This is a genomic window from Streptococcus suis (genome assembly GCA_002831545.1).
Classification (GTDB): Bacteria; Bacillota; Bacilli; order Lactobacillales; family Streptococcaceae; genus Streptococcus; species Streptococcus suis_P.
The window spans coordinates 1,787,813-2,710,558 of the sequence record CP025095.1 but is presented as its reverse complement, the minus strand read 5'-3'; the positions used below and the strand labels follow the sequence as shown (position 1 = coordinate 2,710,558).

Here is a 922,746-nt window from a genome sequence, read left to right as displayed (position 1 = left end):
GAATTTCCAAGGAAGACAAGCCCAAGTCCAAAACCTAGGATAATTCCACCGAAAATAGCAGCTAGGAGAGGATTTTCTGTCAAGTTGGGTAAACCTGCTGTCAACTTGATGCAAAGAGGATAGATGATAGCTCCATAGACAGTTTTGATAAATACAGATTTTCCTAAGAAAAACCAACAGATGATTAATAAAGGGATGTTACAGTAGAGGACAAAGTCAGATGGACTCCACCCCAGAAGAGCATTGAGTGCGATTGCTAAACCTCCGACACCACCAGATACGATATTATTCTCTAGAAAAAAACTGTTAAATCCAATGGCCATGACAACTGATCCGAGTGTGACAGAGATAAAGTCCTTTATACGTTCTTTCATATATTCTCCTTGGTTAGTGTTATAAAAGCAATTTCTATTATCCCTAATTTAGACAGTATCGTCAAGGATTTGTCAGCTTGACTTTCTAATTTTTTGCGGTTATAATAGGAATCAATCAGAAGAGTAGTAAGTGGATAATTTTTAGAGAGTTTGTGGTTGGTGTAAACAAACAAGAGTCGCTTATGAATGGACTGAGTGAATAGAATCTGAATAAATAAGGATTCGGCTAGCAGGCCTTATGTGCAAAAAGATGTAAGCTTATTTAAAATGCTTATAAGTGAGGTGGCACCGTGTCCTTGACGCCCTCGCACAGTTTTCTGTGCGTGGGCTTTTATTATGTAAAAGGAGAACATTTTATGAGTAAACCGATTATCCTAACAGGAGACCGTCCAACAGGCAAATTACATATTGGACATTATGTTGGTTCGTTGAAAAATCGTGTTTTATTACAGGATGCAGGTCAACATGAACTTTTTGTCTTTTTAGCAGACCAACAAGCGTTGACAGATCATGCAAAGGAACCGCAAAAGATTGTTGAATCCGTTGGAAACGTAGCACTAGATTATCTAGCGGCAGGACTTGATCCAGCTAAGACAACGATTTTCATCCAAAGTCAAATTCCTGAATTGGCAGAGCTGACCATGTACTACATGAACTTGGTATCTGTTGCACGTCTAGAACGCAATCCGACTGTAAAAACCGAGATTGCTCAGAAGGGATTTGGCGAAGGAATTCCAGCTGGTTTCTTGGTTTATCCTGTGTCACAAGCGGCGGATATTACAGCCTTCAAGGCAAACTTTGTTCCAGTAGGAAATGACCAGAAACCTATGATTGAGCAGACTCGTGAAATTGTTCGGAGTTTCAACTATGCTTACCAAACCGATATTTTGGTAGAACCGGAAGGGATTTATCCTGAAAATGAAGCAGCTGGTCGCCTACCAGGTCTAGACGGCAACGCTAAAATGTCCAAGTCCCTTGGAAATGGTATTTATCTGGCAGATGACATGGATACGCTCAAGAAAAAAGTCATGTCCATGTACACTGATCCCAACCACATCCGTGTTGAAGACCCAGGTAAGATTGAAGGAAACATGGTTTTCCACTATCTTGACGTTTTTGGTCGCGAAGAAGATAAGGCTGAGATTGAGGCTATGAAGGAGCACTATCAACGTGGTGGTTTGGGTGATGTGAAGACCAAACGTTATTTGCTGGACATTTTAGAGAGAGAATTAGGCCCAATCCGTGAACGCCGTCTGGAGTTTGCACAGGATATGGGACAGGTCTATGCAATGTTGGAAGCAGGTAGCCAAAAAGCTCGCCAAGTTGCTGCGACAACTCTTGACCAAGTAAAGGATGCCATGGGAATCAACTACTTTAAATAAGGTTAACAATAAAAGAGCAATGTTGAGAAAATGTTGCTTTTTTCATTTGTTTTATAATAAAGCAAAAAACAAACGTTCGACTTTCTAAAAGAAAGTGGTAAAGAATTTTCTGAATTTTTATCGATGAGGAGATTAAGGCGAATAATGATTGACAAATGATTTCAAAATGTTATCATAAATAAAATAAAAACCAAACATTAATTAAAGAAAAGAGGAAGAAAATGTCAAACTGGGACACTAAATTTTTGAAAAAAGGTTTCACCTTTGATGATGTATTACTTATTCCGGCTGAAAGTCATGTATTGCCACATGATATTGATTTAAAAACACAATTAGCACCTAACTTGACTTTAAACCTTCCGATTATTTCTGCGGCTATGGATACAGTAACGGATAGCAAAATGGCCATTGCTATGGCGCGTGCAGGTGGTTTGGGCGTCATCCATAAGAACATGTCTATTACAGAGCAGGCTGATGAGGTGCGTAAGGTAAAACGTTCTGAAAATGGTGTCATTATCGATCCATTCTTCTTAACACCAGAACACACCATTGCTGAAGCTGAGAAATTGATGGCTACTTATCGTATTTCCGGTGTGCCAATCGTTGAAACATTGGAAAATCGTAAATTGGTTGGTATCATCACCAACCGTGATATGCGTTTCATTTCTGACTATTCGCAGCCAATTTCGACCAACATGACAAGCGATGAATTGGTGACAGCGCCAGTTGGAACAGATCTTGCGACTGCGGAGGCTATTCTTCACAAGCATCGTATTGAAAAATTGCCATTGGTTGATGAAAATGGTCGTTTGTCAGGCTTGATTACCATCAAAGATATTGAGAAAGTGATTGAGTTCCCAAATGCTGCGAAGGATGAATTTGGTCGTCTCTTGGTTGCGGGTGCTGTTGGTGTTACATCTGATACTTTTGAACGTGCAGAAGCCCTTTTTGAAGCGGGTGCAGACGCGATTGTCATCGATACAGCTCACGGTCACTCAGCAGGCGTTCTTCGCAAGATTAAAGAAATTCGTGAACACTTCCCAACTCGTACCTTGATTGCAGGTAATATTGCCACAGCTGAAGGAGCTCGTGCTCTTTATGAAGCTGGTGTTGATGTTGTGAAGGTCGGTATTGGACCAGGTTCAATCTGTACAACACGTGTCATCGCAGGTGTCGGTGTACCACAAGTGACAGCTATCTATGATGCCGCTGGTGTTGCGCGTGAATATGGTAAAACGATTATCGCTGATGGTGGTATCAAATATTCTGGAGATATTGTCAAGGCACTTGCCGCTGGTGGTCATGCCGTTATGCTTGGTTCTATGTTTGCAGGAACTGATGAAGCACCAGGTGAGACAGAAATCTTCCAAGGTCGTAAGTTCAAGACCTATCGCGGTATGGGCTCTATTGCTGCCATGAAACAAGGTTCAAAAGACCGTTACTTCCAAGCATCTGTCAATGAAGCTAACAAGTTGGTTCCAGAAGGAATTGAAGGTCGCGTAGCCTATAAAGGTTCTGTTGCAGATATGATTTTCCAAATGGTTGGTGGACTTCGCTCAGGTATGGGCTATGTAGGTGCTGGTAACTTGACTGAATTGCATGAAAATGCTCAATTCATCGAAATGTCAGGTGCTGGTTTGAAAGAAAGCCATCCACACGATGTTCAAATCACAAACGAAGCTCCAAACTATTCAGTTCAGTAAAACAAAAACAAGACCCTCTTGACAGGGTCTTTACTTTTTTGTAAACTTTATCGACAACAGTGTAAACAATCTTATTCTGACTCAGTAACCTTACCAGACTCAATATGGAAGATTTTTAAATTATCAGGTAGCTTATGTAAATGGTCTAAAGATGTCGTTGTAATAAATGTTTGAATCGTATCTGTAATAGTTTCTAGTAGTTTGATTTGACGATTATTATCCAGCTCACTCATAACATCATCTAAGAGTAGAATTGGGTATTCTCGTGTGACCTCCTTCATCAGCTCAATTTCAGCCAGTTTGAGTGACAGAACGAGACTGCGGTGCTGACCTTGGCTACCATAATGGGCATTCATTCCATTTATAAAGAAAGCTACATCATCTCGATGTGGTCCAACTCCTGTATTTTTCTTAAATAAATCACGTTTGCGATACCTTTCCAATTCCGTCAAGAATTTGTCAATTAAATTGACATCATCTGTCAATTCGATTGAGGTTTTGTATTCGATTGTCAACTCTTCCCGATTGCCAGATATTTCTTGAACTTTTCTATTTCCGAATTCCTCTAATTTCTTTAGAAAGTCAATACGATGTTGGATAACACGACTACCATATTCAGCAAGTTGCTGATCTAACACGGATAGGAAGTTCTCATCAATCTTATCTGTAGATTTGAGGTAAGTATTTCTTTGTTTTAAAACGTGATTATAATTCGATAGGTCAGAGAGATAGAGTGGCTTGATTTGCCCGAGCTCGACATCGATGAACTTTCTTCTCAAAGCAGGCGCACCTTTTATCAGCTGTAAATCTTCAGGGGCGAAGAGAACAACATTCATGTGGCCGATATAGTTGGAAAGCTTGGCTTGTTTGAGATGGTTGACCTTGGTCACTCGCCCCTTATCTGTCAAGTGAATGTCAAGGGGAACTTTACCGCTTGTGCGATGGAGTAAACCAGAAATAGATAATTCCTTTTCTTGAAACTGTAGTAGGTCCTTATCTGTCCGTGTTCGATGACTTCGTGTTAAGGCTAAAACATAGATAGATTCTAGAATATTGGTTTTTCCTTGGGCGTTTTCGCCTAAAAAGACATTGAGCCCTTTGTGGAACTCAATATCTAATTGGTTGTAATTGCGAAAATGTTGTAACTCTAATCGTTCTAGCCACATGTCTACATACCAGGGAAACGAACAGGTTTTCTTTCAGTATTTTTAGTTGCTTTTTTAGGAGTTTTTACCTGTTTCTTATTCTTTTTATTTTCTTGATTTAACTTTTTAACGATTGCAGCCACACGTTCTTTTTCAGCTTGATCCTCTTGGTGCTGTTTGATTTCCTCTGCACTAGGAGCGACGATTGTGATGCTGGTGTTGTGGTCTGGGAGTGTGATAACATCTCCGACACGGATTTTTTTACCGCGTCTTTTTTCATCCTCTCCATTGAAAAGAATGGTATTTTCTTCTAAGAAACCTTTAATGGCACCTCCTGAATGGAGAATACCAGTCGTTTTTAACAATGCTTGTAATGTGATGTAGTCATCAAATAATTTAAATTCCATAAGTCACCTCGTTACAGAATATTATATCACAAAATGGTATAATGGAAGGTACAATGTTTGAAAGAGGAAGACGATGAAATTACAAGAGGGAGTAGATCTTCATTTTATTGATACAGATCAGTTTACGACAAATCGTATACGTATTCGCTTTGCAGCTGAAATGAGTGAGGCTACAGTTGCTGGTCGTGTGTTAGTTGCAAATATTTTTGAAATGGGTAACCAAGAATTTCAGACTGCTCAGGCTGTTCGGAGAAGATTGGCAGAATTGTATGGTGCTCAGTTCTCGACCTCAGTTTCGAAACGTGGTAGGGTGCACTGTATAGATGTGACAATTTCATATGTCAGTCCTCGTCACTTGCCAGAAAATGAGGATATTACAGTAGAGATTCTTGATTTTTTATACACATGTATATTTAGACCACTGAAAAAGGGACGAGGATTTGATAGCCAGATTTTCGAGGTGGAAAAAACGAATTTAATCAATTTTCTTCAGTCAGAGATAGAAGATAATTTTTATCATGCAGATGTTGAAATGAGTAAGCTTTTTTATAAAGATCCCTCTCTTCAAATTCCACGCGTCGGTAGGCTTGATTTGGTTGAAAAAGAAACAGCAGAATCAACCTTTCAGATTTATCGGAATATGTTGCGTATGGATAAAATTGATATATTTGTCTTAGGGAAGGTTGACAGAGAACAAGTCAAAAGAAAACTTGAAGATTTTGGTTTTACTTATAGAAAACCAAAATTAGAGTTAGAATATCATCAGGAATACTCAAACATCACGCAAGAAAAAATCGAGCGTAAACAGGCAAGGCAGTCCATTTTAGAATTGGCATATCATTTACAAGTGGTTTACAACGATGTAAACTATCCAGCTTTGATGGTATTTAATGGTCTACTAGGTGCTTTCTCCCATTCGAAATTATTTATGAATGTTCGTGAGAAAGAAAGTTTGGCCTATACAATTGGAAGTCAGGTCTCTATTTTTTCAGGAATGCTGAAGGTCTATGCTGGAATTAGCCGTGAAAATAGACTCAGGGTAATGAAGTTAATTAGTAAACAACTACTTGATTTAAAATGTGGTAAGTTTACAGAAGAAGAATTAGAGTTGACAAAAAACATGTTGATTCATTCAGCAACCTTGGCTCAAGATAGGCAGAATAATTTGATAGAACAAGTATATAATCAAGTTACCTTAGGAAATAGAAATTTAAGTTGGTTAGATTGGATTGAGGCTATCAAATCGGTATCAATAGACGATGTCATTCGAGTAGGACAGATGATTAATTTACAGGCTGTTTACTTTATGGAGGGGACAGAAGAATGAAGTTAGTTGAGAAGAAGTATCCTTACATGAAAGAATCTGTCTTTTATGGGAAAGTTGACAATGGGTTGACAGTTATTTTACTTCCTAAAGTCGATTTCCATGAGACATATGGAATTCTAACGACAAATTTTGGGGGTATTCATACTCGATTTACATTGGCTAATGGTAATAGTGTTGTTTATCCTGCAGGGATTGCACATTTTTTAGAACATAAGCTGTTTGAAACTGAGAATGAAGAGGATATTATGAATGAGTTTGCTAAATTGGGAGCAAGCGCAAATGCTTATACCAGTTTTAGACAGACTAGTTACTTATTTTCAACGACTCAGAAAGTGTTGGAGTCTCTATCACTTTTACAATCTTTTGTTCGAGAACCGTATTTTACAGAAGACAATGTAAAAAGAGAACAGGGGATTATTGAACAAGAAATCGAGATGTATCAAGATGATGCAGATTATCGCTTGTTTACGGGAATTCTATCATCACTTTATCCAGAAAGTCCTTTGGCCTATGATATAGCAGGGACAGTTGAATCAATTGCTGCAATTACTGCGGATGATTTACATGAGAATTTTGATGTGTTTTATCATCCAAGTAACATGAATTTATTCGTTATTGGTAATTTTGATTTAGAGGCAGTTTGGAAACAAATTTCAAGTTATCAAGTAGCTCAGATGGATAATCCAGCTCAGTCGTTTGAATTGGCAGGTGTCCAAAAGTTGCCGATACAGGAACATCTCTCAGAGCAATTTGAAGTATCTACCCCAAAATTGGCTGTTGGTTTACGGGGAAATGACGAGGTTGATAAGGAGACTATTCAGAAATATCGGCTTAGTTTACAATTTTTATTTGCCATGTTGTTTGGTTGGACTTCAAAACGCTATCAACAGTTATACGAGCAGGGAAAAATTGATTCTTCTTTCCAGTTCCAATTAGAGGTTACACCTGAATACCACTATTTGATTATCTCGGGAGATACTCAAGAACCTATTACGCTTTCTAGTATCCTGATGAAAGCACTTAGGAAATTTGAGGATGATGCAGATGTGACAGAGGATCATTTACAATTGTTGAAAAACGAGATGTATGGAGATTTTATTCGTAGCTTAAATTCTCTTGAGTTTACAGCTAGCCACTTTGTTTCTCAGTATTCAGAATATGAAAATGTTTTTGATATACCTCAAATGATACAAAGTCTTCAGTTAGATGACATCAGAGAGGCAGGTCGTCGCTTTATTGATCACTGTGATATGACAGATTTCACGATTTTTCCAAAATAAGTGGGCGCAACCCGTCGAAATTTCCTTGGAATTTTGTTAGAATAGTATACTGTACATGATGAGCGATAGAGAGAGAGTATTATGAGACAAAAGAGTATAGGGGAAGTACTTAGAACAGCCAGAGAAGGACGGGGTTGGACATTTGTTGACTTGCAACGGATAACAAAAATCCAAGCTAAATATTTGCAGGCACTTGAGTACAATGATTTTGATTTTATTGCAAACTCAGATGATGTTCATTCTATTTTAAAAGCATATGCTGAGGCTTTGGAATTAGATGCAGATGTTCTACTGGATGCTTACGAGACCAATAGTTTAGTGAAATATTATGAAGATGGAGAAGAAGAACTACGATCTTCAGAATTGAAAAGAAGCTATAAGGTTCGTAAACGTAAAAAGAACTCATATCTTCCGTTGATTTACTTATTACTCGCGACGGGTTTGATTATTATTTTTGTGACTTATATTGTTCATAGCAGGCTTCAAAATAGAGCATCTATTACGCCTACTACAACATCATATAGTATAGTTGAGCAATCTGTATCTGAAGCAAGTAGTGGTACAGAGACGAGTTCTACTGAGCAGGCGCAGTCAAATTCAACGAGTTCAAGTAGTTCCGCTACAGAAAATGTGACTATTTCAGGATCAGGTTCTAACATTGTTGCGACCCTTAAAACAGTGAATTATCCAGTAGAAGTAACTGTAACAGCAAAAAATACAACGAGTTGGATCAGCCTTTCTGACACCTTGTTAGAGGGGGGTGTTACACTAACACCTGATAATCCGACAGTAACTACTACTATTGAAGAAGGAGTGACTTCTACTACACTTGTTCTTGGTGTTGTCAAAGGAGTAGAGGTAACTGTAGGTGGTAAAAAGCTAGATCTATCAGCCTTGACAGCAGATACAGGCTCAATTACAATAAATTTTGGACAATAAAGGTTTTATATGAAAAAAGAAAATATTCCCAATGCATTGACGATAGGTAGGATCTTGGTAATTCCAATTTTTATCTTGTTACTGACCGTTTGGGATTCAACAATTAGTCATGTCTTAGCAGCACTTATTTTTGCATTAGCTAGTATTACGGATTATCTAGACGGCTACTTGGCTCGTAAATGGCAGGTTGTAACAAACTTTGGAAAATTTGCGGATCCGATGGCAGATAAGATTTTGGTGATGACAGCATTTATCATGCTTGTAGAGCTTGGCTTTGCTCCAGCTTGGGTAGTTGCAATTATTATTTGTCGTGAATTGGCAGTGACAGGTCTTCGTCTACTCTTGGTGGAAAATGGAGGAACAGTTCTAGCTGCGGCTATGCCGGGAAAAATTAAAACATTTTCACAGATGTTTTCAGTGATTTTCCTGCTCTTACACTGGAACGTCGTGGGGCAAATAACACTCTATATTGCACTTTTCTTCACCCTATATTCAGGTTATGATTATTTCAAGGGTGCGTCCTTCTTGTTTAAAGATACATTTAAATGATGAATATTATTGAAGTAAAAAATTTAAAATATAAATACAACCAAGAGGATGAGCAATATACTCTAAATGATGTCTCGTTTCACGTGAAACAGGGAGAATGGTTGTCTATTATTGGACATAATGGTTCGGGTAAATCAACAACAGTTCGTTTGATTGATGGTTTGTTGGAAGCTGAATCCGGTGATATTTATATTGACGGTGATGCCTTAACCATTGATAATGTATGGGATAAGCGACGCTTGATTGGTATGGTTTTTCAAAATCCAGATAACCAATTTGTAGGCGCTACAGTTGAAGATGATGTTGCATTTGGTTTAGAGAATCAGGGAATCCCTTTGGAGGAGATGCGTAGTCGAGTTGACGAAGCTTTGGAATTGGTTGGAATGACTGATTTCAAAACACGTGAGCCTGCTCGTTTATCTGGTGGTCAGAAGCAGAGGGTGGCGATTGCTGGAGTGGTTGCCTTACGTCCAAAAATTATTATTTTGGATGAGGCTACGTCTATGTTGGATCCAGAAGGTCGTCTCGACTTGATTAAGATTGTCCGTGAAATTAAGGAGCGTCATGGTATGACGGTTATCTCTATAACACATGATTTGGATGAGGTTGCATTGAGTGATCGAGTTATCGTGATGAAAAATGGACAGGTTGAATCAATTAGCACTCCAAATGAATTATTTATGCGAGAAGATTTGGTAGATTTAGACTTGGATAGACCGTTTACGACAGAACTGGCTTCATCTTTGCGCCAAACTGGACTCGATTTACCGCTCCGCTATTTTACAGAGGAAGAATTAGAGGAAACTTTATGGGAATTGATCTCCAAGAAGTAAGCTATACCTATCAAGCTGGCACTCCTTTTGAGGGGCGTGCGCTTTTTGGTGTGGATTTGGAGATTGTTGATGGCTCTTACACGGCCCTTATTGGGCATACGGGTTCGGGCAAATCAACGATTTTACAACTTTTGAATGGATTAAATGTACCAACAGAAGGAAGAGTAGTCATTGATGATGTTGTGATTACAGCGACGTCTGAAAATAAGGATATTAAGCAAGTCAGGAAGAAAGTTGGGCTGGTGTTCCAATTTCCTGAAAGTCAAGTGTTTGATGAGACAGTTTTGAAAGATGTTGCTTTTGGTCCACAAAATTTCGGAGTTTCTCAGGAAGAGGCTGAAACGATTGCGCGTGAAAAGTTGGCCTTGGTTGGAATTGATGAAAGCTTGTTTGAGCGTAGTCCTTTTGAACTATCTGGTGGTCAAATGCGTCGGGTAGCTATTGCTGGGATTCTGGCAATGGAACCAAGTATCTTAGTTTTGGATGAACCAACGGCTGGATTGGATCCTGCGGGTCGTCAGGAATTGATGGATATTTTCAAAAAGCTTCATGAATCAGGCATGACAATCGTTTTGGTAACTCATTTGATGGATGATGTCGCTAACTATGCTGATTTTGTTTACATTATGGAAAAGGGAAAGCTGGTCCGTTCTGGTAAACCAGTCGATATTTTTCAAGAGGTAGATTTTTTAGAGAGTATTCAGTTGGGAGTGCCTAAGATTACTAAGTTTGCAGCTAATTTGGAGAGAAGAGGCTTTGTATTTGAACGTCTTCCTATTACAATTGAAGAATTTACGGGGATGGTGACACATGGATAAATTAATTTTAGGTCGCTATATTCCGGGAAATTCTATACTACATCGCTTGGATCCGAGAAGTAAGCTCTTAGCTATGTTTGGATTTCTCTTAATGATTTTTTGGGCTAATAACCTGGTAACCAATGCCTTGTTGATAGCATTTGTTTTAGGAATGGTTGTTTTATCTCGTATTCGCTTATCATTTTTTATTAATGGTTTGAAACCGATGATAGGAATTATTCTATTTACAACTTTCTTCCAGGTTTTCTTTACACCTGGAGCGACCATTCTATGGGAATTTTGGATTTTTAAATTATCTGTAGAAGGGTTGCAACAGGCGGCGATTATTTTTGTTCGCTTTGTTTTGATTATTTTCTTCTCAACCCTATTGACATTGACGACGACACCCCTTAGCTTGGCTGATGGTATTGAGTCGGGGCTTGCACCTTTGAAAAAATTTAAAGTTCCTGTGCATGAAATTGGTTTGATGTTGTCCATGAGCTTGCGTTTTGTACCGACCTTGATGGATGATACCACTCGGATTATGAATGCTCAGAGAGCTCGTGGAGTGGACTTTAATGAGGGAAATCTTATTCAGAAGGTAAAATCAGTTATTCCTATTTTGATTCCGTTATTCGCATCAAGTTTTAAGAGGGCAGACGCTCTTGCAACGGCGATGGAGGCGCGTGGGTATCAGGGCGGCGATGGGAGAACCAAGTATCGGATTTTGGAATGGAAGTTAGCAGATACGTTAGCAATTTTAGTTATGTTAGCTTTAGCTGGACTCTTATTTATATTGAAAAAATGAGTAAAAAACGCTAGAAATAGCGTTTTTATCGTCTAATCTCAATTTGTCTGTAATATTTGTAACAATTTCACAAAGTCTAAGTAATAGTTAGAGGGTATGATAGACACATGACAGAAAGGAATGTGACTATTATGAACATTACATTAAAGAAAAACTTAAAAACAACTATTGCTGGTTTGGTAGCGGGAATCTCCCTTTTGACTGCGGGTGTAGTCAGTGCAGAAACCTATACTGTAAAGTCTGGTGATACCCTGTCTGAAATTGCTGAAACATACAATACTACTGTTGAAAAATTAGCAGAGCAGAATAAGATTACCAACTTAGATTTTATCCATGTCGGTCAAGTTATCGAATTGGGTGATGTGACAGTGAAGGCAGTAGAGAGTTCAGTTGAACAAACTCAATCAACAACAACATCATCAACTTCTACTGCAACAGCAACAACTAGCACCTATTCTTCAAACTTGAGTGCTGAAGATGCAGCAGCAAAAGAATGGATTGCAATGAAGGAATCAAGCGGTAGCTATGATGCCCGTAACGGTATCTACATTGGTCGTTACCAGTTGACAAATACTTACTTGAATGGTGATTACTCACCAGAAAACCAAGAGCGTGTAGCAGATGCTTATGTTGCTAGTCGCTATGGTTCATGGTCTGCAGCCAAGGCTTTCTGGTTGGCAAATGGTTGGTACTAAGATAAATTAGAAGAGGTCTAGCACGATGCTCAATGTCATTAAGTTAAGCATTTAAACAATTAAAGGAACTATTCCCGTCCGAGCAATTGATGACCAAACGGGAATAGTTTTTGTATTTAGGGCGCACAAAAAGGATGTTTTTTAACCCAATTTTTCAACTATTATGTTACTCTATAAGTGAAGCTTACAGGTGCCTTGCTTTTTATCTTTCTTTGGAACGTTCGATTGGGTCGGATGATGGATAAATGTTTGGCAATGTAGGTTTCTAATTGGAAGGAAGTGAGTTTGTTTCTAAGAAATTTTCGACAGGCATAAACAGCGTCTGAAAAACAAATTTTATAAGCCTGTTTTAACTTTGATGTTTTAATAGCAACGTGTGAGGTTAGCCATTTACAAACATTAAAATTGATAAAGCGAGCGTAGATTTCTTGGAGAATCCCTTCCTTCTTTTTTGCATGAAAATGAGTCAGACCGATACTGTATTTTAGGTCACGAAAACTGGTCTCTATGCCCCATCTGTAGGCATAGAGATCTTTTAATTTTTCTGGAGAATAATCGGTGTTTGTCACCAAAGTTTCAAAGAAACCTGGCTTGATTTCGAGACGCACCATTCGAAAATGAAGTTCGTAAAACTGAACTGGGTCGCTTTTTCGGCTAGAGCTTGGTAGAAAGTCAAAGGATGTGTGATTAGGTAAACAGCGATAGTGATTAGGAAAATTTTGATACTGTTGCTTCATCTCATTGGTCTGTTTCCGACAGATGTTTAGGTCAAATTTTTCATCAAAACAAGGGGTGTCAGGGAGGTTAAATCCTGATTTCATAGAATGATTCCCGTCACGAATACGAATAATATAGGACCAATTTCTTTCTTGGCAGTGAGCCATGACATTGTAGGATTCATACCCCCTATCCATTATTACCAGAGCTTGTTTGAAAGAAGAGTTCTTCATCATGTCAATAAAAGCCGCACGTTCATCAACCTCTCGATTATCTTGGATCCGTAAATCATGATATATCTCTTGTTCAAGATTGTAAAGAGCATTGATATGAATAAGATTGTAAGGAGTGTGGTGTGGTCCAGTTTGAAAAGAGGTCGTTTTATCAAAACGATTTCTTGGTAGAATCACATCACTGCCATCAACAGCCAGGATAGGGAGATTATCAGAGATTGGAATTTTAGAAGTAATATCCCTAAAAAGTGTTTTAAAAGCTTGGTGTTTAATCTGATACCGTCGTTGAACAAAGGCAGATTGAGAGACAGGCAAATCTAAATCAAGTAGCTCTTTGGCTAAGGTATTACCACCCATGGTCAGTATGGCTTGAATCATGGTTTTCATAGTTAGCTGACTTTGCCGACTAAAATCTTTTTCAGGATGAAGCACAAACTGATTGGCACTAGAAACGATGTCGTTAATACTATCAAGTAAATGAGCTTTAATCTGATCTAGCATGACTTTTCCCTTTTTATTTTTAGTGTAACATAAAAACTAACCCACCACAAAACGTGATAGGTTAGTTAACTTAATGACATTGAGCACGATGCTAGACTTTTTTCTATTGTTGAAAGTTGTCTAGCTTTACAGATAGGGTTGTTTTGTTTATAATTGTGAAAAAATTGACTAGAAAAGAAGAACTATGAAATTACAAAAACGAATTTTTCGATTAAATATGATTATGCTTATTTTTTCCTTGGTTGCTATGCTGGGGGTAAGTGTTTATGTGGTTAATAGCATTTATCGTAACCAAGAAACATGGCAGTCCACTAGCCAGAAGACAGCAAGTAGTCAACAGAGTTTGGAAAAGTTTTCGGGATCAGATTTTGCAGTATTGGCAGATGAGTTAGCATCGAATGATGCACGACTCTATGTAGAAAGTAATGGTGAGGCTGTCTTTTCAAATCTGAAAGATGATGCGGATGAGATATTGGGAGTGACAGTATCATCAACTACTCACACCTCCTATGTAGATGGAGAAATTGTGATTAGCCGTAAACTCGCCACGGATGGGCAAGTTTATTATTTATATGCCTTGTTAGAAGATTTGGAAGACCAGCAAGAAAGCCAAGAATTTCAAGCCTTCCTGATACAGCTTTTGTTAGTTGGTGGAATAGGTATCGTGGTCGTAGTGGTGCTTAACTTCTTCTTTACTCGCCGTCTCCTAGGGGTTATCATGCGTCCTCTGGAGGAATTGCACAGCGGTGTAGAACGTATCCAGCAGGGAGATTATACAGTACCTCTGACCTATCAAGGTGATAAGGAATTTGAAGAATTGACCCAAGGGTTCAATCAAATGCAGACTTCTTTGTTAGATGCCCGTGAGAAAAATCGACTGTATGAACAAAATCGAACCCAGATGGTCGCAGATATTTCGCATGATTTGCGGACTCCCTTGACTTCTATCAAAGGTTATGCCAAGGGAATTTTGGATGGTATTGCCAATACGGATGAAAAACGTAATCAGTATTTGACTGTTATCTATCAAAAATCTCAGGTGATGGAGAAATTACTGGAAAAATTATTTGCCTTTTCACAATTACAAACAGATAAAATGCCGTTTGATAAAGTCAAGCTTGATTTGGCTATCTTTTTACAGTCCTATGTAAGCGAGAAAACTGAGGAATTAGTAGATGAGGACATTCGGTTTAGTTTGGAAGTATCGGATGGATTACCAGTTGAGATTGACCCAATTCAATTTCGTAGAATTCTAGATAATCTGGTGGACAATGCACGAAAATATGCCGCTGTAAAGCCCTTGATAATCAGTATTACTGGACAAATGCAGGAGCAAGAAGTTGTTTGGACTTTTACAGATAACGGAAATGGTGTAGAAAAGAATAGATTTGACTTGATTTTTGAAGAATTTTACAGGGCAGACGATACCAGACAGCAAGTAGAAGGCCATGGTCTAGGTCTAGCCATTGTAAAAAATATTATCGAACGCTTAGGAGGTCGAGTGTCTGTTGAGGCAACTCCAGGACTTCGATTTATCTTCAGATTACCTAGAAAGGATATGAAATGACACGGATTTTAATCGCAGAAGACGATGTAGAGATTGCTTATTTGGAGCGAGATTATCTGGAAATGCAGGGCTACCAAGTAGATTTGGTACATGACGGTGGTCTTGTAGAGGACCAACTCAAAAAAGAGGATTATGCTCTTTTAATGCTGGATGTCATGCTCCCAAATAAAACTGGCTACGATCTTTGTCGTGATTTACGGGATAAGGTGGACTTTCCTATTTTGATGGTTACATCCAAGCAAGAAACCATGGACGTGGTGAGAGGACTAGGCTTGGGAGCGGATGATTACATCAGCAAACCTTTTGATCCTATGGAGTTGGTGGCGCGTGTAAAGGCTCATTTGGCTCGCTACCAGCGTTTTCAAAAGGATAATGATCAGAATGAATTAACAGTTGGGAATATGACTATTTTCTTGGATAATTGGAAGGTGACTTTGGATGGTCAGGAAATCAAATTGCCCAATCGTGAATTTGAATTGCTGGTTTATTTAGCAAAACACCCTAACCGAGTATTCTCTAAAGATCACTTGTTTGAAACCATTTGGGGATATGACTATGTTGGAGATAGTGCGACAGTTGCTGTTCATGTCAATCGGCTCCGAGATAAATTGGGAGCCGATTTGATTGAGACTGTCTGGGGAGCAGGCTATCGTCTTAATGATTAATTTATAAGTGTTTAGAATTTGTTTAGAAAGTTTATCTAAAGTGTTAAAAACTATCCTCTATAATAGACTTATCAGCAAGAGCTGAAGAAAACAAGTTAAAAAGAGGACAAAATGGAAAATAACAATCAACAACAAGAAATTATTGAAGTGGCAGAAAATAAGAAAACAGGTGTCTGGGAATCAGTCAAACAGAAGGTTACAGGCATGAGTAAGAAATCGATTATCTTATTGTCAGTTGGTGCCTTGGCACTTACTACGATTGGCTTTGTCGCTGCAGAGGTGTATGAAAATAAACTAGAGGCATTAGGAGATCAAATTGAGCGACAAGTTGGAATTGCAGATGATGATGACAATCAACAGGAAATAGCACAAGCTAATGCATCATCAGCCTCATCAGTAAATACAACTTCTGCTAGTCAACTAGCAACAAGTTACGGTGTAAAGTTAGTTGACACTTCTGAATTAGATGGCACTTATACAGCTACATCTGGCAATGATGCCTACACATTGACTGTAAAAGGAAATCAAGCTACATTGACAGAAGTTGACAATGATGGGGACCAGGATATAGAACAAGTGATTTTTGACTTAGATAAAAAACTTGCCTATATTGACGGTGAAGCAGATACATATTCCCTGAATGGTCCAACTCTTACTTTGACAGAAATTGATGCCAATGATACAACTCTAGATAAACTCACTTTCACCAAACAATAAGAAAAGGGACCGTTAGGGTCCTTTTTGGTTTACATTATTGTCAATCCTCCCCAAAAATTTCTTGAGCCAGGCGACGACCCGTCGGTGTAGCTGCAAGGCCACCTTCGGCAGTTTCACGGAAGGCAGTTGGTAGGGTAGAGCCAACTTGGTACATGGCATTGATAACCTCATCTACAGGAATTTTTGATTCAATTCCTGCCAGTGCCATATCAGCAGCTACCATGGCATAGCTTGCTCCCATTGCATTACGTTTGACACAAGGGACTTCTACCAGACCAGCGACGGGATCGCAAATCAGACCCAGCATATTTTTTATGACAAAGCAGATGGCTTGGCTGGCTTGGTAGGGAGTTCCACCTGCTGCCAGTGTCAGGGCTGCGGCAGACATAGCAGAGGCAGATCCGACTTCTGCCTGACAGCCTCCTTCTGCACCTGAGATGGAGGCGTTGTTGGCAATGACCAGACCAAAGGCCCCAGCTGTAAATAGGAAGTCAAGTTGCTGTTCTTCTGTCAAATTGAGCTTTTCAATAGCAACTCCTAGCACAGCTGGTAGACAGCCAGCAGATCCAGCAGTGGGAGTGGCACAGACTAAGCCCATTTTGGCATTCAATTCGTTGACAGCCATTGCATTTCTTGCGGCGGATAGGACAGCGGAATCTGACAGGGTTTTACCAGATTTCATATAGGCATCTAACTTGGCAGCATCGCCTCCTGTTAAACCAGATACGGATTTGCTTTCAGTTAGTCCATCCACGATGGAGGCTTTCATAACTGTCAAGTTTCTTGACATAATTGTCAATATTTCTTCGCGACTACGACCGGTCAATTCAATTTCAGTAGCGATCATGAGTTCAGCTACATTACCAGAAAAGTTGTCTGCTTGCTGAACTAATTCTTCGATAGTATAAAACATGTCTTTCTCTTTCTAGTTGAAGAAGGTAACATTGTGCAAGTGGGGAATTTTTTCAATTTCTGCAATAGAATTTTCACACTGGCGAGCATCCACTTCGATAATCATAATGGCTTTTTCGCCAGCTTGTTCACGTGTCACGTTCATTTGGGCGATATTGATGTCATACTTAGAAAGAACATCGGTCACCTTGGCAATCATACCTGGAACATCCTGATGAACGATGATAATAGTCGGCGTATTCATATTGAGATTGACAGAGAAGCCGTTGAGCTCTGTTACTTGAATGTTTCCCCCGCCGATGGAAACGCCTGTGGCTGAGATGGATTTTTTATCGTTTTTTATGATGATTCTGGTGGTATTGGGATGTGGGGTATTGCTGTCCTTGTTGACACGCCAGTAAACCTTAATGCCTCGTTCTCTTGCAATATCAAGAGAGTTAGGAATGCGGGGGTCATCCGTATCCATGCCCAGAATACCTGCAACTAAGGCTACATCCGTACCGTGACCACGATAGGTCTTGGCAAAGGAGTTGTAAAGTTGAAATTCGACCTCGGTTGGTTCATCACCAAAGATGGAAGACACAATTTTCCCAATGCGGACCGCCCCAGCTGTGTGACTAGAAGATGGACCAATCATAACAGGCCCGATAATATCAAAGACAGACTGAAATTTTAAGTTGCTCATAATTTGCCTCGTATTTTTTTCTTATCCTTATTATACCAAATTTTCTAGTTAGGGAATATGCCTAGATGAATGGGTTTTCAATACCAAATTCCTGTTTCTTCTCCCTTATGTGTGGTATAATACAAGTTGTTCAAAATCGACCTTCAAATCGTTTTTTGAAAAAATTTTGGAATACGACCTTCAAATCGTTATTTCTACGAAAAGATGGGAGAAGATTATGTCAATCGACAATTCGAAAACCCGTGTTGTTGTCGGTATGAGTGGCGGTGTAGATTCATCGGTTACGGCTCTCTTGCTCAAGGAGCAGGGCTACGATGTGATCGGCATCTTCATGAAAAACTGGGACGACACGGATGAAAATGGCTTCTGTACAGCAACAGAAGATTACAAGGATGTGGCTGCAGTGGCAGACCAAATCGGCATTCCTTACTACTCTGTCAACTTTGAAAAAGAGTACTGGGACCGCGTATTTGAGTACTTCCTAGCAGAGTATCGGGCAGGACGCACACCCAATCCAGATGTCATGTGTAATAAGGAAATCAAGTTCAAGGCTTTCTTGGATTACGCTATGAACTTGGGTGCGGACTATGTGGCGACAGGTCACTACGCTCAGGTATCACGCGACGAGGACGGCACTGTCCATATGCTACGTGGGGCAGACAATGGCAAGGACCAGACCTATTTCCTCAGCCAGCTATCACAGGAACAGTTGCAGAAAACCATGTTTCCGCTCGGCCATTTACAAAAGCCACAGGTTAGGGAAATAGCAGAGCGAGCAGGCTTGGCGACCGCTAAAAAGAAGGACTCGACAGGAATTTGCTTTATTGGTGAGAAGAATTTCAAAGAATTTCTAGGGCAGTATTTGCCAGCCCAGCCCGGTCGGATGATGACCGTTGACGGTCGTGACATGGGAGAGCATACTGGTCTTATGTACTATACGATTGGTCAGCGGGGCGGGCTTGGTATCGGAGGACAAATCGGTGGGGATAATGAGCCTTGGTTTGTTGTCGGAAAAAACCTGTCTCAAAATATCCTCTATGTCGGACAAGGATTCTACCATGAGTCCTTGATGTCAACTTCTTTACAGGCTAGTCAAGTACACTTTACACGTGATATGCCTGAAGAATTCACGCTAGAATGCACAGCTAAGTTCCGCTACCGTCAACCAGACAGTCAAGTGACTGTCAAGGTGAAAGGTGATAAGGCAGAAGTTATCTTTGCAGAGCCACAGCGAGCCATCACGCCAGGACAAGCCGTTGTTTTCTACGATGGACAAGAATGTCTGGGTGGTGGCATGATCGACATGGCCTATAAAGATGGAGAGGCTTGTCAGTATATTTAATCAAAAATAAAAGCTTAGCACTCTCGTGCTGAGCTTTTTATCTTATCCCCAGAAAGTATCTTCGGCTTTTTGGTCGGCTGAGAAGAGCCAAACTTCCTTGATTTTGCCATCTTCCATACGGAAAAGATCGATGCCATTCATGTTTAGTTCTTCACCATCTGTTCGAGTACCGAGGAATGTTACGTTAGCGGCAACAAGAGTATCATTATCGGATACCCAGTTTGTCACTACTTTGAAAGTTCCATTTGTTTTTTCGGCGAAAGTTGCTAGATGTGCTCCGAGTACTTCCTTACCAATTTTAGCACCAGATGTTGAATGATTTCCGGGTTGATGCCAGATAATGTCATTAGCCATTGTTTCAAAAAGAGCTGCAAAATCACCAGCGATGAGAGCATTGTTATAGGCATTAAAAATTTCCAAGTTTGTTGACATTTGATGTCCTCCAATTTTTTTGATATAGTACAATTATAGCTGAAGCATTCCATTATGCAAGTAGGTACTTTTGCATTCGTTAGTATCAAAAGTGATACTATTGTGATAAATAAAGGAGAATTTTTTTGAAAAAAGTTAGTGAATATGGTATTTGCCCTTTTGCAACAACACAAAAAGTCTTGACTGGTAAGTGGGGATTGGTGATTATCTACCAACTCAGTACAGGAACGAAACGCTTCAATGAATTACAGCGACTGATTCCAGGTATTACTCAAACCATGTTAACAAGGCACCTTAGACAATTGGAGGAGGATCGCATTATTAGTCGCACGGTCTATGCAGAAGTCCCCCCTCGTGTAGAGTATAGCTTGACTGAAATGGGCGAAAAATTTCGTTCGGTGCTGGATGCTGTTGAGGCTTGGGGCTTAGAATACATTGAAACGTTAACGTAACACCAGATTTGAAATTCTACAAATCTTTTGATAGAATAAGAGTAACAATTATCATGATGGTCAAAGCTCATGGGAATTGTAGGCTTTTTTGTCCTGCAGTTTTCGAGAGTTTTGGCTGTTTTTTGCTATAGGGGAGAGAAGATGGATTTCAGAACGAGACACGACAATCAAATCTTCGGTGTTCGTGCAACGGGCTTGGTGGTACAAGATGAGAAGTTATATCTTGTTAAGTCGCCTGAAGGGCTATACTACACTTTGGGTGGAGCTATTCAGCTTGGCGAAACAACCGAAGAGGCTGTGCAACGAGAAATGAAAGAAGAAATCGGAATTGATGTGGAGGTTGGACCACTGGCTTTTATCGTCGAAAATCAGTTCACCTTACAGGAGAAATCCTATCATCAGATTGAATTTCTCTATATAGTTACCCCACTGTCTAATCCAGCTACCAATCTGGAAGAAGGGAATTCTGTTCGCCAGTGTGAATGGGTTACTTTTGCGAACTTAGAGAAACTGGATCTCAATCCAGCCTTTCTTAAGACCGAGCTAGCCAAATGGGACGGACAACTAAAGCATTTTATGAACAAAGACAACTAAAGTAGCGGAGGAAACCATGCCTGTTAAATTGATTGCCCATGTCTTGCTCACTGTTGCAGACAGCCACTTGATTATTCAACGTTCGCAGATTAAGCGTGGCAAACCCAATGTTTTTCCTCGATATTGGGACATTCCAGGCGGTCGTGTCGAGGAGAATGAGTTACCCCGTGATGCTGCAGTGAGAGAGTGTTTTGAAGAAACAGGTATTTCGATAGAAAAGGAAAATCTGATCATTATCCATGAAGATAGTCAGTTTGATGAAGAAAAACAGACGGTGTTTACAAGGCTGGTCTATGAAGGAACACTTACAGAACAGATAAAAACCATTCTTCTTGACCCAGAAGAACATACAGATTTTCTATGGTTAGCCCCTAGCGATAAAAATAAGAAAAACTTAGTTCCATATCTGGACGAAATTTTAGAAAAGAGAAGGATAAATGGATTTTAGAACCAAAGTTGACAACCAGATTTTCGGTGTCCGTGCCACTGCATTGATTATAAAGGATGGGAAAATTTTCCTGACCAAAGATTATAAGGACCGTTATTATACCATTGGCGGTGCGATTGCAGTCAAGGAAACGGCACAAGATGCGGTTGTTCGAGAAGTCAAAGAAGAATTAGGGATTGACAGTCGTGTCAACCAACTAGCTTTTGTCGTTGAAAATCAGTTTACACAGGAAGGTATGGATTTTCACAATATCGAGTTTCATTTTATCGTCGAACCTACTGGAGAAATGCCTAAGGAGATGATTGAAGGTAAGTTGAAACAAGCTTGTGAATGGATTGAACTTGACAAGCTTGTAAACCTTGATGTCGTGCCTGCTTTTCTGACACAGGAATTACCAATTTGGAATGGACAAGTTAAACACATTATGAACATGAAGGAGAAAACAACATGACACACACATTTGCAGAAAACTATGATGTCATCGTGATTGGTGCGGGACATGCGGGTGTAGAAGCGGGCTTGGCAGCCAGTCGGATGGGTTGTAAGACCCTGCTTGCAACTATTAACTTGGATATGGTGGCCTTTATGCCTTGTAATCCCTCCATTGGTGGCTCTGCCAAGGGGATTGTGGTAAGGGAAATCGATGCCCTGGGTGGCGAAATGGGTCGCAACATTGACAAGACCTATATCCAAATGAAGATGCTCAATATGGGCAAGGGTCCAGCTGTTCGTGCCTTGCGGGCTCAGGCAGATAAGGCAGAGTATGCAGCAGAGATGAAGCGGACGGTGGAGCGTCAGGAAAATCTGACCCTGCGTCAAACCATGATTGATGAGATTTTGGTGGAAGAGGGCAAGGTGATCGGTATCCGTACGGCTACCAACCAGAAATTCTCAGCCAAGGCAGTTGTGGTGACGACGGGTACAGCTCTGCGTGGTGAGATTATCATCGGTGATCTCAAGTATTCGTCAGGTCCTAACAATAGCCTAGCTTCTATCACGCTGGCGGATAATCTGAAAGAATTGGGACTTGAAATTGGTCGTTTCAAGACAGGGACACCACCGCGTGTCAATGCTCGTACCATTAACTACGAAGAAACCGAGATTCAACCAGGCGATGAAAAGCCAAACCATTTTTCATTCTTGTCCAAGGACGAGGACTATTTGCAGGACCAGATTCCTTGCTGGTTGACCTATACCAACGCGACCAGCCATGAGATTATCAACAGCAATCTTCATCGAGCACCTATGTTTTCAGGAATTGTCAAGGGGATTGGGCCCCGTTATTGTCCGTCAATCGAGGACAAGATTGTTCGTTTTGCGGATAAGGAACGCCACCAGCTTTTCCTAGAGCCAGAAGGTCGCAATACAGACGAAATCTATGTCCAAGGGCTGTCAACCAGTCTGCCAGAAGATGTGCAGCAGGACTTGATCCACTCCATTAAAGGTTTGGAAAATGCCCAAATGATGCGGACAGGTTACGCCATTGAGTACGATATGGTTATGCCTCATCAGTTGCGGGCGACGCTTGAAACCAAGAAGATTTCAGGGCTCTTTACAGCAGGTCAGACCAACGGAACATCAGGCTATGAAGAAGCAGCTGGTCAGGGAATCGTTGCTGGTATCAATGCAGCCCTCAAGGTGCAGGGCAAGCCTGAGCTGATTTTGAAACGAAGCGACGGCTACATTGGTGTTATGATTGATGACTTGGTAACCAAGGGAACGGTGGAACCTTATCGTCTCTTGACCAGTCGGGCAGAGTACCGCTTGATTTTGCGTCATGATAATGCCGATATGCGACTGACGGAGATTGGTCGTCAGGTTGGCTTGGTAGATGATGAACGCTGGCAGGTCTTCCAAATCCATAAAAATCAATTTGACAATGAAATGAAGCGTTTGGAGTCTATCAAACTCAAGCCAATCAAGGAAACCAACGAAAAAGTCGTAGCCATGGGCTTCAAGCCCTTGACAGACGCTCTGACTGCCAAGGAATTTATGCGTCGTCCAGATGTGACTTACGCAGATGCGGTAGCCTTTATCGGTCCTGCGGCAGAGGATTTGGACGCCAAGACCATTGAATTGATTGAAACAGAAGTCAAGTACGAGGGCTACATTGCCAAGGCCTTGGATCAGGTGGAGAAGATGAAACGTATGGAAGAAAAACGCATTCCAGCAGGCATTGACTGGGATGATATTGACTCCATTGCGACCGAGGCTCGTCAGAAATTCAAGCTAATTTCACCAGAAACCATTGGCCAGGCTAGTCGGATTTCCGGTGTCAATCCAGCGGATATATCCATTCTCATGGTTTATCTGGAAGGACGTAGTCGTTCCATTTCTAAAAACAAATCAAAGGACAGTCACTAAGGCTGTTCTTTTCTTATGCGTGCTAGCGAAAACTAGCAATTTCTTGTGATTTGTGGTAGAATGGCAGGCAGAGGTTAGTGATGAAAAGATTTCGATTTTCGACAATTCACTTTGTCATGATAGGTGTCATTTTATTTGGGTTGGTGGCTCTTGTCCACCGATTTTTTCCAATTGGTGCCAGTACAGTTTTTGCGCTACTCATCAGCCTATTGGTGTTGATTGCGCTGTTTATTTATCAAAAACATTCTTATGAATTTAGTGAGATAGAACAGATTGAATATCTCAATAATCAGGCCAATTCTGGTTTGATGATGCTCTTGGATAAAATGCCAGTGGGAGTTATCAAAGTTCGACCAGATAGTAATCAGGTAGAATGGTTTAATCCCTTTGCTGAGCTGATTTTTGCTCAAGAAAATGGTGAGTTTGATCAAAAAAAACTACGTGAAATTATTGACGTTGGTCTGGATGAGGAGCGAATTTATGCAAACTTTTCAGGCAAGAGATACGCTGTTAACGTTGATTTTGATCAAGGGTTATTTTACTTTTTTGATGCTTCATCAGAGTACTCAGCGACAAATAGTTTGATCGGAAGCCGTCCTGTTATAGGGATTATTTCAGTTGATAATTATGATGAACTCGAGGACACGGTATCTGATTCACAGATTAGCCAAGTCAATTCCTTCTTGGCTCAATTTGTTTCGGAATTTTGCCATGATTACGGAATCTACTATCGACGCGGCACAATGGATCGATTCTATTTCTTTACAGATTATGCTGTGTTGGAAAAATTGATAGAGAATAAGTTTTCAGTTATTGATAAGTTCCGCGAGGAGGCTAAAAAGTTAGATTTAGGTTTGACTTTGAGTATGGGATTGGCGTATGGTAATGAAAATCATCACCAAATCGGACAGGTTGCGCTCCAAAATCTCAATATGGCTGAGGTTCGTGGTGGAGACCAGGTTGTGGTCAAGGAAAATGATGAGAGTAAACAGCCACTTTTCTTTGGCGGTGGCTCGGCTTCTTCCGTTAAACGAACACGTACGCGGACTCGTGCTATGATGTCTGCTGTATCAGATAAGCTCAAATCGGTTGATGCTGTTTTTGTGGTGGGACATCGTAATTTAGATATGGACGCGCTTGGATCCGCGGTCGGTATGCAGTACTTTGCTCAAAATATTATGAACAATGCCTATACGGTGTATAATCCAGATGAAATGGCACCAGATATTGCACGTGCTATCAAGAAGTTGAGTGATGAAAATTGTTCTAATTTGCTAACGGTTGAGGAAGCCATGAAGATGGTCACTTTCCAGTCGTTGTTAATCATGGTAGATCATTCAAAGATTGGCTTGACTTTGGATAAGGATTTCTATGAACAATTTACCCAGGTTGTGGTGGTTGATCATCATCGTCGCGATACAGATTTTCCAAATAATGCAGTTTTGACTTATATAGAGAGTGGTGCTAGTTCTGCGAGTGAGTTAGTAACGGAATTAATTCAGTTCCAGAATGACAAACACCATAAACTTAATCGCATTCAATCTAGTTTATTGATGGCTGGGGTTATGCTTGATACAAAAAATTTCACCTCTCGTGTGACTAGTCGTACTTTTGATGTGGCTAGTTACTTGCGGACTCGTGGTAGCGATAGCTTGGAAATCCAGCAGATTGCTGCGACAGATTTTGAGGAATATCGTCAAATCAATGAACTGATTTTAAGTGGGCAGAGAATTGAGTCCAATGTTGTTATTGCGTGTGCAGATGATACTAAAGAATACGATAATATTATTCCGAGCAAGGCTGCAAATACAATATTGGACATGGCAGGAATTGAGGCGGTATTCGTTGTAACAAGAAATACCAAAGGGTATGTATCTATTTCTGCAAGGAGTCATAGTAAAATCAATGTTCAACGCATTATGGAAGAAATGGGTGGAGGTGGCCACTTTAACCTAGCTGCCGCTCAGGTATATGACCAGACAATCGCAGAAGTATGTGAAAAGTTGACGGATAAAATCCGCGAAGAAATAAATGGAAATTAGGAGAACAGATATGAAAGTAATCTTTTTAGCAGATGTTAAAGGTCAAGGTAAAAAGGGTGAGATTAAGGAAGTTCCAACAGGTTATGCCCAAAACTTCTTGATCAAGAAAAATTTGGCTAAGGAAGCAACAAACCAAGCGATTAGCGCCCTTCGTGGTCAGGAAAAATCTAAGGAAAAGGCTCATGCAGAGATGATTGCAGAAGCAGAGGCTATCAAGGCTAAGTTGGCTGAGGAAGCTACTTTAGTGAAATTTGTCGAAAAAGTTGGTCCAGATGGTCGTACCTTTGGTTCTATTACCAGCAAGAAAATTGCTGAAGAATTGGAAAAACAATTTGGTATTAAGATTGACAAACGTCATATCCAATTAGACCACCCAATTCGCGCCCTTGGTTTGATTGATGTTCCTGTCAAAATCTATCAAGATGTGACAGGTGTTATCAATTTGAGCATTAAAGAAGCTTAGAAGAGTTATCATTATCAGTGAGGAGGTGAAATCTTGGCAGACTTAGATGAATTGCGGGTGCAACCGCAGGATATTCTGGCTGAACAGTCGGTCTTGGGAGCTATTTTCCTTGATGAAGGCAAGTTGGTCTTTGTTCGTGAATATATCGAGGCAGAGGATTTTTTCAAACATGCTCATAAGCTAATTTTTAATGCTATGATTGCTCTTTCTGATAGAAATGAGGCAATTGATGCGACTACCATGCGCAACTATTTAGTGAACCATGGTGATTTGGAAAATATCGGTGGTTTGGCCTATTTGGCTGAAATCATTAGTTCCGTGCCGACGGCAGCCAATGCGGAATTCTATGCCAAGATTGTTGCTGAAAAGTCTAATCTCCGTAAACTGATTGCCCGTTTGACGGATGCAGTTAATCAGGCTTATGAGGGTGCGGATGGTTCAGATGACATTATTGCCAATGCTGAAAAAGCTTTGATTGATGTCAGTGAGGGAGCCAGTCGAAGTGGTTTCAAGCGGATTGATGATGTCTTGAATATCAACTTTGACAACCTTGAAACTCGTGCTAAGCAGACGTCGGATATTACAGGGATTGCAACTGGTTATCCTGCTCTTGATGCTATGACAACGGGTCTGCATGAGGAAGAGTTGATTATTCTTGCGGCTCGTCCTGCGGTTGGTAAGACGGCCTTCGCTCTCAATATTGCTCAGAATATTGGTACAAAATTAGGTTTGACCGTTGCCATCTTTTCTTTGGAGATGGGTGCGGAGAGCTTGGTGGACCGTATGCTCGCTTCTGAGGGGGTTATCAATTCGCGTTCCATTCGTACGGGTCATTTGACGCAGGAAGAGTGGAATAAGTATATGGTGGCTCAGGCTAATTTGGCACGGGCTAGCATTTACATTGATGATACACCAGGTATCAAGATTACGGAGATTCGTTCGCGGTCACGCAAGTTGGCTCAGGAAACGGGCAATCTGGGCTTGATCTTGATTGACTATCTTCAATTGATTACGGGAACAGGTCGGGAAAACCGACAACAAGAGGTTTCTGAGATTTCCCGTCAGTTGAAGATTTTGGCCAAGGAATTGAAAGTTCCTGTTATCGCCCTCAGTCAGTTGTCGCGTGGTGTGGAGCAACGTCAGGATAAGCGACCTGTTCTGTCTGATATTCGTGAATCGGGATCTATCGAGCAGGATGCGGATATCGTTGCCTTCTTGTATCGTGATGATTATTATGAGCGCGGTGAGCAAGAGGATGGTGGCATTCCAAACAATACGGTTGAAGTCATCATCGAGAAAAACCGTTCCGGTGCGCGTGGTACCGTGGAGCTTATGTTCCAAAAAGAATACAATAAATTTGCAAGTATTTCCAAGAGAGAGGATGGATAAAGAATGAGTGATGCATTTACAGATGTTGCTAAAATGAAGCAGATCAAGCAGGATATTAAAGAGCATGAGGGGCAGATTGTGGAATTGACCCTTGAAAATGGTCGTAAGCGTGAGAAGAATAAGCAGGGGCGTATTGTGGAAGTTTATCAGTCTTTGTTTATTGTTGAATTTGAAGATCCAAACAATACCTTTGTGGAATCTTATACTTACTCAGACATTTTGACAGAAAAGATTTTGATTCATTATTTGGATTAGGAATGGAAGCCTGTGATTGCAGGCTTTTTTGTATGATTTATAGTCATTTGAATTAACTTTGATACATCGTCACTTTCGGCTTGCCGTACTCAACGAAAGTGACTTACATCGCAAGTCTTATTTCCAACCTAGAACAGCCTCTAGGCTGTTCTAGCAACCTGCACCTCAGTTCCTTGTCTGAAAGCTAATTCATTCGACTATAACAAAACGATATATTGACTAAGGTAAAGCGGTGTGTTACAATATTAGTACATAAAAACGTTTTCAATGCTGTCTTTTGAGCTAGATAGAAAGGAGTTTATATGGAATTTCAATGGTTTACAGTTCTGGCTCTGTTTGCAGAAGGGCTCTTGTCTTTCTTATCACCCTGTGTTCTGCCAATTCTCCCTATCTACATTGGTTTGTTGGCAGGTGGAGCTGAAGGGAAAGAGGGAGAGAAGAAGGTCCTTGTCAATACGCTGAGCTTTGTAGTTGGGATTGCTCTGACCTTCTTCTTATTGGGATTTGCCTCTAGTTTGCTGAGCAGGGTCTTACAAGCAAATGCTCAAGTCTTGCAGATTATCAGTGGTCTATTGATTGTTCTGATGGGAATTTTGCAGTTGGGTTGGTTCAATATTCCCATGTTAGAGCGTGAATTTTCTGCTAAAAATAAGGTGTACCAAGCAGGAAAACAGGTCACTCCATTTCTAGCTTTCCTGATGGGTTTTACCTTTAGTTTTTCTTGGACTCCATGTATAGGACCTATTCTGGCATCTGTTTTTATTTATGCTAGCAGTCAGCAGGGTTGGTTGAGCGGTATCTTGCTGTTGGTCTATTGTCTTGGCTTTATTCTTCCCTTTATTTTGGTTGCCTTCTTTTCTCAGAAAATGTTGGCTTTCTTCAAGAACAATCGGCACTATTTGGCTTGGACCAAGCGTATTTCAGGCTATTTATTGCTCTTGATAGGCTTGAGTATTTTAACAGGTTTCTTCCAACATCTTGTGCGTTTTTTCCAGTAGGATAGAAAGGATTTATTTATGAAAAAGTTGGTATCAATTGCTGTTTGCTTACTTGCTTCTTGTTTTATTTTGACTGCTTGCTCTCTTTTACCATTGGTCGGTCCATCTTCTACTGAGTCGACTTTACAGGCAAATCAACCAGTCACGCTAGATTTTTCCCTAAAGGATAAGGATGGAAATGATGTCAATCTGGCGGATTACAAGGGGAAAAAGATTTATATCAATGTTTGGGCGACCTGGTGTGGTCCTTGTCAGAGAGAAATCCCAGAATTGGAGGAGGTCTATCAAGAGTATAAGGATAAGGAAGATTATGTTTTCTTGTCTATCACGTCACCTAAGGATGCTGAGTTTGCGAATACCAATCCTGCGGATGTGAGCAAGGATGAGATCTTGGAGAAGGCTAGTGAGCTAGGAGCGACCTATCCAGTCTTATTTGATACCAAAGTTCAGGCGATGACACATTTTGGTATTGCTGCTTTTCCGACACATATCCTTATCAATAGTGATGGAACCCTCAAGGTTTCTTTTGCAGGACAGGTTCAAAAGGATAAGCTGGTTGAATTATTGGAAGAAATGCAATAAGAACGATGAAAAAGGCTTTACAGAGCCTTTTTTTTGTGCTATACTAACATTTGTGTGAAATAACAGCAGGGCAAAATGAAGCTCGTCAACAGAAGGTCAGCAAGAAGAGTAATCGTTGCTGTTTCGATGAAGGCCTCCTGCACGAATCAGGTTTGCTTAAAACGTTATTTCCTACAAATAAGTCTTTTTTGTTTCCTTTTAGTACTAGGCAAGGAGGTGCAGGCTATACTGAGGTATGCCAAACCGACTTAACGACGTAATAAAAGAGAAACGAAATGACGGAAATTTTTATTTTAGGAGGACATAACTATGTCACGTTATACAGGACCATCTTGGAAACAAGCTCGTCGTCTTGGCTTGTCATTGACAGGTACAGGTAAAGAATTGGCACGTCGTAACTACGTACCAGGTCAACACGGACCAAACAACCGTTCTAAATTGTCAGAATACGGTTTGCAATTGGCTGAGAAACAAAAATTGCGTTTCTCTTACGGTTTGGGTGAAAAACAATTCCGTAACTTGTTCGTACAAGCTACTAAAATCAAACAAGGTACTCTTGGTTTCAACTTCATGCTTCTTTTGGAGCGTCGTTTGGACAACGTCGTTTACCGTCTTGGTTTGGCAACTACTCGTCGTCAAGCACGTCAATTCGTAAACCACGGTCATATCCTTGTTGACGGCAAACGCGTTGATATTCCTTCATACCGCGTTGAAGTTGGTCAAGTTATCTCAGTTCGTGAGAAGTCAATCAAAGTTCCAGCTATCCTTGAAGCTGTTGAAGCAACTCTTGGCCGTCCAGCTTTCGTATCATTCGATGCTGAAAAGCTTGAAGGTTCATTGACTCGCTTGCCAGAACGCGACGAAATTAACCCAGAAATCAACGAAGCTCTTGTCGTAGAATTCTACAACAAAATGCTCTAAGATTTGTATTGATATTTTAAAAGCCCTATTTACAAGGGCTTTTTGTCTGTATTTTAGGAGGGATTATGTGGCGTAAGTATTTTTTGCTAGTGCTAATAGCTATTTTGGTCGTAGGTGGGGCCTTCTTTCTATCTCAATCAGCGGCTACGCCAAATGAATCAGACTATGTGAAGGCTGTAAAGAGTTACCAGGCTATTTCGATAGACGAAGTGGAGCAAAAGGTCCAAGATGAGGAAGAATTTATATTATACATAGGTCGTGAGACATGCCCTTATTGTCGTGATTTTGCTCCGAAATTAACAGAGGCAGTAGAGCGATCACGTGCGACTATCTACTATTTGGATAGCGAGTCGGATCCGAATGGAAAAATACAATAATTTCGACAGAGTCAAGGTCTTGCTACGGTTCCTAGCTTAACCTATTATAAATCGGGTAAATTATCTGGAATACTTCGTAAAGGGAGTCAGGCAACAATTTCCGAAATAGCAAGCTTTTTAGCTCTTCAAGGGTGGTAAATAATTTTTATTAATGTATGATTTGAATTCTATGCATTTATATTATTGTGAAAAATGTTTCAAAACAGATTGAAAAACATTTCACAATCTTGTATAATACTAATATCAGATAAAAATTGGAGGTTTATCATGAAAAAGAAAGCTTGGTTAGGCTTATTATTGAGTCTACTTGCTGTTGTGTTTTTAGTGGCATGTGGAGGCAAGTCTGAAAAGACAGCTACATCTTCATCATCTACGACCTCTTCTTCATCAGAAGAAGCTGTTTCAGGTGCATCTGAGAAAGTTTATACAGATCCATCTGAGTTGAAAGATAGCTACGATGTTATCGTTGTTGGTTCAGGTGGTGCAGGTATGTCGGCAGCTATCTCAGCTAAAGATGCTGGTGCTAGTGTTGTTTTGTTAGAGAAAATGCCTGTTATCGGTGGTAATACGGCTAAATCATCAGCTGGTATGAATGCTTCACAAACCAAATTCCAAGAAGCGGAAGGTATTGCTGATTCAAACGATAAATTCTATGAAGAAACACTTAAAGGTGGTAAAGGAACAAATGATCCGGAATTACTTCGTTACCTTGTAGATAACTCAGCTGGTGCAATTGACTGGTTGGATGGAATGGGGATTACTCTTAGCAACCTAACTACAACTGGTGGTATGAGCGAGAAACGTACCCACCGTCCTGCAGATGGTTCAGCTGTCGGTGGCTACTTGGTAAATGGTCTTTACCACAATCTTGTTGAACGTGAAGTACCAATTTTTGTCAATGCAGATGTTACAAAACTCCAAGACAAGGATGGGGCTGTGACAGGTGTTGAAGTGAAGATTGCTGGTGAAACTAAGAAAATCTCAGCTAAAGCAGTTGTATTGGCGACTGGTGGTTTCGGTGCAGATTTGGAAATGGTTGCTAAATTAAACCCAGCATTGAAAGGTTATGTTACAACCAACCAAGAAGGTTCAACAGGTGACGGTATTGCACTTGCTGAATCAGAAGGTGCAGCAACTGTTGATATGGAACAAATCCAAATTCACCCAAGTGTTGAGCAAGAAACTTCTTACTTGATTACAGAAGCAGTTCGTGGCGAAGGTGCTATCCTTGTCAACTCAAAAGGTGAGCGTTTTGTTAACGAATTGGAAACTCGTGATAAAGTTTCTGCGGCTATCAATAGTTTGGATCCAAACTACGCTTATGTTATCTTTGATGATGCCTTGAAAGATCGTGTGAAGGCTATTGCTCAGTATGAAGAAAAAGGTCTTGTAAAAACGGGTGCTACTCTTGCGGATTTGGCTAAAGAAATTGGTGTACCTGCGGATGCTCTTCAAACAACACTTGATACTTGGAACAAGGCTGTGGCAGATAAGAATGATGCGGCATTTGGTCGTACATCAGGTATGGACCATGCTTTGAACACTGGTTCTTACCATGCCATTAAAGTTGCACCTGGTGTCCACCATACAATGGGTGGTGTGAAAATCAATACCAATACTGAAGTATTGAAAACAGACGGTTCAGCAATTTCTGGTCTTTATGCTGCTGGTGAAGTAACTGGTGGTGTTCATGGTCAAAACCGTATTGGTGGTAATGCTGTAGCAGATATCATCGTATTTGGTCGTCAGGCTGGTGAACAAGCAGCAGGATTTGCTAAGAAATAAATTGTAGACATAAGAGGCTCGGCAGAAAGAAGGTCGAGCTTCTTTTTCTTGTCCCTCTATCTCTAAGATGATATACTTTTAAGGTATGAAGAAGAAAATAGTATTATTGTTAGGAGCTATTGCAGTCATTGTTTTGATTTGGTCTGCTATTACTGGCCAGCGTCAGCAATCCTATGCCGAGGCTGAGTTAAGAGACCAGGATAAAATCTGGATTATCACTGATTTGCATTATTTGTCACAGGATTTATTTGATGATGGAGAGGCATTTTCTTATATCGAAAAGACAGCTGCTGGTAAGGATTTACGTTATGGAAAAGAGCGAATGGAGGCTCTGGTTGAGCAGGTTGGGCGTGAACATCCTTCCTTGTTACTAGTCAGTGGAGATTTGACTCTTAATGGAGAAAAGCAGAGCATGGTTGAGTTGGCGCAATATTTTACCCGGATTGAAGAAAAAGGAACGGAGGTTTTGGTGATTCCTGGCAACCATGATATTGCCAGTGGGTGGGCTAGGGCTTTTAAGGGAGACCAGCAGATAGTGACGGATCAGGTCACCGCTCAGCAATTTGCAGAGCTATTTGCCAATCACGGTTATCAACAAGCCAGCAGTCGTGACAAAGCCTCATTGAGCTATCTAGCCAAGCCATTTTCCAATGCTTGGTTTCTGATGATAGACAGCAACATCTACTCTGACGGCTACGGAAAAGGAGCTCCTCCAACCAATGGACGTATCAAAAAAGAGACCCTAGAATGGATAGAAGTTCAGCTTAGGTCAGCTAAGGAAGCTGGAGTGAGCCTGATACCTGTTGTCCATCACAATGTCTTGCAACAGCATGCCATGCTCTCAAAAGGCTATACTTTGGATAATGCTGCCGATTTGAAGACTTTGTTTGATCAGTATGGGATTCATTTTGGTTTTTCAGGGCACACTCATTCTCAGAATATTGTTAAGGAAGACTTGGGACAAGTTAACTATACTGAAGTGGTCAATGGAGCATTTTCTATTTATCCAGCTATTATCGGTCAATTGAGCCTTGATGATACAAGCATTCACTATCAAAAAACTCAACTTGATATGGCTTCGTGGACAGAAAAGCACCAACCTAGTGATCCAAATTTGCAGGATCACGTTACCTACTTACAAATTGTCTTTGACAATACCAGTGACATCATGGTCCACAATGTGTTAAACGATGAGCGTTGGTATGATGGGGAGACGGCAGATGCTATTTCACAATTTATCATGCCGGCCAACCGTGCTTATTTTTCAGGAGAAAAACTAGATCAGACTTGGCTAGATGAGAAGGTATTTCCAAGCCAGACTTATCAGACCTTGCAAGCAGCATCACCGAGAAGTTTCTTGGCTGATTATCTTGATGTGATTATAAAACGGAGCCAAAGTCGAGATGTGGAAAAACTAGAAATTACCACCAAAAACTGATAATAGTTATCCACAGAAACACAAAGAAATCCACAACTTATCCACAGCTTGTGAATAAGTTTGTTTTTGAAAATAATTGTGCTCTGCAACTTTCCTGAAAATATGATAAAATAGTAACAAATTGTGTCAAATGGAGAGAAAGATGACCTTACTAAGCATTGCTATTCCGAGTTATAATTCGGAGGCCTACCTTCATTACTGTGTTCATTCCCTTGTAATGGGCGGTGACAAGGTTGAAATTCTGATTATTAACGACGGGTCGACCGATCGGACTCAGGAAATCGCAGAGGGGCTAGAGAATCAATTTTCAAACGTACGTGCCATTTATCAGGACAATAAGGGCCATGGCGGAGCTGTTAATACAGGGATACGTGAGGCCAAGGGGAAGTACTTTAAAGTTGTAGATTCAGATGATTGGGTCGATACCAGGGCCTATTTGAAGATCCTAGAGAGTTTGCAGGCTTTGGAAGATGAAAATACTCCAGTTGATGCCTTTATCTCCAACTTTGTTTATGAAAAAGAGGGACAATCTCGCAAAAAATCCATGTCTTATCAATCCACTCTACCTGAGAACCGTATTTTCGGTTGGGAGGATGTAGGTGCCTTTTCCAAGGGGCAATACATGATGATGCATTCCTTGATTTACAGGACAGATTTATTGCGTGAGGTTGGTCTCGTTCTGCCAGAGCATACTTTTTATGTGGATAATATTTTCGTATTTACCCCCTTACAAGCAGTGAAAACGATGTACTATCTTCCAGTTGATTTTTATCGATACTTTATTGGGCGAAATGACCAGTCTGTCAATGAATCCGTCATGATTAAGCGCATTGACCAGCAGTTAAAAGTCAATCGAATCTTGGTAGATAATTTAGACTTGGAGGCGATTGACAATCCTGATTTGCGAAGTTACCTGCTCAATCATGTGGAGATTACGACCATTATCTCCTGTGCCCTTCTCAATCGTGCTGGAACAGCTGAACACATGTTGAAAAAGCAGGAACTCTGGCACTATATTCGGGATAATAATCCAGCTCTATTTAAAATCGTTCGAAAAGGGTTACTTGGGCAATTAACCAACCTTTACGGTTATCCAGGTCGAAAAATTTCCAATGCCGTCTATAAAATCGCGAAAAGAATTTATGGTTTTAACTAAAACTCAGTTTCGGCTGGGTTTTTCTGTTATAATAAGGAATATGAAAAGCGTTTACAAAGGAGAAGATAAATGCAAAGATTAGGACAAACAGGATTAGAAGTTTCACGAATTGGTCTAGGTTGTATGCGAATGGCTAGTCTGACAGAGCAGGAAACTGCTAAAGTGTTAGATACAGTGGTTGGACAGGGAATTAACTTTTTTGATCATGCGGATATTTATGGCGGTGGTCAGTCAGAAATCCGTTTTGCTCAGGGGGCAAAATTGGCAGGAATCAAACGAGAGGAAATCGTTCTTCAATCAAAATGCGGTATTCGTAAGGGCTATTTTGATTTTTCAAAAGAGTATATTTTGGAATCTGTGGATGGTATTCTCAAGCGCTTGGATACAGAATATCTAGATGTTCTCGCCTTACACCGTCCGGATGCTCTAATGGAGGCAGAGGAAGTGGCAGAAGCCTTTTATCTTTTGAAAAAAGCAGGGAAAGTTCATCATTTTGGCGTCAGCAACCAAAACATTTACCAAATGGAGTTATTACAATCCTATCTCGATCAACCGCTTGCAGTTAATCAATTGCAGCTATCTCCTGCTCACACGCCTTTGATTGATGCTGGATTACATGTCAATATGAAAGATGATCCTGCGACTATGCGTGATGGTGGACTGATTGATTATTGCCAGCTAAAAAAAATCACTATCCAAGCCTGGTCTCCTTTCTTGATTGATTTGCAACGAGGTATTTTTGCCAACCATCCTGACTATGCTCTTTTAAATCAAACTATTGGGGAAATAGCAGAGCGATACCATGTTTCACATGAAACCATTGTCGTAGCTTGGATATTACGTCATCCAGCAAAGATTCAAACGATTGTAGGTTCTATGAATCCAGATCGCCTGACAAAGATTGCCCAGGCTAGCCAGATTACCTTGACTCGACCAGAATGGTATGAGATTTACAGAAGTGCAGGGAACATTCTGCCCTAGGAGGAATGTATGAAGTGGGAAATAAAAACATTTGAACAACTTAGTTTACAGGAACTTTACAACATCTTGACACTTCGGCCCGATGTATCAGTCATTTAGTTTTTCTTTTATTACTTCGACGGACGAGGAAACTCCGTTTCCTTATTTCCAACTTCAAACACTCCACTGGAGTGTTTGAACTTACTTTACCGTACTTTGTAGAAGTAACTTGCTTCGCAAGTGCTATATCCAACCTTGTACAGTCACTCGACTGTACAAGCAGCTTGCAGCTCGTTGCCTCGTACTAAAAGTAAACTAAAAGACTTAATTTTTGCTTGAACAAGCCTGTCCCTATCCAGAAATAGATGGAAAAGATCCAAGTTGTCTTCATCTTTTAGGAACAGACAATGGGGAGTTAGTGGCTTATTTGAGAATACTGCCGGCTGGTATAAGTTATGATGAAGTTTCCATCGGTCGTGTGGTCATCAAGCCAAGCCATCGTGGTAAAGGATTGGGTCGGCCAATGATGGAGCAAGCTATCCATTACATTACAAATGAATGGAAAGAAAGTCAGATTAAGATCGGTGCCCAAGCCCATTTAGCAAAGTTCTATGGCTCGCTAGGTTTTGAGGCAGTTTCAGAAGTCTATCTAGAGGATGATATTCCGCATTTAGATATGTTATATAGTAAACCAGTCCTTTAAGGCTGGTTTTTCGATTTTTCTCGGCAATTTCCCCCAAAAATCAGCCATTTTATGGTAGAATGAATAAGTATAAAATCAGTAAAAGAGGAAGAATATGAAACGTTCTATGTATGCTGGACGTGTTCGTAAGGAACATGTCGGTCAGGAAATTACTTTGAAAGGTTGGGTTGGCCGCCGTCGTGACTTAGGTGGCCTGATTTTCATTGACTTGCGTGACCGTGAAGGCATTATGCAATTGGTGATTAACCCTGAGTCAGTTGAAGCTGAAGTGATGGCAAAAGCGGAGAGTCTTCGTTCCGAGTTTGTTATCGAGGTAACAGGAACGGTTGTGGAGCGTGAGCAAGCTAACGACAATATCCCGACAGGAGCTGTTGAACTGCAAGTAACCAGCTTGACAGTGTTGAACACGGCTAAGACAACTCCGTTTGAAATCAAGGATGGCATTGAAGCCAGCGATGACACTCGTCTTCGTTACCGTTATTTGGATCTTCGCCGTCCAGAAATGCTCAACAACTTCAAATTACGTGCGGCTGTAACCCACAGCATTCGCAATTATCTGGATGACTTGGAATTTATCGATGTGGAAACACCAATGTTGACCAAGTCAACACCAGAAGGTGCGCGCGACTACTTGGTACCATCTCGTGTGTCCAAAGGTCATTTCTATGCTTTGCCACAAAGTCCACAGATTACTAAGCAGCTTTTAATGAATGCTGGTTTCGACCGTTATTACCAAATCGTTAAGTGTTTCCGTGATGAAGATTTGCGTGGGGATCGTCAACCTGAGTTTACACAGGTGGACTTGGAAACCTCATTCTTGAATGAAGTTGAAATCCAAGACATCGTAGAAGGCTTGATTGCTAAGGTCTTGAAAGATACCAAAGGAATCGATGTAACCTTGCCATTCCCTCGTATGTCCTATGACAATGCGATGAATTTCTATGGTTCAGACAAGCCAGATACTCGTTTTGACATGCTCTTGCAAGACTTGACAGATACTGTCAAGGAAGTTGACTTCAAAGTCTTCTCAGAAGCACCTGTTGTAAAGGCTATTGTGGTCAAGGGTGCGGCGGATAGCTACTCACGTAAAGATATTGATAAATTAACAGAATACGCTAAACAATTTGGTGCCAAGGGCCTTGCCTGGGTTAAAGTTGATAAGGGAGAATTAGCGGGCCCAGTTGCTAAGTTCTTGACGGGTATTACAGAAAACTTGACAGCAAGTTTACAACTTGAAGACAAGGACCTGGTCCTCTTTGTAGCAGATGAATTGGAAGTTGCCAATAATACCCTGGGAGCTTTACGGAACCGCTTGGCAAAAGAGCAAGGCTTGATTGACGAAAGCAAGTTCAACTTCCTCTGGATTGTAGACTGGCCAATGTTTGAGTGGTCTGAAGAGGAAGGTCGCTACATGAGTGCCCACCACCCATTCACCTTGCCGACGGAAGAAACAGCTCATCATTTGGATGGTGATTTGGCGCAGGTGCGTGCAGTTGCCTACGATATTGTTTTGAATGGTTATGAATTGGGTGGCGGTAGTCTTCGTATCAACCAAAAAGACATGCAAGAACGGATGTTCAAGGCGCTTGGCTTCTCTGCTGAAGATGCGCATGAGCAGTTTGGTTTCTTGCTAGAAGCTATGGACTACGGCTTCCCACCACACGGTGGATTGGCTATCGGTTTGGACCGCTTTGTCATGTTATTGGCTGGTGAGGATAACATTCGTGAAGTTATCGCCTTTCCGAAGAATAACAAGGCATCTGATCCAATGACCCAGGCGCCAAGTACAGTTGCATCAGCTCAATTAGAGGAATTGGCTCTAGACATTACACTTGAAAATGAATAAATTTTTCAGAAAACAGCGTGTACGCTTCTTAAGAAAGGCCAGAAAGAATAAGTTTTGGTCGGTCATTTTGGGAATTTCTCAGGAAAAATATGCTGAACGGATATCGGGGTCCATTATTTATGGACTCCTATCTAGTATTGCGGTGAATTTTTTCTTTAGACCAGGGAATGTTTATTCGTCTGGAGTTACTGGTCTTGCCCAGATTGTCTCTGCTCTGGCAGCTTCTTACGCTGGTTGGAATGTACCGATTGCGGTGGTCTATTACGGTCTGAACATCCCCTTGCTTATCTTAGCTTGGTATAAAATTGGTTATAAATTTACTATCTTTACCTTTATTACGGTATCCTTCAGTTCTTTCTTTATCCAATTTATGCCGCCAGTTACCCTGACGACAGACCCTTTAGTCAATGCTATTTTTGGCGGTCTCATGCTGGGAACTGGGATTGGATTTGCGCTTAGGAACAATGTATCTAGTGGTGGTACTGATATTGTCTCTATTATTATTCGCAAGAAGACGGGACGTCAAGTTGGCTCCATTTCCTTAATTGTCAACATTATGATTATGTTGATTGCAGGGATGACCTTTGGCTGGCAATATGCCCTGTATTCAATGGTTGCGCTGTTTATCTCCAGCCGCATGACGGATGCAATCTATGTCAAGCAAAAGCGGATGCAGGCTATGATTATTACCAATCAACCAGAACGAGTTATCAAAAAAATCCATAAAAAGCTAAATCGCGGTGTAACCATTATCAATGGTGCCGAAGGGGCGTATAATCATGAGCAAAAAACGGTTCTGATTACCATTATCACACGTGCGGAGTTTAGTGAATTTAAGCAAATTATGAAAAAAGCAGATCCTCAAGCCTTTGTATCTGTAGCTGACAACGTCAATATTATTGGTCGGTTTGTGGAAAGTGACTGATTGACAAACACTACATGTAGGAGTAAAATAGTATTTACAGTCTACATGTAGTGTTTTTATTATAAAGAGGAAATGTATGAAGAAGAAAATATATTTGGTTTACATCAGTTTGAGTGGCAATACAGAGAGTTTTGTGAAACGTCTAAAGTCTTTTTTCCAATTTCAAACTGACTGGGAGATTGAACTGGTCCATGTTAAAGATTTGGTCAAGCAGGATATTCCTTTCTATCAGCTAGATGCTCCCTTTGTCGCCTTTCTTCCTACCTATCTGGAGGGCGGAAATGGTGTCGATAACGGAGATGTGGAGATTTTGACCAATCCTCTCGGAGATTTTATCGCTTTGGGGACCAATGCAGAGCTCTGTCTGGGTGTCGTTGGCTCTGGCAACCGCAATTTTAACAACCAATATTGTCTGACTGCCAAGCAATATGCTGAGCGATTTAATTTTCCTGTTATAGACACCTTTGAACTCAGAGGGATGCAGAATGACATTGAACGCATTGGTCGGAAGATAATGGAATTGATGTAAAGAGCCTCAACTCAGCTTTATGCTGGGTTGTTTTTTGGTCACACAAAAAAACTCACCAGAGTGACCAGTGAGTTTTAAGGAGATTATGAAAAATATTTAGGATTGACTATAGTATACCTCAGACTATATCGTGTTTCATCGGTCTAAAGTCCTATTTGTCTTCTAAAATGCAAATACTCTGTCCTGCAATCGTGATTTCTTGCTGATCACGCTCTTCGACTGGAGGATAGTTGTAGAGAACTGCCTTATCTTTTTCACGTTCATAGGTAAAGTCGCTATCCGCAAAGTTGATGATAAATTGAATGGTCTTTTCTTCACTTGTTACTTGATAGCGAAGAACATATTCAGTTAACCAGTAGAAATCACAAGTTTCTTGGATACTTTCGTAGTTATCCTGGCTGAGTATTGGATTATTTTTGCGGAAGGTAATTAATTCCTGAATGAACTCGATATGTTCCTTATAACGAATAGCTCGTGTCCAGTCCAGACGGTTGATAAGGTCAGGGACATTGTAAGTATTATCTAATTCATCTTTTGTACGGAAAAATTCCTGCCCGCTGTGAATGAAGGCCATACCCTGAGAAATCAAAATCAGTTGAAGTCCAAAGCTAGCAGCACGTTTCTGCTGTTGAGGTGTCCAGTTTGGATTCTCAATATGGAAATAGTCAAATGCTGTAGCATTATCATGGCATTCGATGTAGTTGAGGGACTGTTGAGGCGTTAAGAAATGGCTTAATCGGCTACCAGTTAGGAGATGTTGTACCTTTTCGTGCAATTGCTTATCTACTAGACGGCTTGGATTGAGCAAGAGTTTCTTAAAGGTATCACGGTAATCGTCATTGAAGAAGCTGATTTCAGGTAACTGCTCTGCATTGTACTGGTGAGCCAGCTTTTCAAATTCGAGGCCTGTTGCCATTTTCCATCCTTCACCATAGAGGTAGACATTTGGGTGAATGGCAGATAATTCAGTTTGAATCTGGTTGATTGTTTCGCTATCTAAAATACCCATAAGGTCGAAACGAAAGCCATCAAAACCATAGAGTTCTAGCCATTGGCGAAGGGATTGTTTGATGTAGTTGCGGACCATACTGCGCTCGCTGGCAACGTCGTTACCGCAGAATGTCCCGTCTGTTCGCATGCCGTGGTCATCATAGCGATAGAAGTAGCCTGGAACGATGAGCTCAAATGCGTACTTTTCAGCATGATAGACGTGGTTGTAAACAACGTCCATAATAACTGAAATATCTGCATCATGGTAGGCCTGGATAGCTTCTTGTAGCTCTAGAATACGTGCGTAAGGATCGTTTGGTTGGCTAGAATAGGAACCTTCTGGCAGATTGTATTGCATAGGATCGTAGCCCCAGTTGTAAACAGCTTGGGGTTTATTTTCATCCACACTGCCAAAATCATAAACAGGCAATAATTGAATATGGGTAACGCCTAGTTCTCTGATGTAATCCATTCCTAGCTTCATTCCATCCATGGTAGGAGACTCTGTCAATCCGAGAAATTGACTGCGATGCTTGAAACCAGCTTCTTTTTGCCATGAGAAATCACGGACGCTCATTTCATAGATAATGGCCTGAGAAATAGGTCGTTGGGTCTTAGCACGACGAATTTTATGAAGTTTATCTGGATTGATAACGTAGCTGTCACCTGAGTTGGCTGTGGAAGACAGGGCGTAGGGATCGTGAACGGAAATCCATTCACCGTTTACTTTGTGGAGATAGTGATAGCTGTGCGCTTCTAGGTCTCCTTCAACAGTAATTTCCCAAACTCCTTTTGCTCCCTTAGTCATTGCATGTGGGTTTCCTTCTAGAACAAGAAAAACTTGCTTAGAAATAGGTGCCCATAACTTAAAGGTTGTTGCCTCTGGTCGATAGGTTGCTCCCAAGTCTTGCCCATTGTATGTATAACTTTGTTCAAAAAGTGTAGAGCGAACGATATGACCATAGCCGAGTTCAGCTTTATTACGATCCTGGTCGTAGATGGTATAGTCCTTGTCCAATGTCAATGCATGGAGGCTGGTTAGATAATAGATAACGAGATTGTCTACTTCTAGACAGGAATGGATAAAAAGTTGAGACGTAGCATCATTTGATTCGAGTGAGAAGCTCATATGTTCGGAGTCGAATCGTTTTTCCATGACCAAGCGAATAGTTGCTACATCATCAAGGAATGCTTGGAATTGTCGTAATGCCATGAGCCAAAAGGCTCCTTTCTAAGTTAGAGTTCGGTGATGGTATGTGGAATGACACGTCGGTAGCAGACTTGCTTGTCTTCCTTGTTGTCATTGATGATTTGGTGCAGAGTATTGAATGCGACGCGTCCTAGCTTAATAGCGTGGACGTCAACGTAGGCTTCAATATCTAGTTTTGGCTTGACGGAGTCAAAAGAAATGATAGGAAGTTTTACTCCGACTTCGTTGAGATATTTGACAACACCTTCGGCAACGGAAGTGTCGGTTGTGACGATTGCATCCAGGTCTTGTTTGAGTAATTTCTTAGAAATTTTGTAGGCACTGTCTTCGAGAAGGAAGCCAGACACAAACTTGACCTTGTTTTCATCCAGGGGAATATTGTGCGATTTAAGGGCGTTCTTGTAACCAGTATAACGGTCTTGAGATACGACCAACTCTTTGTTACCAGCGACGAAGGCAATGTTTTTGTAACCTTTATTGATGAAGTAGTTGGTAGCTTCAAAGCCGGCCTGGATATTATCATTATCAACTAGTGATATGAATGGAGAATCCGCCTTACCAAGAATGAGGAAGGGGAATTTGTGTTGGATAGCCAATTGTACCAATGGATCGTCGGGCTTGGAATAGAGGAAGATAAGGCCGTCCACTCGTTTGCCGTAGACCATCTGAGAAATTGCTTCTAGACGTTGTTCTTCATTCTTTCCTGTGGAGATTTGGATGGCATAATTATGATCTGCCGCAACTTGAGAAATTCCTCGTAAGGCAGTAGGGAAGAAGGGGTTTTGATAGAAAACATCCGAGTCATCTGGCAAAACCAGTCCGATAACCTGTGTATAGCTAGAAACCAGGCTTCGAGCGTTGAGGTTTGGATGGTAGTTGAGATCCGCCATGGCTTTCCTAACCAAGTCTTTCGTTTTTTGGCTAATGGCAGAGCTATTTTGGATGACACGAGTAACTGTAGATGGCGAGACACCAGCTAATTTAGCCACATCTTTGATGGTTGCACGCATATAGACCTCCTAGATTTCATCTCTGAATTTTGTTTTGAAAAATACCCATAACAAGCATAGCACAAATAGGATGTTTTGTATGGTCAGAAGGGTAGTCACAGGTTGACCAAATAGTCCAATTAGACAGGCTATAAGAGTAGGCAGGCCCAGACAGTTGAGAGCAAAATTATAGCACTCTGCAAACGTTTCAAAATGGAAGAAACGAGACTTTTTAGTCAAAAAGAGGAAGAAGCTGGCTCCTAGTAGGATGAAGAGTAGGTTTGTTGTTAAAATAAAGGTCGAAATAAGAGTGATGGACAGTCCGACAGCTGCTCGGTTGGCTTGATACCATTTTTTAGAGATGGTTGCAGTCAAGGTCTCCTTACTAGCAAAATCGTCAGTATTCAAACCTTCATAAGTCAATTCGCTTAGAATATCACTTCCTTTACGAATAGTCAGAGACTGATTGGCGAATTGATAAGTAAAGTCAGAACTAGAGCTAACGGTATCACCAAATGTCACTTGCTCCCAGTTAGTATTTCCAGTATAGGTTAGGTGGTTGTTTTCAATGACTGCATGTTGACGGAGGTCATCTACGACCTGATCTGTCAGAGGTGCATAGATACCTTCTACGAAATTTTCTAAAGGATAAGTTTCGAGATTGACAGTCTGTAGGGAGCTCGGAATGAGCAAGAGCGCCACTAAAAAAAGCGTTGTAAACAACCGTTGCCAAAGGTTCATTAGTCTACGATTGGCAAACATATTTCTTGGAGAGAAGATACTAGAAAAATAGGAAAAAGGATATGGGAGCATTCGTTGGACCTTTCATAAATATCAATGTTTCCCCTGAAAAGGGAAAAGGTGGGACAGGGTTATCCCTTGTCGCCACCGCTTGTTAAACCAGATACAAAGTTCTTTTGTAGGAAGAAGAATAGGATACTGATAGGGAGGGCAATAAGAATGGCACCTGCCGCAAAGTAGGCAATCTTCATATTCTTCACATCACTGATGAAGGTTTGAAGGCCGACAGCTACAGTATAGAATTCTTTTTCACGAAGCAAGAATTTGGATAGGATGTAATCTCCAAAAGGTCCCATGAAGGCCCAGAGCGCTTGTACAGCAATCATTGGACGAACGAGTGGGAGGACGATTTGCCAGAAACGTCTGAAGTGACCGGCACCGTCTAGTTTTGCAGATTCATCAAGTGAGATTGGCACCGTATCGAAGTAGCCTTTCATGAGCCAAGCGTTCATTGGGATACCACCACCGACATAAAGGAAGATGAGGAACCAGCTTTGGTTGAGCGCATTGAGCATGAGGGCCATGACGAAGAAGGCGGTAAGAGCAGCCATTGTTGGTACCATTTGGATAATCAAGAAGAAGACCAAACTCTGCTTACGAGCGATGAAGTTATAGCGACTATAAGCGTAACCCGCTAGTACCACTATACTTGTTTGAATAACCATTGTCAAGAGAGCAATGATAAGCGTATTGAGGTACCAGGTTCCGTATAGAGTCTCGCTAAAGAGCTTGCTGAAATTGTCTAGTGTAAAGTTGATATTGCTATCCAATTTGAAGGCAACCACGTTACCAGACTTGAAGGCGGACATGATTGTAATCAAGAGAGGATAGATGATGATAACAGACAGAACAATCAGATAGAGATAGGTTAAGGTCTGATTGAGTATGCGTCTAGTTTTTACAGATACTTTCATCTTATACATCCTCCATTTCAAAAGCATTTAGTTTTTTGAAGGCAATCATGGAAATACTGATGACAATCATTGAGATAATCAATGTAACTGCTGCCGCCATTGAGTATTGAGGTGATGTACCTGTGGTTAATTTATAAATCCATGAAATCAAGATGTCAGTTGAACCTGCTCCACCACCGACGCTACCAGGACCACCATTGTTGAAGAGGTAGATGATAGAGAAGTTGTTGAAGTTAAAGGTGTATTGACTGATTAGTGTTGGAGCTGCTACTGCTAAAATCATCGGAAGGGTGATGTTACGGAATTTTTGAATGGCACTTGCACCATCAATGTAAGCAGCTTCATACAAGTCGTTTGGAATGGATTGCAAAATACCCAAGGTCAAAACATAGATATAAGGGAAACCAAGCCAAGCCTGCATCATAATGAGGGCAACTTTAGTCCAGAATGGGTCGGTCTTCCAAGGGATAAGGAAATTATCGATGAATGGTAGGAATTTGCTCAGGAATGGCAATACCTGTGTGTTAATAGCGCCGACACTATCGTTGAACATGTTACTAAAAGTCAAGATAGTTACGAAGGCAGGAACAGCCCATGGGAGCAAGAAGATAACACCGAAGATGCGTTTTCCTTTGATGAATGGCTGATTTGCGATGATGGCTGTCAAGATACCGATAACAATTTGAGCTGTTGAAGCGCAGAGTGCCCAGATAATTGTCCAGCCAAGTACAGAGCCAAATGCTGTACGGAATGTGCTTAGTTTCCAGATGTTTGTAAAGTTGGTAATACCAATCCAATCCAACAAGGCACCTGGTGGCAGGTGTTTGAAGTCGTAGTTTGTAAAGGCGATAAACAATGTAACGACAACTGGGAAGATGATAGCAAAGGTCATCGCAATATATGATGGGATAATCAAGAGATATGGGAAACCATTCTCATAGATACCTTTTACCATTTCTTTTAATGTGGTAGCTACTGGCATCCCTGAATTCCATCGTTTCGCAGTATCACGTGCATCTTTTAGGTTGAGTGCATAGAAAGCGAGATAGACAACCGTGATAATCAAATGGAAAGAACCGCGAATCAGCATGAATAGTGAATTATCTTGTCCACGAACACTACCGAGGGTAATCAAGTTGCCTAATTCACCAGCTGCAATTGTAATAAAATAAACAAGGAAGGCAAGGGTAACACCCAAAAAGATGTATCCTTTTGCTTTTTGTTTATTGTAGATTTGTCCGAGACCAGGGATCAGGGACAAAAGGAGTGCCTTACCTGGATTTTGTTTCATAGTCATAGTCTCCTTATATAGTTTCTGAATAGATGGTCGATTTTATCTATTCAGTTTATCGTTAAGTAATAAAGTAGACTGGGAGGAACTCCCAGTCCAACTTTAAACTTGACTAGTTGCTGTGTTTTTGAGCAATTTCGTCTGCAATAGCTTTCACAGCGTCTGTTGCAGCAGTTTTAGCGTCTTTTGCCCCACTTGCAGCTTCGAAGAGCATGTTACCAGCTGGTGTCCAAACTGAACCCATTTCTGAGATGTTTGGCATTGGTTGAGCTGAAGCGAACTGGTTGATAACTGCAGTTGTCAATTCGTCGTTTTTGCTTACAGCATATTCACGAGCGTCAGTGTTAGCTGGAACTTCGTTTGTAGCGTCGTAAAGTGCTTTTTGTTGGTCTGTAGCAGTCAAGAAGTCAACAAATTTTTGAGCCATTTCTTGGTTTTTAGCGCCTGTAGGAACAACCCACGCTTTACCACCACCGAATGCTGAGTAGTTTTTACCGTTTACAAGAGTTGGGATTGTTGCTACACCGTAGTTTACGCCAGCTTCCTTATATGAAGCTGCTTTCCAAGGTCCTTCGATAATAGCAGCTGCTTTACCATCTGTAAATTGAGTGTTAATCAAGTTGTTTGCAGCAGTACCGTCTTGAAGACCTTGAGGCCATTTTTCATACCAAGTTTTAGCGTATTCAATCGCTTTGATGGCACCTTCATTAGCAAGACCGATGTCTTTTGGATCAGTACCGTTTTCGCCAAATACGTAGCCACCGTAACCAGCTAGAAGTCCGTAAGTGTAGTAGAAGTTTGTCCAGTCAGCAAGGAAGGCAGTTGTTTTACCAGCTTCTCCTTCGAAGGCGTATTTGCTATCTTTAGCAAGTGTTTCAAGTTCTGCAAATGTCTTAGGAGCTTCAGTCAACAAGTCTTTGTTGTAGTAAAGAACAAGTGTTTCGATAACTGCTGGTGAACCGTAAACTTTACCACCGTTTGTTACAAGAGCAGTTGTTGTGTCATCTGCTTTGCTATCATCTGCAAGTGTCAATTCAGATAATTGACCTTCAGAACCAAGGCTACCTACACGGTCGTATGGTGCCATCATAACGTCTGGAGCTGAACCAGATTGGTTGTCCAATGACAAGTTATCCAAACCAGTCAAAGCATCACCAGTTTTAACTGTAACAGTCACACCATTTTCTTTTTCGAAGTCAGCTTTGACGTCGTTGATATAAGATTCATAACCTTGGTCAACGTAGACAGTCAATTCTTTACCACCTTCAGCAGACTTAGATGCCTCTGTTGATGAACCTGAGTTTGAGCAAGCAGCTAAAACAGCAGTTGATGCAGCAAGAAGAGCAACGCTCTTAAGGAGATTGTGTTTCATTTTCTTCCCTCCGAAGATAAATAGTTTTGTGTGACGTCTGCTTTGCGCAAACGTTTTCCTAAGTTGACTTTATTATACACCAGATTGAATCCGTTTGCAAGCGTTTTTATAAAAAAATTTAAAAATTTTTTTGAGTTTAAAAAACATAAGAATTTTTTTGTATATATAATGAAGAGAAATATGAAATGGTATAGGAACGAACAGAATTAAAGGAAAATCCCTTGATTTGTTACCGTTTTCAGTATATAATGAAAAGAGAAAACGTTTGCGTCGTGTAAGCGGATTAGATAGGAGAGCTTATGAAAGTAAGACAGAGTGGTGTGCTGATGCACATTTCATCATTACCAGGAAAATATGGAATTGGTTCCATGGGACAATCGGCCTATGAATTTGTTGATTTTTTGGTAAGAACTAAGCAGCGCTACTGGCAGATTTTGCCTTTGGGAACGACCAGTTATGGTGACTCGCCTTACCAGTCATTTTCAGCTTTTGCAGGGAATACTCATTTTATTGATTTCGATATATTGATTGATAAAGGCTGGCTAGCAGCAGAGGATTTACACGGTGTTGACTTTGGGCAGAATCCTACAGAGGTAGATTACGCAGCCATTTTTTATGCTCGCCGTCCATTACTGGAGAAGGTAGTTGCCAACATGAAGGCACAAGGCTTGCCAGAAGATTACTGGATGTTCTTAGGGGAGAATGACTTTTGGATTCATACCTTTGCGGAGTACATGGCTATCAAAGAGCATTTTGACAATAAGCCCTGGATTGATTGGGAGGATCAAGGAGCTCGCCTGCGCTATCATGATACATTAGAGTATTACCGTCAGCTCTTGGCAGATCGAATTGATTATCACCGCATTACACAATATTTATTCTTTTCACAATGGAAGGCTTTAAAGGCTTATGCCAATGCCAAAGGTGTTGAGTTTGTTGGGGATATGCCGATTTATATCGCGGCTGATTCTGCTGATATGTGGGCCAACCCTCATTTCTTTAAAACGGATGAAGAAGGCAAACCGAGTGTGGTTGCAGGATGCCCACCAGATGCCTTTTCGGAAATTGGTCAGCTTTGGGGCAATCCGATTTATGATTGGGAAGCGATGAAGCATGACGGATTTACTTGGTGGGTTGCTCGTTTACGTGAATCCTTTAAGATATACGATATGGTACGTATCGACCACTTTATCGGCTTTGCCTCCTTCTGGGAAATTCCAGCGGGTGAAGAAACAGCTGTAAATGGCTATCGTGTCGAAGCACCAGGTTTCGAACTCTTTGAAACCATCAAGTACCACTTGGGCGATTTGAATATTATCGCGGAAGATTTGGGAACAGTGACAGATAAGGTCATTCAATTGCGTGAAAGGACTGGTTTCCCAGGCATGAAAGTCTTGCAGTTTGCTTTTGATCCAGAAGGAGACAGCATTGAAATGCCGCATAACCATCCTAATAATGTGGTGGCATATACGGGAACCCATGACAATGATACGATTCTTGGCTGGTACGAAAATGAAACAACGAAAGAATCGCGTGCATTCTTAGATAAGTACAGCAATCGTCGTGAGGGCGAAACGGTCAGTCATGCCATGTTCCGTTTGCTTTTCGGCTCACCTGCCTTTATGGCGGTGGCTACCATGCAAGACTTGCTCGGCTTGGATGGGTCAGCTCGTATGAACTTGCCAAACACCCTTGGTGGCAACTGGACTTGGAGAATGACGGCAGATCAATTGACACCAGAGATTGAAGCGGAATTGCTTGATTTGACAGTGACCTACCGCCGTGAGAATGTTCTTGTAAAAGCTAGTGAATAAGAAACCACAGAAACATCAGCTTAGGCTGGTGTTTTTTGTAAAGGTTTGCAAGATGTGGTATACTGTTTAGGTAAGGATAAATAGGTGCAGTGGGGGACTGGTATGGATTTAGGACAAAAAATCGAGCAACTGAGGCTAGAAAAGGGACTGAGTCGCCCAGATTTTTGCAGAGATGAATCCGAGTTGACGGTACGCCAATTAGCTAGGATAGAAAGTGGACAATCGCAGCCCTCTATTCCAAAGCTAGAGTACATTGCCCAGCGTTTAGGCATTCCAGCCTATAGCCTGATGCCAGACTATAAGGAATTGCCACAAGGTTATTTGGAACTCAAGTACAAGTTGCTGCGGGAGCCGATATATAATAAGGTGGAGGTGTTGGATAAAAAGGAGCTACAGTTAGAAGACCTTTATAATCGTTATTACGAAGAGCTACCTTTAGATGAACAGCGAGTGTATAGCATTCTGCAAGCAACGATAGATACGACAAGTAGTAGAAATCCAGAATTTGCTAGTGCTATACTAGATGAGTATCTACCGAGCTTGGAAACTAAAACAGTCTATACTATTAATGAAATCTTGTTAATTCGTCTCTTTTTCTTTCAGTTGCTAGAAAGAAAGGACATCTATCAGTACGGACAAAAGATAGATTTATTTATGTTACGGCTTGTTGAGCAGTTTAAAATTACTCGTCAAGAAGATTATTTTATTGTGCGTGATGTACTCTTTTCAGGTCTATGCTGCCTTGAAATGATTGAGCACTATGATTATTTTGATACCTATCTGGAGTGTTTGCAGGATGTTATGGAAGCGACGGAGGATTATCAGAAAAAACCACTTGTATTGATGCTCATTTGGAAGCAACTATTGAGAAAGACACAAGATTTTTCAGCTGCTGAGCCGATGTTTCAATCAGCTAAAACTTTTGCCAAAATCATCGGAAACGACCATTTGGCACATAAATTGACAGAAGAGTGGCAAGAAGATTTGAAAAAATATTTGTAACTATAATTTATCGGTGACATGAATGTCATCGCTGAAAGACCTAAGAGATATGATTGTTCGTCTTTTAGGTCTTTTTCTATCTCTTGAATGCCTTTTTACGATTTATAGACTATTTTCGATGACATTGTTGTCATTGGTGATTGTAAGAATATGGTTTATAATCTGTGATGTAAACAAGTATACTGGTGGTGGAAGTAATTACCATGGTTATCAATATGTAAACATTCCAAACTGGTCACGTTACGCTGGTTCTAGCCGTATCTTTGTCAGTCAAGGTTGGAACTATACAAGGTATCAACACATTAACTACTATTCAGGTGGTTACTAAGATTTTCAGCAGGGGAGAAAATCTCTCCTGCACTTTTTATGAGAGGTGAGGATAATGACTTTAGAGATTAAAAACATGACCATTGCGACACGGCATCCTGTTTTGACGAATTTTTCCTATCAATTCCACAAGGGGAACTTGTACGGCATTGTAGCTACCAATGGTTCTGGAAAGACAACATTTTTCAGAACGGTGGCAGGCTTGCTGGCTCCACTTGCTGGTCGGTCGAATTGGTCTAGCACTGCTGGTCATCCAAATCGGGACTTGTTTTACTATGAAACGAGCGAATGGTTTGAGGGAAATCTTTCTGGTCTGGACTATTTACGATTTGTCAAACAAACTTGGCAGTCTTCGGTGGATATTGACCAAGTGATTGCCTACTGGGAAATGGAGGACTACATCCACCTACCTATTCGCCAGTATTCACTGGGGATGAAACAACGGGTCTTGATTGCCATGTATATGGTCAGCGACGCGACCTATCTCTTGATGGACGAGATTACCAACGGTTTGGATGAAACAAGTCGGAAGCTTTTCTTTAAAGCCTTGCACCAACTTTGCCAAGAAGACAAAATGATTATTTTGACCTCTCATTATAAAGAGGATATTGAAGAATATTGCAATGTGACCTTGAAACTGGTCAATGAAACCATGCAGGAGGTAGACTGATGACTTACAAGAAATTTCTGTTTGCTCAATTAGTAAAAAATAAGTTGACCTATGTCCCTCTAGTATTATTGTTACTTGCTTGTTTGGGAACCCTGTTCCTCAATCATCAGGCTTCACAAGCCAATAACCTTGGGGCACAAATTCGGCAGAATCAACTGACCAATGCCCAAGCTATCGAGGAAAATAAGGCTCGTTTGGAGAGTCTGGATCCAGAATCTGAGGAATATGTTTATATTTCAAAAAGTATAGAAGATGGGCAAGCAATTATTGCCTCGGATGAAGAGTTTCTAAAGGCTTTTACAGCTGGTCAATGGGACCAAGTCTATGACCGTCAGCTAGATTATCTGTCGTCTGCCAAGGCTTCCTTGGAAGCTCATAGTCCTGAAAAGGATGTTTTGGATGCCTTGGATAGGGAGATTGCTTATTATACGGCTCTTTCTAAGATTGATTTACCGTTTGAGGATACCCATTTCCCACATACAGCCTTTCAATTTCTTCCGTCCTTGTTTACCTACATCTTCCCTGCCCTTCTTCCTGTCGGAATTGCTTTTGTATTGACCAATGTTTATGGAGGTGCCTATGCTGGAAAATTGGACAAGTATCGGATGTTGCCCCTGTTTAGGGGACAACGTATGGTGCAGGAATTAGCAGTTGGATTTGTTTTTTCTCTTTTGCTATTTGGTTTGGTTTCTCTAGTCTCCTTTCTAGCCGCAGGTTTGGTATTTGGTTTTGGAAGTCTTCACTATCCGACACTTTCTTATAGTTTGAATAGTTTCCAGCTTTCCTTTGTTAGTATTGGCTCTGTCCTCCTGCCGACCTTGCTTCTCCAAGTCCTCTCCCTTGTCTTCATTAGTAGTCTTGTCTATCTGATTAGCTTGGTGACTAAGAATCGTATGACAGCCCTCTTTTTGTCCACAGTTAGCCTGTTTTCGATGGTCTGGCTACCAAGTCTGCTCAATCCCCTCTTCAAAATTGCTCATCTGCTCCCGACGACCTATATGAGAAGTTTTGAAATTGCAACAGGTGTCTTCCAAAAAAGCATTGAAAACCATACATTGAGCTGGGGCATGGGAATTCCTGTTATTCTGGTCTGGGCTGGACTTATTATTGGTCTATCCTATGTGTTTTTGGGAAGAACAGATAAGACATAGAAGGAGATTAGACGTATGGAGCAGCAAATGGTGGTGCCTATTCAAACTATTATCACAGCAGTCGCTACCATAGTTCAACAGTGGTAAGTCGATGGACTGGAGCCTCAAGTAAAGGGTCTGCACAGGCAGGACAGACCTCTCGTGCATGGATTAGTACAAAACGGGGAGAGAAAGCAGCTTTCTATTACAACTATTAACACAGTACATTTTGCTGGAATCTTACAAGATTGTCATTTCTTTGTAAGGTAGAGCGATGGCTGGCTTTGTCATTATTGGATACAATGGTTGTTATAGGAATGTTATCAATCTATTCTTGGATTGGAGGAGACGATGAAACGTTTATTTATTCTAGTGTCGACCGTATTGGTAGCGATTTACCTGGGTATTTCTTTGGCTGGTCAGGTTAGTCTTGTAGAGTTTGGTTCTTATCAGGCAGTGGATATCGTCGGGAAAGATACCAATAGACAGACAGCCAATCGTGACCAGGTGACAGAGGTATTGACCGACTTGGCAGATGAACATAAGAGTGTGATTGCTAGACGGATTGTCGAGCCTAATGCTTCTGGGGAAACCAATTTTACCTACGCCATCTATGGTAGCGGACAGGTTCCAGAAGGTTTGACCGTTTCCTCCAAGGAAAGTGCTGAAACCAGCGACTTGGTTAGTTCTTATCTGATTGTTTCAGGAGATTTGGACAACCAAGTCTTGAAAGAAAGTTTGGAATCACTGGGTTACAGTGGCATGGTCCATCATGGCTATTCTCTTTTTAGCATCTTCCTATCCACAGTCGTTTCAGAAGTAGCCATGCTGAGTTTCTTTGTCTTTCTCTTGACCTTCATGGCACTCACCTTAATCTATCGGATTAAGACCTTACGATTTGCAGGAATTCGTCTGATTTCAGGTGAAAGTTTCTTACAGGTGGTGGCTCGTCCTTTATGGGAGGATATTCGTCAGATTGCGATGGCTACATCGGTGGGGGCTATAATCGGACTTCTTATTCTCTATCTTCAAGCTGGATTTTTACTATCCATCTTGCAGGTCTTTTTCCTGGGGCTTTTCCTCTATGCACTGGCTCTTACTAGCATTTCTGTCCTACTTAGCCTAGTGTATTTCCTAGGGTTGAGGCAAAATAGCTTGGTTGATTTGCTCAAGGGAAAACTTCCTCTCAAACGGATGTTGGCTATGATGATGGTTGGGCAACTTCTAGCTATTTTGGTAGTCGGTTTTAGCTCTAGTCGTCTATTGCAGGGCTATCAGGAAATTCGCTTGCTTGAACAGGCACAGGAAGAATGGGCATTGAGAGATAACTATTACAAATCTGTTTTTAGTTACAGCTCTGCTATGATGTCTGAAGAGGAAGTCGCCCAGCAGAATAAAAAGTGGCGGGAGTTTGCCAAGGGACAGCTAGAATCTGGGTCGGCTCTATTTGTCAAAAGCAATGTAGACCAGTATCTCTTTGGTAGCGAGGTGGACCCAGAGGGCAATCGCCTGACGGATTATAGTCCTCGTGGCAATGTCCTATATGTAACGCCAGCATATCTGACCGAGCAGAAGGTGGCAGTGGATACCGCATTCTTGGAGAAGATGAATCACTTGACTTTAGGGGAATATGGCTTGATTTTGCCAGAGCGCTTGCGACATCAAGCGAAGCAAGTAGAGGAGATGTTTCAGGCAGAATTAGAAGGATTTTCTCGTGAAAGCTTGGAAATAAGTAGCCAGCAGTTATTTGAAACCAAGGTCAGTCTGACTTATACAGATAGCGGTCACCAGCGCTTCCTCTATAATGATGGTGAGCGTAGCCAGCTTCAGTATCTGACAGATCCGATTATAGTTGTCTTGACTCCCGAGTCCACAGGTGCAACACCGATTTCAGATATGTTCTGGGGAACCAGTGTTGATATGGGGATGAAGTTTAAGGATTATCAGGCTACGATTGAAGCCATGAAGGAACAAGGTGTGTATAACTGGGTGTCATATCTGGTCAATCATCGCTTGACTTTTGTCGGTGTCTTGAACACCAAGCGGACAGAGTTTTATTCGTTACTCATTGGCACTGTCTTGACTTTAGCAACGGCTATTTTGCTCTTTGATGCCATGAACTTACTCTATTTTGAGCAATTCAGACGGGAAATCTTTATCAAGCGCTTGGCAGGAATGACCTTCCGTGAGCTTCATGGACAGTATCTCTTGGGACAACTAGGGGTATTCCTAGTAGGCTTGCTTGCATCAGTTTGGTTGACAAGCGATCTTGTTATGAGCAGTTTGGCAGTGGGCTTGCTTGCTATCAATGCCATGGTGATATTGAAACTGCAAGATAAAAAGGAACAAACTGCCAATGTCGCAGTATTGAAAGGACAATAAGATGATTGAGATTCAGGGATTGAAAAAGAGTTTTGAACAACGGGTGATTTTTTCAGATTTGAATATGAAACTTGAAAAAGGGAAAATATATGCCTTGATTGGTAAAAGTGGTAGTGGCAAGACGACCTTGTTGAATATGCTGGCCAAGCTGGAAGCTACTGATGGTGGGCGGATTATGTATCAGGGACAGGATTTGTCCACCTTATCTTCGCAGGTTTTCTTTCGGCAGGAGATGGGCTATCTGTTTCAACATTTTGGCTTGTTGGAAAATCAGTCCATCAGAGAGAATTTGGACTTGGGATTTGTTGGGCAGAAGCTATCAAAAGCTGAGCGCCTGCAAAGGCAGTTGGTGGCTATGGAACAGGTCAATCTGGGCTATTTAGATATGAATAAACCTGTCTATACTCTATCAGGTGGAGAGGCGCAAAGGGTTGCCCTAGCCAAATTGATTTTAAAAAATCCTCCCTTGATTTTAGCGGATGAACCAACCGCTGCACTTGACCCCAAAAATTCTGAAGAGGTCATGCAGCTCTTGACAGAACTAAAAAATGACAAGCGTGTGATTGTCATTGCGACCCACAATCCTGCTATTTGGGAAAAAGCAGATGTGGTAATTGATATGAAGGAGATTGGACATGGATAATAAATTTAGGTATTATCGCAATCCAGACTATACGATCGGACGTAGAAAGATGGATATGCTGGTCATTGAAAATTTAACGGATAAGTTGATGTTGTATCAAGTTCGGGTAAATGGGTATTTGCTGGACTTTGTCAGTGCGGAGGGCCGAGTAATCAGACGTTATAGACTGAAGGATTTGCCCTTGGATGTCGAATTAACCGTGGCAGATGTAGAAGACGATGTGGATTTGACCTTACCGGAAAATCAAACCTACCGCCAATTTGACTTTTTCCAAAATCTTACCTCTAAATAAAAATCATCTCCTCTAAGTATAACTTAGAGGAGCCTTTGTTATCTCTGTTTACGGACATAGAGCCAGTAGGAAATCCAGTAGTAGATTGTGTAGGCTAGCATGGCGACTAAAGACCAGGAGCCGATAGTAATTATGATAGCCGCTAAACTAGGAAATAAGAGCTTTGCTAGTAAATAGAAGAGGAGATACAGGAAACAGTATTGCCAGTAGTATTTTTTGAAATGTTTCATCACTTTTCCTCCTTGCTACTTTTCTTTATTATAGCATTTTAATATACATTTATCAACTTGTTCACAAAATCACATTGACAAAGCATGGTTTTTGGAGTAGAATAAGACTAAAATTAGGAGGTGCTTATATGAAAAGACCGATTCATTTGTATATTTTTGTTGTACTGTCATCTATTGCGAGCGTATTGCGTGGCTTTAATATATTTTTTGCGAAGTACGATGAGGCTGTTGTGCGTCAATTGTTGCAGAATTTTAATGTTGAGGGGATTGATGAGGCATATTTTACCTACATGAGAGAATCTATCAATTTCCAGACGAATCTTGTCAATAAGGCATTTGCAGTTGTGTTATTACTTGCTGTGATTGCGACGATTGTGTTGCTTTTCCTCAAGAAAAATGAGCAGGCTTCTTATACCTACCTGGGTTATCTTTTTGTAACTCTCCTATTTTCGACCTACGCTTTTATTGGTGAGAAAGGGTTGAGTCAAATTTATACTGATTCAGTTATGCGTCAGTCAGTAGAGGCGCAGGCAATGATGAATTATATTATTCGAGTTGTCCTATTTGCCATCTATTTTGGGGTAACTATTTTCTTCCATCTGCGTAAGCCAAAAGAGAAACCAAGTACAGCTATCAATTCTACTGATATTTAATCATCTAAAAAACTGCATGGTGCATAGTGAACCTGCAGTTTCTTTTGTTTTATGGGATGGCGATGTAGCGACGGGCTCCTGAATAGCTGATATAGCTGATCCACTGGCGTCCTTCGGATGTGACAACTCGATCATAGCGGACAGAAGAACCAGCACCGTAGTAGGTGATTTCACTTGCGGACTGGCTAGGGCGATTGCGGACAATGGCTTTGCTCTTGAAATAATAGGTACCCGATGCTGGTAAATTACTGTTTGTTTGATTGGTTTGTTGAGATATTGCTGTTAGTTGAGTTGTAGTTCCAGTAATGAATTCGAGTTTGTTTGAGGAATCTGTGTAATAGACATGGATGTGGTAGAGTCCTCGGTCATTTTTATGTTTACTTGCTTGAACGTTTACCTTGTAGCTGCCATCGCTTTGTCGCTGAGCAGGATACCAGATGATATCATCTTGCCCATTATTATCTGACCAAATTGGAATAGATACTGATTTGATAGTCTTGGGAGATTTTACATTGGTGACGATAACTTCAAAACTACCCTCTGCTTGATTGATATTTGTAATGTGGATTGTTCCTTGAGGTTTTGTAGGAGTTGATACAATTGGCTGCTGTGGTGCAGGGGAGGACTGTACCTGTTTGATAGGAATGTAGCGTCTTTGACCACTATAGCTGACATAGCTAATCCACTGGTAGCCGTCAGCTGTTAGAACCCGATCGTAGCGTACGCTCTCACCAGCATAATAGTAATCCAAGGTTGTGCTAGATTGTTTGGCTTCATTTTTAATTGGTGCTTGCTGGGTAAAGGTATAGGTACCACTGTTTGCTAAGCCAGATGTGTGCGTCTGAGTAGGTGTAGGACTGGTCTGACTGACAGGAGAGCCAGCTAGGTCCTTGAAGTGAATATAGCCACTGACAGAGTTCTTATGGATCAGACGGCGATTGTAGGTGTATCGAGTACCGTAGTTGTATTCTTCGATTTCGACCATGTCTCCTTGGATGCTAGATACCCAGGCAACGTGCATAGGGGAGGTCCACCAAGCTACTGATCCCACGGCAGGGCTCATATCCACGCGATACCCTTCACGCTGCGCTCGGTATCCCCAGACATCCGCATTACCGTAAGCTGGTGGGATTTCAAAACCGTTGACTTTACTGAGTCGAAAGGCTACAAAGGAGGTGCACTGGCGTGTGTAGAGTCTCCAAGGGTCAATAGCGTCAACCGCTGTATAAGGATAATCATCCCCCAAGGCACTGGTGGAGCTAGAGCGCGTGCTAGTGGTGCGAGCCTGGGTGGTCAGTCGATTTCTGTTGGTGTTGGTTTGTGTTTGGGTGTTTGTTTTTTGGGAAATAGCAGAGCTACTTGTTGATGAAGTATTAGTTTGAATTTGGTTGGTACTTGTTTGTCTAGTCTGGTTTTGACTTTGCTGTGAGGAAGGTGTTGTTTGTTGAGAACGTGTTTGACTAGCTGGACTAGTTGATGGTGTAGTGGTTTGGATTGGTTGAATTGCTGACGTTGTTGTACCCGTAACGTTTTTTTCTTGCGATATTTGTTCTGTATTGGACTTAGTGGATGGTGTAGTGTTTGTTTGGTTTGTACTAGATTGACTAACTTGATTGTTTTTTTGTTCAGTAGTGCTATTTGTTGTTTGGGCTATAGTTGGGCTTGTAGATGGATTAGTTGTCGTATTGGCACTAGCTACTGGAGCAGCTGCCAGACAGGCATAGGCTAGTAGGACAGAAGCGGCACCGAGAGAATAGGTGCGGATAGAAAAACGAGGTTGGTTTGCTGTAAGTGATGTTTTTGTCATTCAGACTCCTTTGATGATTTTTTGTAGGGGTCTTAGAACCTGTATTCACAAGTAAAGTGCTTTTAGATAAGAGATAGTTTTTCGCTAATCAAGGCAGTTTTTTGAGGGAATACTGACTGTATTTTGAAAAAAACGAACGATGAGTAACTGGAAAACTAGCCTTAGGTGAACGTGCTGAACTGTGAATACAGGTTCTTACTCCCCCTCGCTAAATCTATTCGCAAGAAGTTGGATAATTTTTTGGCATTTTATATTTGTTTTCTGAAATTGATAAATTATCGCAAACGAAAAATCCTCAACCAGTAGGATTGAGGATAGTTTAGTATTACATTTTTTCTGGTGCTTTTACGCCGAGAAGACGTAGAGCTTCTTTGAGGACAAGTCCTGTTGCGTAGGCAAGTGCTAGACGGCTGTCACGCTCTGGGCTTTCATCCAAGATACGAGTGTGTGCGTAGTACTTGTTGAAGGCTTGCGCCAGGTTGATAGCATATTTAGCAATGAGGGATGGGTCAAATTTATCACCAGCACGTTCTACAACGTTTGAGAAGTTTTGGATGTGCTTGATGATGTCCCAGCTTTCTGCATCAGCCAGTTTGTAGTCATTTTCTGCGCTTGGTACAAAGTTGGCTTTGCGCAGGATAGACTGGATGCGGGCGTATGCGTATTGTACATAAGGACCTGTTTCGCCTTCGAAGGAAACCATAGCTTCTAGGTCGAAGTCGTAGCCGTTGTCACGGTCGGTTTTGAGGTCGTAGAACTTAACAGCGCCGACACCAACTGCGTGTGCCACTTCTTCCTTGTTTTCAAGGTCAGGGTTTTTAGCTTCGATTTGAGTAAGGGCACGTGAAATAGCTTCATCTAGAGTTGGCTCGAGCAGGATGATATTTCCTTTACGAGTGGATAGCTTTTTCTTGTCCTTGGTAACCAGACCGAAGGTGATATGGGTCATATCGTCGCTCCAGTCGAAATCCATTTCTTTCAAGACAGCCTTGAGCTGTTTGAAGTGGTTGATTTGCTCCTGGCCAACGACATAGATGCTTTTCACAAAGTCGTAAGTGCGTTTGCGGTACATAGCTGTTGCCATATCACGTGTGATGTAAAGTGTTGCACCGTCTGTTTTCATGATGAGGGCTGGTGGCAGATTGTAGCTTTCAAGGTCAACGATTTTGGCACCTTTAGACTCTTGAAGAAGTCCTTTTTCTTCTAAGATTTGGATACCTTCGTCCATCTTATCGTTGTAGAAGGCTTCGCCATTATAGCTGTCGAATGTTACGCCGAGTTTGTCGTAGATGCGGTTGAATTCGACCAAGCTTTCATCACGGAACCATTGCCACAATTCATGCGCTTCTGGGTCGCCGTCTTCCAATTTTTTGAACCATTGGCGTGCTTCTTCGTCCAACTCAGGTTTTTCTTCTGCCTCAGCATTGATACGGACATAGAGTTTAAGGAGTTCTGAAATTGGGTCTGCTTCGACCGCAGCCTTGTCACCCCAAAGTTTGTAGGCAACAATCAACATACCAAATTGTTTGCCCCAGTCACCCAAGTGGTTGATACGGATTGGCTTGTAGCCTAGTTTTTCGTGGATGTTAGCAAGGGCATCGCCGATAACGGTTGAGCGCAAATGTCCAACTGAGAATGGTTTAGCAATGTTTGGGCTAGACATGTCGATGGTTACGTTGCGTCCTTGACCAATGTTGAGTTTACCGTATTGGTCTTTTTCAGTAATAACATCTGTCAAGACTTGGTGGGAAATCGCAGCCTTGTCCAAGAAGAAGTTGACGTAAGGACCGGTAGCTACAACCTTCTCAAAGCCAGTTGTATCGAGTTTTTCAACGATGTCCGCTGCGATAGCCTGTGGAGCCTTGCGTTCCACTTTAGCAAGTGAGAAGGCAGGGAAGGCAATATCGCCCATTTCTGATGATTTTGGTTTTTCTAGCAGATTGTAGATAGCTTCCACTTCCAAACTCGGAAGGATGGCAGCCAATCTTTCTGCAATCACTTGTTTTTGATTCATATAGGATTTCCTCCAAAGTTATTGATTCTATTTTAACACATTTCTAGGCTAATAGCGGGGAAAAGTGTTATAATATTTCTATAAATATACATTTTGAGGTAAAATGATGAATAAAGCAGGGCGACATGATTTAATAAAGGCCATGATTCGTCAAGAAAAAATAGGGCGACAAACGGATATTCAGCAAGGTTTAGAGGCTCGAGGGGTAGTGGTAACCCAGACAACCTTGTCCCGTGATTTGCGTGAATTGGGTGTCATCAAAATTCATGAGAATGGTCGTTCCTTCTATTCTTTAGTGATTGAAGAAGAGGGAGTGAATTTCGTTGAATTATTGGCCCAATATGCTTATAAGGTTGAGCGGGCGAGTTTTATTTTGGTTCTTCATTCTGACTTGGGTGAAGCGGCCTTGATGGCTAATATTATTGACGCAGAGAAGCCGTCGTCTATTTTGGGAACCTTGGCTGGTGCAGATACGCTGTTGGTTATCTGTCGTGATGAAGAGGCAGCCCAGCAGGTCGAAGCTGAGATCAATCATTATTTGGAGTAGAATTGAGAGGAAGAATGGCAGTAGAGAAAATTTCTCCAGGCATGCAGCAGTATCTGGATATCAAAGCAAACTATCCAGATGCTTTTTTGCTCTTTCGCATGGGTGACTTTTATGAATTGTTTTACGAGGATGCAGTAGAGGCTGCACAGATTTTAGAACTATCCTTGACCAGTCGGAATAAAAATGCGGAAAATCCCATTCCTATGGCAGGTGTTCCCTATCATGCAGCCCAGCAGTATATTGATACCCTTGTTGAGTTGGGGCACAAGGTAGCCATTGCCGAGCAGATGGAAGATCCTAAGCAGGCAGTTGGTGTGGTCAAACGGGAAGTAGTACAGGTCATCACACCTGGTACGGTTACGGATTCCTCAAAAATGGGAGCCGACAGCAACTACCTGGTCACCATTGACCGTCATGGCGTGCAATTTGCTCTTTCTTACATGGACGTGTCAACCGGTCAGTTTTTCGTGACTAGCCTAGATGATTTTACCAGTCTTTGCGGTGAAATCCGTAACTTGCGGGCGCGTGAATTGGTTATCGGCTATGCTCTGTCGGAGGAAGAAGAGCAGGTCTTTTCGAACCAGATGAACCTCCTGCTCTCTTTTGAGGATGAGGTGACGGCAGATGTCCAGCTGATTGACAACTCCCTGACAGACTTGGAAAAGGCTGCGGCAGGTAAACTCCTCAGCTACCTACATCGAACTCAAATGCGAGATCTGAGCCACTTGCAGAAGGTGATCCACTATGAAATCAAGGACTATCTGCAAATGGACTACGCTACCAAGTCTAGTCTGGACTTGCTTGAAAATGGACGGACAGGCAAGAAGCATGGTAGCTTGTACTGGTTGTTAGACGAAACTAAGACAGCCATGGGTATGCGGCTTTTGCGGGCTTGGATTGACAGACCGCTGATTGACCTCAAGAGGATTGAAAGCAGGCAGGCTGTGGTGCAGGTTTTTCTGGATTACTTCTTTGAGCGGAGCGATTTGGTGGAGGCTCTAAAAGGTGTCTATGATATCGAACGCTTGGCCAGCCGAGTGTCTTTTGGAAAAACCATGCCCAAGGATCTCTTGCAGCTCTCCCAGACTTTGGGAAATATTCCAGCAATCAAGAATATCTTGCAACAAATCAATGAGCCTGCTCTAGGCAATCTGGTAGCTGGATTGGACCCAATCCCAGAACTGCATGCTCTGATCAGCTCTGCTATTGACCCAGAAGCCCAAGGGACTATCACAGATGGAAATATCATCCGTACGGGCTTTGATGAAACGCTGGATCAGTACCGTCTGGTCATGCGTGAGGGTGCGGGCTGGATTGCGGAGATTGAGGCCAAGGAGCGTGAAGCGTCTGGTATCAACAATCTCAAGATTGATTACAATAAAAAAGATGGTTACTATTTCCATGTGACCAATTCCAATCTGGGCAATGTGCCGGACCATTTTTTCCGTAAGGCGACCTTGAAAAACTCGGAGCGCTATGGAACGGAAGAATTGGCTAAGATCGAAGGGCAGATGTTGGAGGCGCGTGATAAGTCTGCTAATTTGGAGTACGAGATTTTCATGCGGATTCGCCAAGAGGTTGAGAAGTATATCGGTCGCTTGCAGAAGTTGGCTCGGACCATTGCAACCATCGATGTTTTGCAGGCCTTTGCAGTTGTGGCGGAGCAGCAACATTTGGTTTGTCCACGCTTTACAGATCAAAGAGAACTGACCATTGATCGTGGTCGTCATGCGGTGGTGGAGAAGGTCATGGGCAAGCAGACCTACATTCCCAACTCTATTCACTTGAATACCGATACGCATATGCAACTAATTACAGGTCCAAACATGAGCGGTAAGTCTACCTATATGCGGCAGTTGGCGGTTATTGTCATCATGGCACAGATGGGTTCCTATGTGCCTGCGGATCAGGCTGAATTGCCGATTTTTGATGCTATTTTCACCCGAATTGGGGCGGCAGACGACTTGGTCAGCGGTCAATCGACCTTCATGGTCGAAATGATGGAGGCCAATAAGGCGGTCCGTCTGGCGACAGATCGTTCGCTCATCCTCTTTGACGAACTTGGACGGGGAACGGCCACCTATGACGGTATGGCTCTGGCCCAGTCTATCATCGAGTACATCCACGACAAGATTGGTGCCAAGACTCTCTTTGCTACCCACTACCATGAGTTGACAGACCTTAGCCAGACCTTGGAACACTTGGAGAATGTCCATGTATCGACCTTGGAGAAGGACGGCCAAGTTACCTTCCTCCACAAGATTGCACAAGGCCCAGCTGACAAGTCCTACGGGATTCATGTGGCTAAGATTGCGGGAATGCCAGAGGAACTATTGCAGCGGGCGGATAGGATTTTGCAGACGCTTGAAAACCAAGCCCCTACTGCACCAACTCACCCAGTTCCGACAGTTGTGGAAGAGCCGTCTGGTCAAATCGACCTCTTCGCAGACACGCCTTCTCACCCAGTCCTCGATGAACTGGAAAAACTAGACATCTACAATATGACCCCAATGGAAGTCATGATGGCTGTGGCGGAGTTGAAGAAAAAAATATAAGACAATGAAAGTCAGGACAGTTGTTCTGGCTTTTTGGTCAAAAAACGAACGATTGGAAGGTGATTAAATAAAAAAATTGTCTTTTATGAATAAGTGATATAGAATATGTTTGTATCGATACATTTGTGATTAAGATAATGTTTTTATAAAAATTGAAATTTTAATTGTTTTTTGCAAAGTGATAAATCAACAGAATTCTAAAATATTAAAACGCTATAATTTTTAGGGTGATTCTATAATTCTATTCTGATTAGGAGATAAAACATATGAAAAAAAAGCTCGGTATTTTTAATTTATTTACAGTAATTATCATGCTATTTAACATATTGAGTGCTACGATTGTGAATGTAGATAGTGTTAAAGCAGCTGAAGTTGCGGTGGCTGATGAGAAACCTATAATTGATTTATATAATGACTATGTAAGCAAAACAGGAAGTCTTTATATTAGTAATTCACAGTATAAGCAAATACGAGATTTAGCTAGAAAAGAAGGATATAGTGTAAATGCATACAGTGATAATTCTAGGGTTGGTGCAGGAAAAAGTGCACGAGTTATCGCTAAATGGATACTCAGAAACAGACAGTTTCTTACGAATATGGTAGGAAAAGTACTTGGACGAAAAGCCGCAGTAAGATTTGGGCATGCGTTACAGTATATCACAGGTCCTTTAAGAGTAATTGATCAAACAATTGATGGTGGTTTATATCAAATTGAGCAGATAATCATAAACGGATTAGTAGCGTCAGGATTAGATAATTGGTCTGCTCGAACATTGGCTGCAGGAGTTCGTGGGATATTAAGTGTATTAGTTTAGGAAGAATAGCTACAATGGATTCAAAAGATACAAAATATATTACAGATAAACTGTTTCAATTGGAACAATTGGTTTTGGATATATATGCTGAACTAGAAAGGCAAAATCCGCAATTTGCTCCGATTAGCTGGTATGTGTATCATCTGGGTTTGGATGATGAGCAGGCCAGTGACATCATGCAGTATTTTCTCTTCCAACAGGATAAACCTCTTGAGGAATTAACGGTTTGGTTGGAAGAGTGGGTTGCGACTAATCGTTACCCTTATCCTCGTGATTTTATTGAGAAGATGGCTCGTCGCTACTATGAAGAAGTCACACGGGCAGTGGATAGGTCGGATGCCAGTCTGTCCTTAGAAGATTTGGAGCAGTTGAAGGCAAGCGGAGCCTTCGATGGGCTAGATGAGTTTGAAGAGTAAAGCTCCAGAGGTTTTTAGTTCCTCGCATAAAAAATGTTGATATAACAGACTAAGTCAGGACAGCTGTTCTGGCTTTTTTGCCGTTTAGCTTAGGAATATGACCACATAGTCAAAAGCCCTTGAAACCAGTTAAGAAATGGTGTTTAATAGGGACAGAAGGGAGAGAATATGAAAGTAAAACGTAACCGCCCAATAACAAAGTATCTATCTAATCACTCCCTCCTCCAGTATACTGTTATAAAAAACAAAACTGGAGGATTTATTATGTCACACCCCATCGTCCCATTGACTATTCCCCTATCTCGCCGCTTTGAGAAGAAAGGCAGAAACGATATTCTGATGAAAATTCGTCTCGGAAAAGTGGAAGTCACATTCTTTCACTCTATCAACCAAAAAATATTAGAAACAATCTTGGATAAGGTACTGCACTATGACCATCCGACTCAGTGATTTAGGTCAAGTCTACTTGGTTTGCGGTAAAACGGACATGCGTCAAGGGATTGATTCTCTCGCCTACCTTGTCAAAAGTCAATTCAATCTGGATCCCTTTTCAGGTCAGGTCTATCTCTTCTGCGGAGGTCGAAAAGACCGATTCAAAGCTCTTTACTGGGACGGACAAGGATTTTGGTTATTGTATAAACGTTTTGAGAATGGAAAATTGACCTGGCCAAACAATGAAGAAGAGGTCAAGGCTCTAACTTCCGAGCAGGTGGACTGGCTCATGAAAGGATTTTCTATCAATCCAAAAATAAATCTTTCAAAAAGTCGTGATTTCTATTGAAATCATGGCTTTTCTTTGTGTATAATGAGATAAAAAGAAGGAGGTAAGTCCATGGAGTCACAAGATAAAGTGATTGAAAGTCTAACAAAAACCATTGAAATCATGACCAACGAGTTGAGCCTCCTTCGTGAACAGATTGAGTATCTGAGACAGAAACTCTACGGAAAATCATCAGAGAAGGTTGTGTATCAACCCGGTCAGCTGAGCTTGTTTGGGGAGGAAATTCTCCCTGAAGAAGAAGCTGACTTACCCAGTTGAAACAGAAACGATTACCTATAAACGCAAGAAAGCTAAGGGAGTTCGTCAGGCTATTTTCAGCCAATTCACTCCAGAGATAGTGCATCACGAATTGCAAGGCGAAGATTGTACCTGTCCAGACTGTCATGGTCAATTAAAGGAGATTGGTTCAACTGTTCAACGACAAGAGTTGGTCTTCATTCCTGCACAATTAAAGCGGATTGACCATGTTCAACACGCATACAAGTGTCAGGCATGTAGTCAGAAGAATCTGAGCGATAAGATTATCAAGGCTCCCATTCCTAAGGCACCTTTGGCACACAGCTTGGGTTCAGCCTCTATCATTGCCCACACCATTCACCAGAAGTTCAATCTGAAGGTGCCCAATTACCGTCAGGAAGAGGATTGGAACAAGCTCGGTCTGCCCATCAGTCGCAAGGAAATAGCCAATTGGCACATCAAGTCTAGTCAGTATTATTTCGAACCGATTTATAACCTGTTGCACGAGAAATTGTTGGAGCAGCCTATTCTCCATGCGGATGAAACCTCCTACAAGGTCTTAGAAAATGATAGCCAGTTGACCTTCTACTGGACTTTCTTGTCTGGGAAGCATGAGAAAAAGGGCATCACCCTCTATCATCATGACAAACGACGGAGTGGCTTGGTTGTGGAGGAAGTTCTTGGGGACTATGCGGGCTATGTACATTGTGACATGTGGTCAGCCTATCGGCAGTTAGACAAGGCTCAGCTGGTTGGCTGTTGGGCTCATGTCAGAAGAAAATTCTTTGAGGCGACTCCTAAGAAGACAGACAAGACTTCTTTAGGAGCCAAGGGCTTAGCCTATTGCGACCGCCTGTTTGCCTTGGAGAATGACTGGACTGACTTGTCTACTGAGGAGCGGCTGCATAAACGGCAGACAGAGTTAACTCCCTTGATGGACGAGTTCTTTGATTGGTGTCGCAATCAGGCCGTTTTGCCAGGCTCCAAATTGGGCACTGCAATGGAGTATAGCCTCAAATACGAAACCACCTTCCGAAACGTTCTCTTGGACGGCGACCTAGTCCTATCCAACAATATGGCTGAGAGGGCTATGAAGACCTTGGTGATGGGCAGAAAAAATTGGCTGTTCTCTCAGAGCTTTGAGGGAGCCAAGTCGACAGCTGTCATTTTGAGTCTTTTGGAAACAGCTAAGCGACACGGACTTGATGCAGAGAAATATATGACCTATCTTCTAGAACACTTACCCAACGAAGAGACGCTCGCAAAAAAAGAGGTGCTAGAGGCTTATTTGCCATGGAAGGAAACAATTAAGAGAGCGTGTAAATAGAAAAAGGTTCCAGAGTCGACAGGACTTTGGAACCTTTTCAATATACCTTGTTATTGGGCGGTTACAGTAAAACTAGCTATATCACCAGAAATTTTGGAAGACTTAGTGACTATTGAAGCACAGGCTATGTCTGAGCAGATTACACAGTTGGTGGCCTATGTTCAAAACCTAGACAAGCAGACATCTAGGCTGACAGTCAAAAAAGGGGAGCAGGTCTATCTTTTGGAGCATGAAGAGATTGTCAGGCTATATCTAGAAGATAGGCTCTTGCAAGTGGAAACAGTAGAAAATGTCTATACTTCCAACCTACGCTTGTATCAGGTCAAGGAAGATTTACCAGCAAACTTCTTACAAATCTCCCAGTCGGAAATCATTCACATCAAGCAACTGGACCACCTCAAGCTGACCTCCAACGGTCTGGTCAAACTGGTCATGAAAAACGGATCAGTTACCTACTCATCCCGTCGCTATCTAAAAGTTATCAAAGAAAGGTTAGGACTATGAAAAAATACATTTTATCAGCCAGTTTAGGCATCGCTATCGGAACCATTATCTCCATTATCACATCAGCCGTCTTCGGACAGGGAACCTATTTTCCTCTAAATCCCTTTTCAACCATGGGGGCTTACTACCTGAGCAACTTTAGTCAAGTAACCGTCATGTTGATTTGTGTAGTTATTTGGGCGGCAATCGGTCTCTTGTTCCAGCTGGCAGACACGATTTTTGAACAGGATTGGAGCCTTCTACGAATGATAGCAACGCATTTTTGCATCACAGCTTTAGGCTTCACACCGCTGGGCATTTTGGCTGGTTGGTTTCCCGTGAAACTTGGGGCTCTTCTCTTTTTCTGGTTTATCTTTGTCTTGATTTACGCTTCTCTCTTTTTCCTAAATTATCGGAAAATGGAGCGGCAGATAAAGGACATCAATGGTCGTTTGTAGTATAATAGCACTATCATTTTGTTGGAGTGTTTTATGAAAATTATTTTGACGATTGTTTATAGCTTGGGAGTGGTGTGGAATACTCTCTATATTGCCTACAATGTCGGTAAACTTCCTTTGTTAAATTTGCTTTGGCCTGCTGTGATTTTAGTGGCCTGTGCTATTAACCTGTACTTTTTATGGACTAGAAAACAAGAGTCAGAATAGGCTCTTGTTTTCATTTGTTTTTCAGAAACGAAGGCTATATTTAGTGTAATTTTTCTATTTTTATATTTTTTTACACAAGATATTGATTTTTATTTTGTGAAGTGCTACACTAATAGAAGTGAAGAATTTTGGAGGTTTGTCAGATGAATGTGCAAGAAAATGTCTTACCGAGTATAGAATTATTGGTTTTGAAACGTGATGGACGGACAGTATCCTTTGACCAGGATAAGATTTTTTCTGCTCTTCGGCGGGCAAACCAAGAATTAGAACATCCTGTTTCAGAGGCAGATTTAAAAATTGTATTAGAAGCTGTTTTGGCTGAAATTGGTCGCCGATTTGAGAAAGATGTTCAAATTTACGAAATTCAAACGGTCGTTGAACAGGAATTGTTAAAGGCTCATTTATATGACTTGGCGGAGCTTTATATTCAATACCGAACACGCCGTGATTTTCGCCGTCATCAGGCTACCGATATTAATTTTGAAATTCATAAGCTGTTGAGCAAGGACCAGTCTGTGGTCAATGAAAATGCCAATAAGGACGCGGATGTGTTCAATACTCAACGGGACCTGACAGCGGGGATTGTTGGCAAGTCAATCGGTCTCAAATTATTGCCAGCTCATGTGGCCAATGCCCATCAAAAAGGGGATATCCATTATCATGATTTGGATTACAGCCCTTATACACCAATGACCAACTGTTGTTTGATTGATTTCAAAGGTATGTTGGCACAGGGCTTCAAGATAGGAAATGCCGATGTAGAAAGTCCAAAATCAATTCAAACTGCTACAGCTCAGATTTCACAAATCATTGCCAATGTGGCCTCTAGTCAATATGGTGGTTGCTCAGCTGACCGTATCGATGAAGTTTTGGCGCCCTATGCGGAACTTAACTACCAAAAGCATTTGAAAGACGCCAAGGATTGGGTGTTAGCAGACAAGCAAGAAGAATATGCGCGTGCTAAAACGCAAAAAGACATCTATGACGCTATGCAGTCTTTGGAGTATGAAATCAACACCCTTTTTACTTCCAATGGACAAACACCCTTCACCTCACTCGGTTTTGGCCTAGGGATATCATGGTTTGAGCGAGAAATTCAAAAAGCGATTTTGAACATTCGTATCAAGGGTCTAGGGCGCGAAGGGCGGACAGCTATCTTTCCTAAGTTGATTTTCACAGTTAAGCGTGGCTTGAACTTGGAGCCAGATTCTCCAAACTATGACATCAAGCAATTGGCGATTGAATGTGCAACCAAGCGTATGTATCCAGATATGCTTTCTTATGACAAGATTGTTGAGTTGACAGGTTCCTTCAAGGTGCCAATGGGTTGCCGTTCTTTCCTTCAAGGTTGGAAGGATGAAAATGGGCAGGATGTGACATCCGGTCGGATGAACTTGGGTGTCGTAACCGTCAATTTGCCACGGATTGCCATGGAGTCTGCTGGAGATAAGGATAAGTTCTGGGAAATCTTTGCAGAACGTATGGCCATTGCCAAGGATGCCCTGATCTATCGTGTGGAACGAGTGAAAGAGGCAACCCCGGCCAATGCTCCAATTCTCTATCAATATGGGGCATTCGGAAAACGCTTGGCTAAGACAGACGCAGTAGATGAAGTCTTTAAAAATCGTCGAGCAACCGTATCTTTGGGGTACATTGGTTTGTATGAAGTCGCAACAGTATTTTACGGTGGCGAATGGGAGACCAACCCAGAGGCAAAAGATTTCACGGTGGATATTATCAAGAAAATGAAAGCCTTGGTTGAAGATTGGTCGGATGAATATGGTTATCATTTCTCAGTTTATTCGACACCATCTGAAAGCCTGACAGACCGCTTCTGCCGTATGGATACAGAGAAATTTGGCATCGTTAAGGACATTACGGATAAAGAATATTACACTAACAGTTTCCACTATGATGTCCGAAAAAATCCAACACCGTTTGAAAAACTGGACTTTGAGAAAATTTATCCTGCTGTAGGTGCCAGTGGTGGATTTATCCATTACTGTGAATACCCTGTGCTGCAACAAAATCCAAAGGCCTTGGAAGCTGTTTGGGACTATGCTTATGACCGTGTTGGCTACTTGGGGACCAATACCCCGATTGACCATTGCTACGCTTGCGATTTTGAAGGTGATTTTGAGCCGACGGAGCGTGGCTTCAAGTGTCCAAATTGCGGGAATAGCGATCCTAAGTCGGTGGATGTTGTTAAACGAACTTGTGGTTATCTAGGCAATCCACAGGCCCGTCCGATGGTAAAAGGCCGTCACAAGGAAATTTCGGCGCGTGTGAAACACATGAATGGGTCGAGCTTATAAGTAATAAACAGACTATGTAGAGCTTCCACAGTTCCAGTTAGCTGTGGAAGTTTGTTATAAACAAATAAGAGATAAAAAAAGAGGAGAAAACAATGGGAAAATATCAATTAGACGATAAGGGGAAGGCCCTGGTGACACGCTATCATGAGAAGAATTCTAATGTGAAGCAGGATAAAAAAGCGCGTGTGCAGGAATTGCTCAAACAAGCAAAAAACAAGAAAAAATAGTATGGACTATACAGATATTAGTATTCTCCATACCAATGATATGCATTCCTACATGGAGAATTTTCCAAAGAAGGCGCAACTGATTGCGAACATTCGGGATGGTAATGAGAAAAAGGGGGTTCCGACCTACAGACAGGTCTCCACCCTCAGATGTGGGGCATTGTTCCAAAGCGGTGAGGGTTTTGTGGTCAATGGCAGAGCAGTCGAGTCAGATAAGGACTATCAGATTGTGACCAATTCTTTTGTTTGGAGCGGTAAGGACAACTATGATGATTTCCACAAGGCAGAAATTGTGCAGGACTTGGGACTGGATATAGACATCATCAGTGAATTTTTCAAGAGACAATATGGAGACTAAAATGGAATTAAGAAGACCGACTATAGCGGATAAGGAAACGATTTTGGAGATGCTGGCAGAATTTGAAAAAGCAGGCTCAGCTATGGATGGGGGCCATTATCCGAAGGATTTGGTCTATGAAGAATGGTTAGAACAGAATCTCTCAAATGAGATGGGTCTAGATTTACCTAACGGTTATGTCCCTGCAATTCAGTATGTTTCTTTTGATCAGACTGGTAAAGCACTTGGCTTTTTACATTTACGTTTACGGTTAAATGATTTTTTATTGCAAAAAGGCGGTCACATCGGATATTCCATTCGCCCGACGGAGCGAGGAAAGGGCTATGCCAAGGAACAACTTCGACTTGGTTTGCAGGAGGCGGCTAGTAAAAATATCACCAAGGTTCTCGTGACCTGCTCGACAGACAATCAAGCCAGCCGTCGCACGATTGTGGCTTGTGGTGGCGTTTTGGAAGATATTCGAGATGGAATAGAAAGATACTGGATTGAATAAGAGAGGAGGTAGCTATGCGAGAGCAGACTTGGAACAATCCCAAGCCAGGTGAGTGGAAGAGTGAAGAACTCAGTCAGGGACGGATTATGGACTACAAGGCCTTTAACTTTGTGGACGGCGAAGGCGTGCGTTGTTCCCTCTATGTCAGCGGCTGCCTCTTTCACTGTCCAGGCTGCTACAATGTCGCCACCTGGTCCTTCAAGGCCGGCATTCCCTACACCAAGGAGCTAGAAGACCGCATTTTAGCAGACCTGGCCCAGCCCTATGTGCAGGGTCTGACCCTCTTGGGTGGTGAGCCCTTTCTTAATACAGGAACGGTCCTCCCACTCGTCAAGCGGGTTCGGAAGGAATTGCCAGACAAGGACATTTGGTCTTGGACAGGCTATACATGGGAAGAATTGATGTTGGAAACGCCAGACAAACTGGAGTTGCTCAGCCAGTTGGACATTCTCGTAGATGGTCGCTATGACAAAAACAAACGCAACCTCATGTTGCAATTTAGAGGATCGACCAACCAACGCATCATTGATGTGCAGAAATCATTGCAGGAAAAACGAGTTGTCCTGTGGGATAAGTTAAAAAAATAGCCCTTCACAATGTGAAAGGGTTCTTTTTGACCAATTCACTCAAAAAACGAGAAAAAGCCTTGATAAATCAAGACTTTCCTCATATCAACCAATATCCTCCCTGTAGTCTTTAGGGGTTAATTGGATTAGATTATTAAATGTTAAAAAACTAATGAAATCAAGGGTTTATCAATTTATTTTTTTATTAGTTTTTTATTGAAAAAATATTTTTTTTGACCAAATTTTGACCAAATTTAGAATATACCAAAGGGAATTAGTTTGACTAGTTCTTTTTGTTATGTTTTAAAAAGAGCAGATATTGAAAAAACAATAAAAATAGTCATCTTTATTGAAATATAACTCAAAATATGATACAATATATATACAATATATAACAAAGAGGTATATGTTATGTCAACTGTTGTAGTAAGAGTAGATGATAAACTAAAAGAGGATGCTGTGGACTTGTTTCAATCTTTAGGGCTGGATATGAGTACTGCTGTCAAGATGTTCCTTATCCAATCTGTTAAGACACAAAGTATTCCTTTCGAAATTAAGAGTAATACAGTTGTATCTGATGAAGAGTTTCAAAAATTGGTAGAATTAAAATCAAAGGGTATCTTAGTTAGTGCAGATAATCCTAGAAGTATTGAAAAATTCTTTGGAAATGAAGATTTTTCTGAGTATGAGGAATATTTTAAATGAGTCAGATGGAAGTTTACTCTGTACTGGTTTCACGATATAATTATGCAGATGGTACAGGTTCAAAAATTCGTCCAGGGGTTGTTATCAAGTTTAATAATGAAATAATTCGAACTTATAGACTGACTAGTCAATACGAAAATAAGTCAGAATATATTAAGAGTCGGTATTTAGAAATCATAGATTGGGCTAAAGCAAAATTGAAAAAACCATCTTGGATAGATACAATACAGTATTATGATATTGAAAATAAAGGATTCAATATCAAAATTATTGGCAAGTTGAGTGATAGGGATGTTGCTCGATTGAAAGAGTTTATTAGGGATAGGGAGTTGTAAAATGAAAAAAATTTTAGGTTTAATTGCATTAGTGTTTTCTATACTCGTACTAACCGCTTGTAGTACGTCAACCGTTGATTCATTGGAGGGAGAATATGCAAGGTTAGTGACTGCTTCTAATACAAGGGAAACGGAGTTATATAGGTCAGAAGATAATCCTATGGTGATAAAAGGAGCAACAGCATCAATACCAGGTATTGATGATAATTTAGCAGTTGATACTGAAAGGAAAATTTTTATCGGTAGCAGTTATAAATATCCCTATGTATATGAAGATGGTATTTTACAGGTTAATGGTGACACTTATTATAAAATAGGTTCTAAAGCTTATGAAGAAAAAGCTAAGGAATTAGGACAAGAATAAAAGACTAGGCTATCTAGTCTTTATTTTTGGTTCGGATTAGAGTTAAAAAGACATCTTAATGATTTTATATAAAAATATCCAAATAGATTCATACAGCAGATATAGAAAATTGTTAACACGGTTTTTTGATTAAAAATATTTTTCGAGGTAAATTCTGAGATTGTTTTAGCAGATTGTATGCTTAAGTAAAAAACATTGATATTTTGATGGAAAGGTAAAGTTCCTATGTAAAAGGTAAATATGAATGGTAGAGTCATTGTTAAGATCCAATGGGTTAGAAGAATTAGAAGTATGCTTAGAGTGTTAGAAATTAGATTTTCATTATTGAAAAAACTTTCAAAAAAATGAATTGATAAGTTGGACGAAATCATGCTAATATACAATATGTTGAATTGAACGATGATAATGTTTTTGTATTTTAAAAAATTGATATTATTTTTTATTGAGTTGATTCTATAACTATCGAATACTTGATGTAGTAGTGTATTAACTCCAATAAGGATAGCTATATCTAAAATGTTTGAGATAATACTATCTGTCTTATCTTGTAATAATGAATATATGGTTAAAATGGCAAAATAAATAAAGACGGGAATAATGTAGATAATACAAAAACTCAGTGTTGTATATATAATTTTTTTATAATTATAGTATTTTAATTTCTCAAAAAATTAATCAATGTTTCTTTCATAACTTATCCTAATATGCTAGTCTAAACCAGGTATCGTTGCCTAGTTTTTGTGCTTGTTCTTGTGATAGATTCTTATTGTTCCAGGCGTAGTAAAATTCTATATTTCTACCAAATTGCCAACCAACTGAGTATTGGGCTGGAAGTTGATTTCTAAAATCATTGTTTTCTAGTGCAGGGACTTGTAGACTAGTAACAATGTCATTATGCTCTAATAGGTATTCTATGTGCTCAATAGGGTCAATTTCAACCATTTTAAAGTCCTGTATAAAACGGTTTGATAATTGCTCTAAACAGTCTTTAAGGTCGTTATTTTTACGTGTGAGGTAGTCTAGGATGATCGATTCTATTTCATTGATAGAAAGGTTGCTTTTGTCAGCTAGTATTTGTTTTAGTCTGATTTTTAAGGCTTCGGATGAAATTCCGAGGTCTTTTATGATATCTTGAAAAGTTCTTTTTTCAATGACAATCTTACCGTATAGGACAATGTCAGGTGCTAGTATTTGTCCTGCAAAGATGTTGGCTTCAATTTCCTGTGGGATATTTTCCTCTGAATAGGTAAAAATACTTCCCTGGTGCTCTAATAAGAAATGCCCAAGTTCATGACACTTGGTAAAGTTTTGACGATATGTGTGATGATCACTTTGATAGGAAATAGAAGAATGGCCATTCTTATCAATAATAGAAAGTCCTGCAATATCGTTGTGTAGATTGTGCTCCATAACAAGAATATTGAGTTTGGTTGTTATATAATGAAAAAATGAATGATAGGAATACTGATGTGTCTTTATATCATTCATCTTCATATACTTATAAATAAAGTTCTGGGCAATTGATGTGATGTGCTTAGTCACGCTTTGCTAGTTCTCTTTCATTGATTAGTCGTTGTCTTTCCAAAAGGAATTTTTTTAGGTCAGATGCCAACTGATTTTTTTCTTCGGTAGAAAGTCCTTTGGAAGTATTTCGGTAAAGTAACTCAAAATCATCCAGATTAATTTCTTCTTCTGGATTACGAATATCAGAGTTTCCTAAAAGATAGTCAATTGAAACGTTAAAAAGAGAAGCAATTGGTTCTAGTTTATCTGGAGTTGGTTTTTTTATGCCTTTTTCCCAATTTGCATAGGCAGGTTGAGAAATATTTAAATGTTCAGCAACTTGTTTTTGTGTTAATCCAGCCTCTTTGCGTAGTTGCTTTAGGCGTTCTGAGATCATAAACTAGCCTTTCAAAATATTTTTTAAATTTTTAAAATAAAAGTATTGACAATTATAACTAATAGTTATATACTAGATACATAACCAATGGTTATAAAACAAAAACAATTATAACATATATGAAATATGTAATGAATGTTGAAAAAAGAGGAATGAGAATGGATAATAAAGCAGATATTTCAAGTCATGTACGATTGACTGAGTTTGAAAAAGGAAAGATATATTTGGCAATACAATTTCTGCATTCGACAAACTTTGTTTCTTTAAAACAAGGAGAACTTGACCTCCCGAACAGTATTAGGGAGACAGTTAGGAATAACGCAGATAGCTATAGCGAGTATATTGAAAAAGGTCAAAAAATCATTGATGACTTTAAACAAGCAATGAAAGAACTATCTGATGAGATGATTGAGTCAGTAGTTAGTCCTGAGTAAGTGCATTAGCAAATTCAGTACAGAATCCTTCATAATAACGGTTAAATTGATGTTCGTCACTATTTTCAGTATAAGCTCGCAACTTGGAACTAAAGTAGCTAACCAGTTCATGTAGGTTTTCTTCATCTGGATTGATAGTAGAATCAGAATGGATATATTCTTTTAAATCGCTTTTAAGGGAATTCAAGGGTTCGTCAAGTGCATCTGGATTCCCTGCTTTAAAAGCGTTAATAAAATCACCTTTATGATTTTTAAAGGTAGTATTGATATTTTCTACTATAGCCATACTTCTAATCTCCTTTAATAGTTACAATCATACAATCAACACCATTCTCTTGGTTGTATGATTCTAGCTATTAAGCTAGAAGGATTTAATTTTTGTTTATCTTGTTCAAAAAGTAATCAAAACAATATCTGACAATATTAGAAATGATTGCAGAAATGAACATATGAAAAATATTCATTATTATCTCCTTACAATTTTGAATTGTACATTGAAAATAATAAATAAAAAGTGCGTCAGACAACCTGTACTAGACTGGCTGATCCAACACACGTATAAAAAATGTGGTAATTTAATTATACGAGTTTTGAATTAATAAGTCAATAATAAGTTAATTATAAATAACTTTATTAATTTATTAATTATTAGGTTCAAGTTTGAATGATTAGCGCTAAGGTTTATGCTTCTTTACCTGTGTAGAGCGAAAAAGAAGAACTGCTGGCTACCAAAAGGGGTCGGAGACAAAGCCTGTGTGACATAGTGAGATGGTGAAGCAGGAACTGTGGGCGGTGTGTGAGTCATGTTGTGACTTGCTAAAGGACTAGGTGAGAAAGACTGAGCGTTGAACTGTTTGGAAATTCGTGACTAGTCCGAAGTAGTAACTCTTTTTTTGTCATGCAGAAGAAAGAGTGAAACTATGCGAAGATACGAGCATATTCCATGTATGGTTGACGATTTGTAAAAACAAGTCGTCTTTTTATATTTAAACAACAGGAAAAGTCATTGCTTGCTGATATAGGTTTCGTCCTTGCAGGTGATGGCTTTTATTTGTTTAAATAGGGTAGCAATTCATTTTTCCAGTTTGAGACACAAATCTCCTCCCCTTTAACACCAGATCATTGCTACCCTATTTAAATAAATAAACGATTGAGATTATTTATTAAAATTAAAAATGAAAGGAACATTATGCTTGGACGAATTTTAACTAGAAAAGACAATATACCTGGCTATTATTTAGGCAAGGCAGAACATACGGTTACAGGCGAAGTATTCGGTATAGCACAGAATTCAAATGGAAGTCCAATTATTATCTATAAGAATAAACGTGTCATCTTTGAAATGTGTGATCTAATCGAACGAGCAAAAGAAATCATAGAAAATGAGGTAGTTAATGAGAACAATGCAGAAGTTTTAGAGCAGGAAGTTAGAAAGAAGGGATTATCATTTGTGAGTTGAGAGTAGTAAGAAAGGGAGTATTAGATACACGTGGCTATGTAAATTCGTATATTTATGGACTTGAAGTGATTAGGAGTGAAGGAATTTCACACCCTGTTTATCCTTATGCAAGCAATAGAGAAGTATTAGAAGAGTTTGTTAACTTGTATTATGAAGAGTTAGCAAGCTTTTTTGATTTACATCAGACGTGGTTTACCAATTACCTATTAGGTTTTGATACCAGTAAGAAAGAAGAGTTTAAAGATAGATGGTTTGATAGAGGGTTGCTGATAATGTAGTTGCCAAAATAATGGAAATAATTAAAAATGCTTAAATAGAAAGGAATTAAAATATGTTAGGGGAAAGATTAAGATCCTTACGTGTTGATAATGGAAAAACCAAGGAGGAATTATCCATTTATTTAAACATGACAGTCGATGCATACAGTAGATATGAAACAGGTAAACGTCAACCAGGTATAGATGGTTTAATTAAATTATCCATATTCTATAGAGTTAGCTTAGATTATCTCTTAGGTCGTGATGATATTAAAATGCCTGTTTTTGACCGTGAAAATGTTGTATCTTATAGAGATTTGGTTGAATTAGGAGTAAATTCTAAGTTAGCTCATGGGCTCGTATCGCAGATTGATAGTTTAAAACCATTTGAAGAACGTATTCGTCGTTCTGTAGATGATAAGACAAAGTTTGTCACCAAGGGAGAGGTAAAGACTTTATTAAAAACTTTGATTAATTTAATGTAATTATAAATAAAGACATATCTCTAACAAACACTTGACAAATATAATAAAAACAATCATAATTTATATGTAAAAAAATAAAAGGAGTTAGGTTGTGAAAAAGAAAATTCAAAGGTTAAGTAGTATTGCTACAGTTTTTGTTAGTGCAGGGATGATAACCAATGTCCATGCAGAAGAAGTACCACAAGCAACTGAACCAAAACCAATTGCGGAAACAAGCGCAAGCCAACAAGCTACAGTCACAGAAACCGACGTGGCAACCACTAAAGCTGAACTTGATAAAGCTAATCAAACTGTAACAGCACAAGAAGAAGTTGTGAACCAATCTCAAAAAGACGTTGATACAGCTAAAGAAACAGTCAATCAAGCTCAAACCGAGCTAGTAGAGAGTGCCGAGTTGGCAGAACAAGCTACACCAGAAAATATCTCTAAGGCAAAAGCATCGATTAAAAATGCAGAAGCTACCGTTACGGAAACTAGTCAAAACCTAGAAGACAAAAACCAAGCAGAAGCGGATAGCCAACAAGCTGTCAAAGACCAGAAGACTGTTGTATCAACTGCTCAGGCAGATGTCAACGAGAAGACACAAGCTGTCACAGAAGCACAAACAGATGTCGATACTGCCCAAGCTATCCTAGATGGTACAGGTCAGGCAGAAATTGTCGCTAAAGCTGAACAAGCTGAAAAACAACTAACAGAAGCCAAACAAGCTCTAACTACAGCTCAAACAGAATTGACTACTGCTAAACTGGCAGATGAAAACCGTCAAACAGCTATCGAAGAAGCTAACCAAGCTCTTACTCAGGCAAATCAAACACTTGATGTCAAAACACAGCTAGCCAACGTGGCTATAGCACAGGCTGAGGAAACAGCTAAGCAACTTGTCACAGCTCAAACTGCCTTTCAAGAAGCAGAAAACGAGAAAAATGGTATCAATACCATCACACTCAGTCCTGAATACATCGCTGCTCTGAAAGAGTACGGAAAGACCTACAGTAAATCTGCGAAAGAAAAACTCGAGAACCTTATCGCTGATTTGCGCAATCAAAATACCTTTAAGACAAACCCAAATGATAGTCAGGAGCTACTTGATACCAACAACCTTTCAGAAGCAGTGCGCACAGAATTGTCTCTCTTCGCCTCTGACTTAATCAACCAGATTCGTCAATTAGTTGGCACAAAGCAGACAGTCGTTACTCCGGGAGCGCTACAATTGGCGGATGCAACAACAGACGGTTATGTGGCAGATAACTGGTCTTGGAAGGATGCAGGTCATGATAAACAAGCTATCCATCAAGCTGCGGAAACACTAGGTTTGAAAACAGGTGGTCAGTATTACGAAAATCTGTTCACGGTCAGTCAACCAAATCCCACAATGACCCTCTCTCAAGCAAAAGCTATGATCCATAGAGGTCTACTTGATTTTATGATTGGTGGTGTTGAATACCTACACGCATTATCTATCTCTGGATTGTCAAATGACATAATCTATTTTGGAGTAGATATTTCCTCTCGACAAGATGCCTCCTCTGTCCATTTCTTAACAGTTGCGGATGCACATATCCAAGCAGACTCCACGTTTGACAAAACAGTTATTGAAAATCTTCATACAAGTGACCAAATCTTGGCCAATTATCGTCAAGCTCAAGGAAGTCTTACCCAAGCGACTACCGCAAATAATCAAGCTCAGGAAGCTAAAACAAAGGCTCTTAACGAACAGACAGCTGTACAAGCACAAGTAGCTACTGCTCAATCAAGACTGGCAACTGCCAATACAGTGCCAATCTTGACACCAAAAGCTGAAACTAACCTTGTATTGGCCCAAGAAGCCGTTCAAAAGGCTGAAGCAGAACACAAAGAAGCACAGACAAACCTAGCTAACCTCCAAGCAGACGTCAAGGTGAAACAAGCGAATCTAGCGAAAGCCAAACAAACCTTAGCTCAAAAGCAAGCTATCTTAGACAAATTCAAAGAACAATTGTCTATTGAACGAGAAAAGCTGGCACGATTACAATCGGACTTAGAAACAGCTCACACAAATGTAGTGGCTGCTCAAACCCAACTCTCTACAGCTCAATCGAAACTGAAGGAAGCGCAAGCCTATCTCGTCAAGCTAGAAGAAGCTCCTGCTCGACTAGAAAACGCTAAAGCTCGTCTCTTACAGGCTACGAATAGCCTACAGGCCAAAGAGGTTATCTTGACAGAAGCGCTTGAAACCCTAGCTGGATTGAAACAGGAAGAAGCGAAAGCATTGAATCACTACCAAACTGTCTTATCCGCTTATCAAGCCGTCCTAGAAGCCCAGCGTCAAGTAGAGTTAGCTAAACAGTATGAGACTATTATCCGTGAAGGTGGTCAACCAGTTCCAGTTGTGGATGAAACAGGTCGTATTACAGGCTATGTGTCAGAAGTTCCTGAAGTACAAGCCTTGGTAGTTAAAACAACACAAAAAATTATATCGCCTAAGCTGACAAATTCAAGTTTACCAAGTACAGGTGAGCAATCAACTGTTTTACTACGAATGTTAGGCTTGGTTGGTCTATTAGGTTTAGCGACAGCACATCGTAAGAAAAAATATTAATATCGTTTATTCAAGTCATGATTCGTCATGACTTTTTTATTTGACCGGAATGTCATTAAACTAAGAAAAAAAGAAAGCAAAGGAGATATAAAATGTATCAAAAAATAACAACAGTTAATGGGCACGGATTCTTCCGCAAGTCGAAAGCCTACGGACTTGTATGTGGGATTGCCCTCTTTGGCGCAATGGTTACTACATCTGTTAGTGCAGAAGAAATCGTAACCGAAACAACTCCAGCAGTTGAGGTGGTTAATCCCAATCCTGCCACCAACCTTGAAACGGTCCAAGAAACTCCATCGGCTGAGAGTCTAGCGACGCAAGCAGAAGCCGGTCAGAAGACAGGTGAGCTGACAAGTCCTGTAATGTCTACTGAGTTAGACCAGATTGTGACAGATGCTAAAGAAGCAGGTGTTACAGTCACAGAAGAAAGTAAACCTGCAGTCTACGATAACCTAGACCAAGCTCAGGCAGATCTAGCTAAACAAGCTGAAGCTGTGAAAGAAGCTACTGTCAAACAAGAAGACAATACAGAAGCTATCAAGAAAGCAGAAGACCACAATGCGGAAATCGACCGCAAAAACAAGGAAGAAGCAGAGCGTATCGCTCGTGAAAATGCGGAAATCGATGCCCGAAACAAGGCAGCTCAAGAAAAGGCAGATAAAATCAATAGCGAACGCAAGACTCAGGTCATTGAAAATGAAAAAGCTCGTCAAGAAGCCATCGCTTATAACAAGGCAGAAGTAGAGCGAGTAGAGCGGGAATACAAAGAAGCTCTTGCGGAGTGGGAAAAGACTAAAGCAACCACAGGTGTCAATGACCCAGAATATATCAAGGCCAAAGCAGAATACGATAAAGCAAAAGCATTGTACGATATTCAACTAGCTAACTATATCAAAGAGAAAGCTAAATATGAAGCTGAATTAGCTGAGATGCAAGCTAAAACAAAAGAAGAAGGTCATCTTAGTGAAGCGGTGGGTCAGAGTCTTATTTATCGTTCTGAGCCAAATGTAACAATCGGAAGTATCGATGGTGTTACAAAGTATGTAAACTCTGAAAAACGTAAAGAAGTTAGTAATGCAAATCGTAATCTTGTTCACACGGTATCTAGTTACTCGGAAGGAGATTATGTAGGCACTGTAGATTATTCAAATGGAACAACATTTCTTCTTGCAGTTGGGCAGACCGCAACGGTAACGTATGTAGGGGATTTTTCTGGAACAGCTAACGGAGAAAAGATTACAAAGGTTGTTGCACGTTATACAGTTGTTTCATCAGAACAAGGAGCATCTATTGTGACTGTCTCCAAAGATCCGACTGAAACAGTCATCTTTGGTTCAGATGCAACACAAGGATTTGTAGGTTTTGGCGATGAACTACGTATAGAAAAAACTTTTTATACTGCTTCTGGTAAGGTAGTCGCAACAAAAGAAAATCCGATTATCTTTTCTATTTCATCAATGAACTCACTAGGAGAGGACGGCTACTTTGAGTATGTCAAGGACTTAAGTGCAAATATGCGTTTTGTTCCGATTACTGGCAGTCAAGTCCAAAACCATAATGGTTATATTTATGCTAGTACATCTATTGATACGATTGCTCCATATAGTGGTCACGATAGTATTGATTCACCTGTACGCTACTATGGTTCAGGTGCTATTGTTTCGGAAAGTGGAGATACATTTGGTTTGACAGTTGGAGCATCTAAGCATCAAACAGGTCATTGGTTCGCAATGAATACAAATGTTGCTGCTTCAATTTTGGAGAAAAAAGATATTCCAGAACCTGAAAAGCCAACTCCACCAGAACCAAAACCGGATGATACTCCAAAACCAGAGCCAGGTACACCAAACACCAAAGAAGTACCACCGCTTGAAAAGTTTATCCCAGTGACGGTGACGCTTGAGCCACCTAAGAAACCAAACTTCTTGCCTCATATTCCTGTACCTGAGAAAGAAACCTATGAAGCAACAGTCCATCCAGTTATTGTGAAACAAACTCCAGCTAATATCAAAGCTGTAGTGAATGAAGATGGTGTCGATGTCAATGGTAAACTTGTTCCAAAAGGCTCGACTCAAACATGGGTGCTGACAAACAGTCCACTAGTCGCAGGTCGTGAAGTGGTCATTAGTTATACCATGCTTGATCCACTCCCAGCAAGCTTTGAGATTGACCGTGAAGCGACAGAAGCGAAAAACACAGCTTGGACTATCAGCTATGATGAAAACGGTAAGGCAACTGTACTAGCTACACAAGCAACGCTTGACTACCTTAATGCTAAACGTGACCAAGATGTGACGATTCCACTAGCCTATTTCGTTGGTCGTCCAGTTAATGATGGCGGTACATACAAGAATACCTTTACAACCTTAATTGCCACACCTAAAGGCGAATACAAGGTTGTTTCAAATATTCCTGTTATCTATACGCCAGGAAATGACCCAGAAACACCACGTCCACCACACACACCTGGAGGAGAAAATCCAACTCCAGACGACAACTTGATTCAACCGAAGAAAGATGTAGTTGATGAGAAAGGAAACTCTATCAACGGTCAATCTGTCCTACCAAATACTGTCCTAAACTATGTGGCAGAACAAGACTTTGACCAGTATAAGGGGATTGTGGCTTCTAAACATGCGATTGGAAAAGGTTTCCTGTACGTAGATGACTACCTAGATGAAGCGATTGACGGAACTTCCTTAGTGGTCAACTCTATCACAGCCGCTAACGGAGATGATGTCCGTGAACTGTTTGATATGATTCACGTTCTTTCGAAAGACAGCCTAGATGAAAAACTCCAAGCTCTTATCCAAGACTCCGGTATTAGCCCGGTAGGTGAGTTCTATCTCTGGGTGGCTAAAGACCCAGAAGCCTTTTACAAGGCCTATGTCCAACAAGGCTTGGATATTACCCGCAACTTGTCATTCAAGATTAAACAAGACTTTGTAGGTACAATTACCAACCAAACACACCAGGTAGATTTTGGCAATGGCTACTACGGTAACATCGTCACAAACGAAGTACCACAACTCGTCGTCCATAAGGATGTGCTGGATAAGGACGGTAAGTCTGTTAATAATGGTACTGTCCAAATTGGCGACTTGGTGACTTACAAGCTAGAAGGTTGGGTGATTCCAGCTGGACGTGGCTACGATATTAAAGAGTATCGCTTTGTGGACCTTCTCCAACACAGCCACGATGGTTACCAATCATTTGTGATTGAAGCTAAGGTAGACTTTACGCTACCAGATGGAACAATTATCAAGAAAGGTGATGACTTATCATCATATACAGAAACAGTCTACAATGCCCAAACAGGCAAATTTGAGACTCGTTTCAAGGAAGCGTTCTTGGCGCAAATTACACGTGATCAGGCATTTGGTGCGGATGGCTATATCACAGTGAAACGGATTGCCTCAGGCGAGGTTGTCAATGAGTATACGCTCTATGTCAACGGGAACCCTGTTATCTCAAACAAGGTTGTGACGAACACACCTGAGCCACCAAAACCAGAAACTCCAAAACCACAAGCACCGGCAAAAGTAGAGAAAGCTCAATTGCCTAACACAGGTGATGCGGCATCTTACAGCTTGTCACTTGCAGGTGTAGTAACCTTGTTTGCGAGCCTGGTTGGATTCCGTAAGAAAAAAGAAATTGATTAAAACATTAGAACGCTGCTAAACCTGGTCATGTTTTCAAACTGACCAATTTTTATAAAAGAGGTAAAATGAATATGAAATTTGAACAATTAGTGTTGAAGAAGGGTGCTATTAAGAATTTACTGTATGTAGGAATTAAAGAACAAATGGATCATTTTGATGGTGAAAAAGGTACTTTTACACGTCATGAGTTGATTGCAGATGGACAACCGTTCTTTCATGTTATTACAAAGGGTTCTGCGGATAAAATTTCACCATTTACTAAAGTTGAAATTATTGGTGGAAAGCTAGTTATTGATGCAGTACACGCTCAAAATATGACTCCAGCTTTGAATATTAAAGCTGAAAGCATTGTAGTTGTTAAGTAGTATAGAGAAAAAGTGAGGTAATTTTAAATGGCAGTTAAAGGTATTGGATTGAATTTAGGAGAACGTCTTACACTTGCAGGTAAAAAGTATGAAATTTTGAATGATATTGTTGATGTTCAGGCATCTATCGGAAAAGTACGTTTTTTGAGTATCGGTGATCCTGTAATTGGTACTGAGCAAGTGGAAGAAAACGGTCGTATTATTGAACATACAACAGGAGAAATTGTTGGTCATTCTGTTAACTTTATGTTTGAATCAGATGATTCGGAAGCAGATTCTGTGACGATTCTTGAAATGTCACGTGTTGATATTGAGGAATTAGGTTTGAAGCCAGGTGATTATTTTGAATTGGTTGATCCAGTTATCACAATTTCACGTATGCCACGTGGCAATTCTAATATGAAGTTGTTTGCAGGTTCTTTGAAAAAGGCAGGGCAACCACAACCAGATCAACCTAAAAAGCAAGAACAACATAACGAACAAAAATAGTAGCAGGGGGTAGTCAATAGTGGGTATATTTACATATCGAGGTTGGCGTGTTCGCCCCTTTCATCAACATATTAAGGCGATAACATTTTCTATGATGTTATTGCCTTTTTTAATTTGTTTGGGAGTATATGGCTATTTTGAGTATCAAGACATAATGCTAGAGCCAGTTTTATATGGATCTGTTATTAGTATTGTCTTACTTGTACTTTTATTAGTGATTTTTATTATAAATCGGTATTTATATGAACACACCGTATTTTTTGGTCGTCTGGATAATTTGAGAGTATTATCAAATTTTTTGGTACAGAATGGATATAGTTACGTTAAGAAAAGTGGAGATACTCAAAAAATAAGATTGCCAAAAGTTTACATAATGAGAGATAAACATGGTTTATCAGCGACTTTTATTTTACAAGGTAATAAGTTCCAAGACAAATTTTTAAATGTTAGCAAAGACCTGGAAACAATGTTTGATGGCGATTTTATAGATAAGACCTTTACAAAAGGTTTTGTGACTTTTACAGTTGCTTTTGGACGGATTGAGGGTCGTATTCATGTAAATGATGTAAAAGTTACTGATAAGGGTATTCGTCTGATGGATAATATTTATTGGAACTTTGACGAACATCCGCATTTGTTGCTATCTGGTGGTACTGGAGGTGGTAAAACAGTATTTTTGATGTCATTAATTAAAGCGTTGGCAGAGTATGGTTACGTTGATATTTGTGATCCAAAAAAGTCAGATTTTACAGGGTTGAAAGATATTCCTGTTTTTCATAAGCGAGTATTCTTTGAAAAAAAAGATATGATAGCTTGTTTGAAAGAGAATGTAGATTTTATGGATAAACGTTATCAAGCCATGACGAATCATCCTGATTTTAGTCCTGGGAAACGATATAGTGCCTATGGCTTTAAACCTAAGTTTATAGTATTCGACGAATGGGCTGCATTTATGGCTAGTTTAGATAATGATTATAAGTCTTTGAGTTTAGTTCAGGAATATTTAACACAGATTATATTAAAAGGTCGTCAAGCAGGTGTATTTTTTATTTTGGGTCTACAAAGACCAGATGGAGAATATATCAAAACATCCTTACGTGATAACTTTATGAAACGAGTTTCAGTAGGTCATTTAGAAGATACTGGTTACACGATGATGTACGGTGATGCCAATAGAAATAAAGAGTTCAAGAAGATTGATAAAATCAATGGGAAAAAAGTCCATGGTCGAGGATATATTGCAAATGGTGGTGAAATTGCCAGGGAGTTCTTTAGTCCTTTTGTGCCATTTGACGAAGGTTTTTCTTTTATTGAACTGTTTCAATCAATGCCAGTTATTCCATTTGAAGGTAAGGAGTTTGAAGTTTTTAAAGGAACAATTGTAGATCCTGAGCAAGCAGATCATAATGATAGTGTTTTAGATGAATTGTTAGATGAGGTTGATGTTGAAAGTGAGGAAAAAGAAATGCGTAGTCTAAAAGAATTTTCAGATGAAAAGGGTTATGATATCAAGGCTTTGAGAAAAATTATTGATATTTTACGATCGGAAAGAGGATTTGAATTTGAAAAGAATGAAAATGGCTTAGTTCTAACTGATTTTCATGAAGTAGTGTTAGAAGGTGTCATTGGGAAGTTTAATGAAGGCCAGGCAAGCTATAAGAAGGCTGTTGAGGTATATTTTGAAGGAGAAAATCAGTAGGTCTCACGAGGGCAAGAGCGAGGGCAAGGACTGCGGAGCAGTCCGAAGCCCGAAGCTTGAAGCCTGAGTTGAAGACTTGCTGATTTTCGATATCAACCCCCTAATTCTAATAGGGGGGTAAAGAAAGACGAAAACCGTCAGAAAAACCTCCGAAATGCCAGGCAGGTAGCGGAGTTAGAAGATTTTGAAAGTGTACACTTTTTGCCAAAAAAACGTACACCTAAAATAATAAGGCAGATACATGGTAAAGGATAGAGTAGTAAATGGTCGATACTTGAAAAAATTTAGAAAAGAGCGTATTGGTGTCAGTCAAAATGACTTTGCGTCAATGGTGGGCTTATCAGTCAACACCATAAAATCATACGAATCGAATAGAAGGATGTTAACGACTGAGAAATTCTTAGAGATGAAAGAGCAATTGGGTTATTTGAATAATGAGTCGAATCGCTTAGAAGTCCTAATTGATTATGTGAGAATTACGTTTATGGATGTGAGGGATTTAGAGTACTTTGTTGAACGTTATTTGTATTGTCCTTTGTCAGAATTTGAGTCGAACGAAACAAGGTTGATGATGTACACTTATCTTTGGAAGCGAGGAGATATTTGGATATTTGATTATGCAGATAAGTCCAGGACGGATAATTACCAGATGACTTTGCAACTATCAGGAAAAGGTTGTAGGCAGATGGAATTGATTATGGAACGTGAGGGGATAACCTGGTGTGAGTTTTTTCAAAAAATGCTGTTTGAACGTAAGGATATGCGAGTGCGACGGTTAGATATTGCGATGGACGAACTTTATCAGGGCATTGATAAAGAACATGAACAAGTCAAACTGTCAGATTTAATTCGTAAGTTGTATAGTAAGGAACTTTATTATGAAAAAATGAAAACCTGGAATGCAGTTGACGGTGGCAAGTTAGATGGTAGTGCTAATCAAGGGCTTTCGCTATATTTCGGTAGCAGGCAATCCAACATGTATTTTAACTTTTACGAAAAACGGTATGAGCTAGCAAGAAGAGAAGGTATGACTGTTTCTGAGTCCTTGGGAGTGTTTGGTGTATGGAACCGTTATGAAATACGTCTAGCACGTGAGAAAGCTGAAGCTGTTGTAGAAGAATTTACAGGAGGAGTTGATTTGGCAGAGATTGCACGTGGTTTAATAAACAGTCGCTTAGAAGTGTTTGATGGGACTAACGAATACGGTGGTTATGTGCCAGATGAAAAATGGCAGAAGTTGTTTGGTGGTGTTGAGCCTTTAACTTTATCGGTCAGACCAGAACCATACGATATTGAATCTACGGTCAAGTGGTTGATTTACCAGGTATCGAATAGCTTATTGTTGGTTGATGAAGCGGATAAGATTTTGAATACTCAATATTTGCAGATGATATTAAGTGCAGGAGAATTGACAGACAAGGCTAAGGCAACTTTGGAAGCACTAGCGTATTCCAATAGAGATTATCAGCAGGTCAATTTTTAGGAGGAGATGGAGGAAACGTATTGAAATTTCTTGACCTATTTGCTGGCATTGGTGGTTTCCGTCTTGGTATGGAACGTGCCGGTCACGAATGTGTCGGTTTTTGCGAGATAGACCAATTCGCCAGAAAGAGCTACAAAGCAATTCACAACACAGAAGGAGAACTTGAATTTCATGACATTACAAGAGTCACAGATGAGTCTGTTCGAGGAATCGGACGTGTGGACGTTGTCTGTGGAGGATTTCCGTGCCAGGCTTTCAGCATTGCTGGAAAGCGAGCAGGATTTGAGGATACTAGAGGGACTTTATTCTTTGAGATTGCTAGGTTCGCATCTATTCTCAGACCTAAATATCTATTCCTTGAAAACGTCACAGGATTGCTCAATCACGACAACGGAAATACATTCGAGACCATCCTCGGAGCATTGGATGAATTGGGGTATGATGCGGAATGGCAAGTGTTCAACAGCAAGAATTTTGGAGTCCCCCAAAACAGAGAGCGGGTGTTTATTATCGGACATCTTAGAGGAGCAGGTGGACGAGAGGTTTTTCCTTTCGGAAGAGGCGACAAGGAAATTGGTAGCCTACAAGGACAATCAACAAATACCATTACCGCTAGGTACGGAGAAGCACAAGGGAGTGGGTCGTACATTATTGAGGGTCAACAGCCGAAAATTATCCAACGAGGCCACGGCTACAATCAAGGTGGAGAACACGATACAGCACCTACATTAACTAGCAATAGCTGGCAGGAAAATAACTTGTTAGCCATCAAAGAGGCAACTACCAAAGGTTATTCTGAGGCAACGGTTGGTGATTCTATCAATCTGTCACATCCCAATTCTGCCACACGACGGGGACGTGTTGGGAAGCAGATGGCGAATACTCTCTTGACAGGCGAGGAGCAGGGTGTTGTTGTGTATGATTTTTACAACCGAAAAACCAAAGACGAGGTTGGCACACTCACTGCCAGTGGCCATCAGGGGAATACCAAAGCAGGGACATTCGGCATATTAGATGGTATCCGCATCCGCAAACTGACACCTCGCGAGTGTTGGAGGTTGCAAGGTTTTCCAGATTGGGCGTTTGATAGAGCCCAGGCAGTAAACAGTAATAGTCAACTATACAAGCAAGCTGGCAACTCGGTCACGGTTAATGTGATTGAGGAGATAGCAAAGAGATTGGAGGAAACAGATGAATAAAATGGAGGAATAGTATGAAAGAGACATTTGATAGAATGATAGATTTGGAAATATTGGAAAATCGTCAGCGTTCTATACGGTTCAGTGAAAGTCAAGTAAAAGTTTTAGAGTCTTTGTCTAGAAAGTCAAAAATGAGCTTTTCTGCTGTTGTAAGGGTCGTTTTAAGAGTGTTTTTGGATAACGAGGAAGAAATACAAAAGACTCATATACAAAAGAAAATGAGCGAGAGGGAATCTACTATATTACATCCTATACGGATTTATGCTTATCAAGGGAAGAGGTTAACAGAATTGTCTAAACAGACTGGTTTGTCAGTAAGTTATATCATTCGATACATGATTGATGAAATACTACAGTGAATTGAAATATGAATACTATTGAACAATATCTTGTGAGGAATTTAGATAACATTGACTTGATTGTTGAGCAAGTCATTTTTTTATTGCCGGATTCCTACTTTTACAAGCCAGAAATTAATCAAGGCGAGCTAATGGAGTTGAGATATGATCTTGATTCGTATAGAGCGAAGTTGAATTTTTGGGCTTTTAAGAATGATAGGGGTATCCAACATAGATATGCTGAAGCTTTGGCAAAATATAATGAGCAATTATCGATTCTAGCAAGTGAAAAACGTAAAGCGTTGAATGATGAGTTGTTGCAGGAAACATTGGAAGTTAAATGTGCTTGTATGATGAATTTGATTCGGCAGTATCGTTTATTAAAAAGATTAAGAACTTATTATTGAAAGGAGAACTAACTTGTTTATTACCTATGAGCAATTTCAGAAAATGTTAGTTGATGCAGTTTATTTAGTTTTTTTAGACTGTTTTAATCCGATGCTTGTTAAGCGATGGAAATGTTTTGTGCTAATATTCTCTGAAGTACATATTAGAAGCCCAACTATATTAAAGATGATAGAAGCAAAAATAACAAATAACAAGAAAGAAAAAAGGTAAAGAATAATGGCAAATAATCGTACAGACGCAGATAAGAAGTTGTTGGCAGTATCTCAGGAATTGTCCCAGGCATTGACTAGTCATAAATATGATGATGCGTGGACAAAGGCTGGTGAATTGAATGGTTTGCTTAAAAATCGTGATGAGTATACATTGCCAGGTTACATGCTAGATATGATTGCTAAGCATCTGAAAGATTTCTATTGGCAAAATAATCAAGTCAACAAAGCTCATAAGGCTATGTCGACAATCGGTCATAAATTAGAAGAATTTAAGTAAGAATGATTGAGAGGTAGGATTAAACCTACCTTTTTTGCTTTTGATAAGGAGAAATTGATATGGAATTGATTTGTACGTTTCGTGATGTGAAACGTTGGGCGACTGTGACAGTTGATTGTCCGATTAGCTATGAGGAACTAAAATCTCGTATGGGCTTAAATGACAGTCAAGAGCTGGAATATATTGTTATTGATTCTACTAATGACTTGGTGGGAGAAAATGACTCTCTTGATCTGATCAACAAATTTGCAGAAATGGTCGAAGATGTAGATGATGATTTGGTACTTGCAGTCAATGAGATGTTAGGATATCATGCAAAAGAATTTGTTCGTGAAGGTGAAGATTTCTTTGATAAATGCATTCTTTTGCCGGAAGTGAACTCTCAACGTGATTTAGGTCATCATTATGTTGATGATATTGGTATATCTAATCTATCTAAAGATACTTTGGAGTCGTATTTTGATTATGAAGCATACGGACGAGACCTTGATATTAATAATCAAGGTGGATTTAGTTCGTATGGATATTTAGAAGTTCAATAGAGAGGTGTAGTTAAATGGCTGTGAAATTATATCAAAGAGACTATGCTCGTTCAGATGAGAAATGCTTCTATTCAATGGATAGGAACCATGAAACGTTGCGTGAGTTAACCTATGCTGAAATGTGTTCTGAAATGCAAAAGGATTTGGAAGAAATGGTTGATGCAGAATTTCTGGAAAAAGGGACTGCATTTGACCTGGTAGGGGATATTCCTGCTTACAATGAAGTTGCAGAAGAATACATTCGTTCATTTTAGATGGGTAATGAAATATGGCAGATATTTTGATTAAAAATCCTTCTAATGGTCAGAGAGCTTGGTTTAAGTTGCCATTATACTTCGGTCAATTGAGTAGGATTGGTCATTCTTGTTCTTATGATGATGAGGTCGAGATTTTGAAAATAAACGGAAATGTTTTATTATCTGAAGGAAGAGCAACTTTATATGATTTAGATGAAGCGAATCGACTTTTAGAGAGGATTGATTAAATAATGTTGGTAAAAGTTCGTTTCCATGACAAAGGCATTGGGCATACTTTACCAAAATTGATTGATTTAGCACGATTCAGTGAAGAAGATATTCGCCAACGTATGGTCGAGTACGGACATGATTATCATTCTACATTGATAATTGTTCGTATAGATGATTGGGCTGTTGATTGCAACATATCCTTGCCAGAAGCATATCGTTTATTGAAATTGGTAAATGATGTTTATGAAGGAGATGCATATTTGGTAAGCTACTTGTTAAAAAAACGAGTAGCTTTTTCTGAAATATTGTCTAATCGGTATACATTTCTATCAAAGGATGAAGTAGAGACCATGTCAAAGGTTGCTGATTATTATGATAGTGATGTATTGGTAAAAATCTTCTTTCAGACAAAATCTTGGGTTAATTTTATGTATGCCTTTATTGATCGTGGAGATTTATTAAATACAAGTAGAGGTTTTTATTGGAGAGTAGATAAAGATGCAAGTTGAAATGTTAGTTCCAGATACGGGTTTACTATCGGCTAAGGTATGCAAATTTGTTTCAATATATTTGGAAGAGAATAAGCAAATGTTAGAAAAACTTTCTGTTGGCAGTATGATGCGAACTCATAGAGTTTTTGAAAATGAGAATGAACGATTTGAGTGCCTATTCTGTTATTTCAAAAAAGGAACCTTTAGTCTTTCACGAATAGAGGTCTTTATTAATGGTAATTATGTTGCAAATGTTTTTAAGTAGTAAGGAGAGAAATGGAGACAAAAAAGAAAAAAATCTCTTTTAATTTTTTGCCTGTGCGAAAGAAAAAAGAGAAGTTGGAAGTGAAAATGATAAGTCAGAAACGAATGGATAGTTATTTTCTATTTGGACTGATGGCTATTTTAGTGATTGTTCCGCTGGTGCTATATTTGGGTATTAGTAATTCTATAAGGAAAGATGAAATTGTTACTCCTATTGCAGTTGAACAAGTAAAAACGGATGATGTAGATTATCGTTTACATGCTTTTTTAGAAAGTTATATCTTAGCATATTTTTCAGTTAGCGAGGATACCACCAAACAATTGGAACAGGCAGAAGAATTAGCAAAGTTCTATAATTCAGAGCCAGAAGTACGAACACAGGGTCAGTCAAAACTTCCGACAACATTGGTGCAGTCAAAATTAATGGAAATAAAAGATAATATTGCAGTTTACCGTGTTACTTATGAAACAGGTTCGGATAATAAACAACGTGTGACAGTTTTGTTCGGTGTTCCTTACGGTGGTAAGGATGGTCAATATTATGTTTCAGGTTTACCGTTTTTTCAAGCTGTTAATGATTTGAAAGCCCGTGAAGTAAGTAAGGAAGCGGTATTAGTTTTAGCAGATGCCGATGATGTGACTGATGAAGATAGAGAAACACTTACGTCATTCATTAATCTATTCTTTAATAACTATACTACCAGTCAGGAGAACTTAGATGTTATTTCCAAAGGAGTCAAATCCGTTAATGGGGAAATTTTTAAGTCACTTGATTATACATATTTTAAAATTGGTACTGATGGAAATATTATGGCTTATGTTCAAGCAACGTTTGAGATTGCAGGAACAACTCATAGTGAGAATTTTACATTTTATATTAAAGAAAAAGATGATGGAAGCTTTTTTGTAGAAAAGTTGGAACATGTGATTCCAGTGAACTATAGTAAATAGGAGAAGATAAATGAAGGCATTGTTTGATTGGTTTGTGACGGATGTTGCTGTATGGATTATTGCAGGTTTTGCATCATGGAAAGCTATTAATGCAGTTAAAGAACAAAAAATTGGGAATGCAGTGATGGCAATCTTGTTAGGTGGAGCTGCTTATTATTTTGTGAAGAACCCAACAACAGTATTCGATTGGGTTGCTAATATTTTTGGCCGTGCTTTTTAAGAAAGGATAGGATATGAAAGAAACAGAAAAGCGTGAAGATAAGAAACTGTATTCTTATAAACAAGCTTTGAGTCAGCCATATTGGATTCAGAAATTTAATGATGACTTTTCATTGAAACAACCAATCAAATTTTCAAGAGTTGTATATTTCATTCTGATTTTTGGGTTATTGTGGATATTGCTTGATAAACTGTTTTCATCATTTCCTATAGGTTTGAGAGGGATAGGCATTACAATGTTATCATTAAATGCCTCTGCCTTTCTATCTGAGATGGTATTAGATGGGAAAAGTGTAGTTATCTATATAAAAGATTATCTATTGTTCTATTTTAATCACGGTCAAAAATCGAAAAGTCAGTATATAAATAAGGGACAGGTTTACACTAAACCTATTCCAAGAAAGATGGGTGAGAAATGAGTCTATTAACAACAATTGGTGTTGATGATCAAGTTAGACAGTCAGCAATTTGGGATATTCATGATAACCTTATTTTAAAAAAGGATGGTAGTGTTTCAGCAATTTATCGTATACCATCTAAAGTTATTAATTCGGTTGATGATGAAGCAAAAGAAGATTTTAAACAATTGGTATTTTCAGCTTTGTCAAATTTACGTACTTATAATGATTTCAATATACGTATGATACCAGTTAATCAGGAATTGTTGAGTAAGTTTTATAAATTATCATTGGATATTGATTGGGAAAGTCCAATAAATGAATTAGCTGATGAAGTTTTAAATAGCATGGTGTATAACTTAAAATCATCACTTAGAGAGGTGTTTGAATATAAGTATTATTTAGTAGTACCATTGAAGTCAATACATGTATCGGTGGATTTAAAATCAGTACTGAATCAATCTTATCAAACGGTTAGAAATAAAGCTTTGTCATATTTTGGATTTGGAGAAGCTTTGCCTGTTAATTGGTATGATAAGTATAAAAATCAAAAAGAAGTGCTGGATAATGCAGTAAGCTTGCTAGAAGCACGACCTCTTGATACTGAAGAGAATATCTTTATCAATCGACTTCAATATTTGCGTGGAATGGAATATGAGAAGGATTTTGAAATAGAAATGGTAGAATCATCCATTGAAAATCTTGATGACGTAAATGTTGAGTTTGAGCATGTGAATGTGATGAAATTGAGTAACTTTGATAAGGCATCTTATATAGCTATGTTGCCATTGGATAAATTGCCAGAAAACGTGTCTTATATCCATTTACAAGAAGAAATTCAAACCTTGCCATTTCCAGTAGAGGTAAGTTATTTGACTCAGTTCAGTTTACCTAAAGGAGTTTTCAGTTTACTTGGTAAGGCTACCAGGGCTCGTCAACGATTGAAAAATACAATGGAAGAAGCCGACGAAACTGACACCGTTCAAAAGACTTCTGTTATCCGTAGTCGCTTCCTTTTAGAAGATATTCAGGAACGATTTGATGAAGACGAGCCTATGGTTTCGTATCTCAATACTTTGATTATTACAGGGGAATCTATTGAGGATATAAAGTCGCGATTTGAAATTTTATCAAGTCATTTGAATCAGATGGGAATAGGTGTTGTTCGTGCGAATGCAGATCAATTATATTTGTTTTATAAGAATATGATTGGAAATGTACTAGATACTGCAGATAAAAACTTTATACAGTCAATGACATTGGAGGCATTTTGTGAGAACCTCTTTTTTATTACTCGAAAAGTAGGGACTGATGTAGGTTTTTATATTGGACGTGTAGATAATCAAATTGCATCGTGGCAGGGAGATTATCAAACAGCTATTCAATCTAGCAACAATCCTGTTTATACAAACTTATTACAAGCAAATAAGTTAAAGGTAGATGGTAAAGTTACTAATAATCCTCATGTTGCAATTATTGGGGAGACAGGAACTGGGAAATCGTTTCTGACAAAGTTATTATTTACGTATCATTCTATGTTAAAATCAAAGATTTTATATATAGACCCAAAAGCTGAAATGCGAAAACAATACCAGAAAGTACTTGAAAAACATAGGGACAATAAAACGAATGAAAGTTTGCAACGCTATATTGAGTCAATTGATTTTGTGACTTTGGATGCTAAAAATCCGGAAAATTATGGTGTATTAGATCCTATTGTATTTTTGACAGGAGCGGAAGCCGTTGACTTGGCTGATTCAATGATTGATAGCTTACTTGGAAAAGATAACAATCCAATCGTTCAAGCTGGATATTTAGAGTCTATTGATAAAATCATGAAGAAACGTGCAGAAGGTCAAAAGGTCGGAATGCAACATGTTTTTGAAGATATGCAGTCTGAAAGTCAAGAACAAGAAACACGTAACGCAGGAAAGTTGCTAGAGCGTATTGTAAAGAACTCGATTCTTTCATTATGCTTTTCTGATGGTCAAAATGATTCTATTAGTCTAGATAATAAGGTCACTATCTTAGAAATTACTGGATTGGACTTACCTAAAGCAGGCACCAATCATGAATTGACTAAGACTCAACAAAAATCATTGACGGTCATGTATGCACTTGGTTATTTCTGCAAACGATTTGGCGAAAGGGATAAGTCAGAAGAGACTATCTTATTTTTTGATGAAGCCTGGTTTTTCAATTCTACTTCAGTGGGTCGTTCTATTCTGATGGAATTGAAACGTATTGGACGCTCATTCAATAACTTCATGGTTTATATCACTCAATCTGTGCATGATTTAGCGACGACGGATGATTCAACAGGATTCGGTACAGTTTTTGCATTTTTGGAAAAAACAGAAATTGATGCTGTTTTGGATTACTTAAAGATTGTAAAAACGAAAGAGACACGTTCTTGGATAGGGAACATGACGACAGGTCAATGTATCTATTTCGATACCTTTGGACGGAAAGAACGTATCACGGTTGATGGTATGTTTCCTGAGATTGCAGAACTCTTTGATACTGTTGAAACTAAACTTCAGTCAGTTGCATAGAGTCTAGTGGTAAAAAGTCAATAGAAAGTTGATTAATTTTTAGATGATTTTCTAGACAAAAGGGTGCACTAAAAACACCTAGCGAAAAACGCTTTTTTCGCCAGCTTATCCAAGGACATGTGCCGATAATCACTTATCTTCCATAAGCCTCCTTGGTGGCGTATAGAGTTGGCGGTTGCGTAGTAGCGCATCCACCAGACGCACAAATTTTCTAGCGGTTAAGACGATGGCTCGTTTGTGTTGATGTTTAGGAACTTCTTGATACTTCTTCATGTAAAAGGTTTGATACTCACTGTCATGTCGCCTCACCGAGTTGGCGGCTTCAACCAAGTAATAGCGAAGATAGCGATTGCCTCGTTTTACAAGTTCCGTATTTTGAGAGTTAGTGTTCCCAGATTGATACTGTTTCCAATTCAATCCTGCATATTTAGCGACTTGAGGATGATCTTTAAATCGCTCAATCTGTCCAATTTCAGCGATAATTCCTGCAGCGTAAACTTTACCAACACCAGGCACAGAAGTTAAACACTGGTATTCGGGAATGACTTCTACCATGTCTTCAATAGCTTTATCAATATCCTTAATCATTTGTTCCAGATTTCTGATTTCTCGAGCTAATAGCCCAAGAATGACATTGACAGAATCCTGTTGGAGTTTAGAGAGACGATAAGAACCACGAATGGCCGCTTGAATAGCTTTCGCTAGCTTTTCAGGAGCTTTGAATCGTCCTCTTCCTAGTTTCTGGAGAAATTCTGCCAGATCTTCGAGAGCAATAGTGGCTAATTCGTCTAGGGAGTAGTCTTCTGTCATAAGAGAGATGATTGTGCTAGACCAGAGATTGGTTGAGAGGTTCTCATTCTTGATTTCAGTTGATAAGGTATTGCACTTGTAGTAGATATTCTCAATAAAGTGCTGCTTGGTCTTGGTCAACTGCTCAATGAGTTGAAGCCTGGTTCTGGTCAAGTGCTGGAGCGCCATGTATTTCTCTTCCTTGAGAAAAGCAGGTGAGAATCGCTCGATACGGAAATAATCGGCAATATAGAAGGCATCAAGGGTATCATTCTTGTTTTCTTCAAAGGCTTCCCGGTATTTCTTAATCTTATTGGGCTGTTCGACCATGACCTCAACCTTTAGAGCTTTCAAGTCGCTGTCTTCATGAAAGAACATGGCAGGGTGAAAGCTGTAGAGACTGGTGGCTTCCATACCAATGACGATGCGTTCAAATGAATAGGAGTCATTGAGTTCAAGAATTTGTTTCTTGATTTCAGAAGCACCTACTAGGTCATTGGTAAGAGAAGCTGTAAAGGGAGTTGTTGTATCACTAAGCATGATACAGACATCTAATTTGGTAGAGCTAACGTCTAAACCGACAAAACATTTCATTTGGAAGTTCTCCTTTCATTTGTATTTGGAAAGTTTCTTGACTACTGTAAGGTTCCCCAGAAACACGTTGGACCAACAGCCTCGCATAAGAGAATTCTAATCACAAGCTCACCTGCCGCCTGTACGCTACTACGTACAGAAGTGAGCGTAATGGAAACAGTTAGTGTGTTGGAAGTAGGAACAACGCTTGGGTAACAGACTTTAAAATGAAGTCTAAGCAACAAGGAGGAAAAGAAACAACCGTGAGTCCATTCCATGACTCTATTGTTCTGGAAAACCTTGCAATAGTCAAGTTAATGTTATTACAATTGTTAAAAATTTGGGGTTGAAAAATCCCCATAAACTTATTTTACGAGGAGGAATAATGAGAGAAAAGTGGAAGAAAAAATGTATAGCTTTTCAACTATTTATTTCAACCTTGTTTCTATTTGGGAATAAAATTGTTTATGCAGACGATACTTCTTATAAGACAGGTATAGAACAGCTAGATAGATACACGAGTAAATTGTGGGTTCCATCAGAATTTATTGGTTTTGGAGATAAGACAGCTTATCTGATTAACAGCCTGGTACAAGCCATTTTTTGGCTTACTAAAATAATATTCTTTGTATGTGCCAAAATTTATGAACAGTTGTCTACGACAGATGGATTTGATAAATATATCACTATTGCACTAGACATTGGAGCACAGATTTATTCTGCTCTTGCCCCTAGGGGGCAGTTTGGCTTATTAAGTTTTATTGGCGTTTTTATAGCTCTTTATGTTGCATATATCTTTTTTGTGAAAAATGGTAGTTTTGTAAAAACATTGTTGAAATTATTACTTGTATTTGGTTTGAGTAGCTCGATTTTCATGAAGGCAGATAATGGTCAATATGTGTTGAAGAATATCTATATAGGTATAAATACAATAACTACAGAAATTGCAGGACTTTCTGAAACAAAAGTTGCTAGTTTAAAGCAGGGAGATACAAGTGTAGTTCTGAATCAGTACTTTAAGATGGCTGTATGGGAATCATACAAGTATCTAAATGCAGAAGCGACAGAGGTTGATGGAAAGGTCACGTTTTCTCCAAATGAGGAAGATTTAAAAATACTCCTTAAATACGATTCTGGGGATAAAGAATTTAAAGTTGGTGAAAAATATATTTATGATTATGTTGGAGAGAAAGATAAGGTAAACTATCCTATGCTTGCAGGTCAATGGGGGAAGAAATTTACATATGCATTTGTAAGTGTGATTGATAGTTTGATTATGGGTATTATTTTAGATGTATTTGCAGTGGCATCCTTCTCTACTCGACTTATGATTATATTGATGTTAGGTTTATCTGGATTTATTGCGATTCTATCTATGATACCAACTCTAGAAAATATTTTATTTAATTTCTTTAAAAAACTATTTGGCTTTATTATGGCATCTGGGCTCTTTACGTTGGGTTCTATTATGTTTTTATGGCTATATAGTCTTTTGAATGAAATTATTACAACAATTTTTCCAGGCAATCCATTACTCATAGCTTTTTCAAAAGTTCTTGTTCTTTATTTTCTTTGGAAACAACGTGATTTCATTTTGTCAATCTTAACTGCTAATCGTGTATCTCAGTTGTCAAATAATGTGACAAGACGAATTTCAGGTGCAGGAAATTACTTAAAAGATAAGGCTTCTAATAATGCGATGAAGCGTCTAAAAACAGTTCAAGGAGTTACTAGACGAATGGGGCGGAACGGAGTGACTACTGCAGGTGTAGGACTCACTATGACGGCAGGTGCTATGAAATTAGGAGGACGTAAGTTATTAAACAAAGGCGTATCTAAGATAAAAGAAAGTCAACCAGGACTATCAAATACTGTAGGGTTATACAAGTCTACGTTGGGAGATGTTGGTTCTAGATTGTCTAGTGTAAAACATAGATTAGTAGGCAAAGCACAACATTTACAAGCAGAAGGTTTAAAAGGTAGTTATAAGCATCCAGATCATAAAGAATTGCGTGAATCCAGTGAAAGGAATTTACAAATTGCTCAGGATAAGAAAAATCAATCTTTGGGCTATAAGGTTCGCAAGCATAATCAAGAGACCAAAGAACGTTTGCTTGGGCATCGTCAAATGAGGGATGGAGTTAATAGTGGATTTAGGGAATATGCCATGCGAGAGCGTGCTTATCAGACTGAATTATCTAAGAATGAATCAGATAGGTTAGCGTCACAAAAGGCATATAATCAATCAACTAAAAAGCGGTTGCAACAAAGCAGGCAAATAAAATCAAGTAGAAGTTTAAAACCTACAGGGTTTAAGGAATATAGAATAAAAGAAAATCAAACATTATCAAAACTGCGAAAATCAGAAAGGAAACGTAAATGAATAAACGAAAAATTATTAACGTATTAATGATGTCTAGTATGTTGTTACCGACTACAACAGTTCTAGCAGAGGAATCAAGTGTTATTGTTGGACCCGCAGAAACAGTTGTTGAGTCGTCTGTAGATGACTCAGGTACAGTTGTAGGTGATACTGATGCAACTGTTCCTACTCAGCCATCTGATAGTGGTTCAGGTATTATCACAGAGCCTAGTCAACCAAGTGAACCAAGTTCAGAAACGCCAATAGATGATTCAGGAACAATTGTAGGTGACGGTGATGCAACTGTTCCTACTCAGCCATCTGATAGCGGTTCTGGCATTATCACAGATCCTAGTCAACCTAGTGTCCCAACAGAGCCAATTACTGAAACTCCTGGTGATAAAGAAGAACCAGTTGTAGAAGAAATCAAGAAAGCAGAAGAGAATACAGGAGTATCCTCAACTGGACAAGCTAAACCTATTACTGATCCGGTTATTGAAGTACCAATTGTTACCAATACTGGTCATGTAGTAGTGAGTACACAAGATGGAAATGTAGTAGTTCAAACAGAAGCAGGGATGGTGGTAAAAAGAGCAGAAGAAATTGGTGCTGTTAAACAGTCTGATGGCACAGTAGCATTAAAAACGAATGATGGTCAACTGAAAGTTTTGCCGAATACTGGCGAAGAAATGTCAGTTATCCTTATCGTTTTAGGAGTGATTATTTTGCTAATGACTTTATTAGCTCATAAGAAAAAAGTGATTTTGCAGTGGTTCAAGAATAAGTTCAAAAAATGATGAAAAAGAATAGAAAAAGAATAGCGGTATTCTTAATAACCGTAGCAGGATTCCCTATTCTCTTTTCTTTGTTTTTACTACTAACGTTAACGAGTACGATTTTATCAAATGGTAGTGCTTCGAGTGGGGAGTATGCAGCTCATTGGTCTACAGGTGATCCTTATACTCACAATTTATTCGTTAAACGATATGGGATAAAAGCAGAGCAACTAGATGGATTTTTAGAATCTACTGGGATAAATTATGATAGAAGCCGAATCAATGGACGCTTGTTACTACAATGGGAAAGGTCGTCTGATGTCGATGTGAGGGCTATTGTAGCAATTGCGATGATGGAATCATCGTTTGGTACTGCTGGAGTGGCTACATTACCAGGTGCAAATATGTTTGGTTTTGGAGCATTTGATAGTAACCCTGAAAATGCAATTCAGTTTAACGATGAAACAGCAGTTGTCAGTCTTGCGAATCAAAATTTAAAGGCTAATAAAAATGAGACCTTTAAGATACAAGATGATAAAGCAATCAAGTACTCTAATGGTACATTGAATGTCGCTGTTGATGGTGGTGTATACTTTACTGATACTTCAGGTTCTGGAAAAAAGCGTGCCCAAGTTATGGCGGACTTGGACAAGTGGATTGATGAACATGGAGGAACGCCATCTGCACCTGCAAGTGTAAATCGGATTATAGGTACAGCAAATGTTAATCCTGGAACAATTACGTTAGAGTTGCCATCAGGATATTCTTTGGATAAACCAATTAATACAACAGGATATATAGCTCAATCATACCCTTATGGGCAGTGCACGTGGTTTGTATTTAACAGGGCGAGAGAATTTGGTATAACATTTGATCCGTATATGGGGAATGGTGCTGATTGGAAACATAAGGCAGGTTATGTGGTGACAAATGTTCCTACTAAACATTCTGCAATATCTTTTGGACCAGGGGAATTGATTTCTGATCCAAAGTACGGACATGTTGTGTTTGTGGAAGATGTAAAAACAGACGGCTCAATCTTGATTTCTGAAAGTAATATACAGGGATTAGGAGTCATTAACTATCGCGTGATTGACGGAAATACAGCAAAAACATTAAGTTATGTTATTGGAAAATAAGAAAGGAAAATGAAAAATAATAAGCAGGTCACGTGGCCTGCTATTTTTTATTAAAGCTAAAAGTTCGGATAAACAACATGTTCCCTGGGACTGCAGAAGAAAAATAGTTCGGAGTTGTTTGCGAATTCGGGCGTTCCAGGAAAGGATTTTGTTCGGAAATTGAAAGGAGTAATAAATGGTAGCGTTATTAGAGAGAAGAGATGTAAAACAGAGTCAAGTTTTTAATGTTTCAATTCCTATTCCAGAAAATTTGGTAGTAGTTGATAAAGATGAGTATTTACAGTTACTTTCAAAAACTGAAGAGGGAAAATGGTGGGTTGTTGATGATGTGTTAGAACTATTATCGGTTAGTCGGAGTACATTGATTAACGATATTCTGTTAAATCCAAGGTTTAAAAGTGAGATAGATATTGAACAAAATAAAGATGGATTCGTCTTATATCCATCAGGTAAAGGCAGTCCATATAGATTTTTGGCAAGTAAAACTCGGAAATATTTTGAAGAAAATTTTGCGTCAATATTATTGTTTAAGTAAATATGATATACTATCAGGGATAAACTCCTTGATTAAGAAAGGAGAAAAATGTCAATATCGTATAGAAAAAGAGGAAAAAATAAGACGTGGGATTATAGGGTATTTGATAAAAATGGAATAGTCATTGCTAGTAATTCAGGTTTTAAAACAAAAAAAGAAGCCAGCTATGAGGCTACTGATGTTGAACGCAAGCTACTTTTAAGTAATGTATTTACTCCAAAAGCAACTCTGTACGAATTATGGGAAAAATGGTATGAGTTAATAATTGTTCCGAGCAAGTTATCACAATCTTCTAAAGATAAGCACGTTCAAAGAGGTAAGGTGATAAAAGAATATTTTGATGATGTAGTAGTAACAAAAATATCACATAGTAAATATCAACAATTTATCAATGATTATTGTAGTAGAGTTTTAGTAGACCAAGTAAGACGATTTAATAAAGTGGTCAAAGAAGTAATTTTAATGGCTCAACGTGATGGGGCTCTAATTACTGATTTTACAGAAGGTATTAAATTTGAAGGCGAAACGAGTAGAAAAAAGCCAGAAGATAAGCATATTGGGAGCATAGTTGCTTATGAGAATTTATTGATTGCTTTGAAGAAACGAATTTTTGAATCTAATTCTGTAACACCTTGTTTATTGTATTTATATTTTACAACGGGATTTCGCCCTGGTGAAGGAGCAGCAGTTTGTTGGCCAGATATTGATTTTGAAAATATGGAAATAAAAACCTATCGAAGATATTCTGGTGATAAAAATAAATTTTATCCTCCGAAAAATAAATGGGCGGTTAGATCTGTTCCAATGAGTAATGATTTGGCAACAATTTTAAAGCATCTCCAAAATAATCAGGAAAGAATGCTCGCTGAAAAAGGTGTTATTAATTCTGAGAATTTAGTCTTTTTTGACTGGCTACATGGAGTTCCTACAAGTACTGCAATAAGTAAATACTTAAAAAGACTATTAAAAGATATTGGTTATGACTATAAATTGACAGCTTATAGTGGAAGGCATAGTTATGGAAGTTACTTGTTGGCTGAAAAAATTGATATTTGGGTGGTATCAAAAATACTTGGTCATAAAGATATTTCACAACTGATTGAAACTTACGGTCATTTATTACAAGAGATTGAAAAAGAAGGACATAAAGAAATTAGAGAACTGTTGAATACTGGAGAAAGATATAAGAAAATCAGTCTTTGACCAAATTTTGACCAATTCTCTCAAAAAACGAGAAAAAGCCTTGATAAATCAAGACTTTCCTCATATCAACCAATATCCTCCCTGTAGGGATCGAACCTACGACCCACGGATTAAGAGTCCGCTGCTCTGCCAGCTGAGCTAAGGAAGGTAAAAAATAAAAATGCTGTATTGGTACCGGTTATTCAAAGATTGTATTGATCCCGCACGCTAGAAGCAGGTGGGTGACGTGTTTCTGACTTAGTTGCTTCTGGGTGTGCCAGCCTGCATACTGCCAAAAGATCTTTGTCTCCCTAGTAATACAAAAATAGTCGGTCAACACATAGGTATGAATTCGTATACCACAGCAGTTCTTATTTATGATTTAATATTACCACATTTTAAAAAAAAATCAAGAGAAAATTGGCAAAAAATGAAAACGGTATCAACTTTTTTTCTTGTTTTGTTTTAGCTGCTTAATTTTTTCTTGGGTCATGCCCAAGGCACGCTCGTATTTTCCGGTGTTGTTGGCGGTGAAGTAGTCCGCAGCTAGTAACTTATCAGGCAGGTATTGTTGGTCCACCCATTTCTCAGGATAGGCATGCGGATACTGGTAGCCAATAGCATTTCCCAGCTCCTTACTTCCAGCATAGTGACCGTCCCGCAGATGATTTGGGATGGGCAGGTGACCGTTTTTCCGCAAATCAGCCAGAGCTGCATCCATAGCCAGATAGGCAGAATTGGACTTGGGAGAAAGAGCCAAATCAACGACCACGTTGGCAATCAAAATCCGTGCCTCTGGAAATCCGATTTTCTGGGCCGCTTCAAGTGCAGTCACCGTATGAATCTGAGCCTCTGGATTGGCCAAGCCGATGTCTTCGTAGGCAATGACCGTCAAGCGACGGGCCAGGCTAGGTAGGTCTTCGGCCTCAATCAAACGAGCTGCGTAGTGGAGGCTGGCATTGACATCGCTACCTCGAATGGATTTTTGCAGGGCGGAGAGGATGTCGTAGTGGGCATCGCCGTTCTTGTCCATGCTGATGTAGGACTTTTGCAGGCTATTTTCCACAGCGTCCAAGTCGATATGGCGTCCGCCCTCGCTTTCCTTGGTAGAAAGTACAGCCAGTTCCAGCGAATTGTAGGCAGCACGGAGGTCACCATTGGTCGCATTTGCTAGAAAGTCCAGAGCCTCAGGCTCAATGGTGATAGGGAAGTCAAAACCACGTTCGCTGTCTGTCAGAGCCAGTTCTAAAGCCTGTCGGATGTGGCTGGTTTGCAAAGGTTGCAATTCAAAAATCTGCACCCGACTGCGAATGGCAGGCAAAATAGAGAAAAATGGATTTTCTGTCGTCGCTCCAATCATGATGATATTGCCATTTTCCAAAAGAGGAAGTAGGAAGTCCTGCTTGGTTTTGTTGAGGCGGTGGATTTCATCGAGCAGGAGAACCAGACCGCCAGAAAACTTAGCCTCTTCAGCGATTTCCTGCAGGCGTTTTTGGTTGTCGGTCGTAGCATTAAAGGTCCGAAAGGCATACTTGGTCGTACCAGCAATTGCGGACGCAATTGAGGTCTTGCCAATCCCTGGCGGACCGTAGAGAATCATGGACGACAGCATATTGGCATCGATCATGCGGCGGATAATCTTTCCAGGACCGACTAGGTGCTCCTGACCGATGACTTCATCAATGGATTTGGGCCGCATACGAAGAGCGAGATTGGCTGGCATAGACTTCCTTTCAGTACATTTATGGTATAATCATTATACTACAATTTTAGGATTTGGAGAGAAACGAAGATGGCGGAGTTGACGGTGAGTGTTTTGGAAGAATACTTGCGTGACCACTATGGGACGACAGTTCCCGAGCAAAGTCTCTTTATGAAATTAGTGGAAGAAATTGGTGAAGTGGCAGAGCTGCTGAACAAGCGTGCAGGCCGCAAGATGATGGACGGCGAAGAAGACAGCTCTGCTCGTTTGGCAGAAGAATTAGCTGACGTTATTCACTATGCTGTAGCCTTAGCAGCGGTAAATCAACTAGATTTAACCAAGTCCATTTTGGAGAAAGACAAACGGGCTTCCGTCAAATACGGTCGAGAAATAAATTTATTGGAATTTATCGTCATTTAGTTTTTCTTTTATTACGTCGTTAACTCGCTTTGCCGTACTTCAGTACAGCCTACAGCTCGTTGCCTAGTACTAAAAGTAAACTAAAAGACTATATAGAAAAGAGGAAATAGAATGGCAAAACATGGCTTTTTAGATGTGCTGGAGGCGGCACTGAACAAACATTTTACTTATGATTATGAGCTCAACTGGGACAAGAAAAATCATGCTGTTGAGTTGGCGTTTATCTTGGAAGCGCAAAATGTGGCTGGGATCGAAACGGTGGACGACGAAGGCAATGCGTCTTCTGAGGATATTTTCCTGGAGGAGTATGTCCTTTTCTACAACCAGGACAAGTCTCGCTTTGACGAGGAAGACTATCTGGTCGCTCTGCCATTTGACGCCAAGAAGGGCTTTTCAGCAGAGTTTCTGACCTATTTTGCAAGCTTTCTCAAGGACACCGCAGACCAAGGCCTAGATGACCTCATGGACTTTTTGGCGGACCCAGAAGCCCAAGAATTTGCGATTGCTTGGGATAGCGAGGCCTTTGAAAAAGGCAGAGCAGACTTGGCGGAAGGGGAATTTTACCCATATCCGAGGTATTAGGAGGTTGGAGCAATGGTTAACCGTAGCAAAAATATCAATATGTTCTTGATGGATGGTGAAGTAACCGGGAAAATCAAATGTACCTTATCCAATTGGACGGGAGTTATTTTCAAAATACCACGCATTCACTTAGGGGATTTGAAAGAACGTTCGGAGATGAAGCAAAGTGGTATCTACTTTCTTTTGGGGTATGATGATGAAAAGAGAAAAGATATTACTTACATAGGGCAGGCTACGACTCGTAAAAATGGAGAAGGAGTGCTGCTCCGTATTCAAGAGCATACACGTGATAACCATGCGGATTATTTTAATGATGTGATTGTACTAACAACTCAGAACAATTCCTTTGGTCCAACAGAAATCAGCTACCTAGAAAATAAATTTACTCAGCTTGCCAAGGAGGCGGGGCGTTTTATAGTGAAAAATGGTAACGAACCCAATCCAGGAAATGTAACGGAAGAAAAGCAGTCAGAATTGGATGAAGTCGTTGATAATACCATTACGATTATTGGAACTTTGGGGTATCGTTTATTTGTTCCAATGGTGCAAAATGTGCCTAGTGACAGGGAGACGACAGATGCATCGAGTCAGTTGCTTTATTTGAAACGAAAAAGTAAAAAATCAAACACAGAAATTCAGGCGACTTGTAAGCAAACTACAGAAGGATTTGTTGTGTTGAAAGGGAGTATGATAGAAACTATTGATTCTCAAAAGATACCATCTGTTTTAAAGGAACGACGAGCAGAGTTACAGAATAGCGGGGTGATAGTTGATGGTCTTCTACAAGAAAATCAACTTTTTAATAGCCCTTCTTATGCAGCTGGATTTGTGCTTGGAATGCATACAAATGGTCGAACTGACTGGAAAGATAGAGATGGTCGAACCTTGAAAGAATTAGAAGAGACAATATAGGTTTGGTCTGAGAGAATGAAAGGAAACAAACATGAACTCATGGCAAGAATTAACGATTCACGTGCATCGTGATGCAGAAGAGGCAGTTTCAAATCTGATGATTGAAACGGGCAGTCAGGGGGTGGCCATTAGCGACTCAGCTGACTATGTGGGGCAGGAGGACCGTTTTGGTGAACTCTATCCCGAGGTGGAGCAGTCGGATATGATTGCGATTACGGCTTACTATCCTGATACTGTAGATATTGAGGAAGTTAAGGCAGACTTGGCGACTCGCTTGGCGGATTTGCCAGGATTTGGCTTGGAAACGGGTCAGGTCAGCTTAGAAAGTCAGGAATTGGCAGAGGCAGACTGGGCGGACAACTGGAAGAAATACTATGAGCCAGCCCGCATTACCCACGATTTGACCATTGTACCGTCTTGGACCGACTATGAGGCGACTGCTGGTGAGAAAATCATCCGCCTGGATCCAGGTATGGCTTTCGGTACGGGAACCCACCCGACCACTAAGATGAGCCTTTTTGCTCTTTCTCAGGTCCTGCGTGGTGGTGAAACGGTCATCGATGTCGGTACAGGCTCAGGCGTTCTCTCAATCGCTAGCTCTCTTCTTGGGGCTAAGGAAATCTTTGCTTACGATTTAGATGAAGTGGCGGTGCGTGTAGCTCAGGAAAACATTGATCTCAATGCCAATACTAGCAATATTCATGTCGCGGCAGGTGACTTGCTTCGTGGCATTGACATTGAGGCAGAAGTCATCGTTGCCAACATCTTGGCGGATATTCTCATCCATCTGACCGAGGATGCCTACCGTCTGGTCAAGGACGAGGGCTACCTAATTATGAGCGGCATCATCGCGGACAAGTGGGACATGGTGCGAGCATCTGCGGAGGCGGCTGGCTTCTTCCTTGAGACTCACATGATTCAGGGCGAGTGGAATTGCTGCGTCTTTAAGAAGACGGCTGACCGCTCAGGTGTGATTGGAGGCTAAGATGCAGCAGTATTTTGTCAATGGCAGAGCGCCGCAGGGCGTGTTCCAGATTAGCGATAAGGACACAGCCAAGCATATGTTTTCTGTTATGCGATTGCAGGCAGATGACCAGATTGTCCTAGTCTTTGACGACGGGATTAAACGCTTGGCACGGGTAGTAGACAGCCAGAGCCAATCTGTTGAAATCATCGAAGAATTGGCAGACAATGTTGAATTACCTGTCTCCGTTACCATTGCTATGGGCTTTCCCAAGGGAGATAAGCTCGAATTTGTTGCCCAAAAGGCAACGGAATTAGGCATGACAGCCCTCTGGGCCTTTCCAGCGGCCTGGTCAGTGGTCAAATGGGACGGTAAAAAATTAGGCAAAAAAGCAGAGAAGCTAGAAAAAATCGCCCAAGGAGCAGCCGAGCAAAGTAAACGCAATCGGATCCCTGCAGTTCGCTTGTTTGAGAAAAAAGCGGATTTCCTAGCTCAGTTGGCAGGCTTTGATCAGATTATTTTAGCCTACGAAGAAGCTGCAAAAGAAGGCGAACAAGCAAACCTGGTGAAAATCTTGTCTGGCTTAGAAGCTGGACAATCAGTCCTGGTTATCGTCGGTCCAGAAGGCGGCGTGTCGCCTGAGGAAGTAGCCGCATTTGAAGGAGCAGGAGCGGTCAAGACAGGTTTTGGTCCTCGTATCCTCCGAGCAGAAACGGCTCCACTCTATGCTCTTTCTGCTATTAGCTACGCGGCGGAATTGTTGAGGTAGATTCATGTTTGCTTTAGGAACAATTATCAATACCATCGCCATCGCCCTAGCAGGTGTGCTAGGATCTTGGTTTGGACATTTGCTGAAAGAACGCCATCAATCAGGTTTAACGGTGGCGAGCGGGCTAGCTGTTTTATTTTTAGGAATTTCAGGTAGTTTAGAAGGACTGTTGACAGTCGTTGACGGTCAACTCAAAAGTCAGAACACCATGCTCTTTGTGCTGAGTCTAGCCTTTGGGACCTTTCTGGGCGAAGTCCTGCATATTGAAGGCTGGTTTGAACGACTGGGGATTTGGCTCCGAGAAAAGTCGGGCAATGGTCAAGACTCTCAGTTTTTGGATGCTTTTCTAACTGCCTCCCTGACCGTCTGTATCGGTGCCATGGCCATACTAGGAGCCATCCAAGATGGATTGACGGGTGATTATCGCTTGTTGGCCGTTAAGAGTATTTTGGATTTTATTATCATTTTGATTATGACCTCGAGTTTGGGCAAGGGAGCAGGCTTTTCAGCAGTACCGGTCTTTCTCTTTCAAGGAACAATTACGCTCTTGGCTCATTTGATAGAGCCTCTGATGACGGATCAGGCTCTTGCAAATCTTTCCTTTATCGGCTCCGCCCTCATCTTCTGTGTCGGTGTCAATATCATCTGGGACAAAAAGATTCGCGTGGCCAATATGTTGCCGGCCATCGTGATTGCAGTTATTTGGTCATTTTTTTAATAGACTAAAAGAGCTCGGTTGCTTATCCGAGCTCTTTACTATTTTACATTAGTTTTCATTTTTCTTGCGGAAAGCACCGACAAGGCCCATCAAACTGATGCCAATCAGGCTAAGCATAGAATTTATCTCACCTGTTGCAGGGAGTGTTTTTTGTCCTGCTTGAGTTGTTGAGGAGGAAGTGCTTGTCTTAGCTGTAGTAGCAAGTTGGTGTTTTGGTGCAGGTGCTGTTGTTTTTTCGGCTGGAAGGGTAATGACCTGACCAGACGGAAGTGTAATTTGAACACCAGATTGACCAGATGAAGTTTGATTATCAGTAGCTGTTTGTCCAGTTGGAGGTGTTACGACTTTTGGCTCAGTGTAGACAAACTTGAACTCACCAAATCCTTCGTTTTCAGCTGAGGCTTGGAGGTAAACCAGACCTTCTTGGTCAGCAACTAGAGATTTCGCACGATCTGCTGTCAAGAAGCGGAGGTCGAGTCCCTTGATGCTATCTGTAAAGGTCCAGTTATTGTCTGCTGTAGGGTTGATAACTTTCTCAGCGATAATATAATTGATGATGGCTTGGCGGTTTTCCAGGTTGAGCAAGTAATTGACAGAAGCTTCGCGGACCCCAGGGAAAGTACCGTTTGCACGGTAGTTGTTGGTAACCACGATGAATTCTTGATCAGCTGTCACATCTTGCCCATTGTATTGCAGATTCCGAACTCTGCTGGCAGTTTCGTTGATTACCTTACCGTTACGATCGTATTTATTTGGTTGCGTAATATCGTACTGATAAGTTACTCCGTCAATAACGTCAAAATTGTAAGTGCGGAAATCTGTGTTGACTAGGTTTTGTGGCTCTGTTGAGCTTGGGTCAACTTGGTTGAATTGCCCTGCGGACATTTCCAACCATTCTTTGAGTTGGGCACCGTTGACTTTCAAGATAGCTACCACATTGTCATAGAGGTAAAGGTCTGCTACGTTCTTGATAGCGATTGGACCAGCAGGGATATCTGTATAGGCAGTTGCATCGCCTCGAGTACCAGCCTTAAATGGTGCAGCCGCAGATAGGATTGGCAGATTAGCTTCTGAAGTACCCGCCAACTGTTGTTTTGCATACCAGATTTGGGCATTGTTGACGATTTGAACAGATGGGTCGTCTTGCACCAAGGAGAAGAAGCTGTTGATTGGTGCAGTTGTTTCACCGACTTGCTGGCGAACATAGTTGATAGTTTCAGTGTGAGCTTCTTTAGCGAGGTCAATGATACGACTGTCCGCCACAGATGACTTGGTGTCAATCTTGCGGATAGCTGCCTTACTAGAAGTTGTGGTCCATTTACCGTCGGTGTAGGTCAGGTTGAGGTCGATGACGCCGAGGTGATCACCGTATTTACCCGCCATGGTGACAGGAGTGCCGTTGATTTTACCATTTGTATCATCCACGCCAGAGTATTTAGCATAGAAGCTTGGTTTTTCGGCTGTTCCTGGGAATTCTGCGTGGGAGTGACCTGTGATAACCGCATCAACTCCTGACAGGCTGGCGATTTGGTAACCGACATTTTCCTCACCGACTTCATATTGGTCATCGCCGATACCTGAGTGGGAAAGGACCAGAACGATGTCTGCGCCATTTTCTCGCATGGTTGGGATAATATCGCGAACGGCTTCAACTGCATCACGAACAATCACTTTTCCTTCTAGATAAGCTTTGTCCCAGTTGAGAATTTGAGGGGGAACAATCCCTGTAACACCGACATTTAGTGTAACCTTTTTACCCTCGGTGTCTGTGAATGTCTTTTTCACAATGGTATAAGGGGTGTAGAGAAAGTCTTTCGTAGTCGGATCGAGGACATTGGCATTGACTAGAGGCATGTTGGCTGTACGAATTACTTTTTCGAGGTAGGCAAGGCCGTAGTTAAATTCATGGTTTCCAAGTGTGCCTGCGTCAAAGCCCAGCGTATCCAAGGCAGCGTACATCGGATGCTGTTCGCCTTCTTCAATTGGATCGATGATGGATTTGTAATTTCCAAGTGGTGTTCCTTGGATGGTATCGCCATTATCTACAAGAACGACGTTTGAGTTTTCAGCCTTTGCTTCTTCAATTAGGACAGCCGTTTTAGCCAGACCGAGTGTTTCCACAGGCTTGTCTTGGTAATAGTCATAGTTGACCAAGTTCGTATGGAGGTCAGTTGTTGCGAGAATGCGAACATCAATAGTTTGTCCTTCAACAGGCTGACTAGTTTCAGTTGCAGCAGGAGTGACCGTACGTGCTTCTGAAGCAGTTGTGTCAGTTGTCTCGCTTGTAGGATCACTAGTTTCAGCTGTCTCGGAAGAGCTTGGATTTTCAGCTTCGGTAGTGGCTGGAACAGGAGATTCTGTATTATCAGCTTCCTCTGTGGTGTCAGATTCAACTGGTACAGCCTGACTTGCTTCTGTTGAAGAAGCTGGAGTTGTGTTGAGAATCTCTTCGGCTTGAGCTAATTTTGGATTGCTTGCAGCTAAGAGAGCTAGTGTGAGCGCTACGGCACACTTACTGAAACGAAAATTCATAAGAATCCTCCATTTTCTTTTTGTAATAATCTTCTACAATCATTATACAGCTAATAAATGCAAAATTCAAGACAAATTCTGAACGTTTTGTTGAAAAACAAGTGAAAATAGTAAGAAAAATAACAAAAAAAGGAACGTTCGCCGAATCTGAACTTGGTTTGGATTGTTTGTAATTAGTAGTCTTATGTTAGATTCCTTTTTCTTTTTTCGTGAAAATGGTAGAATAGTAGGAAATATAAGAGGAAGAGTAGAGATATGAAAGAAATTAACTACACTGGGGAGGAAGTGGTTGCTTTGACAGCCACCTATTTACCGGAAGAAGATGTTATATTTGTCAAGAAAGCTTTGGATTTTGCGACAGAGGCACACAAGTCTCAATTTCGTAAATCGGGCGAGCCCTATATTGTACACCCGATCCAGGTAGCAGGTATTTTAGCAGGACTCAAGCTGGATGCTGTGACGGTTGCCTGTGGTTTCTTACATGATGTGGTTGAAGATACGGATGTAACCTTGGATGATATGGAGGCTGAATTTGGACCAGAGGTTCGCCATATTGTCGGCGGTGTGACCAAACTGGGTAAGGTTGAGTATAAGTCACATGAGGAGCAGTTGGCTGAAAACCACCGCAACATGCTGATTGCCATGTCCCAAGATATGCGGGTCATTCTGGTTAAACTGGCAGACCGTCTTCACAACATGCGGACCCTTAAGCACTTGCGCAAGGACAAGCAGGAACGTATTTCACGTGAAACAATGGAAATCTATGCACCGCTTGCCCACCGCCTGGGTATTTCTTCGATCAAGTGGGAATTGGAAGACATGTCTTTCCGTTACCTCAATGAAGTTGAGTTCTACAAGATTACCCACATGATGAGGGAGAAACGACGCGAACGGGAAGAGTTGGTCAATGAAGTCGTCGACAAGTTGAGAGAATATACAGAGGAACGTCATCTGACTGGTCAAATCTACGGTCGTCCCAAGCATATCTACTCCATCTATCGAAAGATGCATGACAAGAAAAAGCGTTTTGACGAACTATATGATCTGACAGCTATTCGCTGCTTGATGGATACACCAAGTGATGTCTATGCCATGCTTGGCTACATCCATGAATTATGGAAGCCGATGCCGGGTCGTTTCAAGGACTACATTGCCAGTCCCAAAGCCAATGGCTACCAGTCCATCCATACGACAGTCTATGGACCAAAAGGTCCAATCGAGTTCCAAATTCGGACGGTGGAAATGCATCAGGTAGCAGAGTACGGGGTGGCGGCTCACTGGGCCTACAAGCGTGGTGGCAAGGCAACTGCTTCTGAAAAAGAGCTGCGTTGGATCAACAACCTGATTGAACTCCAAGAAGGGGCTGGGGATGCGCAAACCTTTGTAAATTCTGTCAAGGACGATATTTTTACAGAACGTATTTACGTTTTCACGCCAGATGGTGCGGTGCGTGAGTTGCCTAAGGACTCCGTGCCCATTGACTTCGCCTATGAGATTCATACCAAGGTCGGTGAGCGAGCAACAGGTGCCAAGGTAAACGGCCGTATGGTGCCTCTGACGACCAAGCTCAAGACGGGCGACCAGGTGGAAATCATCACTTCTGCCAACTCATTCGGTCCAAGTCGTGACTGGGTCAATCTTGTAAAGACTCACAAGGCCCGCAATAAAATCAAGCAGTTCTTCAAGAATCAGGACAAGGAATTGTCTGTTTCAAAAGGGCGTGAGATGCTTCAGAATCTGCTCCAAGAAAACGGCTACGTTCCCAACCAATACCTGGACCGCCGCCACATGGACGAAGTCCTGCAAAAGACCAGCTATAAAACCGATGAGGCTCTCTATGCAGCGGTTGGTTTTGGGGAAATCTCTGCCGTGTCCGTCTTTAATCGCCTGACAGAGAAAGAACGCCGTGAGGCAGAGCGGGCTAAGGCCAAAGCTGTCGCGGATGAATTGGTCAACGGTGGCGAAGTCAAACACGACAACAAAGATAGTTTGAAAATCCGTCATGAAGGTGGCGTGGTCATTGAAGGGGCGTCAGGCTTGCTGATACGGATTGCCAAATGTTGTAATCCAGTACCTGGCGATGAGATTGTCGGCTACATTACCAAGGGTCGTGGGGTTGCGGTTCACCGTGTGGACTGTATGAACCTCAAGAGCCAGGAAAACTATGATGTCCGCCTGATTGATGTCGGTTGGGAGGATGAAAATTCGACCAAGGAATACATGGCAAACATTGACATCTACGGGCTCAACCGCTCAGGACTGCTCAACGATGTCCTTAAGGTCTTGACCAATGCCAGCAAGAACATTTCCTCGGTCAATGCCCAGCCAACCAAGGATATGAAGTTTGCGACTATCCATGTTTCCTTTGGCATTTCCAACCTGGCAACCTTGACCAGTCTGGTGGACAAGATTAAGTCGGTGCCAGAAGTTTACTCAGTGAAAAGGACCAACGGATAAGATGAAAATTGTATTACAACGTGTATCACAGGCCAGTGTGACCATCGAAGGAAGTATCCATGGGCAAATTGATCAGGGACTTTTGCTCCTAGTCGGTGTGGGGCCAGATGACAGCCAGGAAGACCTGGACTATGCTGTTCGGAAAATTGTCAATATGCGGATTTTTTCAGATGAGGCAGGCAAGATGAACAAATCTGTTCAAGATGTGGCGGGCAAGATTTTATCCATTTCCCAATTTACCCTTTTTGCGGACACCAAAAAAGGTAATCGCCCTGCTTTTACAGGAGCGGCAGCTCCTGCCCTAGCCAGCCAACTCTATGATGCTTTTAACCAGGCCTTGTCAGCCTTTGTGCCGGTTGAAGTGGGCGTTTTTGGTGCGGATATGGCGGTTAGCCTGGTCAATGATGGTCCGGTAACCATTGTGTTAGATACCAAAAATCGCTAGACTACTATACATTTTTAAGGAAATTTGATATACTAACATCAAGAAAATGTGGAGGTGCCGAATGAAAAAGTTATTGACCAATCATTTTTTCTACCTAGTGGTAGCATTTACCTTGATTTTGGTGATTTACTTTAGTGGAATTGACAAACGCTGGATTATTCTGGCAAGTTTTCTCTATTTCATCCCTTCGCAGATTTTATACCGTCGCCGCCTTAAAGAGCGACTACAAGAAGACCAGCCCAAGTAGGCTGGTTTTTTGATGTGTAAATTGGACTACAATTCTTTATTAAATATGCTATAATAGTTTTTGCAGAAAAGTAAAGACGGTGGCTCTAATTTCTGAAAGGTAGGTGGGAGCGGTACAGAACTCAACTTGTAGAAATTGAGTTCCCTTTGCCTCCATATTTGTAGCTTCAGGCTAAAATAGTCCACTGGACTATTTTACTACCGCCCCCGCACAGCTCAAAAGGTTCAGTGAACATTTTGAGGTTGGAAATGGAGCGAACTTGTTCGCAACAGTCGTATAGGTCAGATTTGGAGTGCGAAGCACGAACAAATCTGCCAATCAACCACTGCGCTGAGATGTTGACGCGAATTAAGAGAAGTGGAATGGAACTTTTTGTTCTACTATGCAAATCATCAAAATCTAACAGAAGGGCTAGCCCAAGCCAGCTGGTAAGTGAACTTACTCATCTGGCAACGACAAATCCTATAAGATTTGTCTAGGGCTCGCACTAGCTCGAGTTTTGAAAATTATCGTTTCAAAACTCTCACGTCGAAAGTCTTTAGCTTGTCAACCTTTGAGTGGCTAACACTCATGTTTGTAGCTGGTACAGTCATCCAGTTTTTCTTTTATTACTTCGACGAGCGAGGAAACGTCGTTTCCTTATTTCCAACTTCAAAGACACCACTGGAGTCTTTGAACTCGCTTTGCCGTACTCTGCAGGGGTAACTTGCTTTCGCAAGTGCTATCTACAACCTTGTACAGTCACTCGACTGTACAAGCTGTCTGCAGCTCGTTGCCTAGTACTAAAAGTAAACTGGGTGACTATTATCTTTTATCGCTCTCGTGATGTTAGTGCTTGAATTGGTAAAATCGACAAAAAAATAACCGTCTATAACTTTGGCGAGTTAACGGTTATTTTTTAAATAATTTGTAAACAGCCACCGTCTTAAACGGTTCTGCAAGGGGTAGTTGTTTCCAGCAACTACCTTTTTCTATGTTTATTATACATCGGTGGGTCTATCAAGTCAAGTTGGACATTTATCTTTTACCTAAATATGCTATAATAATGATTATAACTTACAAAAAGTTTAGGAGATAATCTATGCTTAATATTTTTGTATTAGAAGATGATTTTTTTCAGCAGAGTAGGCTAGAAAATGCTATTAGGCAGTGTGTTGAAGAAACGTCAGTAAGATATAAATTCCTAGAAGTTTTTGGTAAACCAAATCAATTATTGGAATCAATTGAGGAAGCAGGCAATCACCAATTTTTCTTTTTAGATATTGAAATTAAAGGCGAAGAAAAGAAAGGAATGGAAATCGCTAAAGAAATCCGTGCTCGAGATCCTTATGCTGTTATTGTCTTTGTAACAACTCACTCAGAATTTATGCCGGTAACGTATCGTTATCGGGTTTCTGCTTTAGATTTTATAGATAAAGGCCTGGAGGATAGTGACTTTCAAAAGGCAGTATCAGATGTGTTAGTGCATGCTTTTGAAAATATTGATCATACTATAGCTGAAAATTCTTTTGTATATAAAACTGAAACTGCTCATATTCAAGTTCCTTTTAGTGACATCCTTTATTTTGAAACATCATCAACAATACATAAAGTCATTTTAAAAACGAAAACAGGTCAGACTGAATTTTACGGGAAAGTATCGGATTTAGCGAAAGCTGACGAACGACTTTACCAAGCACATCGTTCTTGTGTAGTGAATCCTTTAAATATAACGAAGTTGGACAGAGCAAACCATATTGCCTATTTTGAGAACGGAGATTCTTGTTTTGTTTCTCGTTTGAAGCAGAAGAAACTTGCAGATTTGTTGGAGATTGATTGATGAATATTTTTATATCTCCATTTTATGACACTGTATTCTTTATTGACATGCTGATTCGTTTGATGATTCTTCAACAAATTAGCGGTTTATTTTTAAGTAAGAAGAAAAAATGTTTTATAGCTTCTTGCTTAACAGTCTGTCAAATAATTCTTTATGATATTTACTTATTATTAGAACCATTTTCTTTTCTGATTGTTATACCATTTTTTAAAACAAATTGGAATAGAACTCAAAAAATATTTTATGGATTATTACCATTTGTGATAGGGGATATGTTTCAACGTATCATCAGCCTTTATTTACGTTTTATTTTTGATGTAGATATTGTATATGCAAATGCTAGTGCTATGTTCGAAATCTTATTGCCTATTTTATTAATTCCTTTTTATTATGGATTTTTCAAGGGATTACGAATAGAATCAAAATATCTTCAAGTTGATACTTTGGACAAAAAATTTAGAGGTATATTTTTTGGATTAAATATTCTATTTATTACTTATTTTCTTTTAATAAGAGGTAATTTATTTTTGGAAGTATTGATGGATAAAGGAATAGTGGATATTAAGATAGATACATATTTTATTAGAACTAATATACTACTATTATACTTTATTCTATTTACAGTTAGTATGTTGTATTTAAACTATCAGAAGAAAGAAAAGCAAGAAAAAGAAATCCAGGAGTTGAAGGACAAACAATTAACTGACTTAGATCGTTATAGCCGTCATGTTGAATCACTTTATAAAGAAATTCGAAGTTTCCGACATGACTACACTAATATTCTTATTAGTCTGAATGAAGCAATTAAGGAAGAGGATATTGTTGCGATTCGAACGATTTATAGTGAGGTTATTGCAGATTCTGATAGAAAATTCTATGATGGAAAGTATGATATAGCTAGATTGTCCAATATACAAAATCCTGCAGTGAAGAGTTTACTATCATCTAAGATGTTGGAGGCACAAAAAAAAGGTATTGCAATTTCTGTGGAAGTAGATGCTGAAATTGAACCACCTGATTTAGAGTTGATAGAATTCATAACGATTCTATCTATCTTATTAGATAATGCGATTGATGCTGCAGAGCAGTGTGCAAATGGAAATATTGTATTTGCCTACTTCCAGGAAGATGACCGAAAAATTGTGGTTGTAGAAAATACTACGGTTGAAGATAAAGTATCTACAAGTCATATTTTTGAATATGGTCATTCTACAAAAGGAGATAATCGAGGAATTGGCTTGGCCAATGTAAAAACTATCTTAGATAACTATCCTAAATTTTCTATATCAACGAACAGTAGCAATCATCGATTTGTTCAGGAGTTGGTGTTTTTGGAATAAGATTTATAGATGTAAGTCCAGTCGAAAGGCTAGATTTTTTTGCATTTGCTCGAAAAAATGGTCATTCATTACAAAATATCGACAGTTCATGACATGGATGAAAAAATGGTGGTGTGTTGGTCTATACTAAGAGTGTAAAGAAAACAAAAGGAGATACGAACATGAATACTTTAAAAACATACTTCAAAGGAAATAAAAAAACAATCTACATGGTGTTGATTATTGTTGGCTTATTGACCATTTATCCGCCTATTTTTCAAACCATTTACCAAGCAGGTAGAGATTTTGGGCGTAGTTTTGTGAATGCAGTTTTACCGTAAAGATGTTGATAGGATAGGAAATTTTAAAGGAGAGAAAGCGATGAAAAAAATGAAAACTGTTAAGGATAGTCAACCGTGGTCAGAGCGTGAAAAAGTTTTGCTCTTGTTACTTTTGGTTAGTGTGATTGATATTCCGTCTCTCATTGATACCCTATATCAAATTGGTTATGAATTTGGTCAGGCTCTTGCACTTTGGTTTTAGTAAATGATGAGATGATTTTACGGAATGTGTTTGTTGGTGCATTTTATACGCGTATCGTAAGAGGAATAATTTTATGATTTGGCTTATTAAACTTCTATTGGTTGTTGTAATTTCCATTCCTGTAACAAGTATTTTACAGCCTTTTCAAAATCATTACTTAAATGGGTTCACGGTTGCGGTCATTTCCGTCATTGTGTCCCATTTAGTGGATAAATATGGGAAAGGTGGGGATGAAGTATGAGTAAAGAGCTGAAAAGGATGTTGAAACTCGGGACACTTTTCCTTGCCTTATTTATCTTTAATATGTTTTTTCTTAAATGGTTGTCTGTTATAGGATTTGTTATTCATTTTAGCGAAATTAGTTATTTGGTTCCACCGCTGTTTTCAGTCATCGTTCTATCAATGATTGAAAAAAAGAGAAGTATGAAAACGACTTAATAAAAAAATGGTCATTCATTACAAAATATCGACATTTCATGACATGGATGAAAAAATCGGGCTGATTTGGCTTATACTAAAGGTGTAAAAAACAAAAAGGAGACACGAGCATGAATATTTTAAAAACAATTGTTAAACACCGTCATTTCCGCTCCCTACTTGTAGGACTCGGAGCAGGAGCTATCATTTGTCTATGGGGAGTGTATTATGGAATGATTTACCTATTCAGTTACCTTGTCATTAGAGGGGTGATTTATATGTTTAAAAAATAAGAATAAGGAGAAACGAGATGACAGTAAAAAAGAAAATTGCTATGACAGAAGAACAATTGCTACATGTCGCGATGATTGTCTATACCTTGTATGTGCTGTACTTACTCGTCACTAAGAATTTTACATCTCGCTTCATAACTCCCTATGGACTGTATCTATTTATTCTCGTCGAAGAAAAATTAGAGAAATTTGTCAAAAAACTATATCACAACTTGATGAATCAATAAAAAATGGTCATTCATTACAAAATAACGACCGTTCATGACATGGATGAAAAAATCGGGCTGAGTTGGCTTATACTAAATGTGTAAAGAAACAAAAGGAGACACGAACATGAATACTTTAAAAACATACTTCAAAGGAAATAAAAAAACAATCTACATGGTGTTGATTATTGTTGGCTTATTGACCATTTATCCGCCTATTTTTCAAACCATTTACCAAGCAGGTAGAGATTTTGGGCGTAGTTTTGTGAATGCAGTTTTACCGTAAATATGTAGATAGGATAGGAAATTTTAAAGGAGAGAAAGCGATGAAAAAAATGAAAACTATTAAGGACAGTCAACCGTGGTCAGAGCGTGAAAAAGTTTTGCTCTTGTTACTTTTGGTTAGTGTGATTGATATTCCATCTCTCATTGACACCCTATATCAAATTGGTTATGAATTTGGTCAAGCTCTTGCACTTTGGTTTTAGGAGAATTTGAGGTGTATTTATGGAATGATTTACCTACTCAGTTACCTTGTCATTAGAGGGGTGATTTATATGTTTAAAAAATAAAAACAAGGAGAAACGAGATGACAGTAAAAAAGAAAATTGCTATGACAGAAGAACAATTGCTACATGTCGCGATGTTTGTCTATACCTTGTATGTGCTATACTTACTCGTCACTAAGAATTTTACATCTCGCTTCATAACTCCCTATGGACTGTATCTATTTATTCTCGTTGAAGAAAAATTAGAGAAATTTGTCAAAAAACTATATCACAACTTGATGAATCAATAAAAAATGGTCATTCATTACAAAATAACGACCGTTCATGACATGGCTGAAAAAATGGAGCTGATTTGGCTTATACTAAGAGTGTAAAGAAAACAAGAACAGGAGAAACAAAGATGAAAGAAAAAAAGGAACTTGTTATTACAGGGAAACATGTATTACACACAACAATGATTGTCTATACATTCTTTATTGGATTTGCATTCATGAGTCAGAATTTTGAGTTGTCGCTGTTGATACCATACGGATTTTATCTACTTACCCTTATTCTTGAGAAAATGGAAAAAAGTGGCAAAACGTTATTTGAAATCAGAATTGAGCGATAAGTAAAATGATAGTGAGGAGAACTGAAGATGAAGAATAAAAAATTCTATGCAGTTTTGATTCCCGTTGTGCTTTGGATAGTTTTTAAAATCTGTGCGAATTTGTCAGATGAAAACATTAAAGACTATTTCAATATTTTAGCAGTCAGTAATCCAGGTCTAATCATCGCTTTTGCCATTTTTACAAATAAGGAACAAAACAAGGAAAAGTAAGTTTGTAAAGAAAACAAGAACAAGGAGAAATGAAAATGGAAAACAAACTTCAAATGATGACTATCAAAGAAAGAATAAAATTATGCAGTTCTTGCAAGGGCTTGTTGAAGGAATTTTGGTCACTGCCGTTCTTATTCACCTAGTGGTTTGGCTTGTTCTTGGAAAAACAGTAGATGTTTTCTCATCTAATTTCTATCCAATGCTCTTTATTACATTGTATTTTCTAATGAAAGTGAATAAGACTAAAAAGGAGGACTAGCTTATGAAATGTGTTAAAAATATTTTAAAATTTATTGGTTTGATTCTTGTCATCGTTGCGATTAACATAACTCCGATGCGATTGATTGCCATACAGGATTCGATGTCAGGTGCCATGCAGTGGGTTTCTGGCATTGGCTATCTAGTCATTGCGACAGCTATTGTGGTGTGGACTTGGAAACGGTATAAGAAAGGTCTACCTGACCAGCAAAAACGGTTCACATTTACTTGGAAAGATTTTGGGTTTGCTCTGCTATTTTTCTTAGCCGGACGAGTTGTCGGTATTGGCGGAACGTTATTGACCCAGTTGGTAACTGGCAATGCCACCACAGCCAACGATGCAGCACTTTTGGCTACAAATGAGCAATTGGCGAAGATGTTTCCGCTATACTTTGTTGCCTTTCATATTGCAATAGGTGTCTTTGCTCCTTTTATGGAAGAGCTTGTTTTCAGAGGTTTGTTTAGCAGATATTTCTTCAAAGAACATCAAAAATGGCTAAAATTGATAATCAGTTCAGCTGTCTTTGCTCTTCTTCATGCGATTCATCCAGTTGAGTTGCCACTTTATTTCTTGCTTGGGGCAGTCTTCTATTTGGCTTATGCTCGCCGTGGCAATATTGTGGATGCGATTCTTGTTCATATCTTGAACAATAGCTTGATGGTTATCTTCTCAATTATTGGTTACTTATTGGTACTGTTTGGTTAGTGATGTTAAAGGAGTTCAGTTATGACAATGATGGAAAAATTAGATAAAAAATACCAAGAATTTGAAACAGCTTATGAGTCTTCCCCGTTTGCAATGAAATTCTTGGTCTGGGTAGGAGTAGCACTGACCTTGATGACACTTGGATCAGTTCTTGTACCAGCGATTTATTCAGCAGGGCAAGAATTCGGGGAATTTCTATATTCTGTTTTTGGATGAGGGAGTGGCAGAAAATAAAATGAAAAAGCTGAGCAATCAGCTTTATGTTTACGCTTGTTTCGTTAGACTTGTTGAAGGTGGGGGAGTTGCTCGTTATTTGAGGGTTTGCTTGAATAGATTGTCTAGGTTGTTTAGGTAGTCTGTCCTTGCTCCTCTAATGCGAAGGATATCTACACGAGAGCCACGAATCAAATAGAAGATGAGGTGCTGTTTTCCAGGAATCATCCTTGTTTTTCCTTCCGGGAATAATGCTTGTCCCAGACGAGCGTCAAGGTCAATATATCCCTCTGGAAATATTTCTAAGGTCAAGATAGCTGTGCTCAGAGATGCAAGCACCTTTCGAGCACTTGATTCTGAAAATTCACGGACATAATACTGGTAGATTTCCTCTAAATCTTGTTCGGCTTTAGCAGATAAATGTACTTCATAGACCATATTTGGCGAATACCTCACGAGCAGGTGTCGTGTCTCCTGATAAAACTTCTTGGTAGCCTTCATCAAGCTCTGCAATCAATTCATCTAGAAAAGCCTCTGCACGTGCCTCTTCTACCGTTTTTATTGGCAAATCTTGCTCTTCAACCACTCTTTCTACAAATAAATTAAGAGCATCAGAAAGGGTCATATCTTTTTCTGATAAGATTATTTTTGCTTGTTCCAGTATTTGTGCATTTACTCTAAAATTATATTGTCTATCCCTAACCAATCCTGTCATTGTCTTCAACTCCAAATTCTAATATGTATAACAATAGTGTAGCTATTTGTTTTACATCTGTCAAGCGATAATCTGGCACTGAATATCTTGGATAAGATTCGGTGACTTTGAAAAAATGGTCATTCATTACAAAATAACGACCGTTCGTGACAGGAATGAGAATAGTGTGTTGATTTGCTATATACTAAGTTTATAAAAAGATTGGATTAGAAAGGGAGAGTAGCAATGGTTCATTGGATAAAAAGCATCGTACAGGTTTTATTGTTAACCTTAGTCATACAAGTCCCCTTCATTGCTGAGATGAGTTGGGGGAATATAGATGAACACCTACTTGGTTATATCCTACATGTGTTTTGTTGGATTCTTCTCACTCTTTTCGTTTTTGGGTTATTGGAAACTCTTCGGAAAAACTGTCGTGACAATAGTTTAGAGGCAAAAGGCTATAGCTATGGTAAATTGTTTGGATTGGTTATTTTGGTAATCATTATTAAAATTGTACTATTAAATGTTTCCTTGCGATTATCTGGATCGACGGTTGATAATAGTAGTATGCTTGAGCTATTTCAGTCCAAATATGGCTGGATGGTCTTGCTTAGTACAAATATTCTCTCTCCTATCCGAGAAGAGTATCTCTATAGGGGAATCTTTCAGGAGAGAATAAGGAGTAAGCACTATCCAATCATTAGCGTGTTAATTACAGCCATTTTATTTGCTTTTGTACATAGTTATGAAATTTCTTTTAGTTTCTGGTCGGCACTTTTTCCAGGATTTTTGTTTTCTTGGATTTACTATAAAACGAACCATCTCAAATATCCGATAGTGGCACATATCTTGTTGAACAGCATTGTGACCATTTTAAACGTTATAAGTGTATAAATGTGTGAACAGTGTGAAAAACAATTGAATAGGTTATAATTGACAATGGAAAGGAGAGAGAATATGAAAATAATAAAATCAATCGGTTTAGCTGTGGGTACCTTGCTACTCACTTTGCTCATTCAATTTCCAGTTTATGTGGGGATAACAGCCTTTCAAGAGAATGTGCTACTAAAACTTGCAGTCATGATAGGGCTTGGTCTTGCAATATTGGCACTACTTTCTGTCATCAGACGAGGAATGATGAAGCATCAAGTCTTTTCAAGAGAGAAGCTGAATGTTTTAAAAATAGTCGGAATGACAGCACTGGTATTTACTGGAGAAACTGGCCTGAACCTCCTTTGGCAGTATTTGGGTCTTAGCCCTAGTGATTCTAACGCCTTGGATATAGTCAATCAGTTAAATTCGGACAATTTTTGGGTGATGGCTCTCTCAGTTGTCTTGTTTGCTCCAGTTTTAGAAGAATTTCTTTACAGAGGAATTTTGTTAGAAAAGACAGCCCAGTATTTTCCTAAGCATCCTCAAATAGTCATCGTATTTTCTGCCCTTCTATTTGCCTATTGTCATACTTGGAGCTTTTCAGTGGCATTTTTAGGTCACTTTATCACAGGGGCTTATCTGGGCTGTCTGTATATGTGCAATAGACGAATGACGGATACTATCCTTGCACATAGCTTCTATAATGCCTCCATTTTATTCCTCCAAATTTTATTTGGTTTGGTGCAGGTTGGTGGATAAAAATTGACAGTAGACATTTTTGGGAAATGCCTGTATACTAAGAGGAAACCAGCAATTTTATAATTGCTAACTATCAAGTGCAGAGGTGGGCAGAAATATGAGAAAATTTTTTCAAGACCTTAATCAAGAGTATCTGGAAACCAGGAGTTCAGTTGGAGAAGATAGACTGGAATGGTTGATTCAGAGAAAGATGACCTGGGGCATGCGGTGGGGCTTGGTAGGGATTCTCATGTTTGTCCTGCAACCTCTAACCTTTCATCCACACTTTCTCTTGGGCTGTTTTTATCTAGGTTCTTTTTTGGGTTTGGTATATATCCTAGGGCAAGTGTTTTTTGCAACCAGATCTATTATCCGTAATTGGAAGAAAAAATAATCGCTCAGCTTATTAGGCTGGGCGATTGCTTTTTTCGATGAATAATTGTTGAGCGATGGCTGTTGGGATGGCGAGCTCTTTGTCCTTGTACTGGATGGTGATGGTCTGGGCAAACTGGTCGAAGGCTGTGACGGTTAGTAAGTCGCCGACAGCTAATTCATGTTGTTCCAAGTACTGAAGGAGTTGATAGAAGTCATGGATACGGACAAGCTGGTAGTTCCCTGTCTCAGTTAGCTGTGACAGCCGTGTCTGGTAGCGTTCGATGAGCGGTTGTCCTGCTTGAGGAATGCTTCCCCCGTGAGGACAAGTTTGAGGCTGTTCCAGTAGCAGGTCTAGGCGGTTGATAAAGTGATCTGAAACGGTGTGTTCTAAAATCTCAGCCTCTTCATGTACTTCTTCTGGAGAGTAGCCAAGTTGCTCAACTAAGAATACCTCAATCAAGCGGTGTTTGCGATAGAGGCTGGCTACCATTTCAAGGGCAGTTTGGCTGAGGAGATAACCTGCCTTGGTATCCTTAGAAATGAGCTCTTCGGCTACCATTTTTTTGAGCATTTCGGAAACGGCTGGTGCGGAGAAGGCCATCTTCTCTGCGATGAGTTTATTGGTAATTTTTTGGTCTAATTGACCCAGTTCATAAATACATTTTAGGTAATCTTCTTTGTTTGGTGTCATGAGAACTCGCTTTCTACTGAAACTATTATATCAAAAAATTTAAAAATCAGTTGACAAAATGAATTTTTTAGCTTAATCTAATTATATAGTTAGGTATGCTTAATAAAAATAAAAGGAGAACCTATATGAAGAAAATATTGTTCAGTTTTGCTCTGCTATTGTCCCTAATAGGGCTAGGAGCTTGTCGTCCATCGCAAACCACAGAAGGCTCTAGTAAGCCAAGAGTGGCTGTGACTACTTCCTTCCTCGATGACATGGTCTATCAGTTGGCGGGTGATGAGGTGGAACGTGATTTGCTGATTCCAGCAGGAGAAGACCCTCATTTGTACGTAGCCAAATCTAGTGATTTATCAAAATTACAAAAGGCTGACCTTGTTCTCTACCACGGTTTGCACTTTGAAGGTAAAATGGTTGAAGCTTTGGAGAAGACCGGAGTAGCTGTTTCTAAAAACTTTAATGCAAAAGACTTGAATACGATGGATGAGGATGGAGAAGAGATTGTCGATCCGCACTTCTGGTTTTCAATTCCCTTGTACAAGTCAGCTGTAGCTGTAGCTTCAGAGGAACTACAAAAACTCTTACCTGCTAAAGCTGAGATGATTCAGAAAAATGCAGAAAAATACCAAGCGCAGCTAGATGATTTGCATGCCTGGGTAGAAAAAGAATTAAGTGTGATTCCAAAAGAAAGTCGCTATTTGGTAACACCACATGATGCCTTTAATTACTTTGCTGCTAGTTATGACTTCACTCTCTATGCTCCTCAAGGCGTGAGCACCGACTCAGAAGTGGCTAACAGTGACATGATTGAGACAGTTAACCTAATCATTGACCATAATATCAAGGCTATCTTTACAGAGTCTACAACTAATCCAGAACGCATGGAGAAATTGCAAGAGGCAGTAAAAGCCAAAGGCGGTCAGGTTGAAGTTGTTACTGGCGAAGGTAAGGAGTTGTTCTCAGATTCCTTGGCACCAGAAGGCGAGGAAGGGGATACCTTTATCGACATGTACAAACATAATGTTAAACTGATGGTTAAATATCTGAAATAGTACAAATCCAACGGACTTACTATTCAATGAAGACTAGAGATATTACCAAAGATAGAGTTGATAGGTACCGATATGAGGGACAATCAATTGTTTCGAGCACAAGCGGTATAGGACTCTTTCTATTGGAGGTGGCAACGCTTGGGGGAGGATAGGCGTTAGTAGCAAATCACACCAGTTATTGAGGTCCTTGACTAGAAATACTGTTTGTAGACCTCGATGATCTTGGTTCACAGCATCAGTAGTCTGTGCGTGAATAGGGATTTCAAATGAGTAGTAAAAAGGACTCGGTCTAGGTCGAGTTCTTTCCGTTTTTGGACCGTTTTTAACAGATTTATAAACATACGATTGAAGGAAGCATTGGTGCTCTACGAAAATCAAATTCATGTACTGATGTGTTGAAATAAGCGATGTATAGGGTTTGCCAGCAATTTGTTGGTACGGTATCTTAATCTTATCGACTTTCTCAACTTGGTAGGTTGGTCCGATTTTGATTTTCATTGAGTATGAATGAGGTATATCATTTTAAAAAATAGGAGGAAATATGTCAGCAATCATTGAATTAAAAGATGTCAATTTAGCATATTCAGCCAGCCAGACCATGGCTTTAGAAAATGTCAATTTGGTGATTCCCAGAGGGAGTCGGACGGCTATTGTTGGGCCGAATGGTGCTGGGAAGTCTAGTCTATTCAAGGTCATTTTGGGGTTGGAAAAACCTGACACAGGGCAGGTTCGCTTGCTTGGTCAGGAGGCAGGTCTAGAGAGGTTGATTGCTCAAAAAGTAGCCTATATTCCCCAATCCAGTCAAGTAAACTGGCAATTTCCTGCAACAGTTTTTGAAATTGTTCTGATGGGACGCTTCGCTCATAGTAAGGGAATGTTTAGAAGATCGACTAAGGCTGATAGACAGATTGTTGAGCAGGCTCTAGAACGGTTAAAAATTGCGGATTTACGCCATCGTCAGATTGATCAGCTTTCAGGCGGGCAGCGTCAGCGGGTCTTTCTAGCCAGAGCCCTGGCACAAGAAGCAGAATTGTATCTTATGGATGAGCCTCTGGCAGGGATTGATCAGGCAACAGAAATCATGATCATGGATATGCTCAAGGAGTTCCAATGTGAAGGGAAAACTTCCATTGTCATTCATCATGACTTAACGACGCTGGATGCCTACTTTGATCACCTTGTCTGGCTTCATAAGCATGTGATTGACTCTGGTCCGATGGATGAGACTTTGACAAGTGAGAATTATCAGGCGACCTACGGCATAGGAAATGGGCTGTTTTTAGGAAATGCCAAAGGAGGCAGTCATGTTTGAGGTTTTCAAAGAGTATTCTTTCTGGACAGTTGCTTTAGGGACCGTCAGCCTAGCTGTAGCAGCCAGCACTATCGGAAGTATATCTGTTCTTACTAAACAGAGTTTGCTTGGGGATGCTCTGGGGCATGCTTCTTATCCTGGAGTGATTGTCTCTTTCATGATTTTTCAGTCGCGACATCCTCTCTACTTGCTGTTAGGAGCAGTGTTGTCAGGCTACCTTTCTTATGCACTTGTCCATTGGCTGCGTCGAAAAGGTGGTCACAGTCTAGTCAATGCCCTTTCATTGGTGTCTGCTTCTTTCTTTGGTTTGGGAATGGTCTTGAAAAATGCTATTCAGGGAAATGAAGCCTTTGCAGGGGCTTCCCAAGCTGGATTGCAAACCTATCTATTTGGACAGGCAGCCTTTATTCAGCTGGATGATGTGATACTCATCGGAATTATTTCACTATTGGCTTTGGCATTGTTTGCTTTCTTTTATCAAGACTATAAGCTATATCTGTTTGATCAAACTTTTGCAAGGGTTATTGGTGTTCGTGTAAGGTACTTGCAGCAGTTGACGATGTTTTTGATGATTTGCCTAATTGCAGTAGGATTAAAGCTAGTCGGAGCTATTTTGATGAGTAGTTTTTTGATTGCACCAGCTGTCTTTGGCTTGATGCTGGGAAAATCGTATCATAAGAGTCTGTTACTGGCAGGAATCGTTGCAATTGGGTCGGCTTTCGTAGGGACCTGGATTAGCTCCAGTGTATCTGGTTTGTCGACCGGACCGACTATTATCGTCTGTCTGACAGGTCTGACCCTGTCTGCATTTGTGTATGTTACCTATGTCAGAAAGGAGAATGGTCGTGTTTGAAGTATTACTCATTTTGATGGTTATTGCTAGTTCTTGTGGCTTGCTCGGCTCGATACTGGTTGTAAAAAATCAATCAATGTTGGCAGATGCGCTATCGCATTCTGTCTTGCTTGGGATTGTTCTGGGATTTTTTATTAGTCATAGTTTGGATTCGCCATTGCTAATAGTTGGTGCCAGTCTGTTTGGGTTATTATCGGTTCTTGCCATTGACCGTCTGCATAGTCGAAAGATAGCGCATGATGCCGCAACAGGTCTAGTTTTTTCTTTCTTTTTTGCGGTGGCGGTTTTGCTTATTTCTCTTTTTGCTCGCAATGTTCACTTGGATGTGGATCTGGTTTTGCAGGGGGAAGTACTTTTTGCTCCGCTCCATCGTATGGATGTTCTAGCCTGGTCACTCCCTGTTAGTCTGGTCAAGTCGAGTTTGGTTTGGTTGGTTATTGTTCTATTTTTTGTTTGGGCTTACCATCGTTTACAAGTGCACCTATTTGACAGCAACCATGCTCGTTTGTCTGGCTTACGAACAAGGATTTTAGAAATGGTTATTTTGATTCTAGTTTCCTTAACCACTGTTCTGGCCTTTGAAGCGATTGGCTCGATGACTGTTATTGTTTTCTTGGTGGCACCAAGTATGGCTGCCCTACGTTGGGTCAAATCCTTCTGGCAATTGCTTCTTTTAGGGCAAGGTATCGCTATTTTAACGGTTGTGCTAGGTTTTTTAGTGGCCAATCAACTGGATTTAACCATGTCAGGGACCTGTGCCGTTGTCAGCCTTCTTGTGGTTTGTTCGAGTATTATTCTAAAAAATACTTGGTCATGGTCACCTGATAAGTGAAATTGTCAGAATTTTTTGTTATTATAGTCATTAAGAAAGACAAAGGAGAAAAATCAATGACACGTTTACAAGATGATTTTTACGAATACGTCAATGGTGAATGGGCAAAAACAGCCGTGATTCCAGACGATAAGCCAAGAACAGGTGGTTTCTCAGACCTGGCGGACGAGATTGAAAAGCTCATGATTGACACGACAAACGCTTGGTTGGCGGGAGAAGATGTCCCAGAAGATAGCGTTTTGCAAAACTTTGTGGCTTTTCACAAACAAGTAGCTGACTATGAAACCCGTGACCGTTTGGGGGCAAAACCAGCACAAGCCTTGATTGCAGAGTACAAGGCACTCAACTCTTTCGAAGAATTCACCAGCAAGTTGGCAGAATATGAGTTGGCAGGTAAGCCAAACTTCATGCCTTTTGGGGTGTCGCCTGACTTTATGGATGCCCAGACCAATGTGCTTTGGGCCTATGGCATAGCGACCATTTTGCCGGATACGACCTACTATGCTGACGGGCATGAGAAGGGAGCTGCACTGCTCAAGACTTGGCGAGAGTGTCAGGAAGCTCTCTTGCCTAAGTTTGGTTTCAGCGATGAAGAAATTGCAGAGCTCTTGGATAAGGTCTTGGCCTTGGATGCAATTGTAGCTAAATATGTTCTGTCAAACGAAGAGGGGTCAGAGTATGCCAAGCTCTATCATCCATACAAATGGGAAGAATTTGCGGCCTTGGTACCAAACCTGCCTTTGACAGCTTTCTTTGAGGAACTTTTAGGACAGGTGCCTGATAAGATTATCGTTCCAGAGGAGCGTTTCTGGCAGGCGGCTAATGAGATTTACAGTCCTGAAAACTGGGACTTGCTCAAGGCTGGTTTGGTATTTGCGGCGACTCGTTCCTATACCTCTTTCCTATCAGACGAGATTCGGATTTTGGACGGAGCTTATTCTCGTGCCCTTTCTGGTACGCCGCAGGCTCAGAATAGGGAAAAGGCAGCCTACAACCTTGCTCAAGGTTTCTTTAGTCAGGCCTTGGGGCTCTGGTATGCAGGGGAAAAATTCTCACCAGAGGCTAAGGCGGATGTGGAAGCCAAGGTTGCCAAGATGATTGAGGTGTATAAATCTCGCTTGGAAACGGCAGATTGGTTGGCTCAAGAGACGCGTGACAAAGCCATTGTCAAACTTAATGTCATCAAGCCTTACATCGGCTACCCAGAAGCCTTGCCAGAGCGTTATTATAAGAAGATTATTGACCCAAGCAAGTCCTTGGTGGAAAATGCCATTGAGCTAAACAAGATTGACATCGCTCATGGTTGGAGCAAGTGGAACAAGCCTGTGGACATTAAGGAATGGGGCATGCCAGCTCACATGGTCAACGCCTACTACAATCCACAGAAGAACTTGATTGTCTTTCCAGCAGCCATTTTGCAGGCGCCATTCTACTCTCTGGAGCAGTCTTCATCAGCTAACTACGGCGGTATCGGTGCGGTTATTGCCCACGAGATTTCCCATGCCTTTGACTCAAACGGTGCCTCCTTTGATGAGAATGGTAGTCTCAATAACTGGTGGACAGAGGAAGATTATGCAGCCTTTGAGGCCCGTACCCAGCAGGTCATCGACCAGTTTGAGGGTCAGGATTCTTACGGTGCCAAAATCAATGGTAAATTGACCGTGTCAGAAAATATTGCCGACCTTGGTGGGATTGCAGCAGCCTTAGAAGCAGCGAAGTCGGAGGACGACTTCTCCGCAGAAGAGTTTTTCACCAACTTTGCTCGCATCTGGCGGATGAAGGCCCGTCCTGAGTTCATGCAGATGTTGGCTAGTGTGGATGTCCACGCACCAGGTCACCTACGCACCAACATCCAGTTGCCAAACTTCGATGAATTCCATGAAACGTTTGGCGTTCAAGAAGGCGACGGCATGTGGCGTGCAAAAGAAGACCGCGTGATTATTTGGTAAAACAGACAAAGAAGCTGGGCATAAAGTCCAGCCTCGCTTCTTAGAGTTCGTGTCAACATCTCAGCGCAGTGGTTGATTGGCAGATTTGTTCGTATTTCACACTCCAAATCTGACCTAATCAACTGTGCGGGGGTGGGAAGACGAACTCTTTTTTTGACTAGTCGAGTTCTTTCCCACTCCCTTTTTCTTGTGGGGAATAGCCCTCTCTAGTCGACATTGTTCCAGAATATTAATTATGGTACAATAACAAAAAATGTTTTTCGGAGGAGATATGAAAACAGGAAAGAAGGTTTCAACCAGTTGGGCTTTTCGTGGTCGGATCGTCTGGCTCTTTACCAAATACCAATTGCTTAGTAAGGGGCTGTTGGCTCTGGTTATTTATCCCTTGTATTCCTTTGCCATTGATACTTTTTTAGCCTTATCTGGGCGGACAGGGATTTCCAGTGGTGACTATATATCCTTTCTCTTGAGCTTCCAAGGAGTTGGTTTCCTTTTGGCAACCCTAGTCATGATGGTGATTTTGATTGGCTTAGATATCAACACCTTTATCTTGACCAGTGCTCTTGTAAAGGAAGAAAAGATTGAAATGACTGCTCGGCACATGCTCTGGCTGGGCTTGACCTCCCTCAAGTCCCTCTTTAGTCCAGCTGGTCTATTGCTCATGGTCTATGTGTCCTTGATTTTCCCGCTCTTGGGCTTGGGTGTCACCATTGGCCCCATGAAGCAGTTCCAGATTCCCAACTTTATCACTTCGGTGATTTATGCCAATCCTCTTTACCTGTCACTTTATGCAGGGGTACTCTTGGTTTTGACCTATCTGAGCTATCGACTGATATTCACCTTCCACTATGTCCTCATTGGTGGGAAAACGATTGGTTCAGCTATTCGCTCCTCTCTTGATTTGACAAAGAAATACGGTCGAGCGCTCATCAAGCGACTTGTCGGGATTTTTGTGAAAAATGGCCTTGTCTACTTTGTCCCTCTCCTTGTTGCCTTGGTAGCCCTACTTGCCTATGTTTTGGTCAGTCAGGCAGAGCAGACCAATCAAAGTCGTTTGTATCTCTTGTTTATCCTCCTTGTAGTCGTGGATATTGTCAGCTTTCTGACCTTCCTCTTTCCGCCGATGATGATTTATCGAGTGACGGATGCCTTTTATGATTACGAAGAGGCTGAGGGACGTACTGTAGCGGTTCCTCTTTCGACCAAGGCCAGTAAGTGGCGGGAGGATATTCTACCGACCATTCGCCTGCGTACCAAGTTTTGGGTGACCGGTTTGATTCTCTTTATCTTGGCAGGAAATTTTTGCTTTGCTTACTTGTTGGTGCAGCATTTTGACACGATTTTCCGTGTGAATCGTGAGATTGCCTTAGTCGCCCACCGTGGTGGAGGTGACCTGGGTGCTGAAAATACGATTGCAGGTATTTTAGCGGCTGCGGAGGAAGGGGTGGCTTGGTCTGAGATTGATATTCAACGGACCAAAGACGGTCACTATGTCCTCAATCATGACGGTGATTTCAAGCGTGTTGCTGGCGACAGCCGTAGCTCTAGCCAGATGACTCTGGCTGAAATCCAGAGCTTGCAGGTTGCGGATGCTTTTGACAGTAGCCGTCCAGCTCAGCCTGTTCCCACGATTGAGGAGGTTATCGAAGCAAGTAAAGGCAAGATCGGCCTCTTTATCGAACTGAAGGGGAAAACAGCAGATAAGCAAATGGTGGATGACATTGTTGCCATGGTCAAGGCCTATGGTGTTGAAGAGGAAGTGGCTCTGCTGTCCTTGGACTACAAGCTGATTACCTACATCGAAGAAACCTATCCTGAGATGGTGTCTGGTTATCTCTATTACTTCTCCATCGGTCAGACAGAAGATTTGCAGGGCGATTATCTGATTATGGAAGAGGCAGAAGCTAGTCCAGAAAAGGTTGCCGACCTAAAAGCCCAAGGCAAGAAAGTTATCGTCTGGACAGTCAATACGGAAGAATCCATCCAACGCTTTGTCAATTCGGAAGTTGACGGTATTATCACGGACTATGTTCTTGATGTCAAGGCTGGCATCAAGGCGCGTGATGAACGGACGGATTTTGAAGTCATTGTGGATTCGGTTCTGGGTGAATAATATGAAAAAGGATAAGTTGCAACCTACTCGGTAGAATGCAATTATCCTTTTTTGTGTTGGTTCTTACGTAACTTTAGGAAGGTTTATCGTTTAGAGAGAAGAATTTGCCTTGATATACTACGTATACCAAGTATTGACTTACCAGTCAATACTTAACCCATAGGTAAAGGAGAAACTGATGAACACTTTGACCTTAAAAGATTTATTTCATTTTTCTGATGAAGCCTTACCCAAAGTAAAGCTACGTTTCCATGTCTGGGAAGGTAGTGTGGATTATACTAAGTCCTACTATCTAGCGGACAAGGAACAAGTAAATAATTGGAATATTTTTTACAATCCAGAAGGAAAAAACTATTTTCGTGTTGGAGAGATTGTGATCAACTTTATTAAAGTCGGTCACAATAAATGGTTATTAACAACGGTGAAGGAAATAACAGAACAGCTACCTGTCATCTCTGGGAAGTCTTATGAAGGAAAGGTGCAGGAGGAGTTTGCTGCTTATTTCGATCGCCTGATTATTGATTTTAAAGTTGGAATTTCAACGGTGCGTTATTTTGAACGTTCTGCAAAGGACATCGTTATTCGAGAACTGCTTCCTACACCTTGGACGGGGGATGACTTTCCTGGTTATGATAATATCCGTCTATCTTATTACCAACTGGATAGTATCTTCCGACTGCAAAAGCAGGATTGGTTAACAGCCCTTGGCAATCAAAAGGCTGTCTATTTATTGACAGATAGACAAACGGGCAAGCATTATGTTGGTTCTGCGACCGGTGATAGCGGCATGCTTTTGTCGCGTTGGCAATCCTATGTCAATAATGGTCACGGAGGTAATAAAGAATTACGTCAACTAATTAAGGATGAAGGTTTTGACTATATCAAGACCAATTTTCAATATAGCCTTTTAGAAAATTATAATGGAAAAGTAGATGATCATCTCATCTTAGCTCGTGAAGCTTGGTGGAAGGAAACCTTGCGGACGAGAGTTTTTGGTTACAATGCTAACTAGGGAGAAGCCATGAAGGTAACGAAAGTTGTTTTTACACCGCGTGTATCATTCGCGGATCAGGGGACGCTGAAATTTGTACTAAATAAATGGCGGCCAGAAGGATTTTTTGTCAGAGAGTTGGGAAAAGGAAATGGTAACTGGACGATTTATCGCCCAGGAAAAATAGAAGTAGAAATAGATGATGGTGGTGAAATCATCTGTTTAGATGTCACACGGCGGGTAAAAGAATTGTACAATCGTCAGCGTCTAACAGAGAAATTTGCTAAGGATATTGAATGTGATTTGCGAACAGGTAAACTATCTCTAGACGATTTATAAATGATGCGAAGGGAGGTGAGCATTATGCAAGAATGGATTGTGGTGGACCAATTTGGAAACCAGATTGCAGGACCATTTTTTGATAAACAGTCAGCAGAATTTTTTGCGAAAAACATTCCAAATGCAAGTGTGGAACGCAAGAAGTAATCTTTCTCTGTTAGCAGGTTTTTATTATCCTGCTTTTTTCTTTCCTAATTTCATGATATAATAGTAAAGATAATTTATTGACATGGAGAAATGACATGAGATTCTACAATCACAAGGAAATCGAGCCCAAATGGCAGGAATTTTGGGCGAAAAATCACACTTTTAAGACGGGAACAGATGCGGACAAGCCAAACTTTTACGCCCTAGATATGTTCCCTTATCCGTCTGGTGCGGGCTTGCACGTTGGTCACCCTGAGGGCTATACTGCGACGGACATTCTCAGTCGTTACAAGCGTGCCCAGGGCTACAACGTTCTTCACCCAATGGGTTGGGATGCCTTTGGTTTGCCAGCAGAGCAATACGCTATGGACACAGGTAATGACCCAGCTGACTTTACGGCGGAAAATATTGCCAACTTCAAACGTCAGATTAACGCCCTTGGCTTTTCTTACGACTGGGACCGCGAGGTCAATACGACAGACCCTAACTACTACAAGTGGACTCAGTGGATTTTCACCAAGTTATATGAAAAAGGCCTCGCCTACGAGGCAGAAGTGCCTGTCAACTGGGTAGAAGAATTGGGAACAGCTATCGCCAACGAAGAGGTCCTTCCTGACGGAACGTCTGAACGTGGTGGCTACCCCGTTGTCCGCAAGCCAATGCGTCAATGGATGTTGAAAATCACTGCCTACGCAGAACGCTTGCTCAACGACCTAGATGATGTTGATTGGCCAGAGTCTATTAAGGATATGCAACGCAACTGGATTGGTAAGTCAACTGGTGCCAATGTGACCTTCAAGATCAAGGACACAGACAAGGACTTCACAGTCTTTACAACTCGTCCTGACACCCTTTTCGGTGCCACCTATGCAGTTCTTGCTCCTGAGCATGACTTGGTAGATAGTATCACATCAGCTGAACAAGCAGAAGCTGTGGCAGAATACAAACGCCAAGCCTCTCTCAAATCAGACCTGGCTCGTACTGACTTGGCTAAAGACAAGACAGGTGTTTGGACTGGTGCCTACGCCATCAACCCTGTTAATAACAAAGAAATTCCAATCTGGATTGCGGACTATGTGCTGGCAAGTTACGGAACAGGTGCTATCATGGCCGTTCCCGCTCATGATGAGCGTGACTGGGAATTTGCCAAGCAGTTTGGCTTGGACATCATTCCAGTTCTGGAAGGTGGCAATGTAGAAGAAGCTCCTTACACAGAGGATGGTGCCCATATCAATTCTGATTTCCTAGATGGTCTTAACAAGGAAGAAGCTATTGCCCAAATGGTAGCTTGGCTGGAAGAAAATGGTGTCGGTCAGGAGAAAATTTCTTACCGCCTCCGTGACTGGCTCTTCAGCCGTCAGCGTTATTGGGGTGAGCCAATTCCAATCATCCACTGGGAAGATGGCACTTCCACAGCAGTACCAGAAAATGAGTTACCTCTGGTATTGCCAAAAACCTCAGACATCAAGCCTTCAGGTACAGGCGAATCACCGCTTGCTAACCTGACAGACTGGTTGGAAGTGGTGCGTGAAGACGGTGTTAAAGGTCGCCGTGAGACCAACACCATGCCACAATGGGCGGGCTCTAGCTGGTACTACCTCCGCTACATCGACCCGCACAACGATGAGAAATTGGCAGACGAGGAGCTTCTCAAAGCTTGGTTGCCAGTGGACATCTACATCGGTGGTGCTGAGCACGCAGTCCTTCACCTGCTCTACGCTCGCTTCTGGCACAAGTTCCTCTATGATATCGGCGTTGTGCCGACCAAAGAGCCCTTCCAAAAACTCTTTAACCAGGGCATGATTTTGGGGACCAGCTACCGTGACAGCCGTGGTGCCCTTGTAGCGACAGATAAAGTTGAAAAACGTGACGGTTCCTTCTTCCACATCGAGACTGGTGAGGAGTTGGAGCAGGCACCTGCCAAGATGTCTAAGTCTCTTAAAAACGTGGTTAACCCAGATGATGTGGTCGAGCAATTCGGTGCGGACACCCTCCGTGTCTACGAGATGTTCATGGGCCCACTTGATGCGTCAATCGCCTGGTCAGAAGAAGGACTCGAGGGCAGCCGTAAGTTCCTTGACCGTGTTTATCGCCTCTTGACTACCAAGGAGCTTGTGGCGGAAAATAGCGGAGCGCTTGATAAAGTTTACAATGAAACTGTGAAGACAGTGACTGAGCATATTGAAGACTTGAAATTCAACACGGCTATCGCCCAGCTCATGATTTTTGTCAACGCAGCCAACAAAGAAGACAAGCTTTACGTCGAATACGCCAAAGGCTTTGTTCAATTGATTGCCCCATTTGCGCCACACTTGGCAGAAGAACTCTGGCAGGGTCTGGCAAATACTGGCCAGTCAATCAGCTATGTCGCATGGCCAACATATGACGAAAGCAAGCTGGTAGAAAGCGAAGTGGAAATCGTTGTCCAAATCAAGGGTAAAGTAAAAGCTCGCTTGACTGTAGCCAAAGACCTAGCACCAGCTGAACTTGAAAAAGTTGCCCTTGCGGACGAAAAAGTCCAGGCTGAAATCGCTGGTCAAACAGTGGTGAAGGTGATTAGTGTACCAAATAAGTTGGTTAATATTGTTGTGAAGTAACCAATTTATTTGCTCATTTCCTACCTCCAACAGTCTATCCGCAGACTGTTGGAGCCAAACAAACTTGTCAATATCGTTACCAAATAACGCTTGCCTCGTTTGTTTGTCTATTTCCAACCTCCAACAGTTCACTGGACTGTTGGAGCCAACTAAATTGGTTAATATTGTTGTGAAATAAATGTAAATAATAAGAAAACGACTTCCGTATTGGAGGTCGTTTTTGGCTGTCTTGAGGGGAGTTTCCTTTATATTACGGAAAAAGACAGGAAGTGTACGCGTTTACAAAAGGTAGAAACAGGAATATAATAAGAATATATGAATAAAAAAGGAGAACAGGTCGTGAAATCAATCAAATTAGTCACGCTCGGTGGCGGATCGAGCTATACTCCTGAGCTAGTTGAAGGGATGATTTTGCGGCATCAGCAACTACCCATTCGAGAATGGTGGTTTGTAGATGTTGAAGCTGGGGTGGAAAAGCAGAAGATAGTTGTTGATTTGGCACGTCGAATGGTCAGAATGGCTGGATTAGACTGGAAAATAGAGGAGACACTGGATCGAAGGGCTGCTTTGAAGGGAGCAGACTTTGTGACATCTCAGTTCCGAGTTGGTCAGTTACAGGCACGCTATATCGATGAGACAATTCCTCTAAGTCATGGTCTACTTGGACAGGAAACCAATGGGGCAGGTGGCATCTTTAAGGCATTTCGGACCATAGAGGCTTACAAGGGTATCATTGCAGATATGAAAGATCTATGTCCAGATGCTTGGTTGATTAATTTTACCAATCCTGCAGGCATAGTAACGGAAGCGATTGTTAATGAACTGCAGTGGAACAGGGTAATTGGCTTATGCAATATTCCGATTGGTCAGAAAAAGACGGCAGCTCAGCTTTTGAATCTGCCTGAGGAATCGATTCAAACCAATCATGTTGGATTAAACCATTTCCATTTTCATGAAGTTTGGGATCAGACTGGCCAGAATCGTACTGGTGAAGTCATGGAAGCTTTATACGGTGACTCAAGAGGGAATCAGGAGGTTGTTAAAAATATTACCAATTTAGATTTTTCATTCCCCTTCTTGCAGTCGATTGGTCTGTTGCCCTGTGATTACCACCGTTACTACTTTTTAGAAAAGGAGATGTTGGCAGATACCTTAGACCAGTATCGTCAAGGGAAGGTGCGGGCTCAGGTTGTTCAAGAGGTCGAAGAAGAGTTGTTTGAGCTCTACAGGGATTCAAATTTGGACTATAAGCCTAAGCAACTGGAGCAACGTGGTGGTGCTTATTACAGCGATGTTGCCTGTCAACTCATTTGTGCTATATACAACGACAGCAAGGAAATTATGACGGTTTCGACGGTTAATAGGGGAGTGATTTCTTATCTGCCAGAGGATTGCGTAGTTGAAGTCTCATCTGTCATTACTGCCCAGGGTGCGCTTCCTTTGGTATGTCCCAAAACACCGATGGTGGTCAGGGGTTACTTGCAGCAAATGAAGCAAATGGAGTTGGCAACTGTTGGGGCTGCAATGACAGGAGACTACGCTTTGGCTTTACAGGCTTTTGCTCTCAATCCTCTGATTCCGAATGGAGAATTGGCAGAGCGTGTCTTACAAGAATTACTAGTGGCACATGAGGCGTACTTGCCACAATTTAGGAGTGTCATCGATCAGATAAAGAAGAAAGGAATTGGTTATGACAGAGGATAAGGTAGTTTATCAGTTTCCAGAAGGTTTTTTGTGGGGGACTTCTACATCGGGTCCGCAGAGTGAGGGGACTGAGCTGGGCGATGGAAAAGGACAGAATAATTGGGACTACTGGTACAGCATTGAGCCAGAACGTTTCCATGGGAAAGTAGGTCCAGAGAGGACTTCCACTTTCTATAAGAATTTCAAAAAGGATATCGAGTTATTGGTTGAAACTGGACACACAGTATTTAGGACATCGATTCAGTGGTCACGGTTATTTCCCAAAGGCGTTGGTGAGGTCAATCAGGAGGCTGTGACTTTTTATCGTTCTGTATTTTCTTTGATAAAAGAAAAAGGGATTCAGTTGTTTGTTAATCTCTATCATTTTGATCTTCCCTATGCTTTGCAGGAGCAAGGAGGCTGGGAGAACAAGGACATTGTTTGGGCATATGAAGCCTATGCTCGTACTTGTTTTGAATTGTTTGACGACCTAGTAGATCGTTGGATTACCTTTAATGAGCCGATTGTTCCAGTTGAGTGCGGCTATCTAGGGGATTATCATTATCCTTGTAAGGTAGATGCCAAGGCGGCGGTTGCTGTTGCCTACCATACTCAGTTGGCTAGTTCCTTGGCAGTAAAAGCCTGTCATGAAGTGAATCCGGAGAAGAAAATTGCAATTGTCCTGAATCTGACACCGGCCTATCCTCGAAGTGAGCATCCTGATGATGTCAAGGCAGCTAAAATAGCTGAGCTCTTCCAAACCAAGAGCTTCTTAGATCCTTCTGTATTGGGAGAATACCCGAGGGACTTGGTTGACTTGATTGAGGAATACGGATTGAGTCCTGAAACCAGCGAGGAAGAGCTGACGATTATTAGGGAAAATCGGGTAGATTTTTTAGGTGTCAACTATTACCAACCCCTTCGTGTACAGGCGCCGACAAAGGTCTGGAAAGAGGGAGAGGTTTTGACTCCAGAGCACTTCTTCGCACCTTACGATATGCCAGGGAAAAAAATCAATCCGCATCGAGGCTGGGAAATCTATGAAAAAGGAATCTACGATATCGCAATCAATATTCGGGACCAATACAACAATATTGAGTGGTTAGTCACTGAAAATGGTATGGGAGTAGAGGGTGAAGTGGCTTTCCGGCAAGATGAGGTCATTCAGGATGATTATCGGATTGAATTTATCGAAGATCACTTGATAGAATTACATCGGGCTATTGAGGAAGGGGTTAACTGTAAAGGTTATATGTTGTGGACCTTTATTGATTGTTGGTCGTGGCTCAATGCCTACAAAAATCGTTATGGGCTGGTCGAGTTGGATTTGGAGACTCAGGAGCGTAGGATTAAAAAATCAGGTCGTTGGTTTAAGGCACTGAGTGATGCCAATGGATTTAGTCGTTAGGAGGAGTAATGGTTCAATTTGGTTTTTCAATCTATCCAGAAAACTATTCATTGGAAGAGTCTAAGGCTTATATAGACTTGCTGGGGCGTTATGGAGCACGGCGAATGTTTATGAGCCTCTTGCAGCTTGGGGGGAATGCCCAAGAAGCCTTGCAACTCTATCGGGACTTGATTGCCTATGCTCATCAGTTGGGGATAGTCGTGATTGCGGATCTTAGTCCGAGTTTTATAGAGGCACAGGGCTGGCAAAAATCACTCATTGAAGAAGCCCATGGTTTAGGGCTGACAGGGATTCGTCTGGATGAGGCCTTGCCTTTGGAGGAGATTGTCAGCTTGACACAGAATCCTTACGGGCTCAAGATTGAACTAAATCTGAGTACCGATAAGGTCTTACTGACGCAACTGCTAGCTAGTGACGCAAATAGGGATAACATTGTTGCCTGTCATAATTTCTATCCACACGCCTATACAGGACTAGCAGAAGAGCATTTTTTAGAAATGTCTTCTTTCTATCACCAAGAAGGCATACAGACGGCAGCTTTTGTGACTGCCCAGTCTGCAACGGAAGGACCGTGGCCTTTATCTGAAGGTCTACCAACTTTAGAAGACCATCGGTTCCTGCCTCTTCCTTTGCAAATTGCTTGGATGAAGGCGACAGGTTTAATTGATTCAATTTTGATTTCCAATCAGTTCATCTCGGAGGAGGAGCTACAGTCTATTCAATCTATCTTGGAAGAAGAGGACATTTGTTTACCTGTAGAACTTACTGGGCAAGTGACAGCTGTGGAGCGGGAAATCATTGAGTTTGATCATGTTTATCGTGGGGACATTTCAGCTTACCTACTTCGGTCGACCATGCCCCGTATTGTCTACAAGAATGCTGCTATTCCTGCACATACAGACAGGGAAATACTTGTGCAGCGAGGGGATGTCTTGATTGACAATGACCTATATGGTCGTTACAAGGGAGAGTTACAAATAGCTTTGAGGGAGTTCACCGTTAGTTCAAAAGTGAATCGGGTTGGACGAATTTGCCCTGACTATCTGCCCTTGCTCACTTTTATCAAGCCTTGGCAATCCTTTCGATTGCGAATCGTTGCGTCCGATTCCTTTCATTAACAATACGGAAAAAAAGAGAACCCTTGTAGCCTGAGGATATGCTACAATAGAAATATAAAAATATGTTTTTATCAACAGGCTCTAGCTTACTAGTCTTGTTATATTTCGTATAAATCTTGCGGAGAGGAGGGAGTATGCTATCTAAAAAAGAAGTTCGTCTGGCAGATTATTTACTGACAAAACAAGGGGACTTTGTATCTAGTATAGAACTGGCAAAGGCTTTGGGTGTCAGTGATCGAACAGCAAGAAAGTATGTCCAACAACTCTCTCTTTCGCTAGAGGCTAGCGGTGCTTCTATTTTGTCCAAACAAAGTAAGGGCTACTGTTTGCTGGTAGAGAGACCGGTTGAGTTTGAAATGTTTTGGCAAGAACAGCTACGGTTGAAAAAGCAGGTGACGGACTTACGGCAACTGGAGGAAGCGACGGACCGACAACGGTATGTTTTAAGTAAGTTATTATTTGAAAATCCAATTCAGTCCATGGATCGTTTGCAACGAGAGCTGTTTATCGGAAAAACAACCCTGCATTCTATCATCGCGGATATTCGCAATTTATTTGCTCCTTACCAACTGGAACTGTTGTTCACACGGAGAGGTGTAGAATTAAGCGGGGAGGAGCCTGCTATTCGGCACTTCATCATGGATTACTTTTTTGGACAAGGGAATGGTCAGTCTCTTTATGGTTTGGTGGAAAGTCAGCTCCTACCAGACATTCGGTTTACAGACCTGATGTTGATTGTCTTGGATGAGTGTCGTGATGCCAAACTTCGCCTGTCTGATTTTGTGATGCAAAACCTGGTTCTTCATATCGCTCTGCTCTTACAACGAATGAAGGGGGGAGCTAGTTTAGAGCGATTTCCAATATCTGATCAGATTCAATCTTCCAAGGAATATCAGGTTGCTGGACGAATTATCGAACGAATTGAAACAGAATTTCAAGTGGCGATTCCTGTAGAAGAAGCTAACTATATTGCTCTACACCTGAAGGTCAAGTTGACGGGGAACCCTAGTCAGCTTTCAGACTTGGAGGACGGTTTGGAGGAAGAAGTTGAAACTTGTTTACAGACTCTCTCTCAGTTGACTGGTCTGGATTTGGTAAAAGATCGACAGCTTTTCAAGGGGATTGTCGCTCATTTGCTTCCCTTACGGACGCGGTTGGAGCACCAGATTCAGTTGGCTAATCCCTTGGTGGCTGATATCCATAGGGATTATATAGAAGTATTTGAGCTGACCAAGCAAGCTTTTGCTTCTATGCCCACCTTGTTGGCCTATAGCATTTCGGATGACGAATGGGCCTACCTGACCCTGCATGTATTGGCTGCAATTGAGCGATACGAGGGGCGGAAAAAGTTGCGGGTATTGGTCGTCTGTGCGACCGGAATTGGAAGCGCTTTAATGTTGCGAAATCGTTTGGAAAAGGAATTTGCAACAAGCTTGGAAATTGCAGATGTTGTGAGTTACTACGAGGTAACAGAGGAACGTTTAAGAGATGTAGACCTGATTATTTCTTCGATTAGCTTGTCCAATTTAATTTTCCTGACACCTGTTATCACCGTCAGTGTTTTCCTATCGGAGCAGGATATCGAGGCAATTCGCTCCTATCTTCAACAAGTGACACCTGTCCGAGTTGAGCAGAACGAGGCTTTGCCTATGGAGGAAGAGCAGGCGAGACAGATTGCAGAGGCTGTATTTTCACCCTTGCGAATAGTCTCTTTGGACAAAAAGATGAGTCGAGATAGGACCTTGTTGCAACTAATAGCGTGTTTGGATGAAGCCAAGGAATCAGGCTTTGTGGAACAATTTAGGGAGCAGGTAAATGTGAGAGAGTCCTATAGCTCGGTCGTTTTTGGAGAACTGTTGGCCTTTCCGCATCCAGCTATTCCCCTGACTTTCTCTGAGCAGATTGTGGTTGGAGTTTGTAAGGAAGCGGTTGAATGGGAAGAGGGGAAGAAGGTGCAGTTTGTCTTTCTTCTATCTCCGTCTAAAGGTCGGAATCCGCATCTGAAGTATATTTCACCTTGTCTGGTTGAATTTGTCCAAGACAGGTCCTTGCAAGAAAGGCTAGTGCAAAATCCTAGCTATCAGGAATTAGTCGATATATTTATTCCCTTGATTCAGAAACAGGGGTAGGAGGAGTTTTTTATGAAACAAATTATGTTAGTGTGCAATGCTGGTATGTCTACTAGTATGTTGGTGACCAAGATGCAGAAAGCGGCAGAAGAAAAGGGGATAGAGGCAACGATTTGGGCAGTCCCTGTATCAGAAGCTGATAGTGAAGTTAGTCAAAAGGAGATTGATGTCCTTTTGCTAGGTCCACAGGTTAAATTTTTGCTAAATGACTACAAGGCTAAGTTCGAGCCTGCAATCAAGGTTGATGCAATCAATATGATGGATTATGGAGTGATGAATGGTGCTAAGGTGCTCGATGCTGCTTTGGCACTAATGGAGGACTAGTATGAACTCTCCGGAATACTTAGAAGCGATTATGGGGCTTATTATGTATGGGGGAGAGGCAAAAGGCTATGCTGTTCAGGCGATTCAAGCGGCCAAGCAGGAGGATTTCCAGACGGCAGAGCACTTGCTTCAAGAAGCAAACACCTCCCTAAATATTGCCCATAAGTCACAAACAGGTCTACTAGCCAAAGAGGCTGGTGGGCAAACGGTGGAAGTGACCTTGCTAATGGTGCATGGACAAGACCACTTGATGAATGCCCTGACTTTTATTGATATGGCCAAGGAAGTAGTGGAGCTCTATAAGCGTTTAGCTGAACAGAAGAATTGTGGCTAGGCCACCTTGTTGGATAACGGAGATAGGAGGACAGGTATGAAAATCAAAAAAATAGGACAGGTTCCAATTGAACAATTGTTTGCTACGATTGGTCGGTCCTTGAAAGAGGATTATCAGCAAAATACTGGACGTCCTCTTCTTGATCAAGATATCCAGAAGGGGTTGACCTATGTAAAAACATTTGGAAACAAAGGAGAGCATAGTGTCAAGGTGCATGTAGAGGAATTTCTTGCTCCCTATCGTTATGCTGTTTGTTTTCATTCCAATCGAGGAAAAGAGTATATCCGCTATGATTTGCACGCTTTGGGGGACAATCAAACAGAGATTGAATACTCTTATGAAATGGAAGCGGCAGACTTATTTATGAGAGGGAACTACTTTTTAATGGAGAAAGTCTTCTCTAAGAGTTTGAAACGGCAGACAGATGCTCAATTAGAAGCACTGATTCGGTATTCTAAAGAAGGTGCTTCGACATCGTGATTTTGTTTATACAACAATAAAAAAATAGAAAAGGAGACAGATTATGTCAAATATTTCTGAAAAGTTCATGGAAATATCAGGAAAAATCGGCTCGCAACGTCATTTGATTGCCATTCGTGATTCCTTTATCTCCATGATGCCGATTACAATGGCTGGTACGGTGGCCGTCCTGCTCAATGTCTTTTTGAGGGATATTCCAAACAATATGGGTTGGACAGGCTTTGCAGAAGCTATGCAGCCTATCATTAACATCAATGGCTATGTTTATTTTGGAACCATTGGGATTATGGCGCTTGTCTTTGCCTTTGCCTTTGGTTACAACTTGTCTCTGATGTACAAGGTCAATCCTTTAGCGGGCGGTTTGATTTCCTTCGCATCCTTCATTTCAACCATTCCTCAAAGCCTTACCATTTCAACTGCTTTGGAAGGGGTGGATAAATCGGTTATTACTGCTCTGGAAGGGCTTGGTTTGACCATTGTCACTACTGATGGTGTTTCTATATTGGAAACCAGTGAATGGGGAGCGATTGCGCTGAAATATGGTGGAGCAACAGGTCTCTTCACAGCCATGTTTATTGGCTTCCTGGCGACTTTTGTCTATGCAAGCCTAGTGAAACGCAATATCATCATCAAGCTACCAGACACTGTTCCACCAGCAGTCAACAAGGCTTTTGCGGCTATTATTCCTGGTACAGCAGCTATCTACGCATCTTCAATTGTGGCTTATCTCGTATTTTCTGTATCTGGTCAGTCCTTGAGTGATGTGGTGTCAACCTATATTCAGATGCCTTTACTTGGTTTATCGCAAGGACTTGGCTCAGTCGTACTCCTAACCTTCCTCGTTCAACTTTTCTGGTTCTTTGGTTTGCATGGACACAATGTCTTGGCACCGGTCATGGATGGAATTTACCTCATCGCCCTGAATGAGAATACTGCTGCCTATGAAGCAACAAGAAGTGTTGCAGATTTGCCTTGGCTTTGGACACGTGGATCCTTTGACGCCTATGCTCAAATGGGGGGATCAGGCGTGACCCTGGCTCTGATTATTGCAATTTTCATCTTCTCTAAACGGGAAGAATACAAGATGGTTGCCAAGCTATCAGCTCCGATGGGAGTCTTTAACATCAACGAGCCGATTACCTTTGGTATTCCGATGGTCTTAAATCCGCTCTTTGTTATTCCATGGCTTATTGTACCACCGATTTGTGCAGCGATTGCTTATTTAGCGACTGCTGCTGGACTCATTCCTCCTGTCTTTCTAGCTGTACCTTGGATTACCCCGCCAGGTCTATACGCTTATTTGGCAACAGGTGGTAACATTATGGCGGCCCTGGTTTCGCTCTTCAACCTCTTTGTTGCCTTCTTGATTTGGACACCATTTGTCATTGCGGCCAACAAGGTTAAGGCTGGTGAGGACTAATGTTTTCCAAGAACAAATCTCCTTTCTTATTGGCGCTAGGATTTTTCCTTATCGCGACTAGTCCGCTTTATGGGAATAAATATCTAAACATTATATCTGGTTTGGTGTTCATTTTACTCAGTGTACTTAGAAGTAGGAGAAAATAATTACGCTAAATAGAAAACGACTTCCGTATTGGAGGTCGTTTTTTGACAAAAAGTTCGGACACTGTGATTGTTAAGAGATTGCAAGTTGTCTGTAATATTTGTTACATTTCTTTAAGCTCTCTGCAAGGATTATCCCTTAGGATAGATAGGGCATAAAAAACACGAAGGAATTAAATATTATGAGTTATCAAATGATAAAAAAACAATTCAAATTGGGACTGTTTACAGCCCTCATAGGAAATCTTTTATGGTCGGGAATGGTGAATGTCAGTGCAGATGACACAGTTATAAGCGATAGTCCGACAGTATCAGCGTTAACAAAAAAGGTTGAAGCTGCAAAAAAAGCAGCCAAAGCTGCTGCCGCTGCAAAGGCTGCTTTGGCTACCAATATGGTGTCAGAGGTTGCTGTGGAATATACGGCTAATACCTATCCAGCGGGTCAGTGTACTTGGGGTGCCAAAGAAATGGCTCCTTGGGTTGGAAACTATTGGGGTAATGGTGGAGATTGGGCAGCTAGTGCGGCAGCGCTTGGATATGAAGTGGGAACGACTCCAAAAGTTGGCGCTATTGCTGTATGGACAGATGGAGGCTACGGTCATGTTGCCTATGTAACAGATGTGGCAGCTAACGGTCACATTCAAGTTAAGGAATCAAACTATGGTGGAGTATACTACCCAAGTAATGTCCGAGGTTTCTTTGATCCAACAACAACTAGCGAAGGAACAGTCAGCTATATTTACTCACCAGCTGGAGTATAATTAATATGAGATATAAAGACCGAGATTATCTATTTTGATGAACCAACCTCGGCCTTGGATCCTGAGTTAATCGGTGAGGTCTTGGCTGTCATGATGCAGTTGGCAAAAGAAGGTATGACCATGGTGGTTGTGACGCACGAGATGGGTTTCGCGCGTGCAGTGGCAGACCGAGTGATTTTTATGGGTGGCGGCCAGATTATTGAAGAAGGCCGACCAGAAGACATTTTTGACCGTCCACAAGAAGAACGTACTAAGCAATTCTTAGCTCGCATTCAAAAGGTAGATGTTGAGTAAGCTAAGCAAGTAATTTATCTTATTCATTTCCATAATCGTACAGAAAATGGACAGAATTTAACAATGATACTTCAATTGTTAGACATTGATTGGTCTAGCGGTTGGAGTATTTTTTGTTTAGAGGGAATGGATATTCTTAGATAGTACTTTTAGCACGAGGCGATGAGCTGCAGGCATAGATGAAGTTAGGCAAGGAGTAATAGAAGGAAAACTAAATGACGATAAATGTATTCGAAAGGTCTTTACTTTTTAGTAATAAATAGTATATAATAACCTAAAGAAAACGTTTGCACAATTTTGATTGTTTGCTTGCTAAAAGATAAGCAACAGAAATAGAATTAGGGAGGAGTTCTATGACGACATTAACTGATGTGGCTAGGTTAGCCAATGTATCAAAGATGACTGTTTCGCGTGTCATCAACCATCCAGAACAAGTTACAAAAGAGTTGCGGACGCTCGTAACAGCTGCGATGGAAGAATTAAACTATAAGCCAAATGTGGCGGCCAAGGCCTTGGCCCAGCAACGGACGCTGATTGTTCAGGCTGTCATTCTCGAAAAGATGGATGTGGTAGAGCCGTACTATATCGACCTTCTTGCAGGAATCGCTGATGAGCTCAATCATCGAAATTATACTTTGCAGTTGGTGACCAATCCAAGTCAGATTACTGATCAATGTGATGGTTACATCGTGACTGGCGCTCGCAAGGATGACTACCCTTGGTTGAAAGGGCTGCGGAAGCCATTGATTTTATTTGGGGAGAATCAAGAAGGCCTTCCTTTTGTAGATTCAGACAATCGTTTGGCGACTAGGTCCGCAACCCAGTTTGCTTTATCAAAAGGTTATGAGAGGATTGTTTTTGTAGGGATTGACTTGCCAGAAGCCTTTGAAAAAGGGAGAGAAGAAGGCTACAAAGATGCGATGCAGGGCCGAGAAACTCATCTCTATCGATTGGAAAATCGTTCTCGTGTTGCGGAAGAATTTGTGAAAAATCTTGATTATTTACCAGAAAACACCTGTTTTATCTGCGCATCGGATCGTCTCGCTCTTGGGGTTACAAGAGGTTTACAAGCTCTAGGAAAGTCTATTCCGAATGACGTTGGGGTGATTGGTTTTGACGGCTTCTTTTTAGATCGGATGTCCAGACCAGCCTTGACGACGATGAAGCAGCCGATTCGTCAAATGGGGGCTCTTAGCGTCAAACATTTAATGACGATATTGGATGGCAAGCCTCTGGCTAGACAGGGGCATTACTGCCAGGCAACCTTAATTGAAAGGGAGACTACACCTCAGTAGTCTCTTTTTTAATCGGCAGACCGTGTAGGAGCAAAAGAGGAGGGGGCTGTTTATTCTATTTTTGTTAGATAGTAGCTTAAAAACTTGTTACCGCTAACATTTAAGAAAACGTTTGCAAAAACTCCTTGGAATTGTATATACTGGTAGTGTACAATTCAAACTTATTTATACTCTTCGAAAATCAAAATCAGACGTTGTTGACTTGATTTGATGAACTTCAGTTCTATCTGCATCTGCGTCGCCTAGTCTGTTTTTGATTTTCATTGAGTATTATATGGAGGAGTCTATGAAAAAGAAATCCGTTCAGAATATGAAACGAACAGGGATGCTAGAGAAGAAACAGATTTTTGGCATTCGTAAACTAAATGTAGGTGTAGCCTCTGTTGGGATTGCGGCTGCTCTGTTTTTAAGTGGAGCAGGTCAACTAGTGCAGGCAGAGGAAGTTGTCCTCCCTGCGTCAACTAGTTCAACGATTCTTTCGGAACAGGATGGCGGCGCGGTAGAAGCGACCACAACTGCGATAGAAGCTACAGATTCTATGGTAGCTGAAGCGACAGCGGTAACAGAAACAGCCGATGCAGTTGCTCCAGAGGAAGTTCCTATTGAAGAAGGCAACATTCGTCTGCACTTTGAAAATGTAGATGAAACAGCACCAGAAAGTCAAGGACTTTGGACTTGGGGAGGAGTGGCAGAGCCGTCCGATGGGAATCAATGGCCAACGGATACAGCGAACTTTTCAAGCAGTCAGGTAGATGACTACGGCCATTACGTTGATATTAAAAAATCTGAGACACCAGGCACAATCGGTTATTTGGTCCTTAAAGATGGGGAAAAAATAACAGAATCGGACCAGAAAGTGGAGCTTCTTGTTCCGGAACAAAATGAGGCTTGGATTGCTAGTGATTATACTGTTTCTAGCTATGAGCCGCTCAAAGATGAAAACGTCCTCCGTATCAACTACACACGTGAAGACAACAATTATGAAGGTTGGGGCGTTTGGACTTGGGGCGATACGACTGAAGCGAGTGATGGCTGGCCAACAGGTGCCGTTGATTTTAAACTTGGGAAATACGGCGCTTATGTTGACATTCCTCTATCAAACGGTTTAGATTCCAAGCTTGGATTTCTGCTAATCAATCAGAATAATCCAGATTTGGCAGGCAATAAAACCATTGATTTAGCCTTTGCAGATCGTAAACGGCATAGCCAAATTTTCCTTCGCAATGACGACGACAAAGTCTATACCAATCCATATTTTATTGAAGAAAAAGTAGAACTTGATACAAGTAAAGCTACTCCGGGTACAAAAAATGTGACTGTTGGGGCAAGTGTGAAAGCACCATTCAACTACAATGAAAGCGGCTTGGTATCTGTAACTGTCACCAACCCTGAAAATGCTGAGATTGTCAAAATGGAAGTCGATACAAGTGCCATCGGTGGAGGCCTTGTGCCAATCTCTACTGAGCTCAATCGTGTGACCATTAAAGCGACGTCTAGCACAGCGCCAGGTACATATAGTCTTCCTGTAAAGGTCTATGACAAGGACAACGGCTACTATGAAACTAGCCTAGATGTAACCATTACAGAGCGTATCAAGGCAGAAGGTGAAAAAGACTGGGACGAGCAAGTCATCTACTTCATGATGACAGACCGTTTCTATAATGGAGACACCAGCAATGATAAGCTGGTGGAAGGAACGGTCACCAACCCACGCGGTCTTTACCAGGGCGGTGACTTCAAAGGAGTGACAGCCAAGCTGGACTACTTGAAAGAACTGGGTGTGGACTCTATCTGGTTGACTCCGATTGTGGAAAATATTCCACAGAATGTTGGTAGCGTAAAAGATGGAGAATACTATGCTTATCATGGTTATTGGGCATCCAATTTTGAGAAACTAAATCCGCATTTGGGAAGTTTAGCTGATTTCCACGAATTGATTGATGCCGCAGCCGAAAAAGGTATAAACATTGTTGTTGACGTGGTGCTGAACCATGCTGGCTATGGTACAGAAGAAACCTTTGCAGGTATGGTACGGACTAAGGAAGAAGACAAGCAGGGAGATGACCAATTAGGCTCATTATCTGGATTACCAGACTTCAAGACAGAAGAAGCAGCTGTTCGCAATCAGTTGGTTGCTTGGCAAGCATCTTGGTTGGAACGCTCAACAACTGCCAAGGGCAATTCTATCTATGCTTTCCGTGTCGATACAGTCAAACACGTTGATGATACCACATGGCAACATTTCAAAAATGAATTGGTGGATAGAGATCCTGACTTCCACTTGATTGGGGAAACTTGGGGAGCGAATTATAAGGATACCAAGGGTGACTTGGGAATCGGTACGATGGATAGCTTGTTGGACTTTGGCTTCAAGGATATTGCCAAATATCTAGTCAATGGTCAACTAAAAGCAGCTGGAAAAGAGCTGGAAGAACGTAGCAAGGTTCTGACTAGTGCAGCTTCTCTGGGTCAATTCTTGGGTAGTCACGACGAAGATGGTTTCCTCTACAGTCTCGGTGGGGCAGAAAAAGAAGGAAATCTGGATAAACTGAAATTGGCTGCTAGTCTCTTGATTACTGCTAAAGGTCAGCCAGTCATCTACTACGGTGAAGAATTAGGTCAATCTGGACAAAACAACTGGCCAGTTTATGACAACCGGTACGATTTCGATTGGAGCAAGGTAGAGACGAGCGACATCACAGACCACTATCAGAAATTATTGGCTTTCCGCAATGCCAATTCAACATTGCTCTCACGTGGTGATACAAGCACCCTTGCTGGAAATGATAGCCAAGGTTGGCTTATTAGCAAACGCAGTTACCAAGATCAAGCTGCCTATCTTGTCTTCTCAACCAATACCGAGAACAAGGAAATGGCGCTTGAAGTATCTGGTCAGGAGGTAGTTGTCACAGATGCCTACACAGGAAAATCTTATCAAGCTATCGAGAAAGATGGTAAATGGGTTGTTCAAGTCGAACTGCCAACAATCGGTCAAGGTGGCACCATGCTCCTTCAAACTCAAGCAGGCGACATCGTCAATGCAAGTGTGCAAGGAGCGACTGAAGAACCAATTGAAGCAGGCTACTTCCGTGTTCACTTTAAAACTCTACCATCTGATAATTTATCTAGCCTAGGTTTATGGACATGGGATGATGTCGAAAAACCATCGTCAGATCTTGGTGCTTGGCCAACAGGTGCAACCAATTTCAGCACGGCTAAACAGGATGACTATGGCTATTATCTGGACATCAAGATGAAAGATGAAACAGCTAGCAAGATTAGTCTGTTGATTAATAACACTTCTGGTGATAACATCACAGGTGACAAGACCATTGAGCGAATTAGCACCAAGATGAATGAAGCTTGGTTTGATGAAAACTATCAACTCAGCCTCTATCAACCGCTCAAAGAAGGCTACATCCGTATCAATTACTTCCGTACCGATGGCAATTATGACCAAAAAGGTCTCTGGATCTGGGGAGATGTGACTGATGTTGCCTTGGGTGACTGGCCAAATGGTATTGATTTTGAAAACCAAGGCAAGTATGGTGCCTATATCGATGTTAAATTGACAGATTTACCAAGTTCCATTGGCTTCTTGCTATTGGATGAAAGCAAGTCAGGAGATGATGTGAAGATTCAACAGAAAGATTATAGCTTTACAGATTTGAAAAATCAGACACAAATATTCCTCAAGGATGATGATGCGACTATTTACACCAACCCTTATTTTGTCAATAATGTCCGTGTGACAGGTGTTTCTCACGTTAGTTTAACAGCTTTAGAAGCAGCCTTTACAACGCTGGAAGGTGCGGATAAGGATAGCATCTTAGAGAAATTGTCTGTAACAGATAAAAATGGTCAGACAGTTGCTGTGACGGACCTTGTCTTGGACCTTACTAGCAACAAGGTGCGAGTCCTCGGGGATTTCAACAAAGAAAATGCGGGCTATACCCTCAAATATGGCAATGATAGCTTCACAACAACTATGAGCTGGCAATTGAAGGATGAGCTCTATGCTTACGATGGAGAGCTTGGTGCGCGTGTGCATCAGGCTGGTAGTGTCGTTGATATGACTCTCTGGTCTCCAAGCGCAGACAGTGTAGCAGTTGTTCTTTATGATAAGGATGACCAGTCTAAGGTGGTCGGTAAATTGGCCATGACCAAGGGCGATAAGGGACAATGGGACCTCGAATTGAACAGTCAATCAGATCTTGGTATCGCGGACTATCGTGGTTACTACTACCATTATGAAATCACTCGTGGGGATCAATCTGTTCTTGTTTTAGACCCATATGCTAAATCTTTAGCGGAGTGGAATAGTGATTTGGCTGATACAGATCCATCTTATCGGATTGCAAAAGCTGCGATTGTGGACCCAGCAGAAGTTGGTCCAAGTGATTTGAACTATGCCACAATTCCTAACTTCAACCAGCGTGAGGATGCCATTATCTATGAAGCACATGTCCGTGACTTCACATCCGATCCTGCTATTTCTGATGAATTGACAGCTCAGTTTGGTACTTTTGCGGCCTTTGCAGAACGTCTCAGCTACCTCAAAGACCTAGGTGTGACCCATATTCAGCTGCTCCCAGTTATGAGCTACTATTTTGTCAATGAATTGAAAAATGCAGAGCGGATGAGTGAGTACGCGTCAAGCAACAGTAACTACAACTGGGGTTATGATCCACAGAGCTACTTTGCCTTTACAGGTATGTATTCTACAGATCCGACAGATCCAATGAAACGCATCGAGGAATTCAAAAACCTAGTCAATGAAATCCACAAACAAGGCATGGGTGTGATTTTGGATGTGGTCTATAACCACACTTCTAAGACCTTCTTATTTGAAGATTTAGAGCCAAACTATTATCACTTCATGGAGGCAGATGGTACAGCTAAATCAAGCTTTGGTGGTGGTCGTCTGGGAACCACTCACTACATGAGCCGTCGTGTCTTAGTTGATTCCATCAAGTATCTTGTGGATGAGTTTAAGGTAGATGGTTTCCGCTTCGATATGATGGGGGACCATGATGCCGAAGCGATTGAGCTGGCCTTTACCGAGGCTCAAAAACTCAATCCAAACATCATTATGCTTGGTGAAGGTTGGAGAACCTTTACAGGCGACGCCAATCAGCCTGTTCAGCCAGCGGACCAAGACTGGATGAGTTCAACAGATACTGTTGCGGTATTCTCAGATGAGATTCGCAATACACTTAAATCTGGTTATCCAAACGAAGGTCAGCCAGCCTTTATCACAGGCGGTGCTAAGAGTGTTGAGTCTGTCTTCAATAACATCAAGGCACAGCCAGGCAATTTCTTGGCAGATGATCCAGGTGATGTGATCCAGTATATTGCTGCGCATGATAACTTGACCCTCTTTGATATTATCGCTCAGTCCATCAAGAAGGATCCGTCAGTTACTGAAAACTATACTGAAATTCACCAACGTCAACGCTTGGGTAACTTGCTAGTTTTGACTGCTCAAGGGACACCGTTTATCCATTCTGGTCAGGAGTATGGACGGACCAAACAGTTCCGCCATCCTGATTACAAGGAGCCAGTTACAGAGGACAAGGTGCCAAACAAGGCGCATTTGTTGACCAATGCAGATGGAACGCCATTTGACTATCCATACTATATTCATGATTCTTACGATTCATCGGATGCGGTCAACAAGTTTGACTGGACCAAAGCGACAGATGAGGTGCTCTATCCAGAGAATACCCGTACTCAGGCCTTTACAAAAGGATTGATTGCCTTGCGCAAATCTACAGATGCCTTCCGTTTGGGAACAAAAGAAGAAGTTGAACAGAAGGTTAGCTTGATTTCAATTCCAGGTCAAAATGGCATTGCCAAAAATGATGTGGTCATTGCCTATCAAACCATTGCAAGCAATGGGGACCGCTATGCTGTCTTTGTCAATGCCGACAGTAAGGAGCGCAGCTTTGTTCTTTCTGATATTTACAAAGAATTGCTTAAGGGTCAAGTGCTGGTCGATGGTAAGCGGGCTGGAATAGCAGCGCTGACTGATTTGGTAGGTGTGACATTGACAGATGATGCAGTTGTGCTTGCACCGTTGACTGCAACGGTGATTCGCTTGCCTTACATCACTACGGCAGTTCCAGATATAGCGCCTACTGCTGAAGAAAAACCAAGTCTAGACTTTACTACCAAGGAACGTACAGAGGAAAAAATTCTTCCTATCGTAGAGGAAATTCGCTATGATGAAACTCTTGCAAAGGGGCAATCTTATGTGCTTCAAGAAGGTAAGGCAGGTAAGCGAGTCTTGGTTTATCAAGATGTTTTGGTTGATGGTAAGGTAGCAGCAACAAATCTGTTATCAGAAACAGTTGTTGATAGCGAAACACGTATTGTTGTGAAAGGCAGTATGGAGGCTAAGAAAGAGGCTGAAAAACCAAGTCTCTCTACTCCACCAGCTCAAGTGTCTGGACAAACTACAAGTATATCAACCAAAGAAAGCCTACCAGCTACAGGTGACCATCAAAGTGATTTGGCACTTCTAAGTCTCGGACTTGCTGGACTTGGTTTGACAGTTGCTGCGCAAGGAAGAACTAAAAAATCAGAAGAATAGTATGCTTTCCTCCCAAGAGGTTAGGGACCCTATGGTTCTTGACCTCTTTTTTATTTTGTGGGCAGAAACCAAATCGTCTTTTAAATTTTACGATTTAGAAGTAGTCAATAAAAACTTTGGTAAATAGTCCAAGAGTGAACACAAGCCTGTGCTTTATTTGGTCTTTTTGTTTCCGCTTACATAACTTATAATAAAACCATAAAAATCATTTCAAAAAAGGAGAATGAAAAATGGATTTCCTTCAAACCCCATTAAACTGGTTCTCACAGAATATCCTGCAGAATCCAGCCTTCTTCGTAGGTCTTTTGGTATTGGTGGGCTATGCCCTCTTAAAGAAAAAGCCTCATGATGTTTTTGCAGGGTTTATCAAAGCGACGGTTGGCTACATGATTTTGAACGTAGCTGCTGGTGGTTTGGTAACAACCTTCCGTCCAATCTTGGCAGCCTTGAACCACAAGTTCCAAATCGATGCGGCAGTTATTGACCCTTACTTCGGTCTTGCAGCAGCAAACGGAAAAATTGCTGAAGAGTTTCCTGATTTCGTATCGGCAGCTACAACAGCTCTCTTGATTGGTTTCGGTGTCAACATCCTCTTGGTGGCACTACGTAAGGTTACCAAAGTACGTACTCTGTTCATCACTGGACACATCATGGTACAACAAGCGGCAACAGTCTCATTGATGGTGCTCTTCCTTATCCCGGCTCTTCGCAATCAATTTGGTACAGCAGCGATTGGTATCATCTGTGGTATTTACTGGGCAGTCAGCTCAAACATGACAGTTGAGCCAACCCAACGATTAACAGGTGGCGGTGGATTTGCCATCGGTCACCAACAACAATTCGCTATCTGGTTTGTCGATAAGATTGCACCAAAACTTGGTAAAAAAGAAGAAAACTTGGACAACTTGAAGTTGCCTAGCTTCCTCAACATCTTCCATGATACAGTTGTTGCTTCAGCGACATTGATGCTTGTGTTCTTCGGTGTGATTTTGTTCATCTTGGGGCCAGAAATCATGGCAAATCCAGAAGTTATCACTTCAGGTGCTCCATACAACCCAGCCAAACAAGCCTTCTTTATGTATGTTATTCAAACAGCCTTCACTTTCTCAGTATATCTCTTCATCTTGATGCAGGGTGTACGTATGTTCGTAGCAGAATTGACAAATGCCTTCCAAGGTATCTCAAGCAAATTGCTTCCTGGTTCATTCCCAGCAGTGGACGTTGCAGCTTCTTACGGCTTTGGTTCATCTAACGCAGTTCTTTCAGGTTTTGCTTTCGGTTTAATCGGTCAGTTGATTACAATCGTTCTCTTGATTGTTTTCAAGAGTCCAATCCTCATCATCACTGGTTTCGTACCTGTATTCTTCGATAACGCAGCTATCGCAGTGTACGCTGACAAACGTGGTGGTTGGAAAGCAGCAGCCATCCTTTCCTTCCTCTCAGGTGTCCTTCAAGTAGCCCTTGGTGCAGTCTGCGTCGGCTTGCTTGAATTGAGCGGTGGTTACCACGGAAACATCGACTTCGAAATCCCATGGTTGCCATTTGGATTTGCATTTAAGTACCTCGGTATTGCTGGTTATGTTCTTGTTTGCTTATTCTTATTGGCTATTCCGCAACTTCAATTTGCGAAAGCAAAAGATAAGGAAGCTTATTATCGCGGTGAGGCGCAAGCTGACTAACACTCTTCGAAAATCAAAAGGATACGTCGTCAACTTGCCTTGGTGAACTCTACGAAAGACACTTACTATTGTAAGTAGGATTTCCAACCTTCAACAGTCTACTAGACTGTTGAAGCTACCTCGACTGCGTTTCCTAGTCTGCTTCTGATTTTCATTGAGTGCCTGTTCTTCAGTAAGACGAGAGATATTCGAAAATCAACAGAACAAAACTTCGTTTATTACTTGGTTCATTAAGAAAAACAACAAAATATATTTTATAAAAAACAAGGAGAAAATAAGATGGTTAAAGTATTAACTGCTTGTGGTAACGGCATGGGTTCATCTATGGTCATCAAGATGAAGGTAGAAAACGCCCTTCGTCAACTCGGCGTAACAGATTTTCAATCAGCTTCTTGCTCAGTCGGTGAAGCAAAAGGTTTAGCGGCGGGATATGATATCGTAGTTGCTTCAAATCACTTGATTTCTGAGTTGGAAGGTCGCACGAAAGGTCATTTGGTTGGTCTTGACAACCTGATGGACGACAACGAAATCAAAACAAAATTACAAGCAGTGCTATAAATAGCCGTTAGGGGTAGGGAGTCTCCCTCCCCCTTTCATATAGCGTGTAGAAGGGAAAAACTATGAATTTACAAAAATCATTTACGGAAAATAATTCCATTCGCTTGGGATTGACAGCGGAAACCTGGCAGGAAGCTGTTCACAAGGCTGTTGAGCCCTTGATTGAAAGTGGCGCTGCGACAGAAGAATACTATGATGCCATCATTGCATCGACAGAAGAATATGGTCCCTATTATGTGCTCATGCCAGGTATGGCTATGCCACATGCCCAGGCTGGTGTCGGTGTTTTGAAAGATTCCTTTGCCTTGATTACCTTGACAAAACCAGTAGCCTTTTCAGATGGTAAAGAGGTTTCTGTCCTATTGACCTTGGCTGCGACAGATCCAAAAATCCATACTTCAGTAGCTATTCCGCAGATTATCGCCCTCTTCGAATTGGAAAATTCAATCGAGCGTTTGATTGCCTGCAAAACTCCAGAAGAAGTATTGGCAATGGTGGAAGAATCAAAAAATAGCCCATATTTAGAAGGTTTAGACTTGGATAGCTAGGAGGAAGAAAAGATGACAAAACATATCCCAAATTTACAGGTTGCATTGGATCACTCAGATTTGCAGGGAGCGATTAAGGCAGCTGTGTCTGTTGGTCATGAAGTTGACGTGATTGAAGCAGGTACGGTTTGCTTGCTCCAAGTTGGTAGCGAATTGGTGGAAGTTCTTCGCAGCCTTTTCCCAGACAAGATTATCGTTGCAGATACCAAGTGTGCGGATGCTGGTGGTACGGTGGCTAAAAATAATGCCGTTCGTGGTGCGGACTGGATGACTTGTATTTGTTCTGCGACCATTCCAACCATGGAAGCTGCTTTGAAGGCTATCAAGGAAGTGCGTGGTGACAAGGGTGAAATCCAAATCGAGCTCTACGGTGATTGGACGTTTGAACAGGCTCAACTCTGGTTGGACGCAGGTATTTCCCAAGCGATTTACCACCAATCTCGTGACGCCCTTCTTGCTGGCGAAACGTGGGGCGAAAAAGACCTCAATAAAGTGAAAAAATTGGTTGACATGGGCTTCCGTGTTTCTGTAACAGGTGGTCTTGATGTGGATACACTCAAACTCTTTGAGGGTGTAGAAGTCTTCACCTTTATCGCAGGTCGCGGTATTACAGAAGCAGCAGATCCAGCAGCAGCGGCACGTGAATTTAAAGACGAAATCCGTCGTATCTGGGGGTAAGGCCTATGGCACGACCAATCGGAATATATGAAAAGGCAACGCCCAAGCATTTTACATGGAAGGAACGCTTGGAGTTTGCCAAAGAATTAGGTTTCGACTTTGTGGAGATGTCGGTGGATGAGAGCGATGCTCGTTTGGCTCGTTTGGAATGGACCAAGGAAGAGCGTTTAGACTTGGTCAAGGCTATCTATGAAACAGGTGTCCGCATTCCGACCATTTGTTTCTCAGGTCACCGTCGTTATCCACTTGGATCCAATGACCCTGCTCTTGAAGCTAAGTCTTTAGAAACCATGAAACAGTGTATCGAACTGGCTCAGGACTTGGGTGTCCGTGTCATCCAGTTGGCTGGTTACGATGTTTACTATGAGGAAAAATCACCTGAAACTAGAGAACGTTTCATCAAGAATCTCCGCAAGGCTTGCGACTGGGCAGAACAGGCTCAGGTCATGTTGGCTATCGAGATTATGGATGATCCATTTATCAACTCTATTGAAAAATACCTAGCCGTTGAAAAAGAAATCGACTCGCCTTATCTCTTTGTCTACCCAGATACGGGAAACGTGTCTGCTTGGCACAATGACATTTACAGCGAATTTTATCTGGGACACCGTTCTATCGCAGCCCTTCACCTCAAGGATACCTATGCGGTAACTGAAAATTCCAAAGGTCAATTCCGTGATGTCCCATTCGGTCAGGGCTGTGTGGACTGGGACAATATGTTTGCAGTCTTGAAAAAGACCAACTACCAAGGTCCATTCTTGATTGAAATGTGGTCAGAAAATTGCGAAACGGTTGAGGAAACACGAGCAGCGATTAAAGAGGCACAGGATTTCCTCTATCCATTGATTGAGAAAGCGGGGTTGAACTAATGCCAAAAGATTTACAGGAAATGCGCCAACGGGTCTATGAAGCCAATATCGCTCTACCTGCCCACGGTCTTGTCAAATTCACCTGGGGTAACGTATCAGAAGTCTGCCGTGAACTTGGTCGCATCGTTATCAAGCCTTCTGGTGTGGATTATGAAAAATTGTCACCAGAAAACATGGTGGTGACGGACTTGGATGGAAATGTGGTAGAAGGTGACCTCAATCCTTCTTCTGACTTGGCGACTCACGTTGCCCTCTACAAGGCTTGGCCAAACGTACATGCTGTCGTGCATACCCATTCGACAGAAGCAGTGGGTTGGGCTCAGGCTGGTCGTGACATTCCATTTTATGGTACGACCCATGCGGACTATTTCTACGGTCCAGTACCATGTGCCCGTTCTTTGACGGCCGAAGAAGTGAATTCTGCCTATGAAAAAGAAACAGGCTCAGTCATCATTGAGGAATTTGAGCGCCGTGGCATTGACCCAGTTGCTGTTCCGGGTATTGTTGTCCGAAACCATGGGCCATTCACCTGGGGCAAGGATCCTGCTCAGGCAGTTTACCACAGTGTTGTCCTAGAAGAAGTGGCTCGGATGAACCGCTACACAGAGCAAATCAATCCACGGGTGGAACCAGCACCAAGCTACATCATGGACAAGCACTATCTCCGTAAGCACGGTCCAAATGCCTATTACGGACAAAAAGGTGATGAACATTAAGTTCTTGTGTGAAAAAAAAGTAGGGAAAAGTAGCAGACTCCCCAAAAAGGAGAACTGCTTTTTCTCTTTTGATGAGGAGAAAGATGAGAAAATTTTTACAAGATAGTCTGACAGAGGTTGCCTACTATCTGGAGTTGATTTTATCAGCCATTTTAGGATTAGCCCTCCTAGCACTGTCAGGATTGTTGTTGGCGGATTTAGTTGGTTCACTGACGGGTGGTATTCAAGCGGATACGTTTATTCAAAATTTTCTGAGTCGTGCAATGACCTTGGCAGTCGGGGTCGAATTCATCAAAATGCTTTGCAAACAATCGCCTAGTACTGTCATCGAGGTGCTCTTGGTTGCCATTGCCCGTCAACTGATTGTGGAACATGGGTCTAGTATGGATTACCTGATTGGTATTGCGTCGGTTGCCATCTTATTTGCAGTGCGAAAATATCTCTTTACCCAGTTTGATGATTCCAACAACATCATCATGCGGGCTAGCCAGAAGGTTAAGGTTGCCAACATCATTGCACGGGTAAAAATTCCAAGTGAAGGTAGCGAGACTTTGAGAGATTTTGTGACCCGCAAACTCAATGAAGAAGAAAAAACCATTGCCATCGGTGCCTGTATTTATCTGAAAAATGTGGCTATACGGATTGATAATATGCATGGAGATTTGATTACACGGGTGGAGATTATCAAGAGTATCTATTGACTGGAAAAATAATACCTATTTATATTGTTGTTGGAATTTGTGTTATAAATATGTTAAAATAGTAAGAGAGGAGGGAGAAACGGTGTTACTAGATAAAAGTAGTTGTGCCTTATTGCGGCATTTGATTGGTATCCAAGAGCCAGAAACCATTATGGCTATTTCCAAGGAATTGCAACAATCGCGTAGAAAAATCTACTACCACTTGGAAAAAATCAATGCTGCTTTTCCAGACAATGTTGAGCCAATCGAAAGTCTGCCTCGGATCGGAATCCGTTTGTCCGAAGAGCAAAAGCAAGCCTGTCGTCAACTCTTAGATTCCATTGATTCCTATAGCTATATTATGAATATGGATGAGCGGATGCAGTTGATGCTCCTTTATATCTGCATTGCACACGAACGAATTACCTTGGAAAAAATGATGGATTTGACAGAAGTCTCACGGAATACCGTTCTCAACGATCTAAATGAAATCCGTAGTCGATTGAGCAAGGAACAGTATCAGATGACCCTCTATGTTTCTAAGTCACAAGGTTACGATCTGGCCTGTCATCCCTTGACAAAAATCCAGTATATCCACTCTCTACTCTATAGTTTGTTCACAGAAGCGAGCAAGAGTTTTGTCAGCATTTTGGAAGACAAGGTTAGTCTTTTCAGTGGTTGCCAGTCCCTTTTTTCAAAAGATTTGGCCCAATTTTTGTCCCACCAGGTATATGGTATTGAAAAAGACCTTGGTAAGAAAATCAATCGATCTGAAATTGAACTGATGCTCAAGATTCTACCCTATATGTTGCTAACTTATCGCAATATGAGTTTGGAGCAAGAGGAGAAGGATGCGATTGTCCGTGAATTCGCCTTGGTCTATGAACGGATTGAGTACGGTGTTGCTCAAAAAATTAGCCAGTCCCTAGAAGAGCAGTTTGGTCTTGATTTAGACGAGATAGAGGTGTCGCTAATCGCCGTCTTGCTCTTATCTTATCGAAAGGATCGGGATGCCCATGTTACTAGCCAGGATTTTGCGGATTTGAAGAAGGTGGTCGATGCCTTTATCCGTCATTTTGAGTTGCATTCAGATTTTGAATTGGAGAAAAAAGAGGAGCTAGCCCATGATTTGCTGGCTCACTGCAAGGCCATGCTATTTCGAAAAACCTATGGGATCTTATCGCGCAATCCCTTGGTTGACCAGATTCGCTACAAGTATGATACCCTCTTTCGATTGACAAAATCTTCTAGCCATATCTTGGAAGAGGCCTGGCAAATCCAGTTGACAGATGAGGACATTGCCTATCTGACGGTGCATTTGGGTGGAGCCCTTCGTCGAAGCAGTAGTCGAAAGCTGACCAGTTCGACTGTCTTTCTTATCTGTGATGAGGGAGTTTCTGTGCAGAAATTGTTGATGAAACAATGCCAGCACCACCTACCTGAAAAAACCATCTCTGCCGTCTTTACAACAGAGCAATTTAAGAGTGTGGAAGACCTGTTGGAGGTGGACTTCTTGATTTCGACCAATGAAGTGACGGATACGGATTTACCTGTGATTCAGGTCCATCCGATTCTGGATTTTGATGATGTCTTGCGTTTGATTCATTTTGCCAAATACCGCAATCTGACAGACAGTCAAAAAGGTTTTGCCATAGAATTGGACAAACTCCTAGCGTCATATGTTGAAAATGGCCAGGAAGCCCTGGAATTGAAACAGCGTTTGCAAAATCTGATTGCCAATGAATTATTGGCAAGCTTAGCTAGTTCCGATCTGGAAACAGATTTGTATTAGCCATCTACGTGCAAAAGTCCAAATGTGAACACAAGCCTGTGTTTTATTTGGTCTTTTTTTTGTGACCTTTTGCGCATATACTAGAAGCATAGAAACACAATCAGCCTTATAGGAGGAATGAAAAATGGCTAAAGTTCAAGATATTACAAGAGAATCCTGGATTCTTTCAACCTTCCCAGAATGGGGAACTTGGCTCAATGAAGAAATTGAAGAAGAAGTAGTGCCAGAAGGCAACTTTGCTATGTGGTGGTTAGGCAACTGTGGTGTCTGGATTAAGACGCCTGGCGGAGCTAACGTGGTTATGGACCTGTGGTCATCTCGTGGTAAGTCTACTAAAAAAGTGAAAGACATGGTTTGGGGACACCAAATGGCTAACATGGCCGGCGTCCGTAAATTGCAACCAAACTTGCGTGTGCAGCCAATGGTTATCGATCCATTTGCCATCAATGAATTGGACTACTACCTAGTATCGCACGTCCACAGTGACCACATGGACATCAGCACAGCCGCTGCCATCATCAACAATCCAAAGTTGGACCACGTCAAATTTGTCGGTCCAGTTGAAAGTGGCGATATCTGGGAAAAATGGGGTGTACCCGCTGACCGTATTATCCGTATCGCACCAGGCGATAGTTTTGAATTCAAAGACATCAAGGTCCACGCAGTAGAGTCCTTCGACCGTACTTGCTTGGTGACCTTGCCAATCGAAGGCTACGAAGAAAACGGTGGCAAACTAGCAGGACTTCCTGTGACAGATGAACTCATGGCTCGCAAGGCAGTCAACTATGTCTTTGAAACACCTGGCGGAACCATCTACCACGGTGCAGACTCCCACTTCTCAAACTACTTTGCAAAACACGGTCGTGACTTCAACATCGACGTTGCTATCAACAATTACGGTGACAACCCAATCGGTATCCAAGACAAGATGACATCAATCGACCTTCTTCGTATGGCAGAAAACTTGCGTGCTAAGGTAATCATCCCTGTTCACTACGACATCTGGTCTAACTTTATGGCCTCAACAGATGAAATCTTGCAGCTCTGGAAAATGCGTAAAGAACGCTTGCAATATGACTTCCATCCATTCATCTGGGAAGTTGGTGGCAAGTACACCTATCCACTTGACAAAGACCGCATTGAATACCATCACCCACGTGGCTTTGACGACTGTTTCTTGGAAGATTCGAACATTCAATTCAAGGCCTTGCTATAAGAAGATAAGAGGGGCGGGACGAAAGTCCTGCCTTTTGAAACAGACATAGAAAACGCTTTATGGTATAATGAAACCATGACTTTTTAAAAGGAGAAAAACATGTCACAACTTTCAGTAAACGCAATTCGTTTCCTTGGTATTGACGCCATTGAAAAATCAAAATCTGGCCACCCAGGTGTTGTCATGGGTGCGGCACCAATGGCCTATAGCTTGTTCACTAAAGAGCTCCGTATCAACCCAGCTCAACCAAACTGGATCAACCGCGACCGCTTTATCTTGTCAGCAGGACACGGCTCAATGTTGCTTTACGGACTTCTTCACCTTTCAGGTTTTGAAGAAGTAAGCATGGACGAAATCAAAAACTTCCGTCAGTGGGGTTCAAAAACACCAGGTCACCCAGAATTTGGTCACACAGCTGGTGTTGATGCGACAACAGGTCCTCTTGGTCAAGGTATCTCAACTGCGACAGGTTTTGCTCAAGCTGAGCGTTTCCTTGCGGCTAAGTACAACCGTGATGGTTTCCCGATCTTCGACCACTATACATATGTAATCTGTGGCGATGGCGACTTGATGGAGGGTGTTTCTGCAGAAGCGGCTTCTTATGCAGGTCTTCAAAAATTAGAAAAACTCATCGTTCTTTACGATTCAAATGACATCAACTTGGATGGGGAAACAAAAGACTCCTTCACAGAAGATGTGCGCGCACGCTACAATGCTTATGGCTGGCATACAGACCTCGTAACAGACGGTACAGATGTAGATGCCATCTTTGCTGCTATTGAAAAAGCTAAGGCAGCAGGTAAGCCATCTCTTATCGAAATCAAGACTGTTATCGGTCATGGTTCGCCAAACAAACAAGGTACAAATGCCGTTCACGGTGCGCCGCTTGGACCAGAGGAAGCAGAAGCAACTCGTAAGGCGCTTGATTGGAACTATGGTCCATTTGAAATTCCAGCTGAAGTCTATGCGGACTTCAAAGCTAATGTAGCTGATCGCGGTGCAGCAGCCTACGATGCTTGGGTGAAATTAGTTGAAGACTACAAAGTAGCACATCCAGAATTAGCAGCTGAAGTAACAGCTATCTTGGAAGGTCGTGACGTAGTTGAAATCAAGCCAGAAGACTTCCCGGTTTACGAAAATGGCTTCTCACAAGCAACTCGTAACTCATCACAAGATGCCCTCAACGCAGCGGCTAAGGTCTTGCCAACTTTCTTAGGTGGTTCAGCTGACTTGGCTCACTCAAACATGACCTATATCAAGGAAGATGGTTTGCAAGATTCAGCAAACCCACTCAACCGCAACATCCAATTTGGTGTGCGTGAATTTGCTATGGGTACTATCTTGAACGGTATGGCAGCCCACGGAGGACTTCGTGTCTATGGTGGTACCTTCTTCGTCTTCTCAGACTATGTGAAGGCAGCAGTTCGTTTGTCAGCCCTTCAGGGTCTTCCTGTGACTTATGTCTTCACGCATGACTCAATTGCAGTTGGTGAAGATGGCCCAACTCACGAGCCGATTGAGCACTTGGCAGGACTTCGTGCTATGCCAAACCTCAATGTCTTCCGTCCAGCAGATGCGCGTGAAACGCAGGCAGCTTGGTACTTGTCATTGACTAGCAAGTCTACACCATCAGCCCTTGTTCTCACTCGTCAAAACTTGACAGTTGAAGAAGGAACAGACTTTGACAAGGTTGCTAAAGGTGCTTATGTAGTTTATGAAGTAGCAGGTTTTGACACAATCCTTCTTGCATCAGGTTCAGAAGTGAACTTGGCTGTTAAAGCTGCCAAAGAACTAGAAGCAGCTGGTACAAAAGTTCGTGTGGTTTCTGTACCATCAACTGAGCTCTTCGATGCTCAAGACGCAGCTTACAAGGAAGAGATTCTTCCAAATGCTATCCGTCGTCGCTTGGCCATTGAAATGGGTGCAACTCAAAGTTGGTACAAGTATGTCGGTCTTGATGGTAAAGTCCTTGGTATCGACACATTCGGTGCCTCAGCTCCAGCCCAAACAGTTATTGACAACTACGGCTTCACAGTAGAAAATGTTGTGAAATTAGTTGGCGAATTGTAATAGAAAATGTCAGAGACAGCCTTTCGAGGCTGTTTTTGACATTTTTTAAAAAAATTTCTTGACAATATCGACAATAGATGATATATTAATATCTGCAAATATCAATATTGCTCCCCCTACCTTCTCGACTGAGGAGGTATTTTTATATTTTTAAGTTAATAGAAGGGCAGAATTTTGAAAGAAATGTGTGGTAAGGAAGAAGCAGTGTTAGATTGATTTTGATAGCAGCGAATAAAGAAGTGATTTTGAACTGTTATCAGGGCTGTGCTATAATAGATTTATGAACTATACACATGAAGAAAAAGAGTATTTTATGACTCAAGCATTGCAGGAAGCTAGAAAGTCGCTAGAAAAGGATGAAATTCCAATTGGTTGTGTGATTGTCAAGGATGGCCAGATTATTGGCAGAGGTCATAATGCCCGCGAAGAGCTCAATCAGGCTATCATGCATGCCGAAGTCATGGCCATCCAAGAGGCTAACAATGTTGAGGGGAATTGGCGCTTGCTTGATTCGACCCTCTTTGTGACGATTGAGCCCTGTGTTATGTGTAGCGGAGCAATCGGTCTTGCCCGCATTCCTCAGGTAGTGTACGGTGCTACCAACCAAAAGTTTGGTGCGGCAGGCAGTCTCTATGATATTTTGACAGATGAGCGACTCAATCACCGTGTGGAAGTTGAGACGGGCATTCTGGAAGAGGCTTGTGCTAAGATTATGCAAGATTTTTTCAGACAGAGGCGAGAAAAGCAAAAGGCTGAGAAAGAGGCCTTGAAGGCGCAAGAGGAAGTCGCTACGGATAGCTAGTTTGTAGTCCAAACTTGCACTTTAGTCAATTTGTGTTATAATAATAAACGGAGCAACATTCGTGCGTGAAGCGGGTCAGGGGAGGAATCCAGCAGCCCTAAGCGAGGTCGAGTGTGTGCTCTTTTTGCGTACAGTCTAAAAACCCTTTGAAATCAGGCTTTCAGAGGGTTTTCTTTGGCTTGTTTTTAGAAATAGGGGTAAAATAGGGGCAACTACTTTAGCAAGTACATTTCTCTCCGTCTGGGGACTGATTTTGTTGATTTTCTATTGATTTATAGGGAAAAAGGAGTAAAATAGATTTCCTCTTAAGAAAACTTTTTGTTAGCTCTGCTATTCTACAGAGGAAAAGGAGGAAAGCCTATGTTTATATTTGCTTTTCCAGGTATGGGGAAAACGACATTTGCCCAGCAATCTTCACAAATTGTAGATTTAGAAATGTCGGACATCAAATATGATAATTCTAGTGTTCGTCATTTGAATAAAGAAGAAAGAAAATCAACTCCACGCCCGATTAAAGATAAGAATTATAAAAACATCTACGTGGACAAAGCCTATGCCTTGCACGAGGAGGGGAAGACGGTCCTTGTCGCCATGAATTTTCTAGTAAGGATGTTGTTGGTTATGCTTGTACGTGGCGCTGTCCCGTTTCACATTTACATTCCCCACCCATCATTAAAAGAAGAACACCGACAACGCTATATTCAGAGAGGGAATAATAGCAAATTTATTTTTGAAGTGATGACAATCTGGTATGTGAGCCTGGTCCCACTATATTTATTGTCAAAAATATTACCAAATATGATAACAGTGACACAGTCGGGTCAGGTCTTAGCAGACTATAAAACTCCTCATTACGACACTATGTTTGTGAAAAATAAACAAGTTACGCAAACCATTTCATGAAAATAAATGAAAATTCATAAATCCCTTGAAAAAAAACTGATAAAGCGTTATCATATTATGGTACATAAATGGAGGAATGACATGACACATATTACATTTGATTATTCAAAAGTTTTGGGCCAATTCGTTGGAGCTCAAGAAGTTGACTACATGCAACCACAAGTGACGCTGGCTGACCAAATGCTCCGTCAAGGAACAGGTCCTGGTAGCGACTTTATCGGCTGGTTGGATTTGCCAGAAAACTATGACAAAGAAGAATTTGCTCGCATCAAGGAAGCGGCGGCTAAGATCCAAAATGAAAGTGAAGTTTTGGTGGTTATCGGTATCGGTGGTTCTTACCTTGGTGCCAAAGCAGCCATTGATTTCTTGAGCAATGCCTTTGTAAACTTGCAAACTCGTGAAGAGCGTAAAGCTCCACAAATCCTTTACGCTGGAAACTCAATCTCATCAAGCTACCTTGCTGACTTGGTGGACTACGTGGCAGATAAGGACTTCTCAGTAAACGTGATTTCAAAATCAGGTACAACAACTGAGCCTGCTATTGCTTTCCGTGTCTTCAAAGAATTGCTTGTCAAGAAATACGGTCAAGAAGAAGCCAACAAGCGTATTTATGCGACAACTGACAAGGCAAAAGGTGCTGTTAAGGTTGAAGCGGACGCAAATGGTTGGGAAACCTTTGTAGTTCCAGATGATGTTGGCGGTCGTTTCTCAGTCTTGACTGCAGTTGGTCTTTTGCCAATCGCGGCAGCTGGTGCAGACATTGATGCCCTTATGGAAGGTGCAAACGCAGCTCGTACGACTTACACATCAGATAAAATTGCCGAAAATGAGGCTTACCAATATGCTGCAGTGCGTAACATCCTTTACAGAAAAGGCTATGTAACAGAAATCTTGGCTAACTACGAGCCATCACTTCAATACTTCAGCGAATGGTGGAAACAATTGGCTGGTGAGTCAGAAGGTAAGGACCAAAAAGGTATCAACCCAACATCTGCTAACTTCTCAACAGACTTGCACTCACTTGGACAATTTATCCAAGAAGGAAACCGCAATATCTTTGAAACAGTAGTTCGTGTTGACAAACCAAGAAAAAATATCTTGATTCCTGAAATGACAGAAGACCTTGACGGTCTTGGCTACTTGCAAGGAAAAGATGTTGACTTTGTAAACAAAAAAGCAACGGATGGCGTATTGCTTGCCCACACAGATGGTGGCGTACCAAACATGTTTGTCACTCTTCCACAACAAGATGAGTTCACACTTGGTTACACCTTCTACTTCTTCGAGTTGGCAATTGCAATCTCTGGTTACCTCAATGCGATTAACCCATTTGACCAACCAGGTGTAGAAGCCTACAAGAAAAATATGTTCGCTCTTCTTGGCAAACCAGGATTTGAAGAACTCGGTGCAGAATTGAACGCACGTTTGTAATAGAATGAAATTTTAAGCCCGCCTATCAGAGTTCGTGTCAACATCTCAGCGCAGTGGTTGATTGGCTTAAACAGTCCGGGGGACTGTTTAAGGTTGGAGATAGGATTTGCAAAGCAAATCTCAGCAGTTCGTGTTTCACACTCCAAATCTGACCTAATCAACTGTGCGGGGGTGTGAGGACGAACTCTTTTCTATGTCTTGAGTTCTATCACACTCCCAGTTTTTCTTTCCTTTAGAAATATGGTAGAATATTCTCTATGAAAAAAGAATTTTTTGTAGTAGGAGATGTCCATGGTAAGTTTGAACTCCTGCTTGATATTTTAAAGAAATGGAACGAGAATCGACAACAGCTTATTTTTCTGGGTGATTTGATTGACCGCGGAGAAAATTCCAAAGCTTGTTTGGAGTTGGTTTGGCAATTGGTGCGGGAAAAGGGGGCAATTTGTTTAACGGGTAACCATGAACGGATGTTTCTGGCCTGGTTACGTGATCCGGTTGACCGCTATGACCACTATCGGAGAAATGGTGGCGATACGACCATTAACTCCCTTCTGGGGCGACCCTTGGATGCGCCCGTTGATGGTCTAGTAGATGCCAATGCAGTGATGGAACAGTACGAGGATCTGATTGATTTTGTCAAATCTTGTCCTTATCATATAGAGACTGAACGCTATATCTTTGTCCATGCTGGTGTGGACTTGACCTTACCAGACTGGCGCGAAACCAGCAATCATGATAAAGTCTGGCTTAGAACTCCTTTCCATGAGGCCGAAAATACCACAGGGAAAATGATTGTCTTTGGGCATACTCCTGTTTATAACCTTTATCAAACAAAACTCCGCATTAGCCAAATCTGGACCAGTTCAGATGGGAAAATGGGGATTGATGGTGGAGCTGTTTACGGCGGAGTTTTACATGGGATTGTACTGGATGCCACAGGTTTAGTTCAAGATTATATCGTTGGAGCTGTTAATCCCAGAAAAGAAATTGAAGATTAGATAATGATTGAAAATTAGGAGGTAAAACTTCTAATTTTTTTGTTTTTCATCATCAAATTTTCAGAAAATTTTGATATAATAGTAAAAATATTATTTTTAGATTGGAAACATTATGACTGCACAAAAAATGACTGCACAAGAAATCATTGCTTTTATCGGCAATGCTGTGAAAAAGACGACTGTTAAAGTGACCTTTAAAGGAGAACTGGCAGGTCCAGTTCCTGCTGAGGTGACAAAACTAGGCAATGTCCTCTTCGGTGACTGGAAGGACGTTGAGCCACTCTTGGCAAATTTGACTGAGAATGTGGATTATGTGGTGGAGCAAGACGGCCGCAATTCAGCTGTGCCTTTGCTTGACAAACGCAACATTAACGCCCGTATCGAGCCAGGTGCCATTATCCGTGACCAAGTGACCATTGGTGATAATGCCGTTATCATGATGGGGGCGGTGATTAACATCGGTGCGGAAATCGGTCCAGGTACCATGATTGACATGGGTGCTATTCTCGGTGGTCGTGCGACGGTTGGTAAAAACAGCCACATCGGAGCAGGAGCGGTCCTTGCGGGTGTCATCGAGCCAGCTTCTGCCGAGCCAGTTCGTGTCGGCGACAACGTTTTGGTCGGTGCCAATGCCGTTGTCATCGAGGGTGTGCAAATCGGTAGCGGATCTGTTGTGGCAGCTGGTGCCATTGTGACTCAAGATGTTCCTGAAAACGTAGTGGTAGCAGGTGTGCCAGCCCGTATCATCAAGGAAATCGACGCTCAAACCCAACAAAAAACAGCCTTGGAAGAGGCTTTGCGGACACTCTAAGAGGTAGCTATGCTAGATTTAATTGCGACACGCCGGACCCTCCACCAGATTCCAGAGCTGGGGATGGAGGAGTTCAAGACACACGCCTTTCTCATAGAAACCATTGAGGACTTGCTGCAAGACTGTTCTTTTGCCCAAGTCCGCACTTGGAAGACAGGAATCTTGGTTTATCTGACAGGCTCTGCTCCAGATAAAACGATTGGCTGGCGGGCGGATATTGACGGCCTGCCGATCGTGGAGGAGACGGGCCTAGACTTCAAGTCCCTCCACCCAGATCGTATGCACGCCTGTGGACATGATTTTCACATGACCATTGCCTTGGGGCTTTTGGAGAAAATGGCAGAGCAGCAACCGAAAAATAATCTTCTCTTCTTGTTTCAGCCTGCGGAGGAAAATCTAGCAGGTGGCATGCTCATGTATAAAGCGGGAGCTTTCGGGGATTGGTTGCCAGATGAATTTTATGGGCTCCATGTCCGACCAGACCTCAAAGTCGGTCAAATGGCCACCAACCGTGCGACCCTCTTTGCCGGGACCTGTGAAGTTAAGATACGGTTTACAGGAAAAGGTGGCCACGCAGCATTTCCCCATACTGCCAATGACGCCTTGGTGGCAGCAAGCTACTTTGTGACTCAGGTGCAGTCGGTGGTCAGTCGTAACGTTGATCCGATTGAGGGAGCTGTGGTCACCTTCGGCTCCCTGCACGCGGGTACGACCAATAATGTCATTGCGGAAACGGCTTTCTTGCATGGCACCATTCGGGCTTTGACCCAGAGCATGAGCCTTCTTGTGCAAAAACGGGTGCGGGAAGTGGCAGAGGGAATCGCCCTGTCCTTTGGAGTGGACTTGGAGATTGAGCTTAATCCTAGCGGTTATCTGCCTGTGGAAAATAATCCCCAGCTGGCGGATGAACTGATAATTTATTTTGAACAAGTCGACGGCGTGGAGATGATTGACTGCCCACCAGCTATGACGGGTGAGGACTTCGGCTACCTGCTCAATAAGGTGCCGGGTGTTATGTTCTGGTTGGGTGTGGATACGCCTTATCCCCTTCACAATCCTCGTCTCAGTCCCAAAGAGGAAGTGCTTCCCTTTGCTGTGGATAAGTTGAGCGATTTTTTGAAAATGAAAGCAAACTAGACTGGTTTTCCAGTCTTTTTCTGAAAAGAAAGGAGTTTCTGTGGATAAAAAGAGCATTCGGCAAGAGGTCCTGCAGAGCTTGAAAGACCTGACTAGTAGTCAGCGAGCAAGATGGAGCCAGCAGCTAACGGAACGCCTCCTTGCTTCTGAGGCCTATCAAGGCACAAAGTCGCTTGGGACCTACCTTTCCATGCCTCATGAGTTTGATACTTCTTACCTGATTGAACAGGCTCAAAAGGATGGAAAATGCATTTTCATTCCTAAGACCTATTCACAAGGCCGCATGGATTTTGTAGAATATAATCCTGATGATTTGGTGAAATCTAGGTTTGGAGTTTGGGAACCTGGGACTTATTCACAACCTGTGGATAAGTCTGTGGTTAAGTTGATTCATGTCCCTGGTTTGGCTTGGAATCAAGCGGGTTTTCGAGTGGGCTATGGAGGTGGTTTTTATGATCGCTACCTAGTAGATTATCAGGGGGAGACGGTATCGACCGTGGCAGAATTTCAAGTCTATGATTTCGAACCAGATGTATTTGATATTCCAGTGAAGGAGTTGTTGATTTTTGAAGAACTTTTTTGATAAGCGCTACCCTGTAACCAATGGCCTGTTGGCGGTTACGGCTCTTGTTTTCCTATTGATACAAGTATTTCGCTTCGGACAGACGACGGCTGCCTATACGATTTATGAATTCGGTGGTATGTTTGGTGAGGTAGTGCGGTATGATCCGACTCAGTTGTGGCGGTTGATTTCCCCCATCTTTGTCCACATTGGTTGGGAACATTTTATCTTTAACAGCATTACCTTGCTTGGTTTGGGTTATCAATTAGAAGGGCTGTTTGGGTCAAGGCGTTTCTTCCTGCTGTATATCTTGTCTGGGATAATGGGCAATCTTTTTGTTCTCTTTTTTACACCAGATGTGGTTGGTGCAGGTGCATCGACCTCGCTCTTTGGTCTTTTTGCAGCTATGGCACTTTTGAGAAAATTTAGTCGCAGCCCTTATCTGCAGGTTCTTGGTCAACGCTACATGGTCCTTTTGGGATTGAACTTGGTTTTGGGACTTTTTAATCCAACCATTAGTATGGCAGGACATATTGGAGGAGCTGTTGGAGGTTGCTTGGTCGTGATGTTCCTTCCACCTCTTGTGGAAAAAGATCTCTTTACAGGAAAACAGATTTTTTACAGTTTCATTGGTTATTTGGGTTTGATCGCCTTGCTACTAGGGATATTCTATGTGATATAAGAAAAAAACTAGCACTTGCTAGTTTTTCTTTGTATCTAATTTTTTACCAAGATCGATCAAGTATTGTTTCAAATCATCTTTTACTTGAGGGTGTTGGAGAGCGTAGTCGATAGAAGTTTTCATGAAACCGAACTTATCCCCAACATCGTAACGGTTGCCTTTGAATTCACGAGCAAACACGCGTTGCGTTTTGTTCAGAGTATCAATGGCATCTGTCAATTGAATCTCGTTCCCGGCACCTGGTTTTTGGTTTTCTAAAATCTCAAAGATTTCAGGAGTGAGTAAGTAGCGTCCGATAATAGCCAGGTCAGAAGGAGCATCTTCTGGTTTTGGTTTTTCCACAAAGGTTTCCACACTATAGAGACCGTTGACACCTTCACCTTGTGGAGCGATAACACCGTATGCAGAAACTTCTTCATGAGGAACAGGCATAACTGCAATGGTAGAAGCGTGTGTTTTTTCATAGTCGTTCATGAGTTGCTTGGTCAATGGGACAGCTTTTGTATCTGTGATGTCCATGAGGTCATCGCCGAGCATGACAACAAATGGCTCGTTCCCGACAAATGCTTTAGCTTGAAGAACGGCATCACCAAGTCCACGTGGGTGGCTTTGACGGATGAAGTGGAGGCGAATACCTGTAGTCTCATCAACCAGTTTCAACAAATCATTTTTGCCTTTTTCTTTGAGGTTGTACTCCAACTCAAAGTTTGAGTCAAAATGGTCTTCGATAGAACGTTTTGATTTACCAGTGACCACCAAAATATCTTCGATACCAGAACGGAGGGCTTCTTCAACAATAAATTGGATGGTTGGTTTGTCAACGATTGGCAACATTTCTTTGGCAAGAGCCTTAGTAGCAGGTAGGAAACGAGTTCCTAATCCAGCAGCTGGGATAACGGCTTTTCTAACTTTTTTTGTCATGGTACAATCTCCTTGTTATTTTGTTAATGACTATTTTTTAAACCCACTCGTTTTCATGACGGAATTCACCAGACATGATTTCCTTAATCGCGTCTTGGATGCTTGCGCCTTGATAAATCACGCTATAGATGGCTTGAGTGATTGGCATATAGACATTCAATTCTTGTGCCAACTCGTAAGCTGCCTTAGTAGTAGAAATTCCCTCAATAACCATTCCCATGTTGGCTTCGATGTCTTCAAGTTTCTCACCTTTACCGAGTAGGTCACCAGCCCGCCAGTTGCGAGAGTGGACGGAAGTACCAGTTACAATCAGGTCACCGACACCAGAAAGTCCGCTATAGGTCAGTGGGTTGGCTCCCATTTCTACACCGAGGCGGGTGATTTCAGTCAAACCGCGAGCGATAATAGCTGCCTTGGCATTGTCACCATATCCCAGACCGTGAAGGGCGCCAGCACCTACAGCGATGATGTTTTTCAAAGCTCCTGCTGTTTCCACGCCGATCACATCGTTATTAGTGTAGAGGCGGAAGTAGTTGTTGCTGAAGAGGTTCTGTACATAGCTGGCTGTTGTCAAATCCTTAGAAGCTGCAGAAATCAAGGTCAAGTCACGGACGATGGTTTCTTCTGCATGGCTTGGTCCAGAAACCACAACGATTTCTGAACGGAGATCTGCAGGAATTTCTTCTTCTAAGACCTCTGACAAGCGTTTGTGGCTATCAGGTTCCAAACCTTTTGAGGCATGCATGACAATCACCTTGTGCTTGAGAGCTTGGGCCACTTGCTTGGCAACCAGACGGGTTACCTTGGTCGGCACAACGAATAGAACTGCATCCACACCGTTTAAGGTTTCTGCTAAATCCTTGTAGCCTGTGATTTTATCATCTAGGACAATATCCTTGAAGTAGCGAGTATTGGTATGGTGTTCATTGATTTCGTCAATTTGTTCAGGGATATTTCCCCAAATACGGACAGTATGACCGTTATCGTTGAGAACTTGGGCAAGGGCAGTTCCCCATGAGCCTGGTCCCAAGACAGCAATGGTTTGTTTGGTCATAGAAAATCCTTTCTAGGTTGAGTTGATTTGTCTATATTATATCATAATCCATAGATAAAATCTTGCAAGTCATGTCAAATATTGCTGTTAGGAAGAAAAATGTTAGCAGGGTGAGCTTTGAAAATAGAAGTTAAAATGATTGACAATAGTTCCCAAGAGAACTATAATAGTTCTCATGCTAATTAATTGATTGGAAAGGAGTTATCGTGGGACATACCATTGCAGATTTTCGGAACCTGCTCAATCAGATTGAACAAATCAGTGAAACTATTGCTAAAGAATACGATGTGGAGCACTTAGCTGGTCCACAGGGATGGGCCTTGCGTTTCATTGCGGAACGGTCGGAAGCCGAAACCTTTGTAAAAGATATAGAAGCGGAATTAAAGATTTCCAAATCCGTTGCCAGCAATCTGGTCAAGCGAATGGAGAAAAATGGCTTTATCCAAGTCCTGCCTTCTCAGGTTGACAAACGCTACAAGCAGTTGGTTTTGACAGAGAAAGGGCAAGGGAAAATCTGTCACCTGAAAGCCTTCCATGAAGAAATGCACCATTCACTTTTTTGGGGCATTCAAAAAGAGAACTTTGATTTGGTCAAACAGGTAGCTAATCAATTAAAAGAAAATATTCAACACTATAAGGAGAAGAATCATGTTTAAAGAAGCCATTTTACGTTATAAATGGTACGCCTTAGCATCGGTCTTGCTGACGTCAATTGTCGTAGCAACGACCTTGATGCAACCTAGTTATTTGCAGGATGTCTTGACGGCAGTCTTGGTCAATGACAAGGATGAAATTGTTCGTGTAGGCAAATTACTGCTGATTATTGCTGGAATTGGTCTTTTGGCAGGGCTTGTCAATACCATTTCAGCAGCTAAGATTTCTCAGGGAGTATCTGCGGATATTCGTGAGAAGACCTTTCGGAAAATCCAAAGCTTCTCTTATGCTAATATCGAAGAGTTTAACGCAGGGAACTTGGTTGTTCGGATGACTAACGATGTCAATCAGATCCAGAACCTTGTCATGATGCTCTTCACAGTGTTGATGCGGGTTCCATTGCTGTTTGTCGGGGCCTTCATCATGGCGGTGCGGACCATGCCAGAACTCTGGTGGATGATTATTGTCATGGTGGTCTTGATTATGGTCATTATGGCAGTTGTCATGGGGCAAATGGGACCACGTTTTGGGAAATTCCAGTCCCTCATGGACAAGATGAACAGTATTGCCAAGGAAAACCTACGAGGAATCCGTGTGGTCAAATCCTTTGTTCAAGAGAAAAACCAGTACAAGAAATTCAAGGATGTATCCAATGAACTCTTGGACCTCAACCTCTTTATCGGCTATGGTTTTGCTATCTTGCAACCCTTGATGATGTTTATCTCTTACATGGCGATTTTTGCATCGCTCTACTTGGTGTCCGGGATGTTGGAAACCAACATGGAAGCAGTTGGTGGCTTTACTTCCTTTATGAGCTACCTCATGCAAATCATGTTTGCCATTATCATGACTAGTTTCATGGGGATGCAGGCTTCTCGTGCGGCTATTTCAATTAAGCGGATCAGCGAGGTGTTGGATACGGAGCCTGCTATGACCTTCAAGGATGTGGCGGATGAAGAATTGACTGGTAAGATTGTCTTTGACAATGTTAGCTTTACCTACCCACATGATACGGAGCCGACTTTGAAAAATATCTCATTTGAGATTGAGCCAGGGCAAATGGTCGGTGTGGTTGGTGCAACAGGTGCGGGTAAATCCACTCTTGCTCAACTGATTCCGCGTTTGTTTGACCCGCAAGAAGGAACAGTATCCATCGGTGGTCGGGACTTGAAAGAAGTCAGCCAGAACACCCTGCGTGATACGGTATCGATTGTCTTGCAAAAGGCTATTCTCTTCTCGGGAACCATTGCAGACAACCTGCGTCAAGGGGCACCTGGTGCTGATTTGCAACGCTTGGAGCGGGCCGCAGGTATTGCCCAAGCCAAAGAATTTATCGACCGCTTGGATGATACCTACGAGAGCCAAGTAGAAGAACGTGGAAATAACTTCTCTGGTGGTCAGAAGCAGCGGATGTCTATTGCTCGTGGGGTGATTGGCGAGCCTAAGGTTTTGGTCTTGGATGACTCGACTTCTGCCCTGGATGCCAAGTCTGAGAAACTGGTCCAAGAGGCTCTCAACCATGATTTGAAGGGGACAACCACTGTCATCGTTGCCCAGAAGATTTCTTCTGTTGTCAAAGCTGATAAGATTTTGGTTCTTGATGAAGGTCGCTTGATTGGTCAGGGAACACACGCAGAATTGGTAGCGACAAATGACGTCTACCGCGAAATCTACGAAACACAGAAAGGGAGGGAGGAATAGATGAAAACACTTAGATTTTTCTGGTTTTATTTTAAACGCTATAAACTGTCCTTTGCTGTGATTTTTCTAGCCATTGTGACAGCGACCTACTTGCAGGTTAAGACACCTGTTTTCCTTGGAAATGCCATTGCGGAGATGGGGAAAATTGGGCAAGCTTATTTTGCTTCGGTGCAAATGGGTCAGTCAGATTTCAAACCTGACCTGTCTGATTTTAATGGGGTTATGCTCAACCTTTTCTTCGCTTATGCGGCGACGGTCGTGGCAACCTTGATTTACACCCTCCTCTTCACGCGTATCGTGGCTCATTCGACCAACCGTATGCGTAAGGGCTTGTTTGGCAAGCTGGAACGTTTGACAGTTGCCTTCTTTGATAGCCACAAGGACGGGGATATTCTTTCTCGTTTTACCAGTGACTTGGATAATATTCAGAATGCTTTTAACCAGTCCTTGACCCAAGTGGTGACCAACATCGCTCTTTATGTCGGTATGGTCATCATGATGTTCCGTCAGGATACTCGCTTGGCCTTGGTGACCATTGCTTCTACGCCAGTTGCCTTGATTGCCTTGGTCGTTATCATCCGCCTATCACGGAAATATACAGACAAGCAACAGGCTGCGGTATCTAAGCTCAATGCCTACATGGACGAGAAAATTTCTGGACAAAAAGCGATTATTGTACAAGGTGTGCAGGAAGAGACAATTGATGGTTTCTTGGAACTCAATGAAGAAGTTCGCCGTACGACCTTCAAAGGTCGCTTGTTTGGTGGGATTCTCTTCCCATTTATGAATGGGATGAGCTTGGTTAATACGGCTATTGTTATCTTTGCAGGTTCTAGCATTGTTCTCAATGATAGTTCGCTGGAAACAGCTGCCGCACTTGGTCTGGTAGTGACTTTTGTTCAGTATTCGCAACAGTATTACCAGCCTATCATGCAGATTGCCTCTAGCTGGGCAGAATTGCAGCTGGCTTTCACAGGTGCTCACCGTATTCAGGAAATGTTTGATGAGCCTGAGGAAGTTCGCCCTCAAAACGCTCCGCTATTTACCGAATTAAAAGAAGGTGTTGAAATCAAGGACATTGACTTTGGCTACCTGCCAGGTCAGAAGGTCTTGGACAAGGTATCTATCTCTGCTCCTAAGGGCAAAATGGTGGCAGTCGTTGGTCCGACGGGGTCTGGTAAGACTACCATTATGAACTTGATCAACCGTTTCTACGATGTCAATGGTGGTAGTGTGGCCTTTGATGGTCGCGATATTCGGGAATATGACTTGGACAGCTTGCGGGATAAGGTCGGCATTGTCTTGCAGGAGTCGGTGCTATTCTCGGGTACTATTGCGGACAATATCCGCTTTGGTGATGAGAGCATTTCGCAGGAAATGGTGGAAACCGCAGCTCGTGCCACCCATATCCACGACTTCATCATGAGCTTGCCAGAGGGCTATGAAACCTTTGTGACCGATGATGAGAATGTCTTCTCGACAGGTCAGAAACAGCTGATTTCCATTGCCCGTACGCTCTTGACAGATCCTCAAGTCTTGATTTTGGACGAAGCAACCTCAAACGTTGATACCGTAACGGAAGCTAAAATCCAAAAGGCCATGGAGGCTATTATCGCAGGACGGACCAGCTTCGTCATTGCCCACCGCCTCAAAACCATCCTCAATGCGGACGAAATCATCGTCCTCAAAGACGGAAAAGTGATTGAGCAAGGCAACCACAGCCAGCTCCTCAAACAGGGCGGCTTCTACGCCGAACTCTACCACAACCAGTTTGTGTTTGAATAATATATAGAAAAATAAACAGCCAAGATAAGCAGACCACAATCCTTAAATGTTTAGGACGTGGTTTATCTTGGCTGTTTTTGTGGTAGGCTTACTGCTCAATATGGTTGGTTTTGGTTTGATTGAGCCAAGCGTAGGCGATACCGATAAAGAGACCGGCTCCGAGCCAATTTCCAAAAAAGACCACAATCCATTGACGAAGGATATTGATCATATTGAAGGCTTCGACATTGCTTCGAGTAGCGTTAAAAGCTAGGAGCATGAAAGATGCGAAATTGGCGACCAGATGCTCATTGATGAGGAAAACGAACATAAAAATGGAGGAAATGATGACAAAGAACTTAGCAGACTGTTCTTTGATGAGCATGAAGCCAAGTATTGCCATATTTACAAACATATTAGCCGTGATCCCTTCAATAAAATTACTCCAGTCAGATTTTCCAAGTTTGATGGTAACGGCATTGACGACAAAGCTCTTATCAGAGAGATTGAGGTAGGAGAAGGACTGATTGAAGAGCCAGGCTAGAATAGTAGCGCCTACAAAGTTAAAGAAAGTACAGTATAGCAGCATCAGTGTCACTTTTTTCCAGCTAATTTGCTTATAGTAGGCACCAGTTGTGAGATACATCATGTTAGATGTGGCTAATTCACCACCAAAAATAAGAACAAAAACCAGCCCAATAGCAAAGATGAAGGTAAAGACAAAGCGCGACAAACTTGGAAATTGACTGGCAATAACGTCTGCTCCGATAATACCGACAGCTGTTGACATAGTCAGGTAGGCTCCTGCATACATAGAACGCAAGGCATAGCGGCCTAGACTTTCGTCAAAAAGGGCTTCTTTTTTTGAAACTGCAGCTGAAATTTTTTCTTGAAATGGTGACATAGGAACTCCTTGTGAAATCAATATCAATGTTTTGTTTGAAAAATATGGGAGTGGGAAAGAACTCGACCAGTCTAAAAAGAGTTCCCCTCGCTTCCAAACAGTAGGTTCGGGCTAAAATAGTCCACTGGACTATTTTACTCCCACCCCCGTACAGCTCCAACTGTCTGGGAGACAGTTGGAGGTTGGAAATGAAGCGAACTCTGTTCGCATCAGTCGTAGAGGCCAGATTTGGAGTGTAAAAAACGAACAAATCTGCCAATCAACCACTGCGCTGAGATGTTGACACGAACTCTGAGAAGAGGTGCTGGGCTTTCTGCCCAGCCTCTATATGTGAACGATTAGTGAGCGGATGCACCAGAATCTGCATCTGTCGGTGTGGAAGTAGCAGGGGCACTACCAGCATCTGATGCACCAGAGGTTGCGTCAACATGTGCAGGAGCTGCGGCAGTTCCCGAACCACCAACCAAGCGTTGACCAGTAGCTTCAAGATACCAATCTAGCCATGGTTTGAAATTAAAGATAATTTCATTGATACCAGCGTAGGATCCGTCAGGATAGTACATAGCTTGGTAGTTGTGGGTGTTGATAATTTCAGCAGGGGTACCGGGTACAATGGTACGAACATATTCCTGGTTACCATTACGCAAGGTACCGACAACCCATTCAACATTCTTCATGCGGGCAGGAGGTAGCGTACCGTGGACAGTTGACAGGCGATTTCCTACTTGAGCAAGTACCCGTTTACCCAACATGGTATCAGGTTCTTGGTGACTATTGTTGTAGTAGAGGAACTGGTTATTATCATCTGCATAGGTCAATTCAAATGGCATCGCATTGAGGAACATATTGAGTTGGTTAACGGTCAACAGACCATTGTCCAGTTTAACATAGGTGTCTCCCTCAACTGCGTTAACCAATTTAGAAGCCTTTTCTAGCCAATCTGGATCATCGGGATCCACACCAGTGATGGTCGTCGCAATCGGCTTTCCACAGTCCAAATCTTCTGGTGCGATTGGTTTTGGTTTTTTCAATTTGGATACAACACCGACATACTTGATAAAGTTGTCTAGACAGCTTTCTAAGAATTTCACGGTGCCTTCATTGATGATATTGCCCTTATCGTCAAAAGCTTCTTTGGCCTTACCAAGGAGGAATTCATTACCTGGTAGTGTGTAAGCATTGACACCTGGTGCATCTAAAATTTTCCGTAGGTGAACTTGGGCACGAGAAGTTCCTTGATCGTAGTAAGATGCCCCGATAATCATAACTGGTTTATTTTCGAATGGGTGCAAATTAAAGCTGAGCCATTCCAGAGTACTCTTAAGGGCAGGGGTAATAGTATGATTGTGCTCAGGGGTAGCAATAATGACCCCGTCAGCACGGGTGATTTTGTTGTAAAGGTATTGAATTGCAAAACAATCAGACTGGTCTTCGTCCTGATTGAACATTGGAACATCTTTGATTTCCAAAAGTTCTAGTTCAAACTTCACTTTAAAGTGGCGTTGAATGAATTGCAATAGCATGCGGTTATAAGATTGATCTGCATTTGATCCAACAATTCCGACAAATTTCATAGTATATTCCTCTCTTACAGGTTTTCCCAATCGAAGTTTTCAGCTTCTTTTTGGAGTAATTTTTTTGCGTTAGACAGCTTGCCAGTCATGGTGACAAAGAGGCGGAAGTCATCAAAGATGGCATCCAGTTTTTGACTAGTTTCTAAATCAATGAGCTCCCCATTGGTATCAAAGGCTTGCAAGGAATGTGACAATAAAAATTCATCTGGCAAGACAGTGGCCTTGAGTTCAGGAGCGTTGAGAATTTGACGTAGCTGTAGTTGGGCACGAGAGGAACCAAGTGTTCCATAAGAAGCACCAGTAATCATAACTGGTTTGTTTAATAGTGGATAGACACCGTATGATACCCAAGCAAGGGCATTCATAAGGACAGCTGGAATAGAGTGGTTATATTCGGGAGTTCCGATGATGACTCCGTCAGCAGCCTCAATTTTTGCGACCAATTCTTTGACAATTTCTGGTAATTCTCGATTGGCTGGTTTATTGAAGATTGGGAGTTCCTTGATTTCAACCAGTTCGATATCTGCCTTATCAGCGAAGTGCTGTTCAATGTACTGCAAGAGTTTGCGGTTGGTTGAGCGAGCGGAGTTTGTTCCGACCAGTCCTAGAAGTTTCATAGCGTCTTCTCTCTTTCCTAAATTTGGTACTTTTATCATACCCGTTTATTCAATAAAATGCAAGCGTTTTCTGAAAATGTGATAAAATTGTTCAAAAATTCACGAGTTCTTTTGGTATAATATTAGTATGCAGAGAATATTCTATCTAGTATTTGGTTTTGTTAGTTTGATGCTTGGTGTCATTGGGATTGTTTTGCCGATAGTTCCGACAACTCCTTTTTTACTTTTAGCTGGTTTTTGCTTTGCGAGAAGTTCAAAAAGGTTTGAAAAATGGCTACGCAATACAAAAATTTATCAATTTTACGTAGCTGATTACGTTGAGACCAAATCCATTTCCCGCAAACGAAAAAAGCAAATCATCTGGCAAATTTACTTACTCATGGCAATTTCTATCTGGCTGGCTCCTATTTTATTGGTCAAAATAGGACTGGGACTATTAACAATCTTCATCACTTACTATTTGTTTTGGGTCATACCGGAGAAATAAAGTCAGATTTGAGGGGTGATCATCGTCCTCAAGGATGGAAAAGTAATCGAGCAAGGCAACCATAGCCAACTCCTCAAGCTCAACGGCTACTACGCCGAACTCTACCACAACCAGTTTGTGTTTGAATAGCACACCTCAAAAATCATAGCCAATTTCATTGAATAAATAGGAGGGCCAGAGTTCCATCTGTATCGTTTAGTCTGATTTTGAATGTTATTTGGTATAAGAATGTGAACAGCAAAAACCAGTCAATCTCTATTTCTGTGATTGACTGGTTTTTAATACTCTTCGAAAATCAAAATCAGACGTTGTTGGCTTGATTTGATGAACTTCAGTTCTATCTGCATCTGCGTCGCCTAGTCTGTTTTTGATTTTCATTGAGTATAAGTATTTGTTCTATACGACTTCAAGATTAAGCTAGATAACTTGATGCATTCAGTCTTGTATAGATTTTCTCGGAATGTTTTCATATTCATCTGATGTAGTTTATTAGCAATTTTCTAGTTAGTGAGTCGTTGATGGCTAGGGGTCATTTTTTGTTACTAAGAGATAAGCAACTGAAAAACCGACACTAATCCCTAGGGTAATCCACCATTTGAAGGGTTGGTGCAATATCCAAGAGCGAAGTCCACTAAGTAGGAAGACAACTAAGTGGAGGCCAATCAGAGTGAAAACTGTCGATTTTTTATGAAAGAGTTTGATTGGTTTCATAACTGTTTTCCTTTCCAAAATACTCTATGTGGGATTAAAATAGAAAAGAAAGTGAACTTGCCAGAGCAATAAGTAGGAAAATCCCTTTCCAAATTGGGAAATCTTTCTGAATGAACTTGTCCCCGTACAATGCAAGGGCTAGAGAAATCCAGAGAATGATTATTTTCAAGTAAACTATGTCGAGCACCTCCTAAGAAAATGGTTGGATTTATCCCTGAGATTAGTAGATAATCAAGATGTTTATGTTGGTTATGTCCATTCCTAATTATTTAGTTTTTGGAACAAGAAAATTCCAAATCGCGGCAGCTCGTGTTGCTGGGTGCTGTCTGTTTATTTCAAGAAATAACTCTGAAACTTCTGGAGTCAATGAGTTGCTTATTGCAAGAGGCGAAAGTTCTTGTTTTAAGTAAGCGATGACCTTTAAAAGGTATTCGTTGTGTTGAAGGGCAGTTTGTGTATGTTTCAATATCGCAAGTTCTTTGACCGATAAGAGCTGTGTGTCAAGGATAGTCTCAATTTGCCTTAATAAGGTTTTGTTCGTTTTGATATCTATTATTGTCTCTCCTTACATATATATCACAAAATTCGAAGCCTAAGTATTGATTCCCAGTACGACAACAAATGTTGCAAGATAGGCTACGATAAGCAAAAATAGGCTATAGAGACCAATGATTCCCCATTTTTTTGCAGGAGATACTTGCTTTTTATTTAATGTTTTAACTAGTTTATAACCTAGAAATAAACAAGCAAGGAATAGAATGAGAGCTAATACTTTTATGATTAAAAAAATGATGAATGCAGCAGTCATGGTTGTACCTCCTGGCTGTATTTTATGAAAGAACTAGATAAGTGTTGTGTTTATTTATCGTAAACTTGGGTCAAGTGATGCATGGCATACGTTCTAGAGCATTGATTTTTGCAGTTGTAGTGGAATGCCTGATTCGCCAAGGGTGTAGAAACTATCTAAATCATAAACGAACAATCCGCTGACACTTATCGGCAATATATGGATCGTGTGTGACGATAATCACTGTCTTACCACGATTATTCATTTCTATGAGAAATTGTAGGATTAAGTCCCTATTTTCTTGATCTAATGATCCCGTTGGCTCATCTGCCAAGATAAGATTGCTTGGTTTGAGTAGAGCCCGAGCGATAGCAATTCGTTGCTGTTCTCCTCCAGATAGCTCGGAAATTTTTTGTTTTAGCGTGTTTGCTAGTCCGATTTTTTCTAGTATATTTTTTATAGACTCTTCCTTTTCCCTTTTTGATAATCTGGTATATTTCAATGCCATCAGGAGATTATACTCGACGCTTTCGTTCTCAATTAGTGCAAAATTTTGGAATAGATAGGAAATTTGTTCCCGAATTATTTTTTGAGATGTCCTAGTGTTTACAGGTACGTTTGAATGACCAAATAGGAGGTAATTTCCTTCGTATTCACCGTCAAGCAAGCCAATGATGTTTAGTAATGTTGTTTTTCCGCTGCCACTTTTTCCAACAATTGCGACTAATTCACCTTGTTCAATGTGGAGGGAAAAATCATGTAGGATATGTTTTTGACCAATCTTTTTAAAGATATGTTCTAAATGAATCATAAGTTCTCTCCTTTCAAGTATTGTACAAGATTTTTTTGCTCCATGCTCAGCGATGTAAATAGGAAGATACCTCCATCAGCAATGGCAAATAGTAAAAAAAGTACAAGAGGAAATAGTGACTTACCAGCTATTAAAATAACTGGAAGAGGTAGCAAATAAAGTAATGCTAGTCCAATTAGAATTGGTTTATAGCGGTCAAGGAGTGACCATCCTAAAAATTTCATTGTGAAGATATGAGATTTTCTCCATAGGAACATACTCCTCACGATAAAATAGGAAACAACAATGCTCAGTAAGCAGATAATCGCAAACAAGGTGATGAAGTTACGACTAGCATCGCGGAAACTATCTACACATCCTTGTTGAATAGATTTTATTGATGAGAACTTGAAATAGCTATCATCAGGCAATTTCTGAAGAATTTGTTCGATTTTTTGTTGATTTTGAGGGGTATTTGCAATTTTAATTGGGCTACTTAATCCAGTATTTGACAGGTGTGCTTTATCTTCCCACGACATGTCGTTGTCATTGACCAGACTAATGATTGGATTAGTGAAATTGTTGGATAAGGTTTCATTGTAAGGGAAGAATGTCCAATCACTTTCATAATAAATGCATTCAACATCTACTTCGCTGATTGTTTTTATCACTTGTTCTTCATATTTCAGTGACAGCAAACCAATCAATTTTGCTAGATTTTCGTCAGACTCTTCATTTTCTTTCATTGATGCTGGAAAGAGTACGGTCAATTGTTTACTTGTATGTGGGATAGGAAATCCTATACTCTCGAGATAGGATTTGTTGGCATATAGAACAGGGATGTCATTAGCCAATGTTGAATGTTCAAATTCTTTGAGATGTGAGAAATTGCTAGGGTTTATGATACTAGAACGAATATAATAAGTTGGAAGATTTTCTGTCAAATTCTTATATAAGGAGTAATAATATTGATGAGCTTTGTCGGAACCAGACAGGCTATCTTGCCAGAGTTGATTTCCTGATTTTACGGTTTCGAGTGTTAGGAAATCTCCTTGTTTTTCCCACTGTTCTTGATAGTTCAACTCTTGATGTTCCTCATACATGCTATTTCCGACACCAATCATCAAAATAGTGATAAGAAGTGTGAGACAGCATTTGAAGAAATTATTGATATAGAACCCTGTTTTGAAGGAAACAAATCCTTTTATGATGGATGCTGCATTAATGCGTTGGATAATTGTGATGACTAAAATGTTGATGAGTAGATAGACTTGAAGGAGGATAAAATGTGCTAGCAGCATCATAGCTGAAAAACCTTGAGGAATGTAGTCAAAAAACAGAAATGGTAAACTATTTAGAATGATACTACCGATCCCTATGATTAGTATGTTTTGTTTTACATAGCGATAGAAAATCTCTAAGTTACTGTATCCAAGTATTTTTTCAACGCCGATATGTTTGATATCTAAAATTGGTTGATAGACAGAAGTTAATGAAAGGAGTAAAAATGCGATACAGCAGATGAGTGCTACTAGTAGCAAGTCTCTATTTATCAACTCTACTGCTGTTTCAAAGGTTGGTGTCAATAGTGTGGAAGAATCAATATTGAAAAAATGACTCAATTCCTGTACTATTTCAGTATCGTTTATTGATTTTGTTGATGTGACGGTATACTGACCATTTAGTGTATGGGATGTATCTTGAAAATAGTTTTTTAAAGTGATGAGCCGTATCGTCTTAGCCTGCAAAAATGTTGGGATATGCCCTAGTTTGTCGGAGGATTGTATATTTGTATAAGATCCACTTCCGTCTTCGTTAAAAGTAAGTTGCTGGATTCCAAAATCTTTATAAGGAAAGGTCTCATGAGAAAAAACACCTGCTTTTATTACCTCGGTGTTGCTATCTGTTTTGACAATTGAAACGTCGTATTTATCAGCAATTTTTTCAAAAAAATGCAGTAAATCCTGTGAAGGAACGGCACTATCGCGTAAATAAAATTGAAATGAATAGTCAGTCGTTCCTAATTCGCGTATGCGATTGATTTCCTTAGTATAGTGTAGATTTACAACGATAAAACTGACACAACACAGAAGTAGAATCATACAGAAATGGTTTAGCCTTTTCATCTGAACACCTCCTTATATACGTTTTCCGACCAGCACACCAATAGAGCTGGTCGGAAACTAACTATCTTTTTGAATTTGACTATCAGTCATTTAGCAATTGATGAGTAACAGTTGTTCCCGATTACCCTACTATCAAACATTTCTGAGCATGGTAATCGTTTGTTTCACAATTCCATCATTTGTGGATTCCTGATTTATTTTTAGTGTACACCTAGTGTTTATCAAAAACCATAGAAATATTCCATACCAGTTGGAGGGATTTTGGTAATTGATGCTTTAGCCCATATACCCGCACCTTGGCGTTGACGGTTTTCATGTTGCCCATTTCTTACAGTAGCAGTATGAGAACGTGTTGGATGATGGTAGTTGGAATATCCGTAGGTTCCTGTCCATCCGACTCCATAATGCCATTCACCACCTTCGACAAAGTCTGCAAAGGCGACTGTGGATGCCATTAAACTACAAGCGATTCCCACCGCAAAAACTAATTTAGCAAACTTTTTCATGATAATTTTCCTTTCTAAGTGTATTTTTATTTTTAAGATTAGCTTTCCCATCCCCTCCACCCAACATATAGTTTTCAGTCATTTTCCTCCTTTCCAGAGTGGTGAGATAGTGGTAGCTTATTTATTGATAACTGGCCAAATGATAACCCATCCACCCCCTAAAAGTTGAGGGGCTAGTAGGATGGCTGAGTAAGTTAAAAGCAAGAGATAGTTTTTCCAATTTTTCATAAAAGTGCCTCCTATTATTTTGTTTGTTTTTCTTTACTATTATGGTATCATAGAATAAATGCAAAAGATGAAAACGTAAACATTTCTCACATTTTTTGGAGGTCTTGCATGAAATGGGATTTTGGAACAGTCTTAAAAGAAATTCGTAAGTCCAAAGGGCTTAGCCAGCAGGATGTTTGTGGAGATGCCTTGTCACGGACGACCCTATCAAAAATTGAAAACAACAAGGAGTACCCTACCATTGCCCACTTTTCCCATATCCTCCGTCAGTTGGATATGACCTTTGCGGAGTTTGACTATATCTGCCATGCCTATCAGCCTTCGGAGCGTTCGTCTATCATCCATCGCTTTGAAAATCTGAGAGGACAATTTTTTTCTGAATCAAACTGTCAAGATTTTTTGTACCAAGTAGAGCAGTATTTGAAGAGGCAGGAAGATATACGGGTTCAGCGGATAGAACAACAGATACGGTTAGCACTCTCTATTTGTCAGACAGGAGATGGGGAGCGGACCAGACAGTTGGGGCAAGCACTCTGGAAAGAATTGGAGAAGTCAGACACTTGGTATTTAGCTGATTTTCGTAAGTTGGGTCTGGTACTTCCAATCATTCCTATATCCCAATTGAAAGGCTTTGTAGATAAAATCTTGCTTTCCTTGGACAAGTATAAGGACTTCAGAGATGTACAGGTTAGTCAGTTTGCTTTTCTTTACAATCTATCGACTGTTTTGTTGAAAAATGAAGAGTACCAACTTTGTGTTTCAGTAATGGAAAGAGTTTACACTATGGCTCAGGAAAGTATGCGGATTGATTATGTAGGCATGGCCAATGTTCGCATGGGTATCTTTCGGCAGGATAGAGGGATGGTGGACAAGGGACTTGCCATTCTCCGAGCTGCAGACTTGCTAGAGTTGGTTGAACAGTTGGAGAAAGAAGTCGAGGAGTGTTGGGAGATTTTTGGCTCGGAAGTGGTTTGAACTGCTTGAGCTAGTTTATAGTAGTAGCACCTGTTTATCAGGTGTTTTTTGTTGAAAATCGCAGGCTTTTACGAATTAGTGTATAATAGAGCTAGTAGCTGACAATCGTGCTATTAAATCAAGTCCTCAATACTGTATCATTTGACAATCGAATAAAGGGGTGCTATACTGATGTTGTTAACAAACGCGGTAAGAATGTTAGCACGGTATCAAAAAAGCCCCCAACGCTGCAACGTTGAGGGTTTTTCTTTTGCCCCTGGGGCTACTTTCTGCGATTGTTTAGCCAATATTCAAACAACGATGTCAGAATACTAACCAACAACGGCAGAAAAAACACGGTAAGAATGATTTCCGCCACGGTATCACCTCCCTTCAAAAAAGTCCGGGGGCTTGTCTATCATATCAGATAGCATGATGCATTGTCAAAGGGATTGTGCATATAAACCTAAGTACGATAAAAACCAATCTAAGAAACCTTATTAAATTACCATTCGAAAGGATAAAAGAAAAAATATTATGAAAATCCGTGGATTCGAACTGGTCAGCCAGTTTACAGATGAAAACTTATTGCCAAGACGTGAGACAGCCCACGCAGCAGGTTACGACCTAAAGGCTGCGGAGACGGTCAGCTTGGAGCCAGGCGAAATTAAGCTAGTGCCGACAGGTGTTAAGGCCTATATGCAGGCAAACGAAGTCCTCTATCTCTACGACCGCTCGTCCAACCCTCGCAAGAAAGGCCTGGTCCTGATTAACTCTGTTGGGGTTATTGACGGCGACTACTATGGCAATCCAGCCAATGAAGGTCATATCTTTGCCCAGATGCGAAATATCACCGAGGAAACCGTCGTGGTGGAAGCTGGCGAGCGAATTGTGCAGGCTGTTTTTGCCCCCTTCCTTTTGGCTGACGGCGATCAGGCCGACGGCGTTCGGACAGGTGGATTTGGCTCGACAGGGAAATAGACTACTATGCAGATTCTTTTTGTGCGACATTCCGAGCCCGACTACAGCATGTTTGACCAGCATGATAATCCTCGGCTGTATGCAGGTTTTGGGCGGGATTTGGCTCCTTTAACTGAAAAGGGGCGAACTTTAGCTCAGGAAATTGCTAGTAATCCTATCTTTTCCCAAGCTCAAGTAGTCATCGCTTCAAGCGTCACGCGGGCCTTGGAGACTGCAACTTATATTGCTCATGCCAACCAACTGCCTCTTCTGGTCGAGCCCTTTTTTCATGAGTGGCGACCAGATATGACGGGGCAAAATGCCAGTCAAGATGAGGCTGTCTTAGCTCATCGATTATTTTTGGAAAATGGCGGAGCAGTGCCTGAGTCTTCACCTGTTCGCTACGAGACTGCTGCGGAGATGAGAGAGCGATTTTTACAGGCCCTTGAAAAATACAAAGCCTATGACCGAATCGTTATCGTCTGTCATGGTATGCTGATACGCCAGTTTGTTCCCAAAGAAATTATAGCCTACTGCGAAATCCTAGAATACACTCTATAGGAGGAAATGACCATCGCTAAGAAAAAAACAACCTTTGTCTGTCAATCCTGCGAGTACCACTCGCCTAAGTATCTGGGCCGTTGCCCCAACTGTGGCTCCTGGTCTAGCTTTGTCGAGGAAGTGGAAGTCGCTGAAGTTAAGAACGAGCGGGTCAGCCTGACAGGTGAGAAGACCCGTCCGATGAAGCTCAATGAAGTTTCCTCCATTCAAGTGGCCCGTACCAAGACCAATATGGAGGAGTTTAACCGCGTCCTCGGTGGTGGCGTGGTGCCGGGAAGTCTAGTTCTCATTGGAGGCGATCCAGGGATTGGCAAGTCCACCCTGCTCTTGCAAGTATCCACCCAGCTGTCCACCATCGGTACCGTCCTCTACGTGTCGGGGGAGGAGTCTGCCCAGCAGATTAAGCTCCGTGCCGAGCGTTTGGGCGACATTGACAGCGAGTTCTATCTCTATGCGGAGACCAATATGCAGAGCATTCGGACCGAGATTGAGAAAATCAAGCCAGATTTCCTGATTATCGACTCTATCCAGACCATTATGAGTCCGGACATCTCCAGCGTGCAAGGTTCTGTCAGTCAGGTCCGTGAAGTGACCAATGAACTCATGCAGATTGCCAAGACCAACAATATCGCAACCTTTATCGTCGGCCACATGACTAAGGAAGGCACCCTGGCTGGACCGCGGACCTTGGAGCACATGGTAGACACCGTTCTCTATTTTGAGGGCGAGCGGCAGCACACCTTCCGTATCTTGCGGGCGGTCAAAAACCGCTTTGGCTCCACCAACGAAATCGGCATTTTTGAAATGCAGTCACAGGGTTTGGTCGAAGTTCTCAATCCAAGTGAGGTCTTTCTGGAAGAGCGTCTGGACGGGGCGACAGGCTCTGCGATTGTCGTGACCATGGAGGGTACCCGCCCAATCCTTGCGGAAGTGCAGGCTCTGGTGACGCCGACCATGTTTGGCAATGCCAAGCGGACCACGACAGGCTTGGATTTCAACCGTGCCAGCTTGATTATGGCGGTTTTGGAAAAACGGGCAGGCCTGCTCCTCCAAAACCAAGATGCCTACCTCAAGTCAGCAGGCGGTGTCAAATTGGATGAACCAGCTATTGACCTGGCGGTCGCAGTTGCCCTTGCCTCCAGTTACAAGGATAAGCCGACTAACCCACAAGAGTGCTTTATAGGCGAAATCGGTCTGACAGGTGAAATCCGCCGCGTCAATCGGATTGAACAACGGATTAACGAAGCCGCCAAACTAGGCTTTACCAAGGTCTATGCCCCTAAAAATTCCCTGACAGGAATCAAGGTACCAAAGGAAATCACTGTTATCGGCGTGACCACCATTGGCGAAGTCTTGCAGAAAGTGTTTAAGTGACGAAAATATTCGGGGGAGTGGGAAAGAACTTGACAGGTAAAAAGAGTTCGTCAACAAGTCCTTTTTTCCAGTTGTTGAGCTGAAACAGTCTATCCCCAGACTGTTTCACTCCCACCCCCCGCACAGCTCAAACTGTCTGGGAGACAGTTTGAGGTTGGAGATAAAGCGAACTTTGTTCGCAACAATCGTAATGGTCAGATTTGGAGTGTTGAGCACGAACAAATCTGCCAATCAACCACTGCGCTGAGATGTTGACACGAACTCTGAGAAGTGATGCTAAGCTTTTTATTACTCCTCTTTTTGCGACAAATAGTCGGGAATATGATAAGCTAGAACCAACTTATTTTCTGAAAAATTCAGAAATTCTTATCAGACAAGGAGGTCCTATGTCTTATTTTCAAAACTTTATGAAGGCCAACAAGGCCTATGTTGACCTACATGGTGATTACCATTTGCCTCTTCGTCCAAAGACCAAGGTGGCTATCGTGACCTGTATGGACTCACGGCTTCACGTGGCGCAGGCTTTGGGCTTGGCTCTGGGTGATGCCCACATTTTGCGGAACGCAGGTGGGCGTGTGACGGAGGACATGATTCGTTCGCTTGTCATTTCCCAGCAGCAACTCGGTACACGGGAAATCGTGGTGCTCCACCATACAGACTGCGGTGCCCAGACCTTTACCAATGAAGACTTTACGGTCCAACTCAAGCGGGATTTGGGGGTGGATGTGGCTGGTCAGGACTTTCTTCCTTTTACAGACATTGAAGAAAGCGTGCGGGCAGATATTGCCCTTTTGAAACAATCTCCGCTCATACCTGACGACGTTGAAATTTCAGGGGCTATTTATGATGTGGATACGGGTCGTATGACGGAAGTTATCTAGTCATTCAGTTTATCTTTTATTACGTCGTTAACTTGCTTTGCTGTACTCTACGAACGTTACTTACTGTCGTAAGTATGATTTCCAACCTTCAACAGTCCGCTGGACTATTGAAGCAACCTGCAGCTCACTTCCTAGTGCTGAAAGACTATGTAATAAAAATGGGGGAACAGATGGTGCGGTTTCCCGTATTTTTTATAAAAATACTTGACAGGGTTTGGTTTTAGTTGTAGAATTGTGTTATATAAATAACACAAAAAGGAGACCTTCTCATGTCAGATAACCGTATGAAATACACAATCGATAGCAATATGCAATTTCCTTTAGTGGAAATTGCCTTAGAGGCTGGTGAATCAGCTTATATTCAACAGGGGAGTATGGTTTACCATACGCCGAGTGTGACTTTGAATACCAAACTCAATGCGCGTGGTGGTTCAGGTTTTGGTAAATTGATGGGGGCCATCGGTCGGTCAATGGTATCAGGCGAATCTATGTTTATCACGCAAGCCATTTCCAATAGTGACGATGGAAAAATTGCACTTGCGCCTTCAACGCCAGGTCAGGTTATTGCCTTGGAACTTGGTGCAGAGCAATATCGACTAAATGATGGTGCCTTCCTTGCCCTTGATGGTTCTGCTCAATATAAAATGGAACGCCAGAGTGTTGGGAAAGCTTTCTTTGGCGGTCAGGGTGGACTCTTTGTGATGACGACAGAGGGGCGCGGAACACTTTTGGCGAATGCATTTGGTTCTATTAAGAAGCTAACTTTGGATGGTGGAAGTATCACCATTGACAATGCTCATGTGGTTGCTTGGAGTCGTGATTTGGACTACAATATCCATATGGAAAATGGTTTTCTCCAATCTATCGGTACAGGTGAAGGAATCGTTAATACCTTTACTGGTTATGGAGAAATCTATGTACAGAGTTTGAACATTGAGACTTTTGCTCAGGTCATTGGTAATCATATTGTCGGTGCAGGTGGTGACGGTGGTGGTGGAAGCACATCATTGCTGGATGCAATTTTTTAATAGTGGAGAAATAGAAGCTGAGGGCTACAACCTTAGCTTCTTTTTAGTTATATTTTAAATCGTACAAATAGAATCTTTAAAAATTCTCTAATATTTTTGGGGACCTCCAAAAACTAATTTTCTAAAATTTAAAATGTTGATTTAACAAGGCTTTCGTAACTCCAAATTTGCAATTTTGGGAGTTTATAGAGGTGCCCTTATTTAGTTACCAACTTGTCCCATAGTAAGTTCTACCTTATTTCTTTGTCTCAGTCTAATTTCCAGTTTTTAAGACACACTAGAACTTACTTTGGGAATTTAGCACTGAAATTTTTCATGCGTATGACGTGTACTTCCAGAAATTTTGCTTGAACTTTCTAAATAGGTATGTTATACTTGTAAACTGGATAAGGAAATTACCTCTCCTTAAATATTTAAGGGGGGGTAATTTTTTTTCTATTTTTACGAGGAGAGAGAAAAAAGTTGAAATCGTGGGTAAAAGTAGTAAGCAAGTTTCTATTTGCTTTGTTAGTCATAGACTCTATAACGACAACAGCTATCGCCTTATCAGAAACGACTTCGGAAGAAGCAATGATACGCGATACATACTTAAAATCCTATCAAGAGGATACCACTAAGTTATCGCTCACCATTGATAAGGAACAAACGAATTCCGAACAATTAGCTGTTAAACTTAAAGTTGCGGAAGGAGTAATAGATGAGCAAGGATTAACCTTGATTCTGCAAAGCGGTCTGGCTTTGGGTCAAAATGACCAAGGGCAGGACATACTTCCTGAAGGTTTCTACCGAGATGAGACTTATAATGAAGATGACAGAAAAGCTACTACAGAAACTGAAGAAACGGACGATTCCCTTGCGAAAGGATTAGAACAGTTGCCTGTTTATGGTGAAGGGTACTATTCTTTAAGAATCAAACCGAATGCCAATCGCTCTGTTGCTTTAATTACTGACACAAGTGACAGTAGTAAGCGATTTGAGGAGCATGTCTTTGTTTTCAAAAAGGTTTCCGAGGTTCAGACTGGGGAAATGGTCGCAGTGACCAATGAGCACTATCTGACAATCCTTAAAGAAAATCAATCTGTATTTACCAACCAAGAGACAACGGAAATTAATGCATCAACTGAGATTCCTAGAGGTCCCGGTAGTATTACCATTCAACTGAGAGCATACGAAGAGAATAATCCAGACCCTCAGGTGCCCTTGACCGAAAGTGAGTTTGAGATCTCATTGGTAGACCATCCAGAGCAAACGATGAAAGGGACGACGGACTTAAACGGAAATGTGACCTTTGAAAATATCGCACTGGGGTCTTACACGATAAAGCAACTCACTTCCAATTCAGATTATACAATCGCTGAACAGATTGAAACGGTGGAACTGACAGAGGCAGAAACAACCAAGACAGTTGGTGTTACCAATACTGAAAAGAATGCATCGGAACGACAGAATGTTGGTATTAGCCGTTCTTCTCGGAGCAGGAGAGCTGTCACAGAAGCAACTTCTAATTCGACCACAACAACTGTTACAAACCCAGATGGAACAACAACTACTTATACACGTGAAGAGTCTATCTTCAAGTACATCTTCAAGCCAATCACAATTTCAACCCCAGGTTTCTATCAGAGTTATGCACAAGATGGTGTCTTGAAGAAAAAGGAAGTAGTGGTTGACTCAGCTACTAATACCACAAAAATCATCTGGGAGTATACGACTACGGTAGGGGGCGCTAATAGCAATATCACCTCTATTAGAAATGCCTTCTCCACCACAATGGACTCAGGTCTAGGAGAACCACGAATTACCTCAGTCAAAAAAAATGGCACTCCGATAACAACCAATACGACCTACTATGGTAGCTCAGATAACTTCAAGTCTGCAACAGATAACTTACCAGTTGAAAATGGAACATACGTCTATACGATTGAAACTCCTGTAGTGATTCCAAGTGATAACTATAGTTTGGATTATCGCTCAGAAGTAACGGTTGACGCACCAAAGGGAAGTAAACTGACCTATAATGATACCTCTGTTACCTTAAGTCAAGCTGAAACGCGTACCTTATCAACAGCAGATACCATCACACTTCCAGCTGGAAATGACGGAGGTCCTTTAGGAGACTTAAAAGTTGATACGGTCAATACTTCAAATGTCAATCGTACGATTGGGAAGTATCGTGATGGCGATGACAAGGTCATCGAATGGACAAGCTCACGGTTGAATGATACGTCAGAAGCTCAAACCTTCACATTTGATGTCGCTTTAGACAATTCACAGGCGGTTCATGAGAACAAGGTTTATATCTATACACCGACTGCTACAGGTAGCTACATAGAAAGTTCTGCAACTGTTGTAACACCGACAAATAATCAAATTACAGTTACGGATGTTCCGCCAGGTGCTATTGCTCTAGTCAAGACGATAACGAATGTCACAAACGAGAAAGCTAACCATACTATTTCAGGAGCACAACTAGAAGCCCTGAAAGGTGATATTACCATACAGAAAAACTGGGAGACTGGTAGTGATAAGGTCGATGTGACCTTTACGGCAAATGGTGGAAGTTTAACCAATCGCACGGCAACAATTAGCGCAAATACGAAACAAGTTACGATTGCTAATGTTGACAAGTTTTCTGGTACAGGAAGCACAGCGACTAAAAAGAGGATATACTATGAAATAACCGAAGCTGTCCCATCAGGCTACATTCTTTCTAGCAGACAGACAGACTGGAACACTCTTACCTATCTCTTTACAAATAAAAAAGACAATACAACGACACCGATATTTCCAACGGGTACTTGTGGGAACTATGGCGTAACCAGTATAGACCCTGTCAGTATCAATTACGTTATGTATCAGTCAGGTTCTACTATTTGGGGCGGTTTTGATGGTTCGATGAGAGTGAACTTGAAAATACCTGCTTTTGCGCGTGCAGGGGACTCATTTACGTTAGAACTGCCACCAGAGTTAAAGTTGAGTCATGTTGCCAGTCCTAATTATGTATGGTCCACTGTATCTGCAAATGGTAAGACGATAGCTAATGTATATCATGAAAAAGATAACTTACTTCGTTTTGTATTGACAGCAGATGCTTATTCTGTACAGGAATATTATGGTTGGTTTGAGATTGGTACACCAACCAGTAAGGTGATAAAAATTAACAACAGAGCAACGAACGAACTCTATAAAACAGGGGTCATCCCAAATCTTCCAGATTGGTACACTACGGCTACTCGTAATCAGACATATGTTAGCAAGAAGCTGAATTTCAAATCCACTTACAATGGAAGTGGGATGAATTGCGAAAAAACGGTACAGACAAATGGGACTTTAGATGCTACAAACACTGATGGTAGTGAAGGAGGACTGTCTAGGTTTGGAGGAATGAATAAATACCAATATAGTCAGACTGCCGATACGTTTACTTGGGAACTGGTCTATAATGCAGTTGGCGCAAATATAGGTAGTGCTAGTGGGGATCAGCGAAAATTTTGGGATTTTTTACATCCAGGTTTAGAATTATATCCTAATGGAAACGTAGCAAGTAGTATTCCTCAATCTATCGAAATCTATGTAGCAGATGGTACCAAGGCTATGTCCTATTCCAAGGATAGTTTGGTGAAGTTAGGTTATAAAGGGACTTCACAAAATGGAGATGTCCATCATTATGGTTTACCAGACAATAGTATAGGTGTATCGGTAAAGGTTTATAGCGAAAGAAATTCCGATGCTGCATTTGATAATTTTACTAGTACTCACACAATTGAATTTTACCATGATGGAAATACGGCCAATAAGGCAATTGTAGTTCGATTGACGGAGAGGAAAAAGTACCAAACGAACGGACTGTACTATAATGGTATGAGTGTTAAGTATGGAAATCCAGTTCTGGGCAACGGAAGAACAAGAAGGATTTATCGTCGTGAAGGAGATACAGTCTCACAAGGTGGTGCTTATCCTGTAGATTGGTATAGCCTGAAATTGAAAAAAGTTACGAATGAAAATGGTCAAAAACGTCCACTAGCAGGTGCAGTTTTAACACTGTATAGAGGGACTGCGCCGTATCGAACTGCAGTTTCTGATGATGATGGGAATATTCAGTTTTCAGAGATAACTGCCGGTACTTATACCTTTAGAGAAACGCAAGCTCCACCTGGCTATATCTTAGACCCGACAGAGCACAAGATTGTTATCACTAATAGTCAAAACATTACCATTGATGGCAAACAATACGATGCCAATAGTCCAACAGAAGTTGTCAATACCAAGCCAGCTACACTCCAAATCAATAAGTTTGAGCTTGGTGAAATTCAGCCACTAAAAGGTGCGGTCTTCAGACTTAAGAGCAAAAATGGTGGAAACTATGACATCACCATCGGAAATACCCTTCCAGCGAGTCAGTTTATATTTGCCAACCTCACAAAAGGGACTTATACCTTGACGGAAACAAAAGCTCCAGCAGGTTATAAAGCTATTTCTCCGATTGACATTGAAGTCTATGAAGAGAATGGAGAGCTGAAAATACGTAAGTTAACAGATACTGGCAATACTCAGACAGGAGCCATTGAAGCTATCAACGGTAACTTTAGCATCAATGTTGTGGATGAGGACTTCAGTACCGAGTTTACCAAGGTAAACGAGCAAGGTCAGCCACTCGCTGATGCAGTGTTTGAACTTCGTCAGATGACCCAAACAGGCTACAAACGAGTGTTGACAGGGTTGACCTCAAATGCACAAGGGAAACTTCGAGTAGATCACCTGCAAGGTGGGACAACCTATGAACTCTGGGAAACCAGTGCACCATCAGGTTATAGCAAGCTAACCACAGCTGCCGCTCGATTCACCGTTTCTGACACAGGTACGATTACCTTTGCATCAGGAGGCAGTCAAATCACTAACCGCCCTCCAACTTATAAGGTGAAAGTGCAGAAAGTAGATGCACTGACTGGACAAAAAGTAACTGTGCAGACCCGCATCGGTATCACTGATAGCCAAGGGCATGTCATTGAGGGACAAATTTCAAACTTTACCAATGGAGAAGTAAGTTTCCCTAAAAACTTTGCCCCAGGAACATACTACATCAAAGAAGAAACAACTCCGTCTGGTTATATCGGCTTATCAGGTTTGGTACCATTTACCATTCGGGCAGATGGTGTAGTGGAAGTATCTAGTGATTATCTTGAAGGTATTGACGTGACGACGAGCTCACCAGATACGATTACGATAAAAGTAAAGAACTATCCACTCGGAAAATTCAAAGTTAGCAAGCGTGTCAAAGGGATTAGTGATATGACCAATCTTATCACTGGGCAAATGACCTTTACGTTGACCAAGAATGATGATCCAAACGTCACCATCGTCAAACAGCAAGCTGCTAACCAAGACTTTGTCTTTGAAAACCTCCAGCCTGGGGTCTATACTCTGACAGAAACCCAAGCCCCATCTGGCTACATCAAATCGACAGAAACGTACACGATTCATGTTGATAGAGATGGCAGTGTGCGCTTCTATCCTAATTCAGACACTAGTAGTCACCTTGCGACTGGTTTACGTGTCATCAAGTCAGCTGAAATTGCAGCAGCCGCAACCCATGGTTCTAGCACAGAAGATAAGGCGCTAGACGGTACTTTGACAACTGGAGCCTTGTACCGATTGCCGAACTCGACATTGAATGAAGGTCAATGGTGGGGAGTGGATTTAGGTTCGGTTCAACGCGTGACGCAAATCCTCTTTGCGCAAGGTAAAAATGCTACAGATGGTAGTGACCGTGACAAGATGGATAGCTATACCCTTGAGTATTCATCAGATGGCATCACCTACCAATCACTTGGTGATTTCACAACGCTTGACCTTACTCAATCGGTAGATATCTATGCACGATACATTCGTGTACGAAATCTACAGACAGGAACAGGGAGATGGTTGGGAATCAGAGACCTGCAGGTAAGTGTTCGAGATGCTACCCAAACGATTGACGCAGGTGGAAGTAATGATACAGCCAATATTATTAAAATCGGTAACATCGAAAACCCAGAGTTCAAAATTGAGAAGGTTGATAGCAATAACACCCAAATCTCAAAACCTGTCATCTTTAAGCTCTACAAAGTTGACGATAGTACAACAGCAGATACTGTATCAAGTGTTACTCTTAATGACAGCAATCTTGTGCAAACCTTGACCTTTACAGGTCAAAGTAGCATGACTAGGTTAACTGCGACAGCTCTGGGCAAATATGTTCTTGTGGAAGCGCAGGCACCAGAAGGCTATGATGGCTTGACTGCCCCAGTCTTGCTGGAATTGGAGGAAACCACACGAGCCTATGACGTGACCCAACAAAAAGCTGTGACACGTTTTAGAGTTTTAAGTCAAACGAATTCGGTCAGCGTAACAGATTTACCAGCTGTTAGCGGAGTTCTTGCGAATGCTATTAGCATTAAAGTAAAAAATACGCAAAAAAGCTATAACTTTAAAGTCATCAAGAAAGACTTGACGACAAATGCTGGACTGGATGCCCGTTTTGAACTTTATCGTGAAAATGGTAGTCGTGTCGATGCCGGAAATACGACGTCGTCTGGTGAGAACCTTGTCTTCCGTAATCTCAATCCTGGTGTTTATGTCCTCAAAGAGGTACGGACACCAAGCAATTACAATGGAATTACGGATATTAAGGTACAGATTGCTGCCAATGGAACTCTAACCGTTCTTGAAGGACCAGCAGAACTCTTGACGACCAGCAATGCAGATGAAAATCGAGAAATCCGCCTGACTGTAAAAAACGTTCCATTCCTTGAGATGAGCGTTCAAAAACTGAAAAAGGCGACAGGTATCAGTCTGGCAGGCGTTCGATTGAAAATAACTGCACTGGATCAAACACCTGCTCCAAACTTTAAAGATGTGACATGGCATCAAAATCATTATAGTGGTGTTGCTAACTCGACTGCTAAGACAGTAGAATGGACGACACGAGCTGATGTAGATGCAGTCTTCTTGCTTCCACAGGGGCGCTATAGATTGGAAGAAATGAGTGCTCCAGGTGGTTACAAACAGTTAGAAGCATTTACATTTACTGTTAATGCTTCCAATCAGATTGTACTTGGGGTGGATGCCCCTGCAAACCTAGTGGGGACTACAACCAAGGATAACCGTTTGTCTATCGTCCTTAAAAATGAGTTTGAGAAGAAAATCAAGGTTAAGAAAATAGACAAGACCAAACAAACGCTTCTCGCAGGAGCCAAGTTCAAGCTCTTTGCTTCTGACCAAACAACCCAGATAGGGGATGAAAAGACAACAAATAGCCAAGGTATTCTTGAATTTACTGTTACAGATGCAGGAACCTACTATCTCCAAGAAAGCCAATCACCAACAGGTTATGTTACCAACGGTAAAAAGTACAAGCTGGTGGTTGCAGAAGATGGTAGCGTAACGACAGATAATGGAGATGACAACTTTGCTATCGGTGACATTGATGCGACGGATCGCTCAACAACGATTACCGTTAAAAATGAACGTCGTAGCATCAAAGTGAAGAAACGGGACTACCATAATCCAGCGACTGGATTGAACGCTCGATTTGAACTCTTTACAGAGGATAATCGACCTGTAGTCATTGATGGTGTCGGTATGAAAGGCACTACCAGCAATGCTGATAACAGTATTACCTTCTCAAACTTGCCAGTCGGCATCTATATCTTGAAAGAGACAGTCGTTCCGACCGGTGGTTATAGACCAGTCTCAGAATTACAAGATATTAAGTTTGAAATTCAAGCAAATGGTACCTTGAGACTGATTACCGCAGATACCAATATGGTCAGCGTTGACGCTTCTCAAGGCAATACCATCGAACTCACCATAAAAAACTTTAAACAATTTACCTTTAAACTCCAAAAAACCGACAGCGGTGATGAAAATCATCTACTGGATGGCGCACGGTTTACCATCTATCGAGATGCAGATAATAATGGTGTGGAGGAAGAAGTGGTAGCGAGTGGTGTCACCACAAACGGTGTCTTTGAAACCCCGCTCAGCTTTGGTTACTACATTTTACAAGAGACCACTGCTCCGACAGGTTATCAAGTAAACACCAAAAAATATCGCTTCCAGATAAACCATGATGGCACGACCTTCCTGCATAATGGAGACGACACGGTGACGCTAGCGGAAAGAGCAGATGGGAACAATATTGTACTCTTCACCATGAAGAATACCAAACAAACCAGCTATTTCAAACTCGCTAAACGTGATTACAGAGATAGCACTCAACGCTTGGAAGCCACCTTCGAGTTGAAGGAAGCAAACAAGGCAGACGCTATCCCGATTGTCAAGCAAACGGCGACGACAGGAGATGACGTCAGCTTTGAGAATTTGGATTTAGGAAAAACCTATATCCTCAAAGAAACCATAGCCCCAGACGGCTATCAACTCATTCAAAAAGAATACCGTATCGATGTCGGAACAGACGGAGCCATCACCATCCACGATGGAGGCGACCTTGTCAGTCTGGACGGTACGGATACACACCTGATTATCGTGAAAAACCTCCGCAAAGGAGAATATCCGCAAGCAGGTGGAATGGGTGCAATCCCATATATTGCATTAGGGGGGGTGATGATGTTAGTAGCTTTAGCCGTTGAGCGACGTCGCAAAAACAGTCTATAACCCCTAATGGAAACACAACTAAAAAAATAGGAGAATGTTCATGAAAAAACTAACGAAATTATTTTCCCTCTTGACCGTCTTAGTGACAATCCTAGGTCCATTGGGAAATATTCGCCATCTGGTACATGCTGATGATGCACAACCGCAGCAAACGAAAGTTTTTGTTCATAAAATTTTATTGAATAAGGAACAGTTCGCTGATTTTGATCACGAAGCCAAAAAAGATGGCTACAATGGTAATCGGATTGGCACAATTACTGATTATTTTGGTAGTAGTGCTAAAGATATAGGCGGAGTAACCTTTAAAGTCTATAAACAAGTTGCAGATACTGAAAATGGAGAAGGTGTAGTAACTGGTAATAGCTTACTTGGCTTGGAGGATTCTGCACCAAATTCAGATACAAAAAAATATAAGTTACATACAGACTCAAATAAAGCTAGTATTACTACCGTAGAAAACACAGGTGCAGAAGTTGTCCTTGAAAACGGCATCTACATCTTTGTAGAAGACAAAGAACACTCACCATATTATAATAAACAAGAAGGTGATACCAAGGGTAGTGAATTGACCGAAGCAAAAGCTGTTCCGTTTAAATTAGAGTTACCAGTAACGAAACCAGATGGAACAGGCTATTTTGATAATGACCGCAACCCCCTCCATGTCTATCCAAAAAATACAGAAGATAAACCGACAGTGACGAAAGAGTTTGCTGAAGGTGGCACTCAAACTAAAAATGTCGCAATTGGTGAAGAAGTAACCTACAAGATCACTACAAAAATTCCAAAAGGCTCTTCTTACAAGACGATTGTCTGGGAAGACTTGATGGTTGAAGGTTTGGACTTTGTAGAAAATTCATTAAACGTGGCTTCTAAAGAAGTTCCAAATCTTAATGGAAATGATCACTACACTATCACTCAAGACAAACGTGGATTTATGGTGAAAGTAAATGAAACAGGTCTGAGGGCTATAGAAGAGGCTGCTAAGACTCAGGATGTTAACATCACTTTGACCTATAAGGGTGTCCTCAACGACTCAGCTAAAGTGGATACTGAAATCCCTAACAAAGTGAAATTCCACTATGGTAACCGCCCACGTGAAGATAAAAATGATGAGCCAGATCCGGTTACACCAAAAGAAGATGGTGGTCAGCTGAAAATTAAAATCAATAAAACTTGGAAAGATGGCAGTCGAGATAAATCAGCGACTTTTGTTGTTTACGAAAAAGAAACTGGTAAAAAGATTGGTGAAGAAATTACAATTCAACCAGGTCAAACAGAAATTGAGTTTACTCATGCTGATTTAAAATCAACAAAAGAATACATAGTTGTCGAAAAGGATATTAACGGTTACATTCCAACTTATACTGTTGAAACTGGAGCTGATAAAGGTCATATCCTCACTGTAACCAACAACCCATCAGACAACCCACCACCAATCGTACCAGACCAACCAAAAGTCATCACTCACGGAAAACGTTTCATCAAGACAGATGATAAAGAAGCAGATGAACAGGGAATTGAGAAACTCCTTGGTGCAGAGTTTGTAGTGAAGAATCAAGAAAACAAATATCTTGCATTGAAGAATGCTCAAACCCAACAAGAACAATTGAACAAATATAAGCAAGCAGAGGAAGCGTATCGAGCAGCTGTAAAAGCTAAAAATGAAGTTGACACCAAAAAAGCAGAACGTGATGCAGCTTATGAAGCCTTGAATATGCAGTGGGAATGGGTGGCTAAGGATCAGGCATTCACTTTTGTATCGTCTGCAGATGGTAAATTTGAAGTTAAAGGTTTAAAAGCAGGTCAATATGAACTTGTTGAAACCAAGGCTCCAGAAGGCTACGCATTGCCAAGTAGTACTATACCGTTTGAAGTTCGCGAAGGTACTTGGAAAGACACTTCAGCGACTGCAATTGATGAACATCAACGCGTTGTCAACAAGAAAGTAACCATTCCACAAACTGGTGGTATCGGTACACTTATCTTTACAGTTGTCGGTTTGAGTGCGATGGTATTCGCCTTCATCGCGATGAAAAAACGCCAATCTGAAGAAGAAGCATAATTTATACTAGAAAAGGAGGGACAGATGAGACGACTAATACAGCTGATAAGTTGTTTTATAGCAGTTATGTGTGTAGTATCACTGCCCTCTCTTTCCCTTCAAGCCCAAGATTCCTTTGATGTTCAGGTTCATATTCCTCTTCCAGACGGAATAGATGCCAGTCAAGTGTCAACCGGCTTGGAGGCTTGGTATATTGCTGCAGAAGAGCCAGCCTCTTCTGGACAGTTGGCAGATACTTTATATGAAAAAAGTCGGTCAGAATTAACACAGCACTATGGTGAGCCAATTTCCTCACAGGCTCTCACTTCAGATGGTCAAGCCAGCTTTCAGGGCTTGGCTAAGGGATGGTATTACGTTCGACAAGTAGGGACTCCTACAAAACTCGAAGTCATTCCATTCGTCATGAAGGTAGATGGAAGTGTGTTGAAGATTGAGGCAAAAGTCAGAAGACCAAGCAAGGAAACCGGCAGTAAAACCTTTCTGAAGGTCTCAACAAGCACCGCTCCCTTATCAGGGGCAGAGTTTGTAGTCCTTGAGGAAGTGAATGGAGAACTGAAGGAAGTGAATATCGACGGCAATTCTTATCATGTCACTTCAGGCTCAGATGGTCGTTTTCAAGTAGGTCCTCTTCCTTATGGTCGTTATTACCTAAAGGAGGTGCAGGCGCCTACAGGGTATCTTCTGTCTCACGATACGATACCGTTTGAGATTAGCTCGGATTCCCATGTTTCTGAGATTGTAAAAATCAAGAACAAGCCCATCACACCGCCCGGTATTGAGATTCCATATACGGGGAATGCGGTGGTCATAGCGGTTTTATCGCTAGGCATTATCCTCTTCTTGCTGGGCTATCGTTTGGTTACTTATACGAAACGATAGTGCCTGACAGACTAAGAATAAAGAAAAAATCTCATTGTCAGGTTGAATCTGTGGCAATGGGATTTTTTCGGTTTAAAGGAGAGGCCTTGCCCATACTATGGGAGGGGGTTTGTGGTATAATATAGGGTGAGAAACAGTCTTATATCGTCATTTAGTTTTTCTTTTATTACTTCGTTAACTCGCCTTGCCTAACTCCAGTTATGCCAGCGGCTCGTTGCCTAGTACTAAAAGTAAACTAAAAGACTATATATCGTCATTTAGTTTTTCTTTTATTACTTCGTTGACTCGCTTTGTCTAACTCCAGTTATGCCAGCGGCTCGCTATCTAGTACTAAAAGTGAACTAAAGGACTATACTCCTCGAAAATCAACAGTATCCGTTGTCAAGAACTTATCAACAAGTCTTTGTCTTCGGTTTGGGTTTTCGTTGAGTTTAGACTGAAAAAACTCTAGAAGATTCAACGTGTGTTCACAAAGTTGAAGGAAAGACGATGCAAGATGCTTGCAGTGGCATCATAACAAAAATGTAGAAAAGTCATGAAAAAAAATAAGAATCAAATACAAAAAAAGTCAGATAAAGTGACAAAGAAAAAAAAGAAGAGTAACCTCCCATTTTATCTAGTATTTTTAATCGGACTGGGGATTTTACTCTATCCACATATTTCCAATTTTTATTATCGGTACGAGGCTGATCAACTAACGACTTCTTTCGACCAAGAAAAACAAAACTTAACGACCAAAGAGGTTCAAGAACGGATGGATTTGGCTCGAGCTTTTAATGAAAGCTTGAATAATGTGGTCTCTGAAGACCCCTATACCAAATCACGTCATGAAGCTGGACGGGCGGAGTATGCACGGATGTTGGAATTGCATGAGAAAATGGGATATGTTGAAATTCCAAAAATTGATGTAAAAATACCTATTTATGCAGGAACCTCTGAAACCGTGTTACAAAAAGGTGTTGGTCACTTAGAAGGAACTTCTTTACCAGTTGGGGGAAGTGATACGCATACAGTCTTAACTGCTCATACAGGTTTGCCGAAAGCTCGCCTATTTACGGACTTAACCAAGGTAAAAATCGGCGATACTTTCTATATTCACAATATTGCAGAAACGTTAGCTTATAAAGTAGACCAAATATTGGTTGTTGAGCCAACTCAGTTTGACGAACTTTTGATAAAACCTGGGCAGGATTATGCGACGTTATTAACTTGTACACCTTATATGGTGAATACACACCGTTTATTGGTTCGTGGTCATCGTATTCCTTACGTTGCGGAAGACCATCTTAAAGCAGCTGAAAATGCAGAGAAGCGTATTCTTATCCGTTATCTTCTGTATGCTTTGGGAATGTTGGTGATTATTTTGTTGATTATCTTATTTACAAGAAGACGGAAAAAGAAAAAGCAGGTAGAGAAGTTTGAGAATGATAAAACGCTCACAACATAAAACGAAAAAGGGGAAATCCAAACAATCCATACTCCTGAAACTCCTATTTCTCTTTGGTTTAATAGTGACACTGTATCCTTGGATTTCACAGTTTTACTATCGCTATGATTCTGATCGTGAAATTCAGTCGTTTTATGAACAAGCCCAACAGTTACCGAGTGAGGAAGTTTTAAAAAGATTGGAACATGCTAGGGCCTATAACCAGACATTGGACCCTCGCAAGCTGCAAGATCCCTACACAGAGGAAGAAAAGGCTGGAGTTGCAGAATATGCACGCATGCTTGAGGTTAAGGAAAAAATTGGTTTTGTGGAAATTCCAAAAATCAATGAGCGGATTCCCATTTATGCTGGGACAACTGAATATGTATTACAAAAAGGGGCCGGACACTTAGAGGGGTCGTCATTGCCGGTTGGTGGTGAAAGTACTCACACTGTCATAACAGCCCATCGTGGTTTGCCCAATGCTTCCCTGTTTACCAATCTCGATCGTCTCAAAGTCGGGGAACAGTTTTACATTCATAACATCGCAGAAACACTAGCTTATGAGGTGGATCAAATCTTAGTTGTTGAGCCGAGTGACTTCGATCCTGTCTTGGTACAGGCTGGAAAAGACTATGCTACTTTATTGACCTGTACACCGTATATGATCAACAGTCATCGTTTGTTGGTACGTGGCCACCGTGTTCCTTACGAGCCTGAAGTTGCCAAAAAGGAAAAACCAGTATTCTTTTTGGACATGCTAACGCTATCCTACTTAATAGCTTTACTGATTATACTAGTGATTGTTGCTATCCTCTATCTTCGCAGTAGGAAGAAGAATCGGAAGGTAAAAGTGAAATGATGAAAAAAATTGGCTACATTCTCATGCTGATTGGCTTATTACTGCCGTTAGTCTTACTGACGAATATGTCCTTGCATGAGTTTCAGACCTATCGACACTATCAGTCTTACCAAAGCCGTTCGACATCATTTTCGTCAGAGCAAAAAGCGGCAATTGATACTTATGAAGAACAAATCAGTAGCGGAGATATCCCAACAATTGACCCTTTTGCAGAAAAGAATAGTTCGGATAGTAATTCTGTTGTTGTTCCTAATTTGGAAGGCGGTGTGATTGGTTATCTAAGCATTCCAAGTATTGAAATTCGCCAGCCAATATATATCGGAGCGACTAGCCAGCATTTAAATGATGGGGTGGCTTCTATTATTGGAACAGATTTACCTGTTGGTGGTATGGGGCACCGAAGTGTCATTGCAGGTCATCGTAGTTGGTATACAGATCTTCGTTTTTTCCGTTTAACGGAGCTAAAAGAAGGAGATAAGATTTTTATTGAAATCGGTGGGACAACACTGACATATTTGGTCAAAAATACAGAAGTGATAAAGGCGACCGATTGGCAAAAATTATTGCCTGTTGAAAATCAAGATATGTTAACGCTGTTGACGTGTGATCCGCTAGTTCCTCCTTTTGACTATCGCTTATTGGTTAACGCCTATCGTCAGCCGGATGTAGCTGAGGAAGATGCTCAATCAAAACAGACAAGTCAAGAAGAAATGAAGCAGTACCAACAACACTCATTCAGCTTCGTCTTTTATATAACGATATTTGGCTGGCTCTTATTATGCTATATTCTTTATCGTTTTGTCACCTTATTGACTAATACTCTTCGAAAATCAAAATCAGACGTTGTTGACTTGATTTGATGAGTGAGGCTGGGCAAAAAGCCCAGGACCACTACTCAGAGTTCGTGGTAACATCTCAGCGCAGTGGTTGATTGGGTTTAACAGTCCAGTGGACTGTTAAAGGTTGGAGATAGGATTTGCGAAGCAAATCTCAGCAATTCGTGTTTTGCACTTCAAATCTGGCCATTACGACTGATGCGAACAGAGTTCGCTTCATCTCCAACCTCAAACTGTCTCCCAGACAGTTTGAGCTGTGCGGGGGTGGGAAGACGAACTCTTTTTATCTTGGTCGAGTTCTTTCCCACTCCCAGCCTGTTACCTTGAAACAAAATAGTAACAGGGTTCTATCTGCTGAGTAGAAACGAACTACGTTCGCTCTATCTCCAAGCTCCAAAGGTTCCCCAAACCTTTGGAGCTAGTCTGTTTTTGATTTTCATTGAGTATAAAAAGTAATCTGTTAGAGGTGAACTGTCTCTGAAAAGATGGAGAAATAGATACTTGAATTCTAGCGACTTTTAATGATGAATGTTTACCACTTACCTGTCTAATTTTACCACTTACTGAAATGCCCTTGTAATTGTGGTTGGAATTGGTATAATAGAGCTATCAAAAAGGAGGGAGCTATGAAAGTTAGGATTGAATTTGATGACAGCTTAGATCAGGTTGAAGTTGTTATCCGAACCAGTCAGCTGGGACCAGAGATTGAACAGATTCAGCGGGCTCTGCAACAAGTTAGCCGTCCCTCGCTTGTCTTTTACAAGGGGAGTAGTGAGTATTTTCTTTCATTGGGTGACATACTTTTCTTTGAAACGGATGGGACCAAAATTTATGCCCATACAGCCGACGATGCCTATGAGGTCAAGATGAAGCTCTATGAGCTGGAAGAATACTTGCCAATCTACTTTTGTCGGGTTTCCAAGTCAACCATTGCAAATAGCAAGGCCGTTTATTCGCTGGACAAATCCTTTTCAGGAACTAGTCGGATTTCCTTCTATCAGACCCACAAGGAAGTCCACGTGTCGCGGCATTATTATCATTTATTAAAAGAAAAGTTACGAGAAGTGAGGTAGAAAGATGAAAAAATATGGTTTAGGGATTGCCCTGCTGGTCTTGGCAGGATTGGTCTTGTTTCAAGACTACTTGCCGGCTATTGAGCTCCCTCTTTGGAAATTGGCACTGGTAGTCGGTTGGAGTTATCTTCTCCTAAAAGCAATAATTAGAAGACAGTTAGTTACAAGCTTTGTGTGGGGAACTTTGGTCTTTATTATTTTGAACAACCACTTTGACTGGGTGGACATTGATACCTGGACAGTAATTCTAGGATCGATACTAGCTTGTGCAGGGTTGAAGTTATTGATAAAACCTAGGCGGAGCAAGAATATGGTCGATACAAAAAGTTTTGTCACAGGGGTGATTGGCGACAAGGGACGGGAAACGGCTTTTGGCTCTTCAACTCGCTATATTCATGACGATAATTTTCTCCATGATAGTGTGGAAGTAGCCTTCGGCTCTAGTACAGTTTACTTTGATCAGGCGATTATTCTGGGAGATAAGGCTGAATTTCATATCGATGCGGCCTTCTCATCGGTTGATCTTTATCTGCCGGCAAATTGGCAGGCGGTCGTGGAGCTAGATAGTTCCATGTCTGCTGTCAATAACTATGCAACTGGTATGGGAGAAAAGATGCTACATATCACAGGAGATATGGCCTTCTCCACTTTGAATATCTATTACACCTAGAGTGAACAGAGAGCAGTCTATTCAGGCTCCTCTGTAGAATAAAAAGTCGGAATATTCTGGAAATTGGTCAAAAGAAAGGGATTATCATGAGAAAGATTTTGAAAAATGCTACTTACCTATGGGTACTGACTGCGGATATGTTGTCCAATTTTGGCGATGTGGTCTATTATCTGGCCTTGATGAACTATGTTTTGCTGGTGCCCAACAGCCGTCTGGCTCTGGCGATTGTGACCTTCTCGGAAATCTTCCCTAGCTTTATGGGACTCTTTACAGGCTATCTGGCAGACAAGACGGTCAACAAAATCAGCACTATCAAGCTGACCCTCCTCTTTCGTGTGGTCCTCTACGTCATCCTCGGATTCTGCATGGGCTTTGAGCCAGCCCTCTGGATTGTCGTAGTGGCTGCAACTTTCAATGTCTTTGCAGACTTCGCTGGCTTCTATGAAAATGGCCTCTATACACCTCTGGGATTACGCGTAGCGCCCAAGGAAGAGCGGGAGCAGTACTCGGCCTTTCGCCAGACCGTGACCAGCCTCCTCAACATCGCCTTTCAGGCCCTCTCTGCCCTCTTGGTCGGCCTCCTCTCCTACCAAAACCTGGCCTTTCTCAACGCCGGAACCTTTTTAGCCGCCCTTCTTATCATGCAGCTGCTGACACCAGTCTTTCGCAAACTCCTGACGGAGCAGCCTTTGAAAATAGCAGAGCAGCCGAGCCATACTGAGCAAAAAACCAAGGGACCAGGCATTCTAGCTTCCTTCAAGCAAGCCATCGTGGAGCTGCGCAAGATACCCGAGTTCCGCCTGGTCTTGATTACCAACCCTCTTATCAACGCCTGTGGAGCTATTCTCTATCCTATTCTGGTCTTGCTGATTAGCGAAGACCCAGGCCTTGTCTTCCTTAATGTTGAAACAACCCTTGCCCTGACCATTCTAATCTTCTTTGTTGGCAATATCTTGGGATCGACCTTGGTCTTTAGCCTCTTCAAAAAGACCAGCATGGTGACGCTGGAAGTGGCAGCCACTTTCTCTCTTCTTGGCGTTTTTGTCGGAATGTTGCTACATCAACTGCCAATTATTTTCTTCTTCCTTACTACAATGGGAATTAGTTCTGGAGCTAGTGGACCTAAATTTAACGCTAAGTTTGTTAACTCCATGCCAGAGGAGCAGTTGGCGACCATCGGCGGAGCGGTATCGACCTATTTTATGCTAGGTCAAGCCTTTACTCGACTACTGGTTTCGGGTTTGGTCTTAATCTTGACTGTCAATCAGATTAGCGGATTTTTCCTAACGGCAACTGGCATCTTGGTCCTATACGTCCTCTACTGGCTGGCACGCAACCAAAAAACACCTCAAAATCAGTCTGCTTAGGCTGATTTTTCTGTTTTCTTATGCATATCTATGCTATAATGTTCTTGATTGCTACTCTTCGAAAATCAAATTCAGACGTCGTTGACTTGACTTGATGAACTTCAGTTCTATCTTCGTCTGCATCGCCTAGTCTGATTTCGATTTTCATTGAGTATGAAAATTTTACAGGAGAGAAACATGACTAAACCAATTCGTGTGCGTTACGCACCAAGTCCAACAGGACTTTTACATATCGGAAATGCCCGTACAGCATTGTTTAACTATCTTTTTGCTCGTCATCATGGCGGTACTTTCCTCATTCGTATCGAGGACACAGACCGCAAACGCCACGTAGAAGACGGTGAGCGTTCTCAGCTGGAAAACCTGCGTTGGTTGGGCATTGATTGGGATGAGAGTCCAGAAACCCATGAGAACTACCGTCAGTCTGAGCGTTTGGATATTTACCAAAAGTATGTTGATCAGCTCTTGGCAGAAGGCAAGGCCTACAAGTCTTATGTGACAGAAGAAGAGTTGGCGGCGGAGCGTGAGCGTCAGGAAGCGGCTGGTGAAACACCTCGCTATATCAATGAATACCTGGGCATGTCTGAGAATGAAAAAACTGCCTATATCGCAGAGCGTGAGGCGGCTGGCATTGTCCCAACTGTCCGCTTGGCTGTCAACGAAGCTGGTATCTACAAGTGGAATGACATGGTTAAGGGTGAGATCGAGTTTGAAGGTGGCAACATAGGTGGTGACTGGGTTATCCAAAAACGTGACGGCTATCCAACCTACAACTTTGCCGTGGTTATTGATGATCATTTGATGAAAATCTCGCACGTTATCCGTGGGGACGACCACATTGCCAATACACCCAAGCAGCTCATGGTCTATGAAGCACTTGGTTGGGAAGCGCCAGAATTTGGTCACATGACCTTGATTATCAACTCTGCAACGGGTAAAAAGTTGTCTAAACGTGACACCAATACCCTTGCCTTTATCGAAGATTACCGCAAAAAAGGCTACCTGCCAGAAGCTGTTTTCAACTTTATCACGCTTTTGGGCTGGACTCCTGGTGGTGAGGAAGAAATCTTCTCCAAAGATGAGATTATCCAACTCTTTGATGAAAAACGCCTCAGCAAGTCACCAGCTTCCTTCGATCCGAAAAAGTTGGCTTGGATGGGCAATGAGTACATCAAAAATGCTGATTTAGAAACTATTTTCAACCTTGCTAAACCATTCTTGGAAGAAGCGGGGCGCTTGACAGACAAGGCAGAAAAATTGGTGGAACTTTACAAGCCACAGATGTCATCTGCGGATGAAATCGTTGGTTTGACAGACCTCTTCTTCTCAGATTTCCCAGAATTGACTGCGGAAGAAAAAGAAGTGATGGCAGGTGAGACTGTTCCGACTGTCCTCAATGCTCTTAAGGAAAAATTGGAAGCTATGACGGACGAAGATTTCCAACCAGATAATATCTTCCCGCAAATCAAGGCTGTTCAAAAAGAAACAGGCATCAAGGGCAAAAACCTCTTCATGCCAATTCGTATCGCCGTTTCGGGCGAAATGCATGGACCTGAGTTGCCAAATACCATTTACCTGCTCGGCCGTGAAAAATCTATCCAGCATATTGATAATATGTTGAAGAGTTTGTAATGAAAAAATCCCCGCTGTCCTGTGATAGTGGGGATTTGTTATAACTTAAAACTATATAAACAAACTTGAAAACGATATAACCAGTTTCTGAAAATCCATGATATGATAGAATAATCACAAGAATTTAGGAGAGTATATGGAAAATCATAATTTTGAAAATCAAGGGACCTTTAACCGCGAGATGAACAGTCGTCATTTGCAGATGTTATCTATCGGTGGGGTTATCGGGACAGGTTTGTTCTTGAGTTCAGGCTATACCATTGCACAGGCTGGGCCTTTTGGAGCTGTTGCGGCTTATCTTTTCGGAGCTGTCATGGTCTATCTGGTCATGTTCTCACTTGGTGAGCTTTCGGTAGCCATGCCGGTGACAGGTTCTTTTCACACTTATGCCACCAAGTTCATCAGTCCTGGAACAGGCTTTATGGTGGCCTGGATGTATTGGCTTTGCTGGGTCGTTGCGCTAGCTTCACAGTTTGTTGGGGCAGCCCAGCTCATGCAACGCTGGTTTCCTAGTGTACCGATTTGGATTTTTGCGACGATTTTTGCAGTTATTGTCTTTGGGCTAAATACCCTTTCTGTTGGTTGGTTTGCCAAGGCGGAGGATGCGTTGTCGTCAATCAAGGTTTATGCTATTGCAGCTTTTATTGTGCTTGGGACTTTGGCTATTTTTGGTATTTTGCCATTTGAGGGAACCAATGCTGCGCCGCTCTTTACTAATATTACAGCACAAGGCTTACTTCCTAACGGCCTAGTTGGGTTGATTTCAGTTATGCTGTCGGTTAACTATGCCTTTTCAGGTGTGGAAATGATCGGAATTGCGGCAGGGGAGACAGATAATCCCCAAAAAGCTGTACCGCAAGCTATTAAATCAACAATTGGTCTTTTAGTTATCTTCTTTGTCTTGACAATTGTTGTTTTGGCATCTCTACTTCCTATGTCAGAAGCAGGTGTGACAGAAGCGCCATTCGTACTTGTATTGGATAAAATCGGTTTTCCTTACGCTGCAGATATTATGAACTTCATTATCTTGACGGCTATTTTATCGGCCTCTACATCAGGGCTATACGCTTCAAGCCGTATGCTTTGGTCTTTGGCTAATGAAGGCATGATCAGCAAGGAATTAGTCAAGATTAACAAGCACGGTGTTCCAATGCGGGGCATGATTCTGTCCATGATTGGTGTTGTTATCGCTTTGATTGCATCAATTTATGCAGAAGATACCATCTTCCTTGCTCTGGTTTCCATTGCTAGTTTTGCAGTTGTGATTGCTTGGTTGGCCATTCCATTGGCACAAATCGGTTTCCGTCGTGAATTTTTGAAAACTCATAGTGTAGATGAATTGGAATATAAGACACCATTTTCACCGACCTTGCCATGGATTACCGTCATTTTGCTGGTTATTTCCATCATCGGAATCGGTTGGGATCCTTCACAGCGTGCCGGTCTTTACTTTGGTGTGCCATTCATGATTGGCTGCTATATTTATCACTACATTCGCTTTAAAAAGTGGTAGGAGGTTCTATAATGGGTCGTTTTAAGGAATTATTAGAAAATCAAGAGTTTGTCATCTTGCATGGTGCTCTGGGAACAGAATTAGAGTTTCGAGGTCATGATGTATCGGGCAAGCTCTGGTCTGCCAAGTATCTATTGGAAAATCCCCAGTACATCAAGGATATTCATAAGGACTATATTCTAGCTGGAGCAGATTTGGTGACGACTTCAACCTATCAGGCGACCTTTGAAGGATTAGCAGAAGTTGGTTTGTCACAAGCAGAGGCAGAGAACCTCATTCGCTTGACCGTTGATTTGGCGAAGGAAGCGCGGGATGAGGTTTGGGCAGAATTGTCTGAAACAGAGAAAGCACAACGAACCTATCCTCTCATTTCAGGTGACGTGGGTCCCTACGCGGCTTATTTGGCCAACGGTGCTGAATATACGGGTGAATATGGCAACATTAGTCTGTCAGAGTTAAAAGATTTCCACCGTCGCAGAATCGAACTCCTCTTAGAACAGGGAGCGGAACTCTTAGCTTTGGAAACCATTCCCAATGTTCTTGAAGCACAGGCTTTGGTAGAGTTGCTGGCAGAGGATTTTCCAGAGGCTGAAGCCTATATCAGTTTCACCTCACAAGACGGTCAGTCGATTTCTGACGGAACGTCTATTGAAAAAATAGCAGAGCTGGTCAACAGCAATGAGCAGATTTTGGCGGTTGGTCTTAACTGTACGGCTCCCTCGCTGTACTCAGCTTTCCTTAGCAAGTTGAGAGAAAAAATGGATAAACCATTTGTGACCTATCCAAATTCTGGAGAAGTCTATGATGGAGCCACTCAAACTTGGAAGGAAAAAGCAGACGACAGCCATTCTCTTCTGGACAACACACTTGAATGGCACAAACTGGGTGCCAAGGTAGTTGGAGGCTGCTGCCGCACCCGACCAGCCGATATTGCTGACCTAGTTGCAGGTTTGAAATAAAAGTATCCCCACTGTCCTATTCAGTGACGACGGGGATTTTGTTATAGATTCTGTAATTTTTCCTCAATCTGCTGGAGTAGATTTTCTAGATTTTCCTTCTGTTCTTGGAGCAGGAGGATTTGTTTTTCACGGTCGGCAATTTCATCCAGTATGACCTGTTTGTTTTCTTTTAGCTGTTCGAGACTGCCGCATTTGGTGTCATGTAGTTCCTTGATGCGGATAATGGCTTTGACGGACAAACCTAATTGGCGAAGTCCTAGGATATTTTCTAGGTTGTTGATTTCTTCTTCGTTCCAGTAGTAATTGCCGTCAATCAGTTGCGGTTGTAAGAGTCCTTGTTCTGTGTAGAAACGAAGCGTATCACGTTTGATACCAAATTGTTGCATAACTTGTCCTGTTTTCATAATGTCCTCTTGACAGGGGCTTAGCCCCTCATGATAAATTGGTGGGGAAAGGAGTTCTATATGATTATTGTTGTTAAATGCTTGATTGTGCTCTACTTGGGGCTACTGCCTGTATCTGCTTGGGTTTATCGCAAGCAACTTCCTAGCTGGTTACTGGTTTTATATGCTTGCCCAGTATTGCTCAGTTTGTTGGACTGGCAGACAGTTTGGGGATTTATTTTCAGTTTAATCTTGGCTTGCGGTGTGCGTGTCTTAGGTGGTCGCATTCTTTTTGGGAGAAATCGTCTCAGTCACTTTTTATCTCATGTTTTACTGAGTAGCATTCTCGCTCTTGCCCTGTTCTTGTTCTAAAAACAGCCTCTCCACATAGTCTTTCTGCCTAGGAATAACCAACTCATTCTCAAGAAACTCTTTTAGTTTTTCTTGTGGGACCCAGATATAGTTGCTGGTTTCTTCGGCTTGGAGTTGGATAGCAGCTTTGTCCCAATTGGCTTCGGCCCAGTAGCAGCGGAAGATACACTGGTCATCATGGGCGACAAAATGTGTATGGTGGCGGAGTTGGTCAGCTGTTAGTTCAATTCCTGTCTCTTCGCGGACTTCGCGTAAAATAGCCTGCTCTGCTATTTCCCCAAACAAAGCTGAACCTCCTGCTGTCGCTTCATAATAGTCAGGGTAGGAGGGCTTGGTGCTGTCGCGTTTCATGAAGAGGGTGCTGCCATCGCGGTGGCGGATGATGCACTCGACGACCAGGTGGTAGAGGCCATTGGGAATGGCTTCTCCGCGTGTGAGAGTGTGGTCGGTCAGCTGACCGTCGGCTGTGTAGGCGTTCCAGATTTCCATTTCATTCTCCTGTCAATTTTGTAGTTATTCAGTATAGCACACATGGAAGTGTTAGACAAGTATCTTGCGGGTATTTGCGTATTGGAATGATTGGAGGATTGATTGGAGGATTACTGAGCTAGAAAGCTGACGTCAGTCGCCTCTTTCATTTGCTTATTTTCAAATCAATATTGAAAATATACAAAAAAAATTCAATTTTTTGTATATTTATGTTGCAAAAAGTATAAATATACACTATAATAGTCACTAAGTTTTATAAAAATAAAAAGAAATGAGATTGCTTATGACAAAAGAAAAATTGATTTTAGCCTATTCTGGTGGACTTGATACTTCAGTTGCGATTGCTTGGTTGAAAAAAGACTATGATGTGATTGCGGTTTGTATGGATGTAGGTGAGGGGAAAGATCTTGACTTCATTCATGATAAAGCACTGTCCATTGGTGCCATTGAGTCCCATGTATTGGATGTAAAAGAAGAATTCGCCCAAGAATATGTCCTACCAGCCCTGCAAGCTCATGCCTATTATGAGCAAAAATATCCGCTGGTATCAGCTCTCAGTCGGCCCTTGATTTCCAAAAAGTTGGTGGAAATGGCTCATAAGACAGGAGCAACCACTATCGCCCACGGCTGTACTGGTAAGGGAAATGACCAGGTGCGGTTTGAGGTAGCCATTGCAGCCCTGGACCCAACTTTGAAAGTTGTAGCCCCTGTTCGGGAATGGAAATGGGCGCGTGAAGAAGAAATCATCTTCGCCAAGGAAAATGGTGTACCAGTCCCAGCAGATTTGGATAGCCCTTATTCCGTTGACCAAAATCTTTGGGGCCGTGCCAATGAGTGCGGAGTTTTAGAAAATCCATGGAATGAAGCGCCAGAAGATGCTTTTGGTATTACAACTGCACCAGAAAATGCACCAGATACTCCTGAGTATGTCGATATTGAGTTTCAGGCGGGCGTACCCGTTGCTGTAAATGGTGAAGAGTTAAGTCTTGCTAATCTCATCCAAAAACTCAATGTCATTGCTGGTAAGCATGGTGTAGGCCGGATTGACCATGTGGAAAATCGTTTGGTCGGAATCAAATCGCGTGAAATTTATGAGTGTCCAGGAGCCATTACCCTTTTGACTGCTCATAAGGAAATTGAAGATTTGACCTTGGTGCGCGAAGTATCGCATTTCAAACCGATTGTTTCAAATGAACTCTCTAACTTGATTTACAATGGTTTGTGGTTCAATCCAGCTACTCAGGCATTAAAAGCATATTTACAAGCAACTCAATCAGTCGTGAATGGTACAGCAAAAGTGAAATTGTATAAGGGAACAGCTAAAGTTGTCGCTCGGAAATCTCCAAATTCACTTTATGACGAAGATTTGGCAACCTATACCAGTGCAGATACCTTTGACCAAGATGCAGCAGTTGGTTTCATCAAGCTTTGGGGCTTGCCAACCAAGGTCAATGCAGAAATTCATAAGAAAGACTAGAAAGTAGGAGTGTATGGAAGCAAAGAAATTATGGGGCGGTCGCTTTGAAGCCAGTCTTGAGGAATGGGTAGAAGAATTCGGAGCTTCCATCCGATTTGATCAAAAACTGGCCAAGTATGATATTCAGGGTTCTTTAGCCCATGTCAAGATGCTCGGAGCCACAGGGATTATCAATCAAGAAGAAGCTCAGGCTATTCAAACTGGTCTGGAAGAATTGTTAGCAGGCTATGAGGCTGGCAAGTTAGTGTTTGATGTTCGTAACGAAGACATTCACATGAATATCGAAAGTCTATTGACGGATAAAATAGGCTCAGTTGCAGGTAAACTCCACACAGCTCGTTCTCGTAACGATCAAGTAGCAACGGATATGCACCTTTATCTGAAGGATACACTCTTTCAAGTTGTAGACAAATTAGCCAACCTACGTCAGATTTTAGTAGACCTTGCACAGGAGCATGTGGAAACCATCATGCCCGGCTATACCCACTTGCAACATGCCCAGCCTATTAGTTTTGCTCAGCACTTGTTAGCCTATTACAACATGTTCAGCCGAGACAGTGAGCGCTTTGCATTCAACATGCAGCATACAGATGTATCCCCACTTGGTGCGGCGGCCTTGGCAGGGACAACCTTTCCGATTGACCGTCAGATGACGTCTGATTTGATGGGATTTGCTAAGCCCTATAGTAATTCTCTTGATGCCGTTTCTGACCGTGATTTTATACTGGAATTCCTCTCCAATGCCAGCATTCTCATGATGCACATGTCGCGTTTGTGTGAAGAAATCATTAACTGGTGTTCACATGAATACCAATTTGTCACCCTATCCGATACCTTTTCAACAGGTTCTTCCATCATGCCTCAGAAGAAAAATCCAGATATGGCTGAGCTGATTCGGGGGAAAACTGGTAGAGTTTATGGGAACTTAGTTGGCCTACTGACAGTCATGAAATCCCTGCCTTTAACCTATAACAAGGACTTGCAAGAGGACAAGGAAGGCATGTTTGATAGTGCGGAAACGATTTTAGTATCTATCGATATTTTGGCAGGGATGTTGCAATCTATGACAGTCCATAAGGAAAGGATGGCTCAATCGACAGAGAAGGACTTTTCAAATGCGACAGAGTTGGCAGATTATCTGGCCAGCAAGGGCTTACCCTTCCGCCAGGCGCATGAGATTGTAGGTAAATTGGTATTAGAATGCAGCAAGGCAGGCTATTATTTACAAGATGTTCCTTTGGAACGTTATCAAGAGTTGTCGCCTGTCATTGGACCGGATATTTATACAGCTCTAGAATCGGAAACAGCCGTTTCACGCAGAAATTCGCTAGGTGGAACTGGATTTGAATCCATTCGTCAGCAAATTCAGCAAGCAAAAGCACAAATAATCGCTTCGAAAGGCCTCTAAACGGTATGTTTATTGGTTTTTTTGAATTTTATGGTATAATAGAAGTAATTTTGAAAGATGGAGTGGCAGTTTGAAAAAAAGCTATCGTGTCAAGCGTGAACGAGATTTTAATGACATTTTTACAAAAGGAAACAATGTAGCTAACCGAAAGTTTGTTGTCTATCATTTAGCTGGGGAACAGAAGCATTTTCGAGTAGGGCTATCTGTCAGCAAAAAATTGGGAAACGCTGTCATGCGAAATAGGATTAAGCGCAGGATTCGTCACATCTTAATTGAATGCCAACATCAACTGGTAGCAGATGACTTTGTTATCATTGCTCGAAAAGGTGTAGAGGAATTGTCCTATCAAGAAATGAAGCAAAACCTCATCCATGTTTTGAAACTAGCTAAACTATACCAGGAAGGTGTTGTGATTGAAAAAGAAAGTTAAATGGGCAGGTCTACTGGTAGCATCTCTAATTGTTTTAACAGCCTGCGGAACAGGGCCAGTGACCAGTCAATCTACAGATGCGTGGGATAGATTAATTTACTGGTTTGCCAGCATTATTCAGTTCCTATCTATCAACGGTCAAATTGGAATCGGTATTATACTTTTTACCATTTTAATTCGAACCCTTCTGTTGCCGTTGTTCCAAATACAGATGAATTCCTCACGGAAGATGCAGGAGCTTCAACCTAAGCTGAAAAAGTTGCAAGCGGAGTATCCAGGAACGGATATGGAAAGTCGCCAGCAGCTCTATGAAGCAACGCAAGCTCTCTATAAAGAGAATGGCGTCAGCATGAGAGCGTCCATGATTCCGCTCTTTATTCAAATGCCAATCCTTTTGGCCCTCTTTCAAGCTCTGACGCGTGTTGAAGCCTTGAAAGTAGGTCACTTCCTTTGGTTAAATCTTGGGGAGCCGGATCCGCTCTTTATTTTGCCGATTATGGCTGCAGTGTTTACATTCCTCAGCTCATGGTTGACCAATAAATCAGCAATTGAGAAGAATATGGCTATGACAATTATGACCTATGCCATGCCCGTGGTGATTTTTTTCTTTGCTGTGGCAGCTGCTAGTGGGGTGGCTTTGTATTGGACAGTGTCAAATGCCTATCAGGTTGCTCAAACCTTGGTGTTCAATAATCCTTTTAAAATAATAGCAGAGCGTCAAGCGAAAATTGATGCGGAAAAAGAGCGTCAGGCAAAAATCCGACGGGCACAGAAAAAAGCACAGAAAAAGAAATAGGAAAACTAGGAGAGAGAAGATGAAATTTACAGGAGCAAGTGTTGAAGAGGCCATCCAGAATGGCTTGGTAGAGCTAAATATTCCTCGAAAAAAAGCACATATTACTGTGGTTGCGCGTGAGAAAAAAGGTTTCCTTGGTTTCGGTAGAAAGCCAGCGATTGTGGATATTGATGTCATCAATGAAACAACGGTTGTTAAGGCTAATCAGAAAGCAGTTCGTGGCGTTCCAGATGAAATCAATGACCTCAATGAACCAGTGAAGAGTGTGTCAGAAGCTACAATTGACCTTGGGAAAGTTGTTGCAGCGGTGAAAGAATTTGAAAAGTCTGGTCAAACGCTTGATGATGATATTAAAGCGCAGATCTTGAAAAATGAAAAAGAAGCGACAACGATTTTGGAAGAAACAGGTCGGATTGAAATTCTTTCAGAGGATTTACTAACTACTACAGAGGCAACAACATCTGCTAAGGAAGACGTAAATCAAGAAGTCGTCTCAGAAAATCAAGCAGATAATTTTGCTGATTTAGATATTAAGATTGAGCCCCAGTATGATATTGAACAAGTTGTTTCGGAAGTGACAGCTTATGTACAAGAAATTCTGGATGATATGGATGTTGAGGCGCGTATTGATACAAGTCATAATCGCCGTACAATCAATATTCAAGTGGATACCAATGAACCAGGTCGTGTTATCGGTTATCACGGAAAAGTCTTAAAGGCCTTGCAACTTTTGGCTCAGAACTTCTTATACAACCGTTATGAGCGTAATTTCTATATCACAATCAATGTGAATGATTATGTAGAACACCGCGCAGAGGTTCTTCAAGGCTACGCACAAAAATTGGCAGAACGTGTTTTGGCAGAGCAGGAAGCCTACCATACAGATCCGATGTCAAGTAGTGAGCGTAAAATTATCCACCGCATTATCTCTAAAATGGATGGTTTGACAAGCTATTCAGAAGGCAGCGAGCCGAACCGATATGTCGTCGTAGATATTGAAGGGAATCATGATTAAAAAGAGGCTAGTCCTCTTTTTTCAATGATTTTCTGATTCTTTCCTAAAAGTATGGCAGAATAGCTTGACAAACGAACAGAATTTATATAAAATAGTTTGGTATGTTTAGTAACTGATCAAAACTAGCCGGCTAAACGAATACAAGAATCTAAGAGGAGGTATTCATCGTGAAACGTACTTTTCAACCAAGTAAAATCCGTCGCGCGCGTAAACACGGTTTCCGTAGCCGTATGGCAACTAAAAACGGCCGTCGCGTGTTAGCTGCTCGTCGCCGTAAGGGACGTAAAGTTCTTACAGTAGCATAAGAAGATGAAAAGAGAAGCCAGCAGAAACTCGAGTCTGCTGGTTTTTTTCTTCTCATAAGAATCTTCTGAAATATGTTACAATAGTAGGAAAGAAAGTGATGGAACGATGATACAAATTTTTGATACACATACCCACCTCAACGTAGAGCAGTTTGACGGTCGGGTCCAAGAAGAATTAGACTTTGCCAAGGAAATGGGGGTCACTCTCCACAACGTTGTCGGTTTTGACCGAGCAACCATTGACAAGGCTATGGAGCTTGCTGATCAGCATCCTGAAATCTATCTGACATTGGGTTGGCATCCGACAGAGGCTGGCACTTATGACGAGGAAGTTGAATGTTATCTACTCAAGGCTCTCCAGCATCCCAAGGTCATTGCCCTGGGAGAGATTGGACTGGATTACTACTGGATGACGGCAGATAAGGAAACCCAGGCCCGTGTCTTCAAGCGGCAGATGGAGCTGGCCAAGCAGTTGGATTTACCCTTTGTGGTTCATACGCGTGATGCTTTGGAAGATACTTACCAGCTCATCAAGGAAGTCGGCGTCGGTCTACGCGGAGGCATCATGCATTCCTTCTCTGGCACTCTGGAGGAGGCTCAGGCCTTCATGGACCTGGGCATGCACATCTCCTTCTCGGGAGTGGTGACCTTCAAAAAAGCTGTCGAACTTCAGGAAGCGGCGCAAGCATTGCCCCTAGAAAAAATCCTGGTCGAGACGGACGCACCCTACTTAGCGCCTGTTCCCAAGCGGGGTCGGGAAAATCGCACCGGCTACACCAGATATGTGGTGGAAATGCTGGCCCAGCTTCGCAACCAGTCGGTCGAAGAAGTGGCGAAAGCGACCTACGAGAATGCAAGGAGCTTGTTCAGAATTGACTCAGAAAATTAAGATACAAGAAGTCCTCGTTGTCGAGGGCAAGGATGATACGGCAAACTTGAAGCGGTTTTACGAGGTGGATACCTACGAAACCAGAGGCTCTGCCATATCAGACGATGACTTGGAACGCATCGAGAAACTCCATGACCTGCGAGGCGTCATTGTCTTTACTGACCCAGACTACAATGGCGAGCGGATTCGAAAGATCATTATGCAGGCCATTCCCACGGTCAAACACGCTTTCTTACAGCGGGACGAGGCTACACCTAAGTCCAAGACAAAAGGGCGGTCCTTGGGCATTGAGCACGCCAGCTTTGAAGACTTGGAAAAGGCCCTTGCAGGCCTGCGTGGCTATTATGATGATGAAAATAACTTTGATATCAGCAAGTCAGACCTGATGCGTCTAGGCCTTCTTATGGGCGGTGACAGTCGCAAGAGGAGAGAGTATCTGGGAGAAAAGCTCCGTATCGGCTACTGCAACGGCAAGCAACTGCTCAGACGCTTGGAGCTGTTTGGGATTGGTCTGGCGGAAGTGGAAGAGGCTATGGAGAGCTATCATGGATAGGGTCTACGCTGTTAAGTGCTTGGTTAAAAACGAGTTTGAACCTTCTTATGAAAATTATTCATCTTATGAAGAAGTGACCTACTTGCTGCCGGCTGATGTCCTTGTTTGGGAGGATGAGCAGGTTGATAAGAACAAACTAGCAGACTATTTGCGTGGTTTAGTTGAAGATGGCTATGTCAATGCGGATGGTATTTGGAAGCAGAGCCGTTTGTTTCATATTGCCGGTGTGCAAGAAATGGACGACAGGGTAGAGTTTGATGGCCCAGCCGTGGAAGTCTATCGCTGGTTTTACAATTTTGAACGTCCTGTTACTGAGGAAGAATTTTTGAATCTCTATTATTTTGATGATTTGGGGAGATAGGGAATCTAGAGCGGAAATATTACTATTTCTGCTTTTTTGAAGATTGCTACTGAGATATATTCATGTTACAATATAGAAAACTAGGAGGCGGACTAGATTGATAACTATAAAAAAAGATGCCCAAGTAAATTTTAAAACTGACTCCAGACTTTTGGAAAAAGCCAAGGAAATATTTGCTATGAACCAGTTGGATTTGACGGCTGGTTTCAATCTCTTTTTGCAAAACATTGCTGTAAAAAATGAGTTGCCAATTCTGACTGAAGAGGAATTGGAAAGAGAAGAGTTATTTTTACAGCTTCAGAAGGAAATACAGGAAAACCAACAGGCGATTGAGGCAGGTCAAGGGATCAGCCTAGAAAGTGTCAAAGAGAAGTATGGAATTTGAGTCATATTCAGTGATGCTTGCTCCAGCAGTGGAGAAGGAATTGGCAGTTATTTACGCCTATTTCTCGGAACAGTTCTCAGAAGAAATTGCCAAAAGACGAATCGGGATGATTGTCGAAGCATTGGAGAGTTTGCAAATTTTTCCTGAACGTGGCTTTAACGCCGATAACCGTTTTGGTAAACAGATAGACCCGCCTCATCTGACCCGAGGCTATGTCATTGGAAAAGACTACATTGCCCTCTATCGCGTGGTAGAAAATGAAGTGCGAGTTGGTCACCTTTTTGCGACCAAGAGTGATTATGTCAAGTTGTTGAAGTGAGAGAGTATGAGTAGGACAGAACAAGTCATCCTAACCAATATGTGTATGATTACAGATGGTCAGCAGGTATTGGTCCAGGATAGGAAATCTGAAAAGTGGCCTGGAGTCACGTTTCCTGGTGGTAATGTTGAACGTGGCGAGAGTATCATTTCCTCCGTCATCCGTGAGGTCAAAGAAGAAACAGGCTTGACGGTATCCAATCTTGAACTCTGCGGCATTCAAAACTGGACGGATCCTACTGACCATTATCGCTATCTGGTATTTTGCTACAAAACCAGCCATTTTTCAGGAGTTCTCCAATCTTCTGATGAGGGAGAAGTCTTTTGGATTGATCGTGCGACCTGAAGAATGTTCAGCTGGCAGACGGTTTTGAAGCTATGTTGGAAATCTTTGAACAGCCACAGCTGACGGAGAATTTTTTCTGGTTTGAAGACGGTGAGTGGAAGGTGGAGAATCGATAAAGAGTTGTACAATAAGTTTGACAACTCTTTTTTTCTATGCTATAGTAAGCCTAGAAATGATAAGAGGTATTGCTTATGGAAGCTATTGTATATTCCCATTTTCGAAATCACTTAAAGGACTACATGAAAAAGGTCAATGACGAGTTTGAGCCTTTGGTCGTGGTTAATAAAAATCCTGAGGAAGATATTGTTGTACTCTCAAAGAGCGAGTGGGATAGTTTACAAGAAACCCTCGCTGTTGCTCGGAACGCCTACCTATCTCAGAAAGTCTTGCGTGGTATGGCTCAAGTCAAAGCGGGACAAACCCAAGAACGCAATCTGATAGAGGCAGACTAACATGGGAATTCATTTTACAGAGGATGCTTGGGAAGACTATCTTAATTGGCAGGGTCAGGATAAGAAAACACTGAAGCGAATCAATAAGATTATCAAGGATATGCAACGACATCCTTTTGAAGGAATTGCCAAGCCAGAACCTTTGAAGTATGATTATCAGGGTGCCTGGTCGAGACGGATTGATGCGGAGAATCGGTTGATTTATATGGTAGAAGCAGACCAGTTGTATATCTTGTCGTTAAAGGACCATTATGGGTGAGAGTAAAGAAACAAAGATAAAAGATGTAGAAGATAAAATTCGCTGTGTAGGGAAAGCTATAAATTAGTTGCACAAGTAGTTGGAGTGGTTTGGAGCAAACATAACTATTATTGTATTATGTAATTATTGAAGGAGCTATGATGGAATACAGATCAAAAAAAGACTTAGGGATTGTTGATAACAGTGATGTTAAAATCAGTAAAGTTAAGGGAATATTGATTCGTAAGTTTAGGAATATAGAAAATAAAGAGTTTATTCTATCCGATAATATAACAATTGTTTCTGGTCGTAATGGAACTATGAAATCAACTATCATGGGATTGATTGCACATCCGTATAATACGGATTTTACAGATATATTTAATAATAGTTTGAAGACGCAACTAAGTCAGGTATTTAAATTATCTGGGAAAACAGACACTGAAAAATATGAATATGATCTTAATTTGGAAATTATCCAAGATGGTAGTAAAGAACTATTGAGGGAACCTGTTCGAGTGTATCCAAGTAATAATTCAACAACAGGAAATTATGAAAGACATCGCGTGGTTGTAAGTGGTAGTCAGAAAGGTGATGGGAATTTCACGTTACCTTCAACCTACATAAATTTGAAACGATTATTCCCACTAGTGGAGACAAATATTTCAAATAATAATGTGGCTAATTATACTGAGAGTGAAAAGACGTTTATTGCTGATTTTTTTGGTAAAGTTTTGTTAAAGGAAGAATTTTCTGATTTTGAGACATTTGATGCTAGTGCTACAGGAGCGGTTTTAAAACAACCTATAGGTCCTAAAAATTCTCATTATGACATTGATTCTATCTCGTCTGGAGAGGATAATTTAGGTACTATAGTTAATATTTTAGTTTCTTATATGCGATTATATGATGAAAATATTAATCGAGGACACAATAAAATCTTAACAGGACTGATATCGATTGATGAATTTGAAGCCAGTTTACATCCGATTTCTCAGTTGAATCTGTTTAATTTTTTACATAAATGGTCTAAAGATTACAATGTACAGATAATTATCAATACCCATTCATTATTCCTGATTGATGAAGTCATGAAAAAGACTCATGAAATTGAAAGAAATGAGATAGCGGTTAATTTTATTACATTAGCATATGAAAAAGGATTAGAGATTTGGCATAACCCTTCGTATAAAAATGCTAAAAGAGAGCTAACTTTGACAGAAAATGAAGAAAAGGGTAATCTAACAAAAATAAAAGTATTATGTGAAGATGATGTAGCAGTAGGTTTAATTAAAGCAATTATAGGAACCGAATTAGCTAGGAAATGTGAGTTTCAAGCTAATTTATCACCTTCAAAAGATGGGAACAGTTGGCCTTTTTTAGAGAAATTAGCGACAGAAGCAACGGCATTATTAAAAGATTCGATGTCAATGATTGTATTTGATGGTGATGTAGATAACAAAAAATTGAACAATAGGAATTTTGATAAAATACTAAAAATACCTACGATTAGAGAATCTAATTTTGCTTTTGAGAAAGAAATTGTCAATTATATCCTAGAGAAAGAATCTGATGATAGCTTTTTTAAAGAAGTATCCAAGACAAAGGAGCAATTTAAACAATCGATGATTGATTGTGGGATTAATATTAGAAATTATAGAGATAATAAGTCTGACGTGTGTAAAAAATGGTACAATTCAGTAGATGGTCGGACGATTAACAAATATAGACGATTATTAATAAAAGAAAATAAAGAAATATTTGATAATTTCAAGTTGGAGTTTTTGAAAAAAATGAATCAAATATTGAAAGAAAATGGATTTCCAACGATTGAATAAAATGGAGGTAAATAATGATAACCTACACTCCGTTGAGGTATCCTGGAGGGAAAACTCAAGTTTACGAATATATTAAAGAGCTAGTGGCGGTAAATCAATGTAGAACATATATAGAACCTTATATGGGGGGAGCCGGTGTAGCATTAAAATTACTTATAAATGGTGATGTAAGGAAAATAATGGTTAATGATTATGACAAGGCTATTTATGCATTTTGGTATTCTGTATTAAATTATACGGATGAATTAATTGACATGATTGAGAAAACAAGTGTCACTATAAGTGAATGGGAAAAGCAACGCGAAGTCCAAAAAAAAGAGATTGATGATTTGTTAAAGTTAGGTTTTTCCACCTTATTTTTAAATAGAACGAATCGCTCAGGAATTTTAAAAGCAGGTGTTATTGGTGGAAAAGAGCAATCTGGAGTATATAAATTGGATTGTAGGTTTAATAAGGAGTCGTTGATTAAAAAAATAAGGTTAATTGCTAGTCATAGATCTCAAATTAGATTATATAATATGGATGCAGAGAAATTTATTAAGTTGTCAATTTCTAAAACAAAAGATTCTCTAACATTTTTTGACCCACCATATTATGTCAAAGGTTCGGCACTATATACTAATTTTTATTCTCATCAAAATCATGTAGATTTAAAAGAAGTTATAACATCACATATGAGAGAAAAAAAATGGATTCTCACATATGATTTATGTCCAGAGATAAAAGAATTATACTCAGATTTTGATAATATAGAATATTCTCTTAATTATTCAGTTGCCAATAAATCTAAGGGGACGGAATTTATGTTTTTCTCAAAAAATATTGACAAAGGTAGATTAGGAGAGTTGTTGAATTTACAAAATTCATAGAAAGAACACACATGAGAATCGCAGACAAAAACGTTACTCGGGCCGTCCTTGAACGCCACGGGTTTACCTTTAAGAAATCCTTCGGTCAGAACTTTTTGACCGATACCAATATTTTACAGAAGATTGTGGACACGGCAGAGATTGACCAGAATGTCAATGTCATCGAAATCGGGCCTGGAATCGGGGCCTTGACCGAGTTTTTGGCGGAAAATGCCGCCGAAGTCATGGCCTTTGAGATTGATGATCGCTTGATTCCGATTTTGGCGGATACCTTGGGTCGCTTTGACAATGTGACCGTGGTCAACCAAGATATCTTGAAGACCGACCTGCAGACCCAGATTCAGAATTTCAAAAATCCTGACCTGCCTATCAAGGTCGTGGCCAACCTGCCCTACTACATCACCACCCCTATCCTCATGCACCTGATTGAGAGCAAGATTCCTTTCAGCGAGTTCGTGGTCATGATGCAGCGAGAGGTGGCCGACCGTATTTCTGCCGAGCCAAACACCAAGGCTTACGGTAGCCTGTCCATTGCGGTCCAGTACTACATGACTGCCAAGGTGGCCTTCATCGTTCCTCGCACCGTATTTGTTCCCGCACCAAACGTGGATTCCGCCATTCTTAAAATGGTCCGCCGCGAGCAACCCCTGGTGAGTGTCAAGGACGAAGATTTCTTCTTCCGAGTGTCCAAGGCCAGCTTTGTGCACCGCCGCAAGACCCTGTGGAATAACCTGACCAACCATTTTGGCAAGTCCGACGAGGTCAAGGACAAGCTGACGCAGGCACTTGGCATGGCAGAGCTGGAAGCCAGTGTCCGTGGAGAAGCACTTTCTATGGCTGACTTCGCACGTTTGTCTGATAGCCTCCAAGAAGTTGGTTTATAAGTAGGTATTGATTGTGGAGGAATCCGCAATCAATATTTATTTTAATGGAAAATTTTTTTCTGTTTGCCTTGTTCGTTGACAGTGGGTGGAAAGCTTGCTATACTGAAATGTGACTAACTTTTGAAAAATATTGTCTGCAAATTGGCAGAATATTTACAAAAACAAGAGAGGGTTTCCCTCTTTTTTTATGAAGGTATCTATATGTTAAAAACTATGCTGAAAAAGCATCCCCATTTAGTAGCCCTGGGCCTATTTGTGGGCTTTTCTTTATTATTATTGGTTCCCCACTTGCTAACCAAGGGAATGGTGACAGGTGCGGACTTGATTTTCCACTACAATCGTTTCTATGATGCGGCTATGCAGATGAAGGAGGGCAATTTCTCCTATATTATCAGTTTGTATGGTTACCAGCAGTCAGGACGGATTGTTAATGCTCTCTATGGGCCTTATTTTGCCTATCTACAGGGCGCCTTGGTACTCTTGAGTGGGACCTGGTTCCGCTATCAGATTTTATCCAATCTTCTCTTGGGAACTCTGAGTGCCACCTCTCTCTATCTCCTCATGCGTGAGGTCAAGGTCAAATATACTCATTCTATTCTCTTGTCTCTCTTCTTTGTGACGACCTACTCCATTCAGTATTGGTGGGCGACCCAAGGATTTACCAGCTGGGGAGTGGCTCTCTTTCCGCTTTGTTTAATCCCTGCAGTCCGTTTCCTACAGACTAAAAAAGTACCGATATTCCTCATGGCAGGAGCGGTAGGGCTCATGTTGCAGGTTCACATGCTATCGACCTTGTTCTTGGTCATTGCCTATGGTGTACTCTTCCTTATTGGTTGGTGGAAATCAGACCAAAAAATGAAGATTATTGGGCAAGTAGCTCTATCGGTAGGAATTTTTTTACTTCTGACCATTAACATCTGGTTGCCGCTTATTTATATCAACGCGACCAACACTTTGGTACCACCATTTGTTAACAAGAAATTTGTCCTCAATACCGTAACATGGCTCAAAACGGCCTTTCTCTACTATCCATATCCATTGCCAATTTTCTTTGGAATCTATCTCTATTTCTTGGTGAAAAATTGGAAGAAACAATCGCTGGTTCTGGGTGGTCTTGCTTTGACCTACGCAGTATTTTTAATCTTGTCAACCAACCTCTTCCCTTGGCAGTTGTTTGCAGGAAAAGGAATTACACTTGTCGAATTGATTCAATTTCCTTTCCGCTTCTTCCTATATGCCAATGCCTTGTTGTTGGCAGTTGTGGGGGTACAGGTTTCAGGCTTGTCAGAAAAAATGCAGAAAATCTTTTCTGGTTTGACTGTTATTTCTTTGCTTGTTTCGGTTGGTTTCCTCTGGAATCAGAGTTATAAGGAAATCAATGGGCATTACTATAGCGATACCTTCCTGCAAAAACGAATTCATACGACCTTGTACGGGACGACGGAAGAGTTACGGGCTTCTTTCCATTCCAAAGACTTGGGTGAATTTATCCACATTGCTCAGAAATCCACGCCTGACTATGTGCCAGATTTATCAGAAAAGACTGGACATCTGACCAATGAGGAGTCGGATAATACTTACTACACTTACCGTGACCAAGTGATTTTACCAAATCAAGAATTTACCAAAGAAGTTGATGGTAATCAGCTGGTGGTGACTTGGACGGCGTCAGAAGCAGAAGAAACTGCGGTACCAGTTATTGTTTACCAAGATAGTCAGCTTATTTTGAATGACACCGTTTTAGATAGAGAGGATGTGGAACTTTCCGAAATCGGTGTGCCAACGGTTACCAGCAAAAAAGGGCAGAATACCCTTGTCCTATCCTACAAGCAACAGTGGTGGTTACTGCCTGTTATCGTGATTAGCTTGACTGGATGGCTAGTCTGGTCGATGTACTACGGCTTTATTTACCGAAAATCAACCCTTTCCTAAGAGAGAAATGTTATGAAACAAATCAATCCCAAGGCAAGCAAGCAATTTATTCTAGTTATGATTATGACCGTTTTGCTGGCGATGGGGCGGGCCCTTTTGTTAAGCGGTGTATCTTTTCCGCTCTGGTTTATTCCTCTGCCCTTGCTTGCCTATCTTATTTTTACTTTTTATATCTTGGTCCTGCTGAATAAGTACGAACAGTTTATCAAGACCAAAACCTTTGCCAAGTATGTCGGCTATTTTCTAGGTTTTCTATATCTTGTCAACCTGGTCTATCGGCTCAATGCCAAGAAGTATCAACCCTGGAATATTTTCCGTAATAATCTCTTTCAATTTGAACTTCTATTGATGTTGGCTCTTCCTGTATTATTGGCATTTTTGTGGCGGAAGAAGACGAGAATTCGAGAAAAATTAAGCCAGTGGTCAGCCAATCACTTGGTACCAGATGGCTATTTGCTCTTGACCAGCTTACTCTCGCTCAGTCCTCTCGCCATATCTTACTGGAAAGATAGCCATTATGAGAGTTTGGTTGAGAAAGGCTCTTATGTAGAGTTCTTTAGTCAGACACCCTTGTTTGCACCTATTCATTTTATAGGAACTTACATTTTTCTTCGCTATCTTCATAAGGCATTTGTAGAGTTTAAGGCCAATCGGACCAACGTTCACAGTATGCTCTTTATCAGTCTGGCTCTGGCTATGTTGTCGCATATCGGTTATCAGGCTTCTATGGCTGGCGGAACGGGTTCTTATTTCACACGCCACCTCTTTCCAGGGGCTATTGTCTTCCAAATTGCCTGCCTCTTTTTCCTCAATGTCATCATTAGCCTAGTTATCAATCGCCAAATCTTATCTGTTGCCGTGATTGCTAGTCTAAACGTCATTTTGGTTACGGCCAATTTTCTCAAATTCCGCTACCGTTCGGAGCCATTGACCCCCAATGATTTCAAATGGGTCGGGAACTTGGGGATGATTCTCAGCTTTATCAGTCTACGTGTTGTCTTGGTATCGCTCGTCTTTATAGTCCTCCTTGTGTTTATCTACCGACGTATTCACAAGAAGTACTTCCAAGGAAGGATTGTCGCTTCTATCTGGAAAAGGCTGGCAGGAGTTTCAGTCATCGTATCCCTAATTTTAGGGATGGGTTGGGCTATTCGCAATGAAAAAGACCATAAGATTGCTGGCTGGATTCCTATTCTTTCTCAGGTTAATAACTGGCGGAACGTAGACTGGAAGGGCTACGCCTTTGTGGCTCGTTATCGCACTCTTTCATTCCTCTGGTTGCAGCAACTCAGCAAGACCAGTATGGAAATGCCTGAGAATTACTCTGAGAAGACCATGAAGGCTATTGTGAAGAAGTATACCGCCTTGGCTGAGGAAATCAATGCAGAACGGACAGGTCAATTGACTGACCAGACGGTTATCTACATTCTTAGTGAGAGTTTGGCTGACCCGCGTCGGATTCCCGGTGTGACCCTAAGTCAAAATGTCCTTCCAAATATTGAGTACATCATGAGTCAGACTACCAGTGGTTTGATGAAGAGCGACCACTATGGTGGTGGGACTGCCAATATCGAGTTTCAGGTTTATAGTGGTTTGCCATTTTACAATTATAATTCTTCTATTTCGTCAGTCTATCTGGATGTGGCGCCAAATATGAAGAAGTTGCCAAGTATCAGCGACCTCTACCCTGCAGATAGCCGTGTGGCTATTCACCCCTACTTCGATACTAGTTACAATCGTAATTCTATCTATAAGCAGCTGGGGATTGAGCAATTCTACACTCTCAATAGTGCCAAGTATCCTCTTACTGTGACGGCTGAGGATTATCAGGGGAATTTTGTCAGTGACAAGAAGACCTATGACTTGATTTTGGAGCAGGTACGTTCAGGAACGAATACATTCGTTTCTGCCATTACCATGCAAAACCATGTGCAGTGGAACTCTGCTGAGCCTGCAAGTATTACAGCTTCGGGTGAAGGCTTCACGGCTGAGGAAAATGAAAACCTCAATAGCTATGTTCGTTTGCTGTCCTTTACGGATCAGGCAACCAGAGATTTTCTAGACCAGCTTAAGACCTTGGATAAGAAAGTGACAGTTGTTTTTTACGGTGACCACCTACCAGGTTTGTATCCAGAGTCTGCCTTCGTGACGGACCCAAGCGCGCAGTACAAGACAGATTATTTCGTGTGGAGTAATTTTGAAACGGAAGACTACCATTATGATTTGGTCAATTCTAGCGACATGAATGCACTGATGCTGGAGACGACCAATAACAAGGTCAGTCCTTACTATGCCCTCTTGACAGAAGTACTTCATAAGGACCGAGTAGGACAGGCTGAGCGGGATGCGAAAGTTGCAGAAGAACTCAAACTGGTCCAATATGACCTATCCACAGGAAAAGGCTACCTTTTGAAATACAAAGATTTTTTCAAAGTAGCGACTGAAACGACAGAATAAAAATAGGGAGTGGGAAAGAACTCGACTGGTCAATAAAGAGTTCGTCAACAAGTCCTTATTTCCAGTTGTTGAGCTGAAACAGTCTATTCCCAGACTGTTTCACTCCCACCCCTGCACAGCTCAAACTGTCTGGGAGACAGTTTGAGGTTGGAGATGAATCGAACTCTATTCGCATCAGTCGTATAGGCCAGATTTGGAGTGTAAAATGCGAATTGCTGAGATTTGCTTCGCAAATACTATCTCCAACCTTTAACAGTCCACTGGACTGTTAAACCCAATCAACCACTGCGCTGAGATGTTGACACGAACCCTGGGAAGCGAGGTGGGGCTTTTTGCCCAATGTCATTAAGTTAACTAACCTATCACGTTTTGTGGTAGGTTAGTTTTTTCTATGGTACACTAAAAATAAAAGGGGAAAAGTCATGCTAGATCAGATTAAAGCTCATTTACTTGATAGTATTAACGACATCGTTTCTAGTGCCAATCAGTTTGTGCTTCATCCTGAAAAAGATTTTAGTCGGCAAAGTCAGCTAACGATGAAAACCATGATTCAAGCCATACTGACCATGGGTGGTAATACCTTAGCCAAAGAGCTACTTGATTTAGATTTGCCTGTCTCTCAATCTGCCTTTGTTCAACGACGGTATCAGATTAAACACCAAGCTTTTAAAACACTTTTTAGGGATATTACTTCTAAAATTCCAATCTCTGATAATCTCCCTATCCTGGCTGTTGATGGCAGTGATGTGATTCTACCAAGAAATCGTTTTGATAAAACGACCTCTTTTCAAACTGGACCACACCACACTCCTTACAATCTCATTCATATTAATGCTCTCTACAATCTCGAACAAGAGATGTATCATGATTTACGGATCCAAGATAATCGAGAGGTTGATGAACGTGCGGCTTTTATTGATATGATGAAGAACTCTTCTTTCAAACAAGCTCTGGTAATAATGGATAGGGGGTATGAATCCTACAATGTCATGGCTCACTGCCAAGAAAGAAATTGGTCCTATATTATTCGTATTCGTGACGGGAATCATTCTATGAAATCAGGATTTAACCTCCCTGACACCCCTTGTTTTGATGAAAAATTTGACCTAAACATCTGTCGGAAACAGACCAATGAGATGAAGCAACAGTATCAAAATTTTCCTAATCACTATCGCTGTTTACCTAATCACACATCCTTTGACTTTCTACCAAGCTCTAGCCGAAAAAGCGACCCAGTTCAGTTTTACGAACTTCATTTTCGAATGGTGCGTCTCGAAATCAAGCCAGGTTTCTTTGAAACTTTGGTGACAAACACCGATTATTCTCCAGAAAAATTAAAAGAGCTCTATGCCTACAGATGGGGCATAGAGACCAGTTTTCGTGACCTAAAATACAGTATCGGTCTGACTCATTTTCATGCAAAAAAGAAGGAAGGGATTCTCCAAGAAATCTACGCTCGCTTTATCAATTTTAATGTTTGTAAATGGCTAACCTCACACGTTGCTATTAAAACATCAAAGTTAAAACAGGCTTATAAAATTTGTTTTTCAGACGCTGTTTATGCCTGTCGAAAATTTCTTAGAAACAAACTCACTTCCTTCCAATTAGAAACCTACATTGCCAAACATTTATCCATCATCCGACCCAATCGAACGTTCCAAAGAAAGATAAAAAGCAAGGCACCTGTAAGCTTCACTTATAGAGTAACATAATAGTTGAAAAATTGGGTTAAAAAACATCCTTTTTGTGCGCCCTAAATACAAAAACTATTCCCGTTTGGTCATCAATTGCTCGGACGGGAATAGTTCCTTTAATTGTTTAAATGCTTAACTTAATGACATTGGACTTTATGCCTAGCTTCTTTTTCTTTATGTGAAAACACACACAAACATGGGAAGTTGTGGTATAATAATTATGTTTACAAATGATTTTTTAATCGTGAGTGTAGAGGTGAAGCATGAATCGTTTTGGTAGGACATTAAAATTGATAAGAGAGGGAAAGGGGAAGAGTTTGGCGGAGGTCGCCAAGGGACATATTTCTACTTCTCAACTTTCTCGGTTTGAAAATGGGGAATCCGACATTACTGTTAGTAAATTATTTGGTGTGCTGGCAGAAATGAATGTGGATGTGGACGAGTTCGTGTATGCCAGTCAGGATTTCAAAAAAGATGAGCTGACTAGAATTTTGGAACAACTAAAACAATCCATCTATATCAGAGATGTTGTAACCATAAAGAAAATCTTGTCTGAACAATTAGCAAAAGCAGAAAGAGATTCTCGTAGGGAGTTTCATCGGTTGAATGCTATTTTAATCGCGTATAAACTGAGCGACTTAGATAAGACAGTAGTTGTTTCGAAAGAAGATACAGCCTTTTTAACGGATTACTTATTTCAAGTGGACAACTGGAGTTATTACGAGCTCTTGCTATTTGCCAATACCATGGATGAATTAGAACACCAGACTATGATGCTTTTTTGCAGGGAACTAGTTGGTCGTACACAGTTTTATCGTGAAATGAAACTACATCGATTGGCAGTTTCTCAAATTTTACTTAGTGCCTATCTCGTCAGCGTTCAACATAAGGAACTTGCCGACGCAATCTTTCTTGAAAAGACCATCAAAGGTCTGTTTTTCGATGAAACGGAAATTTTTGAACGGATTTTATTTAAATTTGGTAAGGCTTTTTATGATTATCGAAAAACAGGAAGTGCCAATGCTATTTTGGAGATGAGAAAGTGTATCGGACTTTTACGAGCGGTCGATAGCCAGAATATAGCAGATTGGTATGAAACGATACTTGAAAAAATAGCGAACGAGAAATAGTTGCATATAGGGGACGAATAAAATCGTCTCCAATTCCTATTCTATAATATAGATGAAAGCGACCAAATGTTTGCTTAGAAATCTATCAAACGATGGAGGGGAAATGAAAAAGAGGAATTTTTGGCTAACCTTAACTTGTATTTTTGCAGTAGCCCTGCTCAATGTTGGCTTTCTGTACCAATATCGCTACATTATTGATGCTATTGCGGCTGGAGATAGACAAGCCTTTGTGTCTTATTTTGTGCTGATGGGGCTAACTGTCCTTGTCATGCTGATCTTTGAATACATTCGTCAGATTGCCAATGTCAGCTATCTCAATCAAGTAGGTTTCCAATTGCAGGCGACCTTTATTGGGAAAATGTTTGATTTACCTTTTAGGCAGTTTGTTGAGCAGGGGGCAGGAGCCTATATTTCTCAGCTCAATAATGATTTGGAGACGGTGAAAGAAGATTATTACGACGCTTTCTTTACGATTTTTCAAGGTGCTTGTACCTTTGGCATTGCCAGTTTGGCCCTTCTTAGCTTGGATGGTCTGACAGCTATTTTCTTGATTCTGATCTCATTCTTGCCAGTTGTGATTCCCTATTTGTTTAAAAAACGGAGAAGGCTCAATCAGGAGGCGATTTCGGACAGTCAGCAGGTCTATAATACAAGGGTTTCAGATGTCTTTCTGGGTTATTTGCAAGTGAAAAATAGCCGCCAAAGACAGCAAGTTTTAGCTGGACTGAATGATCGCTATCAAGCAGTCAATGACAAGGTCAATCAGGCCAATCGAACGACAGTAACCATGCGGCTCTTAGTCGGTTTGGTCTTTTATCTGACCACGCTTTCGATTATCTTTATCGGTGGTTTTCAAGTCTTTTCTGGTGCCTTGACCATCGGTGGCTTGACAGCTATTCTGACCATTTCAGAGCAGTTGGTGGATCCCATAAATAGCATTGCGGCAGCCTTTTTGGATAGGCATGCCGTTAAGAAATTGAAGCAAGAGTTTGAGCTATCTACTTGGGGTCAAGAAACGAAGGGGCAGGAACTAGCTTCAGCTTTCCAGAGTATTCAACTGGTCAAGGCTAGTTATGCCATCGGTGAGAAGCAGGTCTTTGAAGACCTGACCGTAAGGTTTGAGCGTGGCAAGAAGTATTTAATTCTTGGGGAAAGTGGTTCTGGCAAATCTTCCTTGGCTCTTATTTTGACCAAGAATAGCCAACTGCAAGCAGGGGATATTTACTTTGATAAAACCTCTCTATCAGACTTGTCCTACCAAGCCATTCAAGACAAGATTGCCTATCTGCCACAAGAGGGAACCCTTTTCCATGATACGGTTCTTTACAACTTGACCATGGGACGGGAGGTTTCAGAAGATAGGCTGATGTTTCTCATTAAGACCATGAACCTTGATAGTCGTTTCCCAAGTTATGCTTCTTTGAGCGAGGAAATTAGTGATGATAGCGGACTGTCTGGCGGACAAAAGCAGCGCCTACTCTTGATTCGTGCCTTGCTGCAAGATAAGGATGTCTTGTTGCTGGATGAAAGTCTGTCTGCCTTGGATCAGGAAACCTATGCAGTGATTGAAGCCTACCTTACCTCTCTAGCTGATAAGACGCTCATTCATATTTCCCACCGTGTATCTGATGAGGTTCTTAGCCGTTATGATGGGGTGGTACGGATTGGGGAGAGCAATTAATTTTTGTCAGATTGTTCCTATCTAGGAGGAGTTATGAAAAAAATCATCTATCAATTGAGGTCTGTTATTGCCATTCAGTTGATTTTCCATATCTTATATAGTTTGGCCAATGTCGCTTTGCCTGAGTTAAATAAGTATCTTTTTGACCATATTTTTCAGATGGGCTGGACAGGACTTGTCTGGCTCTTGTTGGCCTACGCTTTGACCATCATTGCCAATTCAGTCTTTCAGTACATTTCCCAGGTTTATGAGTGGAAGGTGTCTCAGGGGTTCTATGTCACGGCTAAAAAAGGTCTGGCAAACAGCTTGTTATCACAGCCTTTAGCCAAATTTTCAGAGAAGAATGTCTCTGCCTATCTGTCCATTTTTGACAACGATTTGGAAACCATTGAGGAGAGTTACCTGAGTCCCCTCATGGACATTATCCGCTCTAGTTTGAGCATGTTCATCTATGCGGTTTCCCTCTTTCTTTTTGTTCATCCGCTGGTTGCGGTAGGCATTATTTTGTCATCTGCCTTGGCGGTTTTCATTCCCAAGTGGATTTCGGGTCCTCTTTCTCAGCGTCAGCGGGCATTTTTACAGAGTTTGGAAGGCTATTTTCAGGTGGTGACTGACCTCTTTTCTGCTAAGAACCGCGTTAATAGTGAAACCTTCGGTTCCATCAGCCGTGTCCACCATCGGTCAGTAGAAGAAAGCGAACAGGCCCGTTTTCGCTTTGGGCAATTCAAGACCCTGGCGAATGTCGTCAATGGCTTCTCCATGTTTTTGGTGCAATTAACGGCTTTTGGCTTGGTCGGCTATCTCTTGCTGCAAAAAGAGTTGACCATCGGTGCTGCCATTGCAACCTTTAGCTATGTTGAAAATTTCATCTATCCTATGAAATATATCCTCTTGGATGTCAATTATATCCATTCGACCAAGGAAACGGTCGCCAATTTAGAAGGTTATCTTGCTGGTCAGGTCTTGTCTGAGCAAGTGCCAAGCTATCCCAATGTGACAGCTTTAGAAGTCAGGGACGTGGCCTATCATGTGGGAGAATTAGCGGTAGCAGATTTTTCCTATCGGTTTGATAAGGAGAAAAAGTATGCCATCATTGGTCCGTCAGCCAGCGGAAAATCCACTTTTTTACGAGTGTTGGCAGGAGAACTGGCTCTGGACAAAGGAAGTGTTTCCTATCTGGAAAACGATGTTTTGCATGAAATGGAAGCAGCTACCGCCTTCTATCTCAGCCAGTTTGAGAATCTTTACCATACTGATTTTGAAAGCAATGTGTCTGTTTTTGGAACCTATGAGAAGGGAAGAGATGTCATGCTTGGCTTGTTAAGGAGCTTGCCAGCGAGTTTACAGGACACATTGATGACCGCAAGTAATCCTAGTCTCTTGAGTGGAGGCGAGAAAAATGTCCTGTGCCTGCTCCGTGCCTTGATGAGTGGTAAGGAGATCTTGCTCTTGGATGAACCGACCGCTCATTTAGACCCTGCCCTGACTAAGCAGGTTTTGACCAAGCTCTTGCAGCTGGAGGACAAACTTATCATTACTATCTTGCATGAATCAGACTCTGCCATCCTTGACATGTTTGATGTGATTTTGGAAATGCGTGATGGGAAATTGCGTGAGAAGATATAAAAATGACCCCAAGTCATCAACTTTGACTTGGGGTTATTTAGCGAATATCTTGACCAACTTCTGAAAAAGGGGTAAACTGTATGTACAAAACGTCTATACAAAGGAGTTGGGAATAATGGGAGCAACACAACAGGTAAACTTTAGGGCAGATTCATTTTATTATCAGCAAACAAAGGAGCTATTAGCAGGAGAAAGCATGACAGTTTCAGATGTGCTGAATGCGACCTTGAGAAAAATTGCGACAGGTACTATTGATGCCCAAGAATTTGTCACAAAAGACAGTAGGGAGGATAGCAACAAGATTGCTTTTGAAGAGTTAAAGAAAGAAATCTTGTTAGGGCATCAGGATATTCTAGCAGGTAAGACAAGTTCTCTCGTGGCTGTCAGAAAGGAATTTGGTCTTGACTGATAAGAAAAAATATGAGCTTGTTATTTCTGATAGAGCCAAACAGGATTTGCAGGCTATATATGATTACATTCTGATCAATTTTTACAGCCAACAAGCAGCGGCTAGCAAAATTGATTTGATATTGAAGGCTTTGGAAATATTAGAGCTATTCCCTGAAGTCTGTCCCTTGGTATCTAGCAGAGGATTTGGCAACCTAACTGCCGATGGAAAGCCCTACCGTTATATGCCGATAGAACATTATCTCGTTTTTTATTTCATAGAGGGCTATCAGGTTTTTGTAGCCCGTATCTTGCATTCAAAGCAAAACTGGATAACATTACTTAAATGATTTGAAGCCAAATAATTAGCATAAAGTATCACCCCAAGTCATCAACTCTGACTTGGGGTTTTTCGTTTATCATGCGGAGGAAGGGATTTGAACCCTCACACCCGATGGGCACATGCGCCTGAAGCATGCGTGTCTGCCGTTCCACCACCTCCGCTTGTTTTTTATTATACTATTTTTTTCTTGACTTGGCTAGGGGAAAATGGAATGATTATCAAACCATGATCACATGTTCATCAGACCTTTTATACCAACCCCCGCTACAATAGTAGAACAAGGAGGAAAATATGAAGAGAATCATCAAGCAATACCAAGAAAAAGGCTCTGTTGTCATTGGCTACGCTCGTGTGAGCTCGAGGGATAATCGGCAAGAACTGGGGCTAGAAGTGCAAAAAGAAGCCCTACACTTCTGTGACAGACTCTACATGGAAAAGGAATCGGGAGGTCATCAAGACCGCCCACAACTTCAAAAAGCTATCAGGCTAGCCAAAGCCTGTGCTGAAAGCGGTATAGAGACCACTTTTGTAGTCTATAAGCTAGACCGCCTAACCAGAAAGATGCTCCATCTGTCTGCTATCATCTCAGACTTGACCAGCCACCATATCCGCCTGCAATCCATCCACGAACAAATCGAAACAGACTCGCTAACAGGTCGATTCTTCTGCCTCATGTTAGGCTATGTGGCAGAATGGGAACTACAAGCCATTTCTGACCGCACCAAAGATGGTCTACGTAAAGCCAGAGAACGTGGTGTAAAATTGGGCAATAAGGGTATATCAAAATCAAAAGAAAAACAAGTGATTCAGAGCTATGTGGCAGAAGAAACAACTATCCGAGACATGGTCAACCAGTTGAATATTTCAACAGCGACCATCTATCAGGTCTTAAAACGAAATAATATCCCATTTCGTCGTCAAAAAGCACATAATTCTTTGACAGAAACAGGAGAAGATGATAGACTGTAGGCGAATACATTTGTTTTAGCAGACGGTCGTTTGCTAAAACAATCAAAGTTATCAATAGAAAATATTCAAAATGCTGATTTGACGGGCTTTTCAAGCCTTATCAAGTTGGCATTTTTTTGATTTTTCTATGTTTTAGTTAACGACCCTTAACTAAAACAGGTACAAACCCTATTGTAGCAGGGGATTATAAGGTGAAAAAGAAAGGAAAGGTCGATAAGACCTTGGGAAAATAGAATGCAGGTAAAAAAATTTGCTAAATGGGGCCTTGCTCTTACTTCAACCCTTGTTTTGAGTGGTGTGGTTGCTCAGGTGGGTGGCAATTTGGTGAACAACTCCACAGTTGTTCATGCGGAGGAGATACAGTCAAGAGTTGCCGTTCATGCGGGATATTACTTTAATGGCGAATTGGTGTTTGCTGCATTTGACCTGGAGGAGTTTTGGGTTAGTCCTGGAGAGAGTAGATCCATAGTAGTTCCGGCGGTTGATGGGTATGTTTATGAAGGTAAATACCTCCTTTCCAATAGAAATGGAGAGAGATTACTTCAGGGTAGCCCAAGCGCTCGATATGAAGATACTGTTGGCAGTAGGTTTGTGGACGTCATCTTGATCTATGCTCCAGTCGACAAACCAGTTGACACTCCAACTGAACAACCAACTGAACAACCAGTTGCAACCCCAGCTGACCAGCCAGTTGAAAAACCAATTTCGGTACTAATAGGTGCAATTTCAGAAGTTGATGGTCCATTATCTCATTACTATGTTACCATCAACCCGGGAGAAACAAAGACGGTAGAAACACCCAAAGTTGATGGATACAAGTTGGACCAATACACTAGTCCAACCTATGAACTTACCTATGATAATGCCTTAAAGCAACTAAACTCTGCTGGTTTTGCATGGGTTCAATTCTGGATGATTAAGGACGCCGCTCCAGAAACCCCAGTCGAACAACCAACTGAACAACCAACTGAACAACCAGTTGAACAACCAGCCGAACAGCCAGTTGAACAACCAACTGAAAAACCTGCGGAAACTCCAACAGACAAACCAGCTGACCAGCCAGCTGAACAACCAACTGAACAACCAGCCGACCAGCCAGCTGAACAACCAACCGAACAACCAGCTGACCAGCCAGTTGAACAACCCGTTGAAAAACCTGCTGAAGTTCCAGTTGAGCAACCAGTTGAAACTCCAGCTGAAGTTCCAGTTGACACTCCGACAGACAAACCAGTTGAACAGCTAACAGATGCCTCGTCCTTAACTGACCAGACAGCTGACAAGGTTCAAGCAGTGACACCAACAGATAAGAAAACGGTAGACAAGTCCGCTCTAAGCACTCCTGCTGTTAAACCAGAGGAAGTATCACAACCTGTTGCCAAAACCTTGCCAAAAACAGGTGATAGCAGCTCTATGCTCCTAGTCTTAGGGGGCGTCTTGTCCGGTCTTTCAGGTCTAGGATTAGCTGCCACATCACGCAAAAGAGACTAGTCCATCTATGTATCCCAAGAAAGCTCTCGTTTGAGGGCTTTTCTAGTGCACATATTTCCATTGGCAAGAAAATACTAGCTGTGCAGGACTTGGCTTTACTCCCTTTTTCCTAGGAAATTTGGTATAATAGGAACAAGTACACACAAAGGAGTCTTCATTGCAAGGAAGAATTATCAAGGCCTTGGCAGGTTTTTACTATGTCGAGGCGGATGGACAGATTTATCAAACCAGAGCCAGAGGAAATTTTCGTAAGAAAGGTCAAACGCCCTACGTGGGTGATTTTGTGGACTTTTCTGCGGAGGAAAACTCAGAAGGCTATATTTTAAAAATCCACGAGAGAAAGAATAGTTTGGTTCGACCTCCAATTGTCAATATCGATCAGGCGGTGGTTATCATGTCGGCCAAGGAACCTGATTTTAATGCCAATCTACTGGATCGTTTCCTAGTGCTTTTGGAACAAAAGGACATGGACCCGGTTATTTACATCTCTAAGATGGATTTGGTAGAAGACAGGACAGAAATGGATGACTTTAAGGCTATCTATGAGAAAATTGGCTATCCATTTGTCTATCATTTGGAGGAATTGACTCCATTATTGCAGGATAAGGTGACGGTCTTTATGGGGCAGACAGGGGTTGGCAAGTCGACTCTCCTCAATCGCATTGCACCAGAATTAGCCTTGGAAACAGGGGCGATCTCAGATAGTCTGGGGCGTGGGCGCCATACCACTCGTGCGGTCAGCTTCTACAATGTCTTCGGTGGGAAAATTGCGGATACGCCCGGTTTTTCATCCCTAGACTATGAAGTCAAGGAGGCTGAGGCTCTGACAGATTGTTTCCCAGAGATTGCGGAAAGCAGCCGGGGGTGCAAGTTTCGGACCTGTACCCATACCCATGAGCCGGATTGTGCGGTCAAGGAAGCTGTTGCCAGCTCTGCCATTTCCCAAAGCCGCTTTGATAATTACCTCCAATTCCTCAGCGAAATCCAAAATCAGCGTGAAACCTATACAAAGGTTAGTAAGAAATTCAAATAGAAAGTTGGTACTCTATGTCACATTATAAGATTGCGCCGTCTATTTTGGCGGCAGATTATGCAAATTTTGAAAAAGAGCTCAAGCGTCTAGAAAAGACAGGTGTGGAGTATGTGCACATTGATGTCATGGATGGTCACTTTGTGCCAAATATCAGCTTTGGGGCGGATGTGGTTGCGGCCATGCGTCCTCATAGCAAGCTGGTTTTTGATTGCCATCTTATGGTGTCCAATCCTGAAAATCATATCGAAGGCTTCGCCCGTGCGGGTGCAGATATTTTAACCATTCATGCAGAAGCAACGGTTCACCTGCATGGAACACTGCAAAAAATTCGTGCAGCTGGTATGAAGGTGGGTGTTGTCATCAATCCAGGCACGCCGCTTGTAACCATTGAGCCTGTGCTCAACTTGGTGGATCAGGTTCTGCTCATGACGGTCAACCCAGGTTTTGGTGGACAAGCCTACATTCCAGAAGTGGCTGAGAAGATTGCGGATTTGGTTAAAATGCGTGAAGCCAAGAGCTTGAACTTTGACATCGAAGTAGACGGCGGGATTGACGACAAGACCATTCATTCAGCCAAAAATGCGGGTGCCAATGTCTTTGTGGCTGGTTCCTATCTCTTCAAAGGAGACTTGGATGCCAACGTTGCCAAATTGAGAACTGCCCTACATGTTTAAGATTGCTGTTATTGCAGGCGGTTCCTTTGACCGCCTTCCTGAGCCTGCCGACCTCTATGTGGGGGTAGATGCAGGCTCTCTTCGTCTTCTGGACCATTCCCTGCCTCTTGACTGGGCTATCGGTGATTTTGACTCGGTGACACCTGAAGAATTAGGGCGGATAAAGGATCTAGCAGAGCGTTTTTTGCAAGCTCCTGCCGAAAAAGACGATACCGACTTGGAGCTGGCTTTAAAGGAAATCTTCAAGGCCTATCCGCAGGCCCAGGTTCGCATATACGGAGCCTTGGGTGGTCGCATGGACCACATGATGAGCAATCTCTTTCTGGCTGCTGAGCCGGACTTGGCTGCCTATATGGAGCAGATTGAATTGGTGGACAGTCAGAACATCGTCCGATTTCGACCTGCAGGTCAGCACCGTTTGTCACCGATTGCTGGTATGAAGTACATTTCCTTTATGCCGTCGGACCAGAGTCGCCTGACCATTCGTCATGCCAAGTACCCGTTGGATGCCAGCAATTATTTTTTCAAAAAATGCTATGCTTCTAACGAATTTATAGATAGAGACATAGACATTCAACTGGATCAGGGTTACGTGGTCCTGATCTACAGTAAGGACAAGGATTAGATGGATATTGTATTACTTATTTTGCTGATACTGGTCTTGGTGGCCTTGGTTTTTCTTTATGGAAAATGGCAGAGCTTGGCCCTGCTTTTGCAAGATCAAGCCGAAGATACAGCAGACAACTTGTCTGATCAGCTCAGCTATCAACTAGAAAATGCTACCCTCAAACAGCAGCAAGCCATTCATCAGGAGGTGGAAAGACTCCGCACGGAGCTTTACCAACAGCTAACCGACATTCGCCAAGAGCTGAATAAGAGCCACTTGGAAACGCGAGATGCCACTGACCGTCGCTTGCAGGCCATTCAGGAGTCTAATGAAAAACGCCTAGAAGAAATGCGGCAGACGGTTGAGGAAAAGCTGGAGAAAACCCTGCAAACCCGCCTACAAGCCTCCTTTGAAACGGTGTCCAAGCAATTGGAATCGGTCAATCGTGGTCTGGGCGAAATGCAGACGGTAGCGCGTGATGTGGGCAGTCTGAACAAGGTTCTGTCTGGTACTAAAACCCGTGGCATCATGGGTGAATTGCAGCTGGGACAGATTATCGAGGATATTTTGACACCTAGCCAATATGAGCGAGAGTTTGCCACAGTTTCAGGCTCTAGTGAGCGTGTGGAGTATGCGGTCAAGCTACCAGGACGGACCGAGGGAGACTATATCTACTTGCCAATCGATTCCAAGTTTCCGCTGGCGGATTACTACCGCTTGGAAGATGCCTACGAAAGTGGGGACAAGGACCAGATTGACCTCCATCGCAAAAATCTCCTAGCAGCTATCAAACGTTTTGCCAAGGACATTCAGAGCAAGTACCTCAATCCGCCTGAAACCACCAACTTTGGCGTCTTGTTCTTGCCAACCGAAGGGCTGTATTCGGAAGTGGTCCGCAATCCCATTTTCTTTGATGAGCTTCGCCGTCAGGAAAATATCGTGGTAGCAGGACCGACCACCCTGTCTGCCTTGCTCAATTCCCTATCCGTCGGTTTTAAGACCCTTAACATTCAACGGTCGGCCGATGATATTTCCAAGGTCTTGGGCAATGTCAAGCTGGAATTTGGCAAGTTTTCTGACCTCTTGCTTAAGGCTCAGAAACAACTCAATCAAGCCAGCAGCAATATTGACAAACTCCTAACCACTCGCACCAACGCTATCGAGCGTAGTCTTCGTACCATTGACCTGTACGAAGATGACCAAACCAAGGGGCTGCTTAGCCTGTCCCCATTAGATGAGGAAGATAATGAAAATTAACCAAATGAAAAAAGATGAATTCTTCGAAGGGTTCTATCTGATTAAGACCGCTGAAGTCCGTCAAACACGAGCTGGCAAAGACTACCTAGCTCTGACCTTCCAAGATGATACGGGCGAGATTGAAGGCAAGGTCTGGGATGCCCAACCAGGGAAAATCAAGGATTTTACTGCTGGGACAGTTGTTCACATGCAGGGTCGCCGTGAAGTTTACAATAATACCCCCCAAGTCAATCAATTGGTTCTGCGTTTGCCAAAAGCTGGCGAGCCGAATGATCCTGCAGATTTTAAGGAAAAACCTCCTGTTGATGTCAAGGACACCAAGGAATATCTGAGCCAGATGATTTTCCGCATTGAAAATGCCACTTGGCAGCGGATTGTCCGTGCTCTCTACAGCAAGTACGACAAGGAATTCTATTCCTATCCAGCAGCCAAGACCAATCACCATGCCTTCTACTCAGGATTGTCCTTCCACACGGCGACCATGGTACGTTTGGCGGATGCTATCGGTGATATTTATCCTCAGCTCAACAAGAGCCTGCTCTTTGCAGGGATTATGCTGCATGACCTAGCCAAGGTTATCGAACTGACAGGACCTGATAACACAGGCTACACTGTACGTGGCAATCTGATTGGGCACATTTCCTTGATTGATGAAGAGATTACCAAGGTCTTGGTGGAATTGGGCATTGACGATAGCAAGGAAGAAGTGACTGTTCTGCGCCACGTTATCCTCAGCCACCACGGCCTCTTGGAGTATGGTAGCCCTGTCCGTCCACAGATTATGGAGGCAGAAATCCTCCACATGATTGACAACATCGATGCCGAAATGATGATGTTGTTGACGGCCTTGGACAAGGTCGGACCAGGCGAGATGACTAGTCGCATCTTTGCTATGGACAACCGTGCCTTTTATAAGCCCAATATCGACTGATGGCAGTTAAGGTTTTATCACGTGAGCCTCTCACAAAAGGCTGGTCCACGGACCAAAAGTTCAAGGTCCGGCTCGATGACGGTCGCTTTTGTCTTATGAGAATAGTAGAGCAGACATCCTATGAGGCTAAGCAAGCAGAATTTCGATTGGTTCAAAGCTTGTTTGGACAAGACTTGCCTGTGGCAGAGCCACTAAGTTTTTGGGCGGATGAGGAGTCAGTCTACACCCTTTATGAATGGATGGAAGGTCAGGATATGAATGAAGTGGCTTCTAGCCTATCTGATTCTGTCTTATATGATTTGGGCTGTCAGTCAGGGCAGTTTTTGCGAACCTTGCATGCCCTACCGATTGACCAAAGTCAACGGGACTGGAACAGTTTTTATCAGGCTAAGATTGATAATAAATTAGCTGCCTACCAAGCAGCTAGTCATTCCTACCCAAATGGTTCTGCTATGATAGACTTTGTTCAAGCCAACCGTCACTTGCTGGCAGGAAGACCAATTGCCTACCATCATGGAGATTTTCACACAGGTAACTTCCTACTGGGTGCGGATGGGAAACTGAAAATATTAGACTTTGATCGCTACGACATAGGAGACCCCTGGGAAGAATTCAACCGTTTGATTTTCACGGCAGATTTGTCTCCAGCCTTTGCGCGTGGTCAGGTAGATGCCTATTTTGAAGGCGCTATTCCAGAGGAATTTTGGAGACTCATGGCTCTTTATGTAACAGTAAATAGTCTAGGCGCTCTTTCTTGGGCAGAGCGCGTAGATCCCCTCCAAATCCCCTTGATGCAGGAACAGGCGGCCACCATCTCAGAATGGTATGCGGACTTTACTCGCTGGATTCCAACGTGGTATCTACAAGTTTATAGCTAAATACGAAAAAGCGAACTTTTTCAAGAAAAAAGGTTCGCTTTTTGTGTTTTTATGTGCTATAATAGGAAAAAGCCAAAAAGGAGAACAATATGAAATTAAGAAGAAGTGAGCGTATGGTTGTCATTTCCAATTACCTCATCAACCACCCTTATGAATTAACTAGTTTGAATACCTTTGCGGAAAAGTATGAATCTGCCAAGTCATCTATCTCAGAGGATATTGCCATCATTAAAAAGGCTTTTGAGGAAAGCTCTATCGGGCATATTGAAACCATTACTGGTGCCAGTGGAGGAGTTGTTTTTACTCCATCAATCTCTAAGGCAGAGTCTGTCGAAATTGCACAGGCCCTTCGTGATCAGATGGCCGAAAGTAATCGTATCTTGCCAGGCGGTTATATCTATTCATCTGACTTGCTGTCTACACCGCATATTTTGAAAAATGTTGGCCGTATTATTGCTAATGCTTTTAAGGAAGAAAAGATTGATGCGGTCATGACAGTTGCGACTAAGGGGGTCCCTTTGGCCAATGCTGTTGCCAATGTCCTTAATGTACCGTTTGTTATTGTGCGTCGTGATTTGAAAATCACAGAAGGTTCAACCGTTTCTGTCAACTATGTGTCAGGATCTAGCGACCGTATCGAAAAGATGTTCCTGTCTAAGCGTAGTTTGAAGGCAGGAAGCCGTGTCTTAATCGTCGATGACTTCTTGAAAAATGGTGGCACCATCAATGGTATGATTAGCCTCTTGTCTGAGTTTGACTCAACCTTGGTAGGCGTGGCTGTCTTTGCAGAAAACCAAAAAGGGGACCGTAGCGTAGCTAACTACAAGTCTCTACTCGCTGTGACCGACATCAATGTCAAGGAAAACCGAGTCGATGTAGAGTTGGGAAATATTTTTGATTAATCGTTAAGCCTCTCTTGATGAGAGGTTTTTTGTTGTTTGTCTGCTAGGGCTTAACCTGTTATAATAAATATAGATTGGATTCTGAGAGGTTGATATGAAAGTTCTACTAGCAACAAGGTTAAAAAATAGAAGAAAAGAATTGGGTTGGTCGCAGAAGGAGTTGGCAGAAGGGGTCTGTGATCAGGGGCAGATTAGCCGGATTGAGAAGGGAACCTACATGCCTGGTGCAGACTTGCTTCATGCCCTTGCTAAAAAACTCCAAGTCAGAATGGACTATTTTTTTGATGAAGAGGAAAGCGAAATTGTCTCTGACCTGAAACACTTTAGAAAACTTGCCAAAAACTGTCTTATGCAAAGAGATTATGAGGCTTTGGGCTTTCTATATGAAAGGGAAAAGGGCACCCTATCTCATCTGACCTTTCCAGACCAAGTTTATTTGGAATGGGTGGAGGCTGTTTTAGCAGAGAATTTGGAAGCAAGGCGAGAAGATGCTATTCAGAAATTGAGGGAGTTGCTGGAACGAGTTGGGGAGAATAGGAGAGGCTACCTCTATCTGTACAATAGTTTATTGATTCTATTGATTCGAGATGAGAAGAATGCTGAGGCAGAGCAATTCTATAGTGAGGTAATCGAAAAGATTGATAAAAATAAGTTGGATTTATTGGTGGATATAGATGCTTACTTCAGTATTCAGTCCAACTACATCCGCTACCTATGGTTGACAAATCAGTTGGAAAAGGGAATTGAGCTGGTTACAGCCTGCATTGAGGAATTCAAGTCAATCTATCCTATCCATTTCTTGGCAGATTTTTATTGTGACTTAGGAAATGTGACAGAAGACTTTGCGGATAAGCAACTGGTCAAAAAACGCTATGAACTATCACGACTTCTTTACGAGTTAGCAGGCATTGATGCTATTGCTTTGAAAATAGAAAAATACCTCAAAGAAACCTATACAGATTGAGCTTGCTCCAGAGGGGCAGGCTTCTTTTTATATCAAAAATATAACAATAATAAATTTTGTTAGAAAAATATCAAAAAACATTGACAATAGGTAACGAAACGGTTATACTATAGAAAAGAAAGGGGTTACAAAATGAAAAGAATAGTTAAGAGTGTTTTGGTGGTGGGATTACTAGCGGTTATTTTAATTAGAGTTCCACAATTGCCGAGAGTTTTTGGTGTAGATAGAGAAGAAATATTTATCTATGCAAAATAGTTAGGGCGGAGTATATATGTTTAAAAAATATGCTTGCACTTTGCAACATGACCAGTCAGATTGTGCAGCAGCTGTTGTCTCCACTGTATTATTGACCTATAAAAAAGAACTTTCAATAATGAAAATTCGGGAAATTATTGGAACAGATATGTATGGAACGACCGTTCACGGAATTGTTTCTGGTCTTGAAAAGTTAAATTTTACCGTAAAGGCAGTTCGAGTATCCTTGGATGACTTAACTGGAGATATTAGCTTTCCAGCTATACTACAAATACGGAATAGTCTGGGGCAGAATCATTTTATAGTGATTCATAAGATAAAGAAAGATGGTAATTATTTGGTAGCTGATCCAGCAAAAGGACTGGATATGCTTTCAATTACAGAACTTGAGGAAGTTTATCAAGGAATAGCCATTTTCATGGTTCCAAATAGCGAGTTTGAAAAAGGAAACATGAAAGGCAAAGGACTATTTGACTTATTTTCAGCTCTGATATTAACACAGAAAGGACTTGTGGGGACAATCATCTTAGCATCATTCTTGCTAAGTATCGTTGGTATTTTGTCTAGTCTTTTTTCCAAAGTTATTATGGATGAGATTATTCCCTTTGGATTAAAGAACAGCTTATACTTATTCTTGATTGTTTTTGGCATCGTTTCTTTAGTGCAGAGTCTCTTATCTGCTTTTAGGCAACATATTTTGCTCTTCCTATCAAGAAAAATTGATATTCCTGTGCTCCTGGGCTATTATGACCATATTATTCACCTACCTTATAGTTTTTTCGGTAGCAGAAGGGTGGGTGATGTCTTGACACGGTTTCAAGATGCCATGACGATAAAGAATGTTTTTACCTCGGTTTCTATTTCGTTAGTTATGGATATTAGCCTATCACTGATAAGTGCCTTTGTTTTATGGCACCTCAACCCCACTTTATTTCTAATATTGGTTATGATGGTGATTGTGAATATCGTGTTAATTTATTGCTTCAAGAAACCTTATAAGAAGATTAATAATGAGCAGATGGAAGCAAACTCTATGCTTAATTCGCAATTGATAGAATCTATTCGTAACATAGATACCATAAAATCACAGCATGATGAACGACAACGTTTGGATAAATTGGAAGAGAATTTTGTTCACACCTTAGAAATTGGCTATAAAGAAGGTGTTTTACAAAATATTCAATCTACAATTTCTTCTATAGCTGGAACTCTAGGGAATTTGATTTTTATGGGAGTAGGTGCCTTATTTATTATTGATAACAAGATGACAATTGGTGATCTTCTTGTTTTTCAGACCTTGAGTCAGTATTTTACTGAGCCTGTTCAGAATTTGGTTGGTCTCCAACTTACTTTTCAGGAAGTTCAGGTTGCTGTTAGCCGACTTCAAGAATTGATGGATGTTGAGCGCGAAGATAGTCAAGTAGGGAATAGTATCTATAATTTTTCGCTATTGGAAGATATTGCTTTCAAAAATGTTACCTTTGCATATGGGTCTAGACCCCCTATTATTCGCGATTTTAGTTTGACTATCAACCAAGGTGAAAAAATCGCTTTTGTAGGTGAAAGCGGAGCAGGAAAGAGTACTCTTGTACGACTTCTTCTTCATTTCATTCAGCCTATTGAAGGTCAAATAAAGTTTGGTGAGTATGACTTAGGGGATTTGGATTATGGAGAATTACGGAAAAAAATAGCTTATATCCCTCAAACAGTCGAGCTCTTTTCAGGGACTATAATTGATAATTTAAAGATAGGAAATCCAGAAGCTAGCTATGAGGATATGATACGTGTATGCCGAATAGTAGGGATTCATGATACAATTCAAAAATTACAAAACCGATATGGTTCTTTTGTTGAAGAAGGTGGCCAGAATTTCTCAGGAGGAGAAAAACAACGTCTTGCTATTGCCCGAGCTCTTCTTAGTAAAGCAGATCTTTATATTTTTGATGAAGCAACTTCCAATCTAGATTCCTTTAGTGAACAGATTATCCAAAATTTAATATTTGAAAAAATTATTGGCAAGACGACAGTTGTAGTGGCCCACAGATTATCAACGATTCTACGTTGTGATAAAATCTGTTTTTTGGAAGACGGGAAAATTGCAGAATATGGGACGCATGATGAGTTGATGAAGTTGGGTGGCCGCTATGCAACAATGGTTGGTTTACAAAGCATTCAACTAGATAAGCAAGAAAAAACAGTTGCTACTAGCTGGTCAGAAGAGGTGGTATATGAGTAAGTTAGAAGTATTAGAAAACAAGAAATTAGTTTTGAAAAAAGTGATTTGTAAGAAGCTAAGTAGCCTTCAGTTTGAAGACTTGGAACAAGAAATAGATAAGTTTTATCAGCACTTACAATTACTGAAAGTGCAAATGTTTGGCCCTTTGATTGTAAAAAATAGTGGAACTATTCTTCATGAAGATGGGACTATTACTGTAGACTATGATTTGTATGTCCAAGCTCATGATTTTCGCCAGTATGATAAGTTTTATACTGTTTATGAAGAAATTGTTTGTCCACATTGTGTCTATGTACGATTTGAAGATAGTCCAGAGTATTTGCAATATGCATATTCTAAACTAGATTTACATTTCTATGAAAATGATTTGGAAACAAATGGCATTATTTACACCGTCTATGTCAATACAAATAATGAAACCATGACGGTGGATATTTTTAGACCGATTATTAGCTTATGAAACTATATAACAAATCTGAACTTCGTTATTCTAGAATCTTCTTCGATAAGCGTCCTCCAGCCTACGCGTTTATCCTAATCTTTAGTACACTAGCTACTTTGATTATAGCTTTTGCAGTATCTGCCTATTTGCCTAAAAATTACATAGTCAAAGCTAGGGGGACTTCCGTGATAACAGGAACAGAGTATGTATCTGCTCTGAGCAATGGGAAGATTGTGACACTTCATAAAAAGGAAGGGGATAGTGTAAAAGCTGGTGAGGTTATTCTTTCTCTATCTAGTGGACAAGAAGGACTTCAGACTGAATCTTTAACTAAACAATTGGACAAGCTCAAAGCTAAAGAGAGTCTCTTTCAAAAGTATGAACAGTCTCTGAATGAAAAAGTTAATTATATGGCAAATTCAGGTGAAGAGCAGGAGTATTACGGGAAGGTAGAATATTATCTATCTCAACTTAGCTCAGAAAACTATAATGATGGTAGTCAATATGCTAAGTTGCAGGAAGAGTACACTAAGTTGAATAAATTAGTGGCGGAGAAAAGTCAATTAGAAACGGACTTGTCTAGTTACCAATCGCAACTTGCTAATCTAGAGGCAGAATTAGCAACTCTCTCTGTTCAAGAGACAGCAGAAACGAATTCCGATAGTGAGACCAGTTCATCATCCGCTGACACTTCTTCTAATAGCATTCAGCTGGAGCAACTAAATACAAAAATATCAGAAGTCAAAACAAAAATTGAAACGACCACTTCTTCTATACAAGGAAAGGGGACGGAAATAGAGTCCTTACAGTCTAGTATTAGGGAGATGGAGCGTTCTTACAACGACCCTACTTCTCAAGCTTACAACACCTATGCTCAGTTAATCAGTGAGTTAGGTACAGCAAGGGCGGCCAATAATAAAAGCATAACAGAGTTAGAAGCCAATTTAGGGATTTCCATAGGTCAGGATAGAGGGCTAACTGTTTCTGCCTCTAGTGATGGAACCCTACATTATGTTACTCCGCTCAAGCAAGGTATGTCTGTCCAACAAAACCAGACTATTGCTGAAATTGCTGGTAGTGATAGAGAAGCCTATATAGAAGCTTTTGTTCTTGCGACAGATATTTCCCGTGTTGCTGTTGGTGCAGAGGTAGACATAGCTATTACGGGTGTAAACAGTCAGAAATTTGGTACCTTAAAGGGTGCTGTAACTCAGATTGACTCTGGAACGATTACTCAGGAAACTCAGAATGGTAATGTTAGTCTTTACAAGGTGGTTGTTGCTCTTGAAGAATTGACTCTAAAAAAAGATGAAGAAATTGTAGTTTTACAAAAAGATATGCCAGTGGAGGCTCGTATCGTTTATGATAATGAAACCTATTTGGATTGGATTCTAGAATTGTTGAGTTTTAAACAATAGTGGTTTTACATCTTTACAGTAGATAAATTCCAACAGTATGGATGAAAGGTCCTTCTGCTATCTAGGTAAAGAATGAGAAACGTTGATTATATCCAGTTAGAGGATTGTGTCTAACTATGATTTTTTAAAGGAGAATTTTTATGGAATTAGTAATGCCGAATAATTATGTAGTTCTTGAAGAAGAAGAAATGATGTACCTTGATGGGGGTGAAATAGCCACAGCTACTGTATTAGGGATAATATCAGCTGCCGTAGCTGCGGGTGGAGCAGCTTATGGAGCTGGCTTAGCTGCAGGTACTAGAGTATACTATGCAGGGTTAAGAAATTCGCAATATCAAAAAATCAAATGGCAAGTTCGGGCGGTGGCACTAGTTGTTGGAAATGTTTGGGGAGGTATTTTTATGACCGGATTTGAAAACGCTTTCTATGCAAAAGTAACTGGGAAGTAATCATTTATGAAATATTTACCTTTGTTCTTATTCATAGAAGGCAGTATTGTTCTTTTGTTATGCGGTACAATATATTTTTCGCAAAATGAGTTTAATCAGTTATCGGGGGTTGCACTTATTGTTACATTAGCACAAATTTGTATGCTAATTTCTTATTACTTATTGATAAAAGTAAAATAGCTTTGTATTAAAAGGTTGTAACATTATTTGTCAATAATTTATTTATGAAGATAAATCTAATGGTACTATCTTTATAAAAAATATTAAAGAAACCTATTTGGATTGGATTCTAGACTTGTTGAGTTTTAAACAATAATGGTTTTACATCTTTACAGTAGATAAATCCCAACAGTGTAGATGAAAGGTCCTTCTGCTATCTAGGTAAAGAATGAGAAACGTTGATTATATCCAGTTAGAGGATTGCGTCTAACCATGATTTTTAAAGGAGAATTTTTATGGAATTAGTACTACCAAATAATTATGTGGCTCTTGAACAAGAAGAAATGATGTATCTTGACGGGGGTGATTGGAATAATTTCAGAAAAAATATTCAGGGTCTGTGGGCAAGAACTGCTGCCTTGAGATTTGCGTTAAGAGAGTCGGGATTGACCAATTATGCTGGTCAAGTAATTGTAGCAAGCTACCCTGTTTTAATGGCTAAAGTTGCCTCGATTTCTACTACAGTTCTTGCGATAACTGGAATAGCTGGGTTGGTAGCAGCTGTTGGATTGGGGGCTGCACTTTACGGCTGGCGTCTGTTTTATTGATGATTGTAAATTAGACAGTTTAGCGAGGTGAGACAAATGTTTAGCCTCGTTATTGCCCATAATGATATCAAACATTTAGAATGGAATTAAGAAGATGAAACTGCGGCATTATTTCGTGCTATTAGTAGGAGTACTGATATTCTCTCTTGTTTGTATTCCGCCGATTTTTATCGGCAGATATGGGGATGGTTTGTTATTATTTACTCTGGTGTTTTTTCTAGTTGGTACGCCAATCTTTTTATTTATCAACCAACTCATTTCTACCTTATCTTTTATGCTGGCTTCATTTTTGACAAACCAGAAGATTATTTATAGCTATTTCTGCACCTATTTATCTTTTGATAATGTACATATACCCTGTTTCTTGTTCTTACAATTTTTCGGTCTTTCTCCTGCCATTTATTTAGAAGACAGAGGTTCTACGAAATATAGGGGATATTTTCAAGTTTATACAACCATATTTTTTACTTTTCAGTCCCTCCTATTTATTTTAGGTGTCCATCTTCTAGATTTTAGGGGAAGTTTACTCCCGTTACTTCCATTTTCCCTCCTAACTTTCTTTCACACTGGATTTTTTTTGAAGGAGTATCGAAATTTTTATCGGTACAAATCAAGAATTCTGACAGCTTTAGTCAGAAAAGAAGATCAAATTCATCTGAAAGAATTTTGGGATGAGAGCGTTCTTGGTAACAAGGACTTGGTTTATCAGTTGCTTTGTTACCTGATTTTGATAAAAAGTAGGTTGAACCGGGAAGAAGTTGAAGCGATAGAAAGTTTGGAAAAGTCTTATTTTGAAAACATAGAAAATAGTAGGGAACACTATAGTTTCTTAGATACCATCAAGATAAATCTATACATGCAGAGGGAAAATAAGGAAGAATATAGGATTTATAAAAAGATACTGGATTCGTGGACTGGGGAGCGTCCGTATTATTATTTGCTGGTAGATGAAATATATAGGAACATCGAACTTGAGAATAAGTTGGATCTATCCTTGGCTGTTTCGGAGATTCCAATTATTTTGGATGTATTGAAATGAGAATTGCTTTTCTATCCAGGCTCTTCCACGTTGTGAGGTAATGAAACGATGAAAATTGAAAAAATCTTTGTACTTGTCTTTTTTGGCTGTCTGCTTCTCTCATCATTTACATTTTTAGCTTATGATCATGTGAGCGAAGAGGTAAAACAATGGATTATAGGGATAAATATTCTCTTCTTTCTTTTGATTCTAGCCACGATGTTCTATGCGAAATTGATGTGGAAAAAATGATATACACTTGTAGAAAGGACGCTTGCTGTAATTGCTAGTGCAGTAGCTGTTGATGCAGTTGTGTATTTAACAGAGAGATAAGCTATTCGTTTATTGTAACGTCATAGAGAAAAGGAGAGCCTATGGAAATGGGATTGCTAGATCATTTTATTGAAAGAGTAGTTGAAAAAAATCGGTGTCTTCAAGAGATTATAGGGATAGGGCAGTAAGATGATTCAAAAAATAACTATTCTACAAATTCTGTTGATCGTTCTGATACTTATTTTAGGAGCCTTTTCTACTCTGCTGTTAGAAATATCAGGCTTAGTCTTAGCTGGTCTGACTTTTGTATATATCCTGTCAACAGTACCGATTTATTACACAAAATCGAAACAGCTTCGCCTGTTGTTAACGGTCAATTCCTTCCTCCTTTTGAGCTTGTGCCTCAGTTTTGGGGAATTGGCTTTCTATCTAAGATTAGGAATCGTGTTTTCTGTAGCTGTATTGCAGTGCTTGATTTGTTTCTTCTTAGCTAAGGAATCGCCTAGCGATTTACAAGAAGAATTGAGACATGTTCAGGCTTTCGAATCAAAAATTGACAAAAATGGTCAGTTATCAAGCCTGACAAAAATCAGTTATGGCCTTATGCTAGTCAGTCTATTGGTCCAGAGTTTTGTCCCAACTTTGTTTCTGATTTTTCTATTGGTTGTGAAATATCTAGTTGACTGCTACGCAAGGGTTAAACTGGTTGAGCTGGTTAGAGGGAGTCTGCTACTCAACTACTTGGTTGGCTTGATTCTTCTGGAACAGTTGGTATATATAGGCTTATTTTGTCTACTATGGACGGGTTCTCATTTGACTCTGTATGTAGGGGTTCTAGCTTTTTCCAATTTCCTGATTCCCTTATTAAAACAGAGGGAATACAGGCTAAGTAGGCAACTCATTGCTGGTAAAGGACAAGATTTTCCAGATTCGTAATGCGACAGTTTAGACTCTTGTTCTTGGAGGTGCTATGGCAAAAATAAAATTTTGGAGAAAGATAAGCTACGTGATTCTGGTAGTGATACTGATGGCAGTCTTTCTCTACCGATTGGGCTTGTCCGATATCGGAAGGCTTGAATTGGTGATTTACGTCGTATTTTTCAACCTTGCCCTTATGCAACTGTTGAAACGAAAGAAGAAAAATAGCTTTATATGAGGAGAAAACGAATGCCAATCTATCTATTATTTGTTATCCTATCGCTAAATGTGCTTGTGCTACACCAACTCTATCTCTATTCCAAGAAACAGGAAGAGTTGAATGCCACAGTTGCTTTTCTGGTTTGCTTACTTGTGACGGTTCTGCCTAATGCAGAAGATTTCAATGCGATTCTTGGCTTGATTACAGGCTCTATTGTGATTATCTATTTGGGAAGTTTCGTCTATTCCAGACTGGCTTCTCGGAGAAAACATACAAACGAACCGTAGTTGCGAATATTTTATGGAGATCGACCTGTGATGAAAGGATAACGGATATGACGCCTAGAATTAGTAGAGGTTTACTCTTTCTTTCTATGTATGGACTGTGGTTGGAGCTATATTTGCTGATGAATAAGCTGTCATTCAGTCTAGCGGCACCCTTTGATTTTATAGCAGTTATGGCTCTGACGTTTTTAGTCTTGCTGCTGGTAAAAATCCTTCTAGACCTGCTATTCGCATGTAGAGATGTGTACAAGAGAGAGCGGATTATTACGATCTTCCCTTTTATTTTTATCAGAGGAGAAACAATAAACGTGAGATTCTCGCCTTATTTTTCCTTCCATCGTAAAACGTTGTCAACAGATAGTTTAAAATATGGATCGAAAATCAGTTTTCTTCTCTTACTGTTGATTTTCCTAACACTTATTTTGAATAAGCCTGTTCTATCTATATTGTTTACAAGCCTGTTTTTGTGGAATATAGTGGACATCACTCATTTGACTTTTAATGCCATAGAACCAGTATTCAACCAGTATAGGTGGAAAAGAGAAACTTCAGTTGAACCTTATTTGCATCAAAGTATGACGAAACGACTACAACAATCAGGGCTGGATTACTCTGATTTGATGTGCCTTCTTCTTTACGATGCGATTCACCAATGCTGCTGTTTAATTGACAGTGATTTAGTTGAACCGATTCTGGAAAGAGTTGTAGATACCAAGAATGTTATTTTGTGTACAGGCTTGGTAGAGCTACTTCTGTATGAACTATCTATTAGCAATCATCAAGGTAGTTTAGAAAAGGTCGAACAGATTAGAAAGCAACTGATCGTCATCAATCAACTAGATTTTTTCTGTTATACAAGTTGGTTACGCTACAATTTTGAATGCTGTTTGAATCGGGAGTATGATGAGATTAAGTCACGCAAGTTATTGATAAGCAACCGTCAAATCCTTTAAGGTTGAGATAATTGTTTTGCTTAAAATGCTTCATCCGATAAAAAAGGAACAATAAAACCTCCAAAGTTTTGTCTAACTCTTGGAGGTTTTTTGGTTTCCTTAATTGCTTTTTTGTAACCGCCCAATAACAAGGTATCTATCTAATCACTCCCTCCTCCTGTATACTGTTATAAAAAACAAAACTGGAGGATTTATTATGTCACACCCCATCGTCCCATTGACTATTCCCCTATCTCGCCGCTTTGAGAAGAAAGGCAGAAATGATATTCTGATGAAAATTCGTCTCGGAAAAGTGGAAGTCACATTCTTTCACTCTATCAACCAAAAAATATTAGAAACAATCTTGGATAAGGTACTGCACTATGACCATCCGACTCAGTGATTTAGGTCAAGTCTACTTGGTTTGCGGTAAAACGGACATGCGTCAAGGGATTGATTCTCTCGCCTACCTTGTCAAAAGTCAATTCAATCTGGATCCCTTTTCAGGTCAGGTCTATCTCTTCTGCGGAGGTCGAAAAGACCGATTCAAAGCTCTTTACTGGGACGGACAAGGATTTTGGTTATTGTATAAACGTTTTGAGAATGGAAAATTGACCTGGCCAAACAATGAAGAAGAGGTCAAGGCTCTAACTTCCGAGCAGGTGGACTGGCTCATGAAAGGATTTTCTATCAATCCAAAAATAAATCTTTCAAAAAGTCGTGATTTCTATTGAAATCATGGCTTTTCTTTGTGTATAATGAGATAAAAAGAAGGAGGTAAGTCCATGGAGTCACAAGATAAAGTGATTGAAAGTCTAACAAAAACCATTGAAATCATGACCAACGAGTTGAGCCTCCTTCGTGAACAGATTGAGTATCTGAGACAGAAACTCTACGGAAAATCATCAGAGAAGGTTGTGTATCAACCCGGTCAGCTGAGCTTGTTTGGGGAGGAAATTCTCCCTGAAGAAGAAGCTGACTTACCCAGTTGAAACAGAAACGATTACCTATAAACGCAAGAAAGCTAAGGGAGTTCGTCAGGCTATTTTCAGCCAATTCACTCCAGAGATAGTGCATCACGAATTGCAAGGCGAAGATTGTACCTGTCCAGACTGTCATGGTCAATTAAAGGAGATTGGTTCAACTGTTCAACGACAAGAGTTGGTCTTCATTCCTGCACAATTAAAGCGGATTGACCATGTTCAACACGCATACAAGTGTCAGGCATGTAGTCAGAAGAATCTGAGCGATAAGATTATCAAGGCTCCCATTCCTAAGGCACCTTTGGCACACAGCTTGGGTTCAGCCTCTATCATTGCCCACACCATTCACCAGAAGTTCAATCTGAAGGTGCCCAATTACCGTCAGGAAGAGGATTGGAACAAGCTCGGTCTGCCCATCAGTCGCAAGGAAATAGCCAATTGGCACATCAAGTCTAGTCAGTATTATTTCGAACCGATTTATAACCTGTTGCACGAGAAATTGTTGGAGCAGCCTATTCTCCATGCGGATGAAACCTCCTACAAGGTCTTAGAAAATGATAGCCAGTTGACCTTCTACTGGACTTTCTTGTCTGGGAAGCATGAGAAAAAGGGCATCACCCTCTATCATCATGACAAACGACGGAGTGGCTTGGTTGTGGAGGAAGTTCTTGGGGACTATGCGGGCTATGTACATTGTGACATGTGGTCAGCCTATCGGCAGTTAGACAAGGCTCAGCTGGTTGGCTGTTGGGCTCATGTCAGAAGAAAATTCTTTGAGGCGACTCCTAAGAAGACAGACAAGACTTCTTTAGGAGCCAAGGGCTTAGCCTATTGCGACCGCCTGTTTGCCTTGGAGAATGACTGGACTGACTTGTCTACTGAGGAGCGGCTGCATAAACGGCAGACAGAGTTGGCTCCCTTGATGGACGAGTTCTTTGATTGGTGTCGCAATCAGGCTGTCTTGCCAGGTTCCAAATTGGGCACTGCAATAGAGTATAGCCTCAAATACGAAACCACCTTCCGAACCGTTCTCTCGGATGGCGATTTAGTCCTGTCCAACAATATGGCTGAGAGGGCTATGAAGACCTTGGTGATGGGACGTAAAAATTGGCTGTTCTCTCAAAGCTTTGAGGGGGCCAAGTCGACAGCTATCATTTTGAGTCTTTTAGAAACTGCTAAACGACACGGTCTTGATGCAGAGAAATATATGACCTATCTTCTAGAACACTTACCTAACGAAGAGACGCTCGCAAAAAAAGAAGTTCTGGAGGCTTATTTACCATGGGCTGAAAATATTCAAGAAAAGTGCAAATAGAAAAAGGTTCCAGAGTCGACAGGACTTTGGAACCTTTTCAATATACCTTGTTATTGGGCGGTTACGCTTTTTTTCAAGACCTTTTCAAAACTCTCCGACCGTGCTTCCACGCTGATTTTTTCGAGTGTCAGCGGGTGGGTCAGGCTGAGTTTTTGGGCGTGGAGCATGAGGCGGGGGGCAGCGACTCGACTGTAAAGCGGGTCACCAATTAGGGCATGACCATGGTGGGCTAGGTGGACCCGAATCTGATGTGTCCGCCCTGTCTGAAGGCGACAGGAAACGAGACTATTTTTGCCAAGGGGCTTCAAGAGGCGGACCTGGGTCAAAGCTCCCTGTCCCTTGCGGTTGTCGACCACCCGCTTTCTGCGGTCGTGTCGGTCCCGTCCGATTTTATCAGTGATAGTCCAGTCTGTCTTTCTTAGCTGCCCTTGGCAGAGGGCCAGGTAGTCACGGTAGATGACCTTGTCCTCCAAAAGCCGATTGAGAATGGGCAGGATAAAGGGATTTTTGGCAAAGAGAATGGCTCCGCTGGTTTCCATATCCAGCCTGTGGACCACATAGCAGATCTGACCGACATAGGCGGATACATGGTTGAGCAGGGCGATTTCCGTCGGCTCATTGCCGTGGGTTTTCATGCCTTCGGGCTTGTTGACGATAATCAAATGCTCATCTTGATAGAGTTCCTCCACCAAGTCCGCTTGTCCCAGAGGAATGCTTTTTTCAGGATAATCTTCCTGGTCAAAGGTCAATTCTAACAAGTCGCCTGCTGTAATCGGGCTCTGCCAGTTAATCAGCTCGCCGTTGACACGGACATGCTTCTTGGTACGGAGGAAGTGGCGGATTTTTCTGGGAATGAGAAAATAATCTTCCAAGACTTTCTTGACAGTCAGCTGCGGAAAGGCTTGGGGAATGCGAATATCAATTTTCATCTTATAGGCTGGTCGAGTGCTTGGGTTGCACTTTTTCATTTGGATTGAGGTAGTTCATGGCATTGTTGACTGCGGTTGGGGCTTCGCCTAGTCCAGTCGCAATCAGGTCAACCTTGCCTTCATAGAAGCAACAGTCACCGATAGCATAGATACCAGTGACAGAGGTTTCTTGCTTGCTGTTGACGACGATGCGGTGGCGATTGAGTTCCAATCCCCATTCTTTCAGCGTACCGACAGATGATTTGAAACCGTAGTTGACAAAGAGGTGGTCGAAAGACAGGCTGAGCTTGTCCCCGCTCTTAACCTTGTCAAAATGAATGCTAGAAGCTCTGCCATTTTCCCCAGAGAGCCCTTTAGGAACAAAAGGTGTGTGGATGCTGACGCTGGACTGCTTGAGCTCTTCCACGCTGTGCTCGAGGGCTCGGAAGTTGTCACGACGGTGGACGATCTGGGTGGTTTTGGCGATTTTTTCAAAGGCCAGGGACCAATCGACCGCAGAGTCACCGCCACCCAAGACGACGATGTCCTGGTCGGCATACTGCTGGATATTAGACACGTGGTAGTGGACGTTGTCAAAGCTGTCGGCACCGTCAATCTCCAACGGACGAGGCTTGAAGGCCCCGCCACCCATAGCGATAATCAGGGTCTTGGTTTGGTGGTTTCCCTTGTTGGTTGTTAGGGTAATGGTTTCTCCAGGCTCGATAGCAGTCAGGGTTTCATTGAGGCAGATTGTGGTGTCAAATGGAGCCAGTTGGGCAAGGAGGTTGTCGGTCAATTCCTGTCCGGTCAGACTTGGAAAGGCTGGGATGTCTAAAATAGCTTTTTCAGGATAGAGAATGGCGGGCTGGCCACCCAGTTGGGGCAGGGAGTCAATGATTTTGACCTTGGCTTGACGGAGATGAGCGTAGAAGGCGGCGAAGAGACCGACTGGTCCGCCACCGATGATAGTAATGTCATATACTTGTGTCATGGGAATCCTCTTTTTTGTTCAGAATGACCCTATTTTATCATATTTTTGAGAAAATTTCTCTCCTCTCTCAGCTGTCACAAGTGTCAAGAGGGGCTTTTTCTTAAGGAAATGTGCAAAATGTAGTATAATGGAAAAAATTCAAACAGAAAGGAAGAGATGATGGACCAAGATTTACAAGAAACCATCCAGATAAAGGGATTAGATGAAAAAGAAACAATGGATAGACCAGTTCAGTCTGGACAAGAGGGACCTTCCCGTCGCAGTCGACGAGGGAGTGGTAAGTCGTTAGATAAGCCGAAGAAAAAATCTCGCATACCGGAACCCGTCCGCAAATTTTGGCGTCGTTACCAGTTGACTAAGATTTTGATGATTTTGGTCGGGCTTATGGTGTTGACAGTTGGTGGCTACCTCTTCTTCCTAGCAAAAACAGCTAATGTTGGTGATTTACAGGAGGCCTTGAAGGCTACAACCATTATCTATGATAAGGACGGGGCGGAAGCCGGAACCTTGTCGGGACAAAAAGGGACCTATGTCGAATTGGACGCTATTTCGGACAATTTGGAAAATGCCGTTATCGCGACAGAAGATAGGAGTTTTTATAAAAATTCAGGGATCAACTACCAACGGACGATCTTGGCTGTTTTGACTTTGGGGCGTTCAGGCGGGGGATCCACCATTACTCAGCAGTTGGCAAAAAATGCCTTCTTGACCCAGGAACAAACCATTAGTCGTAAGGCTAGAGAATATTTCCTTGCCCTTGAAATCAATAAAAAATACAGCAAGCAAGAAATATTGACCATGTACCTCAACAATGCCTATTTTGGTAATGGGGTATGGGGAGTAGAAGATGCCAGTCAAAAATATTTCGGTATTCCAGCCAGCGATTTATCGATTGAGCAATCAGCCGTATTGGCAGGGATGTTGAAGGGGCCGGAAATTTACAACCCTTATTATTCACTTGAAAATGCGACCAATCGTCGCAATACGGTCTTGCAGGCCATGGTGGATGCTGGAGTTATTGATCAGGCGACAGCAGATGCAGGTTTTCAGGTGGATTTGGCCAGTCAATTGGCAGATACCTATTCTGGGAAACAGAGTAACTATTCTTATCCGTCCTATTTTGACGCTGTGATTGCAGAGGCTATTGATCGGTATGGTTTGAAGGAATCAGATATCATCAATAACGGCTATCGAATATATACCGAAATGGACCAAAATTCTCAAGCGAGTATGCAGGTTATCTTCAATGATGAAACTATGTTCCCGACTTCAAGTTATGATGGAACCTCGGCTCAAGCTGCAAGTGTAGCTTTGGATCCTGCAACTGGCGGGGTTCGAGCCTTGGTTGGGCGCGTGAATAGTTCGGAAGATGCTGTGTTTCGAACATTCAACTTTGCGACCCAAGCTAAGCGTAGTCCCGGTTCAACTATTAAGCCCCTTGTTGCCTATGCGCCAGCGGTAGCAGCGGGTTGGGCAATTGATACACCATTGGATAACCATACAGAAACCTATGGGGATTATACCTTACACAACTATGACTATTCAACTTCGGATACCATTCCAATGTACCAAGCTTTAGCTTTATCTTACAATCTGCCAGTTGCATATATTGTAAATACCTTTGGGATTGACAAAGCTTTTGAATTTGGTCAAAAGTTTGGTCTTGATATGGAAAATGTTGAAAAGGTACTTGGTGCGTCAATCGGATCAGGTGTGGAAACGAACCCCTTGCAAATGGCTCAGGCCTATAGTGCTTTTGCGAATGATGGTGTAATGAAGGATGCTCATCTAATTACACGTATTGAAACAGCGAGTGGAAAGGTATTGGCTCAGCATCGCGAGACAAGTACAAAAGTAATTGACCGCTCGGTTGCAGATAAAATGACCTCTATGATGCTTGGGACCTATACGAATGGTTTAGGTGTATCTGCAGATGCGACGAATTACTATCTTGCAGGAAAAACGGGAACAACCGAAACAAGTTTTGATGTAAATCTTGTTAATGACCAGTGGTATATTGCTTATACACCTGATTTGGTTATCAGTCAATGGGTTGGTTTTGAACAGACGGATGAGAATCATTACATTGATAGCAGTGGCTACTGGATGGCACCGGCCGTCTTTCAAACGGTTGCTAATTCGATCTTGCCTTACACAGCTGGGACACAGTTTGATGTAGAGAATGCCTATGTTCAAAATGGAATTGTAGAGGTTGCTGAAGAGTCCGTAACACAGTCTGAATTTGGAATCAATCAAAAGCAGGTGCAGGAGATTTCTGACCAGGCGCGAAACTTGATTGAGCAGACTAAGCAAAACTTGATTGATGCACAGTTGCCAGAGCGAGCAAAGACCTTGTGGGATAACATTACGTCTTGGTTTGGAGAGTTGTCAAATCCATAAAAACATGGTAGAATGAAAAGGATGGAGGGCTTTATGGCACTAAAAAAAGCAAGCCTAGCCTGTACTGTTTGTGGTTCTCGAAACTATTCAATCAGCCTTTCGAGCAATCCCAAGCCAACACGGTTAGAAGTAAATAAATTTTGTAAACACTGTGGACAATACACTGTTCACAAGGAAACCAGATAGGAGTCGCGCATGAAATTTATCAAAGACATTATCCGCATTTTAAAAGATACGTCTTGGCCAACTCGTAAGCAGAGCTGGACGGATTTCGTGTCTGTAGTGGAATATACTGCCTTTTTCGTAGCAGTGGTTTACCTCTTTGACTTGATTTTGTCACGAGGAATCATGAGCTTGATCAATCTTTTCTAGAAAATACTTGCCATTTGTAAAATGGAAGTGATATAATAAAGAAAAGCGAAAGCCTTCGGGCTTTTTTTAGCGTCTAAAAAATGCAGTGTTTCCAAAGAAAGGAAGTTAAAATGTACGATAGTTTTGATAAAGGCTGGTTTGTTTTACAAACCTATTCAGGATATGAGAACAAGGTCAAGGAAAACTTGCTCCAACGTGCCCACACCTATAACATGTTAGAAAACATTCTTCGTGTAGAAATCCCAACACAGACTGTTCAAGTTGAGAAAAACGGTGAAGTCAAGGAAGTAGAAGAAAACCGTTTCCCAGGTTATGTATTGGTAGAGATGGTTATGACAGATGAGGCTTGGTTTGTCGTTCGTAACACACCAAACGTTACAGGTTTCGTAGGTTCACACGGTAACCGTTCAAAACCAACGCCACTTTTGGAAGAAGAAATCCGTCAAATCTTGGTGTCTATGGGACAAACCGTTCAAGAATTTGATATTGATGTCAAAGTTGGCGATACAGTTCGTATCATTGACGGTGCCTTCACAGACTACACAGGTAAAATTACAGAAATCGACAACAACAAGGTTAAGATGGTTATCTCTATGTTTGGTAATGATACCATTGCTGAAGTTAATTTGAGCCAGATTGCTGAGTTGTAATAAGTTGTTAAAGCGCAGGGAGACCTGTGCTTTTTCTTGTTTTTGAGGGCGCAAATTCAAAAAAAACTTGCCAAAGATTTAAAAATTTTATAGAATTAGGTATACCTAACTTATAAATTAATTAATCTTAAAAACGGAGGTTTTATGAAACAGAAGTGGTCTCAGATTGAGAATAAACAACGCTTTAGTATCAAGAAGTTAAGTGTCGGTGTGGCATCGGTATCAATAGGATTTTTTATCACAGGTATTCCGATGGTTCAAGCAGATACTAGTGGAGAAGGATTGGAGTCTACGGTTGCGGTCGCAACGGATATGGATAGTAGGCCAGATTCTGTGGCAGAGAAAAAAGAAGATGGACCATTATCAGATGAGCCAGTTAACATGGATCAGGTGGATGAACCAGTTGCTGAAGAGGGAGGGGTCGAAGAAGTTGTAGATACAGAGGCGGGTGAAGAATCAGGTCTTCTCACAGATCGAGCTGCGACCGAGATAAAAACTACAGCTGGTAAGACAACAGATGAGTCAAGGGAAAAAGAAGACTTTAACGTAAAAGAAACCAGTGCTCCTCAAACAAGCCCGCAGGAATCACAGCTTGAGCCAGAAGAGGTGACAAGAGGGCGCTATATTTTACAATTTTCCGACGAGAACCGAAATCTTGTATTGGATAAATTAAAGAAAATTGATGGTGTTAAAATTGTTCATGAATATAAGGAGGTTTTAACGGGAGCATCTGTAGAGGTGGGGAAAGAAAGTTTGTCTGATGTGAAGGCAATTACCGAATTAACCTCTTTAGAAGAGAGTCGCCGTATCCGACCGACTCTTCATACTGCTAAACAGCTGGTTGGTGCCTTAAAAGCAAGTTCTAAATACCAGACAGATGGTCGCGGAATGGTGATTGCTGTCATTGACTCTGGTTTGGATATTAAGCACAAAGACATGAGGTTGGATGAAGGTGTCGTCCCTAAAATCAAGGAAATTACTCCATCTACGACGGGAACATACACACTGAAAGTTCCCCATGGCTATAATTATGTATCTGGTAACGATAATCTCTACGATGATACCCACGAACCACATGGTATGCATATTGCAGGAACCCTGGCTGGAAATGCAACAGATGAAGAAGTTGCGTCTAAACAGGGAATTGACGGGATTGCCCCCAATGCACAACTACTAGTCTACAAGATTTTTTCAAATGACCCTAAAAATTATAAGGCTGAGACGGAGGATGCGGCCTATGCTGCTATTGAAGATGCTATCAAACACGGGGCAGATGTCATTAGTTTGAGCGTTGGTTATTATGATAGCGGGCTGCCAGGGAATGCTTACTACACGATTGCTAAGAGGGCAGCAGAAAAGGGGATTATCATTACAGCAGCTATTGGTAATGCTGGTGCCTCCTCCTCAGACACCTCCTTTGACTTGCATACAAATAATGCCTTAGGAGCTGTGGATACGGCAACAACAGTTGGTGTGGCAGCGACTCCCGCAGTTATCGCGGTTGGTTCGGCGAGAAATACCCATCTTGTTCAACGAGAATTTATGCTGAATGGACAGTCTTTTGGTTACTATCCTATTGGCTATACAACGCTTCCAGAGGGAAAATATGAATTTGTAGATGCTGGAAATGGTCGCTGGGAAGAAGTGCAGGGACTTGATTTGGCTGGTAAAGTAGCGATTATCAAAAAAGATAAGTTTGACTTGAAAGATGCCGTTCGTAATTTGAAATTCAAGGATGTTGTTGGACTTGTTGTGGTAAACACTGATCAGGGATGGAACAAGGATTATTATAAGACCCATCAGTTATTGGTAGATGATAAGACTTTGCTTTCCTATTCCTCTATCTGGGGAATCAGTCTTAGTGGGGAAGATGGAAGGCGATTATTGGAAGTGGCCAACCAATCGCAAGACAAGGTAGGTTTGGTTCTTAAACCTACAATTGGAATGAAGAAATTGATTGAAGTGCCGACTGTATCAGGATTTTCTAGCTGGGGACCGACGGTCAACTTAGAATTGAAACCAGAGATTGTGGCGCCGGGAGAGGATGTTTATGCAACCTTGAATGACAATCGTTATGGCTCCATGTCAGGGACTTCGATGGCTTCGCCAATTGTGGCGGGTGCCAGTGCACTTTTATTGCCACGGATTCGCCAAATGACACCACCAGAAGGCATGACTAGGATGGATTTGCTGAGAATCATTTTGATGAATACTGCTACCCCTTTGGTTGATGTTCTAGATTCATCTGGGAATGCTTTGGAAAATTCTCCGAGACAACAAGGTGCTGGTCTGTTGCAGATCGATAGAGCCTTTGAAACAGACGTGATTCTTCACCACCGTCTAAAAGGAGGGGTGGAATTAAAAGAAATCGGGCGTGAGACAGAATTTGAGGTGACCTTGGAAAATCTGGGAAACCAACAAAGAAGCTTTGCTATTTCAGCAGGGAAAGTATTGACTAGTCAAGATGTTCCTGTTGATAGAATAGGACGTTCTGGAAAAGTAGTTAAAGAGATTCATGCGACAGAAATCAAGGGATCGAGTCTTCATCTTTCTGAGCAATCCATTCAACTAGGTCCGAAAGAGAAGAAAACCATTCGCCTGAGACTGGATGCAGGAGAAGCGAAGGACCAGTTTGCAGAAGGGTACATTTACTTCAAATCATTGACGGAGGGGCAGTCTGACATCAGCATTCCTTATTTTGGCTTTGTTGGTGATTGGTCAAAAGAAAGGATTGTTGATGCACCGGCTTGGGAAAACAGTTCTAAATTGAAACTGACCTCAGTTTTATCTAGCTATAAATACAACAAGTCTGGGCGCTATATTGAACTTGGGCGTGAAAAGATTCAAGATAATCAATCGCCTCTCAATCCAGAAAATATCGCAATTCAAAACCAGCATTCGGACAGTCAGATTGGAAATGCCTTTGTTCGATTTGCGCTACTGAGGGATATTACCAACTATGACTTGGATATTGTAAAAGAGGCTACAGAAGATGCTCCTGTTCTAAGGCGGATTGACACAGGAACCATGCTATCTCGCATTCGCTATGTAGATTATTTTGAAAGTCTTTCGGAGTATTCCAAGTTTCGTACCCCGATAGAATTGCACCGCTGGGATGGAAAACTGTACGATGCAAGTCAGGATGAAAACATACCAGCACCAGAAGGACAATATTTCTTCAGATTGCGGGTAAAAAATAAAGAAAATGGGGCCTATCAGTATACCTATCTGCCAGTCAAAATTGATAATCAAAAGCCAGAAATTGTCGCGATTGATACCAATCGTCTAACCAGCCATAGAGAACTAGTCGTTACAGCCAAGGATAATAATAAAGTTTGGGAGGTTCGAGCTAATCTAAATGGAGAAAATCTTCTTGTTGAAAAGGTTGTAGATGATTCAGGTCAACTACATTACCATCTCAAAGAAGTGGAATTGCCACTCGATGCTAAAAATCATCTCCGTGTTGAGGTGATGGATATAGCGGGTAATGTGGTTGCTGTTGAAAAAGACTTGGTGGCGCCTGTAATCCAGTTTAAAAATTTGGAAGATTTGATGGCAACTCGCAGTAAGAAAACTGTAGAAATTAAAGCGAACGTCTCAGCGCAAGTTTCCGATGTGCAGGCTAACTTGGATGCTCAGGCTGTGAATTACTCTCTTGAGAATGGTCAACTATCTCTCCAGATTCCAGAGCAATCAGATGGACGTCATAGTTTTGAATTAATCTTGAAAGATAAAGACGGCAAGCTTATTTACACTAAAACCTTGAATTATTTGGTGGATAATGAAAAGCCGACGATTGATCTTGATATTGATATTGAAAAAGATGAAGAGGATGAAGAGGTTATCCAGATTGGTAAAAACGGGCGTTTTACATTGAAGGGGAAAGTGAGTGATAATGTTAGTCTTCCTAAGAACATCAAACTTTACTATTCCAATCTAGACATTGGTAAGGGAGAGCTGAAATTCATAGATGTAAAAGAAGACGGCAGTTTTGAGCAAGACTTCTTTAAATCTGATTTTCCTAGAGCCATCATGTTAACTGCGGTAGATGAGAAGGGCGATAAATTAAAGGACCTTCGTATCAATACAAGTCCAGAGAGTCTGGATGAGGAGGAGGAAACAGAAGTTCCGATTACTGTTAATAACTGGTTGATTGACCCGATTCGTTTCAATAAAGAAAGTCTTGGTCGTGAGCTAGATAGCGAGTTGGTCGACTTCAAAAAGCAAGAAGATGGGACTTATCTATTTACATTTGAAATAGAAGCAGAAACGGATCAAGCTCATTCTGTGCGCATCAATGGTGGTGAAAAACGCTATTTTGAGGATGGCAAGTTGACCTATCCAGTTACTCTGATTGAAGAGGGAAATGTTGTGGATATAAGTGTGTACAATGAGGCGGATGAGTTGACTTACACGAAGAAATATCAGATGTTGGTTGATACAGAAAATCCTGTTTTACAGCTGGAAAATGAGGTGCTACCATTGGAAAGACAGGTAGTGGATAGTGAAGAAGATGAAGACGAGGAAAATCAGTATGCAGGAGTTCTCCTGGCAGATGCTGATGGGCACTTGACACTTACCGGAAGCGCCAAGGATAATGGAATTTATTGGTCCTTGAAGATCAACGAAGATTTTGTAGCTCGAGGAGGCTTCTGGAGGCAGTATGGAAATAATGAAAAATCCTTTCGCTATGAGCTACATAGTCTGAAAGACGGGGATACAGTCAAACTTGATTTGAGTGACAGTTTTGGAAATGCTGTTGTGAAGAAATATAAGGTACGGTTAAATGACAAGGAAGTATCTGAGCAGGTTCCTGAAAAAGACCTTCATGTGGAGCAATCAGATAAGGATCAAGCCCCAAGCATTCCTGTTCCGAAATCGGAAGCGCATGTACCAATGCCAAAAGAAGAGAATTCACTTGCTCCGCAAACAGGATCCACTGAAATCGCGCTGTTAACTGGCGATACAAGAGAAGATGGTGTGGAGCATTTGGGGAGACTTACAAAACATGAGGAGGCACTAGGAATTTCTGACGAGAGAATAGAAGTGTCCGTACCTCACAGAGAATTCTTTGAAAGAAGCGGAAGAGGAGAGACAGGTGCACTAGCGGCGGATACTAGTGGGAAACTGCCTCAAACTGGGGATAGCCTTGGAAGTGTCTTTATAAGTGCTTTGTTAGGTCTATTTGGTGGAGCTATGGCCCTCGGAAATCTGAAGCGAAAAGAATAGTAAAAAACCTAGGAAGATTCCTAGGTTTTTTAGAATATTAAAAGGCGGTAGACGGATTTGAACCGACGATCAAGCTTTTGCAGAGCCGTGCCTTACCACTTGGCTATACCGCCATAACAAAGAATATTGTACCTTAAATAGTGAAATTGGTCAAGTGGAAATTTTCGTATCAGCCCCATTTCTAATTTTGGGGTTAGACTGGAACTTACTTTGGGAATTTAGCCAAGGCAATTTTCATGAATTTCTCTGCTATCTTACTTGAAAATATACAGGTATTCTGATATACTAATAGAGTTGCTGTGCAACAAATACTCATCTCGGACCAATTGTGGTCTTGTTGCCGAAAGGTTGGGCTGCAAGTCGAAGTCTGAGAGAGGAGAAAAAACAAAAAGGAGAAATACTCATGGCAGTAATTTCAATGAAACAACTTCTTGAGGCTGGTGTACACTTCGGTCACCAAACTCGTCGCTGGAATCCTAAGATGGCTAAGTACATCTTCACAGAGCGTAACGGTATCCACGTTATCGACTTGCAACAAACTGTAAAATTGGCTGACCAAGCTTACGAATTCATCCGTGACGCTGCAGCAAACGACGCAGTTATCTTGTTCGTAGGTACTAAAAAACAAGCTGCTGAAGCTGTTAAAGACGAAGCTATCCGTGCTGGTCAATACTTCATCAACCACCGTTGGTTGGGTGGAACTCTTACAAACTGGGGTACAATCCAAAAACGTATCGCTCGTTTGAAAGAAATCAACCGTATGGAAGAAGATGGAACTTTCGACGTGCTTCCTAAGAAAGAAGTAGCATTGTTGAACAAACAACGTGCTCGTCTTGAAAAATTCTTGGGCGGTATCGCTGACATGCCACGCATTCCAGATGTAATGTTCGTTGTTGACCCACACAAAGAGCAAATCGCTGTTAAAGAAGCTAAAAAATTGGGTATCCCAGTTGTAGCGATGGTTGACACAAACACAGATCCAGATGATATTGATGTTATCATCCCAGCTAATGACGACGCTATCCGCGCTGTTAAATTGATCACAGCTAAAATGGCTGACGCTATCATCGAAGGCAACCAAGGTGAAGACAGCGTAGCAGCAGTTGAAGCTGAATTGGCAGCTGAGCCAGCATCTACAGAATCAATCGAAGAATTGGTTGAAGTTGTAGAAGGAAAATAAGTAACGAAGGCGTTTAGAAATCTGTATGAGTTTTACAGTCCAGTGGACTGTAAAAGTTTGAGCCTAAAAACTCAAAAGCGAAAATAGGAAACTGACGCAGTATGCTTGCATACAAGGAAGTTTATCTTTTTCACTAAGATTTTAGCCTGAGTACAATAAAATAAGTAACGAGGACGTTAAAAAAAGCGTTAGATTTTAGAAAATGGACGTAGCAGTCTGGGGACTGCAAGGAGATTTGTCTAAATCCTAGCTTTTTAGTCCGAGTACATTCTACATCATTTATCAGACACAAAAACAATCCTAGAGGGGCAGGGCTGAGCCCGCTCCTCTATTTTATAAATACAAACAAGGAGAATAGACATGGCAGAAATTACAGCAGCTCTCGTTAAAGAATTGCGTGAAAAATCAGGTGCTGGCGTTATGGACGCTAAAAAAGCATTGGTTGAAACTGAAGGTGATATCGAAAAAGCGATCGAATTGCTTCGCGAAAAAGGTATGGCTAAGGCAGCTAAGAAAGCTGACCGTGTAGCAGCTGAAGGTTTGACAGGTGTTTACGTTGATGGTAACGTAGCAGCAGTTGTTGAAGTTAACGCTGAAACAGACTTCGTTGCGAAAAACGCTCAATTCGTTGAATTGGTAAACACTACTGCTAAAGTAATTGCAGAAGGTAAACCAGCTGACAACGAAGCAGCTCTTAAATTGGTTATGCCTTCAGGTGAAACTCTTGAAGAAGCATACGTAAACGCAACTGCAACAATCGGTGAGAAAATCTCATTCCGTCGCTTTGCTTTGGTTGAAAAAACAGATGCTCAAGCATTTGGTGCATACCAACATAACGGCGGCCGTATCGGTGTTATCTCAGTTGTTGAAGGTGGCGACGAAACTCTTGCTAAACAAATCTCAATGCACATCGCTGCGATGAAACCAACTGTTCTTTCTTACACTGAATTGGATGAACAATTCGTTAAAGATGAGTTGGCACAAATCAATCACAAGATCGAACAAGACAACGAAAGCCGTGCAATGGTTGACAAACCAGCATTGCCTTTGTTGAAATACGGTTCAAAAGCTCAATTGACTGACGAAGTGATTGCAGCAGCTGAAGAAGCTATCAAAGCAGAATTGGCAGCAGAAGGCAAACCAGAAAAAATCTGGGATAAAATCATCCCAGGTAAAATGGATCGTTTCTTGCTCGACAACACTCAAGTTGACCAAGCTTACACACTTCTTGCACAAGTGTACATCATGGACGACAGCAAAACAGTTGAAGCTTACTTGAACTCAGTGAACGCTTCAGTTATAGAATTTGCTCGTTTCGAAGTGGGTGAAGGTATCGAGAAAGCTTCAAACGACTTTGAAGCAGAAGTTGCAGCGACGATGGCAGCAGCTCTCGGTAAATAATTGCTAGTCTTCATTTTATCTTTTATTACTTCGACGTATGAGGAAACGCCGTTTCCATATTTCCAACTTCAAATACTCCACTGGAGTATTTGAACTCGCCGTGCTGTACTTCAGTACAGCCTACGGCTCGTTTCCTAGTACTAAAAGCAAACTGATAGACTATCCAAAATCACAAGAACTTCCGAAAGGGAGTTCTTTTTTGGAAAAATCGGTCTTAAGGCTGATGCCTGAACAGGTTGAGTGAGTTATACTAGTATCAATCCTAAATATTTTTCATAATCTCCTTAAAAAGCACCGGCCTTGTGGTCGGTGCTTTTTGCTAGCTTTCTAAGATATAAGTATCCCAACTAGGCTTGTTTGGTTGTTGGAATTGGTCAGCCAAACACATGGCGATAGGATCGCAATCATCGGCCTCAAAGCTAATTTGCTCATACTGTTCAAATAGTTGGCAAATAACTGCTTGGATGAAGGAATCAAAGCTTTGTTCATCTTTTCCGCATACGTAGGCAACTTCATTGTTTTCTACGAAGGCACAATTTTCTGAGTCTGTATAAACTAGGTCAGGTAAGTCCTTCTCGAATTCTTCTTGACTAGCAGTCCAAGGATTGATGTCTTGGTGGACTGTTTGATAGTGGTCAAAAATTTGCTGACAGGCTATTTGATAAGGTGCGGTGCCTTTGCGGACTATGCTTAAGTTGGAAGTGCCTGTTTGACTGAGATAATCTTGTTTGGTCACTTCAAATTCGTAACATTTTCGTTTGCAGACAAAGCCAGCTGCGGTAAGGAAATGAATTTTTTCCTGCTCTGCAGAGGAGAGCATAACTTGAAGAGGTTTTCCACCCAAGGAAGTCTGTAGGGACTGGAAGAGTTGCTTTGCTATGGTGCAATCGTAATTGAGCAAATCTAGTCGCAAATAGATATTGGTCTGGTGGTAGGGGTTGCTGTAGGTATGGATGCTGCCGACTGGTCTTCCGTGATGAGATATGTGGAAGGTGTTGGCTTGGTAGGAAATGTCTAGCATTAGTTCTCAATAAAAGCCGCAATCTCATCTTCCGTCATGCTGGAATCGCAGCGGACTTGGACGCCGTTTGCTTTTGCGACGAGAAGGCCTGGGACGGTAGGAACTTGGTAGTGGTCGCGAAGGGTCTGGAGTTCTGGACTGATTTGGCTGGAGTCGAGGAAGTGGACGGTCACTTGCTTGTCTTGCGCGACCTTGTGGAGTTTTGGTGCAAAGCGGTTGCAGTAAGGGCAGGTGCTACGTCCGATGAAAAGGACGTCTCCGTCTTTGGCGGTCAGAATGCTTTGTGCTTGCTCCACGTTTATGCTGGTAAACTCTTGAATGTAATCTTGAAAGTTCATGGTATAAGATCTAAAGGGCCTTAAGCGGACACGGAAAAAATAGGAAACAGAACGACGACTAGTTCTCGTTTATCTTTTTGGCCTAGTCCGTAGTCCGTATTCAGTTCAACTAAATACGGAAGCCCTAGTCCTTTCTGTTTTTTTCTTTTATTATAGGATAAAGCAGAGCAGATTTCAAAATTCTGCTACGCTAGTTGCTAGGCTTTTGCTTTCAAAATTCGTCATTTTAAGGTATAATGGTCAAAGATAGTCAAAGAAAGAGGCGATACTATGGCGATGAAGAATACATCGGATTATATAGAAGAGCATATTAAAGCCATCTTGGACCAAGTCAGTGTAGCTGAGTTGCGTCGAAGTGAGTTGGCCAGTCGGTTTGAAGTGGTGCCAAGTCAGATTAACTACGTCATTAAAACCCGTTTTACAGCTAGCCGTGGCTATATTGTTGAGAGTAAGCGTGGTGGTGGTGGTTATATCCGAATTGGGCGGATTACCTTTTCGGATAAGCACGAACTGGTCCATGATTTGTTAAACAATATGGGTGAGCAGTTGTCTGCGACGGTTTATGCGGATATTTTACAGCTCCTTTTTGATGAAGGATTGATGACAGAACGAGAAGGCAATCTCTTTTTGTCTACAGGATCTGATGAAATATTAGGAAAAGATGCAAGTACTATTCGAGCGCGCATGATGCGTCAAATACTACGACGTTTAGATAGGAAAGAGGAATAATTCATGAAAATTTCAACTGGTTTACAGCGGGTTTTTGAAGATGCCCAGTTAGTGGCCCAACGTTATGCCTGTGATTACTTGGAAACCTGGCATGTTCTCTTGTCTTTCGTTATCAACCATGATACAGTCGCCGGCGCTGTTTTGGCAGAATATCCTATTTCAATTTCTGACTATGAACATGCAACTTTTGTTGTGACCGACAAGGTCTATCGTGAAGAGTTGGATAGTTTTCGTATTTTACCATCTTCTAAACGTTTGGATGAAACGGCTAGTTTTGCCAAGAAAATTGCAGAAGTCGTCAAGGCTAAGGAGCTGGGAACGGAACATTTGTTTATGGCTATGTTGTTGGACAAGCGGTCAACAGCTAGTCAGATTTTGGACAAGGTAGGTTTTTGTTTTGAAGACTCAGATGATAAGTTTCGTTTCTTGGATTTGCGTAAAAACTTGGAGGCACGTGCGGGATTTACCAAAGAGGACCTTAAAGCTATCCGCAGTGTGATGAAGGGTGGCAAAGCCAAACCTGCCAATATGGGACAGATGATGGGAATGCCCCCAGCACCTCAAAGTGGTGGATTAGAAGACTACACTCGTGATTTGACAGCTTTGGCGCGTGAAGGGAAGATTGAACCTGTCATCGGTCGAGACGCTGAGATTGCACGGATGATTCAAATTCTATCACGTAAAACTAAGAATAATCCAGTTCTAGTTGGTGATGCTGGTGTCGGAAAAACTGCGCTTGCTTTGGGTCTTGCTCAACGTGTTGCTGCAGGTGATGTCCCTGTCAGCTTGGCTAAGATGCGGGTTTTGGAACTTGACTTGATGAACGTTATTGCTGGAACGCGTTTCCGCGGTGACTTCGAAGAGCGGATGAATAATATCATCAACGACATCGAGGAAGATGGTCAGGTCATCCTTTTCATCGATGAGTTGCATACCATTATGGGTTCTGGCTCGGGGATTGATTCGACCTTGGATGCAGCCAATATCCTCAAACCAGCTCTTGCTCGTGGCACCCTCCGTACGGTCGGAGCGACGACTCAGACAGAGTACCAAAAGCATATTGAGAAAGACGCAGCCTTGGTTCGCCGTTTCGCCAAGGTGACGATTGAAGAGCCAACAGTTGAGGACAGTATTGCCATTTTGACTGGTTTAAAAGGTACTTTTGAAAAATACCACAGGGTCCGTATTGGACAAGCAGCTGTAGAGACTGCTGTGACCTACGCTAAGCGGTATTTGACCAGTAAAAACCTGCCAGATTCTGCCATTGATCTGCTGGATGAAGCCAGTGCAACGGTACAAAATCGAGTGAAAGGGCAGGCTGAGGAAACAGGACTGACGAGCATAGACAAGGCCTTGATGGATAAAAAATATAAGACTGTCAGCAAGCTTTTGATTAAAACGAAAGAAGATGCCGAGGCTAGTCAAAACTATGACCTTGAAGTAACAGAAGAAGATGTTTTAGAAACACTTAGTCGCTTGTCAGGTATCCCAGTAGCCAAGCTTAGCCAATCAGATACTAAGAAGTATCTGAATCTGGAAGCAGAATTGCACAAGCGTGTGATTGGGCAGGAAGAAGCTATTTCTGCAGTTAGCAGAGCTATTCGTCGTAATCAGTCAGGGATTCGTACAGGTCGCAGACCGATTGGCTCCTTTATGTTCTTGGGACCGACTGGTGTCGGTAAGACAGAGCTTGCTAAAGCCTTGGCGGAGGTTCTCTTTGATGATGAATCTGCTCTTATCCGTTTTGATATGTCTGAGTATATGGAGAAATTTGCGGCCAGCCGTCTCAATGGAGCGCCTCCAGGCTACGTGGGCTATGAAGAAGGTGGCGAATTGACGGAAAAAGTTCGTAACAAACCTTATTCTGTTCTTCTTTTTGATGAGGTTGAAAAGGCTCATCCAGATATTTTCAATGTTCTCTTGCAGGTCTTGGATGATGGTGTTCTGACGGACAGTAAGGGACGTAAGGTTGATTTCTCAAATACCATTATTATCATGACGTCAAACCTTGGAGCAACAGCCCTTCGTGATGATAAGACAGTTGGTTTTGGTGCCCTTGATTTATCTAAGGACCACAAGGAAGTGGAGAAACGCATTTTTGAGGAATTGAAAAAAGCCTATCGTCCAGAATTTATCAACCGTATTGACGAGAAAGTTGTCTTCCATAGCCTAACGGAAACTCATATGCAGGATGTTGTCAAGGTCATGATTAAACCTTTGTTGGCTGTAACAGCTGAGAAAGGAATTACTCTTAAACTGCAACCGTCAGCCCTTAAGTTATTTGCTAAACAAGGTTATGACCCAGAAATGGGAGCTCGTCCTCTTCGTAGGCTCTTACAAACCAAATTGGAAGATCCGTTGGCAGAAATGTTACTCCGTGGTGACTTGACTACTAGTTCGACCTTGAAGGTTGGGGTCAAGGGTGAAGAGCTCAAGTTTGATGTGGTAAAGGGATAAGGAGTGCTTGTTGTTGCTATCCTTTCCAGATGCAGAATTGTTCTTCAGTTTTGAAAAACGCATGAAATAGTTGGAGAGGTGAGCTTGCTCGCCTCTTTAACTATTAGAAAGGAAATCTATGAATCAAACCATAGCTGTTGTTTTCGGAACCTTTGCCCCCATGCACAAGGGACATTTGGATTTAATTGAACGAGCAAAGTTGGATTGTGGTCAAGTTTGTGTGGTGGTTTCAGGCTTTGATAGGGATCGTGGGGATAGGATAGGTTTAGACCTGATCAAACGATTTCAATTTGCTCAAGAGCAGTTTGAGGGTGATGATTTTGTCGAAGTTCGTGCCCTGGATGAAACGGACTTGCCTCCCTATCCAGATGGTTGGGACCTTTGGTTAGAACGCCTGCTTGCTTTGTTGGACTTGTCAGAACATCAAGTACCAGTTTTCTATGTGTCTGAGGAAGAATACGCTCAGGAACTGCACAGTCGAGGCTATCAAGCGCATTTCAGTCCTAGAAAATTTGGTATTTCAGCAACCCTCATTCGTGAACATCCTCAACAATACCAGGATTACATTGCTCCTGCCTTTGTTGACTTTTTTGCTGAGCAGGAATAATGTGCTCATACAGAAAAAACGCATAAAATCAAGTTATCATCTTGGCTTTATGCGTTTTTCTGTTTCATTGTTAGCGAGTTTTAACCTGCCAGTTTATCTTATTTAGCAATCCGTTCTTGATAGGCTTCTCGTGCTTGGTCAAAGAGTTCTTGGACCTGCTCGATAGTCTCTGCTCGGGCAACGGCTCCACGGATCTTGGCAGCACCTGCTGAACCACGGAGGTAGTGAGGGGCAAGACCACGGAATTCACGTACGGCAATGGATTCGCCTTTGAGATTGGTCAATCGGGTCAGGTGGTCAAAGGCGACATTGAGTTTGTCGTCAAAGGAGAGGTCGGGCAGGACTTCTCCTGTTTCAAGATAGTGGTTGATTTGGTTGAAGATATAAGGATTGCCCATAGCAGTTCGTCCGACCATGACGGCATCAGCTCCGACTTCCTCGATTCGCTGGCGGGCATCTTCTACAGTGCGGATGTCGCCGTTTGCGATGAAGGGAATCTTGGTCAGGCTGCCAGCCACCTTGGTGAGGGTTTCCAGGTCAACCGTTCCTGTGTACATCTGCTCGCGAGTCCGTCCGTGCATGGCCAGGGCAGACACACCGGCACTTTCTGCGGCCAGGGCATTTTCGACCGCCAGGTCGGTATTGTTCCAACCGGTCCGCATTTTAACAGTCAAGGGAATGTCGAGGACTGAGGTCACTTCCTTGATGATGTGGTAAATCTTGTCGGGGTCCTTGAGCCACTTGGCACCAGCTTCGTTTTTAACGACCTTGTTGACAGGGCAGCCCATGTTAATATCGACGATATTAGCCTTGGTGTTGGTTTGGATGAAGTCGGCAGCCCGTTTTAGTCCTTCGGCATCGCCGCCGAAAAGCTGGATAGACATAGGGTATTCGTTGTCGTCGATATGGAGCATATGGAGGGTCTTCTCGTTGTTGTAGAGAAGGCCTTTTTCAGAAATCATTTCCATAACGACTAGGCCAGCGCCCATTTCTTTGGCAATGGTACGGAAGGCCGAGTTGGTCACGCCAGCCATTGGGGCCAGCACGCAGCGATTGGGGATTTCTACATCACCAATCATAAAAGGGGTATTGAGATTAGCCATTGATGAGTTCCTCCAAATCGTTTTCGTCAAAGTGGTAATGGGTCTGGCAGAATTGACAGGTGATGTCCACACCTTTGTCTTCTTCCTTCATCTCTTGCAGGTCCGCTTTTGGCAAGCTGGCTAGAGCATCGAGGAAGCGGTCTTTAGAGCAGTCGCAGACAAAACCGATTTCTTCTTCTGACAGGCGTTTGAAGTCGTCGTCGCCATAAATGGCGGATAGCAGAGCTTCCATGTGGTTTTCAGAAGCCAGCAAGCTTGAAATGGCAGGCATTTCTTGGATGCGTTTCTCGAAACGGGCAATTTCAGCCTCGGTCGCACCTGGAAGAACTTGCAGCAAGAAGCCACCAGCTACCTTGACCTTGTCTTCCTCGTCCAACAAGACATTTAGTCCCACCGCAGATGGTGTCTGCTGGCTGTCTGTCAGGAAGTAAGCAAAGTCTTCACCGATTTCACCAGAAATCAAGGGGGTCATGGAGTTGTAAGGATGACCTGTTCCGTAGTCTGTGATAACTAGGAATTGACCATTGCCCACGAGAGGCCCAACGATGACTTCGCCAGTCGCTGTCCGTTTGTAGTCTAAGTCAGGATTTTGAATGTAGCCCTTGACCTGACCTTTGGTATTGGCAACGGAGATGATAGCCCCAACAGCACCGCTAGCTAAGATTTTTAGGGTGATCTTGGTGTCGCCTTTTTCATTGGCAGCCAAGATCTGATTGGCAATGAGAGTGCGACCCAGAGCAACGGTGGACGACGCCATGGTGTCGTGTTTTTCTTGGGCTGTTTTCACGGTTTCTGTGCTGTCTAGCACAAAGGCACGGAAATGCCCGCTTTTTGATAGTGTTTTAATAATTTTATCCATAAGGATTATTATAGCATAAGTGGGGAAAATGGGGAAAGGGAGTGACCGAAAGAAGAAACTGACTATGACTAGCCAGTTTACAGTTCAGGAAATAACTTTCGCAAGATTTTCGGTGTAATGCTCTGCCCAGGTCCTGCGTATGTGTAGGTGTGCAGGTACATGGCAGGGTTGAAGTTGAGTTCGATGCAGGTGCAGTTGGGCTCGTCCTTGCTGGCTGGCTTGGTGCGGTCGGGGATAATCAAGTCCACACCACAGGCCCAAGCTCCCATAGCAGTCGCCATAGCGGCAGCCAGTTGCTTGTAGGACTCGTCCATCTGGTCGGTCATATCGATGGAGTCACCACCCGTTGAGATATTGGAATTGCCACGCAGAAAGGCTTGGACGCCTTCTGGCAAGACCGTATCAGGTGTGTAGCCCTGTTGCTCCAACATGAGCAGTTCGATATCACCCAGATTGATGATTTCAAGTGGCGAACGATGGTCACGCCCTCGCAGTGGATCTTGGTTTTTTTGGTCCACCAATTCACGGATGGTTGAGCTACCGTCACCCACGACATTGGCCGCGACGCGGAGCAGGACAGCCTCGCACTTGCCATCAAGGATAAAGAAGCGGTACTCAGTTCCCGCTACGAACTCCTCCACGAGCACATGGCTATCTTCTGAAAAGGCGATGTCCAGGGCTTTTTCATAGTCCGCAAGGCTGGCTGGCTCCTGGAAGATAGAGATGCCAAGGCCGAAGTTGGTAGATTTTGGTTTGACAACAATGGCAGAGCTGGCTACCTGTCCGTAATACCGCAGGGCATCTGTCTTGTTTGCAAATTCAGCTCCCGCAGGTACTGGAAAACCAGCCTGGTCCAAGATTTTCTTGGTCACGACCTTGTTGGCCATGGCTAGAGGAATGACGTAATTGTCCTTGGAGGTCATGTTGCCATTTTTGATGTACTCGACATGGTCACCATGCCAGAGTTTGAGAAATTGGTCTTCTTCATCCAAAATCTCGACATGCAAGCCCATTTGAATGGCGTCAAAGAGAATCAACTGGGTGGAGAGTTCCATGTTTTCATAGCCCTTGAGGGCGTAAGGGGCTGTCCAAGCATAGTCATGAAAGACTTGTCCCTGCTGCTGACCAAACTTTTCCAGAGACCCATCTTCAACCTGCTCTGCTATTTTTCCGGAAAGGGTCAGATGTGGGTCTTGAAGAGCGGCCTCCACATGTGCAATGAGCTGGCCATAGTAGTCGTCCAGCCCAAAGTGGGCAACTATGGCTTTCATGGCTGTCAAGATTGGCGTGGCATCGGCCTCGCTAGGTAGAGGTGTGTGGGGGTGGCTAAGGGCGATGAGGTTGTTAAGTTTATCTGCTTTTGCTAGGGTGTTATCAACATCTGTCAGTTGGTCTAGCCAAAGAAGAGATAAGATAAAGAGGTGGACTGTATCAAGGGTTTCCTGACTAATAGCAAGCGGGTCATAGGGGTTAAGGTCGAAGGAACGGAATTCTAAATAAGAAATCCCCTTGCTGAGGTAGTCACGGCTAGTCTTGGCACCACGGAGGCGGACAGCTGAGTAAAATTCCTTCTCAGCGGATAGTTGACCAGACTGGACAGCTTGTTCGATGTCAGCCACGTATTGTTCGAGAGAAGAGAAAGAAATATGAACGTCTTCGGCATTAACATAGCCATGTTTGGAGTTGCGAATGGAACGAACGCAACCGACTTCCTCGGATAAAAATCCTTTTTCGGCTAAACTACTTGCTCCATATAAGTAAGTTAAGAGCCAGCGGTAGCGTAGGAAATTCTGAGCCAGCTTGAGATAGAGGGCATTTTTGAAGGTGATGAGGTCGTCGTAATCGCTGGCTTCAAAGAGTTGCTGGGTCAGGTCCTTGCCGAGCTCGAAGTTGTAGTGGATGCCTGACATAGACTGGAGCAACTTACCATAGCGTTCTGCCAAGCCGACACGGTACTGATACTCATAGTCACTTTCCAGTTGAGCAATTTGGATTTCTTCTTCTGAAATCACAGGTGGCATGGATAGGGGCCAGAGGTATTCCGTTTTTTCCATAGACCGCACCGCTACATCTGTGATGGCTCCGAGGAAACGACGTGCTTCCTTGGTCGAATGAGCCACGGGTGTAATCAGTTCTAGTTGTGGCTCGCTGTAATCGGTCTGAATATAGGGGTGAAAACTGCGTGAGCCCAGTTTTTCAGGATGTGGTGTCTGAGCCACGCGGTTGTCGCTATTTATTCGTAAGGATTCCCGTTCCAAACCAAAGGTGGCTTGGAGGATGGGACTATTTTGGGATAATTTCTGTAACATAAGCAATCCGTCCAATTTCTGATAGTGTCTTATACCAATTTTATCTAGTTTGTAAAACAAATACAAATTTCTGCTACGTTTTGAAAGAAAAAATGAAGTTGGTAAGAGGACAGGATTGGGAGGCTTCGGAAATTCCTGTCAAAAACAATTTTAAAAATGTTCAAGATAAGCGTTTGTTCGTATTTTGAGATTGAAAATAATGCAACAAGAAACAACATCCGATATAAACGAAAATATTGGAAATTCTTGAAAAAACGTTCGTTTTTTGATAGAATAGATTGTAAAACGAAACTTGCAGGTGAGATTCCTGCCAGAAGTAGAAGAAAGGCTGGACTGGTCAGCCAGTTCAGAGAAAGAGTGAATATGACATCAGTAGTTGTTGTAGGAACCCAATGGGGCGACGAAGGTAAGGGTAAAATTACAGACTTCTTGTCTGCTAATGCTGAAGTAATCGCGCGCTATCAAGGTGGAGATAATGCAGGACATACTATCGTTATCGACGGCACCAAGTATAAGTTGCACTTGATTCCGTCTGGAATTTTCTTCCCAGAAAAGATTTCGGTTATCGGAAATGGTGTAGTTGTCAATCCAAAATCCTTGGTTAAGGAAATCAACTACCTCCACGATTCAGGTGTGACGACAGATAATTTGCGTATTTCAGACCGCGCACATGTCATCTTGCCATATCACATCAAATTGGACCAGTTGCAGGAAGAATCCAAAGGTGAGAACAAGATTGGTACAACCAACAAGGGTATCGGTCCAGCTTACATGGACAAGGCTGCACGTGTTGGTATCCGTATTGCAGACCTCTTGGACAAGGAGATTTTTGCAGAGCGTTTGAAAACAAACTTGGCTGAGAAAAACCGTTTGTTTGAGAAAATGTATGAGTCAACGCCAATCGAGTTTGATGAAATTTTTGAAGAATACTACGCTTACGGTCAAGAAATTAAAAAATATGTAACAGATACATCTGTTATCTTGAACGATGCCCTCGACCAAGGCAAACGTGTCTTGTTTGAAGGGGCGCAAGGGGTTATGTTGGATATTGACCAAGGTACCTATCCGTTCGTTACTTCTTCAAACCCAGTTGCTGGTGGTGTGACCATCGGTAGTGGTGTCGGACCAAGCAAGATTGACAAGGTAGTTGGTGTATGTAAGGCCTACACTAGCCGTGTTGGTGACGGACCATTCCCAACTGAATTGCACGATGAAATCGGAGACCGTATCCGTGAAATCGGTAAAGAATACGGTACGACAACTGGCCGTCCACGCCGTGTCGGTTGGTTTGACTCAGTGGTGATGCGCCATAGCCGCCGTGTGTCAGGTATTACCAACTTGTCCCTCAACTCGATTGACGTCTTGTCAGGTCTTGAGACCTTGAAAATCTGCGTGGCTTATGACTTGGATGGTGAGCGGATTGACCACTACCCAGCAAGCTTGGAACAACTCAAACGCTGCAAACCAATTTACGAAGAAATGCCAGGTTGGTCTGAAGACATCACAGGTGTACGTAGCCTGGATGAACTACCAGAAGCAGCCCGTAACTATGTCCGTCGTATCAGCGAATTGGTAGGCGTTCGTATCTCAACCTTCTCAGTAGGTCCTGGTCGTGAACAGACCAACATCCTTGAGAGTGTATGGAGCTCAAAATAAGATGGATAAAGGCTGAACGAGAGTTCGGTCTTTTTCTGTTTGGTCGAACTTTGCTTTCTTGTCCAGAATTTGATATAATCATGCTTATCAAACAATAAAAGAGGTAAACAAATGGAAGGTTTATTTTTGCCGCTTGTCATGGTTGCCATGATTGGTTTTATGTTCTATTCGCAACGTAAACAACAAAAACAACGTCAAGAAGCACTAAATCAAATCAAAAAAGGTGATGAAATTGTGACCATTGGTGGGCTATTTGGTATTGTCGATGAAATCGATGATAAAAAGGTTGTTCTCGATGTTGATGGTGTTTACTTGACATTTGAACGTGGTGCTATTCGTAATCGTGTAGCAAGTTCAGGTACTACATCTGCAGTTGTTGAAGAAGTGGCAGTTGAAACGACAGAAGCAACTCCAGAAGCTGCAATTGAAGAATAAGGATGAAAAACCGAGGGAAACCTTGGTTTTCTCTTGTTTTAGCCCTGCCTGATTTTTGCTATCCTAGGTAAAAATATGGTATAATGAAACGATTATACAATAAGGAAAATACCATGTTTAAATTTAATTTTAAAAAGAAAGAAAGCATTGAAACAGCAATTGAAGTCCCTAAGCATATCGCTGTGATTATGGATGGCAATGGCCGTTGGGCGAAAAAGCGGATGCAGCCACGTATTATGGGGCATAAGGCTGGTATGGATGCACTTCAAAAGGTTACCAAGACGGCTTCTGATTTGGGAGTAAAGGTGTTAACTGTCTATGCCTTTTCTACAGAAAACTGGTCTCGACCGGAAAAAGAAGTGAAGTTTATCATGAATCTACCTGTGGAGTTTTATGATAAGTATGTTCCTGAACTCCATGCCAATAATGTTAAAATTCAGATGATTGGTGACCATTCAAAACTTCCTGTCCCGACTCTCAATGCGCTTTATAAAGCCGAACAAAAGACAAAGAGTAACACTGGTTTGATTCTCAATTTCGCTCTTAACTATGGCGGTCGTGATGAGGTGACTCGCGCAGTCAAGGCTATTGCGCAAGATGTCTTGGATGCCAAGTTCAATCCTGGAGATATTGATGAGAAATTAATAGCGGATTACCTCTATACAGGAACCTTATCACCAACGTTACGCGATCCCGATCTAGTTATTCGTACAAGTGGTGAACTTCGTCTTAGCAACTTCCTGCCGTGGCAAACAGCCTACAGCGAGCTGTACTTTACAGATATTGCGTGGCCTGATTTTGATGGAGAAGCACTTAAATTAGCGATTAAAGAATACAACCGTCGCCACAGACGTTTTGGCGGTGTATAAGGAGAAGGTATGACAAACGATTTACAGAAACGAGTGATATTTGGCGGCATTGCTCTAGCTATTTTCATTCCCTTTTTGTTGGCTGGTGGGATGGCATTTCAATTTTTTGTAGGCCTGTTAGCCATCATTGCTACGGCTGAATTGATTAAAATGCATCGCCTAGCACCAAATTCTATCGAGGGTGTCTTAGCTATGTTGGCCAGTTTAGTCTTGGCTCTTCCGCTCCAGAATTATCTGACATTTTTACCGACGGATGGAAATTACACAGCCTACGCCATTGTAGTATTTTTACTGCTTGGTTCGACGGTTTTTAATATCGGTCATTACAACTATTCAGATGTGGTCTTTCCAATTGCATCAAGTTTCTATGTTGGTATCGGCTTTCATAGTTTGATACTGGCTCGTATGGCTGGGCTCAATAAAGTCTTCTTTGCCCTCTGTTTAGTCTGGGCAACAGACATTGGTGCCTACTTAATCGGTCGTCAGATTGGTCGGAGAAAATTATTGCCGAAGGTTTCACCGAATAAAACGGTTGAAGGCTTTGTAGGCGGTATTCTTTCTGCGGTGGTAGTTGCTATCATTTTCTTGATTGTCGATAAGTCCTTGTTGGCGGGCTATTCATTTGGCATGATGTTGTTGTTAGTTGTGATTTTCTCGATATTCTCACAATTCGGAGACTTAGTAGAAAGTGCTATTAAACGCCATTTTGGTGTGAAGGATTCTGGAAAAATTATTCCAGGACACGGTGGTATCCTGGATCGTTTTGACGGTATGATTTTTGTCTTTCCAATCATGCACTTCTTTGGATTATTTTAAGGAGGTACTATGAAGGGAATTTTAGCATTTATATTTATATTTGGTGTGATTGTGGTTGTCCATGAATTTGGTCATTTCTACTTTGCCAAGAAAGCTGGTATCCTTGTGAGGGAATTTGCGATTGGGATGGGTCCCAAAATTTTCGCTCATACGGGTAAGGATGGGACGCTTTACACCATCCGTATTCTTCCTCTAGGTGGCTATGTTCGAATGGCTGGATGGGGTGAAGATAAGACAGAGATTAAGACAGGTAGTCCTGCCAGCCTCAGCTTGAATGAATCTGGTGTTGTGACGCGGATTAATTTGTCTGGTAAGCAACTGGATAGTCTCAGTTTGCCAATGAATGTAACCAGTTTTGACTTTGAAGAAAAATTGGAAATCACAGGCTTGGTCTTGGAAGAAAGCAAGACCTATAAGGTTGATCACGATGCCACGATTGTAGAGGAAGATGGGACAGAAGTTCGGATTGCTCCACTTGATGTTCAGTATCAAAATGCGACAGTCTGGGGACGGTTGATGACCAACTTTGCGGGACCCATGAATAATTTTATTCTAGGGATTCTAGTATTTATTATTTTGTTCTTCATGCAAGGCGGGGTTGCCAACCCATCAAGCAATGCAGTAAGTATTACTGAAGGTGGTGCTTTGCAGGCTGCAGGTGTTGTCACAGGGGACAAGATTCTTTCGGTCAATGGGAACGCGACAGACAGCTACACAGAAGTTGCAACGATTATTAGCAAAGCAGCGACAGATGCAACAACAGCCCCAAGCTTTGATTTGGTTGTTGAGCATGATGGGAAAAACCGTCATGTCTCCGTTACTGCTGAACAAGTAGATGGGGCCTATCGAATTGGTATCTCACCGATTTTGAAAACTGGTTTCGTTGATAAAATTGTCGGCGGTTTCCAAGAAGCGGGAGCGACAGCTCTTAGGGTTGTGACAGCTTTGAAGAATCTTATTGCAAACTTTGATGTTAAGCAGTTGGGGGGACCGGTTGCTATTTATAAAGTAAGTTCTCAAGCGGCTGAATTTGGTTTGGTTTCTGTATTGGGGCTAATGGCTGCGCTCTCCATTAACCTTGGAATCTTCAATTTGATTCCAATTCCAGCCTTGGATGGTGGTAAGATTGTTATGAATATTCTGGAAGCCATTCGCAGAAAACCACTCAAACCAGAGACGGAATCTTATATCACTCTAGCAGGTGTAGCCGTTATGGTGGTTCTTATGATAGTAGTCACTTGGAATGATATTATAAGAGTCTTCTTCTAAGATAATTTGAAATTTATGAAAGGAATTGAATGCGTGCTAAACGCAGGATGTTCTGAAAACTACGAAAGGAATTGAACACGGGCTGAAACCTGTGTCTTCCTGTCAAACAAATGATGAAAGGAACTGAATGCGTGCTAAATGCAGGATGTTCTGAAAACTACGAAAGGAATTGAACACGGGCTGAAACCTGTGTCTTCCTGTCAAACAAATGATGAAAGGAACTGAATGCGTGCTAAATGCAGGATGTTCTGAAAACTAAGAAAAAGAAAGGAACAGAGAGTTTTCATATTTGAACTCGAGCGAAAAGCTCGGAATTTAGATAAACGACTTCTGAAATCAGGATTTCAGGTCGTTTCCTAAAATTCAGTCGCTTTTTGGTCGCTCTCTGTATCATCAACATGAAACAGTCTAAAATGATTATCCCTACTTTGCGGGAGATGCCTTCGGATGCGTCGGTGATTAGCCACGCTTTGATGTTACGTGCGGGTTATGTCCGTCAGATTTCTGCTGGTATTTACAGCTACTTGCCATTGGCTAACCGTGTGATTGAAAAAGCAAAAAATATCATGCGTGAGGAGTTTGATAAGATTGATGCTATTGAATTTTTGGCTCCAGCTCTCTTGTCAGCGGACATTTGGCGTGAGTCAGGTCGTTACGAAACATATGGCGACGATCTTTACAAGCTCAAAAACCGCGAAGGTTCTGACTTTATCTTGGGACCAACTCACGAAGAAACGGTGACTCTTTTGGCGCGTGATGCGGTCCAGTCTTACAAACAGTTGCCGCTCAACATCTACCAAATCCAATCTAAGTATCGTGATGAAAAACGCCCTCGTAACGGTCTTCTCCGTGGTCGCGAGTTCATCATGAAAGATGGTTACAGCTTCCATGCTAGTTATGAGAGCTTGGACCAGACCTATGATGACTACAAGGCGGCTTACGAGGCAATCTTCACTCGTGCAGGCTTGGAGTTCAAAGCTATCATCGGTGACGGTGGTGCCATGGGCGGTAAGGACAGCCAGGAGTTTATGGCTATTACACCAGACCGTACTGACCTGGACCGTTGGGTTGTCTTGGACAAGTCGGTTGCTTCTTTTGAAGAAATCCCAGAGGACGTTCTTGAAGCAATCAAGGAAGAACTCTTGGCATGGTCTGTGTCTGGTGAAGATACCATCGCCTACTCTAGCGAATCAGGCTACGCTGCAAACCTAGAAATGGCGACTAGCGAATACAAACCAAGTACAGCAGTTGTTGTCGAAGAAGACTTGGTTAAAGTAGCGACGCCAGATGCCAAAACCATCGACGAAGTTGCTGCCTTCTTGAATGTTGCGGAAGAGCAAACCATCAAAACCATGCTCTTTATGGCAGACGGTGAGCCAGTTGTTGCCCTCCTTGTTGGCAATGACCAAGTGAACGATGTCAAATTGAAAAACCACCTCGGAGCAGATTTCTTTGATGCTGCTAGCCCAGCGGATGCTGAAAACATCTTCGGTGCAGGTTTTGGTTCCCTTGGACCAGTCGGCTTGCCAGAAAACATCAAGATTATTGCAGACCGCAAGGTGCAAGATGTGAAAAATGCTGTTGTCGGTGCCAACGAAGACGGTTTCCACTACACAGGTGCCAATGCGGGACGTGATTTCCAAGTGACTGAGTATGTGGATATTCGTGAAGTCAAGGAAGGCGAACCTTCTCCAGATGGACACGGGGTTCTCAACTTTGCCCGTGGTATCGAGATTGGTCACATCTTCAAACTCGGTACACGCTATTCAGACAGCATGAATGCCAACATCTTGGATGAGAATGGTCGTTCTATGCCGATTATCATGGGATGCTACGGAATCGGTGTTAGCCGCCTCTTGTCAGCCGTTCTTGAGCAACACGCTCGCCTCTTTGTTAACAAGACACCAAAAGGTGAATACCGTTACGCCTGGGGAATCAACTTCCCTAAAGAATTGGCTCCGTTTGATGTGCATTTGATTCCAGTCAATGTTAAGGACGAAGAAGCTATGGCCTTGACTCAGTCTATCGAAGCAAGTTTGGTTGGTGCAGGCTATGAAGTATTAACTGACGACCGTAATGAGCGTATCGGCGTTAAGTTTTCTGACAGTGACTTGATTGGCTTGCCAATCCGTGTGACTGTTGGTAAAAAAGCAGCTGATGGCATCGTCGAAGTGAAAATCAAGGGCACAGGTGATACTGTAGAAGTTCATGTGGACCAACTCCTTGAAACTCTTAATATTTTGAATTAGTAATTACAAAAAGCCGAAGTTTTTATACCTCGGCTTTTAAATTTGTATTTATTTTTTGATTTCAAGCTCTTGTAATTGTTCAAGAATAGTCTCCAAGTCAGCTCCAGCCTGTAAGAGAGCTGCGGCAGTATAGCAACCTTCGACGACTGGTACGGTTTGGATTAGAATTTGTTTGTCTGTAAAATCGGCAGCAAGTTCCATGTTCATTCGGGCGCTACCTAAGTCGAAAAAGGCAAGGAGGGTATCAGCAGGGGTTGCCTCAATTCGCTCTTGTACGATTTCAAAGCTAGTACCGATGCTACCATCTTCTAGTCCGCCACAGTAGGTGATGGGAATATCTTTTGCGACTTCAGATACTAGGTCGATGATTCCCTGGGCCAAATTTTTTGAATGGGATACGAGTAAGATACCAACCTTTGTCATAGTCCTGCCTCCAACATTGCTTCAAAGAGAAGTCCAGATGAGAAAGAGCCTGGATCAATGTGTCCAATAGACCTTTCTCCAACATAGGACGCGCGTCCCTTGGTCGCAACAATATCCTTTGTCCCTTGAACGGCTTTATGGATAATTTCCGTTGTCAGCTGGCTTTCTCTTAGGGCAGCAATGACGGGAATCCACACGTCTACCATGGTTTTCTCGCCCAATTCAGCCTTGCCGCGTTTTTGGATCATCTCCAAACCTGCTTGAAGCGTGTCTGCCAAATCAGCACCAGCTTGACTGGCTTTAGTAATACCCATAAAGGCAGAGCCGTAGAGAGGACCGGAAGCACCGCCAACCTTGCTGAGAAGTTGCATGGCAACCACCTTAAAGACTTGGTCAGCACTCTCGTAGTCTTTTTCAGATAGCTCCTGCATGACGGCAGCCATTCCGCGCGCCATGTTGCCCCCGTGATCTCCATCTCCGATTGGAGAATCGAGTTCGCTCAAATAATCTTTGTTTTCTTGAATTTTTTTGTTGAATGTCTCCATCCAGAGCAATGCTTATTTTGCATCCATAGTCTTTCTCCTACCAAGCTACCACTTCAACAGGGGCCTGCAAAGCGTCAATCCAGCTTGGGTCTTCTAGTTTGATTAAGGTCAATGACAGTCCAGCCATATCAATTGATGTCATGTAGTTACCGATTTTCTTGTAGTCAACGACCACACCTTTTTTAGCCAGCAATTGAGCAACGTCGTTGGCAAAGACATATTGTTCCATGAGAGGGGTTGCGCCGAGACCGTTGATAAGGACACCATAGTGCCCGCCATCTTGAATATCAAAGCCTTCTGCCAATTTCTCAACCAATTCTTCAGCCAATTTAGCAGATGGTTGGAGTTTTTCTTTCTTATAGCCAGGTTCACCATGGATACCGACACCGTATTCAAATTCATCCTCTTCAAGGACGAAGCCTGGTTTGCCCACTTCTGGTACCGTAGCACCTGATAGGGCTAAGCCGATAGTCTTGATTTGTGGGACGAGACGGTCAGCCAGTTCCTTGATTTCTGCTAGGGATTTGCCAGTTTCTGCAGCGTGACCGAGAATCTTGTGGACAAGGATGGTACCAGCTACACCACGACGGCCTTGGGTATAGAGACTATTTTCCACAGCGATGTCATCGTCCACGATGACACTGGCCACTTCGATGCCCTCCATTTCCGCCAATTCTTGTGCCATCTCAAAGTTCATGATGTCGCCAGAGTAGTTTTTGATGACCATAAAGACGCCAGCTCCCTCGTCAGCAGCCTTGATGGCTTCCAAGATTTGGTCTGGTGTTGGTGAGGTAAATACTGCGCCACATACAGCGGCGGACAACATGCCCTTGCCGACAAAGCCTGCATGAGAAGGTTCGTGACCAGAGCCCCCTCCTGAGATGATGCCGACTTTACCAGTTTTTTCAGCCTTGCGGATAATCACATCAAATCCATCGATACGATCGACAAGACCTTGGTGCATAAAGACAAGTCCTTTTAACATTTCATCAACGACATGTTCGGGTTGATTGATAATTTTTTTCATGAGAAAACTCCTTTGTTTTGTTTGCGTTTTCATTTTACATTGTCCAAAAGAAAAAAGGAAGGGACAGATTGTCCAAAGTGTCCCTTTTGTTCCAAAGAAAAGCATGATAGGGTATAATGGAGAGGAAGCGAAAGGAAGTGACATATGCCAACCTCGTTGATTACAAAGAAAAGGATTGCAAAGGCTTTTAAAAAACAGCTATCCCAAAAATCCTTTGATAAAATCTCAGTTGTCGACATCATGCAGGAAGCAGGGATTCGTCGTCAAACCTTTTACAACCATTTTTTAGACAAGTATGAGTCGCTGGACTGGATATTTGAGACAGAATTGCAGGAGCAGGTAACTGACAATCTGACCTATATTAGTGGAATCAAGCTTCTGGATGAGCTCTTGTACTACATCGAGAGTAACCAATCTTTCTATAGGCAACTCTTTGAGATTAAGGGGCAAAATGATTTTGTCAGCTATTTAGAAGGCTACTTTATGGTTTTGATGGAGAAAATTATCAACGAGTACCAGCTCCAGGAGGGTAAAATGATTTCCCAACAGGATAAGCATTTTTTGATTCTCTATCATGCTAATGCTTGGATTGGACTGATAAAGGAAGGACTGATGCAGTCGCCTTGTCAGATTCACGGTTATTGGAAGCAAATGGTGGCTCTTGTTCGCGAGTCGTTTTTGATTTTGTAGGAGTTAATGTATGGTGTTTATTAGAAATAGACAGGCAACAATTATTGAAGATTATTTGGATGGTTTCTGTCGAACCAATCCTAAAGTGAAGAAAGTGAAGGGGCTTCCGATTGTGCTTCAGAAAGTGCAGGATGACCATTTAGTTCCAATTATTTCAGGAGGTGGTTCGGGGCACGAACCGGCACATATTGGATTTGTCGGAAAGGGTATGTTGACTGCTGCAGTATATGGTGAAATATTTACGCCCCCAACCGCTGAAGAAGTCTTGGTAGCCATTCGTGCAGTAGATAAGGGCAAGGGAGTTTTTCTGATTGTAAAAAACTTTGAGGCAGACCTTGTCTCTTTTAGAAAAGCTATCGAATTGGCTCGGCAGGAGGGGATTGCAGTCAAGTACATCGTATCCCATGACGATATTTCGGTCGATACTAAGAATAATTTCCGTATGCGGCATAGGGGGCTTGCAGGGACCATTCTACTTCATAAGATATTAGGAGCTGCTGCCCTTACTGGCTATAGCTTAGATGAATTGGAACAGCTGGGACTGTCTCTGGCAACAGAGATTGCGACCATCGGTTTTGCAACCAAGTCGGCCTATTTGCCCAATGCTGCCCTGCCTTTGTTTGATTTGGAGGAGGGACAAATATCTTACGGCATCGGTATCCATGGAGAAGAAGGCTATCGGACCGTTCGTTTTGAATCCTCTGAGCAGTTAGCCAACGAAATTGTGAACAAATTAAAATTAAAATTCCGTTGGAAGGAGGGCGAGGAGTATATTCTTTTGGTCAATAATCTTGGTTCTATGTCGGAGATTGAGCAAGGAATCTTTTTGAATGACATTTGCCAATTTCTAGAGCTAGAAGGTTTACAGCTTTCCTATATTAAAATAGGTAAATTTATGACCAGTCTTGATATGGGAGGAATTTCTGTCACCCTCTGTCGTGTCAAGGATCGAAAATGGCTGGACTTTTTAGAAGCACCGACAGAAGCTGCGGCTTGGTAAGTTAAGTATCAAATGATGAACCTCTTTTGGAATGCCGAAGAGGTTTTTTCTCTCTCCCAAGAAATTTTCCTCTATTTATGGTAAAATGTTTCTAACGAACTACAAAGGAAATAAGTATGTCAGATAAGTTTCAACTCTTGCTACAACAAATCGGAATGCCTCTTGATGCACAACAATCAGGGGCTTTTTCGACTGCAACGATTGAGAAAGTAGTCTTGCACAAGGTCAGCAAACTTTGGGAATTTACCTTCCGTTTTGAAACCCCCTTGCCGCTCATGGACTATCAACTCTTCAAGGCTCGTTTGGCGACGGAGTTTGAAAAGGTGGGCAATAAGATTCAATTTTCTATTGTCAGCGATGCGGAGGCTTTTGAAGCTGGTTTGGTAGAAGCATATTATCCAGAAGCTTTTACGGAAGATTTGTGCCAGAGTGCAGGCTTCAAGGCTCTTTTTCAGCCATTAGAGGTGGCTTATAGAGATGGTGTTTTGTGGATAAAAGGTCCTGAAACCATTGATACGATTCATTTTCGGAAGAATCACCTGCCAAACCTTGTGGAACAATACAAGCGATTTGGTTTTGGCAATCTTGCGGTGGACATTGAAGTTTGCCAGGAGATGACGCAGCAGCAGGCTGCGGCTTTCCATGCGCAAAATGAAGAAATTTACCAGCAGGCTAATGAAGAAAACTTGGCGGCCCTTGAACAACTGGCTCAAATGGCGCCACCACCAGAGGCAGCTCAGCCATTTGTCCCAGAATATAAGAAAAATCGTCCTGCCAAGGTCAATATCGAAAAGGCTGAGATTACGCCTATGATTGAGGTGGATAGCGAAGAGAATCGGATTGTCTTTGAGGGATTGGTCTTTGAGGTCGAGCAGAAGACGACCAAGACGGGGCGGGTCATTATCAACTTTAAGATGACCGACTATACTTCGTCCTTCACCTTGCAGAAGTGGGCTAAGAATGAGGAAGAGGCCCAGAAGTTTGATATGGTCAAAAAGGGCAACTGGTTGCGGGTACGTGGAAATGTGGAAACCAATAATTTCACTCGTGATTTGACTATGAACGTACAGGAAGTCCAAGAGGTCAAGAAGGAAATCCGCAAAGATCTCATGCCTGAAGGTGAGAAGCGGGTTGAGTTTCATGCCCATACCAACATGTCTACCATGGATGCCCTGCCTGCCGTTGAGGACTTGGTGGCACGTGCGGCGGCTTGGGGACACAAGGCGGTAGCGATTACCGACCACGGCAATGTCCAGTCCTTCCCTCATGGCTATCATGCTGCCCGTAAAGCTGGGATTAAGCCCCTCTTCGGGATGGAGGCTAATATTGTCGAGGACTCTGTGCCCATTGCTTACAACGAAGCAGATGTAGTCCTGTCTGATGCGACCTATGTGGTCTTTGACGTGGAAACGACCGGTCTGTCTGCGGTCAATAATGCCCTGATTCAGATTGCGGCGTCTAAGATGCACAAGGGCAATATCATTGCAGAATTTGATGAGTTTATCGATCCGGGTCATCCGCTCAGTCAATTTACAACAGATCTGACAGGAATCACAGATGAGCATGTGCGTGGTTCTAAACCTCTAGAACAAGTCCTGCGTGAGTTTCAAGATTTCTGTCAAGATTCCGTCATGGTTGCCCACAACGCGACCTTTGACGTTGGCTTTATGAATGTCAACTATGAACGAGCAGGCTTACCTATTATTAGCCAGCCTGTCATTGATACCTTGGAATTTGCTCGTAACCTTTACCCCGACTTTAAGCGTCATGGTTTAGGTCCTCTCACCAAGCGGTTTGGTGTTGCTCTTGAACACCACCACATGGCCAACTACGATGCGGAGGCGACAGGGCGCCTGCTCTTCATCTTCCTAAAAGATGCCTTGGAGAAGCACAATTTGACCAATCTCAACCAGCTAAACACGGAGCTGATTGCGGAGGATTCCTATAAGAAGGCTCGTGTCAAGCATGCCACGCTCTATGTGATTAATCAGGTTGGTTTGAAAAATATGTTCAAACTGGTTTCTCTTTCCAATACCAAGTATTTTGAGGGAGTTCCACGTATTCCACGGACCGTTCTCAATGCCCATCGTGAGGGTTTAATATTGGGAACAGCCTGTCAAGAGGGCGAGGTCTTCGATGACTTGCTCTCCAAAGGGATAGATGAAGCGGTTAAAACGGCAGCCTATTATAATTTTATCGAAGTTATGCCACCTGCCCTCTATGCTCCCATGATTGCCAAGGAGCAGTTTAAGGACATGGCAGAGATTGAAGAGACTATCAAGCAGTTGATTGAGGTAGGACGTAGGGCAGGTCTGCCTGTTCTGGCGACTGGAAATGTCCACTACATTGACCCAGAAGAAGAGATTTACCGGGAAATCATTGTTCGTGCTCTAGGTCAAGGGGCACCGATTAACTGGACCATTGGAAATGGTGAGAACGCTCAGCCAGCACCACTGCCAAAAGCCCACTTTAGAACGACCAGCGAGATGTTGGACGAGTTTGCCTTCTTGGGCGAAAGCCTGGCGCGTGAGATTGTCATTACCAATCCCAATGCCATGCTGGACCGGTTTGAAGATGTTCAGGTGGTTAAGACCGACCTCTATACGCCTTATATTGAGAAGGCCGAGGAAACGGTTGCGGAATTGACCTATCAGAAAGCCTTTGAAATTTATGGTAATCCTCTTCCAGATATTATCGACCTGCGGATTGAGAAGGAATTGACGTCCATTCTGGGTAATGGATTCGCCGTGATTTATCTGGCGTCGCAGATGTTGGTGCACCGTTCCAATGAGCGGGGCTACCTGGTGGGTTCACGGGGGTCTGTAGGCTCCAGTTTCGTTGCGACCATGATTGGGATTACCGAAGTAAACCCTATGCCTCCTCACTATGTCTGTCCAAATTGTCAACACAGTGAATTTATCACAGATGGTTCCTATGGTTCCGGTTTTGACCTACCAGACAAGGATTGTGAAGAATGTGGCACCAAGTATAAAAAAGATGGTCAGGACATTCCCTTTGAAACCTTCCTTGGTTTCGATGGAGACAAGGTTCCCGATATTGACTTGAACTTCTCAGGGGATGACCAACCGTCTGCCCATTTGGATGTTCGGGATATTTTCGGTGAAGAAAATGCCTTCCGTGCAGGAACGGTAGGTACGGTAGCTGCTAAGACTGCCTATGGTTTTGTCCGAGGCTATGAGCGGGATTATGGCAAATTCTACCGTGATGTAGAAGTAGAACGCCTGGCTGCTGGTGCGGCTGGTGTCAAACGGACGACTGGTCAGCACCCAGGGGGAATTATCGTATTCCCTGACTACATGGATGTCTATGACTTTACACCTGTTCAGTATCCTGCCGATGATGTGACAGCCAGCTGGCAGACCACCCACTTTAACTTCCACGATATTGATGAAAACGTCTTGAAGCTCGATGTCCTGGGCCACGATGATCCGACTATGGTTCGGAAATTACAGGACTTATCAGGTATCGATCCGCAGACCATTCCTGCTGATGATAAAGGGGTTATGGCCCTCTTCTCTGGTACGGAAATTCTAGGTGTTACACCAGAACAGATTGGGACGCCGACAGGTATGTTGGGCATTCCTGAATTTGGAACTAACTTTGTACGGGGGATGGTGGAGGAAACCAAGCCGACCACCTTTGCGGAACTCTTGCAGTTGTCTGGTCTATCCCACGGTACAGACGTATGGTTGGGCAATGCCCAGGACTTGATTAAGGCAGGAATTGCCGATCTATCTACGGTTATCGGTTGTCGGGATGATATCATGGTTTATCTCATGCACGCAGGTTTACCACCTAAGATGGCCTTTAACATCATGGAGCGGGTGCGGAAGGGCATGTGGCTCAAGATTTCCGAGGAAGAGCGAAATGGCTACATTCAAGCCATGAAGGATAACAAGGTGCCAGACTGGTACATCGAGTCCTGTGGGAAAATCAAGTACATGTTCCCTAAAGCCCATGCGGCTGCTTACGTTATGATGGCTTTACGGGTAGCCTATTTCAAGGTTCATCACCCAATCTACTATTACTGTGCTTATTTCTCTATTCGTGCCAAGGCCTTTGATTTGGCAACCATGTCAGGTGGCTTGGATCGAGTCAAGGCCAAGATGGAAGAAATTGCTCTCAAGAAGAAGAACAATGAAGCCTCAAACGTTGAGCAAGACCTCTACACTACTTTGGAGTTGGTCAATGAGATGCTGGAACGTGGCTTTAAGTTTGGTAAGTTGGACCTTTACAAGTCCCATGCGACCGATTTCTTGATTGAAGATGATACCCTCATCCCACCATTTGTTGCTATGGATGGCCTTGGGGAGAACGTTGCTAAGCAGGTTGTGGCGGCGCGTGCAGAGGGAGAATTCCTCTCCAAGACAGAGCTCCGTAAACGAGGAGGGCTGTCGGCTACTCTTGTTGAAAAAATGGATGAGATGGGTATTCTCGGTAAAATGCCAGAGGATAATCAGCTCAGTCTCTTTGATGATTTGTTTTAAACTTGTTCACTGTTTCTTTTGGAAGCAGTGAATTTTTTTATAAAAAGAAGTCAAAACTCTTGACTAATGTTTTTGATAGGTATATAATCTCTACATAGTGATAAAAACTACTATGTAGTAACAATAAGAAAAGAGGAAACTATATGTCAAACTTTGCAAAACTTCAAGAAACTCGCCGTTCAATCTACGCACTCGGTAAAGACTTGCCAGTATCAAATGAAGAAGTAGTAGCACTTGTTGAGAAAGCCATGAAAGAATCTCCATCAGCTTTCAACTCACAATCTAGCCGTGCAGTGGTACTTTTTGGTGCGGAGTCAGAAGCTTTCTGGAACGAAATTGCCTACAGCGAATTGGAAAAAGTAACGCCTGCAGAAGCTTTTGAAGCTACAAAAGGTCGCTTGGCTAGCTTTGCAGCTGGTGCTGGTACTATCTTGTTCTTCGAAGACCAAGACGTGGTCAAAGGCTTGCAAGAGAGCTTCCCGCTTTACGCTGAAAACTTCCCAATCTGGTCTGAGCAAGCTCACGGTATCAACTTGTACGCAGTATGGTTGGCTTTCGCTGAGAAAAACATCGGCATGAACGTACAACACTACAACCCATTGGTTGATGCACAAGTTGCTGAAAAATACGGTATCCCAGCTAACTGGAAACTCCGTGCCCAAGCACCATTCGGAAGCATCGCAGCGCCAGCAGCAGACAAAGACTACATGGCGGATGGGGACCGTGTAAAAGTTTTTGGTAACTAGTAAAGTTTACAGTTTGCTTTATTACGTCGTTAACTCGTTTTGGCGTACTTCAGTACAGCCTGCTCTCTTAAAACAAGAGAGGAGCGGGGTTCAACCTTCGGATTGCTGACACGAACTTCGTTCGTTTCATCTCCAACCTTCAACTATCTTCCAGATAGTTGAAGCTAGTCTGATTCCAATTTTCATTGAGTATATATAATTTATTTCAGTTTGCTTTATTACGTCGGCAGATGAGGAAACTTCGTTTCCTTATTTCCAACTTCAACCTCGCTTTTGCGTTTTTAGGCTCAGGCTGACACAGTTCCCCGAACTGTTTCACTCCACTGGATTGTTTGAACTCGCTTTGCCTGATTCTGCAAAAGCGACTTGCTCCGCAAGTTTTATCTCCCACCTTGCACAGTCCATTAACTGTGCAAGCAATCTGGGGGACTGTTTCAAGTCAATGCCTAGAAATAAGAGAGTATTGAGTTATGCATGCGGCTTGTTGACATGAACTCCGTTCGTTTCATCTCCAACCTTCAACTATCTTCCAGAGCTAACTTCCTGCATCAGCAGGAAGTTTTTTTGTCAGCCCAGCTTCAAAATATGATACAATAATCTAGTATTACATTTCAAAGGAGAAAAAGATGGTATTACCAAATTTTAAAGAAAATCTCGCTAAATATGCTAAACTTTTGGTTTCAACAGGTATCAATGTGCAACCAGGTCACACGATTCAATTGACAATTGGAGTAGATCAGGCTGAGTTGGCTCGTTTGATTGTCAAAGAAGCTTATGCTCACGGTGCTAAGGAAGTCTTGGTCAACTGGTTGGACGATGTGATTGCGCGTGAACGTTTGGTCAATGTTGATGTGGAACTCTTGGAACAAGTTCATCCACAACGTGTTACTGAAATGAACTACCTCCTAGAGCGCAAGGCAAGCCGTTTGGTGGTCTTGTCTGAAGATCCAGGAGCTTACGACGGTGTGGATCCAGAGAAATTATCTCGCAACGCTCGTGCACTCAGCCAAGCATTGCAGCCAATGCGTCAAGCAACGCAAGCTAACAAGGTTAGTTGGACACTTGGTGCAGCCTCTGGTTTGGAATGGGCTAAAAAAGTCTTTCCAAATGCAGCGTCTGACGAAGAGGCAGTGGACCTCCTTTGGGATCAAATCTTCAAGACTTGCCGTATCTACGAAGAAGATCCAATCAAGGCTTGGGAAGAGCACGAGGCACGCTTGGTGGCTAAGGCTAAGGTTCTTAACGACGAGCAGTTTGTCAAATTGCACTACACAGCACCAGGAACTGACCTTGTTCTCGGTATGCCGAAAAACCACTTGTGGGAAGCGGCTGGTTCGGTCAATGCCCAAGGTGAACACTTTATTGCCAACATGCCAACAGAAGAGGTCTTCACAGCACCTGACTACCGTGTAGCAGACGGCTATGTAACGTCTACAAAACCACTCAGCTACAATGGTAACATCATCGAAGGTATTAAAGTAACCTTCAAAGATGGTGAAATCGTGGATGTAACAGCTGAAAAAGGCGATGAAGTCATGAAGAAATTGGTCTTTGACAATGCTGGTGCACGTGGTCTCGGTGAAGTTGCCCTTGTGCCAGACAAGAGCCCAATCTCTCAATCAGGCGTGACTTTCTTCAATACTCTCTTTGACGAAAATGCCTCAAACCACTTGGCGATTGGTCAAGCCTATGCCTTCTCTATCGAAGGTGGTACAGAAATGAGCCAGGAAGAGCTCAAAGAAGCTGGTCTCAACCGCTCAGATGTTCACGTGGACTTCATGATTGGTTCAAACAAGATGAACATTGACGGTATCCGTGAAGACGGTACCCGTGTACCAATCTTCCGTGACGGTGAGTGGGCTATCTAATGATATTATATAAGACTGGGCAACCAGTCTTATTTTGTAAGAATAGGAGGAACACAAGATGTTAGCAAGTATTGTCGCAGGTGCCATTATTGGCTTGATTGCAGGTGCTCTTACTTCGTCAGATGACCGTCGTGGTTGTCTGGGGAATATTATTCTTGGACTTGCTGGTTCATGGATTGGGCAGTTGCTCTTTGGTGACTGGGGTCCACAGTTTGCTGGTATGGCCCTGGTACCATCAGTCTTTGGAGCAGTATTACTGGTGGCAATTTTTAGCAGTTCCAGACGGAATTAAAATGAACTGTAAACCAAACTTCTGATGAGGTTTGGTTTTATTTGTGGAGGGATTTGCGTGAATTGCCGCATTGTTCGGATTTTTCAGAAAATTTCAACATTTGTATTGACAAGTGAAAAAAAGTAAGGTATTATTGTAAACAACCAAGAACCTGTATTCACAAGTGAAGTGCTTGTATATAAGAGAAAGTTTTTCGCTAATCAAGGCAGTTTTTTGAGGGAATACTGACGTATTTTGAAAAAAACTAACGATGAGTAGTAGCTGAAATACTAGCCTTAGATGGAAGTGCTGAACTGTGAATACAGGTTCCAGAACACTGAAAGGAAAAGTCAAATGAAACCTGTCACTACAAAATTCTTTGCTTTGTTGTTGCGACGGTCGGGCTAGTGCTGAAAGAATGCATTAGTCCTGTTTGGCTTACCAAGCGGGCGCTGTTGACAACATCTCGCAGGTAGGAGTCCTCGAGGTGTTTTCTTTTTCTTAGTATACTTTGAAAACTAAGATAGAGAACCTAATATTGAAGTTAGGGTTATTTAGAAAGGTATTCTTATGCGTGTGATTGAATTTTTAGATACGACTTTACGAGATGGTGAACAGACGCCGGGTGTGAATTTTTCTATCAAGGAAAAAGTGACCATCGCCAAGCAGTTGGAAAAATGGGGGATTTCTGCCATTGAAGCGGGTTTCCCAGCGGCCAGTCCTGATTCGTTTGAAGCGGTCCGTCAGATTGCGGCAGCGATGACCAAGACGGCTGTGACAGGTTTGGCACGGTCAGTCAAATCAGACATTGATGCTTGTTATGAGGCCCTGAAAGATGCCAAGTATCCGCAGATTCATGTTTTTATTGCGACCAGTCCGATTCACCGTGAATTTAAACTTCAAAAGACCAAAGAAGAAATTTTGGCGCAAATCACAGAACATGTCAGCTATGCCCGTGAGCGTTTTGAGGTGGTGGAGTTCTCGCCAGAGGATGCGACACGGACGGAGTTGGAGTATTTGCTAGAAGTAGTGCAGACAGCGGTAGATGCGGGTGCGACCTACATCAACATTCCAGATACAGTCGGCTTTACGACTCCTCAGCACTACGGAGAAATTTTCCGTTACTTGACAACAAACGTCAAATCGGACCGTGAGATTATTTTCAGTCCGCATTGCCATAATGACCTAGGTATGGCTGTTGCCAATACCCTTTCAGCTATTAAAAACGGTGCAGGTCGTGTCGAGGGGACCATCAACGGTATCGGTGAGCGAGCAGGGAATGCGGCCCTTGAAGAAGTAGCTGTTGCCCTTGAAATTCGGAAAGATTTCTATGATGTGACTAGTTCGATTGTTCTAAAGGAAACCCTCAACACTTCAGAATTGGTCTCTCGCTTCTCTGGGATTGCCATTCCACGCAATAAGGCGGTTGTCGGTGGCAATGCCTTCTCACACGAGTCAGGTATCCATCAAGATGGTGTCTTGAAAAATCCATTGACCTATGAAATCATTACACCTGAGTTGGTAGGGGTCAAGAAAAATTCGCTGCCACTGGGTAAACTATCTGGTCGCCACGCTTTTGTGGAAAAGCTGAAAGAACTAGACCTGTATTTTGAAGAAGGAGACGTTGCTAGCTTGTTTGCTCGTTTCAAAAAACTGGCAGACAAGAAGGAAAAAATTACGGATGCGGATATTCGAGCTCTAGTAGCTGGGACAGAAATTAGCAATCGTGATGGCTTCCAATTTAAAGATTTACGTTTGGATAGTCACTCTGACGGAAGTATTCAGGCTCAGGTCATCTTCATCAATCAGGATGAGGAAGAAGTGGTTGTTGCAGAGTCAGGCAAGGGTTCTGTTGAGGCTGTCTTTAATGCCATTGACCAATTTTTCCACCAAGAGATTAGCTTGGAACGGTATCATATTGACGCCATTACCGATGGAATCGATGCTCAGGCGCGTGTGCTTGTCGCTGTAGAAAACAAGGCAACGGAAACAATCTTTAATGCCTCTGGTATTGACTTTGACGTGGTGAAGGCTTCTGCCATTGCCTATATCCATGCTAATGTCATGGTGCAAAAAGAAAATAGTGGACAGATAGATAAGAAACTATCTGAGAAGGACATGCCACACATCTAGGAGGAAGTATGACGAAAAAAATTGTAGCCTTGGCTGGTGATGGAATCGGTCCTGAAATCATGGAGGCTGGCCTAGCAGTTCTCGAGGCTGTTGCTGGGCAAGTAGGATTTGATTATGAGATTGAGGAGAGAGCTTTTGGTGGTGCTGGGATTGATGCGGCTGGCCATCCTCTACCAGATGCTACCTTGCAAGCCTGCCGTCAGGCGGATGCGATTTTGTTAGCAGCTATCGGTAGCCCTCAATATGATGATGCGGCGGTCCGTCCAGAACAAGGTCTTCTTCAACTTCGGAAGGAATTGGGTCTCTTTGCCAATATCCGTCCGGTGAAAATTTTTGATAGCCTGAAAGACTATTCTCCTCTGAAGGCCGACAGGCTGGATGGTGTGGATTTGGTCATGGTACGGGAGTTGACAGGTGGGATTTATTTTGGAGAGCATATCCTTGAAACTGACCAAGCCAGCGATAGCAATACCTATCAGGTAGAAGAGATTGAACGGGTTGTCCGCTCTGCCTTTGACCTAGCCCAAAAAAGACGAAAAAAAGTCACCAGCATTGATAAACAAAATGTACTGGCGACGTCAAAATTATGGCGGAAGGTGGCGGATGAAGTGGCTAAGGACTACCCAGATGTGACCTTGGAGCACCAGTTGGTGGATAGCGCAGCCATGCTTTTGATTACCAATCCTAGTCGGTTTGATGTCTTGGTGACGGAAAATCTTTTCGGAGATATTTTGTCGGATGAGGCCAGCGTATTAACAGGAACGCTAGGGGTTCTGCCTTCTGCCAGTCACGCGGTGGCAGGTCCTAGTCTCTACGAACCTATCCATGGTTCGGCACCGGATATTGCAGGTCAGGGCATTGCCAACCCTGTCAGCATGATTCTATCTGTTGCCATGATGCTGGAAGAAAGTTTTGATTTGGTCCAAGCAGGTCAGACTATTCGCCAAGCCGTTGAAGCGGTCTTTGCAGAGGGCATTTTCACTAAAGATCTAGGTGGTAGCGTATCTACCAAAGAAATGACAGCGGCTATTATTGAACAGCTTGAAAGGAGGTCACCATGAGTGGCAAATCCATTTTCGATAAGCTCTGGGATCGCCATGTGATTACAGGGCAGGAAGGACAGCCCCAGCTCCTCTATGTTGACCAGCATTATGTTCATGAGGTGACCAGTCCCCAGGCCTTTCAAGGATTGAGGGATACAGGGCGACCTGTTCGGCGCCCAGACTTGACCTTTGCGACTTTTGACCACAATGTCCCAACCGTTGATATTCACAATATCCGTGATGTCATTTCCAAGGCTCAGATGGATGCCTTGGCTAAGAATATAGAAGATTTCGGCATTCCCCACGCAGCCCACGGTTCGGAACATCAGGGGATTGTCCACATGGTTGGACCAGAAACAGGCAGGACACAGCCAGGTAAGTTCATTGTCTGCGGAGATAGCCATACAGCGACTCACGGAGCATTTGGAGCTATCGCTTTTGGGATTGGTACTTCTGAAGTGGAGCACGTTCTCGCTACCCAGACCATTTGGCAGGTTAAACCTAAGCGACTCCTAGTGGAATTTGTCGGTCAGGCGCAAAGAGGCGTCTATGCCAAGGACTTTATCCTGGCTCTGATTGCCCGCTACGGCGTGGATTGTGGTTTGGGTCATGTGGTGGAGTTTGCTGGTCCAGTCATCGACCGACTCAGCATGGAAGAGCGGATGACTATTTGCAATATGTCCATTGAGTTCGGCTCTAAGATGGGCATTATGGCTCCAGACCAGACCACTTTTGACTACCTGCGAGGTCGGGAGTGTGCACCAGCGGACTTCGATGCGGCGGTGGCAGACTGGAAGGAGCTCTACTCGGATGCGGACACCGTCTATGACAAGCATCTAGTCCTTGATGTGTCAGACTTGGCCCCCATGGTCACTTGGGGGACCACACCTGCTATGGGGGTTAGTTTTGACGAAACTTTCCCAGCCATCTGTGACCACAACGACGAGCGGGCCTATGCTTACATGGACTTGGCTCCTGGGCAAAAGGCTGCGGACATTCCCGTTGGCTATGTCTTCCTAGGCTCCTGTACCAATGCTCGCCTCAGCGATTTGCAGCTGGCAGCTAGGATTGTTAAGGGGCGGAAAATAGCAGAGCAGGTCACGGCTATTGTCGTACCAGGCAGTCGCCCTGTCAAGCGAGCTGCAGAAAAGCTTGGGCTAGACAAGATTTTTATGGAGGCTGGTTTTGAGTGGCGGGATCCCGGTTGCTCCATGTGTCTGGGCATGAATCCAGATAAGGTGCCTGCAGGTGTCCACTGTGCCTCCACAAGTAATCGGAACTTTGAAGACCGACAGGGCTTTGGGGCCAAGACCCATTTGTGTAGTCCTGCTATGGCTGCCGCAGCTGCGCTTTATGGACGATTTGTTGACACTAGACAGCTAGACATTCTCAAGGAGGGAGTCTAATGCACCAATTTACCACATGGATAGGGACGACTGTTCCGCTCATGAATGATAATATTGATACCGACCAGCTCTTGCCCAAGCAGTTTCTCAAGCTGATTGACAAAAAGGGCTTTGGCAAGTATTTGCTATATGCTTGGCGGTACTTGGACGATAACTACACGGACAATCCTGATTTCATTCTCAACCAGCCTGACTATCAAGGCGCTAGTATCCTCATATCTGGGGATAACTTCGGAGCAGGTTCTTCTAGGGAACACGCTGCTTGGGCTCTGGCAGATTATGGCTTCAAGGTTATCATTGCAGGCTCCTTTGGAGATATTCATTACAACAATGACTTGAACAATGGCATTCTGCCCATTATCCAGCCCAAAGAAGTCAGGGACCAACTAGCTCAGCTGGCTCCTGACCAAGAAATCACGGTTGACTTGGCAGAACAGTTGATACGGACGCCTTTTGGGGAATTCCCATTTGACATCGAACAAGACTGGAAACACAAGTTGCTCAATGGCTTAGATGATATTGGGATTACCCTTCAGTATCAGGATTTGATTACTGAGTATGAGGGGAATCGCCCAAGCTACTGGCAAGAATAAAATAAAGATTAGAAAACAAGCAGATCGCTCTGCTATGGAACAAAAGAAAAGAGGAAACTATTATGACGAAACAAATTCACTGGGATGGCGCACTTTCACAAGAAGGATTTGACATTATCAAGGGGGAGGGAGGCGTGATTGTCTGCCCGACTAAGGTTGGTTATATTATCATGACTGCCGACAAGGCTGGTTTGGAGCGGAAGTTTGACGCTAAAGAGCGTAAGCGTAATAAGCCGGGTGTGGTGCTCTGTGGGAGCATGGAGGAGCTTCGTGAGTTAGCTCAGTTGACTCCTGAGATTGATGCTTTCTACCAAAAACATTGGGATGAGGACATTTTGTTGGGTTGTATCCTGCCTTGGAAACCAGAGGCTTATGCTAAGTTGCAGGCTTATGGCGATGGTCGTGAAGAGTTGATGACCGACGTTCGTGGTACTTCTTGCTTTGTTATCAAGTTTGGTGTAGCAGGCGAGCAGATTGCTAAGGAAATGTGGGAAAAGGAAGGCCGTATGGTCTACGCTTCTTCTGCCAATCCATCAGGTAAGGGAAATCGTGGCAAGGTAGAAGGTATCGGTGAGCGTATCGCTTCTAAAGTGGACTTGATTATCGAGGCGGATGACTATGTGGCCTCTATCCAGCCAGATAAGACCGTTGAAACCCGCTATGAGCAAGGGGTTATGGTGTCTATGGTAGACAAAGATGGTAAACTGATTCCAGAACAAGGTGCAGATAGCCGTTCTATCAGCCCATGCCCAGTTGTTATCCGCAAAGGGTTGGACATCGACAAAATCATGATGCACTTGTCAGATCATTTCAACTCTTGGGACTACAGACAAGGGGAATATTATTAAGATATAAAGTAGAACGATCCGAAAGGGTCGTTTTTTCGTACTCACATAAAAAACTGACCGAGATTTCAGTCAGTTTGGTGCTGTTTGATAAGAAATTGGAGGTTGTCGACTAGCCTTTTCTCGTCTGTCAGTTCCAAGATTTGTAACCCTTTTTCCACCAGTTCTTGCTTGTTTTGGGCTATACCTAGATAGACATAGGCACGGGCTAGTTGGTCATAGCGTTTTTCCTGCTTGGCTAGGTCCATGAGTTTGGTGGCAAAAAAAGTAGACTTGTTGTACTGTTTTTGCTCCAAGAAAAAATAAGAAAGAGACTGATAGTATGACAGTATGGTGGGCTGGATTCGCTTGTAATCCTTGTATTTTTCCAATCGTTTAAGAAGAAGATTGGCAGTTTCTTCAAGGCTATCAAGGGAAGAAATCTTAGACAGAAGAGTTCCGACCAAGATAATATCGTTATGGTACCAGTTGTCATATCGTTCCAATTCTGACCAGAGGAGCTTAGAAAGGGTTTCAGCTTCTTCGGAAAGTTGATTGAAAGAGGTACTGTTTCGAATTGCCACTACAGTTTCTAAAAGTTGACATTTTCGACGGATAGGACCATCATCTGGTTCTTTGTTCAAGTGGTCCTGGCAACGCTTTATCAAATTCTCCATCATCTTAGTGGTCGGATTTCTGAGATTATCTATATCATAGAGCAATTGTTGGCGTTGGCTGGGCTGGTAGTAGTTACAGAGGTATTCAAACTCCTCGAAGGTCATATCCACCTGCTTGAGCAAGAACCGCATGAGCTCATAGCTAGGAATAGTCTGATTTTTCTCAAAACGAACCAAAGTAGTCCGATTGAGATAATCCCCACAAATCTGCTCCTGACTCAAACGTTTACTTTTCCGAATGCTCTTATACACACTTCCGTAATCCCACCGCATAATCTACTCCTTTCAAAAAACTGTGAAAATATGTAACAAAATAGACAATATTTGTAAAAATAGTATATCATAATGGTATAAAAATATACATCGATTTTTATCGGGTAGAAAGGAAAAACGGAAACGATATTCTTGGTAGGAGTTGAGGTATTCAAGAAAAATCCCATCAGAGAGGAGGAAGGGAAAGATGAAAAAGAAGGTTGTATGTACGACAATTGCTATATTGGTCTTACTTATCTCGGTCATTCGTATTTTTGGTCTGCCAGAAGAAAATCCATTTGAAACCCAGCCGGCCACTCATCTGGTGGGGTAGGGAGCCGTAAAAGTGGCTATATGAGGATGTCAATATTTAGTGTAAGGGTTCGTTTTGATACTATCTCTGAAACATATTTTAAATTGGGGTCTTCTAGCAAATCTACTAAGCATAAACATATATAAGAGAGGAAACCTATGTTAGAGATTGATGGAATTATTCTTAGATATGGTTCTAGAATCCTGTTAAATGAGACTTCTTTACAGTTTAAGAGAGGAAACGTATATACGATTTCAGGCCCTTCAGGTATTGGAAAGTCGTCATTACTAAACAAAATTGGTCTAATAGCAACTGATTTAGGAGATATGAGTTATTCTTACGATGGTCATCCGCTTAACTTGACTGATGGGGAAGCAGTTTCAAATTTCATTGCCCAACATATTGGATTTATTTTCCAAGAAAAGAATTTAATAAGGCAGTTCAGTGTTTATGATAATTTAGCATTGTTAGTCAAGAGTCAAAGTGAAGCTGATGACTTAGATGACAGAGTGGATGAGTGTTTAAAAAAATTAGGTTTATTAGATAAAAAATACACTTTCCCTTATGATTTATCAGGTGGCGAGGAACAAAGAGTTGCCATCGCTAGAGCTATTGTTACAGATAAAGATATTATTTTAGCAGATGAACCCACAAATTCGCTTGACAAGGAGAATAGAGAGAAGATTACGAATCTTTTAGTAGAATTGGCACATCATTATCAGAAAATAGTCATTATTGTTTCTCATGATGATGAAGTGATAAAATACGGAGATGTTCATATTAGATTTTTAGATCAAAGAATTGAACAGGAAGAAAAAAATACATTTAAAAAAGAGGGAGCCAGAGATATCTACAATCTTTCGATCAAACAAAAAATTGATTTACCAAAGAGAAAATTCCCTATTTCCAAAATTGTGACAGGCTTACTTATTTTCTTTGTTGCCCTGAGTAGTATGATGTTTAATATTACTGGTTTATTTCAGTCTCACTATCAGCAATTATTGGATAATTCTTTAGAAAATGGATTTTTAGTCATGAATGACAACTTGGGGATTAAGGGGAAACAAGTTTATGATGATTTCTTGTCATTTACGACTGATGAGGTGGAATTTTTAGCGGATTCAGTGGCTATTTTGAATGTCACCCCGTACTTAGAATTTCCTTATCAAGGATTGACTTTTGAAAATCCTGAACAATCAACTCAGCAAATCAATCCTGAAATAACTCTTAATGGAAAAACGATTACTTTGTCTTCTCCGTACAGCATACAGCCACTATTTCAAACGAATATGACCGAGAGAAATATCGAGTATATTGATAGAGCTACGAAACAAGGATTGATTGTATCTGAAAGTTTTATTGCAACGCAAAACTTATCTTCAGAGTTGGGAACTTTTCCAAGAATAACATTAGATTATTATGTACCAGTAGCTCTTTATGAAGGGGAAATGACCACTGATACAGGGGAAATCCTAGATAGTGACGGCAACATCTACGTTAAACAGAGAAGAGAGTTCAAAATAATTGGGATATTAAAAAATTCCTACCCTTTCCAATATTCAATTTATGGCAATAGTTTCTTCATGATGGCTGATGAAATGCTACATTTGCAGCAGGAATTACAACAGGACGAGGAACTTCCAGAAGTATTAGGAGGGCTATCGGTCTCTAGTTGGCAATCAAGTGCCTATCATATAAAAATAAAAAATAGCACAGCTGTTTCTGAGGAAATAGACCGCATTAAACAACTTCCTAGTGTAACAATTGTTTCCTCGGCAGAAGATTATCAGAGTCTGAAAGATATCCTAGCTTATGTCAGAAAAGTATCGACATATATAGGTCTAGTCATCCTGTTGCTTATGGGGTTATGTTTATTTTTCGTTTTTTTCCAAGTGAGTAATACTCGTAAAGAAGAAGTAGGTATATTGAAAGCGATTGGGTTTAATAGTAAGGCAGTCAGACGTTTTTATTATAGAGAGTTGGTCCAATATGCTATATCGGTCGGTTCAATGGCTTTATTAGTATCATTTTTATTAGTGGTTCTGCTAGCTTTTTCGTTAGATTTAGACATAAGGGATATTGTGAGAGTTATGATTTTAAATGTGATTACTTTACCTCTAGTTAGCTTTGGTGTGATTGTCACAAGTGGACTATTACCGATTTACAAGGCATGTCAAAAATCCCCAGTAGATTGTATTAGATTGAATAGGTAGGTGTTTCTAATGAAAAAATTTTCTCTAAAAGCAATTTTGATAACTTTACTGGTTATCTGTTTTCAGGCTCAGCCTGTTTCAGCGGGCTATGTAAATGCAACACGACATATAAATGGTCATTCTCTAGCGGGGTTACACGTTCTTAATGTAACTTTCCATGCTTCTGGATACTCTAATCCTACATCTGGGAGTGTAACGAATATGTATTTTACTGATTGGGCATGGTTTCCAAATACTATTTCTGACAGAAAAACTTGGACAAGTTCTATTCCTTATGGACAGAGAGCTAATGGTTCGGTATTAATTGGTGTAGGAGTAAATTCTCCTTGGGGAGCTGTCAATCTATTTGGAGGTCAAAAATATTTATCAATTGATTTTTAAGAAAAATTAATTAAATATTTTATGTGTTGTAATATTGGGGTAAAGTATTATTAAGTGGAGAGACACTTTCTTTCCACTTTTTGTTGTTCTGGATACTTTTATTTAATATTATTATATTAAACAAAACCTGCCATTTCCCAAAGAAAGGAGTTTCTATGCTAAAAGTAGTTGATGTCTGCAAGCGATACGGTGCCCACCAGGTCTTGTCCTACGTGTCCTTTGAGCTACAAGCGGGGGACTTGGTTGCCCTAGTCGGTCCCAATGGTGTGGGAAAATCCACCCTCCTGAATATCATCAGCAACACAGAAACCGCTGACCGTGGGTCGGTAACCATCAATGGTCGTCCTAATAGTGACCGAGCGATTTTTCAGGATATGTCTGTCATGTTGGATGCCCAAGCCCTTTATCCACAGTTGACGGGTTACGACCATCTGACCTATGTGGCTGCCACCCACAAGCTGGGGAAAAAGGAAGTGGATGCGTTAGTGGAAGAATTGGGGATGGGCTACTATGTCAAAAAGCGGGTGGCTGGCTATTCCATGGGTATGAAGCAGAAGCTGCTCTTTGCCATGGCTGTCCTTCCCAAGCCCAAGCTCTTGTTGCTGGATGAACCCCATATCGGCTTGGATCCGACCAATATTATTCAACAGCGGGAATTTCTTCTAAACCTACAAGCAGAAGGTGTTGCCATTTTGCTTTCTTCCCACCATTTGTCGGAGATTGAGAAGCTGACTAATCAGGTTTATTTCCTCAAGTCCAGCAAGTTGATTGCCACAGAAGTGGAGTTGACGGCGGATTATGATTACCATCTTGCTGTGGAAAACTCCAAGCAGGTTCAGGAATTTTTACGGGATTATCCTCAACTCTTGTGGAAAAAGGCAGAGCAGGGTCTGGTGGAAATCTTCTTGCCTGAGAGAGATTTACTAGACTGTCTGGATCGTATTCCAATCCAGCAGGTGGCGGGCCTTACAAAAGCCAGCGACTATATGGAATCCCTCTACCGTGATCTCTACGTGGAGGAAGGTGGTGAGGGGACATGAGGCTGAACTTTGAAATCAAGAAAATCCTCTGGTCGCCTCTCTACTGCCTGCTCTTGCTGGGTTTTCTAGGTCTGGCCTACCTTCCTATTTCTCAGCGCCAAGTCCACCAAGCGACCTATGTGGAAACCTATAAAAAAGAACTGAGTGAATTGGCCAGTGTCTTGGCAGAGATAAAAATTGAGGAGGGCACAGAAGAAGCACCGCGGATGCTGGGCTTGAAATCCGATATAGAAAGTGTCGGTCAGGCCTTAGATGAGGGGAAGTTTGAAGCTATCCCCAACTACCGCAAACTCATGTATCAAGACCTGGATTATTTTATCAGCCGCAATCGACAGCTTTTTCAAACTCGGAATTCCTTGACACAAACGGAAGTCGAACGTTTGGCCAGATGGAATGACTGGCTGATTGAGTATCAAGTGCCTGATGGTCCTGAAAACAAGGCTTGGTCAACAGGGCGTATTGTTCAAGCCTACTTAGAAAGTTTGTTTGGTTTTCTTCCTGTATTTTTGGTGCTTGGTTTTCTACTTGCCAATCAACTGTCAGAAAAGACACTGGCGCATCAAGTTTGGCAGTTGCGGCAGTGGGATAGTCTGAGTTTGCAGGGGATCAGGCGTTTGGTTGCCTCCATGCTATCGCTACTCTTTGCAGTTGGGCTGAGCTTGCTTTTTATCCTGGTCTATGATGGGCTGACAGGTCAGTTGGCTTTATCTAGTTTTCAAGCTCCTCTTGAGATTTTAGGTCAGAGTCAGTTGATAGGCTCTTGGCTTTACGGGCTTATCTTGCTTGGTTTTTGGCTGGTCTTGCTTCTAGCTGTTCGCCTACTTTTTGGATTTTTGGACCACTTGTTAGCCAGTCGGCTGACATTTGTGGTGACGGGGTTACTATTGGCTGTGGTTCTTTCCTATCAGGCTGGTGCAGTAGCTGGTTGGTCAGGTCAAGTTTTGCCTTTGTTAGCCTTTCCGAGTTTTTTAGACACAGGTGCATTTTCACAGGTCTTTGTAGCGGTGGATGTCTTCGTCTTGCTGACCATTGGGCTTTTCGTTGCTTATTATGTGCTGACAGAAAAGAAAAGGCTGGTCCTGACCGTGGGGCATCAGAAGGAGTTGGACACAGGGCGTTTGGACAAGGTTTGGTCTTTTGAAATACTCATCCTTAGTCGGCTCAAGACTTGGAAAGGGCTCGTCTTAGGAAACTTGCTCTTAGCTCTGCTATTTTCCCTACTGACGGGACTAGAAAAGCAAGAGGTTGCCCAGGAGGAGAGGGTTTCGATGGAGTTGGTTGCCCAGTCCTATGAGCAGGATGGGGTCTATGTGGAGAGTTTGCAGTCGGAAATCAACCGTCTGAGGCAGTTGGTCAAAGAGGACGCGAGCTATCAGGAGGAGTTGGAGCTGAGAGTGGAGCTTCTGCAGGAATACCATATCTATAAGGACCTCTATGTCAAGCAATGGCAGGTTTATCAGGAAAAACCTCAGGCACTGCCGGCCAGTCACCTTGCTATGCTGGGGGCAGAGCAGGTCTATTTATGGGCTAGAGAGGAAAGGGCTTTTGCCAATGGTGATATTGGGGTCAGCCAGACGGTAGATAATCTTCGCCGTTACCAGACCCGCAATCAGGTCAGTCAGTATTACTGGCAGCAGCTGATGGAGGCTGGGGTGCCAGCAACTAAGCGGGGCAAGGATGTCATTTTGACCAGCTTGGAAAATCGTTTTGACACCAATGATGCCTTGGTTCCAGTAGACGATCCCTCTTGGGACCGCTCCAGAGATTTGTCGGGTATCGGCAGCCTGCGCTCTCTTTTTGATGGTCCGACCTATTTGGTGGTGCTCTTGCTGGCGGTTTGGCTTGGCAGTCGGGGTAAGGCGGTAGAGGTTGCAGGGAAAAACTGGCGTCTCTATCAGACCCAGCCTGTGAATTTGCGCAAGGTTTTACTCACCAAGTGGTTGCTGGGACTGGGCCAGGCACTAGGATTTACAGTGCTCTTTCTAGTCAGTCTTTTCCTAGTCAATAGTCTGATCGGAGGAATTGGTTATCTGGAAGATGGCCTTGTCTTGCTTTCTCATTCGGAGAAGGGGATTTTTCTTGAACTCTTGAGGGGACAGGAACTCTGGGCTTGGTTCCTGCCAAATGCTCCTTATCTCTTGTGGATGGTGCTTGGCTTGCTTGTCTTGGAAATTGTGCTAGTCAGTCTCAATCATCTTTTGCAAGTTCGGTTTTCAAACCGCTTAGTGGTTTTCATCCTACTAGCTGGTTTGCTGGCTCTGCTGGACTATCTCCTCTTTCAAGACCTGATTTTGGATGGGCAGGAAATTTTTAGGCAGTTTGCTCTGCTATTTTCATAAAAAAAAAGAAAAACTGGCTGAAAATCAATTCAGTCAGTTTCTTATGTTTATTCAATTACCAACATGCCTTCTTTAACGGCAAATGGGTGTTCTGGGTCAATGCGGTCGTAGAACATGACACCGTTGAGGTGGTCGATTTCGTGTTGGACCACGATGGCATTAAAGCCTTTGAGTTTGATACGGTGTGTTTCTCCATTTTTGTCCATGTAGTCAACAGTCACGCGCGCATGGCGGACTACGTAACCTTGGACTTCGCGGTCAACGGATAGGCAGCCCTCGCCTCCTTCCATAGCCGCTTCTTGGACAGAATGTGCCACAATTTTAGGGTTGTACATGACCTCTTGGAGGGAGTAGGCTTGGGCAGGTGGATTGCCTTCCTCATCTTCTGGATTTGGGACTAAGACAGCAATGATGCGTTTGGAAACGTCAATCTGAGGTGCTGCTAGACCAACTCCGCCACGGAGTTTCATTTTTTCAGCCATGACAGGATCCTGCGAATGTTTGAGGAACTGCATCATTTTTTCGCCTAAAATAATTTCCTGATCAGATAGAGGAAATGCAACTTCTTCAGCGACCTGGCGTAGGGTTGGATGCCCTTCACGGATGATGTCATCCATGTCAATCAAATGGGCAGCTTTTGTCAATCGTTCAATAACAGACATGATTCTCTCCTTTGAATATAGTTAAGATAAGTATAGCATGAAATGGGAGAGAATAAAAGTCGGACTTTTCTATCCATTCGCTTTCAAATCTGTTATACTAGTAAAAGACGAACGTTGAAAGGGAGAAAAATGAAAAGAATTTTAGAAAAAGCCAGTTTGCTGGCCCTATCCACCATGCTGGTTTCGACATTTGCTGTCTCGCCAGCTATTCCACAGATGATTGAGCATTTTGCCCAGCAGGGAATTGCAGCGGCCCAGGTGGAAAACTTAATTACGGTGACCTCTTTTGCTATTATGGCTGCCCTCTTGATGAATGGCTTGGTTGTCCGTTTCTTGTCTGAACGAAAGATTATCATTGTAGGGCTCTTGTTGATGGCAATCGGTGGAGCTTTACCGGTGTTTCTAACCGCTTATCCTCTGATTTTATTGGCTCGTATCTTGCTTGGTTTGGGGATTGGTTTGATCAATGCGCGTGCTATTAATATCATCGGTAATTTTTTCACCGGTCAGGAACGGGTGCAGATGATGGGCTTGCGTGGTTCAGCAGAGGTTTTGGGAAGCGCAGGGCTTACCCTCCTTGTCGGTTGGTTGACCCAGTTTGGTTGGCAATCTGCCTTCTTGGTCTATCTTTTTGCCTTGGTCATCTTGGCTCTCTTCCTTCTCTTTGTTCCCAAGGAAGAATTGCTGGCTCGCATGGAGGTAAAGGTTGAGGAGAACGCGCCCAAGGTCAAACTGGGCAAGACCATGTGGATGATGGGGATTTACCTAGCCTTTCTAGCCTTCTTTGTTATCAATGTCAATACCTTCCTGACCATTCGTATCCCTCAGATTGTTTTAGCCAAGGGCATCGGCACTGCTCAGCAAGCCAGTCTCATTCTCAGTCTTATGCAGGTCATGGGGATTGTGGCAGGGACGGTCTTTAGTAGCCTGGTTGGTCGTTTGAAGGGCTGGCTTTTAGCGGTTTCCTACGTGGTCTTTGGACTCGCGGTTGTCGGCATTGCCTTTGCGGATAATCTCTGGGTGCTGGGACTCAGTGGCATGGTGTCAGGATTTTTCTACAGCATCATTCTAACCATTGTCTTTAGTCAGGTAACAGACCGAGCGCCGAAGGCCTTGCTAAATGCAGTCATGACAATCGTCCTTATGGGCTGCAATATCGGCGGAGCCACATCTGCCATCTTGCCGACTTATCTGGAAAAACTCAACCCAACCCCAACAGGAGCCTTTGGCATTTACGCCATCGGCTGTGCCTTGATAAGCGCAGGCTTGATTTATAAACAACTGAAGAAGTAGGAGCGGATTTCCGCTCTTTTTTTGGTATAATATTCTTATGTTAGAAAACAACCGCTTAAATGAATTAATACTTCGCTTTCCCGAGGATGTTCAGTTGATTTTTAAGGACATGATTCCCTCCTATCAGTTGGGCTATGCGGATTATGTCTATCAGACAGATCATTACGCCACCCAAAACCGGCGGATTAAAAATTTGGCAAAAAATTTCCGAAGAATGGATTATTTTTACATCATGCCCTTACCCCAGGATCTGGCATTGGAAATTGCTAATCAATGGCGCTATCAACCACCTTTGGATGCCTATACGATTAGTGCAAACCCCAAGATTTATGCTGAGATGATTTCACCAGAGGCGCGTGGGGATCGCTTTTTTGCAGTCATCCGCAATGCCGCCCTCATGGGCTATTTCTGTCTTGACCAAGATGGCGAGGCCGTTGACATTCATTTAGGCATGAAACCGTCTTTGACAGGTCAGGGAAATGGCAGAGCTTTCTACCAGACTATTGAAGACTACATAGTGGAACATGTTCAGCCAGCTAGTATCAAACTGACAGTTGCCACCTTTCATCAAGCAGCTCAAACCCTCTTTCATGCTCTTGGATTTACAGAAAGAGAAAAGCAAGCAGAATATATCAAAATGGAAAAGAAACTCGTATGCGATTAGATAAATTTTTAGTGGATTGCGGTGTTGGCAGTCGGACAGAAGTTAAGAAACTCCTGAAAAACAAGCAAGTCACAGTCAACGATCAAGTAGAGACGTCCCCAAAGCAACAGATTGACGAAAAGACGGACCAGATTGCAGTAGCAGGCCAGGTCTTGAGCCATGAGACATTTGTTTATTATGTATTGAACAAACCCAAAGGAGTTATTTCAGCAACCGAGGATGACCGTCATCGGACTGTCTTGGACCTGCTAGATGATACAGCTCGCCAGAAGGAAGTCTTTCCAGTTGGACGCTTGGACATCGATACCCATGGCTTGCTCCTCTTGACCAACAACGGTCAGCTGGCTCATGCCATGCTTTCTCCGAAAAAACATGTTGATAAACTCTACCGTGCCCAGGTTGACGGGATCATGACCCAAGAGGATGCCGAACGATTTGCGGCAGGAATGGAGCTGAAAGACTTTACCTGTCAGCCAGCCCAGTTGACCATCCTCTCTACAGATGAAGCTAAGCAGACCTCGCTCGTTGATATCACCATCCGAGAAGGGAAATTTCACCAGGTCAAACGCATGGTGCAGGCCTGTGGAAAGACGGTGACAGACTTGCAACGACTATCAATGGGGCTCTTGGTATTGGACGACAGCTTAGCTTTGGGGGAATACCGCAGGTTGACTGCTGCCGAATTAAAGCAATTAGAAGTCTTTGGGGTGGAATTATAGATAATCATGACCACCCGTCAAACGGGTGGTTTGAACAAGGGCTATAAGCCCACATCACCAGCCAGCGCCTAAAGACGCTGGCTTTCACTTTGTTCAAGCCTCACTGCTTTTGACTCGTCACTAGCCTCTTAAAGAGGCATTCGTACTACTTGCCATTATCCCTAAAGGGATCTTCATACTCTTTTACACTTAACTTATCAAGTGCTATATCATGTTTTTCCTGTTCTTGTATATATTTCTTAATTGTGGCTTCATTAAGTCCAACCGTACTTACATAATATCCCTCTGCCCAGAAATGACGATTACCAAATTTATAGGGAGATTGGCGTGTTTATCAAACATCATAAGAGCACTCTTGCCTTTTAAATAGCCCATAAAACTTGATACACTTAGCCTTGGAGGAATACTGACTAACATGTGAACATGGTCTGGCATCATGTGTCCCTCAATGATTTCCACGCCTTTGTATTGACATAGATGACGGAAAATATCAATTAAGTCCTGTCTAATTTTGTAGTAAATGGATTTTCTTCGGTACTTAGGTGTGAAAACTATGTGATATTTGCACATCCATTTGGTATGTGATAAACTGTAACTGGTTTTAGCCATGCTAAACTAGTCCACTGGACTAGTTTACTCCTCCTTATCTAACCTGAACAATTAGATTATAACAGGAAAAAGAAATGGAGGCTCAAAGCCTTGGCAGCCACCAGCATAGCTGGTGGTTTTCTTGTTTTTCTCTACGAGAAAAACTGGCTCGAAGCCATAATAGAAGAGACTTGCTCCCGATTGGAAGCAAGTCCTTTTAAATATCCGCAGCTGCAAAAACAACCTGTCCATCTTGAAATTTTTCAATACGAGCGAGTGAAGTAACAGGGACACCTGCATCCAGTAAGAGTTGGCGACCGTCTTGGAAGGATTTTTCGATGATGATACCAACCCCAGCCACTTGCGCTCCAGCCTGTTGGATAATGTCAATCAAGCCTTTTGCTGCTTGTCCATTGGCCAAAAAGTCATCAACGATTAGAACACGGTCCTCAGGTGACAAAAACTTGCTAGCAATAGAAACGGTGCTAGTAACTTGCTTGGTGAATGAGTAGACTTCAGATGTCAAAATGCCTTCGGTCATAGTAATATTTTTATGCTTTTTAGCAAAAATCATTGGCACATCTAGGCTTTCTGCAACATAGACGGCTGGTACAATACCAGAGGCTTCGATTGTGACAACCTTAGTAATTTCTTTAGAGCGATAGGCATCTGCCAAGACCTGCCCCATTTCTTTCATCAAGCGAAAATCAACTTGATGGGTCAAAAATGAGTCAACTTTTAAGATATTTTCTCCTAATACCTGACCATCTTTTAAAATGCGTTCTTCCAAAGCTTTCATGCTTATCTTCTCCTCCAAATGATACTTTTGTGTATTATAGCATTTTTTTGCCAAAATCAAAACAATAAGCGAATTTTAATGTTAAAACATTGTATATAAGAAGAGGAAACAAGATGTAAATACGAACGTTTTAGAAAATATTAGTTAAAATGTATTGAACTTGTTCATATTTTCTGATAGACTAATACCATTATTTAGGAATAAAGAAGGAGAAATCATGTCTCAGGAAACAACAAATGAACATTCTTCAGAAATGCTCTATGGAATTGATGAACAACCACCAAAAGGGATGGCTGTTTTGCTTGCTTTTCAGCATATTTTAGCAGCTTTTGCAGGAATCATCGCAGTTCCTCTAGTCGTTGCAAGTGCCTTAGGATTGTCAGTCGAAGATACTTCAATTATGGTATCAGCCTCTATCTTTGTTGCTGGTATTGCTACCATTTTGCAATCTAAAGGTGTTGGGCCAGTAGGTTCACGTGTCTCTGGTATGATGGGGACGGACTTTACCTTTGCCAATCCAGCTATCAGTGTTGGTAGCCAGCTCGGGATTGCAGGTATTGTAGGAGCAACCATTGCTGGTTCATTTGTAGAGATTGCTCTCAGTCGTTTTGTCAAACCCTTGATGCGCTTCTTTCCGCCATTGATTACAGGGACTGTTGTATCTCTCATCGGTATTACCCTGATGCCAGTAAGTATGGACTGGGCAGCTGGTGGAGCTGGCGCTTCAGACTATGCTTCAGTTGAAAATATCAGTATTGCCTTTATCGTCTTGGTCTTTACTCTGGCATTAAATCATTATGGTAAAGGAATGCTGAAAACAGCCTCTGTCTTCTTTGGGATGGTTTTTGGATATGTCCTCTGTATTCTGCTTGGAAAAGTAGATATGTCTGCTGTTGGAGAAGCAGCCTGGTTTGCTCTTCCTAAAATTTTCCATTATGGTGTAAAATTTGACCTATCTTCTATTCTAGCCTTCATTCCAGCCTATGTCGTATCTTTGATTGGTACGGTGGGAATTATGATGGCCATTGGAGAAGCTTCAAATCAAAAGATTTCTTCTGAGCGGGCAGCAAATGGTGTTCTGGCAGATGGTGTTGGTTCCTTGATTGCAGGTGTTTTTGGTGCTGGTCCAAATACAGCCTTCTCACAAAACGTTGGCCTCATTACTTTGACAAAAGTTGCTAGTCGTCATGTCATGATTTTAGCAGGTATTATCTTGGCTCTACTTGGTGTCTTTCCAAAATTATCAGCCTTGATTTCCATCATGCCTCAGCCTGTTCTTGGTGGTGTTGGGATTATCATGTTCGGTTTGGTTGCAGCCCAAGGGATTAAGACTCTTGCAACTGTAAAAATTGGGGATCGTGAGCTCTTGATTATTTCCATTGCCTTTGCGCTGGGGATTGGAGTGACCGTTCGTCCAGAATTATTGAGTCATCTTCCATCAGCTCTTCAAATGGTCTTCTCATCAGGTATTTCAACAGGGACCCTGGCTGCCTTGGTGTTAAATCTGGTGTTAAAAGAGGAAAAATAAGATTTATTTTATTAGTTTGCTTAGATGAAAAGAGAAGGCTGGGCAAAAAGCCCAGGACCACTACTCAGAGTTCGTGTCAACATCTCAGCGCAGTGGTTGATTGGCAGATTTGTTCGTGTTTTGCACTCCAAATCTGGCCATTACGACTGTTGCGAACAAAGTTCGCTCTATTTCCAACCTCAAAAGGTTCAGTGAACCTTTTGAGCTGTGCGGGGGTGGGAGTGAAACAGTCTGGGGATAGACTGTTTCAGATCAACAACTGGAAATAAGGACTTGTTGACGAACTCTTTTTATCTTGGTCGAGTTCTTTCCCACTCCCCTTTTTGGGGTAAGTAAAAAATGCTAAGGGTGTACAGTTGTCGTATCTGAAATTCTAGCCCCTGCTTGACCGTACTTGGTATAACATATTACAATATATATAAGAACCTGTGTTCACCGTTCATCGCTTCCATTGGAGTGTTTGAAGGTGGAGATAAGGAAAGGAGATTCCTGACAAATTAGGTGGTAGGCGAAAACTGCCACAGGAGCTTTTTACTCGTCGAAGCAATAAAGTGAAACTAGTCAAGTATTCCTTCAAAAAATTGCCTTGATGAGCAAAAACGATTTCTTGCATAAGAACACTTTGTTTATGAATATAGGTTCTAAGATTTGTCCAAGAGAGGTTATTATATGTTGAAATATATCCGTGCCCTTCCCCTTGTTATAGTAGCGGGAGCGGTTGTTTACTTTACTATTTTTATCTGTATTGATAATGGTGATTGGACCTATGTTGTGACTAGAGCGCTAGGGCTTAAGGAAGAACATGCCAATAATGTTTCTTTGATTGTAATTGGTGCCCAATCACTTTTTCTGACTTCGGATTGGTTTTACAAGCGGATTCGTGCCTTTCTCAATCGTCGTTTGGAAAAGGCCAAAGGGCTTAATCGGCAGATTTATCTGGGCTATAAGGCAGGGATTGAGTTTTTGATGGCGTTACCCAAACGAACTATTTTATTCACATTCTATCTACTTTTAGTAGTTGCTGAAAGTGTTGGTCTGATTGAAAAAGCCAAGGACTATGCTGCGGTAATCATCTTCATAATTGCTGTTGACCGCGTGACCAAAATCTGGCCGGAGGAAAAGCGGAGGATGATTGAGTTTAGCCAGAAGATTAAGAAACGGATTAAGAGTGTGGGATAAGTCAAGATTAAATATTTTAAGAAGGCAGGACTGTCTTCTTTTTTGTTAAAAAACCAAACAAAATGTAAGGTATATATTGCAAAATAGAAAATATAGTGTATAATATAACTATAAAAATACGCAAGGAGGACGGCTATGATATGAAGAACATACGGCTTAAGCTGGCTCGTGTAGAAAAAGACATGACCCAAGGGGACTTGGCAGAGGCTATCGGAGTGACCCGCCAGACCATCGGTCTGATTGAGGCGGGGAAATACAATCCCAGTCTTAGTCTTTGTCTATCGATTTGCCATTGTTTAGGGAAAAGTTTAGATCAATTATTTTGGGAGGAACCAACTAATGAAAAAAATTGTGACTGATGAACGTGTGCGACAAGAAGAAAACCAAGTCTTTGCCTGGGTGGGCAGGACCATGAATATTCTTTTGCCTCTCTCATTTCTCATCAAGCGCCTTGTCTTAAAATGGTCGTTTGATACCTATGTTTTTGAACTGCTTGCCATGTTGGTAGTTTCGGTCTATCTCTTTTACGGTTACTGGAAGAAGGGGATAGATATGGAACGGGGGCCTGCTTGGAAAGGTTACCTTTATCTAGGAGGGATAATTGGTGGCACAACAATTGTAATAGCTTGGACCAATTACCAGACCTATGGTCATCATTATACTGGTATTTGGGATGGACATTTTTGGGCAGTCGTTTTAATATTCTTTATTTCTATGACCTGTCTTGTTCTGTTATTGCTGAACATAGTATCTTGGGTAAATACCTACCGTCAGAAGCAGGTGGAAAAAGAGTTGGAAGAAGAGCTTGGATAGACAATTGAGTTCGCCTTTCCTGCTCTGCCATTTTCCTAAAAAATAAAAATTTACAAAATTCCTTGCAAAAAACTTCCTCTTTATGCTACAATACCAAAAGCGTAGGTTTTTAAACTCATCCCGTGAGGTGAGAAAGACAACAGGATAATTCATTAAGGGCCTATGACTATGTATATTTAGAAAGTCTGGGTCTTTTTGTGTACCCAGAATGGGAGATTTATGAGTACAAAAGCCAACCTTTTGTTTGATGTCCATGAGAAGCCAGCCCCGCTTCAAGGGATTTTGTTGAGTTTCCAGCACGTGTTCGCCATGTTCGGTGCGACGATTTTGGTGCCGCTGATTCTCGGTATGCCCGTGTCGGTTGCCCTCTTCGCATCAGGTGTCGGAACCTTGATTTACCAAGTGGCAACCCAGTTTAAAGTTCCAGTTTACTTGGGTTCATCCTTTGCCTACATTTCTGCTATGGCGCTTGCTATCAAGGAAATGGGTGGCGATGTGTCAGCTGCTCAGACAGGTATTCTCTTCGTCGGCTTGATTTACGTCTTGATTGCTGCACTTGTCAAAGTTATCGGTACTAAGTGGATCGACAGCCTCCTACCCCCAATCGTTATTGGCCCTATGATTGTTGTGATTGGTCTGGGTCTTGCCAACTCTGCCGTGACTTCAGCGGGCTTCGTCGCAGACGGCGACTGGAAAAATGTCGTCGTGGCGATTGCAACCTTCTTGATTGCGGCTTTTGTCAATACCAAAGGGAAAGGCTTCGCCAAGATTGTTCCTTTCTTGATTGCCATTATCGGTGGTTATGTGATTGCCATCTTCCTTGGCCTGGTTGACTTTACACCCGTTCTGGAAGCGGCTTGGTTTGAATTGCCAGGTTTCTACCTACCATTTGAAACAGGAACCTTCAAATCCTACAATTTCTACTTCGGTCCAGAAATGATTGCTATCTTACCAATTGCCGTTGTGACTATCGCAGAACACATCGGAGACCATACCGTTCTCAGCCAAATCTGTGGCCGCCAGTTCTTGAAAGACCCAGGCCTCAGTCGTACCTTGATTGGTGACGGTGTGGCGACTGCCGTATCTGCCTTTATAGGTGGACCTGCTAACACGACTTATGGTGAAAATACAGGGGTTATCGGTATGACCCGTATCGCATCAGTATCCGTTATCCGTAATGCAGCCCTGATTGCCATTGCCTTCTCATTCTTGGGTAAATTTACAGCCCTTATCTCTACTATTCCAAGTGCCGTTCTTGGTGGTATGTCTATCTTGCTTTACGGTGTTATCGCCTCAAACGGTTTGAAAGTTTTGATTGAACACCGTGTTGATTTTGGTCAAGTCCGCAACCTGATTATCGCAAGTTCTATGTTGGTCTTGGGTCTCGGTGGTGCAGTTCTTAACATCGGTGCCATCACCCTGTCAGGTACAGCCCTCTCAGCCATTGTAGGTATTATCCTCAATCTTATCTTGCCAAAAGCAGAAAAGGCTGAGTAAATGTGATATACAAGCAGAAAGTCAGCTTCGGCTGGCTTTTTTTGAAAATAGCAGAGCAGCTCAGCTATTTCTCAAATCAGTTGACAAAAGAGCTATTCCTTGATAGAATGGTTAAGGTCCAAAAGGACAAATCTAGCTTTTTCTTGGTTACAGGTCGCCAACCTGTCACTCGGATTAGGCTCAAAAACAAAGGAGAACATATCATGGCAATCTCAAAAGAGAAAAAAAATGAAATCATGGCACAATATGCTCGTCATGAAGGCGACACTGGTTCAGTTGAAGTTCAAGTAGCAGTACTTACTTGGGAGATCAACCACCTTAACGACCACATCAAACAACACAAAAAAGACCACGCAACTTACCGTGGTTTGATGAAAAAAATCGGTCGCCGTCGTAACTTGTTGGCCTACCTACGCCGCACAGACGTAAACCGTTACCGTGAATTGATTCACTCACTCGGACTCCGTCGTTAAGATAGGATATAAAAGCCGTCAAAAACGGCTGAAAAATAGGAAACTGCCATGTCTTCGGACCTTGGCAGTTTTTCTTATGTTCCATTATGGAAGTGTAGTGCTCTGAAAAGCTAGGTGTTCTTCGTTTGATTGAAGAGTCTTCGTTTCGATCAGTTGTTTTTATGGCAGGTTAGATTTTCCCTCAAATTCCTTCCTCAATTCCCCACATTTTCCGTCAAATATGATAAAATAAGGAGTATGCGTGGTTTTGTGCAAAAGAGAGTGAAACAATCTTGTTTGATTGTCTTTTGTAGAAAACACGCAAGAAAAATTTCAGAAAAAATAGGAGACAATTCATGTCAAAACAAGTATTTGAAACGGTTTTTGCTGGCAAAAAATTGGTCGTTGAAACAGGTCAAGTTGCCAAACAAGCCAATGGTGCGGTGGTCGTTCGCTATGGCGATTCAACAGTATTGACTGCGGCAGTTATGTCCAAGAAAATGGCGACGGGTGATTTCTTCCCCCTCCAAGTCAACTATGAAGAAAAAATGTACGCCGCTGGGAAATTCCCAGGTGGCTGGATGAAGCGTGAAGGTCGTCCGTCAACTGATGCGACTTTGACAGCTCGTTTGATTGACCGTCCAATCCGTCCAATGTTTGCGGAAGGCTTCCGAAATGAAGTCCAAGTCATCAACACAGTGCTTTCTTACGATCCAGATGCTTCTGCTCCAATGGCAGCAATGTTTGGTTCTTCATTGGCATTGGCAATCTCAGACATCCCATTCAACGGCCCAATCGCTGGTGTCCAGGTTGGTTATGTCAATGGTGAACTCATCATCAACCCTGATAAGGCTCAGATGGAAGTGTCTCTCCTAGACTTGACAGTTGCTGGTAACAAGGATGCCATCAACATGGTAGAGTCTGGTGCCAAAGAATTGTCAGAAGACATCATGTTGGAAGCACTCCTCAAAGGTCATGCGGCTATTCAAGAACTCCTTGACTTCCAAAATCAAATCGTAGCAGCAGTCGGCAAGGAAAAAGCAGATGTGGAGCTTCTTCAAGTGGACCCAGAATTGCAGGCTGAGATTGTCGCAGCTTATAATGATGATTTGAAAAAAGCGGTGCAGGTAGAAGAAAAATTAGCCCGTGAAGATGCGACCAATGCCGTTCGTGAGACCGTCATCGCAGCCTACGAAGAAAAATACGCTGAACACGAAGAATTCGACCGCATTATGCGGGATGTCCATGAAATCTTGGAACTCATGGAGCACGCAGAAGTTCGTCGTTTGATTACAGAAGATAAGGTCCGCCCAGACGGTCGTCGTGTGGATGAAATTCGTCCGCTGGACGCAGAAGTAGACTTCTTACCAAATGTTCATGGATCAGGTCTCTTTACCCGTGGTCAAACGCAAGCTCTTTCTGTCTTGACCTTGGCTCCAATGGGTGAAACCCAAATCATCGACGGATTGGACGACGAGTACAAGAAACGTTTCTTGCACCACTACAATTTCCCACAATATTCAGTTGGCTCAACTGGTCGTTACGGTGCCCCAGGTCGTCGTGAGATTGGTCACGGTGCCCTTGGTGAGCGTGCTCTCGAGCAAGTCTTGCCAAGCCTAGAAGACTTCCCTTACGCTATCCGCTTGGTAGCAGAAGTTTTGGAATCAAACGGTTCTTCATCACAGGCTTCTATCACAGCCGGTACCCTTGCCCTCATGGCAGGTGGTGTGCCAATCAAGGCACCAGTTGCAGGGATTGCTATGGGTCTGATTTCAGACGGTACCAACTACACCGTCTTGACCGATATTCAAGGTCTTGAGGACCACTTCGGCGACATGGACTTCAAGGTGGCTGGTACCCGTGATGGTATCACAGCTCTTCAAATGGACATCAAGATTGACGGTATCACACCGCAAATCTTGGAAGAAGCCTTGGCACAAGCTAAGAAGGCACGTTTTGAAATCCTCGATGTCATCGAAGCGACCATTCCAGAAGTTCGTCCTGACTTGGCACCAACTGCACCGAAGATTGACACTATCAAGATTGATGTGGACAAGATCAAGATTGTTATCGGTAAGGGTGGCGAAACCATCGATAAGATTATTGCAGAAACTGGCGTGAAAATCGATATCGACGAAGACGGTCTAGTGGCTATCTTCTCACCAGATCGCGATGCGATTGAACGGACCAAGGAAATCATAGCAGGTCTTGTTCGTGAAGCAAAAGTGGACGAAGTCTTCCAAGCAAAAGTGGTTCGTTTGGAGAAATTCGGTGCCTTTGTCAACCTCTTTGACAAGACAGATGCTCTGGTCCACGTTTCTGAAATGGCTTGGACCCGTGTCAATAAACCAGAAGATTTGGTTGAAATTGGCGATATGGTTGATGTCAAAGTTATCAAGATTGATGATAAAGGACGTATTGACGCTTCTATGAAGGCTCTTCTTCCAAAACCAGAAGGCTATGTGGAGCCAGAAAAACGCGAGCGTTCTGACAGACCACGCCGTCATAAAGACAACAAAGAGAAAAAAGATAACAACTTTGGTGAATTCAAATTCCACAAGGTTGAAAAGAAATAAGCTGAGTAGACAAGTTCGGTAGCGGGCTTGTCTTCTCGCTAGAAGGAGTGACTATGGGTTGGTGGAAGGACACCATTGAGATTGTAAAAGAAAAAGATCCGGCAGCACGGACGACCTTGGAAGTTCTTTTGACCTACCCAGGTGTCAAGGCCTTGGCTGCCCACCGTCTGTCCCATTGGATGTGGAAAAAAGGCTTTAAATTACTAGCTAGGATGCACAGCCAATTTTGGCGCTTTTGGACCAATATTGAAATTCATCCAGGTGCCGAGATTGCTTCGGGGGTCTTCATTGACCATGGAGCTGGTTTGGTTATTGGTGAGACAGCTATTATTGAGTCTGGTGTCATGCTTTACCACGGCGTAACGCTTGGTGGAACGGGTAAGGATTGTGGCAAACGCCACCCGACCGTACGAAAGGGTGCCCTTGTCTCTGCACACGCACAGGTTATTGGACCTGTTGAAATCGGGGAAAATGCTAAAGTGGGTGCAGCTGCCGTTGTCCTAGCCGATGTTCCAGCCGATGTGACAGTAGTCGGTATGCCAGCTAAAATTGTCCGTGTGCACGGTCAAAAAGATGAGAAGGTCATTCATGACATGGAAGGTGGCCGTGAACACTACACGACTAAGCTTGCGGAATTACGAGAAGCCAGCCACCATTCGTCGCATTTGTAGGAAAGCCTTCCTATGTGAGTAGTTATAGAGATAAGAGGTAAGCATGATAATAGCAACGAATGTCCTAAATCCCAAGCAGTTATCCGCAGCAAAAACTCTGATAAGCACTGTACAATCCCATGACGGCACCTATCGTGCCCCTTGCCTGTCAAATATGCTCAACTTTGACCCTGAAATGCCAGCTTTTTTCTTGGCCTATCAAGGTAAACAGTTGGTGGGACTCTTGACTGTGTATGCCGATGATGAGGATGTGGAACTTGCGATTATTGTGCACCCAGCCTACCGCAGACAGGGGCTGGCACGCAAGCTCTATGATTGCTACCAGATGAAGACGGCTAACTATCCTATCGCTAGTGTGACCTTTCAGACTGAACGTGTCTTTCTAGATAAGCACCCAGACCTTGCGACAGCCTGGGGCTTGGTAGAAGATACGGATACTGAGACATGGTTGGGTCGTGAACGAGTGCCTTATCAGCTCTCACAACAGGCTGAACTCACAGTAAGTTTGGCACAGGCTCACCATGCAGATAACATTGCACGTTTTCAGACACAGGTCTTTGATAGCGACTATGAGGTGGCTCTTCGTTACGCACGCGAAGCCATTGCGGATGCGGATAGCTTGCTTTATCTTTTGGAACATAGCGGAGCAGTTATCGGTTCTTGCACAGTAGATATCTCGACCGATGATAACTACCTTTACGGTTTAGCTATCGCCCCAGACCAGCAACAAAAAGGTTACGGCACTTACTTAGTCAAAGCTGTCATCAATGACCTTATCACGAAAAACGATAAACCTTTTCAAATCGCCGTCGAAGATGACAACCTCATCGCTAAGCGGCTGTATGAAAATATCGGTTTTACCAAGCAGACACAAGTGGTCTACTTAGACCCGAAAGAAGGTTGATATGCTACTAGAAGAATTTGAACCAAGTCCTGCAGTCATTGAACCGACGGACAAAGCCATTCGTGGTGGCGGTGAGGTATGTGAAACCATGATTTTCTCCTTCAATGGGGAAATCGTAGACCGTGTCCATCAGCTACCTGAAAGCAGAGAAGGTGGCTACTTAGAAAGCATTAACGGTCGCCATCCTTGGTATATCTTGGAAGGAGATGGGGTGCGAGTTGCGGTTATGTTGGCAGTCGTCGGTGCTCCCATGGCGGTTGGTCACTTGGAGGAACTGAAAGCCTGTGGCTTTGAGAATTTTATCGTTCTGGGTTCTTGTGGGGTGCTGGATTCGTCACTTGCTGCGGATAAGATTATTCTTCCTAGCTCTGCCCTACGAGATGAGGGGACTAGCTACCACTACGCCCCTGCTAGCGATGAAATCAGCTATGACCCTGCTCTGCTATTGACCATGGAAAAGGCCTTGGACCAAGCAGGAATCGAACATATTCGGGCTAAGACCTGGACGACGGATGCCTTTTATCGGGAAACGGCTGCCAAGGTCAAGCGTCGCCTAGCCGCGGGTGCCATGGTGGTCGATATGGAAGCCTCTGCTATCATGGCCTGGGCAAACTTTCGTCAGGCCAAGGTCTATCAGTTTTTCTACACGGCAGACTATGTGGACCACCACAAGAACGAGTGGGATGCCCGTCGAGAGGAAGGGACGGCTGACAGTATGACCTTCTTTGAAGTGGCCATGGCGATTGCAAGAACATTAGAAAGTACATCATGTTAAAAAAATTAGTAAGACAAAACTGGCCTTATGTGTTGACCGCCATCGGTGGAACAATTCTATCTATCCTTAAGTTTTTCCAAGGAAACTGGCAGCTAGGGATGATTTGGTTGGCAGCGACAGCTTATTGGCTGGTCAGATTGTATCAAAAGTATCAAGTCCTAAAGAATATTCAGAAGTAATGGAGAAGCTATGATTAAAATTTACGATACCATGACTCGTAGTTTGCGTGACTTTGTGCCCTTGGAAGAGGGCAAGGTCAAGATGTATGTCTGCGGACCAACGGTTTACAACTATATCCATATCGGCAATGCCCGTAGTGTCGTGGCTTTTGATACCATCCGCCGCTATTTTGAATACCGTGGCTTTGATGTAGCTTACATTTCTAACTTTACGGATGTGGATGACAAGATTATCAAAGCTGCTAATGAAGCAGGCATGACAACAAAGGATTTGTCTGATAAATTTATCGCAGCCTTCAAGGAAGATGTGGCAAAGTTAGGTGTCAAACCAGCTACCAAAAATCCTCGTGTTATCGACTACATGGATGAAATCATTGATTTTGTGCAGGTCTTGATTGACAAGGGGTACGCCTATGAAGCGGCTGGCGATGTTTATTTCCGTGTGGAAAAGGCTGAGAATTATGCTCGTTTGGCCAACAAAACCTTGTCTGACCTAGAAGCTGGGGCTTCTGGTCGTGTTGAGGGAGAAGGTCAACTCAAAGAACATCCTTTCGACTTTGCCCTGTGGAAAACTGCCAAGCCAGGCGAAGTGTCTTGGGAAAGTCCTTGGGGAGCAGGTCGTCCAGGTTGGCATATCGAGTGTTCGGTTATGGCAACAGAGATTTTGGGAGATACCATTGATATTCACGGTGGTGGTGCGGACTTGGAGTTCCCCCACCATACCAATGAAATCGCCCAGTCTGAGTGCAAAACAGGGGAAACCTTTGCCAACTACTGGATGCACAATGCCATGCTCAATATCAATGATGAGAAGATGTCCAAGTCCTTGGGCAATTTCCTGACAGCCCATGATATGTTGGAACAAATTGATGGTCAGGTCTTGCGATTCTTCCTATCTACCCAGCACTACCGCCGTCCACTCAACTACACTGAGAAGGCTATTTCAGATGCGGAAATCAATCTCAAATATCTGAAAAATACTTATACACAACCTGTGCAAAACTCTGTGGATAAGTCGGTTCTTGAATTACATCTGTCGGCCTTTGAAGCGGCAATGGATGATGATTTCAATGCGGCAAATGGGATTACGGCTATCTTTGACTTTGCCAAATGGATCAACTCAGGCAACTACGATGAAACTGTAAAAGAAGCCTTTGGAAACATGCTGCAAGTGTTCGGTATTGTCTTTGAAGAAGAAGTCTTGGACAGCGAGATTGAAGCCTTGATAGCAGAACGTCAAGCAGCGCGTGCCAATCGGGACTTTGCGACGGCTGACCGTATTCGTGATGAATTGGCAGCCCAGGGCATCAAGCTCTTGGATACCAAGGATGGTGTGAGGTGGACACGTGACTAAGGCAGTAGATGTCAATCTCATCAATGGAATTGCCCTGGCTTTTGAAGGGGATGCTGTCTATTCTATGTATGTCAGACGGCACTTGATTTTCAAGGGGCTGACCAAGCCTAATCAATTGCACGGAGAGGCTAACAAATACGTCTCTGCCAAGGCTCAGGCAAGCCTAATCTCTGCCCTCTTAGAAGCTCAGCTATTGACCGAAAAAGAGGAAGAAATCTACAAGCGGGGAAGGAATAGCCATAGTCACACCAAGGCCAAGAACGCGGACGTGGTCACCTATCGGATGTCCACAGGTTTTGAGGCGGTCTTGGGCTACCTGCACATGACCGAGCAAATCGAACGCTTGGAGGAGCTGGTGGGCTGGTGTATTGAGTTTGTAGAAAATAACTAACTAAGATAATGAGGAGGGAAACTTCCTCTTTTTTGTTTTCTCTAAACTAAAGTTCTTTTTATCTGATTTAAAGAAGGGAGCCATAAGGACTTGAAGGCCATATTTTTCCTCTGTACAATGGAGTTAATAAAACCTGATAAACTTCGTGTGATAGCTGTTCTATCAAAGGTAGCATGTGCCAACTATGATCTGGAAAGGAGGAAATTGAGAACAGCTGTTGCACTACAATTGTGTAGGAGGAAAATATGACAAAATATGATTTCGACAAACGTGAGCGATTCGGTATTCGAAAATTTACAATAGGTGCTTGTTCTGTTTTGATTGGTGCGACCTTATTTGGAACACAGGTTTCTGCGGACCAGCTAGAAAATGTGGACAGCTTGTCAGAGCCAGCTGTTGAGCTCTCTTCCGTTGTGAACGAATATGTGGAAAAGACCGAAGCTGAAGAAGGAATATCACCAAATTCAACAGATGAGAAAGCGGTGACCGAAGAGTTGAATGGAGAAGCATCTGTATCAGATAGTAGAGAAGAAAAACTGCCTTCAGCTCCGTCTGATAATTCAGAAAATAAACTAGAGGATACAGAGGAAGCGGAAGATAAAGAGGTAGATTCTTCAGATTCTGGTCTGTTGCTTTCTGATTTTCCTCAGGTAGCGGATCAAGGAATTCGTCCGAAAGAGATTAAGTTTAACAACTGGGATCAGGTGCTTGCTTGGGAGCCGGGTGCTCGTCCAGATGATGATTTGAACCGTGCTTCTGTAGAGCTGGTTGAGCGCTTTAGAGGGCATGTCGTCAATGAGAGAGCCAATGAGAATGCAAAGGTAGAAGCTCTTTCAAATACCAACTCTAAGGCGAAAGACCATGCCTCTGTTGGGGGAGAAGAGTTTAAAGCCTATGCCTTTGATTACTGGCAGTATATTGATTCAATGGTATTTTGGGAAGGCTTAATTCCTAGCCCAGATGTCATTGATGCTGGACACCGCAATGGTGTGCCTGTTTTGGGAACGATTTTCTACAATTGGTCCAGTAGTATTGAAGATCAAGAGAAGTTTGTGTCTTCTTTGAGACAGGATCCTGATGGAAGTTTTCCTGTTGCTCGTAAGTTGGTAGATATGGCTAAATACTATGGTTTCGATGGTTATTTCATTAATCAAGAGACTACAGGAAGCATGGTTCAACCACTAGGGGAAACAATGAGAAACTTCATGCTCTATACCAAGGAATATGCAGAATCGATTGGTTATCCGATAACGTATTCTTGGTATGATGCCATGACATATGAATATGGACGATATCATGAAGATGGACTTGGAGATTATAACTATCCATTTATGGAAAAAGAAGGGGAAATGGTACCGGCAGATCATTTCTTTGCAAATTTTAACTGGAATAAAGAAAAAAATGATTATTCAGTTTACATAGCAGAGTATCTTGAACGCGATCCATTCGATATCTTTGCAGGCTTAGAATTACAAAGAGGAGGCTCCTATAATTCTCAGATAAATTGGGATGCTCTGTTTGATGAAAATGGGAAATTGAGATTATCACTCGGTCTGTTTGCGCCAGATACCATTACAAGTTTGGGTGCGACGGGTGAGGATTATCATGAGAATGAGAATATCTTCTTTACAGGCTATCAAGGTGATCCAACCAAACAGAAACCTTCGGATAAAAATTGGTATGGCTTGGCCAATCTCATTGCGGATAAGACGGCTATTACAAGCAGTAATTTTAATAGTTCCTTTAATACAGGGCACGGGAAAAAATGGTTTGTAGATGGCAAGGTTGCCAAAGATGGGGAATGGAATTATCGCTCTGTGTCTGGTATTTTACCAACCTGGCGGTGGTGGATTGAAGCAAGTGGTGAAAAGCTTGCTGCGGCTTATGATTTTGATGATGCCTATAATGGGGGCAACTCTCTTCGTTTTACAGGCGATTTGGAAAAAGATGGTAAGCAGGAAATTAAGTTGTATTCCACCAAGATTCCTCTATCAGAAACAAGTCGTTTGAGGGTTGCGCACAAAGGAGGGCAAGGTACAAATATCTCCCTAGCTCTAGCGCTTGAACCAGATTATCAATTTGCGAATAAAGAAGCGTGGCGCTTGCTTAAACTATCAGGAGATTGGCAAGATCAGACCTTTGATTTATCTAGTCTGGCAGGAAAGACAGTGTACGGTGTCCAAGTGGTTGTTGAAAATGAAGCAGCGCTGTCAGATTTTGATTTTCGTTTAGGGCAGTTGGCTATATATGACCAGGAAAATTCACCTACTGCACCGAAAGATGGCCAAGTCCTTGCTAAGCGATTGAAGAATGCCCAAGATGCTGAAGCTGTGATTAGCTTTACAGGGACAGATGATGCAGACTATTATGAAGTATATGCGCAGGTCGACGGACAGTGGAAATTGCTGACAGGTTCTTCTAATACAAGGATTTACCTCCCTCAGCTAGTTCGTTCTGCACAGGCAGAAGGTCGAACCCAAGCTTTGAAAGTTCATGCCGTTGGGAAAAATGGTTTGCGTTCGGAAGCAGGGGAGTTTATCTTTGATTGGGAAATGACGGTGAAAGATACTAGCCTTCCTAAACCATTGGCAGAAAACATTGTTCTCGGAGCAGAAGTCATCGGTTCAAGTTTTGCTAAAAAAGAAGGTGGAGAAGGCATTGAGGGCATGTTGAATGGGACCATTACCAGTCTGTCAGATAAATGGTCTTCCCATCAATTGAGTGGCCATGTAGATATTCGTTTGACCCAACCTCGGACAGTCGTGCGATGGGCTATGGATCATGCTGGTGCAGGTGGTGAATCGGTCAATGATGGCTTAATGAACACCAAGGATTTCGATCTCTATTATAAAAATGAGAATGGTGATTGGGTGTTAGCCAAAGAAGTTCGTGGCAATCGTGATCATGTGACAGACATCGTATTGGACAAGCCAATTCGAGCGCAGGAATGGCGTTTGGATGTCTTGACTTCTGATAATGGTACTCCTTGGAAGGCCATTCGTATTTATAATTGGCGTATGTATGAAGAATTGGACATGGAGACACCAAATATTCCGATGGTCCATGCTGTTGCTCGTCATCTCGGTAATCATCAGATTCAAGTAGGTTTCAAGGATGTCCCTGCCAATCGGAAAATAGCGCTTTATTCTAGTCCAGATGCCGTAAAACCACTAGCAGAATTGGAAACGACAGAGTCAGGAAATCTTATATTCGACCCGATTCGCTTTGAGTCCTTGCCTGAGTTCATTTACTACCGTACTCTGGAGGAAGGAAAGGATTGGAGCAATCTATTGGCCATTCGCGTTCCGCAAGGTGAAAAAGTCGTGAAAGCGATGGAATGGATAGCTCCCCTAGAGAAAAAAGTTTACCGACAAGGTAGTCCTTTATCGCTTGCAGGAGCACAATTCCGTGTAGTTTTTGAAGGAGATTGGCCTGCTGAACGGGTGAATACCACCAATCCGGCAGTTACAGTAAGGGGATTTGATCCGCAAAAATTAGGTGAACAAACATTGACCGTTTCCTATCTAGGAGAAACACTTGCTCAGCCACTGATGGTATATGTTGTTGAAGATATAGCCCAGGGTGAGAAAAAAGCAGTCGGTCTAGAAATCCAACAGTTACCAAAAGTGCAGTATGTTGTAGGAGATGATTTGGATGTCACAAATGGTCGATTTGCTATTATCTATGACGATGAGTCAACTCAGTCCTTCTCTTTGACAGAAGCTGGAGTAGAAATTGTTGGTTTCGATTCCCGTAAAGAGGGGCGTCAGAGCCTAGGTTTGCGGTATGCTGGTTTGGAAACTTCATTTGATGTCCTTGTTTCACCGAAGCCAATCGTCAATGATGAGTATCTAAAGCAGAAAATAGCAGAAATTGAGGCTCTACAAACCCAAACAGCCTATCTCTATTCTAGTGAGCAGACACAACTTGCCTTGCAAACTGCCTTGGAAGAAGCTAAGTCTGTGGTAGCAGATACCAATCGGACAGTCGAGCAGGTTGAAGCCGCTCAAACTCTTTTAGAGAAACAGTTAGGAGAGCTGGATGGGGAGAAACTTTACCAAGCAGATCATGGGCGTCTCAATCAGCTAATTCAAGAGGTGAAAGGAATAGATAGGCCTATAAATTCTTCTGAGCTGAGTTCTTTACATGAAAAAACTGAGAAAATTTTGGGTTCGGATAGTATTCGTCCAGATGAGATGAAGGAGCTGCTCAGTGAATGGACTGATTTGTTTGAACAGTCTAGTCTGGTAACGCATGTCGGTACAACAGATTTAATGGAGTCTAAGAATTTACTAGCTCCTGAAAAACCGAGGATGGATTTGACCTATGAGCTGGTGCCGAGACAAATCATCAAACGGATCAGTACTGATTTGCCACTGGGCAAAGAGCGAATTGTTCAGGAGGGGGCTGATGGTCAAATGATGGTAGCTCACCTAGTCTATAGTGATGGCCGTCGCGAGCTGTATTCACGAACAGTTGCTGATGAGAGTCAGCCGAAAATTGTGGAGGTCGGCAGCGGTTTGCCTATCCAGCAAGAGAAGAATTTAATGGTAGAAAATAGCCTGCAGGTTGAAAAGCAGTTCAGAGATGTTTCTCTGCAGAAGGGCGGTCTTCCACAAACTGGTGATACCTATCAGGAGAAGTATGTCCTTCTTGGGTTAGTTGGTGTGGCTCTGGCTGGCCTATCTCAGTTAGCTAAGCTTAGAAAACAAGGTGAATAAAATAAATAGTCAGGGGTTGCTCCCTGACTATTTATTTTTCTAAGAGTGTGCCTCGTTACTTGGTAGTATAGATAGGTCAAATTCTAGGCAGTTTGATTTTATCAGTTGGTCATGCTTGATGGTTTGGACGACTTGTTTGTCTAATGAAACTTGCTTGACAAACTGGAAATTTGCATCGCTTTTTGGAGTAGAAATGGTCAGCTTGTGTTGATCTGCAAGTAGCAAGTCTACTTCCTTAAAATGCGGTAGTCCGATTTGGTAGTCGGCTTTTCCAGGACAGACAGGGTAGAATCCTAGACAGGAGAAAATGTACCAGGCTGAGAGGCTACCGTTATCCTCGTCACCTGGATAGGCTTGAAAACCTGTCTTGAAAGCTGTTTGTCTGATTTTGTGAATGAGTAGACTAGTGTATTCTGGTTTTGTGGACCATTGGAAAAGATAAGGGATATGGAAGCTCGGTTGATTTGAAATAGCAAGCTGACCGAGATTGACTTGCGCCATTTCCGACATTTCGTGGATTTCGTAGCCGTATTGTTCAGGTGAGAAATAGGGCTCCTGATTACAGAGCTGGATCAGATAGGTGGTAAAGGCTTCTTTTCCGCCCATCAATTCTATCAGTCCATCGATGTCTTGAAAGACGGACAGGGTTGCTTGTAGGACAGAGCATTCGGCATAGTCTCTTCCCCAGCTTAGAGGGGAAAAATCTGCTCGGAATTGTTTCTGTCTATCCTTGGCACGCATGAGACCTGTTTGGCTATCGAATAACTGTCGGTAGCCGAGGCTCATTTGAGCGTATTGTTTAGCCAGTTGGTCCTGCCCCAGTTTTTCTGCTACTTGGCTGATAGCCCAATCACTGTAGGCATAATCAAGAGAATGGCTAACGGATTCATTGAAATCTAGAGGGAGATAGCCTAATTGGCGATAGATCTGACTACCATGGCGACCGTAACGTTGATCCGCATCGGTCTTTTGACTGGTTTCAATCATGGCTTGGAGAAAATCTTCCATCAAATCAGGAACAAGTCCCTTGCAGGCCGCATCAGCAATGACTCCATCCACAAGAGTTCCTGGCATGATACCGCGCTCGTCTGGCGATAGCCATTTGGGTAAAAATCCAGTATCTCGATAGTGTTGGAGAATGCCGTGGAGAAACTCTTCCAAATAGTCTGGGTAGATAAGTGAAAGCAGAGGATAGGAGGAGCGGAAGGTGTCCCAGTAGCCGTTGTTGGTGAAAAATTTACCTAGTTTGGCCTGATTGCTGATAGGGTCGAAATGAATGGCTTGTCCATCAGGACTAGGTTCATAGAAAGTCTGTGGGTAAAGTAGGCAACGATAGAGGCAGTGGTAGAAGAAGTTAATGTCCTCTGTTTTTTTGTCACGAATTTGAATACGTCCTAGTAGTTGGTTCCACGTCTTTTCGGCTTGTTTTTGGGCTTGGGGGAAGTCAGGAACATCTTTTAATAGAAAGGCGGCCTGCTCAGGGCTGATAAAAGAGGTGGCCAAACGCCCCTTGATAGAAGTGCTTGAGAAGTTGATGCGAACATGCAAATCTTCTCCCACCACTTCCGTTTTAGCTATCTTGCGATCCTTGACCAGATGATAACATTCTGTTATTTCCTCTTCAAATTCTAGGAGAGCATACATGCAGAAATCAGGTGATTGGCAGGCGCTGACCTGAAAAATCTGAATGAGGAGTTGGTGAGGATTGAGCAGTCGATAAATGGATTTTCCAGATGAATAGAAGACCATTCCGATAGGCTGGTTAGCAAAAGACGCTATCTCAAAACTGGCTCCGTATCGGCTGGGAGCTAAACGGCTTATCAAGCGAAAGCGATTGGATTGTAATTGGAGGAGGTCAGGTCGAAAAATAGCCTGATCCAGTTGGTAGCTAGATTGACGGTGAAAGAGGCTATCTCGGCTCAATTCGCCTGTGACAGGCGTCAATAGGAGGGAGGCAAAATCTCCCAACCAAGGACTGGGTTGATGGGTTAAGCGAATGCCCTGATAGACAGGTTCATAGGGATTGAACCACCAGTTTCCAGTCTGGTCGCTGGTCTGGGGAGCAAAATAATTCATGCCGAAAGGGACCCCTGTCAATGGCAGGGTGTTACCGTTTGAAAAGGCATGTGAGTTATAAGTACCATAGCGGATGTCAATGGTTGAAACGATGGAGGTATACATAGGCTATCCTTTTCTTTTTTTATTGATAATAAGTGGTGTCTCCTTATTATATAGAGAAAGGGAAAGAAAAGAAAGCGTTTTCCAAAACTGGCAATATTTGTGTAAAAATGCGTTTAATTTGTGTATAGGATTTGCATATAGAATTGTATAGACTGATACTAGGAACCTTGTATCTAATGAAAATTATATGGATTTGCCAGATAGAGGTTGGAAGAACTCTGAGCAAAGGATAAAAAGGAGAAATCATGTTTTACACAAAAGAAATCATAGAGAACTGGCTGATAGGCATTCAGAAGAAAACAGCAGACCACCCAAGCTGGGGGAGTGTATTTGAAAGGTGTTATACGGATACGCTTGACAGGACCATTAGTCAACTGGAAGATGGGACTACTTTTGTCTTAACGGGGGACATTCCAGCCATGTGGTTGAGGGACTCGACAGCTCAAGTCAAACCCTATTTAGCCTTGGCTAGAAAAGATGAGAAATTACGCCAGATGATTCTAGGTCTGGTAGAGAGGCAAATGGCTTTTATTTTGATGGATCCATATGCCAATGCCTTTAATCAGGCAGCCAATGGGCGGGGGCACCAGACCGACCACACTCAGATGGGACCCTGGATTTGGGAGCGGAAATATGAGGTAGATTCTCTCTGCTATCCCCTTCAATTAGCCTATCTACTTTGGAAAGCGACAGGGGAAACCAGTCATTTTAACCAGACCTTCTTTGGGGCAGCTGAAAAAATTGTTCAACTCTGGAAATTGGAGCAGCACCATGAAAACTCCCCTTATAACTTTGAACGGGACACTGATCGGCTAGAGGATACCCTCACGCACCAAGGAAAAGGGGCTCCCTGCACCTATACAGGGATGACTTGGTCCGGTTTTCGTCCAAGCGATGACGCCTGTATCTACCCTTACCTCATCCCCTCAAATATGTTTGCGGTCGTCGTCTTGGGTTATTTAGGGGAAATAGCAGAGCAGTTTGCCAGTGAGGCATTCTCAGATTTAGCAGAGCGTGCCAGACAGTTGGCGCAGGAAATTGACCAGGGGATTCGGACCTTCGGGCTGACCAAGAATCAGGCGGGAGAAACCATTTTTGCCTATGAAGTAGACGGCTTGGGCAATCAGTCTATCATGGATGACCCCAATGTCCCTAGCTTGTTGGCGGCTCCCTATCTAGGATACTGTCAGAAAGATGATCCCATCTATTTGGCAACCCGTCGGACTATTTTAAGTCAAGAAAATCCCTATTACTACGAGGGCGACTATGCTGCGGGTCTTGGTTCCAGTCATACCTTCTATCGCTATATTTGGCCGATTGCCTTGGCTATTCAAGGATTGACAACGGATGACAAGGAAGAAAAAGCGCGCTTGCTGGATACCATGATAGCCTGTGATGGCGGTACTGGGCTGATGCATGAGAGTTTCCATGTGGATGATCCGACGCTTTACTCCAGAGAGTGGTTCTCCTGGGCAAATATGATGTTTTGCGAATTGGTTTTAGATTATTATGATATACGACCGGAGGAATAAAATGGGAAAAGAAACGGTTCATATTATTTCACATAGCCACTGGGATAGGGAGTGGTATCTTCCTTTGGAAGAGCATCGGATGCGCTTAGTAGAGCTGTTTGATGACCTATTTGACTTATTTGAAACAGATCCTGAGTTTAGGAGTTTTCATCTAGATGGACAGACCATTGTCCTAGATGACTATCTGGAAATTCGTCCGCAGAATCGAGAGTTATTGAAGAAATACATTCAAGACGGTCGGTTAATTATTGGTCCCTTTTACATCTTGCAGGATGATTACCTCATCACCAGCGAGGCCAATATGCGCAATACCCTTCTGGGTCACTTGGAAAGCAAGAAGTGGGGACGGGCTCCGAAGATTGGCTATTATCCAGATACTTTCGGCAATATGGGACAGGCTCCTCAGCTACTGCGTCAGGCTGGTATAGATGTGGCCTTGTTTGGTCGTGGGGTCAAACCAGTTGGCTTTGATAATCAGGTTCTGGGAGATGACCAATTCCAGTCCACTTTCTCGGAGATGATTTGGGAGGGGGCAGATGGCAGTCAGGTTCTGGGAATTTTATTTGCTAACTGGTACAGCAATGGCAATGAAATTCCAGTTGATGAGGAAGAAGCGCGTGTTTTTTGGGAGAAAAAATTGGCAGATGTCCGCAAATACGCATCAACCTCCCACTATCTGCTGATGAATGGCTGTGATCACCAGCCTGTCCAGAAAAATCTCAGCCAAGCTTTACGACTGGCTCGAAAACTGTATCCAGATATAGACTTTGTTCATTCAAGCTTTGAAGAATATATTGCAGCTGTCAAGGAAGAGTTACCAGTAGACCTCAGTCGTGTCAAGGGAGAATTGACTAGCCAGGAAACAGATGGCTGGTACACCTTGGCAAATACGGCCTCTTCGAGAATTTATCTCAAGCAGGCCAATGATCAGGCCAGCCAGCTCTTGGAACAAGTTGTAGAACCCTTGGTGGTGATAACAGGAGATAAGGTGCCCAGAGATGAGTTGCGCTATGCCTGGAAACTCTTGTTGCAGAATGCCCCCCATGATAGCATCTGTGGTTGTAGCGTAGACCAAGTGCATAGTGAGATGGAAACCCGCTTTAAGAAGGTCAAGCAAGTCGCTCATTTCCTGAGCCAGCGCTCCCTAGACAGGTGGGAAAAGCAGGTGGATTCTAGCCAATTAGACGGCTTACTATTTACGGTTTTCAATACTACAGCCTGCCGACAAACCCAGCTAGTAGAGCTTGATTTGGTGGTTGAACAGGAGGATTTCCGAGATGGGCAGTTAGAACAACACTTCCAGTCCATGGCAGCTATTCCTCTGCCAGCCTTGGGTCTCTTTACCAGTCAAGGCCAAGAGGTAGAAGCGACCATCGAAGATCTAGGTGTCAACTTCCGCTACGATTTACCAAAAGATGCTTTTCGCTCTGCCAATTTTGCCCGCCAGATTAGTGTCCGCTTTGTAGTGGAAAATCAGGCACCATTTTCATGGCAGACCTACCAAGTCAAGCCGATTGTTGATACTCGGGTGAGCAATAGTTTAAGTGAACAGTTTGAGAATGATTACTACCGTATTGACGTGGTGGATGGTCAGCTCTTGCTAGAAGACAAGAGAACGGGTCAAACCTATAAAGACTGGCTCCGCTTTGAAGATTGTGGGGATCTGGGCAATGAATATATCTTCATGGCGCCTAAGAATGACCAACCACTCTATGGTCAGATAGAGGACTTCAGTCTTGTCTACCAAACAGAAGCGGTCAGCATTGCCAAGGTCACTCACCGCCTACAACTGCCAATAGCTATGGAAACAAGTCTGGAAGATGAACAGAAGCGCCTGGTAGAATTTAAACATCGAACATCTCAAAGGAGTCAGGAAAAGAAAGACTTGCTCCTTACCACCTATCTGACCCTCTACCGCCATCAACCCCAAATTCGCATTCAGACCGATTTCCACAACCAAATCAAGGACCATCGCTTACGAGCAGTCTTTGATATTGGAATAGAAGCAGAGAACCACTTGGCGGATTCCATCTTTGAAGTCGTTGAACGCCCAAATCAGCCACATCCAGCTTGGGAAAATCCGTCCAATCCTCAGCGTCATCGCAGTTTTATTAGTCTATCAGATGGTCGACAAGCCATGACCGTTTCGAGCAAGGGCCTACATGAGTATGAAATCCTAGATAGGGGCAAGATAGCTTTGACACTACTTCGTGCGACTGGAGAGCTAGGAGATTGGGGCTACTTCCCAACACCAGAAGCCCAGTGTTTGAGAGAATGTCAGTTGGATTATGCCCTTGAAATTTGCCCAGTAGAGGAAGGTTTTGCCAGTTTCCAAAGAGCACAAGCCTTCCAAGGACACTTGCTAACCAAACAGTTGACCAACCATAGTGGGCATCTGCCATGTGATCATCAGTTTTTGAGCCATCCAGCACTGGAAGAGGACCGCTTATGCGTGACTTCTTTGAAGGTGGCAGAGACTTCGGACCGCATTCTGCTCCGTTACTACAATATGAGTCAGGAGCAGTTAGCAGATTGGAGCGAGTGGACTGAGGGGGTTGATTTGCTAGAAGAACCACTAGAGGATTTGCCGGCTAGGATTGAACCTCAGGCAATCCGAACAGAGGTCATTGGCTATCTTGAAAAGGAGAAAGAATATGGTAGTAGCCTGTTTTGACATTGGAGGTACGGGTATAAAAGCGGCCCTGATTGGTTCAGATAAGCAGATCAACCATCGACAGGAATGGTCAACACCGGCCAGTTTAGAGGAATTGTTAGGGCTTATGAATAGTGTTATTCAGCCTGTAGAGGACTTGGAGGCTATTTCTTTAAGTATCCCTGGAGCGGTAGACCTTGAAACAGGTGTCATCCAGGGGCTGAGTGCCGTTCCTTATATCCATGGTGTATCTTGGTATGAGTTATTAAGTCAGTATGGCTGTCCTGTGTATTTGGAAAATGATGCCAATTGTGTAGGGCTGAGTGAATTGGCTGTTGATGACCAGTTATCGACTTTTGCCTGTGTCGTCTGTGGTACGGGTATCGGTGGTGCCTTGATTGTGGATAGAAAACTCATCCGAGGGAAACAAGGTTTCGGTGGCGAATTTGGCTACATGCTGATTGCTACTGGAAAGGGACCTCTCAAAAACTGGTCCCAACTGGCTTCGACAGGGAGTTTGGTCAGACAGGTTGCTAGTCAGTATGAGGAAGCTGTGGAAGATTGGAATGGCAAGCGGATTTTTGAACTAGCAGAACAGGGAGATGAGGTATGTCAATTAGCCATTGAAGAAATGACACGCAATCTGGCCTATGGCATTTTAAATATCTCCTATTTCCTTGAGCCAGAAGTGCTGGTTATGGGTGGTTCTATTAGTCAAAATCCAGTCTTTATTCAAGCCATTCAGGAGCAACTAGAGGCTATTCAAAAGGAATATCCAGAAGAATTTCCTTATCTACCTGCCATTCGTGCCTGTCACTATCAGCAGGATGCCAATCTCATGGGTGCTTATATGAAAACCCTACAATAAGGAGAAATGATGATGTTACAGATAAACCATTCGTTACAGCAGTCGGAGGGAGTCTTGGATGAGATTTGTTCTGGTCTGGGCTTGGATTGCCAGTTAGAACTTGTGGTCGATGGCAAGGAGAGTTTGCGGATTGAAGGTTCAGCAGGTTCTTACCGTATCCGTGCGCCTAAAGAACACATGATTTATCGAGGCTTGCTTGTTTTGGCTAGTCAGTTGGCTCAGGGGGAAACTGAAATTCATATTTTAGAAAGACCTGTTTACCGTCAACTTGGTTTTATGGAAGATTGTTCTCGAAACGCTGTGCTGACGGTTGAAGCCAGCAAGACCTTGATTAGACAACTGGCTTTGATGGGCTATAGCCATTTCCAGCTTTATATGGAAGACACCTATGAACTGCGTGAGGAGCCCTATTTTGGCTATTTCCGAGGAGCCTATACAAAAGAAGAGTTGCAGGCTATTGAGGAGGAGTGCCACCGTTACGGTATGGAATTTATTCCCTGTATCCAGACCTTGGCACATCTGATTGCCTACCTCAAGTGGAACATTTCGTCTATTCAGGCCATTCGAGATGTGGATAATATTCTCTTGATTGGGGATGAGAGGACCTATGCCTTGATTGATAAGATGTTTGAGGCCTTGTCCCATCTGAAAACACGGACCATTAACATCGGTATGGATGAGGCTCACTTGGTCGGGCTGGGTCAATACCTCAATCAACACGGCTATCAGAAACGAAGTCTGATTATGTGCCAACACTTGGAACGGGTTTTGGATATTGCTGACAAGTATGGCTTCCATTGTAGTATGTGGAGCGATATGTTCTTCCAGTTGTTGACAGCGAGTAAGGATTACACTGGTCAGTTGGAAATTGATTCGGAAATTCAGGCTTATTTGGATCGTCTCAAGGACAGAGTGACCTTGATTTATTGGGATTACTATCAGACCAGTCGTGAGAGTTATGCTCAAAAACTGGCAAGTCATCAGCAGTTGGGAGAGCAGATTGCCTTTGCAAGTGGTGCCTGGAAGTGGATTGGTTTTACTCCTGATAATGATTTCAGTATGCGGATTGCACCAGAAGCACATGCCGCCTGCCAAGAGTATGGTGTCCAAGAAGTGACGGTGACCGCTTGGGGTGATAATGGTGGGGAATGCGCAACCTTCTCGATCTTGCCGAGTCTTCATGCCTGGGCAGAACTCCAGTACCGAGGAAATTTGGACTGTCTGGCTGAGCATTTCTATCAACTACACCAAGTTTCCCTAGATGACTTCCTGCAATTGGATTTGCCAAATAAGACACCTAGCCACCCAGGTCCAGGTCATCACGGTTTCAATCCCAGTCGCTACATCTTGTATCAGGATATTCTCTGCCCCTTGTTGCAGGAGCATATTGATGCCGAAAAAGACAGTGCCTTTTATCAGGAATTAGCGCCTAGATTGGCAGAGATTGGAAGCCGAGCCAAGGGCTATGCCTATCTCTTTGATACTCAGGCTAAGTTGTGTCAGGTTTTAGCGACCAAGGCGGCAATTTCAGTAGGTATTCGTCAGGCCTATCAGGAAGGAAATCGTCAGGTCTTGGCAGAACAAGTTGACGGTTTGCAGCAACTAAGGATAGACCTAGAAAGCTTCTATCAGGCACTCAGCTACCAATGGATGGTAGAGAAGAAGGTGTTTGGTCTGGATACGGTGGACATTCGCCTCGGTGGCTTGGATGCCCGCATTCGCCGTGCAATCCAGCGGTTGCAAGCCTATCTGAACAATGAAGTACCTAAACTAGATGAACTAGAAGTGCCAATTCTCCCTTACGATGACTTCTATCAAGACAAGGGATTTATTGCGACAACTGCCAACCAATGGCAGATTATTGCGACGGCTTCAACCATCTATACAACCTAGTGATGTTCGAGCTCGAAAGGGCTCGATTTTTTATGCAAATTTTGATTGGCAACCCAGATTTTTTTGTTTTTCACAGAAGATATATCGGTTGTTATATACACCTATAATTTGTAGAATTTTGCCTATAATGTGGCAATTCACAGTTGGCTCAATCAGGAGTAAACTAATAATGTAAAGGTTCATAATAGAAAGGAGCCATGATGAAAGACCTCATAAAAAATCTAAAACAAAACGCCATTTTTTTCCTAATGGTATTGCCAGGAGTCATCTGGCTCATTCTATTTTTCTACATTCCAGTATTTGGCAATGTGATTGCTTTTAAGGACTATCGCCATACAGGTAATGGTTTTTGGGATAGTTTGGTACAGAGTGAATGGATTGGTTTAGATAATTTCAAATTCCTCTTCCAGTCATCTGATGCCTATATCATCACAAGAAATACCATCCTATATAATCTTGGTTTTATCGTACTCGGACTGATTTTTGCAGTAGGTATTGCCATTATCTTTAGTGAGATGCGGTCGAAGAAGCTGGTAAAGATCTATCAGACCACAACCTTGTTCCCTTATTTCCTTTCTTGGGTCATTATCAGTTTCTTCGTTTACGCATTTTTGAGTCCAGATAAAGGATTGATAAACAATATTCTCAAAGGAATGGGGATGGATCCCATCAACTGGTACAGCACACCGACCTATTGGCCCTTCATCTTGCTTTTCCTAGGAATTTGGAAAGGTTTGGGCTACAACAGTATTATTTATTATGCAACCATTATGGGCATTGACCCAACCTATTATGAGGCTGCTATTGTGGATGGAGCGACCAAATGGCAACGCATCCGCTATGTCACCCTTCCTCAGTTAATGCCTCTGATGACTATTTTAACGATTCTGGCTGTCGGAAATATCTTCCGAGCAGACTTTGGCCTTTTCTATCAAATTCCGAAAAATTCAGGTCCTCTCTTCAATGTGACTCAAGTCCTTGATACTTACGTTTATCGTGGAATTGCAGGAACAGGGGACATCGGTATGGCTATCGCGGCAGGTCTCTATCAGTCTGTTGTCGGCTGTATCTTGGTGGTAGTGACCAACCTGATTGTTCGTCGCTTTGATAAGGAATCAGCCTTATTCTAGGAGGGGAGTATGAAAAAAAAGAAACAAATCACTTCTGTTTCTATTCATTCATTTAGTAAGAAAACAGATCTATTTTTCTCAAGTTTACTAGGGATATTTGCCCTATCTTGTACCCTTCCCTTTATATTTGTTATCATCATTTCTATGACAGATGAGACAAGCTTGGCTATCAACGGCTATTCTTTCTGGCCAGAGCAATGGAGTTTGGCAGGTTATGAATACCTCTTTCAATTGAAAGATCAGATTCTCCAAGCTCTCTTTATCACCTTCTTTGTGACTATTGTAGGGACGAGCTTGAATGTCTTCTTCACCGTTCTTTACGCCTATGCCATTTCGAGAAACAGTTTCAGATACAGACGATTTTTTACCCTGATGGCTCTCTTTACCATGCTGTTTAGTGCAGGGACCATCCCAACCTATATCGTCATGACCTCGTTTTTAAACCTCAAAGATACAGTGGCAGCCTTGATTCTACCCATGCTGCTGTCTCCTTTCAATATCATGGTGATGAGGTCCTTCTTTAGAAAAACTATTTCTGAGTCTATTATCGAATCTGCCAGGATTGACGGGGCAAGTGAATTTCGGATTTTCTTCCAAATCTGCTTACCACTAACCCTACCAGGTATCGCAACCATCGCTCTCTTTACAGCCCTCGCTTTTTGGAATGACTGGTACAACGCTCTCCTCTATATCCAGAGCGATAACCTCTTCCCTCTCCAATACCTGCTGATGAAAATTCAAGCAAACATTCAATATCTCTCTGAAAATGCTGCCGCAGCAGCGGCCATGTCATCAGAAATTGCAGGGGCCCTTCCAAAAGAAGCAACACGGATGGCTATTGTGGTCGTATCGACTCTACCAATTGCCTGTCTCTATCCTTTCTTCCAACGTTACTTTGTCAAAGGTTTGACAATTGGCGGAGTCAAGGAGTAGAGGTATCACTCTATCTTAACAATCGTATTCCATACTTCATTATCTAAAAAATAGAAAGGAACAGCCAAATGAAAACATGGAAAAAATTTGCCTACTCCTGCGTGACCCTTGCGTCCGCAGCTGCCCTTGCCGCTTGTGGTAGTCTGACTGGAAATAAGACCGCATCAAGTAGCGCTACAACAGAAGATGGATTGACAAACATCCTCATGTATCAAATCGGAGACGCACCGAAAAACATCGATGTTCTTTTGGAAAATGCCAATAAGATTATCGAAAAAGAAGCAGGCGCCCATCTAGACATCAAGTATATCTCATGGGGTGACTATAAGGATAAAATGGCCATTATTACCTCATCTGGTGAGGAATATGATATTGCCTTTGCAGATAACTATATTATCAATGCGCAAAAAGGAGCTTATGCTGATTTAACAGAACTTTATAAGAAAGAAGGCAAGGCTCTCTATGATATTATTGACCCTGCCTATATCAAAGGAAATACCATCGACGGAAAAATCTACGCAGTCCCTGTCATCGGTAACGTAGCAAGTCAACAGATGCTTTCCTTCAACCAAGACTTAGTTGATAAGTATGGTTTCGATACTTCTAAGGTAGACAGCTACGATGATATTGAACCAATGTTGGCAACCATCAAAGAAAAAGAAGCAGATGTGACACCATTTGCCTGGGTAAAATCTAGCAAACCATCAACAGACGGCTTGGAATTTCCAGCTGGGAATGAGTTACCATTTGCTATTGACTTGAAAGGTGACACTACAAAAGTGGTAAACCCATTTGAAGTGGACCGTCACATGGATAACCTTCGCACCATTCACAAATACTATAAGGCTGGCTACATTATGGCAGATGCAGCGACTACTGACGCAACCTTCTCACTTGATGTAGCAAACTGGTTCGTTCGTGAAGAAACACAAGGACCAGCTGACTTTGGTGATAGCCTCCTTTCAACAGTTGCAGGCTATAAGATTACTTCTAAACCAATCACATCTGCCTATAAGACAAGCGGATCTACCCAAGTAGCAAACTTTGTCATTTCAAAAACATCTAAGAACAAAGAAAAAGCTATGGAAGTATTGACCCTTATCAATACAAATCCAGAATTGCTGAACGGCTTGGTATTTGGTCCAGAGGGAGTCAACTGGGAAAAAGACCCAAGTGCTGAAAATCGTATCAAGTTGTTGGATGGTTACAAAGGCGATACTCGTATGTCAGCTTGGAACACAGGTAACAGCCAAATTCTCTACATCACTGACAAGGTAACTGATGAAGATGTGAAAAAAGCAGAAGAATTGCTGGCAGGTGCAGAAGAGTCTCCACTTCTTGGTTTCAACTTCAATGCTGATGCAGTTAAGACTGAAATTACAAGTATCCAAAATATCATGAGCCAATATGCAGCAAGTATCAATACTGGTACTGTGGATCCTGATGTTGCTGTTCCAGAAATGCTGAAAAAATTGGAAGCAGAAGAATCCTACAAAAAAGTAAAAGAAGAAATGCAAAAACAATACGATGAGTTTTTAGCAAATAAATAATACGATACAGGTGATGAAGTGTGAAAAGAGGTTGGGTTCAACATCCAACCTTTTTGCATTTGTTTTATGTTAATATATACAAAAAGCACCGATTTTTTGATAAAATAGATAAAAAAGGAGGAATATACAATGTTAGGGTGGTTAGACAGGCTTTTTACTCTTCTTTTCTTCCTCATGAAATTGAGTGCCATCTATTTGGTTCTTCTATTGCTAGGAGGCGTAGTGCTGGGCTTTTCACCAGCAAATGGAACTATACTTTACCTCTACGATAACTATCGTATGGATGCATCTAAGTATAATTTTCGAGAGGCGTTTGGCTATTTTAAAGAGCATTTTATTCGGCTTAACCTTGGTCTTGGTCTTGTCCTATTATTGATTGGTCTTTTATTTAGCGGCATTTGGCTCTTGATTCAATTGCCCCAGACCTGGTGGATGCCAGTAGTTCTTATTACAAATGCTTGTGGTCTTTTCTATATTTTTGCACTCTATGCTCTCTTTTTAAAACTTCAAGTACATTTTGAATTTAGTCTAAAAACAGGCTTACAGTTGGCGGCTGTCTCGCTTTTTCTTGATTGGAAAGCCCTGGTCAAATTTTTGTTGGGCAGTCTCGTCTGTGGGTTCTTGCTATTCAAACTTCCCTTGATTTTATTCTTCTTCCTACCGGTCCTATGGCTCTTGTTTCTCTATGATGCCTTTGATCCAGTTTATAAGAAAGTTGACAAGGATTACTTATGAAAAAAGTTTTAATTCATACTCTTTTGAAAAGTTATTCTTTATTAGTGATTGGGATTGTCATTTTCTTTGCCAGTATTCTTTCCTACATCAGCTGGTATCAGTATGACACCAATCGCATCCGCATTCAACAGGAAGTAGCAGATGGTCTAAAAGAGGAGTTGGATTATTATCAAGGACGGGTTGGGAATTATCTAGCAGACTACATTACGGACAGGGATCGTCTAGACAGTCTTTATCACTATTTTCAATTATCTCCTTCTCAGTACCAGGTCTGGTTACTGAGTCACCCACACCTGATGGTCAAACGGATTTCCTTGCAGGATTCTGTTCGCACTCTCTATCTCTATTATCCCTTCGTAGAAGGAGTCGATATTGCTCCGATGGATGCAAATACCGTCTTTGTTTCTACCTCTGACTTAAAGTCTGGTAAAAAGGTCGCGGCCGAAAATTATAAGGCTCCACAACATAGTATTTCGATGACCTTATTTTCTCCATCGACAACAGAAGGTATTGCGACCATCTATGTCACCATCGATGCGGATTTGCTCGAACAATATATTCAACGTAAGACGGATCTCCCCATGACCGTTAGGGTTCAAGATTCTCTGGATCGGGAATTTTATAGTCTGCGACCAGATGTTACCTCGCCTCCGCTCTCCTATCGAATGAGTGGGGATTTGCAAATTGCAGTTGGAGTTGACCAGCAGCATGCTATTGAAAAAGTTGGCAGCCTAGTCGGAATCATTTTTCTAGGAAGTAGTTGCCTCGTTGCTCTTTTACTACTGGTCCTGAGAAGGGTGTTTAAACGATATGAAGTTCAAGTACTGGACATTGTTGATACCATGCAACAGATTCGTGGCGAAGACAGGCATCTTCGTCTACAGACGGACAATAAAGAGCAGGAAATGTATCTCATTTCATCAGAAATCAATCAGATGCTGGATGCTATGGACCAGAGTATTCAAGACATCTATCGCTTGCAGTTAGCTCAGAAAGATGCCAATATGCGAGCCTTACAAGCCCAGATTAACCCCCATTTTCTCTACAATACCTTGGAATTTTTCCGTATGTATGCAGTCAGCAAGCAGATGGATGAGCTAGGGGATATGATTTATGAATTTTCAAGCTTGCTTCGCAGTAGTGTGACACAGGCAAAAATGACAACGGTGGCAGAAGAACTTTCATTTTGCGAAAAACATAGCTACATTTGTCAAATTCGCTATCCCCGTTCCATTGCCTATGCTTATCAAATGGATCCTGGGTGCGAAAGAGTTGAAATTCCTCGTTTTGTAATCCAGCCCCTGGTAGAAAATTATTTTGTCCATGGAGTAGACCTCAAACGAAAAGACAATGCGCTTAGTGTCAAAGCTCTCAAGCATGGACAGGATATGGAAATTCTCATCAGAGATAATGGTAAGGGAATGAACGCAGAAACTCTGGAAGCCTACAAACACCTATTGGCAAGTCGAGAACTGTCGCAAGAAAATCGGTCACAATCAATCGGATTACGAAACGTTCACGAACGGTTACTTCTCTATTTTGGAGACCGTTACCAGATAGAATTAGATTCTAAAGAAGGGGAAGGGGTGACATATTCAATCTTATTTGAAGGTGTCTTCCCCCAAGGAAATGAGCATGATGCACAAGATGTTAGTAGTTGATGACGAATATATGATTTTGGAAGGGATGAAGCATCTTCTCCCTTATCATGAATACAATGTCGAGATTGTTTATACGGCAGAGAACGCCGAAGAAGCGCTGGATTATTTTTCACAGCATACTGTGGACCTTGTCCTAACCGATGTCAGCATGCCAGATATGACAGGCCTAGAAATGGTTCGACGAATGAAAGAACAATCGCCTGATACCCACATTATCATCATGTCTGGTTTTCAAGAATTCGAATACGCCCGTAAGGCCATCTCCCTCGGGGCAATGGATTATCTCCTTAAGCCTATCAATAAACAAGAACTGGCTAAGCTGCTCCAACAGCTACCAACCTTGAAGAAAGAGACGGATAGGGAATATACCAAGGGCTTCTTGGCAGGAACCCTGACGGCGAGTGAGTTATTAAGTCACTCCCAGAAAACATGGTTTGCCGCTAGTGAGACTCCAAACCCAATGGGCTACTGTCGTGAAAAAAATATTTTACACCAAGTCTACTATTTTCAGTTGACAGAAAGTCGACCAGAGGGTAGTCTATATACAGAAGAAGTTACCCCGACGATGACCATACGGCAGTTGATTGACAAGGTAGAGAGGCGCTTATTTTATAAGCAACTATCAGAAGATCTGACGGCTACTACCACTGAACTCTATAAAGATATGGAACCGCTTCTACGTACAGGAAGATTGTCAAAAATCGTTGATGTTTTACCACATTTGGCTGATAAATTACGAGAAGCCACTCCGGCGGTCTACCTAACAAAACAATTTTTTAATCAGATGATGTCGGATGTGTTTTACTATTTTAATGAAGAAGACCATCAGCGCTTGGAAGATTTCTATGTAAAGGTAGAAGCGAGTCGAGATTTACATCAACTAATGGAGTATTTTTGTCATTATCTGAAAAAATTTTCCGAGAGTTCCACTTACAGTCCACATGTACAGGAAGTCGTTACGATTGTTCGTGAACGCTTTGCAGAGGAACTGTCTTTGAAAGATATGAGTGCTCATCTCTACCTAAATACGGTTTACCTAGGTCAACTTATCAAAAAAGAGACCGGGCATACTTTTGCAGAATTGCTCAATCATCAGCGAATCAAGGTAGCACAACAGCTTCTCTTGAACAGTCAGTTGGGAATCGAAGAAATTTGTTTTCAAGTTGGATATACAAATGTCGGTTACTTCTATAAGATTTTTAAACGCATTTGTGGGGAATCTCCCAAAAATTACCGACAGAAAATCGGTCAATTACAGACAGAATGAAAGTGAGGCTAGATGACTAGCAAGGATCGATTACAGCAATTATTTCCAAAGGGAAGAATCTCTATAAATAGGAGAGAAGGTGAAGAGCTCCAACTTCCGCTATCAGACGGGGTTTGGTTTACAATACCAAAAGAAGACTTGACTGAGCGTGAACTTGGTTTGGTAACTTTATTGTTCGGGGAATTAAGTCAGGATGATATCCATCCCTGGGCTCGCTATTTTCATGGAATAGGGTCCATTCCCCAACAATTAATCACGCTTCAGGTCATTCATATCCATATTTGGACGGTATTGGACGAGGATACTAGGCAGACATGGCTCGATATGATGACCAAGTTATTGCCTAATCTCAAGGCCTTTTATACTACCAATGGACATGATTTTACATTTGTTTTGGAACAATCTACCCAATTTGATGTTAGGGAGATTCTCGGGGATACCCTTTCCGCGATGGAATTTGATTTCGGTATCAGGATGACTGTATTCCTTGGTCAAATATGGCCTGAAACTGTGGTTGGTTTATGGCCAGATTTAGTAATGGCAGAACAATCGATCTTTGCCAAATGGAGGAAACACCACCATCAATCGAGTTTACTTACCTTTAGTCAATTGTATTTGTGGGCAGGTCAGCATTACCCTGTTTTTAGAAAGGGATTGACTTCCTTGATTGTTCATCAGCAATTAGAAAAGGAAATCCTGGCTCTCTGGAAAGAAGGAGCCGTCTTGACAAAGGCGGCTCAGTCCCTCTACATCCATAGGAATACTTTACAGTATCGTTTGGATAAGTGGTATGATTGGACCGGCCTGCAGTTAAAGGATTTAACGGATTTAGCTGTTTGCTATATGGTAATTGCAGATATGAATCTATAATAGGAGCTTGGTTTGAGAAAAGCGATTGTTTTAGCAACAGATAAAAATTATTTAGAAAAGACTTTAGTTACCATAAAATCGATATCTGTTTATAATCGGGACATTGATTTTTACATCTTTCACCAAGGTGATGTTCCTGTAGAATGGATTCGTGTGGTTAATAAGCGCTTAGTACATCTAGGATCAAGTCTGAAACACATCTTTATATCTGATGAAAGGGTCAATGCCTTCCACTCTTTTTTACCTTCTAGCTCATGGCTACGTTTGTTTATTCCACAGTATGTTGCAGAGTCGAAAGCTCTCTATCTAGACTCGGATATTATTGTTAATGGGTCTTTGGATGCCTTGTTTGCAATAGATTTAGAAGATAAAATGTTGGCTGCTGTCGAAGATCCCAATATGAATGAAGCTGGTAATTTTAATTCAGGTGTGTTATTGTTGAACTTAGACTTGTGGCGTCGAAAAGGTCTGACCAATATCCTTTTGAAAGTTGCGGCAATCAAGAGTTCTTCAGTTCGAAATGGCGATCAGAGTATCTTAAATCTAGTAACTGGTAATCAATGGATTCCTTTAGACAAGCAGTACAATTATCAAACTTACGATGTGGTCAGTCGCTATGATCATAGAGCATATCTCTATGAAGATATTGGTTCTTGGACCCCACTTATTATTCATTTTTTGACTGCAGATAAACCGTGGAACGAATATAGTGTTGCTCGATTTAGGGAGCTCTGGTGGTATTACGCTAGTTTAGAATTTAGCTCCTTGGATGGAAGAAGATGCGAGGCTGTTTCGTTTAAGGATGCTCTGGATGCTTTGACAGTTCCAAGTAAACATGCCTTTCTTTTGACGGAAACGGATCGGTTGGAACACATTGAGTATCTAGTTTCCAACTTGCCTAACATTCAATTTCATATTGCAGCCTATACTATGGTGTCATCACGTTTGAAATCATTAATGAATTACGACAATGTACAGGTCTATCCTGAAATAATTGATGCGAGAGTCGATAAACTCTTGGATTATTGTGATATTTATTTGGATATCAACCACTATTCAGAGGTTAAGGGAATTGTTTCAAAAGCAAGAGAGAAAGGGAAGTTGATTCTTGCGTTTGAGAATACAGTCCACCATCCGGAGCTTGCTTCAGAAATATTTTCATCTCAACATCCGGAAAAATTTTTAGAGTATTTACAAGCGATGTTGATGATTCAATAAGGTATTTTGTGCAACCTGCACAGAATATCTTTTTTCTTTTGTTCACATTGACAGAGAAAAATAAAACGTTTTCATTTATAATAAAACTATCAAAGAAAGCGAGGATTGAACATGGTTCAATTGAATTTAAAAAATATCTATAAAAAATACCCAAACAGTGAGCATTACTCAGTTGAAGACTTCAACTTGGACATCAAGGACAAGGAGTTTATCGTATTCGTAGGTCCTTCAGGATGTGGTAAGTCAACGACTCTTCGTATGATTGCTGGTTTGGAAGACATCACAGAAGGGGAAGCATATATCGATGGCGTTCTCATGAACGATGTGGCTCCAAAAGACCGCGATATTGCCATGGTATTCCAGAACTATGCCCTCTACCCACACATGACTGTATTTGACAACATGGCTTTCGGTCTGAAATTGCGTAAATACAGCAAGGACGAAATCAAAAAACGTGTAGAAGAAGCTGCTCAAATCCTTGGTTTGACAGAATTCTTAGAACGTAAACCAGCAGACCTTTCAGGTGGTCAGCGTCAGCGTGTTGCCATGGGTCGTGCCATCGTTCGTGATGCAAAAGTATTCTTGATGGATGAACCTTTGTCAAACTTGGATGCAAAACTGCGTGTATCTATGCGTACAGAGATCGCCAAAATCCACCGCCGTATCGGTGCGACAACCATCTACGTAACCCACGACCAAACAGAAGCTATGACCTTGGCAGATCGTATCGTTATCATGTCTGCAACTAAGAATGAAGCCGGTACAGGTACAATCGGTCGTATCGAACAAATTGGTAGCCCAGAAGAGCTCTACAATAAACCTGTAAACAAATTTGTTGCCAGCTTCATCGGTAGCCCTGCAATGAACTTCTTTACAGTGACTCTTCAAGAAGGTGTGCTTGTTGGAGATGGTTTCAAAGTAGATCTTCCAGAAGGTCGTCGCAAGCATTTGGAAGAAAAAGGCTACAACGGCAAGAGCTTCACACTTGGTATCCGTCCAGAAGACATCAAAGCTTCTCAGTTGGAATTGGACACTTATCCAAGTTCAATTATCGAAGCGGAAGTAGTTGTGTCTGAACTTCTCGGTGCAGAAACTATGCTTTACTCTAAAGTGGGTAGCACAGAGTTTGTATCTCGTGTCGATGCACGCGACTACCACAACCCAGGAGACAAAGTTCGCTTGACCTTCAACCTCAACAAAGCTCATTTCTTTGATGATGAAACAAGCAAGGCGATTGTCTAACCTTTCTAAAATTGTTCATAAAACACCTGACCGTCGGATGAAAATCTGGCGGTTTTTTTGGGTTGAGAACGCATAAATACTTGTTATTTTTATTAAATTCTATATAATAAATATAGGAAACACTTACAGGAGGTTCCTATGAAGACACTATTGAAAAAAATTCGTATAACGGCTCTTTATATTTTGCTTTATAATCTCATTTTAATCCTCTCCATTTGGCTAGGAAAGGTATCTTCCAAGGAAGAATTTATGATTGCAGTTGCAGGGAATGCGGTCATGATGGGGATATCTTTCTTGCATTTGCACAACCAAGTATCGTCATTTAGTTTATCTTTTATTACGTCGTTAACTCACCTTGCCTAACTCCAGTTATGCCTGCGGCTCGTTGCCTAGTACTAAAAGTAAACTAAAAGACTATATCAGATGAATTTCATGGAAAAGTAGAAGAACCGTCGGTTTAAACTGACGGTTCTTGGTCTTTATAAACTTCATAAAAATCAACCTTGAGGCGAATAAAAGCCTCCATATCGTGGAGGAGTTGGAAGAGGGTGGCCCGGGTTTCAAATTCTTCCCTGGTTTGTGGCAGAGGTCGTTCGCGGAAGGTGGCATGGAAGAGCTCGATGTCCAGGAGCAGTTCCTTGGCAGAATTTTCTCGGCTCAGTTGCTGGGCTGCTCGCTCAAAGAGGCTGGACAGGATGACATTTTCTCTGCCTTCCAGTAAACATTTGTTGATATTTCCTGCCATGGTTCGCAGGATTTTGTTTTGTGCTGCCCGCATTTCAAAGTAATGGACCTGGTAGTTGGTCTGCTGGAAGAGCTGGTTGTGGCGGTCTAGGTAGACGACCTTCAGGGCCTCATCCAAGGTCTTATCCAGCTGCGTAATCAATTCTGCCTCGTTTCGTCCGTCGCCATTTAGCAGAAAGGCTTCAAAGCGAAGGAGAATCTGCTTGAGCAGGTCTTCGACTTGGTCGTGGTAGGCCTCGATTTTCTTTTCTTGCGAGGGCATATAGAGGTTAAATAAGAGTGCCAGTCCTGCCCCAATCAGAAAAAGCGTCAGCTCATTTCCCAAAAAAATCAGCGAAATATCCTGCTCCAGCAAGAGGTGGGTAACGAGGACGGTCGAGGGGGCTATGCCAGCCTCCCAGTTGAATCGGTAGGCCAGAGGGACGTAGAGTGCCAGGTAGATGCCCAGGGTCCAGATGCCAAAGCCAAAGAGGGCGAAGGTCAGGACGGCTATGGTCAGGGCCAGGATGGTGGAGAAGAGGCGGTTGCGAGCCATTTTGAAGCTGGACTTGCGGGTGTCGAGGACGCTGAGAATGGCGATGATGCCAGCCGCTGTCGCATAAGACAAGCCCAGGGCGGTCGCTAGGTAAATAGCCAGAACGGTGGCAAATATCAGTTTGATGGTGCGAAGGGAGAGGGACATGGGGGCTCCTTTGGTTTTAGTCTATTTCTATTGTATCATAAAATAAAAACCTCCTAAGGATAGGAGGGAATTGCTTATGCAAATAGAGCTAGGATACCAACTACTAGGTAGCAGACTAGTTTGTAGCTTTCGTTGATGAGGATGAGGTTGATAGGCCGTTGCTCAAAGACGTAGTTTTTCAATGAAGCAAGGATCGCAATCACGCCCATGCCACCAGCTGCGTGGAGTGGTGAAACATCAAGGGTTTTGATGAAGAAAATAGCCACAACAGCAGTCAGTACTTCAATGACAAGGGAAATCACCATTTCCTTCTGACCATTTTTTCCAGCCTGACGGTCTGCTTCTACCTTAGCCATGTCAATGCCTGAAGCCTTGATCCAAGCATCGCGGAAAATCAAACCATACCACAAACCACCGATGGCAAAGGCGATCAGACCTGCCACAATTCCAAAAATAAGTGTCATAAAATCTCCTGTTTCGATTCCGTTTGTACGGACAAATTGATAGAACTAAGGATAACATAGATTGTATAGGCGGTCAAGTTTTTCAGCTGGAACACAGTGAGCGCCTATTTTCAGTCAACCTATGCTATAATCCCAAGTTTATCACTTAAAAAAGCATAAAGAACAGCTAACCCCTTGTCTATCAAGGGATTTCACTGTTCTTTTCTCTTATTTTTTTGTTGTGTATGGACGTTTCCCATACTTCTTAAGCGTTTCAAATTTGACAATTCCATTGGTCCAATCAAACCCCAAAAGCTTATTTAACTCCTGCATATCGGAATTCTCTTGAAGCCTATAGTAATCATCCCTCAATCTTGTGGCCTTTGCACTATTTAGAGCAGAAGTAATCCGTTCTGGACTCATTTTCCAGTCAATCTGATGTTGGAGTAAGCGTAAGTGAACCAAGGCAATAAAGCATGTTAAAAAGTGTGCTTGAATATGTTCTTCTGTCCAAACATAGACTGGACGACTTTCTAACTCCATCTTAGTTACACGGAAGCAATCCTCAATTTTAGACAGTTCCTTGTAGGAAGCAAGCATAGCCTCATCGCTCATCTCAGTCTCACTGGTCACAAGGACATGAACTCCATCAAATTGAGCATCAAATTCGACCTGTTCTTGGTCAATTCGGATAAGTGGCGAAAATGGTTTAACCTCTCCGGTTTCCTTATCCAAATAGCTCAATTCAAGATATTTCTTTCCGCCCTTCTTACTCGTTTGTCGAAACAATTCCGCATCAGTTAGCTTATTGGCATAGTCAAGAGCCCCTTCACGTCGAATCCGTTCTCTATCTTCATATTTCTTTGACCAGGTCATTAGTACTTTTTCTCTAACGGTTGGAGAATCCTTCTTGGTCCCAAGTTTTCTCTCTCGAATGTAAGACTTTTTAGCGAAAGTGATCTCTTGATTAAACTGCCAACCAGATTCTTCCAATATTTTTTCTTGAATATCCTTCGGAGCACCACGTTTCCCACGGTGCTTTTGTGAGAAGATCCAGCCATCTCCTTGCTTCTCCATAGCTGAAACATTATTTTGACTATTCATTGCCTTATCTGCCACAACTACAATTCGTTCAATCCCAAATTGTTTCTTTACTTCTTCAACAGCAGGAAGATAAGTCACAGGGTCTGTCTGATTGCCTCTGAATAATTTATAGCTGATTGGAATACCGTTGGTATCCATAAACAATCCCAGTTGCACTATAGGCTTAGGTCTGTGTTCCTTACTCGGTCCCCTCCTACGCAAGCCCTCTTTGAGAATTGTTCCGCTCTCTGATACCTCTTCACTATCAGGGATATCTGTTTCAAAGTAATAGTTAGTAACATCATAGAAAACCAGACGAGCTTCACGCTTTGTCAGTCGACTTACTTCCTTGTGCAGATGTAGTTGAAGGTCCTCTTTTAGTGAGTTCAAGAGATCCAAAGAACGGTAGATAGCATTGCGACTAACTGACCAATCTCCAAACAAATCACCCTGAGAAGCATATGTCGCAAGTTTACTATTCGGATGTAAGATACGCTGAAAGACAAGTAGCTTTAGCACTTGAACCAAGTCGTAGTCAGCCTTATGAGGTCGGGATTTTAAAAAATGAGATAACTCCAATTCCTCAAACAAACCATCTAGTACCATCCAACCATAAGACTTATCTGGTTCATACATAGGAGCAAGCAAATCATAGTCAACTGTTAGAGTTTTCTTATCTGTTAAAATCCCTTGCTTAGCTTCTTGTTTTAATCGGTCAAGAATAGCGGGATCGTCTTTTTCAAGTTCGTCCAATAAGCCATATTTTTTTAGGATCCGTTGTTTGACCTTGCCATCTTTACGATATCCCTCGACTAGGTAGACATGGGTCCGACCTTCTTTGTTCGTTGTTGTTTTGATAAATGCCATAGTTACATTATAACATACATAACCATATACAACAAGAATAATGATAAAAATTATTCAAAAAATTCAACTATATCAAGCACTTATGGCATTTTTTTGAAAAAATAAGTGAGAAAGTCGGGTAGGCGGTCAAGTTTTTCAGCTGGAACACAGTGAGCGCCTATTTTCAGTCAACCTATGCTATAATAAAACCATGGAACATAATGATATCGTATATGGCGTGCATGCTGTGGTAGAGAGTTTGGAGGCCAATACCGGCAACAAACTCTACATTCAGGATGATTTACGCGGAAAAAATGTAGAAAAAATCAAGGCGCTGGCGGCAGAGAAGAAGGTGTCGATTTCTTGGACGCCGAAGAAGACCCTGTCTGACATGACAGAAGGTGCCGTTCACCAAGGTTTTGTCCTGCGGGTCTCTGAGTTCGCCTATGCGGACCTGTCGGTGATTTTGGAAAAGGCAGAGCAGGAAGATAATCCCCTCATTCTCATCTTGGACGGTCTGACAGACCCCCACAACTTCGGCTCGATTTTGCGGACCGCAGATGCGACTCAGGTAGCAGGCATCATCATTCCCAAGCACCGAGCAGTTGGCGTGACGCCTGTTGTGGCTAAGACCTCTACAGGTGCGGTGGCCCATGTCCCAATCGCTCGAGTGACCAATCTCAGCCAAACCCTTGATAAGCTCAAGGAGGCTGGTTTCTGGGTATTTGGCACGGATATGAACGGAACCCCAAGCCACAAGTGGAATACGACTGGCAAGCTAGCCCTCATCATCGGCAACGAAGGCAAGGGCATCTCCAGCAATATCAAAAAGCAGGTGGATGAGATGATTACCATTCCTATGAAGGGACATGTCCAATCTCTCAACGCCAGTGTGGCAGCCGCTGTGCTGATGTACGAAGTATTTCGGAAGAAAATCTAAATGAAAGAAAAAGTTCTCATTGTAGATGGCTACAACATGATTGCCTTTTGGCAGACCACCAAGCAAGATTTTAAAAAGGGAGACTTGGATGCGGCCAGAACGACCTTGCTTCGAACCCTGTCTCACTACGCAGCTTTTGAACAGATTGAGGTAATTTGTGTCTTTGATGCCCACCATGTGCCAGGTCTTCGCCAGCAGTATGATGAATTCAAGGTATCGGTCATTTTTACAGAGGAGGAAGAGACGGCAGATAGTTATATCGAACGGCTCAGCGCCCAGCTCAATAGTGACCGTCGCAAGCAGGTTTCCGTCGCAACCAGCGACCTCAACGAACAATGGGTGGTCTTTTCACAAGGGGCTTTACGGGTTTCGGCGCGTGAGTTAGAGGAGAGAACCAGGGTTATCAAGAAGGACTTGGACAAATTTGTGGACCAGGTAAAACTCTACACCCCGCGCCTCAATCCCTGGTCAGATGGGAATTTTCAAGCTTTAAAAGAAATGATGGAGGAAATGAAAGAGTGACATTTACAATCGTAACCGATTCGACATCGGATTTGCCAATCAGCTGGGTCCAAGAAAATGATGTGACCGTGCTTGGTTTGACAATTAACCTAGACGGCGTAACCTATGAAACCGTTGGGGAAAACCGCTTGACCTCTACGGATTTGCTTGCAAAGATGGAAACAGGAGGCCTTCCGACAACCAGTCAGGTCAATGTTGGTCAGTTTGAAGAAGTTTTTGAAGCGGCAGCCAAGGAAGGTCAAGATGTACTCTACCTGGCCTTTTCATCGGCTCTTTCAGGAACCTATCAGAGCGGAACCATTGCACGCGATATGGTCTTGGACAACTACCCAGATGCTGTTATCGAAATTGTAGATACTAAGGCTGCGGCTATTGGTGAAGGTTACTTGGTCATGCAGGCTGCCCAAGCACGTGCAGCGGGCAAGTCATTAGCTGAAACTAAGGCGCTCATCGAGGACTTGGTGCCACGTTTGCGGACCTATCTCTTAGTTGATGACCTCAATCACTTGGTACGTGGTGGTCGCTTGTCCAAGGCAGCTGCTCTCATTGGAGGATTGGTCAATATCAAACCCCTTCTTGCTCTCAATGCGGAAGGGAAGTTAGAAGCCATTGCCAAAATCCGTGGCCGTAAAAAAGGGATTAAGGAAATGCTGAACCTGACCTTGGATGGTTTGGATCATTCCACGGTCATGGTGGCCTATACAGGTGATATTGAGGCGGCTGAAGCGATTAAGGCAACCTTGTTGGAAGACAGCCGTGTTACTGATGTGCTCTTGACAGAGTTGGGGCCAATTATTGCTACCCATACGGGGACGGGAGTTCTAGCTATCCTATCCATCAATAAGAAAGAGAGATAATCTCTTTTCTTTATTTACACAAAAAGAAAACGATTACAAACAACAAAACATATCCATTTGGAGGTTCTTATGAAACGTTTATTGTCATGCTATGCTAGTGATATGGTGGGAGCGACCAAGGAGGAGCTCAAGCAGTCCATCTTGTCCAGTGAAGGTCGGATTATCATGGGAGAAACAGTGGTCACAGCGGCTCCCTTAATTGCGGGGGTGACCAATGCGGAGATGATGGCTGCCTTTGGTTGTGACCTTTTGGTGCTCAACGAATTAGATGTCTTTTATCCGGAGATTGTTGGCTTTTACGACTGTGACAATCCTATCGCTGAAATCAAGCGGTTGACGGGTCGATTGGTTGGGATTAACTTGGAGCCTGTGGATACTAGTCAGGAAGTCCAAGACCAGCAGGTTTTTCTAAAACCAGGTCGTCAGGTTAGTCCAGAAAGTCTGCGACAGGCCCAAGTTCTTGGCGTGGACTTCATCATGCTGACAGGTAATCCTGCTACGGGTGTGTCCATGGCTGCAATCCGCTCTGCTATTGGCCTTGCCAAAGAATACTTTGAGGGCCTCATCTTTGCGGGGAAAATGCACGGTGCAGGTCTGGGAGAGTCGGTCGTGGATAGTCAAGCCCTGCTAGATTTTGTGGACTTGGGGGCAGACGGTGTCCTCATACCTGCAGTCGGAACGGTGCCGGGTGTTCGTGAGGAAATCGTGGCACCGATTGTCAGTCAGGTCAAGGCGCGTGGGGCTTTGGTTATTTCGACTATCGGGACTAGTCAGGAGAGTGCGGACAGTCAGACGGTGCGGGAGTTTGGGCTCAGCAACAAGCGGGTAGGTTCGGACATTCACCATATCGGAGACGGGGGCTACGGTCGGATGCCAGACCCTGAAAATATCTTGGCCCTGTCCTTGGCGGTTAGAGGTAAGCGGCACACCTATTTTAAAATGGGGCAGTCAGTGAGGAGATAGGGTTATGATAAGGTTTTCATTCTCAGCAGTTCTGCTATCTTTCAAAAAATAAAAAAAGTAAAGTAAAATGGCTTGACGGAGACTAGTAGATTTGATAGAATGGTAGACGGTATTGTTTACCCCATTTGAAAGGCCCCGGAACCTTCCAAATACCCGCGGACCGGAACATCCGCCCAGTAAACAAAAACGATTCGTATAGGAGAAATCATGAACAAAACAACTTTTATGGCTAAACCAGGCCAAGTTGAGCGCAAATGGTATGTAGTAGACGCTACTGATGTACCTCTTGGACGTCTTTCTGCAGTAGTTGCTAGCGTACTTCGCGGAAAAAACAAACCAACTTTCACACCTCACACTGATACTGGTGACTTCGTTATCGTTATCAACGCTGAGAAAGTGAAATTGACTGGTAAAAAAGCAACTGATAAGATTTACTACACTCACTCAAACCACCCAGGCGGATTGAAATCAATCTCAGCTGGTGAATTGCGTTCTAAAAACGCTGTTCGTTTGATTGAAAAATCAGTTAAAGGTATGCTTCCACACAACACACTTGGTCGTGCACAAGGCATGAAGTTGAAAGTGTTTGTAGGTGCTGAGCACACTCACGCTGCACAACAACCAGAAGTACTTGATATTTCAGGTCTTATCTAAGGGAAAGGACGTAATCTAAATGGCACAAGCACAATACACAGGTACTGGTCGTCGTAAAAACGCGGTTGCACGCGTACGTTTGGTCCCAGGTACTGGTAAAATCACAGTAAACAAAAAAGATGTAGAAGAGTACATCCCACACGCTGACCTTCGTTTGGTTATCAACCAACCATTCGCAGTAACTTCAACACAAGGTTCATACGACGTTTTCGTTAACGTGAACGGTGGTGGTTACGGTGGTCAATCAGGTGCGATTCGTCACGGTATCGCGCGTGCATTGCTTCAAGTTGACCCAGACTTCCGCGATTCATTGAAACGCGCAGGCCTTCTTACACGTGACGCTCGTATGGTTGAACGTAAGAAACCAGGTCTTAAGAAAGCACGTAAAGCATCACAATTCAGTAAACGTTAATATACCGCGATATATCAACGTTTCAAAGCGCTCGCAGGGTTTTCCCTACGGGTGCTTTTTTCGTGTAATTTTTGAAAAGTATTTTTTCAAAAATTGTACACCAATTTTATTTGAGGTTTTCTTTGGATAAGGCGCTAATGAAATCTAGTAGTGTTCGTTGGAAAATGGTATAATAGGTGGAGATATAAACGTTTTCAAGGAGTAGGTTTTGGAAGAGAGCTTAATTAAATCAAAACAACGTGTTCAAAAACATGGAGAAGTCTTTACACCTGCTTGGATGGTTCAGAAAATGCTGGATACTCCTGGAGTGAAAGAAGCTTGTGAAAGTGTATATAAGACCTTTTTAGAGCCATCTGCAGGCGATGGAAATTTTTTGCAAGCAATTTTAGAGAGAAAGCTAGAGGCTGTGGTCAGACAGTATGACAAACGAAATTGGAAAACAAAGTCTTTAGTTGCTCTCTCGTCCATCTATGGCATAGAGTTTTTAGAAGATAATTTGGAAGTGGCACGTTCACGGATGTTTCTTTGTTATTTAGACTGGTACGAGCAAGCTTTTGGAACTAGACTAAATAGCAAAAATGATATCTATCAATCAGCACACTATCTTATTCATAAAAATATTGTGAGAGGAAATACTTTGACTCAGCAGCATCCAGTTACAGGGGAGCCTATCAGGTTCAATGAGTGGCAACTGGTCAAAGGTCATCCAAGTTTGGTAAGAAAAATTCCTTTTGCACTTTCAGAACTTTTGGGTAAGGAAGTAGAAGACGATCGGACAGTCGTGGAAGGACAACTGAGTTTTTTTGATATAGATGATGAATTTATGATTGAGAATGAATCTGTTAAAAAAGCAGATACGATAAAAGAGATAACCATTCAAAAAGTGTATTTACTAGGAGATTAGGCTATGTTTTCAAATTTTGATTTTTTGGCAATTGATATAGATACAGCCGAGCTTTTTAGAACCATAAATATGGCTGAAGAAAATTATACACATGGGGACTATGAAGGCACGCTGACTAAGGTGAGAAAAGTTGCTGAGAATACAGCGAGGTTGGTTGCCGATAGAGAATATTTAGATATTAGTGAGCGCGCCACCTTTAATGACGTACTAAGAGAGATAAGAGACTTTATTCCCAATAAAACAATCGTTGATCACTTTTATGATATCAAGGGAAAAGGGAATAATTCTGCCCATGTCCTTAATCCAGAAGATGCGACAAAAGAAAATGCCCTAAAATCACTAAAACAAGTCTTTGACATACTAGCTTGGGTCATGCTGACCTATATTGAACCGGATATTAAAGCCAGTGCAATTGGTCATTTTTTAGAACCGAGAGCACAAGAAATGTACACTACGGCTGAGCGGAAGTTTATCTATATTCAAACAGTTAACAATGAAAGTGGACTATTTAATGCCTTCGAAGGGACTCAAAAAATTGGTGAGGGTAGCGTTTCTTCGGATGATATTGAGACAGATTGGTCGCCAAATAGTGACTTTTTACGTACTGTTGCCCCAAAACGTATTAATCAATACATGAAAACATCTGGTCTGCCTTACACGCTTGGTTGGGTAGAGCTTGCTTACAAAAAGGCGACCAAGTCCTGGTTTCATGATTATGATGTGCATAATGTCTTGAAGCGTTCAGGGATTAAACAGGCTGAACAACTGGAAGGAACAGAGTGGTTCAAGACGGATTTAGAGACAGCTAAGGCTGCTATTAAAGCTGTTAAAGAAGGTAGAAATTATCTAAATATTACTGCCAAAGAATCATTTATTGAAGAACCAGTTATCACCCTTCGTCCAGAACAAGAGGCAGCGGTCGAGCAGACGCAAAAAGTCTTTAAGAAAAAAGACCGAATGCTCTGGAATGCTAAAATGCGTTTTGGCAAAACTCTGACGTCCTTGCAATTAGTCAAGAATGAGGCTTTTCAAAAAGTTCTCATCATGACTCATCGCCCTGTTGTGGCGGATTCTTGGTTTGATGATTTCAAGAAAATGAAGATGAGCGCTGATGGGTATGATTATGGCTCAGTCAATCAAGGAGAAACGCTTGAAAACCTGAAGCGAGGAGAAAAACCTTTTGTGTATTTTGCTTCAATCCAATTGCTTCGGTACAATGGCGGACAAACCAATCTGAAAGATTTTGCAGATGTGGATTGGGATTTGATCATCATTGATGAAGCGCATGAGGGGACTCAGACAGAGCTTAGTGATTCGGTAATGAAAGAATTGGTCAAAGAGCATACAAAGATACTTGAACTATCGGGGACACCTTTCAATCTTTTGGATCAATTTGACGAGGAGCAAGTCTATACTTGGGACTATGTCATGGAACAACAGGCTAAGAAGAAGTGGGAATTAGAACGTCCAAGTGAGCCAAATCCTTATGAAACTTTGCCAAAAGTATCGATGTACACTTTTGAAATGAAGCATAAGGAACGTTTTTCTGATGAGAGTAAATCGTTCAACTTTAGGGAATTTTTCCGTGTGGCTGAGGATGGTCAACTTGTTTATAAGCAAGAGGTTCGCCAATTCTTAGATAATATCACACATCCAGATAGTCGTACGAACTACCCTTTTTCAACGAAGTCTTATCGTGAAGAGTTGCGTCATACGCTTTGGCTTATGCCAGGTGTTAAAGAAGCTAATGCTTTTGAGGACTTGCTTAAAGAACACCCTATTTTCGGGAAAGAATATAAAATTGTTAACGTTGTTCGAGGAGCAAGTAGCGATGATGGAATTGCTAACGATGCGGACATAGAGAAAGTTCGTTCTGCTATTGGTAAAGACCCTTCGCAGACAAAAACCATTACCTTGACGGTTCGTAAACTAACTACAGGTGTTAATATCCCAGAGTGGACAGCAGTCTTGTTTTTGTCAAATACCAATAGTGCCATGAACTACCTACAAGCTGCCTTTCGTGCCCAGACGCCTTTTTCTCATGAGAAATTGGGAATGAAGACGAATTGTTATGTTTTTGATTTTGCCCCTGATAGAGCCTTGACTGTGATGGCGGAGAGTGCCCAGATTAACTCAGGTGTAGGTAAGAAAAATACGCAAGCACAAAAGCAAGCTATGGCTCGTCTTCTAAACTTTATGCCAATCTTAGGGGCTTCAGACAATGGAATGAAGACCTACGATGTGGATAGAATGCTGACACAGCTCAAGAAAGTTTATGCTGAAAAGGCAGTGCGGTCAGGTTTCGAAGATGACAGTCTCTATAATGATAATCTTCTAACTTTAACCGCTGATGATGCAAGCATGTTTACCAAACTAAATGCTATCGTTGGTAAGACACAGAGTCAAAAAACGCCTAAGAAAGTTGTAATCAATGAAAATGGATTGACAACTGAAGAGCATGAGCAAGCTGAAAAAGCTAAAAAGAAACCAAAAGCTAAACGAACAGCAGAAGATCTAGAGGTTATCGAAAAACAAAAAGAAGCGAAGAAACAGCGGAAAAATATGATTTCTATTTTACGCGGGGTTTCTATCCGTATTCCAATGATGATTTACGGCATGGCGGTCGATTTATCAAAAGATATCACCATTCAAGACTTTATCAAGCAGGTGGATGATGAATCGTGGAAAGAGTTCATGCCAAAAGGTTTCACCAAGGGAATGTTTAGTGAGATTACCAAGTATTATGATGCTGAGGTCTTTATCGAAGCGGGTCGTATCATTCGTCAGCGTGCCAAATCTACAAGTATCTAAGTCTGTCGGTGGTTTGAACTTCTATGATGATAACTTTGAGTCGGTGACAGATGGTGCGACGTCAAATCTTCACTGGGTGTCTAATGAAGTGACTCCATCAATCTATCAACGAGATACGAAAATCTTAGACATTAACTCGAAGACAGGTCTCTACCCTCTTCATAGCGCCATTAGCTTGTATTATCAAAGAGTGGCAGAAAATGATGACAACCATTTTGAAGCTGACCAAGTCTATCAAGAGATTTTAGCGAATAATATCTACGCTATTGCCAAAACACCAATGGCAAAAACCATTACTGAACGTACACTGACAGGCTATCGGAAGTACAAAACCAATGTGACTTATATAGAAAGCCTGACAGATACCCTAAAAACAGATGGTGAACAAGGTAAGAAACTAGTTGAGGAGGCATTTAACAAGGTGAAATTTGATGTAGTGATAGGAAATCCTCCGTATCAGGAAGAAACGAAAGGAACAAGTGATAATCCTATTTATCATAATTTTATTGACTTATCTTATCAAATAGCAGAAAAGGTCTGCTTGATTACTCCTGCTCGTTTCCTATTTAATGCAGGAAAGACTCCAAAAGTATGGAATCAAAAAATGTTGACTGATGAACATCTTAAAGTGATTTACTTCTCTCAAAAGTCAGATGAAGTCTTTCCAAATACAGACATCAAGGGTGGTGTAGCAGTTACTTACCGAGATTCAAACGAAGATTTCGGTGCGATTGAAACATTTACTCCATTTGATGAATTAAATGAAATGTATAGATTAGTTACCCATCATAAAGATTTTTCATCTTTAAGTGAATTGGTATATGCACCTGAAAGTTACAAACTGACAAGCCAATTACATGAAGAATTTCCACAATTGGAATCTCGATTGAGTAAGGGGCATAAATTTGATGTCACAACAAATATTTTTGAGAAACTTCCTGAAATTTTCAAAGATATCAAGTCGGATTCAACTTATGTAGAAATAATTGGACGTCAAAATAATGAGCGAGTAAATAAGTTTGTGAGAGCCGATTATATAAAGGGGCCTGATAACTTTGAGAAGTATAAAGTCTTTCTTCCGAAAGCAAACGGAAGTGGGGCGATAGGCGAAGTTCTATCGACCCCACTCGTGGGTCACACACAGACGTTTTTATCTATTGGCTCATTTAATACTGAGTACGAAGCTCATTCATTATTGAAGTACATAAAAACCCCTTTTGCTAGAACGTTGTTAGGTATTTTAAAAATCACTCAAGATAACAAGAAATCAGTTTGGAAATATGTTCCAGTGCAAAATTTCACTAATAAATCTGATGTTCCATGGGATAAGTCAATTGATGAAATTCATGATTATCTGTGCAGTAAATATCATTACGAAGAAAGCCATCGAAAATTTATGGATTCTTATATTAGTAAAATGGATTAGAAATTGCGTCTAACTCGGACATTGATTGGTTACAATCAATAGCTGAGTTAGACGCACAACTCTATCGAAAATATGGACTTTCGGATGATGAGATTGAATTTATTGAAAGTAAAGTGAAGGAGATGGAGGAATGACATTGATGGGCAGAGGTGTAGATGACAGAATTTAAATTCAATAAATTAACGCCATTAAGCAACGTTAACATCGACCCATCGCATGATGCAGCGATGAAATATGCGTTAGAAGATAAAGGTATTAAGAATGTAGCGATATCTGGAAATTATGGTTCAGGTAAAAGTAGTTTTATAGAGACTTATAAAAGTAAAAATGGAAGTTTTAAACCATTACATATCTCGTTGGCACACTTTTCTTCTCTGAATCACCTTGAAAATGGGAGCAATGCTCAATTGGAAATATTTCAAGGGCAGATTGAAAATAGTGATTCGCTGGAGCAAATTAATATCATTGAGGGGAAAATAATTAATCAATTGTTACATCAGATTGATGCAAAGTACATCCCAATGACTATTTTTAAGTCAAAAAAGAATCCTGTATCATTTGAAGTTGTTAAACTTTCTGTCGTAATATTACTATTTTTATTACCCACTTTATTTTTATGGAATTATACTCAATTAGCCATTTTAGTTAGAGAAGGATTCCCAAACTTTCCTCACCTTGGAAGTATTATTCGTTTGTTAGCCTATCTAATTTTAACGTGCAATATGATTTATGTAGTATATAAATTATCTGAATTACAGTTAAAAAGACGATTAATCAAAAATCTTTCTTTTCGTGGGGCAAATATCTCTGGAGATATTGAAGTATTTCAAAGTGAAGAAGACTCCTATTTTGATAAATATTTAGATGATGTTTTATATCTCTTTGATAACTGTCAGAGTGATATTGTCATCTTTGAAGATATTGATCGATTTGAAACAAACCTAATCTTTGAGAAACTAAGAGAAATAAATACGCTTGTTAATAATAAGAGAAAAGATGGGAAGAAACTTTTATTCATCTATCTTATCAAAGATGATATGTTTACTTCGCAAGATAGAACTAAATTTTTTGATTTCATCATTCCAATTATTCCAGTAATTACTTCATCTAATTCAGGTGAAAAACTAGGAGAAATACTAACAAATTTAGGTGAATCACACAGTGTTAGTAAAACATTGTTAAAACAAGTGGCGATTTACATTGATGATATGAGACTGGCGTATAATATCTGTAATGAGTTTGTTTTATATAAGAATAACTTATTTAGTCAGAAAGAAAATGATAATAATAAGCTGAATCTTTCATCAGATAAAATTTTTGCAATCATTGTTTATAAAAATATTTTTCCTAAAGATTTTTCATTACTCCAGAAAGACTCAGGATTTGTTCATCAACTTTTTAGTAAGATTGATAATTTGAGACAGCGTAATCTAGATAAAAAATCAGCAGAAATTGAGAAAATAGAAGAAAAGATAATTTCTTCTGAACAAGAATTTTCTAGGAATAAACTTGAACTTTATTCAACGTATCTGAAGGTTCCTGAGGGAAGGGTAGCTATTCGAGTAAATGGTAAAACCGAGAGTCAATTTCCTAATAGGCTAGATTTTATACGTGAAATTCTATCGGAAGATGCTGAAATTGAATCAGTTAAAGCAGATTATTATTCTCAGCTAAATGGTCGAAAAGAAGAATTAGAAGATATATTCCCGATGAATGATATTAGTTTTCAAGAGCGGTTGAGTGCTTTAGATAATCAAAATCATCTTAATGAGTTGAATTCTAATTTAGAAAAATTACGCGAAGAGTATGGAAATATTAAATCAGAAAAGTTATCTGTACTCATTAACCGTCATTTTTTCGATACTATAATGGAAGAATATTCCTACTTAAAGAAAGAGAAAAACTCTCTAATCATGCATTTATTGAGAAATGGCTATATAGATGAGAGTTTTCCAGACTATATTACTTATTTTTACCCTAATAGCCTGAAGAAGCAGGATAAAGAGTTTTTAAATGCGGTGCAAGGAGAGATTGAACTCGACTGGGATTATTCTTTGATAGAAGTTGCAGAAGTCAATGAAAGACTTGATGACTCCGATTTTACGAGAATTTATGCCTTAAATTTTGATCTGTTTGAATATCTTTTACAGAGAGAAAGTAAGAAAAGATTGGAAAGTTATTTATCAGAGACTAATGTAAAATTTGTTAACAAGTTTTTACAACAAAACTCACGACCTCTTGCAGCAAAAATTTCTGTCCTGCTCTACTTAACTGATTTAAATCAGGAAACATTAAAATTACTTTTGACATCTGATGACATTCTTGAAAAAGAAAAAATTCAGATAATTGTTTTACTGTTATCATTTATTGACTTTTCTAAAGTCGGTTGGCAAGAAGAACTACAAGAGGTAATAAACTCTTTTGTAAATAGTAACTGGTCAGATATCCAAGAAATTATTGATAATTTTAACGAGCTCCTCAATAATACTCAGATTCAAGATAATTTGAAGTTTATGGAAGTTAAAATTAAAGATTTAAGTTTTGAAGATAGCCATAAAGTGATGAGTGATTTTGTTTATGACAATAATCTTTATGATGTTAATGTTAAAAACGTTCGAAGTTTAGCTTTTTATTTGGATGATAATTTTAAACAAGACAGTTTGATAAAACAACCAATTACGACTGTTAGAAAGTTTGATAAGCTCTTTAGTTATATTGAAAAAAATATTGACCGATTTGTAACAGAGTTTATACCCTATATGAGCGATAATTTATGTGATAAGTGGCTAGATATGTATTATTTACTTAATCATAACGAAGTAACCAGTGATAATAGAATAGAGTACTTGAAGAGAGTCCAAAATAATATTTTGGATTTTGAACAATTGGATGATGCTATAATCAAGGACGCAGCTATTGCATTCAATAAAGCAAGATTTAGTACGAAAAATATTCTAGATTACTTCTGTGAATATCATAGTTGGAATGATCGATTGATTGAATTTGTAAATAACGGGGAGCACTTGGATTTTTTACAAACAGAGTTCAAGGGATTTTCAGATGAATTTCAAGAAGAATTTTTTGAAGAAACCGTTAAATGTAACCAATTAGCTAATGATAAATACAAAGAGATTCTTTCAAAATTGGGATGGTGTTTTACAGAATTTAAGTTGGCAAATATTGCTGATGAAAAAATGTCAATTCTAATTAGTACAAGAAGTATATCGGATAAATTTTCAGTAAATACATTAAATTTCCTCAGAGATAATTATCAAAATCATGTTATTGAATATTTGATGGAATATATTGATGAGTATCTTTTAGAAAATGTGGAGGATACGGATATTTATCAAGAAACTGAAATGTTCAATCTTTTACAAGAAGGATTAACTGATGAACGGAAATTTAAAATTATTGATAGATTTCCTACTAGGATATCTATTGAGGGTAAAGACTACTCTACACCTCTAGTTAATCATATTTTACAAAATAAATTTGATGAATCTGATTTAGAATATATTCTGTGTGGGTACACTTCTTTTGAATTCAGTACTAGAAAGTTAGTAGAAAAAATCTTTGCGGATTATTTCGATGACATTCTAGAGGAAGGATACTCAGTCAATAAGGAATTATTGCAATCAGTCATCGAAAATACTGATATAGATTTAAGTGAACGTCGATTAATATTGGCAAAATACCTTAATGAGTTTACATATGATGAAGTTTTGAGTTTATTTAGAGTTTTAGACCTTACCGAAATTATTTTGGCGTTAACTGATAGAAAGAATCCTAAGATTAAAAATACAAATTATAATAAATCAATCCTCCAGTATCTAAAAATAAATAAAAAAATTGCCTCCTACCAATTAGAAGGTGATGGATATAGAATATATAGCCGTAAAAAAATAAAGTAGAAGAGGTGTTACAAATTGGAAAATAAGGAATATTTATCTAATGATTTATCCCTCTACCAATTCTCTCCAGAAAGCCAATACCTAGATCGAAAATCAGCCAGAAAGAAACCGTCTGAACTTCTCAAACACCTGATTGCTTTTGCCAACGCGGATGGCGGTCAACTGGTTATTGGTATTGAGGATGAGAAACAGGAAAATATTATCACTGGTTTCAAGGACGGCAGAGCTTATCCCATAGACGATTTCAAAAAGATTGATCGTGGGATGCGTGAGACTCCTTTGGATTTATCTTTTGAGGAAATCCCTGTAATCAATCATAAGGGTGAAGAAGATTTCATTTTAGTTATCTCTGTGGAATTGTCATCAAATCGTGTGATTGCAGCACCAAATGATGATGTTTATCTTCGTCAAGGAGATGACTCTGTCAAGTTGAGTTATGAGCAACGAACTCAACTCAGTTATGATAAAGGACAACGCTTCTTTGAAGATGAGGTCGTCCCTGATGCCCGTCTGAAAGATATTGACGATAGCTTGGTTCAGGATTTTAAAAATCGTTTTGATATATCAGAGCGTTCTGTGGAAGAAATCCTTAAAGCACGTCGATTTCTAATCAATGGGAAATTAACCAAGGCAGCAATTTTACTCTTTGGCAAATATCCGTCAGCATTCTTCCCTCAAGCGCGTGTCCGATTCCAGCGATTTGATGGTACAGATATGGGAACTGGAAGTAGTTTTAATGTTATCAAGGAAGTAACCTTTGATGATGCTCTCCCAATTTTGATTATCAAGGTACGAGATTTTATTCGTACTCAGCTTCGTGAATTTCAGTATTTGGATGACAATGGGCAATTCCAAATTTTGCCTGAGTATCCTGAATTTGCCTGGTTTGAAGGTGTTGTCAATGCTGTAACTCACCGTGATTATTCTGTCTATGGTGATCACATTCGTGTGCTTATGTTTGATGATCGACTAGAGATTCATAGCCCAGGGAAATTACCCAATATCGTCACCGTTGACAATATCAAGCATGAACGCTTTTCGAGAAATCCACGTATTGCTCGAACTCTGACCGAGTTCGGTTGGGTACGTGAGATGAATGAAGGTGTTAAACGTATCTACTCGGAGATGGAATCTGCATTTCTCCATGAACCTAAATTCTCAGAACCTGGGAATAAGGTTGTCCTGACGCTTGAGAACAACATTGTCAGCCGACATCTCCGTACAAGAGACAGCTTGGAAAAACAGTTCTCTGATTTTGATAACCTAAACTCAGACGAGCAGGCTATTATCCACTATATGTATAATTCAGGCGAGAGAATGACAACGGCAAAAGCTGTTGAATTGACTGGTAGAAGCAGACGTCATATAGGAAAAGTGTTGCAAAAATTGACAGATCAAGGACTCTTGAAATGGTATGGCAATAGTAAAAATGACAAAAATCAATACTACACTCTTGCTTCAAAATAGATTTCATTTTATACTGAGAACGCAGTAGAACGCAGTAGAACGCAGTAGAACGCAGTAGAACGCAGTAGAACGCAGTAGAACGCAGTAGAACGCAGTAGGATACAGTAGAATACAGTGTTGCTAGGGCACCAAATTATTCAATATGTTGGATAATTTTGATTATAGGTGAAAAGTATCTAGATGAGGAATGGAAAGAGGAAGAGATGATTTTTATTAGTTATAATCACGGAGATCAAGATGTAGTAGATATGATTGCTAAACGATTAGAGATTGAGTTTGGACGAGATAATATTTTCTACGATAAATGGTCTATGCAACCAGGAGATAGTATTATAGGCAAAATGGATGAAGGGCTTGAAAAAGTTACAACATTTTTTTATTTTCTATCATCAAATAGCTTGAATAGCAACATGGTCAAAAAAGAATGGCAAGCGGCTCTAACTAAGTCTCTCTATGAGGGAGTTAAATTTGTCCCAATAAAGGTTTCTGATTGCAAGATACCAGCTATTTTAACAGATGTATACTACATTGATTTATTTAGTCAAGGATTAGATAATACTATTGAACAAATGCGAAGTGTGATAAGTGGCAGTTCGAGATATACACCCTTACCTGATATAGAGAATTTACAAGTTTCTATTAAATATATATCAACTAATGAGGTTGAGTTTAAAATTTTTACTACACATTTTGTGGAAAGTGATGCATCTTTTGGTTTTGTTTGCAAAAATCCAATTGACTCATATGAAGTTCGTCCCTTAACAGAAACGATATACCGGAGTATGCAAGGGGAAACATATAAGAAATTAAGTGATGGTAGAGAGAAAGCATTTAAAATGCAAATTGGAATTCTGCAGCGTTCTATTACGCCAAGTCAACCTTTTATAGGCAGGTTGGTCTCTAAGCAATTACCATTACAGCTAGAAGGTATTTTGCATATAAAGTCATTTGAACCGGTAAATTTTAGGGAATTAAAGATAAATATTGAGCAGTGATTAGTATTTAAAATAACTCGAATCAGGGAATAAAAAAACAAGTCATTCTATGACGACTTGCTTATCCATTTCTCAACTATATAAGCTCCGAAAACGAGTTTTTGGTAATCTATTTGAAAGTTTGCTTTAATAGGCTTTTATTGAGATTTTACTTTTGGAACCCAAAACCAGGTCTTAATACTATTCAAAAAACAAAAACTAACCTATAATAGATTTATGAAACTTACTATCGAACAAACGAAAGAATTAAAAACTTATTTGAAAGATAAAACCTATTCTCCATTTCATAGACGACTTCAAGTTATCTTGTTCAGAGCAGAAGGTCTTAGCTATAAGGAAATCACTAACCTCATCGGCTATTCAAAGTATACAATCTGGTCCTTACAGCGCAAGTACGAACTTGAGGGGATTTCAGCTCTAGTAAGAGAAACGCGAGGTGGACGGAACCGTCAATATTTAACCCTTCAAGAAGAGGAAGCGTTTCTAAAAGAACAGTTAACAGCCTCACTAAATGGCGAATTTGTGACGATAAACTCTCTCTATGAAGCTTATCAGAAACGGGTTGGACACCCTACGACCAAGGAAGGATTCTATGCCATTCTTAAACGCCATGGTTGGCGCAAAGTGACGCCAAGACCAGAACACCCTAAAAAAGCAGACGCCGAAACGATTCTAGCGTCTAAAAATAAAATCTTCATTCACGAAAACAGGAAAGCGCTTCAAGAATAGTCGTCGCTATCATAAAGTCAGGCTAATGTATCAAGATGAGGTGGGTTTCGGTCGGATCAGTAAAATTGGGAAGGCCTGGGCACCAAAAGGGGTGAGACCGCATGTACATAGTCACTATATTCGTGAGTATCGCTATTGCTATGGTGCTGTTGATGCCCATACAGGAGAGTCCTTCTTCATTATCGCTGGGGGCTGTAATACAGATTGGATGAATGTTTTTCTCAAACAACTATCTGAAGCTTATCCTGACGATTATATTTTATTAGTGATGGACAATGCCGTTTGGCATAAATCAAGTACCTTAGAGAAACCACATAATATTGGTTTTGAGTTTATTCCTCCCTATACTCCTGAAATGAATCCAATTGAACAAGTTTGGGCTGAGATTCGAAAGAGAGGGTTTAAGAATAAAGCTTTTAAAACACTAGACGATGTGATAAACAAGCTTCAAGAAGTAATACGAGAGTTAGATTGGTCTATTTTAAAACCAATTGTTAGTAGACAATGGTTTAAAAACACTTGACTGGTTTGCTTTTGATTTTTGTTGAGTATAAGAAAGCACGTAAAGCAAACCTGTTTAGTAAACGTTTACATACCTCGATATATCAACGGTTCAAAGCACTCAAGAGTCGCTTTTTTATAATTAGGTAGTTTTTATAGTTACAACGGATTTTGATTGATGTCATAATCGGTTCAGAGTCAAATCTATACCAATTGGAAATCAAAAGGGTTGAGGAACCTTTGAAGGTTGAAAATGAAGCAAACATAGCTACCTTCTTTAATGGTTCTGTCAGTAGGGAGTTGTTCATGAAACACTTTCACCATTTCTATCAATATCCCACTTAACATTTTCGCTTGTTTTTGATATACTTTAGAAAATAGGTGTTTTCAAGGGGTGATACCATGGAACTAAAAGATATTATGCATATTTTGGAAGATATGAAGGTTGGAGTTTTTGCAACTCTGGATGAGTATGGAAATCCACATGCTCGTCATGCTCATATCATTGCAGCAAACGAAGAAGGGATTTTCTTTATGACAAGCCCAGAAACGCATTTCTATGATCAATTGATGGGGGATCAAAGAGTTGCGATGACTGCTATTTCTGAGGAAGGGTACCTTATCCAGGTAGTGCGTGTAGAAGGGACTGCCAGACCTGTGGAGAACGACTATCTAAAGACAGTTTTTGCGGATAATCCTTATTATCAACATATCTATAAAGATGAGTCTAGTGATACAATGCAAGTATTTCAGATTTATGCTGGTCATGGCTTCTATCATAGCTTGACTCAAGGTCATAAGTATATCTTTTCTATTGGTCAAGGTGAGAATTCAGAGGTTCGTACACTTTGAAAACTAGATGAAAACATCTGATAAGACAAGTATATTTCAAATAATTATGATACAATACTTTTTATAAATGTTTTAGGAGTATTTGGATAAATGAGAGAAGATATTCAGATCAATGAGCGAGCCCTTGTTTTGTCAGAACAGTTGGTAGAGGTTTTGGAATCTATTTACGATCCTGAAATTGAACTAGACATCTACAATTTGGGTTTGATTTATGAGATTCATTTAGATGAAGCTGGATTTTGTAAGGTTATCATGACCTTTACGGATGCAGGCTGTTCCTGTGCCGATACTATGCCAGGAGAGCTTGTTACAGCCTTGAAGACCATTGATGGCATTGAAGATGCACAAGTTGAAATTGTCTGGTCTCCTGCTTGGAAAATGACACGCATCAGCCGTCTAGGACGGATTACATTGGGTATTAGTCCGAAAAGAAAATGAGTTGTACTGAGCAACTCATTTTTTATATGTTTCGTCATAACGTTTATCAAGTTTTTCCATGGTTTCATAAATCGGTTTTGGAATCATAATAACCTGGGGTTCGAGGTCAACCATACCATAGCTTGGATCGATGCACTCTTCCCAATATTCCAAATGTTTTTTGTCGATATAGGATTCTGAATCTTCGACTTCATTCCCTCCTTCGGCTTGAACAGAATACCAGTAAAGGTATTCGCGTCCGTCCAATACCTCACGGAAGATGGTTTCGACATACATTTTCTCTCCTTCAAGAGTGAGAAGGGTGTCTTCCATGTGCTCGTTGAGAAAGGCCATCCATTCATCTACTTGAACGGTTTTGCCTTCTTTAACACGAAAGCGGGAGAGTTCGACAGTTAGTTTCATTTTTTCTCCTTTTGGAAAACCCTGCCGCGAGGACAGGGTCGTTGAGTTCTTTTATTTTTTCCCAGTTTGTTCCGGTCTCCAGAAGTCGGTAACGGCTCCTTTAGAGGCAGAGGATACAGTGTGGGCGTATTTTCCGAGAACACCACGAGAGTAGAGTGGTGGAATAACAGTTGTTTTCTTGCGTTCTTCGATTTCTTGGTCAGAAACGTGCATGGTGATTTCTTTGGTATCTTGATCAACGGTTACCAAATCTCCAGTACGAAGGTAGGCAATTGGACCACCGTCCTGAGCTTCAGGTGCGATGTGTCCAACAACCAGTCCATAGGTACCACCAGAGAAACGACCGTCTGTTAGAAGGGCAACCTTGTCACCTTGGCCTTTTCCGACAATCATAGAAGAAAGGGACAGCATTTCAGGCATACCAGGACCACCTTTTGGTCCAACATAGCGGACAACGACTACATCGCCATCTACGATTTCATCGGTCAAGACGGCTTCAATTGCTTCCTCTTCTGAATCAAAGACCTTGGCTGGACCTGTATGGTTGCGGACTTTCACACCAGAAACCTTGGCAACGGCACCTTCAGGAGCAAGATTACCTTTTAGGATGATGAGTGGGCCATCTGCACGTTTTGGATTTTCAAGTGGCATGATGACATCTTGACCTGGAGTCAAGTCTGCAAAATTCTCTAGGTTTTCAGCAACGGTTTTACCTGTACATGTGATGCGATCGCCATGAAGGAAGCCGTTTTTGAGCAAGTATTTCATAACCGCAGGGACACCGCCGACATTATAGAGGTCTTGGAAAACATATTTACCAGATGGTTTGAGGTCTGCCAAGTGAGGTACGCGTTCTTGGAAATCGTTGAAATCTTCAAGAGTGAGGTCGACATTAGCAGCATGGGCGATGGCTAGAAGATGGAGCGTAGCGTTGGTTGAGCCGCCCAGAGCCATTGTGACTGTAATAGCATCTTCAAATGCTTCACGAGTCATAATGTCAGATGGTTTAATGCCAAGTTCTAGCATGCGTACAACAGCACGACCAGCTTCTTCAATATCAGCCTTCTTCTCAGGAGATTCAGCAGGGTGAGAAGAAGAGCCAGGAATAGACATGCCCATAACCTCAATGGCAGTAGCCATGGTATTGGCCGTGTACATACCACCGCAACCACCAGGTCCAGGGCAAGCATTACATTCGATTTGACGAACTTCTTCAGCGGTCAAGTCGCCATTGTTCCATTTTCCGATTCCTTCAAAAACGGATACCAAGTCGATGTCTTTACCATTGAGATTACCTGGCGCAATGGTTCCACCGTAGGCAAAGATAGCAGGAATATCCATATTGGCGATAGCAATCATAGAACCAGGCATGTTTTTGTCACAGCCACCGATTGCGACAAAGGCATCGACGTTGTGTCCTCCCATAGCTGCCTCAATAGAGTCGGCTATGATATCACGAGAAGTCAGTGAGAAGCGCATACCAGGCGTTCCCATAGCGATTCCGTCTGCAACGGTGATGGTACCGTATTGAACAGGCCAGGCACCTGCATCTTTTACCCCTTCTTTGGCTAATTTTCCAAAGTCATGAAGGTGGATGTTACAAGGTGTATTTTCAGCCCATGTCGAAATAACCCCAACAATCGGTTTTTCAAAACTATCGTCGGTCATTCCTGTTGCTCTTAACATAGCACGGTTAGGTGATTTGACCATCGAATCATAGACAGAACTACGATGACGGAGGTTTTTTAGTGTATCTTTTTCGGTCATTACTCTTCTCCCTATCTTATTTTACCCATTATATCATAGATATGAAAGAAACGATAAAAGATTTGATAACTAATTGGAAATTTCCGAATTTTTCAATAATTCATTCTACAGTAAAAGGCACCTAAGAATGTTAAGTGCCCTTGCAATTAATTTGTAGATTAAGTGGTTGTTCTTTGACGATTATTTGCGGATGGATTGATGAAAAGACCGACTAACGATAGAACTAGGAAGGCTGCGCCGATGTACCAATAAGGTTGATCTAAGGTGGTTGAACGTCCAGATAGGTTGATAATACCTCGGAGAAGACAACCAGCTGTAATAGTTGCAACGCCAGAATTCCACAAATTATAAGAGAGACGTGAAAGAGTAGGTATAAGTTGCAGCAAACCGAGTAACACAGCTCCGCCAATTAATGGTACACAGAACATATAATGCATAAAGACAGAGACTTCGCCATAGCTGAGACTTTCATAGATTCGACTGAAAATAAACAGGAAAGCTGTTATTGCTAAGTAGGAGATAAATGTTCTTGAAACTCTTGTAGTTGAATTAGTAACCGATGTAGACAATGTCACTCACCGCCCTTTCTGAGATAGTATTTCCATTTGTTGTTGGATTGTTGATGACTTGGCCGTTGAAGTAGAGGGTTGACGAACCACCACCGTCAAGGTTATAGGCTGTTTGGGCACCATACTGCTTCATAACCTCGGCCATTTGATAGAGAGAAAGTCCTTGGCTTTCAGACGTACGTCCATCTGCTACGACGATGATATAATGATTTTCATCGATAATTCCGATAGCAGAACGAGGATTGGATGACATTGCACGTCCGACTTCTGTTGATGTATCAACGACAATTTCACCATTCTCTACCAATGATGGACCAAATGCTAAGAGGTTGACAACGCCCTTGTCAATCAATTCCTGGGCAGTGATTTCATTTTCATAGATGACCTCAAATGAGCCATCTGTGTAGATTGCCAAGTCGCCGTAAGCTGCATTGTCCCGAACGGTGTCTCGATACAGAACTCCATTCTTAATAACATAACCAGTCGAGTTGGCTCCGTAGTAGTCACCGTTAACAGCTAAGATAGCATTGTTTGCTGCCGCAGTTTCAGAAGTTTTAGCTGTTACGTTTGTACCGTAAGTGTTTTGTGCAAGTGCTGTTTTTAAATACTCGGGTGAGCTGACCTGAATATCTGCGACGTAAACAGTTGTGTTGTTGGTAGTGATGGTCTCTAAGTTGATTTGGATATTGTCATCAGTATAACTAGTATCCGTTGTAGAGACATTAGTTGCAGTGGTTGCGGCAGTTGACGACGATGAAGTAGCAGTGTTCTGGCTATTGGCTGTGGCATTACTTGCAGCAACCGTTGTGATGGCCTCGGAAAGCACGAAGGTTTTTAACATGGAGTAAGTAAAGCCTCCTGTCAAAAGTATTCCGAAGATGGATGCGTAGGCAAAGGGTTTTTTAAGCAATTTCATGGGAAAATGATTTCCTTTCTTTAAAAATAATATTCTTTTGAACAAACCAAGAGGTTAGGAAAAGGAAGATACCAACTGCAAGTTTGACAATGTAGAGGTTGAGTCCTAGAATTTGGTGGAAGAGATAGAGGAGGGCTGTATCGCAAAGGAAGAGGACAAGGGCTAGTGTAAAGTAGCCTGCGCCTGTTCGTGCGATGCTCTCTTCATTGTTAAAGACTAATTTCTTATTAAGTGCAAAATTACAGATAGCACTACAAATGCGAGCAATCGTGTTTGCGACCAATAAGCGTAGAGCAGTTGGTAAGTTAGTGAGTAACAATAAGGCAAGTGCATATACTCCGTAGTCAACTAGAAATCCACCAAAAGATGCCAGGGCAAATTTGAAGAGATTCTTGTAAATGAGCAGTCCATCTTTTATGGGACGAAAATGTGAACTGGCATTATCATCGATATAAATAGTTTGAATTGGAACTTCCGTGATTTTATAGGCTTGACTTGCTTGGGTCAGCATATTCATTTCATATTCGTAGCGGTCCCCCTCAATGTCCAACATAAATGGAATCATGTCGGTGTGGAAACCACGTAAGCCAGTTTGTGTATCGGATACATTGACACCGGTTTGTAGTCTGAACAAGACTCTAGTTAGTTTGTTACCAAATCGGCTACGGAGCGGGATGTCTTTGGTAAATTGACGGACGCCAAGGATGAGGCGACTTGGCAGATTCATAGCTGCATGTGCGACACGGTCAATATCATTTACAGCGTGTTGACCATCTGCGTCAGCAATTACGATAACACCTGGTTTTCTCAAATCTTGGATGAAACTAAAGGCAGTCCGTAAGGCTTGGCCTTTTCCTTTGTTGACATCGTGGTGGAGAACAATGGCATAGGTTTTGGCGATTTCAAGAATATTTTTGGATGCGCCAGTACTACCATCATCCACAACGATGACCTGACAATTTAGCCTGTTTTTCATTATTTCTAATAGTTGGATTAATTTTTCATCTGGCTGGTAAGCCGGTATCACTACATAATACATATCCTAAACCTCATTTATTTTTCTTGTTGGGACTACTATACTGAAGTTTTCTAAAAGCAAGCTAAAACCAAGCCAGTCAAGGGATTTGCTTAAGTTTTGCTTAAGAAAATGTTAGGAAATAGTTAAGAGGACCTCTAAAAACTAATTTTCTAAAATTTAAAATGTTGATTTAACAAGGTTTTCGTAACTCCAAATTCGCAATTTTGGGAGTTTTTAGAGGTCCCCTTAAGAAAACGAACAAATGTAGGAATTTTCAGAAAATTTCTTGACATTCTACTTCCTTGTGATAATATAGTAGATAACAAATTTGCAGAGAGGAGGAATATTCGTGCAAGAAATTCAACTAGACCAACCGCGTTCGGGGTCCTATCTCATTTTGGACACCCTGCATCAGCTAGGAGTAGACCTTGTTTTTGGTTATCCTGGTGGGGCAGTTTTGCCTCTATATGATGCTATCTATCAATATGAGGGAATCCAACATATTTTGGCTCGTCATGAACAAGGAGCGGTCCACGAGGCCGAAGGATACGCTAAATCATCAGGAAAGGTGGGCGTAGCCATTGTCACTTCTGGTCCAGGAGCTACCAATGCCATTACTGGAATTGCGGACGCAATGGGTGATAGTGTTCCTCTTTTAGTTTTTACTGGTCAAGTAGCTACACGGGGGATCGGTAAGGATGCCTTTCAAGAGGCCGATGTTTTGGGCATGACCATGCCCATTACGAAATATAATTATCAGATTCGAGATACGGCAGATATTCCTCGTGTGATTACAGAGGCGCTTCATATTGCAACAACTGGTCGTCCAGGTCCGGTTGTCATTGACGTTCCAAAAGATATTCAAGAGAGAGTAGTTGATTTTTATCACGATCCAACTGTTCAACTTCCAAGTTATCAACCGACAGTTGAACCAAATGGTTTGCAGGTTAAGAAAATTTTGAAACAGCTTAGCCAAGCTCAAAAACCAGTTATATTGGCTGGTGGTGGTGTCAATTATGCAGATGCCAATAAAGAATTAGTTGCCTTTGCAGAGCGCTATCGTATTCCAGTAGTTTCAACCCTCCTTGGATTAGGTGCAATGCCCATTGAGCATGAATTATCCTTGGCTATGGGGGGGATGCACGGTTCATACGCTGCCAATATGGCTATGGATCAGGCTGATTACATTATCAATATTGGAGCGCGATTCGATGACCGCCTAACAGGAAATCCAACAACCTATGCGCCAAATGCGACGGTAGCACATATTGATATTGATCCCGCAGAAATTGGTAAAGTTGTCAAAACGGCTATTCCAGTAGTGGGCGATGCTAAGGCAACCTTGAAAGCTCTGCTTGCTTTAGAAACAGTCGAAACAGGCTATGCTGATTGGACGGCACAAGTATTGGAAAACAAACGTCGGGCGCCATTTTGGTATGATGAAGATGAAAAGGTTATTAAGCCACAGGCGGCAATTGAATTAATTGGTCAGTTGACGCAAGGGGATGCCATTGTCGTGACAGATGTTGGTCAGCATCAAATGTGGGCCGCTCAATTCTATCCCTACAAACATGCACGCCAACTTGTAACATCTGGTGGCATGGGAACAATGGGCTTCGGTATTCCTGCGGCTATCGGCGCCAAATTAGCCAATCCAGATAAAGAAGTAATCATCTTTGTCGGTGATGGCGGCTTCCAAATGACCAACCAAGAATTAGCTATTTTGAATGGCTATGGTGTACCGATTAAGGTTGTATTGATCAATAACCACTCTCTTGGAATGGTTCGTCAATGGCAGGAATCCTTCTATGAAAAGCGCCGCAGTCAATCCGTCTTTGATGATGAACCGAATTTCCAATTGTTGGCGGAGGCCTACGGAATTAGTCATTATAGTTTTGACAATCCAGCGACTCTAAGTGAAGATATGAAAGTTATCTTAGAAGATAAACCAATGCTCATAGAGGTTCATATTTCTAATCGTGAACATGTTCAACCGATGGTGCCAGCAGGTAAGAGCAATGCAGAAATGTTGGGGGTGAAGTTCAATGCGTAGAATGTTAACAGCTAAATTGCGAAATTCATCTGGTGTTCTGAATCGTTTTACAGGTGTCCTATCTCGTCGCCAAATCAATATTGAGTCCATCTCCGTCGGCCCAACAGAAGTAGATGGTATCTCACGTGTGACGGTGATTGTAGACGTGGCCAGTCACGATGAGGTCGAACAAATCATCAAACAGCTAAACCGCTTGATTGATGTGGTCCGTGTCCGTGATTTGACGGACATACCCCACTTAGAGCGTGAGGTGATTCTTGTTAAAATTTCAGCTCCGCCAACAAAACGAGCAGAAATTTTAGCGATTATCCAACCCTTTAGAGCAAATGTTGTTGATGTGGCACCGCACTCCATTACCATTCAAATGACAGGTGATGGAGATAAGATTGACGCCCTCCTGCGGGTGATTCAGCCTTATGGCATTAAGAATATCGCAAGAACGGGTGCGACTGGATTTAGTAGAGACTAATCCTTGTCGATACTAAAACCTAACCTGCGTTGACTTGGCTTGATGAAGGTTAGTTCTATCTTCGCCTACATCGCCTAGTCTAGCCTTCATTTTCTTTGAACATCCAAAACTACAAATAAAAATAGAAAAGAGAAAAAATTATGACAGTAACAATGCAATATGAAAAAGATGCAACAGTAGCAGCACTTAACGGTAAACGTATCGCCGTGATCGGTTATGGTTCACAAGGTCATGCCCATGCTCAAAACTTGCGTGATACAGGGCACGATGTCATCATCGGTGTGCGTGCAGGTAAGTCATTTGACAAGGCAAAAGAAGACGGTTTTGAAACTTTTGAAGTAGCAGAAGCAGCAAAACAAGCAGATGTTATCATGATCTTGGCTCCAGACGAAATCCAAGCAGACCTTTACAATGACGAAATCGCTCCAAACTTGGAAGCGGGCAATGCTCTTGGTTTTGCCCATGGTTTCAACGTTCACTTTGAATTTATCAAGGTACCGGCAGATGTGGATGTCTTCATGTGTGCACCAAAAGGTCCAGGTCACTTGGTCCGCCGTACCTTTGAAGAAGGTTTTGGAGTACCAGCCCTCTATGCTGTTTACCAAGATGCAACTGGCAATGCAAAACATATTGCGATGGACTGGGCAAAAGGTGTTGGTTCAGCCCGTGTTGGTCTTTTGGAAACAACTTTCAAAGAAGAGACAGAAGAAGATTTGTTTGGTGAGCAAGCTGTTCTCTGCGGTGGTTTGACAGCCCTTATGCAGGCAGGTTTTGAAGTCTTGACAGAAGCTGGTTATGCACCAGAATTGGCTTATTTCGAAGTTCTCCACGAGATGAAACTCATCGTTGACCTTGTCTACGAAGGTGGCTTCAAGAAAATGCGCCAATCTATCTCAAACACTGCTGAATTTGGTGACTATGTATCAGGACCACGCGTGATTACAGACCAAGTTAAAGAAAACATGAAAGCAGTCCTTGCAGATATTCAATCTGGTAAATTTGCAAATGACTTTGTAAATGACTATAAAGCAGGCCGTCCACGTATGGAAGCTTATCGTAAAGAAGCAGAGAATCTTGAAATCGAAAAAGTAGGTGCAGAACTCCGCAAAGCAATGCCATTTGTCGGACGCAATGATGACGACGCATTCAAAATCTATAATTAAACACTAACATGGTAGATAGGGGGATAGTCAGCTTTACTTTGAGTGATGGCAATACATTTAAGGTTTGAGTTGGCGGATGAGGGGATGTCATTCCCTTTTTCCCTTATCTCCGAAAATGAATAAAAGAGCTGGTTTTTCCAGCTCTTTTGCCCATTTTGTTCATAAATAGATCTTTACAAAATTAAACATTCGTTTTCTGTTGAATAACATGCTAGTAGCTTGAATATAAGTATAAATACTAGGATTTTCTAGGGAATAATGATACAATAAATATAGAAAGAAATTAATGGAACTATGATTACAGCAAAAAATGTAGAACAAGCATACTCCGTTCTTAAGCGCGTGGTAGTACGTACCCCCTTGGATTATAGTCGATACTTGTCGGAAAAATATGGTGCAACTATTTATTTAAAAAGAGAAAATGAACAGCGTGTTCGCTCTTTTAAAATTCGAGGAGCCTATTATGCTATTTCACAATTGACAGATGATGAGAAGTCACGCGGAGTGGTCTGTGCTTCGGCCGGGAACCATGCTCAAGGTGTGGCCTACACCTGTCAGGAAATGCAAATTCCTGCTACGATTTTCATGCCCATTACAACTCCGCAACAAAAAATAGGGCAGGTTAAATTTTTCGGAGGAGACTACGTAGAGATTCGGCTCGTAGGTGATACCTTCGATGAGTCAGCCAAGGCGGCACAAGATTATACTCAGGAAAGTGGGAAAACCTTTATAGACCCATTTGATGATGAAAATGTGCAGGCTGGTCAGGGAACAGTAGCCTATGAAATCTTGGAAGAAGCGGAAGAGCAAACCATTAGTTTTGACCAAATTTTAGTTCCCATAGGAGGAGGTGGTCTGGTTGCAGGCGTTTCGACCTATCTGAAAGAACATGCACCTGAAATTAAGATTGTTGGTGTTGAAGCAAGTGGGGCACGGTCAATGAAAGCGGCTTTTGATAAAGGTCGTCCGGTTAAATTAGACCAAATTGATAAATTTGCTGACGGTATTGCGGTACAGAAAGTTGGTAAGTCGACCTACGAAGTGGCTCGGAAATACATAGATCGGCTGATTGGTGTGGATGAAGGATGGATTTCCGGGACTATTTTAGACCTCTATTCTAAGCTGGGTATTGTTGCTGAGCCAGCAGGAGCAGCAACGATTGCAGCTCTTGAGGTAGTCAAGGACCAAATCAAGGGGCAAACCATTTGTTGTATCATTTCTGGTGGTAATAACGACATCAACAGGATGCCGGAAATGGAGGAACGCGCGCTTATCTACGAGGGAATTAAACACTACTTTGTTGTTAATTTTCCACAACGTCCAGGGGCTCTTCGTGAATTTGTAAATGAAATTCTAGGGCCAAATGATGATATTACTCGTTTTGAATATATCAAACGTGCCAATAAGGGAACAGGACCGGTTCTAATCGGTATTGCCCTAGGAGATAAAAAAGATTATGTGCAGTTTATTTCTCGCTTGGAAGAATTTGATCCCCAGTACATCAATCTTCATGAAAATGATTCGCTTTATAAAATGCTAGTTTAGGAGGTCATTATGGTGCTTGGTCCAATTGTTTTTATTGGTAGTTTCTTGTTCTTTGTACTGATTGCTTTGATTTTGATTGCTTCAGGGCTATACGTTGTTAAGCAGCAGACGGTCGCTATTATTGAGCGCTTTGGGAAATACCAAAAAACATCTACTTCAGGTATAAACTTTAAAATACCATTTGGAGTCGATGTCATCGCAGCCCGCATTCAATTGCGGATGTTGCAAAGTGAAATTGTGGTAGAAACCAAGACGCAGGATAACGTTTTTGTCACAATGAATGTGGCAACTCAATATCGAGTAAATGAAAATAATGTGACGGATGCCTATTACAAGCTCATGCACCCAGAAGCACAGATTAAGTCCTATATTGAAGATGCCCTGCGTTCATCTGTGCCTAAATTGACCCTGGATGAGCTCTTCGAGAAAAAGGATGAGATTGCACTTGAGGTACAAAAACAAGTAGCAGAAGAAATGTCAACCTATGGTTATGTTATTGTCAAAACCTTAATTACCAAGGTAGAGCCAGACGCCGAGGTTAAACAATCTATGAATGAAATTAACGCAGCTCAGCGGAAACGGGTTGCGGCCCAGGAATTGGCAGAAGCTGACAAGATTAAAATTGTCACAGCAGCAGAAGCGGAAGCTGAAAAGGATCGCTTGCATGGTGTAGGTATTGCACAACAACGTAAGGCGATTGTAGACGGACTGGCAGATTCGATTCGTGAACTGAAAGAATCAAATGTTAGCCTATCTGAAGAGCAGATTATGTCTATCTTGCTGACCAACCAATACTTGGATACTCTCAATAATTTTGCACAAGGAGGTAATCAAACTATCTTTCTTCCAGGGAATCCGGAGGGGGTCGAAGACATAAGGACACAAATACTATCATCACTTAGGGCAAAATGATGGTAAAAACCGAACAATTTACTTGACAAAATAGGTTTAACTGTATTATACTTAATTGCACGAATAAAAAGGAAAGGGGTTTCTCATGACAAGTTACGAAAAAGTAGCCGCAGTTGTTGGCTGGGTTCGTGAAAAGAAAATCACAGGTTACCGTATCAGTAAGGAAACAAATGCTCGTGAAATGTCAGTTATCGCTCTTGCACAAGGTCGCGCTAAGATCGACAATATTTCATTTGCAACTGCCTTGGGTTTGATTGATTTTTACGACAAAAACCACAAGAAATTTGAAAACTAATCTAAATGCTTTCATTTAGAGATGTCCAAAAAGGAGGGGAATTCTGCGAATTCCTCTTTTTTTAGTCTAAAAAAACTTACCAGCTTTGAAACTGGTAAGTAATAGTCTCCTATGGAACAGATTGAGTTTATCCAAGAAAACGCTGAAGGAATTCACGTGTGCGTTCTTCTTGTGGATTTTCAAAGATTTGTTGAGGATTGCCTTCTTCGGCGATGACTCCCTTGTCCATAAAGATAACGCGGTCAGATACGTCACGGGCAAATTCCATTTCGTGAGTTACGATAAGCATCGTCAATCCTGATTTTGCCAAATCTTGCATAGTTTTGAGAACTTCCCCAACCATCTCTGGATCGAGAGCAGAAGTCGGCTCATCAAAGAGGATAACTTCTGGGTCAACAGATAGGGCGCGTGCAATGGCCACACGTTGTTTCTGTCCACCAGAGAGTTGACTTGGTTTGGCTTGCCAGTACTGTTCGGTCATGCCAACCTTGTTGAGATTTTCCTTGGCGATGTTCTCTGCCTCAGCTCGATCTCGTTTCAGTACCGTAGTTTGTGCTACAATGGCATTTTCCAATACATTTAGATTGTTGAAAAGGTTGAAGGATTGGAATACCATACCTAGTTTTTCACGGTAAGTCGTCAAATCATATCCTTTAGCCAAAACATCTTGTCCGTGGTATAGAATCTGTCCTTCTGTTGGTGTTTCCAAAAGGTTGATAGATCGGAGGAAGGTTGATTTTCCCGAACCAGATGAACCGATGATTGAGATAACCTCGCCCTTTTCAACGCTAATAGAGATGTCTTTGAGGACTTGATTTTGTCCGTATGATTTCTTTAGATTTTTGATTTCAAGAATTACATTTTTAGTCATGTGGCACCTCGACTTGCATTTGGTTTGCACCTGTTGTGTATGTATCTGTATCAAAATGCTTTTCAACTGCGCGTAAGATACGTGTCACAGTAAAGGTTAGGATGAAGTAGATAATAGCAATAACCGTAAAGGTTTGGAAATATTGATAGGTTTGGGTTGCGACAGTATTTCCTGAGAAATAGAGTTCAACAACTGAGATAACGTTCAATACAGAAGTATCTTTGATATTGATGACAAATTCATTACCAGTCGCTGGTAAGATGTTACGAATAACCTGTGGAAGGACAATCTTCCGCATGGTCTGATTATGGGTAAATCCGAGAGCAGTAGCAGCTTCAAATTGGCCCTTATCGACGGCAAAGATACCACCGCGGACAATCTCACTCATGTAGGCACCTGTGTTGATGGATACAATGAAGATAGCGGCAAGTGTGCGGTCAAGATTGAGTCCGAATGCTTGGGCGGTACCATAGTAAATAACCATGGATTGTACAATCATCGGCGTACCACGGAAAATTTCGATGTAGATATTGATAATCCAACCGAGTACTTTTTGACCAATAGCAAGTGCCTTGTTTGCTGCTTTTGGAGCTGTACGGAAGACACCGATGAGGAGACCGATAGCAGTACCGATAATTGTACCGAGGATGGAAATGAGTAATGTCATCCCAGTTCCACGCAGAAGTTGTTGCCAGTTGTTAACAACAATATTCCAAACTTGGGCGAAGAAACTAGGTGTTTCGCCCTCGCTGGCTTCTTCAACAGGCTGGTTTTCAATCATATCATCCATAAGTGCGATTTGCTCTTCTTCTGAAATAGTTGCTAAGACTTCGTTGACCTGAGCGATACGCTCGTCATCTTTGCGCATACCGACAGCAATGGTCACGTCTTCGGCATTGGTTTCAAAACTGTCTGCCAATTCAACCATTTTGAAAGCTTTATTTGCAGCTTCTGCTGTACGACCTTCTGGACGTTCAGAAACATAAGCGTCTATAATGCCAGATTCTAAAGCTTGACGGATTTGGGAGAAATCTCCCATGGCAGTTTGTTTGTTAGCCCCTTCAATTTGGTTAATCAAATCATAGAGGTAAACCCCTTGCTGGGCAGTGATTTTTGCGCCAGCAAAATCTTCCAAGCTGGTTGCGTTTGCGTACTGACTATCAGAACGAACAACCAGGGTAGGAATTGAAGTGTAGTAGCTATCTGAGAAGGCGATTTCTTTCTTGCGCTCTTCTGTCGGGCTCATACCGGCGATAATCATATCGATTTTACCAGATGTAAGAGCAGGGACCAAGCCTTCCCACTTGGTTTTAACAACCAAGAGTTCTTTGTCCATGGATGCAGCGATTTTTTTTGCAACCTGAACATCATATCCGTTGGCAAATTGATTGGTTCCCTCAATCGGAATGGCACCGTTGCTATCATCTTCTTGGGTCCAGTTAAATGGTGCATAGGCAGCTTCCATACCGACCCGCAGGTATTCGTCTGCCCGAACCCCTGTTGTTACAGAAAAAACAGCGATTAGGGTCAGCAGAATTATACTGAGTTTACGTTTCATAATGTCTCCTTTAAAATGCTATTACACCATTTTATTAAAAATTCTGACAAATTTCAATATCCTTGTACTATGAATAGGGAGTTTTTTATGATATAATATAGAGAATTGAAAAAAGGAGTTTATTATGATTTTGGAATTGTTGAAGGCTATATTTTTAGGAATCATTGAAGGGGTAACGGAATGGTTGCCAGTTTCTTCAACTGGGCATTTAATTTTGGTTCAAGAGTTCGTGAAATTAAACCAAAGTAAGAACTTCCTAGAAATGTTTAATATTGTCATTCAGCTAGGAGCAATTCTAGCAGTTATGACCATTTACTTTAAAAAATTGAATCCATTTCAGCCTGGAAAAACCAAGCGTGATATTCAGTTGACTTGGCAATTATGGGCCAAGGTTGTCATTGCCTGTATTCCGTCCATCCTAATTGCAGTCCCGTTGGATAATTGGTTTGAAGCGCACTTCAATTTTATGGTACCGATTGCGATTGCTTTGATTGTCTACGGTATTGCCTTTATTTGGATTGAGAACCGTAACAGTGGTGTAGAGCCACAGGTGACGGACTTAGCGAAAATGTCTTATAAAACTGCCTTGTTGATTGGGTGTTTCCAGGTCTTAAGCATCGTTCCGGGGACTAGTCGATCAGGTGCGACCATTCTGGGAGCGATTATTTTGGGGACCAGCCGATCTGTGGCGGCAGATTTTACCTTCTTCCTTGGGATTCCAACCATGTTTGGTTATAGTGGCTTGAAGGCTGTTAAATATTTCTTAGATGGCAATAGCCTGAATATGGAGCAGGTATGGATCTTGCTAGTCGCTAGTGTGACGGCTTACTTGGTATCCTTAGTTGTTATTCGTTTCTTGACAGACTTTGTTAAAAAACATGATTTCACGGTTTTTGGTTACTACCGCATCATTTTAGGGGCTATTTTATTGGTTTATGCCTTTATTACATTTTTATTTTAAGAGCAGGGAGACCTGCTTTTCTTTTGTCTTTCGAGCTTGGTTTTAGTATAATGGTGGAAGATATGTATGAGTATTGAAAATGATCAATCAATTTTAAGAAATTGATGAATCAATGAATGAGGTAGTTATGAAAGTAAAGCAAATTAGTGATTCAACCTTGAAAATCACTATAAAATTAGATGATTTGGAAGAGAGAGGAATGGAACTTTCGGACTTTCTCATTCCGCAAGAAAAGACAGAGGAGTTCTTCTATACTGTTTTGGATGAATTGGATTTACCAATGACTTTCCGAGAAAGTGGTATGCTGAGTTTTCGTGTAACTCCGAAGCCAGATCGGGTAGACATCTTTGTTACCAAATCTGATTTGGATCAGAGCTTGAATTTCGATGAATTTACAGATTTTTCGGAACTTGGTGATGTTGCAAGTATGACTCCAGATGAGTTTTTCAAGAGTTTGGAGCAAACCGTTCGTGAGAAAAGTGCACCGGATGCAACAGCCGTTCGTCATTTGGAAGAGGTAGAGCAAGAGGAAGAAGTAGATGAAGAGGAGCAGGAGCGCTATATTTACTATATTTTGGAATTTCCAACGATAGAGGATCTGTTTACTTTTGTTGGTACGGTTGATTATCCAGTAGAAGAATCGGAATTATATAAAATGGATGGTCACTACTACTTGACCGTTCTTATCAATGTAGAAAATCGTTCCAAGCAGTATCCAGGCTACATTCTCTCACGAATGTTGGAATTTACCAATGATACTAAGTTGACCAGACCTGCTTTACAAGAACACGGAACTTTGATGCTTCCGCTTGCGGCAATCGAGGAGCTTAGGAAGGTTCCGACAGTATGATTCCTTTTGCTCTAAAATACATAATGGTCATTATTACAACCATGGTCATATCAGCCATTGCGACTCCCTTGGTTCGTTTTATGTCCCTGAAGGTTGGAGCAGTCGATAATCCCAATGCACGGCGGATAAATAAGGTGCCCATGCCTTCAGCGGGAGGGCTGGCTATCTTTGTGGCATTTACCATTTCTGTCCTATGGTTTTTACCAGGAATTGTTACCCGTGTCAATTACCATGGCACTTACTTGCATTATATCTGGCCCCTGGTCCTAGCATCCAGCATTATCGTTCTTACGGGATTCATTGATGATGTCAAGGAGCTAAAGCCTGCACCTAAAATGTTTGGTATTCTAGCGGCAGCGACGATCATTTGGATTTTTACGGAATTTCGTTTTGATAGCTTTAAGATTCCTTTTGGAGGACCTTTCCTTCAATTTCCTGTCTGGCTCTCTTTTCTATTAACGGTCCTTTGGATTGTTTCTATTACGAATGCAGTCAACTTGATTGATGGTCTGGATGGTCTGGTTTCGGGAGTATCGATTATTTCCCTGACAACGATGGGAATTGTGTCTTATTTCTTTTTGCATGATAGCAATATTTTTTTGACCTTAACCATCTTTGTTTTGGTCGCAGCGATTGTTGGATTTTTACCTTATAACTATAATCCTGCCATCATTTATCTTGGCGATACAGGTGCCCTCTTCATCGGGTTTATGATTGGAGTCTTGTCCCTTCAAGGACTGAAAAATTCGACAGCTGTTGCAGTGGTTACTCCGATGATTATTCTTGGAGTGCCTATTACGGATACTGTAGTAGCCATCATTCGTCGAAAATTGTCTGGGCAAAAAATCTATGAAGCAGATAAGATGCATCTGCATCATCGCTTGCTCTCTCTGGGACTTACTCATCGTGGCACAGTATTGGTGATTTACGCCATCTCTTTCTTATTCTCCCTGACCTCTCTTTTGCTCAATGTTTCGAGTAGAATAGGAGGGGTTCTCCTATTGGTGACCATGGGACTGGGAATTGAGATTCTCTGTGAATTGATTGGCATCTTTGGTATCAATAGAACTCCGTTGCTCAATCTTCTTCGGTTTATTGGTAATAGTAGTTACCGTCAAGAAAAAATCGCAAAGTATAAAAAGTGCTATGAAGAGAAAAAAAGAAAATAAGAATCTTTCTAAACAAGATAAGAGCCGTCAGGCTCTTTTTTTGATATAATATAGTGGATATGGTTAATTAATATTCAATGAAAATCAAAAGTAGCCTAGGAAACGAAGCCGAAGATAGAACTCTGTTACTATCTTATTTCAAGGTAACAGGCTGAAAACCTCCACTGGAGCTTTTCACTCATCAAGGTAAGTTGACAACGGATAATTTTGATTTTCGAAGAGTATAAAATTGTCAGAAAAGACTATTTTATAGATTAACACTCTCTGAAAATCATCATTAACAAGAAAAGAGGCTAGGCTCAAGCCCCGCACCACTTCTCGAAGTTAGCGTCAACATCTCAGAGCAGTAGTGGTTGATTGGGTTTAACAGTCCAGTGGAGTGAGGCTGGGCTCAAGCCCCGCACCGCTTCTCAACGTTAGTGTCAACCTCGCAGCGCAGCAGTGGTTGATTGGCAGATTTGTTCGTGTTTTACACTCCAAATCTGACCTCTACGACTGAGGCGAACAGAGTTCGCTCTATTTCCAACCTCAAAAGGTTCACTGAACCTTTTGAGCTGTGCGGGGGGCGGGAGTGAAACAGTCTGGGAATAGACTGTTTCAGCTCAACAACTTAAAACGAAAAATTGTTGACGAACTCTTCTATGAATGGTCGAGGAATAGTCGAGTTCTTTCTCCACTGTCAAAGTTGAGTCTTATCGGTGTATCTAGTTAGCTTGGTCAGTTAATGTGGTTTTTGAAGAGGACAAAAATGAAAAGGAGCACAGCATGTCAGTATTAGAAATCAAAGACCTTCATGTGGAAATTGAAGGCAAAGAAATCTTGAAGGGTGTGAATTTGACCCTTAAAACAGGTGAAATTGCAGCCATCATGGGACCGAACGGAACAGGGAAATCCACCCTTTCAGCAGCCATCATGGGCAATCCAAGTTATGAAGTTACCCAAGGTGAGATTCTGTTTGACGGTGTCAACATTTTAGAATTAGAAGTCGATGAACGTGCCCGTATGGGACTCTTCTTGGCGATGCAATACCCGTCAGAAATTCCAGGGATTACTAATGCGGAATTTCTTCGTGCCGCTATGAACGCTGGTAAGGAAGACGAAGACAAGATTTCTGTTCGTGATTTCATTACTAAGTTGGATGAAAAAATGGAACTCCTCAACATGAAAGAGGAAATGGCAGAGCGCTACCTCAACGAAGGTTTCTCTGGTGGTGAGAAAAAACGCAATGAAATTCTGCAATTACTCATGTTGGAACCGACTTTTGCCCTTCTTGATGAGATTGACTCAGGTTTGGACATTGATGCCCTTAAAGTCGTGTCAAAAGGAATCAATGCTATGCGTGGTGAAGGCTTTGGTGCCATGATTATTACTCACTACCAACGCCTGCTCAACTACATCACACCAGATGTAGTCCATGTCATGATGGAAGGCCGTGTCGTGCTTTCAGGCGGACCAGAATTGGCGCAACGTTTGGAAAAAGAAGGATATGTCCAAGTCGCAGCTGAGCTTGGCATCGACTACAAAGAAGATGACATTTAAGTCTTTGGAGGAAGTTATGACCAAAGAAAAGATTCAAGAATTTTCAGCCTTGCAGGCAGATCCAAGCTGGTTGACAGACCTGCGTCTTAAGGCTTTTGACAAAATAGCAGAGCTGGACTTGCCGGTTATTGAGCGGGTCAAATTTCACCGTTGGAACCTTGGTGACGGAAGCCTAGCCACAAATGATGAAATCGGGGCTGTTCCAGATTTTACAGCTATCGGTGACAATCCTATGTTGGTTCAAGTTGGCAGCCAAACGGTTCTAGAACAGTTGCCGGTTGACCTTGTAGAGAAAGGTGTAGTCTTTACAGACTTTGCCTCAGCCATGGATGTCATTCCAGATGTCATTGAAAAATACCTCGGTGCTGCCGTAGCCTACGATGAACACAAATTAGCAGCCTACAACACAGCCTATTTTAACGCAACAGCTGTCCTCTACGTGCCAGATAATGTTGAAATCGACCAGCCAGTTGAAGCTCTTTTCTACCAAGACAGCACTAGTTCAGTCGCTTTTAACAAACGTGTCCTCATCATCGCTGGAAAAAATACCAAGCTTAATTATCTAGAACGCTTTGAAAGTCTGGGCGACGGCGCAGCAACAACTTCAGCCAATATTGTCGTGGAAGCAATCGCCCTTGCTGGTAGCCAAATCAAGTTTGCGGCTATTGACCGCCTTGGTAAGCATTTGGATACCTACCTCAATCGTCGCGGATATCTCGGAAATGATGCAACGATTGACTGGGCCATTGGTCTGCTCAACGAAGGAAATATCATTGCGGACTTAGACAGCGAATTAAAAGGAAACGGCAGCCATGCCAACCTCAAAGTTGTCGGACTGTCATCAGGTCGTCAGGTCCAAGGTGTGGATACGCGGGTGACCAACTACGGTCATAATTCTGTAGGTCACATCCTGCAACATGGGGTTATCTTAGAAAGTGGAACCTTGACCTTCAATGGCATCGGACACATTGTCCGCGGTGCTAAAGGTGCGGATGCCCAGCAGGAAAGCCGTGTCCTCATGCTGTCTGACAAGGCTCGCTCCGATGCTAACCCAATTCTCCTTATCGATGAGAATGAGGTCACAGCTGGACACGCAGCCTCAATCGGTCAGGTAGATCCAGAAGATATGTACTACCTTATGAGTCGTGGTCTGGACCGAGCAACAGCTGAACGCTTGGTTGTTCGCGGTTTCCTTGGTGCAGTCATTACAGAAATTCCTGTCAAGGAAGTTCGTGACCAACTGATTGCCGTCATTGAAGAAAAATTAGTAAAGAGATAAGATGATTGATTTTGAACGCATTCGCAAGGATTTTTCAATCCTAGACCAAGTTGTTAACGATGAGCCGCTGGTCTATTTGGACAATGCGGCGACCACTCAAAAACCGCAGCAGGTATTAGATGTGCTGGCGGATTATTACCAGAAGGACAATGCCAATGTTCACCGTGGCGTTCACACCCTTTCGGAACGGGCAACGGCTCGCTACGAGGCGGCTCGGCAGAAGGTGGCTGATTTTATCCAGGCCAAGTCTAGCAAGGAAATTCTCTTTACCAGAGGAACGACCACTAGTCTTAACTGGGTGGCTCAGTTTGCCAGAGAAATTCTCCAGCCAGACCAGGAAGTGATTATCTCGGTCCAAGAGCACCACTCCAATATCATCCCTTGGCAGCAAGCCTGTCAGCAAACAGGTGCTAAGCTCCGCTATGTGCCCTTAAAAGACGGCGAGCTAGACATGGACCACCTGCGGTCGCTACTATCTTCTAAGACCAAGTTTGTCTCCCTAGCACACGTATCCAATGTCCTGGGCAGTGTGGCTCCTATCGGAGAAATAGCAGAGCTGGTGCATCAAGTCGGTGCCTACTTGGTGGTGGACGGAGCCCAGTCAGTTCCCCACATGGCCGTCAACGTGCAAGAATTAGACGTGGATTTCTATGCCTTTTCAGGTCATAAGATGTTAGGTCCGACAGGAATCGGCGTTCTTTATGGTAAGGAAGAGTTGCTCAATCGCATGTCGCCTGTTGAATTCGGCGGTGAAATGATTGACTTTGTCTATGAGCAGTCAGCCACTTGGAAGGAATTACCTTGGAAGTTTGAAGCAGGAACGCCCAATATTGCCGGTGCCATTGGTCTAGGAGCAGCCATTGATTACCTGACCGAAATTGGTATGGTTGCTATCCAGGCCCACGAGGCAGAACTGGTTGACTATGTCTTTCCAAAATTGCAGGCTATTCCAGGTTTGACCATTTATGGCAGTCAGGACCTGTCCAAGCGGACGGGGGTTATCGCCTTTAACTTGGACGACTTGCATCCACACGATGTGGCAACTGCTCTGGACTATGAAGGGGTTGCGGTGCGGGCGGGCCACCATTGTGCCCAACCGCTTCTTAGATATTTGCAGGTGCCTGCTACTGTACGAGCAAGTTTTTACATCTACAATACCAAGGCTGACTGTGATAAGTTGGTCGAGGCAATTATCAAGACAAAGGAGTTTTTCAATGGCCCTATCTAGATTAGATTCTCTTTATATGGCAGTTGTGTCTGAACACTCTAAGTCACCTCGTCATCGTGGGAGCTTGGACGGAGTGGAAAAGTTGGAACTCCACAACCCAACCTGCGGCGATGTGATTGAACTATCAGTCAAGATTGAAAAAGATGTGATTACCGATATTGCTTTTGACGGCGTTGGGTGTACCATTTCAACCGCATCAGCTTCTATGATGACTGAAGCAGTGCTTGGCAAAGAAATTAGTCAGATTCAAGAGCTGGCGGAAATCTTCTCACAAATGGTCCAAGGCCAAGAAGACACACGCCAGAAGGAACTGGGAGATGCCTCTCTCCTCGCAGGTGTCGCCAAATTCCCCCAACGAATCAAATGTGCCACATTACCGTGGAATGCCCTGAAGAAAGCACTGGAACATAGTGAGAGTGCTAACTGAGCATCAATATAGTCATTTAGTTTTTCTTTTATTACTTCGTTAACTCGTTTTGCCGTACTCCAGTACTGTCTGCAGCTCGTTGCCTAGTACTAAAAGTAAACTAAAAGACTATAAATAAACAAAAAATGAAAATCATACAGAAAGGATTGTTCAGTTTCTGATTGGAAATGAAATTGAACAGGCCCAGCAAGTATTTAAGAGAGCGTAACTGCTATTTTCATACTTTTTGGGCCATGTATCTTATATTATGTCAGAAGAAAGAATTGAACCAACCCCGATTGACCTTGGGGAATACAAATTCGGTTTCCATGACGAGAACGTGGAACTGGTAGCTTCAACTGGTAAGGGCTTGAGCGAAGAAGTGATTCGTGAAATGTCCCGTATCAAAGGCGAGCCTGAATGGATGTTGGAATTCCGTTTGAAATCCTACCAAACTTTCAAGAAAATGCCGATGCAGACTTGGGGAGCCGACTTGTCTGAGCTGGATTTTGATGACATTGTTTACTATCAAAAACCGTCGGATAAGCCAGCACGTAGCTGGGATGATGTACCGGACAAAATCAAGGAAACCTTTGAACGCATCGGGATTCCAGAAGCTGAGCGTGCTTACCTGGCAGGAGCTTCTGCCCAGTACGAATCAGAAGTGGTCTACCACAATATGAAGGAAGAGTACGACAAGCACGGTATCATCTTTACTGATACCGATACAGCCCTTAAGGAACATCCAGAACTCTTCAAAAAATACTTTGGAAAACTTGTTCCGCCGTCAGATAATAAACTAGCTGCCCTCAACTCAGCGGTTTGGTCAGGTGGTACCTTCATCTATGTACCAAAAGGTGTCAAGCTGGATATTCCACTGCAAACCTATTTCCGAATCAACAATGAGGGGACAGGTCAGTTTGAACGCACCCTCATCATCGTGGATGAAGGAGCAAGTGTCCACTATGTAGAAGGCTGTACCGCTCCGACTTACTCAACGGCCAGCCTCCACGCTGCTATTGTGGAAATCATCGCCCACGAAGGTGCCTATATGCGTTACACGACCATTCAAAACTGGTCTGACAACGTTTATAACTTGGTAACCAAACGTGCCCGTGCTGAGAAAAATGCCACCGTTGAGTGGATTGACGGCAACCTTGGTGCTAAGGCGACCATGAAATACCCTGCGGTTTATCTAGAAGGTGAAGGGGCTCGTGGTACCATGTTGTCCATTGCCTTTGCTAATAAGGGGCAGGTCCAAGATACCGGTGCTAAGATGATTCACAATGCACCGCGTACTTCATCTTCTATCGTGTCTAAATCCATTGCCCGTGGTGGTGGAGAAGTCAACTACCGTGGTCAAGTAACTTTTGCCAAAAACTCAGCCAAGTCCATCAGCCACATTGAATGTGATACCATTATCATGGATGATATTTCCAAATCAGATACCATTCCATTTAATGAAATCCATAACTCACAAGTGGCCCTCGAACACGAAGCAAAAGTATCAAAAATCTCAGAAGAACAGCTCTATTACCTCATGAGCCGTGGCCTATCCGAATCAGAAGCCACAGAGATGATTGTCATGGGCTTTGTCGAACCATTCACAAAAGAACTCCCAATGGAATACGCAGTCGAACTCAACAGACTGATTGCCTATGAAATGGAGGGGAGCGTGGGTTAAGGCAACAATTCGGGGAATTGTTGCCTTCCACGCTCGTTGTTTTCTGTAAGAAAACGATATGTAGCTAGGAGTTTCGTAGAAACTCTCTCCAACCGACGTTGGAAATAGGGAGCGACGGCAGTCGCTCTTCTTTGTAATCATATAAAAATTCTATACCTTCCACGCTCGTCATTTTCTGTCGGGAACTCTCTCCAACTCACTCTCCATCCGAGGTAGTAGATAAGGAATAGCGGATGTCACTCTGCTATAAAAAATAGTATGTCGAAAATCGTTCGACATACTATTTTTTTATAATTTTTCATTAACATAGCGGACAAATTGATTCCACCAAGAGAATGGCCAGGATGCTTCTTTCATATCGCTAGGGATAATCATATCGACACTGGCTTGCTCAGAAATATAACCTTTTCCTATGAGATCTTGATCTTTCAGTTGCAGTTTGCCAACCAAGGTCCCTGCTTTGAGGGGAGCATCAATTTCTTTTATATCCGTTGTGAAAGTTGCGGTGGGGACATTATCAGTTTGATTTCGTTGAACAACAGTTAAATCTGCTGCCGCAACAACAGGACTTGTTTCTTTTTCACCATTGAAAACCTTTATCTTACTATCTTCAAAAGCTTCACCTTTTTTTACTAGCGTAACAAGCGAAAAGTTAGAATAAACATAGTTCATCAAATCATTTGTCGCGACAAAACGATTTTCTGGAGAGGTCAGCCCATCAGTGGCATTCAATACTACTGTGATGATGCGCATACCAGCTTGTTGAGTTGTTGCAAGAAAACTTGAACCTGCTGAGTTTGAGGTCCCTGTTTTTAAGCCGTCAACCCCTCCACGAGCGTGAGTACCATCGCTTAGCATTTGGTTGGTGCTATAGTAAGTGTAGCCACCAAAATCGTAGGCGTTTAGCGAGGTAATGTCGAGTACCTGAGGATAGTCGAGTATTAATCGTCTTGCAATGATAGTAACATCTAGGGCTGAAAACATATTTACATCTTCAGGACTGGAGCCTGGATAAATATTTTCACCCAAGTCGGTATTGTCTAGTCCAGATACATTGACAATCTTTGCGTCGGTAATTCCCCATTCTTGGACTTTTGCTTTCATTCGATCTACGAATGCAGCTTCGCTACCGGCTATTTTTTCTGCCAGAGCAATAATAGCACTATTGGATGATGTGATTAAAGAAGCGTTTAATAGGTCTCTTACTGAATAGGACCGTGCATCCAGGTTTACATTACTTAATTCTGTATTAGAAGTGAGGCTATAGGGATAATCAGAAATGTCTACCATAGTATCTAAAGTGATTTCACCCTTTGCCAGTGCTTCGTAGACCAGGTAAATGCTCAATGTCTTACTGATAGAAGCAATGCTTGCTTTGGTTTCGGCATCTTGCTCATACAAGATTTTGCCGCTACTTACTTCAACTGCGATAGCATGCTTAGCTGCAACAGAAAAATCTTCTGCCAAAATAGGTGTGGAAGTGAAAAAAAGAGCAATAACTGTAGTGAGTGTTAGTAAAAATTTACGCATAATCATTCCTTTGGCTGTTATTTTATTCTATTATATCACAAGAAATGTGAGAAAAATTTGGAAAAAATATGTAAAAAATAAGAAAATGCTGAAAAATTATGTTTTTACAAAATTTTCTGACAAAAAAGACTTTATTTAAGAAAATTTTATGATATAATTATTTTTATAAGACATAGTAATCAGTGTCAAAGAAAAAGAAAAACAGAGGTGTTTTATGAAAAAGACAACAAAACTCTTTGCTTTAGCAGGAATTTCTCTGCTGTCGACAGCAGTTCTTGCTGCTTGTGGTTCAAAACAATCAGGTGCAGCAAAACAGGAATTGTCATTCCCATCTGAAGTAAAACAAGATGGAACAGCAGTCGCAGATGCTCAATTGAAATATGCATTTGTTTCAGCTACAACTTCATCAGGTCTCTTGATTGACGAGTTGACTGAAAACACAACTGACTCAACATTTGGTGGAATGGTTGATATTTCAATGTTTGGTTACGATGGAGATCGTAAGTTAGATGATTCTGGTCTTGCTAAAGCTGAATTTGATGTAAAAGGTAAGAAAATCACTGTTAGTTTGACAGGTAAAGATTACAAGTGGTCAGATGGTGAGCCATTTACAATCAATGACTACATCTTTACTATCAAGTCAATGGCAAGCAAAGACTATACAGGTGTTCGTTTTGACGATAAATTCTTGAACATTGTGGGTATGGATGAATTTGTTGCTGGAACAGCTTCAGATATCTCAGGTCTTAAGAAAATTGATGACTACACAGTAGAATTGACTGTAAAAGAAATGTCACCTTCTATGATGTATGCCGGTGGTGATGTACCTGCCTATATCCAACCAGAACATATCTATAAAGACATCCCTGTTGCAGATTGGGAAAAGAGCGAGTACTCACGTACAGCTAAACTTGTTGGTATGGGACCTTGGAAAATCAAGGAAATCGTAAACGGTGAGTCTATCACTTATGTACCAAACGAATACTTCTTCAAAGGTACAACGCCAAAAACAAGCTCATTGAAGATTGACATCGTATCTCCAGATACTATTGTTTCTGAAATGAAAGCTGGTAACTATGACATCGCAGATATGCCTGTTGACCAGTTGGATTCATACAAGGATGCTTCTAACTTGAATATCGTTGGTTCTTTGGACTCAGCTTATGAATACATTTCATTTAATTTTGGTAAATATGACGAGTCTGCTAAGAAAAACGTCATGGATGAAAATGCTAAGATGAATGATGTGAAACTTCGTCAAGCAATTGCCTATGCGATTGATACTAAGACAGCTGGTGAGTCATTGTACAATGGTCTTTACCACCCTGCAAACTCATTGATTATCTCATTCTTCGGCGATATTCATGATTCAGAGTTGGAAGGCTATTCATACGATCCTGAAAAAGCGAAAAAACTCTTGGAAGAAGCTGGCTACAAAGACGTAGATGGCGATGGTATCCGTGAAGGCAAAGACGGTAAGGAATTCAAGATTACCTTTGCTGCTCGTAAACGTACGGAAGCTAACGAAGCGCTCGTACAACAATACATTGCTTGGTGGAAAGAAGTTGGCTTGAATGTCGAACTTTACACAGGACGTACAGTTGAAGGTAAGTCGTTCTATAACTCAGTTCAGGCTAATGATGCTGCTATTGATATGTATGCTGGTGGATGGTCAACAGGTTACGATCCAAACCCAACAGGACTTTGGGGTCCAATCGCAGCCTTCAACATGTCACGTTTCGTGTCTGATGAAAATACTAAGTTGTTGAATGCAATCAGCTCAACAGAATCATTTGACGATAAGAAAAATGTTGAGAACTATAAGGCTTGGCAAAAATATGCTCACGAGCAAGCATTTGCTATTCCAACATTTGAATCTGAGTCAATCACAGCACTTAACAAACGTGTGAAAAACTATGATTCTAACTATGGTTCAGCTTCAGAAAAAGGTATCGCTTTTGAAAATATCGAACTTACAGCTGATAAAGGTGTAGCGGCAGAATAGTTTTATAAAGAAGATAATAGAATCTGAAAAAGCCAACTTGCTTGGCTTTTTTCAGATTGCTATTGGAATTTTCTGATAATTATGGTATAGTAGACTCAGTACACAAAAAATGAGTCACTACTAACAAAAACTCAAGATGGATCACATTAACCTACTCAATTTCTAATTGAGTCAGTAATAGGGATGGTCTTGATTTATGATTGGATATAGTACTTTTTTTACTTCTGGGTAACCGCTATCAAATGATAATTGATAGAAATATGTTATTCTAGAGTAGTTATATAAAGTCAGTTAATCAAACATTATATGAACTTGATAATCATAAGGATATTGAATTGATTGAGCTTGATTAGCTGGCACATAAAGGAGGAAAAAGCGTGGCTACCGAAAAACCGCTTTTAGACATTAAAGATTTACACGTCGGTTTCCGTATTGGAGATGATTATTTTGACGCTGTTGACGGTGTTGACATCTCATTGCAAAAAAATGAAATTTTGGCAATTGTAGGGGAATCTGGTTGTGGTAAATCAACTTTGGCAACGACCATTATGGGCTTGCATAACCCTTTGAATACCAAAATCACAGGAAGCATCCAGTACAATGATATGGAATTGATTGGTATGGATGAAGCTAAGTACAATACGGTACGTGGTAATGATATTGGTATGATTTTCCAAGATCCCTTGGCTTCTCTGAATCCATTGATGACGATTGGTGCACAGATTGATGAGGCGCTGTTCTATCACACTGATTTGGATGCCAATGCTCGTACAGAGCGAGTTTTGGAACTCTTGGCTCAGGTAGGTATTCCAAATCCTAAGCGGACATTTAAACAGTATCCACATGAGCTTTCAGGTGGTATGCGTCAGCGTATCATTATTGCGATGGCCTTGTCTTGTAAACCCCCAATTATTATTGCGGACGAACCGACAACAGCCTTGGATGTTACAATTCAAGCACAAATCTTGGATCTCTTAAATGATATTCAAGCGGAGACAGGTTCGGGTATTATTTTGATTACCCATGACTTGGGAGTAGTTGCAGAGACTGCTGATCGTGTGGCTGTCATGTACGGTGGTCAGTTTGTTGAAGTGGCACCAGTAGAAGAGCTCTTTACCAATCCAAAACATCCATATACACGTTCGCTCTTGAAGTCAAATCCTCAATCAGGTAGCGAAGGAGGCGATCTTCATGTTATTGAAGGTATTGTGCCACCGATTACAAAAATGGTTCGTAAAGGTTGCCGTTTTGCTCCGCGTATTCCGTGGATTGGAGCAGAGGCTCATGAAGAGAATCCGAGCATGCACGAGGTAGGTCCAAATCACTTTGTTCGTTGTACCTGCCATGAGACATTCTATTTTGAAGGGGAGGCCTAATAGTGGGATTTATTGAAGTAAAAGATTTAAAAGTCCATTATCCAATTCGTAGTGGCTTCTTTAACCGTGTGACGGATCATGTCTATGCTGTCGATGGCGTTAATATTGAGTTTGAAGAAGGAAAAACCTATGGTTTGGTAGGTGAGTCAGGTTCTGGGAAATCAACCATTGGTAAGGCAATTATCGGTTTAGAGCGTGCCACTTCTGGTCAGATTATCTATGAAGGACAAGATGTAACCAACAAATCACGTGGTAAAAAAGGAAACTTTAATCGTGATGTTCAAATGATTTTCCAAGATTCTCTTTCAAGTTTTAACCCGAAAAAACGTATTTTGGACATCATTGCAGAACCAATCCGTAACTTTGACCGTTTATCTCCAGATGAAGAAAAGAAAAAAGTTCTTCAACTCTTGGATACAATCGGTCTAAATGAAGAAGCTCTGATTAAATATCCTCACGAATTCTCAGGTGGTCAACGCCAACGTATCGGTGTTGCTCGTGCCTTGGCTAGTAATCCTCGTTTGATTATTGCAGATGAGCCGGTTTCTGCCTTGGATTTGTCTGTGCAGGCACAGGTCTTGAATTATATGAAACGTATCCAAGATGAGTTTAAGCTCAGCTATCTCTTTATTTCCCATGACCTCGGTGTTGTGCAACACATGTGTGATGAATTGTTCATCATGTATCGCGGACGTTTCGTAGAAACAGGAAATAAGAACGATATTTATAATAATCCACAACACATTTATACTAAACGTTTGTTGTCAGCTATTCCAACGATTGACCCACTCAATCGATTGAAGAATAAAGAAAAGCGTTTGGCTGCTGAAAAAGAATATCAAGAAATGCAAGGTCAATACTATGATGAAAACGGTCGTGTGTACGATTTGAGATCCTTCTCAGAAACTCATCAAGTAGCCCTTCCAGAAGGAGGTCAGAACTAAGATGTGGAAAACAGTATTACGTCGTTTACTCATGATGATTCCGCAGATTATTATTTTGAGTGTCATTGCGTTCTTTGTTGCGAAGATGATGCCGGGGGATCCCTTTACAGGATTGATTGACCCCAATATTGATCCAGCAATCATTGAACAAAAACGGATTGCGGCAGGTTATTATGACCCAATCCCTGTTCAGTATTTCCGTTGGGTAGGCAATCTTTTGCAAGGAGATTTTGGTCAGAGTGTTATTTTTAAACAACCAGTTGTTGATGTTATCATGCAACGTTTAAACAACACTATTTGGTTGTCTTTATTGACGATGGTGTTGACTTATTTGATTGCCCTTCCATTGGGGATGATTGCAGGTCGTTACCAAAACTCGCTTGCAGATAAAATCATTGGCGTGTATAACTTTTTGACATTTTCAACTCCAACTTTCGTTTTTGCTATCCTTATGCTTTGGATGTTTGGCTTTAGTTTGGGTTGGTTCCCAACACGTGGGTCGATTGACGGTGGTGTAGAAGGATTTGCAGCCATTCTCAGTCGCTTACACCATATGATTCTGCCAGCGATTACAATGGCAATTTTGTCAACAACAGTAACTATTCAATATCTTCGTACGGGGATTATCGATGCGAAGAGCCAGGACTATGTTCGTACAGCTCGTGCCAAAGGTGTTCCTGAGAGAGTTGTTTATAACCGTCATATCTTCCGGAATTCTATCTTGCCAATTGCATCTTTCTTGGGCTATGAATTGACAGGATTGATTGGTGGTTCTATCTTCATTGAAAATATTTTCACTTATCCAGGTATCGGTCAGTTATTCTATAACTCTATTTCTAGTCGTGACTATAGTGTCATCTTGGCTTTGTTGTTGATATTTGGTATGGGTACCTTGTTGGGGACATTGATTTCAGATATTATCATGAGTATCGTGGATCCACGTATCCGTGTGAAATAGAAGGAGGAGTAAGGTGAGTAAAGAAAATAAAAAACAAGTACAATCTGCTTCAACTCCTCCAGGTGGCTTCCGTGTCATCGCGCGGGAGTTTATGAAGGATCGACTTGCATTGACCTCATTAATTATTTTAGTGACGGTTCTCTTGGCAGTCTTTATCGGAGCGCTTCTGTTGGATCAAGAACAAGTTATGAAAGTCAACCTTTTGGGACGTTACTTGGAACCAGGTGTTAATGGCTATATCTTGGGGACAGATGAAGGTGGTAAAGATATCTTTGGTCAGCTGATTATCGGTGCTCGTAACTCGATCATTATCGGTTTTACCATTACGATTATTACTAGTATTGTTGGTATCTCTATCGGTCTGATTTCTGGTTATTACGGTGGTCGTTTGGACGGATTCTTGATGCGTATTGTCGATTTCATCATGATTTTGCCAGTGACTATGTTGATCATTGTGTTCGTAACAGTTATCAAGAACTATACGATCTATCACTTCATTCTCATCATGAGTGCCTTTTATTGGACGGCCAAGGCTCGTCTATTCCGTACAAGGACTTTGTCAGAGGCAAGCTTGGATTATGTCAATGCATCAAAAACATTGGGAACAAGCGACTTCATGATTATGTTCCGTGAAATTTTACCAAACTTAAGTTCATTGATTATCGTTAACTTGACCTTGAACTTTGCGGGAAATATCGGTATTGAGACATCGTTGACTTATCTTGGTTTCGGTCTACCATCGACAGTACCAAGTTTGGGTACCTTGATTGCCAACGCCCGCAATGCAGATATTTTGGAAAACAAGACATGGATTTGGTTGCCAGCAGCCATCTTCATCCTTGTGATGATGCTCTGTATCAACTATGTCGGACAAGCTTTCCAACGTGCAGCAGATGCTAAACAGCGTTTAGGTTAATTGTGAAAAGGGTTCCTTTGGGAACTCTTTTTTTGTAAAATCCGATGTAACAAGCTTGTTTTTTACAGAAAGCAGAAAATGTGGTAAAATGGAGTGATAAAACTATTTGAGGTAACGAATTATGACTGTTAAAATCAATACTAAAGACGGCCAAATCGAATTGACTGACGACGTGATTGCCACAGTTGTTGGCGGTGCTACGACTGAGATTTTCGGTGTTGTTGGGATGGCTAGTAAGTCTGCGATCAAGGATAATTTTCAAGCACTTTTGAGAAAAGAAAATTATTCTAAAGGTGTTGTGATTAAGACTTTGGAAGATGGTCGCATTGCAGTCGATGTTTATACTGTGATGAGCTACGGTGTAAAAATCAGTGAAGTATCTCGCAACATCCAAGAACGCGTTAAGTTCAACTTGGAAAATCAACTAGGTATCTCTGTAGATGCCGTCAATGTCTTTATCCAAAATATCAAAGTCGTAGGAGAATAATTGTGTCTAAAATTACAACTAGTTTATTTCAAGAAATGGTGCAGGCAGCATCAACTCGTCTGAATAAACAAGCCGAATATGTGAACTCACTCAATGTTTTCCCAGTTCCAGATGGGGATACTGGTACCAACATGGGGATGACTATTACCAATGGTGCTAAAGAAGTAGCAGATAAGTCTGCTTCTACTGTTGGAGAAGTTGCGCAAATTCTTTCTAAGGGCTTGTTGATGGGAGCTCGTGGAAACTCAGGTGTTATTACGTCGCAATTGTTCCGCGGTTTTGGTCAATCTGTTAAAGGCAAGGTTGAATTGGACGGTAAGGATTTGGCGCAAGCCTTCCAACATGGTGTTGAGGTGGCGTATAAGGCTGTAATGAAACCAGTTGAAGGTACAATTCTTACTGTTTCGCGTGGGGCAGCCACTGCAGCTTTGAAAAAGGCAGAAGAGACTGATGATGCGGTTGAGGTCATGCGTGCCACTCTTGATGGTGCTAATCGTGCTCTTAAGAAAACGCCAGAGATGCTTCCAGTATTGAAGGAAGTTGGTGTTGTCGATTCAGGTGGACAAGGTCTTGTTTACATTTATGAAGGCTTCTTGTCAGCTTTGACGGGTGAGTATATTGCTTCGGAAGATTTTGAGGCGACACCTGCTGTTATGTCTGAAATGATTAATGCTGAGCACCACAAGTCAGTTGCAGGTCATGTAGCGACTGAAGATATTACCTTTGGTTACTGTACAGAAATCATGGTAGCTCTTCGCCAGGGTCCTACTTATGTCAAGGACTTTGATTATGAAGAATTCCGTGACTACCTTAACGACCTTGGAGATTCCCTCCTTGTGGTCAACGATGATGAAATCGTTAAAGTCCATGTCCATACAGAAGATCCAGGTTTGGTCATGCAAGCGGGTCTTCAATATGGTAGCTTGGTCAAGGTAAAAGTGGACAATATGCGTGAGCAACATGAAGCTCAGGTTGAGAAAGAAGAAAGTTTCCAAAAACCGGCTGAACAAAAAGAGTATGCTATTATTGCGGTAGCTGCTGGGGAAGGTTTGACAGAAATCTTCAAATCACAAGGTGTTGACTATGTGATTTCAGGTGGTCAGACCATGAACCCATCAACAGAAGATTTTGTCAATGCTATTGAATTGGTCAATGCCCGCAATGTCATCTTGTTGCCAAACAACAAAAATATCTTGATGGCTGCTCAGACGGCTGCTGAGGTTGCAGAAGTTGCGGTTAAGGTTGTGGAAACTAAGACCCTACCACAAGGTTTTACTAGCTTGCTTGCTTTTGATCCAAGTCGTGATTTGGAAAGCAACTTTGAAGCGATGACGGCATCTCTCGCAGAGGTGAAAAGTGGTAGCGTGACAACTGCAGTCCGCGATACAACCATTGACGGTCTTGAAATCCATGAGAATGACAACCTTGGTATGGTTGATGGCAAGATTGTGGTTTCTAATCCAGATATGATGGAAACACTTGTCGCTACATTTGAGAAAATGCTCGATGAAGATAGTGAAATCGTAACGATCTATATCGGTGAAGATGGTAATGAGGAACTCGCTCAAACTCTTGCTGAGCAGCTAGAAGAACAATTTGAAGATGTTGAGGTTGAAATCCATCAAGGAAATCAACCAGTCTACCCATATCTTTTCAGCGTAGAATAAACAAAATCGCAGGCTCTGGCTTGCGATTTTTTTTGTTGATTTGTCTACAATTTCCAGTAGACCTATGACAAACTACTGGGGCTATGGTATAATTAAAGACATGTATAGTCAGAATGAAAATGAATTGATTGCCATTGGTGAGAGAATTGGAAAAGCCTGTAAGCCAAATCAAGTTCTAGTATTATCAGGGGATTTGGGTGCTGGGAAAACAACTCTGACCAAGGGTTTGGCCAAGGGATTAAAAATTGAACAGATGATTAAGAGTCCTACTTATACGATTGTGCGAGAGTATGAGGGGACCATGCCACTCTATCACTTAGATGTTTATCGAATTGGAGATGACCCTGACTCGATTGATTTGGATGATTTTCTCTATGGAGGAGGTCTAACGGTTATCGAGTGGGGAGAATTACTGGATGTCAGTCTATTTGATGACTATTTGCTCATTCGTATAGAGAAAGAGGGAGATGGTCGACGATTGACAGTCGAATCTCATGGGGCTCAAAGTAGCGATTTAGCGAAGGAGTTCCAAAATGTCTGAAAAAGAAGTGTATTTTAGTGAAGCTGAACCAGCTGATGCAGCAGCTTTTATTGATTTTATGAATCAAGTTGCTAGAGAAACGGATTATCTGGTCATGGATGAGACTGGTTTTCGATTTAGTGTTGATGAAATGGAGACCATCTTCGAAGCAGGAATTGAAAATCCTCGTGAATTGTGCCTGTTGGCTAAGGTTGGTTCGGAAGTCGTCGGCGCAATTTCTGTTAAGTCCTCTAAGCAGTTTCGCATTAGCCATATCGGAAATATTTTTATTGCAGTAAAAAAAGCCTACTGGGGTCACGGTCTAGGGACGATTTTACTGGAGGAAGTATTGCATTGGGCAGAGGAAATGGATGTATTGAAGCGTTTGGAATTAACGGTTCAGGTTCGCAATGAGGCGGCAGTACATTTATACCAAAAACTAGGATTCAACATTGAAGGAACCCAGATACGTGGGGCTAGAACAGATGAAGGAGAATGGCTTGATCTTTATTATATGGGCAAGTTAATTGGTGAAGTATGACAATTGGAAAAAAAATATTCTTAATGTCTTTGGCTATTGTTGGTTTAACACTAGGTGCCGGCTTAATATACGGGGCCAGCTTGTTAAATTTTTCTACAGGTACTATTTCAAAAACCTATAAGCAGCTAGATGGAGAGGAAGAAATCACTCCTATTGATGCGACAGAGCCCCTAACTATCCTACTGATGGGGGTGGATATGGACCAAGCGACCCGCGGGGGAGATTGGGAGGGTGGCCGTAGTGATTCGATGATTTTGGTAACTGTTAATCCCAAGACTAAGGAAACCAATATGATGAGCTTGACTCGTGATATTATGGTTGAGATTGCAGAAGCGAATGGGGAGTCTTCAGGAACGGTTGAAAAACTAAATCATTCTTATAGCTACGGACAGGCACCGATGGCCATTGCCACGATCGAAAAGATGATGGATATTACCATTGACCGCTATATCGAAATAAATATGGATGGTCTGGTTGAGCTTGTTGATGCGGTTGGAGGTATTGAGGTAAACAATACTCTTGGCTTCCCTATATCCATTTCGGAACATGAGCCTGCCTACACCTCTATTGTTCAGCCGGGGAAACAGTTGGTAAATGGGGAACAGGCGCTGGTTTATGCTCGGATGCGCTATGATGATCCTGAGGGGGATATTGGTCGTCAGAGACGTCAACGTGAAGTTATAACGGCTATTATAAAAAAACTCCTTCAGTTAGACGGTTTTACCCAGTATAAGAAGATTCTGACTGCCATTTCTAATAATATGCGAACCAACATTGAGATTAGTCCTGCGACAATTCCAAATCTCTTGGGGTACAAGGACTCTGTCTCCAAGTTGAATTCCTATCAGTTGCGCGGTGTGGATCAAATGGTTGATGCAATCTATTATCAATTACCAACCAGCGAACACCTATTGGAAATGCAAAATATTTTGAAAAAATCTATCGGCTTAGAAGAAAATACCGGCTTAGTCACAAACGTGAAGGTCTACGAAGGACAGATGGGATTGCCAAGTCCAATAAACGTTTATGATGTATATACAAATCTCTTGTTGTTAGAAGCAAGTCCATGGGCAGAAAGCTTGGATCCAGAAATAGGGAGTCCATCGGCTACTACGACTGTGACAACAGAAGAGCAGGTAACCGATTTTTCAACAGAGCCAGTACTTGGTGATGAAAACGGGTCACAATAATGTTGTCATTCAGTTTTTCTTTTATTATAGTCATTTGAATTAACTTTGATACATCGTCACTTTCGGCTTGCCGTACTCTACGAAAGTAACTAGCTTCGCAAGTCTTATCTCCAACCTAGAACAGCCTCTAGGCTGTTCTAGCAGCCTGCACCTCAGTTCCTTGTCTGAAAGCTAATTCATTCGACTATACTTTGACGAGCGAGTATAAAAGCCCATAAAAATAGAGGTTGTAAGCAACCTCTATTTTTATGGGCTTTTAGTTTGCTTTTAGTACGAGGCAATGAGCCGCAGGCATAACTCAATGCTTTCTTATTTCTAGGTGACCAGCTGATGTACTTCGCTTTTTTGTTTTCAGGCTCAGGTACGAATAGTCCACTGGACTGTTCGTACCCCCAGATTGCTTGCACAGTCAATGGACTGTGCAAGGTGGGAGATAATACTTGCAAAGCAAGTCACTTTTACAAAATCAGGCAAGGCGAGTTCAAACAGTCCACTAGACTGTTAAACCCAATCAACCACTGCGCTGAGACGTTGACACGAACTCTAAGAAGTGGCGCTGGTTTTTTTGCCTAGTCTTGTGCTATTCTCATTCTGGTATTTTTTGAGAATCTGTTGGATTTCTTCCAAGTTTCCTGCAATACTTTGCTGATAGACTCGAGTCTTATATTGTAAGTCAGAAGCCATTTCCTGCAAGGGTTCTTGAAAACTTTGGATAATGGCAAGTTGTTCCTGAATATTGTCCTTGCTCAATTGAATATCTGATAGAAGTTGTTTGGTTTCCTGTACTTCTTTAGCGATTTTATCCCGATGCGTGACTGCAAGGAAGCTGGCGGTAGCGGCGCTTACGGCTAAAATGATATTACGAAGTTTCATATTATTCTCCTAGATAGAGATCTTGTGCCAGTTGAGCCAGGGCTGGGAAGTCAGGGTCGTTGGCTTTAAATTGAATGCTCAATCCATCTTGATTGTTAAAGCGTGGTAAGAGATGAATGTGTGTATGAAAGACGGTTTGCCCAGCGGCCTCCTCGTTATTATTAACGATGTTTAGACCACTAGCTCCAAGTTTTTCTTTTAACTGACGAGCGATGGTTGGCACAACAGAAAAGAGTGTGGCTGCAGCTTCCTTATCCATATCAAGCACGTTTCGGTAGTGTTTTTTAGGGACAACCAATGTGTGTCCTTTTGTGACCTGAGTGATGTCTAAAAAGGCTAGTACTTGGTCATCTTCGTAGACTTTTGAAGCTGGTATTTCTCCAGAGATAATTTTGCAAAAAATACAATCCGACATAATGGCAACCTCTTTCTAGGATTTTTGTTATAATAATTATATCAAATTGTAGGAAGAAATGTATGTTAGAAGTAAAAAATGTAACTGGAGGATATGTCAATATCCCAGTTTTGAAAGATGTATCTTTTACCGTTGAGGATGGTCAATTAGTTGGTCTAATTGGTTTAAATGGTGCAGGGAAATCAACGACTATTAAGGAAATTATCGGTCTTTTGACCCCCTATCAGGGACAGATTGCAATTGACGGCCTAACTTTGCTACAAGGGGCTGAAAATTATCGGAAGAAGATTGGGTTTATCCCTGAAACACCAAGTTTGTATGAAGAACTAACCCTCAAAGAGCACTTGGAAGTGGTAGCAATGGCCTATGATTTATCCTGGGAGCAAGCTTGGGGACGTGTCGAGCACTTGTTAAAACTGTTTCGCTTGGATGAGAAATTGGACTGGTTTCCTGTCAATTTTTCAAAGGGAATGAAGCAGAAGGTCATGATTATTTGTGCTTTTATGGTGGAGCCGAGTCTATTGATTGTTGATGAGCCTTTTCTGGGATTAGACCCTGTGGCTATCTCTGACTTGATCGCTCTTTTGGAGGAAGAAAAATCTAAGGGCACTTCAATCCTCATGTCCACTCACGTTCTTGACTCAGCTGAGAAAATGTGCGACTCTTTTGTGATTTTACATCAGGGACAGGTCCGTGCAACTGGAAATTTGGAGGAGCTACAAAGCGCATTTGGTATGGATGGTGCAAGTCTGAATGAAATTTATCTGGCCTTGACGCAAGAAGGAGTGGCTGGATGAAAGAATTGTTTCAACAACGCCGACTAGATTTTTTAAATCGTTGTTCCAAGTATCTGCGCTATGTTCTGAATGACCATTTTGTTTTGGTTCTCATGGTTTTACTAGGCTTTTTGAGTTTGCAATACCGTCAATTATTGTTGTCATTCCCTGAGAATCCGTTGCCGATTATTTTTGTGGTTATTGCAATCAGTCTACTGGTACTAGTGTCCGGAAGAATTGCGACTTATCTAGAAGAAGCTGATCAAATCTTCCTATTGACTAAGGAAAAAGATATTCTGCAAGGACTCGAGGGTGCAGCCAGACGCACGGTCTTGTTTTGGTCCTCTATACAGGTGGTGGTTCAGCTTGTTTTGTTACCAATCTATTTGAAACTGGGTTTACCGGTGTGGATGATTGTAGCTGGTCTTCTTACTTTGTTGGTTTTAAAATGTCTTTTTGTCAAGCGCCAATTAGTGGCTTATCAGTCACAGGGAGTATTGGACTGGTCTAAGGCTGTTCAAGATGAACAAAAAAGGAAACAGTCTATTTTACGTTTCTTTGCCTTATTTACGACGGTTAAAGGAATCAGTACGACTGTTAAACCGAGAAGCTATCTCAATGGAATCTTGCGTCTCGTCAAGTCGAGACAGACTTGGTTTTATCTCTACTTACGGGCTTTCTTGCGTTCAGGAGACTACTTGGGCTTGACGATACGTCTACTGTTGTTGGCGATTTTGTCCCTATTTGCCATTGAAGAATCGTGGTTATCCATCGGCCTAGTTCTAGTCTTTCATTATTTGCTTGTCTTCCAGTTGTTGGGGCTTTACAAGCATTATGATTATCAATATGTAACACAACTGTATCCTCTGGAGAAAGATTCCAAGAAAATCGGTCTTCAGAATTTGCTTAGAGTGATTTTATATAGTCTATTACTGGTGGAATTGGGCTTTGCTCTGCTATTTTCTAAAGAGAATGCGATGGTAGTCGTCTTACTTCTCGTGGGGATTTTCTTGCATGAAATATATTTGCCTCTAAAATTAAAAAAATTGATTGACTAAATAGACGAAAATTAGTAAAATAGTAAGGAATTTTTAAAGGAGGAAAGGCATGCAGTTTGATACCAGTGGGCTACAATTACAGTCTATTGCAGGAAATAGTGGCAAAGCGTTTAAAGGCCTACGGTCAGACGGAACGCCAGTCTTTGTGAAGTATGAGATGCCTCCGATAGTGTCTGCTCTTGCGCGTGAGCAAATTACACCACCCGTTTTGTCAGCAAATCGTGAAGTAGGAATGGGGCATCGTGTAGAGCAGGAATGGTTGAATGGTCGTACCTTGGAGCGTCAAGATATGACTAGTAAACAGATTCGTCAAATACTGGTGAGAATGCACTATTCTCGCATTTTGCTCAATCAGGCTTTGCAGATGAATTATACCTATATGGAACCTCAGGATTTGGTTTATCGTTGGCAAAAAGAGGCGCCAACTAGATTGGGACAGAATTCTTATCTGCAATCTATCTGTCAAGATTTATTGAATAATCTACCAAGATTCCGTCAAGAGGTGGCAACATTTGTTCACGGAGATTTGCATCATAGTAACTGGGTAGAAACGACGTCTGGTTTGGTGTATTTGACAGATTGGGAGACCGCTTGTGTAACGGATCGGATGTTGGATGTTGCCTATATTTTGACGCATTATATTCCTCGTCAGTCCTGGGAAGAGTGGCTTCGGGCTTATGGCTACAAATATAACAGCACAGTATTAAATAAGGTTTATTGGTATGGCCAGCTTGGCTATCTAAACCAAATAGCTAAGCATGTAGAAAGCTACAATGTTTTGGCTGCAAATAAAGAAATTTATGCTCTACGGCAATTCCGTCAGAGTTTCTATAAGGAAGTATGAGAGTTAGAAATCGTAAGGGAGCGAGTGAGCTTCTAGCAAACAATCCCCAGTATGTTATCTCCAATCCAGAGGAGTGTAAGGGGAAATGGGCAGAGATTTTTGGAAACAATAATCCTATCCACATAGAAGTTGGTTCTGGTAAAGGTCGTTTTGTCACAGGTATGGCTGCGCAAAATCCAGATATTAACTATATTGGTATTGATATTCAAATGACCGTGTTAAGCTATGCCTTGGACCGTGTGCTTGAAGCTGGCTTACCAAATATAAAATTATTGCAGGTGGATGGCTCGAGTTTGACCAACTATTTTGCACCGGCAGAAATAGATCAGCTTTATCTGAATTTTTCAGATCCATGGCCTAAGAAACGTCATGAGAAACGCCGTTTGACCTACAAGTCATTCTTGGATACCTACAAGGAAATCCTACCTGAGAAGGGAGAAATCCACTTCAAAACAGATAATCGTGGTCTGTTTGAGTATAGCCTGGCTAGTTTTTCTCAATATGGCATGGTCTTGAAGCAAGTTTGGCTAGATTTGCATGCGGATGGTTTGGAAGGTAACGTTATGACAGAGTATGAGGAGAAATTCTCAAACAAGGGTCAAGTCATCTATCGTGTGGAAGCAAGATTTTAATTAGAAAAGCAAATAAGGAATCCATTTGGACTCCTTATTTTTCTTTGGTAAAATGAATCAGATAAATGATGCAGGCGGTAATGGCTGAGCCTACGAGTAAATAGGCTACTGGTTTCAGAAACTCTAAACCATATGTTAAATGGCTATCAACAAAGAGAAAGACAGCGAGGGTAATGGTGAGAAACACTAGACAAAGTGTGAATAATATACTTTCTTTTTTCATGATGCACCTCCAAGGATAGTATAACTGAAAGATTCCCCAATTTCAAGTTATAGAAGATGAAATTAAAAATGGATAACGTTTACAATGTTTGGTCTTATCGTTTTCCTTTACAAATAGGGATAGATATGATAGAATAGTGTAAGTGAATAATGAGAAAAGGGGTTGGCGTCAGTCAACCCTTTCCCTGTACACGGATTTCTGTATATAGAATGATAGTACAAGGGAGTTTACTGTCAAAGGAAATAGAGAGTCCTGGATAGTGCGAACTATTTGAGTAATGTATTTCTAGCGACTATAAAAATAGGAGGTGTTTATGTCATCAATTATTGAATTGGTCACAGCAGCAATTACCCCCGCTATTCAAACTCCTTACGAGTTGGTAGATGTGGAATATGGTAAAATGGGCGGTGACTATGTCCTATCGATTTTTGTCGATAAGGAGGGTGGAATTTCCCTTCAAGATACGGCAGATTTATCCGAAAAGATCAGTCCGATTTTGGACACTATCAAGCCAGACCCATTTCCAGACCAATACATGCTGGAGGTAACAAGTCCAGGTTTGGAACGTCCTTTAAAAACGGCAGATGCTGTTGAGAAGGCAGTCGGAAAGTACATCCATGTCAAACTCTATCAGGCAATTGATAAAATCAAGGTTTTTGAAGGAACGTTGCTCTCCTTTGATGGAACAGACCTGATTATGGAGTATATGGATAAAACTCGTAAGAAGGAAGTGACTATTCCTTACCAGACGGTGGCTAAGGCCCGTTTGGCTGTTAAGTTATAATGCTCTTTCATGAGTATTTTATAAAGATATTAGACTTTAAGAAAGGACCTTTTGAGCGCAAAAGGAAAACAACATGAGTAAAGAAATGCTAGAAGCCTTCCGTATTTTAGAGGAAGACATGGGTATTAACAAAGCGGATATCATTGATGCAGTTACAGAGTCGCTTCGTTCAGCTTATAAACGCCGTTATGGTCAATCAGAATCAGCAGTGATCGAATTTGACGAGAAAAAAGGCGATTTCCATGTATTTACTGTTCGTGAAGTAGTAGATGAAGTATTTGATAGCCGACTAGAAATTAGTCTAAAAGATGCCTTGGCTATTTCATCAGCTTATGAAATGGGTGACAAAATTAAATTCCAAGAAGACCCAGCGGAATTTGGACGTGTAGCAGCCCAATCAGCTAAGCAGACCATCATGGAAAAAATGCGCAAACAAAAGCGTGCCATTACCTTCAATACCTACAAGCAACATGAAAATGAGATTATGTCAGGTACGGTAGAGCGTTTTGATAATCGCTTTATCTATGTCAACCTTGGTACGATTGAAGCACAATTGTCAAAACAAGACCAAATTCCTGGTGAGGTTTTCCAATCTCATGATCGTATTGAAGTCTATGTCTACAAGGTAGAAGACAATGGTCGTGGTGTTAACGTATTTGTCAGCCGTAGCCATCCAGAAATGATCAAACGTCTCATGGAACAGGAAATTCCAGAAGTATACGATGGAACAGTTGAAATCATGAGTGTTGCCCGTGAAGCTGGAGATCGTACGAAAGTGGCTGTTCGTAGCCATAATCCAAACGTAGATGCTATTGGTACTATCGTTGGTCGTGGTGGTTCAAATATTAAGAAAATCACTAGTAAGTTCCACCCAGCTCGTTATGATGCTAAGAATGACCGTATGATTCCTACTGAGGAAAATATTGATGTCATCGAGTGGGTCGCAGATGAAGCGGAATTTATCTACAATGCCCTTGCACCTGCTGAAGTTGACCAAGTATTGTTTGACACGGAAGATGGGAAACATGCTACAGTCGTTGTACCAGATGATAAGTTGTCATTGGCAATTGGTCGTCGTGGTCAAAACGTTCGTTTGGCAGCGCATTTGACAGGATTCCGTATCGACATCAAGTCAGCATCGGAGTATGAAGCAATTGAGGCTGCTCAATATGCGGCAGAAGAGCTTGTAGAAGAAGTCGCGGAAGAATTTACAGAAAAACAAGAATAGAACAAAAGGAGCAACCATGGCAAAAGCTAGAAAAATACCCTTGCGCAAGTCTGTGGTGTCCGGTGAAATCATCGACAAACGGGATTTGCTCCGTATTGTAAAAAATAAAGAAGGTCAAGTATTTATCGATCCAACAGGCAAGGCAAATGGTCGTGGAGCTTACATCAAGCTTGACAATGATGAGGCAAGCCAAGCTAAGAAACGTCGTGTCTTCGATCGTTCCTTTAGTATGGAAGTGGCCGAAGAATTTTACGATGAATTAATTGCCTATGTTGATCATAAGATCAAGAGGAGAGAACTTGGACTCGAATAAGAGACAGAAAATCTTAAATTTATTAGGTTTGGCCCAGCGAGCTGGTCGCCTGGTTTCGGGTGAGGACCTGGTTGTTGAAGCTATTCAAAAAGGGCAGGCAAAGTTGGTGTTTTTAGCCGAAGATGCTGCTGGAAATTTAAGTAAAAAAGTAACAGATAAAAGTCATACCTATCAAGTAGAAGTTGTAACAGTGTTTTCAACACTGGAATTGAGTGCAGCTGTCGGCAAGGCTAGAAAAGTTCTTGCAGTGACAGACGCTGGATTTACAAAGAAGATGAGGTCTATTATGGAATAGAACAGGAGGACAAGGCATTGTCTAAGAAGAGATTGAATGAAATAGCCCGTGAATTAGGCGTAAGCAGTAAGGAAGTTGTTGCTAAAGCTCAAGAATTGGGTTTTGAAGTCAAAAGTCATGCTTCAAGCGTAGATGAAGCAAGTGCTAAACGCCTTGCAGAAAGCTTTGGGGGACAAAAATCAGAGGCAACTAAAGTTGCGGCAAAAGTTAGCAAGCCTGAGAAGGTTGATGAAACTCCAAAAGTGGAAACAGCTAAGGTAGAAAAAGCTAAGGAAACACAGCCAGTAGTAAAAGAAGAAGTTGCGGCAAGCGCAGTACAATCAGTTCCACATCGTCCACAGAGTCGAAACTTTAAGGCAGAGCGTGAAGCACGGGCCAAAGAGCAGGCTGCTAAGCGAGCTCAGGGTCAAGGAAAAGGTGGTCAAGCTAAATCTGGTCAGGACCGTCGTGACAACCGTCAACAAGGTCAGGGACGTTCAAACAATGAGCGAAATGATCGACGCGACAATCGTCGTGACCAGCGTTCAGAAGAGCGGAAAGACAACCGATTTGGTGATCGTCGCGATAATCGTGACAACCGTCGTCAGGACAACCGTTCAGGTCAGTCAGCTCGCTTTGAACAAAGAGCGGTTGCAAAACCAGCAGGACCTAAAATTGACTTCAAAGCGCGTGCTGCTGCTTTGAAAGCAGAACAAAATGCGGAGTATGCTCGTACCAGTGAAGAACGTTTTCGTCAGGCTCAGGAAGCTAAAAAGCAACCTAAGAAGCCAAAAGAAATTAAGTTTGAAGAACCGGTTGTGGAAAGCAAACCATTTGTGAAGCCTGCACCTGTTGCATCGGTACCAGAGCAAGTTGCAGAAACTACTGTAGATACCCGTCGTAAGAAACAAGCTCGACCAGATAAAAAACGTGACTTTAATAGTGACGAAGAAGATGGTCCACGGAAACAACAAAGAAATCGAAATAGTCAAAATCAAGTGAGAAATCAAAGAACAAGTAACTGGAATAACAACAAGAAAAATAAAAAAGGCAAGGCTAACCAACCTGCCAAACCTGTCACAGAACGCAAGTTCCACGAATTGCCAACTGAATTTGAATACACTGCTGGCATGACCGTCGCAGAAATTGCAAAACGGATCAAACGTGAACCTGCTGAAATTGTGAAAAAACTCTTCCTTATGGGAGTTATGGCGACTCAAAACCAATCTTTGGATGGAGATACTATCGAACTCCTCATGGTTGATTATGGTATTGAAGCGAAAGAAAAGGTAGAGGTCGATAACGCAGATATTGAGCGTTTCTTCGTAGAAGAGGGCTACCTCAATGAAGAAGAGATGACAGAACGCCCACCTGTTGTGACTATCATGGGACACGTTGACCATGGTAAAACAACCTTGTTGGATACCCTACGTAATTCTCGTGTTGCTACTGGGGAAGCTGGTGGTATCACACAGCATATCGGTGCCTACCAAATTGAGGAAGCTGGTAAGAAAATTACCTTCTTGGATACTCCAGGACACGCGGCCTTTACTTCTATGCGTGCACGTGGTGCATCTGTTACCGACTTGACCATCCTAGTCGTTGCAGCAGATGATGGTGTCATGCCACAAACGATTGAGGCTATCAACCACTCAAAAGCAGCTAATGTGCCAATCATTGTAGCTATCAACAAGATTGACAAGCCAGGTGCAAACCCAGAGCGTGTCATCGGTGAATTGGCTGAGCACGGTGTTATCTCAACCGCTTGGGGTGGAGAATCTGAATTTGTAGAAATCTCAGCTAAGTTTAACCAAAACATTGATGAATTGTTGGAAACTGTTCTTTTGGTCGCTGAAATCCAAGAACTGAAGGCAGACCCAACTGTTCGTGCGATTGGTACAGTTATCGAAGCGCATTTGGACAAAGGTAAAGGCGCTGTCGCAACCCTCCTCGTTCAACAAGGGACACTTAATGTTCAAGACCCAATCGTTGTCGGTAATACCTTCGGACGTGTTCGGGCTATGACCAATGACTTAGGTCGTCGTGTCAAGGTGGCTGGACCATCTACACCGGTTTCGATTACTGGTTTGAACGAAACACCAATGGCTGGCGACCATTTCGCGGTTTATGAAGATGAAAAATCTGCGCGTGCAGCAGGTGAAGAACGTGCTAAACGTGCTCTTCTTAAACAGCGTCAAGCAACGCAACGAGTTAGTCTTGAAAACCTCTTTGATACCCTTAAAGCAGGTGAGGTTAAGTCAGTTAATGTAATTATCAAGGCCGACGTACAAGGTTCAGTTGAAGCTCTTGCATCATCGCTTCAAAAGATTGAAGTCGAGGGAGTACGTGTCAATATCGTCCACTCTGCAGTTGGTGCTATCAATGAATCAGATATTACTCTTGCGGAAGCTTCAAATGCTCTTGTGATTGGTTTCAACGTTCGTCCAACAGCTGAAGCGCGTAGCCAAGCTGAAGCAGATGATGTTGAAGTACGTCTTCACAGCATCATTTACAAGGTTATCGAAGAGATGGAAGATGCCATGAAAGGTATGCTTGATCCAGAATATGAAGAAAAAATCATTGGTGAGGCAATCATTCGTGAAACCTTCAAGGTATCCAAAGTTGGAACGATCGGTGGATTTATGGTCGTACGTGGTAAGGTTACCCGTGATTCAAGTGTTCGAGTTATCCGTGATGGTGTTGTAGTATTTGATGGTAAACTAGCTAGTTTGAAACGCTATAAAGATGACGTGAAAGAAGTTGGTAATGCCCAAGAGGGTGGTTTGATGATTGAGAACTACAACGACTTGAAAGTTGATGATACCATTGAAGCTTACATCATGGAAGAAATCAAAAAATAATATTTTCTCATTGTCAAAGTCATAGACAAGTGATTTTGTCGAGGAAGTGATAATTTAATAGATTTTAGTAGGTTTTAAAGCAATAGTTTTTAATCTACTTGGATTATTCAAGCTGGGGAAACTCAGCTTTTCTATCATCTAAGAAAGGAGAGAATATGGCGAATCATTTTCGTACAGACCGTGTCGGGATGGAAATCAAGCGCGAAGTCAATGAGATTTTGCAAAAGAAAGTTCGTGATCCACGTGTGCAGGGAGTGACCATTACAGATGTTCAGATGGTCGGCGATTTGTCAATGGCCAAGGTTTACTACACAATCATGAGTAATTTGGCATCCGATAATCAAAAAGTACAAACGGGTCTTGAAAAAGCGACGGGAACCATTAAGAGAGAACTTGGTCGTAAGTTAACCCTTTATAAAATTCCGGATTTAGTCTTTGAAAAAGACCAATCAATTGAGTACGGCAATAAAATTGACCAAATGTTGCGTGCTCTTGATCAGAAAGATTAACAACAAAAGTCGGATGGAAACATTCGGCTTTTTCTGGCTCGGATGCTTTGTCCAAATATGGTGGCGTTTACAAGCCCTCGGAAAGATGTTATACTAAGACCAAAGATAGAGCACAGGAGGAAGTTATGAAAAAGTTTATTAGTCGTATAATGTTGGTATCCACGGTTGTGTTATTAGCAGCATGTCAATCCATTCAGACCAAGGAGGATGAAACTTCCAATACTAGTTCATCGAGCCAAGTTACAACTAGTTCGGACCAACAATCTACCTCAGAGTCTTCCTCAGAGACTACATCTAGTTCAGACTCACAAACCGAAGCATCTTCTACAAATACTCAGGCGATACCGACTGTGTACCAGTCCGTTATCGATCGTTACCAAGCCAATTTAGGTCAGGTTTCTGAAGCGATTAATCAGGACGAGGTTAGTAGTTATCTAAGTTTACTGACGAGTCAAGGCCAAGAATACAGCGGAGCATTTTATAGCCTATACGATATTGATCAAAATGGGACAGAGGAATTGCTCATAGCCTTGAATAAATCTGGTGACTATATCCTCATTGATCTTTACACGCAGCTATCTGGGGAGAATTTTCGTTTAGTAGATAATTTCCGAAATATTGGTTTTGAAATTGGCCCGGATGCCATTCTTCGTCCCTTACAGGATGGAACCTATTTATTTGAAGGGGGTGGAGTATACCGGATTTATCAGTACAATGCAATGATTCCAGGATTGAAACGGATTTCTGAATCGGATACTAATCCTGAAACATCCCCCTTGCTTGAGTTGAAAAGCTTGCATTGGGTTAAGCTATAGATTTTATCAATGATTATTCCTAGGCTGGGTTTCCCGGCCTTTTGTAGTTCCTAAGCACTTTGAGTACATCGGTATGTCGTAAATCGGAGGAGCAAGTCCTCTGTGGGCACCCACAGCCCATGAACCCAATAGCGACTCCCAAGTCTGACTATCGTGAGGTCGAGACCTAATACTTAACAAAAATCAAAAATAGCGATATGATAGTATTATGACAAAAGAATTTACCCAGACACAAGTTGAAGAATTAAAGCAAGCACTTAAAGATAAAAATAATGCTCCGCATCATAGAAAAATCCAGGCACTCATTCTTTATTCTGAATGCCATAATTTAACATCCGTAGCTAAATCAGTAGGTTTTGTCCATCAGACAGTCCGAAACTTATTGAATCGCTATCTAAGTGGTGGCTTAGAAGCCCTCTTAAAGGAAAATCGTGGTGGTCGCCGCCGTTCGTATATGACGCATGAGGAGGAAGAAGTTTTCCTTAAAGAGCATCTCTCTTCCTCTTTGAATGGAGAATTCGTTACTGTTAACACCCTCTTTAAAGCCTATCAAGATAAACTTGGTTACGCAACGACTAAAGACGTTTTTTACCAACTATTGAAACGTCATGGATGGGTCAAAGAATCAAAAGATTCTTTGAGAGGGGAAATAAAGCTTACGCAGTAAGCAACAAAAGTTAGCCCACGTCCCCAATATCCGAAAAAAGCAGACGCCGAAACCATTTTAGCGTCTAAAAATAAAATCTTTATTCGAGGAGAGAACGAGTAAGCGCTTTATTGATGGAAAAGAATATCAAAAAATCCGCCTTATGTATCAAGATGAGGCGGGTTTTGGGCGTATCAGTAAACTTGGCTCGTGTTGGTCTCCTAAAGGTTATCGTCCTCACGTAGCAAGTCATCATATTCGTGAGTACCGCTATTGTTATGGAGCTGTGGATGCCCATACAGGCGACTCGTTTTTCATCATAGCAGGCGGATGTAATAGTGATTGGATGAATGCATTTCTACGCCAACTATCGGCAGCTTATCCAGAAGATTATATTGTTTTAGTCATGGATAATGCCATCTGGCATAAATCTCAGACCTTAAATATCCCTAAGAATATTGAATTTACCTTCATTCCACCCTACACACCTGAAATGAATCCTATTGAGCAAGTCTGGACTGAGATTCGTAAACTTGGTTTCAAGAATAAAGTATTTAGGACCTTAAATGAGGTAATCGATAAACTTCAAGAGGTTATTCAAACCTTAACCGCTTATCAACTCAAATCAATTGTAGATAGAGACTGGACTTCCGCTATTTTTGATTTTAACTGAGTATAAAATCAAAATGAGTATAATTGGAAATTTTTATATCAGATATGTAAATTTAATGATAAACTACCTAAAAATTTTCTAGTTTCAGTACTTTGCAAAATGTAATGAATAGTTGTTGGTAGCTATGCCGGAACGGTTTGTGAAATTTGATTCTAATTTAGTATAAGGCGTATATAGCGAATAAAGTATCTGGATAGGGTGACCGTTATCCATTAGTGGCTCAGAAGTCGGTATTGAAATGTGCCATATCAAAACCAGTCCTCGCTAAACATGGACTGGCTTCTTACTTAGATTATTATCTAGAACGACATGCGTTAAAAATTAGTTGAACCGCCGTTTACCGAACGGTATGTACGGTGGTGTGAGAGGGGGTGGTGAGTAGCTCTTACTCGATTTTATCCTACACCGATGACGATAATTCCTTCTAAAATAACAAAAAGAAGAGTTAATAAATGGTATTTTTTCATGTGATAATCCTCACTTTTATTTTTCTTTATTGTATGCTATTATAGGATCAAACAAAAATTATTCCCATATATGCGTGATGGAGGAGGAGAGATGAAAAATTTTGGAGAAATTTTTAAAAAGTTTCGAGAATCGAGAGGATTAAAATTAAAAGATGTCGCAAAGGTTGGTATCTCAACGTCTCAGCTCTCTCGATTTGAGAAAGGAGAGACTGACTTAACGATTTCAAAGTTCTTACTCATATTGGATGAAATTAACATGCCGATCGATGAATTTATGTATGCGGTTCATGATTTTCATAGAGATGAACTAAATGAGCTCCTGTCAAAAGTACGTTATTATGTATCTACTCGTGATGTCGAAGGCATGAAAAAACTTCTTTATTCTCAGATAGAATCGGAGGATAAACGGGAGAAATTTTATCACATCAATATCATTTTATTAAAGATTCGCCTGCAAGATTTGTCAGGGGAAAATTATTACAATGATAAAGACTTAGATGAATTAACTGACTATTTATTTAGTGTGGAATACTGGGGCTATTATGAACTTTTGATTTTCATGAATACTTTAGATGTCTTGAAATATGATGTTTTCATAGTATTAGCGAGGGAAATGTCTAGACGGTCAGACTTTTTTAAAGAAATCCCTAATAATCGTCGTCTTATTTCTACGATGTTACTTAATGCCTATATCACCTGTATCGAACGGCAAAATCTTATAGATGCTTTGTATTTTGAGAAGCAATTGAAACAGTGCTTTTTTATCGAAACAGAAATTTATGAGAGACTTGTTTTTCTCTATGCTCAAAATCTTTATCGCTATCGCAAAACTGGAAGTAAATTTGCGATTGTGGAAATGAGGAAGTGTATTGGAGCGATGAAATTAGCAGGTAGTGATCATGTGGCACAGATTTATGAAGAACATTTGAAAAAAATTTTAACAGAAAATAGTTAATTGGCATATATGGGAACATTTTATTGTAATTGATTTAAAAGAATATACTTACAGTATCACGTTCGAAAGGAGTAGCAATTATGTCAAAAGAACTTGAAAAAGTCCTTGAGTCTAGTGCTATGGCAAAAGGCGACGGTTGGCATGTATAAAGTAATTTATACATAGGTTAAGCAGAGGTTATTTTCCTCTGCTTTTTTAAAGAGGTGTTCAAGATGAGGACAATTTCAGAAGATATTTTATTTAGATTAGAAAAGTTTGGTGGAATTTTAATAAACAAAACAAATTTTGAAAGAATAGAGTTAGATGAGACTGAGGCTTTCTTTCTATATTTAGTTCAAAATCATGGTATTGAAATTGCAACTTCTTTTTTTAAAAAAGAAATTGAGATGGGGAAACTAGAGAGAGCATTATCATTAAATATCTATTCTGATAATAATATTGAGGATTCATCGAACAATCCTTACGAGACTCTTCAAAATGCGAGAAAGCATGTAGCAAAATTAAAAAAACATAACATACTGAGTTTTCCGCTTGAACTAGTAATATACCCCAGTATGTACTGTGATTTAAAATGTGGTTTTTGTTTTTTAGCAAATCGTGAAGATAGAAATGCCAAACCTGCTAAAGATTGGGAAAGAATTTTGCGCCAAGCAAAAGATAATGGAGTGTTAAGTGTTTCAATTTTAGGAGGGGAACCGACTAGATATTTTGATATTGATAATTTGTTGATAGCTTGTGAGGAACTAAAGATAAAGACTACTATAACAACTAATGCCCAATTAATAAAGAAAAGTACAGTAGAAATTCTAGCTAAATCTAAATATATTACACCGGTTTTATCTTTGCAGACTTTAGATTCTAAATTAAATTTTGAATTAATGGGGGTGAGACCTGATAGACAAATAAAATTAGCGAAGTACTTTAATGAGGTTGGAAAAAAATGTAGAATTAATGCAGTGTATACAAAGCAAAGCTATGAGCAAATTATAGAATTGGTTGATTTTTGTATAGAGAATAAAATAGATAGGTTTTCAGTAGCTAATTATTCTGAGGTAACAGGATATACGAAAATAAAGAAAAAATACGATTTGGCTGATTTGAGAAGGTTGAATGAGTATGTTACAGATTATATAACTCAACGTGAAGCAAATTTAAATTTTGCTACTGAGGGATGTCATCTTTTCACCGCTTATCCAGAGTTGATAAATAATTCAATTGAATTTTCAGAGTTTGACGAAATGTATTATGGATGTCGTGCAAAATATACTAAGATGGAAATAATGTCTAATGGGGATATCTTGCCCTGCATTGCTTTTTTAGGAGTTAATCAAACTAAGCAGAATGCCTTTGAAAAAGATTTGTTAGATGTTTGGTATGATGATCCGTTGTATGGAGGGATTCGTTCTTTTAGAACGAAGAATTCTAAGTGTTTATCTTGTGGATTGTTAAAAATTTGCGAGGGTGGCTGCTATATTAACTTGATCAAGGAGAAGAGTCCAGAATATTTTAGAGACTCAGTTTGCCAATTATGAGTAAAAGATTTTTGAACTTATACATGATGAATATATTTTTGTCCGGATTGCCCTACTATTTTATAGGTGTATTGCTCTTAAAGCATCTGGGCTTCTCTTTCACAGAAATAGCTACTTTATCAGTGATTACTGAGTTATGCGGCTCAGTTTTTGATATTCCTTTAAGTTTTCTTTCAAGTAAGTTTGGCTATAAGAAAATTTTGATTTTATCAAATTTGTTATTAACTTTAGCCCTATCTTGCTTACTGTTAGGACAATCAAAAATAATATATATTTCAGCGATATTTTTTGGCTTGTCAGAATCCTTATCTTCAGGCGTTCTTAATGCTTATAATTTTGAATTAATTGGCAACGAGCTAGTATATCAATCTTTTTTGAAATACCTCAATACGGTAAAATACATTTTTATAGCGATTATTACAATTATATCTCCCTATCTACTGAATAGGAATTATATTTATCCGATTATTATTTCGATTGTATTTGTCATTTTCAGCCTCTTAAATGTGATACAATTACCTGAAATAAAAAATGAATTACCTAATGATTCAAGATTTTTTAGCTTTGATGATGTTAAAACGATTCCATGGTATTTACTACTGTTAGGAGTAGCATTCTCAACTCTAATTATGATCAGCAATTCCTATGCAGGCATTTTTCTAAATGAACAGGGACTTTCACTAGATATGTTGGGCATAGTACTATTCATGTTTAATATAGCTATGGCTTTGGGGAGTTACCTAAAAATGAAGTTTGAAATCAGTTTATTACTACCAGTGCTAGCTATTTTTATGTTTTTTCAAACGAATGTATTCATAGAAATTGTATTATTTTTATTGATGCGTGTTCTCAATTCAAGTTATAATAATCATTTTTATTCTATGTTTAATAGTTCGATAGAAAAAAATAGAGCAGTATCATGGTCGGTCTATAATTTATTTATTTCCATTAGTTTTATGGTATCGGACTTTCTAGCTGGTATTTTCGCAGATAACTTTGGTATAAGGAGTAATTATTTACTATTTGGCATCATAACTTTGTTTTCCTTTTTATTCTTTTCATTTTCAAATAGAGAGGAAAGGACGTAAGTTCAAATTCAGGCAGTCTACATCAGGGGACCCAATTTTAATAGGGTATTCCTTGAGGGGAAGGGTAATCATGGAACGAATGTTGAATGGACGGTAGTGGAAGGAGCCTAGGTAGTACAAGCATACTGGTAAAAATCAGACTTTAAGTTTTCTTTTGGTAATCTTTAATCTTTCTTTTAGGTAGGGAAGGTAAACTAAGAGCATATCAGGAAGGTATCCAAAAACCTCCTAAGAAAGAAAAGGAATCTATTTATGAAAACAAATTTTAAAAAACTACTTTATTCGGGTGTCACGTTGATGAGTATCGGTATCTTGGTGGCATGTTCATCAACTTCTAGTTCAATGACAACATCAAGTTCTGCAGCTACAAGTCAATCAAGTGCATCAACTACTTCCAGCAATAGCACATCATCTGACTCAAGTTCATCATCATCTTCGATTGACTGGTCAGCCCTTCCTACTACAGAAGTAACACTTTCAAACGATGGCTTGAAAATTACAGAGGGTGGTACCTACATTTTGACAGGTTCAACAACTGCTGGTGTAACGGTTGAAACAGATGCCAATGTTCGCATCATTCTAGCAGGTGCTGAGATTTCAAGTTCAGATACTGCAGCAATCAATGTTATTAATGCTGACAATGTTGAATTGGAAATCAAAGATGGTACGACGAATACAGTGAAAGATACCAGCAATCATACAGACACCAATATTGAAGGGGCTATCCATGTTGAAGCTGATTTGACCATTACAGGAAATGGTAGCCTGACCGTTGAAGGCAACTTCCAAGATGGCATCGTATCGACAGATGACCTTGTCGTGAATTCAGGAAACATTACCGTCACTGCAGTGGATGATGGTATCCGTGGCAAGGATTCATTGACAATCAATGGTGGTACAATCAATGTCACAGCAGGTGGTGATGGTATCAAGTCTACAAATGATACAGATACTACCAAAGGTTATACAACTATCACAGGTGGTGAAATTACTGTAAAAGCAGGTGATGATGGTATTAAAGCGGAGACGGCTTTGACAATTGACGGAGGTACCATTACAGTATCAGAATCAGTAGAAGCCTTGGAAGGAACTAATATCACTATCAACGGTGGTACAATTGATGTCTATGGCTCAGATGATGCTATTAACGCGTCAAGTACAACTTCATCTGATATCTATATCAAGGTAACTGGTGGTGACTTGAAAGTTGCGGTTGGTAGTGGGGATACAGATGCTTTTGATGCCAACGGTGATATCTACATTTCTGGGGGTACTATTGCTGTAACAGCTCAATCTGCTTTTGACTTCGACGGAACTGCTGAATTGACAGGAGGTACGGTAACCGTTAACGGTGAGCAGATTACTCAAATCATTGCGACAGGACCAGGTGCTGGTGGCCACGGTGGCTGGTAATCAATAATAATAATAATAATAATACAAAAAGGTCTGAGTTGACGAACTCAGACCTTTCGTTTGCTTTCCATGTTGGGAAGATTGATTTTGTATTTAATTACCAATAGTCGAATGATTAAAGAAATGGTAAAAATAGTGATGAAAGTTGGAATTTGTGGTAATTTCCAATTTACAACGCAAAGATGATAAAGGATTCCAGAGAAGAGTGCAAGAACAGCATAGACATCTTCTTTAAGAACGATAGGCGTTTCATTAACAAGCATATCGCGCGCTATGCCTCCTCCGACACCTGTTAAAGCTGCCAGAATACCACTGGTTAGAGCGTTTAGCTGGAGAGAGATGCCAGTACTGGCTCCAATGAGGGCGAAGATGGCTAGACCGATTGCATCAAAGATAAGGTTTGTCTGGGAAAGGAAATGAATCATCTTCTTATCAAGTGGTTTGTCCTGCTTTAGATTGATAACAATCAAGTACATGCTAATCGCTACTCCGAGAGATAAATAGATGGCTGTAGGATCAGTCAAGGCGGCAGGAATGCGATTGGCCATCGTATCTCGAATAATTCCCCCACCAACGGCGGTAATGATACCGAGCAAGCTAATTCCAAAAATATCTAACTTTTTCTTAAATCCTTTTACGGCCCCCGAAACAGCAAATGCAATAGTGCCTATGTAGTTACAAATCATAAGAAATAAATCAAATTCCATAAGTACCTCCAACTATATATTAACAAAAAGGGAACTGGCTTTCAATAGTAGATGAAGTTTGTGAAAAATATTTCAAGGGCAATTTGTAGTTTATGACTAAATTGTGAAAAAACGCACTAAATCAAGGTTTTCACGAAAATTTCTGTAAAAAGAAAACGGTTCAATTATTTGCCATTTGTGAAATATTGGTCTATCATAGTACAGAAAGAGAAAAACCTTTGGAGGAAATTATGGTATCTATCTCAAAAGAACAACATTTGGATATGTTCCTAAAAATGCAACAAATCCGTGATGTTGATATGAAATTAAACAAATTAGTGCGTCGCGGTTTCGTACAAGGTATGACTCACTTCTCAGTCGGTGAAGAAGCTGCGGCTGTTGGACCTATTGCTGGATTGACAGATGAGGACATCATCTTCTCACACCACCGTGGTCACGGTCACGTTATTGCAAAAGGGATTGACATCAACGGTATGATGGCTGAGCTTGCTGGTAAGGCAACTGGTACATCAAAAGGCCGTGGTGGTTCTATGCACTTGGCCAACGTTGAAAAAGGAAACTTTGGTTCAAACGGTATCGTAGGTGGTGGTTATGCCCTTGCGGTGGGTGCGGCCCTTACGCAACAATACCTCGGTACAGATAACATTGTTATTGCCTTCTCAGGTGATTCGGCTACTAACGAAGGTTCATTCCACGAATCAATGAACTTGGCAGCTGTTTGGAACTTGCCAGTTATCTTCTTCATTACAAACAACCGTTACGGTATTTCAACTGACATTTCTTATTCTACTAAGATTCCTCACCTCTACCAACGTGCAGCAGCATACGGTATTCCAGGTCATTATGTTGAGGATGGTAACGACGTTATTGCCGTTTATGAAAAAATGCAAGAAGTTATCGAATATGTTCGTGCAGGTAACGGTCCAGCCATGGTCGAAGTTGAATCATACCGCTGGTTTGGTCACTCAACTGCCGATGCAGGTGTTTACCGTACTAAAGAAGAAGTCAATGAGTGGAAAGCAAAAGACCCACTTAAGAAATACCGCAAATACTTGACAGAGAACAAGATTGCGACAGACGAAGAATTGGATGCTATTGAAGCACAAGTGGCAGAACAAGTAGAAGCATCTGTGAAATTCGCACAAGAAAGCCCAGATCCAGACATCTCAGTAGCTTACGAAGATGTGTTTGTAGACTAAGTTGTGAGGTCGTCTAAAAAACGACTGAAAAATAGGGAACTGACACAGTGTGCTTGCACACAAGGAAGTTCATCTTTTTTCCGAGTTTTTAGACCGAACACGATTGTAACGTAAGAAGTTTGACTAAGCTCTAAAGAAGCAAGTCAAACTAGGGTAGCCACTATGGTGGACTACCTACTTACGGGAGGAGAACAAAGTTCTCCCTATTGGGAGACCTCCAAACATTTCCCAAATGTTTGGAGCTAACTTCGCCTATTCAGCAATATCGGCTGAATAGTCTCCGTGTCGTAAGTGATGTGATTAGTTTGACTACGTTCTAAATAGCAAGTCAAACTAGGGTAGTTCACCAAGGTAGACTACCTACTTAAGTTCGAGTACAATTCTAAGGTGTCTTAAGCTGGGACAATAAACAATTACATCGTTGTAATTGTTTGGTTTTCCTTAGTTCAGTATAGATAAATTGATATAAATTAGGAGTAAAAAATGGCTGAAACAAAAGTAATGGCCTTGCGTGAAGCGATTAACTTGGCTCAAAGCGAAGAAATGCGTAAGGATGAAAAAGTATTCTTGATGGGGGAAGACGTCGGTATCTACGGCGGTGACTTCGGTACATCTGTTGGTATGTTGGACGAGTTTGGTCCAAAACGCGTTCGCGACACACCTATTTCTGAGGCTGCAATCGCTGGTTCTGCGGTTGGTGCGGCTCAAACTGGCCTTCGTCCAATCGTTGACTTGACTTTCATGGACTTCATCACAATTGCCCTTGATGCAATTGTTAACCAGGCTGCCAAAACAAACTACATGTTTGGTGGTGGCTTGAAAACACCTGTAACCTTCCGTGTGGCTTCAGGTTCAGGTATCGGTTCTGCTGCCCAGCACTCGCAATCTCTTGAAGCTTGGTTGACTCATATTCCAGGTATCAAGGTGGTTGCACCTGGTACAGCTAACGATGCAAAAGGTCTCTTGAAATCATCTATCCTTGACAACAACCCAGTTATCTTCTTGGAACCAAAAGCTCTTTACGGTAAAAAAGAAGAAGTAAACTTGGATCCAGATTTCTACATTCCACTTGGTAAGGGTGAAATCAAACGTGAAGGTACTGATGTAACCATTATTTCATACGGTCGTATGTTGGAACGTGCCTTGAAAGCAGCTGAAGAAGTGGCTGCAGAAGGCATCAGCGTAGAAGTGGTAGATCCACGTACCCTTATCCCATTGGATAAAGAATTGATCATCGAATCTGTTAAGAAAACTGGTAAGGTTATCTTGGTCAACGATGCTTACAAAACAGGTGGTTTCATCGGTGAAATCGCATCCATCATCACAGAAAGCGAAGCCTTTGACTACTTGGATGCACCAATCATCCGTATCGCTTCAGATGATGTACCAGTTCCTTACGCAAACATTCTTGAAAACGCAGTATTGCCAAACGTAGAGAAAATCAAAGCGGCAATCTATAAGCAAGTAAACAAGGGTTAATCTTATCGTCATCCGCATATCTTTTCTGGCTGTGTTGATTTGGCTTGCCTAACGTAAGTTATGCCTGCACCAAATCGCCTTGTCAGAAAAGCAATCGGAAAGACAATAACCCTAATGGGAGTGGGAAAGAACTCGACCAAGATAAAAAGAGTTCGTCTTCCCACCCCCCCGCACAGTTGATTAGGCCAGATTTGGAGTGCAAAACACGAACAAATCTGCCAATCAACCACTGCGCTGAGATGTTGACACGAACTCTGAGTAGTGGTTCTGGGCTTTTTGCCCAGCCTCGACTAAGAATGCTTGAAAAAGAATTAAGCCACTTCGATTATCGAAGTCTGGTTTGGTTCTTGACAAGGTAAGAAACTGAAAGAAAGGAATTGAACACGAACTAAATGCTCGGAATTTAGATAGTCCGCCTTGGATGTGAAGCATCCTGCGTTGGACTCCTAAAATTCGGTCGCATTTGGACGTTCTTTGTATCATAATTATGGCTATTGAAATCATTATGCCTAAGCTCGGTGTGGACATGCAAGAAGGTGAAATCATCGAGTGGAAAAAACAAGAGGGCGATTTCGTCAATGAAGGCGACGTCATCTTGGAAATGATGTCTGACAAGACCAGCATGGAGCTGGAAGCAGAAGAGTCAGGCGTCCTATTGAAAATTGTTCATGGAAACGGTGCTACTGTTCCCGTAACAGAAGTTATTGCCTACTTGGGTGCTGAAGGTGAGACAGTTGAAGCAGGAGCTTCATCTGCTCCAGTTGCTCCTGCTGCAGCAATCGAAGAAGTGCCTGCAGGTCGTACACCTGTAATCGTTGCTCCTGCAGCGGCTGCCAAACCTCAAGGTGGTGGCAAGGTTCGTGCGACTCCTGCAGCACGTAAATTGGCGCGTGAGCTTGGAATTGACTTGGGTCTTGTTCCAGGAACAGGTGCTAACGGCCGTGTTCACAAGGTTGACGTTGAAGACTTCAAGGGAGCAGCTCCAAAAGCAACTCCGCTTGCAGCCCGTATTGCAGCAGACCAAGGTGTTGATTTGTCAACCCTTACAGGTTCAGGTGTCAATGGTAAGATTGTCAAGGACGACGTTCTTGCAGTACTTGCTCCTGCAGCTGTAGAAACTGCTGCTCCAGCACCGAAAGCAGAAGAGAAACCAGCTAAAGAATTGCCAGAAGGCGTTGAAATCATCAAGATGAGCCCAATGCGTAAAGCGATTTCAAAAGGTATGGTCAACTCTTACTTGACAGCTCCAACCTTTACGCTTAACTACGATATTGACATGACCAACCTCATGGCACTGCGTAAGCAGGTTCTTGAGCCAATCATGAACAAGACTGGTTTGAAAGTGACATTTACTGACTTGATCGGTCTTGCGGTTGTTCGTACTTTGATGAAAGAAGAACACCGTTACATGAACGCATCTTTGATTAACGATGCACAAGAAATCGAATTACACAAGTTTGTCAACCTTGGTATCGCAGTAGGTCTAGATGATGGCTTAGTGGTGCCAGTTGTTCATGGTGCAGATAAGATGAGCTTGTCTGACTTCGTGGTGGCTTCAAAAGATGTCATCAAGAAGGCTCAATCTGGTAAGTTGAAGGGTGCAGAAATGTCAGGTTCTACCTTCTCTATCACCAACTTGGGTATGTTCGGTACTAAGACCTTCAACCCTATCATCAACCAACCAAACTCAGCCATCCTTGGTGTTGCAGCAACTGTTCAAACACCAGTTGTTATTGACGGTGAGATCAAAATCCGTCCAATCATGGCACTCTGCTTGACCATTGACCACCGTATTGTTGATGGTATGAATGGTGCTAAGTTCATGGTTGACTTGAAGAACTTGTTGGAAAACCCATTGGAATTGTTGATTTAATATAAGATGTAATAGGCGTTAAGAAAACCGTATGAAAATAGGAAATCAACGATGTGCCTTGAGGCACGAGGCGATTTATCTTTTTCAATAGGTTTTTAGCCTGTGCTCAATTTGGTAAAGAGAAAAAACAAAGAAAGGATGTAGAACGAGTTCGTGACATTTGAACACGAACTAAATGCTTCGGAATTTAGATAGTCCGCCTCGGATGCAAGCATCCTACGTTGGACTCCTAAAATTCTGTCGCATTTGACGTTCTTTGTATCATAACTATGGCAATTGAAATTATTATGCCGAAACTTGGTGTAGATATGCAAGAAGGCGAAATCATCGAGTGGAAAAAACAAGAGGGTGATTTTGTCAACGAAGGCGATGTTATCTTGGAGATGATGTCAGACAAGACAAGCATGGAATTGGAAGCAGAAGAATCAGGAGTTCTTTTGAAAATCGTTCACGGTAACGGTGCAACAGTTCCTGTAACGGAAGTCATTGCTTACCTTGGTGCAGAAGGCGAAACAGTTGAAGTTGGTGCTGCACCTGCTCCAGCTGAGGTTGCTCAAGCAACTGCTGACTTGAAAGCAGCTGGTTTGGAAGTGCCTGCAGCTCCTGCAGCAACTCCACAAGCTCCTAAGGCTGAATTGGCGGCTGACGAGTATGACATGGTTGTTGTCGGTGGTGGTCCTGCTGGTTACTACGCTGCCATTCGCGGTGCTCAACTGGGCGGTAAAATCGCTATCGTTGAGAAATCAGAATTTGGCGGTACCTGCTTGAACAAGGGTTGTATCCCAACTAAGACCTACCTTAAAAACGCTGAAATCCTTGACGGCTTGAAGATTGCGGCTGAGCGTGGTATCAACCTTGCTTCAACAAACTACACCGTTGATATGGACAAGACAGTTGACTTCAAGAACAAGGTTGTGAAGACATTGACTGGTGGCGTTCAAGGTCTCTTGAAAGCTAACAAGGTAACAATCTTCAACGGTCTTGGTCAAGTAAATCCTGACAAGACTGTTGTCATCGGTGACAAGGTCATCAAAGGTCGTAGCATCATCCTTGCAACAGGTTCTAAAGTATCACGCATCAACATCCCAGGTATTGATTCTAAGCTGGTATTGACTTCTGATGATATCCTTGATTTGCGTGAAATTCCTAAGTCACTCACTGTTATGGGTGGTGGCGTTGTCGGTGTGGAACTTGGTTTGGTTTATGCATCATACGGCACAGAAGTAACAGTTGTTGAAATGGCTGACCGTATCATTCCAGGTATGGACCGCGAAGTATCTGTTGAATTGCAAAAAGTCCTTTCTAAGAAAGGTATGAAATTCTTGACATCAGTTGGTGTATCTGAAATCGTTGAAGCCAACAACCAGTTGACCATCAAGTTGAACGACGGCTCAGAAATCGTTTCTGAAAAAGCCCTTCTTTCAATCGGTCGTGTACCACAATTGGCTGGTCTTGAAAATCTTAACCTTGAATTGGATCGCGGTCGTATCAAGGTCAACGAGTACCAAGAAACATCAATCCCAGGTATCTACGCCCCAGGTGATGTCAACGGTACTAAGATGTTGGCTCACGCTGCTTACCGTATGGGTGAAGTGGCAGCTGAAAATGCTATTCACGGTAACCACCACAAAGCGAAGTTGGACTTCACACCTGCAGCGGTTTACACACACCCAGAAATCGCTATGGTTGGTTTGACAGAAGACCAAGCTATCGAGAAATACGGTAAAGAAAACATCCTTATCGGTCGCAACAGCTTTACTGGTAACGGTCGTGCCATTGCTTCTAACGAAGCACATGGTTTCGTAAAAGTTATCGCTGAGAAGAAATACCATGAAATCCTTGGTGTTCATATCATCGGACCAGTTGCAGCTGAAATGATTAACGAAGCAGCAACTATCATGGAATCTGAGTTGACAGTTGACGACGTGGCAGCATCCATCCACGGTCACCCAACCTTCTCAGAGGTTATGTATGAAGCCTTCCTTGATGTTCTTGGTGTTGCAATCCACAACCCACCAAAACGGAAATAATATAGCATTCAGTTTATCTTTTATTACTTCGTTAACTCGATTTGCCGTACTCTACAGAAGCGACTTGCCTCGCAAGTCCTATTTCCAACCTAGAACAGCCTTGAGGCTGTTCTAGCAACCTGCATCTTTTGATGCGAACGCAGTTCGCCTTATTTCCAACCTCCAACTATCTCCCAGATAATTGGAGCTAGTACTAAATGCAAACTGAAATGCTAACATCTAAAAGAAAGTCCATGTGGCTTTCTTTTTGTATGTTCATAGGATAGTATCAATCTTTCGCAGTTTTTGACTGTTATTTGATAGAAAAATAGACTATACTTGTAGTAGAAAAAGGCAAGGAGAAAACAGATGCGCAAGATTATTTTTTTAGATGTGGATGGAACCTTGGTTGACTATCATAATCGGATTCCAGAATCTGCCATTCGTGCTATTCGACAGGCCAGAGAAAATGGACACCTGGTCTATGTTTGTACTGGTAGGAGTCGAGCTGAAATGCAGCCAGAACTATGGGAGATTGGTCTTGACGGAATGATTGGTGGCAACGGCTCTTATGTCGAGCATCAAGGTCAGGTCATCATGCACCAGCTCCTATCAGAAGAGGATAGCAGAGCGATTGTGGACTGGCTCCATGAACGCGGCTTGGAATTTTACCTGGAAAGCAACAACGGCCTCTTTGCCAGTGAAAATTTCCGTGAACGTGCCCGTGAAACCCTGCGAATTTATTCCATGAACAAGGGGAAAACTGCAGAAGAGGTGGCCAATCAAGAAGTAGAAGATGTCATACACGGGATGGTGTTTGATGGAGAATTGTATCGAGATGATTTGAATAAAGTCAGTTTTGTACTCGACTCCTACCAGGATCATTTGGATTCCAAGCAAGCCTTTCCGCAACTGGTCGCAAACACCTGGGGAGGTCGCGGGGAGTCAGCTCTCTTTGGTGACTTGGGGGTGAAAGACATCGACAAGGCCCATGCTATTTCTGTTTTGCTGGACCATTTGGGTGCTAGTCAGGCCGATACTATCGCCTTTGGTGACGCTAAAATTGATATTTCCATGCTGGACTATTGTGCAGTTGGAGTGGCTATGGGCAATGGCGGAGCGGAAATCTTGGCTATGGCAGATATGATAACGGACGATGTAGAAGAAGATGGCCTCTATAATGCCTTTGAACGATTGGGACTACTTGACAAGTAGCTCTCAGAATAAATCATAGCAAATCTTGCAAAACCGCTTACAATCTGATAAGATAAGAGTAGGATTGTTACTGATAAGCAGGCAAAACCTAAGCAGATAGTGAAGGGTCTGGGAACAGCCTTATTTGCTATGTGTTTGGGTTCTTTTTTATCAGTAGAGTAATGAGGTGGTGAAAATACATGCATATAGATAAAGTCTACAACAATAACGTTGTTCAAGCGATTGATGATCAAGGAAGTGAACTGATTGTCATGGGGAAGGGATTAGGTTTTCAGAAAAAAGCAGGGGAAGAATTAGACACCAGCAAAATCGAGAAAACCTTTGTGCTACAAAATGACTACCAACAATCAGATTTATCGAGTCTGTACCTGCAAATGGAGAGCAGTGAAGTCGAAGTAGTCAATGCCATTATCAATAGGGCAGAAGAAACTTTAGAAGTTCAGTTTGATTTGTCTTTGTATCTAGCCTTAGCAGACCATTTACATTTTGTATTTCAGCGATGCCGTGAAGGTATCTTTATTGAGAACCCGCTGTCTTGGGAAATCCGTAAATTTTACCCCAAGGAATACCAGATTGGTTTGCGGTCTCTTGATTTAGTCAAAGAAAAATTAGGTTTGGAATTGGAGGTGGCGGAAGCTTCTTCCATTGCTCTCCACCTGATCAATGCTCAGAAGAATGGTGCTTTTGGCAAGGAAAACCAAACCATTAGTAAAATCGTGACTCAGATTTTAGACATTGTCCGCCTTCATTTTGGTAGTGTGACCTACGAGGAGGATACCAGCTACCACCGCTTTGTAACGCACGTCCAGTATTTTGCACAACGGGTGGCAAATGGTGTGGTTGAAGGAGTCAATGATGCCTTTCTCTATGAGCAGGTCAAGGCTAATTATCCAGATGCCTTTGCTTGTACGGAGAAGATTCGTCAGCATATCAGTCAGGTTTATGACTTTCAAATGTCCAAAGACGAGCAGGTCTACCTGACCATTCATATCCAACGATTGAAGGTCAGCTAGACAAAATTAGCGAAAAAATCAAAAAAACTTTAGAAAACGCTTGCAAAACAATTTGCAATGTGTTATCATAAATTTATCAAAAGGATTGTTACTGGTTAGCAGGCAAAACCTAAATATATACAAGATACTCTTTTTGACGTAGTTCAAGGGGCAGTGTTTGGTATATGTTTAGGTTTTTCTGTTTTTCCAGAAAAGAAAGGAGCCGAAAAATGGCTAAGGATTATACAGATTTAGCTACAGATATTGTAGCTCATGTTGGTGGAAAAGAAAACATCAGCAGTTTGAAACACTGCGTGACTCGTCTCCGTTTTGGTCTCAAGGATGAGAGCAAGGCTGATACAGACTACTTGAAGGCGCGTGATGGCGTTGTGACAGTAGTTCAAGCAGGTGGTCAATACCAAGTGGTTATCGGGAACCATGTACCAGACGTTTATGCGGCTGTGCAAAAAGTTGCAGGGATTTCAGGAGATGGCGCCTTGGATATTGATGAAGGTGACGGACTAAAAGGAAATCTCTTTGAACGCTTTATTGATTTGTTATCAGGTATCTTCCAAGCCTTTTTGGGACCTTTGGCTGCTGCTGGTATCATTAAAGGTATTGTTGCCATTATGGCTTCGCGAGGCTTGACGAGTGATAATAGTGCTATATATGCTATCTTAAATGCGGCAGGTGATGGTTTCTTCCAATACTTACCATTGTTAGTGGCTCTGACATCTGCTCGCAAGTTTAAGATGAATGAATTTACAGCCCTAGCAATCGGTATGGCCTTGATTTACCCAACCTTGCCAGGATCGCTTGCAGCATTGAAAGAGGCAGGACTGGATAATGTATTTGGTATTCCATTTGTTTTACCAACAGCAGGTAGCTACTTGTCAACGGTTATCCCAGCTATTCTCGCAACGTGGGTGGCTTCAATTATTGAGAAAAACATCCGTAAAGTAACACCAGATGTTGTCAAACTCTTTGTTGTTCCATTTGTAACTATCTTGCTTGCTGTTCCATTGACCTTCTTAGTGGTTGGTCCTGTCGCAAACTTCATCTCTGATGTCTTGTCAAATGCATTTACTGCAATCATGAACTTTAGTCCATTGCTCTATGGTTTGATTCTTGGTGCGACTTGGCAAGTTTTGGTTATGTTTGGAATGCACTGGGCAGTTGTCCCATTGGCAATTATGCAAGTAGCATCAAACGGTATGTCTTCAATTCTTGTACCAGCCTTACTTCCAAACTTTACACAGACCGGGGTTCTTTTGGCAATCATGTTGAAGACCAAGGAGTCTAAGGTTAAAACAGTTTCTATGCCTGCATTGGTTTCATCTATTTTTGGTGTGACTGAGCCAGCTATCTACGGTGTGACCCTTCCAATGAAAACACCGTTCTTTATCTCATGTGCTGTTTCAGGTGTGATTGGTGCTGCCACTATGTTCTTCAATGTAACAGGTTACTCTGTAGGTGGTATGGGTGTCTTCTTGTATCCGTCTCTAGTTAATCCAGCAAACGGTGATATGTCAGGTATGAATGCTGCCATTATTTTGACAGTAGTTGCAATCGTCGCATCCTTCGCTATCCAAATGGCGCTTCCAGTACCTTACTTATATGGAGAACCAACTGAAAAAAAGTCCGTTGAAGAAACAAAGGAGTCTGTTCCAGAATTAAAAGAAATCAAGCAAGAGATTATTGCTAGTCCACTAATCGGTAAAGTAGTTAAATTAGAAGGTGTTCCTGATGCAGTCTTTGCTTCAGGTGCAATGGGTAAAGGGATTGCTATCGATCCCCTAGATGGTATCCTTGTTTCTCCAGCTAAGGCTGAAGTAACTCTTGTATTCCCAACCAAACATGCTATTGGGCTTCGAACGGAAAATGGGGCAGAGCTTCTCATCCATATCGGTATGGACACAGTCTCTCTAGCTGGTAAAGGCTTTGAATCCTTCGTCCAAGTAGGTGACCAAGTTGAAGCAGGACAAAAATTGCTAGAATTTGATCTCCACCAAATCAAAGCAGCTGATCTACCGGTCATCACTCCAATTATCGTGACCAATACAGCTGACTATGAGGACATCTTGGTAACCCAAGAAAGCCAAATCAACAGTGGTGATTACCTGTTGACAACGGTGAAATAAAAAATAAAGTGGTTGGCATTGCCGACCACTTTATCTTTGTATCTTGTTTAGCGTTGAAGAAAATCCTTATCTCGCTCAGGAATGCCTGTCTCATCACTCCTATATCGTTCAGCGGTGACAGTCAGCTGGTACTTACTGCGTAAGTCTAAGATTTCCTGCATCATTGGAGAAGCATGGTGGATATCCAGAGCGGCTTGGTCTGTCCAGCTATCAACCAAGAGGATAGAATGGGGATCATCGAGCGGTGCAAAGTATTGGTAACACCGGTTACCAGCCTGCTTGCGAATGCGGTCGGCAATGCCACTAGCCTCCATTTCCTTAGCGAAGGAGCGTGCATTGCTAGCTGGTCCAGTGTAGTAGAGGTGCATGGTAATCATAGCATAAGATATAGAGGGCGCTAAGCGGACACAGACAAAATATAGTCTTTTAGTTTACTTTTAGTACTAGGAAATGAGCTGCAGGCAGTACTGTAGTACGGCAAAGCGAATGAACGAAGTAATAAAAGAAAAACTAAATGACGTAGGAAACAGAACGACGACGCAAGTGTCCAGTTCTCGTTTATCTTTTTGGCACAGTCCGTAGCCCGTATTCAGTTCAACCAAATACGGAGGCCCTAGTCCTTTCTATTATTTATTAAAATTAGTATAGGCCCTATTCTTCCGCAATTGTTTGCGGTAGCTACTAGGTGTAGTATGGTAGTATTGCTTGAACTGGCGGTTGAAGTTGGACAGGTTATTAAAGCCAACTTCGGTCGCAATTTCAAGCACAGGCTTGAGAGTGTTTGTCAGGAGCTCAGTAGCTGCCCGCAGTCGGACTTGGATGATAAATTCCATACAGGAAGTTCCTGTTTGTTGCTTGAAGATTGTCATAAAATGGGTTTTTGTATAGCCCATTTGCTCTGCTAGCTGCTCGATGGTGAGATTTTCTGCATAATGTTGTTGGATGTATTCTATCAATAACCGCAGTTTTTCATTTTTCCGATACATATCATCGGTATTTTTCCGGACAATGTAGCGGTAGCGGTAGAGCAGGTAGAAGAAGTCAAAGAGTCGGCTCTTGAGAGGCAGTTCAAAGTACGGTGGCTGGTGTCTGACCAACTCAAAAATGGTGAGCAGGCATTGTCTAATCTCTGCGTAGCCAGGGTCTTGGGGCTGGATGCGTGGAATACACTTGAAAACATCTGTCTGTAAGGGTTGCAGGTAGAGCATACTGGTCTGATCTAGGTGAGATGCCCCCAGCATATCCAAGTGAAAGAGAAGAGTATCCGTTTCATGTCCCCGTTGTTCAATCGGATGGATGGAATGCAGTGCATTGGGCCGCATGAGAATAATATCACCAGCCTGACTATTGAAATAATCATAGTCGATATGGTAACGGGCTGTCCCTCCGTAAACATAGTTGATTTCAAATTCATTGTGCCAATGAAAGAGAATGTCAGGAATACCATCCATGACACAGGTATGGTAATACTTGTAGGGCAATAAACGACTATCGTAATCAATGGCGTGCTTAAACTGTTTATCCGTTAATGGCGGTTGCATACCTTCCTCCTTTTCGTAGGATAGTATCATTATAGCATATTATTTGAGAAGAAAAGGGTTTCAAATCTGTTTATACTATATTTGTTAGAAAAAATAAGGGAGAAGTAAGATGTCACGTTTTCCAAAAAAATTCCTCTGGGGAGGAGCTATTGCAGCTAACCAGGCAGAAGGTGCCTATAATGTGGACGGACGCGGTTTAGTCCAGACAGACGTTACAACAGGAGGATCTGTCAACAGCCCCCGCTATACAACCTACATTGATAAGGACGGCAAGCCAGGTAAATATGCTTCCATGGGACATTTGGGAGGTCATCTGCCAGAAGGGGCGACCTATGCCGTCCTAGAAGACCACTATTATCCAAACCACAAGGCTGTGGACTTCTACCACCGCTATAAAGAAGATATCAAGCTCTTCGCAGAAATGGGTTACTCCGTTTTCCGCTTGTCGATTTCATGGGCACGGATTTTCCCAAATGGTGATGATGCAGAGCCAAACCAAGCAGGTCTTGATTTCTATCGTTCAGTTTTTGAAGAATGTCGCAAATATGGCATTGAGCCATTGGTTTCCATTTGGCATTTCGATACACCTTTGAGCTTGGAGCAACGCTATGGTGGTTGGAAAAATCGTAAGCTCGTTGATTTTTATGTCAAGTATGCAGAAACCATTTTCAAGGAATACAAGGGTCTCGTTAAATACTGGTTGACCTTCAATGAAATTAACGGCGGTATCATGTTCTTGGATCTCTTTGGTGATGAGATGACTGACCAGGATTATCAAGATGCCTACCAAAGCCTTCACCATCAATTTGTTGCCTCAGCCAAGGCTGTTCAAATCGGGCATGAGATTGACCCAGAATACAAGATTGGGAACATGATTTGTGGTATTACCTTCTACCCTGGCACCTGTGACCCAGCAGATATCCTTGCCAACCAACACGCTTGGGAGCAAAATATCTACTATTGTGGTGATGTACAGGCCAAAGGAAAATATGGTACCTACGCTAAACGCCTCTGGGCAGAGCATAATGTGGTGGTTGAGATGGCTGAGGATGACTTGGAAGTTCTGGCCAAAGGGAAAGTCGATATGTACACCTTCTCATACTATATGTCTACCGTTGTGACTACCCACACATCTGAAGACACGGTTTCAGACAATTTCTCAGCAGGAGCCAAAAATCCTTACTTGACTTACTCAGACTGGGGTTGGGCACACGATCCATCTGGACTCCAATACTACCTTGAAAAAATGTATGATCGCTATGAAATTCCACTCATGGTTGTAGAAAATGGTTTAGGAGCCTTTGATACAGTTGAAGAAGACGGCTCTATTCACGATGATTACCGTATTGACTACCATCGTGCCCATGTCAATGCCATGGCAGATGCCATTGCCAATGGTGTTGATTTGATTGGCTATACGACTTGGGGCTGTATTGACCTAGTATCAGCAGGAACAGGTGAAATGCGAAAACGCTACGGCTTTATCTACGTTGATATGGATGATGCTGGAAATGGGACACTTGCTAGAACACCAAAAGATTCATTCTACTGGTACAAGAAAGTCATTGCCAGCAATGGTGAGGATGTAGAATAAGGAAGACGGCAATTAGCCGTTTCAGATTGAAGAAAAAGTCCATTTTGGACAATTTTCTTCAATCTTTTTTTCTTTATGTTGAAAATTAAAAACTCTCAGAAACGCCGAAAAATCAATGTTTCTAAGAGTTTAATGACTTGCTATCTTTCGCAAACTTCTTCAATTTTTTATATTTTTAGGAGTTTGTCTACGTTCTGAGACGGCATTTTGCCGTTTTTCTCTTAGGGAAAGGTTTGAAAATGAAAATAGAACATGTAGCAATCTACACTCAGGATTTGGAAGGTATGCGTAATTTCCTTGAAAACTATTTCAATGCACATCCAATCAGCTCTACTATAATCTAAAAACCAGTTTCAAGTCCTATTTTCTTACCTTTGAAGACGGGGCTCGTTTGGAAATTATGACCAGAGACGATGTGGTCGACAAACCAAGTCAACTCAATTATCTAGGACTCATTCATTTAGCCTTTAGTCTAGGGAGTGAGGAAGCTGTGGATGAAGTTAACAGAGCGACTTGTTGCTGCAGGCTACTTACTTCTTAGTGGACCACGAATAACTGGGGACGGCTACTATGAATCGTGTGTGTTGGGATTTGATGATATACAAATTGAATTAACAGTGTAATGTTGGCAAGTAATACTGCTAGGTCAATGTTTAACGAATTAGCTTTCAAGTCTCATTCATTAGCAATTTCCTTACTGTTACGGAAAAAACTGCAGTGGTTATTTTTGTAACCGTTTGCTAAACTAATAACTATAAAATATACAGGAGGCAATTATGTCTAAATTACCTAAAAATTTTTTATGGGGTGGAGCAGTAGCAGCTCACCAACTTGAAGGTGGCTGGCAAGAAGGTGGAAAAGGGATTTCTGTAGCAGATGTGATGACTGCTGGGAGACACGGGGTACCTAGAGAAATTACAGCTGGCGTATTAGAAGGAAAATATTATCCGAATCATGAAGCGATTGATTTCTATCACCGCTATAAAGAAGATATTGCACTCTTTGCTGAGATGGGCTTCAAGTGTTTCCGTACTTCAATTGCATGGACACGTATTTTTCCAAAGGGCGACGAACTGGAACCAAATGAAGCTGGCTTGCAGTTTTATGATGACTTATTTGATGAGTGTTTAAAATATGGGATTGAACCTGTTGTTACCCTATCACACTTTGAATTGCCTTACCATCTGGTAACTGAGTATGGTGGTTTTAGAAATCGTAAAACCATTGAGTTCTTTGTTCGTTTTGCAGAGACTTGCTTCCGTCGTTACAAAGACAAGGTCAAATACTGGATGACATTTAACGAGATTAATAACCAAGCAAATTATCAGGAAGATTTTGCACCTTTTACCAACTCAGGTATTGTTTATCAAGAGGGGGAAAACCGTGAAGCAGTTATGTATCAAGCGGCTCATTATGAATTGGTGGCTTCTGCACGTGCCGTTAAGATTGGGCATGAGATTAACCCTGATTTCCAGATTGGTTGTATGATTGCCATGTGTCCGATATATCCTGCGACTTGCAAACCATCTGATATTTTGATGGCACAAAAGGCCATGCAAAAACGGTATTACTTTGCAGATGTTCATGTGCATGGTTTCTACCCCGAGCATATCTTGCGCTACTGGGAAAGAAAAGGTATTAGCGTTGATTTCACAGAGGAAGATTGCGAAGATTTGCTAGAAGGAACAGTTGATTACATCGGTTTCTCATACTATATGAGTTTTGCTATTGATTCCCATCGTGAGAATAACCCTCACTATGACTACCTTGAGACAGAGGACTTGGTGAAAAATACCTATGTGAACGCTTCTGATTGGGAATGGCAAATTGATCCCGAAGGATTGCGCTATGCATTAAACTGGTTTACAGATATGTATCATCTGCCACTTTTTATCGTAGAGAACGGTTTTGGTGCAATTGACCAAGTTGAAGAAGATGGCATGGTGCATGATGATTATCGCATTGACTACCTTGGAGCACATATCAAGGAGTTTATCAAAGCAGTTGATGAGGATGGGGTTGATTTGATGGGATATACTCCATGGGGTTGTATCGATCTGGTGTCAGCAGGGACAGGTGAAATGCGCAAACGCTATGGCTTTATCTATGTTGATAAAGATGATGAAGGCAATGGAAGCTATGCCCGTTCTCCTAAACGCTCATTCGCATGGTATAAAAATGTCATCGCAACAAATGGTGAGGAAGTTTAATGAGAAGACCTCTGTAGCGTAATGGCTACAGGGGTCTTCATTTATGTTTTTTAGTATTGGTATGTTAAAGGAGAAAATTGTATGGTTGGTTTTATCGCAGCTTGCTTAACTACCTTTGGATTTGTACCTCAGGTTATCAAGGTAGTTAAGACAAAGGATACAGAGTCGATTTCGTTAGGAATGTATATGATGTCTGTGATAGGGATGTCCTTATGGTTGTTCCATGGTATTATTCAAGGAGATACGGCCCTCATTATTGCTAATAGCCTATCTGTAACATTAGTAGGTATTATTTTGGTCTATAAATTAGTTTACAAATAATGCACTATTCCATCGATAAAAGAATTTTTAGCAACAGTGAAAAACATTGAAAATGCTTGACTTTTTCTGTGAAAGGAATATAATGATGACAAATAAATATTGGAAGTGTGATTACCATGTTATTTGTACCACTTTTTTTAAGGTTTAACCTTTTTAAACCACCAAGATAAGTGTTTTTTCTAGTTGTTTGTAAGTGTATCGTATCTTGGAAAAGAGGTTTATTATGGAATCTATAGTTGGAATAATTGTTATTGTAGTTGTTATGGCTGTTCTGGTTTATTTATTGATTAATATGTGGAAAATCAGAGCGACTTCAGCTGGTCAGACGGATGACACTACGCTATACTTTGTAAGATTTAAGGGGGTAAATCCGCCAGATTTAGCAAATAGTAGTGTTTTTAATCAAGTAGCCAAAATCAAATGTGCTAAAGGAGATACCTATCAAGTCACTTCAACAGTCAATGATGTGAAACTGAGAGACGTGATTATGGATGAGTTTCAGCTCAAATCTTCTGAGGTTGTAGTTTACTATCCTCCTCGTCTTTTCTTTTATGCATCATAGTGGCAACTCTTCGGAGTTGCTATTTTTTTGTTTCTGGAGAGTAGCGGAAAAGCGGTTTATTTTAGTAGCGAAATTTCCGTAGTGGTAAGGAAATACTTCCTATGGAAAATGTAAGCGTGTTCATGTAAAATAAAATCATAACAAAAGTAAATAATAAAATAGTTGGAGGAAAATCCTATGGTAAAAGCTTTGATTATCTGTGCAGGAGGCATGTCTTCTTCACTTATTGCAAAAAAAACACAAACTCTTTTGGAAGAACAAGGGCATACAGTAGAAATGAATGCTGTCGGTGTTCCAGAAGGTGGTAAAAAAATAAATGCGGCAGAGTATGACTTGTACTTGATTAGCCCGCAGACAAAAATGCATTTTAAGCAATTTGAAGAAGCAGGTAAGAAGGTAGGGAAGCCAGTTGTCCAAATTCCACCTCAAGCCTATATTCCAATTCCGATGGGAATTGAAAAAATGGCTAAATTGGTCTTGGATAATATCTAGTTCTTTGCTATCATAGATGGTATATTGATTTGAAAAGAGGCTAGTTATGCTAAATACTAAGGAAAAAATGATATTACAGTATCTTTATCAGCACCAGAATGGTTTTTCAACCAGTAAAGTATTGGCAGAGCATCTTTCTTATACGGATCGTACCATCCGAACCTATATCAAAAAATTAATTTCCGAAATATCCGAGGAAGAAACAGGTTTTGCGATTTTATCCAAACAAGGTTATGGCTATCAGCTTCGAATTAGCGATGAGGAAAAATACCATCGTTTCTTATCTGAAAACCAACTAGTATTTGGGGTGGATTATAGTGATGCAGAAAATCGCCATAAACAAATCCTGAATAAATTGATATTTGAAGAAGAATGTATCTTATTTGATGATTTGGCGGACCAGCTGTTTGTCAGTAGATCAACCTTGTCTCATGATTTCAAGCACATTAGGGAGCATCTTGCTTCTTATGGTTTGAGCATCGAGAGCAAGCCCTATAAGGGAGTCTATGTGGTTGGTGAAGAACGTCAAAAACGTCACTTCATCATGGACTATTTCTTTAGTGAACATTTTTATCAGAATATCCATCATTTTTTATCCAATGATAAAAGTCTAGCCTTACCTCTATCTTTTGAAGAGCTAACAATTGTAGTCTTAGATGAGTGTCGTGATAGTCAGTTGAAACTATCTGATTATATTATCCAAAATTTAGTTATTCATTTAGGTTTAGCTATCCAACGCTATCAAAAAGGTTTTACAATTTCTCCTGTCACCATCGATAAGGAAAAGTATGCTGAAGAATTGGCAGTAGCTACAAAGATTGCTAGGCGATTATCCCATCGACTGGAACCTCAGAATAGGTTTCCTGAGGAAGAAGTGGTCTACATTGCTCTACACTTGATTTCAAAAACACAATTAGAGGTGGAGAAGTCATCGGACCGCCTCTTGTTGCGCCAAGAACTTTTTGAAGTTTTAGGGCGTTATGATGATGAATATGGTTATCAATTTTCACATGATTTTTCCTTGATAGAAGGTTTGCTAACACATCTGGAGGTTCTCATAGAACGACTCCGTCACAATCTCCATATTGATAACCCCCTACTTGATGATATTAAAACAACTTATCATGATATCTTCGATTTGACACAATCACTAATGGCTGAACTTTCAGTTTTTCACTCTTATAGCTTGTCCGAGTCAGAAATTGCCTATGTAGCTCTACACTTGATGGCTTCCTTGGAACGGCAAAAAGAAAAATACAAATTAAATGTTCTGGTTATCTGTGCAACAGGCTACGGTAGTGCTCAGATGCTGAAAAATAGGATTAAAAATGAACTTGGGCAACAGGTGTCCATATCAGATGTCATCGGTTACTATGATTTAGATAATCAAAAGTTGCAGGGGATAGATGTGATAATGTCAACCATCGACTTATCTGGTTTGGTGTTTAAGGTCCCTGTTATAACTGTCAGTGTCTTTTTAACAGATCAGGAAGTTAAGGAAGTTAAACAACGATTGGCGGACTTGAGACCTAGTCTCCAAAAAACACAGGTAGTGGAAAGAGAGAGTAACTTGGAGAAATACTTTGATCAGTACTTCTCAGAACAACGATTTTTAGTTGTTGAGTCAGCTGAAAAAGAAATGTTATTAAAGCAAATGATTTCACAGTTGGAGAGCGAAGGTCTTGGAAATCACCAGGAATTTTATAAATTAATTGAGGCGCGTGAAAGCTTGAGTACATTGGTATTTGATAAAGATATAGCTGTTCCTCACCCCCTAAAACCCATTAGCGAAAAGCACATGATTTCTGTTGCGGTTATAAAAAATGGTCTATATTGGGAAGAAGACTATGGGCAGATTAGATTGGTTTTCTTAGTGAGTCCATCTATATATACAAATGAAGGTCTATCAACCATTACCAATCGATTGGTAGATTTGGTAGATTTACCAGAAGTCAAGAAAGACATAATAAACTCTCCTGATTTTGAAACATTCAAACACGTTTTTTTACAAAGAGAATAGAAGGTGACATATGAATACAGAAGAATTACAAATGGCTGCATTTGGGATCATCCTCAGTAGTGGCAATGCAAGAAGTGTTATCCACGAAGCTTTTGCTGCTATGAGAGAAGGTGATTATGATAAGGCAGAAGAGTTATTGGAAGCAGCCAATGCTGACATGCTTGAAGCCCACCATTCTCAAACGGGTCTCTTACAGGAATACGCAAGCGGTACTGAAGTGAAGGTAGAGATTATTATGGTTCATGCGCAAGATCATTTGATGACAACAATGACTTTACGTGAGGTAGCGCTTGAAATGTTAGCTTTGTATCGTAAAGTTGGTTAGAAAGAGGATATGGGATGAGTAAGGGAATGGCAAGTAAAAAGCTACAGAAAACACCAGAACAATTAAAACAAGAGTCTAAACGCAAAAGTCAGCTCTTTAATCGCTATATGCTGTTTCGTTATAGTTTAGCAGTGTTCTTCTTTGCAAATCTATACTGGCTTCTGGTTCAATTATTTCAACCAAGTTTGTATCTAATCCTGCCCTCGCTTATGCTGATTGCAATAATCATTGCGACGGCAGAACAATTTAAGTTGTATAGTGCTGAGGAGTCTCGATTGACAAAGACAGAATTTGTATTAAGGGCACAAGCAATCTTGCAAGGGTTAATTGTGGTTTTAGTGATTTTGGGTCATATCTCAACCCTCTTTCCAACTTTTTCAAACCATACATCTGCTAAACTCTTTGTTATTGGCTTGCAGTTGTTAGGTCTTGCTTTAGTTGTTCTCAATATAAAAAGGTTGGAGCAGGTAAAGCAAAATACCGATAAATACTACCTACGTTTTCAAATAATAAGAAAATATCTTTAAAATTTTAGGAGGGTCTTCTCATGGAAGAACAAAAAGGGTTCTTTGGACTATTAGATAAATATCTGATGGGACCAATGGGTAAACTGGCATCTTACAAAGTTGTACGTGCCATCACAGCTGCAGGTATGGCTGCCGTACCATTTACGATTGTTGGTTCGATGTTCTTGGTTTTCAGTATCTTACCACAGGCATTTTCATTCTGGCCAGTTGTTGCAGATATTTTTGCGGCATCATTTGATAAATTTACCCCACTCTATATGGTTGCTAATACTGCTACTATGGGGGTGCTATCACTTTATTTTGCACTTGCTATTGGATATGAATTGACAAAAATTTACGCTGAGGAAGAAGAACTTAATTTGACTCCGCTTAATGGGGCGCTCTTATCCCTCTTTGCTTTCATCATGACCGTTCCTCAAATTATTTTTGAAGAAGGCGCGATGTCGGCAGTCAGCTCTCTTGAAGAAGGCGCAATAATTGTTGATGGTTGGGCAATGGGTGGTGGCGTAACACGCTTTGGTACAACGGGTATATTTACGGCAATCATCATGGCTGTTGCGGCAGTTCTGCTATATCGGATGTGCGTGAAAAATAATTGGGTTATCAAAATGCCCGATTCAGTACCAGAGGGTGTATCACGCGGATTTACAGCTTTGATTCCTTCATTTGTCGTAGCCTTCTTTGTAATTTTCTTGAACGGTGTATTGGTTGCGCTTGGTACTGATATATTTAAAGTTATTGCAATTCCATTTAGCTTTGTTGGAAATTTAACAAATACTTGGATTGGTTTAGTTATTATCTACTTGTTGACTCAGGCACTTTGGGTAGTAGGTATTCACGGTGCAAATATCATCTTTGCTTTTGTTAGTCCAATTGCACTTGCAAATATGTCTCTTAATGCAGCTGGTGAACGAATGATTGTTGCAGGGGAGTTCTCAAATATGTTTGTCATTGCAGGTGGTTCTGGTGCAACACTTGGGCTATGTATTTGGTTAGCTACTCGTGCTCGTTCTGAACAATTGAGTGCGATTGGTAAAGCAGCAATTGTTCCGGGTATTTTCAACATCAATGAACCACTGATTTTTGGTTTGCCAATCATCTATAATCCAGCACTTGCAATCCCATTCATGCTTGCTCCAATTGCATCTATGACAGTGTATTACTTCTCTATGAAGTTGAATCTTATCAATGCAGTTGTTGCTCAAGTACCATGGCCAACTCCAGTTGGTATCGGTGCCTTCCTTGGTACAGCTGACTGGCGTGCAATTGTTGTTTCAATTGTTTGTGCAGTTGTTGCCTTCCTTGTTTACTATCCATTCATTCGTGCATACGATAAACAGTTGCTAAAAGAAGAAGCGGCAAATGCTTAAACTAGAGAAACTCCTTGACTTCTTCTAAGTCCAAGGAGTTTTTCTATAAGAGAATATCAGGAGACATTGTTAGATAAACATAAGATAGTATCATATTTGCTTTCTTCTTTCTAATCAGAGGAGTTGAGGTAGGGCAAGAGAAGAAGATTTTTTTAGCTGACTTGATGAAGCGACTATCAATACACATGGAGGTTTAAAAAATCTCTACTACTTTTGCTAATACTGATTGAGAGAAAACCTCTCACTTGTTACAAGTTTTAATTGGGATATTATCTAATGTTTTAAGATTAGTGATAATTGGAAATAGCATAGAATAGTATCAGTTTGGCATATTATCACGTAGGAATGAATGGAGTTCTTTTGCTATTATATAGCTAATAAAGTCAGAAGGAGTATTGTGCTATGACAAAACAATTTCCAAAAGGATTTCTTTGGGGCGGTGCGACAGCGGCCAACCAATATGAAGGTGGTTGGAATTTGGGAGGTCGTGGTCCAGCCACTTCCGATACCTATATAGCGGTCGATCCAGATAAGCGGAAGGATATGAGTCACTTTGGTAAGCCTGTCTCGCGGGCTGATGTGGAATTTGCCTTGGCAGATCAAGAAGGACTCTACCCAAAACGTTGGGGTTCTGATTTCTATCATCGCTACAAGGAAGACATCGCCCTCTTTGCAGAAATGGGCTTCAAGACCTTCCGCTTGTCGATTGCCTGGTCTCGTATTTTTCCAAAAGGAGACGAGTTAGAACCGAATGAAGAAGGGCTGGCCTTTTATGATGCGGTCTTCGATGAGCTGAATAAATATGGTATCGAGCCACTGGTGACCCTATCCCACTATGAATTTCCTCTTCATCTTGCTCTGGAATACGGCGGCTGGAAAAACCGTAAGGTCATTGAGTTCTTTGTTCGCTATGCCGAGACAGTATTCAAACGCTATCAGGGTAAAGTTAAGTATTGGCTGACTTTTAATGAGATCAATATTTTGGGCATGGTTGGTTATCTATCAGGCGGTCTCCTCTTTGAAGACGGAAAGAATGACCTAGAAGCCATGTACCAAGCGGTTCACCATCAGTTTATCGCTTCTAGTTTGGCAACAAAAGCTGCCCATGAGATTGACCCAGAAAACAAGGTTGGTTGCATGCTGGCACGGATGGAGAACTATGCAGCCACCTGCAATCCAGACGATGTCTTGGCGGCCTTGAAAAAAGACCAGGAAAATCTCTTCTATACAGATGTGCAGGTGCGTGGAGCCTACCCAAGTTATATGAAACGTTTCTTCAAAGAAAATAATATCCAGATCGTGTTCGAGCCGGGAGACGAAGCGATTTTGAAACAATATCCTGTTGATTTCATGAGCTTTTCTTACTATATGACATCCATCACCCGTGCTCTTCCAGACAAGGACAAGGCAACGGCAGGTAATTTGATACTAGGAGAGGCCAATCCTTATCTGGAAGCGTCGGACTGGGGCTGGCAAATTGACCCTGTCGGACTTCGTATCACCCTCAACAAGCTTTATGACCGTTACCAAGTTCCCCTCTTTATCGTGGAAAATGGTCTGGGAGCCTTGGATAAGGTGGAGGCAGACGGCAGTATTGAGGATGGCTACCGTATTTCCTACCTGGAAAAACACATCCAGCAAATGTATGAAGCTATTGAAGATGGTGTGGAGCTCATGGGCTATACCCCTTGGGGCTGTATCGATCTGGTTTCTGCTTCAACCAGCGAAATGTCCAAACGCTACGGCTTTATCTATGTGGATGCGGATGATCAAGGAAAGGGCAGTTTTGACCGATCACGGAAGGCATCATTCTACTGGTATAAAGATGTCATTGCCAGCAATGGAGCAAATGTATTGACAGAAAAATAGGAGGTCTTATGACAAAAACGATTTATCTCATGCGTCATGGTGAAACCCTCTTTAATACGCAAAAACGAGTGCAGGGTTGGTCGGATTCTCCCTTGACAGAACGTGGTATCGCTCAGGCCCAAGCCGTTGGTCAGTATTTTAAGGAGCAGGGAATCGTCTTTACCAGTGCCTATTCTTCCACGCAAGAGAGGGCTACTGATACACTAAAATTAGTTACGGATGCTCCCTACCAACAGCTCAAGGGACTCAAGGAGATGAACTTCGGGATTTTTGAAGCAAGAGAGGAAGAATTACTTCCCAAGCCTCGTCCTGGAGCTCGTTCTTTCGAAGACCTCTTGGTGCCATTTGGAGGCGAGGACATTCGAGCAGTTGGAAGTCGTGTCAAAGAGGCGATTCTCTCTGTCGCGGAAAGCGATCCAGCTGCTCCAATCCTCATGGTCAGTCATGGTGCAGCTATTTGGGGATTGGTGCAGGTTTTGGAGGTCACCTTCCCACCAGGCGTCTTCCTGCCCAACTGTGCCATTTGCCGGCTGACTGTTGAAAATGGGCAAATAAGATTTGAAAAACTGATTGATTCCGCACATGATTTTAAGGTTTATGACTTTAAGTAGGGAGGTTTAGTATGAACTATCTTTACTTGATGCGTCATGGACAGACACGGTTCAACCTCCAAGGACGGATTCAAGGTGCTTGTGATTCTCCCCTGACGGAAGAAGGAAAGGAACAAGCACGGGCTGCTGGTCGGTATTTTCAAGAGCAGGCTATCTCTTTTGATAAGATTTATTCTTCCACTCAAGAACGGGCCTGTGATACGGCAGAATTGGTTACAGGGAGGACGGACTATGTCCGCTTGAAAGGATTGAAAGAACAGGATTTCGGAGCCTTCGAGGGTCAACAGGAATACCTCAATCCTCCCTTACAGGGAGACATTGGCTATGGTGATTATTTTGTCACCTTCGGAGGCGGATCCTATCGAGATGTCCGAAAACGTATGGAAGAAACCATTGGAGGCATTATGGAAGAAGCGGACAATTAATCCGTTTTAGTAGTTAGCCATGGAGCCGCCATTGCCCAATTTTTCAGACAGGTATTGACAGATTTTCCGCAAGTGCGGATGCGGAATTGTGCCATACTGACTTTTACTTATGAAGACGGTCACTACGATTTGCAAAGCATTGTGGATCCCGTTCATAAAGAAACTCTCTATCAAAAAGAAGGACAGGAAAAGGAGAAAAGATGACAGTAACAAAAGTATTTCCAAAAGGATTTTTATGGGGTGGTGCCACAGCAGCCAACCAATGTGAAGGAGCTTACGATGTAGACGGACGTGGTCTTGCCAACGTCGATGTTGTGCCGATTGGCGAAGACCGATCTGCCATTATCACGGGACGTAAGAAGATGTTTGACTTTGAGGACGGTTATTTCTATCCAGCCAAGGAGTCTATTGATATGTATCATCATTTCAAGGAGGATATTGCCCTCTTTGGTGAAATGGGCTTTAAGACCTATCGTCTTTCAATCGCCTGGTCCCGTATTTTCCCTAAGGGAGATGAGCTAGAACCTAATGAAAAAGGCCTGCAATTCTACGAGGACTTGTTCAAGGAATGCCACAAGTATGGTATTGAGCCCTTGGTGACCATTACCCACTTTGACTGCCCGATGCACTTGATTGAGACCTACGGTGGCTGGCGAAATCGCAAAATGCTTGAATTTTACGAACGCCTTTGCCGTACCCTCTTCACACGCTACAAGGGCTTGGTCAAATACTGGCTGACCTTCAACGAAATCAACATGATTCTCCACGCACCATTTATGGGGGCAGGTCTGTATTTTGAAGAAGGTGAAAATGTGGAGCAGGTCAAATACCAGGCAGCCCACCACGAGCTTGTTGCTTCTGCCATTGCCACAAAATTGGCCCATGAAATCGATCCAGAAAACAAGGTTGGCTGTATGTTGGCCGCAGGTCAATACTACCCACACACCTGTCATCCTCGTGATGTTTGGGAAGGCTTGCAAGAAGACCGTGAGAACTATTTCTTTATCGATGTTCAGGCACGTGGTTACTACCCAAACTATGCTAAGAAGAAGTGGGAGCGTTCAGGTATTGAAATTGAAATGACAGACCAAGACCTAGCACTCTTGAAAGAGCACACCGTTGATTTCATTTCCTTCTCTTACTACTCTAGCCGTGTGGCCTCTGGAGATCCAGCAGAGAAGGAAAAAACAGCAGGCAATATCTTTGCTTCCATTAAGAATCCTTACCTAGACGCATCAGAATGGGGCTGGCAGATTGACCCACTCGGTTTCCGCATTACCATCAACTCTATCTGGGATCGCTATCAAAAACCACTCTTTGTGGTTGAAAATGGTCTGGGAGCAGTCGACACGCCAGATGAAAACGGCTATGTGGAAGACGACTACCGTATCGACTATCTCCGCCAACATGTCCTAGCCATGCGTGACGCCATTGTCGAAGACGGTGTTGAACTTCTAGGTTACACCACTTGGGGCTGTATTGACCTGGTGTCTGCTGGAACGGGCGAAATGAAAAAACGCTACGGCTTCATCTACGTTGACCGTGACAATGAAGGAAAGGGGACCCTCAAACGTTCCAAGAAAAAATCATTTGACTGGTATAAAAAAGTCATTGCAACAAATGGAGCAGATGTGGAATAAAGTAGAAAGACAAGTCTTGGGGCTTGTCTTTTGTTATCGTTTCCACTATAATAAAAATTAGTTAACAATAAAGGAGTTTTGCATGAAATACATCGTAAACAACAGCAACGACCCAGCCTATAACATCGCCCTCGAAGCCTATGCTTTCAAGGAATTGACAGAGATTGACGAGATTTTTATCCTTTGGATCAATGAGCCTGCCATCATTATCGGTAAGCACCAGAATGCTATTGAAGAAATCAACAAGGAATTCACAGACGAAAAGGGCATCCATGTGGTTCGCCGTCTGTCAGGTGGTGGCGCTGTCTATCATGACCTCAACAACCTTAACTATACCATTATCTCTAACAAGGCAGACGAGGGAGCCTTTGACTTCAAGACTTTCTCTAAACCAGTGATTGATACCCTTGCAACACTGGGTGTGGAGGCCAATTTCACCGGCCGTAATGACCTGGAAATCGAAGGCAAGAAAATCTGCGGTAATGCCCAAGCCTATGCCAAAGGCCGTATGATGCACCACGGTTGCCTGCTCTTTGATGTGGATATGTCAGTCCTAGCCAGTGCCCTCAAGGTTAGCAAGGACAAGATTGAATCCAAGGGTGTCAAGTCAGTCCGTGCCCGCGTGACCAATATCAACAACGAATTGCCAGAGAAGATGACCGTTCTGGAGTTCAAGGACGCCATCCTCAACCAAATGAAGCAAGAATATCCAGATATGGACGAGTATGTCTTGTCAGAAGATGACTTGGCTCGTATCCAAGAAATTCGTGACAGCCAGTTTGCGACTTGGGATTGGACCTACGGTCAAACACCAGAATACACTGTGGAGCGCAGCGTTCGTTACCCGGCTGGTAAAATCACAACCTACATCAAGGCTGAAAAATCAGTCATCGAATCTATCAAGATTTACGGAGATTTCTTCGGAATTGGTGATGTATCGGACATCGAAGACTTGTTGGTCGGTACTCGCTACGAGTATGCGGATGTTCTTGCCAAATTGCAAGAAATTGACACAACTCACTATTTCTCACGCATGACGACAGAAGAAGTGGCAAAAGCGATTGTAGCTTAATCCATAGGGCTGCCCTTTGTTTGGGCAGTCTTTATTTTTTGTGAAAATGTTTTCGGCAAACTGTTTTCACTTGCACATTTTCTATATTATGGTATAATTATTTTCTGTGAGTATCCCTCACTTACTCGTGGCTAGACCATGAGTCATTAGACCAAAAGGAGGAACATATCAATGGCTAAATACGAAATTCTTTATATTATTCGTCCAAACATTGAAGAAGAAGCTAAAAACGCTTTGGTAGCACGCTTTGACTCTATCTTGACTGACAACGGTGCAACTATCGTTGAATCAAAAGCATGGGAAAAACGTCGCCTTGCATACGAAATCAAAGATTTCCGCGAAGGTTTGTACCACATCGTTAACGTTGAAGCTAACAACGATGAAGCTCTTAAAGAGTTTGACCGTTTGTCAAAAATCAACGGCGACATTCTTCGTCACATGATTGTCAAACTTGACGCGTAAGAAGGTAGATTATGATAAATAATGTAGTATTGGTTGGTCGTATGACCCGTGATGCAGAACTTCGTTATACTCCGTCTAATCAAGCTGTTGCGACTTTTACTTTGGCGGTTAACCGCAATTTTAAAAATCAAAACGGTGAGCGTGAAGCGGACTTTATCAACGTAGTCATTTGGCGTCAACAAGCTGAGAATTTGGCGAATTGGGCTAAGAAAGGTGCTCTGATTGGTGTTACAGGTCGTATCCAGACACGTAGCTATGACAATCAGCAAGGGCAACGTGTCTACGTTACTGAGGTAGTTGCAGAAAGTTTCCAACTCTTGGAAAGCCGTACTGCCCGTGAAGGTCAAGGTGGAGGCTATTCGGCTGGCAACTCGTTTGCTGGAGGAAATGACTATAACTCGCCTTATCAAGCGCCTGCACAATCTACACCAAACTTCGCTCGAGAAGAAAGTCCATTTGGAGCAAGCAATCCAATGGACATATCAGACGATGACCTACCATTCTAGGTCAAAAATTAATAATATAAAGGAGAACACACATGGCTCAACAACGTCGTGGCGGTTTCAAACGCCGTAAAAAAGTTGACTATATCGCAGCTAACAAAATTGAATATGTTGATTACAAAGATACTGAGCTTCTTAGCCGTTTCATTTCTGAACGTGGAAAAATCCTTCCACGCCGTGTAACTGGAACTTCAGCTAAAAACCAACGTAAAGTAACAACAGCTATCAAACGTGCTCGCGTTATGGCTCTTTTACCATTCGTAAACGAAGATTAAAAAAATGACCCCAACGGGTCATTTTTTCATGAGCATGAAAATACGAAAGCGAATTACAGTCCTTGAATGGACTGTTTTTTCATGAGCTCGGAAATTAGAAGGCGAATCAAGACCCTGATGGGTCTTTTTAGCTTGCGCTCTAGAAATGGGAAAAGCGCAATAACAGTATGGACCATTTTTCTTGCGCCCTAGAAACTGGAAAGGCGCAACGGCGAGAGTGGACCATTTTTTCATGAACTCGAAATTAAGAAAGCGAATTAAGTCCTTGAATGGACTGTTTCAACCCGAGCCAAGAAGTTAGAAAGCGAGGCACAGTCTGGGGATAGACTGTTTCCGCAGATTACATAGACAAGTGACAGCGGATAAAGTTCTTGGGTGATTTGATAGCTGAACTGTATAGATAAACAAAAGCGACTGGAATATTCCAATCGCTTTGTTTTATTATTGAACTGGGGACATGGCATTGCGAATGTTATATTTCTTTTTCAAGAGGTAGCGTGCACCGAAAGCAGCAGCTCCGATAAGAATAGTAACAAGCGGAGGGAGAACTGGGTTAAATGCGGCCGGAATCAGTGCTGCCAGAATGAAAACGACTGACCAAGCCAGAGTAGCAAGTCCGAGAAAAGCGATAGCTTTCAGCAATTTAGGACGTTGCCCAGTTTTAATTTGTTCTCTGTAAACAAAGTGATACATAAAGTACATACCAGCGCCGACACCAAAACCAATGACTAATAGTGTGAGCAAGCCATATTGGGCACCTTGACCAAAAAGATTCATCAAACCATTGATACCAGCAATAATTGCAAGCATGAAAAGACTGGAATCGAGCCACATCAACCATGGATTTTCATTGTATTCCACATGGTCTTTCTTTTCCTGTTCAGAAATTGTCTTACTAGCAGCCCACTCACTTGGTGCTCCATAGAGATTGCGGGCAGTCACGCCAGTTTTTTGCTTTTCAATGATAGTTGGTAAAATTTCTTCCAAGAGTTCTTTGATTTCGCTATCAGACTTTCCATCTTTAATCAGTTGGTTGGTCGCAATATGGATAAATTCTTGGTTCTTTTTTGTTAATCCGTTGATTTCTGTAAATGACATGTTAATCTCCTTAGGTTAAAACCATCTCTTACGGATGAAGTAGAAGGTGAGTGATAGGCTGATTGCAAATGCGAAGAGGATGATCCACCAAAAAGCATAGGGAATATCGTTAAAAGGAATGATGTTGTCCTTAAAGTTCATACCGTATGCAGAGAAGACCATGGTTGGGATAGAGAGAACGATTGTCACTAATGCCAAGGTTTTCATGATGGTATTCTGGTTGTTGGAAATGATAGATGCGAAGGCGTGTGTCATAGAGTTCAAAATAGAACCATAGATATCTGCCATCTCAATGGCCTGTTGGGTCTCGACCAAGGTATCTTCCAGCAAATCTTCGTCCTCTTCGTATTTTCGAAGTAAACGTGAAGAAGAAGCTAATTTCTTAACCAAGCGTTCGTTGGTTTTGAGGGAAGCCTTGAAGTAGACGATGGTTTTTTCCAATTCCATGAGTACAATTAATTCTTCATTTCGAGTGGCCTCATGGAGTTGCTTCTCAATCTCTTCGCTCTTTCTGTCAATGGTCCGTAGGGCTGATAAGTAGAGTTGAGCATTTCGGTAGAGAATTTGGAAAACGAAACGAGACTTCATGAAAGTGAAGAAATTCCGTAGACGACGATGGATAAACTGCTCAAACAGTGGCAATGGTTCCAAACAAGTCGTGATAATCGCATCATCTGTTAGAATAATTCCCAAAGGAATAGTAATATAATATGTCTTGTTGTTTCGTTCTTCAAGAATTGGGACGTCGACCAGGATGAGCGTATAGTCATCTTCGACAGTGATACGAGAGGATTCTTCTGCATCGAGTGGTGCTCGCAGGTCAGCGATGTCAATTTTATAGTGCTCAGCAACTTCCATAGACTCGCTCTGGGAGGGGTTGACCAAATTAATCCAAGCCCCTGGTTCAAAGGTTTGAATTTCTTCTAAATCAGTCATGGTTGATAGAAAAATTTGTTTCATATCTTTGCCCTCCTTTTATCTTTGTTGCGTTAACGCAACCTCTATTATACCAAAAAATGTGCAGTTTCGGAAAGGTTTTATATAGAAATGTGATATAATATGTAGACATTTAAGCGAATTAGTTGTACGGATTTTTCCTTGTTCCGTATACCATAGCTTATAGCCTCTTAAGAAAGGATTCGAATGCGTGCTAAAAGCGTCAAGTTTTATAGGGTTTTCTTAACGTGAGATTTTCAAAACGATATTTTTTGAAAATCGAGTTAATACAAGATATAGAAATTGCCCATAGGCAGTTTCGTCTGGTGACGCGGAGTTAATTGACCGTCACCAGTTATCTTGTGAACGCACTTATATCTAGAAAGGAATTGAACACGCCCTAAACGCTGTGTGAAAAAGTGATGCTTCTTCGTGTTCAAACATGGAGAACAGGCTTCTGCGTCGTAGACATCTGTGCTTTCTTCGGTTTTCGACCTGTGAAAGCACTAGTTGTCTTGACGGGGGTGCGTCTTCGAAATCACAGATTTCGGACTTACCGCCTATTTTCACCTTGCGTTTTACGGGCTCTGTATCTTTAGAAAGGAATTGAACACGGGCTAAACGCTGTGTGAAAAATTGCTGGTTTCTTCATGTTTAAGCATGTGGAACTGGCTTCTGCGTCGTAGACATCTGTACTTTCTTCGGTTTTCAACCTGTGAAAGCACTAGTTGTCTTGACGGGGGTGCGTCTTCGAAATCACAGATTTCGGACTTACCGCCTATTTTCACCTTACGTTTTACGGGCTCTGTATCTTTAGAAAGGAATTGAACACGGGCTAAATGCAGTGTCAAAAATTGCTGGTTTCTTCATGTTTAAGCATGTGGAACTGGCTTCTGCGTCGTAGACATCTGTGCTTTCTTCGGTTTTCGACCTGTGAAAGCACTAGTTGTCTTGACGGGGGTGCGTCTTCGAAATCACAGATTTCGGACTTACCGCCTATTTTGACTGTGCATTTGACGCCCTTTGTATCTTAAACTATGCAAGAAAATATTGTGATTCATGGGGCGCGTGCCCATAATTTAAAAAATATTGATGTGACCATTCCGCGTGAGAAGCTGGTGGTGGTGACTGGGTTGTCGGGGTCTGGTAAGTCGAGTTTGGCTTTTGATACTCTGTATGCCGAAGGCCAACGGCGCTACGTAGAGTCCTTGTCTGCCTATGCTCGTCAGTTCTTGGGCAACATGGACAAGCCAGATGTGGATTCCATAGAGGGTCTCAGCCCTGCTATTTCCATCGACCAAAAAACGACGTCGCGGAATCCGCGTTCGACAGTCGGTACAGCGACGGAAATCAATGATTATCTCCGTTTGCTCTATGCTCGAGTTGGGGTGCCTTACTGTATCAATGGCCACGGAGCGATTGCGGCTTCTTCGGTGGAACAAATCGTTGATGAGGTCTTGGAATTGCCAGAGCGCCAGCGTTTGCAGATTCTAGCTCCGATTGTTCGGAAGAAAAAGGGGCAACACAAGACTATTTTTGAGAAAATCCAGAAGGACGGCTACGTTCGGGTGCGGGTCAATGGTGATGTCTATGATGTATCGGAAGTACCAGAATTGTCCAAGAGCAAGGCTCACAACATTGAGGTCGTGGTCGATCGGATTGTCATCAAAGAGGGCATTCGTTCGCGGCTTTTTGACTCCATTGAGGCGGCCCTGCGGATTGCGGACGGCTATGTCATCATCGACACCATGGACGAGAAGGAAATGCTTTTCTCTGAGTACTATGCCTGCCCAGTTTGTGGTTTTACGGTACCAGAGTTGGAGCCTCGTCTTTTCTCTTTCAATGCGCCTTTTGGGTCTTGTAGCGATTGTGACGGTTTGGGGATGAAGCTGGAAGTGGATACGGATTTGATTGTCCCAGATGCCAGCAAGACCTTGCGTGAGGGTGCCTTGGCTCCTTGGAATCCAATCTCATCCAACTACTATCCTCAGATGTTGGAGCAGGCCATGAACCACTTTGGTGTGGACATGGATAAGCCTTTTGAGGAATTGACGGAAGAGGAGAAGAACCTGATTTTCAACGGCTCGGACGGCAAAGAATTTCATTTCCATTATGAAAATGAATTCGGTGGGGTGCGTGATATTGACATTCCATTTGAAGGTTTGATTACCAACATTAACCGTCGCTACCGTGAAACCAATAGTGACTATACGCGGACGGTTATGAAGACTTACATGAATGAGCTGACCTGTGGAACTTGCCACGGCTATCGCCTCAATGACCAAGCCCTGTCTGTCAAAGTTGGTGGCGAAAAGGGACTGCATATCGGACAATTATCAGACTTGTCCGTGGCGGATCATTTGCAAGTCATTGAACATCTGACCTTGTCTGAAAATGAAGCGACGATTGCGACGCCCATTGTCAAGGAAATCAAGGATCGCCTGTCCTTCCTTAATAATGTGGGTCTTAACTACCTGACCCTTTCACGAGCAGCGGGGACGCTTTCTGGTGGTGAAAGCCAGCGGATTCGTCTGGCGACTCAGATTGGCTCTAACCTGTCTGGTGTTCTTTACATCTTGGATGAGCCATCGATTGGTCTGCACCAGCGGGACAATGACCGCCTGATTGCTAGTCTTAAGAAAATGCGGGACTTGGGTAATACTTTGATTGTAGTGGAGCATGATGAGGACACCATGCGTGAGGCGGACTGGTTGATTGACATTGGTCCAGGTGCGGGTGTGTTTGGCGGAGAAATCGTGGCCTCTGGAACGCCTGCCCAAGTAGCTAAAAATAAAAAATCCATTACAGGCCAGTACCTGTCTGGCAAACGTGAAATTCCTGTACCTCTAGACCGTCGTGTTGGAAATGGTCGATTCTTAGAGGTGACCGGTGCCAAGGAAAACAACCTGCAAGATGTGACTGTTCGTTTCCCACTCGGAAAATTTGTGGCGGTGACAGGGGTGTCTGGCTCTGGTAAGTCAACCCTGGTCAATTCCATTCTGAAAAAAGCTATTGCTCAGAAACTCAATCGCAATTCGGACAAGCCAGGCAAGTTCAAATCCATTTCAGGAATTGAACACTTGGACCGCCTGATTGACATTGACCAAAGCCCGATTGGACGAACACCGCGTTCCAACCCAGCTACCTACACAGGTGTCTTTGACGATATTCGTGACCTCTTTGCCCAGACTAATGAAGCCAAAATCCGTGGCTACAAGAAAGGACGGTTCTCCTTTAACGTCAAAGGTGGACGGTGTGAGGCTTGTTCTGGTGATGGTATCATCAAGATTGAAATGCACTTCCTGCCAGATGTCTTTGTACCTTGTGAAGTCTGTCATGGACACCGTTACAATTCTGAAACCTTGGAAGTACATTACAAGGAGAAAAATATCGCCCAAGTCCTTGATATGACAGTCAATGATGCGGTCGAATTCTTCAAGCATATTCCAAAAATTGAGCGGAAACTTCGCACCATTCAAGATGTGGGCTTGGGCTACGTTACTCTAGGTCAGCCAGCAACGACCCTATCAGGAGGGGAAGCCCAGCGGATGAAGTTGGCTTCGGAACTCCACAAGCGGTCAACTGGTAAATCCTTGTATATCTTGGACGAACCAACGACAGGTCTGCATACGGAGGACATTGCCCAGTTGCTCAAGGTCTTGGCTCGCTTTGTTGATGATGGCAATACCGTGCTGGTCATCGAGCACAATCTGGATGTTATCAAGACAGCCGACCACATTATCGACATGGGGCCAGAAGGCGGTGTAGGTGGCGGTACCGTTGTCGCGACAGGAACGCCAGAAGAAGTGGCGGATAACCCAGCCAGCTTTACAGGACAATATTTGAAAATGAAGTTGAAATAAGCAAGTAAAAAAGAGCCATCGGCTCTTTTTTACTGTTCTTTATCCATATTATTCAAGGCATAGTCACAAGCCTGAATGACAAAGCTTGAGAAACTGACATCTTTTTTGACGATTGCTTCCTCAATTCTATCTACCAACTCTGACGGAAATCGAATGGTTTTGATTTCTGTTTCTTTTTTATCTGATTTTAATTTAAATGCCATTTATTTGCTCCTTGTTACAAGTGTATAGCGAAATAAATGAATATTAAATATTACAAATTGTATTACTAAATGTATTGCAAAAATAAAGAGTGTATAGTAAAATATTTTGGAAGACTATTTCATAAAAGGGAGAATTATATGGTTTATAGTAGAACTCAGCGCATCCAAGAAGAAAAGAATCAGCGTTTACGATATGGGATTCGTAAATTTACAGGCTTAGGAGCCGCATCTGCTCTATTAGGAGTGGGTTTACTAACAAGTTTATCGGTTCATGCACAGACTAAGACGGCAGAGGTTCGTTATGATTATGTAACGACTGAGGAATTGACTGAGGCAGAGAAAAAGGCGATTTTTACAGAGCTTCCAGCTCAGGTGACAGAAGATGTGAACTACTATCTTGTGTATAGAAAAGTAGGGTCTTCAATTTTGCCACAGACAGGAGAAAGCACAGGTGTATTAGCTGGAGCTATTGGGGCAGGCTTGCTACTGGTTGGTGTAACTGTTGGTCGGAAAAATCAACGGATGGTTCGCTCAGCAATGACCTTGACCTTGGTAGGAGGAAGTCTAGTCTTTACTTCTGTATCTGCCGTGACGGTTGCCCAGCTGGCTCAGTATGGTCAAGCTCAAACCTTGACAGTAGGGGCGGCACTCCCAGATGGAAAGATTTCAATTGCAGGTTATGAGTTTGTAGGTTATTTGGAAGGGAAAAAGCAGAGCAGAGAGACAAGTTCAGCACTGCCTATGGGTTCAATAGATAAGGCAGAAGAAAATGAGAATCTACTTGTCCAACCAACCCAACCAGCAGATGAGAACAAATCAGACATCCCAACAGAATCAATTCCGTCAGAGGACAAGGTAACAGACAGCCCAGCAGAATCAACTCCGTCAGAGGATAAGGTAACAGACGCTTCGGCAGAACAGAAACCATCTGAAGACAAGGTTGAAGAAGTTCCAGCAGAAAGTAAGCCAGCGGAGAAACCTGTTGAAGAAACAGGAGGTGGTCAGGTTATCGGTACAGAAGACAAGGTTATTTCAGAAACGGAGAAACCAGTCCAACCAGAAATACCTGCGTCGGTGGAAAAACCAGCTGTACCAGGGGAAACGGAAACGACTGTTACACCTGGTGAAGAGAAACCTGTTAGTCCAGAACTTCCAACTAATCCAGCAGAACCAGATCGACCTGTTGATACAGTTCGAACAGATGTAGAGAAACAGGTTACGGTCATCAAGTATGGAACTAGCTATGTGAAAGATACAAGTTTGCAAGCTGGAGAAAGCAAGGTTCTTACACAAGGTGTGGATGGAAAGGAAATAGTCACCACTAAAGTAACCTATACCAATAATGTAGAGACCGCTCGTGAGATCGTTGCGACTGAAACAATTGAACCTGTTACAGAAGTAATCGCCTATAATGATGAGGTTTCTAAAAATCGAGAAGAGCTTGTCGAGAGCTTGACGACTATTTCATTTGCTACAGAGCGTCGTGCCAATGCTGATCTGGAAGTAGGTTCCGAACGTGTACTGGTAGCAGGAGTTAATGGACAAACCAAGACCCTTACAAAGAAAGTCTATGATTCTACAGGTGCAGTCATTAGTGAAGAAGTGGTCAGCACGGAAGTTATTGCTCAACCAGTTACGCAAGTCATTGAATACGGTACTAAGCCAAAGTCTGTTGTTGAAACAACAGAGGAAACCAAGGTAACAGAGCTTGACTACACTGTTGAAACTCGTCAGAATCCAGACTTGGAAAAAGGTCAAACTCGTACACTTACAAAAGGAAGAAAGGGAACACTAACCCAAACCTACCGCATTACTAAGACAGACGGCAATGAAACGGCGCGCGAACTAGTAAAAGAAGAGCGTGTCGAACCGATAAATGAGATTATTGAAGTCGGTACAAAGGCTGTTGTTCGTTATCAAACTCGCCAAGAAACAAGTGTCATTCCATTTACTACAGAAACTCGTCAGGTGGATAGCTTATTTGAAGGTGAAAGTCGTGAGTTGGTAGCAGGAGTAGATGGTCAGCAAACACAGACCTATAAGGATACCTATGTGGACGGCGTCAAGGTTGCCTCTGAAATGGTGGGTCAACCAGAGGTTATTCAGCCAATTAAGCGTATAGTAGAAGTTGGTATCAAGAAAGAAGAGACGAGTCAAGTTCTGACAGAAACGGAGGTGCTTGCCTATACTTCAATCAAAGAAGAAGATCCGAATCTCCCAGAAGGTGAAACAAAAATCAAAGTTCAGGGAGTAAACGGGGAGCGTAAGGTCCGTATCACACGGGTCACCAATAACCGTACTGGTCAAGTAAGCGAAACCCGCGAGGTTATCTCCGAGACTGCACCAGTCAATGAGGTCCTTGTGGTCGGAACTAAACCTGCAAGCACCAACCTGCTCGACAAGAAGACGCTAACGCTGGATGAGTTCATGAGCCTCACCGAGGAGCAGCAGGACGCCTTCATCGCTAAGAAAGGAACCGTGCCTGGCACGACCATCCGAACTGGCGCAACCAAGGACACCCTTGAGAAGGTGGAGCAGCTCATCAACCTCGACAAGCTCAACGCTGAGTTCGTCAGCCTGCTTAACGCAGCCCGTGCGGCAGAAGGCCTATCGGCTGTAACATACGCAGGTCAGGACTCAGACGCTCAAAACGCGGCGACTGCTCGTGCCAACGAAATGGCGGACCACGGTAGTCTTCGCTACCAAGGGACAGCGGATGGTGCTCACAAGCGCCCAGACGGCTCTAAGTGGACCACCATCTACACAGCAGAGCAGACAGCTCGACAAGGCTGGCGTGGTGAAAACGCACTCCAGATGGGCTCATCACTCAGCGCATACAGCGCCATCAACGAGAGCCGCATCGCCAACAACCTCTTCACTGAGTGGATGAACTCCGCTGGCCACAAGGCCGTCATGATGAAAAACCTGGACAACCTCCAGGTGGCAGTAGGTATCGGACTCAACGACAAGGCTATCGAGACCACCTTCAACCAGGGTGTGACCGTGGCCATGCTGGAATTGGTTGAGCCGAAACCGTAAAGGAACTGAGAAAAATTGTCGAAATTGCATGGATGGTATTATACTATAGGAGAACATATGAAAAAGAATCTTTTAAAATTGTTGGTAGCAATATCAACGTTAAGTCTAGTAGCTTGTAGTCAGACGGAACAGACTAGTCAAGTGAACCAAGAAACTTCTAGTAGTACACAAAAGGTGACGGAAAGCTCAAGTACAACGAAGAGTGAGAAAGTAGTCAGCAGCCCAGATGATTTTCCTCGTGTAGATGAACATACTGAAATTGATGCTGAAGCAAAGCAAGCTGTAAAAGACTATGTAGGATTTTATTCAGGAATAGTTGACATTCCGTCAGCTGAAACAAGTCATGCTCCCGATGATAATTTGACCGTATTTTATAAGATTGATTTTGCAATCAACGAAGATGGTAGCTATGAATTGTATCTAGAGCGAGATGTTCCTGGAAGTCAAATAGGGCATTTGTATGTCACAAAAGACAATCAAATGAATGCTAAACTAAAGGTTGGGGAACTTCATCAAGGTAAGTTCGAACTAGAATATGGACAACTGTTGCTTTCAGAAGGTCCTAGCCTAACTCAAGGTTTTCTTGGAGAAGATGGAGAATTACTGCCAATGTATGGCTTTTATGGCAGTGATACACCAACAAACTATCTTGGTGTAACAGATAATGATGAAATTGTTGTAAAAGACGGTAAAGTACAGGCTACCTTTTACTTATCTGCTTATACCGACAAAGCAACTGTCATTGACCTTGAAAAACAAACAACAAGACCAACATCATTGAAGTACAGTACAGAACAGATTAGCCAATATTCAGCGGAACATTACAAAGAATTGGGGATGGCATCTGAAGTGACCTATCAGTACAATACAGTAAATGAGTTTCTACAGGCACTCAGATTGCGTCATACGACTCAGAAAAAAACGTTAGAAAAAATAAAAGTTGTTGATGGTAGTAGTCTGACTGGCTATTATACTTCTGATAATAAGGAAATTAAAAATATCAAGTTTGCGATATTCGATGGGATATCTAACTCTTACTATGTTTATACGGGAGATAAGGTTTATCAACTCGAAAATGAACACGAAGCCAAAGAAATAAAAGTTATACCTGAACTCATTGATTACATTAGTTACTCTGTAGGTTAAAAGGAGAGTAGGATGAAAAAATTATTAACCCTTATTTTAACGAGCGTCACCGTATTTTTCTTAGTTGCTTGCGGAGCTAAAAATGATAACGGGACCTATACCTATTCAAGGGAAAAAGACGGCACTACTTACACGGTAATTATCAAAATTGAAAATAATACTGGGACCCTTACGTTTGAAGAAAAAGGGGAAGATGGTCAAACTCAATCTGAGGAACAGGGACTGACTGTTGATCAAGAAAGAAAAACGCTAACAGCAGAAAATGATAATTCGACCGTGGATTATGAAATTGTTGATGGGGTCCTAACGTTAGACACTCTTGATTCAACTTTAGCAAATGCAGAGTTTACCAAAGAATAAACGTAAATACTCTGTTCCATTTGTCAGAAAAGTCGCTCTAGCGGCTTTTTTGTCTGATTTTTTCTACGCTTGATAAGCTAGTACAAATCAGATATAATATAAAAAATAAGTTACTTAACAAGGAGACCTCCATGCAATCGGAATACGTTTTATTGTGCAGTCCATACAGATACAGTTCAGTTTTTGCCAATTCAGTCAATAGACAATTTATCGAAAAAGAACTAATGAGTGTCGTCATGCCAGGTGTCAATATGATGACCAGAGGCCTGTTGCGAACCATGTTAGAAACAAACTATGGAATTACAGATTATTCAAGTTTAAAAGAAGAAATTGATAAACTGGAAGATGGTCGTTATCATGCTTTAGAAGATGTTTCTTCATTTATTGATGGAATAGGCACTCCTGATGTAAAAGACTTTTACCTTTCTTTAAATTCATTAACAGGTTCTCAACTAATCAAAGGCTTTGACGACTGCCGTATAATTGATGTCTTGACGAAATCGTATGCTACTCGCTTGATTACTAAAGAAGAATTTGAGGAACTGTTTACCAAGCAAACAGAGCGTATCAAAAATAGTTATCAGACTTGGGAACAATACCTAGCATCTTGTGTAATGGGAAAATTACTTCAGTATGTTCCTAGCTCAGAAACGATTACAAGCGTTGAGGAATATGTGGTAGATGTTTATTCTTTTTGTATTGCACCGACGAATGTCTTTTCTTATGGTACTTTTTGGGCAAATCATGAGTTAGCCAACTTGACAGCCTTGTTAGAAAACTTCTTACCTGAAGAAATTGTTAAAGAGTTAAAATCAAGGCAAGATCGTGTGGATTATAAGGGTGAGATTCCGGGACTTACTGTGCCTTCAAATGATTTGCTTGCTTCCCTAGAAGGAACCTCTATAGACCCAACTTTTATCGATTATGAACGCTATCAGTACCTGAGCGAACTTGCAGATTACGTTTTTTGGACTCCCCTTATTGAGAATAATCTTGAATGGATGATTGCAGAAAAAAACTTGCAAGAACAAGATACAATTCTTTTACCAAAGGAGTATGCAAGCCTTTATTCGGCTAGAGTATTTTGGTATCATTATCCAAGCTACAAGGAGTTGCATGAAGAACATATTTTTGCCATGTTTGAAGGAACTCTAAGTTTAAATCTTATCTTTACAGAGGAAGCTGTCTACACCTTTAAGAAGAAATTATTCGGCAAACCAGCACTTGTCAGAATCCCTTGGGAACAAGTTGAGTTAAGCTCCTCACTTAATTTATGGATGGAAGAAAGTAAAATTCATTTTGGCAAAAAGACAATCTCTAATGTCAGTCCAGTTTTAAGCGAAATCGGCCTAAATAGTAAGGTTATTGACGACCTAGATTCTCAAGAAAGGAAAGCTCTTGAAAATGAATGGCAACAAAAAATGAATCAATTTTTAGAGGGTATTCCTCAACGGATTCGTGAATTTAAAGGGAAATGAGAAGAAACTCTTAATGCTGTTTTGAAAAGTCGCTCTAGCGGCTTTTTTGTCTGCTGAAAATAATTGGTAAATCCTAGTATTTCTGCTATAATAGTTTAAAAATCATTGGAGGAACAGAATGCAAAAAAGACTTGGGAAATTTGAAGCAAAATTAACTCAATCAACTGTTGATGGAATCTTGGTGACTGGTCAAAACAATATTTACTACCTAACTGGTTTTTGGGGAACTGAGGCGACTGTCTTCATTAGTGGCAAGCGTCGCTTGTTTGTAACTGATTCGCGTTATACCTTGATAGCTAAGGCATCAGTAAAAGGTTTTGATATTATCGAGAGCCGTTTTGCCCTTGAAGAGATTGCAAAGGTGATTAAGGAAGATGGGCTTGAAACCATTGGTTTTGATAGCCAGGTGACCTATGGTTTCTATCAAAGTCTGACCAGCATTTTTGAGGGTTATCAACTAGTTGCCATGTCCAACTTTATCGAAGACTTGCGCATGATTAAGGATGAGAAAGAAATTGCAACCATTCGCCGTGCGTGTCAGATTTCAGATCAGGCTTTTATTGATGTTCTTGACTTTATCAAGCCAGGTCAGACGACTGAGATGGACGTCAATCATTTCCTTGACCACCGCATGCGTCAACTCGGTGCAGAAGGGGCATCATTTGAGTTCATCGTGGCATCTGGCTACCGCTCTGCTATGCCTCATGGAAGAGCGTCTGAAAAGGTTATCCAAGCTGGTGAGACCTTGACACTTGACTTTGGTTGCTATTACCAGCATTATGTCAGCGATATGACACGGACCATCCATATCGGTTATGTGACAGATCAAGAGCGTGAGATTTACGATGTGGTCTTGCGTGCCAATAAGGCTTTAATTGAGCAGGCCAAAGAAGGCGTCACCTACCGCGAGTTTGACGCTATTCCTCGTGAGATTATCAATGCGGCGGGTTACGGAGCCAACTTTACACACGGCATCGGTCACGGTATCGGCTTGGATATTCATGAATATCCGTATTTTGGAAAATCTGACGAGACTATCAAGGCAGGTATGGTCTTGACGGATGAGCCTGGTATCTATTTGGATGACAAATATGGTGTCCGTATCGAAGATGACCTATTGATTACGGAAAACGGTTGTGAAGTCTTGACATTAGCACCCAAGGAATTGATTGTCATTTGAGAAATTTGACAGTTTGTGGTAGAATAAAACGAATAAATAAAATTTGAAGAGGTATTCAATACAATGATTGAAGCAAGTAAACTTAGAGCAGGTATGACCTTCGAAGCTGAAGGTAAATTGATTAAAGTTTTGGATGCAAGCCACCACAAACCAGGTAAAGGAAACACCATCATGCGTATGAAATTGCGTGATGTACGTACAGGTTCAACCTTCGATACAACTTACCGTCCAGATGAAAAATTTGAACAAGCTATTATCGAAACAGTTCCAGCACAGTACCTTTACCAAATGGATGACACAGCTTATTTCATGAATACTGAGACTTATGATCAGTATGAAATTCCAGTAGCGACTATCAAAGAAGAATTGCTCTATATCTTGGAGAATTCTGATGTGAAGATCCAGTTCTACGGAACAGAAGTGATCGGTGTTACTGTACCAACAACTGTTGAATTGGTCGTTGCAGAAACACAACCATCTATCAAAGGTGCGACTGTTACAGGTTCAGGTAAACCAGCTACGATGGAAACAGGTCTTGTAGTCAACGTACCAGACTTTATCGAAGCAGGTCAAAAACTCGTTATCAACACAGCTGAAGGAACTTACGTATCACGTGCTTAATCGTTTCCTCTTAAGAAAGGAGAGCCTATGACAACAGAATATCAAGGCGAGATTGTTATCGCACCTCGCGTCCTTGAAGTAATTACAGGCATTGCTGCAGCGAAAGTTGATGGAGTGCATTCCCTTCAAAATAAGCGTGTAGCAGACAGTTGGTCAAAAACATCGTTAAATAAAGGTGTTTATCTTGAAACTGATGAGGAAGGTCGAGTGACTGCGGATATTTACGTCTATCTAGAATATGGTGTAAATGTTCCTGCTGTATCAATGGACATCCAGCGTGCAGTCAAGACAGCAGTTTACAACTATGCAGAAGTTCAAGTGGTTGCGGTTAATATCCATGTCAGCGGCATTGTTCCTGATAAAACACCAAAACCAGCATTGAAAGATTTATTCGGAGAGGATTTCCTTGATGAAGAATAATAGACATGCCCTGCGTAAGTGTGCTTTGCAGGCAATCGTATCACTCGAATTCGGTCAAGAACCTGTTCAGGCAGCTCAGTTTTCTTATCTTTATGATAGAGAGGAAGAGCAAGATGGAGTTGAAATTCCGCTCTTTCTCCTTAACCTTGTCAATGGTGTAGCAGACTATCGTGATGACTTGGATAAGGAGTTATCTAGCCGATTAAAAGCAGGATGGACCTTAGACCGTTTAACCTTGATTGACAAGAATATCATGCGACTAGGCCTATTTGAAATCTTACATTTCGAAGAAACGCCAGACCGTGTTGCTGTTAACGAGGCTATTGAATTGGCTAAAGAATTTTCTGATGAATCTTCAGCTAAGTTTGTCAATGGAGTTTTGAGCCAGTTTATTAAAGAAGAAGCCTGATGAGCTTCTTTTTTACTTGAGAAATAAGAGAATGTATCACAAAAAAACTGTACCTAATTTTTTTATTAGGCACAGCTTTTTTTATATACTAGCTCCTGCTAGTAGGCTAATCGGCAGGATATAGTCTGTTTTTGTCAGTTTTTTTCCTTCGATTTTATCAACTAATAGTTCAACCAGCAGTCTAGCTATTTCGGTTAATGGTTGCTTGATGGTTGTCAGTTGAGGATAGTAGTTTTCGATGAAACTTGTTCCATCATAACCAATCAATTTAATATCTTCTGGAATAGACAGTTTCAATGAACGAATGACGTTCCATACCAGCATAGCCGTTGCATCGCCAGATACAAAGATACCATCTGGTTTTTGCTTTTCAAGAATGGCTCGGATTTCCATCTCCTTGCGCACAGGTGAGAAATCACTGGAGATATGAAAAACTTCGGCTTTGTTCAAAATAGATGTGAAACCTACTTGGCGAAGGCCGGTAGGTGAATTGGAATCATCGTTTCCGGTAATCATTAATGGATTGTGACATCCCGCTTTTTGTAAGGTTTGGGCAGCTAATACCCCGCCAGCAAAATTATCGGAAGAGACAATGGGAATGGAAGGAGAGAGATTGCGGTCAAAAGCGATAATTGGAGCTACGACACGGTCGTAGTCTTGGATACCGAGATTGTGACTGCCCGAGATAATCCCATCTACTTGGTTAGCTGCCAACATTTCTAGATACTCACGTTCCTTATCGGACTCGTGCTGGCTATTGCAAATAATGGTTTTATAGCCTCGATCAAAAAGCTCTTTTTCTAAATGGCTAATCAATTCAGAATAAAAAATATTGTTTATTGTTGGGAAGATGAGACCAACTAATTTTGCAGATTTACCTTGTAAACTACGAGCTAAATTATTAGGTTTGTAGCCTAGTTCACGCATAGCCTCTTCGACATTGCGAATGGTTTTTTCAGATAGGTATCCTTTTTTATTGATAACGCGCGAGACAGTTGTTGGGCTGACCCCAGCTAACTGTGCGACATCAGTTAGTTTTGCGACCATAATCTAAATGGTAGTAGGTTCCGGTCGGATTACCAGTCGTAATGACGATACCAGACTGATCCGCATCAGGGAAGACACGACCAGAAAATACTTTCTCTCCTTTATTGATAAAGATTTCAAAGACAGATTTGTCGATGAAGATATTGGCTGTAAGAGCTCCTGGAGAAATCTCGCAAGAGCGACTTGTACCGAAATCGAGTGCGAATGGCTGACCACAGTTGCCACGGTCTAATGTAATTCGGCCTTGTTCAGTGTCTACAGACAAGACCAAGCCTTTTTCTTCTTCATTTGCGAACAATACGATTTCGTGTTTCGTGCCCGCTGAAAAATCAAGTTCCAATTCGTAAACATTATTGGTTTCTTTTTGGGCTGAAAATGGCTGAGCTTCTTTACGAAGACTGGTAATCGCATCGACTGGATATTGGTAGAGCTTACCGTCCTTGATGGTTAATTCTTTAACCAATGACAGACAGCCTTGGTAGTCATAAGCATCGGTTGGATATTCCACATCTGGAAGAGCCAACCAGCTAACAGATAGAGTTCGACCGTCTGGTGCATTAAAGGCCTGGGTTGCATAGCACTCAAAACCATAGTCCAGATTGATCAATTCACTCGGTTCGACAATGCTTGCTGTTTCAGGATCGAAACTCTGACCAATCTTGTACATATTTGGATAGATATTGTCATAGTCCAATACCTCTTTGTCTAAGCCTTGTGGACAGTAGAGGAGAATTGGTTGTTCGCCAACGAACGCAATATTCGGGCATTCCATCATATAAGCGGTCATATCATTGGCAAAATCTAGGTCACCAATATAGGACCAGTTGAGGTAGTCGTTATTTTCAGCTTTATAAAGTTTGACAATTCCCTTTTTATCCAGATTTTGTCCACCGACGATAGCGTAATATTGCCCTTTATAGTTGAAAATTTGTGGATCACGGAAATGGTCGGTGGTATCTCCTGGTTGCTCAATCAAGACTTTATCAATCTTTTCAATCTTACCATCTTTATCCATCAAGGCACCGATTTGGTATGGATGGCGAACCCAATTTTCATCGCGGACATTTCCAGTATAGAAGAGGAAGAGCTTGTCGCCAAATTCCATAGCTGAACCAGAGTAGGCACCGTGGCTATCAAGTGGTGTATCTGGGTACATAACCGTACCAGTTTCTTCAAAATGGACCAAATCCGTTGATTCTGTATGGACCCAAGATTTTAATCCGTGCGCAGCACCGAATGGGAAGTATTGGTAAAAAAGAGTCCATTTTCCATTAAAATAAGAAAATCCATTTGGATCATTTAATAGTCCATGTGGTGTTTCAATATGGAAATTTGTCCTCCAAGGAGAACTCTCTGTATTCTTCTTTATTTTTTCAATATATTCGGGTGTCCAGTCAGCATAAGCTCTGTAACGCTCCTCTGTTGTAAATGCCATAATTTTCTCCAAATTTTCTAGTTTTTCATTAATATAGTAAACGTTTTCTTGAAAAAAATCAAGTTTTAACAATGTTTTTAAGAAATTCAAAAAAAAATGTGATAAACGTTTGACATATTTTATAAAAGTGATATAATAAAACCATCGAAAGTTTGAAAACACTTTCAAAAAGCAAAAAAATTTAATAAGGAGATTTTTGCAAGATGAATAATACAGAAATTGCAAAAAAAGTCATTGATGCCCTTGGCGGACGTGAGAACGTACGTAGTGTTGCCCACTGTGCGACTCGTCTTCGTGTTATGGTTGTTGATGAAGGAAAAATCGACAAGGATACAGTCGAAGACATCGAAAAAGTACAAGGTGCTTTCTTCAACTCTGGTCAATACCAAATCATCTTTGGTACTGGTACAGTAAACAAAATCTACGATGAAGTGGTTGCCCTTGGTTTGCCAACAGCGACTACTGGTGAACAAAAAGCTGAAGCTGCTAAACAAGGTAATGCTTTCCAACGTGCGATCCGTACTTTCGGTGACGTATTCGTTCCAATCATTCCTGCTATCGTAGCAACTGGTCTTTTCATGGGTCTTCGTGGCTTGTTTGCCGCTCTTGAAATGCCCTTGACGGGGGATTTGAACACTTACTCACAAATCCTAACAGATACAGCCTTCATCGTATTGCCAGCCTTGGTGGTATGGTCAACCTTCCGCGTATTTGGTGGTAACCAAACCATCGGTATCGTTCTTGGTATGATGTTGATTGCAGGTCAATTGCCAAACGCTTGGGTCGTTGCATCAGGTGGTGATGTGAAGCCATTGATGTTCTTCGGATTCATCCCAGTCGTTGGTCTGCAAGGTTCTGTCTTGCCAGCATTCATCATCGGTTTGATTGGTGCTAAATTCGAGAAAGCTGTTCGCAAGGTTGTTCCAGAAGTTCTAGATCTTTTGGTAACTCCATTCATTACCTTATTTGTAATGTCAATCCTTGGCTTGTTTGTCATCGGTCCAGTCTTCCACGTGGTTGAAAACTACATCTTGGCTGCAACACAAGCTATCTTGAACTTGCCAATGGGTCTAGGTGGTCTCCTTATCGGTGGTGTTCACCAAGTTATCGTCGTATCAGGTGTTCACCATATCTTCAACTTCTTGGAAGCTCAATTGGTAGCTAACACAGGAGCTAACCCATTCAACGCTATTATCACTGCAGCTATGACAGCACAAGGTGCGGCCACTGTAGCGGTTGGTGTGAAAACTAAGAACCCTAAATTGAAAGCTCTTGCTTTCCCTGCAGCTCTATCTGCTTTCCTTGGTATTACTGAGCCAGCTATCTTCGGTGTTAACTTGCGTTTCCGTAAGCCATTCCTTCTTTCATTGATTGCAGGTGCAATCGGTGGTGCCTTTGCCTCAATCCTTGGACTTGCTGGTAACGGTATGGGTGTAACCATCATTCCTGGTGCGACACTTTATGTTGGTAACGGTCAATTGTTCCAATACATCCTTATGGTAGTAGTATCATTTGCTCTTGGTTTTGCTCTTACTTACCTCTTCGGTTATGAAGATGAGGAGAAAGAAGTAAAAAAGCCTAGTGCTTCAACACAAGAAACAGCTGAAACGCTTGAAGAAGCAGAAACAGGACTTGTAGCTGAAGAAACTCTTGTATCTCCACTTTCAGGTGACGTTGTTGCCCTTGAAAATGTTAATGATCCAGTCTTCTCATCAGGAGCTATGGGTAAAGGTTTGGCTGTTAAACCATCTGAGGGTGTTGTTTACGCTCCAGCAGATGCAGAAGTAACAATTGCTTTTGAAACAGGTCATGCTTACGGATTGAAAACAGCGTCTGGTGCTGAACTTTTAATTCACATCGGTATTGATACTGTATCAATGAACGGTAATGGATTTGAAAAATTAGTAGCAGCAGGTGATAAAGTAAAAGCTGGTACTCCGATTGCTAAATTCGATGCTGCGAAAATTGCTGAAGCAGGTCTTGATGATACAACTATGATCATTGTGACAAACACAGCAGACTTTACAGAAGTTTCACCACTTGCTGAGGGAACAATCGCTCACGGTGTAGAATTCTTGAAAGTAGCTAAGTAATCTTATATAAAATCGATTTGTAGAGCATGACTCTACTACATAATTAACAGGAAAAAGGCTTTCAGCCTTTTTCTTCTGTTTGCTTATATGTTATAATAAAAGTGATAAAAATTTTGGAGACAATCAAATGACAAAATTATATGGTAGCTTAGAAGCTGGTGGTACAAAGTTTGTTTGTGCAGTAGGTGATGAGAACTTTCAAGTTGTTGAAAAAACGCAATTTCCAACGACAACTCCTTATGAAACGATTGAGAGAACGGTTGAATTCTTCAAGCGCTATGAAGATCGTTTGGCAGGTATTGCGATAGGTTCTTTCGGTCCAATTGATATTGATCAAAACTCACAGACTTATGGTTATATCACTTCGACACCAAAACCACACTGGTCAAATATTGATTTACTTGGTCTGATTGCTAAGGAATTTAACATTCCATTCTACTTCACGACGGATGTGAATTCATCAGCTTTTGGTGAAACATTGGTTCGTAAAGGGGTAAAGAGCTTAGTTTACTATACAATCGGTACAGGTATTGGTGCAGGTGCTATTCAGAATGGTGAGTTTATCGGTGGCTTGGGTCATACCGAAGCGGGTCATACTTACGTTTCCCTACACCCTTACGATGTAAAACATGAATTTAAAGGAATGTGTCCATTCCACAATGGGTGTTTGGAAGGCTTAGCTGCAGGTCCTTCTCTTGAAGGTCGTACAGGTATTCGCGGAGAATTAATTGAACTTAATTCAGAAGTGTGGGATGTTCAAGCCTATTATATTGCTCAGGCAGCAGTACAGGCAACCTTGCTTTATCGTCCGCAAGTCATTGTATTTGGTGGAGGAGTTATGGCTCAAGAGCACATGCTTAATCGTGTACGTGAGAAGTTTGTCGGTTTGATGAACGATTATCTCCCAACGCCAGATGTCAAAGAATATATCGTAACGCCAGCTGTTGCTGAAAATGGTTCTGCAACTCTTGGGAACTTTGCTTTGGCAAAACAGGTATCAGAAAAGTAACATAAAAAGTTAGGGACTAGAAATAATCCCTAACTTTTTTCTTATTCTGTAAAAATACTAGTTCTATAATCAGGCTCTTGATTTTCTGTAATGGAGAGAGCAGTATACATATTTTCAGAACGAAATTCAACCGCTTGTAGGCTTGGAACTACCTTGTCTAGAATGTCAGAGTAGTCTTGTAATGTTTGGAAAGGTGAATAAGTAACTCCCCAATCCGCTATTTGGTAGTAAGCACGTTATCTTTGTTTTCTGTATATTGGAGCGGGAAAAATAAGGTGCTGCCATCTTCAAAGTGATCTAGGAGTGTACTGATGTTTTCTTCTCTTCTCTTCCCTGTATATCAGAAATAATGGTATTGTCGGTCATGGGGACAAGGCTGATCATTTTACTACTAGCCAATTTGTGGTCTGCGCCAATATTGTTGGCAGCCTTTTTTAGTTGCTGATTGTCGCTTGTTGGATCTAATTTTTTTAGATTGAAGAGCAAAGTTTCATTATTTATAGCACTATCGGTACTATCTTGCTGCTGAGATGATGCAGTTGTGGAAGAGCTCTCTTTATTTTCGGTAGATTGCGGACCTATATCCTTGTCAGTGACATAGCCTACATACTGATACTGCTTTATGTTACTTGGATTAGGAAGTTGGTCTCCGACTTTTAGCTGATGAACCTGATTGTAGTCTGCAAGTAAATTGCTTTCTAAAGCCTGGATGCTCTGGATAGGTAGAATAGAACCAGTGGCGGTCAGAAGAAGAATGGATGAAATAATCCCTTTCTTTTTGCCTTTTCCGACCAAACTTATTCCTAGAACTAGAAGAAGTCCCCCTCCAATCGTTAATAGATTGATCCCGGTCTCCCCTGTAGCTGGAAGAATCCCAAATATTTTTTTAGGTTCGGTCTTGTAGATGAGATAGATTGTTTGATTCTCCGTAGCTATTTCTTTGGAAGGTGAGACAGTTTTCGGCTTAGATAAGACAGAATCCTTCTCTGAACTTGTTAGTTCATCTTGTGCAATATATTGATATTGAACAGATACCGTCGATGCATATAGGAGGCTGGCTTCCCCATAGGCCACTCACTATGGCTACTGTAGTACTAGACATGGCTAGTTGTTTAAGAGCGATTTTCTTGGTATACATTTTCCTCTCCTTTTTAAATATTTACTTGTACAATCAGATTATACTACTTGTACGAAGAAAAAAATGCCAAATCGTTCACATTTTTGGGGCAATAGTGCATATTTTTTTAAAATTTTAAATGGTATATTTTTACTAGAGATAGAGGATGGTATTCTGGTATTTATTTTAGTAATTGGTGTCTTAATCATGTTCTTTTTAGCAATGTAGTATTACTGTGTAGAAATTTTTCCAGATTATGGTATTTTTATCTAAGAATACTGTGTATCCTAGTGCCAAACCTTGAAAATTGCCTAATTTTCTGCTACAATATATTATTGACTAAAATTGAAATAGGATGAATGATATGGTAACAAATGTACTTCGTTCTCTCATTGAAAATGATAAGGGAGAGCTAAGAAAACTTGAGAAAATGGCAGACAAGGTCTTCTCGTATGCCGATGAAATGGAAGCGCTGACTGATGAACAGTTGCAAGCTAAGACAGCAGAATTTAAGGAGCGATACAATAACGGTGAATCCCTCGACGATCTTTTGTACGAAGCTTATGCGGTAGTCCGTGAAGGAGCACGTCGCGTATTGGGCCTCTATCCCTACAAGGTTCAGGTTATGGGAGGAATCGTTCTTCACAACGGTGACGTTCCAGAAATGCGTACAGGTGAAGGTAAAACTCTGACTGCAACGATGCCTGTTTATTTGAATGCCTTGTCTGGTCAAGGTGTTCACGTAGTGACGGTTAACGAGTATCTTTCTACTCGTGATGCGACTGAAATGGGTGAATTGTATTCATGGCTTGGTCTATCAGTTGGTATCAACTTAGCTGCTAAATCACCCTTGGAAAAACGTGAAGCCTATAACTGCGATATTACTTATTCGACCAACTCAGAGATTGGTTTTGACTACCTCCGAGACAATATGGTTGTTCGCGCAGAAGACATGGTTCAACGTCCTCTCAATTACGCCTTGGTCGATGAAGTTGACTCAATCTTGATTGACGAAGCTCGTACGCCGTTGATTGTATCTGGTGCACAAGGTTCTGAAACAAACCAGTTGTATTTCTTGGCAGATAATCTTGTTAAATCTTTGACAACAGAAGATTACATCATTGACATTCCATCTAAGACGATTGGTCTGTCTGATTCAGGTATTGACAAAGCAGAGAAATTCTTCAAGTTAGATAACCTCTACGATATTGAAAATGTAGCCATTACCCATTTCTTGGATAATGCACTTCGTGCCAACTACATTATGACCTATGATATTGACTATCTGGTCAATGAAGACCAAGAGGTCATGATTATCGATCCATTTACAGGTCGTACGATGGAAGGTCGTCGTTATTCTGATGGACTTCACCAAGCCATCGAAGCTAAGGAAGGTGTACCGGTTCAAAACGAGTCTAAGACAAGTGCCTCTATTACCTACCAAAACCTTTTCCGTATGTATAAAAAATTATCAGGGATGACGGGTACTGGTAAAACAGAAGAGGAAGAATTCCGTGAAATCTACAACATCCGTGTCGTACCAATTCCAACCAACCGCCCAATCGCGCGTGTTGACCACGAAGATTTACTCTATCCAAGTCTAGAATACAAATTTAATGCCGTCATTGCTGATGTGAAGAGACGCTATGAGAAAGGGCAACCTGTCTTGGTCGGTACAGTTGCGGTTGAAACTTCTGATTTGATTTCTCAAAAATTGGTAGCTGCAGGTGTCCCTCACGAAGTATTGAATGCTAAAAACCACTATCGTGAAGCGCAGATTATTATGAATGCTGGTCAGCGTGGTGCGGTCACTATTGCGACCAACATGGCGGGACGCGGTACCGATATTAAGTTAGGTCCAGGTGTACGTGAACTTGGTGGGCTATGTGTTATTGGTACTGAGCGCCATGAAAGTCGTCGTATTGATAACCAGCTTCGTGGACGTTCAGGTCGTCAAGGTGACCCAGGTGAATCACAATTCTATCTATCTCTCGAAGATGACTTGATGAAACGCTTTGGTTCAGAACGCATTAAAGTATTTATGGAGCGTATGAATCTAACAGAAGAAGAGTCCGTTATCAAGTCTAAAATGTTGACACGTCAAGTTGAATCTGCTCAGAAGCGTGTGGAAGGGAACAACTACGATTCACGTAAACAAGTCCTTCAATATGACGATGTGATGCGTGAGCAACGTGAAATCATCTATCGCCAACGCCAGGATGTTATTACTGCTAACCGTGATTTGGCTCCTGAAATCAAAGCGATGATGAAACGGACGATTGAACGCCAAGTTGCTGGTCACTTCCTTGGTTCGAAAGATGAAGCTATTGATGGAATTATCAAATTTGCGCATGCAAATCTCGTTGACGATGATACCTTGAGTAAAGCTACTTTTGAAGCAATGAATCAGAAAGAGATTGTCGAAGAGCTCTATGAACGTGCTTTGAGAGTCTATGATTCGCAAGTGAAAAAATTACGCGATGAAGAACGTGTACGCGAATTCCAGAAAGTTCTTATCCTTCGTGTTGTGGATAACAAATGGACAGACCATATTGATGCCTTGGATCAATTGCGCAATGCAGTCAGCCTTCGTGGATATGCTCAAAACAATCCAATCGTTGAATATCAATCGGAAGCATTTACTATGTTCAACGATATGATTGGGGCTATCGAGTTTGAAGTAACCCGCTTGATGATGAAGGCGCAAATTCATGACAATATTGAGCGTGAGCGCACAAGTCAAGAAGCACATACGACAGCTGTTAAGAATATTATGCCGAACCAATCGCATGCAATTCAGGAGAATGTATCTTTTGAAGGTGTTGATCGTAACGATCCATGCCCATGCCAGTCTGGTAAGAAATTTAAAAATTGTCACGGCCGTAAATAGGAATGACGCGTGGACTGGACGGCTGTCCAGTCCTTTTGCAATTTTTAGACAAGTCACTAGAGTCAGTTCGTTTATTTTGATAAATGAAATGACTATGCAAAAGGAGACCGATTAATGATAGTAGGACATGGCATTGACCTTCAGGAGATGGAGGCGATTGAAAGTGCCAGAATCAAACACCAAGGGTTTCCCCAAAAGATTCTCACAGAGAAAGAATTTGAACGGTATCAAAGTCTGTCCGGTCGCCGTCAGTTAGAATATTTAGCTGGACGTTGGTCAGCCAAAGAAGCACTGACGAAGGCCTTGGGGACAGGCATTGGTAAGATAGGATTTCATGATATTGAAATTCTGAATACCAGCAAAGGAGTTCCCTATGTGACGAAGAGTCCCTTTGATGGGAATATTTGGCTCAGCATTAGCCATTCAGGAAATTTTGTACAAGCTAGTGTGATTTTGGAGGAGAAAGATGATTGAAAGTGAACATCGACCCACGCAAATTCGGGTTAACTTAGATGCGATTGCGGAAAATTTCGAGCAAGTAATGACCAACTTGCCCCATAAGACCGAAGCATTTGCTGTTGTTAAGGCGAATGCTTATGGTCATGGAGCTGTTGCGGTAGCGAAAAAGTTATCTAGTCAAGCAGCTGGTTTTTGTGTTTCGAATTTGGATGAAGCATTAGAGTTACGTAAAGCAGGTATCGAGCATCCTATCTTGATTTTAGGAGTGGTTCCTGTACGTTTTTTACCAGTAGCTCATCAACTCAATATCAGTGTGACAGTTGCCAGTCTGGACTGGTTGCAAAATACAAAAGACTTAGAGGCTGATTTATCTGGTCTAACTGTTCATCTTAAGCTAGATACAGGTATGGGGCGGATTGGTTTTAGAAAAATAGCCGATTTGCTACAAGCGATTGCTATCCTTGAAGAATTAGAGTATGACATCGAAGGAGTTTATACTCATTTTGCTACTGCGGATGAGGTTGAACAGGCGCACTTCGAGAGTCAACTGTCTATTTTTAAAGAATTTTTGGATGTTCTACCAATTACTCCGCGCTGGATTCATGCCAGCAATTCAGCAACAAGCATTTGGCATGCTGATACAGTATTTAACCTGGTTCGTTTGGGAAACATTCTTTATGGACTTAATCCAAGTGGACGAGTGCTAGAACTCCCGTTTGATGTTCAACCAGCCTTATCTCTCGTATCTGAAATTGTTCATGTAAAGCAGGTTGAAGCTGACACAACAATTGGCTACGGAGCTACTTATCACAGCGCCGATTCAGAATGGATTGCGACCGTTCCGATAGGATATGCAGATGGTCTCGTCCGAAGCTTACAAGGCTTATCAGTCTTAGTCGATGGGCAGGCTTGTGAAATTGTAGGGCGTATTTCGATGGACCAGATCACCATTCGTTTACCTCATGCTTATCCACTTGGTCAAAAAGTCACCCTAATCGGTCAAGATGGAGATAAAACGATCTCTGTTCAGGAGTGGGCTGATCGCATCGGAACCATAAATTACGAGGTGGTTTGTCTTTTGACAGATCGCCTACCTCGAATTTTTGAATAACAGCGATAGTAAAAGTGACGATAATCCGCCTCTTTCACTAGAATAGAAGGCTAAAATATTAGAGAAGTGTTACCTAGAGATTGTCTATAATACAAATATCGTCATTTAGTTGACTTTTATTACTTCGACGTAAGGGGAGTGGGAAAGAACTCGATCAAGATAAAAGAGTTCGTCTTCCCACCCCCGCACAGTTGATTAGGCCAGATTTGGAGTGCAAAACACGAACAAATCTGCCAATCAACCACTGCGCTGAGATGTTGACGCGAACTCTGAGTAGTGGTCCTGGGCTTTTTGCCCAGCCTCTATTTCCAACTTCAAACACTCCACTGGATTGTTTGAACTCGCCTTGCCTGATTTTGTAAAAGTGACTTGCTTTGCAAGCAATCTGGGGGATACGAATAGTCCAGTGGACTATTCGTACCTGAGCCTGAAAACAAAAAAGCGAAGTACATCAGCTGGTCACCTAGAAATAAGAAAGCATTGAGTTATGCCTGTGGCTTTTGATGTGAACATCGTTCACTTTGTCCCCCAGTCTCCAACTATCTCCCAGATAGTTGGAGCGAGTACTAAAAGTAAACTAAAAGACTATAATGAGGCTGGTCAAAAAGTCTAATACTCTTCGAAAATCAAAATTATCCTTTGTCAACTTGCCTTGATGAACTCCAGTTCTATCTTGGACTTCGTTTCCTAGGCTACTTTTGATTTTCATTGAGTATAAAAATAAAAAATAGCTTAGAATTGCATCGTCAGAAACGTTGATTCTAAGCTATTTTTGCTTATTCAAATTTTAATTGCTACTCAATGAAAATTAAAATCAGACTAGCTCCAATGGAGCTTGACACTCATCAAATCAAGTCAACAACGTCTGGTTTTGATTTTCGAAGAGTATGAAGAGGGAACTGACCGACCTCGTTGTGATTATTGCTCGTTAAAAAAAGCTTCATAGAGTGCGTGCAGAGCGCGTTTCTTTTCTTCGGTTTTGACAACGAACATAACAGAAACTTCACTGGCTCCCTGTGAAATCATTGCCAAGTTGACATTTTGTTTAGAGAGGGCAGTGGTAGCGGTAGCTGTTACACCGACATGGCTCTTCATATTTTCACCAACAATCATGATAATAGATAAACCATGTTCGATTTCGGCCTTGTCAACTTCCATTTTCGTATTGAGTTGACGAAGGATCTCTTCTTCCTTAATAGGAGTCAATTCACGCTCACGGACTACGATGGATAAATCGTCAATACCGGTCGGCATGTGCTCCCAGCGAATATTGAGATCTTCGAGAATTTGCAACACCTTGCGACCAAAACCAACTTCACGGTTCATCAAGTATTTGGACAAGTTAATGCTGACAAAACCATCGTCTGCAGCAATACCGACAACAGGAACTGTTTGCTCGGTATGTTTGTGTACAATTCGGGTACCAGGGTGAGTTGGGTTATTGGTGTTTTTAATAACCAATGGAATTCGTCCGCGATAGGCAGGAAGGAGGGCTTCATCGTGGAGGACGGAGAAACCTGCATAAGCTAATTCTCGCATTTCACGATAGGTCAATTCTTTGATTGAATGTGGATTTTTAATGATGCCAGGATGGGCAGCAAATATACCATCGACATCTGTAAAGTTTTCATAGAGGTCAGCCTTGACTCCGGCAGCAATGATGGAACCTGTAATATCCGATCCACCTCGTGAGAAGGTACAAATCTGGTTATCAATAGTTACACCGAAGAATCCTGGGATAATGAGTACTTCATCTGTATCACGAAGCTCTTCGATTTTGTCATAACTTGAAGGCAAAATGCGAGCATTTCCTGGTTCAGAGCTGACAATAATACCAGCTTTTTTAGGATGTACATAGCGTGCAGGCAATCCTCTGTGGGTAAAATATTCGGCAATCAATTTGGCATTATTATCTTCACCAGCTGCTAAGAATGCGTCGTAAAGGAATTTGTTATCATCAATTGGTAGGCTGGCCAAAGAGACGATGCTGTCTGCGATTTTCTTCATGCTGTTAGCTGTGAAACCAAGTTCGTCAACCATTGCCTGATAACGGTTGATGATCCATTCTTGACTGGCAGTCACATCTTTTCCGTTAACATATTCTTTATAATATTTAATCAACGCATCAGTAACTTTAGTATCCTCAGCATTGCGTTTTCCAGGTGCAGACACCACAACAAAGCGACGTTCTGAATCAGATTGAACAATATTGAAAACTTTTTCTAACTGTCCAGCTGAAGCAAGTGAGCTTCCTCCAAATTTAATAACTTTCATTCTCATCTCCTTGGATATTTTTTTCTATTATAGCAGAATGATATGAAATTGTCAGTATGTTCAGACAAATCTTGCCAAGAATTTTATCGAAAAACGAACAAGAGACAAGTATGAAAATTTCAGAAAAACATTTTTTTCTTTCAACTGTGTTACAATTAAAGGAATAGGAGGCGAGTATGGTAAAAGCAATTATTTTCGACATGGATGGTGTACTTTTTGATACAGAAACATTCTATTTTCAACGTCGAGCGGATTTTTTAGCGACAAAAGGTTTATCGGTTGATCATTTGGATCCATCTATATTTGTCGGTGGAAGGGCTAGTCAAATTTGGCAACGGATTTTAGGGGATGATTATGATAACTGGGATGTCCCTGCCTTGGAAGAAGAATATCGTGTGTATAAAGAAAAGCGACCAACCCCTTATGCAGAGCGGATTTTTCCTGAAGTTAAAGCGGTATTGGAGAGACTAACTATCCAAGGTATTCTTGTAGTTTTGGCTTCAAATACCGACCGTTCAGATATCGAACGTGCTCTACTAGATGCTGGTATACGCTCTCACTTTAGTCATGTTTTCTCAGCGATGGATTGTGAGGCCCCAAAACCAGATCCCGCGGTTTATGTGAAAGCAGCCAGTGCAACAGGAGTAGCTAAATCGGACATTTTAGTATTTGAAGATAGTGCGAAGGGGATTGAAGCGGCTAAAAAAGCAGGTTTGACAGTTTGGGCTATTCGAGACCAGCATTATGGAATTGATCAGTCGAAAGCAGATAAATTGGTAGACAATCTTGAAGAGGCCTTTGACTTATTGCGATTTTAAGAAATATGATATTGTATCCAAGTATTAGTTCTTGGTGAAAAATGGTATTTCTAGCTCAGAATCCAGTTAAATCTTCCAAAAGTATTAACGTGAAAAAATGATAGTTGTAAATTAATCTTAGATCCTATATTTACAGTTCAGACTTGCATATTGAGGTTGTTTTTTTCAAAATACAGTCAGTATTTCCCACAAAACCTACCTTGATGAGTGAAAAAAGCCAAGGCGCTTTGCGTGTGAATATAGGTTCTTAGACACGTTATTTTCTAGCATATCTAAATTTTATATTTCGATGATAGCCCCCATCTTTTTCGGATGTCACACTTTCCTTGCTAGAAAAAAGTGACAATTTTAAAAACTGTGTTACAATGGAAAACAAGAATTTGAAGTTTGATATTCAAATCTTTTAATTATCAAACTATTTTGAAAGGAGCAAGGGAATGGCCTACCAAACAATTCGTTATGAAGTAATTGATTCCGTAGCGATTCTAACTTTAAACAGACCGGAAGTGGCAAATGGTTTTAATATTCCTATGTGTGAAGAAATCTTAGAAGCAATCCGCCTTGCAGAAGGGGATGCCTCCGTCAAAATTTTACAAATTCAAGCACAGGGTTCCATTTTCTCCGTGGGTGGAGATTTAGTTGAGATGAAGCGTGCAGTTGATGATGATGATATTGCTTCTTTAGTAAAAATAGCAGAGCTGGTGAATGATATTTCGTTTGCGATGAAGAAATTGTCTAAAGTGGTCATTATGGTGACGGATGGAGCAGTGGCTGGAGCCGCGGCTAATATGGCAGTGGCAGCTGATTTTGTTATTGCCTCCAGCAAGACAAAATTCATCCAAGCCTTTGTAGGCGTTGGACTTGCGCCGGATGCGGGGGGGCTCTTTCTACTGAGTCGTGCTATTGGGGCTAATCGTGCTAGTCACTTGGCGATGACTGGAGAGGGCTTATCAGCGGATAAGGCTTTAGAATATGGGATTATTTATAAATTGGCAGAGCCAGAAAAACTAGAAAAGACAGTTGCCCAGGTCATAAAAAAACTCTTGCGAGGCTCAGTAAATTCTTATGCAGCAATCAAACAACTGACATGGGAAAGTCAATTTAAAGACTGGGAGTCTTATCGCCGATTGGAGCTGGATTTGCAAGAAACATTGGCCTATAAAGAGGATTTTAAAGAGGGAGTTCGAGCGCATGCAGAACGACGTAGACCAGTGTTTACGGGAGATTAATTTTTAAATTAGTAAAAAAAATGTTTGACAATCAAAGTTTTATGGTTTATACTTTGACTATCAAAGTAAAGGAGGCCTGTTTTGGAAGATCCAAAAGTAAATGAATATCTAACGGCCATTTTTAACAATGTGTTGGTGATTGAAGAAACAAGTCTGCGTGGTAGCCGATTCAATGATATTTCGATTAAGGAAATGCACACGATTGATGTGATAGGAAGTATTGATGGAGCTACTCCGAGTGATGTTGCTCGGACTTTGATGGTAACCTTGGGTACTGTTACAACTAGCTTGAACAATTTGGAAAGAAAAGGATATGTTGAGCGTATTCGTTCGACCAAAGATCGGCGAGTTGTTCATCTCTATCTGACCAAAAAAGGTCGACTGGTCTATCGTTTACATCAACGATTTCACAATGAAATGGTGAAACAGATTACAGATGGCATGGATGATGCAGAGTATCAGGTAATGAAGAAAGGACTCATGAAACTCTATCACTTCTTGGAGGATTTGAAATGAGAAACCATGCTAAAATCAGTCAGGTGGCCCACTATCTTCCGAAGAAGATTGTGACCAATGATGATTTGGCCCAGCAAATGGATACCAGTGATGAGTGGATTCGTAGCCGTACAGGTATCGGTCAACGACACATTGTTACTGGAGAGACGACGAGTGATTTGGCTAGTCAAGTGGCTAGAAAATTACTGGAAAAGTCTCAGCTAGATGCTAGTGAAATTGATTTCATCATCGTAGCAACGATTACTCCAGATGCTTCAATGCCATCTACGGCAGCTATGGTTCAAGCAGCAATTGGCGCGAAAAAGGCTTTCGCCTATGATCTCGTTGCAGCTTGTTCAGGATTTGTTTTTGCGCTATCAACAGCGGAAAAATTACTTGCTTCAGGAGTCTATAAGAGAGGACTTGTCATTGGTGCAGAGACCCTATCTAGGTCTGTCGACTGGTCAGATCGATCAACGGCTGTTTTATTTGGAGATGGTGCTGGAGGAGTTTTGCTGGAAGTGTGTGAACAACCGAGCTTTTTAGCAGAAATCTTGCGAACGGATGGCGGTCGAGGTGCGAGTCTGACAGCAGGGATAGACCAGAAAGAGACGCCATTCTCGACACAAAGCCGTCAACAACCCTTTATCCAAATGGAGGGCAGAGCTATATTTGAATTTGCGACAAGGGATGTCACGGCAACCATGGCAGAGCTGCTAGAACAAGCTGATATGACTGTGGATCGTGTTGATTATTTCTTGCTCCATCAAGCCAATATACGTATTCTGGATAAGATGGCTCGTAAATTGGGAGTGGCGCGTGAAAAATTTCCAGCAAATATGGATAAATATGGCAACACCAGCGCAGCAAGTCTTCCTATTCTCTTATCAGAATGTGTAGAGAGCGGAATGTTGCGATTGGATGGAAGCCAGACTGTTCTCATGGCTGGTTTCGGTGGAGGCCTCACATGGGGAACTCTACTCTTACAACTTTAGTTAATTCCTTGCCCTAGGCAAGATTAAAATATTTTATTTTCCAAAAGGAGACACATATCATGGCAGTATTTGAAAAAGTACAGGAAATCATCGTTGAAGAATTGGGTAAGGATGCTGAAGAAGTAACTCTTACAACAACCTTTGAAGATTTGGACGCAGATTCATTGGATCTTTTCCAAGTTATCTCTGAAATCGAAGATGCATTCGACATCCAAATCGACACTGAAGAAGGTTTGACTACTGTAGGCGATTTGGTTGCCTACGTTGAAGAAAAAACAAAATAATGACTGTTAAGGAAAGTGCTATTTAGCATTTTTCTTAAGTTGAATACTTTGATAATCAAAACATTGAAATATCAAACTATTTTTTTAGTGAGGGGCAACCCTTCACTTGTTTACCTAATGATTTGATATTCAAATGATTAGGTAAGCAAAGAAAGATTGAGGGAAATATGAAAACAAAGATTACAGAATTATTAAACATTGATTATCCGATTTTCCAAGGTGGGATGGCCTGGGTTGCTGATGGTGACTTGGCAGGTGCGGTTTCAAATGCTGGTGGTCTGGGAATCATCGGTGGTGGAAATGCTCCCAAGGAAGTTGTCAAGGCAAATATTGACAAGGTGAAGTCTATCACAGATAAGCCTTTCGGTGTCAATATCATGCTTTTGTCTCCTTTTGCGGATGACATTGTTGACTTGGTCATCGAAGAAGGTGTGAAAGTTGTTACCACAGGAGCAGGAAATCCAGGGAAGTATATGGAACGTCTCCATGCTGCAGGGATTACGGTTATTCCAGTGGTTCCAAGTGTCGCTTTGGCTAAACGCATGGAAAAACTGGGTGTGGATGCAGTCGTTGCAGAAGGGATGGAAGCAGGTGGTCACATCGGTAAACTGACAACTATGACCTTGGTTCGTCAGGTTGTGGATGCCGTATCCATTCCTGTTATTGCAGCAGGTGGTATCGCAGACGGTGCTGGTGCTGCTGCGGCCTTTATGTTGGGAGCAGAGGCGGTGCAAGTTGGAACTCGTTTTGTAGTAGCTACAGAGTCCAATGCCCATCAGGCTTATAAGGAAAAAGTTTTAAAAGCTAAGGATATTGATACAACTGTATCTGCTTCTATTGTTGGGCATCCTGTGAGAGCCATCAAGAATAAGTTGTCATCTGCTTATGCAGCTGCAGAGAAAGATTTCTTGGCAGGTAAAATTTCGGCAGATGCTATTGAAGAACTTGGTGCGGGAGCACTCCGCAATGCAGTTGTTGATGGTGATGTGGTCAATGGTTCAGTTATGGCAGGTCAGATTGCTGGTTTGGTGACTAAGGAAGAAACCTGTGAAGAAATTTTGAAAGATATCTATTATGGAGCAGCCAAAGTGATTAGAGAAGAGGCAAGCCGTTGGGCTTCGGTTGGAGAATAGGATGACAAAGACAGCTTTTCTTTTTGCAGGTCAAGGGGCTCAGACACTCGGTATGGCCCGTGACCTCTATGACACCTATCCCATTGTCAAGGAAACTTACGACCAGGCTAGTCAGATTCTGGGATATGATGTGCGGGACTTGATTGACCATCAGGAAGACAAGCTCAACCAGACCCGCTATACCCAGCCTGCGATTTTGACAACTTCCCTTGCGATTTATCGCTTATTGGCAGAAAAAGGGATTAAACCCGACATGGTGGCTGGTTTGTCCTTGGGAGAATACGCAGCCTTAGTTGCTTCAGGTGCTCTGGCCTTTGAAGATGCAATTTCCTTGATTGCCAAACGGGGTGAGTTTATGGAAACGGCTGCACCAGCAGGGACTGGGAAGATGGTCGCTGTCCTCAATGCAGATGTTAGCCTGATCGAAGAGGTCTGTTCATCAGTTACCTCTGGGATTGTTTCCCCAGCCAACTACAACACACCAGCCCAAATCGTTATCGGTGGAGAGGTAGCAGCTGTGGATGAGGCGGTTGAATTGCTGAAGGAAGCTGGTGTCAAACGGATGATTCCCCTCAATGTGTCGGGGCCTTTCCATACGGCTCTCTTGCGTCCAGCGTCGGAGCAACTGGCTCAGGCTCTGGAAGAGGTGGAGTTTGCGGACTTCCAAGTAGACTTGGTTGGCAATACAGAAGCCAAGGTCATGAAAAAAGAAGACATCAAGTCTCTCTTGACCCGTCAGGTCATGGAGCCTGTTCGCTTTTACGAGTCCATCGCAACCATGCAGGCGGCTGGTGTGACCAAGTTTATCGAAATCGGTCCGGGTAAGGTCTTGGCAGGATTTATCAAGAAGATTGATAAGACGGCTGATGTTATGACAGTGGAAGATGAGGCTAGTTTGCAAGGTTTGTTGGCCAGCCAATAAGGAGGAATCATGGAATTAACAAATAAAAATGTTTTTGTAACAGGTTCAAGTCGAGGAATTGGCTTGGCCATTGCCCATAAATTTGCTAGTCTTGGTGCTAATGTGGTGCTAAATGGTCGTGGTCAGCTGGGTCAGGACTTGCTGGATAGCTTTGCAGATTACGGTGTCAAAGTAGTTGCGATTTCAGGCGATATTTCCAGTTCGGCAGATGCCAAACGGATGGTGGCTGAGGCAGTTGAGGCTCTTGGTAGCGTCGATATCTTGGTCAACAATGCAGGAATTACCAAAGACGGCATGGCTCTGCGAATGACGGAAGAGGATTTCGAGAGCGTTTTGAGTATCAATCTAACAGGGACCTTTAACATGACCCAGGCTGTTTTGAAACCTATGACCAAGGCGCGTGAAGGTGCTATTATCAACCTTTCCAGTGTGGTCGGTCTGACTGGGAATGCTGGCCAGGCCAACTATGCCGCTTCTAAGGCAGGTGTTATCGGCTTTACAAAATCCATTGCCCGTGAAGTCGCTAGTCGCAATGTTCGTGTCAATGCTATCGCACCAGGCTTTATCCAGTCAGATATGACAGATGTTCTATCTGACAAAATCAAGGATGCCATGTTGGGACAAATTCCTATGAAACGCTTTGGTGCGACAGAAGAAGTGGCAGATGTCGCTGTATTCTTAGCCAAGCAAGAATATCTAACTGGACAAGTGATTGCGGTTGACGGCGGCTTGACCATGCAATAAGAGAGGTTTGAAAATGACAAAACTAAATCGTGTAGTGGTGACAGGCTACGGTCTGACATCTCCAATTGGAAATACACCAGAAGAATTCTGGGATAGCCTGGTCAATGGTAAGGTTGGTATCGGAAAGATTACCAAGTTTGACACTAGTGAATATACTGTCCATAATGCAGCGGAAATTAAGGATTTTCCTTTTGACAAATACTTCGTTAAAAAAGATACCAACCGTTATGACAATTACTCCCTCTATGCTCTCTATGCAGCTCGTGAGGCAGTAACTAATGCTGGTCTGGATACAGAAGCCGTTGACAGCGACCGTTTCGGTGTTATCTTGTCAACTGGTATCGGTGGGATTTTGGAAATCGAAGAGCAGGTTGCTCGCATGAACGAAAAAGGACCAAAACGCATTCGTCCTATGGCACTCCCAAAAGCTTTGCCAAACATGGCGGCAGGAAATATTGCCATGCAGGTCGGTGCCAATGGTGTCTGCAAGTGTGTCATCACAGCCTGTGCTTCGTCAAATGATGCCTTGGGTGAAGCCTTCCGTGAAATCAAGTTTGGTTTCCAAGATGTCATATTGGCAGGTGGTTCAGAAGCGGCGATTACGCCTTTTGCAATCGGTGGTTTCCAGGCTTTGACAGCTATGTCGACGACTGAGGATCCAAGTCGTGCTTCCATTCCTTTTGACAAGGACCGTAATGGTTTTGTCATGGGAGAAGGTGCTGCGGTCTTGGTCTTGGAAAGTTTGGAGCATGCAGAAGCACGTGGGGCAACCATCTTGGCTGAAATCGTTGGCTATGGAAATACCTGCGATGCCCACCACATGACCTCTCCACACCCAGAAGGTTTGGGTGCTATTAAGGCTATGAAGTTGGCCATTTCAGAAGCTGGTTTGGAGCCAGCTGATATTGACTACATCAATGCACACGGTACTTCGACACCGGCCAATGAAAAAGGAGAAAGTCAAGCTATCGTATCCGTCTTCGGCAAGAACACGCCAGTTTCTTCCACCAAGTCCTTCACAGGTCACTTGTTGGGGGCGGCAGGTGCCGTTGAGGCAGCGGCTGTTATTGAGGCTATGCGTCATTCTTACGCACCGAAGACAGCAGGTACGACGGAATTATCTGACTACATCGAGGCAGATGTTATCTATGGTCAAGGTCGTGACATGGAAATCCGTCATGCCATTTCAAATACATTTGGCTTTGGAGGTCACAACTCGGTGATTGCTTTCAAACGTTGGGAGGCTTAAGTGAATATTACAGAAATAAAGGACTTGATGAGTCAATTTGACCAGTCAAGTTTGCGAGAATTTTCATATAGCAATGCTGGGGAGACCTTGCATTTCAGTAAAAACCAGCAGGTGACAGCGGCTCCGAGTCCAACAGTAGAAGCTCCGCTTGTTCCGGTAGTTGCAGCAAGTCCAGCTACTGTACAGGCAGTTGAAACCAGTGAGCAAGCTCCAGTAGAAGTTAGCTCAAGCTCTGTAGCGGAGGGTGCGGTAGTGGAAAGTCCACTGGTTGGTGTGGCCTATTTGTCACCAGCTCCTGACAAGCCAGCCTTTGTAGCAGTTGGCGATACGGTCAAAAAAGGACAGACCCTCATGATTATCGAAGCCATGAAGGTCATGAACGAAGTACCTGCTGACCGTGACGGCGTAGTCACAGAGATTTTGGTGGCCAACCAAGATGTTGTAGAATTTGGACAAGGATTGGTACGCATCAAATGATTGATATTGTAAAAATTAAAGAGGCTCTTCCTCATCGCTACCCTATGCTCCTGGTCGATCGTGTCCTTGAAGTATCAGAAGATGAGATTGTCGCCCTTAAAAATGTGACCATTAACGAGCCCTTCTTCAACGGGCATTTCCCAGACTATCCTGTTATGCCAGGCGTTCTCATCATGGAGGCTTTGGCTCAAACCGCAGGTGTCTTGGAGTTATCAAAGGAAGAAAACAAGGGCAAGCTGGTTTTTTATGCCGGCATGGACAAGGTTAAATTTAAGAAGCAGGTTGTACCTGGTGACCAGTTGATCATGACAGCTAAATTTGTCAAACGCCGTGGAACCATTGCGGTCGTTGAGGCAAAGGCAGAGGTGGACGGAAAACTAGCTGCGTCGGGGGTGTTGACTTTTGCTATTGGAAAATAATACTCTTCGAAAATCAAACTCAGCCGTTGTTGACTTGATTTGATGAGTGTCAAGCTCCAGTGGAGCTTGACAGCCTGCTACCATAAGATAAGAAAGTAGCAGGAGTATATATGCTCTTGGAGAAACGAACTTCGTTCGCTCTATCTCCAACCTCCAAAGGTTTCCCAAACCTTTGGAGCTAGCCTGATTTTGATTTTCATTGAGTATGAATCGGTCCGTTATTTTGCAAACTAGTTAAGGGCTGAGCTTGTGATAAATAATTATTCTATATTAAAAAGGAGATAGGATTCATCATGTTTGAGAAGATTTTGATTGCCAATCGTGGTGAGATTGCGGTGCGGATTATTCGTGCGGCCAGAGAGTTGGGGATTGCGACGGTGGCTGTCTATTCAGAGGCTGACAAGGAAGCCCTCCACACCATGTTGGCAGATGAGGCTGTCTGTATCGGCCCAGCCCGTTCGACAGACTCCTATCTCAATATGCAGGCGGTCATCTCGGCGGCAGTTGTGACAGGTGCTCAGGCTATTCATCCTGGCTTTGGCTTTTTGAGTGAAAACTCCAAATTCGCCATCCTTTGTGAAGAGGTCGGTATCAAATTTATCGGCCCTTCTGGGACAGTCATGGATACCATGGGCGACAAAATCAATGCACGGGCAGAGATGATTAAGGCTCAAGTGCCTGTTATTCCTGGGTCAGACGGCGAAGTTTTGACCAGCCAAGAAGCTCTTGCAATTGCTGAAAAGATTGGCTACCCTGTCATGCTCAAGGCATCGGCAGGTGGTGGTGGCAAGGGGATTCGTAAGGTTGAAAAAGCCGAAGACCTAGTGCCTGCCTTTGAATCAGCTTCCAGCGAGGCCAAGGCAGCTTTTGGTAACGGAGCCATGTATATGGAGCGAGTTGTCTATCCCGCCCGCCACATCGAAGTACAGATTTTGGCGGATCAGCACGGTCATGTCATTCATCTGGGAGAACGGGATTGTTCCCTTCAACGCAACAATCAGAAGGTCTTGGAAGAAGCTCCGTCTATCGCTATTGGTCAGACCATGCGGGACCGTATCGGTCAAGCAGCAGTGCGGGCAGCCCAGTCTGTTGGCTATGAAAATGCGGGGACTATTGAGTTCCTCTTGGACGAAGCCAAGGGCGAATTTTACTTCATGGAAATGAACACACGGGTGCAGGTGGAACATCCTGTTACCGAATTTGTTACCGGTGTGGATATTGTCAAGGAGCAAATCAAGATTGCGGCTGGTCAGGAACTCAGTGTCCGCCAAGAAGATGTGAAGATTACTGGTCATGCCATTGAATGCCGCATCAATGCTGAAAATCCAACCTTTAACTTCGCCCCAAGTCCAGGTAAGATTTCCAATCTCTACCTGCCAAGTGGGGGAGTCGGTCTGCGTGTAGACTCAGCTGTTTACCCAGGTTACACCATTCCGCCATATTATGATTCGATGATTGCTAAGGTTATTGTGCATGGGGAAAATCGTTTTGAAGCTCTGATGAAGATGCAGCGAGCTCTCTATGAATTGGAAATTGACGGAGTGGTGACCAATACAGACTTCCAGCTGGACTTGATTTCCGACAAGCGAGTGGTGGCAGGTGACTACGATACTGCCTACCTCATGGAAGAATTTTTACCTCGCTATCAAGCAGAATTATAGTCTTTTAGTTTACTTTTAGTACTAGGCAACGAGCCACAGGCATAACTGGAGTTAGGCAAGGCGAGTTAACGAAGTAATAAAAGAAAAACTAAATGACGATAAAAAAGTAAACTAGGAGAATGCAATGGCTTTGTTTCGCAAAAAGGACAAATATATCCGCATCAATCCCAATCGTTCGCGGATAGAGTCAGCACCTCAAGCAAAGCCAGAGGTGCCAGATGAACTATTTTCCAAATGTCCTGCTTGTAAGGTCATTCTTTACAAGAATGATTTGGGATTAGAGAAAACCTGTCAACACTGTTCCTATAATTTTCGGATTACAGCCCAGGAACGCCTGGCATTGACAGTTGATGACGGTTCGTTTGAGGAATTGTTTACAGGGATTGAAACCAAAAATCCCTTGGACTTCCCCAATTATTTAGAGAAATTGGCAGCCACCCGTCAAAAAACGGGCTTGGATGAAGCAGTTTTGACAGGCAAGGCGACAATCGGTGGTCAGCCAGTTGCCCTTGGAATCATGGATTCGCATTTTATCATGGCTTCAATGGGAACGGTGGTCGGTGAGAAAATTACCTGCCTCTTTGAGTTGGCGATTGAAGAGCGTTTGCCAGTTGTCCTCTTTACCGCATCTGGCGGTGCTCGCATGCAGGAAGGCATTATGAGCCTGATGCAGATGGCTAAGATTTCGGCAGCTGTAAAACGCCATTCTAACGCTGGCCTCTTTTACCTGACGGTCTTGACAGACCCCACAACAGGAGGTGTGACAGCTAGTTTTGCCATGGAAGGCGATATTATCCTAGCAGAACCGCAGACCTTGGTTGGTTTTGCAGGACGGCGGGTTATTGAGTCAACCGTTCGGGAAAATCTACCTGACGATTTCCAAAAGGCTGAATTTTTACAAGAACATGGCTTTGTTGATGCTATTGTCAAACGACAGGACTTGCCAGCGACCATCAGTCGCTTGCTGAGAATGCATGGAGGTGTCAGATGACCAGTGATGTAGCACGTATGATCCGTTTGGCACGTGACCAAGCTCGCCTGACGACCTTGGACTATGCCACACAACTCTTTGATGACTTTATCGAACTGCACGGCGATCGGAATTTCCGTGATGACGAAGCGGTTGTCGGTGGGATTGGCTTTTTAGCAGGTCAGCCTGTGACAGTTATCGGTATCCAAAAGGGTAAGAACCTCCAGGATAATCTCAAGCGTAACTTCGGTCAGCCCCACCCAGAAGGCTACCGTAAAGCCCTTCGTCTCATGAAGCAGGCGGAGAAATTTGGCCGTCCCGTTGTCACCTTCATCAATACTGCTGGAGCCTATCCCGGTGTCGGTGCCGAGGAGCGAGGACAGGGTGAGGCCATTGCCCGCAACCTCATGGAGATGAGTGACCTCAAGGTGCCCATTATCGCTATTATCATCGGAGAGGGCGGCTCTGGTGGAGCTCTGGCTCTAGCAGTCGCAGACCAGGTCTGGATGCTGGAAAACTCCATGTACGCCGTCCTTAGCCCCGAAGGTTTCGCCTCTATCCTCTGGAAAGACGGTAGTCGGGCCATGGAAGCAGCAGAACTCATGAAGATCACGTCATACGAGTTGGAGAAACTCCAAGTGGTCGATCGGGTTGTTTTGGAAAATGGCAGAGCGACCAAGGAAGTCTTGTCTGACATCAAGGAAAACCTGGTCAGCCAGTTGGATCAGTTACAAGCCTTGCCACTTGATCAACTACTCGAAAACCGCTATCAACGCTTTAGAAAATACTAGGAAGACCTAGTATTTTTTTGATAGATTTGATACAATGGATAAAATAATTTCAGGAGGTTTTCCATGTTAGTAAAAGCAGATCTATCAAACGCAGAAGAATTGCTACCTATTCAGCACCGAGCATTTGCGGCTTTATATGAAACCTATCAGGACCAGTACAACCCAGCCATTGAAACCATGGACTATTTCCAGTCACGCTTTGCACGACCAAATTGCACCTACTACAAGATTGTGGAGGAAGGGGACACAGTCGGTTTAGTGCGAACAACGGTCGCTGAAGATGCTGACCAGGGCTGGCTAGGCTTGATTGGCATTGTTCCAGACCACAGGGGAAAAGGCTATGGTCACAAGGCTATGCTCGAATTGGAAAGCCTCTATCCGACAATTAACCGCTGGGTGCTCTGTACCGTATTACAAGAGCCTAGATTGGTCGCTTTCTATGAAAAACTCGGCTATAAGGCTATCAAAACCGAGCCTGAGCAGGAGGGTATAGATATGGTCTATATGGAGAAGTGGATAGGATAGGAGGTTAGAAATGCTAGAAACATTCAGTCAACGATTGGAATGGATTTGTAGGAAAATCTGGATTTTATTACAGGTCTTTCTATTATTGCTTCTGGAACTCATTCCAACTTTCATATTGCAAAAATCCACCTCGCCAGTCGCTCAATGGACTGCCGGCCTATCTTCTATTGGAATAATGGTCTTTATGTGTTGGTTGGCAGAAAGGAAAGGGCTTGCCATTTGGGATAGAAAATTCCTGACCTGGAAGGGACTTGGATTGGTTGCACTGACCGTACTATTTACCAGCCTTTCTACTGTCTTAGGGCATACTATCATGGACCTTCAAGGGATTGAAGATACGGCTAATCAGATTGGTATTGACAAGCTGTTGCGAATGATTCCCTTTGGGTTAGCCTTTGTTAGAATTGCCTGTCAGGCAGCTATTTCAGAGGAGATCATTGTCAGAGGCTATCTATTCAAAAAGTTTTTTGAAAAGCACAAGATTTTGGGAATTGTGGTGTCTGGTTTGGTATTTGCTTTTCTGCATGGACCAACAGATTTGGGCTCTTGGATTATTTATGCTAGTCCAGGTTTTATCTTGGCTTACTTGTACTATAAGACAGATTATCTGATTTACCCAATAGCAGTTCATTTCATAAATAATGCTTGGGCGGTGGTGGCTTTCTACTATTTATAAAACTGCAATAAAATATAGCTCTTGAAAGCTGGAAGAATGCCCTCTTAACTAACCTTGTTAGGAACTATCAGATTTTCCTATTGGATAATTAATCAACGCTTTAGAAAATACTAGGAATACTTAGTATTTTTTATTGGTTTCTATTGACAAATACCCTGTATCGTTGTATTATAAGTATATTACAAAAGCTAATTACATAATCCTTTGATTATGTATCAGAATAGGGGATTGATATGAAAACATTTTGTCAAGGGATGAAATGGCTTGGTCGAAAACTTTGGGTATTACTGAGAGCGTTTGGTTTGTTATTAATTGCTGTTCTTCCAGATGCTATTTTAGAGGTATCTACTTCTCAATTAGCCCAGTGGGGAGCAGCCTTAGTATCCTTCGTGATTATTGTCTTTATGTACTGGAGAGCTGAGAAGAATGGTATCAAGATTTGGGATAGAAGTTTTTTAACTTGGAAAGGTCTTGGTTTAGTTGTCTTAACATTCGCGGTAGCTCAGCTGTTTAAACACCTTGGCTATTACATTCTGGAACTTCAGGGGATTGAAGAAACCAGCAATGAGCTTGAATTGACAAAGTTATTAGAAAACATTCCATTTTGGTTAGCTCTTATCAATATGGCTTGTTTGCCTGCTATTTCAGAGGAGATCATTGTCAGAGGCTATCTTTTCAAAAAGCTATTTGAAAAGCACAAGATTCTAGGAATTGTAGTATCTGGTTTGATTTTTGCTTTCCTGCATGGACCAACAGATTTGGGTTCATGGATTATTTATGCTAGCCCAGGTTTCTTGCTGGCTTACCTCTACTATAAAACAGATTATCTGATTTACCCTATTGCAGTTCATTTTATCAATAATGCCTGGTCGGTAGTGGCATTTTACTATTTTCAATAAGTAAGAAAAAAGACGATTCCGTTTGGAGTCGTCTTTTGCTATTGTCAGTACAAGCCTTGTTACGATAGAGATAGGAATGTCAACAAAGTCCTGATAGTGACCGCATAATTAAATCAACATCTTGGTTTTCCAACTCACGAATGATATGAAGATAGGTTTTTTGGGTCGTTGTTATGCTTGCATGACCAAGTCGTCTAGCAACACTTGCGATAGAGACCCCGGCAAATAATAAAATAGATGCATGGGTGTGTCGCAGGGCATGAATGGTGATGACAGGAAGGTTTGCACTTAGGCAACGCTTTTCAAGAATGGCATTGATGGTAGAGTTGTATATCCGCTCTTTCTTCACGAAAAGTAGGTCATCGGGTTGGGCGTGCTGCAATAAGTTGGCGAATTGGGTGCTGGTTTGCCAGTCGAGTTGGATTTTTCGAATTGAAGATTTATTTTTTGTAGGTAAAAATCCGCCGTCTCCGTTATAATTCCATGTTTTATCAATGGTCAATAGCTGTCTGTGAAAATCAAAATCTTGAGTAGTGAGAGCAAGGGCTTCTGAGAATCGAATACCTGTTTTAGCAATTAATAAGATGAGCCAATCCCAATTCAGCTCCTCTCCGAGACGTAATTCTTGTATCAACTGATGAAGTTCAAATTGGTTGAGGTATTTTGTCTTTTTCTTTCGAGGAAGTCTTCCTTTGATAATCACCTTACGTGTCGGATCTCGTTCAATAATTCCTTCATCTACAGCGTCTAAAATAGCTCCTTTCAACTGGTGATGAAAATCCATGGTTGTCTGTCGTTCATGTGTTTTAGCATAGCTGTTAATCAATTCTTGGTAACGAACCCGATTCAAATCTTCCAACAACAGACTAGGAGCTAGCCTGATAAGCCACTGCAATGTCATTCTATATTTCTTGAGAGTGACTTCTCGAATGGCTCCTTCCTTGTAAATCCGAAGCCAATTTGCATAATAGTGATGGAAAAGCTGTTTTTCTTTTGATAAGTTCATGGCAGAACCTCCTTTTTAATTTTTAAAAATTACATAATTTATTGACGGATTTCCGAGGAGATGCTATACTTATTTTAGCGAAAAAATGTAATTATGAAAAATTTCAAAGAAAGGAAAGTTATGAAACTAGAAGAATTGGCTCACTTTACGGGAGGTAGTTTACAGGTTCGCTTGGATACTACTAGCTGGGAAGATGCTAGAGACTATATCCTCTACAATCAGCAACATCATCAATTGGATGGTTATGAGGTGATAGAAGAAGTGATAGATAGTCGGACCGTGACGACAGATAGAGAAGTGACCTTGCTTGAGGAGGGAGACTTACTCTTTAGTTTACTATCGGGGAAGGCTGTTTTAGTGAGAGCAGAGCACGCAGGCTTACTCTATACACAGAACTATATCAAAATTGAACCCATTGCAAAGCTGGATAAGGTCTTCTTGCTGTATCTGATCAATGAATCCTCGGCTATTAGACGGCAGTTTTACCAAAGCTTACAGGGGAGTGAGGTAATGAAATATACAGTCAAGCAACTGAAAAGTTTACAGCTAGGCGCCTTGCCTCCTTTAGATAGTCAGCAAAAATTAGGAAAGATTTATTTAGATGGATTAGCTTTACGGCAGAAGCGGCAAGCTTATGCGCAAGGAGATTTTTTACGACTAACATATTTGTTAAAGGAGGTTTACGCACATGAATGAATTAGCATTTGAAACAGAATTGATTCAATATATTACGACAGGGACTATTACACAGCCGGAGCACCTAGAAGGTCTAGAATGGTCTGTTAGTGATTCTTCGCCCCTGTATGCAGTCAAATCTAAACTGTGGACTCATGAGCCGGGTATCAAGACAACGGAGCAATTATGGGAAAATTTTCGTAATATTCTCTGGCAACACAACCAACATCGATTGGACAAACCCTTGAGCGATACCGAGTTTGCTCAGGTCAAGCAGATTATTTCAGATCTGAAGACACCTTATGAGGCTGGTCAGTTTTTATATGGAATTAGCGGTGTTTCCGAATTGGAAATTACGCTTGATGATGGACGGCATACATTTTTGACAGTATTCGACCAACGTAAGATAGGCGGTGGGGACACTGTCTACCAAGTGGTGAACCAAATCCGTAGGGCTCCTAAAATCCCTGGACGACGAGAATGTATATTCGATACAACCTTGTTGATTAATGGCTTACCTATTATTCAGATTGAAGAGAAAAAGGATACGGTAGATGTGGACAAGGCATTGAACCAAATGCATCAATATATCCAGGAACGGCAATATACGGATATTTTTTCTACCTTGCAGATTCTAGTCGCTATCGCCCCCAACAATGTTCGCTATATGGCCAATACCACTGCGGAGAAATTTAATAAGGACTTTGCTTTCCACTGGCAGCGTAAATCTGACGGTAGTAAGGTTCGGAATTGGAAAGAATTTGCGGATTCCATGCTCAGCATTCCTATGGCCCATCAGATGGCGACCAACTACATGATCTTAGACGGGACACCGCAGAAACAAATGCTGAAAGTCATGCGTCCCTATCAAGTTTATGCCACTCAGGCGGTCATTGAGGGGATAAAAAAAGTCGATTTTGAACTAGGCTGTAACAAGGTTGGCTACATCTGGCATACGACAGGCTCAGGGAAGACGATTACTAGTTTTAAAACAGCTTGGCTGGCAAGTCGAATGCCCAAGGTAGACAAGGTTGTCTTTCTAGTGGATCGTATCGCTTTGACCAATCAGACTAAGGATGATTATCTGGCTTATGATCCAGAAGCTGGGGAGAATAGTTTTGGCAGTATTCGAGAAACTCAAAATACCACAGCCTTGGCACGGCAGTTGACTAGTAAGGATAGTGGGATTATCGTTACTTCTGTGCAAAAATTGGATACACTGGTGAAGAGAAAATCCTTCAAATCACCAGATAAGCATATCGTGTTTATCGTTGACGAAGCTCATCGCTCAACTGGTGGAGATAGTTTTGCAGGGATTCAAAAGGCCTTTAAGAAAGCGGCTTGGATTGGCTATACAGGAACTCCCAACTTAGATGATACAGGTGCTAGTCTGCGGACGCAAGATATTTTTGGTCCTCTTCTTCATGCCTACACTATTAAAAATGCCATTAGTGACCGCAATGTGCTAGGGTTTAAGGTGGATTTTGAGACAACCATTGATCAGGAAAAACTAAAAACAACTTACTTACCAGATTTTTATCGGCAAAAATACCCGAAGTGGACAAGTGCACAGATTGAAGAAAAAATTGCCTATCTAAGTCCAGATGATATGGATGATGCGGTGACTTCTAGCATCTATGATGAAAATCCAGAGCATGTTCGACTGGTAGTCGAAGATGTCTTCAAACACTGGGCGAATCGCTCTGGCAGTGGCCGTTACAATGCCTTGTTCACCACCCACGTAGGTGGAGGCAGGGCCTCCACACCCATGGCTATGATGTATTTCCGAGAGTTTCAACGAATCAATCAACTGCATCGAGAGCAAGGAGGTCTGGTCTTGAAGGTGGGAGTGACCTTTGCCTTGAATACTCAAAATAATGATAGTATGGTCGAGTCAAATACTGGTTTGCTTGAAGCTATTACGATCTATAACACAGAATTTGGGACATCCTTTGGCTTGTCAGATGTTGCCTCTTATACAGAGGACCTGGTTAGTCGCCTTAATAGAACAGCCAAGGACAAGAACTACTTAGATTTGGTGATTGTCGTGGATCAGTTGTTGACAGGTTTCAATGCTCCTGAGCTCAATACTCTTTATGTTGACCGAACCCTAAAAGGAGCCAGTCTTATCCAGGCCTATTCTCGTACCAATCGTGTGGAGGATATGGATAAAAAACCTTTTGGACGGGTGGTCAATTACCGCTGGCCAGCTCATAATGAGAAATTGATGAATCAGGCCTTGGCCATCTATGCAGATGATAGTGCTGCCGATTTATCAGATGCGGAACAAAAAAATAACAATGAAAAAAATGGACTGGTGGCTAAGCCTTTCAAGGATGTATTTGCTGAAGTCAAACAAACGGTCGACCAATTGAGAGAGTTGACGGGTGATTTCAATGATATTCCGAAGTCTGAGAAAAAGCGTGAGGCTATGTTAGAATTGCTCCGTGCTTACAATCAAGGATTGTCTAAGCTGAAACAGTATCAGCCAGAGGAGGTTGATGGGGTGATTGAAGGATTTGATTACAATCAGCCGGACCGCTTTATTGAAAGTTTGGGAATGTCTGTAGAGGAAGAAAACCTTTTGACGACAGTCTTAGCCAACGAATTGAAACGAACCTTGGCGAAAGAACAAAAAGTTAGCATTCACCAAATTGAACTCAAGATGACTCACATCAAGGAAGTGACAATTGACTACGATAAATTGACCGAACTGGTTGAGCTCTTGCTGAATCAGGTTCACGAAGAGAAGATGGTAGAAGCCGCAGCTACCAGGGATGAATTGGATAGATTTGCAAGCGGTTTGGAAGACCTCAACTATGCTGACCAGATCCGTCAAACAGGGGATGCAATCTATCGAGGTGATTTTCCGACACAAGATATGAACTTTGCTTATCCAGTCAAGGGGATTGATAGTCAGAAGATTATCCAAGAAGCCTCGCATGTTTACATTGACAAGAAGCTCTTTGCATTCCGAATCCAATGGGGCTTGACGGAACATATCCGCAACCAAGAACTACGTGAGTTGTTGGCGAGACATCGATTTGGTCAGAATGACTTGGATGATACCGGACACTTACGTACCTTGATAAAAGAAGCTAGTCGCGATTACCAGACCTGGGCAGAAGGTGATGCTGTTAAAGGCTTGAGCAAGATTCAGTACCGTAATCAGTTAAGACAAGCACTATATGATTTGGCTGACGACTTGGTTGGGCAATAGGTTGCGATTTTGTTGGATGATAGCGTATAATAGAATGGAAATCGTCCGAAAAATTGCAAAAATAACTTTCAAAAATGAAACAAAAAGAAAGTAGAAAAGGAGGGACTATGACAAAAGAAAAATCAACAGTACCACGATTGCGCTTCCCCGGATTCACGGACACTTGGAAACAGCGTAAGTTGGGGGAGGTGGCGGAAAAAATTAGTCAAAAAAATCTAGATAGACAGTATGTAGAAACTTTTACAAATTCTGCTGAATTCGGTATCATTTCTCAGAGGGATTTCTTTGAAAAAAATATCTCTAGTTTGGATAATATAAGTGGATACTATATTGTGAGTCCTGATGATTTTGTATATAATCCAAGGATTTCAAATTTAGCTCCAGTTGGTCCAATAAAGCGGAATAAATTGGGAAGAGTGGGGGTTATGTCGCCTCTTTATACTATATTTAGATTTTCAGATATACATTTGGATTTTGTAGAGAAGTATTTTGACACAACAATTTGGCATAGATATATGGAGCTGAATGGGGATAGTGGAGCTCGCTCAGATAGATTTGCCATTAAAGATTCAGTTTTCAAAGGTCTACCTATTCCCCTCCCCACCCTCCCCGAGCAAGAAGCCATCGGCAGCTTCTTCTCCGACCTAGATCAGCTTATTACTCTTCATCAGCGAAAATTAGATGATGTTAAAGAATTGAAGAAGGCTTTGTTACAGAAAATGTTTCCGAAAGGGAATGGAAACGATTTTCCTGAGCTAAGATTCCCAGAATTTACGGACGCTTGGAAACAGCGTAAGTTGGGGGAGGTTAGTAAAAGAGTTACTAGAAGAAATAAAGAATTGATTTCTAGTTTACCGCTAACTATTTCCGCACAACATGGATTAGTAGACCAAGAAGAGTTTTTTAATAAGCAAGTTGCAAGTAAAGATGTATCCAGTTACTATCTAATTAAGAAGGGTGAATTCGCCTATAATAAATCATATTCAAATGGCTATCCGTGGGGAGCAATAAAAAGATTAGATAGGTATGAAATGGGAGTACTTTCCACACTTTATATTGTATTTAAACCGACTTCTTTGATTTGTTCTGATTATCTAGTGAGTTACTACGATACTGTAAACTGGTATAAAGAAGTATCTATGATTGCGGCTGAAGGGGCAAGAAATCATGGGTTATTGAATATAGCTCCTAATGATTTCTTCAAAACTAGATTATTCATCCCCACCCTCCCCGAACAAGAAGCCATCGGCAGCTTCTTCTCCGACCTAGATCAGCTTATTACTCTTCATCAGCGTCAGTTGGATCATCTGAAACTGTTGAAAAAGGCGCTGTTACAGCAGATGTTTATATAGAAAGAGGTTAGTATGACATATTCGCAAGATTATTTAGATGACCTTCTGGTACGAATGGCCTATCATTCCAGCGGGATTGAGGGGAATACCATTTCTCTGCCTGAGACGGTTTCGATTATTTTGGAAAGTACGCTACCTGGCAAGCACAAGAGTATCCGTGAATTTTACGAGATTGAAAATCACAAACAAGCCTTCCAAGCTCTGCTATTTGCCTTAGATAATGGGGAAGAGCTGAGTTTGGGACTGGTTAAGGATATTCATGCCTTGTTGATGGACCGCCTACAGCATGATCGGGGGCAGTTTAAGTCGGTGCAAAACGCTATTATTGGTGCGACCTTCAAGACTGCATCGCCAGAGGAAACGCCTTTTCTCATGCAACAGTGGGTGGACAATGCCAACTATCGCTTGGGGTTGCCTTTGGAAAAAGCTGAGCTGTTAGAGGTGTTGGCAGATGTGCATATTCAGTTCGAGCGTATTCACCCATTTAGTGATGGGAACGGCCGGACAGGACGGCTGATTTTGATGTTTCAAAGTATGCTCAAATTGGGAGCACCCGTACTGATTAGTAAGGAAGATCGAGCTCTTTATATGGAGTTGCTAGCGGAACAAGATGTGACTGGATTATCCCAATTACTCAAACGCTCCTTGGAGTTTGAACAAGAACGAAAAGACCAGTTTTAAGTCGAGTTTTCAGAAAGCGACTTTCAATCGGAACTATTATTTTTGCCTGAAAATACAATGAAAGCTCTGCTTTCACAACTACTTGGAAACAGCGTAAGTTGGGGGAATACTTTGTAGAGAGGTTAGAATGTTCAGCTGAGGGGGAGTTGCTATCAGTAACTATAAGTGATGGGGTCAGAAGATTTTCAGAGCTTGGTAGAAAAGATAATTCAAGTGAAGATAAAACGAAATATAAGGTGTTGAAGCAAGGAGATATTGTATATAATTCTATGCGAATGTGGCAAGGGGCATCTGGTTATTCTATATACGATGGAATAGTTAGCCCTGCCTATACAGTATTAATTCCAACTTATCTTAGTTATGCGTTATTCTTTTCCTATTTATTTAAGAGAAGTAGTTCACTACAAATTTTTCAGGTGAATTCACAAGGTTTAACATCTGATACATGGAATCTTAAATATAAACCCTTTAGCAATATAGTATTCCCGGCTCCCACCCTCCCCGAACAAGAAGCCATCGGCAGCTTCTTCTCCGACCTAGATCAGCTTATTACTCTTCATCAGCGAAAATGAGATTTTGAGTAAAAAATGAAACAACATGAAAGGATTACAAAAACATGTCAAAAACTATTCAAGCCATTACCAATCAGATTTGGTCTATGGCCAATGAATTACGAGGAAACATGGATGCTTCGGAATATAAGAACTATATCCTAGCCTTCATGTTCTATCGCTATCTATCTGAGCATCAAGAGCGTTTCTTGATGGAAGATGAAATTATCAGTCCTGCTCCAGGAGAAACTGTTCAGGATGCCTATGCACGAGAAGCAGTTGGGAATGACTTGGTGGAGTATTTGGAAAATACAGCTTCTCACCTTGGATACGCGATTGCACCAGAAGATACCTGGGCAAGACTGGTAGCCAAAATTGATAACAGTGAGATTGTAGCGAGTGACTACCAGACGATTTTCGATCATTTTAACGCCAATGTCGAACTCAATCAGGATGCTATGGAAGATTTCAGAGGTGTCTTTAATGACATCAATCTAGGGGACTCTCGTTTGGGCAATTCAACGGTTGCGCGTGCAAAATCCTTGAACAGTATTGTGAAGCTGATTGACAGCATTGAGTATAAAAATGATGAAGGAAAGGATATTCTGGGGGAAATCTATGAGTATCTTATTGGACAGTTTGCCGCTTCGGCAGGTAAAAAAGGTGGAGAATTTTATACCCCGCATCAAGTAAGTAAGATTTTAGCCAAGATTGTTACTTTAGGTTTGGAAAAATCAGATACTAGCTTCTCTGTTTACGATCCAACCATGGGTTCAGGGTCTTTGCTACTAACAGTGCGTAATGAACTACCTCAGGGCCAACATATCAAATTCTATGGCCAAGAAATGAACACAACTACTTATAACTTGGCGCGGATGAACCTGATGATGCATCAGGTCGGCTACAGCAATATGATTTTGAATAATGCTGATACCTTAGAAAGTGACTGGCCGGACGGGGTGGATGAACTTGGAATCGATCAGCCACGTAGTTTTGATGCGGTCGTCGCAAACCCACCCTACTCTGCTAAATGGGACAATCGTGAGTCCAAACTGAAGGATCCACGGTTTATGGAATACGGTAAGTTAGCACCAGCTTCTAAAGCGGACTTTGCCTTTATCTTACACAGTCTTTATCATCTGAATAATACAGGAACCATGGCCATTGTTTTACCACACGGAGTGCTCTTTAGGGGAGCAGCAGAAGGTCATATTCGCAAACTGATTATTGAGAAAAATTACCTGGATGCAGTTATTGGCTTGCCAGCTAACCTGTTTTATGGCACAGGCATTCCAACCACTATTCTAGTCTTCAAAAAAAATCGTCAGACCAAGGATGTCTTCTTTATCGATGCGAGCAAGGAGTTTGAAAAAGGGAAGAACCAGAATCACCTTTCCAATGACATGGTAGAAAAAATTGTAGAGACCTATCACAATCGTCAGTCTGTTGACAAATATGCTCATTTGGCATCAATAGAAGAAATTGTAGAAAACGACTACAATCTAAATATTCCTCGTTATGTCGATACTTTTGAGGAAGAGGAAGAGATCGATCTCGGGCAAGTAACGCAGCAACTAGAACAAGATAGACTAGAGATTCGGGCTCTAGAAGATAAGATTCGTCAACAATTAAAGACTTTGGGAGTAGATTTTTAGATAAATGAAAAGAGCGAGTAGAATTTTCCTCGCTCTTTCTTTGTATATCTTAAGGCTTAATCACATCAACCCCACCCATGTATGGACGGAGAACTTCTGGAATGGTGACAGAACCGTCTTCATTTTGATAGTTTTCAAGGATTGCCGCAACCGTACGGCCAACTGCCAGGCCAGATCCGTTGAGGGTGTGGAGCAATTTGACCTTGCCGTCAGCAGCATCGCGGTAACGGATTTGGGAACGGCGGGCTTGGAAATCTTCTGTGTTGGAACAGCTGGAGATTTCACGGTAGGCATTTTGGGCAGGGATCCAGACTTCCAAGTCATAGGTCTTAGCAGCTGAGAAGCCCATATCGCCTGTACAGAGGGCTAACACGCGGTATGGCAAGCCTAATTTTTGAAGGATATTTTCTGCGTTTGCGGTCATTTTTTCCAATTCATCGTAAGACTGTTCTGGTGTGGCAAATTTGACCATTTCAACCTTGTGGAATTGGTGGAGGCGGATCAGACCACGGGTATCACGACCAGCAGAACCAGCTTCAGAACGGAAAGATGGACTCATGGCTGTGAAGTAGATTGGTAGGTCTTTTTCTTCCAAAATCTCGTTGCGGTAGTAGTTGGTCAATGGCACTTCCGCAGTTGGGATGAGGACGAAGTTGGTATCCGCCAACTCAAAGGTATCTTCCTTGAATTTTGGATATTGTCCAGTACCAAACATAGAGTCATGGTTGACCATGTAAGGTGTGATGATTTCCTGGTAGCCTTCTGCGATATGCTCGTCCAACATGAAGTTGTAGAGGGCACGCTCCAAGCGGGCACCCAAGTTTTTGTAGAAGAGGAAGCGGGCACCGGTTACTTTTGCCCCACGTTCCCAGTCCAGAATATCCAGGTCTTCGCCCAAGTCCCAGTGTGCTTTTGGCTCGAAGCTAAATTCACGAGGAGTGCCCCAACGGCGAATTTCCACGTTTTCTTCTTCATCCGCACCAACAGGAACAGAATCATGTGGCGTATTTGGAAGAACAGTGAGAATAGCGTTCAATTTTTCATCGATTTCCAAAAGCTGAGCGTCTAAGTTTTTCACTTCCGCAGACAATTTCTGCATAGCAGCAATCTTGTCGTCAGCATTTTCCTTGTTGCGTTTTGCTTGGGCAATCTCTGCTGAAACTGTGTTGCGCTCTGCTTTTAATTCTTCTACAGTGACCAAGATTTCACGGCGTTTTGCATCCAATTCCTTGATGTCTGCCAAGGTTTCGGCAGCCACACCACGAGTAGCTAATTTGGCAGCCACTCCGTCAAAATCTGTACGAATACGTTTGATATCTAGCATAGATGTCTCCTTTAGAATAAAAAACACAGAATGAGAGATGCTGGAGCGATAGTTACCGCGGTTCCATCCAGCTTCACATTCTGTGCACTTTAAGTATGTCATTTTTAGCCAACGGTAGAATTTCATATCCCTTGTTTATCTGCTCACAGCGACCGCAGACTTTCTGAAAAACGCCTGATATTACTTATCCGTTTGTTTTATTATACTTGATTTTTTATTTTTTTGCAAATAGATTTGAGATTTTCTGTCCTAGAATTTGCAGGAGAGTTGGCAGTTTGACAACTTTCTCATTGCCAATATGTTCACGAGCAATTTTTAGAATTTTACCAGAATCTTTAGAAGCAAAAAGGAATTTGCCGCTATCAGTATAGACTTCGAAGTGGCGACTGATTTTTCGGGAGTTTGACAGTTTGAAACCACCAAAAGTGTCACAAACGTTGATGTGACGCTATTTTTTTGTCAAATTCTCGCACATTTTTATTGCGTACTTTCTCGTACTGTGGTATAATAGAGTGAGGTGCGAATCCATGAGAGTTAAAAAATCAGTATCTAAAAATACTATCAACTATGCCATTATCAAAGATATCAAGGTCGGAAACAAACGGACATCAACCATTGTCGAAAATCTCGGCAATCATGAAACTCTTCAACAGCTACATCCCGAAATGGAACCAATGGAATGGGCAAAATTGCGGGCTAAAGAGTTAACCGAACTTGATAAAGAAGATAAACAAGAAATATTAGTCAAACTTCATGAGAATAAACAGTTGAAACAAAATCAACGAAATGAATATCATGGGGGATATTTATTTCTACAGAATATCTATTATCAGTTGGGATTGGATAAAATCTGTCAAGATATTCAGAAGAGGTATCACTTTAGTTTTCACTTAGATACCATTCTTTCTCGTCTCCTCTACGGCAGAATCCTATTCCCATCCTCTAAACGGTCTACTGCTCATTTTTCACAAACTCTCCTAGAACCTAAAACTCTGGAACTCCAGCACCTCTACCGAGGATTAGAAATTATTGCCAAAGAAACTGACTTTATTCAAGAACAACTCTATAAAAACTCAACTGCACTTTCCTCTCGTAAAACTGATGTCCTCTATTACGACTGTACAAATTTCTATTTCGAAATTGAGGAAGAAGATGAGGAGGGGCAACTGAGACAATATGGCTATTCTAAGGAACATCGACCGAATCCAATCGTTCAAATGGGGCTGTTTATGGATTCTCAAGGAATTCCATTAGCTTTCTCCGTCACACCTGGTAATACGAATGAACAAACGACTATGAAACCTTTGGAGAAGAAGATTATCAAGGATTTTGAAAAAGCTCAATTTGTGGTCTGTACAGATGCTGGACTATCTTCTATTGGAAACAAACGCTACAATAATATCAGCGGGAGAGCCTTTGTCACAACTCAATCTATCAAAAAGTTAAAGAAAGAAGACAAAGACTGGGCTACAGCTTCTACAGGTTGGCGGTTGATGGGAGATAAGTCCGAGACATTCTATGATATTTCTGCACTAGATGAAAGTAATCAAGACTTTCTCTATAGACAAGTCTTTTACAAAGAATGCCCCTTACCACAAGATGGGCTAGAAGACCAACGATTGATTGTAACCTTCTCAGCTAAATACAGAGATTACCAAAGAAAGATACGCGAACGCCAGATTCAACGTGCCTCAAAATGGATTGGAAAACCAGCTGACTACAAGAAGAAACAATCTACAGATCCTAAGCGTTTCCTAAAAGTAACAGAGACAACAAGGGATGGAGAAATAGCTGAGAAAACGTTTATTGAGTTGGATGAAGAACGAATTGTTTCTGAAGCTAGATTTGATGGAATTTATGCGGTAACAACAAACTTAGACGATACGATTGAGACCATTGTTTCCATTAATCAGAGAAGATGGGAAATTGAAGAATGTTTCCGTATTATGAAGCATGAATTGAAAGCTAGACCAGTTTATTTAAGTCGAGAAGATCGCATTTCTGCTCACTTTACAACTTGCTTTCTTGCTCTTATACTCTATCGTTACTTAGAGCTGGCGGTTCAGAAGCAATTCACATGTACTGAACTCATTGAAACCTTACGTTCATACACCTTTAAGTATCTGCCTGGTTTTGGTTATCTACCTAACTACACTCGGACGGCTATTACTGACCAGCTGCATCAGACATTTGGATTCAGAAGTGATTATCAAATTCTAAGCGAAAAAAAGATGAAAAAAATTTTACAATCGTCAAAATCGAGAAAAAGTACGCATTTTTGATATAAAAAGAAAACCTCGCTAAACCCTTGATATGCATAGGGTTAGGGAGGTTTTTGTCTTGTAAAACTGTCAAAGACGGGATTATACTTGATTTTTTATTTTTTTGCAAATAGATTTGAGATTTTCTGTCCTAGAATTTGCAGGAGAGTTGGTAGTTTGACTACCTTCTCATTGCCAATATGTTCACGAGCAATTTTTAGAATTTTACCAGAATCTTTAGAAGCAAAAAGGAATTTGCCGCTATCAGTATAGACTTCGAAGTGGCGACTGATTTTTCTATTGGAAACATTGGCACCAATCTGAATGATAGATGTCCAAGGGATTTGAACATAATTTTCAACGTTGTTATCAGCATAAAATTCCAGAGCTTGATCTCCTAGCAGGAACTTACCAACCGTTCCACCTGCAAGACTGAGATAGGAAACGCCTGTTGTGGATAGTTCGACGTGTTTATTTAATGATTGTGCCATAGTTACCTCATTTCTTGTTTTATTATACCATAAAACCCCGCATGAGCGGGGTTTCTTAATGGATTACATAATTCCAAATAGGCGAGCTACGATACCGAATGCAAACAAACCAACGATGATAGTGATTGGAGAAACTTTTTTCTTCAACAACCACATGCATAGGAAGGTAAGAAGCAAGTGCATGAATCCTGGGATAAGACCGTTCAAGTTTTGTTGGAAAGTAGTAACTTTAGTTGGAGTTTGTGACAAACCTTGACCAACCAATTCAAAGGCTTTTTGGATACCTTCGTAGCCTTCTGGCAATTTATCCCACTCGATGTAAGCACCTTCTGAGAGTGGAACTTCAGAAACCGTGAAGTTGAAGCCGATAGATACCCAACGTTGAGCAAGTACGGCAAGGATGAACATACCGAGGATAGAAGCACCTTTAGTGATGTCTTGGAGGATACCACCTGACATATCTTTAGTGATTTCTTTACCTGATTTGTAACCAAACTCTTGAGTGTACCATAGGAAGCCCATACGGATAGCGTTCCAAAGACCGAAGAAGAGGATTGGGCCAAGGATGTTACCTGACACAGCAAGTGAAGCACCTAGGGCACCGAGGATAGGACGTACTGTAAACCAGAATACTGGGTCGCCGATACCAGCGAGAGGTCCCATCATACCGATTTTCACACCTTGGATAGCAGCGTCATCGATGTCAGCACCATTTGCACGCTCTTCTTCAAGGGCAAGTGTTACACCGACGATAGGTGCAGCAACGTATGGGTGTGTGTTAAAGAATTCCATGTGGCGTTTAAGAGCCGCAATTTGATCTTCTTTCTTAGTGTAAAGTTTTTTGATAGCTGGAACCATTGTGTAAGCCCAACCCAAGTTTTGCATACGCTCAAAGTTCCATGATGCTTGAAGGAAGGTTGAACGCCAGCAAATCGCTTTACGATCTTTTACTGAAAGTTGAATTTTTTCTGTCATGATTGTGTTCTTCCTTTCTTCTTAGTAGTCTTCTAGGATGTCGCCGATTGGGTCGTTGGAACCAGCTCCCCCACCGTTTCCACCTTTTTTAGAAAGGTTAAGGTAGATGAAGGCAAGAGATACACCGATAGCACCAAGAGCGATAAGTGTCAACTGGCTAACAGCAGCAAGAGCGAAACCGATAGCGAAGAATGGCCATACTTCGCGAGTAGCCATCATGTTGATAACCATAGCGAAACCTACGGCAACAACCATACCACCACCGACGTTCATACCACCTGACAACCAAGCTGGCATAGATTCAAGAGCATCTTGAACAGCCTCAGTTGGGATAGCAAGAAGAAGGGCAGCAGGAACAGCAATACGAAGACCTTGAAGTGAAAGGGCAATCAAGTGGTAGCGCTCAAGTGCACCGAAATCACCACGTTCTGCAGCAGCGTCAGCACCGTGTACAAGGGCAACAGATGCAGTACGTACAAGCATTGTAAGGAAAAGACCTGCAACAGCAAGAGGGATAGCAAGACCTTGAGCAACTGAGATAGCAGTTGCTGAGAAGTCACCACCCTTGATCAAGATGATAGCGGCAGCAACAGAAGCAAGGGCAGCGTCTGGTGCAATCGCAGCACCGATGTTTGACCAGCCAAGGGCAACAAGTTGGAGAGTTCCTCCAAGCATAACACCTGCTGTAAGGTTACCGGTAACGAGACCGATGAGAGTACATGCAACGATTGGTTGATGGAATTGGAATTGGTCAAGGACACCTTCCATACCTGCAAGAAAGGCCACGACAACGACCAAAATTGCAGAAATAATTGAAATATCTGACATAGTTATAATCCTTTCATATTTCTGATAATCACACAGTGTTAATCAGTTATTATTTAACATCTGCCTTGTTAATCAAGTCAAACAAATCTTTTGGTGAATCGTTTGGAACTTTACGAACATCGAATTTGACACCGAGTTCACGCAAGCGTTCAAAGGTTGCAACATCGTCCTTATCCATAGAAAGAACAGTGTTCACCATTGTTTTACCTGTTGAGTGAGCCATCGAACCAACGTTCAATTCCTTGATTTCTACACCACCTTCGATTGCTTCAAGAGCTTCTTGAGGTGTTTCAAAGAGAATCAAAGCGTGTGTGTTACCGAAACGAGGATCTTTAGAAACCTCAATCAGTTTCTTGATAGGAACGACGTTTGCTTTAACGTTTCCTGGAGCTGCTTGCTTGATCAATTGTTTACGAAGGTCATCTTGTGCCACTGTATCTGAAGCGACAATGATACGGTCAGCTTTAGAAGCAGGAGTCCAAGCAGTAGCGACCTGACCATGCAAGAGACGAGTATCGATACGAGCTAAGTTGATTTTCAACTTACCATCACCGATAACAGTTCCTGGAGGGATTGCACCTTGTGGAGTAGTTGTTGCTACATCTGCTACAGGAGCGGCTTCAGTTGGTTGTAGTTCTTCTGGAAGAACCTTCACACCATCCTTGGCTTCCTTAATAATGTTTGCCGCAACTTCCTCCACGCCAGCAGCAGCGTTAATCATACGCTCTGTGTAAGCTTGGATAAGCATTGGCAAGTTTAGACCGGTGATGATAGCAAACTTACGATCTGGATTTTCACCAGCTACACGGCTTGCTTGGTTGAATGGAGAACCACTCCAAAGGTCAGCCAAAACCAAGATTTCATCATCGGCATCGAATGCGTCCACGGCAGCATTGAGCTTAGCATATAAATCATCTGGTCCTTCACTTGGCATGAAAGTAACAACCTGTACTTTATCCTGTTCGCCAAAGATCATTGAACCTGACTGATGAATACCAGCAGCAAATTCGCCATGACTTGCAATAATGATTCCAATACTCATTATTGATCCTCCTAAATTTTTCTTGTTCATGTAAAAACCATTGAATGGGCTTTCATGTTCGAACTATAACAGTATAAAACGTTTTCAGTGCATTTGTCAAGAGAAATTATGTTAAAAGTGCAAAATGTTTCCAAAACTTTTCATAATCATGTTTCAGAAAAGTGATAAAAATATGCAATGAATATGATAAAAACCTGACAGTTTATCAGGTTTTTTGATGTCTATAAAAATAGGTTTTCTAGTTCACGTGCGACACCATCTTCAAAATTAGCAAATGCTGTCAATCTGTCGGCATGTGGACGAAGTGTATCGCTACAATTTTTCATGGCATAGGCTGTGCCTGCTAGGTCTAGCATCTCAACATCGTTGTGCTCATCGCCGAAGGCAATTAAGTCGCTAGGAGTGGCTTGGTAGAGGTTAAGAACATAGCTCAGAGCGGTTGCCTTATTGACACCTTTTGCACAAGTTTCGAGGATATTCAATGGTCCGCCCCACGTATTGATTTCTAACTCATCCTTGAAATAGGCATTCATTTCTTTTGCAAGTTCATACTTATCAGTTGCACGAGTCTGCATAAGGATGGAATGAGGATCACTAGTGATTAATTCAGGTTTGATGAGTGTATCTGGAGTAATCTGTTCAACCCCCATCAGAGCCGGATCGATCTTGTCTAAGTTCTTTTGAGTGATGTAGAATTTATTCTTGTATTCACCAGCAATAAAATCTGCCTCGAATGTTTCTTCTTCTTCTTTTAGAAATTCGAGTAGGTATTTTTTGTCGATTAAAATATTTTGTTCCCATTGCCATTTCTTTCCAGGGATGTGGACTAAAGAACCGTTGAAATTAATCATGGGAGTATCCAGTTCTAGCTGTTGGTAAAATTTTTCAGCCATTCGATAGGGGCGACCTGTGGCGATAAGAACGGTGTGTCCTGCTTGGCGGACCTTCTTTATAGTTGAGATGGTATAATCAGATAATTGGCTATCATTATTGAGCAATGTGCCGTCCAAATCGATAGCTATGATTTTTTTCTTCATATTTAGTAGCATTCCTTTCTAGATTCGTTATGTTAGCTTTTAATAGTGAATAATGTTTAGGTAGTAGCTAGATTGCTGAGAAATTGTTTTATGCGTCAAAGAATACGACTTGTAGGTAGCCATATCTTGAACTAATAATTTCCAGTATAACAAAAGGAGATAATAAAAGCAAAGAAGCGATAAATTTTGTATAGATTTTTGTAAGTCTGCAACGTTCGGGATTTACGAATGTTTTGGGTTGGAAATTAATGAAATAACGTTTTCAAGATTAAAAAACTTGAAATTAGAATGTTTTTTGATTATAATGTTTTTATCGTTCGTAAATTAAAAGGAGAAATGAAAAAAATGGATCAATTTTTTAAATTGAAAGAACAAGGAACGACTGTTTCTACGGAAATTATGGCAGGACTTACGACTTTCTTTGCCATGTCATATATCTTGTTTGTTAACCCGAGCGTATTGAGTGTGGCAGGTATGCCAACTCAAGCAGTCTTTTTAGCGACTATTATTGCGAGTGCTGTATCAACGCTTGTTATGGGATTATTTGCTAACGTACCTTACGCCTTGGCACCAGGTATGGGGTTGAATGCCTTCTTTACCTATACAGTGGTTATTGGTCTTGGTTTTACTTGGCAGGAAGCCTTGGCAATGGTTTTCCTCTGCGGTTTGTTTAACGTTTTTATCACCGTTACAAAGGTTCGTAAGAGCATTATCAAGGCGATTCCGATTAGCTTGCAACATGCCATCGGTGGAGGTATCGGGGTTTTCGTTGCCTATCTTGGTTTTAAAAATTCAAACCTGATTACTTTCCTGACTTCTGGCTCAGACATTATCACTGTCAATGGTGTTGCACCTGCTGAAGCGACAGCAGAAACTTTTTCAAATGGTGTCTTCTCTGTTTTGGCGGGAGGTGGTGTAGTCCCATCTATCTCAACATTTACAGATCCAAGTGTTCTCTTGACAGTGTTCGGTCTTCTTTTGACAGCTGTTCTGGTTATTAAGAACGTGCGTGGTGCAATTTTGATTGGTATTATTGCAACGACTTTAGCTGGTATTCCAGCAGGTGTTGTAGACCTTTCTACCATCGACTTTGCAAACAATAACATCGGTACAGCCTTTGCGGAGCTTGGTACAACTTTCCTAGCGGCTTTTGATGGTCTATCTTCGCTCTTTGCTGACTCAAGCCGTCTACCACTTGTTTTGATGACTATCTTTGCATTCAGCTTGTCAGATACCTTTGATACACTTGGTACCTTTATCGGTACAGGTCGTAAGACTGGTATTTTCTCAGAAGAAGATGAGAAAGCTCTTGAAAATGGTACAGGCTTTAACTCTAAGATGGACAAGGCGCTCTTTGCAGATGCGATTGGTACCTCTATCGGTGCACTATTTGGTACTTCAAATACAACAACGTATGTTGAATCGGCTGCAGGTATCTCTGCAGGTGGTCGTACTGGTCTGACAGCTGTTACAACTGCCATTCTCTTCTTACTATCAATTTTGATTTTACCATTCATTGGAATTGTGCCAAATGCTGCAACAGCTCCAGCCTTGATTATCGTCGGTGTTATGATGGTTTCATCCTTCCTTGATGTTGATTGGAGCCAGTTTGAAGACGCTCTTCCAGCCTTCTTTGCAGCCTTCTTCATGGCGCTTTGCTTCTCTATCTCTTACGGTATTGCAGCAGCCTTTATCTTCTATTGCTTGGTAAAAGTTTCGACAGGTAAGGCTAAAGAAATTCATCCAATCCTTTGGGGTGCCACAGCTCTATTTATTCTGAATTTCATCATTCTAGCCATCTTGTAATCTGTTTATTATCCTTGAACTGATCTTCATTTGAAGGTCAGTTTTTTTATTTACGATTAAAATATATGGGAATCAATGTGATTTATTCAGCAGAATGCTGTATTGAATATTGTAAATTGTAAACGGATGGAGTTTATAGTCGAATGAATTAGCTTTCAGACAAGGAACTGAGGTGCAGGTTGCTAGAACAGCCTAGAGGCTGTTCTAGGTTGGAAATAAGACTTGCGATGTAAGTCACTTTCGTTGAGTACGGCAAGCCGAAAGTGACGATGTATCAAAGTTAATTCAAATGACTGATATGTAAAGCCCTTTGTCAAGTAAAAACAATCGAACTGATTAAAAAATGAAAAGTATCTAGAAAGAGCCTAGTTCTTAGCTTCGGGCATTGGCCACTCTGATATTCGTGGATTGGTTACCTACAGGTCAATGGTTCTGCCGCGAGTCCTACTCTCTATAAGCGTGGATCACAATTGTGCCACTTAGTCATTTCGTAGATGACTCAAACCTTGAAGTCCTAAACTCCTTCAAGATACTTTCCATTCAAACATGATTTCAATCCTTATTTCTGTCCAAATTCACCCAGTGATTTTGGATAGAAATAGGGATTCCTCATCGCTCTGCGATGATAAAACTTAATGGTCAAAAGTGTACATGAAAACAAGCGCTAACTTCAAGCTATTCTTCCTGTCATCATCCCCCAAATAAAACCAGACAATTCTCGTGCAATAGCTGTTTTAGCAACATTTTGTTTCTTATTTTTTCCTAGAACAAGTGTGCGATAACGTCTTCTTAAGCGTTCATTAGCCTTATCCGCATAAGCAATCACCTCCACTCGGTTTCCACTTTGTCTCCGTTTCAATTCTTTGGATTTATACCCAATCGTCCCCTTAGCCAATGATTGTGCAGCTTCTATCAGAAGTCGTCTCACATGGCTATTCCCAGCTTTGGTGATAGCACCTCTTCTCTCCTTGTCACCGCTAGAATTTTCGTTAGGAGTTAGCCCAAGATAGGAAGCAAAATGTTGAGCTGTCGCAAAGCGGTTAAAATCACCGATTTCCGTCACAATGGAAAGTGCGGTTAGTGTTTTAATGCCAATAAAGCAAGAGAGCCATGAGACCTTCTCTTGATAACTGTCGCTTTGACCCAGTTGCTCAATTCGCGCATCATACCGTTCTATTTGATCTACTAATTTCTCATAGGTCAATAGGTATTCTGTCAAAATCTCTGCGTAAAGTCCATCAGGATTTAGGGAATGGAGCCAGCGGACATGTTTCTGTGTCCAATTACTGCTTCCCTCGGTATAGCGAAAATCATGTCGGAGACAGAAGGCAAGAATTTGTTGTTTGATTTTCTTCAGAGCCACTTTGTGGTCTGTTCTCATGCGGATATATTCTTTGACTTGTTCATCCTCAACAGTAGGAATATGAACAGGCCGATAGCTACGAAAGGCCAGAGCTTTTGCGAGCTGAGCTGCATCTTTTTTATCAGTCTTAACACGCTTAGATCCTTCCTTCATCACCGTTGTAGGCGCCATCACGATACAGGGAATCCCGTGAGCTTGTAGCTGGTGATATAGGGTAAATCCAAGACATCCGGCTTCGTAGCCACATAACACTTCTGCATCTTGACCATATAAACGACGAAGCTCATTCACATAGTTCACAATATAGCTAACATTTGGACCAACTTTAGTGCTATGTTTGAATTGATTCGCCATCATATCATAATAGCAGAGTGAAAAACTTTCTTTGTGAACATCCATTCCGATGAAAAGTGTGGTAAAATGAAACATATAAGACCTCCAATTGAGTGTGGTAATTCCTGTTAGAAGTTGATTGTTTTTTTTATTCTAGTGTACAGGTAAATCCACGAATTCTCAACTGGGGGTCTTTACATATTGTCTATATTTTTCCATTTCATCGCTTCTCTGTCTCCTCTTAGTGCCATTTTTACTCCTTGTGACTGTATTTTAAATGGCTGTTCGTTATTGTAAGCAAGATGTCACATACCTAGACATCTGCTGGATTAATGTCATGATGGGGTGAAAAAATTATCATGTAGTCTTTGGGAGTCACAGGGCATAGAATAACCCCTGAGCTTGGGCTCAGGGGAGTTTTCTAACTATAATGTTTGAATAGCGAATGAGTTGCTTGATGGATGGTGCGGGCCGTTTCGGCATTGTTCATGGTATAAAGATGAACACCTGCGACATCATTGGTCACTAAGTCAACAATCTGATCTACAGCATAGGCCAGACCTGCTGCGCGTAGGGATTCAGGATTGTGCTCGTATTTTTCCAAGATGGCCTTGAATTTACGAGGGAGGCGGATATTCTCACAGGTTTTCAAGAGTCGAAGTGCCTGATTCCTGTTGATGATAGGCATAATACCTGCGATAATAGGCACTTCGATGTCTGCTAGAGAACATTTCTCCTGAAAGTTATAAAATGCTTCGTTATCGAAGAAGAGTTGAGTTACCAAGGTTGAGCAACCGGCATCAACTTTCTTTTTCAAATTTTTGATGTCTGAAACAGAATTTGGTGATTCTGGATGTACTTCTGGATAACAGGCTCCAATAATGTCAAAATGTGGGGCTTCTTCCTTGATAAAGGAAATCAAGTCAGTTGCATACTGGAAGTCCTCTTTAGGGGGAAGACCTTCAATAATATCGCCACGAAGTGCTAAAATCTGATGCACACTAATTTCATCGAGAGAATGAAGAACGGATCGGACCTTTTCTTTTGTCAAGTAAGCAGCTGGCAAATGTGCGATAGTTGGAATATGCAATTCATTGCGAACATGGTTAGCCAACTTGACAGTCGTCTCTTCTACGTTCAAATTGTTATTGCTGCATGTAACACTGATAAAATGAGGGGCCAAACCTTGCATCTCATCGAGAGTTTGGATAATCTTTTCATTGCCTACTGCTGGTTTTGGAGGAAAAATTTCAAATGAGAGACTTGGGGTTTGACCAATCATAAATTAGAGTTCCTTTCTTGCTGCCTTAGCTGCTTGGGTCAAGTGGATAAGACTAGCTTTTGTTTCTGATTCGCCACGAGTCTTGAGTCCGCAGTCTGGGTTAATCCAAACTTTTTCTTTCGGTACTTTTGCAAGGATGGCTTGGATGGTGTGTGCAATTTCATCAACGGCAGGGACACGTGGAGAGTGGATGTCATAGACACCAGGACCTACCTGAGTTTGGAAATTTTTAGCCTTGAGTTCATCTAGAATAACAAGATTTGAACGGCTGGCTTCAAAGGAGATAACATCCGCATCCATATTGTCGATGGCAGGAATGATGTCAGTAAATTCGCTATAGCACATGTGAGTGTGAATTTGTGTATCTGGTGCAACAGTTGAGTGTACTAAACGGAAGGCAGGGATTGCCCAATCAAGATACTCGCTGTACCAGTCGCTACGACGGAGTGGTAGTTTTTCACGAAGGGCTGCTTCGTCGATTTGGATGATCTTGATACCCGCTGCTTCAAGGTCGAGAACTTCTTCCTTGATAGCAAGGGCAATTTGAAGGGTCGATTCTTTGATAGAAATATCTTCACGTGGGAATGACCAGTTGAGGATGGTTACAGGTCCTGTCAACATACCTTTGACTGGTTTATTTGTACGGCTTTGAGCGTAGCTAGACCATTTGACAGTAATTGGGTTCAAGCGTGTTACATCACCCCAGATGATTGGTGGTTTTACCCCACGCATACCGTATGATTGTACCCAACCGTTTTTACTAAAGAGGTAGCCAGACAGGTTTTCGCCGAAGTACTCTACCATGTCGTTTCGTTCAAACTCACCGTGAACTAAGACATCGAAGTCAACTTCTTCCTGCCACTTGATCCACTCATCCGTACGAGCTTCTACAAAGGCATCATACTCAGCTTCGGTAATATCTCCACGGCGGAAGGCCAAGCGTGTGCTACGAACTTCCTTGGTTTGAGGGAAGGAACCGATAGTAGTGGTTGGAAGTAGTGGCAGGTTCAATTTTTCGCGTTGAATGGCTTCACGTTCCGCAAAGACTGGAAGGCGAGTGTAGTCTGCATCTGTCAATCCTGCCAAACGATCAGCAAGCGCTGTGTCACGCCCCACACGTTCAAGGGCAAAGAGTTCCTTGTTAGCTGTGAGAGCAGATTCGCCTTGTCCATTGCGAATAGCATCCAAATCACGCAATTCGCTCAGTTTTTCAACTGCAAAGGCAAAGTGGTTGAGGATAGCTGGTTCAAATTCTTCATTGGCTGTTGTAAATGGTACATGAAGTAGTGAGCAAGAAGTTGTCAAGACAAGATTTTCAGCAGGGATAGCCTCCAAAACAGCTAGGCTCTTTTCATAATTGTTACGCCAGATGTTCTTACCGTTTACAATACCAGCGTAGAGGGTCTTGTCAGTTGGGAAACCTGTCGCAACAAGGGCAGCAGTTTCTTTTCCCTCAACGAAGTCAAGGCCGATGGCATCAACTGGGAGGCTGGTCAATTCTGTGTAAATATCACGCACATCGCCGAAGTAGGTTTGAATAAGGACTTGCAAGCCTTTCTTGTCTGCCAAGAGTGTTTGGTAGATGTTTAGGAAAAGGGCTTTTTCTTCTGCAGTCAAGTCCTTGACCAAGCTAGGCTCGTCTAACTGGATTTTTTCAGCACCGAGCTCTGCCAATTTTTCAAAGACTTGTCCGTAGGCTGCAACTAAGCTATCAGCGAAATCAGTAGCAGTTAAACCTTCTTCAAAATCAGTTAATTGTAAGAGTGTGAATGGACCAATCAAAACTGGACGAGTTGTGATGCCCAAGTTCTTTGCTTCTTGGAATTCATCGAAAATCTTATGACCAGCTAGTTTGATTTCTGTGTCTTTTGCAATAGCTGGAACGATATAGTGGTAGTTGGTGTTGAACCATTTTTTCATGGGTCTAGCACGCACGTCCCCTTTTTCTCCTTGATAACCACGTGCAAGAGCGAAGTATTTTTCAAGGTCGGTCAAGTCAAGGTTCTGTACTGCTTTAGGTACGATGTTGAAGAGAACAGCTGCATCCAAAACATTGTCATAGTGGGAGAAGTCGTTGCTTGGGATTTCAGTAATGCCTGCTTCTTTAACAATATTCCAGTGCTTAGCACGTAAGTCTTTAGCTGCTTCCAAAAGCTCTTCTTGTGGAATTTCATTTCTAAAGTATTTTTCAGTAATAAATTTTAACTCACGGTGTTCTCCGATACGTGGGAAGCCGATAATAGTAGTAGTCATGGTTTTTCCTCCAAAATATTTCTATGCCCCTATCCTAACAGAAAAAACGACTCTTGTATAATTGTAAAAAATTAGATGTTGTTATAGTTTTTAGTTATAACAACCTTGGTATGGATTTCGTGTTTAGAATGTCTACTATATAATGCAACTATTTTCTTTTTCAACACTTCATAAAACAGGGTAGATAGTATCGTTATAGTTTTTCTTTATGAGTTGATAAATATTATATATTTGTCAAAATTTTAAATCCTTGATAGACTAGTACTACTTTTTGAAATTGGAGGAAGTGCTATGAAAAAGAAGTGGCTCACAGGCTTATTATCTACAGTAGCGGTACTAACCTTGGCAGCTTGTGCTAGTAGCGGTTCATCAACTGCCTCATCAAGCTCAAACTCAGTTGCCGATTCGGAAACTTTTACTTATGCAATTAATGGAGATCCTAGTTCGACAAACCCAATCAACACTAGTGACCGTTGGGGCTTAACCTTAACTAACTTTATTTACTCTCCACTTATTCGTGTTGAAGCAGATGGTACTTATGTAAATGAATTGGCAGATTCCTATGAAGTTGCCGAAGATGGTCTAAGTATCACCGTTAAACTCCGTCAAGATGTCAAGTGGTCTGATGGGGAAAGTTTCAATGCTGATGATGTCATCTTTACTTATGAACAAAAAATTAAAAAGGAAAATGGTGGTTCAGACGGTCTTTATATAAACGACCAACCAGTTACGCTTGAAAAGTTGGATGATTACACGGTTAAATTCGTTCTTCCAGCTATTTCTGCACCAGCCTTGGACAATATTGTTACGGAAACATACATTATTCCACAGCACGTTTTCAAGGATGAGGCAGACTTCTCAGCAAGCCAATTGACAGCGACACCAGTGGGAACTGGTCCGTACAAGTTTGTAGAATACAAGCATGGTGAATATATCAAACTTGCTGCTAATGAGTACTACTACAAGGGAAAAGCTGAAATTGATAACCTTGTTTTGAGGATAATTGAAAGTGCTGATACGACTAAAGTAGCCTTACAAACAGGTGAAGTGGACGCGGCATTTGTCCTTCCTTCTGATATTCAAGATTTGAGTACGGATACTATCACAACCTATGCCTATAGTGAGAATCGTGTCGGTTATCTTGGGCTCAATACTTCGACTGAAGAATTGAAGGATGTAAAAGTTCGTCAAGCCTTGCTGTATGCCTTAAATAAAGAAGAGTTTAACCAAGCTGCTTACTTGGATAAAAAATACTATGAAAATCCATATTCATTCTTGCCAGTTGCCAATCCATATGTGACCGAAGATGTTGAGAAATATGAGCAGAATCTAGAAAAAGCAAAACAACTCTTATCTGAAGCAGGTGTTAGCAATTTGACTTTAAATCTTGGTTATGCAGGTTCTGATGCAGCTCAAACCTTACAGGCTACCTTAATTCAACAACAATTGTCAGCTATTGGTGTGACAGTTGAATTGGCAGGTGGGGACTCTACAGCACTCTTTACAGAGTTGAAAAAAGAAGGTTCAACAGCTTATGACCTCTTCTTGGGTGGCTATATCATGGGAAATGACCCTGATCAATATGCCCGCCTATTCAAAACAGGTGGAGCTTCAAACTACTTCAAATTGTCTTCAAACGAAGTGGATAGCCTCTTTGAACAAGGAGCTGTTGAATTGGATCAAACAAAACGCGAACAAATCTATGATGATTTGCAAGCGACACTGGCTGACCAAGCTGCTATCTACCCAATCGTTGATAACAAGAAAGTGTTGGCGGTGAACAATCGTGTGAAAAATGTAGAAGAAGCGGGTTTGATTCCAATTTATACATTTGAAGATCCGTCGAAGTTAACAATTGAATAGTCTTTGTATGCTGGTATGACCAGCAAAGAGGAGAAGGAGTGGTAAAAAGTGGAAACTCCTCCCCTCTTTTTCGTGTTTTTGGAGGATATATGTTTCGATATATTGTAAAAAGAATCTTGCAGGCAATTCCTCTTTTGCTGCTGATTTCTTTTATTGTCTTTTCATTGATTCAATTGGCACCGTTTGATGTCATAGATTCGATGACAACGCCAAATATGAGTCAAGAACAAATTGATTTATTAAAGGTAAAATATGGTTTGGATCAACCGTTTCTCGTTCAATACGCTGTTTGGCTTAAGGGATTGTTGACAGGAGATTTAGGTTTTTCACTGATGACTCAACACTCGATTGGGATTGATTTGGCTGAAAAAATTCCCAACACCATTTCATTGGTCTTGCCTGCATATGTGACGGCCCTAATCCTAGCGATTATTCTGGGTTTACTTGCGGCGTCCCAAAGGGGTAAATGGGTGGACAAGTTCATTGATGCCTTTGCTTCTGTAGGAATTGCAGTCCCGACCTTCTGGTTTGCCATGATTTTAATTTACTTTTTTGGATATAAATGGCAGGTTTTCCCATTTATTGGGATGCATACCTTGGGAAAAGAAGGAAACCTTCTTGATTTTCTGGCACATTTTACCTTACCCTATGTGACCTTGACAATGGCATTCCTACCAGAATTGATTCGATTTATCCGAGCCTCAGCAATTGTAGAAGTTGAGAAAGATTATGTGACCGTTCAAGAGGCTTTCAAAGCCAGCCGATTTGAGATATTTGGGAAACATGTGGCCCGCAATGTTTTGATTCCTATTGTGACTCAAATTGGGATGGCCTTGCCGATGCTGGTAACAGGTGCTATCATTACAGAAACCATTTTTGCATGGCCGGGAGTTGGTCCTTATTTGACAGCAGCTACTAAGAGTTTGGACTATCCAGTGATTATGGCAGTCATGCTTTTGTCTGCGACCTTAGTTATTCTAGGGAATCTCTTATCAGATATTCTCTATGCTGTGGTGGATCCGCGTATTTGGAAAGGAGGAGAAAGTCAATGATTATGAAGCAATTAAAGGAAACTATAAAGAGTTCGCCACTCTATTTATTCTCGATTTTGTTTATTCTTTTTCTACTATTTCTATCCTTGATTGCACCACTGATACCGATAGACCCCAATGTGACCAATGTAAGTCAGATGAACCAGGGGCCTAGTGCAGCGCATTGGTTTGGTACAGATCAGGTAGGACGTGATTACTTCATTCGAGTGATTTATGGTGGTCGCATCTCACTCTTAGTTGGTTTATTGGCAATGACTGCATCTGTTACGATTGGAAGTCTTGTCGGTATTACAGCAGGCTATCTTGGAGGAAAATGGGATAATGCTATTATGCGGTTTGTCGATGTGCTATCATCCATACCTTGGTTGGTTTTAGTTATCGTCCTCAGCGTCTTTCTGAAACCAGGATTGACTACGATTATCATTGTAATAGGTGGTTTTTCTTGGATGAGTATTGCTCGGATGTTGCGTGCTGAAACGTTGAAAGCCAAAGTGGCGGATTATGTTGGGTATGCTGCCTTTATTGGATTAAAGAAACCAGTGATTGTCTGGCGGCATATCTTTCCAGCAATCCTTCCGACTTTGATTGTGACCGCTTCAACTAGTATTTCATCTGCTATTATGACGGAATCAGCCCTCAGCTTCTTAGGAATGGGGATTCAACAACCTCTAGCCTCCTGGGGAAGTCTCTTGCAAAATGCCCAGTCTACCTTGCAGAGTGCTCCTCATATGGCAATATTGCCTGGACTTTTTATCCTATTGACCATTTATTCATTTAACAATATCGGTGATCTGATACGGGATTGCCTTGAAAGAGAGGTCTACTAATGTCAAAACAGCTAGTCGAAATAAGTAACCTCACCATTGTCAACAAAAAGAGAAATGGACAATCGATACTGGTGAAGGGGATTGACCTGTCTATTCCCAAAGGAAAAATTGTTGGAATTGTTGGAGAATCTGGTTCGGGTAAGAGCTTGTCGATGAAGTCTCTGATGGGGATTTTACCAAAAGGTTTGGAAGCAAGCTATGATCGATTTGAATTGGATGGAAAGCAAGTACGTAATCCAAAGCTACTTTCCTTATCGATGATTTTTCAAGATCCAATGACCTCTCTTAATCCCTTGCGGACAGTAGGATATCATTTGCAGGAAGTTTTAAGACGTTTTCAACCTAAGTTAACCAAGGAAGAACGGGATAGAACTATCCATGAAATGTTGGAAAAGGTGGGAATTCCTGATCCAGAATTACGTCTCAAGCAGTTTCCTTTTGAATTTTCAGGAGGTATGCGTCAAAGGATCATGATTGCCATGGCCTTGTTGACCAAGCCAGATATGCTCATTGCAGACGAGCCAACAACAGCATTAGATGTAACCATTCAGGCTCAAATCTTGGCCTTGCTCAAAGAATTACAGGAACAGTTGGGGTTGACAGTTGTGATAGTGAGTCATGATTTCAGTGTTATTGCTGGAATCTGCGACTTGGTTTATGTCATGAGGAATGGATTGGTTGTGGAACACGGAACGGTTGATTCTATCTTTTCACAACCCTTACACGCATATACCCAGTCTCTATTAAGAGCAGCTCGTTTGGAAGCCAGTCTTGGAGCGGTTTTAGCCGACTCCGAAGATAGTCAGTTGATTCAAGTTAGTCCAGGACATTGGGTTAGAAAGGAGGAGAAGAATGGATAAGGAAGTTCTAGTACAGGTTTCGGATGTGAGCAAAACTTACTCTAAGAAGAATTGGTTTGGGCAAGAGCAACGTGTCGATGCTTTGAACGGTGTAAATGTATCTATTTATAAAGGTGAGACACTTGGTCTGGTTGGTGAATCTGGCAGTGGCAAATCAACTCTTTCTAAAATTGTCTTAGGTTTGGAAAAGGCTAGTCAAGGCCGAGTTGATTTTCCAGGTTTGACATCAGAAGAATTAAATAATCAAGCCCTGCAAGTGATTTATCAAGACCCCTATTCTTCTCTCAATCCCTACCTGTCGGCCTTAGAACTGGTCAAAGAACCTCTCTACTCACTTCCTAAGAAGGAGGCGGAAGAGAAGGCTCTAGCTATGCTGGAAAGGGTGGGAATTCTGGGGGATGATGTACACAAACGCCCTAAATCTTTTAGTGGTGGGCAACGCCAGCGAATTGGCATCGCTCGTGCAGTCGTTTCTCATCCCCAATTTATTGTCTGTGATGAACCTACTTCGGCTCTTGATGTGTCGATACAGGCGACCATACTGGATTTGTTGAACCAGTTGCAAGAGGATTTAGGACTGACCTATCTCTTCATTTCTCATGATTTAAACTTGGTGCACCAATTCGCAGATCGTATTGCGGTTATGTACAAGGGAAGCTTGGTTGAAATTGGTCCAGCACAGGATATTTTTCAAAATCCCCAACATCCCTATACCCGCTACCTCTTGCAATCCAATCTGAGCCTTGATCCGCTGGAGGCACGGGCTCAGTTGCAAGAGCTATCTCAAACTGGGCTTATAAAGGATTTTGTAACGACAGGTAAATGGTCACAGGTAGACAAGGAACATTTTGTACTAAAGGTAACTGATAAATAATTTTTATCAGCCCATAAAACTTCTATATTAGACTGGCTTAGTTAGACATGTTACAATATATAAAATCACAGAAAGGAGTTTCTTATGGGAAAAGTTATCATTGGAATTTCAGGAAATGAGCAAGAATTTCCAACTAAATCTGGTCGCGTATATGTAACGGTAGCGCGTGAATTGGCAGACAGCGTTCGTCAGGCAGGTGGTGTGCCAATGGTTATTCCTATGGGAACTCCTGACTTAGCCAAGGATTATATCGATATGATTGACAAGTTGATCTTGTCAGGTGGTCAGCATGTGGATCCAAGTTTGTATGGCCAAAAACGTTTGATAGATAGTGATGACTACCTCTTGGAGCGGGATGAATTTGAACTGGCTTTGATTGAGGAAGCCCTTCGTCAGGGAAAACCAATTTTTGCAGTCTGCCGAGGGATGCAGTTGCTGAATGTTGCTCTAGGCGGAAGCTTGGAACAAGAGGTGGCTCATCATTGGCAAGATGGTATTGCGGGGACATCCCATCGTTTACAAGTGAAACCTAAAAGCCGAATCGGTCAACTGTTTGCCCAAGGGAGCCCTATTAATTCCTTCCATCATCAGCGAATCAAAGAATTGGCTCCAGGACTGGTGGCGACAGGTTTGGATCCTAGAGATGGTACGATAGAAGCTTATGAAAGTAGGGGGAACCAAGCTTTGTTTGGTATCCAATGGCATCCAGAATTTTTATACAATGATTGTAAGCAACATCGAGACTTGTTTCAGTATTTGGTGGATGTGTTTTAGTCACATCATGGACACTCAGAATCTGGGTGTTTTTTTGTTAGAAATTAAAAACGGATACTTTATTATTGAGATCAAATGATATATAATGTATATTAATAGCAAATAATGGAGGGGTATATGATTAAGAAATGTCAAGAATCCAAAGGTTTTGGAAGTATTAGAAAAGGAATCCATGGGGCAGTAGGAGTGCTGGCTCTAGGTTTGCTGTTTTCTACCACGGATGTTGTCTTTGCTGATGAAGTGAGTGAGAATACTCCCACAACAGCAAGTTCTGAACAAGTCATAAATACTTCAGAAACTCTTATATTAACTGCAGAAAATGATGTCGAAATACCAACCGAAATTGTAGGAAACGAGGGGACTTCAGAGGTTGAAACCACGACAGGTACAAATTCTCCGACAGTAGGAGCTGTTCCTTCAACTGATGTAGAAGCAAGTAATGTAAGCGGAGAGTCAATTTCGACTAAACCAGAATCAAATACGGATTTAGAGGCCAATATTTCATCGACCAGCTCTCCAGCAACAGATAGAGCAGCAGAGGTATTGGAAGACCGTACAGCACCAAAACTGGTTTCTTATACATTAGATAAAACAGAGTACCAGGCGGGAGAGATCGTAACTCTAACAATTGATTCAGAGGATGAGAGTAATCTCACTTACGTATCATCAAAATTAATATCTTCAGATGGAACCCAGAGTCTCTACTTTTCTTCTAGCAATTTCGAAAAGTTAGCAAATGGCTTATATCGTTCAGTATTAACAGGCTCCATTCCAGAAAATCGTCCAAGTGATGTTTATTATATAGAATATATAAATCTTGGAGATGAGATTGGCAATAATGTTATTTACTACGATTCTTCGAAAAATACATGGGCAGAACATACATTTGCACCACTTTCGATGACGGTTAATAGTATTACTTCAGGTTCAGTCTTGATTCATTATCAACTTGAAAATGGGACTGCCATAGCTGAAGACAAGAGAATTTCAGGCGTGGTGTCGACGTTAGCATTTGGTTCGGAGGCACCAGTTGCGACAGGGATTACATACGATACTAGTAGTGAAGCTCCATTGTTTCTGAATGGTATGGATGGTAGGCAGTATTATAAGGTTAAAGTAGACGGTGTAGAGCAAGGGCTTTTGAAAGTTGGTTTGACGGAAGTAACCTATACTTACACTCCTTATTTGGTATCTACAGAGCAGGTCGAAAAGAAAACGGGCCGTGTGATTGTTCAGTATCAAACAAGGTCAGGGCAAATTCTTAAAGAATCAGTTGAAGCCGTTCCAGAAACATTAATTAATTATCGTGAAAAGACGGTCTTTGCAGATGGAACAGAGAGCTTATCTGAACCAATTCAAAGCTATCCAAATTTCAATGTCTATGATTATCAAGTACGGACAATTGAGCAAGATGGAAAAATTTATAGATTATCATATGAGAACCAACCTTCTCTTTACGGTGAACTTGTAGAAGGTGATACGGTATTGACTCTACAGTATATTCCTGTTCCTAAATTGGAATCCCTGACATTTGATAAAGAGTCTTACCAGCCGGGAGAAAAACTGACTGCTAGTTTTGTGGTTTCGTCTGAAGAGGAAATGGAGCGTATTTACTTTGGTCTATCTGATAAAAAACTGTCTAGTCAATATGTGCTTAGAGGAGAGAGTAATAACCCAATCAAGATTGCAGACGGACTGTATCGCTTTGATGTTACGGTACCAATAGCAAGTGATTATCCTAAGTCAGACTTATCTTTGGACTTTATATATTTGAATGCTAAAAACGAAAGTTCATCAAATAGCCTTTCAGAACCTGAAATTATTCAAAATATTGCTACCCAGGCTATCATCAACTCACCTAATATCGTTACTGATTTTTCAGCACCTAAGTTTATTGAGTTAGAAACTAGTCGAAATGAAGCTAAACAAGGTGAGACAGTTGAAGTGGTACTTTTAGTGGAAGATAATTCGAATATCACATCTGTTAATCTCGGATTTGAAAGTGAGTCAGGAACACTCCGATTTGGCGAAAATATTACGAATATTGAGCAATTGGAGGGAAATCGAAAAAGACTGACTTTATCTGAAACAATTCACTATTCTTATTTACCAGGACAATATGATCTGAGATATTTATATCTGACAGATATTTATGGCAATACGAGTTACTTATCCACTGTTGATAGTTTGCCTGCGAAAACCATTGTTGTCAATCAGGCTAATGATGTAGAAAATTTAAATCCGGTTGTTGAAACGACAATAGTAACCGATATTGAGGTTGTTGAAAAATCAAGTGGGCGAGTACTGATTCGCACAAATTTCCATGGTGAAGACCTTGAAGCAATGAAACAAGTGATTCGTGAGGCAATTTCAGCATATGAAAATGAACATGGTGTAACATTTGATTTACTTGGTGCTGGTGGGACTCAAATCTCTTCAAGGTCAGTTACTGTTGGAAATCGGACTCAAACAGAGGTAATACGTTCATACCAGCAACTAGTTGTAAATACATCGGATAACCCTCTGCCTGAAATTGAGAAAAAACTTCTACCAGAAGGTGTGATCTACGATAATTCAACTATCAGGCAAGCCTTATATACTATTCAATTTAAAGATGGTGAATCAGTAGTTAAAGAGAGTCGTCGAGTTGCGAACTCCACAATTGATAATGTCATTCGTGATGAAAGTAATGGTATTGATGAGAGGGCATATTATTTTGAATCTGTTGAGGTAAGTCAAGGTTTCACTACAATTTTTAGTAGCGATTTGAATTATAATGGTCCCTTTTATGAAATTGTTGTCAATTTGAAATCAAGCTCGAAAGTTGACAATATAGAAGTAGACTCACCAGTCGAAGAAACGCCGCCAACATCAACAGAAGTCGAACCGCCAGTCGAAGTAACTCCGCCATCTCCAACAGAAGTCGAACCGCCAGTCGAAGAAATGCCACCATCTTCAACAGAAGTAGACTCACCAGTCGAAGAAACGCCGTCATCTCCAACAGAAGTCGAACCGCCAGTCGAAGAAACACCGCCAACATCAACAGAAGTCGATCCGTCAGTCGAAGAAACGCCGTCATCTTCAACAGAAGTCGATCCGCCAGTCGAAGAGACACCGCCAACATCAACAGAAGTCGATTGGCCAGTCGAAGAAACGCCGCCAACTTCAACAGAAGTCGAACCGCCAGTCGAAGAAACGCCGCCATCTCCAATAGAAGTCGAACCGCCAGTCATAGAAACACCTGTTGCACTAATCAAAGGAGTATCAGCAGTTACTGAATCTTCAAGTAACCTAACTAATCTAGTGTATCCAGTTATCGAAGTATCGACCCAATTGACATTGGGAAATACTAATAACGAGGCTTTATATTCAGCAACTACCGTTTCGAGACAGAAAGTAGAATCTGAAAAATCATCGGCCTCAATCTTACCTAGAACAAATGGACATCAGTCCAAGCTACCAATTTTGGCGGGACTCGCACTTCTTAGCTTAACTGTAGCTAAAAGGAAAAAAGATTTCTTAGGCTAGCAAGCTGGGAAAATATTACGAAAGAGGGAAATAGCTTCCCTCTTTTTATTATCGATACTTATAATTGCAAGGGTATTTGTTATAAAATTTAGTTATAACGAACTATAAAAAATGCCAATTGGTCAGATTGTCGTTTCTGTGTTAAGATAGATACAGTTCTAATTTAAGGAGATCATTTTATGAAATTAAAAAAATTGTTTAGTTTGGCAACAGCTGCTTTATCAGTAGGTGTACTTGCTGCATGTGGTAGCTCGTCTTCTAGCTCTTCATCCGATTCTTCAGCAACAACTGTTCGTGTGGGTGTGATGAGCTTGAGCGATTCTGAGCAAGCCCGTTGGGATAAAGTTCAAGAAATACTTGGGGACGAAGTGAAGTTGGAATTCACTCAATTTACAGACTATTCACAACCAAACAAGGCAGTAGCTGAAAACGAAGTAGACATCAATGCTTTCCAACACTACAACTTCTTGAATAACTGGAATGAAGAAAATGGTGAAGATTTGGTTGCTATTGCAGATACTTATATCGCACCAATCCGTCTTTACTCAGGTACAGCTGATGGAAAAAACAAGTACACTAAAGTGGAAGAAATTCCAGATGGTGCAGAAATTGCGGTTCCAAACGACCCAACAAACGAAAGTCGTGCTCTTTACCTTCTTCAAGCAGCTGGTTTGATCAAGGTTGGTGTATCTGGTACAGAATTGGCAACTATTGCTGACATTACTGAAAACAAGAAAAACTTGAAAATTACTGAGTTGGATGCAAGCCAAACAGCAAGCTCACTTAGCTCAGTTGATGCAGCAGTTGTAAACAACACATTTGTGTTGGAAGCTGGTTTGGATTATAAAAATGCCCTTTACAAAGAGCAAAAAGATGAAAATTCAAAACAGTGGTACAACTTGATTGCAGCTCGTAGCGATTGGGAAAAATCAGAGCAAGCAGCAGCGATTAAGAAAATTATCGAAGCCTATCACACGGATGAAGTGAAAAAGGTTATTGAAGAGACTTCAGACGGTATGGATGAGCCAGTTTGGTAAAATGTAAATAGGTTGAGGACTGGGCAGAATTGTTCAGCCCTCTATCTGTTTTTATAGAGATAAGAAAAAATCTCTTAACCAAAGTCAGAAATGCGGGAGAATATTTGATTTTGGTTAGTAGATTTAATTGGTTTTCATTGAGTATGAGGAGGAAGTATGGCAGATAGTAAAGTTCAATTATTTGAAAATGATGCGATTATTCAAAACTATTTTGAAAAGTTGAAGGTCTTGATTTCAAAGAAATCCATTTTTGCTCAGCAGATTGGTTTGTTGGATGTGGCGACTTACTTGAAAGATATGTTTGAAGAAGCTGGGGCAGATGTTGTTTTAGACGACAGTTATGCAGCACCCTTTGTCATGGCTACGTTTAAGGCTTCGGTGCCAGATGCGAAAACATTGATTTTTTACAATCACTATGACACGGTTCCTGCTGATGCCGATCAGGTTTGGGAGAAGGGCAATCCTTTTGAATTGACTATTTCTGAAGGCTATATCTATGGTCGGGGGGTAGATGATGATAAGGGCCATATCACAGCTCGTCTGTCGGCCTTGAAAAAATATCAGGCTAGACAGAATGGCCATTTACCAGTCAATGTGATTTTTATTATGGAAGGGGCAGAAGAGTCAGCTTCTGTCGACTTGGATAAGTATCTTTCAAAATACAAAGAACACTTGATTGGTGCTGATTTGCTGGTCTGGGAGCAGGGGCATCGCAATAGCCTACATCAGCTAGAAATTGCTGGGGGAAATAAGGGAATTGTGACCTTCGATCTTCAGGTCAAATCAGCTGACTTGGATATTCATTCTTCCTATGGAGGTGTCATTGATTCGGCAAGCTGGTATTTATTATCAGCACTTCAATCCATGCGGGCTGCAGATGGACGAATTTTGGTTGATGGTATTTACGAACAAGTGCAAGAACCAAATGAACGTGAATTGGCCTTAGTTGAGGAATTTGCACTTGCGACCAGTCAGTCTGTGACGGATATTTATGGATTAACCTTTCCAACCTTGGTAGAAGATCGTCGTGAGTTTCTGAAGCGTTTGTATTTTGAGCCATCGATTACCATTGAAGGCTTGTCAACTGGCTATCTTGGTCAAGGTGTCAAGACCATCATACCAGCTCAGGCTTCTGCTAAGATGGAAGTCCGTCTGGTACCTGGGTTGGAGCCGCATGATGTTTTGGACAAAATTCGCCAGCATTTGGACAAGCATGGTTTTGATAAAGTTGAGGTTGTCTTCACTCTAGGAGAGATGAGCTACCGAAGTGATATGTCCCACCCTGCCATTGTCAATGTGATTGAATTGGCCAAAAAATTGACACCAGAAGGAGTTGCTGTCTTGCCGACGTCACCGGGGACGGGCCCCATGCACACCGTCTTTCATGCTTTAGGAGTGCCGATTGCAGGATTTGGTCTAGGAAATGCCAACAGTCGTGACCATGCCGGTGATGAAAATGTCAGCATCGCTGACTACTATAGCCATGTTGAATTAGTAGAGGAGTTAATTGCAAGTTATGAGTAAGGAAATGATTAAGCTAGATAATATTGATGTAACCTTCCAGCAGAAAAAACGGACCATTGAAGCGGTAAAGGATGTGACCATCCATATCAATCAAGGGGATATTTACGGTATCGTAGGTTATTCTGGAGCCGGGAAATCTACCCTTGTCCGTGTCATCAATTTGTTGCAGGTTCCTACAGCAGGTAAGATTACCATTGATGAGGATGTGATTTATGAGGGAGAAAAGGTCACACTTACCCCAGCTCAATTGCGGAGCAAACGCCGTGAAATCGGCATGATTTTCCAGCATTTCAATCTGATGGCGCAGATGACGGCAGAAGAAAACGTAGCCTTTGCCCTTAAGCATTCGGGTTTGAGCAAGGAAGAGAAGAAAGAAAAAGTTGCTAAGTTGTTGGACTTGGTTGGGCTTTCTGACCGTGCTGAAAACTATCCAGCTCAGTTGTCTGGTGGTCAAAAGCAACGTGTTGCCATTGCGCGTGCCTTGGCCAATGACCCTAAAATCTTGATTTCTGATGAGTCTACTTCTGCCTTGGATCCGAAAACAACTAAGCAGATTTTGGCACTCTTGCAGGAATTGAATGAAAAATTGGGCTTGACCATTGTTATGATTACCCACGAGATGCAGATTGTAAAAGACATTTGTAACCGTGTGGCTGTTATGCAGGATGGTCGTTTGATCGAAGAAGGTTCAGTTTTAGAAATCTTCTCTCATCCAAAAGAAGAATTGACTCAGGATTTCATCAAAACAGCAACAGGAATTGATGAGGCCTTGGTGAAAATTTACCAGCAGGATATTGTTAAGAATTTGCCTGAGAACAGTATTTTGGTGCAACTCAAGTATGCTGGTTCCAATACGGATACGGCGATTGTGAATGATTTGTATAAATTCTATCAAGTATCTGCCAATATTCTTTATGGCAATATTGAAATTTTGGACCATACGCCAGTCGGTGAGATGGTGGTGATCTTATCAGGAGAACCTGGTCAGTTGCACCGTGCGATTGAGGCAGTGACGGAGGCGCGTGTGGAAGTGACGATTTTGAAAGGAGCAAACTAGATGTTAGAATGGATTCAAACGAATTTTCCAGATATTTATAAATTAGGCTGGGATGGTCAGACAGGTTGGTTAACACATTTTAATTTGACCCTCTATATGACCTTTGTTTCCTTTGCTTTTGGTGGCTTTATGGGCTTGGTATCTGGTTTGTTCTTGGTATTGACTGGTCCTCGGGGTGTCATTGAAAATAAGACGGTTTACTGGATTTTGGATAAGGTGGCTTCGATCTTCCGTGCCATTCCTTTCATTATTTTGTTGGCGGCCATTGCTCCTTTGACAAAAATTATTGTTGGGAAAACGATTGGTACTGAGGCAGCTTTGGTTCCCCTTGCTCTTTCAGTCTTCCCCTTCTTTGCCCGTCAGGTTGAGGTGGTCTTGTCAGAATTGGATCGTGGTGTCATTGAGGCGGCTCAGGCTTCAGGAGCGACGTTCTGGGATATTGTCCTTGTCTATCTGCGGGAGGGTCTGCCTGACTTGATTCGGGTAACGACCTTTGCCCTAGTTTCCTTGGTCGGCTATACAGCCATGGCAGGAGCTATCGGAGCAGGTGGTTTGGGACAGGTTGCCCTTTCCTACGGTTACTTGCGTTACAATGACGATGTGACCTTCCTCGCTACATTTTTGATTTTGGTCATCATCTTTGCTATTCAATTTGTTGGTGATTTCTTGACCAGAAAGATTAGTCATAGATAGTTATTTGGCTGTGTTTTTTCAAATTTTGGATAGTCCTTGACTTATTTAAAGCATTTTTATACAATAATGTTAATTAAATAAACACTGCCACCGGGTAGTCATGCAACAGCATTTTATGAACATCGTTAGGTCTTAGAAGATGTTCATAGGGTGCTGATTTTTCTATAAAAGGAGTTGGAATATGTCACAATTTATTATTGATTCATCTTTTTGGAATTTGTTTCCAGATGCAAAAATCGGAGTTCTCTTATTGAAAGACTATAAGGCTCCATCGCAATCGCCAGAAGAACTTGTGAATTTGCTCGAGGAGAGTAACAGCATTGCCCAGAAATTTCTTACGGAAGATACCTTTAGTGAAAATGAGGTGATCCAGACCTACCGTCAAGCCTATCAAAAGTTCAAAACTAAAAAAGGCGCGCGTTCTAGTATCGAAGCGCTTTTGAAGCGTTCTGCTAGTGACCGTCCAGTTTCAACTATCTCTCCGCTAGTGGACATCTATAATGCGGCAAGCTTGCGTTTCGGTCTTCCATGTGGTGCTGAAGATTTAGATACATTTGTAGGTAATCTTCAACTAACGGTCACTGAGGGTGGGGATGAATTCTATCTCATTGGTGATGAAAACAATAATCCAACTTTACCAGGTGAAGTTTGCTATAAGGATGATAAAGGCGCCGTTTGTCGCTGTTTCAATTGGCGCGATGGTGAGCGAACCATGATTACGGATGAGACAAAGAATGCTTTCTTGGTCATGGAGTTGGTCAATTCTGATAGAGTAGAAGATTTGGAAAATGCCCTAGATTTTATCAGTCAACACGCAGAAAAATTCTTGGGAGTAGTACCAGAAAAATATCTACTAGATTGCGATAGGCCTGCAATAGCCTTGTAGGATTTGTCAGTGGGATTGTGTTCGGATAAATAGTGCTCTTTCTAGACAAAATATTCTTTTTCTGCTACAATACTAAGCATGGAAGAAGGTTGTTTTAAAAGCCTGTCTAGCGAGCTTGGGAGAGTGAAAGCCAAGCCAGTCTTGAAATAATTGGCGCTTTCCCAGTCGTGACCATGTCCGACTCAATCAGAATCATACAAATGAAGTAATAAATTAGGGTGGAACCGCGTTCTCAACGCCCCTATGTCTGTTGACAGGGGAAGGGAATGTGGTTCTTTTTGTCTGCCGACCGAGTATTTCTTGTTTTTCATCTCAAGGTGGAAGACAGCTACTATAAAGAAAGGAGACCAATGTTCACCTTAGAAAACATCAATCGAGGTCATGTACAGTTTACTGGGCCTGATTTTCCCAAACTGATTGCCTATTTTAAGGACTTGAGTATGGTAGAAAATACGGTGGATATTCAGTCTGGGCAGGTTACCTATCGCTCACAGACAGGGCAGACTCTGGAAAAACAGGGCTATCAAGCGACGGTACCTGTTTCGGACCAAGCCAATCTGGACCAGTTTGTGACTATCTTACGCAATCACCAGGCTGGACAAACAGATTTTCTCACCTTCTGTCAAGAAACAGCAGAAGCAGGTATTTACAAGTGGGTCACTGACCTAGAAGCTATGACCTGCTCCTATGTGGACAAGGTAGAGCAGCCTGTCTTTGTGGAAGCTGTACCGAGTGTGAAGAACTAGCAATTTTACAATATAAATAGAAAGAAGGAAGAATATGTCAAAGAAGTTGACTTTTCAAGAAATCATTTTAACCTTACAACAATTTTGGAATGAGCAGGGGTGCTTGCTCATGCAGGCTTATGATACGGAAAAAGGTGCGGGGACTATGAGCCCTTACACCTTCTTGCGTGCTATCGGTCCTGAGCCATGGAATGCGGCTTATGTGGAGCCATCTCGTCGTCCAGCTGACGGTCGTTACGGAGAAAATCCAAACCGCTTGTATCAGCACCACCAATTCCAAGTGGTGATGAAACCGTCGCCTTCTAACATCCAAGAACTTTACTTGGAATCTTTGGAGCGTTTGGGCATCAATCCTTTGGAGCATGATATTCGCTTCGTTGAGGACAACTGGGAAAACCCATCAACAGGATCAGCTGGTCTGGGCTGGGAAGTTTGGTTGGACGGTATGGAAATCACGCAGTTTACCTATTTCCAACAGGTTGGCGGCTTGGCGACTGGCCCCGTTACAGCCGAAGTAACCTATGGTTTGGAGCGTTTGGCTTCCTATATTCAAGAGGTTGACTCCGTTTACGATATTGAGTGGGCTGACGGTGTTAAATACGGCGAAATCTTTATTCAGCCGGAGTACGAGCATTCAAAATACTCCTTTGAAGTATCAGACCAGGATATGCTCCTTGAAAACTTTACCAAGTTTGAGAAAGAAGCAGAGCGGGCTTTGGAAGAGGGGTTGGTTCACCCAGCCTTTGACTATGTTCTCAAATGTTCTCATACCTTTAACTTGTTGGATGCCCGCGGTGCCGTGTCTGTAACCGAGCGTGCAGGCTACATCGCCCGTATCCGCAACCTTGCCCGTGTCGTTGCCAAAACCTTTGTGGCAGAGCGGAAGAAACTTGGCTTCCCACTTTTAGACGAAGCAACACGAGCAGAATTGTTGAAGGAGGACGCAGAATAATGACAAAGAATTTACTTGTTGAACTTGGCTTGGAAGAAATTCCTGCCTACATCGTAACCCCAGCCATGCACCAGTTGCGTGATCGCATGGCAACCTTTTTGACAGACAATCGCTTGGCTTTTGACAGCATTGATGTCTTTTCAACGCCACGCCGTTTGGCTGTTCGTGTCCGTGGTTTGGCAGACCAGCAGACTGATCTTACAGAAGATTTCAAGGGTCCTGCTAAGAAGATTGCCTTGGATGCAGACGGGAACTTCACTAAAGCTGCAGAAGGCTTTGTCCGTGGCAAAGGCTTGACGACAGCGGACATCGAATTCCGCGAAATCAAGGGCGAAGAGTATGTCTATGTGACCAAGCATGAAGCGGGTCAGCCAGCTAAGACCGTTCTGGCGGCCATTCCAGAGGTCTTGAAGGCTATGAGCTTCCCTGTCAGCATGAACTGGGCGTCCAATAAATTCGCCTACATCCGTCCTGTCCACACCTTGACCGTTCTCTTGGACGACGAGGCATTGGATATGGATTTCTTGGACATTTCATCCGCTCGCATCAGCCGAGGTCATCGTTTCCTTGGAAATGAAACAGAGATTGCAAGTGCAGATTCATACGAGGCAGACTTGCGTGCACAGTTTGTCATTACAGACCCCGCAGAGCGTCAAAATATGATTGTTGAGCAAATCAAGGCTATCGAGGACAAACACAATGTGACAGTTGAGATTGATGAAGACCTGCTCAATGAAGTTCTCAACCTGGTCGAGTACCCAACTGCCTTCATGGGTTCTTTTGACACCAAATACTTGGAAGTACCAGAGGAGGTTCTGGTTACTTCTATGAAAAATCACCAACGTTACTTCGTGGTGCGGGATAAGTCTGGTAAACTCTTGCCAAACTTCATCTCCGTTCGTAACGGGAATGACCAGTACCTTGACAATGTCATCAAAGGAAATGAAAAAGTCTTGGTGGCTCGTTTGGAAGATGGTGAATTCTTCTGGCGTGAAGACCAAAAACTCAAGATTGCTGACTTGGTGGAACGCCTAAAAGTCGTGACCTTCCATGAGAAAATCGGCTCGCTTTACGAGCACATGGCACGCACAAAAGTCATCGCAGAAAAACTGGCTGACTTGGCAGGCTTGTCTGCGGATGAAAAAGCAGATGTGGCACGTGCGGCGGACATCTATAAGTTTGACCTCTTGACAGGAATGGTCGGCGAGTTTGATGAATTGCAAGGGATTATGGGTGAGAAGTATGCCCTTCTTGCAGGGGAAAAACCTGCGGTGGCAGCAGCAATCCGTGAGCACTACTTGCCAAACTCAGCAGAAGGCGAATTGCCTGAAAGCAAGGTCGGTGCGGTCTTGGCACTGGCTGATAAATTTGATACCCTCCTATCCTTCTTCTCAGTTGGCTTGATTCCGTCTGGTTCAAACGACCCTTACGCTCTTCGTCGTGCGACACAGGGTATCGTGCGGATATTGGAAGCCTTTGGCTGGGAAATTCCATTGGATCAGTTGATTGCGGAGTTGTACAGCTTGAACTTTGCCAGCTTGACTTATGACAACCAGCCAGCTGTGATGGACTTTATCCGTGCCCGTGTAGAGAAGATGATGGATAAGGCCATTCCGAAAGACATCCGTGAGGCTGTGCTTGCTAGCTCAACCTTTGTGGTCAGACTACAACTGGCAGCCAGCTCTGCTATTTTCCAAAAATCAAAAGAGGCTGACTACAAGGAAGCCGTGGAAAACTTGTCACGGGTCTTCAACTTGGCTGAAAAGGCGGAGGCGACTGCGATTGACGAGGCCCTCTTCGAGAACGACCAGGAAAAAGCCCTTGCTGCAGCAGTGGCTGGCTTGGAGTTGACAGAAGATATGGCGGGCAACTTGGACAAGCTCTTTGCTCTCAGCCCAGTCATCGCGGCCTTCTTCGACAACACTATGGTCATGGTAGAAGACGCGGCAGTCAAAGCCAACCGCTTGGCTCTCTTGAAAGCCTTGGCGGATAAGGCAAGTGCTGTGGCGATCTTCAATCTCTTGAATAGCAAGTAGGAGGCAAATATGGAACAAGCAAAAATTGATCGTATCAATGAATTGGCTAAAAAGAAAAAAGCGGAAGGCTTGACAGAAGAGGAGTTGCAGGAACAGGCAGCTCTTCGTGAGGAGTACATCGAGGGCTACCGCCGTAGCGTGCGTGCCCACATCGAAGGTATCAAGGTCGTCGATGAAGATGGCAATGATGTGACACCTGAGAAACTCCGCCAAGTCCAACGTGAAAAAGGCTTGCACGGACGTAGTTTGGATGATCCAAATTCCTAAGAATAAATGATAATAAACAAGGAAAGACTAGGTTTTCTAGTCTTTTTTTTTGTGCTTTTGAGAACATATATTTACTTGTTCATTCGATTCATAAATGATAAAATGTATATAGATAAATAGGCTCAGGAGGGCTTTGTCATGAAAAAACTACTCTATTTTCTCTTGTTTCTTACTGCCTTTTATGTACTTTTCTGGAATTGTTGAGGCAACAGGAGTTGGTCTGGGCCTAAGCTATTCCCTACATCAAGAAGTCAAAAAGTATCCTGAAAAACAATTGTCAGAGTATTTACCGTGGGGATCTAAGAGGGACAAGATTATGGTAGTAACCATTCTACTTTTCTCCATTTTGGTCAGTTTCATTTCATACTCAACAAAAATCAAAAGCAAACCAGTCAAGTGTTTTTAAACCATTGTCTACTAACAATTGGTTTTAAAATAGACCAATCTAACTCTCGTATTACTTCTTGAAGCTTGTTTATCACATCGTCTAGTGTTTTAAAAGCTTTATTCTTAAACCCTCTCTTTCGAATCTCAGCCCAAACTTGTTCAATTGGATTCATTTCAGGAGTATAGGGAGGAATAAACTCAAAACCAATATTATGTGGTTTCTCTAAGGTACTTGATTTATGCCAAACGGCATTGTCCATCACTAATAAAATATAATCGTCAGGATAAGCTTCAGATAGTTGTTTGAGAAAAACATTCATCCAATCTGTATTACAGCCCCCAGCGATAATGAAGAAGGACTCTCCTGTATGGGCATCAACAGCACCATAGCAATAGCGATACTCACGAATATAGTGACTATGTACATGCGGTCTCACCCCTTTTGGTGCCCAGGCCTTCCCAATTTTACTGATCCGACCGAAACCCGCCTCATCTTGATACATTAGCCTGACTTTATGATAGCGACGACTATTCTTGAAGCGCTTTCCTGTTTTCGTGAATGAAGATTTTATTTTTAGACGCTAGAATCGTTTCGGCGTCTGCTTTTTTAGGGTGTTCTGGTCTTGGCGTCACTTTGCGCCAACCATGGCGTTTAAGAATGGCATAGAATCCTTCCTTGGTCGTAGGGTGTCCAACCCGTTTCTGATAAGCTTCATAGAGAGAGTTTATCGTCACAAATTCGCCATTTAGTGAGGCTGTTAACTGTTCTTTTAGAAACGCTTCCTCTTCTTGAAGGGTTAAATATTGACGGTTCCGTCCACCTCGCGTTTCTCTTACTAGAGCTGAAATCCCCTCAAGTTCGTACTTGCGCTGTAAGGACCAGATTGTATACTTTGAATAGCCGATGAGGTTAGTGATTTCCTTATAGCTAAGACCTTCTGCTCTGAACAAGATAACTTGAAGTCGTCTATGAAATGGAGAATAGGTTTTATCTTTCAAATAAGTTTTTAATTCTTTCGTTTGTTCGATAGTAAGTTTCATAAATCTATTATAGGTTAGTTTTTGTTTTTTGAATAGTATCAGATGTGAATTGGCATAGAGGCCTGGCAATCCTCTTAGGTATCAGCTATGTACTCCTTTGGCAAGCTGTGCTTATCCAATTCCTACGAAAATATTATTTTAAAAACGCATGAGAGCTTCATGCGTTTTCTTTATATACTTTGTCCAGCTTTTAATTTTTTCATAAAGATGATGGAACTTGGAATCAGGACGATGATACTACCAATCCAGGCGGCGGGGTTAGCGGCGGCGGTTCCATAGAAGCCGAAATACTGCATGCCCAGAACGGCTACGATAGCACGGAAAATCAATTCTCCAAAGCCTGCTAGTGTTGGGATAAAGCCCTTGCCAAGTCCCTGAATAAAGCTACGAAGAATAAAGAGGGAAGCAACAATCCAGTAACAAGAGCCGTTAATGATGTAGTAAACAAGAGCCAAGTCCAGCACTGTTTGACTGGCATTTGGCAGAAAGAGACCAGAGAAGAAGCGATTGCCCAAGATGAGAATGACCGCAAATACAATGGCCCAAGCAATGCTGAGGAGTAATGAGTGGCGCACTCCTTCTCGAATACGGTCATAGAGCTTGGCACCGTAGTTCTGAGCAGTAAAGGTTGCGATAGCCAATCCCAGATTGACCATGGGCAGCATAGCCAACTGGTCAGTACGAAGGGCAATGGCCTGGGCGGCGATGGCGTCTGTTCCTAGTTGGTTGACCATAAACTGCAAGGTCATGGCTCCGATGGCGATAATACTGGCTTGAAATCCCATTGGAAAAGCAAGCTGGGCATGTTTCTTGAGATTACCTCTATCCAATTTTAAATCAGCTAGTCCGATATGATAGTGAGGTACCTTGTGGATAATGTAAAAAATAAGAAAGAGGACCGAACAGGCTTGGGCAAGGATAGTTGCAAAGCCAGCTCCGAAAACGCCCCAGTTCATAACTAAGATAAAGAAAAAATCCAGACCGATATTGATTAAACAAGCGATAACTAGAGCCAGTAGAGGTGTTTTAGAGTTTCCGAGACTGCGTAGGGCTGAAGACAGGAAATTATAAAAAATAGTAAAGGTCAATCCTCCAAACATGGCCGTTAGAAAGGCATGGGAGTGGTCGATGATACTCACAGGTGTTTGCATTAAGACCAAGATAGGTTTCAAAAAAGCTAAGGCTGAGACTGTTAGTAAAAGGCTGATGAGGGAAGCGTAGAAGAGTCCGTGGACAAAAGATTTTTTAAGCCCCTCTAAGTCGCCAGCTCCAAAGCGTTGGGCAGAAATAATGGTTAATCCATTGGTAACACCTTGGGCAAAACCGATGATTAAAAAAATCAGGCTAGCTGTCGAACCGACACTTGCAAAGGCATCCTTTCCCAAAGTATGCCCTACAATCATGGAATCAGCAAAATTATAGGCCAGTTGAAAAAAAGATCCAATCAACAAGGGAATAGCGAATTGTAAGATGACCGCAATCGGCTTTCCTTTGGTTAAATCATTCATAATCTCTCCTTTTGACAGATGATAAGCCCACTAGATAAATGATAGTCTAGTAGGCTTTCTAGGGATAAAATATTTCTCCTGAAAACGGAGTATAGGGCGTAAATTTGTTATTTATACTCTTCGAAAATCAAAATCAGACGTTGTTGACTTGATTTGATGAGTGAAAGGCTCCAGTGGAGCCTTTCAGCCTGTTACCTTGAAACAAAATAGTAACAGGGTTCTATCTGCGTAAGTAGTAACGAACTACGTTCGCCCTATCTCCAATCTCCAAAGGTTCCCCAAACCTTTGGAGCTAGTCTGTTTTTGATTTTCATTGAGTATTAATTTGTCAGCTCTTCAAAATGATCGACAGTATTATGGTCTGTTACTGCTAAGATGAGTTCGTCAGATTTGAAGACATAGTCAGGAGTCAGTTGGATGTTTAATTCCTGATTTTTGCCACTTCGGTAACCGATAATATTGAGTTTATAGTGTTGGCGGAGTTTTAATTCGCCGAGTGTTTTGCCAATCCATTTTACTGGCGGGTGAAACTCAACAATGGAAACATTACCGTCAAGCTCAAAAAGGCTGGTTGTGTCGCGGTGGAGTAATTGTTTTGCTAGGGAAATACCTGTTTCGCGTTCAGGAGAAATGACCTTGTCAGCACCAACACGGAGAAGGACTTCTTTCGCAGTTGTTCCTTTGACTTTGGCAATGACCATAGGAACGCCTAGGACCTTGCTATGCATAACAGCAAGGACACTGGATTCCAAGTTTTCGCCAGTAGCTACAACAACAGCATCGCAGTTACCGATTCCTGCTGCACGTAGGAGCGAGCGATCGGTAATGTCTCCGACAATACCGCGCGTGAGAATAGGTTCTAGATGATTGATACGTTGCTCATGATTATCAATAGCAATGATATTGCAATCGTAATTGTGTAATGTTTTTGCAATGGTAGTACCAAAAACTCCCAGGCCGAGAATTCCGATAGTATAGTTTGGCATGATTTCTCCTTTTAAACAAGCATAGATGATTTTGCGTATTGAAGACTTTCGGTTTTAGATAATTTTCGAACAGAAAGGCTTGCGAGAATAGAAAGTGGACCGATACGGCCGAAGAACATGAGCGCCATAATGACTGCTTGACCGGCCATGGTTAGGCTTGGGGTCAGATTTGCTGTAACACCCACAGTGGCTAGTGCTGACATGACCTCGAACATTAAAAATAGAAGTGGTTGTCGGTCATCTGTTAAGGCAAGTGCGAAGAGTCCTATGATAAACATAAGCAGGAAGACTGAGAATGTCGCAAAAGCTTTGCGGATGCTGAGGTTATCAATGGTTCGTCCCATAAAGTTGGTATGAGGGAGGCCGAGAATTTCACTACGAGCATAGAGTACTAAGGTTAGGAAGGCGGTTATTTTAATACCGCCGGCTGTTCCACCTGGGGCCCCGCCAAGCATCATCTGAAAGATATAGAGCAAGAGGGTGATTGGTTCAGCCTTCGTGTAGTCGATACTGGCAAAACCAGCGGTTCGCATGGTGACCGTCTGGAAAAAGCTGGCTAATAATTTATGACCAAATGATAGTTGCCCGATAGTAGAAGGGTTATTCCATTCGGTGAGTAAGGTTGTTAGAGTTCCGAGGGTTAGTATAGTAGCTGTTAGACCTAGAACAATCTTTGTATGGAACCCTAGTTTTCGTAGGCTACGTTTTTGCCCGATTTGTGTCTGAAGGTCAAACCAAACCGAGAATCCAAGACCTCCCATAATAATGAGACTGGCTAATGTTATGTTGATTAGAGGATTATCCACATAGCGCATGATGCTAGTTGCGCCAAAATTATCAAAACCTGCATTACAAAAGGCTGATATAGCTACGAAAATCGAGGTAAATAAACCTCTCGCCCATCCAAATTCAGGTACAAAATGAAAGGACAGTAAGAGGGCTCCAAAGGCTTCGACCGCCAAGGTAAAACCAAAAGCTGATTTGAGGAAGTTACGAAAATATTTTGTGTCAGATCGGTTTAGAGCCTCTTGTAAGGTCGCCATATTGATGAAATTCATTTTACGACCACCGCGTAAAGCGAAGAGACCGATGAATCCTATCAAGCTCAAACCACCAATTTGGATTAGCATCATACAGATAATCTGTCCAAAAGTAGAATAGGTTTCAGCAACGGCTTTGGTAAATAGCCCTGTCACACAAACCATGGAGACAGATGTGAAGAGATGATCCCAATAACTTGCTGTAGAGGTGCTGATTTGTGAGATGGGAAGACTTAGTAAAATTGATCCAGTCAGAATCACGAATAAGAAACTGATAATGATTCGCTGACTGGGAGAAAGTTTGATCCTAAATGGTGACATAATTCTACCTTTTCTCAAAAAAATAAAAGATGAAGATATTGTAGCACAAAAGAAAGAAAATGTACGACTAAAACACGCAAAGAACCTGAATTTTTCTCTTCTTGAAAGCTTCATTATTTTTTATTACCATGGATTTTATAAGTGGTGTTTATATGAGGTGGCTCATTTTATTTGTGACACCAGGATTATGGGGAAATTATTATGGGTAATGAAAAAGTAGTGCGGACCATAAAAAGAATCTCCTTAGTTAACCTAGGGAGATTTATTTCCATTCTGCTAAGACTTGTTGATGATAGTGACGTAAAGGTCCGACCTTTTGGAGGAGGTAGGTAGCAGCCAGTCCGACCAATAAGCCTGATAAAATTCCTGTAAAAGCGAGGATTGGCAGGTAGTTCAGTACATAGAAAGAACGGGCGATGGTAGCAAAAACAAGAAGCTGACCAAGATTGTGCAACATCCCACCCAGAATAGAAATTCCAATAGGACTGACACGGTTTGGACCGAGCTGCTTGGCAGAGAGCATTCCTACATAACTCAGTGTTGTTCCAGCAAAGCCATAGAGGAATGTGGAAAAGGTGCCTCCCAGAAAGGTTGAGATGAGCAAGCGTAGTGCGACAACCTTTAGACTATCTTTGGTAGGGAGGGTAAAAATAGCAATTAAGCTAATCAAATTTCCCAGTCCTAACTTGGCACCTGGAGCAAAAGCAAATGGGGGGGTGATGAGTCGTTCAATCAAAGAAATGACAACTGCCTGAGCTGCCAGCATCGTAATAAAGTTAAGTGTTTGACGTTTAGAATTCATGGGTGTAGAGAAAAAACTCTTTCTAGTCGATTATCTATTTTACTATCATACTTGTTTTTGTTCACTATGGCAAGTTTTGTTTGTGTATATTACTAATTAATGAAATTCGCTTGTCAACTATCTTGGAATACGATATAATGGAAACATGTAATTTGTTTTGATTTTCACAAGGAGGAAACATTGTGACGAAAAATATTGTGATTGTCGGTGCTGGTTATGCGGGGATTGCAGCAGCTCGATTGCTAGGAAAAACTTTTAAGAAGGATCAAGATGTAACGGTTACCTTGATTGATAAGAACTCTTTCCATACCTATATGACAGAGTTGCATGAAGTTGCGGCTGGGCGTGTAGAAGCCAATGCAATCAAGTATGACCTTCAACGTATCTTCAAAAAATATCCAAAGGTTCAATTGGTAACAGACAAGGTTGTTGAGATTGACTACGATAAGAAACAAGTAGTTGCGGAACACCAAACTCTGGATTTTGATTACCTGCTCCTTGCAATGGGTGGTGAGGCTAATGACTTTGGTGTGAAAGGTGTTAAAGAACACGGTTTTACACTTTGGTCTATCGAAGCAGCTGAGCGTTTGCATGACCACATGATTGACGCTTGCTATCGTGCCATGCGTGAGCATGATGAAGCCAAACGTCGCGCTCTTTTAACCTTTACCGTTATCGGTGCTGGCTTCACAGGTATCGAGATGATCGGTGAGTTGATTGACTGGGTACCAATTTTGGCGCGTGAGTTCAAGTTGGATCCAAAAGAATTCTCACTTAAGGTTGTTGAGGCAACGCCAAATATCTTGGCTATGGTTACTGAAAAAGAGCAAGTCAAGGCTCGCAAATACCTTGAGAAAAAAGGTGTTGAATTGGTTCTTGGCGATGGTGTAGCAAGTGTACAAGAAGATAGCTTGACACTTTCATCAGGTCGTCAAATTCCTACCTATACCTCTATTTGGACAGCTGGTGTTCAAGCCAATACAGACGCAAGTGAATTTGGTATTGAAAAAGCACGTGCAGGTCGTTTGGTAGCTAATGAGTTCATGGAAGCGAAAGGAAAGGAAAATGTCTATGTAGCTGGCGACTTGGTTTACTTTGAAGAATCAGAAGGAAAACCAACTCCACAGATTGTACAAGCAGCTGAACAGACAGGTCATACTGCGGCAAGTAATATTATTGCAGCAATCAAGGGTGGCGAAAAACATAGCTACAAAGGTAAATATGATGGGTTTATGGTATCTATTGGAGCACGCTACGGTGTAGCCTTCTTGATGGACAAATACCACATGTCAGGCTTTATGGCAATGGCTGTCAAACACATGGTAAACCTACTCTACTTCTTTACCATCCGTAGTTTCTTCTACATGGGTTCTTATGTTCGTCATGAATTCTTTGACATTCAGAATAAGCGAAACATTTTTGGCGGTCATACTTCAGGCAAAGGAAATCTTCTCTGGTCTGTGCCAATGCGTGTCCTTTATGGTTCAGTATGGCTCTACGAAGGTATCAAGAAAGCTTTTGGTCTATTTGGAACAACATCATGGTTTGGGGATCAAGTTGTCTTCCCATTCCCTTGGTTAGCTGATCCAGTATCTGGTGCATCTGCTGCTGAGGCGGTTTCAAGTGCCTCACAAGCGGCAACTGCTGCGGCAGAAGCAGCTGAACCAATTTTTGGTTTGAGCTATGCCTATGGTGAAGCACCGATGGCTGTTTTGGATAAAATGCCTGATTGGTTTGCTACTATCATGGAATTTATGATGCCAAACCAAGAAGTAGCACTCTTTATGCAAAAATTTATGACAGTAGCAGAAATCGGTATCGGTCTAGCATTGATTGCTGGTGCCTTTGTATGGATTGTGTCTGCTGCAACCGTTGCTTTGGTAGTTATGTTCAGCCTGTCAGGCATGTTCTACTGGGTAAATATTTGGTTCATCCCAGCAGCTATTTCTCTTATGAATGGTGCGGGTAGAGCCTTCGGTCTAGACTACTGGATTATGCCGTGGTTGGGTCGTTTCCTAGACAAGAAGATTTATGGAAAGCCCAAGCATATTTACCGTATCAAGGATAAAAAATAAAGGAAATATAGAAAGTTAGTGGTACATCAAATTTGGAATGCATATCCTGAGATTGAGAGGGGACTTGAAGAGGTAAAATCCATCATCTTATCTGAGATGATGGTCCTGCATCCAGCAGTTACATCGAAGATTGTTGAATATGTAGCGGCGCCAGGGAAATACCTGCGTGCCGGCCTCTGTCTGCTCTTTGCACAAATGACGGAAGGAAAGATTAGCCGTTCAAAGCTATATTTTGCTGCCCATTTAGAAGTTCTGCATCTGGCGACTCTTATTCATGACGATGTGATTGATGGCGCAGATAAACGGAGGGGAGTCACGGCGGCTCATCAACAATTTTCGAATCGAATCGCTATCTACACGGGTGATTATCTTTTGGCCTATTCAAGTCGACTATTTGGAAAAGGGCTTCGTTTGCTAGAAGTATCACGTGATGATTTGGATTTGGGCAATGATAAGCTGATGGAAACAATTCTTCGAGGGGAATTATCTCAGCTACTCAATCAATTTGATGCCAATATGACTATGAAAGCCTATCTCAAGCAAATTCAGGGTAAAACAGCTTTTCTATTTGGACTTGCCTGTCAGTTGGGGAGCTTTGTACCAGGCCAATCTAGGAAAGACAGTAGCATGGCTTTTCGGTCTGGGCAAGCACTTGGCATGGCCTTTCAGCTACGAGATGACTTAATTGACTATCAGCTGGATGTAGCAGAATCAGGAAAACCTAGATTGCAAGATATTCAAAACGGTATCTATACTGCACCGCTACTATTTGCTATGCGAGAAGACAAGTCTATCCAGCAACAATTGCGGGCTTATATTCAATCCCCTACGGCAGAAGGGTTGGAAATCCTTACAGATAGGATTTTTGCAACGCATGCTATTGCCAAAACAGAGAAACTGATTGTTAGCTATTTGGAAAAAATGATGAATTTTGTAGATAGAATACCACAGTTATCGACTGCATCTATGCAAAATTTGGTGGCAATAGTTTTTAGTCATTATTTTTAAAAAATGACTAGACTTTTTCTCTAATTAGGTATATCATTATACATATAAACTATTTAATAAAAAAAAGGAGTATTGTTATGAAAACAACTAAAGTTGTGTTGAAAAGTTTGGTAGTTCTTGGTGCTGTATTTGCACTTGCTGCTTGCGGTTCTAAACAAGAATCTACTTCAACTTCATCTTCAACTACAGAAACAGTAGTATTGAAAGATGGTACTTACAAAGCTGAGTCAGACAAAGACGATTATGGCTACAAAATTGTTCACACATTGACTGTTAAAGACGGAAAAATCAGTGAGTCAAAATTTGACTACGAAGCTGAAGATGGAAGTCTTAAATCAGCAAATGAAGAGTACAACAAAAACATGAAAGATAAAGCTGGAGTTTCTGCTGGTGAAGCAATCGAACAACTTAATGCAGCTTTAGTGAAAGAACAAGACCTTTCAGCTGTTGAAGTTGTCTCAGGTGCAACACAGACTTCAGAAGACTTCAAGAAGAGTACAGAAGCCCTTCTTGCAGCAGCTGCTGAAGGAAAAACAGAAACTGTAAAACTTGACTAATCAAGTCTATACAGAAAAGACACAGTCGCACTTGTTTGGCTACTGTGTCTTCTTATTTTTGGGGGAAGGTAAAATCAGTGAAAAAAATTGCAAGTCTATTGTTCGTGGGTCTACTGATGGTTTTGCTTGTTGCCTGTGGTGCTAAACAAAACGAAAGTTTATCTGTTGTGAAAACTCCGTTGACTCGTAGTGAAAGCTTACTTCACACAGTAGTGCAATTGAGCATTTATCATGAAAATCAGGAAGAAGCGATGGATGAAGCTGTTTCCTATATTAAGGAGATGGAAAGTCTGTTGTCCACAAACTTGGAAGGGGCAGATGTCTACCGTATCAATCAGGCAGCAGGAAAAGAAGCTGTCAAGGTTGATGAACGTACCTTTGAAGTGATTGAAACAGCTATTGACATGAGTAAAGAAAGTCAGGGGCTATTTGACATTTCCATTGGAGCTGTGAGCAATCTGTGGAAAATTGGAGATGAGGATGCACGTAAGCCGAGTGATGAAGAAATCAAAGCTGCTCTGCCATTTATCAATTATAAAGACATTACTTTAGATAAGGAGAAGAAGACTGTCTTTATCAAAGAAGGAATGACGCTAGAATTAGGAGCCATTTCCAAAGGTTACATTGCAGATAAGGTTAGAGAATTGTTTGCCAGCAAAGGGATTACGACTGCTATCATCAATCTAGGTGGGAATGTAGTGGTTATGGGGGATTCGCCAACGACACAAAATGGTTGGAATGTGGGAGTTCAAGACCCAGACCAAGTGCGTGGAGCAACGGTTGGTTCTGTGCCAGGGACACATGATTCGGTTGTTACCTCAGGGATTTATGAGCGCTACTTAGAGGTGGACGGTGTCAAATATCACCATATTCTTGATCCCAAAACTGGATATCCTGTGGAAAACGATATTTCAGGTGTGACAGTCTTTTCCAAAACATCTATCCAAGGAGATGCCTTATCCACAACTCTCTTCTTACTAGGTGTGGAAAAAGGTCTTGACTTTATCAATCAGATTGACGGTGTAGAAGCTGTTTTCATCGATAAGGAGCAGGGTGTTCATCTGAGTGATGGCTTGAAAGAAAGCTTTGAATTAACGAATGAGGAGTATCATCTTGTCAATGAATAAATCAACTAAAGGGCTCAGTCTGCCGGTATTTCTAGAATTTGTTGAACTAAAAACTAAAGTTGCCAGTGTATTTCCCATGACCCTGGGGATTTTATGGAGTCTGTATCGCTATCAAGCATTCAATTGGCTCAATACTCTCCTCTTCATTATTGCCGTTCTCAGCTTTGACATGTGCACAACTGCCATTAACAATAGCATGGATTACCACAAGGCCAAGGATGAAATCTATCGTCAAGAAAGCAATGTGATTGGAAAATTCTCTCTAGATTTCCGTCAGATGATTGGAATCGTCCTTGCCCTACTTGTTTTTTCTCTATTGGTTTCATTAGTACTAGTTTGGCGGACCAGTTGGCTCCTCCTACCGATGGGAGCTCTCTGTTTCCTCATTGGTATCTTCTATACCTTTGGACCTATTCCGCTTTCGAGAATGCCACTGGGTGAAGTTTTCTCTGGAGTAACCATGGGATTTGGCATCTTCTTTCTTGCTGTATTTATTCAGCAACCAGATTTGCTACTGACCAGCCAAGTGAGCGGCCAGTGGATGACCTTGCAATTCTCTTGGACAAAAATAATAGAAATTATTTTCATGTCTATTCCTTTGGTAACCTTGATTGCCAATATCATGTTGGCCAACAATACCTGTGATTTAGAAGAAGATATTCGCAACCATCGTTATACTCTGGTTTACTATATTGGCAAGAAAAATGCTCTTAAATTGTATTTTGTCTTGGCAAGTTTACCATGGTTGCTGTGGATAATCTACTGTCTGATAGGATTCTTACCAATTTGGGCACTGATCGGTTTAATCGGAGTTCGGCCTGCTTATAAGAGTCTAGAAACATTTTTGAAAAAGCAAGTCAAACGGGAAACCTTTATAGAAGCAGTGAAGAGTTTTGTACTCTTTGCACTGCTATATGTGGTGATAATTGCTTTAGCACTTATTTTCTAAAAAGGAAAGACACAGTCGTTCATCAGGCTGTGTCTTCTTTCTTATAGTGGCAAAATAAGTTCTTCTTCGTCAGTAACCTCTCCACCGACGGATTTGATTTCAATCAAGAGATTATGGGGCAGGCAGACGGAGAGCTGACCCGGCTGGCTAATCCAGCTGGTCATAACGGCAATTTGGTCAGGGCTATTGTCTTCCTTGACACGAATGCGTTCGCCATCAACTTCAATGATATTGTATTGCCCTTCATTGGGATAGTAGGTCTTTTCTTGATGGGGTGTGTCCTTTGATAATTCAAATTGGTCGACCACCTCACCATTGATGCGGACATAGGCAATTGTTTTTGCCTCATTTGTATCTGTTGTCAGATGTATATAGGTAAAAATTGCTGGAAGAAAGGATAAAACAAGGGTGAATCCGATTAAGATATAATCAAATAGTTTGAGTTGTTTGAGAATGGATTTGAATGTCATATACAATCTATTTTATAGAAAAAATCCTACTTTGTAAAATGTTGGATACAGATTACTTTTTCAATTGTCTAAAGAAGAGTAGGATGGCTAACATTCCCCAAAATCCAGCATGAAGTGGCTGAATTTTCCCAGCGAAAAATACAATGGAGAAAGTTAGGGCAAAACCTGCAAAGAGAAACCAGAGCAGTGGTTTATGATAAAGATAGATAGCTTTTTGGAAAGCATTTGCTTCTGGGCTGCTAGTCTGCCAGTCACTATTCAAGATTGGAAGCATAGTGAACAGTAAGATAAAGATTGGTGGATTGTCCCCAGTCAGGTAGCTATGTATATACAGGCTACAAATTGCTGTATAGGAGAGGACAATCAAAGTGAGTATAAGTTTCGGTTTGTTAACGTTCATCTGTTTTCTCCTTTTTGAAATACAATCGATAAAGAATAGCCAGAGCAAATCCAGCAGGAAGGATGAGGATATGTGGTTTGACATGTCCTAGCCAAATGCCCACGGAATAGGTCAAGGTCATGGCAAACAGGGCAAAGATGGCTTGAATGATAAAGTAGCGTTTTTCTTCTGCTGTTTGATAGGATTTGATGATTTGAATGGCTGGAAAAGTAAGTAAGAATGAACCACTAATCGGCTCATTGACCATGTAAGAGTAGATGAAGAAGGCAGAAAATAATCCATAAAATAGAACAAAAAATCGACAGGTTTGTTTGGGTGTAAAAGGTTTATTCATGATGGTAGCTCCTTATTTTTTCTTAGTAGTTTCTGCTTCCAGTTTATGCAGATAGGCAAAGGCAGACAGGGCAATGCTAGCAAAGATACCCATCGTGCCACCGAATAGGAGGGATTTGACGTGGAAGATGGAAGCCAGTAGGGGAAGCTGGAGGCTAAAGAGGTCTGCCAGCCCCGCAAAGAGGCTAGATAGCAGGGTAACTCCCAGTCCCCAAACCAGTGGATTGAGGGTCTGTCCTTGTCTTTCCTCAGGACTTAGTTCTTCCATGTCATATTGAGGCAGGTCAGCATGGAGGGTGCGCATATTAACGATACCAATTAGGATAATACTGAAGAAGGCAATGATCATTGGATAGTAGGCAGCCACCTCGACAGGATAGCGGATAGCTAGGAAGTAGGCGACAGCATTTCCAAGAGCTAGGAAGTAGAAGTGGTAGATAAAGGCTATTCCCCCAATCTCATCGGCCTTAGTCCGTCGGTACTCGTTTAAAGGACCACGGATACCATAGAAGTGTCGTATCATATTTTTGATCCACTTAGGTTCTTCTTTGGAAATAGCAGAGCTGACAGTTAGTTTTTCTGCCTTTTTCATGCGCTTGCGTAACATGATTTCAAGAGCAATGCCTGTGAAAACTCCACCTAGACAGGCTGCTAGAAATTTTCGGAGGTCAAATAGGTGGTCGAGAGGATTGAGCCCATCCATCCAGGCCCCAAAAACAACCACCCAAATGTACATAACGGTAGTGAAATAGAGGGCGAATTTGATACTTGCTCCCTTGAGTTGTTTCTGTTCCTTGGTAGTCAGTTCTTCTACATCTAAACTGTCCACTTGGCTGTGACGCATCTTGGATGTCATATACATACTGGCGGAAAGAGTGGATAGGAGTAGAGCCGTTGGGTAGCCATAGGCAACGACTTGAGGGAAGCGTTTGGATAGGGCAAGTGCCAGCAGGGTTATAGCCATGGTGCCCCAAAAGAGCAGGATAAAGCAGGAATTGCCTAGTCGGAAGGCTTCTTTTTGGCGAAATTCATCCAAGGGCCCTGCGATACCGTAAAATCGTTTGATTAATTTATCTTGAAAGGTTTCTTTTTTCATACGCAGCTCCTTATTTTTGATCGAACAATGGTAAGATGTAAACAAAGCCTAAGAAGTAGATGGTTCCAGCAATCAGCAGTTGTATCCAGAATTTGGCTTGGCTGATGGTATGCAAGATGTCTGCTCCGCTATTGCCCCAAAGCTGAAAGAGTACAAAGAGCGGGATAAAAATTAGAGTAGAGATAAGGGCTTGACGTGTATTCTTTTTCATGGTTTTTCTTCCTTTTATTTGTTTGCGAGAATTTTCTTTTGTAACTGCTTCTTACAATAGTAGTAATGGATGAAGGTGATAGCTCCTGCAACAATTAACCGACCTAGTAGGAGGGTCGGGTCTGTTAGTTCTTCAAGAAATACAGACCATTCTTTATAGAAAGCAGGGGCAGTCGTGGAAGCCAGGAAGGCCCCGAAAAATATAGCACGACTATTCTTTAAAAGGGATTTATTGAGTTTGGCGACATCAATCTCATCCTCATAGCTTTGACTAATGCCATTTTTCAAGGCAAGGTGGGAAGCTAAGGCTTGCGTGAAACCAATGATCAGTATATTGGTTAGGGGGAGCAGAAAGCCAACTTTTTCAGGTTGTCGTAAGGCGATAAGAAGTGCAATTGTATTTCCTATTACCAGGATAGGAAAAACAATCATGACAATGGTGTTACTGAGGCGATAGCTTTCTTGCTGCCGCATTTCATCCATGGGTCCGCTGATAGAATAAAAATCCTTGGTTGCTTGATTGAGAATTTTTGTAAATATATCTTTCATGATAAACTCCTTATTCATTCCAAAAGAGACTATTAAGATCGGTCTGTAAAGCTTTGGCTAGGTTGATACAGAGGTCTAGTGAGGGGTTGTACTTGTTATTTTCAATCATATTGATGGTCTGCCTGGATACGCCGATGGCCTTGGCCAGATCCAGCTGGGAAATCCCTAGCAGTAGGCGGTAATCTTTGACACGGTTCATGGGTTCTCCTTTCGTGTAAAATATATGCGACACTCTATTGTAAAGAGAGAGGATAGACTAGCTATCCTTAGGCACGATGTCAATTATATGCGACAGTTGGTTGTAAAAAAATGTGGGAGACCTCCCTGTTGATGTCAACTATACTTGACATTTATCTATAATGTTATTATAGACCTATCCAAAGATGTTGTCAACTATATTTGACATATTTTTTGTAAAAAGTTTGCAACAACTTTTTGTATTGTTTTGTGGTACAATAGAAAAGATATGAGCAAGGAATTTAATCACACAACTGTTCTCTTGCATGAGACAGTCGATATGTTAGGCATCAAACCAAATGGAATTTATGTAGATGCAACGCTGGGGGGAGCAGGGCATAGTGAGTATCTGCTCAGTCAGTTGACGGATGGTGGGCATCTTTATGCCTTTGACCAGGATCAGACGGCCATTGACCATGCCCAAATCCGCTTGGCAGACTACATTGAAAAAGGACAAGTGACCTTTATCAAGGACAATTTTCGCAATCTCAAGACTCGCTTGGCGGAGCTAGGTGTAACAGAGATTGATGGGATTTGTTATGATTTAGGAGTATCTAGTCCACAGTTAGACGAACGAGAGCGAGGTTTTTCCTATAAGCAGGACGCACCATTGGACATGCGGATGAATCGAGATGGTCAGTTGACGGCATATGATGTGGTCAATAACTATGACTATCACGACTTGGTACGGATTTTCTTTAAATACGGTGAGGATAAATTTTCCAAGCAGATTGCTCGTAAGATTGAACAGGCGCGTGCGGTCAAGCCGATTGAAACAACGACTGAGTTGGCAGAGCTGATCAAATCTGCCAAGCCAGCCAAGGAACTTAAGAAGAAGGGGCATCCTGCTAAGCAGATTTTCCAAGCGATTCGGATTGAGGTCAACGATGAGTTGGGAGCAGCAGACGAATCTATCCAGCAGGCCATTGACTTATTGGCTTTGGATGGACGAATTTCTGTTATTACTTTCCATTCCTTAGAAGATCGTCTGACCAAACAACTCTTTAAGGAAGCAAGTACGATTGATGTTCCAAAAGGTTTGCCATTTATTCCAGACGACTTGAAGGCGCCACTTGAATTGGTCAATCGTAAGCCGATTTTGCCAAGTCAAGAGGAGCTAGAAGATAATAATCGTGCGCATTCAGCCAAACTGCGTGTAGCTAAGAAAGTACATAAATAGGAGAGAGTCTATGTTGCAAGAAAAACGTAGAGAAGCCACTATGCGGGTTATCGGTGATAAAATTAGAACCTTCACACGTGTAGAAAAAGCCTTCTATTCAAGCATCGTATTATCTGGATTAGCCCTTGCGATAGGAATTATCTTTATGCAAACGCGGCTTTTGCAACTTCAATCTGGCATGGCCAAAGTCAATCAAGATATTAGTCAAAAACAGATTGAAATTAACGATGCAAAGCAAGCTGTCAATGAATTGACACGTTCAGCTCGCTTGATGGAAATTGCTGAAAAAGCTGGATTAACTTTTAATAATGACAATATTGGAGTAGCCGAATAATGCCCAGAAGAAATAATAAACTCTTGCGGTATGTCTTGAAAAAACGATATGTTCCGTCAAAAAATCGTCGGAGAGTAGGTCAGCATTTACTTCTCTTGACGGTTTTCGTCTTTTTTATCTTTTTAATCAATTTTGCTTACATTATTGGAACGGATAGTCGTTCAGGTGTGTCTTTGTCAGAGCGAGCTGCTGCAGTACATCAGCAAGAAGTTACCATTCAGGCAAAACGCGGAACAATCTATGATCGCACTGGCGTACCAATCGCAGAAGATTCAACCACCTACACTATTTATGCGATTATTGATAAGGAATACGTGTCTGAATTTCAGGAAGTACTATATGTTGAATCGTCTCAGTTTCAAAAGGTTGCCGATATTTTTAATAAGTACCTTGGGATGGAGACGGATTATGTTAACAAGCAATTAAATCAGCCTGATTTAAAACAGGTCTATTTTGGTACGCTTGGTAAAAATATTTCCTATAGTACAATGTCGTCAATTCAAGAAGAGATGAAAGCAGCTGGTATTAAAGGGATTGCCTTTAATGCCAGTCCTGGAAGAATGTATCCTAATGGAAATTTTGCCTCAATTTTTGTTGGCTTGGCTAACTTAATTGAAAATAAGGATGGTAGTCATAGTCTTCAAGGTATGAGTGGGATGGAATATTATTTGAATGACATCCTTGCAGGTCAAGATGGTAAGGTTATCTATGAAAAAGATAGTCAAGGTAGGATACTGCCTGGTACGGAATCTGTCGAACAAGAAACGGTTAATGGCCAAGATGTATATACAACAATTTCGGCAGATTTACAACGTTCCTTAGAAACCAATATGAATACATTCTTTGATACGGCAAAAGGTAAATATGCAAATGCAACTCTTATTTCTGCCAAAACAGGAGAAATTTTAGCGACTACACAACGTCCCAGCTATGATTCGGATACCAAGGAAGGACTTGGTGAGGAAGGGATGATAGAGCGCTCATTGCTCTATCAAGAGGCATTTGAACCTGGTTCTACCATGAAGGTGTTAACTTTAGCTGCAGCGATTGATAATGGGACCTTTAATCCAAATGCCTATTACACAAACTCTGAGTATACGATTGCTGATGCAAAAATTAACGACTGGACTGTGAACGACGGAAAAGAGGCTGTTACGTTAAATTTTGCTCAGGGTTTTTCACTCTCAAGTAACGTTGGAATGACGTTGTTGCAACAAGAAATGGGGGATGAAAAGTGGTTAAACTACCTTGCTAGATTTCGCTATGGTTACCCAACACGATTTGGTATGGGGGACGAGGCACCAGGAATGGTACCAGAGGATAACATTGTTTCTATCGCCATGTCAACGTTTGGTCAGGGGATTTCTGCAAACCAAGCACAGATGCTTCGTAGTTTTACCGCCATTGCGAACAATGGTATTATGCTAGAGCCTAAATTCATCTCAGCTCTTTATGATCCTAATACAGATACAGCTAGAGTTTCTTCGAAAGAAGAAGTCGGGAACCCTGTTTCGGAAAAAGCGGCGGACGATACTCTCGGCTATATGATCAATGTCGGAACAGACCCTGTGTTCGGAACACTCTACTCTCATGATTTGCAGGGTCCAGCTATTCAGGTGGAAGGCTATGATATTGCCATGAAATCAGGATCAGCCGAAATTGCCAGCGAAGATGGTCAAGGGTACATTAAAGGTGCCTACACCAACTCTGTAGTAGCCATGATCCCTGCTGAGGACCCTGAATTTATCATGTATGTGACCATTCGCCAACCGGAAGTATTAAATGTCCTGTCTTGGCGTGACATTGTCAGTCCCACATTGAAAGAAGCGATGCTGTTGAAAGACAATTTGAATCTGGATTCACCTGCGCCAGCATTGACCCGGGTTGCTAATGAGACAGAGTATCAATTGCCAGACCTCATTGGTAAGGCACCAGGCGAGTCAGCTGAGGAACTTCGCCGTCAATTAGTTCAACCAGCTATCCTTGGAAACGGTGCTGAAATTAAAAAAGTTTCAGTCGAAAAAGGAAGTAACGTAATCGCCAACCAACAGGTTCTACTCTTGACAAATAAATTCGAAGAAATGCCAGACCTGTACGCAATCACCAAAGAGAATATGGATATATTTGCTGAATGGACTGGTATTGAAGTGACCTATAAAGGAACGGGTTCAAAAGTAGTCGACCAAAGTGTAGAGGTTGGTACCGCTTTGAATAAAACCGAGAAAATAACAATAACCTTAGGAGACTAACATGCAATTCGCACTTATGTCGGGATTGGTAGCTTTTCTAGCAACCGTTCTTTTAATCCCACGATTTATTACATTTTATCAAGCCAAACGCATCGAGGGGCAACAGATGCACGAAGATGTGAAACAACATCAGTTTAAGGCAGGTACACCAACAATGGGGGGAACCGTTTTTCTCGTTGTTGCGATACTTGTCAGCTTGTTGTTTGCAACGGCCTTTCAACTGTTGACGGGTGGTGTCCTTGCCATCCTCTTCATCCTTGCCCTTTATGGTGTAGTAGGATTTTTGGATGACTTTTTAAAAATTTTCCGTAAAATAAATGAAGGTCTTAATCCTAAACAAAAGCTTGCTCTACAAATTTTAGGAGGTATTGTCTTCTACTTTGTACACGTAAGAGGAGCAGGTAGCGGAGAATTGAATGTATTTGGTCACATGGTACATCTGGGAGTTCTTTATTTCCCATTTGTTCTGTTCTGGCTGGTCGGTTTTTCAAATGCAGTTAATTTGACAGATGGTATTGATGGATTGGCTTCTATCTCAGTTGTTATCAGTCTTCTAGCTTACTCTGTCATCGCCTTCAATGAGCAAAAATTTGATATTCTTCTAGTTTGTGTGACCATGATTGGAGGCTTGCTCGGTTTCTTTGTTTATAACCGTAAACCAGCGAAGATTTTCATGGGGGATGTGGGAAGTTTGGCTCTCGGTGGTATGTTGGCAACTATTTCAATTGCTCTCCGTCAGGAATGGACCCTCCTCCTTATCGGCCTGGTTTATGTCATTGAAACGTCCTCTGTTATGTTGCAAGTTTCATATTTTAAATACACCAAAAAACGCTTTGGAGAAGGTCGTCGTATCTTCCGTATGACTCCTTTTCATCACCATTTGGAGCTTGGAGGTTTGACCGGAAAAGCTGAAAAATGGAGCGAGTGGAAAGTTGATTTTTTCCTCTGGTCAGTCGGTCTCATCATGAGCTTGATTACCCTAGCTATTCTTTATCTATAAAATGTCAGAAACAGCAGAAATGCTGTTTTTTTACCTTGACAAATATGGTCGAGGGGGGTAAAATAGAGAGAGAATTGGTGGAGGATAAAAATGGAACAATTCAATCAAGAACAGTTATATGGAGTGGTTATTCAAACCATGACAGCTGCTAGTCAACTTCCTATGGTTAAAGTCAATCGGGAAGAATTTTTGAAGACTCGTTTCAAAGATAGTCCCTATCTAGATAAAATTATTGCGGATGGACCAACGGCGGTCTTCACTACAAAAGCTTTGCGTAAGGAAGCTGAAAAAATCATTAATGATATGACTACGAAAACATCTTTGATTTCTTTCGCAGCTGGTTTACCGGGGAATCCATTTACAGCGGTGGCGGCAGGTACTGCTGATATAGCTCAGTATTTTGGTTTTGCCTTGAATTTGTCGCAACAAATCGCTTATCTTTTTGGTGAAGATGAATTATTTGTTGGTGAAGGGAAGGAAATTTCAGAAGAGGTTCAAATCCGCATTATTGCCTACATTGGTGTCATGTTTGGAGCAGGTGGTTCAGCAGTTCTTCTCAATAAAGTATCCAAGACAGTCGGAGCTAATATCGGTAAAAAAGTAGCTATGCAGGCTTTGTAGGCTGGGCAAAAAGACCAATCTCGCTTCGCAGGGTTCGTGTCAACATCTCAGCGCAGTGGTTGATTGGCAGATTTGTTCGTGTTTTACACTCCAAATCTGTTCTAATCAACTGTGCGGGGGCGGGAAGACGAACTCTTTTTTTGACCAGTCGAGTTCTTTCCCGCTCCCATCCCTTGGTGAAAAAGGTAGCCGCAGTGATTGGTGTGAAAATTACCAAAAAGACTATTGAAAAGACCATTGCCAATGCAGTTCCTATTTTGGGTGGTCTGATTTCAGGAGGTTTGACCTATTTTACCTTCCAGCCCATGGGAGGGATGTTGGCAGACACATTTGTGAAAAAAATAAATGGTGATTTTGATGGAGAATTAGAACTCACTGAGGCCTTTAAAGCAAGTTTGGAAGAAGAGAAGGAACTTGGAATTATTGAGGCAGAATTTACTGAAGCAAGCGAGAGTTGATTGAGGCTGGGCAAAAAGCCCAGGACCACTACTCAGAGTTCGTGTCAACATCTCAGCGCAGTGGTTGATTGGCAGATTTGTTCGTGTTTTGCACTCCAAATCTGGCCTAATCAACTGTGCGGGGGTGGGAAGACGAACTCTTTTTATCTTGGTCGAGTTCTTTCCCACTCCCTTTTGCTTGTCCACCTAAATCGTGCTATAATAGAGGGCAGTACAACTAAAGAGGGAACTATGAAATTTACAGATATGAAACTCAAGCCTTATATTCAGGAGGCTTTGAAAGAAATTAACTTTGTCCAGCCGACAGAAGTTCAGGAGAAATTGATTCCTGTTGTTTTGTCAGGGCGAGACTTGATAGGGGAATCAAAAACAGGTTCGGGTAAGACCCATACCTTCTTGATCCCGATTTTCCAAAAATTAAATGAGGAATTGGACCAAGTTCAGGCTGTTATTACAGCCCCATCTCGTGAACTGGCTACTCAGATTTATCAAGCGGCACGCCAGTTGGCTAGTCATTCGGACATCGAAGTTCGTGTGACCAATTATGTTGGCGGTACGGATAAGAACCGTCAAATTGACAAGCTTCAAGCTAGTCAGCCTCACATTGTTGTTGGGACACCAGGGCGTATCTATGATTTGGTCAAATCAGGTGACCTTGCTATCCATAAAGCCAAAACCTTTGTGGTGGATGAGGCAGATATGACCTTGGACATGGGCTTTTTGGAAACAGTTGATAAGATTGCTGGCAGCCTGCCAAAAGACTTGCAATTTATGGTCTTTTCAGCGACCATTCCGCAGAAACTCCAACCGTTTTTGAAAAAATACTTGTCCAATCCAGTCATGGAACAAATCAAGACCCATACGGTCATTTCAGATACAATTGAAAACTGGCTGATTTCAACCAAGGGGCGTGACCGTAATACTCAAATCTTGGAAGTAACCAAGCTCATGCAACCTTACTTGGCCATGATTTTTGTCAATACAAAGACACGTGCAGATGAATTACATAGCTATTTGACTGCGAATGGTCTTCGTGTCGCAAAGATTCATGGGGATATTCCTCCACGTGAGCGCAAGCGGATGATGAACCAAGTGAAGAACTTGGACTATCAGTACATTGTTGCAACGGATTTAGCAGCACGTGGGATTGATATTGAGGGCGTCAGTCATGTCATCAATGATGCAATTCCTCAAGACCTTTCTTTCTTTGTTCACCGTGTAGGGCGTACAGGTCGTAATGGTTTATCAGGTATTGCCATTACCCTTTATCAGCCAAGCGATGATGCAGATATTCGAGAGCTAGAAAAACTCAATATCAAATTCTTGCCAAAAGAAATGAAAAATGGCGAATTTGTCGATACCTACGACCGTGACCGCCGTGCTAACCGTGAAAAATCTCGTGAAAAGCTAGATTTGGAAATGATTGGCTTGGTCAAGAAGAAAAAGAAAAAAGTCAAACCAGGCTACAAGAAGAAAATTCAATGGGCTGTTGATGAAAAACGTCGCAAGACCAAGCGAGTTGAAGCGCGTGCAAAGGGTCGTGCAGAACGTAAAGCCAAGCGTCAAACCTTTTAAAGTAATCGAGGAAAAAGATGTTACAAAACATTCTCAGTTTTTATTTACAAGGATTGCTAATAGCTTCCTTGTTGATTATCACTTCTAGTCTGGTCTGGTTTATCTGGCGTGCGACAAAGGGTGTGGATAAAACCTTGCAAGAACGACAAGATTTCTTGTTTGATTTGTTGATGATTAATGTGATGACAATTCCCATTGCAGCCTTTGGAGTAGTGGGAATCTTATTAATGTTTAAAGCGTAGAAGGAAAAAGTATATGTACGATACAGTTGTAATTGGTGCGGGTCCCGCGGGGATGACTGCAGCTCTTTATGCAGGGCGTAGCAATTTAAAGGTAGCTCTTTTGGAACGTGGTATTTACGGTGGTCAGATGAACAATACCGCGGAAATTGAAAACTATCCAGGCTATGACCATATTTCAGGTCCAGCCTTGGCTGAAAAAATGTTTGAACCCTTGGAAAAATTCGGTGTGGACCATATTTTTGGCACCCTAGTCCGTATTGAGGAAGAAGGACAAATTAAGAAAGTGATCACTGAGGATGGTGTTTTGGAGACAAAGACAGTCGTTCTAGCCATGGGGGCAAAACATCGCTTGTTAGGTATTCCAGGTGAGGATACTTACAATAGCCGTGGTGTCTCATATTGTGCAGTCTGTGACGGTGCCTTCTTCCGTGGACAAAAACTCTTGGTTGTCGGTGGTGGAGATTCAGCCGTCGAAGAAGCTCTCTTCTTAACACAATTTGCGGAGTCTGTGACAATTGTTCACCGCCGTGATCAGCTTCGTGCTCAAAAAGTCATCCAAGACCGCGCTTTTGCCAATGAAAAAATTAACTTCATCTGGGATAGTGTAGTCGAAGAAATCAAGGGTGATGACTTACGTGTACAAAGCGTGGTTATCAAAAATGTGAAAACAGAGGAAGTCAGCGAACTGGACTTCGGTGGTGTCTTTATCTATGTCGGTTTGGATCCGATGACGGATTCGGTTGTCGATTTGGGGATTACGGACGAAGCTGGTTGGGTTATCACTAATGAAAAGATGGAGACGACTCAATCAGGCATCTATGCCATCGGTGATATTCGTCAAAATCAACTTCGTCAGATTGCAACGGCAGTAGGAAATGGTGCAGTTGCTGGACAAGAAGTCTATAACTACATCACAGAACTAGCTGAATAGGGGAATACAATGTTTCATATTTACGATATTCAGAAAAATCCAGATGGAATCTCCTTTGATAAAACCTTGGATTTACAGGAAGAATTGCAAGCTCGAAATGGTGAAGTTCTAGGCTTGGCGCCAGTCCAAGTCACTGGAAATATCCGCTTTGAATCAGGTTTCTTTTTCTTGGACTATCAGATGACTTATGATATTACCTTGGCATCCAGTCGTTCTCTGAAACCAGTTGTTTTGCATGAGGTCCAAAACGTCAATGAACTTTTTGTTGCCAATGAAGCAGTTCTTAAAGAACAAGATTTGATTGATGAGGATATGGTACTGGTAGTAGAAGATGACCACATTGTCCTTGATGAGAGTGTAGCAGATAATATTCTCCTAGCCATTCCTATCAAGGTATTGACACCGGAGGAAGAGGCAGGAACCGACCTACCATCTGGTCAAGCTTGGGCTTTAATGACTGAGGAAGATTTTCAACAAAAAGCTCAAGAGAAAAAAGAAGCCAATAGTCCTTTTGCCCAATTACAAGGGTTATTTGGAGATGAGGACTAACTCAGATTGGCAAGATAGTTAAATTATCTGAAAATTCTTGTCAACTTTCCCCATTCGGTGTATAATGAAGGGGATACAAATTAGAGGAGTAAACAAATGACTAAAGCAAATTTTGGTGTTGTAGGGATGGCCGTTATGGGCCGCAACCTTGCACTTAACGTTGAATCACGTGGCTACTCAGTAGCTATTTACAACCGCTCTGCTGATAAAACAGAAGATGTTGTTGCAAGCAATCCAGGCAAAAACTTGGTACCAAGTTACGATGTGGAAAGCTTTGTGGCATCTATCGAAAAACCACGTCGCATCATGCTTATGGTTCAAGCTGGTCCTGGTACAGATGCAACCATTCAAGCGCTCTTGCCACACTTGGATGAAGGTGACATCTTGATCGATGGTGGTAATACTTTCTACGAAGACACTATCCGTCGTTCAAAAGAATTGGCAAACTCAGGTATTAACTTCATCGGTACAGGTGTATCTGGTGGTGAAAAAGGAGCCCTTGAAGGTCCATCTATCATGCCTGGTGGTCAAAAAGAAGCTTACGAATTGGTGGCAGATGTCTTGGAAGAAATTTCAGCAAAAGCACCAGAAGATGGAGCACCATGTGTGACTTATATCGGTCCAGATGGAGCTGGTCACTACGTAAAAATGGTACACAACGGTATCGAGTATGGCGACATGCAATTGATTGCGGAGTCTTATGACCTCATGCAACACTTGCTCGGTTTGTCAGTGGATGAAATGGCTGACATCTTTACTGAGTGGAACAAAGGCGAATTGGATAGCTACTTGATTGAAATCACAGCAGATATTTTGAAACGTAAAGACGATCAAGGTCAAGATGGACCAATCGTTGACTACATTTTGGATGCGGCTGGTAACAAGGGAACTGGTAAATGGACAAGCCAATCATCACTTGACTTGGGTGTGCCATTGTCATTGATTACAGAATCTGTATTTGCTCGTTATATCTCAACTTACAAAGATGAGCGTGTAGCAGCAAGCAAGGTCCTTCCAAAACCAGCTCCGTTTGCATACGAAGGCGACAAGGCTGAATTGGTAGAAAAAATCCGTCAAGCGTTGTACTTCTCAAAAATCATGTCTTATGCACAAGGTTTTGCACAGTTGCGCGTAGCATCAAAAGAAAACAACTGGAACTTGCCATTTGGTGAAATCGCAAAAATCTGGCGTGCAGGTTGTATCATCCGCGCTCGCTTCTTGCAAAAAATCACAGATGCCTACGGACGTGATGAAGACTTGGCAAACTTGCTCTTGGATGAGTACTTCCTTGATGTAACAGCTAAGTATCAACAGGCAGTTCGTGATGTTGTTGCCTTGGCAGTTCAAGCAGGAGTTCCTGTACCAACATTCTCAGCAGCTATTACCTACTTCGATAGCTACCGTGCTGAAAACTTGCCAGCGAACTTGATTCAAGCACAACGTGACTACTTTGGTGCTCACACTTATAACCGTAAAGATAAAGAAGGAATCTTCCATTACGACTGGTATAGCGAATCAAAATAGAAAAGATGGGCGTGGAAGCGCCCTTCTTTCTAGTCATAATACGATTCCTACACCATTTGAAAGAATAGAAAAGGATGGACAATGGCTAAGAAAATTTTGATTGCTGGTAAAGAACGCAATCTCTCGCATTTTGTTTCCATGGAATTGCAGAAAAAAGACTATCTTGTTGATTATGCATCGACAGGGAAAGAGGCTATGTCCTTGGCACATGAAACGGATTTTGACTTGATTCTGATGAGTTTTCAGCTTTCAGACATGTCCAGCAAGGAATTGGCTACAGAACTATTAGCGATAAAACCAGCCACGGTCATGATTGTGGTAGTTGAGCCGACAGAAGTTAGTCAATATGGGGAAGAAGTCCTCTCTTATGCTGTTTCCTACGTGGTGAAGCCCTTTGTCATCAGTGATTTAGTGGAGCAAATCTCTGCGATTTTTCGTGGTCGTGATTTTATTGACAATAACTGTAAACAGGTTCACATGCATGCGGCCTATCGTGATTTGAAGGTTGATTTTCAAAATCGAACAGTGACTCGAGGTGATGAATTGATTAATTTGACCCGCCGAGAGTATGATCTGTTGGCAACCTTAATGAATAGCCCAGAGCCTGTTAGTCGAGAACAACTTCTTGAGCGTGTTTGGAAATATGAAGCGGCTTCTGAGACCAATGTCGTCGATGTATATATTCGCTATCTACGTGGTAAACTGGATTTGCCACATCAAGATTCATATATAAAAACAGTTCGTGGTGTCGGATATGCCATGCGCGATTGATTTAGAGTAGAGAGGGGAGCGGGAAAGAACTCTATTTTTCAAAAATGAGTTCGTCAACAAGTCTTTATTTCTAGTTGTCGAGCTGAAACAGTCTATTCCCAGACTGTTTCACTCCCACCCCGCATAGTTCCAACTGTCTGGGGGACAGTTGGAAGTTGGAAATAGAACGAACAAAGTTCGCTACAAAACTGTCTGGGAGATAGTTTGAGGTTGGAGATGAAGCGAACTCTGTTCGCATCAGTCGTAGAGGTCAGATTTTGAGTGTGAAACGCGAACTTCTGAGATTTGCTTCGCAAATCTTATCTCCAACCTTTAACAGTCCACTGGACTGTTAAACCCAATCAACCACTGCGCTGAGATATTGACACGAACTTTGAAAAGAGAGGTTGGTCTTTTTGTCCAGCCCCTCTTTCTTTTTCTATAAGCGTGTGATAAAATAATAGCCAATAAGTAAGAATGGAAAAGTTATGAATACATCATTTAAAGAAAAAGTCATATTGATACTCTTATCTGGAGCGACATTGTTAGCTGTTCTCAACTGGTCTAGTATTTATGGGGCTATTCAACAATTATTAGGCAGTATGAATTCGCTTTTTATTGGAGCTATTTTTGCCTTTATTCTCAATGTTCCCATGAAAAAATTAGAAGATCAGTTTGAAAAAATTTCTTTTTTAAAGAAATCCAAGCGGTCTTTGGCAATTGTTGGAGTATTAATTGGATTTGCTTTAATTGTGACAGGACTGGTGGTGATTGTTCTTCCTACATTGGTGACGACTGTTTCAGAACTGGTTTCGGTTAGCAGCACAGCCATTCCAAAATCGGTAAATGCCCTAACTAATTTTCTTGAATCAAATGGTCTTTTGTCGGGACAAATCGGAGACCAGATTGCCAGCTTTTTGGATCAGTTGAAGAATTTAACACTTATTTCAAGTTTGGTCACACCGATTTTATCTGGCTTGGTGTCCAATGTGACGGGGATTTTTTCGAACACTATGACGTTGATAATGGCTTTCTTCTTCACTCTAGCGATTTTAGGGAGCAAGGAACACTTGCAGGCGATGACGAGAAAGTTCTTGCAGGCTACCTTGCCAGAGAAGGCTGTCAGAGTAGTGAACTATATTGGAGAAGTTATTGTTGATACCTATGACCGATTCTTGATGAGTCAGATTGTTGAGGCATGTATCATTGGGATACTTGTCTTTGTTAGTTATTCGCTCTCAGGAATTCCTTATGCCAGCATGGCTGGTATTTTGGCTGGGGTCCTATCGTTTGTACCTTATATCGGTCCCTTTTCAGCGTGTTTGATTAGTGCTCTCTTTGTGGCGGTACAAAATCCGCTCTTGGCACTCTGGTCTATCGTGCTCTTCCAGATTCTTCAGTTGATTGAAGGGAATGTGATTTACCCGCGCGTGGTTGGTCAATCAGTTGGTCTTCCGACTCTCTTTACCCTGGCTGCAGCCTTGATTGGTGGTAATTTGTTTGGTCTACTTGGTATGGTCTTCTTTACCCCAATTTTTGCGGTTGTCTACCGCCTGGTTCGTGAATGGGTTGCCAGTCGATTGAAGAAGCAAGGTGAATTATTGGTAGAAAGTGAGTAATTCTCGCTTTCTTTTATTTTTGTCATTTTTATGCTATACTGAAGTGATAAAGTTTATGTAGGAGAAAGAGTATGCGTTGTCCAAAATGTCAGAGTTTGAAATCAAGTGTCATTGATAGTCGTCAGGCTGAAGATGGCAATACCATCCGTCGTCGTCGTTCCTGCGACCAATGTGGTCAACGTTTTACCACCTATGAACGGATTGAAGAGAAAACTCTAGTCGTTGTGAAAAAAGACGGAACTAGAGAGCAGTTTTCACGTGAAAAGATTTTCAATGGGATTATTCGTTCTGCTCAAAAGCGCCCTGTGTCAACCGATGATATTGATGAAGTGGTGAATCGGATTGAACAGAAGGTTCGAGCACAAGGTGATAGTGAAATAGAATCCGATGTCATTGGGAATTTGGTAATGGAAGAATTGGTCGAATTGGATGAAATCACCTATGTGCGTTTTGCATCGGTTTATCGTTCTTTCAAAGATGTTGGAGAGCTAGAAAATTTGCTTAAACAGATGATTTCCAAAGGAAGTAAGGTAAAACCGGAAAAAAAAGATGAAACCAAATGATTTATTTGCCTATATAAAAATCAGCCCGTTTACACCTGATATTGTCAGTCTTAGCCAATGCTACCAGCCGATTATCGGTTTTGATGCATTAGCGCTTTATTATTACTTTTATAGTTTTGCCGATCAAGGGCAAGGACGTTACAAATGGACTGTCATTCTCAATCACATGGATTTTGGAATGAATCGTTTGGAGAAGGCTCTGGATGTTCTGACTGCCATGAGGCTCCTAGAACTCTATCGTGCAGATGAATTAACAGGTTTGGCGCTACAAGCCCCTCTGACCGTAAAAAGTTTTCTAGCGAAACCCTTGTATAAGAACTTGTTGGCAAGGAAGATTGGGGAGTCAAGTATGGAGAATCTGCTTGTTCACCAACCCAATCAAGAACAAAATATTTCAAAAACATTTTCTCAGGTCTTTACCATGGATGGGCAGGCTCCAGTTGTTTTTGAACCGAAACATGATTTTGACTGGTCTGCCTTCAAGGCATTAATGGCTAAAGATAAGCTTCTTTTTCAGGATGAAGCTGAGGATATTATTGCGCTTAGTTACATAGCAGAGCAGGCAGGGTGGACCTGGTTGGAAACCTATCGGCAGGCTAAAGCAACAGCTATTGGACAGACGATCTCGACCAAACGCTTGCAGCAGTCACGTCAGTCATTGCCAACAGAAAGCACCAATCTCACTGCCCAAGAACAAGCCATTGTTCGTGAAGCGAAATCAAAATCCAGCCTAACCTTCCTGTCCTTTATCAAGGAGCAACGGAAGGCAGCAGTGACCGCAACAGAACGAAAATGCTTGACGGATTTGGCCAATTTGGGTCTGCTTGACGAAGTTATCAATGTCTTGGTTCTCTATACCTTTAATAAGGTCGACTCAGCCAATCTAAATGAAAAATACGCTATGAAGCTGGGCAATGATTTTTCCTACAAGGGAATTGGCAGTGCAGAGGCAGCTGTTCTTTACCTAAGAGAGTTGAAGACGGGTCAAGTTGTTACCAAGTCTAGCCAGCCACAGAAAAGCAATGTGCCTGAGTGGAGTAAGGAAGAGGTTCAGCAAGGACAAACGCAGGAAGGTCAAGCCAAGCTGGCGGCTCTTTATCGTGAATTAGAAGAAATGGAAAACAAAGGAGGTAGCTGATGAAATCAGTTCAAGACAGGTTGTCGCAAACAACCAATCCAAGTCCAAAATCTTATCAGCAACTCTATCAGGAGATAGTGAGTGATCCTGAAGTCGCTGCTTTTATCAAAAAAGAAGGTTTGACCCAGCAGGAAATCACACTCTCCATTTCCAAGTTTTTGGAATATATCAGTCAGCGCGACCTCTTTGTCAAGCAGGATGAGACTTATATTGCAAAAGGCTATCAACCGGTTTTAGTCATGAATGAGGGCTATGCGGATGTTTCTTATCTTGAGACAGAAGAATTGGTCGAATACCGTCGTTTGGAAGCTATCAAGAACCGTATCCAGCTCATCAATATGCCTGCGAGTTTGAAGAATGTAACAGTGGCGGATATTGATAAGAGTGATGAAAATCGTGTGGAAGTCATGCTGGCTATTGCAGATTTTGTCAAACGATTTGAGGAAAAACCAAAAGGCCTCTACATCTATGGCAATTTCGGTATTGGAAAAAGTTATTTGATGGCTTATTTAGCCAATCTCTTGTCTAAGACTCATCTTCAATCAACCACTATGCTTCATTATCCAACCTTTGTGGTAGACATAAAAAATGCCATCAAAGATGGTTCTGTCAAGGAGCGAATTGATGAAATCAAGATGGCTCAGGTCTTGGTGCTAGATGACATCGGAGCGGAGCAACATAGTCCTTGGGTACGTGACGATGTGCTGCAGGTCATTCTTCAATACCGCATGCAGGAAAATCTGCCGACCTTCTTTACCTCCAATTTCTCCTTTGATGATTTGGAGCGTCATTTCGCCTCTGGTAAGTCTGGTGATGAGACCTGGCAGGCCAAACGGGTAATGGAGCGGATTCGCTATCTGGCTCGCGATTTGCATTTGAAAGGAAATAACCGCCGATGAATGAAACCATTGATTTGATGCTGAACCATACTTCCGTCCGTCGTTTTACGGAAGAGCCCATTGAGGCGGAACATTTGCAAGCTATTATATCAGCTGGGCGAGCTGCGTCTAGCTGGAAGAATTTCCAGTCTTATTCCATCATTGTGGTGCAATCGGAGGAGAAAAAACAGGCTCTCTATGACCTGGTGCCTCAGCCAGCTATTTTACAGGCTCAGGCTATTCTGGTTTTTGTGGGCGACCATAATCGTGCCAGCAAGGCGGCTCAACTCCATGGTTCAGACTTTGATGCCAAAGGAACAGAGAATCTCCTGATTTCTTCTGTTGATGCGAGCCTAGCAGAGCAAAACGCCCTCTTGGCAGCGGAAAGCTTAGGTTACGGTGGCGTATTTATCGGTATGATTCGCCATAAGGCCTTGGCAATAGCAGAGCTGTTCAACTTGCCAGATTATACCTATCCAATTTTCTGCATTGCCCTGGGTCGACCAGCCCAAAAACATCCTGTTAAACCACGTTTGGCAAGTGAAACCATTGTCTTTCAGGAAGAATATGTGGAGCAAGGCGTGGAAGTAATCCAAGCCTACGACCAAGTTCAGACAGACTATGCTGGAGCTCGTCAGACAGAAACCTGGTCTGAGCGTATGGTTGCCCAGTTTGGTCAGCCAGAGCAGCCTGAAACGAGGGCTGTATTAGAAAAAAATAAACTATTGTAAGTTATAGTCTTTTTATTTGCTTTTAGTACTCGCTCAAACTGTCTGGGAGACAGTTTGAGATTGGAGATAAAGTGAACCAAGTTCACATCAAAAGCTGCAGACAGTACTGGAGTACGGCAAAGCGAGTTCAAATAATGATGACATTATTTGAAGTTGGAAATAGGGAAACGAAGTTTCCTCATGCGTCGACGTAATAAAAGATAAACGAAAACGACTATATTAGAAGAGGAGGAGCTATGGCTCTACCAACTATCGCCATCGTTGGCCGTCCCAACGTTGGTAAATCAACACTATTTAACCGTATTGCGGGGGAACGTATTTCTATCGTAGAAGACGTGGAAGGTGTGACCCGCGACCGTATTTATGCTACTGGTGAGTGGCTCAACCGTAAGTTTTCCCTGATTGATACAGGCGGTATTGATGATGTGGATGCACCTTTCATGGAACAAATCAAGCATCAGGCTGAGATTGCTATGGATGAAGCAGACGTTATCGTCTTTGTTGTATCAGGCAAAGAAGGTGTGACGGATGCTGACGAGTATGTATCGCGTATCCTTTATAAGACAAACAAACCAGTTATTTTGGTTGTCAATAAAGTCGATAACCCTGAAATGCGGAATGACATCTACGATTTCTATTCACTCGGTCTTGGAGATCCTTATCCAGTATCTTCTGTACACGGTATCGGAACAGGGGATGTCTTGGACGCTATCATTGAAAACCTACCAGCTCAGGAAGCAGAAGAAAATCCAGATATTATCAAGTTCAGCTTGATTGGTCGTCCAAACGTTGGTAAATCCAGTTTGATTAACGCTATTTTGGGTGAAGAGCGCGTGATTGCGTCGCCTGTTGCTGGAACGACTCGTGATGCTATTGATACGCACTTTACAGACCCTGAAGGTCAAGAGTTTACTATGATTGACACTGCAGGAATGCGCAAGTCTGGTAAGGTCTATGAGAATACGGAGAAATACTCTGTCATGCGTGCCATGCGTGCCATTGAACGCTCAGATGTCATATTGATGGTTATCAATGCCGAAGAAGGTATCCGTGAGTATGACAAACGCATCGCAGGTTTTGCCCATGAAGCTGGTAAGGGGATGATTATCGTAGTCAACAAGTGGGACACGCTTGAAAAAGACAACCATACCATGAAGCAGTGGGAAGACGATATTCGTGACCAGTTCCAATACTTGTCTTACGCACCGATTATCTTTGTGTCAGCCTTGACCAAACAACGCTTGCATAAGTTGCCTGAGATGATCAAGGCTATCAGTGAAAGTCAGAATACCCGTATTCCATCGGCTGTTCTCAACGATGTTATCATGGACGCCATTGCTATTAACCCGACGCCGACCGACAAGGGCAAACGTCTCAAGATTTTCTACGCGACTCAGGTTGCGACTAAACCACCGACCTTTGTGGTCTTTGTCAACGAAGAAGAGCTCATGCACTTCTCCTATATGCGTTTCTTGGAAAATCAAATCCGCAAGGCCTTTGTATTTGAAGGGACACCGATTCATCTGATCGCACGGAAACGGAAGTAAGGCTGGGCAAAAAGTCCAGCCACGCTTCTCAGAGTTCGGGTCAACATCTCAGCGCAGTGGTTGATTGGGTTTAACAGTCCAGTGGACTGTTAAAGGTTGGAGATAGTATTTGCGAAGCAAATCTCAGCAATTCGTGTTTTACACTCCAAATCTGACCATTACGACTGTTGCGAACAAAGTTCGCTCTATTTCCAACCTCAAAAGGTTCACTGAACCTTTTGAGCTGTGCGGGGGTGGGAGTGAAACAGTCTGGGGATAGACTATTTCAGCTCAACAACTAGAAATAAGGACTTGTTGACGAACTCTTTTAACAATGGTAAATTCTCAAAGTAAGTTCTAGTTCCCGTCCTTCTAGAAGTTACACTGAGACAACTGCATAACATCAACAGAATTTAGTCTCAGACTAAGTTCTGTTTTTGACTAAAAATGTTGATAATAGTGAGTTTTAGGGTTGAAAATGTTGAAAAAAAGAGTACACTAAAGTTACTGGCTCTGAGACGTCTTATACTATTCAAAAAACAAAAACTAACCTATAATAGATTTATGAAACTTACTATCGAACAAACGAAAGAATTAAAAACTTATTTGAAAGATAAAACCTATTCTCCATTTCATAGACGACTTCAAGTTATCTTGTTCAGAGCAGAAGGTCTTAGCTATAAGGAAATCACTAACCTCATCGGCTATTCAAAGTATACAATCTGGTCCTTACAGCGCAAGTACGAACTTGAGGGGATTTCAGCTCTAGTAAGAGAAACGCGAGGTGGACGGAACCGTCAATATTTAACCCTTCAAGAAGAGGAAGCGTTTCTAAAAGAACAGTTAACAGCCTCACTAAATGGCGAATTTGTGACGATAAACTCTCTCTATGAAGCTTATCAGAAACGGGTTGGACACCCTACGACCAAGGAAGGATTCTATGCCATTCTTAAACGCCATGGTTGGCGCAAAGTGACGCCAAGACCAGAACACCCTAAAAAAGCAGACGCCGAAACGATTCTAGCGTCTAAAAATAAAATCTTCATTCACGAAAACAGGAAAGCGCTTCAAGAATAGTCGTCGCTATCATAAAGTCAGGCTAATGTATCAAGATGAGGCGGGTTTCGGTCGGATCAGTAAAATTGGGAAGGCCTGGGCACCAAAAGGGGTGAGACCGCATGTACATAGTCACTATATTCGTGAGTATCGCTATTGCTATGGTGCTGTTGATGCCCATACAGGAGAGTCCTTCTTCATTATCGCTGGGGGCTGTAATACAGATTGGATGAATGTTTTTCTCAAACAACTATCTGAAGCTTATCCTGACGATTATATTTTATTAGTGATGGACAATGCCGTTTGGCATAAATCAAGTACCTTAGAGAAACCACATAATATTGGTTTTGAGTTTATTCCTCCCTATACTCCTGAAATGAATCCAATTGAACAAGTTTGGGCTGAGATTCGAAAGAGAGGGTTTAAGAATAAAGCTTTTAAAACACTAGACGATGTGATAAACAAGCTTCAAGAAGTAATACGAGAGTTAGATTGGTCTATTTTAAAACCAATTGTTAGTAGACAATGGTTTAAAAACACTTGACTGGTTTGCTTTTGATTTTTGTTGAGTATTAAAGTAAGTTCTAGCTATCTGGAATTTTGGATGGGACAAGTTCCTTTCTATTTTGAAATTATTTTTTAATAAAAACTAGCAATTACTTATCTAGTAATCGAGGTGATTGGATGACGTTCTCAGGGTCAATTTTAGAGATTCCCAAAAGCGTTGCCAATTCCTCACCGTAGGTAAATGTAAAGAGTTCATAGGCGGATTTTCCGTTGAAAGAAGCTCGTTTGACGCTGTTGACATGCGAACAAACCAGGTTGATGTCCTCCTGTGTCAAGTTATCAAACGAACTTCCTTTAGGAAGAATGTCTCTGATAAGTGTGTGATTCTTCTCAATTCTCCCTTTCTGGTCAGAACGATTGGGGTCACAGAAGAATAGCTTAGATTCTCCACGAACATCCATTTCGATGTCGTCCACTCTAGCGAATTCACCACCATTATCGGTCAGAATGACAGGGAATAGTTCGCAGAAGTCCATCTCATTCTGATGCAGATCGTTCTTGATAACGTAGAGATGTTTAGCGACCTCATTAGCTGTTTTATTATCAAGTAATCGAGCGAAGATAAAGTTACAGAAGGAGAGGTTAAATGTGAGAAGTACCTTTCCGCCGATCCGTCCAGTAACGGTGTCCATTTCCAGCCAATAGCTGCTTCCTTTCTCTATGAGAAAGCGTTGGAAGTCCTCGTAAGACCGTCCTTCTTTGGCAGTTTTAGGAATGGGTTGTAGGTTTCTGGTTCTCCGCTTTCTGAATTTCACGACACGGGGGAAATCAATGGGCTTTGTGGACAGATAGCCTTTTTCAAGGTATCGGTAGATAGAAGCTCTGGATGCCGAAAGTTCGTTTGAGGCGATGATGTGGTTGAGGTGTTGCCCCTTTTGGATGGCAGCAGAAACAATCTCATCCATGCGATAGAATTCGTCCTTGTTTAGTGCAACACCTGTTCTCGAGTCTGAGAGCTTAGCTTCATAATCAAGCTGAGCTCTTTTTGCGTAGTAGAACTGTTTCTGGTATCCGCAGTTGTTTCTCTTTTTCGGACAGGCATTACAAACGTATGGAGCCTTTTTGAGTAAAGGGCAGGCCTCACAATTGGAGGTACTAGAGTTCTCATTTATCACCCTATTTCTCCGAACTTCTTTTGAGATTGTGGACGGGTCTTTTCCTAGCTTAACAGCGATAGCTGAGAAGGGCTTAAGTTGTTCAATTCCTATTTGAATATCATTGCGATCAGAGAGAGTTAAGTGTTTGTTTTTCATTGTCAGTTACCAACTTGTCCCAAAGTAAGTTCTACCTTATTTCCTTGTCTCAGTCTAATTTCCAGTTTTTAAGACAGACTAGAACTTACTTTGGGAATTTAGCCTCTTTTAACAATTTGCGAGTTCTGTCCCACTCCCTCTTTGCAATTATTCGTAAATATGCTAGAATGGACTTGGAGGTGTTGGTATGGTAGCGGTTCCGATTTGGCGTTCTTTTTTGATATTGCTTTCTTTTTCATCATTTTTTCTTGTATTTTATGAAGACAGTCAGTATAAACCTTTCGGTCTTCGGTATTGGCTGGGACTGGTGGCTTTCATTTGGCTCAATTTTGTGACTTTGGCATCCTATTTTATCGCCTTTACTGGCGGTTCAATTATGGTCTATCATCAGTATAAACAGCCATTGGTTGTGATATTCCTTTTTTGTCTATTCGTGGCTAGTATGCTAACCTTACTTTCCTTTAAGGCTATCAAGATGATGATTCGACGAACCAAATATTACCGACAGCTAAGAAAGGTAAGCTAGTATGGAATTTTTTGGTGAGTTGCTAGTTGAGTTTTTGACTGGTCTAGCAGACTTCGATGAAAAGAAACACCCTCCCTTTGGAATTCGCTATTGACTGGGCTGGTTGGGAGTTCTGATTCATGTCTTACTCCTTGCCTTGCTCACTTGTGTGACCGTCTTCTTTTTCAAGTTTTTCTTGGATGGAAAAGGCTTGATTAACGTAGTAGTGGCAGTTGTTTTCCTGCTATTTGCCCTATTTTGGCTTTGGAAAAGCGGAAAAACAATCTTGAAAATGTGGCAAGCAACGATTTATTATTTAGCTATTCATTAGAGACACCAGTTTACCAGCTGGTGTTTTTTGATACCTATTTAAACAGGCTCATTGTCAACTGTAGTGGGTAGACGAAAAGCTAACACCTAGAGAGGACGAAATTCGTTCTCTCATTTTTGATGTTCAAAGCAATATATATCTTGGTTTTAAAGTTCGTAAAGTTCCTAAAGCCGAACGCTTGCCTCTTGATGTCTTTGATGAGTTTATTGGTCGCTTCCAGCTTAGCGTTGGAATATGGAAGCTCCATGGCGTTCGTGATGTACGTTTTATACTTTAGAAAAGTTTTAAAAACAGTTTTAAAGGCAGGATTGACAAGATCCAAATTGTCTTCTAGAAGCTCGAAGAAATATTTCGAGTTCATCTCTTGGAAATGGAAGAGAAGGATCTGGTAGAGTTCGTAATAGAATTTCAATTCATTTGAGAAATCCAATGTCTTCTGGACAACCTCTCTCGGTGTTACTGTTTGCCCAAAAGTGCGGGAATAGAAGCGATTTCGAGACAGTTTTCGACTATCTTTTTGGAGAATACGCCAGTGATTTTTCATGGATCGATAAGGTAGGGAACGCGTATCGAAAGTCTTCATAATATCAATTCTAGTCGTCATCATAGCACGGCTCAGGTGTTGTATAATGTGAAATCTATCAAGGACAATTTTAGCTCTTGGGAGTGAAACAGTCTGGGAATAGACTGTTTCAGCCTGAGCCTAGAGATAGGAGAGCGAAGGGGATAGCCAATTTGGAGTATGGTCTAAACATAGCATGGTCACGACCTCGACAGTTTCTCTGACTGCCCTAGGATACTTGTAGAAATAGTTCTTGATGGTGGTTTGGCGGTTGTTGTCAAGAATGGTCACAATCGATCTCGTCTCAAAATTCTGAGCAATAAAGGCGAGTTTTCCCTTGTTCCGACTAAATTCATCCCAGCTCAAGACTTTTGGTAATTTCGTAAAATCATGCTCAAATTGAAACTGAGCCAGTTTCCTCTGGACGACCGATACGGAGATATGTAATCTCCTAGCGATGGCTATATTGGTCATGTTTTCTGTATGGAGTTGTGTCACTTTCTCCCAAATAGGTAGGGAAATCTGACAGTTTTTCTTGACTAGAGTTGTCTCAGCTACAGTCACTTTTTGGCAAGATTTGCATTGAAACCGCCGTTTCTTAAGCAAGAGGAGGGTCGGAAGGCCCTGACAATTCAAAATCGGAATCTTTGACGACTTTTGAAAGTCGTACTTGATACACTTTCCTTGGCAATGAGGATAACCAGGGCTGTCGTAATCTAGCTTTGCCCTGATTTCTAGATGGGTCTGATGTTTCAAAATGAAGAGAATTTTGATGTTTTTGTCTTTGATTCCAATTAGTTCTGTGGTATGATAAAGTTGTTCCATATGAGTCTTTCTAATGTGAGTGTGGTTGCTTTTCATTATAGGTCATATGGGACTTTTTGTATATACTCAAAAAGGCTCCATAATCTCTACAGTGGATTTACCCACTACAGAAATTATAGAGCCTTTAAACAATTCAAATTGAAAATATGCTATAATGAAAAGATAATATTTATATATTTTACAGAAGAGCTGATGATTGGTTGAAGGATAAAGGAGTTAGAATGGGTCGCATGATGCCAGGGCGGATTCGCCAAGAAGGAATTGATTTGTACGAGGCTGGAAAACTGACTGTTCTTCATAGTGAGAATGGAAAGATGGTACTGGATATTGCTGGTGAGCGCTTTACTTACGGCGATGTAGATAGCGATTTACAGTGTAGTTGCCAGTTATTTCAAAGTAAGGGCTACTGTCAACACCTAGCTGCCACGGAGTATTTTTTAAAAAATGATGCCTCAGGCAAGGATATGAAGCAGTCTTTGAAAGAAGATGGTGAACAACATAAGGAAACCGTCCGTCGGACTTATTTTGGCGGTCTCTTTTTAGATGAGATTTTGCGGCCAGAACCTGAACTGGGGCTTAAGTATCAGTTATCAGTTGAGGGGAGCTTATTGCCCTATGATCGTCAGATAGATTGGACCTTGAAAATTACCCGCTTGCCAGATACACGTTCGTACATTGTGCGGGACATCGGAGCTTTTTTGCGCATTGTGAAAGCCAACGGTCACTATCAGATAGGTAAAAATTATTATGAGCAAGTTACTTATGAAAATTTTGATGAACCAAGTCAGGCTCTCCTGGATTTTCTCTGGGCCTTGGTACCAGAGAAAGTTGGTATAGATTCGGATATTCTTACTCATTTTGGACGATATTTTCGTCTGCCACAAGCCTATTTTGAGGAGGGGTTGGAGCTGTTAAATCAGCTAGAACATTTTAACTTTTCCTATCAACAGCAGTCCTATTCCTCCTTGATGGTTCTTCCGTTGACAGGTGAGGAAGGGCTCTATCATTTTGAGGTGACCGTTCACACGCAGATGATTGAAATGGTTATTCATGAAAAAACAGTCCGACCTCTTTTTCATGGGCGCTATCTCTTAGTAAATGGCACGGTTTATAGTGTCAATCGCCATCAAGAACATCTGATTTACCAAATTTCAGAACTTGTTCCAACCGAATCAGGTTTGAGAAAAGTGCAGGTGGATTTCCCTGACCAAAATCGTCTGGCTTTAAGCTTGCTGGATTTGCAGACAATTGGGACTGTTAAGGCACCTAAACGCTTCATCATTCATGATTTCAAGCCAGAATTTCATATTCAGATGGAGGCAAATGAAAGTTTATCACTCCAATTGGTTTTGGATTTTGATGGACGTAAGGTAAGGAGTGAAGAGGATTTGGCTCTCCTGCCTTTTGCCAGCCATTTCCAACATTTGGATAGGGTCTATCAGGCTATTCGTTTAGCTGGCTTTAGGGGGACATATCATGCCCAGAGAGCGGCTCTTAGTCAGCAGGAGCTCTATCCATTTTTCCAACAACAATTGCCTATATTACAAAAAATGGGGCAGGTTCATCTAGCAGAAAGGCTCCAGGCTTTATATATTGAAGCCAAACCTCAATTAGAAATTGTGCGTAACGGCTCACTTTTGGATATTTCGTTTGACTTATCAGGTATTGAACAATCTGAAATCGATCAGGCGATTACAGCCTTGCTGAATCAAGAGGACCACTATACTAGCCCGAGCGGTAAGGTATTTGTTTTTGATGAGGAAACCAAGAAAATCAGTCAAACCCTAATCTATCTGCGGGCCCGTCATGGTAAGGAAGGGCAGGTACAAGTCCATGCTCTTGCCGGTTACCAATTGGCTCAATCCTTGTCACAATTCAACCAAGTCAGTTTCTCCAAGGAATTTGAGGAAATGGCAAGCTATCTAGCTCAGCCAGATTTGTTCCCGCTTCCTGCTGTGGAAGTAACAACGTCGCTTAGGGATTATCAGCAGACAGGGCTTAAGTGGTTGACTATGCTGGATACGTATGGTTTTGGTGGAATTTTAGCTGACGACATGGGGCTTGGAAAGACCTTGCAAACGATCGCCTTTCTGTCCAGTCGGATGACAAAAGATTCCAAAGTTTTAATATTGGCACCGTCTAGCTTGATTTATAACTGGTTAGATGAGTGCAAGCGGTTTGCTCCAAATTTAGATGTGGCTGTTGTCCATGGAAACAAGGAACAGCGTGAAGAGATCATTGCCAATGGTCACCAAGTCTTAGTTACCTCCTATCCATCCTTCAGACAGGATGTTGCACTCTATAGACAGGAACGCTTTGACTACCTCATTTTAGATGAGGCGCAGGTCATGAAGAATGCCCAATCTAAGATTGCACAGCTACTGCGTGAGTTTGAGGTTGGGAATTGCTTTGCCCTCTCAGGTACGCCGATTGAAAACCATTTGACGGAACTCTGGTCCATTTTCCAAATTGTCTTACCAGGTTTATTGCCAGGTAAACAAGACTTCGGTAAATTAGCAGCCAAGGACATTGCGCGGACCATTCAACCCTTCGTTCTCAGACGTCATAAGGAAGACGTTCTTCAGGAATTGCCTGATTTGATAGAAGTCAATGTACTTAATGAACTAACAGATGAACAAAAAGCCATCTACCTAGCCCAGCTTCAACAAATGCGGACTCAAATAGCTGGCGCAGATGATGCTCAAATCAATCGTAGTAAGATAGAAATCCTATCAGGAATTACTCGCTTACGTCAAATCTGTGATACCCCCAGCCTTTTCATGGAAGAGTTTAGTGGTGAGAGTGGCAAACTTAATAGTTTGAAAGAATTACTCTTGCAGCTAAAAGAAGGTGAACACAGGGTCTTGATATTCTCCCAATTCAGAAATATGCTGGAAAAAATAGAAGAACAGCTGGTAGAAATTGGGATGACATCCTATACTTTGACTGGTTCAACCCCTGCTAACCAACGCCAAGAAATGACACAGGCCTTCAATGCAGGAAGTCGAGATGCCTTTCTCATTTCCTTGAAAGCAGGTGGCGTTGGCTTGAATTTGACAGGTGCAGACACAGTCATCCTAGTCGACCTTTGGTGGAATCCTGCCGTGGAAGCACAGGCTATCAGCCGGGCTCATCGCATGGGGCAGACTGAGAAGGTTGAATGCTATCGCCTGATTACTAGAGGGACAATCGAAGAGAAGATTCAAGAATTACAAGAAAATAAAAAGAACCTTGTCAAAACAGTCCTTGATGGCAATGAAAGCCGAGCGAATTTGACGGTTGAGGATATTCGTGAGATTTTAGGGATTGAGTGATATGGAATCAGTTGACTCAGCGTAGAATTAGGAAATAAGGCCTAAGTATGGTATAATAAGGGTTCGAAAGGATGACTTATGATTAGACATGAAAAAAGATTTCCACTAGTCGCAGATGATGAGGTACTAGTTGGAGAAAATCCAATTATGAGTTTATATGATGAGAGCGACCTGATTAGCAATATCAGGGGACCTTATCAAGAAAAGGAATTTAGCGGGTCTACCGATTCACAGCGAGTTGCGTCGGCAAAACCAGTAGCACAAACGGAAGATGAGCTCCTGCCTCCTCTGTTTGAAGCTAAGCCAAGCCATTATTCTCGCAAGGAACGCCTTCAGCAACTGACTAAAACGAAGCCTTCTCCAGTGAAAACACAGGGGCAGTTGGCTCGTGAACAGGCTAGAGAAGACTTGAAGAAAAAACGATCAGCAACCTACTTAAGAGATGAAAAACCAGCACCAGCTAAAGTTGTGGTGAAACCTCCTGTCGTTTCAACAACTGAATCTAAGGCAGGTCGGTTGACACGTTTGGCGGACAACCTACGTCAGACAGACTATATTCTCGCTGATATGCCAGCTGTCTATTCTTTGAAGAAAGAAGATAGAGAACAGGAGCAGGTTATAAAGAAAAATTCGTATGACTTTTTAAGAAAGAGTCAGGTTTACAACTATCCTGAACGCAGACAACAACGAGATCGCCAAGTGGCACAAGAATTGAATTTGACACATATAGAAGAGGGATAACATGACAAAAACCTATCATTTTATCGGAATTAAGGGATCAGGTATGAGCGCACTTGCTCTTATGTTGCATCAAATGGGGCACAAGGTTCAGGGGAGTGATGTAGAGAAATACTACTTTACACAACGTGGGCTTGAACAAGCTGGGATTCAGATTTTACCGTTTGATGAGAAAAATATTACAGCAGATGTTGAATTGATTGCTGGTAATGCTTTTCGTCCAGATAACAATGTGGAAATCGCTTATGCTGATGCCCAGGGCTATACCTACAAACGTTACCATGAATTTCTAGGTGAATTTATGAAAGGTTTTACGAGCCTCGGTGTTGCTGGTGCCCATGGTAAGACCTCCACAACGGGATTATTGGCACATGTTATGCGCAATATCACAGATACTACCTTCTTGATTGGTGATGGTACTGGTCGCGGTTCGGCAAATGCTCAGTATTTTGTGTTCGAATCCGATGAATACGAACGCCACTTTGCCCCATACCATCCTGAATACAGCATCATTACCAATATTGATTTTGACCATCCAGATTATTTCACTAGTCTAGAGGATGTTTTCAATGCTTTCAATGATTATGCGAAGCAAGTAAAAAAAGCTCTCTTCGTTTTTGGTGAAGATGAGCAACTTCGTCGTATCACGGCAAATGCTCCAATCTACTATTATGGCTTGGAAGACAATAATGATTTTGTTGCCTATGACTTGAAGCCTTCTACTAATGGTTCACAATTCAAAGTTCGCCATGGTGAAGAAGAGTTGGGAGAATTCCAAATTCCAACCTTTGGTAAGCATAATGTGATGAATGCAACAGCTGTTATTGCTAATCTTTATATTGCTGGATTTGATTTGCAACTGGTTGCAGAACACTTGAAGACATTTGGAGGTGTCAAACGTCGCTTTACGGAGAAAATTGTCAATGATACTGTTATCATTGATGACTTTGCTCACCATCCAACGGAAATCATTGCAACCATTGATGCGGCACGTCAGAAGTATCCTAGCAAGGAGTTGGTAGCCATCTTCCAACCACATACATTCACTCGTACCATTGCGCTTCTCGATGAGTTTGCAGATGCTTTGAATGGAGCAGATGCAGTTTACCTTGCTCAAATTTATGGCTCAGCGCGTGAAACAGACAATGGTCAGGTTAAGGTAGAAGATTTGGCGGCTAAAATCAACAAAAAAGGTGGACTTGTTACAGTTGAAAATACTTCACCACTTTTAGACCATGACAATGCAGTATATGTATTTATGGGAGCTGGTGATATTCAGTCCTATGAATATTCCTTCGAAAGACTCTTGTCAAATCTCACAAATAACGTCCAATAAAAAGAAAGACGGAGGCCTATGGCCTCTGTTTTTCCGCTATATAAGGGAGAAAATTATGGAAATTCGTTTTGCTACTCCTTCGGATTTAGAACAAGTTGTTTTGATTGAAAATGCCAATTTTTCTAAAGAGGAACGGATAGCTGAGTCTGTTCTTGCCATTTATCTGAATGCTTTGAGTAAAACCTGTTTAATAATGGAACACGATGGGGAAATAGCAGGATATTTATTATCCTGTCCCTCTGTTTCGCAGACTGTGACAGACGATATTTTTTACTTGACAGAGAGTGACATGCCGACAGGCAGTCACCTAGCTATTGCCAGTCTATCCGTAGCGGATACCTATAAGGGACAGGGAGTGGGAACTCTTTTGTTGGCAGCCATAAAAGAAGTGGCTTTAGCGGGAGGATTTGAAGGAGTTTCCCTGACCTGTAAGGAGTATCTGATTGGCTACTATGAAATGAACCAGTTTGAAGACTTTGGCCCCTCCTTGTCGCAATTTGGAGGACAAATATGGAGTGATATGTACTGGAAAGCCTTGTAGAAAGGGAAGTTCTTGCAATTCATAAGCCTTTAAGATATAATGTATAGTAACTGTGTGAAAGGAGTAACAGCGTGACAAAGGATACGAATGAAAAAAACACGCAGTCTTCAAGCTTCCGCGATCAAATTTTACGAGATTTGGAAGAATTGAAGGTGAAACGTTTGGCGGAACAATCAGCGGATGTTCTTGTTGATAAGCGTAACGAAATTATCAACGAGCTCCAGCCTAGTCTTGCCGAAGAAAAAGCCCTCCATAGAGAGCCTGAAATTGTAAAAGTAGAAGGTATTGCTTTCCCTGATTCATACTTGCCAGAAGAACAGCAAGAATCAGAAGTGATGACGGAAAGTATTGAAGAGCCAACATCAGAAACTTTGGCTACTCCAGAGACTTTTGTGATTGAAAAAGAAGTCATTTCAAGTCCGGTTCCTCAAGATACGGTGGAGAGGAACTTGGAAGAGCTACGAAACCTTGTGGCGGCTAATACTGTAGAATTTGACGAGGCTCCATCAAGCTCGTTGGTTTCCGAACCAGTTGAGCCTGTCCTTTCAGAGAAGTCTTCTTTGGAAGATACATTTTTGGAATTTCCAACGGAAGATGTATCAGCTGTAACGGGTGATACAGAGGTTATCTCACTAGAGGAAACGATTATAGCTCCAAAGACAACGGCTATTGTTTCAGAAGTAGACAAGCAGATGCAGGAAACACAACCCCGAAGAAGAACAACCCACAGAACAAGCAAGCAACGTCGTAAAAAACAAGATAACGCTGCGAAACGCATTGTCTCTGTTATCATGTCGATTATTGTAGTGGCGGTTCTAGTGACAGGTGTTACTGGTTATATGTGGGTAAAATCTAGTCTGGAACCAGTTAATGCAAAAGCTACAGAAGCTATTCAGGTAGAGATTCCAGAAGGGTCTTCAACTTTAGAAATTGGTAAAATTTTAGTTGATAACAAGTTGATTAAGAATGCTACTATTTTTAATTACTACTCTAAAATTAAGAGTTATAATAATTTCCAAAGTGGTTTTTATAATTTAAAACAAAATATGTCTGTGGATGACATCGCCAAAGCACTTCAAGAAAGTGGCACTCCGACAGCTCAAAAAGAAGCCGCAGGTAAGATTTTGATTGTTGAAGGGTATACACTGACACAAATTGCTCAGGCTATTACAGATAATACCAAGACAGAAGATAAAAATGATAAAACACCATTTACCACAGAACAATTTATGGCTACTGTGACCAACCAAGATTTTATTAATCGAATGGTTGCTACTTATCCAAAATTGTTTGCCAGCTTACCAGCTGCTGATAGTGGAGTTATTTATCAGTTGGAAGGTTACCTCTTCCCAGCGGTTTATGAATACAGCGACGAAACAACTATCGAAGAGCTCGTTGAGCAAATGATTGTCGCGATGGATAATCGTTTACAACCATATTATGAAACGATTGCTGCTAAGAATTTGACTGTAAATGAAGTTCTTACCTTGGCATCTTTGGTTGAAAAAGAAGGTTCTACTGATGAAGATCGTCGAAACATTGCAAGTGTCTTCTTTAACCGCTTGAATGCAGCAATGCCTCTACAATCCAATATTGCAATCTTGTATGCTCAGGGTAAACTTGGTCAAGAAACAACTCTAGCAGAAGATGCAGCGATTGATACATCAATTGAGTCACCATACAATATTTATTGGACACCAGGATTGATGCCTGGACCAGTGGATAGTCCAAGCCTTTCGGCTATCGAGGCAGTGATTAATGCCAACACGACAGACTATCTTTACTTTGTAGCAGATGTTACAACTGGAAGTGTTTACTTTACAAATAATATTGATGAACATAACCAAAACGTTGCTAAGTATGTAAATGCACATCTTAATAATGAGTAAATTCTTACAACAAAATTATGTGGTTTTCCACATAATTTTGTTTTCATGAAAAATAAAAGAAAAGGAAAGACAAATGGCAGAAAAAACATATCCAATGACCTTGGAAGAAAAGGAAAAATTAGAAAAAGAATTAGAGGAACTAAAGCTAGTTCGTCGACCAGAAATTGTTGAACGTATTAAAATTGCTCGTTCTTACGGAGACCTTTCAGAAAACTCTGAGTACGAAGCAGCTAAAGATGAACAGGCTTTTGTTGAAGGTCAAATCTCAACAATCGAAACAAAAATTCGTTATGCTGAAATCGTAAACAGTGATGCAGTTGCTGCAGATGAAGTGGCAATTGGTAAGACTGTGATTGTTCAAGAAGTTGGTGAGACCGAGGAAGAAGTCTATCATATCGTTGGTGCTGCAGGTGCAGATGCCTTTGCAAACAAGATTTCAAATGAAAGCCCAATTGGTCATGCTTTGATTGGTAAAAAAACAGGAGATGTTGCAACAATTGAAACACCTGCTGGTAGTTATGATGTAAAAATCTTGAAGGTTGAAAAAACGAAATAAGGTGTGGAGAGGGTCGAAAGATTCTCTCTTTTTTGCATAAGAAAACAACCATCTGATCGGATGGTTGTTATGTTTTATCTAGACCGTTGTTTACCGGCGTTACGGTTTGATTTCTTAGACGTTTTTTCTTCGATGATAGCAGATGCTTTAGGAGTTACATCCTTGATAGTTGATTTATATGGTTTTGGAGGATTATTTTTAAATTCTTCTTCAACCTTAGCACGGATACGTGGTTTCAAGATGAAGTTTGTAAGAGCTTGTTGAACAAGACCGATAAATCCACCGACTACCCAATATAGTGTAACTCCGGCAGGAGATGACCAGGAGAACATAACGATAAACAGTGGGTTTATAATAGCAACAGTCCGCATTTGTTTTTTCTGTTCTTCATCCATACCAACTTGCATCAATAGAGATTGGATGTAATAAAGGACACCAGCAACGGCAGTAAGAATGATGCTTGGTGAACCAAGGTCAATGCCAAGGAAGGTCGCTTCTGAGATTCCTTCCGTGTAACGAGCTGCGTAGAAGAGTGCCGTAAAGAATGGCATTTGAATCAAGATAGGAAGGCAGCCCATTCCACCAAATACGCTGACACCATATTGTTTTTGAGCAGCAAAGTATTCCTGTTGGGCAGCTAATTGCTCTTCTTGGGAACTTGCATTTTTCATGCGTTCTTGGATTGGACCTAAAATTGGTTTGAGGTAATTCATTTTCTCGGACTGATAGGTTGATTTCCAAGATTGGTAAATACCTAGTGGCATGATGAAGAGACGAACAATCAATGTCACGATGATAATAGCAACGCCGAAACCGAGTCCTTGGTTTTCCGCGAAGAATTTAATCAGGTTTCCCATTGGGGCAACAAGGAAGTTGTAGACCCAACCTTCACCAGTAGGAACACCGTTCTTTGTCTGCACACATCCTGATAGAAATACTAGCGTAGACAGGGCTAGACCTGTTAATAAAATTCGTTTATTCTTTTTCAAAATGATACATTCCTTTTTTACAAGATACATTCTATTTTACTTTTTTTGTTCAAAATATACAAGTTTTATCTATACGCCACCTGAAAATCCTTATAGTCTTCGAAGTTGGCTAGGGTGATATCTAGATAGGTAACTTTGGCCATACGAGAAGGCCCTTTCCGAATTTCATGGATAAAATGGCTGAGCTTCTCAGCATTATCTGACTGAGCTAAAATGGTGACAGTCCCATCATCATTATTCCAAACTCTGCCGTAGATGTCGCCTATTTCCACAGCTAAAAATTGAACAGACCAACGAAAGCCGACTCCTTGCACACGACCAGATGCAATCATTTTTACCTTTCGCATAAGTTTCTCCTTTTGACAAGACATTTACTTTATTATATCATGGTTGGGTAAGACTGTTCAAAAATCAAGATAATTGATTTAGCCGTTGGAAAATTGAAGTTGCTGAGCAGTAAAAGAAAAAGGGGCATTCATGGAGATCATTCGCTCAAAGGCCAATCATTTGGTCAAGCAGGTTAAGAAATTACAACAGAAAAAATACCGTACTTCTTCTTATTTGATTGAAGGTTGGCATTTGTTGGAGGAGGCTTTGGCAGCCAAAGTACCTATTGAACATATCTTGGTATCAGAAGAACATGTTCATCGGGTTGCTGGCTTATCCAATGTAACAGTTGTCAGTTCAGATATTATGCAGGACTTGGCAGACTCACGGACACCGCAAGGGGTAGTAGCTCAACTTGCTTTGCCGAGCCAACTTCTACCTGAGACTTTAGATGGAAAATTTTTGGTTCTGGAAGATGTGCAGGACCCTGGAAATGTTGGTACCATGATTCGTACAGCTGATGCAGCTGGTTTTGATGGAGTATTTCTATCGGATAAGTCGGCAGATATTTACAATATGAAAGTTCTGCGTTCCATGCAAGGGAGTCATTTCCACTTGCCAGTTTATCGGATGCCGATGACTGCTATTTTTTCTGCTTTAAAAAGCAATCAGCTACAAATCTTGGCAACAACCCTCTCTAGTCAGTCGGTTGACTATAAGGAAGTTACGCCAAATCCGAGTTTTGCCTTGGTCATGGGAAATGAAGGTCAAGGAATTTCAACTTTTGTAGCCGATGAGGCGGATCAACTTGTCCATATTACCATGCCAGGGCAGGCGGAAAGCCTCAATGTAGCAATTGCGGCGGGTATTCTATTGTTTAGCTTTATTTAAGCCAATTGTACTATAGTGTGGTATAATATTCCAACGAGGTTAACGAATGGTTGCATATAAACAAGATAAAGAATACATGCATTACGTGGGGCACTTGATTGCCACACCCAAGGTGCAAAAATTGGGGAAGATTCCTCATCATTATCACTCCACGCGCTTGGAACATTCCATCAATGTCTCTTATACAAGCTATAAGATTGCGAAAAAATTTGGTTGGGATGCCAAGTCAACAGCTCGTGGTGGTCTATTGCATGATTTATTCTTCTATGATTGGAGAGATACCAAATTCAACAAGAGCCATGCTTGGGTTCATCCACGAATTGCTAAACGCAATGCTCAGAAACTCATTCAACTCAATAAACTAGAAGAAGACATCATTGTGAAGCATATGTTTGGTGCGACAATCGCTCCTCCTCGCTACAAGGAATCCTGGATTGTGACATGTGTAGATAAGTATTGGGCTGTGAGAGAGTGGAGTCTGCCCTTACAACACAAGTGGAAAAATCGTAAGGTCTTCCGTTTTCAATAAGATGATTTAAGGAGAATAGTATGAATAACGATTCATTTATTATTAATCAGGTGGATAATACCGCCCTCAACCGTTTCTTCGGTAAAATTTATGGTGTGGTTGCCATGGGAATTGGTCTATCAGCTTTAGTTTCTTTCTTGGCTGTGACCGTCTTTCAATCTTTATTGCTTAGTCTGCTGAGTGCAGGTTCCATCATCATGATGCTGATTATGATTGGTCAGATTGCCTTGGTTGTTTCTGCTTCAGCAATGGCAGCTAAAAATAGCCCGATGGCTCTACCAATGTTTCTTGCCTACTCAGTAACAAATGGGATTACCATCAGCATGATCTTGATGTTCTATACTAGCGAAACAGTTGTACTCGCCTTCGTGTCAGCGGCTCTTATGTTTGCTATCATGGCTGTGATTGGGATGACAACGAAGAAGGATCTTTCTGGTATGGCCCAGGCATTGCGTGCAGCTCTATGGGGAATTATTATTGCAAGTGTTGTTAATATCTTCCTTCGTAGCTCTGGTCTAAGCTTTATGATGTCTATCATTTCTGTTTTGGTATTCTCAGGTTTGATTGCTTATGATAACCAACGTATCCGCAATGTTTTCGAACAAACTGGTGGTAATGTTGGCCAAGGTTGGGTCGTATCCATGGCGCTTCAGCTCTATCTTGACTTCATCAACCTCTTCCTCAACCTACTCCGTATCTTTGGTGGTTTGAGTAGAGACTAATTATGACATATAAAAAAGAGGGTTGCCCTCTTTTTTTATATGTCGTTTGTTATGCTAGAGCTCCCATTGGATCCCATGGGGCAAGGACTTGTGGTTGAGCTTGATAAGCTGCTAATTCTTCTTGTGTGAGGAATTCTTTTCGGACAACAATCTGATAAGTGTACTCGTCCATCCAGCTATCTGATGCGACGAAGTATCCCTTGTCACCAACCTTGTCACCCCAAGAGTTTTCTACTTTCCATTTGAGAGGTAGCTCATTGTCATCTAAATCAACACCAGTTAAGACCATAGCGTGGGTCATCAAGCTTTCGGAGTAGTCTAATCTTCCAGCCTTGTCTTGATGGAAATGGATACCCAGACCTGAAGAGAAGTCGTAGGTGTTGGTTGCCATAATACCAGTTTGACGGTTGCTGCTTTGACCGACATCGGAACCAAACCAAACGGACTCACCAGCTTTGAGTTGGGCAATAGCTAGTTTTTTAAAACGGTTCATTTCTACATTGAGGTAGCGGACAGCAGGGGCGCCAACGACGTTCCCCAACAATTCGACTGTATAAGATTTATTGTAGGGTTTGTCAGTTGTAGGAGCATTGATAATGGAGACATAGTCAGATAGTTTCAAACCAACGTATTTCTCGTAGAATGCCTGAGGTGTCACATTTGTATCGCGGTGATAAACATTGTCTTTATCTCTATATGCAAAATCAAAGCTGCGTGGAGGGAGTCCAAGGTTGACGGCTAGGAAGTTAAAAATTTCTTGAAGCAAGTTTTCTTTTTGTGTTTGAACCTCTTCCGGAGAAGCTCCTTTTGCAAGGAGGTCCCGCAAGATTTGTGCATCTTGACGGAGCAATTTGTTAAGGTACTGATTGAGCTCACGGCTGGCACTGGATGAGATAGATTCTGGATAGACGGATTTCGGTACCACACCATATTTTTCAAATAGGGCAACAACCATATCCCATTGACCGCCATCTTGTTGAGGGGTATCCAATAAGAATTTTACCTTACGACTACCAATTTCTTGGTCAGCTGTGGCAATGATTTGTTCGAGGAACCAGTTGGATTTTTCATATTTATCCCAAAAGAAGGTATGGGCCTGTGATAGCTCAAAATTCTCCAGTTTGAAGTCAGAGATGAGTTTGTGGCGGAAGGTGTTTAATGCAGCAAACATCCAGCAACGTCCAGAAGCCTTTTGGTTTGAAACAGCGTCCTTGGTCAAGTCAATTGAAAAGACATAGTCATTGTCGATGGCGCTTTGGCGTGTTTCTAAGGATTTCAAAAGTCCGTTGTGGCTAACGGCATTTTCGGTTGCCTGTAGGCTGGGATTAGCTAGATAGTTGGCATACAAGCGTTCTGTAAAATCAAAATCTAATGTTGACATATATTACTCCTTTTTTAATGATAATCACATTATAGCGCTAGAAATTTATTTTGCAAGTATTTGGTGGAGTTGAAGGCTACAGTTCCTCACATATTTGTGATATAATAAGAAAAATATTTGATGAGGTAGAGATATGACCAAGACACCATTTGTTAGTAAAGAAGTTTTAGAAACCATTACGGAGCAATTTCCGACACCATTCCATTTGTATGATGAAAAAGGTATTCGTGAGAAGGCTCGTGCCCTTAATGCAGCTTTTTCTTGGAACAAAGGCTTTAAGGAATATTTTGCGGTCAAGGCGACTCCAACTCCAGCTATTTTAAAAATTCTTCAGGAAGAGGGCTGTGGGGTGGATTGTGCCACCGATGTGGAAGTGCTCATGAGTGAAAAATTGGGCTTTAAGGACATCATGTTCACATCCAATGATACCCAAGCGCAAGAGTTTGTCTATGCTCGAAAAGTTGGGGCGACCATTAACCTTGATGCATACGAACACATTGAGTTTTTGAAAAATGTTGCTGGGATTCCAGAAACGGTCTGTCTCCGTTACAATCCTGGAGGAATCTTCTCGCTGGGAACGGATATTATGGACCACCCAGAAGAGTCTAAGTTTGGGATGACCAAGGACCAGCTCATGAAGGGCTACAAGGAATTAAAAGAACTAGGTGTAAAGCAGTTTGGTATTCATGCCTTTCTAGCTTCGAATACAGTAACCAATGACTACTATCCTGTCTTAGCTCGTCAACTCTTTGAATTGGCCTTGGAAATTCGTGAGGAAACAGGTGTGACCTTGGACTTCATCAACCTATCAGGTGGGATTGGAGTCAACTATCGTCCTGAGCAAGAACCAAACGACATTGCTGTCATTGGTGAGGGTGTTCGTAAGGTTTACGAGGAAATTCTCACGCCAGCTGGTATGGGACAGGTCAAAATCTTTACGGAACTTGGTCGCTTTATGTTGGCACCACATGGTCACTTGATTACCAAAGTGCTTCATCGTAAGGAAACCTATCGGACCTATATCGGTGTCGATGCATCGGCAGCCAACCTCATGCGCCCTGCGTTCTATGGGGCCTACCACCATATCACTAATATCACGCGCCCAGATGCCCCAATCGAAGTGGTGGATGTGGCAGGTTCCCTCTGTGAAAACAACGACAAGTTTGCGGTTAATCGTGAATTACCACGGGCAGAAGTAGGAGACACCTTGGTCATTCATGACAGTGGTGCCCACGGCTTCTCCATGGGCTACAACTACAACGGTCGTCTGCGTTCTTCTGAAATTCTTTTGCAGGAAGATGGCACAGCGCGTATGATTCGTCGTGCTGAAACACCAGAGGATTATTTCGCGACCATTTACGGTTTTGATTTTGACAGGTAAGTCTTGGAAAAGCCTTCTGAATTTGGTATAATAGAAGCAGTTATGTAGAAATAAAGATTTGAGGAGATTGATATGCAATTAGGTATCGGTTTAGTAATTGTTTTGGTGCTTGTGGCATTTGCAGGTGGTGTAGCCTTGGGTATTTACTTGTCTCGCAAACAAGTGGAAAACTATATTGCTGATAAGCCAGTTTTGGATGAAAATGCTTTGCGCTTGATGATGAGTCAAATGGGGCAAAAACCAAGCGAAGCAAAAGTACAACAAGTACTTCGCCAAATCAAGAGCCAACAAAAAGTGGCAAGCAAGAAAAAATAATCAAACTGGGACTGGGATATTCATTCCCAGATCCCATTTTTTGAGTAGAAAAGAAAGGCTAGTCAGATTTTCTGGCTATTCTCAGTATTATGGATAATCGACCAATAGGTTTTTTAGATTCAGGTGTGGGGGGATTAACGGTTGCGCGTGAGTTAATGCGCCAGCTTCCCCATGAAGAAATCGTTTATATCGGAGATTCGGCACGGGCACCTTATGGACCACGTCCAGCGGAACAAATCAGAGAATATACTTGGCAGTTGGTCAATTTCCTTTTGACAAAAAATGTAAAAATGATTGTCTTTGCCTGCAATACGGCAACAGCGGTAGCCTGGGAAGAAGTCAAGGAAAAGTTGGATATTCCTGTTTTGGGTGTTATTTTACCAGGTGCATCGGCAGCTATTAAGGCAACGCAAACTGGTAAGGTTGGTGTCTTAGGAACGGCTATGACCATTCAATCAGATATTTATCGACAAAAGATTCAGGCCCTTTCTCCAGAAACGCAGGTAGACAGCCTAGCCTGTCCCAAATTTGCCCCTCTGGTTGAGTCCAATAGCCACCAATCCAGTCTTGCCAAAAAGGTTGTTTATGAGACACTTCGACCACTCGTTGGGAAAGTGGACACCTTGGTCTTGGGATGTACCCATTATCCCCTACTTCGCCCCATCATCCAGAATGCCATGGGCAAGGATGTCAAGTTGATTGACAGTGGGGCAGAGTGCGCGCGAGATATTTCTGTTTTATTAAATTATTTTCAAATCAACCGCAGCCGTACCGAAAAGGATATTCAGCACAGATTTTACACAACAGCTAGTCCGGCAGCTTTTAAAGAAATAGCTGAAAGCTGGATGGGCATTGATATTCATGTGGAGCATGTAGAACTATGACAGACAAGATATACGAATACAGAGATGAACACAATTGGTTTATCGGAAAAGCCAGCTTTGCCAATCTATTTGGTTCATTTGGTGAAAATGGCAGAGAGCAGGAAATTTACCAGATTGGTCAATTGTTTGACAAACTGATTGCAGGTAATTATGATGATGAGAACTTTAACCAGTGTGTCAAAATTGAAGTGATTAAACTTCAGTCGGACTTTGCCCTCTTCCAATTTGCCTGTGGTATTTTGAATGAGTTAAACAATCGCCAGTTCAAAGTTCTCCAACATCAAGGGGCTATTCTGGTAACAGAGAATGACAAACTTCTCTTGGTTCATCTGCCCCAAGCAGGGGTAAGCATGGCAGATTTCTTCGGTCAAGACAAGGGATTGGCAAGTGTAGGAGATAGCATCTTGATTGCTACAAAAAATGAAGGTAAGACCAAGGAATTCCGTAAGTTTTTTGAGCGTTTTGGCTACCAGGTCGAGAACCTCAACAACTATCCTGATCTGCCAGATGTAGCAGAAACAGGTATGACTTTTGAGGAAAATGCACGCTTGAAGGCTGAAACCATAGCAGAGCTGACAGGCAAGATGGTCTTGGCAGATGATTCTGGTTTGAAGGTTGATGCTTTAGGTGGTTTGCCAGGAGTTTGGTCTGCTCGTTTTTCAGGCCCAGATGCCACAGATGAGCTCAATAATGCCAAACTCTTGCATGAGTTAGCCATGGTATTTGAACTGAAAGATCGTTCGGCGCAATTCCATTGTACTCTGGTCATGGCTGCTCCAAATCGTGATAGTTTGGTTGTCGAAGCGGACTGGGAAGGCTTTATCGGTATGGACCTCCGTGGGGAAAATGGGTTTGGATATGATCCACTTTTCCTCGTAGGTGAAACAGGTAAGACCTCGGCAGAATTAACCCTAGAAGAAAAAAATAAGATTTCCCACCGTGCACAAGCACTAGAAAAATTAGTGGAGGCATTTCCAGTATGGCAGGAGCAAGCAAAACAATCCTAGTCATGAGTGATTCTCATGGGGATAGACAGATTGTAGAAGAGATTAAAAACCACTATCTTGGCAAGGTCGATGCTATCTTTCACAATGGTGATTCGGAGCTGGATAGTCAAGATAGTGTGTGGGACGGCATTCAAGTGGTCAATGGGAACTGCGACTATTTTGGTGGTTGCCCTGACCAGCTCATTACTCAATTGGACGGTGTGACTATCGCTCAGACTCATGGTCATCTTTATGGTATTAATTACGGCTGGCAGCGGTTGGATTATTGGGCACAGGAAGTTGATGCGGATATTTGTTTGTATGGGCATCTGCATGTGCCTGATGCCGAAGTGCGTGGCAAGACCCTCTTTCTTAATCCAGGCTCCGTTAGTCAACCTCGTGGTTTGGTCAGAGAATGTCTCTATGCTCTTGTGACCATCTATGATGATCACTTCCATGTGGATTACTACAATCGACAGCACCAACTTTACCCAGCATTGACAAAGGATATTTCAAGATGATTGCAAGAGAATTTGAAGCCTTTTTATTGGACCAGGAAGAAACTTTCTTGACACCAGCGGATAAATTGGCAGTAATTATTGATACACATAATATTGACCATGCAAAACTGTTACTCAGTCACATGACCTATTCACGCGTACCCGTGGTAACAGAAGATGGTCTTTTCTTCGGCACCATTGGCTTGACAGAAATCATTAAATATCAAGCTGAAAATGAACTATCGGATGATGAGTTAAACAGAGATATTTCTGTGATTGTAAAGACAGATGAAGAGACTGTTGGTCTGGATTATGATTTGACAGAAGTGATGCGCAAGCTAGTAGATCAATCTTTCTTACCCGTCCTTGGGGAAAATAGAGAATTTATGGGAATCATTACCCGCAAATCCATTCTCAAAGCCATTAATGCTCTCTTGCATAATTTCCCCCTAGCATCAAAAGAAGGCAAGAAATGAAGCAGGCGATTGAATCTTTTATCCAGAGCAAAAAGGTCAGTGTCAACAGCCAAAAGTCCTATACCTATGACCTGCAGCAGTTTGTGACGGTAACAAAGGGGGAGATTAGCCAACAGTCTCTTTTGGTCTATCAGCAGTCTCTTCTAGACTTGAAACCTGCTGCTCAGAAAAGAAAGATGTCAGCGGTCAATCAATTTCTCTACTTTCTTTATGAAAATAATCTCCTGGATCGTTTTTATAAATTACAAACGATGTCAGGTCCAGCAAGCGTCAAAAAGAAACTGGAGCGTGAGGATTTAACTCTCCTCTTTCAAGAAAGTCCTTGGCTTGATGGGCAACTGATTGCTCTTTTGATTGCCTTACTAGGGCTGACTCCTAGTGAAATAGCAGAGCTGACTAGTCAGCAGGTCAATCTGGATTTTCAAGTCCTGACAGTTGAGAAGGGAGGAGCCAAGCGGGTGCTCACTCTGCCCAAGGAATTGATACCCTATATGGGGTCTCATCTGTCTGGACGCTATGTCTTCGATAAGAAGGGACAGACCTATTCTCGTCAATGGTTTTTTAATCGTCTGACAGAATTTGTCCAGTCCATCGGCAAGCCTGATTGGACAGCCCAAAAATTACGGGAGCAGTATATTCTAAAACAGATAGACGAAGGAAAATCCTTGGACCAAATCGCCAAGCAGTTGGGACTGAAAACAAGCATGAGTTTGGAAAAATTTAGATAATGGATATAAAATTAAAAGATTTTGAAGGGCCACTTGATCTCCTGCTACACCTGGTGTCCAAGTATCAAGTAGATATTTACGAGGTTCCGATTACAGAGGTTATTGAGCAATATTTGGCCTACATTGCTACCTTGCAAGCCATGCGTTTAGAGGTAGCGGGAGAATATATGCTCATGGCTAGTCAATTGATGGTTATCAAAAGTCGTCGGTTATTGCCGAAGGTTGTTGAGCAAATTGATCCCGAAGATGATCCTGAAATGGACCTCTTGGACCAGTTGGAAGAATACCGCAAGTTCAAACTTCTCAGTGAGAAATTAGGAGAGCAACATGATGAACGGGCGAACTATTTTTCAAAACCCAAATTAGATTTGATTTATGATGATGTACAGTTAGCCAAGGATAAGACCGTCATTGACATTTTCCTAGCTTTTTCTAAAGTAATGGCTGAAAAACAGGCAAGCCTCCGTCAGTCTCATGCGACCATTGCCCGTGATGAATATAAAATCGAAGACATGATGGACTTTGTTCGTAGTCGTTTTGAGGCTAACCCTCGTATTGAACTGCGTCAGCTTTTTCAGGAGAGCCAGGATATCAATGAAGTGATTACCATTTTTCTTGCCACCTTGGAGTTGGTCAAGGTTCATGAAATCGTCTTGGAGCAGACAGAGACTTTTGGAGATATTTATCTAGTAAGGAGTGAAGATGAATCGCTTAGCTGAAATCGAAGTCCTGCTCTTTGTGGCAGGTGAGGATGGCTTGACTTTACGAAATTTGGCAGAGATGTTGGAAATGCAGCCGACAGCTGTCAGCCAGCAGTTAGAGAAACTTAGTGAGAAATATATGGCAGACAAAGCCTCAGGCTTAGCCATCTTAGAGTCTTCCAATCGCTACAAGTTGGTTACTAAAAAAGAATATGCAAACCTTTTGCGAATCTATGCCAAAACACCAATCAATCAGACTATGTCACGGGCTCTTTTGGAAACCTTATCAATCGTAGCCTATAAGCAACCCATTACTCGGATTGAAGTTGATGATATTCGCGGAGTCAATTCCAGTGGTGCCATCAGTAAATTACAGGCCTTTGACCTCATTCGTGAGAACGGTAAGAAAGAGGTGCTTGGCAGGCCCAATCTCTATGTGACAACGGATTATTTTCTGGATTACATGGGTATTAACAGTCTAGAAGAATTGCCAGATGTGTCTGAAATCGACTTGGTGGAGCAAGAAACCGAGCTATTCGTAGAAAGAAATGAGTTAGAAAATGAGAATTAATAAATACATTGCCCATGCTGGAGTTGCCAGTCGTCGTAAGGCAGAAGAATTGATAAAACAAGGCCTAGTAACTGTAAATAGTCAAGTTGTCCGTGAGTTGGCAACTACTATTAAGTCTGGAGATATTGTGGAAGTCGAAGGACAACCAATTTATAACGAAGAGAAGGTCTACTATCTCCTCAATAAGCCACGTGGTGTCATTTCTAGTGTGTCAGACGACAAGGGACGAAAGACTGTCGTGGACTTGTTGCCAACAGTTAAGGAGCGGATTTATCCTGTAGGACGTCTGGACTGGGATACATCTGGGGTCTTGATTTTGACCAATGACGGTGATTTTACAGACGAGATGATTCACCCACGAAATGAGATTGATAAGGTTTACTTGGCGCGTGTCAAAGGGGTTGCCAACAAGGAAGTTTTGCGTCCTTTGACCCGTGGTGTTGTCATTGATGGCAAAAAGACCAAGCCTGCGGTGTACGAGATTATCAAGGTGGATCCTGTTAAGAACCGCTCAGTTGTAGAATTAACAATCCATGAAGGTCGAAACCACCAGGTTAAGAAGATGTTTGAGGCTGTCGGCTTGCAGGTAGATAAGCTGTCTCGTACTCGCTTTGGTAATCTTGACTTGACCGGCCTACGTCCAGGAGAATACCGCAAGCTCAACAAGAAAGACATCAGCAAACTACATACCCTGGCTGTTACTAAGCCAGTTAAAAAATAATGACAAGACTCTTGATCGGCTTGGTCCGATTCTATCAGAAATTTATTTCCCCCCTTTTTCCGCCCTCTTGTCGCTACCGTCCAACTTGTTCCACTTATATGATCGAGGCCTTGCAAAAACATGGACTCAAGGGCTTTTTGATGGGGTTGGCTCGAATTGGTCGCTGTCATCCCTTTGTGGAAGGTGGGGAAGATCCTGTGCCGGACAGGTTTAGTTTGAAAAGAAATAAGCAGAAGTAGGGCAACCTACTTTTTGTTTTGTATAAATATAGGTTTTTAGGTTGCCTTTAGTACTCTCTCAAAAGGTTTGGGGAACCTTTTAAGGCCTGGAGATAGGGCGAAGCAAGTTCGCCTCAATATTAACAGTCCACTGGACTGTTATAGCCAATCAATCACTGCGCTCAGATGTTGACACGAACTCTGTGAAGCTAGGTTGGTCTTTTTGCCCAGCCTCCGCTCGTCGAAGGAATCAAAGATAAACCAAATGACTCTCCGTTTTGTTACAGACAAGACTATACTTATCCGAGTTCATTGAGTATTGGGCTTAGTGGATTATCATAAAAAATGAAGAAGCAATAGTGGCTGAAGAGGTACTCTTTTTTACCTCTATTCGCTGCTATTTTTAGTTAAAATGGAAAAAAGTGAGAATACTCAAAGGCGAATATTGTTGGTAAGATAGTTGCATATTTATGCTAAATCGTGCTATACTATTCAAAATAAATAAATGGGGTAGGGATATGAAAAGAATGAAAAACATCGCTTTAACTGGTATCGGTCTGCTTTCTATTGCAACGTTAACAGCTTGTCAAACTAAAGAAAAGACGAGCGATGTTGCTCTGACATTTAAATCAGAAGTGACACACGAAGGACAAACTATTGAAGGCGGAAGTCTCAAATATGCCTTGGTAGCTTCGGCGCCTTCGACCGGTATCTTAATTGATGAATTATCGCAGACGGCGGTAGACTCAACCTTTGCAGGCATGGTTGATATTTCTATGTTTGGATATGATTCAGCTCGTACGTTAGACGATTCAGGCCTTGCTAAGGCAGAGTTTGATGTAGATGCAAAGACAGTTACCGTTAGTTTGACAGGCAAGGACTATAAGTGGTCCGATGGGCAAGCCTTCACCATCGATGATTATATTTTCACAATCGAACAACTAGCTAGTCCAGACTATACAGGGGTTCGTGCAGATACTACCTATACAAATATCATTGGCTTTGAAGAATTTCAGGCTGGAACAGCAAGTGAAATTTCAGGTGTTAGGAAGGTTGATGATTATACGGTAGTCCTCTCAGTGAAAGACATGTCTCCATCCATGATGTATGCTGGTGGTGGAGTACCTTATTTAGTCATGCCGAAACACATTTTTAAAGACATTGCAGTCAAAGATTGGGAATCAAGTGAGTATTCTCGTACGGCAAAAGTTGTCGGTATGGGCCCTTATAAGGTCAAGGAAATTGTCAATGGCGAGTCGGTGACCTATGTACCAAATGAGTACTACTTTAAAGGGAAAGTTAAGCTAGATAGTTACAGGATTGATATTGTTTCACCAGATACGATTGTTGCAGAAATGAGAGCAGGCAATTATGATATTGCTGATATGCCAACAGACCAGTACGAATCTTATAAGGACTTATCTAATATTACTTTACTAGGTAGTCTGGATGGTATTTACAATTATATTGGCTTCAATCTTGGTAAGTACGATGATGCTAGTGGTAAGAATGTGACCGATCCTAATGCTAAGATGAATAATGTTAAATTGCGTCAAGCAATGGGATATGCGTTGGACAATGCGGTGATTGGAGAGAAATTATATAACGGCTTGTATCACCCGACAAACTCACTAATTATCTCTTTCTTTGGAGATGTTCACGATTCAGAACTAGCTGGCTATAGTTATAACCCTGAAAAGGCTAAAAAACTTCTCGATGAGGCAGGATATAAAGACGTAGATGGAGACGGTATGCGTGAAGATGCTGATGGAAAACCACTTACCATCAGTGTTGCAGCACAGAAATCAACCGAAACGCAAGAAACCATGGTACAGCAATACCTTACATGGTGGAAAGAAATTGGTTTGAATGTGGAACTTTATACAGGAAGAACAATTGAGTACAATACTTTCTATGAATCAATTGCTGCCAATGATGAGGGGATTGATGTCTATCTTGCTGCTTGGATTGCCGGCCTAGATCCAGACCCGACATCATTGTGGGGACCGGAAGCGATGTACAACTATACTCGCTTCGTTTCAGATGAAAACACAGTACTTTTAAATAAAATTACCTCTGCTGAGTCATTTGACGAACAAAAAAATATTGAAAACTACAAAGCTTGGCAAGAATATGCCTTCGAACAAGCCTTTGCAATTCCAACCTTTGAACGTGAAAGTATTACTGCCGTTAACAAACGCGTTAAATATTACGACGTTTATATCGGTTCGGACAGTAAATCAGGACATGAAAATCTTGAGTTGACTGCGGAAAAAGGGATTGCAGCAGAATAAATGTAAGAAAGGGGAGTTTATTTGCTCTCCTTTTTCATTTTCTATGAAAATTTGAAAAAAATGGGGCAAAACTCTTGATTTTCAGCCTTCTTTAAGCTACAATAGTATCACGATTTCATTGATTTAACTCAAACCTGTTGTGAGTTAAGTGAATGAATCATCATTCACCATGCTGTTTGCTGAGCTTGACTCCGGGCAGTGTGGCTATTTTTTTGTCTTTCTTGCCATAGGAGACAGTTGAGTCTTTTTACTCAATGAAAATCAAAAAAGAAACTAGAAAACAAGCATGGTATACGGCAAAATGCAGCTGACATGGTTTGGATTTGATTTTCGAGGGTATTCGTGTTTAGTGAAATGTCACCAGAGAGGTCCTTATGAATATTGAAACATTAGAGTATATAGAAGAAACAGCCAAAAACCACATTGTCTTATTTGAACCACAGATTCCACAGAATACAGGCAATATTGCTCGAACTTGTGCTGCAACCAATAGCCCTCTCCATATCATTAAGCCGATGGGATTTCCAATTGATGACCGTAAGATGAAACGTGCAGGACTAGATTATTGGGATAAGTTAGATGTTCGCTTCTATGACAATTTAGCAGAATTTATGGATTATGCTAGCAAACAAGGACGTGTTCACTTAGTATCTAAATTTGCTGATAAAACCTATTCGGATGAAGACTATAATGATGGGAACATTCATTATTTCTTATTTGGCCGAGAAGATAAGGGCTTGCCAGAAGATTTTATGCGTGAACATCCAGAGAAGGCTATCCGTATTCCAATGAATGATGAACATGTGCGTAGTCTTAATGTCTCTAATACAGCGTGTATGATTGTATATGAGGCTCTTCGGCAGCAACAGTTCGTTGGTCTAGATTTGGTTCACACCTATGATGGGGACAAGTTAAAATAGTGAAAACTTACCAAGCTCTTGCAAATGCAAGGCTTTTTTGGTATGATGAAATAGTCTTCAGGGCAGGGTGAGATTCCCGACCGGCAGTGATTTTTTTGATTCTTGCTTTTCTTTTTCTCTCATTCGTCGTTGACCAGGCTTACCTAACTCCAGTTATGCCTTCGCCTTGTCGCCTAGACTGATAGAAAAATCTTAAGCAACACTCAAAAAAAGTGTTTTTGTTTCATTTTAGGGCTAGGCAAGGAGGTGCAGACTATACTAAGGGTATGTCAAGCCGACTTAACGAAGCCATAAAATAGAAAGAAAGACACGTACAGTCTGCGAGCGAAAGCTGATGTGGTGCAATTCCACAACCGACAGTAAAGTCTGGATGGGAGAAGACGAAGTGGAGGCTTTTTGCCTGCTCTTCTACGCTTCTTCAATTTTCAAAAATTGGAGGAACCTTATGACAAACACACGCAAAATGACGATTATCGCCATTCTCTCAGCAGTATCCTTTCTGCTCATGTATTTGAAATTTCCGCTGATTCCAACAGCCAGTTTCCTGGAAGTGGATTTTTCTCTCGTACCGATTTTATTTGGTCTGCTTGTTCTAGATTTGAAGTCTAGTTTTGCCATCCTTTTGGTACGAACTTTTCTCAAACTGATTTTAAATAATCAGGGACCATCGACAATTATTGGCTTACCGATGAATATTGCAGCTACGTCAGTTTTCATTTTAGCAGCAGCTTATTTCTGGAAAAATGAACAAACGTTAAAAAATTATTTAAAAGCAGCCGCTGTTGCGACAATTGGTTCGACAGCAGTGATGCTGGTATTAAATTACGTTTATGCGGTGCCTGTCTATGCAGCTTTTGCAAATTTTGATATTAAAGAAATCTTGGGTCTGACTAACTATCTTTTGATGATGGTACTTCCTTTTAATCTTTTACAAGGGATTGTGCTTTCAGCAATATTTTATATCTGTTACAAAGCAGCCCAACCTATTTTAAAGAAAGTTTAACCTTTATAAGGTAAACTATACTGTATGAAGAATAAACAAATCCATTTACGAAACGCATCTTTTTTTGCTCTGGCCTTTGTGATATTGGGCTATGTAGTAAAATTTTATCCTAGTACCCTAGCAGGTTTTGACTCAACTGTCCAGTCTGCCATTCGTGGAAATTTACCAAGTGGATCCAGTCAATTTTGGACCTCTATTACTGTTTTAGGAAACACGGTTATTATTTTAGCTATTACCATGATTCTAGCTGCTATCTTTTACTACTATAAAAAATGGAAGATAGAAGCTTATTTCCTACTTGCTAGTTTTGCGGCGATGGGTGTGGCATCCACAGCCCTGAAATATGTCTACCAACGTCCGCGTCCAAGTATTGAATGGTTGATTGATACCATCGGTTATTCATTTCCTAGCTGGCATACTGCATCAACTATGATGATTGCAGGAGCAGTTGTTATTATTGTTCACCAGAGGATGAAGAAAGGCATAGCTAGACTTGTGCTACAAGCCATGTTGATTCTACTTGCTGTCCTGGTAGCTGTATCCCGTATCTATATTGGGGTTCACTATCCGACAGATATTATCGGTGGTTGGCTACTTGCCGTCACTCTTTTACAAATGATGTATCCATTTTACGATCAGAAACGCTTTGAATGGCGTTTCCAAAGTAAGCAAAAATAGTCAATTTGACACCAACTCCTACTGTAAAAGGTAGGAGTTTTAACTTGTCATCTTCGCTTTGCCGTCCGTTGTAGAAGTGGCTTATTTCACAAGATTTATTGAGGCTGAGCTCAGGCACAGCGCCATTTCTTAGAGTTCGCGCTAGACCTATCGGAAAATCGTGCAAAAATCCTCCGAGAAATTCTCAGAGGATGATGATGTATAAATCTAGTTTTTGATTGGACCATCAGCAACGGCTTCAACGGCATTTTTTATCGTTTGGGCGAAGACTTCGCCTCCATTGCTTTCAAGATTGAAATGAACAAGGTCGGTATTGTACCAAATTGGTGGATTATCCTTTGCAACTTGATACCAGTCTGCAATGGAAATGTAATCATATTTTTCAGCCAATTCTTTCTCGTATTGACCAGTTTGATAAGAAATGGATTCGCTCGGAGTGAAGTTTCCATCGTAAGGAGTGACAAAAATAAGGCGACGTCCTTTAGGAAAATCTTTGACTAGCTGGTCTAGTAGTTCCTGATAATTATCCGTAGTATTTGTACCTAGGGCTACAACTACAGTCTCTTTCAAGCTATTATTTTGCTTATAAAGATTTATCAATTTAGCAATTTCAGAGAGATTTCGACTGACGGTTCCATCGATCTGTGCATCTGGTAGTGCGGTCTGTATGGCAGAACTAGCGCGAACAGTAACAGAATCGCCAAAGATGATAACTCCTTTTTGAATTTCAAAACTAGTAGCTTTAGCGTTTTCAGCAGCAGATCGTGTTGTATTTAGTTGGGTCTGAGCTTGATAAAGATTGCTAACCATACTCTCTTGTTCAAAACTTCCTAATTTTGGTGCAAACAGACAGATACCTAAGCCAACTATGGTCAAGCAAGCAAAGCTACCAAGAAGCCATTTTTTATAAGGGTTTAAGTTCATTGGTAATCCAAACAAGCTTCCTACTTTTCCAGCAATGTATGGTTCTAGAATATAGAAGGAAATAGTTGATAGGATAGTAGAAAAAACAAAGGATAATCCCGCAGCGATAGTGGCATTTGTCAGTTGTGTAAAGATAATGAGCAAGGGCCAATGGAAGAGGTAGATACCATAAGAAATACTTGAAAAGAAGAGGATAATTGCAGGTTCTTTGACATCTTCGGTTTTCTCGTGAAGTACCCGAGCAGCAAAAATCATAGTTGCTGTAGCTAAACTGGATAGAAGAAAACCAATTAGATAGGTCCAGATGGAACTGAATTGAAGAGTAAAGAGAAGAAGAAGTTCTACTCCTAGTCCTCCAAGAAATAGACCTATAGCTTGTTTGATAGTCAATGTATTCACTTGTTGCTGGAAGGCAGTTGTTGTATTTCCGATACCAGCGATGGTTGCGAGAATGCTTCCGAGGAAGAATGGGAAGGTATGTGTGAAGCTTGAGTAGTAAATGGTTGAGAAATTATCCACAAAGAAACTTGAGATAGACATTGCTAAAAAACTTAGCGAGAAGAGGCTTATAGATGTTAGAAAAATTGATCCACGTAGTTGCCCCACACTTTTTGAGATGCGAGTCAGATACCAAACTAAACCAGCCCAGACAAGGTAATACTGAACTTCTATGGCTAGTGTCCAAGTATGCATAAATAGATGAGGTGAAAATTGATTCTCGTAACTACCACCTGATAGAATTTCAAAGAAGTTTGTCATGAATCCGAGCGCAGCGGCTATCTGATTGCCGATATTGGCAATGAAATCATTGCGGACAAGCAGAGCAAGTGGAAGAACCAAAAGAATCGTTAAAACCAGAGGGGGGAGAATGCGATAGAACCTTCTTCTGAAAAAGCTGACAATATCTATTTTTTTATGTTTTGCAAACTCATCAATCAAAAGGGCGGTTGTCAAATATCCAGACAGGGTAAAGAAGAGGTCAACCCCCACAAAGCCACCTGGGAAATATTTGATAAAGAAATGATAGAGTAGGACAAAGACTAATCCAATCACACGTATAACGGATAACCATTTAATTTTCATATTGATAAATCCCCTGTTTAAAAGTTCCTTCGTAGGTAGCTTGTCCTTCGGTGGTCAATTTTCCTTTTCCATCGGCGTAGCCGTTTTTAAATTGCCCGGTATAAACCCACCCACTTGCAGATGTGTAGGTTCCTTGACCGTGGAAAATTCCATTTGTAAATTGTCCTTCGTAGACATCTCCATTATCAAAGGTCAATTTTCCTTGACCATTCATTTTATTTGCGACCACATAACCGTTGTACTGCAGGGCGCCATTATTGAAAGTCATGGCTTGCTTGCTGGCAATTCGCCCTGTAAATACAGAGAGGGCACAGATGAGGATGATAATAAGGGAGAGGATTTCAAGTTTTGGACGGGTGAAATGACTTGTTATATCATGCCATTTTATGCTAGGTAATTTGAACTCTTTCATCGTTTTACTCTTTCATAGGATTTGACCGACGCTAATCAGTTCTTTCTAGGATACAGTAAGAAATTATCAGTTCAGTCAGAAATAGTTTACCATTTTTTTACAAATATTACAAAAATATTACATAGAAAATCTTATTCTTGGTCAAATGACTGTAACCTGTCCAACCAGTCACGGCAACCTTTCTTTACCATTTCGTAGGTTTCGTCAAAATCTCCAGTATACCAAGGGTCTGGTACGGATTTTTCTGCGAATTGAAAAATCTTATCTTGGGCATGTGCTGGTGCCATTTTCTGTAAATCTCGGACATTATTGCTGTCCATACCAATGATGACATCAAATGCTTCGAAATCTGTCTGGCTCATTTGCTGTGATGATTTATCTTGGTCATAGGAAATCTTGTGCTTTTGGAAAATTTTCTGTGTTCCAGGATGGATAGGATTGCCATGTTCCCAGCTAGATGTTGCCCGACTTTCAATGTACAGGTTGTCGGTTAGATCTTTCATGACAAATTCAGCCATAGGGCTACGACAAATATTTCCAAGACAGACAAAAACGATTTTTTTCATAGATTCTCCTTTCGTGGCATAAGAAAAGAGAAGGCAGACTCGACAGGTAAATGTCTGAGTTCCCCTCTCTTGCATATTTTTGTTCGGGCTATAGGTAAAAGACCAAATTAAGTGTAATGTTCATTATCAAACAGTGCACGACCAATCCTATCTATATTGAACTCTTTGTTTATTTCTCTTCTTTGTCGAAAGCATTTTTGATGCCGTTAATGGCACCTTCAAGCCCGTCTTTTGCATCTTCGACTAGCTCTTTTGCTTTGCCAATTCCTTTCTCAACAAGTCCTTCAACTTCAATTTCCTTGTCGCCGGTCAGCTTACCAATTACCTCTTTTGCAGAGCCAGATAGCTGTTCTAGTTTTGCGTCAAATTTTTCTTCTGACATAAAATCCCTCCTTGATATACACATATGGGGGCGATGAGGCTGGGCAACAAGCCCAGGAGCACTTCTCAGAGTTCGTGTCAACATCTCAGCGCAGTGGTTGATTGGCAGATTTGTTCGTGTTTTGCACTCCAAATCTGGCCACTACGACTGATGCGAACTTTGTTCGCTATATCTCCAACCTCCAACAGTCAGAGTAGTGACTGTTGGAGCTGTGCGGGGGTGGGAGTGAAACAGTCTGGGAATAGACTGTTTCAGCTCAATAACTAGAAATAAAGACTTGTTGACGAACTCTTTTTGAACTAGTCGAGTTCTTTCCCACTCCCACATACTATTCTTACTTACTAGTCTATCGTATATAAGTTAATATAGCAAGGGATTTGTCTGCCAATAAGTCAGAGGATGAGGGATAATTCTTGCATTTTTTTCTTCTTTTATTTATAATAATTATAAATAAAAGAAAGGATGATATATGATGAAACAAAAATATTATCAATCTCCAGCAGAAATTGCGTCTTTCAGCCCGCGTCCATCACTGGCTGATTCTAAGGCTGTTTTGAATCAAGCGGTGGCCGATTTATCAGTAGCCCATTCAATCCTCCATCAAGTTCACTGGTATATGCGTGGTCGTGGCTTTATGATTTGGCATCCAAAGATGGATGAATATATGGAAGAAATTGATGGTTATGTGGATGAGATGAGTGAGCGTTTAATCACCTTAGGTGGAGCACCATTTTCTACCCTTAAAGAGTTTAGTGAAAATAGTCAGCTCAAGGAAGTTCCTGGTGATTACACTGTAACGATTGAAGAGCAATTGGCGCGTGTGGTAGAGGTGTTCCGCTATCTGGCTGCTCTTTTCCAAAAGGGATTTGATGTCAGTGATGAAGAAGGTGACAGCGTAACCAACGACATTTTCAATGTGGCTAAGGCTAGTATTGAAAAACATATTTGGATGCTGCAGGCAGAATTAGGTCAAGCTCCAGGATTGTAAATAGTTGAAGGGTCCAGTAGGACTCTTTTTTTGATGCAGATACGATATGACATTTGTCACATGAGTCCATGACAAAGTCTTCTAGTGGGGTCTCCTTTTTCGAGATATACTGTCTATGTATCGTCATTTAGTTTTTCTTTTATTACTTCGTTAACTCGCCTTGCCTAACTCCAGTTATGCCTGCGGCTCGTTGCCTAGTACTAAAAGTAAACTAAAAGACTATAAGATGTTCAAGAAGTAGGAGGTAGAAAAATGATAGAAGTACAAGCGCTAGAAAAAATCATCAAAGGACGGACAATTTTGTCCAATATTTCCTTTGAAATCAAGTCAGGAGAATGTGTGGCTTTAATCGGTCCAAACGGGGCCGGGAAAACAACGCTCATGTCCTGTTTGTTGGGCGATAGGAAGGCGACGAAAGGGCAGGTTTTGTTGGACGGTCTGGTTCCACAGTCTCAGTCCAATAAGGAAAAGGTAGCAGTCTTACCACAAGAAAATGCTATCCCGACAGATTTGAAGGTCAAGGAATTACTCTGCTTTTTCCAAGCCATCTACAAGGACAGTCTGACAGATGTAGAAATCGACAGCCTGCTCTGCTTTTCCCCAGAGCAAAAAAATCAACTGGCCGGCAAGCTATCGGGTGGTCAGAAGCGGCTCTTGGCTTTCGTCATCTGCCTGATTGGCAAGCCCAAGTTGCTCTTTTTGGACGAGCCGACGGCGGGCATGGATACTTCGACCCGCCAGCGTTTTTGGGAGATTGTCCATGAACTCAAGGCTCAGGGTGTGACTATTTTTTATACCAGCCACTATATCGAGGAAGTGGAGCATACGGCGGAGCGGATTTTGGTCTTGCACCAGGGGCGGTTACTAAGGGATACCACGCCATTTGCCATGCGGAGTGAGGAGCAAGAAAAAGAAGTGACATTGCCGATTGCTTTTGCGGCGGTGGTGGAGAGCTTGGCTGAAATCAATGAGATTAGCTATAAACAAGACACGGTTAGCTTTAAGACCCGAGCTATTGAGCAGGTTTGGGCTAGCTTGCAGGAGGCAGGTTGTCGGATTTCAGACCTAGAGGTTCAGAACAAAACCCTGCTCAACAGCCTATTTGACAAGACAAGGGAGGAAGAATTATGAAAGCATTGCTGCAAGTAGAAAGCATTAAATTATCCAGAAGTTTGGGAGTTTTTCTCCTATCTATCGGCATGCCTGTCGTCTTTTTCCTGATTTTCTCATCGACGGTCCAGTTTGATGATGTGGCCATGCAAAAGGCCTTTATCCAGTCCTATATGCTGACCATGACAGGTTTTTCCATGTCGGGCTTTGCCCTTTTCACCTTTCCAACGATGCTGGCAGAGGACAGAAAAAATAGCTGGTTGACCTTTATCCAGCATTCGCCCCTGCCAATCTGGCAATACTATCTTTCCAAACTGGTGCGGGTCTTGCTCTGCTTTGTGTCTTCTATTGCCATTGTCTTTGCGGTGGGTGGCTTAGTTAAGGGTGTAGAGATGACAGCTCAAGAATGGGTAATTTCGGCTCTCTTACTTTTAGTAACCTCTATCGTATTTCTAGCTATTGGCTTGCTCTTGGTGCAAATTCAGTCGGAACAAACCATGTCGGTTGTGGCAAACTTGCTCTACTTTGTTCTGGCCATCATGGGTGGCTCCTGGATGCCTGTTTCCCTCTTTCCAGACTGGGTGCAGCGGATTTGCAAACTTATGCCCAGCTACCATGCCAACCAGCTGGTGACCATCTATGCCCAAGAGGGAGATTTTCTCTGGAAATCCTTGCTAATTGTCCTAGGCTATGCGATAATTTTCTTAGGAATTGCTCTAGTTCTAAATAGAAAATCCGAGCAGTAGTGAGGTGACAGATGATATTTGAAAAAAGAAAGGTACCACTCATGTTCTTCGTGGGCATGGTCTTTCTCTATTTTCCCTTTTACTATGCCCAGTATAGTCCCAATCCGACGGCAGTTGTCCTAGCGACTATTCTCTTTGCCTTGGTCTATTGTTCTCTCTTTTACACTGACCATAAGCTCTATTCCATGCTGGCTTGGTTTTACCTGATTGGCTATATCGCCGTCATGAGTTTTTGGGGCAATCTGCAATTCTCCCTCTTTATCTTTAATCTGTCCACTATGCTGGGCTGGTATTATAAAGAGAATCGCCCGACCTATCGGACGGTGTCCTACGGGCTTTTGTTGCTGGCTATTATCCTCTGGGCTCTCTTTGGACCAGTTCCCTTTGAAATGCGGGCCTTTGCACTCATCATTCACTTTTTCGGCTTGGCCTTGTTGATTTTCAGCTGGATTGAGACCAAGCGGGAAGCCCTTCAGCAACGCCTACAGGAACAGAATGCGTCCATCAATCTCCTGCTGGCTGAGAATGAACGCAACCGTATCGGTCAGGACTTGCACGACACACTGGGTCATGTCTTTGCCATGCTGTCTGTCAAGGCCGAGCTGGTCCAGACACTTTTAGACCACGACCAGATTGACCAGGCCAAGAAGGAGGTGGCAGCCCTTCAGACCTTGGCCAAGGACTCCATGCAGGAGGTCCGCCAGATTGTCCAGTCCCTCAAGCAACACACCGTGGCAGAGGAACTCCAGATTTTACAGCAGATGTTGGACTTGGCAGGAGTGGACTTAGTTGTCTTGGGCGGGGAAATAGCAGAGCAGTCCAGCTTGCCCGTCCAGAACAAGCTGGCTATGGTGCTGAGAGAGTTGGGTAATAACCTGCTTAAGCACAGCCAGGCTAGTAAATGCCGTTTGGTTTTTGAAAAAGACCAGCAAGAATTGGTTTTGCACTACGAAGACAACGGTGTGGGCTTTGCCCAGTTGACTGGTCAGGAATTGCATACCATAAAGGATAGGTTGGTGACGGTGAAAGGCAGTTTGGAATTTATCTCTCTAGCCAAGCCCACCCGCCTGTCCATTCGAATTCCGCTTGAGGAGGTGGTAGAATGAGAATCTTAGTCGCAGAAGATCAAGCAATGCTGCGGGACGCCCTCTGTCAACTCTTGGGTTTTCAAGATGCGGTTGAGGCTGTTTTACAGGCAGAAAACGGCAGTCAGGCCATTGCTCTTTTGAAAAAAGAGCCAGTAGATGTGGTGCTACTAGATATAGAAATGCCTGAAAAGACGGGCCTAGATGTCTTGGAATGGGTGCGGGGGCAAGCCTTGCCTGTCAAGGTTGTCATCATGACCACCTTCAAGCGACCGGGCTATTTCGAGCGGGCAGTCAAGGCAGATGTGGATGCCTATGTGCTCAAGGAACGGTCCATTTCGGACCTTATGCGAACCATTGAAACGGTCTTGGCGGGGCGGAAGGAATATTCACCAGAGTTGATGGACATTCTCCTGACACAACGCAGTCCCTTGACAGCCCAAGAAAGTCAGCTACTTAAGCTGGTGGCAGAAGGTCTGTCCAATAAGGAAATCGCCAGCCATCTCTACCTGTCTGACGGGACAGTCCGCAACTACATGACCTCTATCCTGTCCAAACTAGGTGCCGAAAACCGCACCGCCGCTGTTAAGATTGCACAGGAAAAGGGTTGGATAGCATAACGAATGAGATTGGGGAGAACCCAATCTTTTTTGATGAATGCAAGGAAACAGCACTTGAGTTTTTATATTGAAAAACTTTGGATATTTTGCTAAAATTTTCTATATGAAACGACTATACGATGTGCAACAGTTGCTAAAACGCTTTGGTATTATCATCTATATGGGCAATCGTCTCTATGACATCGAGATGATGCAGATAGAGCTCAATCGCGTTTATCAGGCTGGTCTTCTGGATAGGATGGACTACATGGAGGCCGAATTGGTCTTGCGACGGGAACATCGTTTGGAATTAGAGTATCAGAAATCAAGGGAGAATGAGTGATGGAAACATTTTGGGTATTTTTAGTATTTTTGGCAGTATTGGGAGCCTGGATGGGCTTTAATTACTGGAGATTGCGCCGTGCGGCGACGGTGATTGATAATGCAGAATTTGCAGAAAAGATACACGGAGGTCAGTTGATTGACCTGCGAGATCCGAGTGAGTTTAATCGTAAGCATATCTTAGGCGCGAGAAATATTCCTTACCAGCAATTGCGCCAGTCTACAGCTGCTTTGCGTAAGGACAGACCTGTCTTAATCTATGAGAATGATCGTGGTCAGTTGGTAACGCCTGCAGCCCTTCATCTGAAGAAACAGGGCTTTAACGAAATCTATATTTTAAGCTATGGTCTAAACGGATGGAATGGTAAGGTAAAAACAACTAAGTAGCATTGTCAGTAGGCTAGAGTATTTTCTTATGCAATAAGACGGATAAGGGCAAAAATATGGAAAAGAAATTTGAAAAGTTGTCATTGGCAGAAATTGGCATTATTTCTTTTATGGGACTTATTTTATTGATTAGCTTAGGCGCTAGTTGGTATAAAAATGCTCAAAGCGAAACAAGTGATACAAAGACAGTACAGCAAGTGCCCAATCAGAAAAAAACGGTTGATACATTATTTCAGGATGCTGAGAATGCTGTCATTGTATTAGAAGGAACACATACTGAAGAGAAACTTGCAGAGGCACAATCTGCAGTAAACAAGGTTACGGATGCGACTAAAAAAGCAGCATTACAGAAACGGATTGACCAAGTAAAAGAGCTAGTGGGACAGCAGACAGATGCTCAAACACAGGCTAAGCTAAAAGCGGAGTTGGTCAGGGCGGAAGCAGCCCAAAAAGTAGCTGATGAGAAAAAAATATCTGAAACAGGGACCAGTCAGTCAACGGACCTTACTGAAGCTAGTGAGACCTCACAAGAATCTTATGTAGTACCTAATCAAAATATATATGGAAACCAAAGTGTGAGTTCAACAAGCCAGTATACAAGCAGCGTGGCGTCAACTAGTACAAGTACTTCAGTGCCTCCGACTAGTGAAGGAGCACCTGTGGTAGAAACTCCAACAGTTTCTGAAACACCGGCGGAAACGACGGATTCAACAACTAGCCTGGTTGAGTCAGTAGAAACAGTTCCAACAGCTGACGAGAGTTCGCCAGATAATCCGTAGGCTTTTTAGCTACGGGGTGTATTAGCATACTGGAAAAATAGCTATTTGTATTTCAACATCAATTTTTTCTTGTAACGATCTAGTTTAATACATACGATAAGAGTGAGGAATTTCGCGTAAAACAGAATTTCCTTGCTTTTTATTTTTATCATTTTATTGAATAATGTGAGAATGATTTCTTGCTATAGCGGTTGAGAGCATATTTGATAGGAGGATGAAAAAGTTGGTGCAAAAAGGAAAGCAGAACAAAGTGCACTTGGTTTCAGCAACGAGCTTCATTTTTTGCTATAATATACCTTATGAGAATTGTATCGGGAAGCTATGGTGGAAGGCCACTGAAAACGTTAGATGGAAAGACAACCAGACCGACATCGGATAAGGTCCGTGGAGCCATGTTTAATATGATTGGTCCCTATTTTGAGGGGGGGAGAGTTCTTGACTTGTACGCCGGCAGTGGTGGTTTATCTATCGAGGCTATATCTCGTGGCATGGAGTCAGCAGTTCTGGTTGAGCGAGATCGACGAGCACAAGCCATTATCCGTGAAAATATTGCAATGACTAAGGAAGCAGATAAATTTCAGCTTCTAGCAATGGAAGCTAGACAGGCTTTGAACAGTGTGGAAGGGCCTTTCGACCTGGTATTCTTGGACCCTCCTTATGCAGAGCAGGAAATTGAAGATGTGATAACAGAACTTTGTCGCCGTGACTTACTAGCAGATGATGTTATGGTAGTCTGCGAAACGGATAAGGCGGTCTCTCTTCCGGAGGAAATAGCAGAGCTGGGGATATGGAAAGAAAAACTCTACGGAATTAGTAAGGTAACAGTATATGTCAGATAAGATTGGATTGTTTACGGGCTCATTTGACCCCATTACCAATGGACACTTGGACTTAATTGAACGAGCGAGTGGACTATTTGATAAATTATATGTGGGAGTTTTTACCAATCCTAAAAAGGCAGGACTCTTGACGGGCTTGGAGAGAAAAGCCATTTTGGAGAAGCTTTTTGTAGGAATGGAGAATATCGAGGTCGTTCTGTCTGAAAATGAATTGGTAGTCGATGTAGCTAAGCGCTATGGAGTGACACATTTGGTCCGAGGATTGCGTAATGCGACCGATTTGGAATATGAGTCAAGTTTTGATTTTTACAATCGTCAGTTGGCGCCAGATTTGGAAACTATTTATTTAATCGCCAAGCCAGAGCTTAAGTTCGTATCATCCAGCCAGGTTCGAGAATTGCTGTATTTCAAACAGGATATAGGTCCTTATGTTCCAGAAATTGTTAGTGAGGAGATTAGAAAGAATGAAGAAAAATAGGAAGTTAACCTTAATTGCATCTATTGTTTTAGGAACTCTTTTGATTTGGTTTGCCGTTTTTGTTCGTCTGCCTTATTATTTGGAAAGTCCAGGTGGAGCTGCCGATATTCGTCAGGTACTAACGGTGAACAATCAAATAGACCAAGAGGATGGCTCTTACAACTTCACCTATGTATCAGTCCAACAAGCTACAGCTTTACAACTATTCGCTGCTCAGTTTGATCCCTATACGACAGTTCGTTCCTCTGAAGAGATGACAGGAGGGGCCGACAATGAAGAGTATTTTCGTATAGCACAGTTTTACATGGAGACATCGCAAAATATGGCGAAGTACCAAGGTTTGACCTTGGCAGGAAAAGAAGTCAATCTTGATTTCTTTGGTGTCTATGTACTTGCCTTGGCGGATGATTCGACCTTTAAAAAAGTTCTTAATATTGCTGACACTGTTGTGAGTATCAATGGAAAAACATTTGAGTCTTCTCCTGATTTGATTAAATATGTGAGTGGCTTGGAACTTGGAAGTGATGTGACAGTTGGTTATATTAGCGCTGGTCAGGAAAAATCTGCGGACGGTAAGATTATCAAACTGTCTAATGGCAAAAACGGGATAGGCATCACTCTCGTAGATCATACAGAGGTTCAAAGTTCGGTTCCGATTGATTTCCAAACGGGAGATATTGGTGGTCCAAGTGCTGGTCTGATGTTTACACTTGCCATCTATACTCAACTCGCAGAGCCTGACTTACGTGATGGTCGAATTATTGCTGGTACGGGGACTATCGAGCAGGATGGAAAAGTAGGTGACATTGGTGGGGCTGATAAGAAGGTTATTTCGGCAGCTAAGTCAGGTGCAAGTATCTTTTTCGTACCAAATAATCCAGTTGATGTGGAAGTTTTGAAGGAAGATCCAAAGGCTAAAACCAACTATGAGGAAGCTAAAGAAGCTGCGGAGAAAGCAGGATTGGATATTGAGGTAGTTCCTGTGAAAACTGTTCAAGAGGCTATTGATTATTTGAAGAAAACGAAGGGCGAGTAAATCGTCCTTTTTTGCTAGAGAATAATATTATAATTGTCAGAAATTTCTCCTAAATGGAAAAGTAGGAGAATTTCCAGATAAATCGTGTTATAATGATAAGGTTAAGTGTGAGAATTTAGATTCTGACCAGATAGATTATTAATCAAATGATTTTTACGTATGAAGATTTTATAAGATAGGAGGACAAATGAAAAAAGAAATTTCACCTGAAATGTATAACTATAATAAATACCCTGGTCCGAGTTTTGCTCGTGTCGGAGATAAGGTTGTATCTGAAAATATTGAATTGGACCTTTTGGAAGATTACAAGAATGCTTTTGACCAGACGATTTTTGGTCAACGTTTTTCACAACTCATGCTCAAGTTTGATTATATCGTGGGAGATTGGGGCAATGAGCAGCTGAGATTAAGGGGATTCTATACAGACGATAAAAATGTTAAATCAGACTTAAAAATCAGCCGCTTGGACGACTATTTGACGGAGTATTGTAATTTTGGTTGTGCTTATTTCGTCTTAGCCAATCCGAATCCACAAGACTTGCCTGCTGAGGAGGAGGATAGACCGCGGCGGAAGCGGAGTCGTTCTCGCAATCGGAACAGAAATCAGCAGCGGACGGAGCCTATTGCGTCAAAAGAAAACAAAAGTAATCGCAATGACCGTCAGAAAAAAGGGAAGCAGCAAAATAAACAGTCGGAACAGCGTCATTTTACTATGAAGAATGCTGGTGTTAAGGCGAGTCAAACAGAGCGTTCTCAAAAACGTGAGCGTAAGCAGAGCAAGCGTGAGATGAATGAAGTGAAGCGTAACTTTGTTATCCGCCAGAAATAGGGAGAAATATGAAACCATCAATTTATGCATTTAGTCAAGCCAATCTGGTTGATTGGATTTTAGAAAACGGAGAGAAGAAGTTCCGTGCCACTCAAATTTGGGAATGGCTCTACCGTTCTCGTGTCCAATCTTTTGCGGAAATGACCAACTTGCCAAAATCTTTGATTGAAAAGTTGGAAGAACATTTTGTAGTTAATCCGCTCAAACAACGGATTGTACAGGAGTCTAAGGACGGTACTATCAAATACCTTTTTGAACTGCCAGATGGCATGTTGATTGAGACAGTTCTCATGCACCAGCACTATGGCCTTTCAGTCTGTGTAACGACACAAGTTGGCTGTAATATCGGCTGTACATTCTGTGCATCTGGATTGATTCCTAAGCAACGTGACTTGACTAGCGGTGAGATTGTGGCTCAGATTATGTTGGTACAAAAGTACTTGGATGAGCGCAATCAGAATGAGCGTGTTAGCCATATCGTTGTGATGGGGATTGGTGAGCCGCTTGATAACTACGATAATGTTATGACCTTCTTGCGAGTGGTTAATGACGACAAGGGCTTGGCAATTGGTGCCCGTCACATCACTGTTTCTACGTCAGGTTTAGCACCGAAAATTCGTGAATTTGCACGTGAAGGTGTCCAAGTAAACTTGGCAGTATCTCTACATGCGCCAAATAATGACCTTCGTTCGAGCATTATGCGGATCAACCGCCGTTATCCAATCGAGGTCTTGTTCGAGGCAATCGAAGACTATATCAAGGTGACCAACCGCCGTGTGACTTTTGAGTATATTATGCTCAATGAGGTCAACGATGGAGTGGAACAGGCACAGGAATTAGCTGATTTGACCAAGAACATCCGTAAATTGTCTTATATCAACTTGATTCCTTATAACCCAGTTAGTGAACATGACCAGTACAGTCGTTCAACCAAGGAACGTACTCTTGCTTTCTTTGATGTTTTGAAGAAAAATGGTGTTAACTGTGTCGTTCGTCAGGAACATGGTACCGATATTGATGCGGCATGTGGTCAGTTGCGCTCCAATACGCTCAAAAAAGACCGTGAAAAGGCACGTGCTCGTATTGCAGCCGCAAAAGCAAAGGCAGGTATTCGAGCATGAGAAAATTCTTCCAAGCAGATGGAAACTTGACCAAGCTAGGAAGACAGATTTGTAAGACCTTAGCTGGAGCCTATGCTCTGGCTATTGTTTTACTTTGTTTTCTACCTCAGACTTGGTACCCACAGTATAAGGATTTCTCGACCCCGGGAATTATTCAAATTGGGCGGCTCTATCTTTTACCAACTCCTTTCAACAGCATCGTCAACGGGGACAAGGTAGATAGTTTGGCGGACCTAGGATGGATTTTCTTGCAAAACATCACTAATATTTTTCTACTTTTCCCTCTGATTTTTCTTCTTTTGTTTCTTAGGGAAGAATGGCGGAGCCTTCGAGCGGTGATTCGTTATAGTTTTTGCATGAGCCTGTTTATTGAGTCTACCCAGTTATTACTAGACCTACTGATTGATGCGGGGCGGGTATTTGAAGTGGATGACCTCTGGACAAATACACTTGGTGGTGTTTTGGCTTACCTACTATTTATCCATATTAAAAAATGGATCATCAAGTTTATAGTTTAGACTGTGAAGAGAATCAGATAATCAGGTTTGCGATTATTGAGTGAATTTTCAAATTTTTTAGAAAATTTCAAAAAAACACTTGACCTTTTCTAAATTATGACGTATAATTCTATGTAATCAGAAGAAGTAGTAAATGGTTTAGCTTTAGAGAGTCTATGGGTGGTGTGAATAGATGCTAGAAGTTTATGAAATGGACTGATACCAAATGTAGGAAATATTTTCAATATCATTTTCTGGTTTACGTTTGGGTAAGTGAATTCGAAACAATGAGAATTCGGTCCGCACCCCTTATCGTGCGCCTCCTTGTTAGAGGAGAAAAAGTTATGGACTTTTCTAGTCGAGTCCATAAGTGAGGTGGCACCGTGTCATTGACGCCCTCGCATACTGTTTTTCAGTATGCGGGGGCTTTTCCATTGTCTTTTAAGACATTACGAGGTAAGCAATATGAAACGATGGCGTAGCAATTAAGGATAAGTAAAGAAGGATTAAACTCTTGACCTTATTGGTCTCTTGTAGCGAATGTTGAAAGAGGGAATTATATGACAGAAAAAGGTTATTTTGGACAGTTTGGTGGTAGTTTTGTACCAGAGCAAATTCAGGTTTTGTTGGATCAGTTGGAGGAGACATTTGAACAGTACCGCAATGATTCAGAATTTTTGGCGGAATACCAAGCTTATCTGAAAGATTATGCTGGTCGTGAAACGCCATTATATTTTGCGGAATCATTGAGCAAGGAGCTTGGTGGAGCGAAAATCTATCTCAAACGGGAAGATTTGAATCACTTAGGCTCTCATAAGTTAAACAATGTGCTGGGGCAAATTCTGTTGGCAAAAAGAATGGGGAAAACTCGAGTGATTGCAGAAACTGGTGCTGGTCAACATGGGGTTGCGACTGCTGCTGTTGCGGCACGATTTGGTTTGGGATGTGATGTCTATATGGGGGCAGAAGATGTCAAACGCCAACGCCTTAATGTTTTCCGAATGGAGATGATGGGGGCGCGTGTCCATGCTGTAACGGATGGAACTCAAACCTTGAAAGAGGCAGTTGATGCGGCATTCGGTGCATGGATGGCAGATTTAGATGCCTTCTATGTTTTGGGATCGGCAGTCGGTCCTCATCCCTATCCGACGATTGTACATGAGTTTCAAAAGATTATTAGTCTAGAATCTCGTCGTCAGATTTTAGAAAAAGAAGGTTGCTTGCCAGACTACGTTATTGCCTGTGTGGGTGGTGGTTCCAATGCCATCGGTGCATTTTCTCAATATTTACCAGATGAGTCAGTCAAGCTTATCGGTGTAGAAGCTGCTGGTAAAGGTGTTGATACAGAGCTACATGCAGCGACTATGACTAAGGGAACAGTTGGTGTTGTTGACGGGATGAAGACAATCTCCCTCTTTGATGAAAATGGTGGAGTAGCACCTGTCTATTCGATCTCAGCTGGTTTGGACTATCCAGGTGTCGGTCCAGAGCATGCTCACTATAAGGAAACTGGTCGTGTTAATTATGTCGCAGCAACAGATGATGAGGCTGTTAATGCCCTTCTGACCTTAAGTCGTACAGAAGGAATTCTTCCAGCCATTGAATCTTCTCATGCGATTGCAGAAGCTATTCGATTAGCACCACAACTAGATAAAGATAAAATCATTATTATCAATGTTTCCGGTCGAGGAGACAAAGATGTGGCGGCTATTGCGGATTATTTGGAGAGTAGATAAAAGAAATCCCCTGACGGTTGCTTATCGTCAGGGGTTAATTTTCATTGACTATTATTTCCAAAAGTCATCAAAAATCGTGATTGGCAGGTGGCGTTTATGGGCTGTTTTGTTCCACCATCCTTCGATAATGGTTTGGGCTTGAGGGGCGATGGTTTTGCCTTCTAGATAGTCGTCAATTTGGTTATAGGTAACACCGAGTGCGACTTCGTCAGCAAGGCCAGGTTTGTCTTCTTCCAAGTCTGCAGTAGGAACTTTGAGGTAGAGTTTTTCATCTGCCCCCAGTTCAGCTAGAAGCTGTTTTCCTTGGCGTTTGTTGAGGCGGAAGAGGGGGAGAATATCTGCACCGCCGTCGCCGTGCTTGGTAAAGAAACCAGTGATATTTTCAGCTGCATGGTCGGTGCCGATAACCGCCCCCTTGCGTTCCCCAGCGATAGCGTATTGGGCAATCATGCGCATGCGGGCTTTAGCATTTCCCTTATTAAAATCAGACATAGCAAGCCCATTTGCATTGACTGCAGCCACCATGGCATCTGTTGATTCCTTGATGTTGATGGTTAAGCTGACATCTGGTTGAATAAAGGCTAGGGCTGCTTGGGCGTCGGACTCGTCAGCTTGCACGCCGTAAGGTAGGCGGATAGCGATAAATTGATAAGAATCGTCACCCGTTTCCGTCCGCATTTCTTCCATAGTCAGCTGGGCCAAACGACCAGCCAAGGTCGAGTCTTGTCCACCCGAAATTCCCAAGACATAGGTTTTCAAAAATGGGTGTTTTTTCAGATAGTCTTTGAGAAAGTCGATGGAGCGACGGATTTCTTCTTTGGGGTCAATGCTTGGCTTGACACCTAGTTCCTTGATAATGGTTTCTTGTAGGGTCATAACATACCTTTCTTAGATGGATTTGGTCTGAGTTTGTTTGCGAATACGATTGATGAGGTTCATCTTATTATCCCAAACATCTTGTGCCAAGTCGACTGGATAGAGCTGTGGGTTGAGCACGCGTTTGTATTCATCCCAGAGTTTATCAAATTCTTGATTGGCATAGGTTTGAATTTCCGCTAGGCTTGGAAGTTCATAGACCTGTTTTCCTTTTTCGAAAATAGGAACTAGGAGAGGACGGGCATCAAAGTTCTCGATGGTTTTATTGATGTAGGTGTAGGTTGGATGGAACATATAGATATTATCCATCTGTGTGACGTCAGTGTCCGCAAAGGTGATGTAGTCCCCTTCTGATTTCCCTTTTTCTTTGGAGGTGATGCGCCAAACCTGTTTCTTACCAGGAGTGGAGACTTTTTCCGCATTAGAAGACAGCTTGATGGTGTCACGCATATTTCCATCTTCATCTTCGATGGATACAATCTTGTAGACAGCGCCCAGAGCCGGTTGGTCGTAGGCGGTGATGAGTTTGGTACCAACTCCCCAGACATCAATTTTTGCCTTTTGCATTTTGAGGTTGAGGATGGTATTTTCATCCAGGTCATTAGATGCGTAAATCTTCGCATCTGTAAAACCTGCATCATCTAATTGCTGACGAACTTTCTTGGAAATATAGGCCATATCGCCTGAATCAATCCGAACCCCTTTGAAGTTAATCTTATCTCCCATTTCTTTGGCAACCTTGATGGCTGCTGGAACACCAATACGAAGCGTATCATAGGTATCAACGAGGAAGACACAGTCATGATGGGTTTCAGCGTAGGCTTTGAAAGCCTTGTAATCATCTCCGTATGTTTGAACCAAGGCGTGGGCATGGGTACCAGCTACAGGGATGCCGAAGATTTTGCCAGCTCGAACATTGGAAGTCGCAGATGCTCCACCAATAAAGGCTGCTCGAGTCCCCCAGATAGCAGCATCCATTTCTTGGGCACGGCGAGTGCCAAATTCCATCAAGGGCTCATCTTCAATGACAGCCTTGATACGGCGAGCTTTTGTAGCAATTAGGGTTTGGTAGTTGACGATGTTTAAGAGGGCAGTTTCGATTAGTTGGCATTGTGCCAATGGTCCTTCGATTTGAAGAATGGGTTCGTTAGCGTAGACCAGATCGCCCTCCTTAGCCGAACGGACAGTGAGAGTCATTTCCAATTGGGACAAGTAATCAAGGAAATCCTGCGGATAACCTAGTTCTGTCAGATAGTCAATGTCTGTCTGGCTAAAGCTGAGATTGTTGAGGTAGTTTACAACGCGTTCCAAACCAGCAAATACAGCGTAGCCATTTTTAAAAGGTTGTGAACGGAAATAGACTTCGAATACAGCGTGTTTATTGTGGATGTTTTGGTCAAAATAGACCTGCATCATGTTGATTTGATAAAGGTCGGTATGCAGGGTTAAACCGTCATCCTTAAATAGTGTCATAACGTTTCTCCTTTTGCCTTCCGATCAAGGAGGCACTCCAATTATTTTGATGGAGTTGAACTCTAATATGCCTTCTATTATAACAAAAAAATCGAGAAAAACTCGATTTAGATGCGCAGAATGATAGGAATACTTGAAAGAAAAAGGAGTGGTACATAGGGAATAGACTTGGGTTTGAAAATGGCGAAGACAAGAAGCCCTAGGAGGGAACTAATCTGAATAATCCAGAGGAGTTCTGTAAATCCACATATTAAGGCCAAACTTGCCAGATAGAGAAAGTCACCAGAACCAATATTGATTTGCCATTTTTCAGTCAGATAGGCCAAGAGTAAAAAGCCACAGAAAAGCCAGTTGAGCTGGGAGAGTACCAGAGCTATAAAAGTAAAAACAAGCCAGACAGCAAAAGGATATTCCTGATGTTTGATGTCGTAAATGGTCAAAACTAGTCCTGCCAAGATGAGAATGGTTTCGGTTAGGTTTAGGACTTGAAAATGGCAGAGCAGGACAACTAGACCAGCTAAGAATTCTAGTCCCAGATACCAATAAGGTATCTTCGCCTTGCAGTAACGGCATTTGGATTTTGTCGAAAGCTGGGATAGGACCGGAATTAAGTCCCAGGCCTTGAGCCGTCGCTTGCAGGCATTGCAGTGACTAGAGGGGGCGATAATGGACTGTTCAGGGAAACGGTCGATGACCAATCCCAAGAAGGAGCCGATAGAAGCTCCAAGGAAAAATAGGATAATTGTCTTCATACCTATTTATTCGTATTTGGGCAGGGAAAATGTGAAGCTTTTTAAAATTTTTTACAAAATTTCGATGGTACTCTGGACAATACCAAAGGTAATGAGAGAATTTCGTATTTTTGCTTTGGTCTTGTCTGCTACAGCAGGATTTGTCAGTTTGACCGTCACCGTCGCGCAATGTTCATATCCATCCATGGTCCAGACATTTAGCTGAGTGATTTCGTGAACGTTTTCAAGAGCCAGGAGGACTCCTTTCACTTCTTCAAGATTTACTCCTTGCGGACTTGTTTCAAGTAGAATCTTGACATTGTTCCAGGCTTTTGGCAGGGCTTTGGCGAGGATGAAGATAGCAATACCCAGTGAGAGTAATGGGTCTAGAAAGTACCAATCAGTAAATTGAAGAATGATGGAAACAAGGATGACCGCCAGCCATCCCAAAATATCCTCTAAAAAGTGCAAGCTGAGAATGGATTCATTATGGCTATGGCCATTTTTTACAATACGAGAAGCAAAGAAATTGATGATGACAGCGATAATCCCAAGTATCAGCATCCCATCCTGATTGACAGGGTTGGGATGGAAAAGATTGGGAATGTTTTCTACAAGGATCAAGCTGGAGCCGATAATCAGAATGCTAGAAGTCAAGAGAGCGGCCAAAATATTCCATCTCTTGTAGCCAAAAGGATAGTTCTTGTCAGCAGGTTTGTTGGCATAGGTTTGCATGATGGCAGAGCTTCCGATGGCGAGAGCGTCACCCAAATCATGAACAGCATCTGCTAAGATGGCACTGGAACCAAAGATCCAACCAAAGATAAACTCGATGATAGAAAAGCTGAGATTGAGGAGAAAAGCGATAAATGTATTTTTAGAAGATGACATGAGATTCCCTTTCTGTGTTATACTGTTTATAGGTTTATTATGTACTGTAATGAGCCGAAAAACTAGAAACAAGAGAAACGGTTTGTCTTTTTCTGAACAAATTGTTTGAAATGTACGAAAAATGGATAGACGAATTGCAAAAACAAAAAGAGCTATTTTTCAGGCTTTTTTGACCTTATTAAATGATAAAGGTTATGATGACATGCGCGTGCAGGATGTTATTGACCTGGCAGATGTGGGGCGTTCCACTTTCTATGCCCACTATGCCAGTAAAGAGGCTCTTTTGGAAGAACTTTGTCACGACCTCTTTCATCATTTATTTACAGGTCGTGAAGATGCGGATGTGAAGACTTTGTTGGCCCATATTTTCAAACACTTTCGAACCAATCAAGATCGTGTTGCCAGCCTTTTATTGTCCCGCAATGCCTATTTTCTAAGAGAACTGGAAGCGGAGCTGAAACACGACATTTTTCCAAAAGTGGTTGAAGACTACATGCAGGACAAGGGGAATCTTCCAGAGGATTTGCTGGTGCATTTTGTTGTGACCACTTTTGTGGAGACGGTCAGCTGGTGGTTGCAGCAACGCAAAAAGGTGGACGAAGCCACCTTGACCGATTATTTTATAAGATTATTAACTTGAGGAGAAAGTATGCTTAGACCTTTACACATGGCCCATGCCTTTTTAGATGAGATTTTAACTGACCAAGACCTAGCGGTCGATGCGACTATGGGAAATGGCCATGACACGCTATTTTTAGCCCAACGAGCAGGAAAAGTTGTGGCCTTTGATATTCAGGAACAAGCCCTGACCACAACGGCTGAAAAACTAGAAAAAGCTGGCTTGACCAATGCCCAATTGGTTTTGAAAGGACACGAAAACCTAGACCAGTATGTGGAGGAATGCAAGGCAGCGATTTTCAATCTGGGCTATCTACCTTCGGCGGATAAGTCAGTCATTACCCTGCCTGCAACTACCCTTCAGGCCATTGAGAAAGTCCTTGACCGTCTGGTGGTTGGCGGTCGCTTGGCTATCATGATTTATTATGGTCACGAGGGTGGAGCTCTTGAGAAGGATGCCGTCCTGGACTTTGTCAGCCAGCTAGACCAGACCGTCTTTACAGCCATGCTTTACAAACCGCTTAACCAAGTTAATACCCCACCATTTTTGGTCATGGTGGAAAGATTGAAAAAGTAGGAAAAAAATTATATAATTGTTGAGATATTACTTGACATAGGAGAACGAAATGGTACAATCCATTAGCAAGCAAGCAAGCAAGCAAGCAAGCAAGTAGCTAACAACTACTTTTTTTCAGAATACTCTAAAACACCTGCAATCATAGAGATTGGGGGTGTTTTCTAATGCCTAAAGACTTTAATGAACTCCCTCGTCAAAACGAGAAAAATGAAGCTTTGGATTATGTGAAGGCTCTTATTGACCAGGCAAGAATTGATGGTCGAAATGAAGATGTAGTTCAGCTCGATAAAATTATAAAACTTCTTAATCGTAAGAAGTATGGATTAGTTTGGGAAGAACACGCTGAATTGGTCGAGGAAGAAATGAAAACAAGGATTCCTGTTTTCATTGAAGACGAGACCCGAAAAATAAGAGCAAATCCAGAGGATAAGGATTACAATTTTCTCTTAGAGGGGGATAATTTACACAGTTTGCATCTATTAGAGAAAACTCATGCGGGTAAAATAGATGTAATTTATATCGACCCGCCGTATAATAGAGGAAAGACTGATTTTAAATATAATGATTTATATGTAGATAAGTTAGATTCGTTTAGACATAGTAAATGGCTTTCATTTATGTCTGCTCGCTTGCATTTGGCACGTGGTTTGCTAAAAAAAGAGGGTCTTATTTTTATATCAATTGATGATTATGAATTTTCTCAACTGAAATTGTTATTAGATTCTATTTTTGGTGAGGAGAATTTTGTAAATACTTTTGTTTGGAAGAGGAATTCTAGCGGTAAAACAGAAAAAGACAAATTTACAGTTAATACTGAGTATGTTCTTCTGTATTCAAAAACTAGAGATTTTGTGTTAAGCCCCGCATATAAACCATTATCTGACGCAACAATAAAGTCATATAACAAAGATGATAAAGACGGAAGGGGAAGATATGCAAGTATTAGTCTGCAAAAACCAAAAGATCCTGGTCCTGAAACTACTTATGATTATGTTGATAATTCTGGAAAAGTATGGAACTGTCCTGCTAAAGGTTGGCGAATGACATACGATAAGGTGAAAGCTTTAGAAAATGATAATAGACTTATTACATCAGGAAAAACCTTGCGTGTAAAAGATTATTGGAATGAAAGAGCATCGGAAGGGAAAAGAATTGATACTTTATGGTCAGATTTGCCAGAAAACACTACTGGGAGTAAAGAACTAGATAAAGTGTTACGAGAGAAAGGTAAGTTTGATAATCCAAAACCTACAAAACTAATTGAAAGATGTCTACAAATCAGTACAAAAGATGCACTCGTTCTCGACTTCTTCGCTGGTTCGGGTACTACGGGTCATACAGTTGCTCAATTAAATAAGGAAGATGGTGGGAATCGCAAATATATTCTTTGTACCAATAATGAGAATAATATTTGTGAGGAGGTAACTTACAAACGATTGACAAATATTCAAGATGACTTGCCTCATAATCTAAAATATTTCAAAACGAAATTCCTTTCCAAAGATGACGAGGAGCTAGAATTCAGTCTTCTACATCATGTCCATACCCTTATTGAGTTGGAACATGGTATTGATTTGAAAGAGAGTGACAAAGCAACAGCATTTTCACTTTCAGAATTGAGGAAACTTGATTTGAGTGGTATAAAGACGGTCTACGTTCGTCAGCAATCCCAGGCCATGATGGAAAAGTCAGATTTAGTTCGTTTCGAAGGCATCGAATTGATTGATGTACCAGAATATTATTTTGCTAAAGAAATGAGAGAGGCAGGTTTATGATAGATTTATTTCCTTTTCAAGAGCAGGCAGTCCAGACCCTGCAAGATAAATTTTTCTATTCCCAAAAGCAAACTACAGTTTTCTATGCACCGACTGGAGCAGGAAAAACAGTAATGCTCATTAAGCTCATGGATCGAATTATAGAGCATAACCCATATCCTTATGATTATGTTTTTGTATGGTTGACACCTGGTAATGGAGAGTTGGAGGAGCAATCTCGGTCCAAGGCTAAAGACTATGCCACTTTTGTGAAAGCGCAGACATTAGATGACGCATTGATTTCAGGGTTTGAAAAAAATACAGCAACTTTTTTAAATTGGGAGAGAGTTAAGAATAGTCAAGCGCTTGCCTTGCGGGATGGAGAGACAAAAAATCTTACAGCCCTTATCAAGAATGCAAGATTACAAAATTTACATTTCATTCTGATTATTGATGAGGAACACAGAAATCAAACGGATAAGGCACAACCGATAATTGACATGTTTGATGCGGACAAAATCATACGAGCTTCTGCAACACCGAAATCATCTTCCAGTGAATACGATAATGTACAAGTCAATGACGAGGATGTGATTGCACAGGGGCTAATTGTCCGAAATGTTGAACTCAATCCTGACGGTGTCGATGGGGATGTTGTTGACAATATGGTTCAGTATTTTTTAGATTCAGCAGATGATAAACGTAGGAAAATCAAACATGCTTATAAAGAGCTAGGACTAGATATCAATCCCCTGGTTTTGATTCAATTTCCTGATGAGAAGAAAGCAAATAAAGAGGAGCGTAATAATCTAATTTCGCAAGTACGAGAATATTTAGCAGAAATTGGTCAAGATGACAGTCAGGTAGCTACGTGGCTGGCAAATGAAAAAATCAATGTTACTTCAATAGAAAAAGCAAATAGTCCAGTTAACTACTTATTGATGAAGCAGGCAGTTTCAACTGGTTGGGATGCGCCAAGGGCAAAGATCTTAGTTAAACTGAGATTAAATACCGAACCTAATTTTACATTGCAGACCATTGGTCGCATTCGTCGCATGCCACAGCAGAAGCATTACGATAATCCTATTTTAGATAATGCTTTTATCTACTCCAACGATCAATCTTACATTGCTGATGTTTTGAGACAAGGGGAGGGGAGTTTTATTGCGACTTATGAATTACAAGAGGGTATTCCAGATTTTCAATTGATATCAGTTAAGCCTAACGCTAGGACAGGATTGACGAATGCTGAGATTGTTGCAGCCCTTAGAAGTCAATTTAAGAAAGACTACGGTTTGGTGGAGCAAAACGGTCATCAGAATCAGGAAAAACTTGAGAGTTTTGGTTATCGATTTGGAACAAATATTAGGCAAAAACTCATTCAATCGGATAAGTTAGAAAGAGATATTCTATCTGACAAACTTCGAAGTTATCAAGTAGGCGTTACAGTTAATCTCAAAGATAATAGGCTTGATTTACTCAATGCACAGCAAAAACTTCAGTCTCATTTATATCGAGATACAGCTAGTGATGTCAACGTGATTCTAGTTGAGCTTTTTTCTAACCGAAGTGAGCATCCTCAGAAAAGATTTTTAAGCCTCAAACCTTCAGAATTTATGGCATTTGTCATTAACAATTATCATTTAATCAGGAATACAGTAAAGAATGCAGATGCACAGGGGTTGTTTGATAAACAACTATCCTTGGAGTATGGTATTAGTCATGACGAAGTCGATTTGGTTCCGTTTATTCTACCCAAATATGAAATGTATCAAGTTATAAAAGGGCGTTCAGGGAGAGTTTTCACGAAAAATGTCTATAAAGGTTATGGCGAAAACAACTGGACTAATAGTAAAACTCCTGAAATTGCATTTGAGAAATGGCTCGAAGAATCGTCGGAAGTCTCTTGGTGGTATCGCAGTAAGGATAGAGGAGAAAAGTATTTTTCAGTTGCATACGGTCACAAAGCAGAAGGATTTTTTCCTGATTACATTTTCCAAGGGAGAGATGGGATTACATATATTGTAGAAACAAAAGGTGGCAATAAACAAAATATTGATAAATACTCAGAAGCAAAATTTAAAGCCTTGAGAGAATGGTCTGAAAACTCCAAAACGAATCCCCATGGAGCTAAATTTGCTTTTGTTCGTCCTATTAAGAATAGCATTGGAGAAGTAATAGGCATGCTGTTCAACAATACAAGTTGGAAAGAAGATATGTCGGATCGCAATCATTGGAAACCCATTAGCGAATTCTTTAAAGGTGATTTGTTTTAGCGAATCTACTATGTCTGTTTGACTTATTGAAATTATTCGTGACTTATGACACCTGACAAAAATACCTCTTACCAATTTATCTGGTTAGAGGTATTTTATTCAACTTCATCTATAATACCGGCTTAATGAACAATCTTCCCTCACCCAAGTCAATCAATTCCACCTGATTGCCATAAAAATCGCTGAGGAGTTCAGGTGTCAGGATATCTTCTTTGGGTCCCTGTGCCAAGACCATGCCATCTTTGAGCAGGAGGACATGGGTGAAATTATCAGTGATTTCCTCTGCGTGATGGGTAACGTAGATAATGGCAGGAGCCGTTGGGAGTTGGCAGATATGGTCAATGTGGTGGAGCAGGCGTTCGCGGGCTAGAAGGTCCAAGCCCACAGTAGCCTCGTCCAAAATCAAAATAGCCGGTTCTTCCATCAAACTGCGGGCAATCAGCAGGAGTTGGCGTTCTCCTTGTGACAAACTAGCATAGGTACGACCAATCAAGTGCTCGGCCTTAATAGTTTTGAGCATGTCTATGGCTTCATCCAATTCAGCTTGACCGTATTCACGGTAGAGGATGGAGGATTTGTACTTTCCAGTCAGGACAATCTGCTCAGCTGTCAAATCAATGGGAAAGCGTTCGGCAAGGAAAGAACCAACGACCCCAATCTTAGTGCGTAGGCTAGGAATATCTCCCTTACCAAACTCCACTCCAAGAACAGTCAGGTCACCAGAGGTCTTCCAAAACTCAGCCATTAAAATACGAAGGAGGGTTGACTTTCCAGCCCCATTTAGCCCTAAAATAGCCCAACGCTCGCCTTTTCTAAATTCCCAGTTGATGTCTTCTAAAATAGTTTTACCTTGTCGTTTATAGTGGACATTCTTCATCGAAATAATCATAGTTGCTCTCCTATTCCTTTTGATTATTGTAACATAAACAGACATGGGGGACTAATTATAACAAGAAATATGTTAAATTTTAGAATTTGTGGTATAATGGGAATGTTATAAATTTTATTATAGGAGAACATCATGGAAGACCCTGGTAGTCAGACCATCTATTTACAACTGTTAATTTTATTCTTATTGACCCTGTTCAATGCCTTCTTTTCAGCCTCTGAAATGGCGCTTGTTTCTCTAAATCGTTCAAGAGTAGAACAAAAGGCCGCAGACGGTGAGAAGAAATATATTCGCTTGCTTCAAGTTTTAGAAAATCCTAACAATTTTCTATCAACCATTCAGGTTGGAATTACCTTCATCTCTATCCTTTCAGGTGCCAGCTTGGCTAATGATTTGGGAGCTGTATTTGCCAAATGGATGGGGAATTCAACAACAGCGCAAACTGCAGGATACTGGCTTGCACTGGCTATGTTGACTTTCGTTTCAATCGTTCTTGGTGAATTGTACCCTAAGCGGATTGCCATGAATATGAAGGAAAATCTGGCAGTAGTCACTGCACCTGTGATTATTTTCCTTGGAAAAATTGTGAGTCCGTTCGTGTGGTTATTATCAGCTGCAACGAATCTTATCAGCCGTATTACTCCTATGAATTTTGATGATGCGGATGAGCAGATGACACGGGATGAAATTGAATATATTTTGACAAAGAGTGAGAAAACCTTAGATGCCGAAGAAATTGAAATGCTTCAAGGTGTGTTCTCTTTAGATGAGCTGATGGCACGTGAAGTAATGGTTCCCCGTACGGATGCTTTCATGGTGGATATTGAGGATGATACAGCAACCATCATGGCAGCCATCCTCAAGCAGAATTTTTCACGTATCCCTGTTTATGATGGCGATAAGGACAATATCATTGGTCTGATTCATACCAAGAAAATCTTGTCAGAAGCTTTCAGTAATGGCTTTGACAATCTTAACATCCGCCGCATTATGCAGGAGCCTCTCTTCGTTCCAGAAACGATTTTCGTGGATGATTTGTTGACATCATTGAGAAATACCCAAAATCAAATGGCCATCTTGTTAGATGAGTATGGTGGAGTTGCAGGTCTCGTTACCTTGGAAGATTTGCTGGAAGAAATTGTCGGGGAAATCGATGATGAGACCGATAAGACAGAAATTTTTGTTCGAGAAATTGCTGACAACACCTATATCGTCCAAGGGAATATGACCTTAAATGACTTCAATGAGCATTTTGAGATGGAGTTGGAAAGTGATAACGTTGATACGATTGCTGGTTATTATCTAACAGGAGTCGGTACCATTCCGAGCCAAGACGAGAAAGTTTCCTTTGAAGTGGATAGTAAAGATCACCACCTGGTTCTTATTAACGATAAGGTAAAAAATGGTCGCGTAACAAAATTAAAACTCTTGATTACACCACTGGAGAAAGAAGAAACCGATAAGGACTAGGGCAACCTAGTCTTTTATCTTTTTTCTTAAGGAAGGTGATATAGTAGAGTGAATTAGAAACAGGACATATCTAAGTTTGTTAATTTGAGAACTCTAAAGTTATTTTAGGAGTGGGTTATTAACACTATAACTTAAAACTATCCTTTTCCTAATTCAAACCGCTATAGTTATGAAAGAAAAAAAGTAAATGATAGAAGCGTTTTCATTTTTGTGGTATACTATTCATATTAAGTGATGAGGTTGAGATGATGACAGAAATTGATTATCGTAAGGTTACTGGATTGGTTCATTCAACAGAGAGTTTTGGTTCTGTTGATGGACCTGGTGTGCGTTTTGTGATTTTTATGCAAGGCTGCCACATGCGGTGTCAGTATTGCCATAACCCAGATACTTGGGATTTGGTCAATCCTGCTGCAACTGAGAGGACTGCAGAAGATGTGCTCAATGAAGCCCTGCGTTTTCGTATGTTTTGGGGAAAAGAAGGTGGTATTACTGTTTCTGGTGGCGAGGCGACCATTCAGATAGACTTTTTGATTGCTCTCTTTACCTTGGCCAAAGAAAAAGGTATCCATACCACTTTGGATACCTGTGCTTTAACTTTCCGTTCGACTGAGCGTTATTTGGAAAAATACAATCGCTTGATGGAAGTAACAGACTTGGTGCTTTTGGATATTAAAGAGATTAATTCTGATCAGCATCGAATTGTCACAGGTCACAGTAATAAAACGATTTTGGAATGTGCCCGTTACCTATCGAATATCGGTAAGCCAGTTTGGATTCGTCATGTCTTGGTGCCTGGCTTGACAGACCGAGATGAAGACTTGATTGAGCTGGGAAAATTTGTCAAAACCCTTACCAATGTAGAGCGGTTTGAAGTCTTGCCTTATCACAATCTTGGCGAATTTAAGTGGCGTGAATTAGGAAGACCTTACCCACTAGAGGGGACCAAGCCACCGACAAAAGCACGTGTAGAAAATGCAAAAGCATTAATGGAAACGGAGTCCTATCAGGAGTACTTGAATAGAATTAAGGGATAAACGTGAGAGGTCGGAGATTGATGCGAAAAAGATTTAATGTGTTAGGGACAAGTATCGCCTGTCTCTTGTTTATTGGGCTTATGCTAGGCTTGTTCTTTTTGGGAGAGCGAACACAAAAGGAGCAAACCAAAGTTGCAACGACATCATCTAGCCAAGAAATATCTGCTAGGGACAAAGTGATTGCAAATTATCTAAATCAGATGACCTTAGAAGAAAAGGTCGGACAGATGATCTTTGCTCGAATGCCATCTACAGGACAAACTGAGGCATTGGAAACCTATCATTTTGGGGGCTATATCTTATTTGCAAGTGATTTTGAAGGTAAGACACTGGAGCAGGTTGAAGAAGAGATTGCTTCTTATCAATCACTTTCAAAAGTACCGCTATTAATGGCTTCAGATGAGGAAGGTGGAACGGTAACGAGGATTAGTCAACTTCTGGAAACACCTTTTGCATCACCTTTGGAATTGTACCAATCTGGCGGCATTGAGGCGATTTTGTCGGACGCCAAGCAGAAGACCAGTCTTTTAAAGGAAGAGGGAATCTATGCAGGCTTCTTCCCAGTTGCGGATTTATCCACCGATCCATCATCTTTTATCTACGATAGGACCATTGGACAGGATGCGAAAACCACCGCAGACTATATTGGTCAATTGGTCAAATTGTTAAAGCAAGAACAGTTTACTTCGACCTTGAAACATTTCCCAGGCTATGGGGACAATGCAGATTCGCATACGGATTTGGTCTATGACAATCGCAGTTTAGAAGAATTACGGGCTAATGATTTTCTTCCGTTTAAGGCTGGTATTGAAGCAGGAGCTGACTCCATTATGGTCAGTCACAATATCGTATCTGCCATTGATGATGTCCCATCATCCATTTCACCTGAAATCAATAAAATCCTTCGGAATGAGCTTGGTTTTGAGGGTGTCATAATGACGGATGATTTTGATATGCAGGGATTGGTCCAATTTGTAGATCAAGATACAGGTGCCTTGCAGACCATTCAAGCTGGGACAGATATGATTTTGTCTTCAAGCTATGCCAGTCAAATTCCTTATATTATCGAACAAGTAAAGGCTGGAACTATAACAGAGGAGCGGATTGACCAATCCGTCAAACGGATTTTGGGAATGAAATATGATCTTGGCTTAATCAAATAAACAAAGAAAGGGAGCGGGAAAGAACTCGACTGGTCAAAAACATACTAAGATTAGTAGTGAGGAAATCTCCGACGGGAGAGAGTAGTCACTACTTTTTCTTTATGATAAAGTAGAGGTGTCTTGTTAAGTCGAGAACTCTTTTGACGCTAGACGTCGCATCAAAAACTGGCAAGGCACCTGTTTTAGAAAGAATGTTATCAAAGTATGTGGGACGCCTGACGTCGAGTATTGAAAATGACATCACTAAAACAAGGAATCATTCAAGACAAAGAGGTAATATCATGCGTGCAGTTTTTGGGATTGATGTGAGTAAGGCAAGTTCAGAAGTGGCCATTCTAGTCAATGGTGAGAAAGTTCATGGCTATACCATGTCCAATGACGCCTTAGGCTTTGCTCGGCTACTTGGCGATTTGAGAACCGTCCATAAACCAGAAATCATCTTTGAAGCAACAGGTGTCTATTCTCGCCGTCTCCAAACTTTTCTGGATGAACATGGCTACGCTTATACACGGCTTAATCCCTTAGAAGCTAAGAAGCAACTGGATAGCTTGCGTGTGCGGAAAACAGATCAAATTGACGCCGAAAAACTGGCTCAATCTCAATTTGTGCTGAATCGTAAAACCACTTATGTTCAAGAAGAAGTCTATCAAGAACTGCGAGATTTAAGTCGCTTCTATCAGAACTTAACTGAGGACATCGTTCGAGCTAAAAACCGTCTGCACAAGGTCTTGCAAGTCACGTTTCCAGAGATAGAGACTGTCTTATCAAAGCCAACTGGGGAACAATACTGGAACTTAGTTACTGCGTTTCCTTGTAAGGACTTCGTGCTTGAGTTAAGCAAGGATGAACTCTTAGAGAGCATTCGTCAATCCACTTCAAAACGGATTTCGGACAAGCGTGTGGCGTACTTAGCCGAAAAGCTTACAGCACTAGCTAATCAATCTTATTGTGCCGTTAAGAAAACCTCTCCGATCATGGAAGAGGTTCGTTACTATGCAAAAGAATTGCTTAGACTTTCTGAACAGAGACAAACTGTTCTAGACCAAATGGTGGAACTAGCTCAGCCATTACCTGAATATGACATTCTGCTCTCTATTCCTGGAATAGCTGAGACTACTGCAACAAGTATTATTGGTGAACTGGGAGATATTCGCCGTTTTCAGTCTACCAATCAAATCAATGCCTTTATCGGTATTGATCTGAGACACTATGAATCTGGCAACTTCCTCGCTAAGGAACACATTACCAAGCGTGGCAATCCCTACGCTAGAAAGATTCTGTTCAAATGTATTCACAATATCGCTTCAGCTAGTCACACCAATCCTTGCCATATAGCCGACTTTTATGAGAAACGAAAAAGACAATCGCAAACGACTTCTACGAAGCCACACACGATTGCCTCCATACATCGTCTCATTCGGACAATGTATTACCTCATTACGCATAATAAGCTTTACGATTATACTTCTACCCAAAATCGGTAAAACTGTTTATGCAATATTATTGTAACACCTTATCAAAAAATTTCAACATAAGGTGTTCATTTCGTGTACTCTTTTTTACACGAAACTTTAGTCCAAAAGAAAACAATTTCCTTATTTGGATGACGAGACACAAAATATTTTTCATCAAATACCTTGATAGGCTTGACAAATGGTAGAAAAGAGTTCGTCTTCCCGCCCCCCGCACAGTTGATTAGGTTAGATTTGGAGTGTAAAACACGAACAAATCTACCAATCAACCACTGCGCTGAGATGTTGACACGAACCCTGAGAAGCGAGGTTGGTCTTTTTGCCCAGCCTCTTTTCGTATTATTCTAAAACAAGCTTAGTTTTTATACCATCCACATCGACAAAGGCTACGCTATTGTCTAGTCTTTGAAGGTTTAGGTTTGCAGCAATGGCACGATTCAAGGTTGCTTCAAAAGCTTCTTGATTGGAATAGATGACCGTATAGTAGGCAAGGCCTGGCATCCCTTCTGTCCGTGTTTGGAGATGTTTGCCACCCCATTCATTGACAGCCAGGTGGTGATGGTAGTCGCCAGAAGCTAGCCAGGCTGCAGATTGGACGGAGAATTTATCCTCGACAGCTAGGACTTCTTGGTAAAATCGGCTAGAAGCAGCGCTTTCTCGGACAGATAGATGGACATGACCCATGCGACTGCCAGCTGGCATCTGATAGGCTGCGTCAGCTTTTTTCCCTAAAGCATAGATCGTCTCAGCATCCATAGGCTCAGTAATGCCGACGATACGGCCGTCCGAGCGGACATCCCAAGAGTCTTGCGGGAGGTCGCGGTAAATTTCGATGCCATTACCTTCGGTGTCGGCTAGGTAAATGGCTTCGCTGTAACCGTGGTCGCTGGCACCTTGGAGGGGAACTTTGTTGTCGATAAAGTGGCGGAAAATGGTACCTAAGTCCTCTCGGCTAGGTAGGACAATGGCCAAGTGGTAGAGTCCGTAGCTGTGGCTAACTTCACCTTTCTGCTCTGTTTGAATAAGTCGAATAAGGATGTTTTTTCCAACGCCTAGGTCAATATGGTTAGGACTTTGGGAGAGAACTTGCAGGCCCAAGACCTGTTGGTAAAATAGGCTTTGGAGTTCCAGATTGCGGACATTGAGGGCGACGTGGCCCAGTTCAAATTTGGAATTGTACATGGGAATACCTGACTTTCTGATACAATTTATAGGAATTTTCGAGTTAGTTAGTATCTTTTGGTGAAGTAATGTGTGACGAATAGACTTTAGAAAATTGATTTTTATCTCATAGCTTTCTCAACAAGTGCGCTATCTACGATTTGGATAAAGTGTGTAATTTTATTTTCAGCATCAAAATCGTAAATATGGACAAAATCTGCTTGGAAGGACTTCTGAGTAAGGTTGTAGGTCCCCTTGTAGTAGCCATAAACCATGACACGGTTTCCTGAAAAGGCGTAATCAACAGGTGTGGCACTATAATTGGTCCATTCAGAACCTAGTCTTGCATGGACGTTTTCGATCACTGCATTTGGACCGATATAGGTACCAGCATAAGGAAAGCCTGCAGCTTCTGTCCAAGAGACATCAGCAGCCAAATGGCTCTTGAAATCTTCTATTCGACCTTGAGCAGTAGCTAGATAAGTTTCTTCTAAAATATTTTTATATAATTGATTTTTTGACATACATTACCCCCATGGTATTTCACCGGTTAAGACTTTAGCACTCAATTCCAAGACTGCCTCGTTACGAAGATTAGGGAATTTTTCTTTCATTTTAGCGACAAAAGTAGCTGAGTCTTTGACTTCATTTTTTAATTTGATTGCTACTTCAATATAGGCAATTGAAAAATCAAGTGCTTGAGAATCAAATGAACTTTCACTATCTGCATGACCTGGAATAATGAGAGATGCATCCAGTGCCTTCATATCTTTTAATCGATCTTGCCAGGCTTTCAATTGCTCGGTAGTTTGTGAATCTGCTAAGAAGAGATGAATTTGATTAAATGTATTGATACCGCCAATAATGGTTTTGGTTTCTGCATTCCAAAGATTGATTTGACTTGGTTCACTACCAAAAAATTCCCATTTATCACCTTCAAATTCTAATGTAGATTCTTGAATGAGCGCTGGTAAAATAATATTTTTAGGAGCTTGGTCACCTAAAGAGCCTCCCCATACCTGTAATTTTTTTGATACAGTTTTTAAAATATGGTCGATAACATAAGACGTTGCATAGACAATGACTTCTGGGAATGATTTTTTGATAGGCTCAAGAGCAAAATAATAGTCTGGATCCCCTTGAATGATAAAGATTTTTTCTAATGTCAGTTGCGCGTCTTGTAGATAGCGAACAATTCGCTCTCCTTCTGATTGTTTAAACCCTGAACCTACAAGGAGAGCCTTGCCATTTTTAATGATTAAGGTCGCCGTAACCATAAAACTTGATTCGTCATTTGTAAAGATGTGTAATTCTGTTCCATTTTGTAGCTTATAATGTTTTTCCATAAATAGTTGCCCTTTCTATTGCGTAATAGCTGCTTGGAAATTTTTTTCCAAATCGTCTACTGTGCGAACTTGGTTAATAAGATTAAAGAAGTTCCCGTCTTTTTCAAGTAACAAGGTTGGGAAAGAGGTTACCCCCATTTCATAAGCCTTGATAAAGTCTGGGTGTAGATTTTCTGGTTGATTCAAGATGCTTGATAGTTCTTCCATAGCCTTTGTAGGTAACTGATAGGTACCGATTAGGCTGGTGTAACTGTCTGCTTGATTGAGGTCTAATCCATCTTCAAAAAATAAGGCTTGAATATCTAATGTCAGCTGAGCAAGCTGGTGTGGTTCAACATAGTTTTTCAAGACTGAGTAGGCTCTAGCAGGACCAAGGGAGTCCATGGTAAAGTCCTTATTCTTAAACAATTGATTGTAGTTATCGCCAAAAGACATTTGGTAATAGCTTTCGATTTGTTTGTTGATGGTCTGTGCCTGCTGGAAATCAGCCATTTTCTTTTTGTTATCGCCGACAAACAAGCCTCCGTTAATGACCTCTATTTCTATGTCAGGATGGTCTTGCATGAATTTTGTGAAAATGTGGTTAAAGCCGTAGGTCCAACCACAATAAGCATCGATGATGTAATATAGTTTCATTTTATTTTTCTTTCATCTTATTTTCTTGGTTTTTGATTAGAATTTACCATTGCTATTGGAAGTTTTGGAATCTTCCTCAATTGGCACAATAACATCCCAGAGTTCTGCAATTTTATCATCTTCAACTCTATAAAGGTCATGGAAGGATGTATATTGACCTGTAGAGTCTAAGCTTCTAACAAAGCTTGAGCTTGAGCTTGCAGACCAGCGATGGCTTCTACTGACAATACCAACTGTCCAGTTCCCCATGCTTCTGGATTGACAGTTGTACCTGTAAATTCACCAACGACTTGCATACGAACAAACGGTAGGAGTGCATGGTAGCTAGCGAACATTTGGTCGTGTCCAGCATTGGCAACAGATGATACAGTAACAATTTTGTCTTGTAGGGCAGATGGTCCACGTGTTTCTGACAAATCTAGGGCACGGCTGAGCCAGTCAATCAAGTTCTTCACAGTCCCAGGGATTGCAAAGTTGTAAACTGGTGAGAAAATCCAGATAGCATCTGCAGCCATAATCGCATCGCGTGCAGCTTGGACAGCTGGCAAGACTGGTGTTTCAAAATCTTGGTTCATAAGCGGGATTTCTTTATAGTTAAGATAAGATACAGTTGCTTGACCTTCTAAGATGCTTTCAGCCTGTTTAGCCATTTGGTGGTTGAATGAACCTTCACGTAGTGAACCAACGATAAATAGAATGTTTTTCATGTTTTTTTCTTCCTTTTTTGTAAATATATTTTTGAAAACTGAGATTAGTGACATAGAGACTCCTTTATACTTATATAGTGCAATTGATGTTCATTGTATCACTCCTTTTGAGAAAATACTTTCCGGCTCTCGCAGTTTATGGTATTATTGTATCAGGTACTAAAAATAAAACAAGTACGATTTTTTTGAATAGTCACTATCTTTTTGTGAAGTAATGTGTAATATCAAGGGAAAATAAAGGAGAAATTATGGCAACTTTCACACAACATACGGTTCCGGAGTGTCCTTTTGTGACCACTCAGAGTGTATTATCTGGGAAATGGAGTATCTTATTACTACATCATATCGAAGAAGGTCCCATTCGGTTTAATGAAATGCACCGTCGATTGACCGGGATTTCCCAAGCAACCCTGACCAAGCAGCTGCGCCAGTTGGAAGAGGACGGCCTGATTGTCCGCAAGGTTTATGCACAGGTTCCGCCAAAAGTAGAATATGAACTGAGCGAGATTGGTCAGGAATTTAAGTTGGTTTTGGAGCAAATTGAAGTTTTTGGGGATAAGTACATCAACTTTGTTAAATCAAAAAAATCTGAATGAGTTTGAATCTCATTCAGATTTTTGTCTTTTATAGTTCGTCATCCTTAACAGCGTCTAGCCAGCTAGCAGCAGCTTTGGCGGTGCTTTCGAGGGCACCTTCTTTGAACGGTGATTGGAGGTTTGCGGCTTCAACCACTTGCAAGAAGGACTTGGTGCCGCCCAAATCACAGATGCGGATGTAGTCTTCCCAAGCATTTTCATCGTGATCTACCTGCGTGCGTTTCCAGAATTGAAGGGCACAAACTTGGGCCAAGGTATAGTCAATGTAGTAGAATGGACTAGCAAAGATATGACCTTGACGATACCAGAAGATACCGCGGTTGAGGGCTTCTGACTCGGAATAGTCACGGTCTGGCAAGTAGAGATCTTGGAGTTTTTTCCAAGTCGCCTTACGTTCTGCTGGTGTCATCTCTGGGCGTTCATAGACTTCGTGCTGGAAGTGATCCACCAAGACACCGTAAGGCAAGAAGAGAAGGGCACTTGCCAAGTGGGTAAACTTGTACTTATCCACCTGTTCCTTGAAGAAACGGTCCATCCATGGCCAGGTCATAAATTCCATAGACATGGAGTGGATTTCACAGGTTTCGTAGGTTGGCCAAACAACTTCTGGACTTTGAATCCAACGCGAACGATAGACTTGGAAGGCGTGACCTGCTTCGTGGGTCAAGACATCAATATCACCGCTGGTTCCGTTGAAGTTGGAGAAGATGAATGGGCTCTTGAAGTCAGGGATATAGGTGCAGTAGCCACCGCTGTTTTTGCCTGGTTTTGCAACCAAGTCCAAGAGTTCATGCTCAATCATGAAATCGAAGAATTCGCCTGTTTCTGCGGACAATTCACGGTACATGTCTTGGGCCTGGCTGACGATAAAGTCAGGGTCACCTTGAGGGACTGCGTTTCCGTCCAAAAACTCAAGATTGAGGTCGTAGTGTTTGAGGCTTGGCACCTGCAAGCGTTTGGCTTGGCGTTGACGCAGAGTTTGTACAATTGGTACGATATGTTTGAGGATTTCTTCACGGTATACCTTGACCATGTCACGATTGTAGTCGAAACGGTTCATCTTGAGGTAGCCGTATTCCACATAGTCCTTGAAGCCAAGTTTGTGGGCGATTTCTGTGCGGACTTTTACTAATTCATCGTAAACACGGTCAAAGTCGGCTTCCTTGCTTTCAAAGAAGGCAGTTGTGGCAGCAGAAGCAGCCTTACGGACGTCACGGTCGGTTGATTGACCGAATGGCCCCATTTGTGCCAAGTTGTAAGTCTGTCCTTGGAAATCAATCTCTGCACCAGCAATCAGTTTGCTGTACTCATCGGTCAATTCATTTTCCTTTTGGAATAAGGGAATCACATCAGATGAGAAGGTCTTGAGCTTGTTTTCTGCCTGCATGAAGAAGGTTTTAGGCAAGATGTCTGATAACTCTTCCTTGTAAGGGGTCTGAACAATGACACGGTAGTAGTTGGTGGTCAATTCTTCAAAAAGTGGCGAATATTCATTCCAAAACTTGGTTTCTTCATTGTAAAACTCATCGTTCATGTCGATAGTATGACGGATCATCCAGAGGTTGTACTGGGTATCGATCAGGTTGAGTAATTTGGTAACGGCTGCCACAAGTGTACGAGTTGTTTCCAAGTCACTTGCTTGAGCCAACTGGTCGGTCAGGTCAGTAAATTGAGCCTTAATGGCTTCATAATCGGGACGGACATAGGTATAGTCTGAAAATTTCATATCTTTCTCCTTTTGTATTGCTACCTTCTATCTTACTCTTTTTGAAAACGTTTGGCAAATCTGGACCCATCCATGTTCACAAGTCTTTCTATTTATGGTAAAATGTAGGAGATTATTAGAAAAATGAGGTTGTAGACATGTCTAAATTTTTAGTTTTTGGTCACCAAAATCCTGATACAGATGCCATTGCATCATCGTACGGCTGGGCTCACTTGGAGCGTGAAGTGTTTGGTCGTGATGCGGAAGCAGTTGCACTCGGAATGCCAAATGAAGAAACAGCGTTTGCGCTTGACTATTTTGGTGTTACTGCACCGCGCGTGGTTGAGTCTGCTAAGGCAGAAGGCGTTAGCCAAGTTATCTTGACTGACCACAACGAATTCCAACAATCAATTGCAGACATCAAGGATGTGGAAGTGGCAGCTGTCATTGACCACCACCGTGTCGCAAACTTTGAAACGGCAAATCCATTGTACATGCGTTTGGAGCCAGTAGGTTCAGCATCATCAATCGTTTACCGTGCCTTTAAAGAAAACGGAGTAACACCTCCAAAAGAAGTAGCTGGACTTCTCCTATCAGGTTTGATTTCAGACACACTCTTGCTCAAATCACCAACCACTCACGCAACAGATCCACAGGTTGCGGCTGAATTGGCTGAAATTGCTGGTGTAAACTTGGAGGAATACGGCTTGGCACTCTTGAAAGCTGGTACCAACCTTGCCAGCAAGTCAGCAGAAGAATTGATTGACATCGATGCCAAAACATTTGGCTTGAATGGAAATGACGTGCGTGTAGCCCAAGTCAACACAGTGGACATTGCAGAAGTCTTGGAACGCCAAGCAGAAATCGAAGCAGCTATGACAGCAGCATCAGTAGCAAATGGCTACTCTGACTTTGTTTTGATGATTACAGACATCGTTAACTCAAACTCTGAAATCCTTGCGCTTGGTAGCAACATGGACAAGGTAGAAGCAGCCTTCAACTTCAAGTTGGAAAACAACCACGCCTTCCTTGCTGGTGCCGTTTCACGTAAGAAACAAGTGGTGCCACAGTTGACAGAAGCGTTTAATGCGTAAATACCTAGCACCTTCGGGTGCTTTTTTTCATTATCGTCATTTAGTTTATCTTTTATTACGTCGTTAACTCACCTTGCCTAACTCCAGTTATGCCTGCGGTTCGTTGCCTAGTACTAAAAGCAAACTAAAAGACTATAAAAGAAAAACCATGTCTTATACAGTAAATTTCAAAGAAGTTGAAACGACAGGTTTAGAAACTAGTCCAGTCGCAGAAGTCTTGGCAGGTCTGCGTGCCAATGAAGCCCGCTATTTCTGGAACAAATATAAGCAGGAGTTCGTGGTCTTTACGCCGGAAGAAAAGCCTGAAATCCTGCCCTTCATCGAGAAGGTCTTGGCAGAGCGGGACATGGTTTTTCCTTATACTCCACTCAATGTCGCTCAGCTTGAGGTAGACGGTATTCTCTGGTCATTTGTTTTTTATGACAATGGCCTGGCTGTCAATGTCCTCTATACGCTAGAAGAAGGAGGCAAACGAGCTGTCGGTTTCAAATTGTCAGACGGCATTGAGATTCCCAAAGAATTTGAAGGTAAATTCAAGTTTGCCCGCCAACGCTCCAAACTAGAAGGCGAAATTCGTGGCACCTTCTTCGTTGTCAAGGGAGAATATTTGTAAGCAAGAATCTGGGATTTCCCAGATTTTTTAAAAATAGCTTGACTTGGAGTGGACTTCAAGGTGTATAATAAGCGAAATATCGTCATTTAGTTTATCTTTTATTACGTCGTTAACTCACCTTGCCTAACTCCAGTTATGCCTGTGGCTCGTTGCCTAGTACTAAAAGTAAACTAAAAGACTATAATAAGCGAAATAAAGAAGGGAGCCTGGAATGAATATCAAAGAAGTTAGTCAAGTGACAGGTTTATCAGCCGATACCATTCGCTACTATGAGCGGATAGGACTTATTCCCAAAATTGCAAGAAAATCTTCTGGAGTAAGGGATTTTGTGGAAAATGATGTTGCCGTTTTGGAATTTGTTCGCTGTTTTAGGAGTGCTGGTATGTCTATTGAGCGCTTGATTGAGTATATGGGCTTGGTGCAGGCTGGAGATAGTACTGTGGAAGCTCGGATTGATTTACTAAAAGAGGAACAGGAAGAATTGCGGTCACGCTTGTCGGAAATTCAGCAAGCTCTAGATCGTTTAGATTATAAAATAGAAAATTACCAGACTATATTAAGAGGTGCAGAGAATCAATTGTTCACAGACGGCGGTAGTTCATTCAAAAAAGGCAGAGGATAACTTCTCTGCCTTTATAATTCATTATTCATTTTTTTCTTATAACTTGTTTGGGTTTAAATTTCTTCTTTAGCCCAATTTGAACCAAGCGTAGTCCAAGAAAACCCGTCGCACTTGCCAATATGATGGCAATAAAAACAGGAATGCCTACGGATAGATAGACATAACTAGCGATGACTGTTATCAAACTAAAAAATGCGATATTAACAAAAAACAACAATTCCTTTAGACGTTCTTTATTGGTATTTTTTGCCTGATAGGTTTGAAAATTAGCCTTTTTCTCTTTCGGGATATACTCTTCGTACTGGTACTCATGGGACTGATAGTGTCTTAATGCCATATCGTCTCCTTTTCTGCTCCTTAAAGAGTACCATAACATTGCTGAATTTTTATGTCATTTATATTACAATAATGTTACAAGAGAAAAAATTAGAAAAGTCTGAACATTAAAATACAGGTAGTCACTTATCAGATATTTCTCTTTTTGATATAATTATCTTTATGGGAAAAATTATCATTACAGCAACAGCTGAAAGTATTGAACAGGTCAAGGAACTGCTTGCGGCAGGTGTTGACCGCATTTATGTTGGCGAAGCCGACCACGCCCTCCGTATTCCGACAAACTTTACTTATGATGAGCTTCGGGAAATAGCAGAGCTAGTTCATAGTGCTGGGAAGGAATTGACGGTCGCTGCCAATGCCCTCATGCACCAAAATATGATGGACAATATCAAACCGTTTATGGAGCTAATGAGGGAAATCAAGGTTGATTATCTGGTTGTCGGAGATACTGGAATTTTCTATATCAATAAACGTGATGGCTACAATTTCAAGCTAATCTATGATACATCAGTCTTTGTGACATCCAGCCGTCAGATTAACTTTTGGAAAGATCATGGAGCAGTAGAGGCTGTTTTGGCAAGAGAGATTCCATCAGAAGAACTCTTTGATATTGCTAAGAACTTGGAAATACCAGCGGAAATCTTGGTCTACGGAGCCTCTGTTATTCACCATTCTAAACGAACCTTGTTACAGAATTACTACAATTTTACAAAGGCTGATGAGACAGATTTGTCACGTGGACGCGGACTTTTCTTAGCTGAGCCGAGCGACCCAGATAGCCACTATTCCATTTTTGAGGACAAGCATGGTACCCATATCTTTATCAACAATGACATTGATATGATGACCAAGCTGTCAGAATTAGATGAACATGGTTATCATAATTGGAAACTTGATGGTATCTACTGTCCTGGTCAGAACTTTGTTGAAATTGTTAAGCTTTTTGTTCAAGCAAGAGATTTGATTGAAAAAGGCGACTTCACTTATGATCAGGCCTTCCTTTTGGATGAACAGGTACGTAAGCTCCACCCAGCTGAACGTGGTTTGGATACAGGTTTCTATGAGTTTGACCGCAATAAGGTTAAATAACAATAGTTTTAGCACAATTTATTTATTTTAACCTGGCAGAGTTAGCCCTGTCCTAGGTTTCCGAATGAAAAATTGTCGTTTTCGCTCGGAACATGTCTTAATTATATTTAATCTACATTCTATCCTGTAAATAGAAAGAAGTTTATTATGTCAAAAACATTAAAGCGTCCCGAGGTCTTGTCACCTGCTGGGACTTTGGAGAAATTGAAGGTTGCCATTGATTATGGTGCTGATGCGGTCTTTGTTGGCGGCCAGGCCTACGGTCTGCGTAGCCGAGCTGGTAACTTTACCATGGACGAGATGCGGGAAGGGATTGAATATGCCCATACCCGTGGTGCCAAGGTCTATGTAGCTGCCAACATGGTCACTCACGAAGGCAATGAAGAAGGAGCAGGAGCCTGGTTCCGTGAATTGCGTGACATGGGCTTGGATGCCGTTATCGTATCTGACCCAGCCCTCATCGTTATCTGTGCGACAGAGGCACCGGGACTTGAAATTCACCTGTCCACCCAGGCTTCATCGACCAACTATGAGACCTTCGAGTTTTGGAAGGAATTGGGCTTGACTCGTGTCGTTTTAGCCCGTGAAGTGACCATGGAAGAGGTAGCTGAAATCCGCAAACGGACAGATGTTGAAATCGAAGCCTTTGTCCATGGAGCCATGTGTATCTCCTACTCAGGCCGTTGCGTTCTCTCTAACCACATGAGCAAACGCGATGCCAACCGTGGCGGATGCTCCCAGTCTTGCCGTTGGAAGTACAACCTCTACGACCTCCCATTTGGTGAAGAACGCCGTTCGATTAAGGGGGAAATACCAGAGGAGTTCTCCATGTCTGCAGTGGATATGTGTATGATCGACCATATTCCAGACATGATTGAAAATGGGGTCGATAGCCTAAAAATCGAAGGCCGGATGAAATCCGTCCACTACGTGTCAACCGTAACCAACTGCTACAAGGCTGCGGTTGATGCCTATCTTGAAAGTCCTGAAAAATTTGAAGATATCAAGCAAGACCTGATTGATGAGATGTGGAAGGTTGCCCAACGGGAATTGGCGACAGGTTTCTACTACAGTCCACCGAGCGAAAACGAACAGCTCTTCGGTGCTCGCCGGAAAATTCCAGAATATAAATTCATCGCAGAAGTAGTGGCCTTTGATAAGGATACCATGACCGCAACTATCCGCCAACGCAATGTCATCAACGAAGGCGACCAAGTGGAGTTCTACGGACCAGGTTTCCGCCACTTTGAAACCACTATTAAAGAGCTTCGTGATTCGACAGGTGAGAAAATAGAACGTGCCAACAAGCCTATGGAACTCTTGACGATCAAACTAGACCGTGAAATCTATCCTGGTGATATGATTCGTGCCTGCAAGTCAGGTCTTATCAACCTTTACCAAGAAGATGGACAGTCATTAACTATTAGAGCATAAAACAAAAGGCTGAAGTTCAGCCTTTTGTTTGTTTTTGGGAGGTTTTTACACTTTCTGGAACTAGGGTGATTTTCTTAATATCTTGGATATTGATAATGCTGGTTACCCGACGTTTGAAATTTTTCATGATAATCCGTTGGCGTTCCTTATCGTATTTGACAATATCGCCTGTAAAACTGCGGTCGTTGTAAATAACATGAATAGCAGCTTTCTTATAAAGGGCTAGTTCCAAATTATTTTTAATATCTTCCTTACTATCAGGTTCAATGGTCTTAGGAGCTTTGCTATTGCCCAAAAAGATATTGACCTGCTCTAAAATAATTTCCAAAAATCTCTTCATGGCATTATCCTTTCAAACTTGTTATAATTATAGTATCCAATTTTCGCAAAAATGACAAGTTTTTTCGAACAAATAAGTGAAGGAGGTAACAAATGGCAGAATTTACATTTGAAATCGAAGAAAAACTCTTGGTCCTATCTGAAAATGATAAGGGCTGGACCAAGGAACTCAATCGTGTATCATTTAATGGCGCACCAGCCAAGTATGATATCCGTACCTGGAGCCCTGACCATACTAAGATGGGCAAGGGAATCACGCTCAGCAATGAAGAATTCCAAGTCCTCTTGGATGCCTTTGCTAATAAATAAATGAAAGAAGCCTAGGCGAAATAGGCTTCTTTTTTGGTGATGGGTTGCAATAGGCGGTGGCATAGAGTAACAATGGAAATTTTGACCAAGTCTGGTAGGATAAAGGGAAGGACTGTCCAGGCTAAGGTATCTGACCAGCTCGCTCCTGAAACAAGCTTAAAGACCAAACAGCCTAAAAGAAAACAACTTGCGGTTCCTAATAGACAGGCTAAGAAAACAGTCACAGGTGAGGAAGTTGACTTGGTGAGGACAGAAGTAATAGCAGCATAGATTAGGAAGCCCCATAAAAAGCCTGCTGTTGGTCCGACTAGGGCAGCAAATCCACCTGAAAATCCGGCAAAGACAGGAAGTCCGATAGCTCCTAAGTTCAGATAGAGTCCAACACTTGCAATGGCTTCTTTCGGCTTGTATAAACAAGCTACTAAGCCGATAGCCAAGGTCTGTAGAGTAAAGGGAACAGGACCGATAGAAACGCTGACTTGTGACAAGGCAGCAATAATAGCTGTACCGATAGCGATGAAAACAAGGGATTTTGTCGATTGATTCGTCATTTTGTTATCCTTTATATTTTTTTAGGTTAACAAAATTATAGAGAGATTACTGTTGAAAGTCAATGCTTCCCCATCAGCTGTCACAGTGTTATAGTTTTTATTTATAGGAGTAGATAGAAAATATATATTAGTAGAGTTACTTCTTTCATGTTAGAATAATAAAAAAAGAAAGTGAGAATTGCCATGTCAGAACTACTTGAAATTTACCATACCCTTAAATCTAAAACCTGGGTGGACTTGACCCATCAAATCAATGAAAACAGCCCGCATTTTCCTGCTCTTCCAGCTTTGGAGAAAAAGGCCTTATTTACTCATAAAGACGGATTTTTTGTTGAACAATTTACGGTTGTCGGCCAATACGGTACCCATATCGATCCGCCTATTCACTTTGTAGAAGGGGCTCGCTATCTAGACGAAATTGACTTGAAAGACCTGCTCTTACCTCTCTATGTGATTGATAAGTCGGAAGCAGTTGCAGCCAATAATGACTACGAGATTACCAAGCAAGATATTCTGGATTTTGAGGCTGAGCATGGTCCAATTGCACCTGAATCTTTTGTTGCTTTTCGTTCGGATTGGTCAAAACGTTGGCCAAGTCAAGATGCTATCCGAAACTTGGATGAACAAGGTGTGCAACATACACCAGGTTGGAGCCATGAAGCCCTAGAATATTTGATTGAAGAACGCAAGGTAAAAGCTGTTGGTCATGAAACATTGGATACCGATTCAGGAGTATCTGCAGCCAAACACGGAGGAAGTTTACCAGAAGAATACTATCTCCTATCAAAAGATATTTATCAGTTGGAGGTATTGGCAAACTTGGATCAGGTACCGCCAACAGGTGCATTGATATCAATCGCTTTTCCTCATTGGGAGAAGGCTTCGGGTTCACCAGTGCGAGCAATTGCTATATTACCATAAGAAAAAGTCCAGACAGTGCTGACCTTCATGTCTGGACTTTTTCAATTGAGTTAACGCATAGTAACAAATTCTTCAGAACCTGTCGGATGGATGGCGACAACGGCATCAAATTCTTCTTTTGTAGCTCCCATTTTGATAGCAACTGAGAATCCTTGAATCATTTCATCGACACCATAGCCAATGCCGTGCAGTCCAACGACTTTTTCATTTTCTCCCACAGTTACTAATTTAAACTTAGCCATTTGGCGATTGTTTTCTAGGGCAGTGTACATAGAAGTAAAGGCTGAAGTATAGACTTTTACATTGTCCTGACCGTATTGGGCAATCGCTTCGTCCTCAGTTAGACCAACGGTTCCGATAGCGGGGTGAGAAAAGACGACAGTTGGGATGGTTGTGTAATCCATTTTTGCGGTTGGTTTATTGTTAAATAAACGTTCTGCCAAAAGGCGACCTGCCTTGATTGCAACGGGTGTTAATTCTTTTTCACCCGTCACATCACCAAGAGCATAGATGCCAGGGACGCCAGTTTCTTGGTATTCATCCACAGCGATATGGCCAGACGGTGTCAACCGAACACCTGCTGCTTCAAGATTGAGCTGCTCCACATTTGGTTTACGACCAATTGCCCAGAGAACTTTTTGGGCAAGATGGCTACTTCCATCTTCAAAGTTAATTTGAATGAGGCCGTCCTCTGTTTTTTCAAGACTGACAGGAGTTTTCCCAGTATGGAGTGGAAGGTTGGTTCGTTGCATTTCTTCCATCAAGGCATCAACAATGTAGGTATCAAAGCTACGAAGAGGGCGATTGCCACGAACAAAGAGGTCAGTTTGGACACCGAGTCCATGTAGGAGACCGGCCATTTCCACAGCGATATAACCAGCACCAATCACAGCCACAGAAGAAGGTAATTCCTCCCATGCAAAGACATCGTCAGATACAATCCCTAGCTCACTGCCAGGAATAGCAGGGACTACCGGTTTGGCGCCAGTTGCGATGACAATGTGTTTTGCACGAATCAGTTCACCATTGACTTCAACCGTTTGATTATCCACAAAACGTGCGAAACCCTGGATAACTTCTACTCCGTTATTGTTAAAAGTATTACCGTAGGATGCGCGTGAACGCACAATATAGGCTTCGCGATTTTTACGCAAGGTGGCAAAATCAAAGGTCACTTCTTGGCTAGTAAATCCATATTCAGGTCCATAGTGGTGAATGGCTTCTGCTACCTGAGAACCGTACCACATAATTTTTTTGGGTACACAACCAAGGTTAACACAGGTCCCTCCTAGATAGCTTCCTTCGATCACAGCAGCCTTAGCCCCATAGATAGCAGCACGGTTCATAGTAGCAATACCGCCGCTGCCCCCACCAATGGCAATAATATCAAATTCTTTCATGAGTTTTTCTCCTCTAAATGATAATTATCTTCATTCTATCGTTTTTTTACTTATCAATCAAAAATCCGCTACGTTACCTTACAAAAATGTAAGTAGGAAAAATACCGAACTTTTTGTAAAATGATTAAGAAAACACTTGCAAAAAAACGTGTATTTGTGTATTATAAAGACAATACAAAATAAATATGTTTTGAATTAGAGAAGGAGTATCATATGTTAAAGACAAAGAAGGCTAAAATTGCTTTGTTCAGTGGTCTCAGTGTTGCGGCTGTCGCCTTAATTGGTGGTGCCTTGGTATTTGGAGGCGTATTAGGTGGTTCCTCACCAACTTCTACAGAGCAAGTTGCGACCAGTTTGACCTATACAGTAGCTAAAGAGGGATCGATTGCTTCATCGACCTTATTGACAGGAACGATTTCTGCAGCAGATGAACAATACGTTTACTATGATCCTTCAAAAGGAGATTTGAGCGAGGTCTTGGTTGAGCCAGGAACTCAAGTTGAGGTAGGAACACCTTTGATTCGCTATGATGCTACAGAATTACAGTCTGCTTTGGATACTGCTGTTCGTGGGCGTGATAAGATTGGACGTCAGATTTATGATTTGAGAACCAATGGTCAAACTGTTCAAACAACGGGTGATGCAGAAACAGATGCTGCAGCAACAGCTGCAGCTCAACGTTCAGTCGATTTACAGTTGGCCGATTTGAATGATAGCTACGCAGATGCACAAGCTGCTGTGGATAAAGCTTACACAGCCTTGCAAGAAGCTACAGTTACAAGTACAGTAGCTGGTACGGTTGTTGAAGTGAATAAATCAGTTTCGAAGAGTTCAACTTCTAGTCAGACCGTTGTTCATATCGTCAACCAAGGTAGCCTACAAGTGACAGGAAATTTGACGGAATATGATTTGGCTAATATTGCAGTTGATCAAGAAGTGAAATTAACCAGCAAGGTATACCCAGATAAGTCATGGACTGGTAAGATTACCTATATTTCTAACTATCCATCAACTGAACAAGCAACAAGTGCAGTAGCAGGAGCAGGTGGTGGCTCAGGTGCCAAATATCCTTTCAAGGCTGCTTTGACCAGTGAATTAGGTGAGTTGAAACAAGGTTTCACTGTCAATATTGAAGTGGTTAATACTACCAACCATATTTTGATTCCTGTAACAGCAGTTGTACCAGAAGGCGATAAAAACTTTGTGTGGACCATTGTTGAAGGAAAAGCTAAAAAAGTGGAAGTAACGTTGGGAAATGCTGATGCTCTCAACCAAGAGGTGACAGGAGGTATTGCAGCAGGAGATCAGGTCATCACCATTCCAACTCCAGACCTTGAAGAAGGAAAAGAGGTTGAAGCCTATGAAGAACCAACTTATTAGATTAACCAATATAAACAAATCCTATAAAAACGGTGACCAAGAACTTCGTGTCCTCAAAGATATAGATCTCGAGGTGGAAGAGGGAGAATTTCTTGCTATTATGGGACCCTCTGGTTCAGGGAAATCAACCTTGATGAATATTATCGGGCTATTGGATCGTTCCAGTTCAGGGAACTATTGGTTAGAAGGTGAAGAAGTTAGTCAACTGTCTGAGAAGAAATTAGCCTCCGTCCGCAATGACCAGATTGGCTTTGTTTTCCAACAATTCTTTCTATTATCCAAACTCAATGCCCTTCAAAATGTTGAGTTACCTTTGATTTATGCAGGGGTTCCAGCCAATCAACGAAAAAAATTAGCCAAGCGATACTTAGAAAAAGTCGAATTGGCAGAACGGATGACCCACCTACCGTCAGAATTGTCAGGTGGTCAGAAACAACGGGTTGCCATTGCGCGTGCATTGGTCAATACACCAGCTATTATCTTGGCAGATGAGCCAACAGGTGCCTTGGATACTAAGACAGGCGAGCAGATTATGCAACTTCTGACAGAGTTGAATAATGAAGGAAAGACCATTATCATGGTTACACACGAGCCTGAGATTGCTGCCTATGCCAAACGTAAAATCGTTTTGCGTGACGGTGTCATTACAGAAGATAGTAGAAGGGAGGAGGTATAGATGGAAAATTGGAAATTTGCCCTCAAGTCTATCCTAGCCCATAAGATGCGTTCTCTTTTGACTATGTTAGGTATTATCATCGGTGTGGCCTCTGTTGTGATCATTGTAGCAATGGGAACAGGTATGTCTAAGAGTATTGAAAAGTCTCTGGCTGGTGATCAGAATAATGTTCAGGTTTATTTTACACCTTATATTCCTGTTGAAGGTGCAGGTACAACCGGGATTTTTGGCAGTATTGGTGGCGGTGAAATGTCAATGGAAGAAGAGCCAGATTTAACGGATTCTATGTTGAAAGGGCTTTTGGAAATCGATGGGCTCAGTGGCTACTACATTAGTGCTTCAAGTACCTCTACTGTAGCAGCGGGCAATGCGCAAGCTGATAATGTCTTTATTACTGGTGTTAGTCAATCCTATTTTGACATAAAGGCATTAGAAATCTTGGCTGGCCGTCGTTTTACTGCTAACGATTACAGCCGATTTTCCCGTATTATCATGTTGGATGTTGCCTTGGCTGAGAAGCTTTTTGGTTCAACCGATGCAGCCCTCAACCAAATCGTCAGTGTCAATGCCAATTCTTACCTTGTAGTTGGTGTTTACAAAGATCCCAAAGCAGGTACTTCCCTCTATGGTTTCAACTCAGGCGGAAATGCCATTATGACCAATACGCAACTAGCTGCTGAAATGGGTACCAAGGAAAATAGTGGGCTCTATGTCCATGTAGAAGATGTGAGTAGAGCTGCTGAGGTTGGTCAGGCTGCCGCAGCATACTTGACCAACATTACAGGTCTAAAGGAAGCCCGTTATGATATCTATGATATGTCAGCTATGTTAGATGATTTTAAGAACCAAATGTCAGGTGTCACTACGTTTATCGGTGCTGTTGCAGGAATTTCACTTCTTGTAGGTGGTATCGGTGTTATGAACATCATGTTGGTATCTGTGACTGAGCGGACACGTGAAATCGGTCTTCGTAAAGCTCTGGGGGCAACCCGAGGAAATATCTTGATGCAGTTCTTGATTGAAGCTATGGTCTTGACCACTTTAGGTGGAGCAATCGGTTTAGCTATCGCTCAAGCCATTGTGTTTATTCTCAACGCCACAAAGGTTATGGGAGAGATGACAGCTGAAATATCAATACCGGTTGTATTAGGAAGTTTAGCATTTTCAGCAGCAGTCGGAATTGTCTTCGGGGTTCTTCCTGCCAGCAAGGCTTCTAAGTTGGATCCAATCGAAGCACTTCGCTACGAATAATACTTTAAAACGATTAGGTTTTCCTAGTCGTTTTATTTTTTGAGCAAATCAATTGATTTTATCACTAATTAGAGATAAAATAGACGCGTCAATTAAGAAATAGTGATTTCAAAGGAGAACACATCATGGTAGAATTAGGCATTTCAACATTTGGCGAAACAACTCCACTAGAAAAAACAGGGGAAACTTACAGCCACGACGAGCGGATTCGTCAGCTAGTCAAAGAAATCGAACTAGCAGATGCGGTGGGACTTGATGTTTATGGGATTGGGGAGCATCACCGAGAAGATTTTGCGGTTTCTGCACCTGAGATTGTGCTGGCAGCTGGTGCCGTCAATACCAAGCATATCAAGCTAACATCAGCAGTTTCAATCCTTTCCTCCATGGATCCTGTGAGACTTTACCAGCAGTACACCACCATTGATGCTTTGTCAAATGGCAGAGCGGAAATCATGGCGGGTCGTGGTTCCTTTACCGAGTCATTCCCCTTGTTTGGTTATGATCTCCATGACTATGAAGAACTCTTCGATGAAAAGTTGGATATGCTTCTGGAAATCGATAAGGAAACCAATCTCAAGTGGGATGGGCATTTTACCCAGTCAGTCGATAATAAGCCAGTCTATCCACGTCCTGTTCAGGAAGATTTTCCGATCTGGGTTGCAACTGGGGGCAATGTAGAGTCTACCATCAAGATTGCTAAGAAAGGCCTGCCAATCGTGTATGCAGTCATTGGTGCAGGTGCCCATCGCTTTAAACCTTTAGTCGATGCTTATCGCAAGGTTGCTCGCAACTCAGGTCATGATCCAAAGAAAACGAAAGTTGCAGCCCATTCTTGGGGTTGGATTGCAGACGACCATGACAAGGCTGTGGAAGAATACTATCATCCAACCAAAGTAATTACGGACAATATTGCCAAAGACCGCCCACATTGGAGCGAGATGACCAAGGCGCAATATCTCTACTCTCTGACAGACGAAGGAGCAACCATCGTCGGAGATCCAAAACGAGTCGCTGAAAAAATTATCAAGACTATTGAAACACTTGACTTGGACCGTTTCTTCCTCCATCTCCCAATCGGATCAATGCCACATGAAGATGTCCTCCGTGCTATCGAACTCTACGGAAAAGAAGTTGCGCCAATTGTCCGAGATTATTTTGCAAAAAAAGAAGAGAATCAGTCCCAAGACTGATGAGATAGTTGATAGGATGAGTTATACTATAGTCAATCCTAAATATTTTTCATAATCTCCTGAAAATCCTGACCATGTGGTTGGGATTTTTTGAATGCAAAAACACTCTTAGAATTTCCAAGAGTGTTTTAAGTAACGGTGTTAAACAGTTTGTAATTTTTATTTCATCGTCGGGAGTGAAAAGGTATGGGAGACCTTTTCAGCCAATCGCCAAGAAACATGAAAGCGATTGGAACATTCTAGTGAAAATAATACTAGCAAGCTACTGTTTCTTACTTCATTGTCGGAAATAGCAACACATCCCGAATAGTAGTAGTATCTGTCAAAAGCATGCAGAGACGGTCGATACCGATTCCGAGGCCGCCTGTTGGTGGCATACCGTATTCGAGGGCTTCGATGTAATCGTAGTCAACGCCTGTCGCTTCGTCGTCACCGAGTTCTTTAGCCTTGGCTTGGGCTTCAAAGCGTTCCAATTGGTCGATTGGGTCGTTCAATTCTGTAAAGGCGTTTCCGTATTCCTTGGTCATGATGAAGAGCTCAAAGCGGTCTGTGAAGCGTGGGTCTTCATCGTTTTTCTTAGCCAGTGGAGATACGGCTACTGGGTGACCATAGACAAAGGTTGGTTGGATAAGAGTTGCTTCAACGTATTCTTCAAAGAAGTTGTTGATGATTTGACCAACTTCTGTATGGTGTTTTTCTACAGGGACTTTGTGCTCAGCTGCTAGGGCTTTTGCTTCTTCGAAGCTCATCTCTTGCCAGAAGTCCACGCCAGTTTGTTCCTTAATAGCGTCAACCATGTGGATACGCTTGAATGGCTCATGGATAGCAATTTCAGTGCCCTGATAAGTCACAGGACCGTCGCCGACAACAGCCTTGGCAGTGTGCTGGATAATACCTTCGGTCAAGTCCATGATGTCTTGGTAGTCTGCATAAGCTTGGTAAACCTCAATGGAAGTGAACTCAGGGTTGTGAGTCGCATCCATACCTTCGTTACGGAAGATGCGTCCGATTTCATAAACGCGTTCCATACCGCCGACAATCAGGCGTTTGAGGTGGAGTTCGGTCGCGATACGAAGGACCATGTCAATGTTTTGGGCATTGTGGTGGGTGATGAATGGACGGGCAGCAGCACCACCAGCTTCGTTGTGAAGGACAGGTGTCTCCACTTCCAAGAAACCGAGTCCGTCAAGGTAACGGCGGATTTCTGAGATGATTTTTGAGCGAGTCACAAAGCGATCAAAGCTTTCACGGTTGGTAATCAAGTCCAAATAACGTTTGCGGTAGCGGGTTTCGATGTCTGTCAAACCGTGGAATTTTTCTGGCAATGGGCGGAGCGCCTTAGATAGGTGAGTCAACTTGCGAGCATGGATAGAAAGCTCACCAACGTTGGTCTTGAAAACATCTCCCTCGACACCGATAAAGTCACCAAGGTCTGCTTTTTTGAAGATTTCATAGTTTTCTTCGCCAACATCATCCTTACGAACGTAGATCTGAATTTGGCCTTCGCGGTCTTGAATGTGAGCAAAACCTGCTTTACCCTTACCACGCTTGGTCATAATACGACCTGCGATGATCGCTGTTTGGCCCAATTCTTCCAAGTCTTCTTTTGATTTGTCTTCGTACTGGGCCTTCAATTCAGCTGAGTTGGCAGAACGCTCAAAACGTTTTCCAAATGGGTCAATTCCCTGTTCAGAAAGAGCCGTCATTTTCTCACGACGGACAATCTGTTGGTCATTTAATTCTTCAAAATGTTCAGTTGACATAAAATTTTCATTCCTCCAAAGTCTGTTCTTTCTATTCTATCATAGAATAGGGAAAAAATCAGCAAAAAAGAAAGCAGGAAACTACTTTCTTAGTGAGATTTATAACGAGTATCATTCCAAGTTAGTTCGGTAAAGTGTTCAAAGTCGGTCGTTTCCAAAATGGAAATGGAAGCATTGTCCAAACCGCCTCGGTGACGAAGTTGGTCGAGAGGAAAGCCCAGCAGTCGATGAATGGAAGCGGTTAGGATAGCTCCGTGGCTGACAATAAGGACTGTTTCAGCAGCCGTATCCTTGAGCGAGTAGATAAACTCCATGAACCGCTGGGTGACTTGTTCAACCGACTCGGCACCAAACAATTCTGAGTGAAAATCTGTCAGGTTGTGCTTCAAGGCGAAAAATTCTTGAGGATAGGCAGACTTGAAATCCTCGATTTTAGTGCCTTCCAGCTGTCCAAAATTCCATTCACGTAGTTGAGGACTGGTCGTAACTTGCTGGCAGTGGCGGTTGTGCTGGGCAATGAATTGGGCAGTTTTTTCTGCACGCTGTAAGTCGCTGGAGTAGATGGCATCAAGAGGTAGGTCAGCCAAGTGTTTTCCGAGCAAGTCAACCTCTTCCAAGGCTTGTGGCAGGAGGGCAGAGTCCCCAGAATAGCCTTGAAAGCGCCCCTCCAAATTCCATTCGGTTTTACCGTGACGGACAAAGTAGATTTTCAAGTCTAGTCCCTCCCCTCAATCAAATCGGCAAAGTCAGCTTTTACAAAATCAGCTAAAACCTGGCTATCGATTTTAATCGAGCGACCAATTTCACCAGCAGAGACAATCAAGTGACCGAGTTCAAGGGCAGATTGATCAATGTAGATTGGGAAATTATGCTTCTGACGAATGCCGACGGGATTGTTGGCACCATGAACATAGCCAGTTGTCTTTTCCAAGTCTTTTTGTGGAATCATGCTGACTTTTTTATTGCCAGAGATCTTGGCTAATTTTTTCTCAGACAGGTGCTCAGTAATAGGCACAATACCAATGACAGGTCCTGTCTTATCACCTGTTAATGCCAACGTTTTGTATATATCTTTTTCTTCAATTCCTGGTGGTAATTGGCCTTCAAGGGCATTTAAAACAAGGCTATCATGATCGATCTTAGCCTTGTCCAATATTTGGTCCACCAAGGTTTTCTTTATTTTAACCTTTTTTGCCATTATTTATATTTTTCCTCAAGTTTACTCATCCAAAGCCCTAACCATGCTCCCAAAATGAAGAGAAGGACTGCGGAAATCCATGTACCAAATCCTGCACCAGCGTAGGAAATAGCTTCTTCATTGCCAGCTTGCGGAATTAAAATCAAGAGGGTAGATGATAAAACAATCCCAATGATAAAGTGATAAACACGTGAATGGTATACTTTCAGAGCATGGTCCATTACTTTTGAAAAGGCCACCATTGCAAGAACGCCACCGATTGCGATTGGTAGGAAGGTACCGAAAAGGTCTAACGATTTAAAGCCATTAAGCATTGGCGTGTAGATACCCAAAATCAATAGTAAGTTTGAAGGGCTGAGTCCAGGAACAAGTACCCCTAAAGCAATCAAGGCACCTGCCAATACAAAACTAGCAAAAGTAGCTGGAAGTGTCCCGACAAGATCGCTCAAATTGTAAAGTAGGAAGCCAGAAATAATGAATGTCCCAATCAACCAAGCCAAATCAATGCTATCTCGTTTACTCTTTTGAGTTGATTCTTTAAGTAGGCTAGGAATAGTTCCCACGATTGCTCCCGCAAAGGCCCACAAAACTGGGACTTGGAAATGTTGCAATAAAAATTCTACAGGGAAAGAGAAAAGGGCGATTCCCAAAATTCCACCAATTCCTACAGGAACAAAATAAAGAAAGTTTTCCTTGAAATCTTTTCGAATATTTGCTAAAAATCCAATTAGTCGCTCATAGATTCCGAGGATAGCAGCGAGTACCCCCCCAGAGACACCAGGTAAGATAAAGCCGAGTGCGATAATCATACCTTTAATAATTCTTGAAATCCAAGAAGCCATAATTTCCTCCAAAATGTATTATAACGCTCCTATTATAGCATAAAGCAAGTAAAAATAATTAAAAAGACTGCCTGTTAGATAAAATCCAGCAGGCAGTTTTGGTTAAATATTGTAAAAACCTGGTCTTGCTCTATAGAGTAAAATGAGCAGAATAGAGGCAATTGCAGTGGAAGGAAGAATATAGCTGATATTGTAGGTAAAGGAATAAAACCAGACAGGCATACCATCTGGAGCGTAGTCTGCGTAGAAAATAATTCCTGATAAGAAGGTAGCTACCAATCGGATGCTTCCTCCTAGAAAACTAGCCAGAGTAATGATGAGAGTAGCATTTTTTAGATTTTTTTGTTTGGATAGGGTGGGTGCCACTAAGCCTGCTAAACCAATTCCGGCGTAAGAAAGTGCGTAGTCAAGAAAAACTTGAAAAACGTTTAGGAAGTAGCCACCGTAGAAAAGTTGAATGGTTCCGACAATACCACCAGTAAGAACCCCCACCCCTAGTCCGTGGCGCAGAGCAAGCAGTAGGATTGGAAGCATGACTAAAGACACAGATCCACCTTGGGGCATTGTAAAGAGCGGGATTTTGTCAAAAACGAGGGCAATTGCAGAAAAGATAGCAACTTCAGCTAGAATAGACAATTTGGATTTGGACATAAAAAGACTCCTTTGTAGATAGTCAACAAAGGAGTGTTTATAGCAGAGTATAGTATCATTCTATAAAGCACACAATTCCTACGCTAGTGTTAACCAGATCAGGTTCGAGGATTTCGCAGTTGCGATCTCAGCCGAAGCACTCCTTTGTGTATATGTAATTAGTGAGATTGTAGCATTTTATTCGGGTGTTGTAAATAGTTTCTGATAAACTTCATTAGGACCCTTCAGGGTTGTAATAATGTTGAGGTCTAGGTGGTGCTCAAAGCCGTTTACATAACCACGTGAGGTATATTGGTGAAGATCGTAGTCCAAGTCAGTATTTGGAGCGGCATTGTAGTAGCCAGAATCATCACCGTATGTAGGAATCCAGACTGCATCAAATTTATCCACATTGATGCTGTGGTCTTCCATGAAATAGGTTCCAACGTAAATTCCAATGTTTTTAGCACCGAGAGTTTCTAACTCTTTTCGAAAAGCCTCCACTCCAGCATTCATATCATCCATGGTATATTCTTCAACGTCTAACCAATAGAAGGTTGGCTTGTATTTATTTGCGGCCTTATAAAAGCTTCGAGCTTCCTCCTGCATGCTCTCAATGCTATTTCCCGTGACATAGGCATAGACAGCAACAGGTATATTTCTTGCTTGAAATTCTTTAATATGGGTATCAAAGGATTTATCTACCCCATTTTTATCAGTCGCAGTATTTTCGTTTTTAGTGTGTGATCCACTTTGAATACGAACGATTGCGCCAGAAATGTTTTTGCTAAGTGTATCGTAGTCAATTTCAGACGGTCTCTGCCAAGCAGAAACGTCGATGATAGGTTTCATTTCGAGCGCATTTGCAATGTAATAACTTGAACTAGAATTTGTTGTTTTAGAACTTGTACTGGTGTTTGATTGTGTGACTGCGGGTTCGTTAGCTGCCTCCGTCTTATTTACAGTATTTCCAGTCACCCCAGTGATGAAAATAAGAGCAAAGAAGGATAGGAAAAAAACAACAATCATCGGATTTAGTTTCTTTCTCATCTCCTCAATTCTACCGTAAAATCATGAAAAAATCAAAAAAATACGATTCAAGAAATAGTAAAGGGGACCTCTAAAAACTCCCAAAATTGCGAATTTGGAGTTACAAAAACCTTGTTAAATCAACATTTTAAATTTTAGAAAATTAGTTTTTAGAGGTCCCCTAAAAGATTATCTGAACTTGACATAATAAAGGGAATAGGGTAGGCTAAATTGGTATGCATGACAAAAGTGAAAAAGTAAGACGTGTTAGTCAGCTAGTTGTTCTGTCCTCTTTGACGATTGTTTTAAGGGTGGTTTTTGGGCCATTTCCCAATATAAAGCCTCTCACGGCTATTTTCCTCATTGTTCTGTCCTATTTCAGTTTGCTGGAGAGCTGGATATTGATGATACTAGTGATGGTAGGGAGTGGCTTGCTTTTTGGATTTGGCACAGTTGTTTTGTGGCAAGTTCTTAGTTTTGCTTTTATCCAATTGATATGGTGGTTGGTAATCGGTCCTTTTATCAAAAAAGAGAACATTCCCTTGTGGCTACAGAGTCTTCTGGCGGGGATTCTTGTCTTTTTGTATGGGCTAATGATAAGTTTTTTATCTGCTACACAGTTTGGGACTTCCCCTATCGTCTTTTGGCTTAATGGTCTAGTCTTTGATGGTTTACACGCTGCTTCAACAGTTTTGTTTTATCCAATTATTGATTATATTTTTAGGAGATTTTATAAATGAAAAAAATTAGTATTATGTTGATGGTTGTCTTCTCGCTCTTCTTGGCTGCTTGTACAAACACTACTGAGAAACAGAGTGAATCGGCTATCGAAGTCACTTTGCAGATTACAACCAAGGACAAAGAGAATCGTCAGGAAGTGACTGCGGAAGAAGGTGATAGTGTCATGGATGTACTTAAAGAACATCATGACATTGTAGAAGACAATGGTTTGATAACAGAAATTGATGGTGTTAGCCAAGATGCGAGTACCAATACATACTGGATGTATAAAGTTAATGGCCAAATGGCTGATAAAGGGGCGAAAGACCTTACAGTTGCGAATGGGGATGAAATTGAATTTTATCTTGAAACATTTGAATAGATATGAAAGGCTTCGGCCTTTTTCTTGTCGACAAAAGTTAGTTCCGAATGTTTGCAGAGCAACTTAGAAAGTGATAAGTATTTTTATACAAAGTATGCTATAATAAGAGCTATACTCGAAGAAGGTTGGATAAGCAATGAAGATTGACAAACGCCAGTTGTTGAATTACTCCATACTGATTCCCTATCTCATCTTATCGGTGATTGGGTTGGTCATGGTCTATTCGACAACCAGTGCTACGCAAATTATTAATGGTAGAAATCCATTTAGAACAGTGATTAACCAGGCAGGATTCTGGATTGTCAGCTTGGTAGCAATCTATACGATTTATCGTATGAAATTAAGTTTTTTACGCAAGAAAGCCGTTATCTATTCGGTTATTTTGGTAGAAGTATTTCTGTTAGCTATTTCTCGGTTGTTTACTCCGATTAACGGGGCTCATGGCTGGATTCCTCTGCCAATCGCAGGAACCTTGCAGCCGGCAGAATATTTGAAATTAATTATCATTTGGTATCTGGCACATGAGTTTGCAAAACAACAGGCGGATATTCGGACTTATGACTATGTATCGTTGATTAAAGGAAGTTGGATTCCGAAAGAGTTTACAGATTGGCGGGTGGTCAGTCTGCTCCTCCTAGGTCTAGTTGCGACACTGCCAGACTTGGGAAATGCGACGATTATTGTGCTGATTATGGTCGTGATGATTAGTGTGAGTGGGATTGCCTATCGCTGGTTTTCAACAGCGGTTTTGGGAATTGTAGCCGCCTCAACAGTTATTCTAGGGACGATTCGTATTTTGGGTGTAGAAACGGTGGAAAAAATTCCGCTCTTTGGTTATATTGCTCGTCGTTTTGCTGCCTATTTTGATCCATTTGGTAATGCCACCAACTCAGGTCTTCAATTGACTCATTCTTACTATGCGATGAGTAACGGTGGATGGCTTGGACGTGGCTTGGGAAATTCGATTGAGAAAAAGGGGTATCTACCAGAGGCCCACACCGACTTTGCGTTTTCGATTGTCATTGAAGAACTCGGTTTTGTCGGAGCTAGTTTAATTCTAGCCTTATTGTTCTTTTTGATTATTCGAATTATTATTGTAGGCGTCCGTGCTCGTAGTCCATTTAATGCGATGATGGCACTTGGAATGGCAGGTATGCTTCTGATTCAAACATTTGTCAATATCGGAGGAATTTCAGGAATTATTCCTGCAACGGGGGTAACTTTCCCCTTCTTGTCACAGGGTGGATCGAGTCTTTTGATTATTTCCATCGGGATAGGGTTTGTTTTGAATATTGATGCTAATGAAAAACGTCGATTAATTGAAGAAGAAATAGAGCGTACGCTAATTTAGAGATAGGAAAGAGGTAGGAGATGGCTATTCAAAAATTAGAAAACTATAACAACAAGGAAGCAATCCGTGAAGAAGTAACGATTCTAACATCTATTTTGGAAGAAGTAGCAGCCCAAATGATGCCTGTAGAGACTTTTGCTAAAATTGTAGAATTATCACAATTGTCTCGTCAGGATGATTATCAGGCATTGATTGCTATTATCAGTCAGTTGAATAATGATGAACTAGCAGTTATTTCTCGATACTTTGCTGTTTTGCCACTTTTGATTAATATATCAGAAGATGTTGATTTGGCCTATGAAATCAACCATCAAAACAATATTGATCAAGATTATCTTGGTAAGATTTCAACAACAATTGATATGGTTTCCAAACAAGAAAATGCAGCTGAAATCCTTGAAAAGTTGAATGTTGTTCCAGTCTTGACAGCCCATCCTACTCAGGTTCAACGCCAGTCTATGCTTGATTTAACCAAGCATATTCATGAGTTGCTTCGTCGTTATCGCGATGTAAAATTGGGCTTGCTCAATAAAAACAAATGGGAAGATGAGCTCCGTTGTTACATTGAAATTATCATGCAGACGGATATGATTCGTGAGAAGAAGTTGAAGGTAACCAACGAAATCACAAACGTTATGGAGTATTACAATTCTTCCTTTATTAAGGCTGTCACTAAGTTGCAGCGGGAATACAAACGTTTGGCCGCTGAGAAAGGAATCGTCTTAAATAATCCTCGTCCAATTACAATGGGTATGTGGATTGGGGGAGACCGTGATGGAAATCCATTTGTTACTGCAGAGACCTTGAAGCTGTCAGCTTTGACTCAGTGTGAAGTCATTATGAATTATTACGATGAGCAACTCTATAAACTCTATCGGAATTTTTCGCTCTCAACTTCCATTGTAAATGTATCTACAGCGGTTAAGATGCTGGCGGATTTATCTGAAGATAGTTCTGTCTACCGTGAAAATGAGCCTTATCGTCGTGCTTTTCACTATATTCAGATGAAACTTGCAAATACAAGAGATTATCTAGTTCACAATAAGCCGTCAGATGTCCGCTATAGTAATGTAGCCGAGTTTAAAGCTGATTTATTAGCCATCAAACAATCTTTGGTCGAAAATAAATCTATGGCGCTATTGAAAGGTGATTTTACAGAATTGCTTGAAGCGGTTGAAGCGTTTGGTTTCTACCTAGCTAGTATCGATATGCGCCAAGACTCTTCTATTCATGAAGCAAGTGTTGCGGAACTATTGGCTTCTGCCCGTATCGTAGAAGACTACTCCAGTTTATCTGAGGAAGCTAAATGCCATGTTCTTTTGAAACAGTTGGAAACAGATCCACGCATTCTTTCTGCAACGCACATGCCAAAGTCAGAACAATTAGAAAAAGAACTGGCCATCTTTGCTGCTGCGCGTGAATTGAAAGATAAGCTAGGTGAGGAAATCATCAAGCAACATATTATTTCACACTCGGAGAGTGTTTCTGATTTGCTGGAATTAGCTGTCCTATTAAAAGAAGTTGGTCTAGTAGATGTCGATAAGGCCCGTGTTCAGATTGTTCCACTTTTTGAGACAATCGAGGACTTAGATAATGCACCTGATACCATGCGTCAATATCTGCAATTAGATTTAGCGAAACGTTGGATTGCAGGCAATAAATATTACCAAGAAATCATGCTTGGCTACTCAGATTCCAACAAGGATGGTGGCTACCTATCCTCCGGCTGGACACTCTACAAAGCACAGAATGAATTGACGCAAATTGGTCAAGACTACGGAGTAAACATCACCTTCTTCCACGGTCGTGGAGGTACTGTTGGTCGTGGTGGTGGTCCTTCCTACGATGCGATTACATCTCAGCCATTTGGTTCCATCAAGGACCGGCTTCGTTTGACAGAACAAGGCGAAGTGATAGGTAATAAATACGGTAACAAAGACGCAGCCTACTATAATTTAGAAATGCTGGTATCTGCAACGCTTGACCGTATGGTCACACAAATGATTACCGATCCAAATGAAATCGATGGCTATCGCGAAACCATGGATGAAATTGTATCAGATAGCTATCGTATATATAGAGATCTTGTGTTCAATAATCCACATTTTTATGATTATTTCTTTGCCGCTAGTCCAATTCGTGAAGTATCAAGCTTGAACATTGGCTCACGTCCAGCGGCTCGAAAAACCATCACAGAAATCGGTGGTTTGCGTGCGATTCCATGGGTATTCTCCTGGTCACAAAACCGTGTCATGTTGCCAGGTTGGTATGGAGTTGGTTCAAGTTTCAAACGCTTTATTGATAAGCACCCTGATAATTTGTCTAAGTTACAAAAAATGTATGAATCTTGGCCATTCTTCCGTTCACTTCTATCAAACGTGGATATGGTATTGTCTAAATCCAATATGAATATCGCATTTGAATATGCTAAAATGTGTGAAAGCGAAGAGGTACGAAATATCTTCCATGTCATTTTAGATGAATGGCAGTTGACCAAAGAAATTATTTTGTCAATCGAGCAAAATGATGAGCTTTTAGCAGAACTACCGTTCCTAAAAGCTAGTCTTGATTATCGTATGCCTTATTTCAATGTGCTCAACTATATTCAAATTGAACTGATTAACCGCCTCCGCCGTGGCGAACTCAGCAAGGAACAAGAAAACCTCATCCACATCACCATCAACGGTGTGGCGACAGGTTTACGAAATTCTGGTTAATCTTATTTAAGCAACTTCTTCGGAGGTTGCTTTTTTAATACTGTAAAGGATATAATGTTTTTAAAAAATTGTAACCAAATTGAATTTCATTCGTTTTATTAGTGAAAAGAGGAGATGGGCATCAAATTAGATGAATATGAAAAAGAAATTATTGGTATTGCAGAGGAGATTTCCTACTATTTGCAAAAATCAGGAGCCGGCCCAGCTGACAGTCAGGATATTGCCCAAGATGTTCTAGTCAAATTGCTTGAATCTGATATTGTCCTTCCTTTCGAAAAACTAAGAGCTTGGCTTTACCGATCTGCAGTTCGGGCTTACATTGACAAATACAGGCGAGACAAGCGCTACCATGAAATTTTACAAAAGGAGTTTTTTACACCTGAAAATTTTTTGGTCTATGACCAAGAAGATTATGAGGAACTCTATCAAGCTGTTGCAGACCTGCCAGAAAAATACCAGCAAGTGATTGACTTATACTACTTCCAAGATATGAGTGTCAAAGAGATTGCGCATATTTTAGGTGCTGGTCAAAGTTGGGTGAAAATCAGCCTTTACCGTGGACGCAAACAGTTGAGGAAAGCACTAGAAGAGAGAGGATATGACTATGAAGACTTTTGAAGAAGTGACAAAAAAGAGTAAGCGGAAGAATTTATGGAAGACCGTTGGGCTTAGTAGTATAGTGGGAATTGTTTTACTATTATCCAGTCTCTATGCCCTCCGTTTGTTTTCTAACTATCGGAGTCAGCAGGCACAGGAGCATTTTAATCGTGTCCTTCAGGTAACCTATCCAAATGTAGATGTGGAACGATTCTATGTTAATGAAATAGGAATTGTTTCAGGCTATGTTGATTATAATTTGTCAAAGGATTTGGCAGGTGTGCCTTTTGCGTTTGGGCATCTGGAAGTAGATTATAACTTATATGGAATCTTTGCTAATTTTGGTCAGTATTTCCCAGAGGGTTCTGAAGAATATTACTACCACCAAGATAGCAACAGCAAGTTACCGATCTTTTACAATACTAAAACAGCTTCTGGCCGTCAGGAATTATCCTATACTAAGGAGATGAAAGGGCAGCTAATAGAAGTGGCCATTACCTTTGATAAGAAATATACATTAGCAGAGATAAGGAACATGGTCCCAAATAACCTCAAAAAGAATTGGTATTGGATTGGGACGGAAAAATCTCAGCTGAGAACAGAATACTTATCCCTAGTCAGTCTATTCGGCATGGATTCCGAACAACTACAAGCAGTGACAGCAGAAGTAGCCACAGATGACCTTGTTCCTTATACAAGCCCCCTTACTGTGATGAAAGAATTGGTGGACTACCAAGGCGATTACGCCCTCTCTCCTGAAATCAAGGGTGATGTACAAGCTTATGTCAACAAATTCGGCGACACCGACTTCACCCAGCAAGCAGAGATTGATAGATTAGAATTCGCAGGCATTATTCTCACAGGCAGAGCAGAAGACTTTGTAGAGCTAGAAAATGCCGACTGGATCTACGCTTCCAGCATCGGAGCCAGTGTCCAAAATCAGCCCTATTATCAGCTAGATGTGGAATAAATCAGAAAAACGGTAGAAAATGCTTGCAATTCTGCTACAATTTGATAGAATAGTAAGGTAAAGTTAGACCGTATTGCCTACTGTCTATCTATAAAATATATTTTATTGGAGGCTTTTACCAAAATGGCAAAAGAAAAATACGATCGTAGTAAACCCCACGTTAACATTGGTACAATTGGACACGTTGACCACGGTAAAACTACTTTGACAGCAGCTATCACAACTGTATTGGCACGTCGCTTGCCTTCATCAGTTAACCAACCTAAAGACTATGCGTCTATCGATGCTGCTCCAGAAGAGCGCGAGCGCGGTATCACTATCAACACTGCACACGTTGAGTACGAAACTGAAAAACGTCACTATGCTCACATCGACGCTCCAGGACACGCGGACTACGTTAAAAACATGATCACTGGTGCTGCTCAGATGGACGGTGCGATTCTTGTAGTAGCTTCAACTGACGGTCCAATGCCACAAACTCGTGAGCACATCCTTCTTTCACGTCAGGTTGGTGTTAAACACCTTATCGTCTTCATGAACAAAGTTGACTTGGTTGACGATGAAGAATTGCTTGAGTTGGTTGAAATGGAAATCCGTGACCTTCTTTCAGAATACGATTTCCCAGGTGATGATCTTCCAGTTATCCAAGGTTCAGCTCTTAAAGCTCTTGAAGGTGACACTAAGTACGAAGACATCGTTATGGAATTGATGAACACTGTTGATGAGTACATTCCAGAACCAGAACGCGACACTGACAAACCATTGTTGCTTCCAGTCGAAGACGTATTCTCAATCACTGGTCGTGGTACTGTAGCATCAGGACGTATCGACCGTGGTACAGTTCGTGTTAACGACGAAATCGAAATCGTTGGTCTTCAAGAAGAAAAATCTAAAGCAGTTGTTACTGGTGTTGAAATGTTCCGTAAACAACTTGACGAAGGTCTTGCCGGCGATAACGTTGGTGTGCTTCTTCGTGGTGTACAACGTGATGAAATCGAACGTGGTCAAGTTATCTCTAAACCAGGTTCTATCAACCCACACACTAAATTCAAAGGTGAAGTTTACATCCTTACTAAAGAAGAAGGTGGACGTCACACTCCATTCTTCGACAACTACCGTCCACAGTTCTACTTCCGTACAACTGACGTAACTGGTTCAATCAAATTGCCAGAAGGTACTGAAATGGTAATGCCTGGTGATAACGTTACTATCGACGTTGAATTGATCCACCCAATCGCCGTTGAACAAGGTACTACTTTCTCTATCCGTGAAGGTGGACGTACTGTTGGTTCAGGTATGGTTACAGAAATCGAAGCTTAATTCGATTGAGTTCCCAGAAATAACAATTATAGTCAGACAACTTAATTGTAACTCTCTACTTTCGGGTAGAGAGTTTTTCTGTAAGTATTCATAAAATGCACAGAAATTCTTTAATCTTAGCTAAGTTTATGCTATAATGTACCTTGTACAATAAATATAGAAGAGGTAAGTGAAATGTCACGTAAACCAATCATTGCCGGTAACTGGAAAATGAACAAAAACCCTCAAGAAGCACAAGCTTTCGTTGAGGCAATTGCAGGAAAATTGCCTGCAGGCGACAAAATTGAAGCAGCTATCGCAGCTCCAGCTGTAGATTTGAACGCTCTCTTATGGTTCGCTAAAGATTCTGAATTGAAAGTTGCTGCTCAAAACTGCTACTTTGAAGATGCTGGTGCCTTCACTGGTGAAACATCTCCAAAAGTATTGGCTGAAATGGGTGTTAACTATGTTGTTATCGGTCACTCAGAGCGTCGTGATTACTTCCACGAAACTGATGAAGATATTAATAAAAAAGCTCATGCAATCTTCCGTAACGGTTTGACTCCAATCATCTGTTGTGGTGAGTCACTTGAAACTTACGAAGCTGGTAAAGCAGTTGAATTCGTAGGTGCACAAGTTTCTGCAGCTTTGAAAGGCTTGACTGCTGAACAAGTAGCATCACTTGTTATTGCTTACGAGCCAATCTGGGCAATCGGTACTGGTAAATCAGCTACTAAAGATGATGCACAAAACATGTGTAAAGCTGTTCGTGAGGTTGTTGCTGCTGATTTCGGTCAAGAAGTTGCAGACAAGGTTCGCGTTCAATACGGTGGTTCTGTAAATCCATCAAACGTTGCTGAATACATGGCATGTCCAGACGTTGACGGTGCGCTTGTTGGTGGTGCATCACTTGAAGCAGAAAGTTTCTTGGCTTTGTTGAACTTCTAATATAGTCATTTAGTTTTTCTTTTATTACTTCGACGTAAGAGGAAACTCCGTTTCCTTATTTCCAACTTCAAACACTCCACTGGATTGTTTGAACTCGCTTTGCCGTACTCTGCAGGGGTGACTTGCTCCGCAAGTGCTATCTCCAACCTTGCACAGTCACTCGACTGTACAAGCTGTCTGCAGCTCGTTGCCTAGTACTAAAAGTAAACTAAAAGACTATAACAAAAAGCATCGGATTTTGAATTCGATGCTTTTTTTGATATTTTAAGAGGCTATTTCAGTACCCATTCTCTAAGAGCGTGAGCTACACCGCTCTCATCATTTGACTTCGTAATGTATTTGGCGATTTTCTTCAATTCAGGATTTCCGTTTTCCATGACAACAGGATTACCAACAACTTCCAACATTGGACGGTCATTTTCTTGGTCACCGATGGCCATGGTTTGATCCATTGTTAGTCCAAGCTTCTCAGCTAGATGAATGATAGCTTGTCCCTTGTTAACAGTTTTAGGGGTGATTTCCAAATAAAATGGTGCTGATTTTGCTACGTTGTACTTCTCAGTCAAGCTGGTCGGTAGAAGTGGAATAGCAGCATCAAGAATTTCTGGCTCATCAACCATCATTGTTTTGATGATTTCCTTGTCAGCCATTTCTTCAGGAGTGCGATAGAAAATGGGTGCACTTACTAGTGTGGATTCGTAAATGGTGTATTTACCGATGTTACGGTTGGCAGTATAGATACCTTCCTTGGTGCTGGCATGCATTGGGAGCTTGAGTTTACGGGCAGCAGATTCGATGTCGAGATAATCCTCATAAGTCAAGGTATCTTTGACAATATCCTCACCAGTTGCTGCATCTTGGACTAAGCCACCGTTAAAAGTGATGACGTAGTCACCTGCTTCTGTAAGATTGAGTTCTTCTAAAATTGCTTGAACACCGGAAATGGGGCGACCAGTAGCAATAACAATTTTAACGCCTGCTTTTTTTGCTTCTTGGATTGCTGAGTGTACTTCAGCTGTAATTTGGTGTTGACTATTTAGTAGTGTGCCATCAATATCGATGGCGACAAGTTTAATGCTCATTTGATTCTCCAATTATAAAATGATCGTTATGTATGTGGCTGTTAAAATCAGCTATTTGAGGTGCGAAAATTCCTGTTTCTTCTAACATTTCTTTTGGGAAATAGAAGCGGCTATCGCCATGGATTGTGCCTGATAAGGAGTGAACAATTGGTGACAGAGAGGATAGTTCTACCAAGGTTTCATCTTTGCGATAAATCTCAATTTGAGTCCGTTTCTTTTCTGCATTCGGTCGGTAAATGTCATACGGCAAATCAAAGTTGTGGTGAATAGCAGTATAGTATTCTGGGTCGAACCCGACATCTGCGACCAGGCTACGCAGGCGGTCCAAAGCTTCCTCTTCTTCGGCCTTGAAAGTGATGGATTTGAGCACTTTCCTATTGATATAGCGCTGGGCTAAGTCAGATAATATACGATCTGGTCCATCTATCCATGATTGAAAGTAAGTATTCATAACTCCATCATCAAGACTGAGGTAGTCGTTTAGACGGATACGATGCTCAAAAAAAGGTAATAGCCGAGGTGAAGTTCGTGCAAAAAACTCCTGTTCACTAGTATATAGTAGTTTGGCACGATTGAGTAAATTCTGCAATAGGACTTCCATAGAGCGGCTTGCTGGATGAAAATAGACTTGCATGTACATCTGGTAGCGGCTGAGAACGTAGTCTTCTACTGCATGCATACCAGATTCTTTGAAGGCAATTCCATTTTCTGTCGGGCGAATGACACGTAATATCCTAGTTAGGTCAAATTCACCATAGTTCGCACCTGTGAAGTAGGAATCTCGCAATAGATAATCCATTCGGTCAACATCAATCTGACTCGAAATGAGTTGAACGACCTGTTTATTTGGATAGGTGTGTTTGATAACACTAGCAACCTTGTCTGGAAACTCAGGTGAAACTTGTTTCAACAGAGCATTGATTTCCGTTTCTGGACTAGTAATAATAGCACAGGTCATTTCCTCGTGGTCTGTATCAAATAGACGCTCGAAGGTATGAGAATAGGCTCCGTGTCCGACATCATGGAGTAGCGCAGCAACCATGGTCAGTAGGGACTCATTTGTATCCCAGATTTGTGGATACTTGTCTTCAAATTTTTGAGTAATCCGTCTGGCGATTTCGTAGGCGCCAAGGCAGTGCGAAAAGCGGCTATGCTCGCCACCATGGAAGGTATAGGAAGTAGTCCCTAGTTGTTTGATGCGGCGTAGTCGCTGAAATTCTTTTGTATTGATAAGTTTATAAATCAGCTCATGATCAACATGGACATAGTTATGAACTGGATCGCGAAATACTTTTTCTATCATAGTTTCATTATAACAAAAAAGGGAGATAAATTCCTGATTTTTCTAAAACACAAGGATATTGCTATGTACCCAATGGAATCTTTTGGTATAATGGAGAAATGAATAATCAAATTATCTTATTAACTATTCAGGTCTTTATTGTAGCCCTAATTCTTTGGATGCTTTACACAATTCTATCCTATGCTAAAAAGCACGATATTTCTCTAAAAGAGAAATTTTGGACAGGGTTTGGTATCGGTTATGTTACTGACTTGCTAGACACCTTGGGGATTGGAACCTTTGCAACGACAACCACTATGTTTAAACTGACAAAGTTGGTGGAAGACGATCGTAAAATTCCTGCGACCATGACAACGGCGCACATCATACCAGTCTTAGTAGAGGCGCTATTGTTTATTACGATAGTTGAGGTTGATATGGTCACTCTGATTGCTATGGCAGCAGCGGCATTTACGGGTGCCTTTGTTGGTGCCAAGGTAACTCAAAAATGGGATACCAAAAAAGTTCAACGGATTCTGGGTATCTTGTTGATAATTGCAGCCTGTTTCATGGTCTACAGGATGTTAACCAACCCGGGCGCAGATCTTACAAATGAAATAAAAGGCCTAACTGGTTGGAAATTAGTTGTTGGAATTGCCTTTGACTTTTTAGTGGGCATGTTGATGAGTATGGGACTTGGAAACTACGCGCCAGAATTGATTTTCTTCTCATTGATGGGAATTAGTCCTGCAGTTGCACTACCAGTCATGATGTTGAATGCAGCCATGATTATGACAGCGGGAGCCAAACAATTTATCCAATCTGGGCGTGTCAACTGGCCAGGAGTTCCAGGAATCATTGTCGGTGGGGTGCTAGGTGTTTTGACAGCCGCTTTCTTCCTATCAAATTTGGATATTAATAATTTGAAAATTTTAGTTGTCTTCGTTGCAGCGTATACAGGCTTTACTCTGCTTCGTTCATCCTTTGTTACTAGGATTAAAAAATAGTAGGAGGAACTATGGATATTCATTTACGAAATGAAATTGATCTGGACGGGCAGATTGAGGTAGTGGATCAGCAATTTCAAGTGGAAGTTAAGGAAAAAGATGGGAATCTCTATCTCATTTATAGTAACGATGAAGCTGAAAAAGTTGTCATAAAATGTGACGAAGAAGAGTTAGTGATGACACGTTTTTCAACTCCGAAGTCTATTATGCGATTCATTTCTGGTAAAGAAGCTATTGTGACCATTCCTACACCGTTAGGAATCCAGCATTTTGTGACCGATACAAAACGTTACCAATTAAACCGTTCGGATCAAAGTGTCCAGTTGCAATATGAATTAAAGGGATTGGAGAACCAGCAGCTTTTTGCTTCCTATGATTTGGAAATCTCGTGGAAATAATCTCTTATTTCCAGAAAAATATTCTTGAATTTCTCGGGATTTTTGATATAATAGTTAACAAATCGAGGGAGTAGCTAGCGGAAAATTCCGTGATATTGTCGTCAATCCGACTTGTTTCCGGCAATATATTAAATAGCGAGACTTGTTTTAGAACCTGTCTTCGCAAGTAAGGTATTTTTAGATAAGAGATAGTTTTTTGTCTATCAAGGCAGTTTTTTGAAGGAATACTGACTGTATTTCAAAAAAACTAATACTCAATGAAAATCAAAGTCAGGCTAGGCGACGCCGATGCAGATTGAACTAAAGTTCATCAATTCAAGTCAACAACGCCTGAGTTTGATTTTCGAAGAGTATAAGGATGAGTGACAGAAAACTAGCCCTAGATAGAAGTGCCGAGCTGTGAAGAGAGGTTCTCATTAAACAGGTCTCTTTTTTATTTGTTAGGTAAAAAAGGGACCGAGAAGGAGAAGGAAATTGTCAAAAGAACAAAAACGCGATTTGTTTTATACACAGAGCGAAGAGCAAGTATTGTCAAGCATGGGGTCTTCTTTGGACGGTTTGTCTAGTGATGAGGCAAGCAAACGTCTAGCAGACTACGGTCGTAACGAATTGGATGAGGGTGAAAAACGCACACTCTTAGCTAAATTCTTGGATCAGTTTAAGGACTTGATGATCATCATTTTGATTGCAGCAGCCATCTTGACGGTAATTACTGAAGGTTCACACGGTTTGACAGATGCCATTATCATCTTGGCCGTAGTTGTCTTGAACGCTGCCTTTGGTGTTTATCAAGAGGGTCAAGCTGAGGCAGCCATTGAGGCGCTAAAAAACATGTCAAGCCCAGTTGCGCGTGCGCTTCGTGACAATCATGTAGTCGAAGTTGATTCTAAAGACTTGGTACCAGGCGACATCGTCTTGCTTGAAGCAGGTGATGTTGTCCCTGCCGATATGCGTTTGTTGGAAGCTAATTCCCTCAAAATCGAAGAAGCTGCTCTTACAGGTGAGTCTGTACCAGTGGATAAAGATTTGTCAGCAGTCTTGGCTGAAGATGCACCGATCGGTGACCGTGTCAACATGGCCTACCAAAACTCAAACGTTACTTACGGACGTGGTCTTGGTGTGGTTACAAACACAGGTATGTACACAGAAGTCGGTCACATCGCAGGCATGCTTGCCAATGCAGATGAAACAGACACGCCGTTGAAACAAAACTTGCACCAATTATCTAAGGTCTTGACATACGCAGTTCTTGTCATTGCTGCGGTAACGATGGCTGTTTCAGTCTTCGTACGTGGAGAAGGTATCTTGCCTGCTCTTATGACTTCTGTAGCTCTTGCGGTTGCTGCCATTCCAGAAGGTTTGCCAGCTATTGTAACCGTTGTTCTTTCGCTTGGTACTCAAGTATTGGCTAAGCGTAATTCTATCATCCGTAAGTTGCCTGCTGTTGAAACACTTGGCTCAACTGAAATTATCGCATCCGATAAGACTGGAACCTTGACCATGAACCAAATGACTGTTGAGAAAGTTTATACAAACGGTCAATTGGTGGATGCTAAAGAAGCTTTGGATGCAAGCAATACAACGCTTCGTGTTATGAACTTTGCCAACGATACAAAAGTTGACCCAACTGGTAAATTGATCGGTGACCCAACTGAAACGGCACTTGTTCAATTTGGTTTGGATCAAAACTTTGACGTTCGTGAAGTCTTGGTATCTGAGCCTCGTGTGGCTGAATTGCCATTTGACTCAACACGTAAATTAATGTCAACTGTTCACCAACAAGCTGCTGGAAACTACTTTGTAGCTGTTAAAGGTGCTCCAGATCAATTGCTCAAACGTGTAACGCAAATTGAAGAAAACGGTACAATCCGTCCGATTACCGATGCGGATAAACAAGCCATTCTTGCCACTAACAAGGACTTGGCTAAGCAAGCCCTTCGTGTCTTGATGATGGCATACAAGTATGTTGATGCTATTCCTGAGTTGGAATCTGACGTTGTTGAAAATGACCTTGTCTTCTCAGGTTTGGTTGGTATGATTGACCCTGAGCGTCCTGAAGCGGCGGAAGCAGTTCGTGTTGCTAAGGAAGCGGGTATCCGTCCAATCATGATTACGGGTGACCACCAAGATACAGCTGAGGCGATTGCCAAGCGTCTTGGTATCATTGATCCGAATGATACAGAAGACCATGTATTTACAGGTGCAGAGCTCAATGAACTGTCCGATGAAGAATTCCAAAAAGTCTTCAAGCAATACTCTGTCTATGCCCGTGTATCACCTGAACACAAGGTGCGTATCGTGAAGGCTTGGCAGAATGAAGGCAAGGTTGTTGCCATGACGGGTGACGGTGTCAACGATGCCCCTTCACTTAAGACAGCTGACATCGGTATCGGTATGGGTATCACAGGTACGGAAGTTTCGAAAGGTGCCTCTGATATGGTCCTTGCAGATGACAACTTTGCGACTATTATCGTTGCGGTGGAAGAAGGACGTAAGGTCTTCTCAAACATCCAAAAAACCATCCAGTATCTCTTGTCAGCTAACACTGCTGAGGTATTGTGTATCTTCCTTGCAACCCTCTTCGGTTGGGACGTGTTGGAGCCAGTTCATCTTCTTTGGATCAACTTGGTAACAGATACTCTTCCAGCGATTGCCCTTGGTGTTGAACCTGCTGAACCAGGTATTATGACACACAAACCTCGTGGACGCAATTCAAGCTTCTTCTCAGGTGGTGTCCTTAGCTCTATCATCTATCAAGGTATTCTACAGACCGCTTTGGTATTGGGTGTCTATGGATTTGCCCTGCTTTACCCAGAACACAGCATTTATGAAGAAATCCATGCAGATGCTTTGACAATGGCTTACGTGACATTAGGTTTGATCCAACTGGTTCATGCATACAATGTTAAGTCTGTTTATCAGTCCGTTTTCACAGTTGGTTTGTTCAAAAATAAACTCTTCAACTGGTCAATTCCATTTGCTTTCCTTTTGTTAATGGCGACAATCGTTGTTCCAGGATTTAGCAATTTCTTCCATGTATCCGTTCTCTCTCCAACCCAGTGGTTGGTAACCATTATTGGTTCAGGCCTCATGGTTGTCGTTGTAGAAATTGTTAAATTTGTACAACGTAAAATGGGATTGGATGAAAAAGCTATCTAATATAGTTATTCAGCTTATCTTTTATTACTTCGTTAACTCGCCTTGGGAGTGGGAAAGAACTCAACTAGTCAAAAAAGAGTTCGTCTTCCCACCCCCGCACAGTTGATTAGGTCAGATTTAGAGTGTGAAACACGAACAAATCTGCCAATCAACCACTGCGCTGAGATGTTGACACGAACTCTGAGAAGTGGCTTTGGACTTTTTGCCCAGCCTCCTGCGCCTCGTTGCCTTGTACTAAAAGAATATCATTTGAAAAAGCTCAGATTTAGTGGTCTGAGCTTTTTTCTGTACTGATAATGTATTTTGGGAAGATTGCTTGTCCCAACAAAGTAATGGCTAGTGCTAGTATGAGGAGGATGGTTTTGACAAGAGTTGGTAAGTTAAACAGTAAGGCGATTGGTACGATAGCCAAGCTGAAATAGTGGAGAGTGAAGTACCTGCTATTTTCCATAGTCATCTGAATTAGCTTTGATACATCGTCACTTTCGCCTTGCCGTACTTCAGTACAGCCTGCGCCTCAGTTCCTTGTCTGAAAGCTAATTCATTCGACTATATTATTTGGACCCTATCGCCGTCTTTAACTTGAATGCTCGATTTTTTATCGCCTCGAATGCTTAGTATAACAGATGGTTGTGTAATTGGTAAGCTTAGAATTTTACCTTGAGTAACTGTCCCAGCAATTTTTCCATCTACCAGAAGCGGAAGTTTTTGGGAGGATAGTTGTTTGATAGTTTTTGGATAATGAATAATAACTCTCATATGAACCTCCTTGTAATCTAGTTTCATTATAGCAAAAAAGAAAAAAATGTAAACGATTTCTGACACTGTTTTCCTCTACAGGCTTGCTTGAAGAATAAGAAACTGCTATAATTTTGAAGAGGTAGGAGTTTATATGAATTATCTTCAGAATTATATTTTAAGTAAAAGCAGTTATTTGCCATCTGATAAGTTATTCATTCTGCAAAAAGAACTAGAAGATTTAGATGATGAGGCTTTAAACGTTCTTATGATGGTTGAGATGCGTCAACCTCTTGTCGCTCTTATTTTGGCTATTTTTTTCGGTGAGTTTGGTGTCGACCGTTTTTATGTTGGGAATAAAGAATTGGGATTTGCCAAGCTGATTGCTTTTGCAGTATCTTTTGTTACGCTATTTATCTTGATTGGGTTCTTGTTATTTTTGGGACTTTATTTGTGGAAGTTTATTGATTGCTTCTTAATCATGCGAGCATGTAAGGAGGCGAACTTTGAGCGTTTGATGCTACAAATCCATCAATATAAGGCTTTTCAGCATAGCAATCAGACATTTTAATAAGATATTTTTGGGAATAAGGGGAGGCTTGGTAGCAATGTCATTAAGTTAACTAACCTATCACATTTTGTGGTAGGTTAGTTTTTTCTATGGTACACTAAAAATAAAAGGGGAAAAGTCATGCTAGATCAGATTAAAGCTCATTTACTTGATAGTATTAACGACATCGTTTCTAGTGCCAATCAGTTTGTGCTTCATCCTGAAAAAGATTTTAGTCGGCAAAGTCAGCTAACTATGAAAACCATGATTCAAGCCATACTGACCATGGGGGGGTAATACCTTAGCCAAAGAGCTACTTGATTTAGATTTGCCTGTCTCTCAATCTGCCTTTGTCCAACGGCGGTATCAGATTAAACACCAAGCTTTTAAAGCCCTGTTTACCAATATTACTTCTAAAATTCCAATCTCTGATAATCTCCCTATCCTGGCTGTTGATGGCAGTGATGTGATTCTACCAAGAAATCGTTTTGATAAAACGACCTCTTTTCAAACTGGACCACATCACACTCCTTACAATCTTATTCATATCAATGCTCTTTACAATCTTGAACAAGAAATGTATCATGATTTACGGATCCAAGATAATCGAGAGGTTGATGAACGTGCGGCTTTTATTGATATGATGAAGACCTCTTCTTTCAAACAAGCTCTGGTAATAATGGATAGGGGGTATGAATCCTACAATGTCATGGCTCACTGCCAAGAAAGAAATTGGTCCTATATTATTCGTATTCGTGACGGGAATCATTCTATGAAATCAGGATTTAACCTCCCTGACACCCCTTGTTTTGATGAAAAATTTGACCTAAACATCTGTCGGAAACAGACCAATGAGATGAAACAACAGTATCACAATTTTCCTAATCACTATCGCTGTTTACCTAATCACACACCCTTTGACTTTCTACCAAGCTCTAGCCGAAAAAGCGACCCAGTTCAGTTTTACGAACTTCATTTTCGAATGGTGCGTCTCGAAATCAAGCCAGGTTTCTTTGAAACTTTGGTGACAAACACCGATTATTCTCCAGAAAAATTAAAAGAGCTCTATGCCTACAGATGGGGCATAGAGACCAGTTTTCGTGACCTAAAATATAGTATCGGTCTAACTCATTTTCATGCAAAAAAGAAGGAAGGGATTCTCCAAGAAATCTACGCTCGCTTTATCAATTTTAATGTTTGTAAATGGCTAACCTCACACGTTGCTATTAAAACATCAAAGTTAAAACAGACTTATAAAATTTGTTTTTCAGACGCTGTTTATGCCTGTCGAAAATTTCTTAGAGAAGAACTTACTTCCTTCCAATTAGAAACCTACATTGCCAAACATTTATCCATCATCCGACCCAATCGAACGTTCCAAAGAAAGATAAAAAGCAAGGCACCTGTAAGCTTCACTTATAGAGTAACATAATAGTTGAAAAATTGGGTTAAAAAACATCCTTTTTGTGCGCCCTAAATACAAAAACTATTCCCGTTTGGTCATCAATTGCTCGGACGGGAATAGTTCCTTTAATTGTTTAAATGCTTAACTTAATGACATTGGGGCTTTTTGCCCAGCCTCTTTTATCAATACAGTCTATTCATACAGCCAATATTAACTGCCAGTCTATTTTTTACGCCCAGTTAATTCTTTGGTCCGATGTTGTTTTTTATGCTCTTTGTGTGGGTGACGGTTCTTTTTCGAACGATCTTTCTTTCGTTCTTTGCCTTCATTCTTTTTCTTCTCTTTAGGAACCTTCTCTGTTCGTGGAGCCACTACCTCTAATCCCGCAGCAGAAGCAATTTGGTCACCATAAATATAGTGAGTATACTTATTAAAATTCTTTATCACTGCGATGAGTGAGAAGGTTTTTTCTGATTGTTTTTCTATTTCTGTCTCTAATTTATAAGTAACGGTCTGTACATCTCTGCGGTAGTCTCGAAAGAGAATTTTTGAGAAACGATTTTCTTCCTTCCATTTATTAAATATAGCATTGTCCATAAGCCCAGCAGACCAGCCCCATTGCGCATCAAATTCTCCCTTTCCTTTTTCAAACGCCCTATACTCATCCCCACCAGCACCTTCTGACTTATAGACAATATGTAAAGACCCCCAGTTGAGAATTCGTGGATTTACCTGTACACTAGAATAAAACGAAAGTTCTATAATGAAGTTAGCCACCTTACCTTAGTCAAGAATTAGATGTTTCACTATGTTTGAGTAAGTTGATGATTTCATTTGATAACAGGCTTGAAGCTGTTAGGCTAGTTGCCCAAGGCTAATCATAGCCTTGGTTTAGCTGAAAAAACAGCTTCAAGGGTGCCTGGTGTCAAATGAAATGTGATTTAAGGTATAAGAAAACACCTCTGTGCTATACTTGTTGTTCACCACAAACACAAGGAAAGGCACAGAGATGCAAGGACATTATACCCCAAAAGGGAAACATTTGACAATAGATAACCGTCGCTTGATTGAGCGGTGGAAACTTGAAAATAAGTCAAATCGTGAAATTGCAGGCTTGTTAGGAAAGGCGCCTCAAACGATTCATAATGAAATCAAGCGTGGGACAACCTTACAACAAGTGCGAAAAGGGGTCTACAAAAAAGTTTATTCTGCTGATTATGCACAAACTGTTTACCATTCCAATCGAAAACGGTCGGTTAAAAAGATAATCCTAACGAAAGAAATGAAAGAGAAGATTTTACACTATCATAAGCAAAAATTTTCACCTGAAATGATAGTGAAGAAGAAGCAAGTGAAAGTAGGTATTTCAACCATCTACTATTGGTTTCATAATGGTCATTTAGGATTGAAGAAATCGGACATGCTTTATCCTAGAAAAGGGAAAGGTGGCAAGAAGCAAGCTAGTCCGAACTTTAAGCCAGCTGGTAAATCAATCGAAGAGCGACCAGAGGTCATCAATCTTCGATTGGAAAACGGTCATTATGAAATTGATACAGTTCTACTAACCAGAGCGAAAAATCAGTGTCTTTTAGTCTTAACCGACCGACGAAGTAGACACCAAATCATAAGATTAATTCCAAGTAAAACTGCTGAAGCTGTCAATCAGGCACTTAGGTTACTATTGGCTGAGTATCATATTTTATCAATAACTGCAGATAATGGTTCGGAGTTCAAACGATTGTCTGAGGTATTTCCTGAGGAACATATCTACTATGCACATCCCTACTCTTCATGGGAAAGAGGTTCAAATGAAAACCATAATCGATTGATTCGGAGATGGTTACCTAAAGGAACCAAGAAAACGACTCCGAAAGAAGTAGCTTTTATCGAAAATTGGATTAACAACTACCCTAAAAAATGCTTGGACTACAAGTCGCCAAGTGAATTTCTTTTGGGTGGCTAACTTCAACTTGAAATTTGGGACACTAGAATAAAAAAACAATCAACTTCTAACAGGAATTACCACACTCAATTGGAGGTCTTATATGTTTCATTTTACCACACTTTTCATCGGAATGGATGTTCACAAAGAAAGTTTTTCACTCTGCTATTATGATATGATGGCGAATCAATTCAAACATAGCACTAAAGTTGGTCCAAATGTTAGCTATATTGTGAACTATGTGAATGAGCTTCGTCGTTTATATGGTCAAGATGCAGAAGTGTTATGTGGCTACGAAGCCGGATGTCTTGGATTTACCCTATATCACCAGCTACAAGCTCACGGGATTCCCTGTATCGTGATGGCGCCTACAACGGTGATGAAGGAAGGATCTAAGCGTGTTAAGACTGATAAAAAAGATGCAGCTCAGCTCGCAAAAGCTCTGGCCTTTCGTAGCTATCGGCCTGTTCATATTCCTACTGTTGAGGATGAACAAGTCAAAGAATATATCCGCATGAGAACAGACCACAAAGTGGCTCTGAAGAAAATCAAACAACAAATTCTTGCCTTCTGTCTCCGACATGATTTTCGCTATACCGAGGGAAGCAGTAATTGGACACAGAAACATGTTCGCTGGCTCCGTTCCCTAAAACCTGAGGGACTTTACGCAGAGATTTTGACAGAATATCTATTGACCTATGAGAAATTAGTAGATCAAATAGAACGGTATGATGCACGAATTGAGCAACTGGGTCAAAGCGACAGTTATCAAGAGAAGGTCTCACGGCTTTCTTGCTTTATTGGCATTAAAACACTAACTGCTCTTTCCATTGTGACAGAAATCGGTGATTTTAATCGCTTTGCGACAGCTCAACATTTTGCTTCTTATCTTGGGCTAACTCCTAGCGAAAATTCTAGCGGCGACAAGGAGAGAAGAGGTGCTATCACCAAAGCTGGGAATAGCCATGTGAGACGACTTCTGATAGAAGCTGCACAATCATTGGCTAAGGGGACGATTGGGTATAAATCCAAAGAATTGAAACGGAGACAAAGTGGAAACCGAGTGGAGGTGATTGCTTATGCGGATAAGGCTAATGAACGCTTAAGAAGACGTTATCGCACACTTGTTCTAGGAAAAAATAAGAAACAAAATGTTGCTAAAACAGCTATTGCACGAGAATTGTCTGGTTTTATTTGGGGGATGATGACAGGAAGAATAGCTTGAAGTTAGTGCTTGTTTTCATGTACACTTTTGACCATTAAGTTTTATCATCGCAGAGCGATGAGGAATCCCTATTTCTATCCAAAATCACTGGGTGAATTTGGACAGAAATAAGGATTGAAATCATGTTTGAATGGAAAGTATCTTGAAGGAGTTTAGGACTTCAAGGTTTGAGTCATCTACGAAATGACTAAGTGGCACAATTGTGATCCACGCTTATAGAGAGTAGGACTCGCGGCAGAACCATTGACCTGTAGGTAACCAATCCACGAATATCAGAGTGGCCAATGCCCGAAGCTAAGAACTAGGCTCTTTCTAGATACTTTTCATTTTTTAATCAGTTCGATTGTTTTTACTTGACAAAGGGCTTTACATATCAGTCGATTGAGGAAATCAGTGGAGACTGTATTTTCTAGTTTAGAGCAGTTTGGAATGGAGGCTTTACGTTGTCGAAACATTCAGGCGCTCAAATTTAAGACAGAGGCAATATTACTTATTTATTCTCTTTTGCTTAAAAGCAGTCATACTGAATTTGGTATCAGTTTAAAATACTCCCTTGCTTACGCTTGATTAACTAGCACAACGGGTAGAGAGCATGTAAATCTATCCACTCACTCCTTCCTCCAGTATACTGTTATAAAAAACAAACAGGAGGGATTTCAATTTTTATCCCAAAATAATAAAAATACAAAGGGAAGTGCTTGCTAAAAAGATTTTAGAAGATTTTTTGATTAAAATGGAAAAACAAAAGAATTAACTCTAAGAAAAGTTTTGATAAGTCTAAAAAATGCTGTTAAAAAGTGTATTAAACTTGAAAATAATCAAACAAATTGTACACAAAAGTTTCAGATTCGAAGCTAGCTTTAATTATGTTTTACCCATTTTCTTCAATCCATTCCAGTTTTTGTTTTTGCGATAGTCATGAACTTACTTTGAGAATTTTGGAGAATAATCTTTCTCAGCAAAAACCTTTACATATTTTACAAAGCGTGCTAAAATAGGGTGGTGAGACTAAATTCAAGGTCTTAAGGCCTCAATTTCTAAAAAGTCATTAAAAGTTAGAATAGGAGAAATTAGTGAAAAAGAAATCTTTGTTATTTTTATCTTTGTGCGCTTGGACACTACAAAGTCATCTAGTTCATGCCAATACTTTATCTGAAACTTCTAATCAGGTTTCACAAGGTACGGAATCAGAAAGTCAGTCATCAAACTCTAATACAGCAACAGTCAGCTCAACATCTGTTTCTCCAGCTGTTGCTTCGACTGGAACAGCTCAATCAAATAATGTTGTATCTGATACAGGTTCGGAGGATACCACGACAATTTCAAGTTCAACAGTATCTAATACTTCAGCATCTGTACCTGCTAGCTCAATCAAACCTTCTACAAATGCAGTAGCATCATCAATCAAAAAGACTACTAGTTCCACAAATACTGTAACTTCGGCGACACAAGCGAGAAGTGCATCAATTTCGGCAGCAACTAGTCAGGTAAGTAATACAAATAGTGTTGCAACAGCGTCTACCACCGTAGCACCCTCAGTTGCAACGAATAATTCGACAACAGCATCATCTACTTCTGTAGCATCCTCTGTTGCAACGAATAATTCGACAACAGCATCTACTCAATCAAATTCTTCAACAGTTTCGGATACTACTCCAAACCTAGTTTCAGTTTCAAATATCGACTCACAAAAAGGTACCTATGATGTACGAATTACGAATGTATCATCTTCTAAAGAAATAAAGACAGTTTTCGTACCAACTTGGACCGAAGTAAATGGTCAGGATGATATTATTTGGTACGAAGCGAAGCGTCAACTTGATAATAGTTATAGATTAACGGTTAATAAAGCTCAGCATAACAATATAACTGGTAAATATCATTCCCATGTATATTATTTAGCAAAAGATGGCAGCCTTACAGGAGTTGGTACAACTTCAGCAACATTACAAGCACCGAAACCAACTGGAACTGTTTCGGTTGCTAATGTAAATACGAAAACAGGTACCTATGATGTTGTTGTAAAAAATGTCTATTCACCTACATCTATTGATAAAGTGTTAATTCCAACTTGGACGTCAAACAAAGGTCAAGATGATATCGTTTGGCACGAAGCCAGTCGTCAGGCTGATGGAAGTTACAAATATACAGTTAAGAAAACTGAGCACAAAAATGAGACAGGGACTTATATTTCCCATGTTTATTATAGAGGGAAAGATGGTAAACAAACCTATATTGGTGCAACAACAGCTGATTTATCATCGTCAAGTTCACAATCCAATACCTCTAATAAGCTTTCAGGAACAATTACTATTTCAAACATCAATGCTGAAAATGGTTCTTTTGTAGTAAAAATTACAAATGTATCTTCACCAAATGGTGTTAAATCTGTATCGGTTCCAACTTGGACTGAAAACAAGAGTGTAGATGATATTGTTTTCCATGAAGCCATTCGCCAACCAGATGGAAGCTATGAAGCGGTCATAAAGAAATCGGAACATAAGAATGAAATTGGAAAATATATTACTACTGTTTATTATCATGGAAATGATGGAAGTCGTACATTTGTAGGTACAAAAACAGTTACATTACCCGCTGCCCAAACTGTAGTCAAGACCTCGGAAAAAGCAAGTGGTAAAGTAACAGTTTCCAACATCAACGCCAATACAGGTACATATGATGTAGTCATTTCTGATGTGAAATCCCCAGTTGCTCTTGATAAAGTATTGGTACCAACTTGGACTTCAAACAAAGGTCAAGATGATATCATTTGGCACGAAGCCAGTCGTCAGGCTGATGGCAGTTACAAATATACTGTTAAGAAAACTGAGCACAAAAATGAGATCGGGGCTTATATTTCACATGTATATTACCAAGGAAAAGATGGGAAACGTACCTTTATAGGTTCAACGACTGCAAATATACCAGCAGCACCAACACCTGTGAAAGCAAGTGGTAAAGTAACAGTTTCCAACATCAACGCCAATACAGGTACATATGATGTAGTCATTTCTGATGTGAAATCCCCAGTTACTCTTGATAAAGTATTGGTACCAACTTGGACTTCAAACAAAGGTCAAGATGATATCATTTGGCACGAAGCCAGTCGCCAGGCTGATGGTAGTTACAAATATACAGTTAAGAAAACTGAGCACAAAAATGAGACAGGAACTTATATTTCACATGTATATTACAAAGGAAAAGATGGAAAAAGTACCTTTATAGGTTCAACGACAGCAAATATACCTGCTGCACCAGCACAATCAACAATTTCTGATAAACTTTCTGGTACAATCACTGTATCTAATATAAATGCAGAAAACGGTTCATTTGTTGTAAAAATTACAAACGTTGCATCTCCGAATGGTGTAAAATCTGTTATTGTGCCAACCTGGACTGAAAACAAGAGTGTTGATGATATTGTTTTCCATGAAGCCGTTCGCCAGTCAGACGGAAGTTACGAAGTGACGATTAAAAAATCTGAACACAAGAATGAAACTGGTAAGTATATTACAACAGTCTATTACCAAGGAAAAGATGGAAACCGAACATTTGTTGGGACTACAAACGTAACATTACCAGCTTCAGAAACTGTTGAAAAATCCACTGAAAAAGCAAGCGGAAAAGTAACGGTCTCAAATGTCAATAGCAACTCAGGTACCTATGATGTTGTCATTTCAGAAGTGAAATCGCCAGTAGCTATTGATAAGGTCTTGGTTCCAACCTGGACAGAAAATAAAGGACAGGACGATATCATCTGGCATGAAGCAAGTCGTCAACCAGATGGTACTTACAAATATACTGTTAAAAAGTTTGAACATAATAACGAAATCGGGAAATATGTCTCTCACGTATACTACCGTGGAACTGATGGTAGTATGACTGGAGTTGGAGCTGTCACTGCTGAATTAAAAGGTTCTACTACACCAGCGAAAGCTTCTGGAACAATTTCAGTAACAAACATTAATTCTCAAACAGGTTCATTTGATGTAATTATTAAAAATGTCTATTCGCCTGTAGCGTTAGATAAAGTTTTAGTCCCAACTTGGACTGATAATAAAGACCAGGATGACATTATTTGGCATGAAGCAAGCCGTCAGGCAGATGGTAGCTATCGTTTAACAGTTTTAAGTTCACAACATAAAAACGAATCTGGGCGCTATACTTCCCATGTTTATTACCGCGGAAAAGACGGTAGTATGGCAATGGTAGGTGCTACGTCAGCCAATCTACCTGCAGGGGCATATTCACAACGTTCGCCTCAGCGTTCATATACTGTATATATTGATCCAGGGCATGGTGGTGCTGATTCAGGTGCTTCTTATGGAGGAGTTCATGAGAAAAATCTTGCTATGAATGTTGCAAATAAGCTAAAAGCTAATTTGTTAGCACTTGGTATTAATGTATTGATGACGCGTACTGGGGATTACAATGTAGATTATGTCACTGAACGCTCTCGAATGGTCAATAGTAGTAATGCCGATTTATTTATCAGTCTACATTTCAACGCGACTGGTGCTGGTACTACAACGGCTAGGGGTATTGAAACTTATTGGTATCAAAGTAATCCATCCTATCCATCAAAAATTAATCAGGCATATCACAATAATCCAACTAGACTTGCTGAGAGTCAAACATTAGCAAATCAGATTCAGTCGAGCTTGATAAAGGAAACAGGTGCCTATAATCGCGGTGTCAAACGAGAGACATTTGCTGTTCTTCGTGAAACAAAAATCCCTGCTGTTTTAGTTGAGATGGGCTTTATGGATAATCCATCAGAGTTGCAAGTGATTAAGCAAGATTCTTACCAAACAAAACTTGCTAAAGCTTTGGCTGACAGAATTGTTAATTGGTATGGTGCTGTAGGGGGAAAGTAAGTACAAATGGAGCGACATCTACCACAAATACAGTGAGTCAGTCAAATCAAGTTCAAATGACTGATTCACAGCGTCGCTTCATCAATACAATTGCTCCAGCAGCCCAAGTAGTTTCAAAAACATCAGGTATCTTACCAAGTGTTATGGTCGCACAAGCGATTTTAGAAAGTGGATGGGGTAGCTCTACATTAGCCAAACAAGCAAACAACTATTTTGGAATAAAAGCTGATTCGAGTTGGAAAGGAAAAACTATTACAATACCAACAACTGAGTATAGAAATGGGGTTTCTAGAACTGAGAATGCAGTTTTTAGAGCTTATGATTCACCAACTGCTAGTTTGAGCGACTATAGCAAATTCTTCACTTCAACCCCTTGGCGAACAAAAAATTATCAACAATTTAGACAGTCTCGTACCTATATTGAAGCTGTAAATGCACTCCAAAAGTCAGGCTACGCAACTGATCCAAATTATGCTAATAAATTGAAGTCACTTATTGAGAGATACCAACTTCATTCTTATGATTATATATTGATTTCAGACTAAACTAATTTTATTTAAATATGTAAAAGACGTCTCAGAATTGATGTCTAATTGAATGTTTGCTATTGGAAATTATGGGCTCTTTCTCAACTGTAGTGGGTAGATGAAGAGTAGCTCGATAATTACCTTAATGGAGTTGTATACCAAACTCTTAATGAGTCTTGAAACAAGTTGGTCTAGTGCCCAATGTCATTAAGTTAACTAACCTATCACGTTTTGTGGTGGGTTAGTTTTTATGTTACACTAAAATAAAAGGGGAAAAGTCATGCTAGATCAGATTAAAGCTCATTTACTTGATAGTATTAACGACATCGTTTCTAGTGCCAATCAGTTTGTGCTTCATCCTGAAAAAGATTTTAGTCGGCAAAGTCAGCTAACGATGAAAACCATGATTCAAGCCATACTGACCATGGGAGGCAATACCTTATCTAAAGAGTTACTTGACTTACATTTACCAGTTACCCAATCTGCCTTTGTTCAACGGCGGTATCAGATTAAACACCAAGCTTTTAAAACACTTTTTAGGGATATTACTTCTAAAATTCCAATCTCTGATAATCTCCCTATCCTGGCTGTTGATGGCAGTGATGTGATTCTACCAAGAAATCGTTTTGATAAAACGACCTCTTTTCAAACTGGACCACATCACACTCCTTACAATCTCATTCATATTAATGCTCTCTACAATCTCGAACAAGAGATGTATCATGATTTACGGATCCAAGATAATCGAGAGGTTGATGAACGTGCGGCTTTTATTGATATGATGAAGAACTCTTCTTTCAAACAAGCTCTGGTAATAATGGATAGGGGGTATGAATCCTACAATGTCATGGCTCACTGCCAAGAAAGAAATTGGTCCTATATTATTCGTATTCGTGACGGGAATCATTCTATGAAATCAGGATTTAACCTCCCTGACACCCCTTGTTTTGATGAGGCATTTGACCTAAACATCTGTCGCAAACAAACCAATGACATGAAAGAACTGTATCGAGACTTCCCTAATCAGTATCATTTTTTACCTCATAATGCTTCCTTTGACTTTTTACTAAACTCTAGCCGAAAAAGCGACCCAGTTCAGTTTTACGAACTTCATTTTCGAATGGTGCGTCTCGAAATCAAGCCAGGTTTCTTTGAAACTTTGGTGACAAACACCGATTATTCTCCAGAAAAATTAAAAGATCTCTATGCCTACAGATGGGGCATAGAGACCAGTTTTCGTGACCTAAAATACAGTATCGGTCTGACTCATTTTCATGCAAAAAAGAAGGAAGGGATTCTCCAAGAAATCTACGCTCGCTTTATCAATTTTAATGTTTGTAAATGGCTAACCTCACACGTTACCATTAAAACATCAAAGTTAAAACAGACTTATAAAATTTGTTTTTCAGACGCTGTTTATGCCTGTCGAAAATTTCTTAGAAACAAACTCACTTCCTTCCAATTAGAAACCTACATTGCCAAGCATTTATCCATCATCCGACCCAATCGAACGCTCCAAAGAAAGATAAAAAGCAAGGCACCTGTAAGCTTCACTTATAGAGTAACATAATAGTTGAAAAATAGGGTTAAAAAACCTCCTTTTTGTGCGCCCTAAATACAAAAACTATTCCCGTTTTGTCATGAACTGCTCAGACGAGAATAGTTTCTTTAGCTGCTTAAATGCTTAACTTAATGACATTGGGCTTGGTAGTGTCTTCCTTTTCTGTTTTTAGTAGGCTGTAAAGTACTTGTAATATGGAACGAGCTTTGTCACAGAAGTGACATTTTATAGAACAGCATTTATGATATAATGATAAAATATGCTAGTTGAGAGGAGAATTTCTATGCAGACAAAGAAAATGAGTATGTTTTTATTTTTTGCCTATCTCCTTTTACTTACTTGGATGATTGTCTTTAAGATGGACTTGAGTATCGTATATGGACGCTATGGTTATGCTAGTATAAACTTAATTCCGTTTGCAGGAACAGCGGTCTATGATGGAGTGCTGGATTTTCCAGAAATTCTATTTAATATTGTAAGTTTTATTCCCTTTGGTATTTATATGGAAATGCTATTTCGCAAGGCATCGTGGGTGGCTAATCTATGTTTGATTATGTTAGTGAGTCTCTGCTTTGAGGTTCTGCAATATCTTCTTTTACTTGGGGTTGCAGATATAACTGATTTACTGGCTAACGGCTTAGGGGGAGCAATCGGTATTAATATCATGTATGTCTTGACCAGTATTTGGCGGGAGAAGGCCTATGTTCGTATGAATATTTTTTGTTTTGCGCTAACGTTTTTTGTTATATTAATAACTCATTTAGCTATGTAGGTCTTGCTAAATATATCCAAAGTTTGCTAAAATGAATGTAATGAATATCAAAGAAGAGATTATTAAATTATCTCAGGAAATCGGAATCTCGAAGATTGGTTTTACAACGGCTGATGATTTTGCTTATTTGGAGAAATCACTTCGTGCTAGTCAGGAAGAGGGGCGTTCGTCAGGATTTGAACACAAGAATATCGAAGAACGTATCCGTCCCAAACTGTCGTTAGAATCTGCCAAAACCATCATTTCTATCGCGGTAGCTTACCCTCGACATTTGCCTGTCAAACCGCAGAAGACCCAATACAAACGTGGGAAGATTACCCCTAGTTCATGGGGGCTTGATTACCACTATATCTTGCAAGATAAGATGGAGCGTTTGGCACGGGGAATTGAGAAACTGACGGATGGTTTGGAATACAAGGCTATGGTAGATACAGGAGCTTTGGTGGATACAGCGGTCGCTCGTCGTGCAGGAATTGGCTTTATCGGGAAGAATGGGCTAGTCATTTCTAAGGAATTTGGTTCCTATATGTTTCTAGGGGAACTGGTGACTAACCTGGACATCGAACCAGATCAGCCAGTCGACTACGACTGTGGGGACTGTAATCGTTGTGTTGCAGCCTGTCCGACGTCTTGTCTATTAGGTGATACGACCATGAATGCCCGTCGTTGCTTGTCCTTTCAGACCCAGGATAAGGGTATGATGGACTTGGAGTTTCGTAAGAAAATCAAGACGGTCATCTATGGTTGTGATATTTGCCAGATTTGTTGTCCTTACAACAAGGGAATTTCCAGTCCACCTGTGGTGGAGATTGACCCTGATTTGGCTGAGCCTGAGCTGATTCCATTCTTGGACTTATCAAATGGACAATTCAAGGAAAAATTTGGTATGATTGCTGGCTCTTGGCGGGGAAAAAATATTCTCCAGCGCAATGCCATCATTGCCTTAGCTAATAGCAATGACCGCTCTGCCATTCCCAAACTCTTAGAAATCATCGATAAGAAACAAAATCCTGTCCACATGGCGACAGCTATCTGGGCCTTGGGGCAATTGGTCAAACAGCCCAATGATGAGATGGTTTCCTTTATCGCAGGTATTTCATCAGACAATGATGATGTCATAGCAGAGCAAACGGCCTTTCTCAACATGGTCAAGGACTTGCAAATGTGATATAATAAATATTATGAATAAAAATGAGGTGTATATGGATACAGCAGAAATTCGCCAAAAGATTGAAGAACTTGGCAAAAAATTAACTTCTTTTAGGGGGTCTCTTTGACTTAGAAGGTCTGGAAGAAGAGATTGCCATTCTTGAGAACAAGATGACGGAGCCAGATTTCTGGAATGATAATTTGGCAGCCCAGAAGACGTCTCAGGAGTTGAATGAATTAAAAAACACCTACGGAAATTTCCATCAGATGTTGGATTTATATGATGAATCTGAAATTTTGCTAGATTTTCTAGCAGAAGATGAGTCTGTTCGGGATGAGTTGGTTGAAAAGTTAGCGGAATTGGACAAAACCATGACTGCTTACGAAATGACCTTGCTCTTGTCAGAACCCTATGATCACAATAACGCTATCTTGGAAATCCATCCAGGTTCGGGTGGTACCGAGGCACAAGACTGGGGAGAAATGCTTCTGCGGATGTATCAGCGTTATGGAAATGCCAAAGGTTTTACAGTAGAAACATTGGATTATCAAGCTGGTGATGAGGCAGGTATTAAGTCCGTAACTCTAAGCTTTACTGGGCCAAACGCCTATGGCTTGCTTAAGTCAGAAATGGGTGTTCATCGTCTGGTGCGAATCTCACCTTTTGACTCAGCTAAGCGTCGTCATACTTCCTTTACATCTGTAGAGGTAATGCCTGAGTTGGACGATACCATTGAAATTGAAATCCGAGATGATGAAGTCAAGATGGATACCTTCCGTTCAGGTGGTGCTGGTGGACAGAACGTCAACAAGGTCTCAACGGGTGTTCGATTGACGCACATTCCGACAGGGATTGTGACTCAGTCCACAGTTGACCGTACTCAGTATGGAAACCGAGACCGTGCAATGAAACTCTTGCAGGCTAAATTGTATCAATTGGAGCAGGAGAAGAAGGCTGCAGAGGTCGACTCACTCAAGGGTGACAAGAAAGAGATCACTTGGGGAAGTCAGATTCGTTCTTATGTCTTTACACCTTATACAATGGTAAAAGACCACCGTACTGGTTATGAGGTGGCTCAAGTCGATAAGGTTATGGACGGAGACTTGGACGGCTTTATAGATGCTTATTTAAAATGGCGAATTAGCTAAGAACCTGTATTTACAAGTGAAGTGCTTGTAAATAAGAGATAGTTTTTCGCTCATCAAGGAAGTTTTTTGAGAGAATACTGACTGTATTTTGAAAAAAACGTTCTCAAATCTAAAGAAAGGACTGTCTAAGACAGGAAATCCTATGGGAATAATAGAAATGAAAGACGTTTCCAAAAAATATGGAAACGGAACGACTGCCCTTCGCGGAGTATCAGTCAATGTTGAAGCGGGAGAATTTGCCTACATTGTAGGTCCTTCTGGTGCAGGTAAGTCAACTTTTATCAAACTCTTGTATCGGGAGGAAAAGCTCGATAAGGGGAGTCTAAAGGTTGGTAAGTTTGACCTTGCAAAAATTAAAAAGAGAGATGTTCCTCTTCTACGTCGTAGTGTAGGAGTGGTTTTCCAAGACTACAAACTCTTACCTAAAAAGACTGTCTTTGAAAATATTGCCTATGCCATGGAAGTTATCGGTGAAAAACCACGGAATATCAAGAAACGTGTAATGGAAGTTTTAGATTTGGTTGGTTTGAAGCACAAAATTCGTTCTTTCCCAAATGAACTTTCAGGTGGTGAGCAACAGCGGATTGCTATTGCCCGTGCCATTGTAAATAATCCTAAAGTATTGATTGCTGATGAACCAACTGGTAACTTGGACCCTGAAAACTCTTGGGAAATCATGAATCTATTGGAGCGAATTAACTTACAGGGGACAACGATTTTGATGGCGACACACAATAGTCAGATTGTAAATACACTTCGTCACCGTGTTATTGCGATTGAAGATGGTCGTGTAGTACGTGATGAAGCGGAAGGAGAATATGGATACGATGAGTAATCGATTTTTTAGACACTTTATTGAGTCATTGAAGAGTTTGAAGCGAAATGGTTGGATGACGATTGCAGCCATTTCATCTGTAGCCATTACCCTTACCTTGGTTGGTCTATTTGCTTCAGTTATTTTGAACACAGCAAAGCTCGCTTCGGATTTGGAACAGAATGTACGTATCAATGTGTATTTGAGAGCGAACTCAACTGATCAAGCTGAGACGATTGTGAACGAAGCAGGAGAGACGGTAGCTAATCCAGATTATCAAAAGGTGTACAATCAGATTACAGCCATAGAAAATGTACAATCTGTTACTTATTCAAGTAAGGATGAACAGTTGCAGAAATTAACAGCTACCTTGGGAGATACTTGGAACCTATTCCAAGGAGATGCCAATCCACTTTACGATGCTTATATCATTGATACGACTGAACCGCAGTATGTAAAAACTGTTGCAGCAGAGATTGCTAAAATTGATGGTGTTACAGAGGTACGCGATGGGGAAGTTGAAACGGAACGTATTTTTAAATTAGCTAATCTAGTTCGTACATGGGGATTGGCAGCAACTGGCTTATTGCTGTTTACTGCTGTTTTCTTGATTTCCAATACTATTCGGATTACCATTATTTCTCGTAGCCGTGAAATTCAGATTATGCGTCTGGTTGGTGCTAAAAACAGTTATATCCGTGGACCATTCCTCTGGGAAGGTGCCTGGGTAGGTCTCCTCGGAGCTATTTTGCCTTCTGTTTTAGTCTATTCTCTTTATAAGATGATCTATACTTCAGTAAATGCTAGTCTTGCTAGTCAAGATTTGTCTCTGATTAGTATGAATGTCTTTGTTCCAGGAATGATTGGCGCACTTTTTGTAATTGGTATTATTATTGGTTCCTTGGGATCAGTCATTTCCATGAACCGCTACTTAAAAATTTAATAGACAAGCTACATGTAAAAAGGTCTGCACAATAATGAGGCAGACCTTTTTGTTATGGATGTCTATGGTGAGAAGATTCGTTCATTTCTTGCTTAATAGCACAGTCGCAGGAACAATCTCCGCAGGATTCTTTTCCTTTGATGAGACTGCGAATAGCAAGAGAAAATAAGATGACGATGATGAGAAAGAGGATAAGTGTGGGCATTAATATTCTCCTTTTTCTAATGTTTTTAGCGTGACGATTGGAAGAGTGTTGGTTGGTTTTTTCACTAGGCTGTAGATGGCTGTGATAATTAGAAAGATAGCGATAAATGTCCAGACGGTTGGTAATTGTCTGTAGATAAGTACAAGACCAACCTGATAGATAACCAAACTACTTGCATAGGCTAAACCTGTTTGGAAACCGATAGCAATCCATGTCCACTTGGCTTCTCTCATTTCACGGTGAATAGCACCAATAGCCGCAAAACAAGGGGCACAGAGGAGATTGAAGACTAGGAAGGAGTAGGCTGATAACGCTGTATAGTCTTGTTGTAAAAGCCCCCAGAGTTCGGGATTTTCTTCGGTTGTTTCTCCTAATTTATAGAGGATACCAAAGGTGGCAATGACGGTTTCCTTGGCTAAGAGACCTGTAATGGCTGCAACAGTTGCTCGCCAATTTCCGAAACCAAGTGGGGCAAAGAGGAGAGAAAAACTGCGTCCAATGGAGGCTAAGATACTCTCATCTGTTTCTACCATTTGTAAAGACCAATTATAGGAACTGCTGAACCAAATAATGATGTTAGTCACAAATATAATGGTACCAGCCCGTTTGATAAAACTAAGTGCCTTATCGAATGCATATCGGAGAACCGTACTGAGTTTCGGTAAGTGATAAGATGGTAATTCCATGATAAAGGGGCTTGCGACTCCACCAAGTTGCTTGGTCTTTTTTAGTGCCATTCCGGATAGGACGATGGCAGCCATACCGACAAAATAGGCGCTTGGAGCAATCCAAGGATTGTCAGGAAAGAAAGCACCGGCTACCAGCGAAATGATAGGAAGTTTGGCAGAACAGGGCATGAAGGTTGCTGTCATAATGGTGATTTTTCTGTCCTGTTCATTTTCAATAGTCCGGCTTGCCATGACTCCAGGAACGCCACAGCCTGTGGAAATCAACATGGGAATAAAGGATTTGCCTGATAGACCAAAGCGTCTAAAAATCCTATCCATGACAAAGGCGACTCGGCTCATATAGCCGATGTCTTCCAAGATTCCCAAGCAGACGAAGAGGACGAAAATTTGTGGTACAAAACCTAGAATGGCTCCGCATCCTGCAATAATGCCATCAAGGACCAGAGATTGTAGCCAGCCAGCGATTTCAAATCGATCTAGATTTTCCTGAATAAGGCCTGGAACAAGCTCTCCGAAGAGGACATCATTCACCCAGTCAGTCCCCATTGTACCAACCGTTTGAATAGACAGGAAGTAGGTCAGCCACATGACTGCCGCAAAGATAGGGAGGGCAAGAAAACGATTGGTAACAAGTCGGTCTATGTTATCAGACAGGTTAAAAGTCTTATCGCTGTCTTTTGTGACCAGTTCTGTGATTTTCTCGATAAATTGGTAGCGTTGATTGACGATAATGGCTTCCATATCGTCTGCGTAAATTTTTTCCAAAATGACAATGATTTCGGTCAAATCAAGCATGTCTTGCGCATTGAGTTGCAATTGGTCTAGAATGACTTGATCTTGTTCGAGTAGCTTAATGGCGTAGAAGCGTTTTTGATGATTTGGGATGGAATCTGATAATAGGTCAATAACTTGGGCAAGACCGGCTTCAAATTGTTTGTCATACTGAGGATAGATTGGCTCGGCTTGTTGATTGGTAATTTTTTCTACTTCATGGAGGAGCTGGGATATACCTAGCTTTTTTAGTGCACTGATAGGCTGTACAGGAACTCCCAGTTGATAGGAGAGCTGGTCGCTGTTTATTGAGCGACCTTGACTTTTCAGGGCGTCTGTCATATTGAGGGCGATAACAATAGGAAGGCCCATTTCTAATAACTGCAAGGTCAGATAGAGATTCCGCTCCAAGTTTGTTGCATCAAGGACGTTGAGGATAGCAGCTGGTTGGTCCGCTATCAAATAATCTCTGGCAACCCGTTCTTCTGGTGTGTAGGGAGACAGCGAGTAGATACCTGGTAAATCTTGAATTAGTAAATGTTTTCGCTTTTTGATCGTTCCAGATTTTCTTTCAACGGTGACTCCGGGCCAGTTACCAACACGTTGGTTGGTCCCTGTTAGGAGGTTGAAAAGAGTTGTTTTTCCGCTATTTGGATTTCCTGCAAGGGCGATGTGTTTTGTCATTTCCTCACCTCGCTTGTGATTTGAACACCAATCATTTGCGCTTCGGATTTGCGTAGTGTCAGCTCATAGCCTCTCAAGGTAATTTCGATTGGATCGCCCAGGGGAGCGACTTTTTTGAGAAATAGCTGCGTGTTCTTTGTAAGTCCCATATCCATGAGGCGACGACGGAGTGCACCTGCTGCATAGATGTCCATGACCCTGGCTGAGCTACCAATAGGTGCCTCGGATAGATTGATTATTTCGGTAGCTGACTTTTCTATTAAAACCAGAGATTCGATAATTTCTCTGTCTAGGGCTAGACGGCTTGCCTTGACTTGGAAAATTGCATTGGTCTTGGTTTTTGAAATGATGCGAATCTCTTCTCCGACTTTTAAACCCAAGTGCGCTAAGTGTTTACGAATATCATCTTGCGTTAGACAATCTTTGACTAAATAAGATTGTCCAACTTGAAGGTTTTGTAGTTTCATATCGTTTCCTTTGTGATTTTTATAACAATAGTATAGCACAATTCCTTAAAAGTGTCAGATAATTTTTAGGAATAGCTTATTTTCTCTTTATTTTGGTTTTTCATTGTCAGTTACCAACTTGTCCCATAGTAAGTTCTACCTTATTTCTTTGTCTCAGTCTAATTTCCAGTTTTTAAGACAGACTAGAACTTACTTTGGGAATTTACCTTCTTTATTTTTCTCAATATTTCCAAAAAATCCATTGACTTTTTTTAGAGATATGATATACTAGTCAAGTACTGCTGGTTTAGCTCAGTCGGTAGAGCGCATCCATGGTAAGGATGAGGTCGCCGGTTCAATCCCGGCAACTAGCATAAAATAACGCTAAAAACCCTTGAAACACAAGGGTTTTTGTTATGTCTGCCCCAAATCTGCCCCAAATTTTTCAAATATCTTTCTGACCTTGTCATTGCTTTTTTCTTTTAATGATTCAAGCTGGTGGGCATAGACTTTGAGTGTGATGTTTAAATTTTCATGTCCTAATAATTGGGAAATGGAAATCAACTCAACACCTTGGGTAATCAGGTATGATGCGTAGGTATGTCTTAGTGAATGTATGTGGACATTTCGCCCAACAATTTTCTTAATAGTCTTATTGGCTGCTGCATTCGAAACGGAAGCAAAAATTCTATTTTGATTATTCTCAATCCAGTACTTTTCTTTGTACTCAATCAGTAAATTGATAGTCTGGTCATCAATAGGGACTTTTCTCATCGAGCTACTATTTTTTGTTGGTGCAAAATCAAATGTAGTATTGTAGTTGTAAGTTTTATTGATGTCAATCAATCCATTTTCAAAATCTATATCATCCCAAGTCAATCCAACTGCTTCAGCAAAACGCATACCTGTGACAGCGATTAAGTATATGATTGCATACGAATGATATTTTATCTTTTTTCTTGTCTGTCGGATTAAGTCGATGTACTCCTCCATTTCTAAAAACTTGGTTTCTTTTGCGAATGATTCTACCGACGAGCGTATGATCGCAAAATCGCAGAAGTTCCGCTCAATGATGCCCTCGTGCACCGCCATCTTGACTGCTGCCTTGACTTGATAATGGAATTTTTCAACTGTTTCTTGGGTGTGTGTGCTGGCAAATTGATTGAGTACTTGTTGATACATGCTATTTGTAATTTCGGTTAACTTTGTATCTTTAAAGTACAACTTGACTTTGCTTTCTGTATGCTGATATTTCTTCCAAGTGACAGGCGTGACATTTGGCTTTTTATGTATCTCAGCCCAGTTGTGATAATAGTCCAAAAATGTTTGTTTGTCATCAACAAATACATTATTGTTAAGCAATCTCTCTGCTTTGCTTGCAGCAGATTGAGCTAATTTCTTAGTAGCAAACCCACCTTTTGATTTTTGCTTAAATGATCCGTCAGGAGCCTTATATGAGATACGGTATTCCCATCCGTTATCTCTTTTTCTAAAATATGCCATTGATTTACCCTTTCTTTTTTGATAAAATGGGTATAGTAAAGAGACCTACTGCAAAGCAGGTTTTTACTATACGAACTTGCCCTACACTCAAGCTTGCCGGCGGAGAGTGTGGGGATTTTTTTGTTTTTTGTAAAGTATTTTTGTTTAAGGTAATTTCCCTGCTTCTTTGATAAGTTTTTTATTTTGTTGTTTTACTTTGCGTTCTAATTTTTTTAAGTCTTCTGCTGGTGGTAGTTCTTCTGGTTTGATACCACGTTGTGCAAGCATGTTTCTGATGGTTGTATTGTTTAAAACGTGTTCATCTGTGATGGATTTTTCGCCATGGAGGTTGTTTTCTTCAACATTGTAATTTGTCATCTCGGTCGCTAGATTTTTTGCTGCGATGGTCAGAGTTGGTAAGAAGTCAGCTAGTGGACGGTTGCTTTTGACACCAAGACGTTCTTTCATTTCCTGCGTGCTATGTCCTCCAAATAGTGCCATATCCCCTTTTGAGCGAATTCGTCCGAAACCTCTGTCATCAACACCTCTTTCATAGATGTTTTGAGACAGACGTTTTTCAGATTCTTTGAGTTTTCCTCGTGCTTCGGTGCGTTCGATATAATGAAGTCGTTCCTCAATCAATTCTTGCTTCCTGGTTTGGACTGCGAAATAGGATTGAGCAAAGGCGATCTCTTCTTTGTTGGTGTCACCGTTAATAGCGATGAGGTAACAAGCGTAGCGGGTGAGCATATAGTCTTTTACTGGACGTTCAGAACCACTACCTAGCGGAACCATTTTCGTGACCTCACGAAAATGGTCTGATACCTTGGTATCACTGGTTTCTATGGAGTTCATGGCTCTGTGAATTGCTTTGTGAAAATTCTCCCAGCGTTCGTAACCTAGTAATGGCATGAGGTCACGGGCATACCAGTAATCAATGAATTCATTTTCGGTTTGATTGACTATGCTATCGAATTTTTCTTTGGTTCTATAAATTTTTGATTGTTCCATTTTTCTTACCTCTCCCTATACACCTCCACGACTTCGCCGATGGTGCGCATGTCTTCGGTGAATTGGATGTCGTCATAGTCTGGGTTTAGTGACTGTAGGTGGTCGCTTTTTAGTTTCTTGACGTAGTTTTCGCCGTCAACTTGGAAAATTCCGACTTTGTTTAGATCTACCTGGTCCTTGAGTTTGATAAAGAGGAAGTCGCCGTTTTTGATTTTGGGTTCCATGGAGTGGCCAACAACGACTGCAACGGTGTCGTACTTGCTTTCGTCTGGAATGTCGTCTGCGTAGAAGTCAACCATAGTATCGTAATCATCTTCTTGCCAATAGCCTGTACCAGCAGATACCTTGCCTGGTACAGATAGGCTGATACGCTTTCTAGCGTCATATTCTGCACGTTTTTCTGATATGTCAATGATTTTCCCTTGCTCTTCGGCTAGAAGCATCTCAGAGGTCGCCAGGAGCTTATTCTTGCGTGTGTCGTTGAGCTTGTAGTAGTTAGATAGCAGAATAGTCTTCCGTGGGTCGAAGTTGGGAAGAGGGATGGAAGAAGAAGGGATTGTGGATTTTTCTTCAATCAAATCCGATTTGTTAATTCCAAAATAATTTGCAAGTAATTCGATTTTATCGATTCTGGGATAGGTTTTAGCGTTTATCCAATCAGAAACGGTCATATATTTCAAATCTAAATCAGAACAAAGTTGGTTTCTATCAACCCCTTTTTTGTCCATATAGTATTTTAGATTATTTGACATAACCTCTTTATTTCCTAATGACATAAGGTTATCCTCGCTTTCTTAGGATAATTTTACGATTTTTCCGTGATAAAATCAAGAAAAAAACAAAAAATCACGGAAAAAACAAAAAAAGTTGTTGACAACACGGAAAAACCGTGATAAACTATAATCAAGGTTAAGGAATTAACCGAATCAAAACAGGAGGAAAAGCAAATGGTGGACATACTAAAAAGCCTAGCTGATAACGAGTTAGCAATTCCGATTATCATTCTAGGCTTAGTAAGAGAAGCTCGCTTATGGCACAAACAAGTGCTTGAGCACAAGCGGAACTTACAAAACAAAAAGTAAGAGCAAGGGGCGAAAGCCCCAACCTCTTATTTGTAGTATACCACCATTTGCCAAAGAAAGCAATGATCTATTGGTTAGCTGGTTTGTTGGTCCTGTCGTTTGTGATACGGCAGATTGTGAAGTGGAAAAAGAAGAAGTAAGGTGGAAAGGTGGAAAGGAGGAAGAATGAAAGCGAAGATTATTTTTATTGTTTCAAATTTTAATGCATTTGCTTTATTCAGTTGTCTATTTTTTCCGAAAGTCGCTCAAGAAGTAGCTATTACTTATATTAGTCTTTCTCAACTTATTGTGATTGGCTATCTTTTTTGGGATGATGAGTAGAAAGTGGGAGTAATTCTAATGGTTTCGATTTTTTTCTAAAATCTGCCAACAATGCGGCAGTGGCTAGGACTGTAGCGATTAGGTTAAAGAGTTCAATTCTCAAAGAGAGTAACATCCAGAAAGAAAATATTGAAGGTATAAATAATTTGTTAAAAATGGAAAAGATTGTAGTTGCAATCTTCCAGCTTTGTCCTTTAATTTTATAAATAGAATACCAGATGAAAAATATTGAAAAAATAATTAGATGAAAAGTTAAACTGAACCATAAGCCAATTAACATTTGGTTCATATCAATAGCTTTAAATTCAGATAAAGCATTGTATGAGGAAAGTTCTAGCATCCAATTAAATAAAGATGTTGCCATTAAAATAAAAAAGATTGTGAATATAACAGTACCTATATATTCAGAGACGGTCTTTATATACTTTTTCATAAATTTCTCCAATCATTTTTACAAACATTATACCAAATTTAGAAAGGGGTGAGGGGTATTGAAATGGACGCTAAAAATGTTGCGTGCCAGGGACAATCTTACGCAAAAACAAGCTGGTCAGCTGGTAGGTGTTACTGCTGACACATGGGCAAATTGGGAAAATCAAAAAACATTTCCAGATGTCCAAAAAATTATTGAAATAGAAAAAGCGTTCAATGTCAATTATGATGACATTAATTTTTTAGGTTCAATCACGGTTTAAACGTGATGGTGCAAAACCAACCAAACTAGGAAGGAGAAGGGGATGCGAAAAGTATTCGAGAGAATAGCAAAAAGCCTTGAGAATATTGTTGAATTACTCAAGGCTCAAGCTCAAGAACGTGCTGAATTAAAAGAAAAATTCGACACATTCGAGAAAATGTTAACGGACTTACGCAACAATCCATTTGGAATTAAAGAAAAGGAATAGCAGCTTTTATTTTAGCGGCGAATTCAAGTGCAGTATCAACTTTATCTTTGAAATCCACTTCAAGCTCCGCGATAGCTTCAGTAGTGAGATGAATGAATAATAGCTGATTATCTGCTGGGCTTCCAGAAATATACCCATGTTTCTTTAATTCGAAACAAGTATAGCGGGTATCATCAAAAGACCATTCAGGCATTAGTTCATCGTTTATTCGATGAACATCTCCGAAAAAGGTTGCCTTATCTTTTGAGTCTCCCTCTCTGCGTCTTTTGACATACTGTGCATACATTGAACTTAAAAGAAACTTGGCATCATTTGTCAAAATATTCATAGCTTTTCCTCCTTTCCGTATTTATTATATCACGGAAAGAGAACAACCAAACTAGAAAGGAGGAGGGGATGAAAGAAATCATTGAAAAACATTTTGAAAATATGGTTGATGAGATTTTGCTTTCGTCAGAAACCTATGAAGAAGCTATTTCAAGCTTGAAAAAGATTTCGGTCCTAGGCATTCATCAGCCAGGCGGTCTTATCAAAAGTTTAGAATTCGCAATCAAGCGTAGAGCTTGTCAGCAAAAAACACCTAATCACAAGGATTAGGTGTGGTAGCATTACACATTCAATCGAATGTGTGCAATTTGTTCGATGTTCACTAAGTGTCTGTAGTCTGTTTTTAACTCTACCAAATCAATGATGTTCTCTTGGTCGGAGTAGGTTTCATAGATTTGGAAGAATGTTATTTTATCGCCATTTGTGAAAGAAATGGTAATAGTATCTACTTCATCTTTTAGTGAATCGATAATAAATTGTTTCATGACTTGACCTCCTTTCCGTGTTGATATGTTCATTATATCACGGGAAGAGAGCAGCCAAACTAGAAGGGAGAAGGGGATGAATGAACTAGAAAGAACAGCCCTCAATGAAATACTGAGGACTGTGACGTATATTGCGGAGAAGGTGGATGAACTTGACGCTAAGATTTCTTCGAGCGACTCACAAGTTCTTGAGCATCAAGAAAATTGAGTTTCATTTCCATGTAGTGAATAACTCCGTGAAGGTAATTTTTGAGGTGAGAAAAATCTTTATCAGGATTATTTCTATAGTAATGACCTTCATCATTGCCAATATAAGCAGATGCTAGTGCAAATGTTTTAAGATCATCATCCTTGATATATTTTTCGATAACCTGTTTTAACGGCATTTTAATGATTTTATCTTCGTCATCAGGATTTGTGACAATAGAGAAATCTTTAACGAAAAACTCAAGCGCCTTTCGATATCCGATGCCTGCGATGTGGTCGAGTTGTTCATGTTCTGCTTTTAAAGCTTGAACATAGATTTGTTTCCCAATTGGAGAAACTAACTCTACATCGTCCGAAATTGGAATATCACTTGGGAGGTTAGGAGTAACTTTAAGATGTTCGACTATGTAGCCATTTGAAGTGTAGGTTGCAATAAACTCGTCATTCCAAAAGTGAAGACACCCTAAACATCTAAAAGTAGCTACTACACTATTCACTGTCTTATTTAGTTCGAAGTAAGTGGAATTTACCAGATGAGGATTGGTTCGCTTTTTACAATTAGGGCAAAAGTCGTCAATTTCAACGATTTTCGTTGACGAATATCCAATATTTATTTTGGTTAGCATAATTTACCTCACGTTTTTATTTTAATTATATCAAATTAGAAAGGAATTTTATGAACGAAATTATCAATGTTAACTTGAATGATAACCAAGAGCCTGTTGTGTCTGGTCGGCAGTTGCATGAGGCTTTGGAAGTCAAAACACCATACTCTATGTGGTTTGACCGAATGGTTGAGTATGGCTTTACAGAAAATCAAGATTTTTTGCTTAACAATTTTGTGAAGCAAACAGGTCGCGGAGGTCACAACAAGGTTGACCACATTATCAAGCTGGACATGGCCAAAGAAATTGCTATGATCCAACGGACAGATCGTGGCAAGCAGGTACGGCAGTACTTTATCCAGGTTGAAAAGGACTTTAACAGTCCAGATAAGATTATGGCACGGGCTCTGCTATTGGCCGACAAGAAGGTGCATCAGCTGGAAGCGCAGATTGAAGCAGACAAGCCCAAGGTGTTGTTTGCTAATGCGGTCGAGGCTAGTGCTACATCTATCTTGATTGGGGACTTTGCCAAGATTTTGCGTCAGAACAGCTACAACATTGGACAAAACCGCTTGTTTGAGTGGTTGCGGAACAATGGTTTCCTCATTCGGAAACGTGGAGAGAGCTACAATATGCCGACCCAGAGGTCTATGGATATGAGCTTGTTTGAGGTCAAGGAGCGGACACATAATGAGCCGAATGGCAGTATCAGGATTAGCAAGACGACCAAGATGACGGGTAAGGGTCAGACTTACTTCATCAACAAGTTTTTGAATGAAGACATGCAAAAAGCCTGACGGCAATCAGGCTCACAAATAAATATTACAAGAGGATTATACCATGAATGATCTAATGATTCAAATGTTGGACCAGTTTGAAGCTGGGCTAATGGATAGAGCGTTGAAGGTCATGCACGTTGTCATGGATGAAAAAAGACGGTTTCCTATGGAACTCAACAAGTCACAATGTGCTGAAATGTTGCTTGGAACAAAGGATACTGGAACCTTTGACTTGAGATTTAATTGTCACAAAGATTTTCCACGTATTCCGAATGCTCGCGAGAAGTACCCTCGCGATGCAGTGATTGAATGGTACCACAATAATTGGCAAAGGACAGTGATATGACAGAAGAATTGATGTTGACAGCTGAGCAAGGTTTAGCATTTATTGCTATTTTGACCCCAATCTTAATCTGGCTGATCCGTAAGCCTGTTGAGATTGAAATAGAGGTCAAGGAGCCTGTGATTGAAGAAAAACAACCAGAGCGGAATTTGAGATATTTGCAGATTCATAGATACTATGGAGGATAGAATGAAATTTTGGGACATGATGAAGCGTTTTTTGAGTGTTGAGGAAGATGACTACATTCCTAAAAGCCAACATGAGTTGGAACGTGAGCTTGCTACTGCACGGCATACTGCCAAGGAATACAAGAAACTGGCTTTACTGAAAAATCAGGAATGTGTTGGTCAGGCAAGGCTGATTGATGAGCTACGCAGACGGATTGACTTCTTGGAGAATGTCAACAAGTGCCAGGCTGAACTATTGGCAGAGCGTGAGGTCTAGCTATGGTCTGGATTGTGGCAAAGAAAACCAAGACTAAGCGTGGTTATAGATTTTACCAAAAACGGTCGTTTGATACTTGGCAGAAGGCTAGAATTTATCAGCAGGACTTGTTTAATAAAGATGTAAATGCTGAGATGTGGGAGGAGAATGGAGGTATAGAGATTGGCAAATGCAAATAAGCGGTACTATTGGATTCAACTCGCACAGGATTTCTTCAAATCCAAGGAAATGAAGTTGCTTCGAAAAATAGCAGGAGGGGACACTCACACGATTATCTATCTTAAGATGATGCTGTTGAGCCTGGAAGACAACGGGATTCTATTTTTTGACGGGGTTGCTGATAACTTGGCTGAAGAAATTGCGCTGGTAATTGACGAAGATGTGGAAAATGTAAAAATTACCCTTGTTTTTTTACAGTCCAAAAAACTGTTGTCAAAAATATCGGATAGGGAGTATTTTTTGGAGCAAGTCCCAGAGATGGTAGGTAGTGAAACTGCAAGTGCCCGTAGGGTTCGCAAGCATCGTGAGAACCAAAAGGTGTTACAAAGTAACAGCGATGAAACAAATGGTAACGGAGAGAAAGAGAAAGAACAAGAGAAAGATATAGATATAAACTTATCTAGTAGTAGTTGTATAAATAATAGCGATTATTCAATCAAGCAATTATTCAAAGATTTCGAAGCTGGCTTTGGAAGATTATTAAGTCCATTTGAAATTGAGGACATCCAGAAATTTGCTACTGAAGAAGGGCTTAGCCCTGAATTAATAAGGGAAGCCCTTAAAGAAGGGGTATTTCGCAATAAACCTGTATGGAATTATATCAAAGCGATTTTACGAAATTGGAAGAATGATAAGTTACTGACAGTAGAACTCGTTCGAGCTAGGCAACAAGAACAGGAACTGCCTAAGAATGTTGATGTTTCGCCTGAATTTTTGGAGGCTATGAACTTATGGAAGGATTAGACAAGGTAAAACGGGTCATACTGAAACACGGTCTTAAGCAAGACAATCCTTTTGTCCGTGATGTGAGGCATTCAACAACTGGTTTGGAAATTTTCTATGGCAATGAGCGTCAGGCCTTTCGGTACGCAAATTGGCAGGTTGGTGTCGTAATGACAAAGCAGTTGTATCTGCATGGGAATTTTAAAATTATAGAGGTGGAGGACTAATGGACGGTTTTTTGAAGTTAGACAAGATGATGGATTGGCAGGTAGCGAATTATCCGCTACGTATGTCTGAAAAGGCTCGCTTGATGGCTTTGCCTGGTGATGATTTTGTAGCCGAACTGGATCGTATGGCCGAGGAATATCATCGTACAAGATATGGAGGTAGTTGATGGCTCATGACGAAGAAATCGAAATCGGGCAGGAGATGCCAGAGTATTTGAAAGGACGGAAACAATGAAATTTCTTGATCTGAAATCAAAAAGGATTTTGACTGGGCTTGGCAGTTTAGGGAAGAGGTGGAGTGATGGAGAAAGTTATCTATATCCCCTACCTCAAGGATAGACCTGACGGAGTTATGTGGAAAGAAAATGACTATCATAAGCAGAAAGAGCTTGAAAAGAAAAATCCAGTATTTAAACGAGGAGGCAGAAAATGATACCGAAAAAAGAGCCGTTTGGCTCTAGTCGAAAATGTAGTTGTAAAGTTGGACGACTTTTTGAAAAGTCCAAGTGTCTAGCTGGGTGATTTTGCTAGCGTTTCGTGCTCTGAAATCAAAAGTATAGAGTTGCATTGGGTTGACCACACCGTCTACCTTGTCAGAATGGATAGGGACAGATAAGCCACGGTTTTCCAAAGCTTTTGCACCGTGAGTGATAGGGCAGACGGCAACAAATCCTGTCATCTGGCTGTACTTGTGACTGGAAACGACAAGGGCTGGTCTGCGCTTTTGGATCTCCTTTCCAAGTGATGGGTCAAAGTCAATCCAGATGATGTCTTGTTTTTGTGGTATGTAGTTATCCTTCATTGTCAAGCAAGACCACTCCTTCAAAGTCGTTGTCCATGATGAACGGTTCCATGTTATCAAATGGATTTGAGATTTTAGGTGCAAGTACGATGACATCATCAATGCCCTTGTAGACAATAAATTCTTTGCCTTCATCAACGTTCAATTCTTTTGGAATAGTGATGGCAAGCGAATTACCAACTTTACGTGTTTTAACAGTATTCATGATATGTCCTCCTGTTTGTGTATACTAAGTATATACAAAATAAAGGAGGAAGTCAAATGGAAAGAGGTAAACAATGACGGAAAAACTAGGTGTGCTACTGGTCGATGCGCCAGAGCTGATGTATTTTGACTATAATTACATAATGGGCGTAGAGGAAGATGGCGAAATTAAATTTACTGTCAATGAAACGGACATTTTAGAGGAAGTGGTAAAAGTGGCTTGGAAATGCACCCAAGAAGAAGCGCAGAAATACCCACAATTTCGATGGGTAGCGTTGGAGGACTTGTTATGATAAGAGTAGTATCGTGTTATGACTGTGATTGGAGGAATGGGTATGAAGAGTGGGAGTTCACTCCCACAGGTTGCCCTGTTTGCGATGGCGATGTAGAGCTTGAGGAGTTTGAGGAGGCGGAGGATCTATGACAATCAGAATTTTAGATGCCTGTTGCGGCAGTCGTATGTTTTGGTTTGATAAGGCCGAACTTCACACAACCTATATGGATAAACGAGAAGAAGAATTTGAAATCCACGGAAAGAAAATAAAGGTAAAGCCAGATGTGGTTGCTGATTTTCGCGATATGCCATTCGATGACGAAACCTTCAACATGGTTGTTTTTGACCCACCGCACTTACTATGGGCTGGCCAGAAATCGTTTATGCGTGCTCAATACGGTCAACTTGATTTATTAACTTGGAGACTAGACCTACAGCAAGGTTTTGAAGAGTGTTTTCGGGTGCTAAAGACTGGTGGAACACTAATCTTTAAGTGGTCCGATGCACAAGTAAATGTCAAAGAAATCTTGGAATTGGTACCGCATCAGCCACTCTTTGGTCAACAACGTGGGACTACCCACTGGATGACCTTCATGAAATTTTAGGAGGACCTATGACCACAGCAGATAAAATCAAATACATCCTACAAAAGACAGGATGGACGAGAGACCAATTTGCGACCGAGATGAGTGTGACGACTCTATCTGTCTACAAATGGCTAGACGGACGACCACCGCGACAACGCATGTTGGATAAAATAGACGAGCTGTACGAGCAAGTCAAGCCTTATGAGCATAGGGCGCTAGCTTCAAGAGGGAAAATTCGACTGGTGTACCCGTATTATAGCCATCAGCGACAGCCGTGGGAGAGGAGATAATAGATGATCAACAATGTTGTATTGGTCGGTAGATTGACGAGGGACGTAGAGCTACGTTATACACCGTCTAATCAAGCCGTTGCGACTTTTACTTTGGCGGTTAACCGCAATTTTAAAAATCAATCGACAGGAGAGCGGGAAGCTGACTTTATTAATTGTGTGATGTGGCGTCAGCAGGCCGAAAATCTGGCTAATTGGACCAAGAAAGGTCATCTGATTGCTATTACAGGACGAATCCAGACCAGAAGCTATGAAAATCAGCAAGGGCAGAGGGTCTATGTGACCGAGGTTGTCGCTGAGAGTTTTCAGGTGCTTGAAAAGCGTGACAATAGTGCTAACTATTCGAGCATGGATGAGCAGATGCCACCAGGGATGAGCGGTCAGCTGATGGATATTACAGATGACGACTTGCCGTTTTAGGAGGATATGATGAACAAACGGATAAAAAAGAAAAAGCAAAAGGCAGCATATAAAATTCCAAAACAGATCATTCGCTTGGTAAGAAGATGGACGGAATTGGACAGCGAGATAGTTTTCATGGCTGAGTTTCGAGATATTGGAAAGGGTCATTATCCGAAAAAGCTCGTGGAAAATTGTGTTCGTAAATACAAGAGAATCAATGATTTTTTAATCAATATTGAATCTGATAGTATCTTACGGAGTTGTTTTATTATTTGTCACAGTGCTTACGGAGATGAGCAATTTGACGGAGAATACTGCGATCAATCTTGTGGTTATTCTGAAGATGATTACCACGGTGTCTATTACTATCCGATAGGCGAAAATCTATATTTTGCCTACAATTACGAATGCTAGGGGAAGAAATGAATACTGAACTAATGAATGAACTAAAAGAACTGCTCGGCTTATTTCCAATGTCATATATAAATGCGAATTTGGAAGTGATACTGATTCCAAAAACAAACACGTATTTTAGTTTGGAAGGAGTACAGTCACGAAGAGACATCATTGCAAAATTATTGATGTGGTGCAGTAGGACAATTGCAAAAGGGCAACCATTTAAAAGTGAGAAACGGAATTGTCTTTTTAGAGAATTTACCAAAAATTTTCTTAATCGTTACCTAGGAACACTTTTTTCAGATGAAGATATGGCTTTGATTTATCAAAGGCTAGGCAATGGAATCAATCCAGAATTGGCTTATAGATTTATTGATAGCGGGTTTGATATGGAGGTATTAAATGAGTTTTAATGGAATTAGATTGTTACCAGACTATGGATGTAAGATTGAAATTGATGTAGTTCAGTTGCTCAAAGAAAATGAGTTCCTGAAAGATGAACTTTACAACCGTGCATACAAAGACATAGAGCGTCAAGAAATTGAAATCGAGACCCTGAAGGACAAATGCGTGGACCTCATGCTTGAAAATGCCGACTATATCTGGGACGAAATGGCTAGAGAAACAGCCAAGAAAAGGGCTAATACTAGAAAATGGAGGGTGAAGGCATGTATTTGAAGTACAAGCAAATGCAAATTGTTAAACATGCTTTGCAGCACTACATCAAAAGGGAAGGTGCTAGCGAACATGATGTAATGGTTGAACAAAATCTTTTAAAAAAGGTCACGCAAGAAATTGATGACTTTAAAGAGAATGTGATGAAAAGAACATCTTGAGGTTACGCATGAACAAAAGAATCAAGAAGAAAAAAGCTAAGCAGGAAGAGTTGAGAAGACAGAAGGAACTTGAACAGCTGATTCGATGGTTGAATGAAAATGATAGTTCTTTTGAACGGATTGCCCGAAATGTCGCTATCTTTTGTGAACAAGCGATTGATGGATTATCCAAAGCAGTCATTACATTTGCAGAGGAAGTAGGAAGGTTGGTAAATTCTATTGATTGTAGCAGAATTGGACACGAAGAAGACAATTGAGAAAGCAGAGAGAACTCTTGAAAAGTACAAAATGTGGCGAAATATTGCTAACGATTTTCAGGAACAAAAGATTACTCAGCAATACACTTTTGAGCCTAGACAAAGTGTTTCAAAACCAAATCAACAGGTAGAAAAACTGGCCCTTAATCATGTCGAGGCAGTTAATGAGCTAGAAGCCATAGAATATTCGGTTTCACATATTTTACAGCCAGAACTAAGATTGATACTGATTTTTAAATACCTCAAACCATATCCAACACCCAGGGAAGAAATCATGAAAAAAATCGGTTATGAGGAAACTCGCTATCATGAATTACTTAATTTAGCATTGATTTCATTTGCAGAGATTTACCGTAGAGGTGCGTTGTTGGTTGAAAAACGGAGTTTGGGCGGAGTTTGAGCGAAGTTTAAACGGATTAAGACCGCAGTAAATATACATTTTTCAATGCTAAAATAGTAGTATGAGACAACAGGAACTAGACAGGCATTGACCTGTCTTTTTTGATTGGAGGTGAACAAGTGCGATCTGTCGAACCTATTCGGAACGTTGATGATATCGAACGTATCAAAGATTATCTGAAAGAGAGAAACGAGCGAGATTATATCTTGTTCATGTTTGGAATTTACTCTGGCATTCGAATCAGTGACTTCCTTGGCTTGAAAGTCAAGGATGTTAGGGGTGACAGGGTGTTTGTGGTCGAGAAGAAGACCAAGAAAGCCAAGCCATTTGCCATCAATCCAAAGCTAAGAAAAGCCCTAAATCAATACATAGAAAATAAAGAACTGAAAGATTATGACTTTCTATTTCCAAGTAGAAAACGCGACAAACGTAATGGTGTTCAGTTCGCCCCAATCCAACGGAAGACAGCGTGGGAGATTGTCAAGAAAGCTGGTCAACATATCGGTCTTGAAAATCTAGGTAGTCATTCCATGAGAAAGACATTTGGATATCATTACTATATCCAGACACATGATGTGGTTACCTTGCAGAAGATATTCAACCATTCCACACCTACAATAACACTAATTTATATTGGTTATCAGCAGGACGAATTAGACGAAGCAATACTGACGTTTGACTATTGAATGTAACAAAATAAAAGCATGTTACTTTCATTTTTTGAGAATGTGGTTAAAGTATTGGTGCATCTAGCTTAGAGTAGATTATAGCGAACGTAACAGAATATAAGATATGTTACTTTCAACAGGTGTTTCAGGAGGTAAAAAATGGCTGAAACTAGACCAGACAGAAGTGGTCCGCATCGGGTAGCTTTTGAGAAAAACAAGAAGATAATTCTTAAGACAAGAAACACATGTGGAATCTGCGGAAACCTTGTCGATAAGTCATTAAGTTATCCGCATCCATTAAGTCCTGTGATTGACCATATCATTCCTGTCAATCGCAACGGGCATCCGTCAGATATTAACAATCTTCAACTTGCTCATTGGCAATGCAATCGGCAGAAGTCCGATAAACTATTTGCTGACGATAAGGTAAATGGAACGAAAGTTGTTGGCAATCGAAATTTACCACAAAGCATGAATTGGGCAAAGTACCGAGGTTGATGAGTAGGGGGGTACCACCCTCCCCACCGCCTCGGCGGCCCTTCACGCCGTCACTGTGCAATTTTTCATTCGAGAGAAAAAAAGTCAGAGGAGGAAATAATGTATAAAAAATGTAGCACTTGTGGGATAAAAAAAGAATTAACTACAGACAACTTTCCTGCTCGAAGAAACTCTAAGAGCGGATTTGATGGAAGGTGCAAGGATTGTAGAAAAGTATATGACAAGATTAGGTATGAGAAAAATCGTGAAAAATTAATTGCAAAAGGTAAGGAGTATTATCGAAAGCACATTGAGGAAAGAAGAAAATACGGTAGAGAATATTATGCTCAGAACACCGATAAGTGCAAGTCTTCTTCTAAAAAATGGGATACAGATAATCCGATCCAACGTAGGATAATCAATGAGAAATCAAGGACTAAAAAATATGGTGGAGATACCACATTGACTAAAGAGGAATGGGAATGCACACTTGATTATTTTGAACATTCCTGTGCATATTGTGGAATGACTGGGGATGAGCACTTTGATTTATTTAATGAACGGCTACACCATGAACATATCATGCCAGTAGATAATGCTGGAGCTTATAGTAAGAATAATGTTGTTCCTGCTTGTCGTCCGTGTAATTGTTCTAAAGCAGGACGTGATTTTAGTTTGTGGTACAAGAATTTTAAGTATTATAGTTCCACTCGAGAAGCTAGAATTTTAGAATACATGGAAGGCGGATGATATGGAATACAAAGGTATTGGATACCTCAGGCGAAAGCTGAACGAGGTCAAACCTCGAGTGGAGATGAGGTATAAGCAGTATGCTATGCAGCATAAAGATAGCTCGTTCGGGATTACCATTCCACCAAATATCCGTCAACAGTATCGGTCGGTCTTGGGCTGGTGTGCGAAAGGTGTGGATAGCTTAGCGGACAGATTGGTTTTCCGTGAGTTTGACAATGACCAGTTTCAAGTCAATGATATTTTTCAGCAGAATAATCCAGATGTCTTTTTCGACTCTGTGGTTCTATCGTCCTTGATAGGTTCGTGTAGTTTTGTCTATCTGTCAAAAGTCGAGGACAGGGTACGTCTGCAAGTCATTGAGTCCAGCAATGCGACAGGTATCCTAGACCCAATTACGGGGCTATTGACCGAAGGCTATGCGGTCTTACAACGGGACGACAATGGCAACCCGAAACTTGAGGCCTACTTTACGGCAGATTATACAATTTATGTTTCAGGTGGTACTTTTACGCCTGTCGCCAACCCGACAGGTCGTCCGTTACTGGTGCCAGTCATTCACAGGCCGGATGCAGTTCGCCCGTTTGGTCGTAGTCGGATAACTCGTGCAGGTATGTACTATCAATCGTATGCTAAGAGGACTTTGGAACGTGCCGATGTGACAGCTGAATTTTATTCCTTCCCGCAAAAATATGTTTTGGGCACAAGCCAAGATGCGGAACCAATGGATAAATGGAAAGCGACTGTGACAAGTCTCTTGGAATTTACTAAGGATGACGATGGTGACGCGCCGAGCATTGGACAATTTACCACGGCAAGCATGAGTCCATTTACGGAGCAGTTGCGGACTGCAGCGGCTGGTTTTGCTGGGGAAATGGGATTGACTTTGGATGACCTTGGGTTCGTGTCGGACAATCCGTCATCGGTAGAGGCAATCAAAGCAAGCCATGAAAACTTACGATTGGCAGGTCGGAAAGCTCAGCGCAGTTTGGGTAGTGGCTTGCTGAATGTCGCCTATGTGGCTGCCTGCTTGCGTGACGAATTTGCTTATCTCAGAGAACAGTTTGTCAAGACTATTCCAAAATGGGAACCACTCTTTGAAGCAGACGCAACAACGCTGACAATGCTAGGGGACGGAGCTATCAAAATCAATCAGGCTTTGCCAGGTTATATCACGGCAGAAACGATCCGTGATTTGACAGGTATTGTTGGAGATAGTGAGTCTAAACCAGTGATTCCAGAGGTAACAGCGAATGGAACGTGATATTTTACCAGACTTGCTAAAGGAAGTGCAGGACAAGTTTGAAGCATCCTATGGTAAGAGTGAGGTTGTCCGTCGTGCTTTTGAGGAGTTGAAAAAGAAGAGGGCGACCTATGCCACAGCAAATGATTTTGCTCTGGAGGTTGGGGACATTCTGGCAGACGCTCTCAGTTCGTCTGTGACGGGCGATAGGTTGCCAGACGGTAAAATGTATTACAACATAGCCAAAAGATTGCTGACGGACACGCTAGGGCGGAATTTCGAGCTTGTGAGTGGTTATGCTGGTCAAGTTCAGGAGGATTTGAATAGGTCTGCCAAGATTGGTCTACAGGTGCAGGTGCCTGAGGTCAATCAGGACAGGATTGATGGTCTTGTTAATCGTTTGTCGTCTGAGGATGAGTTTGATAAGGTGTCTTGGTTGTTGCAGGAGCCGATTGTGAACTTTACGCAGTCGATTGTGGATGATATTATCAAAGCTAATGCGGAGTTTCATGCTAAGGCTGGATTGACACCTAAAGTTGTCAGAAAAGAAAGTGGCAATTGTTGTAAATGGTGTAGGGCTGTTGTTGGGGTTTATAACTATCCAGATGTTCCAAAGGATGTTTGGCGGAGGCACAATCGGTGCAGGTGTACTGTTGATTATCACCCAGGAAACGGCAAAAAACAGAATGCACACTCAAAACGTTGGTCTGATCCTTTAAAAAATGCTAAAATAGAGGAAAGGAAAGGCATCGGACTTCTAGTTCAAGCTGGTGCAAAGAATTATGTTCGTGATGATTCAAACGACGAGCTTTTGCCGAAAGATTTTATTAAAGCCGAAAAACATGCTTATTTAACCTACGACAGGATAAAAAACAGCAATCAAGATTTGGAAAAGCGTAAAATCTATTCGAACATTGGGAAGTTCAAAGAAATGAATGGCTTTTCAAAAGACGATGTTGATAAAGCGTTTAATCATGTGTTTAATAATGTTCATGAGTTGAATTATGGGAAGGGGTTGTTTGCACCAGATATTGACATGGCTCAATCATGGGAGAGATTGATTTCTGGAAAAAATATTCAACCGCATGATTTAATTTTGCTGAAGCATGAACGCTTAGAACATGATTATATGTATGTGACTAGCAAGTTGGATTATGATACAGCTCACAAAAAAGTCGATGAGTTATTTAATTACTCCGAAGCTGTCAAAGAATTTAAAAAGAAAGGGTAAAGGTATGTATTTAAGATTTGTTTTGATAGATATTGGTGACGATGGTTTTTATCACTATGAGATTTACCCTGAAAACAAGGAGGAGCATAAGCAAACGCTCGTTTTTAACCCTGAAACGAAAGATATTCGTGTAAATACATTTGACGATGCCAACATGAAGTATTTGGGGAAGTTTTTACAAAATTTTAAAGACCAAGACGGGAACTATCGTAAAGAGTTGTCGTTTGGGTGGGGATAAGCATTTGGGAGGTTGTTATGGCAAAAGATGATTATCCAGTCATTGTCTACCAGATATTAGCTTATCTTTACAATTGTTTGAAGAAAGATATTGCGGTGGACACTACTTATCTGGTAGCTCAAGGGAAGTTGTTCACGATTAATTCGACCTATTGGCGATTTGTAATGTACAATCTTTTGACAGAGGGATACATTGATGGTATTACTTTGTCAAAGGTTTGGGGTGAGAAGTATCCGTTGGTTGAGGGGCTTGAAAACATTGGTATCACTCCAGCAGGTATTCAATATCTGACGGATAATAGCTTTATCAAAAAAGCTACGGATCTTCTTAAGGATACCAAGTCCATTATTCCATTTATCTAATCTGGCATCTGAGCAATCAGGTGCTTTTTTGTTGCAGAAATTTTTAAAACTTTTTCGCATTTTTACCATTTTTTCACTTTTTGAGAAATATAATTAAGGACATGATAGCTATCAATCGTAACCGCCCAATAACAAGGTATCTATCTAATCACTCCCTCCTCCTGTATACTGTTATAAAAAACAAAACTGGAGGATTTATTATGTCACACCCCATCGTCCCATTGACTATTCCCCTATCTCGCCGCTTTGAGAAGAAAGGCAGAAATGATATTCTGATGAAAATTCGTCTCGGAAAAGTGGAAGTCACATTCTTTCACTCTATCAACCAAAAAATATTAGAAACAATCTTGGATAAGGTACTGCACTATGACCATCCGACTCAGTGATTTAGGTCAAGTCTACTTGGTTTGCGGTAAAACGGACATGCGTCAAGGGATTGATTCTCTCGCCTACCTTGTCAAAAGTCAATTCAATCTGGATCCCTTTTCAGGTCAGGTCTATCTCTTCTGCGGAGGTCGAAAAGACCGATTCAAAGCTCTTTACTGGGACGGACAAGGATTTTGGTTATTGTATAAACGTTTTGAGAATGGAAAATTGACCTGGCCAAACAATGAAGAAGAGGTCAAGGCTCTAACTTCCGAGCAGGTGGACTGGCTCATGAAAGGATTTTCTATCAATCCAAAAATAAATCTTTCAAAAAGTCGTGATTTCTATTGAAATCATGGCTTTTCTTTGTGTATAATGAGATAAAAAGAAGGAGATTGGTTATGTCATCACTAGAAAAAATTATTGAAACACAGTCAAAAACGATAGATATGATGGCTAATGAACTTACCCTCCTTCGTGAACAGATTGAGTATCTGAGACAGAAACTCTACGGAAAATCATCAGAGAAGGTTGTGTATCAACCCGGTCAGCTGAGCTTGTTTGGGGAGGAAATTCTCCCTGAAGAAGAAGCTGACTTACCCAGTTGAAACAGAAACGATTACCTATAAACGCAAGAAAGCTAAGGGAGTTCGTCAGGCTATTTTCAGCCAATTCACTCCAGAGATAGTGCATCACGAATTGCAAGGCGAAGATTGTACCTGTCCAGACTGTCATGGTCAATTAAAGGAGATTGGTTCAACTGTTCAACGACAAGAGTTGGTCTTCATTCCTGCACAATTAAAGCGGATTGACCATGTTCAACACGCATACAAGTGTCAGGCATGTAGTCAGAAGAATCTGAGCGATAAGATTATCAAGGCTCCCATTCCTAAGGCACCTTTGGCACACAGCTTGGGTTCAGCCTCTATCATTGCCCACACCATTCACCAGAAGTTCAATCTGAAGGTGCCCAATTACCGTCAGGAAGAGGATTGGAACAAGCTCGGTCTGCCCATCAGTCGCAAGGAAATAGCCAATTGGCACATCAAGTCTAGTCAGTATTATTTCGAACCGATTTATAACCTGTTGCACGAGAAATTGTTGGAGCAGCCTATTCTCCATGCGGATGAAACCTCCTACAAGGTCTTAGAAAATGATAGCCAGTTGACCTTCTACTGGACTTTCTTGTCTGGGAAGCATGAGAAAAAGGGCATCACCCTCTATCATCATGACAAACGACGGAGTGGCTTGGTTGTGGAGGAAGTTCTTGGGGACTATGCGGGCTATGTACATTGTGACATGTGGTCAGCCTATCGGCAGTTAGACAAGGCTCAGCTGGTTGGCTGTTGGGCTCATGTCAGAAGAAAATTCTTTGAGGCGACTCCTAAGAAGACAGACAAGACTTCTTTAGGAGCCAAGGGCTTAGCCTATTGCGACCGCCTGTTTGCCTTGGAGAATGACTGGACTGACTTGTCTACTGAGGAGCGGCTGCATAAACGGCAGACAGAGTTGGCTCCCTTGATGGACGAGTTCTTTGATTGGTGTCGCAATCAGGCTGTCTTGCCAGGTTCCAAATTGGGCACTGCAATAGAGTATAGCCTCAAATACGAAACCACCTTCCGAACCGTTCTCTCGGATGGCGATTTAGTCCTGTCCAACAATATGGCTGAGAGGGCTATGAAGACCTTGGTGATGGGACGTAAAAATTGGCTGTTCTCTCAAAGCTTTGAGGGGGCCAAGTCGACAGCTATCATTTTGAGTCTTTTAGAAACTGCTAAACGACACGGTCTTGATGCAGAGAAATATATGACCTATCTTCTAGAACACTTACCTAACGAAGAGACGCTCGCAAAAAAAGAAGTTCTGGAGGCTTATTTACCATGGGCTGAAAATATTCAAGAAAAGTGCAAATAGAAAAAGGTTCCAGAGTCGACAGGACTTTGGAACCTTTTCAATATACCTTGTTATTGGGCGGTTACTATCAATCACTGTCCTTTGAAAATTGAATAATATTTTGAAGTTTTTTTCAAAAACCTCTTGACAATGTAGCTACATTTATCTATAATTAAAAATGTAGCCACATAACAAGGAGGTGAGACAATGGCTGACAATCAAAAATCCAACAAGGATACCGTCATTCGTGCTAGGGTTGATAGTAAGACCGTAGAGCAATTAGAATACATAGAAAAAAAGACCAACAGAAAAAAATCTGAGGTCATTCGTGACGGTATTCAAAAGATTTATGATGAAATCAAAAAATAAGGTATAACCCGCAATCGCCAAACCGTAGGTCATACCTTATCGCTCGAAAGAAACTCTTTCTGAAATCATTATATCAGAAACGAGCTTCTTTGTCATACCCAAAGGAGTTTTTATTATGTCAATTTACGAAGAAGTCGAACAGTATCAATCAATGAACTTTGCTGATTGTTATCAAGACGAGTATAGGGTCTCAGAATTTCACGACCTAACACTACAGGAAAAACATGATTTGTATTGTATGGCAAATCATGCAATGGAACAAGGAAAATCACTCATTGATGCTATTGCACAAGTCTTTGTTATGGGAAGAATCGCAGGTATCAGAGCAGAAAGAAGCAATTAAAACGAAAGGAAATGAATATGGAACTACAAATTATAAATCAACAGGAAGTACTGGGGAAGAACTTTACGATTTATGGGACGGCGGACGAGCCTTTGTTTTTGGCAAAAGATGTGGCGGAGTGGATTGAGCATTCCGACACTCAGAAAATGATTAACAATATTGATGAAGACGAGAAGCTGATGCGAACATTATTCGCATCAGGTCAGAACCGTCAAATGTGGTTTTTGACCGAAGATGGTCTGTATGAAGTCTTGATGCAGTCACGTAAGCCGATTGCTAAACAATTCAAGAAAAAGGTTAAGGAGATTTTGAAGACTATTCGTAAAACTGGGGGTTATACTGTCTCTCCTGAAACGGTCAATGAGGATGCACTTATCTATGTCTTGGAAACTCAGAAGAGTATGCGTCAGCGTCAAGATGTATTTGAGGCGGATTTGAACTACTTGAAGGCTGAACAGCCTATCAACCCTGATGTACGTTTGGACTTGGAAAAGACTAGAAAAAAGCGTGTGGTAGCTTGTATGGGTGGGATGGATAGCCCTGCCTATATGGACAAATCTTTAGCAAAACGTGTCTTCCAACAGGCGATGAATGATTTCAAGGAGCATTTCCGTGTTTCTCGCTATGACTTGCTACCGAAAAAGGCGATTGAGGCTGCCTATGCTTACTGGAAGAACTGGGAGCCGTCCACAAACTTGAAAATGGAAATTCAGGCTTGTAACAGCCAGATGAGTTTTGATTTTATGGAGTAGGAGGAAGTGATGACTGAAAAGCAAGCTACATTATTGGCAGATATTGTCAAGGCTAAACTTGATTTTGTCGAGGAAATGGATGACTTGATGAGCCTAAATCGTTCGGGAAAGTTGAGTAATAAGATTTTTCTATTCAATCTTAGAACGAAACGTGATTTGTTGTCTGAAAAAATTGAAGCTCTAAAAAAATCTTCTGGCCTGACGTACCTTGAACTAATAGAAATTGGTCATTAAGTCTAACGATAAGCATTCGAGAAATCGGGTGCTTTTCTTATACCTAGAAAGGAGGTCGCTATGAATAAGCGTATTAAGAAAAAGCGTGAGCAGGAGGTGCGGTTGGCGGCAGTTGCTACTCTTGCCTTGGCTACTTCAGCAAGTCTTGACGGTTTGGCTGGTATTGTGGAAGAAGTTGTTCAGCGGATGGAGCGTTTCGAGGAAGACGGTTCGAAGAATGTCCAGTCAATCAATCAGCTGTTCGAGCAACAGGGGCTTTTGATTACTGAATTGCAGGAGCAGGTTAAGCAACTGCAGAAACCTTGGTACAAGAGAAAGGGTCGGTGATCTAATTTCTCCCAGCGATAGGGTTATCATGCGATACGATTGAAAGGACGGATATATGGCAAGAAAGAAGCTTGGCAATCAAAATCCTACTCAATCGGTAATACTCAAATACGTTAAACGAAATTCTAAAGCCAAAGAAGCGATAGAACTCTATGAGCGAACAGGTCTGTCTTGCTACGCTTGGCAGGTCAATTTGCTCAATCCAATCATGGCTGTTGACAAGAATGGTCTATGGGTGCATCAAAAGTTTGGCTACTCTATCCCTCGGCGAAATGGTAAATCTGAAATTCTCTATATGCTAGAGATTTGGGGCTTGCACAACGGTCTCAATATCCTGCACACAGCCCACCGCATTTCAACATCGCACTCGTCCTTTGAGAAGGTCAAGCGTTATCTGGAAAAGATGGGTTATGTGGACGGCGAGGACTTCAACTCCATTCGGGCTAAGGGGCAGGAAAGAATCGAACTCTATGAGACAGGCGGTGTGGTCCAGTTCCGTACTCGGACAGGGACTGGCGGTCTTGGTGAGGGATTTGACCTGCTTATCATTGACGAAGCCCAGGAATACACCACGGAGCAGGAATCTGCTCTTAAGTACACTGTGACGGATTCGGACAATCCGATGACAATCATGTGTGGAACTCCTCCGACACCCGTTTCAAGCGGTACGGTATTTACCAAGTATCGTGAGACTTGTCTGTTTGGCAAGGGGAAGTATTCAGGTTGGGCTGAATGGTCTGTGGACCAAGAGAAAGAGATTGACGATGTAGCAGCATGGTACAACTCTAATCCGTCCATGGGCTATCATCTCAACGAGAGGAAGATTGAGGCTGAGCTTGGCGAAGACAAGTTAGACCATAATGTACAGCGTTTGGGTTTCTGGCCGACTTACAACCAGAAATCAGCTATATCTGAGACTGAGTGGAACGCACTCAAGATTGACGATATGCCGAAGCTGACTGGCAAGCTATTTGCTGGCATCAAGTTTGGGCAGGACGGCACCAACGTAGCCTTGTCAATCGCAGTACGAACTAAAGACGGTCAATTCTTTATTGAGACAATTGACTGTCAATCTGTGCGGAATGGTAGTGCCTGGCTGGTCGCCTTTTTGAAGCAGGCTGATGTGGCTCAAATCGTCATTGACGGAGCTAGTGGCCAGAAGATGCTGGAGGAGGAGTTGAAAGACTCTAAAATCCGCAATGTCATCTTGCCAACCGTCAAGGAAATCATCATTGCTAACTCTATGTGGGAGCAGGGTATCTACCAGCACACGATTTGTCACAATGGGCAACCGTCACTAGCCAAGGTCGTTACCAACTGCGATAAGCGGAACATTGGCTCAAATGGTGGTTTTGGCTATCGCTCACACTTTGACGATATGGATATTAGTTTAATGGACAGTGCTTTGCTGGCGCATTGGGCTTGTGCTACAACCAAGCCTAAGAAAAAGCAACAAATTAGGTATTAAGTGGACGGGGCGACCTGTCTTTTTTAATGCAAAAAATATTACCGAACGCACGGGAAATGCGGAGAAAGGAGACATTGATATGTCTGAATTTAAAGTTATCGAAACACAGGAAGAGCTAGATACGATTATCAAGGCTCGTTTGGGGCGTCTGAAAGAGCAGTATGCTGACTACGACGAACTGAAATCCCGTGTTTCAACATTGGAAGCGGAGAATGCTGGTCTCAAAGAAACGGTCGCACAATCAAATCAGACTGCAGCTGATTTTGAAAGCCAAATTGAAGGGTATAAGTCAACCATTGCAGATTATGAAACTGCGAAAACGAAGACGGCTATTGCTCTTAAATATGGCTTGCCTATTGAATTTGCTGATCGTTTGCAAGGTGAAGATGAAGCAAGCCTGACGGCAGATGCGGAACGCTTTGCAAGTCTCATGAAACCACAAGCTCCAATTCCACCACTTAAAAGTATTGAGCCAGAAGTAAAAGGTGAAGATGCTGCATGGCGTCACGTTATAAAAGATTTAAATAAAGGAGAATAATATATGTCAACATCTATGAAAGCTGGAACACTTTTTGAACCAGAATTAGTAAAAGAAATTATGTCAAAGGTTCAAGGTCATTCGACTCTTGCTAAGCTATCTACTCAAAAACCAATTCCGTTTAATGGTACTGAGCAATTTATTTTCAATCTGGATGGCAATGCACAGATTGTAGGTGAAGGGGACTTAAAGGGAGCTGGTTCAGCTACGGTCACATCAAAAGTAATCAAGCCACTTAAATTTGTTTATCAAGCTCGTTTGACTGATGAATTTAAATACGCATCAGAAGAGAAGCAGTTGGACTTCTTGAAACACTATGCCGATGGATTTGCTAAAAAGATGGCAGAGGCTTTTGACATCGCAGCTCTCCATGGCCTTGAGCCAAAATCTTTAACAGATGCATCATTTAAAGCAACGAATTCTTTTGATGGTGTAATTACAGGGAATGTTATTACCTATAGTGCAGATAAAATTGATGACAACATTGATGCAGCTGTTCAAACTATTGTTATTAACGGAAACGAAGTGACTGGCATTGCCATGTCACCAGTTGCAGGTCAGGCTATGTCTAAAATCAAGGATAAATTTGATGGTATTATGTACCCAGAATTCCGATTTGGTCAGCGACCAAATAACTTCTTCAACATGGACCTTGACATCAACAAGACGCTAACCGTGACTGGCGGTACTGCCAAGACTGACCATGCCATTGTGGGCGACTTTAAAAATAAATTTAAGTGGGGGTATGCTGAAAATATCCCGATGGAAATCATTGAGTATGGTGATCCAGATGGCTCAGGTCGTGATTTGAAAGCTTACAATGAGATTTTGCTACGTACAGAGGCGTTTATCGGTTGGGGTATCCTTGATGAAACTGCCTTTGCTCGTGTCGAACAAGCTTAGGAGGTGCCCTATGGCTATTTATAAACATAAAGAAACAGGTGCGGTTGTTGTCACAGATAGCGAACTAAAAGGCGATTGGGAACTAGTTAAAGAGAAGGATGTTCAAAAAACTCCGACAGTGCCTGAATTGAAGTCGATGTTGACCGAATTGGGGATTGAATTTAATCCGAAAGCGAATAAAGATGAGTTGTTGCAACTTTACCAAGAAAGCCAGAATCTGAATGAAGAGGAGTAGCTTATGACTCCTTTTGCGACAATATCCGATTTGGAAACTTTGTGGCGGGTGTTGAAATTTGACGAAACGGAGCGGGCAGAAGCCTTACTTGAAGTTGTGTCAAACTCTATACGTCATGAAGCTCAAAAAGTCGGGAAGGATTTGGATGAGATGATTGCTGATAGTCCGGTGTTTGCCTCGGTGGTCAAATCCGTTACAGTCGATGTAGTTGCTCGCACTCTCATGACATCAACAGACCAAGAGCCTATGACTCAATTTAACGAGTCAGCTCTTGGCTATTCGGTGTCTGGTTCGTTTTTGGTTCCTGGCGGAGGGCTCTTTATCAAAGATAGCGAGCTGAAGCGATTGGGACTGAAGAAACAACGTTTTGGAGCGAGGGATATTTATGGGACGGATTAAAGGTATACCGATTGTCTTGATTGACAAACAGATCATTGGCAAGGATTCGTTTGGTCATCCAAAGACTGCAGATGTGGAGATTGTGGTTGAGAATGTCTTGGTTGCGCCCGCGACAACCGAGGATATTACCAATCAAATCAATTTGACAGGAAAGAAAGTGGAATACACGCTAGCTATTCCCAAAAGGGATACAAACCAATGGGAAAATCGAGAGGTGCGTTTCTTTGGTCAACGCTGGCGAACAGTTGGTGAGCCGCTGGAAGGTCTTGACCATCTGATCCCGCTTGAATGGAATAAGAAAGTGCAGGTGGAACGGTATGGCTAGCATGAAATTTAAGTTGAACCGTGCAGGTGTCCGTGAGTTGATGAAATCGCCTGAGATGCAGGCAGTTTTGACTGACAAGGCAAATGCTATCCGAAACCGTGCAGGCGATGGGTATGAATCGGATATCTATGTCGGTAAGACTCGTGCCAACGCTATGGTCTATGCGAATAGCTTTCAAGCTAAACGGGACAACAAGAAGCATAATACCTTGTTAAAGGCGGTGAAGTCATGATTGAAGTCATCATGTTGAACTTTTTAACCGAGCATCTTTCTGTGCCTGTCTATACGGAACATCAGGAGGAAATGCCTGAGTGTTTTGTGATTTTTGAAAAGACGAGCGGTGGCAAGAAGAACCATCTGAATCAAGCGACTTTGGCGATACAATCTTATGGGCAGTCTTTGGAAGAGGCTGCCTTTTTGAATGAAGAGGTCAAAACGGTGGTTGAAAAGATGATTGGGCTACCGAGTATCAGTAAGGTAGAACTCAACTCGGACTATAATTTTACAGATACGGAAACCAAACGCTATCGCTATCAAGCGGTGGTGGATTTTATTTATTTTTAAAAGGAGAATTTACATGGCAGATGCAAAACTTGTGTCATCGGCAAAGCCTGATATTGCTGGGGCGATTTCCTCAGCTCCAACTGGAACGAGCTTGCCGACCAATGCGACTACTAAGCTAAATACGGCTTTTAAAAACTTAGGCTACATTTCAGAGGATGGCTTGACCAACGAGGACACTCGTGAATCGGAAGAACTGAAAGCCTGGGGCGGTGATGTGGTTGATACTCCTCAAACAGGAAAATCAGACAAATTTACCTACAAACTCATTGAGGTGTTAAATGTGGATGTCTTAAAAGAGGTCTATGGTCCTGAAAATGTGAAAGGCGACCTTGAATCAGGGATTACTGTGGAGGTCAACTCTAAGGAATTGCCTACGCATCCATTGGTAGTGGATATGCTGCTGAAAAATGGTGCTAAGAAGCGGATTGTCATCCCAAATGCTAAGGTGCTGGAAGTTGGGGAGATTACCTACGCCGACAGTGACTTGGCTGGTTATGAAACAACTATCCAAGCTCTGCCAGATAGCAAAGGCAATACACACTATGAGTACATTAAGGGAGCTAGCGAATCGACAGGAACAAGCTCGCCGTCGTCATCGTAAGGAGGTTTAAATGTTTGAAGTAAAAACCAGTACAGGTCTTGTGATTAGCATTGACCAAGACCGTTTGGAAAACTATGAGCTTTTTGAGGCAATCGCTGCTGAAGAATCTGGAGACAGCAGTGCCATGATTCGGATTGTCAATTTGTTACTCGGTGACGAAGCGAAGAAACTCAAGGACCATGTCCGTACAGAAAAAGGGCTGGTGCCTATTTCTGCTCTTGGTGCTGAAATCAAGGATGTCTTTGAACAAGTCAAAGACTTAAAAAACTCGCAATCCTCGCCAGAATGATTTCGGCAGATGAGGATGCTCTTGTCTGTGATTTGGCTGAAACCTATGGCATATATGATTATCGACAGCTACCTGTTTTGCGGGTAGCTGTTTTTGCTTGCGGGTTAAGTGAAAAATCACGGATTAAGAAGGTCTTGTCTGGTCAGAAAGAAGACTTGGATACTCTGCTGCTTGCAGGTATCTATGATACGGTTCGTTTGCTCTTTTGGGCTAAAACTAAGGATGGACAGGCTGGACGGAATCGTCCAAACTCTGTTGCTCAAGCCTTGGAAGGGTCGAAAGTGGAACGTGAGGAACGTGTCTTTTCTTCTGGTGAGGAGTTTGAACGTGCTATGCGTGCGCTAGAAATAGAGATTGGAGGTGAGGAGCGTGGCGACTGATTTAGGTTCTGCTTATGTGCAGATAGTCCCGTCTGCAAAAGGCATTAGCGGGTCGATTTCGAAATTATTGGGTGGTGAAGTTGAGAGTGCAGGTAGATCTGCTGGCTCAAGTCTCGGTGCCTCGCTCGTCTCTGCTTTAAGTGGAGCACTTGCAGCAGCAGGGATTGGAAAAATCATTGGTTCTGCTTTGAGTGCTGGTGCTGATTTGCAACAATCTTTTGGTGGTCTGGATACTATCTATGATGGTGCTCAAGAGTCTGCTAAGCAGTTTGCAAAAGAGGCCTACAAGGCTGGAATATCGGCAAACACCTACGCAGAGCAAGCTGTATCCATGGGGGCTAGCCTGAAACAGGCTCTTGGTGGTGATTCGACCAAGGCCATCAACATGGCAAACGTGGCTATCATGGACATGACGGACAATGCGGCTAAAATGGGTACCGATATCGGTATCATCCAACAGACCTATCAAAGTTTAGCCCGTGGCAACTATGCCATGCTGGATAACCTGAAGCTTGGTTTTGGTGGCACAAAGGCTGAAATGGAACGTTTGTTGACGACTGCTGAGGGCTTGCCGTCTGCTATGGGGCGCAAGTTTGATATCAGTAACTATGCGGATGTGGTAGAGGCTATCCACCTTGTCCAGGAAAGTATGGGATTGACAGGTGTAGCAGCTGCAGAGGCTGAGAATACCTACACGGGTTCGCTTGCTGCAATGAAGGCAAGTTGGGCTAACACACTTGCAGGCTTATCTTTGGGCGAGAATATCACGCCACAATTACAAGCCTTAGCGTCGACAACGTCTAATTTTTTATTCGGAAACTTTATTCCGATGGTTGGGAATGTATTCAAGGGTTTGCCAACTGCGATTGGAACGTTTATCGCTGAGGCTAGTCCTTTGGTTGCTCAACAGTTTCAGGGTTTGTTTTCGAGTCTTGGAATGAGTGTTGATTTAACCCCTATTACTTCAAAATTTCAAGGGATTTTGACGGCATTTCAGCCTGTCATAGCAGGGCTACAGACGGCTTTTGGGCAATTACCTGGTTTCTTTTCGGCGATTGGTGCGGCTGTTGGTCCAGTGATTACGACGATTATGGACGGTATTGCTCGGATGGACTTTTCAGGCTTCCAGTCCTTAATAAGTGCTATTTTACCAGCTCTACAAGCTGGCTTCCAGACCTTCATGAGCATTGTCAGCCCTGCCATTGACTCAGTCGTTCAATCCTTCGTGTCTATGTGGAATGCTGCTCAACCTTTGATAACCATTTTGAGCGGTGCTTTAATGCCTGTCTTGCAAATTCTGGGGTCCTTCCTTGGAGGTGTTGTAAAAGGAGCTCTTGAAGGTGTCGGATTTGCTTTCGATGCTTTAAAAGTGGCTATCGAGTTCCTGACTCCTGTGGTCGATTTTTTGGTACAGGCTTTGAATTTCGTTCAGCCTGTGCTGAGTACGATTGCTGAATGGATTGGTGTAGCTATCGGTATGTTTGGTAATCTGGGTACGGCTGGGGAAGGTTTGAGTGCTTTTATCAAGTCGGCTTGGACTAACATTCAATCAGCTATTCAGACGGCTGGAAATATCATTGGAACAGTCATTGACTGGATCAAATTGGCTTTTTCTGGAGCTGGAAATGCTGTTGATGTGCTTAAAAATGTCTTTTCTTTGGCTTGGATGGGCATTCAAGATGCCATTAAGGTTGCTAAGGACATTATTGACGGTGTCATCAAGGGTGTTAAGTCAGCCTTTACTAGCTTTCAGGATGTTGTATCTAGTGTTGGGAAGGCGGTCAATGGGGTCATTGATACGGTTGTCTCCACCATCAAGGAAGTTGCCAATATCGATATTTCTGGAGCTGGTAAAGCGATTATGGATGGCTTCTTGGGTGGTTTGAAGTCTGCTTGGGAGGGTGTCAAGAGTTTCGTAGGAGGAATTGCTGATTGGATTGCGAAAAACAAGGGTCCTATCTCATACGACCGAGTACTTTTGAAACCTGCTGGTCTAGCTATCATGCAAGGCTTAAATACCAACTTACAAGTGGGATTCAAGGATGTCATGGGGACGGTATCTGGCATGGCTGGAGCAATTGCTAAGCCTTTTGAAAATCAGTCCTTGGCTTATGATATGACGTCAAGTGCATCGGTGGATGTACGTCGAAACTTGCTGTCTTCTACTGGCGATTTGGCTGGAAGTGATGGAGGTAGTAGCTTGAGTGCTCGTTTGGCAAATATTGAGCGCTTCCTGTCTGTCTTGGTGGATAAGGAGTTGGCAGTTTATTTGGACGGTGAAAAATTAGCTCAAAATAGCTATATGCATCAAGGTGCGATTATGGCAAGGGAGGGGATTTAATGGACTATATGATCATCAATGGCTTAGATACTTCAACCTTGGCTGATTGCCATGTTCTTGACTTTGGTAAAGCACAAACTTCAGTCGAGCGGGCTGAGTTGGTGGAAGTCTATGGTGCAAACGGGCAACTACATGTCAGCGAGGGTGTGTACGATGGCTACAACAGGACATTTATCATCACGCTGAGGCATTTGTCGGATGCTATGCGCTTGATTGAGGTTTTCCAGTCGGAAAATAATACGGTGGAATTCGGCTATCTAAGGGATAGCCTTTTCTACTGTGATTTGGTGTCTAGTAGTTACGTGCCACTTGGTCCATATCGTTGGAAGGTGGAAATTACTGTGACTATGCATCCGTTTCGGTATGTTAAAAATCCAGCTGACGTCGTTTTGACTTCATCTGGTTCTATTCAAAATCCTGGCACGGTCTATTCGGAGCCTATCATCATCATAGAGGGTTCGGGTCGTGTGACCTTGACTATTGGTCAGCAGGTCATGGAATTAGATTTGGATACTCGTGCGACCATTGACTGTCGGCATAAGCGACAAAATATCTATGACAAGAATGGTGCTGTAAAGAACACTATTCGCAAACGTGGTCCATTCTTTGAGATACCTGTCGGTCGGAGTGGTGTCGCGACAAGTGGGACAGTTACGAAAATAACGATTCAAGGGAATTGGAGGTATAAGGTTTGATCTATCTTAAAGACGGGAATATCCCGCTCAATCTTGCTTATGATGATGACATCGTGCAAGAAGCCAATAGCACCTACCAACTATCCTTTAAATTTCCGCTGACTGATGGGAAGTGGAATCTGCTCAAAAGGGAAGTTTTTCTGCTGGCTGATGACCTGCACGGTGAACAGGAATTTTTTATTTTTGAAGTAAAGAAAGTAAATGGCTATGTGCAGGTTTATGCTAAGCAGGTCGCAACACTCTTGAATTACTACTCTATCAACACTATCTCGGTTGACAGGGTATCAGGGCAGACGGCTATGACTGCCTTAGCTGGTAGTATCAAGCGGAACTGTCCGTTTACCTTTTTCAGCGATATCATGGATCGTCATACGTTTAATGAGTCCAATGTATCAGTCATGGATTCTTTGGCCAAGGATAAACACTCTATTGTCGGTCAGTGGGGTGGTGACTTGGTGCGTGACAAGTACCAGGTTAAATTGTTAAAAAACGGCGGTATTGAGAATGAGTCGCTGTTTATGTACAAGAAAAATCTCAGTAGCTACGAAGAGTCTGAGAATATCAACAACTTAAAGACACGATTGCATCTCAAAAAGACAATCCAAGGACAGTCTGAGGGTGAGGCAGACCGTGTTATTGCTGTGACAGTGGATAGTCCGTTGATTGGGCAATATCGTCAAATCTACGAAGCAGATATTGAGGTCAATGACCAAGATGTAACAGATGAAGCTAGCCTTTTGGCTTATGGGCAGAGGTATTTTGGCTCAACTCTTTGTGATTTGGTAGAAAACTCTATCAATCTGGATGTCAAAGGCAAGTCTGATGTATCTGTTAAGATGTTCGACACGGTAAGTGTATTCCACGAGCGATTCGATGTTGATTTGCGTTTGAAAATTACTAGCTACCATTTTGCACCGATGTCCAAGCGATTGAAATCCATAGGATTTGGTAAGGTGTCGCAATCTGTCAAGTCTACAGTGGCAAGCATGGTCGCTGGCAGTGTAGATAAAGCTACAAATACATTATCAGCATCCTTTGAACAGAAACTGCAGAAGGAAATTGACAATGCAAACCGCCATTTCGACGCTGAATTTGAAAAGCGAGTCGAGGAAATCAACGACGGTATCGAGCAGTCAAGGGCTGAGGCTGAACGTTATGCAGACAATATCAAGCAAAGTATCAATGCTGAAATCGCCCAAGTCAATCAATCCATGCAAGCTCAATCTGAAGAACACGACAGACAGGTCGCAGATATATTGTCCAAAACCCAGTCTGTCGAATCGCTTGCCAACCAAGCCAAGTCGGATGCTACTAGTGCACTGGCTAGAGCTAACCAAGTCAAGACGGAGGCTATCGCAGATGCAAGAGCGCAGGTTGCGACGGTCAGTCAAGCCTTAAACACTGCCAAGTCCGAACTGCAGACGGCAATCGCTAGTGCAGACCAAAAGGCTAGAGATAGTCAAGCGAGTGCTACAGCCTTGCGGAATGACCTTAACTTGCAAGCTGGCAAGATTTTGGAGCAAGCACGAGCACAGACGGATTTGACCAATCGAGTGACGACAGTTGAAACTCTGGCTGATGGTACGAGGTCAACAGTCGCAGAACTGTCTAAAACCGTATCTAAAGCAACTGGAGACATCACTAATGTTACCAATCGAACTAAGACCGTAGAAGACACTCTGAGCCAAACGAGGACCCAATACGAGGCTCTGACGCAGACCGTCAATACTCAGACAGGGCAGATTGAGAGTATCAATCGCAAGACTGCTGACTTGCAGAGCGGGATTGACGGAGTGACGGAGCGGTTTGAGAGTTTGCGGATAGAAGACAATCTTTTGCTCAATAGCTCATTCAACGAAAACTTGAACCAATGGCAAGGAAACGGAGTGACTATAGTTGATGGTAAAGCGAGAATTATAGGAGAACTTAATAAAACCAAGTACATTTACCAAAGCATCAAGTCTCAGATAGCTAATGACGATGTTAGCCAAGTATACATAGCATCAATCTCAGTTAAGGTCTCTAATTATGTGGCTGGTTCTAGAAATCCATATCTTGCACTTTATACAGATGGCAAAAAGAACGACAGCGCAAAAACATGGTTTGGCGCAACATATTTGACAGCCAATCGCTTAGATGCGGTCAATAATAGAGGAGTTGTGCAGTTTGCGACTACCTTTAGGATAAACGTACCTCGAAACCAGATAAAGTCTCTTGATTTCTATATCTATGCAAGAGATTTCACTGGGGAAGTGGAATTTGAAAAAGTGTCGCTCAGACGTGGAAATATTGATTTAGGTTGGCAGGCTTCTCCAGAAGACCTCCGCTCCGAAATCGCAACCTACAAGCGCACTGCTGAGGAATCCAGTGCAGAGTTGTCCCGTCAAATCCAACTGGCAGACGGTAAGGCAGTTGAGGCTAAGACCTACGCTCAGCAGACCGCCGAAGGTTTTAGGACCCGTCTGGAGAGTCTAGAAACCTACAAAAATGAAGAAGGCACACGAGCTAGTCAGTACTTTACCGCTAGTCGTGATGAGACTGCTCGCCAAGTATCAGCTCTGCGTGTAGCTGTTACTCAAGACTATGTCGCTAAGTCGGTATTTGAAGAAACCGCTCGCGGAATTAGTCAGCGGTTTGAAAGTCTGTATGTAGGCGGTACCAATCTATTGACAGGCACTGATGAATACACCGAAATCTTTAACAGCGAACAAAGTCACGCAGAGTTTCTGCGAACACCTTATGACTTGGCCCCAGTTTTTGATAAGTATGGGCTGATTGAGTATACCTTAAGTTTTGACTTGAGAGCATCTCAAACGGGGCAAGTCGCTGTATACCAGCAAAATGGATCAGGTTCTAAATATTCGGGTCTATGGAAAAACTTGACTGTCACAACGGAGTGGCAAAGGTTCCATGTGACCTTTACTCCAACCGAGGGAACAGTGAGTTTAGCAAATAGTTACTTAGCCTTTTATGGCACTTACGGCACGGGAGTAAAACCTATTATTCGTCGAGCAAAAATTGAACGCGGAGCGATTGCGACTGACTGGTCGCCCGCTCCTGAAGACCAACAATCCTACGCAGACACAAAAATCGCTGAATATAAGACCACGGTCGACGGGCGATTTGCGACCTTGCAATCTCAGAAGGCTAACCAAGTAGACTTGCAGACTGTACGTGAGACGGTCAATCTTTACGAGCGTATCATCGGCTCAACGGAAACTGGTATCAAAGACAAAGTCGCTCGTATGGTCATGACTGATAGTCTATTTCTAACCGAGGTCAAGGATAAGATTAGCGGTACAGCTACACAGGTTAGTCAGCTTAATAATTCGTACGCTATTAAAAATCTGACTAGTGCTGGTACAGTGCTTAACCAAATCAATTTACTGGCTAATGGTACTAATAGAATCGATGGTCGACTGACGCATATCACAGGTCAGACTTTGATTGATAATGGCGTAATCAAGAACGCTATGATTGGTGAGTTGGATGCTGGAAAGATTACGTCGGGTACAGTGGATGCTGCACGCATTAAAGCGAATAGTATCGACGGGTCAAAAATTGCATTCGATGAAGCTTTCTTCAACGGGTTATCCGCAAACCAAGCCTACCTGAAGAAATTGTTTGCCAAGGATGCGTTTTTGACAGCAGTGCAAGCTGTCACATTGTCGGCAAGTAAGATTTCAGGTGGAATTTTGACCGCGACCAACAAAGCTATGGAAGTCAATCTAAACGCTGGTCAAATCTTGTACTATACGGACCAAGCAGCTCTCAAGCGTGTTTTAAACGGCTATCCTACCCAGTTTGTCAAGTTCGCAACTGGTACGGTTACTGGAAAAGGAAATGCTGGAGTGACCGTAATAGGCTCCAACCGTTGGAATTCCGAGTCCTCGAATGATGGCGGATTTGTCGGAATTAGGGCTTGGAACGGTCCAAATATTGACCAAATCGACGTGGTTGGAGATACGGTCAGATTGGCAAGCTCAGCGTTTGAAGCAGCGGATGGATGGAATATCAATACCTTGCCTGGGAAATTAGACATCGATGCATTTAATGCTGATCACCGCGCTTCGTCCAAGATAAAAGTTGGGGATTTGTGGTTGTGGAAAAACGCTACGACATACTCGAGCATGAGAGATACCATAAATTTGATCATCGACAACTTACAGCTATTACACAACAATAAATCGACAGAGAGGGGTTATAGCTATACTCTACCAGCAAAAGTTTAGGAGGAAATATTTAAATGAACCAAGAACAACTGAATCAAGCACTCGCTTTGACAAACCAAGAACTAGCCAACCAATTGGCAGAAGAGAAGAACACTAAGAACTTGTTAGCTGTCCAGTTGACAGAAGCTCAGCAGACCATCGCAGGTCTGCAGGCAGAAATTACTGAGTTAACAAAGCAACTGGACGAAGCTACTAAACCAGCGGAAGAAATCATCGAAGGAGAATAATCATGACTGAAACTACTAACAATACTTTACTCGACTTATCAACTATTACAGAACCATTTGACCTTGCGACTGCATTGCAGTACATGAAGGAAAACGGGGAATTTATTCGCTGTAAAAATGCGACAAATGATTTTTATATGTACCGTGATGTCCAACGTCGACCAGGTATTGTCAACGGCCGTCGTCAATTCGTAGAAGTTGAAACTGTGTGGGCCTTTAATCAGTGGGGCGGAACTACAACGACAATCAACGTTGCTGATCTCTTCAATGAGGAGTTCTACATCATGCAGTTTGATGAAAACGGAAATCCAGATTGGACAGATCCGACATTGCCAAAAGAATAGGAGGAATTCTATTGCCAATCGAACACGCAGAACGAATAGCTCAAAGCCAAGTTGCTTGGGCTATTTTGTTTATTTTATTATTTGGGTTCGTCATCCGGTATCTGATTAAGACATCGGATAAGAGAGAAGCTAAGCTCATGGATTTCCATGAGCAAGCAAAGGAAGAAAGTAATAAGCGGGAGGACCGTTTGATGAATCACCTCGAGAAAACTACCGCAGAAATGGGGGCGATGGCTCGTGAAATCGGTGGCTTAAAAGGTGAAGTGTCATTAATGAGTGACCGCATCGAAAAAATCGAAAAAGGAGAATAAGTATGAATCAACTTACAGAAATTATTATAGGGTCTGCTACTGGTATATTAGCTATCGTTGCCGGTATGATTGTCCATGAGGTCAAAAAGTATCTGATTGCCAAGGGCGGTAAGCGAGCGGTCGAAATTACAGAGATTCTGGCACGGAACGCTGTTAATGCAGTTGAACAAATCGCCAAGCTAGACCAGGACAAGCATGTAGACAAGCTAGACATGGCTAAACGTCGCGTAACAGGTCAGCTTGCTAAATACAACATCTATATGACTGATACACAGTTAGAGACCTTTATCGAATCAGCAGTGAAGCAAATGAACGATGCGTGGAAGGAGACTGACAAATGACAACAGTAAATGAAGTCACCAACTTCGCCAAAGACCTTGCCAACCGTGGTCAAGGCGTAGACTATGATGGTTGGTACGGCAAGCAGTGTGTAGACCTACCTAACTGGATTTGTGGAAAATATTTCGGCAAGGCTCTGTGGGGCAATGCCATTGATTTGATAAAGTCAGCCAAGCAACACGGATTTGAGGTGCATTATATGCCTACCTCAGAACGTCCACGTCCAGGGGCTATCTTTGTCAAAAATTACTGGGCAGGTGACGGTATCAACTATGGGCATACAGGTTTGATTATCGGTGTTAGCGGCAATACCGTCCAAACAATCGAGCAAAACTTGGTAGGTAATTTGTCGGTCGGTGGTCCTGCTCAATATGCTAGCCAGCAAATCAGCAACCTTGTCGGCTGGTTTTATCCACCTTACAGCGACTCTACTGCAGTGGCAACACAGTCAAGCAGTGGCAATCTCGGTAAGGTCAAAGACGAGAAGGGGACAATGACCGTTAAAGTATCTTTGCTCAATGTCCGAGACAAGCCTGGTCTAGACGGTAAAGTTGTGGCAACGTACACGAATGGCGAGCAGTTTAATTATGATTCGGTCTATATTGCCGATGGATACATTTGGGTATCGTATGTTAGCCGTAGCGGTGTACGTCGCTATGTAGCAGCAGGCGAGGAGTCAAATCGGCGTAACGTGGTGCCTTATGGTACGTTTAAATAGATTTTCATTTTTAAATTTTTTCGCATTTTTACCATTTTTGCGCTTTTTGAGAAATATAATTAAGGACATGATAGCTATCAATCACTGTCCTTTGAAAATTGAATAATATTTTGAAGTTTTTTCAAAAACCTCTTGACTTTTTGTGGCACAAGTTATATTATATTGTTGTGGCACAGAAAGTAGGTGATGAAATGAGCCCACGAACAGGAAGACCTAAGAGTGAAAAACCACTTAATGTCGAAGTTAAGGCAAGAATTGATACAGAGTTAAATAAACAACTGGAAGATTATTGTCTACAAAAAAAGACCACTCGTACCGAGGTGGTCAGAAAAGGCATAAAGTTAGTTTTAGGTCTGGAAGAAAACAAATAACGCATAACTCCTCTCCGCCAAGATTGCAGTTATACGTTATCCCTCGAAAGAAACTCTTTCTGAAATCATTATATCAGAAACGAGCTTCTTTGTCATACCCAAAGGAGTTTTTATTATGGCAAAAATTGATGTTTTAAGTGAGTACGAAGATTTGTTGAATTTTACTGCTGAAATTCGTGAGAGTTTAAATATTATTCATAACTGGTTGTCGCGAGAACCGAAATTCGACAAGCCAGAAACTTATTACGATATTATTGTGGCTCATGGCTCACATTTTGCTTTACTGAATTTAATTATGCACCGTTTAGACAGCTTAGAGGCTGAACATAGAACAATTATCGAAAATGCAATGAAAGGAAACTAATATGGAACTACAAATTTTTAAGAATGAGAAGTTTGGACAAGTGCAACTTGTGGAAATCAACAATGAGCCTTGGTTCGTCGGAAAAGAGATTGCGGAGATTTTGGGATATAAAAATTCTCGTGATGCATTGAGTAAGCATGTTGATGAAGAAGATAAGGGGGTCGCAAAACGCGACACCCTTGGAGGAAGTCAAGACCAAGTTATCATCAACGAGAGCGGTCTATACTCGCTTATCTTGAAATCTAAGTTACCACAAGCCAAGCAGTTCAAACGCTGGGTCACATCAGAAGTCTTGCCAAGTATTCGGAAGCACGGTGGCTATCTGACAGATAACAAGCTAGAGGAAGCGTTGCTTAATCCAGATACGCTCATATCGTTAGCAACTCAACTGAAAGAAGAAAGAGAAGCACGTAAGCAGCTTCAAGTAGCGAATAGTCAACTAATGGTTGACAACCAGATTATGCAACCAAAGGCCCAGTATTTTGATGATCTAGTTGCCAGAAATTTGCTGACAAGTTTCCGAGATACAGCTAAAATGCTAAAAATCAAAGAGCGTGAGTTCATTAATTGGTTACTGGACAAGAAGTTTCTGTACCGAGACAAGAAAGGGAAACTTGTACCATTTGCCAACAAAAATGACGGACTCTTTGAAATCAAAGAAACCAAGAACGAAAGTACAGCTTGGAAAGGTACACAGACCCTCGTAACACCTAAAGGACGAGAAACCTTTAACATTTTATTGAGAGTATAAATGCAGAATTCCCCAGCGTTTGCTGGGCTTTTTTTCGTGCTCAAGATAATCTCAAGATAGTCTCAAGTTGGCTCAAGATACAGTAAAACACAGTAAAATACAGTAGTCTATTTGCTCAAACTCGCCATTTTGTCAATAATGGTTGCTGGAATTGATTTCTATTTTGACAAAATGGGCAAAATGACAAAAGCCCTCAGCAATACTGGGGGCTATTTTCTATTGTGGCGGACATTTCCAAAAATGTCTGTTATGATGGAATTTTTTGAAAAATATTTGTTAAAAACAAGTGTTTTGTGTTGACAAGTGTTAAAAACAAGTGTATGATATAATTAAAGATAAGGAAAGGAGATAAGCCAATGACAGAGCGAGAGCTTAAGAAGATTGCTAAGAAGCAAGGTTTCAGTAAAACAAACTTTGGCAAAGGGTCTCACGAGGTTTGGAAACATCCAGACGGACGGACAGTGACGATACCTAAACCAAAAGAAAAGGATTACAGACCAGGCACACTAAGCAACATTCTCAAAGTCTTGTACGGGGAGTGATGGCACTCCTCCCTGTACCCCTAAAGGGGTTACTCTGATCATTGGCTTAATCTATCACTATGAAATATAATTATTTAGCATTGTTTGAAGCAGATAAGGAAAATGGTGGCTACAGCATTTCTTTCCCTGATTTCCCTGGAGCATTTAGCGAAGCCGACAATCTAAGCGAAGCTATTTTCAACGCTCGTGAAGTTCTTGAAATCTATACCATCATGTTTGAAGACGAGGGTAAAGAATTTCCTAAACCATCATCATTCAAAGCACTTGCAAGCAACCTAGCAAGCGATGATGATGTGATACAGGCTATCTCTGTTGATACCGAACTTGTCCGTGAGCGTGAACGCTCTAAAATCGTCAATAAGACTGTCACACTGCCAAGCTGGCTTGTGGAAGTTGGAAAAGAGAACAAGGTCAATTTTAGCCAACTGTTGCAAAAAGCAATCCGTGAGGAATTGCAAGTATAAGAAAGAGCGGTCAAAGATGGCCGCTTTTTTTCTGTATAAAAAATTATGAAAATAGATAGTAATACTTTTCAAAAATTGACCTATGAAAAACCGTCTGCCCCAAATTCGCCCCAAATTATTTTCAAAGTTTGCCGAATTTAACCAGACGGAAAATCAAAAAAGCCCGATTTTACGGGCTTTGCGTTCGGTTAATCCATGCTAATTCAGGTGCTAAAAGGTGGCAACTAGCATCGAATACTATCGAAAGGCCTTGTTTGACAAGGTTTTTTCTTATTTTTGTCCTAAATTCGCCCTTATTGTCAAAAAATCCCTTGACATGAATGTTTATTATGGTAGAATAGGGCTTAGAAAAAAGAAAGGAGTAAAACAAATGAACACACAACTTGTCCTTCAGCAAGCTATTTTTTATCATACACTCCTTTCTAAGCAGGAAAACAGGGCTCATTGAAAGACTTTTGAAGTTTTCGTGGGTCTACTCTGGAATAGTGGGAAAGTCAAGCATGTCTTATCATGGTCAGGTGGGCTTTTCAGAGCTATTCGAGAGTTGGTCTATTTTTTGTGGACTGAGCCAAGCCTAGGTGGAGTGATAGACACCTAGGCTTTTTTGTGCTTAGAAAGGAATCGTTTTAATAACCTTTTTCACAAGTAAAATGCTTTTAGAATGAGAGGGTATTTTGAGTGAATACAGGTTTTAACTTAAAGGAGAAATATGTTTAAATTGATTTTTGATTACGTCAAACAACACAAGTGGCTCTATTTGTTGGTTGCTGTGACCTTGATTATTTATGACGCCACACTTTTGCTACCAACGCAAATCATTCAGCGGATGGTGGATACGCTGACCAAGAATGGCTTAACTGAGCGCATTTTAGTTCAAGAGATGGGACTCTTGCTCTTGGTGACCTTTCTCAATTATGGGATGGGCTTTATCTGGCATCTTAAGCTTTTTCAGGCCTCGGTCAATTTCAAATTTGATATGCAACAACGAGCCTTTAAAAAGATGGTGACTATGCGGACACCTTTTTATGAAAAATTTCGGTCTGGGGACGTCATGACCCGCTTTTCTACGGATGTTGATGGGCTGATGGAGATGGTCGGATACGGGCTCATGATTGTGGTCTATTCCGGGGGTATGTTAGCATTTATCATTCCTACCATGCTTTTGATTGACTGGAAGATTTCCTTCCTTGCTATTTTACCGATGATTTTTATGGCAGTTGCTTTCTTTTTCATTGGTCGCAAGCAGGATCTGGCTATTGATGCCAACCGTGAGGCAGTTGCACAGCTCAATAATGAGGTTTTGGAAGTTGTCGAGGGTATTCGTGTAACCCGGGCCTATAGCAAAAAGGCAGCTCAAAAGGCTCAGTTTCAGGAGCGAACCAAGGAATTGGCGGATGGTGGGGACCGGATTACTACCCTGCAATCCCTTTATAACCCCCTGGCTACGGTCGGTCTGGGTTTGTCGACTATCCTGGTCTTGGTGCTTGGAGCAGGGGCAGTCAAGTCTGGTCAGCTCAGCCTGGGGCAGGTCATCGCCCTCCAACTCTATGTCAGTTCCCTCCTAGAGCCTTTCTGGACCCTGGCGGATTTCATACTGGTTTACCAGACTGGTAAAACTTCATTTGAAAAACTGCAGGAGCTGATTGAAACAGGAGATGACTTGGAAGTGGATGGCTCGGTAGAAATAGCCGAGCTGGATAGTATTTCTTTCAAGAACTACAGCTTTAGCTATCCTCAGTCGGACCGTCCGAGTTTGCAGGAGATTAACTGGACCTTGAAAGCCGGTCAGACAGTCGGGATTGTTGGGAAAACGGGTTCCGGCAAGACCAGCTTGGTTAGACAATTGTTACGTCAGTATCCAGTTGGGCAGGGAGAGTTTCTTGTTAATCATCAGTCTGTCCTGGACTTCAAACGCTCAAGCCTGGAGCAAAAAATTGGCTATGTTCCCCAAGAACACATTCTCTTTTCAAAATCAGTTAGGGAAAATATTGCCTTTGGTAAGCGTGACAGTAGTTTGGAAGAAATTGAAGCGGCTATCGCAACCGCAGCCTTTAGCCAGGACTTAGAGCGGATGAGTCATGGACTGGACACCATGATTGGCGAGCGGGGTGTGTCTATTTCTGGTGGTCAGAAACAACGGATTTCTATTGCGCGTGCCTTTTTACGAGAGCCAGACTTGCTCATTTTAGATGATTCCCTGTCAGCAGTTGATGCTCGAACAGAAGGCCAGATTATCCAAAATATCCAGAAAGAACGTGCAGGCAAGACAAATGTCATTGTGACCCACCGCCTGTCTGCTGTCAACCATGCGGACTGGGTGCTAGTCATGGACGAGGGTCGCATTGTCGAAGAAGGACGACCGGCCGACCTGCTAGCCCAAGAAGGCTGGTACTATGAACAATACCAGCGCCAACAAAGTCAGGAAGGAGGAGAATAATGAAGGTTTTAGGATTTTTATTGAAGCAAATTGGTCGCGTTAAGTGGCTCTTTACGTTTGCTGTAGTCTGTTACTTAGCAGCTTCTAGCCTCTTGCGTTTTGCCCCACTTATTATTCAAAAAGCCATCGATGGACCTTTACGGGCCTTGAGTGAAGGCCAACCCTTCCAAGAATCCCTTTTCTTGCAGATGTCAAGTCAATATGTGGCCATGATTTTCTTGGGTGCACTTGGTTATTACCTCTCCATGCGAATTTTGATGCACTCTGCCAATAGGATAGCAGAGTATTTGCGCAACCAGGCCTATGATGTTATGCAGCGCCTGCCTATTTCTTATTTTGATGACAAACCTGCCGGAAAGATTGCCACTCGTATTGTTAACGATACTGAAACCTTGCGCAATCAGTTTTACGGTACTCTTGTTAATGTCTTTAATAGTTTTGTTCGCTTGCTTCTTACCTACGGGATTGTTTTCTACCTCAATCCTAGTCTAGGTTCTGCTCTCTTGCTACTAATTCCAGTCTTTATCGGTATTCAATTTATCTATAAAAAGTTGACAGATAAGCCTATGAAAGACTTTTACGATGCGCGAAGCGAGGTCAATACACAGGTCAATGAAACCATGAATGGTGCTAGTTTGATCCAGCTCTATGGGCAGGAAGAGAGAGTGCTAGCTGAGTTTGAAGCGACAGCAGATAAGATGCGCCGTGCGGATAACCAGATTATCTGGGCCCAATCCAGCTCGACATGGACCTTGTTGGAGTTTCTGAAATTTCTGGTTGTGACAGGGATTTTAACCATTATTGGCTATCAATTTTTACAAGGTCAATCGAGCTTGTCACCGGGTAAATTATTTGTCTATATTGATTATATTGAAGGGATTTTTGTGTCCCTTGGTGCCTTGGTCAAGCAGTTTCCAAATCTCCTTCGGTCGATTGAAACAGGTAAGAGGTTGATGGGCTTGCTGGAAGAAGAAACGGAGCCTGATAGTAGTGCTGAATTGACGGTGACAGACGGTCAGGTGGTCTTTAACCAAGTGACCTTTGCCTACGAAGTTGGCAAGCCTATTCTCAAGGACATCTCCATTCAGGCTGACAAGGGGGAAACCATTGCTCTGGTGGGCCACACAGGATCAGGCAAGTCCTCCATTATGAACCTCCTCTACCGTTTCTATGATCCTCAGGAGGGTCAGGTTTTGATTGATGGGAAAAACATCCGTGAATATTCTCGTGAGAGCCTGCGCAGTCACATGGGGATTGTCCTTCAGGATCCCTATCTCTTCACTGGGACCATCGCTAGCAACGTGGCTATGGATAAGGAGAAGATGGATAGACAGGCAGTTATAGAGGCACTGGAAAAAGTTGGGGCAGGTCCAATGCTTGCTCGCTTGGAACAAGGTATCGATGAACCAGTATTTGAAAAGGGGTCAACCTTCTCTAGTGGGGAACGCCAGCTAATTGCTTTTGCCCGCACCCTTTACTCCAATCCCAAAATCTTGATTTTGGATGAGGCGACTTCCCATATCGATACGGAAACGGAAGAAATTATCCAGCATGCTATGGAAGTGGTGAAAGAAGGTCGGACAACCTTTATTATTGCCCACCGACTTTCTACCATTCAAAATGCAGACCAGATTTTGGTCTTGGACCAAGGTCGCATTATCGAACGTGGCAGACATGAAGACCTGATTGAGCAAGGCGGTGTCTATGCCCAGATGCATGACATTCAATCTAGGGTTTAGGAAGCAATAAATTATAGTTTTTCTTTATTGGAATGATAGTTAAAATATATTAGCAAACCTTTTAGATGTATGATAGGATAGTGCTATATCATGGCAGTCAGGATTGATGACTTGATGTAAAAAAAGCATGAAATGGAGTATCCTATGACACAAGATTTTTTCCCAATTCATACCTTGGACACTGTTAGACCTGATTTGAAAGAAAATTTGGAAACGGTCAAGAAAAATAACGGTGGCTACATTCCCAATTTAATAGGTCTTTTGGCCAATTCTCCAACAGCCTTGGAAACCTATCAGACAGTCGGTGGCATCAACCGTCGTAATAGTCTAACACCGACTGAACGCGAAGTAGTACAAATTACAGCAGCGGTTGCTAATGGTTGCGGCTTCTGTGTAGCTGGTCACACTGCTATATCTATCAAGCAAATCAAGATGCCGGATGAGATTTTGCAGGCTCTTCGTCAGGGGACACCAATCGAAACGGATGCCAAATTAGATGCTCTCGCTCGATTTACTCTGGCTGTTATCCATGAAAAAGGCAAGGTTGAACAGCCCTTGCTAGAGGAATTTTTCCAAGAGGGCTACACGGATGAAAATGCCTTGGATGTGGTGTTAGGAGTCAGTCTTGCAACTCTTTGTAATTATGCCAACAATCTCATCAACACTCCTATCAATCCAGAATTACAGGCCTATGCTTTGGAGAATTGAGTAAATAGAATAGAGTAAAAACCAGTCGGAAAAATCGGCTGGTTTTTCAGTTCTAACAAGTGAAACTATTTTTATAAAAAAGTTAGAAAATAGAAAGTAGTTTCAAAAAATCCCCTTTTCTTTCTTCAGGCAGAAATTAAAATTTAAATGTAAAAGTCTATTGAAAAAACATCAGTATATTATATAATTATATTGTAAGCGCTATCTTGGATCCAATAGTAGAACGGTGCAAGGAGAATTAAATGGCGATCATAAGCAAAGAAATCTTAAAAGAGCAGATTAAAGATGGCATTATTGTTTCCTGTCAGGCCTTACCTGGTGAACCCTTGTATAGGGAAGAAGGGGGGATTATGCCTTTACTTGTAAAGGCGGCAGAAGAAGCAGGTGCTATAGGTATTCGAGCAAACAGTGTTCGAGATATTAAAGAAATCAAGGAAGTGACCAATTTACCAATTATCGGAATTATCAAGAGAGATTACCCTCCTCAAGAGCCTTTCATTACGGCAACGATGAAAGAGGTTGATGAGCTAGCTGAGCTAGACATTGCAGTTATTGCCCTGGATTGTACTAAACGTGAGCGGTTTGATGGTCTGGACATCGTTGATTTCATCAAGCAAATCAAGGAAAAATATCCACACCAACTCTTCATGGCAGATATTTCTACCTATGAAGAAGGTGTGACAGCCTACGAGGCAGGTATTGATTTTGTTGGAACGACCCTATCAGGCTACACATCTTATAGCCGACAAGAAGATGGACCGGATATTGAGCTGGTTGACCGCCTCTGTCGTGCAGGGATTGATGTCATTGCAGAAGGTAAAATCCATTACCCACATCAGGTCAAAACCATTCATGATTTAGGTGTGGCAGGTATTGTAGTTGGCGGAGCCATTACCCGTCCTAAGGAAATAGCAGAGCGGTTTATCAAGGCTTTGCATGAAAAATAGTTATATAGTTCACTAAACACCCATTGGGTAATCAATAAATAAAGGAGAAGAATGATGAAGAAAATCATACATTCATTGTTGGCTGGTGTGACAGTCTTGTCACTTGCAGCTTGTGGTAGCAGTAATTCAACTGCTGAAAAAACTGCTGATTCTAGTGCTTCTGGTAAGACAGAAATCACATGGTGGGCCTTCCCAGTCTTCACTCAAGAGAAAACGGAAGACGGTGTTGGTACCTATGAGCAAAAAATTATTGCTGCTTTTGAGGAAGCTAACCCAGACATCACTGTAAAACTCGAAACCATCGACTTTACATCTGGTCCTGAAAAAATTACAACCGCTATCGAAGCAGGTACTGCTCCAGATGTCCTCTTTGACGCACCAGGCCGTATCATCACCTACGGAAAAAATGGCAAATTGGCTGAGTTGAATGACCTCTTCACAGACGAATTTGTCAAAGATGTAGCCAACCAAAACATTATCCAAGCATCTAAGGCTGGTGATACTGCTTATATGTACCCACTCAGCTCAGCTCCATTCTACATGGCCTTTAACAAAGCGATGTTGAAAGACGCAGGTGTGCTTGATCTTGTCAAAGACGGCTGGACAACTGACGACTTTGAAAAAGTAATCAAAGCTTTGAAAGACAAGGGTTACAACCCAGGTTCCCTCTTCTCTAACGGTCAGGGTGGTGACCAAGGTACTCGTGCCTTCTTGGCAAACCTCTACAGCGGAAGCATCACTGATGAAGGTGTAACCAAATATACAACTGATTCAGAGCAAATGATCAAGGCCTTGTCTAAGGCAGCTAGCTGGATTAAAGATGGCTACTTGATGAATGGTTCTCAATATGCAGGTGGCGATGACATCCAAAACTTTGCAAACGGTCAAACATCTTACACTATCCTTTGGGGTCCTGCTCAAAACGGTATCCAAGGGCAGTTGCTAGAAGCTTCTAAAGTAGAAGTACTTGAAGTACCATTCCCATCTGAAGATGGTAAAGCAGCTCTTGAGTACCTTGTAAACGGCTTTGCAGTCTTCAACAATGGCGACGAAGCTCGTGTAGCAGCGTCTAAGAAATTCATCCAGTTCATCGCAGATGACAAAGAATGGGGTCCTAAGAACGTTGTTCGTACAGGTGCCTTCCCAGTTCGTACTTCGTTTGGTGCTCTCTATGATGACGAACGTATGGCTATGATTGACAAGTGGACTGGCTACTACTCACCATACTACAACACTATTGATGGATTTGCTGAAATGAGAACTCTTTGGTTCCCAATGCTTCAAGCTGTATCAAATGGCGAAAAAGAAGCAGCGGCTGCTTTGAAAGAATTCACTGAACAAGCAAACGCAACGATTAAATAAATGAATTGAATGAGGCTCCTTTTCTCTGTTAGCTATTCAATAGATATGGAAAAGGAGCCATTCCTTTTATGCTTAATGAAAATCAAAAAAATTTTCATCACTTATTTTGGTTTTCAATGAGTTTTGTTACAAGATTAGAATGGAGGTGTTCTAAGTGCAGATAAATAAGATTAGAATGCGGGAAACCATTGTATCCTATACCTTCTTAGCTCCTATTCTCATTTTCTTCACCATTTTTGTACTCGCTCCAATGATTATGGGATTTGTCACAAGTTTCTTTAACTATACCATGACAGATTTTAGCTTCGTTGGGCTGGATAACTATGTACGGATGTTTAATGATCCGATCTTTATCAAATCTCTGATTAACACGTTGATTATCGTGGTTGGTTCAGTGCCAGTAGTTGTCTTCTTTTCAGTCTTTGTGGCTTCGCAGACCTATGAAAAGAATGTCATCGCTCGTTCGTTTTACCGGGCTGTATTCTTCCTGCCTGTTGTAACGGGTTCCGTTGCTGTAACGGTTGTTTGGAAATGGATTTACGATCCCCTGTCAGGTATCTTGAACTTTGTTCTGAAATCAGGTGGCCTTATTGAACAAAATATCAGTTGGTTAGGGGATAAACAGTGGGCCTTGTTAGCCATCATCATTATCCTCTTAACAACTTCAGTTGGTCAGCCGATTATTCTTTACATTGCAGCTCTAGGAAATATTGATAATTCCTTGGTAGAAGCTGCGCGTGTGGACGGAGCCAACGAACATCAGGTTTTCTGGCAAATCAAATGGCCAAGCCTCTTGCCAACCACTCTTTATATTGCTGTTATTACAACCATTAACTCCTTCCAGTGTTTTGCCCTTATTCAGCTCTTGACCTCAGGTGGACCGAACTATTCAACCTCCACCCTCATGTACTACTTGTACGAAAAGGCCTTTAAGTTGTCTGAGTATGGATATGCAAACACCATGGGTGTTTTCCTGGCAGTCATGATTGCACTGATTTCCTTTGCCCAATTCAAGATTTTGGGTAACGATGTGGAATACTAGAAAGGAGGAAACTATGAAAAAGAAAACCATTACACCCTTTGGTGTTATTTCAACGTTCATCTTGCTCTTGTTGACCATCCTTTTCATCTTCCCCTTCTATTGGATTATGACCGGTGCCTTTAAGTCACAACCTCATACCATTGTGATTCCGCCTCAGTGGTGGCCAACCCAGCCAACGCTAGAAAACTTTACCAAGTTGACTGTTCAAAACCCAGCCTTACAGTGGCTATGGAACTCAGTATTTATTTCCTTGGCGACCATGATTTTGGTTTGTTCAACATCCTCTCTAGCAGGTTATGTCTTGGCTAAAAAACGTTTCTATGGACAGCGGATCTTGTTCTCAATCTTCATCGCTGCCATGGCTTTGCCTAAACAGGTTGTACTTGTGCCTCTGGTACGGATTATCAACTTTATGGGGATTCATGATACCTTAGCAGCGGTGATTCTACCGCTAGTTGGTTGGCCATTCGGGGTTTTCTTGATGAAGCAATTCTCTGAAAATATACCAACAGAGCTCTTGGAATCTGCTAAGATTGATGGTTGTGGTGAGCTGTCAACCTTCTGGAATGTTGCCTTTCCAATTGTCAAACCAGGTTTTGCCGCCTTGGCTATCTTCACCTTTATTAACTCTTGGAATGACTACTTCATGCAGTTGGTTATGTTGACTTCTCGTCAGAATTTGACCATTTCGCTAGGTGTTGCAACCATGCAGGCTGAAATGGCAACCAACTATGGTGTTATCATGGCGGGAGCTGCTATGGCTGCAGTGCCAATCGTTACTGTCTTCCTTGTCTTCCAAAAATCCTTTACTCAAGGTATCACCATGGGAGCGGTTAAAGGCTAAGAATTCGGATAGTTGGTGGAGAAAGATACATGATTTATGATCATATTGATAATTGTTCACAATATAAGGGACTACATCCCAACTTGGATCTTGCCTTGGCTGTTTTGGAAAAGGGTGATTTTCGCGAGCAGGACCTAGGCAGGTATGAAATCGCTGGTCAGGCTGTCTATTATTTCCTTCAGGAAAATACCCTCTCTGAAGAGTTCAAGGAGGAATTTGAATACCATCGTTCATACGCAGATATCCATTTTGTTATCAGTGGACAGGAACAAATTTCTTACGGTTGTCGTCTGGTTGGAGAAGATACTGGTTTTGATCCAGCAAGTGATATCGGTTTTGTTCCGAGTGAAAAATGGGTGGATTGCCTACTTGATGGGAATTACTTTGCCATTTTCCTACCTGGTGAGGTTCATCAGCCAAACCAATGGGCAGGTGGACAAAAGACTGTCCGCAAGTTTGTCATTAAAGTCTTACTAGACGACTAGTTCTCAATAAAAAAATAGAAAGGGGAAGATGTAAATGAAAGGAAAGGGTGGTAGAACACTGGTTCAGTCCTTGTTTGATGTCAATCATCCAGCTTGGCAACTGGTAGAGAAACTCTTTGATCTCATGCTCTTAAATGGCTTAACTGTTTTGGCAAGTCTTCCGCTTTTTACCTTGGGAATTGCCAAACTAGCCCTCCAATCGAGTTTATGGGACATGAATGAAGAGGGGAAAGTCAGGGTCTGGTCGACCTACTGGGGTCATTTTGGTCGCCAGTGGAAACAGGGCTTTGTCTTGTCACTGGTAGAAATTGGGCTAACGACATTTTGCCTCTTGGATCTATATCTGATTTGGGGACAGGCTGGTCTGGTATTTGACAGTTTTCGTGCAAGCTGCATTGCCATCCTGCTCTTTAGTCAGCTGCTTTGGGTCTATATTTACCCGTTAGCCAGTCGATTTGATTTGCAGTTGAAAGACTTATTCCTAAAAGGAATTTTATGCCTGGGGAATATGCTGTCCTTGACCGCTATGGTTGGTCTGGTCTTTCTACTTGTAGCTACTATCCTCTTTTATTCAGGCCTGACATTTTTAATCGGTCTAGTTTGTCTGCTATTTTTTGCCTATGCGGGCCTATCCTTTCTATTTATTAGAGAATTTGGGTCAAGAATAAAAACAGTTAAAAAGGAATTAGAATGAAAGATTTATCGAAATATCATGGAATTATCCCAGCCTTCTATGCCTGTTATGACGAGGCTGGTGAGATTAGTTCGGAAGGTGTAAAAGCCCTGGTTCAGTATTTCATTGACAAGGGGGTTCAAGGGCTATATGTCAACGGTTCATCTGGTGAATGTATTTACCAAAGTGTGGCAGACCGCAAGCAAATTCTTGAAGCGGTCATGGAAGTTGCCAAGGGCAAATTGACCATCATCAACCATGTGGCTTGTAACAATTTGAAGGATAGTGTGGAGCTAGCTCGTCATTCGGAAGAATTGGGTGTTGATGCTATTGCAGCCATCCCACCAATCTATTTCCGTTTGCCAGAGTACAGCATTGCTACTTACTGGAACGGTATTAGTGCAGCTGCACCAAATACAGATTTCATCATCTACAACATTCCGCAACTGGCAGGTGTTTCCTTGACACCAAGTCTTTATAAGGAAATGTTGAAAAATCCACGTGTAGTTGGGGTGAAAAATTCCTCTATGCCAGTTCAGGATATTGATACCTTTGTAACCCTTGGCGGTGAAGACTATGTGGTATTCAATGGTCCAGATGAGCAATTCTTAGGTGGTCGCCTCATGGGCGCTAAGGGTGGAATTGGGGGTACCTATGGTGCCATGCCAGAACTCTTCCTGCGTTTGAACCAATTGATTGCGGACAAGGACTTGGAAACAGCCCGTCAATTGCAGGCGACTATCAATACTATTATTGGTAAACTGGTTTCCGGTCATGGTCATATGTACGCTGTCATCAAGGAAGTCATCCGTATCAATGATGGCTTGGATATTGGTTCTGTTCGTGAACCGCTGACAGCCTTGACGGAAGCAGACTTGGTCATTGCTCAAGAAGCAGCCCAACTCATTCGCGATGCTAAGGAAAGATTTGGTGCCTAGGAGGTGTCTATGAAAACCTATCTTGCCATTGATATTGGTGGAACTCAGATTAAATACGGTCGTCTGGATGAAGCAGGTCAGATCCTGGAAAGTTTTAAGATAGACACGGAAGCCCACAAGGGTGGCCCCCATATCCTAGCGACAGTCAAAAAACTTGTGGCAGATTTTCATGCCCAAGCCCCCCTTTCAGGTGTAGCCATTTCTTCGGCTGGGATGGTTGACCCTGACAAGGGAGAGATTTTCTACTCAGGACCACAAATTCCAAACTATGCTGGAACCCAGTTCAAGTCAGAAATTGAAACAGATTTCGGTCTTCCTTGCGAGATTGAAAATGATGTGAATTGTGCAGGACTAGCAGAAGGGATTTCAGGTGCTGGTCAGGATTGCCAGATTAGTCTCTGCTTGACCATTGGTACGGGTATCGGAGGTTGCTTGCTAGTGGATGGTCAAATCTTCCATGGCTTTAGTAATTCAGCCTGCGAGGTCGGTTATCTTCATCTTTCTGATGGAGCCTTCCAAGACTTGGCTTCAACGACGGCTCTTGTTCAAGAAGTGGCTCGTTTACATGATCAGAATCCAGAAGAGTGGAACGGCTATAAGATTTTCCAGGAAGCCAAGGCAGGAGATGCTCACTGTATTGCTGCCATTGAGCGCATGGTCAACTATCTTGGTCAAGGTATTGCCAATATCTGCTATGTAGCCAACCCAGAAGTGGTTATTCTTGGTGGTGGTATTATGGCGCAAAAAGATTATCTTTATGAGAAAATCCAAGCAGCTCTTAAGGCAAACTTGGTTTCAAGTCTGGCAGACAAGACAAAGCTGGCCTTTGCAGAGCATGAGAATGCTGCTGGTATGCTGGGAGCCTTCTACCACTTCCAACAGAAGCAAGGGCTAAGATAATATCAAGTAATGTAAGATGGAGAGCTTCCTACCCTTTCTCTTCTCCTTTAGATTTGGAAGCTTTCCGTCTTTTTTCTAGTTGTAGAGAGGTTGAATGATGATTGATAATATGACCTTGCAGGATATGCTGACCTATCGTGGTCGGCAGGAAATACCTGCAGATTTTGATGTTTTCTGGCAAGATGAACTATCTAAGTTGGTAGATTTACCAGATTATAGCTTGCTTGAAAAAGACTGTGGTTTAGCTCAAGTATCCTGTTATGAATTAAATTTTACAGGAACAAATGGATCTAAGATTTTTGCCAAGTGCCTCTTTCCAAAGAGTGAACAAGCTGTTCCAGTTCTCTTTTATTTCCATGGTTACCAGGGTCAGGGTCCAGACTGGTCTGAGAACTTGAAATTTTTAGCAGCTGGTTATGGGGTAGTAGCTATGGACGTACGTGGGCAGGCTGGTCGTTCTCAAGACTTGGGGCAATTTGAGGGAATAACTATTAAGGGGCAGGTTATTCGAGGGATGCTGCAAGGACCAGACCACTTGTTTTATAAGGATGTCTATTTGGATGTCTATCAACTGATTGCTATTGTTGCACAGTTTGACTTTGTTGATCAGAAGCGCCTGGTGTCTTATGGTGCCTCACAGGGAGGGGCCTTGGCCTTGGTGGCAGCCGCTCTCAGTCCCTACATCAGTAAAACTGTAGCCATCTATCCTTTCCTATCTGACTTTAAACGGGTCTTGGAACTTGGCAACAACAGTGAAGCCTACGACGAATTGTTTCGTTATTTCAAATTTTCAGATCCGTTACATGAAAGGGAAGAGGAGATTCTTCGAACCCTATCCTATATTGATGTAAAAAATCTGGCTCACTTGATTTCATGCCCAGTAGCTATGGTGACGGGCTTAGAAGATGGAGTTTGTCCTCCATCAACCCAATTTGCTATCTACAATCGACTGGAAGTTGAAAAAGAAATGAAAATCTTACCAGAATATGCTCACGATGCCATGCATGTAAAGGTTAATGACTATGTCTATGATTATTTAATCGGGACACGTTTTTCGGCTAACTAATTAAAGGCACTACTTGAAATACAGTAGTGCCTTTTCTGCTTATTCCTTGATGGTTTGTTTGAAAATACTTTCTTTTCTGTCCTTGTCGATGGATAAAAAATAGGCGTAGATAACATCAAGCATGATGAGGAGGGGAATTTGAGGGGAAATACGGTTGCCATAGTTGAGATGGCGGACAGAGGCGACTGGAATGACTTGGTCAAAGGGGGACTGAGAAGGTGTCTTGGTGGTTAGAAGGGCAGTTGTGCTCCCTTTCTGAGCAGCCAAGTGTAAGTGTTCGATGACTTCTTCTGTCTGACCGGATAAGGAGAGTCCAATGACCAAGCAGGTCTGATCTAGGATATTGGTTGTCCAAATGAGGTTGTTTTTGTCTGTAATAGCATCGCAGACGACCCCCAGTCGCATAAAACGGGATTTGATTTCCATTGCAACCAAACCAGAACTGCCGATTCCATAAAAATAGACACGCTTGCTACTGTCAATCAGTTTGGCAATTTCTTCCAATTTTTCTTCATCAACGAGTTTATTGGTAGCAGTTAGGATTTCCTCATAGTCTACCAAGACTTTTTTTGTTAGGCTCCTCTGTAATTTTTCAAAATGTTTATCCAAGTATTCTTGGTTATTCTGAAAGGCAAAGACAAATTCTCGATAACCGGAAAATCCACATTTTTTGGCAAAACGGGTAAGAGCAGATGGAGAAATGTGGAGTTGCTGTATAGTGTTTTCTTGGCTGAGATCGGTGCTAGATGGGTCTAACTGAGTAAAATAACTGGCAATCTGCTTTTCAAGTCTAGTCATCTGATCCAGATGAGACTCAATGATGGCAGTGATGTGTTTCGGTGTTTGTAACATTTTCCATTCCTCTGATAGCTTCTGAGGACATTATACCATAAAACCTCCTCATTGATAGGTTTTATGATATAATCCCGTCTTTGACAGTTTTACAAGACAAAAAACCTCCCTAACCCTATGCATATCAAGGGTTTAGCGAGGTTTTCTTTTTATATCAAAAATGCGTACTTTTTCTCGATTTTGACGATTGTAAAATTTTTTTCATCTTTTTTTCGCTTAGAATTTGATAATCACTTCTGAATCCAAATGTCTGATGCAGCTGGTCAGTAATAGCCGTCCGAGTGTAGTTAGGTAGATAACCAAAACCAGGCAGATACTTAAAGGTGTATGAACGTAAGGTTTCAATGAGTTCAGTACATGTGAATTGCTTCTGAACCGCCAGCTCTAAGTAACGATAGAGTATAAGAGCAAGAAAGCAAGTTGTAAAGTGAGCAGAAATGCGATCTTCTCGACTTAAATAAACTGGTCTAGCTTTCAATTCATGCTTCATAATACGGAAACATTCTTCAATTTCCCATCTTCTCTGATTAATGGAAACAATGGTCTCAATCGTATCGTCTAAGTTTGTTGTTACCGCATAAATTCCATCAAATCTAGCTTCAGAAACAATTCGTTCTTCATCCAACTCAATAAACGTTTTCTCAGCTATTTCTCCATCCCTTGTTGTCTCTGTTACTTTTAGGAAACGCTTAGGATCTGTAGATTGTTTCTTCTTGTAGTCAGCTGGTTTTCCAATCCATTTTGAGGCACGTTGAATCTGGCGTTCGCGTATCTTTCTTTGGTAATCTCTGTATTTAGCTGAGAAGGTTACAATCAATCGTTGGTCTTCTAGCCCATCTTGTGGTAAGGGGCATTCTTTGTAAAAGACTTGTCTATAGAGAAAGTCTTGATTACTTTCATCTAGTGCAGAAATATCATAGAATGTCTCGGACTTATCTCCCATCAACCGCCAACCTGTAGAAGCTGTAGCCCAGTCTTTGTCTTCTTTCTTTAACTTTTTGATAGATTGAGTTGTGACAAAGGCTCTCCCGCTGATATTATTGTAGCGTTTGTTTCCAATAGAAGATAGTCCAGCATCTGTACAGACCACAAATTGAGCTTTTTCAAAATCCTTGATAATCTTCTTCTCCAAAGGTTTCATAGTCGTTTGTTCATTCGTATTACCAGGTGTGACGGAGAAAGCTAATGGAATTCCTTGAGAATCCATAAACAGCCCCATTTGAACGATTGGATTCGGTCGATGTTCCTTAGAATAGCCATATTGTCTCAGTTGCCCCTCCTCATCTTCTTCCTCAATTTCGAAATAGAAATTTGTACAGTCGTAATAGAGGACATCAGTTTTACGAGAGGAAAGTGCAGTTGAGTTTTTATAGAGTTGTTCTTGAATAAAGTCAGTTTCTTTGGCAATAATTTCTAATCCTCGGTAGAGGTGCTGGAGTTCCAGAGTTTTAGGTTCTAGGAGAGTTTGTGAAAAATGAGCAGTAGACCGTTTAGAGGATGGGAATAGGATTCTGCCGTAGAGGAGACGAGAAAGAATGGTATCTAAGTGAAAACTAAAGTGATACCTCTTCTGAATATCTTGACAGATTTTATCCAATCCCAACTGATAATAGATATTCTGTAGAAATAAATATCCCCCATGATATTCATTTCGTTGATTTTGTTTCAACTGTTTATTCTCATGAAGTTTGACTAATATTTCTTGTTTATCTTCTTTATCAAGTTCGGTTAACTCTTTAGCCCGCAATTTTGCCCATTCCATTGGTTCCATTTCGGGATGTAGCTGTTGAAGAGTTTCATGATTGCCGAGATTTTCGACAATGGTTGATGTCCGTTTGTTTCCGACCTTGATATCTTTGATAATGGCATAGTTGATAGTATTTTTAGATACTGATTTTTTAACTCTCATGGATTCGCACCTCACTCTATTATACCACAGTACGAGAAAGTACGCAATAAAAATGTGCGAGAATTTGACAAAAAAATAGCGTCACATCAACGTTTGTGACACTTTTGGTGGTTTCAAACTGTCAAACTCCCGAGTGATGTGTTTCGGTGTTTGTAACATTTTCCATTCCTCTGATAGCTTCTGAGGACATTATACCATAAAACCTCCTCATTGATAGGTTTTATGATATAATGGAAACGTAAAAGGAATGTAAGATTATGTATATAGAAATGATTGATGAGACGGGGCAGGTTTCTGCTCAAATGCAGGAGCAGATTACGGAATTGCTCCAGTTTGCGGCCGAAAAAATTGGCAAGCAGAATAAGGAAATGGCTGTGACCTTTGTGGATAATAAGCGTGTCCATGAGGTGAACTTGGAGTACCGTGGGATTGACCGTCCGACAGACGTTGTCAGCCTAGAATATAAGCCAGAGTCGGAGATTGTTTTTGATGAGGAAGACTTACTGGATAATACTGAATTGGCTGAAATGATGGAAGATTTCGATGCCTATATCGGTGAATTGTATATTTCAATCGATAAGGCGCGTGAGCAAGCTGAAGATTACGGACACAGCTACGAGCGCGAAATGGGCTTTTTAGCTGTACACGGTTTTCTGCATATCAATGGCTATGATCATTATACGCCAGAAGAAGAGGCAGAAATGTTTGGTTTACAAGAAGAAATTTTGACGGCCTATGGACTTACAAGAGAATAATTCAAAAAATCGCTGGAAAAACCGAGAATTGATTGCTAGTCTAGAATTTGCAGTAACAGGTTTGTTGACGGCTTTCAAGGAAGAACGCAATATGAAGAAGCACCTTGCTTCAGCTATTCTTGTAGTGCTTGCGGGACTTATTTTCCAAGTATCTGTTACAGAATGGCTCTTCCTCTTGCTTAGCATCAGTCTAGTTATCGCTTTTGAAATTGTGAATTCGGCTATTGAGAATGTGGTGGATTTGGCGTCAGACTATCATTTTTCCATGTTGGCAAAGAATGCAAAAGATATGGCAGCAGGGGCAGTTTTGTTTGTGTCAGGCTTTGCCTTGTTGACAGGATTGATTATCTTTGTGCCGAAAATTTGGGACTTTATTTTTTAGAATATAAGGAGAATACATGACATTTAAGTCAGGTTTTGTGGCGATTTTAGGTCGTCCAAACGTTGGGAAATCAACCTTTCTCAACTATGTAATGGGGCAAAAAATTGCCATCATGAGCGACAAGGCTCAAACCACCCGTAACAAGATTATGGGCATTTATACGACAGAAGAAGAGCAGATTGTCTTCATTGACACACCGGGAATTCACAAGCCTAAGACAGCCTTGGGTGACTTTATGGTGGAATCTGCCTATAGCACCCTTCGTGAAGTGGATACGGTCCTCTTTATGGTGCCAGCCGATGAAAAACGAGGCAAGGGTGACGACATGATTATGGAACGCCTTAAACAAGCCAAGGTTCCGGTCATTTTGGTGGTTAACAAGATTGACAAGGTTCATCCAGACCAGCTTTTGGAACAGATTGATGATTTCCGTCAACAGATGGACTTCAAGGAAATTGTGCCTATTTCTGCTACCCAAGGCAACAATGTCAACCGCTTGATGGAAATTCTCAAGGAAAACCTGGACGAAGGCTTCCAATATTTCCCTGCGGACCAAATCACTGACCACCCAGAACGTTTCTTAGTATCTGAGATGATTCGGGAGAAGGTTCTACACCTGACTCGTGAGGAAATTCCGCACTCTGTGGCCGTTGTCATCGAGTCCATGAAACGCGATGAATTTACGGACAAGGTTCACATTCGTGCCACTATTATGGTAGAGCGTGATAGCCAGAAAGGTATTATCATTGGCAAGCAAGGAGCTATGCTCAAGAAAATCGGCTCCATGGCCCGCCGTGATATCGAACTCATGCTAGGAGATAAGGTCTTCCTAGAAACTTGGGTCAAGGTTAAGAAAAACTGGCGTGACAAAAAACTCGACCTCGCTGACTTTGGTTATAATGAGAAAGAGTATTAAAAACGTCCGGGTGACGTTTTTAACCCGAGCTTGAAAATGGGAAAGCGAGGAAGTCTGGGGACTTTCTTCAACAGAATAGAATGAATTAATTTCAAGCGTAAAGCACCACTTTTGTGGTGTTTTGCGTCGTTACGGTGAGATATTATGACAATTAGAGCAGTTAATGAACAGACTCTTTCTGTCTGGGCTACTTTTGCAAGTCAGGTTTGGCAGACAAAAGAGCAAGTTTTGATAGAAGAATTTTCAAATAATGAGTTTCCTTTTGAGTTTTTGTATTACTCTCAAAGTGAGGAGCCGATAGCGTGGATTAGTTTGTCGCTTCGCCACGACTATGTTGAAGGATGTCAGGCGAGGCCAGTTGCCTATTTAGAAGGAATTTTTATTAGTCCGAATTATCGTAGTCAAGGGCTTGCGGAAGAACTGTTGAATTTTGCAGAGGGTTGGGCTAAAAGCCGAGGTATAAGCCAACTAGGGTCTGATACGGAACTAGACAATCTACTGAGTCAGAACTTTCATATCAAACATGGCTTCCGAGAAGTTAGCCGAACAGTTCACTATATTCGGGATTTGACTAGTGATTAACAGGTTATCAATTAAAAATTTAGTTTAGAAAGGAAAGCCGGTTAGGTGTTGTAATTGAACTCGCCTACGACTCTTTGAAAAGAGATAACCGTGACCTAGGTGCCGAAGCACCGTCGGTCAGGTTTCTATTTACTTTGTAATCTTATTAGAAAGGACGAGTGTTAGCGTACTTGAACCCGAGCTAAAAGCTCGGAAAATAGATAGAGCTCCTTGTGTGCAAGTCACACAGCGTCGCTCTCCTTTTATCTTGTAATCATTATTTAGAAAGGAAAGCCGGTTAGGTGATGGAATTGAACACGCCTAGGCCTCTGTGAAAATCACAACCGTGACCTAGGTGCTGAAGCACCGTCGGTCAGGTTTCTATTTTTCTTTGAGTCGCTTAACGGCTTAGTATCTTAGTATGCCCGAATTGCCTGAGGTTGAGACGGTTCGTCGTGGTTTGAATCGGTTGGTAAAGGGAAAGGTCATCGAAAAGGTCAAGGTAACCTATGCTCCCATGATTAAGACAGGTGTGGATGCCTTCTGCCAAGACTTGATTGGTCAGGAGATTTTAGATGTGGACCGTCGTGGCAAGTATCTCTTGATTTACCTGACAGACCATGTCCTCATTTCTCATTTGCGGATGGAAGGTAAGTACAATTTCTTTCCTGACCAGGTGCCTGCCAACAAACATTTCCATGCCTTTTTTACTTTTTCAGATGGCTCGACCTTGGTTTATCAGGATGTCCGCAAGTTTGGCACAATGGAACTGCTGGGCAAGGCAGATGTGGGTGCCTATTTTATCAGTCGAAAAATTGGTCCTGAGCCGACGGAGGAAGATTTTGTCCTAGAAGAATTTGCACTCAAGTTAGCTAAGTCGAAAAAGCCCATTAAGTCGCATCTTTTGGACCAGTCTTTGGTGGCTGGTTTGGGAAATATTTATGTCGATGAGGTCTTATTCAAGGCACAAGTTCATCCTGCTCAAGCAAGTAATCAGCTATCGGCTGAGCAGGTGGCAGACCTCCGTCAAGCCACCATAGCAGTTCTACAACTGGGAATCGAAAAAGGTGGATCAACCATTCGGACCTACAAAAATGCCTTGGGCATGGATGGGACTATGCAGGATTATTTACAAGTTTACGGAAAGACAGGGCAGTCCTGTCCCCGTTGCCAGACAGAGATTGTCAAAATCCAGCTTGGTGGTCGAGGGACGCATTTCTGTCCCAAGTGTCAGGTGAAAAATGGCTAAAATTATCGGTTTAACAGGCGGTATCGCCTCTGGAAAATCAACGGTCACAGCTTTTTTGCGAGAACAGGGCTATCCAGTCATCGATGCGGATGCGGTTGTTCACGAATTACAGGCCAAAGGAGGCGAGCTCTATCAGGTTTTGCTGAAAGAGTTTGGTCAAGACATCTTGTCGGCAGATGGAAATTTAGATAGGGCTAAGCTGGGTCAGGCTGTTTTTGCGGATAGCAATCTGCGGGCTCGCCTGTCTGACCTGCAGGACCAAATTATCAGACATGAATTGCTGGCAAGAAGGGATGCTCTCAAGCAGACTGAGGATGTAATTTTTATGGATATTCCTTTGCTTTACGAGGCAGATTATAGCGGGGAAGTAGATGAAGTCTGGCTGGTTTATGTCGATAGAGCGCAGCAGTTGGAACGGCTTATGAAACGTAATGGCTTAGCTGTTCAAGATGCGGAAAATCGTCTGGCTGCTCAGCTTTCTTTAGAGGAAAAACGGTCGCAAGCCCAGGTGGTGATTGACAATAGCGGAGCGGTTGAGGCGACCTTAGCACAGGTTGCGCAACTTTTGGAGGAATTAAAGGATGGACGACGGTAGTAGTTATTGGAAGCAGAATTTGAAGGTGGCTTGGTTGGGAAATTTCCTAACAGGGACGAGTTTTACCTTGGTTATGCCCTTTATCTCGGTCTTTGTAGAAGAGTTGGGAGTGGGACCTGGACAGGTAGAATATTATGCGGGGCTTGCGGTATCTGTTAATGCCCTTGCGGCAGCCTTGATGGCACCTATTTGGGGGAGTTTGGCGGACCGTTACGGTCGCAAGCCCATGATGGTGCGGGCTGCTTTTGCGATGATTTTTACTATGGGTGGTATGGCCTTTGTACCAAATGTTTTTTGGTTGCTTGCCTTACGTGTCCTGAATGGGGTATTTACAGGATACATTCCCAATGCGACTGCCTTGATTGCCAGTCAGGTTCCAAAGGATAAGACGGGGTATGCTCTGGGTACATTGTCAACAGGTGCGGTAGCGGGTAATTTGATTGGTCCGACCCTGGGTGGTATCTTAGCAGAGATGTTTGGTGTACATACGGTATTTTTGCTGGTGGGACTTCTTTATGCTATCGTTGTGTTACTGACCGTTTTCTATATTCGAGAGGATTTTGTTCCAATCAAAAAAGGCGAAGAAATGTCGGTTAAAGAGGTATTTGAGCAGGTGAAAGATCGGCAGATGCTGGTTGGGCTTTTTGTGACTTCTATGATTATTATTGCAGCTGCTCAGGCCGTCGTTCCTATATTGACCCTCTATGTGCGGCATTTGGGACAGACAGATAATCTGTTATTTGTTGCTGGTTTTATCATTTCCTTGCCTGGTATGGCATCGCTAGTGACATCAGGTTATTTAGGGAAAATTGGTGATCGTATTGGCAATCATCGACTTCTATTAATTGCTTTGACTTACAGTCTGTTGATTAATGTTTTCTGTGTTTTTGCAGAAAATCCTTTCCAGCTTGGTTTGTTGCGATTCATGTATGGTTTTGGGACAGGAGCATTGTTGCCTTCGGTCAATTCTCTTTTGACCAAGTTGACCCCAAAAGAAGGGATTTCAAGGATATTTTCCTACAACCAACTCTTTAATAATCTAGGTTCGGTTGTTGGTCCCATGATGGGGTCTGCGGTAGCTGCTCACATGGGTTATGACTGGGTTTTCTATCTGTCGAGTGGACTTGTCCTCTTTAACCTTATCTGGTCTTTGACCAATTTTAGAAACTATTTGAAAGTAAGGGATGTTTAGTGAGAGTTAAAATCAATTTACAATGTTCAGAATGTGGTAGTAAGAACTACTTGACTAGCAAAAACGCCAAGACTCATCCAGATAAGATTGAAGTCCTTAAATACTGCCCAAAAGAGAGAAAAGTAACCCTCCACCTTGAAACTAAGTAGGTTTTATGGTATAATGTCATAAGTTATTGTAGAAAGTGAAAAAAATATGTATCAAGCATTATTAGCAATTCTGTTGATTTTATCTGTTATTTTGATTGTAGTGATTTTTATTCAACCGGCTAAAAACCAGTCTAGCAACGTCTTTGACTCTTCTAGTGGAGCCTTATTTGAACGTACAAAGGCCCGTGGTTTTGAAGCGGTGATGCAACGCATTACAGCTATTCTTGTTTTTCTTTGGATGCTGGATGCGCTGGCACTTGTTATCATTTCAAGTAAGTAGATAAATCAGACTGGGACTTGTTCTTGGTCTATTTTTTTGGGAGTGGGCCAGAACTCGACAAGTATAGTCGAATGAATTAGCTTTCAGACAAGGAACTGAGGCGCAGGCTATACTAAAGTATGGCAAGGCGAAAGTGACGATGTATCAAAGATAATTCAAATGACTATATAAAGAGTTCGTCTGCCCACCCCCGCATAAGTTGAATAGGTATGGTTCGGAGCGTTATACGCGAACTATTGAGATTTGCTTTGCAAATCCTATCTCCCACCTCCAACAATCATTTGATTGTTGGAGCAATCAACCACTGCGTCTGGATATAACGCAAAATACAGTCTTTTAGTTTGCTTTTAGTACTAGGCAACGAGCTGCAGGTTGCTATAACCGCCTAAAGGCTGTTATAGGTTGGAGATAAGACTTGCCTCGCAAGTCACTTCTGCAAAGTACGACAAAGCGAGTTCAAATAATGATGAAATTATTTGAAGTTGGAAATAGGGAAACGGAGTTTCCTCGTACGTCGCAGTAATAAAAGATAAACTAAAGGACTGAAAGAGAAATAGTGCTAGGTTTTTATTCTGCACTTTGGTAAGTATAAATGAAAAACGATATTATTAACTATATTAAAGAAGTTGGTCCTGTGACCATGGACCAGCTGGCAGACCAGTTTGGAGCTAGCTCTGCCAAGAGCTTTACTGACTTGGTCAAACTGGTTTCCAGCATGGAAGGCAGTCGTCAACTTGTCTTTGACAGTGCGGGTCGAATCGCTCTGCCAGCACCCAAAGTATCCAAAAACAAGGTAACCTTACAGGGGATTTTTCGTGCCCACAAGTCAGGCTTTGGTTTTGTGACCATTGATGAAGAGGAAGATGATCTCTTTGTCAGCCGTGACGATGTCAACTTCGCTATCGAGGGCGACCGAGTGGAAGTGGCCATTAAGAAAGTGGCGGATAGGCTCAAGGGAACCGCTGCGGAAGCGGAAGTCATTGATATTTTAGAACATAGCCTAAAAACAGCGGTGGGCTTGATTGTTTTTGACGAAGACAAGCCAGAATATGCAGGCTACATCAAGTCTAAAAACCAGAAAATCGCTCAGAAGATTTACATCAAGAAGTCACCTCTGGTATTGACCGGAACAGAAATCCTCAAGGTTGATATCGAGGCTTATCCCAATAAGAAACGGGACCACTTTGTTGCGACCATTCGGGACGTGGTGGGTCACAAGGACGATGTGGGAATCGATGTCTTGGAAGTCTTGGAGTCCATGGACATCGTGTCGGAATTCCCTGATGAAGTTTTGGCGGAGGCTAATCGAGTACCAGAAAGTCCGTCTGAGAAGGACTTTGAAGGACGCTTGGACCTGCGGAATGAAATCATCTTCACCATTGACGGTGCGGATGCCAAGGACTTGGACGATGCGGTCCATATCAAGCAACTCAAGAACGGCAATCTGGAGTTGGGTGTCCATATCGCTGATGTCAGCTACTATGTGACGGAAGGCTCTGCCTTGGACCAGGAAGCTGTCAAGCGTGGGACTTCTGTCTATGTGACCGACCGTGTGGTGCCAATGCTGCCAGAACGCCTGTCAAACGGTATTTGTTCCCTTAATCCAAATGTGGACCGTCTAACCCAGTCGGCTATTATGGAAATTGATCGCAAGGGCAAGGTAGTCAAGCACTGGATTGGCCAGACGGTTATCAAAACCACCTTCCGTATGACCTATTCCGATGTCAATGACATGATTGCAGGCAATCAGGAAAAGCTTGCTACATACAAGGCTATCGTACCAAGTGTTGAGCTCATGGTTAAACTCCATGAAACATTGGAAACCATGCGCTACAAACGCGGTGCTCTCAACTTTGACACGACAGAAGCCAAAATCATCGTCAACAAGGATGGTCTACCAGTCGATATTCAACTACGTCAGCGGGGCATTGCCGAGCGAATGATTGAGTCCTTCATGTTGGCGGCCAATGAGTGCGTTGCCGAGCATTTTGCCAAGCTGGATCTGCCTTTCATCTATCGGATCCACGAGGAGCCTAAGTCAGACAAGTTGCAGAAGTTCATCGACTATGCGACCAGCTTTGGTCTGACGGTATATGGTACAGCCAGCTCTATCAGCCAGGACGCCCTTCAGGACCTCATGGAGCGAGTCAAGGATGAACCCTATGCGGATGTCCTCAACATGATGTTGCTGCGTTCTATGCAGCAGGCACGCTACTCGGAGCATAACCACGGCCACTATGGACTGGGTGCGGAGTTCTACACCCACTTCACCAGTCCTATCCGCCGCTATCCCGACCTGCTGGTTCACCGTATGGTACGGGAATATGGTCACAATCCTGCGGAAAAAGCAGAGCATTTTGAGCAGGTTATTCCTGAACTTGCCAAGTCTTCGTCCAGTTTAGAACGCCGTGCCATTGAGGCAGAGCGGGAAGTCGAAGCCATGAAGAAGGCAGAGTTCATGCAAGAATTTGTCGGGCAAGAGTTTGACGGTGTCGTGTCTAGCGTAGTTAAGTTTGGTCTCTTTGTAGAGTTGCCAAATACGGTTGAAGGTCTGATTCATATCACCAACCTCAACGAATACTACCAGTTCCACGAGCGGACTCTGACCTTGCAGGGTGAGAAATCAGGTCGAGTCTTCCGTGTTGGTCAGCCAATCCGTATCAAGCTAACGCGGGCAGACAAGATGACAGGGGAGATTGATTTTGCCCACGTGCCGTCCGAGCTGGATATTGTGGAAAAAGCTCTGAAAGCCAAACGGAGAACTGCTAGTCACTCCAACCGTGACCGTGATGATCGGTCAGGGCGAGGACGGGGCAAGCACCACAAGCAAGAAGCTGCTGGTCGCGACAGCAAACATCACAAGTCTGGGAAAGACCACAAGTCAAAAAGTGGTAAAAAAGACAAGAAAAAGAAACCATTTTACAAAGAAGTAGCTAAAAAGAACAAGAAGAAAAGGAGATAGGCATGGCCAAGGGTGAGGGCAACGTGATTGCGCAGAATAAAAAAGCCCGCCACGACTATACCATTGTTGATACAGTGGAGGCGGGGATGGTCCTGACGGGGACGGAGATTAAGTCCATTCGTGCGGGGCGGATCAACCTTAAGGACGGCTTTGCCCAAATCAAGCAGGGCGAGGCTTGGTTGGTCAATGTCCATATCGCTCCCTACGATGAGGGCAATATCTGGAACCAGGAGCCAACGCGAACCCGCAAGTTGCTCTTGCGGAAGAAACAAATTGAGTCTCTGGGCAATGAGGTTAAGGGGACAGGGATGACTCTTGTGCCCCTCAAGGTCTATATCAAGGACGGCTTTGCCAAGGTTTTGATTGGACTTGCCAAAGGGAAGCACGACTACGACAAGCGGGAATCCATCAAACGCCGTGAGCAAGACCGGGATATTAAGCGGACTATGAAGGCGATTAATGCAAGATGAGTTTGGTGTAAGAATGGATATTTATTGTCCAATCTACTGAATGGATAAGATTTATAAAAACGAATACAATAGTTCATGTCTTAGAAAAGAACTACTGTATTCGTTTTTATTATAGGAAGTCTATTCTAGGTTCATTTTATTTTTAGTGTTAAAAAGTAAAATTTTTTAAATTTTTGTCATTTAATTCCTAATTTTTTAATAGCCTTTAAACAACCAATTTAATAATGCTTTCATACTATTTCTCCTCCTTCTGTTGGGGTTACCTCACAGTTTGATTATAAAACAAAGAAAAAAGATTGTTAATAAAAATCGTATTATTTATCTATTTATTAAATGTTTGTTTTCTGTCAGCTCGTATGATCATAATCTGCTATTTTTAGAAATAAACTTATAATAACTTTACATTATAAACTTTATATGTTATATTAATAATATAAAGTATATAAATAATATGGCATCAGGCTAGGAGGTAAAATAACGTAGGAAACTATATTTCTGATGACTAGACTGTTTATTATTATATGAAAAATAAGGATGGTGGTTTATATGAATAATAAAAGAAGTTCGGATACATTATTTTTATGTGGCATAATTTTAATGTGTTTTGGATACTTAAATTTTATGATAAAACCAACTTGGATTGAGACACGTGGTGATATTTGGAATACAATCACACTTTATATATATCAATTATTTTGGAAACCTGTAGAAACCTTAAGTTTTTTAATAGGAGCTATATTATTTTGCAAAAGTTTTAAAAAATAATAAGGAGAACATCATGAGTAAAAGAAAGTTTATTATTTTATTTTTGTTCAGTATACTATGTTTGTGTTCACCTATGGTCTCTCATGCAGAAACTACTCTTTTGTCAAATTATGAGGTGATTTCTGATTTAGTAATAGTAGATAATGAAAATGGAATTCTATATGAATTTTATTCAGAGGAATATCGAGATGATTTTTTAGCTAGTAATTCTAAATACCAAACAAGGTCAAATGGTGTTGCTGATACTAAGAGAGTATTTGTAAGGTCTATTCCAAAAACTTATACTAGTGGAGCAATATCAATTAATGCTTATGGTGGTGAGGCTGGAGCAACTCTTACCCCTCCAGTTTCTTATAGTTTTGCTGACCCAAATACTGGACATGGGGTTACTGTTAGTTTAGGGGTTTCTCATAATGTACCTCCATACACTTATGGACATATTATTGTAAAAGCTAATTATAATTTGAATGAGTACGATCTTAAGGTGAGATATCTAGGTACGAATAAGTATGTCAACGCTGGAAAGACTTATACTATTAGTAATGCGATTGGATGGACAGAATTAAGAACTTGGAAATAATGTGTCTTAAAATATGGAACAGTTCAGTTTGTTTACTGAACTGTCTTTTTTTATTTTGATTTTCATTGAGTATCAGTCACAAATTTCAGACATTTTCTGATTCTTTATAGTTGAATACGTGTAATACGTATGATATAATAATCTTGTCAGGAGGTAAAAGCGCTATGCCTATGACACAAAAAGAAATGGTTAAGCTACTTACCGCCCATGGTTGGACAAAAACCAAAGGCGGTAAGGGGTCACACGTGAAACTTGAAAAAGCAGGCGAGCGACCTATAACCATTCCCCACGGTGAAATAAACAAATACACCGAAAGGGGTATCAAAAAGCAAGCAGGGCTGTTATAACAACAGCCTACCGCTTGTTTTCTTTTGGAGGTAAACTATGCTTGTCACTTATCCAGCTTTATTTTATTTTGATGATACAGACGGAGCTAACGCCCCTTACTTTGTAACTTTCCCTGATTTTGAGCATTCAGCAACTCAAGGCGAGGATATGGCGGACGCTATGGCAATGGCTAGCGATTGGTTAGGCATGAACTTAGCTGATTATATCGAGAATGGAAGAGACATTCCTACCCCGTCTTCTATAAACACTTTGTCATTAGTAGATAATAACCCTTTCCGTAATGAGGATTTTGAGATGGTTTACGATTCTAGCAAGTCTTTTATCTCCATGGTGATGGTGGACGTTGCAAAGTATTTGGGCAGTCAAGAGCCAGTAAAGAAAACACTCACTATCCCACGCTGGGCAGACACTCTAGGACGTGAACTAGGATTGAATTTCTCACAGACCCTCACGGATGCAATTGCAGATAAAAAAATTCATGCTTAACACTTGCTTCTGTTATTGCAAATGTTGAAACTGGACCTTTCTACTCCCGTTGAGTATTAGTAGTTCTAATGAGTGGGATGGTTCCGTTTTTATCTTTCTATAAATTATACGAAACCCCAGAAGTTTATGTAATGAACTTCTGGGGTTTTGTTCTATTTTCTTAATCCACCGTCTTTCTTAATCCACCGTCACCATTGCTTTAATCGTTTTACGGTTGGCCATGTCTTTGTAGGCTTGGTCAATATTGTCTAGGCTGTAAGTTTGGGTGAAAACACGACCTGGGTTGATGTCGCCTTTGAGAACAGCATCGAGCAAAATTTCCTTATCATAGGTTGTGACAGAAGCAGAGCCACCACCGATAATGATATTTTGTGCAAAGGTTGAGCCAAGGGCGTGGTTGTTGTAGTGTGGCACACCGACAAAACCGATACGACCACCATTGTGAAGGACACCGAGTGCTTGGTCAATGGAGGCTTCTGTACCAACACATTCTAGGGCAGCATCAGCGCCTCCACCAAGAATTTCACGAACTTTAGCAATGCCTTCTTCGCCCCGTTCTGCTACGATGGCAGTAGCACCTGATTCCAAAGCCATTTGCTGACGGTCCGCGTGACGGCTCATCATGATAATCTGAGAAGCTCCGCGCATTTTTGCAGCAATGACGGCACATTGACCCACTGCACCATCACCGATGACAACAACCTTGTCACCAGGTTTGACATCTGCTACGCGGGCTGCGTGGTAGCCTGTAGGCATAACATCTGCCAATGTTAGAAGTGATTTAATCATGCCTTCTGAGTAGTCGCTCGGTTGGCCAGGAATTTTGACCAAGGCCCAGTTGCCGTAGTGGAAACGAATGTATTGAGACTGGTAGTTGTTGCCCCAGTTGGTGTAGCCTGGATGGTTGTCACAAGTACCGTCAAAGCCAGCGCGACAGGCATCACAGTGTCCGCAACCATGTGTAAATGGAACAATCACAAAGTCACCAGGAACTAGTGTTGTAATGTCTTCGCCTACCTCTTCAACGATACCGATGGCTTCATGACCAGAGTTGGTGTCACCGTGGTCATGGTGAATATCTTCACCGTAGCCCCAAAGGTCTGACCCACAGACGCAGGCCCGCACGACCTTGATAATGACATCATCCTTGGCTTGAAGACTTGGTTTTTCGATTTCTGCAACGGTCATCTTACCGGCTTTTTCATAAATAGCTGCTTTCATATTTATCACACATTTACTTGTTAGTAAATATCCTTTCTGATTGATATGAACTATTATACACCTTAGAGTTCACTCCAAGTCAAGTAAAAAATAGGTTTGAATTCCAATTTTCTTTATGATAGGCTAAGTGTATTGGAAAGAAAAGGAGAGATAATGACGGTTTTAGTTCCTTACAAACGGATGCCCATTTGGAATCAGGATACGGTTCCCCAGCATTTTTTGACCAAGCACAATACCAAGGTGGGTACTTGGGCCAAAATCAAGGTCTTGAAAGGCCAGCTCAAATTTGAGCCCATTTCAGATGATAATGAGATTTTGGGAGAATATGTTTATGGTCCGACAGACGATATTCCTTTTGTGGAGCCACAGGCTTGGCATCGGGTGACCCTGTTGACAGAGGATACGGAGTTTTTCTTGGAATTTTTCTGTCAACCAGAAGACTATTTTGCCAAAAAGTATGACTATACTCGGACGCATTCGGAAGTCTTGGAGGCCTTACATACTATCAAACCTTGTAAGGTCTTGGACCTGGGCTGTGGTCATGGCAGGAACAGTCTCTACTTGGCTCAGCAGGGATTTGAGGTGACGGCAGTTGATAAACATGTGCCCAGCATCCAGACACTCTTGCAGGTCAAGGAAGTGGAGGACTTGGACTTGCAGGCTGGGACTTACGATATTAACTCAGCTAGTCTGGAGCAGGATTACGACTGGATTATCTCAACAGTGGTCTTTATGTTCTTGGAGCGGGATCGGGTGCCAGCCATTATCCGCAATATGCAGGAGCAGACACGACCTGGTGGCTATAACTTGATTGTGGCGGCTATGGATACGGAAGATGCGCCCTGTCCTATGAATTTCTCCTTTACTTTTGGAGCAGGTGAGTTGAAGGAATACTACCGTGACTGGGAACTGGTCAAATACAATGAAGATTTTGGTCAACTCCATAAGCGGGATGAAAATGGCAATTTCCTTAAGATGCGGTTTGCGACCATGTTGGCTAGAAAAAATGTGTAAAATATATCTAGAAGCACTTGCAAGGCAGGTGCTTTTGCGATACAATATATGTGCAAATGGGTATTTTATTATATGAAAGGAGAAGTCTATGAAAAAGACTTTTGTTCGTATAGCCACATTTCTAATGTTGGTTTGCCTATTCCCTGCTCAACTTGTTCAGGCCTGCTCAGGCTTTATCATTGGGAAAGGGTTGACAACGGATGGTTCTATCCTTTATGGTAGAACGGAAGATTATCCCTATCCACCAGATAATGGAGCGCACAATAAAAATTATATTGTGGTTCCAGCAGCAAGCTATGCTGAGGGAGATATGTTGGTGGATGAAACATTTGGTTTTACAGCACCACACTTGGCAAATGAGTTCAAGTACACCTCTACGCCTGATGCGGCGCGTGGGGATGGTTCAAATGGTAATTATGGGGCGCATGGTTTTAATGAAAAAGGCGTATCCATGACTGCTACTGTAACAGCTATTCCAAATGCTAAAGTCTTAGCAGTTGATCCTCTAGTTGAAGCTGGAGGGCTGGGAGAACCAATTTTGATTGATTATGTTCTTCCTAGGGTCACTAGTGCGCGTGAAGGTGTTGAGTTGATTGCAAAGACAATCGATGAAAAAGGCTCAGCAGAAGGGAATATTGTTATTATTGCTGACAAAAATGAAGTTTGGTACATGGAAATCTTGTCAGGACACCAATACGTAGCCATCAAGTTCCCTGAAGATAAGTATGCAATTTTTGCAAATACTTACTATCTAGGTCATGTTGATTTTACCGATACAGAAAATGTGATTGCTTCTGCAAAGGTTGAAGAAGTAGCCAAACAAGCGGATAATTATGTGACAGTCGATGGACAGTTCCATATTGCTAAATCATATGGTCCTGCAACTTATGCTGAAGCAGACCGTTCCCGTGTGTATGCAGGTATTAAATTGATGGATCCAGCATCGTCTGTAACCTATGAAGATGCTGTGTATGATTTGCTACGTCAGCCAACAGATCCAAGTCGTCGCTTTAGTTTACAAGATACCTTTGCCTTACAACGTAACCGTTTTGAACATCTTCCAGAATTTCGTCCAGACGATGAAGCAGGCAAGGTAAAACAAGGGGATAATGGTGCGAATGACCAAGTGGTAGATGCGACTTATAAATACGCTCTTGGTAATGAAAACGTCATCGATGCCCATGTTTATCAGATCAATAGTAGCTTACCATCAGCCTTCGGTGGTACAGTGTGGTTGGGCTTGGCTCAGACAAGGAATACACCGTATGTTCCATTCTATGGTATTGTGACTGATACTTATGAAGCCTTTAAAAATCGCTCAGCTTCTTATGATACGAATTCATGGTACTGGACGGTACAAAATATTGATAAGATGGCCATCTCACACCCAGAGTTATTTGGTACATCGATTCAAGAAAAATGGATAGCCCTTGAAAATGACTGGATTGCTGTACAGGCAACTCTTGATGCTCAATATGCTGAACTTTCAGAAGATGCAGCTGTAGCCCTGGCTCCAACTGTAACCGAGGAAACCTTGGCTCGTTCAGCAGAGATTTTTGCCCAACTAAAAGCTGTTGAAGCTGAAATGATGGCAAAAATTGAAGCAGCAACACCTCCGTCATCCAGCAGCACCGACTCATCAAGCAGTACTGAACCATCATCAAGTGGTACCGAAACCTCAACCAGTACTTCAAGCAGTACAAGTCAGTCTACAAGTGCTTCTGATACAGGAGGAGCTACGGATACTTCCTCCTCCAGCGGAACAGTAGTGTCTTCAGATAAGAAAGTAACACCTACCAATAAAAAAGGTAAATCAAGTCTTCCTAGTACAGGTGAGCAAGTCAGCCTCTTGTTGGTGGCGCTAGGTGTTGCAGGAATTTTAACAGCAATTTTTCTTCATCGAAAAAAATCCAGTAAAGAATAAATGAATACGTAAAAGTAGGTTGGATTGAATTCAATCTACTTTTTTGAAACAATTTTGTTTACAAATGTAGTCGTATATTGTATAATTTGTTTACAGATGTAGTCAGAAAAGGAGTAACCTATGAAACAAGCAAGCTATCCCATTCAAGGTATGACCTGTGCTTCCTGTGCTATGACGGTTGAGAAAGCGGTTGGTAAACTAGCAGGAATGGAAGAAGTCAGTGTCAACCTAGCGACTGAAAAATTGAGTGTTAGCTATGATGAAAAGCTTTTGGGACTAGAAGATATTCGTCAGGCAGTTGAAAAGGCGGGGTATCAGTTAGTCGATAACTTGGTGACCGAGTCTTATGATATTTCAGGTATGACCTGCGCTTCCTGTGCTCTGACGGTTGAAAAAGCTCTGGGAAAACTAGAGGGTGTAGAAGAAGTTAGTGTCAATCTGGCAACAGAAAAGGCGACTATCCGTTATAGCCGTCATAGGCAAAATCCAGCTAGTCTTGAAAGAGCAGTTGAGCAGGCAGGTTATCAGCTGATTCGACCAGAAGAAGTAGAAGAGGCTGCGGACAAGGGACCGAGCAAGGAAGAAAAGCTGTGGCATCGATTTGTCTGGTCAGCAGCATTTACTCTTCCATTGCTCTATATTGCTATGGGGCCTATGTTGCCTTGGGGAGGGCTTCCATTACCAGCTTTGCTCCATCAACCGCTAGTCTATGCGATCAGCCAAGTCATCTTGCTCATCCCTATCCTCTATATCGGACGCAGTTTTTTCCAAAAAGGCTTTAAAACTCTCTTGCAAGGCCATCCAAATATGGATTCCTTGATTGCTGTTGGGACAGGGACAGCCTTGGTTCAGGGTCTTTTGATGATTGCGTTTCTTCTGATGGGGAAAGAAGTGGCCATGCACGGTCACCATCCAGAACTGTATTTTGAATCAGCCGCCGTTATCTTGACATTGATTACCCTAGGAAAATATTTTGAAGTTAGGTCCAAAGGTCAGACTTCTGAGGCGATTAAGAAATTGATGGATCTGGCTCCTAAGACGGCCCAGGTCTTGCGAAATGGTCAGGAAATACAAGTGCCGATTGAAGAAGTGGTGGTCGGTGACCAGGTCATTGTTCGTCCAGGTCAGCAGATTCCTGTTGATGGTCAGGTTCTCGAAGGCCAAACACGTGTGGATGAGTCTATGCTGACGGGTGAGAGTCTACCAGTGAAGAAAGCTCTAGGCGATAATGTTTTTGGCGGCACCCTTAACCAGCAAGGTGCCATTACCATGCAGGCTACCAAAGTTGGTCGTGATACGACTCTGGCCCAGATTATTCGCTTGGTAGAAGAGGCTCAAGGTTCTAAGGCCCCTATTGCCAAATTGGCTGACCAAGTATCAGCCGTCTTTGTTCCAGTTGTCATGGGCTTGGCTCTCTTGTCCGGTCTGGCCTGGTACTTCTTGGGTCAAGAATCCTGGATTTTTTCATTAAGTATTATCATCGCCGTCTTGGTCATCGCCTGCCCTTGTGCTTTGGGGCTGGCAACTCCGACGGCTATCATGGTTGGGACTGGAAAAGGGGCAGAAAATGGTCTTTTGTTCAAGTCTGGTCAAGCTATTGAAACCCTACAAGGTGTGAACACCATTGTCTTCGACAAGACTGGGACCATTACTGAGGGCAAGCCCCAGGTGACAGACGTTCATCTCTTATCTACTAAAAATCGTGAGCAGGTCCTCCAGTTGGCAGCAAGTAGCGAGCAATTTTCCGAGCATCCATTGGCTCAGGCCCTCCTGCAAGCTGCTCATACAGAAAAGATTGATCTCTTGCCCGCCACAGATTTTCAGGCGCTTTCAGGCCGTGGTCTTTCGGTGACAATAGCCGAGCAGACCATCTATCTGGGAAATGAAAGGTTGATACGGGAACAGGGAATTGATGTTTCCAAAGGATGTGCAGTTGCGGAAACATTTGCCCATCAAGCTAAGACGCCTGTTTTCCTAGCAAGCCAGCAAGAATTACTAGCAGTCATTGCCATTGCTGATAAAGTAAAAGGGACCAGCCGTCAGGCTGTCCAGGCTCTGCAAACCATGGGACTAGAAGTTGTCATGCTGACTGGAGATAATGAAAAAACTGCCAAAGCCATTGCCAAGGATGTCGGCATTGAGCAGGTGGTCAGTCAGGTTCTGCCAGATGACAAGGCTAACCAAGTCAAGCACTTACAAGAACAGGGCAAGACAGTCGCCATGGTAGGGGATGGCATCAACGATGCCCCAGCTCTAGCTCAAGCACATGTGGGTCTAGCCATTGGTTCAGGGACTGATATTGCCATTGAGTCTGCCGACATTGTCCTCATGCATAGTGATATTTTGGATGTGGTCAAGGCTGTCAAACTCAGCCAGGCAACCATGCGGACCATCAAGCAAAATCTCTTCTGGGCCTTTGCTTACAATGTGATTGGTATTCCAATAGCCATGGGGCTATTACATGCATTTGGTGGACCTCTGCTCAATCCTATGTTTGCAGGTGCAGCCATGGCCCTCAGCTCAGTGTCAGTCGTCTTGAACGCTCTGCGATTGAAAAGAGTGAAAATAGACAATTAGTTTTCTGACAGATATCACTGCTAAAAATCCCTACAGACTGGAGAGGCTACCTCTTATCAGTCTATAGGGATTTTTTCTTAGATTAGTGTTTTTATTATCCTTGCAGGAACGCCTGCTACGAGTGTGTTGTCAGATACATCTTTTGTGACAATCGCACCAGCAGCCACCACCGCATTCTTACCAATTGTCACTCCAGGTAAAATCGTCGCATCTGCACCTATCCAGGCATTTTGCTGGATACGAACTGATTTGAGTTCAAGTTTGTGACGATCTTCCGCTTTCAAGGGATGGTTGACGGAAATCAGTTTAGCACGGGGACCAATCAAAACCTGATCTTCAATAAAAATACCTCCCAAGTCTACCATAAAGACATCTTTGTTGATGTAGATATCCTTTCCGAAATGAATATGACGTCCAAAATCTGTTTGGAAAGGGGGATTGATGATAACGGATTCGTCAATCTTTTCCAATGTGAGCTGTTCAACGAGTTTTCGTGTGCTGTCAACGGTTTGAATGGAAGTATTCAATTCTTGAACAAGGGGCTGATTCTCTCTTTGAATATCGGATATGAGCTGGCGTAGGCCAGCTTTTTCTGGCACCAAGCGATCTCTATCAATAAACTCCTTAAAAACTGCTTCAATCATAGCAACTTTTCCTTTTCTTATGCAAAGTGTTGGCGGATAAATGCCTCGATTTCCTCGAATGGAATAATTTCCATTTGATCATAGAGGTCTGTATGGCTTGCACCTTCGACTGTTATCATCTGCTTGTTGCCACCTGTCAATTGTTCAAAAGCATCTTTGCCCATATAGTAGGAATGCGCCTTGTCACCATGAACAACAAGGACTGCATTTCTAGTTTCTCCAATGCTATCTAGTAGATGAGTGTTTAAGAGGCTTGTACCTGCTTGGATGGCCCATCCTTGATTTGAATTTAGGCTACGTTCATGGTAGCCTCGTTGTTCTTTATAGTAGGCATAATAATCTTTGACAAATTGTGGCGCATCATCTGGCAGCGGGTCAATCACGCCACCTGCAAGTTGATAGTTGTGATTTTTGAAATCCTCAGTCCGTTGTTTGGCAAGTGCTAAACGCATCTGATAGCGAGACTCCTCTGTATCGGATTCATCAAAATAACCCTTTCTAGTAACGCGAGACAAATCATAGAGAGTGGATGCTACGGTCACCTTGACACGAGGGTCAAGGGCTGCGACATTTAGGGCAATTCCTCCCCAACCACAGATTCCGATAATAGCAATGTTTTCCGTATCAACCTCATCTAAGGTAGATAGATAGTCGATCGCTGCTTGAAAATCTTCTGTATTGATGTCAGGTGAGTTCATGTAGCGCGGGCTACCACCGGACTCTCCTGTATAAGATGGATCGAAAGCAATGGTTAAAAAGCCGCGTTCCGCCATTTCTTGAGCATAGAGACCGGAAGCCTGTTCTTTAACTGCTCCAAATGGACCTGCAACAGCAATGGCGGGTAATTTCTCTTGAATCTGTTTTGGTTTGTACTGATCTGCCACTAAGGTGATACCAAAATGATTTTGAAAGGTCACTTTTTGGTGTTCAACCTTGTCACTCTTTGGAAATGTTTTATCCCATTCTTCTGTCATTTTTATTGATTTCATGTTTCTTCCTCCTCTTCTTGATTCTTATCATATCAGGGAAACAAAGATATTACAAATACCTATTTTATATGTTTTATATGCCTTATGAGCATGGTATAATAAAGTAAAAAAGTTGGAGGTAGATGATGGATATTCGTGTATTGACCTATTTTATTGCCATTGTACAAACAGGATCCATATCAAATGCGGCTCAGAGCTTACACATTACTCAGCCCACCTTATCACGGCAAATAAAAGAATTGGAGCAAGAGTTAGACACCATTTTGTTTTATCGTGGGAGTAGAGAAATTCAGCTGACAGAAGCAGGGCAATATCTCTACAATCGCGCATTGGAAATTACCAGTTTGGTTAAAAAAACAGAAGATACTCTTCGCCCAACGGAGATGATTTCTGGTGACCTTTACATTGGTGCAGCAGAGAGTCAGTCTTTGGAGCCTATTGCAAGAGCAATCGCAAGCTTAACCAGTCAGTATCCCAATACGAGAGTGCACATTCAAAGTGGAAATGCAGACCATATTTTAGAACAATTGCAAGATGGTATTCAAGATGTTGGGATTACCTTCGGGCGCTATTCTACAAAAAAATTTGACAGTCTGCCTTTACTTAACCGAGATAGTTGGGGGATTCTAGTCCCTCGTTTTCATCCTTTAGCTTCTAAAGAAGAGCTAGTGCTGAGCGATGTTCTAGCCTATCCCTTGATTGTTTCCTCCCAAAGCAATGTTGATAAGTCTATCTTTGCTGGATTAGGCGATTATCGGATCGTAGCGACCTACAATCTCCTCTACAATGCCTCTTTATTAGTAAAGGCTGGGGTTGGGATTGCTCTTTGTTTGGACGGAATTGTTGATACAAGCTATGATGGAAGTGGACTGGTCTTTCGTCCTCTAGATTTGTCAACGGATAGCTTGCAGCTTCTTTGGAAAAAAGGAGTGGTGTTGAGCCCAATAGCCAAGCGTTTTATTGAAATTCTTGAGGAAGACCTAGAGAATGCAAATTTAGATAGATAACTTACTAAAATTAGCAGTCAAAAAACTGGTAATTTTAGTCATAAACGCTTACAATAGATATATTAAGTGCAAGGGAGATAGATATGACAACCTTTATTGGAAAACCGGTGACCTTGGTAGGTCCACAGTTACGAGTGGGAGATGTAGCCCCTGATTTTGTCCTCATGGCCAATGATCTGAGTTTGAAAAGTTTGAAGGACTTTGGCAAGCAGACTAAGGTCATCAGTGTTGTGCCTTCTATTGATACAGGGATTTGCGATACCCAGACTCGTCGCTTCAATCAGGAGTTGGCTGATCGTGACAATACGGTTGTCATTACTATCTCGGCAGACCTGCCTTTTGCTCAGAAACGCTGGTGTGGCGCTGCAGGTTTGGAAGATGCAGTGACCCTGTCGGATTACTATGACCATGCCTTTGGTAAATCCTACGGTGTGCTCATGCGGGAGTGGAATTTGTTGGCGCGTGCGGTCTTTGTCCTCAATGCCGACAATGAAATCACCTATGTAGAATACCTGGACAATGTCAACGAACACCCAGACTATGAAGCGGCTTTAGAGGCTGTTAAATAAAAGAATATAACGATGCCTGTTCGGCATCGTTTTTTGGCTCTATAATTTCTGTAGTGGGTAAATCCACCATAGAGATTATGGAGCCTTTTTGAATATATACAAAAAGTCCCATATAACCTATAATGAAAAGCAACCACACTCACATTAGAAAGACTCATATGGAACAACTTTATCATACCACAGAACTAATCGGAATCAAAGACAAAAACATCAAAATTCTCTTTGTTTTGAAACATCAGACCCATCTAGAAATCAGGGCAAAGCTAGATTACGACAGCCCTGGTTGTCCTCATTGCCAAGGAAAGTGTATCAAGTACGACTTTCAAAAGTCGTCAAAGATTCCGATTTTGGATTGCCAGGGCTTTCCGACCCTCCTCTTGCTTAAGAAACGGCGGTTTCAATGCAAATCTTGCCAAAAAGTGACTGTAGCTGAGACAACTCTAGTCAAGAAAAACTGTCAGATTTCACAACCTATTTGGGAGAAAGTGACACAACTCCATACAGAAAACATGACCAATATAGACAATATGTAAAGACCCCCAGTTGAGAATTCGTGGATTTACCTGTACACTAGAATAAAAAAACAATCAACTTCTAACAGGAATTACCACACTCAATTGGAGGTCTTATATGTTTCATTTTACCACACTTTTCATCGGAATGGATGTTCACAAAGAAAGTTTTTCACTCTGCTATTATGATATGATGGCGAATCAATTCAAACATAGCACTAAAGTTGGTCCAAATGTTAGCTATATTGTGAACTATGTGAATGAGCTTCGTCGTTTATATGGTCAAGATGCAGAAGTGTTATGTGGCTACGAAGCCGGATGTCTTGGATTTACCCTATATCACCAGCTACAAGCTCACGGGATTCCTTGTATCGTGATGGCGCCTACAACGGTGATGAAGGAAGGATCTAAGCGTGTTAAGACTGATAAAAAAGATGCAGCTCAGCTCGCAAAAGCTCTGGCCTTTCGTAGCTATCGGCCTGTTCATATTCCTACTGTTGAGGATGAACAAGTCAAAGAATATATCCGCATGAGAACAGACCACAAAGTGGCTCTGAAGAAAATCAAACAACAAATTCTTGCCTTCTGTCTCCGACATGATTTTCGCTATACCGAGGGAAGCAGTAATTGGACACAGAAACATGTCCGCTGGCTCCGTTCCCTAAATCCTGATGGACTTTATGCAGAGATTTTGACAGAATATCTATTGACCTATGAGAAATTAGTAGATCAAATAGAACGGTATGATGCACGAATTGAGCAACTGGGTCAAAGCGACAGTTATCAAGAGAAGGTCTCACGGCTTTCTTGCTTTATTGGCATTAAAACACTAACTGCTCTTTCCATTGTGACAGAAATCGGTGATTTTAATCGCTTTGCGACAGCTCAACATTTTGCTTCTTATCTTGGGCTAACTCCTAGCGAAAATTCTAGCGGCGACAAGGAGAGAAGAGGTGCTATCACCAAAGCTGGGAATAGCCATGTGAGACGACTTCTGATAGAAGCTGCACAATCATTGGCTAAGGGGACGATTGGGTATAAATCCAAAGAATTGAAAAGGAGACAAAGTGGAAACCGAGTGGAGGTGATTGCTTATGCGGATAAGGCTAATGAACGCTTAAGAAGACGTTATCGCACACTTGTTCTAGGAAAAAATAAGAAACAAAATGTTGCTAAAACAGCTATTGCACGAGAATTGTCTGGTTTTATTTGGGGGATGATGACAGGAAGAATAGCTTGAAGTTAGCGCTTGTTTTCATGTACACTTTTGACCATTAAGTTTTATCATCGCAGAGCGATGAGGAATCCCTATTTCTATCCAAAATCACTGGGTGAATTTGGACAGAAATAAGGATTGAAATCATGTTTGAATGGAAAGTATCTTGAAGGAGTTTAGGACTTCAAGGTTTGAGTCATCTACGAAACGACTAAGTGGCACAATTGTGATCCACGCTTATAGAGAGTAGGACTCGCGGCAGAACCATTGACCTGTAGGTAACCAATCCACGAATATCAGAGTGGCCAATGCCCGAAGCTAAGAACTAGGCTCTTTCTAGATACTTTTCATTTTTTAATCAGTTCGATTGTTTTTACTTGACAAAGGGCTTTACATATCAGTCATCGCTAGGAGACTACATATTTCCGTATCGGTCGTCCAGAGGAAACTGGCTCAGTTTCAATTTGAGCATGATTTTACGAAATTACCAAAAGTCTTGAGCTGGGATGAATTTAGTCGGAACAAGGGAAAACTCGCCTTTATTGCTCAGGATTTTGAGACGAGACGCATTGTGACCATTCTAGAGAATAACCGCCAAGCAACCATAAAGAACTATTTCTACAAGTATCCTAGGGCAGTCAGAGAAACTGTCGAGGTCGTAACAGTGGACATGTCGGGTAGCTATATTCCCATCATCAAAAAACTATTTCCAAGAGCTAAAATTGTCCTTGATAGATTTCACATTATCCAACACCTGAGCCGTGCTATGATGACGACTAGAATTGATATTATGAAGACTTTCGATACGCGTTCCCTACCTTATCGATCCATGAAAAATCACTGGCGTATTCTCCAAAAAGATAGTCGAAAACTGTCTCGAAATCGCTTCTATTCCCGCACTTTTGGGCAAACAGTAACACCGAGAGAGGTTGTCCAGAAGACATTGGATTTCTCAAATGAATTGAAATTCTATTACGAACTCTACCAGATCCTTCTCTTCCATTTCCAAGAGATGAACTCGAAATATTTCTTCGAGCTTCTAGAAGACAATTTGGATCTTGTCAATCCTGCCTTTAAAACTGTTTTTAAAACTTTTCTAAAGTATAAAACGTACATCACGAACGCCATGGAGCTTCCATATTCCAACGCTAAGCTGGAAGCGACCAATAAACTCATCAAAGACATCAAGAGGCAAGCGTTCGGCTTTAGGAACTTTACGAACTTTAAAACCAAGATATATATTGCTTTGAACATCAAAAATGAGAGAACGAATTTCGTCCTCTCTAGGTGTTAGCTTTTCGTCTACCCACTACAGTTGACAATGAGCCTGTTTTTTTGCATTCAAAAAGCCACCATTTTCGAGGTGGCTTATTTTCGCTTGTATGTTTGTAGGACTTTAGCAGTTGCTAATCGGATAAAGGTCAGATAGAAACCTGTCACACCAGCCATTACCAGCAGGAGTTTCTGTAATTGTTCCCTGATAGATATGGTAGATAGAGTATTTGTGCCGACTAGTAGAGGATAGTCTTCTTGGAATGTAAATTGGAACTGATGTGCCAATAGAAGTAGCATGAACAGGATGAGAACATAGATAGCAACTTGTAGAAGAAGAGCAAGCAGGGTCAAGCTAGTGGCATATTGACTAGGGGATAGTCCGTTGATAAAGAGTAGGCCACGATGTTTGGAAAGGTCGGTCATGAGGAGCCAAGCTAAGAGACAGCAGATGACAAGGGGGATGATATAGATACTGGCAGGAAGAAGTTGCAACAAGGTCAGATAAAAATCCTTGGGAGCAGTAGGATAGTGAAAGGTAAGAGTTTGCTCTAGAACTTTTTTATAGACTGTGATACGTTCTGCCAGTTCGCTGTTTGTAAAATGATTGATATTGTGCCCGTTTGCCTCCCAGTTTTGCATGGTCTGGTAGAGTTCTAACTCCGTTTCCAAGACCTCCTGACTTTTTCCTTGGATATGTTCCTTTTCTAAGTAGGTGGTCGTCAGTTCCAAGAGTTTTTTATAATAATCCATGCTTTCCTGGTCTAAGGCTTGAGCTTCCTTATCGTCAGCATACAAGACAATTTCAGCTTCTTTTTTGACTTGTATGATACGGGATCGATCCTCAAATCGTAGGTTTTCGGCCTCTAGGACATTCCGATAGGACAGGGCAAGTGGGATGAGGGCGATAGCGGTTATCAGGGATAGAAAAATAGCATTGCGTCTCAGTCGTAGGATGAAAAGGGACAGTAGCTTCATGGTCAGACCTCCCTATTCAAATAGTTCTTTATAAATCTCTTCGGACTGGTGTTCCTGAGGTGTAATATCCAGAATTTCCACCTGACACGTCATGACTTGGTCTAGGTAGAAATGCAGACTATGAACACTCGTGTCTACCTGAATGCTATCATTGACCAAAGTCAATCCATTTACTTGTCTAAGTTTCTGCAAAACTGTCTGATTGTCACTAGTCTGAACGGCATATTGTCGCCCAACCTGTTCCAGTTTCCACTCAATGATTTTTCCCTGTTTAAGAAAGAGCAGTTGGTCGGTTAGTTGGTCTACTTCGTTTAATTGGTGGGAAGACACGATAATGGTTGAACCATTTTTGGCTAGTTTCTGGAGCAATTTTCGGGTTTGAATGTAGCTGGTCGGGTCCAAGCCGTTCAAGGGTTCATCCAAGAGCATGACCTGGGGCTTGTTCATTATACCGATAGCCAGCAGGAGATGTTGCTTCATTCCCAGGGAATAATTTTTGACAGGGATATTCACATAATCACGGATACCGATTTCTTGGATGACTTCCTCAATCCGCTCTTTGGGTAAATCTTGGATAGCCTGGACCAACCGCAAGTGTTCCAGCCCCGTCAATTCAGGGTAGAGGACACGGTTGTCCTGCAGGTAGGCAAAGGTTTGGTAGACATTTGTATTATCGTGCTTTTTGCCATTTATTGAAATCTCTCCCGAATCAAAGGATTGCAGGTTGGCAATGCAGTCTAGGAGGGTTGTCTTTCCAGCTCCATTTGGTCCAATCAAGGCCCAAATTCCAGGTTCCACCAGTTCTAGGTTTAGCTGGTCTAGTATGTTCTTTTTCCCGTAGGATTTGCACAAATTGTGTATGGATAATCGCATGGTTAGACCTCACTTTTTCTTGTCAGGAGATAGAATTGCAGGCAATAGATGAGTAGGTTACTGATGAGCAGGACTGTGAAGACTTTTGGAATGCTGTATCCTGTCAATTGATGGTAGATGATAGCACTTCCGTCTGCCAGATTGCCTGCATTCCAAAGGCTGAATGGATTTAAGATATGGGGATAGAAGTTGGCACTGATAGCTATGCCTAGTGTGACAACCAGTCCAGCCAGTCCATTTTTTAAGACTCTAGCCAAGGTCTGTGCCACTCCCAGCAAAAATAGAAGGTAGAGATAGTGCATGCCACAGGCTAGCAAGATGACCTGGTAAATAGGTTTGATAGCTGTTTGGATCAGGCTGGAATCAATTCTCTTACTAATATAGGTGGTGACGGGATAAATCCAGCTACTATTGCCATTTAGTAAAAAAGCGATGAGCAAATGGCTCAGATAGAGGGTTAGAAAGAGGGCAGTATAGAGTGTTAGGAAGGCTAGGTATTTATTGGTTGTAATTCGGATTCTAGTCAGCCCTAGGGTCTGTAAAAGGCGAATCTGCCGGCTAGTTCCCTGCTGGTCTTTGATGAAAAAATTGGTGAAAGTTAAGAGAAAGAGAGGAAGAGTGATGACCAGGCCTAGCTGTTTTTGACCCTGCCAGATTTCATGACTGGTTCCTTTTAAGGCCTGCTGCCCCAGGCTCTTGACGATTTCTCTATCTGTTGGTGTTTTGGGATTCTCAAAGGCTGTCAGGTAAAGCTCAGTTGGAAAGGCAGAGGGTATCTCCTTTTCTAACAGATACTTGGACATCAAGAAGGTATTTTCGATGGTTTGTGGGGTAAAATCATAGCTTTGGTAGGAAAGGCTGATGTATTGACCATCCTGCTGATAGTGCTGGATATTTTTCTCATAAAAATAGGTCCAGTCCTCCTTCTTGACCGCCTCAATCTCCTTTTGGAAGTTGGCGATATAGTTTGTAAAGAATGTTTTTTCAGCCTGGTAATCCTCTTCACTGAGAGTTTGAGTCTGATACTGTGTTTCTAAATCTTGTATGATATTTTCAAAATTTTGGACAGACTGTTCATAGTGTTGGATGACCTTTAGCTTGGCCTGGCGATTGTGGTAGCCTGCTAGAAGGGAACTAGCTAGAATCGTCATCAACAAGACCAAGATAGCGACTAAGTTTTTCTTGCTACGGAAAAATAGCTTACCTTCAATTTGAAACATAGATACCTCCAAAAGAGAAGAGATTGTAGAGACAGGAATTAATTTTTATCTAGAGATAGTTCCTGCATAGTAGGCTAAGTAATAACCGTCACTAGTTTTTTGATAATCGGTTAAGCGTAAATAGCCATCGTACTTTACACCGTGTGGATATTCATCGTAGTATCTAGTTTGAGTTAGCTTTTTAACTACGAATAATTTACTGTTAATGTAATAGGAACGAGGGAGTGCTGCAACTCTTAGCGAGGTTTCAGCATTTACAGATAGAGTTGTAGTTGTTACTATTGGGCTAATGATAGATAGTAGCAAGGCTGAACGCAAAACAATCTTTTTCATGTTATATTCTGCATTTATTTATAGAAAATATCTTCTCTGTATACTATTATATCAATATTTTTAAATGTAGTCAATATAAAATGAAAATATTAATATAAAAATGATGATATTCATTTTAAAAAAGAGTATAATATTCTTAAATAAATTTGGAGTATGTTATGAATAGTATAAGTGGTAGTCGTTTTAAGCAACGAAGAAAAGAACTTGGACTGACTCAGAGTGCTTTAGCTAAGGATATTTGTGAGCAGAGTTTGATTAGTAGAATTGAAAATACCAACCTTTCTCCCTCATCGGAAATCCTTTTTCTACTGTCTAATAGGCTGGGTGTGACCATGAATTATTTTTTTGAGGAATTTGTTCAAGAAAGTAGACATAGTATAGGAAAAATACGAACTATTTTCTCCCAACAATTGCTTCTCAGAAATTATGAAATTGTAGAGCAATTGTATGTGAAAGAGGTGGAAAGTAGGCACTTATTGAATGAGGAAGATAAAGCTTATTTAGATTATATTTTTATCTTGGTTCGATTTTACTTATACAATGAAAGGGATTTTGCGACAAAAGAGTTTGATAGACTAAATGCTATTATCGCTCCTCATTACTATTTTTATTTAGATTTTTTGAACAGTTACACTATTTTTCTAGGTGAAGTTGGTGAAGATGACAAATATATGGAGTTGGTCAGCAATGTAAAATCAGAGGTGAATAAGCTGGATTTATCAATCAATGCTGACTTTCAAGCCTATATAAAGATTGGTTACAATTATGCTAGATTTCTTCTAAAACGAAAACAGACGAACTTAGCTTTAGATGAAGTGACAGAACTGATTAACCAATTGAATGCCTACAACAGTAGTTTTTTATTGCCAGATTTACTATGTTTGTTGGGGAATATCAGCAAAGGCTTATTGAGAGAAGATGAAGTTTTAGACTTGTATGAGCAGGCACTAGTTTTATACAAGTTACAAGGAAATACAAAGTTATATTTGTCATTGAAGAATTTTTTAGTAACAATGGGTAAGGAAATATATTGAAAAATTAGTTATATAAAAAAGGAGGTATGTATGAAACGGATAGTTACAATGATTTGTCTGCTTCTCGCAATCGTAATGGTAATTTTTCCTGTAAAACGAACCGTTACGAGAACTTCTGATGGATTTGATCCTGGGGTCATCAATATTATGAAAAAGTAAGGGACTTGAATATTTTTGTCTAATTTGATATACTAAATTTATTAAAAACAAGGAGGGTCTTTTATGGAAAAGACACAGATTATTCAAGACGTTTTGGCTCTCATTCAAGACTTGAATCGGGCCTTCCAAGCAGATAAAGTAGGAACAGCTGATGAACAGCGATTGCAACATAATCTGACAGAGACGACACGCATATTGTCGGAGGCCGAGTCTGTTACCAATTCTGAACTGATTGCGATTGAGAAATTTTATCGTTCGACCAGTTTTCTAGTTGGATTAGGTGATCTGCGATTGAGTGAAACTAGCAGGCAGGCTTGGCAGGCCTTCGATCGCTATTACTACCAAACCATCAGAGAAGAACTCAAACTCTATGGTGGCTCTGCCATTGCCCAAGTATAATAGATGTTAAGGGAGTGGGACAAAAATCGGTAACCCGCAGGGTTCGATTTTATCGTCCCACCCCCGCACAGTTGAGTAGGGCTGTAAAAGCTGATAAAATCAGCTAATTAGAGCCCACTCAACCACTGCGTCAAGTTTAACTATTGAAAAAAACTAAGGAGGCCAGGACTTTTGTCCCAGCCTCTTTATGTTATAATATTACTAAGAAAAGCGAGGTGTACCATGTCCTATATCCAAGTAATCAATTCGTCAAAATACTATCAAATGGGGGATGCGACCATTGTGGCCAATGACAGCGTGTCCTTTGAGATTGAGCAGGGTGAGTTGGTCATCATTCTTGGCTCATCTGGTGCGGGTAAATCCACTCTGCTCAATATCTTGGGAGGCATGGATAGCAATGACGAGGGGGAAGTTTGGATTGACGGTGTGGATATTGCCAAGCTTTCAAGTCATGAACTGACCAATTATCGTAGAGATGATGTAGGCTTTGTCTTTCAATTTTATAACTTGGTTGCCAATCTGACCGCTAAGGAAAATGTGGAATTAGCTGCAGAAATTGTCAAGGATGCCTTGGATGCCGAGGAAGTCTTGGAACAGGTCGGACTTGGCCATCGAATTAATAATTTCCCTGCTCAGCTTTCAGGCGGTGAGCAGCAGCGGGTTGCCATTGCCCGTGCTGTTGCCAAAAAGCCTAAAATTTTGCTTTGCGATGAACCGACAGGCGCTCTGGATTACCAAACAGGTAAGCAAGTCTTGCAAATCCTGCAAAATATGTCCCGCAAGCAAGGGGCAACGGTGATTATCGTGACCCACAATAGTTCCCTAGCCCCTATTGCAGACAGGGTCATTCGGATGCGGGATGCCCGTGTGCACTCTGTTGAGCTAAACGCAGATCCGCAGGATATTGCAAGCCTAGAATATTAGTGGGTGAAACTATGAAAAAGAAAATCTACTGGAAGGATATGAGGCAATCTCTGCTTTCTTCCAAGGGGCGTTTTTTGTCCATCTTTAGCCTGATGATGCTAGGAGCTCTAGCTTTAACAGGTCTGAAAGTAACAGCTCCAAATATGGAAAAGACGGCCCAAGCCTATATAGCCAGTTATCGAACGATGGATTTGGCGGTAATTTCAGGTCTGGGACTTAGTCAAGCTGACCTTGACGAATTAGAAACGATAGAAGGTGCTACTCTTGAAGCGGGCTACTTTAAAGATGTGGTTACTAATGAAGGCCAGACTGCAATTCGGCTGTTTTCAGCTCCCCAGAACCTATCGACCTATAAGGTAGTAGAAGGGGAAATGCCCAGTCAAAAGGGGCAAATTGCTCTGTCTCTTTCCTTGCAAGCAAGCTATCAATTGGGAGATACATTTCAAGTAAACGAGCCTGACAAGGATGGCACCATCCTGACCCAAACCACCTTTAAAGTTGTTGGTTTTGTGGCTTCGTCAGAAATTTGGGACAATGAAACCATGGGCATGGCTGCAAGTGGTGATGGGCAGTTAGGTGGCTATGGCCTTGTTAGTCAGGATACCTTCAAATCAGAAGTTTACACTATTGCCCGTATTCGCTATGATGATTTGGTTGATTTACCATATTACAGTCAGGCCTATCAAGACAGGTTGGACCAGCACCAAGAAGACTTAGAAAAGTTATTGGCTAACAATGATGAACAACGATTAGCAACTATTCAGTCAGATGGACAGACAAATATTTCAAAAGGGGAAGAGGAAATTGCTCAGGCTCAATCTCAGCTGGATCAAGCAGCAGGAGAATTGGCATCTGGGAAAGACCAGCTCGCAAGTGGTCGCAGTGAGTTTGCGCGTGGTAGAGCTAAACTAGTTCAATCGGAAATGGAATTGCGAACCGTCCTTGCTCAATTGTTGCAAACCAAGTTTCAATTGGATGAAAGTAAAAAAGAGTTGGACAGCCAGAAGGATAAACTAGACCAAAGCAAATCTTTTTTGGATGTAAGTCACGAGGGACTACTTGAAACTGCTCAACGCTTGGAAAGTGCCAAACAGCAACTGGATTCCCAAAATGCCCAACTGAGTCAGACCGCATCTCAGATTTCCACAGGGCGAGCTAGTTGGTTTCAAGCTCAGAAAGAGTTAGACCTTGAAATTGCCAATCACTTGCAAGAAGGCCAAACCCTCTCAGACTATCCTGACTTATTGGCTAGACAGGAAGGTTTGGATGTTGAGAAAAGCCGATTAGACCAAATGGAATCTGCACATGAGCAGGCCAACCAAGCCTATTTACAAGGTTATGATTACTATCAAACCAAACAAAATGAATACAATAGCAATCTAGCCCAGTACCAAACTTGGAATCAAGAATATCAGGCAGGTTTGGCCCGTTATCAAGCAGGTTTGAGTCAGTATGAACAAGGCATTGTAGCCTACAATAAAGGAGTAGAAGACTATGAATGGGGACTGAGTCAGTTAGAGTCTTCAAATCAACTGCTCCGTCAGGAAGAACTCCGTTTGGAGGAGGCTGATAAAGAGTTAAGTCAAGCTCAATCCCAATTTTCTGAGAAGAAAGCCACGGCCGATCAAGAAATTAGCCAAGCTCAAACCGAGATTGCTCAGGCTAAATCCGACTTAAGTAAGCTGGAAAAAGCGCCCTATCAGGTCTATACTCGCTCAAGCCTACCAGGTGGAGATGGCTATACTACCTATAGCAATGCGACTAGGTCTATTGCTGCAGTGGGCAATGTCTTCCCAGTTGTTCTCTACCTTGTCGCAGCTCTAGTGACTTTTACCACCATGGCCCGTTTTGTCGATGAAGAGCGAACACAGTCAGGTCTCCTCAAGGCCCTTGGCTATACGAATAGACAGATTATGGCTAAGTTCATTCTCTATGGTTTGGCGGCAGGTCTGGTAGGAACAATAGTCGGTATAATCGCAGGTAATCTCCTCCTGTCTCCACTTATTTCCAACATTATTACGCAGACAACCGTGATTGGACCAGCTAAACTTCATTTTTATCCCCTTTGGACAGGTTTAGCCTTGCTCCTGTCTTTGGCTTCCTCGGTCCTGCCAGCTTACTTGGTGGCTCGTCGGGAGCTGACAGAAAAACCTGCTCAGCTACTTTTACCTAAGCCACCAGTTACAGGCTCCAGCATTTGGCTAGAAAAATGGCCAGCTATCTGGTCTCGTCTAAGTTTTACCCACAAGGTGACAGCCCGCAATATCTTCCGCTACAAGCTTCGTATGCTTATGACCATCTTTGGAGTAGCAGGGACCGTCGCCCTTCTTTTTGGAGGACTGGGTATCCGTTCCTTCATCTCAGGAGTTGTCCAACGACAGTTTGGGGAGCTGATCCATTATGATATGTTGGTGGTGGAAAATAGCAGAGCTACTGAGGAAGAGTTGGATAAGTTAACACATTTTCTTCAGTCAGATCAGGTTCGCCAATCCTTGCCAGTGGCTTTTGAACAGCTCAATCAAACAGTGGAAACTAGTGGCCAGAGAAAAAATATTTCCATTGGACTGTATATTTCAGACCGTCAGGACTTGGGAAATCTAGTCAGTCTTGAAAATTCTTCTGGTAAAGCTATCCAGCTGAGTGACAGGGGGATTGTTCTCGCAGAAAAATTGGCGCAAATCTACGGGGTCTCTGTTGGTGATAAGTTATCACTGACCTTGGAAGATAAGGAAGTTTCAGTCAGGGTAGAGGCTGTGGCTGATATGTACGCAGGGCATTTTATCTATATGACAGATAGCTACTACGAACAAGTGACCAGCAAGCAGAAGACTGCCAATGCCTATCTGGTTCAGTTGAAAGACAGTCAGTTGGGGCATATTCAGACTCTTGCAAGTCAACTCCTAGCGATGCCAGCAGTCAGGAGTTTGGTTCAAAATACTTCTCTTATAGACATGCTTACCACGATTGCGGGCTCGCTTCAGACCATCATGACCATTCTAGTCATCCTATCCATCTTGCTTGGCTTGGTTATTCTTTACAACCTTACAATTATCAATATGTCTGAACGGATTCGTGAATTATCCACCATCAAGGTACTGGGCTTCCACAATAGAGAGGTGACCATGTACATCTATCGTGAAACCATTGCCCTTTCGCTGATTGGTATGTTGGTTGGACTGGTTAGCGGTATTTATCTCCACAAGCTCCTTCTTGCCATGATTGGTTCGGACAGTATCCGCTTCAATCCATCTGTCGGACTAGAAGTCTATCTCATTCCTATCTTAGCCATTAGTGGAATTTTGGCTGCTCTTGGTTGGTACGTCAATCACCATCTGAGAAAGGTGGATATGCTGGAGGCCTTGAAGTCAGTTGATTAGGGAGTGGGAAAGAACTCGAGTGGTCTAAAAAGAGTTCGTCAACAAGTCCTTATTTCCAGTTGTTGAGCTGAAACAGTCTATCCCCAGACTGTTTCACTCCCGCTCCCGCACAGCTCAAACTGTCTGGGAGACAGTTTGAGGTTGGAAATAGAGCGAACTTTGTTCGCAACAGTCGTAATGGTCAGATTTGGAGTGTAAAACACGAACAAATCCGCCAATCAACCACTGCGCTGAGATGTTGACACGAACTCTAAGAAGTGGTGCTGGGCTTTTTGCCCAGCCTCTAACCCGAGCCTGAAAACACGGAAGCGGATAGTTTGTATTGTGAACTAATTTGAAATATGAGAAACACAGCTATAAAGCAAAAAAATCCTAGTGCATCTAGGATTTTTTTGCAAACATAAGTCTAGAAATATGCTATAATCATCTCATGAAAAAAATAAGTGATTTAGGATTAACAGGTCGAAAATTAGTTGGAGAAGGTCTAATCTTAGTCTTCATCGGTATTGGATTTTTAATTGCTGGTTGGCAATTTCCAAGACTGATTCTTCGATTTGTTCACGCAGGTCTATTCTTTTTAGCTTTATATGAATTGAGCATGATATTTTTCAGAAAGAAGAAATCGAGTGAAAGTGTCATTGCGCTAGTTGGGAAGGCTGTTCTTTTCGGGATCCTAGCCAGTCTCGATTTAGCTGTTCAAATTCCCCTCTATTTCGCGGCTATTTTTGTTGGGATTTATCAGCTTTTTACGGCAGTCATTAATTTTATCACTTTTTATCTATATCGAAAAGATGGGGTACAGCCACGGATTCGCTATTTAATAGATGGAATTTGGTTATCCTTACTAGGTTCAGCTTCCCTATTTGTGTCAGGCACACAGCTGGTTGTTCAAACCATTGTCATCGGAGGTTATCTGGTCTTGTACGGACTAACTAATCTGCGTGATGGTTTCTTGTTTGAGGAGGCTATTGAGCAACAAAATCTTAAGCGCCATGTCCGTTTGCCCCTACCTTTATTTTTAGCAGCTTTGATTCCTCGTATGACCCTGCAAAAAGTCAATGATTACTTGGCGGATAATAAGGGACAAACGGCTCAGTCTATCTACAACCGCCACAAAGAAATTGCGGAGCTTCCAGCATTAGAAGTCTTTGTACACGTTGGGGAAGAAGGGTTCGGAGCAGTTGGACATGTTGATTTGAGTTACAAAGGACAGGTTTATGGTTATGGTTCATACGATGTCCTGTCTGAGCGTTTGGGTGGTGCGATTGGTGATGGAGTCTTGTTCAAAGCAGAGCGCCAAGCCTATATTGACTTCTGTAATCAAGAAGGAATGACTATGTTGGGTTATCAGCTAAGCCTGACACCTGAACAGGAAGAAGCAGTTGAGGCTCGATTGGCTGACATTGATAATCTGCTCCTACCTTGGAATCCAAGTCCTGAAAAAGTATCGAAAACAGCCGATGGCCAGCCGATTGAAATGTATGCCTATCGAATGAAAGAGGCAATACATGCGGAATTATTCAAATTTAGAAAGTCTAAATTTAAAACCTATTTCGTCCTATCTACTAATTGCGTTCTTCTGGCTGATTCTGTGATTGGACAAGCTGGAACCGATATACTTGGTATGCGTGGATTTATCGCACCTGGAACCTACCAATCTTATCTGGATCAAGAATTTGAAAAGCCACATAGCCTAGTGGTGGCAAAAAACATCTATTATCGTAAAGAAAAATCCTAGTCTCGGCTAGGATTTTTACTATCTTTCGTTCAATAAAATGGGATACTTATTGGCATCTTTGTTTCCAATGGAACAAAGATAATGAATTTATCAATCATTGATTGTTTCAAGTAATAGTCGGATAGCTTGTAATACTTTAGTTTGTTTTTCTTGAGGAAGCTGAGTAATCGCTTCAAAGACTTCACGAGCTTCTGGACTGGCTTCGGAAATCTGAAAATTAAAGAATTGATCGGGAGTGACGGACAAGGCTTCCATTATTTTTTCTAAGGTTTCAACTTTAATATTGGAAGACTTTTTCTCCACGTTATGGATATAGTTGGTTCCGAGTTCTGCTTTTTCGCTGAGTTGTTCTTGACTTAGCTTTTTTTCTTGGCGAAGATATCGAATACGATTTGTAATATGTTCTTGTAATGGGTACTGTTTCATGAAATTCCTCCGAAAACTACCAATTGAAAACAAATCACTGTTTTTCGTGGTAAATAATAAAAAATAACTTTACAGAGTGATAAGGATATGGTAGTATAATGGATATAGTATATAAAAATTATAGAGAAAAAAGTCTCTTTTGTCCATAAAAAGAAAGGATTGGCTATGTTTGGTGCAATAGTTGGAGATGTCATTGGGTCACGATTTGAGGGGAGAGATATTAAGTCAAAAGATTTTGATTTATTTCATCCAAATTGTCGATTTACAGATGATAGTGTCATGACAGCTGCAGTTGCGGCTAGTTTCTTGGGTTTGAATGAACCATTTGATGATTTAGAAGTAGCTTTAGTCTTGAATATGAAAGATTTTGGTAAGCTGTATCCTAGAGCTGGTTACGGTCCTCAGTTTAAAAAATGGATTGAGAGCAAGGATTCAGAACCTTACAATAGTTTTGGGAATGGATCTGCCATGCGTGTCTCAGCCTGTGGTCATGTCGGTAAATCACTCGAAGAGACACTAACCTTAGCTGAACGTGTTGCTTCTGTAACTCACAATCATCCAGAAGGAATCAAGGGAGCCCAGGCAGTAGCCGGTGCAATCTTTTTGGCTCGAACTGGAAAAAATAAAGAAGAAATCCGCCAGTTTGTAACTGACAATTTCTACAATCTTGATTTTACGCTGGATGCTATTCGTCCCTCATATCAATTTGATAGTAGTTGTCAAGGAAGTGTTCCTCAAGCCATCGTAGCATTTTTAGAAGCAGACGATTTTGAAGATGCGATTCGTAATGCAGTGTCTCTTGGTGGAGACAGTGATACCCTGGCTGCTATAGCTGGCAGTATCGCTGAACCATTTTTTGGCATTCCAGAAGAAATTGTCTATCGAACTACTGATTACCTACCTAGTTTAATTATGGAAGTTTCGTATTATTTCGAGCAAGATTATCCAAGTAAAGGTCTTAGACGTTCTCACATGAACGAAGGACAATTTGAAATGGTTAGCCTTTTCCAGTTAATAGATGATTGTGTTGGTAGAATCATTCCTAAAGGTGCACCGGTTGAAATATTAGAAGAATATCCGAATGGTGCAATCAAAGTACAACCTGATGAGCAATTTATTCAGTTAGATTTTTCGTCGTTTGATAAAAATTTAGTGGACAAAGCAAGGAAGAATAAGGAGCATGCCCCATTTGATGTTGTAGTAGAGGGTGTGCAGTACGTTGTTGACAACTCTTTGGATATATTAGGTCAGCTCGGCAATGAGCTAGGAAAAGGACTAGGTGTCGTAGGAAATGAGGCTGGTAAAGTTGTTCAAGGCTCAGCAGATTTCGTAGGTCAGCTCGGCAATGAGCTAGGAAAAGGACTAGGTGTCGTAGGAAATGAGGCTGGCAAAGTTGTTCAAGGCTCAGCAGATTTCGTAGGTCAGCTCGGCAATGAGCTAGGAAAAGGACTAGGTGTCGTAGGAAATGAGGCTGGTAAAGTTGTTCAAGGTTCAGCAGATTTCGTAGGTCAAATTGGCGCTGATTTAGGAAAAGGTTGGAATCATTTATGGAAATCGGCAAATAAGACGACTCAAACCAAGGACAAAACAAATCAAAAATCTGCTGAAATGTCTGGTGTAAAAAAAGAACCAGCTAAGAAAATGCATTTTGATTCTATGGAATCATTACAAAGTGTAGTTCATATCGTAAATGAAGCAGATTTATCAATTCTGGATCCAAATCGTATCATTGCTGATAGTCCTCTAAAAGATGTGTTGGCTATGGGGTTAGGAGCAGGCTTAGGCGGTGTTGTTTCTTACGGTGCCTTATATGGACTAGGAACAGTGGGGCTTTCGGCTGCAGGAATTACCTCAGGTTTAGCTGCTGCTGGCGCCCTTGTTGGTGGTGGCATGGTAGCAGGTTTGTTTGTACTTGCAGCTCCAGTTGCAATTTTAGCAGGTGGTGGTTTAACAATTGCCAATATTCTTACCCAACAACATCTCCAACAGGAGAAGAAACGCCTCTATAAAGTTGCATTACAAAAACATCAAGCTATCATCGAGGCTCTAAAATCTGAAAATCAAGAGAATAAAGAACGGATTGATTATTTGACCAGTTTAAATATTCTATTGCAAAAAGCTATTGAAGAATTGAAAGAGGATATAGGGACGCAAGATGAATCAGAACAAGCAGAGTCGATATAAATATAGCCAAGGCGAAAAGGAAGTATTGAAAGTTCTAAAATACCAGCAACAGGAATTGGTAGGATTGGAAAAACAAAGACAGGAGGATACCAAACGACTTGATCAGCGAATCTCGTCTAGTGAAGAACTTCTGATTTCTTTAGGTTATCAACTTCCAAGTAAAGCTAAGATGACTAAAAATAAAGAAGCTCAAATCGGTTCCAAGAAAGAGCTAACCGTACTTTCCTGGGAGCAATTAGTAGAAAATGCTAATCAGCAAGTTCAGGACGATATTGTTTTTGAAGATATATTGACTGCTGATGAAATAGCAGAAAATCGCGAAGTGCTGAAAGCACTTAATGCTGAATACAAGGCTATCTATAGTCTCGATACATTTGATATTTTGCTTGGGGTGGGAAGTGGGATTCTAGCTTCACTCGTTGATATTCTTTTGATTGGAATGCCTACAAAGTCGGCTGATGCTGGACCGCTTGCCAACTATGTCAGAGATCGATTTAAAGCAGTATTTCCACCAGGAGAAATGGAAAATTTGGAATTTGCTAAAGTTCCATTTGATGCTCAGGATAATCGAAATACTGGACGTATCATAAATGGACTATCTCCACACTATCATCGTCTCTATTCCTTGGGACATGATCCATTACTGGGTCTAATCTTTGGTGTAAGGGATATCATGAATGGACAAATGACAGTGATTGATAAATTTGGGAAAATCGTCATCCAGGATATGCCTAACTATGTAGATCGTAAAGAAGCAAATATTTTTTTGGCAATAGCAAAGCAACTGGTCCATTTTAAATCAGATATCACAACTTCGATGGGATTACCGGCTCCGCTGATGGGACTTTTTAACCTCTTGCAATTTGGTCAAATCGGCGAAGAGGAAGAAACCATCGCTCAAATTGTCCAAGGAATGTATTATGACGGCTATGATTTTATACATTTTGCGACCATGTCCATTCCAGTGATGATTATTGAAGTTTTAGTGAGGGTGGGCTATGCTTGTCGCCGTATGTCACAGGGAGCAAGTCTCTCAGATGCCGTTGCCTTTTCTACAGACAGGAAAAAATATCCAAAGTTGGGAACTATTCTTTTTACCGCTCATTCAGTCAGTACCGCTGTTAATCTCGGCAAAATCATTATTACCGAAAATCCCCTTGCCATTAACTATCCACAATGGTTAGCATTTTTCAAATACTCCTATCAAGAAGTACATTATCAAATGTTTATAGAACCGGAACAAAAACGTAGATTCTTTGAGGAGAATGATAATTTACAATACGATAAAATTTATGCCAATATAGATAAGTTCTTTGAAGAGGTCAAAGAAGATTATCAACTGACAATATGAAAACACATTTTAAATCCTAGTCTCGGCTAGGATTTTCTGTTATGTGACTTTTAGTCCGTCACGCTCCGTAAGGTGCGTGACAAATAAACCACCCGCTATGCGGGTGCGCGATGAAGGTTATACCAAAAAAACTCCAAACGCGATACAATAAAGGTGTTCAAGCCTATTGTAAAGCGAAAGGAGAAAAATATGGCGCAAAAGGCACATAGTTTATCACATACAAAGTGGCTGTGTAAATACCACATTGTCTTCACACCTAAGTATAGACGAAAAATCATCTATAATCAATATCGAAGTAGTTTGGGAGAAATATTCCGACGTTTGTGTACTTATAAAGGTGTTGAAATTATCGAAGGTCATCTGATGCCAGACCATGTTCACATGTTAGTCAGTATTCCTCCAAGGCTAAGTGTATCAAGTTTTATGGGCTATTTAAAAGGCAAGAGTGCTCTTATGATGTTTGATAAACACGCCAATCTCAAATATAAATTTGGCAATCGTCATTTCTGGGCAGAGGGATATTATGTAAGTACGGTTGGACTTAATGAAGCCACAATTAAGAAATATATACAAGAACAGGAAAAACATGATATAGCACTTGATAAGTTAAGTGTAAAAGAGTATGAAGATCCCTTTAGGGATAATGGCAAGTAGTACGAATGCCTCTTTAAGAGGCTAGTGACGAGTCAAAAGCAGTGAGGCTTGAACAAAGTGAAAGCCAGCGTCTTTAGGCGCTGGCTGGTGATGTGGGCTTATAGCCCTTGTTCAAACCACCCGTTTGACGGGTGGTCATGATTATTCCAGCCCTCTAAGTCCCACAAAACTCCCCCATCCATGCTATAATAGAGACATGAAAAAAAATAAATTATTATTAATCGATGGCTCTTCGGTAGCCTTCCGTGCCTTTTTTGCACTTTATAACCAAATCGACCGCTTCAAGAATGCCAATGGTCTGCATACCAATGCCATATACGGCTTCAATCTCATGTTGGACCACATGATGAAGCGGATTGAGCCGACCCACATTCTTGTGGCTTTTGATGCCGGAAAGACCACCTTCCGTACTGAGATGTATGCCGATTACAAGGCGGGCCGGGCCAAGACACCAGACGAGTTCCGCGAGCAGTTCCCCTTCATCCGTCAGATGCTAGATGCCATGGGGGTCAAGCACTATGAGCTGGCTCAGTACGAGGCAGATGACATTATCGGTACCTTGGACAAAATGGCAGAGCGGACAGAGGTGCCTTTCGATGTGACCATTGTTAGCGGTGATAAGGATTTGATCCAGCTGACTGATGAGAACACCGTAGTCGAGATTTCTAAGAAAGGCGTAGCCGAATTCGAAGAATTTACCCCAGCCTACCTCATGGAAAAAATGGGGATTACCCCTACTCAGTTTATTGACCTCAAGGCTCTAATGGGAGATAAGTCCGATAACATCCCTGGGGTGACCAAAATCGGTGAAAAAACAGGTCTAAAACTCCTGACAGAATTTGGTTCTTTGGATGGTATCTACGAAAACATTGACAGCATGAAGGCTTCTAAGATGAAAGAAAACCTGATTGCTGATAAGGAGAAGGCCTTCCTATCTCGTACACTTGCCACCATTGACACCAATGCTCCAATCGAAATTGGTCTGGATGACATTGTTTATCAAGGCCCTAAGGTGGATGAACTGGGACAATTTTATGATGACATGGGATTCAAACAATTAAGGGCTCAGTTAGGTACGACCAGCTCGCAAGAGGAAGCGGTACTCGATTTCCAAATCGTAACGGAAATCAGCCCCGCTATGCTCAAACAAGACCAGTTTTTCTATTTTGAAATCTTGGGTGAAAATTATCACCGAGAGGATTTGGTTGGTTTAGCTTGGGGAGATAAGGAGAAAATCTATGTCGGAGGGCCTGAGCTACTTGATAGTCCAGTCTTGCGTGACTTTTTAGAAAAACAAAGCATAAAATCCTATGATTTTAAGCGTGGAAAAGTTCTTCTCGACCGAAAAGAGATTACACTACCTCCAGCTACTTTCGATAGCCGTCTAGCCAAATACTTGCTTTCCACCGTTGAGGACAATTCCCTAACAACCATTGCAAACCTCTATGGTCAGACCAGTCTTGTTCCAGATGAGGCAGTTTATGGCAAGGGTGCTAAGTTAGACTTGCCAGAACGCGAGATCTTTTTCCCACACTTGGCACGTAAGGTTCAGGTTTTGATTGAGACAGAAGAGCCGATGTTGACCAAATTAGAAGAAAATCAGCAATTAGATCTTTTGTTTGACATGGAGTTGCCACTGGCAAATGTTTTAGCTAAGATGGAAATTGCTGGTATTAAAGTGGAAGCTGAGACTCTCAAAGCTATGCAATCTGAAAACGAAGTTTTGATTGACCAGTTGACCAAGGAAATCTATGAACTAGCTGGTCAGGAATTTAATATCAATTCGCCTAAGCAGCTTGGGACCATTCTCTTTGAAGAGATGGGACTACCATTGGAATATACCAAGAAAACCAAGACAGGCTATTCAACAGCAGTAGATGTCTTAGAACGATTAGCGCCAATTGCACCAGTTGTTTCAAAAATCTTGGAATACCGTCAGATTACCAAGCTTCAATCAACTTATGTAGTCGGCTTGCAGGATGCCATTTTAGAAGATGGTAAGATCCATACCCGCTATGTACAGGATTTGACACAAACAGGTCGCCTATCTTCGACGGACCCTAACTTGCAAAATATTCCTGTTCGTCTAGAACAAGGGCGCTTGATTCGTAAGGCATTTGTGCCATCGCTTGAGGACAGTGTCCTCTTGGCTTCGGATTATTCCCAGATTGAATTGCGCGTCTTGGCTCATATTTCTAAGGATGAGCATTTGATTGAGGCCTTCCAGCAAGGTGCAGATATTCACACTTCGACAGCTATGCGGGTCTTCGGTATCGAAAAAGCTGAGGATGTGACACCAAATGACCGTCGGAATGCCAAGGCTGTAAACTTCGGTGTCGTCTATGGTATTTCAGATTTCGGTCTATCCAATAACTTGGGGATTACACGTAAGGAAGCTAAAGCCTATATCGATACCTATTTTGAACGCTTCCCAGGAATTAAGAATTACATGGAAACCATTGTTCGTGAGGCACGTGATAAGGGGTATGTAGAGACGATTTACAAACGCCGTCGTGAATTACCAGATATAAACTCTCGCAATTTCAATGTCCGTAATTTTGCGGAACGAACAGCCATCAACTCACCAATTCAAGGTTCGGCCGCAGATATTCTCAAAGTAGCCATGATTAATCTTGACAAGGCTTTGACTGAAGCAGGTCTTGCGACACGTATGTTATTGCAAGTACACGATGAGATTGTTTTGGAAGTCCCAGTGGCAGAGCTAGAAACGGTAAAAGCCATGGTAAAAGAGACCATGGAATCGGCGATTAGCCTGTCTGTACCATTGATTGCGGATGAAAATGAGGGACCGACATGGTATGAAGCTAAGTAAGAAAGGAAGAGTATGAAAAAGATAGTTCTTTGTATTGGTCTATGTAGTCTTCTGCTCGCAGGTTGTGGAAAAACAGCGCAGAAGGCAGAGAAAACACCAGCTTCCTCAGGGGAAGAGTTTTCAACCACTTTACCGATTTTGCAAGAAAAGCAGGATACTACGAACGAACAGTTCAATGTTCTAGCAAATGCAGAGCTTGTAGCTGTTAATAGTACACCACCTGCTGACGAAACACAAAAAGGCCACAAGATTTATGCGGCCAATAATGGTGTTGCTGAAAAAGATGAAAATGGGAATATCAAGGAATATTTCCGTTATTATGATGTGCCATCTACTTGGACAATTAATGCAGAAAATACTAAGGATGAGACGGTCGCTGCAGTCTACGATGTTAAAGAAGGTTCCAGCAATTACATGGTCCAACTCTATAATATCAATGCTTTTAATCAGTCTCCACTGGAAGATGGTCGCAATATGACACCGGAGGAATTAGAAGCACGGATGGTTGAAACAAATCATTCTTTCAGTGAAAAGACGGTTGTCACAATCAATGGTCAGGAATGGCAGGTTGGGCGACAGTTATTAACAGATCAAAAATTAGCTCGTCTGACTTTTTATCGGATGGAATCAACAGCTGCTTATGATGACTCCGTGGTTGTGGGTTCGATCTATTATTCCTTAGATCCAGGAACCGATAAAGATCGGACCAATCTTAAAAAGGTTATCGGGCAAGTTAAGGATGTCGTGTACCAAATTGCTAAAAAATAATCAAGGTAGACAAGCTATAATCAGTAACGAGTTAAAACTGACAAGATTGTGTTATAGCACACCTTATTCATTAAGCTTTTATTGATTCTAACATTTAATATACATTAAAGGAGGTCTCTATGTCTTATTCCTTCCAAAATCCTAGTCAGGACATTATCTTTGACTATCTGAGAAATGCTAAGACCATTGCAGTGGTCGGTTTGTCTAGTCGAGAAGAGACAGCAGCCTACCGCGTTTCCAAGCTCATGCAGGAAGCGGGCTATAAAATTATTCCAGTTAATCCCAAGGCTGCTGGTGAGACTATTTTAGGCGAGTTGGTCTATAGTAGTCTAGCAGAGATTGACCAACCTATTGATATTGTAGATGTTTTCCGCAGAAGTGAATTTTTACCAGAGGTAGCACAGGAATTTATCCGGTCGAACGCCAAAGTTTTCTGGGCTCAACTTGGTTTAGAAAGTCAAGAAGCAGAAAAACTATTGCGTCAGGCAGGTCGTAACGATATTGTCATGAATAAATGTATCAAGATTGAATATCTTGAAATGAAAGAACAATACTAATAAGTCGGGTATATTTATCCGACTTTTTTCATCGAAAAAGCAGTTCAATGAACCATTGAACTGCCGGATGACTCTAAGGAGGAGCACTTAGAATTGGAACAAATTACTACACATGGCGTAAAAAATAGAAAGGAAGAAATCTGCTCCAATACCAAGCAGGCTAAAATAGTCCTTTGTCGCTTCTCAATCATAGTATAACACAATCCAAATGTTTTTACCAATTATTACTATATTTTTTTCTTAAATATAGACATAAAAGTGTATATAAAAATAAGAGCAGATATCGCTCTTATTTTTATACGTAACTCATTTTCTTAGCCTGATCATCTAAAATTTCTTCATGGAAGTGCATTTGTGCAGCATAGTGATACGGCCATACATATAAACCAGCCAGGCCAAATGTAATAATGACAAGAAGGAACCAGCCAATGAAGGATAAATCAAGTGTAAAGCGTTTAAACTTGTAGCCTTTCATCAACTTTCGACTAGACCAAATGATTGAAAAAGCGCCTGTATATTCTTCGCGTTCTAATTGCTCAAACAAGATATATTCTACCTGTGAATAAGCATAGAATTGTGGAATATAAAGAGCAATTCCTAAAACCATAAGTAGGATACCTCCCATGGCCATTAGCCCTAGTATGGCAAGGATTTCCATAGGAAGTGCATCAGGGTCTAAGGATTGACTGGATGCAGCTATGATTGTAATCATCGTTCCAGCACCGATAAGTAAACCAATACCAAAGTAAAACAGTAGTCCCCAAAGGAAGAGCAAGAAACTTTTTAAAATGTAGGTTCGAAAGATTTTCCAGAAATCTTTATGATTGAAAATCATCAGCACATCTTTAAATGATGTGGAAGTTTTTACCCCTTTGATAAGATGAAATATAGTGCATATAATGGATAAGTGCAGTAGTCCTAATAGCAATCCGTAAAATATTGGAAACAAGGAGGTAGAAATAAAGTAGCTAGGACTAGCAAGTTCCTCAGCTGTTACTTCAGCAAGGCTATTGCGAGAGAAAGAAATTAACTGAACGATAACAGAAATAGTGACGGGGATGACGGCCACTTGATAGATACCAGGTGTCTCGTTTAGTGTTTGGCGAGCCCGCTCACGTATATTAGAAATTGTAAACATCTACATAACCTCCTTGCTGAATATTGTAACATAATTCTAGATGACAAGCTAGGCTTTTTTTGATAGACTGGAAGGTGCTGTGGGAATTTGTCAGTTTGTTGTGATGCGCCTATCTATTTACTATTAAAATAAGTAGAAGACAAGGTAAATATTGCTGAAATAAGAAGACATTCTGATGGATTAGACCATGCAAGATTGAGAAACTGTATTTCCAGCTAAAGTACTTTTATGGATGATATGAAAGAGCTGAACTGTGAATCCAGAACTAATATCCTAGGACTGTTTTTCCTAGCGGGAGGTAAATAAAAGATGACAGATGTTCCAATCAAGTATCGCTTGATTAAGAAAGAAAAGCACACAGGTGCACGTTTGGGCGAAATCATTACCCCACACGGGACCTTTCCAACTCCGATGTTTATGCCAGTTGGAACTCAGGCAACGGTAAAAACCATGTCGCCTGAAGAATTGAAGGCGATGGGTTCAGGCATTATCCTATCTAATACCTATCATTTGTGGCTTCGTCCGGGTGACGAATTGGTGGCGCGTGCAGGTGGTTTGCACAAGTTTATGAATTGGGACCAGCCAATCCTGACAGACTCAGGTGGTTTCCAAGTTTATTCTTTGGCGGATAGTCGCAATATCTCAGAAGAAGGTGTTACATTTAAAAACCATCTCAATGGTAGTAAGATGTTCCTGTCACCTGAAAAAGCTATTTCCATTCAAAACAATCTAGGCTCAGACATCATGATGAGCTTTGATGAGTGTCCGCAGTTCTACCAGCCTTATGACTATGTAAAAAAATCGATTGAAAGAACAAGTCGTTGGGCAGAACGTGGTCTCAAGGCTCACCGCCGTCCGCATGACCAAGGTTTATTTGGTATTGTACAAGGTGCTGGTTTTGAAGATCTTCGTCGCCAATCAGCCCATGATTTGGTTAGCATGGATTTTCCAGGATACTCTATTGGAGGATTGGCTGTTGGTGAAACACACGATGAAATGAATGCTGTACTGGACTTCACAACCCCTCTTTTACCGGAGAATAAACCACGCTATCTCATGGGGGTTGGAGCACCAGATAGCTTGATTGATGGCGTGATTCGTGGGGTTGATATGTTTGACTGTGTATTACCAACACGTATTGCGCGTAATGGAACCTGTATGACCAGTCGTGGACGTCTTGTAGTGAAAAATGCTCAGTTCGCTGAGGACTTTACACCATTAGATCCAGAGTGCGATTGCTACACATGTAAAAACTATACACGTGCGTATCTCCGCCATTTACTTAAGGCCGACGAGACATTTGGTATTCGTTTGACAAGTTATCACAACCTCTACTTCTTGATTAATTTGATGAAAAATGTCCGTCAGGCTATTATGGATGACAACCTTTTGGAATTCCGTCAAGACTTTATGGAAAAATATGGTTACGGTAAAAACGGTAGAAATTTCTAAACAAAATGACCTCCTACAAAATCGTAGGAGGCTTGTTTTTTATCCTTCAAAATACAGTAATTCTTTTGGTGTTTTTGTAAAGACTTCAAAGCCATTTTTGGTAACGTAACCACAATCCTCGATACGAACACCAACTTTTCCAGGGATGTAGATACCAGGCTCGACAGAGAAACACATACCTTCTTCGATGACCAAATCATTGCCTTCCATAATCGATGGGAATTCATGGACACTCATTCCCAAACCGTGACCGAGTCGGTGGTTGAAGTACTCGCCATAACCTGCTTTTTCAATCACAGAGCGAGCGGCATAGTCAATCTCGCCAGCAGTCACCCCAGGCTTAATCATATTGACCGCGGCCATGTGAGCCTCCAGAGTCAAGTTGTAAATATCTTTTTTAAACTGGTCTGGCTTGCCGACAGCGACAGTCCGTGTCATATCAGACGTATAACCCAAAGTTTCCACGCCTAGGTCGAACAATAGCAGAGCGTTATTCTCGATTTTGTTTGTTGAGGGAATACCGTGTGGATTTGCAGCATTGTTACCTGTCAAGACCATGGTCTCAAAGCTCATTTTTGAGATGCCTTGTTTCTTCATTTCAAATTCAATCTGAGCAATAATATCAGTTTCAGTTACATCGAGTGAGATGTTATTGAAACCAACCTGCATAGCCTTATCCGCAAACTCTCCAGCAACCAGCATTTTTTCAATTTCATCACGAGACTTGATCAATTTCATAGTATTAATCAGAGGCGTAATGTCTGAAAATGGTTGGCTAAAGATAGACTGAAGACCATGGTAGCGGGTTAAATTCAAATTATCAAATTCTGCACCGATTGCTGAGAAAGATTTTTGTGGTAATTTGCTCTTGATAATCTGCCATGGATTTTCTGAGTCCATATAGCCGGCTACAGGAAAATCAACAGTCGCAACCGCACGCTCTACATCCAAGGCAGGGAGAAAGAGTAGTGAGTCGTGGTCAGGCATAACAAAGAGCATCATGTGGCGTTCATGAGGATCACTATGATAGCCAGTCAGATAATAGATGCTAACTGGATCAGAGAAGATGGCCAAGTCCATTTTGTTGGCTTCTAAGTAGGATTTAACATGATGTAATTTTGACATAGTGGAGCCCTTTCTAGCATGTAGTGGTAAAAAAAGTGAAAATTTCGTTTATTATATAGACTATTGTTCCAAAAAATGAAAAAAATTGCAAGTATTATCAAAAAAATAGGTTTTTTCTCTTGAAAGTGGTTTCAAAAAGTGATACACTATTATTGAGTGAAAGCGTAATTTTCATAGAAATAGAATATTGAAAGGGAGTACAAAAGTTATGTTAAACACTGATGATACGGTTACGATTTACGATGTCGCCCGTGAAGCAGGTGTATCCATGGCGACAGTATCGCGCGTGGTAAATGGGAATAAAAACGTAAAGGAAAATACTCGTAAAAAAGTATTAGAAGTCATCGACCGTTTGGATTATCGTCCAAATGCTGTTGCGCGTGGCTTGGCAAGTAAAAAAACGACAACTGTAGGGGTTGTGATTCCAAATATTGCTAACGCCTATTTTGCAACCTTGGCCAAAGGTATCGATGATATTGCCGATATGTACAAATACAATATCGTCCTAGCAAACAGTGATGAAAATGATGAGAAAGAAATCAATGTGGTAAATACCCTATTCTCAAAACAGGTGGACGGAATCATTTTCATGGGCTATCATTTGACAGACAAGATTCGTGCGGAGTTTTCACGCTCACGTACACCGATTGTTTTAGCTGGTACCGTGGACTTGGAGCACCAATTACCTAGCGTCAATATTGACTATGCTGCTGCTAGTGTTGATGCAGTCAATCTATTAGCTAAGAACAACAAGAAAATTGCCTTTGTATCAGGACCGCTTGTAGATGACATCAACGGTAAAGTTCGTTTTGCAGGCTACAAACAAGGCTTGAAGGACAATGGAATCGAGTTTAACGAAGGATTGGTTTTTGAATCCAAGTATAAATACGAGGAAGGCTACGCTCTAGCAGAACGTATTTTGAATGCCGGAGCAACTGCAGCTTATGTTGCAGAAGATGAGATTGCTGCAGGTCTATTGAATGGTGTTAGTGATATGGGCATCAAGGTTCCAGAAGACTTTGAAATCATCACAAGTGATGATTCCCTAGTGACTAAGTTTACCCGTCCAAACCTGACCTCTATCAATCAGCCACTATATGATATTGGTGCAATTGCTATGCGCATGCTTACCAAAATCATGCATAAGGAAGAGTTGGAAAACCGTGAGGTAGTTCTTAACCACGGAATCAAAGTACGGAAATCAACTAAGTGATAAATATGGGAGTAGCCGAATAAGATATCTTATTACTCCGCCCCTCACTCTATCAAACATTATAATCATTTAGTTTATCTTTTATTACTTCGACGAGCGAGGAGACATTTCCAACTTAGAACAGCCTTTAGGCTGTTCTAGCAACCTGTAGCTATTGAGGCAAACTTGCTTCGACTTATCTCCAGCCTTCAAAGGTTCCCTGAACCTTTGAAGCGAGTACTAAAAGCAAACGAAATGGCTATACTAACCGAAAACTAAAAGATTATAAAAAATAAATATAAAGCCCTCGCTAGATGTATAAGCTTAGCGAGGGCTTTGTGGTTGATTTTAAGTCTGTCACACTCTGGAAGTTGTGGAGATGTTGATGCGAATCTAGAGAAGCAGTACTGGGCTTGTTCTCATCCTTTAGAATTGTATCAGTTAGGTGATTATTATAATTTACGTTTACGTGTAAATAACGCAATTGCAAGCCCGATAATACCACTTGTCAATAACCATAAACTTCCTTTCTCACCAGTTACTGGTAAAAAAACATTCAAGCTGTCCTTCTGCTTTTAAAATCTGTTTTATATGTTTTTTATGTAATCATATATTTGGGATTATATTCTTTAGTATTGGTTTTAATTGATACAAAATTCGTGTAGAATACAGTTTAAAATATGAAAAAATGTAAAAAAGGGCTATAATGGTATTATGAAAGTACTATTGTATTTAGAAGGTAAAACTGTTTTAGAGAAATCAGGAATTGGCCGGGCGCTTCAACACCAGATGGAAGCGCTAGATATGGCAGGCATTCCTTATACGACAGACCTGTTGGGAGATTACGATGTCATTCATATCAATACCTATGGTCCACGCTCCTGGTTATTGCTACATGCAGCCAAACGGAGTGGAAAAAAGGTAATCATGCATGGACATTCCACGAAGGAAGATTTTCAAAATTCCTTTATCGGTTCGAATACCCTAGCTCCTTTTGTGGGGAAATATCTAGCAAGCATGTACCAAAAGGCAGACTTTGTCATCACTCCTTCAGAGTATTCAAAAAAACTCATCCAGTCTTACGGTGTGACAACGCCAATTATAGCCGTTTCGAATGGTATTGATTTAGATAAATATAAGAAGGATGAACGTAAGGAAGCAGTCTTTCGAGAGCATTTTAAAATTGAAGAAGGTCAGCCAGTTGTTGTCTGTGCAGGACTTTACTTTCGACGTAAAGGAATTGAAGACTTTGTCAAGGTAGCCGAAAAGATGCCGCATGTCCGCTTCATTTGGCTCGGTTCAATCAATAAGTGGCTGATTCCGTCATATATTAGAAAAATTGTTGAGGGAGATCATCCAGCGAATGTCGAGTTTCCAGGTTATTTTAAAGGTGCTGTTTTTCAAGGTGCAATGAGCGGAGCGGATGCTTTTTTCTTCCCATCGTATGAGGAAACAGAAGGGATTGTTGTTCTGGAAGCTCTTGCTAGTCATCAGCATGTTGTTCTACGAGATATTCCAGTTTACGATGGTTGGATTGACGAAAACGTTGCCGAATTGGGACATACAGTGGATGATTTTGTCGATTCTATTCAGAAAATCTTAGACAAGCAGGTTGATAAACGTGAGGCGGGCTACCAGGTTGCGGTTAGTCGCTCGATTGATAATGTTTCCCACCAATTGGTGGATGCCTATCGACAAGTATTGGAGATGTAAATGCGGATTGGATTGTTTACGGATACCTATTTTCCACAGGTTTCAGGAGTCGCGACTTCGATTCGGACTCTTAAGACAGAGTTGGAAAAATTGGGACATACGGTATTTATTTTTACGACGACAGATGAGGATGTGAATCGCTACGAAGATTGGGACATTATCCGAATTCCTAGCGTACCTTTTTTTGCCTTTAAAGATCGTCGAGTGGCTTACGCAGGTTTTACAGATGCCTTAAAAATTGCAAGTCGCTATAAACTAGATATTATTCATACTCATACAGAATTTTCTTTGGGGATTTTGGGGAAAATGATTGCCAAGGAACTTGATATTCCGGTGGTACATACTTATCACACCCAGTATGAAGACTATGTACACTATATTGCCAAGGGTAGGATTATTCGTCCCGGGATGGTTAAATATTTAGTACGGGCATTTTTAAAAGATTTGGATGGGGTAATTTGTCCTAGTGAGATTGTTGAAGATCTTTTAATGAGTTACAATGTTCCGATTTCTAAACGAGTAATTCCGACAGGAATTGACTTGGCAAAGTTTGATAGACCAGAAATTGGCAAGGATGAAACAGATGAGTTGCGGGAACAGCTAGGAATTGCTAGTGATGAAACGATGTTGTTAAGTCTGTCTAGGATTTCTCACGAGAAGAATATCCAAGCAATTGTTCAGGCAATGCCAAAAATTTTGCTGGAAAATCCAAAGGTGAAGTTGGTCATTGTAGGAGGTGGACCTTATACAGATGATCTTCAGGAAATGATAGCGGAGCTTAATCTAGATGAACACGTCCAGTTGACGGGAATGATTGCACCAAGTGATACAGCACTTTATTATAAAGCTGCGGATTTCTTTATTTCTGCTTCGACCAGTGAAACACAGGGACTAACTTTCTTAGAAAGCTTAGCTTCTGGAACTCCTATTTTGGCACATAGCAATCCCTACTTAAAAAACGTTATAACAGATAAGATGTTTGGGACGCTCTTCATTCGAGAACAGGAGTTGGCAGATGCCGTCGTTGAGGCGATTGTTGCTACGCCACCAATGAATCCGTATGTGCTTGATAAGAAGCTCTATGAGATTTCTTCTACGAATTTTGGGCGCAAGGTTTTTGAATATTATCTAGATTTGAAGATTTCGTATGATTTTAGAAAAGAACATACTAATCAAGATAGCGTAGCAGAAGCATTGATAAAAGAGGCTATTTACCTACCGCAAAAAGTAGTAGTTAAATCAACAGACACGACAGCAAAAATATTGAAAAAATCAGTTGAACAAGTAAAATCAATCCGGAATTTCTTTGAATAATTTGGAGGTTTCAAATGGAAAAGCTTCGGAAAGAGAGTTTGAAGAGTCTGGCTATAGTAGCCCTTATTATACTATCCATGTATGCAGGTATTTATCTGATTGCCTTTCATCTGATTAGTGACACCATGCTTTCTAAGGTGCTGGTGGTCGGGAATATATTGCTCTATACTCCCATTGTACTATTCCTAACAGGTCTTCTTTATGGATTTTTTCACGGTTTTTCTCCTAGCCTTCTTGCCTTGGTTTTACTGCTTTATCCTGTAACCATCTTTTTCTTTAAGGAATGGATTATTCTCTATCAGATTGTCTACACCTTATGTGCTCTGATTGGAAATGGGATAGGAGCTCTGCTATTTTCTCTAAGAAAGAAAATGAAGAGTAAGTGGTAAGAGTTTTTAGAATTGAATATATACCTGTATTTATGAGGAGAACGGAGAAGTCTGTTCTCCTTTTTGTTCGTTTAAAATCTTATACGGAAAGGGGCTTTACCATGTGTTTAGATTTGGAGGAGTTGATTGCGGTAAACAGAGCATAGAGGGCTTGATAGAGTTAGGAGGCCAGAATGATTAGAAACGAATTATACGAGCAGCTAATCAATAGTGAGCCAATAGGGTTCATTGATCCTTTTACTGATCTAGGGGAATTTGATTCTATTCAGATGAAGTTCAAGCAACCTGTTAGAAGCTTGGTAAACAAGTACTCTGGGAAACCTTACAATGCCCACTGGCAAAATAAGATTGAAGAGATGAGGGTTCTATATATTCAATACCAGAGAAGCTTGAAACTCGAAGACGAGGAGCAGGCAGTTCATAATAGGGTTAGAAATAAAGAATCCAAAGAACATGTTCATGAAATCGTCACAACGTATTTGAAGTTGGGATTTAGGTTTAAAGAAATTGAAGCAAGAGTGTCACTATTCAACACTCGCTTACGTAGAAATTGGAAGAGGAGCGATTATGTCACAACTGCAACTCCTGAAGTTTATCTGAAGAGAGACTTACAGGACGGCATTTGTTCGTGTAGCTCCAGTATTCCAAAAAGCATGAAGATTAACTAGAGGTGTTGCTACGAAGCATGAAGAAATAAATGTAGATCCAGGGATATGCAAACGTTGCGCTTGTAACTGGGTTGCACCCTGCATTCATGAAAAATATGGTCCGTGCTGGTGGATTGATAATGGTCAAACATTATGTAGCCACTGTTTTTATGGGCTGAACGAAGAATCTTCTCAGATGAAAGTTTACTATAGACCAAGGCATGATTGGCTAGAAAGAGATGAGGGGTTTGCGCAGGAGATATTGGCGAATCCTAAAAGACACTGGGTCTATGATATGGAGCATGATGTACTATGTGTCGTTATGATGGGCGATCATATTGGGGCTGTTCAGTTTATCGCAAAGCAATTCTACGGGCTTGGTCATATTTACCGTGAGGAAATTCCAAAATGGCAAGAAATTATTGCCAATAATATGATTTTCTATAATGCAGCGGTCAATGAACCAAAGCACTATGCTTGGCACTTACCCCGAAAATATCGCTTGGAGGATTGACATGGAAAATAAAATTATCGGGAAGATACAAAATCTTTTGGAGCTAGCTTATGATACACCAGACGATGAGGAGGGGCAAACAGCTCTTCTGATGGCTCAAAAACTCATGGTAAAACACAACATTTCCATGGCTGATGTCTCAGTTTCCCAGTTGAAAGAAATTATTGGAGAAAAAGTGGCGACTACCCAATATCGCTTGGTCTGGTGGAAAGAGCGATTAGCTGCGATACTCGGGGCAAATTTTAGATGCCAGGTTGTCAGAAGGAGAAGAGTCGACAAAGGGATTACTCAAATCATTTTCTTTGGTTACGATTCGGATACTGAGTTTTGCACAAAGGTCTATGAGGCGGCGCTGCTTTATTTAGACTATCGTCTGGACAGACTTTATAAGACCGCAGTAACCGCAAACTATAGGGAGTACAAGAAATCGTACTTACTTGGGTTCTTGGATGGTTTAGATCAACGCTTCAAGGATCAATGTTTAACTTCAGATGAGTTTACCTTAGTCGTTCAAGTGCCTCAAGAGGTGTTAGAGGAACAAGCTAGACAACTAGGAGAAATCAGAGAAAGAGCTATTAAAGTTCCTATAGAAGAGATTGACTTTGAAGGCTATTCTGAGGGGCTTGAGCATGCAAAAGAAACAATATTGATGCCAGATGAGTTGCTCAAAGCTAACGTTGGCGTATAAAATCGTTGATAGTAAGGAAACAGATGAACTTAACGAACATTTACAGTTTGATTCTAAGAGATGGACTAAGACAGACCAAATATAGAAACAGTCACTTGCGGCCAGTTCCTTCAGCTGAAGAAGGGAAACGTGGGGCTATCTTTGCCTACCGTTCTAAAGAGAATATGGTCAAGGCACGTGGGGTCGTCTTAACATCGATGGAGGCTATTTTAGAAAACCAGGATAGCTTTACTCACTGGACACCGAACGCCTACCGTTTTGGGGCTTACAGTGATGCTAACCGTCGGGTTACACGTGGGCACTCTGAAGACAATCTAAGGCAGATTAACACCTTCTATATTGACTTCGATATTACCTCTTCAGCTGAAGAAATGACAGCTGGAGATATTTTAACGACTACCATCGATTTAGGCTTCATGCCAACTCTGATTTTAAAATCAGATAAAGGGTTCCAAGCTTATTTTGTCCTGGAAGAGCCAGCTTACGTTACAGCACACTCCCAGTTTAGAGTGGTCAAGGTTGCAAAAGCTATCTCTCAAAATTTGCGTAACTACTTTAACCAAACTTTGCCAGTTGATATGACCTGCAACCACTTTGGTATTGCACGTATACCACGGACGGACAACGTCGAATTTTTCCATGCAGACTACACCTACTCGTTCCAGGAATGGCTAGACTGGTCCATGAAGCAATCTGACCTTCCCTTTCCAGGAAAGAAACCAAATCTAACAGTTATTTCAGGCTCTGAAGGGGTAAAACAGATAGATGAACCCTGGTATGACTTGCTGACGAGAGAATCCAATATCAAGGGTGCTAGGGACGTTATGGGACGAAATAACGTGCTATTTACCTTAGCTCTAGCTAACTTCTCTTCAGGTATTTCTCAGGGCGACTGTGAGGTCGCTTTGAACGATTTTAACTTACAACTAGATGAACCGTTGTCTACAGGCGAACTTCTGAAGCTGGTAGCTAGTGCCTATTCAGGAAAATACGAGGCGGCCAGTCGTGATTATATCACGCTACTGTGCAGGGCTTGGGTCAATAAAGAGTTGAGTCCTTCAGACCTCTTTATCAAGCAGGGCTGGTACAAGTTCAAGAAGAAACGTGCTGATCGGAAACACAGCCATCTTCATGAGTGGAAAGCAGATGTGATGAACTACTTGGAAGGTTTTTATCAATCTGAAGATCCATTTATTCAGACGACAAAAAAAGCAATCAGGGAAGAATTAAACATACCTGAACGGTCATTAGATAAAGTTCTCAAGGTCTTAAAAGCTGAACAAAAGATTTTCTTTACAGTTAAATTTGGCCGTGGTGGAGGGATTAGACTAGCTTCTGTTAAAGCTATCGTCCTATCCATTATTCGGGTCAATAAAGAGCGTCAGGAAGCTTATTTTGCGAATATTGCTGCTTTCTTTGATGAAAGTATAGAGTTCACCAAAAGGGTGATAGAAGGGGTTAAAAATGGGCTTAAACAAGCAAGACAATTATCTCTGTTTGAGGTTGACATCGGCTAATGGATAAAACCCGCAAAGTCCCATTACATTATATCTATGATAATGGGAGTAGATTGTAAGGGGTCAGAATTTTGATTAGAGAAAATATAGAGAAGGAGTACATATATGATTTTAGTTGTTGTAGGAGTCTTTTCTTTAGGGGGCTCATTGTTTGTTGTATCGATGTTATATGCTAACCATCAGATCAGGTATAGAAATGGATATGATGATGAATTAGAGGGAGACTGCCAAACATTAATGGAGCAACAGAGAAAGTGAGGAATACTATGGGATATGTAGTTTTTAGTTTCGAGGATGGAGACTACCTTTGTGATAAAGAAGGGCGTATCTTGGTTTTTGAGAGTAGGGGATTAGCTTGCCAATACATGCAGGTAAACTATCATATTCCTCTACCTGTTCAGAAGACAAAAAGGATTATTCATTATCCGAAGTACTACCAGGCCCCGTTTAGGGTTCAAAAGGTTTGCTAGGGAAAGGGATTGTGATGAGAGAGAAAGATGAAAAACTGTATGTTGGAAGATTTTATCTGTTTGATATTATTCCCTTATGGAAAGTAAAAATGACCAAGGAGGAATGGCTAGAAGAAGCATTTTTTAGGTCTTCCAAGAAGAAAATAATTGAATGTGTTTTTATTGATGAGGAGGAAGAGGATGACCGAGAAATTTAAGATTGTACGTGGCTATTATTTAACAGGAGTAGGGCAAGAAGATTCTGTCTATTACTTTAAAATCAATCAGGAATTTCCTGAGTTTGAAACTATAAAAGCAGGCGATGTTGCTTTGACCTTTTACCAGAATGGGGATGCAATAACAAGTGTTCCAGCGCTGATCAGAGTAGATGGTATCATCGAGGCAGAGAAGCAAGTTCATGAATTTCTTCAGGGTGAGAAGAAGGACGGTCTTCCTATGCTACCACTGGTTGGGCTGTATGAGCATTTTGATCCTTTGCGTTTTAATTCTATGATGGCTGTCTTTGATAGTCTGAAAGTCGATATAAAACGATTGGCTAAAGTGAACTACGTTCAAGGAGACTTGTTCGAGTTTATCCAAGGAGGTGAAGGGTAATGGCTAATAGAGTTGACTGGGCTAGAATTATCGTCCCAATAACAATAGTAGGCATAATATTCTTTACAGTTCTTGGTTTACAGACTATTTGGACTGAGTATGTGACCAAAGACTACGATAAACACCTTACGGAACAAGTTTACGTTGATGCGGTGGTCAATCAGAACGCCAATTTAGTCTTTTATAAGACAGGCTGTCCTTACTGCGAGAAAGGAAAGAAAGCTGTCATTGAGGCGACTGAAAAAAGCTCTTATCCAACGTTTTATATCGATGTGGAATCAGAAGCTGGCCAAGCTCTTGTGAAGAAATACCATGTTGAAAAAGCAGCGACATTGATCACGATAAGAGAGGGAGAATCGAAGCTATATTTGTATGCTGCTAAGGATAAAAATGGCAAGATTATCGCTGATGAGAAGAGTATTAAGGAGGCTTTACATGACACGAAAAACTAAGCTTAGTAAATGGGCAGAAACAGCCTTTCAATTTGATACTGAACTATGGCGTTCTCAAACAACTGAAGGTATGGTTGTCCTAGGGAAACTTCCTGATGGCATTTTTACCCTGCTTCGTTTCAATGATGAAGGAGGTCGCTTAACTCATATTTCGGAAAGTGAAGCCTTGTGGCTGACGTTGGAGTTAGCACCAGAGAAAATGGATTATATTTAAGGCTAATGTGAGGAAGTAGAATGCAAACACTAGAAGAATTAAAGCACCATCGTGATACTTTGATTAAGGAGATAAACGAACTAGATACTCAAATCCAACAAGCAGAAGTGACATTAAAAGATATAAAGAGAACAACTATCAAGCAACAGTTTAAGCAAGCACTGGGAACCTTATTAAAACTAATCATTTGGGTCAGTTTCTTTTTAGTAAGAATAGCTTTCTTTTATTATCTTTGTCGTCCATTATTTTCCTTTCGATGGATGGCTGTTTTATTTGCTATTTGGCTATCTTGTGGTTCAGACTTTCTTTATACCGAAGGTAAAGCTTGGATTCAAGAAATATGGAAAAGGAGAAAAATGTGATAGAAAGACTAAAAAAATGGATTGAAACCGTAAAACTCAGTCCAATTGCTAAACCATTTACCGCAATTAATAGATGGTTTCAAGACAACGTGATTAAGCGAAAGCTAGTTATTTTTTCAGTGTTATTTACAGCTTGGATAAGCTTATTATTGGGAGGTATTTATTCTCCACAAAGACAAACCTATACCGATGAACAGCTCAAAACAAAGAGAACGTTTGTCAATGGAACAGGGGAAATTAGACTATCTAGCCAAACCTATTCTCCTGAAACGGGCATAATCGTTTTACAGTTTGAAACGAAGGATTCCACCTCTCCAGTTGATCGTGGTATTGATACCAAACGTCTCAAATGGGACCTATATGCTCAGAAAAAAACAACAGATACCAAAATGGAGATTGTTCCAATTGTGGATAATAAAATCTCTGTCATTATCCGCAATGTTCCAGAAAATTTTGGAGCTTATGCGATTGATATTACGAATTTGACTGTTGCTACTAGCTCAATTGACATAGATATTTCTAGACATTCAGATGAGCAAGAAAAACAAGCTGACCCCAAAGATGATAGCGAGGATAATGTTGTTCAATTTTATGTCACGACTCAAAATAGTAAGCTCAAAAAAGAAAAGATAAAAAGTGTTTCTCGTGAGGAATTTGCTTTATCCGAAATCATAGAAGAGAAGACTTTCCAAGAAGGTCAGATTGAAAAATTGAATCATTCTATTGAACAATTGAAGGCTTCTATTGAAGATGATGAGTCTCGGAAAAATGGACTACTCAAAGAAGCTGATTACTTATCAGGTGATGATTTAGAATCTAATCAAAAGGATATTGCGACTATTGAGAGTAACATCGAAACTAAGAATAGATCGATTGAAACGGCTACTCGAAATATTGAAAAAGTTCAAATAAAAATTGAGAGTTTGGAGAAAAAGGAGCTCGCTATCAAGGATGGAACCTTTGAATTTTTGAATCCAATTGAAACAGTAGAAATGAAATAACTAGCAGGAAAATTCTTATGAAAAATTATATTAAAAAATGGAAATCATTAAACAAAAACGGTCTTAAATTATCTCTTATTTGTGGCTTAAATTGGCTCGTTAGGTTTATTGCTAAAAGTCAATTTTATCTCTTCTCAGCTGGATTTTTAGGCTTGTTAACTTATTACATGCCACAAGATATCCAATTCTTTACGCTGAGGGTTTTAGAGTTGATAATTGCATTTACAATGGGCATTGGTTTTATTAATTTGGCATTATCAAGAGGGGGTAAAAAGATAAGACACGCTATTCTAATAAGTATCATGTACTTATTCCTTCTAGCTGGTAATAGTTATATTAAAGAGCACACTTTGACAGAATATATGGTTAATCGTCTTCTTTCAGTTTGGATCATTAGCCTTGTTTTCGCTGTTCTTGTAACATTCATTCAGCCTAGATTATTTAGATACTATCTTTTTAAAAATGTCATCAATAAAGAGTATCTAGGAATACGAAAATTAATAGATGACTTACCTCCACAATCGAATCTTTATGTGGATGCTGATGAAAAAGATGCGAACAAACGGATGCGAATGATCAATCAAAGAGTCATCAAAGAGCCGTATCAAAATGTTGTAGAATTGAGCTTTTTGAACAGAGAAATGACGACAGCTATTGCCTATAAAGCGGTACCGTTTCCTGAAAAAATGGAACGTAATTTTATTGAATGTGATACCATTTATTATCCTGTATTTAGAGTCTATCCTTTCGGTAAGAAGGTTGACTTTTATCATAGACTCCTTCAGATAAAGTTGAGCAGAAATGCAGCGTTCACGAAAAGTGCAAGTATATCAATTCTGAAAAGTTCAGATCTTAGTTAAACTAATATTGCTCCCTAATTGAGATTAGGGAGTATTCTTTTCTAAATTTTTTTGTCCCCTTAACACACAACTTACTACTATCTCTTATACTAAAACTAATTAAAGAAAAGGAGGCCTTCAGATGGCAAAAAAAGATCTGATTAAAATTGATAATGAACTGGAAGAAGCTAAGAAAAAAGTAGCATTTTTAGAAAATGAACGTAAGGCTGCCGAAGAAAATCTTCAAAAACAAATTGGTAAAATCTACGTACAGATACAATTAAAAAAAGACAAAAATCAAACTTATGATTCAATCCTAGATGATCTCAAAACAGAGCTGGCGATTATCAAAGAAGAGGAAAAAGAGAAGCGCCAGGCAGCTAAAATGGCGCAAGAAGCAGGAGAACAAAACACCTAGATGTTCTCACTTCTCAGCTGAAAAATCACTCTGTTTGAATTGTTAAATCTAGTGTGTGTTTGTAGCTGTTACGGTGTGTATAGGTGTGTGTTTTCGCATTCGTTGTGTGTGTAGGTGTGTAAACGCAGTGTGTGTAAGTAGGCGTAGCCGAGAAAATTACCGGTACGGGAAACGTTGATACTATCAACATATCACGCCTAGTGATATCAGTTTCCCTTATGCTCTTTTCTAGCACAGCACACCCAAAAGGCATTAGCCGCAACAGTGTGTGCTTGTGTGTGGAAAAACCGCAACAGTAGAACCTTACAGGTTCGTGACGTTGCGAGGTTGAGGTTTTCTTTTTTGCTTCTTTTTTCCTTTTGCCTCGCCAAAAGAAAAAAGAAGGGCGTCTAGCTGATAGGAAGGGCGGTAACTGAAATGGCAAAAAGCCACCAAACAAGAATTGAAATTCGAGGACTATCTGCTCAAGAGGTAGATTACTTAAAGGCCCTTGCGAGGGAAGCCAAAGCAAAATCATTGAATGAATTTTTGCTTGGCATGTGTCGTGAAAAAATTGAAAAAGGTCAGTTCAATTTTGTTGAAGCGAACTACCTTGCTCATTTAGAAAATATGAAACTGACATCAGATCATGTCTTGCTTTTGACTGAAAAGCAGACAGGTCTTTTGTCTGTTTTTGAAGAAAAAATGACCCGCTATGCAGATCATATTTCGAGGTGGTTAGAATATGAAGGAGAGGTCGATAGCAGTGACTAAAAATTTTATTATACGTAATGTTCCTGAAAAAGTATTTACGCAATTAAAAATGATATCGAAAGGATATGAGTATTCATCTTTTAATGAATTTATGCTGGCCCAACTTCAACGAATTGTTGAGAATGATGGATTGGATTTATATGATAACAAGTTTGCAGAAACGCTGGCAGACATTAAGGAACAACAAGCGAAAATCTTGGAGATGTTACTTAGAAATGAAATCAAGTTATTAGGTTGCAGCGCCAAACAAGATATTGTAGAAGAGCTAACAGTAGATTGGCTTCGTTTCATGGATGATGTTGATGCACTTGGCGCTGAACGAGGAGGAAGTCGCTTATGAAGAAAAATAAATTCTTGTTAGTCAGTATTATATTTACGGCCATTCTTCTAGTGCAGCCACAAAATTTTCAATTTTTAAAAAGTACGTTCACTCAAAATGATTTGGCCAGTCAGTTGAATATCTCAGATTCTCCTGAAGAAAAAAATGCCGATTTGAGAAACGCCCATCACACCCAGAATGAGGAATTAAAATCAAAAGTATTTGATGGTCAAGAACAAATAATTGTGGTCAATGAACGAGCACAGTTTACGACAGAAGAATTGAGTTTAGAAAATGGTTCCTGGGAAAACTATAGTGATCTAGATTTTTTGAATCGTGTCGGAGTTGCTGAGGCAATGCTAGGCCAAGATTTGATGCCGACAAGCGAACGTGAAGAGATTTCATCTGTGAAACCTACTGGCTGGAAAAATAAAAAAATCGTGTTCAATGGAAAAGAAGATTATTTGTATAACCGCTCACACTTGATTGGTTTTCAGTTAAGCGGAGAGAAAGCAAATGTAAAAAATCTATTTACAGGAACACGGGCACTCAATGCAAATCTTGATGATGAAAAATCGTCAATGCTCTATTATGAAAATTTGGTTGCCGACTATATTAGACAGTCGGGCCATCATGTCCGTTATCGAGTAACCCCACTCTTTAAAAATGTGGAATTGGTGGCACGTGGTATTCGTCTGGAAGCACAAAGTGTGGAAGATGATACCATATCATTTGATGTTTATATTTTTAATATCCAACCAGGATATGAGATTAACTATTTGACAGGTACTTCAGAAAAATTACAGTGAGGATAATATGACAAAAAGAATCAACGTCTATTTTAACGAAGAGACATTACAGAAGTTCAGTGAAATAAGAAACTACTTGGAAGAAGAAATGGGAGGCAGTTTGAACCGTCAAAGTCCTAATCATTCGGCCACAGTTGTTAAGGTGATTCATGCTTTTCATAAACTGTTTTTAGAATCAGGAGAAAAGCAACCGTTCGCAGAACGGCTGTCTCGGCTGGAAAAAAATTTGGCCAATTCAGATGAGCAAAAAATTCTAAAATCAATTCGCCATCAAATGGACCAGCTGCTCTACTTGGAGCTGACCAATTTTCATGCACTCACGAAAGGAAATCAGTTTGACATTCAAGATCTGGAGTCCATTCACTCTCATTTTGATCCAAAGCAAAATGAATTGATCGCACGTATTGACGATATTATTAAAGAGGATGTTAGTCGAGGACAAGTAATCAAACATTCTCATTGAGGTTCTAAAAATGACAGATATTATTGACCTATATTTAGAGACAGGTGACTTTCATGAAGCAGTAAAGAAATCTGGCTTACCGACTCATGTTGCTCACTTACAATTGATTAAAAGCGGCTGCTTAAAAATTCAAGATAAAATTCAGTATGGTTCTCGGACTGCCCGACTTGGAGGAATGGCTGAAGAGCTTTTTCAAAAGTATGTTCCTGAAGCAACAGATGCCAATAAGTACTTCAAGAAAAACAATCCTGTCTACGATTTCTGGTTTGATGGTTTAACAATTGATGTGAAGTATAGTTCGCTGCACAAAAGAAAAGATGGAGACTCTTATCATTGGCAATTTAGAGTAAAAGGAGATCAGGACTTCATAGTTGCCTTTCTAGAACGAGAGAGTGGTTTGGAATTAGAACAACCAAATATCTTATTGGTTCCAATGCAATTTATCGAGGAAAAGAAGGAGCTGCATATTTCTCCTTCTGGTCCATGGTTTAATGGATTCAAGGTTGAAGCTGAAGAGTTGCAGCCGCTGCTGAAAGACTATGCTCGATTAAGGAAAGATGGTTTATTTTAATTAGAGAGTGGTGAAATGATGAATACGTCTTCTAGCCCGAATATCACGTTCATGCTGCAATATACAGAGGCAAATAGCCAGTATGTTGATTACACTAATCGTAGCGAAGCGGTCAAAATAGATGAGGAACTATCTTTAGAAATCAACCGACAAATGATTGAAGGATTGACTGAGGCGGAGTTGAATCGTATCCAGGAAGCCGTTCCTGAAACACAGTTAAACTTTCGAGAGTATATTGATTATATGAACCGTTCTTACGCTACAGAATCGCAGTCAGAAGAACTGACTGCTGTCTTTACGCAAGAAGCCGACTATCTTCAAAAGCGACGGTTAAAGGATTTGAAAAATCAGTTAGAGGCCGCTTACCAAAATGGATCTCTACTTTGGCAGGGTGTTATCTCATTTGATAATACTTTTCTAGCTAAACAAGGTTTATATGATGTTGCGACTGGACAAGTTGACCAAAAAGCAATCAAGACTGTTATGCGTGATATGATGCCAACACTCATTCAGAAGGAAAGACTTTCTGACTCGGCTTTCTGGTGGGGGAATATCCATCTTAATACTGACAACATCCATATCCACTTTGGTTTATCAGAGGTTGAGTCAAATCGTGAAAAAATCTTTTATCGTCCACGAGGTCGGATGGAATATAAGGGAAATTTTTCTCAAAAAACAATCAATCGATTTAAAAGTGGTATCTATCACGGGCTTCTAAAAGAGGAGACACGGTCAAATCTTCTGCGAAAAGAGCAGGTGCTGGCTAACCTTAAAGCTAATTTACTAACTTCAGTTTACCAGGAAGACAAAATTACCTCTTCAGCTGAAAAAAATTTTTTGGAACAAGCCTACAATCACTTGCCAATGGGTAAGAAGTGGCGGTATGGGTCTAATGCCAGGGATTTTGCGGTGAGTAAGTTCTTTTTGGATCGTTACCTAGATTCTTATTTGCAGAATGAAGGAAATGGTGCCTATCAAGAGTTTCTACAGGAAACTAGAGAGTTTCTTGCGACTTATGAGGGTGTCTATTCAGCTGAAAAAAATCAAGCCTATGAGAAGATCCGAAAGGTTGATGGAAGAACCATTCGGTCATTGTCAGAATCGAAAGGCTATGATCTAGAACATCATCTGGCCCGTCGAGTTATGGATCTAAGAGAACGGTTGGCCAATAATATCCTTCGTTCATTTAGAGAGGCAGCCCCTCAAATTCAAAGCCTTCAGCTGGAAAAAAATTTGGATAACTTTTCTACTCTGAACCAGGAAAAAATATTAGAACGACTACCTGAAGCCAGTGTAGTAAAAAGCAAAGAAGCCTGGCAAAAACTAGGCTATTCAGTGAAGGCTGGAGAAGAAGCGCTTGAAATTATAAAACCTGTGTACGGGGAATATGATGAAAACGGCAAAGGAATAGGTCGGCCAGATTTTGTAACAGACTATGTTTATGATGTCAGTCAGCTGACAGAGAATATCCAGATGAAGACTATGACCCTAAGGGAACTATCCTTGTTATCATCGGATGAGCTAAACGAGCTAGTTGATGCTGCTAAATTGAAATCGAATCCAACCGAAAAAGAACGTCGTGAATTAGGGACTTTCCGATATGCTTTGAAATTGAGTATGCTGGAATCAAGTCAGAAAGAATTACAGATCCAACAAAAACTCTTGGACCAGCTTCAACCTATAGCTTCTGATCGGCCGTTTATAGATTTTAAGAAACAGTCAATCAATCAGGAATTGGAAGCAATTAAGCTACAGCTTACCCCGAATTTCAAACTGTCTGATGAGCAGCAACTACTAAGACAACGCTTAAAGAATCAATTCGAGGATAGTGTTGCACTCCCTATCAAAAAGGCTACTGCTGGAACTATCCAGCTTCCGATCAGGCAGCTACGTACAGAGATAGATTTTGTCAGTCGACTTCAGGATGATAGTATCCTATCACTTCTGAAGGGATCTGCGACTACAAAAGAAGCCTATATTGTTGAACTTCAAACTCATATCTCTATTTTTCAGCTGAAATACCAGATTAACACACGAAACCAGCAGATGGAACGACTATCAGATGAATCAGCTATCAAGCAGCTGAGGGTAGCTAATGCCCAGGGCTTTTCAGAATTGAAACACTTATATGCTAAATTACAACCGACTGAAGAAAACCAAAGTCAGATTGTTCAAGCTGTTTTTAAGCAATTGCAGGAGCGGAAAGTTGTTAAAAAAGCCCAACTGCAACAGTCAAAAGGAACTGCAAGGATAAATACAAACTTCATGCGACAGCTAACAGCTTCATTAAAGCGGTCTCAACAAGCAAGTAAAAAAGCCCTTATGGACCGTGTTAGAAGTGATGAACGTGAGCAGCAAGAAGAGCGCAAACAAGCTCAGCGATAATCAGTCATTGATGTTTTATCAATGGCTTTTTTATCGAAAATCACCTCAATTTGTCCTCTTAACACAAGGATTTTGATTATCCCTTACACTAGAACTGACTATAGAAAAAGGAGGAACAGACAATGTTACATTTCCCAGGTGTATCAGAAAAAGAGTTTGATTTTGATGCTGATTGGTTGGTAAAAGCAACCGATGATATTCAAAAGAAAATTCTTTTTGTCGGTCAAGGAAAAAATGGTGATCTAGAGTTAGAACTTGATTACCAGGCTAATCCAGAGCAGTTTGAGAGTTTTTCAGTTGGAGAACTTGTTCAACTACCAAGAGAAATTTTCCTGGTACCTGAAATAACACCTTACCAACCACAGTACGAGTGTTTTTAGTGAATGAAAGGAGTCTTTATGGCAGAAGAACATACACAGCAGCTATCATCACGAGGAAAGAGCCGTCGAGAGAGGGTCGAGTATGCCAGGTCACGTGATATTTTAGATGTTGCTAATGAACTTAATATTGAGCTGGTTCAATCAGGACGAGACTATCGCTGGAAAGAACATGATTCTATGGTTGTTTCTCCTGAAAAAAACATGTGGAACTGGTTTTCACGTCATCAGGGTGGTGATGTTATTGCTTTAGTTCAAACAATAAAAGAAGTTGACTTTAATCAGGCGATTGATTTTCTCAATGACGGCACCTTTAAAGAATTTACAAAAGTCGAACATGTGCAGGAACTCTTTTCTTATTATCTGGCTCCTTATGAGCAGCCGTTTGAAGCTGCTAGAAGCTATCTCAAAGACCAACGTGGGCTTTCAGATGAAACCATTGGTTTTTTCTTTGAAAAAGGGGTACTTGCCCAGGCTAATGCCAAGGTAAACGGAAGTATCGAACCCGTTGTTGTCTTCAAATCACTTGATTTTTCAGGTGAGATTGTCGGAGCTACACTACAAGGTATTGAAGAAAATTGGGAGAAATGGCCTGAACGTGGCTATGCTAAGAATATTGTCAGAAACTCAGACGGTATTATTGGTATGCACGTAGATATCGGCCAGCCTAACCGCCTTATCTTTGCGGAAAGTGCAATTGATCTAATGTCTTATTATGAATTACACCGAGACCACCTTCAAGATGTGCGGTTAATCTCAATGGATGGTCTGAAGGAAGCAGTTGTGGGCCGACATGTGGCGCAACTCCAGTCGGAAGTTTCAGGACGGCCTCTGACCTGGAGCCATGATCAGCTGGCGGAAGGTTTGCAGACTGCGATCGATAACGGTTTCTTTGCAGATGACAAACATGCGGATTGGATTACTTTGGCAGTTGACAACGACGAAGGTGGACGGAATTTTATCGACTCTTTGCGTGAAAAAGGGGCTACTGTTACAGAGGATTTACCTACTTTGAGGGAAGGACAGGTAAAGGCTGACTGGAACGATGCACTCAAGCAGCCACCTATTGATAATAGTCGCTTAGGTCAAGCTAGACGAAAACTAGATCGTTTGAATCAGGAATTCTCAGATGCTACAGAAGCAGTTTATGGACATGCGGCGCAGACCAATGGCCAGCCAATGAATGATAAACGTGGCGGTGCTAGATTCTTTAAACGTCAAGAACAACTGGAGAATAGAGTCTTTGATAAGTTGGATGAAATCAAAAAGCAAAAAGAACGTATTGAACGGCTAGAACAACAAGCAGAGTTCAAGGAACAGGGGCTCAATCGTCAAGGAACAGGTCTTGAGATGAGTGTCCAAAATATCCCTCGGATAAGAGAAGAACTTGAAAAGGCGGAACGTGGGGAATCAATGTATACCAAATCCACCCTTAAACGCTACCGTGAGGAGTTAACTCGTCTGGAGAAAATTTCAGAACAGCTTGCAATGACAACCATTCAACCAGGTGCTCAAGCCTTGATAGAAGCTGGCAACGTAACACAGTGGGAAAAACAGCCCAATCTGTACTTTGTAAAAGGACTACGTCGAGTAGCTCTTGAACTTGGTGAAGATGGAAACTTTAGAGAATCCGCCAGATACCGTCCACGTACTGCTGAAGAACAAGATCGAGTTAATGAACTATTAGAACAACAGGGCAAGAACGAGGGTGAACCTCAGATTTCCACAGTTGAAGCAGAACACAAAGAAGGGTCAATTCATGGGCAAACAAACGAGGGACAAGGTCTTCTATTTGAAAATCTTGTCGATGTAATACCAGCTTCAAATCATGCAACGGTACCAGAATTACAAGTTGTTTTTGATTTCTCAGAGAATCCAAAATTGTCTAATCTGTATTCTTCAGAAGAGGTCATCCCTTATAATGACTTCATAGCTAAGCTATATGAGGAAAATGAGTGGCAATCCATCAGTCCAGACTTAGGATATGATAAGACTTATTTTGCTTTGCAAGACGAATCAAGGAATCCTTTAACCCCCAAAATCCGCTTTGATATTGGTAGCGAAACTGAAGATCTCTCTGAACAATTGAGTCAGGATTTACCGAGTCCGTATTTGGAGTTGGCTCAAAAGGCAGATCATGACTACCATGCCAAAGTGTCCTATGATACTTTTAAAGCTAATCAAAAAGGACTATCTGAGGCAGTTCAAAGTCAAATTCAAGCGGGTGTCTTGCAGGTTACCCTCTCAGATGATGCCTATTTCTATACCTTGGTCAACTATACTGGGTGGAGCCATCCTTTGCAGCAGTTGAAACCCAAAGCACTAGAGGGATTGAAAGAGTATCGTGCATTCTTTGAATCCATCAACGATACTAATATTGAGCGGTTTAAAGAAAAAGGTACACCTGAACAGAATCGGATGTACGATATCTTAAAAAACCTTCAAAAAGATTTAGGTCGTTCAAATACTTCTACGGTCTTTTCAGAAGAAATAGCAATCAGTGCCTATAATCTTAATCGAAAATTAGAAAGTTTGACAGCTGAAAATTGGGCTAGTAGCATTGTAGATCCACTAGGCTCACTAGGTCGTGATGTATGGAATATTATCAATTACCCTGCTAACGACATTGTGACTGGAGATACAGACTACTATTTCCAGATAGTCCCCTATCACCTGCTAGAATACCTTAACGGTAAAACTGGAATTGTTGAAATATCTCTGGAAACTTATAATCATATTCTTCAACAGTTGAGAGACGAAGAGATCATTATTGCTCCTGAAACGCCTGAAGATGTTGCACAGGTAGAACATGGGAAGAAATCAACAGCTGAAGAAACAGTGCATGAAGCCCCTGCTTTATCGTCGGGAGGCTCAGAAGTTAGTCCAGAGGACCAAAAATGGCTAAAGGAGAACTGGGAGAATATTCGTTTCACTGTTCAGCTACCAAAAACTATCACAGGAAAAGATGAGGCCTCTTTCCAAGATCCAGAGCAGCAGCCAAATTTGCAAATTGTTTTTCAATCGTCTGGAGAACAGGTGATTTTAGATAAATACGAGCCAGGAGAAATTGTTCCTTACGATATATTTGTGAAAGATCTCTATTCGGAAAATAGGAAACGACTAGAGGAAGCAACTGAATTACCTACTTTCCCAGTACTACACCTACCAGGAGATGAAAGTGGAACCTGGTTTGGTCTGCTAGACGAGAATGGGAACACCTTAATTGAAAGATTTAGGTACGACATTGGGGTAGAAAATGAGACGATTTCAGAAAGATTGGAGCGCTCAATTCCCGCCGAATATCTGGAAATTGCACAACAGATAGATGCCCTATTCCCGAAAATATCGTTGCCAGAAGTTGTTCTAGAAGAATCAGGGATCCCCGTCACCATATATTCAGAGCATCAAAAGATTGGAACCATCGACCTCGACGATTTATTCAACAAAGGCGATTTAGGAAACATTTCAGATGAGCTAGGGTATGGTTGGGCAGTCAATCCAAGCAGAATGCTTGCAGTTATCAATGATGAAACATTGAACCAAGTTCAAGTAGATAATCTTATTGAACGAATGATTGAGGATGGGATAAGTGGTGTTGATCTTAAACAATATCTGGATAATCCTGAATTTTCTTTGAAGAGTTATGCTGAGACAGGTGATATTGGCTTGCAGGAAAAAGAAAAAGCCCAAGAAGGGCAATCAGAGCAAAATAAAAAGGAGAGGACCAATGTTAGTAAGGGTTCTTTACAGCCCGAAGCTGAAGGCAGTGCCATACCCGTGCCATCAGATGGCACCTTTGGGCCAGCTGTTACCAGCCACCCGACGTTATCCTCTCGTTACTTAAAGTTTACCATAGATAACGGCTATGTGTCAAATGTCAGAGATGGCTACCATGTGATAAGCCAGAGAGAACTGGATAAACTCAATAATTTTGCACCTTCCATTCAGGAAATGGCCAACTGGTATCGAGATAATCTAGCTTCATCAAATATATTGTATGTGGTTCAAAATGGTGCTGAGACAGATATTGTACGTCTGACTTTTGAGGAGAAAAATTTTTCGCATCTAACAGGCATTCAACCTGTAGAAAAAAATCATAGTGCTGCCAAGACTTTACACGATTTTGCAGAGGGGATAGGGCATTACAATAACATTCTACTGGCTAATCAGAATAACACGTTCAAGAAGTTAGGTGTATTGCCGAACTTAAAGGCAGTTCTTAATCCAGTATCCTTTTATTTCGATGATTTAGAAGAAATAAAACGGTTTAGACGTATGGATGTTTCGAGGGCAATCAAGTCAGACGATGAAGACATTCTACTTGCGTTTAGAACTGTAGACGGGACTTCTTACCCAGCTACCTTACTGAAAGTTAAGGGAGGAGTAAAGGCTGATATTGATTCGGTAGAAGGTAAAACCATCCTTGGAATCTATCGTGAACGTGCTGGTCAGATTGAGCAGATAGCTGTCAACGAAGAGCTGGTAAAGGATAACGGTAAAGCGATGTTTGAAGTCTTGAAAAATCAAGAGTACGAAGAACCAGACCAGGATATAGCAATAGAAGAAGCTCAACAAATAGTAGAGGTTTCCACAGAACAGTTCACCCAAGTATTGGATGCTGTCTATAACGTTGGTGCCCCGGAAAGTCTTGAACGCATTCCAGAAGAGCTTCATGCGGTCTGGAATCGTTACTTTAGCTATGCTGAAGAGCATGGCGACGACTTAGGGAAAATCATTGCTGCAGCGGACGGTGATCAGCTGTTGGATAAGACCTCAAACTTCTATCAAGAGTGGCATCAGGACCAGATATACCAGAATGATTACCATGTACGTCTTCAGTGGGCGGAGGAGTGGCCAGAAGGCCCTCAGATTCCATTTAAGGAAACAGAGCTTGTAGCCTACCAAACATTCATTGAAACGTTGTATGAGCAAAATCAAGCTTTCTATAAACGTCATCAAGACAGTATGGCAATAGTTAATGAGACAGGAAACCAAGAGGCATATATTCCATTTACAAAAGTGAAATTTGATATATATGCTCCTGGTGGGACACTGATTAAGTCAGATGTTCGCTATAATATTGGTGATGAAACAGAACCGATTTCACGTCTGCTTGGTTTAGGCTATCGTCGTTTAGAAGGCCAACCTCAACTAGCTGCTATTGATAAACAGGTCCTTTCTCAGCTGGAAAATCAGGAAGTGAATCAGGAAATTTCTACGGAAGCTAATGAGCAGAGCTTGAAGGCGACAGAGATAATTCCTGATGAAAGTGGTCATTCCAGGGGGAATTTCCATTCGCCTAATGAGGCTATGAAGGTTGGATTGACTCAACGGGTTGAAGAGATAATGGCAGAGGATGCAGCCAAGATTTTAGTTTCTTCCATTCCTCAAATCCAAGAAAGTTTATCATTTGAAGGTAACTTGATTGGCACTTCTCAGTTGGATGGCCGAATGCTATATATCAACCGAGAAGACTTTGGCCAAGATTATCATTTAGAATTAGCAGTTCACAGTCCAATGATGATTGAACAGTTATCTGATACCCAGGCACCTTGGACCTTGGCGCTTATCAAAGGGGACGAACCACTTGGCTATGTGGCCTATGGTAGTGACTGGGGCAACGACTTCCAAATTGCAGAAGAGTTAGAGAAGTTTGCTGAACAAATAGGATCAGAAAGAGTACCAGAAGGCCTGTATAAACAGGAAGAAGTGGATACCTTCCTTGCTACAAGTCAGACAAATGAAAATACTCAAAAAGAGTCGAAACCAGCAACTTCAGACGAACCCTTTGACTATAGCAGTGCCACTGCCTACGAAATAAGCGAACATGCTTTCCAGAAAATTCGTGAGTATACAAAATCACCAGAAGATATGTTGGAGTATATGGACTTCATGAGTAAATTCCCACAACTATCACCACGCAACGTCGCTCTAATTCATGACCAGTGGCGTGGAGCAAATGTGGTCGCAACCTATGACCAATGGCAAGCAATGGGAGACGTTTTAGGAATTAAGCCAGAGGACGTTATCCAAACCAAGGCAGTATACACCAACAAGCGGACGGGTGAAACTAAGGAGGTCCTTCATCAAGGTTTGTCAGTCAAAACAGGTGAAAAGTCGCAGATCACTTTGTTTAGACCGTTGATGGTTAAGATGATTCCAGTCCTTGATGAGAATGGTCGCCAGGTAAAAAATGACAAAGGAAATCCAAAGTATAAGAAGGTCTCAGAAGCATCAGCACAAGAAAAGGCTCTAGTGAAAGAAGGTAAGATTCCTGTACGTCAATTCCAGGAAAGGGATCCTAAAACAGGTCAAGCACGTTTTACGACTTACAAGGTCTTTGAACTATCACAGACTACACTGAAGCCAGAAAGTTATCCTAAAGCCATGCCTAACCGTCACTACAACTTTAATGTTGATAAGGTTAAGACAAAAGAAGTGCTGGAAGGCTTGTGTGATTATGCTGAAAGCATTGGGGTTAAGATGATGAAAGATGAGGCTCGTGTTTTAGGTAATGCAAAAGGTGCCTTTTTCCCAGGAGAACAGCTCATTTTGATCAATCCAGACAATACACCTGGAGAAAAAATTGCCACAACCATTCACGAGTTAGCGCATGCCACACTCCATAACCCTAAATTAGCTGAGCAGTATAAGGAGAACCTTCCGAAAGGTCAAAAAGAACTTGAAGCCGAGATGACCAGTCATCAAATTTCAAAACACTTTGGCTTGGATACTTCCGAGAAAGCTATCGACTATATAGCAAGTTGGACAAAGAATTTGACAGTCTTAGACGATAAGCAGTTGGCAGATTCATTGAAACGAATTCATAAAACAGTTTCTACGATGCTGAAGCAGGTTGAAACTCGCACCAAGCCTTATCAGGTTGGGAAAATGAGAGGACAAGCACCAAATTTTCCTAAAGCCCAAGTGAAAGGGCCTAGTCGATAATCAATCAGGCACTCTCTTTCGAGGGTGCCTGATTGTATATAAGAAATAGCGTAAAAAGTTATATAACAATTTATGTTATTTTTAATAAAAAGAATTAAGTGTCCTCTTAACGCACAAATTATCATTATCTCTTATGATGAAGCTATCAAGAGAGAGGAGATAAGATATGGTAACAGTGATTCTAGCTGAGAAAGAAACACAGGCAGTGGCTTATGCAGAGTGTTTGGGCAAGGCTAGTAAAAAAGGAAAGGTACACATTATTAAACAAACACCCTATTTTTCAGATGAGGTGCATATCATTGCAGCAGAGGGGCACTTGTTTGAATATGGGCTACCCAAGGATAACTGGGATTTGGATAAACTACCATTGGTCGATGTTTCCTTTAAGCAGACCTTAAAGCAGGACAAAATATCTAAAGATACTTTCAAACAGATCTATCAGGAAGTAACAGCAGCGAGTCAGGTGATTATCGGTACAGACTCTGATAGGGAAGGGGAGCGGATTGCCTATTCAATCTTGTCCCACATTCCAGAAGGGAAAGATAAAGTAACTAAGCGCCTATGGGCCAACTCGTTGACTATACGAGGCCTTCAGAAAGCCTTTCAAAATTTAAGAGAACCTATGGAAACCTATAACTACTATCTGGAAGCTGAAGCACGTGCACAGTCAGATTGGCTAGTAGGCATGAATTTGTCTCCTCTAGTTACTTTAGAATTACAAAGTAAGGGGCGACTTCCAAAAGGGAAGGGAAATAGTTTGTCTGTCGGCCGTGTTCAAACTCCAGGAGTACGGCTAATCTGTGAGAACGATATAGCGATTCAAAATTTCCAGCCAGAAACCTATTGGAAATTACAATTGCAAGATAAGGAAACGGAGATCAGTTTCACAAATAAGGATAAGTACTCAGATAGTGAACTTATCCTTACAACGTCACGAGAACTAAGCACAGTTTCTACCGTTTCTTCAGTTGAAACAGAAGAGAAACAGAGAGCAGCACCACATCTATTTAATCTATCCGATATTCAGGGATTAGCGGCTAGACAGTGGGGATTTGAACCAACTAAAACAGAAAGCATAATAGAAAGTCTCTATTTGAAAAAATACTTATCTTATCCTAGAACAGATACTCGATATATCGATGAGGAAGAGTTTAGCTATTTAAGAAACTACCTGAAGAGTTATCAAGAGGCGATTAATTGTCCTTTTGAACCAGTAAATATGGAACCAAGGGAAGATTATGTTAATCCTAAGAAAGTAGCCAAAACAAGTCACTATGCTCTTATTCCAACTGAGAATATCCCGAACCTAGTAACCCTGAAGCCAGAAGAAAGGCTAATCTATGAAGCTGTTGTTCGCAGAACCCTTCTGATGTTTGCTGCTGATTGTCGCTATCTAACAACGACGGTTGAAGTGGAAAACCAGGGGATGGTTTTCAAAACAAAAGGCCGTCAAATGATTGACCCAGGTTGGGCCGCTCTTAGCCAGCAAAAACTAAAAGGGGATGTAGAGCTACCAGATTATCGTATAGGAGATCAGTTTGAGACAAATGTCAATATCCTTGAGGGAGTGACAAAGCCACCAAAGAGGATTACAGAAAGCCAATTGATTAGTGAAATCCTACCCAAGTACGGCTTAGGTACACAGGCAACTAGGGCAACCATGTTGAAAACCATTCAAGATCGAGGTTATATCAAAAAGGACAAGAAGACAGGGCAATTATTCCCAACGAATAAGGCTTACCTCTTGATTCATTACCTCTATGATAATGAGTTTGCCAGTCCTGAAACAACAGGCGGATGGGAAATGTTTCTATCTCAAATTGGAGAAGGAGAGATAAACCCACGTGAATTTGTGGATGCTATCAAGGAAAAATTAACGCATCAAATTTTGGCCGCAAAAGAAAGGAGAGATTGAAGTGGAAGACGAAGTGAAGACACCCTATCTTGATAAGTACACTGACAATTTGTCAGACAAAGTCTCAAAGAAGGTGGCTGATTACCAGGTTTATGGACGAGATAAAGAGGTTCAGGCCGTCATCGTTTCCCTTCTCAGGCGAACGAAAAACAATCCTGTCTTAGTTGGAGAGGCTGGAGTTGGGAAGACAGCTATTGTCGAAGGCTTAACTCTTGCTATCTTGCGTGGTCAGGTTCCATCTGCCTTAAAGGGTTTAACGGTACGCTCTTTGGAACTGTCTAGCTTAATGAGTGAAGAAGATGGTGGCTTCATAGCCAAGTTCAAGAAAATCATTGAGGAGATGGTTGCTACACGAGGACAGAATCTCCTCTTTGTAGATGAATTTCATACTATTGTTGGTGCAGGTGGCCAAGACGGTCAGGCTCTTGATGCAGGAAATGTTATCAAGCCAGTCCTGGCACGTGGCGACATTCAGTTGGTCGGTGCAACTACCTTAGATGAGTTCCATGACTATATCGAAACAGATAGAGCATTGGAACGTCGGGTCCAGCCAGTTATGGTAGAGGAACCGACTATTCCGCAAGCGATAGCGATTATCGAACAGGCAAAAGGCGTTTATGAAACATTTCATGGGCTAAAAATTTCTTCAGAAGCAGTTCGACAAGCAGTCCGTTTGTCTGTTCGCTATATTACAGATCGTTTTTTACCAGATAAAGCCTTTGATTTGATCGATGAAGCAGCAACTATTGCTTCAGTTGAAGGAAAAGAGAGTGTAACAGAAGTAGATATAGCCCAAGTCTTGAAGGATAAAACTGGTATTCCTGTTACGACAATTTTAAAAGGAGACCAGGAGCGGCTAGATGGTCTCAAGGAAAAATTGATGAGACGAGTCAAGGGTCAGGAAGAAGCGATTGATGCAATTGTTGATGCTGTGACCATTGCTCAAGCAGGCTTACAAGATGAAAACAGACCAATCTCCTCGTTCCTCTTCCTTGGTGCGACTGGAGTTGGGAAGACAGAGTTAGCCAAAGCCTTGGCAGAAGCACTTTTTGATGATGAAGATGCCATGATTCGTTTTGATATGTCTGAGTATAAACAGAAAGAAGATGTGGCCAAACTAATCGGAAATCGTGCTACGAAAACAAAAGGGCAGCTGACGGAAGGAGTCAAGCAGAAACCTTATTGTGTTTTGCTACTGGATGAGCTTGAAAAAGCGCACGGTGAAGTCATAGACCTATTTCTCCAGGTGCTTGCTGATGGGCGCTTGACAGACAGTACAGGTCGTCTGGTTAGCTTCAAAAACACAATTGTCATTATGACCACAAATAGTGGTGATAAGAAAATTATCAATAAGTGGGAATTAAAAGGCAATTTCAAAAATTTATCCGATCGTGAGTGGCTTCAGTTTGAGAAATCTATGGTCAGCGAGCTTCAAAATGAATTTAGACCAGAGTTTTTGAATCGGATTGAAAATAAACTCATCTTTAATCTCCTGGAGCGTGATGTTATTGAAGAAATCGCAGAGAAAAATTTATCTGAGATTGAAGCTAGGTTGAGCCAACAAAATGTAACGTTCTCTTATGAACCAAGTTTGATTCAGTATCTGTCGGACGTGGGAACCGATGTAAAGAATGGTGCACGGCCCTTAGAGCATTTGATTAAACAAAAAGTATTGCCACCGATTTCGGCTAAGATTCTATTGTTGGATAGGAGTAAACAAACTTACAATGTTCATTTATGGGTGGAAGGGGAGGCACCAGATGGCCAACATCGCAAAGACTTGAGGCATATCAAACTAGATATTGAAGGAGAAATGGATTCTCTCTTCAGCTGAAAAATATTTTTCCTGCGATTTGTCCTCTTAACGCAGGAATGTTATTTATCCCTTACACTAATCATGTCAATAAAAATAAGGAGGGCTTCTATGAAGGACACATTGACAAATTATTTCGGTGAAGTGAAGACCAAAGGCAGGAACTACTTGCTCAGTCTATCACTCTTTCTATCAGGTATCTTGACAAATACCGTCTATGCAGATGATCCTTTCGCAAAAACAGAAGAGTTAGCACAACAAGGTATTACTAAAGTGCAAGGAATTGGTATCGTGATGTTTGGATTGGCTGTTGTAGTGACTGGTCTAATCTATGGGTTCGGTGGTCGTGAACTTAAAGCAGGGATTAAGAAGCATTGGGTAGCTATTGCTATTGCGATTATTGCTGTTTCTGCTGGACCAAGTATCATTGAGTGGTGCTTTAACTTTGTGAAGGGATAAGGTGGTTACAATGGCATTTATACCTTTTAAGAAAAGCAATAAATGCTTGGTGACAGATGACTTATTTCTTGAAGTGAGCTGGGAAGATGGTAAGTCTCCAGATGATGATAGTGAGCTTCTTGGTATTATTGAAGGACTGGACCAACAGTATCTAGATTCCTTCCAGCATACCATTGAAGAGTCGCTACCTTATCTAACCTTCCTGCAAGCAGAACGACTATTTCAGGCTTTAAAAGAGGTTTACGGTCAGGTGCAGCTGAAAAAGGTGGCTATTTGCCACCTGGAAGGAAGAGAGGCGGTCTCTGAAGGGGAAGTCTATGCCAGCCCTTTCATCATTGATCGTAGGTATCAGAATTTACTCTTACCACTGATTCAATCTATTATGACTGAACTAGATTTTCAGCATTATACTTACCAGGAAAAGCGTGAGTATTTCATCAACCAGATTTATCCATCTTATAAAGCTAGTCTGGGGCTCCCAGAGTCAGCCCTGCCACTTTTTCCAGAAGAAGGGGAACAGGTGCTAGGTAACTCCTATCAACCGAGTCCAGTATCGAGCGTTTCAATGAATGCAACTCCAACAGCCCCTCAACAAGCTCCTAAAACACAATCCCTGAAGAAGGTGTACCTACTCATGGGACTTATTGGAGTATTGGCTCTCGGAGGGATAGCTTCATCTATCATTGCATATACGCAACTGGCCAAGCAGAATGAACAGGTTGCTTATCTCTATCAAGAATTAAAGCATACCCAGCACTTAGTAAGTACGGAGCATCAAGTAGATGTCTTCAGTCGCTACTTTTTACCAAATTATTATTCTGGTCAAAAAGAAAACCTGGTGGATTTTCTGTCTGATGGAGATGCAAAGTATACTGTCCCTAAAATAGGAACGCTGCAATCGGTGATTCTGGAGCAGATGACTTATGATTCACATGCTAAGGAATATCAAGTTACCTATGTTCTTGCCGTCAAGCAGGAGGAGAAGACCACAAGTCTACGCCTTAGTTTCACGGTCAAAGTCTCGGAATCTAGTAAATACGGTTTTGTGGTGACCACAGAGCCAATGGAAACCAGTTATCTTAAATAAAAATGAAAGGAAATGCAACATATGAGAACCAAGGACTTATATGATGAAAATAACACACTGAAGCTAACCGTAGTATTTGGGTTGGCAACGGGGGCGGTCTTAACCTATGGTCAGCCTGCATATGCAGAGAACACCGCTTTAGAAACTTCTGCAACGGAAGTTGTGGCACTGCCAACTGATCCAGTTACCCCTGTTCCAGAGGACAATGCGGGGGATGATTCACCAGCTGAGAGCGAAACGACTGTCGATGTTCCAACTGTTCCAACTGATTCAACTGTTCCAATGACACCAACGAATACGACGGAAGAAATTCCAGTCGATCCGACATTGCCAACGGAAACTTCTGGTGAGACAACAGAAACGCCTGAAGCACCAAAGGAGTCAGAAACTCCAACTACCCCAGGGATGACTGAGACACCAACTGACTCTACCGTTGTTCCTCCAAGCGAGCAACCAAACACAACAGAACCGTCAACGGCAGTTGTAACTGACAACCAGCCTACAACACCGACTACGCCACAAGCAACCGAAAATAACAACACTCAAACGGCACCATTACAGCCTCAAGTAGATCCATCTCCTACGGTTGAAGAAGATTTTGAACCAATCGTAACGGACCAAGGCTACACTGTTATCAGTACTGAGAATAGTGTTGTTACGGTTGCTAACGTCGATGGTACAAAGTCGACAGGGAAAGCTGAAGACTTTGGTGGCGTAACTAATCAAAACGGAACCGTTTCTTTCATTACGAAAGAAGGGAAGAAGGAAACCTTGCCAGAAACAGGGGTGGTTGAAAATATAGCGCTAACCTTACTAGGATTTTTACTCCTACTATTTGGATTTACTATTTCTGGTAAAAATAATACGTCAGAATCACGCTACATTTACTTGTAAAATCAGAAAAGGATGAGATTTAAGGTATGAATAGAAAAGAACTTTTTAGCAAATCGGCAGAAACTCAAGCGCGGCAGCGTTTGGTAACCACGAAGGCTTATGGTCTCGTATCAACAATAGCTCTTGCAGGTGCCCTTACTGTTGCTGGCGCTAATACCGTATCAGCAGATGAAGTAACGACATCAGTTGCGACGGAGACAGTGGTCACAACGGATAATCCAGCTACTAACCTGGTTGAAGTTCAGCCAGCTACACCAGTTGAAAATACAGACCTTCAAGCCCATGCCAATACAAATACTGGGGCAATTGTAACACCTGTTGAAACACCAGCGCTTGATCGAGCAGTTGCAGAGGCAGAGGCAAACGGTGTAGTTGTGACCAAGGGTGAAATAGCGGTCCATGATAGCCTTGAAGCCGCTCAAAATGATACTGCCAATCAGGAAGCAGCTGTAAAAAATGCAGAAGCCGAAAAGGTTGAAAACAACGAAGAAATCGCAGCCGCAAATGCTACGAATGCTCAAATCGATGCAGACAATGCAGCAGAGGCAAAACGTGTTGAAGAAGCCAATAAACAAGGTCAAGAAGCAACAGACCAGCGGAACAAAGCTGGCCAGGAAGCAGTAGAGGCACGTAACAAAGCAGGTCAAGAAGCAGTTGATAAACGCAACGCAAACGCTCTGGCAGAATGGGAAGCTAACAAAGAAACCACCATCGCAGCTGATGCAGCAGCACTGGCTGGCTATAACGAACGTAAAAAAGCAAATGAAGAAGCTAACGCAAAAGGTCAAGCTGAAGCGGATGCAAAAAATGTAGCATTGAAGGCTGAGTATGACAAAGCTCTCAAAGAATACAATGACTTGCTTGCTGACAATGATGAAATTCAGAAACGGAACGATGCCGCTGCAGCCGTCGCAAAAGCAGAAAATGAACGTTTGCAGGCGGAGTATCAGAAAAAGTTGGCAGACATGCTGGCCAAAACCAAGGAAAACGGCTATCTCAGTGAAGTCGTCGCTCAGAGCTTGATCTATAAATCTGAGCCAAATGTGACTATTGGAACAATTGAAGGTGTTACAAAATTTGTGAATCCTGAAAAGCGTCAAGAAGTTAGTGATGCAAACCGCAATCTGGTCCACACAGTATCTAGTTATTCCGAAGAAGATTATGTAGGTACTGTAGATTACTCAAATGGGACCACATTTCTTTTGAATGTTGGGCAAACAGCAACAGTAACATATGTAGGAGATTTTTCTGCTTCGGCTAATGGAGAAAAGATTACAAAAGTTGTCGCTCGCTATACAGCTGTTGCATCAGAAAAAGGAGCATCAATTGTGACTGTCTCTAAAGATCCGACTGAAACAGTCATCTTTGGTTCAGATGCAACGCAAGGCTTTGTAGGTGTCGGTGATGAACTCCATATTGAAAAAACATTTTATACTGCTTCTGGCAAGGTAGTTGCGACTAAAGAGAATCCGATTATTTTCTCTATTTCATCCATGAATTCCTTGGGAGAAGATAGTTATTTTGAGTATGTCAAAGGCTTAAGTTCGAACATGCGTTTCGTTGCGATTACTGGCAGTCAAGTTCAAGCCCATGATGGTAAAATCTATGCTAGTACATCTATTGATACCATTGCCCCGTATAGCGGTCATGATAGTATTGACTCACCTGTACGATATTACGGTTCAGGTGCTTTAGTTGCAGAAAGTGGAGATACATTTGGTTTAACAGTTGGAGCATCGAAGCATCAAACAGGGCACTGGTTCGCAATGAATACTAATGTCGCAGCACCAACAGTCACACCACCACCTCCTCTTAAAGAAGTAACCCCAGAGAAGCTGAAACCAGTTCCTGCTACACCACCAAAACTTGAAACGGTAACCTTTAACCCAACACCGTTCAATGAAGAACCACCAGCGCCATCTAAAATTCCAAACGAACCTACGTTTGAAACCTTCACTCCAGAGGTCTTTACCCCTGAAACGTACACGCCTACGCCATATACTCCTGAAGTCTTTGTTCCTGAAACATTTACACCAGAGGTATACAATCCAATCACACCAGTTGTGAAGCCACATGTACCTGTTCCAGAAGCAAAAACTATTAAAACAACGGTCCATCCAGTTGCGGTCAAGGATGCTCCTGCAATCACAAAAGACGTTGTCAATAATGAAGGCACTAGCATCAATGGTGAGTTGGTAGCTAAAAATTCAACTGAGACGTGGGTACTCAATCCAGGTACACTGAAGGCTGGTCGGGAAGCAATGACTTCCGTTGTCCTATCAGATCCTTTCCCAGCTGGAACAAAACTCTTCAAAGATGATACCGCTAAACTTAGTCCAGAGTGGTTAGTTTCCTATGATGAAACTGGCAAGGCAAGTGTGACTCTGTCTGCAAACGGACTTGCCAAAGTCAACGCAGACCTGTCTAAAGATTTCGTCCTCCCGACATTTAACGCCGTCTTCACTGTATTGAATGATGCTGCAACGTACAAGAACACTTACACACTGACGTTGACAACTAAGTCAGGCAAGACCTATACGGCAACGTCTAACACGCCAGTGATCTACACACCAGGTTCTGAGACTCGTACCTACAACGGTAACGTAGTCGTGCGCTACTTTGATGAAGATACAAACAAGAAAATTGCACCAAACCAAGTAGACCTTGAGGATGCCAAGGTTGGCACAGTATACAATACCACGGACCAAAAACAAGAAGTCATCGCCTATAAAGGCAACTTGTACAAACTTACTTCAAAAGTTGTCGGTACTGAAACTGGTAAGGTAACTGACGGAACTATCTATGTTGATTACTTCTACAAAGTGGTTGAAAATGAACGAGGTAAAGGTAACGTAGTCATCCACTATGTGAACGAAGATGAAAAGACAATCGCAAATGATGTTGTAGACTCTTCAAATGTTCCAACAGGTACAAGCTACGATACCACGGACCACAAACCTGTAAAGATTACAACTGAAGATGGAATCGAGTACGAACTGCTTCCTGAAAAGACAATGGGTCAGGAAACTGGAGAAGTTATAGAAGGAACTACGGAAGTGACTTACGTGTACAAACGTATCACACCACGTCCAGAGACGCCAACTCCAAATGATAGCTTGATTGAGCCAGAGAAGCACATTTATCAAGTGGGCCAAACAAGTGGGGCTAATTTAGATGGTCTTCAGTTGCTTCCAAACAAAACCTATTCTTATACTGCTGTAACAGATAACAATCAGTACAAGTCTCTGAAAGCTACTCAGGCAGAAATTCTTAAAGGCTTCCTACCACTGGTTGACGATCCTCAAGACAATACAGTTCTGTTTGACTTTTCTACCTTGAAGACAACCCTAGCTGATGGCCGTGACGTATCTTCTGACTTTGAAGTGCGGTCTTATGATAGTCTTGAAAAAGCGGATGCTGAAGTTGTAGCCATCCTAAAAGCTGCTGGAATTTCTCCAGACGGAAACTTCTCAGTTGTAGTTCCTAAGGGCCTTGATTTTGAAGGCTACTTTAACAAGTACATGTTCACTGGTTTGAACCTGTTCCATACCTTTGATATCAAGACAGGGGATTATACTGGAGACTTTAGCAATAAAGTATGGCAAGTTGACTTTGGAAATGGCTACGCAGGTAATACGGTAGAAAACAATGTGCCAAAACTGGACGGTATTAAGAAGATCCTGGAATCAATCGGATCTAATAAAGACCTGACAGGCGGTACCATTGAATTGGGTCAACCTTACCCAGCTAAACTTTCTTTCCCAGTTGTCAAGACAACGATCGATGGCAAGTTGAAATCACTTTATGGTATCGAAAACTTCGATGAAAACTTTGACGATTACAACGGTGAGTTTTATGCCTTCGCTTCAGGTGACATGAAACTCAAAGACGGTTCAATCATTAAACTAGATGAAGAACTGACTCGCTACATTGTCCAAGAGTTGATTCGAGATGAAAAGACTGGCCAAGTCGTGGCGGTTAAGTACACTGTGAATCCTGAGTTCTATGACCTTCTAGCAGAAGGAGAAGAAATCAAGATCGATGTCTACTCAATGTTGAAACGTATCGCTTACGGTGAAAATATTGAAAATGAGTGGACAGTCTATGTTAACGATGTTGAAGTAGATAAGGATATTGTTACGACCAACACACCTAAGCCTAGGGAAGAAACGCCAGAGGTACCAGAAACTCCTGTTACTCCAGGAACGCCAGTAGCTCGTGCGCAGACACTTCCTGCAACAGGTCAAGAAAGCTCTATGGCTTTGGCTGCACTCGGTGCAAGCATGGCAATAGCAGGACTTGGCTTAGCTCGTCGCAAGCGTGATTCTGAAGTTGACTAGCCTTTAATTGCAAAAATCCAGGTTCTTACAGGACTTGGATTTTTTGCAAAAAGTCAATGATAAAAAAAAACAAAAATCATTGACTTTGCAGATTTTATAGTGTATAATAGTATTGTCCTAGAAAAAGTGTAGGGTAAATAACAGCAACTGAGAAAGGGGGGAGCTTTATTGAAAAAGTTGCATCTCAAGCTATCCAGTAAGGCTCATGCAAGATTAACCAAATATATTGAAGAGCAGTACACAGTGCTTGAAACCACTAGAAGTAGGGATGGAACCTTGGAGATGACCATTAGGTCGAGGAGCGAAAAACCTCCTGAGGTAGAAGAGATTCTAGTAAGCGAATACCTTGCCTGGAAAAAGTTAAAACAAGAGAATCCTTCAGTTGGAACGTGGTACCATGTCCGACATGGAGAACCTTACGGGTTATCTGGATGGCAAGTTAAACGCATTCTAGAGAAAGCTGGGGTGTATGATCCTAGCTTACAAAATGGAACACACTATAAAATCAAAAATAAAGAAAGTTAAATAGGTGATAAAATGGAAAAGAAATTAGTTAAAGGTTTGGCAGCTGTGGGTCTCTTGACTCTTGGATTAGGTTCTGTGACAACTTATGCAGAAGAAACTACACTAACTCCAGAAGTTGACAATGCTCCAGAAACTGTACAAGCTGAGAAGGTTGCTGATGCAACTGTGACAGCAGAACAAGTTTCAGAAGCGAAAGCAGAATTGGATGGCACTACGCAAGAGGTAACTAAGGCGCAAGCTGACGAGCAAACTGCTCAAGAGCAAGCAACTCAAGCTAACAAAGACGTAGAGCAAGCCCAATCAGAAGTGACTGAAGCACAAGCTCTTGTAGCTGAAGTGACACCTGAAGTGATTGCAGCACAAGAAACTAAGGTAGTAGATACAAAGGCAGCAGTAACCCAAGCTGAAGAAGCGGTAACAGCTGCTGAATCATCTGTGACAGAATCAAAAGGCGCAGTAACTCGACAACAGACCGTTGTTGCTGAAGCGGAAAAAACTGTTTCCAAAGAGCAGGCCGATGTAGACCAAGCACAAGCTGAAGTTGACAATGCTCAAGCTATCCTAGATGGTACTGGACAGTCTAAGCTCATTGCAGAGAAAGAAGTAGCAGAGATTGCCGTTGCTGAAGCGGAAGCTGCTGTAACAGTAGCTGAAGGTGACCTGACAGTAGCGCAAGAAGCGGAAAAAACACGTGCCATCATGCTTGATGCCAGCGAAACAAGTCTCAGAAACAGAGGAGTTGACGTGGCTAACGCCAAGCAAGCTCTGGATCAATCAAACGTGACCGCTCAAAATGCGGCAACTGCCTTGTCAGAAGCGAACAAAGACTTGGCAGCAGCAACACAATTGGTTGACAGTTTGACTAAGGAATTGGCTAGCAAGAATACCATCACAGTTCCATCAGGATATGCTGATGCACTCAAAGCATTTGCAGCTGATAAATCAGAAAGCAACAAGGTAGCAGTCGCTAACGCATCTGCAACGGGAGTTTCGTTGAACCAATTCAAGTCACTAGACAGTGACAAGCAAATCGTTATCTCTGATGTCAACAACTTGTCTCAAGCACAACGTCAGGAGTTGACACTTTTTGCGGTTGACTTGATGAACCAAGTTCGCAAACAAGTAGGTACTTCAGCTGTTGTTGCTAATTTGTCTGCTATCTCATTTGCAGATGATGTAGCAAACACTTCAAAATCTTTAGGCCATGACTTGCAAGCTATCCCAGCCGCAGCAGGCAGAAAAGGATTAGACAGCACAGATGGCGTAAACTACTATGAGAACTTCTCATCTGGTTACTTTGATCCACGACAAACTGTTACGATGGATGACCTGAAGAAAGCAGTCTACAACACGATTTCTGAAATGCTGTTTGATGATGCAGACTCAAATTGGGGCCATTCAACTTCACTTGCAGGAGTTCGTACCACAACAAACTCCAAATATATCGGTCTTGATGTGAGCAAGCTTGACTATGAGTTTTCAACTGGAAATACAATGCCACTTGGACGAGTTCATATCCTGGGAGTAGCAGACAGTCAAATCGAAGATGCTAGCAAGTTTGACACTACTTCAAATCTATCATCACGCAACATTGATGATGAATTAGCAGCGGCTAAGTCTGCTCAATCAACTGCCCAAGCAACTCTCTCAAAAGCTCAAACAGCTGACTCTGATGCGAAAGCTGCTCAAACTTTGGCTCAGAGCAATTACAACAGCGCTCTAGTTGCTCAAACAAGAGCACAGGAGGAACTTTCCTACTGGCAAAATAAAACAGTACAAACTCCTGGAGCCCTTGCAGCACTTCAAACTGCTAAAGATAACCTGACAGCTGCTGAAGAACGTGCCAAGGCAGCACAGGATGCGGTAAATGCTTTCTCAGCCGATGTTGCGACTAAAAAAGCTAACCTTGATGAGAAGAAGGCTAAATTAGCAACTCAAAAAGCAGAGTTGCAAACTGTTAAAGCTAACTTGGATAAAGAAAAGCAAGAGCTTGAAAACTTGCAGGCTAAAGTCACTGAGTTTGAATCAACTCTTGCAAAAGCTAAGTCAGCTCTTGCAACCGCAAAATCTAACCAAGCAGCAAGTGAGAAACGCTTGAATGACTTGCTAAATGCTGATGACGTTCTTGCCAAAGCGCAAGCGAAATTAGATGCTGCTAAAGCTACCTTGGCAGAAAAAGCGGAGGCACTTGAAAAAGCTAAGTCAGTCCTTGCTGACTTGCTCGAAAAACAAACGATTGATCAAAAGAATTACGATATCCTTTTGGCCCGCTTTACAGCACTGGAAGAAGCGAAGCGTCAAGCAGAACTAGAAGCCAAACGAGTAGCCCTTGAGACAACAGGACAAGTTGCTATTCCAGTTGTAGATGTAGCAGGTAAAATTGTTGATTACGTGGCTGGTAACAAGCCAGCACCAGTAGGAACAACAAAAACTGTTGCTCGTCCAGTTTCTACCTCATCTAGCAAGAAGGCAGCATTGCCTGAAACAGGTGATGCAGGAAGCATGGGACTTCTGGCAGTAGGTTTGATGACTTTGTTCTCAGCAGTTGGTTTGGTAGACAAACGTAAGAAAGGTTAATCAATGCTAGAACTGTTGATTTTTTCAAAAAAGGTGACGAAGATTGTCAGACCTTTGCTTGTATCACTTATTTTGGTCGCAGCGGCAGCTTATGCCGTTACGACCTATACAAGTGAAGAGATTGCTGAAATCATCAAGTGGGGTACCCTTGGAATGTCCGCTATTTTGTTGGTCATTGGCAGCATTGTCGCAAGCGTAACCGAGGATTACCGTCGCTATATCAAGTACCCATATCGGTTGATTCTGTGGAGCGCCTCTCTGACTTTGTTGGGAATATTGTTATGGCAGACTGACGGAGTTCTTATCCTAGTAAATTCTGTTCCGTATCTGGTGGGGGCTTGGATTGTTCTTACGCTCTACCATAGACAATTTAAGCGATTGATTACAAGTCTTGTCTTGAAATCTGAGCTTGATGACGAGCTGGACTACATTCCACACGATATTGAGAAGTCAGCAGCGATGGTAGCCAGTCAGATGGGAAATTCCATTAAAGAAAAGTACCGAAGTAAAATTAAGACAGTAGCCCTCACTCCAGGTAGGAACGGAGACACAAAGCTGATGGATTTTCCAGTCGGATTTGTGACAAATAAAAAGCGCCCTTCAGTACTATTTGAATTGATCGCAGCACTAGAAATGGAGTGAGAAATGACAGAACAGCAAAAAGCAGTTATTACCAAGGAACAAGCTAGATTTTTGGCACATCTTGAGCTGAAAAGCTATGCTGTCAAAATGGATGCCATTGCCAGAGCAAATACAGAACTGACTTTTCAGAGTGATTATGACCGAGAAGAGTTTGTGAAGGCAGTCATGGCAGATGATTGGGTCATTGACACGGGCCATTATTTAATCAATGTATTGGCTCCTTTGCAGGAAAAAGGCTTTATCACTGCAACCACAAATAATAATCCATTATCAGGTGAAGTTGTGTATACTGTCACGGCCGACGTGGCGAAGGCGGCACTCTTTACCGAGGAGGAACTTGGAAGCATTAAAGCCTTGCAGCCATACGTTAAGACAGAATTTTTAATAGCGGAGTATGATGCCATTAAACGCTATGGCCATGTGATGGACTGGTTGAATGAAGCTGACCAGGGACCTGGGACAGTAGAGGAAAGCGAAGTAGCTTCTCCAGAAGGATTGACTGTTGCAGATTCCAGTTCGGAGGAGCCCACGGTACACCATGCCAAAGCCAATTATCGTATCAAGTAAGAGGAGGAGAAGATATGCAAACTTTTATTGCTGACGGAAGAGTAGCGAGCATTCCAGATGATGCTGTCGGCAGAACTTCTAAAGGAAATGCCAGCTTCAAATTCGAGTTTGTTTGTGATTCAAGTCTACAAGATGAACAAGGAAAACCAATACCAAGTTATTTCCATGTTCAGATATATGGCAAACAAGCTGAAGTGATGGCTCAAAGTCTTGTAAAAGGTTCTCCTATCCTAGTAAAGGGAGAAATTATCCAACGGCCTTATCAAGATAGTCAAGGCCAACGTCGATACTATCAATATATTTCCCCAGACCAGAATCGAGGGATCACTTTTCTGGAGACTAAGGATGCAGCCAACAGACGTAGACAGGGAATGCAGGTTCCACCACCACCGCCTACTGACTATCCAGAACCATTTGATTCAGGAGAACCCTTCTAAACTAACAAAGTAGCATGTGAGATAAACCACCCACGTGCTATTTTTGTTTTAATCAGGGTCCTGAAGCCGCTGTTTATATATAAAAAGTTATATAACTTTTTATATATAGTTTCTACTTGTCCCCTTAACGCAGAAAAGGCTAATATCCCTTAGACTAAGAGTGTGCAAAAATATAAGAAAGGATGGTTGCTTATGATGAAGCAACAAGTAGAATATCAATCAGATGATCTGATGGCTGATTCACTTCAAATAGAAAATTTCCTGAAGCAAGGTAGAACATGCCATCTATATACTGTTCAATTGGGCATCGAAGCAGGTATTAGCTCCTATCTAGAGCGTTACCAGCTAGCTTCCTCTCAGCAGAAATTCAAAATTTTCCTTTTCTCTACGCTATATGGTGAGAAAATCAAACGCTTTTTAGAAGATATGCGAGGTGAGCAACGTGTTTAGTTGGCTAGAAGCGATTTATTACACTCTGGTCCAGCTTGCAAAGATTAATCCCTTTAATGCAATACTCATAGTCAGTTTTGTCAGCTATCTTTGTTACCAGGGGGTTAGGACTATCAGGAAGCCATTGCATGACTTTCTTCAGGTGATGAAAGGCTTTATAGATAATAAAGATATCATAAAACAATACTTCATGGACAAGAAGGAAGCGCTGCTACATCCCTGGAGACATCGACGTGAGGTTGACTGGGGCTCAGCTGGAAAAGAAATAGGGAAGAAAGCCTGGCGATATTTTAAACGATGTGCAACAATTGTTCCCTCATTCTTGTTCCTGCTCCTGGGGAATATTCTTTTTCGGCTCATCTACAAACTGCCCTTTGTTCAACCAGACAGGAAGCGTTTCGACAAAGAAATGAAGCCTCTGCTATATTTCAAAAATGTTCGTAGCTTTGTGCTTATGGGGATAGGGTTTAGCTTCATAGCCTTTATTATCACAAACTATTTTGTGACTGTATTAAGGGCAGCAATTCGTTTTCTTTATTTCTCGGTCATGAGTTTGCGAGATAGTAGCCTAGTAGCTAGCTTTGACATCGATAGCTTGTTAATTCAAAACCTATTCAATGCTGGGGTATTTGTGATTGCTCCAATTCTGGCAGTCCCTATCTTTCTGGTTAGTTTGGTGATAGCTTGGCGATCAGCTTGGGTAAACTTTGAGCAGTATCGAGACTATAACCACAATGAAGAAGGTGATGATCGCTTTGCGACAGTCAAGGAAATCCACCAACAATATAAGAAGGTTCCAAACAAGACAGAAACCTATCCAGGTGAAGGAGGGGTTCCTGTTCTCCACGAAACAAGGAAGAGCCTATCAGGACTAACTCTAGGTTCTCAAATGCTCTGGCAAAATCGTACGTTTAGCCGTTATCTGACGAACGCAGAAAGAATACTAGGGATCTATTCCAAACCTTCAGGGGACTATTATATAGAAGACAGCACAACAAACATGCTGGGTATTGGTATGACTCGTTCAGGTAAAGGTGAGGGCCATATCACGACAACAATTGATATTAATAGTCGGGCTGAGATACAGCCGTCTATGGTCTTGGCTGATCCGAAAGGTGAGCATTATCAATCCTCTTACAAAACCATGCGTCGACGTGGTTATGATGTCAATGTCCTATCTTTCCAGAATATGGACTGGTCAATGTCTTATAACCCTCTAGCTCTAGCAATTGCAGCTGCAAAGAAGGGCTACTATGAAATGACTCAGACAAGGGTAAATGCAGTCGCTGAAGCAATCTATCGTAAAACAAAACCAGGTGTTGGCAATGGTAACGCAAAATACTGGGAAGATACGTCTATTTCCCTCTTCAATGCGATTGCTATGGCTTTAATTGATCGTGCTAATGAAACCTTTAAGAATGGAGAAACGGATGCTTGGGACACGGTCACTGTTCGTAACATTGCCAAGTTTCTAACTGATTTGGGTTCAGAAGAAGTATTTGTTAATGACTTTGGAGAAATCGTTGAGAATCCAGACCGTGATCAGCCAGTTAAGAAGAAATCAAAAATAACAGTTTACTTTGATAACTTACGTAAGATTAACCAGGAACAGTTTTCTAAGTTTAGAGATATGGCAGACTTGAACTTCAGGTCCTCAGATTTTGCCTCTGAAGAGACCAAGGGGAACGTCTTCTCCAGTATGATGTCTGGAATCAACCTCTTCTTACAAGACAATATTGCCAAGCTCACGTCTAAAAATTCTATTGACTTGGAATCGGTTGGTTTCCCACGTCGCCTGTCGATTAAGTTCCGATCAAGCTCTAATGTCGCTATGCGTAACGAATACGCCCACAAGACGGCCAAGGTTACGATTATCAGTCAAACAGCTTGGGGCAAATCAACTAGACAAGTTGTTCACGTAAACGCAGCTACGGCTCTTATCGATGGAGAGGGCTATCTAACCTATGTGATTGAGCCAAAACTTCCTGATAAGTTTGTAGTAACGATCGATTTTGATCATGAGAACGATGATGACTCTATTATTCGTGATAGCACCTTCCAATTTTCAGCTGAAAAAGTTTATAAGAAACTTGGTAAGGTAGTTGCTCTGGACGAGTATACGAAGAAACCAATATTGGATTATATCAAAGTCTCCATCCTAGATAAGCAAGCAGACAGTCTTCTCCAGGAAGAGGATATTGAGTTTGTGTATTCAGATAATCCAAAAGTGATTTACCTGGTCACACCGCCAAACCGAACAGAATACAACAGTATTGTATCTCTGTTCCTGGATCAGCTGTTTAATGCCAATTATGAGCTGGCCCTGTCGAATGGTCGTAAATGTGTTAATCGCATCCTCCATATTCTAGACGAGTTCACCAATATTCCAGCCATTCCTCATATGGACACCAAGATTTCAATCGGTCTTGGTCAAAATATCTTATACTATCTCTGGATTCAGAACCTCAAGCAGCTAACTGACAAGTACGGTGAGAATACTGCTGAAACCATTAAGGAGAACTGTTCGCTCACAGTTTATATCAAATCAACGTCTAGTACTACGAACACTTCCATTAGTAAGGACCTCGGTACTCGGACCATCACACGTCGGAGACGGTCAAGCAATATCCTAGATGAGGCTAATCCAAATGTAGCCATTGAAAATCCAAAACAGGAACTTCTAACGCCTACACAGTTAGCCAAGCTACAAGAAGGAGAAGCGGTTATCTTACGTGGAGTTAAGGGCCGTGACAATGTAGGTCGCAAGATAACAACGGACCCAATTTTCCTACACGAGAAAACCAGTCTACCGTATCGCTATATGTTCCTTCAAGAAGAGTTTGATCATTCGATGACCTTGGCTGATATTCCTGTAGAAAGTGGCCATAGAGAGCTTGACTTGCAGGATATTGCAGTAGGGGCCCAAAGTACCTTTGGTAAGATTATTGATTGGCGGATAGCTCTGACGGACCGTATGAGGACCAATGGAGAAACACCTAAATTGGCTACGAGAAGGCAGGAGAATAAACCATTGAGTCAGGCCCGTTTCACCTCTCCAGTTGAATTGACTCAAGCTGTAATTGCTGAAGTTTTCGATGATGAGGACGAAGATGACATTTTCTTTGTAGATGATGTTATATAACAAGGTAAATAAAAAGTTATATAACCATTGAGCGAACATAATATTTCTGTTATAATGAAGCCAAGAAATATCAAGGAGAGTTCACTATGAAGTTGAAACGTTATCTAAGTCTATTTGTACTTGGTATCGCTCTGGTTGTTTTGGCAGCCTGTGGTCAAAAAAACTCTGAGGACATTGTCAAAACTGAATTAAAGGATAGCTACGTTGGTTATTCAAGTTTTCCAGGGTATGATAGCTTAATCTTCACTGGGGGTGGACAGGAAATCGTTTTTGATAAGAAAAATCATAAACTGAAGTCAGGGGATGAAGAAGTTTATTATGAAGTCGTTCCTGAAGACAAACTATCTAGCTCTATGAAAGGAATATTGGCTTCTCATGAGTCAGAATTAAAGGGAGAACACTATTTCGTTATTAACGTTGGATATCATGAAGATGATATCTGGGGGAAATTAGGCGACCAGCTCTACTGTGTTGTTTTATCAGAGGAAGGACAATCAATTCGTATATTCGAGTTTGAAACTGGATATACCTCTGATGGTTATTTTGACTTTACAGGTGAAGCTGAGTAAAGGAAAAGTCTCAATTTGAGGCTTTTTTTCTTTCCTATGATTTGTCCTCTTAACGCAGGAATTTTATTTATCCCTTATGATGAGGGTATCATATAGAGAAAGCAGGTACCTTATGTGACTTATGATACTTACTCTGATCTGATCAATTCATTAGAAACAGGATTCTTGGATATTAATGGTGCGACAAATGGAAATATCACAGGAGAAAATGCGGAAAAGATGGCCTCCTTTTATAAATATTGGAGTAACTATCTGGATTCTACTCCAGCTTTTCTATCTTTCTTAGCTTATATTCCAGGTGGAATTGCCAAAGCCTTGTATTCTATTACAGCCAGCCTTGAACATGTCTTTAACAATATGTTCAAGCTCTTTGGTTTATTTGGCTACTTAGGTGATAGCAACACGGTTATAGGTCAGTTCTATTTTTGGTTCCAAGTTGTCGGAACCAGCCTCTTTAGCCTAATTCTTGTTGTTTCGGCTATCACTGGAGTCTTTACAAAGCCAGTCAAGTATAAAGGGGTGATTACTAATTTCCTCTTAGTTACAATGGTGACAGCAGTTCTTCCTTTAGCTTTGACGACTATATCGTCTGTCATGGCCCAAGATGCGATGAATATCCAGACGATTTCTAGCGATGCACCAGACGGAAGCAAGCATTATTCATCCTTGGCGATCCAGCCTATGAAGAACAATATCGTAGATCTCAAGGTACTGATTGACAATGACTTTTCAACGGAGCTTTTTCCTCTAGATGATTATGGCTACATTAAGCCACCAAAAGAAGGTTCAACACCCGTCAATAATATTACGGATAGTCTTGATAAGCGAGATACTAGCGACTTTGCAACACGAATTGATTTTGGGGCAACCTATGGATCTACTAGCTCTGGATTGTTAGATGTGATGGAAAAGAAACTTCCAGGAATAAAGGGATTGTTCTTGCATAAATTAAATGCCAATCAGGACGGTGTTGAGACTATCACACAACACCGTGTTGTCGGTCAGTTAAATGCCTTTGAGCCAGTCTATATGCGGTACAAGGTCAACTGGATAGGGATGTTCATGCAGTACATTATCCTGATTGTTTTGTTGATTTCTATGTCAATCAAGTTTGTTAAGTCGGTCTTCGATATTGTGGTGGAAGCCATGATTTCACCAATCCAAGGATACTCTTCCTTGTCCAACTCTAAGAAGTATAAAGAGCTTTTACGTACAATGGGAGGCGCACTGGCAGGTATCTTCTTTGAAGTTGTGATTATGCGTGTAACCCTTGAAATCTTCCGAGATTTGCCAACTTTGTCGGTTTCGGCAGTAACAAAACTTTCAGGCGGTTTCTTTGATGGACTGAACATGTGGGAACAGTGTCTAGCGGCCTCCTTGGTATATATTGGCGTTTTCCTGGCAGCCATGCAGGGAGTGACAATGATCGAACGTTGGTTGGGTGTTTCTACTGGCCACAGTGACACTGCACAGCAATTGCTAGGTGCGATGATGATGGGGAACGCTTTTGCGACTGGAGCGGGTGCAGTAGGTAACGGTGCTATGGCATTGGGTGGTTTTGGTCTTGATATGGCTAAGAAAGCCCCAGGCGCAGTTGCAGCAGGGAGCAAAGTCCTTGGAAACAGTCTAGCAACGACAGGTGGCGGTATTCGAGGAGCTATCAACGCTGCTAGGGATCAAGGAGCCTGGAATGCAGCTAAAGGTGGTGTCAGCAACATGGTAGACCTGGCTGATGTGATGGGCAAAGAAGCAGTAGGTAAGGCGAAAGACTTTACAGGTGCTATAGCGGACAATTTAGGTAAAAAAGAACAAGCTGCTCATGATGCTGTCTACAAAGGTTTGAATAATGATGCGGTTCCGCCACGACCAGGTTTTAATGATAATGGGGAGTATACTTTAAATCCTTCAGGTCAGTACGGTGGTGAAGGACTATCTCCTGAAGCTCCTTATGAATCCCAGGCGGTTGACAAGGGCGATAGTAGTCCGAATGACGGAGGTATTACCGATCCAAACATACAGTCAGCAGAAGTGTCTGACAACACCGACAGCGGTCCAAGTGGTGGAGGTATTATAGATCCAACGGCACCGCCTACAGAGCCAACTGGTGAAGCCTTTGGAGGCATCAGTGACCCAACTGGAACTCCCTCAGGAATATCTGGTAACTCCTCTGGTGGAATTAAAGACCCAGCTTCTTCATCTGAAAAAAGCACTCATCCAATTGAAAATAGCCCACTTCCAAATAATCCCCACAACAACTCTCGACCAACTGGCGGTTCAACCCCTCCTAGACGTAGTCTCGATCAATCGATGCAGCAAATGAACTACATGAAGCACCAAATGCAGCAAGCAGGTCAATACATGCAAGGTCAATCGCATATCAGCGGTGCAGAGATTGATGAAAATGAGGAGTAAATCAATGTTTGATGTTGCGGGTAAGGTTATTGTGATCACAGGGAGTTTACGCCCAATGACCAGGCAAGATGTGATTGCCTTTCTGGAGCGTAGAGGGGCGGTTGTTCAGAATTACATTTCGGCTCAAACAGATATTCTTATTGCTGGTCATAAGCAATTAAATCTCTTTGATCCTGATAAACGTTCCAAGAAATATGAGGCTGCTATGTCTAGAATAGCAGAAGGCCAGTCAATCATCATTTTGTCAGAAGAAGAATTTTTCAATATGGTTAAAGAGTCTCAGCTTTGAGGCTCTTTTTATGCATAAAGATATATAACTTTTTATATAACAAATATCGTGATTGTCAGCTAGGCAGTTTGTCCTCTTAACGCAGGAAATGTCATTATCTCTTATGATGGAAGTATTAAGAGAAAGGAATTAGATATATGGATGAAAAATACGGTGTTCCACGTGACATCTATGCCAAAGTAAAAATTATAGGGCTCTTTATGGCTGATATAGTCTTTGTAGGAGGTTCAGCGGTTGCTGCGGTATCTGTTGGGACGAAGATATTTCCAACTGGCCAGTGGCCACAGTTGCTTGCTTTTATTCTCTTAACACCTCTGATGTGCCTTTACTTGGTTCTACCAACAAATGGTGGAAAGAAAAATTGGCATAGTATGCTTCTCTTTTTCAGAAGACGAAGGAAACGTTATATTAGCCTTAATTATCAAAGAAGGGAGGTTCACTAATGGCTATTAAGCAAGCACAAACACAGCCAATTGAAAAACGTCCGTTGGGACGAAAACAGGATACGAAGAAAGGCGGTCAAGAGTATTTTGACCTTCATTCCTGTGTGGAACTGCTCGATGTCAAATCAATCATTGATAACCGTCAAGCTTATATTCAATTGGTTGATTATGGCTATCTTCAGCTGATGGAGATTCCAGGGAAAGACTTGGGGTCGCTCTCTTATAACGAGATTAGACGTACTCTTGATAACTTTGAAACCTGGCTAACCAACTTTAACACAGATATTCAGATCGAGACCACGACTTTGCCAACTAACACTGATACTCAGATAATGGATCTTCGACACCATTTGAGCAAGGTTCGGCAAGAAAAAGCGAAGTTGCTTCCTGACTCTCGCCGATACTTGCAACTATTGGATCGTGAAACATTGCTTATCAATGAAATTCAGGTTGAGGAGAGCATTCAACAAGAAATTTATAATACAGAGTTTATCCTCTGGCTCTTTGCACCTACTACAACAGAACTAGACGATCTGGTCCGTAAGGCCAAGACGAATGGAAATGGCGATTTTGTTCCACGTGAAATTACTAGGGTTAAGAAGGAACAAATTATCAAGCAGTATAACAACATGAATGAAAAGGTTTAAGAAGGGAAGGATAAGATGCCAGAACTATCAAAGCGTAGACAGAGACAGTTAAAAGCCCAGGGATATGACCTGGCCTTTCTCAGTCGGATTCAACCACAAGGAAATATTGATTTCAAAAAGGATGACCGTTCCTGGGTAAGTGGAGATGGCTACCATACAGTGCTTCATTTTTATGAGTACCCCTCAGAAGACTTGGACCGTTTTTGGTTATCCGACCTCATGCTGATTCCAGGAACACGTTCTTTTCTATCGCTTTACCGTGCAAATAATAAGGAACTGAAGGAAGACATAAAAGATGCCATCGAGGAAAAGTCAACTCGTATTACAGGCAACAGCAAGATCGTTGATAACCAGCGAGAAATGGATGAAATTAAAGATTTGACTCAATTGGATAGAGAGATCTCCAAGAAGAATATTGCAATGCTTGGTATGTATGTTCGGAATTATTCTTCAGCATCGACTAAAGAAGGTCTCTTTAAGAAAGTAGAGGACATTAAAGATAAGACTTCTAACTTCAAATCAACAATTCTCTCAGGTGAATTGGATTTTGAGTACCATGCACCATTCATACCAGCACAATATCAAATAGATTTGCCTAATCATAGAAGAGGTATTCCGATTAGAGCACGTGATTTGGCAGGTGGATACTTCTTTAACCATACCAAGCTAGAAGACCAAAGGGGTGTCTATATGGGATGGACACCGACCAAGGGAGCTGTAAACTTCAATTTCCTAGAACGGGATGAACGTCGGACTCGCTCGTTTATGATTATTTCAGGGAATCCGAAGATGGGACAACGCTCCTTCCTTCTGAAGCATACAGACGGCCTCTATTCCAAAGGAAACTATATTCGTAATTTTGATGCCAATGGAACATTCCTAGATCAAACAAGGCAGCAACATGGCATCATACTTGATTTATCAGGTGAAGCCAACCGCATTAACATTTTTCAGGTGTTTCCAACAGTTACCAACGAGGCAGGGACAGAAGTTGATAAGAAGAAATCCTATAATCTTCATATTCAAAAACTCAAGAGCATTTTCAAGCTACTTAATAGTGAAGTAACAGGTGATGATCTGACGACTTTTGGCGATATGCTTAATGAATTTTACATTGAAGAAGGCTTGTGGGCCCGTAATCCTAAGCTGAATCCAGAGAGACTGAAGGCTACGGACTTGGTAAACGAAGAATATCCTATCCTATCTGATTTTATTTTGTATGCAGAGGACTATAAGCGTAGTCTGATGAGCCAAAGTAACCCTGATGAAATAGAAATTAAATCAGTCAATCGTATTCATAAGACCTTCAATGAACTGCTAACAACAAATGCTGAGATGTTTGAAGGTACAACAGAATTTCAGGACATTTCTTCGGAGCAAGTAGTCACCTTTGACTTTTCAGGATTGAAGGGGACACCGCATTTGCTCAATGCTCAGATCTTTTCGGTTCTATCTTTGGTATCAGCTGATATTGTCAATAATGGTAAACGCTGTAAGCAGCTCATCAAGGCTAATCCAAGTCTGACGGAAATGGATATGGAGCATTATATTGTGAATATCAGTGAAGCTCAAACCTTGATTAATCCCAAGTATGAAAGCAGTGTGGAATTGCTAGCTGATATGATTGATTCTATGGGAGAGAACTTTGCAGGTGTAGTGTTGTCAGTGAACTCACTGAGAGGTATCCTTTTTGAATCAGGAATCGGTACTCATAAGGATCCCTACGTGACAGCAGTCCAGCGTATCTTTGGATTGATGCAGTATCGTGTGTTTGCACAAACAGATGAGACAAGCATTCCTCTGCTTGCTAATGCTCTGGCAGGGTCTATGAATCAATCAGAGTTGGAAACACTGCCTCGATTGGCTAAGGGCCAGCTCTTTATGAACATTGCAGGAGTTGGGAACTTAGTCTTCAATCAACAATTATTAACACCAGAAATTCAACGTTATGGCGGCATTCAGTAGAAAGGATGAGGGTATGTCAAATAAGAGACCTTACAAACTTGGACCAATTGCAAGACGAAAACAAGCTATCAATAACTATTTTACGGTCCGAAGAATTAGAAACCAAGAAATTAGAGAGTATTTTGCCTCTGAAGGAGAATCTGATCCTGAACGTTTGGCTGCTCAAGAAGCCCGTGATCGAGAGTTTCTAAAAAGTCTGAAGAAGTTAGGTATCGGATTCATTGTCTTTCTAATGTTCTATGCTGTCATAAAAACTATTCTAGGCTTGTGGTAGAAAGTAGGGGCACGTGAAAAAAGTCGTATTCTTAAAAATACTGGTTCCGCTGATTTCATTCCTTTTTCTAATCAGTATAGGCGTAACGATATTAGTAGGGGTTTTAGGTGCTGCTATTGGTGGGACACAAGAAAATTGTTCAACGGAAATAGTAACATCGACCTCTACGCAGTCTTCTGTATATTCAGGTGACGGTTCCATCGATTCATTTGTTAAGGAGCACAAGGAGGCTTATATCCTCTCCTGGAAGGCAGGTGGTTTTTTGCCATCTGCCTCCATTACTCAAACGATGATTGAAAATGGATTCAATTTCTCTAATCCTAACGGCACTTCTTTCTGGCAAGCTCACAATATGGGAGGGGTAAAAACCTCTACGAAGAGTGACTTTCCAGTTACAATTGCCACCTATGGCGAAGATAGTGTGGACCTATCGGGTACTAAGCCTGGGGCCAATGTTGGAGATGGAACAGGTGGAGCTTATACCTGGTTTTCAAGTTATGCAGCAGGGATCGTCGGTAAGGCAGAGTTTATGGCCCATCAGACTCTCTATACTGGAGCGATCAATAATACAGACGGCATTGCTACTTTAAGTGCCATTGCTGATGGTGGATGGGCTACAGATACCACTTATAAGACCAAGCTGATAGATATGTATAACACCTTTGGTAAAAAGTACCAGTGGTTGGATAAAGAGGCTATCAGTGCTCATGGAGACAAGCCATACAAGGCTGGTGCTAGTTCTGGTGATAGTAGTCCGTCAGATACTTTCACAAGTACAAGCAAAGATTGTAGTGACTCTTCTTCAGCTGTCGCTACTGATGGGACAGGGAAGGTTCCAGCAGATGCAACTGCCTGGGGCTATAGTCCAGATAATATTCCAGAGAGTTTGAAGCAGTATATTATTGACCCGAAAAGTCTCGGTATGGCATACGCAAGCTCTACGGGATGGTTTAACCCAGGTAGTGATTCTTTAGCAGGTCAATGTGTCAACCTAACTATCAGCATGGGTAATCACCTCTGGGGTCATTCAGGATCTGTTATTGGAAACGGGAAAGACCAGGCTGCAGCTTGGGCTAACATCTTTGGAAATACTGTTACAACAACACCTAAAAAAGGAGCTATCTTCTCTACGCAGACTGGAGGCGGAGGATATGGCCACACAGGGATTGTCTGCCATGTGTTTGAAGATGGTTCAATCTTGATTGTAGAACAAAATACAGTGCTATCAGGTTGGGATTATTTCAAGAAGCCTTATACCTGGAACTACCGTGTATGGAGTCCAGAACAGCAAAAGGCAGCGATCACTACCTTTGCCTACCCAGATGGTAAAGAACCAAAGCTAGGAAAGTAGAAGGATAAATCAATGAAAGAATGGATGAAAGAAAATTGGGTATATGTAATCGTTGTTGGATTAATGCTTATTTTCTCAGGAGTAGCAGCCTCCAAGAACTTCACGAGCAGCAAGCTTCAGGAAGAACCAAGAAGTGAGCAAACTAGCCCGTCAGAGGCTGAAACTGAGTCGGAACCAGTCCCAGAAACTGCGGATGAAAAGAACTATAGAACTGCCAAATTGAAATTAGAGCACCCGTATACAGAAAGCAGTGAGGAGGAGAAAGAGCAGGTAGCCCAAGCATTTGAAGAAGCCATTCAGATGATCGGTCAAGCCAGTCACCTGACTGAAGTAAAAGGAACGATAGAGAATCATCTGTCAATGAGTCAGGATGCTATGGTTCAAACTTTGACGATGGCGCTCCTGGTAAATGAATACAGCTACCAAGCCTCTCGGTTGGAAGTGACAAAGTCAGAAAGCGAGGACGTTGTCCAATTCCTTATTGTATTGACTAAGGCTGGGGAAGATAATTGTTACTTTGTTGGAAACTTCAACACTACCGTCAATCAGATTCAGCTGAAGAATTATGTTGGTGGAAATATTGGTGGAACCTTTGGTTAATTAAATAATCGGATACATAACAATATGCACAAAAAGTTATATAACAATTTGTGCATATTTTGTTGACAAAAGGAATTGTATGTTGTAAAATAAGTATATAAAAAGTTATATAACTTTTTATATAACAATATCAAGGATAAGGGAGTCACTTCATGAAAATTCAAACAACAAACCTAGACAAAGGTGGCGGTGGGAAAAGCAGCCAGACCTTCAATCAGGGTGATTGGTTGTCACGTATTAAAAATAAACGGACCCTGTTGATTGATGGCGCAAGAGAATGTAATTTAACGCATTCCTTCGACGTAACCAGCGAGAAGACTATCTATGATATTTTTACAACTGGCGAGTATGAAATTTGTCGCATCAACGATAATCTTAGTCTCATTCGTGGGGATGAACGCTTAACGGATGAACAATTAGACCTATCCAGTAGAAATAATAAATACCTTCAGCTGTTCATGTGGTTTAGTGAGCATTACGATGAGCTAGCAGAACAGTTTGATATTATCTTGATCGATACCCACAATGACGAAAGTCTTGTGACAGCTAATTTTATTGCTGTTTCTGATATCGTCTTAGGAGTAACTGATGCTTCAACGAATGGTTTTCGTGCCTGGCTTGCTCTCAAAAGGTTTGTAGATCGGATTAAGAGTGAGGCAATTGAGGTTATCACCAAGAAGAGTTATGTCAAAGTAGAGCCTTATATTATTGGCAATAAAATCGAGTATTACGGAAACAATGTAACAGATACCTGTAACCAATTCCTGGATGTTATTCAAGAAGATGAGGCGTACCTGGGTTCTATTCAGAAGAAAGAGTTGGTCGCTAAGAGCCTAGTCATTAACCAGAGTGTGTTTGAGCAGCGTGAACAAATGACAGACAAACAAAAACAAGCGCACCAAAAGTTTTATAATAATATAGAGTATGTCTATCAAAACATCTTAAAAGTACTAGAAGGAGAGGCTGCATAATGACAAATAATCGTTTTGCCCAATTAAAAGAAAAATTTGAAAAAGAACCACCAAAAAAACGGACGCCAGTTCAGCGTGCAGGGGCTAATCGAAAAGCACCTGATAGTTATGATAGAAAAGGGCGTTTTGTCTTTTCGCTACACCATGACGTACGCCACAGCAAGCTAGAAGACCTAGTAGTTCACAATAGAGCGAGGTCAGCATCTGATTACTTGGAAAAATTGATTATCCAGGAATGGGAGAAACTTCAACAAGAATTATCAGGAGAATAGAAATGATCATTTTTGTCTCTTTTAAAAAACTGTTCCAAACATTTTTGTGGTTATTTACGGCTGCAGCATTATATGTTTTCTATCAGTTTATTGGTTTAAATATGTTTTTCTTACTCGTTATCGGACTACTAGCATTGAAATTTGTTCCAGTTCTAGTATTACCGATTCTATTAATTGGGGTGGGGGTCCATTTCTCAGGTGATTTCTCGTTCATTGCTGACGGTATCGTCTGGGGCTTTTGGGGACTTGTGTCACTACCAATCTGTTATGCTTTTGCAGGAACTATCCATTCTACAATGAAGCAGCGAAAGCAAGAAATCAAATAATGTTAAGGGTCTTATCTTCAGGGATAAGGCTTTTTTGATGTCAAAATAAAAATAAATTTGAAAAGCATTTAACGAACGATTAAAATAGGGCTCGTTATTCTAAAATTAGAGGAGAGAGTCGATGTTAACCACTACTTTTGATGAGCGAGTGCTAAAAGAACAATTGTTTGATGAGAATGCACTATATTTTTATGATTTTGTGGCCAAGTATGATGAAGAAATGGTTCCTGTTATGAAGGCTAGGGGTTATACTTGTATACACTCAATGGAGCGGACAGTCGCTTTTACTTTTGGTGAATTTACTTTTCGACGTCGTCGATGGAAGAAGGGTGATAAGTGGTGTGTACCAGTTGATGAGAAATTGGGATTAACAAAGAATACACGTTTCTCCTGGGAATTCATGTATCAAATTGCTAAATTATCGACAATGATGCCCTATGAGAAGGTTACCCAGGTTATTCAGATGACCTATCATATCATTATCACAAAACCTATTGTTGTTAAAGCTGTCAAACTCTGCAATGAGTTGCTGACAGAACGTGAAGTCTATCGTTTTTACAAAGAGACTGAGGAGATAGAAAAGCAGAGGGTTGATGTGATATACATTGAGGGAGACGGTGTCATGGTCAAGGCACGTGACATAGACACGGATAACCGACACTATGATTTATCTCACTTCGTAGTTCATACAGGCAGTCAGAAAGTGGGGAGCAACCGATTTGAGCTGAAAGACAAAAAGGAATTTGTTGGTCTAGATAATCGATTGGCCAGAGAACAGGTACTAGACTATCTTTATAACACTTACGAGATAACAGACAATACCCTGCTGATTACCAATTCTGACGGTGGTCATGGCTATACCCCTTATGTTTTCAAAGAGATTGCCAAGGCTTTGAAAATTAAACGTCACGAACATTTTTGGGATGAGTATCATGTCAACCAGAAGCTAAAATCCTTCTTCAAGCCCTACTCAGAAGAGTTGCTAGACAAAGCTTTTCAGGCGATAAAACAACATGATAAAGGCAAACTACGTACAGTGTTAGACACTACAGAATCGTTAGTATTGACTGAAGAAGAAATGGAGGAGTTCGAGAAGTTCAAGAGGAAGCTTCTTAATAATTTTCAATACACTAAGCCAGCCGAGCTGAGAGGCTTTACTCATGCAGGGATAGGTATTATGGAGTCACAACATCGTAAAATCACGTATAGGATGAAGAAACGTGGCATGTATTGGACCGTTTTGGGAGCAGAGACAATGAGTCGTATTATAGTCCTCAACCACGAGGAACAACTCAGAGATTTATTTTTCGGCTCCTGGCGTGAAGAGTATGAAAAGATCGCTGAACTAGAATCTATTACAGCTGCGACAATCAAGCAAAAACTTAACCAGATTGAACGAGAGTATACTCTCCATCATCTATACAATAGAGAAGGAAAGAAAAATCTCTGACAAGTAGATAAAAAGATATATAACAAGATATATATATAAATAACCTTTCCAGCGAAAGGCTTTTTGTGTTGCGTACAAATTCAGATTGGCACTTGCACAGTGTGCCTAAGTGTGCTATAATCTAACTAACTTAATCGAATAAAAAAAGTGGCACGCCTCCTACAGCGTACCACTTACCGAGTAAGAACCTCTACTTCTTACTCAGTCTCTAATATATGATACAGGATAAAGGTATCACTGTCAAGGGCTGAGCAAGAAATTGTTCAGTTTTTTCTTTGCATCTCGGTAATTAGTTCTCCTCAAAAAATGTAGTACAGGGCATTCTAAAAAATTCTACCGCATACAAATGAAGATAAATCCTTGAAAAATCAGAAAATCCTTGTTATAATAGCTGTTAGAGACTTATCAATTCTAGGAAATCTTCGAGAGAGTGTGCGGTGGGTGCAAGCACATAGAGGATAGGATTGACACTACTCGGTATGATTTTATGCAAACATAAAAGGGTGGTTCCCTTATCGCCAATCTGAGGTAGTCAGGCTTTTTAGCGTGACTGCGAATGAAGGTGGAACCACGTTACGACGTCCTTTTGCGAGGGCGTCGTATTTTCTTTTTTGACAAAATAAGGAGATGAAGTTGACCAGCATTCCACAAGAAACGATTGACCGTTGCCTAGCCGTTCGCAAGGCTTATAGAGAGCTGGAAATCAAGCACCATGACAAAGAGTGGTCCGTCGAGGAGGATCTCTTGGCCTTGAGCAATGATATTGGCAACATGAACCGTCTGATTATGACCAAGCAGGGGCGTTACTATGATGAAACGCCTTATACCTTGGAGCATAAAATAGCTGAAAATATCTGGTGGTTGATCGAATTAGCCGACCGCCTGGATATTGATATTCAAAAAGAAATGGAAACCTTTTTAGCTCAAAAAGAAGAGTTATTGGGGATTAAAAAATAAATAAAAAAGGAGATACCTATGTTAAAAATTACTTTCCCAGATGGTGCTGTTCGTGAGTACCAGGCTGGTGTGACAACTTTTGAAATTGCGGAGAGCATCAGCAAGTCTTTGGCGAAAAAGGCTCTTGCTGGTAAGTTCAATGGTAAATTGATTGACACCACTCGTGCTATTGAAGAGGACGGTACGCTTGAAATCGTGACGCCTGACCACGAGGATGCCTTGGATATCTTGCGTCACTCAGCGGCTCACTTGTTCGCCCAAGCGGCTCGTCGCCTTTTCCCAGACATTAAGTTGGGTGTTGGTCCAGCTATTCAAGACGGTTTCTACTATGACACGGACAATGCAGCTGGTCAGATTTCAAATGAAGACCTGCCACGCATTCAGGAAGAGATGATGAAGATTGTCAAGGAAAACTTCCCTTCTGAACGCCGTGAAGTAACTAAGGAAGAAGCACTTGAGATTTTCAAAAATGATCCATACAAGTTGGAATTGATTCACGAGCACTCTGATGATGAAGGTGGTTTGACCATCTATACTCAGGGCGAATACGTTGACCTCTGCCGTGGCCCACACGTTCCGTCAACAGGTCGTATCCAAATTTTTGAATTGCTCAACGTGGCTGGTGCATACTGGCGTGGTAAGAGCGAAAATCCAATGATGCAACGTGTCTATGGTACAGCTTGGTTTGACAAGAAAGACCTCAAGGCTTACCTTCAAATGCGTGAGGAAGCCAAAGAGCGTGACCACCGTAAACTTGGTAAGGAATTGGATCTCTTCATGATCAGCCAAGAAGTTGGTCAAGGTTTGCCATTCTGGTTGCCAAATGGAGCAACCATCCGTCGTACCTTGGAGCGTTACATCACAGACAAGGAATTGGCTTCTGGTTACCAGCACGTTTACACACCACCATTGGCTTCTGTTGAACTCTATAAGACTTCGGGTCACTGGGAGCATTACTCAGAAGATATGTTCCCGACTATGGACATGGGTGACGGTGAAGAGTTCGTTCTTCGTCCGATGAACTGTCCGCACCACATTCAAGTTTATAAGAACCATGTGCGTTCTTACCGTGAGTTGCCTGTGCGTATCGCTGAGCTTGGTATGATGCACCGCTATGAGAAATCAGGTGCATTGACTGGCTTGCAACGGGTGCGTGAGATGACGCTTAACGACGGTCATATTTTCGTGACACCTGAACAAATCCAAGAAGAGTTCAAAAAAGCTCTCCAGTTGATTATCGATGTGTACGCAGATTTCAACCTAAACGACTATCGTTTCCGCCTGTCTTATCGTGATCCAGAGGACAAAGAGAAGTACTATGACAACGATGAGATGTGGGAAAATGCCCAGCGGATGTTGAAAGGTGCCATGGATGAAATGGGCGTGGACTACTTTGAGGCTGAGGGTGAAGCGGCCTTCTACGGTCCGAAATTGGATATCCAAGTGAAAACTGCCCTTGGTAACGAGGAAACTCTGTCAACCATTCAGTTGGACTTCCTCTTGCCAGAACGCTTTGGCTTGACTTATATCGGTGCTGACGGTGAGGAGCACCGTCCAGTCATGATTCACCGTGGTGTTATCTCAACCATGGAACGCTTCACTGCCATCTTGATTGAAACCTACAAGGGTGCCTTCCCAACCTGGTTGGCTCCAACCCAAGTGACACTCATTCCGATTTCTGTGGAAGCTCACTTGGACTACGCTTGGAAGGTTGCCAAAGAATTGCAAGACCGTGGCGTTCGCGTACACGTGGATGAGCGGAACGAGAAGATGCAATACAAGATTCGTCAGAGTCAGACCAGCAAGATTCCATACCAACTCATCGTCGGTGACAAGGAAATGGAAGACAATGCAGTCAACGTTCGTCGCTACGGAAGCAAGGCAACGCAAACTCAGTCTGTGGCAGAATTTGTGGATCATATCTTAGCAGATATTGCCCGCAAGTCACGTCCAGCTGAAACAGCTGAATAAATAAAGTAAGAAGTCCGAAAGGGCTTCTTTTTGCATGTAAAAAAAACTCCCAACCGCCTGGCTGGGAGTGCAGTACCACATGCTATTCGTGCTTCTTTTGAGGGTAGGAAATCACCTTCCCTTGAAATACTTTATCCAGTATAGGAATCCTTTTAACGATAAACAAGGCTAGGGTGTTGATGATAAGAAGTAATCCAAAACTTATGAGCAGCAGAGGTGTAGAAAAATCTATAAAATATTTCTTTATGAAAAGAGTAATAATTGTCAGGATGTAGGTATGTACCAGATAGAAGTAAAGTGAATACTGGCCAAACCAAGCTATAATAGAGGGTAATCTTCCTTCCAGAGTGATTATGATAGAAACAATCAGGTAGGTCATAGCTAGTCCGTTTGCATATCGTAGGAAGGTGTGAAATGGCAGGTGCTGACTTGGGTAGGTTTGGTAGGACTGTAAATAGATGAGATAGAAGACGGTGACCAGACCGGCTAAACTGTGAAAAACGGTCTGTCTAACCATTTTCTTGTGAATTTCTTTCTTGGCAAAATAAATACCTAAAAAATAAAATAGTGGTAAAGAAGTCAGGTGTTGTAACCCAATTGGTAACTGACTGATATTTAATGGACCACCCCATAGGACAGCAAATAGTGTAAAAAGACCAATGCAAATCAGTGAAACTGGTTCTGTTAGTTGCAACCGATGGAGAATAAGAGTTGCGGAGGCCATAAGGATTAAAAACCAAATATACCACATAGATGTATCTGGCAGGAGAAAATTAGAAACGAGGTGACTAGGTTGTATTTTATCAACAGTGTAACTTGAAAAGAGGATTTTGCTAATTACAATACTACTGCCAAAGACTGCGTATATTTGCAACAGTCGATATATATATATATATATATATAAGTATTATTTCTAGGTTTTGGTTTTAGGTAAAAATGATAGAAACTAAAGCCACTGACAAATACAAAAAATGGCATAAGGAAAGAGTGTAGCCAGGCTTCTAGTCGCCAAAGAGGGATATCGGTATATGGAAGAGCGTTTCGGATATAACCGACTGTATGCAGAAATAAGACAGCTAAAATTCCAAATCCTTTCAGCTGGTCAATATAGATGAGTCGTTTCATAAGTTTCTCCTTTATTTAACTCTAAACTATTTGGGAACAGAGGCATTTCCAAAATGGTTTGAGTACATTTTCTTTGATTATATCATAAAACCAGCTTTCTCGAGAAAACTGGTTCAGATTATTTATTCAATACTACTCGCCCAAGACTTAGCTACATAACGTGATAGGCTTGAAATAGCAAAGTTGATACTGAAGTAAATCAGAGCAACCATGAGATAGAGAGCAAAAACTTGCTCCGCCTCAAAGTAGCGTCCCATGAGGATTTGACTCGAACCGAAGAGTTCTTGCAGGGCGATAACGGAGTAGAGGAAACTAGTGTCCTTGATGACCGTCACAATCTGTGAGATGATGGCTGGCAACATCTTGCGAATGGCTTGCGGCATGATGATATAGACCATGATTTGTACCGGGGTAAATCCCTGTGACAAGCCAGCTTCAGTCTGACCTGGTCCGATAGCGTTGAGGCCACCACGGATAATCTCGGCCATGGCTGCCGTGGTAAAAATAGTAAAAGCAGTGATGCCAGCAGGCGTTGACTTCATTTGGAAGACCAAGAAGACCGTGAAAATCCAAAGCAAGTTAGGCACGTTTCGTACAAACTCGATATAGATTGTCGCAATCCACTTGAATAGTGGATTTTTACCATTTCGCATAATGGCCAAAATCATCCCAAACAGGACAGAAAAGACCACGGAAATGCTGGAGATATAGAGGGTTAGCTTCAGACCATTCCACAAGAGTTGGAAGGTTGAAGGTTTGAGTAATTCTAAAACATAATTCATCGTTTAACCTCCTTCTAGTGTGAAAAAGCTGACTTATTCTTTTCTTCAATGCGACGTCCCCAGCTTGCAACAGGGAAGCACATGATGAAGTAAAGGAAAGCAGCACCAGCAAAGGCTGGAATGTAGTTGGCATTCATAGCAGACCAAGATTTTGTCATAAACATAATATCAGCTCCAGAAATGATGGCAACAGTAGCCGTATTCTTAATCAAGTTTACTACTTGGTTAGTTAATGGAGGTAGGATTGTTGGAATGGCCTGTGGCAAAATGATAATCCGCATGGTTTCAGCCTGAGTAAATCCTTGTGAGAGTGCGGCTTCAGTTTGCCCAGTAGGCACAGCCTCAATCCCTGCACGAATGACCTCTGCGATATAGGCACCGTGATAGAGTCCCACGCAGATAACAGCTGTCCAGTAGATGGACGGCATGAGAACATAGTTTGAAATCAGTGGAAGTCCATAATAAACAATCATGAACTGAACCAACGGCGGCGTGTTCTGATAGTATTCAACATAGACACGTGCGATGATTTTTAAAACTTTATTTTTACTTGAAGAGAGACTACCAAAGACAATTCCTAAAAACATGGCCATGATAAAGGCACCGACAGAAATGGCTAAGGTAAAGAGAAAACCTTGGAAAAAGGTTGGAAAATCCTTGAAATAACTGACCCAATTCTCCCAAGCGTAAGGACTAGTTGTTAAAACTGTCATATTGTTTCACCTTTCTATTCGTCAGTTTCTGTGACTGGTTTGAGGCCATAGGCATCATAGATGCTCTGTAGGCTACCATCGACAGTCCATTTTTCTACGAGACTATTTAAGTAGTCGTTAAGGTCTTTGTTAGATAATTTAGTAACAATTCCATAGTCAGAAGCTGAGAAGCTAAAGTCCATGAGTTCAGATTTAGAGCTGATATACCCAGAAAGGATAGATTGGTCTACTGAAAATGCGTCTGTACGGTGAGCACGTAGCGAGACAGAGAGTTCTGGATAAGAACCAAGCTCTGCAAAATTGACAGAGATACCATATTTGTCTGCTAGTTCAGAGATGAGGGTACGTGTAATGGAACCCTGAGCTACACCGATTGTCTTTCCATCCAGGTCGGTAAATGTCTTAATTCCACTATCCTTATTGACCAAGAAGCCAACGGCATCTGTGTAGTAAGGAGTTGTGAAATTGTAGAGGAGTTTACGTTCCTCAGTGATGGTAAAAGTTGCGATGACCATATCCACTTGACCGTTATCTAAGAGTGGTCCTCGGGTTTGCGCTGTAACGGGAGTAAATTCGATCTCTACACCTAATTCATCTGCAATTTTACGAGCAATGTCAATCTCCATTCCCTCAAATTCACCAGTATCAGGGTTCTTGTAGCCAAAGTTTGGGACGTCCTGTTTCACTCCGACGCGGAGCACGCCTCTATCGATGATAGTTTGAACTTGATCACTATTGGTAATGGATGCGGGTGTTTCTGTTTGAGCTACTGGTTGTTTTGCGAAAACGAGAAGAATAAGTCCAAAGACCAATAATCTAATTGCAAAGAAAATGTTGATTTTTTTCTTATCCATAGACTTCCTCCTAGAGTTTTACTTTGTCAGATTCGTGGTTGATAATCTTGCTGAGGAATTGTTGGGCACGAGGCTCTGTCGGATTGTCAAAGAAGCCATTCACATCTGTTGTATCAACTAAAACTTCTCCCTCAGCCATGAAGATGATGCGATCAGCTACTTCACGAGCAAAGCCCATTTCGTGTGTTACGACAATCATGTTCATCCCGTCACGTGCCAATTTTTGCATAACTGCAAGTACATCGCCGATAGTTTCTGGGTCCAAGGCAGATGTTGGTTCATCGAAGAGTAGAAGCTCAGGTTTCATAGCTAAGCCGCGAGCGATGGCGACACGTTGTTTTTGGCCTCCGGATAGCATAGCAGGGTAGGAATCCTTCCGATCCCAGAGGTTAACAAACTCAAGATACTTTTGAGCAGTTTTTTCAGCTGTAGCCTTATCGATTCCCAAAACCTTAATCGGTGCTAAAGTAACATTTTCTAACACGGTTTTGTGTGGGTAAAGGTTGAAATGCTGGAAAACCATGCCAACTTCTTTGCGAAGTGATACGAGCTCTTTGATAGAAGTAGAGGAAATATCATGCCCATTGACGATGAGTGTTCCTTCATCAATTGCTTCTAAACCGTTAATCGTGCGAATGAGAGTAGATTTTCCGGATCCGGAAGGTCCAAGGAGAACGACAACCTGTCCAGGTTCGAATTCCAAGTTGATATTGCGTAGGGCGTGGTAGTCGCCATAGTATTTGTTGACATCTTTAAATTCTACTAAAGCCATAAAATTCTCCTTGCATAGTGTTTTTTAGGTATTCCCATCTTAGCATTGCCTATATACAATGTCAAGTAAATTCTGACAATTTAATGTATTGTATGTAATAAAATGTGACATAGCTGTGTCAGGTGGTTTTGAAATATGAATTTTTTAGGTAAGTCTGATATAATAGAAGAAATAAAGCAAAGGTAAGATACTAATGAAAAAAATATTAATTGTAGATGATGAAAAACCAATCTCAGATATTATTAAGTTTAATATGACTCGTGAGGGATATGAAGTTGTGACAGCTTTCGATGGACGTGAAGCCTTGGAAGTGTTTGAGGCTGAGTTTCCTGACATTGTCATTTTGGACTTGATGCTGCCAGAATTGGACGGACTAGAGGTTGCTCGAACGATTCGTAAGACCAGCAATGTTCCAATCTTGATGTTATCTGCTAAAGATAGCGAATTTGATAAGGTTATCGGGCTTGAAATCGGGGCGGATGATTATGTGACCAAGCCCTTCTCTAATCGCGAATTGCAGGCGCGTGTTAAGGCTCTTCTTCGTCGTAGTGAATTGGCAGAGACGCAGACAAATATTGAGTCAATAGGAACTCCAGAGTTGGTGATTGGCGATTTGGTCATTCTGCCTGATGCGTTTGTCGCTAAGAAGCATGGCAAAGAGCTGGAGCTGACCCATCGTGAGTTTGAATTGCTCCACCATCTGGCCAAACACTTAGGTCAGGTTATGACTCGAGAACATCTATTGGAAACAGTTTGGGGTTATGATTACTTTGGTGATGTCCGCACGGTGGATGTAACGATTCGTCGTCTGCGTGAGAAGATTGAAGATACACCAAGCAGACCAGAATACATTCTTACTCGTCGCGGAGTGGGATATTTTATAAAAGGAAATGATTAATCAATTACGTTATTTAATGACCACGGCAGAATTTTGGTTTGTTGTCATTTTGATTGGCTTTCTAATTGCTCTGACGGTCCTTTTGATTGAAAACTATCGGGATAATAAGCAAATTAAACAACTCAATCAAAAAGTCAACGCCTTAATTGAGGGGAATTATGCAGATGTGTTAGACATGAGGGGAAGTCCTGAAATCACAGACATGGCGAATTCTCTTAATGATCTGTCCGAGGTCATCCGCTTAACTCATGATAATTTAGAACAAGAAAAGACGCGTCTGACTTCCATCTTGTCCTATATGAGTGACGGTGTTATTGCTACAGACCGTATCGGACGGATCATCATGATTAACGATATGGCCCAGAAACAGTTGGGGCTTTCTAGCCAAAAGCAGGAGCAGTATCACCTGCTCGAGGTTTTAGATTTATCAGATCGTTACACATTGAGAGATTTGTTGGCTCAGACACCTGAGATTGTGATTGATCACACCAATGAAAACGAAGAATTTCTGACTTTACGCGCTAATTTTGCCACGATTCGTAGTGAGAGTGGTCTGATTTCTGGCTTGGTTGTCGTCTTACATGATATGACCGAGCAGGCCAAGGAAGAACGGGAACGTAGGCTGTTTGTGTCAAATGTGAGTCATGAATTGCGTACGCCATTGACTTCCGTCAAATCCTATCTAGAGGCTCTGGATGAGGGAGCGCTAACGGAGTCTGTTGCACCGAGTTTTGTTAAGGTATCCTTAGATGAGACCAACCGCATGATGCGGATGATTACAGACCTCCTAAGTTTATCGCGCATTGATAATCAGGTTGGTCAGATAGATGTCGAACTGATAAACTTTACTGCTTTTGTGACCTTTATTCTTAACCGTTTTGACCAAATGAAAAATGCTGATTCTGATAAGGTCTATACGATTGTTCGTGACTATCAAATCAGTCCTATTTGGGTTGAGATTGATACAGATAAGATGACTCAGGTTTTGGATAATATCTTAAATAATGCCATTAAATATTCGCCAGACGGCGGGACAATTACCTTCAGCATGAAGACCACAGATAGCCAGTTGATTGTGTCCGTCTCAGACGAAGGTCTGGGGATTCCGAAAGCAGATTTACCTAGAATTTTTGACCGATTCTATCGCGTGGACAAGGCACGATCTCGTGCCCAAGGTGGTACAGGTCTTGGTTTAGCTATTGCAAAAGAAATCGTAAAACAACATAAGGGCTTTATCTGGGCTAAAAGCGAATATGGTCATGGCTCAACGTTTACAATTGTCTTGCCGTACAGCAAGGACATCGCACTAGATGAGTGGGATGATTCAGATGAGGAAGAATAGGAGAATATGATCGGAAAAGGTTTTAATTATAGTATTTTAGCTTCGGGGTCCAGCGGGAATTGTTTTTACTTGGAAACAGATAAAAAGAAAATCTTAGTGGATGCTGGCTTATCAGGGAAAAAGATTACCAGTCTTTTGGCGGAAATTGACCGAAAGCCTGAGGATATTGATGCTATCCTGGTAACGCATGAACATAGTGATCACATCCATGGTATCGGTGTTTTAGCACGTAAGTATGGGATGGACATTTATGCCAATGAATTGACCTGGCAGGCTATGGAGAGCAAATTGGGCAAGATTGATGTGGCTCAAAAACATATCTTCGAATTGGGTGCTATGAAGACTTTTGGCGACCTAGACATTGAGTCCTTTGGAGTTAGTCACGATGCTGCATGTCCGCAATTTTACCGTTTTATGAAGGATGACAAATCCTTTGTTATATTGACGGATACAGGCTATGTCAGTGACCGCATGGTTGGAATTGTAGAAAATGCCGATGCTTATTTGATTGAATCGAACCATGATATTGAAATTTTGCGCTCGGGTTCTTATTCATGGAATTTGAAGCAACGGATTCTATCCGATAAGGGCCATCTTTGTAACGAAGATGGAGCTGACGCCATGATTCGCTCGTTGGGAAATCGGACCAAAAAGATTTACCTAGGGCATTTGTCAAAGGAAAACAATATCAAGGAATTGGCCCACATGACCATGGTTAATCAGTTGGCGCAGGCTGATTTAGGAGTTGGAGTGGATTTCCAAGTCTATGACACATCGCCAGACACAGCGACTCCCTTGACCAAGATTTGACAAATTCATTGAACTTGTTTAGAATAAATATATAAAATACGTGAGGTGAAGTTACATGAATAATTAAGATACTTATTAGTCGTTCTTAAAACTTGTTGAAAATCAATTATTTGATAATTTAGTCTTTTACTTTGCTTTTAGTACTTGCTCCAACAGTCTAGGAATAGACTGTTGGAGGTCGTAAATAGAGCGAATGATGTTCGCGCCAAAAGTTGCAGGCTGCTTGTACAGTCGAGTGACTGTACAAGGTTGGAGATAGCACTTGCGAAGCAAGTTACTTCTACATAGTACGGCAAAGCGAGTTCAAACAATCTAGTGGAGTGTTTGAAGTTGGAAATAAGGAAACGATGTTTCCTCTTACGTCGAAGTAATAAAAGATAAACTAAATGACAACACAAGGGATAAGACTGCTCATAAGGGCTTACTATTCGTGTGACTTTTTCCATAGGGAAAGGTCATGTTTTGCATGGCTTTTTTCTTGTGTCATTTTTTGAAGAATAGAAGCCCTTTTTTGAAGAAAAGAGGTCTATATGGAAATGATAAAATGTATTCAATTAGAGAAGGAATTTGCGGGACGTAGTTTGTTTACAATCCAGCAGTTGAGCCTTCAAGCTGGTCAAAAGGTTGGTTTGGTTGGAAATAATGGTGTTGGTAAGTCTACTTTTTTGAAAATCTTACTGGGACTGGATAGGGATTTTGCTGGTCAGATTGAGGTAAAAGCAGACTGGGCCTATGTACCCCAGTTACAGGATAGGAGCTCGCTTTCAGGTGGGGAACAGGTTTGGAAGTCTATTCAAGAGGCTTTTGCACAAAGACCACAGTTGTTAATCATGGACGAACCGACTGCCAATTTGGATCAAGAACACCAGGAAAAGCTAATCAAACAAATCAAACGCTATCGAGGCAGTCTATTGGTTGTTAGTCATGATCGGCATTTTCTCAATCAAATTGCCAGTCACATTTGGCATTTAGAAGAAGGAAAGATTCAGGTTTATATAGGAAATTACGAGGCATTTGTAGAAAGTCGCCGGGCTAGGCGAGAAGGACAGCAGGAGGCCTATGAAGCCTATCAGAAAAAAGTCGCTCAACTAAAAAAAGCCCAACAAGAGCGTCAGGTCAAGGCTCAGAAGATGGGGAAGAGAAAGAAAGGTGTTTCATCGTCTGAGTGGAAGGTTAAAGCCATGATGGGTTCCTATGACAGTCAAGCCAAGTCTATGGCCAAGACTGCCAAGCATTTGGAAAAACGGATGGAGCGTTTGGAAAAGGTTGAACAACCTAGAAAGGAAACGTGGGTAAAGATGGAAGCGAAAGGTGCCTTGGATACTGGTCTTCACAGTCTCTTTCGCTTGCAGGATGGACAGCTGTGGATTGGGGAAAAGTATTTATTTGATTTTCCTCAGCTTGGTATGACTTTTGGGGATAAACTAGCTTTGGTTGGGTCAAATGGTTCTGGCAAAACAAGCTTTGTTCGGAAACTGATTTCAAAAGAATTAGAAGGCTATTACAATCCAAAATTAAAAATTGCTTATTTCTCCCAAGATTTGACAAGTCTCAATGAAGAAGAAACAGCCTTTGTGAATGCTAGCTCGACATCGCTTCAAGATAAGGTAACGGTTCTCAATTTATTGGGCATGTTGGGACTCTCTTACGATAAGGCTCAGCAGAAGGTGGCAAATCTGTCTGGTGGTGAACGTGTTCGGCTTTCCTTGGCCAAGGTCTTGTTATCGGATGCAAATCTTTTGATAGTAGATGAGCCAACAAACTATTTGGACCTTACAGCCATCGAAGCTCTGGAGAAATTTTTGCAGGAATACCAGGGAAGTGTCCTCCTGATTTCCCATGATCAGCGGTTTGTTGAGAGTGTTGTGCACAGAAAATGGCTGGTTGAGAATTGTCAGCTTGTTCAACGTTTATAGAGAAAATATTTTTTGAATCGACAGTTGGGTCTCAAAAATATTTTTCGCCTGTGGTATAATAAGAAGGATATTTCTAGAATGAGGTTTTGAATGAATAAACGAACGAATAAATCTATTGAGCATGATGGAAATTTTATTGCAATTCGACTAAACATTTTGTTTTCAATCGTCATTTTTTTATTTCTGATTCTTATTTTGCGTCTAGCTGATATGCAGATTGTTAATCATGATTTTTACCGCAATAAATTATTAACCGCCAGTCAAAAAATAATCAGTACGGGTTCAGTTCGTGGTCAGATTTATGATGCTAAAGGAACCCCCTTAGTTGAAAACCAAATTCAACAAGTAGTATCCTTTACACGGTCAAATAAAATGACGGCCCAGGAAATGAAGGAAGTAGCAAATAAATTATTGCAATGGGTCACTGTTTCGGATGTCAATATTACTCGTCGGGACAAGGCAGATTATTATTTGGCTGATACTGAAGTTTATCAACAGGTAGTCGAGAATTTGCCAAAAGATAAGCGATATGACTCAGACGGGAATTATTTAGAAGAGTCAACGATTTATTCGAACGCAGTAGACAGTCTCACAGATGATTTATTACAATATTCAGATGAAGAAAGTAAGGCCATCGAATTATTTAAGCAGATGAATGGAGCTACTTATTTTTCAACAGTAAATTTAGTAACGGATGCCTTATCTGCTGAACAAGTTGCTTATATTGTTGCCAATGAGGATCAACTCCCTGGGATTTCTACAACTAATAACTGGGATAGATCGATTTTGCCAACCTCACTTAGTTCCATAATTGGAACTGTAACGAGTGAACAGGCCGGTTTACCTGCTGAAGATGCGGAATACTATCTCTCTAAGGGCTACTCATCAAATGACCGTGTGGGAACTGCCTACCTCGAGAAACAATATGAAGAAGTCTTGCAAGGTCAACGTGAGAAAAAACAAATCAACCTAGATCGAAACGGAAATGTCGAAAGTATTGAGACAATCCAAGAAGGACAGCAGGGCAATAATATTAAACTGACTATTGATTTAGCCTTCCAAGATGGAGTCAATGCTATTTTGAAAAAATACTTTGAAAGTGAGCTGGCTACTGGTAGTGCACTTTACTCGGAAGGAGTTTATGCAGTCGCATTGGAACCTTCAACAGGTGCGGTGCTTGCCATGTCTGGATACAGTCATGAAAAAGGAGCAGGTAGTATAACAGAAGATGCCCTCGGTACTATTACAAGTGTTTTCACACCAGGTTCCATCGTCAAAGGAGCGACAATCAGCTCTGGTTGGGAAAATGGAGTTATCAGTGGCAATCAAGTGCAGTTAGACGAACCAATCTATTTTGCAGGTTCAGCACCAATTACATCTTGGTGGGCCTATGGTAGTTTTAATATTGATGCGACAGAGGCTCTAGAATATTCTTCTAACGCCTACATGGTTAAGATTGCTTTGGGACTACTTGGTCAGACCTACTCAGCTAACATGTATTTGAATGATGGCGATACATTGACAAATGCCATGACTAAGCTTCGTTCGACTTTTGCAGAGTATGGTTTAGGTGCGTCAACAGGTATTGACCTTCCACTCGAATCTATAGGATTTTTACCGGAAGAGTATTCGACAGCCAATTTTATTACCAACGCTTTTGGACAGTTTGATAACTATACACCGATGCAGATGGCACAGTATGCAGCGACCATTGCGAATAACGGGACACGGATTTCTCCACACCTCGTTGAGGGAATTTATGGGAATAATGCCCAAGGTGGTTTGGGAGAATTAATTGAAACCGTATCTGGTAAGGAGATGAATCAGGTTAATATTTCCGCTGAGGAAATGTCTCTTCTTCGTCAAGGTTTCTACCAAGTTGTCAATGGTAGTGGGCGCTTTAATACAGGTAGTGCTATCGGTCGTGGTGCGGCCGTGACCATCAGTGCCAAGACTGGTAGAGCCGAAACCTATACAACGACAGCTTCTGGTGATGTGGTTACTGCGGTCAATACCAACGTTGTTGCTTATGCGCCTAGTGATAATCCTCAAATTGCGGTAGCAGTTGTCCTACCAAACTTGACCAATCAAAGTTCAACAACTACTAATACAATTACTCAAGAAATTATCAATCTATATCAATCACTTCACCCAATGAATTAAGGAGGCTTATGCTTTACCCTACACCTATTGCCAAGTTAATTGATAGCTATTCTAAATTGCCAGGTATCGGTATAAAAACGGCTACCCGTTTAGCTTTTTATACTATTGGCATGGAGGATGATGTCGTTAATGAGTTTGCAAAAAATTTATTGGCAGCCAAGCGAGACCTATCTTATTGCTCTATTTGTGGTAATTTGACGGATCAGGACCCCTGTGCCATTTGCCAGGACTCAACGCGAGACCAATCTACTATTTTGATTGTAGAGGATAGTCGAGATGTTACAGCCTTGGAAAATATTCAAGAATACCACGGTCTTTATCATGTCTTGCATGGCTTGATTTCTCCCATGAATGGTATCGGACCAGATGATATTAATCTGAAAACCCTCCTCACTCGCCTGATGGACAATGAGGTGACAGAGGTGATTGTGGCGACCAATGCAACAGCAGATGGAGAGGCTACATCCATGTATATCTCACGAGTCCTCAAACCTGCGGGAATCAAAGTAACCCGACTAGCTCGTGGCTTAGCGGTAGGCAGTGATATTGAATATGCAGATGAAGTGACCCTGTTGAGGGCTATTGAAAATCGTACAGAGCTATAGCAGTTCTGTAGTTAGAGATGTTCCTAATTTTAAGATAGGATAGATATGATTTGTTAAATTATGCTATACTAAGAGTAATAGCGTTGGTACAGGAAGGAAAATACATGTCAAAAGAAACCTTGATTTTACTATATGGTGGGCGTTCTGCAGAGCGTGAGGTGTCTGTTCTGTCTGCCGAAAGCGTCATGCGTGCCATCAACTATGATAAATTTTTTGTCAAAACCTATTTCATCACGCAAACTGGTGACTTTGTAAAGACGCAAGAGTTTTCTCAAACACCGTCTGCCGATGAAAAACTCATGACAAACGCGACGATTGTTGAAGAGCAAAAAATCCGTCCGAGCGATATTTATGAAGAAAAGGCGGTTGTTTTCCCTGTTCTTCATGGCCCAATGGGAGAAGACGGATCTATTCAAGGCTTCTTGGAAGTGCTTCGTATGCCGTATGTTGGTACCAATATCTTGTCTTCCAGCGTTGCCATGGACAAAATCACTACCAAGCGTGTTCTTGAATCAGCAGGAATCTCCCAAGTACCTTATGTGGCAGTTATCGAGGGTGAAAATATCGACGATAAGATTGCAGAGATTGAAGAAAAATTGACTTATCCGGTCTTTGTAAAACCAGCTAATATGGGATCAAGTGTCGGTATCTCAAAAGCCGAGGATTTAGCTGGCTTGCGTAAGGCGCTTGATTTGGCCTTCAAGTATGACAGCCGTGTCCTCGTTGAGCAGGGGGTTAATGCGCGTGAGATTGAGGTTGGTCTTTTGGGAAATGCTGACGTGAAAACGACACTTCCTGGCGAAGTAGTCAAAGACGTTGCTTTTTATGACTACGATGCCAAATACATCGACAACAAAATCACCATGGAAATCCCAGCTAAGATTGATGAGTCTATCATGGACACCATGCGGGACAATGCTGCCAAGGCCTTCCGTGCTATCGGTGGTTGTGGCCTTTCTCGCTGTGATTTCTTCCTGGCTGAAGACGGAGACATCTTCCTCAATGAGCTCAACACCATGCCAGGCTTTACTCAGTGGTCTATGTATCCACTCCTTTGGGATAATATGGGCTTGGCTTACCCAGACTTGATTGAAGAGCTTGTTCGTTTGGCCAAGGAAATGTTTGAAAAACGTGAAAGTCATTTGATTTAATGAAAGAGGCTGGGCAAAAACTAGCTTCTCACATATAAAAAACGAGCAATTCCAATTAGGAGTTGCTCGTTTTCCATTTCATGCTTTATAATTATAATAACGACAAAACAACTAGAAAGACATGAAAATGTATAAACAGTATAACACAAATCAGCTTAGTTTGGAATTAAATATTGCTTGGGACTTACCTGCTACTCATGAGGCACGTCTGATTAGTCAGTTTGTGGATACTATTCCTTCGTAACCGCCCAATAACAAGGTATCTATCTAATCACTCCCTCCTCCTGTATACTGTTATAAAAAACAAAACTGGAGGATTTATTATGTCACACCCCATCGTCCCATTGACTATTCCCCTATCTCGCCGCTTTGAGAAGAAAGGCAGAAATGATATTCTGATGAAAATTCGTCTCGGAAAAGTGGAAGTCACATTCTTTCACTCTATCAACCAAAAAATATTAGAAACAATCTTGGATAAGGTACTGCACTATGACCATCCGACTCAGTGATTTAGGTCAAGTCTACTTGGTTTGCGGTAAAACGGACATGCGTCAAGGGATTGATTCTCTCGCCTACCTTGTCAAAAGTCAATTCAATCTGGATCCCTTTTCAGGTCAGGTCTATCTCTTCTGCGGAGGTCGAAAAGACCGATTCAAAGCTCTTTACTGGGACGGACAAGGATTTTGGTTATTGTATAAACGTTTTGAGAATGGAAAATTGACCTGGCCAAACAATGAAGAAGAGGTCAAGGCTCTAACTTCCGAGCAGGTGGACTGGCTCATGAAAGGATTTTCTATCAATCCAAAAATAAATCTTTCAAAAAGTCGTGATTTCTATTGAAATCATGGCTTTTCTTTGTGTATAATGAGATAAAAAGAAGGAGGTAAGTCCATGGAGTCACAAGATAAAGTGATTGAAAGTCTAACAAAAACCATTGAAATCATGACCAACGAGTTGAGCCTCCTTCGTGAACAGATTGAGTATCTGAGACAGAAACTCTACGGAAAATCATCAGAGAAGGTTGTGTATCAACCCGGTCAGCTGAGCTTGTTTGGGGAGGAAATTCTCCCTGAAGAAGAAGCTGACTTACCCAGTTGAAACAGAAACGATTACCTATAAACGCAAGAAAGCTAAGGGAGTTCGTCAGGCTATTTTCAGCCAATTCACTCCAGAGATAGTGCATCACGAATTGCAAGGCGAAGATTGTACCTGTCCAGACTGTCATGGTCAATTAAAGGAGATTGGTTCAACTGTTCAACGACAAGAGTTGGTCTTCATTCCTGCACAATTAAAGCGGATTGACCATGTTCAACACGCATACAAGTGTCAGGCATGTAGTCAGAAGAATCTGAGCGATAAGATTATCAAGGCTCCCATTCCTAAGGCACCTTTGGCACACAGCTTGGGTTCAGCCTCTATCATTGCCCACACCATTCACCAGAAGTTCAATCTGAAGGTGCCCAATTACCGTCAGGAAGAGGATTGGAACAAGCTCGGTCTGCCCATCAGTCGCAAGGAAATAGCCAATTGGCACATCAAGTCTAGTCAGTATTATTTCGAACCGATTTATAACCTGTTGCACGAGAAATTGTTGGAGCAGCCTATTCTCCATGCGGATGAAACCTCCTACAAGGTCTTAGAAAATGATAGCCAGTTGACCTTCTACTGGACTTTCTTGTCTGGGAAGCATGAGAAAAAGGGCATCACCCTCTATCATCATGACAAACGACGGAGTGGCTTGGTTGTGGAGGAAGTTCTTGGGGACTATGCGGGCTATGTACATTGTGACATGTGGTCAGCCTATCGGCAGTTAGACAAGGCTCAGCTGGTTGGCTGTTGGGCTCATGTCAGAAGAAAATTCTTTGAGGCGACTCCTAAGAAGACAGACAAGACTTCTTTAGGAGCCAAGGGCTTAGCCTATTGCGACCGCCTGTTTGCCTTGGAGAATGACTGGACTGACTTGTCTACTGAGGAGCGGCTGCATAAACGGCAGACAGAGTTGGCTCCCTTGATGGACGAGTTCTTTGATTGGTGTCGCAATCAGGCTGTCTTGCCAGGTTCCAAATTGGGCACTGCAATAGAGTATAGCCTCAAATACGAAACCACCTTCCGAACCGTTCTCTCGGATGGCGATTTAGTCCTGTCCAACAATATGGCTGAGAGGGCTATGAAGACCTTGGTGATGGGACGTAAAAATTGGCTGTTCTCTCAAAGCTTTGAGGGGGCCAAGTCGACAGCTATCATTTTGAGTCTTTTAGAAACTGCTAAACGACACGGTCTTGATGCAGAGAAATATATGACCTATCTTCTAGAACACTTACCTAACGAAGAGACGCTCGCAAAAAAAGAAGTTCTGGAGGCTTATTTACCATGGGCTGAAAATATTCAAGAAAAGTGCAAATAGAAAAAGGTTCCAGAGTCGACAGGACTTTGGAACCTTTTCAATATACCTTGTTATTGGGCGGTTACATTCCTTCATCCGTTCTATTGGAAGAAACTTCCCACACAGGTCGTCCTGCCTTTCATCCAGCTATGTTGCTTAAAATGACCCTATTTGCCTATGCTCGGCAAGTATTCTCTGGTCGGAAAATCGTTCAAATGAATGAAGAAGTCATTCCCATGAAATGGCTGAGTCAGGATACCTATGTCTGTTATCGGACCATAAACAGTTTTCGGGCTAGCACACATGCCAATCAGCTCATCAAAACTGCCTTCATTTACTTCACCCTCCTCCTCAGAGAGAATGGATTGATTGAAGATGAGGCTCTCTTCATTGATGGAACGAAGGTGGAAGCTGATGCCAACAAGTATTCCTTCATGTGGAAAAAGGCCGTTGAACGCTATGAAGATGCCTTGAATGGAAACATTTCTGCCCTTTATGACAAACTAGTCCAAGAAGGGGTGAATATTGCCTTGTCCAAGGAAGAATGCCTCACTAGCGAGGGACTAAACCAACTCCTACAAGAAACCGAACAAGTATTGGACGAGGTGGAAGAAGCTATCTCACAAGAGCCTAAAGTCATCAAAGGTGGCTCAGCCAACAGACAGAAACGAAGAAGAATTAAGAAACTCAAGAGAAAGTTGAAAGAGGATTTTCTTGTTCGGAAACAGAAGTACGAACGAGATAAACAGATTCTACAAGAGCGAAACTCCTACTCAAAAACAGATCCCGACGCTACATTCATGCGGATGAAAGAGGAAAGAAACAGTTTGGGGAGAGACTGTTTCTTCACGAGCCTTGAAATAAAAGAGCGAGTATGAAGAATGGTCAGCTCAAACCTAGCTACAACCTCCAACTTGGTACAAACAACCAGTTTGCCTTAGCTTACGGATTGTATCCGAATCCAACTGACACTCGTACACTCAAGCCATTTCTTCAATCCATCCAAACCTTAGAACTCTTTCAACACATTGTCGCGGATGCAGGTTATGGTAGTGAAGAAAATTACAGCTTTATCCTTGATGACCTGGAGAAAACACCTCTGATTCCCTACGGAACATATCAGAAAGAGCAGAAGAAAAGCTATAAGAAGAGTGATGCCAATCCTAAAAACTGGACTTACTTAGAAGATTCTGACCAGTGGATAAAGCCAGATGGGGTTGTGTATTCATTCAAGAATTATTCACGAAGAACGGAGCAGAATGGGTTTGAGAAAGATATTAAGATTTACGAAGCTGATCCAGTACAAGCTAGTGAGGAGCTAGACCAATTAGCACGGACGGAAAAAGGAAACCTCAAACAAATTCAGTATAATCCTACGTGGAACTATTTCAAGAACTTAGTCAAAGAGGAATTGACAAGTAAAGAGGGAGCCCGCATTTATGCCAAACGCAAGGTGGATGTCGAACCTGTATTTGGTAGGATGAAGGGTGTTTTTGGCGTGCGCAGAGTTCATGTCAGAGGTCAAAAAGTGGTTGAAACTGAGATAGGATTCCTCCTAATGAGCATGAATCTCACGAAATTGGCTAAGAAATTAGCCCAAGATAATAGAAATAAAAAGAAAAACACAAATAGTTCGGCTGGATTTCATCAAAATCAGCTTGAATCTATCTGTGTTTTTTATTTACTGGCTAGTTTTTGCCCAGCCTCTTTCTAGTTCACATTCTTGCAAAGGTTTGCAAAAAAGAATAGAATGGTTTCAAGTATGTGGAGGTGTTTATGTATCAAACGACAGTAAAAGGGGAAGGTCTGTTTCAGGCAGTTTCTCAAGGTTATGGTGAACCAGTTCATACCTTTGGTGTAACAGAGCAGGGAGAAACTCCTGTAAGTCTTGTGAACATTGGCTTAGCTGCCTGTATCACCATGTGTGTACAGGGCTACTATGCCAGCCAAGTAGGCAATAAAACCATGCCTGTTCAGGTGGAGAGTCGCTTGGACAATCAGCGTTTTGAAGTGTTGATTGGAATTGGAGAGTCGGTTTCAGCGCAAAAGCAGAAAGAGATTCTTGCCTATGTGGAAAAGAAATGTAAAGTCAAAGCTCTTTTGAGGGAAGACTTGAAGTTTGAGACAAGTTTTTATGTCTTAGAAAGTGTGGAGTAGATATTTTTAGCAATTGAAGAAGTGCGACAAGGTTTATGAGATGAAAGATGGTGTCCTCACTCAAGTTCGGTAAAAAGTGGTATAATAGAAAGATGCTGGGTAAATAAATCAGTCCACTTTTCAAAGTTTGAGTCAACATCTCAGCGCAGTGGTTGATTGGCAGATTTGTTCGTGTATCACACTCTAAATCTGACCTAACTACTGATGCGAACTGTGTTCGCTTTATTTCCAACCTCAAACTGTCTCCCAGACAGTTTGAGCTGTGCGGGGGTGGGAGTAAAATAGTCCAGTGGACTATTTTAGCCCGAAGCTACTTGTTTGAAAATGAGGGGAACTCTTCTTTGAATGTTTGAGTTCTTTCCCGCTCCCTTTTTAGTTTATTGGAGAAAACAATGAAATTAACCCTACACGAAGTCGCTCAGGTCTTGGGCGCAAAAAATGATATTAGTCTTTATCCTGATACAGCCCTTAACAAGGTCGAGTTTGACAGTCGCCTGATTACAGAAGGGGATCTTTTTGTTCCCCTCAAGGGAGCGCGTGACGGTCATGACTTTATTCCTGTGGCTTTTGAAAATGGCTGTGCGGTAACCCTGTCTGAAGTCAGCCTTGATGTTCCTCACATTCTAGTAGAGAACTGCTTGGCTGCGCTTCAACAATTAGCGGCCTACTACCTAGAGAAAACAGGGGTAGAAGTCATTGCCGTAACAGGATCAAACGGTAAAACGACCACCAAGGACATGATTCACGATGTTCTGGCGACGACTTACAAGACTTACAAGACACAAGGCAACTACAACAACGAAATTGGTCTACCTTACACCGTCCTCCACATGCCTGATGATACAGAAAAACTGGTCTTGGAAATGGGCCAAGACCACTTGGGAGACATTCATCTTCTATCCGAAATTGCCAAACCAAGTCTGTCAGTAATTACTCTATTTGGCGAAGCGCATCTGGAATTTTTCGGCTCACGAGCAGAGATTGCCAAAGGAAAATTACAAATTGCAGATGGAATGGAGCCAGGTAGTAAACTCTTGATCCCAGCAGATCCGATTGCGGATAAGCTCTTGCCGAGCCATGTAGAACTCATTCGTTTCGGTGAGCAGGCTGATTTGCAGGTGACCAGTCTGGTCGAGTCAAAAGATAGCCTGACCTTCACCGTCAATTTTATGGACGGCGACATTTTCCTCCCAGTGACAGGTAAGTATAACGCGACCAATGCTATAGTGGCAAGCTATGTGGGCAAGACCTTGGGTGTGCCTGATGAGGCAATTAAGTCAGCCCTAGCTGGTCTGAACTTGACCCGCAATCGTACCGAGTGGAAGAAGGCAGCAAACGGAGCAGATATTCTCAGTGATGTCTACAACGCCAACCCAACGGCTATGCGCTTGATTTTGGAAACTTTCTCTAGTATTCCAGCCAATGAAGGCGGCAAGAAAATCGCCGTTTTGGCAGATATGAAAGAATTGGGGAGCCAGTCCGTCGATCTCCACAATCAGATGATTCTGAGCCTGTCGCCTGATCTGCTAGACACCGTCATTTTCTACGGTCAGGACATTGAAGGTCTGGCCCAGTTGGCTAGTCAGATGTTCCCAATAGGAAAAGTCTATTTCTTTAGGAAAAATGCAGAGCAGGACCAATTTGAAGATCTGGTTAAACAGGTTAGGGAAAGTCTAGGAAAAGAGGACCAAATCCTCTTTAAAGGCTCTAATTCCATGAATCTTGGAAAAGTGGTTGAAGAAATAGAAAAGTAGAGAGGCAAGACCTCTCTTTTTTAGCAAGTCTTGTCAAAACATCGAAAAGTTGATATACTAACTTTTGGGGAAAGAGAGGAATTTAATAAGATGAGTGATTTTTTTAGCAATCAGATTTCTGAAGCACCGAACCTGAACGTATTGGAACACCTGTTTCTCATGATTATTTGGTTTTTCATGCTCTATCTTTGTTTTCGTTGTTATCAAAAAAGATGGTTTCATATTGTTTTTTGGTGGCTTCAATTTATACAGATTGTCTCCCTTTATACTTGGTATATCGTAGCTGATTTTCCTCTTTCTGAGAGTCTTCCTTTTTATCATTGTCGCTTGGCTATGCTTTTTATTCTTTGGGCGAAGCCTGGACCTTTGAAACGTTATTTTGCCTATCTGGGTCTTTTTGGATCGCTTTCAGCCTTTATTCATCCAGTATTTGACCCATTTGCATTTCCACATCTGACCTTCTTTACTTTTGTTATTGGTCACTACGCCTTGACGGTTAATTGTATGTTGTACCTGTTATCTGATTTAGAAGGAGAGATGTTGAAGGGAAAAGAGGTAGTGAAATATACGCTTATTATGAATATGCTGATTCTAGGAGTAGCTCTTTTAACTGGTGGAAATTATGGATTTTTGAGACAGACACCTTTAGTGAACAGTACCAATCTTCCTTTGAATTTCTTCTTGGTAACCTGCCTACTCTGTTTCTCTATTTTGAGTATACAAGCTATGTTAATTGCCTATTTGAAAAAAGAAAGCAAACAAATGGATTCGCAGATATTGAAAAAATAAGGGAGCGGGAAAGAACTCGACTGGTCAAAAAGAGTTCGTCAACAATTTTTCGTTTTAAGTTGTTGAGCTGAAACAGTCTATCCCCAGACTGTTTCACTCCCACCCCCGCATAGCTCCAAAGGTTTGGGGAACCTTTGGAGGTCGGAGATAGAGCGAACAGAGTTCGCATCAGTCGTATAGGTCAGATTTGGAGTGTAAAACACGAACAAATCTGCCAATCAACCACTGCGCTGAGATGTTGACACGAACCCTGAGAAGCGAGGTTGGTCTTTTTGCCCAGCCTCTTATTTTTAGTTTTTAAATGCGCCTTGTTTGTGGCTAATCCAGAAAAAGACAGGGATAAAAATGAGCATTAATCCAGAATAGATTGGCAATGTGTGACTGTTTAAGGGGTGGATTTCAATCAGACCATGTAGGAAATGGGAGCTGATGAAGAAACCGAAAACGGAATAAATAATAAGAGCCAGTCGAGCTTTTGTCAGTGGCAAACAGGCACGAATGACAGCCAGTAGACCTGTTGAACCAAGAACATAATAAGAGAGGGTTTGCATGTCATGCAAGTTTAAGTATCCAAATACTTGCATTAAATGGAAAATAAGGACACTGAGAACAACCATGAGAGCATTTGGTAGGGCTAAGAGAAGAGATTTTCTGAGAAAATGTTTTTCTACGGGGCGGATATTTCGTTCAAAAGTTAGGATAAAAGGAGGAAAACCTTCGACAAATTGACCAATGAGGGTCATTTGTACTTGAATAAATGGGAAAACTAACAAATATTCTGCTTTACCTAGGGCAATACTAGCGATACAGATAAGGCCAAGTAAGAAAGAGTAGATTGTTTTGATAAGAAAGATGGGAGCAATGTGGGAGATGTTATTAACAACGCGTCGCCCCTCAAAGAGAATCTCAGGAATATCGCGAAATTCAGAATCTAGGAGGACTAGATTAGCGATTTGTCTAGTAGCGGGATCGCCTTCTGCCATAACAATGGAACAATCAGCTTCGCGTAGTGCAAGAATATCATTGACCCCATCACCGGTCATTGCAGTAGTATGTCCCTGTGCTTTGAGGGTTTGGATGAGCAATTTTTTCTGATGTGGGGATACGCGACCGAAAATGGCGGTTGTTTCAGCTCTGGCAATTAGTTCTTCGTCGTCAACTTTGGAACAATTGATATAGCTATCGTAGTCAGCAAATCCAGCTTCCTTAGCAATGTGTGAGACCGTCACAGGATTGTCACCAGAGATTATTTTTAGTGTCACTTCTTGCGAGCGAAGATAGGCCAGTGTTTCTGCGGCGTCTTCTCGGATTGGGTCGGCAATTTCTAATAGAGCTAGAGGTTCAATATTCTCAGGTAGCTGATTTTGAGAAGAAGGAAGGGACTGTTGGCTAAGCGCAAGAATCAGGACACGGGAACCACGAGCCTGTGCCTCAGAAACAGAAGGAGGATTTTGTGTTAGTAACATTTCTGGTGCCCCTAGAAAAATGTGACCAATGTTTTCTATTGTCATTGCCCCCCATTTTCTATCACTAGAAAATGGGATGATGTGACTAGCTTTATAGTGGTGCTTTAAATCACCATATTCTTTTCGAATGGCCTGAGCTGTTGAATTAGTATCCTCACTTGTCTGGATATAGGTAGCGAGTATCTGTTGGATAGTGTCAAGTGAATAATGGTTGGTTAAGGGAAGCAGGTTTTCGACGGTCATTTTCCCCTGAGTAATCGTTCCGGTCTTATCCAAACAAAGAACATCAACTCGGGCCAGTGTTTCGACGGAATACATTTCTTGTACGAGGACATTTTTCATTCCCAGTTTGATAACAGCAGTTAAGAGAGAAGTGATGGTCAGCAGAGCAATTCCCTTTGGTAACATACCTAGTAGGGCAGTAGAGCTGGTAATAACTGAGTCTTTTAAGGGAAGAAGTTTGATGAAAAAGGCTTCTAGAAAAAGAGCAAGTCCGAATGGAATGATAATTTTTCCTGTAAATTTAGCAATTTTATCCATATTGTAAAGAATACGAGAGACGATAGGTTTGTGAGTTTTCGCCTCAAGCATGAGCTTATTGGCATAGTTTTCTGCGCCAACATGGATGACTTTTGCATAAATCTGTCCGCTAACTAGATAGCTACCAGACAATAATTCAGCCCCAGTATTTTTCACAATCAAGTCGCTTTCACCGGTTAACATGGCCTCGTTTGCCTCGGCTATACCTTCTAAAACAATAGCATCACTAGGAACTTGTTCGCCAGCAGACAGCAAGAGAACATCATCTAAGACAATATCTTCTGGTGCAATAGAGATTGTCTCGCTGTCGCGAACAACTCGGATAAAATCCTTGTTCATCAGGTTGAGTTTGTCAATCATTCGTCGTGCTCGCCATTCTGTCAGCATTCCTGAAACAGCGTTGAGGACAATAACTCCGAAGAAGAAAAGGTTGGACCATGCCTGTACAGCTAGTAAGGCTAAGAAAATGGCAAAATTGAGTGCGTTAAAAGATGTAAACACATTTCGTCTGAAGATTTCCCAATTACTGGCACTGGTCTTTGTCTTAAAATGATTGGTTTGCTGGTTTTGAATACGTTCTTGTACTTCCTTGGTTGATAAACCTTTTATTTGTTTGTTCATTATTTTATCTTTCTTTTTCTAGTATATAGAATACATCTCATACTTATTGTAACATATTTATAATACAACAGTATAGGTCTGTAGACCTATTCTTCAATAGTTTGAAAAATTCCCTTATTTCCGATATAATAAGAGAGTTGTCTAGTAAAGAATAAGGATGAATCCAATGTAAATCGAATAGGATAAGAGCTCAGCTCTGCTATGAATCAAAATACAAAAAAATGAAAAGGAAACATTATGTCACTACAAGAAGAAATCAAGAAACGCCGCACCTTTGCGATTATCTCTCACCCGGACGCGGGTAAAACCACTATTACCGAGCAGTTGCTCTACTTTGGGGGTGAGATTCGTGAAGCAGGTACGGTCAAGGGGAAAAAGACTGGTAACTTTGCTAAGTCTGACTGGATGGATATTGAGAAACAACGTGGTATCTCTGTTACCTCATCTGTCATGCAGTTTGACTATGCAGGCAAGCGGGTCAATATCCTAGATACACCAGGACACGAGGACTTCTCAGAAGACACTTATCGGACCTTGATGGCGGTCGATGCGGCTGTCATGGTGGTGGACTCTGCCAAGGGTATCGAGGCCCAGACCAAAAAGCTCTTTGAGGTTGTTAAGCACCGCAACATCCCTGTTTTCACCTTTATCAACAAGTTGGACCGTGACGGTCGTGAGCCACTTGATTTGTTGCAGGAGTTGGAAGAAGTCTTGGGCATTGCCAGCTATCCGATGAACTGGCCAATCGGTATGGGGAAATCTTTCGAGGGTCTCTATGACCTCCATAACAAACGTTTAGAACTCTACCGTGGTGACGAGCGGTTTGCCAACTTGGACGAGGGTGACAAGCTCTTTGGTTCTAACCCCTTTTATGCACAAGTTCTGGATGATATTGAACTTCTGGCGGAAGCTGGGAATGAATTTTCAGAGCAGGCGATTTTGGACGGCGATTTGACACCTGTTTTCTTCGGCTCAGCCCTGACAAACTTTGGTGTGCAGACCTTCCTTGACACCTTCTTGGAATTTGCTCCAGAGCCACATGGTCACAAGACAACGACAGGTGATGTCATTGACCCGCTCAACAAAGATTTTTCAGGTTTTGTCTTTAAGATTCAGGCCAATATGGACCCTCGTCACCGTGACCGCATTGCCTTTGTGCGCGTGGTTTCGGGCGAATTTGAACGCGGGATGGCAGTCAACTTACCTCGTACAGGTAAGGGAGCCAAGTTGTCCAACGTGACGCAGTTTATGGCCGAGTCCCGTGAGAATGTGGAAAATGCAGTGGCGGGTGACATTATCGGGGTTTACGATACAGGAACCTATCAGGTAGGCGATACCTTGACCGTAGGCAAAAACAAGTTTGAATTCGAACCACTGCCGACCTTCACCCCTGAAATTTTCATGAAAGTTTCCGCTAAAAATGTTATGAAACAAAAATCCTTCCACAAGGGAATCGAGCAACTGGTACAAGAAGGGGCTATCCAGCTCTACAAGAACTACCAGACAGGCGAGTATATGCTGGGGGCCGTTGGTCAGCTCCAGTTTGAAGTCTTCAAACACCGCATGGAAGGCGAGTACAATGCTGAGGTAGTCATGACCCCAATGGGCAAAAAGACTGTCCGTTGGATCAAGCCAGAAGACCTGGATGAACGCATGTCATCAAGCCGCAACATCCTAGCCAAAGACCGCTTTGACCAACCTGTTTTCCTCTTTGAAAACGACTTCGCCCTCCGCTGGTTTGCGGACAAGTATCCGGATGTGGCGTTGGAAGAGAAGATGTAGCAAACATCTGGGAGATGTTTGCTATCGGGAGATGGGAACTGACGGTAGTCAGTTTACCAATGCCTAAGGTTCAGTGGAGTGAAACAGTTCGGGGAACTGTTTCAGCCTGAGCCTAGAGATGTCAAGCGAGGTGAAAGGTGGGAGATGGGAGCTGATGGTATCAGCTTACAGCTGTTCAGCTTTGAAAATCAAGCTAAAACTTCGTTAAGTTGCTTCGATGAACCTCTAGTTCAATCTTCAGCTCCTTGCCTAGTTTTATTCTTGAGTTTCTTTGCGTAAAGTCAGTAATCAGCTTTGAAAATCAAGCTAAAACTTCGTTAAGTTGCTTCGATGAACCTTAAGTTCAATCTTCATCTAACCCAATTAACTCTATAATAAGTCAGGCAAGTCCTGGCTTTTTTTAATTTTGTTATCATTGCAAAAAAAGTATTATTATAATATACTGTAGTTATATAAATGGAAATGGATTGGAGGTCTTATCCCATGTTTTACTACCTTAGAAAGTGTAAGTCGGAGGTGCTGGCTTATGTCTTGGTAGCTCTTGTCTATGCTCTGATTTTGGCAGCAACAGGTTTTGTCTATGCTAGGGTTTCAGAGGCGGCTCTGTCCGGTGACCAAAAGGCATTTGTGACCAGTTCACTCATAGCGGTGGGCTTTTTCATCTGCGATACCTACTTTGACTACCTGCCTCGTTATCTCAAGGCCAAGTTAGTCAATCGTATCATGGAAAGGACTCGCAATCAGCTGGTGGCTGTCTACGCAGCTGGCGATGATTCAGGAAATGATGACAAAAAGAGTGCTGACAAGATTCACATTTTGGTCAACCACATGGATGTCTTGGAAAATGGTTATCTAACACCGCTCTTGTCTATGTTGACCAGTCTTCTTGTCTTTACCTTTTCACTAATTGGTGCCCTTTATTTGCAAGGGACCATGACGCTGATTATGCTGGCTTTGTGCTTCATTCCTTTCCTAGCACCCCTGATCAATAATCGTATCCTTGCTCATGCCACTCAAGATACTCAGTCGGAGAAGAATGCCTACCTCAAGCTCTTTAGTGAGTTTGTTCATTCTCTGACCTTTATCCGAATCAGCACCATTACGCCGATTTTTGAAGAGAAACTCCAAGCATCCAGTCAGGAATATGCTAGGCGAGCCAACCATTTTTCCAAAAAACAATCTCAGACCTACGCCGTGTCCTATGGTTTGAGTAGTGTGGTTTATTCGGGTTCCTGGATTATTGGTGGTATCTTTGTCTTTCAAGGCCTGCTGAAGATTTCAGACTTGATTGCCATGACCACCCTCATGGGAACGGTGGCTGGCCCTATCCAAACCATGTCTGGACTGGTAACGGATTACCTGGCTAGTCGGACTGTTGTGGCAGATTTGACGACGATTTTGCAGGGGCAATTCCAGGAAAATGAAGCCAAGGAAGAACTGACTGAAACCATTGACAGCATCAGCTTGGAAACGATTACCTATGAGCAGAATAATCACCGACTCTTTGATAGGTTTTCCTATCGTTTTCTTGCTAATAGAAAATATGCCATTCTAGGAAAAAGCGGGAGTGGGAAGACGACCTTGCTCCGCCTCTTGCTGGGGATTCAGAAGCCAGAAGCTGGAAGAGTCCTGGTCAACCAGAGGAATCTGGCGGACCTAGAACAGACCTCGTTTTTTGGAAAAATCTATTATCTTCCTCAAAAAACGGCTATTTTCTCAGCTAGTATTGGGGAAAATCTGAGCCTGTTTGGTCCCTTGGATCAGAGAAAGGCTCTGACTTGCTTGAGCAGGGTTGGTCTGCTAGACTGGTTTGAACGACAGGAAAATGGTTTCGCTACCCTGCTATCCTCTGCCCAGCAATTATCGGGAGGGGAGGAGCGGCGGTTTGATATAGCTAGAGCCCTCTATCGTGATGCGGAAGTCTTGTTATTTGATGAGCCAACGACGGGCTTAGATACTAGAAATGAAAGTTTAATTGCGGAAACCTTGTCCAAGATTGAGGATAAGTTGGTCACCGTCGTCACCCATTCGCAGAATGAAGAATTTCTAGGCTTGTTTGACGAGAGGCTTGTATTATAGGCTGGTTTTTACTTTGTTTCCTGTAAGTTTTTCGGTAAAATATGGAAAAGTAAAAAAGGAGTAACACATGGGTTTGTTTTCAGGTTTGATGGGCAATGCCTCACAGATGAATAATGACAAGGTAGAGCAGGAGCTAGGGAATATTTTATTGGCTAATGAACAAGTAGAGATGGCCTTTAGTTTGGTCCGCGACCTGATTGTCTTTACCGAGTATCGCTTGATTTTAGTGGATAAGCAAGGGATTTCTGGTAAGAAGGTAGCCTATAAGTCTATTCCTTACCAGTCCATTTCACGTTTTACGGTCGAAACTTCTGGTCATTTTGATTTAGATGCTGAGCTCAAGATTTGGATTTCTTCTGCGGCAGAGCCTGCTGAAACCCTCCAATTCAAGAGTGACAAGAGTGTTATTGCTATCCAAAAAGCTCTGGCTGCGGCTGTTTTGGGAAAATAAATTGTTAGAAAGAATGTTGGAATCTTATCCAGCATTCTTTTTTTATCTAGCAAATGCGATAGCTTGCCAGATATAGTTATTTAGTTTTTTATTTAATATATAATAAAATAGACTTATGACTTACGGAATTGATTTTAGAAAACGCGTTATTGCCTATGTCCAATCAGGACACACAAAAAAGGAAACCTGTGACCTATTTGGTATTGGAACCGATACCTTGTACCGTTGGGAGACACAGCTGAAAAATGAAGGACATCTGAATCGTAAACCACGCTCTCGTAGTCCTCGCAAACTTCCGCTTGACCGCTTGGAAGCCTATGTCAAGGAACATCCAGATGCTTTCCTGAAAGAAATTGCAGAGCATTTTAACTGTAGTATTCCTTCTGTTTGGGCAGCACTCAAAAAAGTGAATATTACTTTAAAAAAAGACAACAACCTATAAAGAACAAGATAGCGAAAAAGTGAGACGCTATCTTGATGTTTTAGCCTGCTTTCCTGACACACCGATTGTTTATATTGATGAGACGGGCATTGATACTTATCTTTATCGTCACAAAGCTAGAGCACCTCGAGGAGAGAAAGTATACGACAAGGTAAGTGGACGCAGATTCGAAAGAATTTCGGTAGTAGCTGGTCAAACTGGTTCTAAAATTATAGCCCCCTTGCTTTATCATGGAACGATGACAGCGGAATTATTTATCAAGTGGTATCAGGAGCAGCTATTGCCATCCTTGACAGAACCCCATGTCATCATTATGGATAATGCAGCTTTTCATCCCAAGAAACAACTAGATGAGCTTGCAGTGGCTAAGGGACACTATTTTCTTCCGCTTCCACCTTATTCCCCTGAACTTAACCCAATTGAACGATTCTGGGCTGGATTGAAAAGAAAAGTGGTTGAGTTATTGAGGAGATTTCAATCGGTTGAGTATTGTTTGGAATGCTATTTTAAAGCTAAATAATTATATTTTAGTTTACTTTTAGTACTAGCTCCAACTATCTGGGAGAGTGAAACAGTTCGGGGAACTGTTTCAGCCCGATCCTAGATACAAAAAAGCGAGAAAAAAGATGCTGGAAATAGGGCGAACCGCATTCGCCTCAAAAGCTGTAGGCAGCTTGTACAGTCTAGCAGACTGTACAAGGCTGGAAATGAGACTTGCGAAAGCAAGTCACTTACGCAAAGTACGGCAAAGCGAGTTAACGAAGTAATTAAAGATAGACTAAATGTCTATAACAGCCTAATGATGCATTTTTTTATTGTTGCTCTCAATGTTTCACTGTGCTATCCTTAGTTCACAACTCCTATAGAATTTTTCATGTCACAATCAATCACTTTTATTTTTCGTGAAAGAAGTAATTTTTTGTTATTGATGATATAGTCTGCTTATCGAAAATTTAGTGGTTGACTATTTTTGACTTGAAACGACAATTAAGATATAAAAAACGAGGAGTCCCCCGTTGGGAATTTCCTCGCTAGTCAGTTGAATATTTTTATGTTGATGGTAAAAGGAATTGGAAGGTTAGGGTGAGAATTAGGTATGTATTGTACGAGATGTTATTTATAGAACAGTATTTTAGCTTAAATACTAAACATGCAAAAATATAGAACGATTAACGGTAATTGCATTGTATAACTTCATTGATAAGACGTTCACCGGGGAAATCTGAAATGATGATTCCTGGTCTACGAATTTGATTGTTTCGTAGATAGTCCGCAACAAGAGTATTGGTTCCTTCAAAGGAAATTGTTGCAAATACACCGAGACGTGCTGTGCGTGGGAAGTCAGGGTAGCGATGCCTAAAACCGGGTTCCGTCAATCCAGTAGAGAGTCGGGAAGCATCAGTTGCTGGACGAACATGTCCACTTGCTACAAAATAAGGGAAAGAACCACCAGAACCACTGAGATAATTCATGAAAATAAAATCAATGCTAGATGTATTTGCCTGATTGATATGGTTCTTTATAGCTTCCCATTTTTTATATAAATCCCAATTTGTATTGAGATGGTATTGATCTTGAGTAATAACAAAACGATAATTTATTCCGTGTTCGATAGACAAGACATCAGGTAAAAGCACAATCTGGCCACGAATTTCGCCTAGTGTAGGATTGTATCCGTTTGACGAAGTCATAGGATTCCAGAAAAGAGAGGAATATCGTTGATAATAGGACTCAAAAAGGGTAAACATTTCAGGATCAGAGGCATGAGTATGCTCTTGTTTAATCCGCATTAAGATGGTTTCACTTGGATAACTTATCAAGTAATTTTGAATAGTTGTAAGAACCTCTTCAAATTGGTAGCCCAAGGCGATTGAGCCATGGTAGAGAGCAAAGTGATCTCCCATATATGCGAGACGAATATCTAAATATCGGATTCCAGACTCCAATTGTTGCTGCAAATTCATTGTTTGCGTACGGACAATATCACGAAAAGGAAGATGGTTACTGTGAGCCATGCTATCATGAGTTCCCGGAATGGCAAGCTCTCCTAGAAAACGATTATCAGGAATTGTGGACATCCAGTCTGTATATTGTTCAATATGCGGTGTGGTCACTTGTTCTTCATACCAAAAGGCGCGGTCATAATGAGCGTGGGTAGAAGTAGGGAAGAGCAAAAAAAGACCTAGACAAGCGGTCAGGGCAAAGGATATCTTCTTTTTTGTATTCATATCTATACCTCCTCGTATGTTAATCCTCAATCAGCGCTTGGATAACATAATATAATTAGTGAAATGGTTGGTAATATAATTATAGTAAAAAAACGTTGTTAGTTTCCATCGTGGTTTTTTGATATTGGGACACCAGCGATTAGCTGTGAGAAGTCATCACCTTAATTATATCATAGGGTAAAAATAAAAGCGAAGAGGATAGTCACTAGTCTTGAGAAAGATAGCATTTGTTTACGAAAGCTATTGTTTTGAGTTACCTTTACCTTTATTATTTATATGTCTGAATACAATACCGCATTGGTTGTTCAAACTATGATTCAAATAGTCTTAATTTCTCACTTTCTCACCTTCAAATATTTTTAAGTTTTTTTTGAAAACGTATTATTTTTATTTTCAAGGCAAAAGCCAACCTTTATGCTTAGAATGTGTTATACTAGTTAAGTTACAAGTCTGATACTGGTTAGTTCGCTGCCAGTGGAAATAATTGTTACAAAAAAAGTTAGATAAGGTAGCTTCGCACTGCCTTGTAAAAGAAAGGAAATGCGTTAGGAAACTAGTTCGGGAAGAGCATTCGAACCCGTGCTAAAAACTTCGTGAAAAAGATAGGGAGTGGGACAGAACTAGAAAGCGATAGAGTTCGTCAACAATTTCTCGTTGCAAGTTGTTGAGCTGAAACAGTCTATTCCCAGACTGTTTCACTCCCACCCCCGCATAGCTCCAACTGTCTGGGAGACAGTTGGAGTTGGAGATGAAGCGAACTTTGTTCGCATCAGTCGTAGAGGTCAGATTTGGAGTATGTAATACGAACAAATCTGCCAATCAACCACTGCGCTGAGATGTTGACCTATAATAAGAATAGTGCTGTTATTCTTTTCCACTGCGTCAGTCTCCTATTTTCACCTTGTTTTCTTAACGCACTTGGTATCATAATTGAAATTTACTGAATTAAATCTATCAGAAGATATTTTGCTTGCCGTTGAGAAGGCAGGTTTTGAAACGCCGTCACCTATCCAGGAGCAAACAATTCCGCTTGCTCTGGAAGGAAAAGATGTGATTGGTCAAGCCCAAACGGGTACAGGGAAAACAGCAGCCTTTGGTCTGCCAACTCTCAACAAAATTGACACCAACAATCAAGCTGTACAAGCCCTGATTATTGCCCCAACGCGTGAGTTGGCGGTGCAGAGTCAGGAAGAGCTTTTCAAATTTGGTCGTGAAAAGGGTGTGAAAGTCCGCTCTGTTTACGGTGGCTCAAGCATTGAAAAACAAATCAAGGCCCTTCGCTCAGGTGCCCACATCGTTGTTGGTACGCCAGGGCGTTTGTTGGATTTAATCAAACGCAAGGCCCTCAAACTTGACGGCGTTGAAACCCTCATTCTTGACGAGGCTGATGAAATGCTCAACATGGGCTTCTTGGACGACATTGAAGCGATTATTGAGCGTGTGCCAGAAAGTCGCCAGACTCTCCTATTTTCTGCGACCATGCCAGAGCCAATCAAGCGTATTGGTGTCAAATTTATGAAAGAGCCTGAACACGTTAAGATTGCGGCTAAGGAATTGACCAATGTGAACGTGGACCAATACTATGTCCGTGTCAAAGAACATGAAAAATTTGACACCATGACACGCCTCATGGACGTTGACCAGCCTGAATTGTCTATCGTCTTCGGTCGTACTAAGCGCCGTGTCGATGAATTGACTCGTGGTTTGAAACTGCGTGGCTTCCGTGCAGAAGGTATCCACGGAGATTTGGACCAGAACAAACGTCTACGTGTTATTCGTGACTTTAAAAACGATCAGATTGATGTCCTTGTTGCGACGGACGTTGCGGCGCGTGGATTGGATATTTCAGGTGTAACGCATGTCTATAACTACGATATTCCACAGGACCCAGAAAGCTATGTTCACCGTATCGGTCGTACAGGTCGTGCGGGTCAATCAGGTCAGTCTATTACCTTTGTTTCGCCAAACGAGATGGGCTACTTGGCAATCATCGAAGATTTGACCAAGAAACGTATGAAAGGTCTCAAACCAGCAACTGCTCAGGAAGCATTCGAAGCTAAGAAGAAAGTTGCCTTGAAAAAGATTGAGCGTGAAATGGCGGATGAGACCATCCGTAGCAATTTTGATAAATTCAAGAAAGATGCTATTCAGTTAGCAGCTGAATTTACGCCTGAAGAGCTTGCTCTCTACGTACTTAGTCTGACCGTACAGGATCCAGATAGTTTGCCAGAAGTGGAAATCGCACGTGAAAAACCACTGCCATTCAAGTTTGCACCTGGTCAAGCCAAGGGCAAGGGTGGACGTGGTGGCCGTCGTGACGGTGACCGCAACCGAGACCGTGGAGGACGCCGTGGCGACCGCAATGACCGAAACCGTCGCGATGACAAGTTCAAACGTGACAACCGCCGTCAGGACAACAAAAAACCGCATCAACGCACATCAAGTGAAAAGAAAACAGGCTTTGTGATTCGCAATAAGGGTGAGAGATAAGCCGTATTTGACAGACCATAAAGAGTGGTCTGTTTTTTTGAAATCTATTTAGAAAATAATCGAAATAGTTCTTGACAAATAATGAAAACAGAGTATAATTCTATTTAGAAATATTTCTAAATAGATGGACAAGGAGGCTTATTATGGGATTGTCTGAAACCTTGAAGGCAATTTCTGCTCCTATTCGTAGGCAAATTCTAGATAGTCTTAAGTCGGGGCCGAAGTCTGCTGGGGAAATTGTAGAACAATTTCAATTAACAGGAGCAACAGTTTCTCATCATTTATCCACTTTGAAAAAAGCTGGATTAATTTTGGAGGAAAAGCAGAAAAATTTTATTTATTATCGTCTAAACTATACGGTCTTTGAAGAAGTCTTGGTTTGGATTGCAAGTTTTGGAGGGCAACAAGATGAAGAAAATTGACATAAAAACATTATTAGCAACTTCTAGTATATTTCTACTAATAGCTGTATTGATGATTTATTACTATAAAGCATTGCCAGACACCATGGTGACACATTTTGGCGTAAATGGTGAGCCAAATGGCTCTATGGCCAAGTATATGATGATTTTGACACCGCTATCATTCTTTTGTGTTCACCTATTCATTAGTGTACTTTATGATGTGAAAGGGATAGGGAAAACACCAGTCATTCGAGTGGTCAAATGGTTTTTTCCGCTACTGGCTCTCATCATTCAAGTTTCTTTACTCTGGTATAATTTAGGAGGAGAATTGGATTACTGGAGACTTGTCATTGGACTGCTGACTGTCTATTATATGGTGATAGGAAATTATTTACCCAAGGAGGAATTGGACAGCAAGACCAACGAAATAGAACGAAAAGGAAGAAAGTATGTTGGCTATTTCTTGATGATTGGTGGGGTGTTGCAGTTAGTAAGTTTGTTGGGTTCACCAACCCTATCTATCCTTGTAATGATTTTGGTTGGTATTTCTGTTGTAAGTCTTAGTATCTATTATGCTTATCTGCATTTTAAAACTGCTTCATAATTGGAGTGGTTTTTGTTATACTAGAAGTAGTAAAACAGGAGGGTTGACCATGGGTATTTTGACAATGGATAAAGCCTTTGTATTCTAAAAAACAATACAAAGGAGAACATCATGATTACTTACAGACAAAATCCTCAACTTGATTTTCAAGCAGTCCTAGACCTCTATGTTTCTGTGGGTTGGACAGGATATACAAGTCGTCCAGAAATGCTAGAGAAGGCCTTGAAACATAGTCTGCTCGTTCTTGCGGCCTTTGACGGTGACCGTCTAGTGGGTCTCTTACGAGCAGTTGGTGACGGGCATTCAATCGTTTTTATTCAGGACATCTTGGTCCTACCAACCTATCAGCGTCAGGGAATTGGGCGTCATCTTTTGGAGCAGGCCATTACACACTTTTCGGGTATTTATCAGCTTCATCTCTTGACGGACAATACAGAGAAGACACGGTCTTTCTATGAAGCACTTGGCTTTACAGCCGTTGATAGCCTGGACTGTGTCGCTTATACTTATTTAAAATAAGGAACAATTTAGAAATGGAGAGGCTGGGAGACCAGCCTTTTGCTTCGAGCAAATGATTTGAATTTCAAATCAAAAAGAGTAGAATATGTTTATCAATAATTAGTAATAACGAATGATAAAGGAGAGAACCAATGGCAAATCTATTAATTGTAAAAGCCCACCCACTTGACGCACAAAAGTCCTACGCCTTGCGAGCCTTGGAAGAGTTTCAAACTCGGTACGCCAGTTTGCACCCAGAGGATAAGATTGAAATAGTAGATGTTTTTGAAGACCAGATTCCAGCTTTGGACAAGCCTTTGTTAGAATCTATGGGAGCGGTTAAAAAAGGTATAGAAATCAGTCCTGAACAAGCAGAGCAGTTGGACCGCTATAATGCCTTGACCCAGCAATTTCTTGCAGCTGATAAGATTGTCGTCGTCAATCCTCTCTGGAATCTCAATGTGCCAAGTCAGTTGGTATCTTGGGTCAATACCATCAATGTAGCAGGCCTGACCTTTAAGTATGGTCCAGAAGGCTCTATCGGCTTGGTCAAGGACAAAAAGCTCCTGCACATCCAGTCCAATGGTGGTGTTTATGCAGGTCAAGATCCAGCTGCCCAGTACATCAAGTCTATCTTTGAATTTTTAGGCTTTGAAGACCTTCACCAGGTCTTTATCGAAGGGCAATCTGCTGATCCAAGTCAGGCTCAGGCTATTTTCGAAGAGGCAATGGCTAAAATTGATACGATTTTGGAGACATTTTAAGTTAAAACCTCGCCCTATGTGGAGCGAGGTTTCTCGGTCATTTCTGCAATATAATCTAACTTACTCTGCCGACTGCGTTTCTTAAACAAAGCCTCGGCAGACATAGCTTCCTGTTTGCTGGCAAAGGCTTCTTGGTAGACTAGGCTGACAGGCAAGCGTGCGCGGGTGTACTTGGCCCCTTTCCCACGATTATGGGTAGCAAGCCGCTTCTCCACATCAGTCGTATAGCCAGTGTAAAGACTTCCGTCGGCACATTCCAAAACATAAAAGTAGGCCTTATTTTCCATAATAAATCTCACGAATGGCAGGAGTATAGTCGCCATTTTCCTCATGGACAACCAGAGGTGGCAGAATGTGCAGACCGTCCACCGAGCCGTCCTTGATAGCCTCAATTAGCAACATATTGGCCTCCTTGCTGGCCTTGGGATAGACAAACTGGATGCGTTTGGGCGCCAATTTGTAGGTTCTCAGCGTGTCCAAAATATCTAAAAATCGGTCAGGTCTGTAAACCATGGCCAAGCGACCATTGGATTTGAGTACCTGTTGGGCCACCTGACAAATGCTGTCTAGGTTGGTTGCAATCTCGTGTCTGGCTAGAAGATAATGCTCGCTTTCATTGAGGTTTGACTCTTTATCCACCTTGAAGTAGGGAGGATTGCAGAGCATCAAATCAACCTTGGAGCGTAGATCATACTGGGGCAGATTTGCCAAATCGTCATTGATGACCGAAAGCTGTTCCTCCAGACCGTTGAGGGCAATGGAGCGGCGATTCATATCCGCCAAGCGTTCCTGTAATTCAACCTGAATAATCTGGGCCTTGGTGCGTGTGGAAGCGAAAAGGCCCACCGCCCCATTTCCACTACAAAGGTCAACAATCAGCCCCTTCTGAGCAGGTATTTTTGGAAAACGCGAGAGCAGGACACTGTCAATCGAGTAGCTAAAAACCTCCCGATTTTGAATAATCTGAACATCTGTCGAGAAGAGCTGGTCGATCCGCTCTCCGTCTAGTAAATCAATTTTTTGCATAGGTATATTATACCATCTTTGAATGAAAATCACTGTTTATTTTGAATGAAAAAAGAGAGCGAATACCCCGCCCTCAACTCTTAAACAAAAAATTCTACCCAAGCCCCAACAAGCAAGAATGCGATGCAGAGATAGATTTGCCAATTTGCTTTTAAGGTCCATTCTTTAGACCAAAAGGCACTACGGGCAGTACCGACAGTAGCAAATAGCAAAAGTCCAAACCAGAGGCTAGGCCCCTTGTCCAACCATTCTCCAATGCTACCTAATAACAACAATATCATTAAATAAAAATTCAAACTCCGATAATATTCTTTATTAAATTCTTTAAACATATAAAATCCTCACAGTACAAAGAAGGAAATGATTGTCCAAGCGACAATAAAACTAATCGTTAGATAAATTTGCCATGTTTTTTTAATCCAGCTACGTGACTTAAAGAAAGCTAGATAACCAGCATAAAGTCCGAGTCCAAGCTTGAGAAAATGGATAAACCAAAATGGTCCATGTATAGCTGCAGAAATCACTTGTAGGATACAGGCAAGAGACAAGTAAAATTCCCAGGTCCGATAGAATGCTTTATTGAATTTTTTAGACATAGTAAGCTCCTTTCTATTTACCCAAAATGAATTTCAGATAGATAATCACCACAATCAATCCGATATAGAAGATGTAGCCCATGCGAGTGAGTTCTTTTTCTTCCTTGAAGAAAAAGGTTCGAATGGCATTGATAAAAATAATCAGACAGGCTAATAGGCTATACCATGCAGGCGTTTGGGAAGAGTCTAGCAAAATGTCTGAAAGAAAAAAACAAGACCAAAAAACTAGAGAATAGAAGGCGCTATAACGATAGAAATGCTTGTTAAACTGGAATTTCATATTCACTCACCTCTCTTTCTTTTATTATATCAAATAATGTATAGATTTAAAAGTATTTATCGGTAAATCCAGTATGGTTATTGTTATAAAGAAAAACTATAACAAGGCTCCCTATTTTTCTATAAGTATTTTTGGATATTTTTCACACCAAATCTCCTATTTCATGCTAGACTATATTGTAAGTTAGATTGGAGTAGATGTTATGACAGATTATAAGATTGATACGATTTTAGCGCATACGGGCATCAATAGCGATGAGAGAACAGGTGCCTTGATTTCCCCTATCCACCTTTCGACGACCTATCAACACCCTGAGTTTGGTCAATCGACAGGTTATGACTACACGAGAACAAAAAATCCGACACGTGCCAGTCTAGAGACGACTTTGGCAGCTATTGAAAAGGCCGACTATGCCCTAGCAACGAGCTCGGGAATGGCTGCTCTGGTCTTACTTTTTAATGGTTTTCCTGTAGGGAGTCAAGTGGTAGCGGCGCGTGATTTGTACGGTGGTTCCTTCCGCTGGTTCAATGAGCAAGAGAGTATCGGTAGATTTCAATTTACCTATGCAAACACCGAGGAGGAGCTGATTGCAGCCATCACCGAAGAGACAGACTATGTTTATCTGGAGACACCGACTAACCCACTCATGGTGGAGTTTGACATCGCTAAGGTTTCGGCTATCGCCCATGCCAAAGGTGCTAAGGTGATTGTCGATAACACTTTTTACAGCCCTATCTACCAAAATCCACTTGTTCTAGGAGCGGATGTTGTCCTACATTCAGCAACCAAGTACCTATCTGGGCATAATGATGTACTAGCTGGCGCTTTGATGACCAATGATAAAGTCTTGTACGATAAGCTATTTTATGACCAAAATACAACAGGCCCAACCCTATCGCCACTGGATGCTTATTTACTCATGCGTGGCTTGAAAACTCTTTCGCTTCGAATGGAGCGGGCGACACAAAATGCTCAGAAAATTGTTGCCTATTTGGAGAAGAATCCTGCAGTGAAGCAAGTATTTTACACAGGTAAAGGTGGGATGATTTCATTGAAGGTGGTTGATGAGAGCAAGATTCCACACATTCTAAATACCTTGAAAATCTTTACTTTTGCGGAAAGCTTGGGTGGGGTAGAAAGTTTGATTACTTATCCAGCTACCCAGACTCACGCAGACATTCCAGCTGATACCCGTCATTCATACGGTTTGACAGATGATCTGCTTCGCTTGTCTATCGGTATTGAGGATGCGGATGATTTGATTGCCGACTTGGAAGTAGCCTTGGAGGGATAAGATGACCAGATATGATTTTACTAGTAAGCCAAATCGCCTAACGCACCATGCTGAAAAATGGAAAAAAGTAGAAGCTGATCCTGAACTCTTACCTTTATGGATTGCAGATATGGACTTTGAGCCACTTCCAGAAATTCGCCAAGTAATCCGTGACTACGCAGATCATCACGTCTTTGGTTATCCCTATGCTAGTGACAGTCTTTATCAGTCTATTATTGACTGGGAAGATAGACAGCATGGCTACAAGATTAATAGAGAGTCCATCCTGCTCATCGAAGGTGTTGTTCCTGCCTTAACTGTGGCTATTCAATCTTTGACAGAAGAAGGGGATGCAGTCCTCATTAATACGCCAGTCTATCCACCCTTTGCACGGACTGTCAAATTAAACAATCGTCAGCTTGTTACCAATTCACTTGTAGATGTGGATGGCGTTTTTAGAATTGATTTTGACCAGCTTGAAAAGGACATTGTAGAGAATCAAGTGAAACTCTATATTTTCTGTAGTCCACACAATCCAGGTGGTAGGGTTTGGAGCAAGGAAGAACTCTTAGCTATTGGACGTCTCTGTCAGAAACATGGCGTCGTTCTTGTCTCAGATGAAATTCATCAAGATTTGACCTTATATGGTCACAAACATGATTCCTTTAATACGGTGGATGAAAGTTTCAAAGATTTTTCAATCATCTTATCATCTGCAACTAAAACATTTAACATTGCTGGAACGAAAAATAGCTTCGCTATTATTGAAAATCCAAGCATTCGCAAGACTTTTGCTAAGCGTCAATTGGCAAACAATCAGCATGAAGTTCCAACAATTGGTTTGTTAACCACAGAAGCTGCCTTCACTTATGGGGATGAGTGGTTGACAGAGTTAAAAAGTATTTTAGAAAAAAATATTGATTATGTTGAAGAGTATTTGACTTCCCATACTCGGATCAAGGTCATGAAGCCCCAGGGAACCTACCTTATCTGGCTTGATTTTTCTGACTATCAGCTGGAACATGACCAATTGTTCGAATTGTTGCAAGAACAGGCAAAATTGATTTTGAACGATGGTTTAAGCTTTGGTAAAGAGGGCAAACACCATGCGCGTCTAAATGCAGCAGCTCCATTTGATGTCATTGAAGAAGCCTGTCAACGGCTTAGAAACGTTTTTGGATAAAGAAATAAGGACTAGGTGTGAGTAAAATCACCTAATCCTTATTTTTTTGCGTTTTTCGAAATTCTGTCGGGCTCATATGAAAATAATTTTTAAAGGCTGCGCTGAAGGTGAGAGGATCTTGGTAGCCGACAGAATAGGCGATTTCAGTGATACTCCGAGAAGCATCTTCTAATAGTTGACAAGAACGATTCATTTTTACTTGTAAAATATAATCTTTGATAGAATAGCCTGTTTCCTGCTTAAAAATCTTATAGAGATAACTTCGGCTTAGAGCTAGAAAATCTGCTATTTCAGAAACTTTAATTGGATGAGCATAGTGGTTATGGATCATCTTGATGGCTTGCTGAACATAATGCTTGGTTTGTGTTTCGGGCTTAATTAATGTTTCACTTGGAAATTCCTCGATGAGCGCAGCCAAGAGTTGATTGAGGTAGCCAATTAAGACTAGTTCAGTGATAGAGGGGATGGGATGCATCTGAACATGGTTAATCTGATGCATATAGTCTAGAATTGGGGACTCTAGACTGGAGTGGAGGTAGTAGTTTTCTAGCAGTTGACTTTGATTAAGTAGATCTTTTGCTCGTGAACCACTAAAACCAACCCATATATAGGTCCAAGGATCTATATCATCAGCTTGATAGAAAATGGAAACATCCTTTGGAAGAATAAACAAATCACCTGCTGATAGATAACTTGTTTTTCCGTCAACAAGAATTTTCCCTCTTCCTTTTGTAATAAAATGCAGGACAAAATTATCACGGATAGTAGGACCGAAGGAATAGCCCTTGTCACATTGTTCGGCACCGTAATGGTCTACATTTAGGTCAAAATTATGACTATCCAATTCATTATAGATATTTAGAATATTCATTTCAATCCTCCTTAGGAAACATTATAACATGTTTTAAATACAAAAGGCCATTAAATAAAGCGTTTTCATTTTGTACAATAAGACCATAAAGAAGAGATGGGAGAGATGAATGTGATTGAGATTTATAATGAAAAACAGATTTTTCACCTGAAAACAAGAGAATTTTCTTATATCATTCAAGTATTAAAAACTGGTGATTTGGTTCATCGTTATTTTGGGAAAAAAATCGAAAAATTTAGCGATGGAAACAAAATAACATATTTAGATCGATCATTTTCTCCGAGTCCAATTACTGGGGATAGGACATACTCATTGGATGTCCTCCCACTCGAATATTCTAGCAATGGTCTGGGAGATTTTAGAACCTCAGCAATAGATGTTCGGAACGAATTTGGGGTTACTCTTGACCTAAAATACAAAGAGTATCGATTATACAAGGGGAAAAAAGAACTGAGGGGATTACCAGCAAGTTTTGGAAATCAAGAAGAAGTAGAGAGTCTTGAAATTGATCTTTATGATCAGTTGACAGATGTTACTGTAACACTTCAGTATTCTGTTTTTGAAGAAGCCTCCTATCTCGCACGGTCAGCTACAATTCAAACTGGCAAATATCCATGTAAACTAGAGAAGGCCTTATCTGCAACGGTAGATTTTCCACATCAAGATTTCATTGTTCACAGCTTGACTGGACGTTATGCTTATGAAAAAGAGTGGACACAGACCCCACTGACAAAAGGTCAGTATTCGATTGGTAGCATTCGAGGTGCCTCAAGTCACTCAAGAACACCTTTCTTAGCACTTGCCTCACCCGATGCAGGTGAGGACAAGGGCGATGTATATTCAGCTCACCTTGTCTATAGTGGCAACTTTTCAGCCTTTGTCGAAACGACAGCCATGGAAACCAGTCGATTGGGATTAGGATTGGAAAGTCACTATTTCTCATGGCAATTGGATAAGGATGATCGTTTTCAAACTCCAGAAGTTCTCTTATCATATACTGATAAAGGATTTACTGGCATGACACAAAATAGTCATCACTTTATTACAAAACACCTCATTCGATCATCGTTTGTAAACAAACCAAGGCCCATTTTAATCAACAACTGGGAAGCGACCTATTTTGAATTTACAGAAGAAAAGATTTTACAGTTAGCTCAGGTCGCCAGTCGAGCTGGTATTGAATTATTTGTTTTGGATGATGGTTGGTTTGGTAAACGAAACAATGATGAGAGTTCATTGGGTGACTGGAAAGTCAATTTGGATAAGTTGCCAAATGGTTTGAATGGCTTAGCAGAGCGAATAAATGAGCTTGGCATGAAATTCGGTCTGTGGTTTGAACCAGAGATGATTTCTATTGATAGCGATCTTTATCGTGAACATCCTGATTGGGCAATTCGCACAGAAGGACGCTTACCAGTTTACAGCCGAGAACAATTAGTGTTGGATTTGACCAAGCAAGAAGTCTGTGACTACATCATTGATAGCGTCTCTTCCATATTAGAATCAGCCAATATTTCTTATGTAAAATGGGATATGAACCGTAATATCACCAATATCCCTAAAGGTTTAGCAAATGACCAGCGCTTTGAGTTCCACCATCGTTACATGCTAGGTCTCTACCGTGTATTAGACCACCTTACCAAGCGGTTCCCAGATATTCTTTTTGAATCCTGCGCAGGCGGTGGAGGTCGTAATGATTTGGGAATCATGTATTACATGCCGCAAGCTTGGGCAAGTGATGATACAGATGCGATTGAGCGCTTATCTATTCAAGAAGGTACTAGTTTGATTTATCCCCCTTCCTCAATTGGCGCACACGTCTCTGCCGTTCCAAACCATCAGGTTGGTCGTATCACGCCTCTTGCTACACGAGGCAATGTGGCTATGATGGGAGGAGCATTTGGTTACGAGCTGGATTTAACGAAACTTTCGGAAAAGGAATTGGATGAAATCAGTCAGCAAATCGAAACCTATCACTCCATTCGTGAAACGATACAATTCGGTCAGCTCTACCGTCTGAAAAAGACGACCAATACCTGGGCTGCCAATTATGTTAGTCAAGATAAGAATCAAGCGGTCTTTACATTTGTAAAAATTCTTGCCAAGCCAGAAGCGCCTTTGCTTCATGTTCGGTTGAAGGGGCTAGACCCAGATGCCTTGTATGAATGCCCACAATTAGGAGAGACATTCTACGGGGATGAATTGATGAATATTGGGCTTACAATGCCACATGTTCAAAAAGATTATTTTAGTGTACAATATATTTTTAACAAAATCTAGGAGGATTTTATAATGAAAATGAAAACATTTTTAAAATGTGCGTCAGTGTGTGCTTTTGCTAGCTTCTTGGTTGCTTGTGGGAATGCAAGTAGTAGCGATAAGGTAGAAATTGAATATTTCTCACAAAAACCTGAAATGCAAGCGACTCTTCAGGAAATTATTGATGATTTTGAAAAAGAAAATCCTACGATTGATGTTAAATTTTCAAATGTACCAGATGCAGGAACTGTTCTGAAAACCCGTATGGCAAATAACGAAGCGCCAGATGTTATCAACATTTATCCACAAAATGCGGACTTCAAAGCATATGCAGCGGATGGTCGTTTCCTAGAAATTGGTGATGATGCAGGTCTTAGTCATCTAAAAGATGGTGCTGTAACGCCTTATCTTGTTAATGAAAAAAATTACACCCTTCCTTTGACAGCTAATGCTTATGGTATTTACTATAATAAAGATAAGTTCAAAGAGTTGGGTCTCGAAGTTCCAACTACCTATGCAGAATTTGTGACTTTGGTAGACAAAATCAAGGCTGATGGCAGTGCAGCACCGTTTGCTCTTTCATTGAACGATGCTTGGTCATTGAACGGCTACCATCAGTTAGCTTGGGTAACTGTTGCGGGTGGTTTTGATGGTGCTGAAGACATTCTAATCCGCAGTGCAAAGGGAGCAATTCAAGATGATGCTACAACAAAAGCTGTCTTAGAACGCTTGCAACTGTTGACAGATAATGGACAAAAAGGTGCGACAGGCGCGCTCTATGCAGATGCAGTGGCAGCTTTTGCGGCAGGAGATGCTCTCATGCTTCCACAAGGTACATGGGCAGCTACAGCTGTTAACCAACAAGAACCAGAATTTGAATATGGTATGTTTACCTTCCCTGGTGATAAAGAAGGTGGCGACTACACCATCGGTGCAGCTGACCTTGCTCTCTCTATTTCCGCAGATACAGAGCACCCAGAAGAGTCTAAAAAATTCCTAGAATACCTCTCTCGTCCAGAAGTTATCCAGAAATACTACGATGTAGATGGCTCACCAACTTCAGTTGAAGGTGTAGATACAGAAGGTAAGTTTGAAGAAACTGCTGGAGTGACACAATATGCCTTCACTGACAAACACGTAGTTTGGTTGCAATCTGAATGGGAATCAGAAGAAGAGTTCTGGAATATCACTGTTGAAATGGTTAAAAATCCAAACTCAGCAGAATTAGTGAAAAAACTGAATGCATTCTTTGACCCAATGAAGTAATGAACAATAAAAAAGGTTACCTAGTAACGATATTTTATTTCTACTAGGTAGCCGTTATTTTAAAATGTTGTGGAGCGCTTAATCAATTTTGGAGCAATCTCGCGATGTTGGATAGGCGAAATAATTTCTTTCTTTCGTTCTTCTATTTGCTGGCTCAAAACTTCTAAAGCTGTGTGAGAAATAGCCTTTAAATCTTGTCTGATAGTTGTCAATGGGATAATTGTTTCCGATGCAATCGGAGAATCATCAAATCCTACGATACGATAATCCTCAGGGAAATGACCATATTTTTGAAATAGGATATTGACAAAGATAGAGGCATAGGTATCGTTAGCAAAGAAAATTCCTTTGCGCTTACCTTGATAGTTAGCCTCAATCGTCTCAAAATGGTGCTGTAATTCAGTTTGAATCTGATGGTAAGAACTACCTAGGTCAGTTGCAAAGATTCTGTATTCTACATCACTGTCCTGACACATTGTTTCGAAACCTTTGACTCGATTATAGGCAGGTATATTTTCTTTCAATTTTCCATTAATATGGATAAGTATATCACAGTTATTCTTGATTAAAGAACCTGTAGCTTGAATGGCTCCGAGATAGTTATCGGTTTCAATGCTAGAAATATATTGTGATTCGCGCTCAATTGAAACCACAGGAACATTGTAACTGGCTAATTCTTCAGAAGTAATGGTATGACTTAATACAATCAATCCTTCGATATTATAAGCCAATAATTCTTGGATATACTCTCGTTCGGTCTCAATATTGTCATCACCGATGAAAACTAAGAATTTGTAATTATTTTTTTTATAGGTAGCTAATATTTCTTCTAAAATAGCCGCATAAAAGTGGAGAAATAGATTTGGTATGATAATACCGATGAACTCCGTTTTACCTTTGGCTAATACTTTTGCCAGTTTATTTTCTTGGTAACCCAGTTCAATTAATGCTCTTTCAATCTTTTGTTTGCTGGCATCTGTTAATGAATCGGGATTATTAAAATATCGTGATATGGTTGTCTTTGAAAAATTTGTATGTTTTGCAATATCCGCAAATGTAACCTTTTGTTGCTTCATTTGAAAAGCCTTTCTTTGTTTTCAGTATTATATAGTGAAAATCGCTATGTGTCAATCTTTTTTCAATTTAGAAAAATATTTTTGAAAACGCTTGACAATCAAAAACTAAAAGGGTACAATACCAGTAAGTAACCGGTTACATCACAAATAACATCCGGGGGTGAAGGATGCAAAACTTGAAAAAGGCTAGAGATTATGTTTCCCAGCATCATGTTGCTTCGGATACAAGGCCACGATTTCATGTTAGCCCACCTGTTGGTTGGCTAAATGATCCGAATGGACTTTCAGAATTTCAAGGTAAAGTCCATCTATTTTATCAGTATTATCCTTATGATATCAAGTGGGGGCCCATGCACTGGGGACACCAAGTGACGGAAGACATGGTAGTTTGGAAAGATTTGCCCGTGGCTCTAGCACCCGACCAATGGTATGACCAGGAAGGATGCTTTTCAGGAAGTGCAGTGGAGCACGAGGGAAAACACTATCTAATTTATACAGGGGTTCGAAAACAAGAAAACAGTAGTGGGCAGATTGAAGTTGTTCAAGACCAATGTTTAGCCGTTGGAGATGGAGTTGATTATAAAAAAGTTAATACGAATCCAGTATTGACAGGAAATCTACTGCCTGACGGTTTTAGTAGAGAACATTTTCGTGATCCAAAAGTTTGGAAAGAAGATGGACTATACAATCTGGTTGTTGGAAACTTGGATATAGATGGGCGTGGTCAAATCCAACTATTTTCAAGTCAGAATTTACAAGAATGGTCCTATAAGGGAGTACTTGCGAGCAATGATACAGGAGAGTATGGTAGCATGTGGGAATGCCCGGACTTTTTTGAAATTGATGGTCAATCCGTTCTAATCTGCTCACCTCAACACATGAGAGCTAAAGACCTAGAATTCCATAATGGTCACAATTCAGTCTATTTTATTGGAAATTATGACAGAGAAAATCATAAATTTGATAAAGGTGAAGGAAAATCTCTTGATTATGGTTTGGATTTTTATGCACCACAAACGTGTCGTCTGAGTGATGGGAGACAGATTCTTATTGGATGGATGAAATCGTGGAATTCGATTTCTGATTTAGAAAATTTAGAGTGGCAGGCTATGATGACTCTTCCGAGAGAGCTTAGCTTAGAAGATGGTAAGCTCATCCAGCAACCGATTCGGGAACTAGAGGCTTATCGTCAAAATAAACTTCAATTTTCAACCACCATTGATGGAGCCTATCAAGAACCAGATTTGAAAGGTAGATTTATTGATTTACAGCTCAGTTTGACTGGTAAAGAATGGACAACATTCCAAATTGATCTAGCTTGCAAAGATGACTTATATACCAGTTTCAAATTTAATCGGCAGACTAATACGCTAGAAGTTGATCGAACCTATTCTGGACTTAGATTAGATCAGAATTGTTTCAGAAAAGTAGCGGTAGACCTCCAAGATTCAATCACCTGTCGCTTTATTTTGGATAGTCATTCCATTGAATTGTTTATCAATGGAGGGAAGCAAGTGTTTAGTATGGAAATTGAAACGCCACTTGAAGCAGATGGCATTCGTTTCCAGAGTCAAGGAACGGTCACATTATCAGTTGAAAAATACGATATTATTACCAAATGACCTATTTATAGGAGGAGAAAGAAAATGAAATTTACAAAATTCGTTAAAAGTGCATCTGTGATTGCTTTTGCTAGTTTGCTAGCAGCATGTGGGAATGGTTCAGCGGGGTCTAGCGATAAAGTTGAACTAGAATATTTCTCGCAAAAACCAGAGATGCAAGCGACTTTGCAGGAAATAATTACTGATTTTGAAAAAGCTAATCCGAATATTAGTATTAAATTTTCAAGTGTTCCAGATGCAGAAACGATTTTAAAAACCCGTATGGCTAATAATGAAGAACCAGATATTATCAACGTTTACCCAGTTGCCGCAGATTTTGAGGCATGGGCAAAAGATGGTCGGTTCTTGGAACTTGGAGAGGATGCCGGTGTTGGAAATTTGAAAGCAGGCGCTGCGGAGAGCTATGCTGTTGATAATAAAATTTATTCACTTCCATTAAATACTAATGTTTATGGTATTTATTATAACAAGACTAAATTTAAAGAGTTAGGGTTAGATGTTCCTAAAACGACTGCTGAATTTGAGAAATTAGTAGCAACAATCAAAGAAAAAGGGGAAACACCGTTTGCATTATCATTGGCTGACTCTTGGTCACTAAATGGTTTCCATCAATTGGCATGGGTGAGCGCAGCTGGTGGTTATGATCAAGCTCAAGATATACTTGTTCGTAGTGGCAAAGGAAGTATCTCAGCTGATAACCCAGTTACTCAAGCAGTTGTTAAATCATTCGACTTATTACATGACAATGGTCAATCAGGATTTTCTGGAGCTAAGTATGCCGATGCTGTCGCAGCATTTGCAGATGGCAAAGCTCTCATGATGCCACAAGGTAGCTGGGCTGCTGCAGTCATCAATCAACAGAATGCTGATTTGGATTATGGTATCTTTGCTTTCCCTGGAGAAAAAGAAGGGGATGATGTGACTATCGGTGGTGCCGACTTAGCTTTGTCAATCAGTGCCAAGACGGAACACCCAGAAGAAGCTAAAAAGTTCCTCGCTTATATGTCTAGCAAAGAAGTCATGCAAAAATATTATGATGTAGACGGTTCGCCAACCTCTGTCGAGGGAGTTGAAACAGAAGGAAAGTTCCCAGAAATTGAAGGAGTTGCCCAATATGCCTTTACTGATAAGCAAATTGCATGGTTGCATAAAGAATGGACATCGCAAAATGATTTCTGGACCATTGCTGTAGAAACAATCAAAGATCCAAAGGCAGATAAGCTTGCGGACGAATTGAATGCATTCTTTGACCCAATGAAAAAATAATTCCGAAAAACTATAAGCAGAGGCTAGTTGCAGCCTAGCCTCCTTATAGTTGCCTAGTGTCAGTTTTAGTAATCCTATGGGATTCCTTGAACTGAGACTAAGTAACTATAACTTTATCAAAAAGGAGTACCATGATGAATCAAAAAGGATTTATTGCTAAATATTGGCCCTATCTATTTGTTGCCATACCAATTGGCTTACAGTTAATCTTTTTCTTCTATCCCCTATTTACAGGTATCTATTATAGCTTGACGGATTGGAATGGATTGACATCGGATTTTAGTTTAATTGGTATTCAAAACTATCTAGACATCTTAAAAAATCCTGATTTTTATACTTCCATGACCTTTACCATTATCTTCACCATTGGTTTGGTCATCGGAGAAATTGTTATTGGGATTTGGTTGGCTAGTCTCCTAAATCGTAAGATTAAAGCGGTTGGTTTCTTTAGAACCTGGTATTTCTTCCCAGCAGTGCTATCCACAGTTACGTTAGGATTGATTTTTGTCCAATTGTTCAACTATGGTTTCACACAAATTGGTGAGATTCTGCATATCGATTGGTTGATGGAAAACTTATTGGTTCAAGAAAATAGTGTCATTCCAGCCGTACTTTTTGTGGCTCTTTGGCAAGGGTTGGCAATGCCAGTCATCATCTTCTTGTCTGGTTTACAAAGTATTCCAGAAGATGTGAAAGAAGCAGCTGCTATTGATGGTGCGACTCGTTCTCAACAGTTTTTCAACATTGAGCTGCCCTTCTTGTTACCGTCCATCAGTATGGTTTTCATCTTGGCAATGAAATCAGGTTTGACAGCATTTGACCTTATCTTTGCACTGACAAGTGGTGGTCCTGATGGGAAAACAGAGTCCTTGGGCTTACTCGTTTACAACTATGCCTTTGTAGACAACAAATTCTCTTATGCCAATGCTTTGGCTGTAGTACTCTTCATCTTCATTATTGTCATCTCATTGATTCAGATGAGAATTTCGAAGAAATTTGAAATTTAGGAGGACTGTCATGAATACTCAAAAACAGAATAATTGGTGGGTCTATCTCGTGCTCTTCAGCGGTATTCTCTTCATGTTTATTCCGCTACTTGTGACGATTATAAGTTCGTTCAAACCAACCAAGGAAATCACGAGCAATTTCTTTGGTCTTCCTGAACATTTCACCTTAAATAACTACGAACGCTTGTTTAATGACGGGATTGTTCAATATTTTGGCAATTCTGCCTTGATTACGATTGTAGCTGTTGGCTTGATTTTACTTGTTATTCCAATGGCAGCTTTCGCCGTAGCCCGTCAAATGAAACGCCAGACAGTATTTAACTTTATCTACTTTTTCTTGATTATTGGGATTTTTGTACCTTTCCAGGTGATTATGCTCCCAATGACCAAATTGATGTCTAGCCTTGGCTTGAACAATATTGTCGGCTTGATTATCCTCTATTTGACCTATGCAGTTCCTCAGGCACTCTTCCTCTATGTCGGCTATATTAAGACCATTGTTCCTGAGGAAATGGATGAGGCGGCAGCTATTGATGGCTGTGATAAATTTACCATGTACTGGAAAATCATTTTCCCACTCATGAAACCTATGCATGCAACTGTTTTGATTATCAATGCCCTCTGGGTCTGGAACGATTTCCTCTTGCCCCTATTGGTATTGAACCGTGACCAAAGCATGTGGACTTTACCACTTTTCCAATACAACTATCAAGGCATGTATTTCAGTGATTATGGACCATCATTTGCATCCTATGTGGTGGGAATTATTCCAATCTTACTTGTCTATCTTGTCTTCCAAAAACATATTATTTCAGGTATGACGAGTGGTTCTGTCAAATAAATCGAAAGGTTGACTTGTTCAACCTTTTCTAACAATGAAAAAAGAAAAGGCTTACAAAGGAGAAAATCTATGAAAATTAAAAATCAAGCGATGTTGATTACTTATTCGGATAGTTTAGGAAAGAATCTCAAGGATTTGAAAAAAGTTCTTGAGGGGCCATTAAAGGATGTTGTGGGAGGTATCCATATTCTGCCGTTTTTCCCATCATCAGGTGACCGTGGGTTTGCGCCAATGGATTATACAAAGGTAGATCCTGCATTTGGAGATTGGTCAGATATTGAAGCATTGAGCAAGGACTATTATCTAATGTTCGATTTTATGATCAATCATATTTCTGCAAAATCTCCTTATTTTCTTGATTTTCTTGAAAAGAAAGATGAATCAGCTTATGCGGATTTGTTTATTCGCTATAAAAACTTTTGGCCAAATGGTGAACCAACGCAAGAAGATGTTGATTTGATATACAAACGTAAACCTCGTGCTCCATATCGAATTGCAACATTTGCTGATGGTAGCGAGGAGAAGGTATGGTGTACCTTTGATGAAGAGCAGATTGACTTGGATGTGACTACAGAGACAACACGCCAGTTCATCCAAGAAAATCTGGAACAGTTGGCAGAACATGGAGCTTCGATCATTCGTTTGGACGCCTTTGCTTATGCCAATAAAAAAATAGGAACCAACTGTTTCTTTGTGGAGCCTGATATTTGGGAAATGCTCCATTTTCCACGTCAGTTATTGGCACCAAAAGATGTAGAAATCTTACCAGAAATTCATGAACACTACACCATTCAGCAAAAAATTGCGGAACAGGATTATTATGTTTATGACTTTGCCTTGCCAATGCTGGTTCTCCACGCTTTGTATTCTGGTCATGTCAATCGTCTGGTTCACTGGATGGAGATTTGCCCTCGTAAGCAATTTACAACTCTTGATACACATGATGGAATAGGGGTTGTGGACGTTAAGGATTTGCTGACGGATGAGGAGACAGAGGAAACGCGTGAAGCCTTATATGCACAAGGTGCTAATGTGAAGAAAATTTATAGTACAGAAGCCTATAATAATTTGGATATTTATCAGATTAACTGTACATATTATTCTGCCCTTGGCAATAACGATCAAGATTACCTATTAGCGCGAGTTCTTCAATGTTTTGCACCAGGTATTCCACAGATTTACTATGTTGGTTTACTTGCAGGCGAAAATGATATTGAACTTTTAGAATCAAGTAAGGAAGGTCGTAATATCAATCGCCATTACTATGATTTGGAAGAAATTGAGCACGAAGTACAACGGCCAGTTGTACAATCCTTGTTCAGACTCCTTAAATTCCGCAATACAAGTCCAGCTTTCGACGGAGAGTTCTCTGTTAAGATGCTGGATGAAACAAGTATGGAAATTTTCTGGAATAATCAAGATGCAGGGGTATCTGCCCGCCTAATAGCAAACCTAAAAGAAAAAACCTTTGAAATTGTTGAAATAGAAGAGGGCAAAATTACCACAATTGAGTTATAATATGATTATATAGAAAGAGGGGGATTCCCCTTTTTCTTGCGTAAATTAGATTGTACAGAAAGGATCAATCACATGCCAGAAATACAAAAGACAGATTGGTGGAAGAAGTCCGTCATTTACCAAATTTACCCTCGTAGTTTTCAAGATTCAAATGGAGATGGAGTAGGGGATATTCGAGGGATTATCAGCCGATTAGATTATCTTCACGAGCTTGGAATTGATGCTATTTGGCTCAGTCCTGTTTATCAGTCACCCATGGATGACAATGGTTACGACATCAGTGACTACCAAGGAATTGCTCCAGAATTTGGGACCATGGAAGATATGGAAGAGCTGATTGCAGAAGGCCATAAGCGCAATATCAAAATAATCATGGATTTGGTGCTTAATCATACCTCGGATGAACATTTCTGGTTTCAAGAAGCCCTCAAAGGACCAGATAATCCCTATTATGACTATTATGTTTGGGCTGATGAGCCGAATGAATTACGTTCGACCTTCTCAGGCTCTGCATGGGAATACGTTCCACATCTGAACAAATACTATCTCCACCAATTCTCTGTTAAGCAACCGGATCTGAACTGGAAAAATCCTGCTCTGAAACAAGAAATCTGGGACATGATCAATTTTTGGATTGAAAAAGGTGTCGGCGGTTTCAGGCTAGATGTGATTGATTTGATTGGAAAAGAACCGGAAAAATTAATTACAGCCGATGGACCGACTCTCCATCCTCTTATTCAGGAATTAAATGAGAAAACCTTTGGTGCTTACGACTTAGTGACTGTTGGGGAAACCTGGAGTGCCAATCCAGAAAATGCTCAGTTATATTCGCATCCTGATCGAAAAGAATTTTCGATGATTTTCCAATTTGAACATGTCGGACTTGATCAGCAGGAAGGGAAAGAAAAGTGGGATTTGGCACCGCTTGATCCAGCACGTTTGCATAAGGTTCTCTCCAAATGGCAGACTGAACTGGTTGGTAAAGGCTGGAACTCGCTTTTCTGGAATAACCACGATTTACCTCGTGCCATTTCTCGCTTCGGTGATGATCGACCTGCATTTCGTGAACTAAGTGGTAAAATGTTAGCTATTTATCTTCATTTTATGTCAGGGACACCTTATATCTACCAAGGTGAGGAAATTGGTATGATTAACACACCAATTACTGATATTAGCCAAGCGGATGATATTGAAACACGTCGCATGTATGCGGAGCGGATTGAAAATGGCTTCACCAAGGAGGAATTGATTACTGCTATTAATGCTAAAGGTCGTGATAATGCTCGCCGTCCAATGCAATGGACAGGGGCAGAAGGTGCAGGTTTCAGTACAGGTCAAGCCTGGCTGGCTTTGGGAGATACTGTCAAAGACATCAACGTTGAAAAAGCACTTGCAGACAAACAATCGCTTTTCTATACCTATCAAAAATTGATCGCTCTTCGGAAAGAGTATCCTTGTATGTCTGAAGGAAAATATGAAGTGATGGAGACTGGAAATAGCTTGGTAATGGCCTACCGTAAATATGATGATCAGGATGATTTCCTCATTCTGGTAAATTTCACCAGTGATGAGCAAGCATTTGACGTATCAAGCGAAGGGTATTCATTGTTTATGCATAATTACGATGAAGCTACATTTTTGGATAGACAATTATTAAGACCGTATGAGGCAATCGTTCTCAAAAAATAAATTCCTTTTCTTTTCCCATGCTTTTTTCATGAATTTTTGGTAAAATGGAAAAAACAAAAAAGAGAGGTTTTATCATCATGGGTAAATTCCAAGTCATTTCACACCCACTCATTCAGCATAAGTTGTCAATCCTTCGTCGCACATCGACTTCTACTAAGGATTTTCGTGAGTTGGTAAATGAAATCGCAATGCTAATGGGTTACGAAGTTTTGCGTGACTTGCCACTGGAAGATGTGGAGATTGAAACACCAATTACGAAAACAGTTCAAAAACAAATTGCCGGTAAAAAATTGGCTATTGTACCAATTCTTCGTGCAGGTGTTGGTATGGTTGACGGCTTGCTTAGCCTTGTGCCAGCTGCAAAGGTTGGTCATATTGGTATGTACCGTGATGAAGAGACACTTCAACCAGTCGAGTACCTCGTAAAATTACCTGACGACATTGACCAACGCCATATTTTTGTCGTTGATCCAATGTTGGCGACTGGTGGTTCAGCTATTCTTGCAGTTGATTCATTGAAAAAACGTGGTGCTTCAAATATCAAATTTGTTGCTCTTGTTTCAGCTCCAGAAGGTGTAAAAGCTCTTCAAGAAGCACATCCAGATATTGATATCTACACGGCAGCCTTGGATGAAAAACTCAATGAAAAAGGCTACATCGTACCAGGTTTGGGAGATGCAGGTGACCGCTTGTTCGGTACAAAATAATTAAGAAATCAGCTCTGCTGGTTTCTTTTTCATTTCCTGAAATCGTGTTTTTTATTTGACCAATTTTGACTATTCATATATAATGAGTACAGAAAATCTCGAAAAGGAGTAATTTTATGATTCCAGTAGTTATTGAACAAACTAGCCGTGGTGAGCGTTCTTATGATATTTACTCACGCCTTTTGAAAGACCGCATTATCATGTTGACAGGACCAGTTGAGGACAACATGGCAAACTCTATCATTGCACAATTGCTTTTCCTTGATGCCCAAGACCCTACAAAGGATATTTACCTCTATGTTAATACGCCAGGAGGATCGGTGTCAGCAGGTCTTGCCATTGTAGACACGATGAATTTCATTAAAGCTGATGTTCAAACCATCGTTATGGGAACAGCTGCGAGCATGGGAACCATCATTGCGTCAAGCGGTGCCAAGGGCAAACGTTTCATGTTGCCAAATGCGGAATACATGATTCACCAGCCAATGGGTGGAACTGGTGGCGGTACTCAGCAAACGGATATGGCCATTGCTGCAGAACACCTATTAAAAACACGTAATAAGCTAGAAAAAATCTTGGCAGACAACTCAGGTAAGACAGTGAAACAAATCCACAAGGATGCCGAACGTGATTACTGGATGTCAGCTGAAGAAACCTTGGCTTACGGATTTATTGACCAGATTATGGACAATACAAAAGTCAAATAAGCAGTGACAAATATGTAATAGTACTGACTATTCCTATTAGCTCCAACTCTTTTACAGGTAGTTGGAGCTTTTCATTTATCATTGAAAACGGTATAATATAGAAAGAGAATTTTTAGAGGAGAAGACATGTTTGAGAAGAAAAATCGCACTTGCTTAACTGTCTATTTACACTACAATCGTGATGCGCGTAAACTCAGCCAATATGGAGATATTGTTTACCATTCCAAACGCTTGCGATATGTTTTGGTGTATATGGATCAAGAACTAGTAGAAGCTACCATATTAAAATTGAAAAAGGAACGTTTTGTAAAAAAAGTGATTCCTTCATACATTAAGGAATTAGACCAAAACTTTGTAGGTAATCTATGGAGAGATGAAGAACCATCAGTTGTAGGATAGTCGGAATTAGCAGGTATGTATTCCCTGCTAATTTTTTATTTTAAAATTTTTTTCTTTTTTTGTTGACAATTTTCAGATAATTCAGTATATTGGATACATCGTAAAATTTAAGAAAGATTTAAGGAGTTTTCATGAAAACAAGAAAATTTGCAGTAGCGCTTGCTACATTTGCCTCTGCAGCTCTACTCGCTGCATGTGGTAAT

893 protein-coding genes, 4 tRNA genes, 2 other RNA genes, 46 pseudogenes and 2 riboswitches (2 of these 947 only partly in view) are annotated in these 922,746 nt (G+C 41.6%); of the genes and pseudogenes, 748 read left to right on the top strand and 197 right to left on the bottom strand.

The annotated features are described in order from the left end of the window. On the bottom strand, nt 1–374 hold the start of the coding sequence (locus tag CWM22_13375; GenBank protein AUC92808.1) for a YitT family protein. It extends 499 nt beyond the left edge of the window; only the first 374 of its 873 coding nucleotides appear in the window; it begins with the start codon at nt 372–374; the stop codon falls past the left edge of the window. 356 nt (nt 375–730) lie between these two features. On the opposite strand from CWM22_13375, the gene trpS reads away from it, so the two are divergent. Further along, entirely contained in the window at nt 731–1,756 is a 1,026-nt protein-coding gene (gene trpS / locus CWM22_13370) for a tryptophan--tRNA ligase (protein AUC92807.1), read from the top strand. Between the two features lie 221 nt (nt 1,757–1,977). Beyond that, complete coding sequence (locus CWM22_13365) at nt 1,978–3,459, top strand: IMP dehydrogenase (protein ID AUC92806.1); 1,482 nt, start codon at nt 1,978–1,980, stop codon at nt 3,457–3,459. A gap of 71 nt (nt 3,460–3,530) precedes the next feature. Here the strand turns inward: CWM22_13365 and CWM22_13360 are convergent, their stop codons facing one another. Both CWM22_13360 and yaaA read right to left on the bottom strand, forming a co-directional pair. After that, on the bottom strand, nt 3,531–4,625 hold the full coding sequence (locus CWM22_13360; GenBank protein ID AUC92805.1) for a DNA replication and repair protein RecF: 1,095 nt from the start codon (nt 4,623–4,625) through the stop codon (nt 3,531–3,533). Nucleotides 4,626–4,627: 2 nt separating this feature from the next. Continuing rightward, nucleotides 4,628–5,011 (bottom strand): S4 domain-containing protein YaaA, encoded by a 384-nt coding sequence (gene yaaA, locus CWM22_13355; protein AUC92804.1) that lies wholly within the window; start codon nt 5,009–5,011, stop codon nt 4,628–4,630. Nucleotides 5,012–5,084: 73 nt separating this feature from the next. Between yaaA and CWM22_13350 the strand changes: the two genes are divergently transcribed. From CWM22_13350 to CWM22_13315, 8 genes are all read left to right on the top strand, one after another. Beyond that, complete coding sequence (locus CWM22_13350; protein AUC92803.1) at nt 5,085–6,338, top strand: insulinase family protein; 1,254 nt, start codon at nt 5,085–5,087, stop codon at nt 6,336–6,338. Next, nucleotides 6,335–7,618 carry an insulinase family protein gene (locus tag CWM22_13345; GenBank protein ID AUC92802.1) on the top strand — a complete coding sequence of 428 codons (1,284 nt, stop codon included), beginning with the start codon at nt 6,335–6,337 and terminating at the stop codon, nt 7,616–7,618. Before CWM22_13350 ends, CWM22_13345 begins: the two co-directional genes overlap by 4 nt. 81 nt (nt 7,619–7,699) lie before the next feature. Beyond that, nucleotides 7,700–8,557, top strand: coding sequence for a helix-turn-helix domain-containing protein (locus tag CWM22_13340; protein ID AUC92801.1), 858 nt, complete (start codon nt 7,700–7,702; stop codon nt 8,555–8,557). Nucleotides 8,558–8,566: 9 nt separating this feature from the next. Next, nucleotides 8,567–9,106, top strand: coding sequence for a CDP-diacylglycerol--glycerol-3-phosphate 3-phosphatidyltransferase (gene pgsA / locus CWM22_13335; GenBank protein AUC92800.1), 540 nt, complete (start codon nt 8,567–8,569; stop codon nt 9,104–9,106). Continuing rightward, entirely contained in the window at nt 9,103–9,939 is an 837-nt protein-coding gene (locus tag CWM22_13330) for an energy-coupling factor transporter ATPase (protein ID AUC92799.1), read from the top strand. Before pgsA ends, CWM22_13330 begins: the two co-directional genes overlap by 4 nt. Continuing rightward, on the top strand, nt 9,915–10,757 hold the full coding sequence (locus CWM22_13325) for an energy-coupling factor transporter ATPase (GenBank protein AUC92798.1): 843 nt from the start codon (nt 9,915–9,917) through the stop codon (nt 10,755–10,757). The genes CWM22_13330 and CWM22_13325 overlap by 25 nt, the downstream gene beginning before the upstream one ends. Then, nucleotides 10,750–11,544: an energy-coupling factor transporter transmembrane protein EcfT gene (locus CWM22_13320; protein AUC92797.1), complete on the top strand. Its 795-nt coding sequence runs from the start codon at nt 10,750–10,752 to the stop codon at nt 11,542–11,544. The genes CWM22_13325 and CWM22_13320 overlap by 8 nt, the downstream gene beginning before the upstream one ends. A gap of 131 nt (nt 11,545–11,675) precedes the next feature. Beyond that, nucleotides 11,676–12,239, top strand: coding sequence for a LysM domain-containing protein (locus CWM22_13315; GenBank protein AUC92914.1), 564 nt, complete (start codon nt 11,676–11,678; stop codon nt 12,237–12,239). A 161-nt stretch (nt 12,240–12,400) separates the two neighbouring features. Here the strand turns inward: CWM22_13315 and CWM22_13310 are convergent, their stop codons facing one another. After that, a complete protein-coding gene (locus CWM22_13310; GenBank protein AUC92796.1) occupies nt 12,401–13,690 on the bottom strand; it encodes an IS4 family transposase in 1,290 nt (429 codons plus the stop codon). A gap of 184 nt (nt 13,691–13,874) precedes the next feature. Here CWM22_13310 and CWM22_13305 point away from each other — a divergent pair, with 184 nt between their 5' ends. The 3 genes from CWM22_13305 to CWM22_13295 all read left to right on the top strand — a co-directional run bounded on the left by CWM22_13305 (nt 13,875) and on the right by CWM22_13295 (nt 16,639). Continuing rightward, nucleotides 13,875–15,257 (top strand): sensor histidine kinase, encoded by a 1,383-nt coding sequence (locus tag CWM22_13305; protein ID AUC92795.1) that lies wholly within the window; start codon nt 13,875–13,877, stop codon nt 15,255–15,257. Next, nucleotides 15,254–15,922 carry a DNA-binding response regulator gene (locus tag CWM22_13300; protein AUC92794.1) on the top strand — a complete coding sequence of 223 codons (669 nt, stop codon included), beginning with the start codon at nt 15,254–15,256 and terminating at the stop codon, nt 15,920–15,922. The genes CWM22_13305 and CWM22_13300 overlap by 4 nt, the downstream gene beginning before the upstream one ends. Before the next feature lie 111 nt (nt 15,923–16,033). Next, complete coding sequence (locus tag CWM22_13295; protein ID AUC92793.1) at nt 16,034–16,639, top strand: hypothetical protein; 606 nt, start codon at nt 16,034–16,036, stop codon at nt 16,637–16,639. Between the two features lie 40 nt (nt 16,640–16,679). Here the strand turns inward: CWM22_13295 and sdaAA are convergent, their stop codons facing one another. Further along, on the bottom strand, nt 16,680–17,552 hold the full coding sequence (sdaAA, locus tag CWM22_13290) for an L-serine ammonia-lyase, iron-sulfur-dependent, subunit alpha (protein ID AUC92792.1): 873 nt from the start codon (nt 17,550–17,552) through the stop codon (nt 16,680–16,682). A 12-nt stretch (nt 17,553–17,564) separates the two neighbouring features. Next, nucleotides 17,565–18,236, bottom strand: coding sequence for an L-serine ammonia-lyase, iron-sulfur-dependent, subunit beta (gene sdaAB, locus CWM22_13285; GenBank protein AUC92791.1), 672 nt, complete (start codon nt 18,234–18,236; stop codon nt 17,565–17,567). A 217-nt stretch (nt 18,237–18,453) separates the two neighbouring features. Between sdaAB and CWM22_13280 the strand changes: the two genes are divergently transcribed. Further along, complete coding sequence (locus CWM22_13280) at nt 18,454–19,578, top strand: tRNA(5-methylaminomethyl-2-thiouridine)-methyltransferase (GenBank protein AUC92790.1); 1,125 nt, start codon at nt 18,454–18,456, stop codon at nt 19,576–19,578. Nucleotides 19,579–19,620: 42 nt separating this feature from the next. On the opposite strand, the gene CWM22_13275 is transcribed toward CWM22_13280, so the two are convergent. Further along, a complete protein-coding gene (locus CWM22_13275) occupies nt 19,621–20,010 on the bottom strand; it encodes a nuclear transport factor 2 family protein (protein AUC92789.1) in 390 nt (129 codons plus the stop codon). Between the two features lie 125 nt (nt 20,011–20,135). Between CWM22_13275 and CWM22_13270 the strand changes: the two genes are divergently transcribed. The 23 genes and pseudogenes from CWM22_13270 to CWM22_13160 all read left to right on the top strand — a co-directional run bounded on the left by CWM22_13270 (nt 20,136) and on the right by CWM22_13160 (nt 40,237). After that, entirely contained in the window at nt 20,136–20,462 is a 327-nt protein-coding gene (locus CWM22_13270) for a transcriptional regulator (GenBank protein AUC92788.1), read from the top strand. A gap of 141 nt (nt 20,463–20,603) precedes the next feature. Next, nucleotides 20,604–21,056 carry an NUDIX hydrolase gene (locus CWM22_13265; protein ID AUC92787.1) on the top strand — a complete coding sequence of 151 codons (453 nt, stop codon included), beginning with the start codon at nt 20,604–20,606 and terminating at the stop codon, nt 21,054–21,056. A 16-nt stretch (nt 21,057–21,072) separates the two neighbouring features. After that, nucleotides 21,073–21,504, top strand: coding sequence for a DNA mismatch repair protein MutT (locus tag CWM22_13260; GenBank protein AUC92786.1), 432 nt, complete (start codon nt 21,073–21,075; stop codon nt 21,502–21,504). Beyond that, complete coding sequence (locus CWM22_13255) at nt 21,494–21,955, top strand: NUDIX hydrolase (protein AUC92785.1); 462 nt, start codon at nt 21,494–21,496, stop codon at nt 21,953–21,955. The genes CWM22_13260 and CWM22_13255 overlap by 11 nt, the downstream gene beginning before the upstream one ends. Continuing rightward, the gene (locus CWM22_13250) at nt 21,952–23,868 is read left to right on the top strand and encodes a tRNA uridine-5-carboxymethylaminomethyl(34) synthesis enzyme MnmG (protein AUC92784.1); all 1,917 of its coding nucleotides are present in this window, start codon (nt 21,952–21,954) and stop codon (nt 23,866–23,868) included. Before CWM22_13255 ends, CWM22_13250 begins: the two co-directional genes overlap by 4 nt. Nucleotides 23,869–23,948: 80 nt before the next feature. After that, entirely contained in the window at nt 23,949–25,910 is a 1,962-nt protein-coding gene (locus CWM22_13245; protein ID AUC92783.1) for a DHH family phosphoesterase, read from the top strand. A 10-nt stretch (nt 25,911–25,920) separates the two neighbouring features. Continuing rightward, on the top strand, nt 25,921–26,373 hold the full coding sequence (locus tag CWM22_13240) for a 50S ribosomal protein L9 (GenBank protein AUC92782.1): 453 nt from the start codon (nt 25,921–25,923) through the stop codon (nt 26,371–26,373). Between the two features lie 33 nt (nt 26,374–26,406). Beyond that, the gene (locus tag CWM22_13235) at nt 26,407–27,762 is read left to right on the top strand and encodes a replicative DNA helicase (GenBank protein AUC92781.1); all 1,356 of its coding nucleotides are present in this window, start codon (nt 26,407–26,409) and stop codon (nt 27,760–27,762) included. 3 nt (nt 27,763–27,765) lie between these two features. Beyond that, a complete protein-coding gene (locus CWM22_13230) occupies nt 27,766–28,017 on the top strand; it encodes a hypothetical protein (protein AUC92780.1) in 252 nt (83 codons plus the stop codon). Nucleotides 28,018–28,319: 302 nt separating this feature from the next. Then, nucleotides 28,320–29,015 carry a cytochrome c biogenesis protein CcdA gene (locus CWM22_13225; GenBank protein AUC92779.1) on the top strand — a complete coding sequence of 232 codons (696 nt, stop codon included), beginning with the start codon at nt 28,320–28,322 and terminating at the stop codon, nt 29,013–29,015. An 18-nt stretch (nt 29,016–29,033) separates the two neighbouring features. After that, nucleotides 29,034–29,597, top strand: a complete 564-nt coding sequence (locus CWM22_13220) for a TlpA family protein disulfide reductase (GenBank protein ID AUC92778.1) — start codon at nt 29,034–29,036, stop codon at nt 29,595–29,597. A 50-nt stretch (nt 29,598–29,647) separates the two neighbouring features. Next, nucleotides 29,648–29,849 (top strand): annotated as a pseudogene (locus tag CWM22_13215) (hypothetical protein). A 57-nt stretch (nt 29,850–29,906) separates the two neighbouring features. Next, nucleotides 29,907–30,518, top strand: coding sequence for a 30S ribosomal protein S4 (locus tag CWM22_13210; GenBank protein ID AUC92777.1), 612 nt, complete (start codon nt 29,907–29,909; stop codon nt 30,516–30,518). A gap of 65 nt (nt 30,519–30,583) precedes the next feature. After that, nucleotides 30,584–31,033: pseudogene (locus CWM22_13205) on the top strand (thiol reductase thioredoxin). A 129-nt stretch (nt 31,034–31,162) separates the two neighbouring features. Beyond that, nucleotides 31,163–32,680 (top strand): flavocytochrome c, encoded by a 1,518-nt coding sequence (locus tag CWM22_13200; protein ID AUC92776.1) that lies wholly within the window; start codon nt 31,163–31,165, stop codon nt 32,678–32,680. Between the two features lie 85 nt (nt 32,681–32,765). Continuing rightward, complete coding sequence (locus tag CWM22_13195) at nt 32,766–34,118, top strand: metallophosphoesterase (protein ID AUC92775.1); 1,353 nt, start codon at nt 32,766–32,768, stop codon at nt 34,116–34,118. A 130-nt stretch (nt 34,119–34,248) separates the two neighbouring features. After that, nucleotides 34,249–35,274, top strand: a complete 1,026-nt coding sequence (locus CWM22_13190) for a glycosyltransferase family 2 protein (GenBank protein AUC92774.1) — start codon at nt 34,249–34,251, stop codon at nt 35,272–35,274. A gap of 69 nt (nt 35,275–35,343) precedes the next feature. Beyond that, the gene (locus CWM22_13185) at nt 35,344–36,255 is read left to right on the top strand and encodes an aldo/keto reductase (protein AUC92773.1); all 912 of its coding nucleotides are present in this window, start codon (nt 35,344–35,346) and stop codon (nt 36,253–36,255) included. A 9-nt stretch (nt 36,256–36,264) separates the two neighbouring features. Then, nucleotides 36,265–36,351 (top strand): annotated as a pseudogene (locus CWM22_13180) (GNAT family N-acetyltransferase). Between the two features lie 211 nt (nt 36,352–36,562). After that, nucleotides 36,563–36,937 (top strand): annotated as a pseudogene (locus CWM22_13175) (GNAT family N-acetyltransferase). 94 nt (nt 36,938–37,031) lie between these two features. Then, nucleotides 37,032–38,783, top strand: coding sequence for an aspartate--tRNA ligase (locus tag CWM22_13170; protein ID AUC92772.1), 1,752 nt, complete (start codon nt 37,032–37,034; stop codon nt 38,781–38,783). Beyond that, a complete protein-coding gene (locus CWM22_13165; GenBank protein ID AUC92771.1) occupies nt 38,770–39,708 on the top strand; it encodes a YitT family protein in 939 nt (312 codons plus the stop codon). Before CWM22_13170 ends, CWM22_13165 begins: the two co-directional genes overlap by 14 nt. A gap of 76 nt (nt 39,709–39,784) precedes the next feature. Then, nucleotides 39,785–40,237 carry a ribonucleotide reductase assembly protein NrdI gene (locus tag CWM22_13160; protein AUC92770.1) on the top strand — a complete coding sequence of 151 codons (453 nt, stop codon included), beginning with the start codon at nt 39,785–39,787 and terminating at the stop codon, nt 40,235–40,237. A gap of 151 nt (nt 40,238–40,388) precedes the next feature. On the opposite strand, the gene pulA is transcribed toward CWM22_13160, so the two are convergent. The 6 genes from pulA to CWM22_13130 all read right to left on the bottom strand — a co-directional run bounded on the left by pulA (nt 40,389) and on the right by CWM22_13130 (nt 47,804). After that, nucleotides 40,389–42,440 (bottom strand): type I pullulanase, encoded by a 2,052-nt coding sequence (pulA, locus tag CWM22_13155; GenBank protein AUC92769.1) that lies wholly within the window; start codon nt 42,438–42,440, stop codon nt 40,389–40,391. 23 nt (nt 42,441–42,463) lie between these two features. Further along, the gene (locus CWM22_13150; GenBank protein ID AUC92768.1) at nt 42,464–43,447 is read right to left on the bottom strand and encodes a LacI family transcriptional regulator; all 984 of its coding nucleotides are present in this window, start codon (nt 43,445–43,447) and stop codon (nt 42,464–42,466) included. A gap of 9 nt (nt 43,448–43,456) precedes the next feature. Continuing rightward, nucleotides 43,457–44,239, bottom strand: a complete 783-nt coding sequence (locus tag CWM22_13145) for a hypothetical protein (GenBank protein AUC92767.1) — start codon at nt 44,237–44,239, stop codon at nt 43,457–43,459. A 59-nt stretch (nt 44,240–44,298) separates the two neighbouring features. Further along, nucleotides 44,299–45,141, bottom strand: a complete 843-nt coding sequence (locus tag CWM22_13140) for a sugar ABC transporter permease (GenBank protein ID AUC92766.1) — start codon at nt 45,139–45,141, stop codon at nt 44,299–44,301. A 1-nt stretch (nt 45,142) separates the two neighbouring features. Then, nucleotides 45,143–46,438 carry a sugar ABC transporter permease gene (locus CWM22_13135; protein ID AUC92765.1) on the bottom strand — a complete coding sequence of 432 codons (1,296 nt, stop codon included), beginning with the start codon at nt 46,436–46,438 and terminating at the stop codon, nt 45,143–45,145. Nucleotides 46,439–46,544: 106 nt separating this feature from the next. Next, a complete protein-coding gene (locus CWM22_13130; GenBank protein AUC92764.1) occupies nt 46,545–47,804 on the bottom strand; it encodes a sugar ABC transporter substrate-binding protein in 1,260 nt (419 codons plus the stop codon). A 299-nt stretch (nt 47,805–48,103) separates the two neighbouring features. Here CWM22_13130 and malQ point away from each other — a divergent pair, with 299 nt between their 5' ends. The 9 genes and pseudogenes from malQ to CWM22_13085 all read left to right on the top strand — a co-directional run bounded on the left by malQ (nt 48,104) and on the right by CWM22_13085 (nt 56,064). Next, a complete protein-coding gene (gene malQ / locus CWM22_13125; protein ID AUC92763.1) occupies nt 48,104–49,618 on the top strand; it encodes a 4-alpha-glucanotransferase in 1,515 nt (504 codons plus the stop codon). A gap of 102 nt (nt 49,619–49,720) precedes the next feature. Beyond that, the gene (locus tag CWM22_13120) at nt 49,721–50,620 is read left to right on the top strand and encodes an XRE family transcriptional regulator (GenBank protein ID AUC92762.1); all 900 of its coding nucleotides are present in this window, start codon (nt 49,721–49,723) and stop codon (nt 50,618–50,620) included. Between the two features lie 49 nt (nt 50,621–50,669). Beyond that, complete coding sequence (locus CWM22_13115) at nt 50,670–50,948, top strand: hypothetical protein (GenBank protein ID AUC92761.1); 279 nt, start codon at nt 50,670–50,672, stop codon at nt 50,946–50,948. A gap of 54 nt (nt 50,949–51,002) precedes the next feature. Continuing rightward, nucleotides 51,003–51,617, top strand: a complete 615-nt coding sequence (locus CWM22_13110) for an ABC transporter ATP-binding protein (GenBank protein AUC92760.1) — start codon at nt 51,003–51,005, stop codon at nt 51,615–51,617. Continuing rightward, nucleotides 51,617–52,768 carry an ABC transporter permease gene (locus CWM22_13105; protein ID AUC92759.1) on the top strand — a complete coding sequence of 384 codons (1,152 nt, stop codon included), beginning with the start codon at nt 51,617–51,619 and terminating at the stop codon, nt 52,766–52,768. Before CWM22_13110 ends, CWM22_13105 begins: the two co-directional genes overlap by 1 nt. An 11-nt stretch (nt 52,769–52,779) precedes the next feature. Further along, nucleotides 52,780–52,965 (top strand): annotated as a pseudogene (locus CWM22_13100) (lactococcin 972 family bacteriocin). Between the two features lie 133 nt (nt 52,966–53,098). Beyond that, nucleotides 53,099–55,129, top strand: coding sequence for a bacteriocin-associated protein (locus CWM22_13095; protein ID AUC92758.1), 2,031 nt, complete (start codon nt 53,099–53,101; stop codon nt 55,127–55,129). 1 nt (nt 55,130) lies between these two features. Continuing rightward, complete coding sequence (locus CWM22_13090) at nt 55,131–55,772, top strand: peptide ABC transporter ATP-binding protein (GenBank protein AUC92757.1); 642 nt, start codon at nt 55,131–55,133, stop codon at nt 55,770–55,772. Continuing rightward, nucleotides 55,765–56,064: a hypothetical protein gene (locus CWM22_13085; GenBank protein AUC92756.1), complete on the top strand. Its 300-nt coding sequence runs from the start codon at nt 55,765–55,767 to the stop codon at nt 56,062–56,064. The genes CWM22_13090 and CWM22_13085 overlap by 8 nt, the downstream gene beginning before the upstream one ends. 38 nt (nt 56,065–56,102) lie before the next feature. On the opposite strand, the gene CWM22_13080 is transcribed toward CWM22_13085, so the two are convergent. Beyond that, nucleotides 56,103–56,294 carry a hypothetical protein gene (locus tag CWM22_13080; protein ID AUC92755.1) on the bottom strand — a complete coding sequence of 64 codons (192 nt, stop codon included), beginning with the start codon at nt 56,292–56,294 and terminating at the stop codon, nt 56,103–56,105. Between the two features lie 128 nt (nt 56,295–56,422). On the opposite strand from CWM22_13080, the gene CWM22_13075 reads away from it, so the two are divergent. Next, nucleotides 56,423–56,947 (top strand): hypothetical protein, encoded by a 525-nt coding sequence (locus CWM22_13075; GenBank protein AUC92754.1) that lies wholly within the window; start codon nt 56,423–56,425, stop codon nt 56,945–56,947. 49 nt (nt 56,948–56,996) lie between these two features. Here the strand turns inward: CWM22_13075 and CWM22_13070 are convergent. The 3 genes and pseudogenes from CWM22_13070 to CWM22_13060 all read right to left on the bottom strand — a co-directional run bounded on the left by CWM22_13070 (nt 56,997) and on the right by CWM22_13060 (nt 60,768). Then, nucleotides 56,997–57,203: pseudogene (locus CWM22_13070) on the bottom strand (choline-binding protein). 381 nt (nt 57,204–57,584) lie between these two features. Continuing rightward, nucleotides 57,585–58,211 (bottom strand): annotated as a pseudogene (locus tag CWM22_13065) (choline-binding protein). Nucleotides 58,212–59,079: 868 nt separating this feature from the next. Beyond that, the gene (locus CWM22_13060) at nt 59,080–60,768 is read right to left on the bottom strand and encodes an arginine--tRNA ligase (protein ID AUC92753.1); all 1,689 of its coding nucleotides are present in this window, start codon (nt 60,766–60,768) and stop codon (nt 59,080–59,082) included. Between the two features lie 106 nt (nt 60,769–60,874). Between CWM22_13060 and argR the strand changes: the two genes are divergently transcribed. The 19 genes and pseudogenes from argR (at nt 60,875) to CWM22_12965 (ending at nt 73,957) form a co-directional block, all read left to right on the top strand. Further along, a complete protein-coding gene (argR, locus tag CWM22_13055; protein ID AUC92913.1) occupies nt 60,875–61,315 on the top strand; it encodes an arginine repressor in 441 nt (146 codons plus the stop codon). 14 nt (nt 61,316–61,329) lie between these two features. After that, nucleotides 61,330–63,870 (top strand): DNA mismatch repair protein MutS, encoded by a 2,541-nt coding sequence (gene mutS / locus CWM22_13050; protein ID AUC92752.1) that lies wholly within the window; start codon nt 61,330–61,332, stop codon nt 63,868–63,870. 443 nt (nt 63,871–64,313) lie between these two features. Next, on the top strand, nt 64,314–64,685 hold the full coding sequence (locus CWM22_13045) for a hypothetical protein (GenBank protein ID AUC92912.1): 372 nt from the start codon (nt 64,314–64,316) through the stop codon (nt 64,683–64,685). Between the two features lie 14 nt (nt 64,686–64,699). Next, nucleotides 64,700–65,101: a hypothetical protein gene (locus CWM22_13040; GenBank protein AUC92751.1), complete on the top strand. Its 402-nt coding sequence runs from the start codon at nt 64,700–64,702 to the stop codon at nt 65,099–65,101. A gap of 264 nt (nt 65,102–65,365) precedes the next feature. Continuing rightward, nucleotides 65,366–65,551, top strand: coding sequence for a hypothetical protein (locus tag CWM22_13035; protein ID AUC92750.1), 186 nt, complete (start codon nt 65,366–65,368; stop codon nt 65,549–65,551). Next, nucleotides 65,532–65,882: an IS66 family insertion sequence hypothetical protein gene (locus CWM22_13030; protein ID AUC92749.1), complete on the top strand. Its 351-nt coding sequence runs from the start codon at nt 65,532–65,534 to the stop codon at nt 65,880–65,882. The genes CWM22_13035 and CWM22_13030 overlap by 20 nt, the downstream gene beginning before the upstream one ends. A 51-nt stretch (nt 65,883–65,933) precedes the next feature. Further along, nucleotides 65,934–66,140 (top strand): transposase, encoded by a 207-nt coding sequence (locus CWM22_13025; protein AUC92748.1) that lies wholly within the window; start codon nt 65,934–65,936, stop codon nt 66,138–66,140. Further along, nucleotides 66,094–67,446: a transposase gene (locus tag CWM22_13020; protein ID AUC92747.1), complete on the top strand. Its 1,353-nt coding sequence runs from the start codon at nt 66,094–66,096 to the stop codon at nt 67,444–67,446. Before CWM22_13025 ends, CWM22_13020 begins: the two co-directional genes overlap by 47 nt. Nucleotides 67,447–67,488: 42 nt before the next feature. Continuing rightward, nucleotides 67,489–67,950 (top strand): LytTR family transcriptional regulator, encoded by a 462-nt coding sequence (locus CWM22_13015; GenBank protein AUC92746.1) that lies wholly within the window; start codon nt 67,489–67,491, stop codon nt 67,948–67,950. After that, nucleotides 67,947–68,387: a DUF3021 domain-containing protein gene (locus CWM22_13010; protein AUC92745.1), complete on the top strand. Its 441-nt coding sequence runs from the start codon at nt 67,947–67,949 to the stop codon at nt 68,385–68,387. The genes CWM22_13015 and CWM22_13010 overlap by 4 nt, the downstream gene beginning before the upstream one ends. Before the next feature lie 21 nt (nt 68,388–68,408). Further along, nucleotides 68,409–68,594 (top strand): hypothetical protein, encoded by a 186-nt coding sequence (locus CWM22_13005; GenBank protein AUC92911.1) that lies wholly within the window; start codon nt 68,409–68,411, stop codon nt 68,592–68,594. A gap of 143 nt (nt 68,595–68,737) precedes the next feature. After that, nucleotides 68,738–70,909 carry an anaerobic ribonucleoside-triphosphate reductase gene (locus tag CWM22_13000; protein ID AUC92744.1) on the top strand — a complete coding sequence of 724 codons (2,172 nt, stop codon included), beginning with the start codon at nt 68,738–68,740 and terminating at the stop codon, nt 70,907–70,909. Nucleotides 70,910–71,001: 92 nt separating this feature from the next. Continuing rightward, the gene (locus CWM22_12995; GenBank protein ID AUC92743.1) at nt 71,002–71,136 is read left to right on the top strand and encodes a hypothetical protein; all 135 of its coding nucleotides are present in this window, start codon (nt 71,002–71,004) and stop codon (nt 71,134–71,136) included. Between the two features lie 150 nt (nt 71,137–71,286). Further along, nucleotides 71,287–71,494: pseudogene (locus CWM22_12990) on the top strand (metallophosphoesterase). Nucleotide 71,495: 1 nt separating this feature from the next. Beyond that, nucleotides 71,496–71,987, top strand: a complete 492-nt coding sequence (locus tag CWM22_12985) for a GNAT family acetyltransferase (GenBank protein AUC92742.1) — start codon at nt 71,496–71,498, stop codon at nt 71,985–71,987. A gap of 14 nt (nt 71,988–72,001) precedes the next feature. Next, nucleotides 72,002–72,574 carry an anaerobic ribonucleoside-triphosphate reductase activating protein gene (gene nrdG, locus CWM22_12980; protein ID AUC92741.1) on the top strand — a complete coding sequence of 191 codons (573 nt, stop codon included), beginning with the start codon at nt 72,002–72,004 and terminating at the stop codon, nt 72,572–72,574. A gap of 390 nt (nt 72,575–72,964) precedes the next feature. Then, the gene (locus CWM22_12975) at nt 72,965–73,258 is read left to right on the top strand and encodes a type II toxin-antitoxin system antitoxin, RelB/DinJ family (GenBank protein ID AUC92740.1); all 294 of its coding nucleotides are present in this window, start codon (nt 72,965–72,967) and stop codon (nt 73,256–73,258) included. Beyond that, nucleotides 73,255–73,593 carry a hypothetical protein gene (locus CWM22_12970; protein AUC92739.1) on the top strand — a complete coding sequence of 113 codons (339 nt, stop codon included), beginning with the start codon at nt 73,255–73,257 and terminating at the stop codon, nt 73,591–73,593. Before CWM22_12975 ends, CWM22_12970 begins: the two co-directional genes overlap by 4 nt. 1 nt (nt 73,594) lies before the next feature. Next, a complete protein-coding gene (locus tag CWM22_12965) occupies nt 73,595–73,957 on the top strand; it encodes a hypothetical protein (protein AUC92738.1) in 363 nt (120 codons plus the stop codon). A gap of 699 nt (nt 73,958–74,656) precedes the next feature. Here CWM22_12965 and CWM22_12960 read toward each other — a convergent pair. Together CWM22_12960 and CWM22_12955 are read right to left on the bottom strand one after the other, a co-directional pair. Then, nucleotides 74,657–75,499 carry a hypothetical protein gene (locus CWM22_12960; protein AUC92737.1) on the bottom strand — a complete coding sequence of 281 codons (843 nt, stop codon included), beginning with the start codon at nt 75,497–75,499 and terminating at the stop codon, nt 74,657–74,659. Next, complete coding sequence (locus CWM22_12955; protein ID AUC92736.1) at nt 75,492–75,857, bottom strand: transcriptional regulator; 366 nt, start codon at nt 75,855–75,857, stop codon at nt 75,492–75,494. Before CWM22_12955 ends, CWM22_12960 begins: the two co-directional genes overlap by 8 nt. Before the next feature lie 158 nt (nt 75,858–76,015). Between CWM22_12955 and CWM22_12950 the strand changes: the two genes are divergently transcribed. Then, complete coding sequence (locus CWM22_12950) at nt 76,016–76,291, top strand: hypothetical protein (GenBank protein ID AUC92735.1); 276 nt, start codon at nt 76,016–76,018, stop codon at nt 76,289–76,291. Here the strand turns inward: CWM22_12950 and CWM22_12945 are convergent. Continuing rightward, the gene (locus CWM22_12945; GenBank protein ID AUC92734.1) at nt 76,278–76,577 is read right to left on the bottom strand and encodes a hypothetical protein; all 300 of its coding nucleotides are present in this window, start codon (nt 76,575–76,577) and stop codon (nt 76,278–76,280) included. The two genes, CWM22_12950 and CWM22_12945, sit on opposite strands and share 14 nt — an antisense overlap. 903 nt (nt 76,578–77,480) lie before the next feature. Between CWM22_12945 and CWM22_12940 the strand changes: the two genes are divergently transcribed. The 23 genes from CWM22_12940 to CWM22_12830 all read left to right on the top strand — a co-directional run bounded on the left by CWM22_12940 (nt 77,481) and on the right by CWM22_12830 (nt 97,089). Then, nucleotides 77,481–77,750, top strand: a complete 270-nt coding sequence (locus CWM22_12940) for a hypothetical protein (GenBank protein ID AUC92733.1) — start codon at nt 77,481–77,483, stop codon at nt 77,748–77,750. Further along, entirely contained in the window at nt 77,747–78,028 is a 282-nt protein-coding gene (locus CWM22_12935) for a hypothetical protein (GenBank protein ID AUC92732.1), read from the top strand. The genes CWM22_12940 and CWM22_12935 overlap by 4 nt, the downstream gene beginning before the upstream one ends. Before the next feature lie 53 nt (nt 78,029–78,081). After that, nucleotides 78,082–78,492: an XRE family transcriptional regulator gene (locus tag CWM22_12930; protein ID AUC92731.1), complete on the top strand. Its 411-nt coding sequence runs from the start codon at nt 78,082–78,084 to the stop codon at nt 78,490–78,492. 91 nt (nt 78,493–78,583) lie between these two features. Beyond that, a complete protein-coding gene (locus CWM22_12925; protein ID AUC92730.1) occupies nt 78,584–81,070 on the top strand; it encodes a hypothetical protein in 2,487 nt (828 codons plus the stop codon). Between the two features lie 92 nt (nt 81,071–81,162). Continuing rightward, on the top strand, nt 81,163–84,732 hold the full coding sequence (locus tag CWM22_12920; protein ID AUC92729.1) for a cell surface protein: 3,570 nt from the start codon (nt 81,163–81,165) through the stop codon (nt 84,730–84,732). A gap of 65 nt (nt 84,733–84,797) precedes the next feature. Continuing rightward, nucleotides 84,798–85,097, top strand: a complete 300-nt coding sequence (locus CWM22_12915) for a hypothetical protein (protein ID AUC92728.1) — start codon at nt 84,798–84,800, stop codon at nt 85,095–85,097. Nucleotides 85,098–85,124: 27 nt separating this feature from the next. Continuing rightward, nucleotides 85,125–85,586 (top strand): hypothetical protein, encoded by a 462-nt coding sequence (locus tag CWM22_12910; GenBank protein AUC92727.1) that lies wholly within the window; start codon nt 85,125–85,127, stop codon nt 85,584–85,586. Nucleotides 85,587–85,605: 19 nt separating this feature from the next. Then, nucleotides 85,606–87,285 (top strand): cell division protein FtsK, encoded by a 1,680-nt coding sequence (locus tag CWM22_12905; GenBank protein ID AUC92726.1) that lies wholly within the window; start codon nt 85,606–85,608, stop codon nt 87,283–87,285. A 241-nt stretch (nt 87,286–87,526) separates the two neighbouring features. Beyond that, nucleotides 87,527–88,768 (top strand): Cro/Cl family transcriptional regulator, encoded by a 1,242-nt coding sequence (locus tag CWM22_12900; GenBank protein ID AUC92725.1) that lies wholly within the window; start codon nt 87,527–87,529, stop codon nt 88,766–88,768. A gap of 20 nt (nt 88,769–88,788) precedes the next feature. After that, on the top strand, nt 88,789–89,967 hold the full coding sequence (locus CWM22_12895) for a DNA (cytosine-5-)-methyltransferase (GenBank protein AUC92724.1): 1,179 nt from the start codon (nt 88,789–88,791) through the stop codon (nt 89,965–89,967). A gap of 14 nt (nt 89,968–89,981) precedes the next feature. Beyond that, nucleotides 89,982–90,326 carry a hypothetical protein gene (locus CWM22_12890; GenBank protein AUC92723.1) on the top strand — a complete coding sequence of 115 codons (345 nt, stop codon included), beginning with the start codon at nt 89,982–89,984 and terminating at the stop codon, nt 90,324–90,326. Nucleotides 90,327–90,334: 8 nt separating this feature from the next. Then, nucleotides 90,335–90,712 (top strand): hypothetical protein, encoded by a 378-nt coding sequence (locus CWM22_12885; protein AUC92722.1) that lies wholly within the window; start codon nt 90,335–90,337, stop codon nt 90,710–90,712. Between the two features lie 13 nt (nt 90,713–90,725). Continuing rightward, nucleotides 90,726–90,923: a hypothetical protein gene (locus tag CWM22_12880; GenBank protein ID AUC92721.1), complete on the top strand. Its 198-nt coding sequence runs from the start codon at nt 90,726–90,728 to the stop codon at nt 90,921–90,923. Between the two features lie 6 nt (nt 90,924–90,929). Next, on the top strand, nt 90,930–91,202 hold the full coding sequence (locus CWM22_12875) for a hypothetical protein (GenBank protein ID AUC92720.1): 273 nt from the start codon (nt 90,930–90,932) through the stop codon (nt 91,200–91,202). 59 nt (nt 91,203–91,261) lie between these two features. Next, the gene (locus CWM22_12870; GenBank protein AUC92719.1) at nt 91,262–91,744 is read left to right on the top strand and encodes an antirestriction protein; all 483 of its coding nucleotides are present in this window, start codon (nt 91,262–91,264) and stop codon (nt 91,742–91,744) included. Between the two features lie 14 nt (nt 91,745–91,758). After that, nucleotides 91,759–91,998: a hypothetical protein gene (locus CWM22_12865; protein ID AUC92718.1), complete on the top strand. Its 240-nt coding sequence runs from the start codon at nt 91,759–91,761 to the stop codon at nt 91,996–91,998. 14 nt (nt 91,999–92,012) lie between these two features. Then, nucleotides 92,013–92,228 carry a hypothetical protein gene (locus CWM22_12860; GenBank protein AUC92717.1) on the top strand — a complete coding sequence of 72 codons (216 nt, stop codon included), beginning with the start codon at nt 92,013–92,015 and terminating at the stop codon, nt 92,226–92,228. Nucleotides 92,229–92,231: 3 nt separating this feature from the next. Next, entirely contained in the window at nt 92,232–92,720 is a 489-nt protein-coding gene (locus CWM22_12855; GenBank protein AUC92716.1) for a hypothetical protein, read from the top strand. Then, nucleotides 92,710–92,967: a hypothetical protein gene (locus CWM22_12850; protein AUC92715.1), complete on the top strand. Its 258-nt coding sequence runs from the start codon at nt 92,710–92,712 to the stop codon at nt 92,965–92,967. Before CWM22_12855 ends, CWM22_12850 begins: the two co-directional genes overlap by 11 nt. Before the next feature lie 11 nt (nt 92,968–92,978). Continuing rightward, nucleotides 92,979–93,917 carry a hypothetical protein gene (locus tag CWM22_12845; protein ID AUC92714.1) on the top strand — a complete coding sequence of 313 codons (939 nt, stop codon included), beginning with the start codon at nt 92,979–92,981 and terminating at the stop codon, nt 93,915–93,917. Nucleotides 93,918–93,927: 10 nt separating this feature from the next. After that, nucleotides 93,928–94,137: a hypothetical protein gene (locus CWM22_12840; GenBank protein AUC92713.1), complete on the top strand. Its 210-nt coding sequence runs from the start codon at nt 93,928–93,930 to the stop codon at nt 94,135–94,137. Between the two features lie 13 nt (nt 94,138–94,150). After that, entirely contained in the window at nt 94,151–94,555 is a 405-nt protein-coding gene (locus CWM22_12835; protein ID AUC92712.1) for a conjugal transfer protein, read from the top strand. Further along, a complete protein-coding gene (locus CWM22_12830; protein ID AUC92711.1) occupies nt 94,552–97,089 on the top strand; it encodes a conjugal transfer protein in 2,538 nt (845 codons plus the stop codon). The genes CWM22_12835 and CWM22_12830 overlap by 4 nt, the downstream gene beginning before the upstream one ends. A 129-nt stretch (nt 97,090–97,218) precedes the next feature. Here the strand turns inward: CWM22_12830 and CWM22_12825 are convergent, their stop codons facing one another. Next, complete coding sequence (locus tag CWM22_12825) at nt 97,219–98,472, bottom strand: IS110 family transposase (GenBank protein AUC92710.1); 1,254 nt, start codon at nt 98,470–98,472, stop codon at nt 97,219–97,221. A 364-nt stretch (nt 98,473–98,836) separates the two neighbouring features. Here CWM22_12825 and CWM22_12820 point away from each other — a divergent pair, with 364 nt between their 5' ends. The 5 genes from CWM22_12820 to CWM22_12800 all read left to right on the top strand — a co-directional run bounded on the left by CWM22_12820 (nt 98,837) and on the right by CWM22_12800 (nt 104,466). Further along, complete coding sequence (locus CWM22_12820; GenBank protein ID AUC92709.1) at nt 98,837–100,834, top strand: hypothetical protein; 1,998 nt, start codon at nt 98,837–98,839, stop codon at nt 100,832–100,834. 38 nt (nt 100,835–100,872) lie between these two features. Then, complete coding sequence (locus CWM22_12815) at nt 100,873–101,610, top strand: cell surface protein (protein AUC92910.1); 738 nt, start codon at nt 100,873–100,875, stop codon at nt 101,608–101,610. Continuing rightward, nucleotides 101,610–102,728, top strand: a complete 1,119-nt coding sequence (locus CWM22_12810) for a CHAP domain-containing protein (GenBank protein ID AUC92909.1) — start codon at nt 101,610–101,612, stop codon at nt 102,726–102,728. Before CWM22_12815 ends, CWM22_12810 begins: the two co-directional genes overlap by 1 nt. Nucleotides 102,729–102,903: 175 nt before the next feature. Next, on the top strand, nt 102,904–103,263 hold the full coding sequence (locus CWM22_12805; protein ID AUC92708.1) for a DUF771 domain-containing protein: 360 nt from the start codon (nt 102,904–102,906) through the stop codon (nt 103,261–103,263). A gap of 48 nt (nt 103,264–103,311) precedes the next feature. Further along, complete coding sequence (locus CWM22_12800) at nt 103,312–104,466, top strand: site-specific integrase (protein AUC92707.1); 1,155 nt, start codon at nt 103,312–103,314, stop codon at nt 104,464–104,466. 75 nt (nt 104,467–104,541) lie between these two features. Here the strand turns inward: CWM22_12800 and CWM22_12795 are convergent. The 3 genes from CWM22_12795 to CWM22_12785 all read right to left on the bottom strand — a co-directional run bounded on the left by CWM22_12795 (nt 104,542) and on the right by CWM22_12785 (nt 106,168). Beyond that, nucleotides 104,542–104,614: transfer RNA gene (locus CWM22_12795), tRNA-Lys, on the bottom strand. An 8-nt stretch (nt 104,615–104,622) separates the two neighbouring features. Further along, a non-coding RNA gene (gene ssrS / locus CWM22_12790) (6S RNA) lies at nt 104,623–104,816 on the bottom strand. Nucleotides 104,817–104,887: 71 nt separating this feature from the next. Next, nucleotides 104,888–106,168, bottom strand: a complete 1,281-nt coding sequence (locus CWM22_12785; protein ID AUC92706.1) for a replication-associated recombination protein A — start codon at nt 106,166–106,168, stop codon at nt 104,888–104,890. Between the two features lie 69 nt (nt 106,169–106,237). On the opposite strand from CWM22_12785, the gene CWM22_12780 reads away from it, so the two are divergent. From CWM22_12780 to CWM22_12755, 6 genes are all read left to right on the top strand, one after another. Continuing rightward, on the top strand, nt 106,238–106,567 hold the full coding sequence (locus tag CWM22_12780) for a nucleotide pyrophosphohydrolase (protein AUC92705.1): 330 nt from the start codon (nt 106,238–106,240) through the stop codon (nt 106,565–106,567). A gap of 111 nt (nt 106,568–106,678) precedes the next feature. Then, nucleotides 106,679–107,149, top strand: a complete 471-nt coding sequence (locus CWM22_12775) for a DUF3013 domain-containing protein (GenBank protein ID AUC92704.1) — start codon at nt 106,679–106,681, stop codon at nt 107,147–107,149. Nucleotides 107,150–107,161: 12 nt separating this feature from the next. Further along, entirely contained in the window at nt 107,162–108,061 is a 900-nt protein-coding gene (locus tag CWM22_12770; GenBank protein ID AUC92703.1) for a DUF4357 domain-containing protein, read from the top strand. A gap of 31 nt (nt 108,062–108,092) precedes the next feature. After that, nucleotides 108,093–109,046, top strand: a complete 954-nt coding sequence (locus tag CWM22_12765) for a 50S ribosomal protein L11 methyltransferase (protein AUC92702.1) — start codon at nt 108,093–108,095, stop codon at nt 109,044–109,046. 1 nt (nt 109,047) lies between these two features. Continuing rightward, nucleotides 109,048–109,794 carry a 16S rRNA (uracil(1498)-N(3))-methyltransferase gene (locus CWM22_12760; GenBank protein AUC92701.1) on the top strand — a complete coding sequence of 249 codons (747 nt, stop codon included), beginning with the start codon at nt 109,048–109,050 and terminating at the stop codon, nt 109,792–109,794. Between the two features lie 4 nt (nt 109,795–109,798). Then, nucleotides 109,799–110,512, top strand: coding sequence for a DUF554 domain-containing protein (locus CWM22_12755; GenBank protein ID AUC92700.1), 714 nt, complete (start codon nt 109,799–109,801; stop codon nt 110,510–110,512). A gap of 48 nt (nt 110,513–110,560) precedes the next feature. On the opposite strand, the gene CWM22_12750 is transcribed toward CWM22_12755, so the two are convergent. Then, nucleotides 110,561–113,044, bottom strand: a complete 2,484-nt coding sequence (locus CWM22_12750; protein AUC92699.1) for a bifunctional 2',3'-cyclic-nucleotide 2'-phosphodiesterase/3'-nucleotidase — start codon at nt 113,042–113,044, stop codon at nt 110,561–110,563. 255 nt (nt 113,045–113,299) lie between these two features. Here CWM22_12750 and CWM22_12745 point away from each other — a divergent pair, with 255 nt between their 5' ends. The 15 genes and pseudogenes from CWM22_12745 (at nt 113,300) to CWM22_12675 (ending at nt 123,299) form a co-directional block, all read left to right on the top strand. Next, nucleotides 113,300–115,501 (top strand): bifunctional (p)ppGpp synthetase/guanosine-3',5'-bis(diphosphate) 3'-pyrophosphohydrolase, encoded by a 2,202-nt coding sequence (locus CWM22_12745; GenBank protein AUC92698.1) that lies wholly within the window; start codon nt 113,300–113,302, stop codon nt 115,499–115,501. A 1-nt stretch (nt 115,502) separates the two neighbouring features. Next, nucleotides 115,503–115,946 (top strand): D-aminoacyl-tRNA deacylase, encoded by a 444-nt coding sequence (locus tag CWM22_12740; GenBank protein AUC92697.1) that lies wholly within the window; start codon nt 115,503–115,505, stop codon nt 115,944–115,946. Between the two features lie 61 nt (nt 115,947–116,007). Next, nucleotides 116,008–116,193, top strand: coding sequence for a hypothetical protein (locus CWM22_12735; GenBank protein ID AUC92696.1), 186 nt, complete (start codon nt 116,008–116,010; stop codon nt 116,191–116,193). Between the two features lie 574 nt (nt 116,194–116,767). Then, nucleotides 116,768–117,019, top strand: a pseudogene (locus tag CWM22_12730) (hypothetical protein). A 255-nt stretch (nt 117,020–117,274) separates the two neighbouring features. Continuing rightward, entirely contained in the window at nt 117,275–118,012 is a 738-nt protein-coding gene (locus CWM22_12725; protein ID AUC92695.1) for a DNA-binding response regulator, read from the top strand. Beyond that, the gene (locus CWM22_12720; protein ID AUC92694.1) at nt 118,012–119,352 is read left to right on the top strand and encodes a histidine kinase; all 1,341 of its coding nucleotides are present in this window, start codon (nt 118,012–118,014) and stop codon (nt 119,350–119,352) included. The genes CWM22_12725 and CWM22_12720 overlap by 1 nt, the downstream gene beginning before the upstream one ends. A 161-nt stretch (nt 119,353–119,513) precedes the next feature. Then, nucleotides 119,514–119,672, top strand: a complete 159-nt coding sequence (locus CWM22_12715) for a bacteriocin (protein ID AUC92693.1) — start codon at nt 119,514–119,516, stop codon at nt 119,670–119,672. A 451-nt stretch (nt 119,673–120,123) separates the two neighbouring features. Next, entirely contained in the window at nt 120,124–120,312 is a 189-nt protein-coding gene (locus CWM22_12710) for a hypothetical protein (protein AUC92908.1), read from the top strand. Nucleotides 120,313–120,601: 289 nt separating this feature from the next. Continuing rightward, nucleotides 120,602–120,811 (top strand): hypothetical protein, encoded by a 210-nt coding sequence (locus CWM22_12705; GenBank protein AUC92692.1) that lies wholly within the window; start codon nt 120,602–120,604, stop codon nt 120,809–120,811. Between the two features lie 106 nt (nt 120,812–120,917). Continuing rightward, complete coding sequence (locus tag CWM22_12700; protein AUC92691.1) at nt 120,918–121,076, top strand: bacteriocin; 159 nt, start codon at nt 120,918–120,920, stop codon at nt 121,074–121,076. 303 nt (nt 121,077–121,379) lie between these two features. Continuing rightward, nucleotides 121,380–121,589, top strand: coding sequence for a hypothetical protein (locus tag CWM22_12695; GenBank protein AUC92690.1), 210 nt, complete (start codon nt 121,380–121,382; stop codon nt 121,587–121,589). Between the two features lie 110 nt (nt 121,590–121,699). Further along, nucleotides 121,700–121,909 (top strand): hypothetical protein, encoded by a 210-nt coding sequence (locus CWM22_12690; protein ID AUC92689.1) that lies wholly within the window; start codon nt 121,700–121,702, stop codon nt 121,907–121,909. A 27-nt stretch (nt 121,910–121,936) separates the two neighbouring features. Beyond that, the gene (locus tag CWM22_12685) at nt 121,937–122,119 is read left to right on the top strand and encodes a hypothetical protein (protein AUC92688.1); all 183 of its coding nucleotides are present in this window, start codon (nt 121,937–121,939) and stop codon (nt 122,117–122,119) included. Between the two features lie 262 nt (nt 122,120–122,381). Continuing rightward, nucleotides 122,382–123,083 carry a CPBP family intramembrane metalloprotease gene (locus CWM22_12680; GenBank protein AUC92687.1) on the top strand — a complete coding sequence of 234 codons (702 nt, stop codon included), beginning with the start codon at nt 122,382–122,384 and terminating at the stop codon, nt 123,081–123,083. 21 nt (nt 123,084–123,104) lie between these two features. Beyond that, nucleotides 123,105–123,299 carry a hypothetical protein gene (locus CWM22_12675; protein ID AUC92686.1) on the top strand — a complete coding sequence of 65 codons (195 nt, stop codon included), beginning with the start codon at nt 123,105–123,107 and terminating at the stop codon, nt 123,297–123,299. A gap of 93 nt (nt 123,300–123,392) precedes the next feature. Here the strand turns inward: CWM22_12675 and CWM22_12670 are convergent, their stop codons facing one another. Both CWM22_12670 and CWM22_12665 read right to left on the bottom strand, forming a co-directional pair. Beyond that, the gene (locus tag CWM22_12670; protein AUC92685.1) at nt 123,393–123,734 is read right to left on the bottom strand and encodes a type II toxin-antitoxin system RelE/ParE family toxin; all 342 of its coding nucleotides are present in this window, start codon (nt 123,732–123,734) and stop codon (nt 123,393–123,395) included. After that, nucleotides 123,724–124,011 carry an acyl-ACP desaturase gene (locus tag CWM22_12665; GenBank protein AUC92684.1) on the bottom strand — a complete coding sequence of 96 codons (288 nt, stop codon included), beginning with the start codon at nt 124,009–124,011 and terminating at the stop codon, nt 123,724–123,726. Before CWM22_12665 ends, CWM22_12670 begins: the two co-directional genes overlap by 11 nt. 225 nt (nt 124,012–124,236) lie before the next feature. Here CWM22_12665 and CWM22_12660 point away from each other — a divergent pair, with 225 nt between their 5' ends. The 3 genes from CWM22_12660 to CWM22_12650 all read left to right on the top strand — a co-directional run bounded on the left by CWM22_12660 (nt 124,237) and on the right by CWM22_12650 (nt 125,998). Then, the gene (locus tag CWM22_12660) at nt 124,237–124,887 is read left to right on the top strand and encodes a CPBP family intramembrane metalloprotease (protein AUC92683.1); all 651 of its coding nucleotides are present in this window, start codon (nt 124,237–124,239) and stop codon (nt 124,885–124,887) included. 63 nt (nt 124,888–124,950) lie between these two features. Then, nucleotides 124,951–125,625, top strand: coding sequence for a CPBP family intramembrane metalloprotease (locus CWM22_12655; protein ID AUC92682.1), 675 nt, complete (start codon nt 124,951–124,953; stop codon nt 125,623–125,625). Between the two features lie 85 nt (nt 125,626–125,710). After that, nucleotides 125,711–125,998, top strand: a complete 288-nt coding sequence (locus CWM22_12650; GenBank protein AUC92681.1) for a hypothetical protein — start codon at nt 125,711–125,713, stop codon at nt 125,996–125,998. Nucleotides 125,999–126,010: 12 nt separating this feature from the next. Here the strand turns inward: CWM22_12650 and CWM22_12645 are convergent, their stop codons facing one another. Further along, entirely contained in the window at nt 126,011–126,670 is a 660-nt protein-coding gene (locus CWM22_12645; GenBank protein ID AUC92680.1) for a metal-dependent transcriptional regulator, read from the bottom strand. Nucleotides 126,671–126,795: 125 nt separating this feature from the next. Here CWM22_12645 and CWM22_12640 point away from each other — a divergent pair, with 125 nt between their 5' ends. Both CWM22_12640 and CWM22_12635 read left to right on the top strand, forming a co-directional pair. Next, entirely contained in the window at nt 126,796–127,719 is a 924-nt protein-coding gene (locus CWM22_12640; GenBank protein ID AUC92679.1) for a metal transporter, read from the top strand. Between the two features lie 26 nt (nt 127,720–127,745). Further along, on the top strand, nt 127,746–127,871 hold the full coding sequence (locus CWM22_12635) for a hypothetical protein (GenBank protein ID AUC92678.1): 126 nt from the start codon (nt 127,746–127,748) through the stop codon (nt 127,869–127,871). Here CWM22_12635 and CWM22_12630 read toward each other — a convergent pair. Continuing rightward, nucleotides 127,858–128,217, bottom strand: a pseudogene (locus tag CWM22_12630) (hypothetical protein). The gene CWM22_12635 and the pseudogene CWM22_12630 sit on opposite strands and share 14 nt — an antisense overlap. Nucleotides 128,218–128,260: 43 nt before the next feature. Here CWM22_12630 and CWM22_12625 point away from each other — a divergent pair. From CWM22_12625 to CWM22_12535, 19 genes are all read left to right on the top strand, one after another. Next, on the top strand, nt 128,261–129,031 hold the full coding sequence (locus tag CWM22_12625; protein ID AUC92677.1) for a metal ABC transporter ATP-binding protein: 771 nt from the start codon (nt 128,261–128,263) through the stop codon (nt 129,029–129,031). Further along, the gene (locus CWM22_12620) at nt 129,024–129,884 is read left to right on the top strand and encodes a zinc ABC transporter permease (GenBank protein ID AUC92676.1); all 861 of its coding nucleotides are present in this window, start codon (nt 129,024–129,026) and stop codon (nt 129,882–129,884) included. Before CWM22_12625 ends, CWM22_12620 begins: the two co-directional genes overlap by 8 nt. Next, complete coding sequence (locus tag CWM22_12615; protein ID AUC92675.1) at nt 129,877–130,716, top strand: metal ABC transporter permease; 840 nt, start codon at nt 129,877–129,879, stop codon at nt 130,714–130,716. The genes CWM22_12620 and CWM22_12615 overlap by 8 nt, the downstream gene beginning before the upstream one ends. A gap of 56 nt (nt 130,717–130,772) precedes the next feature. Next, nucleotides 130,773–132,665, top strand: a complete 1,893-nt coding sequence (locus CWM22_12610; GenBank protein AUC92674.1) for an endopeptidase — start codon at nt 130,773–130,775, stop codon at nt 132,663–132,665. A gap of 271 nt (nt 132,666–132,936) precedes the next feature. Continuing rightward, nucleotides 132,937–134,778 carry a glycosyltransferase gene (locus CWM22_12605; protein ID AUC92673.1) on the top strand — a complete coding sequence of 614 codons (1,842 nt, stop codon included), beginning with the start codon at nt 132,937–132,939 and terminating at the stop codon, nt 134,776–134,778. Between the two features lie 178 nt (nt 134,779–134,956). Further along, nucleotides 134,957–135,790, top strand: coding sequence for an endonuclease (locus tag CWM22_12600; protein AUC92672.1), 834 nt, complete (start codon nt 134,957–134,959; stop codon nt 135,788–135,790). A gap of 9 nt (nt 135,791–135,799) precedes the next feature. Next, the gene (locus tag CWM22_12595) at nt 135,800–136,108 is read left to right on the top strand and encodes a hypothetical protein (protein AUC92671.1); all 309 of its coding nucleotides are present in this window, start codon (nt 135,800–135,802) and stop codon (nt 136,106–136,108) included. A 242-nt stretch (nt 136,109–136,350) separates the two neighbouring features. After that, complete coding sequence (locus tag CWM22_12590; protein AUC92670.1) at nt 136,351–138,852, top strand: leucine--tRNA ligase; 2,502 nt, start codon at nt 136,351–136,353, stop codon at nt 138,850–138,852. Between the two features lie 315 nt (nt 138,853–139,167). Further along, a complete protein-coding gene (locus CWM22_12585; protein ID AUC92669.1) occupies nt 139,168–140,556 on the top strand; it encodes a 6-phospho-beta-glucosidase in 1,389 nt (462 codons plus the stop codon). Beyond that, nucleotides 140,543–141,943 carry a 6-phospho-beta-glucosidase gene (locus CWM22_12580; protein ID AUC92668.1) on the top strand — a complete coding sequence of 467 codons (1,401 nt, stop codon included), beginning with the start codon at nt 140,543–140,545 and terminating at the stop codon, nt 141,941–141,943. Before CWM22_12585 ends, CWM22_12580 begins: the two co-directional genes overlap by 14 nt. Before the next feature lie 8 nt (nt 141,944–141,951). Continuing rightward, nucleotides 141,952–143,061, top strand: coding sequence for a DUF871 domain-containing protein (locus CWM22_12575; protein AUC92667.1), 1,110 nt, complete (start codon nt 141,952–141,954; stop codon nt 143,059–143,061). 134 nt (nt 143,062–143,195) lie between these two features. Beyond that, entirely contained in the window at nt 143,196–145,190 is a 1,995-nt protein-coding gene (locus CWM22_12570) for a transcription antiterminator BglG (protein AUC92666.1), read from the top strand. A gap of 12 nt (nt 145,191–145,202) precedes the next feature. Further along, nucleotides 145,203–145,514 (top strand): PTS sugar transporter subunit IIB, encoded by a 312-nt coding sequence (locus CWM22_12565; GenBank protein AUC92665.1) that lies wholly within the window; start codon nt 145,203–145,205, stop codon nt 145,512–145,514. A 1-nt stretch (nt 145,515) separates the two neighbouring features. Then, the gene (locus CWM22_12560; protein ID AUC92664.1) at nt 145,516–145,848 is read left to right on the top strand and encodes a PTS lactose/cellobiose transporter subunit IIA; all 333 of its coding nucleotides are present in this window, start codon (nt 145,516–145,518) and stop codon (nt 145,846–145,848) included. A gap of 36 nt (nt 145,849–145,884) precedes the next feature. Continuing rightward, nucleotides 145,885–146,328 (top strand): DUF3284 domain-containing protein, encoded by a 444-nt coding sequence (locus tag CWM22_12555; protein AUC92663.1) that lies wholly within the window; start codon nt 145,885–145,887, stop codon nt 146,326–146,328. Nucleotides 146,329–146,371: 43 nt separating this feature from the next. Beyond that, entirely contained in the window at nt 146,372–147,748 is a 1,377-nt protein-coding gene (locus CWM22_12550; protein ID AUC92662.1) for a PTS cellobiose transporter subunit IIC, read from the top strand. A 337-nt stretch (nt 147,749–148,085) separates the two neighbouring features. Next, nucleotides 148,086–148,652 (top strand): CHAP domain-containing protein, encoded by a 567-nt coding sequence (locus tag CWM22_12545; GenBank protein ID AUC92907.1) that lies wholly within the window; start codon nt 148,086–148,088, stop codon nt 148,650–148,652. A 54-nt stretch (nt 148,653–148,706) separates the two neighbouring features. Beyond that, complete coding sequence (locus tag CWM22_12540) at nt 148,707–148,946, top strand: ABC transporter related protein (protein AUC92661.1); 240 nt, start codon at nt 148,707–148,709, stop codon at nt 148,944–148,946. A gap of 353 nt (nt 148,947–149,299) precedes the next feature. Further along, a complete protein-coding gene (locus tag CWM22_12535) occupies nt 149,300–150,241 on the top strand; it encodes a LacI family transcriptional regulator (GenBank protein ID AUC92660.1) in 942 nt (313 codons plus the stop codon). A gap of 165 nt (nt 150,242–150,406) precedes the next feature. Here CWM22_12535 and CWM22_12530 read toward each other — a convergent pair whose 3' ends face one another. Beyond that, the gene (locus tag CWM22_12530) at nt 150,407–150,505 is read right to left on the bottom strand and encodes a hypothetical protein (GenBank protein ID AUC92659.1); all 99 of its coding nucleotides are present in this window, start codon (nt 150,503–150,505) and stop codon (nt 150,407–150,409) included. 46 nt (nt 150,506–150,551) lie between these two features. On the opposite strand from CWM22_12530, the gene CWM22_12525 reads away from it, so the two are divergent. The 20 genes from CWM22_12525 to CWM22_12430 all read left to right on the top strand — a co-directional run bounded on the left by CWM22_12525 (nt 150,552) and on the right by CWM22_12430 (nt 174,968). Further along, nucleotides 150,552–156,836: a pullulanase gene (locus tag CWM22_12525; protein AUC92906.1), complete on the top strand. Its 6,285-nt coding sequence runs from the start codon at nt 150,552–150,554 to the stop codon at nt 156,834–156,836. A 230-nt stretch (nt 156,837–157,066) separates the two neighbouring features. Continuing rightward, the gene (locus CWM22_12520; protein AUC92658.1) at nt 157,067–158,515 is read left to right on the top strand and encodes a PTS ascorbate transporter subunit IIC; all 1,449 of its coding nucleotides are present in this window, start codon (nt 157,067–157,069) and stop codon (nt 158,513–158,515) included. 279 nt (nt 158,516–158,794) lie between these two features. Beyond that, the gene (locus CWM22_12515) at nt 158,795–159,073 is read left to right on the top strand and encodes a PTS ascorbate transporter subunit IIB (protein ID AUC92657.1); all 279 of its coding nucleotides are present in this window, start codon (nt 158,795–158,797) and stop codon (nt 159,071–159,073) included. Nucleotides 159,074–159,135: 62 nt separating this feature from the next. Further along, nucleotides 159,136–159,621, top strand: coding sequence for a PTS ascorbate transporter subunit IIA (locus CWM22_12510; GenBank protein ID AUC92656.1), 486 nt, complete (start codon nt 159,136–159,138; stop codon nt 159,619–159,621). 12 nt (nt 159,622–159,633) lie between these two features. Beyond that, nucleotides 159,634–160,299 (top strand): 3-dehydro-L-gulonate-6-phosphate decarboxylase UlaD, encoded by a 666-nt coding sequence (ulaD, locus tag CWM22_12505; protein ID AUC92655.1) that lies wholly within the window; start codon nt 159,634–159,636, stop codon nt 160,297–160,299. Nucleotides 160,300–160,304: 5 nt separating this feature from the next. Continuing rightward, nucleotides 160,305–161,168: a xylulose 5-phosphate 3-epimerase gene (locus tag CWM22_12500; GenBank protein AUC92654.1), complete on the top strand. Its 864-nt coding sequence runs from the start codon at nt 160,305–160,307 to the stop codon at nt 161,166–161,168. Next, nucleotides 161,168–161,884 (top strand): L-ribulose-5-phosphate 4-epimerase, encoded by a 717-nt coding sequence (locus tag CWM22_12495; protein AUC92653.1) that lies wholly within the window; start codon nt 161,168–161,170, stop codon nt 161,882–161,884. Before CWM22_12500 ends, CWM22_12495 begins: the two co-directional genes overlap by 1 nt. A gap of 83 nt (nt 161,885–161,967) precedes the next feature. Continuing rightward, complete coding sequence (locus CWM22_12490) at nt 161,968–162,585, top strand: hypothetical protein (GenBank protein ID AUC92652.1); 618 nt, start codon at nt 161,968–161,970, stop codon at nt 162,583–162,585. A gap of 82 nt (nt 162,586–162,667) precedes the next feature. Next, nucleotides 162,668–164,356 (top strand): ascorbate 6-phosphate lactonase, encoded by a 1,689-nt coding sequence (locus tag CWM22_12485; protein AUC92651.1) that lies wholly within the window; start codon nt 162,668–162,670, stop codon nt 164,354–164,356. A gap of 124 nt (nt 164,357–164,480) precedes the next feature. Next, nucleotides 164,481–165,572, top strand: a complete 1,092-nt coding sequence (locus CWM22_12480; protein ID AUC92650.1) for an L-ascorbate 6-phosphate lactonase — start codon at nt 164,481–164,483, stop codon at nt 165,570–165,572. Between the two features lie 99 nt (nt 165,573–165,671). Continuing rightward, complete coding sequence (gene tkt, locus CWM22_12475) at nt 165,672–167,642, top strand: transketolase (protein AUC92649.1); 1,971 nt, start codon at nt 165,672–165,674, stop codon at nt 167,640–167,642. 280 nt (nt 167,643–167,922) lie between these two features. After that, nucleotides 167,923–168,444, top strand: coding sequence for a tRNA adenosine(34) deaminase TadA (locus CWM22_12470; protein ID AUC92648.1), 522 nt, complete (start codon nt 167,923–167,925; stop codon nt 168,442–168,444). Nucleotides 168,445–168,486: 42 nt separating this feature from the next. Then, nucleotides 168,487–168,576, top strand: an RNA gene (gene ffs, locus CWM22_12465) — signal recognition particle sRNA small type. Nucleotides 168,577–168,804: 228 nt separating this feature from the next. After that, nucleotides 168,805–169,347, top strand: a complete 543-nt coding sequence (locus tag CWM22_12460) for a hypothetical protein (protein AUC92647.1) — start codon at nt 168,805–168,807, stop codon at nt 169,345–169,347. An 81-nt stretch (nt 169,348–169,428) separates the two neighbouring features. Further along, nucleotides 169,429–170,778: a glucose-6-phosphate isomerase gene (locus CWM22_12455; GenBank protein ID AUC92646.1), complete on the top strand. Its 1,350-nt coding sequence runs from the start codon at nt 169,429–169,431 to the stop codon at nt 170,776–170,778. A 257-nt stretch (nt 170,779–171,035) separates the two neighbouring features. Beyond that, nucleotides 171,036–171,776: a serine/threonine protein phosphatase gene (locus tag CWM22_12450; GenBank protein ID AUC92645.1), complete on the top strand. Its 741-nt coding sequence runs from the start codon at nt 171,036–171,038 to the stop codon at nt 171,774–171,776. 112 nt (nt 171,777–171,888) lie between these two features. Next, nucleotides 171,889–172,587, top strand: coding sequence for a 2,3,4,5-tetrahydropyridine-2,6-dicarboxylate N-acetyltransferase (gene dapD / locus CWM22_12445; GenBank protein ID AUC92644.1), 699 nt, complete (start codon nt 171,889–171,891; stop codon nt 172,585–172,587). 9 nt (nt 172,588–172,596) lie between these two features. Beyond that, the gene (locus tag CWM22_12440; protein AUC92643.1) at nt 172,597–173,724 is read left to right on the top strand and encodes an N-acetyldiaminopimelate deacetylase; all 1,128 of its coding nucleotides are present in this window, start codon (nt 172,597–172,599) and stop codon (nt 173,722–173,724) included. 40 nt (nt 173,725–173,764) lie between these two features. Further along, nucleotides 173,765–174,307 (top strand): 5-formyltetrahydrofolate cyclo-ligase, encoded by a 543-nt coding sequence (locus CWM22_12435; protein ID AUC92642.1) that lies wholly within the window; start codon nt 173,765–173,767, stop codon nt 174,305–174,307. Beyond that, nucleotides 174,291–174,968: a rhomboid family intramembrane serine protease gene (locus CWM22_12430; GenBank protein AUC92641.1), complete on the top strand. Its 678-nt coding sequence runs from the start codon at nt 174,291–174,293 to the stop codon at nt 174,966–174,968. The genes CWM22_12435 and CWM22_12430 overlap by 17 nt, the downstream gene beginning before the upstream one ends. 18 nt (nt 174,969–174,986) lie before the next feature. On the opposite strand, the gene galU is transcribed toward CWM22_12430, so the two are convergent. Then, entirely contained in the window at nt 174,987–175,889 is a 903-nt protein-coding gene (gene galU / locus CWM22_12425; protein AUC92640.1) for a UTP--glucose-1-phosphate uridylyltransferase, read from the bottom strand. 37 nt (nt 175,890–175,926) lie between these two features. After that, nucleotides 175,927–176,943 carry an NAD(P)H-dependent glycerol-3-phosphate dehydrogenase gene (locus CWM22_12420; protein AUC92639.1) on the bottom strand — a complete coding sequence of 339 codons (1,017 nt, stop codon included), beginning with the start codon at nt 176,941–176,943 and terminating at the stop codon, nt 175,927–175,929. A 206-nt stretch (nt 176,944–177,149) separates the two neighbouring features. Between CWM22_12420 and CWM22_12415 the strand changes: the two genes are divergently transcribed. From CWM22_12415 to CWM22_12405, 3 genes are read left to right on the top strand one after another with little or no spacing between them, the layout of a single operon-like run. Then, nucleotides 177,150–177,599: a MarR family transcriptional regulator gene (locus CWM22_12415; protein ID AUC92638.1), complete on the top strand. Its 450-nt coding sequence runs from the start codon at nt 177,150–177,152 to the stop codon at nt 177,597–177,599. Then, on the top strand, nt 177,592–179,298 hold the full coding sequence (locus CWM22_12410) for an ABC transporter ATP-binding protein (protein AUC92637.1): 1,707 nt from the start codon (nt 177,592–177,594) through the stop codon (nt 179,296–179,298). The genes CWM22_12415 and CWM22_12410 overlap by 8 nt, the downstream gene beginning before the upstream one ends. Next, on the top strand, nt 179,299–181,083 hold the full coding sequence (locus CWM22_12405) for a multidrug ABC transporter permease (GenBank protein AUC92636.1): 1,785 nt from the start codon (nt 179,299–179,301) through the stop codon (nt 181,081–181,083). It abuts the gene before it with no gap. 88 nt (nt 181,084–181,171) lie between these two features. Here the strand turns inward: CWM22_12405 and CWM22_12400 are convergent, their stop codons facing one another. From CWM22_12400 to CWM22_12385, 4 genes and pseudogenes are all read right to left on the bottom strand, one after another. Then, on the bottom strand, nt 181,172–181,966 hold the full coding sequence (locus tag CWM22_12400; protein AUC92635.1) for a formate transporter: 795 nt from the start codon (nt 181,964–181,966) through the stop codon (nt 181,172–181,174). A 169-nt stretch (nt 181,967–182,135) separates the two neighbouring features. Next, nucleotides 182,136–182,225, bottom strand: a pseudogene (locus tag CWM22_12395) (hypothetical protein). Nucleotides 182,226–182,304: 79 nt separating this feature from the next. Then, nucleotides 182,305–183,540 carry an NAD(P)H-dependent oxidoreductase gene (locus CWM22_12390; GenBank protein ID AUC92634.1) on the bottom strand — a complete coding sequence of 412 codons (1,236 nt, stop codon included), beginning with the start codon at nt 183,538–183,540 and terminating at the stop codon, nt 182,305–182,307. A gap of 14 nt (nt 183,541–183,554) precedes the next feature. Next, nucleotides 183,555–184,157, bottom strand: a complete 603-nt coding sequence (locus CWM22_12385; GenBank protein ID AUC92633.1) for an NADPH-dependent FMN reductase — start codon at nt 184,155–184,157, stop codon at nt 183,555–183,557. Nucleotides 184,158–184,284: 127 nt separating this feature from the next. On the opposite strand from CWM22_12385, the gene CWM22_12380 reads away from it, so the two are divergent. Then, nucleotides 184,285–184,644: a DUF454 domain-containing protein gene (locus CWM22_12380; protein AUC92632.1), complete on the top strand. Its 360-nt coding sequence runs from the start codon at nt 184,285–184,287 to the stop codon at nt 184,642–184,644. 255 nt (nt 184,645–184,899) lie between these two features. Here CWM22_12380 and CWM22_12375 read toward each other — a convergent pair whose 3' ends face one another. From CWM22_12375 to CWM22_12345, 7 genes are all read right to left on the bottom strand, one after another. Next, entirely contained in the window at nt 184,900–185,022 is a 123-nt protein-coding gene (locus CWM22_12375) for a hypothetical protein (GenBank protein ID AUC92631.1), read from the bottom strand. Nucleotides 185,023–185,166: 144 nt separating this feature from the next. Then, on the bottom strand, nt 185,167–185,355 hold the full coding sequence (locus tag CWM22_12370) for a hypothetical protein (GenBank protein AUC92630.1): 189 nt from the start codon (nt 185,353–185,355) through the stop codon (nt 185,167–185,169). Between the two features lie 265 nt (nt 185,356–185,620). Beyond that, nucleotides 185,621–185,911, bottom strand: coding sequence for a hypothetical protein (locus CWM22_12365; GenBank protein ID AUC92629.1), 291 nt, complete (start codon nt 185,909–185,911; stop codon nt 185,621–185,623). A gap of 36 nt (nt 185,912–185,947) precedes the next feature. After that, nucleotides 185,948–186,163, bottom strand: a complete 216-nt coding sequence (locus tag CWM22_12360; GenBank protein ID AUC92628.1) for a hypothetical protein — start codon at nt 186,161–186,163, stop codon at nt 185,948–185,950. A 160-nt stretch (nt 186,164–186,323) separates the two neighbouring features. After that, nucleotides 186,324–186,953 carry a bacteriocin ABC transporter ATP-binding protein gene (locus CWM22_12355; protein AUC92627.1) on the bottom strand — a complete coding sequence of 210 codons (630 nt, stop codon included), beginning with the start codon at nt 186,951–186,953 and terminating at the stop codon, nt 186,324–186,326. After that, complete coding sequence (locus CWM22_12350; protein AUC92626.1) at nt 186,950–189,058, bottom strand: amino acid ABC transporter permease; 2,109 nt, start codon at nt 189,056–189,058, stop codon at nt 186,950–186,952. Before CWM22_12350 ends, CWM22_12355 begins: the two co-directional genes overlap by 4 nt. A gap of 221 nt (nt 189,059–189,279) precedes the next feature. Beyond that, complete coding sequence (locus CWM22_12345) at nt 189,280–189,564, bottom strand: lactococcin 972 family bacteriocin (GenBank protein ID AUC92625.1); 285 nt, start codon at nt 189,562–189,564, stop codon at nt 189,280–189,282. A gap of 336 nt (nt 189,565–189,900) precedes the next feature. Here CWM22_12345 and CWM22_12340 point away from each other — a divergent pair, with 336 nt between their 5' ends. From CWM22_12340 to CWM22_12265, 16 genes and pseudogenes are all read left to right on the top strand, one after another. Next, nucleotides 189,901–190,767 (top strand): XRE family transcriptional regulator, encoded by an 867-nt coding sequence (locus CWM22_12340; protein AUC92624.1) that lies wholly within the window; start codon nt 189,901–189,903, stop codon nt 190,765–190,767. Between the two features lie 516 nt (nt 190,768–191,283). After that, complete coding sequence (locus CWM22_12335) at nt 191,284–191,727, top strand: deoxyuridine 5'-triphosphate nucleotidohydrolase (protein AUC92623.1); 444 nt, start codon at nt 191,284–191,286, stop codon at nt 191,725–191,727. Between the two features lie 6 nt (nt 191,728–191,733). Next, a complete protein-coding gene (locus CWM22_12330; GenBank protein ID AUC92622.1) occupies nt 191,734–192,267 on the top strand; it encodes a histidine phosphatase family protein in 534 nt (177 codons plus the stop codon). A gap of 6 nt (nt 192,268–192,273) precedes the next feature. Then, nucleotides 192,274–193,641, top strand: coding sequence for a DNA repair protein RadA (locus CWM22_12325; GenBank protein AUC92621.1), 1,368 nt, complete (start codon nt 192,274–192,276; stop codon nt 193,639–193,641). Nucleotides 193,642–194,027: 386 nt separating this feature from the next. Continuing rightward, nucleotides 194,028–194,522, top strand: a complete 495-nt coding sequence (locus CWM22_12320; protein AUC92620.1) for a carbonic anhydrase — start codon at nt 194,028–194,030, stop codon at nt 194,520–194,522. 269 nt (nt 194,523–194,791) lie between these two features. Further along, nucleotides 194,792–195,550 carry a TIGR00266 family protein gene (locus tag CWM22_12315; protein ID AUC92619.1) on the top strand — a complete coding sequence of 253 codons (759 nt, stop codon included), beginning with the start codon at nt 194,792–194,794 and terminating at the stop codon, nt 195,548–195,550. A gap of 3,384 nt (nt 195,551–198,934) precedes the next feature. Further along, nucleotides 198,935–202,594: pseudogene (locus CWM22_12310) on the top strand (cell wall anchor protein). 1,645 nt (nt 202,595–204,239) lie between these two features. Continuing rightward, nucleotides 204,240–206,267 carry a hypothetical protein gene (locus tag CWM22_12305; protein ID AUC92618.1) on the top strand — a complete coding sequence of 676 codons (2,028 nt, stop codon included), beginning with the start codon at nt 204,240–204,242 and terminating at the stop codon, nt 206,265–206,267. A gap of 24 nt (nt 206,268–206,291) precedes the next feature. After that, complete coding sequence (locus CWM22_12300) at nt 206,292–207,146, top strand: hypothetical protein (GenBank protein ID AUC92617.1); 855 nt, start codon at nt 206,292–206,294, stop codon at nt 207,144–207,146. A 535-nt stretch (nt 207,147–207,681) separates the two neighbouring features. After that, nucleotides 207,682–208,593, top strand: coding sequence for a class C sortase (locus tag CWM22_12295; GenBank protein ID AUC92616.1), 912 nt, complete (start codon nt 207,682–207,684; stop codon nt 208,591–208,593). After that, nucleotides 208,571–209,434: a class C sortase gene (locus tag CWM22_12290; GenBank protein ID AUC92615.1), complete on the top strand. Its 864-nt coding sequence runs from the start codon at nt 208,571–208,573 to the stop codon at nt 209,432–209,434. The genes CWM22_12295 and CWM22_12290 overlap by 23 nt, the downstream gene beginning before the upstream one ends. After that, a complete protein-coding gene (locus tag CWM22_12285; protein AUC92905.1) occupies nt 209,434–210,294 on the top strand; it encodes a class C sortase in 861 nt (286 codons plus the stop codon). The genes CWM22_12290 and CWM22_12285 overlap by 1 nt, the downstream gene beginning before the upstream one ends. A 116-nt stretch (nt 210,295–210,410) precedes the next feature. Beyond that, nucleotides 210,411–210,509: pseudogene (locus tag CWM22_12280) on the top strand (hypothetical protein). Nucleotides 210,510–210,896: 387 nt separating this feature from the next. Continuing rightward, the gene (locus CWM22_12275) at nt 210,897–211,343 is read left to right on the top strand and encodes a LytTR family transcriptional regulator (GenBank protein AUC92614.1); all 447 of its coding nucleotides are present in this window, start codon (nt 210,897–210,899) and stop codon (nt 211,341–211,343) included. A gap of 4 nt (nt 211,344–211,347) precedes the next feature. After that, nucleotides 211,348–212,013: a hypothetical protein gene (locus tag CWM22_12270; GenBank protein AUC92613.1), complete on the top strand. Its 666-nt coding sequence runs from the start codon at nt 211,348–211,350 to the stop codon at nt 212,011–212,013. 86 nt (nt 212,014–212,099) lie between these two features. Then, entirely contained in the window at nt 212,100–213,380 is a 1,281-nt protein-coding gene (locus CWM22_12265; GenBank protein AUC92612.1) for an MFS transporter, read from the top strand. Nucleotides 213,381–213,408: 28 nt separating this feature from the next. Here CWM22_12265 and CWM22_12260 read toward each other — a convergent pair whose 3' ends face one another. Then, entirely contained in the window at nt 213,409–213,528 is a 120-nt protein-coding gene (locus CWM22_12260) for a hypothetical protein (protein AUC92611.1), read from the bottom strand. 29 nt (nt 213,529–213,557) lie between these two features. Between CWM22_12260 and CWM22_12255 the strand changes: the two genes are divergently transcribed. The 3 genes from CWM22_12255 (at nt 213,558) to CWM22_12245 (ending at nt 217,484) form a co-directional block, all read left to right on the top strand. Continuing rightward, nucleotides 213,558–215,012, top strand: a complete 1,455-nt coding sequence (locus CWM22_12255) for a glutamate--tRNA ligase (protein AUC92610.1) — start codon at nt 213,558–213,560, stop codon at nt 215,010–215,012. Nucleotides 215,013–215,148: 136 nt separating this feature from the next. Then, nucleotides 215,149–216,525, top strand: a complete 1,377-nt coding sequence (locus tag CWM22_12250; GenBank protein ID AUC92609.1) for an amino acid permease — start codon at nt 215,149–215,151, stop codon at nt 216,523–216,525. Nucleotides 216,526–216,536: 11 nt separating this feature from the next. Further along, entirely contained in the window at nt 216,537–217,484 is a 948-nt protein-coding gene (locus CWM22_12245; GenBank protein ID AUC92608.1) for a homocysteine S-methyltransferase, read from the top strand. 41 nt (nt 217,485–217,525) lie between these two features. On the opposite strand, the gene CWM22_12240 is transcribed toward CWM22_12245, so the two are convergent. Together CWM22_12240 and CWM22_12235 are read right to left on the bottom strand one after the other, a co-directional pair. Continuing rightward, complete coding sequence (locus tag CWM22_12240) at nt 217,526–217,888, bottom strand: MerR family transcriptional regulator (GenBank protein ID AUC92607.1); 363 nt, start codon at nt 217,886–217,888, stop codon at nt 217,526–217,528. A 309-nt stretch (nt 217,889–218,197) separates the two neighbouring features. Continuing rightward, nucleotides 218,198–218,728: an NUDIX hydrolase gene (locus CWM22_12235; GenBank protein ID AUC92606.1), complete on the bottom strand. Its 531-nt coding sequence runs from the start codon at nt 218,726–218,728 to the stop codon at nt 218,198–218,200. A 283-nt stretch (nt 218,729–219,011) separates the two neighbouring features. On the opposite strand from CWM22_12235, the gene CWM22_12230 reads away from it, so the two are divergent. From CWM22_12230 to CWM22_12110, 25 genes and pseudogenes are all read left to right on the top strand, one after another. After that, nucleotides 219,012–220,205, top strand: coding sequence for an argininosuccinate synthase (locus CWM22_12230; GenBank protein ID AUC92605.1), 1,194 nt, complete (start codon nt 219,012–219,014; stop codon nt 220,203–220,205). Nucleotides 220,206–220,218: 13 nt separating this feature from the next. Beyond that, the gene (gene argH, locus CWM22_12225) at nt 220,219–221,613 is read left to right on the top strand and encodes an argininosuccinate lyase (protein ID AUC92604.1); all 1,395 of its coding nucleotides are present in this window, start codon (nt 220,219–220,221) and stop codon (nt 221,611–221,613) included. Between the two features lie 70 nt (nt 221,614–221,683). Next, complete coding sequence (locus CWM22_12220) at nt 221,684–222,043, top strand: ribonuclease P protein component (GenBank protein AUC92603.1); 360 nt, start codon at nt 221,684–221,686, stop codon at nt 222,041–222,043. Beyond that, nucleotides 222,027–222,839 carry a protein translocase component YidC gene (locus CWM22_12215; GenBank protein ID AUC92602.1) on the top strand — a complete coding sequence of 271 codons (813 nt, stop codon included), beginning with the start codon at nt 222,027–222,029 and terminating at the stop codon, nt 222,837–222,839. Before CWM22_12220 ends, CWM22_12215 begins: the two co-directional genes overlap by 17 nt. 19 nt (nt 222,840–222,858) lie before the next feature. Continuing rightward, nucleotides 222,859–223,854, top strand: a complete 996-nt coding sequence (locus CWM22_12210) for a protein jag (protein AUC92601.1) — start codon at nt 222,859–222,861, stop codon at nt 223,852–223,854. Nucleotides 223,855–224,021: 167 nt separating this feature from the next. Next, a complete protein-coding gene (locus CWM22_12205; protein ID AUC92600.1) occupies nt 224,022–224,159 on the top strand; it encodes a 50S ribosomal protein L34 in 138 nt (45 codons plus the stop codon). A gap of 106 nt (nt 224,160–224,265) precedes the next feature. Further along, a complete protein-coding gene (locus CWM22_12200) occupies nt 224,266–225,048 on the top strand; it encodes a TatD family deoxyribonuclease (GenBank protein ID AUC92599.1) in 783 nt (260 codons plus the stop codon). Then, nucleotides 225,032–225,601 (top strand): ribonuclease M5, encoded by a 570-nt coding sequence (gene rnmV, locus CWM22_12195; protein AUC92904.1) that lies wholly within the window; start codon nt 225,032–225,034, stop codon nt 225,599–225,601. Before CWM22_12200 ends, rnmV begins: the two co-directional genes overlap by 17 nt. Then, on the top strand, nt 225,594–225,962 hold the full coding sequence (locus CWM22_12190) for a hypothetical protein (GenBank protein ID AUC92598.1): 369 nt from the start codon (nt 225,594–225,596) through the stop codon (nt 225,960–225,962). The genes rnmV and CWM22_12190 overlap by 8 nt, the downstream gene beginning before the upstream one ends. A gap of 97 nt (nt 225,963–226,059) precedes the next feature. Beyond that, nucleotides 226,060–226,347 carry a toxin-antitoxin system antitoxin subunit gene (locus CWM22_12185; protein AUC92597.1) on the top strand — a complete coding sequence of 96 codons (288 nt, stop codon included), beginning with the start codon at nt 226,060–226,062 and terminating at the stop codon, nt 226,345–226,347. Further along, complete coding sequence (locus tag CWM22_12180; GenBank protein AUC92596.1) at nt 226,337–226,666, top strand: type II toxin-antitoxin system RelE/ParE family toxin; 330 nt, start codon at nt 226,337–226,339, stop codon at nt 226,664–226,666. The genes CWM22_12185 and CWM22_12180 overlap by 11 nt, the downstream gene beginning before the upstream one ends. Nucleotides 226,667–226,672: 6 nt before the next feature. After that, nucleotides 226,673–227,127 (top strand): annotated as a pseudogene (locus tag CWM22_12175) (DNA mismatch repair protein MutT). A gap of 75 nt (nt 227,128–227,202) precedes the next feature. Continuing rightward, entirely contained in the window at nt 227,203–227,463 is a 261-nt protein-coding gene (locus CWM22_12170) for a type II toxin-antitoxin system Phd/YefM family antitoxin (protein AUC92595.1), read from the top strand. A gap of 1 nt (nt 227,464) precedes the next feature. Next, a complete protein-coding gene (locus tag CWM22_12165; GenBank protein AUC92594.1) occupies nt 227,465–227,722 on the top strand; it encodes a Txe/YoeB family addiction module toxin in 258 nt (85 codons plus the stop codon). A 140-nt stretch (nt 227,723–227,862) separates the two neighbouring features. Beyond that, nucleotides 227,863–229,539, top strand: a complete 1,677-nt coding sequence (locus CWM22_12160) for a hypothetical protein (protein ID AUC92593.1) — start codon at nt 227,863–227,865, stop codon at nt 229,537–229,539. Between the two features lie 14 nt (nt 229,540–229,553). Then, entirely contained in the window at nt 229,554–230,408 is an 855-nt protein-coding gene (locus CWM22_12155; GenBank protein AUC92592.1) for a DNA methyltransferase, read from the top strand. Nucleotides 230,409–230,419: 11 nt separating this feature from the next. Then, the gene (locus CWM22_12150) at nt 230,420–231,292 is read left to right on the top strand and encodes a 16S rRNA (adenine(1518)-N(6)/adenine(1519)-N(6))-dimethyltransferase RsmA (GenBank protein AUC92591.1); all 873 of its coding nucleotides are present in this window, start codon (nt 230,420–230,422) and stop codon (nt 231,290–231,292) included. 120 nt (nt 231,293–231,412) lie between these two features. Then, on the top strand, nt 231,413–233,224 hold the full coding sequence (locus CWM22_12145) for a hypothetical protein (protein ID AUC92590.1): 1,812 nt from the start codon (nt 231,413–231,415) through the stop codon (nt 233,222–233,224). A gap of 12 nt (nt 233,225–233,236) precedes the next feature. After that, on the top strand, nt 233,237–235,681 hold the full coding sequence (locus tag CWM22_12140) for a sulfatase (protein AUC92589.1): 2,445 nt from the start codon (nt 233,237–233,239) through the stop codon (nt 235,679–235,681). Nucleotides 235,682–236,103: 422 nt separating this feature from the next. After that, complete coding sequence (locus tag CWM22_12135) at nt 236,104–237,393, top strand: IS4 family transposase (protein ID AUC92588.1); 1,290 nt, start codon at nt 236,104–236,106, stop codon at nt 237,391–237,393. A gap of 245 nt (nt 237,394–237,638) precedes the next feature. Then, a complete protein-coding gene (locus CWM22_12130; protein ID AUC92587.1) occupies nt 237,639–238,505 on the top strand; it encodes a helix-turn-helix domain-containing protein in 867 nt (288 codons plus the stop codon). A 103-nt stretch (nt 238,506–238,608) separates the two neighbouring features. After that, nucleotides 238,609–240,186 carry an ABC transporter ATP-binding protein gene (locus CWM22_12125; GenBank protein AUC92586.1) on the top strand — a complete coding sequence of 526 codons (1,578 nt, stop codon included), beginning with the start codon at nt 238,609–238,611 and terminating at the stop codon, nt 240,184–240,186. A 33-nt stretch (nt 240,187–240,219) separates the two neighbouring features. Further along, nucleotides 240,220–241,812 (top strand): ABC transporter ATP-binding protein, encoded by a 1,593-nt coding sequence (locus CWM22_12120; protein AUC92585.1) that lies wholly within the window; start codon nt 240,220–240,222, stop codon nt 241,810–241,812. A gap of 115 nt (nt 241,813–241,927) precedes the next feature. After that, nucleotides 241,928–242,221: an antitoxin gene (locus CWM22_12115; protein ID AUC92584.1), complete on the top strand. Its 294-nt coding sequence runs from the start codon at nt 241,928–241,930 to the stop codon at nt 242,219–242,221. Continuing rightward, nucleotides 242,214–242,549, top strand: a complete 336-nt coding sequence (locus CWM22_12110; protein ID AUC92583.1) for a type II toxin-antitoxin system RelE/ParE family toxin — start codon at nt 242,214–242,216, stop codon at nt 242,547–242,549. Before CWM22_12115 ends, CWM22_12110 begins: the two co-directional genes overlap by 8 nt. Before the next feature lie 72 nt (nt 242,550–242,621). Here CWM22_12110 and CWM22_12105 read toward each other — a convergent pair. Next, nucleotides 242,622–242,703, bottom strand: a tRNA-Leu gene (locus CWM22_12105). A gap of 130 nt (nt 242,704–242,833) precedes the next feature. Between CWM22_12105 and CWM22_12100 the strand changes: the two genes are divergently transcribed. From CWM22_12100 to CWM22_11980, 25 genes are all read left to right on the top strand, one after another. Further along, nucleotides 242,834–243,511 (top strand): resolvase, encoded by a 678-nt coding sequence (locus CWM22_12100; GenBank protein ID AUC92582.1) that lies wholly within the window; start codon nt 242,834–242,836, stop codon nt 243,509–243,511. A gap of 234 nt (nt 243,512–243,745) precedes the next feature. Then, on the top strand, nt 243,746–244,999 hold the full coding sequence (locus CWM22_12095) for a hypothetical protein (GenBank protein AUC92581.1): 1,254 nt from the start codon (nt 243,746–243,748) through the stop codon (nt 244,997–244,999). Nucleotides 245,000–245,156: 157 nt separating this feature from the next. Continuing rightward, nucleotides 245,157–246,032 (top strand): ribosome small subunit-dependent GTPase A, encoded by an 876-nt coding sequence (gene rsgA, locus CWM22_12090; GenBank protein AUC92580.1) that lies wholly within the window; start codon nt 245,157–245,159, stop codon nt 246,030–246,032. 14 nt (nt 246,033–246,046) lie between these two features. Then, nucleotides 246,047–246,706, top strand: a complete 660-nt coding sequence (locus CWM22_12085; GenBank protein AUC92579.1) for a ribulose-phosphate 3-epimerase — start codon at nt 246,047–246,049, stop codon at nt 246,704–246,706. Further along, complete coding sequence (locus CWM22_12080; protein ID AUC92578.1) at nt 246,699–247,331, top strand: thiamine diphosphokinase; 633 nt, start codon at nt 246,699–246,701, stop codon at nt 247,329–247,331. Before CWM22_12085 ends, CWM22_12080 begins: the two co-directional genes overlap by 8 nt. Beyond that, complete coding sequence (locus tag CWM22_12075; protein AUC92577.1) at nt 247,332–248,570, top strand: DNA recombination protein RmuC; 1,239 nt, start codon at nt 247,332–247,334, stop codon at nt 248,568–248,570. Continuing rightward, nucleotides 248,560–249,501 carry an HD domain-containing protein gene (locus CWM22_12070; protein ID AUC92576.1) on the top strand — a complete coding sequence of 314 codons (942 nt, stop codon included), beginning with the start codon at nt 248,560–248,562 and terminating at the stop codon, nt 249,499–249,501. The genes CWM22_12075 and CWM22_12070 overlap by 11 nt, the downstream gene beginning before the upstream one ends. After that, nucleotides 249,501–250,379, top strand: coding sequence for a phosphotransferase family protein (locus tag CWM22_12065; GenBank protein ID AUC92575.1), 879 nt, complete (start codon nt 249,501–249,503; stop codon nt 250,377–250,379). Before CWM22_12070 ends, CWM22_12065 begins: the two co-directional genes overlap by 1 nt. Nucleotides 250,380–250,468: 89 nt before the next feature. Continuing rightward, complete coding sequence (locus tag CWM22_12060) at nt 250,469–251,281, top strand: pur operon repressor (GenBank protein AUC92574.1); 813 nt, start codon at nt 250,469–250,471, stop codon at nt 251,279–251,281. Between the two features lie 94 nt (nt 251,282–251,375). Then, the gene (locus tag CWM22_12055; GenBank protein AUC92573.1) at nt 251,376–252,245 is read left to right on the top strand and encodes an XRE family transcriptional regulator; all 870 of its coding nucleotides are present in this window, start codon (nt 251,376–251,378) and stop codon (nt 252,243–252,245) included. Nucleotides 252,246–252,516: 271 nt separating this feature from the next. Next, complete coding sequence (locus CWM22_12050; GenBank protein ID AUC92572.1) at nt 252,517–254,736, top strand: peptide cleavage/export ABC transporter; 2,220 nt, start codon at nt 252,517–252,519, stop codon at nt 254,734–254,736. After that, a complete protein-coding gene (locus CWM22_12045; protein ID AUC92571.1) occupies nt 254,729–255,196 on the top strand; it encodes an AraC family transcriptional regulator in 468 nt (155 codons plus the stop codon). The genes CWM22_12050 and CWM22_12045 overlap by 8 nt, the downstream gene beginning before the upstream one ends. Nucleotides 255,197–255,363: 167 nt before the next feature. After that, nucleotides 255,364–256,596, top strand: a complete 1,233-nt coding sequence (locus CWM22_12040; GenBank protein AUC92903.1) for a secretion protein HlyD — start codon at nt 255,364–255,366, stop codon at nt 256,594–256,596. Nucleotides 256,597–256,736: 140 nt separating this feature from the next. Further along, nucleotides 256,737–257,045: a hypothetical protein gene (locus CWM22_12035; protein AUC92570.1), complete on the top strand. Its 309-nt coding sequence runs from the start codon at nt 256,737–256,739 to the stop codon at nt 257,043–257,045. Between the two features lie 455 nt (nt 257,046–257,500). Continuing rightward, entirely contained in the window at nt 257,501–257,812 is a 312-nt protein-coding gene (locus CWM22_12030) for a hypothetical protein (GenBank protein ID AUC92569.1), read from the top strand. Between the two features lie 94 nt (nt 257,813–257,906). Then, nucleotides 257,907–258,851 (top strand): hypothetical protein, encoded by a 945-nt coding sequence (locus CWM22_12025; protein ID AUC92568.1) that lies wholly within the window; start codon nt 257,907–257,909, stop codon nt 258,849–258,851. Nucleotides 258,852–258,899: 48 nt separating this feature from the next. Continuing rightward, a complete protein-coding gene (locus CWM22_12020) occupies nt 258,900–259,082 on the top strand; it encodes a hypothetical protein (protein ID AUC92567.1) in 183 nt (60 codons plus the stop codon). Between the two features lie 210 nt (nt 259,083–259,292). Beyond that, a complete protein-coding gene (locus tag CWM22_12015; protein AUC92566.1) occupies nt 259,293–260,039 on the top strand; it encodes a hypothetical protein in 747 nt (248 codons plus the stop codon). A gap of 34 nt (nt 260,040–260,073) precedes the next feature. After that, the gene (locus tag CWM22_12010; protein AUC92565.1) at nt 260,074–260,259 is read left to right on the top strand and encodes a hypothetical protein; all 186 of its coding nucleotides are present in this window, start codon (nt 260,074–260,076) and stop codon (nt 260,257–260,259) included. Between the two features lie 11 nt (nt 260,260–260,270). Next, a complete protein-coding gene (locus tag CWM22_12005) occupies nt 260,271–260,528 on the top strand; it encodes a hypothetical protein (protein ID AUC92564.1) in 258 nt (85 codons plus the stop codon). 47 nt (nt 260,529–260,575) lie between these two features. Next, nucleotides 260,576–261,478 (top strand): hypothetical protein, encoded by a 903-nt coding sequence (locus tag CWM22_12000; protein ID AUC92563.1) that lies wholly within the window; start codon nt 260,576–260,578, stop codon nt 261,476–261,478. A gap of 196 nt (nt 261,479–261,674) precedes the next feature. Continuing rightward, a complete protein-coding gene (locus tag CWM22_11995) occupies nt 261,675–261,860 on the top strand; it encodes a hypothetical protein (protein ID AUC92562.1) in 186 nt (61 codons plus the stop codon). Further along, nucleotides 261,841–262,191 (top strand): IS66 family insertion sequence hypothetical protein, encoded by a 351-nt coding sequence (locus CWM22_11990; GenBank protein ID AUC92561.1) that lies wholly within the window; start codon nt 261,841–261,843, stop codon nt 262,189–262,191. The genes CWM22_11995 and CWM22_11990 overlap by 20 nt, the downstream gene beginning before the upstream one ends. 51 nt (nt 262,192–262,242) lie before the next feature. Then, a complete protein-coding gene (locus tag CWM22_11985; protein AUC92560.1) occupies nt 262,243–262,449 on the top strand; it encodes a transposase in 207 nt (68 codons plus the stop codon). Further along, on the top strand, nt 262,403–263,755 hold the full coding sequence (locus CWM22_11980) for a transposase (protein ID AUC92559.1): 1,353 nt from the start codon (nt 262,403–262,405) through the stop codon (nt 263,753–263,755). The genes CWM22_11985 and CWM22_11980 overlap by 47 nt, the downstream gene beginning before the upstream one ends. Nucleotides 263,756–263,805: 50 nt before the next feature. Here the strand turns inward: CWM22_11980 and CWM22_11975 are convergent, their stop codons facing one another. Together CWM22_11975 and CWM22_11970 are read right to left on the bottom strand one after the other, a co-directional pair. Next, nucleotides 263,806–264,684 (bottom strand): RluA family pseudouridine synthase, encoded by an 879-nt coding sequence (locus CWM22_11975; GenBank protein ID AUC92558.1) that lies wholly within the window; start codon nt 264,682–264,684, stop codon nt 263,806–263,808. Between the two features lies 1 nt (nt 264,685). After that, nucleotides 264,686–265,654, bottom strand: a complete 969-nt coding sequence (locus CWM22_11970; protein ID AUC92557.1) for an NAD(P)/FAD-dependent oxidoreductase — start codon at nt 265,652–265,654, stop codon at nt 264,686–264,688. A 216-nt stretch (nt 265,655–265,870) separates the two neighbouring features. On the opposite strand from CWM22_11970, the gene CWM22_11965 reads away from it, so the two are divergent. The 5 genes from CWM22_11965 to CWM22_11945 all read left to right on the top strand — a co-directional run bounded on the left by CWM22_11965 (nt 265,871) and on the right by CWM22_11945 (nt 274,305). Further along, a complete protein-coding gene (locus CWM22_11965; GenBank protein AUC92902.1) occupies nt 265,871–268,054 on the top strand; it encodes a penicillin-binding protein in 2,184 nt (727 codons plus the stop codon). Between the two features lie 33 nt (nt 268,055–268,087). Beyond that, nucleotides 268,088–268,240, top strand: coding sequence for a 50S ribosomal protein L33 (gene rpmG, locus CWM22_11960; GenBank protein AUC92556.1), 153 nt, complete (start codon nt 268,088–268,090; stop codon nt 268,238–268,240). Nucleotides 268,241–268,249: 9 nt separating this feature from the next. After that, nucleotides 268,250–268,426 (top strand): preprotein translocase subunit SecE, encoded by a 177-nt coding sequence (locus CWM22_11955; GenBank protein AUC92555.1) that lies wholly within the window; start codon nt 268,250–268,252, stop codon nt 268,424–268,426. A gap of 110 nt (nt 268,427–268,536) precedes the next feature. Then, complete coding sequence (locus CWM22_11950; protein AUC92554.1) at nt 268,537–269,076, top strand: transcription termination/antitermination protein NusG; 540 nt, start codon at nt 268,537–268,539, stop codon at nt 269,074–269,076. A gap of 144 nt (nt 269,077–269,220) precedes the next feature. After that, nucleotides 269,221–274,305 carry a serine protease gene (locus CWM22_11945; protein AUC92553.1) on the top strand — a complete coding sequence of 1,695 codons (5,085 nt, stop codon included), beginning with the start codon at nt 269,221–269,223 and terminating at the stop codon, nt 274,303–274,305. Between the two features lie 42 nt (nt 274,306–274,347). Here the strand turns inward: CWM22_11945 and CWM22_11940 are convergent. Beyond that, a tRNA-Cys gene (locus CWM22_11940) sits at nt 274,348–274,418 on the bottom strand. Between the two features lie 290 nt (nt 274,419–274,708). On the opposite strand from CWM22_11940, the gene rpsB reads away from it, so the two are divergent. Both rpsB and CWM22_11930 read left to right on the top strand, forming a co-directional pair. Then, nucleotides 274,709–275,485, top strand: coding sequence for a 30S ribosomal protein S2 (gene rpsB, locus CWM22_11935; protein ID AUC92552.1), 777 nt, complete (start codon nt 274,709–274,711; stop codon nt 275,483–275,485). 360 nt (nt 275,486–275,845) lie between these two features. Then, the gene (locus tag CWM22_11930) at nt 275,846–276,886 is read left to right on the top strand and encodes an elongation factor Ts (GenBank protein ID AUC92551.1); all 1,041 of its coding nucleotides are present in this window, start codon (nt 275,846–275,848) and stop codon (nt 276,884–276,886) included. 319 nt (nt 276,887–277,205) lie between these two features. On the opposite strand, the gene CWM22_11925 is transcribed toward CWM22_11930, so the two are convergent. Both CWM22_11925 and CWM22_11920 read right to left on the bottom strand, forming a co-directional pair. Continuing rightward, complete coding sequence (locus CWM22_11925; GenBank protein ID AUC92550.1) at nt 277,206–277,907, bottom strand: GNAT family acetyltransferase; 702 nt, start codon at nt 277,905–277,907, stop codon at nt 277,206–277,208. After that, nucleotides 277,907–278,245, bottom strand: a complete 339-nt coding sequence (locus CWM22_11920) for a thiol reductase thioredoxin (protein AUC92549.1) — start codon at nt 278,243–278,245, stop codon at nt 277,907–277,909. The genes CWM22_11925 and CWM22_11920 overlap by 1 nt, the downstream gene beginning before the upstream one ends. A 270-nt stretch (nt 278,246–278,515) precedes the next feature. On the opposite strand from CWM22_11920, the gene CWM22_11915 reads away from it, so the two are divergent. From CWM22_11915 to CWM22_11905, 3 genes are all read left to right on the top strand, one after another. After that, nucleotides 278,516–278,974 (top strand): CtsR family transcriptional regulator, encoded by a 459-nt coding sequence (locus CWM22_11915; protein ID AUC92548.1) that lies wholly within the window; start codon nt 278,516–278,518, stop codon nt 278,972–278,974. Nucleotides 278,975–278,977: 3 nt separating this feature from the next. After that, nucleotides 278,978–281,431 carry an ATP-dependent Clp protease ATP-binding subunit gene (locus CWM22_11910; GenBank protein ID AUC92547.1) on the top strand — a complete coding sequence of 818 codons (2,454 nt, stop codon included), beginning with the start codon at nt 278,978–278,980 and terminating at the stop codon, nt 281,429–281,431. 118 nt (nt 281,432–281,549) lie between these two features. Beyond that, nucleotides 281,550–282,038: a cytidyltransferase gene (locus CWM22_11905; GenBank protein AUC92546.1), complete on the top strand. Its 489-nt coding sequence runs from the start codon at nt 281,550–281,552 to the stop codon at nt 282,036–282,038. 98 nt (nt 282,039–282,136) lie between these two features. Here CWM22_11905 and CWM22_11900 read toward each other — a convergent pair whose 3' ends face one another. The 3 genes from CWM22_11900 to CWM22_11890 form a co-directional block, all read right to left on the bottom strand. Further along, a complete protein-coding gene (locus tag CWM22_11900; protein ID AUC92545.1) occupies nt 282,137–283,141 on the bottom strand; it encodes a tRNA dihydrouridine synthase DusB in 1,005 nt (334 codons plus the stop codon). Next, nucleotides 283,134–284,000: an Hsp33 family molecular chaperone HslO gene (locus CWM22_11895; GenBank protein AUC92544.1), complete on the bottom strand. Its 867-nt coding sequence runs from the start codon at nt 283,998–284,000 to the stop codon at nt 283,134–283,136. The genes CWM22_11900 and CWM22_11895 overlap by 8 nt, the downstream gene beginning before the upstream one ends. Nucleotides 284,001–284,077: 77 nt before the next feature. Further along, nucleotides 284,078–286,309 (bottom strand): bifunctional glutamate--cysteine ligase GshA/glutathione synthetase GshB, encoded by a 2,232-nt coding sequence (locus CWM22_11890; GenBank protein AUC92543.1) that lies wholly within the window; start codon nt 286,307–286,309, stop codon nt 284,078–284,080. Between the two features lie 363 nt (nt 286,310–286,672). Here CWM22_11890 and CWM22_11885 point away from each other — a divergent pair, with 363 nt between their 5' ends. The 6 genes from CWM22_11885 (at nt 286,673) to CWM22_11860 (ending at nt 293,603) form a co-directional block, all read left to right on the top strand. After that, a complete protein-coding gene (locus CWM22_11885) occupies nt 286,673–287,965 on the top strand; it encodes an adenylosuccinate synthase (GenBank protein ID AUC92542.1) in 1,293 nt (430 codons plus the stop codon). Between the two features lie 111 nt (nt 287,966–288,076). Beyond that, nucleotides 288,077–288,400, top strand: coding sequence for a preprotein translocase subunit YajC (gene yajC, locus CWM22_11880; GenBank protein AUC92541.1), 324 nt, complete (start codon nt 288,077–288,079; stop codon nt 288,398–288,400). 113 nt (nt 288,401–288,513) lie between these two features. Then, nucleotides 288,514–289,269: an isoprenyl transferase gene (locus CWM22_11875; protein AUC92540.1), complete on the top strand. Its 756-nt coding sequence runs from the start codon at nt 288,514–288,516 to the stop codon at nt 289,267–289,269. A 9-nt stretch (nt 289,270–289,278) separates the two neighbouring features. Next, nucleotides 289,279–290,085, top strand: a complete 807-nt coding sequence (locus tag CWM22_11870; protein AUC92539.1) for a CDP-archaeol synthase — start codon at nt 289,279–289,281, stop codon at nt 290,083–290,085. A 9-nt stretch (nt 290,086–290,094) separates the two neighbouring features. After that, nucleotides 290,095–291,354, top strand: coding sequence for an RIP metalloprotease RseP (rseP, locus tag CWM22_11865; GenBank protein ID AUC92538.1), 1,260 nt, complete (start codon nt 290,095–290,097; stop codon nt 291,352–291,354). Nucleotides 291,355–291,752: 398 nt separating this feature from the next. After that, nucleotides 291,753–293,603, top strand: a complete 1,851-nt coding sequence (locus CWM22_11860; GenBank protein ID AUC92901.1) for a proline--tRNA ligase — start codon at nt 291,753–291,755, stop codon at nt 293,601–293,603. 48 nt (nt 293,604–293,651) lie between these two features. Here CWM22_11860 and CWM22_11855 read toward each other — a convergent pair whose 3' ends face one another. Genes CWM22_11855 through CWM22_11845 form a run of 3 tightly spaced genes read right to left on the bottom strand, consistent with a single transcriptional unit; the run spans nt 293,652 to nt 295,598 of the window. Further along, the gene (locus tag CWM22_11855) at nt 293,652–294,026 is read right to left on the bottom strand and encodes a PTS-dependent dihydroxyacetone kinase phosphotransferase subunit DhaM (GenBank protein ID AUC92537.1); all 375 of its coding nucleotides are present in this window, start codon (nt 294,024–294,026) and stop codon (nt 293,652–293,654) included. Beyond that, entirely contained in the window at nt 294,023–294,571 is a 549-nt protein-coding gene (gene dhaL, locus CWM22_11850; GenBank protein AUC92536.1) for a dihydroxyacetone kinase subunit L, read from the bottom strand. Before dhaL ends, CWM22_11855 begins: the two co-directional genes overlap by 4 nt. 37 nt (nt 294,572–294,608) lie before the next feature. Continuing rightward, nucleotides 294,609–295,598, bottom strand: a complete 990-nt coding sequence (locus CWM22_11845; protein ID AUC92535.1) for a dihydroxyacetone kinase subunit DhaK — start codon at nt 295,596–295,598, stop codon at nt 294,609–294,611. 144 nt (nt 295,599–295,742) lie between these two features. Between CWM22_11845 and CWM22_11840 the strand changes: the two genes are divergently transcribed. The 11 genes from CWM22_11840 to CWM22_11790 all read left to right on the top strand — a co-directional run bounded on the left by CWM22_11840 (nt 295,743) and on the right by CWM22_11790 (nt 310,704). After that, entirely contained in the window at nt 295,743–296,288 is a 546-nt protein-coding gene (locus tag CWM22_11840) for a dihydroxyacetone kinase transcriptional activator DhaS (protein AUC92534.1), read from the top strand. Between the two features lie 10 nt (nt 296,289–296,298). Then, nucleotides 296,299–297,288, top strand: a complete 990-nt coding sequence (dhaK2, locus tag CWM22_11835) for a DhaKLM operon coactivator DhaQ (protein AUC92533.1) — start codon at nt 296,299–296,301, stop codon at nt 297,286–297,288. A 116-nt stretch (nt 297,289–297,404) separates the two neighbouring features. Further along, nucleotides 297,405–301,796 (top strand): PolC-type DNA polymerase III, encoded by a 4,392-nt coding sequence (polC, locus tag CWM22_11830; protein AUC92532.1) that lies wholly within the window; start codon nt 297,405–297,407, stop codon nt 301,794–301,796. 143 nt (nt 301,797–301,939) lie between these two features. Next, on the top strand, nt 301,940–302,542 hold the full coding sequence (locus CWM22_11825; protein ID AUC92531.1) for a nitroreductase: 603 nt from the start codon (nt 301,940–301,942) through the stop codon (nt 302,540–302,542). Nucleotides 302,543–303,168: 626 nt separating this feature from the next. Beyond that, a complete protein-coding gene (locus CWM22_11820) occupies nt 303,169–304,410 on the top strand; it encodes an aminopeptidase (GenBank protein AUC92530.1) in 1,242 nt (413 codons plus the stop codon). A gap of 58 nt (nt 304,411–304,468) precedes the next feature. Then, nucleotides 304,469–304,702 carry a GlsB/YeaQ/YmgE family stress response membrane protein gene (locus CWM22_11815; GenBank protein AUC92529.1) on the top strand — a complete coding sequence of 78 codons (234 nt, stop codon included), beginning with the start codon at nt 304,469–304,471 and terminating at the stop codon, nt 304,700–304,702. Nucleotides 304,703–305,251: 549 nt separating this feature from the next. After that, nucleotides 305,252–306,814, top strand: coding sequence for a 2-isopropylmalate synthase (locus CWM22_11810; protein AUC92528.1), 1,563 nt, complete (start codon nt 305,252–305,254; stop codon nt 306,812–306,814). 8 nt (nt 306,815–306,822) lie between these two features. After that, on the top strand, nt 306,823–307,875 hold the full coding sequence (leuB, locus tag CWM22_11805; protein ID AUC92527.1) for a 3-isopropylmalate dehydrogenase: 1,053 nt from the start codon (nt 306,823–306,825) through the stop codon (nt 307,873–307,875). Beyond that, nucleotides 307,872–309,263, top strand: coding sequence for a 3-isopropylmalate dehydratase large subunit (gene leuC / locus CWM22_11800; protein ID AUC92526.1), 1,392 nt, complete (start codon nt 307,872–307,874; stop codon nt 309,261–309,263). Before leuB ends, leuC begins: the two co-directional genes overlap by 4 nt. Next, entirely contained in the window at nt 309,263–309,856 is a 594-nt protein-coding gene (leuD, locus tag CWM22_11795; protein AUC92525.1) for a 3-isopropylmalate dehydratase small subunit, read from the top strand. Before leuC ends, leuD begins: the two co-directional genes overlap by 1 nt. Nucleotides 309,857–309,918: 62 nt before the next feature. Further along, entirely contained in the window at nt 309,919–310,704 is a 786-nt protein-coding gene (locus CWM22_11790) for a translation factor (SUA5) (GenBank protein AUC92524.1), read from the top strand. Between the two features lie 65 nt (nt 310,705–310,769). Here the strand turns inward: CWM22_11790 and CWM22_11785 are convergent, their stop codons facing one another. Then, nucleotides 310,770–311,630, bottom strand: coding sequence for a DNA-binding protein (locus CWM22_11785; GenBank protein AUC92523.1), 861 nt, complete (start codon nt 311,628–311,630; stop codon nt 310,770–310,772). A gap of 450 nt (nt 311,631–312,080) precedes the next feature. On the opposite strand from CWM22_11785, the gene CWM22_11780 reads away from it, so the two are divergent. The 4 genes from CWM22_11780 (at nt 312,081) to CWM22_11765 (ending at nt 317,895) form a co-directional block, all read left to right on the top strand. Further along, a complete protein-coding gene (locus CWM22_11780) occupies nt 312,081–314,135 on the top strand; it encodes a peptide ABC transporter permease (protein AUC92522.1) in 2,055 nt (684 codons plus the stop codon). A 9-nt stretch (nt 314,136–314,144) separates the two neighbouring features. Beyond that, nucleotides 314,145–314,516: a hypothetical protein gene (locus tag CWM22_11775; protein ID AUC92521.1), complete on the top strand. Its 372-nt coding sequence runs from the start codon at nt 314,145–314,147 to the stop codon at nt 314,514–314,516. Nucleotides 314,517–314,671: 155 nt separating this feature from the next. Next, nucleotides 314,672–315,556 (top strand): ABC transporter ATP-binding protein, encoded by an 885-nt coding sequence (locus tag CWM22_11770; protein AUC92520.1) that lies wholly within the window; start codon nt 314,672–314,674, stop codon nt 315,554–315,556. Continuing rightward, nucleotides 315,553–317,895 (top strand): hypothetical protein, encoded by a 2,343-nt coding sequence (locus tag CWM22_11765; GenBank protein ID AUC92519.1) that lies wholly within the window; start codon nt 315,553–315,555, stop codon nt 317,893–317,895. Before CWM22_11770 ends, CWM22_11765 begins: the two co-directional genes overlap by 4 nt. A gap of 47 nt (nt 317,896–317,942) precedes the next feature. Here CWM22_11765 and CWM22_11760 read toward each other — a convergent pair whose 3' ends face one another. Further along, nucleotides 317,943–318,557 carry a peptide deformylase gene (locus CWM22_11760; GenBank protein AUC92518.1) on the bottom strand — a complete coding sequence of 205 codons (615 nt, stop codon included), beginning with the start codon at nt 318,555–318,557 and terminating at the stop codon, nt 317,943–317,945. Between the two features lie 129 nt (nt 318,558–318,686). Here CWM22_11760 and CWM22_11755 point away from each other — a divergent pair, with 129 nt between their 5' ends. The 5 genes and pseudogenes from CWM22_11755 (at nt 318,687) to CWM22_11735 (ending at nt 321,357) form a co-directional block, all read left to right on the top strand. Next, nucleotides 318,687–319,850, top strand: a complete 1,164-nt coding sequence (locus CWM22_11755) for an MFS transporter (protein AUC92517.1) — start codon at nt 318,687–318,689, stop codon at nt 319,848–319,850. Nucleotides 319,851–319,887: 37 nt separating this feature from the next. Beyond that, a pseudogene (locus tag CWM22_11750) lies at nt 319,888–320,058 on the top strand (acetyltransferase). Nucleotides 320,059–320,064: 6 nt separating this feature from the next. Beyond that, entirely contained in the window at nt 320,065–320,514 is a 450-nt protein-coding gene (locus CWM22_11745) for an N-acetyltransferase (GenBank protein AUC92900.1), read from the top strand. Beyond that, nucleotides 320,505–321,233 carry an rRNA pseudouridine synthase gene (locus CWM22_11740; protein ID AUC92516.1) on the top strand — a complete coding sequence of 243 codons (729 nt, stop codon included), beginning with the start codon at nt 320,505–320,507 and terminating at the stop codon, nt 321,231–321,233. The genes CWM22_11745 and CWM22_11740 overlap by 10 nt, the downstream gene beginning before the upstream one ends. A gap of 25 nt (nt 321,234–321,258) precedes the next feature. Further along, nucleotides 321,259–321,357, top strand: a pseudogene (locus CWM22_11735) (PTS cellbiose transporter subunit IIC). A 21-nt stretch (nt 321,358–321,378) separates the two neighbouring features. On the opposite strand, the pseudogene CWM22_11730 reads toward CWM22_11735, so the two are convergent. Together CWM22_11730 and CWM22_11725 are read right to left on the bottom strand one after the other, a co-directional pair. Further along, nucleotides 321,379–321,842 (bottom strand): annotated as a pseudogene (locus CWM22_11730) (IS200/IS605 family transposase). 196 nt (nt 321,843–322,038) lie between these two features. Then, complete coding sequence (locus CWM22_11725) at nt 322,039–322,620, bottom strand: xanthine phosphoribosyltransferase (GenBank protein ID AUC92515.1); 582 nt, start codon at nt 322,618–322,620, stop codon at nt 322,039–322,041. A 217-nt stretch (nt 322,621–322,837) separates the two neighbouring features. Here CWM22_11725 and CWM22_11720 point away from each other — a divergent pair, with 217 nt between their 5' ends. From CWM22_11720 to CWM22_11650, 15 genes and pseudogenes are all read left to right on the top strand, one after another. Continuing rightward, nucleotides 322,838–324,148 carry a purine permease gene (locus CWM22_11720; GenBank protein AUC92514.1) on the top strand — a complete coding sequence of 437 codons (1,311 nt, stop codon included), beginning with the start codon at nt 322,838–322,840 and terminating at the stop codon, nt 324,146–324,148. A gap of 669 nt (nt 324,149–324,817) precedes the next feature. Next, nucleotides 324,818–325,327, top strand: coding sequence for a hypothetical protein (locus tag CWM22_11715; protein AUC92513.1), 510 nt, complete (start codon nt 324,818–324,820; stop codon nt 325,325–325,327). A 140-nt stretch (nt 325,328–325,467) separates the two neighbouring features. Further along, entirely contained in the window at nt 325,468–325,686 is a 219-nt protein-coding gene (locus tag CWM22_11710; GenBank protein ID AUC92512.1) for a transcriptional regulator, read from the top strand. Nucleotides 325,687–326,071: 385 nt separating this feature from the next. Further along, nucleotides 326,072–326,253 (top strand): annotated as a pseudogene (locus CWM22_11705) (hypothetical protein). A gap of 106 nt (nt 326,254–326,359) precedes the next feature. Continuing rightward, on the top strand, nt 326,360–327,637 hold the full coding sequence (locus CWM22_11700) for a uracil permease (GenBank protein ID AUC92511.1): 1,278 nt from the start codon (nt 326,360–326,362) through the stop codon (nt 327,635–327,637). A 203-nt stretch (nt 327,638–327,840) separates the two neighbouring features. After that, entirely contained in the window at nt 327,841–328,110 is a 270-nt protein-coding gene (locus CWM22_11695) for a 30S ribosomal protein S15 (GenBank protein ID AUC92510.1), read from the top strand. A 237-nt stretch (nt 328,111–328,347) separates the two neighbouring features. Then, nucleotides 328,348–328,443 (top strand): annotated as a pseudogene (locus CWM22_11690) (polyamine oxidase). A 2-nt stretch (nt 328,444–328,445) separates the two neighbouring features. Next, nucleotides 328,446–330,665 (top strand): polyribonucleotide nucleotidyltransferase, encoded by a 2,220-nt coding sequence (gene pnp / locus CWM22_11685; GenBank protein AUC92509.1) that lies wholly within the window; start codon nt 328,446–328,448, stop codon nt 330,663–330,665. Between the two features lie 53 nt (nt 330,666–330,718). Then, nucleotides 330,719–331,336, top strand: coding sequence for a serine O-acetyltransferase (cysE, locus tag CWM22_11680; GenBank protein ID AUC92508.1), 618 nt, complete (start codon nt 330,719–330,721; stop codon nt 331,334–331,336). A gap of 43 nt (nt 331,337–331,379) precedes the next feature. Next, the gene (locus tag CWM22_11675; GenBank protein AUC92507.1) at nt 331,380–332,240 is read left to right on the top strand and encodes a GNAT family N-acetyltransferase; all 861 of its coding nucleotides are present in this window, start codon (nt 331,380–331,382) and stop codon (nt 332,238–332,240) included. Between the two features lies 1 nt (nt 332,241). Then, complete coding sequence (locus CWM22_11670; protein ID AUC92506.1) at nt 332,242–333,015, top strand: phosphorylase; 774 nt, start codon at nt 332,242–332,244, stop codon at nt 333,013–333,015. Then, nucleotides 333,009–333,194 (top strand): hypothetical protein, encoded by a 186-nt coding sequence (locus CWM22_11665; protein ID AUC92505.1) that lies wholly within the window; start codon nt 333,009–333,011, stop codon nt 333,192–333,194. Before CWM22_11670 ends, CWM22_11665 begins: the two co-directional genes overlap by 7 nt. A 10-nt stretch (nt 333,195–333,204) precedes the next feature. After that, nucleotides 333,205–334,548: a cysteine--tRNA ligase gene (locus CWM22_11660; GenBank protein ID AUC92504.1), complete on the top strand. Its 1,344-nt coding sequence runs from the start codon at nt 333,205–333,207 to the stop codon at nt 334,546–334,548. Then, on the top strand, nt 334,541–334,939 hold the full coding sequence (locus CWM22_11655; protein ID AUC92503.1) for a Mini-ribonuclease 3: 399 nt from the start codon (nt 334,541–334,543) through the stop codon (nt 334,937–334,939). Before CWM22_11660 ends, CWM22_11655 begins: the two co-directional genes overlap by 8 nt. A 245-nt stretch (nt 334,940–335,184) precedes the next feature. Continuing rightward, on the top strand, nt 335,185–339,660 hold the full coding sequence (locus CWM22_11650) for an endo-beta-N-acetylglucosaminidase (protein ID AUC92502.1): 4,476 nt from the start codon (nt 335,185–335,187) through the stop codon (nt 339,658–339,660). 39 nt (nt 339,661–339,699) lie between these two features. Here CWM22_11650 and CWM22_11645 read toward each other — a convergent pair whose 3' ends face one another. Next, entirely contained in the window at nt 339,700–341,841 is a 2,142-nt protein-coding gene (locus CWM22_11645) for an alpha-mannosidase (protein AUC92501.1), read from the bottom strand. 245 nt (nt 341,842–342,086) lie between these two features. Here CWM22_11645 and CWM22_11640 point away from each other — a divergent pair, with 245 nt between their 5' ends. From CWM22_11640 to CWM22_11575, 14 genes are all read left to right on the top strand, one after another. Continuing rightward, nucleotides 342,087–343,373 carry a metal-independent alpha-mannosidase gene (locus CWM22_11640; protein ID AUC92500.1) on the top strand — a complete coding sequence of 429 codons (1,287 nt, stop codon included), beginning with the start codon at nt 342,087–342,089 and terminating at the stop codon, nt 343,371–343,373. Nucleotide 343,374: 1 nt separating this feature from the next. Further along, on the top strand, nt 343,375–346,047 hold the full coding sequence (locus CWM22_11635; GenBank protein ID AUC92499.1) for an alpha-mannosidase: 2,673 nt from the start codon (nt 343,375–343,377) through the stop codon (nt 346,045–346,047). After that, the gene (locus CWM22_11630) at nt 346,028–346,894 is read left to right on the top strand and encodes an ROK family protein (GenBank protein AUC92498.1); all 867 of its coding nucleotides are present in this window, start codon (nt 346,028–346,030) and stop codon (nt 346,892–346,894) included. Before CWM22_11635 ends, CWM22_11630 begins: the two co-directional genes overlap by 20 nt. A 9-nt stretch (nt 346,895–346,903) precedes the next feature. Next, a complete protein-coding gene (locus CWM22_11625) occupies nt 346,904–348,787 on the top strand; it encodes a beta-N-acetylhexosaminidase (GenBank protein AUC92497.1) in 1,884 nt (627 codons plus the stop codon). A 200-nt stretch (nt 348,788–348,987) separates the two neighbouring features. Then, a complete protein-coding gene (locus tag CWM22_11620) occupies nt 348,988–349,917 on the top strand; it encodes a sugar ABC transporter permease (GenBank protein AUC92496.1) in 930 nt (309 codons plus the stop codon). Between the two features lie 9 nt (nt 349,918–349,926). Continuing rightward, nucleotides 349,927–350,850, top strand: coding sequence for a carbohydrate ABC transporter permease (locus CWM22_11615; GenBank protein ID AUC92495.1), 924 nt, complete (start codon nt 349,927–349,929; stop codon nt 350,848–350,850). 68 nt (nt 350,851–350,918) lie between these two features. Continuing rightward, complete coding sequence (locus CWM22_11610; GenBank protein AUC92494.1) at nt 350,919–352,400, top strand: sugar ABC transporter substrate-binding protein; 1,482 nt, start codon at nt 350,919–350,921, stop codon at nt 352,398–352,400. A gap of 129 nt (nt 352,401–352,529) precedes the next feature. After that, nucleotides 352,530–353,135, top strand: coding sequence for a DUF624 domain-containing protein (locus CWM22_11605; GenBank protein AUC92493.1), 606 nt, complete (start codon nt 352,530–352,532; stop codon nt 353,133–353,135). Further along, nucleotides 353,132–354,796 (top strand): sensor histidine kinase, encoded by a 1,665-nt coding sequence (locus CWM22_11600; GenBank protein ID AUC92492.1) that lies wholly within the window; start codon nt 353,132–353,134, stop codon nt 354,794–354,796. Before CWM22_11605 ends, CWM22_11600 begins: the two co-directional genes overlap by 4 nt. After that, entirely contained in the window at nt 354,774–356,063 is a 1,290-nt protein-coding gene (locus CWM22_11595) for a DNA-binding response regulator (protein AUC92899.1), read from the top strand. Before CWM22_11600 ends, CWM22_11595 begins: the two co-directional genes overlap by 23 nt. 12 nt (nt 356,064–356,075) lie before the next feature. Further along, entirely contained in the window at nt 356,076–356,933 is an 858-nt protein-coding gene (locus CWM22_11590; protein AUC92491.1) for a PucR family transcriptional regulator, read from the top strand. Nucleotides 356,934–356,945: 12 nt separating this feature from the next. Beyond that, nucleotides 356,946–358,151, top strand: coding sequence for a family 8 glycosyl transferase (locus CWM22_11585; protein AUC92490.1), 1,206 nt, complete (start codon nt 356,946–356,948; stop codon nt 358,149–358,151). A 111-nt stretch (nt 358,152–358,262) separates the two neighbouring features. Then, complete coding sequence (locus tag CWM22_11580; GenBank protein AUC92489.1) at nt 358,263–359,393, top strand: ABC transporter ATP-binding protein; 1,131 nt, start codon at nt 358,263–358,265, stop codon at nt 359,391–359,393. Nucleotides 359,394–359,531: 138 nt separating this feature from the next. After that, nucleotides 359,532–359,756 (top strand): hypothetical protein, encoded by a 225-nt coding sequence (locus tag CWM22_11575; GenBank protein ID AUC92488.1) that lies wholly within the window; start codon nt 359,532–359,534, stop codon nt 359,754–359,756. A gap of 94 nt (nt 359,757–359,850) precedes the next feature. Here CWM22_11575 and CWM22_11570 read toward each other — a convergent pair whose 3' ends face one another. The 3 genes from CWM22_11570 to CWM22_11560 form a co-directional block, all read right to left on the bottom strand. Beyond that, the gene (locus tag CWM22_11570; protein ID AUC92487.1) at nt 359,851–360,819 is read right to left on the bottom strand and encodes an aromatic acid exporter family protein; all 969 of its coding nucleotides are present in this window, start codon (nt 360,817–360,819) and stop codon (nt 359,851–359,853) included. A gap of 74 nt (nt 360,820–360,893) precedes the next feature. Continuing rightward, nucleotides 360,894–361,283, bottom strand: a complete 390-nt coding sequence (locus tag CWM22_11565; GenBank protein ID AUC92486.1) for a DUF1761 domain-containing protein — start codon at nt 361,281–361,283, stop codon at nt 360,894–360,896. 207 nt (nt 361,284–361,490) lie between these two features. After that, entirely contained in the window at nt 361,491–363,212 is a 1,722-nt protein-coding gene (locus tag CWM22_11560; protein AUC92485.1) for an IS1634 family transposase, read from the bottom strand. Between the two features lie 190 nt (nt 363,213–363,402). On the opposite strand from CWM22_11560, the gene CWM22_11555 reads away from it, so the two are divergent. The 13 genes and pseudogenes from CWM22_11555 (at nt 363,403) to CWM22_11495 (ending at nt 380,308) form a co-directional block, all read left to right on the top strand. Next, on the top strand, nt 363,403–364,131 hold the full coding sequence (locus tag CWM22_11555; GenBank protein AUC92484.1) for a 23S rRNA (guanosine(2251)-2'-O)-methyltransferase RlmB: 729 nt from the start codon (nt 363,403–363,405) through the stop codon (nt 364,129–364,131). After that, nucleotides 364,132–364,653, top strand: a complete 522-nt coding sequence (locus tag CWM22_11550) for an NYN domain-containing protein (GenBank protein AUC92483.1) — start codon at nt 364,132–364,134, stop codon at nt 364,651–364,653. Further along, nucleotides 364,650–365,510, top strand: a complete 861-nt coding sequence (locus tag CWM22_11545; GenBank protein AUC92482.1) for a DegV family protein — start codon at nt 364,650–364,652, stop codon at nt 365,508–365,510. Before CWM22_11550 ends, CWM22_11545 begins: the two co-directional genes overlap by 4 nt. A gap of 69 nt (nt 365,511–365,579) precedes the next feature. After that, nucleotides 365,580–366,473 (top strand): PEP phosphonomutase, encoded by an 894-nt coding sequence (locus CWM22_11540; protein AUC92481.1) that lies wholly within the window; start codon nt 365,580–365,582, stop codon nt 366,471–366,473. Between the two features lie 207 nt (nt 366,474–366,680). Continuing rightward, nucleotides 366,681–367,127 (top strand): 50S ribosomal protein L13, encoded by a 447-nt coding sequence (locus CWM22_11535; GenBank protein ID AUC92480.1) that lies wholly within the window; start codon nt 366,681–366,683, stop codon nt 367,125–367,127. Nucleotides 367,128–367,146: 19 nt separating this feature from the next. Continuing rightward, nucleotides 367,147–367,539 (top strand): 30S ribosomal protein S9, encoded by a 393-nt coding sequence (locus CWM22_11530; protein AUC92479.1) that lies wholly within the window; start codon nt 367,147–367,149, stop codon nt 367,537–367,539. 208 nt (nt 367,540–367,747) lie between these two features. Then, on the top strand, nt 367,748–368,443 hold the full coding sequence (locus CWM22_11525) for a methylase (protein AUC92478.1): 696 nt from the start codon (nt 367,748–367,750) through the stop codon (nt 368,441–368,443). 3 nt (nt 368,444–368,446) lie between these two features. Beyond that, a pseudogene (locus CWM22_11520) lies at nt 368,447–372,680 on the top strand (restriction endonuclease). A gap of 8 nt (nt 372,681–372,688) precedes the next feature. Then, a pseudogene (locus CWM22_11515) lies at nt 372,689–372,814 on the top strand (restriction endonuclease). A 21-nt stretch (nt 372,815–372,835) separates the two neighbouring features. Continuing rightward, complete coding sequence (locus CWM22_11510) at nt 372,836–376,594, top strand: DNA-binding protein (protein AUC92477.1); 3,759 nt, start codon at nt 372,836–372,838, stop codon at nt 376,592–376,594. Between the two features lie 15 nt (nt 376,595–376,609). Beyond that, nucleotides 376,610–378,061 (top strand): ATP-dependent DNA helicase, encoded by a 1,452-nt coding sequence (locus CWM22_11505; GenBank protein ID AUC92476.1) that lies wholly within the window; start codon nt 376,610–376,612, stop codon nt 378,059–378,061. 203 nt (nt 378,062–378,264) lie between these two features. Beyond that, nucleotides 378,265–379,056, top strand: a complete 792-nt coding sequence (locus CWM22_11500) for a TIR domain-containing protein (GenBank protein ID AUC92475.1) — start codon at nt 378,265–378,267, stop codon at nt 379,054–379,056. A gap of 216 nt (nt 379,057–379,272) precedes the next feature. Beyond that, a protein-coding gene (locus CWM22_11495) for an IS630 family transposase (GenBank protein AUC92474.1) occupies nt 379,273–380,308 on the top strand; the annotation gives its coding sequence in 2 pieces (ribosomal slippage) (nt 379,273–379,769 and nt 379,768–380,308; 1,038 coding nt in all). An 82-nt stretch (nt 380,309–380,390) separates the two neighbouring features. Here CWM22_11495 and CWM22_11490 read toward each other — a convergent pair. Further along, nucleotides 380,391–380,594 (bottom strand): hypothetical protein, encoded by a 204-nt coding sequence (locus CWM22_11490; protein AUC92473.1) that lies wholly within the window; start codon nt 380,592–380,594, stop codon nt 380,391–380,393. Between the two features lie 94 nt (nt 380,595–380,688). On the opposite strand from CWM22_11490, the gene CWM22_11485 reads away from it, so the two are divergent. Together CWM22_11485 and CWM22_11480 are read left to right on the top strand one after the other, a co-directional pair. Beyond that, the gene (locus tag CWM22_11485; protein ID AUC92472.1) at nt 380,689–381,138 is read left to right on the top strand and encodes an ABC transporter ATP-binding protein; all 450 of its coding nucleotides are present in this window, start codon (nt 380,689–380,691) and stop codon (nt 381,136–381,138) included. A 90-nt stretch (nt 381,139–381,228) separates the two neighbouring features. Then, the gene (locus CWM22_11480) at nt 381,229–381,576 is read left to right on the top strand and encodes a DUF59 domain-containing protein (protein ID AUC92471.1); all 348 of its coding nucleotides are present in this window, start codon (nt 381,229–381,231) and stop codon (nt 381,574–381,576) included. Nucleotides 381,577–381,591: 15 nt separating this feature from the next. Here CWM22_11480 and CWM22_11475 read toward each other — a convergent pair whose 3' ends face one another. The 5 genes from CWM22_11475 to CWM22_11455 all read right to left on the bottom strand — a co-directional run bounded on the left by CWM22_11475 (nt 381,592) and on the right by CWM22_11455 (nt 386,269). Then, nucleotides 381,592–381,978 carry a hypothetical protein gene (locus CWM22_11475; GenBank protein ID AUC92470.1) on the bottom strand — a complete coding sequence of 129 codons (387 nt, stop codon included), beginning with the start codon at nt 381,976–381,978 and terminating at the stop codon, nt 381,592–381,594. Nucleotides 381,979–382,029: 51 nt separating this feature from the next. Then, nucleotides 382,030–383,745, bottom strand: a complete 1,716-nt coding sequence (gene ilvD, locus CWM22_11470) for a dihydroxy-acid dehydratase (GenBank protein AUC92469.1) — start codon at nt 383,743–383,745, stop codon at nt 382,030–382,032. Nucleotides 383,746–383,903: 158 nt separating this feature from the next. Next, the gene (locus CWM22_11465; GenBank protein AUC92468.1) at nt 383,904–384,320 is read right to left on the bottom strand and encodes a hypothetical protein; all 417 of its coding nucleotides are present in this window, start codon (nt 384,318–384,320) and stop codon (nt 383,904–383,906) included. Beyond that, complete coding sequence (locus CWM22_11460; protein AUC92467.1) at nt 384,295–385,230, bottom strand: hypothetical protein; 936 nt, start codon at nt 385,228–385,230, stop codon at nt 384,295–384,297. Before CWM22_11460 ends, CWM22_11465 begins: the two co-directional genes overlap by 26 nt. Further along, nucleotides 385,217–386,269 carry a sugar translocase gene (locus CWM22_11455; protein AUC92466.1) on the bottom strand — a complete coding sequence of 351 codons (1,053 nt, stop codon included), beginning with the start codon at nt 386,267–386,269 and terminating at the stop codon, nt 385,217–385,219. The genes CWM22_11460 and CWM22_11455 overlap by 14 nt, the downstream gene beginning before the upstream one ends. Nucleotides 386,270–386,597: 328 nt before the next feature. On the opposite strand from CWM22_11455, the gene ilvB reads away from it, so the two are divergent. The 6 genes from ilvB (at nt 386,598) to CWM22_11425 (ending at nt 392,685) form a co-directional block, all read left to right on the top strand. Then, on the top strand, nt 386,598–388,301 hold the full coding sequence (gene ilvB / locus CWM22_11450) for an acetolactate synthase, large subunit, biosynthetic type (protein ID AUC92465.1): 1,704 nt from the start codon (nt 386,598–386,600) through the stop codon (nt 388,299–388,301). Then, nucleotides 388,294–388,770, top strand: a complete 477-nt coding sequence (locus CWM22_11445; protein AUC92464.1) for an acetolactate synthase small subunit — start codon at nt 388,294–388,296, stop codon at nt 388,768–388,770. The genes ilvB and CWM22_11445 overlap by 8 nt, the downstream gene beginning before the upstream one ends. Before the next feature lie 140 nt (nt 388,771–388,910). Further along, nucleotides 388,911–389,933, top strand: coding sequence for a ketol-acid reductoisomerase (locus CWM22_11440; GenBank protein AUC92463.1), 1,023 nt, complete (start codon nt 388,911–388,913; stop codon nt 389,931–389,933). A gap of 294 nt (nt 389,934–390,227) precedes the next feature. Next, complete coding sequence (locus CWM22_11435; protein ID AUC92462.1) at nt 390,228–391,478, top strand: threonine dehydratase; 1,251 nt, start codon at nt 390,228–390,230, stop codon at nt 391,476–391,478. A 9-nt stretch (nt 391,479–391,487) separates the two neighbouring features. Then, the gene (locus tag CWM22_11430) at nt 391,488–392,390 is read left to right on the top strand and encodes an SPFH domain-containing protein (GenBank protein AUC92461.1); all 903 of its coding nucleotides are present in this window, start codon (nt 391,488–391,490) and stop codon (nt 392,388–392,390) included. Between the two features lie 85 nt (nt 392,391–392,475). Next, entirely contained in the window at nt 392,476–392,685 is a 210-nt protein-coding gene (locus CWM22_11425; protein AUC92460.1) for a hypothetical protein, read from the top strand. Nucleotides 392,686–392,812: 127 nt separating this feature from the next. Here CWM22_11425 and CWM22_11420 read toward each other — a convergent pair whose 3' ends face one another. Both CWM22_11420 and CWM22_11415 read right to left on the bottom strand, forming a co-directional pair. After that, the gene (locus CWM22_11420) at nt 392,813–393,556 is read right to left on the bottom strand and encodes an amino acid ABC transporter ATP-binding protein (GenBank protein ID AUC92459.1); all 744 of its coding nucleotides are present in this window, start codon (nt 393,554–393,556) and stop codon (nt 392,813–392,815) included. After that, nucleotides 393,549–395,114 (bottom strand): glutamine ABC transporter substrate-binding protein, encoded by a 1,566-nt coding sequence (locus CWM22_11415; protein ID AUC92458.1) that lies wholly within the window; start codon nt 395,112–395,114, stop codon nt 393,549–393,551. Before CWM22_11415 ends, CWM22_11420 begins: the two co-directional genes overlap by 8 nt. A 124-nt stretch (nt 395,115–395,238) precedes the next feature. On the opposite strand from CWM22_11415, the gene CWM22_11410 reads away from it, so the two are divergent. The 8 genes from CWM22_11410 to sufB all read left to right on the top strand — a co-directional run bounded on the left by CWM22_11410 (nt 395,239) and on the right by sufB (nt 404,230). Next, nucleotides 395,239–396,075, top strand: coding sequence for an undecaprenyl-diphosphate phosphatase (locus tag CWM22_11410; protein ID AUC92457.1), 837 nt, complete (start codon nt 395,239–395,241; stop codon nt 396,073–396,075). Nucleotides 396,076–396,202: 127 nt separating this feature from the next. Beyond that, a complete protein-coding gene (locus CWM22_11405; GenBank protein ID AUC92456.1) occupies nt 396,203–396,925 on the top strand; it encodes an adaptor protein MecA in 723 nt (240 codons plus the stop codon). Next, a complete protein-coding gene (locus CWM22_11400; GenBank protein ID AUC92455.1) occupies nt 396,922–398,094 on the top strand; it encodes an undecaprenyl/decaprenyl-phosphate alpha-N-acetylglucosaminyl 1-phosphate transferase in 1,173 nt (390 codons plus the stop codon). The genes CWM22_11405 and CWM22_11400 overlap by 4 nt, the downstream gene beginning before the upstream one ends. Before the next feature lie 765 nt (nt 398,095–398,859). Next, a complete protein-coding gene (gene sufC / locus CWM22_11395) occupies nt 398,860–399,633 on the top strand; it encodes a Fe-S cluster assembly ATPase SufC (protein ID AUC92454.1) in 774 nt (257 codons plus the stop codon). Between the two features lie 16 nt (nt 399,634–399,649). Continuing rightward, entirely contained in the window at nt 399,650–400,912 is a 1,263-nt protein-coding gene (gene sufD / locus CWM22_11390; GenBank protein AUC92453.1) for a Fe-S cluster assembly protein SufD, read from the top strand. 4 nt (nt 400,913–400,916) lie between these two features. Next, nucleotides 400,917–402,140 (top strand): cysteine desulfurase, encoded by a 1,224-nt coding sequence (locus CWM22_11385; GenBank protein AUC92898.1) that lies wholly within the window; start codon nt 400,917–400,919, stop codon nt 402,138–402,140. Continuing rightward, nucleotides 402,127–402,567: an SUF system NifU family Fe-S cluster assembly protein gene (locus CWM22_11380; protein AUC92452.1), complete on the top strand. Its 441-nt coding sequence runs from the start codon at nt 402,127–402,129 to the stop codon at nt 402,565–402,567. Before CWM22_11385 ends, CWM22_11380 begins: the two co-directional genes overlap by 14 nt. Before the next feature lie 247 nt (nt 402,568–402,814). Further along, nucleotides 402,815–404,230, top strand: coding sequence for a Fe-S cluster assembly protein SufB (gene sufB, locus CWM22_11375; protein AUC92897.1), 1,416 nt, complete (start codon nt 402,815–402,817; stop codon nt 404,228–404,230). A gap of 288 nt (nt 404,231–404,518) precedes the next feature. Here the strand turns inward: sufB and CWM22_11370 are convergent, their stop codons facing one another. Beyond that, the gene (locus tag CWM22_11370; GenBank protein AUC92451.1) at nt 404,519–405,760 is read right to left on the bottom strand and encodes a D-alanyl-D-alanine carboxypeptidase; all 1,242 of its coding nucleotides are present in this window, start codon (nt 405,758–405,760) and stop codon (nt 404,519–404,521) included. 214 nt (nt 405,761–405,974) lie between these two features. On the opposite strand from CWM22_11370, the gene CWM22_11365 reads away from it, so the two are divergent. The 10 genes from CWM22_11365 (at nt 405,975) to CWM22_11320 (ending at nt 416,364) form a co-directional block, all read left to right on the top strand. Further along, on the top strand, nt 405,975–407,765 hold the full coding sequence (locus CWM22_11365; protein ID AUC92450.1) for an oligopeptide ABC transporter substrate-binding protein: 1,791 nt from the start codon (nt 405,975–405,977) through the stop codon (nt 407,763–407,765). A 377-nt stretch (nt 407,766–408,142) separates the two neighbouring features. Then, nucleotides 408,143–409,141 (top strand): ABC transporter ATP-binding protein, encoded by a 999-nt coding sequence (locus CWM22_11360; GenBank protein AUC92449.1) that lies wholly within the window; start codon nt 408,143–408,145, stop codon nt 409,139–409,141. Between the two features lie 2 nt (nt 409,142–409,143). Further along, entirely contained in the window at nt 409,144–410,085 is a 942-nt protein-coding gene (locus CWM22_11355) for an ABC transporter ATP-binding protein (protein AUC92448.1), read from the top strand. Between the two features lies 1 nt (nt 410,086). Further along, entirely contained in the window at nt 410,087–411,043 is a 957-nt protein-coding gene (locus CWM22_11350; GenBank protein ID AUC92447.1) for an ABC transporter permease, read from the top strand. A gap of 13 nt (nt 411,044–411,056) precedes the next feature. Beyond that, nucleotides 411,057–411,959: an ABC transporter permease gene (locus CWM22_11345; protein ID AUC92446.1), complete on the top strand. Its 903-nt coding sequence runs from the start codon at nt 411,057–411,059 to the stop codon at nt 411,957–411,959. Nucleotides 411,960–412,080: 121 nt separating this feature from the next. Then, complete coding sequence (locus CWM22_11340; protein AUC92445.1) at nt 412,081–412,446, top strand: Asp23/Gls24 family envelope stress response protein; 366 nt, start codon at nt 412,081–412,083, stop codon at nt 412,444–412,446. Between the two features lie 2 nt (nt 412,447–412,448). Further along, the gene (locus tag CWM22_11335; GenBank protein AUC92444.1) at nt 412,449–414,113 is read left to right on the top strand and encodes a hypothetical protein; all 1,665 of its coding nucleotides are present in this window, start codon (nt 412,449–412,451) and stop codon (nt 414,111–414,113) included. Between the two features lie 100 nt (nt 414,114–414,213). Further along, nucleotides 414,214–414,654 carry a tRNA (adenosine(37)-N6)-threonylcarbamoyltransferase complex ATPase subunit type 1 TsaE gene (locus CWM22_11330; protein AUC92896.1) on the top strand — a complete coding sequence of 147 codons (441 nt, stop codon included), beginning with the start codon at nt 414,214–414,216 and terminating at the stop codon, nt 414,652–414,654. Then, nucleotides 414,647–415,174: an N-acetyltransferase gene (locus CWM22_11325; protein AUC92443.1), complete on the top strand. Its 528-nt coding sequence runs from the start codon at nt 414,647–414,649 to the stop codon at nt 415,172–415,174. The genes CWM22_11330 and CWM22_11325 overlap by 8 nt, the downstream gene beginning before the upstream one ends. Continuing rightward, the gene (locus CWM22_11320; protein ID AUC92442.1) at nt 415,171–416,364 is read left to right on the top strand and encodes a LytR family transcriptional regulator; all 1,194 of its coding nucleotides are present in this window, start codon (nt 415,171–415,173) and stop codon (nt 416,362–416,364) included. Before CWM22_11325 ends, CWM22_11320 begins: the two co-directional genes overlap by 4 nt. 298 nt (nt 416,365–416,662) lie before the next feature. Here CWM22_11320 and CWM22_11315 read toward each other — a convergent pair. The 3 genes and pseudogenes from CWM22_11315 to CWM22_11305 all read right to left on the bottom strand — a co-directional run bounded on the left by CWM22_11315 (nt 416,663) and on the right by CWM22_11305 (nt 417,652). Continuing rightward, nucleotides 416,663–416,820: pseudogene (locus CWM22_11315) on the bottom strand (hypothetical protein). 87 nt (nt 416,821–416,907) lie between these two features. After that, complete coding sequence (locus CWM22_11310) at nt 416,908–417,237, bottom strand: chemotaxis protein (protein ID AUC92441.1); 330 nt, start codon at nt 417,235–417,237, stop codon at nt 416,908–416,910. Between the two features lies 1 nt (nt 417,238). Beyond that, on the bottom strand, nt 417,239–417,652 hold the full coding sequence (locus CWM22_11305) for an HIT family protein (protein ID AUC92440.1): 414 nt from the start codon (nt 417,650–417,652) through the stop codon (nt 417,239–417,241). Nucleotides 417,653–417,714: 62 nt separating this feature from the next. On the opposite strand from CWM22_11305, the gene CWM22_11300 reads away from it, so the two are divergent. Genes CWM22_11300 through CWM22_11285 form a run of 4 tightly spaced genes read left to right on the top strand, consistent with a single transcriptional unit; the run spans nt 417,715 to nt 420,962 of the window. Next, complete coding sequence (locus CWM22_11300; GenBank protein ID AUC92439.1) at nt 417,715–418,449, top strand: ABC transporter ATP-binding protein; 735 nt, start codon at nt 417,715–417,717, stop codon at nt 418,447–418,449. Beyond that, entirely contained in the window at nt 418,446–419,486 is a 1,041-nt protein-coding gene (locus CWM22_11295) for a multidrug ABC transporter permease (protein AUC92438.1), read from the top strand. Before CWM22_11300 ends, CWM22_11295 begins: the two co-directional genes overlap by 4 nt. Before the next feature lie 49 nt (nt 419,487–419,535). Then, nucleotides 419,536–420,330 carry a phosphotransferase gene (locus CWM22_11290; protein ID AUC92437.1) on the top strand — a complete coding sequence of 265 codons (795 nt, stop codon included), beginning with the start codon at nt 419,536–419,538 and terminating at the stop codon, nt 420,328–420,330. Next, nucleotides 420,327–420,962 carry a tRNA (guanosine(46)-N7)-methyltransferase TrmB gene (locus CWM22_11285; protein AUC92436.1) on the top strand — a complete coding sequence of 212 codons (636 nt, stop codon included), beginning with the start codon at nt 420,327–420,329 and terminating at the stop codon, nt 420,960–420,962. Before CWM22_11290 ends, CWM22_11285 begins: the two co-directional genes overlap by 4 nt. Nucleotides 420,963–420,996: 34 nt before the next feature. Here CWM22_11285 and CWM22_11280 read toward each other — a convergent pair whose 3' ends face one another. After that, nucleotides 420,997–421,185, bottom strand: a complete 189-nt coding sequence (locus CWM22_11280) for a hypothetical protein (GenBank protein AUC92435.1) — start codon at nt 421,183–421,185, stop codon at nt 420,997–420,999. Between the two features lie 313 nt (nt 421,186–421,498). Between CWM22_11280 and CWM22_11275 the strand changes: the two genes are divergently transcribed. The 14 genes and pseudogenes from CWM22_11275 (at nt 421,499) to CWM22_11210 (ending at nt 434,743) form a co-directional block, all read left to right on the top strand. Further along, nucleotides 421,499–421,969 (top strand): ribosome maturation factor RimP, encoded by a 471-nt coding sequence (locus CWM22_11275; GenBank protein AUC92434.1) that lies wholly within the window; start codon nt 421,499–421,501, stop codon nt 421,967–421,969. A gap of 73 nt (nt 421,970–422,042) precedes the next feature. Continuing rightward, nucleotides 422,043–423,197, top strand: a complete 1,155-nt coding sequence (locus CWM22_11270; GenBank protein AUC92433.1) for a transcription termination/antitermination protein NusA — start codon at nt 422,043–422,045, stop codon at nt 423,195–423,197. A gap of 16 nt (nt 423,198–423,213) precedes the next feature. Then, nucleotides 423,214–423,510: a DUF448 domain-containing protein gene (locus CWM22_11265; protein AUC92432.1), complete on the top strand. Its 297-nt coding sequence runs from the start codon at nt 423,214–423,216 to the stop codon at nt 423,508–423,510. Beyond that, on the top strand, nt 423,467–423,805 hold the full coding sequence (locus tag CWM22_11260; GenBank protein AUC92431.1) for a hypothetical protein: 339 nt from the start codon (nt 423,467–423,469) through the stop codon (nt 423,803–423,805). Before CWM22_11265 ends, CWM22_11260 begins: the two co-directional genes overlap by 44 nt. Nucleotides 423,806–423,822: 17 nt before the next feature. Beyond that, a complete protein-coding gene (locus CWM22_11255) occupies nt 423,823–426,645 on the top strand; it encodes a translation initiation factor IF-2 (protein ID AUC92430.1) in 2,823 nt (940 codons plus the stop codon). A 155-nt stretch (nt 426,646–426,800) separates the two neighbouring features. Next, nucleotides 426,801–427,154: a 30S ribosome-binding factor RbfA gene (locus CWM22_11250; protein ID AUC92429.1), complete on the top strand. Its 354-nt coding sequence runs from the start codon at nt 426,801–426,803 to the stop codon at nt 427,152–427,154. Nucleotides 427,155–427,279: 125 nt separating this feature from the next. Continuing rightward, complete coding sequence (locus CWM22_11245; GenBank protein AUC92428.1) at nt 427,280–427,969, top strand: colicin lysis protein; 690 nt, start codon at nt 427,280–427,282, stop codon at nt 427,967–427,969. Between the two features lie 208 nt (nt 427,970–428,177). Beyond that, nucleotides 428,178–429,288: pseudogene (locus CWM22_11240) on the top strand (IS630 family transposase). Nucleotides 429,289–429,461: 173 nt separating this feature from the next. Beyond that, nucleotides 429,462–429,617: pseudogene (locus CWM22_11235) on the top strand (maturase). Between the two features lie 229 nt (nt 429,618–429,846). Then, on the top strand, nt 429,847–430,710 hold the full coding sequence (locus CWM22_11230) for a MutR family transcriptional regulator (protein AUC92427.1): 864 nt from the start codon (nt 429,847–429,849) through the stop codon (nt 430,708–430,710). An 80-nt stretch (nt 430,711–430,790) separates the two neighbouring features. Further along, entirely contained in the window at nt 430,791–430,859 is a 69-nt protein-coding gene (locus CWM22_11225) for a KxxxW-cyclized peptide pheromone (GenBank protein AUC92895.1), read from the top strand. A 63-nt stretch (nt 430,860–430,922) separates the two neighbouring features. Next, nucleotides 430,923–432,242, top strand: a complete 1,320-nt coding sequence (gene kwcM / locus CWM22_11220; protein ID AUC92426.1) for a KxxxW cyclic peptide radical SAM maturase — start codon at nt 430,923–430,925, stop codon at nt 432,240–432,242. After that, the gene (locus tag CWM22_11215) at nt 432,239–433,330 is read left to right on the top strand and encodes an MFS transporter (GenBank protein ID AUC92425.1); all 1,092 of its coding nucleotides are present in this window, start codon (nt 432,239–432,241) and stop codon (nt 433,328–433,330) included. Before kwcM ends, CWM22_11215 begins: the two co-directional genes overlap by 4 nt. A gap of 252 nt (nt 433,331–433,582) precedes the next feature. Then, nucleotides 433,583–434,743, top strand: a complete 1,161-nt coding sequence (locus CWM22_11210; GenBank protein ID AUC92424.1) for a carbohydrate-binding domain-containing protein — start codon at nt 433,583–433,585, stop codon at nt 434,741–434,743. Between the two features lie 47 nt (nt 434,744–434,790). Here CWM22_11210 and CWM22_11205 read toward each other — a convergent pair whose 3' ends face one another. After that, complete coding sequence (locus CWM22_11205; protein AUC92423.1) at nt 434,791–435,450, bottom strand: hypothetical protein; 660 nt, start codon at nt 435,448–435,450, stop codon at nt 434,791–434,793. 230 nt (nt 435,451–435,680) lie between these two features. On the opposite strand from CWM22_11205, the gene CWM22_11200 reads away from it, so the two are divergent. Together CWM22_11200 and CWM22_11195 are read left to right on the top strand one after the other, a co-directional pair. Then, on the top strand, nt 435,681–436,649 hold the full coding sequence (locus CWM22_11200) for a pyruvate dehydrogenase (protein AUC92422.1): 969 nt from the start codon (nt 435,681–435,683) through the stop codon (nt 436,647–436,649). A gap of 483 nt (nt 436,650–437,132) precedes the next feature. Next, nucleotides 437,133–438,128: an alpha-ketoacid dehydrogenase subunit beta gene (locus CWM22_11195; protein AUC92421.1), complete on the top strand. Its 996-nt coding sequence runs from the start codon at nt 437,133–437,135 to the stop codon at nt 438,126–438,128. A gap of 222 nt (nt 438,129–438,350) precedes the next feature. On the opposite strand, the gene CWM22_11190 is transcribed toward CWM22_11195, so the two are convergent. Beyond that, nucleotides 438,351–438,560 carry a hypothetical protein gene (locus tag CWM22_11190; GenBank protein ID AUC92420.1) on the bottom strand — a complete coding sequence of 70 codons (210 nt, stop codon included), beginning with the start codon at nt 438,558–438,560 and terminating at the stop codon, nt 438,351–438,353. 55 nt (nt 438,561–438,615) lie between these two features. On the opposite strand from CWM22_11190, the gene CWM22_11185 reads away from it, so the two are divergent. The 5 genes from CWM22_11185 to CWM22_11165 all read left to right on the top strand — a co-directional run bounded on the left by CWM22_11185 (nt 438,616) and on the right by CWM22_11165 (nt 446,358). Beyond that, nucleotides 438,616–440,001 carry an iron ABC transporter ATP-binding protein gene (locus CWM22_11185; protein AUC92419.1) on the top strand — a complete coding sequence of 462 codons (1,386 nt, stop codon included), beginning with the start codon at nt 438,616–438,618 and terminating at the stop codon, nt 439,999–440,001. 269 nt (nt 440,002–440,270) lie between these two features. Further along, entirely contained in the window at nt 440,271–442,031 is a 1,761-nt protein-coding gene (lpdA, locus tag CWM22_11180; GenBank protein AUC92418.1) for a dihydrolipoyl dehydrogenase, read from the top strand. Nucleotides 442,032–442,379: 348 nt separating this feature from the next. Beyond that, entirely contained in the window at nt 442,380–443,225 is an 846-nt protein-coding gene (locus CWM22_11175; GenBank protein ID AUC92417.1) for a Cof-type HAD-IIB family hydrolase, read from the top strand. 179 nt (nt 443,226–443,404) lie between these two features. Beyond that, nucleotides 443,405–444,238, top strand: a complete 834-nt coding sequence (locus CWM22_11170) for a transcription antiterminator BglG (GenBank protein AUC92416.1) — start codon at nt 443,405–443,407, stop codon at nt 444,236–444,238. 209 nt (nt 444,239–444,447) lie between these two features. Next, nucleotides 444,448–446,358 (top strand): PTS beta-glucoside transporter subunit IIABC, encoded by a 1,911-nt coding sequence (locus CWM22_11165; GenBank protein ID AUC92415.1) that lies wholly within the window; start codon nt 444,448–444,450, stop codon nt 446,356–446,358. Nucleotides 446,359–446,405: 47 nt separating this feature from the next. On the opposite strand, the gene CWM22_11160 is transcribed toward CWM22_11165, so the two are convergent. Beyond that, nucleotides 446,406–446,735 (bottom strand): antibiotic biosynthesis monooxygenase, encoded by a 330-nt coding sequence (locus tag CWM22_11160; protein AUC92414.1) that lies wholly within the window; start codon nt 446,733–446,735, stop codon nt 446,406–446,408. Between the two features lie 249 nt (nt 446,736–446,984). After that, nucleotides 446,985–447,899, bottom strand: a complete 915-nt coding sequence (locus tag CWM22_11155) for an AraC family transcriptional regulator (GenBank protein AUC92413.1) — start codon at nt 447,897–447,899, stop codon at nt 446,985–446,987. 109 nt (nt 447,900–448,008) lie between these two features. Here CWM22_11155 and CWM22_11150 point away from each other — a divergent pair, with 109 nt between their 5' ends. The 18 genes and pseudogenes from CWM22_11150 (at nt 448,009) to rpsR (ending at nt 464,177) form a co-directional block, all read left to right on the top strand. Continuing rightward, entirely contained in the window at nt 448,009–449,493 is a 1,485-nt protein-coding gene (locus CWM22_11150) for a 6-phospho-beta-glucosidase (protein ID AUC92412.1), read from the top strand. A 239-nt stretch (nt 449,494–449,732) separates the two neighbouring features. Continuing rightward, a pseudogene (locus CWM22_11145) lies at nt 449,733–450,116 on the top strand (glyoxalase). A 153-nt stretch (nt 450,117–450,269) separates the two neighbouring features. Next, nucleotides 450,270–451,703 (top strand): 6-phospho-beta-glucosidase, encoded by a 1,434-nt coding sequence (locus CWM22_11140; GenBank protein AUC92411.1) that lies wholly within the window; start codon nt 450,270–450,272, stop codon nt 451,701–451,703. An 81-nt stretch (nt 451,704–451,784) separates the two neighbouring features. Beyond that, nucleotides 451,785–452,024 carry a hypothetical protein gene (locus CWM22_11135; GenBank protein ID AUC92410.1) on the top strand — a complete coding sequence of 80 codons (240 nt, stop codon included), beginning with the start codon at nt 451,785–451,787 and terminating at the stop codon, nt 452,022–452,024. A 223-nt stretch (nt 452,025–452,247) separates the two neighbouring features. Continuing rightward, nucleotides 452,248–452,586, top strand: a complete 339-nt coding sequence (locus tag CWM22_11130; GenBank protein ID AUC92409.1) for a hypothetical protein — start codon at nt 452,248–452,250, stop codon at nt 452,584–452,586. A 177-nt stretch (nt 452,587–452,763) separates the two neighbouring features. Then, on the top strand, nt 452,764–453,078 hold the full coding sequence (celB, locus tag CWM22_11125; GenBank protein AUC92408.1) for a PTS cellobiose transporter subunit IIB: 315 nt from the start codon (nt 452,764–452,766) through the stop codon (nt 453,076–453,078). A gap of 46 nt (nt 453,079–453,124) precedes the next feature. After that, the gene (locus CWM22_11120) at nt 453,125–455,098 is read left to right on the top strand and encodes a transcription antiterminator BglG (protein AUC92407.1); all 1,974 of its coding nucleotides are present in this window, start codon (nt 453,125–453,127) and stop codon (nt 455,096–455,098) included. 10 nt (nt 455,099–455,108) lie between these two features. Then, nucleotides 455,109–455,423 (top strand): PTS cellobiose transporter subunit IIA, encoded by a 315-nt coding sequence (gene celC / locus CWM22_11115; protein AUC92406.1) that lies wholly within the window; start codon nt 455,109–455,111, stop codon nt 455,421–455,423. A 14-nt stretch (nt 455,424–455,437) separates the two neighbouring features. After that, entirely contained in the window at nt 455,438–455,950 is a 513-nt protein-coding gene (locus CWM22_11110; GenBank protein AUC92405.1) for a hypothetical protein, read from the top strand. Between the two features lie 20 nt (nt 455,951–455,970). After that, nucleotides 455,971–457,320: a PTS cellobiose transporter subunit IIC gene (locus CWM22_11105; protein AUC92404.1), complete on the top strand. Its 1,350-nt coding sequence runs from the start codon at nt 455,971–455,973 to the stop codon at nt 457,318–457,320. A 402-nt stretch (nt 457,321–457,722) separates the two neighbouring features. Continuing rightward, entirely contained in the window at nt 457,723–459,189 is a 1,467-nt protein-coding gene (locus CWM22_11100; protein ID AUC92403.1) for a 6-phospho-beta-glucosidase, read from the top strand. An 8-nt stretch (nt 459,190–459,197) separates the two neighbouring features. After that, nucleotides 459,198–459,800, top strand: coding sequence for a histidine phosphatase family protein (locus tag CWM22_11095; GenBank protein ID AUC92402.1), 603 nt, complete (start codon nt 459,198–459,200; stop codon nt 459,798–459,800). Between the two features lie 11 nt (nt 459,801–459,811). Beyond that, nucleotides 459,812–460,429: pseudogene (locus tag CWM22_11090) on the top strand (histidine phosphatase family protein). Beyond that, nucleotides 460,426–461,865: a 6-phospho-beta-glucosidase gene (locus tag CWM22_11085; GenBank protein ID AUC92401.1), complete on the top strand. Its 1,440-nt coding sequence runs from the start codon at nt 460,426–460,428 to the stop codon at nt 461,863–461,865. Before CWM22_11090 ends, CWM22_11085 begins: the two are co-directional and overlap by 4 nt. Nucleotides 461,866–461,947: 82 nt before the next feature. Next, nucleotides 461,948–462,937, top strand: a complete 990-nt coding sequence (locus CWM22_11080) for a lipoate--protein ligase (GenBank protein AUC92400.1) — start codon at nt 461,948–461,950, stop codon at nt 462,935–462,937. A gap of 171 nt (nt 462,938–463,108) precedes the next feature. After that, on the top strand, nt 463,109–463,399 hold the full coding sequence (locus CWM22_11075; protein ID AUC92399.1) for a 30S ribosomal protein S6: 291 nt from the start codon (nt 463,109–463,111) through the stop codon (nt 463,397–463,399). Nucleotides 463,400–463,410: 11 nt separating this feature from the next. After that, the gene (locus CWM22_11070; protein AUC92398.1) at nt 463,411–463,905 is read left to right on the top strand and encodes a single-stranded DNA-binding protein; all 495 of its coding nucleotides are present in this window, start codon (nt 463,411–463,413) and stop codon (nt 463,903–463,905) included. Between the two features lie 32 nt (nt 463,906–463,937). Further along, on the top strand, nt 463,938–464,177 hold the full coding sequence (gene rpsR / locus CWM22_11065) for a 30S ribosomal protein S18 (GenBank protein ID AUC92397.1): 240 nt from the start codon (nt 463,938–463,940) through the stop codon (nt 464,175–464,177). A 441-nt stretch (nt 464,178–464,618) separates the two neighbouring features. On the opposite strand, the gene CWM22_11060 is transcribed toward rpsR, so the two are convergent. Together CWM22_11060 and CWM22_11055 are read right to left on the bottom strand one after the other, a co-directional pair. Further along, nucleotides 464,619–465,275 (bottom strand): DUF1129 domain-containing protein, encoded by a 657-nt coding sequence (locus tag CWM22_11060; GenBank protein AUC92396.1) that lies wholly within the window; start codon nt 465,273–465,275, stop codon nt 464,619–464,621. Nucleotides 465,276–465,290: 15 nt separating this feature from the next. Beyond that, nucleotides 465,291–466,235, bottom strand: a complete 945-nt coding sequence (locus tag CWM22_11055; GenBank protein ID AUC92395.1) for a magnesium transporter CorA family protein — start codon at nt 466,233–466,235, stop codon at nt 465,291–465,293. 1,013 nt (nt 466,236–467,248) lie between these two features. On the opposite strand from CWM22_11055, the gene CWM22_11050 reads away from it, so the two are divergent. The 9 genes from CWM22_11050 to CWM22_11010 all read left to right on the top strand — a co-directional run bounded on the left by CWM22_11050 (nt 467,249) and on the right by CWM22_11010 (nt 478,930). Beyond that, nucleotides 467,249–470,074: an excinuclease ABC subunit UvrA gene (locus CWM22_11050; GenBank protein AUC92394.1), complete on the top strand. Its 2,826-nt coding sequence runs from the start codon at nt 467,249–467,251 to the stop codon at nt 470,072–470,074. Nucleotides 470,075–470,415: 341 nt separating this feature from the next. Continuing rightward, nucleotides 470,416–473,316, top strand: a complete 2,901-nt coding sequence (locus CWM22_11045) for a cell surface protein (GenBank protein ID AUC92393.1) — start codon at nt 470,416–470,418, stop codon at nt 473,314–473,316. A 57-nt stretch (nt 473,317–473,373) separates the two neighbouring features. Beyond that, nucleotides 473,374–474,462 (top strand): hypothetical protein, encoded by a 1,089-nt coding sequence (locus CWM22_11040; protein ID AUC92392.1) that lies wholly within the window; start codon nt 473,374–473,376, stop codon nt 474,460–474,462. Between the two features lie 12 nt (nt 474,463–474,474). Then, nucleotides 474,475–474,822 carry a hypothetical protein gene (locus CWM22_11035; protein AUC92391.1) on the top strand — a complete coding sequence of 116 codons (348 nt, stop codon included), beginning with the start codon at nt 474,475–474,477 and terminating at the stop codon, nt 474,820–474,822. 131 nt (nt 474,823–474,953) lie between these two features. Then, on the top strand, nt 474,954–476,300 hold the full coding sequence (locus tag CWM22_11030; protein ID AUC92390.1) for a hypothetical protein: 1,347 nt from the start codon (nt 474,954–474,956) through the stop codon (nt 476,298–476,300). Between the two features lie 118 nt (nt 476,301–476,418). Then, on the top strand, nt 476,419–477,480 hold the full coding sequence (locus tag CWM22_11025) for an aminopeptidase P family protein (protein ID AUC92389.1): 1,062 nt from the start codon (nt 476,419–476,421) through the stop codon (nt 477,478–477,480). Between the two features lie 63 nt (nt 477,481–477,543). Then, a complete protein-coding gene (efp, locus tag CWM22_11020) occupies nt 477,544–478,101 on the top strand; it encodes an elongation factor P (GenBank protein ID AUC92388.1) in 558 nt (185 codons plus the stop codon). Between the two features lie 27 nt (nt 478,102–478,128). Beyond that, nucleotides 478,129–478,521: an Asp23/Gls24 family envelope stress response protein gene (locus tag CWM22_11015; protein ID AUC92387.1), complete on the top strand. Its 393-nt coding sequence runs from the start codon at nt 478,129–478,131 to the stop codon at nt 478,519–478,521. Beyond that, nucleotides 478,511–478,930 (top strand): transcription antitermination factor NusB, encoded by a 420-nt coding sequence (locus tag CWM22_11010; GenBank protein ID AUC92386.1) that lies wholly within the window; start codon nt 478,511–478,513, stop codon nt 478,928–478,930. Before CWM22_11015 ends, CWM22_11010 begins: the two co-directional genes overlap by 11 nt. Nucleotides 478,931–479,011: 81 nt before the next feature. Here the strand turns inward: CWM22_11010 and CWM22_11005 are convergent, their stop codons facing one another. Continuing rightward, a complete protein-coding gene (locus CWM22_11005) occupies nt 479,012–479,977 on the bottom strand; it encodes a LacI family transcriptional regulator (protein AUC92385.1) in 966 nt (321 codons plus the stop codon). Continuing rightward, nucleotides 479,958–481,412, bottom strand: a complete 1,455-nt coding sequence (locus CWM22_11000) for a sucrose-6-phosphate hydrolase (protein ID AUC92384.1) — start codon at nt 481,410–481,412, stop codon at nt 479,958–479,960. The genes CWM22_11005 and CWM22_11000 overlap by 20 nt, the downstream gene beginning before the upstream one ends. A gap of 203 nt (nt 481,413–481,615) precedes the next feature. Here CWM22_11000 and CWM22_10995 point away from each other — a divergent pair, with 203 nt between their 5' ends. Next, nucleotides 481,616–483,505, top strand: a complete 1,890-nt coding sequence (locus CWM22_10995; GenBank protein AUC92383.1) for a PTS beta-glucoside transporter subunit EIIBCA — start codon at nt 481,616–481,618, stop codon at nt 483,503–483,505. A 127-nt stretch (nt 483,506–483,632) separates the two neighbouring features. After that, the gene (locus CWM22_10990) at nt 483,633–484,514 is read left to right on the top strand and encodes a fructokinase/branched chain amino acid--2-keto-4-methylthiobutyrate aminotransferase (protein ID AUC92382.1); all 882 of its coding nucleotides are present in this window, start codon (nt 483,633–483,635) and stop codon (nt 484,512–484,514) included. A gap of 771 nt (nt 484,515–485,285) precedes the next feature. On the opposite strand, the pseudogene CWM22_10985 reads toward CWM22_10990, so the two are convergent. Next, nucleotides 485,286–485,588: pseudogene (locus CWM22_10985) on the bottom strand (hypothetical protein). A gap of 407 nt (nt 485,589–485,995) precedes the next feature. Between CWM22_10985 and secA the strand changes: the two are divergent. From secA to CWM22_10970, 3 genes are all read left to right on the top strand, one after another. Next, complete coding sequence (secA, locus tag CWM22_10980) at nt 485,996–488,521, top strand: preprotein translocase subunit SecA (GenBank protein AUC92381.1); 2,526 nt, start codon at nt 485,996–485,998, stop codon at nt 488,519–488,521. 114 nt (nt 488,522–488,635) lie between these two features. Further along, nucleotides 488,636–488,995: a holo-ACP synthase gene (locus CWM22_10975; protein AUC92380.1), complete on the top strand. Its 360-nt coding sequence runs from the start codon at nt 488,636–488,638 to the stop codon at nt 488,993–488,995. After that, complete coding sequence (locus CWM22_10970; GenBank protein AUC92379.1) at nt 488,988–490,091, top strand: alanine racemase; 1,104 nt, start codon at nt 488,988–488,990, stop codon at nt 490,089–490,091. Before CWM22_10975 ends, CWM22_10970 begins: the two co-directional genes overlap by 8 nt. A gap of 918 nt (nt 490,092–491,009) precedes the next feature. Here the strand turns inward: CWM22_10970 and CWM22_10965 are convergent. Further along, complete coding sequence (locus CWM22_10965; GenBank protein ID AUC92378.1) at nt 491,010–492,365, bottom strand: aspartate kinase; 1,356 nt, start codon at nt 492,363–492,365, stop codon at nt 491,010–491,012. Between the two features lie 176 nt (nt 492,366–492,541). On the opposite strand from CWM22_10965, the gene CWM22_10960 reads away from it, so the two are divergent. The 17 genes from CWM22_10960 (at nt 492,542) to CWM22_10880 (ending at nt 506,652) form a co-directional block, all read left to right on the top strand. Then, nucleotides 492,542–493,183, top strand: a complete 642-nt coding sequence (locus tag CWM22_10960) for an HAD family phosphatase (protein ID AUC92377.1) — start codon at nt 492,542–492,544, stop codon at nt 493,181–493,183. 437 nt (nt 493,184–493,620) lie between these two features. Next, a complete protein-coding gene (locus CWM22_10955) occupies nt 493,621–494,412 on the top strand; it encodes an enoyl-CoA hydratase (GenBank protein ID AUC92376.1) in 792 nt (263 codons plus the stop codon). Nucleotides 494,413–494,493: 81 nt separating this feature from the next. After that, nucleotides 494,494–494,928, top strand: coding sequence for a MarR family transcriptional regulator (locus tag CWM22_10950; GenBank protein AUC92375.1), 435 nt, complete (start codon nt 494,494–494,496; stop codon nt 494,926–494,928). Continuing rightward, nucleotides 494,925–495,902 carry a ketoacyl-ACP synthase III gene (locus CWM22_10945; GenBank protein AUC92374.1) on the top strand — a complete coding sequence of 326 codons (978 nt, stop codon included), beginning with the start codon at nt 494,925–494,927 and terminating at the stop codon, nt 495,900–495,902. The genes CWM22_10950 and CWM22_10945 overlap by 4 nt, the downstream gene beginning before the upstream one ends. 59 nt (nt 495,903–495,961) lie before the next feature. Further along, nucleotides 495,962–496,186, top strand: a complete 225-nt coding sequence (locus CWM22_10940; GenBank protein AUC92373.1) for an acyl carrier protein — start codon at nt 495,962–495,964, stop codon at nt 496,184–496,186. Between the two features lie 167 nt (nt 496,187–496,353). Continuing rightward, nucleotides 496,354–497,319: an enoyl-[acyl-carrier-protein] reductase FabK gene (locus tag CWM22_10935; GenBank protein AUC92372.1), complete on the top strand. Its 966-nt coding sequence runs from the start codon at nt 496,354–496,356 to the stop codon at nt 497,317–497,319. A gap of 1 nt (nt 497,320) precedes the next feature. Continuing rightward, nucleotides 497,321–498,241: a [acyl-carrier-protein] S-malonyltransferase gene (gene fabD / locus CWM22_10930; protein AUC92371.1), complete on the top strand. Its 921-nt coding sequence runs from the start codon at nt 497,321–497,323 to the stop codon at nt 498,239–498,241. Nucleotides 498,242–498,250: 9 nt separating this feature from the next. Further along, nucleotides 498,251–498,985: a 3-oxoacyl-[acyl-carrier-protein] reductase gene (gene fabG, locus CWM22_10925; protein AUC92370.1), complete on the top strand. Its 735-nt coding sequence runs from the start codon at nt 498,251–498,253 to the stop codon at nt 498,983–498,985. Between the two features lie 13 nt (nt 498,986–498,998). Beyond that, the gene (gene fabF / locus CWM22_10920; protein AUC92369.1) at nt 498,999–500,234 is read left to right on the top strand and encodes a beta-ketoacyl-[acyl-carrier-protein] synthase II; all 1,236 of its coding nucleotides are present in this window, start codon (nt 498,999–499,001) and stop codon (nt 500,232–500,234) included. Beyond that, a complete protein-coding gene (locus tag CWM22_10915; GenBank protein AUC92368.1) occupies nt 500,235–500,711 on the top strand; it encodes an acetyl-CoA carboxylase biotin carboxyl carrier protein in 477 nt (158 codons plus the stop codon). Continuing rightward, nucleotides 500,708–501,130, top strand: a complete 423-nt coding sequence (gene fabZ / locus CWM22_10910) for a 3-hydroxyacyl-[acyl-carrier-protein] dehydratase FabZ (protein AUC92367.1) — start codon at nt 500,708–500,710, stop codon at nt 501,128–501,130. Before CWM22_10915 ends, fabZ begins: the two co-directional genes overlap by 4 nt. Before the next feature lie 293 nt (nt 501,131–501,423). Further along, on the top strand, nt 501,424–502,791 hold the full coding sequence (gene accC / locus CWM22_10905) for an acetyl-CoA carboxylase biotin carboxylase subunit (GenBank protein AUC92366.1): 1,368 nt from the start codon (nt 501,424–501,426) through the stop codon (nt 502,789–502,791). A 124-nt stretch (nt 502,792–502,915) separates the two neighbouring features. Then, a complete protein-coding gene (locus CWM22_10900; protein AUC92365.1) occupies nt 502,916–503,782 on the top strand; it encodes an acetyl-CoA carboxylase carboxyltransferase subunit beta in 867 nt (288 codons plus the stop codon). Beyond that, nucleotides 503,779–504,552 (top strand): acetyl-CoA carboxylase carboxyl transferase subunit alpha, encoded by a 774-nt coding sequence (locus CWM22_10895; GenBank protein ID AUC92364.1) that lies wholly within the window; start codon nt 503,779–503,781, stop codon nt 504,550–504,552. Before CWM22_10900 ends, CWM22_10895 begins: the two co-directional genes overlap by 4 nt. Nucleotides 504,553–504,615: 63 nt before the next feature. Continuing rightward, nucleotides 504,616–505,077, top strand: a complete 462-nt coding sequence (locus CWM22_10890) for a GNAT family N-acetyltransferase (protein AUC92363.1) — start codon at nt 504,616–504,618, stop codon at nt 505,075–505,077. Between the two features lie 10 nt (nt 505,078–505,087). Further along, nucleotides 505,088–505,753: a CPBP family intramembrane metalloprotease gene (locus CWM22_10885; protein AUC92362.1), complete on the top strand. Its 666-nt coding sequence runs from the start codon at nt 505,088–505,090 to the stop codon at nt 505,751–505,753. A 233-nt stretch (nt 505,754–505,986) separates the two neighbouring features. Further along, on the top strand, nt 505,987–506,652 hold the full coding sequence (locus CWM22_10880) for a CPBP family intramembrane metalloprotease (GenBank protein ID AUC92361.1): 666 nt from the start codon (nt 505,987–505,989) through the stop codon (nt 506,650–506,652). Nucleotides 506,653–506,731: 79 nt separating this feature from the next. Here the strand turns inward: CWM22_10880 and CWM22_10875 are convergent, their stop codons facing one another. Further along, complete coding sequence (locus CWM22_10875; GenBank protein ID AUC92360.1) at nt 506,732–507,658, bottom strand: site-specific integrase; 927 nt, start codon at nt 507,656–507,658, stop codon at nt 506,732–506,734. A gap of 120 nt (nt 507,659–507,778) precedes the next feature. Here CWM22_10875 and CWM22_10870 point away from each other — a divergent pair, with 120 nt between their 5' ends. From CWM22_10870 to CWM22_10845, 6 genes are all read left to right on the top strand, one after another. Continuing rightward, on the top strand, nt 507,779–508,354 hold the full coding sequence (locus CWM22_10870) for a restriction endonuclease subunit S (protein AUC92894.1): 576 nt from the start codon (nt 507,779–507,781) through the stop codon (nt 508,352–508,354). Next, a complete protein-coding gene (locus CWM22_10865) occupies nt 508,347–511,553 on the top strand; it encodes a DEAD/DEAH box helicase (protein ID AUC92359.1) in 3,207 nt (1,068 codons plus the stop codon). Before CWM22_10870 ends, CWM22_10865 begins: the two co-directional genes overlap by 8 nt. Before the next feature lie 107 nt (nt 511,554–511,660). Then, entirely contained in the window at nt 511,661–512,905 is a 1,245-nt protein-coding gene (locus tag CWM22_10860) for a restriction endonuclease subunit S (GenBank protein AUC92358.1), read from the top strand. A gap of 12 nt (nt 512,906–512,917) precedes the next feature. After that, nucleotides 512,918–513,586 (top strand): Fic family protein, encoded by a 669-nt coding sequence (locus CWM22_10855; protein AUC92357.1) that lies wholly within the window; start codon nt 512,918–512,920, stop codon nt 513,584–513,586. A 98-nt stretch (nt 513,587–513,684) separates the two neighbouring features. Beyond that, nucleotides 513,685–514,158: a restriction endonuclease subunit S gene (locus tag CWM22_10850; GenBank protein ID AUC92356.1), complete on the top strand. Its 474-nt coding sequence runs from the start codon at nt 513,685–513,687 to the stop codon at nt 514,156–514,158. Between the two features lie 44 nt (nt 514,159–514,202). Then, a complete protein-coding gene (locus CWM22_10845; GenBank protein ID AUC92355.1) occupies nt 514,203–515,792 on the top strand; it encodes a type I restriction-modification system subunit M in 1,590 nt (529 codons plus the stop codon). A 49-nt stretch (nt 515,793–515,841) separates the two neighbouring features. Here the strand turns inward: CWM22_10845 and CWM22_10840 are convergent, their stop codons facing one another. Both CWM22_10840 and CWM22_10835 read right to left on the bottom strand, forming a co-directional pair. Beyond that, a complete protein-coding gene (locus CWM22_10840) occupies nt 515,842–517,116 on the bottom strand; it encodes a serine--tRNA ligase (protein ID AUC92354.1) in 1,275 nt (424 codons plus the stop codon). Nucleotides 517,117–517,330: 214 nt separating this feature from the next. Beyond that, nucleotides 517,331–517,513 (bottom strand): annotated as a pseudogene (locus CWM22_10835) (DUF956 domain-containing protein). Nucleotides 517,514–517,790: 277 nt separating this feature from the next. On the opposite strand from CWM22_10835, the gene CWM22_10830 reads away from it, so the two are divergent. Beyond that, on the top strand, nt 517,791–519,398 hold the full coding sequence (locus CWM22_10830) for a transposase (GenBank protein AUC92893.1): 1,608 nt from the start codon (nt 517,791–517,793) through the stop codon (nt 519,396–519,398). Between the two features lie 95 nt (nt 519,399–519,493). Here CWM22_10830 and CWM22_10825 read toward each other — a convergent pair whose 3' ends face one another. The 5 genes from CWM22_10825 to CWM22_10805 form a co-directional block, all read right to left on the bottom strand. Next, the gene (locus tag CWM22_10825; protein ID AUC92353.1) at nt 519,494–519,868 is read right to left on the bottom strand and encodes a DUF956 domain-containing protein; all 375 of its coding nucleotides are present in this window, start codon (nt 519,866–519,868) and stop codon (nt 519,494–519,496) included. 63 nt (nt 519,869–519,931) lie between these two features. Next, nucleotides 519,932–520,843: a PTS mannose family transporter subunit IID gene (locus tag CWM22_10820; GenBank protein AUC92352.1), complete on the bottom strand. Its 912-nt coding sequence runs from the start codon at nt 520,841–520,843 to the stop codon at nt 519,932–519,934. Between the two features lie 21 nt (nt 520,844–520,864). Further along, nucleotides 520,865–521,671 (bottom strand): PTS mannose/fructose/sorbose transporter subunit IIC, encoded by an 807-nt coding sequence (locus CWM22_10815; protein AUC92351.1) that lies wholly within the window; start codon nt 521,669–521,671, stop codon nt 520,865–520,867. Between the two features lie 49 nt (nt 521,672–521,720). Beyond that, on the bottom strand, nt 521,721–522,713 hold the full coding sequence (locus CWM22_10810) for a PTS mannose transporter subunit IIAB (GenBank protein ID AUC92350.1): 993 nt from the start codon (nt 522,711–522,713) through the stop codon (nt 521,721–521,723). Between the two features lie 221 nt (nt 522,714–522,934). Continuing rightward, nucleotides 522,935–523,750, bottom strand: a complete 816-nt coding sequence (locus CWM22_10805; protein AUC92349.1) for an HAD family hydrolase — start codon at nt 523,748–523,750, stop codon at nt 522,935–522,937. 345 nt (nt 523,751–524,095) lie between these two features. Between CWM22_10805 and CWM22_10800 the strand changes: the two genes are divergently transcribed. After that, nucleotides 524,096–525,556, top strand: coding sequence for an NCS2 family permease (locus CWM22_10800; GenBank protein AUC92892.1), 1,461 nt, complete (start codon nt 524,096–524,098; stop codon nt 525,554–525,556). Between the two features lie 670 nt (nt 525,557–526,226). Here CWM22_10800 and CWM22_10795 read toward each other — a convergent pair. From CWM22_10795 to CWM22_10785, 3 genes are all read right to left on the bottom strand, one after another. Further along, entirely contained in the window at nt 526,227–527,348 is a 1,122-nt protein-coding gene (locus CWM22_10795) for an IS110 family transposase (GenBank protein ID AUC92348.1), read from the bottom strand. Nucleotides 527,349–527,673: 325 nt separating this feature from the next. Further along, on the bottom strand, nt 527,674–528,534 hold the full coding sequence (gene metF / locus CWM22_10790; GenBank protein ID AUC92347.1) for a methylenetetrahydrofolate reductase [NAD(P)H]: 861 nt from the start codon (nt 528,532–528,534) through the stop codon (nt 527,674–527,676). A 3-nt stretch (nt 528,535–528,537) separates the two neighbouring features. Next, nucleotides 528,538–530,787, bottom strand: a complete 2,250-nt coding sequence (locus tag CWM22_10785) for a 5-methyltetrahydropteroyltriglutamate--homocysteine S-methyltransferase (protein ID AUC92346.1) — start codon at nt 530,785–530,787, stop codon at nt 528,538–528,540. Nucleotides 530,788–531,078: 291 nt separating this feature from the next. Between CWM22_10785 and CWM22_10780 the strand changes: the two genes are divergently transcribed. The 17 genes and pseudogenes from CWM22_10780 to CWM22_10700 all read left to right on the top strand — a co-directional run bounded on the left by CWM22_10780 (nt 531,079) and on the right by CWM22_10700 (nt 550,124). Next, the gene (locus CWM22_10780) at nt 531,079–532,650 is read left to right on the top strand and encodes a peptide ABC transporter substrate-binding protein (GenBank protein AUC92345.1); all 1,572 of its coding nucleotides are present in this window, start codon (nt 531,079–531,081) and stop codon (nt 532,648–532,650) included. 89 nt (nt 532,651–532,739) lie between these two features. Further along, nucleotides 532,740–533,702 carry a peptide permease gene (locus tag CWM22_10775; protein AUC92344.1) on the top strand — a complete coding sequence of 321 codons (963 nt, stop codon included), beginning with the start codon at nt 532,740–532,742 and terminating at the stop codon, nt 533,700–533,702. A 2-nt stretch (nt 533,703–533,704) separates the two neighbouring features. Next, complete coding sequence (locus CWM22_10770; GenBank protein AUC92891.1) at nt 533,705–534,529, top strand: peptide ABC transporter permease; 825 nt, start codon at nt 533,705–533,707, stop codon at nt 534,527–534,529. Next, nucleotides 534,529–535,389, top strand: coding sequence for an ABC transporter ATP-binding protein (locus CWM22_10765; GenBank protein AUC92343.1), 861 nt, complete (start codon nt 534,529–534,531; stop codon nt 535,387–535,389). The genes CWM22_10770 and CWM22_10765 overlap by 1 nt, the downstream gene beginning before the upstream one ends. Beyond that, nucleotides 535,382–536,263: a peptide ABC transporter ATP-binding protein gene (locus CWM22_10760; GenBank protein ID AUC92342.1), complete on the top strand. Its 882-nt coding sequence runs from the start codon at nt 535,382–535,384 to the stop codon at nt 536,261–536,263. The genes CWM22_10765 and CWM22_10760 overlap by 8 nt, the downstream gene beginning before the upstream one ends. A gap of 84 nt (nt 536,264–536,347) precedes the next feature. Continuing rightward, on the top strand, nt 536,348–537,037 hold the full coding sequence (locus CWM22_10755; GenBank protein AUC92341.1) for a gamma-glutamyl hydrolase: 690 nt from the start codon (nt 536,348–536,350) through the stop codon (nt 537,035–537,037). A 117-nt stretch (nt 537,038–537,154) separates the two neighbouring features. Beyond that, the gene (locus CWM22_10750) at nt 537,155–540,565 is read left to right on the top strand and encodes a hypothetical protein (GenBank protein AUC92340.1); all 3,411 of its coding nucleotides are present in this window, start codon (nt 537,155–537,157) and stop codon (nt 540,563–540,565) included. A gap of 179 nt (nt 540,566–540,744) precedes the next feature. Then, entirely contained in the window at nt 540,745–541,602 is an 858-nt protein-coding gene (locus tag CWM22_10745) for an O-sialoglycoprotein endopeptidase (GenBank protein ID AUC92339.1), read from the top strand. Between the two features lie 156 nt (nt 541,603–541,758). Further along, nucleotides 541,759–543,126 carry a peptidase M20 gene (locus tag CWM22_10740; protein ID AUC92338.1) on the top strand — a complete coding sequence of 456 codons (1,368 nt, stop codon included), beginning with the start codon at nt 541,759–541,761 and terminating at the stop codon, nt 543,124–543,126. Next, on the top strand, nt 543,119–544,183 hold the full coding sequence (locus CWM22_10735) for a methionine ABC transporter ATP-binding protein (GenBank protein ID AUC92337.1): 1,065 nt from the start codon (nt 543,119–543,121) through the stop codon (nt 544,181–544,183). The genes CWM22_10740 and CWM22_10735 overlap by 8 nt, the downstream gene beginning before the upstream one ends. Then, nucleotides 544,184–544,876 (top strand): ABC transporter permease, encoded by a 693-nt coding sequence (locus tag CWM22_10730; GenBank protein ID AUC92336.1) that lies wholly within the window; start codon nt 544,184–544,186, stop codon nt 544,874–544,876. A 181-nt stretch (nt 544,877–545,057) separates the two neighbouring features. After that, nucleotides 545,058–545,762, top strand: coding sequence for a hypothetical protein (locus CWM22_10725; protein ID AUC92335.1), 705 nt, complete (start codon nt 545,058–545,060; stop codon nt 545,760–545,762). 266 nt (nt 545,763–546,028) lie between these two features. Further along, the gene (locus tag CWM22_10720; GenBank protein ID AUC92334.1) at nt 546,029–546,508 is read left to right on the top strand and encodes a DUF1398 domain-containing protein; all 480 of its coding nucleotides are present in this window, start codon (nt 546,029–546,031) and stop codon (nt 546,506–546,508) included. A gap of 34 nt (nt 546,509–546,542) precedes the next feature. Next, the gene (gene glyQ, locus CWM22_10715) at nt 546,543–547,460 is read left to right on the top strand and encodes a glycine--tRNA ligase subunit alpha (protein AUC92333.1); all 918 of its coding nucleotides are present in this window, start codon (nt 546,543–546,545) and stop codon (nt 547,458–547,460) included. Then, nucleotides 547,460–549,496: a glycine--tRNA ligase subunit beta gene (locus CWM22_10710; GenBank protein ID AUC92332.1), complete on the top strand. Its 2,037-nt coding sequence runs from the start codon at nt 547,460–547,462 to the stop codon at nt 549,494–549,496. Before glyQ ends, CWM22_10710 begins: the two co-directional genes overlap by 1 nt. Nucleotides 549,497–549,505: 9 nt before the next feature. Further along, nucleotides 549,506–549,763, top strand: coding sequence for a hypothetical protein (locus CWM22_10705; protein ID AUC92331.1), 258 nt, complete (start codon nt 549,506–549,508; stop codon nt 549,761–549,763). Nucleotides 549,764–549,901: 138 nt separating this feature from the next. Beyond that, nucleotides 549,902–550,124: pseudogene (locus tag CWM22_10700) on the top strand (hypothetical protein). A 31-nt stretch (nt 550,125–550,155) separates the two neighbouring features. On the opposite strand, the gene CWM22_10695 reads toward CWM22_10700, so the two are convergent. The 6 genes and pseudogenes from CWM22_10695 to CWM22_10670 form a co-directional block, all read right to left on the bottom strand. Continuing rightward, nucleotides 550,156–551,191, bottom strand: a protein-coding gene (locus tag CWM22_10695; GenBank protein ID AUC92330.1) for an IS630 family transposase whose coding sequence is annotated in 2 segments (ribosomal slippage) — nt 550,156–550,696 and nt 550,695–551,191 — 1,038 coding nt in all. Because the reading frame shifts where the segments join, the coding sequence is not laid out codon by codon here. A gap of 170 nt (nt 551,192–551,361) precedes the next feature. Continuing rightward, nucleotides 551,362–552,699: an MATE family efflux transporter gene (locus CWM22_10690; GenBank protein ID AUC92329.1), complete on the bottom strand. Its 1,338-nt coding sequence runs from the start codon at nt 552,697–552,699 to the stop codon at nt 551,362–551,364. A 320-nt stretch (nt 552,700–553,019) separates the two neighbouring features. Further along, a complete protein-coding gene (locus CWM22_10685; GenBank protein ID AUC92328.1) occupies nt 553,020–553,685 on the bottom strand; it encodes a TrkA family potassium uptake protein in 666 nt (221 codons plus the stop codon). A gap of 11 nt (nt 553,686–553,696) precedes the next feature. Beyond that, nucleotides 553,697–555,046, bottom strand: a complete 1,350-nt coding sequence (locus tag CWM22_10680) for a potassium transporter Trk (protein ID AUC92327.1) — start codon at nt 555,044–555,046, stop codon at nt 553,697–553,699. 14 nt (nt 555,047–555,060) lie between these two features. Beyond that, nucleotides 555,061–555,176, bottom strand: a pseudogene (locus CWM22_10675) (hypothetical protein). A gap of 132 nt (nt 555,177–555,308) precedes the next feature. Continuing rightward, nucleotides 555,309–555,848, bottom strand: coding sequence for a heptaprenyl diphosphate synthase (locus tag CWM22_10670; protein ID AUC92326.1), 540 nt, complete (start codon nt 555,846–555,848; stop codon nt 555,309–555,311). 182 nt (nt 555,849–556,030) lie between these two features. Between CWM22_10670 and CWM22_10665 the strand changes: the two genes are divergently transcribed. The 5 genes from CWM22_10665 to CWM22_10645 all read left to right on the top strand — a co-directional run bounded on the left by CWM22_10665 (nt 556,031) and on the right by CWM22_10645 (nt 561,564). After that, on the top strand, nt 556,031–557,923 hold the full coding sequence (locus CWM22_10665) for an NAD(P)/FAD-dependent oxidoreductase (protein AUC92325.1): 1,893 nt from the start codon (nt 556,031–556,033) through the stop codon (nt 557,921–557,923). An 18-nt stretch (nt 557,924–557,941) separates the two neighbouring features. Continuing rightward, the gene (locus CWM22_10660; GenBank protein ID AUC92324.1) at nt 557,942–558,931 is read left to right on the top strand and encodes a polyprenyl synthetase; all 990 of its coding nucleotides are present in this window, start codon (nt 557,942–557,944) and stop codon (nt 558,929–558,931) included. A 77-nt stretch (nt 558,932–559,008) separates the two neighbouring features. Then, the gene (locus tag CWM22_10655; protein ID AUC92323.1) at nt 559,009–559,488 is read left to right on the top strand and encodes an FMN-binding domain-containing protein; all 480 of its coding nucleotides are present in this window, start codon (nt 559,009–559,011) and stop codon (nt 559,486–559,488) included. Between the two features lie 77 nt (nt 559,489–559,565). Next, nucleotides 559,566–560,615, top strand: coding sequence for an FAD:protein FMN transferase (locus CWM22_10650; protein ID AUC92322.1), 1,050 nt, complete (start codon nt 559,566–559,568; stop codon nt 560,613–560,615). Between the two features lie 19 nt (nt 560,616–560,634). Continuing rightward, a complete protein-coding gene (locus CWM22_10645) occupies nt 560,635–561,564 on the top strand; it encodes a 1,4-dihydroxy-2-naphthoate polyprenyltransferase (GenBank protein ID AUC92890.1) in 930 nt (309 codons plus the stop codon). Between the two features lie 41 nt (nt 561,565–561,605). Here the strand turns inward: CWM22_10645 and CWM22_10640 are convergent, their stop codons facing one another. From CWM22_10640 to CWM22_10610, 7 genes are read right to left on the bottom strand one after another with little or no spacing between them, the layout of a single operon-like run. Then, nucleotides 561,606–562,034, bottom strand: coding sequence for a NusG domain II-containing protein (locus CWM22_10640; GenBank protein ID AUC92321.1), 429 nt, complete (start codon nt 562,032–562,034; stop codon nt 561,606–561,608). Between the two features lie 52 nt (nt 562,035–562,086). Further along, complete coding sequence (locus CWM22_10635) at nt 562,087–562,434, bottom strand: hypothetical protein (protein ID AUC92320.1); 348 nt, start codon at nt 562,432–562,434, stop codon at nt 562,087–562,089. Continuing rightward, nucleotides 562,424–562,768: an MFS transporter gene (locus tag CWM22_10630; GenBank protein AUC92319.1), complete on the bottom strand. Its 345-nt coding sequence runs from the start codon at nt 562,766–562,768 to the stop codon at nt 562,424–562,426. The genes CWM22_10635 and CWM22_10630 overlap by 11 nt, the downstream gene beginning before the upstream one ends. Before the next feature lie 12 nt (nt 562,769–562,780). Next, nucleotides 562,781–563,863, bottom strand: a complete 1,083-nt coding sequence (locus CWM22_10625) for a hypothetical protein (protein ID AUC92318.1) — start codon at nt 563,861–563,863, stop codon at nt 562,781–562,783. Nucleotides 563,864–563,873: 10 nt separating this feature from the next. Next, entirely contained in the window at nt 563,874–564,074 is a 201-nt protein-coding gene (locus CWM22_10620) for a hypothetical protein (protein AUC92317.1), read from the bottom strand. A gap of 14 nt (nt 564,075–564,088) precedes the next feature. Next, a complete protein-coding gene (locus CWM22_10615) occupies nt 564,089–564,622 on the bottom strand; it encodes a DUF3278 domain-containing protein (GenBank protein AUC92316.1) in 534 nt (177 codons plus the stop codon). Between the two features lie 10 nt (nt 564,623–564,632). After that, nucleotides 564,633–564,821, bottom strand: coding sequence for a transcriptional regulator (locus tag CWM22_10610; protein ID AUC92315.1), 189 nt, complete (start codon nt 564,819–564,821; stop codon nt 564,633–564,635). Nucleotides 564,822–565,088: 267 nt separating this feature from the next. Between CWM22_10610 and CWM22_10605 the strand changes: the two genes are divergently transcribed. From CWM22_10605 to CWM22_10585, 5 genes and pseudogenes are all read left to right on the top strand, one after another. Further along, entirely contained in the window at nt 565,089–566,039 is a 951-nt protein-coding gene (locus tag CWM22_10605; GenBank protein AUC92314.1) for a 16S rRNA (cytosine(1402)-N(4))-methyltransferase RsmH, read from the top strand. 10 nt (nt 566,040–566,049) lie between these two features. Next, on the top strand, nt 566,050–566,373 hold the full coding sequence (gene ftsL, locus CWM22_10600; protein ID AUC92313.1) for a cell division protein FtsL: 324 nt from the start codon (nt 566,050–566,052) through the stop codon (nt 566,371–566,373). Further along, on the top strand, nt 566,373–568,622 hold the full coding sequence (locus tag CWM22_10595) for a penicillin-binding protein (protein AUC92312.1): 2,250 nt from the start codon (nt 566,373–566,375) through the stop codon (nt 568,620–568,622). The genes ftsL and CWM22_10595 overlap by 1 nt, the downstream gene beginning before the upstream one ends. Before the next feature lies 1 nt (nt 568,623). Continuing rightward, on the top strand, nt 568,624–569,622 hold the full coding sequence (locus CWM22_10590) for a phospho-N-acetylmuramoyl-pentapeptide-transferase (GenBank protein AUC92311.1): 999 nt from the start codon (nt 568,624–568,626) through the stop codon (nt 569,620–569,622). A gap of 90 nt (nt 569,623–569,712) precedes the next feature. Next, nucleotides 569,713–570,240 (top strand): annotated as a pseudogene (locus CWM22_10585) (hypothetical protein). Here the strand turns inward: CWM22_10585 and CWM22_10580 are convergent. Further along, nucleotides 570,227–570,460, bottom strand: coding sequence for a hypothetical protein (locus tag CWM22_10580; GenBank protein ID AUC92310.1), 234 nt, complete (start codon nt 570,458–570,460; stop codon nt 570,227–570,229). The pseudogene CWM22_10585 and the gene CWM22_10580 sit on opposite strands and share 14 nt — an antisense overlap. Here CWM22_10580 and CWM22_10575 point away from each other — a divergent pair. Further along, entirely contained in the window at nt 570,438–570,701 is a 264-nt protein-coding gene (locus tag CWM22_10575; protein AUC92309.1) for a PTS lactose transporter subunit IIB, read from the top strand. The genes CWM22_10580 and CWM22_10575 overlap by 23 nt on opposite strands. Here CWM22_10575 and CWM22_10570 read toward each other — a convergent pair. Then, nucleotides 570,609–570,869: a hypothetical protein gene (locus CWM22_10570; GenBank protein ID AUC92308.1), complete on the bottom strand. Its 261-nt coding sequence runs from the start codon at nt 570,867–570,869 to the stop codon at nt 570,609–570,611. The genes CWM22_10575 and CWM22_10570 overlap by 93 nt on opposite strands. Nucleotides 570,870–570,932: 63 nt before the next feature. Between CWM22_10570 and CWM22_10565 the strand changes: the two genes are divergently transcribed. The 14 genes and pseudogenes from CWM22_10565 to CWM22_10500 all read left to right on the top strand — a co-directional run bounded on the left by CWM22_10565 (nt 570,933) and on the right by CWM22_10500 (nt 584,327). Further along, nucleotides 570,933–572,276, top strand: a complete 1,344-nt coding sequence (locus CWM22_10565; protein AUC92307.1) for an ATP-dependent helicase — start codon at nt 570,933–570,935, stop codon at nt 572,274–572,276. A 17-nt stretch (nt 572,277–572,293) separates the two neighbouring features. Next, entirely contained in the window at nt 572,294–572,518 is a 225-nt protein-coding gene (locus CWM22_10560; GenBank protein AUC92306.1) for a DUF4059 domain-containing protein, read from the top strand. Between the two features lie 13 nt (nt 572,519–572,531). Next, nucleotides 572,532–573,449 carry a thioredoxin-disulfide reductase gene (gene trxB, locus CWM22_10555; protein AUC92305.1) on the top strand — a complete coding sequence of 306 codons (918 nt, stop codon included), beginning with the start codon at nt 572,532–572,534 and terminating at the stop codon, nt 573,447–573,449. A gap of 9 nt (nt 573,450–573,458) precedes the next feature. Then, nucleotides 573,459–573,998, top strand: a complete 540-nt coding sequence (locus CWM22_10550; protein ID AUC92304.1) for a DUF177 domain-containing protein — start codon at nt 573,459–573,461, stop codon at nt 573,996–573,998. A 96-nt stretch (nt 573,999–574,094) separates the two neighbouring features. After that, nucleotides 574,095–575,522 (top strand): phosphogluconate dehydrogenase (NADP(+)-dependent, decarboxylating), encoded by a 1,428-nt coding sequence (locus tag CWM22_10545; protein AUC92303.1) that lies wholly within the window; start codon nt 574,095–574,097, stop codon nt 575,520–575,522. Nucleotides 575,523–575,603: 81 nt separating this feature from the next. Next, nucleotides 575,604–576,293, top strand: a complete 690-nt coding sequence (locus tag CWM22_10540) for a DNA-binding response regulator (GenBank protein AUC92302.1) — start codon at nt 575,604–575,606, stop codon at nt 576,291–576,293. 155 nt (nt 576,294–576,448) lie between these two features. After that, a pseudogene (locus tag CWM22_10535) lies at nt 576,449–576,628 on the top strand (hypothetical protein). A 132-nt stretch (nt 576,629–576,760) separates the two neighbouring features. Further along, on the top strand, nt 576,761–577,891 hold the full coding sequence (locus tag CWM22_10530) for an AI-2E family transporter (protein AUC92301.1): 1,131 nt from the start codon (nt 576,761–576,763) through the stop codon (nt 577,889–577,891). A gap of 71 nt (nt 577,892–577,962) precedes the next feature. Next, nucleotides 577,963–578,454 (top strand): transcriptional repressor NrdR, encoded by a 492-nt coding sequence (locus CWM22_10525; protein AUC92300.1) that lies wholly within the window; start codon nt 577,963–577,965, stop codon nt 578,452–578,454. Then, nucleotides 578,441–579,592 carry a replication initiation/membrane attachment protein gene (locus CWM22_10520; protein ID AUC92299.1) on the top strand — a complete coding sequence of 384 codons (1,152 nt, stop codon included), beginning with the start codon at nt 578,441–578,443 and terminating at the stop codon, nt 579,590–579,592. The genes CWM22_10525 and CWM22_10520 overlap by 14 nt, the downstream gene beginning before the upstream one ends. Continuing rightward, nucleotides 579,592–580,491, top strand: a complete 900-nt coding sequence (locus CWM22_10515; GenBank protein AUC92298.1) for a primosomal protein DnaI — start codon at nt 579,592–579,594, stop codon at nt 580,489–580,491. Before CWM22_10520 ends, CWM22_10515 begins: the two co-directional genes overlap by 1 nt. After that, entirely contained in the window at nt 580,488–581,201 is a 714-nt protein-coding gene (locus CWM22_10510) for an NADPH-dependent oxidoreductase (protein AUC92297.1), read from the top strand. Before CWM22_10515 ends, CWM22_10510 begins: the two co-directional genes overlap by 4 nt. A 236-nt stretch (nt 581,202–581,437) precedes the next feature. After that, on the top strand, nt 581,438–582,748 hold the full coding sequence (locus CWM22_10505) for a ribosome biogenesis GTPase Der (protein AUC92296.1): 1,311 nt from the start codon (nt 581,438–581,440) through the stop codon (nt 582,746–582,748). Between the two features lie 543 nt (nt 582,749–583,291). After that, nucleotides 583,292–584,327 (top strand): IS630 family transposase gene (locus tag CWM22_10500; GenBank protein ID AUC92889.1). Its coding sequence is split into 2 segments (ribosomal slippage): nt 583,292–583,788 and nt 583,787–584,327, totalling 1,038 coding nucleotides; the frame shifts between segments, so codons are not numbered across the junction. Nucleotides 584,328–584,439: 112 nt separating this feature from the next. Here CWM22_10500 and CWM22_10495 read toward each other — a convergent pair. After that, nucleotides 584,440–585,603, bottom strand: a complete 1,164-nt coding sequence (locus CWM22_10495; GenBank protein ID AUC92295.1) for an IS30 family transposase — start codon at nt 585,601–585,603, stop codon at nt 584,440–584,442. 187 nt (nt 585,604–585,790) lie between these two features. Here CWM22_10495 and CWM22_10490 point away from each other — a divergent pair, with 187 nt between their 5' ends. Together CWM22_10490 and CWM22_10485 are read left to right on the top strand one after the other, a co-directional pair. Continuing rightward, nucleotides 585,791–586,129 carry an MFS transporter gene (locus tag CWM22_10490; GenBank protein ID AUC92294.1) on the top strand — a complete coding sequence of 113 codons (339 nt, stop codon included), beginning with the start codon at nt 585,791–585,793 and terminating at the stop codon, nt 586,127–586,129. Nucleotide 586,130: 1 nt separating this feature from the next. Beyond that, a pseudogene (locus tag CWM22_10485) lies at nt 586,131–586,439 on the top strand (hypothetical protein). A 79-nt stretch (nt 586,440–586,518) separates the two neighbouring features. On the opposite strand, the pseudogene CWM22_10480 reads toward CWM22_10485, so the two are convergent. Then, nucleotides 586,519–587,826 (bottom strand): annotated as a pseudogene (locus CWM22_10480) (ISL3 family transposase). Nucleotides 587,827–588,047: 221 nt separating this feature from the next. On the opposite strand from CWM22_10480, the gene CWM22_10475 reads away from it, so the two are divergent. From CWM22_10475 to CWM22_10450, 6 genes are all read left to right on the top strand, one after another. Beyond that, nucleotides 588,048–591,140 carry an RNA helicase gene (locus tag CWM22_10475; GenBank protein ID AUC92293.1) on the top strand — a complete coding sequence of 1,031 codons (3,093 nt, stop codon included), beginning with the start codon at nt 588,048–588,050 and terminating at the stop codon, nt 591,138–591,140. A 78-nt stretch (nt 591,141–591,218) separates the two neighbouring features. Beyond that, nucleotides 591,219–591,881 (top strand): hypothetical protein, encoded by a 663-nt coding sequence (locus tag CWM22_10470; protein ID AUC92292.1) that lies wholly within the window; start codon nt 591,219–591,221, stop codon nt 591,879–591,881. 1 nt (nt 591,882) lies between these two features. Then, nucleotides 591,883–593,214: a UDP-N-acetylmuramate--L-alanine ligase gene (locus tag CWM22_10465; protein AUC92291.1), complete on the top strand. Its 1,332-nt coding sequence runs from the start codon at nt 591,883–591,885 to the stop codon at nt 593,212–593,214. A gap of 55 nt (nt 593,215–593,269) precedes the next feature. Further along, nucleotides 593,270–593,755, top strand: a complete 486-nt coding sequence (locus CWM22_10460) for an N-acetyltransferase (protein AUC92290.1) — start codon at nt 593,270–593,272, stop codon at nt 593,753–593,755. Between the two features lie 71 nt (nt 593,756–593,826). Continuing rightward, the gene (locus CWM22_10455; GenBank protein AUC92289.1) at nt 593,827–595,644 is read left to right on the top strand and encodes an endolytic transglycosylase MltG; all 1,818 of its coding nucleotides are present in this window, start codon (nt 593,827–593,829) and stop codon (nt 595,642–595,644) included. 73 nt (nt 595,645–595,717) lie between these two features. Then, nucleotides 595,718–596,200 carry a transcription elongation factor GreA gene (locus CWM22_10450; protein AUC92288.1) on the top strand — a complete coding sequence of 161 codons (483 nt, stop codon included), beginning with the start codon at nt 595,718–595,720 and terminating at the stop codon, nt 596,198–596,200. Nucleotides 596,201–596,274: 74 nt separating this feature from the next. Here the strand turns inward: CWM22_10450 and CWM22_10445 are convergent, their stop codons facing one another. Further along, nucleotides 596,275–597,219, bottom strand: a complete 945-nt coding sequence (locus tag CWM22_10445; GenBank protein AUC92287.1) for a membrane protein insertase YidC — start codon at nt 597,217–597,219, stop codon at nt 596,275–596,277. Nucleotides 597,220–597,254: 35 nt separating this feature from the next. After that, nucleotides 597,255–597,536 (bottom strand): acylphosphatase, encoded by a 282-nt coding sequence (locus CWM22_10440; protein AUC92286.1) that lies wholly within the window; start codon nt 597,534–597,536, stop codon nt 597,255–597,257. A 130-nt stretch (nt 597,537–597,666) separates the two neighbouring features. Between CWM22_10440 and CWM22_10435 the strand changes: the two genes are divergently transcribed. From CWM22_10435 to CWM22_10425, 3 genes are read left to right on the top strand one after another with little or no spacing between them, the layout of a single operon-like run. Then, a complete protein-coding gene (locus CWM22_10435) occupies nt 597,667–598,407 on the top strand; it encodes an RNA methyltransferase (GenBank protein ID AUC92285.1) in 741 nt (246 codons plus the stop codon). A 46-nt stretch (nt 598,408–598,453) separates the two neighbouring features. Then, the gene (locus CWM22_10430; protein ID AUC92284.1) at nt 598,454–598,936 is read left to right on the top strand and encodes an HAD family hydrolase; all 483 of its coding nucleotides are present in this window, start codon (nt 598,454–598,456) and stop codon (nt 598,934–598,936) included. A 20-nt stretch (nt 598,937–598,956) separates the two neighbouring features. Then, nucleotides 598,957–599,658, top strand: a complete 702-nt coding sequence (locus tag CWM22_10425) for a BAX inhibitor (BI)-1/YccA family protein (protein ID AUC92283.1) — start codon at nt 598,957–598,959, stop codon at nt 599,656–599,658. Between the two features lie 49 nt (nt 599,659–599,707). Here CWM22_10425 and pepC read toward each other — a convergent pair whose 3' ends face one another. After that, nucleotides 599,708–601,039 (bottom strand): aminopeptidase C, encoded by a 1,332-nt coding sequence (pepC, locus tag CWM22_10420; protein ID AUC92282.1) that lies wholly within the window; start codon nt 601,037–601,039, stop codon nt 599,708–599,710. 133 nt (nt 601,040–601,172) lie between these two features. Here pepC and CWM22_10415 point away from each other — a divergent pair, with 133 nt between their 5' ends. From CWM22_10415 to CWM22_10345, 15 genes are all read left to right on the top strand, one after another. Beyond that, nucleotides 601,173–602,420, top strand: coding sequence for a diaminopimelate decarboxylase (locus CWM22_10415; GenBank protein AUC92281.1), 1,248 nt, complete (start codon nt 601,173–601,175; stop codon nt 602,418–602,420). 72 nt (nt 602,421–602,492) lie between these two features. Beyond that, on the top strand, nt 602,493–602,735 hold the full coding sequence (locus CWM22_10410; GenBank protein AUC92280.1) for a hypothetical protein: 243 nt from the start codon (nt 602,493–602,495) through the stop codon (nt 602,733–602,735). A gap of 89 nt (nt 602,736–602,824) precedes the next feature. Then, entirely contained in the window at nt 602,825–603,619 is a 795-nt protein-coding gene (locus CWM22_10405) for a glutamate racemase (GenBank protein ID AUC92279.1), read from the top strand. Further along, a complete protein-coding gene (locus tag CWM22_10400) occupies nt 603,616–604,626 on the top strand; it encodes a nucleoside-triphosphate diphosphatase (GenBank protein ID AUC92278.1) in 1,011 nt (336 codons plus the stop codon). Before CWM22_10405 ends, CWM22_10400 begins: the two co-directional genes overlap by 4 nt. Then, nucleotides 604,599–605,126 carry a metallophosphoesterase gene (locus CWM22_10395; GenBank protein ID AUC92277.1) on the top strand — a complete coding sequence of 176 codons (528 nt, stop codon included), beginning with the start codon at nt 604,599–604,601 and terminating at the stop codon, nt 605,124–605,126. The genes CWM22_10400 and CWM22_10395 overlap by 28 nt, the downstream gene beginning before the upstream one ends. Next, the gene (locus CWM22_10390) at nt 605,123–605,581 is read left to right on the top strand and encodes a CBS domain-containing protein (GenBank protein AUC92276.1); all 459 of its coding nucleotides are present in this window, start codon (nt 605,123–605,125) and stop codon (nt 605,579–605,581) included. Before CWM22_10395 ends, CWM22_10390 begins: the two co-directional genes overlap by 4 nt. Next, on the top strand, nt 605,578–606,309 hold the full coding sequence (locus CWM22_10385) for a site-specific tyrosine recombinase XerD (GenBank protein ID AUC92275.1): 732 nt from the start codon (nt 605,578–605,580) through the stop codon (nt 606,307–606,309). Before CWM22_10390 ends, CWM22_10385 begins: the two co-directional genes overlap by 4 nt. Next, nucleotides 606,309–607,028 (top strand): segregation/condensation protein A, encoded by a 720-nt coding sequence (locus tag CWM22_10380; GenBank protein ID AUC92274.1) that lies wholly within the window; start codon nt 606,309–606,311, stop codon nt 607,026–607,028. The genes CWM22_10385 and CWM22_10380 overlap by 1 nt, the downstream gene beginning before the upstream one ends. Then, nucleotides 607,012–607,581: a segregation/condensation protein B gene (scpB, locus tag CWM22_10375; protein ID AUC92273.1), complete on the top strand. Its 570-nt coding sequence runs from the start codon at nt 607,012–607,014 to the stop codon at nt 607,579–607,581. Before CWM22_10380 ends, scpB begins: the two co-directional genes overlap by 17 nt. Next, the gene (locus CWM22_10370; GenBank protein ID AUC92272.1) at nt 607,571–608,302 is read left to right on the top strand and encodes an rRNA pseudouridine synthase; all 732 of its coding nucleotides are present in this window, start codon (nt 607,571–607,573) and stop codon (nt 608,300–608,302) included. The genes scpB and CWM22_10370 overlap by 11 nt, the downstream gene beginning before the upstream one ends. Beyond that, complete coding sequence (locus CWM22_10365; protein ID AUC92271.1) at nt 608,302–608,541, top strand: membrane protein insertion efficiency factor YidD; 240 nt, start codon at nt 608,302–608,304, stop codon at nt 608,539–608,541. Before CWM22_10370 ends, CWM22_10365 begins: the two co-directional genes overlap by 1 nt. A 449-nt stretch (nt 608,542–608,990) precedes the next feature. Continuing rightward, on the top strand, nt 608,991–610,814 hold the full coding sequence (locus CWM22_10360) for an oligopeptide ABC transporter substrate-binding protein (GenBank protein AUC92270.1): 1,824 nt from the start codon (nt 608,991–608,993) through the stop codon (nt 610,812–610,814). Nucleotides 610,815–611,188: 374 nt separating this feature from the next. Then, nucleotides 611,189–611,734, top strand: a complete 546-nt coding sequence (locus CWM22_10355) for a tRNA (cytidine(34)-2'-O)-methyltransferase (GenBank protein ID AUC92269.1) — start codon at nt 611,189–611,191, stop codon at nt 611,732–611,734. A gap of 49 nt (nt 611,735–611,783) precedes the next feature. Next, nucleotides 611,784–612,120, top strand: a riboswitch (FMN riboswitch). A 59-nt stretch (nt 612,121–612,179) separates the two neighbouring features. Then, nucleotides 612,180–612,737, top strand: a complete 558-nt coding sequence (locus CWM22_10350; protein AUC92268.1) for an ECF transporter S component — start codon at nt 612,180–612,182, stop codon at nt 612,735–612,737. Nucleotides 612,738–612,761: 24 nt separating this feature from the next. Next, nucleotides 612,762–613,415: a PAP2 family protein gene (locus CWM22_10345; GenBank protein AUC92267.1), complete on the top strand. Its 654-nt coding sequence runs from the start codon at nt 612,762–612,764 to the stop codon at nt 613,413–613,415. Nucleotides 613,416–613,622: 207 nt separating this feature from the next. Here the strand turns inward: CWM22_10345 and CWM22_10340 are convergent, their stop codons facing one another. The 5 genes from CWM22_10340 to CWM22_10320 all read right to left on the bottom strand — a co-directional run bounded on the left by CWM22_10340 (nt 613,623) and on the right by CWM22_10320 (nt 617,109). Next, the gene (locus CWM22_10340; protein ID AUC92266.1) at nt 613,623–615,422 is read right to left on the bottom strand and encodes an acyltransferase; all 1,800 of its coding nucleotides are present in this window, start codon (nt 615,420–615,422) and stop codon (nt 613,623–613,625) included. Beyond that, on the bottom strand, nt 615,412–615,834 hold the full coding sequence (locus CWM22_10335) for a hypothetical protein (protein AUC92265.1): 423 nt from the start codon (nt 615,832–615,834) through the stop codon (nt 615,412–615,414). Before CWM22_10335 ends, CWM22_10340 begins: the two co-directional genes overlap by 11 nt. A gap of 131 nt (nt 615,835–615,965) precedes the next feature. Continuing rightward, nucleotides 615,966–616,400 (bottom strand): phosphotyrosine protein phosphatase, encoded by a 435-nt coding sequence (locus tag CWM22_10330; protein AUC92264.1) that lies wholly within the window; start codon nt 616,398–616,400, stop codon nt 615,966–615,968. Nucleotides 616,401–616,569: 169 nt separating this feature from the next. Then, nucleotides 616,570–616,782, bottom strand: coding sequence for a CsbD family protein (locus CWM22_10325; protein AUC92888.1), 213 nt, complete (start codon nt 616,780–616,782; stop codon nt 616,570–616,572). Between the two features lie 141 nt (nt 616,783–616,923). After that, a complete protein-coding gene (locus CWM22_10320; GenBank protein AUC92263.1) occupies nt 616,924–617,109 on the bottom strand; it encodes a hypothetical protein in 186 nt (61 codons plus the stop codon). Nucleotides 617,110–617,251: 142 nt separating this feature from the next. Here CWM22_10320 and CWM22_10315 point away from each other — a divergent pair, with 142 nt between their 5' ends. From CWM22_10315 to trpB, 15 genes are all read left to right on the top strand, one after another. Further along, nucleotides 617,252–617,770 (top strand): DNA starvation/stationary phase protection protein, encoded by a 519-nt coding sequence (locus CWM22_10315; GenBank protein ID AUC92262.1) that lies wholly within the window; start codon nt 617,252–617,254, stop codon nt 617,768–617,770. A gap of 252 nt (nt 617,771–618,022) precedes the next feature. Beyond that, entirely contained in the window at nt 618,023–618,901 is an 879-nt protein-coding gene (locus tag CWM22_10310; GenBank protein ID AUC92261.1) for an ABC transporter ATP-binding protein, read from the top strand. Next, nucleotides 618,898–619,626, top strand: a complete 729-nt coding sequence (locus tag CWM22_10305; GenBank protein AUC92260.1) for an ABC transporter permease — start codon at nt 618,898–618,900, stop codon at nt 619,624–619,626. Before CWM22_10310 ends, CWM22_10305 begins: the two co-directional genes overlap by 4 nt. Nucleotides 619,627–619,667: 41 nt before the next feature. Continuing rightward, complete coding sequence (locus tag CWM22_10300) at nt 619,668–620,732, top strand: two-component sensor histidine kinase (protein AUC92887.1); 1,065 nt, start codon at nt 619,668–619,670, stop codon at nt 620,730–620,732. Next, nucleotides 620,729–621,331 carry a DNA-binding response regulator gene (locus CWM22_10295; GenBank protein AUC92259.1) on the top strand — a complete coding sequence of 201 codons (603 nt, stop codon included), beginning with the start codon at nt 620,729–620,731 and terminating at the stop codon, nt 621,329–621,331. Before CWM22_10300 ends, CWM22_10295 begins: the two co-directional genes overlap by 4 nt. A 103-nt stretch (nt 621,332–621,434) precedes the next feature. Then, nucleotides 621,435–621,653, top strand: a complete 219-nt coding sequence (locus tag CWM22_10290; protein AUC92886.1) for a DUF910 domain-containing protein — start codon at nt 621,435–621,437, stop codon at nt 621,651–621,653. Then, nucleotides 621,653–622,039 carry a rhodanese-like domain-containing protein gene (locus CWM22_10285; GenBank protein ID AUC92258.1) on the top strand — a complete coding sequence of 129 codons (387 nt, stop codon included), beginning with the start codon at nt 621,653–621,655 and terminating at the stop codon, nt 622,037–622,039. The genes CWM22_10290 and CWM22_10285 overlap by 1 nt, the downstream gene beginning before the upstream one ends. Nucleotides 622,040–622,095: 56 nt before the next feature. Further along, nucleotides 622,096–622,818: a serine protease gene (locus CWM22_10280; GenBank protein AUC92257.1), complete on the top strand. Its 723-nt coding sequence runs from the start codon at nt 622,096–622,098 to the stop codon at nt 622,816–622,818. A 299-nt stretch (nt 622,819–623,117) separates the two neighbouring features. Continuing rightward, on the top strand, nt 623,118–623,657 hold the full coding sequence (gene rsmD, locus CWM22_10275) for a 16S rRNA (guanine(966)-N(2))-methyltransferase RsmD (GenBank protein ID AUC92256.1): 540 nt from the start codon (nt 623,118–623,120) through the stop codon (nt 623,655–623,657). After that, nucleotides 623,647–624,135 carry a pantetheine-phosphate adenylyltransferase gene (gene coaD, locus CWM22_10270; protein AUC92255.1) on the top strand — a complete coding sequence of 163 codons (489 nt, stop codon included), beginning with the start codon at nt 623,647–623,649 and terminating at the stop codon, nt 624,133–624,135. Before rsmD ends, coaD begins: the two co-directional genes overlap by 11 nt. After that, complete coding sequence (locus CWM22_10265) at nt 624,122–625,171, top strand: PDZ domain-containing protein (protein AUC92254.1); 1,050 nt, start codon at nt 624,122–624,124, stop codon at nt 625,169–625,171. The genes coaD and CWM22_10265 overlap by 14 nt, the downstream gene beginning before the upstream one ends. A gap of 187 nt (nt 625,172–625,358) precedes the next feature. Beyond that, nucleotides 625,359–626,000: a DUF1027 domain-containing protein gene (locus CWM22_10260; protein AUC92253.1), complete on the top strand. Its 642-nt coding sequence runs from the start codon at nt 625,359–625,361 to the stop codon at nt 625,998–626,000. A gap of 8 nt (nt 626,001–626,008) precedes the next feature. Beyond that, on the top strand, nt 626,009–627,121 hold the full coding sequence (locus CWM22_10255) for a 23S rRNA (adenine(2503)-C(2))-methyltransferase RlmN (protein ID AUC92252.1): 1,113 nt from the start codon (nt 626,009–626,011) through the stop codon (nt 627,119–627,121). After that, on the top strand, nt 627,118–627,639 hold the full coding sequence (locus tag CWM22_10250; protein ID AUC92251.1) for a VanZ family protein: 522 nt from the start codon (nt 627,118–627,120) through the stop codon (nt 627,637–627,639). The genes CWM22_10255 and CWM22_10250 overlap by 4 nt, the downstream gene beginning before the upstream one ends. A gap of 539 nt (nt 627,640–628,178) precedes the next feature. Continuing rightward, the gene (trpB, locus tag CWM22_10245; protein AUC92250.1) at nt 628,179–629,354 is read left to right on the top strand and encodes a tryptophan synthase subunit beta; all 1,176 of its coding nucleotides are present in this window, start codon (nt 628,179–628,181) and stop codon (nt 629,352–629,354) included. A 51-nt stretch (nt 629,355–629,405) separates the two neighbouring features. Here the strand turns inward: trpB and CWM22_10240 are convergent, their stop codons facing one another. The 4 genes from CWM22_10240 to CWM22_10225 all read right to left on the bottom strand — a co-directional run bounded on the left by CWM22_10240 (nt 629,406) and on the right by CWM22_10225 (nt 633,325). Then, the gene (locus CWM22_10240) at nt 629,406–630,230 is read right to left on the bottom strand and encodes an ammonia-dependent NAD(+) synthetase (protein AUC92249.1); all 825 of its coding nucleotides are present in this window, start codon (nt 630,228–630,230) and stop codon (nt 629,406–629,408) included. Between the two features lie 12 nt (nt 630,231–630,242). Then, a complete protein-coding gene (locus CWM22_10235) occupies nt 630,243–631,703 on the bottom strand; it encodes a nicotinate phosphoribosyltransferase (protein ID AUC92248.1) in 1,461 nt (486 codons plus the stop codon). Between the two features lie 107 nt (nt 631,704–631,810). Next, nucleotides 631,811–632,455: a prepilin peptidase gene (locus CWM22_10230; protein ID AUC92247.1), complete on the bottom strand. Its 645-nt coding sequence runs from the start codon at nt 632,453–632,455 to the stop codon at nt 631,811–631,813. A gap of 51 nt (nt 632,456–632,506) precedes the next feature. Beyond that, on the bottom strand, nt 632,507–633,325 hold the full coding sequence (locus CWM22_10225) for a cation transporter (protein ID AUC92246.1): 819 nt from the start codon (nt 633,323–633,325) through the stop codon (nt 632,507–632,509). Between the two features lie 121 nt (nt 633,326–633,446). Between CWM22_10225 and CWM22_10220 the strand changes: the two genes are divergently transcribed. From CWM22_10220 to CWM22_10205, 4 genes are all read left to right on the top strand, one after another. Next, nucleotides 633,447–633,965 (top strand): TetR/AcrR family transcriptional regulator, encoded by a 519-nt coding sequence (locus CWM22_10220; protein ID AUC92245.1) that lies wholly within the window; start codon nt 633,447–633,449, stop codon nt 633,963–633,965. Nucleotides 633,966–633,974: 9 nt separating this feature from the next. Next, complete coding sequence (locus tag CWM22_10215; GenBank protein AUC92244.1) at nt 633,975–634,520, top strand: SAM-dependent methyltransferase; 546 nt, start codon at nt 633,975–633,977, stop codon at nt 634,518–634,520. 164 nt (nt 634,521–634,684) lie between these two features. Then, nucleotides 634,685–636,295, top strand: a complete 1,611-nt coding sequence (locus CWM22_10210; GenBank protein ID AUC92243.1) for a site-specific DNA-methyltransferase — start codon at nt 634,685–634,687, stop codon at nt 636,293–636,295. Then, nucleotides 636,295–638,550 (top strand): restriction endonuclease subunit R, encoded by a 2,256-nt coding sequence (locus tag CWM22_10205; GenBank protein ID AUC92885.1) that lies wholly within the window; start codon nt 636,295–636,297, stop codon nt 638,548–638,550. Before CWM22_10210 ends, CWM22_10205 begins: the two co-directional genes overlap by 1 nt. A 109-nt stretch (nt 638,551–638,659) precedes the next feature. On the opposite strand, the gene CWM22_10200 is transcribed toward CWM22_10205, so the two are convergent. After that, on the bottom strand, nt 638,660–639,439 hold the full coding sequence (locus tag CWM22_10200; protein AUC92242.1) for a molybdenum ABC transporter ATP-binding protein: 780 nt from the start codon (nt 639,437–639,439) through the stop codon (nt 638,660–638,662). 132 nt (nt 639,440–639,571) lie between these two features. Between CWM22_10200 and CWM22_10195 the strand changes: the two genes are divergently transcribed. The 4 genes from CWM22_10195 to CWM22_10180 all read left to right on the top strand — a co-directional run bounded on the left by CWM22_10195 (nt 639,572) and on the right by CWM22_10180 (nt 644,593). Further along, nucleotides 639,572–640,909, top strand: coding sequence for an HlyC/CorC family transporter (locus CWM22_10195; GenBank protein AUC92241.1), 1,338 nt, complete (start codon nt 639,572–639,574; stop codon nt 640,907–640,909). Nucleotides 640,910–641,154: 245 nt separating this feature from the next. Next, a complete protein-coding gene (pflA, locus tag CWM22_10190) occupies nt 641,155–641,946 on the top strand; it encodes a pyruvate formate-lyase 1-activating enzyme (protein ID AUC92240.1) in 792 nt (263 codons plus the stop codon). A gap of 20 nt (nt 641,947–641,966) precedes the next feature. Next, the gene (locus CWM22_10185; protein ID AUC92239.1) at nt 641,967–643,109 is read left to right on the top strand and encodes a beta-hexosaminidase; all 1,143 of its coding nucleotides are present in this window, start codon (nt 641,967–641,969) and stop codon (nt 643,107–643,109) included. Nucleotides 643,110–643,390: 281 nt separating this feature from the next. Continuing rightward, nucleotides 643,391–644,593 carry an IS110 family transposase gene (locus tag CWM22_10180; protein ID AUC92238.1) on the top strand — a complete coding sequence of 401 codons (1,203 nt, stop codon included), beginning with the start codon at nt 643,391–643,393 and terminating at the stop codon, nt 644,591–644,593. Between the two features lie 56 nt (nt 644,594–644,649). Here CWM22_10180 and CWM22_10175 read toward each other — a convergent pair whose 3' ends face one another. The 6 genes from CWM22_10175 to CWM22_10150 all read right to left on the bottom strand — a co-directional run bounded on the left by CWM22_10175 (nt 644,650) and on the right by CWM22_10150 (nt 648,431). Continuing rightward, nucleotides 644,650–644,850, bottom strand: a complete 201-nt coding sequence (locus tag CWM22_10175; protein AUC92237.1) for a hypothetical protein — start codon at nt 644,848–644,850, stop codon at nt 644,650–644,652. Nucleotides 644,851–644,920: 70 nt separating this feature from the next. Then, nucleotides 644,921–645,763: a glyoxalase gene (locus CWM22_10170; GenBank protein ID AUC92236.1), complete on the bottom strand. Its 843-nt coding sequence runs from the start codon at nt 645,761–645,763 to the stop codon at nt 644,921–644,923. Nucleotides 645,764–645,864: 101 nt separating this feature from the next. Beyond that, nucleotides 645,865–646,266 carry a ketosteroid isomerase gene (locus CWM22_10165; protein AUC92235.1) on the bottom strand — a complete coding sequence of 134 codons (402 nt, stop codon included), beginning with the start codon at nt 646,264–646,266 and terminating at the stop codon, nt 645,865–645,867. Nucleotides 646,267–646,269: 3 nt separating this feature from the next. Continuing rightward, entirely contained in the window at nt 646,270–647,088 is an 819-nt protein-coding gene (locus CWM22_10160; GenBank protein AUC92234.1) for a cytoplasmic protein, read from the bottom strand. A 15-nt stretch (nt 647,089–647,103) separates the two neighbouring features. Beyond that, a complete protein-coding gene (locus CWM22_10155) occupies nt 647,104–647,724 on the bottom strand; it encodes a thioredoxin (protein AUC92233.1) in 621 nt (206 codons plus the stop codon). A gap of 167 nt (nt 647,725–647,891) precedes the next feature. Continuing rightward, nucleotides 647,892–648,431: an NAD(P)H-dependent oxidoreductase gene (locus CWM22_10150; protein ID AUC92884.1), complete on the bottom strand. Its 540-nt coding sequence runs from the start codon at nt 648,429–648,431 to the stop codon at nt 647,892–647,894. Between the two features lie 248 nt (nt 648,432–648,679). On the opposite strand from CWM22_10150, the gene CWM22_10145 reads away from it, so the two are divergent. Further along, nucleotides 648,680–649,027, top strand: coding sequence for a transcriptional regulator (locus tag CWM22_10145; protein ID AUC92232.1), 348 nt, complete (start codon nt 648,680–648,682; stop codon nt 649,025–649,027). Between the two features lie 28 nt (nt 649,028–649,055). Here CWM22_10145 and CWM22_10140 read toward each other — a convergent pair whose 3' ends face one another. Next, entirely contained in the window at nt 649,056–650,753 is a 1,698-nt protein-coding gene (locus tag CWM22_10140) for a M3 family oligoendopeptidase (GenBank protein ID AUC92231.1), read from the bottom strand. A gap of 137 nt (nt 650,754–650,890) precedes the next feature. Here CWM22_10140 and CWM22_10135 point away from each other — a divergent pair, with 137 nt between their 5' ends. From CWM22_10135 to CWM22_10125, 3 genes are all read left to right on the top strand, one after another. Then, nucleotides 650,891–651,826, top strand: a complete 936-nt coding sequence (locus CWM22_10135; GenBank protein ID AUC92230.1) for a manganese-dependent inorganic pyrophosphatase — start codon at nt 650,891–650,893, stop codon at nt 651,824–651,826. A gap of 148 nt (nt 651,827–651,974) precedes the next feature. Next, nucleotides 651,975–652,439, top strand: a complete 465-nt coding sequence (locus CWM22_10130; GenBank protein ID AUC92229.1) for a phage tail protein — start codon at nt 651,975–651,977, stop codon at nt 652,437–652,439. A gap of 211 nt (nt 652,440–652,650) precedes the next feature. Further along, nucleotides 652,651–653,061 carry a MerR family transcriptional regulator gene (locus CWM22_10125; GenBank protein ID AUC92228.1) on the top strand — a complete coding sequence of 137 codons (411 nt, stop codon included), beginning with the start codon at nt 652,651–652,653 and terminating at the stop codon, nt 653,059–653,061. A 25-nt stretch (nt 653,062–653,086) separates the two neighbouring features. Here the strand turns inward: CWM22_10125 and CWM22_10120 are convergent, their stop codons facing one another. Further along, complete coding sequence (locus tag CWM22_10120; GenBank protein AUC92227.1) at nt 653,087–653,398, bottom strand: DUF3270 domain-containing protein; 312 nt, start codon at nt 653,396–653,398, stop codon at nt 653,087–653,089. A 161-nt stretch (nt 653,399–653,559) separates the two neighbouring features. On the opposite strand from CWM22_10120, the gene CWM22_10115 reads away from it, so the two are divergent. Continuing rightward, nucleotides 653,560–654,489, top strand: a complete 930-nt coding sequence (locus CWM22_10115) for a peptidase U32 (protein AUC92226.1) — start codon at nt 653,560–653,562, stop codon at nt 654,487–654,489. 147 nt (nt 654,490–654,636) lie between these two features. Next, complete coding sequence (locus CWM22_10110; protein AUC92225.1) at nt 654,637–655,923, top strand: collagenase-like protease; 1,287 nt, start codon at nt 654,637–654,639, stop codon at nt 655,921–655,923. Between the two features lie 16 nt (nt 655,924–655,939). Here CWM22_10110 and CWM22_10105 read toward each other — a convergent pair whose 3' ends face one another. After that, a complete protein-coding gene (locus CWM22_10105) occupies nt 655,940–656,263 on the bottom strand; it encodes a hypothetical protein (protein ID AUC92224.1) in 324 nt (107 codons plus the stop codon). Between the two features lie 92 nt (nt 656,264–656,355). Here CWM22_10105 and CWM22_10100 point away from each other — a divergent pair, with 92 nt between their 5' ends. Beyond that, on the top strand, nt 656,356–656,571 hold the full coding sequence (locus CWM22_10100; protein AUC92223.1) for a hypothetical protein: 216 nt from the start codon (nt 656,356–656,358) through the stop codon (nt 656,569–656,571). An 11-nt stretch (nt 656,572–656,582) separates the two neighbouring features. Here the strand turns inward: CWM22_10100 and CWM22_10095 are convergent, their stop codons facing one another. Beyond that, nucleotides 656,583–657,122 (bottom strand): BioY family transporter, encoded by a 540-nt coding sequence (locus CWM22_10095; protein AUC92222.1) that lies wholly within the window; start codon nt 657,120–657,122, stop codon nt 656,583–656,585. Nucleotides 657,123–657,305: 183 nt separating this feature from the next. Between CWM22_10095 and CWM22_10090 the strand changes: the two genes are divergently transcribed. Then, nucleotides 657,306–658,043: a cyclase gene (locus CWM22_10090; GenBank protein AUC92221.1), complete on the top strand. Its 738-nt coding sequence runs from the start codon at nt 657,306–657,308 to the stop codon at nt 658,041–658,043. Between the two features lie 50 nt (nt 658,044–658,093). Here the strand turns inward: CWM22_10090 and CWM22_10085 are convergent, their stop codons facing one another. Beyond that, nucleotides 658,094–659,443 (bottom strand): glutathione-disulfide reductase, encoded by a 1,350-nt coding sequence (locus CWM22_10085; GenBank protein AUC92220.1) that lies wholly within the window; start codon nt 659,441–659,443, stop codon nt 658,094–658,096. A gap of 213 nt (nt 659,444–659,656) precedes the next feature. Here CWM22_10085 and CWM22_10080 point away from each other — a divergent pair, with 213 nt between their 5' ends. From CWM22_10080 to CWM22_10065, 4 genes are all read left to right on the top strand, one after another. Then, nucleotides 659,657–660,823: an efflux RND transporter periplasmic adaptor subunit gene (locus CWM22_10080; protein AUC92219.1), complete on the top strand. Its 1,167-nt coding sequence runs from the start codon at nt 659,657–659,659 to the stop codon at nt 660,821–660,823. Beyond that, nucleotides 660,804–661,499 (top strand): ABC transporter ATP-binding protein, encoded by a 696-nt coding sequence (locus tag CWM22_10075; GenBank protein ID AUC92218.1) that lies wholly within the window; start codon nt 660,804–660,806, stop codon nt 661,497–661,499. The genes CWM22_10080 and CWM22_10075 overlap by 20 nt, the downstream gene beginning before the upstream one ends. Continuing rightward, nucleotides 661,500–662,750 carry a hypothetical protein gene (locus tag CWM22_10070; protein ID AUC92217.1) on the top strand — a complete coding sequence of 417 codons (1,251 nt, stop codon included), beginning with the start codon at nt 661,500–661,502 and terminating at the stop codon, nt 662,748–662,750. A 125-nt stretch (nt 662,751–662,875) separates the two neighbouring features. Next, a complete protein-coding gene (locus CWM22_10065) occupies nt 662,876–663,940 on the top strand; it encodes an LLM class flavin-dependent oxidoreductase (GenBank protein ID AUC92216.1) in 1,065 nt (354 codons plus the stop codon). Nucleotides 663,941–664,212: 272 nt separating this feature from the next. Here the strand turns inward: CWM22_10065 and lysS are convergent, their stop codons facing one another. From lysS to CWM22_10035, 6 genes are all read right to left on the bottom strand, one after another. Continuing rightward, entirely contained in the window at nt 664,213–665,703 is a 1,491-nt protein-coding gene (lysS, locus tag CWM22_10060; protein ID AUC92215.1) for a lysine--tRNA ligase, read from the bottom strand. A gap of 89 nt (nt 665,704–665,792) precedes the next feature. Next, complete coding sequence (locus tag CWM22_10055; protein ID AUC92214.1) at nt 665,793–666,416, bottom strand: histidine phosphatase family protein; 624 nt, start codon at nt 666,414–666,416, stop codon at nt 665,793–665,795. A 2-nt stretch (nt 666,417–666,418) separates the two neighbouring features. After that, entirely contained in the window at nt 666,419–666,901 is a 483-nt protein-coding gene (locus tag CWM22_10050; protein AUC92213.1) for an aminoacyl-tRNA deacylase, read from the bottom strand. Then, entirely contained in the window at nt 666,901–667,743 is an 843-nt protein-coding gene (locus tag CWM22_10045) for a DUF368 domain-containing protein (GenBank protein AUC92212.1), read from the bottom strand. The genes CWM22_10050 and CWM22_10045 overlap by 1 nt, the downstream gene beginning before the upstream one ends. 102 nt (nt 667,744–667,845) lie before the next feature. After that, on the bottom strand, nt 667,846–668,394 hold the full coding sequence (thiT, locus tag CWM22_10040) for an energy-coupled thiamine transporter ThiT (GenBank protein AUC92211.1): 549 nt from the start codon (nt 668,392–668,394) through the stop codon (nt 667,846–667,848). A gap of 58 nt (nt 668,395–668,452) precedes the next feature. After that, a riboswitch (TPP riboswitch) is annotated at nt 668,453–668,548 on the bottom strand. A gap of 23 nt (nt 668,549–668,571) precedes the next feature. Then, on the bottom strand, nt 668,572–669,423 hold the full coding sequence (locus CWM22_10035; GenBank protein AUC92210.1) for a glycosyl hydrolase family 25: 852 nt from the start codon (nt 669,421–669,423) through the stop codon (nt 668,572–668,574). Nucleotides 669,424–669,737: 314 nt separating this feature from the next. Between CWM22_10035 and CWM22_10030 the strand changes: the two genes are divergently transcribed. The 8 genes from CWM22_10030 to CWM22_09995 all read left to right on the top strand — a co-directional run bounded on the left by CWM22_10030 (nt 669,738) and on the right by CWM22_09995 (nt 678,386). Beyond that, a complete protein-coding gene (locus CWM22_10030; protein ID AUC92883.1) occupies nt 669,738–670,142 on the top strand; it encodes a preprotein translocase YidC in 405 nt (134 codons plus the stop codon). Then, entirely contained in the window at nt 670,139–670,504 is a 366-nt protein-coding gene (locus CWM22_10025; protein ID AUC92209.1) for a DUF4430 domain-containing protein, read from the top strand. Before CWM22_10030 ends, CWM22_10025 begins: the two co-directional genes overlap by 4 nt. A 136-nt stretch (nt 670,505–670,640) precedes the next feature. After that, nucleotides 670,641–671,855, top strand: coding sequence for an FtsW/RodA/SpoVE family cell cycle protein (locus CWM22_10020; GenBank protein AUC92208.1), 1,215 nt, complete (start codon nt 670,641–670,643; stop codon nt 671,853–671,855). A gap of 20 nt (nt 671,856–671,875) precedes the next feature. Beyond that, nucleotides 671,876–674,572: a phosphoenolpyruvate carboxylase gene (locus CWM22_10015; GenBank protein ID AUC92207.1), complete on the top strand. Its 2,697-nt coding sequence runs from the start codon at nt 671,876–671,878 to the stop codon at nt 674,570–674,572. A gap of 114 nt (nt 674,573–674,686) precedes the next feature. Continuing rightward, nucleotides 674,687–675,190: an RNA polymerase sigma factor gene (locus CWM22_10010; protein AUC92206.1), complete on the top strand. Its 504-nt coding sequence runs from the start codon at nt 674,687–674,689 to the stop codon at nt 675,188–675,190. Next, nucleotides 675,177–676,139: a hypothetical protein gene (locus tag CWM22_10005; protein AUC92882.1), complete on the top strand. Its 963-nt coding sequence runs from the start codon at nt 675,177–675,179 to the stop codon at nt 676,137–676,139. The genes CWM22_10010 and CWM22_10005 overlap by 14 nt, the downstream gene beginning before the upstream one ends. 123 nt (nt 676,140–676,262) lie before the next feature. Continuing rightward, nucleotides 676,263–677,459, top strand: a complete 1,197-nt coding sequence (gene tuf, locus CWM22_10000) for an elongation factor Tu (GenBank protein AUC92205.1) — start codon at nt 676,263–676,265, stop codon at nt 677,457–677,459. Nucleotides 677,460–677,633: 174 nt separating this feature from the next. Next, complete coding sequence (locus CWM22_09995; GenBank protein ID AUC92204.1) at nt 677,634–678,386, top strand: triose-phosphate isomerase; 753 nt, start codon at nt 677,634–677,636, stop codon at nt 678,384–678,386. Between the two features lie 272 nt (nt 678,387–678,658). On the opposite strand, the gene CWM22_09990 is transcribed toward CWM22_09995, so the two are convergent. Together CWM22_09990 and CWM22_09985 are read right to left on the bottom strand one after the other, a co-directional pair. Next, nucleotides 678,659–679,468: a Cof-type HAD-IIB family hydrolase gene (locus CWM22_09990; protein ID AUC92203.1), complete on the bottom strand. Its 810-nt coding sequence runs from the start codon at nt 679,466–679,468 to the stop codon at nt 678,659–678,661. Then, nucleotides 679,458–680,771, bottom strand: a complete 1,314-nt coding sequence (locus tag CWM22_09985; protein ID AUC92202.1) for an HD domain-containing protein — start codon at nt 680,769–680,771, stop codon at nt 679,458–679,460. The genes CWM22_09990 and CWM22_09985 overlap by 11 nt, the downstream gene beginning before the upstream one ends. Before the next feature lie 98 nt (nt 680,772–680,869). On the opposite strand from CWM22_09985, the gene CWM22_09980 reads away from it, so the two are divergent. The 4 genes from CWM22_09980 to CWM22_09965 all read left to right on the top strand — a co-directional run bounded on the left by CWM22_09980 (nt 680,870) and on the right by CWM22_09965 (nt 685,608). Then, the gene (locus CWM22_09980) at nt 680,870–681,757 is read left to right on the top strand and encodes a sodium:solute symporter (GenBank protein ID AUC92201.1); all 888 of its coding nucleotides are present in this window, start codon (nt 680,870–680,872) and stop codon (nt 681,755–681,757) included. An 11-nt stretch (nt 681,758–681,768) separates the two neighbouring features. Beyond that, nucleotides 681,769–682,155: a DUF1934 domain-containing protein gene (locus CWM22_09975; GenBank protein ID AUC92200.1), complete on the top strand. Its 387-nt coding sequence runs from the start codon at nt 681,769–681,771 to the stop codon at nt 682,153–682,155. Between the two features lie 474 nt (nt 682,156–682,629). Then, a complete protein-coding gene (locus tag CWM22_09970) occupies nt 682,630–685,314 on the top strand; it encodes an ATPase (protein ID AUC92199.1) in 2,685 nt (894 codons plus the stop codon). A 102-nt stretch (nt 685,315–685,416) separates the two neighbouring features. Next, nucleotides 685,417–685,608 (top strand): hypothetical protein, encoded by a 192-nt coding sequence (locus CWM22_09965; protein ID AUC92198.1) that lies wholly within the window; start codon nt 685,417–685,419, stop codon nt 685,606–685,608. Here CWM22_09965 and CWM22_09960 read toward each other — a convergent pair. Next, entirely contained in the window at nt 685,580–685,771 is a 192-nt protein-coding gene (locus CWM22_09960; protein ID AUC92197.1) for a hypothetical protein, read from the bottom strand. The two genes, CWM22_09965 and CWM22_09960, sit on opposite strands and share 29 nt — an antisense overlap. 92 nt (nt 685,772–685,863) lie before the next feature. Then, nucleotides 685,864–686,139, bottom strand: a complete 276-nt coding sequence (locus CWM22_09955) for a hypothetical protein (protein ID AUC92196.1) — start codon at nt 686,137–686,139, stop codon at nt 685,864–685,866. Nucleotides 686,140–686,206: 67 nt separating this feature from the next. Here CWM22_09955 and CWM22_09950 point away from each other — a divergent pair, with 67 nt between their 5' ends. After that, nucleotides 686,207–686,623, top strand: a complete 417-nt coding sequence (locus CWM22_09950) for a TM2 domain-containing protein (GenBank protein ID AUC92195.1) — start codon at nt 686,207–686,209, stop codon at nt 686,621–686,623. 120 nt (nt 686,624–686,743) lie between these two features. Next, nucleotides 686,744–688,034 (top strand): annotated as a pseudogene (locus tag CWM22_09945) (IS4 family transposase). Between the two features lie 195 nt (nt 688,035–688,229). Here CWM22_09945 and CWM22_09940 read toward each other — a convergent pair. Next, nucleotides 688,230–688,784 carry a hypothetical protein gene (locus CWM22_09940; protein AUC92194.1) on the bottom strand — a complete coding sequence of 185 codons (555 nt, stop codon included), beginning with the start codon at nt 688,782–688,784 and terminating at the stop codon, nt 688,230–688,232. A 232-nt stretch (nt 688,785–689,016) separates the two neighbouring features. Between CWM22_09940 and CWM22_09935 the strand changes: the two genes are divergently transcribed. From CWM22_09935 to CWM22_09885, 11 genes and pseudogenes are all read left to right on the top strand, one after another. Continuing rightward, complete coding sequence (locus tag CWM22_09935) at nt 689,017–689,970, top strand: IS30 family transposase (protein ID AUC92193.1); 954 nt, start codon at nt 689,017–689,019, stop codon at nt 689,968–689,970. 82 nt (nt 689,971–690,052) lie between these two features. Next, nucleotides 690,053–691,174, top strand: coding sequence for an IS110 family transposase (locus CWM22_09930; protein AUC92192.1), 1,122 nt, complete (start codon nt 690,053–690,055; stop codon nt 691,172–691,174). A gap of 372 nt (nt 691,175–691,546) precedes the next feature. Beyond that, nucleotides 691,547–691,741: pseudogene (locus CWM22_09925) on the top strand (transposase). A gap of 506 nt (nt 691,742–692,247) precedes the next feature. Continuing rightward, the gene (locus CWM22_09920; protein AUC92191.1) at nt 692,248–696,051 is read left to right on the top strand and encodes a hypothetical protein; all 3,804 of its coding nucleotides are present in this window, start codon (nt 692,248–692,250) and stop codon (nt 696,049–696,051) included. Between the two features lie 56 nt (nt 696,052–696,107). Further along, a complete protein-coding gene (locus tag CWM22_09915; protein ID AUC92881.1) occupies nt 696,108–696,596 on the top strand; it encodes a glucosaminidase in 489 nt (162 codons plus the stop codon). 262 nt (nt 696,597–696,858) lie between these two features. After that, nucleotides 696,859–698,148, top strand: a complete 1,290-nt coding sequence (locus CWM22_09910) for an IS4 family transposase (protein ID AUC92190.1) — start codon at nt 696,859–696,861, stop codon at nt 698,146–698,148. 274 nt (nt 698,149–698,422) lie between these two features. Continuing rightward, nucleotides 698,423–698,911 carry a VanZ family protein gene (locus CWM22_09905; GenBank protein AUC92189.1) on the top strand — a complete coding sequence of 163 codons (489 nt, stop codon included), beginning with the start codon at nt 698,423–698,425 and terminating at the stop codon, nt 698,909–698,911. A gap of 40 nt (nt 698,912–698,951) precedes the next feature. After that, entirely contained in the window at nt 698,952–700,079 is a 1,128-nt protein-coding gene (queG, locus tag CWM22_09900) for a tRNA epoxyqueuosine(34) reductase QueG (GenBank protein AUC92188.1), read from the top strand. Between the two features lie 34 nt (nt 700,080–700,113). Continuing rightward, nucleotides 700,114–701,209, top strand: a protein-coding gene (locus CWM22_09895) for a peptide chain release factor 2 (protein ID AUC92187.1) whose coding sequence is annotated in 2 segments (ribosomal slippage) — nt 700,114–700,185 and nt 700,187–701,209 — 1,095 coding nt in all. Because the reading frame shifts where the segments join, the coding sequence is not laid out codon by codon here. A 142-nt stretch (nt 701,210–701,351) separates the two neighbouring features. Continuing rightward, nucleotides 701,352–702,044: a cell division ATP-binding protein FtsE gene (gene ftsE, locus CWM22_09890; GenBank protein ID AUC92186.1), complete on the top strand. Its 693-nt coding sequence runs from the start codon at nt 701,352–701,354 to the stop codon at nt 702,042–702,044. After that, nucleotides 702,028–702,966, top strand: a complete 939-nt coding sequence (locus CWM22_09885) for an ABC transporter permease (GenBank protein AUC92185.1) — start codon at nt 702,028–702,030, stop codon at nt 702,964–702,966. The genes ftsE and CWM22_09885 overlap by 17 nt, the downstream gene beginning before the upstream one ends. Nucleotides 702,967–703,018: 52 nt before the next feature. On the opposite strand, the gene CWM22_09880 is transcribed toward CWM22_09885, so the two are convergent. Genes CWM22_09880 through CWM22_09870 form a run of 3 tightly spaced genes read right to left on the bottom strand, consistent with a single transcriptional unit; the run spans nt 703,019 to nt 705,782 of the window. Further along, the gene (locus CWM22_09880; GenBank protein ID AUC92184.1) at nt 703,019–703,171 is read right to left on the bottom strand and encodes a FeoB-associated Cys-rich membrane protein; all 153 of its coding nucleotides are present in this window, start codon (nt 703,169–703,171) and stop codon (nt 703,019–703,021) included. Beyond that, the gene (feoB, locus tag CWM22_09875; protein ID AUC92183.1) at nt 703,171–705,315 is read right to left on the bottom strand and encodes a ferrous iron transport protein B; all 2,145 of its coding nucleotides are present in this window, start codon (nt 705,313–705,315) and stop codon (nt 703,171–703,173) included. The genes CWM22_09880 and feoB overlap by 1 nt, the downstream gene beginning before the upstream one ends. Continuing rightward, nucleotides 705,312–705,782 (bottom strand): ferrous iron transport protein A, encoded by a 471-nt coding sequence (locus tag CWM22_09870; GenBank protein AUC92182.1) that lies wholly within the window; start codon nt 705,780–705,782, stop codon nt 705,312–705,314. Before CWM22_09870 ends, feoB begins: the two co-directional genes overlap by 4 nt. Before the next feature lie 280 nt (nt 705,783–706,062). On the opposite strand from CWM22_09870, the gene CWM22_09865 reads away from it, so the two are divergent. Further along, nucleotides 706,063–706,135: transfer RNA gene (locus CWM22_09865), tRNA-Thr, on the top strand. Between the two features lie 40 nt (nt 706,136–706,175). Here the strand turns inward: CWM22_09865 and CWM22_09860 are convergent. The 4 genes from CWM22_09860 to CWM22_09845 all read right to left on the bottom strand — a co-directional run bounded on the left by CWM22_09860 (nt 706,176) and on the right by CWM22_09845 (nt 710,090). After that, nucleotides 706,176–707,264 carry a site-specific integrase gene (locus tag CWM22_09860; GenBank protein ID AUC92181.1) on the bottom strand — a complete coding sequence of 363 codons (1,089 nt, stop codon included), beginning with the start codon at nt 707,262–707,264 and terminating at the stop codon, nt 706,176–706,178. A gap of 144 nt (nt 707,265–707,408) precedes the next feature. Beyond that, the gene (locus tag CWM22_09855) at nt 707,409–708,254 is read right to left on the bottom strand and encodes a DNA damage-inducible protein D (GenBank protein AUC92180.1); all 846 of its coding nucleotides are present in this window, start codon (nt 708,252–708,254) and stop codon (nt 707,409–707,411) included. Between the two features lie 5 nt (nt 708,255–708,259). Beyond that, on the bottom strand, nt 708,260–709,030 hold the full coding sequence (locus tag CWM22_09850; protein ID AUC92179.1) for an XRE family transcriptional regulator: 771 nt from the start codon (nt 709,028–709,030) through the stop codon (nt 708,260–708,262). A 589-nt stretch (nt 709,031–709,619) separates the two neighbouring features. After that, nucleotides 709,620–710,090: a hypothetical protein gene (locus CWM22_09845; GenBank protein ID AUC92178.1), complete on the bottom strand. Its 471-nt coding sequence runs from the start codon at nt 710,088–710,090 to the stop codon at nt 709,620–709,622. A gap of 76 nt (nt 710,091–710,166) precedes the next feature. On the opposite strand from CWM22_09845, the gene CWM22_09840 reads away from it, so the two are divergent. Continuing rightward, nucleotides 710,167–710,352 carry an XRE family transcriptional regulator gene (locus tag CWM22_09840; protein AUC92177.1) on the top strand — a complete coding sequence of 62 codons (186 nt, stop codon included), beginning with the start codon at nt 710,167–710,169 and terminating at the stop codon, nt 710,350–710,352. A 190-nt stretch (nt 710,353–710,542) separates the two neighbouring features. Here the strand turns inward: CWM22_09840 and CWM22_09835 are convergent, their stop codons facing one another. Further along, a complete protein-coding gene (locus CWM22_09835; GenBank protein AUC92176.1) occupies nt 710,543–710,887 on the bottom strand; it encodes a hypothetical protein in 345 nt (114 codons plus the stop codon). Between the two features lie 68 nt (nt 710,888–710,955). Between CWM22_09835 and CWM22_09830 the strand changes: the two genes are divergently transcribed. Next, nucleotides 710,956–711,156 (top strand): hypothetical protein, encoded by a 201-nt coding sequence (locus tag CWM22_09830; protein AUC92175.1) that lies wholly within the window; start codon nt 710,956–710,958, stop codon nt 711,154–711,156. An 11-nt stretch (nt 711,157–711,167) separates the two neighbouring features. On the opposite strand, the gene CWM22_09825 is transcribed toward CWM22_09830, so the two are convergent. Continuing rightward, nucleotides 711,168–711,371 (bottom strand): hypothetical protein, encoded by a 204-nt coding sequence (locus CWM22_09825; GenBank protein ID AUC92174.1) that lies wholly within the window; start codon nt 711,369–711,371, stop codon nt 711,168–711,170. A gap of 158 nt (nt 711,372–711,529) precedes the next feature. Beyond that, the gene (locus CWM22_09820) at nt 711,530–712,204 is read right to left on the bottom strand and encodes a DUF4145 domain-containing protein (GenBank protein AUC92173.1); all 675 of its coding nucleotides are present in this window, start codon (nt 712,202–712,204) and stop codon (nt 711,530–711,532) included. Nucleotides 712,205–712,254: 50 nt separating this feature from the next. On the opposite strand from CWM22_09820, the gene CWM22_09815 reads away from it, so the two are divergent. The 6 genes from CWM22_09815 (at nt 712,255) to CWM22_09790 (ending at nt 714,918) form a co-directional block, all read left to right on the top strand. After that, entirely contained in the window at nt 712,255–712,980 is a 726-nt protein-coding gene (locus tag CWM22_09815; GenBank protein AUC92172.1) for an oxidoreductase, read from the top strand. Nucleotides 712,981–713,023: 43 nt separating this feature from the next. Next, complete coding sequence (locus CWM22_09810; protein ID AUC92171.1) at nt 713,024–713,308, top strand: DNA-binding protein; 285 nt, start codon at nt 713,024–713,026, stop codon at nt 713,306–713,308. Further along, on the top strand, nt 713,305–713,493 hold the full coding sequence (locus CWM22_09805; GenBank protein AUC92170.1) for a hypothetical protein: 189 nt from the start codon (nt 713,305–713,307) through the stop codon (nt 713,491–713,493). Before CWM22_09810 ends, CWM22_09805 begins: the two co-directional genes overlap by 4 nt. 1 nt (nt 713,494) lies before the next feature. Beyond that, nucleotides 713,495–713,749 carry a hypothetical protein gene (locus tag CWM22_09800; protein AUC92169.1) on the top strand — a complete coding sequence of 85 codons (255 nt, stop codon included), beginning with the start codon at nt 713,495–713,497 and terminating at the stop codon, nt 713,747–713,749. 162 nt (nt 713,750–713,911) lie between these two features. Beyond that, a complete protein-coding gene (locus CWM22_09795; protein AUC92168.1) occupies nt 713,912–714,712 on the top strand; it encodes a DnaD domain protein in 801 nt (266 codons plus the stop codon). Continuing rightward, the gene (locus CWM22_09790; protein AUC92167.1) at nt 714,700–714,918 is read left to right on the top strand and encodes a hypothetical protein; all 219 of its coding nucleotides are present in this window, start codon (nt 714,700–714,702) and stop codon (nt 714,916–714,918) included. Before CWM22_09795 ends, CWM22_09790 begins: the two co-directional genes overlap by 13 nt. Before the next feature lie 457 nt (nt 714,919–715,375). Here the strand turns inward: CWM22_09790 and CWM22_09785 are convergent, their stop codons facing one another. Next, complete coding sequence (locus CWM22_09785) at nt 715,376–715,720, bottom strand: type II toxin-antitoxin system PemK/MazF family toxin (protein AUC92166.1); 345 nt, start codon at nt 715,718–715,720, stop codon at nt 715,376–715,378. Then, on the bottom strand, nt 715,710–715,925 hold the full coding sequence (locus CWM22_09780; protein ID AUC92165.1) for an AbrB family transcriptional regulator: 216 nt from the start codon (nt 715,923–715,925) through the stop codon (nt 715,710–715,712). Before CWM22_09780 ends, CWM22_09785 begins: the two co-directional genes overlap by 11 nt. Nucleotides 715,926–715,998: 73 nt before the next feature. Between CWM22_09780 and CWM22_09775 the strand changes: the two genes are divergently transcribed. The 62 genes and pseudogenes from CWM22_09775 (at nt 715,999) to CWM22_09470 (ending at nt 759,161) form a co-directional block, all read left to right on the top strand. Further along, a complete protein-coding gene (locus tag CWM22_09775; GenBank protein ID AUC92164.1) occupies nt 715,999–716,217 on the top strand; it encodes a hypothetical protein in 219 nt (72 codons plus the stop codon). 127 nt (nt 716,218–716,344) lie between these two features. After that, nucleotides 716,345–716,803 carry a class I SAM-dependent methyltransferase gene (locus CWM22_09770; GenBank protein ID AUC92163.1) on the top strand — a complete coding sequence of 153 codons (459 nt, stop codon included), beginning with the start codon at nt 716,345–716,347 and terminating at the stop codon, nt 716,801–716,803. Nucleotides 716,804–716,811: 8 nt separating this feature from the next. After that, nucleotides 716,812–717,075, top strand: coding sequence for an XRE family transcriptional regulator (locus tag CWM22_09765; GenBank protein ID AUC92162.1), 264 nt, complete (start codon nt 716,812–716,814; stop codon nt 717,073–717,075). A gap of 3 nt (nt 717,076–717,078) precedes the next feature. Then, on the top strand, nt 717,079–717,495 hold the full coding sequence (locus CWM22_09760; GenBank protein ID AUC92161.1) for a single-stranded DNA-binding protein: 417 nt from the start codon (nt 717,079–717,081) through the stop codon (nt 717,493–717,495). 9 nt (nt 717,496–717,504) lie between these two features. Next, nucleotides 717,505–717,891, top strand: coding sequence for a hypothetical protein (locus tag CWM22_09755; protein AUC92160.1), 387 nt, complete (start codon nt 717,505–717,507; stop codon nt 717,889–717,891). Between the two features lie 8 nt (nt 717,892–717,899). Next, nucleotides 717,900–718,286 carry a hypothetical protein gene (locus CWM22_09750; protein AUC92159.1) on the top strand — a complete coding sequence of 129 codons (387 nt, stop codon included), beginning with the start codon at nt 717,900–717,902 and terminating at the stop codon, nt 718,284–718,286. After that, on the top strand, nt 718,276–718,551 hold the full coding sequence (locus CWM22_09745) for a hypothetical protein (GenBank protein AUC92158.1): 276 nt from the start codon (nt 718,276–718,278) through the stop codon (nt 718,549–718,551). Before CWM22_09750 ends, CWM22_09745 begins: the two co-directional genes overlap by 11 nt. A 166-nt stretch (nt 718,552–718,717) precedes the next feature. Beyond that, complete coding sequence (locus CWM22_09740; GenBank protein AUC92157.1) at nt 718,718–718,966, top strand: hypothetical protein; 249 nt, start codon at nt 718,718–718,720, stop codon at nt 718,964–718,966. Continuing rightward, nucleotides 718,929–719,366: a hypothetical protein gene (locus CWM22_09735; GenBank protein AUC92156.1), complete on the top strand. Its 438-nt coding sequence runs from the start codon at nt 718,929–718,931 to the stop codon at nt 719,364–719,366. Before CWM22_09740 ends, CWM22_09735 begins: the two co-directional genes overlap by 38 nt. Nucleotides 719,367–719,485: 119 nt before the next feature. Further along, a complete protein-coding gene (locus tag CWM22_09730; GenBank protein AUC92155.1) occupies nt 719,486–720,052 on the top strand; it encodes a site-specific integrase in 567 nt (188 codons plus the stop codon). A gap of 141 nt (nt 720,053–720,193) precedes the next feature. After that, the gene (locus CWM22_09725; protein ID AUC92154.1) at nt 720,194–720,532 is read left to right on the top strand and encodes an HNH endonuclease; all 339 of its coding nucleotides are present in this window, start codon (nt 720,194–720,196) and stop codon (nt 720,530–720,532) included. Between the two features lie 99 nt (nt 720,533–720,631). Further along, nucleotides 720,632–721,261 (top strand): HNH endonuclease, encoded by a 630-nt coding sequence (locus CWM22_09720; GenBank protein AUC92153.1) that lies wholly within the window; start codon nt 720,632–720,634, stop codon nt 721,259–721,261. Between the two features lies 1 nt (nt 721,262). Beyond that, nucleotides 721,263–722,525 carry a hypothetical protein gene (locus tag CWM22_09715; protein ID AUC92152.1) on the top strand — a complete coding sequence of 421 codons (1,263 nt, stop codon included), beginning with the start codon at nt 721,263–721,265 and terminating at the stop codon, nt 722,523–722,525. Then, nucleotides 722,515–723,261, top strand: a pseudogene (locus tag CWM22_09710) (hypothetical protein). Before CWM22_09715 ends, CWM22_09710 begins: the two are co-directional and overlap by 11 nt. Before the next feature lie 478 nt (nt 723,262–723,739). Continuing rightward, the gene (locus CWM22_09705; GenBank protein ID AUC92151.1) at nt 723,740–723,973 is read left to right on the top strand and encodes a hypothetical protein; all 234 of its coding nucleotides are present in this window, start codon (nt 723,740–723,742) and stop codon (nt 723,971–723,973) included. 17 nt (nt 723,974–723,990) lie between these two features. Then, nucleotides 723,991–724,335: a hypothetical protein gene (locus CWM22_09700; GenBank protein ID AUC92150.1), complete on the top strand. Its 345-nt coding sequence runs from the start codon at nt 723,991–723,993 to the stop codon at nt 724,333–724,335. A gap of 200 nt (nt 724,336–724,535) precedes the next feature. Continuing rightward, a complete protein-coding gene (locus tag CWM22_09695; GenBank protein AUC92149.1) occupies nt 724,536–724,721 on the top strand; it encodes a hypothetical protein in 186 nt (61 codons plus the stop codon). Next, nucleotides 724,702–725,052, top strand: a complete 351-nt coding sequence (locus CWM22_09690; protein ID AUC92148.1) for an IS66 family insertion sequence hypothetical protein — start codon at nt 724,702–724,704, stop codon at nt 725,050–725,052. The genes CWM22_09695 and CWM22_09690 overlap by 20 nt, the downstream gene beginning before the upstream one ends. Nucleotides 725,053–725,102: 50 nt before the next feature. Continuing rightward, nucleotides 725,103–725,309, top strand: a complete 207-nt coding sequence (locus CWM22_09685; protein AUC92147.1) for a transposase — start codon at nt 725,103–725,105, stop codon at nt 725,307–725,309. Beyond that, entirely contained in the window at nt 725,263–726,615 is a 1,353-nt protein-coding gene (locus tag CWM22_09680) for a transposase (protein ID AUC92146.1), read from the top strand. The genes CWM22_09685 and CWM22_09680 overlap by 47 nt, the downstream gene beginning before the upstream one ends. Nucleotides 726,616–726,801: 186 nt before the next feature. Beyond that, nucleotides 726,802–726,963, top strand: a complete 162-nt coding sequence (locus CWM22_09675) for a CopG family transcriptional regulator (GenBank protein AUC92145.1) — start codon at nt 726,802–726,804, stop codon at nt 726,961–726,963. 115 nt (nt 726,964–727,078) lie between these two features. Next, entirely contained in the window at nt 727,079–727,306 is a 228-nt protein-coding gene (locus CWM22_09670) for a hypothetical protein (protein ID AUC92144.1), read from the top strand. 17 nt (nt 727,307–727,323) lie between these two features. Next, nucleotides 727,324–728,058, top strand: a complete 735-nt coding sequence (locus CWM22_09665; GenBank protein AUC92143.1) for a hypothetical protein — start codon at nt 727,324–727,326, stop codon at nt 728,056–728,058. Between the two features lie 9 nt (nt 728,059–728,067). Next, nucleotides 728,068–728,292, top strand: a complete 225-nt coding sequence (locus tag CWM22_09660; protein ID AUC92142.1) for a hypothetical protein — start codon at nt 728,068–728,070, stop codon at nt 728,290–728,292. A gap of 60 nt (nt 728,293–728,352) precedes the next feature. After that, nucleotides 728,353–728,619 (top strand): hypothetical protein, encoded by a 267-nt coding sequence (locus tag CWM22_09655; protein AUC92141.1) that lies wholly within the window; start codon nt 728,353–728,355, stop codon nt 728,617–728,619. A gap of 55 nt (nt 728,620–728,674) precedes the next feature. Beyond that, complete coding sequence (locus CWM22_09650; protein ID AUC92140.1) at nt 728,675–730,087, top strand: terminase; 1,413 nt, start codon at nt 728,675–728,677, stop codon at nt 730,085–730,087. A 79-nt stretch (nt 730,088–730,166) separates the two neighbouring features. Next, nucleotides 730,167–730,625, top strand: a complete 459-nt coding sequence (locus CWM22_09645) for a DUF4355 domain-containing protein (protein AUC92139.1) — start codon at nt 730,167–730,169, stop codon at nt 730,623–730,625. A gap of 3 nt (nt 730,626–730,628) precedes the next feature. Continuing rightward, nucleotides 730,629–731,528: a phage major capsid protein gene (locus CWM22_09640; protein ID AUC92138.1), complete on the top strand. Its 900-nt coding sequence runs from the start codon at nt 730,629–730,631 to the stop codon at nt 731,526–731,528. A gap of 10 nt (nt 731,529–731,538) precedes the next feature. Beyond that, on the top strand, nt 731,539–731,763 hold the full coding sequence (locus tag CWM22_09635; GenBank protein ID AUC92137.1) for a hypothetical protein: 225 nt from the start codon (nt 731,539–731,541) through the stop codon (nt 731,761–731,763). A 3-nt stretch (nt 731,764–731,766) separates the two neighbouring features. Beyond that, nucleotides 731,767–732,162: a hypothetical protein gene (locus CWM22_09630; GenBank protein ID AUC92136.1), complete on the top strand. Its 396-nt coding sequence runs from the start codon at nt 731,767–731,769 to the stop codon at nt 732,160–732,162. Further along, nucleotides 732,149–732,487, top strand: coding sequence for a hypothetical protein (locus tag CWM22_09625; GenBank protein ID AUC92135.1), 339 nt, complete (start codon nt 732,149–732,151; stop codon nt 732,485–732,487). The genes CWM22_09630 and CWM22_09625 overlap by 14 nt, the downstream gene beginning before the upstream one ends. After that, a complete protein-coding gene (locus CWM22_09620) occupies nt 732,480–732,719 on the top strand; it encodes a hypothetical protein (protein ID AUC92134.1) in 240 nt (79 codons plus the stop codon). The genes CWM22_09625 and CWM22_09620 overlap by 8 nt, the downstream gene beginning before the upstream one ends. After that, the gene (locus CWM22_09615) at nt 732,716–733,051 is read left to right on the top strand and encodes a hypothetical protein (GenBank protein ID AUC92133.1); all 336 of its coding nucleotides are present in this window, start codon (nt 732,716–732,718) and stop codon (nt 733,049–733,051) included. The genes CWM22_09620 and CWM22_09615 overlap by 4 nt, the downstream gene beginning before the upstream one ends. A 13-nt stretch (nt 733,052–733,064) precedes the next feature. Further along, nucleotides 733,065–733,652, top strand: coding sequence for a phage tail protein (locus CWM22_09610; GenBank protein AUC92132.1), 588 nt, complete (start codon nt 733,065–733,067; stop codon nt 733,650–733,652). 10 nt (nt 733,653–733,662) lie between these two features. Beyond that, a complete protein-coding gene (locus CWM22_09605; GenBank protein AUC92131.1) occupies nt 733,663–733,941 on the top strand; it encodes a hypothetical protein in 279 nt (92 codons plus the stop codon). Then, entirely contained in the window at nt 733,938–734,321 is a 384-nt protein-coding gene (locus CWM22_09600) for a hypothetical protein (protein AUC92130.1), read from the top strand. The genes CWM22_09605 and CWM22_09600 overlap by 4 nt, the downstream gene beginning before the upstream one ends. Then, on the top strand, nt 734,311–736,662 hold the full coding sequence (locus tag CWM22_09595) for a phage tail protein (GenBank protein ID AUC92129.1): 2,352 nt from the start codon (nt 734,311–734,313) through the stop codon (nt 736,660–736,662). Before CWM22_09600 ends, CWM22_09595 begins: the two co-directional genes overlap by 11 nt. Further along, nucleotides 736,662–737,357, top strand: a complete 696-nt coding sequence (locus CWM22_09590) for a phage tail protein (GenBank protein ID AUC92128.1) — start codon at nt 736,662–736,664, stop codon at nt 737,355–737,357. The genes CWM22_09595 and CWM22_09590 overlap by 1 nt, the downstream gene beginning before the upstream one ends. Further along, the gene (locus tag CWM22_09585) at nt 737,354–741,589 is read left to right on the top strand and encodes a hypothetical protein (GenBank protein ID AUC92127.1); all 4,236 of its coding nucleotides are present in this window, start codon (nt 737,354–737,356) and stop codon (nt 741,587–741,589) included. The genes CWM22_09590 and CWM22_09585 overlap by 4 nt, the downstream gene beginning before the upstream one ends. A gap of 14 nt (nt 741,590–741,603) precedes the next feature. After that, entirely contained in the window at nt 741,604–741,816 is a 213-nt protein-coding gene (locus tag CWM22_09580) for a hypothetical protein (GenBank protein ID AUC92126.1), read from the top strand. A 2-nt stretch (nt 741,817–741,818) separates the two neighbouring features. Further along, nucleotides 741,819–742,160 carry a hypothetical protein gene (locus CWM22_09575; protein ID AUC92125.1) on the top strand — a complete coding sequence of 114 codons (342 nt, stop codon included), beginning with the start codon at nt 741,819–741,821 and terminating at the stop codon, nt 742,158–742,160. Nucleotides 742,161–742,171: 11 nt separating this feature from the next. Continuing rightward, nucleotides 742,172–742,471, top strand: a complete 300-nt coding sequence (locus CWM22_09570; protein AUC92124.1) for a hypothetical protein — start codon at nt 742,172–742,174, stop codon at nt 742,469–742,471. 2 nt (nt 742,472–742,473) lie between these two features. Continuing rightward, nucleotides 742,474–742,812 carry a phage holin gene (locus CWM22_09565; GenBank protein AUC92123.1) on the top strand — a complete coding sequence of 113 codons (339 nt, stop codon included), beginning with the start codon at nt 742,474–742,476 and terminating at the stop codon, nt 742,810–742,812. Then, a complete protein-coding gene (locus CWM22_09560; GenBank protein AUC92122.1) occupies nt 742,809–743,528 on the top strand; it encodes a cell wall hydrolase in 720 nt (239 codons plus the stop codon). The genes CWM22_09565 and CWM22_09560 overlap by 4 nt, the downstream gene beginning before the upstream one ends. 191 nt (nt 743,529–743,719) lie before the next feature. Further along, entirely contained in the window at nt 743,720–743,899 is a 180-nt protein-coding gene (locus CWM22_09555; protein ID AUC92880.1) for a CopG family transcriptional regulator, read from the top strand. Between the two features lie 115 nt (nt 743,900–744,014). Beyond that, nucleotides 744,015–744,263 (top strand): hypothetical protein, encoded by a 249-nt coding sequence (locus tag CWM22_09550; GenBank protein AUC92121.1) that lies wholly within the window; start codon nt 744,015–744,017, stop codon nt 744,261–744,263. A gap of 1 nt (nt 744,264) precedes the next feature. Beyond that, nucleotides 744,265–745,014, top strand: a complete 750-nt coding sequence (locus CWM22_09545; GenBank protein ID AUC92120.1) for a hypothetical protein — start codon at nt 744,265–744,267, stop codon at nt 745,012–745,014. 356 nt (nt 745,015–745,370) lie between these two features. Further along, nucleotides 745,371–745,556, top strand: coding sequence for an addiction module toxin, HicA family (locus CWM22_09540; protein ID AUC92119.1), 186 nt, complete (start codon nt 745,371–745,373; stop codon nt 745,554–745,556). 59 nt (nt 745,557–745,615) lie between these two features. Further along, nucleotides 745,616–746,020, top strand: coding sequence for a HicB family protein (locus CWM22_09535; GenBank protein AUC92118.1), 405 nt, complete (start codon nt 745,616–745,618; stop codon nt 746,018–746,020). Between the two features lie 250 nt (nt 746,021–746,270). After that, nucleotides 746,271–746,468 carry a hypothetical protein gene (locus CWM22_09530; GenBank protein ID AUC92879.1) on the top strand — a complete coding sequence of 66 codons (198 nt, stop codon included), beginning with the start codon at nt 746,271–746,273 and terminating at the stop codon, nt 746,466–746,468. Nucleotides 746,469–746,729: 261 nt separating this feature from the next. Continuing rightward, nucleotides 746,730–748,457 (top strand): ABC transporter ATP-binding protein, encoded by a 1,728-nt coding sequence (locus tag CWM22_09525; GenBank protein AUC92117.1) that lies wholly within the window; start codon nt 746,730–746,732, stop codon nt 748,455–748,457. Next, nucleotides 748,457–750,196, top strand: a complete 1,740-nt coding sequence (locus tag CWM22_09520) for an ABC transporter ATP-binding protein (protein AUC92116.1) — start codon at nt 748,457–748,459, stop codon at nt 750,194–750,196. The genes CWM22_09525 and CWM22_09520 overlap by 1 nt, the downstream gene beginning before the upstream one ends. 144 nt (nt 750,197–750,340) lie before the next feature. After that, the gene (locus tag CWM22_09515; protein ID AUC92115.1) at nt 750,341–750,904 is read left to right on the top strand and encodes a carboxymuconolactone decarboxylase family protein; all 564 of its coding nucleotides are present in this window, start codon (nt 750,341–750,343) and stop codon (nt 750,902–750,904) included. Nucleotides 750,905–751,146: 242 nt separating this feature from the next. Then, complete coding sequence (locus CWM22_09510) at nt 751,147–751,851, top strand: putative N-acetylmannosamine-6-phosphate 2-epimerase (protein ID AUC92114.1); 705 nt, start codon at nt 751,147–751,149, stop codon at nt 751,849–751,851. A gap of 54 nt (nt 751,852–751,905) precedes the next feature. Further along, nucleotides 751,906–753,213 (top strand): carbohydrate ABC transporter substrate-binding protein, encoded by a 1,308-nt coding sequence (locus CWM22_09505; GenBank protein AUC92113.1) that lies wholly within the window; start codon nt 751,906–751,908, stop codon nt 753,211–753,213. A gap of 154 nt (nt 753,214–753,367) precedes the next feature. Continuing rightward, nucleotides 753,368–754,255, top strand: coding sequence for a sugar ABC transporter permease (locus CWM22_09500; GenBank protein AUC92112.1), 888 nt, complete (start codon nt 753,368–753,370; stop codon nt 754,253–754,255). Nucleotides 754,256–754,268: 13 nt separating this feature from the next. Continuing rightward, the gene (locus tag CWM22_09495) at nt 754,269–755,099 is read left to right on the top strand and encodes a sugar ABC transporter permease (protein AUC92111.1); all 831 of its coding nucleotides are present in this window, start codon (nt 754,269–754,271) and stop codon (nt 755,097–755,099) included. Between the two features lie 29 nt (nt 755,100–755,128). Continuing rightward, nucleotides 755,129–755,584, top strand: a complete 456-nt coding sequence (locus CWM22_09490) for a YhcH/YjgK/YiaL family protein (GenBank protein AUC92110.1) — start codon at nt 755,129–755,131, stop codon at nt 755,582–755,584. A 34-nt stretch (nt 755,585–755,618) separates the two neighbouring features. Continuing rightward, nucleotides 755,619–756,278 carry a hypothetical protein gene (locus CWM22_09485; GenBank protein ID AUC92109.1) on the top strand — a complete coding sequence of 220 codons (660 nt, stop codon included), beginning with the start codon at nt 755,619–755,621 and terminating at the stop codon, nt 756,276–756,278. Continuing rightward, nucleotides 756,275–757,195, top strand: coding sequence for an N-acetylneuraminate lyase (locus tag CWM22_09480; GenBank protein AUC92108.1), 921 nt, complete (start codon nt 756,275–756,277; stop codon nt 757,193–757,195). Before CWM22_09485 ends, CWM22_09480 begins: the two co-directional genes overlap by 4 nt. 9 nt (nt 757,196–757,204) lie before the next feature. Next, the gene (locus CWM22_09475) at nt 757,205–758,095 is read left to right on the top strand and encodes an ROK family protein (GenBank protein ID AUC92107.1); all 891 of its coding nucleotides are present in this window, start codon (nt 757,205–757,207) and stop codon (nt 758,093–758,095) included. Between the two features lie 97 nt (nt 758,096–758,192). Beyond that, nucleotides 758,193–759,161, top strand: a complete 969-nt coding sequence (locus CWM22_09470) for an acetylxylan esterase (GenBank protein ID AUC92878.1) — start codon at nt 758,193–758,195, stop codon at nt 759,159–759,161. Between the two features lie 39 nt (nt 759,162–759,200). Here CWM22_09470 and CWM22_09465 read toward each other — a convergent pair whose 3' ends face one another. Continuing rightward, nucleotides 759,201–760,013 carry an SIS domain-containing protein gene (locus CWM22_09465; protein ID AUC92106.1) on the bottom strand — a complete coding sequence of 271 codons (813 nt, stop codon included), beginning with the start codon at nt 760,011–760,013 and terminating at the stop codon, nt 759,201–759,203. 154 nt (nt 760,014–760,167) lie between these two features. After that, a complete protein-coding gene (locus tag CWM22_09460; protein AUC92877.1) occupies nt 760,168–761,775 on the bottom strand; it encodes a transposase in 1,608 nt (535 codons plus the stop codon). A 404-nt stretch (nt 761,776–762,179) separates the two neighbouring features. Here CWM22_09460 and CWM22_09455 point away from each other — a divergent pair, with 404 nt between their 5' ends. From CWM22_09455 to CWM22_09415, 9 genes are all read left to right on the top strand, one after another. Continuing rightward, a complete protein-coding gene (locus tag CWM22_09455) occupies nt 762,180–762,677 on the top strand; it encodes an rRNA maturation RNase YbeY (GenBank protein AUC92105.1) in 498 nt (165 codons plus the stop codon). Continuing rightward, nucleotides 762,658–763,059 carry a UDP kinase gene (locus tag CWM22_09450; protein ID AUC92104.1) on the top strand — a complete coding sequence of 134 codons (402 nt, stop codon included), beginning with the start codon at nt 762,658–762,660 and terminating at the stop codon, nt 763,057–763,059. The genes CWM22_09455 and CWM22_09450 overlap by 20 nt, the downstream gene beginning before the upstream one ends. A 16-nt stretch (nt 763,060–763,075) precedes the next feature. Next, complete coding sequence (locus CWM22_09445) at nt 763,076–763,975, top strand: GTPase Era (protein ID AUC92103.1); 900 nt, start codon at nt 763,076–763,078, stop codon at nt 763,973–763,975. Between the two features lie 144 nt (nt 763,976–764,119). After that, nucleotides 764,120–764,557, top strand: coding sequence for a GNAT family N-acetyltransferase (locus CWM22_09440; GenBank protein ID AUC92102.1), 438 nt, complete (start codon nt 764,120–764,122; stop codon nt 764,555–764,557). A gap of 400 nt (nt 764,558–764,957) precedes the next feature. Beyond that, on the top strand, nt 764,958–765,785 hold the full coding sequence (locus CWM22_09435) for a DNA-formamidopyrimidine glycosylase (GenBank protein AUC92101.1): 828 nt from the start codon (nt 764,958–764,960) through the stop codon (nt 765,783–765,785). Next, nucleotides 765,778–766,380, top strand: coding sequence for a dephospho-CoA kinase (locus CWM22_09430; GenBank protein AUC92100.1), 603 nt, complete (start codon nt 765,778–765,780; stop codon nt 766,378–766,380). The genes CWM22_09435 and CWM22_09430 overlap by 8 nt, the downstream gene beginning before the upstream one ends. Next, nucleotides 766,367–767,572, top strand: a complete 1,206-nt coding sequence (locus tag CWM22_09425) for an MFS transporter (protein AUC92099.1) — start codon at nt 766,367–766,369, stop codon at nt 767,570–767,572. The genes CWM22_09430 and CWM22_09425 overlap by 14 nt, the downstream gene beginning before the upstream one ends. Further along, the gene (gene rpmG, locus CWM22_09420; GenBank protein ID AUC92098.1) at nt 767,572–767,721 is read left to right on the top strand and encodes a 50S ribosomal protein L33; all 150 of its coding nucleotides are present in this window, start codon (nt 767,572–767,574) and stop codon (nt 767,719–767,721) included. Before CWM22_09425 ends, rpmG (CWM22_09420) begins: the two co-directional genes overlap by 1 nt. A 46-nt stretch (nt 767,722–767,767) precedes the next feature. Continuing rightward, nucleotides 767,768–768,001, top strand: a complete 234-nt coding sequence (locus tag CWM22_09415; GenBank protein AUC92097.1) for a preprotein translocase subunit SecG — start codon at nt 767,768–767,770, stop codon at nt 767,999–768,001. 395 nt (nt 768,002–768,396) lie between these two features. Here the strand turns inward: CWM22_09415 and CWM22_09410 are convergent, their stop codons facing one another. Further along, complete coding sequence (locus CWM22_09410; protein ID AUC92096.1) at nt 768,397–768,579, bottom strand: hypothetical protein; 183 nt, start codon at nt 768,577–768,579, stop codon at nt 768,397–768,399. 14 nt (nt 768,580–768,593) lie between these two features. Between CWM22_09410 and rnr the strand changes: the two genes are divergently transcribed. The 6 genes from rnr to CWM22_09380 all read left to right on the top strand — a co-directional run bounded on the left by rnr (nt 768,594) and on the right by CWM22_09380 (nt 773,612). Continuing rightward, nucleotides 768,594–770,963, top strand: a complete 2,370-nt coding sequence (gene rnr / locus CWM22_09405) for a ribonuclease R (protein ID AUC92095.1) — start codon at nt 768,594–768,596, stop codon at nt 770,961–770,963. A gap of 2 nt (nt 770,964–770,965) precedes the next feature. Next, the gene (locus CWM22_09400) at nt 770,966–771,433 is read left to right on the top strand and encodes an SsrA-binding protein SmpB (protein AUC92094.1); all 468 of its coding nucleotides are present in this window, start codon (nt 770,966–770,968) and stop codon (nt 771,431–771,433) included. 534 nt (nt 771,434–771,967) lie between these two features. Beyond that, a complete protein-coding gene (locus tag CWM22_09395; GenBank protein AUC92093.1) occupies nt 771,968–772,198 on the top strand; it encodes a hypothetical protein in 231 nt (76 codons plus the stop codon). Nucleotides 772,199–772,211: 13 nt separating this feature from the next. Next, nucleotides 772,212–772,778 (top strand): hypothetical protein, encoded by a 567-nt coding sequence (locus CWM22_09390; protein AUC92092.1) that lies wholly within the window; start codon nt 772,212–772,214, stop codon nt 772,776–772,778. A gap of 137 nt (nt 772,779–772,915) precedes the next feature. Next, nucleotides 772,916–773,125: a type II toxin-antitoxin system HicA family toxin gene (locus CWM22_09385; protein ID AUC92876.1), complete on the top strand. Its 210-nt coding sequence runs from the start codon at nt 772,916–772,918 to the stop codon at nt 773,123–773,125. A 37-nt stretch (nt 773,126–773,162) separates the two neighbouring features. Continuing rightward, nucleotides 773,163–773,612 carry a type II toxin-antitoxin system HicB family antitoxin gene (locus CWM22_09380; protein AUC92091.1) on the top strand — a complete coding sequence of 150 codons (450 nt, stop codon included), beginning with the start codon at nt 773,163–773,165 and terminating at the stop codon, nt 773,610–773,612. 177 nt (nt 773,613–773,789) lie between these two features. On the opposite strand, the gene CWM22_09375 is transcribed toward CWM22_09380, so the two are convergent. After that, nucleotides 773,790–774,833, bottom strand: coding sequence for a Zn-dependent alcohol dehydrogenase (locus CWM22_09375; protein AUC92090.1), 1,044 nt, complete (start codon nt 774,831–774,833; stop codon nt 773,790–773,792). A 153-nt stretch (nt 774,834–774,986) separates the two neighbouring features. Between CWM22_09375 and CWM22_09370 the strand changes: the two genes are divergently transcribed. The 3 genes from CWM22_09370 to CWM22_09360 all read left to right on the top strand — a co-directional run bounded on the left by CWM22_09370 (nt 774,987) and on the right by CWM22_09360 (nt 780,348). After that, nucleotides 774,987–775,847, top strand: a complete 861-nt coding sequence (locus tag CWM22_09370; protein AUC92089.1) for a tellurite resistance methyltransferase TehB — start codon at nt 774,987–774,989, stop codon at nt 775,845–775,847. 88 nt (nt 775,848–775,935) lie between these two features. After that, a complete protein-coding gene (locus CWM22_09365; GenBank protein AUC92088.1) occupies nt 775,936–777,771 on the top strand; it encodes a dipeptidase in 1,836 nt (611 codons plus the stop codon). 120 nt (nt 777,772–777,891) lie between these two features. Beyond that, complete coding sequence (locus CWM22_09360; GenBank protein ID AUC92087.1) at nt 777,892–780,348, top strand: copper-translocating P-type ATPase; 2,457 nt, start codon at nt 777,892–777,894, stop codon at nt 780,346–780,348. A gap of 77 nt (nt 780,349–780,425) precedes the next feature. Here the strand turns inward: CWM22_09360 and CWM22_09355 are convergent, their stop codons facing one another. Continuing rightward, nucleotides 780,426–780,992 carry an acetyltransferase gene (locus CWM22_09355; GenBank protein AUC92086.1) on the bottom strand — a complete coding sequence of 189 codons (567 nt, stop codon included), beginning with the start codon at nt 780,990–780,992 and terminating at the stop codon, nt 780,426–780,428. A 17-nt stretch (nt 780,993–781,009) separates the two neighbouring features. After that, on the bottom strand, nt 781,010–781,981 hold the full coding sequence (locus CWM22_09350; protein ID AUC92085.1) for an alpha/beta hydrolase: 972 nt from the start codon (nt 781,979–781,981) through the stop codon (nt 781,010–781,012). A 125-nt stretch (nt 781,982–782,106) separates the two neighbouring features. Here CWM22_09350 and CWM22_09345 point away from each other — a divergent pair, with 125 nt between their 5' ends. The 5 genes and pseudogenes from CWM22_09345 to CWM22_09325 all read left to right on the top strand — a co-directional run bounded on the left by CWM22_09345 (nt 782,107) and on the right by CWM22_09325 (nt 786,579). Next, entirely contained in the window at nt 782,107–782,988 is an 882-nt protein-coding gene (locus tag CWM22_09345) for a LysR family transcriptional regulator (GenBank protein ID AUC92084.1), read from the top strand. Between the two features lie 83 nt (nt 782,989–783,071). Then, nucleotides 783,072–783,557: a thiol peroxidase gene (locus CWM22_09340; protein ID AUC92083.1), complete on the top strand. Its 486-nt coding sequence runs from the start codon at nt 783,072–783,074 to the stop codon at nt 783,555–783,557. Nucleotides 783,558–783,715: 158 nt separating this feature from the next. Continuing rightward, nucleotides 783,716–784,078 (top strand): annotated as a pseudogene (locus CWM22_09335) (ISL3 family transposase). A gap of 109 nt (nt 784,079–784,187) precedes the next feature. Continuing rightward, nucleotides 784,188–785,309 (top strand): IS110 family transposase, encoded by a 1,122-nt coding sequence (locus tag CWM22_09330; protein ID AUC92082.1) that lies wholly within the window; start codon nt 784,188–784,190, stop codon nt 785,307–785,309. A 370-nt stretch (nt 785,310–785,679) separates the two neighbouring features. Further along, nucleotides 785,680–786,579: pseudogene (locus CWM22_09325) on the top strand (ISL3 family transposase). Between the two features lie 74 nt (nt 786,580–786,653). On the opposite strand, the gene CWM22_09320 reads toward CWM22_09325, so the two are convergent. The 4 genes from CWM22_09320 to CWM22_09305 are packed head-to-tail and all read right to left on the bottom strand — an operon-like array spanning nt 786,654 to nt 789,961. Then, nucleotides 786,654–787,535, bottom strand: coding sequence for a hypothetical protein (locus CWM22_09320; GenBank protein AUC92081.1), 882 nt, complete (start codon nt 787,533–787,535; stop codon nt 786,654–786,656). 12 nt (nt 787,536–787,547) lie between these two features. Next, on the bottom strand, nt 787,548–788,408 hold the full coding sequence (locus CWM22_09315; protein AUC92080.1) for an ABC transporter ATP-binding protein: 861 nt from the start codon (nt 788,406–788,408) through the stop codon (nt 787,548–787,550). 2 nt (nt 788,409–788,410) lie between these two features. Then, nucleotides 788,411–789,628 (bottom strand): hypothetical protein, encoded by a 1,218-nt coding sequence (locus CWM22_09310; GenBank protein AUC92079.1) that lies wholly within the window; start codon nt 789,626–789,628, stop codon nt 788,411–788,413. Between the two features lie 45 nt (nt 789,629–789,673). Continuing rightward, on the bottom strand, nt 789,674–789,961 hold the full coding sequence (locus CWM22_09305) for a hypothetical protein (protein AUC92078.1): 288 nt from the start codon (nt 789,959–789,961) through the stop codon (nt 789,674–789,676). Nucleotides 789,962–790,119: 158 nt separating this feature from the next. Between CWM22_09305 and CWM22_09300 the strand changes: the two genes are divergently transcribed. From CWM22_09300 to CWM22_09280, 5 genes are all read left to right on the top strand, one after another. Continuing rightward, nucleotides 790,120–790,995, top strand: a complete 876-nt coding sequence (locus CWM22_09300; GenBank protein ID AUC92077.1) for an XRE family transcriptional regulator — start codon at nt 790,120–790,122, stop codon at nt 790,993–790,995. A 222-nt stretch (nt 790,996–791,217) separates the two neighbouring features. Further along, nucleotides 791,218–791,553, top strand: coding sequence for a helicase BlpT (locus CWM22_09295; GenBank protein AUC92076.1), 336 nt, complete (start codon nt 791,218–791,220; stop codon nt 791,551–791,553). Nucleotides 791,554–791,775: 222 nt separating this feature from the next. Next, the gene (locus tag CWM22_09290) at nt 791,776–792,477 is read left to right on the top strand and encodes an ABC transporter ATP-binding protein (protein ID AUC92075.1); all 702 of its coding nucleotides are present in this window, start codon (nt 791,776–791,778) and stop codon (nt 792,475–792,477) included. A gap of 11 nt (nt 792,478–792,488) precedes the next feature. Beyond that, nucleotides 792,489–795,854, top strand: a complete 3,366-nt coding sequence (locus CWM22_09285) for an ABC transporter permease (protein AUC92875.1) — start codon at nt 792,489–792,491, stop codon at nt 795,852–795,854. A 412-nt stretch (nt 795,855–796,266) separates the two neighbouring features. Continuing rightward, nucleotides 796,267–797,592, top strand: coding sequence for a hypothetical protein (locus tag CWM22_09280; GenBank protein AUC92074.1), 1,326 nt, complete (start codon nt 796,267–796,269; stop codon nt 797,590–797,592). Nucleotides 797,593–797,682: 90 nt separating this feature from the next. On the opposite strand, the gene CWM22_09275 is transcribed toward CWM22_09280, so the two are convergent. Further along, nucleotides 797,683–798,018, bottom strand: coding sequence for an XRE family transcriptional regulator (locus CWM22_09275; protein AUC92073.1), 336 nt, complete (start codon nt 798,016–798,018; stop codon nt 797,683–797,685). Between the two features lie 165 nt (nt 798,019–798,183). Here CWM22_09275 and CWM22_09270 point away from each other — a divergent pair, with 165 nt between their 5' ends. The 3 genes from CWM22_09270 (at nt 798,184) to CWM22_09260 (ending at nt 802,207) form a co-directional block, all read left to right on the top strand. After that, a complete protein-coding gene (locus CWM22_09270; protein AUC92072.1) occupies nt 798,184–800,202 on the top strand; it encodes a hypothetical protein in 2,019 nt (672 codons plus the stop codon). Next, nucleotides 800,174–801,553, top strand: a complete 1,380-nt coding sequence (locus CWM22_09265; protein ID AUC92071.1) for a hypothetical protein — start codon at nt 800,174–800,176, stop codon at nt 801,551–801,553. Before CWM22_09270 ends, CWM22_09265 begins: the two co-directional genes overlap by 29 nt. Before the next feature lie 189 nt (nt 801,554–801,742). After that, nucleotides 801,743–802,207, top strand: coding sequence for an IS200/IS605 family transposase (locus CWM22_09260; protein ID AUC92070.1), 465 nt, complete (start codon nt 801,743–801,745; stop codon nt 802,205–802,207). Nucleotides 802,208–802,228: 21 nt separating this feature from the next. Here the strand turns inward: CWM22_09260 and CWM22_09255 are convergent. Beyond that, nucleotides 802,229–802,327 (bottom strand): annotated as a pseudogene (locus CWM22_09255) (PTS cellbiose transporter subunit IIC). 76 nt (nt 802,328–802,403) lie between these two features. On the opposite strand from CWM22_09255, the gene polA reads away from it, so the two are divergent. From polA to CWM22_09240, 3 genes are all read left to right on the top strand, one after another. Next, nucleotides 802,404–805,040 (top strand): DNA polymerase I, encoded by a 2,637-nt coding sequence (gene polA, locus CWM22_09250; GenBank protein AUC92069.1) that lies wholly within the window; start codon nt 802,404–802,406, stop codon nt 805,038–805,040. Nucleotides 805,041–805,052: 12 nt separating this feature from the next. Next, the gene (locus CWM22_09245) at nt 805,053–805,808 is read left to right on the top strand and encodes a glucose-6-phosphate isomerase (GenBank protein AUC92068.1); all 756 of its coding nucleotides are present in this window, start codon (nt 805,053–805,055) and stop codon (nt 805,806–805,808) included. Nucleotides 805,809–805,927: 119 nt separating this feature from the next. Next, entirely contained in the window at nt 805,928–806,365 is a 438-nt protein-coding gene (locus tag CWM22_09240) for a CoA-binding protein (GenBank protein AUC92067.1), read from the top strand. A gap of 295 nt (nt 806,366–806,660) precedes the next feature. Here CWM22_09240 and CWM22_09235 read toward each other — a convergent pair whose 3' ends face one another. Continuing rightward, nucleotides 806,661–807,503, bottom strand: a complete 843-nt coding sequence (locus CWM22_09235) for a hypothetical protein (GenBank protein ID AUC92066.1) — start codon at nt 807,501–807,503, stop codon at nt 806,661–806,663. A 309-nt stretch (nt 807,504–807,812) separates the two neighbouring features. Here CWM22_09235 and CWM22_09230 point away from each other — a divergent pair, with 309 nt between their 5' ends. Continuing rightward, nucleotides 807,813–808,955 carry a tRNA guanosine(34) transglycosylase Tgt gene (locus tag CWM22_09230; protein ID AUC92065.1) on the top strand — a complete coding sequence of 381 codons (1,143 nt, stop codon included), beginning with the start codon at nt 807,813–807,815 and terminating at the stop codon, nt 808,953–808,955. Nucleotides 808,956–808,994: 39 nt separating this feature from the next. On the opposite strand, the gene CWM22_09225 is transcribed toward CWM22_09230, so the two are convergent. Beyond that, complete coding sequence (locus tag CWM22_09225; protein AUC92064.1) at nt 808,995–810,080, bottom strand: aminopeptidase P family protein; 1,086 nt, start codon at nt 810,078–810,080, stop codon at nt 808,995–808,997. 208 nt (nt 810,081–810,288) lie between these two features. On the opposite strand from CWM22_09225, the gene ccpA reads away from it, so the two are divergent. Further along, complete coding sequence (gene ccpA / locus CWM22_09220; GenBank protein AUC92063.1) at nt 810,289–811,293, top strand: catabolite control protein A; 1,005 nt, start codon at nt 810,289–810,291, stop codon at nt 811,291–811,293. Nucleotides 811,294–811,724: 431 nt separating this feature from the next. On the opposite strand, the pseudogene CWM22_09215 reads toward ccpA, so the two are convergent. Continuing rightward, nucleotides 811,725–811,820 (bottom strand): annotated as a pseudogene (locus tag CWM22_09215) (hypothetical protein). A gap of 166 nt (nt 811,821–811,986) precedes the next feature. Between CWM22_09215 and CWM22_09210 the strand changes: the two are divergent. The 54 genes and pseudogenes from CWM22_09210 to CWM22_08945 all read left to right on the top strand — a co-directional run bounded on the left by CWM22_09210 (nt 811,987) and on the right by CWM22_08945 (nt 868,374). Then, nucleotides 811,987–812,985: a glycosyl transferase family 1 gene (locus CWM22_09210; protein ID AUC92062.1), complete on the top strand. Its 999-nt coding sequence runs from the start codon at nt 811,987–811,989 to the stop codon at nt 812,983–812,985. Beyond that, on the top strand, nt 812,986–814,299 hold the full coding sequence (locus tag CWM22_09205) for a glycosyltransferase family 4 protein (protein AUC92061.1): 1,314 nt from the start codon (nt 812,986–812,988) through the stop codon (nt 814,297–814,299). Nucleotides 814,300–814,313: 14 nt separating this feature from the next. Further along, entirely contained in the window at nt 814,314–814,688 is a 375-nt protein-coding gene (locus tag CWM22_09200) for a hypothetical protein (protein AUC92060.1), read from the top strand. 173 nt (nt 814,689–814,861) lie between these two features. Beyond that, nucleotides 814,862–815,356 carry a modification methylase Sau96I gene (locus tag CWM22_09195; GenBank protein AUC92059.1) on the top strand — a complete coding sequence of 165 codons (495 nt, stop codon included), beginning with the start codon at nt 814,862–814,864 and terminating at the stop codon, nt 815,354–815,356. Between the two features lie 175 nt (nt 815,357–815,531). Then, nucleotides 815,532–815,849, top strand: coding sequence for a hypothetical protein (locus CWM22_09190; GenBank protein AUC92058.1), 318 nt, complete (start codon nt 815,532–815,534; stop codon nt 815,847–815,849). Between the two features lies 1 nt (nt 815,850). After that, nucleotides 815,851–816,537, top strand: a complete 687-nt coding sequence (locus CWM22_09185) for a hypothetical protein (GenBank protein AUC92057.1) — start codon at nt 815,851–815,853, stop codon at nt 816,535–816,537. 23 nt (nt 816,538–816,560) lie between these two features. Then, the gene (locus CWM22_09180) at nt 816,561–818,054 is read left to right on the top strand and encodes a replication protein RepR (GenBank protein ID AUC92056.1); all 1,494 of its coding nucleotides are present in this window, start codon (nt 816,561–816,563) and stop codon (nt 818,052–818,054) included. Nucleotides 818,055–818,320: 266 nt separating this feature from the next. Continuing rightward, nucleotides 818,321–818,524, top strand: coding sequence for a hypothetical protein (locus tag CWM22_09175; GenBank protein AUC92055.1), 204 nt, complete (start codon nt 818,321–818,323; stop codon nt 818,522–818,524). 14 nt (nt 818,525–818,538) lie between these two features. After that, nucleotides 818,539–818,721 carry a hypothetical protein gene (locus CWM22_09170; GenBank protein AUC92054.1) on the top strand — a complete coding sequence of 61 codons (183 nt, stop codon included), beginning with the start codon at nt 818,539–818,541 and terminating at the stop codon, nt 818,719–818,721. Then, nucleotides 818,705–819,118 (top strand): hypothetical protein, encoded by a 414-nt coding sequence (locus CWM22_09165; GenBank protein ID AUC92053.1) that lies wholly within the window; start codon nt 818,705–818,707, stop codon nt 819,116–819,118. The genes CWM22_09170 and CWM22_09165 overlap by 17 nt, the downstream gene beginning before the upstream one ends. Beyond that, nucleotides 819,118–819,570, top strand: a complete 453-nt coding sequence (locus CWM22_09160) for a thioredoxin (GenBank protein ID AUC92052.1) — start codon at nt 819,118–819,120, stop codon at nt 819,568–819,570. The genes CWM22_09165 and CWM22_09160 overlap by 1 nt, the downstream gene beginning before the upstream one ends. Beyond that, nucleotides 819,554–819,784, top strand: a complete 231-nt coding sequence (locus CWM22_09155; GenBank protein ID AUC92051.1) for a hypothetical protein — start codon at nt 819,554–819,556, stop codon at nt 819,782–819,784. Before CWM22_09160 ends, CWM22_09155 begins: the two co-directional genes overlap by 17 nt. A gap of 20 nt (nt 819,785–819,804) precedes the next feature. Continuing rightward, nucleotides 819,805–820,146, top strand: a complete 342-nt coding sequence (locus CWM22_09150; GenBank protein ID AUC92050.1) for a hypothetical protein — start codon at nt 819,805–819,807, stop codon at nt 820,144–820,146. Beyond that, complete coding sequence (locus CWM22_09145; GenBank protein ID AUC92049.1) at nt 820,143–821,147, top strand: hypothetical protein; 1,005 nt, start codon at nt 820,143–820,145, stop codon at nt 821,145–821,147. The genes CWM22_09150 and CWM22_09145 overlap by 4 nt, the downstream gene beginning before the upstream one ends. Nucleotides 821,148–821,164: 17 nt before the next feature. Next, on the top strand, nt 821,165–822,007 hold the full coding sequence (locus CWM22_09140; protein AUC92048.1) for a hypothetical protein: 843 nt from the start codon (nt 821,165–821,167) through the stop codon (nt 822,005–822,007). Nucleotides 822,008–822,128: 121 nt separating this feature from the next. Then, on the top strand, nt 822,129–822,404 hold the full coding sequence (locus CWM22_09135; protein AUC92047.1) for a hypothetical protein: 276 nt from the start codon (nt 822,129–822,131) through the stop codon (nt 822,402–822,404). 417 nt (nt 822,405–822,821) lie between these two features. Continuing rightward, complete coding sequence (locus tag CWM22_09130; GenBank protein AUC92046.1) at nt 822,822–823,157, top strand: hypothetical protein; 336 nt, start codon at nt 822,822–822,824, stop codon at nt 823,155–823,157. Beyond that, complete coding sequence (locus CWM22_09125) at nt 823,150–823,497, top strand: hypothetical protein (protein AUC92045.1); 348 nt, start codon at nt 823,150–823,152, stop codon at nt 823,495–823,497. Before CWM22_09130 ends, CWM22_09125 begins: the two co-directional genes overlap by 8 nt. Continuing rightward, nucleotides 823,494–824,285, top strand: coding sequence for a DNA-entry nuclease (locus tag CWM22_09120; protein AUC92044.1), 792 nt, complete (start codon nt 823,494–823,496; stop codon nt 824,283–824,285). Before CWM22_09125 ends, CWM22_09120 begins: the two co-directional genes overlap by 4 nt. Before the next feature lie 7 nt (nt 824,286–824,292). Next, nucleotides 824,293–824,748, top strand: a complete 456-nt coding sequence (locus CWM22_09115) for a hypothetical protein (protein AUC92043.1) — start codon at nt 824,293–824,295, stop codon at nt 824,746–824,748. A 10-nt stretch (nt 824,749–824,758) separates the two neighbouring features. Further along, entirely contained in the window at nt 824,759–825,319 is a 561-nt protein-coding gene (locus CWM22_09110) for a hypothetical protein (GenBank protein AUC92042.1), read from the top strand. A gap of 18 nt (nt 825,320–825,337) precedes the next feature. Beyond that, nucleotides 825,338–827,704: a hypothetical protein gene (locus CWM22_09105; protein AUC92874.1), complete on the top strand. Its 2,367-nt coding sequence runs from the start codon at nt 825,338–825,340 to the stop codon at nt 827,702–827,704. Between the two features lie 122 nt (nt 827,705–827,826). Next, nucleotides 827,827–828,084 (top strand): hypothetical protein, encoded by a 258-nt coding sequence (locus tag CWM22_09100; protein ID AUC92041.1) that lies wholly within the window; start codon nt 827,827–827,829, stop codon nt 828,082–828,084. A gap of 18 nt (nt 828,085–828,102) precedes the next feature. Further along, nucleotides 828,103–829,140 (top strand): annotated as a pseudogene (locus CWM22_09095) (hypothetical protein). 1,074 nt (nt 829,141–830,214) lie between these two features. Next, a pseudogene (locus CWM22_09090) lies at nt 830,215–830,877 on the top strand (hypothetical protein). 2,976 nt (nt 830,878–833,853) lie between these two features. Further along, nucleotides 833,854–835,029: pseudogene (locus CWM22_09085) on the top strand (toprim). Between the two features lie 166 nt (nt 835,030–835,195). Then, nucleotides 835,196–836,944 (top strand): DNA topoisomerase III, encoded by a 1,749-nt coding sequence (locus CWM22_09080; GenBank protein ID AUC92040.1) that lies wholly within the window; start codon nt 835,196–835,198, stop codon nt 836,942–836,944. Between the two features lies 1 nt (nt 836,945). Further along, nucleotides 836,946–838,778: an ATP-dependent Clp protease ATP-binding subunit gene (locus tag CWM22_09075; protein AUC92039.1), complete on the top strand. Its 1,833-nt coding sequence runs from the start codon at nt 836,946–836,948 to the stop codon at nt 838,776–838,778. A gap of 90 nt (nt 838,779–838,868) precedes the next feature. Continuing rightward, the gene (locus tag CWM22_09070; protein ID AUC92038.1) at nt 838,869–839,216 is read left to right on the top strand and encodes a conjugal transfer protein TrbC; all 348 of its coding nucleotides are present in this window, start codon (nt 838,869–838,871) and stop codon (nt 839,214–839,216) included. A 10-nt stretch (nt 839,217–839,226) separates the two neighbouring features. Then, nucleotides 839,227–840,303, top strand: coding sequence for a hypothetical protein (locus CWM22_09065; protein ID AUC92037.1), 1,077 nt, complete (start codon nt 839,227–839,229; stop codon nt 840,301–840,303). Nucleotides 840,304–840,324: 21 nt separating this feature from the next. Continuing rightward, entirely contained in the window at nt 840,325–841,197 is an 873-nt protein-coding gene (locus CWM22_09060; GenBank protein ID AUC92036.1) for a hypothetical protein, read from the top strand. A gap of 26 nt (nt 841,198–841,223) precedes the next feature. Next, nucleotides 841,224–845,537 (top strand): hypothetical protein, encoded by a 4,314-nt coding sequence (locus CWM22_09055; GenBank protein ID AUC92035.1) that lies wholly within the window; start codon nt 841,224–841,226, stop codon nt 845,535–845,537. A 168-nt stretch (nt 845,538–845,705) separates the two neighbouring features. Further along, nucleotides 845,706–846,062: a hypothetical protein gene (locus CWM22_09050; GenBank protein AUC92034.1), complete on the top strand. Its 357-nt coding sequence runs from the start codon at nt 845,706–845,708 to the stop codon at nt 846,060–846,062. 12 nt (nt 846,063–846,074) lie between these two features. Next, nucleotides 846,075–848,639, top strand: a complete 2,565-nt coding sequence (locus CWM22_09045; GenBank protein AUC92033.1) for a hypothetical protein — start codon at nt 846,075–846,077, stop codon at nt 848,637–848,639. A gap of 3 nt (nt 848,640–848,642) precedes the next feature. Next, complete coding sequence (locus CWM22_09040) at nt 848,643–849,281, top strand: hypothetical protein (GenBank protein ID AUC92032.1); 639 nt, start codon at nt 848,643–848,645, stop codon at nt 849,279–849,281. Between the two features lie 3 nt (nt 849,282–849,284). Then, nucleotides 849,285–849,848, top strand: coding sequence for a hypothetical protein (locus CWM22_09035; GenBank protein ID AUC92031.1), 564 nt, complete (start codon nt 849,285–849,287; stop codon nt 849,846–849,848). 14 nt (nt 849,849–849,862) lie between these two features. Beyond that, entirely contained in the window at nt 849,863–850,285 is a 423-nt protein-coding gene (locus CWM22_09030; GenBank protein ID AUC92030.1) for a single-stranded DNA-binding protein, read from the top strand. A 192-nt stretch (nt 850,286–850,477) separates the two neighbouring features. Then, nucleotides 850,478–850,735: a hypothetical protein gene (locus tag CWM22_09025; protein ID AUC92029.1), complete on the top strand. Its 258-nt coding sequence runs from the start codon at nt 850,478–850,480 to the stop codon at nt 850,733–850,735. Continuing rightward, on the top strand, nt 850,728–853,877 hold the full coding sequence (locus CWM22_09020) for a conjugal transfer protein TraG (protein AUC92028.1): 3,150 nt from the start codon (nt 850,728–850,730) through the stop codon (nt 853,875–853,877). The genes CWM22_09025 and CWM22_09020 overlap by 8 nt, the downstream gene beginning before the upstream one ends. 86 nt (nt 853,878–853,963) lie before the next feature. Next, nucleotides 853,964–854,446, top strand: coding sequence for a hypothetical protein (locus CWM22_09015; GenBank protein ID AUC92027.1), 483 nt, complete (start codon nt 853,964–853,966; stop codon nt 854,444–854,446). A gap of 114 nt (nt 854,447–854,560) precedes the next feature. Then, complete coding sequence (locus tag CWM22_09010; GenBank protein ID AUC92026.1) at nt 854,561–856,858, top strand: hypothetical protein; 2,298 nt, start codon at nt 854,561–854,563, stop codon at nt 856,856–856,858. 4 nt (nt 856,859–856,862) lie between these two features. Next, a complete protein-coding gene (locus CWM22_09005; protein AUC92025.1) occupies nt 856,863–857,147 on the top strand; it encodes a hypothetical protein in 285 nt (94 codons plus the stop codon). A gap of 137 nt (nt 857,148–857,284) precedes the next feature. Beyond that, entirely contained in the window at nt 857,285–857,590 is a 306-nt protein-coding gene (locus CWM22_09000; GenBank protein ID AUC92024.1) for a hypothetical protein, read from the top strand. Then, on the top strand, nt 857,590–858,237 hold the full coding sequence (locus tag CWM22_08995; protein AUC92023.1) for a hypothetical protein: 648 nt from the start codon (nt 857,590–857,592) through the stop codon (nt 858,235–858,237). The genes CWM22_09000 and CWM22_08995 overlap by 1 nt, the downstream gene beginning before the upstream one ends. 15 nt (nt 858,238–858,252) lie before the next feature. Further along, a complete protein-coding gene (locus tag CWM22_08990; GenBank protein ID AUC92022.1) occupies nt 858,253–860,202 on the top strand; it encodes a virulence factor in 1,950 nt (649 codons plus the stop codon). Between the two features lie 13 nt (nt 860,203–860,215). Next, entirely contained in the window at nt 860,216–860,476 is a 261-nt protein-coding gene (locus tag CWM22_08985; GenBank protein ID AUC92021.1) for a hypothetical protein, read from the top strand. Between the two features lie 13 nt (nt 860,477–860,489). Further along, the gene (locus CWM22_08980; GenBank protein AUC92020.1) at nt 860,490–861,827 is read left to right on the top strand and encodes an amidase; all 1,338 of its coding nucleotides are present in this window, start codon (nt 860,490–860,492) and stop codon (nt 861,825–861,827) included. 12 nt (nt 861,828–861,839) lie between these two features. Then, nucleotides 861,840–862,427, top strand: coding sequence for a hypothetical protein (locus CWM22_08975; GenBank protein AUC92019.1), 588 nt, complete (start codon nt 861,840–861,842; stop codon nt 862,425–862,427). Nucleotides 862,428–862,579: 152 nt separating this feature from the next. Beyond that, nucleotides 862,580–863,398, top strand: a complete 819-nt coding sequence (locus CWM22_08970) for a cobalamin biosynthesis protein CobQ (protein ID AUC92018.1) — start codon at nt 862,580–862,582, stop codon at nt 863,396–863,398. After that, nucleotides 863,398–863,670, top strand: coding sequence for a hypothetical protein (locus CWM22_08965; protein ID AUC92017.1), 273 nt, complete (start codon nt 863,398–863,400; stop codon nt 863,668–863,670). The genes CWM22_08970 and CWM22_08965 overlap by 1 nt, the downstream gene beginning before the upstream one ends. 2 nt (nt 863,671–863,672) lie before the next feature. After that, complete coding sequence (locus CWM22_08960) at nt 863,673–863,996, top strand: hypothetical protein (GenBank protein ID AUC92016.1); 324 nt, start codon at nt 863,673–863,675, stop codon at nt 863,994–863,996. A 121-nt stretch (nt 863,997–864,117) separates the two neighbouring features. After that, entirely contained in the window at nt 864,118–865,446 is a 1,329-nt protein-coding gene (locus CWM22_08955; protein AUC92015.1) for a transposase, read from the top strand. Nucleotides 865,447–866,073: 627 nt separating this feature from the next. Continuing rightward, a complete protein-coding gene (locus CWM22_08950) occupies nt 866,074–866,403 on the top strand; it encodes a MazG-like protein (protein ID AUC92014.1) in 330 nt (109 codons plus the stop codon). An 18-nt stretch (nt 866,404–866,421) separates the two neighbouring features. Further along, entirely contained in the window at nt 866,422–868,374 is a 1,953-nt protein-coding gene (locus CWM22_08945) for a threonine--tRNA ligase (protein ID AUC92013.1), read from the top strand. A gap of 82 nt (nt 868,375–868,456) precedes the next feature. Here the strand turns inward: CWM22_08945 and CWM22_08940 are convergent, their stop codons facing one another. The 6 genes from CWM22_08940 to CWM22_08915 form a co-directional block, all read right to left on the bottom strand. Next, nucleotides 868,457–869,272, bottom strand: a complete 816-nt coding sequence (locus CWM22_08940; GenBank protein ID AUC92012.1) for a hypothetical protein — start codon at nt 869,270–869,272, stop codon at nt 868,457–868,459. After that, nucleotides 869,212–869,499 carry a hypothetical protein gene (locus CWM22_08935; protein AUC92011.1) on the bottom strand — a complete coding sequence of 96 codons (288 nt, stop codon included), beginning with the start codon at nt 869,497–869,499 and terminating at the stop codon, nt 869,212–869,214. The genes CWM22_08940 and CWM22_08935 overlap by 61 nt, the downstream gene beginning before the upstream one ends. Before the next feature lie 122 nt (nt 869,500–869,621). Then, nucleotides 869,622–870,281: an amino acid ABC transporter permease gene (locus CWM22_08930; GenBank protein ID AUC92010.1), complete on the bottom strand. Its 660-nt coding sequence runs from the start codon at nt 870,279–870,281 to the stop codon at nt 869,622–869,624. A 14-nt stretch (nt 870,282–870,295) separates the two neighbouring features. After that, nucleotides 870,296–870,994: an amino acid ABC transporter permease gene (locus tag CWM22_08925; GenBank protein AUC92009.1), complete on the bottom strand. Its 699-nt coding sequence runs from the start codon at nt 870,992–870,994 to the stop codon at nt 870,296–870,298. A gap of 14 nt (nt 870,995–871,008) precedes the next feature. Further along, on the bottom strand, nt 871,009–871,848 hold the full coding sequence (locus tag CWM22_08920; protein ID AUC92008.1) for a glutamine ABC transporter substrate-binding protein: 840 nt from the start codon (nt 871,846–871,848) through the stop codon (nt 871,009–871,011). A 10-nt stretch (nt 871,849–871,858) separates the two neighbouring features. Beyond that, complete coding sequence (locus CWM22_08915; GenBank protein ID AUC92007.1) at nt 871,859–872,620, bottom strand: amino acid ABC transporter ATP-binding protein; 762 nt, start codon at nt 872,618–872,620, stop codon at nt 871,859–871,861. A gap of 193 nt (nt 872,621–872,813) precedes the next feature. Here CWM22_08915 and CWM22_08910 point away from each other — a divergent pair, with 193 nt between their 5' ends. From CWM22_08910 to CWM22_08900, 3 genes are read left to right on the top strand one after another with little or no spacing between them, the layout of a single operon-like run. Next, nucleotides 872,814–873,518: a DNA-binding response regulator gene (locus CWM22_08910; protein ID AUC92006.1), complete on the top strand. Its 705-nt coding sequence runs from the start codon at nt 872,814–872,816 to the stop codon at nt 873,516–873,518. Continuing rightward, on the top strand, nt 873,511–874,860 hold the full coding sequence (vicK, locus tag CWM22_08905) for a cell wall metabolism sensor histidine kinase VicK (protein AUC92005.1): 1,350 nt from the start codon (nt 873,511–873,513) through the stop codon (nt 874,858–874,860). The genes CWM22_08910 and vicK overlap by 8 nt, the downstream gene beginning before the upstream one ends. A 6-nt stretch (nt 874,861–874,866) precedes the next feature. Beyond that, nucleotides 874,867–875,670: an MBL fold metallo-hydrolase gene (locus CWM22_08900; GenBank protein ID AUC92004.1), complete on the top strand. Its 804-nt coding sequence runs from the start codon at nt 874,867–874,869 to the stop codon at nt 875,668–875,670. Nucleotides 875,671–875,807: 137 nt separating this feature from the next. On the opposite strand, the gene CWM22_08895 is transcribed toward CWM22_08900, so the two are convergent. Continuing rightward, the gene (locus CWM22_08895) at nt 875,808–876,116 is read right to left on the bottom strand and encodes a hypothetical protein (protein ID AUC92003.1); all 309 of its coding nucleotides are present in this window, start codon (nt 876,114–876,116) and stop codon (nt 875,808–875,810) included. A gap of 153 nt (nt 876,117–876,269) precedes the next feature. On the opposite strand from CWM22_08895, the gene CWM22_08890 reads away from it, so the two are divergent. The 10 genes and pseudogenes from CWM22_08890 (at nt 876,270) to CWM22_08845 (ending at nt 886,045) form a co-directional block, all read left to right on the top strand. Beyond that, nucleotides 876,270–877,586 (top strand): ABC transporter ATP-binding protein, encoded by a 1,317-nt coding sequence (locus CWM22_08890; GenBank protein ID AUC92873.1) that lies wholly within the window; start codon nt 876,270–876,272, stop codon nt 877,584–877,586. Between the two features lie 90 nt (nt 877,587–877,676). Continuing rightward, the gene (locus tag CWM22_08885; protein AUC92002.1) at nt 877,677–879,749 is read left to right on the top strand and encodes a penicillin-binding protein; all 2,073 of its coding nucleotides are present in this window, start codon (nt 877,677–877,679) and stop codon (nt 879,747–879,749) included. An 8-nt stretch (nt 879,750–879,757) separates the two neighbouring features. After that, a complete protein-coding gene (locus CWM22_08880; protein AUC92001.1) occupies nt 879,758–880,354 on the top strand; it encodes a recombination protein RecR in 597 nt (198 codons plus the stop codon). A gap of 104 nt (nt 880,355–880,458) precedes the next feature. Further along, a complete protein-coding gene (locus CWM22_08875; GenBank protein AUC92000.1) occupies nt 880,459–881,505 on the top strand; it encodes a D-alanine--D-alanine ligase in 1,047 nt (348 codons plus the stop codon). Nucleotides 881,506–881,828: 323 nt separating this feature from the next. After that, nucleotides 881,829–882,014, top strand: a complete 186-nt coding sequence (locus CWM22_08870) for a hypothetical protein (protein AUC91999.1) — start codon at nt 881,829–881,831, stop codon at nt 882,012–882,014. Beyond that, nucleotides 881,995–882,345 carry an IS66 family insertion sequence hypothetical protein gene (locus CWM22_08865; GenBank protein ID AUC91998.1) on the top strand — a complete coding sequence of 117 codons (351 nt, stop codon included), beginning with the start codon at nt 881,995–881,997 and terminating at the stop codon, nt 882,343–882,345. The genes CWM22_08870 and CWM22_08865 overlap by 20 nt, the downstream gene beginning before the upstream one ends. Before the next feature lie 51 nt (nt 882,346–882,396). Beyond that, nucleotides 882,397–882,603, top strand: a complete 207-nt coding sequence (locus tag CWM22_08860; protein ID AUC91997.1) for a transposase — start codon at nt 882,397–882,399, stop codon at nt 882,601–882,603. After that, the gene (locus CWM22_08855) at nt 882,557–883,909 is read left to right on the top strand and encodes a transposase (GenBank protein ID AUC91996.1); all 1,353 of its coding nucleotides are present in this window, start codon (nt 882,557–882,559) and stop codon (nt 883,907–883,909) included. Before CWM22_08860 ends, CWM22_08855 begins: the two co-directional genes overlap by 47 nt. A 65-nt stretch (nt 883,910–883,974) precedes the next feature. Continuing rightward, a pseudogene (locus CWM22_08850) lies at nt 883,975–885,485 on the top strand (IS5/IS1182 family transposase). A 179-nt stretch (nt 885,486–885,664) separates the two neighbouring features. After that, nucleotides 885,665–886,045, top strand: coding sequence for a peroxiredoxin (locus CWM22_08845; protein ID AUC91995.1), 381 nt, complete (start codon nt 885,665–885,667; stop codon nt 886,043–886,045). On the opposite strand, the gene CWM22_08840 is transcribed toward CWM22_08845, so the two are convergent. Continuing rightward, the gene (locus CWM22_08840; protein AUC91994.1) at nt 885,978–886,283 is read right to left on the bottom strand and encodes a hypothetical protein; all 306 of its coding nucleotides are present in this window, start codon (nt 886,281–886,283) and stop codon (nt 885,978–885,980) included. The genes CWM22_08845 and CWM22_08840 overlap by 68 nt on opposite strands. 154 nt (nt 886,284–886,437) lie before the next feature. On the opposite strand from CWM22_08840, the gene CWM22_08835 reads away from it, so the two are divergent. Together CWM22_08835 and CWM22_08830 are read left to right on the top strand one after the other, a co-directional pair. Then, nucleotides 886,438–887,799, top strand: coding sequence for a UDP-N-acetylmuramoyl-tripeptide--D-alanyl-D-alanine ligase (locus CWM22_08835; protein ID AUC91993.1), 1,362 nt, complete (start codon nt 886,438–886,440; stop codon nt 887,797–887,799). 90 nt (nt 887,800–887,889) lie between these two features. Further along, on the top strand, nt 887,890–888,588 hold the full coding sequence (locus CWM22_08830; protein ID AUC91992.1) for a TIGR02206 family membrane protein: 699 nt from the start codon (nt 887,890–887,892) through the stop codon (nt 888,586–888,588). A 290-nt stretch (nt 888,589–888,878) separates the two neighbouring features. On the opposite strand, the gene CWM22_08825 is transcribed toward CWM22_08830, so the two are convergent. Beyond that, on the bottom strand, nt 888,879–891,215 hold the full coding sequence (locus tag CWM22_08825) for an ATPase (GenBank protein ID AUC91991.1): 2,337 nt from the start codon (nt 891,213–891,215) through the stop codon (nt 888,879–888,881). A gap of 237 nt (nt 891,216–891,452) precedes the next feature. Here CWM22_08825 and CWM22_08820 point away from each other — a divergent pair, with 237 nt between their 5' ends. The 6 genes from CWM22_08820 (at nt 891,453) to CWM22_08795 (ending at nt 896,736) form a co-directional block, all read left to right on the top strand. Then, nucleotides 891,453–892,997, top strand: coding sequence for a peptide chain release factor 3 (locus CWM22_08820; protein ID AUC91990.1), 1,545 nt, complete (start codon nt 891,453–891,455; stop codon nt 892,995–892,997). Between the two features lie 456 nt (nt 892,998–893,453). Continuing rightward, nucleotides 893,454–895,076, top strand: a complete 1,623-nt coding sequence (locus tag CWM22_08815; protein AUC91989.1) for an ABC transporter ATP-binding protein — start codon at nt 893,454–893,456, stop codon at nt 895,074–895,076. Between the two features lie 67 nt (nt 895,077–895,143). Then, nucleotides 895,144–895,527, top strand: coding sequence for a PH domain-containing protein (locus tag CWM22_08810; protein AUC91988.1), 384 nt, complete (start codon nt 895,144–895,146; stop codon nt 895,525–895,527). Nucleotides 895,528–895,642: 115 nt separating this feature from the next. Then, the gene (locus CWM22_08805; GenBank protein ID AUC91987.1) at nt 895,643–895,969 is read left to right on the top strand and encodes a transposase; all 327 of its coding nucleotides are present in this window, start codon (nt 895,643–895,645) and stop codon (nt 895,967–895,969) included. Between the two features lie 19 nt (nt 895,970–895,988). Continuing rightward, nucleotides 895,989–896,489: an IS630 family transposase gene (locus CWM22_08800; GenBank protein ID AUC91986.1), complete on the top strand. Its 501-nt coding sequence runs from the start codon at nt 895,989–895,991 to the stop codon at nt 896,487–896,489. Between the two features lie 46 nt (nt 896,490–896,535). Further along, nucleotides 896,536–896,736, top strand: coding sequence for a hypothetical protein (locus CWM22_08795; protein ID AUC91985.1), 201 nt, complete (start codon nt 896,536–896,538; stop codon nt 896,734–896,736). Nucleotides 896,737–897,138: 402 nt separating this feature from the next. On the opposite strand, the gene CWM22_08790 is transcribed toward CWM22_08795, so the two are convergent. Then, nucleotides 897,139–898,197 carry a hypothetical protein gene (locus CWM22_08790; GenBank protein ID AUC91984.1) on the bottom strand — a complete coding sequence of 353 codons (1,059 nt, stop codon included), beginning with the start codon at nt 898,195–898,197 and terminating at the stop codon, nt 897,139–897,141. A 741-nt stretch (nt 898,198–898,938) separates the two neighbouring features. Further along, nucleotides 898,939–899,016, bottom strand: a pseudogene (locus CWM22_08785) (hypothetical protein). A 111-nt stretch (nt 899,017–899,127) separates the two neighbouring features. On the opposite strand from CWM22_08785, the gene CWM22_08780 reads away from it, so the two are divergent. From CWM22_08780 to CWM22_08760, 5 genes are all read left to right on the top strand, one after another. Next, nucleotides 899,128–900,687, top strand: a complete 1,560-nt coding sequence (locus CWM22_08780) for an ATP-dependent helicase (GenBank protein AUC91983.1) — start codon at nt 899,128–899,130, stop codon at nt 900,685–900,687. A gap of 143 nt (nt 900,688–900,830) precedes the next feature. Beyond that, on the top strand, nt 900,831–901,109 hold the full coding sequence (locus tag CWM22_08775; GenBank protein ID AUC91982.1) for an ArsR family transcriptional regulator: 279 nt from the start codon (nt 900,831–900,833) through the stop codon (nt 901,107–901,109). Further along, the gene (locus CWM22_08770) at nt 901,096–901,695 is read left to right on the top strand and encodes a DUF1648 domain-containing protein (GenBank protein ID AUC91981.1); all 600 of its coding nucleotides are present in this window, start codon (nt 901,096–901,098) and stop codon (nt 901,693–901,695) included. Before CWM22_08775 ends, CWM22_08770 begins: the two co-directional genes overlap by 14 nt. Nucleotides 901,696–901,806: 111 nt before the next feature. After that, the gene (locus CWM22_08765) at nt 901,807–902,214 is read left to right on the top strand and encodes an N-acetyltransferase (protein ID AUC91980.1); all 408 of its coding nucleotides are present in this window, start codon (nt 901,807–901,809) and stop codon (nt 902,212–902,214) included. Nucleotides 902,215–902,345: 131 nt separating this feature from the next. After that, complete coding sequence (locus CWM22_08760) at nt 902,346–902,957, top strand: FMN-dependent NADH-azoreductase (protein ID AUC91979.1); 612 nt, start codon at nt 902,346–902,348, stop codon at nt 902,955–902,957. A 14-nt stretch (nt 902,958–902,971) separates the two neighbouring features. Here CWM22_08760 and CWM22_08755 read toward each other — a convergent pair whose 3' ends face one another. From CWM22_08755 to CWM22_08735, 5 genes are all read right to left on the bottom strand, one after another. After that, nucleotides 902,972–903,244, bottom strand: coding sequence for a GIY-YIG nuclease family protein (locus CWM22_08755; protein AUC91978.1), 273 nt, complete (start codon nt 903,242–903,244; stop codon nt 902,972–902,974). Then, on the bottom strand, nt 903,234–903,983 hold the full coding sequence (locus CWM22_08750; protein AUC91977.1) for an SAM-dependent methyltransferase: 750 nt from the start codon (nt 903,981–903,983) through the stop codon (nt 903,234–903,236). Before CWM22_08750 ends, CWM22_08755 begins: the two co-directional genes overlap by 11 nt. Nucleotides 903,984–904,063: 80 nt before the next feature. Next, a complete protein-coding gene (locus CWM22_08745) occupies nt 904,064–904,315 on the bottom strand; it encodes a hypothetical protein (protein AUC91976.1) in 252 nt (83 codons plus the stop codon). A gap of 9 nt (nt 904,316–904,324) precedes the next feature. Continuing rightward, the gene (locus tag CWM22_08740; protein AUC91975.1) at nt 904,325–904,579 is read right to left on the bottom strand and encodes a hypothetical protein; all 255 of its coding nucleotides are present in this window, start codon (nt 904,577–904,579) and stop codon (nt 904,325–904,327) included. A gap of 13 nt (nt 904,580–904,592) precedes the next feature. Continuing rightward, nucleotides 904,593–904,859 carry a hypothetical protein gene (locus tag CWM22_08735; protein AUC91974.1) on the bottom strand — a complete coding sequence of 89 codons (267 nt, stop codon included), beginning with the start codon at nt 904,857–904,859 and terminating at the stop codon, nt 904,593–904,595. Nucleotides 904,860–905,061: 202 nt separating this feature from the next. Here CWM22_08735 and CWM22_08730 point away from each other — a divergent pair, with 202 nt between their 5' ends. Next, the gene (locus CWM22_08730) at nt 905,062–906,153 is read left to right on the top strand and encodes a cystathionine gamma-synthase (protein ID AUC91973.1); all 1,092 of its coding nucleotides are present in this window, start codon (nt 905,062–905,064) and stop codon (nt 906,151–906,153) included. A gap of 1 nt (nt 906,154) precedes the next feature. Further along, complete coding sequence (locus CWM22_08725; protein ID AUC91972.1) at nt 906,155–907,315, top strand: cysteine desulfurase; 1,161 nt, start codon at nt 906,155–906,157, stop codon at nt 907,313–907,315. A 31-nt stretch (nt 907,316–907,346) separates the two neighbouring features. Here CWM22_08725 and CWM22_08720 read toward each other — a convergent pair whose 3' ends face one another. Beyond that, a complete protein-coding gene (locus CWM22_08720) occupies nt 907,347–908,186 on the bottom strand; it encodes an AraC family transcriptional regulator (protein AUC91971.1) in 840 nt (279 codons plus the stop codon). Nucleotides 908,187–908,291: 105 nt separating this feature from the next. On the opposite strand from CWM22_08720, the gene CWM22_08715 reads away from it, so the two are divergent. Continuing rightward, nucleotides 908,292–910,466 carry an alpha-galactosidase gene (locus CWM22_08715; protein ID AUC91970.1) on the top strand — a complete coding sequence of 725 codons (2,175 nt, stop codon included), beginning with the start codon at nt 908,292–908,294 and terminating at the stop codon, nt 910,464–910,466. A 12-nt stretch (nt 910,467–910,478) separates the two neighbouring features. Beyond that, entirely contained in the window at nt 910,479–911,711 is a 1,233-nt protein-coding gene (locus CWM22_08710; GenBank protein ID AUC91969.1) for a sugar ABC transporter substrate-binding protein, read from the top strand. Between the two features lie 59 nt (nt 911,712–911,770). Here the strand turns inward: CWM22_08710 and CWM22_08705 are convergent, their stop codons facing one another. After that, on the bottom strand, nt 911,771–912,787 hold the full coding sequence (locus CWM22_08705) for a LacI family transcriptional regulator (protein ID AUC91968.1): 1,017 nt from the start codon (nt 912,785–912,787) through the stop codon (nt 911,771–911,773). A gap of 167 nt (nt 912,788–912,954) precedes the next feature. Here CWM22_08705 and CWM22_08700 point away from each other — a divergent pair, with 167 nt between their 5' ends. From CWM22_08700 to CWM22_08655, 10 genes are all read left to right on the top strand, one after another. After that, nucleotides 912,955–914,409, top strand: a complete 1,455-nt coding sequence (locus tag CWM22_08700; GenBank protein ID AUC91967.1) for a sucrose-6-phosphate hydrolase — start codon at nt 912,955–912,957, stop codon at nt 914,407–914,409. Between the two features lie 24 nt (nt 914,410–914,433). Beyond that, nucleotides 914,434–915,675 carry a sugar ABC transporter substrate-binding protein gene (locus CWM22_08695; protein AUC91966.1) on the top strand — a complete coding sequence of 414 codons (1,242 nt, stop codon included), beginning with the start codon at nt 914,434–914,436 and terminating at the stop codon, nt 915,673–915,675. Between the two features lie 131 nt (nt 915,676–915,806). Next, nucleotides 915,807–916,682 carry a sugar ABC transporter permease gene (locus CWM22_08690; GenBank protein ID AUC91965.1) on the top strand — a complete coding sequence of 292 codons (876 nt, stop codon included), beginning with the start codon at nt 915,807–915,809 and terminating at the stop codon, nt 916,680–916,682. Nucleotides 916,683–916,692: 10 nt separating this feature from the next. Beyond that, a complete protein-coding gene (locus tag CWM22_08685) occupies nt 916,693–917,523 on the top strand; it encodes a sugar ABC transporter permease (GenBank protein ID AUC91964.1) in 831 nt (276 codons plus the stop codon). A 69-nt stretch (nt 917,524–917,592) separates the two neighbouring features. Next, nucleotides 917,593–919,041: a sucrose phosphorylase gene (gene gtfA / locus CWM22_08680; protein ID AUC91963.1), complete on the top strand. Its 1,449-nt coding sequence runs from the start codon at nt 917,593–917,595 to the stop codon at nt 919,039–919,041. Nucleotides 919,042–919,113: 72 nt separating this feature from the next. After that, nucleotides 919,114–920,730, top strand: a complete 1,617-nt coding sequence (locus CWM22_08675; protein AUC91962.1) for a glucohydrolase — start codon at nt 919,114–919,116, stop codon at nt 920,728–920,730. A gap of 77 nt (nt 920,731–920,807) precedes the next feature. Beyond that, the gene (locus CWM22_08670; protein ID AUC91961.1) at nt 920,808–921,437 is read left to right on the top strand and encodes a uracil phosphoribosyltransferase; all 630 of its coding nucleotides are present in this window, start codon (nt 920,808–920,810) and stop codon (nt 921,435–921,437) included. A 116-nt stretch (nt 921,438–921,553) separates the two neighbouring features. Then, nucleotides 921,554–922,144: an ATP-dependent Clp protease proteolytic subunit gene (locus CWM22_08665; protein ID AUC91960.1), complete on the top strand. Its 591-nt coding sequence runs from the start codon at nt 921,554–921,556 to the stop codon at nt 922,142–922,144. 126 nt (nt 922,145–922,270) lie between these two features. Further along, nucleotides 922,271–922,543: a hypothetical protein gene (locus tag CWM22_08660; GenBank protein AUC91959.1), complete on the top strand. Its 273-nt coding sequence runs from the start codon at nt 922,271–922,273 to the stop codon at nt 922,541–922,543. 131 nt (nt 922,544–922,674) lie between these two features. Beyond that, nucleotides 922,675–922,746, top strand: partial view of a branched-chain amino acid ABC transporter substrate-binding protein gene (locus CWM22_08655; protein AUC91958.1) — the 5' portion only. It continues 1,098 nt past the right edge of the window; the window shows 72 of its 1,170 coding nt (coding positions 1–72); it begins with the start codon at nt 922,675–922,677; its stop codon lies beyond the right edge, outside the window.

Coding starts and splice junctions, on each gene's coding strand:
- trpS (AUC92807.1), top strand. CDS start 731: ATGAGTAAACCGATTATCCTAACAGGAGACCGTCCAACAGGCAAATTA.
- CWM22_13365 (AUC92806.1), top strand. CDS start 1,978: ATGTCAAACTGGGACACTAAATTTTTGAAAAAAGGTTTCACCTTTGAT.
- CWM22_13360 (AUC92805.1), bottom strand. CDS start 4,625: ATGTGGCTAGAACGATTAGAGTTACAACATTTTCGCAATTACAACCAA.
- yaaA (AUC92804.1), bottom strand. CDS start 5,011: ATGGAATTTAAATTATTTGATGACTACATCACATTACAAGCATTGTTA.
- CWM22_13350 (AUC92803.1), top strand. CDS start 5,085: ATGAAATTACAAGAGGGAGTAGATCTTCATTTTATTGATACAGATCAG.
- CWM22_13345 (AUC92802.1), top strand. CDS start 6,335: ATGAAGTTAGTTGAGAAGAAGTATCCTTACATGAAAGAATCTGTCTTT.
- CWM22_13340 (AUC92801.1), top strand. CDS start 7,700: ATGAGACAAAAGAGTATAGGGGAAGTACTTAGAACAGCCAGAGAAGGA.
- pgsA (AUC92800.1), top strand. CDS start 8,567: ATGAAAAAAGAAAATATTCCCAATGCATTGACGATAGGTAGGATCTTG.
- CWM22_13330 (AUC92799.1), top strand. CDS start 9,103: ATGATGAATATTATTGAAGTAAAAAATTTAAAATATAAATACAACCAA.
- CWM22_13325 (AUC92798.1), top strand. CDS start 9,915: ATGGGAATTGATCTCCAAGAAGTAAGCTATACCTATCAAGCTGGCACT.
- CWM22_13320 (AUC92797.1), top strand. CDS start 10,750: ATGGATAAATTAATTTTAGGTCGCTATATTCCGGGAAATTCTATACTA.
- CWM22_13315 (AUC92914.1), top strand. CDS start 11,676: ATGAACATTACATTAAAGAAAAACTTAAAAACAACTATTGCTGGTTTG.
- CWM22_13310 (AUC92796.1), bottom strand. CDS start 13,690: ATGCTAGATCAGATTAAAGCTCATTTACTTGATAGTATTAACGACATC.
- CWM22_13305 (AUC92795.1), top strand. CDS start 13,875: ATGAAATTACAAAAACGAATTTTTCGATTAAATATGATTATGCTTATT.
- CWM22_13300 (AUC92794.1), top strand. CDS start 15,254: ATGACACGGATTTTAATCGCAGAAGACGATGTAGAGATTGCTTATTTG.
- CWM22_13295 (AUC92793.1), top strand. CDS start 16,034: ATGGAAAATAACAATCAACAACAAGAAATTATTGAAGTGGCAGAAAAT.
- sdaAA (AUC92792.1), bottom strand. CDS start 17,552: ATGTTTTATACTATCGAAGAATTAGTTCAGCAAGCAGACAACTTTTCT.
- sdaAB (AUC92791.1), bottom strand. CDS start 18,236: ATGAGCAACTTAAAATTTCAGTCTGTCTTTGATATTATCGGGCCTGTT.
- CWM22_13280 (AUC92790.1), top strand. CDS start 18,454: ATGTCAATCGACAATTCGAAAACCCGTGTTGTTGTCGGTATGAGTGGC.
- CWM22_13275 (AUC92789.1), bottom strand. CDS start 20,010: ATGTCAACAAACTTGGAAATTTTTAATGCCTATAACAATGCTCTCATC.
- CWM22_13265 (AUC92787.1), top strand. CDS start 20,604: ATGGATTTCAGAACGAGACACGACAATCAAATCTTCGGTGTTCGTGCA.
- CWM22_13260 (AUC92786.1), top strand. CDS start 21,073: ATGCCTGTTAAATTGATTGCCCATGTCTTGCTCACTGTTGCAGACAGC.
- CWM22_13255 (AUC92785.1), top strand. CDS start 21,494: ATGGATTTTAGAACCAAAGTTGACAACCAGATTTTCGGTGTCCGTGCC.
- CWM22_13250 (AUC92784.1), top strand. CDS start 21,952: ATGACACACACATTTGCAGAAAACTATGATGTCATCGTGATTGGTGCG.
- CWM22_13245 (AUC92783.1), top strand. CDS start 23,949: ATGAAAAGATTTCGATTTTCGACAATTCACTTTGTCATGATAGGTGTC.
- CWM22_13240 (AUC92782.1), top strand. CDS start 25,921: ATGAAAGTAATCTTTTTAGCAGATGTTAAAGGTCAAGGTAAAAAGGGT.
- CWM22_13230 (AUC92780.1), top strand. CDS start 27,766: ATGAGTGATGCATTTACAGATGTTGCTAAAATGAAGCAGATCAAGCAG.
- CWM22_13225 (AUC92779.1), top strand. CDS start 28,320: ATGGAATTTCAATGGTTTACAGTTCTGGCTCTGTTTGCAGAAGGGCTC.
- CWM22_13220 (AUC92778.1), top strand. CDS start 29,034: ATGAAAAAGTTGGTATCAATTGCTGTTTGCTTACTTGCTTCTTGTTTT.
- CWM22_13210 (AUC92777.1), top strand. CDS start 29,907: ATGTCACGTTATACAGGACCATCTTGGAAACAAGCTCGTCGTCTTGGC.
- CWM22_13200 (AUC92776.1), top strand. CDS start 31,163: ATGAAAAAGAAAGCTTGGTTAGGCTTATTATTGAGTCTACTTGCTGTT.
- CWM22_13195 (AUC92775.1), top strand. CDS start 32,766: ATGAAGAAGAAAATAGTATTATTGTTAGGAGCTATTGCAGTCATTGTT.
- CWM22_13190 (AUC92774.1), top strand. CDS start 34,249: ATGGAGAGAAAGATGACCTTACTAAGCATTGCTATTCCGAGTTATAAT.
- CWM22_13185 (AUC92773.1), top strand. CDS start 35,344: ATGCAAAGATTAGGACAAACAGGATTAGAAGTTTCACGAATTGGTCTA.
- CWM22_13170 (AUC92772.1), top strand. CDS start 37,032: ATGAAACGTTCTATGTATGCTGGACGTGTTCGTAAGGAACATGTCGGT.
- CWM22_13160 (AUC92770.1), top strand. CDS start 39,785: ATGAAGAAGAAAATATATTTGGTTTACATCAGTTTGAGTGGCAATACA.
- pulA (AUC92769.1), bottom strand. CDS start 42,440: ATGGCATTACGACAATTCCAAGCATTCCTTGATGATGTAGCAACTATT.
- CWM22_13150 (AUC92768.1), bottom strand. CDS start 43,447: ATGCGTGCAACCATCAAAGATGTGGCTAAATTAGCTGGTGTCTCGCCA.
- CWM22_13145 (AUC92767.1), bottom strand. CDS start 44,239: ATGCTCCCATATCCTTTTTCCTATTTTTCTAGTATCTTCTCTCCAAGA.
- CWM22_13140 (AUC92766.1), bottom strand. CDS start 45,141: ATGAAAGTATCTGTAAAAACTAGACGCATACTCAATCAGACCTTAACC.
- CWM22_13135 (AUC92765.1), bottom strand. CDS start 46,438: ATGACTATGAAACAAAATCCAGGTAAGGCACTCCTTTTGTCCCTGATC.
- CWM22_13130 (AUC92764.1), bottom strand. CDS start 47,804: ATGAAACACAATCTCCTTAAGAGCGTTGCTCTTCTTGCTGCATCAACT.
- malQ (AUC92763.1), top strand. CDS start 48,104: ATGAAAGTAAGACAGAGTGGTGTGCTGATGCACATTTCATCATTACCA.
- CWM22_13120 (AUC92762.1), top strand. CDS start 49,721: ATGGATTTAGGACAAAAAATCGAGCAACTGAGGCTAGAAAAGGGACTG.
- CWM22_13115 (AUC92761.1), top strand. CDS start 50,670: ATGATTGTTCGTCTTTTAGGTCTTTTTCTATCTCTTGAATGCCTTTTT.
- CWM22_13110 (AUC92760.1), top strand. CDS start 51,003: ATGACTTTAGAGATTAAAAACATGACCATTGCGACACGGCATCCTGTT.
- CWM22_13105 (AUC92759.1), top strand. CDS start 51,617: ATGACTTACAAGAAATTTCTGTTTGCTCAATTAGTAAAAAATAAGTTG.
- CWM22_13095 (AUC92758.1), top strand. CDS start 53,099: ATGAAACGTTTATTTATTCTAGTGTCGACCGTATTGGTAGCGATTTAC.
- CWM22_13090 (AUC92757.1), top strand. CDS start 55,131: ATGATTGAGATTCAGGGATTGAAAAAGAGTTTTGAACAACGGGTGATT.
- CWM22_13085 (AUC92756.1), top strand. CDS start 55,765: ATGGATAATAAATTTAGGTATTATCGCAATCCAGACTATACGATCGGA.
- CWM22_13080 (AUC92755.1), bottom strand. CDS start 56,294: ATGAAACATTTCAAAAAATACTACTGGCAATACTGTTTCCTGTATCTC.
- CWM22_13075 (AUC92754.1), top strand. CDS start 56,423: ATGAAAAGACCGATTCATTTGTATATTTTTGTTGTACTGTCATCTATT.
- CWM22_13060 (AUC92753.1), bottom strand. CDS start 60,768: ATGAATCAAAAACAAGTGATTGCAGAAAGATTGGCTGCCATCCTTCCG.
- argR (AUC92913.1), top strand. CDS start 60,875: ATGAATAAAGCAGGGCGACATGATTTAATAAAGGCCATGATTCGTCAA.
- mutS (AUC92752.1), top strand. CDS start 61,330: ATGGCAGTAGAGAAAATTTCTCCAGGCATGCAGCAGTATCTGGATATC.
- CWM22_13040 (AUC92751.1), top strand. CDS start 64,700: ATGGATTCAAAAGATACAAAATATATTACAGATAAACTGTTTCAATTG.
- CWM22_13035 (AUC92750.1), top strand. CDS start 65,366: ATGTCACACCCCATCGTCCCATTGACTATTCCCCTATCTCGCCGCTTT.
- CWM22_13030 (AUC92749.1), top strand. CDS start 65,532: ATGACCATCCGACTCAGTGATTTAGGTCAAGTCTACTTGGTTTGCGGT.
- CWM22_13025 (AUC92748.1), top strand. CDS start 65,934: ATGGAGTCACAAGATAAAGTGATTGAAAGTCTAACAAAAACCATTGAA.
- CWM22_13010 (AUC92745.1), top strand. CDS start 67,947: ATGAAAAAATACATTTTATCAGCCAGTTTAGGCATCGCTATCGGAACC.
- CWM22_13000 (AUC92744.1), top strand. CDS start 68,738: ATGAATGTGCAAGAAAATGTCTTACCGAGTATAGAATTATTGGTTTTG.
- CWM22_12995 (AUC92743.1), top strand. CDS start 71,002: ATGGGAAAATATCAATTAGACGATAAGGGGAAGGCCCTGGTGACACGC.
- CWM22_12985 (AUC92742.1), top strand. CDS start 71,496: ATGGAATTAAGAAGACCGACTATAGCGGATAAGGAAACGATTTTGGAG.
- nrdG (AUC92741.1), top strand. CDS start 72,002: ATGCGAGAGCAGACTTGGAACAATCCCAAGCCAGGTGAGTGGAAGAGT.
- CWM22_12975 (AUC92740.1), top strand. CDS start 72,965: ATGTCAACTGTTGTAGTAAGAGTAGATGATAAACTAAAAGAGGATGCT.
- CWM22_12970 (AUC92739.1), top strand. CDS start 73,255: ATGAGTCAGATGGAAGTTTACTCTGTACTGGTTTCACGATATAATTAT.
- CWM22_12965 (AUC92738.1), top strand. CDS start 73,595: ATGAAAAAAATTTTAGGTTTAATTGCATTAGTGTTTTCTATACTCGTA.
- CWM22_12955 (AUC92736.1), bottom strand. CDS start 75,857: ATGATCTCAGAACGCCTAAAGCAACTACGCAAAGAGGCTGGATTAACA.
- CWM22_12950 (AUC92735.1), top strand. CDS start 76,016: ATGGATAATAAAGCAGATATTTCAAGTCATGTACGATTGACTGAGTTT.
- CWM22_12945 (AUC92734.1), bottom strand. CDS start 76,577: ATGGCTATAGTAGAAAATATCAATACTACCTTTAAAAATCATAAAGGT.
- CWM22_12940 (AUC92733.1), top strand. CDS start 77,481: ATGCTTGGACGAATTTTAACTAGAAAAGACAATATACCTGGCTATTAT.
- CWM22_12930 (AUC92731.1), top strand. CDS start 78,082: ATGTTAGGGGAAAGATTAAGATCCTTACGTGTTGATAATGGAAAAACC.
- CWM22_12920 (AUC92729.1), top strand. CDS start 81,163: ATGTATCAAAAAATAACAACAGTTAATGGGCACGGATTCTTCCGCAAG.
- CWM22_12915 (AUC92728.1), top strand. CDS start 84,798: ATGAATATGAAATTTGAACAATTAGTGTTGAAGAAGGGTGCTATTAAG.
- CWM22_12910 (AUC92727.1), top strand. CDS start 85,125: ATGGCAGTTAAAGGTATTGGATTGAATTTAGGAGAACGTCTTACACTT.
- CWM22_12900 (AUC92725.1), top strand. CDS start 87,527: ATGGTAAAGGATAGAGTAGTAAATGGTCGATACTTGAAAAAATTTAGA.
- CWM22_12890 (AUC92723.1), top strand. CDS start 89,982: ATGAAAGAGACATTTGATAGAATGATAGATTTGGAAATATTGGAAAAT.
- CWM22_12885 (AUC92722.1), top strand. CDS start 90,335: ATGAATACTATTGAACAATATCTTGTGAGGAATTTAGATAACATTGAC.
- CWM22_12875 (AUC92720.1), top strand. CDS start 90,930: ATGGCAAATAATCGTACAGACGCAGATAAGAAGTTGTTGGCAGTATCT.
- CWM22_12870 (AUC92719.1), top strand. CDS start 91,262: ATGGAATTGATTTGTACGTTTCGTGATGTGAAACGTTGGGCGACTGTG.
- CWM22_12865 (AUC92718.1), top strand. CDS start 91,759: ATGGCTGTGAAATTATATCAAAGAGACTATGCTCGTTCAGATGAGAAA.
- CWM22_12860 (AUC92717.1), top strand. CDS start 92,013: ATGGCAGATATTTTGATTAAAAATCCTTCTAATGGTCAGAGAGCTTGG.
- CWM22_12855 (AUC92716.1), top strand. CDS start 92,232: ATGTTGGTAAAAGTTCGTTTCCATGACAAAGGCATTGGGCATACTTTA.
- CWM22_12850 (AUC92715.1), top strand. CDS start 92,710: ATGCAAGTTGAAATGTTAGTTCCAGATACGGGTTTACTATCGGCTAAG.
- CWM22_12845 (AUC92714.1), top strand. CDS start 92,979: ATGGAGACAAAAAAGAAAAAAATCTCTTTTAATTTTTTGCCTGTGCGA.
- CWM22_12840 (AUC92713.1), top strand. CDS start 93,928: ATGAAGGCATTGTTTGATTGGTTTGTGACGGATGTTGCTGTATGGATT.
- CWM22_12835 (AUC92712.1), top strand. CDS start 94,151: ATGAAAGAAACAGAAAAGCGTGAAGATAAGAAACTGTATTCTTATAAA.
- CWM22_12830 (AUC92711.1), top strand. CDS start 94,552: ATGAGTCTATTAACAACAATTGGTGTTGATGATCAAGTTAGACAGTCA.
- CWM22_12825 (AUC92710.1), bottom strand. CDS start 98,472: ATGAAATGTTTTGTCGGTTTAGACGTTAGCTCTACCAAATTAGATGTC.
- CWM22_12820 (AUC92709.1), top strand. CDS start 98,837: ATGAGAGAAAAGTGGAAGAAAAAATGTATAGCTTTTCAACTATTTATT.
- CWM22_12815 (AUC92910.1), top strand. CDS start 100,873: ATGTTGTTACCGACTACAACAGTTCTAGCAGAGGAATCAAGTGTTATT.
- CWM22_12810 (AUC92909.1), top strand. CDS start 101,610: ATGAAAAAGAATAGAAAAAGAATAGCGGTATTCTTAATAACCGTAGCA.
- CWM22_12805 (AUC92708.1), top strand. CDS start 102,904: ATGGTAGCGTTATTAGAGAGAAGAGATGTAAAACAGAGTCAAGTTTTT.
- CWM22_12800 (AUC92707.1), top strand. CDS start 103,312: ATGTCAATATCGTATAGAAAAAGAGGAAAAAATAAGACGTGGGATTAT.
- CWM22_12785 (AUC92706.1), bottom strand. CDS start 106,168: ATGCCAGCCAATCTCGCTCTTCGTATGCGGCCCAAATCCATTGATGAA.
- CWM22_12780 (AUC92705.1), top strand. CDS start 106,238: ATGGCGGAGTTGACGGTGAGTGTTTTGGAAGAATACTTGCGTGACCAC.
- CWM22_12775 (AUC92704.1), top strand. CDS start 106,679: ATGGCAAAACATGGCTTTTTAGATGTGCTGGAGGCGGCACTGAACAAA.
- CWM22_12770 (AUC92703.1), top strand. CDS start 107,162: ATGGTTAACCGTAGCAAAAATATCAATATGTTCTTGATGGATGGTGAA.
- CWM22_12765 (AUC92702.1), top strand. CDS start 108,093: ATGAACTCATGGCAAGAATTAACGATTCACGTGCATCGTGATGCAGAA.
- CWM22_12760 (AUC92701.1), top strand. CDS start 109,048: ATGCAGCAGTATTTTGTCAATGGCAGAGCGCCGCAGGGCGTGTTCCAG.
- CWM22_12755 (AUC92700.1), top strand. CDS start 109,799: ATGTTTGCTTTAGGAACAATTATCAATACCATCGCCATCGCCCTAGCA.
- CWM22_12750 (AUC92699.1), bottom strand. CDS start 113,044: ATGAATTTTCGTTTCAGTAAGTGTGCCGTAGCGCTCACACTAGCTCTC.
- CWM22_12745 (AUC92698.1), top strand. CDS start 113,300: ATGAAAGAAATTAACTACACTGGGGAGGAAGTGGTTGCTTTGACAGCC.
- CWM22_12740 (AUC92697.1), top strand. CDS start 115,503: ATGAAAATTGTATTACAACGTGTATCACAGGCCAGTGTGACCATCGAA.
- CWM22_12735 (AUC92696.1), top strand. CDS start 116,008: ATGAAAAAGTTATTGACCAATCATTTTTTCTACCTAGTGGTAGCATTT.
- CWM22_12725 (AUC92695.1), top strand. CDS start 117,275: ATGCTTAATATTTTTGTATTAGAAGATGATTTTTTTCAGCAGAGTAGG.
- CWM22_12720 (AUC92694.1), top strand. CDS start 118,012: ATGAATATTTTTATATCTCCATTTTATGACACTGTATTCTTTATTGAC.
- CWM22_12715 (AUC92693.1), top strand. CDS start 119,514: ATGAATACTTTAAAAACATACTTCAAAGGAAATAAAAAAACAATCTAC.
- CWM22_12705 (AUC92692.1), top strand. CDS start 120,602: ATGACAGTAAAAAAGAAAATTGCTATGACAGAAGAACAATTGCTACAT.
- CWM22_12700 (AUC92691.1), top strand. CDS start 120,918: ATGAATACTTTAAAAACATACTTCAAAGGAAATAAAAAAACAATCTAC.
- CWM22_12695 (AUC92690.1), top strand. CDS start 121,380: ATGACAGTAAAAAAGAAAATTGCTATGACAGAAGAACAATTGCTACAT.
- CWM22_12690 (AUC92689.1), top strand. CDS start 121,700: ATGAAAGAAAAAAAGGAACTTGTTATTACAGGGAAACATGTATTACAC.
- CWM22_12685 (AUC92688.1), top strand. CDS start 121,937: ATGAAGAATAAAAAATTCTATGCAGTTTTGATTCCCGTTGTGCTTTGG.
- CWM22_12680 (AUC92687.1), top strand. CDS start 122,382: ATGAAATGTGTTAAAAATATTTTAAAATTTATTGGTTTGATTCTTGTC.
- CWM22_12675 (AUC92686.1), top strand. CDS start 123,105: ATGACAATGATGGAAAAATTAGATAAAAAATACCAAGAATTTGAAACA.
- CWM22_12670 (AUC92685.1), bottom strand. CDS start 123,734: ATGGTCTATGAAGTACATTTATCTGCTAAAGCCGAACAAGATTTAGAG.
- CWM22_12665 (AUC92684.1), bottom strand. CDS start 124,011: ATGACAGGATTGGTTAGGGATAGACAATATAATTTTAGAGTAAATGCA.
- CWM22_12660 (AUC92683.1), top strand. CDS start 124,237: ATGGTTCATTGGATAAAAAGCATCGTACAGGTTTTATTGTTAACCTTA.
- CWM22_12655 (AUC92682.1), top strand. CDS start 124,951: ATGAAAATAATAAAATCAATCGGTTTAGCTGTGGGTACCTTGCTACTC.
- CWM22_12645 (AUC92680.1), bottom strand. CDS start 126,670: ATGACACCAAACAAAGAAGATTACCTAAAATGTATTTATGAACTGGGT.
- CWM22_12640 (AUC92679.1), top strand. CDS start 126,796: ATGAAGAAAATATTGTTCAGTTTTGCTCTGCTATTGTCCCTAATAGGG.
- CWM22_12635 (AUC92678.1), top strand. CDS start 127,746: ATGAAGACTAGAGATATTACCAAAGATAGAGTTGATAGGTACCGATAT.
- CWM22_12625 (AUC92677.1), top strand. CDS start 128,261: ATGTCAGCAATCATTGAATTAAAAGATGTCAATTTAGCATATTCAGCC.
- CWM22_12620 (AUC92676.1), top strand. CDS start 129,024: ATGTTTGAGGTTTTCAAAGAGTATTCTTTCTGGACAGTTGCTTTAGGG.
- CWM22_12610 (AUC92674.1), top strand. CDS start 130,773: ATGACACGTTTACAAGATGATTTTTACGAATACGTCAATGGTGAATGG.
- CWM22_12605 (AUC92673.1), top strand. CDS start 132,937: ATGAAAACAGGAAAGAAGGTTTCAACCAGTTGGGCTTTTCGTGGTCGG.
- CWM22_12600 (AUC92672.1), top strand. CDS start 134,957: ATGAACACTTTGACCTTAAAAGATTTATTTCATTTTTCTGATGAAGCC.
- CWM22_12595 (AUC92671.1), top strand. CDS start 135,800: ATGAAGGTAACGAAAGTTGTTTTTACACCGCGTGTATCATTCGCGGAT.
- CWM22_12590 (AUC92670.1), top strand. CDS start 136,351: ATGAGATTCTACAATCACAAGGAAATCGAGCCCAAATGGCAGGAATTT.
- CWM22_12585 (AUC92669.1), top strand. CDS start 139,168: ATGAATAAAAAAGGAGAACAGGTCGTGAAATCAATCAAATTAGTCACG.
- CWM22_12580 (AUC92668.1), top strand. CDS start 140,543: ATGACAGAGGATAAGGTAGTTTATCAGTTTCCAGAAGGTTTTTTGTGG.
- CWM22_12575 (AUC92667.1), top strand. CDS start 141,952: ATGGTTCAATTTGGTTTTTCAATCTATCCAGAAAACTATTCATTGGAA.
- CWM22_12570 (AUC92666.1), top strand. CDS start 143,196: ATGCTATCTAAAAAAGAAGTTCGTCTGGCAGATTATTTACTGACAAAA.
- CWM22_12565 (AUC92665.1), top strand. CDS start 145,203: ATGAAACAAATTATGTTAGTGTGCAATGCTGGTATGTCTACTAGTATG.
- CWM22_12560 (AUC92664.1), top strand. CDS start 145,516: ATGAACTCTCCGGAATACTTAGAAGCGATTATGGGGCTTATTATGTAT.
- CWM22_12555 (AUC92663.1), top strand. CDS start 145,885: ATGAAAATCAAAAAAATAGGACAGGTTCCAATTGAACAATTGTTTGCT.
- CWM22_12550 (AUC92662.1), top strand. CDS start 146,372: ATGTCAAATATTTCTGAAAAGTTCATGGAAATATCAGGAAAAATCGGC.
- CWM22_12545 (AUC92907.1), top strand. CDS start 148,086: ATGATAAAAAAACAATTCAAATTGGGACTGTTTACAGCCCTCATAGGA.
- CWM22_12535 (AUC92660.1), top strand. CDS start 149,300: ATGACGACATTAACTGATGTGGCTAGGTTAGCCAATGTATCAAAGATG.
- CWM22_12530 (AUC92659.1), bottom strand. CDS start 150,505: ATGAAAATCAAAAACAGACTAGGCGACGCAGATGCAGATAGAACTGAA.
- CWM22_12525 (AUC92906.1), top strand. CDS start 150,552: ATGAAACGAACAGGGATGCTAGAGAAGAAACAGATTTTTGGCATTCGT.
- CWM22_12520 (AUC92658.1), top strand. CDS start 157,067: ATGGATTTCCTTCAAACCCCATTAAACTGGTTCTCACAGAATATCCTG.
- CWM22_12515 (AUC92657.1), top strand. CDS start 158,795: ATGGTTAAAGTATTAACTGCTTGTGGTAACGGCATGGGTTCATCTATG.
- CWM22_12510 (AUC92656.1), top strand. CDS start 159,136: ATGAATTTACAAAAATCATTTACGGAAAATAATTCCATTCGCTTGGGA.
- ulaD (AUC92655.1), top strand. CDS start 159,634: ATGACAAAACATATCCCAAATTTACAGGTTGCATTGGATCACTCAGAT.
- CWM22_12500 (AUC92654.1), top strand. CDS start 160,305: ATGGCACGACCAATCGGAATATATGAAAAGGCAACGCCCAAGCATTTT.
- CWM22_12495 (AUC92653.1), top strand. CDS start 161,168: ATGCCAAAAGATTTACAGGAAATGCGCCAACGGGTCTATGAAGCCAAT.
- CWM22_12490 (AUC92652.1), top strand. CDS start 161,968: ATGAGAAAATTTTTACAAGATAGTCTGACAGAGGTTGCCTACTATCTG.
- CWM22_12480 (AUC92650.1), top strand. CDS start 164,481: ATGGCTAAAGTTCAAGATATTACAAGAGAATCCTGGATTCTTTCAACC.
- tkt (AUC92649.1), top strand. CDS start 165,672: ATGTCACAACTTTCAGTAAACGCAATTCGTTTCCTTGGTATTGACGCC.
- CWM22_12470 (AUC92648.1), top strand. CDS start 167,923: ATGAACTATACACATGAAGAAAAAGAGTATTTTATGACTCAAGCATTG.
- CWM22_12460 (AUC92647.1), top strand. CDS start 168,805: ATGTTTATATTTGCTTTTCCAGGTATGGGGAAAACGACATTTGCCCAG.
- CWM22_12455 (AUC92646.1), top strand. CDS start 169,429: ATGACACATATTACATTTGATTATTCAAAAGTTTTGGGCCAATTCGTT.
- CWM22_12450 (AUC92645.1), top strand. CDS start 171,036: ATGAAAAAAGAATTTTTTGTAGTAGGAGATGTCCATGGTAAGTTTGAA.
- dapD (AUC92644.1), top strand. CDS start 171,889: ATGACTGCACAAAAAATGACTGCACAAGAAATCATTGCTTTTATCGGC.
- CWM22_12440 (AUC92643.1), top strand. CDS start 172,597: ATGCTAGATTTAATTGCGACACGCCGGACCCTCCACCAGATTCCAGAG.
- galU (AUC92640.1), bottom strand. CDS start 175,889: ATGACAAAAAAAGTTAGAAAAGCCGTTATCCCAGCTGCTGGATTAGGA.
- CWM22_12420 (AUC92639.1), bottom strand. CDS start 176,943: ATGACCAAACAAACCATTGCTGTCTTGGGACCAGGCTCATGGGGAACT.
- CWM22_12410 (AUC92637.1), top strand. CDS start 177,592: ATGTTTAAAGAAGCCATTTTACGTTATAAATGGTACGCCTTAGCATCG.
- CWM22_12405 (AUC92636.1), top strand. CDS start 179,299: ATGAAAACACTTAGATTTTTCTGGTTTTATTTTAAACGCTATAAACTG.
- CWM22_12400 (AUC92635.1), bottom strand. CDS start 181,966: ATGTCACCATTTCAAGAAAAAATTTCAGCTGCAGTTTCAAAAAAAGAA.
- CWM22_12390 (AUC92634.1), bottom strand. CDS start 183,540: ATGAAATTTGTCGGAATTGTTGGATCAAATGCAGATCAATCTTATAAC.
- CWM22_12385 (AUC92633.1), bottom strand. CDS start 184,157: ATGAAACTTCTAGGACTGGTCGGAACAAACTCCGCTCGCTCAACCAAC.
- CWM22_12380 (AUC92632.1), top strand. CDS start 184,285: ATGCAGAGAATATTCTATCTAGTATTTGGTTTTGTTAGTTTGATGCTT.
- CWM22_12375 (AUC92631.1), bottom strand. CDS start 185,022: ATGAAAATCAAAAACAGACTAGGCGACGCAGATGCAGATAGAACTGAA.
- CWM22_12370 (AUC92630.1), bottom strand. CDS start 185,355: ATGAAACCAATCAAACTCTTTCATAAAAAATCGACAGTTTTCACTCTG.
- CWM22_12360 (AUC92628.1), bottom strand. CDS start 186,163: ATGACTGCTGCATTCATCATTTTTTTAATCATAAAAGTATTAGCTCTC.
- CWM22_12355 (AUC92627.1), bottom strand. CDS start 186,953: ATGATTCATTTAGAACATATCTTTAAAAAGATTGGTCAAAAACATATC.
- CWM22_12350 (AUC92626.1), bottom strand. CDS start 189,058: ATGAAAAGGCTAAACCATTTCTGTATGATTCTACTTCTGTGTTGTGTC.
- CWM22_12345 (AUC92625.1), bottom strand. CDS start 189,564: ATGAAAAAGTTTGCTAAATTAGTTTTTGCGGTGGGAATCGCTTGTAGT.
- CWM22_12340 (AUC92624.1), top strand. CDS start 189,901: ATGAAATGGGATTTTGGAACAGTCTTAAAAGAAATTCGTAAGTCCAAA.
- CWM22_12335 (AUC92623.1), top strand. CDS start 191,284: ATGAAAATCCGTGGATTCGAACTGGTCAGCCAGTTTACAGATGAAAAC.
- CWM22_12330 (AUC92622.1), top strand. CDS start 191,734: ATGCAGATTCTTTTTGTGCGACATTCCGAGCCCGACTACAGCATGTTT.
- CWM22_12325 (AUC92621.1), top strand. CDS start 192,274: ATGACCATCGCTAAGAAAAAAACAACCTTTGTCTGTCAATCCTGCGAG.
- CWM22_12320 (AUC92620.1), top strand. CDS start 194,028: ATGTCTTATTTTCAAAACTTTATGAAGGCCAACAAGGCCTATGTTGAC.
- CWM22_12315 (AUC92619.1), top strand. CDS start 194,792: ATGTCAGATAACCGTATGAAATACACAATCGATAGCAATATGCAATTT.
- CWM22_12305 (AUC92618.1), top strand. CDS start 204,240: ATGTTCATGAAAAAACTAACGAAATTATTTTCCCTCTTGACCGTCTTA.
- CWM22_12300 (AUC92617.1), top strand. CDS start 206,292: ATGAGACGACTAATACAGCTGATAAGTTGTTTTATAGCAGTTATGTGT.
- CWM22_12295 (AUC92616.1), top strand. CDS start 207,682: ATGAAAAAAAATAAGAATCAAATACAAAAAAAGTCAGATAAAGTGACA.
- CWM22_12290 (AUC92615.1), top strand. CDS start 208,571: ATGATAAAACGCTCACAACATAAAACGAAAAAGGGGAAATCCAAACAA.
- CWM22_12285 (AUC92905.1), top strand. CDS start 209,434: ATGAAAAAAATTGGCTACATTCTCATGCTGATTGGCTTATTACTGCCG.
- CWM22_12275 (AUC92614.1), top strand. CDS start 210,897: ATGAAAGTTAGGATTGAATTTGATGACAGCTTAGATCAGGTTGAAGTT.
- CWM22_12270 (AUC92613.1), top strand. CDS start 211,348: ATGAAAAAATATGGTTTAGGGATTGCCCTGCTGGTCTTGGCAGGATTG.
- CWM22_12265 (AUC92612.1), top strand. CDS start 212,100: ATGAGAAAGATTTTGAAAAATGCTACTTACCTATGGGTACTGACTGCG.
- CWM22_12260 (AUC92611.1), bottom strand. CDS start 213,528: ATGAAAATCGAAATCAGACTAGGCGATGCAGACGAAGATAGAACTGAA.
- CWM22_12255 (AUC92610.1), top strand. CDS start 213,558: ATGACTAAACCAATTCGTGTGCGTTACGCACCAAGTCCAACAGGACTT.
- CWM22_12250 (AUC92609.1), top strand. CDS start 215,149: ATGGAAAATCATAATTTTGAAAATCAAGGGACCTTTAACCGCGAGATG.
- CWM22_12245 (AUC92608.1), top strand. CDS start 216,537: ATGGGTCGTTTTAAGGAATTATTAGAAAATCAAGAGTTTGTCATCTTG.
- CWM22_12240 (AUC92607.1), bottom strand. CDS start 217,888: ATGAAAACAGGACAAGTTATGCAACAATTTGGTATCAAACGTGATACG.
- CWM22_12235 (AUC92606.1), bottom strand. CDS start 218,728: ATGGAAATCTGGAACGCCTACACAGCCGACGGTCAGCTGACCGACCAC.
- CWM22_12230 (AUC92605.1), top strand. CDS start 219,012: ATGACAAAAGAAAAATTGATTTTAGCCTATTCTGGTGGACTTGATACT.
- argH (AUC92604.1), top strand. CDS start 220,219: ATGGAAGCAAAGAAATTATGGGGCGGTCGCTTTGAAGCCAGTCTTGAG.
- CWM22_12210 (AUC92601.1), top strand. CDS start 222,859: ATGAAATTTACAGGAGCAAGTGTTGAAGAGGCCATCCAGAATGGCTTG.
- CWM22_12200 (AUC92599.1), top strand. CDS start 224,266: ATGATACAAATTTTTGATACACATACCCACCTCAACGTAGAGCAGTTT.
- CWM22_12190 (AUC92598.1), top strand. CDS start 225,594: ATGGATAGGGTCTACGCTGTTAAGTGCTTGGTTAAAAACGAGTTTGAA.
- CWM22_12180 (AUC92596.1), top strand. CDS start 226,337: ATGGAATTTGAGTCATATTCAGTGATGCTTGCTCCAGCAGTGGAGAAG.
- CWM22_12170 (AUC92595.1), top strand. CDS start 227,203: ATGGAAGCTATTGTATATTCCCATTTTCGAAATCACTTAAAGGACTAC.
- CWM22_12165 (AUC92594.1), top strand. CDS start 227,465: ATGGGAATTCATTTTACAGAGGATGCTTGGGAAGACTATCTTAATTGG.
- CWM22_12160 (AUC92593.1), top strand. CDS start 227,863: ATGGAATACAGATCAAAAAAAGACTTAGGGATTGTTGATAACAGTGAT.
- CWM22_12155 (AUC92592.1), top strand. CDS start 229,554: ATGATAACCTACACTCCGTTGAGGTATCCTGGAGGGAAAACTCAAGTT.
- CWM22_12150 (AUC92591.1), top strand. CDS start 230,420: ATGAGAATCGCAGACAAAAACGTTACTCGGGCCGTCCTTGAACGCCAC.
- CWM22_12140 (AUC92589.1), top strand. CDS start 233,237: ATGAAACAAATCAATCCCAAGGCAAGCAAGCAATTTATTCTAGTTATG.
- CWM22_12135 (AUC92588.1), top strand. CDS start 236,104: ATGCTAGATCAGATTAAAGCTCATTTACTTGATAGTATTAACGACATC.
- CWM22_12130 (AUC92587.1), top strand. CDS start 237,639: ATGAATCGTTTTGGTAGGACATTAAAATTGATAAGAGAGGGAAAGGGG.
- CWM22_12125 (AUC92586.1), top strand. CDS start 238,609: ATGAAAAAGAGGAATTTTTGGCTAACCTTAACTTGTATTTTTGCAGTA.
- CWM22_12120 (AUC92585.1), top strand. CDS start 240,220: ATGAAAAAAATCATCTATCAATTGAGGTCTGTTATTGCCATTCAGTTG.
- CWM22_12115 (AUC92584.1), top strand. CDS start 241,928: ATGGGAGCAACACAACAGGTAAACTTTAGGGCAGATTCATTTTATTAT.
- CWM22_12100 (AUC92582.1), top strand. CDS start 242,834: ATGAAGAGAATCATCAAGCAATACCAAGAAAAAGGCTCTGTTGTCATT.
- CWM22_12095 (AUC92581.1), top strand. CDS start 243,746: ATGCAGGTAAAAAAATTTGCTAAATGGGGCCTTGCTCTTACTTCAACC.
- CWM22_12085 (AUC92579.1), top strand. CDS start 246,047: ATGTCACATTATAAGATTGCGCCGTCTATTTTGGCGGCAGATTATGCA.
- CWM22_12080 (AUC92578.1), top strand. CDS start 246,699: ATGTTTAAGATTGCTGTTATTGCAGGCGGTTCCTTTGACCGCCTTCCT.
- CWM22_12075 (AUC92577.1), top strand. CDS start 247,332: ATGGATATTGTATTACTTATTTTGCTGATACTGGTCTTGGTGGCCTTG.
- CWM22_12070 (AUC92576.1), top strand. CDS start 248,560: ATGAAAATTAACCAAATGAAAAAAGATGAATTCTTCGAAGGGTTCTAT.
- CWM22_12065 (AUC92575.1), top strand. CDS start 249,501: ATGGCAGTTAAGGTTTTATCACGTGAGCCTCTCACAAAAGGCTGGTCC.
- CWM22_12060 (AUC92574.1), top strand. CDS start 250,469: ATGAAATTAAGAAGAAGTGAGCGTATGGTTGTCATTTCCAATTACCTC.
- CWM22_12055 (AUC92573.1), top strand. CDS start 251,376: ATGAAAGTTCTACTAGCAACAAGGTTAAAAAATAGAAGAAAAGAATTG.
- CWM22_12050 (AUC92572.1), top strand. CDS start 252,517: ATGTTTAAAAAATATGCTTGCACTTTGCAACATGACCAGTCAGATTGT.
- CWM22_12045 (AUC92571.1), top strand. CDS start 254,729: ATGAGTAAGTTAGAAGTATTAGAAAACAAGAAATTAGTTTTGAAAAAA.
- CWM22_12035 (AUC92570.1), top strand. CDS start 256,737: ATGGAATTAGTAATGCCGAATAATTATGTAGTTCTTGAAGAAGAAGAA.
- CWM22_12030 (AUC92569.1), top strand. CDS start 257,501: ATGGAATTAGTACTACCAAATAATTATGTGGCTCTTGAACAAGAAGAA.
- CWM22_12025 (AUC92568.1), top strand. CDS start 257,907: ATGAAACTGCGGCATTATTTCGTGCTATTAGTAGGAGTACTGATATTC.
- CWM22_12020 (AUC92567.1), top strand. CDS start 258,900: ATGAAAATTGAAAAAATCTTTGTACTTGTCTTTTTTGGCTGTCTGCTT.
- CWM22_12015 (AUC92566.1), top strand. CDS start 259,293: ATGATTCAAAAAATAACTATTCTACAAATTCTGTTGATCGTTCTGATA.
- CWM22_12010 (AUC92565.1), top strand. CDS start 260,074: ATGGCAAAAATAAAATTTTGGAGAAAGATAAGCTACGTGATTCTGGTA.
- CWM22_12005 (AUC92564.1), top strand. CDS start 260,271: ATGCCAATCTATCTATTATTTGTTATCCTATCGCTAAATGTGCTTGTG.
- CWM22_12000 (AUC92563.1), top strand. CDS start 260,576: ATGACGCCTAGAATTAGTAGAGGTTTACTCTTTCTTTCTATGTATGGA.
- CWM22_11995 (AUC92562.1), top strand. CDS start 261,675: ATGTCACACCCCATCGTCCCATTGACTATTCCCCTATCTCGCCGCTTT.
- CWM22_11990 (AUC92561.1), top strand. CDS start 261,841: ATGACCATCCGACTCAGTGATTTAGGTCAAGTCTACTTGGTTTGCGGT.
- CWM22_11985 (AUC92560.1), top strand. CDS start 262,243: ATGGAGTCACAAGATAAAGTGATTGAAAGTCTAACAAAAACCATTGAA.
- CWM22_11975 (AUC92558.1), bottom strand. CDS start 264,684: ATGAAAATTGATATTCGCATTCCCCAAGCCTTTCCGCAGCTGACTGTC.
- CWM22_11970 (AUC92557.1), bottom strand. CDS start 265,654: ATGACACAAGTATATGACATTACTATCATCGGTGGCGGACCAGTCGGT.
- CWM22_11965 (AUC92902.1), top strand. CDS start 265,871: ATGGATAGACCAGTTCAGTCTGGACAAGAGGGACCTTCCCGTCGCAGT.
- rpmG (AUC92556.1), top strand. CDS start 268,088: ATGGCACTAAAAAAAGCAAGCCTAGCCTGTACTGTTTGTGGTTCTCGA.
- CWM22_11955 (AUC92555.1), top strand. CDS start 268,250: ATGAAATTTATCAAAGACATTATCCGCATTTTAAAAGATACGTCTTGG.
- CWM22_11950 (AUC92554.1), top strand. CDS start 268,537: ATGTACGATAGTTTTGATAAAGGCTGGTTTGTTTTACAAACCTATTCA.
- CWM22_11945 (AUC92553.1), top strand. CDS start 269,221: ATGAAACAGAAGTGGTCTCAGATTGAGAATAAACAACGCTTTAGTATC.
- rpsB (AUC92552.1), top strand. CDS start 274,709: ATGGCAGTAATTTCAATGAAACAACTTCTTGAGGCTGGTGTACACTTC.
- CWM22_11930 (AUC92551.1), top strand. CDS start 275,846: ATGGCAGAAATTACAGCAGCTCTCGTTAAAGAATTGCGTGAAAAATCA.
- CWM22_11925 (AUC92550.1), bottom strand. CDS start 277,907: ATGCTAGACATTTCCTACCAAGCCAACACCTTCCACATATCTCATCAC.
- CWM22_11920 (AUC92549.1), bottom strand. CDS start 278,245: ATGAACTTTCAAGATTACATTCAAGAGTTTACCAGCATAAACGTGGAG.
- CWM22_11915 (AUC92548.1), top strand. CDS start 278,516: ATGGCGATGAAGAATACATCGGATTATATAGAAGAGCATATTAAAGCC.
- CWM22_11910 (AUC92547.1), top strand. CDS start 278,978: ATGAAAATTTCAACTGGTTTACAGCGGGTTTTTGAAGATGCCCAGTTA.
- CWM22_11905 (AUC92546.1), top strand. CDS start 281,550: ATGAATCAAACCATAGCTGTTGTTTTCGGAACCTTTGCCCCCATGCAC.
- CWM22_11900 (AUC92545.1), bottom strand. CDS start 283,141: ATGGCTAATCTCAATACCCCTTTTATGATTGGTGATGTAGAAATCCCC.
- CWM22_11895 (AUC92544.1), bottom strand. CDS start 284,000: ATGGATAAAATTATTAAAACACTATCAAAAAGCGGGCATTTCCGTGCC.
- CWM22_11890 (AUC92543.1), bottom strand. CDS start 286,309: ATGTTACAGAAATTATCCCAAAATAGTCCCATCCTCCAAGCCACCTTT.
- CWM22_11885 (AUC92542.1), top strand. CDS start 286,673: ATGACATCAGTAGTTGTTGTAGGAACCCAATGGGGCGACGAAGGTAAG.
- yajC (AUC92541.1), top strand. CDS start 288,077: ATGGAAGGTTTATTTTTGCCGCTTGTCATGGTTGCCATGATTGGTTTT.
- CWM22_11875 (AUC92540.1), top strand. CDS start 288,514: ATGTTTAAATTTAATTTTAAAAAGAAAGAAAGCATTGAAACAGCAATT.
- CWM22_11870 (AUC92539.1), top strand. CDS start 289,279: ATGACAAACGATTTACAGAAACGAGTGATATTTGGCGGCATTGCTCTA.
- rseP (AUC92538.1), top strand. CDS start 290,095: ATGAAGGGAATTTTAGCATTTATATTTATATTTGGTGTGATTGTGGTT.
- CWM22_11860 (AUC92901.1), top strand. CDS start 291,753: ATGAAACAGTCTAAAATGATTATCCCTACTTTGCGGGAGATGCCTTCG.
- CWM22_11855 (AUC92537.1), bottom strand. CDS start 294,026: ATGACAAAGGTTGGTATCTTACTCGTATCCCATTCAAAAAATTTGGCC.
- dhaL (AUC92536.1), bottom strand. CDS start 294,571: ATGGAGACATTCAACAAAAAAATTCAAGAAAACAAAGATTATTTGAGC.
- CWM22_11845 (AUC92535.1), bottom strand. CDS start 295,598: ATGAAAAAAATTATCAATCAACCCGAACATGTCGTTGATGAAATGTTA.
- CWM22_11840 (AUC92534.1), top strand. CDS start 295,743: ATGCCAACCTCGTTGATTACAAAGAAAAGGATTGCAAAGGCTTTTAAA.
- dhaK2 (AUC92533.1), top strand. CDS start 296,299: ATGGTGTTTATTAGAAATAGACAGGCAACAATTATTGAAGATTATTTG.
- polC (AUC92532.1), top strand. CDS start 297,405: ATGTCAGATAAGTTTCAACTCTTGCTACAACAAATCGGAATGCCTCTT.
- CWM22_11825 (AUC92531.1), top strand. CDS start 301,940: ATGTCAAACTTTGCAAAACTTCAAGAAACTCGCCGTTCAATCTACGCA.
- CWM22_11820 (AUC92530.1), top strand. CDS start 303,169: ATGGTATTACCAAATTTTAAAGAAAATCTCGCTAAATATGCTAAACTT.
- CWM22_11815 (AUC92529.1), top strand. CDS start 304,469: ATGTTAGCAAGTATTGTCGCAGGTGCCATTATTGGCTTGATTGCAGGT.
- CWM22_11810 (AUC92528.1), top strand. CDS start 305,252: ATGCGTGTGATTGAATTTTTAGATACGACTTTACGAGATGGTGAACAG.
- leuB (AUC92527.1), top strand. CDS start 306,823: ATGACGAAAAAAATTGTAGCCTTGGCTGGTGATGGAATCGGTCCTGAA.
- leuC (AUC92526.1), top strand. CDS start 307,872: ATGAGTGGCAAATCCATTTTCGATAAGCTCTGGGATCGCCATGTGATT.
- leuD (AUC92525.1), top strand. CDS start 309,263: ATGCACCAATTTACCACATGGATAGGGACGACTGTTCCGCTCATGAAT.
- CWM22_11790 (AUC92524.1), top strand. CDS start 309,919: ATGACGAAACAAATTCACTGGGATGGCGCACTTTCACAAGAAGGATTT.
- CWM22_11785 (AUC92523.1), bottom strand. CDS start 311,630: ATGCGGTGGGATTACGGAAGTGTGTATAAGAGCATTCGGAAAAGTAAA.
- CWM22_11780 (AUC92522.1), top strand. CDS start 312,081: ATGTTAGAGATTGATGGAATTATTCTTAGATATGGTTCTAGAATCCTG.
- CWM22_11775 (AUC92521.1), top strand. CDS start 314,145: ATGAAAAAATTTTCTCTAAAAGCAATTTTGATAACTTTACTGGTTATC.
- CWM22_11770 (AUC92520.1), top strand. CDS start 314,672: ATGCTAAAAGTAGTTGATGTCTGCAAGCGATACGGTGCCCACCAGGTC.
- CWM22_11765 (AUC92519.1), top strand. CDS start 315,553: ATGAGGCTGAACTTTGAAATCAAGAAAATCCTCTGGTCGCCTCTCTAC.
- CWM22_11760 (AUC92518.1), bottom strand. CDS start 318,557: ATGTCTGTTATTGAACGATTGACAAAAGCTGCCCATTTGATTGACATG.
- CWM22_11755 (AUC92517.1), top strand. CDS start 318,687: ATGAAAAGAATTTTAGAAAAAGCCAGTTTGCTGGCCCTATCCACCATG.
- CWM22_11745 (AUC92900.1), top strand. CDS start 320,065: ATGGATTATTTTTACATCATGCCCTTACCCCAGGATCTGGCATTGGAA.
- CWM22_11740 (AUC92516.1), top strand. CDS start 320,505: ATGCGATTAGATAAATTTTTAGTGGATTGCGGTGTTGGCAGTCGGACA.
- CWM22_11725 (AUC92515.1), bottom strand. CDS start 322,620: ATGAAAGCTTTGGAAGAACGCATTTTAAAAGATGGTCAGGTATTAGGA.
- CWM22_11720 (AUC92514.1), top strand. CDS start 322,838: ATGTCTCAGGAAACAACAAATGAACATTCTTCAGAAATGCTCTATGGA.
- CWM22_11715 (AUC92513.1), top strand. CDS start 324,818: ATGTTGAAATATATCCGTGCCCTTCCCCTTGTTATAGTAGCGGGAGCG.
- CWM22_11710 (AUC92512.1), top strand. CDS start 325,468: ATGAAGAACATACGGCTTAAGCTGGCTCGTGTAGAAAAAGACATGACC.
- CWM22_11700 (AUC92511.1), top strand. CDS start 326,360: ATGAGTACAAAAGCCAACCTTTTGTTTGATGTCCATGAGAAGCCAGCC.
- CWM22_11695 (AUC92510.1), top strand. CDS start 327,841: ATGGCAATCTCAAAAGAGAAAAAAAATGAAATCATGGCACAATATGCT.
- pnp (AUC92509.1), top strand. CDS start 328,446: ATGTCAAAACAAGTATTTGAAACGGTTTTTGCTGGCAAAAAATTGGTC.
- cysE (AUC92508.1), top strand. CDS start 330,719: ATGGGTTGGTGGAAGGACACCATTGAGATTGTAAAAGAAAAAGATCCG.
- CWM22_11675 (AUC92507.1), top strand. CDS start 331,380: ATGATAATAGCAACGAATGTCCTAAATCCCAAGCAGTTATCCGCAGCA.
- CWM22_11670 (AUC92506.1), top strand. CDS start 332,242: ATGCTACTAGAAGAATTTGAACCAAGTCCTGCAGTCATTGAACCGACG.
- CWM22_11665 (AUC92505.1), top strand. CDS start 333,009: ATGTTAAAAAAATTAGTAAGACAAAACTGGCCTTATGTGTTGACCGCC.
- CWM22_11660 (AUC92504.1), top strand. CDS start 333,205: ATGATTAAAATTTACGATACCATGACTCGTAGTTTGCGTGACTTTGTG.
- CWM22_11650 (AUC92502.1), top strand. CDS start 335,185: ATGACAAAATATGATTTCGACAAACGTGAGCGATTCGGTATTCGAAAA.
- CWM22_11645 (AUC92501.1), bottom strand. CDS start 341,841: ATGTATACCTCCATCGTTTCAACCATTGACATCCGCTATGGTACTTAT.
- CWM22_11640 (AUC92500.1), top strand. CDS start 342,087: ATGTTTTACACAAAAGAAATCATAGAGAACTGGCTGATAGGCATTCAG.
- CWM22_11635 (AUC92499.1), top strand. CDS start 343,375: ATGGGAAAAGAAACGGTTCATATTATTTCACATAGCCACTGGGATAGG.
- CWM22_11630 (AUC92498.1), top strand. CDS start 346,028: ATGGTAGTAGCCTGTTTTGACATTGGAGGTACGGGTATAAAAGCGGCC.
- CWM22_11625 (AUC92497.1), top strand. CDS start 346,904: ATGATGTTACAGATAAACCATTCGTTACAGCAGTCGGAGGGAGTCTTG.
- CWM22_11620 (AUC92496.1), top strand. CDS start 348,988: ATGAAAGACCTCATAAAAAATCTAAAACAAAACGCCATTTTTTTCCTA.
- CWM22_11615 (AUC92495.1), top strand. CDS start 349,927: ATGAAAAAAAAGAAACAAATCACTTCTGTTTCTATTCATTCATTTAGT.
- CWM22_11610 (AUC92494.1), top strand. CDS start 350,919: ATGAAAACATGGAAAAAATTTGCCTACTCCTGCGTGACCCTTGCGTCC.
- CWM22_11605 (AUC92493.1), top strand. CDS start 352,530: ATGTTAGGGTGGTTAGACAGGCTTTTTACTCTTCTTTTCTTCCTCATG.
- CWM22_11600 (AUC92492.1), top strand. CDS start 353,132: ATGAAAAAAGTTTTAATTCATACTCTTTTGAAAAGTTATTCTTTATTA.
- CWM22_11595 (AUC92899.1), top strand. CDS start 354,774: ATGCACAAGATGTTAGTAGTTGATGACGAATATATGATTTTGGAAGGG.
- CWM22_11590 (AUC92491.1), top strand. CDS start 356,076: ATGACTAGCAAGGATCGATTACAGCAATTATTTCCAAAGGGAAGAATC.
- CWM22_11580 (AUC92489.1), top strand. CDS start 358,263: ATGGTTCAATTGAATTTAAAAAATATCTATAAAAAATACCCAAACAGT.
- CWM22_11575 (AUC92488.1), top strand. CDS start 359,532: ATGAAGACACTATTGAAAAAAATTCGTATAACGGCTCTTTATATTTTG.
- CWM22_11570 (AUC92487.1), bottom strand. CDS start 360,819: ATGTCCCTCTCCCTTCGCACCATCAAACTGATATTTGCCACCGTTCTG.
- CWM22_11565 (AUC92486.1), bottom strand. CDS start 361,283: ATGACACTTATTTTTGGAATTGTGGCAGGTCTGATCGCCTTTGCCATC.
- CWM22_11560 (AUC92485.1), bottom strand. CDS start 363,212: ATGGCATTTATCAAAACAACAACGAACAAAGAAGGTCGGACCCATGTC.
- CWM22_11555 (AUC92484.1), top strand. CDS start 363,403: ATGGAACATAATGATATCGTATATGGCGTGCATGCTGTGGTAGAGAGT.
- CWM22_11550 (AUC92483.1), top strand. CDS start 364,132: ATGAAAGAAAAAGTTCTCATTGTAGATGGCTACAACATGATTGCCTTT.
- CWM22_11540 (AUC92481.1), top strand. CDS start 365,580: ATGAAACGTTTATTGTCATGCTATGCTAGTGATATGGTGGGAGCGACC.
- CWM22_11535 (AUC92480.1), top strand. CDS start 366,681: ATGAACAAAACAACTTTTATGGCTAAACCAGGCCAAGTTGAGCGCAAA.
- CWM22_11530 (AUC92479.1), top strand. CDS start 367,147: ATGGCACAAGCACAATACACAGGTACTGGTCGTCGTAAAAACGCGGTT.
- CWM22_11510 (AUC92477.1), top strand. CDS start 372,836: ATGACAGAATTTAAATTCAATAAATTAACGCCATTAAGCAACGTTAAC.
- CWM22_11500 (AUC92475.1), top strand. CDS start 378,265: ATGATTTTTATTAGTTATAATCACGGAGATCAAGATGTAGTAGATATG.
- CWM22_11490 (AUC92473.1), bottom strand. CDS start 380,594: ATGAACAACTCCCTACTGACAGAACCATTAAAGAAGGTAGCTATGTTT.
- CWM22_11485 (AUC92472.1), top strand. CDS start 380,689: ATGGAACTAAAAGATATTATGCATATTTTGGAAGATATGAAGGTTGGA.
- CWM22_11480 (AUC92471.1), top strand. CDS start 381,229: ATGAGAGAAGATATTCAGATCAATGAGCGAGCCCTTGTTTTGTCAGAA.
- CWM22_11475 (AUC92470.1), bottom strand. CDS start 381,978: ATGAAACTAACTGTCGAACTCTCCCGCTTTCGTGTTAAAGAAGGCAAA.
- ilvD (AUC92469.1), bottom strand. CDS start 383,745: ATGACCGAAAAAGATACACTAAAAAACCTCCGTCATCGTAGTTCTGTC.
- CWM22_11460 (AUC92467.1), bottom strand. CDS start 385,230: ATGAAATTGCTTAAAAAACCCTTTGCCTACGCATCCATCTTCGGAATA.
- CWM22_11455 (AUC92466.1), bottom strand. CDS start 386,269: ATGTATTATGTAGTGATACCGGCTTACCAGCCAGATGAAAAATTAATC.
- CWM22_11445 (AUC92464.1), top strand. CDS start 388,294: ATGCGTAGAATGTTAACAGCTAAATTGCGAAATTCATCTGGTGTTCTG.
- CWM22_11440 (AUC92463.1), top strand. CDS start 388,911: ATGACAGTAACAATGCAATATGAAAAAGATGCAACAGTAGCAGCACTT.
- CWM22_11435 (AUC92462.1), top strand. CDS start 390,228: ATGATTACAGCAAAAAATGTAGAACAAGCATACTCCGTTCTTAAGCGC.
- CWM22_11430 (AUC92461.1), top strand. CDS start 391,488: ATGGTGCTTGGTCCAATTGTTTTTATTGGTAGTTTCTTGTTCTTTGTA.
- CWM22_11425 (AUC92460.1), top strand. CDS start 392,476: ATGACAAGTTACGAAAAAGTAGCCGCAGTTGTTGGCTGGGTTCGTGAA.
- CWM22_11420 (AUC92459.1), bottom strand. CDS start 393,556: ATGACTAAAAATGTAATTCTTGAAATCAAAAATCTAAAGAAATCATAC.
- CWM22_11415 (AUC92458.1), bottom strand. CDS start 395,114: ATGAAACGTAAACTCAGTATAATTCTGCTGACCCTAATCGCTGTTTTT.
- CWM22_11410 (AUC92457.1), top strand. CDS start 395,239: ATGATTTTGGAATTGTTGAAGGCTATATTTTTAGGAATCATTGAAGGG.
- CWM22_11405 (AUC92456.1), top strand. CDS start 396,203: ATGAAAGTAAAGCAAATTAGTGATTCAACCTTGAAAATCACTATAAAA.
- CWM22_11400 (AUC92455.1), top strand. CDS start 396,922: ATGATTCCTTTTGCTCTAAAATACATAATGGTCATTATTACAACCATG.
- sufC (AUC92454.1), top strand. CDS start 398,860: ATGTCAGTATTAGAAATCAAAGACCTTCATGTGGAAATTGAAGGCAAA.
- sufD (AUC92453.1), top strand. CDS start 399,650: ATGACCAAAGAAAAGATTCAAGAATTTTCAGCCTTGCAGGCAGATCCA.
- CWM22_11380 (AUC92452.1), top strand. CDS start 402,127: ATGGCCCTATCTAGATTAGATTCTCTTTATATGGCAGTTGTGTCTGAA.
- sufB (AUC92897.1), top strand. CDS start 402,815: ATGTCAGAAGAAAGAATTGAACCAACCCCGATTGACCTTGGGGAATAC.
- CWM22_11370 (AUC92451.1), bottom strand. CDS start 405,760: ATGCGTAAATTTTTACTAACACTCACTACAGTTATTGCTCTTTTTTTC.
- CWM22_11365 (AUC92450.1), top strand. CDS start 405,975: ATGAAAAAGACAACAAAACTCTTTGCTTTAGCAGGAATTTCTCTGCTG.
- CWM22_11350 (AUC92447.1), top strand. CDS start 410,087: ATGTGGAAAACAGTATTACGTCGTTTACTCATGATGATTCCGCAGATT.
- CWM22_11340 (AUC92445.1), top strand. CDS start 412,081: ATGACTGTTAAAATCAATACTAAAGACGGCCAAATCGAATTGACTGAC.
- CWM22_11330 (AUC92896.1), top strand. CDS start 414,214: ATGTATAGTCAGAATGAAAATGAATTGATTGCCATTGGTGAGAGAATT.
- CWM22_11325 (AUC92443.1), top strand. CDS start 414,647: ATGTCTGAAAAAGAAGTGTATTTTAGTGAAGCTGAACCAGCTGATGCA.
- CWM22_11320 (AUC92442.1), top strand. CDS start 415,171: ATGACAATTGGAAAAAAAATATTCTTAATGTCTTTGGCTATTGTTGGT.
- CWM22_11310 (AUC92441.1), bottom strand. CDS start 417,237: ATGAAACTTCGTAATATCATTTTAGCCGTAAGCGCCGCTACCGCCAGC.
- CWM22_11305 (AUC92440.1), bottom strand. CDS start 417,652: ATGTCGGATTGTATTTTTTGCAAAATTATCTCTGGAGAAATACCAGCT.
- CWM22_11300 (AUC92439.1), top strand. CDS start 417,715: ATGTTAGAAGTAAAAAATGTAACTGGAGGATATGTCAATATCCCAGTT.
- CWM22_11295 (AUC92438.1), top strand. CDS start 418,446: ATGAAAGAATTGTTTCAACAACGCCGACTAGATTTTTTAAATCGTTGT.
- CWM22_11290 (AUC92437.1), top strand. CDS start 419,536: ATGCAGTTTGATACCAGTGGGCTACAATTACAGTCTATTGCAGGAAAT.
- CWM22_11285 (AUC92436.1), top strand. CDS start 420,327: ATGAGAGTTAGAAATCGTAAGGGAGCGAGTGAGCTTCTAGCAAACAAT.
- CWM22_11280 (AUC92435.1), bottom strand. CDS start 421,185: ATGAAAAAAGAAAGTATATTATTCACACTTTGTCTAGTGTTTCTCACC.
- CWM22_11275 (AUC92434.1), top strand. CDS start 421,499: ATGTCATCAATTATTGAATTGGTCACAGCAGCAATTACCCCCGCTATT.
- CWM22_11270 (AUC92433.1), top strand. CDS start 422,043: ATGAGTAAAGAAATGCTAGAAGCCTTCCGTATTTTAGAGGAAGACATG.
- CWM22_11265 (AUC92432.1), top strand. CDS start 423,214: ATGGCAAAAGCTAGAAAAATACCCTTGCGCAAGTCTGTGGTGTCCGGT.
- CWM22_11260 (AUC92431.1), top strand. CDS start 423,467: ATGTTGATCATAAGATCAAGAGGAGAGAACTTGGACTCGAATAAGAGA.
- CWM22_11250 (AUC92429.1), top strand. CDS start 426,801: ATGGCGAATCATTTTCGTACAGACCGTGTCGGGATGGAAATCAAGCGC.
- CWM22_11245 (AUC92428.1), top strand. CDS start 427,280: ATGAAAAAGTTTATTAGTCGTATAATGTTGGTATCCACGGTTGTGTTA.
- CWM22_11230 (AUC92427.1), top strand. CDS start 429,847: ATGAAAAATTTTGGAGAAATTTTTAAAAAGTTTCGAGAATCGAGAGGA.
- kwcM (AUC92426.1), top strand. CDS start 430,923: ATGAGGACAATTTCAGAAGATATTTTATTTAGATTAGAAAAGTTTGGT.
- CWM22_11215 (AUC92425.1), top strand. CDS start 432,239: ATGAGTAAAAGATTTTTGAACTTATACATGATGAATATATTTTTGTCC.
- CWM22_11210 (AUC92424.1), top strand. CDS start 433,583: ATGAAAACAAATTTTAAAAAACTACTTTATTCGGGTGTCACGTTGATG.
- CWM22_11205 (AUC92423.1), bottom strand. CDS start 435,450: ATGGAATTTGATTTATTTCTTATGATTTGTAACTACATAGGCACTATT.
- CWM22_11200 (AUC92422.1), top strand. CDS start 435,681: ATGGTATCTATCTCAAAAGAACAACATTTGGATATGTTCCTAAAAATG.
- CWM22_11195 (AUC92421.1), top strand. CDS start 437,133: ATGGCTGAAACAAAAGTAATGGCCTTGCGTGAAGCGATTAACTTGGCT.
- CWM22_11190 (AUC92420.1), bottom strand. CDS start 438,560: ATGCTTCACATCCAAGGCGGACTATCTAAATTCCGAGCATTTAGTTCG.
- CWM22_11185 (AUC92419.1), top strand. CDS start 438,616: ATGGCTATTGAAATCATTATGCCTAAGCTCGGTGTGGACATGCAAGAA.
- lpdA (AUC92418.1), top strand. CDS start 440,271: ATGGCAATTGAAATTATTATGCCGAAACTTGGTGTAGATATGCAAGAA.
- CWM22_11175 (AUC92417.1), top strand. CDS start 442,380: ATGCGCAAGATTATTTTTTTAGATGTGGATGGAACCTTGGTTGACTAT.
- CWM22_11170 (AUC92416.1), top strand. CDS start 443,405: ATGCATATAGATAAAGTCTACAACAATAACGTTGTTCAAGCGATTGAT.
- CWM22_11165 (AUC92415.1), top strand. CDS start 444,448: ATGGCTAAGGATTATACAGATTTAGCTACAGATATTGTAGCTCATGTT.
- CWM22_11160 (AUC92414.1), bottom strand. CDS start 446,735: ATGATTACCATGCACCTCTACTACACTGGACCAGCTAGCAATGCACGC.
- CWM22_11155 (AUC92413.1), bottom strand. CDS start 447,899: ATGCAACCGCCATTAACGGATAAACAGTTTAAGCACGCCATTGATTAC.
- CWM22_11150 (AUC92412.1), top strand. CDS start 448,009: ATGTCACGTTTTCCAAAAAAATTCCTCTGGGGAGGAGCTATTGCAGCT.
- CWM22_11140 (AUC92411.1), top strand. CDS start 450,270: ATGTCTAAATTACCTAAAAATTTTTTATGGGGTGGAGCAGTAGCAGCT.
- CWM22_11135 (AUC92410.1), top strand. CDS start 451,785: ATGGTTGGTTTTATCGCAGCTTGCTTAACTACCTTTGGATTTGTACCT.
- CWM22_11130 (AUC92409.1), top strand. CDS start 452,248: ATGGAATCTATAGTTGGAATAATTGTTATTGTAGTTGTTATGGCTGTT.
- celB (AUC92408.1), top strand. CDS start 452,764: ATGGTAAAAGCTTTGATTATCTGTGCAGGAGGCATGTCTTCTTCACTT.
- CWM22_11120 (AUC92407.1), top strand. CDS start 453,125: ATGCTAAATACTAAGGAAAAAATGATATTACAGTATCTTTATCAGCAC.
- celC (AUC92406.1), top strand. CDS start 455,109: ATGAATACAGAAGAATTACAAATGGCTGCATTTGGGATCATCCTCAGT.
- CWM22_11110 (AUC92405.1), top strand. CDS start 455,438: ATGAGTAAGGGAATGGCAAGTAAAAAGCTACAGAAAACACCAGAACAA.
- CWM22_11105 (AUC92404.1), top strand. CDS start 455,971: ATGGAAGAACAAAAAGGGTTCTTTGGACTATTAGATAAATATCTGATG.
- CWM22_11100 (AUC92403.1), top strand. CDS start 457,723: ATGACAAAACAATTTCCAAAAGGATTTCTTTGGGGCGGTGCGACAGCG.
- CWM22_11095 (AUC92402.1), top strand. CDS start 459,198: ATGACAAAAACGATTTATCTCATGCGTCATGGTGAAACCCTCTTTAAT.
- CWM22_11085 (AUC92401.1), top strand. CDS start 460,426: ATGACAGTAACAAAAGTATTTCCAAAAGGATTTTTATGGGGTGGTGCC.
- CWM22_11080 (AUC92400.1), top strand. CDS start 461,948: ATGAAATACATCGTAAACAACAGCAACGACCCAGCCTATAACATCGCC.
- CWM22_11075 (AUC92399.1), top strand. CDS start 463,109: ATGGCTAAATACGAAATTCTTTATATTATTCGTCCAAACATTGAAGAA.
- CWM22_11070 (AUC92398.1), top strand. CDS start 463,411: ATGATAAATAATGTAGTATTGGTTGGTCGTATGACCCGTGATGCAGAA.
- rpsR (AUC92397.1), top strand. CDS start 463,938: ATGGCTCAACAACGTCGTGGCGGTTTCAAACGCCGTAAAAAAGTTGAC.
- CWM22_11060 (AUC92396.1), bottom strand. CDS start 465,275: ATGTCATTTACAGAAATCAACGGATTAACAAAAAAGAACCAAGAATTT.
- CWM22_11055 (AUC92395.1), bottom strand. CDS start 466,235: ATGAAACAAATTTTTCTATCAACCATGACTGATTTAGAAGAAATTCAA.
- CWM22_11050 (AUC92394.1), top strand. CDS start 467,249: ATGCAAGAAAATATTGTGATTCATGGGGCGCGTGCCCATAATTTAAAA.
- CWM22_11045 (AUC92393.1), top strand. CDS start 470,416: ATGGTTTATAGTAGAACTCAGCGCATCCAAGAAGAAAAGAATCAGCGT.
- CWM22_11040 (AUC92392.1), top strand. CDS start 473,374: ATGAAAAAGAATCTTTTAAAATTGTTGGTAGCAATATCAACGTTAAGT.
- CWM22_11035 (AUC92391.1), top strand. CDS start 474,475: ATGAAAAAATTATTAACCCTTATTTTAACGAGCGTCACCGTATTTTTC.
- CWM22_11030 (AUC92390.1), top strand. CDS start 474,954: ATGCAATCGGAATACGTTTTATTGTGCAGTCCATACAGATACAGTTCA.
- CWM22_11025 (AUC92389.1), top strand. CDS start 476,419: ATGCAAAAAAGACTTGGGAAATTTGAAGCAAAATTAACTCAATCAACT.
- efp (AUC92388.1), top strand. CDS start 477,544: ATGATTGAAGCAAGTAAACTTAGAGCAGGTATGACCTTCGAAGCTGAA.
- CWM22_11015 (AUC92387.1), top strand. CDS start 478,129: ATGACAACAGAATATCAAGGCGAGATTGTTATCGCACCTCGCGTCCTT.
- CWM22_11010 (AUC92386.1), top strand. CDS start 478,511: ATGAAGAATAATAGACATGCCCTGCGTAAGTGTGCTTTGCAGGCAATC.
- CWM22_11005 (AUC92385.1), bottom strand. CDS start 479,977: ATGGTCGCAAAACTAACTGATGTCGCACAGTTAGCTGGGGTCAGCCCA.
- CWM22_11000 (AUC92384.1), bottom strand. CDS start 481,412: ATGGCATTTACAACAGAGGAGCGTTACAGAGCTTATGCTGACTGGACA.
- CWM22_10995 (AUC92383.1), top strand. CDS start 481,616: ATGAATAATACAGAAATTGCAAAAAAAGTCATTGATGCCCTTGGCGGA.
- CWM22_10990 (AUC92382.1), top strand. CDS start 483,633: ATGACAAAATTATATGGTAGCTTAGAAGCTGGTGGTACAAAGTTTGTT.
- secA (AUC92381.1), top strand. CDS start 485,996: ATGGTAACAAATGTACTTCGTTCTCTCATTGAAAATGATAAGGGAGAG.
- CWM22_10975 (AUC92380.1), top strand. CDS start 488,636: ATGATAGTAGGACATGGCATTGACCTTCAGGAGATGGAGGCGATTGAA.
- CWM22_10970 (AUC92379.1), top strand. CDS start 488,988: ATGATTGAAAGTGAACATCGACCCACGCAAATTCGGGTTAACTTAGAT.
- CWM22_10965 (AUC92378.1), bottom strand. CDS start 492,365: ATGAAAGTTATTAAATTTGGAGGAAGCTCACTTGCTTCAGCTGGACAG.
- CWM22_10960 (AUC92377.1), top strand. CDS start 492,542: ATGGTAAAAGCAATTATTTTCGACATGGATGGTGTACTTTTTGATACA.
- CWM22_10955 (AUC92376.1), top strand. CDS start 493,621: ATGGCCTACCAAACAATTCGTTATGAAGTAATTGATTCCGTAGCGATT.
- CWM22_10945 (AUC92374.1), top strand. CDS start 494,925: ATGAGAAACCATGCTAAAATCAGTCAGGTGGCCCACTATCTTCCGAAG.
- CWM22_10940 (AUC92373.1), top strand. CDS start 495,962: ATGGCAGTATTTGAAAAAGTACAGGAAATCATCGTTGAAGAATTGGGT.
- CWM22_10935 (AUC92372.1), top strand. CDS start 496,354: ATGAAAACAAAGATTACAGAATTATTAAACATTGATTATCCGATTTTC.
- fabD (AUC92371.1), top strand. CDS start 497,321: ATGACAAAGACAGCTTTTCTTTTTGCAGGTCAAGGGGCTCAGACACTC.
- fabG (AUC92370.1), top strand. CDS start 498,251: ATGGAATTAACAAATAAAAATGTTTTTGTAACAGGTTCAAGTCGAGGA.
- fabF (AUC92369.1), top strand. CDS start 498,999: ATGACAAAACTAAATCGTGTAGTGGTGACAGGCTACGGTCTGACATCT.
- fabZ (AUC92367.1), top strand. CDS start 500,708: ATGATTGATATTGTAAAAATTAAAGAGGCTCTTCCTCATCGCTACCCT.
- accC (AUC92366.1), top strand. CDS start 501,424: ATGTTTGAGAAGATTTTGATTGCCAATCGTGGTGAGATTGCGGTGCGG.
- CWM22_10900 (AUC92365.1), top strand. CDS start 502,916: ATGGCTTTGTTTCGCAAAAAGGACAAATATATCCGCATCAATCCCAAT.
- CWM22_10895 (AUC92364.1), top strand. CDS start 503,779: ATGACCAGTGATGTAGCACGTATGATCCGTTTGGCACGTGACCAAGCT.
- CWM22_10890 (AUC92363.1), top strand. CDS start 504,616: ATGTTAGTAAAAGCAGATCTATCAAACGCAGAAGAATTGCTACCTATT.
- CWM22_10885 (AUC92362.1), top strand. CDS start 505,088: ATGCTAGAAACATTCAGTCAACGATTGGAATGGATTTGTAGGAAAATC.
- CWM22_10880 (AUC92361.1), top strand. CDS start 505,987: ATGAAAACATTTTGTCAAGGGATGAAATGGCTTGGTCGAAAACTTTGG.
- CWM22_10875 (AUC92360.1), bottom strand. CDS start 507,658: ATGAACTTATCAAAAGAAAAACAGCTTTTCCATCACTATTATGCAAAT.
- CWM22_10870 (AUC92894.1), top strand. CDS start 507,779: ATGAAACTAGAAGAATTGGCTCACTTTACGGGAGGTAGTTTACAGGTT.
- CWM22_10865 (AUC92359.1), top strand. CDS start 508,347: ATGAATGAATTAGCATTTGAAACAGAATTGATTCAATATATTACGACA.
- CWM22_10860 (AUC92358.1), top strand. CDS start 511,661: ATGACAAAAGAAAAATCAACAGTACCACGATTGCGCTTCCCCGGATTC.
- CWM22_10855 (AUC92357.1), top strand. CDS start 512,918: ATGACATATTCGCAAGATTATTTAGATGACCTTCTGGTACGAATGGCC.
- CWM22_10845 (AUC92355.1), top strand. CDS start 514,203: ATGTCAAAAACTATTCAAGCCATTACCAATCAGATTTGGTCTATGGCC.
- CWM22_10840 (AUC92354.1), bottom strand. CDS start 517,116: ATGCTAGATATCAAACGTATTCGTACAGATTTTGACGGAGTGGCTGCC.
- CWM22_10830 (AUC92893.1), top strand. CDS start 517,791: ATGGAATGGGCAAAATTGCGGGCTAAAGAGTTAACCGAACTTGATAAA.
- CWM22_10825 (AUC92353.1), bottom strand. CDS start 519,868: ATGGCACAATCATTAAATAAACACGTCGAACTATCCACAACAGGCGTT.
- CWM22_10820 (AUC92352.1), bottom strand. CDS start 520,843: ATGACAGAAAAAATTCAACTTTCAGTAAAAGATCGTAAAGCGATTTGC.
- CWM22_10815 (AUC92351.1), bottom strand. CDS start 521,671: ATGTCAGATATTTCAATTATTTCTGCAATTTTGGTCGTTGTCGTGGCC.
- CWM22_10810 (AUC92350.1), bottom strand. CDS start 522,713: ATGAGTATTGGAATCATTATTGCAAGTCATGGCGAATTTGCTGCTGGT.
- CWM22_10805 (AUC92349.1), bottom strand. CDS start 523,750: ATGAAGAAAAAAATCATAGCTATCGATTTGGACGGCACATTGCTCAAT.
- CWM22_10800 (AUC92892.1), top strand. CDS start 524,096: ATGGATCAATTTTTTAAATTGAAAGAACAAGGAACGACTGTTTCTACG.
- CWM22_10795 (AUC92348.1), bottom strand. CDS start 527,348: ATGTTTCATTTTACCACACTTTTCATCGGAATGGATGTTCACAAAGAA.
- metF (AUC92347.1), bottom strand. CDS start 528,534: ATGATTGGTCAAACCCCAAGTCTCTCATTTGAAATTTTTCCTCCAAAA.
- CWM22_10785 (AUC92346.1), bottom strand. CDS start 530,787: ATGACTACTACTATTATCGGCTTCCCACGTATCGGAGAACACCGTGAG.
- CWM22_10780 (AUC92345.1), top strand. CDS start 531,079: ATGAAAAAGAAGTGGCTCACAGGCTTATTATCTACAGTAGCGGTACTA.
- CWM22_10775 (AUC92344.1), top strand. CDS start 532,740: ATGTTTCGATATATTGTAAAAAGAATCTTGCAGGCAATTCCTCTTTTG.
- CWM22_10770 (AUC92891.1), top strand. CDS start 533,705: ATGAAGCAATTAAAGGAAACTATAAAGAGTTCGCCACTCTATTTATTC.
- CWM22_10765 (AUC92343.1), top strand. CDS start 534,529: ATGTCAAAACAGCTAGTCGAAATAAGTAACCTCACCATTGTCAACAAA.
- CWM22_10760 (AUC92342.1), top strand. CDS start 535,382: ATGGATAAGGAAGTTCTAGTACAGGTTTCGGATGTGAGCAAAACTTAC.
- CWM22_10755 (AUC92341.1), top strand. CDS start 536,348: ATGGGAAAAGTTATCATTGGAATTTCAGGAAATGAGCAAGAATTTCCA.
- CWM22_10750 (AUC92340.1), top strand. CDS start 537,155: ATGATTAAGAAATGTCAAGAATCCAAAGGTTTTGGAAGTATTAGAAAA.
- CWM22_10745 (AUC92339.1), top strand. CDS start 540,745: ATGAAATTAAAAAAATTGTTTAGTTTGGCAACAGCTGCTTTATCAGTA.
- CWM22_10740 (AUC92338.1), top strand. CDS start 541,759: ATGGCAGATAGTAAAGTTCAATTATTTGAAAATGATGCGATTATTCAA.
- CWM22_10735 (AUC92337.1), top strand. CDS start 543,119: ATGAGTAAGGAAATGATTAAGCTAGATAATATTGATGTAACCTTCCAG.
- CWM22_10730 (AUC92336.1), top strand. CDS start 544,184: ATGTTAGAATGGATTCAAACGAATTTTCCAGATATTTATAAATTAGGC.
- CWM22_10725 (AUC92335.1), top strand. CDS start 545,058: ATGTCACAATTTATTATTGATTCATCTTTTTGGAATTTGTTTCCAGAT.
- CWM22_10720 (AUC92334.1), top strand. CDS start 546,029: ATGTGGTTCTTTTTGTCTGCCGACCGAGTATTTCTTGTTTTTCATCTC.
- glyQ (AUC92333.1), top strand. CDS start 546,543: ATGTCAAAGAAGTTGACTTTTCAAGAAATCATTTTAACCTTACAACAA.
- CWM22_10710 (AUC92332.1), top strand. CDS start 547,460: ATGACAAAGAATTTACTTGTTGAACTTGGCTTGGAAGAAATTCCTGCC.
- CWM22_10705 (AUC92331.1), top strand. CDS start 549,506: ATGGAACAAGCAAAAATTGATCGTATCAATGAATTGGCTAAAAAGAAA.
- CWM22_10690 (AUC92329.1), bottom strand. CDS start 552,699: ATGAATGATTTAACCAAAGGAAAGCCGATTGCGGTCATCTTACAATTC.
- CWM22_10685 (AUC92328.1), bottom strand. CDS start 553,685: ATGCCAAACTATACTATCGGAATTCTCGGCCTGGGAGTTTTTGGTACT.
- CWM22_10680 (AUC92327.1), bottom strand. CDS start 555,046: ATGTCACCATTTAGGATCAAACTTTCTCCCAGTCAGCGAATCATTATC.
- CWM22_10670 (AUC92326.1), bottom strand. CDS start 555,848: ATGAATTCTAAACGTCAAACACTTAACTTTATTACGATGCTGGCAGCT.
- CWM22_10655 (AUC92323.1), top strand. CDS start 559,009: ATGAAAACAACTAAAGTTGTGTTGAAAAGTTTGGTAGTTCTTGGTGCT.
- CWM22_10640 (AUC92321.1), bottom strand. CDS start 562,034: ATGACATTCAAATCCATTCTCAAACAACTCAAACTATTTGATTATATC.
- CWM22_10635 (AUC92320.1), bottom strand. CDS start 562,434: ATGAACGTTAACAAACCGAAACTTATACTCACTTTGATTGTCCTCTCC.
- CWM22_10630 (AUC92319.1), bottom strand. CDS start 562,768: ATGAATAAACCTTTTACACCCAAACAAACCTGTCGATTTTTTGTTCTA.
- CWM22_10625 (AUC92318.1), bottom strand. CDS start 563,863: ATGAAAAAAGAAACCTTTCAAGATAAATTAATCAAACGATTTTACGGT.
- CWM22_10620 (AUC92317.1), bottom strand. CDS start 564,074: ATGAAAAAGAATACACGTCAAGCCCTTATCTCTACTCTAATTTTTATC.
- CWM22_10615 (AUC92316.1), bottom strand. CDS start 564,622: ATGAAAGATATATTTACAAAAATTCTCAATCAAGCAACCAAGGATTTT.
- CWM22_10610 (AUC92315.1), bottom strand. CDS start 564,821: ATGAACCGTGTCAAAGATTACCGCCTACTGCTAGGGATTTCCCAGCTG.
- CWM22_10605 (AUC92314.1), top strand. CDS start 565,089: ATGAGCAAGGAATTTAATCACACAACTGTTCTCTTGCATGAGACAGTC.
- ftsL (AUC92313.1), top strand. CDS start 566,050: ATGTTGCAAGAAAAACGTAGAGAAGCCACTATGCGGGTTATCGGTGAT.
- CWM22_10595 (AUC92312.1), top strand. CDS start 566,373: ATGCCCAGAAGAAATAATAAACTCTTGCGGTATGTCTTGAAAAAACGA.
- CWM22_10590 (AUC92311.1), top strand. CDS start 568,624: ATGCAATTCGCACTTATGTCGGGATTGGTAGCTTTTCTAGCAACCGTT.
- CWM22_10565 (AUC92307.1), top strand. CDS start 570,933: ATGAAATTTACAGATATGAAACTCAAGCCTTATATTCAGGAGGCTTTG.
- CWM22_10560 (AUC92306.1), top strand. CDS start 572,294: ATGTTACAAAACATTCTCAGTTTTTATTTACAAGGATTGCTAATAGCT.
- trxB (AUC92305.1), top strand. CDS start 572,532: ATGTACGATACAGTTGTAATTGGTGCGGGTCCCGCGGGGATGACTGCA.
- CWM22_10550 (AUC92304.1), top strand. CDS start 573,459: ATGTTTCATATTTACGATATTCAGAAAAATCCAGATGGAATCTCCTTT.
- CWM22_10545 (AUC92303.1), top strand. CDS start 574,095: ATGACTAAAGCAAATTTTGGTGTTGTAGGGATGGCCGTTATGGGCCGC.
- CWM22_10540 (AUC92302.1), top strand. CDS start 575,604: ATGGCTAAGAAAATTTTGATTGCTGGTAAAGAACGCAATCTCTCGCAT.
- CWM22_10530 (AUC92301.1), top strand. CDS start 576,761: ATGAATACATCATTTAAAGAAAAAGTCATATTGATACTCTTATCTGGA.
- CWM22_10525 (AUC92300.1), top strand. CDS start 577,963: ATGCGTTGTCCAAAATGTCAGAGTTTGAAATCAAGTGTCATTGATAGT.
- CWM22_10520 (AUC92299.1), top strand. CDS start 578,441: ATGAAACCAAATGATTTATTTGCCTATATAAAAATCAGCCCGTTTACA.
- CWM22_10515 (AUC92298.1), top strand. CDS start 579,592: ATGAAATCAGTTCAAGACAGGTTGTCGCAAACAACCAATCCAAGTCCA.
- CWM22_10510 (AUC92297.1), top strand. CDS start 580,488: ATGAATGAAACCATTGATTTGATGCTGAACCATACTTCCGTCCGTCGT.
- CWM22_10505 (AUC92296.1), top strand. CDS start 581,438: ATGGCTCTACCAACTATCGCCATCGTTGGCCGTCCCAACGTTGGTAAA.
- CWM22_10495 (AUC92295.1), bottom strand. CDS start 585,603: ATGAAAAACAAACACTTAACTCTCTCTGATCGCAATGATATTCAAATA.
- CWM22_10490 (AUC92294.1), top strand. CDS start 585,791: ATGGTAGCGGTTCCGATTTGGCGTTCTTTTTTGATATTGCTTTCTTTT.
- CWM22_10475 (AUC92293.1), top strand. CDS start 588,048: ATGGGTCGCATGATGCCAGGGCGGATTCGCCAAGAAGGAATTGATTTG.
- CWM22_10470 (AUC92292.1), top strand. CDS start 591,219: ATGATTAGACATGAAAAAAGATTTCCACTAGTCGCAGATGATGAGGTA.
- CWM22_10465 (AUC92291.1), top strand. CDS start 591,883: ATGACAAAAACCTATCATTTTATCGGAATTAAGGGATCAGGTATGAGC.
- CWM22_10460 (AUC92290.1), top strand. CDS start 593,270: ATGGAAATTCGTTTTGCTACTCCTTCGGATTTAGAACAAGTTGTTTTG.
- CWM22_10450 (AUC92288.1), top strand. CDS start 595,718: ATGGCAGAAAAAACATATCCAATGACCTTGGAAGAAAAGGAAAAATTA.
- CWM22_10445 (AUC92287.1), bottom strand. CDS start 597,219: ATGTATCTTGTAAAAAAGGAATGTATCATTTTGAAAAAGAATAAACGA.
- CWM22_10440 (AUC92286.1), bottom strand. CDS start 597,536: ATGCGAAAGGTAAAAATGATTGCATCTGGTCGTGTGCAAGGAGTCGGC.
- CWM22_10435 (AUC92285.1), top strand. CDS start 597,667: ATGGAGATCATTCGCTCAAAGGCCAATCATTTGGTCAAGCAGGTTAAG.
- CWM22_10430 (AUC92284.1), top strand. CDS start 598,454: ATGGTTGCATATAAACAAGATAAAGAATACATGCATTACGTGGGGCAC.
- CWM22_10425 (AUC92283.1), top strand. CDS start 598,957: ATGAATAACGATTCATTTATTATTAATCAGGTGGATAATACCGCCCTC.
- pepC (AUC92282.1), bottom strand. CDS start 601,039: ATGTCAACATTAGATTTTGATTTTACAGAACGCTTGTATGCCAACTAT.
- CWM22_10415 (AUC92281.1), top strand. CDS start 601,173: ATGACCAAGACACCATTTGTTAGTAAAGAAGTTTTAGAAACCATTACG.
- CWM22_10410 (AUC92280.1), top strand. CDS start 602,493: ATGCAATTAGGTATCGGTTTAGTAATTGTTTTGGTGCTTGTGGCATTT.
- CWM22_10405 (AUC92279.1), top strand. CDS start 602,825: ATGGATAATCGACCAATAGGTTTTTTAGATTCAGGTGTGGGGGGATTA.
- CWM22_10400 (AUC92278.1), top strand. CDS start 603,616: ATGACAGACAAGATATACGAATACAGAGATGAACACAATTGGTTTATC.
- CWM22_10395 (AUC92277.1), top strand. CDS start 604,599: ATGGCAGGAGCAAGCAAAACAATCCTAGTCATGAGTGATTCTCATGGG.
- CWM22_10390 (AUC92276.1), top strand. CDS start 605,123: ATGATTGCAAGAGAATTTGAAGCCTTTTTATTGGACCAGGAAGAAACT.
- CWM22_10385 (AUC92275.1), top strand. CDS start 605,578: ATGAAGCAGGCGATTGAATCTTTTATCCAGAGCAAAAAGGTCAGTGTC.
- CWM22_10380 (AUC92274.1), top strand. CDS start 606,309: ATGGATATAAAATTAAAAGATTTTGAAGGGCCACTTGATCTCCTGCTA.
- scpB (AUC92273.1), top strand. CDS start 607,012: ATGAATCGCTTAGCTGAAATCGAAGTCCTGCTCTTTGTGGCAGGTGAG.
- CWM22_10370 (AUC92272.1), top strand. CDS start 607,571: ATGAGAATTAATAAATACATTGCCCATGCTGGAGTTGCCAGTCGTCGT.
- CWM22_10365 (AUC92271.1), top strand. CDS start 608,302: ATGACAAGACTCTTGATCGGCTTGGTCCGATTCTATCAGAAATTTATT.
- CWM22_10360 (AUC92270.1), top strand. CDS start 608,991: ATGCTAAATCGTGCTATACTATTCAAAATAAATAAATGGGGTAGGGAT.
- CWM22_10355 (AUC92269.1), top strand. CDS start 611,189: ATGAATATTGAAACATTAGAGTATATAGAAGAAACAGCCAAAAACCAC.
- CWM22_10350 (AUC92268.1), top strand. CDS start 612,180: ATGACAAACACACGCAAAATGACGATTATCGCCATTCTCTCAGCAGTA.
- CWM22_10345 (AUC92267.1), top strand. CDS start 612,762: ATGAAGAATAAACAAATCCATTTACGAAACGCATCTTTTTTTGCTCTG.
- CWM22_10340 (AUC92266.1), bottom strand. CDS start 615,422: ATGAAAATTAAATGGTTATCCGTTATACGTGTGATTGGATTAGTCTTT.
- CWM22_10335 (AUC92265.1), bottom strand. CDS start 615,834: ATGAAAGAGTTCAAATTACCTAGCATAAAATGGCATGATATAACAAGT.
- CWM22_10330 (AUC92264.1), bottom strand. CDS start 616,400: ATGAAAAAAATCGTTTTTGTCTGTCTTGGAAATATTTGTCGTAGCCCT.
- CWM22_10325 (AUC92888.1), bottom strand. CDS start 616,782: ATGTCAGAAGAAAAATTTGACGCAAAACTAGAACAGCTATCTGGCTCT.
- CWM22_10320 (AUC92263.1), bottom strand. CDS start 617,109: ATGTGGGAGTGGGAAAGAACTCGACTAGTTCAAAAAGAGTTCGTCAAC.
- CWM22_10315 (AUC92262.1), top strand. CDS start 617,252: ATGATGAAACAAAAATATTATCAATCTCCAGCAGAAATTGCGTCTTTC.
- CWM22_10310 (AUC92261.1), top strand. CDS start 618,023: ATGATAGAAGTACAAGCGCTAGAAAAAATCATCAAAGGACGGACAATT.
- CWM22_10305 (AUC92260.1), top strand. CDS start 618,898: ATGAAAGCATTGCTGCAAGTAGAAAGCATTAAATTATCCAGAAGTTTG.
- CWM22_10300 (AUC92887.1), top strand. CDS start 619,668: ATGTTCTTCGTGGGCATGGTCTTTCTCTATTTTCCCTTTTACTATGCC.
- CWM22_10295 (AUC92259.1), top strand. CDS start 620,729: ATGAGAATCTTAGTCGCAGAAGATCAAGCAATGCTGCGGGACGCCCTC.
- CWM22_10290 (AUC92886.1), top strand. CDS start 621,435: ATGAAACGACTATACGATGTGCAACAGTTGCTAAAACGCTTTGGTATT.
- CWM22_10285 (AUC92258.1), top strand. CDS start 621,653: ATGGAAACATTTTGGGTATTTTTAGTATTTTTGGCAGTATTGGGAGCC.
- CWM22_10280 (AUC92257.1), top strand. CDS start 622,096: ATGGAAAAGAAATTTGAAAAGTTGTCATTGGCAGAAATTGGCATTATT.
- rsmD (AUC92256.1), top strand. CDS start 623,118: ATGAGAATTGTATCGGGAAGCTATGGTGGAAGGCCACTGAAAACGTTA.
- coaD (AUC92255.1), top strand. CDS start 623,647: ATGTCAGATAAGATTGGATTGTTTACGGGCTCATTTGACCCCATTACC.
- CWM22_10265 (AUC92254.1), top strand. CDS start 624,122: ATGAAGAAAAATAGGAAGTTAACCTTAATTGCATCTATTGTTTTAGGA.
- CWM22_10260 (AUC92253.1), top strand. CDS start 625,359: ATGAAAAAAGAAATTTCACCTGAAATGTATAACTATAATAAATACCCT.
- CWM22_10255 (AUC92252.1), top strand. CDS start 626,009: ATGAAACCATCAATTTATGCATTTAGTCAAGCCAATCTGGTTGATTGG.
- CWM22_10250 (AUC92251.1), top strand. CDS start 627,118: ATGAGAAAATTCTTCCAAGCAGATGGAAACTTGACCAAGCTAGGAAGA.
- trpB (AUC92250.1), top strand. CDS start 628,179: ATGACAGAAAAAGGTTATTTTGGACAGTTTGGTGGTAGTTTTGTACCA.
- CWM22_10240 (AUC92249.1), bottom strand. CDS start 630,230: ATGACCCTACAAGAAACCATTATCAAGGAACTAGGTGTCAAGCCAAGC.
- CWM22_10235 (AUC92248.1), bottom strand. CDS start 631,703: ATGACACTATTTAAGGATGACGGTTTAACCCTGCATACCGACCTTTAT.
- CWM22_10230 (AUC92247.1), bottom strand. CDS start 632,455: ATGAAGACAATTATCCTATTTTTCCTTGGAGCTTCTATCGGCTCCTTC.
- CWM22_10225 (AUC92246.1), bottom strand. CDS start 633,325: ATGTCATCTTCTAAAAATACATTTATCGCTTTTCTCCTCAATCTCAGC.
- CWM22_10220 (AUC92245.1), top strand. CDS start 633,447: ATGGATAGACGAATTGCAAAAACAAAAAGAGCTATTTTTCAGGCTTTT.
- CWM22_10215 (AUC92244.1), top strand. CDS start 633,975: ATGCTTAGACCTTTACACATGGCCCATGCCTTTTTAGATGAGATTTTA.
- CWM22_10210 (AUC92243.1), top strand. CDS start 634,685: ATGCCTAAAGACTTTAATGAACTCCCTCGTCAAAACGAGAAAAATGAA.
- CWM22_10200 (AUC92242.1), bottom strand. CDS start 639,439: ATGATTATTTCGATGAAGAATGTCCACTATAAACGACAAGGTAAAACT.
- CWM22_10195 (AUC92241.1), top strand. CDS start 639,572: ATGGAAGACCCTGGTAGTCAGACCATCTATTTACAACTGTTAATTTTA.
- pflA (AUC92240.1), top strand. CDS start 641,155: ATGATGACAGAAATTGATTATCGTAAGGTTACTGGATTGGTTCATTCA.
- CWM22_10185 (AUC92239.1), top strand. CDS start 641,967: ATGCGAAAAAGATTTAATGTGTTAGGGACAAGTATCGCCTGTCTCTTG.
- CWM22_10180 (AUC92238.1), top strand. CDS start 643,391: ATGCGTGCAGTTTTTGGGATTGATGTGAGTAAGGCAAGTTCAGAAGTG.
- CWM22_10170 (AUC92236.1), bottom strand. CDS start 645,763: ATGTACAATTCCAAATTTGAACTGGGCCACGTCGCCCTCAATGTCCGC.
- CWM22_10165 (AUC92235.1), bottom strand. CDS start 646,266: ATGTCAAAAAATCAATTATATAAAAATATTTTAGAAGAAACTTATCTA.
- CWM22_10160 (AUC92234.1), bottom strand. CDS start 647,088: ATGGAAAAACATTATAAGCTACAAAATGGAACAGAATTACACATCTTT.
- CWM22_10155 (AUC92233.1), bottom strand. CDS start 647,724: ATGAAACTATATTACATCATCGATGCTTATTGTGGTTGGACCTACGGC.
- CWM22_10150 (AUC92884.1), bottom strand. CDS start 648,431: ATGAAAAACATTCTATTTATCGTTGGTTCACTACGTGAAGGTTCATTC.
- CWM22_10145 (AUC92232.1), top strand. CDS start 648,680: ATGGCAACTTTCACACAACATACGGTTCCGGAGTGTCCTTTTGTGACC.
- CWM22_10140 (AUC92231.1), bottom strand. CDS start 650,753: ATGAAATTTTCAGACTATACCTATGTCCGTCCCGATTATGAAGCCATT.
- CWM22_10135 (AUC92230.1), top strand. CDS start 650,891: ATGTCTAAATTTTTAGTTTTTGGTCACCAAAATCCTGATACAGATGCC.
- CWM22_10130 (AUC92229.1), top strand. CDS start 651,975: ATGTCTTATACAGTAAATTTCAAAGAAGTTGAAACGACAGGTTTAGAA.
- CWM22_10125 (AUC92228.1), top strand. CDS start 652,651: ATGAATATCAAAGAAGTTAGTCAAGTGACAGGTTTATCAGCCGATACC.
- CWM22_10120 (AUC92227.1), bottom strand. CDS start 653,398: ATGGCATTAAGACACTATCAGTCCCATGAGTACCAGTACGAAGAGTAT.
- CWM22_10115 (AUC92226.1), top strand. CDS start 653,560: ATGGGAAAAATTATCATTACAGCAACAGCTGAAAGTATTGAACAGGTC.
- CWM22_10110 (AUC92225.1), top strand. CDS start 654,637: ATGTCAAAAACATTAAAGCGTCCCGAGGTCTTGTCACCTGCTGGGACT.
- CWM22_10105 (AUC92224.1), bottom strand. CDS start 656,263: ATGAAGAGATTTTTGGAAATTATTTTAGAGCAGGTCAATATCTTTTTG.
- CWM22_10100 (AUC92223.1), top strand. CDS start 656,356: ATGGCAGAATTTACATTTGAAATCGAAGAAAAACTCTTGGTCCTATCT.
- CWM22_10095 (AUC92222.1), bottom strand. CDS start 657,122: ATGACGAATCAATCGACAAAATCCCTTGTTTTCATCGCTATCGGTACA.
- CWM22_10090 (AUC92221.1), top strand. CDS start 657,306: ATGTCAGAACTACTTGAAATTTACCATACCCTTAAATCTAAAACCTGG.
- CWM22_10085 (AUC92220.1), bottom strand. CDS start 659,443: ATGAAAGAATTTGATATTATTGCCATTGGTGGGGGCAGCGGCGGTATT.
- CWM22_10080 (AUC92219.1), top strand. CDS start 659,657: ATGTTAAAGACAAAGAAGGCTAAAATTGCTTTGTTCAGTGGTCTCAGT.
- CWM22_10075 (AUC92218.1), top strand. CDS start 660,804: ATGAAGAACCAACTTATTAGATTAACCAATATAAACAAATCCTATAAA.
- CWM22_10070 (AUC92217.1), top strand. CDS start 661,500: ATGGAAAATTGGAAATTTGCCCTCAAGTCTATCCTAGCCCATAAGATG.
- CWM22_10065 (AUC92216.1), top strand. CDS start 662,876: ATGGTAGAATTAGGCATTTCAACATTTGGCGAAACAACTCCACTAGAA.
- lysS (AUC92215.1), bottom strand. CDS start 665,703: ATGTCAACTGAACATTTTGAAGAATTAAATGACCAACAGATTGTCCGT.
- CWM22_10050 (AUC92213.1), bottom strand. CDS start 666,901: ATGGCAAAAAAGGTTAAAATAAAGAAAACCTTGGTGGACCAAATATTG.
- CWM22_10045 (AUC92212.1), bottom strand. CDS start 667,743: ATGGCTTCTTGGATTTCAAGAATTATTAAAGGTATGATTATCGCACTC.
- thiT (AUC92211.1), bottom strand. CDS start 668,394: ATGTCCAAATCCAAATTGTCTATTCTAGCTGAAGTTGCTATCTTTTCT.
- CWM22_10035 (AUC92210.1), bottom strand. CDS start 669,423: ATGAGAAAGAAACTAAATCCGATGATTGTTGTTTTTTTCCTATCCTTC.
- CWM22_10025 (AUC92209.1), top strand. CDS start 670,139: ATGAAAAAAATTAGTATTATGTTGATGGTTGTCTTCTCGCTCTTCTTG.
- CWM22_10020 (AUC92208.1), top strand. CDS start 670,641: ATGAAGATTGACAAACGCCAGTTGTTGAATTACTCCATACTGATTCCC.
- CWM22_10015 (AUC92207.1), top strand. CDS start 671,876: ATGGCTATTCAAAAATTAGAAAACTATAACAACAAGGAAGCAATCCGT.
- CWM22_10010 (AUC92206.1), top strand. CDS start 674,687: ATGGGCATCAAATTAGATGAATATGAAAAAGAAATTATTGGTATTGCA.
- CWM22_10005 (AUC92882.1), top strand. CDS start 675,177: ATGAAGACTTTTGAAGAAGTGACAAAAAAGAGTAAGCGGAAGAATTTA.
- tuf (AUC92205.1), top strand. CDS start 676,263: ATGGCAAAAGAAAAATACGATCGTAGTAAACCCCACGTTAACATTGGT.
- CWM22_09995 (AUC92204.1), top strand. CDS start 677,634: ATGTCACGTAAACCAATCATTGCCGGTAACTGGAAAATGAACAAAAAC.
- CWM22_09990 (AUC92203.1), bottom strand. CDS start 679,468: ATGAGCATTAAACTTGTCGCCATCGATATTGATGGCACACTACTAAAT.
- CWM22_09985 (AUC92202.1), bottom strand. CDS start 680,771: ATGATAGAAAAAGTATTTCGCGATCCAGTTCATAACTATGTCCATGTT.
- CWM22_09980 (AUC92201.1), top strand. CDS start 680,870: ATGAATAATCAAATTATCTTATTAACTATTCAGGTCTTTATTGTAGCC.
- CWM22_09975 (AUC92200.1), top strand. CDS start 681,769: ATGGATATTCATTTACGAAATGAAATTGATCTGGACGGGCAGATTGAG.
- CWM22_09960 (AUC92197.1), bottom strand. CDS start 685,771: ATGACTATGGAAAATAGCAGGTACTTCACTCTCCACTATTTCAGCTTG.
- CWM22_09950 (AUC92195.1), top strand. CDS start 686,207: ATGAATTATCTTCAGAATTATATTTTAAGTAAAAGCAGTTATTTGCCA.
- CWM22_09935 (AUC92193.1), top strand. CDS start 689,017: ATGCAAGGACATTATACCCCAAAAGGGAAACATTTGACAATAGATAAC.
- CWM22_09930 (AUC92192.1), top strand. CDS start 690,053: ATGTTTCATTTTACCACACTTTTCATCGGAATGGATGTTCACAAAGAA.
- CWM22_09915 (AUC92881.1), top strand. CDS start 696,108: ATGACTGATTCACAGCGTCGCTTCATCAATACAATTGCTCCAGCAGCC.
- CWM22_09910 (AUC92190.1), top strand. CDS start 696,859: ATGCTAGATCAGATTAAAGCTCATTTACTTGATAGTATTAACGACATC.
- CWM22_09905 (AUC92189.1), top strand. CDS start 698,423: ATGCAGACAAAGAAAATGAGTATGTTTTTATTTTTTGCCTATCTCCTT.
- queG (AUC92188.1), top strand. CDS start 698,952: ATGAATATCAAAGAAGAGATTATTAAATTATCTCAGGAAATCGGAATC.
- ftsE (AUC92186.1), top strand. CDS start 701,352: ATGGGAATAATAGAAATGAAAGACGTTTCCAAAAAATATGGAAACGGA.
- CWM22_09885 (AUC92185.1), top strand. CDS start 702,028: ATGGATACGATGAGTAATCGATTTTTTAGACACTTTATTGAGTCATTG.
- CWM22_09880 (AUC92184.1), bottom strand. CDS start 703,171: ATGCCCACACTTATCCTCTTTCTCATCATCGTCATCTTATTTTCTCTT.
- feoB (AUC92183.1), bottom strand. CDS start 705,315: ATGACAAAACACATCGCCCTTGCAGGAAATCCAAATAGCGGAAAAACA.
- CWM22_09870 (AUC92182.1), bottom strand. CDS start 705,782: ATGAAACTACAAAACCTTCAAGTTGGACAATCTTATTTAGTCAAAGAT.
- CWM22_09860 (AUC92181.1), bottom strand. CDS start 707,264: ATGGCATATTTTAGAAAAAGAGATAACGGATGGGAATACCGTATCTCA.
- CWM22_09855 (AUC92180.1), bottom strand. CDS start 708,254: ATGGAACAATCAAAAATTTATAGAACCAAAGAAAAATTCGATAGCATA.
- CWM22_09850 (AUC92179.1), bottom strand. CDS start 709,030: ATGTCATTAGGAAATAAAGAGGTTATGTCAAATAATCTAAAATACTAT.
- CWM22_09845 (AUC92178.1), bottom strand. CDS start 710,090: ATGAAAAAGTATATAAAGACCGTCTCTGAATATATAGGTACTGTTATA.
- CWM22_09840 (AUC92177.1), top strand. CDS start 710,167: ATGTTGCGTGCCAGGGACAATCTTACGCAAAAACAAGCTGGTCAGCTG.
- CWM22_09835 (AUC92176.1), bottom strand. CDS start 710,887: ATGAATATTTTGACAAATGATGCCAAGTTTCTTTTAAGTTCAATGTAT.
- CWM22_09830 (AUC92175.1), top strand. CDS start 710,956: ATGAAAGAAATCATTGAAAAACATTTTGAAAATATGGTTGATGAGATT.
- CWM22_09825 (AUC92174.1), bottom strand. CDS start 711,371: ATGAAACAATTTATTATCGATTCACTAAAAGATGAAGTAGATACTATT.
- CWM22_09820 (AUC92173.1), bottom strand. CDS start 712,204: ATGCTAACCAAAATAAATATTGGATATTCGTCAACGAAAATCGTTGAA.
- CWM22_09815 (AUC92172.1), top strand. CDS start 712,255: ATGAACGAAATTATCAATGTTAACTTGAATGATAACCAAGAGCCTGTT.
- CWM22_09810 (AUC92171.1), top strand. CDS start 713,024: ATGAATGATCTAATGATTCAAATGTTGGACCAGTTTGAAGCTGGGCTA.
- CWM22_09805 (AUC92170.1), top strand. CDS start 713,305: ATGACAGAAGAATTGATGTTGACAGCTGAGCAAGGTTTAGCATTTATT.
- CWM22_09800 (AUC92169.1), top strand. CDS start 713,495: ATGAAATTTTGGGACATGATGAAGCGTTTTTTGAGTGTTGAGGAAGAT.
- CWM22_09790 (AUC92167.1), top strand. CDS start 714,700: ATGGAAGGATTAGACAAGGTAAAACGGGTCATACTGAAACACGGTCTT.
- CWM22_09785 (AUC92166.1), bottom strand. CDS start 715,720: ATGAAGGATAACTACATACCACAAAAACAAGACATCATCTGGATTGAC.
- CWM22_09780 (AUC92165.1), bottom strand. CDS start 715,925: ATGAATACTGTTAAAACACGTAAAGTTGGTAATTCGCTTGCCATCACT.
- CWM22_09775 (AUC92164.1), top strand. CDS start 715,999: ATGACGGAAAAACTAGGTGTGCTACTGGTCGATGCGCCAGAGCTGATG.
- CWM22_09770 (AUC92163.1), top strand. CDS start 716,345: ATGACAATCAGAATTTTAGATGCCTGTTGCGGCAGTCGTATGTTTTGG.
- CWM22_09765 (AUC92162.1), top strand. CDS start 716,812: ATGACCACAGCAGATAAAATCAAATACATCCTACAAAAGACAGGATGG.
- CWM22_09760 (AUC92161.1), top strand. CDS start 717,079: ATGATCAACAATGTTGTATTGGTCGGTAGATTGACGAGGGACGTAGAG.
- CWM22_09755 (AUC92160.1), top strand. CDS start 717,505: ATGAACAAACGGATAAAAAAGAAAAAGCAAAAGGCAGCATATAAAATT.
- CWM22_09750 (AUC92159.1), top strand. CDS start 717,900: ATGAATACTGAACTAATGAATGAACTAAAAGAACTGCTCGGCTTATTT.
- CWM22_09745 (AUC92158.1), top strand. CDS start 718,276: ATGAGTTTTAATGGAATTAGATTGTTACCAGACTATGGATGTAAGATT.
- CWM22_09740 (AUC92157.1), top strand. CDS start 718,718: ATGAACAAAAGAATCAAGAAGAAAAAAGCTAAGCAGGAAGAGTTGAGA.
- CWM22_09725 (AUC92154.1), top strand. CDS start 720,194: ATGGCTGAAACTAGACCAGACAGAAGTGGTCCGCATCGGGTAGCTTTT.
- CWM22_09720 (AUC92153.1), top strand. CDS start 720,632: ATGTATAAAAAATGTAGCACTTGTGGGATAAAAAAAGAATTAACTACA.
- CWM22_09715 (AUC92152.1), top strand. CDS start 721,263: ATGGAATACAAAGGTATTGGATACCTCAGGCGAAAGCTGAACGAGGTC.
- CWM22_09705 (AUC92151.1), top strand. CDS start 723,740: ATGTATTTAAGATTTGTTTTGATAGATATTGGTGACGATGGTTTTTAT.
- CWM22_09700 (AUC92150.1), top strand. CDS start 723,991: ATGGCAAAAGATGATTATCCAGTCATTGTCTACCAGATATTAGCTTAT.
- CWM22_09695 (AUC92149.1), top strand. CDS start 724,536: ATGTCACACCCCATCGTCCCATTGACTATTCCCCTATCTCGCCGCTTT.
- CWM22_09690 (AUC92148.1), top strand. CDS start 724,702: ATGACCATCCGACTCAGTGATTTAGGTCAAGTCTACTTGGTTTGCGGT.
- CWM22_09685 (AUC92147.1), top strand. CDS start 725,103: ATGTCATCACTAGAAAAAATTATTGAAACACAGTCAAAAACGATAGAT.
- CWM22_09675 (AUC92145.1), top strand. CDS start 726,802: ATGGCTGACAATCAAAAATCCAACAAGGATACCGTCATTCGTGCTAGG.
- CWM22_09670 (AUC92144.1), top strand. CDS start 727,079: ATGTCAATTTACGAAGAAGTCGAACAGTATCAATCAATGAACTTTGCT.
- CWM22_09665 (AUC92143.1), top strand. CDS start 727,324: ATGGAACTACAAATTATAAATCAACAGGAAGTACTGGGGAAGAACTTT.
- CWM22_09660 (AUC92142.1), top strand. CDS start 728,068: ATGACTGAAAAGCAAGCTACATTATTGGCAGATATTGTCAAGGCTAAA.
- CWM22_09655 (AUC92141.1), top strand. CDS start 728,353: ATGAATAAGCGTATTAAGAAAAAGCGTGAGCAGGAGGTGCGGTTGGCG.
- CWM22_09650 (AUC92140.1), top strand. CDS start 728,675: ATGGCAAGAAAGAAGCTTGGCAATCAAAATCCTACTCAATCGGTAATA.
- CWM22_09645 (AUC92139.1), top strand. CDS start 730,167: ATGTCTGAATTTAAAGTTATCGAAACACAGGAAGAGCTAGATACGATT.
- CWM22_09640 (AUC92138.1), top strand. CDS start 730,629: ATGTCAACATCTATGAAAGCTGGAACACTTTTTGAACCAGAATTAGTA.
- CWM22_09635 (AUC92137.1), top strand. CDS start 731,539: ATGGCTATTTATAAACATAAAGAAACAGGTGCGGTTGTTGTCACAGAT.
- CWM22_09630 (AUC92136.1), top strand. CDS start 731,767: ATGACTCCTTTTGCGACAATATCCGATTTGGAAACTTTGTGGCGGGTG.
- CWM22_09625 (AUC92135.1), top strand. CDS start 732,149: ATGGGACGGATTAAAGGTATACCGATTGTCTTGATTGACAAACAGATC.
- CWM22_09620 (AUC92134.1), top strand. CDS start 732,480: ATGGCTAGCATGAAATTTAAGTTGAACCGTGCAGGTGTCCGTGAGTTG.
- CWM22_09615 (AUC92133.1), top strand. CDS start 732,716: ATGATTGAAGTCATCATGTTGAACTTTTTAACCGAGCATCTTTCTGTG.
- CWM22_09610 (AUC92132.1), top strand. CDS start 733,065: ATGGCAGATGCAAAACTTGTGTCATCGGCAAAGCCTGATATTGCTGGG.
- CWM22_09605 (AUC92131.1), top strand. CDS start 733,663: ATGTTTGAAGTAAAAACCAGTACAGGTCTTGTGATTAGCATTGACCAA.
- CWM22_09600 (AUC92130.1), top strand. CDS start 733,938: ATGATTTCGGCAGATGAGGATGCTCTTGTCTGTGATTTGGCTGAAACC.
- CWM22_09590 (AUC92128.1), top strand. CDS start 736,662: ATGGACTATATGATCATCAATGGCTTAGATACTTCAACCTTGGCTGAT.
- CWM22_09580 (AUC92126.1), top strand. CDS start 741,604: ATGAACCAAGAACAACTGAATCAAGCACTCGCTTTGACAAACCAAGAA.
- CWM22_09575 (AUC92125.1), top strand. CDS start 741,819: ATGACTGAAACTACTAACAATACTTTACTCGACTTATCAACTATTACA.
- CWM22_09565 (AUC92123.1), top strand. CDS start 742,474: ATGAATCAACTTACAGAAATTATTATAGGGTCTGCTACTGGTATATTA.
- CWM22_09560 (AUC92122.1), top strand. CDS start 742,809: ATGACAACAGTAAATGAAGTCACCAACTTCGCCAAAGACCTTGCCAAC.
- CWM22_09555 (AUC92880.1), top strand. CDS start 743,720: ATGAGCCCACGAACAGGAAGACCTAAGAGTGAAAAACCACTTAATGTC.
- CWM22_09550 (AUC92121.1), top strand. CDS start 744,015: ATGGCAAAAATTGATGTTTTAAGTGAGTACGAAGATTTGTTGAATTTT.
- CWM22_09545 (AUC92120.1), top strand. CDS start 744,265: ATGGAACTACAAATTTTTAAGAATGAGAAGTTTGGACAAGTGCAACTT.
- CWM22_09540 (AUC92119.1), top strand. CDS start 745,371: ATGACAGAGCGAGAGCTTAAGAAGATTGCTAAGAAGCAAGGTTTCAGT.
- CWM22_09535 (AUC92118.1), top strand. CDS start 745,616: ATGAAATATAATTATTTAGCATTGTTTGAAGCAGATAAGGAAAATGGT.
- CWM22_09525 (AUC92117.1), top strand. CDS start 746,730: ATGTTTAAATTGATTTTTGATTACGTCAAACAACACAAGTGGCTCTAT.
- CWM22_09520 (AUC92116.1), top strand. CDS start 748,457: ATGAAGGTTTTAGGATTTTTATTGAAGCAAATTGGTCGCGTTAAGTGG.
- CWM22_09515 (AUC92115.1), top strand. CDS start 750,341: ATGACACAAGATTTTTTCCCAATTCATACCTTGGACACTGTTAGACCT.
- CWM22_09510 (AUC92114.1), top strand. CDS start 751,147: ATGGCGATCATAAGCAAAGAAATCTTAAAAGAGCAGATTAAAGATGGC.
- CWM22_09505 (AUC92113.1), top strand. CDS start 751,906: ATGAAGAAAATCATACATTCATTGTTGGCTGGTGTGACAGTCTTGTCA.
- CWM22_09495 (AUC92111.1), top strand. CDS start 754,269: ATGAAAAAGAAAACCATTACACCCTTTGGTGTTATTTCAACGTTCATC.
- CWM22_09490 (AUC92110.1), top strand. CDS start 755,129: ATGATTTATGATCATATTGATAATTGTTCACAATATAAGGGACTACAT.
- CWM22_09485 (AUC92109.1), top strand. CDS start 755,619: ATGAAAGGAAAGGGTGGTAGAACACTGGTTCAGTCCTTGTTTGATGTC.
- CWM22_09480 (AUC92108.1), top strand. CDS start 756,275: ATGAAAGATTTATCGAAATATCATGGAATTATCCCAGCCTTCTATGCC.
- CWM22_09475 (AUC92107.1), top strand. CDS start 757,205: ATGAAAACCTATCTTGCCATTGATATTGGTGGAACTCAGATTAAATAC.
- CWM22_09470 (AUC92878.1), top strand. CDS start 758,193: ATGATTGATAATATGACCTTGCAGGATATGCTGACCTATCGTGGTCGG.
- CWM22_09465 (AUC92106.1), bottom strand. CDS start 760,013: ATGTTACAAACACCGAAACACATCACTGCCATCATTGAGTCTCATCTG.
- CWM22_09460 (AUC92877.1), bottom strand. CDS start 761,775: ATGGAATGGGCAAAATTGCGGGCTAAAGAGTTAACCGAACTTGATAAA.
- CWM22_09455 (AUC92105.1), top strand. CDS start 762,180: ATGTATATAGAAATGATTGATGAGACGGGGCAGGTTTCTGCTCAAATG.
- CWM22_09450 (AUC92104.1), top strand. CDS start 762,658: ATGGACTTACAAGAGAATAATTCAAAAAATCGCTGGAAAAACCGAGAA.
- CWM22_09445 (AUC92103.1), top strand. CDS start 763,076: ATGACATTTAAGTCAGGTTTTGTGGCGATTTTAGGTCGTCCAAACGTT.
- CWM22_09440 (AUC92102.1), top strand. CDS start 764,120: ATGACAATTAGAGCAGTTAATGAACAGACTCTTTCTGTCTGGGCTACT.
- CWM22_09435 (AUC92101.1), top strand. CDS start 764,958: ATGCCCGAATTGCCTGAGGTTGAGACGGTTCGTCGTGGTTTGAATCGG.
- CWM22_09430 (AUC92100.1), top strand. CDS start 765,778: ATGGCTAAAATTATCGGTTTAACAGGCGGTATCGCCTCTGGAAAATCA.
- CWM22_09425 (AUC92099.1), top strand. CDS start 766,367: ATGGACGACGGTAGTAGTTATTGGAAGCAGAATTTGAAGGTGGCTTGG.
- CWM22_09415 (AUC92097.1), top strand. CDS start 767,768: ATGTATCAAGCATTATTAGCAATTCTGTTGATTTTATCTGTTATTTTG.
- rnr (AUC92095.1), top strand. CDS start 768,594: ATGAAAAACGATATTATTAACTATATTAAAGAAGTTGGTCCTGTGACC.
- CWM22_09400 (AUC92094.1), top strand. CDS start 770,966: ATGGCCAAGGGTGAGGGCAACGTGATTGCGCAGAATAAAAAAGCCCGC.
- CWM22_09395 (AUC92093.1), top strand. CDS start 771,968: ATGGTGGTTTATATGAATAATAAAAGAAGTTCGGATACATTATTTTTA.
- CWM22_09390 (AUC92092.1), top strand. CDS start 772,212: ATGAGTAAAAGAAAGTTTATTATTTTATTTTTGTTCAGTATACTATGT.
- CWM22_09380 (AUC92091.1), top strand. CDS start 773,163: ATGCTTGTCACTTATCCAGCTTTATTTTATTTTGATGATACAGACGGA.
- CWM22_09375 (AUC92090.1), bottom strand. CDS start 774,833: ATGAAAGCAGCTATTTATGAAAAAGCCGGTAAGATGACCGTTGCAGAA.
- CWM22_09370 (AUC92089.1), top strand. CDS start 774,987: ATGACGGTTTTAGTTCCTTACAAACGGATGCCCATTTGGAATCAGGAT.
- CWM22_09365 (AUC92088.1), top strand. CDS start 775,936: ATGAAAAAGACTTTTGTTCGTATAGCCACATTTCTAATGTTGGTTTGC.
- CWM22_09360 (AUC92087.1), top strand. CDS start 777,892: ATGAAACAAGCAAGCTATCCCATTCAAGGTATGACCTGTGCTTCCTGT.
- CWM22_09355 (AUC92086.1), bottom strand. CDS start 780,992: ATGATTGAAGCAGTTTTTAAGGAGTTTATTGATAGAGATCGCTTGGTG.
- CWM22_09350 (AUC92085.1), bottom strand. CDS start 781,981: ATGAAATCAATAAAAATGACAGAAGAATGGGATAAAACATTTCCAAAG.
- CWM22_09345 (AUC92084.1), top strand. CDS start 782,107: ATGGATATTCGTGTATTGACCTATTTTATTGCCATTGTACAAACAGGA.
- CWM22_09340 (AUC92083.1), top strand. CDS start 783,072: ATGACAACCTTTATTGGAAAACCGGTGACCTTGGTAGGTCCACAGTTA.
- CWM22_09330 (AUC92082.1), top strand. CDS start 784,188: ATGTTTCATTTTACCACACTTTTCATCGGAATGGATGTTCACAAAGAA.
- CWM22_09320 (AUC92081.1), bottom strand. CDS start 787,535: ATGAAGCTACTGTCCCTTTTCATCCTACGACTGAGACGCAATGCTATT.
- CWM22_09315 (AUC92080.1), bottom strand. CDS start 788,408: ATGCGATTATCCATACACAATTTGTGCAAATCCTACGGGAAAAAGAAC.
- CWM22_09310 (AUC92079.1), bottom strand. CDS start 789,628: ATGTTTCAAATTGAAGGTAAGCTATTTTTCCGTAGCAAGAAAAACTTA.
- CWM22_09305 (AUC92078.1), bottom strand. CDS start 789,961: ATGAAAAAGATTGTTTTGCGTTCAGCCTTGCTACTATCTATCATTAGC.
- CWM22_09300 (AUC92077.1), top strand. CDS start 790,120: ATGAATAGTATAAGTGGTAGTCGTTTTAAGCAACGAAGAAAAGAACTT.
- CWM22_09295 (AUC92076.1), top strand. CDS start 791,218: ATGGAAAAGACACAGATTATTCAAGACGTTTTGGCTCTCATTCAAGAC.
- CWM22_09290 (AUC92075.1), top strand. CDS start 791,776: ATGTCCTATATCCAAGTAATCAATTCGTCAAAATACTATCAAATGGGG.
- CWM22_09285 (AUC92875.1), top strand. CDS start 792,489: ATGAAAAAGAAAATCTACTGGAAGGATATGAGGCAATCTCTGCTTTCT.
- CWM22_09275 (AUC92073.1), bottom strand. CDS start 798,018: ATGAAACAGTACCCATTACAAGAACATATTACAAATCGTATTCGATAT.
- CWM22_09270 (AUC92072.1), top strand. CDS start 798,184: ATGTTTGGTGCAATAGTTGGAGATGTCATTGGGTCACGATTTGAGGGG.
- CWM22_09265 (AUC92071.1), top strand. CDS start 800,174: ATGAATCAGAACAAGCAGAGTCGATATAAATATAGCCAAGGCGAAAAG.
- CWM22_09260 (AUC92070.1), top strand. CDS start 801,743: ATGGCGCAAAAGGCACATAGTTTATCACATACAAAGTGGCTGTGTAAA.
- polA (AUC92069.1), top strand. CDS start 802,404: ATGAAAAAAAATAAATTATTATTAATCGATGGCTCTTCGGTAGCCTTC.
- CWM22_09245 (AUC92068.1), top strand. CDS start 805,053: ATGAAAAAGATAGTTCTTTGTATTGGTCTATGTAGTCTTCTGCTCGCA.
- CWM22_09240 (AUC92067.1), top strand. CDS start 805,928: ATGTCTTATTCCTTCCAAAATCCTAGTCAGGACATTATCTTTGACTAT.
- CWM22_09235 (AUC92066.1), bottom strand. CDS start 807,503: ATGTTTACAATTTCTAATATACGTGAGCGGGCTCGCCAAACACTAAAC.
- CWM22_09230 (AUC92065.1), top strand. CDS start 807,813: ATGACAGATGTTCCAATCAAGTATCGCTTGATTAAGAAAGAAAAGCAC.
- CWM22_09225 (AUC92064.1), bottom strand. CDS start 810,080: ATGTCAAAATTACATCATGTTAAATCCTACTTAGAAGCCAACAAAATG.
- ccpA (AUC92063.1), top strand. CDS start 810,289: ATGTTAAACACTGATGATACGGTTACGATTTACGATGTCGCCCGTGAA.
- CWM22_09210 (AUC92062.1), top strand. CDS start 811,987: ATGAAAGTACTATTGTATTTAGAAGGTAAAACTGTTTTAGAGAAATCA.
- CWM22_09205 (AUC92061.1), top strand. CDS start 812,986: ATGCGGATTGGATTGTTTACGGATACCTATTTTCCACAGGTTTCAGGA.
- CWM22_09200 (AUC92060.1), top strand. CDS start 814,314: ATGGAAAAGCTTCGGAAAGAGAGTTTGAAGAGTCTGGCTATAGTAGCC.
- CWM22_09195 (AUC92059.1), top strand. CDS start 814,862: ATGATTAGAAACGAATTATACGAGCAGCTAATCAATAGTGAGCCAATA.
- CWM22_09190 (AUC92058.1), top strand. CDS start 815,532: ATGAAAGTTTACTATAGACCAAGGCATGATTGGCTAGAAAGAGATGAG.
- CWM22_09185 (AUC92057.1), top strand. CDS start 815,851: ATGGAAAATAAAATTATCGGGAAGATACAAAATCTTTTGGAGCTAGCT.
- CWM22_09180 (AUC92056.1), top strand. CDS start 816,561: ATGAACTTAACGAACATTTACAGTTTGATTCTAAGAGATGGACTAAGA.
- CWM22_09175 (AUC92055.1), top strand. CDS start 818,321: ATGGGATATGTAGTTTTTAGTTTCGAGGATGGAGACTACCTTTGTGAT.
- CWM22_09170 (AUC92054.1), top strand. CDS start 818,539: ATGAGAGAGAAAGATGAAAAACTGTATGTTGGAAGATTTTATCTGTTT.
- CWM22_09165 (AUC92053.1), top strand. CDS start 818,705: ATGACCGAGAAATTTAAGATTGTACGTGGCTATTATTTAACAGGAGTA.
- CWM22_09160 (AUC92052.1), top strand. CDS start 819,118: ATGGCTAATAGAGTTGACTGGGCTAGAATTATCGTCCCAATAACAATA.
- CWM22_09155 (AUC92051.1), top strand. CDS start 819,554: ATGACACGAAAAACTAAGCTTAGTAAATGGGCAGAAACAGCCTTTCAA.
- CWM22_09150 (AUC92050.1), top strand. CDS start 819,805: ATGCAAACACTAGAAGAATTAAAGCACCATCGTGATACTTTGATTAAG.
- CWM22_09140 (AUC92048.1), top strand. CDS start 821,165: ATGAAAAATTATATTAAAAAATGGAAATCATTAAACAAAAACGGTCTT.
- CWM22_09135 (AUC92047.1), top strand. CDS start 822,129: ATGGCAAAAAAAGATCTGATTAAAATTGATAATGAACTGGAAGAAGCT.
- CWM22_09130 (AUC92046.1), top strand. CDS start 822,822: ATGGCAAAAAGCCACCAAACAAGAATTGAAATTCGAGGACTATCTGCT.
- CWM22_09120 (AUC92044.1), top strand. CDS start 823,494: ATGAAGAAAAATAAATTCTTGTTAGTCAGTATTATATTTACGGCCATT.
- CWM22_09115 (AUC92043.1), top strand. CDS start 824,293: ATGACAAAAAGAATCAACGTCTATTTTAACGAAGAGACATTACAGAAG.
- CWM22_09110 (AUC92042.1), top strand. CDS start 824,759: ATGACAGATATTATTGACCTATATTTAGAGACAGGTGACTTTCATGAA.
- CWM22_09105 (AUC92874.1), top strand. CDS start 825,338: ATGAATACGTCTTCTAGCCCGAATATCACGTTCATGCTGCAATATACA.
- CWM22_09100 (AUC92041.1), top strand. CDS start 827,827: ATGTTACATTTCCCAGGTGTATCAGAAAAAGAGTTTGATTTTGATGCT.
- CWM22_09080 (AUC92040.1), top strand. CDS start 835,196: ATGGTAACAGTGATTCTAGCTGAGAAAGAAACACAGGCAGTGGCTTAT.
- CWM22_09070 (AUC92038.1), top strand. CDS start 838,869: ATGAAGGACACATTGACAAATTATTTCGGTGAAGTGAAGACCAAAGGC.
- CWM22_09065 (AUC92037.1), top strand. CDS start 839,227: ATGGCATTTATACCTTTTAAGAAAAGCAATAAATGCTTGGTGACAGAT.
- CWM22_09060 (AUC92036.1), top strand. CDS start 840,325: ATGAGAACCAAGGACTTATATGATGAAAATAACACACTGAAGCTAACC.
- CWM22_09055 (AUC92035.1), top strand. CDS start 841,224: ATGAATAGAAAAGAACTTTTTAGCAAATCGGCAGAAACTCAAGCGCGG.
- CWM22_09045 (AUC92033.1), top strand. CDS start 846,075: ATGGAAAAGAAATTAGTTAAAGGTTTGGCAGCTGTGGGTCTCTTGACT.
- CWM22_09040 (AUC92032.1), top strand. CDS start 848,643: ATGCTAGAACTGTTGATTTTTTCAAAAAAGGTGACGAAGATTGTCAGA.
- CWM22_09035 (AUC92031.1), top strand. CDS start 849,285: ATGACAGAACAGCAAAAAGCAGTTATTACCAAGGAACAAGCTAGATTT.
- CWM22_09030 (AUC92030.1), top strand. CDS start 849,863: ATGCAAACTTTTATTGCTGACGGAAGAGTAGCGAGCATTCCAGATGAT.
- CWM22_09025 (AUC92029.1), top strand. CDS start 850,478: ATGATGAAGCAACAAGTAGAATATCAATCAGATGATCTGATGGCTGAT.
- CWM22_09015 (AUC92027.1), top strand. CDS start 853,964: ATGAAGTTGAAACGTTATCTAAGTCTATTTGTACTTGGTATCGCTCTG.
- CWM22_09005 (AUC92025.1), top strand. CDS start 856,863: ATGTTTGATGTTGCGGGTAAGGTTATTGTGATCACAGGGAGTTTACGC.
- CWM22_09000 (AUC92024.1), top strand. CDS start 857,285: ATGGATGAAAAATACGGTGTTCCACGTGACATCTATGCCAAAGTAAAA.
- CWM22_08995 (AUC92023.1), top strand. CDS start 857,590: ATGGCTATTAAGCAAGCACAAACACAGCCAATTGAAAAACGTCCGTTG.
- CWM22_08990 (AUC92022.1), top strand. CDS start 858,253: ATGCCAGAACTATCAAAGCGTAGACAGAGACAGTTAAAAGCCCAGGGA.
- CWM22_08985 (AUC92021.1), top strand. CDS start 860,216: ATGTCAAATAAGAGACCTTACAAACTTGGACCAATTGCAAGACGAAAA.
- CWM22_08975 (AUC92019.1), top strand. CDS start 861,840: ATGAAAGAATGGATGAAAGAAAATTGGGTATATGTAATCGTTGTTGGA.
- CWM22_08970 (AUC92018.1), top strand. CDS start 862,580: ATGAAAATTCAAACAACAAACCTAGACAAAGGTGGCGGTGGGAAAAGC.
- CWM22_08965 (AUC92017.1), top strand. CDS start 863,398: ATGACAAATAATCGTTTTGCCCAATTAAAAGAAAAATTTGAAAAAGAA.
- CWM22_08960 (AUC92016.1), top strand. CDS start 863,673: ATGATCATTTTTGTCTCTTTTAAAAAACTGTTCCAAACATTTTTGTGG.
- CWM22_08955 (AUC92015.1), top strand. CDS start 864,118: ATGTTAACCACTACTTTTGATGAGCGAGTGCTAAAAGAACAATTGTTT.
- CWM22_08950 (AUC92014.1), top strand. CDS start 866,074: ATGAAGTTGACCAGCATTCCACAAGAAACGATTGACCGTTGCCTAGCC.
- CWM22_08945 (AUC92013.1), top strand. CDS start 866,422: ATGTTAAAAATTACTTTCCCAGATGGTGCTGTTCGTGAGTACCAGGCT.
- CWM22_08935 (AUC92011.1), bottom strand. CDS start 869,499: ATGAAACGACTCATCTATATTGACCAGCTGAAAGGATTTGGAATTTTA.
- CWM22_08930 (AUC92010.1), bottom strand. CDS start 870,281: ATGAATTATGTTTTAGAATTACTCAAACCTTCAACCTTCCAACTCTTG.
- CWM22_08925 (AUC92009.1), bottom strand. CDS start 870,994: ATGACAGTTTTAACAACTAGTCCTTACGCTTGGGAGAATTGGGTCAGT.
- CWM22_08920 (AUC92008.1), bottom strand. CDS start 871,848: ATGGATAAGAAAAAAATCAACATTTTCTTTGCAATTAGATTATTGGTC.
- CWM22_08915 (AUC92007.1), bottom strand. CDS start 872,620: ATGGCTTTAGTAGAATTTAAAGATGTCAACAAATACTATGGCGACTAC.
- CWM22_08910 (AUC92006.1), top strand. CDS start 872,814: ATGAAAAAAATATTAATTGTAGATGATGAAAAACCAATCTCAGATATT.
- vicK (AUC92005.1), top strand. CDS start 873,511: ATGATTAATCAATTACGTTATTTAATGACCACGGCAGAATTTTGGTTT.
- CWM22_08900 (AUC92004.1), top strand. CDS start 874,867: ATGATCGGAAAAGGTTTTAATTATAGTATTTTAGCTTCGGGGTCCAGC.
- CWM22_08895 (AUC92003.1), bottom strand. CDS start 876,116: ATGGAAAAAGTCACACGAATAGTAAGCCCTTATGAGCAGTCTTATCCC.
- CWM22_08885 (AUC92002.1), top strand. CDS start 877,677: ATGAATAAACGAACGAATAAATCTATTGAGCATGATGGAAATTTTATT.
- CWM22_08880 (AUC92001.1), top strand. CDS start 879,758: ATGCTTTACCCTACACCTATTGCCAAGTTAATTGATAGCTATTCTAAA.
- CWM22_08875 (AUC92000.1), top strand. CDS start 880,459: ATGTCAAAAGAAACCTTGATTTTACTATATGGTGGGCGTTCTGCAGAG.
- CWM22_08870 (AUC91999.1), top strand. CDS start 881,829: ATGTCACACCCCATCGTCCCATTGACTATTCCCCTATCTCGCCGCTTT.
- CWM22_08865 (AUC91998.1), top strand. CDS start 881,995: ATGACCATCCGACTCAGTGATTTAGGTCAAGTCTACTTGGTTTGCGGT.
- CWM22_08860 (AUC91997.1), top strand. CDS start 882,397: ATGGAGTCACAAGATAAAGTGATTGAAAGTCTAACAAAAACCATTGAA.
- CWM22_08845 (AUC91995.1), top strand. CDS start 885,665: ATGTATCAAACGACAGTAAAAGGGGAAGGTCTGTTTCAGGCAGTTTCT.
- CWM22_08835 (AUC91993.1), top strand. CDS start 886,438: ATGAAATTAACCCTACACGAAGTCGCTCAGGTCTTGGGCGCAAAAAAT.
- CWM22_08830 (AUC91992.1), top strand. CDS start 887,890: ATGAGTGATTTTTTTAGCAATCAGATTTCTGAAGCACCGAACCTGAAC.
- CWM22_08825 (AUC91991.1), bottom strand. CDS start 891,215: ATGAACAAACAAATAAAAGGTTTATCAACCAAGGAAGTACAAGAACGT.
- CWM22_08820 (AUC91990.1), top strand. CDS start 891,453: ATGTCACTACAAGAAGAAATCAAGAAACGCCGCACCTTTGCGATTATC.
- CWM22_08815 (AUC91989.1), top strand. CDS start 893,454: ATGGAAATGGATTGGAGGTCTTATCCCATGTTTTACTACCTTAGAAAG.
- CWM22_08810 (AUC91988.1), top strand. CDS start 895,144: ATGGGTTTGTTTTCAGGTTTGATGGGCAATGCCTCACAGATGAATAAT.
- CWM22_08805 (AUC91987.1), top strand. CDS start 895,643: ATGACTTACGGAATTGATTTTAGAAAACGCGTTATTGCCTATGTCCAA.
- CWM22_08790 (AUC91984.1), bottom strand. CDS start 898,197: ATGAATACAAAAAAGAAGATATCCTTTGCCCTGACCGCTTGTCTAGGT.
- CWM22_08775 (AUC91982.1), top strand. CDS start 900,831: ATGGGATTGTCTGAAACCTTGAAGGCAATTTCTGCTCCTATTCGTAGG.
- CWM22_08770 (AUC91981.1), top strand. CDS start 901,096: ATGAAGAAAATTGACATAAAAACATTATTAGCAACTTCTAGTATATTT.
- CWM22_08765 (AUC91980.1), top strand. CDS start 901,807: ATGATTACTTACAGACAAAATCCTCAACTTGATTTTCAAGCAGTCCTA.
- CWM22_08760 (AUC91979.1), top strand. CDS start 902,346: ATGGCAAATCTATTAATTGTAAAAGCCCACCCACTTGACGCACAAAAG.
- CWM22_08755 (AUC91978.1), bottom strand. CDS start 903,244: ATGGAAAATAAGGCCTACTTTTATGTTTTGGAATGTGCCGACGGAAGT.
- CWM22_08750 (AUC91977.1), bottom strand. CDS start 903,983: ATGCAAAAAATTGATTTACTAGACGGAGAGCGGATCGACCAGCTCTTC.
- CWM22_08745 (AUC91976.1), bottom strand. CDS start 904,315: ATGTTTAAAGAATTTAATAAAGAATATTATCGGAGTTTGAATTTTTAT.
- CWM22_08740 (AUC91975.1), bottom strand. CDS start 904,579: ATGTCTAAAAAATTCAATAAAGCATTCTATCGGACCTGGGAATTTTAC.
- CWM22_08735 (AUC91974.1), bottom strand. CDS start 904,859: ATGAAATTCCAGTTTAACAAGCATTTCTATCGTTATAGCGCCTTCTAT.
- CWM22_08730 (AUC91973.1), top strand. CDS start 905,062: ATGACAGATTATAAGATTGATACGATTTTAGCGCATACGGGCATCAAT.
- CWM22_08725 (AUC91972.1), top strand. CDS start 906,155: ATGACCAGATATGATTTTACTAGTAAGCCAAATCGCCTAACGCACCAT.
- CWM22_08720 (AUC91971.1), bottom strand. CDS start 908,186: ATGAATATTCTAAATATCTATAATGAATTGGATAGTCATAATTTTGAC.
- CWM22_08715 (AUC91970.1), top strand. CDS start 908,292: ATGAATGTGATTGAGATTTATAATGAAAAACAGATTTTTCACCTGAAA.
- CWM22_08710 (AUC91969.1), top strand. CDS start 910,479: ATGAAAATGAAAACATTTTTAAAATGTGCGTCAGTGTGTGCTTTTGCT.
- CWM22_08705 (AUC91968.1), bottom strand. CDS start 912,787: ATGAAGCAACAAAAGGTTACATTTGCGGATATTGCAAAACATACAAAT.
- CWM22_08700 (AUC91967.1), top strand. CDS start 912,955: ATGCAAAACTTGAAAAAGGCTAGAGATTATGTTTCCCAGCATCATGTT.
- CWM22_08695 (AUC91966.1), top strand. CDS start 914,434: ATGAAATTTACAAAATTCGTTAAAAGTGCATCTGTGATTGCTTTTGCT.
- CWM22_08690 (AUC91965.1), top strand. CDS start 915,807: ATGATGAATCAAAAAGGATTTATTGCTAAATATTGGCCCTATCTATTT.
- CWM22_08685 (AUC91964.1), top strand. CDS start 916,693: ATGAATACTCAAAAACAGAATAATTGGTGGGTCTATCTCGTGCTCTTC.
- gtfA (AUC91963.1), top strand. CDS start 917,593: ATGAAAATTAAAAATCAAGCGATGTTGATTACTTATTCGGATAGTTTA.
- CWM22_08675 (AUC91962.1), top strand. CDS start 919,114: ATGCCAGAAATACAAAAGACAGATTGGTGGAAGAAGTCCGTCATTTAC.
- CWM22_08670 (AUC91961.1), top strand. CDS start 920,808: ATGGGTAAATTCCAAGTCATTTCACACCCACTCATTCAGCATAAGTTG.
- CWM22_08665 (AUC91960.1), top strand. CDS start 921,554: ATGATTCCAGTAGTTATTGAACAAACTAGCCGTGGTGAGCGTTCTTAT.
- CWM22_08660 (AUC91959.1), top strand. CDS start 922,271: ATGTTTGAGAAGAAAAATCGCACTTGCTTAACTGTCTATTTACACTAC.